846 protein-coding genes, 9 tRNA genes and 2 pseudogenes (2 of these 857 cut by a window edge) are annotated in these 904,686 nt (G+C 70.4%); 453 read left to right on the top strand and 404 right to left on the bottom strand.

The window, feature by feature from the left end:
• From BJY17_RS14605 to BJY17_RS14590, 4 genes are all read right to left on the bottom strand, one after another.
• A protein-coding gene (locus BJY17_RS14605; protein WP_179552001.1) for a glycoside hydrolase family 13 protein crosses the window boundary here: on the bottom strand, positions 1 to 164 show its beginning. Its footprint begins 1,771 nt before the window's first position; 164 of the gene's 1,935 nt are visible here — the first part of the coding sequence; it begins with the start codon at positions 162 to 164; its stop codon lies off the left edge, out of view.
• 65 nt (positions 165 to 229) lie between these two features.
• Entirely contained in the window at positions 230 to 1,234 is a 1,005-nt protein-coding gene (locus tag BJY17_RS14600; protein ID WP_179552000.1) for a sugar ABC transporter permease, read from the bottom strand.
• Positions 1,234 to 2,853, bottom strand: a complete 1,620-nt coding sequence (locus BJY17_RS14595; protein WP_179551999.1) for an ABC transporter permease subunit — start codon at positions 2,851 to 2,853, stop codon at positions 1,234 to 1,236. The genes BJY17_RS14600 and BJY17_RS14595 overlap by 1 nt, the downstream gene beginning before the upstream one ends.
• Positions 2,854 to 2,929: 76 nt before the next feature.
• Positions 2,930 to 4,162 (bottom strand): sugar ABC transporter substrate-binding protein, encoded by a 1,233-nt coding sequence (locus BJY17_RS14590; RefSeq protein WP_179551998.1) that lies wholly within the window; start codon positions 4,160 to 4,162, stop codon positions 2,930 to 2,932.
• Positions 4,163 to 4,425: 263 nt separating this feature from the next.
• Between BJY17_RS14590 and BJY17_RS14585 the strand changes: the two genes are divergently transcribed.
• Positions 4,426 to 6,102, top strand: coding sequence for a glycoside hydrolase family 13 protein (locus tag BJY17_RS14585; RefSeq protein ID WP_179551997.1), 1,677 nt, complete (start codon positions 4,426 to 4,428; stop codon positions 6,100 to 6,102).
• 52 nt (positions 6,103 to 6,154) lie between these two features.
• Here the strand turns inward: BJY17_RS14585 and BJY17_RS14580 are convergent, their stop codons facing one another.
• From BJY17_RS14580 to BJY17_RS14565, 4 genes are all read right to left on the bottom strand, one after another.
• Complete coding sequence (locus BJY17_RS14580) at positions 6,155 to 6,424, bottom strand: CHY zinc finger protein (RefSeq protein ID WP_322789853.1); 270 nt, start codon at positions 6,422 to 6,424, stop codon at positions 6,155 to 6,157.
• A 49-nt stretch (positions 6,425 to 6,473) separates the two neighbouring features.
• Positions 6,474 to 8,249, bottom strand: a complete 1,776-nt coding sequence (locus BJY17_RS18980) for a peptidoglycan DD-metalloendopeptidase family protein (RefSeq protein ID WP_179551995.1) — start codon at positions 8,247 to 8,249, stop codon at positions 6,474 to 6,476.
• A 298-nt stretch (positions 8,250 to 8,547) separates the two neighbouring features.
• Complete coding sequence (locus BJY17_RS14570; protein WP_179551994.1) at positions 8,548 to 9,363, bottom strand: inositol monophosphatase family protein; 816 nt, start codon at positions 9,361 to 9,363, stop codon at positions 8,548 to 8,550.
• A gap of 72 nt (positions 9,364 to 9,435) precedes the next feature.
• Complete coding sequence (locus BJY17_RS14565; protein WP_179551993.1) at positions 9,436 to 9,945, bottom strand: MarR family winged helix-turn-helix transcriptional regulator; 510 nt, start codon at positions 9,943 to 9,945, stop codon at positions 9,436 to 9,438.
• Between the two features lie 105 nt (positions 9,946 to 10,050).
• Between BJY17_RS14565 and BJY17_RS14560 the strand changes: the two genes are divergently transcribed.
• Both BJY17_RS14560 and BJY17_RS14555 read left to right on the top strand, forming a co-directional pair.
• On the top strand, positions 10,051 to 11,133 hold the full coding sequence (locus tag BJY17_RS14560) for an alkene reductase (protein WP_179551992.1): 1,083 nt from the start codon (positions 10,051 to 10,053) through the stop codon (positions 11,131 to 11,133).
• Positions 11,134 to 11,174: 41 nt separating this feature from the next.
• Complete coding sequence (locus tag BJY17_RS14555) at positions 11,175 to 12,119, top strand: NADP-dependent oxidoreductase (protein ID WP_179551991.1); 945 nt, start codon at positions 11,175 to 11,177, stop codon at positions 12,117 to 12,119.
• 57 nt (positions 12,120 to 12,176) lie between these two features.
• Here the strand turns inward: BJY17_RS14555 and BJY17_RS14550 are convergent.
• The 3 genes from BJY17_RS14550 to BJY17_RS14540 all read right to left on the bottom strand — a co-directional run bounded on the left by BJY17_RS14550 (position 12,177) and on the right by BJY17_RS14540 (position 13,170).
• A tRNA-Tyr gene (locus BJY17_RS14550) sits at positions 12,177 to 12,261 on the bottom strand.
• Positions 12,262 to 12,341: 80 nt separating this feature from the next.
• Complete coding sequence (locus BJY17_RS14545) at positions 12,342 to 13,001, bottom strand: PH domain-containing protein (RefSeq protein WP_179551990.1); 660 nt, start codon at positions 12,999 to 13,001, stop codon at positions 12,342 to 12,344.
• A 4-nt stretch (positions 13,002 to 13,005) separates the two neighbouring features.
• The gene (locus BJY17_RS14540) at positions 13,006 to 13,170 is read right to left on the bottom strand and encodes a hypothetical protein (protein WP_179551989.1); all 165 of its coding nucleotides are present in this window, start codon (positions 13,168 to 13,170) and stop codon (positions 13,006 to 13,008) included.
• 191 nt (positions 13,171 to 13,361) lie between these two features.
• Here BJY17_RS14540 and BJY17_RS14535 point away from each other — a divergent pair, with 191 nt between their 5' ends.
• The gene (locus BJY17_RS14535; RefSeq protein WP_179551988.1) at positions 13,362 to 14,381 is read left to right on the top strand and encodes a LacI family DNA-binding transcriptional regulator; all 1,020 of its coding nucleotides are present in this window, start codon (positions 13,362 to 13,364) and stop codon (positions 14,379 to 14,381) included.
• Positions 14,382 to 14,479: 98 nt separating this feature from the next.
• Positions 14,480 to 14,968, top strand: coding sequence for a YajQ family cyclic di-GMP-binding protein (locus BJY17_RS14530; protein ID WP_056655668.1), 489 nt, complete (start codon positions 14,480 to 14,482; stop codon positions 14,966 to 14,968).
• A gap of 187 nt (positions 14,969 to 15,155) precedes the next feature.
• Here BJY17_RS14530 and BJY17_RS14525 read toward each other — a convergent pair whose 3' ends face one another.
• From BJY17_RS14525 to BJY17_RS14460, 15 genes are all read right to left on the bottom strand, one after another.
• Positions 15,156 to 16,130: a hypothetical protein gene (locus BJY17_RS14525; RefSeq protein WP_179551987.1), complete on the bottom strand. Its 975-nt coding sequence runs from the start codon at positions 16,128 to 16,130 to the stop codon at positions 15,156 to 15,158.
• A 295-nt stretch (positions 16,131 to 16,425) separates the two neighbouring features.
• Complete coding sequence (locus tag BJY17_RS14520) at positions 16,426 to 17,481, bottom strand: alpha/beta hydrolase (protein WP_179551986.1); 1,056 nt, start codon at positions 17,479 to 17,481, stop codon at positions 16,426 to 16,428.
• Positions 17,482 to 17,539: 58 nt separating this feature from the next.
• Positions 17,540 to 18,430 (bottom strand): type II secretion system F family protein, encoded by an 891-nt coding sequence (locus BJY17_RS14515; protein ID WP_179551985.1) that lies wholly within the window; start codon positions 18,428 to 18,430, stop codon positions 17,540 to 17,542.
• Between the two features lies 1 nt (position 18,431).
• A complete protein-coding gene (locus BJY17_RS14510; RefSeq protein ID WP_179551984.1) occupies positions 18,432 to 19,388 on the bottom strand; it encodes a type II secretion system F family protein in 957 nt (318 codons plus the stop codon).
• A complete protein-coding gene (locus tag BJY17_RS14505) occupies positions 19,385 to 20,923 on the bottom strand; it encodes a CpaF family protein (protein ID WP_322789852.1) in 1,539 nt (512 codons plus the stop codon). Before BJY17_RS14505 ends, BJY17_RS14510 begins: the two co-directional genes overlap by 4 nt.
• Positions 20,910 to 22,238, bottom strand: coding sequence for an AAA family ATPase (locus BJY17_RS18590; RefSeq protein ID WP_322789851.1), 1,329 nt, complete (start codon positions 22,236 to 22,238; stop codon positions 20,910 to 20,912). Before BJY17_RS18590 ends, BJY17_RS14505 begins: the two co-directional genes overlap by 14 nt.
• Positions 22,238 to 22,993, bottom strand: a complete 756-nt coding sequence (cpaB, locus tag BJY17_RS14500) for a Flp pilus assembly protein CpaB (RefSeq protein ID WP_179551982.1) — start codon at positions 22,991 to 22,993, stop codon at positions 22,238 to 22,240. The genes BJY17_RS18590 and cpaB overlap by 1 nt, the downstream gene beginning before the upstream one ends.
• 46 nt (positions 22,994 to 23,039) lie before the next feature.
• The gene (locus BJY17_RS14495) at positions 23,040 to 24,026 is read right to left on the bottom strand and encodes a TadE/TadG family type IV pilus assembly protein (protein ID WP_179551981.1); all 987 of its coding nucleotides are present in this window, start codon (positions 24,024 to 24,026) and stop codon (positions 23,040 to 23,042) included.
• A 17-nt stretch (positions 24,027 to 24,043) separates the two neighbouring features.
• Positions 24,044 to 24,454 carry a TadE/TadG family type IV pilus assembly protein gene (locus BJY17_RS14490; RefSeq protein WP_179551980.1) on the bottom strand — a complete coding sequence of 137 codons (411 nt, stop codon included), beginning with the start codon at positions 24,452 to 24,454 and terminating at the stop codon, positions 24,044 to 24,046.
• A gap of 74 nt (positions 24,455 to 24,528) precedes the next feature.
• Positions 24,529 to 24,732, bottom strand: a complete 204-nt coding sequence (locus tag BJY17_RS14485; protein ID WP_179551979.1) for a Flp family type IVb pilin — start codon at positions 24,730 to 24,732, stop codon at positions 24,529 to 24,531.
• Positions 24,733 to 25,026: 294 nt separating this feature from the next.
• Positions 25,027 to 26,577 carry a hypothetical protein gene (locus BJY17_RS14480; RefSeq protein ID WP_179551978.1) on the bottom strand — a complete coding sequence of 517 codons (1,551 nt, stop codon included), beginning with the start codon at positions 26,575 to 26,577 and terminating at the stop codon, positions 25,027 to 25,029.
• Between the two features lie 146 nt (positions 26,578 to 26,723).
• Positions 26,724 to 27,386 carry a prepilin peptidase gene (locus BJY17_RS14475; protein WP_179551977.1) on the bottom strand — a complete coding sequence of 221 codons (663 nt, stop codon included), beginning with the start codon at positions 27,384 to 27,386 and terminating at the stop codon, positions 26,724 to 26,726.
• Between the two features lie 157 nt (positions 27,387 to 27,543).
• A complete protein-coding gene (locus BJY17_RS14470; protein ID WP_179551976.1) occupies positions 27,544 to 28,923 on the bottom strand; it encodes an FAD-dependent oxidoreductase in 1,380 nt (459 codons plus the stop codon).
• A gap of 16 nt (positions 28,924 to 28,939) precedes the next feature.
• Positions 28,940 to 30,064 carry a polyprenyl synthetase family protein gene (locus tag BJY17_RS14465; protein WP_322789850.1) on the bottom strand — a complete coding sequence of 375 codons (1,125 nt, stop codon included), beginning with the start codon at positions 30,062 to 30,064 and terminating at the stop codon, positions 28,940 to 28,942.
• Positions 30,065 to 30,181: 117 nt separating this feature from the next.
• Complete coding sequence (locus BJY17_RS14460) at positions 30,182 to 30,892, bottom strand: class I SAM-dependent methyltransferase (protein WP_179551975.1); 711 nt, start codon at positions 30,890 to 30,892, stop codon at positions 30,182 to 30,184.
• 41 nt (positions 30,893 to 30,933) lie between these two features.
• Here BJY17_RS14460 and BJY17_RS14455 point away from each other — a divergent pair, with 41 nt between their 5' ends.
• Together BJY17_RS14455 and BJY17_RS14450 are read left to right on the top strand one after the other, a co-directional pair.
• Positions 30,934 to 32,232 carry an isochorismate synthase gene (locus BJY17_RS14455; protein ID WP_322789849.1) on the top strand — a complete coding sequence of 433 codons (1,299 nt, stop codon included), beginning with the start codon at positions 30,934 to 30,936 and terminating at the stop codon, positions 32,230 to 32,232.
• Between the two features lie 248 nt (positions 32,233 to 32,480).
• The gene (locus BJY17_RS14450; protein WP_179551974.1) at positions 32,481 to 32,762 is read left to right on the top strand and encodes a GIY-YIG nuclease family protein; all 282 of its coding nucleotides are present in this window, start codon (positions 32,481 to 32,483) and stop codon (positions 32,760 to 32,762) included.
• A gap of 132 nt (positions 32,763 to 32,894) precedes the next feature.
• On the opposite strand, the gene BJY17_RS14445 is transcribed toward BJY17_RS14450, so the two are convergent.
• The 3 genes from BJY17_RS14445 to BJY17_RS14435 are packed head-to-tail and all read right to left on the bottom strand — an operon-like array spanning position 32,895 to position 36,090.
• The gene (locus BJY17_RS14445; RefSeq protein WP_179551973.1) at positions 32,895 to 33,752 is read right to left on the bottom strand and encodes a PPK2 family polyphosphate kinase; all 858 of its coding nucleotides are present in this window, start codon (positions 33,750 to 33,752) and stop codon (positions 32,895 to 32,897) included.
• A gap of 39 nt (positions 33,753 to 33,791) precedes the next feature.
• Positions 33,792 to 35,657, bottom strand: coding sequence for a 2-succinyl-5-enolpyruvyl-6-hydroxy-3-cyclohexene-1-carboxylic-acid synthase (gene menD, locus BJY17_RS14440; protein WP_179551972.1), 1,866 nt, complete (start codon positions 35,655 to 35,657; stop codon positions 33,792 to 33,794).
• Positions 35,650 to 36,090 (bottom strand): PLDc N-terminal domain-containing protein, encoded by a 441-nt coding sequence (locus tag BJY17_RS14435; protein ID WP_179551971.1) that lies wholly within the window; start codon positions 36,088 to 36,090, stop codon positions 35,650 to 35,652. Before BJY17_RS14435 ends, menD begins: the two co-directional genes overlap by 8 nt.
• 73 nt (positions 36,091 to 36,163) lie before the next feature.
• Between BJY17_RS14435 and BJY17_RS14430 the strand changes: the two genes are divergently transcribed.
• Positions 36,164 to 36,439 carry a DUF4229 domain-containing protein gene (locus tag BJY17_RS14430; protein ID WP_179551970.1) on the top strand — a complete coding sequence of 92 codons (276 nt, stop codon included), beginning with the start codon at positions 36,164 to 36,166 and terminating at the stop codon, positions 36,437 to 36,439.
• A 16-nt stretch (positions 36,440 to 36,455) separates the two neighbouring features.
• On the opposite strand, the gene BJY17_RS14425 is transcribed toward BJY17_RS14430, so the two are convergent.
• Genes BJY17_RS14425 through BJY17_RS14410 form a run of 4 tightly spaced genes read right to left on the bottom strand, consistent with a single transcriptional unit; the run spans position 36,456 to position 39,915 of the window.
• The gene (locus BJY17_RS14425) at positions 36,456 to 37,466 is read right to left on the bottom strand and encodes a 1,4-dihydroxy-2-naphthoate polyprenyltransferase (protein WP_322789848.1); all 1,011 of its coding nucleotides are present in this window, start codon (positions 37,464 to 37,466) and stop codon (positions 36,456 to 36,458) included.
• Between the two features lie 9 nt (positions 37,467 to 37,475).
• Positions 37,476 to 38,732: an AMP-binding protein gene (locus BJY17_RS14420; RefSeq protein WP_179551969.1), complete on the bottom strand. Its 1,257-nt coding sequence runs from the start codon at positions 38,730 to 38,732 to the stop codon at positions 37,476 to 37,478.
• 16 nt (positions 38,733 to 38,748) lie between these two features.
• The gene (locus BJY17_RS14415) at positions 38,749 to 39,669 is read right to left on the bottom strand and encodes a 1,4-dihydroxy-2-naphthoyl-CoA synthase (RefSeq protein ID WP_179551968.1); all 921 of its coding nucleotides are present in this window, start codon (positions 39,667 to 39,669) and stop codon (positions 38,749 to 38,751) included.
• Positions 39,670 to 39,702: 33 nt separating this feature from the next.
• Positions 39,703 to 39,915, bottom strand: a complete 213-nt coding sequence (locus BJY17_RS14410) for a hypothetical protein (protein WP_179551967.1) — start codon at positions 39,913 to 39,915, stop codon at positions 39,703 to 39,705.
• 123 nt (positions 39,916 to 40,038) lie between these two features.
• On the opposite strand from BJY17_RS14410, the gene BJY17_RS14405 reads away from it, so the two are divergent.
• Both BJY17_RS14405 and BJY17_RS14400 read left to right on the top strand, forming a co-directional pair.
• Entirely contained in the window at positions 40,039 to 41,052 is a 1,014-nt protein-coding gene (locus BJY17_RS14405; protein ID WP_179551966.1) for an o-succinylbenzoate synthase, read from the top strand.
• A gap of 143 nt (positions 41,053 to 41,195) precedes the next feature.
• Entirely contained in the window at positions 41,196 to 41,618 is a 423-nt protein-coding gene (locus BJY17_RS14400) for a hypothetical protein (protein WP_179551965.1), read from the top strand.
• Positions 41,619 to 41,703: 85 nt separating this feature from the next.
• On the opposite strand, the gene BJY17_RS14395 is transcribed toward BJY17_RS14400, so the two are convergent.
• On the bottom strand, positions 41,704 to 42,066 hold the full coding sequence (locus BJY17_RS14395) for a MerR family transcriptional regulator (protein ID WP_179551964.1): 363 nt from the start codon (positions 42,064 to 42,066) through the stop codon (positions 41,704 to 41,706).
• Between the two features lie 71 nt (positions 42,067 to 42,137).
• On the opposite strand from BJY17_RS14395, the gene BJY17_RS14390 reads away from it, so the two are divergent.
• Positions 42,138 to 43,367, top strand: coding sequence for an MFS transporter (locus BJY17_RS14390; RefSeq protein WP_179551963.1), 1,230 nt, complete (start codon positions 42,138 to 42,140; stop codon positions 43,365 to 43,367).
• 16 nt (positions 43,368 to 43,383) lie between these two features.
• On the opposite strand, the gene pulA is transcribed toward BJY17_RS14390, so the two are convergent.
• From pulA to BJY17_RS14355, 7 genes are all read right to left on the bottom strand, one after another.
• Positions 43,384 to 49,521 (bottom strand): pullulanase-type alpha-1,6-glucosidase, encoded by a 6,138-nt coding sequence (gene pulA, locus BJY17_RS14385; protein WP_179551962.1) that lies wholly within the window; start codon positions 49,519 to 49,521, stop codon positions 43,384 to 43,386.
• Between the two features lie 267 nt (positions 49,522 to 49,788).
• Positions 49,789 to 50,736 (bottom strand): c-type cytochrome biogenesis protein CcsB, encoded by a 948-nt coding sequence (gene ccsB / locus BJY17_RS14380; protein WP_179552895.1) that lies wholly within the window; start codon positions 50,734 to 50,736, stop codon positions 49,789 to 49,791.
• A gap of 135 nt (positions 50,737 to 50,871) precedes the next feature.
• The gene (gene resB, locus BJY17_RS14375) at positions 50,872 to 52,608 is read right to left on the bottom strand and encodes a cytochrome c biogenesis protein ResB (RefSeq protein WP_179551961.1); all 1,737 of its coding nucleotides are present in this window, start codon (positions 52,606 to 52,608) and stop codon (positions 50,872 to 50,874) included.
• A complete protein-coding gene (locus BJY17_RS14370) occupies positions 52,592 to 53,338 on the bottom strand; it encodes a cytochrome c biogenesis CcdA family protein (protein ID WP_179551960.1) in 747 nt (248 codons plus the stop codon). The genes resB and BJY17_RS14370 overlap by 17 nt, the downstream gene beginning before the upstream one ends.
• A gap of 3 nt (positions 53,339 to 53,341) precedes the next feature.
• Complete coding sequence (locus BJY17_RS14365) at positions 53,342 to 53,935, bottom strand: TlpA family protein disulfide reductase (RefSeq protein ID WP_179551959.1); 594 nt, start codon at positions 53,933 to 53,935, stop codon at positions 53,342 to 53,344.
• The gene (locus BJY17_RS14360; protein ID WP_179551958.1) at positions 53,935 to 54,594 is read right to left on the bottom strand and encodes a histidine phosphatase family protein; all 660 of its coding nucleotides are present in this window, start codon (positions 54,592 to 54,594) and stop codon (positions 53,935 to 53,937) included. Before BJY17_RS14360 ends, BJY17_RS14365 begins: the two co-directional genes overlap by 1 nt.
• A 78-nt stretch (positions 54,595 to 54,672) precedes the next feature.
• Complete coding sequence (locus tag BJY17_RS14355; protein WP_179551957.1) at positions 54,673 to 55,629, bottom strand: Dyp-type peroxidase; 957 nt, start codon at positions 55,627 to 55,629, stop codon at positions 54,673 to 54,675.
• A 127-nt stretch (positions 55,630 to 55,756) separates the two neighbouring features.
• On the opposite strand from BJY17_RS14355, the gene aspS reads away from it, so the two are divergent.
• Positions 55,757 to 57,115, top strand: coding sequence for an aspartate--tRNA(Asn) ligase (aspS, locus tag BJY17_RS14350; protein ID WP_322789847.1), 1,359 nt, complete (start codon positions 55,757 to 55,759; stop codon positions 57,113 to 57,115).
• Positions 57,116 to 57,156: 41 nt separating this feature from the next.
• Positions 57,157 to 58,089, top strand: coding sequence for a formylglycine-generating enzyme family protein (locus tag BJY17_RS14345; protein WP_179552894.1), 933 nt, complete (start codon positions 57,157 to 57,159; stop codon positions 58,087 to 58,089).
• A 7-nt stretch (positions 58,090 to 58,096) separates the two neighbouring features.
• On the opposite strand, the gene BJY17_RS14340 is transcribed toward BJY17_RS14345, so the two are convergent.
• The 5 genes from BJY17_RS14340 to BJY17_RS14320 all read right to left on the bottom strand — a co-directional run bounded on the left by BJY17_RS14340 (position 58,097) and on the right by BJY17_RS14320 (position 63,707).
• Complete coding sequence (locus tag BJY17_RS14340) at positions 58,097 to 59,758, bottom strand: SulP family inorganic anion transporter (protein WP_179551955.1); 1,662 nt, start codon at positions 59,756 to 59,758, stop codon at positions 58,097 to 58,099.
• A gap of 8 nt (positions 59,759 to 59,766) precedes the next feature.
• Entirely contained in the window at positions 59,767 to 60,714 is a 948-nt protein-coding gene (locus BJY17_RS14335; protein WP_322789846.1) for an HAD family hydrolase, read from the bottom strand.
• Positions 60,711 to 63,071 carry a sulfatase-like hydrolase/transferase gene (locus BJY17_RS14330; protein ID WP_179551954.1) on the bottom strand — a complete coding sequence of 787 codons (2,361 nt, stop codon included), beginning with the start codon at positions 63,069 to 63,071 and terminating at the stop codon, positions 60,711 to 60,713. Before BJY17_RS14330 ends, BJY17_RS14335 begins: the two co-directional genes overlap by 4 nt.
• Before the next feature lie 153 nt (positions 63,072 to 63,224).
• Positions 63,225 to 63,497 carry a glutaredoxin family protein gene (locus BJY17_RS14325; RefSeq protein ID WP_179551953.1) on the bottom strand — a complete coding sequence of 91 codons (273 nt, stop codon included), beginning with the start codon at positions 63,495 to 63,497 and terminating at the stop codon, positions 63,225 to 63,227.
• A 111-nt stretch (positions 63,498 to 63,608) separates the two neighbouring features.
• Entirely contained in the window at positions 63,609 to 63,707 is a 99-nt protein-coding gene (locus BJY17_RS14320; RefSeq protein WP_003792170.1) for a 30S ribosomal protein bS22, read from the bottom strand.
• A 118-nt stretch (positions 63,708 to 63,825) separates the two neighbouring features.
• Here BJY17_RS14320 and BJY17_RS14315 point away from each other — a divergent pair, with 118 nt between their 5' ends.
• The gene (locus BJY17_RS14315; protein ID WP_179551952.1) at positions 63,826 to 64,335 is read left to right on the top strand and encodes a GNAT family N-acetyltransferase; all 510 of its coding nucleotides are present in this window, start codon (positions 63,826 to 63,828) and stop codon (positions 64,333 to 64,335) included.
• Between the two features lie 95 nt (positions 64,336 to 64,430).
• Entirely contained in the window at positions 64,431 to 64,913 is a 483-nt protein-coding gene (locus BJY17_RS14310; RefSeq protein ID WP_179551951.1) for an anthrone oxygenase family protein, read from the top strand.
• A gap of 13 nt (positions 64,914 to 64,926) precedes the next feature.
• Here the strand turns inward: BJY17_RS14310 and BJY17_RS14305 are convergent, their stop codons facing one another.
• Complete coding sequence (locus tag BJY17_RS14305) at positions 64,927 to 65,367, bottom strand: ArsR/SmtB family transcription factor (RefSeq protein ID WP_179551950.1); 441 nt, start codon at positions 65,365 to 65,367, stop codon at positions 64,927 to 64,929.
• A gap of 70 nt (positions 65,368 to 65,437) precedes the next feature.
• On the opposite strand from BJY17_RS14305, the gene BJY17_RS14300 reads away from it, so the two are divergent.
• Positions 65,438 to 66,880: a TrkH family potassium uptake protein gene (locus BJY17_RS14300; RefSeq protein ID WP_376865090.1), complete on the top strand. Its 1,443-nt coding sequence runs from the start codon at positions 65,438 to 65,440 to the stop codon at positions 66,878 to 66,880.
• On the top strand, positions 66,873 to 67,541 hold the full coding sequence (locus BJY17_RS14295; RefSeq protein ID WP_074260799.1) for a potassium channel family protein: 669 nt from the start codon (positions 66,873 to 66,875) through the stop codon (positions 67,539 to 67,541). The genes BJY17_RS14300 and BJY17_RS14295 overlap by 8 nt, the downstream gene beginning before the upstream one ends.
• 3 nt (positions 67,542 to 67,544) lie before the next feature.
• Here BJY17_RS14295 and BJY17_RS14290 read toward each other — a convergent pair whose 3' ends face one another.
• Positions 67,545 to 67,943, bottom strand: a complete 399-nt coding sequence (locus BJY17_RS14290) for a hypothetical protein (protein ID WP_179551949.1) — start codon at positions 67,941 to 67,943, stop codon at positions 67,545 to 67,547.
• A 40-nt stretch (positions 67,944 to 67,983) separates the two neighbouring features.
• Between BJY17_RS14290 and BJY17_RS14285 the strand changes: the two genes are divergently transcribed.
• The 7 genes from BJY17_RS14285 to BJY17_RS14255 all read left to right on the top strand — a co-directional run bounded on the left by BJY17_RS14285 (position 67,984) and on the right by BJY17_RS14255 (position 76,051).
• Positions 67,984 to 68,229: a hypothetical protein gene (locus BJY17_RS14285; RefSeq protein WP_179551948.1), complete on the top strand. Its 246-nt coding sequence runs from the start codon at positions 67,984 to 67,986 to the stop codon at positions 68,227 to 68,229.
• Positions 68,226 to 68,315: a potassium-transporting ATPase subunit F gene (locus BJY17_RS19045; RefSeq protein WP_022891167.1), complete on the top strand. Its 90-nt coding sequence runs from the start codon at positions 68,226 to 68,228 to the stop codon at positions 68,313 to 68,315. The genes BJY17_RS14285 and BJY17_RS19045 overlap by 4 nt, the downstream gene beginning before the upstream one ends.
• Complete coding sequence (kdpA, locus tag BJY17_RS14275; RefSeq protein ID WP_179551947.1) at positions 68,315 to 69,988, top strand: potassium-transporting ATPase subunit KdpA; 1,674 nt, start codon at positions 68,315 to 68,317, stop codon at positions 69,986 to 69,988. Before BJY17_RS19045 ends, kdpA begins: the two co-directional genes overlap by 1 nt.
• 75 nt (positions 69,989 to 70,063) lie before the next feature.
• On the top strand, positions 70,064 to 72,199 hold the full coding sequence (gene kdpB, locus BJY17_RS14270; RefSeq protein ID WP_246304042.1) for a potassium-transporting ATPase subunit KdpB: 2,136 nt from the start codon (positions 70,064 to 70,066) through the stop codon (positions 72,197 to 72,199).
• 26 nt (positions 72,200 to 72,225) lie between these two features.
• Positions 72,226 to 72,831: a potassium-transporting ATPase subunit KdpC gene (kdpC, locus tag BJY17_RS14265; RefSeq protein WP_179551945.1), complete on the top strand. Its 606-nt coding sequence runs from the start codon at positions 72,226 to 72,228 to the stop codon at positions 72,829 to 72,831.
• 11 nt (positions 72,832 to 72,842) lie between these two features.
• Positions 72,843 to 75,344 (top strand): ATP-binding protein, encoded by a 2,502-nt coding sequence (locus BJY17_RS14260; RefSeq protein ID WP_179551944.1) that lies wholly within the window; start codon positions 72,843 to 72,845, stop codon positions 75,342 to 75,344.
• A complete protein-coding gene (locus tag BJY17_RS14255; protein ID WP_179551943.1) occupies positions 75,341 to 76,051 on the top strand; it encodes a response regulator in 711 nt (236 codons plus the stop codon). The genes BJY17_RS14260 and BJY17_RS14255 overlap by 4 nt, the downstream gene beginning before the upstream one ends.
• Positions 76,052 to 76,071: 20 nt before the next feature.
• On the opposite strand, the gene BJY17_RS14250 is transcribed toward BJY17_RS14255, so the two are convergent.
• The gene (locus BJY17_RS14250; protein ID WP_179551942.1) at positions 76,072 to 77,568 is read right to left on the bottom strand and encodes an HNH endonuclease signature motif containing protein; all 1,497 of its coding nucleotides are present in this window, start codon (positions 77,566 to 77,568) and stop codon (positions 76,072 to 76,074) included.
• A 60-nt stretch (positions 77,569 to 77,628) separates the two neighbouring features.
• Here BJY17_RS14250 and BJY17_RS14245 point away from each other — a divergent pair, with 60 nt between their 5' ends.
• A complete protein-coding gene (locus tag BJY17_RS14245; protein WP_246303738.1) occupies positions 77,629 to 78,015 on the top strand; it encodes a pyrophosphohydrolase domain-containing protein in 387 nt (128 codons plus the stop codon).
• 27 nt (positions 78,016 to 78,042) lie between these two features.
• On the opposite strand, the gene BJY17_RS14240 is transcribed toward BJY17_RS14245, so the two are convergent.
• Positions 78,043 to 78,609 carry a DUF402 domain-containing protein gene (locus BJY17_RS14240; RefSeq protein WP_179551941.1) on the bottom strand — a complete coding sequence of 189 codons (567 nt, stop codon included), beginning with the start codon at positions 78,607 to 78,609 and terminating at the stop codon, positions 78,043 to 78,045.
• A 121-nt stretch (positions 78,610 to 78,730) separates the two neighbouring features.
• Here BJY17_RS14240 and rlmC point away from each other — a divergent pair, with 121 nt between their 5' ends.
• The gene (rlmC, locus tag BJY17_RS14235) at positions 78,731 to 79,855 is read left to right on the top strand and encodes a 23S rRNA (uracil(747)-C(5))-methyltransferase RlmC (RefSeq protein ID WP_179551940.1); all 1,125 of its coding nucleotides are present in this window, start codon (positions 78,731 to 78,733) and stop codon (positions 79,853 to 79,855) included.
• 58 nt (positions 79,856 to 79,913) lie between these two features.
• Here rlmC and BJY17_RS18795 read toward each other — a convergent pair whose 3' ends face one another.
• On the bottom strand, positions 79,914 to 80,036 hold the full coding sequence (locus tag BJY17_RS18795; RefSeq protein ID WP_281371162.1) for a hypothetical protein: 123 nt from the start codon (positions 80,034 to 80,036) through the stop codon (positions 79,914 to 79,916).
• A 170-nt stretch (positions 80,037 to 80,206) separates the two neighbouring features.
• Here BJY17_RS18795 and BJY17_RS14230 point away from each other — a divergent pair, with 170 nt between their 5' ends.
• Positions 80,207 to 80,458, top strand: a complete 252-nt coding sequence (locus BJY17_RS14230; protein ID WP_179551939.1) for a hypothetical protein — start codon at positions 80,207 to 80,209, stop codon at positions 80,456 to 80,458.
• A 119-nt stretch (positions 80,459 to 80,577) separates the two neighbouring features.
• On the opposite strand, the gene proC is transcribed toward BJY17_RS14230, so the two are convergent.
• The gene (proC, locus tag BJY17_RS14225; RefSeq protein ID WP_179551938.1) at positions 80,578 to 81,426 is read right to left on the bottom strand and encodes a pyrroline-5-carboxylate reductase; all 849 of its coding nucleotides are present in this window, start codon (positions 81,424 to 81,426) and stop codon (positions 80,578 to 80,580) included.
• A gap of 139 nt (positions 81,427 to 81,565) precedes the next feature.
• On the opposite strand from proC, the gene BJY17_RS14220 reads away from it, so the two are divergent.
• Complete coding sequence (locus tag BJY17_RS14220) at positions 81,566 to 82,528, top strand: cation diffusion facilitator family transporter (RefSeq protein WP_179551937.1); 963 nt, start codon at positions 81,566 to 81,568, stop codon at positions 82,526 to 82,528.
• On the top strand, positions 82,525 to 83,292 hold the full coding sequence (locus BJY17_RS14215; RefSeq protein WP_179551936.1) for a glutamine amidotransferase-related protein: 768 nt from the start codon (positions 82,525 to 82,527) through the stop codon (positions 83,290 to 83,292). The genes BJY17_RS14220 and BJY17_RS14215 overlap by 4 nt, the downstream gene beginning before the upstream one ends.
• Before the next feature lie 49 nt (positions 83,293 to 83,341).
• Here BJY17_RS14215 and BJY17_RS14210 read toward each other — a convergent pair whose 3' ends face one another.
• Positions 83,342 to 84,127: an SDR family NAD(P)-dependent oxidoreductase gene (locus tag BJY17_RS14210; RefSeq protein WP_179551935.1), complete on the bottom strand. Its 786-nt coding sequence runs from the start codon at positions 84,125 to 84,127 to the stop codon at positions 83,342 to 83,344.
• Positions 84,128 to 84,242: 115 nt separating this feature from the next.
• Between BJY17_RS14210 and BJY17_RS14205 the strand changes: the two genes are divergently transcribed.
• The gene (locus BJY17_RS14205) at positions 84,243 to 84,860 is read left to right on the top strand and encodes a TetR family transcriptional regulator (RefSeq protein WP_322789844.1); all 618 of its coding nucleotides are present in this window, start codon (positions 84,243 to 84,245) and stop codon (positions 84,858 to 84,860) included.
• A 51-nt stretch (positions 84,861 to 84,911) separates the two neighbouring features.
• Here the strand turns inward: BJY17_RS14205 and tadA are convergent, their stop codons facing one another.
• Complete coding sequence (gene tadA / locus BJY17_RS14200) at positions 84,912 to 85,379, bottom strand: tRNA adenosine(34) deaminase TadA (protein WP_322789843.1); 468 nt, start codon at positions 85,377 to 85,379, stop codon at positions 84,912 to 84,914.
• Between the two features lie 47 nt (positions 85,380 to 85,426).
• Between tadA and upp the strand changes: the two genes are divergently transcribed.
• From upp to BJY17_RS14170, 6 genes are all read left to right on the top strand, one after another.
• Entirely contained in the window at positions 85,427 to 86,062 is a 636-nt protein-coding gene (upp, locus tag BJY17_RS14195) for a uracil phosphoribosyltransferase (RefSeq protein ID WP_179551933.1), read from the top strand.
• A 499-nt stretch (positions 86,063 to 86,561) separates the two neighbouring features.
• On the top strand, positions 86,562 to 87,356 hold the full coding sequence (locus BJY17_RS14190; RefSeq protein ID WP_179551932.1) for a winged helix-turn-helix domain-containing protein: 795 nt from the start codon (positions 86,562 to 86,564) through the stop codon (positions 87,354 to 87,356).
• Between the two features lie 61 nt (positions 87,357 to 87,417).
• Positions 87,418 to 88,404, top strand: a complete 987-nt coding sequence (locus BJY17_RS14185; RefSeq protein WP_179551931.1) for a YncE family protein — start codon at positions 87,418 to 87,420, stop codon at positions 88,402 to 88,404.
• 225 nt (positions 88,405 to 88,629) lie between these two features.
• A complete protein-coding gene (locus BJY17_RS14180; protein ID WP_179551930.1) occupies positions 88,630 to 89,073 on the top strand; it encodes a MarR family winged helix-turn-helix transcriptional regulator in 444 nt (147 codons plus the stop codon).
• Positions 89,074 to 89,185: 112 nt separating this feature from the next.
• Positions 89,186 to 90,631 (top strand): anaerobic C4-dicarboxylate transporter family protein, encoded by a 1,446-nt coding sequence (locus BJY17_RS14175; RefSeq protein WP_179551929.1) that lies wholly within the window; start codon positions 89,186 to 89,188, stop codon positions 90,629 to 90,631.
• A 64-nt stretch (positions 90,632 to 90,695) separates the two neighbouring features.
• Positions 90,696 to 92,051: a M20/M25/M40 family metallo-hydrolase gene (locus BJY17_RS14170; protein ID WP_179551928.1), complete on the top strand. Its 1,356-nt coding sequence runs from the start codon at positions 90,696 to 90,698 to the stop codon at positions 92,049 to 92,051.
• A 315-nt stretch (positions 92,052 to 92,366) separates the two neighbouring features.
• On the opposite strand, the gene BJY17_RS14165 is transcribed toward BJY17_RS14170, so the two are convergent.
• From BJY17_RS14165 to BJY17_RS14155, 3 genes are all read right to left on the bottom strand, one after another.
• Positions 92,367 to 92,660 (bottom strand): GNAT family N-acetyltransferase, encoded by a 294-nt coding sequence (locus BJY17_RS14165; protein ID WP_179551927.1) that lies wholly within the window; start codon positions 92,658 to 92,660, stop codon positions 92,367 to 92,369.
• On the bottom strand, positions 92,623 to 93,948 hold the full coding sequence (locus BJY17_RS14160) for a hypothetical protein (protein WP_179551926.1): 1,326 nt from the start codon (positions 93,946 to 93,948) through the stop codon (positions 92,623 to 92,625). The genes BJY17_RS14165 and BJY17_RS14160 overlap by 38 nt, the downstream gene beginning before the upstream one ends.
• A 359-nt stretch (positions 93,949 to 94,307) precedes the next feature.
• Positions 94,308 to 94,395 (bottom strand) — tRNA-OTHER (locus BJY17_RS14155).
• Positions 94,396 to 94,477: 82 nt separating this feature from the next.
• Here BJY17_RS14155 and BJY17_RS14150 point away from each other — a divergent pair.
• Positions 94,478 to 94,936 carry a DUF2797 domain-containing protein gene (locus BJY17_RS14150; protein ID WP_179551925.1) on the top strand — a complete coding sequence of 153 codons (459 nt, stop codon included), beginning with the start codon at positions 94,478 to 94,480 and terminating at the stop codon, positions 94,934 to 94,936.
• Between the two features lie 224 nt (positions 94,937 to 95,160).
• Here the strand turns inward: BJY17_RS14150 and BJY17_RS14145 are convergent, their stop codons facing one another.
• The 3 genes from BJY17_RS14145 to BJY17_RS14135 all read right to left on the bottom strand — a co-directional run bounded on the left by BJY17_RS14145 (position 95,161) and on the right by BJY17_RS14135 (position 99,279).
• On the bottom strand, positions 95,161 to 97,287 hold the full coding sequence (locus tag BJY17_RS14145; protein ID WP_179551924.1) for a BbrUII/HgiDII family restriction enzyme: 2,127 nt from the start codon (positions 97,285 to 97,287) through the stop codon (positions 95,161 to 95,163).
• A gap of 17 nt (positions 97,288 to 97,304) precedes the next feature.
• Positions 97,305 to 98,360, bottom strand: coding sequence for a DNA cytosine methyltransferase (locus BJY17_RS14140; RefSeq protein ID WP_179551923.1), 1,056 nt, complete (start codon positions 98,358 to 98,360; stop codon positions 97,305 to 97,307).
• A gap of 220 nt (positions 98,361 to 98,580) precedes the next feature.
• Positions 98,581 to 99,279 carry a hypothetical protein gene (locus BJY17_RS14135; protein WP_179551922.1) on the bottom strand — a complete coding sequence of 233 codons (699 nt, stop codon included), beginning with the start codon at positions 99,277 to 99,279 and terminating at the stop codon, positions 98,581 to 98,583.
• Positions 99,280 to 99,433: 154 nt separating this feature from the next.
• On the opposite strand from BJY17_RS14135, the gene BJY17_RS14130 reads away from it, so the two are divergent.
• The 7 genes from BJY17_RS14130 to BJY17_RS14100 are packed head-to-tail and all read left to right on the top strand — an operon-like array spanning position 99,434 to position 104,725.
• Positions 99,434 to 99,832 carry a plasmid replication, integration and excision activator gene (locus BJY17_RS14130; protein ID WP_179551921.1) on the top strand — a complete coding sequence of 133 codons (399 nt, stop codon included), beginning with the start codon at positions 99,434 to 99,436 and terminating at the stop codon, positions 99,830 to 99,832.
• Positions 99,832 to 101,235 (top strand): FtsK/SpoIIIE domain-containing protein, encoded by a 1,404-nt coding sequence (locus tag BJY17_RS14125; RefSeq protein ID WP_179551920.1) that lies wholly within the window; start codon positions 99,832 to 99,834, stop codon positions 101,233 to 101,235. The genes BJY17_RS14130 and BJY17_RS14125 overlap by 1 nt, the downstream gene beginning before the upstream one ends.
• Positions 101,232 to 101,627, top strand: coding sequence for a hypothetical protein (locus tag BJY17_RS14120; protein ID WP_179551919.1), 396 nt, complete (start codon positions 101,232 to 101,234; stop codon positions 101,625 to 101,627). Before BJY17_RS14125 ends, BJY17_RS14120 begins: the two co-directional genes overlap by 4 nt.
• A gap of 1 nt (position 101,628) precedes the next feature.
• Positions 101,629 to 103,038: a replication initiator gene (locus BJY17_RS14115; protein WP_179551918.1), complete on the top strand. Its 1,410-nt coding sequence runs from the start codon at positions 101,629 to 101,631 to the stop codon at positions 103,036 to 103,038.
• A gap of 4 nt (positions 103,039 to 103,042) precedes the next feature.
• Positions 103,043 to 103,228 carry a helix-turn-helix domain-containing protein gene (locus tag BJY17_RS14110; protein ID WP_179551917.1) on the top strand — a complete coding sequence of 62 codons (186 nt, stop codon included), beginning with the start codon at positions 103,043 to 103,045 and terminating at the stop codon, positions 103,226 to 103,228.
• Positions 103,225 to 104,391 (top strand): tyrosine-type recombinase/integrase, encoded by a 1,167-nt coding sequence (locus BJY17_RS14105; RefSeq protein WP_179551916.1) that lies wholly within the window; start codon positions 103,225 to 103,227, stop codon positions 104,389 to 104,391. The genes BJY17_RS14110 and BJY17_RS14105 overlap by 4 nt, the downstream gene beginning before the upstream one ends.
• Complete coding sequence (locus BJY17_RS14100) at positions 104,384 to 104,725, top strand: hypothetical protein (protein ID WP_179551915.1); 342 nt, start codon at positions 104,384 to 104,386, stop codon at positions 104,723 to 104,725. Before BJY17_RS14105 ends, BJY17_RS14100 begins: the two co-directional genes overlap by 8 nt.
• A gap of 179 nt (positions 104,726 to 104,904) precedes the next feature.
• Here the strand turns inward: BJY17_RS14100 and BJY17_RS14095 are convergent.
• The 7 genes from BJY17_RS14095 to BJY17_RS14065 all read right to left on the bottom strand — a co-directional run bounded on the left by BJY17_RS14095 (position 104,905) and on the right by BJY17_RS14065 (position 111,927).
• A tRNA-Arg gene (locus BJY17_RS14095) sits at positions 104,905 to 104,977 on the bottom strand.
• A gap of 150 nt (positions 104,978 to 105,127) precedes the next feature.
• Positions 105,128 to 105,526, bottom strand: a complete 399-nt coding sequence (locus BJY17_RS14090) for an MmcQ/YjbR family DNA-binding protein (protein WP_179551914.1) — start codon at positions 105,524 to 105,526, stop codon at positions 105,128 to 105,130.
• Between the two features lie 55 nt (positions 105,527 to 105,581).
• Positions 105,582 to 106,547 carry a carbohydrate ABC transporter permease gene (locus tag BJY17_RS14085; protein WP_179551913.1) on the bottom strand — a complete coding sequence of 322 codons (966 nt, stop codon included), beginning with the start codon at positions 106,545 to 106,547 and terminating at the stop codon, positions 105,582 to 105,584.
• A complete protein-coding gene (locus BJY17_RS14080; RefSeq protein WP_179551912.1) occupies positions 106,544 to 107,524 on the bottom strand; it encodes a carbohydrate ABC transporter permease in 981 nt (326 codons plus the stop codon). Before BJY17_RS14080 ends, BJY17_RS14085 begins: the two co-directional genes overlap by 4 nt.
• An 85-nt stretch (positions 107,525 to 107,609) precedes the next feature.
• A complete protein-coding gene (locus BJY17_RS14075) occupies positions 107,610 to 108,968 on the bottom strand; it encodes an ABC transporter substrate-binding protein (RefSeq protein WP_179551911.1) in 1,359 nt (452 codons plus the stop codon).
• 80 nt (positions 108,969 to 109,048) lie between these two features.
• Entirely contained in the window at positions 109,049 to 110,722 is a 1,674-nt protein-coding gene (locus BJY17_RS14070; RefSeq protein ID WP_179552889.1) for a glycoside hydrolase family 13 protein, read from the bottom strand.
• Between the two features lie 197 nt (positions 110,723 to 110,919).
• Positions 110,920 to 111,927 carry a LacI family DNA-binding transcriptional regulator gene (locus BJY17_RS14065; protein ID WP_179551910.1) on the bottom strand — a complete coding sequence of 336 codons (1,008 nt, stop codon included), beginning with the start codon at positions 111,925 to 111,927 and terminating at the stop codon, positions 110,920 to 110,922.
• Positions 111,928 to 112,049: 122 nt separating this feature from the next.
• On the opposite strand from BJY17_RS14065, the gene BJY17_RS14060 reads away from it, so the two are divergent.
• Positions 112,050 to 112,757, top strand: coding sequence for a DUF6766 family protein (locus BJY17_RS14060; protein ID WP_179551909.1), 708 nt, complete (start codon positions 112,050 to 112,052; stop codon positions 112,755 to 112,757).
• A 51-nt stretch (positions 112,758 to 112,808) separates the two neighbouring features.
• On the top strand, positions 112,809 to 113,132 hold the full coding sequence (locus tag BJY17_RS14055; protein WP_179551908.1) for a DUF7882 family protein: 324 nt from the start codon (positions 112,809 to 112,811) through the stop codon (positions 113,130 to 113,132).
• A 20-nt stretch (positions 113,133 to 113,152) separates the two neighbouring features.
• On the opposite strand, the gene BJY17_RS14050 is transcribed toward BJY17_RS14055, so the two are convergent.
• The 3 genes from BJY17_RS14050 to BJY17_RS14040 all read right to left on the bottom strand — a co-directional run bounded on the left by BJY17_RS14050 (position 113,153) and on the right by BJY17_RS14040 (position 114,016).
• Entirely contained in the window at positions 113,153 to 113,359 is a 207-nt protein-coding gene (locus tag BJY17_RS14050) for a hypothetical protein (protein WP_179551907.1), read from the bottom strand.
• A gap of 24 nt (positions 113,360 to 113,383) precedes the next feature.
• Positions 113,384 to 113,776: a DUF7882 family protein gene (locus BJY17_RS14045; protein WP_322789842.1), complete on the bottom strand. Its 393-nt coding sequence runs from the start codon at positions 113,774 to 113,776 to the stop codon at positions 113,384 to 113,386.
• A 75-nt stretch (positions 113,777 to 113,851) separates the two neighbouring features.
• Entirely contained in the window at positions 113,852 to 114,016 is a 165-nt protein-coding gene (locus BJY17_RS14040) for a hypothetical protein (RefSeq protein ID WP_179551906.1), read from the bottom strand.
• A 266-nt stretch (positions 114,017 to 114,282) separates the two neighbouring features.
• Here BJY17_RS14040 and BJY17_RS14035 point away from each other — a divergent pair, with 266 nt between their 5' ends.
• Entirely contained in the window at positions 114,283 to 115,197 is a 915-nt protein-coding gene (locus BJY17_RS14035) for an SDR family oxidoreductase (protein WP_179551905.1), read from the top strand.
• A gap of 28 nt (positions 115,198 to 115,225) precedes the next feature.
• Positions 115,226 to 116,203 (top strand): DNA topoisomerase IB, encoded by a 978-nt coding sequence (locus tag BJY17_RS14030; RefSeq protein ID WP_179551904.1) that lies wholly within the window; start codon positions 115,226 to 115,228, stop codon positions 116,201 to 116,203.
• 24 nt (positions 116,204 to 116,227) lie between these two features.
• Here BJY17_RS14030 and BJY17_RS14025 read toward each other — a convergent pair whose 3' ends face one another.
• Positions 116,228 to 118,681: an ATP-dependent DNA ligase gene (locus tag BJY17_RS14025; protein WP_179551903.1), complete on the bottom strand. Its 2,454-nt coding sequence runs from the start codon at positions 118,679 to 118,681 to the stop codon at positions 116,228 to 116,230.
• A 122-nt stretch (positions 118,682 to 118,803) separates the two neighbouring features.
• Between BJY17_RS14025 and ku the strand changes: the two genes are divergently transcribed.
• On the top strand, positions 118,804 to 119,685 hold the full coding sequence (gene ku, locus BJY17_RS14020) for a non-homologous end joining protein Ku (RefSeq protein WP_179551902.1): 882 nt from the start codon (positions 118,804 to 118,806) through the stop codon (positions 119,683 to 119,685).
• A gap of 40 nt (positions 119,686 to 119,725) precedes the next feature.
• Here ku and BJY17_RS14015 read toward each other — a convergent pair whose 3' ends face one another.
• From BJY17_RS14015 to serS, 7 genes are all read right to left on the bottom strand, one after another.
• Complete coding sequence (locus BJY17_RS14015; RefSeq protein WP_179551901.1) at positions 119,726 to 120,166, bottom strand: hypothetical protein; 441 nt, start codon at positions 120,164 to 120,166, stop codon at positions 119,726 to 119,728.
• Positions 120,167 to 120,302: 136 nt separating this feature from the next.
• Positions 120,303 to 120,391: transfer RNA gene (locus tag BJY17_RS14010), tRNA-Ser, on the bottom strand.
• A gap of 75 nt (positions 120,392 to 120,466) precedes the next feature.
• Positions 120,467 to 121,762, bottom strand: coding sequence for an LCP family protein (locus tag BJY17_RS14005; RefSeq protein WP_322789841.1), 1,296 nt, complete (start codon positions 121,760 to 121,762; stop codon positions 120,467 to 120,469).
• A gap of 28 nt (positions 121,763 to 121,790) precedes the next feature.
• Positions 121,791 to 121,875, bottom strand: a tRNA-Ser gene (locus tag BJY17_RS14000).
• A gap of 115 nt (positions 121,876 to 121,990) precedes the next feature.
• Positions 121,991 to 123,265, bottom strand: a complete 1,275-nt coding sequence (locus BJY17_RS13995) for an LCP family protein (protein ID WP_179551899.1) — start codon at positions 123,263 to 123,265, stop codon at positions 121,991 to 121,993.
• 74 nt (positions 123,266 to 123,339) lie between these two features.
• Complete coding sequence (locus tag BJY17_RS13990) at positions 123,340 to 124,161, bottom strand: HAD family hydrolase (protein WP_179551898.1); 822 nt, start codon at positions 124,159 to 124,161, stop codon at positions 123,340 to 123,342.
• A gap of 11 nt (positions 124,162 to 124,172) precedes the next feature.
• Positions 124,173 to 125,438, bottom strand: coding sequence for a serine--tRNA ligase (serS, locus tag BJY17_RS13985; RefSeq protein WP_179551897.1), 1,266 nt, complete (start codon positions 125,436 to 125,438; stop codon positions 124,173 to 124,175).
• Positions 125,439 to 125,544: 106 nt separating this feature from the next.
• Here serS and BJY17_RS13980 point away from each other — a divergent pair, with 106 nt between their 5' ends.
• Positions 125,545 to 126,552, top strand: a complete 1,008-nt coding sequence (locus BJY17_RS13980) for a diacylglycerol/lipid kinase family protein (protein ID WP_322789840.1) — start codon at positions 125,545 to 125,547, stop codon at positions 126,550 to 126,552.
• Here the strand turns inward: BJY17_RS13980 and BJY17_RS13975 are convergent.
• Together BJY17_RS13975 and pheA are read right to left on the bottom strand one after the other, a co-directional pair.
• Complete coding sequence (locus BJY17_RS13975) at positions 126,509 to 127,432, bottom strand: hypothetical protein (RefSeq protein WP_179551895.1); 924 nt, start codon at positions 127,430 to 127,432, stop codon at positions 126,509 to 126,511. The two genes, BJY17_RS13980 and BJY17_RS13975, sit on opposite strands and share 44 nt — an antisense overlap.
• A gap of 28 nt (positions 127,433 to 127,460) precedes the next feature.
• Positions 127,461 to 128,414, bottom strand: coding sequence for a prephenate dehydratase (gene pheA, locus BJY17_RS13970; protein WP_179551894.1), 954 nt, complete (start codon positions 128,412 to 128,414; stop codon positions 127,461 to 127,463).
• 99 nt (positions 128,415 to 128,513) lie between these two features.
• Between pheA and BJY17_RS13965 the strand changes: the two genes are divergently transcribed.
• Positions 128,514 to 129,794 carry a DUF445 domain-containing protein gene (locus tag BJY17_RS13965; RefSeq protein ID WP_179551893.1) on the top strand — a complete coding sequence of 427 codons (1,281 nt, stop codon included), beginning with the start codon at positions 128,514 to 128,516 and terminating at the stop codon, positions 129,792 to 129,794.
• A gap of 125 nt (positions 129,795 to 129,919) precedes the next feature.
• Complete coding sequence (pgm, locus tag BJY17_RS13960) at positions 129,920 to 131,545, top strand: phosphoglucomutase (alpha-D-glucose-1,6-bisphosphate-dependent) (protein ID WP_179551892.1); 1,626 nt, start codon at positions 129,920 to 129,922, stop codon at positions 131,543 to 131,545.
• Positions 131,546 to 131,629: 84 nt separating this feature from the next.
• Here the strand turns inward: pgm and BJY17_RS13955 are convergent, their stop codons facing one another.
• The gene (locus BJY17_RS13955) at positions 131,630 to 132,877 is read right to left on the bottom strand and encodes an amidase domain-containing protein (protein WP_179551891.1); all 1,248 of its coding nucleotides are present in this window, start codon (positions 132,875 to 132,877) and stop codon (positions 131,630 to 131,632) included.
• Between the two features lie 325 nt (positions 132,878 to 133,202).
• Between BJY17_RS13955 and BJY17_RS13950 the strand changes: the two genes are divergently transcribed.
• Both BJY17_RS13950 and BJY17_RS13945 read left to right on the top strand, forming a co-directional pair.
• Positions 133,203 to 133,553 (top strand): GntR family transcriptional regulator, encoded by a 351-nt coding sequence (locus BJY17_RS13950; RefSeq protein WP_179551890.1) that lies wholly within the window; start codon positions 133,203 to 133,205, stop codon positions 133,551 to 133,553.
• Positions 133,550 to 134,560: a DUF1648 domain-containing protein gene (locus tag BJY17_RS13945; protein WP_179551889.1), complete on the top strand. Its 1,011-nt coding sequence runs from the start codon at positions 133,550 to 133,552 to the stop codon at positions 134,558 to 134,560. The genes BJY17_RS13950 and BJY17_RS13945 overlap by 4 nt, the downstream gene beginning before the upstream one ends.
• On the opposite strand, the gene BJY17_RS13940 is transcribed toward BJY17_RS13945, so the two are convergent.
• Positions 134,529 to 135,854, bottom strand: coding sequence for an MFS transporter (locus BJY17_RS13940; protein WP_179551888.1), 1,326 nt, complete (start codon positions 135,852 to 135,854; stop codon positions 134,529 to 134,531). The genes BJY17_RS13945 and BJY17_RS13940 overlap by 32 nt on opposite strands.
• Positions 135,847 to 136,659 (bottom strand): M15 family metallopeptidase, encoded by an 813-nt coding sequence (locus tag BJY17_RS13935; protein WP_322789839.1) that lies wholly within the window; start codon positions 136,657 to 136,659, stop codon positions 135,847 to 135,849. Before BJY17_RS13935 ends, BJY17_RS13940 begins: the two co-directional genes overlap by 8 nt.
• Positions 136,660 to 136,890: 231 nt before the next feature.
• On the opposite strand from BJY17_RS13935, the gene BJY17_RS13930 reads away from it, so the two are divergent.
• The 5 genes from BJY17_RS13930 (at position 136,891) to BJY17_RS13910 (ending at position 142,767) form a co-directional block, all read left to right on the top strand.
• The gene (locus tag BJY17_RS13930) at positions 136,891 to 138,192 is read left to right on the top strand and encodes an ABC transporter substrate-binding protein (protein WP_179551887.1); all 1,302 of its coding nucleotides are present in this window, start codon (positions 136,891 to 136,893) and stop codon (positions 138,190 to 138,192) included.
• Positions 138,193 to 138,274: 82 nt separating this feature from the next.
• Positions 138,275 to 139,318, top strand: a complete 1,044-nt coding sequence (locus tag BJY17_RS13925) for a carbohydrate ABC transporter permease (RefSeq protein WP_179551886.1) — start codon at positions 138,275 to 138,277, stop codon at positions 139,316 to 139,318.
• Positions 139,319 to 139,437: 119 nt separating this feature from the next.
• The gene (locus BJY17_RS13920) at positions 139,438 to 140,268 is read left to right on the top strand and encodes a carbohydrate ABC transporter permease (RefSeq protein ID WP_246304024.1); all 831 of its coding nucleotides are present in this window, start codon (positions 139,438 to 139,440) and stop codon (positions 140,266 to 140,268) included.
• 2 nt (positions 140,269 to 140,270) lie between these two features.
• Positions 140,271 to 141,722, top strand: a complete 1,452-nt coding sequence (locus tag BJY17_RS13915; protein ID WP_179551884.1) for a glycoside hydrolase family 1 protein — start codon at positions 140,271 to 140,273, stop codon at positions 141,720 to 141,722.
• Positions 141,723 to 141,747: 25 nt separating this feature from the next.
• Positions 141,748 to 142,767, top strand: coding sequence for a LacI family DNA-binding transcriptional regulator (locus BJY17_RS13910; RefSeq protein ID WP_179551883.1), 1,020 nt, complete (start codon positions 141,748 to 141,750; stop codon positions 142,765 to 142,767).
• Positions 142,768 to 142,794: 27 nt separating this feature from the next.
• Here the strand turns inward: BJY17_RS13910 and BJY17_RS13905 are convergent, their stop codons facing one another.
• From BJY17_RS13905 to BJY17_RS13895, 3 genes are all read right to left on the bottom strand, one after another.
• Positions 142,795 to 143,697: a DNA-methyltransferase gene (locus BJY17_RS13905; protein WP_322789838.1), complete on the bottom strand. Its 903-nt coding sequence runs from the start codon at positions 143,695 to 143,697 to the stop codon at positions 142,795 to 142,797.
• Positions 143,698 to 143,795: 98 nt separating this feature from the next.
• Positions 143,796 to 145,499 carry an amidohydrolase gene (locus BJY17_RS13900; RefSeq protein ID WP_179551882.1) on the bottom strand — a complete coding sequence of 568 codons (1,704 nt, stop codon included), beginning with the start codon at positions 145,497 to 145,499 and terminating at the stop codon, positions 143,796 to 143,798.
• Complete coding sequence (locus BJY17_RS13895) at positions 145,496 to 146,986, bottom strand: APC family permease (protein WP_179551881.1); 1,491 nt, start codon at positions 146,984 to 146,986, stop codon at positions 145,496 to 145,498. Before BJY17_RS13895 ends, BJY17_RS13900 begins: the two co-directional genes overlap by 4 nt.
• Positions 146,987 to 147,089: 103 nt before the next feature.
• Here BJY17_RS13895 and BJY17_RS13890 point away from each other — a divergent pair, with 103 nt between their 5' ends.
• Positions 147,090 to 147,692 (top strand): TetR/AcrR family transcriptional regulator, encoded by a 603-nt coding sequence (locus tag BJY17_RS13890; RefSeq protein WP_179551880.1) that lies wholly within the window; start codon positions 147,090 to 147,092, stop codon positions 147,690 to 147,692.
• Between the two features lie 18 nt (positions 147,693 to 147,710).
• On the opposite strand, the gene BJY17_RS13885 is transcribed toward BJY17_RS13890, so the two are convergent.
• The 4 genes from BJY17_RS13885 to BJY17_RS13870 form a co-directional block, all read right to left on the bottom strand.
• Positions 147,711 to 148,046 (bottom strand): hypothetical protein, encoded by a 336-nt coding sequence (locus BJY17_RS13885; protein WP_179551879.1) that lies wholly within the window; start codon positions 148,044 to 148,046, stop codon positions 147,711 to 147,713.
• Between the two features lie 63 nt (positions 148,047 to 148,109).
• Positions 148,110 to 149,159 (bottom strand): lipoate--protein ligase family protein, encoded by a 1,050-nt coding sequence (locus BJY17_RS13880; RefSeq protein WP_179551878.1) that lies wholly within the window; start codon positions 149,157 to 149,159, stop codon positions 148,110 to 148,112.
• 10 nt (positions 149,160 to 149,169) lie between these two features.
• Positions 149,170 to 149,823 carry a hypothetical protein gene (locus BJY17_RS13875; RefSeq protein ID WP_179551877.1) on the bottom strand — a complete coding sequence of 218 codons (654 nt, stop codon included), beginning with the start codon at positions 149,821 to 149,823 and terminating at the stop codon, positions 149,170 to 149,172.
• A complete protein-coding gene (locus BJY17_RS13870) occupies positions 149,820 to 150,500 on the bottom strand; it encodes a TetR/AcrR family transcriptional regulator (protein ID WP_179551876.1) in 681 nt (226 codons plus the stop codon). Before BJY17_RS13870 ends, BJY17_RS13875 begins: the two co-directional genes overlap by 4 nt.
• Before the next feature lie 55 nt (positions 150,501 to 150,555).
• Between BJY17_RS13870 and BJY17_RS13865 the strand changes: the two genes are divergently transcribed.
• On the top strand, positions 150,556 to 151,200 hold the full coding sequence (locus tag BJY17_RS13865; RefSeq protein WP_179551875.1) for a histidine phosphatase family protein: 645 nt from the start codon (positions 150,556 to 150,558) through the stop codon (positions 151,198 to 151,200).
• A 41-nt stretch (positions 151,201 to 151,241) separates the two neighbouring features.
• Positions 151,242 to 151,604: a hypothetical protein gene (locus BJY17_RS13860; protein ID WP_179551874.1), complete on the top strand. Its 363-nt coding sequence runs from the start codon at positions 151,242 to 151,244 to the stop codon at positions 151,602 to 151,604.
• Between the two features lie 9 nt (positions 151,605 to 151,613).
• On the opposite strand, the gene BJY17_RS13855 is transcribed toward BJY17_RS13860, so the two are convergent.
• Positions 151,614 to 152,462 (bottom strand): alpha/beta hydrolase, encoded by an 849-nt coding sequence (locus tag BJY17_RS13855; RefSeq protein ID WP_179551873.1) that lies wholly within the window; start codon positions 152,460 to 152,462, stop codon positions 151,614 to 151,616.
• A gap of 64 nt (positions 152,463 to 152,526) precedes the next feature.
• On the opposite strand from BJY17_RS13855, the gene BJY17_RS18975 reads away from it, so the two are divergent.
• Positions 152,527 to 153,723 carry a cytochrome P450 gene (locus BJY17_RS18975; protein WP_179551872.1) on the top strand — a complete coding sequence of 399 codons (1,197 nt, stop codon included), beginning with the start codon at positions 152,527 to 152,529 and terminating at the stop codon, positions 153,721 to 153,723.
• Positions 153,724 to 153,817: 94 nt separating this feature from the next.
• Here BJY17_RS18975 and BJY17_RS13845 read toward each other — a convergent pair whose 3' ends face one another.
• From BJY17_RS13845 to BJY17_RS13835, 3 genes are read right to left on the bottom strand one after another with little or no spacing between them, the layout of a single operon-like run.
• Positions 153,818 to 155,452, bottom strand: coding sequence for a fucose isomerase (locus BJY17_RS13845; protein ID WP_179551871.1), 1,635 nt, complete (start codon positions 155,450 to 155,452; stop codon positions 153,818 to 153,820).
• On the bottom strand, positions 155,449 to 157,989 hold the full coding sequence (locus BJY17_RS13840; protein WP_179551870.1) for a GH116 family glycosyl-hydrolase: 2,541 nt from the start codon (positions 157,987 to 157,989) through the stop codon (positions 155,449 to 155,451). The genes BJY17_RS13845 and BJY17_RS13840 overlap by 4 nt, the downstream gene beginning before the upstream one ends.
• Positions 157,986 to 159,536, bottom strand: a complete 1,551-nt coding sequence (locus BJY17_RS13835) for an FGGY-family carbohydrate kinase (protein WP_179551869.1) — start codon at positions 159,534 to 159,536, stop codon at positions 157,986 to 157,988. The genes BJY17_RS13840 and BJY17_RS13835 overlap by 4 nt, the downstream gene beginning before the upstream one ends.
• 160 nt (positions 159,537 to 159,696) lie before the next feature.
• Between BJY17_RS13835 and argS the strand changes: the two genes are divergently transcribed.
• On the top strand, positions 159,697 to 161,418 hold the full coding sequence (gene argS, locus BJY17_RS13830) for an arginine--tRNA ligase (protein ID WP_179551868.1): 1,722 nt from the start codon (positions 159,697 to 159,699) through the stop codon (positions 161,416 to 161,418).
• Positions 161,419 to 161,442: 24 nt separating this feature from the next.
• Here the strand turns inward: argS and BJY17_RS13825 are convergent, their stop codons facing one another.
• The gene (locus tag BJY17_RS13825; RefSeq protein ID WP_179551867.1) at positions 161,443 to 162,453 is read right to left on the bottom strand and encodes a LacI family DNA-binding transcriptional regulator; all 1,011 of its coding nucleotides are present in this window, start codon (positions 162,451 to 162,453) and stop codon (positions 161,443 to 161,445) included.
• A 114-nt stretch (positions 162,454 to 162,567) separates the two neighbouring features.
• On the opposite strand from BJY17_RS13825, the gene BJY17_RS13820 reads away from it, so the two are divergent.
• A complete protein-coding gene (locus BJY17_RS13820; protein ID WP_179551866.1) occupies positions 162,568 to 163,710 on the top strand; it encodes a glycoside hydrolase family 172 protein in 1,143 nt (380 codons plus the stop codon).
• A gap of 61 nt (positions 163,711 to 163,771) precedes the next feature.
• Here BJY17_RS13820 and BJY17_RS13815 read toward each other — a convergent pair whose 3' ends face one another.
• A complete protein-coding gene (locus BJY17_RS13815; RefSeq protein WP_179551865.1) occupies positions 163,772 to 164,161 on the bottom strand; it encodes a VOC family protein in 390 nt (129 codons plus the stop codon).
• 86 nt (positions 164,162 to 164,247) lie between these two features.
• On the opposite strand from BJY17_RS13815, the gene BJY17_RS13810 reads away from it, so the two are divergent.
• On the top strand, positions 164,248 to 164,970 hold the full coding sequence (locus tag BJY17_RS13810) for a TetR/AcrR family transcriptional regulator (RefSeq protein ID WP_179551864.1): 723 nt from the start codon (positions 164,248 to 164,250) through the stop codon (positions 164,968 to 164,970).
• A 99-nt stretch (positions 164,971 to 165,069) separates the two neighbouring features.
• On the opposite strand, the gene BJY17_RS13805 is transcribed toward BJY17_RS13810, so the two are convergent.
• The 5 genes from BJY17_RS13805 to BJY17_RS13785 all read right to left on the bottom strand — a co-directional run bounded on the left by BJY17_RS13805 (position 165,070) and on the right by BJY17_RS13785 (position 171,744).
• On the bottom strand, positions 165,070 to 167,112 hold the full coding sequence (locus BJY17_RS13805) for a DUF4185 domain-containing protein (RefSeq protein ID WP_179551863.1): 2,043 nt from the start codon (positions 167,110 to 167,112) through the stop codon (positions 165,070 to 165,072).
• 41 nt (positions 167,113 to 167,153) lie between these two features.
• Complete coding sequence (locus BJY17_RS13800; RefSeq protein ID WP_179551862.1) at positions 167,154 to 167,975, bottom strand: carbohydrate ABC transporter permease; 822 nt, start codon at positions 167,973 to 167,975, stop codon at positions 167,154 to 167,156.
• A gap of 10 nt (positions 167,976 to 167,985) precedes the next feature.
• Entirely contained in the window at positions 167,986 to 168,981 is a 996-nt protein-coding gene (locus BJY17_RS13795; RefSeq protein WP_246303737.1) for a carbohydrate ABC transporter permease, read from the bottom strand.
• A gap of 77 nt (positions 168,982 to 169,058) precedes the next feature.
• A complete protein-coding gene (locus tag BJY17_RS13790; RefSeq protein ID WP_179551861.1) occupies positions 169,059 to 170,390 on the bottom strand; it encodes an ABC transporter substrate-binding protein in 1,332 nt (443 codons plus the stop codon).
• Positions 170,391 to 170,577: 187 nt separating this feature from the next.
• On the bottom strand, positions 170,578 to 171,744 hold the full coding sequence (locus BJY17_RS13785; RefSeq protein ID WP_179551860.1) for a DUF4185 domain-containing protein: 1,167 nt from the start codon (positions 171,742 to 171,744) through the stop codon (positions 170,578 to 170,580).
• A gap of 118 nt (positions 171,745 to 171,862) precedes the next feature.
• Between BJY17_RS13785 and BJY17_RS13780 the strand changes: the two genes are divergently transcribed.
• Positions 171,863 to 172,360, top strand: a complete 498-nt coding sequence (locus BJY17_RS13780) for a MarR family winged helix-turn-helix transcriptional regulator (RefSeq protein ID WP_179551859.1) — start codon at positions 171,863 to 171,865, stop codon at positions 172,358 to 172,360.
• Between the two features lie 5 nt (positions 172,361 to 172,365).
• Positions 172,366 to 173,874 (top strand): MFS transporter, encoded by a 1,509-nt coding sequence (locus BJY17_RS13775; RefSeq protein ID WP_179551858.1) that lies wholly within the window; start codon positions 172,366 to 172,368, stop codon positions 173,872 to 173,874.
• 409 nt (positions 173,875 to 174,283) lie between these two features.
• Here BJY17_RS13775 and gdhA read toward each other — a convergent pair whose 3' ends face one another.
• Together gdhA and BJY17_RS13765 are read right to left on the bottom strand one after the other, a co-directional pair.
• A complete protein-coding gene (gene gdhA, locus BJY17_RS13770) occupies positions 174,284 to 175,642 on the bottom strand; it encodes an NADP-specific glutamate dehydrogenase (protein ID WP_179551857.1) in 1,359 nt (452 codons plus the stop codon).
• A 119-nt stretch (positions 175,643 to 175,761) separates the two neighbouring features.
• Complete coding sequence (locus BJY17_RS13765; RefSeq protein ID WP_179551856.1) at positions 175,762 to 176,769, bottom strand: LacI family DNA-binding transcriptional regulator; 1,008 nt, start codon at positions 176,767 to 176,769, stop codon at positions 175,762 to 175,764.
• A gap of 166 nt (positions 176,770 to 176,935) precedes the next feature.
• Between BJY17_RS13765 and BJY17_RS13760 the strand changes: the two genes are divergently transcribed.
• From BJY17_RS13760 to BJY17_RS13725, 8 genes are all read left to right on the top strand, one after another.
• Positions 176,936 to 178,462, top strand: coding sequence for a sugar ABC transporter ATP-binding protein (locus BJY17_RS13760; protein WP_179551855.1), 1,527 nt, complete (start codon positions 176,936 to 176,938; stop codon positions 178,460 to 178,462).
• Positions 178,459 to 179,484, top strand: coding sequence for an ABC transporter permease (locus BJY17_RS13755; protein ID WP_179551854.1), 1,026 nt, complete (start codon positions 178,459 to 178,461; stop codon positions 179,482 to 179,484). Before BJY17_RS13760 ends, BJY17_RS13755 begins: the two co-directional genes overlap by 4 nt.
• Entirely contained in the window at positions 179,484 to 180,548 is a 1,065-nt protein-coding gene (locus tag BJY17_RS13750; protein WP_179551853.1) for an ABC transporter permease, read from the top strand. Before BJY17_RS13755 ends, BJY17_RS13750 begins: the two co-directional genes overlap by 1 nt.
• 65 nt (positions 180,549 to 180,613) lie before the next feature.
• Positions 180,614 to 181,648 (top strand): rhamnose ABC transporter substrate-binding protein, encoded by a 1,035-nt coding sequence (gene rhaS / locus BJY17_RS13745; RefSeq protein ID WP_179551852.1) that lies wholly within the window; start codon positions 180,614 to 180,616, stop codon positions 181,646 to 181,648.
• A 187-nt stretch (positions 181,649 to 181,835) separates the two neighbouring features.
• Entirely contained in the window at positions 181,836 to 182,216 is a 381-nt protein-coding gene (locus BJY17_RS13740; protein WP_179551851.1) for an L-rhamnose mutarotase, read from the top strand.
• Between the two features lie 29 nt (positions 182,217 to 182,245).
• A complete protein-coding gene (rhaI, locus tag BJY17_RS13735; RefSeq protein WP_179551850.1) occupies positions 182,246 to 183,412 on the top strand; it encodes an L-rhamnose isomerase in 1,167 nt (388 codons plus the stop codon).
• Between the two features lie 41 nt (positions 183,413 to 183,453).
• Positions 183,454 to 185,490, top strand: a complete 2,037-nt coding sequence (locus BJY17_RS13730) for a bifunctional aldolase/short-chain dehydrogenase (protein ID WP_179551849.1) — start codon at positions 183,454 to 183,456, stop codon at positions 185,488 to 185,490.
• The gene (locus BJY17_RS13725; protein WP_179551848.1) at positions 185,487 to 186,926 is read left to right on the top strand and encodes a rhamnulokinase; all 1,440 of its coding nucleotides are present in this window, start codon (positions 185,487 to 185,489) and stop codon (positions 186,924 to 186,926) included. Before BJY17_RS13730 ends, BJY17_RS13725 begins: the two co-directional genes overlap by 4 nt.
• Before the next feature lie 12 nt (positions 186,927 to 186,938).
• Here the strand turns inward: BJY17_RS13725 and BJY17_RS13720 are convergent, their stop codons facing one another.
• A complete protein-coding gene (locus BJY17_RS13720; RefSeq protein WP_179551847.1) occupies positions 186,939 to 187,508 on the bottom strand; it encodes a hypothetical protein in 570 nt (189 codons plus the stop codon).
• Positions 187,509 to 187,555: 47 nt separating this feature from the next.
• On the opposite strand from BJY17_RS13720, the gene BJY17_RS13715 reads away from it, so the two are divergent.
• Both BJY17_RS13715 and BJY17_RS13710 read left to right on the top strand, forming a co-directional pair.
• Complete coding sequence (locus BJY17_RS13715; RefSeq protein WP_179551846.1) at positions 187,556 to 188,497, top strand: 2-hydroxyacid dehydrogenase; 942 nt, start codon at positions 187,556 to 187,558, stop codon at positions 188,495 to 188,497.
• Between the two features lie 63 nt (positions 188,498 to 188,560).
• On the top strand, positions 188,561 to 189,544 hold the full coding sequence (locus BJY17_RS13710; RefSeq protein ID WP_179551845.1) for a serine hydrolase domain-containing protein: 984 nt from the start codon (positions 188,561 to 188,563) through the stop codon (positions 189,542 to 189,544).
• A 13-nt stretch (positions 189,545 to 189,557) separates the two neighbouring features.
• Here the strand turns inward: BJY17_RS13710 and BJY17_RS13705 are convergent, their stop codons facing one another.
• Positions 189,558 to 191,195 (bottom strand): alpha/beta hydrolase, encoded by a 1,638-nt coding sequence (locus BJY17_RS13705; RefSeq protein ID WP_179551844.1) that lies wholly within the window; start codon positions 191,193 to 191,195, stop codon positions 189,558 to 189,560.
• 196 nt (positions 191,196 to 191,391) lie between these two features.
• Between BJY17_RS13705 and BJY17_RS13700 the strand changes: the two genes are divergently transcribed.
• From BJY17_RS13700 to BJY17_RS13685, 4 genes are all read left to right on the top strand, one after another.
• Positions 191,392 to 192,561, top strand: a complete 1,170-nt coding sequence (locus BJY17_RS13700; RefSeq protein ID WP_179551843.1) for an NYN domain-containing protein — start codon at positions 191,392 to 191,394, stop codon at positions 192,559 to 192,561.
• A 105-nt stretch (positions 192,562 to 192,666) separates the two neighbouring features.
• Positions 192,667 to 193,701, top strand: coding sequence for an NAD(P)-dependent alcohol dehydrogenase (locus BJY17_RS13695; RefSeq protein WP_179552885.1), 1,035 nt, complete (start codon positions 192,667 to 192,669; stop codon positions 193,699 to 193,701).
• 87 nt (positions 193,702 to 193,788) lie between these two features.
• Positions 193,789 to 194,517 carry a FadR/GntR family transcriptional regulator gene (locus BJY17_RS13690; protein WP_179551842.1) on the top strand — a complete coding sequence of 243 codons (729 nt, stop codon included), beginning with the start codon at positions 193,789 to 193,791 and terminating at the stop codon, positions 194,515 to 194,517.
• Between the two features lie 74 nt (positions 194,518 to 194,591).
• Positions 194,592 to 195,974: an alpha-hydroxy acid oxidase gene (locus BJY17_RS13685; protein ID WP_179551841.1), complete on the top strand. Its 1,383-nt coding sequence runs from the start codon at positions 194,592 to 194,594 to the stop codon at positions 195,972 to 195,974.
• On the opposite strand, the gene BJY17_RS13680 is transcribed toward BJY17_RS13685, so the two are convergent.
• The 6 genes from BJY17_RS13680 to BJY17_RS13655 all read right to left on the bottom strand — a co-directional run bounded on the left by BJY17_RS13680 (position 195,964) and on the right by BJY17_RS13655 (position 200,658).
• Positions 195,964 to 196,476 carry a hypothetical protein gene (locus BJY17_RS13680; protein WP_179551840.1) on the bottom strand — a complete coding sequence of 171 codons (513 nt, stop codon included), beginning with the start codon at positions 196,474 to 196,476 and terminating at the stop codon, positions 195,964 to 195,966. The genes BJY17_RS13685 and BJY17_RS13680 overlap by 11 nt on opposite strands.
• Before the next feature lie 3 nt (positions 196,477 to 196,479).
• On the bottom strand, positions 196,480 to 196,827 hold the full coding sequence (locus tag BJY17_RS13675) for a hypothetical protein (RefSeq protein ID WP_179551839.1): 348 nt from the start codon (positions 196,825 to 196,827) through the stop codon (positions 196,480 to 196,482).
• Positions 196,766 to 197,188, bottom strand: a complete 423-nt coding sequence (locus BJY17_RS18970; RefSeq protein ID WP_218889920.1) for a hypothetical protein — start codon at positions 197,186 to 197,188, stop codon at positions 196,766 to 196,768. Before BJY17_RS18970 ends, BJY17_RS13675 begins: the two co-directional genes overlap by 62 nt.
• A 108-nt stretch (positions 197,189 to 197,296) precedes the next feature.
• Positions 197,297 to 198,931, bottom strand: a complete 1,635-nt coding sequence (locus tag BJY17_RS13665; protein ID WP_179551838.1) for a helix-turn-helix domain-containing protein — start codon at positions 198,929 to 198,931, stop codon at positions 197,297 to 197,299.
• A 118-nt stretch (positions 198,932 to 199,049) separates the two neighbouring features.
• Complete coding sequence (locus BJY17_RS13660; protein WP_179551837.1) at positions 199,050 to 199,973, bottom strand: transglutaminase-like domain-containing protein; 924 nt, start codon at positions 199,971 to 199,973, stop codon at positions 199,050 to 199,052.
• A gap of 94 nt (positions 199,974 to 200,067) precedes the next feature.
• Positions 200,068 to 200,658 carry a dihydrofolate reductase family protein gene (locus BJY17_RS13655; RefSeq protein WP_179552884.1) on the bottom strand — a complete coding sequence of 197 codons (591 nt, stop codon included), beginning with the start codon at positions 200,656 to 200,658 and terminating at the stop codon, positions 200,068 to 200,070.
• 73 nt (positions 200,659 to 200,731) lie between these two features.
• On the opposite strand from BJY17_RS13655, the gene BJY17_RS13650 reads away from it, so the two are divergent.
• Entirely contained in the window at positions 200,732 to 201,304 is a 573-nt protein-coding gene (locus BJY17_RS13650) for a TetR/AcrR family transcriptional regulator (RefSeq protein ID WP_179551836.1), read from the top strand.
• An 84-nt stretch (positions 201,305 to 201,388) separates the two neighbouring features.
• Here BJY17_RS13650 and BJY17_RS13645 read toward each other — a convergent pair whose 3' ends face one another.
• Genes BJY17_RS13645 through BJY17_RS13635 form a run of 3 tightly spaced genes read right to left on the bottom strand, consistent with a single transcriptional unit; the run spans position 201,389 to position 205,784 of the window.
• Entirely contained in the window at positions 201,389 to 203,683 is a 2,295-nt protein-coding gene (locus BJY17_RS13645; protein WP_179551835.1) for a glycoside hydrolase family 3 C-terminal domain-containing protein, read from the bottom strand.
• Positions 203,680 to 204,474: a phosphatase PAP2 family protein gene (locus BJY17_RS13640; RefSeq protein WP_179551834.1), complete on the bottom strand. Its 795-nt coding sequence runs from the start codon at positions 204,472 to 204,474 to the stop codon at positions 203,680 to 203,682. Before BJY17_RS13640 ends, BJY17_RS13645 begins: the two co-directional genes overlap by 4 nt.
• Positions 204,474 to 205,784, bottom strand: a complete 1,311-nt coding sequence (locus BJY17_RS13635; RefSeq protein WP_246303736.1) for an MFS transporter — start codon at positions 205,782 to 205,784, stop codon at positions 204,474 to 204,476. The genes BJY17_RS13640 and BJY17_RS13635 overlap by 1 nt, the downstream gene beginning before the upstream one ends.
• Positions 205,785 to 205,882: 98 nt before the next feature.
• Between BJY17_RS13635 and BJY17_RS13630 the strand changes: the two genes are divergently transcribed.
• The 5 genes from BJY17_RS13630 (at position 205,883) to BJY17_RS13610 (ending at position 211,989) form a co-directional block, all read left to right on the top strand.
• Positions 205,883 to 206,461 carry a TetR/AcrR family transcriptional regulator gene (locus tag BJY17_RS13630; protein WP_179551832.1) on the top strand — a complete coding sequence of 193 codons (579 nt, stop codon included), beginning with the start codon at positions 205,883 to 205,885 and terminating at the stop codon, positions 206,459 to 206,461.
• Positions 206,462 to 206,465: 4 nt separating this feature from the next.
• A complete protein-coding gene (locus BJY17_RS13625; RefSeq protein ID WP_179551831.1) occupies positions 206,466 to 207,677 on the top strand; it encodes an ROK family transcriptional regulator in 1,212 nt (403 codons plus the stop codon).
• A gap of 159 nt (positions 207,678 to 207,836) precedes the next feature.
• The gene (locus BJY17_RS13620) at positions 207,837 to 209,153 is read left to right on the top strand and encodes an MFS transporter (protein ID WP_179551830.1); all 1,317 of its coding nucleotides are present in this window, start codon (positions 207,837 to 207,839) and stop codon (positions 209,151 to 209,153) included.
• Positions 209,154 to 209,165: 12 nt separating this feature from the next.
• Positions 209,166 to 210,647, top strand: coding sequence for a carboxylesterase/lipase family protein (locus tag BJY17_RS13615; protein ID WP_179551829.1), 1,482 nt, complete (start codon positions 209,166 to 209,168; stop codon positions 210,645 to 210,647).
• Between the two features lie 85 nt (positions 210,648 to 210,732).
• Complete coding sequence (locus tag BJY17_RS13610; RefSeq protein ID WP_179551828.1) at positions 210,733 to 211,989, top strand: ROK family protein; 1,257 nt, start codon at positions 210,733 to 210,735, stop codon at positions 211,987 to 211,989.
• On the opposite strand, the gene BJY17_RS13605 is transcribed toward BJY17_RS13610, so the two are convergent.
• The 3 genes from BJY17_RS13605 to BJY17_RS13595 all read right to left on the bottom strand — a co-directional run bounded on the left by BJY17_RS13605 (position 211,941) and on the right by BJY17_RS13595 (position 215,326).
• The gene (locus tag BJY17_RS13605) at positions 211,941 to 212,747 is read right to left on the bottom strand and encodes a polyprenol monophosphomannose synthase (protein ID WP_179551827.1); all 807 of its coding nucleotides are present in this window, start codon (positions 212,745 to 212,747) and stop codon (positions 211,941 to 211,943) included. The two genes, BJY17_RS13610 and BJY17_RS13605, sit on opposite strands and share 49 nt — an antisense overlap.
• A gap of 62 nt (positions 212,748 to 212,809) precedes the next feature.
• Complete coding sequence (locus BJY17_RS13600) at positions 212,810 to 214,288, bottom strand: peptide MFS transporter (RefSeq protein ID WP_179551826.1); 1,479 nt, start codon at positions 214,286 to 214,288, stop codon at positions 212,810 to 212,812.
• A 48-nt stretch (positions 214,289 to 214,336) separates the two neighbouring features.
• Entirely contained in the window at positions 214,337 to 215,326 is a 990-nt protein-coding gene (locus BJY17_RS13595) for a helix-turn-helix domain-containing protein (protein WP_179551825.1), read from the bottom strand.
• 173 nt (positions 215,327 to 215,499) lie between these two features.
• Between BJY17_RS13595 and BJY17_RS13590 the strand changes: the two genes are divergently transcribed.
• Positions 215,500 to 219,246, top strand: a complete 3,747-nt coding sequence (locus BJY17_RS13590; protein WP_179551824.1) for a S8 family peptidase — start codon at positions 215,500 to 215,502, stop codon at positions 219,244 to 219,246.
• A gap of 138 nt (positions 219,247 to 219,384) precedes the next feature.
• Here the strand turns inward: BJY17_RS13590 and BJY17_RS13585 are convergent, their stop codons facing one another.
• Positions 219,385 to 219,888, bottom strand: a complete 504-nt coding sequence (locus BJY17_RS13585) for a CGNR zinc finger domain-containing protein (RefSeq protein WP_179551823.1) — start codon at positions 219,886 to 219,888, stop codon at positions 219,385 to 219,387.
• A 132-nt stretch (positions 219,889 to 220,020) separates the two neighbouring features.
• On the opposite strand from BJY17_RS13585, the gene BJY17_RS13580 reads away from it, so the two are divergent.
• Both BJY17_RS13580 and BJY17_RS13575 read left to right on the top strand, forming a co-directional pair.
• Positions 220,021 to 220,854, top strand: a complete 834-nt coding sequence (locus BJY17_RS13580; protein WP_179551822.1) for an alpha/beta fold hydrolase — start codon at positions 220,021 to 220,023, stop codon at positions 220,852 to 220,854.
• A 106-nt stretch (positions 220,855 to 220,960) separates the two neighbouring features.
• Entirely contained in the window at positions 220,961 to 221,701 is a 741-nt protein-coding gene (locus BJY17_RS13575) for a DUF4097 family beta strand repeat-containing protein (RefSeq protein WP_179551821.1), read from the top strand.
• On the opposite strand, the gene rocD is transcribed toward BJY17_RS13575, so the two are convergent.
• Positions 221,688 to 223,001, bottom strand: a complete 1,314-nt coding sequence (gene rocD, locus BJY17_RS13570) for an ornithine--oxo-acid transaminase (protein ID WP_179551820.1) — start codon at positions 222,999 to 223,001, stop codon at positions 221,688 to 221,690. The genes BJY17_RS13575 and rocD overlap by 14 nt on opposite strands.
• Entirely contained in the window at positions 222,998 to 223,873 is an 876-nt protein-coding gene (gene ddaH / locus BJY17_RS13565; RefSeq protein WP_179552883.1) for a dimethylargininase, read from the bottom strand. The genes rocD and ddaH overlap by 4 nt, the downstream gene beginning before the upstream one ends.
• A gap of 360 nt (positions 223,874 to 224,233) precedes the next feature.
• Here ddaH and BJY17_RS13560 point away from each other — a divergent pair, with 360 nt between their 5' ends.
• Complete coding sequence (locus tag BJY17_RS13560) at positions 224,234 to 225,061, top strand: hypothetical protein (RefSeq protein WP_179551819.1); 828 nt, start codon at positions 224,234 to 224,236, stop codon at positions 225,059 to 225,061.
• Positions 225,058 to 225,843, top strand: coding sequence for a hypothetical protein (locus BJY17_RS13555; protein ID WP_179551818.1), 786 nt, complete (start codon positions 225,058 to 225,060; stop codon positions 225,841 to 225,843). Before BJY17_RS13560 ends, BJY17_RS13555 begins: the two co-directional genes overlap by 4 nt.
• A 15-nt stretch (positions 225,844 to 225,858) precedes the next feature.
• Here the strand turns inward: BJY17_RS13555 and BJY17_RS13550 are convergent, their stop codons facing one another.
• Positions 225,859 to 226,659 (bottom strand): LLM class F420-dependent oxidoreductase, encoded by an 801-nt coding sequence (locus tag BJY17_RS13550; protein WP_179551817.1) that lies wholly within the window; start codon positions 226,657 to 226,659, stop codon positions 225,859 to 225,861.
• A gap of 90 nt (positions 226,660 to 226,749) precedes the next feature.
• Here BJY17_RS13550 and BJY17_RS13545 point away from each other — a divergent pair, with 90 nt between their 5' ends.
• Together BJY17_RS13545 and BJY17_RS13540 are read left to right on the top strand one after the other, a co-directional pair.
• A complete protein-coding gene (locus tag BJY17_RS13545; RefSeq protein WP_056655238.1) occupies positions 226,750 to 227,187 on the top strand; it encodes an Lrp/AsnC family transcriptional regulator in 438 nt (145 codons plus the stop codon).
• A 34-nt stretch (positions 227,188 to 227,221) separates the two neighbouring features.
• Positions 227,222 to 227,584 carry a GntR family transcriptional regulator gene (locus BJY17_RS13540; RefSeq protein WP_179551816.1) on the top strand — a complete coding sequence of 121 codons (363 nt, stop codon included), beginning with the start codon at positions 227,222 to 227,224 and terminating at the stop codon, positions 227,582 to 227,584.
• Between the two features lie 132 nt (positions 227,585 to 227,716).
• On the opposite strand, the gene rimK is transcribed toward BJY17_RS13540, so the two are convergent.
• Positions 227,717 to 228,907, bottom strand: a complete 1,191-nt coding sequence (gene rimK, locus BJY17_RS13535) for a 30S ribosomal protein S6--L-glutamate ligase (protein ID WP_179551815.1) — start codon at positions 228,905 to 228,907, stop codon at positions 227,717 to 227,719.
• Positions 228,908 to 228,932: 25 nt separating this feature from the next.
• On the opposite strand from rimK, the gene BJY17_RS13530 reads away from it, so the two are divergent.
• Together BJY17_RS13530 and BJY17_RS13525 are read left to right on the top strand one after the other, a co-directional pair.
• A complete protein-coding gene (locus tag BJY17_RS13530; protein WP_179551814.1) occupies positions 228,933 to 229,424 on the top strand; it encodes an ATP-dependent zinc protease family protein in 492 nt (163 codons plus the stop codon).
• Positions 229,421 to 230,461, top strand: a complete 1,041-nt coding sequence (locus BJY17_RS13525) for a hypothetical protein (RefSeq protein WP_179551813.1) — start codon at positions 229,421 to 229,423, stop codon at positions 230,459 to 230,461. The genes BJY17_RS13530 and BJY17_RS13525 overlap by 4 nt, the downstream gene beginning before the upstream one ends.
• Positions 230,462 to 230,483: 22 nt before the next feature.
• Here the strand turns inward: BJY17_RS13525 and BJY17_RS13520 are convergent, their stop codons facing one another.
• Complete coding sequence (locus BJY17_RS13520) at positions 230,484 to 234,158, bottom strand: proline dehydrogenase family protein (protein WP_179551812.1); 3,675 nt, start codon at positions 234,156 to 234,158, stop codon at positions 230,484 to 230,486.
• Between the two features lie 153 nt (positions 234,159 to 234,311).
• Here BJY17_RS13520 and BJY17_RS13515 point away from each other — a divergent pair, with 153 nt between their 5' ends.
• Both BJY17_RS13515 and BJY17_RS13510 read left to right on the top strand, forming a co-directional pair.
• The gene (locus tag BJY17_RS13515) at positions 234,312 to 235,352 is read left to right on the top strand and encodes a LysR family transcriptional regulator (RefSeq protein ID WP_179551811.1); all 1,041 of its coding nucleotides are present in this window, start codon (positions 234,312 to 234,314) and stop codon (positions 235,350 to 235,352) included.
• 25 nt (positions 235,353 to 235,377) lie between these two features.
• Positions 235,378 to 235,770 (top strand): META domain-containing protein, encoded by a 393-nt coding sequence (locus BJY17_RS13510; RefSeq protein WP_179551810.1) that lies wholly within the window; start codon positions 235,378 to 235,380, stop codon positions 235,768 to 235,770.
• Positions 235,771 to 235,773: 3 nt separating this feature from the next.
• Here BJY17_RS13510 and BJY17_RS13505 read toward each other — a convergent pair whose 3' ends face one another.
• Entirely contained in the window at positions 235,774 to 236,766 is a 993-nt protein-coding gene (locus BJY17_RS13505; protein ID WP_179551809.1) for a helix-turn-helix transcriptional regulator, read from the bottom strand.
• A 60-nt stretch (positions 236,767 to 236,826) separates the two neighbouring features.
• Between BJY17_RS13505 and BJY17_RS13500 the strand changes: the two genes are divergently transcribed.
• From BJY17_RS13500 to BJY17_RS13490, 3 genes are all read left to right on the top strand, one after another.
• Positions 236,827 to 237,795: an ATP-binding cassette domain-containing protein gene (locus BJY17_RS13500; protein WP_218889918.1), complete on the top strand. Its 969-nt coding sequence runs from the start codon at positions 236,827 to 236,829 to the stop codon at positions 237,793 to 237,795.
• Positions 237,796 to 237,944: 149 nt separating this feature from the next.
• A complete protein-coding gene (locus BJY17_RS13495) occupies positions 237,945 to 238,727 on the top strand; it encodes an ABC transporter permease (RefSeq protein WP_179551808.1) in 783 nt (260 codons plus the stop codon).
• 64 nt (positions 238,728 to 238,791) lie between these two features.
• On the top strand, positions 238,792 to 240,435 hold the full coding sequence (locus tag BJY17_RS13490; protein WP_179551807.1) for a phytoene desaturase family protein: 1,644 nt from the start codon (positions 238,792 to 238,794) through the stop codon (positions 240,433 to 240,435).
• A 22-nt stretch (positions 240,436 to 240,457) separates the two neighbouring features.
• Here BJY17_RS13490 and BJY17_RS13485 read toward each other — a convergent pair whose 3' ends face one another.
• Together BJY17_RS13485 and BJY17_RS13480 are read right to left on the bottom strand one after the other, a co-directional pair.
• The gene (locus tag BJY17_RS13485; RefSeq protein WP_179551806.1) at positions 240,458 to 240,817 is read right to left on the bottom strand and encodes a DoxX family protein; all 360 of its coding nucleotides are present in this window, start codon (positions 240,815 to 240,817) and stop codon (positions 240,458 to 240,460) included.
• A gap of 184 nt (positions 240,818 to 241,001) precedes the next feature.
• Positions 241,002 to 241,433: a hypothetical protein gene (locus BJY17_RS13480; protein WP_218889917.1), complete on the bottom strand. Its 432-nt coding sequence runs from the start codon at positions 241,431 to 241,433 to the stop codon at positions 241,002 to 241,004.
• A gap of 86 nt (positions 241,434 to 241,519) precedes the next feature.
• Between BJY17_RS13480 and BJY17_RS13475 the strand changes: the two genes are divergently transcribed.
• Both BJY17_RS13475 and BJY17_RS13470 read left to right on the top strand, forming a co-directional pair.
• Positions 241,520 to 242,029: an SRPBCC domain-containing protein gene (locus BJY17_RS13475; protein WP_179551805.1), complete on the top strand. Its 510-nt coding sequence runs from the start codon at positions 241,520 to 241,522 to the stop codon at positions 242,027 to 242,029.
• Positions 242,030 to 242,094: 65 nt separating this feature from the next.
• Positions 242,095 to 243,204: an AI-2E family transporter gene (locus tag BJY17_RS13470; protein ID WP_179551804.1), complete on the top strand. Its 1,110-nt coding sequence runs from the start codon at positions 242,095 to 242,097 to the stop codon at positions 243,202 to 243,204.
• Between the two features lie 13 nt (positions 243,205 to 243,217).
• Here BJY17_RS13470 and BJY17_RS13465 read toward each other — a convergent pair whose 3' ends face one another.
• From BJY17_RS13465 to BJY17_RS13435, 7 genes are all read right to left on the bottom strand, one after another.
• Positions 243,218 to 243,781 (bottom strand): acyl-CoA thioesterase, encoded by a 564-nt coding sequence (locus BJY17_RS13465; RefSeq protein WP_179551803.1) that lies wholly within the window; start codon positions 243,779 to 243,781, stop codon positions 243,218 to 243,220.
• A 103-nt stretch (positions 243,782 to 243,884) separates the two neighbouring features.
• Positions 243,885 to 244,532 (bottom strand): dihydrofolate reductase family protein, encoded by a 648-nt coding sequence (locus BJY17_RS13460; protein WP_179551802.1) that lies wholly within the window; start codon positions 244,530 to 244,532, stop codon positions 243,885 to 243,887.
• Between the two features lie 4 nt (positions 244,533 to 244,536).
• Positions 244,537 to 245,688 carry a bifunctional 2-methylcitrate synthase/citrate synthase gene (locus tag BJY17_RS13455; protein ID WP_218889916.1) on the bottom strand — a complete coding sequence of 384 codons (1,152 nt, stop codon included), beginning with the start codon at positions 245,686 to 245,688 and terminating at the stop codon, positions 244,537 to 244,539.
• Between the two features lie 47 nt (positions 245,689 to 245,735).
• Complete coding sequence (gene prpB, locus BJY17_RS13450; RefSeq protein ID WP_179551801.1) at positions 245,736 to 246,647, bottom strand: methylisocitrate lyase; 912 nt, start codon at positions 246,645 to 246,647, stop codon at positions 245,736 to 245,738.
• Positions 246,647 to 248,185, bottom strand: a complete 1,539-nt coding sequence (locus tag BJY17_RS13445) for an MmgE/PrpD family protein (RefSeq protein ID WP_179551800.1) — start codon at positions 248,183 to 248,185, stop codon at positions 246,647 to 246,649. The genes prpB and BJY17_RS13445 overlap by 1 nt, the downstream gene beginning before the upstream one ends.
• A gap of 31 nt (positions 248,186 to 248,216) precedes the next feature.
• Positions 248,217 to 248,882 carry a GntR family transcriptional regulator gene (locus BJY17_RS13440; RefSeq protein WP_179551799.1) on the bottom strand — a complete coding sequence of 222 codons (666 nt, stop codon included), beginning with the start codon at positions 248,880 to 248,882 and terminating at the stop codon, positions 248,217 to 248,219.
• 81 nt (positions 248,883 to 248,963) lie between these two features.
• Positions 248,964 to 250,088 (bottom strand): enoyl-CoA hydratase/isomerase family protein, encoded by a 1,125-nt coding sequence (locus BJY17_RS13435; protein WP_322789836.1) that lies wholly within the window; start codon positions 250,086 to 250,088, stop codon positions 248,964 to 248,966.
• A 60-nt stretch (positions 250,089 to 250,148) separates the two neighbouring features.
• On the opposite strand from BJY17_RS13435, the gene BJY17_RS13430 reads away from it, so the two are divergent.
• Together BJY17_RS13430 and BJY17_RS13425 are read left to right on the top strand one after the other, a co-directional pair.
• On the top strand, positions 250,149 to 250,787 hold the full coding sequence (locus tag BJY17_RS13430) for a LysE family translocator (protein ID WP_179551797.1): 639 nt from the start codon (positions 250,149 to 250,151) through the stop codon (positions 250,785 to 250,787).
• 82 nt (positions 250,788 to 250,869) lie between these two features.
• Positions 250,870 to 251,310 carry an ArsR/SmtB family transcription factor gene (locus tag BJY17_RS13425; protein WP_179551796.1) on the top strand — a complete coding sequence of 147 codons (441 nt, stop codon included), beginning with the start codon at positions 250,870 to 250,872 and terminating at the stop codon, positions 251,308 to 251,310.
• A gap of 374 nt (positions 251,311 to 251,684) precedes the next feature.
• Here BJY17_RS13425 and BJY17_RS13420 read toward each other — a convergent pair whose 3' ends face one another.
• The 6 genes from BJY17_RS13420 to BJY17_RS13395 form a co-directional block, all read right to left on the bottom strand.
• Positions 251,685 to 253,241 carry a sodium:solute symporter gene (locus BJY17_RS13420; RefSeq protein ID WP_179551795.1) on the bottom strand — a complete coding sequence of 519 codons (1,557 nt, stop codon included), beginning with the start codon at positions 253,239 to 253,241 and terminating at the stop codon, positions 251,685 to 251,687.
• 105 nt (positions 253,242 to 253,346) lie between these two features.
• Positions 253,347 to 255,023 (bottom strand): thiamine pyrophosphate-binding protein, encoded by a 1,677-nt coding sequence (locus BJY17_RS13415; protein WP_179551794.1) that lies wholly within the window; start codon positions 255,021 to 255,023, stop codon positions 253,347 to 253,349.
• On the bottom strand, positions 255,016 to 255,975 hold the full coding sequence (speB, locus tag BJY17_RS13410; protein ID WP_179551793.1) for an agmatinase: 960 nt from the start codon (positions 255,973 to 255,975) through the stop codon (positions 255,016 to 255,018). The genes BJY17_RS13415 and speB overlap by 8 nt, the downstream gene beginning before the upstream one ends.
• Positions 255,976 to 256,163: 188 nt before the next feature.
• Entirely contained in the window at positions 256,164 to 256,742 is a 579-nt protein-coding gene (locus BJY17_RS13405) for a helix-turn-helix domain-containing protein (protein ID WP_179551792.1), read from the bottom strand.
• 49 nt (positions 256,743 to 256,791) lie between these two features.
• Positions 256,792 to 257,538, bottom strand: a complete 747-nt coding sequence (locus tag BJY17_RS13400; protein ID WP_179551791.1) for a TetR/AcrR family transcriptional regulator — start codon at positions 257,536 to 257,538, stop codon at positions 256,792 to 256,794.
• 91 nt (positions 257,539 to 257,629) lie between these two features.
• On the bottom strand, positions 257,630 to 258,388 hold the full coding sequence (locus BJY17_RS13395; RefSeq protein ID WP_179551790.1) for an SDR family NAD(P)-dependent oxidoreductase: 759 nt from the start codon (positions 258,386 to 258,388) through the stop codon (positions 257,630 to 257,632).
• Between the two features lie 149 nt (positions 258,389 to 258,537).
• On the opposite strand from BJY17_RS13395, the gene trhO reads away from it, so the two are divergent.
• On the top strand, positions 258,538 to 259,443 hold the full coding sequence (gene trhO, locus BJY17_RS13390) for an oxygen-dependent tRNA uridine(34) hydroxylase TrhO (protein WP_179551789.1): 906 nt from the start codon (positions 258,538 to 258,540) through the stop codon (positions 259,441 to 259,443).
• Here trhO and BJY17_RS13385 read toward each other — a convergent pair whose 3' ends face one another.
• Positions 259,444 to 260,043: a TetR/AcrR family transcriptional regulator gene (locus BJY17_RS13385; RefSeq protein WP_179551788.1), complete on the bottom strand. Its 600-nt coding sequence runs from the start codon at positions 260,041 to 260,043 to the stop codon at positions 259,444 to 259,446.
• 105 nt (positions 260,044 to 260,148) lie between these two features.
• Between BJY17_RS13385 and BJY17_RS13380 the strand changes: the two genes are divergently transcribed.
• Complete coding sequence (locus BJY17_RS13380; RefSeq protein ID WP_179551787.1) at positions 260,149 to 261,405, top strand: FAD-dependent monooxygenase; 1,257 nt, start codon at positions 260,149 to 260,151, stop codon at positions 261,403 to 261,405.
• A 108-nt stretch (positions 261,406 to 261,513) separates the two neighbouring features.
• Here the strand turns inward: BJY17_RS13380 and BJY17_RS13375 are convergent, their stop codons facing one another.
• The 3 genes from BJY17_RS13375 to BJY17_RS13365 are packed head-to-tail and all read right to left on the bottom strand — an operon-like array spanning position 261,514 to position 265,743.
• A complete protein-coding gene (locus tag BJY17_RS13375; protein WP_179551786.1) occupies positions 261,514 to 262,968 on the bottom strand; it encodes an aminobutyraldehyde dehydrogenase in 1,455 nt (484 codons plus the stop codon).
• 58 nt (positions 262,969 to 263,026) lie between these two features.
• Positions 263,027 to 264,445, bottom strand: a complete 1,419-nt coding sequence (locus BJY17_RS13370) for an NAD(P)/FAD-dependent oxidoreductase (protein WP_322789835.1) — start codon at positions 264,443 to 264,445, stop codon at positions 263,027 to 263,029.
• Positions 264,442 to 265,743, bottom strand: a complete 1,302-nt coding sequence (locus tag BJY17_RS13365; protein WP_179551785.1) for a glycosyltransferase — start codon at positions 265,741 to 265,743, stop codon at positions 264,442 to 264,444. Before BJY17_RS13365 ends, BJY17_RS13370 begins: the two co-directional genes overlap by 4 nt.
• A gap of 134 nt (positions 265,744 to 265,877) precedes the next feature.
• Between BJY17_RS13365 and BJY17_RS13360 the strand changes: the two genes are divergently transcribed.
• Positions 265,878 to 266,486 (top strand): TetR/AcrR family transcriptional regulator, encoded by a 609-nt coding sequence (locus BJY17_RS13360; protein WP_179551784.1) that lies wholly within the window; start codon positions 265,878 to 265,880, stop codon positions 266,484 to 266,486.
• On the opposite strand, the gene BJY17_RS13355 is transcribed toward BJY17_RS13360, so the two are convergent.
• Genes BJY17_RS13355 through BJY17_RS13340 form a run of 4 tightly spaced genes read right to left on the bottom strand, consistent with a single transcriptional unit; the run spans position 266,468 to position 270,431 of the window.
• Complete coding sequence (locus BJY17_RS13355) at positions 266,468 to 267,595, bottom strand: ABC transporter ATP-binding protein (RefSeq protein ID WP_179551783.1); 1,128 nt, start codon at positions 267,593 to 267,595, stop codon at positions 266,468 to 266,470. The genes BJY17_RS13360 and BJY17_RS13355 overlap by 19 nt on opposite strands.
• Complete coding sequence (locus BJY17_RS13350; protein ID WP_218889915.1) at positions 267,592 to 268,434, bottom strand: ABC transporter permease; 843 nt, start codon at positions 268,432 to 268,434, stop codon at positions 267,592 to 267,594. The genes BJY17_RS13355 and BJY17_RS13350 overlap by 4 nt, the downstream gene beginning before the upstream one ends.
• Positions 268,427 to 269,323, bottom strand: a complete 897-nt coding sequence (locus BJY17_RS13345) for an ABC transporter permease (RefSeq protein WP_218889914.1) — start codon at positions 269,321 to 269,323, stop codon at positions 268,427 to 268,429. The genes BJY17_RS13350 and BJY17_RS13345 overlap by 8 nt, the downstream gene beginning before the upstream one ends.
• A 4-nt stretch (positions 269,324 to 269,327) precedes the next feature.
• Complete coding sequence (locus BJY17_RS13340; RefSeq protein ID WP_179551782.1) at positions 269,328 to 270,431, bottom strand: polyamine ABC transporter substrate-binding protein; 1,104 nt, start codon at positions 270,429 to 270,431, stop codon at positions 269,328 to 269,330.
• 121 nt (positions 270,432 to 270,552) lie between these two features.
• On the opposite strand from BJY17_RS13340, the gene BJY17_RS13335 reads away from it, so the two are divergent.
• Both BJY17_RS13335 and BJY17_RS13330 read left to right on the top strand, forming a co-directional pair.
• Positions 270,553 to 271,722 (top strand): hypothetical protein, encoded by a 1,170-nt coding sequence (locus BJY17_RS13335; RefSeq protein ID WP_179551781.1) that lies wholly within the window; start codon positions 270,553 to 270,555, stop codon positions 271,720 to 271,722.
• The gene (locus BJY17_RS13330) at positions 271,686 to 272,654 is read left to right on the top strand and encodes an SIS domain-containing protein (RefSeq protein WP_179551780.1); all 969 of its coding nucleotides are present in this window, start codon (positions 271,686 to 271,688) and stop codon (positions 272,652 to 272,654) included. The genes BJY17_RS13335 and BJY17_RS13330 overlap by 37 nt, the downstream gene beginning before the upstream one ends.
• 9 nt (positions 272,655 to 272,663) lie before the next feature.
• On the opposite strand, the gene BJY17_RS13325 is transcribed toward BJY17_RS13330, so the two are convergent.
• From BJY17_RS13325 to BJY17_RS13315, 3 genes are all read right to left on the bottom strand, one after another.
• Positions 272,664 to 273,335 (bottom strand): DUF2306 domain-containing protein, encoded by a 672-nt coding sequence (locus BJY17_RS13325; RefSeq protein WP_179551779.1) that lies wholly within the window; start codon positions 273,333 to 273,335, stop codon positions 272,664 to 272,666.
• Positions 273,336 to 273,427: 92 nt separating this feature from the next.
• A complete protein-coding gene (locus tag BJY17_RS13320; protein ID WP_179551778.1) occupies positions 273,428 to 273,937 on the bottom strand; it encodes a hypothetical protein in 510 nt (169 codons plus the stop codon).
• Positions 273,934 to 274,833 (bottom strand): LssY C-terminal domain-containing protein, encoded by a 900-nt coding sequence (locus BJY17_RS13315; protein WP_179551777.1) that lies wholly within the window; start codon positions 274,831 to 274,833, stop codon positions 273,934 to 273,936. The genes BJY17_RS13320 and BJY17_RS13315 overlap by 4 nt, the downstream gene beginning before the upstream one ends.
• A 48-nt stretch (positions 274,834 to 274,881) precedes the next feature.
• On the opposite strand from BJY17_RS13315, the gene BJY17_RS13310 reads away from it, so the two are divergent.
• The 5 genes from BJY17_RS13310 to BJY17_RS13290 all read left to right on the top strand — a co-directional run bounded on the left by BJY17_RS13310 (position 274,882) and on the right by BJY17_RS13290 (position 279,992).
• Positions 274,882 to 276,096 (top strand): cysteine desulfurase-like protein, encoded by a 1,215-nt coding sequence (locus BJY17_RS13310; protein WP_179551776.1) that lies wholly within the window; start codon positions 274,882 to 274,884, stop codon positions 276,094 to 276,096.
• A gap of 69 nt (positions 276,097 to 276,165) precedes the next feature.
• Positions 276,166 to 276,939: an isocitrate lyase/PEP mutase family protein gene (locus BJY17_RS13305; protein ID WP_179551775.1), complete on the top strand. Its 774-nt coding sequence runs from the start codon at positions 276,166 to 276,168 to the stop codon at positions 276,937 to 276,939.
• 178 nt (positions 276,940 to 277,117) lie between these two features.
• Entirely contained in the window at positions 277,118 to 278,017 is a 900-nt protein-coding gene (locus BJY17_RS13300; protein WP_179551774.1) for an ATP-binding cassette domain-containing protein, read from the top strand.
• Positions 278,014 to 278,844 carry an ABC transporter permease gene (locus BJY17_RS13295; protein ID WP_179551773.1) on the top strand — a complete coding sequence of 277 codons (831 nt, stop codon included), beginning with the start codon at positions 278,014 to 278,016 and terminating at the stop codon, positions 278,842 to 278,844. The genes BJY17_RS13300 and BJY17_RS13295 overlap by 4 nt, the downstream gene beginning before the upstream one ends.
• Positions 278,845 to 278,846: 2 nt before the next feature.
• Positions 278,847 to 279,992 carry a winged helix DNA-binding domain-containing protein gene (locus tag BJY17_RS13290; protein WP_179551772.1) on the top strand — a complete coding sequence of 382 codons (1,146 nt, stop codon included), beginning with the start codon at positions 278,847 to 278,849 and terminating at the stop codon, positions 279,990 to 279,992.
• Between the two features lie 18 nt (positions 279,993 to 280,010).
• On the opposite strand, the gene BJY17_RS13285 is transcribed toward BJY17_RS13290, so the two are convergent.
• Positions 280,011 to 280,400 (bottom strand): winged helix-turn-helix transcriptional regulator, encoded by a 390-nt coding sequence (locus BJY17_RS13285; protein ID WP_322789834.1) that lies wholly within the window; start codon positions 280,398 to 280,400, stop codon positions 280,011 to 280,013.
• A gap of 168 nt (positions 280,401 to 280,568) precedes the next feature.
• Between BJY17_RS13285 and BJY17_RS13280 the strand changes: the two genes are divergently transcribed.
• Entirely contained in the window at positions 280,569 to 281,219 is a 651-nt protein-coding gene (locus tag BJY17_RS13280) for an FMN-dependent NADH-azoreductase (RefSeq protein ID WP_179551770.1), read from the top strand.
• A gap of 40 nt (positions 281,220 to 281,259) precedes the next feature.
• Positions 281,260 to 281,640: a DUF1304 domain-containing protein gene (locus BJY17_RS13275; protein ID WP_179551769.1), complete on the top strand. Its 381-nt coding sequence runs from the start codon at positions 281,260 to 281,262 to the stop codon at positions 281,638 to 281,640.
• Positions 281,641 to 281,673: 33 nt separating this feature from the next.
• On the opposite strand, the gene BJY17_RS13270 is transcribed toward BJY17_RS13275, so the two are convergent.
• The 7 genes from BJY17_RS13270 to hemQ all read right to left on the bottom strand — a co-directional run bounded on the left by BJY17_RS13270 (position 281,674) and on the right by hemQ (position 288,343).
• Positions 281,674 to 282,045 carry a hypothetical protein gene (locus tag BJY17_RS13270; protein ID WP_179551768.1) on the bottom strand — a complete coding sequence of 124 codons (372 nt, stop codon included), beginning with the start codon at positions 282,043 to 282,045 and terminating at the stop codon, positions 281,674 to 281,676.
• Between the two features lie 140 nt (positions 282,046 to 282,185).
• Positions 282,186 to 283,511 (bottom strand): glutamate-1-semialdehyde 2,1-aminomutase, encoded by a 1,326-nt coding sequence (hemL, locus tag BJY17_RS13265; RefSeq protein WP_179551767.1) that lies wholly within the window; start codon positions 283,509 to 283,511, stop codon positions 282,186 to 282,188.
• Complete coding sequence (gene hemB / locus BJY17_RS13260) at positions 283,508 to 284,506, bottom strand: porphobilinogen synthase (RefSeq protein WP_179551766.1); 999 nt, start codon at positions 284,504 to 284,506, stop codon at positions 283,508 to 283,510. Before hemB ends, hemL begins: the two co-directional genes overlap by 4 nt.
• A 90-nt stretch (positions 284,507 to 284,596) precedes the next feature.
• Complete coding sequence (locus BJY17_RS13255; RefSeq protein WP_179552876.1) at positions 284,597 to 285,391, bottom strand: uroporphyrinogen-III synthase; 795 nt, start codon at positions 285,389 to 285,391, stop codon at positions 284,597 to 284,599.
• Positions 285,392 to 285,405: 14 nt separating this feature from the next.
• Positions 285,406 to 286,359 (bottom strand): hydroxymethylbilane synthase, encoded by a 954-nt coding sequence (gene hemC / locus BJY17_RS13250; RefSeq protein WP_179551765.1) that lies wholly within the window; start codon positions 286,357 to 286,359, stop codon positions 285,406 to 285,408.
• Complete coding sequence (locus BJY17_RS13245; RefSeq protein WP_179551764.1) at positions 286,356 to 287,606, bottom strand: ferrochelatase; 1,251 nt, start codon at positions 287,604 to 287,606, stop codon at positions 286,356 to 286,358. Before BJY17_RS13245 ends, hemC begins: the two co-directional genes overlap by 4 nt.
• Positions 287,606 to 288,343: a hydrogen peroxide-dependent heme synthase gene (gene hemQ, locus BJY17_RS13240; protein ID WP_179551763.1), complete on the bottom strand. Its 738-nt coding sequence runs from the start codon at positions 288,341 to 288,343 to the stop codon at positions 287,606 to 287,608. The genes BJY17_RS13245 and hemQ overlap by 1 nt, the downstream gene beginning before the upstream one ends.
• 102 nt (positions 288,344 to 288,445) lie before the next feature.
• Here hemQ and BJY17_RS13235 point away from each other — a divergent pair, with 102 nt between their 5' ends.
• Positions 288,446 to 288,913 carry a pyrimidine dimer DNA glycosylase/endonuclease V gene (locus BJY17_RS13235; protein ID WP_179551762.1) on the top strand — a complete coding sequence of 156 codons (468 nt, stop codon included), beginning with the start codon at positions 288,446 to 288,448 and terminating at the stop codon, positions 288,911 to 288,913.
• A gap of 6 nt (positions 288,914 to 288,919) precedes the next feature.
• On the opposite strand, the gene BJY17_RS13230 is transcribed toward BJY17_RS13235, so the two are convergent.
• Positions 288,920 to 289,471, bottom strand: a complete 552-nt coding sequence (locus tag BJY17_RS13230) for a MarR family winged helix-turn-helix transcriptional regulator (RefSeq protein WP_246303734.1) — start codon at positions 289,469 to 289,471, stop codon at positions 288,920 to 288,922.
• A gap of 79 nt (positions 289,472 to 289,550) precedes the next feature.
• On the opposite strand from BJY17_RS13230, the gene idi reads away from it, so the two are divergent.
• Genes idi through BJY17_RS13195 form a run of 7 tightly spaced genes read left to right on the top strand, consistent with a single transcriptional unit; the run spans position 289,551 to position 295,174 of the window.
• Positions 289,551 to 290,114, top strand: coding sequence for an isopentenyl-diphosphate Delta-isomerase (idi, locus tag BJY17_RS13225; protein WP_179551761.1), 564 nt, complete (start codon positions 289,551 to 289,553; stop codon positions 290,112 to 290,114).
• Positions 290,111 to 291,175, top strand: coding sequence for a polyprenyl synthetase family protein (locus tag BJY17_RS13220; protein ID WP_179551760.1), 1,065 nt, complete (start codon positions 290,111 to 290,113; stop codon positions 291,173 to 291,175). Before idi ends, BJY17_RS13220 begins: the two co-directional genes overlap by 4 nt.
• Positions 291,172 to 292,104 (top strand): phytoene/squalene synthase family protein, encoded by a 933-nt coding sequence (locus tag BJY17_RS13215; protein WP_179551759.1) that lies wholly within the window; start codon positions 291,172 to 291,174, stop codon positions 292,102 to 292,104. The genes BJY17_RS13220 and BJY17_RS13215 overlap by 4 nt, the downstream gene beginning before the upstream one ends.
• The gene (crtI, locus tag BJY17_RS13210) at positions 292,101 to 293,666 is read left to right on the top strand and encodes a phytoene desaturase family protein (protein ID WP_179551758.1); all 1,566 of its coding nucleotides are present in this window, start codon (positions 292,101 to 292,103) and stop codon (positions 293,664 to 293,666) included. The genes BJY17_RS13215 and crtI overlap by 4 nt, the downstream gene beginning before the upstream one ends.
• Positions 293,663 to 293,995: a lycopene cyclase domain-containing protein gene (locus BJY17_RS13205; protein ID WP_179551757.1), complete on the top strand. Its 333-nt coding sequence runs from the start codon at positions 293,663 to 293,665 to the stop codon at positions 293,993 to 293,995. The genes crtI and BJY17_RS13205 overlap by 4 nt, the downstream gene beginning before the upstream one ends.
• Positions 293,992 to 294,297 (top strand): lycopene cyclase domain-containing protein, encoded by a 306-nt coding sequence (locus BJY17_RS13200; RefSeq protein ID WP_179551756.1) that lies wholly within the window; start codon positions 293,992 to 293,994, stop codon positions 294,295 to 294,297. Before BJY17_RS13205 ends, BJY17_RS13200 begins: the two co-directional genes overlap by 4 nt.
• Positions 294,287 to 295,174, top strand: coding sequence for a prenyltransferase (locus BJY17_RS13195; protein WP_179551755.1), 888 nt, complete (start codon positions 294,287 to 294,289; stop codon positions 295,172 to 295,174). Before BJY17_RS13200 ends, BJY17_RS13195 begins: the two co-directional genes overlap by 11 nt.
• 23 nt (positions 295,175 to 295,197) lie before the next feature.
• Here the strand turns inward: BJY17_RS13195 and BJY17_RS13190 are convergent, their stop codons facing one another.
• The 7 genes from BJY17_RS13190 to BJY17_RS13160 form a co-directional block, all read right to left on the bottom strand.
• Positions 295,198 to 296,307 (bottom strand): class I SAM-dependent methyltransferase, encoded by a 1,110-nt coding sequence (locus tag BJY17_RS13190; RefSeq protein ID WP_179551754.1) that lies wholly within the window; start codon positions 296,305 to 296,307, stop codon positions 295,198 to 295,200.
• Between the two features lie 37 nt (positions 296,308 to 296,344).
• The gene (locus tag BJY17_RS13185) at positions 296,345 to 297,019 is read right to left on the bottom strand and encodes a GntR family transcriptional regulator (RefSeq protein WP_179551753.1); all 675 of its coding nucleotides are present in this window, start codon (positions 297,017 to 297,019) and stop codon (positions 296,345 to 296,347) included.
• Between the two features lie 7 nt (positions 297,020 to 297,026).
• Positions 297,027 to 297,338 carry a DUF3618 domain-containing protein gene (locus BJY17_RS13180; protein WP_179551752.1) on the bottom strand — a complete coding sequence of 104 codons (312 nt, stop codon included), beginning with the start codon at positions 297,336 to 297,338 and terminating at the stop codon, positions 297,027 to 297,029.
• Positions 297,322 to 297,729, bottom strand: a complete 408-nt coding sequence (locus BJY17_RS13175; RefSeq protein WP_179551751.1) for a phage holin family protein — start codon at positions 297,727 to 297,729, stop codon at positions 297,322 to 297,324. The genes BJY17_RS13180 and BJY17_RS13175 overlap by 17 nt, the downstream gene beginning before the upstream one ends.
• A 19-nt stretch (positions 297,730 to 297,748) precedes the next feature.
• Positions 297,749 to 298,234, bottom strand: a complete 486-nt coding sequence (locus tag BJY17_RS13170) for a YtxH domain-containing protein (protein ID WP_179551750.1) — start codon at positions 298,232 to 298,234, stop codon at positions 297,749 to 297,751.
• A 100-nt stretch (positions 298,235 to 298,334) separates the two neighbouring features.
• A complete protein-coding gene (gene hemG / locus BJY17_RS13165) occupies positions 298,335 to 299,885 on the bottom strand; it encodes a protoporphyrinogen oxidase (protein ID WP_246303732.1) in 1,551 nt (516 codons plus the stop codon).
• A complete protein-coding gene (locus BJY17_RS13160; RefSeq protein ID WP_179551749.1) occupies positions 299,882 to 301,084 on the bottom strand; it encodes a uroporphyrinogen decarboxylase in 1,203 nt (400 codons plus the stop codon). The genes hemG and BJY17_RS13160 overlap by 4 nt, the downstream gene beginning before the upstream one ends.
• Before the next feature lie 374 nt (positions 301,085 to 301,458).
• Between BJY17_RS13160 and BJY17_RS13155 the strand changes: the two genes are divergently transcribed.
• From BJY17_RS13155 to BJY17_RS13130, 6 genes are all read left to right on the top strand, one after another.
• Positions 301,459 to 301,950, top strand: a complete 492-nt coding sequence (locus BJY17_RS13155) for an SRPBCC family protein (protein WP_179551748.1) — start codon at positions 301,459 to 301,461, stop codon at positions 301,948 to 301,950.
• Positions 301,947 to 302,282: an ArsR/SmtB family transcription factor gene (locus BJY17_RS13150; protein ID WP_179551747.1), complete on the top strand. Its 336-nt coding sequence runs from the start codon at positions 301,947 to 301,949 to the stop codon at positions 302,280 to 302,282. The genes BJY17_RS13155 and BJY17_RS13150 overlap by 4 nt, the downstream gene beginning before the upstream one ends.
• 211 nt (positions 302,283 to 302,493) lie before the next feature.
• The gene (locus BJY17_RS13145; RefSeq protein ID WP_179551746.1) at positions 302,494 to 303,216 is read left to right on the top strand and encodes a hypothetical protein; all 723 of its coding nucleotides are present in this window, start codon (positions 302,494 to 302,496) and stop codon (positions 303,214 to 303,216) included.
• 57 nt (positions 303,217 to 303,273) lie between these two features.
• Positions 303,274 to 304,707 (top strand): glutamyl-tRNA reductase, encoded by a 1,434-nt coding sequence (locus BJY17_RS13140; RefSeq protein WP_179551745.1) that lies wholly within the window; start codon positions 303,274 to 303,276, stop codon positions 304,705 to 304,707.
• A complete protein-coding gene (locus BJY17_RS13135; RefSeq protein WP_179551744.1) occupies positions 304,685 to 305,419 on the top strand; it encodes a GNAT family N-acetyltransferase in 735 nt (244 codons plus the stop codon). The genes BJY17_RS13140 and BJY17_RS13135 overlap by 23 nt, the downstream gene beginning before the upstream one ends.
• A 118-nt stretch (positions 305,420 to 305,537) precedes the next feature.
• Positions 305,538 to 307,070, top strand: coding sequence for an HNH endonuclease signature motif containing protein (locus BJY17_RS13130; protein ID WP_179551743.1), 1,533 nt, complete (start codon positions 305,538 to 305,540; stop codon positions 307,068 to 307,070).
• An 88-nt stretch (positions 307,071 to 307,158) separates the two neighbouring features.
• On the opposite strand, the gene BJY17_RS13125 is transcribed toward BJY17_RS13130, so the two are convergent.
• Entirely contained in the window at positions 307,159 to 308,544 is a 1,386-nt protein-coding gene (locus BJY17_RS13125; protein WP_179551742.1) for a glycine--tRNA ligase, read from the bottom strand.
• A gap of 124 nt (positions 308,545 to 308,668) precedes the next feature.
• Between BJY17_RS13125 and BJY17_RS18965 the strand changes: the two genes are divergently transcribed.
• Together BJY17_RS18965 and BJY17_RS13115 are read left to right on the top strand one after the other, a co-directional pair.
• Positions 308,669 to 310,003 carry an alpha/beta hydrolase gene (locus BJY17_RS18965; RefSeq protein WP_179551741.1) on the top strand — a complete coding sequence of 445 codons (1,335 nt, stop codon included), beginning with the start codon at positions 308,669 to 308,671 and terminating at the stop codon, positions 310,001 to 310,003.
• Positions 310,000 to 312,585, top strand: coding sequence for a phosphatidylglycerol lysyltransferase domain-containing protein (locus BJY17_RS13115; protein ID WP_179551740.1), 2,586 nt, complete (start codon positions 310,000 to 310,002; stop codon positions 312,583 to 312,585). Before BJY17_RS18965 ends, BJY17_RS13115 begins: the two co-directional genes overlap by 4 nt.
• A 78-nt stretch (positions 312,586 to 312,663) precedes the next feature.
• Here the strand turns inward: BJY17_RS13115 and BJY17_RS13110 are convergent, their stop codons facing one another.
• Positions 312,664 to 313,977, bottom strand: coding sequence for an alpha-hydroxy-acid oxidizing protein (locus BJY17_RS13110; RefSeq protein WP_179551739.1), 1,314 nt, complete (start codon positions 313,975 to 313,977; stop codon positions 312,664 to 312,666).
• A gap of 84 nt (positions 313,978 to 314,061) precedes the next feature.
• Here BJY17_RS13110 and BJY17_RS13105 point away from each other — a divergent pair, with 84 nt between their 5' ends.
• Together BJY17_RS13105 and BJY17_RS13100 are read left to right on the top strand one after the other, a co-directional pair.
• Positions 314,062 to 314,469 carry an NUDIX domain-containing protein gene (locus tag BJY17_RS13105; protein WP_179551738.1) on the top strand — a complete coding sequence of 136 codons (408 nt, stop codon included), beginning with the start codon at positions 314,062 to 314,064 and terminating at the stop codon, positions 314,467 to 314,469.
• Positions 314,470 to 314,508: 39 nt separating this feature from the next.
• Complete coding sequence (locus tag BJY17_RS13100; RefSeq protein ID WP_179551737.1) at positions 314,509 to 315,351, top strand: esterase/lipase family protein; 843 nt, start codon at positions 314,509 to 314,511, stop codon at positions 315,349 to 315,351.
• On the opposite strand, the gene BJY17_RS13095 is transcribed toward BJY17_RS13100, so the two are convergent.
• The 4 genes from BJY17_RS13095 to BJY17_RS13080 form a co-directional block, all read right to left on the bottom strand.
• Positions 315,324 to 315,620: a hypothetical protein gene (locus BJY17_RS13095; protein WP_179551736.1), complete on the bottom strand. Its 297-nt coding sequence runs from the start codon at positions 315,618 to 315,620 to the stop codon at positions 315,324 to 315,326. The two genes, BJY17_RS13100 and BJY17_RS13095, sit on opposite strands and share 28 nt — an antisense overlap.
• Positions 315,620 to 316,528 carry a serine hydrolase gene (locus BJY17_RS13090; RefSeq protein ID WP_179551735.1) on the bottom strand — a complete coding sequence of 303 codons (909 nt, stop codon included), beginning with the start codon at positions 316,526 to 316,528 and terminating at the stop codon, positions 315,620 to 315,622. Before BJY17_RS13090 ends, BJY17_RS13095 begins: the two co-directional genes overlap by 1 nt.
• 80 nt (positions 316,529 to 316,608) lie before the next feature.
• Entirely contained in the window at positions 316,609 to 318,660 is a 2,052-nt protein-coding gene (locus tag BJY17_RS13085) for a M13 family metallopeptidase (RefSeq protein ID WP_179551734.1), read from the bottom strand.
• A gap of 99 nt (positions 318,661 to 318,759) precedes the next feature.
• Positions 318,760 to 319,944 (bottom strand): D-alanyl-D-alanine carboxypeptidase/D-alanyl-D-alanine-endopeptidase, encoded by a 1,185-nt coding sequence (locus BJY17_RS13080; protein ID WP_179551733.1) that lies wholly within the window; start codon positions 319,942 to 319,944, stop codon positions 318,760 to 318,762.
• Positions 319,945 to 320,056: 112 nt separating this feature from the next.
• Here BJY17_RS13080 and BJY17_RS18375 point away from each other — a divergent pair, with 112 nt between their 5' ends.
• Entirely contained in the window at positions 320,057 to 320,251 is a 195-nt protein-coding gene (locus BJY17_RS18375) for a hypothetical protein (RefSeq protein WP_218889912.1), read from the top strand.
• An 11-nt stretch (positions 320,252 to 320,262) separates the two neighbouring features.
• Here BJY17_RS18375 and BJY17_RS13075 read toward each other — a convergent pair whose 3' ends face one another.
• Positions 320,263 to 320,961, bottom strand: coding sequence for a potassium channel family protein (locus BJY17_RS13075; RefSeq protein WP_218889911.1), 699 nt, complete (start codon positions 320,959 to 320,961; stop codon positions 320,263 to 320,265).
• Entirely contained in the window at positions 320,954 to 322,330 is a 1,377-nt protein-coding gene (locus BJY17_RS13070; protein WP_179551732.1) for a TrkH family potassium uptake protein, read from the bottom strand. Before BJY17_RS13070 ends, BJY17_RS13075 begins: the two co-directional genes overlap by 8 nt.
• A 60-nt stretch (positions 322,331 to 322,390) precedes the next feature.
• On the opposite strand from BJY17_RS13070, the gene BJY17_RS13065 reads away from it, so the two are divergent.
• Entirely contained in the window at positions 322,391 to 323,758 is a 1,368-nt protein-coding gene (locus tag BJY17_RS13065) for an MATE family efflux transporter (RefSeq protein WP_179551731.1), read from the top strand.
• 21 nt (positions 323,759 to 323,779) lie between these two features.
• On the opposite strand, the gene BJY17_RS13060 is transcribed toward BJY17_RS13065, so the two are convergent.
• The 4 genes from BJY17_RS13060 to BJY17_RS13045 all read right to left on the bottom strand — a co-directional run bounded on the left by BJY17_RS13060 (position 323,780) and on the right by BJY17_RS13045 (position 328,211).
• Positions 323,780 to 324,247 (bottom strand): GbsR/MarR family transcriptional regulator, encoded by a 468-nt coding sequence (locus tag BJY17_RS13060; protein ID WP_179551730.1) that lies wholly within the window; start codon positions 324,245 to 324,247, stop codon positions 323,780 to 323,782.
• A 55-nt stretch (positions 324,248 to 324,302) separates the two neighbouring features.
• Positions 324,303 to 325,949 carry an ABC transporter permease gene (locus BJY17_RS13055; RefSeq protein ID WP_179551729.1) on the bottom strand — a complete coding sequence of 549 codons (1,647 nt, stop codon included), beginning with the start codon at positions 325,947 to 325,949 and terminating at the stop codon, positions 324,303 to 324,305.
• Complete coding sequence (locus BJY17_RS13050) at positions 325,946 to 326,887, bottom strand: ABC transporter ATP-binding protein (protein WP_179551728.1); 942 nt, start codon at positions 326,885 to 326,887, stop codon at positions 325,946 to 325,948. Before BJY17_RS13050 ends, BJY17_RS13055 begins: the two co-directional genes overlap by 4 nt.
• A gap of 253 nt (positions 326,888 to 327,140) precedes the next feature.
• Entirely contained in the window at positions 327,141 to 328,211 is a 1,071-nt protein-coding gene (locus BJY17_RS13045) for a LacI family DNA-binding transcriptional regulator (protein ID WP_179551727.1), read from the bottom strand.
• Positions 328,212 to 328,297: 86 nt separating this feature from the next.
• Between BJY17_RS13045 and BJY17_RS13040 the strand changes: the two genes are divergently transcribed.
• Entirely contained in the window at positions 328,298 to 329,062 is a 765-nt protein-coding gene (locus BJY17_RS13040) for an SDR family NAD(P)-dependent oxidoreductase (protein ID WP_179551726.1), read from the top strand.
• A gap of 111 nt (positions 329,063 to 329,173) precedes the next feature.
• Here the strand turns inward: BJY17_RS13040 and BJY17_RS13035 are convergent, their stop codons facing one another.
• Both BJY17_RS13035 and tdh read right to left on the bottom strand, forming a co-directional pair.
• Positions 329,174 to 330,361 carry a glycine C-acetyltransferase gene (locus tag BJY17_RS13035; protein WP_179551725.1) on the bottom strand — a complete coding sequence of 396 codons (1,188 nt, stop codon included), beginning with the start codon at positions 330,359 to 330,361 and terminating at the stop codon, positions 329,174 to 329,176.
• A 2-nt stretch (positions 330,362 to 330,363) separates the two neighbouring features.
• Positions 330,364 to 331,407, bottom strand: a complete 1,044-nt coding sequence (tdh, locus tag BJY17_RS13030; protein WP_179551724.1) for an L-threonine 3-dehydrogenase — start codon at positions 331,405 to 331,407, stop codon at positions 330,364 to 330,366.
• A gap of 323 nt (positions 331,408 to 331,730) precedes the next feature.
• Between tdh and BJY17_RS13025 the strand changes: the two genes are divergently transcribed.
• The 4 genes from BJY17_RS13025 to BJY17_RS13010 all read left to right on the top strand — a co-directional run bounded on the left by BJY17_RS13025 (position 331,731) and on the right by BJY17_RS13010 (position 337,349).
• Positions 331,731 to 334,322, top strand: a complete 2,592-nt coding sequence (locus BJY17_RS13025) for a collagenase (protein WP_179551723.1) — start codon at positions 331,731 to 331,733, stop codon at positions 334,320 to 334,322.
• A 212-nt stretch (positions 334,323 to 334,534) separates the two neighbouring features.
• Positions 334,535 to 335,836 (top strand): MFS transporter, encoded by a 1,302-nt coding sequence (locus BJY17_RS13020; protein ID WP_179551722.1) that lies wholly within the window; start codon positions 334,535 to 334,537, stop codon positions 335,834 to 335,836.
• 48 nt (positions 335,837 to 335,884) lie between these two features.
• Complete coding sequence (nucS, locus tag BJY17_RS13015; RefSeq protein WP_179551721.1) at positions 335,885 to 336,580, top strand: endonuclease NucS; 696 nt, start codon at positions 335,885 to 335,887, stop codon at positions 336,578 to 336,580.
• A 79-nt stretch (positions 336,581 to 336,659) separates the two neighbouring features.
• Complete coding sequence (locus BJY17_RS13010) at positions 336,660 to 337,349, top strand: HAD hydrolase-like protein (protein WP_322789833.1); 690 nt, start codon at positions 336,660 to 336,662, stop codon at positions 337,347 to 337,349.
• A 37-nt stretch (positions 337,350 to 337,386) separates the two neighbouring features.
• Here BJY17_RS13010 and BJY17_RS13005 read toward each other — a convergent pair whose 3' ends face one another.
• Positions 337,387 to 337,782, bottom strand: coding sequence for a hypothetical protein (locus BJY17_RS13005; protein WP_179551720.1), 396 nt, complete (start codon positions 337,780 to 337,782; stop codon positions 337,387 to 337,389).
• A gap of 508 nt (positions 337,783 to 338,290) precedes the next feature.
• Here BJY17_RS13005 and BJY17_RS13000 point away from each other — a divergent pair.
• On the top strand, positions 338,291 to 340,999 hold the full coding sequence (locus BJY17_RS13000; protein ID WP_322789832.1) for an immune inhibitor A domain-containing protein: 2,709 nt from the start codon (positions 338,291 to 338,293) through the stop codon (positions 340,997 to 340,999).
• A gap of 407 nt (positions 341,000 to 341,406) precedes the next feature.
• On the opposite strand, the gene BJY17_RS18360 is transcribed toward BJY17_RS13000, so the two are convergent.
• Complete coding sequence (locus BJY17_RS18360; RefSeq protein ID WP_218889910.1) at positions 341,407 to 341,745, bottom strand: DUF389 domain-containing protein; 339 nt, start codon at positions 341,743 to 341,745, stop codon at positions 341,407 to 341,409.
• Positions 341,703 to 342,347 carry a TetR/AcrR family transcriptional regulator gene (locus BJY17_RS18355; RefSeq protein WP_218889909.1) on the bottom strand — a complete coding sequence of 215 codons (645 nt, stop codon included), beginning with the start codon at positions 342,345 to 342,347 and terminating at the stop codon, positions 341,703 to 341,705. The genes BJY17_RS18360 and BJY17_RS18355 overlap by 43 nt, the downstream gene beginning before the upstream one ends.
• 158 nt (positions 342,348 to 342,505) lie before the next feature.
• Here BJY17_RS18355 and BJY17_RS12990 point away from each other — a divergent pair, with 158 nt between their 5' ends.
• Complete coding sequence (locus BJY17_RS12990; protein WP_179551718.1) at positions 342,506 to 343,480, top strand: carbohydrate kinase family protein; 975 nt, start codon at positions 342,506 to 342,508, stop codon at positions 343,478 to 343,480.
• A 16-nt stretch (positions 343,481 to 343,496) separates the two neighbouring features.
• Here BJY17_RS12990 and BJY17_RS12985 read toward each other — a convergent pair whose 3' ends face one another.
• The 3 genes from BJY17_RS12985 to BJY17_RS12975 are packed head-to-tail and all read right to left on the bottom strand — an operon-like array spanning position 343,497 to position 347,373.
• On the bottom strand, positions 343,497 to 344,030 hold the full coding sequence (locus BJY17_RS12985; protein ID WP_179551717.1) for a GNAT family N-acetyltransferase: 534 nt from the start codon (positions 344,028 to 344,030) through the stop codon (positions 343,497 to 343,499).
• A gap of 16 nt (positions 344,031 to 344,046) precedes the next feature.
• On the bottom strand, positions 344,047 to 345,606 hold the full coding sequence (locus BJY17_RS12980) for an SLC13 family permease (protein ID WP_179551716.1): 1,560 nt from the start codon (positions 345,604 to 345,606) through the stop codon (positions 344,047 to 344,049).
• Positions 345,607 to 345,633: 27 nt separating this feature from the next.
• Positions 345,634 to 347,373, bottom strand: coding sequence for a threonine/serine exporter family protein (locus BJY17_RS12975; RefSeq protein WP_179551715.1), 1,740 nt, complete (start codon positions 347,371 to 347,373; stop codon positions 345,634 to 345,636).
• Between the two features lie 111 nt (positions 347,374 to 347,484).
• Here BJY17_RS12975 and BJY17_RS12970 point away from each other — a divergent pair, with 111 nt between their 5' ends.
• Both BJY17_RS12970 and BJY17_RS12965 read left to right on the top strand, forming a co-directional pair.
• Positions 347,485 to 349,227 (top strand): MFS transporter, encoded by a 1,743-nt coding sequence (locus tag BJY17_RS12970; protein WP_179551714.1) that lies wholly within the window; start codon positions 347,485 to 347,487, stop codon positions 349,225 to 349,227.
• Positions 349,224 to 350,747 (top strand): leucyl aminopeptidase, encoded by a 1,524-nt coding sequence (locus BJY17_RS12965; RefSeq protein ID WP_179551713.1) that lies wholly within the window; start codon positions 349,224 to 349,226, stop codon positions 350,745 to 350,747. Before BJY17_RS12970 ends, BJY17_RS12965 begins: the two co-directional genes overlap by 4 nt.
• 48 nt (positions 350,748 to 350,795) lie before the next feature.
• On the opposite strand, the gene BJY17_RS12960 is transcribed toward BJY17_RS12965, so the two are convergent.
• The 3 genes from BJY17_RS12960 to BJY17_RS12950 form a co-directional block, all read right to left on the bottom strand.
• Complete coding sequence (locus BJY17_RS12960) at positions 350,796 to 353,792, bottom strand: helix-turn-helix transcriptional regulator (protein WP_322789831.1); 2,997 nt, start codon at positions 353,790 to 353,792, stop codon at positions 350,796 to 350,798.
• A gap of 128 nt (positions 353,793 to 353,920) precedes the next feature.
• Positions 353,921 to 354,103, bottom strand: coding sequence for a hypothetical protein (locus tag BJY17_RS12955; protein WP_179551712.1), 183 nt, complete (start codon positions 354,101 to 354,103; stop codon positions 353,921 to 353,923).
• Between the two features lie 287 nt (positions 354,104 to 354,390).
• Positions 354,391 to 355,101: a pyridoxamine 5'-phosphate oxidase family protein gene (locus BJY17_RS12950; protein WP_218889908.1), complete on the bottom strand. Its 711-nt coding sequence runs from the start codon at positions 355,099 to 355,101 to the stop codon at positions 354,391 to 354,393.
• Between the two features lie 77 nt (positions 355,102 to 355,178).
• Between BJY17_RS12950 and pdxR (BJY17_RS12945) the strand changes: the two genes are divergently transcribed.
• The 3 genes from pdxR (BJY17_RS12945) to BJY17_RS12935 all read left to right on the top strand — a co-directional run bounded on the left by pdxR (BJY17_RS12945) (position 355,179) and on the right by BJY17_RS12935 (position 357,766).
• On the top strand, positions 355,179 to 356,726 hold the full coding sequence (gene pdxR / locus BJY17_RS12945) for a MocR-like pyridoxine biosynthesis transcription factor PdxR (RefSeq protein ID WP_179551711.1): 1,548 nt from the start codon (positions 355,179 to 355,181) through the stop codon (positions 356,724 to 356,726).
• 198 nt (positions 356,727 to 356,924) lie between these two features.
• Positions 356,925 to 357,365, top strand: a complete 441-nt coding sequence (locus BJY17_RS12940) for a LysM peptidoglycan-binding domain-containing protein (RefSeq protein ID WP_179551710.1) — start codon at positions 356,925 to 356,927, stop codon at positions 357,363 to 357,365.
• Positions 357,362 to 357,766, top strand: a complete 405-nt coding sequence (locus BJY17_RS12935; RefSeq protein WP_179551709.1) for a hypothetical protein — start codon at positions 357,362 to 357,364, stop codon at positions 357,764 to 357,766. Before BJY17_RS12940 ends, BJY17_RS12935 begins: the two co-directional genes overlap by 4 nt.
• Positions 357,767 to 357,806: 40 nt before the next feature.
• Here BJY17_RS12935 and efeB read toward each other — a convergent pair whose 3' ends face one another.
• The 3 genes from efeB to efeU form a co-directional block, all read right to left on the bottom strand.
• A complete protein-coding gene (efeB, locus tag BJY17_RS12930) occupies positions 357,807 to 359,177 on the bottom strand; it encodes an iron uptake transporter deferrochelatase/peroxidase subunit (protein WP_179551708.1) in 1,371 nt (456 codons plus the stop codon).
• Entirely contained in the window at positions 359,177 to 360,382 is a 1,206-nt protein-coding gene (efeO, locus tag BJY17_RS12925; RefSeq protein ID WP_179551707.1) for an iron uptake system protein EfeO, read from the bottom strand. The genes efeB and efeO overlap by 1 nt, the downstream gene beginning before the upstream one ends.
• Positions 360,383 to 360,460: 78 nt before the next feature.
• Positions 360,461 to 361,333, bottom strand: coding sequence for an iron uptake transporter permease EfeU (gene efeU, locus BJY17_RS12920; RefSeq protein WP_179551706.1), 873 nt, complete (start codon positions 361,331 to 361,333; stop codon positions 360,461 to 360,463).
• Between the two features lie 153 nt (positions 361,334 to 361,486).
• On the opposite strand from efeU, the gene BJY17_RS12915 reads away from it, so the two are divergent.
• Complete coding sequence (locus BJY17_RS12915) at positions 361,487 to 363,622, top strand: S9 family peptidase (protein ID WP_179551705.1); 2,136 nt, start codon at positions 361,487 to 361,489, stop codon at positions 363,620 to 363,622.
• A gap of 88 nt (positions 363,623 to 363,710) precedes the next feature.
• Here BJY17_RS12915 and BJY17_RS12910 read toward each other — a convergent pair whose 3' ends face one another.
• Complete coding sequence (locus tag BJY17_RS12910; protein WP_179551704.1) at positions 363,711 to 364,322, bottom strand: dihydrofolate reductase family protein; 612 nt, start codon at positions 364,320 to 364,322, stop codon at positions 363,711 to 363,713.
• Positions 364,323 to 364,435: 113 nt separating this feature from the next.
• Here BJY17_RS12910 and BJY17_RS12905 point away from each other — a divergent pair, with 113 nt between their 5' ends.
• The 5 genes from BJY17_RS12905 (at position 364,436) to iolD (ending at position 370,734) form a co-directional block, all read left to right on the top strand.
• Positions 364,436 to 365,755, top strand: a complete 1,320-nt coding sequence (locus tag BJY17_RS12905; protein WP_179551703.1) for an FAD-binding oxidoreductase — start codon at positions 364,436 to 364,438, stop codon at positions 365,753 to 365,755.
• A 156-nt stretch (positions 365,756 to 365,911) separates the two neighbouring features.
• A complete protein-coding gene (gene iolC, locus BJY17_RS12900) occupies positions 365,912 to 366,940 on the top strand; it encodes a 5-dehydro-2-deoxygluconokinase (protein ID WP_179551702.1) in 1,029 nt (342 codons plus the stop codon).
• A complete protein-coding gene (locus BJY17_RS12895; protein ID WP_179551701.1) occupies positions 366,930 to 367,838 on the top strand; it encodes a class I fructose-bisphosphate aldolase in 909 nt (302 codons plus the stop codon). The genes iolC and BJY17_RS12895 overlap by 11 nt, the downstream gene beginning before the upstream one ends.
• Positions 367,839 to 367,861: 23 nt before the next feature.
• On the top strand, positions 367,862 to 368,824 hold the full coding sequence (iolB, locus tag BJY17_RS12890) for a 5-deoxy-glucuronate isomerase (RefSeq protein ID WP_179551700.1): 963 nt from the start codon (positions 367,862 to 367,864) through the stop codon (positions 368,822 to 368,824).
• Between the two features lie 26 nt (positions 368,825 to 368,850).
• Complete coding sequence (iolD, locus tag BJY17_RS12885) at positions 368,851 to 370,734, top strand: 3D-(3,5/4)-trihydroxycyclohexane-1,2-dione acylhydrolase (decyclizing) (RefSeq protein WP_179551699.1); 1,884 nt, start codon at positions 368,851 to 368,853, stop codon at positions 370,732 to 370,734.
• 69 nt (positions 370,735 to 370,803) lie between these two features.
• Here iolD and BJY17_RS12880 read toward each other — a convergent pair whose 3' ends face one another.
• The 10 genes from BJY17_RS12880 to BJY17_RS12835 form a co-directional block, all read right to left on the bottom strand.
• A complete protein-coding gene (locus BJY17_RS12880) occupies positions 370,804 to 371,565 on the bottom strand; it encodes a GntR family transcriptional regulator (RefSeq protein ID WP_179551698.1) in 762 nt (253 codons plus the stop codon).
• A gap of 55 nt (positions 371,566 to 371,620) precedes the next feature.
• Positions 371,621 to 374,425 (bottom strand): glycoside hydrolase family 38 N-terminal domain-containing protein, encoded by a 2,805-nt coding sequence (locus BJY17_RS12875; RefSeq protein WP_179551697.1) that lies wholly within the window; start codon positions 374,423 to 374,425, stop codon positions 371,621 to 371,623.
• 52 nt (positions 374,426 to 374,477) lie between these two features.
• Complete coding sequence (locus tag BJY17_RS12870) at positions 374,478 to 375,734, bottom strand: CehA/McbA family metallohydrolase (protein WP_179551696.1); 1,257 nt, start codon at positions 375,732 to 375,734, stop codon at positions 374,478 to 374,480.
• A 4-nt stretch (positions 375,735 to 375,738) separates the two neighbouring features.
• Positions 375,739 to 376,812: an ABC transporter ATP-binding protein gene (locus BJY17_RS12865; protein WP_179551695.1), complete on the bottom strand. Its 1,074-nt coding sequence runs from the start codon at positions 376,810 to 376,812 to the stop codon at positions 375,739 to 375,741.
• Positions 376,812 to 377,669: a carbohydrate ABC transporter permease gene (locus BJY17_RS12860; RefSeq protein WP_179551694.1), complete on the bottom strand. Its 858-nt coding sequence runs from the start codon at positions 377,667 to 377,669 to the stop codon at positions 376,812 to 376,814. Before BJY17_RS12860 ends, BJY17_RS12865 begins: the two co-directional genes overlap by 1 nt.
• Positions 377,666 to 378,598, bottom strand: a complete 933-nt coding sequence (locus BJY17_RS12855; RefSeq protein WP_179551693.1) for a carbohydrate ABC transporter permease — start codon at positions 378,596 to 378,598, stop codon at positions 377,666 to 377,668. Before BJY17_RS12855 ends, BJY17_RS12860 begins: the two co-directional genes overlap by 4 nt.
• 3 nt (positions 378,599 to 378,601) lie before the next feature.
• Positions 378,602 to 380,011: an extracellular solute-binding protein gene (locus BJY17_RS12850; RefSeq protein ID WP_179551692.1), complete on the bottom strand. Its 1,410-nt coding sequence runs from the start codon at positions 380,009 to 380,011 to the stop codon at positions 378,602 to 378,604.
• Between the two features lie 87 nt (positions 380,012 to 380,098).
• Positions 380,099 to 381,325, bottom strand: coding sequence for a Gfo/Idh/MocA family protein (locus tag BJY17_RS12845; protein ID WP_179551691.1), 1,227 nt, complete (start codon positions 381,323 to 381,325; stop codon positions 380,099 to 380,101).
• Positions 381,322 to 382,230, bottom strand: a complete 909-nt coding sequence (locus BJY17_RS12840) for a TIM barrel protein (RefSeq protein WP_179551690.1) — start codon at positions 382,228 to 382,230, stop codon at positions 381,322 to 381,324. Before BJY17_RS12840 ends, BJY17_RS12845 begins: the two co-directional genes overlap by 4 nt.
• Before the next feature lie 283 nt (positions 382,231 to 382,513).
• Positions 382,514 to 383,179: an asparagine synthase gene (locus BJY17_RS12835; RefSeq protein ID WP_179551689.1), complete on the bottom strand. Its 666-nt coding sequence runs from the start codon at positions 383,177 to 383,179 to the stop codon at positions 382,514 to 382,516.
• Between the two features lie 104 nt (positions 383,180 to 383,283).
• On the opposite strand from BJY17_RS12835, the gene BJY17_RS12830 reads away from it, so the two are divergent.
• Positions 383,284 to 383,862, top strand: a complete 579-nt coding sequence (locus BJY17_RS12830; RefSeq protein WP_179551688.1) for a GIY-YIG nuclease family protein — start codon at positions 383,284 to 383,286, stop codon at positions 383,860 to 383,862.
• On the opposite strand, the gene BJY17_RS12825 is transcribed toward BJY17_RS12830, so the two are convergent.
• From BJY17_RS12825 to BJY17_RS12815, 3 genes are read right to left on the bottom strand one after another with little or no spacing between them, the layout of a single operon-like run.
• Positions 383,859 to 384,506 carry a class I SAM-dependent DNA methyltransferase gene (locus tag BJY17_RS12825; protein ID WP_322789830.1) on the bottom strand — a complete coding sequence of 216 codons (648 nt, stop codon included), beginning with the start codon at positions 384,504 to 384,506 and terminating at the stop codon, positions 383,859 to 383,861. The genes BJY17_RS12830 and BJY17_RS12825 overlap by 4 nt on opposite strands.
• An 11-nt stretch (positions 384,507 to 384,517) precedes the next feature.
• A complete protein-coding gene (locus BJY17_RS12820; protein ID WP_179551687.1) occupies positions 384,518 to 384,946 on the bottom strand; it encodes a cupin domain-containing protein in 429 nt (142 codons plus the stop codon).
• Between the two features lie 36 nt (positions 384,947 to 384,982).
• A complete protein-coding gene (locus BJY17_RS12815; RefSeq protein WP_246303730.1) occupies positions 384,983 to 385,210 on the bottom strand; it encodes a hypothetical protein in 228 nt (75 codons plus the stop codon).
• A gap of 47 nt (positions 385,211 to 385,257) precedes the next feature.
• Here BJY17_RS12815 and BJY17_RS12810 point away from each other — a divergent pair, with 47 nt between their 5' ends.
• Positions 385,258 to 385,764: a MarR family winged helix-turn-helix transcriptional regulator gene (locus tag BJY17_RS12810; RefSeq protein WP_179551685.1), complete on the top strand. Its 507-nt coding sequence runs from the start codon at positions 385,258 to 385,260 to the stop codon at positions 385,762 to 385,764.
• 25 nt (positions 385,765 to 385,789) lie between these two features.
• Here BJY17_RS12810 and BJY17_RS12805 read toward each other — a convergent pair whose 3' ends face one another.
• The 3 genes from BJY17_RS12805 to BJY17_RS12795 all read right to left on the bottom strand — a co-directional run bounded on the left by BJY17_RS12805 (position 385,790) and on the right by BJY17_RS12795 (position 389,585).
• Complete coding sequence (locus BJY17_RS12805; protein WP_179551684.1) at positions 385,790 to 386,707, bottom strand: NAD(P)-dependent oxidoreductase; 918 nt, start codon at positions 386,705 to 386,707, stop codon at positions 385,790 to 385,792.
• Positions 386,708 to 387,056: 349 nt separating this feature from the next.
• The gene (locus BJY17_RS12800; protein ID WP_322789829.1) at positions 387,057 to 388,004 is read right to left on the bottom strand and encodes an EamA family transporter; all 948 of its coding nucleotides are present in this window, start codon (positions 388,002 to 388,004) and stop codon (positions 387,057 to 387,059) included.
• Positions 388,005 to 388,034: 30 nt separating this feature from the next.
• Complete coding sequence (locus tag BJY17_RS12795) at positions 388,035 to 389,585, bottom strand: FAD-dependent monooxygenase (protein WP_179551682.1); 1,551 nt, start codon at positions 389,583 to 389,585, stop codon at positions 388,035 to 388,037.
• Positions 389,586 to 389,640: 55 nt separating this feature from the next.
• Between BJY17_RS12795 and BJY17_RS12790 the strand changes: the two genes are divergently transcribed.
• Both BJY17_RS12790 and BJY17_RS12785 read left to right on the top strand, forming a co-directional pair.
• Positions 389,641 to 390,627: a cation diffusion facilitator family transporter gene (locus tag BJY17_RS12790; RefSeq protein ID WP_322789828.1), complete on the top strand. Its 987-nt coding sequence runs from the start codon at positions 389,641 to 389,643 to the stop codon at positions 390,625 to 390,627.
• A gap of 106 nt (positions 390,628 to 390,733) precedes the next feature.
• Complete coding sequence (locus BJY17_RS12785) at positions 390,734 to 391,924, top strand: AI-2E family transporter (RefSeq protein ID WP_179551680.1); 1,191 nt, start codon at positions 390,734 to 390,736, stop codon at positions 391,922 to 391,924.
• A 21-nt stretch (positions 391,925 to 391,945) separates the two neighbouring features.
• Here BJY17_RS12785 and BJY17_RS12780 read toward each other — a convergent pair whose 3' ends face one another.
• Positions 391,946 to 392,746 (bottom strand): DNA/RNA non-specific endonuclease, encoded by an 801-nt coding sequence (locus BJY17_RS12780; RefSeq protein WP_179551679.1) that lies wholly within the window; start codon positions 392,744 to 392,746, stop codon positions 391,946 to 391,948.
• 119 nt (positions 392,747 to 392,865) lie between these two features.
• On the opposite strand from BJY17_RS12780, the gene BJY17_RS12775 reads away from it, so the two are divergent.
• Positions 392,866 to 394,191: a hypothetical protein gene (locus BJY17_RS12775; RefSeq protein ID WP_179551678.1), complete on the top strand. Its 1,326-nt coding sequence runs from the start codon at positions 392,866 to 392,868 to the stop codon at positions 394,189 to 394,191.
• Between the two features lie 78 nt (positions 394,192 to 394,269).
• On the opposite strand, the gene BJY17_RS12770 is transcribed toward BJY17_RS12775, so the two are convergent.
• Both BJY17_RS12770 and BJY17_RS12765 read right to left on the bottom strand, forming a co-directional pair.
• Positions 394,270 to 395,022: a GAP family protein gene (locus BJY17_RS12770; RefSeq protein ID WP_179551677.1), complete on the bottom strand. Its 753-nt coding sequence runs from the start codon at positions 395,020 to 395,022 to the stop codon at positions 394,270 to 394,272.
• A 75-nt stretch (positions 395,023 to 395,097) separates the two neighbouring features.
• On the bottom strand, positions 395,098 to 395,430 hold the full coding sequence (locus tag BJY17_RS12765; RefSeq protein WP_179551676.1) for a DMT family transporter: 333 nt from the start codon (positions 395,428 to 395,430) through the stop codon (positions 395,098 to 395,100).
• Positions 395,431 to 395,573: 143 nt separating this feature from the next.
• Between BJY17_RS12765 and BJY17_RS12760 the strand changes: the two genes are divergently transcribed.
• From BJY17_RS12760 to BJY17_RS12745, 4 genes are all read left to right on the top strand, one after another.
• Entirely contained in the window at positions 395,574 to 398,117 is a 2,544-nt protein-coding gene (locus BJY17_RS12760; protein ID WP_179551675.1) for an AAA family ATPase, read from the top strand.
• 176 nt (positions 398,118 to 398,293) lie between these two features.
• Positions 398,294 to 398,824 carry a hypothetical protein gene (locus BJY17_RS12755; protein WP_179551674.1) on the top strand — a complete coding sequence of 177 codons (531 nt, stop codon included), beginning with the start codon at positions 398,294 to 398,296 and terminating at the stop codon, positions 398,822 to 398,824.
• Positions 398,812 to 399,120, top strand: coding sequence for a hypothetical protein (locus tag BJY17_RS12750; RefSeq protein WP_179551673.1), 309 nt, complete (start codon positions 398,812 to 398,814; stop codon positions 399,118 to 399,120). The genes BJY17_RS12755 and BJY17_RS12750 overlap by 13 nt, the downstream gene beginning before the upstream one ends.
• Positions 399,121 to 399,196: 76 nt before the next feature.
• Complete coding sequence (locus tag BJY17_RS12745) at positions 399,197 to 401,062, top strand: cation:proton antiporter (RefSeq protein WP_179551672.1); 1,866 nt, start codon at positions 399,197 to 399,199, stop codon at positions 401,060 to 401,062.
• A 158-nt stretch (positions 401,063 to 401,220) separates the two neighbouring features.
• Here the strand turns inward: BJY17_RS12745 and BJY17_RS12740 are convergent, their stop codons facing one another.
• From BJY17_RS12740 to BJY17_RS12725, 4 genes are all read right to left on the bottom strand, one after another.
• Complete coding sequence (locus BJY17_RS12740; RefSeq protein ID WP_179551671.1) at positions 401,221 to 401,775, bottom strand: TetR/AcrR family transcriptional regulator; 555 nt, start codon at positions 401,773 to 401,775, stop codon at positions 401,221 to 401,223.
• Between the two features lie 67 nt (positions 401,776 to 401,842).
• Positions 401,843 to 403,927, bottom strand: coding sequence for a YhgE/Pip family protein (locus BJY17_RS12735; RefSeq protein ID WP_179551670.1), 2,085 nt, complete (start codon positions 403,925 to 403,927; stop codon positions 401,843 to 401,845).
• The gene (locus BJY17_RS12730) at positions 403,927 to 404,658 is read right to left on the bottom strand and encodes an ATP-binding cassette domain-containing protein (RefSeq protein WP_179551669.1); all 732 of its coding nucleotides are present in this window, start codon (positions 404,656 to 404,658) and stop codon (positions 403,927 to 403,929) included. The genes BJY17_RS12735 and BJY17_RS12730 overlap by 1 nt, the downstream gene beginning before the upstream one ends.
• A 139-nt stretch (positions 404,659 to 404,797) precedes the next feature.
• Positions 404,798 to 405,697 carry an SMP-30/gluconolactonase/LRE family protein gene (locus tag BJY17_RS12725; RefSeq protein ID WP_179551668.1) on the bottom strand — a complete coding sequence of 300 codons (900 nt, stop codon included), beginning with the start codon at positions 405,695 to 405,697 and terminating at the stop codon, positions 404,798 to 404,800.
• A gap of 136 nt (positions 405,698 to 405,833) precedes the next feature.
• On the opposite strand from BJY17_RS12725, the gene BJY17_RS12720 reads away from it, so the two are divergent.
• Together BJY17_RS12720 and BJY17_RS12715 are read left to right on the top strand one after the other, a co-directional pair.
• The gene (locus BJY17_RS12720) at positions 405,834 to 406,727 is read left to right on the top strand and encodes a dihydrodipicolinate synthase family protein (RefSeq protein ID WP_246303729.1); all 894 of its coding nucleotides are present in this window, start codon (positions 405,834 to 405,836) and stop codon (positions 406,725 to 406,727) included.
• The gene (locus BJY17_RS12715) at positions 406,724 to 407,443 is read left to right on the top strand and encodes an SDR family NAD(P)-dependent oxidoreductase (RefSeq protein WP_179551666.1); all 720 of its coding nucleotides are present in this window, start codon (positions 406,724 to 406,726) and stop codon (positions 407,441 to 407,443) included. Before BJY17_RS12720 ends, BJY17_RS12715 begins: the two co-directional genes overlap by 4 nt.
• Before the next feature lie 108 nt (positions 407,444 to 407,551).
• Here the strand turns inward: BJY17_RS12715 and BJY17_RS12710 are convergent, their stop codons facing one another.
• Positions 407,552 to 411,577, bottom strand: a complete 4,026-nt coding sequence (locus tag BJY17_RS12710; RefSeq protein WP_179551665.1) for a golvesin C-terminal-like domain-containing protein — start codon at positions 411,575 to 411,577, stop codon at positions 407,552 to 407,554.
• A 98-nt stretch (positions 411,578 to 411,675) separates the two neighbouring features.
• Here BJY17_RS12710 and BJY17_RS12705 point away from each other — a divergent pair, with 98 nt between their 5' ends.
• Positions 411,676 to 412,641 carry an acetylxylan esterase gene (locus tag BJY17_RS12705; protein ID WP_179551664.1) on the top strand — a complete coding sequence of 322 codons (966 nt, stop codon included), beginning with the start codon at positions 411,676 to 411,678 and terminating at the stop codon, positions 412,639 to 412,641.
• A 100-nt stretch (positions 412,642 to 412,741) separates the two neighbouring features.
• Here BJY17_RS12705 and BJY17_RS12700 read toward each other — a convergent pair whose 3' ends face one another.
• Genes BJY17_RS12700 through BJY17_RS12690 form a run of 3 tightly spaced genes read right to left on the bottom strand, consistent with a single transcriptional unit; the run spans position 412,742 to position 415,791 of the window.
• Positions 412,742 to 414,049, bottom strand: a complete 1,308-nt coding sequence (locus tag BJY17_RS12700) for an extracellular solute-binding protein (protein ID WP_179551663.1) — start codon at positions 414,047 to 414,049, stop codon at positions 412,742 to 412,744.
• 54 nt (positions 414,050 to 414,103) lie between these two features.
• Entirely contained in the window at positions 414,104 to 414,961 is an 858-nt protein-coding gene (locus BJY17_RS12695; protein WP_179551662.1) for a carbohydrate ABC transporter permease, read from the bottom strand.
• Positions 414,958 to 415,791, bottom strand: a complete 834-nt coding sequence (locus BJY17_RS12690; protein WP_246303728.1) for a carbohydrate ABC transporter permease — start codon at positions 415,789 to 415,791, stop codon at positions 414,958 to 414,960. The genes BJY17_RS12695 and BJY17_RS12690 overlap by 4 nt, the downstream gene beginning before the upstream one ends.
• Before the next feature lie 339 nt (positions 415,792 to 416,130).
• Between BJY17_RS12690 and BJY17_RS12685 the strand changes: the two genes are divergently transcribed.
• The 4 genes from BJY17_RS12685 (at position 416,131) to BJY17_RS12670 (ending at position 422,216) form a co-directional block, all read left to right on the top strand.
• Positions 416,131 to 416,934, top strand: a complete 804-nt coding sequence (locus BJY17_RS12685; protein WP_179551660.1) for an IclR family transcriptional regulator — start codon at positions 416,131 to 416,133, stop codon at positions 416,932 to 416,934.
• A 104-nt stretch (positions 416,935 to 417,038) separates the two neighbouring features.
• Positions 417,039 to 418,199 (top strand): mandelate racemase/muconate lactonizing enzyme family protein, encoded by a 1,161-nt coding sequence (locus BJY17_RS12680; RefSeq protein WP_179551659.1) that lies wholly within the window; start codon positions 417,039 to 417,041, stop codon positions 418,197 to 418,199.
• A 79-nt stretch (positions 418,200 to 418,278) separates the two neighbouring features.
• Entirely contained in the window at positions 418,279 to 420,633 is a 2,355-nt protein-coding gene (locus BJY17_RS12675; RefSeq protein ID WP_179551658.1) for an arylsulfatase, read from the top strand.
• A gap of 149 nt (positions 420,634 to 420,782) precedes the next feature.
• Positions 420,783 to 422,216, top strand: coding sequence for a pyridoxal phosphate-dependent decarboxylase family protein (locus BJY17_RS12670; RefSeq protein WP_179551657.1), 1,434 nt, complete (start codon positions 420,783 to 420,785; stop codon positions 422,214 to 422,216).
• Between the two features lie 53 nt (positions 422,217 to 422,269).
• Here BJY17_RS12670 and BJY17_RS12665 read toward each other — a convergent pair whose 3' ends face one another.
• From BJY17_RS12665 to BJY17_RS12655, 3 genes are all read right to left on the bottom strand, one after another.
• Positions 422,270 to 423,193: a BadF/BadG/BcrA/BcrD ATPase family protein gene (locus tag BJY17_RS12665; RefSeq protein WP_179551656.1), complete on the bottom strand. Its 924-nt coding sequence runs from the start codon at positions 423,191 to 423,193 to the stop codon at positions 422,270 to 422,272.
• Between the two features lie 51 nt (positions 423,194 to 423,244).
• Entirely contained in the window at positions 423,245 to 423,484 is a 240-nt protein-coding gene (locus BJY17_RS12660) for a hypothetical protein (protein ID WP_179551655.1), read from the bottom strand.
• 64 nt (positions 423,485 to 423,548) lie between these two features.
• A complete protein-coding gene (locus tag BJY17_RS12655) occupies positions 423,549 to 424,661 on the bottom strand; it encodes a phospholipase D-like domain-containing protein (protein WP_179551654.1) in 1,113 nt (370 codons plus the stop codon).
• 249 nt (positions 424,662 to 424,910) lie between these two features.
• Between BJY17_RS12655 and BJY17_RS12650 the strand changes: the two genes are divergently transcribed.
• Both BJY17_RS12650 and BJY17_RS12645 read left to right on the top strand, forming a co-directional pair.
• Positions 424,911 to 425,795, top strand: coding sequence for a carbohydrate kinase family protein (locus tag BJY17_RS12650; protein WP_179551653.1), 885 nt, complete (start codon positions 424,911 to 424,913; stop codon positions 425,793 to 425,795).
• A 78-nt stretch (positions 425,796 to 425,873) separates the two neighbouring features.
• A complete protein-coding gene (locus tag BJY17_RS12645) occupies positions 425,874 to 426,218 on the top strand; it encodes a cupin domain-containing protein (RefSeq protein WP_179551652.1) in 345 nt (114 codons plus the stop codon).
• An 88-nt stretch (positions 426,219 to 426,306) separates the two neighbouring features.
• Here BJY17_RS12645 and BJY17_RS12640 read toward each other — a convergent pair whose 3' ends face one another.
• Both BJY17_RS12640 and BJY17_RS12635 read right to left on the bottom strand, forming a co-directional pair.
• Positions 426,307 to 426,969 (bottom strand): NADPH-dependent F420 reductase, encoded by a 663-nt coding sequence (locus BJY17_RS12640; protein WP_179551651.1) that lies wholly within the window; start codon positions 426,967 to 426,969, stop codon positions 426,307 to 426,309.
• A gap of 53 nt (positions 426,970 to 427,022) precedes the next feature.
• Complete coding sequence (locus BJY17_RS12635) at positions 427,023 to 429,383, bottom strand: LLM class flavin-dependent oxidoreductase (RefSeq protein WP_322789827.1); 2,361 nt, start codon at positions 429,381 to 429,383, stop codon at positions 427,023 to 427,025.
• Positions 429,384 to 429,440: 57 nt separating this feature from the next.
• Here BJY17_RS12635 and BJY17_RS12630 point away from each other — a divergent pair, with 57 nt between their 5' ends.
• A complete protein-coding gene (locus tag BJY17_RS12630; RefSeq protein WP_246303727.1) occupies positions 429,441 to 429,848 on the top strand; it encodes a winged helix-turn-helix transcriptional regulator in 408 nt (135 codons plus the stop codon).
• Positions 429,849 to 429,855: 7 nt separating this feature from the next.
• Here BJY17_RS12630 and BJY17_RS12625 read toward each other — a convergent pair whose 3' ends face one another.
• From BJY17_RS12625 to BJY17_RS12610, 4 genes are all read right to left on the bottom strand, one after another.
• The gene (locus tag BJY17_RS12625; RefSeq protein WP_179551650.1) at positions 429,856 to 430,338 is read right to left on the bottom strand and encodes a hypothetical protein; all 483 of its coding nucleotides are present in this window, start codon (positions 430,336 to 430,338) and stop codon (positions 429,856 to 429,858) included.
• A gap of 126 nt (positions 430,339 to 430,464) precedes the next feature.
• Positions 430,465 to 431,382, bottom strand: coding sequence for a DNA-3-methyladenine glycosylase family protein (locus BJY17_RS12620; protein ID WP_179551649.1), 918 nt, complete (start codon positions 431,380 to 431,382; stop codon positions 430,465 to 430,467).
• 85 nt (positions 431,383 to 431,467) lie between these two features.
• Positions 431,468 to 431,914 carry a DUF2871 domain-containing protein gene (locus tag BJY17_RS12615; protein WP_179552866.1) on the bottom strand — a complete coding sequence of 149 codons (447 nt, stop codon included), beginning with the start codon at positions 431,912 to 431,914 and terminating at the stop codon, positions 431,468 to 431,470.
• Between the two features lie 103 nt (positions 431,915 to 432,017).
• Positions 432,018 to 433,445: a cellulase family glycosylhydrolase gene (locus BJY17_RS12610; RefSeq protein ID WP_179551648.1), complete on the bottom strand. Its 1,428-nt coding sequence runs from the start codon at positions 433,443 to 433,445 to the stop codon at positions 432,018 to 432,020.
• A gap of 45 nt (positions 433,446 to 433,490) precedes the next feature.
• Between BJY17_RS12610 and BJY17_RS12605 the strand changes: the two genes are divergently transcribed.
• Positions 433,491 to 434,117, top strand: a complete 627-nt coding sequence (locus tag BJY17_RS12605) for a hypothetical protein (protein WP_179551647.1) — start codon at positions 433,491 to 433,493, stop codon at positions 434,115 to 434,117.
• Positions 434,118 to 434,132: 15 nt separating this feature from the next.
• Here BJY17_RS12605 and BJY17_RS12600 read toward each other — a convergent pair whose 3' ends face one another.
• The gene (locus tag BJY17_RS12600; protein WP_307837094.1) at positions 434,133 to 434,714 is read right to left on the bottom strand and encodes a TetR/AcrR family transcriptional regulator; all 582 of its coding nucleotides are present in this window, start codon (positions 434,712 to 434,714) and stop codon (positions 434,133 to 434,135) included.
• 73 nt (positions 434,715 to 434,787) lie between these two features.
• On the opposite strand from BJY17_RS12600, the gene BJY17_RS12595 reads away from it, so the two are divergent.
• The 4 genes from BJY17_RS12595 (at position 434,788) to BJY17_RS12580 (ending at position 438,334) form a co-directional block, all read left to right on the top strand.
• Positions 434,788 to 435,867 (top strand): SDR family NAD(P)-dependent oxidoreductase, encoded by a 1,080-nt coding sequence (locus BJY17_RS12595; protein ID WP_179551645.1) that lies wholly within the window; start codon positions 434,788 to 434,790, stop codon positions 435,865 to 435,867.
• Positions 435,864 to 436,718 (top strand): SDR family oxidoreductase, encoded by an 855-nt coding sequence (locus tag BJY17_RS12590; RefSeq protein ID WP_179551644.1) that lies wholly within the window; start codon positions 435,864 to 435,866, stop codon positions 436,716 to 436,718. Before BJY17_RS12595 ends, BJY17_RS12590 begins: the two co-directional genes overlap by 4 nt.
• Positions 436,719 to 436,814: 96 nt before the next feature.
• Complete coding sequence (locus tag BJY17_RS12585; protein WP_179551643.1) at positions 436,815 to 437,741, top strand: S41 family peptidase; 927 nt, start codon at positions 436,815 to 436,817, stop codon at positions 437,739 to 437,741.
• A gap of 47 nt (positions 437,742 to 437,788) precedes the next feature.
• Positions 437,789 to 438,334: a YbaK/EbsC family protein gene (locus tag BJY17_RS12580; protein ID WP_179551642.1), complete on the top strand. Its 546-nt coding sequence runs from the start codon at positions 437,789 to 437,791 to the stop codon at positions 438,332 to 438,334.
• Between the two features lie 26 nt (positions 438,335 to 438,360).
• On the opposite strand, the gene BJY17_RS12575 is transcribed toward BJY17_RS12580, so the two are convergent.
• Positions 438,361 to 438,591 carry a hypothetical protein gene (locus BJY17_RS12575; RefSeq protein ID WP_179551641.1) on the bottom strand — a complete coding sequence of 77 codons (231 nt, stop codon included), beginning with the start codon at positions 438,589 to 438,591 and terminating at the stop codon, positions 438,361 to 438,363.
• An 83-nt stretch (positions 438,592 to 438,674) separates the two neighbouring features.
• Between BJY17_RS12575 and BJY17_RS12570 the strand changes: the two genes are divergently transcribed.
• From BJY17_RS12570 to BJY17_RS12560, 3 genes are all read left to right on the top strand, one after another.
• Positions 438,675 to 439,337, top strand: a complete 663-nt coding sequence (locus BJY17_RS12570) for a pentapeptide repeat-containing protein (protein WP_179551640.1) — start codon at positions 438,675 to 438,677, stop codon at positions 439,335 to 439,337.
• Positions 439,338 to 439,464: 127 nt separating this feature from the next.
• Positions 439,465 to 441,900 (top strand): glycoside hydrolase family 5 protein, encoded by a 2,436-nt coding sequence (locus BJY17_RS12565; protein WP_179551639.1) that lies wholly within the window; start codon positions 439,465 to 439,467, stop codon positions 441,898 to 441,900.
• A 10-nt stretch (positions 441,901 to 441,910) separates the two neighbouring features.
• Positions 441,911 to 442,477 carry an RNA polymerase sigma factor gene (locus BJY17_RS12560; RefSeq protein ID WP_179551638.1) on the top strand — a complete coding sequence of 189 codons (567 nt, stop codon included), beginning with the start codon at positions 441,911 to 441,913 and terminating at the stop codon, positions 442,475 to 442,477.
• 68 nt (positions 442,478 to 442,545) lie between these two features.
• On the opposite strand, the gene BJY17_RS12555 is transcribed toward BJY17_RS12560, so the two are convergent.
• Complete coding sequence (locus BJY17_RS12555; protein ID WP_179551637.1) at positions 442,546 to 442,926, bottom strand: YybH family protein; 381 nt, start codon at positions 442,924 to 442,926, stop codon at positions 442,546 to 442,548.
• A gap of 134 nt (positions 442,927 to 443,060) precedes the next feature.
• Positions 443,061 to 443,147, bottom strand: a tRNA-Leu gene (locus BJY17_RS12550).
• Between the two features lie 314 nt (positions 443,148 to 443,461).
• Here BJY17_RS12550 and BJY17_RS12545 point away from each other — a divergent pair.
• The 9 genes from BJY17_RS12545 to pknB all read left to right on the top strand — a co-directional run bounded on the left by BJY17_RS12545 (position 443,462) and on the right by pknB (position 455,663).
• Entirely contained in the window at positions 443,462 to 444,253 is a 792-nt protein-coding gene (locus tag BJY17_RS12545) for an HAD family hydrolase (RefSeq protein WP_179551636.1), read from the top strand.
• Positions 444,250 to 446,760: a glycoside hydrolase family 65 protein gene (locus BJY17_RS12540; RefSeq protein WP_179551635.1), complete on the top strand. Its 2,511-nt coding sequence runs from the start codon at positions 444,250 to 444,252 to the stop codon at positions 446,758 to 446,760. Before BJY17_RS12545 ends, BJY17_RS12540 begins: the two co-directional genes overlap by 4 nt.
• A 97-nt stretch (positions 446,761 to 446,857) precedes the next feature.
• Positions 446,858 to 447,607 carry an FhaA domain-containing protein gene (locus BJY17_RS12535; RefSeq protein ID WP_179551634.1) on the top strand — a complete coding sequence of 250 codons (750 nt, stop codon included), beginning with the start codon at positions 446,858 to 446,860 and terminating at the stop codon, positions 447,605 to 447,607.
• On the top strand, positions 447,604 to 448,170 hold the full coding sequence (locus BJY17_RS12530; protein ID WP_179551633.1) for an FHA domain-containing protein FhaB/FipA: 567 nt from the start codon (positions 447,604 to 447,606) through the stop codon (positions 448,168 to 448,170). The genes BJY17_RS12535 and BJY17_RS12530 overlap by 4 nt, the downstream gene beginning before the upstream one ends.
• Positions 448,171 to 448,172: 2 nt before the next feature.
• A complete protein-coding gene (locus tag BJY17_RS12525; RefSeq protein WP_179551632.1) occupies positions 448,173 to 449,405 on the top strand; it encodes a PP2C family protein-serine/threonine phosphatase in 1,233 nt (410 codons plus the stop codon).
• A 55-nt stretch (positions 449,406 to 449,460) separates the two neighbouring features.
• Positions 449,461 to 450,795, top strand: coding sequence for an FtsW/RodA/SpoVE family cell cycle protein (locus BJY17_RS12520; protein WP_179552865.1), 1,335 nt, complete (start codon positions 449,461 to 449,463; stop codon positions 450,793 to 450,795).
• Positions 450,792 to 452,246 carry a peptidoglycan D,D-transpeptidase FtsI family protein gene (locus BJY17_RS12515; RefSeq protein ID WP_179551631.1) on the top strand — a complete coding sequence of 485 codons (1,455 nt, stop codon included), beginning with the start codon at positions 450,792 to 450,794 and terminating at the stop codon, positions 452,244 to 452,246. Before BJY17_RS12520 ends, BJY17_RS12515 begins: the two co-directional genes overlap by 4 nt.
• Positions 452,243 to 453,928: a protein kinase domain-containing protein gene (locus BJY17_RS12510; RefSeq protein WP_179551630.1), complete on the top strand. Its 1,686-nt coding sequence runs from the start codon at positions 452,243 to 452,245 to the stop codon at positions 453,926 to 453,928. Before BJY17_RS12515 ends, BJY17_RS12510 begins: the two co-directional genes overlap by 4 nt.
• 40 nt (positions 453,929 to 453,968) lie before the next feature.
• Positions 453,969 to 455,663 carry a Stk1 family PASTA domain-containing Ser/Thr kinase gene (gene pknB, locus BJY17_RS12505; RefSeq protein WP_179551629.1) on the top strand — a complete coding sequence of 565 codons (1,695 nt, stop codon included), beginning with the start codon at positions 453,969 to 453,971 and terminating at the stop codon, positions 455,661 to 455,663.
• A gap of 65 nt (positions 455,664 to 455,728) precedes the next feature.
• Here the strand turns inward: pknB and BJY17_RS12500 are convergent, their stop codons facing one another.
• The 3 genes from BJY17_RS12500 to BJY17_RS12490 are packed head-to-tail and all read right to left on the bottom strand — an operon-like array spanning position 455,729 to position 457,342.
• Complete coding sequence (locus tag BJY17_RS12500; protein WP_179551628.1) at positions 455,729 to 456,385, bottom strand: anthranilate synthase component II; 657 nt, start codon at positions 456,383 to 456,385, stop codon at positions 455,729 to 455,731.
• 6 nt (positions 456,386 to 456,391) lie between these two features.
• Positions 456,392 to 456,547: a hypothetical protein gene (locus tag BJY17_RS12495; protein WP_179551627.1), complete on the bottom strand. Its 156-nt coding sequence runs from the start codon at positions 456,545 to 456,547 to the stop codon at positions 456,392 to 456,394.
• A 3-nt stretch (positions 456,548 to 456,550) separates the two neighbouring features.
• Positions 456,551 to 457,342, bottom strand: a complete 792-nt coding sequence (locus BJY17_RS12490) for a class E sortase (RefSeq protein ID WP_179551626.1) — start codon at positions 457,340 to 457,342, stop codon at positions 456,551 to 456,553.
• A 72-nt stretch (positions 457,343 to 457,414) separates the two neighbouring features.
• Here BJY17_RS12490 and BJY17_RS12485 point away from each other — a divergent pair, with 72 nt between their 5' ends.
• The gene (locus BJY17_RS12485; protein WP_074260473.1) at positions 457,415 to 457,654 is read left to right on the top strand and encodes a cell division protein CrgA; all 240 of its coding nucleotides are present in this window, start codon (positions 457,415 to 457,417) and stop codon (positions 457,652 to 457,654) included.
• Positions 457,655 to 457,863: 209 nt separating this feature from the next.
• On the opposite strand, the gene BJY17_RS12480 is transcribed toward BJY17_RS12485, so the two are convergent.
• Both BJY17_RS12480 and BJY17_RS12475 read right to left on the bottom strand, forming a co-directional pair.
• The gene (locus BJY17_RS12480; RefSeq protein ID WP_246303726.1) at positions 457,864 to 458,571 is read right to left on the bottom strand and encodes a rhomboid family intramembrane serine protease; all 708 of its coding nucleotides are present in this window, start codon (positions 458,569 to 458,571) and stop codon (positions 457,864 to 457,866) included.
• A gap of 151 nt (positions 458,572 to 458,722) precedes the next feature.
• Positions 458,723 to 459,262: a peptidylprolyl isomerase gene (locus BJY17_RS12475; protein ID WP_179551624.1), complete on the bottom strand. Its 540-nt coding sequence runs from the start codon at positions 459,260 to 459,262 to the stop codon at positions 458,723 to 458,725.
• A gap of 119 nt (positions 459,263 to 459,381) precedes the next feature.
• Between BJY17_RS12475 and BJY17_RS12470 the strand changes: the two genes are divergently transcribed.
• Both BJY17_RS12470 and BJY17_RS12465 read left to right on the top strand, forming a co-directional pair.
• Positions 459,382 to 459,900 carry a hypothetical protein gene (locus BJY17_RS12470; RefSeq protein ID WP_179551623.1) on the top strand — a complete coding sequence of 173 codons (519 nt, stop codon included), beginning with the start codon at positions 459,382 to 459,384 and terminating at the stop codon, positions 459,898 to 459,900.
• A gap of 615 nt (positions 459,901 to 460,515) precedes the next feature.
• Positions 460,516 to 460,767 (top strand): hypothetical protein, encoded by a 252-nt coding sequence (locus BJY17_RS12465; RefSeq protein WP_179551622.1) that lies wholly within the window; start codon positions 460,516 to 460,518, stop codon positions 460,765 to 460,767.
• Between the two features lie 200 nt (positions 460,768 to 460,967).
• On the opposite strand, the gene BJY17_RS12460 is transcribed toward BJY17_RS12465, so the two are convergent.
• Entirely contained in the window at positions 460,968 to 461,417 is a 450-nt protein-coding gene (locus BJY17_RS12460) for an NUDIX hydrolase (RefSeq protein ID WP_179551621.1), read from the bottom strand.
• Positions 461,418 to 461,495: 78 nt separating this feature from the next.
• Between BJY17_RS12460 and BJY17_RS12455 the strand changes: the two genes are divergently transcribed.
• Entirely contained in the window at positions 461,496 to 461,897 is a 402-nt protein-coding gene (locus tag BJY17_RS12455) for a DUF1801 domain-containing protein (protein ID WP_179551620.1), read from the top strand.
• Positions 461,898 to 462,115: 218 nt separating this feature from the next.
• Here BJY17_RS12455 and BJY17_RS12450 read toward each other — a convergent pair whose 3' ends face one another.
• The 10 genes from BJY17_RS12450 to dnaA form a co-directional block, all read right to left on the bottom strand.
• The gene (locus BJY17_RS12450) at positions 462,116 to 462,289 is read right to left on the bottom strand and encodes a hypothetical protein (RefSeq protein ID WP_179551619.1); all 174 of its coding nucleotides are present in this window, start codon (positions 462,287 to 462,289) and stop codon (positions 462,116 to 462,118) included.
• Positions 462,290 to 462,604: 315 nt separating this feature from the next.
• Positions 462,605 to 462,677: transfer RNA gene (locus BJY17_RS12445), tRNA-Ala, on the bottom strand.
• A 47-nt stretch (positions 462,678 to 462,724) separates the two neighbouring features.
• Positions 462,725 to 462,798: transfer RNA gene (locus BJY17_RS12440), tRNA-Ile, on the bottom strand.
• A 65-nt stretch (positions 462,799 to 462,863) separates the two neighbouring features.
• Positions 462,864 to 463,268, bottom strand: a complete 405-nt coding sequence (locus BJY17_RS12435) for a DUF3566 domain-containing protein (RefSeq protein WP_074260467.1) — start codon at positions 463,266 to 463,268, stop codon at positions 462,864 to 462,866.
• Positions 463,269 to 463,274: 6 nt separating this feature from the next.
• Entirely contained in the window at positions 463,275 to 465,779 is a 2,505-nt protein-coding gene (gyrA, locus tag BJY17_RS12430; RefSeq protein WP_179552864.1) for a DNA gyrase subunit A, read from the bottom strand.
• A gap of 82 nt (positions 465,780 to 465,861) precedes the next feature.
• A complete protein-coding gene (gene gyrB, locus BJY17_RS12425; RefSeq protein ID WP_179551618.1) occupies positions 465,862 to 467,880 on the bottom strand; it encodes a DNA topoisomerase (ATP-hydrolyzing) subunit B in 2,019 nt (672 codons plus the stop codon).
• Positions 467,881 to 468,003: 123 nt separating this feature from the next.
• Positions 468,004 to 468,486, bottom strand: coding sequence for a DUF721 domain-containing protein (locus BJY17_RS12420; protein ID WP_179551617.1), 483 nt, complete (start codon positions 468,484 to 468,486; stop codon positions 468,004 to 468,006).
• Positions 468,479 to 469,750, bottom strand: coding sequence for a DNA replication/repair protein RecF (gene recF, locus BJY17_RS12415; protein WP_179551616.1), 1,272 nt, complete (start codon positions 469,748 to 469,750; stop codon positions 468,479 to 468,481). The genes BJY17_RS12420 and recF overlap by 8 nt, the downstream gene beginning before the upstream one ends.
• Positions 469,751 to 469,859: 109 nt before the next feature.
• Positions 469,860 to 471,008, bottom strand: coding sequence for a DNA polymerase III subunit beta (gene dnaN, locus BJY17_RS12410; RefSeq protein WP_179551615.1), 1,149 nt, complete (start codon positions 471,006 to 471,008; stop codon positions 469,860 to 469,862).
• Positions 471,009 to 471,531: 523 nt separating this feature from the next.
• Positions 471,532 to 472,878 (bottom strand): chromosomal replication initiator protein DnaA, encoded by a 1,347-nt coding sequence (gene dnaA, locus BJY17_RS12405; protein ID WP_407647833.1) that lies wholly within the window; start codon positions 472,876 to 472,878, stop codon positions 471,532 to 471,534.
• Between the two features lie 504 nt (positions 472,879 to 473,382).
• On the opposite strand from dnaA, the gene rpmH reads away from it, so the two are divergent.
• The 8 genes from rpmH to BJY17_RS12365 all read left to right on the top strand — a co-directional run bounded on the left by rpmH (position 473,383) and on the right by BJY17_RS12365 (position 482,835).
• On the top strand, positions 473,383 to 473,520 hold the full coding sequence (gene rpmH / locus BJY17_RS12400; RefSeq protein ID WP_055854070.1) for a 50S ribosomal protein L34: 138 nt from the start codon (positions 473,383 to 473,385) through the stop codon (positions 473,518 to 473,520).
• Between the two features lie 7 nt (positions 473,521 to 473,527).
• On the top strand, positions 473,528 to 473,899 hold the full coding sequence (gene rnpA / locus BJY17_RS12395) for a ribonuclease P protein component (protein WP_074260462.1): 372 nt from the start codon (positions 473,528 to 473,530) through the stop codon (positions 473,897 to 473,899).
• Between the two features lies 1 nt (position 473,900).
• Positions 473,901 to 474,392 carry a membrane protein insertion efficiency factor YidD gene (yidD, locus tag BJY17_RS18960; RefSeq protein WP_179549561.1) on the top strand — a complete coding sequence of 164 codons (492 nt, stop codon included), beginning with the start codon at positions 473,901 to 473,903 and terminating at the stop codon, positions 474,390 to 474,392.
• Positions 474,393 to 474,400: 8 nt separating this feature from the next.
• The gene (yidC, locus tag BJY17_RS12385) at positions 474,401 to 475,354 is read left to right on the top strand and encodes a membrane protein insertase YidC (protein WP_179551613.1); all 954 of its coding nucleotides are present in this window, start codon (positions 474,401 to 474,403) and stop codon (positions 475,352 to 475,354) included.
• Between the two features lie 3 nt (positions 475,355 to 475,357).
• Positions 475,358 to 475,855 (top strand): Jag family protein, encoded by a 498-nt coding sequence (locus BJY17_RS12380; protein WP_074260459.1) that lies wholly within the window; start codon positions 475,358 to 475,360, stop codon positions 475,853 to 475,855.
• A 16-nt stretch (positions 475,856 to 475,871) separates the two neighbouring features.
• Positions 475,872 to 476,501: a 16S rRNA (guanine(527)-N(7))-methyltransferase RsmG gene (gene rsmG, locus BJY17_RS12375; RefSeq protein WP_179551612.1), complete on the top strand. Its 630-nt coding sequence runs from the start codon at positions 475,872 to 475,874 to the stop codon at positions 476,499 to 476,501.
• 4,481 nt (positions 476,502 to 480,982) lie between these two features.
• Entirely contained in the window at positions 480,983 to 481,855 is an 873-nt protein-coding gene (locus BJY17_RS12370) for a ParA family protein (RefSeq protein ID WP_281371239.1), read from the top strand.
• Positions 481,855 to 482,835: a ParB/RepB/Spo0J family partition protein gene (locus BJY17_RS12365; RefSeq protein ID WP_179551611.1), complete on the top strand. Its 981-nt coding sequence runs from the start codon at positions 481,855 to 481,857 to the stop codon at positions 482,833 to 482,835. Before BJY17_RS12370 ends, BJY17_RS12365 begins: the two co-directional genes overlap by 1 nt.
• A 137-nt stretch (positions 482,836 to 482,972) precedes the next feature.
• Here the strand turns inward: BJY17_RS12365 and BJY17_RS12360 are convergent, their stop codons facing one another.
• The 6 genes from BJY17_RS12360 to BJY17_RS12335 form a co-directional block, all read right to left on the bottom strand.
• The gene (locus BJY17_RS12360) at positions 482,973 to 483,932 is read right to left on the bottom strand and encodes a D-alanine--D-alanine ligase family protein (protein WP_179551610.1); all 960 of its coding nucleotides are present in this window, start codon (positions 483,930 to 483,932) and stop codon (positions 482,973 to 482,975) included.
• Positions 483,933 to 483,949: 17 nt separating this feature from the next.
• A complete protein-coding gene (locus BJY17_RS12355; protein WP_179551609.1) occupies positions 483,950 to 485,272 on the bottom strand; it encodes an aminotransferase-like domain-containing protein in 1,323 nt (440 codons plus the stop codon).
• A gap of 166 nt (positions 485,273 to 485,438) precedes the next feature.
• A complete protein-coding gene (trxA, locus tag BJY17_RS12350; RefSeq protein ID WP_056007113.1) occupies positions 485,439 to 485,762 on the bottom strand; it encodes a thioredoxin in 324 nt (107 codons plus the stop codon).
• 92 nt (positions 485,763 to 485,854) lie between these two features.
• The gene (gene trxB / locus BJY17_RS12345; protein ID WP_179551608.1) at positions 485,855 to 486,829 is read right to left on the bottom strand and encodes a thioredoxin-disulfide reductase; all 975 of its coding nucleotides are present in this window, start codon (positions 486,827 to 486,829) and stop codon (positions 485,855 to 485,857) included.
• Positions 486,830 to 486,977: 148 nt separating this feature from the next.
• On the bottom strand, positions 486,978 to 488,597 hold the full coding sequence (gene murJ / locus BJY17_RS12340; RefSeq protein ID WP_179551607.1) for a murein biosynthesis integral membrane protein MurJ: 1,620 nt from the start codon (positions 488,595 to 488,597) through the stop codon (positions 486,978 to 486,980).
• Positions 488,590 to 490,974: a DUF6049 family protein gene (locus BJY17_RS12335; protein ID WP_179551606.1), complete on the bottom strand. Its 2,385-nt coding sequence runs from the start codon at positions 490,972 to 490,974 to the stop codon at positions 488,590 to 488,592. The genes murJ and BJY17_RS12335 overlap by 8 nt, the downstream gene beginning before the upstream one ends.
• Positions 490,975 to 491,080: 106 nt before the next feature.
• Here BJY17_RS12335 and BJY17_RS12330 point away from each other — a divergent pair, with 106 nt between their 5' ends.
• The 13 genes and pseudogenes from BJY17_RS12330 to BJY17_RS12270 all read left to right on the top strand — a co-directional run bounded on the left by BJY17_RS12330 (position 491,081) and on the right by BJY17_RS12270 (position 501,567).
• Positions 491,081 to 492,511: a CCA tRNA nucleotidyltransferase gene (locus BJY17_RS12330; RefSeq protein ID WP_179551605.1), complete on the top strand. Its 1,431-nt coding sequence runs from the start codon at positions 491,081 to 491,083 to the stop codon at positions 492,509 to 492,511.
• Positions 492,512 to 492,604: 93 nt separating this feature from the next.
• Entirely contained in the window at positions 492,605 to 493,417 is an 813-nt protein-coding gene (locus BJY17_RS12325; RefSeq protein WP_179551604.1) for a hypothetical protein, read from the top strand.
• A gap of 186 nt (positions 493,418 to 493,603) precedes the next feature.
• Positions 493,604 to 493,963: pseudogene (gene rpsF, locus BJY17_RS12320) on the top strand (30S ribosomal protein S6); the annotation flags it as partial.
• A gap of 101 nt (positions 493,964 to 494,064) precedes the next feature.
• Complete coding sequence (locus BJY17_RS12315) at positions 494,065 to 494,586, top strand: single-stranded DNA-binding protein (RefSeq protein WP_179551603.1); 522 nt, start codon at positions 494,065 to 494,067, stop codon at positions 494,584 to 494,586.
• Positions 494,587 to 494,674: 88 nt separating this feature from the next.
• Complete coding sequence (rpsR, locus tag BJY17_RS12310; protein ID WP_022892391.1) at positions 494,675 to 494,935, top strand: 30S ribosomal protein S18; 261 nt, start codon at positions 494,675 to 494,677, stop codon at positions 494,933 to 494,935.
• Positions 494,936 to 494,946: 11 nt separating this feature from the next.
• Positions 494,947 to 495,399, top strand: coding sequence for a 50S ribosomal protein L9 (gene rplI, locus BJY17_RS12305; protein ID WP_056007140.1), 453 nt, complete (start codon positions 494,947 to 494,949; stop codon positions 495,397 to 495,399).
• A 464-nt stretch (positions 495,400 to 495,863) separates the two neighbouring features.
• Positions 495,864 to 497,237 (top strand): replicative DNA helicase, encoded by a 1,374-nt coding sequence (gene dnaB / locus BJY17_RS12300; RefSeq protein WP_074260984.1) that lies wholly within the window; start codon positions 495,864 to 495,866, stop codon positions 497,235 to 497,237.
• A 732-nt stretch (positions 497,238 to 497,969) separates the two neighbouring features.
• Positions 497,970 to 498,506 (top strand): DUF7010 family protein, encoded by a 537-nt coding sequence (locus BJY17_RS12295; protein WP_179551602.1) that lies wholly within the window; start codon positions 497,970 to 497,972, stop codon positions 498,504 to 498,506.
• Between the two features lie 201 nt (positions 498,507 to 498,707).
• On the top strand, positions 498,708 to 499,487 hold the full coding sequence (locus BJY17_RS12290) for a hypothetical protein (RefSeq protein WP_179551601.1): 780 nt from the start codon (positions 498,708 to 498,710) through the stop codon (positions 499,485 to 499,487).
• A 54-nt stretch (positions 499,488 to 499,541) separates the two neighbouring features.
• Positions 499,542 to 500,210 (top strand): hypothetical protein, encoded by a 669-nt coding sequence (locus BJY17_RS12285; RefSeq protein ID WP_179551600.1) that lies wholly within the window; start codon positions 499,542 to 499,544, stop codon positions 500,208 to 500,210.
• 50 nt (positions 500,211 to 500,260) lie between these two features.
• Positions 500,261 to 500,680: a hypothetical protein gene (locus tag BJY17_RS12280; RefSeq protein ID WP_179551599.1), complete on the top strand. Its 420-nt coding sequence runs from the start codon at positions 500,261 to 500,263 to the stop codon at positions 500,678 to 500,680.
• A 189-nt stretch (positions 500,681 to 500,869) separates the two neighbouring features.
• On the top strand, positions 500,870 to 501,139 hold the full coding sequence (locus BJY17_RS12275; protein ID WP_179551598.1) for a hypothetical protein: 270 nt from the start codon (positions 500,870 to 500,872) through the stop codon (positions 501,137 to 501,139).
• 56 nt (positions 501,140 to 501,195) lie between these two features.
• Complete coding sequence (locus BJY17_RS12270; RefSeq protein ID WP_179551597.1) at positions 501,196 to 501,567, top strand: hypothetical protein; 372 nt, start codon at positions 501,196 to 501,198, stop codon at positions 501,565 to 501,567.
• 75 nt (positions 501,568 to 501,642) lie between these two features.
• Here the strand turns inward: BJY17_RS12270 and BJY17_RS12265 are convergent, their stop codons facing one another.
• A complete protein-coding gene (locus BJY17_RS12265; protein WP_179551596.1) occupies positions 501,643 to 502,134 on the bottom strand; it encodes a hypothetical protein in 492 nt (163 codons plus the stop codon).
• Positions 502,135 to 502,288: 154 nt separating this feature from the next.
• On the opposite strand from BJY17_RS12265, the gene BJY17_RS12260 reads away from it, so the two are divergent.
• From BJY17_RS12260 to BJY17_RS12235, 6 genes are all read left to right on the top strand, one after another.
• Positions 502,289 to 503,371: a sensor histidine kinase gene (locus BJY17_RS12260; RefSeq protein ID WP_218889906.1), complete on the top strand. Its 1,083-nt coding sequence runs from the start codon at positions 502,289 to 502,291 to the stop codon at positions 503,369 to 503,371.
• Positions 503,368 to 504,006: a response regulator gene (locus tag BJY17_RS12255; protein ID WP_179551594.1), complete on the top strand. Its 639-nt coding sequence runs from the start codon at positions 503,368 to 503,370 to the stop codon at positions 504,004 to 504,006. The genes BJY17_RS12260 and BJY17_RS12255 overlap by 4 nt, the downstream gene beginning before the upstream one ends.
• Before the next feature lie 150 nt (positions 504,007 to 504,156).
• Positions 504,157 to 504,552 (top strand): hypothetical protein, encoded by a 396-nt coding sequence (locus tag BJY17_RS12250; RefSeq protein ID WP_179551593.1) that lies wholly within the window; start codon positions 504,157 to 504,159, stop codon positions 504,550 to 504,552.
• A 5-nt stretch (positions 504,553 to 504,557) separates the two neighbouring features.
• The gene (locus BJY17_RS12245) at positions 504,558 to 505,862 is read left to right on the top strand and encodes a DJ-1/PfpI family protein (RefSeq protein WP_179551592.1); all 1,305 of its coding nucleotides are present in this window, start codon (positions 504,558 to 504,560) and stop codon (positions 505,860 to 505,862) included.
• Complete coding sequence (locus tag BJY17_RS12240; protein ID WP_179551591.1) at positions 505,859 to 506,290, top strand: SAM-dependent methyltransferase; 432 nt, start codon at positions 505,859 to 505,861, stop codon at positions 506,288 to 506,290. The genes BJY17_RS12245 and BJY17_RS12240 overlap by 4 nt, the downstream gene beginning before the upstream one ends.
• A gap of 137 nt (positions 506,291 to 506,427) precedes the next feature.
• A complete protein-coding gene (locus BJY17_RS12235; RefSeq protein WP_179551590.1) occupies positions 506,428 to 507,126 on the top strand; it encodes a DedA family protein in 699 nt (232 codons plus the stop codon).
• Here the strand turns inward: BJY17_RS12235 and BJY17_RS12230 are convergent.
• Positions 507,063 to 507,524: a hypothetical protein gene (locus BJY17_RS12230; protein ID WP_179551589.1), complete on the bottom strand. Its 462-nt coding sequence runs from the start codon at positions 507,522 to 507,524 to the stop codon at positions 507,063 to 507,065. The genes BJY17_RS12235 and BJY17_RS12230 overlap by 64 nt on opposite strands.
• 185 nt (positions 507,525 to 507,709) lie before the next feature.
• On the opposite strand from BJY17_RS12230, the gene BJY17_RS12225 reads away from it, so the two are divergent.
• A complete protein-coding gene (locus tag BJY17_RS12225) occupies positions 507,710 to 509,617 on the top strand; it encodes an FAD-dependent monooxygenase (protein ID WP_179551588.1) in 1,908 nt (635 codons plus the stop codon).
• Between the two features lie 18 nt (positions 509,618 to 509,635).
• Here the strand turns inward: BJY17_RS12225 and BJY17_RS12220 are convergent, their stop codons facing one another.
• Complete coding sequence (locus tag BJY17_RS12220) at positions 509,636 to 510,349, bottom strand: IclR family transcriptional regulator (protein WP_179551587.1); 714 nt, start codon at positions 510,347 to 510,349, stop codon at positions 509,636 to 509,638.
• 307 nt (positions 510,350 to 510,656) lie between these two features.
• On the opposite strand from BJY17_RS12220, the gene BJY17_RS12215 reads away from it, so the two are divergent.
• Together BJY17_RS12215 and pntB are read left to right on the top strand one after the other, a co-directional pair.
• Positions 510,657 to 512,231 (top strand): Re/Si-specific NAD(P)(+) transhydrogenase subunit alpha, encoded by a 1,575-nt coding sequence (locus BJY17_RS12215; RefSeq protein WP_179552862.1) that lies wholly within the window; start codon positions 510,657 to 510,659, stop codon positions 512,229 to 512,231.
• Positions 512,232 to 512,319: 88 nt separating this feature from the next.
• Positions 512,320 to 513,669, top strand: a complete 1,350-nt coding sequence (pntB, locus tag BJY17_RS12210; RefSeq protein ID WP_179552861.1) for a Re/Si-specific NAD(P)(+) transhydrogenase subunit beta — start codon at positions 512,320 to 512,322, stop codon at positions 513,667 to 513,669.
• A gap of 45 nt (positions 513,670 to 513,714) precedes the next feature.
• Here the strand turns inward: pntB and BJY17_RS12205 are convergent, their stop codons facing one another.
• On the bottom strand, positions 513,715 to 514,104 hold the full coding sequence (locus BJY17_RS12205) for a VOC family protein (protein ID WP_179551586.1): 390 nt from the start codon (positions 514,102 to 514,104) through the stop codon (positions 513,715 to 513,717).
• 103 nt (positions 514,105 to 514,207) lie between these two features.
• On the opposite strand from BJY17_RS12205, the gene BJY17_RS12200 reads away from it, so the two are divergent.
• The 3 genes from BJY17_RS12200 to BJY17_RS12190 are packed head-to-tail and all read left to right on the top strand — an operon-like array spanning position 514,208 to position 516,167.
• Positions 514,208 to 515,218 carry a helix-turn-helix transcriptional regulator gene (locus BJY17_RS12200; protein ID WP_179551585.1) on the top strand — a complete coding sequence of 337 codons (1,011 nt, stop codon included), beginning with the start codon at positions 514,208 to 514,210 and terminating at the stop codon, positions 515,216 to 515,218.
• A 38-nt stretch (positions 515,219 to 515,256) separates the two neighbouring features.
• Positions 515,257 to 515,844: an HdeD family acid-resistance protein gene (locus tag BJY17_RS12195; protein WP_179551584.1), complete on the top strand. Its 588-nt coding sequence runs from the start codon at positions 515,257 to 515,259 to the stop codon at positions 515,842 to 515,844.
• Complete coding sequence (locus BJY17_RS12190) at positions 515,841 to 516,167, top strand: hypothetical protein (protein ID WP_179551583.1); 327 nt, start codon at positions 515,841 to 515,843, stop codon at positions 516,165 to 516,167. The genes BJY17_RS12195 and BJY17_RS12190 overlap by 4 nt, the downstream gene beginning before the upstream one ends.
• Positions 516,168 to 516,222: 55 nt before the next feature.
• Here the strand turns inward: BJY17_RS12190 and purB are convergent, their stop codons facing one another.
• Complete coding sequence (gene purB / locus BJY17_RS12185) at positions 516,223 to 517,605, bottom strand: adenylosuccinate lyase (protein WP_179551582.1); 1,383 nt, start codon at positions 517,603 to 517,605, stop codon at positions 516,223 to 516,225.
• Entirely contained in the window at positions 517,602 to 518,129 is a 528-nt protein-coding gene (locus BJY17_RS12180) for a low molecular weight protein-tyrosine-phosphatase (protein WP_179552860.1), read from the bottom strand. Before BJY17_RS12180 ends, purB begins: the two co-directional genes overlap by 4 nt.
• Positions 518,130 to 518,225: 96 nt before the next feature.
• Here BJY17_RS12180 and BJY17_RS12175 point away from each other — a divergent pair, with 96 nt between their 5' ends.
• The 3 genes from BJY17_RS12175 to BJY17_RS12165 all read left to right on the top strand — a co-directional run bounded on the left by BJY17_RS12175 (position 518,226) and on the right by BJY17_RS12165 (position 521,103).
• The gene (locus BJY17_RS12175) at positions 518,226 to 519,125 is read left to right on the top strand and encodes an aminoglycoside phosphotransferase family protein (protein ID WP_179551581.1); all 900 of its coding nucleotides are present in this window, start codon (positions 518,226 to 518,228) and stop codon (positions 519,123 to 519,125) included.
• Positions 519,126 to 519,223: 98 nt separating this feature from the next.
• A complete protein-coding gene (locus BJY17_RS12170) occupies positions 519,224 to 519,589 on the top strand; it encodes a hypothetical protein (RefSeq protein WP_179551580.1) in 366 nt (121 codons plus the stop codon).
• Positions 519,574 to 521,103 carry a hypothetical protein gene (locus tag BJY17_RS12165; protein ID WP_179551579.1) on the top strand — a complete coding sequence of 510 codons (1,530 nt, stop codon included), beginning with the start codon at positions 519,574 to 519,576 and terminating at the stop codon, positions 521,101 to 521,103. Before BJY17_RS12170 ends, BJY17_RS12165 begins: the two co-directional genes overlap by 16 nt.
• Here the strand turns inward: BJY17_RS12165 and BJY17_RS12160 are convergent.
• The gene (locus BJY17_RS12160) at positions 521,066 to 521,452 is read right to left on the bottom strand and encodes a phage holin family protein (RefSeq protein WP_074260418.1); all 387 of its coding nucleotides are present in this window, start codon (positions 521,450 to 521,452) and stop codon (positions 521,066 to 521,068) included. The genes BJY17_RS12165 and BJY17_RS12160 overlap by 38 nt on opposite strands.
• A gap of 50 nt (positions 521,453 to 521,502) precedes the next feature.
• Between BJY17_RS12160 and BJY17_RS12155 the strand changes: the two genes are divergently transcribed.
• From BJY17_RS12155 to BJY17_RS12140, 4 genes are all read left to right on the top strand, one after another.
• The gene (locus tag BJY17_RS12155; RefSeq protein ID WP_376866710.1) at positions 521,503 to 522,627 is read left to right on the top strand and encodes a histidinol-phosphate transaminase; all 1,125 of its coding nucleotides are present in this window, start codon (positions 521,503 to 521,505) and stop codon (positions 522,625 to 522,627) included.
• A 16-nt stretch (positions 522,628 to 522,643) separates the two neighbouring features.
• Positions 522,644 to 523,786 carry a thiamine pyrophosphate-dependent dehydrogenase E1 component subunit alpha gene (locus BJY17_RS12150; RefSeq protein ID WP_179551577.1) on the top strand — a complete coding sequence of 381 codons (1,143 nt, stop codon included), beginning with the start codon at positions 522,644 to 522,646 and terminating at the stop codon, positions 523,784 to 523,786.
• Positions 523,787 to 523,884: 98 nt separating this feature from the next.
• The gene (locus BJY17_RS12145) at positions 523,885 to 524,844 is read left to right on the top strand and encodes an alpha-ketoacid dehydrogenase subunit beta (protein WP_246303991.1); all 960 of its coding nucleotides are present in this window, start codon (positions 523,885 to 523,887) and stop codon (positions 524,842 to 524,844) included.
• A gap of 65 nt (positions 524,845 to 524,909) precedes the next feature.
• Positions 524,910 to 526,346: a dihydrolipoamide acetyltransferase family protein gene (locus BJY17_RS12140; protein WP_179551575.1), complete on the top strand. Its 1,437-nt coding sequence runs from the start codon at positions 524,910 to 524,912 to the stop codon at positions 526,344 to 526,346.
• 73 nt (positions 526,347 to 526,419) lie between these two features.
• On the opposite strand, the gene BJY17_RS12135 is transcribed toward BJY17_RS12140, so the two are convergent.
• A complete protein-coding gene (locus tag BJY17_RS12135) occupies positions 526,420 to 526,905 on the bottom strand; it encodes a GNAT family N-acetyltransferase (protein ID WP_179551574.1) in 486 nt (161 codons plus the stop codon).
• A 155-nt stretch (positions 526,906 to 527,060) separates the two neighbouring features.
• Between BJY17_RS12135 and BJY17_RS12130 the strand changes: the two genes are divergently transcribed.
• From BJY17_RS12130 to BJY17_RS12095, 8 genes are all read left to right on the top strand, one after another.
• Complete coding sequence (locus tag BJY17_RS12130; protein ID WP_179551573.1) at positions 527,061 to 528,161, top strand: metal ABC transporter substrate-binding protein; 1,101 nt, start codon at positions 527,061 to 527,063, stop codon at positions 528,159 to 528,161.
• 5 nt (positions 528,162 to 528,166) lie between these two features.
• Complete coding sequence (locus tag BJY17_RS12125) at positions 528,167 to 528,955, top strand: metal ABC transporter ATP-binding protein (protein WP_179551572.1); 789 nt, start codon at positions 528,167 to 528,169, stop codon at positions 528,953 to 528,955.
• A gap of 47 nt (positions 528,956 to 529,002) precedes the next feature.
• Positions 529,003 to 529,956 carry a metal ABC transporter permease gene (locus BJY17_RS12120; protein WP_179551571.1) on the top strand — a complete coding sequence of 318 codons (954 nt, stop codon included), beginning with the start codon at positions 529,003 to 529,005 and terminating at the stop codon, positions 529,954 to 529,956.
• Entirely contained in the window at positions 529,956 to 530,798 is an 843-nt protein-coding gene (locus BJY17_RS12115; protein WP_179551570.1) for a metal ABC transporter permease, read from the top strand. The genes BJY17_RS12120 and BJY17_RS12115 overlap by 1 nt, the downstream gene beginning before the upstream one ends.
• Complete coding sequence (locus BJY17_RS12110) at positions 530,795 to 531,196, top strand: Fur family transcriptional regulator (RefSeq protein WP_179551569.1); 402 nt, start codon at positions 530,795 to 530,797, stop codon at positions 531,194 to 531,196. The genes BJY17_RS12115 and BJY17_RS12110 overlap by 4 nt, the downstream gene beginning before the upstream one ends.
• Positions 531,197 to 531,546: 350 nt before the next feature.
• Positions 531,547 to 532,959, top strand: a complete 1,413-nt coding sequence (locus BJY17_RS12105; protein ID WP_179551568.1) for a quaternary amine ABC transporter ATP-binding protein — start codon at positions 531,547 to 531,549, stop codon at positions 532,957 to 532,959.
• The gene (locus tag BJY17_RS12100; protein WP_179551567.1) at positions 532,956 to 533,879 is read left to right on the top strand and encodes an ABC transporter permease; all 924 of its coding nucleotides are present in this window, start codon (positions 532,956 to 532,958) and stop codon (positions 533,877 to 533,879) included. Before BJY17_RS12105 ends, BJY17_RS12100 begins: the two co-directional genes overlap by 4 nt.
• Before the next feature lie 119 nt (positions 533,880 to 533,998).
• Complete coding sequence (locus tag BJY17_RS12095; RefSeq protein WP_179551566.1) at positions 533,999 to 534,892, top strand: glycine betaine ABC transporter substrate-binding protein; 894 nt, start codon at positions 533,999 to 534,001, stop codon at positions 534,890 to 534,892.
• A gap of 102 nt (positions 534,893 to 534,994) precedes the next feature.
• On the opposite strand, the gene BJY17_RS12090 is transcribed toward BJY17_RS12095, so the two are convergent.
• The gene (locus BJY17_RS12090) at positions 534,995 to 536,641 is read right to left on the bottom strand and encodes an amino acid permease (protein ID WP_179551565.1); all 1,647 of its coding nucleotides are present in this window, start codon (positions 536,639 to 536,641) and stop codon (positions 534,995 to 534,997) included.
• Between the two features lie 9 nt (positions 536,642 to 536,650).
• Positions 536,651 to 538,105 (bottom strand): glutamate decarboxylase, encoded by a 1,455-nt coding sequence (locus BJY17_RS12085; protein ID WP_179551564.1) that lies wholly within the window; start codon positions 538,103 to 538,105, stop codon positions 536,651 to 536,653.
• Positions 538,106 to 538,329: 224 nt separating this feature from the next.
• Between BJY17_RS12085 and BJY17_RS12080 the strand changes: the two genes are divergently transcribed.
• The 6 genes from BJY17_RS12080 to BJY17_RS12055 all read left to right on the top strand — a co-directional run bounded on the left by BJY17_RS12080 (position 538,330) and on the right by BJY17_RS12055 (position 542,565).
• On the top strand, positions 538,330 to 539,001 hold the full coding sequence (locus BJY17_RS12080; RefSeq protein ID WP_179551563.1) for a YrhK family protein: 672 nt from the start codon (positions 538,330 to 538,332) through the stop codon (positions 538,999 to 539,001).
• A 212-nt stretch (positions 539,002 to 539,213) separates the two neighbouring features.
• A complete protein-coding gene (gene rpmB, locus BJY17_RS12075; protein WP_056654700.1) occupies positions 539,214 to 539,450 on the top strand; it encodes a 50S ribosomal protein L28 in 237 nt (78 codons plus the stop codon).
• Positions 539,450 to 539,617 (top strand): 50S ribosomal protein L33, encoded by a 168-nt coding sequence (rpmG, locus tag BJY17_RS12070; protein WP_022892462.1) that lies wholly within the window; start codon positions 539,450 to 539,452, stop codon positions 539,615 to 539,617. Before rpmB ends, rpmG begins: the two co-directional genes overlap by 1 nt.
• A 2-nt stretch (positions 539,618 to 539,619) precedes the next feature.
• Entirely contained in the window at positions 539,620 to 539,925 is a 306-nt protein-coding gene (rpsN, locus tag BJY17_RS12065) for a 30S ribosomal protein S14 (protein ID WP_056654699.1), read from the top strand.
• Between the two features lie 270 nt (positions 539,926 to 540,195).
• Positions 540,196 to 540,483, top strand: a complete 288-nt coding sequence (locus BJY17_RS12060; RefSeq protein WP_056007305.1) for an HU family DNA-binding protein — start codon at positions 540,196 to 540,198, stop codon at positions 540,481 to 540,483.
• A 108-nt stretch (positions 540,484 to 540,591) separates the two neighbouring features.
• Positions 540,592 to 542,565 carry a cytochrome c oxidase assembly protein gene (locus tag BJY17_RS12055; protein ID WP_322789824.1) on the top strand — a complete coding sequence of 658 codons (1,974 nt, stop codon included), beginning with the start codon at positions 540,592 to 540,594 and terminating at the stop codon, positions 542,563 to 542,565.
• Between the two features lie 31 nt (positions 542,566 to 542,596).
• On the opposite strand, the gene BJY17_RS12050 is transcribed toward BJY17_RS12055, so the two are convergent.
• Positions 542,597 to 543,643, bottom strand: a complete 1,047-nt coding sequence (locus BJY17_RS12050) for a hypothetical protein (RefSeq protein WP_179551562.1) — start codon at positions 543,641 to 543,643, stop codon at positions 542,597 to 542,599.
• A 154-nt stretch (positions 543,644 to 543,797) separates the two neighbouring features.
• On the opposite strand from BJY17_RS12050, the gene BJY17_RS12045 reads away from it, so the two are divergent.
• The 7 genes from BJY17_RS12045 to BJY17_RS12015 all read left to right on the top strand — a co-directional run bounded on the left by BJY17_RS12045 (position 543,798) and on the right by BJY17_RS12015 (position 552,161).
• A complete protein-coding gene (locus BJY17_RS12045) occupies positions 543,798 to 545,105 on the top strand; it encodes an ATP-dependent DNA helicase (protein ID WP_179551561.1) in 1,308 nt (435 codons plus the stop codon).
• An 81-nt stretch (positions 545,106 to 545,186) separates the two neighbouring features.
• Positions 545,187 to 546,494 carry a serine hydrolase domain-containing protein gene (locus BJY17_RS12040; protein ID WP_179551560.1) on the top strand — a complete coding sequence of 436 codons (1,308 nt, stop codon included), beginning with the start codon at positions 545,187 to 545,189 and terminating at the stop codon, positions 546,492 to 546,494.
• Between the two features lie 168 nt (positions 546,495 to 546,662).
• Complete coding sequence (locus BJY17_RS12035) at positions 546,663 to 547,463, top strand: class II glutamine amidotransferase (RefSeq protein WP_407647819.1); 801 nt, start codon at positions 546,663 to 546,665, stop codon at positions 547,461 to 547,463.
• 157 nt (positions 547,464 to 547,620) lie between these two features.
• Positions 547,621 to 549,243 (top strand): MFS transporter, encoded by a 1,623-nt coding sequence (locus BJY17_RS12030; RefSeq protein WP_179551558.1) that lies wholly within the window; start codon positions 547,621 to 547,623, stop codon positions 549,241 to 549,243.
• Positions 549,244 to 549,276: 33 nt separating this feature from the next.
• The gene (locus tag BJY17_RS12025) at positions 549,277 to 550,749 is read left to right on the top strand and encodes a DUF2252 domain-containing protein (protein ID WP_179551557.1); all 1,473 of its coding nucleotides are present in this window, start codon (positions 549,277 to 549,279) and stop codon (positions 550,747 to 550,749) included.
• Positions 550,750 to 550,835: 86 nt separating this feature from the next.
• Positions 550,836 to 551,633: a DUF2306 domain-containing protein gene (locus BJY17_RS12020; RefSeq protein ID WP_179551556.1), complete on the top strand. Its 798-nt coding sequence runs from the start codon at positions 550,836 to 550,838 to the stop codon at positions 551,631 to 551,633.
• 132 nt (positions 551,634 to 551,765) lie between these two features.
• A complete protein-coding gene (locus BJY17_RS12015) occupies positions 551,766 to 552,161 on the top strand; it encodes an SHOCT domain-containing protein (protein WP_179551555.1) in 396 nt (131 codons plus the stop codon).
• 4 nt (positions 552,162 to 552,165) lie between these two features.
• Here the strand turns inward: BJY17_RS12015 and BJY17_RS12010 are convergent, their stop codons facing one another.
• Positions 552,166 to 552,870, bottom strand: a complete 705-nt coding sequence (locus BJY17_RS12010; RefSeq protein WP_179551554.1) for an SOS response-associated peptidase — start codon at positions 552,868 to 552,870, stop codon at positions 552,166 to 552,168.
• Between the two features lie 461 nt (positions 552,871 to 553,331).
• Here BJY17_RS12010 and BJY17_RS12005 point away from each other — a divergent pair, with 461 nt between their 5' ends.
• The 3 genes from BJY17_RS12005 (at position 553,332) to BJY17_RS11995 (ending at position 557,178) form a co-directional block, all read left to right on the top strand.
• The gene (locus BJY17_RS12005) at positions 553,332 to 554,360 is read left to right on the top strand and encodes a LacI family DNA-binding transcriptional regulator (protein ID WP_179551553.1); all 1,029 of its coding nucleotides are present in this window, start codon (positions 553,332 to 553,334) and stop codon (positions 554,358 to 554,360) included.
• Between the two features lie 83 nt (positions 554,361 to 554,443).
• Entirely contained in the window at positions 554,444 to 555,376 is a 933-nt protein-coding gene (locus BJY17_RS12000) for an ROK family protein (RefSeq protein WP_179551552.1), read from the top strand.
• Positions 555,373 to 557,178: a class I mannose-6-phosphate isomerase gene (locus tag BJY17_RS11995; RefSeq protein ID WP_179551551.1), complete on the top strand. Its 1,806-nt coding sequence runs from the start codon at positions 555,373 to 555,375 to the stop codon at positions 557,176 to 557,178. Before BJY17_RS12000 ends, BJY17_RS11995 begins: the two co-directional genes overlap by 4 nt.
• Before the next feature lie 53 nt (positions 557,179 to 557,231).
• Here BJY17_RS11995 and BJY17_RS11990 read toward each other — a convergent pair.
• Positions 557,232 to 557,305 (bottom strand) — tRNA-Gly (locus BJY17_RS11990).
• Between the two features lie 79 nt (positions 557,306 to 557,384).
• Here BJY17_RS11990 and dcd point away from each other — a divergent pair.
• Positions 557,385 to 557,990 carry a dCTP deaminase gene (dcd, locus tag BJY17_RS11985; protein WP_179551550.1) on the top strand — a complete coding sequence of 202 codons (606 nt, stop codon included), beginning with the start codon at positions 557,385 to 557,387 and terminating at the stop codon, positions 557,988 to 557,990.
• Between the two features lie 13 nt (positions 557,991 to 558,003).
• On the opposite strand, the gene BJY17_RS11980 is transcribed toward dcd, so the two are convergent.
• On the bottom strand, positions 558,004 to 558,396 hold the full coding sequence (locus BJY17_RS11980; protein WP_179551549.1) for a DUF4267 domain-containing protein: 393 nt from the start codon (positions 558,394 to 558,396) through the stop codon (positions 558,004 to 558,006).
• A gap of 69 nt (positions 558,397 to 558,465) precedes the next feature.
• On the opposite strand from BJY17_RS11980, the gene BJY17_RS11975 reads away from it, so the two are divergent.
• On the top strand, positions 558,466 to 559,029 hold the full coding sequence (locus BJY17_RS11975; protein WP_179551548.1) for a TetR/AcrR family transcriptional regulator: 564 nt from the start codon (positions 558,466 to 558,468) through the stop codon (positions 559,027 to 559,029).
• Positions 559,030 to 559,079: 50 nt separating this feature from the next.
• On the opposite strand, the gene BJY17_RS11970 is transcribed toward BJY17_RS11975, so the two are convergent.
• Positions 559,080 to 559,994 (bottom strand): alpha/beta hydrolase family protein, encoded by a 915-nt coding sequence (locus tag BJY17_RS11970; protein ID WP_179551547.1) that lies wholly within the window; start codon positions 559,992 to 559,994, stop codon positions 559,080 to 559,082.
• 66 nt (positions 559,995 to 560,060) lie between these two features.
• Between BJY17_RS11970 and BJY17_RS11965 the strand changes: the two genes are divergently transcribed.
• On the top strand, positions 560,061 to 560,720 hold the full coding sequence (locus tag BJY17_RS11965; protein WP_179551546.1) for a TetR/AcrR family transcriptional regulator: 660 nt from the start codon (positions 560,061 to 560,063) through the stop codon (positions 560,718 to 560,720).
• A gap of 61 nt (positions 560,721 to 560,781) precedes the next feature.
• Here the strand turns inward: BJY17_RS11965 and BJY17_RS11960 are convergent, their stop codons facing one another.
• Complete coding sequence (locus BJY17_RS11960) at positions 560,782 to 561,570, bottom strand: PDC sensor domain-containing protein (protein WP_179551545.1); 789 nt, start codon at positions 561,568 to 561,570, stop codon at positions 560,782 to 560,784.
• A gap of 4 nt (positions 561,571 to 561,574) precedes the next feature.
• Complete coding sequence (locus BJY17_RS11955; RefSeq protein ID WP_179551544.1) at positions 561,575 to 562,369, bottom strand: FadR/GntR family transcriptional regulator; 795 nt, start codon at positions 562,367 to 562,369, stop codon at positions 561,575 to 561,577.
• 140 nt (positions 562,370 to 562,509) lie between these two features.
• On the opposite strand from BJY17_RS11955, the gene BJY17_RS11950 reads away from it, so the two are divergent.
• The 4 genes from BJY17_RS11950 (at position 562,510) to BJY17_RS11935 (ending at position 566,597) form a co-directional block, all read left to right on the top strand.
• Complete coding sequence (locus tag BJY17_RS11950; protein WP_179551543.1) at positions 562,510 to 563,559, top strand: ABC transporter ATP-binding protein; 1,050 nt, start codon at positions 562,510 to 562,512, stop codon at positions 563,557 to 563,559.
• A 61-nt stretch (positions 563,560 to 563,620) separates the two neighbouring features.
• Positions 563,621 to 564,802: an ABC transporter substrate-binding protein gene (locus tag BJY17_RS11945; RefSeq protein WP_179551542.1), complete on the top strand. Its 1,182-nt coding sequence runs from the start codon at positions 563,621 to 563,623 to the stop codon at positions 564,800 to 564,802.
• 85 nt (positions 564,803 to 564,887) lie between these two features.
• Positions 564,888 to 565,787: an ABC transporter permease gene (locus tag BJY17_RS11940; protein ID WP_218889904.1), complete on the top strand. Its 900-nt coding sequence runs from the start codon at positions 564,888 to 564,890 to the stop codon at positions 565,785 to 565,787.
• 9 nt (positions 565,788 to 565,796) lie between these two features.
• The gene (locus BJY17_RS11935) at positions 565,797 to 566,597 is read left to right on the top strand and encodes an ABC transporter permease (protein ID WP_179551541.1); all 801 of its coding nucleotides are present in this window, start codon (positions 565,797 to 565,799) and stop codon (positions 566,595 to 566,597) included.
• 105 nt (positions 566,598 to 566,702) lie between these two features.
• Here the strand turns inward: BJY17_RS11935 and BJY17_RS11930 are convergent, their stop codons facing one another.
• The gene (locus tag BJY17_RS11930; protein ID WP_179551540.1) at positions 566,703 to 567,407 is read right to left on the bottom strand and encodes a MarR family winged helix-turn-helix transcriptional regulator; all 705 of its coding nucleotides are present in this window, start codon (positions 567,405 to 567,407) and stop codon (positions 566,703 to 566,705) included.
• Between the two features lie 171 nt (positions 567,408 to 567,578).
• Between BJY17_RS11930 and BJY17_RS11925 the strand changes: the two genes are divergently transcribed.
• Both BJY17_RS11925 and BJY17_RS11920 read left to right on the top strand, forming a co-directional pair.
• Positions 567,579 to 568,310: a MarR family winged helix-turn-helix transcriptional regulator gene (locus BJY17_RS11925; protein ID WP_246303723.1), complete on the top strand. Its 732-nt coding sequence runs from the start codon at positions 567,579 to 567,581 to the stop codon at positions 568,308 to 568,310.
• Positions 568,311 to 568,340: 30 nt separating this feature from the next.
• A complete protein-coding gene (locus tag BJY17_RS11920; RefSeq protein ID WP_179551539.1) occupies positions 568,341 to 568,985 on the top strand; it encodes a TetR/AcrR family transcriptional regulator in 645 nt (214 codons plus the stop codon).
• Between the two features lie 3 nt (positions 568,986 to 568,988).
• Here BJY17_RS11920 and BJY17_RS11915 read toward each other — a convergent pair whose 3' ends face one another.
• The 3 genes from BJY17_RS11915 to BJY17_RS11905 form a co-directional block, all read right to left on the bottom strand.
• On the bottom strand, positions 568,989 to 570,395 hold the full coding sequence (locus BJY17_RS11915) for an MFS transporter (protein WP_179551538.1): 1,407 nt from the start codon (positions 570,393 to 570,395) through the stop codon (positions 568,989 to 568,991).
• A 176-nt stretch (positions 570,396 to 570,571) separates the two neighbouring features.
• Complete coding sequence (locus tag BJY17_RS11910; protein ID WP_179551537.1) at positions 570,572 to 571,129, bottom strand: hypothetical protein; 558 nt, start codon at positions 571,127 to 571,129, stop codon at positions 570,572 to 570,574.
• Between the two features lie 106 nt (positions 571,130 to 571,235).
• Positions 571,236 to 572,141, bottom strand: coding sequence for a serine protein kinase RIO (locus tag BJY17_RS11905; RefSeq protein WP_218889903.1), 906 nt, complete (start codon positions 572,139 to 572,141; stop codon positions 571,236 to 571,238).
• A gap of 251 nt (positions 572,142 to 572,392) precedes the next feature.
• On the opposite strand from BJY17_RS11905, the gene BJY17_RS11900 reads away from it, so the two are divergent.
• The gene (locus BJY17_RS11900; RefSeq protein WP_179551536.1) at positions 572,393 to 572,998 is read left to right on the top strand and encodes a TOPRIM nucleotidyl transferase/hydrolase domain-containing protein; all 606 of its coding nucleotides are present in this window, start codon (positions 572,393 to 572,395) and stop codon (positions 572,996 to 572,998) included.
• Positions 572,999 to 573,071: 73 nt separating this feature from the next.
• Here the strand turns inward: BJY17_RS11900 and BJY17_RS11895 are convergent, their stop codons facing one another.
• Entirely contained in the window at positions 573,072 to 573,698 is a 627-nt protein-coding gene (locus BJY17_RS11895) for a hypothetical protein (RefSeq protein WP_179551535.1), read from the bottom strand.
• Between the two features lie 79 nt (positions 573,699 to 573,777).
• On the opposite strand from BJY17_RS11895, the gene BJY17_RS11890 reads away from it, so the two are divergent.
• Positions 573,778 to 575,361, top strand: a complete 1,584-nt coding sequence (locus BJY17_RS11890) for an MFS transporter (RefSeq protein ID WP_179551534.1) — start codon at positions 573,778 to 573,780, stop codon at positions 575,359 to 575,361.
• A 24-nt stretch (positions 575,362 to 575,385) separates the two neighbouring features.
• Here BJY17_RS11890 and BJY17_RS11885 read toward each other — a convergent pair whose 3' ends face one another.
• The 3 genes from BJY17_RS11885 to BJY17_RS11875 all read right to left on the bottom strand — a co-directional run bounded on the left by BJY17_RS11885 (position 575,386) and on the right by BJY17_RS11875 (position 579,374).
• Positions 575,386 to 575,826 (bottom strand): DUF3995 domain-containing protein, encoded by a 441-nt coding sequence (locus BJY17_RS11885; protein WP_179551533.1) that lies wholly within the window; start codon positions 575,824 to 575,826, stop codon positions 575,386 to 575,388.
• 57 nt (positions 575,827 to 575,883) lie between these two features.
• Entirely contained in the window at positions 575,884 to 577,413 is a 1,530-nt protein-coding gene (locus BJY17_RS11880; protein WP_322789823.1) for a M1 family metallopeptidase, read from the bottom strand.
• Between the two features lie 116 nt (positions 577,414 to 577,529).
• Positions 577,530 to 579,374 (bottom strand): hypothetical protein, encoded by a 1,845-nt coding sequence (locus tag BJY17_RS11875; protein WP_179551532.1) that lies wholly within the window; start codon positions 579,372 to 579,374, stop codon positions 577,530 to 577,532.
• Between the two features lie 329 nt (positions 579,375 to 579,703).
• On the opposite strand from BJY17_RS11875, the gene dnaK reads away from it, so the two are divergent.
• The 4 genes from dnaK (at position 579,704) to BJY17_RS11855 (ending at position 583,701) form a co-directional block, all read left to right on the top strand.
• Positions 579,704 to 581,578 (top strand): molecular chaperone DnaK, encoded by a 1,875-nt coding sequence (gene dnaK / locus BJY17_RS11870; protein WP_179551531.1) that lies wholly within the window; start codon positions 579,704 to 579,706, stop codon positions 581,576 to 581,578.
• Between the two features lie 2 nt (positions 581,579 to 581,580).
• Positions 581,581 to 582,168 (top strand): nucleotide exchange factor GrpE, encoded by a 588-nt coding sequence (locus BJY17_RS11865; protein WP_179551530.1) that lies wholly within the window; start codon positions 581,581 to 581,583, stop codon positions 582,166 to 582,168.
• 111 nt (positions 582,169 to 582,279) lie between these two features.
• Positions 582,280 to 583,275: a DnaJ C-terminal domain-containing protein gene (locus BJY17_RS11860; RefSeq protein WP_179551529.1), complete on the top strand. Its 996-nt coding sequence runs from the start codon at positions 582,280 to 582,282 to the stop codon at positions 583,273 to 583,275.
• 9 nt (positions 583,276 to 583,284) lie between these two features.
• The gene (locus BJY17_RS11855) at positions 583,285 to 583,701 is read left to right on the top strand and encodes a heat shock protein transcriptional repressor HspR (RefSeq protein ID WP_056007968.1); all 417 of its coding nucleotides are present in this window, start codon (positions 583,285 to 583,287) and stop codon (positions 583,699 to 583,701) included.
• A 6-nt stretch (positions 583,702 to 583,707) separates the two neighbouring features.
• Here BJY17_RS11855 and BJY17_RS11850 read toward each other — a convergent pair whose 3' ends face one another.
• Positions 583,708 to 584,436, bottom strand: a complete 729-nt coding sequence (locus BJY17_RS11850; RefSeq protein WP_246303722.1) for a hypothetical protein — start codon at positions 584,434 to 584,436, stop codon at positions 583,708 to 583,710.
• Between the two features lie 84 nt (positions 584,437 to 584,520).
• Entirely contained in the window at positions 584,521 to 587,268 is a 2,748-nt protein-coding gene (locus tag BJY17_RS11845) for a cation-translocating P-type ATPase (protein ID WP_218889902.1), read from the bottom strand.
• A 104-nt stretch (positions 587,269 to 587,372) separates the two neighbouring features.
• Here BJY17_RS11845 and BJY17_RS11840 point away from each other — a divergent pair, with 104 nt between their 5' ends.
• The 5 genes from BJY17_RS11840 to BJY17_RS11820 all read left to right on the top strand — a co-directional run bounded on the left by BJY17_RS11840 (position 587,373) and on the right by BJY17_RS11820 (position 591,530).
• The gene (locus BJY17_RS11840; protein ID WP_179551528.1) at positions 587,373 to 588,509 is read left to right on the top strand and encodes a class I SAM-dependent methyltransferase; all 1,137 of its coding nucleotides are present in this window, start codon (positions 587,373 to 587,375) and stop codon (positions 588,507 to 588,509) included.
• A complete protein-coding gene (locus BJY17_RS11835; RefSeq protein ID WP_179551527.1) occupies positions 588,506 to 589,447 on the top strand; it encodes a DUF817 domain-containing protein in 942 nt (313 codons plus the stop codon). The genes BJY17_RS11840 and BJY17_RS11835 overlap by 4 nt, the downstream gene beginning before the upstream one ends.
• The gene (gene clpS, locus BJY17_RS11830; protein ID WP_179551526.1) at positions 589,444 to 589,734 is read left to right on the top strand and encodes an ATP-dependent Clp protease adapter ClpS; all 291 of its coding nucleotides are present in this window, start codon (positions 589,444 to 589,446) and stop codon (positions 589,732 to 589,734) included. The genes BJY17_RS11835 and clpS overlap by 4 nt, the downstream gene beginning before the upstream one ends.
• Complete coding sequence (locus BJY17_RS11825) at positions 589,731 to 590,222, top strand: DUF2017 family protein (protein WP_056007400.1); 492 nt, start codon at positions 589,731 to 589,733, stop codon at positions 590,220 to 590,222. Before clpS ends, BJY17_RS11825 begins: the two co-directional genes overlap by 4 nt.
• A gap of 120 nt (positions 590,223 to 590,342) precedes the next feature.
• The gene (locus BJY17_RS11820; RefSeq protein WP_322789822.1) at positions 590,343 to 591,530 is read left to right on the top strand and encodes a DUF998 domain-containing protein; all 1,188 of its coding nucleotides are present in this window, start codon (positions 590,343 to 590,345) and stop codon (positions 591,528 to 591,530) included.
• Positions 591,531 to 591,556: 26 nt separating this feature from the next.
• Here the strand turns inward: BJY17_RS11820 and BJY17_RS11815 are convergent, their stop codons facing one another.
• Both BJY17_RS11815 and BJY17_RS11810 read right to left on the bottom strand, forming a co-directional pair.
• The gene (locus BJY17_RS11815) at positions 591,557 to 592,711 is read right to left on the bottom strand and encodes an epoxide hydrolase family protein (RefSeq protein ID WP_179551525.1); all 1,155 of its coding nucleotides are present in this window, start codon (positions 592,709 to 592,711) and stop codon (positions 591,557 to 591,559) included.
• Positions 592,712 to 592,837: 126 nt separating this feature from the next.
• Complete coding sequence (locus tag BJY17_RS11810) at positions 592,838 to 593,245, bottom strand: SHOCT domain-containing protein (protein WP_179551524.1); 408 nt, start codon at positions 593,243 to 593,245, stop codon at positions 592,838 to 592,840.
• 178 nt (positions 593,246 to 593,423) lie between these two features.
• On the opposite strand from BJY17_RS11810, the gene BJY17_RS11805 reads away from it, so the two are divergent.
• The 10 genes from BJY17_RS11805 (at position 593,424) to BJY17_RS11760 (ending at position 603,209) form a co-directional block, all read left to right on the top strand.
• Entirely contained in the window at positions 593,424 to 594,239 is an 816-nt protein-coding gene (locus BJY17_RS11805; protein WP_179551523.1) for a mechanosensitive ion channel family protein, read from the top strand.
• A gap of 2 nt (positions 594,240 to 594,241) precedes the next feature.
• A complete protein-coding gene (locus BJY17_RS11800; RefSeq protein WP_322789821.1) occupies positions 594,242 to 595,549 on the top strand; it encodes an ion channel protein in 1,308 nt (435 codons plus the stop codon).
• A gap of 99 nt (positions 595,550 to 595,648) precedes the next feature.
• Positions 595,649 to 597,304, top strand: coding sequence for a SulP family inorganic anion transporter (locus tag BJY17_RS11795; protein ID WP_179551522.1), 1,656 nt, complete (start codon positions 595,649 to 595,651; stop codon positions 597,302 to 597,304).
• Between the two features lie 38 nt (positions 597,305 to 597,342).
• The gene (locus BJY17_RS11790; RefSeq protein ID WP_179551521.1) at positions 597,343 to 598,014 is read left to right on the top strand and encodes a GAP family protein; all 672 of its coding nucleotides are present in this window, start codon (positions 597,343 to 597,345) and stop codon (positions 598,012 to 598,014) included.
• A complete protein-coding gene (locus BJY17_RS11785; protein WP_218889901.1) occupies positions 598,014 to 599,210 on the top strand; it encodes an AI-2E family transporter in 1,197 nt (398 codons plus the stop codon). The genes BJY17_RS11790 and BJY17_RS11785 overlap by 1 nt, the downstream gene beginning before the upstream one ends.
• An 83-nt stretch (positions 599,211 to 599,293) precedes the next feature.
• On the top strand, positions 599,294 to 599,722 hold the full coding sequence (locus tag BJY17_RS11780; RefSeq protein ID WP_179551520.1) for a DUF6325 family protein: 429 nt from the start codon (positions 599,294 to 599,296) through the stop codon (positions 599,720 to 599,722).
• Between the two features lie 4 nt (positions 599,723 to 599,726).
• Complete coding sequence (locus BJY17_RS11775; RefSeq protein ID WP_246303721.1) at positions 599,727 to 600,095, top strand: SHOCT domain-containing protein; 369 nt, start codon at positions 599,727 to 599,729, stop codon at positions 600,093 to 600,095.
• A gap of 67 nt (positions 600,096 to 600,162) precedes the next feature.
• The gene (locus BJY17_RS11770; protein WP_179551519.1) at positions 600,163 to 601,305 is read left to right on the top strand and encodes a type III polyketide synthase; all 1,143 of its coding nucleotides are present in this window, start codon (positions 600,163 to 600,165) and stop codon (positions 601,303 to 601,305) included.
• Between the two features lie 25 nt (positions 601,306 to 601,330).
• On the top strand, positions 601,331 to 602,044 hold the full coding sequence (locus BJY17_RS11765; RefSeq protein ID WP_179551518.1) for a methyltransferase domain-containing protein: 714 nt from the start codon (positions 601,331 to 601,333) through the stop codon (positions 602,042 to 602,044).
• On the top strand, positions 602,037 to 603,209 hold the full coding sequence (locus BJY17_RS11760) for an FAD-dependent oxidoreductase (protein WP_179551517.1): 1,173 nt from the start codon (positions 602,037 to 602,039) through the stop codon (positions 603,207 to 603,209). The genes BJY17_RS11765 and BJY17_RS11760 overlap by 8 nt, the downstream gene beginning before the upstream one ends.
• A 169-nt stretch (positions 603,210 to 603,378) precedes the next feature.
• Here the strand turns inward: BJY17_RS11760 and BJY17_RS11755 are convergent, their stop codons facing one another.
• Together BJY17_RS11755 and BJY17_RS11750 are read right to left on the bottom strand one after the other, a co-directional pair.
• Positions 603,379 to 603,819, bottom strand: coding sequence for a nitroreductase family deazaflavin-dependent oxidoreductase (locus BJY17_RS11755; protein WP_179551516.1), 441 nt, complete (start codon positions 603,817 to 603,819; stop codon positions 603,379 to 603,381).
• A 90-nt stretch (positions 603,820 to 603,909) separates the two neighbouring features.
• Entirely contained in the window at positions 603,910 to 605,346 is a 1,437-nt protein-coding gene (locus tag BJY17_RS11750; protein WP_179551515.1) for a PucR family transcriptional regulator, read from the bottom strand.
• A gap of 119 nt (positions 605,347 to 605,465) precedes the next feature.
• Here BJY17_RS11750 and BJY17_RS11745 point away from each other — a divergent pair, with 119 nt between their 5' ends.
• The 3 genes from BJY17_RS11745 to BJY17_RS11735 all read left to right on the top strand — a co-directional run bounded on the left by BJY17_RS11745 (position 605,466) and on the right by BJY17_RS11735 (position 608,808).
• A complete protein-coding gene (locus tag BJY17_RS11745; RefSeq protein WP_179551514.1) occupies positions 605,466 to 606,563 on the top strand; it encodes an alcohol dehydrogenase catalytic domain-containing protein in 1,098 nt (365 codons plus the stop codon).
• 106 nt (positions 606,564 to 606,669) lie between these two features.
• Complete coding sequence (locus tag BJY17_RS11740) at positions 606,670 to 608,043, top strand: APC family permease (protein ID WP_376866712.1); 1,374 nt, start codon at positions 606,670 to 606,672, stop codon at positions 608,041 to 608,043.
• Positions 608,044 to 608,262: 219 nt separating this feature from the next.
• Complete coding sequence (locus BJY17_RS11735) at positions 608,263 to 608,808, top strand: hypothetical protein (protein ID WP_179551512.1); 546 nt, start codon at positions 608,263 to 608,265, stop codon at positions 608,806 to 608,808.
• Between the two features lie 145 nt (positions 608,809 to 608,953).
• Here BJY17_RS11735 and BJY17_RS11730 read toward each other — a convergent pair whose 3' ends face one another.
• Positions 608,954 to 609,823, bottom strand: coding sequence for an NmrA family NAD(P)-binding protein (locus BJY17_RS11730; protein WP_179551511.1), 870 nt, complete (start codon positions 609,821 to 609,823; stop codon positions 608,954 to 608,956).
• Between the two features lie 88 nt (positions 609,824 to 609,911).
• Between BJY17_RS11730 and BJY17_RS11725 the strand changes: the two genes are divergently transcribed.
• The gene (locus tag BJY17_RS11725; protein ID WP_179551510.1) at positions 609,912 to 610,613 is read left to right on the top strand and encodes a helix-turn-helix transcriptional regulator; all 702 of its coding nucleotides are present in this window, start codon (positions 609,912 to 609,914) and stop codon (positions 610,611 to 610,613) included.
• Positions 610,614 to 610,633: 20 nt separating this feature from the next.
• Here the strand turns inward: BJY17_RS11725 and BJY17_RS11720 are convergent, their stop codons facing one another.
• From BJY17_RS11720 to BJY17_RS11710, 3 genes are all read right to left on the bottom strand, one after another.
• Positions 610,634 to 611,665, bottom strand: coding sequence for an LLM class flavin-dependent oxidoreductase (locus BJY17_RS11720; RefSeq protein ID WP_179551509.1), 1,032 nt, complete (start codon positions 611,663 to 611,665; stop codon positions 610,634 to 610,636).
• Between the two features lie 64 nt (positions 611,666 to 611,729).
• Positions 611,730 to 612,596 carry an alpha/beta fold hydrolase gene (locus BJY17_RS11715; protein WP_179551508.1) on the bottom strand — a complete coding sequence of 289 codons (867 nt, stop codon included), beginning with the start codon at positions 612,594 to 612,596 and terminating at the stop codon, positions 611,730 to 611,732.
• 20 nt (positions 612,597 to 612,616) lie between these two features.
• A complete protein-coding gene (locus tag BJY17_RS11710; RefSeq protein WP_179551507.1) occupies positions 612,617 to 613,090 on the bottom strand; it encodes a MarR family winged helix-turn-helix transcriptional regulator in 474 nt (157 codons plus the stop codon).
• A 203-nt stretch (positions 613,091 to 613,293) separates the two neighbouring features.
• On the opposite strand from BJY17_RS11710, the gene BJY17_RS11705 reads away from it, so the two are divergent.
• Positions 613,294 to 613,554 (top strand): cupin domain-containing protein, encoded by a 261-nt coding sequence (locus BJY17_RS11705; protein ID WP_179551506.1) that lies wholly within the window; start codon positions 613,294 to 613,296, stop codon positions 613,552 to 613,554.
• A gap of 57 nt (positions 613,555 to 613,611) precedes the next feature.
• Here BJY17_RS11705 and BJY17_RS11700 read toward each other — a convergent pair whose 3' ends face one another.
• Positions 613,612 to 614,313: a YceI family protein gene (locus BJY17_RS11700; RefSeq protein WP_179551505.1), complete on the bottom strand. Its 702-nt coding sequence runs from the start codon at positions 614,311 to 614,313 to the stop codon at positions 613,612 to 613,614.
• Positions 614,314 to 614,422: 109 nt separating this feature from the next.
• Here BJY17_RS11700 and BJY17_RS11695 point away from each other — a divergent pair, with 109 nt between their 5' ends.
• Together BJY17_RS11695 and BJY17_RS11690 are read left to right on the top strand one after the other, a co-directional pair.
• Positions 614,423 to 614,926 carry a hypothetical protein gene (locus BJY17_RS11695; protein ID WP_179551504.1) on the top strand — a complete coding sequence of 168 codons (504 nt, stop codon included), beginning with the start codon at positions 614,423 to 614,425 and terminating at the stop codon, positions 614,924 to 614,926.
• A gap of 173 nt (positions 614,927 to 615,099) precedes the next feature.
• On the top strand, positions 615,100 to 617,268 hold the full coding sequence (locus BJY17_RS11690; protein ID WP_179551503.1) for an ATP-dependent Clp protease ATP-binding subunit: 2,169 nt from the start codon (positions 615,100 to 615,102) through the stop codon (positions 617,266 to 617,268).
• Between the two features lie 110 nt (positions 617,269 to 617,378).
• Here BJY17_RS11690 and BJY17_RS11685 read toward each other — a convergent pair whose 3' ends face one another.
• A complete protein-coding gene (locus BJY17_RS11685; RefSeq protein WP_179551502.1) occupies positions 617,379 to 618,665 on the bottom strand; it encodes an MFS transporter in 1,287 nt (428 codons plus the stop codon).
• Positions 618,666 to 618,797: 132 nt separating this feature from the next.
• Between BJY17_RS11685 and BJY17_RS11680 the strand changes: the two genes are divergently transcribed.
• From BJY17_RS11680 to BJY17_RS11665, 4 genes are read left to right on the top strand one after another with little or no spacing between them, the layout of a single operon-like run.
• A complete protein-coding gene (locus tag BJY17_RS11680) occupies positions 618,798 to 619,301 on the top strand; it encodes an aromatic ring-opening dioxygenase LigA (protein ID WP_179551501.1) in 504 nt (167 codons plus the stop codon).
• A gap of 42 nt (positions 619,302 to 619,343) precedes the next feature.
• Positions 619,344 to 620,906 carry a carboxylesterase/lipase family protein gene (locus tag BJY17_RS11675; RefSeq protein WP_179551500.1) on the top strand — a complete coding sequence of 521 codons (1,563 nt, stop codon included), beginning with the start codon at positions 619,344 to 619,346 and terminating at the stop codon, positions 620,904 to 620,906.
• A gap of 53 nt (positions 620,907 to 620,959) precedes the next feature.
• Positions 620,960 to 622,009 carry a zinc-dependent alcohol dehydrogenase family protein gene (locus BJY17_RS11670; RefSeq protein ID WP_179551499.1) on the top strand — a complete coding sequence of 350 codons (1,050 nt, stop codon included), beginning with the start codon at positions 620,960 to 620,962 and terminating at the stop codon, positions 622,007 to 622,009.
• Complete coding sequence (locus tag BJY17_RS11665; protein ID WP_179551498.1) at positions 622,006 to 622,479, top strand: heme-degrading domain-containing protein; 474 nt, start codon at positions 622,006 to 622,008, stop codon at positions 622,477 to 622,479. Before BJY17_RS11670 ends, BJY17_RS11665 begins: the two co-directional genes overlap by 4 nt.
• Before the next feature lie 169 nt (positions 622,480 to 622,648).
• On the opposite strand, the gene BJY17_RS11660 is transcribed toward BJY17_RS11665, so the two are convergent.
• Positions 622,649 to 623,155 (bottom strand): MarR family winged helix-turn-helix transcriptional regulator, encoded by a 507-nt coding sequence (locus tag BJY17_RS11660; protein ID WP_056654619.1) that lies wholly within the window; start codon positions 623,153 to 623,155, stop codon positions 622,649 to 622,651.
• Between the two features lie 144 nt (positions 623,156 to 623,299).
• Here BJY17_RS11660 and BJY17_RS11655 point away from each other — a divergent pair, with 144 nt between their 5' ends.
• Positions 623,300 to 624,562 (top strand): MFS transporter, encoded by a 1,263-nt coding sequence (locus BJY17_RS11655; protein WP_179551497.1) that lies wholly within the window; start codon positions 623,300 to 623,302, stop codon positions 624,560 to 624,562.
• A gap of 83 nt (positions 624,563 to 624,645) precedes the next feature.
• Here BJY17_RS11655 and BJY17_RS11650 read toward each other — a convergent pair whose 3' ends face one another.
• Both BJY17_RS11650 and BJY17_RS11645 read right to left on the bottom strand, forming a co-directional pair.
• Positions 624,646 to 628,335, bottom strand: coding sequence for a discoidin domain-containing protein (locus BJY17_RS11650; protein WP_179551496.1), 3,690 nt, complete (start codon positions 628,333 to 628,335; stop codon positions 624,646 to 624,648).
• 262 nt (positions 628,336 to 628,597) lie between these two features.
• The gene (locus BJY17_RS11645) at positions 628,598 to 629,191 is read right to left on the bottom strand and encodes a nitroreductase family protein (protein WP_179551495.1); all 594 of its coding nucleotides are present in this window, start codon (positions 629,189 to 629,191) and stop codon (positions 628,598 to 628,600) included.
• Between the two features lie 173 nt (positions 629,192 to 629,364).
• On the opposite strand from BJY17_RS11645, the gene BJY17_RS11640 reads away from it, so the two are divergent.
• Positions 629,365 to 629,919, top strand: a complete 555-nt coding sequence (locus BJY17_RS11640; RefSeq protein ID WP_179551494.1) for a TetR family transcriptional regulator — start codon at positions 629,365 to 629,367, stop codon at positions 629,917 to 629,919.
• Positions 629,920 to 630,055: 136 nt separating this feature from the next.
• A complete protein-coding gene (locus BJY17_RS11635; protein WP_179551493.1) occupies positions 630,056 to 631,567 on the top strand; it encodes an APC family permease in 1,512 nt (503 codons plus the stop codon).
• Between the two features lie 51 nt (positions 631,568 to 631,618).
• On the opposite strand, the gene BJY17_RS11630 is transcribed toward BJY17_RS11635, so the two are convergent.
• The 4 genes from BJY17_RS11630 to BJY17_RS11615 all read right to left on the bottom strand — a co-directional run bounded on the left by BJY17_RS11630 (position 631,619) and on the right by BJY17_RS11615 (position 635,370).
• Positions 631,619 to 632,692: a threonine aldolase family protein gene (locus tag BJY17_RS11630; RefSeq protein ID WP_179551492.1), complete on the bottom strand. Its 1,074-nt coding sequence runs from the start codon at positions 632,690 to 632,692 to the stop codon at positions 631,619 to 631,621.
• Positions 632,693 to 632,767: 75 nt separating this feature from the next.
• Entirely contained in the window at positions 632,768 to 633,898 is a 1,131-nt protein-coding gene (locus tag BJY17_RS11625; protein ID WP_322789820.1) for an ABC transporter permease, read from the bottom strand.
• Entirely contained in the window at positions 633,895 to 634,779 is an 885-nt protein-coding gene (locus BJY17_RS11620) for an ABC transporter ATP-binding protein (protein WP_179551491.1), read from the bottom strand. The genes BJY17_RS11625 and BJY17_RS11620 overlap by 4 nt, the downstream gene beginning before the upstream one ends.
• A 114-nt stretch (positions 634,780 to 634,893) precedes the next feature.
• Positions 634,894 to 635,370 carry an Lrp/AsnC family transcriptional regulator gene (locus BJY17_RS11615; protein WP_179551490.1) on the bottom strand — a complete coding sequence of 159 codons (477 nt, stop codon included), beginning with the start codon at positions 635,368 to 635,370 and terminating at the stop codon, positions 634,894 to 634,896.
• Between the two features lie 430 nt (positions 635,371 to 635,800).
• Between BJY17_RS11615 and BJY17_RS11610 the strand changes: the two genes are divergently transcribed.
• The 7 genes from BJY17_RS11610 (at position 635,801) to BJY17_RS11580 (ending at position 644,611) form a co-directional block, all read left to right on the top strand.
• Entirely contained in the window at positions 635,801 to 637,621 is a 1,821-nt protein-coding gene (locus tag BJY17_RS11610) for an ABC transporter substrate-binding protein (RefSeq protein ID WP_246303720.1), read from the top strand.
• A gap of 88 nt (positions 637,622 to 637,709) precedes the next feature.
• A complete protein-coding gene (locus BJY17_RS11605) occupies positions 637,710 to 638,753 on the top strand; it encodes an ABC transporter permease (protein WP_179551488.1) in 1,044 nt (347 codons plus the stop codon).
• On the top strand, positions 638,750 to 639,676 hold the full coding sequence (locus BJY17_RS11600; RefSeq protein ID WP_246303719.1) for an ABC transporter permease: 927 nt from the start codon (positions 638,750 to 638,752) through the stop codon (positions 639,674 to 639,676). The genes BJY17_RS11605 and BJY17_RS11600 overlap by 4 nt, the downstream gene beginning before the upstream one ends.
• Positions 639,677 to 639,678: 2 nt before the next feature.
• Positions 639,679 to 641,403 (top strand): ATP-binding cassette domain-containing protein, encoded by a 1,725-nt coding sequence (locus BJY17_RS11595; protein WP_179551487.1) that lies wholly within the window; start codon positions 639,679 to 639,681, stop codon positions 641,401 to 641,403.
• A gap of 7 nt (positions 641,404 to 641,410) precedes the next feature.
• Entirely contained in the window at positions 641,411 to 642,520 is a 1,110-nt protein-coding gene (locus tag BJY17_RS11590) for a C45 family autoproteolytic acyltransferase/hydolase (RefSeq protein ID WP_179551486.1), read from the top strand.
• Positions 642,517 to 643,344: a serine hydrolase gene (locus BJY17_RS11585; RefSeq protein WP_246303717.1), complete on the top strand. Its 828-nt coding sequence runs from the start codon at positions 642,517 to 642,519 to the stop codon at positions 643,342 to 643,344. Before BJY17_RS11590 ends, BJY17_RS11585 begins: the two co-directional genes overlap by 4 nt.
• 13 nt (positions 643,345 to 643,357) lie before the next feature.
• Positions 643,358 to 644,611, top strand: a complete 1,254-nt coding sequence (locus tag BJY17_RS11580; protein ID WP_179551485.1) for a peptidase C39 family protein — start codon at positions 643,358 to 643,360, stop codon at positions 644,609 to 644,611.
• 7 nt (positions 644,612 to 644,618) lie between these two features.
• On the opposite strand, the gene BJY17_RS11575 is transcribed toward BJY17_RS11580, so the two are convergent.
• On the bottom strand, positions 644,619 to 645,755 hold the full coding sequence (locus BJY17_RS11575; protein ID WP_179551484.1) for a M20/M25/M40 family metallo-hydrolase: 1,137 nt from the start codon (positions 645,753 to 645,755) through the stop codon (positions 644,619 to 644,621).
• 127 nt (positions 645,756 to 645,882) lie between these two features.
• On the opposite strand from BJY17_RS11575, the gene BJY17_RS11570 reads away from it, so the two are divergent.
• From BJY17_RS11570 to BJY17_RS11545, 6 genes are all read left to right on the top strand, one after another.
• Positions 645,883 to 646,653, top strand: coding sequence for a GNAT family N-acetyltransferase (locus BJY17_RS11570; RefSeq protein WP_179551483.1), 771 nt, complete (start codon positions 645,883 to 645,885; stop codon positions 646,651 to 646,653).
• Entirely contained in the window at positions 646,650 to 647,363 is a 714-nt protein-coding gene (locus BJY17_RS11565; RefSeq protein ID WP_246303716.1) for a MurR/RpiR family transcriptional regulator, read from the top strand. The genes BJY17_RS11570 and BJY17_RS11565 overlap by 4 nt, the downstream gene beginning before the upstream one ends.
• Complete coding sequence (menC, locus tag BJY17_RS18565) at positions 647,360 to 649,384, top strand: o-succinylbenzoate synthase (RefSeq protein ID WP_179551482.1); 2,025 nt, start codon at positions 647,360 to 647,362, stop codon at positions 649,382 to 649,384. The genes BJY17_RS11565 and menC overlap by 4 nt, the downstream gene beginning before the upstream one ends.
• A gap of 10 nt (positions 649,385 to 649,394) precedes the next feature.
• Positions 649,395 to 650,459 carry a dipeptidase gene (locus tag BJY17_RS11555; RefSeq protein WP_179551481.1) on the top strand — a complete coding sequence of 355 codons (1,065 nt, stop codon included), beginning with the start codon at positions 649,395 to 649,397 and terminating at the stop codon, positions 650,457 to 650,459.
• A 14-nt stretch (positions 650,460 to 650,473) separates the two neighbouring features.
• On the top strand, positions 650,474 to 651,208 hold the full coding sequence (locus BJY17_RS11550; protein WP_179551480.1) for a type 1 glutamine amidotransferase: 735 nt from the start codon (positions 650,474 to 650,476) through the stop codon (positions 651,206 to 651,208).
• A 165-nt stretch (positions 651,209 to 651,373) separates the two neighbouring features.
• On the top strand, positions 651,374 to 652,786 hold the full coding sequence (locus BJY17_RS11545) for an MFS transporter (protein WP_179552844.1): 1,413 nt from the start codon (positions 651,374 to 651,376) through the stop codon (positions 652,784 to 652,786).
• Positions 652,787 to 652,797: 11 nt separating this feature from the next.
• Here BJY17_RS11545 and BJY17_RS11540 read toward each other — a convergent pair whose 3' ends face one another.
• Genes BJY17_RS11540 through BJY17_RS11530 form a run of 3 tightly spaced genes read right to left on the bottom strand, consistent with a single transcriptional unit; the run spans position 652,798 to position 654,177 of the window.
• On the bottom strand, positions 652,798 to 653,358 hold the full coding sequence (locus BJY17_RS11540) for a dihydrofolate reductase family protein (RefSeq protein WP_179551479.1): 561 nt from the start codon (positions 653,356 to 653,358) through the stop codon (positions 652,798 to 652,800).
• Positions 653,358 to 653,843, bottom strand: a complete 486-nt coding sequence (locus BJY17_RS11535) for an SRPBCC family protein (protein WP_179551478.1) — start codon at positions 653,841 to 653,843, stop codon at positions 653,358 to 653,360. The genes BJY17_RS11540 and BJY17_RS11535 overlap by 1 nt, the downstream gene beginning before the upstream one ends.
• Complete coding sequence (locus tag BJY17_RS11530; RefSeq protein WP_074259558.1) at positions 653,836 to 654,177, bottom strand: ArsR/SmtB family transcription factor; 342 nt, start codon at positions 654,175 to 654,177, stop codon at positions 653,836 to 653,838. The genes BJY17_RS11535 and BJY17_RS11530 overlap by 8 nt, the downstream gene beginning before the upstream one ends.
• A 74-nt stretch (positions 654,178 to 654,251) precedes the next feature.
• Here BJY17_RS11530 and BJY17_RS11525 point away from each other — a divergent pair, with 74 nt between their 5' ends.
• On the top strand, positions 654,252 to 654,644 hold the full coding sequence (locus tag BJY17_RS11525) for a cupin domain-containing protein (protein WP_179551477.1): 393 nt from the start codon (positions 654,252 to 654,254) through the stop codon (positions 654,642 to 654,644).
• Positions 654,645 to 654,671: 27 nt separating this feature from the next.
• Here the strand turns inward: BJY17_RS11525 and BJY17_RS11520 are convergent, their stop codons facing one another.
• The 4 genes from BJY17_RS11520 to BJY17_RS11505 are packed head-to-tail and all read right to left on the bottom strand — an operon-like array spanning position 654,672 to position 658,868.
• Positions 654,672 to 655,367, bottom strand: a complete 696-nt coding sequence (locus BJY17_RS11520; protein WP_179551476.1) for a response regulator — start codon at positions 655,365 to 655,367, stop codon at positions 654,672 to 654,674.
• Complete coding sequence (locus BJY17_RS11515) at positions 655,364 to 656,749, bottom strand: sensor histidine kinase (RefSeq protein ID WP_179551475.1); 1,386 nt, start codon at positions 656,747 to 656,749, stop codon at positions 655,364 to 655,366. Before BJY17_RS11515 ends, BJY17_RS11520 begins: the two co-directional genes overlap by 4 nt.
• Positions 656,750 to 656,802: 53 nt before the next feature.
• Positions 656,803 to 658,491, bottom strand: a complete 1,689-nt coding sequence (locus tag BJY17_RS11510; RefSeq protein ID WP_376866716.1) for a SulP family inorganic anion transporter — start codon at positions 658,489 to 658,491, stop codon at positions 656,803 to 656,805.
• 5 nt (positions 658,492 to 658,496) lie between these two features.
• Positions 658,497 to 658,868, bottom strand: a complete 372-nt coding sequence (locus tag BJY17_RS11505; protein WP_074260238.1) for an ArsR/SmtB family transcription factor — start codon at positions 658,866 to 658,868, stop codon at positions 658,497 to 658,499.
• A gap of 92 nt (positions 658,869 to 658,960) precedes the next feature.
• Here BJY17_RS11505 and BJY17_RS11500 point away from each other — a divergent pair, with 92 nt between their 5' ends.
• Positions 658,961 to 659,476, top strand: coding sequence for an EXPERA domain-containing protein (locus BJY17_RS11500; protein ID WP_179551472.1), 516 nt, complete (start codon positions 658,961 to 658,963; stop codon positions 659,474 to 659,476).
• Positions 659,477 to 659,590: 114 nt separating this feature from the next.
• On the opposite strand, the gene BJY17_RS11495 is transcribed toward BJY17_RS11500, so the two are convergent.
• Together BJY17_RS11495 and BJY17_RS11490 are read right to left on the bottom strand one after the other, a co-directional pair.
• Complete coding sequence (locus tag BJY17_RS11495) at positions 659,591 to 661,006, bottom strand: HNH endonuclease signature motif containing protein (RefSeq protein WP_179551471.1); 1,416 nt, start codon at positions 661,004 to 661,006, stop codon at positions 659,591 to 659,593.
• A gap of 139 nt (positions 661,007 to 661,145) precedes the next feature.
• Positions 661,146 to 661,988, bottom strand: a complete 843-nt coding sequence (locus BJY17_RS11490; RefSeq protein ID WP_179551470.1) for a PIG-L deacetylase family protein — start codon at positions 661,986 to 661,988, stop codon at positions 661,146 to 661,148.
• Between the two features lie 141 nt (positions 661,989 to 662,129).
• On the opposite strand from BJY17_RS11490, the gene BJY17_RS11485 reads away from it, so the two are divergent.
• Genes BJY17_RS11485 through BJY17_RS11475 form a run of 3 tightly spaced genes read left to right on the top strand, consistent with a single transcriptional unit; the run spans position 662,130 to position 664,119 of the window.
• A complete protein-coding gene (locus BJY17_RS11485) occupies positions 662,130 to 662,486 on the top strand; it encodes a PadR family transcriptional regulator (RefSeq protein WP_218889897.1) in 357 nt (118 codons plus the stop codon).
• Entirely contained in the window at positions 662,483 to 663,295 is an 813-nt protein-coding gene (locus tag BJY17_RS11480; RefSeq protein WP_179551469.1) for a hypothetical protein, read from the top strand. The genes BJY17_RS11485 and BJY17_RS11480 overlap by 4 nt, the downstream gene beginning before the upstream one ends.
• A complete protein-coding gene (locus tag BJY17_RS11475; RefSeq protein WP_179551468.1) occupies positions 663,292 to 664,119 on the top strand; it encodes a hypothetical protein in 828 nt (275 codons plus the stop codon). Before BJY17_RS11480 ends, BJY17_RS11475 begins: the two co-directional genes overlap by 4 nt.
• A gap of 51 nt (positions 664,120 to 664,170) precedes the next feature.
• Here BJY17_RS11475 and BJY17_RS11470 read toward each other — a convergent pair whose 3' ends face one another.
• Positions 664,171 to 664,557 (bottom strand): phage holin family protein, encoded by a 387-nt coding sequence (locus BJY17_RS11470; protein ID WP_179551467.1) that lies wholly within the window; start codon positions 664,555 to 664,557, stop codon positions 664,171 to 664,173.
• Between the two features lie 131 nt (positions 664,558 to 664,688).
• On the opposite strand from BJY17_RS11470, the gene BJY17_RS11465 reads away from it, so the two are divergent.
• A complete protein-coding gene (locus tag BJY17_RS11465) occupies positions 664,689 to 666,011 on the top strand; it encodes an MFS transporter (RefSeq protein ID WP_179551466.1) in 1,323 nt (440 codons plus the stop codon).
• 118 nt (positions 666,012 to 666,129) lie between these two features.
• Positions 666,130 to 666,765: a hypothetical protein gene (locus BJY17_RS18790; protein ID WP_179551465.1), complete on the top strand. Its 636-nt coding sequence runs from the start codon at positions 666,130 to 666,132 to the stop codon at positions 666,763 to 666,765.
• A gap of 43 nt (positions 666,766 to 666,808) precedes the next feature.
• Here the strand turns inward: BJY17_RS18790 and BJY17_RS11455 are convergent, their stop codons facing one another.
• The gene (locus BJY17_RS11455; protein ID WP_179551464.1) at positions 666,809 to 667,474 is read right to left on the bottom strand and encodes an SDR family NAD(P)-dependent oxidoreductase; all 666 of its coding nucleotides are present in this window, start codon (positions 667,472 to 667,474) and stop codon (positions 666,809 to 666,811) included.
• Between the two features lie 108 nt (positions 667,475 to 667,582).
• The gene (locus BJY17_RS11450; protein ID WP_179551463.1) at positions 667,583 to 669,058 is read right to left on the bottom strand and encodes a DUF6421 family protein; all 1,476 of its coding nucleotides are present in this window, start codon (positions 669,056 to 669,058) and stop codon (positions 667,583 to 667,585) included.
• Positions 669,059 to 669,442: 384 nt separating this feature from the next.
• Between BJY17_RS11450 and BJY17_RS11445 the strand changes: the two genes are divergently transcribed.
• A complete protein-coding gene (locus BJY17_RS11445) occupies positions 669,443 to 669,886 on the top strand; it encodes a hypothetical protein (protein WP_179551462.1) in 444 nt (147 codons plus the stop codon).
• Positions 669,887 to 670,155: 269 nt separating this feature from the next.
• Positions 670,156 to 670,440 carry a DUF4190 domain-containing protein gene (locus BJY17_RS11440; RefSeq protein ID WP_179551461.1) on the top strand — a complete coding sequence of 95 codons (285 nt, stop codon included), beginning with the start codon at positions 670,156 to 670,158 and terminating at the stop codon, positions 670,438 to 670,440.
• Between the two features lie 72 nt (positions 670,441 to 670,512).
• On the opposite strand, the gene BJY17_RS11435 is transcribed toward BJY17_RS11440, so the two are convergent.
• A complete protein-coding gene (locus tag BJY17_RS11435; RefSeq protein ID WP_179551460.1) occupies positions 670,513 to 671,979 on the bottom strand; it encodes a DHA2 family efflux MFS transporter permease subunit in 1,467 nt (488 codons plus the stop codon).
• A 68-nt stretch (positions 671,980 to 672,047) separates the two neighbouring features.
• Between BJY17_RS11435 and BJY17_RS11430 the strand changes: the two genes are divergently transcribed.
• The 3 genes from BJY17_RS11430 to BJY17_RS11420 are packed head-to-tail and all read left to right on the top strand — an operon-like array spanning position 672,048 to position 674,847.
• Positions 672,048 to 672,659: a TetR/AcrR family transcriptional regulator gene (locus BJY17_RS11430; RefSeq protein ID WP_179551459.1), complete on the top strand. Its 612-nt coding sequence runs from the start codon at positions 672,048 to 672,050 to the stop codon at positions 672,657 to 672,659.
• A gap of 53 nt (positions 672,660 to 672,712) precedes the next feature.
• Positions 672,713 to 673,186, top strand: a complete 474-nt coding sequence (locus BJY17_RS11425) for a hypothetical protein (protein ID WP_179551458.1) — start codon at positions 672,713 to 672,715, stop codon at positions 673,184 to 673,186.
• A complete protein-coding gene (locus BJY17_RS11420) occupies positions 673,186 to 674,847 on the top strand; it encodes a DUF5671 domain-containing protein (RefSeq protein WP_179551457.1) in 1,662 nt (553 codons plus the stop codon). The genes BJY17_RS11425 and BJY17_RS11420 overlap by 1 nt, the downstream gene beginning before the upstream one ends.
• Before the next feature lie 57 nt (positions 674,848 to 674,904).
• Here the strand turns inward: BJY17_RS11420 and BJY17_RS11415 are convergent, their stop codons facing one another.
• Positions 674,905 to 675,369, bottom strand: coding sequence for a GNAT family N-acetyltransferase (locus BJY17_RS11415; protein ID WP_179551456.1), 465 nt, complete (start codon positions 675,367 to 675,369; stop codon positions 674,905 to 674,907).
• Between the two features lie 92 nt (positions 675,370 to 675,461).
• Between BJY17_RS11415 and BJY17_RS11410 the strand changes: the two genes are divergently transcribed.
• Together BJY17_RS11410 and BJY17_RS11405 are read left to right on the top strand one after the other, a co-directional pair.
• Complete coding sequence (locus tag BJY17_RS11410) at positions 675,462 to 675,932, top strand: GNAT family N-acetyltransferase (protein WP_179551455.1); 471 nt, start codon at positions 675,462 to 675,464, stop codon at positions 675,930 to 675,932.
• Positions 675,933 to 675,973: 41 nt separating this feature from the next.
• A complete protein-coding gene (locus BJY17_RS11405; RefSeq protein ID WP_179551454.1) occupies positions 675,974 to 676,813 on the top strand; it encodes an SDR family oxidoreductase in 840 nt (279 codons plus the stop codon).
• A 48-nt stretch (positions 676,814 to 676,861) separates the two neighbouring features.
• Here BJY17_RS11405 and BJY17_RS11400 read toward each other — a convergent pair whose 3' ends face one another.
• From BJY17_RS11400 to BJY17_RS11390, 3 genes are read right to left on the bottom strand one after another with little or no spacing between them, the layout of a single operon-like run.
• A complete protein-coding gene (locus tag BJY17_RS11400; RefSeq protein WP_179551453.1) occupies positions 676,862 to 677,680 on the bottom strand; it encodes an alpha/beta fold hydrolase in 819 nt (272 codons plus the stop codon).
• A gap of 46 nt (positions 677,681 to 677,726) precedes the next feature.
• Entirely contained in the window at positions 677,727 to 678,158 is a 432-nt protein-coding gene (locus tag BJY17_RS11395; protein ID WP_179551452.1) for a hypothetical protein, read from the bottom strand.
• Positions 678,155 to 679,411, bottom strand: coding sequence for a serine/threonine-protein kinase (locus tag BJY17_RS11390; protein WP_179551451.1), 1,257 nt, complete (start codon positions 679,409 to 679,411; stop codon positions 678,155 to 678,157). The genes BJY17_RS11395 and BJY17_RS11390 overlap by 4 nt, the downstream gene beginning before the upstream one ends.
• Before the next feature lie 97 nt (positions 679,412 to 679,508).
• Between BJY17_RS11390 and BJY17_RS11385 the strand changes: the two genes are divergently transcribed.
• Complete coding sequence (locus BJY17_RS11385; RefSeq protein WP_179551450.1) at positions 679,509 to 680,237, top strand: hypothetical protein; 729 nt, start codon at positions 679,509 to 679,511, stop codon at positions 680,235 to 680,237.
• Positions 680,238 to 680,281: 44 nt separating this feature from the next.
• Positions 680,282 to 680,740, top strand: coding sequence for an RNA polymerase sigma factor (locus BJY17_RS11380; RefSeq protein WP_179551449.1), 459 nt, complete (start codon positions 680,282 to 680,284; stop codon positions 680,738 to 680,740).
• Between the two features lie 60 nt (positions 680,741 to 680,800).
• On the opposite strand, the gene BJY17_RS11375 is transcribed toward BJY17_RS11380, so the two are convergent.
• From BJY17_RS11375 to BJY17_RS11360, 4 genes are all read right to left on the bottom strand, one after another.
• Positions 680,801 to 681,532 (bottom strand): cation transporter, encoded by a 732-nt coding sequence (locus BJY17_RS11375; RefSeq protein ID WP_179551448.1) that lies wholly within the window; start codon positions 681,530 to 681,532, stop codon positions 680,801 to 680,803.
• Complete coding sequence (locus tag BJY17_RS11370; protein WP_322789819.1) at positions 681,529 to 681,879, bottom strand: ArsR/SmtB family transcription factor; 351 nt, start codon at positions 681,877 to 681,879, stop codon at positions 681,529 to 681,531. The genes BJY17_RS11375 and BJY17_RS11370 overlap by 4 nt, the downstream gene beginning before the upstream one ends.
• A 101-nt stretch (positions 681,880 to 681,980) precedes the next feature.
• The gene (locus BJY17_RS11365; RefSeq protein ID WP_179551447.1) at positions 681,981 to 682,817 is read right to left on the bottom strand and encodes an exodeoxyribonuclease III; all 837 of its coding nucleotides are present in this window, start codon (positions 682,815 to 682,817) and stop codon (positions 681,981 to 681,983) included.
• A gap of 47 nt (positions 682,818 to 682,864) precedes the next feature.
• A complete protein-coding gene (locus BJY17_RS11360) occupies positions 682,865 to 683,419 on the bottom strand; it encodes a DUF6328 family protein (protein WP_218889895.1) in 555 nt (184 codons plus the stop codon).
• A 53-nt stretch (positions 683,420 to 683,472) separates the two neighbouring features.
• Between BJY17_RS11360 and cofE the strand changes: the two genes are divergently transcribed.
• The 4 genes from cofE (at position 683,473) to fgd (ending at position 687,097) form a co-directional block, all read left to right on the top strand.
• Positions 683,473 to 684,270 (top strand): coenzyme F420-0:L-glutamate ligase, encoded by a 798-nt coding sequence (cofE, locus tag BJY17_RS11355; RefSeq protein WP_179551446.1) that lies wholly within the window; start codon positions 683,473 to 683,475, stop codon positions 684,268 to 684,270.
• Positions 684,271 to 684,313: 43 nt separating this feature from the next.
• Positions 684,314 to 685,312 (top strand): TIGR03557 family F420-dependent LLM class oxidoreductase, encoded by a 999-nt coding sequence (locus BJY17_RS11350; RefSeq protein WP_322789818.1) that lies wholly within the window; start codon positions 684,314 to 684,316, stop codon positions 685,310 to 685,312.
• The gene (cofC, locus tag BJY17_RS11345; protein ID WP_179551445.1) at positions 685,309 to 685,995 is read left to right on the top strand and encodes a 2-phospho-L-lactate guanylyltransferase; all 687 of its coding nucleotides are present in this window, start codon (positions 685,309 to 685,311) and stop codon (positions 685,993 to 685,995) included. Before BJY17_RS11350 ends, cofC begins: the two co-directional genes overlap by 4 nt.
• Before the next feature lie 82 nt (positions 685,996 to 686,077).
• Positions 686,078 to 687,097, top strand: a complete 1,020-nt coding sequence (gene fgd / locus BJY17_RS11340) for a glucose-6-phosphate dehydrogenase (coenzyme-F420) (RefSeq protein ID WP_179551444.1) — start codon at positions 686,078 to 686,080, stop codon at positions 687,095 to 687,097.
• A 24-nt stretch (positions 687,098 to 687,121) separates the two neighbouring features.
• On the opposite strand, the gene ggt is transcribed toward fgd, so the two are convergent.
• A complete protein-coding gene (ggt, locus tag BJY17_RS11335) occupies positions 687,122 to 688,954 on the bottom strand; it encodes a gamma-glutamyltransferase (protein WP_179551443.1) in 1,833 nt (610 codons plus the stop codon).
• Positions 688,955 to 689,059: 105 nt separating this feature from the next.
• On the bottom strand, positions 689,060 to 689,545 hold the full coding sequence (locus BJY17_RS11330) for a nucleoside/nucleotide kinase family protein (protein WP_179551442.1): 486 nt from the start codon (positions 689,543 to 689,545) through the stop codon (positions 689,060 to 689,062).
• Positions 689,546 to 689,720: 175 nt separating this feature from the next.
• On the opposite strand from BJY17_RS11330, the gene BJY17_RS11325 reads away from it, so the two are divergent.
• Positions 689,721 to 690,818, top strand: a complete 1,098-nt coding sequence (locus tag BJY17_RS11325; protein ID WP_179551441.1) for a DNA glycosylase AlkZ-like family protein — start codon at positions 689,721 to 689,723, stop codon at positions 690,816 to 690,818.
• Between the two features lie 120 nt (positions 690,819 to 690,938).
• Here the strand turns inward: BJY17_RS11325 and BJY17_RS11320 are convergent, their stop codons facing one another.
• From BJY17_RS11320 to BJY17_RS11300, 5 genes are all read right to left on the bottom strand, one after another.
• Complete coding sequence (locus tag BJY17_RS11320; RefSeq protein WP_179551440.1) at positions 690,939 to 692,174, bottom strand: RNA polymerase sigma factor; 1,236 nt, start codon at positions 692,172 to 692,174, stop codon at positions 690,939 to 690,941.
• The gene (locus BJY17_RS11315; protein WP_179551439.1) at positions 692,171 to 692,494 is read right to left on the bottom strand and encodes a YciI family protein; all 324 of its coding nucleotides are present in this window, start codon (positions 692,492 to 692,494) and stop codon (positions 692,171 to 692,173) included. Before BJY17_RS11315 ends, BJY17_RS11320 begins: the two co-directional genes overlap by 4 nt.
• A 57-nt stretch (positions 692,495 to 692,551) precedes the next feature.
• On the bottom strand, positions 692,552 to 692,911 hold the full coding sequence (locus BJY17_RS11310) for an MmcQ/YjbR family DNA-binding protein (protein WP_179551438.1): 360 nt from the start codon (positions 692,909 to 692,911) through the stop codon (positions 692,552 to 692,554).
• Positions 692,912 to 693,087: 176 nt separating this feature from the next.
• The gene (locus BJY17_RS11305; protein ID WP_179551437.1) at positions 693,088 to 693,699 is read right to left on the bottom strand and encodes a dihydrofolate reductase family protein; all 612 of its coding nucleotides are present in this window, start codon (positions 693,697 to 693,699) and stop codon (positions 693,088 to 693,090) included.
• Positions 693,700 to 694,122: 423 nt separating this feature from the next.
• Complete coding sequence (locus tag BJY17_RS11300; RefSeq protein ID WP_179551436.1) at positions 694,123 to 694,578, bottom strand: MarR family winged helix-turn-helix transcriptional regulator; 456 nt, start codon at positions 694,576 to 694,578, stop codon at positions 694,123 to 694,125.
• 86 nt (positions 694,579 to 694,664) lie between these two features.
• On the opposite strand from BJY17_RS11300, the gene BJY17_RS11295 reads away from it, so the two are divergent.
• The gene (locus BJY17_RS11295) at positions 694,665 to 695,081 is read left to right on the top strand and encodes an organic hydroperoxide resistance protein (RefSeq protein ID WP_179551435.1); all 417 of its coding nucleotides are present in this window, start codon (positions 694,665 to 694,667) and stop codon (positions 695,079 to 695,081) included.
• Between the two features lie 44 nt (positions 695,082 to 695,125).
• On the opposite strand, the gene BJY17_RS11290 is transcribed toward BJY17_RS11295, so the two are convergent.
• Both BJY17_RS11290 and BJY17_RS11285 read right to left on the bottom strand, forming a co-directional pair.
• Positions 695,126 to 695,662: a DUF7010 family protein gene (locus BJY17_RS11290; RefSeq protein ID WP_179551434.1), complete on the bottom strand. Its 537-nt coding sequence runs from the start codon at positions 695,660 to 695,662 to the stop codon at positions 695,126 to 695,128.
• Between the two features lie 142 nt (positions 695,663 to 695,804).
• Positions 695,805 to 696,200 carry a DUF4279 domain-containing protein gene (locus BJY17_RS11285; RefSeq protein WP_179551433.1) on the bottom strand — a complete coding sequence of 132 codons (396 nt, stop codon included), beginning with the start codon at positions 696,198 to 696,200 and terminating at the stop codon, positions 695,805 to 695,807.
• Positions 696,201 to 696,396: 196 nt separating this feature from the next.
• Between BJY17_RS11285 and BJY17_RS11280 the strand changes: the two genes are divergently transcribed.
• Both BJY17_RS11280 and BJY17_RS11275 read left to right on the top strand, forming a co-directional pair.
• Positions 696,397 to 696,900: a hypothetical protein gene (locus BJY17_RS11280; RefSeq protein WP_179551432.1), complete on the top strand. Its 504-nt coding sequence runs from the start codon at positions 696,397 to 696,399 to the stop codon at positions 696,898 to 696,900.
• A gap of 332 nt (positions 696,901 to 697,232) precedes the next feature.
• The gene (locus BJY17_RS11275) at positions 697,233 to 697,376 is read left to right on the top strand and encodes a hypothetical protein (RefSeq protein WP_179551431.1); all 144 of its coding nucleotides are present in this window, start codon (positions 697,233 to 697,235) and stop codon (positions 697,374 to 697,376) included.
• 24 nt (positions 697,377 to 697,400) lie between these two features.
• On the opposite strand, the gene BJY17_RS11270 is transcribed toward BJY17_RS11275, so the two are convergent.
• From BJY17_RS11270 to BJY17_RS11250, 5 genes are all read right to left on the bottom strand, one after another.
• Positions 697,401 to 698,222: an ATP-binding cassette domain-containing protein gene (locus BJY17_RS11270; protein WP_179551430.1), complete on the bottom strand. Its 822-nt coding sequence runs from the start codon at positions 698,220 to 698,222 to the stop codon at positions 697,401 to 697,403.
• The gene (locus BJY17_RS11265) at positions 698,219 to 699,235 is read right to left on the bottom strand and encodes a putative F420-0 ABC transporter permease subunit (protein ID WP_322789817.1); all 1,017 of its coding nucleotides are present in this window, start codon (positions 699,233 to 699,235) and stop codon (positions 698,219 to 698,221) included. Before BJY17_RS11265 ends, BJY17_RS11270 begins: the two co-directional genes overlap by 4 nt.
• A gap of 122 nt (positions 699,236 to 699,357) precedes the next feature.
• The gene (locus BJY17_RS11260; protein ID WP_179551428.1) at positions 699,358 to 700,362 is read right to left on the bottom strand and encodes a putative F420-0 ABC transporter substrate-binding protein; all 1,005 of its coding nucleotides are present in this window, start codon (positions 700,360 to 700,362) and stop codon (positions 699,358 to 699,360) included.
• Positions 700,363 to 700,469: 107 nt separating this feature from the next.
• The gene (gene cofD, locus BJY17_RS11255) at positions 700,470 to 701,465 is read right to left on the bottom strand and encodes a 2-phospho-L-lactate transferase (RefSeq protein ID WP_179551427.1); all 996 of its coding nucleotides are present in this window, start codon (positions 701,463 to 701,465) and stop codon (positions 700,470 to 700,472) included.
• A gap of 68 nt (positions 701,466 to 701,533) precedes the next feature.
• Positions 701,534 to 701,938, bottom strand: a complete 405-nt coding sequence (locus tag BJY17_RS11250) for a DUF4406 domain-containing protein (protein ID WP_204462636.1) — start codon at positions 701,936 to 701,938, stop codon at positions 701,534 to 701,536.
• Positions 701,939 to 701,987: 49 nt separating this feature from the next.
• Between BJY17_RS11250 and BJY17_RS11245 the strand changes: the two genes are divergently transcribed.
• Both BJY17_RS11245 and BJY17_RS11240 read left to right on the top strand, forming a co-directional pair.
• Complete coding sequence (locus BJY17_RS11245) at positions 701,988 to 702,746, top strand: DeoR/GlpR family DNA-binding transcription regulator (RefSeq protein ID WP_179551425.1); 759 nt, start codon at positions 701,988 to 701,990, stop codon at positions 702,744 to 702,746.
• Between the two features lie 152 nt (positions 702,747 to 702,898).
• Positions 702,899 to 704,947, top strand: coding sequence for an elongation factor G (locus BJY17_RS11240; protein ID WP_179551424.1), 2,049 nt, complete (start codon positions 702,899 to 702,901; stop codon positions 704,945 to 704,947).
• 56 nt (positions 704,948 to 705,003) lie between these two features.
• On the opposite strand, the gene BJY17_RS11235 is transcribed toward BJY17_RS11240, so the two are convergent.
• Complete coding sequence (locus tag BJY17_RS11235; RefSeq protein ID WP_179551423.1) at positions 705,004 to 706,416, bottom strand: aminotransferase class I/II-fold pyridoxal phosphate-dependent enzyme; 1,413 nt, start codon at positions 706,414 to 706,416, stop codon at positions 705,004 to 705,006.
• Between the two features lie 264 nt (positions 706,417 to 706,680).
• Here BJY17_RS11235 and BJY17_RS11230 point away from each other — a divergent pair, with 264 nt between their 5' ends.
• From BJY17_RS11230 to BJY17_RS11190, 9 genes are all read left to right on the top strand, one after another.
• Positions 706,681 to 707,529, top strand: a complete 849-nt coding sequence (locus BJY17_RS11230; RefSeq protein ID WP_179551422.1) for a nitrilase-related carbon-nitrogen hydrolase — start codon at positions 706,681 to 706,683, stop codon at positions 707,527 to 707,529.
• A 61-nt stretch (positions 707,530 to 707,590) separates the two neighbouring features.
• Complete coding sequence (gene hydA, locus BJY17_RS11225) at positions 707,591 to 709,027, top strand: dihydropyrimidinase (RefSeq protein ID WP_179551421.1); 1,437 nt, start codon at positions 707,591 to 707,593, stop codon at positions 709,025 to 709,027.
• A gap of 61 nt (positions 709,028 to 709,088) precedes the next feature.
• Complete coding sequence (locus BJY17_RS11220; RefSeq protein WP_179551420.1) at positions 709,089 to 710,105, top strand: TIGR03842 family LLM class F420-dependent oxidoreductase; 1,017 nt, start codon at positions 709,089 to 709,091, stop codon at positions 710,103 to 710,105.
• Positions 710,102 to 711,061 carry an ABC transporter permease gene (locus BJY17_RS11215; protein WP_179551419.1) on the top strand — a complete coding sequence of 320 codons (960 nt, stop codon included), beginning with the start codon at positions 710,102 to 710,104 and terminating at the stop codon, positions 711,059 to 711,061. The genes BJY17_RS11220 and BJY17_RS11215 overlap by 4 nt, the downstream gene beginning before the upstream one ends.
• Before the next feature lie 38 nt (positions 711,062 to 711,099).
• Positions 711,100 to 711,936, top strand: a complete 837-nt coding sequence (locus BJY17_RS11210) for an ABC transporter ATP-binding protein (protein ID WP_179552839.1) — start codon at positions 711,100 to 711,102, stop codon at positions 711,934 to 711,936.
• Complete coding sequence (locus BJY17_RS11205) at positions 711,936 to 712,772, top strand: ABC transporter permease (protein ID WP_179551418.1); 837 nt, start codon at positions 711,936 to 711,938, stop codon at positions 712,770 to 712,772. The genes BJY17_RS11210 and BJY17_RS11205 overlap by 1 nt, the downstream gene beginning before the upstream one ends.
• Before the next feature lie 72 nt (positions 712,773 to 712,844).
• Entirely contained in the window at positions 712,845 to 713,999 is a 1,155-nt protein-coding gene (locus tag BJY17_RS11200; protein ID WP_179551417.1) for an ABC transporter substrate-binding protein, read from the top strand.
• 106 nt (positions 714,000 to 714,105) lie between these two features.
• The gene (locus BJY17_RS11195; RefSeq protein WP_179551416.1) at positions 714,106 to 715,434 is read left to right on the top strand and encodes an aspartate aminotransferase family protein; all 1,329 of its coding nucleotides are present in this window, start codon (positions 714,106 to 714,108) and stop codon (positions 715,432 to 715,434) included.
• Positions 715,435 to 715,437: 3 nt separating this feature from the next.
• On the top strand, positions 715,438 to 717,024 hold the full coding sequence (locus tag BJY17_RS11190) for a CoA-acylating methylmalonate-semialdehyde dehydrogenase (RefSeq protein WP_179551415.1): 1,587 nt from the start codon (positions 715,438 to 715,440) through the stop codon (positions 717,022 to 717,024).
• Between the two features lie 13 nt (positions 717,025 to 717,037).
• Here the strand turns inward: BJY17_RS11190 and BJY17_RS11185 are convergent, their stop codons facing one another.
• From BJY17_RS11185 to BJY17_RS11175, 3 genes are all read right to left on the bottom strand, one after another.
• Positions 717,038 to 718,003, bottom strand: a complete 966-nt coding sequence (locus tag BJY17_RS11185; RefSeq protein WP_179551414.1) for an IS481 family transposase — start codon at positions 718,001 to 718,003, stop codon at positions 717,038 to 717,040.
• 252 nt (positions 718,004 to 718,255) lie between these two features.
• Positions 718,256 to 719,056 carry an enoyl-CoA hydratase/isomerase family protein gene (locus BJY17_RS11180; RefSeq protein WP_179551413.1) on the bottom strand — a complete coding sequence of 267 codons (801 nt, stop codon included), beginning with the start codon at positions 719,054 to 719,056 and terminating at the stop codon, positions 718,256 to 718,258.
• A gap of 115 nt (positions 719,057 to 719,171) precedes the next feature.
• Positions 719,172 to 720,089 (bottom strand): LysR family transcriptional regulator, encoded by a 918-nt coding sequence (locus BJY17_RS11175; protein ID WP_179551412.1) that lies wholly within the window; start codon positions 720,087 to 720,089, stop codon positions 719,172 to 719,174.
• Between the two features lie 545 nt (positions 720,090 to 720,634).
• On the opposite strand from BJY17_RS11175, the gene BJY17_RS11170 reads away from it, so the two are divergent.
• The 9 genes and pseudogenes from BJY17_RS11170 (at position 720,635) to BJY17_RS11130 (ending at position 730,385) form a co-directional block, all read left to right on the top strand.
• Positions 720,635 to 721,375 carry a Type 1 glutamine amidotransferase-like domain-containing protein gene (locus BJY17_RS11170; RefSeq protein WP_179551411.1) on the top strand — a complete coding sequence of 247 codons (741 nt, stop codon included), beginning with the start codon at positions 720,635 to 720,637 and terminating at the stop codon, positions 721,373 to 721,375.
• Complete coding sequence (locus BJY17_RS11165) at positions 721,372 to 722,727, top strand: anaerobic C4-dicarboxylate transporter family protein (protein ID WP_179551410.1); 1,356 nt, start codon at positions 721,372 to 721,374, stop codon at positions 722,725 to 722,727. The genes BJY17_RS11170 and BJY17_RS11165 overlap by 4 nt, the downstream gene beginning before the upstream one ends.
• A complete protein-coding gene (locus BJY17_RS11160) occupies positions 722,727 to 724,151 on the top strand; it encodes a threonine/serine exporter family protein (RefSeq protein ID WP_179551409.1) in 1,425 nt (474 codons plus the stop codon). The genes BJY17_RS11165 and BJY17_RS11160 overlap by 1 nt, the downstream gene beginning before the upstream one ends.
• A 9-nt stretch (positions 724,152 to 724,160) precedes the next feature.
• Positions 724,161 to 724,733: an orotate phosphoribosyltransferase gene (gene pyrE, locus BJY17_RS11155; protein WP_234980771.1), complete on the top strand. Its 573-nt coding sequence runs from the start codon at positions 724,161 to 724,163 to the stop codon at positions 724,731 to 724,733.
• Positions 724,733 to 727,876, top strand: a complete 3,144-nt coding sequence (locus BJY17_RS18785) for a hypothetical protein (protein ID WP_179551408.1) — start codon at positions 724,733 to 724,735, stop codon at positions 727,874 to 727,876. The genes pyrE and BJY17_RS18785 overlap by 1 nt, the downstream gene beginning before the upstream one ends.
• 4 nt (positions 727,877 to 727,880) lie before the next feature.
• A complete protein-coding gene (locus BJY17_RS11145) occupies positions 727,881 to 728,843 on the top strand; it encodes a ribokinase (RefSeq protein WP_179551407.1) in 963 nt (320 codons plus the stop codon).
• 80 nt (positions 728,844 to 728,923) lie between these two features.
• Positions 728,924 to 729,855, top strand: a pseudogene (locus BJY17_RS19040) (nucleoside hydrolase).
• Positions 729,856 to 729,979: 124 nt separating this feature from the next.
• Positions 729,980 to 730,165, top strand: coding sequence for a hypothetical protein (locus BJY17_RS11135; protein WP_179551406.1), 186 nt, complete (start codon positions 729,980 to 729,982; stop codon positions 730,163 to 730,165).
• 34 nt (positions 730,166 to 730,199) lie between these two features.
• Positions 730,200 to 730,385, top strand: a complete 186-nt coding sequence (locus BJY17_RS11130; RefSeq protein ID WP_179551405.1) for a hypothetical protein — start codon at positions 730,200 to 730,202, stop codon at positions 730,383 to 730,385.
• Positions 730,386 to 730,392: 7 nt separating this feature from the next.
• On the opposite strand, the gene BJY17_RS11125 is transcribed toward BJY17_RS11130, so the two are convergent.
• On the bottom strand, positions 730,393 to 731,286 hold the full coding sequence (locus BJY17_RS11125; RefSeq protein WP_179551404.1) for an EamA family transporter: 894 nt from the start codon (positions 731,284 to 731,286) through the stop codon (positions 730,393 to 730,395).
• 260 nt (positions 731,287 to 731,546) lie between these two features.
• Positions 731,547 to 732,998, bottom strand: coding sequence for a MocR-like pyridoxine biosynthesis transcription factor PdxR (pdxR, locus tag BJY17_RS11120; RefSeq protein WP_179551403.1), 1,452 nt, complete (start codon positions 732,996 to 732,998; stop codon positions 731,547 to 731,549).
• Between the two features lie 135 nt (positions 732,999 to 733,133).
• Between pdxR (BJY17_RS11120) and BJY17_RS11115 the strand changes: the two genes are divergently transcribed.
• The gene (locus BJY17_RS11115) at positions 733,134 to 734,165 is read left to right on the top strand and encodes an aldo/keto reductase (RefSeq protein ID WP_179551402.1); all 1,032 of its coding nucleotides are present in this window, start codon (positions 733,134 to 733,136) and stop codon (positions 734,163 to 734,165) included.
• On the opposite strand, the gene BJY17_RS11110 is transcribed toward BJY17_RS11115, so the two are convergent.
• The 6 genes from BJY17_RS11110 to BJY17_RS11085 form a co-directional block, all read right to left on the bottom strand.
• Positions 734,162 to 734,602, bottom strand: coding sequence for a hypothetical protein (locus BJY17_RS11110; RefSeq protein ID WP_179551401.1), 441 nt, complete (start codon positions 734,600 to 734,602; stop codon positions 734,162 to 734,164). The two genes, BJY17_RS11115 and BJY17_RS11110, sit on opposite strands and share 4 nt — an antisense overlap.
• A gap of 27 nt (positions 734,603 to 734,629) precedes the next feature.
• A complete protein-coding gene (locus BJY17_RS11105; RefSeq protein WP_179551400.1) occupies positions 734,630 to 735,427 on the bottom strand; it encodes an HAD-IIA family hydrolase in 798 nt (265 codons plus the stop codon).
• 137 nt (positions 735,428 to 735,564) lie between these two features.
• Positions 735,565 to 738,402, bottom strand: coding sequence for a hypothetical protein (locus BJY17_RS11100; protein WP_179551399.1), 2,838 nt, complete (start codon positions 738,400 to 738,402; stop codon positions 735,565 to 735,567).
• A gap of 58 nt (positions 738,403 to 738,460) precedes the next feature.
• Complete coding sequence (locus tag BJY17_RS11095; RefSeq protein WP_179551398.1) at positions 738,461 to 740,308, bottom strand: HSP90 family protein; 1,848 nt, start codon at positions 740,306 to 740,308, stop codon at positions 738,461 to 738,463.
• On the bottom strand, positions 740,305 to 740,964 hold the full coding sequence (locus BJY17_RS11090; protein ID WP_179551397.1) for a metal-dependent transcriptional regulator: 660 nt from the start codon (positions 740,962 to 740,964) through the stop codon (positions 740,305 to 740,307). The genes BJY17_RS11095 and BJY17_RS11090 overlap by 4 nt, the downstream gene beginning before the upstream one ends.
• Before the next feature lie 52 nt (positions 740,965 to 741,016).
• The gene (locus BJY17_RS11085) at positions 741,017 to 742,420 is read right to left on the bottom strand and encodes an Nramp family divalent metal transporter (protein ID WP_179551396.1); all 1,404 of its coding nucleotides are present in this window, start codon (positions 742,418 to 742,420) and stop codon (positions 741,017 to 741,019) included.
• 162 nt (positions 742,421 to 742,582) lie between these two features.
• Here BJY17_RS11085 and BJY17_RS11080 point away from each other — a divergent pair, with 162 nt between their 5' ends.
• The 8 genes from BJY17_RS11080 to BJY17_RS11045 all read left to right on the top strand — a co-directional run bounded on the left by BJY17_RS11080 (position 742,583) and on the right by BJY17_RS11045 (position 748,954).
• A complete protein-coding gene (locus BJY17_RS11080) occupies positions 742,583 to 743,026 on the top strand; it encodes a hypothetical protein (RefSeq protein WP_179551395.1) in 444 nt (147 codons plus the stop codon).
• Between the two features lie 73 nt (positions 743,027 to 743,099).
• Entirely contained in the window at positions 743,100 to 744,143 is a 1,044-nt protein-coding gene (locus BJY17_RS11075) for a hypothetical protein (RefSeq protein WP_179551394.1), read from the top strand.
• A complete protein-coding gene (locus BJY17_RS11070; RefSeq protein ID WP_179551393.1) occupies positions 744,140 to 745,414 on the top strand; it encodes a sensor histidine kinase in 1,275 nt (424 codons plus the stop codon). The genes BJY17_RS11075 and BJY17_RS11070 overlap by 4 nt, the downstream gene beginning before the upstream one ends.
• The gene (locus BJY17_RS11065; protein WP_322789816.1) at positions 745,411 to 746,103 is read left to right on the top strand and encodes a response regulator transcription factor; all 693 of its coding nucleotides are present in this window, start codon (positions 745,411 to 745,413) and stop codon (positions 746,101 to 746,103) included. Before BJY17_RS11070 ends, BJY17_RS11065 begins: the two co-directional genes overlap by 4 nt.
• Before the next feature lie 96 nt (positions 746,104 to 746,199).
• Positions 746,200 to 746,853 (top strand): TrmH family RNA methyltransferase, encoded by a 654-nt coding sequence (locus tag BJY17_RS11060; RefSeq protein WP_179551392.1) that lies wholly within the window; start codon positions 746,200 to 746,202, stop codon positions 746,851 to 746,853.
• 124 nt (positions 746,854 to 746,977) lie between these two features.
• Positions 746,978 to 747,994 (top strand): magnesium/cobalt transporter CorA, encoded by a 1,017-nt coding sequence (corA, locus tag BJY17_RS11055; protein WP_179551391.1) that lies wholly within the window; start codon positions 746,978 to 746,980, stop codon positions 747,992 to 747,994.
• A 70-nt stretch (positions 747,995 to 748,064) separates the two neighbouring features.
• Complete coding sequence (locus tag BJY17_RS11050) at positions 748,065 to 748,433, top strand: nuclear transport factor 2 family protein (RefSeq protein WP_074259632.1); 369 nt, start codon at positions 748,065 to 748,067, stop codon at positions 748,431 to 748,433.
• A gap of 182 nt (positions 748,434 to 748,615) precedes the next feature.
• Complete coding sequence (locus BJY17_RS11045; protein WP_179551390.1) at positions 748,616 to 748,954, top strand: hypothetical protein; 339 nt, start codon at positions 748,616 to 748,618, stop codon at positions 748,952 to 748,954.
• A 108-nt stretch (positions 748,955 to 749,062) separates the two neighbouring features.
• Here the strand turns inward: BJY17_RS11045 and argG are convergent, their stop codons facing one another.
• Positions 749,063 to 750,490 carry an argininosuccinate synthase gene (gene argG, locus BJY17_RS11040; protein WP_179551389.1) on the bottom strand — a complete coding sequence of 476 codons (1,428 nt, stop codon included), beginning with the start codon at positions 750,488 to 750,490 and terminating at the stop codon, positions 749,063 to 749,065.
• Positions 750,491 to 750,692: 202 nt separating this feature from the next.
• On the opposite strand from argG, the gene BJY17_RS11035 reads away from it, so the two are divergent.
• The 4 genes from BJY17_RS11035 to BJY17_RS11020 all read left to right on the top strand — a co-directional run bounded on the left by BJY17_RS11035 (position 750,693) and on the right by BJY17_RS11020 (position 762,000).
• Positions 750,693 to 752,153 (top strand): S8 family peptidase, encoded by a 1,461-nt coding sequence (locus BJY17_RS11035; protein ID WP_179551388.1) that lies wholly within the window; start codon positions 750,693 to 750,695, stop codon positions 752,151 to 752,153.
• A 115-nt stretch (positions 752,154 to 752,268) separates the two neighbouring features.
• Positions 752,269 to 752,820 (top strand): DUF3151 family protein, encoded by a 552-nt coding sequence (locus tag BJY17_RS11030; protein WP_322789815.1) that lies wholly within the window; start codon positions 752,269 to 752,271, stop codon positions 752,818 to 752,820.
• A 1-nt stretch (position 752,821) separates the two neighbouring features.
• Positions 752,822 to 754,108, top strand: coding sequence for an adenylosuccinate synthase (locus tag BJY17_RS11025; protein WP_179551386.1), 1,287 nt, complete (start codon positions 752,822 to 752,824; stop codon positions 754,106 to 754,108).
• A gap of 149 nt (positions 754,109 to 754,257) precedes the next feature.
• A complete protein-coding gene (locus BJY17_RS11020) occupies positions 754,258 to 762,000 on the top strand; it encodes a DUF5979 domain-containing protein (RefSeq protein ID WP_179551385.1) in 7,743 nt (2,580 codons plus the stop codon).
• A gap of 85 nt (positions 762,001 to 762,085) precedes the next feature.
• Here BJY17_RS11020 and BJY17_RS11015 read toward each other — a convergent pair whose 3' ends face one another.
• A complete protein-coding gene (locus BJY17_RS11015) occupies positions 762,086 to 763,954 on the bottom strand; it encodes an alkyl/aryl-sulfatase (protein ID WP_179551384.1) in 1,869 nt (622 codons plus the stop codon).
• Positions 763,955 to 764,114: 160 nt separating this feature from the next.
• Entirely contained in the window at positions 764,115 to 764,336 is a 222-nt protein-coding gene (locus BJY17_RS11010; RefSeq protein ID WP_179551383.1) for an Rv0909 family putative TA system antitoxin, read from the bottom strand.
• Positions 764,337 to 764,480: 144 nt separating this feature from the next.
• Here BJY17_RS11010 and BJY17_RS11005 point away from each other — a divergent pair, with 144 nt between their 5' ends.
• A complete protein-coding gene (locus BJY17_RS11005) occupies positions 764,481 to 765,125 on the top strand; it encodes a GNAT family N-acetyltransferase (protein WP_179551382.1) in 645 nt (214 codons plus the stop codon).
• Here BJY17_RS11005 and BJY17_RS11000 read toward each other — a convergent pair.
• From BJY17_RS11000 to BJY17_RS10975, 6 genes are all read right to left on the bottom strand, one after another.
• Positions 765,122 to 765,862, bottom strand: a complete 741-nt coding sequence (locus BJY17_RS11000; protein ID WP_179551381.1) for a TSUP family transporter — start codon at positions 765,860 to 765,862, stop codon at positions 765,122 to 765,124. The two genes, BJY17_RS11005 and BJY17_RS11000, sit on opposite strands and share 4 nt — an antisense overlap.
• A gap of 62 nt (positions 765,863 to 765,924) precedes the next feature.
• Positions 765,925 to 767,877, bottom strand: a complete 1,953-nt coding sequence (locus BJY17_RS10995; protein WP_179551380.1) for a carboxypeptidase regulatory-like domain-containing protein — start codon at positions 767,875 to 767,877, stop codon at positions 765,925 to 765,927.
• A 47-nt stretch (positions 767,878 to 767,924) separates the two neighbouring features.
• Positions 767,925 to 769,397, bottom strand: a complete 1,473-nt coding sequence (locus BJY17_RS10990; protein WP_179551379.1) for a sodium/solute symporter — start codon at positions 769,395 to 769,397, stop codon at positions 767,925 to 767,927.
• A complete protein-coding gene (locus BJY17_RS18955; RefSeq protein WP_179551378.1) occupies positions 769,394 to 769,798 on the bottom strand; it encodes a DUF485 domain-containing protein in 405 nt (134 codons plus the stop codon). Before BJY17_RS18955 ends, BJY17_RS10990 begins: the two co-directional genes overlap by 4 nt.
• Before the next feature lies 1 nt (position 769,799).
• On the bottom strand, positions 769,800 to 770,546 hold the full coding sequence (locus tag BJY17_RS10980) for a LytR/AlgR family response regulator transcription factor (protein ID WP_179551377.1): 747 nt from the start codon (positions 770,544 to 770,546) through the stop codon (positions 769,800 to 769,802).
• Positions 770,543 to 771,754 carry a sensor histidine kinase gene (locus tag BJY17_RS10975; RefSeq protein WP_179551376.1) on the bottom strand — a complete coding sequence of 404 codons (1,212 nt, stop codon included), beginning with the start codon at positions 771,752 to 771,754 and terminating at the stop codon, positions 770,543 to 770,545. Before BJY17_RS10975 ends, BJY17_RS10980 begins: the two co-directional genes overlap by 4 nt.
• Before the next feature lie 195 nt (positions 771,755 to 771,949).
• On the opposite strand from BJY17_RS10975, the gene BJY17_RS10970 reads away from it, so the two are divergent.
• A complete protein-coding gene (locus BJY17_RS10970; protein WP_179551375.1) occupies positions 771,950 to 772,324 on the top strand; it encodes a DUF485 domain-containing protein in 375 nt (124 codons plus the stop codon).
• Positions 772,324 to 773,937, top strand: coding sequence for a solute symporter family protein (locus BJY17_RS10965; protein ID WP_179551374.1), 1,614 nt, complete (start codon positions 772,324 to 772,326; stop codon positions 773,935 to 773,937). The genes BJY17_RS10970 and BJY17_RS10965 overlap by 1 nt, the downstream gene beginning before the upstream one ends.
• A gap of 157 nt (positions 773,938 to 774,094) precedes the next feature.
• Here BJY17_RS10965 and BJY17_RS10960 read toward each other — a convergent pair whose 3' ends face one another.
• Together BJY17_RS10960 and lpdA are read right to left on the bottom strand one after the other, a co-directional pair.
• Positions 774,095 to 775,093, bottom strand: coding sequence for a TIGR00341 family protein (locus BJY17_RS10960; protein ID WP_179551373.1), 999 nt, complete (start codon positions 775,091 to 775,093; stop codon positions 774,095 to 774,097).
• 71 nt (positions 775,094 to 775,164) lie between these two features.
• A complete protein-coding gene (gene lpdA / locus BJY17_RS10955; protein ID WP_179551372.1) occupies positions 775,165 to 776,565 on the bottom strand; it encodes a dihydrolipoyl dehydrogenase in 1,401 nt (466 codons plus the stop codon).
• 245 nt (positions 776,566 to 776,810) lie between these two features.
• Here lpdA and BJY17_RS10950 point away from each other — a divergent pair, with 245 nt between their 5' ends.
• From BJY17_RS10950 to BJY17_RS10925, 6 genes are all read left to right on the top strand, one after another.
• Positions 776,811 to 777,707 carry a DMT family transporter gene (locus tag BJY17_RS10950; protein WP_246303974.1) on the top strand — a complete coding sequence of 299 codons (897 nt, stop codon included), beginning with the start codon at positions 776,811 to 776,813 and terminating at the stop codon, positions 777,705 to 777,707.
• Positions 777,708 to 777,953: 246 nt separating this feature from the next.
• A complete protein-coding gene (locus BJY17_RS10945; RefSeq protein WP_179551371.1) occupies positions 777,954 to 778,313 on the top strand; it encodes a GntR family transcriptional regulator in 360 nt (119 codons plus the stop codon).
• Positions 778,310 to 779,215, top strand: coding sequence for an ABC transporter ATP-binding protein (locus BJY17_RS10940; protein ID WP_179551370.1), 906 nt, complete (start codon positions 778,310 to 778,312; stop codon positions 779,213 to 779,215). The genes BJY17_RS10945 and BJY17_RS10940 overlap by 4 nt, the downstream gene beginning before the upstream one ends.
• Entirely contained in the window at positions 779,212 to 779,982 is a 771-nt protein-coding gene (locus BJY17_RS10935; RefSeq protein WP_179551369.1) for a hypothetical protein, read from the top strand. The genes BJY17_RS10940 and BJY17_RS10935 overlap by 4 nt, the downstream gene beginning before the upstream one ends.
• Positions 779,983 to 780,145: 163 nt before the next feature.
• Positions 780,146 to 780,847 (top strand): ABC transporter ATP-binding protein, encoded by a 702-nt coding sequence (locus BJY17_RS10930; protein ID WP_179551368.1) that lies wholly within the window; start codon positions 780,146 to 780,148, stop codon positions 780,845 to 780,847.
• Entirely contained in the window at positions 780,844 to 782,163 is a 1,320-nt protein-coding gene (locus BJY17_RS10925) for an FtsX-like permease family protein (protein ID WP_179551367.1), read from the top strand. The genes BJY17_RS10930 and BJY17_RS10925 overlap by 4 nt, the downstream gene beginning before the upstream one ends.
• A 110-nt stretch (positions 782,164 to 782,273) precedes the next feature.
• Here BJY17_RS10925 and BJY17_RS10920 read toward each other — a convergent pair whose 3' ends face one another.
• Entirely contained in the window at positions 782,274 to 782,750 is a 477-nt protein-coding gene (locus BJY17_RS10920) for a hypothetical protein (RefSeq protein WP_179551366.1), read from the bottom strand.
• A 184-nt stretch (positions 782,751 to 782,934) separates the two neighbouring features.
• Between BJY17_RS10920 and BJY17_RS10915 the strand changes: the two genes are divergently transcribed.
• From BJY17_RS10915 to BJY17_RS10890, 6 genes are all read left to right on the top strand, one after another.
• Entirely contained in the window at positions 782,935 to 783,594 is a 660-nt protein-coding gene (locus BJY17_RS10915) for a DUF998 domain-containing protein (RefSeq protein WP_179551365.1), read from the top strand.
• A 65-nt stretch (positions 783,595 to 783,659) separates the two neighbouring features.
• Positions 783,660 to 784,028: a YciI family protein gene (locus BJY17_RS10910; protein ID WP_179551364.1), complete on the top strand. Its 369-nt coding sequence runs from the start codon at positions 783,660 to 783,662 to the stop codon at positions 784,026 to 784,028.
• On the top strand, positions 784,028 to 785,293 hold the full coding sequence (locus BJY17_RS10905) for an RNA polymerase sigma factor (protein ID WP_179551363.1): 1,266 nt from the start codon (positions 784,028 to 784,030) through the stop codon (positions 785,291 to 785,293). The genes BJY17_RS10910 and BJY17_RS10905 overlap by 1 nt, the downstream gene beginning before the upstream one ends.
• On the top strand, positions 785,286 to 785,627 hold the full coding sequence (locus BJY17_RS10900) for a chorismate mutase (RefSeq protein ID WP_179551362.1): 342 nt from the start codon (positions 785,286 to 785,288) through the stop codon (positions 785,625 to 785,627). The genes BJY17_RS10905 and BJY17_RS10900 overlap by 8 nt, the downstream gene beginning before the upstream one ends.
• Before the next feature lie 10 nt (positions 785,628 to 785,637).
• Positions 785,638 to 786,561: an SDR family NAD(P)-dependent oxidoreductase gene (locus tag BJY17_RS10895; protein WP_322789814.1), complete on the top strand. Its 924-nt coding sequence runs from the start codon at positions 785,638 to 785,640 to the stop codon at positions 786,559 to 786,561.
• Positions 786,558 to 786,752, top strand: a complete 195-nt coding sequence (locus BJY17_RS10890; RefSeq protein ID WP_179551361.1) for a hypothetical protein — start codon at positions 786,558 to 786,560, stop codon at positions 786,750 to 786,752. Before BJY17_RS10895 ends, BJY17_RS10890 begins: the two co-directional genes overlap by 4 nt.
• 22 nt (positions 786,753 to 786,774) lie before the next feature.
• Here the strand turns inward: BJY17_RS10890 and BJY17_RS10885 are convergent, their stop codons facing one another.
• Positions 786,775 to 787,302: an OsmC family protein gene (locus BJY17_RS10885; protein ID WP_179551360.1), complete on the bottom strand. Its 528-nt coding sequence runs from the start codon at positions 787,300 to 787,302 to the stop codon at positions 786,775 to 786,777.
• Positions 787,303 to 787,536: 234 nt separating this feature from the next.
• Here BJY17_RS10885 and BJY17_RS10880 point away from each other — a divergent pair, with 234 nt between their 5' ends.
• The 10 genes from BJY17_RS10880 (at position 787,537) to erm (ending at position 797,211) form a co-directional block, all read left to right on the top strand.
• Positions 787,537 to 788,463, top strand: a complete 927-nt coding sequence (locus tag BJY17_RS10880; protein ID WP_179551359.1) for a phosphate/phosphite/phosphonate ABC transporter substrate-binding protein — start codon at positions 787,537 to 787,539, stop codon at positions 788,461 to 788,463.
• A 56-nt stretch (positions 788,464 to 788,519) separates the two neighbouring features.
• Complete coding sequence (gene phnC, locus BJY17_RS10875) at positions 788,520 to 789,389, top strand: phosphonate ABC transporter ATP-binding protein (RefSeq protein WP_179551358.1); 870 nt, start codon at positions 788,520 to 788,522, stop codon at positions 789,387 to 789,389.
• A complete protein-coding gene (phnE, locus tag BJY17_RS10870) occupies positions 789,386 to 791,143 on the top strand; it encodes a phosphonate ABC transporter, permease protein PhnE (protein ID WP_179551357.1) in 1,758 nt (585 codons plus the stop codon). The genes phnC and phnE overlap by 4 nt, the downstream gene beginning before the upstream one ends.
• Positions 791,140 to 792,372 (top strand): TIGR03364 family FAD-dependent oxidoreductase, encoded by a 1,233-nt coding sequence (locus BJY17_RS10865; protein ID WP_179551356.1) that lies wholly within the window; start codon positions 791,140 to 791,142, stop codon positions 792,370 to 792,372. The genes phnE and BJY17_RS10865 overlap by 4 nt, the downstream gene beginning before the upstream one ends.
• Positions 792,369 to 793,232, top strand: a complete 864-nt coding sequence (locus tag BJY17_RS10860; protein ID WP_179551355.1) for a phosphonatase-like hydrolase — start codon at positions 792,369 to 792,371, stop codon at positions 793,230 to 793,232. The genes BJY17_RS10865 and BJY17_RS10860 overlap by 4 nt, the downstream gene beginning before the upstream one ends.
• A 4-nt stretch (positions 793,233 to 793,236) precedes the next feature.
• Entirely contained in the window at positions 793,237 to 794,400 is a 1,164-nt protein-coding gene (locus BJY17_RS10855; RefSeq protein ID WP_179551354.1) for an alcohol dehydrogenase catalytic domain-containing protein, read from the top strand.
• 50 nt (positions 794,401 to 794,450) lie between these two features.
• Positions 794,451 to 795,143, top strand: a complete 693-nt coding sequence (locus BJY17_RS10850; RefSeq protein ID WP_056012083.1) for an endonuclease/exonuclease/phosphatase family protein — start codon at positions 794,451 to 794,453, stop codon at positions 795,141 to 795,143.
• On the top strand, positions 795,140 to 795,559 hold the full coding sequence (locus BJY17_RS10845) for a hypothetical protein (RefSeq protein WP_056012080.1): 420 nt from the start codon (positions 795,140 to 795,142) through the stop codon (positions 795,557 to 795,559). The genes BJY17_RS10850 and BJY17_RS10845 overlap by 4 nt, the downstream gene beginning before the upstream one ends.
• A complete protein-coding gene (locus BJY17_RS10840) occupies positions 795,556 to 796,113 on the top strand; it encodes a hypothetical protein (protein ID WP_179551353.1) in 558 nt (185 codons plus the stop codon). Before BJY17_RS10845 ends, BJY17_RS10840 begins: the two co-directional genes overlap by 4 nt.
• A gap of 288 nt (positions 796,114 to 796,401) precedes the next feature.
• Positions 796,402 to 797,211 carry a 23S ribosomal RNA methyltransferase Erm gene (erm, locus tag BJY17_RS10835; RefSeq protein WP_179551352.1) on the top strand — a complete coding sequence of 270 codons (810 nt, stop codon included), beginning with the start codon at positions 796,402 to 796,404 and terminating at the stop codon, positions 797,209 to 797,211.
• Here the strand turns inward: erm and BJY17_RS10830 are convergent.
• From BJY17_RS10830 to BJY17_RS10810, 5 genes are all read right to left on the bottom strand, one after another.
• Entirely contained in the window at positions 797,192 to 797,419 is a 228-nt protein-coding gene (locus tag BJY17_RS10830) for a PLDc N-terminal domain-containing protein (protein ID WP_129231821.1), read from the bottom strand. The genes erm and BJY17_RS10830 overlap by 20 nt on opposite strands.
• Positions 797,420 to 797,514: 95 nt before the next feature.
• Complete coding sequence (locus tag BJY17_RS10825; RefSeq protein ID WP_179551351.1) at positions 797,515 to 797,808, bottom strand: hypothetical protein; 294 nt, start codon at positions 797,806 to 797,808, stop codon at positions 797,515 to 797,517.
• A 2-nt stretch (positions 797,809 to 797,810) separates the two neighbouring features.
• Positions 797,811 to 798,305: an NUDIX hydrolase gene (locus tag BJY17_RS10820; protein ID WP_179551350.1), complete on the bottom strand. Its 495-nt coding sequence runs from the start codon at positions 798,303 to 798,305 to the stop codon at positions 797,811 to 797,813.
• 48 nt (positions 798,306 to 798,353) lie between these two features.
• On the bottom strand, positions 798,354 to 800,642 hold the full coding sequence (purL, locus tag BJY17_RS10815) for a phosphoribosylformylglycinamidine synthase subunit PurL (protein ID WP_322789813.1): 2,289 nt from the start codon (positions 800,640 to 800,642) through the stop codon (positions 798,354 to 798,356).
• 179 nt (positions 800,643 to 800,821) lie between these two features.
• Complete coding sequence (locus BJY17_RS10810) at positions 800,822 to 809,998, bottom strand: SpvB/TcaC N-terminal domain-containing protein (RefSeq protein WP_179551348.1); 9,177 nt, start codon at positions 809,996 to 809,998, stop codon at positions 800,822 to 800,824.
• 156 nt (positions 809,999 to 810,154) lie between these two features.
• Here BJY17_RS10810 and BJY17_RS10805 point away from each other — a divergent pair, with 156 nt between their 5' ends.
• Both BJY17_RS10805 and BJY17_RS10800 read left to right on the top strand, forming a co-directional pair.
• Positions 810,155 to 813,190 (top strand): ATP-binding protein, encoded by a 3,036-nt coding sequence (locus BJY17_RS10805; protein ID WP_179551347.1) that lies wholly within the window; start codon positions 810,155 to 810,157, stop codon positions 813,188 to 813,190.
• A 219-nt stretch (positions 813,191 to 813,409) separates the two neighbouring features.
• The gene (locus BJY17_RS10800; protein WP_179552835.1) at positions 813,410 to 814,579 is read left to right on the top strand and encodes an MFS transporter; all 1,170 of its coding nucleotides are present in this window, start codon (positions 813,410 to 813,412) and stop codon (positions 814,577 to 814,579) included.
• Positions 814,580 to 814,588: 9 nt separating this feature from the next.
• Here BJY17_RS10800 and BJY17_RS10795 read toward each other — a convergent pair whose 3' ends face one another.
• Both BJY17_RS10795 and BJY17_RS10790 read right to left on the bottom strand, forming a co-directional pair.
• Positions 814,589 to 815,404, bottom strand: coding sequence for a shikimate 5-dehydrogenase (locus tag BJY17_RS10795; protein WP_179551346.1), 816 nt, complete (start codon positions 815,402 to 815,404; stop codon positions 814,589 to 814,591).
• 28 nt (positions 815,405 to 815,432) lie between these two features.
• Complete coding sequence (locus BJY17_RS10790; protein WP_322789812.1) at positions 815,433 to 815,894, bottom strand: DUF3817 domain-containing protein; 462 nt, start codon at positions 815,892 to 815,894, stop codon at positions 815,433 to 815,435.
• A gap of 239 nt (positions 815,895 to 816,133) precedes the next feature.
• On the opposite strand from BJY17_RS10790, the gene BJY17_RS10785 reads away from it, so the two are divergent.
• Positions 816,134 to 816,667 carry an adenine phosphoribosyltransferase gene (locus BJY17_RS10785; RefSeq protein ID WP_179551344.1) on the top strand — a complete coding sequence of 178 codons (534 nt, stop codon included), beginning with the start codon at positions 816,134 to 816,136 and terminating at the stop codon, positions 816,665 to 816,667.
• A gap of 101 nt (positions 816,668 to 816,768) precedes the next feature.
• Positions 816,769 to 817,083 (top strand): hypothetical protein, encoded by a 315-nt coding sequence (locus BJY17_RS10780; protein WP_179551343.1) that lies wholly within the window; start codon positions 816,769 to 816,771, stop codon positions 817,081 to 817,083.
• Between the two features lie 31 nt (positions 817,084 to 817,114).
• Here BJY17_RS10780 and BJY17_RS10775 read toward each other — a convergent pair whose 3' ends face one another.
• The gene (locus BJY17_RS10775; RefSeq protein WP_179551342.1) at positions 817,115 to 817,783 is read right to left on the bottom strand and encodes an SDR family oxidoreductase; all 669 of its coding nucleotides are present in this window, start codon (positions 817,781 to 817,783) and stop codon (positions 817,115 to 817,117) included.
• Between the two features lie 79 nt (positions 817,784 to 817,862).
• Between BJY17_RS10775 and BJY17_RS10770 the strand changes: the two genes are divergently transcribed.
• The gene (locus BJY17_RS10770) at positions 817,863 to 818,225 is read left to right on the top strand and encodes a winged helix-turn-helix transcriptional regulator (RefSeq protein ID WP_179551341.1); all 363 of its coding nucleotides are present in this window, start codon (positions 817,863 to 817,865) and stop codon (positions 818,223 to 818,225) included.
• Positions 818,226 to 818,251: 26 nt separating this feature from the next.
• Here the strand turns inward: BJY17_RS10770 and BJY17_RS10765 are convergent, their stop codons facing one another.
• From BJY17_RS10765 to BJY17_RS10755, 3 genes are all read right to left on the bottom strand, one after another.
• Positions 818,252 to 818,893, bottom strand: a complete 642-nt coding sequence (locus BJY17_RS10765) for a DNA alkylation repair protein (protein WP_179552834.1) — start codon at positions 818,891 to 818,893, stop codon at positions 818,252 to 818,254.
• A gap of 112 nt (positions 818,894 to 819,005) precedes the next feature.
• The gene (locus BJY17_RS10760) at positions 819,006 to 819,614 is read right to left on the bottom strand and encodes a tetratricopeptide repeat protein (protein ID WP_322789811.1); all 609 of its coding nucleotides are present in this window, start codon (positions 819,612 to 819,614) and stop codon (positions 819,006 to 819,008) included.
• A gap of 22 nt (positions 819,615 to 819,636) precedes the next feature.
• Positions 819,637 to 821,232 (bottom strand): AMP-binding protein, encoded by a 1,596-nt coding sequence (locus tag BJY17_RS10755; protein WP_179551340.1) that lies wholly within the window; start codon positions 821,230 to 821,232, stop codon positions 819,637 to 819,639.
• Between the two features lie 119 nt (positions 821,233 to 821,351).
• Between BJY17_RS10755 and BJY17_RS10750 the strand changes: the two genes are divergently transcribed.
• Both BJY17_RS10750 and BJY17_RS10745 read left to right on the top strand, forming a co-directional pair.
• Positions 821,352 to 821,801 (top strand): Fur family transcriptional regulator, encoded by a 450-nt coding sequence (locus BJY17_RS10750; protein WP_179551339.1) that lies wholly within the window; start codon positions 821,352 to 821,354, stop codon positions 821,799 to 821,801.
• A gap of 156 nt (positions 821,802 to 821,957) precedes the next feature.
• Positions 821,958 to 823,445 (top strand): catalase, encoded by a 1,488-nt coding sequence (locus BJY17_RS10745; RefSeq protein WP_218889889.1) that lies wholly within the window; start codon positions 821,958 to 821,960, stop codon positions 823,443 to 823,445.
• A gap of 137 nt (positions 823,446 to 823,582) precedes the next feature.
• Here BJY17_RS10745 and BJY17_RS10740 read toward each other — a convergent pair whose 3' ends face one another.
• Together BJY17_RS10740 and BJY17_RS10735 are read right to left on the bottom strand one after the other, a co-directional pair.
• On the bottom strand, positions 823,583 to 825,214 hold the full coding sequence (locus BJY17_RS10740; protein WP_246303711.1) for a glycerol-3-phosphate dehydrogenase/oxidase: 1,632 nt from the start codon (positions 825,212 to 825,214) through the stop codon (positions 823,583 to 823,585).
• The gene (locus tag BJY17_RS10735; protein ID WP_179551338.1) at positions 825,181 to 825,777 is read right to left on the bottom strand and encodes a TetR/AcrR family transcriptional regulator; all 597 of its coding nucleotides are present in this window, start codon (positions 825,775 to 825,777) and stop codon (positions 825,181 to 825,183) included. The genes BJY17_RS10740 and BJY17_RS10735 overlap by 34 nt, the downstream gene beginning before the upstream one ends.
• Positions 825,778 to 825,797: 20 nt before the next feature.
• Between BJY17_RS10735 and BJY17_RS10730 the strand changes: the two genes are divergently transcribed.
• From BJY17_RS10730 to BJY17_RS10715, 4 genes are read left to right on the top strand one after another with little or no spacing between them, the layout of a single operon-like run.
• The gene (locus BJY17_RS10730) at positions 825,798 to 827,444 is read left to right on the top strand and encodes an FAD-binding oxidoreductase (protein WP_246303710.1); all 1,647 of its coding nucleotides are present in this window, start codon (positions 825,798 to 825,800) and stop codon (positions 827,442 to 827,444) included.
• Position 827,445: 1 nt separating this feature from the next.
• Positions 827,446 to 828,432, top strand: a complete 987-nt coding sequence (locus BJY17_RS10725; RefSeq protein ID WP_179551337.1) for a diacylglycerol kinase — start codon at positions 827,446 to 827,448, stop codon at positions 828,430 to 828,432.
• Positions 828,429 to 830,075: a GMC family oxidoreductase gene (locus tag BJY17_RS10720; protein ID WP_179551336.1), complete on the top strand. Its 1,647-nt coding sequence runs from the start codon at positions 828,429 to 828,431 to the stop codon at positions 830,073 to 830,075. Before BJY17_RS10725 ends, BJY17_RS10720 begins: the two co-directional genes overlap by 4 nt.
• A gap of 50 nt (positions 830,076 to 830,125) precedes the next feature.
• Positions 830,126 to 830,845 (top strand): flavodoxin family protein, encoded by a 720-nt coding sequence (locus BJY17_RS10715; protein WP_179551335.1) that lies wholly within the window; start codon positions 830,126 to 830,128, stop codon positions 830,843 to 830,845.
• Between the two features lie 80 nt (positions 830,846 to 830,925).
• Here BJY17_RS10715 and purQ read toward each other — a convergent pair whose 3' ends face one another.
• The 3 genes from purQ to BJY17_RS10700 form a co-directional block, all read right to left on the bottom strand.
• A complete protein-coding gene (gene purQ / locus BJY17_RS10710) occupies positions 830,926 to 831,624 on the bottom strand; it encodes a phosphoribosylformylglycinamidine synthase subunit PurQ (protein WP_179551334.1) in 699 nt (232 codons plus the stop codon).
• A gap of 11 nt (positions 831,625 to 831,635) precedes the next feature.
• On the bottom strand, positions 831,636 to 831,968 hold the full coding sequence (purS, locus tag BJY17_RS10705) for a phosphoribosylformylglycinamidine synthase subunit PurS (protein ID WP_179551333.1): 333 nt from the start codon (positions 831,966 to 831,968) through the stop codon (positions 831,636 to 831,638).
• Positions 831,969 to 832,056: 88 nt separating this feature from the next.
• Complete coding sequence (locus BJY17_RS10700; protein ID WP_179551332.1) at positions 832,057 to 832,485, bottom strand: hypothetical protein; 429 nt, start codon at positions 832,483 to 832,485, stop codon at positions 832,057 to 832,059.
• A 212-nt stretch (positions 832,486 to 832,697) separates the two neighbouring features.
• On the opposite strand from BJY17_RS10700, the gene BJY17_RS10695 reads away from it, so the two are divergent.
• From BJY17_RS10695 to BJY17_RS10685, 3 genes are all read left to right on the top strand, one after another.
• Positions 832,698 to 833,285, top strand: coding sequence for a PadR family transcriptional regulator (locus tag BJY17_RS10695; RefSeq protein ID WP_179551331.1), 588 nt, complete (start codon positions 832,698 to 832,700; stop codon positions 833,283 to 833,285).
• 19 nt (positions 833,286 to 833,304) lie between these two features.
• Positions 833,305 to 834,834, top strand: coding sequence for a DHA2 family efflux MFS transporter permease subunit (locus BJY17_RS10690; RefSeq protein ID WP_179551330.1), 1,530 nt, complete (start codon positions 833,305 to 833,307; stop codon positions 834,832 to 834,834).
• 102 nt (positions 834,835 to 834,936) lie between these two features.
• A complete protein-coding gene (locus tag BJY17_RS10685; protein WP_179551329.1) occupies positions 834,937 to 835,353 on the top strand; it encodes a DUF1304 family protein in 417 nt (138 codons plus the stop codon).
• A 27-nt stretch (positions 835,354 to 835,380) separates the two neighbouring features.
• Here BJY17_RS10685 and BJY17_RS10680 read toward each other — a convergent pair whose 3' ends face one another.
• From BJY17_RS10680 to tatA, 4 genes are all read right to left on the bottom strand, one after another.
• Complete coding sequence (locus tag BJY17_RS10680) at positions 835,381 to 836,604, bottom strand: kynureninase (RefSeq protein ID WP_179552829.1); 1,224 nt, start codon at positions 836,602 to 836,604, stop codon at positions 835,381 to 835,383.
• A gap of 51 nt (positions 836,605 to 836,655) precedes the next feature.
• Positions 836,656 to 837,666, bottom strand: coding sequence for an amidohydrolase family protein (locus BJY17_RS10675; protein ID WP_179551328.1), 1,011 nt, complete (start codon positions 837,664 to 837,666; stop codon positions 836,656 to 836,658).
• 2 nt (positions 837,667 to 837,668) lie between these two features.
• Positions 837,669 to 838,517 (bottom strand): tryptophan 2,3-dioxygenase, encoded by an 849-nt coding sequence (kynA, locus tag BJY17_RS10670; RefSeq protein ID WP_179552828.1) that lies wholly within the window; start codon positions 838,515 to 838,517, stop codon positions 837,669 to 837,671.
• Between the two features lie 90 nt (positions 838,518 to 838,607).
• Positions 838,608 to 838,832, bottom strand: coding sequence for a twin-arginine translocase TatA/TatE family subunit (gene tatA / locus BJY17_RS10665; protein WP_179551327.1), 225 nt, complete (start codon positions 838,830 to 838,832; stop codon positions 838,608 to 838,610).
• Positions 838,833 to 838,964: 132 nt separating this feature from the next.
• Here tatA and BJY17_RS10660 point away from each other — a divergent pair, with 132 nt between their 5' ends.
• Positions 838,965 to 839,927, top strand: coding sequence for an acetylxylan esterase (locus BJY17_RS10660; protein WP_179551326.1), 963 nt, complete (start codon positions 838,965 to 838,967; stop codon positions 839,925 to 839,927).
• 36 nt (positions 839,928 to 839,963) lie between these two features.
• Here the strand turns inward: BJY17_RS10660 and BJY17_RS10655 are convergent, their stop codons facing one another.
• Positions 839,964 to 840,671 carry a FadR/GntR family transcriptional regulator gene (locus BJY17_RS10655; protein WP_179551325.1) on the bottom strand — a complete coding sequence of 236 codons (708 nt, stop codon included), beginning with the start codon at positions 840,669 to 840,671 and terminating at the stop codon, positions 839,964 to 839,966.
• A 118-nt stretch (positions 840,672 to 840,789) separates the two neighbouring features.
• Between BJY17_RS10655 and BJY17_RS10650 the strand changes: the two genes are divergently transcribed.
• From BJY17_RS10650 to BJY17_RS10615, 8 genes are all read left to right on the top strand, one after another.
• The gene (locus tag BJY17_RS10650; RefSeq protein WP_179551324.1) at positions 840,790 to 842,394 is read left to right on the top strand and encodes an ABC transporter substrate-binding protein; all 1,605 of its coding nucleotides are present in this window, start codon (positions 840,790 to 840,792) and stop codon (positions 842,392 to 842,394) included.
• Positions 842,395 to 842,455: 61 nt separating this feature from the next.
• Entirely contained in the window at positions 842,456 to 843,409 is a 954-nt protein-coding gene (locus BJY17_RS10645; RefSeq protein WP_179551323.1) for an ABC transporter permease, read from the top strand.
• 2 nt (positions 843,410 to 843,411) lie between these two features.
• Complete coding sequence (locus BJY17_RS10640; protein WP_179551322.1) at positions 843,412 to 845,475, top strand: dipeptide/oligopeptide/nickel ABC transporter permease/ATP-binding protein; 2,064 nt, start codon at positions 843,412 to 843,414, stop codon at positions 845,473 to 845,475.
• Positions 845,472 to 846,272 (top strand): ABC transporter ATP-binding protein, encoded by an 801-nt coding sequence (locus BJY17_RS10635; RefSeq protein ID WP_179551321.1) that lies wholly within the window; start codon positions 845,472 to 845,474, stop codon positions 846,270 to 846,272. Before BJY17_RS10640 ends, BJY17_RS10635 begins: the two co-directional genes overlap by 4 nt.
• 84 nt (positions 846,273 to 846,356) lie before the next feature.
• A complete protein-coding gene (locus tag BJY17_RS10630) occupies positions 846,357 to 847,280 on the top strand; it encodes a dihydrodipicolinate synthase family protein (RefSeq protein WP_179551320.1) in 924 nt (307 codons plus the stop codon).
• Positions 847,280 to 848,215 (top strand): ROK family protein, encoded by a 936-nt coding sequence (locus tag BJY17_RS10625; protein ID WP_179551319.1) that lies wholly within the window; start codon positions 847,280 to 847,282, stop codon positions 848,213 to 848,215. The genes BJY17_RS10630 and BJY17_RS10625 overlap by 1 nt, the downstream gene beginning before the upstream one ends.
• A complete protein-coding gene (locus BJY17_RS10620) occupies positions 848,212 to 848,889 on the top strand; it encodes an N-acetylmannosamine-6-phosphate 2-epimerase (protein WP_179551318.1) in 678 nt (225 codons plus the stop codon). Before BJY17_RS10625 ends, BJY17_RS10620 begins: the two co-directional genes overlap by 4 nt.
• A gap of 184 nt (positions 848,890 to 849,073) precedes the next feature.
• On the top strand, positions 849,074 to 849,724 hold the full coding sequence (locus BJY17_RS10615; protein WP_179551317.1) for a TetR/AcrR family transcriptional regulator: 651 nt from the start codon (positions 849,074 to 849,076) through the stop codon (positions 849,722 to 849,724).
• Between the two features lie 77 nt (positions 849,725 to 849,801).
• Here BJY17_RS10615 and BJY17_RS10610 read toward each other — a convergent pair whose 3' ends face one another.
• Complete coding sequence (locus BJY17_RS10610) at positions 849,802 to 850,644, bottom strand: VOC family protein (RefSeq protein ID WP_179552827.1); 843 nt, start codon at positions 850,642 to 850,644, stop codon at positions 849,802 to 849,804.
• A gap of 187 nt (positions 850,645 to 850,831) precedes the next feature.
• Between BJY17_RS10610 and BJY17_RS10605 the strand changes: the two genes are divergently transcribed.
• A complete protein-coding gene (locus BJY17_RS10605) occupies positions 850,832 to 851,359 on the top strand; it encodes a DUF1269 domain-containing protein (RefSeq protein ID WP_179551316.1) in 528 nt (175 codons plus the stop codon).
• A gap of 90 nt (positions 851,360 to 851,449) precedes the next feature.
• Here BJY17_RS10605 and BJY17_RS10600 read toward each other — a convergent pair whose 3' ends face one another.
• Both BJY17_RS10600 and purD read right to left on the bottom strand, forming a co-directional pair.
• Positions 851,450 to 852,403, bottom strand: coding sequence for a phosphoribosylaminoimidazolesuccinocarboxamide synthase (locus BJY17_RS10600; protein ID WP_179551315.1), 954 nt, complete (start codon positions 852,401 to 852,403; stop codon positions 851,450 to 851,452).
• Positions 852,404 to 852,411: 8 nt separating this feature from the next.
• Positions 852,412 to 853,749 (bottom strand): phosphoribosylamine--glycine ligase, encoded by a 1,338-nt coding sequence (gene purD, locus BJY17_RS10595; protein ID WP_179551314.1) that lies wholly within the window; start codon positions 853,747 to 853,749, stop codon positions 852,412 to 852,414.
• Positions 853,750 to 853,852: 103 nt separating this feature from the next.
• Here purD and BJY17_RS10590 point away from each other — a divergent pair, with 103 nt between their 5' ends.
• The 4 genes from BJY17_RS10590 (at position 853,853) to BJY17_RS10575 (ending at position 855,555) form a co-directional block, all read left to right on the top strand.
• The gene (locus BJY17_RS10590) at positions 853,853 to 854,425 is read left to right on the top strand and encodes a signal peptidase II (RefSeq protein ID WP_322789810.1); all 573 of its coding nucleotides are present in this window, start codon (positions 853,853 to 853,855) and stop codon (positions 854,423 to 854,425) included.
• A 58-nt stretch (positions 854,426 to 854,483) separates the two neighbouring features.
• Entirely contained in the window at positions 854,484 to 854,867 is a 384-nt protein-coding gene (locus tag BJY17_RS10585) for a sterol carrier family protein (protein ID WP_179551312.1), read from the top strand.
• Between the two features lie 79 nt (positions 854,868 to 854,946).
• Positions 854,947 to 855,312, top strand: coding sequence for a hypothetical protein (locus BJY17_RS10580; protein WP_322789809.1), 366 nt, complete (start codon positions 854,947 to 854,949; stop codon positions 855,310 to 855,312).
• A 57-nt stretch (positions 855,313 to 855,369) separates the two neighbouring features.
• Positions 855,370 to 855,555, top strand: coding sequence for a hypothetical protein (locus tag BJY17_RS10575; protein WP_179551311.1), 186 nt, complete (start codon positions 855,370 to 855,372; stop codon positions 855,553 to 855,555).
• On the opposite strand, the gene purF is transcribed toward BJY17_RS10575, so the two are convergent.
• From purF to BJY17_RS10560, 3 genes are all read right to left on the bottom strand, one after another.
• Positions 855,548 to 857,005, bottom strand: coding sequence for an amidophosphoribosyltransferase (purF, locus tag BJY17_RS10570; protein ID WP_179551310.1), 1,458 nt, complete (start codon positions 857,003 to 857,005; stop codon positions 855,548 to 855,550). The genes BJY17_RS10575 and purF overlap by 8 nt on opposite strands.
• 124 nt (positions 857,006 to 857,129) lie before the next feature.
• Entirely contained in the window at positions 857,130 to 857,561 is a 432-nt protein-coding gene (locus tag BJY17_RS10565; RefSeq protein ID WP_179551309.1) for a hotdog fold thioesterase, read from the bottom strand.
• A gap of 145 nt (positions 857,562 to 857,706) precedes the next feature.
• Complete coding sequence (locus BJY17_RS10560) at positions 857,707 to 858,318, bottom strand: zinc-binding alcohol dehydrogenase (RefSeq protein WP_179551308.1); 612 nt, start codon at positions 858,316 to 858,318, stop codon at positions 857,707 to 857,709.
• A gap of 80 nt (positions 858,319 to 858,398) precedes the next feature.
• On the opposite strand from BJY17_RS10560, the gene purM reads away from it, so the two are divergent.
• Entirely contained in the window at positions 858,399 to 859,502 is a 1,104-nt protein-coding gene (purM, locus tag BJY17_RS10555; RefSeq protein ID WP_322789808.1) for a phosphoribosylformylglycinamidine cyclo-ligase, read from the top strand.
• Positions 859,503 to 859,514: 12 nt separating this feature from the next.
• Entirely contained in the window at positions 859,515 to 860,276 is a 762-nt protein-coding gene (locus tag BJY17_RS18950) for an LLM class flavin-dependent oxidoreductase (protein WP_179551306.1), read from the top strand.
• Between the two features lie 130 nt (positions 860,277 to 860,406).
• On the opposite strand, the gene BJY17_RS10545 is transcribed toward BJY17_RS18950, so the two are convergent.
• Positions 860,407 to 860,610 carry a DUF3073 domain-containing protein gene (locus BJY17_RS10545; RefSeq protein WP_056654186.1) on the bottom strand — a complete coding sequence of 68 codons (204 nt, stop codon included), beginning with the start codon at positions 860,608 to 860,610 and terminating at the stop codon, positions 860,407 to 860,409.
• A 202-nt stretch (positions 860,611 to 860,812) separates the two neighbouring features.
• Here BJY17_RS10545 and BJY17_RS10540 point away from each other — a divergent pair, with 202 nt between their 5' ends.
• Positions 860,813 to 861,988 carry an NAD(P)-binding domain-containing protein gene (locus tag BJY17_RS10540; protein WP_179551305.1) on the top strand — a complete coding sequence of 392 codons (1,176 nt, stop codon included), beginning with the start codon at positions 860,813 to 860,815 and terminating at the stop codon, positions 861,986 to 861,988.
• Between the two features lie 63 nt (positions 861,989 to 862,051).
• Here BJY17_RS10540 and BJY17_RS10535 read toward each other — a convergent pair whose 3' ends face one another.
• Entirely contained in the window at positions 862,052 to 862,462 is a 411-nt protein-coding gene (locus tag BJY17_RS10535; protein ID WP_179551304.1) for a DUF1801 domain-containing protein, read from the bottom strand.
• Between the two features lie 38 nt (positions 862,463 to 862,500).
• On the bottom strand, positions 862,501 to 864,609 hold the full coding sequence (locus BJY17_RS10530; protein ID WP_322789807.1) for an APC family permease: 2,109 nt from the start codon (positions 864,607 to 864,609) through the stop codon (positions 862,501 to 862,503).
• Between the two features lie 104 nt (positions 864,610 to 864,713).
• Between BJY17_RS10530 and BJY17_RS10525 the strand changes: the two genes are divergently transcribed.
• The 4 genes from BJY17_RS10525 (at position 864,714) to BJY17_RS10510 (ending at position 867,949) form a co-directional block, all read left to right on the top strand.
• The gene (locus tag BJY17_RS10525; protein ID WP_246303708.1) at positions 864,714 to 865,334 is read left to right on the top strand and encodes a hypothetical protein; all 621 of its coding nucleotides are present in this window, start codon (positions 864,714 to 864,716) and stop codon (positions 865,332 to 865,334) included.
• A gap of 104 nt (positions 865,335 to 865,438) precedes the next feature.
• The gene (locus BJY17_RS10520; protein WP_179551301.1) at positions 865,439 to 866,161 is read left to right on the top strand and encodes a copper resistance CopC family protein; all 723 of its coding nucleotides are present in this window, start codon (positions 865,439 to 865,441) and stop codon (positions 866,159 to 866,161) included.
• 19 nt (positions 866,162 to 866,180) lie between these two features.
• Positions 866,181 to 866,705, top strand: coding sequence for a copper chaperone PCu(A)C (locus tag BJY17_RS10515; RefSeq protein ID WP_179551300.1), 525 nt, complete (start codon positions 866,181 to 866,183; stop codon positions 866,703 to 866,705).
• On the top strand, positions 866,705 to 867,949 hold the full coding sequence (locus tag BJY17_RS10510; protein WP_179551299.1) for a Dyp-type peroxidase: 1,245 nt from the start codon (positions 866,705 to 866,707) through the stop codon (positions 867,947 to 867,949). The genes BJY17_RS10515 and BJY17_RS10510 overlap by 1 nt, the downstream gene beginning before the upstream one ends.
• Before the next feature lie 3 nt (positions 867,950 to 867,952).
• On the opposite strand, the gene BJY17_RS10505 is transcribed toward BJY17_RS10510, so the two are convergent.
• The 3 genes from BJY17_RS10505 to BJY17_RS10495 form a co-directional block, all read right to left on the bottom strand.
• Positions 867,953 to 868,483 carry a GNAT family N-acetyltransferase gene (locus tag BJY17_RS10505; protein ID WP_179551298.1) on the bottom strand — a complete coding sequence of 177 codons (531 nt, stop codon included), beginning with the start codon at positions 868,481 to 868,483 and terminating at the stop codon, positions 867,953 to 867,955.
• 98 nt (positions 868,484 to 868,581) lie between these two features.
• Positions 868,582 to 869,238 (bottom strand): PadR family transcriptional regulator, encoded by a 657-nt coding sequence (locus BJY17_RS10500; RefSeq protein ID WP_179551297.1) that lies wholly within the window; start codon positions 869,236 to 869,238, stop codon positions 868,582 to 868,584.
• Positions 869,235 to 870,125: a DUF4097 family beta strand repeat-containing protein gene (locus BJY17_RS10495; RefSeq protein ID WP_246303706.1), complete on the bottom strand. Its 891-nt coding sequence runs from the start codon at positions 870,123 to 870,125 to the stop codon at positions 869,235 to 869,237. Before BJY17_RS10495 ends, BJY17_RS10500 begins: the two co-directional genes overlap by 4 nt.
• A 324-nt stretch (positions 870,126 to 870,449) precedes the next feature.
• Here BJY17_RS10495 and BJY17_RS10490 point away from each other — a divergent pair, with 324 nt between their 5' ends.
• On the top strand, positions 870,450 to 871,208 hold the full coding sequence (locus tag BJY17_RS10490; RefSeq protein WP_179551296.1) for a MerR family transcriptional regulator: 759 nt from the start codon (positions 870,450 to 870,452) through the stop codon (positions 871,206 to 871,208).
• A 79-nt stretch (positions 871,209 to 871,287) separates the two neighbouring features.
• On the opposite strand, the gene yczE is transcribed toward BJY17_RS10490, so the two are convergent.
• Positions 871,288 to 872,007, bottom strand: coding sequence for a membrane protein YczE (gene yczE, locus BJY17_RS10485; protein WP_218889887.1), 720 nt, complete (start codon positions 872,005 to 872,007; stop codon positions 871,288 to 871,290).
• A gap of 62 nt (positions 872,008 to 872,069) precedes the next feature.
• Here yczE and yczR point away from each other — a divergent pair, with 62 nt between their 5' ends.
• The gene (yczR, locus tag BJY17_RS10480) at positions 872,070 to 873,512 is read left to right on the top strand and encodes a MocR-like transcription factor YczR (RefSeq protein WP_179551295.1); all 1,443 of its coding nucleotides are present in this window, start codon (positions 872,070 to 872,072) and stop codon (positions 873,510 to 873,512) included.
• Positions 873,513 to 873,683: 171 nt separating this feature from the next.
• Positions 873,684 to 876,476: an esterase-like activity of phytase family protein gene (locus BJY17_RS10475; protein WP_179551294.1), complete on the top strand. Its 2,793-nt coding sequence runs from the start codon at positions 873,684 to 873,686 to the stop codon at positions 876,474 to 876,476.
• Positions 876,477 to 876,651: 175 nt separating this feature from the next.
• Here the strand turns inward: BJY17_RS10475 and BJY17_RS10470 are convergent, their stop codons facing one another.
• Complete coding sequence (locus BJY17_RS10470) at positions 876,652 to 878,010, bottom strand: hypothetical protein (protein ID WP_179551293.1); 1,359 nt, start codon at positions 878,008 to 878,010, stop codon at positions 876,652 to 876,654.
• Positions 878,011 to 878,101: 91 nt separating this feature from the next.
• Complete coding sequence (locus BJY17_RS10465; protein WP_179551292.1) at positions 878,102 to 879,196, bottom strand: hypothetical protein; 1,095 nt, start codon at positions 879,194 to 879,196, stop codon at positions 878,102 to 878,104.
• A 162-nt stretch (positions 879,197 to 879,358) separates the two neighbouring features.
• Here BJY17_RS10465 and BJY17_RS10460 point away from each other — a divergent pair, with 162 nt between their 5' ends.
• A complete protein-coding gene (locus tag BJY17_RS10460) occupies positions 879,359 to 882,787 on the top strand; it encodes an efflux RND transporter permease subunit (protein WP_179551291.1) in 3,429 nt (1,142 codons plus the stop codon).
• A gap of 37 nt (positions 882,788 to 882,824) precedes the next feature.
• Here BJY17_RS10460 and BJY17_RS10455 read toward each other — a convergent pair whose 3' ends face one another.
• Both BJY17_RS10455 and BJY17_RS10450 read right to left on the bottom strand, forming a co-directional pair.
• A complete protein-coding gene (locus BJY17_RS10455) occupies positions 882,825 to 884,153 on the bottom strand; it encodes an RNA polymerase sigma factor (protein WP_179551290.1) in 1,329 nt (442 codons plus the stop codon).
• A 1-nt stretch (position 884,154) separates the two neighbouring features.
• Positions 884,155 to 884,595, bottom strand: coding sequence for a YciI family protein (locus BJY17_RS10450; RefSeq protein ID WP_179551289.1), 441 nt, complete (start codon positions 884,593 to 884,595; stop codon positions 884,155 to 884,157).
• Between the two features lie 180 nt (positions 884,596 to 884,775).
• Between BJY17_RS10450 and BJY17_RS10445 the strand changes: the two genes are divergently transcribed.
• The 4 genes from BJY17_RS10445 to BJY17_RS10430 all read left to right on the top strand — a co-directional run bounded on the left by BJY17_RS10445 (position 884,776) and on the right by BJY17_RS10430 (position 887,230).
• On the top strand, positions 884,776 to 885,114 hold the full coding sequence (locus BJY17_RS10445; RefSeq protein WP_179551288.1) for a heavy-metal-associated domain-containing protein: 339 nt from the start codon (positions 884,776 to 884,778) through the stop codon (positions 885,112 to 885,114).
• A complete protein-coding gene (locus tag BJY17_RS10440) occupies positions 885,111 to 885,758 on the top strand; it encodes a DUF305 domain-containing protein (protein WP_179551287.1) in 648 nt (215 codons plus the stop codon). Before BJY17_RS10445 ends, BJY17_RS10440 begins: the two co-directional genes overlap by 4 nt.
• Positions 885,759 to 885,878: 120 nt before the next feature.
• A complete protein-coding gene (locus BJY17_RS10435) occupies positions 885,879 to 886,628 on the top strand; it encodes a hypothetical protein (RefSeq protein ID WP_179551286.1) in 750 nt (249 codons plus the stop codon).
• On the top strand, positions 886,625 to 887,230 hold the full coding sequence (locus BJY17_RS10430; protein ID WP_179551285.1) for a DUF6226 family protein: 606 nt from the start codon (positions 886,625 to 886,627) through the stop codon (positions 887,228 to 887,230). The genes BJY17_RS10435 and BJY17_RS10430 overlap by 4 nt, the downstream gene beginning before the upstream one ends.
• Positions 887,231 to 887,315: 85 nt before the next feature.
• On the opposite strand, the gene BJY17_RS10425 is transcribed toward BJY17_RS10430, so the two are convergent.
• The gene (locus BJY17_RS10425) at positions 887,316 to 889,640 is read right to left on the bottom strand and encodes a heavy metal translocating P-type ATPase (protein ID WP_179551284.1); all 2,325 of its coding nucleotides are present in this window, start codon (positions 889,638 to 889,640) and stop codon (positions 887,316 to 887,318) included.
• A 195-nt stretch (positions 889,641 to 889,835) separates the two neighbouring features.
• Here BJY17_RS10425 and BJY17_RS10420 point away from each other — a divergent pair, with 195 nt between their 5' ends.
• The 8 genes from BJY17_RS10420 (at position 889,836) to BJY17_RS10385 (ending at position 895,492) form a co-directional block, all read left to right on the top strand.
• On the top strand, positions 889,836 to 890,822 hold the full coding sequence (locus BJY17_RS10420) for an NAD-dependent epimerase/dehydratase family protein (protein WP_179551283.1): 987 nt from the start codon (positions 889,836 to 889,838) through the stop codon (positions 890,820 to 890,822).
• Between the two features lie 106 nt (positions 890,823 to 890,928).
• Positions 890,929 to 891,489, top strand: coding sequence for a GNAT family N-acetyltransferase (locus BJY17_RS10415; protein WP_179551282.1), 561 nt, complete (start codon positions 890,929 to 890,931; stop codon positions 891,487 to 891,489).
• Between the two features lie 74 nt (positions 891,490 to 891,563).
• Positions 891,564 to 892,496, top strand: a complete 933-nt coding sequence (locus tag BJY17_RS10410) for an arginase family protein (protein ID WP_179551281.1) — start codon at positions 891,564 to 891,566, stop codon at positions 892,494 to 892,496.
• A gap of 47 nt (positions 892,497 to 892,543) precedes the next feature.
• Positions 892,544 to 893,035 carry a SixA phosphatase family protein gene (locus BJY17_RS10405; RefSeq protein WP_179551280.1) on the top strand — a complete coding sequence of 164 codons (492 nt, stop codon included), beginning with the start codon at positions 892,544 to 892,546 and terminating at the stop codon, positions 893,033 to 893,035.
• A gap of 146 nt (positions 893,036 to 893,181) precedes the next feature.
• Positions 893,182 to 893,784, top strand: coding sequence for a SixA phosphatase family protein (locus BJY17_RS10400; protein WP_218889885.1), 603 nt, complete (start codon positions 893,182 to 893,184; stop codon positions 893,782 to 893,784).
• Between the two features lie 48 nt (positions 893,785 to 893,832).
• On the top strand, positions 893,833 to 894,423 hold the full coding sequence (locus BJY17_RS10395) for a sulfite oxidase-like oxidoreductase (protein ID WP_179551279.1): 591 nt from the start codon (positions 893,833 to 893,835) through the stop codon (positions 894,421 to 894,423).
• Complete coding sequence (locus BJY17_RS10390) at positions 894,420 to 895,235, top strand: ferredoxin reductase (RefSeq protein ID WP_322789806.1); 816 nt, start codon at positions 894,420 to 894,422, stop codon at positions 895,233 to 895,235. Before BJY17_RS10395 ends, BJY17_RS10390 begins: the two co-directional genes overlap by 4 nt.
• The gene (locus BJY17_RS10385) at positions 895,235 to 895,492 is read left to right on the top strand and encodes a DUF6510 family protein (protein WP_246303704.1); all 258 of its coding nucleotides are present in this window, start codon (positions 895,235 to 895,237) and stop codon (positions 895,490 to 895,492) included. Before BJY17_RS10390 ends, BJY17_RS10385 begins: the two co-directional genes overlap by 1 nt.
• Positions 895,493 to 895,502: 10 nt before the next feature.
• Here BJY17_RS10385 and hutI read toward each other — a convergent pair whose 3' ends face one another.
• The 4 genes from hutI to hutH form a co-directional block, all read right to left on the bottom strand.
• Positions 895,503 to 896,798: an imidazolonepropionase gene (hutI, locus tag BJY17_RS10380; RefSeq protein WP_179551278.1), complete on the bottom strand. Its 1,296-nt coding sequence runs from the start codon at positions 896,796 to 896,798 to the stop codon at positions 895,503 to 895,505.
• The gene (gene hutU / locus BJY17_RS10375) at positions 896,795 to 898,474 is read right to left on the bottom strand and encodes a urocanate hydratase (protein WP_179551277.1); all 1,680 of its coding nucleotides are present in this window, start codon (positions 898,472 to 898,474) and stop codon (positions 896,795 to 896,797) included. The genes hutI and hutU overlap by 4 nt, the downstream gene beginning before the upstream one ends.
• A 130-nt stretch (positions 898,475 to 898,604) precedes the next feature.
• Entirely contained in the window at positions 898,605 to 900,119 is a 1,515-nt protein-coding gene (locus BJY17_RS18535) for a M23 family metallopeptidase (RefSeq protein WP_246303703.1), read from the bottom strand.
• A 133-nt stretch (positions 900,120 to 900,252) separates the two neighbouring features.
• Positions 900,253 to 901,842, bottom strand: coding sequence for a histidine ammonia-lyase (hutH, locus tag BJY17_RS10365; RefSeq protein ID WP_179551276.1), 1,590 nt, complete (start codon positions 901,840 to 901,842; stop codon positions 900,253 to 900,255).
• 218 nt (positions 901,843 to 902,060) lie between these two features.
• Here hutH and BJY17_RS10360 point away from each other — a divergent pair, with 218 nt between their 5' ends.
• On the top strand, positions 902,061 to 902,822 hold the full coding sequence (locus BJY17_RS10360; protein WP_376866722.1) for an IclR family transcriptional regulator: 762 nt from the start codon (positions 902,061 to 902,063) through the stop codon (positions 902,820 to 902,822).
• A 95-nt stretch (positions 902,823 to 902,917) separates the two neighbouring features.
• Positions 902,918 to 903,571 carry a DedA family protein gene (locus tag BJY17_RS10355; RefSeq protein ID WP_179551274.1) on the top strand — a complete coding sequence of 218 codons (654 nt, stop codon included), beginning with the start codon at positions 902,918 to 902,920 and terminating at the stop codon, positions 903,569 to 903,571.
• Between the two features lie 18 nt (positions 903,572 to 903,589).
• Here BJY17_RS10355 and BJY17_RS10350 read toward each other — a convergent pair whose 3' ends face one another.
• Complete coding sequence (locus BJY17_RS10350; RefSeq protein WP_179551273.1) at positions 903,590 to 904,189, bottom strand: antibiotic biosynthesis monooxygenase; 600 nt, start codon at positions 904,187 to 904,189, stop codon at positions 903,590 to 903,592.
• A gap of 210 nt (positions 904,190 to 904,399) precedes the next feature.
• On the opposite strand from BJY17_RS10350, the gene BJY17_RS10345 reads away from it, so the two are divergent.
• Positions 904,400 to 904,686, top strand: partial view of a DUF1349 domain-containing protein gene (locus tag BJY17_RS10345; RefSeq protein WP_179551272.1) — the 5' end (the start) only. Its footprint extends 310 nt past the window's final position; 287 of the gene's 597 nt are visible here — the first part of the coding sequence; its start codon is at positions 904,400 to 904,402; the stop codon falls past the right edge of the window.

Raw genomic sequence — 904,686 nt, 5'->3', positions numbered from 1 at the left:
GACCGGGTGCCGACCCACGCGAGCGGCCCGAACGACTCGGGCACGCGCAGGCGCACCCGCACCGTCTCGCCGAGCGCGGGCGCCTGCGTCGAGACGTGCAGCGGGGACCCGTCGTGGTGCGGAGCCGGCGGGGCGTGCGAGGCCAGAGGGGTCGACGGGGTCATGCCATCACCTTTCCACCTGCGTGTGACGCGCAGGTGCGTCGCCGCGCCGCCCGGGTGGCCGGCGGCTACTTCACGGCGCCGGCGGTCAGACCGCCGACGATGTACTTCTGCAGGAAGAGGAAGAGCGCCACGACCGGCAGCGCGGCGATGACGGCACCGGCCGAGAAGGCGCTCCAGTCGGCGTAGCGCGGGTTCGAGACGAGCTTCGTGAGGCCCACTGCGAGCGTCTGCTTGTCGGTGTCGATGAGCAGCACGGATGCCACGACGAACTCGTTGACCGAGGCGATGAACGACAGCAGCGCCACCACCGCGAGGATCGGCGCCACGAGCCGCAGGATGATCGTGAAGAAGATGCGGGCGTGGCCCGCGCCGTCGATCTTCGCGGCCTCGTCGATCGACGCCGGCACCGTGTTGAAGAAGCCGTACATGAGGTACGTGTTCACGCCGAGCGCACCGCCCAGGTAGACCATGATCAGGCCGATGTGGGTGTTCAGGCCGATCGCGGGGAACCAGTCGCCGATCGCGCTCATGAGCAGGAAGATCGCGACGACGGCGAGCAACTGCGGGAACATCTGCACGACGACGATCGAGATGAGGCCGAAGCGACGGCCGGTGAAGCGCATGCGCGAGAAGGAATACGCCGCGAGCGCGCCGAGGAACACGGTCAGCACGGCCGTGATGCCGGCGATCATGAGCGTGTTGCCGAACCAGGTGAGGAACGGCACCTGCGGGTCGGTGAGGATGCGCACGTAGCTGTCGAGGCCGATCGCCGAGAACAGCGCGTTCGAGCCGGTGAGCGTGCCGTGCGGGTTCAGCGACGACGAGATCACGAACACGATCGGGAACAGCGAGAAGACGACCATGACGACGCCGACGACGTGCCGCCACCCGGTCGCGAAGAACCAGCGACGGAAGTTGAACGGCTTGCGCGGAAGCTCGCGGCCGGCACCGCCGCCACGGCCATCGCGAGCGATCGAGACGCTCGCGCGCGTCGAGGCATCCGCGAACTCCTCCGCCTCGCCGATGACGAGGCCGGTCTGGGTTCCGGGAACGGGCTGCTGGGCGGCCATCAGTTCAGCTCCTCGAGCGACTTGGTGCGGCGGAAGGCGATGACCGAGATCACGGCCACGATGACGAAGATGATGATCGAATAGGCGCTGGCGAGACCGTAGTCGCGCGTCTGCCCGGTGAAGGCCACCTTGTAGACCATCGAGATCAGGATGTCGGTGAACCCGACCGGGATGGGCGCGTTCGAGTCCCTCGGCCCGCCGTCGGTGAGCATGTAGATCACGTTGAAGTTGTTGAAGTTGAACGCGAACGACGCGATGAGCAGCGGGGCCACCGACACGAGCAGCAGCGGCAGCTTGATGAGCCGGAACACCGCCCACGGCCTCGCGCCGTCGACCGTCGCGGCCTCCTGCAGCTCCTCGGGGATCGACTGCAGGGCGCCGGTGCACACGAGGAACATGTACGGGAAGCCGAGCCACAGGTTCACGAGCAGCACCGAGAACTTGGCGAGCACCGGATCGGTCAGCCAGGGAATGGACGCCCCGCCGAACAGCACCTGGTTGATGAAGCCGAAGCTCTCGTTCATCATGCCGGCCCAGATCAGCGCCGAGAGGAACGACGGGATCGCGTACGGGAGGATCATCAGCACGCGGTAGTACTTGCGACCCTTCATGCGCATGTCGTTGAAGACGATCGCGAGGAAGAGGCCGAGGAAGAACGTCGACGCGACCGAGATGAGCGCGAACGCGAACGTCCAGAGCGTGACGTAGACGAGCGGGCCGGCGAGGCGCTCGTCGGTGACGGCGCGCACGAAGTTGTCGAAGCCGACGACGATCTGCCAGCCCGGCAGCAGCTCCTCGCCGCTGTCGGAGGTGAACGCGCCGGTGCCGATGTCGGAGTAGACGGTGCCGGTGTCGAGGTTCGTCATCGTGCCGGCGGCCTCGTCGTACTCGAGGTTCGAGAGGTAGAGGTAGGCGCTCGAGCCGTCGGGGGTGCGCAGCGCCCCGTCGTTCGGGTCGTCGGAGAACGGCACGGCGAGGGCGGTGATCTCGTCGGTGCGGGTGACCACCTCGCCGAACTGCAGGGTCGTCCAGCCGTCGACGGCGACCGCCTTGTCGCCGTCCATCTCGGCGTCGACGGGGGCGAGCGGCGCGTCGTTGGTGCCGAGCAGCGCCTCGCCGTCGGGGTCCGTCACGAGCAGGCCGAGCGTGCCGCCCTGGTCGACGACGGTGACGGGGTAGGTGGGCGAGTCCTCGACGCGCTGCAACGACGAGGCCATGAGCGACGAGACCGCCTGCTCCTTCGAGCCGTTGTGGCCCGTGCCGTAGTTCGTGAAGGCGATGTAGCCCGTGTAGACGAGCACGAACACCTGGAACACGACGAGGAAGATCACGCCGGGCGCGAGGTACTTCGCGGGGAGCTTGCGCCGCGAGAAGTAGATCCAGTTGACGATCACCGCGACGACCGCGACGATCGCCGCGACGAGCCACTGCTCGGCGCTCGCCAGGATGATGACCCCGTAGATCGCGATCGCGTCGACGAGGCCGAGCATCAGCAGCTTCACGAGCAGCATCTTCAGCCCGCCGGATGCCGCGTCGGCGATGTTCGCGGCACGCCGCTGCTTCTTCGTCGGCTGCTGCGGCGTCTCCGCCGAGACCTCGTCGTCGATCGTGGTGCTCATCCTGCTCGCTCTTCTCGTCGAACGTGACTGCTCCGGGCCGGACGCCAAGCGGCATCCGGCCCGGAGCATTCAGTCGTTACTTGCTGATCGCGGCCTGCACGTCGGCGGCAAGCTTCTGCCACGTCGTGACCGGGTCGGCACCGTTGATGATGTCGGCCTCGGCGATGCCCCAGTACTGCCAGACGGCACCCATCGCGGGGATCGCGGGCATGGGCACTGCCTCGGCACCGACGGCGGCGAAGCCGGCGACGATCGGGTCGCTCGACGCGGCCTCAGCGGCAGCCGAGAGCGCGGGGAGCACGTTGCCGGCCTTGAAGAGCTCGAGCTGAACGTCTTCGGTGCCGATGTAGTTCACGAGGAAGTCGTTCGCGGCGACCTTGTTCTTCGACTCGGAGGAGACGAAGAAGCCCTTGACGCCGGCGAACGGCGACGCGACCTCGGCGGTCGGGCTCGGCACGGTGTCGATCGCGACGTTGATGCCGGCGTCGGTCGCAGCGCCGACGTTCCACGGACCGGTCAGCCAGAAGGCCGCGGTGCCGTCGATGAAGGCCTGCTTGGCGATGTCGCCGTCGATGTCGGTGTTGAAGACGCCGGTGCCGTTCTTGCCCTGGCTGCCGAGCCACGTGGCGAACTGCTCGCCGCCCGCGTTGCCGATCTGCAGGTCGGTCGGGTCGTAGCCCTCGTCGTTGCTGCCGAAGACGGGAGCGCCGAACGCGGTCTGGAACGGGTACAGGTGGTAGGGGTTGCCCTCTGCACCCTGCTCGACGACGAACGGCTGGGTGAGGCCGGCGGCCTGGCCCTTGGCGATCATGTCGTCGAAGCTCGTGGCGGCCTCGGGAACGAGGTCGGCGTTGCGGAGCACCGCGATGTTCTCCACCGCGTAGGGGAGCATGTAGGTCGTGCCCTCGTAGGTCGACGCGTCGATCGCGACCGGGAGGTAGTCGGCAGCCGAGTCGCCGAGCTCGATGGGGGCGACGACGCCGTTGGTCGAGAGCTCGCCGAGCCAGTCGTGGGCGCCCATGGTGATGTCGGGGCCCTTGCCGGTCGGAACCTGCTGGATGAAGTCGTCCTTGATGTCGGCGTTGTCCTTGCCGACGAGCTCGACCTTGACGCCCTTCTCCTCGGAGTAGGCGTCGGCTGCTGCCTGCAGCGCGTCGACGCGCTCGGCGTCGACCCAGACGGTCAGCGTGCCACTCGACGAGGCCTCGCCTTCGGAGCCGCTGTCGCCGGCGGAGCAGCTCGCGAGGCCGAGGGTCGCGATGACTGCGACGGCTCCGGCGGCGAGCAGGCTCTTCTTGTTCACCCTCATTGGTGTGCCCTTCTCAGTGTGCGTGAGATCGGCGCCTTCGCCTGGATGAGTCTCCCCGTTCCGCTGTTGAAACGGGGCACCGCGCCCGAAAGGCCGTTCTTCCGTATGGAGTGCTCGCTTGGTGCAAGCGATTACAGGTATACCTTGCCTCGTGCCCATTACCAAACCGGGGGGCGCGCATTGATACCGGTTTGTAACCATCACATGACGCACGCAAACTGCAAGCGTTTCCATCATGTATCGGGATGACGTACAGTTTCCGCATGACTTCCGAATGGTGGCGCACCGCCGCGATCTACCAGATCTACCCCCGGTCGTTCGCCGACGCGAACGGCGACGGCATGGGCGACCTCGCCGGCATCACCTCGCGCCTCGGTGCGCTGCAGGAGCTCGGCATCGACGCGATCTGGCTCTCCCCCTTCTACACCTCGCCGCAACGGGACGCCGGCTACGACGTCGCCGACTACTGCGACGTCGACCCGCTCTTCGGCACCCTGGCCGACTTCGACGCGATGGTCGCCGAAGCGCACGCCCGTGGCATCCGCGTCATCGTCGACCTCGTGCCGAACCACTCCTCCGACGCGCACGAGTGGTTCCAGGCGGCGCTCGCCGCTGCACCGGGCAGCGCCGAGCGCGCCCGTTACTTGTTCCGCGACGGCCGCGGTGCCGACGGCTCCGAGGCGCCCAACAACTGGGAGTCCGTCTTCGGCGGACCGGCATGGAGCCGCGTCGTCGAGGCCGACGGCACGCCCGGCCAGTGGTACCTGCACCTCTTCGACAGCTCGCAGCCCGACTTCGACTGGACCAACGACGAGGTGCGCGAGGAGTTCCGCCGCATCCTTCGCTTCTGGCTCGACCGCGGTGTCGACGGCTTCCGCGTCGACGTGGCCCACGGCATGATCAAGGCCGAGGGCCTCCCCGACTTCACTCCCCCGGCAGAGGGCGGCAGCATGGGCGGAGCGGCGACCTCCGGCGTGCCGCTCGAGCCCGAGATCTCTGCGGAGCCCGGCGACAGTGCCCCCTACTGGGGCCAGGACGGCGTGCACGAGATCTACCGCGATTGGCGGAAGCTGCTCGACGAGTACCCCGACGACCGCGTGCTCGCGGCCGAGGCGTGGGTCGACCCGCTGCCCCGACTCGCGAAGTGGGTGCGCCCCGACGAGATGCACCAGGCGTTCAACTTCGCCTACCTCGAGACGCCGTGGAACGCCGACGCGCTGCGCCACGTCATCGACGACTCGCTCGCGGCCTTCGCCGCGGTCGGCGCACCCTCGACCTGGGTGCTCTCGAACCACGACGTCGTGCGCCACGCGACCCGGCTCTCGGTCACCGAGGCGAACCCGCAGGGCCACGGCCTCGGGCCTCGCTCGAAGGGCCTGCCCGAGTACGCGCCCGGCCTGCGCCGCGCCCGCGCCGCGACCGCGCTCATGCTCGCGCTGCCGGGCTCGGTCTACCTCTACCAGGGCGAGGAGCTCGGCCTGCCCGAGGTCATCGACGTGCCCGACGACGCCCGTCAGGACCCGACCTGGTTCCGCACGAACGGCGAGCGCTACGGGCGCGACGGATGCCGCGTGCCCCTGCCCTGGGAATCCACGGCTCCCTCGTACGGCTTCGGCCCGACGGATGCCTCGTGGCTCCCCCAGCCCGAGCAGTGGGCCGAGCTCGCACGCGACGCGCAGCAGGGCGACCCCGCCTCGACGCTCTCGCTCTACCGCGACGCCCTCGCGGTGCGGCGCACGCACGACCTCGGCGCCGGCACCCTGGAGTGGCTGCCGGGCTACCCCGAGTCGATCGTGGCGTTCCGCAACGGCGACGTCGTCGTGATCGCCAACACCGGCGACTCACCCGTCGAGCTCCCGGCAGGCGAGGTGCTGCTCTCGAGCGAGCCGTTCGAGGCTCGCGCGCTGCCCGCCGACACGACGGTCTGGCTCGCGGCCTAGCGGTTCGAGCCGCCTTGCGGCACCGCGGCCGGAGACTGCTCCGGCCGCGGTCCTACTGCTCGAAGTAGAGCTCCCAGTGCAGGCGGCAGCCCGGGTTGAACTCCGCGGCGCAGGCCGGGCACGACTCGGCGGCGCGGTACTCGGTCACCGAGAGCTCGGTGCCGCAGGCGCCGCACAGGATGCCGGGCGCATCCCATTCGGTGCGCGGCCGGACGACGACCGGGTGCGACTCCGCCTCCTCGTGGCAGGCGTGGCACGGGTAGTAGCGATCGCAGCAGGCGAAGCGTATGGCGATGATGTCGACCGCCGTCGCGTAGTGCACGCAACGAGTCTCGTCGTCGATCGTGCTCCCGTGCACGTGCGGCCGCACGTCAGTTGGTGTTGTCGTAGAGCCACTGGAGCGGGTCGACCTTGGTGCCGTCCATGCCGCCGAGACGGATCTCGAAGTGCAGGTGCGGGCCCGTCGACATGCCGGTGTCGCCGGTGTTGCCGATGACGTCGCCGACGCTGACCGTGTCGCCGACCTCGAAGCGGCGCGACTCGTACTCCATGTGCGCGTAGACGCTCGTGACGAGTTCGCCGTCGATGATGTGATCGATCATCATGACCACGCCGAGCGATCCGCCGGAGTCGGTCGAGTTCGCGACGACGCCGTCGGCGATCGCCTGGATCTCGGCGCCGAGGCCGGGGTTGAAGTCCTGGCCGCCGTGGTCGCTCGAGCAACCGGCGCAGTCGCGGTAGCCGAACTGGTCGCCGATGTGCACGCCGACCGCGAACGGCCACTGGATCGTGCCCGACGGGTTGTTCGTGAAGGTCGCCTCGGGCCGGATGCCGGCCGCGCGGGCGTACTCGTCGATGGTCTGCGTCTCGTAGCCGTCGCGCTGCACGGTCTGCGCGAGGGTGCCGCTGTTGATCTCGACCTGCTGACCGGGCTCGGTGCCGAAGGTGGCCTGCTCGAGCGCCATGGCCTGCACGTCGGCGGGCGACAGCAGCGAGAGCGACGGCACCGAAGTCGTGACCGCGAGCAGCGCCGCGAAGCTCATCGCCGCGAAGCCGCTCGACATGCGTGCGATTCGCCCGACGCGCTTCACCCGTCGCTTGGCCGGCGGCCGGGGAGTGCCGGCGGCAGGGCCGGAGGCCGCGGTGCCGCTTCCGGTCGAACGCCTGGCAGCGACGGAGTCGGAGCCGGAGGAACGGCGGGGGCGCTGCTCGGCGGAGACGCCGGTCGACGGCTGCCAGGCCGCCGTGGGCGCGAACTGCTCCGCCGACTGCGGGTCGGGGGCGGGGATCGGGGCCGGCGCAGCGACACGAGCCATCGCGGAGGCGGCGATCACGGCGGCGAAGTCGTCGGATGCCGTAGCCCCTGCGTCGGGTGCGGCGATCGGCACGACCGGGGGTCGCGCCGGGGCGCCGGAGCGCACCGGGGCCGCTGAGCGCGCGGCCTTCGCAGCCTTCTCGGCCTTGCGCTCGGCCCGCGACAGGCGAGCGGAACGAGCGGATGTCGCCGCACGGCGCCCAGCCGGCTCGACCTCCGCCTCGGGCTCGTCGCCGAGGTCGGCGAAGAGCGCGTCGAATCCGCCGCTCGGCTCGGAACCGGAGTCGGCCCGTGAGACACGGCCTGCCCGCGAACCGGCGTCTGCCGGCGAAACGGCGAAGGCCGAGTTCCTGTCGACCGAGTGGTCGACCGGCTCGGCCTGTGGCATCGGAGCGGGTGCTGCGGGAGCTGCGGAGAGTGCGAATGCTGAGACTGCGGGAGCGGAGCGTTCCGAGGGAACGGCGCGTTCCGAGGGGGCCGACGGGGCGGGCGAGTGCGGGGCCGTCTCGGGGGCCGAGCGCCTGGGCCGCAACCCGCCGGTCACGACTGCCGCCCCAGCCTGATCGGGATACCACGCGGCCTCGGGCGTCGGCGCGACGGGAGCCTGGGTGTACTCAGGAGCGGACGCGGCCGTCGGAGCCGGCGTGAACGCCGGAGCCGGCGTGAATGGAACCGGAGCAGCCGCCGGGGCCTGCGCGTACGCCGGAGCCGGAGCCGCCGGTGTCAGCAACGCCTGCCACGAGGCATCCGCCTGCTGTGCAACCGGTGCGACCGGTGCCGCGGGCCCGGCCGGTGCGGTCGCCTGCTGCCCCATCGCCGCGGCATGCTGCACTGCGGCCGTCTCGCGCTCACGAAGCTCACGACGAGTCAGGGGTCTCTCGGGCCGCGAAAGGGCCTGGGTGCCTGGCGTGGAATCGTCGGGCACGAGGGGGGACTCGAGCACGTGGGGGAACTCTCGGCTTCGTGGATGACCGGATAGGGACGGGGAGGTGAACATCTCGACAGCACGCCGAAATAACAGGTTGGTAAAGACTAACCGGTCTCGGCCGTGCACGCCATGTCGAACAACGATTTCCGCCTGTCAGAACGCTGCAAGTCCACGGCATCCGCGGCGTGCGGCCTCTTGCGGCTCAGGCGTCGACTCCGGCGCGTCGCAGCGCGGCGGCCAGCTCCTCGTACAGCGCCGGCGGCGCGGCGAGCACGAGTTCGGCGGTGGCCGCTCCCCCGCCGGGGCCGCCGACCCTCGCGCCGGCCTCCCGGGCGATCAACGCCCCCGCGGCGTGGTCCCACGGGTTCAGCCCGCGCTCGTAGAAGGCGTCGAGGCGACCCGCGGCCACCGAGCACAGATCGAGGGCACACGACCCGATGCGGCGGATGTCCCGCGCGAGCGGCAGCACCTCGAGCAGCACTTCGGCCTGCGCGCGACGAGTCTCTGCCGAGTACGAGAAGCCGGTGCCGACGAGGGCGTGGCTGAGCGGGACCTCCGTGTTCACCTGCAGCGGCCGCCCGTCGAGCCGGGCGCCTCCGCCGGCTCGCGCCTCGAACACCTCGCCGGTGGTCGGATTGACGACGACGCCCGCGAGCGCCGTCCACCCCGTCGGGTCGGTCGACCCCTCGACCACCGCGACGCTGATCGACCAGGCGGGAATGCCGTAGAGGAAGTTCACGGTGCCGTCGATCGGATCGACGACCCAGTTGACGCCGCTCGTGCCGATGCGGGCGTCGTCCTCTTCGCCCACGATGCCGTCGTCGGGTCGTGCCTCGAGCACGAGCCGGCGGATGAGCGCCTCGGTGTCGCGATCGACCGCGGTGACGATGTCGATGGGCGACGACTTCGTCGCAGCGACGCTCACCCCGCCGCGGCGCGCGTCGCGCGCGAACTCCGCCGCCTGCAGGGCGATGCTCCGGGCGAGGTCGAGCAGGGCAGCGGATGCGTCTTCACTCATGCCGACACGCTAGCCCGACACGATGAACACCGCACCGCGGCATCCGTCGCCGGCTGGGATCCGATCCGTCCGCTACGCCTGGTCGTCGCGCGAGTCCGACACGCGGCCCGGGCGCGGAGACCGGCGCCGCACATGATCGGCGACCAGCCCGAGGAGGCGTGCGAGTTCGTCGCGGTCGGCGTCGCCGAGCGCGTCGACGAGCACATCGCGCACCACCTCGACATGGCCGGGCAGGACGCGTTCGAGGAGGGAGGCGCCCTCGGGCGAGAGCGTCACATTCACGCCGCGCTCGTCCCGCGTCGACGGCACGCGCACCACGAGACCCGCCCGCTCGAGCTGACCGACCTGGTAGGTCAGGCCGCTCTTGCTGTGCACGAGCCGGTCGGCGAGCTCGGTCATGCTCCGCGGCGAAGACGGGTCCTCGCCGCAGATGGCGAGGATCTGGAACTGCACGAAGCTGAGGTCTCCGTGATCGCGCAGCTGGCCCTGCACGCCGCGTTGCACCAGGGCGCTCACTTCGAGGAGCGCGAAGTACACGCCGAACTCGGCGGGCATGGCCGGCGGAACGGTTGGCTCAGACATGTGCGAATCCTATTTCACTCATTTAGTTCGAATTGGAAATAGATCCAGCTCGGACCGCGTTGTCCAGCACCGGAAGGTAGTTCGAATTCGAAGGAGTTAGCTGGAATGAACGCATCAGACGCATCGACCATGGAAGCCCTCTGGTCGCCGACGACACTTGGGAGCATCCACCTGGCGCACCGGGTGGCCATGGCCCCGATGACCCGCAGCCGTGCAACCGGAGACGGCATCGTGACGCAGCTCACGCGCACGTACTACGCGCAGCGCGCCTCGCTCTCGATGCTCATCACCGAGGGCACCCAGCCATCGGCGGATGGGCAGGGATACCTCGCGACGCCCGGTATCCACACCGGAGAGCAGGCGGACGCATGGCGCACGGTCGCCGATGCCGTACATGATGCCGGCTCGACCCTCGTCGTGCAGCTCATGCACGTCGGCCGTGTCTCGCACCCCTCGAACACCCCACACGGGCGTCAGGCGCTCGCGCCGTCGGCCATCGCGGCCGCCGGCGACATGTTCACGGCATCCGGCCCGCAGGCGATGCCCGTGCCGCGCAAGATGACGAGGGCCGACGTCGCACAGACGATCTCCGATTTCCGGCGGGCAGCTCGGCTCGCCGTCGACGCGGGCGCCGATGGCGTCGAACTGCACGGCGCGAACGGCTACCTGCTCCAGCAGTTCCTGAGCACCAACGCCAACCTCCGCACCGACGAGTACGGCGGCGACATCGCCGGCCGCATCCGCTTCCCCATCGAAGTGGCCGCTGCGGTCGCCGACGAGATCGGCGCCGACCGGGTCGGATTCCGCATCAGCCCCGGAAGTCCGCTCGGCGACATCGAGGAGACGGATGCCGCCGAGCTCTATCCCGCTCTGGTCGCGGGCCTCGCGCCGCTGAGACTCGCCTACCTGCACGTCGTTCACCTCGGCGACGATGGGCTGCTCCGCAGCCTCCGCGACGGATGGCCCACGGGGCTCGTACTCAACCGCGCAGGCGCCGATATGGAACGCCGCGCACAGGACGTGCGCGATGGCCTCGCAGACGTCGTGAGCGTCGGCCAACTCGCCCTCGCGAATCCCGACCTCATCGACCGCATCGTCGCCGGCGCGCCGATGAACTCACCCGACCGCGGCACGCTCTACGGCGGCGATGAGCGCGGCTACACCGACTACCCGCGTCTCGCGGCGTGACTCGCATCGACCCCGACTTCCTCTCAATGAAAGGCGACACCATGCATGCCCACCTCCTCACCCGGTACGGCCCAGACGGTCTCGAGCCGGGAAGCGTCCCCGAGCGCGCCCCGGCTCCCGGCGAGGTCGCCATCCGCCTCGACGCCATCGCCGTGAACCCGCTCGACTGGAAGATCAGTCACGGCTGGCTCGCTCAGATGATCCCGTTGGCGCTGCCGGCCGTGATCGGCTCGGAAGGGGCGGGCACCGTACTGAGCGTCGGCGCCGATGTCACGGACTTCGCGGTCGGAGACAGGGTGGCGGGCTTCTTCGACAGCGGGGCCTTCGCCGAGATCGCCGTCACCCGGGCCACCCGTCTCGTGCGGATCCCAGCGGGACTGTCCATCTCGCAGGCCGCGGCCCTGCCGACCGCCGCCGAGACCGCGACGCGAATCCTCGGACTGCTCCAGCCCGAAGCCGCATCGACCGTCGTCGTCAACGGTGCCGCCGGTGCCGTCGGCAGCATGGTCACGCAGCTGCTGGCCCGTGACGGACACACCGTGATCGGTACCGCCGGCGCCGAGAACCACGACTACGTCCGCTCGCTCGGCGCAAGCCCGATCGGCTATGGTCCGAACCTGGTCTCCGACCTCCGACGCCTCGCGGTCGCAGGCATCGACGCCGGCTATGACACGACCGGACACGGATTCATCGACCGGGTCGCGGACCTCGTCGACGCTCGCCGAATCGTCACCATCGCCGACTTCGCCGCCGGAGCCGGAGGCGCCATCGTCGCGGGCGGGGACCCGACCCGGTTGAGCATCACTCGTGCGGTCCGCGACGTCTTCGATCTCGCCGCAAGCGGCGAGATCCACGTCGAGATCGCAGCGACGTACCCGTTCGAAGCTCTCAACGAAGCGCTCGGGTTCAGCGAGCAGGGCCACCTGCGAGGCAAGGTCATCGTCGCCGGACACGACCGCAAGCCTGCAGACATCGGCCTCGCCTGACACTGACGGGAGAAGCCCGGTCTCCGCGACTCCTGCGGCGTTCCGGGCTTCTTCTGATGGTGGCGAGTGAGGGATTCGAACCCCCGAATGCTGAGCAGTCTGATTTACAGTCAGATCCCTTTGGCCGCTTGGGTAACTCGCCATCGCACCCGACCACGTTCTGCACACAACCGGGGGCCTGTCAATGGTACCCGCCGAGGGCCGGTGCGAGAAATCGACGGCCTACGACCGCCACCAGGGCATCTCGGCGGTGTCGTTCGGGTCGCGCGGCGGGGTCGTGTCGTAGCGATCGGGCCGCGGCGCGGGGTCGTAGCGCTGCGGTGCCGGCGTCGGCGTCGGCGCCGTGTCGAACTGCTCGCTGCGGCCCATCTGCCGGGCGGGTCCGCGCAGGCCCGAGCGCTGGATGACGCGCTGGATGGTCGCGCCGCGCTGGTCGGGCGAGCCCACGAAGCGGATCTCTCGGAGCCCCTGGTCCTGCGCGGCCGACTCGAAGACGAAGTGGCCGTAGCCGAACACCCGGCCGATGAGCGGGGTGTGCACCGAGATGTCGAGGATGCGGGAGATCGGCATGGTCGCGATGCGCTGCGACAGGATGCCGTGCACGCGGAACACGCGCATGTTCGTGATCACGAAGCGGTCCATTCGGGCCTGCAGCACCCGCCACAACCCGTGCACGAAGAGGAAGAGCGCGAGGAAGAGGGGGAACCAGTACAACTGCTGCGGCACCCAGGCGAGCAGGAGCAGTGCGGGAACGGCCGCGCACATCTCGAGCACGGCGCCGACGACCGCAGCCCAGTGCTTGCGCACCTCGTCGACGATCACCTCGCCCTCATCGGCGATGAGGTGGCGCTCGACGCGCGGATCGAACCCGAACACGCTCATGGCGTCATGAGGCGAGCGAGGTGAAGAACCTGCCGACGGCCTCGGTGGCCGAGACGACTGCGCCGAACGCGCCCTGCACCACGTTCGCAGCGTCTTCGGGACGACTGATCATGTAGAACAAGGCGAAGATCACGACCAACGCCACGGCGATGCCCTTGAGCCACTTCACGGGTGCTTTCCCTTCGAGACGGCGACAAGGGGCGAGCCGCCACCCCCGTGAGCCAGCCCCGACTCGTATTTCTATCCCACCCGTCGCGCGGAGACAACGCGCCACGCGGGGCACTGCGGGCACGGCCGAGTAGGATTCCTCTGACTCGGCATGGCCGGGGAACGACTCGGCATGGCCGGGAATGAGGAGCCATGGCCGGCATCGAAGAGGTCGCGAGACTCGCGGGAGTCTCCACCGCGACGGTCTCGCGCGCCCTCAGCGGCCGCGGCCACGTCTCCCCCGGATCGAAGGCGAAGGTCGAAGAGGCCGCTGCCCGGCTCGGCTACGTCGTCTCCTCCAACGCCTCGAGCCTCGCATCGGGCCGCACCCGCAACATCGGCGTCGTCGTGCCGTTCCTGAACCGATGGTTCTTCTCCTCGGTGCTCGAGGGCGCCCAGCAGGCGCTGCTGCGCCGCGGGTACGACCTCACCCTCTACAACCTCTCGGGCGACGGCCGCGAGCGCTCGAGCGTGTTCGAGCACTTCCTGCTGCGCCAGCGCGTCGACGCGGTCATCGCCGTCTCGCTCGAGCTCACGGAGCCCGAGGTCGCACGCCTGCACGAACTCGGCAAGCCGCTCGTCGGCGTCGGCGGTCCCATCCCCGGCGTGCGCACCCTCACGATCGACGACGTCGCCGTCGCGCGCCTCGCGACCGAGCACCTCATCGGCCTCGGCCACACCCGCATCGCGCACATCGGCGGCGACCTCGAGTTCGACATGGACTTCCACCTGCCGACCAACCGCCGCATCGGCTACGAGGGGGCGCTCCGCGACGCCGGCCTCGACGTCGACCCCCGGCTCTTCGCGCCTGCCGACTTCACGATCCGGGGCGGGTACCACGCGGCGAAGCAGCTGCTCGGCGCCCCGCACGGCCGGCCCACCGCGATCTTCGCGGCCTCCGACGAGATGGCCATCGGCTCGATCCTCGCCGCCCGCGACCTCGGGCTCGTCGTGCCGCGCGACGTCTCGATCGCCGGCATCGACGACCACGACCTCTCCGACTTCTTCGGCCTCACGACGGTCGCGCAGTTCCCGCGCGTGCAGGGCGAGATGGCGGTCGAGATCCTGATGGACGAGCTCGAGCCGGGCACAACGGATGCCGCGACGCCCGCCGCCACTCCCCTGCCGTACGAGTTGCAGGTGCGCTCGTCGACGGCCCGCCCGCCGGTGTGACCCCCTCTGCGGGGTGAGGAGGCGCTTCAGCGCCGTCTCGAACCCCCTGCCACGCGGCATCCCCTCGTCGTTTCGCTCTCGTCGGTACACTGGGCGGCATGGCTGATGCAACGTTCGACATCGTTTCCAAGGTCGACCAGATGGAGGCCGACAACGCCCTCCACCAGGCGCAGAAAGAGGTCGCGCAGCGCTACGACTTCAAGAACGTCGGCGCGTCGATCGAGCAGTCCGGCGAGAAGGTGCTGATCAAGGCCAACAGCGAGGAGCGCGCGAAGGCGATCCTCGAGGTCTACGAGGCCAAGCTCATCAAGCGCGGCATCTCGCTGCGTTCGCTCGACGCCGGGGAGCCGTTCGCGTCGGGCAAGGAGTTCCGCATCGAGACCACGATGAAGGCCGGCATCGACTCCGAGAACGCGAAGAAGATCAACAAGATCATCCGCGACGAGGCGCCGAAGAGCGTGAAGAGCCAGACGCAGGGCGACGAGGTGCGGGTCTCCTCGAAGAGCCGCGACGACCTGCAGGCGACGATGGCGCTCCTCAAGGGCAAGGACCTCGAGGTCGCCCTGCAGTTCGTCAACTTCCGCTAGCGCGCACCGCGCGCACCGCGCACCGTGCTCGCCGCGCACCGCGCTACCGCTTGCGCTCGCCGCGCACCGCGCTACCGCTTGCGCTCGCTTTGCCCGCCCGAGTACCCCATGCGCGGTGGAGTGCCGCGGCATCCGCTCACTCGCGGGACTCGGACGCCGATCGGGTACTCGTGCGCCACGGCGGCAGTCAGAGCAGTACTCGCGGGCGGCGCACGACCGGCAACCCGGCGCCGCGCAGCTTGGTGAAGAGCACGGTTCTGCCCCAGGCCTCTGCCCAGTCCCATCGCGCGAACCCGCGCAGTTGCCGGCGAACGGCGTCTTCCCGATCCTTCTCGCGGAGCACCGTTTCGATGGTCGTCTCGACGCCGCCGGGGCCGAGGTACTTGCCACGCCCATCAGCCTCCGCGCCGATGCCGTGGTCGGGCCAGTGGAAGTCGAGGAACGCGCTCCGGCCGAGCTCGGGAAGCCAGAGCTCGTGCTGCAGTTCGGGTGCCGGAAATCCGAGCTCTTCGATCACGAGCCGGCTCACGGTCTCGAGCGGCGTCTCGGCGAACGGCGTGGCTCGCTCGAGCACCGCGGCGACGCGGAGGCTCCGCGGATACGGCAGGAGGCGCTCATGCTCCGCATGGATGCGCTCGAGCGTGGTTCGGGCGGGAGCCCGAGTGCGCGACACGTGGATCGCCGCATCGACCGCGGTGAGTGCGGCAGCGAGCGGCGCCCGCCGGCACATCTGGATCAGGCTGAACTCCAGAGCGGTCACGGCGAATCCGCCCGACGATTCGACCGGCACCTCGCGGGTTCGAGCGACGGATGTCACGCCCGCACGCCGGTGCCCGAACTCGTTCTTCGACAGCACGAACACCTCGTTCGGCCACCTCCCGACGATGGGCAGCTGCGCGAGCGCAACGGCGGAGTGGCCGGTGAAGATCGGCGTCGTCAGCGTCTGCGCCACTGCACGTACCACGCTGCGATAGGCCTCCGCCCACTGCTCCGGCGCACTGAGCGACGGATCGGGCCGGACCGTCGGGCGATAGACGCCCGTGCGCACGCGTTCGACCCTTCCGTCGAGCACCGCGGCCCGGAGGCCCGCGAGTCGGCCGACTGATCGCACGTCGCGAGCGAGGATGAACCCGTCGACGTTGATGGGGAGCGATTCGGTCATGCCGACATCGTGTCGCTCGCGGTTGGCCGGTGGACACGCTCTGGCCGCACGCCCCACGGTCTGCGCCGACGTGCACCTGTTGAGGGCGAGTACCCGATGTGCGCGCGAGTGCCCCTTCGGCGGCGGCATACGGGTACTCCGCCGCCGATCGGGTCCTCAGGCGAGGACGCGATGGCGCGGGAGGCGCGCGGGCGCGGGAGGCGCGCGCGGGAGGCGCGACGCGGACGAGCGGATGCCGCGGCGCACGGGCGGCGTCAGCGGCGCACGGGCGGCGTCAGCGGCGGTGCGGGCGGCGTCAGCGGCGGTGCGGGGCGTAGCCGCGCAGCCACTGCGTGATCGCAGCGTACGCCGCCTCGCGCACGGGCGCGCGCGAGAGGAACACGTCGTGCAACGCCTCGTCGATGCGCACCACAGCGCCGACCTGGCTGAGCCGCAGCGTGCGCTCGGCGACCTCGTCGACGACGAGCACGATGTCGCTCGACGCCATCGCCGGATCCCATCGCGCCTGCAGCGTCGAGCGCTTCGACAGCAGGGTGAGCACCGGCGCACCGACGTCGATGCGCGAGGCGACGGTGGCGTGCCCGGCGAGCACGGCGTTCAGCCAGGCCGGATGCACCGTGAACCCGCGATCGGGCCGCCAGGCGTGGTTGTACTCCCACTCGCCGTCGAACTCCTTCGCGACGGTGCGCGTGTAGAAGCCGAGGTCGACGTTCGGCAGCGGCGCGAGCGGGTTCACCTTGGCACCCCAGCCGATGACCGGCGCGAGCGCCTCGCGCCCCACCCTGCTCGCCTGGAACTCGAGCCACGGGCTGTTGAGCACGAGCGCCGCGGCACGCCCCCGATGCCGCGCGGCCCAGAGACTGAGCGTGAGCCCGCCCGTCGAGTGCCCGAGCAGGATGAGCGGTCGCCCGTTGCTGCCCCTCGACGCGGCATCCCCGCCATCGGATCCGTCGGGCGCACCGTGGCCCATCGCGGCGAGCGCGGCGGCGATGTCGGCGTCGTAGTCGGCGAGGTCGGTGATGAACCCGGGCGTCTGGCCGGGGCGGAGGCTCCGGCCGTACTTGCGCAGGTCGAGTGCGAAGAAGCGCGCGCCGGCGTTCGACCAGTACTCGGCGAGACCGGGGTTGAAGAAGTAGTCGCTCCAGCCGTGCACGTAGAGCACGTCGGCTCCGGATGCCGCGCCTCGCGTCAATCGCATGCGCCACGGCGGCCGGTGCCGCACGAGGGTGGCCACGACCTCGCCCTCGTTGTCGCTGCCGAGCGGCAAGGTGAGCTGTTCGAAGCCGGGGCCGAGTACGTCGGGCCGCCAGGTCTCGGGGTTCTCGGTTTCGGGGTGCTCGGGCTCCGCCATGCCACCTCCCCTCGGTCTGCGCCCAGCCTAGCGACGACGACCGAGAACGCCGGGAGCCCTACGGGCCGCCGATACTGCCGCTGAACGAGTTCATCATGTTGAGCGCCGCCGGCGTGAGCAGCACGATGAAGAGCACCGGCAGCAGGCAGAACACGAGCGGGAAGAGGATCTTGACGCTCACCTTCATCGCCTGCTCCTCTGCGCGCTGCTTGCGCTTCAGCCGCATCTCGGCCGACTGCACGCGCAGCACGTCGCCGATCGACACACCGTACTGGTCGGCCTGGATGACGGCGCGGATGAATCGGCGCAGGTCTTCGACGTTCGTGCGCCGTTCGAGCTCCATGAACGAGTCGCGGCGAGTGCGCCCGATCGACATGTCCTGCAGCACTCGGATCATCTCTTCTGCGAGCGGCCCCTTGCCGTTGCGCGCGGCCTTGGCCATCGCGGCGTCGAAGCCGAGCCCGGCTTCGACGGCGATCGTCATCTGGTCGAGCACGTCGGGCAGCGAGAGCTTGATCGCCTCCTGGCGGTCATGGGCTCGACTGTTGATCATCACGTCGGGGAGGAAGAACAGCATCGGCGGCGCGGCGATGGCGATGAGCACACCCCAACCGGAGATGCCACCGCTGAACGCGAACATCAGCACGAACAGCACACCGGCGATCGCGAGGAGGATCTTCCAGACGACGATGCCGTTGACCGACCAGCCGGAAGGGCGCCCGGCATACACGAGCTGCCGTTCGATCCATGCGATGTACCCGCTCGGGGCAGCCGCGACCAGCGACGCGCTGATGGACCCCTGCTGTACCGGGCCGAGGGTGGGATGCTCCTCCACCACGGCGGTCGTCGTGGCTTCACGTCGGGCCGGGAAGAGCAGGAACACGAAGACGCCGAAGGCGAGCGCGGTGACGCCGATCAGCACGTAGACGAGCACTGCAGACAGCTCCATGTCAGAACTTCACTCTCACCGTGAGGGCGGTCCAGATCGACCCGATCACGAGGAGCACGCCTGCGACGATGAGGGCGACGATCCCGAGGGGGTTCTGGAAGAAGGAGCTGAAGTACGTCGGCTGCACGATGACGAGGAACAGGAAGACCAGGATCGGCAGAGCCACGAGCACGATGGCCGACAATCGCCCCTCGGCGCTCAGCGCCCGCACCTGACGTCGGATCTCGTTGCGGTCGCGGATCGTCTTGCCGACCTGGTCGAGCACCTCTGCGAGGTTGCCGCCGGTCTCCTGGTTGATCGCGATCGCCTGGGCGACCCACTCGAAGTCCTCGCTCCGCATGCGCTGCGCGGTGATGGCGAGCGAATCGGAGAGGTTCCGGCCGAGCCGCACCTCGTTCACCACACGCGCGAGCTCTTCGCTCGTCGGGTCCTCGGCATCGCTCGCAACTCCCGCGAGGCTGCGATTGAGGCCGTGGCCGGCGCGCAGGCTGCCGGCAACGAGTTGCACGGTGTCGTCGACCTGGTCGGCGAATCGGGCGCGCCGCTTGCTCGTGCGCGACGAGATGATGAGCTTCGCACCCACCGGGGCGAGCAGCGCGAGCAGGACGGCCCAGATGAACCAGGTTCCATTCGCGAAGCCGACCAGCACGCCGATGAGGGCGAACACGCTGGCGGCGGAAGCGACGATCACCACGAAGCTCGACGGATCCGTCTTGATGCCGGCGAGTTCGAGCTCCTGTGGACCGAACATCCGGCTCGAACGCTTCGACGCCACCGACTCGATCGCCGCCGTCGTCCGCTGCGTGACCCTCGTCAGCGCCGAGACGTGCTCGACCCCGGGAGCCAGGCGGCGGTCGCGGGCGACCCGGGGGGCAGGAGGCGCGATCACGTAGAAGATCAGCACCAGGAGCGCAAGCAGCGCGACTCCGACGCCGAGTCCGAGCACCACCGGATTCATCGGATCGCCCCGAGCATGTCGCCGATGTCGGGCTGGAAGAGCGAGATCGGCAGGGCGATGCCGTAGTCGGCGATGCGTTCGGCGAACCTGGGCCGAACACCGGTCGGCTCGATGCGCCCGCGCAGCCGTCCCTCTTCGTCGTACCCCTTGGAGTAGTCGAAGCTGAACGCGTCCTGCAGGGTGATGATGTCGCCCTCCATGCCGTGCACCTCGGTGATGTGGGTGATCCGGCGCACGCCGTCCTTATGACGGGTGATCTGCACGATGATGTCGATGGCCGAGGAGATCTGCTCGCGGATGGCGCGGAGCGGCAGGTCCATCCCGGCCATGAGCACCAGCGTCTCCATGCGCGAGACGGCGTCTCGCGGCGAGTTGGCGTGCAGCGTCGAGATCGATCCCTCGTGTCCGGTATTCATCGCCTGCAGCATGTCGAGCGACTCCGCCCCGCGCACCTCGCCGACGACGATGCGGTCGGGTCGCATGCGCAGCGAGTTGCGCACGAGGTCGCGGATCGTGATCTCGCCGCGCCCCTCGATGTTCGGCGGGCGCGACTCGAGTCGCACGACGTGCTCCTGCTGCAGCTGCAACTCGACGGCGTCTTCGATCGTGATGATGCGCTCGTCACCGGGGATGAACGCCGAGAGCACATTGAGCAGGGTGGTCTTACCCGTGCCGGTTCCGCCCGAGACGAGGATGTTCATCTTCGCCCGCACCGCGGCATCGAGCACTGTCGCGACCTCGCGCGTCATGCTGCCGAAGTCGATGAGGTCGTTCACCGTGTACGGGGTTCCCGCGAACTTGCGGATGGTCAATGAGGCGCCGTCGACGGCGAGCGGCGGGATGATCGCGTTGACGCGGGAACCGTCGTCGAGGCGGGCGTCGACGAGCGGCGAGGACTCGTCGATGCGGCGACCGACCCGGGCGACGATGCGCTCGATGACGCGACGCAGCTGCGGTTCCCCGGTGAAACGGTGCGCGGTCTCCTGCAGGCGGCCGTTGCGCTCGACGTAGAGCCGGTCGAAGCGGTTGACCATGATCTCGCTCACGGTCGGATCGGCGAGCAACGGCTCGAGCGGTCCGTAGCCGAGCACGTCAGCGCCGATGTCGTCGATGAGCCGGTTGCGCTCAGCGGTCGAGAGCGCGAGCTGTTCGCCGGCGACGATGTCGGCGAGCTCGGCCCGAGCGAGCAGGTGCAGCTGCTCCTCGGTGAGCGAGGCGTCGTTGAGGCGCGATCCGATGCGCCCGAAGAGTTCTTCTGCGGCCTTCTCCTTCACCGCCGCGAGCGGGTCGAGCGCCCCTGAGGGTCGTGGTGCGGCTGCGCGCGGCTGGGCAGGAGGCTGGAACATCGCGGGCTCGGTGGCGGCGGTGGGGAGTTGCGTCTCGGTCGCCGATTCGGTGTCGGCCGCGGGCGGCTGTGCGGAAGCCTCGGCCGGACTCGACTCGTCGTTGGTCACCGGTTCTGCGGCAGCGAACGGGTTTGCCGGCGCTGTCGCCTGCGTCTTGCCGAGCGCACTCAGCCGATCATTCAGGTTCACTGGTTCGCCGCCTTCTCTGGATCTTGCTTCGCTTGGGGAACGCCTCCGGTGCGATGCGCAGCACGATCGACCGGATCGCCTTCGCGGCCGGGTCGCGCACGTCGTCGTGAATGAGCGGCACGCCACGGTTGCTCGCGAGCAGCACCGCCGACGACTTCGGCACTTCGACATCGACCGGCGCGCCGATGATGTGCTCGACGTCCTTGATGGTGAGTCCGCTGTTCTTGTCGGTCTGGTTGACCACGAGATGCCGGTTGCCCGGCATGAGGCCGAGCCGCGTCAGCAGTTCGAACTCGGTGCGCATCGCTCGAAGGCTCGGTACACCCATATTCGTCACGAACACCGCGTCGGTCACGTGCTCGAGTGTGACGAGCGTGTGCTCGCCAAGCCCCGGTGTCGTGTCGACGATCACGTAGCGGAACGTGGCGCGAAGCCGTTCGATGAGGCGGGCGAGCGCGAGCGGGGCGACCTGATCTCCGAGTTCGGGCGATGGAGCACTCGCGATGACGAAGAACCCGTCGTCGTGGTGGGTGAGCGTGGTCTTCAAGACGATCTCGTCGGCCGCGACATCCGCCACCGCATCGACGATCGTGCGCGTCGGCTCGAGCGCGAGCGCCGCGGTGATGTCGCCGAACTGCAGGTCGGCGTCGACGAGCACGACCGAGTTCGGGGCGACTTCAGCGAGGCCGGTGGCCAGGTTGATCGCGATGGTCGTCTTGCCCTGCCCGCCCTTCGGCGCGACGACGGCGATCGCCTCCGACGGGGTGCCGGCTTCGAGCGGCGGGAACTCCCATTCCGGCACGGCAGGCTCGGGCTCAGGCTCCGCTTCGGGTACGGCGGCGATGTCATCGGCTCCCACCGACTCGTCGACGAGCTCGACGAACGGCATGTCGTCGACTTCCAGGGCCAGCGGCGCATCGAAATCGTGCACTTCGGCGCGGCCGTTGGCGACGAGCCAGGCCGACAGCCGATCGAGCAGGGCGAGGGTCGTGTCGTCGCTGGCGTCGGGGCTCAGCACGGCGTGGAGTGAGAGCTCGTCGACCCAGTCCTCGAGGTCCGATCGCTGTTCGCGCACGACGATGAGGCCGAGGTCGGGATGCTTCACGGCGAGCGCCTCGACGAGCCCCTTCGTCTCCTCGTAGTTCAGCACCGGCCCGAGCAGTGCCACGCGCGGCTGCCCATTGGTGCGACTCACGACGGCATCGGGGCCGAACGTGAGGAACTCGCCCGGAATCACGGCAAGCCGTTCGCCGAGCAGGGCCCGGAGCCGGGTCTCATACTCGGCGGAACGACTGACCAGGAGGTACGGGAGCACTAGAACGCGTTGCTTCCGGTCACCGGCGACGTGCCGCTGTTGTCGGTCAGTTCGTTCTCGAGCGTGAGCCACATCTGCGCATAACCAGCCGACTCCCCCTCGGTGAACCAGACCCATCGCTCGATGTCATGAGCCGACAGGGCGATCGTCAGCATGATGCTGTCGCCCGCGCCCTGTTCGACCTGCGTGTCGGCCTCTGCGTCGGGGGTCACGACACCCTGCACCTTGGTCACCAGCACACCGTGGAACGCGAAGCTCGTGACCGGGTCGACGACGTCCGATTCTTCGCCGAGCTCGTCGGGGTCGACGGTCCCCACCAGTCCGATCGTGTTGCCGGCGCGCACCTGGCCTCCGACCACGCGGTCGGCGGGCAGGGTGAACGACACGAGCTGCATGCCGTCGGGAACGGGTACGTCCCCGCTCGAGGCGAGTTCGGCCGGGTCGACGAACCGTGCCGAGAGCAACTGCTCGCCCGGCAGGATGTCGGCGACGGCGACCAGCCCGGCGAGGTCCTCGAGGTTCGTCACGACACCGTCTGCGACATTGCGGGTGGGCATCGAATCCAGTTCGACGAAGTCGGCGACCTCTTCACCCAGGGCTCCCCTTGGGATCGACTCCTGGACGACGTACACATCCGTGAGCTCAGCGCCCTGCGCTGCTCGCGCATCGGCGCCGCGCACGTATCCGACGAGCAGGATGACGCCGAGTACGGCCAGGAGGAGGGCGACGATCGCCCCGATGATTCGGGTCTTCATAGATCAGTACCTTCGATAACCGTTGCAGTAGGGTGCCGGTCGGCACTCAGTCCTTGAGCCTGACGATCGTCACTCCGCCGTCCGGGGCGTCGCCCAGCTCGTAGCCGTCGCCGAGTTCGACGTACTCGATGAACTCGCCCTGGATGCCGGTGCAGGAGCGGGTGCACGGCGGAGCGGCGGGGTCGGGGCGGTTGATGCCGGGGAACACCATTCCGGTGATGCGGAACGCGGCGAACGTGATGAGGTGGAACTCGTTGTTGGCACCGGGGCAGTCGCCCGCCCCGGATGACACCGTTCCGATACGCCGGCAGTCGTCGTAGATCGGCACGAGCTGCACCGTCCCGATCATGCTCTCGAGGTAGGCGTTCCGTTCCGGGTCGGTGTGGAGCACATCGGAGCAGATTCCAGAGCCTGCGGCACCGGTCGTCCCGTCGACCCACGGGTCCGCGATGTTGATCTCGACCGTGCAGTCCGGGCTGACGAGCCAGCCGAAGCCGCCCCGCGCGAAGGTGCCTTCGCAGTCGCGCCGCTCGGTCGTGTTGTTCTGGACGAGGATGAGCGCGCCGGGTGTCGCGTCGAGGAACTCGCAGTACCCGAAGGCGAGCACGAACGTGCCACCCGAGATCGGGTTGCCCCATTCGGCGGTGGCGTCGGCTCGAACGGTCGTCGAGTTCGGGTCGCTGTCGCCATCGATGAGCGACGCGAAGAAGTGCGGGAAGTCCGCGCTCGCGACGACCTGCACCTCGTTGTCATCCGTGTTCGGCACCGCGCTCTCGACTTCGCCGGCGACCGGCGTTCCGTTGTTCGCCTCGAGGAATTCGGTGCTGAGCGCTGTCGAGCCGGCGGCGCAGGTGCCCTCGTCTCGGGCACACGATGACGCGACGGCGATCGCCGCCGCATCGACGCCCCGCTGAATCTGCTGGCGCTCGGCATGCTGTGCCGAGACGTCGAGGGCGAGTGCACCGAACCCCATCATGGGTACCAGCAGGAACACGATCAGGACGGCGTTGGCCCCGCGTTCGCTTCGGATCAACCGCCGAAGGTGGTGCTTCATCCGCCGCACGGGGAGACTCCTCTCGCCTTCAGCTCGATGGGGTCTCCGAGCGTGTCGCTGAACCAGCCGCTGAGCGACCCGGGCAGCACCGAGAGGTCCGACGTCACGACGCCCGAACCGCCGTCGCCGCAATCCGGCGTGATGATCATGTCGACCTCCGACCAGTCGCCGAGCCACGGAATGGCTTCGACCTCGTCGGTGGCGTTGCCGACGGGGTCGGCCACCGCGGGATCGTCGAGGTGGATCGCGACGTATCGGGCCGACATGCCGGCCGCGTCCGACAGCGTCGCCTGCATGTTCCAGAGTCGCGAGAATTCGATCACCGTGAGCAACAGCATGATGACGAGCGGGAACACCAGGGCGAACTCCACCGCCGCGGCCCCTCGTTCGTTCTTGCGAATGCGCATCTCCACCTCAACTGACGCTGGGGTCCGGGACGCATGACGCTGCCCCGAACCCCGTTCCCCATGAAGACGAGCGGCTATTCGCCGACTTTCTGGCCGTCCATCCAGCTGCCGATGTCAGCGACGAAGCTGCCGAGGATGGGCGTCAGCGCGACCGCGGCGACGACGAGGGCGATCGCGACGAGTCCGAGCACGAGCGCGTACTCGGTCGCGGTCGCGCCTTCTTCTTCGGAACGGACGGAGTTGAGTCGCGCCTGGAGCGCGGCGTATGCCTTGAGCATGGGGGACCCCTTCGGGTAGCAGGTACACACCTGCACCACCCGGGACGGGTGGTGCATCGCGCATGCGGGTACATGCGGTGGAATGAAGCTATCCATCGTTCTGCGGGTGACCTATGCCCCACTTTGGGGGAGAGTGCCCGGCAACAACGCAACGGATGTCACGGATCCGCCTGATTCCTCGCAACATCCGACCGCCTGTCCCCCAGTTTGGGGGTACATTCCGTCCGTCAAATGGGGTACACGCGAGGTGCAAAGTGGGGGACAAGCATCAGGCGAAGCGGGGACAGCGCCTGATCATTCACGCACCCAGAGCGTGTATCCCGCCTCTGAATCCACCCGCGACCACCCCGGTCGCTCATCGAGTGAGTTGGCGAGCCACTGATCGATCGGTTCCGATGAGAGCACCACGCAGTCGGTGCCCTCAGGCAGCTGTCCCTCCGGCGTCAAGGTCGTGAGGTACGCGATGAGATGATCGCGTCCGTAGAAATCCGCCCGGCCGTCGAACCAGACCTTGACGTCGGGGCGAAGGAGGATCGTGGAGCTGCCGACCGTATGGGTGGCCCACAGGCGACACTCGCGCGGGAGGGCGCTGATCACGCTCGCCTCAGGTGTGGTCGCCCCTTGGGCGACATTGATCGCGACCAGTGGCGTCACCAGGATCATCAGCCCTGTCAGGATCACCGTCCAGAACCGACCCGACGTGTACTCCATCGCCTTCGGGCGGGAAAGGAGACCGACTCCGCGCGCCTGACGGCGATGCAGGGCGTTGATGAGACTCGTCGCGGCCCCCGCGAAGACGGGCAGCAGCAGCAGCATCCCCACGAGCGTGAAGCGCAGCGTATCGAGCCCCGCCACGAGTGCCGGCACGCCGATGGCGGCCAGAGGAACGATGATCCGCACTCTCGGGTCGAACCGACCGCTCGTGCGCAGGACGTGGATGACCCAGAGCGGCGCGACGATCGCCAGCACGACGACGACGACGGTGAACGGAACGAAGCGGAAACCTTGAACGCCCAGGAGATCGACGATCGATTGCCATTCGCTGATCAGGCCACGACAGGCCTCAGCGACGACGCGCGCACGTTCGAGGGTCAGCGGGATCCCGAACGGGGAGGCAACACACCCGAGCAGGAGCCCGGTCGTTCCCGCAGCAGTCAGCGAGAGCCATCGTGTACCGCGGACGCCCGGGCTCGCCCACCAGCCGATCGCCCACATCACCGCGATCGCCGCGGACATGAGCATGAACGAGAGGTGAAGCCAGTTCCCGAGCAGTGACAACGCGAAGCCGGCCCCGCCGACGACCGCGATCGATGTGAACATGCCGGTTCGACCGGCCCTGCCGCCCCACCACCACACGAAGAGCACCGCGAGGAACAGGAGGGACTGCACGATCATCGTGGCACGGGGCGTGAACGCCGAGAAACCGAACATCAGCACCGGCGCGAAGCCGACGAGCGTGGGAAAGGCACGCGCTCCAGCGAGCCGCGCGAGCAGCAGCGCGAGTGCGAAGAACGCCGCGATCGACACGAAGCCGACCCAGAACAGCCCCCAGAATCCCCCCGCCTGCCAACCGATGCCGAGCACGATGTTCCACAACGGGGAGTTCGGAACCCACTCGCCTTCCTTCGACCACGACCAGGTGTCCGGCCGGATCAGCGGCATTCCCTGCAGGTTCTCGATTCCCGCTCGTGCCGACCAGAAGTGGTCGCGCTCGTGCGGGGTCGCTGCACGCACTGCCGCGATCATCACGAGAACGATGAACACCAACCACCAGCGGAAGCGCTCGGTCGCCATCATCGACCGGAAGCGGTCCAGCCGGGTCGGCAGTTCGGAGGTGTCGGGCATCCGTAGGGGGTCCTTCGTCCGGTCGGCGGTGGGTGATCTGATCGATGCTGACCGTTCGGGATCATTCGCGGATCAATTCAGGGAACCCTGCCGGAACCCGTCGTCGCCAGTCCCATTTCGGGTGGCGTCGACTGAGACACCCGAACTCAGCCCACTGGCCCGACCAGCAGCACCGCGATGAGGGCCCCCACGAGCATCGACGGCCCGAACGGGATCGACCCGCGCAGCGTCACCCGTTTCAGCACGAGCGCGACGATCGCGATCACTCCCCCGACCACGAACGCCGCGAGCAACCCCACGAGCCAAGCCGACATCCCGAACCAGCCGAGCAGCAGCCCGATCACGAGCGCGAGCTTCACGTCGCCCATGCCCATCGACGACGGCGAGATGAGGGCCAGCACGAAGTACACGGCGAACATGGCCGCAGAACCCACGAGGGCCCAGACGAGTGACATCCATATGCCCGTCGCCCACGTCGCCGGCACGAGCAGCACCGCCACGGCACCCAACGCCGGGAAGACGACCGCGTTCGGCAGGCGCTTCTCGGCGAGGTCGACGATCGACAGCACGGTGGCGCACGCGGCGAAGGCGAGCAGTGCGGGCAGCGTCCACGAGAGGCCGAAGCGCCAGGCGAGCACGCCGAACACGACGGCCGTGGTGATCGCGGCGGTGAGGCGCAACGTGCGCCGCGGCATCCGTTCGCCCGTCATCGACCGCTCGGTCCAGGCGGCGAGCGGCCACCAGCCGAGCGCGAAGCCGAGCAGCACCGCGACGACCGTCACGATGAGGCTCGACCACGCGAAGGGCATGGTGAGCAGCGTAGTGGCACGACGCACGGATGGGTTTCGGCAGACTCAACCCACAGGGGCAGGCTCAACCCCCAGAGGCAGGCTCAACCCCCAGGGGCAGGCTCAACCCCCAGGGGCAGGCTCAACCCACAGGGGCAGGCTCGGCCCGCAGAAGCCCCTACGCCTCGGCGCGCGAGATGTCGACCATCTCGTCGCGGGGCACGACCTTCACGCGCACGCGGCCCTCGGCCGAACCGAGCGCCTGCTCGTGCTCGTCGAGTCGGTGCCAGCCGTCGAGGTCGGTCCAGCGGATGCCGCGCGACTCGAGCAGCTCGATGACCGACTCCTCCGACGGGGACTCGGGGTCCCACCAGTTGCCGAGGTCGTTGATGAGGTGCTTGATGGTCTCCATCGCGTCGGACTTGGTGTGCCCGATGAGGCCCACGGGCCCGCGCTTGATCCAGCCGGTCGCGTAGACGCCGTACATCTGGCGCGGCTCACCGGTCTCCTTGTCGCGCATGAGCACCTGGCCCTCGTGGTTCGGGATCACGCCGAACTTCTTGTCGAAGGGGATGCCGGGCAGCTGCGAGCCGAAGTAGCCGACGGCGCGGTACACGGCCTGCACGGGCAGCTCGCGGATCTCGCCGGTGCCGACCACGCCGCCCTCGCCGTCGGGCGCGGTGCGCTCCCAGCGGATGGCGCCGACGTGGCCCTCGCCGTCGTCGACGAGCTCGAGCGGCTTCGCGAAGAAGTGCAGGTGCAGGCGGCGCGACGCCTCGCCGACCTCGCGCTGGCGCCACTGGTTCAGCACCTTATCGATGACGAAGACCTGCTTGTTGCCGGCGACGGCCGCGCGGGCTGCGTCGTCGTAGTCGAAGTCCTCGTCGTACAGGATCATGTCGACGTCGCGCAGCTCGCCGAGCTCGCGCAGTTCGAGCGGCGTGAACTTCACCGAGGTCGGGCCGCGACGGCCGAACACGTGCACGTCGGTGACGGGCGATGCCGCGAGGCCGGCCGCGACGTTCGCGGGGATCTCGGTCGACATGAGGTCTTCGACGTGCTTGGCGAGGATGCGCGCCACGTCGAGGGCGACATTGCCGTTGCCGATGACCGCGACCTCCTTCGCGTCGAGCGGCCACGTGCGCGGGAAGTCGGGGTGCCCGTCGAACCAGCTGACGAACTCGGCCGCGCCGTAGGAGCCCTCGAGCTCGGAGCCCGGGATGTTCAGCGAGGCGTCCTTCACGGCGCCGGTCGCGAAGATCACGGCGTTGTAGTGCTTCTTCAGGTCTTCGAGCGTGATGTCCTCGCCGAACTTCACGTTGCCGAAGATGCGGATGTCGCCGCGGTCGAGCACCTCGCGAAGGGCGGTGATGATGCCCTTGATGCGCGGGTGGTCGGGGGCGACGCCGTAGCGCACGAGCCCGTAGGGCGCGGGCAGGTGATCGAAGAGGTCGATCGAGACGTCGAAGTTGCGTTCGGCCTTCAGCAGGATGTCTGCGGCGTAGATGCCGGCGGGGCCTGCCCCGACGATCGCCAGTCTCAGCTTGTTCCTCGTCACGTGCGTGGTCTCTCCATCAGCTCTCGCGCTCGACGACCGTCTCTGCGAATCGTGTGAGCGCCTTCTTCACACTGCCCTCTGGCAGCGGCGCGAGGGCGGCGACCGCCTCGCGCGCCCAACGGTGGGCCTCAGCGAGCGTAGCGCGCGTAGCTTCGTGTTCCCGGAGTTCGGCGACGATCGCATCGATCGTCTCCTTCGAGGGCACGATGCGCGAGGCCATCGTGTTCGTGTCGATCGGGTCGGCAGCAGCGGCCGGGCCGGTGGCGATGACCACGTCGCGTTCGATGCGCTCGAGCAGGGCAGCGGATGCCGCGTCGCTGCGGGCGTGCTCGGCGAGCCGCAGCATCGGCAGCGTCACGACGCCCGCGCGCAGGTCGGTGCCGGGCACCTTGCCGGTCTCGGCCGGCTGCGGCGAGAGGTCGATGACGTCGTCGACGAGCTGGAAGGCCACGCCGATCTTCTCGCCGAACTCGATGATGGGGGCTTCGAAGCCCGGGTCGGCGCCCGAGAAGATGATGCCCGACTGCGCGGCCGCCGCGATGAGCGACCCGGTCTTGTCGGCGAGCACCTGGATGTAGTGCTCGATGGGGTCGTCGCCCGGCTGCGGGCCGACGGTCTCGTGCAGCTGGCCGAGCACGAGCCGCTCGAAGGTGCGCGCCTGCATGCGGATCGCGCCCTCGCCGAGGCCGGCCATGAGCTGGCTGGCGCGGGCGAAGAGCAGGTCGCCGGTGAGGATGGCGACGGAGTTGCCCCACACCGCCTGCGCGCTGGGCACGCCGCGGCGGCGGTCGGCGTCGTCCATGACGTCGTCGTGGTAGAGGCTCGCGAGGTGCGTGATCTCGATGGCCTCGGCCGCGGTGACGACGTCGTCGGTCACCCCGGCGCCGAGCTGCGCGGTGAGCAGCGTCAGCATCGGGCGCACGCGCTTGCCGCCCGCCTGGAGCAGGTAGCGCGTGGAGACGTCCGCGATGGTGTCGGCGAACCGCACCTCTTCGAGGAGGCCGGCTTCGACGCGATCGAGCCCTGCGTCGATCGCCTTCACCATGGCCTTGTCGGCCGAGGTCGCGAAGACGCGCTCGCTGAGGCCGAGATTGGCGGCGAGCGATGAGCCTCGACGGGCGACCGGGTGACTCGGTTTCACGCTCACTAGCCTATCGGGGTGCGAACGGGAGCTCGTTCTGCGGGTTGAGCTCGCCGAAACCCCACGAGTGGGTGGGCGGACTCAGGTTTCGACGGGCTCAACCAGCAGCGGCACGGCTCAGGCGGCAGCTGGCTTGGTCGCGCGGTGCAGGGCGACGACGCCGAGGGTGAGGTTGCGCCACGCGACCTCCGTGTAGCCGACCTCTCGGATCCACGCCGCGAGCGTGCGCTGGTCGGGCCACGCGTTGATCGACTCGTTGAGGTAGTCGTAGGCCGTGTCGTTCGAGCTCGAGAGCTTCACGAGCGGCGGCATGACGTAGCGCTGGTAGACGCCGTAGCCGGTGCGCACGAGCGGTGCGGGCGGGGTCGAGAACTCGCAGATGACGAGGCGACCGCCCGGCTTGGTGACGCGGAAGAACTCGGCGAGGGCCTTCTTCGGCTCGTTGACGTTGCGCAGGCCGAACGAGATCGTGACCGCGTCGAACTCGTCGTCGGCGAACGGCAGCTGCGTGGCGTCGGCCTCGACGAACACGAGGTTCTGCACGCCGGCCTGCCGCTTGCGGCCGACCTCGATCATGCCGGGCGAGAAGTCGGCGGCGACGACGGATGCCCCGGACTTCGCGAGGCTCGCACTCGAGGTGCCCGTGCCGGCCGCGACGTCGAGGATGCGCTGACCCGGCTTCGGGTCGACGGCACGGGTCGTGGCGACGCGCCAGAGCGGGGCGTTGCCCACCGAGAGCACGTTGTTGGTGCGGTCGTAGCTCGCGGCGACGCGATCGAACATCGCCGACACCTGGTCGGGCTGCTTGCCGAGATCTGCGCGGGTCATGCCTCGATCCTACGGCGCGCGGCCGGGCGTAGGCTGGGGCGGTGAGTCAGACGGATGACGCGGTGCAGGCCGCGAGTGCTCGGCTCGTCGTTCGCACCGTGGCCGTCGATGAGACGGAGCCGCTGATCCCGCGCGCCGATCCGCGGCATCCGCTCGTGTGGATGCGCCGCGGCGAGGGCATCGTGGGGCTCGGCGAGGTCGTGCGCATCGAGGCCACCGGCCCGACCCGGGTCGAAGACGCCGCCGCCGCGTGGACCTCGCTCGCCGCGCGCGCCGAGGTCGACGACCGGGTGGGCCTGCCGGGCACGGGGCTCGTGGCGTTCGGCGCCTTCGCGTTCGCCGACGAGTCCGAGGCGACGAGCGTGCTCATCGTGCCCGAGCTCGTCATGGGCCGGCGCGACGGCCGCGCGTGGGTCACGCGCATCTCGCTCGACCCGGTCGACGAGACGGATGCCTCCGGCTCCGCCGACCCCGCCGAGCTCGACGTCGAGCTTCCCGAGCCCGCGCCGAAGCGACAGGTGCCGCGTGTGGCGTTCACGCCGGGCTCGCTGCCGCCCGAGGCCTACGAGACGGCCGTCGCCGAGGCCGTGCGCCGCATCGACGCCGGCGAACTCGAGAAGGTCGTGCTCGCGCGCCAGCTCGTGGGCGAACTGCACGAGGACGCCGGGCTGCGGGCGACCATCAACCGGCTCGCCGAGGACTACCCCGACACCTGGGTCTTCGCCGTAGACGGGCTCATCGGCGCGAGCCCCGAGACGCTCGTGCGCGTCGACCACGGCACCGTCTCGGCACGCGTGCTCGCCGGCACCGCCTCGCGCGGCGCGGGCGACGCCTCCGACCGCGAGCGCGCGCTCGCCCTCGCGGCCTCGGAGAAGGACCGCGCCGAGCACGCCCTCGCCGTCGAGAGCGCGGTGAAGCGCCTCGCCCCGCACACCGCCCGACTCGACACGAGCCCCGAGCCGTTCACCCTGCAACTGCCGAACCTGTGGCACCTCGCGACCGACCTCAAGGGCACGCTCGGCGACGGATCGAGTTCACTCGACCTCGTGCGCGCCGTGCATCCGACGGCCGCCGTGGCCGGCACCCCGCGCCGCATCGCGCTGCCCGCGATCGCGGAGCTCGAGGGCTTCGACCGCGGCCGCTACGCCGGCCCGGTGGGCTGGATCGACGGCGGCGGCGACGGCGAGTGGGCCATCGCACTGCGCTGCGCGCAGGTCGACCCCGACGGCACCGTCACGGCATATGCCGGTTGCGGCATCGTGCACGACTCGGTGCCCGCCGACGAGCTCGCCGAGACCGTGATGAAGTTCCGCCCGATCGTCGAGGCCTTCGGCGGCTGAGCTGCTCCTGCTGCGGGTTGAGCCCGTCGAAACCCCTGCGGGTTGAGCCCGTCGAAACCCCTGCGGGTTGAGCCCGTCGAAACCCTCACCCGGCAAACTCGGTTTCGACAAGCTCAACCCACACACAGGCCTGTCGAAACCCCACCCCCGCAACACCCACTCGGCCTCGACAGCCGTCGGGCCTCCACCAGCGCCCCCGAAAACGACGGCCATCGAGCCGCGCAGCCCACACCTGCCAGCATCGGCACATGCCGCACATGTACATCCTGGAATGCGCCGACGGGAGCTTCTACGTCGGAAGCACTCGCAACCTCGACCACCGACTCGCACAGCACGAACTCGGTGCGGTTCACTCCTACACGAGCACGCGTCTTCCCATCAGGCTCGTGTACGTCGAGGAGTGGAAGCACATGCACGAAGCGTATGCGCGTGAGAAGCAGGTGCAGGGGTGGAGCCGAGCGAAGCGGCGAGCGCTCATCGAGGGGCGCCACGGCGATCTCCCCGGTTTGAGCCGTTCGACGGAGGGGTGATGTCGTCCGGTGGGGGTTTCGACGAGCTCAACCCGCAGAGGGTTTCGACAGGCCGGTCTCGACAGGCTCGACCCGCAGAGGGTCTCGATACGCTCCTTCGTCGCTACCCGACCGGCGCCAGCTCGACCGTTGTCAGCTGGCGGCGAGTCGCGCCTGCTGCTCGGCGACGTCGTAGTCGGCCTTCGGCCACTCGAGCTGCATGGCCTCGAGCGCGTCGATCAGCAGGTGCTGCACGGCCAGCCGCGCGTACCACTTGCGGTCGGCGGGCACGACGAACCACGGGGCATCCGTCGTCGCCGTGCGCTCGAAGACGAGCTGGTACGCCGCCGCGTAGTCGTCCCACCGCAGTCGCTCGTCGACGTCGCCGGGGTTGAACTTCCAGTGCTTGTCGGCGCGGGCGAGCCGCTCGGTGAGCCGCGCCTTCTGCTCGTCGCGCGAGATGTGCAGCATGACCTTGATGATCGTGGTGCCGGTGGCGGCGAGCTCGGCCTCGAACTCGTTGATCGCCTCGTAGCGGCGCTCGATCTCCTCGGGCGAGGCGAGCGAGCGCACCCGGCCGATGAGCACGTCTTCGTAGTGCGAGCGGTCGAACACGCCGATCATGCCGGCGCCGGGGGCGCGCTTGTGGATGCGCCAGAGGAAGTCGTGCTCGAGCTCTTCGTCCGTGGGCTTCTTGAACGCCGAGAGCTGCACGCCCTGCGGGTCGACGGCGCCCATGACGTGCTTGACGATGCCGCCCTTGCCCGCCGTGTCCATGGCCTGCAGCACGAGCAGGATGCGCCGCTCGTCGCCGCCCATGCGGCTCATCGCGAAGAGCTGCTCCTGCAGGTCGGCGAGGATCTCGGCGCCCTCGGCGAGCGCCTCCTGCCCCGCGGCCTTGTCGCCGTCGAACCCGGGGTTCGCACGGGTGCCGGTCTTCGACAGTTCGAACCCCTCACCGACGCGCAGCAGGTCGGCGGGGTCGGCGGTCCAGTACGTCTCGCGGCTCATACGTCCATCCTGCCGAGCGAGCGGATGCCGCGGCAAGCGTCAGCGCGGAAGCGGGACCTCGAGGATCGACGGCCCGTCGACCCGGGTGCCGAGCGCGTCATGCAGCTCGGCTCGCGTGGCGGCCCGCGTGTACGACCAGCCGTAGGCGGCGGCGAGGGCCGCGAGGTCGACGTGCTGCGGCGTGAACTGCACCCGGTCGAAGGCCTCGGCAGGGGCGGATGCCGCGACCTCGAGCGAATCGAAGATGGTGCCGCCGCCGTCGTTGCCGACGATGAGCTGCACCCGCGGGCGCTGCTCGCCCTCGCCGAGCAGCATCGACCCGACGTCGTGCAGCAGGGTGAGGTCGCCGATGAGGGCGCGGGTCACGCCGCCCCTGGCCGTGTTCGCCGTCGACGCGGCGACGGCCGCGGCATCCGCGTCGCCCGACGGCTCGCCCGACGTCGCCACCGACGCCTCGCCCGGAAGCGCGCATTGGGTCGCGATCGCGATGCCGACGGCCGTCGCGACGGTGCCGTCGATGCCCGCGAGCCCGCGGTTGGCGTGCACGGGGATGCGGCGACCGGGCACCGCGCGGTCGGCATCCCTGATGAGGCGCGAGGCGCCGAAGAGGAGCCGGTCGTGCGGCCAGGTCGCCGACCAGACGGCGTCGACGAGCATGCGCCGGGTGACGGGCGCCCGCATCGCGGCGAGCTGGGCCTTCATGTACTCGCGCTGCGCCTCGAAGTCGGAGACGTGGCCGGTCTCGTCGATGCCGTCGCGCTGCAGCGGCGCCGTCGGGAGCCCGGCGTCGACGAGTATGCGGCTCGCCCGCACCCAGCGGCCGACCCACGCACGCTCCTCATCGCTCTGCGGGCGCGGTTCGGTGCGCACGGCGCGTTCGAACCGGGCGACGCGCCGCCCCGGGTTGAACCACTCGATGCCCCACGGCGCCACGGCGATCGTCTCGACGCCGTCGCGCTGCACGAGCGCGGGCACCTCCCTCGAGAGCGTCGGGTGGCCGAAGACCACGACCCGCTCGATCTCGTCGCCGAAGCCCGGCTCGCCCAGCAGTTCGCGGTAGGCGACGACGAGGTTCGGTCCGAAGTGGGCGCCGCTCGAGACCTCGGCGATGAGCGGCCAGCCGCCGTCGCGGGCGAACTCCTCGGCGCCGGGGCCGGCGCCGGCGCCGGCCACGACGATCGTGCGCGGGCCGGGCGCGATCAGCGCGGGCGCCGCTGCCCCGTCGCCGATGGTCGGTGCGGGCACGTCTGGCAGGTCGGCGGCAGCGACGGCTGCCGCCGACAGCAGCGGCGAATCGGCCGGGATCGCCGCGGACAGCGGCTCGCGCAGCTGCAGGTTGAGATGCACCGGGCCGGGGCCGGGATGCGGCACGGGCCGCCCGTCGGCATCACGGCCGAGGGCGGCGGCGACGGCCTCGCGGGCGAGGCGCGCCGCGGCATCCGCTTCACCGGGCGCCCCCTCTGGAGCGACGACGTCGCGTTCGAGCCGCGCCGCCCCCGCGAAGATGCCCGGCTGCATGGTCGTCTGGTTCGAGCGGATGCCGCGCAGCTCCGCCGGCCGGTCGGCCGAGAGCACGATCAGCGGCACGCCGGAGTGGTGCGCCTCGAGCACCGCGGGATGCAGGTTCGCGACCGCCGTGCCCGAGGTCGTGATGATCGGCACCGGCCGACCCGACTCGACGGCGAGACCGAGGGCGAGGAACGCGGCGCCGCGCTCGTCGATGCGCACGTGCAGGCGCACGGCGCCGGCCCGTTCGAGCTCGGCCGCGGCGAGCGCGAGTGCCTGCGACCGCGAGCCGGGTGCCACGACGAGGTCGACGACGCCCTCGCCCACAAACGCTGCGAGCAGCGCCAGCGCGCTGTCGCTCGCGGGGCTCGCTGAGGTTCGGCGGTCGGATTCAGCCATTCGGGCGGCCGGACGGACCGGACTCACCCGGCGTCTCGGGGGTGTCGGGTCGCTTGCGCTCGGTGCCCGCGGCACCGTCGGGCTGCCCGCCGTCGCCGGACGCGCCGTCGCGGTCGAGGTCGGCGAGCTCCTGCTCCATGCGGCGGATGCGCTCGGCCTGTTCGGCCTCGGTGCCGAGTCGGCGCAGGAAGTCGGCGTCGTCGTCGGGAGCGACGGTGCGAGTGCGCCCGCCGCCCGATGAGCGCCCGGCCCGGCCCCGCCCGATGATGAACCAGAGCAGCCCGCCGATGATCGGCACGAAGATGATGACGACGATCCACCAGCCGCGGCTCAGCCCGCGGACCCGTGAACGGTCGAAGAAGGCGCAGTCAGCGACGGCGTAGATCGAAAAGACCACCGCGGCAACGATGAGCACCACGTACAACCGCACCATGGCCCCAGTCTAGGCGCGCTCGGCGCCTCCCCGGCTGTGAGTGCGTTCAGCCGCGCCGACCTAGACTGATCGGGTGAAATCCGTGCCCGTCTGGATCTGGTACACCGCGCTGCGGGTGCTGCTGTTCGCCGTTCCGCTCGCGGTGCTCCTCATGGCGGGCGTCAACGTCTGGGTCTCGACCGCGATCGCCGCACTGTTCGGGCTGAGCGCGTCGCTCATCTTCCTGCGCCGGGCGCGCGAATCGATGTCGAGCGACCTCTACGCCGCCCGCCACCGCGAGACGCCGGTCGTGCACGAAGACGCCGAGGCCGAAGACGCCGCGATCGAACGCGGCGCCGACGAGCGCTGATCAGAGCGCTCGCTGATCAGAGCGCGAACGCCAGACCGAGTCCGATGCCGTAGACGAGCGCCGTGAGGCTCGCGAGCTGCAGCGCGATGATCAGCTCTCGAGGGGTCTTCGCCGTGAGCACGATGAGGCACGCGGGCAGCGCCGCGAGCAGCGCGAACATGACGAGCCACGCCGTCGGGTAGAACAGCGCGAAGAACACGGCGATCGCGAACGGCACGAGCATGAAGACCGCGAACAGGATGCGTCCCGCGAGCGGGCCGACGAGCACGGCGAGGGTGCGCTTGCCCGCGACCTTGTCTTGCGCCACGTCGCGCAGGTTGTTGGCCATGAGCACCGCGCAGGCGATGAGGCCCACTCCGACGCCGCCGAGCCAGGCCTCGAGGTTGACGCTGAGCGCCTGCACGAACGCCGAACCCGCGGTCGCGACGAGACCGAAGAAGACGAAGACGAAGAGCTCGCCGAGGCCGTAGTAGCCGTAGGGACGCTTGCCGCCGGTGTAGAACCAGGCGGCGACGATCGCGACCGCGCCGACGGCGAGCAGCCACCACTGGCCCGTCACGATCGTGAGCGCGAGGCCGGCGAGGGCCGCGAGGGCGAAGAAGCTCAGCGCGACGGCGAGCACCTGCTTGGGCTTGGCGACGCCTGAGCCCGTGAGGCGGGCCGGGCCCACCCGGTGCTCGTCGGTGCCGCGCACGCCGTCGGAGTAGTCGTTGGCGTAGTTGACGCCGATCTGCAGCGCGAGCGCGACCACGAGGGCCAGCAGTGCCCGCGCGGGGTGCCACGGACCGTCGGCGATCGCGATGACGCCCGCCCCCGTGCCGAGGGCGACCGGTGCGATGGCGAGCGGCAGGGTGCGCAGTCTCGCGCCCGAGACCCAGTCGGCGGCCGTGGCGCGATCGCGCGATGGCGCCTTCGGCGATGACGCGCCTCGGGCGGCCTTGGCCGGGTTGCCGCTGCGCGCCGGCGTGCCGGACTTCCCGGTGAGGTCGGCGGCGGGATTCAGGCGTTGGGGTTTCGGGCGGGCCACACGAACATGCTAGTTCGCGCGCCCGCCTGGAACCTCGGTGTTCCCCGACCCCGCCGATTCGGCGAGCATTCGTGCGAGCTGCCGCCGGTCGGGCTTGCCCGAGGCGAGCTGCGGCAGTGCGTCGAGTCGCAGCAGCCGCACGGGCCGGGCGGCGGGCGCGAGCCCCGCGGCATCCGTCGCGGTCGCGAGGGCCGCGACGTCCGCCCCCTCGACGTGACGCGAAGCGTCGTTCCGCCCACGAGGAAGGTCGATTCGCGTCATCTCACGCGACGCGACCGCGACCGCGGGCCGCTGACCCCAGTCGGCGTCGTCGACCGCGACCACGACGGCCTCGGCGAACCCCGGAACGCCGCGGATGGCGCGTTCGACCTCGCCGAGTGCGACCTTCACGCCGCCCGAGATGATGACGTCGTCGGCGCGGCCGCGAATGCTGAGGAGCCCGTCGGGCGCCAGGTCGCCGAGGTCGCCCGTGCGATACCAGCGGGTGCCGCGGGCGTCGGTCGTGAAGGTCGCGGCGGTGCGCTCCGGGGCCCCGAGATAGCCCGCGGCGAGCATCGGTCCCGAGAGCTCCACGAGCCCGTCGACGAGGCGCACGCCGACGCCGTCGAGCGGGCGACCGTCGTAGACGCAGCCGCCCGCGGTCTCGCTCGAGCCGTAGGTGCGCACGACCCGCGCACCGAGCCGGTCGGCCCTGATGACGAGTTCCGGAGCGAGCGCCTGCCCTCCGACGAGCACCGCGTCGTAGCCGCTGAGCGCCGCGGCCACGAATGCGTCGCGCTCGGCCCGGTCGAGGATCCGGGCCAGTTGCACCGGCACCAGGGAGGTGTAGCGCGGGGTCTCGGCACTGAGTCGAGCGGATGCCGCGGCGAACCCCTCTGGCGTGAACGGCCCGTCATCGACCGGCACGGGCGCGGTGCCGGCGAGGATCGACCGCACGAGCACCTGAGCACCCGCCACGTAGTGCCCGGGCAGGGCGAGCAGCCACCGGCCCGGGCCGTCGAGGCGATCGGCGGTGGCATCGGCGCTCGCGATCAGCGCGTCGGCCGAGAGCATCACGCGCTTCGGGGCATCCGTCGACCCGCTCGTCTCGACGACGAGCGCCATGTCGTCGTCGACTTCCGTGGGTCGAGGAGGGCGACCCGCGCCCGTCTCGAGACCTGCCGCGTCGGAGACCGGCCACACGGCGTCACCGCCCGCGAGTGCCTCGCGGAGCGCCTCGGTCAGCCCCGCGACGTCGGCCGCCGAAACCTGACGGAGGGGTTTCATCGACGGCGCCGCCGCATCAGTAGTGCCACGGGTACGGGCCCCAGTCGGGGTCGCGCTTCTCGAGGAAGGCGTCGCGGCCCTCGACGGCCTCGTCGGTGCCGTAGGCGAGACGCGTGGCCTCGCCCGCGAAGACCTGCTGGCCGACCATGCCGTCGTCGACCGCGTTGAACGCGAACTTCAGCATGCGCACCGCGGTCGGCGACTTCGTGAGGATCGTGCGGGCCATCGCGATGGCCTCGCGCTCGAGCTCCGCGTGCGGCACGACCCGGTTCACCGCGCCCATCTCGTAGGCCCGCTCGGCCGAGTACTCCTCGGCGAGGAAGAACACCTCGCGCGCGAACTTCTGGCCGATCTGGCGTGCGAAGTACGCCGAGCCGTAGCCGGCGTCGAAGCTGCCCACATCGGCGTCGGTCTGCTTGAACCGGCCCTGCTCGCGGCTCGCGATGGTCAGGTCGCAGACGACGTGCAGCGAGTGGCCGCCACCGGCCGCCCAGCCGGGCACGACCGCGATGACGACCTTCGGCATGAAGCGGATGAGCCGCTGCACCTCGAGGATGTGCAGGCGCCCCGTGCTGGCCGCCGCTGCGGGGTCGCGCACGACCTCGGTCTCGTCGGCCGAGTACTGGTAGCCGTCGCGCCCGCGGATGCGCTGGTCGCCGCCCGAGCAGAACGCCCAGCCGCCGTCCTTCGCGCTCGGCCCGTTGCCGGTCAGCAGCACGACGCCGATGCGCGGGTTCGTGCGCGCGTCTTCGAGGGCGCGGTAGAGCTCGTCGACCGTGTGCGGGCGGAACGCGTTGCGCACCTCGGGCCGGTCGAACGCGATGCGCGCGATGCGGCCGTCGTTCGAGTGGTGGTACGTGATGTCGGTGAATCCGACCGCGGATGCCGCCTCGATCCACTCGCTCGCATCGAACAGTTCAGACACCTCGGCGCTCATGCCCCAAGCCTATTCCGCGGGCGTCGCGTCGATTCAGTCCCCGCCGAGGAAGCCGATCATGCCGGATTCGAAGAACCACGTGACGTACGTCGTGACGACGAACACGACCGTGATGACCGCTGCGGTGATCGGGATCAGCGCCGCGATCACCAGCAGCACTCCCCCGACGCCGATGAGCACGTTCTTCGAGACCGGCTCCTCGGGCATCTCGACGCCGTCGATGCCGAGCTGCTGCAGTCCGTCCATGTGCACCTCCCGTGGGCGTTCACCCTGAGCAGACGTGCTGCTGTCCGCCAATGCGACACCTCCTCGTGGGCGTTCACCCTAACAGGCCGCCCTCTTCGCGACCCGGGGTGCGAGACTGGGCACATGCTGCCCGAGCCGAACGAACTGCTCGCCACCGCAAGAGTCGTGGCCCTCCCTCTCGTGACGCGGTTCCGCGGCATCGACGTGCGCGAGGCGCTGCTCTTCGAAGGGCCCGAGGGCTGGACCGAGTTCTCCCCGTTCGCCGAGTACGGCGACGACGAGGCATCCGCCTGGCTGGCGGCCGCGATCGACTTCGGCTGGACGGCCCCGCCGCCCGCGTTCCGCGACCGCATCCCGGTGAACGCGACCGTACCGGCGGTCGACCCCGACAGCGTCGCCGCCGTGCTCGCGCGTTTCCCCGGATGCCGTACGGCGAAAGTCAAGGTCGGAAGCCCCGACCAGACGCTCGCACAGGATGTCGCCCGTGTGCGCGCCGTGCGCGAGGCGCTCGGCCCCGAGGGCCGCATCCGGGTCGACGCCAACGCCGGATGGAACGTCGACGAGGCCGAGCACGCGATCCACGCGCTCGCGCCGTTCGACCTCGAGTACGTCGAGCAGCCGTGCGCGAGCGTCGAGGAGCTCGCCGAGATCCGCCGCCGCACGAAGTACATGGGGGTGCCGATCGCCGCCGACGAGAGCGTGCGCCGCGCCGACGACCCGCTCGCGGTCGCCGAGGCCGGTGCCGCCGACCTGCTCGTGATCAAGGCGCCGCCGCTCGGCGGCATCCACCGCGCGCTCGAGCTCATCGGCCGCACGGGCCTGCCCGTCGTGGTGTCGAGCGCCCTCGACACGAGCATCGGCCTGTCGATGGGCGCGCACCTCGCGGCATCCGTGCCCGCGCTCGAATTCGACTGCGGGCTCGGCACCGCGTCGCTCCTGGCAGCGGATGTCACGCGGTCGCCGTTGCTGCCCGAAGACGGGTCGATCCCCGTGCGTCGAGTGCTGCCCCACCTCGACCTGCTCGAGCGGTACGCCGCGTCGCCCGAGCGCACCGAGTGGTGGTTCGAGCGCATCGTGCGCTGCCATGCGGTGCTCGCCGAGGCCGCGGCCGGGCGGCACGCGGAGCGGACCCCGTAGGCAGACCCCCACATCTGGGGAGGGAAACATGAGCCCCACTCCGCTATTCAGGGAGAGCACGGATGCCTCGCGCCGAACCGGGCGCGACCGTGGGGTCTGTGCGCGCATGCGAATTGCGCACCTCACTTACCCGGAGGAATCACATGTTCAAGCGAACTCTGACCAACATCGGCGCAGGCGTCGCGCTTGCCGCGGCCGTCGCGCTCGGCACCGGCACGGCGGCCTACGCGCACGAGTGCTTCAACCCGAACCGCTCCGAGCAGGGCAATGCCGGGGCGTCGAACTCGCAGGCCTGGTTCACGGTCCACGTCGAGGAACTCACGACCGGCCTGCCCGAGGCCGACGCGGAGTGCGTGCTCGACGCCTACGCGGCGACCGGCGCGCCCATGTCGTTCACCATCCATGTGAAGGGTGCGAATGGCCAGGATGGCGTCGTCGCCGGCAACAACCCGCACGAGGACAAGGCCGGCGACGGCCAGGGCATCGACGAGATCTTCGCCGCGCACGGGGCTGACATCGTCAGCAGCTTCGAGACGTGCGGCGTCGACCTTCCGTTCCCCGTCTGATCCACGGCGAGCCTCGAACGACCGAGCGCCGCGGGCCGGATGGGAGATCTCCCACCCGACCCGTGGCGTCGTCACGACGCCGGCGTCACCCCGTGACGGTCGCTCGCTCGAGGTAGGTCGTGATCGCGTCGCGGTTCTTCGCGAGGCATCCGATGCGCTGATCGAGTTGGGCGCGGCGCTCGGCGAGGGTCTCGGCGAGTTCTCGCTGGATGACGGGCGCCTCGACGAGCGAGGTGTTCGCGAGGCACGGCAGCATGTCGCGGATCACCGCGGTCGGGATGCCCGCCTCGATGAGGCCGCGCACCTGGTTCACCCGTTCGATCGCCGCGTCGGCGTAGTCGCGGTAGCCGTTGTGCTCGCGCGTCGAGCTCACGAGCCCCTGCTCCTCGTAGTAGCGGAGCAGGCGCGTCGCCACGCCGGTTCGCGTCGAGAGTTCGCCGATGCGCATGCCGCCTCCTGTGTCGTCGCGTGGCTCGCGACTTGACCTTCACACTAGTGTCAAGGTTCGACACTGTCGACATGGCATCACCGATCACCGACCGTTCCACCCCGCCATCACTCGCCGCGCCGGACCGCGCACGCCGACCGCGCACGCGCCTGCCGCTCAACGGGCTGCTCGCCCTCGCCGCCGTCGTGTTCACCGGGGTCGTCACCGAGATCCTCCCGGCCGGGCTCCTGCCGCAGATGAGCGCCGACCTCGGGGCGTCCGAATCGCAGATCGGCCAGCTCGTGGCGATCTACGCGGTCACCACCGCGATCACCGCGATCCCGCTCACCGCCGTCACCCGCAGCCTGCCGCGGAAGCCCCTGCTCGTCGGGCTCGTCATCGGGTTCGCCCTCGTCAACGGCGTCACGGCGATCGCCGACTCCTACACGGTGATCCTCATCGCCCGCATGTTCGGCGGCATGCTCGCCGGACTGCTCTGGGCGATGGCGGCGGGCTACGCCATGCGGACCGTCGAGCCCGAGCACTCCGGCCGCGCCCTGTCGATCGCCATGGTCGGCACCCCGCTCGCCTTCGCGTTCGGCCTGCCGATCGCGACGACCCTCGGCGCCGCGATCGGCTGGCGGGCCGCCTTCGGCGTCATCGCCGTCGTGGGAGTCGGGCTCGCGATCTGGGCCGCAGCCGCACTGCCCTCGTTCCCGGGCGAGCGCTCCGGGCAGCGGCCCGGCCTGGCATCCGTGCTGCGGATGCCGGGACTCGTCGCCGTGCTCGCGACGACCGGCCTGTTCGTGCTCGCCCACAACATCGCGTACACCTACATCGCCCCGATCACCGTGGCCTCGGGCATCGACCGGCACCTCGACCTGGCGCTGCTCGTCTTCGGCGTGCTGGCCGTGATCGGCGTGATCGGCGCCGGCGCCCTCGTCGACCGCTGGATGCGCTCGATGGTGCTCGTCGCGACGGCCCTGCTCGGCCTCGCCATGATCGCCATCGGCCTCTTCGCGGGCCAGCCCGTCGTCGTCTTCGTGGCGCTCGCGGTGTGGGGCATCGCCTACGGCAGCGCCCCGACCCTGCTGCAGGCGGCACCGGCGCGCATCGCGGGCGATGCGGCGGATGTCGCGCAGTCCATGGTCGTCGCGACGTGGAACGGCGCGATCGCGGCCGGTGCCTTCCTCGGCGGCCTCGCCCTCGACGAGGTAGGGGTCGAGGTGCTGCCGTGGCTCGCACTGGCGCTGCTCGCCGTCGCCGCGCTCATCGCCGCGACGGCGCGTGCGGCCTTCCGGCCGGTTCGGGCCGGGGAATGATCCCGGCCCGAACCGATCACCAGAGGATGAGCGGCACCGTGAACGACTGCGAGTCCGCGTAGCCCTCGCCGCCGTCGAACACCGCCCGCACGAGGTGCAGGCCTCGCGGCAGCTTCGGCAGCTTGACGTCGATGCGCCCCTCGTCGCTCGCGGCGAGGTCGGCCTCGGCGATGAGCGTGCCGCCGTCGTACACGCGCACGGTGCCGACCGCCGCACTGCCGTCGAGGGCGAACACCGTGCCCCGCAGCTTCACCGCCGACCCGGCCTTCGCGAACAGCTTGGTCGGCGCGGCGACCGTGACGGTCGTCACCGCCGGCGGCGGCTGCTCGTCGACGAGCACGGCGACGCTGCGCGCCGGAACGGTGACCGAGCCCGTCGCGGCATCCCACGTGGTGGTCTTCACGACGGCGTCGGCACCGTTGGCCTGCGCCTCGGCGAGCGCGAACTCGCGACCGGCCAGCCCGGCGACCGTCTCGGTGACCGGCTCGGGCGAGGCGTTGAAGACGACGAGCGCACCGTCGAGCTCGGGGTCGACGTCGTCGCCCACGAGGTCGTCGATCTGCATCGCGATCACGCCGGGGGTCGCGTCGGGCCCGCTGTTCGGGAACGACACCTTCTCATCGATGAGCTCGGCCGAACCGAGCTGCAGCAGGTCGACCGTCGAACGCACGCGCAGCAGGTCGAGGGCGGATGCCTCGGCCGCAGCGATGTCCGCAGCGCCCGGCTTGAGCGCCGGGTCGGCGAGGAGCGGCGCCATGGCCTCCCACTTGCCGCCGTTGTCGGCCTCACCCGGGAGGCCCGACCCGAAGGTCGACTCCTGGCCGGTCCAGTCGATGCGGTTGAACCAGTCGCCCGAGTTGTAGCTGTTGCGGTCGAGCGACTTCGAGCGCAGCAGCTCGGTGCCGGCGTGCCAGAACGAGGGCGACTGCGACAGCGTCACGGTCGCGAGTTCGAGCGTGTTCATGCGCACCCGGTCGGCCATCGTCGTGTCGGTCGGCAGCTTGAACACCGAGAGGTCGTAGAGCGTCTCGTTGTCATGGGCGTCGACGTAGTTGATGACCTCGTCGGGCTGATCGGCGTATCCGGCCGGCGCACCCCGGTAGTCGAGCGCGTCGCCGCGCACGAGCTGCCCCGAGGCATCCGTCAGCTCGTAGCCGCGGAGGTTGCCCGCGAGGCCGAGCTTCACCAGGTCGGTCTGGTGGCCGAGGTCGGTGAGCTGGTCGGCCTGCGACGGCGTGCCCGGCCGGCCGTTGGGGTCGGTGCCGAGCCCGGTGCCGAAGCCCTGCTGGAACGTCGATGCGCCGTCGACCGGGCTGCCGCCGTGCACGGCGTCGCGCAGCCGGTCGTTGAAGGTGCCGATGCCCGTGCCGCCGAGCTGGCCCTGCGTGGCCTGCTCGAACAGGGCGTTGTTCGCGACCTCGCCGAAGTTCCAGCCCTCGCCGTAGAGGTAGACCGCCTTGCCGTCGACGCCGTCCTCCTCGAGCGTGAGCTCGTCGAGGGCTGCACGCACCGCCAGCATGTTGGCCTTCGAGTGGTGACCCATGAGGTCGAAGCGGAAGCCGTCGACCTTGTACTCCCTCGCCCACAGCACGACGGAGTCGACCATGAGCTTCTGCGCCACGTCGTGCTCGGTCGCCACGTTCTGGCAGCACGTCGAGGTCTCGACGTTTCCGGCCGCGTTCAGGCGCTGGTAGTAGCCGGGCACGATCTTGTCGAGCACCGACTTGCCGCCCTGGCCCGCCTCGGCGGTGTGGTTGTAGACCTCGTCGAGCACGACCGCGAGGCCCGTGGCGTGCAGCGCGCCGACCATCTCGCGGAACTCGGAGACCCGGGCACCGCCGTCGGGGTCGACGGCGTACGAGCCCTCGGGCGCCTGGAAGTGGAACGGGTCGTACCCCCAGTTGAAGCCGTCGAGATCGCGCACCGCATCGATGCACGCCTGCTGCTCGGGCGATGCCGGACCGAACGACGCGAGGTCGCAGTCGGGCGTCGCCTGAGCGGCCCGGTTCTCCTCGATCGTGGCGATGTCGAACGTCGGCAGCAGGTGCACCGTGTTGATGCCGGCGTCGGCGAGCTGCTCCAGCTGGGCGGTGCCGGCCGAGTCCCGCGTGAAGGCGCGGTAGGTGCCGCGCTCCTCAGCCGGCACGGTCTCGTCGCCGATCGAGAAGTCGCGCACGTGCAGTTCGTAGATCGCACGGTCGACCGCGCGATCGACGACGGGCGCCGCCGTCTCCTCCCACTGCTCGGGGCGGAGCGACTCGTCGTCGAGGTCGACGACGACCGAGCGCACCGAGTTCGCCGTGAGCGCGACCGAGTACGGGTCGGTCACCGAGTTCGTCTCGATCCCGCCGGTGCTCGGCGCGTAGACCTCGACCGACCAGCGGTACTCGTCGCCGGCCGCGAGCGGCCCGCCGTCGGCACCGTCGGCACCCTCGACCGACCAGACGCCGGTCTCGTCGTCGAAGACGGCGGGGGTCGCGACGGGCTCGCCGCTCTCGCCGGTCGGGAAGACCTCGAGCGCGACCGACTGCGCCGTCGGCGCCCAGAGGGCCAGCGTCGGTTCGCCGCCCTGCCAGTCGACGCCGAGCGAGACGGATGCCACGGCCTCGCCGTAGAGCGCGTCGAGCACGCCGGGCAGCTGCACGCCGGTGAAGGCGGTCAGCTCGTCGTTCGTCGAGCCCGTCGACCCTTGGAGAGGCTCAGGGAGCGAACGCTGCGCGACCGCGAGCTGCTCGGTGAGGAGCCCCTGCACCTCGCCGCGGTCGAGCCCGACCGGGCGCAGGGCGAGGTAGCCCTCGAGTGCCGGGAACGTCGCGAGCTGCTCGTCGGAGAGCCCGTCGGGGTCGAGTTCGAGCTCGATCGGGTCGCCGCCGCCGGTGACGACGCCGCCCTCGACGGCCAGCGCGGCGTCGCCCGAGTGCTCGAGGGTCCACGAGGCATCCGCTGCCTCGGCGCCGCCGAGGAGTTCCGCGGGCCACGCGAGCGTGTCCTCGCCGACCCAGTGCGCGCGCGTCTCACCGGTGCCGGCGAGCGGCGGGTCGGTGACGACGATCTCGAGCACGTGCGTGGCGAGCGTGTATCGGAACTCGACGAGCTTGCCCGTGGTGGCGGTGAACTGGTAATTCGCCCCGCCCGGCGCGCCGCCGACGCCGTAGTTCTCGTCCCAGCTGCGGCCGTGGGCGACCTTCGTCTCGTAGGCGCCGTCGGGGATCTCGTCGGTCGCGAAGGTCAGGACGCCGTCCTTGTCGCCGTCCTGCATGAGCGAGGCGAGGCAGTCGGGCTGCCAGTCGTCGGAGCATCCGACCTCGGACTGGAAGCTGCCGGGCAGCGTCACGACGGGGCCCTCGGCGGTCGACGAGACCACCTTCGTGCCGGGGTTCCAGAAGAACGTGATCGGCCCGCCCGGGTGCGAGTAGGTGACGTTGCCGCCGTTGGGCTCGCCGTTCGCACCGTAGTTCAGGTCCCAGCTGCCGTTGATCGCGACCTTGTACTCGTAGTCGCCGGCCGCCACGTCGAAGGTGCCGGCGTAGATGCCGTCGGCGCGGAGCGTGAGCTTCGCCGCCTCGCAGCCGGGAGCCCAGTCGCCCGCGCAGCCCATCTCGGAGTTGTGCGAACCGGGCACCGTCACGAGGTCGATCGGCTGCTCGGGCTCCTCCTCCTCGACGAGGTTCACGGCGTTGCCGACGCTCGCATACGTCGAGGCGGCGGCGCGGTTGCCGGCGGCATCCGTCGAGATCGCGCGGTACTCGAGCAGGGTGCCCTGCGCGAGGCCCGCCGTGTCGTGGAAGACGCGGGGGCTCGTGTCTTCAGCGGTGCCGAGCGCGTGCCACGCATCGTCGCCGGTGGCACCGGCGACCCGCCACGCGAAGCTCGTCTCCTGCCAGGTGGCGTCGTCGACGTCGGCGACGACGGGGGTGATGCCGGAGACACCGGCGCCGGCGACCGGCGTCGACACCGAGATGGCGGATGCCGCGTCAGGCGCGCTCACCGGACGGTCGGCCTTCCAGACGACCGCACCGAGCGGCGGCACGGTGATCGAGGCGATGCCGTCGGCGTTCGCGGTGACGGCCTCTGCTGCCTGAGCCTGTCGAAGGCCGCCCGAGAGCACCGAGAACTCGCCGCCCTTCGTGAGCGTCGAGACGTCGACCGTCTTCGCGGCCGCCCCGTTGTTCGCGGCCACGAGGTACTCGACCTGCTCGGTGCGGTCGACCCGGCTGAAGGCGTAGATGCCTGCTCCGTTGTCGACGTAGCGCTCGATCTGCGCGCCGGTCGCGAGGGCCGGGTGGGCCGAGCGGAGCGCGGCGAGCTCGGAGATGTGCTCGTAGAGCGGGGCATCCGTCGCGTAGCGGTCGACGCTGCCGGCCGTCTCGCCCGTGACGAGCGGCTGGTTCTGATACTCGGCCACCTGGCTCGCGAAGAGCGTCTGCCGGGCGTCCTTGTCGCCGCCGGTGCCTGCGAAGCCCTGCTCGTCGCCGTAGTAGACGACGGGCTGACCGCGCGTGAGGAAGAGCAGCTCGTGCGCGAGTTCGTCACGCTGCAACGGGGCATCCGTCGAGTTCAGGAAGTAGCCCACACGGCCCATGTCGTGGTTGCCGAGGAAGGTCGGCAGCGCCGTCGCCGACGAGTCGGGGGTCGTGTAGTAGTCGTCGCCGGCGAAGAGCGACTGCAGGTTCTTGGCCGAGTTGCCCGCCGCGAAGCTCACGGCCTGCGACTGGAAGGTGAAGTCGAGCACGGAGTTCATGTCGGTCTTCCGCACGTACGGCGAGAGCTTCTGCGGGTCGGCGTCGTAGACCTCGCCGAACATGAAGAAGTCCTGCTTGCCAAGGCCGTGCGCGTAGTCGAGCACCTCGGTCGACCACTGCTCCCAGAACTCGAAGTTCACGTGCTTGGCGGTGTCGATGCGGAAGCCGTCGATGCCGAGGTCGATCCACTGCTGGTAGACGTCGACGAACCCGTTCACGACGGTCGGGTGCTCGGTCATGAGGTCGTCGAGGCCCGAGAAGTCGCCGTAGGTGACCGACTCCCCCTCCCACGTCGAGTCGCCGCGGTTGTGGTAGAGCGTGGGGTCGTTGAGCCAGGCCGGCACCTTGAGTTCGGTGTCGTCGGCCGTGAGGCTCGGCGTGTACGGGAAGCTCGTCGCGGCATCGAGCGCCGGGAAGTCGGCACCGGTGTCGGCGTCCGCGAAGTCGGCGGGTTCGAACGCGGCGCCGTCGGCGTCGAGGTAGGGGCTCGTGGCCTGGTCGACGTAGGAGTACTGCTGCTCCTCGTAGTCGATGACGTCGGCCGTGTGGTTCGTGATGATGTCGAAGTAGACCTTGATGCCCTTGTCGTGGGCCTCGGCGATGAGTGCCTCGAGCTCGGCGTTCGTGCCGAGGTGCGGGTCGATCTGGGTGAAGTCGGTGATCCAGTAGCCGTGGTATCCGGCGCTCGCATTCGAGCCCTCGCCCTGCACGGGGCGGTTCTTGAAGCTCGGAGTGAGCCAGATCGCGGTCGTGCCGAGCCCGTCGATGTAGTCGAGCTGCGCCCGCAGGCCCGCGAGGTCGCCGCCGTTGTAGAAGCCCTTGTCGGTGGGGTCGTAGCCCGTCGCCATGCGGTCGCCCTCGAGGCCGCCCTGGTCGTTCGCGGGGTCGCCGTTGGCGAAGCGGTCGGTCATGACGAAGTAGAACACCTCGTCGCTGCCGGGCTGGCGCACGGGGTCGGCCACGAGCCCGGCGTCGGATGCCTCCTCGTAGGCACCGCGCAGCGTCGCCTCGGTCGCCTCGAGCCCGACCTTCTTGAGGTTGTCGTCGAAGACGACGCGCACCGCGGTGTCGCCGGCGACGGTCAGCGGGATGTTGTCTCCCCCGCCGTTCAGCCCGTACGCCTCGTCCCAGCTGTCGTTCACGGCGACCTTGTACTCCCAGCTGCCCGCGGGGATCGTGAAGTCGGCCGCGAAGACGCCGGGAGTGCCGGTGGCGGTCAGCTCGGTCTCGGCGCAGTCGGGCGCCCAGTCGGCCGCGCATCCGAGCTCGCTCTGCAGCGAGCCGACGAGGGCGAAGGTGCGCGCCTCGTCCGCCGTGGCGGCGAGGCCCGGGATCACGGTGAGCACGGATGCCGCGAGCCCCCCTGCGACCACGAGGGCGAACCAGCTGCGAGCACGTGCGCGTTGCGTCATCCTTGACTCCCGATTCCCGGCACGACCGCGTGCCACCGACCACTGGCGGCGACGCTAGCAGCGGATCAGGAGTTAATGCAAGCGCTTACAGCTTGATTGGCCGGAACACATGCGCATCGCGCTCGCCCGGGCGCGCGAGAGTGCAAACGCTCTCACCCTGTCTCGTGCTCACGCGGGAGTACCCGATGGGCGCGTGAGTGAGATCCGAGCGCGACGAACGGGGACTCCCGCGCCGAACGGGTACTCACGCGCGAAGGCTCGGGTGGATCAGAGACCCGAGTACGCGTGCAGGCCCTTGAAGAAGAGGTTGACCACGGTGAAGTTGAAGAGCACCGTCGAGAAGCCGATGATCGCGAGCCACGCCGAGCGGGAGCCCCGCCAGCCGCGCGTCGCACGGGCGTGGATGTAGCCGGCGTAGACCACCCAGATGATGAAGGTCCACACCTCCTTGGTGTCCCAGCCCCAGTAGCGACCCCAGGCCTTCTCGGCCCAGACGGAGCCCGCCATGAGGGTGAAGGTCCACATGATGAAGCCGATGATGTTGATGCGGTACGCGAGGTTCTCGAGCGTGACCGAGTCGGGCAGCGTCGCGAGGAAGGTGAGCTTCGCCGCCTTCGCCGTCGCCGCGATCGACTCGCGGCGCGCCTGCATGAGCTGCACGACCGAGAGCGCGAAGCCGAGGGCGAAGAGGCCGACCGACGCGCTCGCCACGAACACGTGGATGACGAGCCACACCGACTGCAGCGCCGGCGGCAGCGGCACCGGGCTGACGTAGAAGTTCAGCGCCGCGACGCCGAGCAGCACGAGCACCAGGCCCGTGATGAAGGTGCCGAGGAACCGCAGGTCCTGCTTCACGATCACGATGACGATGAGGAAGACCGTGGTGATGATGAGCGTGCCCGTGAGCGCGAACTCGTACATGTTCGCCCACGGCACCCGGCCGGCGGCGAGGCCGCGCAGCACCGTGGCCGAGAGGTGCAGGATCCACGCGAGCACCGTCATCGCGACGCCGACGCGCAGCGCGGGCGAACGGCCGTAGGCGACGGATGCCGCCGGCTTCGCCGCGACCGCCGAGCGCTGGCCGCCGGAGGCACCGACGGCGACGGCCTCGTTCACTTCGACGCGCGCCGCGGCATCCGCTGCCGCCGTGGCCGCCGCCGAGCGCCTCGCGAGGTCGATCGAGAACGCGATGAACGCGATCGCGTACACGACCATGGCCGAATACACGCAGAGGATGGAGATCTCGTCGAGGGTCAACTGCACTGTTCTACCTTACGTCGAAGTGTCTGCGCTGCGGGTTGAGCCCGTCGAAACCGGCAAGGGCGGTTTCGAGCTCGGGTTTCGACAGGCTCAACCCGCAGCCTCTCGTGGCCCGGCGTGCTTGTCGGCGAACCCGGTCACGGCGTCTTCGAGACCCGGGTCCTCGCCGCGGGCGAGCGCGGCGTACTCGAGCACGACACGGCCGTCGGCCTTCGTCACGGCCTTGACCCACATGCGGCGACGCGGCACGAAGAGCGAGACGAGCAGACCGCCGAGGATGAGCACCGCGAAGGTGAGCACCCACATCTGCGTCGGGTCGTGATGGATGTCGAAGCTCGCGAAGCGCGGGACGCTCTGCGCGTAGTTTCGCTCGTCGGCGGCAGCGGCGTCGGGGTCGGCGTCCACGTCGACCGCGGGGGCGGCGCCCGGCGTGACGTCGTCGAACGTCACCGTGCCGAGACCGTTCGGCAGCTCGGCGGTCTGGCCGGGCTTCAGCTCGATCGACTCGACGCCGGTCTTGCCGCCGCTCAGCTGCTCGAGCGTCGAGGTGTCGAGCTCGTACACCGAGGTTGGCGTGCCCTCGTCGATGCCGAGATCGCCCTGGTAGACGTTGAGCGTCAGCACCGGCAGGATCAGGTCGGGGTAGCTCGAGGTGTACGCCCCCGAGGTGAGCTCCGTCTGCGTCGGGTAGAAGAAGCCCACCATGCCGAGCTGCTCGGGCATGCCGTCGGGCACCTTCACGACGCCGATCGAGGTGAGGTTCGCGTCCTGCGGCAGGAACGGCACGGCGTCGGTGAAGACGACCTCGCCCTCGGCGTTCTTCACGGTGATCGTCGGGGCGTAGCCGTTGCCGAGCAGGTAGACGTCGGTGCCGTGCGTGTAGAGCGGCTCGTTGACCTTCACCGTGCGGTCCTCGGGCTCGCCGTCCTGATCCTGCACGGTCACGTGCGCCGTGAAGTCGATGGGCTGGCCGATCGCGTCTTGATTCCGCGTCTCGTAGACCGCGTCGAGGCTCTCGAGCGAGAGCTTGTAGGGCGTGAGCCGGGTGTCGGTGAAGAAGCGCCCGGGGTTGAACGAGTCGTAGGCCGCGAGCGTATTCACGAAGGTCTGGCCCTCGACGATCACGCGCTGGCCCGAGAAGCCGAAGCCGCCGCCGAAGCCCACGGCCACGAGCACGCCGACGAGGGCGGTGTGGAAGACGAGGTTGCCGGTCTCGCGGAGGTAGCCGCGCTCGGCCGAGACGGATGGCTCGCCGCGCACCTCGTACTGTTCGACGCGGTAGCCCGCCTGGCGCAGCTGCTTCGCAGCGGAGTCGATCGCGGCGGCCGCAGCTTCGCTGGTTGAGCCTGTCGAAACCGGCAGCGGCCGTTCGGTGTAGCCCGCGAGACGCGAGAGCCGCACCGGCGTGCGCGGCGGCCGGGCCCGCAGCGCCTCGAAGTGGTGCTTCGTGCGCGGGATGATGCAGCCGATGAGCGAGACGAAGAGCAGCAGGTAGATCGCCGAGAACCACGCGGAGGTGTACACGTCGAACATCTGGACGCCGTCGAGGATCGGCGCGAGCCTCGGGTTGTCGTCGAAGTACTGCGTGACGCCGTTGGGGTCGCTCGACCGCTGCGGCACGAGCGAGCCGGGCACCGCGGCGATCGCGAGGAGCAGCAACAGCAGCAGCGCCGTGCGCATGCTCGTGAGCTGACGCCAGGCGAAGCGCAGCCAGCCGACGAAGCCGAGCTTCGGCTGGTTGACGGGCGTCTCGCCGGGGTCGGCCTCGGTCGAGTCGATGTGGTCGGCGGGCCGCGAGGGCGCGCCGGGATCAGATTGCGGGGTCAAAGCCCGTGATCACCGCCTGCAGTTCGTACATCCAGATGGACCAGATGCCCGTCACCATGAGCACGCCGATCACGATGAGCAGCGCACCCCCCGCGATGTTGATCGCGCGGATGTGACGACGGAGGAATGCGAGGGAGCCCGTGACCCAGCTGAAGCCGGCCGCCACGAGCAGGAACGGGATGCCGAGGCCGACGCAGTAGGCGAGGCCGAGCAGCACGCCGCGGCCGGCCGAGGCGGAGTCGGCGCTGAGCGCGAGCACGACGGCGAGGGTCGGGCCGATGCACGGAGTCCAGCCGAGGCCGAACACCATGCCGAGCAGCGGCGCCCCGGCGAGGCCCGTCGCCGGGCGCCACGAGGGTTTGATCGTGCGCTGCAGGAACGTGAACTGGCCGATGAAGACGAGCCCCATGACGATGAGCAGCACTCCGGCGATGCGCACGATCAGGTCGGCGTACTGCACGAGCCACGACCCGGCGAAGCCCGCGACGAGGTTGAAGCTGACGAAGACGACGGTGAACCCGGCGATGAAGAGCAGCACGCCGAGCAGCAGCCGTCGGCGGTTCTTCCGCTCCGTGGCGGCGTCGGCAGAGGCATCGGTGAAGCCGCCCAGGTAACCGAGGTAGCCGGGCACGAGGGGCAGCACGCACGGAGAGAGGAACGAGACGAGCCCGGCGGCGATCGCGATCGGCATCGCCGCGAGCAGCTGCCCGTTCAACACGATCTCGCCCATGCGCTAGGCCTGCTCGGCGAGGAGGTCGTCGATGATCGTCTGCAGGATCGAGGCGTCCTCGAGCTGGCCGAGCACGCGGGCCGCGACCCGGCCGCTCTGGTCGAGCACGATCGTCGTCGGCACGGCGGCGGGCGGCACCTTGCCCGCGAAGGCGAGCTGCGCCACGCCGGTCTCGACGTCGAGCACCGACGGGTACGTGACGCCGTAGTCCTTCTCGAACGGCGCGGCGGTTCCCGCCTGGTCGCGCACGTTCACCCCGACGAAGCTCACCTCGTCGGCGTCGACCGACTCGTGCACCTCCTGCAGGATGGGCGCCTCGGCGCGGCACGGCGCGCAGCCCGCGTACCAGAAGTTGACGACCTGCACCTTGCCCGCGTCATCCGCCGAGTCGTACTGCTCGCCCTCGACGGTCTCACCGTCGAACTCGATGGGATCGCCGCGATCGGCGGCGTCGTACACCGTGATCGTGCCGTCACCGGCGATGTAGTTCTTGCCGCTGCCCTCGCGGAACTGGTCGGCGAGCGGGTCGCTCGTGCACCCGGTCAGCAGCAGGGCGGATGCCACGACGACCGCCGTCAACGACCAACGACTGCGCATCACACGGCTCCGACATCTGTGGCTTGGGCGGCGAGTCCCGCCGCGGGATCGGTGTAGCCGACCTCGACGAACCCATGCTTGCTGCCTGAGCCGGTCGAAGGTTCGAGCGTCGTGATGCTCGACAGTGCGCAGCGCCGACGACGGGGGTCGTGCGCGAGGGAGAGGCCGGCGAGGCGGCGGTGCACCATCCAGATCGGCAACTGGTGGCTGACGATCACGACGTCGCCGCCATCGACCGACTGCCACGCGTCGCCGATGGCGGCGAGCATGCGATCGGCGATCGAGCGGAACGGCTCGCCCCAGCTCGGCTCCCACGGGTTCACGAGCAGGGGCCAGTTGCGGACGTCGCGGAGCGCACCGTCGTGGCCGCGCATGCGCTTGCCCTCGAAGCGGTTCTCGGGCTCGATCACGCGCTCGTCGAGCGTCGGTTCGAGGCCGAATGCCGCGGCGATCGGCTCGGCCGACTGCTGCGTGCGCTGCAGCGGCGAGGAGACGAGTGCGCCGACCGCGCGATCACGGGCGACGAGGTCGTCGGCGGCGGCCTGCGCCATCGCGCGACCGAGGTCGGAGAGTCCGAATCCCGAGAGTCGTCCGTAGAGCACACCCTGGGGGTTGAACACCTCGCCATGGCGCACGAGATGGATCTGTTCGGCCGGCACGGCTTCCAGTCTAGAGAGCGGCTTCCTTTGAATCCGCCGTGCGTCCCGCTCGTCGTCGCCACCGGCGCACGGCGATCGTCAGTCGCCGTCGGCGAGCGCCTCGAGCAGATGGAGCGGCGGCACGAAGAACGTGCCGCCCGTCGTGGCGGTCGACACGTCGAGGATGCGGTCGTGGTACCCGGGCGGATCACCGAGGAACATGCGCTGCAGCATCCGCTCGATGACCCACAAGCGGCGGGAGTACCCGATGAAGTACGTGCCCATCTCGCCGCTCGCGGGGCTGCCGAACGGCATGTTGTCACGCAGGATCTCGAGCTCCTCGCCGTCGTCGCCGGTGATCGTCGCGAGCGTCTTGTGCGCCCGCTGCGGTTCGGTGTCGTCGAGTTCGAGGTTGTCGGCCTTCCTCCTTCCGATCACCGCCTCCTGCTGCTCGGTCGTCATCGCGTTCCAGACGGCGAGGTCGTGCAGGTACTTCTGCACGACGACGTAGCTCCCACCGGCGAATGCCGGGTCCTCGTCGCCGATGAGGGTCGCCTCCGCCATGCCTGCGCCCGACGGGTTCGCGGTGCCGTCGACGAACCCGAGCAGGTCGCGCGCATCGAAGTAGCGGAACCCGTTGACCTCGTCGACCACCTCGACCGCGTCGCCGAGCTGCTCGAGCAGCAGCCGTTCGAACTCGAAGCAGAAGTCGGCCCGGTCCGCGCGGATGTGGAACAGCAGGTCGCCCGGGGTCGCCGGTGCGCGGTGCTCCCCGTTCACGATCTGCGTGAACGGACGCAGCTCGGCCGGCCGGTCGGTTCGACCCAGCCGGTCCCAGAGGTCCGAGCCGATGCCGACGACGCACGAGAGGTTGGCCCCGAGGTCGCGGAATCCGACGGACTTGACGAGATCGTCGATGCCGGCGACGACCTCGAGCGCGGTGCGCAGCACGTCGTCGCCCGACGGGATCGTCACCACGAGGAAGACTGCCGAGCGCGAGAGCGGCGCCGCCACCTGCTGCGCGTCGATCGGCACTCGACGATCGCTTCCGTCCATGACCGTGCTCCCCCCGAAGCTCCGGCGCTCGCGGCCCCTGCGACCGCGCGTCTCCCGCCACCCTATGCCCGACGTGCGATCGCCCGACAGGACGCGTCGCGAACACCCACGGGTAGGATGGTCGATCGTGAGCACCCGCACCCTCGTCAAGAACCTCGCCGCCCTCCCCGACGGCCCCGTCACCGTGTCCGGATGGGTCGAGACCGTGCGCGATCAGAAGAAGGTGCAGTTCGTCATCCTTCGCGACGAGTCGGGTGCCGTGCAGCTCGTGAACCCCGCGACGCGCGAGGTCGACCCCTCGCTCACTGAGCCTGCCGAAGTGGCCGAGGCATCCGCTCGCCTGGCGACGACCGAGACGATCTCGGCGCTCGCGCACGGCTCCTTCATCACCGTCACCGGCGAGCTGAAGCACGACGAGCGCGTCAAGCTCGGCGGCCTCGAGGTGAAGATCGCCTCGCTCGAGGTCGTCACCGCAGCCAACCCCGAGACGCCGATCGCGGCCGACTCGAGCCTCGACAAGCGCATGGACTGGCGCTTCCTCGACCTGCGTCACCCCAAGCAGGCCCTCATCTTCCGCATCCAGACCACCTTCCTCCACGCGCTCCGCGGCGTGTGGGTCGAGAAGGGCCTCATCGAGATCCAGACCCCGAAGCTGATGGCCTCGGCGTCGGAGTCGCGCGCAGAACTCTTCGAGGTCGAGTACTTCGAGGGCAAGGCGTACCTCGCGCAGAGCCCCCAATTCTTCAAGCAGATGGCGCAGGCGGCCGGCTTCGGCGGCGTCTTCGAGGTCGGGCCCGCGTTCCGCGCCGACCCCTCGTTCACCTCGCGCCACGCGACCGAGTTCACCTCGGTCGACACCGAGATCAGCTGGATCGACTCGCACGAAGACGTCATGGCCCTGCACGAGGAACTCATCGTCGCGGGCTTCCAGGCCGTCGTCGACAAGCACGGCGCCGAGATCGCCGAGCTCTTCGGCATCGAGCTCACGGTGCCGACGCGCCCGTTCCCGCGCATCCCGCTCGCCGAGGCGAAGCAGATCGTCGCCGACCGCGGCTACGTCATCCCGCGCACCGACGACGACATGGACCCCGAGGGCGAGCGCCAGATCTCGGCGTACGTGAAGGAGGCGTTCGGCCACGACTTCGTCTTCCTCACCGACTACGCGGCGAGCATCCGGCCGTTCTACCACATGCGGCACGAGGGCGACCCGAGTCTCACGAACTCCTACGACCTCATCTACAACGGCGTCGAGATCTCGACGGGCGCGCAGCGCGAGCACCGCATCGACGTGCTCGTCGAGCAGGCTCGCGACAAGGGCATGGACCCTGAGGAGCTCGAGTTCTACCTCGACTTCTTCCGCTACGGCGTGCCGCCGCACGGCGGCTTCGGCATGGGCCTCGCGCGCGTGCTGATGCTCATGCTGAACGAGCACTCGATCCGCGAGACCACGTACCTGTTCCGCGGCCCGACGCGCCTGCAGCCGTAGTCACCCGTCGTAGGCTCGAAGACATGACCGAGCCCACGCCCATGATCCGCATCGAGGGCGGCACGTTCCGCATGGGCTCCGACGAGTTCTACGCCGACGAGACGCCCGTGCACGAGCGCACGGTGGGCTCGTTCGAACTCGACGTGCACCCGGTCACGAACGAGCAGTTCGCCGCGTTCGTCGAGGCGACCGGCTATGTCACCGTGGCCGAACGCCCGCTCGACCCGGCCGACTTCCCCGGCGTCGACCCGGCCGACCTCGTGCCCGGCGGGCTCGTGTTCACGCCCACCCCGGGCCCCGTCGATCTGCGCGAGTGGCGGCAGTGGTGGCGTTGGGGCGCCGGCGCGAGCTGGCGGCACCCGTTCGGCCCCGAGGCATCCGTTCGGCAGGCTCAGTTCGGCGCCGTCGACGCGCTCGTCGACCGCCCGACCCATCCGGTCGTGCAGGTGAGCTTCGAGGATGCCTCGGCCTACGCCGCCTGGGCGGGCAAGCGTCTGCCGACCGAGGCCGAGCTCGAGTTCGCCGCGCGCGGCGGGCTCGACGGCGCGCGCTTCGCCTGGGGCGATGAGGAGTTCCCCGACGGCCGGCTGATGGTCAACCGCTGGCAGGGCTCGTTCCCCTACCGCAACACCGGCGCCGAGGGCTGGGCGGGCACCTCGCCCGTGAAGACCTTCCCGGCGAACGGCTACGGGCTCTTCGACGTCACCGGCAACGTGTGGGAGTGGACGACCGACTTCTACACCGCGCGCCACAACCCGCCGGGCGTCGATGCGGTCGACGCCGAGCGGCGCCCGAACCTGCTCGCCGCAGCGTCGGCCGAGCCCGGCTCGCGCATCCCGCGCCGGGTGCTCAAGGGCGGCTCGCACCTGTGCTCCCCCGACTACTGCCTGCGCTACCGGCCGGCGGCCCGCTCACCGCAGGCCGACGACTCGGCGACGACGCACATCGGGTTCCGCTGCGCCCGCGATTCCTGACCCGGCGCTACCCGGCCGGCCGAGCCCCGACCGCGACCGCGGCCTCGAGCGTCGGGTAGACCCGCCCGGCGGCCTCGAGCCCGGCGAACCAGCTCGTGCGACGCGCGATCACCGCCCCCGGCTCGGGCACGGCGGCAAGTCGCAGCTCGACGCCGGTCGCGGCGAGTTCGCGATCGAGGTCGGCGAGCGTGTCGAGCACCGTGATCGACGTCGCCGAGAGCCGGGTGAGTTCGAGGGCGACCGCCCGGATGCCCGCGCCATCGGCAGCTGCCTCCTCGGCGGCGGCCGCGGCGGCGAGCACCGCGTTCTCGTTGGCGACCACGTTCGCGGTGTAGAGCGGGCCCATGAGGCGCACGGGCAGCACGCCGTCGACCGGCTCGGCCACGTCGATGCGCAGCCGGTCGAGCTCGCGCAGCACCACGACGAACGTCGCGAGGACGCCGACGACGACCGCGAGCAGCAGGCCCGCGGTGAGCCCCACGAACGCCGTGGCCGCGGCGATCCAGAAGTCGTTCCGGCTGATGCGCCAGAACCGCACGAGCGAGCCGACGTCGATGAGGCTGATCACGGCGACGAAGACGAGTGCGGCGAGCGTCGCCTGCGGCAGCAGGCTCAGCACCGGCCCGAGGAACAGCGCCACGAGCACCGCGAGCACGACCGTCACGATCGTCGCGAGCTGCGTGCGCGCACCGGCGCCCTGGTTCACCGCGCTCTGCGAGAAGCCGCCGGCGGCGGGCAGCACCTGGAAGAACGAGCCGACGGTGTTGGCTGCGCCGGTCGCGAAGAGCTCCTGGTCGCTGTCGATCTGCGGTTCGCCGGGCTTGCGGATGCCCCGCGCCACCGCGGCGGACTCGAGGAACGCCATCACCGCGATCGCGAGCGCACCCGGTATGAGCTCGGGCACGTGCGCGAACGAGGGCAGTGACGGCGGCGGGAAGCCCTGCGGCACCGGCGGGATGAGCTCGACGCCCGCACCCTCGAGGCCGGCGAACGCGACGAGCAGGATGCCCGCGGCGACGACGATCAGCGGCCCGGGCACCCGCGGGGCGAAGCGCTTCAGCAGGAAGAGCACGACGATCGATCCGGCCGAGAGGGCGATCGTCACCGGGTTCGCACCGGGCACGGCCTCGACGACGGCGACGAGCGAGCGGATGAATCCATGGCCCGAGAAGTTCGACGTCTCGCCGAGCAGCTTCGGCAGCTGGCCGACCGCGACGGTCGCGCCGACGCCGACCTGGATGCCGACGATCGTCGCCTTCGAGATGTTCTCGACGAGGGAGCCGAGCCGCAGCAGCCGGCAGACGAGCAGGAGCAGCCCGACCATGAGCGTGAGCGCCATGAGGTCGGGCACGGGGTCGTCGGAGCCCGCGGCGACACCCGCCGACACGAGCGTCGTCGCGGTCAGCGTCGCGATCGTCGACGTCGTCGACACGCTCATCGCCCGTGAGCCGCCGAGCATCGCGTAGACGAGCATCGGCACCATGCACGTGTAGAGCCCGACCTGCACCGGCAGGTTCGCGATCGTCGCGTACGCCATCGCCTGAGGGATGACGACGGCCCCGGCCGACAGCCCCGCGAGCAGGTCGGCCCCGAGCCAGCCGCGCTGATAGCCGCGAAGGGTCGGGAACAGCAACGGTCGCCGCCGCGATGCAACGGTGGTGCGCGACATCCGCTCGCCTATGCTGCCGGGTCGGGGAAGACGCTCGCCCAGTCGTGCGCGACGCTCACGACCGTGAAGCCGTGCTCGGATGCCGCGGCGAGCGCCTGCTCGGCCCCCTTGTCGTAGGGGGTGTCGCCACGACCGGTGTCGTCGTCGTGGTGCACGAGCAGGGTGAGGTGCTGCGCGCTGCCCTGCGTGTAGCGGAGCATCTGGATGTCGCCGTTGGAGTTGCCGGCGGCGAAGATCGGGCGGCGCCCGATGCGCGTCCAGATGCGCACCGGTTTCACGGGGCCGTCGTCCATGAAGTCGAACGTCGAGTGATAGTGCACCTGGTTCGACGCCTCGTCGTAGCCGAGCCCGAGGGCCGACCCGATGACGCGCTCGGGCGGGATTCCGTAGTACTCCGCCGTCATCGGCCGCATGAAGTCGCGGTCGCCGCCCGACACGATGTAGTTCGAGAAGCCGTTGGCCTCGAGGTACCGCAGCAGCTCCACCATGGGCTGGTAGACCACCTCGGCGTACGGCCGGTGCAGGGTCAGGTGCCGGGCGTCGCGGTAGAAGTCGGCGACCATCGCGGCGTACTGTTCCACGCCCAGATCGGCGGTCGACCCGAGGATCGCGCCGATCATGACCTTCACATCCGAGTCGTCGCCGGCGTAGTGCTTGTCGACCGCTCCCCCGAGCCACGCGAGGTCGCCGGTGACGGCCGCCTTGTAGGGCTGCTGCTCGGCGAGCGACGGGTCGGCCGCGGCTGCCGCGGCCCACTGCTGCACGATGAAGTGCAACTGCGTGGGCATGGGCTTCTCGGTCCAGAGCGTGCCGTCGTTGTCGAAGACCGCGACGCGTTCCTCGACCGGCACGGCGCCGGGGCCGTCGGTGACCGATGCCACGAAGTCGATGATCGCGTCACGGGTCGCACCGTCCGTCCACGACGGCAGCGCCCGCACGGAGTCGTTCGCGCTCACTGCCGGGTCATCGCGATCTGCATCTGGTGGGCGGGGTCGATGAGGTGGTCGTGGTTGTCGTCGCCGACATCGATGCGCACCCACGAGATCTTGCCCGAGAATGCGTTGCCGGTCGCCTCGTAGTCTGCCGACACCGGTGACGCGACATCCACGCCGACGTCGACCGTCTCGTCCATCGAGAAGAAGAACGGCAGTGTGCGGCTCACCCGGCCCTCGCCGAGCTTCGTCTCGCCGTCGAAGAGCGTTACTGCGCCACCCTTGCCGAGGCCCCCGCCGTCGTACGCGAAGTGCACGCGGAGCTCGTGAGCACCCGGCTCGAGCACCGCCTCGGAGGTCGTGTAGTCGGTCTCGATGCCCATGATGTTGTACGCGAAGCGCAGCGTTCCCTCGTGCAGGTACAGGCTCCACCCGCCGTAGGAGCCGCCCTGCGCGATGATCACGCCGGCCGCGCCCGACTCGGGGATGGTCACCTTCGCGGTCACCGTGAACGACTTGTTCTTGATGTTGACGACCGAGTTCTCGCTGAGGCGCTTCATGCCCGAGTACAGGGTCTGCGAGGTGCCCTTCACGAGGGCGGGCCGCCCGGCGATCTCCTCGTTGAACCGCTCGGCCGAGCGGATGTCCATGGGCAGCACGTTGAATCGCGCGGCCTGGATCAGGAAGAGCCGCTGCAGCTCGGCGAGCTTGGCGGGTTCCTTCGCCGCGAGGTCGTTGGACTGGGTCCAGTCCTCCTCGACGTTGTAGAGCTCCCACACGTCGTCGTCGAGGCCGTGGCTCGACGCGAGCCACGGGTCCTTGTGCTTGGCGACCGCCGTCCACCCCTTGTGGAAGATCGCCCGGTTGCCGAGCATCTCGAAGTACTGGGTGGTGTGCGTCTCCTCCGCGTCGGCAGAGGCGAACGATGAGTTCATCGGCGTGCCCTCGTAGGGCCGTTGCGTGACGCCGTGCACGGTCGCCGGCTCGGGGATGCCGGCAGCCTCGAGCACCGTCGGCGCCACGTCGATGACGTGCGCGAACTGGTTGCGGATCTCGCCGCGAGCGGCGATGCCGTTCGGCCACGAGACGATCGTGCCGTTGCGGGTGCCTCCCCAGTGGCTCGCCACCTGCTTGGTCCACTGGTAGGGCGTGTCCATCGCGTGCGCCCAGCCGATCGCGTAGTGGTTGTACGAACGGGGGGTGCCCAGGTCGTCCTGGTGCTCGATGAGGTAGGCGTCGTCTTCGAGCTCGTTCATGTGGTTGATCGTGAACGCCTCGTTCGTCGTGCCCTTCATGGTGCCCTCGGCGGATGCCCCGTTGTCGCCGATGATCACGTAGACGAGCGTGTCGTCGAGCACGTCGAGCTCCTCGAGGGCGTCGAGCAACTCGCCGACGTAGTGGTCGGCGTACTCGAGGTACCCGGCGTAGACCTCCATCTCGCGGGCGAGCACGGGGTGCAGCTCGGGGTTCATCTCGTCCCACGCGGGGATGCCGGGGCTGCGCTCGGTGAGCACCGCGTTCTCGGGGACGACGCCGAGCGCCTTCTGCCGCGCGAAGGTCTCCTCACGCAGGGCGTCCCAGCCCTGGTCGAACTTGCCCGCGTACTTGTCGGCCCACTCGGCGGGCACGTGGTGCGGGGCGTGGGTCGCGCCCGGCGCGAAGTAGGTGAAGAAGGGCTTGTCGGGGGCGAGCGCCTTCTGCTGCTTCGTCCAGTCGATGGCCTTCTGGGTCATGTCGGCCATGAAGTGGTAGCCCTCTTCAGGGGTGCCCCACGGCTCGACCGGCGTCGTGCCCTCGTAGATCGCGGGGTACCACTGGTTGGTCTCGCCGCCGATGAAGCCGTAGAAGTACTCGAAGCCGCCGCCGGGGCTCGGCCACTGGTCGAACGGGCCGACGGGGCTCGACTGCCAGACGGGCACCTCGTGGCACTTGCCGAACTGGGCGGTGCTGTATCCGTTGAGCTTCAACGTCTCGGCGAGCGGCGCGCAGTTGTTCGGGCGCAGCGAGTTGTAGCCGGGCGCGCTCGTGGCGATCTCGGTGATGCCGCCCATGCCGACCGTGTGGTGATTGCGGCCCGAGAGCAGCGCAGCACGAGTCGGCGAGCAGAGCGCGGTCGTGTGGAAGCGCGTGTACTTCAGCCCCTGCGCGGCGACCCGCTCGAAGTTCGGCGTGTGCACGGGCCCGCCGAAGGCGCTCGATGCGCCGAAGCCGGTGTCGTCGATGAGCACCACGAGCACGTTGGGTGCACCCTCGGGGGGAAGCAGCCGCTCGATCGGCGGGTAGTGCGTGTCGGGGTCGGTCGCGTCGTACGTCACCGTGCCCGTGTAGGCCAGGTCCGGAATCGGCAGTGTCGAACGCTGGACGTCGGGCTTGGTGCTCACAGTCGGTCTCCCAGGTCTGGGAGGGCGATGACGAGGGCGGGATGCCCCGGCACACGCCCTTCCCGCTCAGAAGCCGTCGACCCCCGACGGCTACCCGTCAACCGTGCCACAGCGCGCGTCGAGTGACAACGCGACACGATCGCGGATCGGGAGTCAGCCGGCGAGCAGTGCCGTCTTCAGCCGCACCGGGTCGATGCGCCAGTAGTTGTGCACGACGTCGTCGATGAGCACGACGGGGATCTCCTCGGCGTAGCGGGCGCGCAGTTCGTCGTCGTCGAGGATCGAGCGCTCGTCGAGCACGATGCGCGGCGGGGCATCCGTCGCCTCGATCTCGGCCACCACGGCCTGCACGACCTCCCGTGCGTCGTCGCAGAGGTGGCAGCCGGGCTTGCCGATGAGCGTGAGTCGGATGTCGCGTCGGGTCACCGTCTCAGGGTACGCCGCCGATGCCGGGCGCCGGCCGAGGGCGACCGGTTTCCGGGTACAGCGAAAAGCGCCAGGCCGCAGGGCCTGACGCTCAGCCGTCGTCTCGAAGGACTACTTCTTGTTGCGACGCTGGTGGCGCGTCTTGCGAAGCAGCTTGCGGTGCTTCTTCTTCGCCATACGCTTGCGGCGCTTCTTGATGACGGAACCCATCAGAACCTCACAGAAAAGATCGAGTCGGACGCGCGTGCCGCGGCCGGAGGCCAGAAAGCCTCGGGGTAGTCTACCGGATCCGAACGGCAGCCTTCGCCCGATGGGTTAGCGTCGAGGGATGCCCCGCCCCGATCTCGTGATCCGAACCACCGAGGAAGCCGACTGGCAAGCCGTGCGAGCCCTCCGCCTCGAGATGCTGCGGGACACCCCGCTGGCCTACGGCGAGACCCTCGCCACGGCCCTCGACGCCGACGAGGCGACCTGGCGGGCGCGGGCCGCACGAGGCACCACGCCCCGGCAGACCTCGATCGTCGCGATCGACGGCGAGCGCTGGATCGGGCACATGGGCGGCTACATTCCGGATGCCACGTCGGGCCCGATGCTCGTCGGCGTCTACGTCGCACCCGAGCACCGCGGCGACGAGGCCGGCGTCTCGCGCCGGTTGCTCGAAGCGGTCGAGCATTGGGCGCGCGAGTTCGGCGGCACGCTGCGCCTCGAGGTGCACGAGCACAACCCGCGGGCGATCCGCTTCTACGAGAAGCTCGGCTTCACGCTCACCGGCCGCAGCCGCGAGTACGAGCTCGCGCCGGGCGGGCTCGAACTCGAGATGATCAAGCCGCTGCACTGAGTTCCTCCGATGGTTGAGCCCGCCTGCCGGTTGAGCTCGTCGAAACCTTCCTCTGCCGGTTGAGCTCGTCGGAACCCGCACGGCAGACTGGGCGCATGCCCGCATCGCTGGAAGTGCTGCTCGTCGTCGCGATCCTCGGCACCGGCCTCGTCGCCGGCGTCTTCTTCGCCTTCTCGGGCTTCGTCACCCAGGGCATCGGGCGTCTGCCCGCCGCTGACGCCGCGCGGGCGATGCGCGAGATCAACGTCACCGCCGTGCGCGCCCCGCTCATGCTCGCGATCTTCGGCACGGCGCTCGTGGTGGCGGTGCTCGCCGTGTTCGCGTTCCTGGGCGAACCCGAAGGGGCGACGTGGTGGTCGCTCGGCGGCGCGGCGCTCTACCTGGTCGGCGTGGTCGGCGTGACGGGCGGCGCGAACGTGCCGCGCAACAACCGCTTGGCGGCCGCTGCCGAAACGGATGCCTCGGCGCTCGCCGCCGCATGGACGGCGTTCCGCCCGGGCTGGCTCGCGTGGAACCACGTGCGCACGATCGCGTCGACCGCGGCGTGCCTCGCGTTCGTGCTCGCCCTCGTGGGCTGAGGAGGGAGCCGGCTCAGCGGCGCTTCTTGGGTGCGACGACCGCGGTGACCTGGTGCGCGGTCTCGGCGAACGCCTTGCCGATGGCGGCGGCGAAGGCGAACTGCTCGTTGTTCAGGGCGACCTCGTCGCGGGCACCGGCGCTCGCGAGCGTCGCGGCGTCGGCCGCGGCATCCGTCGAGACGAATGGGATCAGCCAGTCCTCGAGCGTCTCGAGCGGCGTGCGGTCCAGCTTGTAGTAGCGGTGCTGGCCCTCTTCACGCACGGCGACGAGGCCCGATTCGCGCAGCACCTTCAGGTGCTTCGAGACCGTCGGCTGACTCGCGCCGAGCGCGCTCACGATCTCGGAGACGCTGATCTCACCGCCCGACGACGGCACCTCCGCTTCGCGCTCGAGGAGCACTGCGAGGATGTCGCGTCGCGTCGAGTCCGCCACCACGTCGAAGATGTCCGCCATGCCCCAAGGTTAGTCACTCCGCGTGGGGAGTACCATGACTCACGCGTTCGGTGACGGCGGAGGGGGCTCGATGCGCGCACAGCCGATGGGTCGACTCGGCCGAGTCGACCGCCGGTCGTGGCTCGGCAAGGTTCGCGACGCGGTCGACACGCTCATGAAGCACTCGCCGTCGCGATTCGCGATCCTCATCTTCGCGGCGCTCATCGTGCTCTTCACCGTGCTGTTCTCGCTGCCGATCGCGAGCGCCGACCGGCAGGTCACGCCGCTCCATGACGCGGTGTTCACCGCGGTCTCGGTCATCTGCGTCACCGGCCTCGCGACGGTCGACATGGCGACGCACTGGTCGCCGTTCGGCAACGTGCTCGTCTTCATCGGCGTGAACATCGGCGGCGTCGGCGTGCTGACGCTCGCGTCCATCCTCGGCCTCGTGATCTCCCGGCGTCTCGGCCTGCGGGCCAAGCTCATCGCCGCGAGCGACTCGAACCCCTCGCGCATCCACGTCGGCCCGGTCTCCGAACGCCAGGCGGTGCGCCTCGGCGAGGTCGGCGGGCTGCTCGCGACCGTCGCGATCAGCGCACTCGTCATCGAGGTGACGATCGCGATCGGCATGATCCCGAGCATGCTCGCGGCGGGCTACGACGCGTGGCACTCGTTCTGGTACAGCTTCTACTACTCGGCCATGGCGTTCACGAACACCGGGTTCAGCCCGAACCCGGGCGGCCTCGAGCCGCTCGTCGGCGACTACTGGTTCCAGTCGCTGCTCATGCTCGGCGTGTTCCTCGGCAGCCTCGGCTTCCCCGTGATCTTCGCGTTGGCGCGGGCCTGGCGTCAGCCGCGCCGCTGGAGCGTGCACGTGAAGCTCACGCTCGCGACGACCTCGATCCTCTTCGTCGCCGGTGCCGCGATGTTCCTGCTGCTCGAGTACGGCAACCCGAAGACCTACGGCCAGCTCGACGCCGGCCCGACGGTCTTCCAGTCCTTCTTCATGTCGATGATGACGAGGTCGGGCGGGTTCTCGACGATCAACATGCACGACCTCAACGGCTCGAGCCTGCTCGTCTCCGACATGCTCATGTTCATCGGCGGTGGCTCGGCGTCGACCGCCGGCGGCATCAAGGTCACGACCCTCGCAGTGCTGTTCCTCGCGGCCTTCGCCGAGGCCCGCGGCGCCCCCTCGATGGAGGCGTTCGGCCGGCGCATCCCGCGCGACATGCTGCGCCTCTCGGTCAGCGTGGTGCTCTGGGGTGCGACGATCGTCGCCGTCTCGTCGATCGCCATCCTGCAGATCACGAAGCAGCCCTTCGATTACGTGCTCTTCGACGTGATCTCGGCGTTCGCCACGTGCGGGCTCTCGACGGGCCTCACGGCCGAGCTGCCGCCCGAGGGCGTCTACGTCATGGCGGCCACGATGTTCATGGGGCGGGTTGGTACAGTGACACTCGCCGCGGCCCTGGCGGCGAGCCAGCGCCGGCAGTTGTTCAAACGTCCGGAAGAGAGGCCCATCGTTGGTTGATCGAATCAGGCACGACGCCCCGGTGCTCGTGATCGGCCTCGGCCGCTTCGGAGCCGCCACCGCGGGTCAGCTCGACCGTCTCGGCCGCGAGGTGCTCGCCGTCGACGAGAACGAGGGCCTCGTTCAGAAGTGGTCGGAGCGGGTCACCCACGCCGTCGTCGCCGACGCCAAGTCGATCGATGCGCTGAAGCAGATCGGCGCGCAGGACTTCTCCATCGCGGTGTGCGCGGTGGGCTCGTCGATCGAGGCATCCGTGCTCATCACGGCCAACCTCGTCGACCTGAAGATCCCGCAGATCTGGGCGAAGGCGATCTCGGCCTCGCACGGCAAGATCCTGCAGCGCATCGGCGCCAACCATGTCATCTACCCCGAGCGCGAGGCCGGCGAGCGCACCGCGCATCTCGTGAGCGGCCGCATGCTCGACTTCATCGAGTTCGACGACGACTTCGCCCTGGTGAAGATGTATCCGCCGAAGCCGATCCGCGGCAAGAACCTCACCGAGTCGGGCGTGCGCTCGAAGTACCGCGTGACCGTCGTCGGCGTGAAGAGCCCGGGCAAGCCGTTCACCTACGCGACCGAGCAGACGGTGGTCTCCAACCACGACCTCATCATCGTCTCGGGCACCGAGGGCGACATCGAGCGCTTCGCGGCGCTCGAGTAGGGCTCAGCCGACGAACATCAGCACGATGCCGATGACGGCGGATGCCGCGGCGATGCCGAGGAACACGATGCCGAGAATGCGGATGACCCGTCGACCCGTCGGCGGTTCGTGGAGTCGCAGTCGGTACGGCTCCCGCTCCTTGTAGAACGCGGGCTCCTCGTCGGGGTTGGTGACGTGCGCACGCTCGTCGGCGCTCAGCCGACGCGACTGGAAGCCGTCGTCGGTGAACCACCGCACGATGCTGCCGCCGCCGTCGTCATCGACGACGACCGCCTCGGTGCGCAACCAGCGGCCGTCGGCCACGCGGATGAGCAGCGCGAGCAGCAGGCACCCGAGCCCCGCGGCGAGCGCGAACCATCCGATCACCTCGGTGATGACCGAGATGGTGTCCGCCGCGTTCATGTAGCCAAAGGTATCGCCCCGCGGGCACTGCCGACGTCACGTGAGCGGCGCATTCGGATCGCCCGACGAGGCGTTAGGGGTCCGTGAGGATCGGCGCCGGGGCATCCGCTCGGGTGTTGCATCGGATCTGCCGGTTGAGCCTGTCGAAACCTGCCCGCATGCCGCGACCGCGGCCCGCGGAACTCCCGAACCTGGAGTCTTCGTGCTCGACGTCGTCTACATTCTCGGCATCATCGCCGTGTTCGTACTCGTCGGCCTCATCGCCAGGGGGGTCGAGAAGCTGTGATCTTCTTCGAACTCCTCGCTGCCGCGTTGGGTGTCGCCGCTGTGGTGTACCTCGTGTACGCCCTCGTCAAACCTGAGCGGTTCTGATGGAGGGCCTCTTCGCCGTCATGCAGGCGGCCACCCTCGCCCTGATCCTCGCCCTCCTCTACCGCCCGCTCGGCGACTACATGGCGCGCCTCTACACGAGCGATCGCGACTGGAGGTTCGAGCGCGGCCTCTACCGCCTCATCGGCGTCGACCCGCGCTCGGAGCAGTCCTGGCCCGCCTACCTCCGCGGCGTGCTCGCGTTCTCGGTCGTCGGGCTGCTGTTCGTCTACGTGCTGCAGCGCGCCCAGGCGGTGCTGCCCTACTCGCTGGGCCTGCCTGCCGTGCCCGAGGGGCTGTCGTTCAACACCGCGGCGTCCTTCGTCGCGAACACGAACTGGCAGTCGTACTCGCCTGAGCTCACGATGGGCTACACCGTGCAGCTCGCGGGCCTCGCGGTGCAGAACTTCGTCTCGGCCGCCGTCGGCATCGCCGTCGCCGTGGCGCTCGTTCGCGGCTTCGCTCGGCGTGGCTCCGGCACGATCGGCAACTTCTGGGTCGACCTGTTCCGCGGCGCGTTCCGCCTGCTGCTGCCGCTCTCGGTCGTCGGCGCGATCGTGCTGCTCATCGGCGGCGTCGTGCAGAACTTCAACGGCTTCACCGAGATCACGACCCTCGCGGGCAACACCCAGAACCTGCCCGGCGGCCCGGTCGCCTCGCAGGAGGTCATCAAGCTGCTCGGCACGAACGGCGGCGGGTTCTTCAATGCGAACTCCGCCCACCCGTTCGAGAACCCAACCGCCTGGACGAGCCTCTTCCAGAACGTGCTCATGCTCGCGATCCCCTTCGCCCTGCCCCGAACCTTCGGCAGGATGGTCGGCTCCAACAAGCAGGGCTACGCGATCCTCGCCGTCATGGCGACGCTCTACCTGATCTCGCTCTTCGCGCTCAGCGCGCTCGAGTCGGGCGGCAACGGCACCGCTCCCGAGCTCGCCGGTGGCGCGCTCGAAGGCAAGGAGGCGCGCTTCGGCATCTTCGGTTCGGCGCTCTTCGGCACCACGTCGACGCTCACCTCGACCGGCGCCGTGAACTCCATGCACGACTCGTTCACCGCCCTCGGCGGCATGATGCCGATGCTGAACATGATGCTCGGCGAGGTCGCCCCCGGCGGCGTCGGCTCGGGCCTCTACGGCATGCTCGTGCTCGCGATCATCGCGGTGTTCATCGCCGGCCTCCTCGTCGGCCGCACGCCCGAGTACCTCGGCAAGAAGATCGGCCCGCGCGAGATCAAGCTCGCGAGCCTCTACATCCTCGTCACGCCGACGCTCGTGCTCGTGGGCACCGCCCTCAGCTTCGCGATCCCCGGCATCCGCGAGGACGTCGAGTCGGTCTCGATCTGGAACCCCGGCATCCACGGCATGAGCGAGGTGCTCTACGCGTTCACCAGCGCGTCGAACAACAACGGCTCGGCGTTCGCGGGCCTCACCGCGAACACCCCGTGGTTCAACACGGCGCTCGGCGTCGCGATGCTGCTCGGCCGGTTCATCCCGATCGTGCTGGTGCTCGCCCTCGCCGGCAGCCTCGCCGCGCAGGACAGGGTGCCCGCCACCGCAGGCACCCTGCCCACCCACCGGCCGCAGTTCGTCGGCCTCCTCGTGGGCGTCACGGTCATCGTGACCGCGCTCACCTACTTCCCCGTTCTCACGCTGGGTCCCCTGGCTGAAGGGCTGAACTGATCCATGTCCACCACCATCACTACGCTCCCCGAGCCTGTCGAAGGGCCCGAGCAGGCGGAGCACACCCCCCGTCAGATGGGCTCCCCCTCGAAGCGCCCCGCAGGCGCGTTCGGACCCGCGCAGATCGTCGCGGCCCTGCCCGGCGCGTTCCGCAAGCTCGACCCGAGGCAGATGTGGCACAACCCCGTCATGTTCCTCGTCGAGGTCGGCGCCGCGCTCACGACCGTGCTCGCGATCGCCGAGCCGTTCCTCGGCGGCCCCGAGTCATCGGGCGGCACCGCCGTGCCGCTCTCATTCACCTGGGCGATCGCCGTCTGGCTCTGGCTCACCGTGCTCTTCGCGAACCTCGCGGAGTCGGTGGCCGAGGGGCGCGGCAAGGCGCAGGCCGACACGCTGCGGCAGACCCGTACGTCGACGGTCGCGCGCCGCGTCACGGCGTACGACGAGGTATCGGATGCCGCGGCCGAGCGCTCCGCGATCGCCGAGGTCCCCTCGGGCGACCTCCGGCTCGGCGACATCGTCGTCGTGACGGCGGGCGAGTCGATCCCGGGCGACGGCGACATCATCCACGGCATCGCCTCGGTCGACGAGTCGGCGATCACGGGCGAGTCGGCCCCGGTCGTGCGCGAGTCGGGCGGTGACCGCTCGGCGGTCACCGGCGGCACCCGCGTGCTCTCCGACCGCATCGTGGTGCGCATCACCTCGAAGCCCGGCGAGACCTTCGTCGATCGCATGATCGCGCTCGTCGAGGGTGCGTCGCGCCAGAAGACGCCGAACGAGATCGCGCTGAACATCCTGCTCGCGAGCCTCTCGATCATCTTCGTGATCGTCACGCTCACGTTGAACCCGATCGCCTCGTACGCGGCGTCGCCGGTCTCGATCCCGGTGCTCATCGCACTGCTCGTCTGCCTCATCCCGACGACGATCGGCGCCCTGCTCTCGGCCATCGGCATCGCGGGCATGGACCGCCTCGTGCAGCGCAACGTGCTCGCGATGTCGGGCCGGGCCGTCGAGGCGGCGGGCGACGTCACGACGCTGCTGCTCGACAAGACCGGCACCATCACCTACGGCAACCGCCGTGCCAGCGAGTTCGTGCCGATGCCGGGCGTCGACGTCTCAGAGCTCGAGCGGGCCGCGGCCCTCTCGTCGCTCGCCGACCCCACCCCCGAGGGATCGTCGATCGTCGACCTGGCGGCGGAACGCGGCATCCGCTTCGAACCTTCGACCGGCTCAGGGAACGGGGTGGCCGGCGAGGTCGTGCCGTTCACGGCGCAGACCCGCATGTCGGGGCTCGACCTGCCCGACGGCTCGAGCATCCGCAAGGGCGCCGGCTCAGCGGTCATCGCGTGGGTCGAGGCATCCGGTCGCATCGCCTCGTCGACGTACGACGAGCTCGAGCAACGGGTCGAGGCGATCTCGAACAGCGGCGGCACGCCGCTCGTCGTGGCCGCGAAGGACGCGGACGGCGAGGCGCGCCTGCTCGGCGTCGTGCACCTGAAGGACGTCGTGAAGGACGGCCTCACCGAGCGCTTCGCCGAGCTCCGCGCCATGGGCATCCGCACGGTCATGATCACGGGCGACAACCCGCTCACGGCAAAGGCGATCGCGGCCGAGGCCGGCGTCGACGACTACCTCGCCGAGGCCACGCCCGAAGACAAGATGGCGCTCATCAAGCGCGAACAGGCGGGCGGCAACCTCGTCGCCATGACCGGCGACGGCACGAACGACGCCCCGGCGCTCGCGCAGGCCGACGTCGGCGTCGCGATGAACACGGGCACGTCGGCCGCGAAGGAGGCCGGCAACATGGTCGACCTCGACAGCGACCCGACGAAGCTCATCGAGATCGTGCGCATCGGCAAGCAGCTGCTCATCACGCGCGGCGCGCTCACGACGTTCTCGATCGCCAACGACGTCGCGAAGTACTTCGCGATCATCCCGGCGATGTTCGCGGGCGTCTTCCCAGGGCTCGCCGTGCTGAACCTCATGCAGCTGCACTCCCCCGCCTCGGCGATCCTGTCGGCGATCATCTTCAACGCGATCATCATCGTGATCCTGATCCCGCTCGCACTTCGAGGGGCGAAGTACAAGGCCGGCGGCGCGTCCGCGATCCTCAGCCGCAACCTGCTGATCTACGGCCTCGGCGGCATCATCGCCCCCTTCATCGGCATCAAGCTGATCGACCTCGTCGTCAGCCTCATCCCCGGGTTCTAGGCCCGGGAGCGAAAGGAAAACACACCATGAGCTCCACTCGCACTGCGGTCCGCACCCACTGGGTGGCGGTTCGCGCGATGCTCATCTTCACCGCCGTGCTCGGCGTCGCCTACACGCTCCTCATCACGGGCATCGGGCAGGTCGTCCTGCCCGCCCAGGCGAACGGCTCGCTCATCCGGTCTGGCGACGAGGTCGTGGGCTCCACCCTCATCGGCCAGTCGTTCACGGATGCTTCCGGCGAGCCGCTTCCCGAGTGGTTCCAGCCCCGCCCGTCGGCGGCCGGCGACGGGTACGACGGCGGCGCGTCGAGCGGCAGCAACCACGGCCCCGAGAACGCCGACCTCATCGCCGCGATCGAAGAGCGGAAGGCGCAGGTCGCCGAGTTCAACGGCGTCTCCGAAGCGGATGTCCCGGCCGACGCGGTCACCGCATCGGCGTCGGGTCTCGACCCGCACATCAGCCCGGAGTACGCCCTGCTGCAGGTGGCGCGGGTCGCCGACGAGCGCGGCCTCCCCGAATCCGAGGTGCGCGAACTCGTGGAGTCTAGGATTCAGGCACGGGATCTCGGGTACCTGGGCGAGCCGACCGTCAACGTGCTGCAGCTGAACCTCGCCCTCTCCGAGCTGGGCTGAGGGGCAGATTCATGAAACGGGGGCGGCTTCGCGTGCTGCTCGGCGCCGCCCCCGGCGTCGGCAAGACCTACTCCATGCTCGAAGAGGGCCGGCGCCTGCGGGGCGATGGTCACGACGTCGTGGTGGCCTTCGTCGAGACGCACGGTCGCAAGGCGACGGCCTCGATGGTCGCCGGCCTCGAGGTACTGCCGCGCACCACGGTCGAGCACCGCGGCATGGGCCTCGACGAGATGGACCTCGACGCGGTGCTCATGCGCCGGCCAGAGATCGCCCTCGTCGACGAGCTCGCCCACACCAATGCGCCGGGGTCGCGGCACACCAAGCGCTGGCAGGACGTCGACGAGCTGCTCGACGCCGGCATCGACGTGATCTCGACGGTCAACACCCAGCACATCGAGTCGCTCGGCGACGTCGTGCAGCAGATCACGGGGGTCGCCCAGCGCGAGACGATCCCCGATGCCGTGCTGCGGGCGGCCGACCAGATCGAGGTCGTCGACCTCGCCCCGCAGGCTTTACGCGACCGGCTCGCGGGCGGCCTCGTCTACCCGGCCGAGCGCATCGACGCGGCGCTCTCGAACTACTTCCGTCTCGGCAACCTGACCGCGCTCCGCGAGCTCGCCCTGCTCTGGCTCGCCGACGAGGTCGACTCGGCGCTCAAGGCCTACCGCGTCGAGCACGGCATCGACCGCAAGTGGGAGGCGCGCGAACGCGTCGTCGTCGCCCTCACCGGCGGCCCCGAGGGCGAGACGCTCCTGCGCCGCGGTGCCCGCATCGCCTCGCGATCGTCGGGCGGCGAGCTCATCGCGGTGCACGTCACGAATCCCGACGGCATGCGGGCGCGGCATCCTGGCGCCCTCGATGGCCAGCGCACGCTCGTCGAACAGCTCGGCGGCACCTTCCACCAGGTCGTCGGTGAGGACGTACCGCGTGCGCTCGTCGACTTCGCGAGAGCGGCGAACGCCACGCAGCTCGTCATCGGCGTGAGCCGCCGATCGCGACTCGCGGCGGCATTCACGGGACCGGGCATCGGGGCGACGGTCATCCGCGAGTCGGGTGACATCGACGTGCACATCGTCACGCACGCGGCGGCCGGCTCGGGGTTCTCGCTCCCGAAGCTCGGCGGGGCGCTCAGCCGCGGGCGCATGCTCGTCGGCTTCGCCGTGGCCCTCATCGCCGGGCCGCTGCTCAGCTGGCTGCTCGTGACGTTCCACACCGAGACGTCGATCACGAGCGACGTGCTCGCGTACCAGTTGCTCGTCATCGTCGTCGCCCTCATCGGAGGCATCTGGCCCGGTCTCTTCGCCGCCGTGCTCTCGGGCCTCACCCTCAACTTCCTGTTCGTGCAGCCGACGCACACGCTGACGATCAGCGACCCGAGGCAGTTCCTCGCCCTCGTGTTCTACGTCGCCAACGCCCTGCTCGTGAGCTACGTCGTCGACCAGGCCGCACGCCGCACGCGCATCGCCCGGCGGGCGGCCGCCGAGTCGCAACTGCTCGCGACGCTCGCGGGCAGCGTGCTCCGCGGTGAGGACGCCCTGCAGGCGATGGTCACCCGCACCCGCGAGGCGTTCGGCCTCACTGGCGTGCGCCTCCTCGTCGACGGCGAGCCCCGGGTGGCCGACGGCGAGCCGACGCGCGACGACCGGGTCACCGAGATCCCCATCGGCAGTCGCGGCGTGCTCGAACTGCACGGGCAGGACCTCGAGGCATCCGAGCGCCGCCTGTTGCAGGTCATCGCGACCCAGATGGATGCCGCGATCGAGCACGGCGCGCTCGCGACCGCCGCATCGGCGGCCGACGCCCTCGTCGAAACCGATCGTGTGCGCTCGGCCCTGCTCGCCGCCGTCGGCCACGACCTGCGGCGCCCGCTCACCTCGGCGTCGGCGGCGATCAGCGCCCTGCGCTCACGCGAGGTCGAGCTGCCGGTCGCCCAACGGGAGGAACTTCTCGCGACCGCCTCCGAGAGCCTCGACGCCCTCGCCGAGCTCGTCACCAACCTGCTCGACGTGAGCCGGGTGCAGGCCGGGGCGCTCGCGGTCACCCTCGCCCCGACCGAAGTCGCCGATGTCGTCCTGCCCGCCCTCGACGAGCTCGCACTCGGGCCGGGCGACATCGAGCTCGACCTCGCCGACGACCTCGTGCCGGTGCTCGCCGACGGCGTGCTGCTGCAGCGCGTCGTGGTCAACCTGCTCGCGAACGCCGTGCGGCACAGCCCCGACGACGAGCGCGTGCGTCTCGCCGCGAGCTCGTTCCAGGGCCGCACCGAGCTGCGCGTCGTCGACCGCGGCCCCGGCATCCCCGTCGAACGCCGCGACGAGGTGTTCACCCCGTTCCAGCGCCTCGGCGACACCGACAACGACACCGGCCTCGGGCTCGGACTCGCCCTGTCGAAGGGCTTCGTCGAGGGAATGGACGGCACACTGGAGGTCGAGGACACCCCCGGCGGCGGCCTGACCATGGTCGTCACCCTGCCCTCCGCCCCGAGCACGCCGACCACCGAGGAGCTGCGATGAGGATCCTCCTCGCCGACGACGACGACCAGCTGCAGCGCGCGCTGCGCATCACGCTCGTCGCGCGCGGCTACGAGGTCGTCGCCGCTCGCGACGGCGCCGAGGCGATCGACCTGGCCGCGAACGCGCACCCCGACCTGATCCTCCTCGACCTCGGCATGCCTCGCGTCGACGGCCTCGACGTCATCCGGGCCGTGCGCGCGTGGTCGAAGGTGCCGATTCTCGTGCTCTCGGGTCGCACCGACTCCGCCGAGAAGGTCGACGCGCTCGACGCCGGCGCCGACGACTACGTGACGAAGCCCTTTGCGATGGATGAGCTCCTCGCACGCATCCGCGCGCGTGCCCGGTCGACGAGCGGCGAAGCGGATGCCGCGGCCTACGCGATCGGCGCCCTCACCGTCGACCTCGCCGCCAAGACCATCAGGTCGACGGATGCCTCGGGGCACGCGACATCCGTGCGCCTGACGCCGACCGAGTGGCGGCTGCTCGAGCTGTTCCTCAAGAACCCGGGCAAGCTCCTCACCCGGCAGATGCTGCTGAGCGAGGTATGGGGGCCATTCCATGCGAACGACGCCGGGTACCTGCGCCTCTACGTCGCGCAGCTGCGGCGAAAGCTCGAGCCGACGCCGTCGGAGCCGCGGTTCTTCCTCACGGAGCCCGGCATGGGGTATCGCTTCGAGCCGGGGGCGGTCGACGCCACCGGCGCCTGAGGTCAGCCCGCCGCGGCGGGTCAGGCCGCAGCGACCCTGGCCACTCGAGCCACGGGCGCCACGGGTGCACCGCTCGCTCCATACCTCGGCACTCGTCGCCGATTGCCGGGGCGTGGTCGCTGCTGCGGATCGAGATGCACCGGAGGGGTGAACCACGTCTGCGCATCGCGCACCGTGATGACCCAGCCGTCGTCATGCACGCGGTGATGATGGTGCGAGCACAACATGATGCCGTTGCCGATGTCGGTGCGGCCGCGATGACGCTTCCACCACCTGATGTGATGCGCCTGCGTGTGCGATGGCGGCCTGTTGCACGCCGGCCAGGCGCAACCGCCGTCACGCTCGACCAGAGCCAGCTTCTGCGCGGGCGTGAAGAGTCGGGCCGCGCGGCCGAGCTCGAGCGGCTCGGAGCGGTGATCGAGCAACAGCGGGCTGATGCCGGCCGACATCGCCAGCTCACGCACGGTCGCGACCGAGATCGGCTGATCGATGCCGTCGATCGTGGCATGACCCTGACCGGTGACGAGCGAGTCAGCGTCGATGCGCGCGACCACCGTGGCCTGCCTGAGCACCGCTGGCGCCTGCTTCGCCCCGAGCGAGAGTCGGGCGATGTCGGCGAGGGCATCGGCATTCATCTGCGCGATCGTGCGCTGCTCGTCGAAGATCTCATCGGGCTCGCCGAGCACATCGGGCTCGCCATCGGCGCGGGCGTGCTCACCATCGACCGACACGCCGAAGCCGCGCTTCGCATCGCGCGCCCGGTGCAGCTCCGCGCTGACGAGCGCCTCGACCGCGAGCTTGATCGGCGCACCGTTCGCCGGGTCGAACGCACCCTGCAGTTGGATCATGCCGGCGCGATCCTCCCAGATGCGCAGGCCCCGCTGCGAACGCAGCTCGTCTTCGCGCGGCTTCACCCCGTCGGGGTCGAGTCGCGCCTGCAGCTGCTTGACCAGCCTGGTGAGCCCGTCGACGCCGACCAGCGGCGCCCGCTCGACGAGGAACCGCTCGGCGTCACCGAGTTCGATTCGGTCGGCACGCACGGCGACGCCGTCGAGGAACCGACGGATCGTGTCGGCAGCATCGACGCACAGCGTGCCGTTCTCCAGACCGAAGGCCAGATGCGGATGCCGTGCCGGCAGCGTCTCGCCGGTGAACGAGGCACGCGACGCGGTCGCCTCCCCTACTGCCACGAGCTTGGCCGCGTCGCTGAACCTGCCGCCGGTGACCGACGCGATCAGACGCGCGGGCGAGGCGTAGCCGTGGCGGCGCGCGACATCGTCATCGCCGCCCATGCGAGAGCGACGCGCGAGCTCAGCGGCGCACTTGGTCTGCAACGCCTGCACGCGACGCTCCAGCTCGGCCAGCGACTCCGTCACCCGCACCAGACCATCACCGCTCATGGCGCGAACGTCGCGCTCCGCTTCGATCGATCCACCCGGCAATGCCTGCGCCCAGATGTCGTCGACTTCGGAGCACGCCGACCGCAACTCGGTGAGTGCGGCGGTCGCATCGGGCATGCCTCATTCTACCGCGGAACGGGCCGAGAATGGAAGAAATATTCGAGAGTATCACACCAAATGTTCGCCAAAAATGGAAGAGAGATTCGAGTAGTTCGAGGCAGAACGGTTACCCTCTCCCTCATGGAACTTCATGCCGTCGAAGATGCCGTCGAGTCGGTATCGCGCACCTATGCCGCGAAGTTCGACCTGAACCGCACGGACGAATGGTTCATGCTCAAGCTGCAGGAGGAGGTCGGCGAACTCACTCAGGCGTTCGTGGATCTGAAGGGCATGGGGCGCGACCGCGGCTTGAGCGAGGAGGAGAAGCGCGAGGCATTCGGGAACGAATGCGCCGACGTGCTCGCTCACCTCCTCCTCCTGGCTCGCAGCCAGGGCGTCGACCTTCCCGCCGCGATCGAGGCGAAGTGGCTTCGTTGGGCGGAGGCGGCCGCCCCACCGTCGTGACTCCGCGCGTGACCGCTGCTCCGGCGATCAACCGAGACGCACCAACTGCGCAAGCCACCCCGCAGCCGTCGCCCCGTCGAACGGCGCCTCGCGCCGCTGCACCGCCGCCAGCACGGCATCGGCATCGGCACGCGCGCGCGCCACGACCTCGGGCGGATATCCGAACTCCACCGCGTGCTCGGCGAACTCGTCTTCGTCCTCGATGAACGCCGGCGCCCCGGCGCGCTCGACGACGTCGAGATCGAGGTCCACGTAGGAGAGCGTCGACCCCGACGCATCCGCTCGCCACACGGGAACCGTCGCGATGTCGACGTAGATGCCGAGCCCCCGCGGATGCCCCGTGTTGAACGCGGCCGCCCAGCCCGCGCGCGGGAAGAGCGTGACCGAGTCCCACGTCGCGGTGAAACCATGCCCCGGTCGCTCGAACCGGGTGCCCGCGGGGAACCCGACCCAGTCGCCGTGCTCGTCGGAGCCGAGCCAGCGCCCGTCGAACTCCCAGTGCGGCTGCTCGGGCCACTTCATCGCGCGCACGCGCACGAGATCGCCGGGCACGCGTGAAATCGGGGCACGGGGTCGGTCGTCGTCGGCAGGCACGTGAACAACGTAGCCCCAGGCCGGTTTCGGCAGGCTCGACCCACAGCCCCAGGCCGGTTTCGGCAGGCTCGGCCCACAGCCCAGGGCAGCTCGACCCGTATCCGCGCCTACGCTGGAACCCGTGGACTGCTCCTACTTCGACGCCGGGCGCTGCCGGTCGTGCTCGCTCATGGGGCAGCCCTACGAGCGGCAGCTCGCCGACAAGCAGCGGCACGCCGAAGACCTCCTGCGGGCCCACGACGGCCTCGACTGGCTGGCGCCGATCGGCAGCCGCGAAGACGGCTACCGCAACAAGGCGAAGATGGTGATCGGCGGCACGACGGCGGCCCCCACCATCGGCATCCTCGATGCCGACGGCCACGGCATCAACCTCGAGGCCTGCGGCATCTGCTCCCCCGGCCACCGGGCGGCCTTCCCGGTGATCGCCGCGTTCATCACGCGCGCCGGGCTCACGCCCTACGACGTGCCGAGCCGCACCGGCGAGCTCAAGCACCTGATCCTCACCGAATCGCCCGACGGCGAGCTCATGATCCGCTTCGTCGTGCGCTCGACCGAGCCGGTGGGCCGCATCCGCAAGCACCTGCCGTGGCTCCTCGAACAGCTGCCGAACGCCCGCGTGGTCACCGCGAACGTGCTGCCCGAGCACAAGGCCGTGCTCGAGGGCGAGCACGAGATCGTCTTCACCGAGAACGAGACGCTGCCGATGCGACTCGGCGACGTGACCATGCACCTGCGGCCGCAGAGCTTCTTCCAGACGAACACCGAGATCGCCGAGGCGCTCTACATCGAGGCGCGCGACTGGGTGCGCGGGCTCGCGCCCGACTCGGCGTGGGACCTCTACTCGGGCGTCGGCGGCTTCGCCCTGCACATCGCGGATGCCGCGGCATCCGTCACCGGCATCGAGACGAGCGTCGAGGCCGTGGCCAGCGCAGAACTCAGCCGAACGGATGCCGCGCTCTCACGTGTGCGGTTCGAGTCCGGCGACGCCACGGCCTTCGCCCTCGGCGCCGAGACTGCCCCCGACCTCGTGATCGTGAACCCGCCCCGGCGGGGCATCGGCCGCGAGCTCAGCGGATGGCTCGAGGCATCCGACGTGCGTCACGTGCTCTACTCGAGCTGCAACGCGTCCTCGCTCGCACGCGACCTCGAGGCGATGCCGTCACTGCGGCCGGTGCGCGGCCGGGTGTTCGACATGTTCCCGCAGACGACGCACTTCGAGGTCATGGTGCTGCTCGAACGGGTCTGACCTCGAGGCCCGAGTCGGCGGCCGAGCGCCCGGTTGCTCGCGCCCGGCCGCCTCGGCGTCAGCGCTTGCGCGGCTTGACGATGCCGTCTTCGGCCTTCTCGCGCTTCAGTGCTCGCTTCTCTTTCAACGAGAGCTGGGCTTGCTTCTTGGCGGTGTTTCCGCGGGCGTTCTTCTCGGACATGCTGGGCTCGCTTCCCTTCATCAGCTGGCGGGCTTCCGATGACCATAGCCCACCCCCCAGGGGAAGTCACTTCGGCAGCCACCGCCCCGTGCCCGCGTTTCGAAACCGGCCCGGTTCAGGCATTTCCTTGCGCGTGGGCTATACTGGCAGGTCACGCCAAAGGAGGCGACATGAAGAGGATCCCAACATTCCTCGCGACGATGGTCGTCGCGACCTGGCTGTTCATGATCGGCTTCGCAGCCGGTTTCGAGAGTGAACTCGCCGCCCACCCGACGCTCACCCGCGAACACCCCGACGCACTGGTCGCCGGACTCACCATGGGCATCAGCGCCGTCGGCGCCATGCTGGTGATCGTCGCCAGTGTGCGAGTCGCGAAGTCGCTGGTCAGGGCACGAACCCGCGAAGTGCCCACGGCACTGTAGGGCCCACCGCGGGGCGAGGAGACAACGAAGCGAGCCACCGGAATCCGGCCCTCGAGCCTCAGTGCTCGGGGCCGGTTCCGGAGACGGCGCCGGCGCGTCTCCTCACCCCGCGGACGTGCTCAACCCGCGGCCAGCTCTCGCGCGCGGGCCAGCGCGGCGTCGGTGGCGCGGTCGAAGGTCTGCTTCAACCCGGCCTCCTCGAGCACGGCGACGGCACGCTCGGTGGTGCCCTTGGGGCTCGTGACGCGGCGGCGCAGCTCGGCGGGCCCGTCGTCGGACGCGGCGAGCAGTTCGCTCGCCCCGCGGAACGTGCCCTCGACCATGACGGCCGCCTGCTCGGGGGTGAAGCCCTTGTCGATCGCCGCGGCCGTCAGCTGCTCGATCAGGTAGAAGACGTAGGCCGGGCCAGAGCCCGAGATCGTCGAGAGCGCGTCGATCTGCCCCTCGGGCACGAGGAGCACCTCGCCGACGGTCTCGAAGAGCGCCACGGCGAGCGCGAGGTCGTCGTCGCTCGATCGGGTACCGGCCGAGATGCCGGTGACGGCGCGGCCGACCACGGCCGGCGTGTTCGGCATCGAACGGATCACCGCGACCGACTCGGGCAGCAGCGACTCGAAGGTCGCGACCGTGACGCCGGCCGCGACGCTCACGACGATCGCACCGGGCTCGAGCGCGTCGGCGATCTCCTCGAGGAGCGCGGGCACCATCGCGGGCTTCACGGCGACGACCACGAGCTTCGCGCCGGCGACGGCCGTGCGGTTGGCCGCGGCATCCGTCTCGGTGGCGTACGCGACGACCCCCGGAAGCGCCGCGAGCTCGGCCGCCTTCTCGGCGCTGCGGTTCGTGGCGCGGATGCCGCCGTCGACCTCGATGCCCGGCTGCAACAGGCCGGTGAGGATGGCGCGGGCCATCGAACCGGCCCCCAGGAACGCGATCGCGGGCAGTCTGACGGGGGCCTCGGCACTCATGCGACCCATCCTAGATTCGGGACCTGATGCTGTGGCCTCGCGCAGACGATTCGTCCCGGCACGTCCCCTTCGGGGTTGCTTCATGAGCGCTTCGGGCTCGACGCGAATGCAGCCGATCATCCGCCTTTAGGATTGCTGCATGAGCGCATCGGGCGGCACCAAGGCAATCATCGCGGCGTTCCTCGCCAATACGGGCATCGCCCTGACGAAGTTCATCGCGTGGTTCTTCTCGGGTTCCGCCTCGATGCTCGCCGAGGGTGTGCACTCGGTCGCCGACGCCGGCAACCAGCTGCTGCTGATCCTCGGCGGCCGCAAGGCGAAGAAGGCCGCCGACAAGGAGCACCCCTTCGGCTACGGCCGCGAGCGGTACGTGTACGCCTTCGTCGTCTCGATCATCCTGTTCTCGGTCGGCGGCATCTTCTCGATCTACGAGGGCGTCGACAAGCTGACGCACCCCCACGAGCTCGAGAACGCCTGGCTGCCGCTCCTCGTGCTCTCGATCGCGATCGTGCTCGAGTCGTTCTCGCTGCGCACCGCGGTCAAGGAGTCGAACCACATCCGCGGTCGCCAGAGCTGGGTGCAGTTCGTGCGCCGGGCGAAGGCGCCCGAGCTGCCCGTCGTGCTGCTCGAAGACGTCGCGGCACTCATCGGCCTCGTCTTCGCGTTCATCGCCGTCGGTCTCACGGTGCTCACCGGCAACCCGGTCTTCGACGCCATCGGCACCCTCATGATCGGTACCCTCCTCGTGCTCGTGGCGATCGTGCTCGGCATCGAGACGAAGTCGCTCCTCGTCGGCGAGGGCGCCAACGACGACGACCTGGCCCGCATCGAGCAGGCGATCCTCGCCGGCCCCGAGGCCGAGCGCATCATCCACATGAAGACCCTCTACCTCGGCCCCGACGAGCTGCTCATCGCCGCGAAGCTCGGGTTCGCAGCCGACCAGCGCCTGCTCGAGGTGGCGGTGGCGACCAACGTGATCGAGCAGCGCATCCGCGACGCGGTGCCGTCGGCGCGCGCCATCTACATCGAACCCGACGTCTACGTCGAGCCGAACCAGCCTGCACCGCCCACCGACGCCATCGTCATCAAGGGCCTCGAGTGACGGCTGCCCGTGGCACCGCCCTGGTGCTGCGCCACGACTCCGCGATCGGCCTCGGCAACCTCGGCCCAACGCTCGAGGCGCACGGCTACGAGATCGTCACGGTCGACGCTCCGTCGACGGATGTCTCTGCACTCGACGCCCTCGCGCCCGACCTCGTCGTGGTGCTCGGCGGCGACGAGGGAGCCTACGAGATCGACTTGTATCCGTACCTCGCCGACGAGATCGCACTGCTCCGCACCCGCATCGACGCCGAGGCGCCGATCTTCGGCGTGTGCCTCGGCGCGCAGTTGCTCGCCAGCTCGCTCGGCGCCGAGGTCTTCAAGGGCCCGCGGAAGGAAGTCGGCTGGCTGACCGTCGAGCCGACCGAGGCCGGGGCGAACTCGCCCGTGCGGCACTTCGCCGGGGTGCCGACGGTGCAGTGGCACGGCGACACCTTCGAGCTGCCCGAGGGCGTCGAACGGCTCGCCTCGTCGGGCGCCTACGAGAACCAGGCGTTCGCGAAGGGCGAGTGGCTGCTCGCGGTACAGTTCCACCCCGAGGTCACCGACGAGATCCACGAGGAGTGGCTGCAGGAGTGGGGCGACGAGCTGCCCGAGTACGGCCTCAGCCGCGAGCAGCTGCGCGAGGAGCGCGCGTCGTTCGGGCCGCTCGCGCAGGAGGCATCCGCTCGGCTGCTCGGCGAGTACCTCGAAGGGCTCGCAGCGCGGTCCACCGGCCGCCCTGTGAACGACGACGAGGTGGCGCGAACCGACGTCTCCGCCTGAGCGGGGCCGGCTCGCACCACCTCGTGAGGTGCCCGGTGCTGAGTGGCGACTAGAAGTGCGTGCCGCCGTCGATGCGCACCTCGGTGCCGGTGATGAACGCACCGTCTTCGCTCGCGAGCATCGCGACGACGCCGGCGACGGTCTCGGGGCTGGCCATGCCCTGCGCGATCGCCGGGGTGAGCTTCATGAAGAGGCTGAAGTCGGCGTCGGCGGGCAGGCCCGGGCCCTGGCTCTGCTTGCTCTCGCCGCTGCCGTCGGTCATGCCCGACGAGATCGAGCCCGGCTGCACCGAGTTGAAGCGGATGCCCTGCTTGCCGTACTCGGCGGCGAGCGCGTGGGTCATCGACTGCACGCCGCCCTTGCTGGCCGCGTAGGCCGACATGTACGGGTGCGCGAAGGCGGCCGACGTCGAGCTGAAGTTCACGACTGCGGAGCCGTTGCCCACGAGGAGGGCGGGGATCGACTCGCGGATCATGAGGAACGTGCCGACGAGGTTCACGTTGATGACCTGCTGGAACTGCTCGAGCGTGGTCTCGTGGGTGTGCGAGGAGCGGAGGATGCCGGCGGCGTTGACGAGCACGTCGAGCCCGCCGAGCGCCTGCACGGCGGCCGCGACGCCCTCGCGCACGGATGCCTCGTCGGAGATGTTCACGACGACCGTCGTGAGGCGGTCGGCGGCGGCGCCGGCCTTCGCCACGGTGTCGGCGAGGCCGGCCTCGCTCACATCGGCGGCGACGACGTTGCCGCCCTCGGCGAGCATGCGCAGCACGGTGGCCTGGCCGATGCCGGAGCCTCCGCCGGTGACGATCGCGCGGCGTCCTTCGTAACGGTTCATGACTGGTGACCTTTCGATGATCGGGAAGATGTACTACACGCTACGCCACAGTGGCACGTTGTGCCAGTGTGGCGATGAGCGCCACGTTGTCGTCATCATCGCGTACGCTTCGAACGTGGAAGAGAAACCCCCGACGCTGACCGAACGCCGCAAGGCCGCGACCCAGCTCGAGCTCGCCCGCGCCGCCGCCCGCCTCTTCACCGATCGCGGCCCCGACGCGACGACCGCCGAGGAGATCGCTGCCGCCGGTGGCGTGGCACTGCGCACCTTCTACCGGTACTTCCGCACCAAGGAGGATGCGGTCGCCCCCCTCCTCTCGGTCGGCGCCGAGCACTGGCGCGCACTGCTCGCAGCATCCGATCGCTCGGTCGACCTGCTCACCGCGGTCGAGCGGACCATCGCCGAAGCCCTCACGCCCCCCGACGCCGAGGTCGAGGGCGTGCACTGGACCCGTGGCCTCCTGCGCGCCGGCGCCGACGACCCCGCGCTCATGAACGTCTGGTACCGGGTCAACCGCGAGTCCGAGACGAAGCTGCGCGGCGTCATCCTCGAGCTCGGCGGGCCGTCGGTCGACGAGACGACCGCGCGACTCGTCGCTGCCGCGGCCACCGATGCGATCCGCATCGCGCTCGAGGCCTGGGCTGAGACGGATGACCCCGAGCTCGGGCCGGGCTCACCGGCCGAGCGGGCCGTGCAGAACTTCCGGCGTCTCTCGGCGGGCCTCAGCGCCTGAGCGGGTCCTCGAAGACGTCGAGCAGCCGTCGCGCCGCGATATCCACTCGCCTCACGAGCGCCTGAGCGGGTCCTCGAAGAAGTCGAGCAGCAATCGCGCCGCGGCCTCCGCCTCGACGCCGGCGAACACCTCGACCCGGTGGTTGAGCCTGCGGTCGCGCAGCACGTCGTAGAGCGAGCCGGCGGCGCCCGCCTTCTCGTCCCAGGCACCGAACACGACCGTCGGGATGCGGGCAGCGAGGATCGCCCCGGCGCACATGACGCAGGGTTCCAGCGTGACGACGAGCGTGCAGTCGGTCAGCCTCCAGTCGCCCGTGACCTCCGCGGCCGACCGGAGCACCAGGAGCTCGGCGTGGGCCGTCGGATCACCGTGCAGCTCGCGCTCGTTGCGACGCGCGGCGATGACCTCCCCGGCGGCGTCGACCACGATCGCCCCAACCGGCACATCGCGCGTCGCGGGCGCCTGGGCCGCCTCGGCGAGCGCGAGGCGCATCCAATCCCGGTGCTGCGGCAGCTCCACGATCTCCCCCCTCCGCGCGACGATCCTCCCGAACTAGAATCGAGCCTATGCGAGTCCACGTTGCCGACCACCCGCTCATCACCCACAAGCTGACGGTGCTCCGCGACAAGAACACCCCGTCGCCGGTGTTCCGCTCGCTCGTCGAAGAGCTCATGACCCTGCTCGCCTACGAGGGCACCCGCGGCGTGCGGGTCGAGCCGGTCGACATCGAGACGCCGGTCTCCCCCACCACGGGCGTGCGCATCGCCGACCCGAAGCCGCTCATCGTGCCGATCCTCCGCGCGGGGCTCGGCATGCTCGAGGGCATGGTGAAGCTCGTGCCCACGGCCGAAGTCGGCTTCCTGGGCATGGCGCGCAACGAAGAGACGCTCGAGCCCACGACCTACGCCGAGCGCCTGCCCGACGACCTCAGCGACCGCCAGTGCTTCGTGCTCGACCCGATGCTCGCCACGGGCGGCTCGCTCATCGCGGCGATCGAGTTCCTGCTGAAGCGCGGGGCGACGGATGTCACGGCGATCTGCATCCTCGCGGCACCCGAGGGCCTCGCGGCGGTCGAGCAGGCGATGGAGGGTCGCGGCGAGGTGTCCGTCGTGCTCGGCGCCGTCGACGAGCGCCTGAACGAACTCGGGTACATCGTGCCCGGTCTCGGCGACGCGGGCGATCGCCTGTACGGCACGGTATAAGCGCCGCCGCGAATCCCGTTCACCGAAGGATCTTCGAGCCTCGACACGCCGGGGCGAGAATCCGACGCGGATCATTTCTGAAACTGCGTATTCATCGCAGAATCTTGCAGGCATTGCGATGGGCTGACTGATCCTGCCGGATGCCTCTCGGCATCGCGCACCGCGTGCGATGTCACACCCCGTCACGCGACGGTCACGAATTGACACATGCTCGGTGATCGGTTTGACTGACGCTCATGACAGACACCGCACGCAACCTGACCGCCCACGGCGCTCTCAGGACGACCGGCATGATGATGCCGGCACGTGCAGCCATGTGTTGTCGAATGTGCCGCTGACCGCGACCCCACCGCCGAGTTCCGCAGCCGATCCGCACCCAGATCGACGCCGACTCCTCTGAACCCGCCGCATCCGGGGGTTCGCCCGGCCGAACGGCCATTCGCTCCGACCCCGACTCCAGGGGTCCGTCGCTGCACCCTTCACGCAAGGATTCTCCGTCATGTCTCTCGCACTCGCACCCGCTCCCATCCGCACCGTCCAGGCCCGCACCGCACCGTCGCTCGCCGCAGCGCCGGCGCAGGTGTCGGTGCCGCTCCGCTCCGTGCCCACCGAGGTCGCCCAGTCCGGCGCCGCAGCGTCGGCCGAGTCCGCGTCGACTGCCCGCGGCCCGCGGGTCCGCGCCGTGCCCGAGGGCACCGAAGCGCGCGGCTTCGTGCTCTACGTCGGCATCGATGAGGCCAAGGCCCTCTCCGACGGCACGACCCTCCACCGCATCGTCGAGGCGCTGCGCGCACTCACCGCCGAGGTGTCCCCCTCCGCCGAGACGTACGCCGCGGTGGCCTTGGCGCCCGAAGGAGCCGGCGGCCGCGACGTCGACGTCGTTCGGCTCGCCCTGCAGGACCCGGCGGCGCTCGCCAAGCAGCGCGAGGGTCAGGGCGTCCGCGACGATGCCGACCGGCACCCCAACGGCGTGATCATCGACATCTCGCGCAAGCGCGTGCTGCTCGACGGCGAGGCCGCCGGCCTCACCTACAAGGAGTTCGAGCTGCTGCAGTACCTCGTGTTGCGCGAGGGCCGCACGATCGACCGCCACGAGCTCATCGACAACCTGTGGGACGCCGACGACGAGGCCCCGAGCGAGCGCACCATCGACGTGCACGTGCGTCGCCTGCGCTCGAAGCTCGCGCACTACCAGGACATCGTGCGCACCGTTCGCGGCGTCGGCTACCGCTTCGACCGCCACGCGGATGTCTCGATCCGCCAGGCGTCGACGCCCTCCCCCGACCTGTACTGAGGCTGCTTGCAGTCCTTGATCGGATCCACGGCGCTACGCTGACCTCGACGAGGGAGGTCGGATGCCGCTGGGCTTCTCCGTACAGCGCGTGGATCTGCCGCGCCGGGCAGATCCGCACCCTGCCTACCCCTCGCACCTTCGCCGCCTTCCCGACGCCACCCTCGTCACCACTTGGATCGAGGGAACCGCTGCGGTGCGCCTTGCCGTCATCGATCCTCGAAGCGGGGCGGTGACGGTCCGCAAGGGTATCCGGGGGCAACTTCGAGACGTCGTCGTCTCCGAGGCCGGCGATCGTGCGTGGCTCATCTGCACGCACGGGGTTCACGAGTTCGACGTCGCGACATCGACCGTGCGACGCACGCTGACGAAAGGACTCGGCGTCGAGGCGTCCCGCCCGCTGCGCCTCGACGAGGACACGGTCCTGCTCGTGCAGCGTTTCGCGGCGACGTCTGCGATCGTGTCGCTCGAACGCATGGAGGTGATCGGCAGATTGCGTTTCGACCGCCCCGACTTCGTGCACCGACGCGGTGAGCACCGCATGCTCCTGAGCTTCGCGGACGGACACGGCCGAACACTCGGCGCGGACAACCGCCTCGTGCGGGGCGGCGGAATCGGCGTCCCGATCGGGATCGACGCGATCGACCTCGGTGATCGCATCGCCGTCGTCTCCGGCACGCGACATGCTTGGCACAACCCGCACGGGCTCGACCCTGAACGCCATGCCAGAGTGGAGCCGGAAGGCGTGATCGCGATGCTCGATCCCACCACGTTGGCCGTCACTCGACGCGGCGCGAACATCGGGATGCGCCGGCTCATCGGCCCCGACGACGCGGGACGACTCGTCGGAACGGATTTCGAGTTCCAGGGGCGCGGGCGGCGACTGATCATCTCAGACCGCGATGGCAGCCGGATGATCAGTGAACTCGTATTCGACGAGCCGGTGCTGGAAGGCATCGCCCTGGATGGGACATCCGTCGCCATCAATCACGATGCCGGAGACGGCTCCGCATCGCCCTACATCTCCATCACGAACTGGTTCGAAAAATAACGGAACGATAACTAGCGCCTGTTACCGATCCGTTATATATTCGGAACTGCGCCGCTTGTTTGCTGTGGCAGGCGGCGCGGAATGTGATTGCAGGACACTCTTGGTGCAAGGGAGAGGGTCGGTCGCCAGCCTCTGCGACCGACCCTCAACCGTCCTCCCACCCCGCACCCGATTCCTGCTGCGGTTCCCTATTGTGGGATCAGCCCACAATCGGAAGGACCCCGCATGGCAGATCGCGCGATCACGGTGGCCGCTTGGGAATCGCTGTTCCGTGCGCAGGTCTCGATCATGCGCGCTCTCGCGGCCGAGTTCCCCAGCGACGTCATCTCGCTCAACGAGTACGACGTGCTCTTCAACATCACCCGCGCGCCGGGTCGGCGCCTGCGCCTCAAGGATCTGAACCACAACGTGCTCATCACCCAGCCGAGCGTGAGCCGGCTCGTCGATCGCCTCACCGCCCGAGGGCTCGTCGCGAAGCTGCCCGATCCGCGCGACGGTCGCGGCACGATCGTCGCGATCACCGACGAGGGCTTCGACCTCTTCCGCCGGGTCGCGATCACGCACATGGACGCGATCAATCGCCAGTTCGGCGACAGCCTGTCCGAAGACGAACTCCGAACACTCGCCGACCTCTGCAATCGGCTGCGCCCCGAACTCGACCGGGCCTGACAGCCGGCCGATCCGCGGATTCGTGCGCGAAAACTCGGTATAGACGAGCGGCTCTCCACGGCGTTACTCTCAGCTCAGACAGTGGGTCTGGCTGGGTTCCTGGGGGGAAGTCATGGACATCGTGCTCGTCATCCTGCAAGCCTGCATCGTCATCGGCGCGATCGTGCTCGGTGTCCGAACCGGCGGCATCGGCCTGGGCCTGTGGGGCGTCGTCGGCACCGTGATCCTCGTGTTCGTCTTCCAACTGCCACCGGGCGCCATCCCGATCGACGCGTTCTTCATCATCATCGCGGTGATCACGGCGTCGTCGGCGATGCAGGCGGCCGGCGGCATCGACTATCTCGTGGCGATCGCGTCGAAGATCATCCAGCGCAATCCGAAGCGGCTCACCTACGTCGCGCCGCTCGTGGCGTTCGTCTTCACCGTGCTCTCGGGCACCTCGAACATCTTCTTCGCACTGATCCCCGTGATCTACGAGACGGCGTACCGCAATGGGCAGCGACCGGAGCGGGCCCTCGCCGCTTCGACGGTCACCTCGGGCCTCGGCATCACCGCCAGCCCGGTGTCAGCGGCAATGGCGGCCTACCTCGTGCTCATGGACGGCACCGGTTACGGACTGCCGCAGATCCTCCTCATCACGGTGCCCGCGGCGATCGTCGCCTGCATCGTCACCTCCCTCGTGCAGCAGCGCGTGGGCAAGGACCTGCTCGACGACCCGGTGTTCCTGAAGCGGGTCGCCGACGGCACCGTCGAGGTGCCCGCCGCGCTGCAGGCCCGCTACGCGGCCAAGGTCGGCGGCGGCGCACCGGTCGCGGCAGGCGGCACCGGCACGGCGACGGCGACCGGCGGTTCGGATGCCGCGGCAGACGTGCCGCCCGCACGCATCGAGCACCCCGTGCCCCCGGGCGGCGCGACCGCGGCGTGGATCTTCGTCACCGGCACCCTGCTGATCGTGCTGCTCGGCCTCTTCCCGGGCCTGCGCCCCGCCTTCCCCGATGAGACCGGCGAGCTCGTGCCGCTCGGCATGTCGACCATCATCGAGATGATCATGTTCACGGTGGCCCTCGTCATCATCCTCGTGCGCAAGGTGAAGCCGTCGCTGGTGGTCGAACAGCCCCTGCTGCGGGCCGGCTTCGTCGCCGCGGTCGCACTGTTCGGCATCGCCTGGATGGCCGACACCTTCATCTCCGCCAACGAGGAGACGATCATCGAGCCGCTCGGCGCGATGATCGAGGCCAACCCGCTGCTCCTGGCCGTGGCGCTCTTCATCGTCTGCGGCCTCACCACGAGCCAGTCGGCGACGACGAACACGATGATCCCGATCGCCCTCGCCGCCGGGCTCGCCCCGGGCGTCATCACCGCGATGTGGCCGTCGCTCATCGGCGTCTGGCTGTTCCCGGCCAACGGCTCGCAGATCGCCGCCGTCGAGACCGACCTGACGGGGTCGACGAAGCTGACCCAGGTGCCGGTCTGGCACTCGTTCACGATCCCGATGCTCGTGTCGTGGGTCGCCGTCGTCGGGGCGGGCCTGCTGATCCAGCTCGTCGTCCCCGCCTGACTCGGCGCCGAGTCACGACGACCGGCGCCCGAAGCTTCCCTACCATCCAGCCGAGGAGGAACCCATGACCGACGCCGACGACGTGAAGTCCGCCGCAGCGCAGTTGATGCCCGAGGTGCTCGAGCGCCTCGAGACGCTCGTGCGCATCCCATCCGTCGCGTTCCCTGGGTTCGACCCCGAGCCCGTGCACCGCATGGGGGCGGCCGTCGTCGAGCTCTTCGAAGCGGCAGGTGCCGCGGGCGTGAAGCTGCTCGACGTGCCCGACGGCTACCCGTGCGTCTACGCGGATCTGCCGGGCCCCGAGGGCTCGCCGACCGTGCTGCTCTACGCCCACTACGACGTGCAGCCGGCCGCCGGGAGCCAGGGCTGGTCGACCGAGCCGTTCGAGCCGGTGACCAAGGACGACGGGCGCATCTACGGCCGCGGGGCCGCCGACGACAAGTCGGGCCTCGTCATCCACTACGGCACCCTGAAGCTGCTCGGAGCCGACCGGCCGTGCCGGGTGAAGATCCTCGTCGAGGGCGAGGAGGAGACGATCTCCCACCTCGAGGCGTTCGTCGAGGCGAACCCCGATCTCTTCGCCGCCGACGCCTACGTCATCGCCGACATCGGCCCGCAGCGCGTTGGCCGGCCGGGCCTCACGACCGCCCTTCGAGGGGATGTCGCGTGCACGGTCACCGTGCGCACCCTCGGCAACCCCGTGCACTCGGGCATGTTCGGCGGCGCGGCGCCCGACGCCATGACGGCGATGATCCGCATCCTCGACACGCTGCACGACGAGCACGGCGACACCGTCATCCCCGGCGTCGACAGTGGCCACTGGAGCGGTGCCGACATGGAGGAGGACGTCTACCGCGAGGGCTCGGCCGTGCTGCCCGGGGTGGAGTTCCTCGGCACGGGCTCGCTCTCCGACCGCATCTGGGCGAAGCCGTCGGTGACCGTGCTCGGCATGGACCTGCCGAACACCGCCGAGGCCTCGAACGTGCTGCTGCCCTCCGTGACCGCGAAGCTCTCGATGCGCATCGTGCCCGGCGCCGACGCCGACGCGCAGCTCGACGCGCTCATGGCGCACCTCCGCGCCCAGCGACCGTGGAACTGCGAGGTCGAGGTCGAGAAGGTGAAGACGGGGCATCCGTTCGCCGTCGACGCCTCGCATCCGGCGATCGTCGCCGCCTCGGCGGCACTCGAAGCGGCCTACGGCGCGCCCGTGGAATCGATCGGCAGCGGCGCATCCATCCCGCTCGTGGCTTCACTGCAGAAGGTCGCCCCGGGTTCGGCGATCGTGCTCTGGGGCGCCGAGGACACCGCTCAGTCGCGCATCCACGCGTCCGACGAGTCCGTCGACCCCGGTGAGATCGAGCGGATGATCGCCGCGCAGACCCTCTTCATCCAGGGACTCGCGGCAGCAGACCGCTCCTGACCGGACCTGACGGCTCGGCGCTCGCACACGGGACGGCGGGGCGGGAACCCTACCTCCCGCCCCACCGCGGTCTCCTTGGAGACCACTCCCGCCGAGCGACCCGAACTGAGCCCGGCGAGCTTGTCCCGGCGATCGGAGGAATGCTCCATCGCGCTGCTCGCGGGGGTCAGCGCGGGCAGGTCGGCACGGGGGTCGACTCGGGTCTGCTCGAATCGTAGCCGCAGGGATGCCCGCTGGATACTGCCCCGATTGGGGGGTGAGAACGCTTCCACGCCGGCCGCTGCGGCAACGGCTCGGGCACGCGGGTGCCGACGGTCAGGGCCAGTCGACGGATGCCTCGTACTCCTCGTGTCGACGAAGGTAGGCGGCGATGAACGGGCATTCGGGCACGATGCGCTCACCGCGGGCGACGGCGTCGTCGAGCGCGGTCCTGGCGAGCTTGCTGCCGAGGCCGCGGCCCTCGAACTCGGGCAGCACCACGGTGTGCGTGAAGACGATCGCGCCGTCTTCGAGTCGGTACTGCGCGAAACCCGCACGCTCGCCCCCGAACGTCAGGTCGTAGCGGTGACGGTCATCGTTGCGGACGATCTCGACGATGTCGGTGGCCATGGCGCGACTCTACTCGACCGTCGCGGCGGACGCGCCGCGACCGGCGCAGGCCCCGCCGTCGCGGCGCGGTCGCCGCAGGCGTCGCCGCCGCGCTCAATCGCACGGTTCGGGCGGGTACGACGTGGCGCCGTCGCCCGGCGCAGGGCGTGCGGACGGCCACGGTGAGCGTGCGCGCACGCACCGCAGCGTCGGGCCGGGCGGCTCGAACGACGGCGAGCGGTTCGGGTGCGCCGCGCGCCGCACCGACGGGCCGTGACATGCAGCGGCGGATGCGCCGCACGGGCACCGCGGCATCCGACTTGCCCTCTCCGTGCTCGTGCACGGTTGCCACCACGAGCGCGATCAACCAGGCGAACACGAGCGTGAACGCCACGAGTTCGAACACGGTCAGGTTGAAGAGGCCGAGCCCGTCGTAGGCGACCATCGCGGCCGCCTCCACCGTGAGCGCGAGATACGAGAACCGGGCGAACCAGCGGGGAACCCGCGGTGCGAAGAGCTGGATACCGAGGCAGAGCAGCGCGAATGCCGCTGCGGCGCCGACGGCGAACGTGTTGTGCAGGTCGGTGTCGGTGTCGATCGGCACGAGTCCGACGCCCATGAGGCTGAACCCGACGAGCGCGATGAGCAGGCGCATCACGGTGCGCCCGACCGGCCGGAGCGCGAACGGCCCGTGCGCGAGCGCGCGGGTGAGCATCGCCGAGAGGCCCGCCATGCCGAAGCCCGACATGATGATCGCGACGTTGAAGCACGCGGCCGCCAGGTCGTTCGAGGTGCCCAGGGTGCTGAAGTTGCGCGTCCACCACTCGCCGGTGGGGGTGATGCTCATGCTCGCGAGACTGCCGGCGGCGAGCAGCATCGCCACGAGGTTGAAGGTGCGGTACGCCTCGTGCTCGATCGCGCGATGGTGCAGGCGGAACGTTCCGACACCGAACACGACGCCGAGGAGCACGCCGTACAACTCGTGCCCACCGGGGAGGCCGTCGAACGCCGAGGCGGTGAAGTGCACGGCGAGCAGCGCGATCGCCGCCCAGGTCAGTCCGTTGGCGATCGCCCGCCACTCGGCGCGCAGCGCCGGCAGCCCGAGGCGCGCGAGCCGCGCGAGCGCGTGGTTCGACGCCGATGCCACCACGAGGCCCGCGCCGACCGCCGCCCCGCCGGCGAGCGCCGGCACCACCCAGACGACGTCGATCACGTGGGAGCCGCTCGTCGCCGAGAACCGGGGGTCGAGGGCGCGATACAACACGATCGACACCGCCACGGCGATCAGCAGGGCGTAGACACGTCGCATGTGAGCGGCCAACCGACGCGAGCGTACGACTCCGAGCCGAACGTGCCCCACACGTCCGGCGGTGCCGGCGCCCGTCGCACGCGTCGGCACGACGAGGATCCGATTCGACGACTCCGGAGCGACCCCGGCGAACGCACCCCTCATATCCGAACTCTCGATCCCCAGAATCAGATGTGTTCGCGAGCCTAACCGGCGCCCTGCGACCGAGTCATCCCGGAGTTGCGTCCCCCACGCCTATACCCAGCAGACTCTCAGCAAACTGCGGGCGGCCATGAAGCACGTGCACAGTGGAGCGAGGTGTCCGGGAAAACAAGAACGGCCCGCTTTCGCGAGCCGTTCTCTCTCTGTCTCAACCAGAGTGCGCCCGGAGGGATTCGAACCCCCAACCTTCTGATCCGTAGTCAGAGTCACGGCGTCCACGGTCGTCCATCACTTACGATTCTGCGCGGGACAGAATCCGCGCGATGTGGTTCGGACATCAGCAGACGCCCTCGCGTTGCTGTGGCGGTAGCTGTCAGGATGCAGATCGATGAGTGAGCGCGCGGGCCCAATCCTGATCAACGGCATGCACGGATACGGGGACATGATCGGCGTCTCGATCGATAGCCTGCAACGTAAGCCTGACGTCTCCAAGGTTGAGAAGTGGAGCCCCCACCTGGTGTACATCATCAACATCATGGACGAGGGGCTGCACAAAGTTGGAGTCACCCGATCGACGACAGGCCGGCTCTCGAGACTCGCTACGGGTACGCGCCGCGTTGTCGAGGTGATCGAGGTAGCCAACCGCCCAGTCGCGCAGCTCCTCGAGGCAACGGTTCTCGTGCTTCGGGGATCGAAACGTGAGCGGGCCACCACGATCCGACACTTGCGCGGGGTGACTGAATGCTGGCGTGAAGACGGCGACGTGCCATCGCTCGCAAAGCTCGAGCGATCGCTCTACGAGCTTTGGGAGGCTCCCCCGAACTGGCACTTATCGGTGCGCTCGTAGTCCGGAAGTCCAGGCTCCCGAAGCGGTCAGCTCAGATGCTGGCCGCTTCGCTGCGTATACCGATCTATCAAGCCGTATAACGAAATTTGCAGTTCGTTATACGGCGCTCCTCGTACCAGTGGGTGAGGAGCGCCCGGACCGCAGCGAAGCGAGGACCGGACGCACCGCAACCCGCTGGGCCGCCGGCCGCTTGCGGCCGGCGCTTGAACGAGTAAAGAAAGTTCTCACGAATGAGCGCGGTCTTCTTCTTCATCGGCTGACACCGCGTCTTCCGCGGCGTCATCGTCGGCATCCAACACATGCAGTGATTCGATTAACCCGTCCAGCTTCTTCGCTACCGCGCTGGCGTCGAGGTAGTCCTGATACTGGTTGCGAGCATTTTCAATGAGCTCGTCGTAGAGCTGGTAGCTGCCATTGATTGGATCCAGCACGAGACGGCGATACTCTTCGGCTGACTTCAGGGCCTTTCCCTTCACCCCCGGATGGTCGCCGAGGACGAAAATGACCTCGATCTTTGCGATCTCGTTCTCGCGGTTCTGCTTGCTGAGGACGCTGGACAGAGCGTTCACGTACTTCGTACCTTGCTCGGCGAGCACAGTGACGTCTGTACGCACCGAATAGCGCTTGAGTTCCACAATCACATGGCGGCCGGAGAGAGTTGCGTAGCGGATGTCGATCCGGCCAAAGATCTCCTTCCCCTCGTCATCGGTGGCGAACACTCCCTCCTCGATCTTTCGGAGATTCTCTTCCATCGTCTCGCTGCCCGTCGCCCGTTCCCACGAAGGGTCAACCAGCCAAAGGTGGTTAAAGAGGTGCTTTTGAAGGACTACTTCCTTCTCGTCGGCATTGGTGAGGCCGCGAAGCTGCTCGATTGCTCCCACTCGGGATCGCAGGATGTCCACCCAAAGCCCTGCCTCGTATGCATCTTGTTGTCCGAGAAGCGGAAGTAGATCAGCAGCTGTGAGGTCACCCAACTTTGTGAGGTCCTCTGCTGACTGCCGAAGCCCTACGCGTTCGAACGCGAGAACGCCCGACCGTAAGAGGGCAGCACGGTCCTCTGCCTCATGCTTCTCGAAGTCGAGGCTAGCGATCGTACCGATCATCTTTTGCGCGGCATCCTTCTGCCAGTCCGGCCGTTCATCGAGCCATTCTTGGAGGCGAGGGTAGCTCTTTAGCGTGTCCTTCGCCTCCTTCTTTGGCCTCGCATCACTCCACTGATCGGCTGCAATTACGAATGCTCGACGCAGAAACTCTTGGAGCGCGACGACTCGCTCATCATCCTCGATCAGACGCTGTCGGTCGCTCGTCGCAATATCGTCATAGTCTGGATCGTCCAGGTCGAGAAAGTCCGCTTCAATCTGACCAGTGACGTAGTTGCCAAAAAGTCGGCTGAAGTCAAGTTTCTCGATGATGCCCTCTTGAATGGGGCGCTTGCGTGCGAGAACGATGATGTTCTTTAGCGAACCAGCGTCCTTGTCGTCCACGAGATCTGTCGGTTTCTTTGTCGTTCCGATCCAACCCGTAACTTTCCATCCCTTTTCGTCATCAACGTAACTGGAGGGGAGAACGAACCGCACGCAGTCTGGTGGCAGGTACTCATCCGGAATCGTCTTCGTTCCGAACTCCCATATGAACTCAAGCCTCTTAAGTTCTTGACGGTCAGCCCAGGTGATCGGCTTTTGATTGACGACGATTCGGAAGCCACCTTCGGCTGCTGGACGCGTGTCGAGCACGTCAAAGCGACGAGCCAAGCGCTTACGAAGAGCCATCGCAGTCAGCGAGGATCGTTTTTTCTTGAGATCGCTGAGCACGAGTGTGGTGCCGCGCTTTCGATACGCGGCTGGCACATCCACTGATTCGGGGTGGTAATCCTTCTGGTCACGAATCGCCTGCTCAAGGTCAGATACGACGATTCGCAACCCGTTCGATTCTTCATTCGCCGTCGTGCTGAAGACTTCCACCGTCTGCGCCAGAGAGAAGACCGAAAGCTTGCCGATGCCTTTGCGACCCATGAACGGGCGATTCCAGATCGGCGACAGCGTGCCTTCATGATCTCGCTTCTTATACCCGGCCGTAAGGAACCTTTCGTTCAGCTCCGCCACAGTCATGCCGCACCCGTCGTCGGAAACGAGGACCTCCTGGAGCGCTGATTCTGGCTTCTCCGGATCGCTCTCGGAGTCCCCATCGCTTGGAGTCTCCAGAACTGCGCGCGGCTGCCAGGTGATATTCACCTCCCCGGCATCCGCGTCGTACGCGTTAGCTACTAGTTCTGAAAGCACCGCCGCCGCGTTGCTGTAGAGGTTGATGCCAAGTGACTCAAGGACGGACAATTCGACCGTCATCGTGTACATCGGTTCTGTTGCCTCGCTCAAACAGGTACCCCGTTCACATTGCTAAGAATGGTCTCGCCGACGGCCTTTGCAATTGGCGGCGGAACTGCGTTTCCGATGAGGCGACCGATTTCAGCCGCACTTACTCGGCGGGCATCGCTCACAAGCTTGTAGTCCCGAGGAAATCCCTGAAGTAGCGCGGCTTCGCGAAGACTGATGGGCCGGTCCTGCTCAGGATGCCCGAATCGCCCGGCGCCGAAGTTATGCGCGAGCGTCGTGATCGTGGGTGACGGCTGATCCCACTCCATGCGCGCATAAACATTCTTGAACGATGCCCCTGTGGCTCGACGGTGGCAATCTGCGCGGAGTTCCTCGGGCCAGTCTTCCCAAGTTCCTCCAGGTACAGACGCTGCGATTCTCTGCATGTTGATTGGCGAAAGCCGGCGTGCGACATGTAGACGGTCGTTTGCGTCTTTGCCGCCAGACTCAAGCGCAGGCAGGCTTCCAATCGCATCACGGACGGTGCGGTAGGAACCTTGTTCCAGGTCACCGTTGGGCACCTCAATTCTTCCGACTAGAGAGGCAATCAAGACCAGTCGACGTCTGTGTTGCGGGAGCCCAAATCGTGGTCCATAACAGCTCTGCCAGCTCACTTCGTAGCCGAGCCCCTTGAGGTCGTCAACGAACTCAGCAAAGATCGCGGAGGTACCGATCCGGGCCACGTTTTCCATCGTTACCAGTTCGGGCCGCACCTCTTCGACTAGCCGCGCGAACTCTCGAAGAAGGGGCCATTGCGCCTCCTTCGATGTGTCTATCCCCCGCCGATACGGGGAGAAGGGCTGACACGGGGCGCATCCCGCCAACAGTCGGATAGAGCCTTCGGACCAGAGCGGTTCAAGATGCGCAGCCGTCAAGTTACGAACATCCATCTCAATGAAAGGCGCTTCGATATTCGACTCGAAGGGAAAGGCGCAAGCAGGGTCAATGTCGATACCAGCGACCACCTGGATGCCAGCCTCTAGGAGTCCTTGCGACAACCCCCCTGCGCCACAAAAGAGATCGACTGCCGAGATGCGGACCTTTTCGCTTACCACACCGATGACATTACGGGAGAGGAGCCGATCCGTCGACGACCCGAGCTGAACCGCTTGAAGACGTGGTTAACCCTGTGGTGGAGGACAGGTCGGGGTGTTGCGCCGTTGCAGTGAAAGCACAAAGCAAGAGCGTTCGGATCTCAGTGATACTTGATCGCACGCGAAAGCGAGCAGTCTCTTTGAGCGCAACTTGCGCACTGACTCTCCGCGATTCGCCGAACTAGCTCTGCGAAGTGCCGTTCAGCAGTCCTTCGCGGATAGACGCAATGTTCTCGTCAGTGGGCTCGATGTCAACTTCGACGAGCAGGTCGTGAACCTGCTGCATGTCGGGCTTGAGCCCGTTGACGGCTGCAACAGCCTCAAGCACTTCGAGCACGTGTGCCAAGCGATCCTCATAGGGCGAAGACGCTGAGGCTGACGTAATCCTGGCGTGTGCATCTCGGAGGGCACGGTCAATTGGAGTACTCAGACCTCGGAGGTCTACGAGCCGGAGGCTTGGGAACGCATCTAGAATCACCGCGATCTGTGGTTCGTCAGAGAGCAATTCATCGATCGCATCCCGCGTTGATTGCTTGTAGCGCTTGTAGAGGCCCTGCGGAGTAGCGCCTTGGGCTCGTGCTAGATCGCTGAAGTTTGGCTTCGGCTGGTGGTACTTGTGCGCCCAAGCCGAGACCAGCGACCGCAAATCTGTCGTTGTCTCATGCAGCGCCTGGGTGGCTGCCAACGTCTTGCGAAAGTACGGATCGAAGTCTGAGGGCGTATCAGCCGGCGGCCATTCGCTGACATCTTGGCCGTCTGCGATTGCGCGGGCCTTTTCAGTCAGCCGCACCAGGAGCCGATGGACCGGCCCAGGAATGACGCCCCAGCCCTGCTTTTCAGGCCGGCCGGCACCGCCCGCCGACTGCGCTGAGTCTGCCATCGAATGCTCCATCTGCTCGCCGTCAATCTACCAGCGAATAGCTAGCTAAATGGGAGAACTGCTTTTCCAGTTCTTGACATGTTTTAACTTTGGTGAAAAGCTGTCGCCAAGGCGTACATCAGTACCCGGTGGACGAATACAGAGGAGTACGAACATGGCAATCAAGTCAGCAATCCCGGTGGACTTCGGGGCGTTCTTTCCGGCCGGCGCATTCATGGTCGGCGAAGTCGAGCGCGTCATCGACTGGACCGAGGATGGTCAGCAGGCGGGCCAGCAGCACGACAAGGTCAGCGGCAAGCCGATGTGGACCGTGCGTGTCATCGACGCCGATCCGGAAGCCCGCAAGGGTCAGGGCGAGGTCAGCGTCAAGATCGCCTCGGCCGTGGAACCGACCCCGCCGCCGGAGATGAACGGCCTGCCGTTCCGGCCCGTCGTCTTCGACGGTCTCTCGGTGACGCCCTACGTGAAGGAAGGTGGCGGCCGCCCACGCGTCGCGTTCTCCCTTCGTGCCACCGACATGAAGCCAGCGATCGCAGCCAAGCGGGGCGAGTGATGTCCGTCGACCTCGGGGGCGAGCTTCGGTGGTGGGGTCAAGCGCTGGCAGATACCTGGTCGCGTCATCGCGCCCTCTCCGTGATCTACACGGTCGCGGTTGTCCTCGTCGGTTGGATCACCGAAGTCACGCTCGCCCTCGGGGTCATGGCGGCCGGGTGGGTCGTGGTTCACCTGTTCCGCCGCTATCGCCACGGCCTGACACTGGACGACCACCAGCGCCATCGCAGGAACGCCAACTACATCCAATGGCTCAGTGGCGCGTGGCCGGAGCTCATGATTCGGCTGGGCTGTTCGGTCCAGGTCACGAACGGACCTCGCGTGGCTCCGGAATTCACCCGCTACTCGTGGGGACCCGACGTTCTCTGGATGACCGTGAGCATCCCGCTGGGAATGACTCGTGAGCAGCTCGCACTCAACGCTGACGCGATCGCACAGAATCTCGGCGCACGTCGCGTCTCGGTCTCATCGTCATCAGCCGGGACATCCGTGATGGTCGCCTTCCACGACCCGCTCGAAGAGCCGTTCATCGTCGAGATTTCGGAAGGCGCAGAGCTTCGAGCGATCCCGCTCGGCCTTCGCGAGGACGGGGCGCTCTGGACGATGCGGCTTGGTCCCCAAACTCTCGTGGCCGGCTCGTCTGGGTCTGGCAAGGCTTCGCTCGTGTGGGGCCTCATCCTCGGTCTCGCACCTTCCATCAGGTCTGGTCTCGTGCAGGTGCACGGTATCGACCTCAAGTCGGCAATGGAGCTCGGGATGGGGACGGAACTGCTCACCCGTTTCGCTCGCACCCCTGAATCGGCCGTCCAGCTCCTCGAGGAAGCAGTCGCTGCGATGCAGGCTCGGGCACTCGAGCTTTCGGGTAACACGAGACAGCACGCGGCATCTCTCGAGAGTCCGCACGTCGTGGTGCTGATCGACGAGATGGCAGCGCTCACCGCCTACCAAGCCGACCGCGACCTTATGCGTCGAGCGAACAATGCGATTGCGCTGCTGTGTTCGCAAGGCCGCGCGGTCGGCTACACCGTGTTCGCATGCCTGCAGGATCCCCGGAAGGAGACGCTGCCCGCTCGCGGACTCTTCACGCAGACGATCGGACTGCGTCTCCGGGATGCGATGGAGACCGCAATGGTCCTCGGTGAGGGCATGCGCGAGAAGGGCGCCCTCTGCCATCACATTCCTCCGACCATGCCGGGAGTCGGGTTCGTGGTTCCAGAAGACGGCAGCGATCCCGTCCGTGTACGCGCCGGCATCGTGACGGACGAGATGATCCGCGACGCTGCACGTGACTTCGCAGCGCCCGAGCAGATCCCCATCGTCGTCCCAGAACCCGCCGCGGCAGAACCCGCCTCGGCTTCACGGTCGCGTCGTTCACGGCGCACCACGAAAGGAGAAGAAGAATGAATACGAAACGTCGGCTCGCGATGCTTGCGGCTCCCGCAGCGCTCGCGCTCGCAGCAGGGGTCTTCATGGCCGGCCATGCGGTCGGGAGCAACACCTACGACGCCGGGTCCACCTCCTATTCGGCGGGTTACGACAAAGCTCGCTACGACTTCTGCAACCTCAAGCTGGGCGCGGACCAAGCCAGCCTTCTGGACAGCCGGCGGGTTCCGGGGCTCGACGACACTCTCGTCGTTGCCGATGCGAGCTGCGAGGACTGGCAGATCGAGGCGTGGAACTCCGCACAGGAACGAGAGGGAGACGAGCAGCGCGCCTGCCGATTCCACGAACACGAAGCACACTTCGCGGCTCGACTCGATGTCGTGCCCTGCACGGCCCTGGTTGACCTGAACTGACATGGCCTACATCGACGAGGTGACGAACCGGCTGCGCCGGCCCGACTTCGAGCGCTGGATGAACCAGGCCTCGAGCACGGGATTCTGCGCGCAGCCGGTTCGGCTCGTCGGCACGACATCAACATTCGATGCACGCACCGGCGACCAGATCGCCCACTACTCGTCGACCGCTGAGCCCGATGGCATCACCTATGTTCGCTGCGGCAACCGGCGCGCAGCTCGCTGCCCATCGTGCAGCTACGAATACAAAGCGGACATGTGGCACCTCGTCGTCGCGGGTGCAGCCGGTGGATCAAAGGGTGTTCCCGACTCGGTCGGCGAGCATCCCCTTGCCTTCGTCACGCTCACCGCGCCTTCCTTCGGTGCCGTTCATGCCGCGAAGAAGCCGGGTCAAGGTTCCGCGCGCTGTCGCCCCCGTGCACGCAAGCTGTGTTCCCACGGCCGGCCCACATGGTGCATGTCCATTCACGACCACGACTCCCCCGCCGTTGGCGAGCCCCTGTGCGTCGAGTGCTACGACTACGAATCGCACATCACGTGGCAATGGCACGCGCCCGAACTCTGGCGGCGCTTCATCATTCGGCTGCGCCGCGAACTTGCGGCCTCTCTCGGTGTGAGCGAGTCATCGGCCAGGAAGCTCGTGCGAGTGCAGTTCGCGAAGGTCGCAGAATTTCAACGGCGCGGCGTCGTTCACTTCCACGCGCTCATCCGCCTCGACGGTGATGGTACTGAGCTCGATCCCTTCCCTTCGCCTCTCGTGCCCACCTCCGCCGACCAGCTCGCAGATCTTGCGCGCCGTGCTGCCCGAGGTGTTGAGGTCGTCGCTGCTCCGCTTCCCGGCGAGCTGACAGCGCGGTCGCTCCGGTGGGGTTCCCAATGCGATGCCAGGCCGGTCTACCGACAGGTCGAGACGGAGGATGGACGACTGACTGACCGCGCTGTCGCCGCCTACATCGCCAAGTACGCCACCAAGGCGACCGAAGACCTGTCGGCCGGAGCCTCAGGCACGGCAAGGCCCCACATCTCGACGATTCGACGGATCGTTGCCGACGCTGGTCGAATCGCCGCTCTCGATGATGAGAGTGACTACCGCCTACTCGGTCGCTGGGAGTCGATGCTCGGCTTCCGAGGCCACTTCTCCACCAAATCGCGCCGCTACTCGACGACGCTCGGCCGCCTGCGCTCGGCGCGTCGGGACTGGCAGCGCAAGCGCTCCCAGACGCCCACCGTCATCGATCCGGCTTCTGCCGACGCTGAGGAAACGACGCTCGTCGTCAGCCAGTGGAGCTTCGCCGGCATGGGCTGGCTGTCAGCTGGAGACGCCGCCCTCGCCGCAGAATCCGCCGCTGCCGCTCGCGAGTGGCGAGATAGCCGCCGCAGTAACAAGCCAACCAACAACGAAGAGAGGTGATGAGATGGAAAAGCTGATGCTGACCCCCGAGGAGGTCGCCGACGCGCTGGGCATCGGCCGTTCGACCGTGTACGACCTGATGCGACTCAACGCGATCGCGAGCGTGAAGATCGGTCGATCGCGGCGGATCCCGGTGATTGCTGTTCGGGAGTATGCCGAACGACTCACTCAGGCGAGTACCGTCCGATGAGCAAGCGCGCGAACGGCGAAGGAAGCGTCTATCAACGCAAAGACGGCCGCTGGGTGGGATCGAGCTATGTCCTGCGGCCCGACGGTGCACGCGTCCGCAAGGAGGTGTACGGACGAACCCGCGCTGAGGTCAACGCCAAGCTCCGCGAGCTGATTGCCAACACCGAACGCGGCGTGCCGATGGCCGGTTCGAGCTGGACCGTCGACACTTACTCAACTCACTGGCTCACCAATGGAGCTGCGACGCTGAGGCCTGCCACGCTTTCGAACTACGGGTGGGTGCTGCGGAAGTACATCATTCCGAGCCTCGGGGACGTTCGCCTCGAGCGCCTCACCCCGGCTCATGTACGCAAGCTCCATCTGGCTGTACAGGCAACTGGGGTGTCGGCAAGAACCACTCAGCTGACGCACGCAGTGCTCCGCTCGATGCTGTCGGAGGCGATGCGGGAAGAGATCGTCTCCCGGAACGTCGGAACGCTCGTGCGTCCACCACGCCTGGAGAAATCTGAACGCCGGCCATGGTCTGGGGAGGAGGTCGCACAGTTCCGCACGATCTCAGTCGGGCATCGGCTTCATTCGCTGTTCGAACTCGCCTACTCAGTCGGGCTGCGACGCGGTGAGCTGCTCGGCCTCCGCTGGTCAGATGTCGATCTCGACGCGCGTCTGCTTCATATTCGGCAGACGATGCAGCGACTCGGTTCGGATCATGGCCGCGTCTTCGGACCGCCGAAGTCGGCACGATCTCGTCGCAGTGTTCCGATCCCGGAATCCGCCGCGCGGTCACTCGAGCTGCATCGCGCCTCGCAGACTGCCGAACTGCAGGGCACTGATCGGACGAACGCGCTCGATCTCGTCTTCACCACGTCACTCGGAACCCCGATCGAACCGAGCAACCTGCGCCGAGACTTCGAGGCCCTCATCCTGGCGGCCGGTGTCCCGCGGATCCGATTCCACGATCTGCGGCACACGTGCGCCTCGCTGCTCTTCGAACGAGGCGTGCCGCCGCGCGTGGTCATGGACCTTCTCGGGCATTCAACGCTCAGCATCACGACCGATCTCTACGCGCACGTGATGCCGACGACACTTGCCAACGCTGCCTCGGCGATGGATGAGCTGCTGACAGAGGTCGCCGCTACGGTGCGATCGGAGGAACACGATGGATGACGAGGACGCCGTTTTCAACGAGCTCGAGCACGCTGACCTCATCATGCGGAATCTCGAGACAGGGCGTGGTGGTCCGATCGTCGAGATCTCGATTCACGCAGCCGGCATCGTGGGCATCGCGATGTACTGGTCGGCGATGACCTTCGTTCTCTTCGCGCTGCAGTCGCTGGGCATCGCCGGACGCCTCAAGGACCCGACCCTCGATGCAGACGGCAACCTCGTGCTGCTCCTCAGCGATCCCGATGGAGCTGCAGTCGATCCGTCTGTGGTGTGGCGCAGGCTCGATGAGATGGGCTTCCGGGCGACGCTCGTCGGCACCGCCAGAACCGGCTGACCGCCGCCGTTGCTGTCGCGGTTGCTGTCACTAGCCCAGGCGAATGCCCAACGGCTCAACGGACCAAATGGCCAACAAACCGCCGGCCTAATTGAACGAGAGGAAGAAACCCCGATGAACCGCCAGAAAACGAAAACGGCCCGCTTTCGCGAGCCGTTCTCTTACTGTCTCAACCAGTGTGCGCCCGGAGGGATTCGAACCCCCAACCTTCTGATCCGTAGTCAGATGCTCTATCCGTTGAGCTACGGGCGCAGTCATGTCGCCTGCGCTTCCTTCGCGATCAGGCAACCACGTAACTCTAACGCACCCGCTCGGATCTCGCCAATCGAGCGCCGCCGCGACTCCGAGCGCCCCGCCTCGACCGACCCGGCGCCGCCTTCGCGACGGAACGACCGGCGCAGCTCAGCCGTCGGCGTGCTCGGGACGCAGCGCGTCGAGCGCCGTGAGCTGGCGGCGGTTCGCGACCTGGCGGTACGAGGTCTCGATGAGCTCGGCCAGAAGCCGCCAGTCGGTGTCGGGCCGATCGAGGTCGACGCCGACCCAGCGGTCGCGGTCGTAGTAGGGCGGGCCGAAGAACCGCCCGTCTTGCACGAGCGCGTGATGCTCGTCGGGGTCGGTCTTCAGCACGATCGAGAGCGGGCGCTCCATCGAGGCGCTCACGTGCACGAAGATCGGTTTCGCCGCGCGGAACGTCGGCCGGCCCCACGCCTCGACCTCGACCGCTTCGGGCAGCGCGAGGCACACGGCGCGCACGCGCTCGACGAGCGGATGCCGCGGGTCGACGACTCGGGGGTGCTCCACGAGCCCACGGTACGCCGCACCGGCGACACCGCGCGAGCCGCGGCATCCGCTGCCGTCAGCCCTTGACCGCTCCCCCGAGCCCCGCCGACCGCAGGAAGACCCCCTGGAAGAGGAGGAACAGCACGACCGGGATGAGCGTCGAGATCGCGAGCGCCGCGAGGAACACGTCGAGCTCGATCGATCCCTGCACGGCGGGCAGACGCACCGAGAGCGGCTGCACGGCGGGGTCCGGCAGCACGAGCATCGGCCAGAGGAAGTCCTTCCACGCGGCGATGATCGCGAACACCGACACGACGCCGAGGATGGGCTTCGACATCGGCAGCACGATCGACCAGAAGAGGCGGAACGGGCCCGCCCCATCGGTCTTCGCCGCCTCGAACACCTCACGCGGCAGCGCGTCGAAGAAGCGCTTCACGAGCAGGATGTTGAAGGCGTTCGCCGCCGCCGGCAGCCACACCGCGAGGTAGTTGTTGAGCAGCGACACCTCGCCGAGCAGCGGCGGGTTCACGATCGTGAGGTACAGCGGCACGAGCAGCACGACGGCCGGGATGAAGAGCGTGACGAGGATCGCGCCGTTCAGGATCGGCGCGTACCGCGGCCGCAGCACCGACAGCGCGAAGCCCGCGGTCGTCGCCACGAGCAGCTGGAAGAACCAGGAGCCGGCGGCGATCACGATCGTGTTCCAGAAGAACTGGTCGATGTGCACCTCGACCCACGCCGACTGCAGGTTCTGCCAGTCGATGCCGTTCGGCCAGAGCGCGAGCGGCTGGCGCAGCGTGTCCTGCGTCGGCGTCACCGCGGACTTCGCGAGCCAGAGCAGCGGGCCGAGGCCGGCGACGACGAGGCCGACGAAGAGCGCGAAGTGCACACCGCCCATGCCGAGCCTGACCCCGCGCTTCTTGCCGTCGAAGTCCGAGACGATGCCGCGGTCGCGCGATTCGTCGTCGAAGCGCTTCGCCTTTCGAGACGTCAGCGAGAGCCGGGGCAGCCGGATGTCCCGTGCGGTCGGGGTGGTCGTCATGAGGTGCTCCAGCGGTTCGTGAGCTTGAAGTAGAGCCAGCTGAGCAGTGCGAGCACGACCGCGAGCATCACGCTGAGGGCCGTCGCCTCGCCGTAGTCGCCGCCGAGGCTGTTCTGGAAGGCGTAGCGGTAGATGAGGAGCAGGATCGTCACGGTCGCGTTGTTCGGCCCCCCGCCGGTGAAGAGGTAGGGCTCGAGGAACACCTGCGCGGTCGCGATGACCTGCAGGATCAGCATGATGAACAGGATGCCGCGGAGCTGCGGCAGTGTGACGTGCCAGATCTTGTTCCAGATCGAGGCGCCGTCGACCTCCGCCGCGTCGTAGAGCTCCGGCGGCACGGCGAGCAGGGCGGCGAGGTAGATGATGATCGAGCCGCCGGCTGCGGCCCAGGTCGCCTCGAGCACGAGCGAGGGCATCGCCGTCGCGGATGACTGCAGCCACGGCTGTGCCGGGATGCCGAACCAGCCGAGGATCGTGTTGAAGAGCCCGGTCGGGCTCGCGTCGTAGAAGACCTTCCAGAGCAGCACCGCGACGACCGGCGGCACGACGACCGGCAGGTACGCGAGTGCGCTGTAGAAGCCCTTGCCGCGCCGCACCTCGCTCATCAGCACGGCGACGAGGATCGGCAGCGGGAACCCGAAGAGCAGCGCCAGCACGGCGAAGTACAGCGTGTTGAGGATCGCGGTGCCGAGCAGCGGGTCGCTCAGCACGGCGGCGAAGTTGTCGAGGCCGACCCAGGTGGGCGGGTCGAGGAGGTTCGTCTGCTGGAAGCTCATGACGATCGACTGCACGATCGGCGACCAGCTGAAGATCGCGAAGACGATGAGCATCGGCGCGAGGAAGGCGAGGGTCGAGAGGCCGCCGCCCTGCACCCAGGTGCGGAGGTTCCGCGTGCGCCTGCGCGGTGCGGGGGTCGAGGGCGGGGCGGGCTCGCCTGCGGACGGGGCCGCGGCGGGCGGTTTCGCGGTGAGGGTCATCTGGGTCCTTCGTGCTCGGGGAGAGCGGATGCCGCGGCGCGGGCGGTTCGGGGGAAGGCCCGCGCCGCGGCATCCGCTCAGTGCGCTACTCGTCGAGCAGCGCCTGCGCCTCGGCGTCGGCCTGCTCGAGCAGGGCGTCGATGTCGGCGTTCTGATCGGTGAGCACGGCCTGCACCACCGGGTCGAGCAGGGCGTAGATCTCCTGCGTCTTGCCCTTCGGCTCGCCCACCGGCGTCTGCTCCCAGATGCCGTCGATGAACGGGGTCATCTGGTCGCGCGGCACGTTGATGTAGGGCTCGATCCAGACGAGCGACTGCTCGTAGGCCTCGCGGTTCAGCACCGGGAGGAGGGGCGTGCCGACGGCCTGGTCGCTCTCGGCGAGCGTCTTCGCGTCGAGCACGGCCGCATCCTCGTCGAGGAGCTTCTGCATGTAGAACCAGTCGATCCAGGTGATCGCCGCGGCCTTCGTCTCGTCGTCGACCGTGGGGCTCACGACGGCGATGTCGCCGCCGCCGAGGGTGCCGCCGTCGTTCTCGATGGGGATGACCGTCAGTCCGTAGTCATCGGGGTTCAGCGAGAAGTCGCGCACGAGCGCCGTGTAGATGTCGGAGCCGGTCGTGTACATGCCGATGTTGCCGGCCGCGAACTCCTGGTTGATGCTGCCCCAGTCGAGCAGGAAGTTCGACCCGAGCGAGTCGTCCTCCCACCGCAGTTCCTTCAGGAACTCGAGCGACGCCTTCGTGCCGTCGTTCGCGATCGTCGACGTGTAGGTGCCGTCGCCGTTGTCGGTCTGCGTGCTGCCGCCGCGAGCGACGGTGGCCGCGGTCAACTGCCAGCCGCCCGTGTTGTTCTGGGTCATCTGCATGTAGCCGGCCTTGCCGGTCTCGTCGGCGATGACCTTCGCGTCCTCGCGCACCTCGTCCCACGTGGTGGGCGGGCTGTCTGGGTCGAGCCCGGCCTGCTCGAACAGGGTGCGGTTGTAGTGCAGGCCCATGGCGTACGCCTGGCGCGGGAACCCGAAGATGCGGCCGTCGGCGTCGGTGACGCCGTCGAGGATCACGGGGTTGAAGCTGTCGGTGTAGCCGAGCTCCTCGATCTCGTCGGTCACGTCCATGAGCTGGCCGTTCTCGAGCAGGGTCTTCGAGTCGGTGAAGGGCACGGTGAAGACGTCGGGCAGGCTGCCGCCGGCGAGCTGCACGGCGAACGTCGGGCCCTCCCACTCGTACTCGACGCCGATGATGTCGATGTCGGGGTTCGCCTTCTCGAACTGCTTCTCCTGTGCGTCGAACGCCTCGTACGCCGCGGCGTCGGCCCCTGGCGGGAACGTCGCGACCCGCAGCTCGGTCTTGCCGCTCTCGCTGCCTCCCGAGCTGCAGGCGGCGAGGGCGCCGACCATCGCGAACGCGGCGATGCCGGCGATCACGACCTTGCGTGGTGACTTCATTGTCCAGTCCTTTCGGTGCTGTGTTCAGGTGTGATTGCTGGATGCGTGCCGCGGCATGGCGCTCGCCGCGGCCTCGACGGTCAGGCGCTCCGATGGAGCCAGGCCGTGGAGTCGGGTGGCAGCAGCCCGCCGACGAGCGGGGTGCTGGCGAGCAGGATGCTCTCGTGGTCGGGCAGCGCGACGGGCTCGCCGCCGAGGTTCGTGACGCTGGCGAACGTCTCGCCCCGGGTGAAGGCGAGCACCTGCGGGTCGCCGTCGAGCCAGGTCATCGGCCCGTCGCCGAGGGCCGCCTCGCGGTGCCGCAGGCGCAGCGCCTGCCGGTAGAGCCAGAGCATCGAGCCCGGGTCCGCCTCCTGCGCCTGCACCGTGAGCGCGGCCCAGTCGGCCGGCTGCGGCAACCAGGGGGCGACGGATGCTTCGGCGGGGCTGAACCCGAACGGCGCCTCGGTGCCGCGCCAGGGCAGGGGCACGCGGCATCCGTCGCGACCGGGGTCGACGCCGCCCGAGCGGAAGTGCATCGGGTCCTCGAGCACCTCGCGCGGGAGCTCTGCCTCGGGGAGGCCGAGCTCGTCGCCCTGGTAGAGGTAGAGCGATCCGGGCAGCGCCGCGGTGAGCAGGGCCGCCGCACGCGCGCGCCGCACGCCGAGCTCGAGGTCGGTCGGGGTGTCGAAGCGCTTCCTCGCGAAGGCGAAGCCCGAGTCCTCGCGGCCGTAGCGGGTGACGGGCCGGGTGACGTCGTGGTTCGAGAGCACCCACGTGCTCGGGGCGCCGACCGGGGCGTGCGCGGCGAGCATCAGGTCGATCGATCCGCGGAGTTCCGCGGCATCCCACGGGCGCGACATGAAGTCGAAGTTGAACGCGGTGTGCATCTCGTCGGGGCGGAGGTAGGCCGCGAAGCGGGAGGCATCCGGCACCCAGACCTCCCCGACGAGCACCCGGGTGCCCTCGTACGAGTCGGCGATGCGCCGCCATGCTCGATAGACCTCGTGCACCTCGTCGCGGTCCTCGGTGGGGTGCTGTCCGGGGGCGGGCTCGGCAGGCACCTCGGGCAGCTCCGGGTCCTTGATGAGCAGGCCCGCCGAGTCGATGCGCACGCCGGCGACGCCGCGGTCGAACCAGAACCGCAGGATCTCCTCGTGCTCGCGGCGCACGTCGGGGTGGTTCCAGTTCAGGTCGGGCTGCTCGGGGGTGAAGAGATGCAGGTACCAGTCCCCCGGGCTGCCGTCGGGGTTCGTCGTCCGGGTCCACGTGTCGCCCTGGAAGTTCGACACCCAGTTGGTGGGCATCTCGTCGCCATTCGGCCCCTTGCCCGGGTGGAACCAGAACCGCTCGCGCTCGGGCGAGCCCGGTCCTGCGGCGAGCGCCGCCCGGAACCAGGGGTGCTCGCTCGAGACGTGGTTCGGAACGACGTCGATGATCGTGCGGATGCCGAGGGCGAGCGCGTCGGCGATGAGGAGCTCGGCGTCTTCGAGGCTGCCGAAGGCCGGGTGGATGTCGCGGTAGTCGCTGACGTCGTAGCCGCCGTCGGCGAGCGGTGACGGGTACCACGGGTTGAACCAGAGCGCGTCGACGCCGAGCTCCTTCAGGTAGCCGAGTCGGCTGCGCACCCCGCGGAGGTCGCCCGTGCCGTCGCCGTCGGAGTCGGCGAAGCTGCGCACGTAGACCTGGTAGATCACCGCGCTCCGCCACCAGAGCGGGTCGGGCGCATCGTCAGCGGCGGCCGTGGTCGCCGATGCGGCATCCGTGAGGTGCATGGTCACGCGGTGCGTCTCCTCGTGTCGACGGGCTGGGCACGCCGTGTCGACAGAGGACGACGGCGTCAATGACCGTCAACGTAATGTGAGCAACAGAATGATGCAACTATTCAACAAATCGACATCAGTTTGCGTTGATTTGCGTGGAATTGCGGCATCCGCTTGCCGGATCCGCGCAAGCGGCGGAGAAGCCCGTGTCAGCGCTTGGCCGGCGCGGTCGAGCCGCGCACGACGAGCTCGGGCGCGAAGAAGACCTCGTCGCCGATCGCGCGCTCGCTCGACATCTGGCGCATGAGCAGCTCGATGATCATCTTGCCCATCGCTTCGATCGGCTGCCGAACGGTGGTCAGCGGCGGCTCGGTGCAGTTCATCAGCGCCGAGTCGTCGTAGCCGATCACCGAGACGTCCTCCGGCACGCGGAGCCCGGCTCGGCGCACCGCGCGCACGGCGCCGAGCGCCATCGGGTCGCTCGCGCAGACGATGCCCGTGACGCCCGCGGCGAGCAGCTTCGTCGCCGCCGTCTGGCCCGACTCGAGCGAGTAGAGCGAGTGCACGATGCGATCTTCGCCGAGTTCGAGGCCGTGCCGCTCCGCCATGCGGAGCGCCGCCGCGTGCTTGCGCTGCGATGGCACGTGGTCGCTCGGGCCGAGCAGGATGCCGATGCGCCCGTGCCCGAGCTGCACGAGATGCCCGAACGCCTGCTCCATCGAGGTCGCGTCGTCGCACGAGACCGTGGCGAAGTCGAGGCCGTCGATCGGGGCGTTCACGAGCACCGTCGGGAGCTTCAGTTCGCGGAGCCGCGCGTAGTGGTCGTGGTTCACCTCGGCCTGGGCGTACGCCCCGCCCGCGAAGATCACGCCCGAGACCTGCTGGTGCAGGAGCAGCTCGACGTAGTCGGATTCGGAGATGCCGCCGGCCGTCTGGATGCAGAGCACCGGCGTGTAGCCGTTCTGCGCGAGACCCCCGCCGATCGCCTCGGCGAGCGCGGGGAAGATGGGGTTCTGCAGCTCGGGCATGACGAGGCCCACGAGCCGGGCACGTTCGCCGCGGAGCTTCGTCGGGCGCTCGTAGCCGAGCACGTCGAGGGCGGTGAGCACCGCGTCGCGGGTCGACGCCGAGACGCCCGGCTTGCCGTTCAGCACCCGGCTGACGGTGGCTTCGCTGACTCCGACCTTGCGCGCGACATCCGCGAGTCTCCTCGACATGCCGTCATGCTACGTGAGGCAGCGCAAGAACTCGACAATCGAGCGGATGCCTCGGCGATCGGTGTCAAGCACTTGCCCGTCGTGCGCCGCAGCGTGAACATCGAGTCAGGGAAGGGGACGCGATGCCCGGAGTGGAAACCGACTCGATCTCCCGGGAGCGGAGTCGCACCGGACGGTGGCTGCACGAGCACGCACTGCTCCTCGTCTGCCTCGCGATCTTCCTGCTCTGCCTCGTCGGCATGGCCGTGAGCGGGTACCAGGTGTACACCGACGACCGGTTGGAGCACGGCGGAACCGCCATCGCCTTCGGCGACTACTTTCGCTCGGGGCACTTCATCGAGGCGACCTTCGAGAACTGGGAGTCCGAGTTCCTGCAGATGGGCGCCTACGTGGTGCTCACGATCTTCCTCTTCCAGAAGGGTTCCTCGGAGTCCAAGCCGATGGGCGAACGTACCCCACAGGACGAGGACCCGCGGCACGCGGCGGTCGGCCCCGGCACCCCGTGGCCGGTGCGCCGCGGGGGCATCTGGCTCGTGCTCTACGAGAACTCGCTCGCGATCTTCTTCTTCGTGCTGTTCGCCCTCTCGTTCTGGTTCCACGCCGTCGGCGGTGCGGAGGTGTACTCGGCAGAGCAGGCGCAGCACGGGCTGCCGACCGTCGGCGTCATCGAGTACCTCGGCACCTCGCAGTTCTGGTTCGAGTCGATGCAGAACTGGCAGAGCGAGTTCCTCGCCGTCGCGGCGATCGTCGGGGCATCGGTCTATCTCAGACAGCGCGGTTCACCTGAATCGAAGCCGGTCGCGACGCCCCATCACGAGACGGGTGCGTGAGGGTGCGCAGCGGTCGTCACGCGCGCCCTCAGGGCGGGCTAGAGTTCCTGCATGGGCAAGTTCATCTACAACGCGTCACCACGTGAGATCGAGATCGACGATCGCACCCTCGCCCACCTGCGCGTGGCGATCCTCAACAAGCTCCGCCGCTCCGAGAGCTTCGCGATGACGTGGGAGCACGGCGTCGAGAACGGCAGCGGCCGCACCACGATGTGGCTCCACGAGTCGGTGCCGCTGCAGTTCGTCTTCAGCGGCAACCGCCAGCCCACGCTGAACCGGCTCTGGATCGAGCAACTGCTGCTCTCGGCCAACAGCAGCGGAGGGCTGGTCAACGTACCCGAGCCCACGGAGAACGAACCGATCGACGGGGAGTAACGCCGCCACTGCGCCATCGCTCAGTCGACGGCCTCGATCTGCGTGATGATGAACGCCCGGGCGGCCGCGTCGAGACGATCGCCCGGCGGAACGCCGCAGAGTCCTTCGATCTCCGCAGCCGTCTCCGCATCGATGAGCGCGTCGAGATCGGCGAGCAACCGGTGCTTCGCACCGATCGACAACTTCGGCCACCAGTGCTCCGGATCGCCCTGCGATTCGTTCGCCATAGCGGCTCCTTCCTCGAGCGAGGCTCAGGCCGGCTGCGTCTCGCTGCCGGACTCGACCTCCTGCACGTCGACGCCGACCTGCACCGGCTGATCGGCGATGGTGGGGATCGGATCGGTGTCGAGGTGCTCGGGCACGAGGCGGATGCCGCCCGTGCTGTTCGCCGACCGCATCAGGTCTTCGATCCACTGCCGGCTGAGTTCGGGTGCCTCGGGTTCGTCGAAGACGAATCGCAACGGAATGCTGGGGTGCAGCCAGAGGGTGCTCCGGCCGCGCGGCTGGTCTTCGGCGTGCTGCCAGGAGAGCGTGAAGGACTCACCCCGACGGAGCTTCGTCGTGATGGCGACTTTCACATGTGCGAGCGCGCGGTCCTCGATGCCGATCGGGGTGCCGGAGTCGCCGTAGTACAGGGTTCCCACGAGTCCAGCTTAGGCCTTCGACACGCAGAACGGGCGGCCCGAAGGCCGCCCGTTCCGGTGAAGTGCTGCGCGGGGTCACACCGTGCGGTTCCCGCCGATGAAGCGAACGAGGAACACGATGAGCGCGATGACCGCCAGCACGACGCCGACCCAGATCAGGAAGTTCAGTGCCGGAACGGCACCACCGGTGATGAGCAGCACGACGGCGGCGACGGCGATGATGGCGACGAGGATGTTCATGATCTCTCCTTCATGTGTTCCGCTCTCGTGATCGACGAGTGCGGCGAGTGGTTCAGGCCCGACGGGCAGAACCTCGAGACGGGGGTACGCCTCGTCCCTCGACGCTATTGCGCCGGGACGACCTGCTGCTAGGGGTTGACCATCCTTCCGGCCCCGTGCTACCCGGACTCCGCGAGGCAGGCGGTCGGACACCATCCCGCGCCTGTCAATCCCCTCCCGTGAACTCCCGCCCACGCGTACCGTGTCCGTTGATGCGAGGAGGTCCCATGACCGACGACCGCCCGACCTATGACCGTCTGACCAATGAGCTGCTCATCGATCCGACGACGAAGCACACGACCGATCCGTTCCCGAGACAGGAGCAGGAGCCGCCGGGCCTCACCGAGCGGATGTCCCCGCTGCCCGATCACGGCGAACAGAGCTATCGGGGCAGCCGGCGTCTCGAGGGTCGGCGCGCCCTCATCACCGGTGGTGACTCCGGCATCGGCCGAGCTGTCGCGATCGCCTTCGCCCGCGAGGGCGCGCGGGTCGCCATCGCCTCGCTGCCGAGCGAGCAGGAGGACGCGGACGAGACCGCGAGGTGGATCTCGGACGCCGGGTCCGAACCGCTGCTGCTCTCGGGGGACCTTCGCAACGAGGCCCATTGCAAGGAACTCGTCGCCCGCACCCATCAGGCGTTCGGAGGACTCGACCTGTTGGTGCTGAACGCCGCCCACCAGCGTGAACGCGGCGGCATCGACACGATTCCGACGGACGACTTCGAGACCGTGATGCGGGTGAACCTCTTCGCGCCGGTCTTCCTCGCCCGCGCCGCCGTGCCGCTCATGGACGCCGGATCGAGCATCATCACGACGACCTCGATCCAGGGCTTCGACCCCTCCTCGGCGCTCGTCGACTACGCGATGACGAAGGCGGCGTTGGTGGCGTTCACGAAGGCCCTCGCGGAGGAACTCGGGCCACGCGGCATCCGTGTGAACGCCGTCGCTCCCGGTCCGATCTGGACGCCCCTGATCCCCACGACCGGCTGGCCCGACAAGCTCCCGGAGTTCGGGCACAATACGCCGCTCGGTCGGGCCGGGCAACCTGCCGAACTCGCCGGGGCCTACGTCTACCTCGCATCCGACGAGGCGTCGTACGTCTCGGGTGCGGTACTGCCGGTCACCGGCGGCCGCGGGCTGTGACGGCGCAACCACTGACCGGTCATCGCCGATGCCGCGCCTGAAGCGGGTCGAGCCCTACGTCTCCCCCGGCTACACCCGGGTGAGACGCGGGCGCGGATTCGGGTACGTGCACACCACCGGCGGCGACGCGAGCCGAGCCGAGCGAGCTCGCATCACCGATCTCGCGATCCCGCCGGCCTGGCAGGAGGTGTGGATCTCGGATGCCGCGAACGCCCACATCCTCGCCGTCGGGGTGGACGCCGCCGGTCGACGTCAGTACCTCTACCACCCGGCCTGGCGGGAACGGCAGGACGCCGAGAAGTTCCAGCGCATGACCGCACTCGCCGAGGCCCTGCCCGCGGCCCGGCGGAGCGCCGTCCGCGACCTCGCGCTCGACGGGTCGCCTCGCGAACGGGTGCTCGCTGCCGCGTTCCGCACGCTCGACCTCGGCGGCATCCGCATCGGCTCGGAGGAATCGCTCGCGGGCTTCCGCAGTCGCGGCCTGACCACGCTCCTGGTGCGCAACGCCAGGCTGGAGGACGACGAGACGGTGCGGTTCCGGTTCCGCGCGAAGGGCGGCATCGCGCAAGACCTGCGTGTGGCGGATGCCTCGCTCGCCGCGTTCATCGCGAGCACCGGCGAACGCTCGTCGGCCAGTCGTCTCTACGCGTGGTCGAGCGGACGGTCGATGCGCGCCGTGGCTCCCGTCGACGTGAACGACGACATCCGCGAGCGCACCGGCGGCGACTTCACCGCGAAGGACTTCCGCACCCTGCGCGGCACGATCGCCGCGGCCGATCGGCTCGCGGAGCTCGGCCCGGCCGGCACCGCCCGCGCCCGAACGGCAGCGGTCCGAACGGCGATCGAGGAGGCGTCGCAGGTGCTCGGCAACACACCGGCGATCGCCCGCGGCAGCTACGTCGACCCGCGAGTGCTCGTCGCCTACGAGCGCGGCGACGTCGTGGCATCCGGTGCCGATCGCGAACGGCGGTTGATCGAACTGCTCGGGCGCGTCGACGGGGCCTGAGTCGGCGCACCGGTTCGCGAGCCGTCAACTCTCGCGCACGACCTCGTCGGGCGACTTGTCGGGTCGAAGGCCCCGCCAGCGCGGATGCCGCGCGACCCCCGTGCTCGTCCAATCGCCGAGCTCGATCTCGCCCACGAGCTCGGGTCGCACCCAGACCGCATCGCTCATGTCGGCCGCCGGCACCTGCACGAAGGGCGATTCGGCCTGCTCGAGCGGCTCCAGCAGGGTCATCAGCCGCTCGAGTTGGCGTTCGCCGATTCCCGAGCCGACACGGCCGGCGTACTCGAGGCCGCCATCGCCCGGGATGCCGACGAGCAGCGAGCGGATGCGCCCCGTGCGGGTGCCCACGCCGCGTCGGTATCCGCCGATCACGACCTCCTGCGTGAGGGTGAGCTTCAGCTTCAGCCAGTCGCCGCTGCGGGCTCCGGGCAGGTACCGGGAGTCGGGTCGCTTCGCGACGAGCCCCTCGAGCCCGAGCCGGCGACTCTCCTCGAGCGCCTCGGCCGGGCTGCCGGTGGCGGGTGCTGGCACCTCGATCGGCACGCCGCGCTTCATCCTGACGAGTCCGGCCAGCCGTGCGCGGCGCTCGCGGTACGGCTCGTCGACCACGGCCCGGCCGTCGACCTCGAGCACGTCGAAGAGCAGCAGGCGCACGGGCACGGATGCTGCGACCCGTTCGATCTCGCGCGGCCTCGTGAGGTTCATCCGATGCTGCAGGCGACCGAAGTCGGGCCGCCCGTCGGCGTCGAGCGCGACGATCTCGCCGTCGAGGAGGGCATCACCGCGCACCACGGCCGGCAGCTGCGCGAGCTCGGGGTAGCGGTCGGTGATGTCGATCCCGTTGCGGCTGAGCAGTCGCACGCCGCCCGCCTCGACGCGCGCGAGCACGCGGATGCCGTCCCACTTCCACTCGAGCGCCCAGTCCTCCCCGGCGAGCATGCCGACGGTCGCCGCCGTCGCGAGCATCGGGCGCGCCTCCGTGGAATGAGCCGGTCGTGCGCTGCGGGTCGAGCCTGCAGGCTCGGAATCGACCGGCTCGGCTTCGACAGGCTCGGCTTCGACAGGCTCAACCGGCAGCACCTGCTCCGCGTGCATCGACTGGTCCTTCATGCGGTGCAGCAGCCACGAGCTCTTCTCGCCCTGCCCGTCGGTGCGGATCAGCGCGAGCCGCACCGACCCGCCGAGCGGCCCGCCCGGCCGCCCGTCGACATCGATGATGATCTCGTCGTCGCGCCACTTCTCGGTCGCGTACGTGCCCGCATCCCAGATCGTCATGGAGCCTGCACCGTACTCGCCCTTCGGGATCGTGCCCTCGAACACGGCGTACTCCATCGGGTGGTCCTCGGTCTGCACGGCGAGGTGGTTCGTGCCCGACGTCTCGGGCACGCCCTTCGGCACCGCCCAGCTCTTCAGCACGCCGTCGCGCTCGAGCCGCAGGTCGAAGTGCAGGCGGCGGGCGCGGTGCTCCTGGATCACGAAGCGCGGCTCCCCCGCACTCGCCTCACCCCATGCCGACGCCGGCATGGGCTCGGGCGTGGCCGCGGCGCTCCGCATCGACAAGTACTGCGCGAGCGGCCCGCCGTGCGAGCGCTCGGTGATCGCGCGCATCGGGTCGCCCATCACGGCGACCCGTTCGAGCACCTCGGATGCCTCGAGCTGACGCAGCCCGGAATCCTCGAGCTCCTCCCACGTGCGCGGTGCCGCGACCGTCGGTCGCGGGCGCCCGCGCAGCGAGTACGGCGCGATCGTCGTCTTCTTGCCGTTGTTCTGGCTCCAGTCGATGAGCACCCGACCCGTGCGCAGTGTCTTCCGCATGCTCGAGACGACGAGCTCGGGGCGGTCGGCCTCGAGCGCCCGCGCGAGCTCGTGCGCGACCGCCGAGACCTGATCCGAACTCTGCGAGCCGTCGAGCGCCGCGTAGAGGTGGATGCCCTTGCTGCCGCTCGTCACCGGCACCGCCTCGAGGCCCATGCCCGCGATGAGGTCGCGCACGAGCCTCGCGACCTCGGCGCATTCCGCGAGCCCCATGCCCTCACCGGGGTCGAGGTCGAAGACCATGCGGTCGGGCTTCGCGGGCTCCCCGCGGGCGTCGAAACGCCATTGCGGCACGTGCAGTTCGAGGGCCGCCTGCTGCGCGAGCCACACGAGCGTCGCCCGATCACCGGCGATCGGGTACGCCTTGTCGCCGTCGGAGTGGTGCTGGACGCCGCGGCGCACCCACTCGGGAGCGTGCTCGGCGAGGTTCTTCTCGAAGAACGGCTGCTCAGGGGCATCCGCTGTGCCGACGCCGTGCACCCACCGTTTGCGCGTGACCGGGCGCCCCGCGACGAGGGGCACCATGACGTCGGCGATCTCCGCGTAGTAGGAGATCACCTCGCCCTTCGTCATGCCCGTCTCGGGATACATGACCTTGTCGAGGTTCGTCAGCCGCAGGCGGCGGCCGTCGACCTCGACGAGTCGGCTTGCGCCATCGGCCATGCCAACCATCTTGCCGCCTGCGGGTTGAGCCTGTCGAAACCGCGACCGAATCGGTTTCGGCAAGCTCAACCCGCAGATGCGAGGGGTATCGCGCACGCATGCCCCTGGTGTGTACTGGAGGCATGCGAGCCGTCTGGAAGGGGGCGGTCACATTCGGCCTCGTCAATGTGCCCGTCAAGCTGTACAGCGCCACCGAAGACCACGACGTGTCACTGCACCAGGTGCACGACGAAGACGGTGGGCGCATCAGGTACCAACGCAAGTGCGAGGTCTGCGGCAAGGTCGTCGACTACAAGAACATCGACAAGGCCTACGACGACGGCGAGCAGACCGTCGTCATCACCGACGACGACCTGAAGTCGTTGCCGGCAGAACGCAGCCGCGAGATCGAGGTCGTCGAGTTCGTGCCGAGCGACCAGATCGACCCGATCATGTTCGACCGCAGCTACTACCTCGAGCCCGACTCGGCCTCGTCGAAGGCCTATGTGCTGCTGCGCGAGACGCTCGAGTCCACCGACCGCACCGCGATCGTGCAGATGGCGCTGCGGCAGAAGACCCGGCTCGCCGCACTCCGCGTGCACGGCGACGTGCTCATGGTGCAGACCCTGCTCTGGAGCGACGAGGTGCGCGCCGCCGACTTCGCTTCGCTCTCGGAGCCCGTGAAGATCTCGGCGAAGGAGCTCGACCTGTCGAAGCAGCTCGTCGAGAGCCTCGTCTCCGACTTCGACCCCGAGCAGTACGTCGACGAGTACCAGCAGGAGCTGCGCACCCTCATCGCCGCGAAGCTCGAGCAGGGCGAGGGCATCGACACCGCGGCGACCTTCGGCGAAGAGCCCGAAGAGGAGACCGGCGGCGAGGTCATCGACCTCATGGAGGCGCTGCGCCAGTCGATCGCCGCGAAGCGCGAGGGCTCCGAGGCGAAGCAGACGGGGTCCGACGCGAAGGCGAAGAAGACCGCCCCGAAGAAGACGGCGAGCACGCGAAAGCGCGCGGCCTCCGAGTGAACGGATGCCGCGCGCTCATCACGTGCGGAAGGAGTGACCGCTATTCGGCGGTGCACACCTCGGTGACCTTGACCGCTGCGGCCTGGATGTCCGCGGTCTGCGCAGCCTGAGCCTCGGCGTCGATCTCGGCGCCGGCCTCGATCTCGGCAGCGCTGGGCAGCGTCTCGGCCCAGTCGCTCGCGGCGTCGATCTTCTCGTCGAACGCGTCGAGCGCGTCGGCGAGAGCCGAGTCGTCGGCTGCCTGCTCGTCGAGCGCGTCGACGCGCTCGGAGAGGTCGTCGAGGTAGGCCTGGAGCTCGGCAGGGTCGGACACGGTCAGGATCGCGTTCTGCGCGCCGTTCGAGACGTCGCGAACCTCGACGCGCACGACCTCGCACGAGTCGGCGGATGCGCTCGCCTCGGTGCCGCCGCTTGTGGCGCAGCCCGAGAGAAGCAGGGCGCCCGCGAAAACGAGCGCAGTGGAAGTGATGATTCGTTGCATGTGCAATGCCCCTAAGGTCGAGTGACCAGAAGAGTCTACTCACAGGTGCGGATTCCGCGCGTGGACCGGCACCCCGCCTGTGGATGGATCGCCGGAACGGCGAAGGCCCCCGCAGATGTGCGGGGGCCTTCGAGAGCGGAGACGAGGGGATTTGAACCCCTGGTCCCCTTACGGGGACTCCACCTTAGCAGGGTGGTGCACTCGGCCGGACTATGCGACGTCTCCTCGCGCGCACTTGCGTGCATGCGCGACTGTCATCATAACCCGACGACCCCGCGGATGACGATTCGAGCGACCGGGCTACTGGTCGTCGAGCGTGCGGCCCGCGGAACAGCGGGTCTCCGCCGCGGTCTGACCGGTGACGTCGCTCGGCAGCGCCTCGACCGTCGGCGGGGGCGTGGCACCGTCGGCCGTGGCCGGCGCCTCCTCTTCGGCCGGTGCTTCGGCCTCGGGCGCGGGCGCGGCATCGACGGCTGTGGGATCGCCGGCCGAGGCGAACGCCGCTTCGTCGGCCTCGGGATCGAAGGCGACCGGCATGTCGTTCTGGAGGGCCGTGTTGACGATCTCCGCCGACCCCGACGGGATGAGGTCCCCGTCGGAATAGCCCGTCGGGTACTGCACGAACGCGATCTTGCTGAGGTCGGTGTCTTTCAGGGCGCTCGCGATCGAGATCATGGTCGTCGGGTCCATGAGGCTGTCGGAGAGCTGCATGTTCGCGAGCGCGGCCTTCGCAATGCCGTAGAGCTTCACCGGGTCGCTCAGCGTGCCGTTCGACTGCAGCGTCCGCGCGAGCGCCGACATGAACACCTGCTGGTTCGAGATGCGGCCGAGGTCGCTGCCGTCGCCCACCCCGTGGCGGGTGCGGAGGAACTGCAGGGCCTCCATGCCCGAGAGCTCCTGCGTGCCGGCGGGGAGGTAGAGATCGGTGTGCTCGTCTTCGATCGGTTCGGCGATGCACACGGGGACACCGCCCACCGCCTCGGAGAGTCCGGCGACGCCCAGGAACTGCACGGTGCCGGCGAACGGAATGGACACGCCGACGAGCTGCTCGACGGTCTTGACGACGCACGGCATGCCGCCGAGCGAGAGCACCGAGTTCATCTTCACGCCGTACTGCTCGTAGAGCGGATCACCGGCGGGGTCTGCGGGGTCGACGCACGCGGGCACATCGACCAGCATGTCGCGGGGGAAGCTGATGACCGAGGCGTTCGTGTGGTCTTCGGAGATGTGCAGGAGCATGGTGACGTCGTTGAGCACGGCCGTCTCTTCGTCGGGATCGCCGAACCCGTCGCCCTGACCCTCGCGGCTGTCGCTGCCGATGAGCAGCAGGTTCACGCCGCCGTCGATGGCCCCGACGTCGGGAACACCCTCGAGCACGTCTTCGTTGCCGAGGGTGATGCTGGGTTGGGCGGTGTTGGCGAGGTCCCACGCCGCATATGCCGCGACGGAGACGCCCGAGACCAGCGTGACCGCGACGAGGGTCGCCGTCACCTTCGCGAGCGTGCGCCAGATGCTCCGTCGCTTCAGGCGACCGTGACGCACCACCGGCGTCGACGATGCTGCGCGTCGTGCGCTGGATCGAAGCTCTTCTGCCACCGGTATCCTCTCGTCTCGTGGGATCGCGCGGAGGGCGTGGGATTCGAACCCACGAGGCATTGCTGCCCACTGGTTTTCAAGACCAGCTCCATCGGCCGCTCGGACAGCCCTCCAGGCCCGCGCGATCATGTGGATCGTACAGGCAGGCGCCCATTCTAGCCGCTGCGCGTTCCGATCAGCCTCTCAGCCGCTCCTGAGAGCACCCTGAAGCGGCCCGAGGGGCACGGATCAGCCCGCGTTCGCGGTCGTGCACCGAACTTCGTCGCCCGTGAGGCCGGTCACGTCGTCGGGCAGCGTCTCGGCGGGCGGCGATGTCGCCGGGGCGTCGGTCGCACCGGCGGGATCCGGTTCGGGCGCAGGCGCGGTCGGGTTGGCCACGGTGCCGAACTCGACGTTGTCGTTCGCGGTCGGATCGAGCGCGACGGGCCGATCCTCCTGCAGCGCGAGGTTGATCGCCTCGGCGGAATCGGTCGGCACGACGTGCTGGCCGTCGCCCGCCTCGGCGGTCGGGTACTGGATGAACGCGATCTTCGAGAGATCGGTGTCCTGCAGCGCCTTCGCGATCGAGATGAGGGTCGCCGGGTTCTGCAGCTCCTTCGAGAGCTCCATGTTCGAGAGCACGGCCTTCGCGATCGAGTACAGCTTCACCGGGTCGTTGAGCGTGCCGTCGCTCTGCACGGTGCGAGCCAGCGAGGCGAGGAACGCCTGCTGGCTCGCGATGCGGCCGAGGTCGCTGCCGTCGCCGACGGCCTTGCGGGTGCGGAGGAACGCGAGAGCGTCGTAGCCCGAGATGCTCTGGGTTCCCGCGGCGAGGTGGAGTCCGGATTCGGGGTCGTCGATCGGGTCGACCAGGCACACCTCGACGCCGCCGACCGCCTCCGAGAGGGCAGCGACCCCCTTGAACTCGACGACGCCGCCGACCGGGATCTTCGTACCGGTGAGCTGCTCGATCGTGAGCGAGACGCAGCCGAGTCCGCCGTGGCCGAGCACGCTGTTGAGCGGCACGCCCGACATCGCCGAGAGCGGCCCGGACTCGGGATCGATGGGGTCGGGGCACTCGGGCACCGGCACGATCATGTCGCGGGGGAAGCTCACGACCTCGACGTGCGAGTGATCCTGCGAGATGTGCAACAGCATGTTGACGTCGTTGAGCACGCCGGAATCCTCTTCGGGATCACCGAACGAACCGTCGAGCGGCCGCTTGTCGCTGCCGACGAGCAGGAAGTTCAGTCCGCCGTCCATCGCACCGATATCGGGCACGCCGTCGAGCATGTCGGCGTTCGCGAGCGAGACCCCGGGCTTGACCGAGCCGACCAGGTCGATGGCGGCATACGCGGCGACGGATGCCGCGCTCACGGCGAGCACCGCGACGATGGATGCCGCGAGCGTCAGGTACGTCGACGCGGCACTGCGTCTCGGCAGTCGCCCGTGGCGGGGCACCGCCGTCTGCTCAGCAGCAACCGCCTGCTCGGCAGCGGCCTGCTGGTCGCCCGTCTCGCTCATCGCACCCCTCCGACTCGGCCGATTCTATGCTGGCCCGCTCGGAGCCTCCCGACACCGGCGCGAAGCGCGGCGCGTCACGGCAGCGAGTCGAGCACCGCCGCGAGCCCCGCGTCGTCGACCGAACCGCCCACCTCGTTGGCGGCCGCCCGCACCTCGTCGGGTGCCTGGCCCATCGCGACGGCACGGCCCGCAGCACCGGCCCATGCGAACATCTCGAGGTCGTTGCGCCCGTCGCCGGCGGCGAGCACGCGGTCGATCGGCAGGTCGAGCCAACCGCGCACGCGCTCGAGCGCGGTCGCCTTGTTGACCCCGTCGGGGGCGATGTCGAGCCACGCCGTCCACCCGATGGCGTAGCTCACGTGATGCAGGCCCATCTGGTCGACGATGCCGAAGAACTCGTCGAGCCCGTGCTCGAGGCTCGTGACGACGACGCGCGTGGCGCGCTGGTCGAGCAGCTCGTCGAAGCGCACCTCGCGGGCGTTCTCGAGGTTCCACTCAGTCATGCCCTCGGTGTAGAGGCGGTACCCGTCGGGCAGCTCGACCATGAACTTGCCGGACGGCAGGAACGCGCGGATGCGCTCGAGCACCTGCGTCGGGTCGAACGTCTCGACGTGGCGTCGGATGTAGCCGTCGGGGGCCGAGTCGTCGCGCTGCATCGTGATGGCGCCGTTGGCGCACACCACGTACTCGGGCGAGAGCCCGAGCTGCTCGAGCACCGGGGCGGTGGTCGACCACGAGCGCCCGGTCGCGAGCGTGACGACGTGACCGCGGTCGCGGGTGGCGGCCACCGCGTCGACGACCGCGGGGTCGATCGACCCGTCTTCGTGCATGATCGTGCCGTCGACGTCGAGCGCGACGAACCACTGCTCGTCGACGGCGACGTCGGAGCGCGGCATCCGCTCGATGCTCATGCGACCGGCTCGAGCACCTCGAGGCCGCCGAGGTAGCCGCGAAGCGCCTCGGGCACCACCACCGAACCATCGACCTGCTGGTGGGTCTCGAGGATCGCGACGAGCCAGCGCGTCGTCGCGAGCGTGCCGTTGAGCGTCGCGACGGGCGCCGTCTTGCCGGTCTCGGTGCGGTGGCGGATCTCGAGGCGGCGCGCCTGGAACGTCGTGCAGTTCGAGGTGGAGGTGAGCTCGCGGTACGCGTTCTGCGTGGGCACCCAGGCCTCGACGTCGTACTTGCGAGCCGCGCTCGAGCCGAGGTCGCCGGCCGCCGTGTCGATCACGCGGTACGTGAGGCCGAGGTCTTGCAGCATGCCCTCCTGCCAGGCGAGCAGGCGCTCGTGCTCGGCCTCGGCGTCGGCCGGGTCGATGTAGGTGAACATCTCGAGCTTGTTGAACTGGTGCACGCGGATGATGCCGCGAGTGTCTTTGCCGTGGCTGCCGGCCTCGCTGCGATAGCAGGTCGACCAACCCGCGTAGCGGATGGGGCCGTTCGAGACGTCGAGGATCTCGTCGGCGTGGTAGCCGGCGAGTGCGACCTCGCTCGTGCCCGTGAGGTAGAGCTCCTGCTCGGGCAGGTAGTAGACCTCGTCGGCGTGGGCGCCGAGGAACCCGGTGCCCTGCATGATCTCTGGACGCACGAGCGTGGGCGTGATGAGCGGGGTGAAGCCCGCCGCGATCGCCCGGTCGAGGCCCATGTTCATGACCGCGAGCTCGAGGCGGGCGCCGATGCCCTTGAGGTAGTGGAAGCGCGCGCCCGAGACCTTCGCGCCGCGCTGCATGTCGATCGCGTCGAGCAGCTCGCCGATCTCGAGGTGGTCGCGGGGCTCGAAGTCGAACGCGGGGATCTCGCCGACCTCGCGCAGCACGATGAAGTCGTCTTCGCCACCGGCCGGCACGCCGTCGATGACGATGTTGCCGAGCCGCTGCACGGCGAGCGTGAATTCGGCCTCGGCGTCGCTCGCGGCCTGGTTCGCGGCCTTCACGCGGGCGGCGAGCTCCTGCGCCTCGGCGACGAGGGCCGCCTTGGCCTCTTTCGGCGCCTGCGCGACCTGCTTGCCGAAGGCGTTCTGCTCGGCGCGGAGCGCCTCGAAGACCGTGATCGCGGTGCGCCGCGCTGCATCGGCTTCGACGGCCGCGTCGACGAGCGCCACGGACTCGCCTCGGAGCTCTTGCGAGCGCTTGATGAGGTCGGGGTTCTCGCGGAGCAGCACGGGATCGATCACCCGAGCAAGTCTAGCCGCGGCATCCGACCACCTGATCTGCGGTTCCGCGACCCAGTGGCCTCGCGCCCCGGGTGCATTCACGGCGCGATGCAATACCGTTGGCTGCGTGACGGCAGACCAGCAGGGGGCGGCGGATGTCGCGGGCACGCGCCCGCGGGCCGCCGTGATCTTCAACCCCACCAAGCAGGGCGTCGAGACACTGCGTGCCGCAGTCGCCGCTGCAGAAGAGCGACAGCACTTCGCCCCGTCGCTCTGGATCGAGACCGCGGCCGACGATCCGGGCAAGGGAATGGCGCGCGAGGCCCTCGAGGCGGGCGTCGACCTCGTGATCGCCGCGGGCGGCGACGGCACCGTGCGCTCGGTCGCAGCCGCCCTGCGCGGCACCGGCATGCCGCTCGGCCTCGTGCCGATCGGCACGGGCAACCTCTTCGCCCGCAACCTCGAGATCCCCGTCAACGACCAGGCCGACGCCGTCGTGCTCGCCTTCGCCGGCCTCGACCGCGCCGTCGACGTCATCGTGGCCGACGTGACGCGCTCCGACGGCACCGAGGAGACCCACGTCTCACTCGTGATGAGCGGCATCGGCATCGACGCCGCGATGATCTCGAACACGAACCCCGACCTGAAGAAGCGCGTCGGCTGGCTCGCCTACGTCGACGCCGGCCTGCGGGCGCTGCCCGCGTCGAAGCCGTTCCGCGTCGTGCACCGGCTCGACGTCGGCCGGCACCACCGTTCGAAGGTCTCGAGCATCCTCGTCGCGAACCTCGGCTACCTGCCCGGCAACATCGAGCTGATCCCCGACGCGGAGATCGACGACGGCAAGCTCGACGTCGTGGTCCTGGCACCCCGCAACCTGTTCGGGTGGCTCCTCATCTGGCGCAAGATCACGTGGGAGAACCGGGTGCTGCGCAAGTCCGCGCTCGGCCGGCAGTTCCTCGACCTCACGGGCGGCAACCGGCGCAGCGAGATCGTCTACCTGCGCGGACGGGCGGTCGACCTCGAGATCGACGGTGCAGCCGAGGAGTTCGAGATCGACGGCGACGAGTTCGGCCTCGTCACCGCGGCGCGGTTCACGGTCGATCCGGCTGCGCTGATCGTACGAGTTCCGCGCTGATCGTCGCGCGACGCACCTCGACCGCCACGAGCCCCACGAACGCGGCGATCGCAGCGAGCGCGAGCGGGCCCACCAGGGTCTGCGCGAACTGGCCGAGCGCGATCTGGGCGAACACGTCCGCCTGCTCGCCGGTGGGCTCGCCGTTTCCGTTGAAGACGAGACCCGAGTTCGCACGCGACGCCTCGGACGCCCGGCCGACGGCCCACACGACGCCGACGACACCGAGCGCCGCGATCGAGACGAGCGCCCACCATGCCGTACCGCGACCGAACCGGCCCTGCGCAGCGTCGTCCGCGTCGAACGGGCCACGGAGGTGCAGGAACGCCGCCAGCGCCGTGACCACGACCACGCCGGTCGCACCTGCCATGATCAGCGACGGCGACAACGTCCAGCCGAGCTCTCGGAGCCACTGGTCCTCCGACGAGATCGCCCCGGTGTAGTACCCGATCTCGGAGTTCACCATCCACGACAGGTACGCCCCGGCCGCGAACGCCGCGATGGTGACCGCCCACCCGGCGATGAGCCAGCCGATCGCCGACCGGCCCGGTGAGACGACCTCGACGACGAACGCGTCGTCCTGCCCCTCGTGGTCGACCTCGTTGCGAGCCCGCTCGACGACGCGCTCGGCACGAGGATCCGAGACGACCGCGGCGACGGGGGCTCCGGGTGCCGACCCGCCCCCACCCGATGGCGGACGACCCACGTCGCTCGCCCCGATCGGCGCCGGCGCGGGCGCGGGCGCGGGCGGATCGGGAGCCCGCAGCCGCGCCGCAGGCATGGTCGGCGCGGCATCCGTCGTGATCTCTTCGCCGCCCGCGTAGCCTCGCTGGTATCGCGGATCGAACCGCGGATCGATACCGCTCGTGGCGCCTTCGCTCACGTCAGCTCCTCGGGTCAGGGCCGCCCGATCAGTCGGGTTCGCCGCTCAGCAGGCCGCGCAACCAGTCGCGCGCCTCGATGAAGATGCCGTCATCGTACTTCGAGTGGTAGGCGACCGTCTGCTCGTCGGCGCGGGGATACGAGCCGAGGAAGATGACGTTGGGGCTCGTGCGGCGCAGGCCGAGCAGCGCGTCGGCGACCCGCTCGTCGGCGATGTGCCCGTCGACGTCGACGACGAAGCGGTAGCGGCCGAGGGCGTCGCCGATGGGCCGCGACTGGATGAGCGAGAGGTTCACCCCCCGCGTCGAGAACTGCTCGAGCATCGCGAGCAGCGCGCCCGGCTCGTCGTCGGGCAGTTCGACGATGAGGCTCGTCTTGTCAGCTCCCGTGGGCTCGGGCAGGTCGCGCGAGCGGCTGACGAGCACGAAGCGCGTGACGGCGTTGGGGTTGTCTCCGATGTCGCGGGCCAGCACGTCGACGTCGAGGTGGTCGGTGATACCGGGCGGCGCGACGGCCGCGTCGGCCTGGCTGCCTTCGAAGAGGGATGCCGCGGCCGACACGTTGCTCGTCGCGGGGATGTGCCCGTGGTCGGGGAGTTCGCGCTCGAGCCAACCGCGCGACTGCGCGTACGCGACGGGGTGGGCGTTGACGACCCGCACGTCGGCGAGCGCGGTGCCGGGCCGGGCCACGAGTACGAAGTTCACCGGCACGAGGTACTCGCCGAGGATGCGGAGGCCCGGCACGGTCGCGAGCGCGTCCTGCGTGGCCGTCACGCCGCCGTCGATCGAGTTCTCGATCGCGATCATCGCGGCGGTCGAGCGACCGCTCGTGACGTCGGCGAGCGCCTCGCCGACGTTGTTGACGCCGCGCCAGTGCTTTCCGGATGCCGCGGCGACCTGCTTGAGCGCCGCCTCGGTGAACGTGCCCGCCGGCCCCAGGTAGGAGTAGGTCTCCTCGGGCGGTGTGGGCGCGGCATCCGTCATGCAGGCCAGCCTATCCACCGGGCCGCGAGCGAGCGGCTAGCGTCGACACCGTGCGACGCCGTGCGACCGCGGAGCGCCGTGCATCGTGAGGAGGGACCGATGACCACGATCGACGCGCACCGGATCGTGCCGACCGATGCCGAACGGCTCGCGGCGCTGCGCCGCATGAAGCGGGTCGCGACGGGACTGCTGATCGGCGCAGCCGTCGTCTTCGCGGTGTCGTTCGCCCTGCAGGACGAGGTGCCGTGGCTCGCCTACGTGCGCGCGGCCGCCGAGGGCGCCATGGTCGGCGCGATCGCCGACTGGTTCGCGGTGACGGCGCTGTTCCGCCATCCGCTCGGCATCCCGATCCCGCACACCGCGATCATCCCGAACCGCAAGGACGAGATCGGCGCGACGCTCGGCGCCTTCGTCGAGCACGAGTTCCTCTCCGACGAGGTCGTGCTCGGCAAGCTCCGCTCGATCGGCATCGCCCGCCGGCTCGGAGGCTGGCTCGCGACGCCCGCCAATGCCGAGCGGCTGACCGCCGAGGCATCCGTCGCCGCACGCGGCGTGCTCACCCTGCTCGGCGACGACGACGTCGAGGACGTGATCGAGCGGCTCGCCAGGCGCCACCTCTTCGAGCCCGAGTGGGGTCCGGCGATCGGCCGGGTCGGCGCCCGGCTCGTGGCCGCCGACCAGCAGCGCGCCGCCGTCGACGTCGTGCTCGAGAAGGCCGAGGCCTGGCTCGAGGCGCACCCCGAGGCGTTCGGCAGCATGGTCTCCGACCGGCTCCCCCGCTGGATGCCCGGCTTCGTCGACCGCCTCGTCGACGACCGCGCCGCGCGCGAGGTGCTCGCGTTCATCCGCGTGGTGCGCGCCGACCCTGCGCATCCGCTGCGCCTCGCGATCGACCGCTACCTCGCCGAGCTCGCCGACGCCCTGCAGCACGACCCGACGATGATCGCGCGCGTCGAGACGCTGAAGGACGAGCTGCTCGCGAGCCCGCGCGTGCGCGAGTTCGCCGGCGAGGCGTGGGCCTCGGTGAAGGCGACGCTCGACGCCTCGCTCGCCGACCCGTCGAGCGAGCTGCGAGCCGGGCTGACCTCGGCGGTCGTCGAGGTGGGCGCCCGGCTCGTCGCCGACGAGGGCCTGGCCGCGAAGGTCGACACCTGGGTGACGGATGCCGCGGCCTACGTCGTGCGCAACTACCGTCACGAGATCGCGGGGGTCATCACCGAGACCGTCGAGCGGTGGGACCCGCGCGAGACGACCGAGAAGCTCGAACTGCAGGTGGGCCGCGACCTGCAGTTCATCCGCATCAACGGCACGGTCGTGGGCGCGCTCGCGGGGCTCGCGATCTACTCCATCGCCACGGCGGTGCATGCGCTCGCCGGGTGAGGGCTTCACGTTCTGCGGGTTGAGCCTGCCGAAACCTGCTGATCGCGTACTGGTTTCGGCAGGCTCAACCCACAGATCGCGAGACGGCGCTGGCGCGCCTCATGAACGCACGGGAGACTATGAGCATGCACGAGCGCGCAGGCACCCCGGCCATCGAATCCGACCTCATCGACGTGGAGGCCCTCGTCAGGGCGTACTACGAGCTGCATCCCGATGCCTCCGTGCCCGAGCAGCGCGTCGCCTTCGGCACCTCGGGCCACCGCGGCTCCGCCTTCAACACCGCGTTCAACGAAGACCACATCCTCGCCATCACCCAGGCGATCGTCGAGTACCGCGCCTCGCAGGGCATCACGGGCCCGCTCTTCATCGGCGCCGACACCCATGCGCTCAGCGCCCCCGCGCAGACGACCGCGCTCGACGTGCTCGTGGGCAACCGGGTGCGCGTGCTCGCCGACGAGTTCGACGACTACGTGCCGACGCCCGCGCTCTCGCACGCCATCCTGAAGTGGAACAACGACCCGGCCAGGCGCGCAGAGGGCGAGGCCGACGGCATCGTCATCACGCCGTCGCACAACCCGCCGCAGGACGGCGGGTTCAAGTACAACCCGCCGCACGGCGGCCCCGCCGACTCCGACGCCACCTCGTGGATCGCGGCGCGCGCCAACGAGCTCATCGCCGACGGCCTGAAAGGGGTCCAGCAGGCCGAGCCGAGCGCCGTCGAGACCTACGACTTCCGCGGCAACTACGTCGACGACCTCGCGAACATCATCGACTTCGACGCGATCCGGGAGTCCGGCATCCGCATCGGCGCCGACCCGCTCGGCGGGGCGTCGGTCTCGTACTGGGGCGCGATCCGCGACCGCTACGAACTCGACCTGACGGTCGTCAACGAACGCGTCGACCCGGCCTGGTCGTTCATGACCCTCGACTGGGACGGCAAGATCCGCATGGACCCGTCATCGCCGAGCGCCATGGCCTCGGTGCTCGCGCACGAGGGCTACGACATCCTCACGGGCAACGACGCCGACGCCGACCGGCACGGCATCGTCACGCCCGACGGCGGCCTCATGAACCCCAACCACTACCTCGCGGTCGCGATCGAGTACCTCTTCGGCCACCGTCCGAACTGGCGAGCGGATGCCGCGATCGGCAAGACCCTCGTGTCGAGCTCGATGATCGACCGGGTCGCCGCGGCGCTCGGCCGTCGCCTCTGGGAAGTGCCGGTCGGCTTCAAGTGGTTCGTGCCCGGCCTCGTCGACGGCTCGGTCGGTTTCGGCGGCGAAGAGAGCGCGGGCGCCTCGTTCCTGCGGTTCGACGGCACCGTCTGGACGACCGACAAGGACGGCATCCTGCTGTGCCTGCTGGCCTCCGAGATCCGCGCGGTCACGGGCAAGTCGCCCTCCGCGCTCTACGCGGAACTCGTCGAGCGCTTCGGCGACCCCGCCTACGAGCGCACGGATGCCGCGGCATCCGCTGCCCAGAAGGCGGCACTCGGCAAGCTCGACGGCGACGCCATCGCGGCGACCGAGCTCGCCGGCGACCCGATCACGGCGAAGCTCTCGCACGCGCCGGGCAACGGCGCGGCGATCGGCGGGGTGAAGGTCGAGACGGCCGACGCGTGGTTCGCGGCGCGGCCGAGTGGCACCGAAGACGTCTACAAGATCTACGCCGAGTCGTTCAGGGGCGCAGAGCACCTGCGGCTCGTGCAGGCCGAGGCGAAGGCGATCGTCGACGCGGCCCTCGGAGGCTGAGCCTGCCGGCCCCTGCGGGGTCAGCCTGTCGAAACCGAGCTCTCGCCGACGTGGGTTTCGACAAGCTCAACCCGCAGAGCGAGGTCAGCGCAGCGAGAAGTAGGTGACGCTGCCGCCGCCCGAGGCGAGGGCCTCGTCGACGTTCCAGTAGTCGGCGTCCTTGGTGTGGCCGCCGACCCAGACGGCAGTGCCGTTCGCGGTGTGCTCGACGCGCGTGACGACGGCGGTGTGATCGCGGTCGCCCGAGCCGTCCCAGTCGAACTGGGCGATGTCGCCGACCTTCACGAGGCCGCGCTGCGAGTCGTCGAGGGGCGTCGCGAGGTCGGGGCGGCCGTACAGCCAGTCGCGCATCGCGGTCGAGCTCGACCAGCTCGGCGACATCGCGCCGGTCGCCCGGTCGTAGTACCAGCCGGCGTCCATCGCCCAGCCTCGGGCCACGAGCGACTGGCTCGTGAAGTTCGCGCAGTCGACACCGCTCAAGACGGTGTACTGGGCGGTGTTGTAACTGCTCCAGTAGGTGAGCACGTAGTCGCGCTGCGCGTCGATCGCGGGATTCGAGGTGTAGGTCAGGGTGAGCGACTGCGTCGGCGCGTGCAGCGCGGCCTCGTCGATCTCGATGAGCTGGGCGGCGAGCGAGGCCGGGGCGGCCGAGCCGGCCACGGTCGCGGTGCCGGGGGCGGCGACGGCGATCGGCGCGCCCGCGGCATCCGTGAACGCCACCGCGACGTCGCCGAGCGAGGTGTCGGCGACGGCGGGAACCTGGAACGTCAGCTGGTCGGGGGTCGCCGCGACGATCGGTGCGGCGACGCCGCCGACGGCGACCTGGGCGACCTGGTCGAGCTGTTCGCCCGCCACCGTGACCTGGGTGCCCCCGGTGAACGGCGCAGCCGCCGTGGAGAGTCCGCTCGTGACCGCCGGCCGAGCCGCGATCGAGACCGGTGCCGCGATGACGTCGCCGTCGGCGGCGGAGGGAGCGGAGTCCGCGGAGTCCGCGGACGCCACGGTGTCCGACGCGCCTTCACCCGACGCGAGCTTCGTGTCATCCACCGCGGATGCGGCGACGGCGCCGAACGCACTCACGCTCAGGATCGCGCTCGCACAGCCGAGCGCCATGAACCTCCGCGTCGCACCGCTCGACGGGCGACGGTTGCGCACGCGCTCGGCGCGGTGCCGCGCACGGCGCTCGGCACGGCGCTCGAGGTCGGCCGGCTCGGCCCGCAACGCGCCGGCGACGGGCGTGCCACCGGTCACGAGGGCGGCACCGTTCTCGGGGACGGCACCGGCATCGGGGGTCGCACCGGCATCCGCAGCCGCGGTGTCATCGGGGGTCACCTCCATCGTCGGGTCGGCCGAAGGCGTCGCGGCGCCCGCCGTGGGAGCGCGATAGGTCGAGCGGCGACGTGCGGGGGGTTCAGCGGGCGTGGAGGCAGACGAGAAGAAGGGGAAGGGCACAGGCGGGATTCCGGGTACGCGATCGGGGGGGGGAAGTCCACAACCCCATCATGCGAATTTGTGAGGAAGCCTCTCAAACTCTGGGAAGCCGATGAGAGCGCGCTCTCGCGCGGAAATCCGGGGCTCCGACGTCGCCGCCCGCCCGCGATCGCATCGACGCTCAAACTGTTCTAATATTTATAGAACAGTTGGAGAGGTTGTCCCGATGCTGATCCGAGTCGATCCGACGAGCGGAACGCCGATCTTCGCGCAGATCGCCGCTTCCGTCCACGCCGACGCCGCGGCCGGCCGGCTCAGGGTCGGCGACCGCCTGCCCTCGGCACGCGACGTCTCAGAAGCACTCGGCGTCAACCTGCACACGGTGCTCCGCGCCTACCAGCAGCTTCGCGACGAAGGGCTCGTCGACATGCGCCGCGGCCGAGGCGCCGTCGTCACCGATGCGGTCGAGCCCCTCGCGCACCTGCACCACGACATCGCCGCGCTCGTCGCGCGCGCCCGAACCCTCGGCCTCGGCGCCGACGCCCTCGCCGCCCTCGTGAAGGAGACCTACCGATGACCGCGCCAGCCGACGTCCGCACCGCCCGTCGCCGCTTCCTGCTGATCGGCTGCGCGCTGCCTGCGGCGATCACCCTCGTCGGTGTCGGACTGATGGTCGCGTGGCTCCCCCAGGTTCCGCCGACGGTCGCCACGCACTGGAGCGGCAGCGGCCCCGACGGGTTCGGCCCTGCATGGTCGGTCCCGCTCGGCACGGCCGTGCTCGGTTTCGGCCTCGTCGCGCTCTTCGCGGGCATCATGCTCGTCGGCACGCGCGACGGCCGGTGGGGTCCGATGCTGCGGCTGCTCGCCGCCCTCTCGCTCGGCACCGACGTGCTGCTCGTCGTGGGCATCACCTGGTCGTTCGGAATGCAGCGGGGCCTCGCCGACCCGCTCGACGCACCCGACATCGGGCTGCCGGTCCTCGTGAGCATCCTGCTCGCCCTCGGAGCGGGGGTCGGCGGATGGTTCGCCCAGCCGAACGTCACGACCGACGGACGCACCCCCGTGCGCACCGTCGAACCGCTCGACCTCGCCGCCCATGAGCGGGCGGTCTGGGTGCGCACCACGACGATGACCCGGGCGGGCATGGTTGCGATCGTCGTGAGCATCGTCGCGCTCGCGATCGGCACGGTCGTCGTCGCCGTCACCGGCTCGACCGCGTGGTGGGTGATGCTCGGGGTGACCGTGCTGCTCATCCTCCTCGCCGTCACGACCTTCGTCTTCAGGGTGCGCGTGGACGACCGCGGCCTCGTCGTCCGTTCACCCCTCGGCCTCCCGCGCTTCGGCGTGCCGCTCGAGGATGTCGCGGCGGTCGCCGTGCGGAACGTGCATCCGACCGCCGAGTTCGGAGGTTGGGGCATCCGCCTCGGTCCCGACGGCGCGTTCGGCATAGTGCTCCGAGCCGGCGAAGCCCTGCAGGTCACCCGCCGCAACGGCCGTCGATTCGTCGTGACCGTCGACGACGCCGCCACCGCGGCCGCCCTGCTCGAAGCGCTCAGCGCACGGGAGCGCGTCGACCCTCGCTGAGCCCCGAGCGGCGTGCACGCACCCCGGCGACGACGAGCGGCACGAGCACGAGCAGCGCCACGACGTTCACTCCGGCGAATCCCGCGGCCCCCAGCACGACCCCCGACAGGGCAGCGGATGCCGCGGCAGCGAGATTCATCGCGGCATCCGTCGCCCCCTGCAACGGCACCCGGATCGACGGTTCGACCGACGTCGTGAGCAGCGTCGAACCACCGATGAGTCCGCACGACCAACCGAGGCCGAGGAGGCCGAGCGCAAGCGGCACGAGCAGCATGTCGTCGGCGGGAGCCAGGATGCCGATGAGCGCCGCGGTCGTGAGGATGCCGATGCCGATGCCGATCACACGCGGCGAGCCGATGCGGTCGACGAGCCAGCCGACGAGGGGGCTGGCCCCGTACATGCCGATGATGTGGATGCTGATCACGACGCCGACGAGCGAGAGCGAGAGGCCGTGGGCGGTCATGTGCACCGGGGTCATCACCATGACGCCGACCATGACGGTGTGCGAGCACACGATCGCGAGGATCGCGAAGAGCGACCGCGGTTCGCGAACGGCGATGCGGAAGGCCGCCCACGCCCCGATGGGTTCGGCAGCGGGCGCCGCTCCCCCGGCGTCGACGACGTGGTCGGGGGCGAGCTCATCGGCCTGCGTCGCGGCGACCTCGGGAGCGCTGCTCGCGGCATCCGTCGCCATCGTGCCCGGCTTCGGCAGCCGCAGGAGCGTCGCCACGAGCAGGGTCGACAGCGCGAACGCGATGCCCGAGAACAGGAATGGGCCGACGAGCGGCGGCAGCCCGAGCGCGATGCCCACGGCGTCACCGGTCGCGGAGAGGAGCGGACCGGCGACCGATCCGATCGTCGTCGCCCAGAGCACGATCGACATGGAGCGCGCCTCGAAGCCCGCTGCGGCGACCTCGGTCGCGGCGAAGCGCGCCTGCAGCCCGGCGGCGCTGCCCGCGCCGAACGCGGCCAGGCCGAGGAAGACGAGGGGCACCCAGCCGCTCGCCGCGGCGGCGATCACGAGCACGGCGCCCGTCACGGCCAGCGCGTAGCCCGTCGCGAGGGCGACGTGCCGGCCCGAGCGCACCGCGAGCCGCGCGAGCGGGATGGCCACGATCGCGGCACCGAGCACGCTCGCCGACTGGGCGAGGCCGGCGAGGGCGACGACGCCCGTCAGCTCCTCGACGAGCAGCGCCGCGACGGCGATGCCGGAGGCCACGCCGACGCCGGCGAGCAGCTGGTTGACCACCAGCACCGTGAGGGCGAGGCCGCGATGCGGCACGCGCTCACTCATACTCGGGCGCTGCGGGCAGGCCGAAGAACTCCTCGAGCGTCGTGATGCCGGTCTCGTGCATCTCCGTCGAGAGCGGCACGCCGACGTAGCGGTAGTGCCACGGCTCGAACTCGTAGCCGGTCACGTCGGTCTTGCCGTCGGGGTAGCGCAGGATGAACCCGAACCGCCAGGCGTTGTCGCGCAGCCAGATGCCCTCGTCGGTGTCGGCGAAGCAGGTGTCGAGCGAGCAGTCGCCGCTGTCGGCGCCGATGTCCATGACGAGTCCGGTCTGGTGCTCGCTGAACCCCGGACGCGCGGTGAGCAGGTCGTCGCCGTCGTAGATCTCCTCCTGCGAGCTGTACGAGCGGTATGCGCTGTTCGAGGCGAGCCAGAGGTCGGCCTCGTCGGATGCCGCCTGGAACATCGCGACGATCGCATCGGAGGCCTCCTGCCGCAGCATGGGCTCCCAGGTGTGCGGCACGTCGACGTCGACGAGGTCGTCGGGCTCGAAGTCCTGCGGGTCCATGGGCCGCAGCTTGTTGACGACCACCCAGATGCTGTTCGGGTCGTCGAGCGAGTGCGCGGTGCGGTCGAACGTGTCGACGCTCGCGGGCGGCGGCGCCTCACCCGGCGCCGGGCGAGGCGTCGGCGTCTCGGTCGAACCGGATGCCCCTGCGCCCCCCGGCTCCGCGGCCGACCCGGCCGAAACGGCGCCGATCACGACGACGGCGACGGCGACCAGAACCAGACTCAGGGCGCCCGCGATCGTGAGTCGTCGTCGCTGCACCGCCTCGTCGGAGGCCTCGGAACGTTCACTCGATGACACCGTGCGAGTCTACGCCGGGCCTGCTGAGCGCTGCCCGGCAGGCATGCAGCCACCCGGCTGACGAGGTCTCGCCTCTCGTCGGAAATACTACGTGAGAGCGCTCTCTTGACAATTGCCCCAAGCCTGCATAGAGTCACCTCTCGAACCGTGAGAGCGCTCTCATCGTTCCCGACGAGAGCGCTCTCACGCACTGTGACACATTCCCGTCCACGCACACACAAAGGAGTGACCGTGAAGCTCTCACGCCACACGAAGGTTGCCGCAGCCGTAGCCGGCGCAGCGACCATCGCCCTCCTCGCCTCCGCCTGTTCCACAGGTGGCGGCGACGAGGCCGAAGGCGACATCACCCTGACCGTCACCACGTTCGGCACGTTCGGATACGACGACCTCTACACCGAGTACGAGGAAGCCAACCCGGGCGTCACGATCGAGGCCACCAACATCGACACGGGCGGCAACGCCCGCACCGACGCGTTCACCAAGCTCGCCGCGGGCTCGGGCCTCTCCGACGTCGTGGCGATCGAGGAGGGCTGGCTCGGCGCGATCATGGAGGTCTCCGACCAGTTCGTCGACCTCGCCGACTACGGCATCGCCGACCGCAAGGGCGACTGGGTCGACTGGAAGTACGAGCAGGCGACCGATCCCGAGGGCCGGGTCATCGGCTACGGCACCGACATCGGACCGACCGGCATCTGCTACAACGGCCCCGCACTCGAGGCCGCCGGCCTGGCGAGCGACCGCGAGAGCGTCGCCGAGCTGCTGAACGGCGACTGGGCGCACTACTTCGACGTCGGTCGCCAGTACCAGGAGGCCACCGGCAAGGCGTGGTTCGACCACTCCGGCTTCGTCTGGAACTCGATGGTCAACCAGATGTCCGAGGGCTACTACACCGCCGACGGCGAGCTGAACGTCGAGGACAACGCCGACCTCAAGGCGAACTACGACCTGCTCGCCGGCGCGGTCGGCGACGGCCTCTCGGCCGCGCAGACCGCCTGGGACTGGAACGGCGGCAAGTCGTTCGTCGACGGCACCTTCGCGACCTTCGTCTGCCCGGGCTGGATGCTCGGCGTCGTCCAGGGCCAGGTCGAGACCGGTGGCGGCGACGCCTCCACCGGCTGGGACTTCGCCGATGTCTTCCCCGGTGGCGCAGCCAACTGGGGCGGCGCGTTCCTCTCGGTCCCCGAGACCTCGGAGCACAAGGAAGCCGCCGCCAAGCTCGCCGACTGGCTCACGCAGCCCGAGCAGCAGGTGAAGCAGTCCGCCGCCGCGGGCAACTTCCCGAGCACCGTCGAGGCGCAGGAGACCCTCGCCTCCGAGGCGACGCCGAACGAGTTCTTCAACGGCGCCCCCACCGGAGCGATCCTCGCCGCCCGCGCAGAGGGTGTCGTCGCCCAGTTCAAGGGACCCGACGACTCGGTCATCCAGGAGAACGTCTTCGGCCCGCCGCTGTCGGCACTCGACCGCGGCGAGATCGACGCGGCCGCCGCTTGGGACCAGACCATCGAGCTGCTCCACGAGCTCGTCGGCGAGTAGTCCCACCTGAGGAATCGGAGGGCCCTCGGGCGCTGCCCCGGGGGCCCTCCCCTTCTCCGCCACCTCCCACGACTGGACACGCATGACCACGACCATCCGGCCCCCCGAGAGCGGGACCACCGGCCCCCAGCGCCGAGCCGCGGCATCCGACGCCCTGACCTTCCGTCAGCGCCTGTCTCGCTTCGACGTCAAGGCGAGCCCGTACTTCTACGTCTCGCCCTTCTTCATCCTCTTCGCCCTCGTCGGCCTCTTCCCGCTCGGCTACACGCTCGTCGTCTCGATGCACGAGTGGGACCTCCTGAAGGGCCAGGGCGCCTACGTCGGCCTCGACAACTTCGTCGAGATCCTCGGCGACGCCATGTTCTGGAACTCGATCGGCAACACCATCAGCATCTTCCTGCTGTCGTCGATCCCGCAGCTCGTCGTGGCGCTCGTCATCGCCTACCTGCTCGACCAGGGCCTGCGCGCACCGACCTTCTGGCGCATGAGCGTGCTGCTGCCCTACATCGTCACCCCGGTCGCCGTGGCGATCATCTTCTCGAGCGCGTTCAACGAGGCCGACGGCCTCGTGAACAACATCCTCAACGTCTTCGGCATCCCCGACCAGCAGTGGAAGCACGACACCTTCCTCAGCCACATCGCGATCGCCACGATGGTGAACTTCCGCTGGACCGGCTACAACGCCCTCATCCTGCTCGCGGCGATGCAGTCGGTGCCGCGCGACCTCTACGAGTCCGCCGCGATCGACGGCGCCGGAGCCGTGCGCCGCTTCTTCGCCATCACCATCCCCTCGATCCGCCCGACGCTCATCTTCGTCATCATCACCGCCACGATCGGCGGCCTGCAGATCTTCGCCGAGCCCCGACTCTTCGACGTGTCGACCGCGGGCGGCATCGGCGGCAGCGACCGTCAGTTCCAGACCACCGTGCTCTTCATGTGGGAGCTCGCCTTCTTCCGACGCGACTTCGGCGAAGCGGCCGCCGTCGCCTGGCTGCTGTTCCTGCTCATCGTCGGCGTCGGCCTCATCAACTTCCTGATCTCCCGGCGCATCGCGACCGGCGGCGACAAACCGACCCGCCGAACCCGCCGCGCACGCGAACGCGCCACCCGAGGAGGAGCGGCATGAGCACCCTGACCCCCGAACCCATCCCCGCCGTGATCGTCGAGGACGTCGAGCCCGATCGACCGGCTCGGCCCCGCTACGACGACGGCAGCGGTGCTCCGAGCCGCCGCCCCCGACGCGCGATGGGCACCGCCGGCATCGGCAGCCGACCGGGTTTCCTCACCTACGGCCTGCTCGCGGCGTTCATCATCGGCGGCGCCTACCCGCTGTGGTGGTCGGTCGTCGTCGGCAGCGGCACGAACGCCACCCGCGGCGAGACGCTCCCCCTCATTCCGGGCGGCAACTTCCTCACGAACGCGGCCAAGGTGCTCGACGCGATCCCGTTCTGGCTCGCGCTCGGCAACTCGATCGTCATCTCGGCGGTCATCACGATCTCGGTCGTGACGTTCTCGACGCTCGCCGGCTACGCGTTCGCCAAGCTCCGCTTCCGCGGCCGCGACGGGCTGATGGTCTTCGTCATCGCGACGATGGCGATCCCCACGCAGCTCGGCATCATCCCGCTCTTCATGGTGATGCGCGAGCTCGGCTGGACGGGCACGATCGGCGCCGTCATCGTGCCGACCCTCGTGACGGCGTTCGGCGTGTTCTTCATGCGCCAGTACCTCGTCGACGTCATCCCCGACGAGCTCATCGAGGCCGCACGCGTCGACGGCGCGAACCAGATCCGCACCTTCCTGAACGTGGCACTGCCCGCCGCCCGCCCCGCGATGGCGATCCTCGGCCTCTTCACCTTCATGATGGCGTGGACCGACTACCTGTGGCCGCTCATCGTGCTGAGCCCCGCCAACCCCACCCTGCAGACGGCGCTCAGCCAGTTGCAGTCGGGCTACTACGTCGACTACTCGGTCGTGCTCACCGGAGCGGTGCTGGCCACCATCCCCCTGCTCGTGCTGTTCGTCATCGCGGGCAAGCAACTCATCTCGGGAATCATGCAAGGAGCTGTGAAGGGTTGAACGTGAATCACGCGTCGTTCCGACGGAACTGGCCGACCGACTTCATCTGGGGCTCGGCGACCGCCGCGGCGCAGATCGAGGGCGCCGCACACGAGGGCGGCAAGGAGGATTCCATCTGGGACGCGTTCGCCCGCGTGCCCGGGGCGATCGCCGGCGGCGACACTCCCGACCGGGCGGTCGACCACTACCACCGCATGCCGGAGGACGTCGCGCTCATGAGCTCGCTCGGCCTCGACTCCTACCGGTTCTCGACGAGCTGGGCACGGGTCGTGCCCGGTGGCCGCAGCGTCAACCAGGAGGGCCTCGACTTCTACTCGCGACTCGTCGACGAACTGCTCGGCGCGGGCATCCTGCCCTGGCTCACGCTGTACCACTGGGATCTCCCCCAGGCGCTGCAGGAGCAGGGCGGCTGGGCGAACCGCGACACCGCCTTCCGCTTCGCGGAGTACGCCGAGGCCGTCTACGAGTCGCTCGGCGACCGCGTCACGCACTGGACGACGTTCAACGAACCGCTCTGCTCATCGCTCATCGGCTACGTCGGCGGCGAGCACGCGCCCGGCCTGAACGACCCCGAGGCGGGTCTGGCCGCCGTGCATCACCAGCACCTCGCGCACGGTCTCGCCGTCGAGCGGCTCAGGGGCCTCGCGGATGCCGCGGGGCGCGACATCCGGCTCGGCATCACGCTGAACCTCACGAACGCGGTGCCGAACGATCCGGCCGACCCCGTCGACCTCGAGGCCGCCCGACGCATCGACGCCCTCTGGAACCGCATGTACCTGGAGCCCCTGCTGCTCGGCGCGTACCCGAGCGACCTGCTCGCCGACGTGCGCGAGTTCGGGCTCGACGCGCGCGTGCTCCCCGGCGACCTGCAGCAGATCTCGCAACCGATCGACTTCCTCGGCGTGAACCACTACCACGACGACAACGTGTCGGGGCATCCGCTGCCCGCCGACGCCGCGCCGTCGCTGCGACCGACCGACCGGCCCGGCCGCTCGCCGTTCCCGGGCAGCGAGCACGTCTCGATGCCGTCTCGCAGCCTGCCGCGCACGGCGATGGACTGGGAGGTCAACCCCGCCGGCCTCACGAGCCTGCTCGTGCGACTGGGGGCGGAGTACCCCAATCTGCCGCCCCTGTACGTGACGGAGAACGGCGCTGCCTACGACGACGTCGTCTCCGACGACGGTGCCGTGCACGACGCGGAGCGGACCCGGTACGTGCTCGACCACGTCGACGCCATCGCGGAGGCGATCGAGCAGGGCGCCGACGTGCGCGGCTACTTCGTCTGGTCGCTGCTCGACAACTTCGAGTGGGCCTGGGGCTACGAGAAGCGGTTCGGCATCGTGCGCGTCGACTACGACACCTTCGAGCGCACACCGAAGGACAGTGCGCACGCATTCGCGGCACTGATCGCACAGGCGAAGAGGCAGCTCGCCGCGACCACTATCGTGGGGTGAACCGGAGCAGGGGAAGGGGCCCACGATGACGGGGAGCATTCCGGCCGGCCACGCGCCGACTCTCGAGATGGTCGCGGCCCGCGCCGGCGTCTCCCGCGCCACGGTCTCCCGGGTCGTCAACGGATCGCCGAAGGTGAGTCCCGAGGTCACGGAGGCCGTGCAGGCGGCGATCACCGCCCTGAACTACGTGCCGAACCGGGCCGCCCGCTCGCTCGCGAGCCGGCGCACGCAGGCCATCGCGCTCATCGTGCCCGAGTCGGCGGCACGCGTCTTCGACGACCCGTTCTTCGCCTCGATCGTGCAGGGCGCCGCGCTCGCCCTCGCGGGCACCGAGTACACGTTGAACATGCTCATCGAGTCGGAGCTCGACCCCGACAAGACCCGGCGCTACCTGCTCGGCGGCAACGTCGACGGCGCGCTCGTCGTCTCGCATCACACCGGTGACCACTCGTTCGCGCACCTCTCGCGCTCGCTGCCGCTCGTCTTCGGCGGACGCCCCCTCGGACCCGAGGAGTCGAGCGGGTACACCGTCGACGTCGACAACGAGCACGGTGCGGCGGCCGCAGCGCAGCACCTCGTCGATGCCGGACGCACCCGCATCGCGACGATCGCGGGCCCCCAGGACATGCCGCCCGGGGTCGATCGCCTGAACGGGTTCGCCGCCGTGGTCGCCCGGGCGGGGCTCGCCGACGACCTCGTCGACTTCGGCGACTTCACGGCCGCCTCGGGTGCTGCGGCCATGCACCGGCTGCTCGAGCGGGCACCCGATCTCGACGGCGTCTTCGCCGCGAACGACCAGATGGCGATGGGCGCCCTCTCGGCACTCGCCGAGACCGGGCGTTCGGTGCCCGACGACGTCGCCGTGGTCGGCTTCGACGACGACCGCTACGCCGCCACCGCGATGCCGCCGCTCACCACCGTGCGGCAGCCGTCCTCCGAGATGGGCGCCGAGATGGCTCGCAAGCTCGTGCGTCTCATCGCCGGCGAAGACGTCGAGCCCGCGACGATCCTGCCGACCGAGCTCGTGGTGCGCCAGTCGGGCTGACGCCGGCGGCATGCGCGCCGCGGCGCGTCAGCGCCCGGTCGGCCCCTGCTCGAACACGACCCCCGCGACATCCGTGAACCGGCCCTTCATGACCGCGATCGCCTCGGGGTTCTCGTCGACGAGCACGAAGCGGCGGCCGAGCGTGGCGGCGACGGCACCGGTCGTGCCCGACCCCGCGAAGAAGTCCAGCACCCAGTCGCCCTCGCGCGTCGACGCCTGCACGATGCGGCGGAGGATCCCCTCGGGCTTCTGCGTCGGGTAGCCCGTCTTCTCGCGCCCGGTCGGCGAGACGATCGTGTGCCACCACACGTCGGTCGGCAGCTTGCCGAGTTCGGCCTTCTCGGGCGTCACGAGTCCCGGCGCCATGTACGGCTCACGGTCGACCGCGGTCGAGTCGAACCAGTACGCCGACGGGTTCTTCACGTAGACGAGGATCGTGTCGTGCTTCGTCGGCCACTTTCGCTTCGCCTTGGCGCCGTAGTCGTAGGCCCAGATCAGCTCGTTGAGGAAGCTCTCGCGCCCGAACAGCGCGTCGAGCAGCACCTTCGCGTAGTGCGCCTCGCGGTAGTCGAGGTGCAGGTAGAGGGTGCCGTCGTCGGCGAGCAGCCGCCACGCCTCGACGAGCCGCGGCTCGAGGAAGCCCCAGTAGTCGTCGAAGCGGTCGTCGTAGCGCAGCAGGTCGCCGCGGATGCGCTCGTAGCGCTTGCCCGCGAACCCGGTGATGGTTCCGACAGCGCCCGCAGAACCCGGCTCCTGCGCCGCGTCATCCGTCGCCGCGACGCGCACGTGGCGGGTCGACTGCCGCGTCTGCGCCCGGCCGGTGTTGAACGGCGGGTCGAGGTAGACGAGCGTGAACCGGCCGTCGGGCAGGGTCGGCAGCACGGCGAGGTTGTCCGCATGGATGATGCGGTCGGGTTCGTCGCTGCTCACCCGACCAGTCTGTCAGTCCGATCACGGGCACGACGCGGACCGGGTCGTCGCGTCGTCCGTCGCCGACGCGGACCCGGCCCGTGCCGGTGCCGGCCCGCTCAGTGCTCGTGCACCTGCGCGTTCGCAGTTCCGCCGACGAGCGCGACCGGGTCGTGATCGGCGGGCCCGACCTCCTCGACGAGTCCGCCCGCGGAGTACACCGGCTCCCCGCCGACGATCGTGAGCTCGGCGTGCTCGTCGAGCAGGGCGGCCGGGTCGTCGTCGTGCGCCGTCAGGTCGCCCGACCACACGGCGAGGTCGGCGAGCATGCCGGGCCCGATGCGGCCGAGCGCGTGCTCGAGGTGCCATGCCCGCGCCCCGTGCACGGTGTACGCCTCGAGCGAGCGATCGATGCCGACGCGTTCGGCGCTCGTCCAGGCGTCGGAGCCGTCGAGGCCGGCCCGCGTGGCCGCTGAGTAGAGCCCGACGAGGGGGTCCATCTCGCCCACCTGCCAGTCGCTCGAGAAGGCGACGGTCGCGCCCGAGTCGAGCAGGCTCCGGAACCGCCAGGCACGACCCCATCGCTCTTCGCCGACGTTCTCCATCCACGTGCCCGCCACCAGGTCGGGCGAGCAGTGCCGCGGCTGCATCGCCGCCGTCACGCCGAGTCCACGGAAGCGCGGCAGATCGTCGGGATGCAGGCACTCGACGTGCACGATGCCGTGGCGCCGGTCGCGGGTGCCGTTGTTGCGCGCCGCGTGTTCGATCGCGTCGAGGGCGAGCCGGATGCCGCCGTCGCCCGTGGCATGCGTGTGGGTCTGGAACCCGAGCCGGTCGAGTTCGCCGATGACGCCCACCAGCTCACGGTCGGGGTAGCTCGGGCGACCGCGCACCCCGGGCCGGTTCGCGTAGTCCTCGAGCATCAGGGCGGTGTGCGGCTCGATCACGTCGTCGGCGTAGAGCTTGACCGGCCCGAACCGCAGCCGGTCGTCTGCTGGTGCCGAGTCGACGGCCTCGCGGAGCTGCGCGCGGAAGGCGGCATCCGCTCCGACCGGGTGGAAGAGCGCCGCGATGACCCGCGAACTCAATCGCCCCTCGCCGCTCGCGCGAGTGAAGAGGCCGAGTTCGGCGAGCGGCACCTGCGGTTCGACGACGGTCGTGATGCCGAGCGAGGTGGCCATGCGCATGCTCGCACAGAGCTTGCGATAGCGGCGCTCCGGCGAGTACATCGGGATGTCCCGTTGCAGCGCCGTGAGTCCGGCCTCGGTCATGGCGCTCGTGTAGAAGTCGGTCACCCAGCCGGTCGGCTCACCGGTGCGGGCATCTCGTTCGGGTCGGCCCCAGGTGATGTCGACGCCGTCGGCGATGCCGAGCACGCGGAGCGCGGTGCGATTCAACCAGACGGAGTGCTGGTCGTACGTCGTGACGAAGACCGGCCGGTCGGTCAATCCGTCGAGGTCGGCCGCGTTCGGCCGCCGGCCCTCGAGGATCGAATACACCGCGTTCTCGGCGCAGACCCAGTCGAGCTCGGGGCGGCGTGCCGCGAACTCGGAGATGCGCCGGCGCACCTCGGTGAGCTCGTGAGCACCCTCGAGCGAGACCGCGTCGGCGTCGAAGCCGAGCAGGAGATGATTGTGGCTGTCGATGATGCCGGGGGTCACGAGACGCCCGGTGGCGTCGATCGTCCGGCGCGCTGCCGGGGCATCCGCCGCGGTGCCGACGTAGGCGATGCGGTCGCCCTCGACCCCCACGGCGTCGGCCCAGGGCTGCGCGGGGTCGAAGGTGCGCACGCGCGCGCCGGTGATGAGCAGGTCGATGGTCATGCGCCGCGCCCTTCGCCGGTCACGACCGGAGTGCCATCGAGGTCGTCGGGGTCGTCGGATGCATCGATCAGGTGCAGCACGCCCGGGCGATGCCGGAGGTAGAGCACGTAGTACAGGTAGCCCGCGGCGACGATGCCGAACGCGATCGCGAGACTCAGCCACTGCGCCGGGTCGAGGATGCCGATCACGAAGATCGTGATGATCGCGACGAGCGCGAGCACGGGCGGCGCCGGCCAGAGCGGCATGCGGTACGTGCCTGGCGTGGCGGGCGAGCGGCGCACGACGAACGCCGCGAGTGCGATGAAGCCGTAGCTGAAGGCGAGGGTCGACCCGGTGGCGTTCAGCAGCACGTCGAAGGGGATGAAGCACGCCGCCAGCGCGATGACGCCCATCACGATGGTCGCGGCGACCGGCATGCTGGTGCGCGCCGACACTCGGCCGAGCGGCCGCGCGAGTGCGGCCGGCATCGCCTGGTCGCGGGCGGCGGCGAAGAGCAGCCGGCCCGACTGCAGGGCGATCGCGATGATGGCGTTGATGATGGCGAGTGCGATCGCGACGAGCACGACGACGGTCACCGTGTCACCAGCGCGGGAGGCGAGGAAGCTCTCGACCGGCAGCCCGGCACCGAACAGTTCCTCGAGCGAGTCGGCGCCGAGCAGCACGGCGGTCAGCGGCACGAGTTCGGCGATCACGGTGATGACGGCGCTCCAGAGCACGGCTCGCGCGATGGCGCGCTTCGCGTTCTTCGTCTCTTCGGCGAAGTAGACCGCGCCGCCGTAGCCGTTGTACGAGAAGATGCCCTGGGTCACGGCGAGCACGAGGCCGGCGATGCCGAGCGGCGCGAGCCCTCCCGTGGCCGCATCGAGCGCCTGCGGGTCGAACAGGTCGGTGATCGGCCGTTCGATGTGCACGAGACCGAGCACGGCGAGCAGGGCGAGTGCCGCGAGCTCGATGAAGAGGAAGACGCCGGTGACCCACGCGTTGGTGCGGATGTTGAAGCACGCCGTCACGGTGGCGAGGGCGATCACGATGAGCGCGGTCGCGAGCGGGTCGAGGCCGGCGAGCGCGAAGCCCAGGTAGTCGGCCACGCCGAGCGCGAAGATCGCGATGATGAGCGGCAGGCTCACCATGCCGATGAAGAACACCGCTGCGCCGGAGGCCGGGCCGAGCACCCGGCTGACGAGGGAGTAGTCGCCGCCGGCGATCGGGTGTCGCGAGGCGAGTTCGGCGTAGCAGAACGCGATGAGGATGCTGATCACGCCGGCGAGGGCGAAGCCCCAGAAGACGCCGGTGCCGTAGCCGGCGAGGGCCGCGCCGCCGAGGATGAAGACGCTCGAGGCCGGCGAGATGCCCGAGAGGGTGATGAGCACGTTGCCGCCGACGCCGAGCGAACGCGAGAGCTGACCGCCGTGCGTCGTCGTCGCGGCCGTGTCGAGGGTGGGTGATGCCGGGGCGGCAGTGCCGCTCGGGAGGTTCGGGCTGGACATGCTTCGATCTCTCTTCGTCGGGGGATCCGGGCGTTCAGGTTTTTTGACACTGGAGTCAAATAACTCATGCAGTGTTGCATGCCGATCGGATAGTGTCAACGACATGGCACGCCCCCGCACCCAGGAAGCACGACGGGCGGCCCTGATCGAAGCGACGTACGCGGCCGGACGCACCCACGGGTTGCGCTCGCTGTCGCTGACGGATGTCGCGGCGCAGGCCGGCCTCACCCGCGGCGCGATCCTCTACTACTACGAAGACCTCGACGCACTGCTCGTCGAGGCGCACGCGGCCGGCGTCGAGCGCTTCTGCGACGCGCGCGACGCCACGATCGCCGAGCTCGCCGATCCGCGCGCGCAGCTCGCGGCGGCCATCGACGCGGGGCTGCCGAGCGGCCCCGACGACGCACTGATGAGCCTGCTCTACGAATTCGACGTGCTCGCCGGCAACTCGGCACTGCACGACGAACTCGTGCAGAAGCTCTACCTGCGCCAGCTCGAGACCTACCGGGGCATCATCGCGGCGGGGCGCACCTCTGGCGCCTTCTCCCCCGGCCTCTCGGACGACGACTTGGCGATGACCTTCGTCGCGCTCGAAGACGCGTACGGGTTGCACATCGTCGGCGGGAACGCCCTCATGACCGTCGAGAAGGCGGCCGCCGCGATGCGCGCCGTCGCTGCGGAGCTCGGCTGCCCACCCGTCGGGTAGCGCAGCGAACCGATAGGTTCATTCGCGGTCGACGTCGAGGCGGATCGTGCCGCGGAAGCGATCGGCGCCGACGGGCGCGGGCCGCGAGGCATCCGTGCCGTCGTCGTCGAACGCGATGCCCTTGTCGCCGTCGCCCGGAATCGGCGCGGGAACCGGCAGGCGGCTCTGCCGGTCGAGCTCGACCTGCGCCTCGTGCTTGCGGGGCGCGAACACCTCGTCGCCGATCATCATGACGCCGCCGCCACCGCCGCCACGCTTGGTCTTGTCGGAGAGGTCGATCCAGCCGCGCCGCACGGCGAGCGCCACGAAGGCGACGACGAGCGCGGCGATGCCGACCCAGATCCACCACTCCACCCGGCGAGTCTAACGGGGATCGCTTGAGCCTTCCTCGCACGGTGTGGACAGGGCCCGGCGGGCTCAGGGAACCCGGTACAGCCACTCCCGCGTCGAGAACTTGGACTCGACGAGCGCCTCGGCCTCGGCCAGCTCGTCGGCGCTCACCGTGCCGGGGGTGGCTCCGTAGAGCGTCGTGAAGGTCTGCTTCAGGCTCTCGATGACGGCCGCGCGCGACAGCCCGGTCTGCGAGCGCAGCGGATCGACGCGCTTGGCGGCCGATGCGATGCCCTTGTCGCTGATCTTCTCGCGGCCGATGCGCAGCACTTCGAGCATCTTCTCGTTGTCGAGGTCGTACGACATCGTGACGTGGTGCAGCACGCCGCCCGAGCCGAGTCGCTTCTGCGCGGCGCCGCCGATCTTGCCGAGCGGGCTCGCGATGTCGTTGAGCGGCTGGTAGGTCGCCTCGATGCCGATCGCACGCAGGCCCTGGAGCACCCAGTCGTCGAGGAAGGCGTAGGAGTCGGCGAAGCTCATGCCCTGCACGAGTTCGCCCGGCACGTAGAGCGAGTACGTCACGACGTTGCCGCGCTCCATCATCATCGCGCCGCCGCCCGAGATGCGGCGCACGACGTCGAAGCCGTACTTCTCGGCGCCCTCGGGGTCGACCTCGTTCTTCACCGACTGGAAGCTGCCGATGACGACGGCCGACTCGTCCCACTCCCAGAAGCGCAGCGTCGGCTTGCGGCGCCCCTCGCCCACACGGGTCGCCAGCACCTCGTCGAGGGCGAGGTGCGTGCGCGGCGGCACGGCCGCGTCGTGCACGATCTCCCACTCGTAGTCGGCCCAGCTCGTGGCGTCCGTCATCGCCCGACGCACCGCGACCGCGATCGCCTCGGCAGAGAAGCCGAGCATGACGGCGTCGTGCCGCAGGCCGGCGGTGATCGCCGCGGCGATCTGCTTCGCATCGGATGCCGCGGAGAGCCCCGTGAGCGCGGCATCGAGGTCGCCCAGGGCCTCGTCAGGTTCGAGGAAGAAGTCGCCCGCGACGCGCGGGTTCACGATCACCCCGTCGCGCACCTCGAAATCGACGACCACGAGCTTGCCACCGGGCACCTTGTATTCACCGTGCATGCCGTACAGCCTACGGATGCCGCACCGCGAACGCCGCCCGGAAGCCGACATCGTCGCGAAGCGCCCACGACGCGGTGCGCCACCAGCCGAACGCGACGGCGACTGTCGTGGCGGGCGTCGCGATGAGCACGAAGATTGAGCCCTGCGAGCCGGGGAATTGCATGGTCGCGGTGGCGATCACGCTCGTTGCGAGCCCCACGACGAGCCCGAGCACGGCGAAGCCGACGAGATGCCATCGCATCGCGCGCACTCGGCGCAGCGAACGGCCGAGCAGCCATGCAGCGGGACCGCCGACGAGCATGAGCGCCCCGATCGACCACGGCATCGCATAGCCGAAGGAGAAGAGAAGCATGGCAGGCACGTAGCCGACCGCCGACTCGAACGACGAGAACCGATCGGGCTGAGCGAGAGAGGCGAAGGCCATTGCCACGCCCGTCGACGCATAACCCAACGAGAAGAGAGCTTGGAAGCCGAGCCACGCAAGACCCGCGCCGCGGGCGAACTCGGTGAAGCTGAACGCCATCGGCAGTTCGGGCGTGCGCAGCAGCATGCCGTAGCGCGAGGCGAGGCGCAGATCGCGCGGATCCGGACCGTCGGCACGGTCGGGTGCGCCGGATACGCCGGATGCGCCGGCTGCCTTGGCCGGCTCTGCCGGCACGGTCATGCCCGCACCTCGCCGATCAGTTCGACGAGCTCGCGCAGCGGCTTGCGCAGCAGTGGCAGCTTCACGAGCGGCAGCGCGAGCGCCAGGAGCTTGAGCCCGCGGTCGAGGAGGCGCAGCGTGCGCTCCTGTCCGGGCGACGTGTCGTACACCCAGAAGAGCGCGAGCAGCAGGTAGCCGAGCCAGAACACCTCGGGCAGGGAGCGCGCGAGGTCGTCGGGCAGCGAGTGACGGGCGCCGGCGACCGCCTCGTCGAACAACCCGACCGCGAGGTCACGTGCCTCGGTCGATTCGGCGGCGAGAGGGTTGATCGGCGACTTCGGCGAGACGGCCGCGCTCAGGAACCCCGGTGCAAAACGATGGAACGGTTCGAGGGTCGTGAGACCCGTGCGGTAGACGACGCCGAGTCGATCGATGAGATCAGTGGACTCGCCGAGCAGCGGTTCGGCGGCGGCCCGGTGCTCGCGCTGCACCTCGACGTACAGCTCCTGCACGAGGTGGTTCTTGGTCGGGAAGTAGTAGTACGCGTTGCCGAGCGAGACGCCGGCCTCCTGCGCGATCAGTCGCACCGTCGTCTCGTCGTACCCGCGTTCGCGGAAGGACGCCAGCGCGGTGTCGCGGATGCGGGCCCGCGTGCGTTCAGCCTTCGTGCGCGGGGCACCCGTCGTGTTTTCGAACATGTTCAAAACTTTAGCCGACCCTGCCGAGATGTCGACCCCTGCGTACGCTGGGCGCATGACGACGTTCTACCTGGCACGCCACGGCGAGACGACCTGGCACGCCGACCACCGGTACGCGGGCAATTCGGATGTCCCGCTGACGCGCCACGGTCTCGGACAGGCCGCCGCGCTCGGCGCCTGGGCCGTCGACGCGCAACTCGACGCGATCGTCGCCTCGCCGCTCAGCCGAGCCCGGCGCTCGGCCGCGCCATCCGTGGAGACGACCGGGCTCGCGCTGCGCATCGACGATCGGCTCGTCGAGATCGACTTCGGCGACGGCGAGGGGCTCACGCCGACCGAGCTCGCCGAGCGGTTCCCCGAGGAATGGGCGGCGTTCTGCCGTGCGCCGGCATCGAATCCGTTCCCCGGCGGCGAGCGCGGCCGCGACGGCATCGCCCGGGCGCTCCCGGTCTTCGACGAGCTCGTCGAGGAGTTCCCCGACGGGCGCGTGCTCGTCGTGGCGCACGCGACGCTCATCAGGCTGCTGTTCTGCGATCTCGCCGGCATGGACCCCGACGGCTACCGCGACCTGCTGCCGGTGCTCGGCAACTGCAACATCACCACGATCGTCTACCCGTGGGCGACGGAGTCGCAGGTCACGAGCCATCCGCGCATCAGGCTGCTCGGCTTCGACGTGCCTCCGGGACGCGCGGCGATCTGAACCACGGGTCCCGGCCGACCGCTCCTCGATAGCCTGACCGCATGCTCGTCATCGCCTCGGTGCTCATGCTCGTGCTCGCCATCGGCCATTCCCTGCTCGGTGAGCGCTTCATCCTCGTGCCGCTCTCGCGGCAGCACGAACTGCCGCGAGTGGCCGGAGCGGCGTTCCCGGTGGCAACGCTGCGGTTCGCCTGGCATGTGACGTCCGTGCTCGCCCTCGCCATCGCCGTCGCGCTGGCCCTGTTCGCATTCGGTGCAGGCGTCGATGCCGCGATCGCCGCGATCGGGTGGTGTCTCATCGCAGCGAGCCTGCTGCCGCTGGTGTTCAGCCGCGCACGGCACCCGTCGTGGATCGTGCTCGCCGCGGCCGGCGTGCTGTGCGTGGCGTGGGCGATGCTCGGGTGACGACGCCCGTCAGTCGGTCGCGAACCGCTCGTCGAGCCACTCGATGAGGTCGGAGCGCACCTCGGCGCGATTCGTCTCGTTGAAGATCTCGTGCCGGGCGCCCTCGTAGACGATGAGCTCGACGTCGACGAGGCCCGAGCGATGAACGTAGGCGTTCGCGAGCTTCGCAGCGCTCTCCTCGCCGCCGAGCGTGTCGTCGGAGCCGACCATGATGAGCAGCGGCAGCTCAGCGGGCAGGTGGCGTGCCGGCCGGCCGAGCAGGCGCAGCGCGTCGACCGTGCCGAAGAGCTTTCGCAGCGGCACGTCGGTCGTGTACGGGTCCGCCATGAAGGCGGCTGCGACGTCGGAGTCGCGGCTGAGCCACTCGACCGGGGTCGGCCCGAGGTGCTTGTGGCGGGCGTTCAGGTCGCCGCCGTTCATGTCGAAGAGCGTGCGATAGGCCGTGCCGGTGAGCACGACGCCGTCGTACTTCTCGGCGCTGCGGTTCACGATGATCTGCGACATGAGCGAGCCCCACGAGTGCCCGAGCAGCACGAGCGGAAGCTCAGACCCTTCGGTTTCGCGGATGACGCCGGTGAACTGCTCGACCGCGTCGATCGTCGCCCGGAGCCCGCCTGGGCCGAGGCGGCCCATGCGCGTCAGGTCGCCGCCGTGCTGTTCGAACCCGGTCTGCCCGTGACCGCGATGGTCGTCGGCCCAGACCGAGTAGCCGGCCACGTTCAGCGCCTCGATGAGCTCGGTGTACCGGCCGATGTGCTCGCCGACGCCGTGCGCGAGCTGGATCACCGCGGTCGCGTCGGGCACCCGCCAGGACTCGTAGTGGATCCGGACCCCGTGCTCATCGGTGAAGGTCGCCATGCCGACATCATGGCAGGCCACCCCTCCCGACGCTCGTCGAATCCCCGGTGGGTAGGCTCGGCGTGTGACCGACGTAGTTCCACACCTCGACCTCGCCGACCCCGCCTTCGACGTCACGTCGGAGCCCGTGATCGAGGCCCGCGATGCGGGCTGGTACGCCGAGACGCCATACGGCTGGGCGATCCTCCGCTACGACGAGGGCACGGCCGTCCTGAAGGATCGTCGGTTCCAGCAGGGCAATGCCCGCTGGCCGGCGCAGAACGGCATCCACGACGGGCCGTGGCAGGAGTGGTGGGGCGAGACGCTGCTGAGCATCGAGGGCGACGACCACCTGCGCCTGCGGCGACTGCTCGGCCCGGCGTTCCGGAGCAGGACGATCGAGGCCATGCGGCCGCAGTTCCAGGCACTCGCGAACGACCTCATCGACGGGTTCGCATCGCGCGGCCGCGTCGAGTTCGTCTCGGAGTTCGCCGAGCCCTACGCTTCCCGCATCCTCTGCCTGCTGCTCGGCCTGCCCGACGAGCAGTGGCCGCAGGTCGCGCACTGGGCCGACGACCTCGGCAAGTCGTTCGGCGTCAACGTGAAGAGCGACCTGCCGCGCATCGAGGCGGCACTCGAAGGTCTCACCGCCTACATCGAGGAGGTCATCGCCGACCGCGCGGCGAACCCGCGCGACGACCTCGTCACCACCCTGCTCACCGCCCACGAGAGCGACGACGCACTGAGCCGGCGCGAGCTCAGCGTCGCCCTGGTCTTCCTCGCGTTCGCCGGCATGGAGACGACGCGCAACCAGCTCGGTCTCGCCATGCAGACCTTCCTCGCGCACCCCGATCAGTGGGCCCTGCTCGCCGCCCGCCCCGACCTCGGCGGCCGTGCAGTCGAAGAGGTGATGCGGGTGAACCCCACCGTCACATGGGTCACCCGCGAAGCGCTCGAAGAGGTCGAGCTGCACGGCCTGCTCGTGCCGAAGGGCGGCATCGTGCAGGTGCTCTCGCACGCGATCGGCACCGATCCGCGCGCGATGGGCGAGGCATCCGACTTCGACCTGCTGGTCGAGGACCGCCCGCTGCACGCCGGCTTCGGCGGCGGCGTGCACCACTGCATCGGCCACTTCGTCGCGCGCACCGACATGAGCGCCGCGCTGCCACTGCTCGCGCAGCGCATGCCGGATGCCGCGCCCGACGGTGCCGGCGAGTGGTTGCCCGTCTCGGGGAACACCGGTCCGATCCGCTACCCGATCCGGTTCCGCGCGGGGTCGTAGCCGAGGCGGCCGGCCTCGACGCGGGAGCGAGCGGGACACGGCTGCGCCCGCTCACTCCGCCGCGCGCTCCCGGGAATCGGAGCGCCCCGGCGCCTCAGAGGGCCACGGTGCCGATGAGGTTGACCTTCACGCCGATGCGGTCGAGCATCGCGACCTTCGCCGCGAGCGCCTTGTCGGCGGTCTCGGCGTCGGGCGCGTACACGAGCTGGGCGTGGTTGGCCTTGTGGCGGGCCATGAACTGGTCGCGCGAGACGTCGTGCAGCACGACGTGCGCGATCGGCCACTCGGGGTTGGTCGCCTGCTTCCGACGCTCGGTCTCCTCGGCGGGCAGCTCGACGACGGTGCCGCGGAACACGTCGGCCTGCAGGATCCCGTCGGCGATGAACACCCGCGAGAGCACGATCTCGCCGGGCTTGGACACCCCGTTGATCGTCGCTCCGCCCGCGGGGAAGAACACCGGGTGCTGGCGCCAGCCCTCCGCGTTCGCCCAGCCGTCGAGGTGGGAGGCCGGCACCGAGCCCGAGATCTCGTACACCCAGACGAACTCGCCGTCGTACTCCTCGCCCCAGCGCACGTCGTGCAGGGTGTTGTCGGGCACGAGCCCCATCGCGGTCCAGACGCGATCGGTGATGAGCGCGTCGACGGCGACGCCCTCGTCGGCCTCGTTGAAGTGCGGGAAGGCACGACCGGCGTGGAGCTCCCGCGAACCGTCGCGCGAGAACACGGGCGGCCGCTCGGTCGAGTTGAGCACCCCCTCGGCGAGGTCTGACGCGGGCACGAGGTCCTTCAGACCCTGCTGGTACTGGATGCCGACGGCGTCGAGGCCGAAGTCGTCGGAGATGCGGAGTGCGGCGATGTACATCTTCATCTGCCAACGCACCTGCTCGACCGTGAGCTCGGTCGCGTCATCCGTGCCGAAGCGGAAGGTCATGCCCCGTTCGACGAGCCAGTCGCGGGCGGCATCGGCCTCGGCGTCGGGCACGGTCAGCATCTCGGCGTAGAGCGCCGACTGCGAGAGCCGCTCCTTGTAGATGCCGAGCGGGTTCAGCAGCTCGTCGTCGAAGACCGCGTTGTACATGCCCATGCAGCCCTCGTCGAAGACGCCGATGATCGCCTTGTCGGCGAGCAGCTGGTCGCCGAGGGCGCGTCCGAGTCGCACCTCGGGGGTGTCGGGCAGTTCAGGCAGCGGCCGCACGTGCGCGGCGTCGTGGGTGATGCGCCCGGTCTCGACCCATTCGCGGAGCCCGGCGCGGAACCACGCGTCGGTGAAGTCGACCGACCAGATCGTCGAGTAGGGCTTGCCCATCTTCGTCAGGCCGGCATTCAGGCCGAGCAGGCCCACGAGCCCCGGCCAGTCGCCCGCGAAGTTCGCCACGGTGAGGATGGGGCCGCGGTGAGTGCGGAGCCCGGCGAGCACGTGGTGCGAATACTGCCAGACCGCCTCGGCGACGATGAGCGGGGCATCGACGGGGATCGCCTTGAAGACCTCGAGCCCCATACGCTGGCTCGAGATGAAGCCATGGCCCGTAGCCGGGTCGACCCCGTTGGCGCGCACGATCCGCCAGCCGAGTTCGTCGAGGGCCGTCGCGACCTCCGCCTCCATCGCCGACTGGATCGCCCAGCCGGCGGTATTGGCCGATTCGCGCAGGTCGCCGCTCGCGATGAGGTAGGCGGTGTTCGGCGTCGCGACCGGCCGTTCGACGGTCTCGGGCAGGGTGTAACTCGTCATCGTGTCTCCTGGTGTTCGTGGTCGTGGGCCGCCGTGCGGACGGTGCTGCGGTCGCCGGCGGTCAGGTGCAGTGCTCCGGATGCCTCGCGCCCCCGCAGCACGACGCGCTCGACATCGAGCACGCCGCCGTCGAGGTGCAGGGTGAGTTCGTCGCCATCGATCTCGACGCGACCCCATGCCCCACCGGTCGTGAAGAGGTAGCGGCCGTCGGAGCCCGGGTCGAACGAGAGCGTGCGGGTCGGGGCATCCCATTGCACGCCGCTGAAGGCGAGCAGCAGCGCCCAGGACGCGAGCGAGCGGGCGTAGTGGTTGCCGCACTCGATCTCGTTCCACGGATTCCGCACGGTGCCGTCGTAGCGGGCGCGCAGCGTGCGCTCGACGAGCAGCGCGTCGTCGACGAGCCCGGCGTAGACGAGGCTCGCGGCGACCTGGTGCTCGATGCCCGTCCAGACCTCGTCGGAGTAGACGAACGGGATCGCCGGTCGTCCGCCGCGCGGCCACGACGCCAGGAGCAGCCCGCCCTCGTCGTTCAGGGCGTAGACCCGCTGCGTGCTCTCGTGCTCGGTGAGGTCGGCGCGGTGGTTGTGCCCGACGATCGCGCGGAGGGCACTCCGCACGTGATCGCCGGGCAGGATCTCGCCGAGGCCGTTGACCGAGGCGTGGAACTGGCCGAGCAGCTGATCGGAGAGCACGCCGTCGCCGTACTGGTAGCGGTGCGCGTCGACGTCGTCGACGACCTGGCGGTAGTACTCGCCGTTCCAGAGCACCGCCTCCATGCCTTCGGCGCAGCGCTCGGCACGCTCGAGCCAGTCGCTCGCGCGGTCCGTCTCGCCGAGATGGGCCGCCATGCGGGCGCCGGCGCGGAGCGCGGCCAGGAACATGCCGTTCGCGAGCGGCTCGATGCCGTGGAACTCGATGTCGTAGGTGTTGTGCAGCTCGCCGTCGAGCAAGCCGTCGCCGTCGCCGTCCCACTCGCGGATCGCGTAGTCGAGGGTGCGCACCGCGGCCGGCCAGAGCTCGCGGAGGAACTCGTCGTCGCCCGAGAACCGCCATTCGCGGTGCAGGCGCAGGAACGTGCCGAGCTGCCCGTCGACCGCCGGGCCCATGAACCAAGACGGACCGCCGAAGACCCGGTTCGAACGGAACTTCTGGGCGCCCGCGGCATCCGTCTCGAGCAGGAACTCGACCCGGCGCGCACTCCGCTCGAGCGACGGGAAGAGCCATGCCGCCGTCTGCGCGTACGACCAGACGTGGGTGCAGGTGCCCTCGCAAGATCCGCCGTGGTCGAACGAGCCCTCCCACGCGGCGAACACCGGTCCAGTGCCGAGCTCGGGGTTCGGCTGCTCGACGACGAAGCACGTCGTCGAGCGCAGCGCAGCGATGTTCGCGCCGACGGCGTCGGCGATCACGGGATCGAGGCTGCCGCCGTAGAGCGCCTCGACGAACGCACGCGTCGCCGCCTCGAGGGCGGGCAGCTCGCGATGCAGGTGGGATGCCGCCGCCCAGGCGTCGGGCCAGAGGGTGGCGTAGCGGTTGCGCACGACCCCTGCGGGGTCGGCGTCGCCGAAGACGATGTGGCCGTACCAGCCGCGTCGGCGGTTCGGGAAGCTCCAGGAGAGCACGAACTCGAAGTCGCGCTGCTCCCCCGGCGCGAGTTCGTGCACGATGCCGAGCGTGCCGGTGCGAAGGCGCGGGAGCTTCTCGAAGATGGCCTCCTCGGTCATCGGCGCGCCGTCGTCGGAGTCGGCGAACAGGCCGCGGGGGCGATCCTCGAGCGTCAGCCGCGGCTCGGGCTCGAGCAGACCGTCATCGCCGAGGTCGCTCCAGAAGAGGCGCGGGCCGTCGGGCCAGAACCCGGTCACCCACTGGGGCTTCGCGGTCGTCGAGGCATCCGTCGTGGTGAGGCTCATCGTGCCGTACCCGAAGTCGTCGGCGGGCAGCCCGATGCCGAAGTCGAGCCCGCGCACCGCGCCGTCGTCGCGCCAGCGCACGGTCTGGGCAGCGCGCATGCCGTACGGGCCCTCGCCTCGGCCGGCGGTGTGGGTGAGGGAGCCGGCGATCGTGACCGCGACGGGCACCTCCGCGGGATTCGTCACGCGGTAGCGCAGCACCGCGGCCGGGATGCCCGACGCGTCGGCGTCGAGCGGCACGAGCGGTGTGAAGGCGGTGAGCGACACCTCGACCGGCAGCACCTCGTCGTCGAAGTCGATGTCGACGACCGGGTACTCGCCGCGCATCGTGGCACCGGCGAGGCGCGGCAGCCCCGCGAGCCGGTCGAAGCCGTAGCCGGCGTCCCAGTCGTGGCGGCCGGTCAGCTTCGCCTCGAGCACACGGGTCACCGCGGCGGCACCCTCGGGCGCCGCGTGGATCGCGAAGAAGGTGTTGGGGTTCAGCCGCCCCTTGTCGGGCAGGTTCTCGAGCTCCCAGTCGCGCAGTTCGCCTCGGGCGCCGATCGAGACGTTCCCGGTGCCGATGCCACCGAGGGGGAACGCAGCGCGTTCCGCGGTGTGCGGGATGCCTCGTGCTCTGCCGGTCATCGCGCGCCCTCCTGATCGGCGTGGTCGTGAGTGTCTCCGGATGCACCGCGCTGCTCGGCTGCGAGCTCGTGCACGAGCTCCTTCGTCGAGGCGTAGAGGCGCAGGTAGCGCTCGAAGAGCACGTCGTAGTCGGCGGCGACCTCGGGCCGCGGACGGATCGTCGTCGCGACGGGGTTCCAGTCGGCGATGCGGGGCGGCGCCTCTGCCGCGGTCGCGGTCGCGGTCGCCGCGAGGAACGCGGCGCCGTAGCTCGCCCCGATCGTCGTCTGCGGCACCTCCTGCACGAGCCCCGTGACATCCGACACGATCTGCAGCCAGAGCGAGCCCTGCGTGCCGCCGCCGACGGCGACGATGCGGCGGATGTCGGCGCCTGCGGCGCGCATGGTCTCGACGTTGTGGCGCACGCCGAGGGCGGTCGCCTCGAGGGCGGCGCGGTAGAGGTCGCCGCGGGTGTGACCGAGGGTGAGCCCGGCGACGACACCGCGGGCGTCGGGATCGAGGATCGGGGTACGCTCCCCCGCGAAGTAGGGCAGCATCACGAGGCCGCGCGCGCCGACGTCGGACTCGGCCGCCTCGGCGAGCAGGGTCGGGTAGTCGCCCTCGGTGAGGTCCTTGAGCCAGCTCGTCAGCGCGCCCGAGGTCGCGAGCCCGCCCGCGAGGTTGCGGGTGCCCGCGAACGCGCCGACCGTCGTCCACATCGACGGCGTGCGCAGGGTCTGCTCCCCTGTCGCGATGAGGAACATCGTCGTGCCGTACATGAGCATGAGGTCGCCGGTGCCGTGGGCGCCGACGCTGACCGCCTCGGTCCACGCGTCGATCGTGCCGGCGATGACGGGCGTGCCGACCGGGATGCCGGTGGCGGCGGCCGCGGCCTCGGAGACCGTGCCGACGACGTCGCCCGCCCAGGCGAGCGGCGGCGGCTCGATGCCGTCGGCGAAGCGGTTCCACCAAGGCTCGTGCCACGTCTCGGCGTCGATGTCGTAGAGCGGCGAGACCTGGCTGGCCGACTGGTGGTCGAGCACGTACGCGCCGGTGAGCCTGCGGGCGAGCCACGAGGCGGGCATGAACAGGCGACGCGCCCGGGCGAAGGCCGCGGGCTCCTCGTCGGAGATCCACCCGATCTTCGGGCCGCCGGCCTGCGAGGTGAGGCTCGAGCCGCCGACCCGCGTGATCTCGTCGAGGCCGAGCTGCTGCGACATCCGCTCGATCTGCGCTGTCGCCCTCGTGTCGACGCCGTACAGGATCGCGGGGCGCACCGGCTCGTCGTGGTCGTCGACGAGAAGGATGCAGGGGCCCATGCCGCTGACCCCGACGCCGGCCACCTCGACCTCGATGCCGAGAGCGGATGCCTCGGCCAGCAGTCGCTGCGCGAGCTCGACGAACTCGTGCCACCAGATGCGGCCGTCCATCTCGACCCAGCCGGCTCGGGGGCGCGCCACCTCGTGCGCCACCGTGGCGGTCGCGATGATCTCGCCGTCGGCCGCGACGAGCACGCCCTTGCTGCTCGAGGTGCCGATGTCGACACCGAGCGTGCATCGCTTCGGCATGGCGTTCCTCCTCGATCGCGACCGGTACGACGTCATCGCAACTCCGCGACGTCGTCGTCGGCCACTCTATGCGAAATCGATTTCATGATCAATCAACGCGACGCGATCGACGTGGGGATCCGTCGAGACCCCCGCCGTCGGGGTTCGGTACACTCCACGCGTGGAGAGCCCGACAGCTGCCGTGGCGTCCGTCGCAGCGCACGCGATCGCCGAAGTGCTCGGCGTCGAGCCCGCAACCGTCGACCCGGTGATCCGGGAGTCGCGCTTCGCGGACCTGCAGAGCAATGCCGCCCTGTCGCTCGGCCCCGCGCACGGCCTGCGCCCGCGCGACCTCGCACAGCAGGTCGTCGAGCGGATCCCGGTCGACGGCCCGATCGCGCGCGCCGAGGTGACGGGGCCCGGGTACGTGAACCTCGAGCTCTCCACCGAGTGGATCGCGGAACGGCTCTCGTCGCTCGCGGTTCCGGAGCGGCACGACGCCACGGGTCGACGCATCGTGATCGACTACTCGTCGCCGAACGTGGCCAAGGAGATGCACGTCGGCCACCTGCGCACCACCGTCGTCGGCGACGCCCTGGCGCGCATGCTGGAGTGGAGCGGGCACACGGTCATCCGCCAGAACCACATCGGCGACTGGGGCACCCCGTTCGGCATGCTCATCGAGCACTCGATCGACCTCGGCCTCGGGTCGGCCGAGCTCGACCGGATGGCCCACGACCCCAACGCCTTCTACCGGGCGGCGCGCGCCAAGTTCGACGCCTCGCCCGCCTTCGCCGAGCGCGCCCGCCGGCGCGTGGTGCTCCTCCAGGCGGGCGACGCCGCCACGCTCGAGCGCTGGGCCGAGCTCGTCGACGCGTCGAAGGCCTACTTCCGAAGGGTCTACGCCAGCCTCGACGTGTCGCTGACCGACGAGCACCTGGCCGGCGAGAGCTCCTACAACGACGAACTCGCGGGCATCTGCGCCGAACTCGAAGCGCTCGGGCTCGCCCGAGTGAGCGACGGCGCCCTCTGCGCCTTCCCCGAGGGATTCACCGGGCGCGACGGCGCTCCGGCGCCGCTCATCATCCGGAAGCGTGATGGCGGATACGGCTACGCCACGACCGACCTGGCGACCATCCGATACCGCGTGACGGCGCTGCGGGCCGATCAGGCGGTCTACGTGATCGGCGAACCTCAGGCGACGCATCTGGAGATGGTCTGGGCCGTCGCCCGGGAAGCCGGATGGCTCCCGCCGACGACCGCGACCGTGCACGTGAAGATCGGCAACGTCGTGGGCGCCGACAACAAGCTGCTCCGCACCCGGAGTGGAGACGGCGCCACCCTGGCCGGCCTGATCGACGAGGCGTACCGTCGGGCGGCGGCGGCCACAGACCGCGAGCATGCGATCGAGGACGACGACGAACGCGGACGTGCGGCCCGCGCGGTCGCGATCGGCGCGATCAAGTACGCCGACCTCTCGGTGCCGCACGACACCGGCTACATGTTCGACCTCGACCGCATGCTCGCGCCGGTCGGCAACACCGGCCCCTACCTGCAGTACGCGGTGACCCGCGTCCGCTCGGTCTTCTCGCACGCCGGGTCGAAGGGGCACGATCCGAACGCCGCGATCGCCCTCGACCCCCCCGAGGCACGGGAGCTGGCGCTCCTGCTCCTCCACTTCGACGCCACCGCCCGAGCAGCGGCCGAGTCCTTCGAACCCCACCGCCTGTGCGCGCTGCTCCACCAGGTCGCCAAGCGATTCGCGGCCTTCTACGACGCCGTGCCGATCCTCCGTGCCGATCCGACCGACCGCGACGCGCGGCTTCGCCTCTGCCGCCAGACCGAAGCCGTGCTGGTGCGAGGTCTCGACCTACTGGGCATCAGCGCGCCGCTCCGGATGTGACCGGGCCCCTCGAGCCCGGCATCGTCACTTCGAGGTGGTGGAACCCGGCGCTTCGCCGGCCGGCCTGGCCGGTTGCACCTCGCCGCGGAGCACGACCGTGCGCGCCTGCTGGTCGTCGCCCGAGATGCGCTCGAGCAGCATCTTCGCCGCGGTCACACCCATGTGCCGCGCCGGGAGCTTCACGACGGTGACCGCGCTCGGCGACAGGGTCGTGAACGGCAGCGAGCCGACGACGGCGACCCCGAGCTTCGGCGGGGTGAGCCCGTGCTCGGTCAGCACCTGGATCGCGCCGACGCCGAGCAGGTTGTTGGCCGCGACAACCGCGTCGGGCGGCTCGGGAAGCGCGAGCAGCGCCTCCATCGACTCCCGGCCGCCGTCGACCCGGAAGGTCGAGTAGCGCAGCAGCTCGTCGACGTCGACCTCGGGGAGCTGCCGCGTCATGACCGAGCGCCAGCCCTGTGCGCGCTCGGCTGCCGTCTCGATGTGCTCCGGGCCGGTGATGCACGCGATGCGCCGATACCCGGCCTGCACGAGGTGCTCGGTCGCGGCCTGGCCCGCCGTGCGGTTGGCCATGACCACGCCGTCGATGTCGTAGCCGGTGCCGCGGTCGACCGCGACGACCGGCCGGCCTGCCGCGCGGATGTCGTCGAGATCGGTCTGGTCGGATGCCGCGGCGAGGATCACGCCCGCCATGTGCTCGGAGATCGCGATCTGGAGGTAGGTCGCCTCCTTGTCGAGCTGGGAGTCGGTGTTGCAGAGCACGACCGAGTAGCCGGCCTTCTGCGCGACGTCTTCGACTCCACGGGCGAGTTCGGTGAAGTACGGGTTCTCGATGTCGGGGATGACGAGCGCGATGACCTCGGACTCCTGCTTGCGCAGGGTACGGGCGGTGCGGTTGGGGGTGAACCTCAGCTGCTTCGCTGCGTCTCGCACCGCGGCCGACTTCTCGTCGGAGACCGCCACCCCGTTGAAGACGCGCGAGACCGTCGCCGGGGACACCCCGGCGAGCTTCGCCACCTCGTAGATCGTCGCCATGCGCCCTGCCCTGCGCCGGCTCGCGTTGACATGCCGGTGAGGCAACCATACAGTGTTGAAATCGATTCCAGCAGCGTTGGCACGTGCCGCGCCGACACGAGGAAGTGGCCGATCGTGAACGCCCCACACCCGCACAGTCCCGATCTCTCGTCGATCTCGGCGCTGCGCCGACTGCAGACGCGCTCGATCTCGCCGGAGAACTTCGACGGGGCGGTCGGCGGCGGCGCTCGCGCGACCGAGGGCACCGGGGCATCCGCTGCCCGCGATCTCGGCCCCGGCTGGAAGATCTCGCCGAGCGTCGACATCAACGCCGGTGAGACCTTCGACCTCGCGACGATCGACGGCCCGGGCAGGATCACGCACATCTGGATCACGACCCACACCGACAACTGGCGCACGCTCGTGCTGCGCGCGTACTGGGACGGCGCGGAGGAGCCCGCGGTCGAGGTGCCGTACGGCGACTTCTTCTGCAACGGCTGGGGCGTGTTCGCACAGGTGAACTCGCAGACGATCGCCGCGAACCCGCACGGCGGCTTCAACTCGTACTGGCCGATGCCGTTCAAGCAGGGCGCACGCCTCACGATCGAGAACACCTCGGTCGTCGACGTGCGCGTCTACTACCAGGTGACCTACGAGATCGGCGGCGACTACTCGGCCGACGGCTACTTCCACGCGCAGTGGCGCCGATCGAACCCGCTCGAGGAGCTCGTGCCGCACACGATCCTCGAGGGCATCGAGGGGCAGGGTCAGTACGTCGGCACCTACCTCGCGTGGGGCGCGAACTCCAACGGCTGGTGGGGCGAGGGCGAGATCAAGTTCTACCTCGACGACGACACCGACCACCCCACGATCTGCGGCACCGGCACCGAGGACTACTTCGGCGGCGCCTGGAACTTCGACATCCCCGGCCAGGGCTACTCCGAGTTCTCGACCCCCTACCTCGGCATGCCGCAGGTGATCCGCCCCGACGGCCTCTACGTCAGCCAGCAGCGCTTCGGCATGTACCGCTGGCACCTGCTCGACCCGATCTTCTTCGCGACCGGCATCCCCAAGGTCGACATCCAGGCGCTCGGATGGCGCAGCGGATGGCGCTACCTCCCGCTCCGCGACGACATCGCCTCGACGGCGCTCTTCTACCTCGACCGCCCCACCGCCCGGCGCCCGAAGTCGCCGACCGCCGACGACATGGAGGTGCACTTGGGCACCGCGCCGGTGCCCGACATCGGCGCCATGCCGCCGCGCGCGCCGAAGGACTGAGCGGGGCGGGGTGGGCCCGCAGGCGAGGGAGCCGGCGCGAAGCACGCCACCCCCTCGCTGCTCAGGCGGGCTGGTCGACCCACTGCACGAGCTGCCAGATGAGCCCGTTCGGATCGGCGAACTGGCAGAAGCGCTCACCCCACGGCTCGGTCTCCGGAGGTGTCACGACTCGGGCGCCGGCCGCCTCGATGCGCGCGAACTCGCCGTCGAGGTCGTCGACGACGAAGACGAGCAACAGCCCCTGCCCCGCTGAGCCCGCGATCTCGCTCGGCTTGAAGGTGGACAGACCCGTGGCCAGGAAGATCAGGTTCGTGTTCGAGTCGGGATGCCGAAGCGAGACGAACCCGTCGGCCGCCATGGCCGCCTCGTAACCGAAGAAGGACTCGGCGAAGCCCGCCGAGGCGTCGACGTCGGCGACGTTCAGCGAGAGAGCGGTCTGGGTGATGTTCATCGAGTCTCCTGTCAGTAACCCTGTACGGCGTACAGCACACTATACAACGTACAATGTTGTGGAAGTATTCCGAGGAAGGCCCCGCGATGCCCAGACCCTTGGTCGACCTGTTGTGGCGCGACCGCCCGAGTTCGCCGGCGGGCGGCAGCCGTGGACCCAGGGCGCGCTACTCGACCGGCGACGTCGTCGCACGCGCGATCGCCCTCGCCGACGAGGGCGGCCTCACCGCCGTCACCGTGCGCGCGCTCGCGCAGTCGCTCGAGATGACGGCGATGTCGGTGTACACCCACGTCAACAGCCGCGACGACCTGCTCGTGCTGATGGCCGACCACGCGTACGCGCGCATGACACCGACACTGTTCGGGCGGGCGGCGTGGCGCACTCGGGTGCGCCGGGTCGCCGACGACAACCTCGCGCTCCTGCGCGCCCACCCGTGGTTGCTCGACGTCGACGACCCGCGCACTGCCCTCGGCCCCGGGACGATCGCGAAGTACGACCACGAGCTGCGCGCCTTCGACGGCACGTCGATCGACGACATCCATCGCGATGCGGCGCTGACGTTCGTGCTCGACTTCGTGCGGTCGTCGGCCTCGAGAATCGTGGCGCGGCCTGGAACCCGCGAGTTCGGCGAGCTCTGGGAGGAGTCGGTCGCAAGCCTGGCCGGCTACGTGGGCGACGACTTCGCACTCGCGCAACGGGTCGGTCGCGCGGCCGGGGAGGCGATGGGCGGCCCGCACGATGCCGAGAGGGCATGGGAGTACGGGCTGGACCGGGTCATCACCGGACTTGGCGACGCGATCGGCGGCTAGTAACCCGCCCGAACCCGCCTCCGAGACTTCGTTCTCATTCGACCGGCCGGCCGGGGCGCCCGCGGCCTCCGTCAGCCCTCCCCCTGCGAGCTCCCACCGTCAGGGGCGGCCGGGCTTGCCCGGCTTGTCGGGCTTGCCCGGCTTGTCGGGGAACTCGGGACGCGGCGGCCGAGGGTCGTAGTGCACCGCGGAGAGGCTGAGCTCGCAGCCCGCGCACGACGTCAGGATCGCCCGCTCCGCCTCGGCCGCCGTCGTGACGACGAGCTCCGAATCGCCGCGCGACGCATCGCGCCGCACGGTCGCGGCGAAGCCGAGGTCAAGCCGCTCGTCGGGTGCGATCTCGCCCGACCAGCGCAGCACCGAGCCGTCGAGCACCGCCTCGCCGATCGAGGAGCGCACCGACGCGGCGTCCAGCGACGCGTCGTCGATGAGGCCGGCGAGTTCGACCGCGAGGGTGACCGGCTCCGGCTTCGTGCTGTCGGTCGACGCCTGCACCGTGTACGTCACGACGTCGTCGCGCACCACCTCGGAGCCGGCGACCGGATCGGAGGAGGCCGTGACCGTCAGCCCCGGCAACTGCTCCTTCGCCTTCACGAGCGAGAGGTCGTCGGTCTGCACCCAGCGGTCGCCGTTCAGGTACGTGCCGACGAAGGCCTGCACCGACGTGCGATCGCCGCTGTGGAAGGTCACCGAGTACCGCGTGTACGCACCGACCGATTCGAAGGATGCCTCGGCGAGCGTCGATCCGCCGGCGCCGAGCTCGCGCACCCCGATCGAACCGGGAGCGGGAGCGCCACCGGTCACGACGAAGCCGGTGAAGGTGTACGTGGTGTTCGGTTCGACCGCGACATCCTGGTGGATGTCGATCCACCCGGCGTTGTGACGCATCCAGCCCTGCTTGCTGCCGCCGTGCGCCCACGCGTGGTTGACGTCGATGCCGCAGTTGCCGGTGCACGCCCACGGCGCCGGCATGGCGCCGTCGACGGCCCGCTCGAACCCGGGGTCCTCGATGAGGTTCGGGTTCACGACGGCACCGCTCTCGTCGATCTCGGCGCGCATCAGGTAGACGTTGTAGGGGTCCCACTGCGACAGCGCGAAGTACAGCTCGCCGTCCTCCGACCACGGATGCAGGTAGCCGCCGTACAGGCCCGGGTAGTCGGCGAAGCTCGCCAGCCGCTGCGTATCGCTCCACGGCCCCTCGGCCGAGGGCGCAGTGCGCAGCACCAGGTCGAGGTCCTCGTTCAGGTAGGTCATCAGCCAGCCGCCGGTGTGCTCGCTGTATCGCACCGAGAGCTCGGCGGCGTTCGGCGGCACGATCGGCGCCGCGGCGGTGTCGTCGCCCAGCACCCAGCTCGACCCGGTCCAGTACGAGTAGGCCGACTTGTCGAGCACGGATGCCTCGGGAACGCGTGCGACGTGCACCGCACCGAATCGCCCGTTGGGAGTGCCGAACATGTAGACGAAGCCGTCATGACGCTCGAACGCGACCATCTGGAACGGGTGCTGACCGTCGGCGGTGTTCGCCCACTCCGGTCCGTCGGTCGAGTTCCAGGTCTCGCCGTCGTCGTCGGAGTAGGCGATGCGGCTGAAGTTCGTGTCCCACGCGCCCGGCGCACCCCACTGGCGCACCGACATGAAGGCGAGGTACTGCCGATCGCCCACGGAGATGCCGGCCGTCGGGATCGTCGTCATCTCCTGGCCGTTGATCTTCAGCGACGGGATGATCTCGCCGGCGTGACCGGGGGCGTCCTCGACCGCCGAGTCGAACGTCATGCCGTCGGAGAGATCGGTGTCGCTGCTGCGCAGCAGCACGTTCGAGCGCCAGTCGCCGCCACCGCCGCCCGGCCCGTTCCAGTCGCCGAACGTGTCGCCGAACGCGGTGAGCACCTCGCCCGAGCCGTTGTCCCACATGATGCCGAGGTCGGTGCCCGTCACTGCCCACCGGGTGTCGGTGGCGCTCAGCGACTTCGGCCCCGTCGTCTTGCTGACGAGCACAGCTGGTGAATGGTCGGGGGACGGCTCGGCGACCGCGCGCTCCGCAGGAGCGAGCGGTGCCGCGGCTGCGCCGATCGGCGCGATCACGCCGATCACGAGCGCGCCGACGGCGGCGAGGATGGCGGAGGTCCTTCGTACGGGTTGCATCGGTGCATCTCCCTGTCGGTGGAGGTTCGCGAGGTTGCGGGCTACTTCATTCCGGCGAGCCGCACGCCATTGACGATGTATCGCTGGAAGATCAGCACGAGGAGGATCGTGGGCAGGGCTGCGAGCGTCGACCCGGCCATCAGGAGCCCCCACTCGTTCCCGCGTTCCGAGCGGAAGCCCGCGATGTACTGCATGATCTGCTGCAGGCCGGGATCCTGAATCGTCAGGATCGGCCAGACATAGGCATTCCAGTAGGCCAGGAACGAGCCGACCCCGACGACGACGAACACACCCTGCGACTGCGGAAGGAAGATCGACCAGAAGATGCGCCAGCGGCCGGCGCCGTCGATCAGGGCCGCTTCCTCGATGGCGAGCGGGGTGTTCAGGTAGAACTGCCGGATGAAGAACATCTGCACTGCCGAGGCGGCACCGGGGATGATCAGGACGGCGAGGGTGTTGAGCATGCCGAGGTTCGACACCACGACGTAGGAGGTCAGCAGGATCGCCATGCCGGGGATGAACATGGGCGTGATGCAGTAGACCCACCAGAATCGCTTTCCCCGGAAGTCGAGCCGGGCGAACGCGTACGCGGCGATCGAGTTCACGACGAGGCTGAGCAGTGTGAAGAGGAGTGCGCCGGCGAAGGTCAGCGCCATCGACTGGAGGAACGCGGGATCCTGCAGGATCGCGGCGTAGTTCTGCCACATCCAGACGTCGGGGAAGAACTGGAACGGAGTCCGCAACACCTCGTTCCGACCCTTGAATCCCGAGATGAGCATCCACGCGAGCGGGAGCGTGGTGCTGATGACGATGAGCGCAGCGAGTGAGTAGGTGGCGACGCGTCGCCCGAGAGAGGCCTTCATTTCGAGATTCCTATGCGTCGATCGCTTTGTCGGAGCGGATGAGGCGGAAGATCAGCATGCTGATGCCACCCAGGACGAAGAAGAGGATGAGCGCCGCCGTCAGCGAGAAGCTCGTGGCGTACGGGGTGGGGTCCTTGAACTGGTTGAAGATGAACAGGTTGGGGGTCATGGTCGAGTTCGTCGGACCGCCCTGCGTCATGATGAGCGGAAGCTCGAACTGCTGCATGCCCGCGATCGTCGCCGTGACCAGCAGGTAGAGCAATACGTTCTTCATGAGCGGGATCGTGATGAACCACGTGCGCTGGAAGAAGTTCGCGCCCTCCAGCTGGGCGGCCTCGTAGTAGCTCTGCGGAATGTCGTACATGCCCGCGAGCATGATGAGCGTCGTGATTCCGAAGGCGAGCCAGATGCCCGGCACTGAGATCGCGGGGAGGGCGAGCTCGGGGTCGGAGAGGAAGGCGAACGGGCCGAGCCCGACGAACCCGATCAGCCAGTTGATGAGGCCGCCGTCGGCGCGATACATGAAGACGAACACCACCGACGTGATCACCGCGGAGACCACGGTGGGCACGTAGACCGTCGTCTTCAGCAGTCCGGCGACCTTTCGACCGACCGTTCGGATGAAGCTCGCGACGAGGAACGCGATGATCATGATCGCGGGGACGGTGTACAGCACGTAGGTGGCGCCGATGCCGATGGAATGCCAGAAGTCGGGATCTTCGAGCACGTACCCGTAGAACTGCAGTCCGACGAACACCGGCTCCTCGTAGAAGCTGATCTCGAACGTCGACAGGTAGAACGAGTACAGCAGCGGCCACCAGACGAAGATGCCGAGCAGCACCACCATCGGCGCGATCATCACGTATGCGGTGCGGTTGTCCATCACGTGCGTACTCAGACGCCCGACTCCGCGTCGACGCTTCCGTGCCGGGGCCGTGGTCTCCGGCTCGAGGGCGACGCTCGCGGCGGTCGCGAGGCGGTTGGTGGACTGCGGCGACATGGTCATCGCTGTTCTCCTTCGGGTTCGGTCGGGACTGAACGTCGGGCGGGTGCCGCGTGGCAGCACCCGCCCCACGTGATGAATCAGTCGCTGCCGGTGCCGGCCAACTTCTGCTTCTTGATCACATCCTCGATCGCCGCCTGGGCTTCGCTCATCGCGGCGGGGATGTCACCGCCCCGCATGGCCTTCTCGAGGCTCGTCGCGAAGGCGAGGCTGACATCCCAGGGGTAGGACGGCTCGGCCTTGGCGTAGGGCACGATGTCCTCGGTGATCGTCGCGAGGAACGGGTTGTCGGCCGCCTCGGGAGTCGCCGCAAGCGCTTCGGTGACCGAAACGCGCGCCGGATACTTCGAGAAGCCGGTCGCCGTGAAGAAGTCGACGAGCCGATCCGTGTCGTCGGCGAGGAGCCACTGGACGAACTCCGCGGACTCGTCCTGCACCTTCGACTTGGCATCGACGGTGAGCGTCCATCCGCCGAGGGTCGACGTCGGCGCCGTGGGGTCGCCATCGGACGACGGGAAGGCGGCGACGGCCGTGTTCTCCCACACGCCGGCCCAGTCGGGGTTCGCCGAGAGCTGGCCGAGCGCCCATGATCCGCATGCGCTCATGGCCACTTTGCCTTCACCGAAGAACGAGCAGTCGGCGTACGGATACGTCGCCTCCTGCGGCATCAGCTTCTCGGCGTAGAGCGTCTGGTAGAACTTCGCGAGGTCCTCATAGGCGGGATCGTCGGCAGAGGCCTCCGACCAGTCGCCGCGCAGCGGGAAGTCGCCGGCCACGTTGTACTGGAGCCCCCAGCTCGACCAGCCGAGATCTGGAGCGGTCTGCCCGATGTTCATGCCGTAGACATCGCCCGTCGTGAGCGTTCGCGCGTCGTCCACGAGCTCGTCCCACGTCGTCGGCGGCGCGTCGATGCCGGCCGCCGCGAGCAGGTCGGTGCGATAGAACAGCACCGTCGACGGCTCGACGAGCAGCGGGTACGCGTAGACCTCATCGTCGACCGTGACGAACGGAGCGATGTTCTCGGCGATGTCGTCGAATGCGTCTGCGTCCATCAGTTCGCTGAGATCGGCGATCTGACCGCTGGCCTGCATGGGCTTGACGTTCCCGTAGCTCGTGGTCTTCACATCGGGCGCCTTGCCCGCGGCCTGGGCGGCCTTGAGCTTCTGGTCCCAGGTGTCGGCCGGGACCACCAGGAGTTCGACCTCGACCTCATCCTGGCTCTTGTTGAACTCGGCGACCTGCGCCTTGAACCAGTCCTGCTGGTAGTCCTCGAACTTCTGCTGCCAGAAGACGACCTTGGACTTACCGTCTTCGGTCGTGTTGCTGCTCGCAGGCGTGCAACCGGCGAGCATGACCCCGACCGCTGCGGCCGCGATGCCGGCGGTGGCGAGCCTGCTGATTCTCTTGTGCATTCGTCCCTCCTCAGGAACTCGACTCATCGGTGAGTCGTTGCTGTGGCCGGTCAGGGAGCCCGGTCCGGTTCGATCAGACCGGCGCGCCGCCGCTGCGGATCGCCTCTGATCTCGTCTCGGCGTCAGCGTACGCGAAATCGATTTCATGCGCAAGAGCTCACGATGTCGCGCACGAGGACGCCGCCGCTCACTCCGCGCGCTCGAGATCCACCGAGAACCAGAAGACGTTGTACGGGCCCCAGAGCGACAGCGTGAAGTAGACGCGCCTGCCGCCGTCGCCGACGTACCGCGGATTCATGTACGGCGAATAGAGGCCCGGATAGTCGCTCGCGGAGACCATCTCGATCGGCTCGCCCCACGGCCCCCACGGCGTGATGCCCTCGCGCATGTACGCGTTGCCGTCGTCGGAGTAGGTCATGAGCCACCGGCCGAGGTAGTCCGACCACATGACCGAGAGCTCGCCGATCGTGCCGTCGACGATCGTCGTCGCGGCCGCCATGTCGCTGCCCCACTCGGGGGCGCCGTCGGCGGTCGTGCCGGTGAAGTACGAGTACGCCGCGGCATCCTCGACCGCCTCGACCGCCGCCGGCACGCGCATGAGCTGCACTCCCCCGAATCGCCCGGACGGGATCGACCAGAAGTAGACGTAGTCGATGCCGTCCTCCTCGACGTTCGCGGTGGCCACCTGGATGAAGTTCGAGTCGCCCGGCCATCGCGGCCCATCGAGCGCCGTCCAGTTCGCGCCCTCATCGGTCGACTTCGCGAGCCCCGCGTAATTCGCGTCCCACGCCCCCGGCTCACCCCAGAACGCGACCGACATGTACGAGAGGTAGAGCGTGTCGCCGACGGCGAAGCCATACGTCGGGATCTTCGTCACCTCTCCGGCGCCGTCGTTCGCGTCGTGATCGCCCTCGACGAGCGCACTCGCCCAGCCGAGGTCGTCGGCGGGCGCCCAGCCGTCGAACGTCAGCCCGTCGCTCGGGTCGTCATCCGTCGTCCATGCGGAGACGTTCGAGCGCCAGTTGCCGCCCTGCCCGCCGTAGGCGTCGGGGGCGCGGTCGCCGAACGTGTCGCCGAAGAGCAGGAACGTCTTCTCGCCCAGGTTCACCATGGAGCCGAGGTCGGTGCCGGCGACGGCGGCAGCTTCCGTGTCGTTGATCGCGTCGGGCCCGGTGAGCCTCGCGATCTCGGTCAGGTTGCCCACCCCTTCGAGCACGAAGGGCTTGTCGGAGTTCGGGTCGACGCTCACCGGGCCGCCTCCCGCCCCGCCGCCGACGCAGGCGCTGCAGGCGAGAAGGACCGATGCCCCGAGCGCGAAACTCCACGGGAATCGACTGGTGGTGGCATGGCGCATGATCCTCCTCGATCGTCACCGACACGATACGGCGACGGGCAGGATTTTGAAACCGATTTCAGGATTTGATGCGATCGACCCAGGTAATTAGCAAGGCTAATTTGTTACACTAAGCAATATGACGGATGTCTCGCGCCCTGCCCCGGTCGAACGAGCCACCCCGAACGCACCCGGCCGCGCGCCATCCGCTCGTCGCCGAACCCTCGCCGAGCAGAGCACCGAACTGCGCATCGCGATCATGCGCCTCTCCCGCCGCCTCAGGCAGGAGCGCACCGAGACCGAGCTCAGCGGCTCGCAGTTCTCGACCCTCGGCTGGATCTCGACCGAGGGCCCGCTCACCATCGGCCGGCTCGCCGAGCTCGAGCGCGTCACCGCGCCGTCGATGAACCGCACGGTCAACTGCCTCGTCGACGCGGGCTACGCCGCCCGTACCGCGTCGCCCGACGACGGCCGCAAGGTCATCGTCTCCGCCACCGAGGCAGGCGAGACGATCGTGCTCGAGACCCGCCGCCGCCGTGACGCCTGGCTCGCCAAGCGCTTCGCCGCACTCACCCCCGCCGAACGCGAGACGCTCGCCGAGGCCACGACCATCCTCAGGAGGCTCACCGACCAGTGAGTGCAATGTTCAGATCCCTCGCCCACCGCAACTATCGAATCTGGTTCATCGGCGCCCTCGTCTCGAACGTCGGCGCCTGGATGCAGGCCACCGCCCAGAACTGGGTGGTGCTCACCGAACTCACCGACAACGACGCCTTCGCCGTCGGCATCACCATGGCGCTGCAGTTCGCACCGCAGCTGCTGCTCGTGCCGATCACCGGCCTCATCGCCGATCGCTTCGACCGCCGCAAGATCCTCATGGTCACGCAGACCCTGCTCATGCTGCTCGGACTCGCGCTCGGTCTCCTGCTCGTCTTCGGCCACGCCGAGCTCTGGCACCTCTACCTCTTCGCGCTCGCCCTGGGCCTCGTGAACGCCATCGACAACCCCGCGCGGCAGACCTTCGTCTCCGACCTCGTCTCGAACTCCGACATGTCGAACGCGGTCGCCCTGAACTCGGCGTCGTTCAACACCGCTCGCATGATCGGCCCCGCCGTCGCGGGCTTCCTCATCGTGCTGGTCGGATCGGGCTGGGTCTTCATCATCAACGCCTTCACCTTCCTCGCGGTGCTCGGCGCGCTCGCGATGCTGAAGGGTCGGCAGCTGAAGCGCTCCCCCCGCGCGCCCCGCGCCAAGGGCCAGTTCGTCGCCGGCTTCCGCTACGTGGCGGGCCGGCCAGACCTCGTCGTCGTCTTCGTCATGGTGTTCCTGATCGGCGCGTTCGGCATGAACTTCCCGATCTTCTCCTCGACGATGGCCGTCGAGTTCGGCCGCGGCGCCGGCGAGTACGGGCTGCTCTCGTCGATCCTCGCGATCGGCTCGTTGACCGGCGCGCTCCTCGCCGCGCGACGCGAGCGGGCGCGCATCCGGGTGGTCATCCTCGCCTGCGCGTTCCTCGGCTTCGCGACGCTCACCGCCGCGCTCATGCCGACGTACTGGACCTTCGCCGCCTCGACGATCCTCATCGGCCTCGGCGCGGTGACGATCCTCACGACGGCGAACGGCTACGTGCAGACCACGACCGAGCCCGAGCTGCGCGGCCGGGTGATGGCGCTGTACATGGCGATCCTCGCGGGCGGCACGCCCATCGGCGCCCCGATCGTCGGCGCCGTCGCCGACGGCATGGGTCCGCGCTGGGCGCTCGGGCTCGCGGCAGTCGCCGCGATGGTCGCGGCGCTCATCGGCCTCGGCTGGCTCGTCATGTCTCGGGGAATGCGGCTGGCGCGGCATCCGCGGTACGCATGGCGCCCGACGGTGCAGTTCTCGGATGCCCCGACCGCGGCGATCGCAGCCGTGACCACGCAGGCAGTGCCGACCCTGCAGGTCGACACCCTCGAACGCGAGCTCGAGCGGGAGCTCGGCCGGGATCGCGACGCCGAGCGCGAACGCGCGGCCAGGCGCGAACGCGGGTCGGAGCCTGAGCGCGAGCGCGAGCTCGTGCCACGCGTGCCGAACGACCGGCTCGTGCCCGCCGACTTCTCCGAAGAGGTGGCGCTCACCTCGCCGATCCGCCTGCCGAAGCCGCGCAGCTAGCCCCGATCCTGCCCCTCCCCGGGCGCCCAGGCCGGCCCCGTTCCCCGCTCGACCCAGCTCTCCGCTCGTCCCCGCTCCCCGCTCGACCCGCTCCCCGCTCGGCCCGCTCCCCGCTCGTCCCCCTCCCCGCTCGGCCCGCTCCCCGCTCGGCCCGCTCCCCGCTCGTCATCGAGATGACACAAGTCGTCGGCGCGAGTGATGCAGACCCGACAGCAGATGTCATCTCGATGGCAGAGGCGCGCCGGTAAGCGCAGGACACGTGACTGCGCACGGGCAGCATGGGAGGGGACGCGGGCGCGTGGAGGCGACGCGGGCGCGTGGAGGCGACGCGGACGCGACGCGACGCAACGCGACGCGACGGCGCAGCGCAGCGCGACTGCGCGACGCAAACGCGGCGCGGCGCGACGGGTCAGATGACGCCGAGGGCGAGCATCGCGTCGGCGACGCGCGTGAATCCGGCGATGTTCGCACCGACCACGTAGTCGCCCGGCACGCCGTACTCGTCGGCGGTCGCGGCGGTGCGCTCGTGGATGCCCGCCATGATCTCCGACAGGCGCTCCTCGGTGTGCTCGAAGCCCCACGAGTCGCGCGACGCGTTCTGCTGCATCTCGAGCGCCGAGGTCGCGACGCCGCCGGCGTTCGCCGCCTTGCCCGGACCGAAGAGCACGCCGGCCTCGCGCAGCACTCGCAGTGCGCCCGGCGTCGTGGGCATGTTCGCACCCTCGGCGACGGCGACGACGCCCGAGGCGACGAGCTTCACGGCCTGCGCCTCGGAGATCTCGTTCTGCGTCGCGCACGGGAGCGCGACGTCGATGCGATCGTCGCTCTCGATGTCCCAGACGGATGCCCCGGGCAGGAACCTGACCCGCCCGCCGCGCTCGTCGGCGTAGACCGAGATGCGCTCACGGCGCCGTTCCTTGATGTCGCGCAGCAGCGCGAGGTCGATGCCGTCGGGGTCGTGGATCGCGCCCGACGAGTCGGAGGCGCCGACGACGATGCCGCCGAGGGCGTGCACCTTCTCGATCGCGTAGACGGCGACGTTGCCCGAGCCCGAGACCAGTACGCGGGCTCCGTCGAACGAACGGCCCTTCGTCGCGAGCATGTGCTCGGTGAAGAACACGGCGCCGTAGCCGGTGGCCTCGGTGCGCACGAGCGAGCCGCCCCAGGTCACGCCCTTACCGGTGAGCACGCCCGACTCGTAGCGGTTGGTGATGCGCTTGTACTGGCCGAAGAGGTAGCCGATCTCGCGCGCACCGACGCCGATGTCGCCGGCAGGGACATCCGTGTACTCGCCGATGTGGCGGTAGGCCTCCGTCATGAACGACTGGCAGAAGCGCATGATCTCGCCGTCGGAGCGCCCCTTGGGGTCGAAGTCGCTGCCGCCCTTGCCGCCGCCGATGGGCATGCCGGTGAGCGCGTTCTTGAAGACCTGCTCGAATCCGAGGAACTTCACCGTGCCGAGCAGCACCGTCGGGTGGAAGCGCAGCCCGCCCTTGTACGGGCCGAGCGCCGAGTTGAACTGCACGCGGAAGCCGCGGTTGATGCGCACCTGGCCGGCGTCGTCGACCCACGGCACGCGGAAGATGATCTGCCGCTCGGGCTCGCAGATGCGCTCGAGGATCGACGCCTGCACGTACTGCGGGTTCTTGTCGAGCACCCGCCCGAGCGAATCGAACACCTCGCGCACGGCCTGGTGGAACTCCACCTCGCCGGGGTTGCGCCGCAGCGTGTCGGCGTAGATGTCTTCGATGGTGCTGCGGTTCGGCAACGCGCGCCCTTCTGTCGAACGGATGCCACGTGGTGCAGGTCGCGCGCGGCCATTCCACACTACCCAGTGTCGAGGAAGACTCCGGACGTGTGACGTTGCGGCGGTCGGACCCCCGAGACCTAGCTTCGACCGCCGGTCGATTCGCGCACCACGAGCTCGGGCTGGAACACGACGCGCTCCTGCGCGGACTCCCCGCCGGCCTCCTTGAGCATGAGGTCGACGGCGGTGTAGCCGATGAGTGCCGCAGGCTGGCGGATCGACGAGAGCGGCACGACGGCCGCCGACGCGAAGTCGATGTCGTCGTAGCCGATGAGGGCGATCTCGCCCGGCACGTCGATGCCGCCCTGCATCATGAGCGCCTGCAGCACGCCCATGGCGAGCAGGTCGTTGGCAGCGAAGATCGCGTCGGGGCGATCGGATGTCTCGCGCTCCCTGATGCCCGCGGCGGCGGCGCGACCGGCGAGCACGGTGAGCGACTCGGTCGCGACGATCTCGAGCGTCGCCCCCGCCGATTCCGCGACGGCGCGGCGCGCGCCTGCCAGGCGATCGGCGACCTGGCGGATGCCCGCGGGTCCGCCGACGAAGGCGATGCGGGTGCGGCCGGTCTCGATGAGGTGGCGCACGGCGAGGTAGCCGCCGACCACGTCGTCGACCGAGACGGAGGAGAAGCTCTGGTCGGGGACCTCGCGGTCGACGAGCACGACGGTCGTGCCGCGATCGCGCAGTCGCTGCAGGCGGGGCAGGTCGTCGGCGAGCGGCGAGATGAGCACGCCGGCGACCCGCTGCTCCTCGAAGAGGTCGAGGTAGGCGCGTTCGCGATCGGTGTTCTCGTCGCTGTTGCCGAGCAGGATCGTCATGCCGTCTTCTGCTGCACGGTCTTCGGCGCCGCGGGCGACGTCGGTGAAGAACGGGTTGCGCACGTCGAGCACGACGAGGCCGATCGAGCGGCTGTGCCCGGCGCGGAGCTGCCGGGCGGCGTCATTGCGGATGAAGCCGAGCTCTTCGATGGCCGCGGTGACGCGGGCGACCGTGGCCGGCGCCACCTTGTCGGGGCGATTCAGCACGTTCGAGACGGTGCCCACCGAAACGGATGCCGCTGCCGCGACATCTCGGACACTCACCGCCATCTCCCCAGCCTCTCCCACGCTCGTCGGCGAACTCTGCAGTGAAACGTACCATCGGCCCGTTCGACGACTTGACATCGTTCCGCGGTCGCCGTAAATTGCTCACGTTCACCTGAATTAAAACGATTCAACCACGTGGGGTCCGCCCCCGCAGTTTAGGTCCAGATCAATGACGATTCCCCCCGGCGCTTCCGAGCCCGCTCCGGCGCTCGAACTTCGCGACATCCAGAAGTCGTTCGGCTCCGTCGTAGCCCTGCGCTCCGGCACCATCGAGGTGGACGCGGGTTCGATCCACGCCCTCGTCGGCGAGAACGGCGCAGGCAAGTCCACCCTCGTGAAGATCGTCGCCGGGCTCTATCGCCGCGACGCCGGCGTGTTCCGCCTCGAGGGCACCGACGTCGACTTCACCTCCACGGCCGAGTCGAAGGCCGCCGGCATCGCGGTCATCTACCAGGAGCCGACCCTCTTCCCCGACCTGTCGGTCACCGAGAACGTCTTCATGGGCCGCCAGCCGGTCGGCCGATTCGGCCGCATCGATCGCAAGGCCATGCGCGCCGAGGTCGATGGCCTCTTCCAGCGGCTCGGCGTGCGGATCGACCCCGAGCGTCCCGCCGACGGCCTCTCGATCGCCGACCAGCAGGTCATCGAGATCGCCAAGGCCATCTCGCTCGACGCCAAGGTGCTCATCATGGACGAGCCGACCGCTGCGCTCTCGGGCGTCGAGGTCGACCGCCTCTTCCAGATCGCGCGGAGCCTCCGCGACGAGGGCCGGGCGCTCATCTTCATCTCCCACCGCTTCGACGAGGTCTTCGACCTCTGCGACACCGTCACCGTGATGCGCGACGGCGCCTACATCTCGACGAACCGCATCGCCGACACGAACGTCGACGAGATCGTGCGCCAGATGGTCGGCCGCGACGTCACCGAGCTCTTCCCGAAGCAGGAGACCACGATCGGCGGCCCGCTGCTCGAGGTCGAGGGACTCACGAGCGCCGGGGTCTTCCACGACATCTCGCTCACCGTGCGCGCGGGCGAGATCGTCGGCCTCGCGGGCCTCGTCGGCGCAGGGCGCAGCGAGGTCGCCCGTGCGATCTTCGGGGTCGACCACTACCAGGCCGGCTCTGTGCGGCTGAACGGCACGCCGGTGCCGGCGAAGAGCCCGACCGCGGCGATGCGCCTCGGCCTCGCCCTCGTCCCCGAGGACCGCCGCAAGCAGGGCCTCGTGCTCGATTCGAGCGTCTCGCGCAACACGACCCTCGCCATCCGCTCGCAGCTCGCGAAGTTCGGCATCATCACCTCGGGCTTCGAGAACCGCGCCGCCCGGGTCTGGGCGAGCCGGCTCGAGGTCAAGACGAACGCGCTCAGCACGGTCGCGGGAACCCTCTCGGGCGGCAACCAGCAGAAGGTGGTGCTCGGCAAGTGGCTCGCGACCGAGCCCACCGTGCTCATCATCGACGAGCCGACCCGCGGCATCGACGTCGGCACGAAGGCCGAGGTGCACCGCCTGCTCTCCGAACTCGCCGGGCAGGGCATGGGCATCCTCATGATCTCGTCCGAACTGCCCGAGGTGCTCGGCATGGCCGACCGAGTGCTCGTGATGCGCGAGGGGCGCATCACCGCCGAGATCGACCGCGCCGACGCGACATCCGAGAACGTCATGTTCGCCGCGACCCACGCCGAGGAGCAGCACTCGTGAGCACCGCGACCACCACCCCCACCTCGAACGTGACGAAGCGCGTCAGCGCGATCGGCAAGGCCCGAGAACTCGGGATCCTCCTCGCCCTCGTCATCGTCGTGATCGCGGCGACCGCCGCGAACCCGAACTTCCTCTTCAGCGCAGACGGATGGCGCGACCTCCTGCTGACCCCGTCGATCCTCGTGCTCGTGGCGGTCGGCCAGGCGATCGTGCTCATCACCCGCAACGTCGACCTCTCGGTCGGCTCGGTGCTCGGCCTGACCGCGTACCTCACGGGCCGGCTGTTCATCGACCTCCCCGGCATCCCGATCGTCGCGGTCTTCGTCATTGCGGTCGCGTTCGGCGGCGTGCTCGGCCTCATCAACGGCGCACTCGTGGCGTTCGCGAAGGTGCCGGCCATGGTCATCACGCTCGGCACGCTCTACGCGTACCGCGGCATCAACGTGCTCTGGACCGGCAGCGACCGCATCAACGCCTCCGACCTGCCGAAGAGCTTCCTCGCGCTCGGCACCGAGCAGTTCCTGACGATCCCGATCCTCACGATCATCGCGCTCGTGGTGCTCATCATCGCCGGGTGGTACATGAAGAACACCCGCGGCGGCCGCGAGTTCTACGCGATCGGCTCCGACCCCGCCGCGGCCGAGCTCTACGGCCTGCGCGTCACGCGGCGCCTGCTCACCGCATTCGTGCTCTCGGGCGCCCTCGCCGGACTCGCCGGCGTGCTCTACGCGGCGCGCTACGGCACGATCAACTCGCAGGCCGGCTCCGGCTGGGAGCTCGACGCGGTCGGCGCGGCCGTCATCGGCGGCGTCGCGATCGTCGGCGGCGTCGGCTCCGTCTGGGGCGCGGCGATCGGCGCGGTGCTCCTGCTCACGATCAACCGGGCGCTGCCGATCCTCGGCATCCCCGACTTCTGGCAGCGCGCCGTCGTCGGCGTGCTCATCATCGGCGCGATCGTGCTCGACCGCGTGCTCGCGGTGCGACAGAAACGCAAGCTCATCGAGGCAAGGGACGACAGCTGATGTCGAGCATCACCCAGACCACGCCCGCTCCGGCATCGGTGCGGCGATACCGCGACTACGACCAACCGCTGTGGAAGCGCGTGCTGCTGACCCGCGAGATGGCCATCATCGCCCTGCTCATCGTCGTCGTGATCGTCGCGTCGATGACGGTGCGCGGCTTCGGCCAGCCGATCACGCTGACCTACCTGATCCTCGACGTCACGCCGATCCTGCTCATCGCCCTGCCGATGACCCTCATCATGATCACCGGCGAGATCGACCTGTCGGTGGCGAGCATCGTCGGGCTCTCGAGCGTGATCACCGGAGTGCTCACCCACGGCGGCATGCCCTTCGAGATCGCGGCGCTCATCGCCCTCCTCGTCGGCGGCATCGGCGGTGCGATCAACGGGTTCCTCGTCACGGTCGTCGGCCTGCCGTCACTCGCCGTCACGATCGGCACGCTCGCACTGTTCCGCGGCCTCGCGGTCGGCCTCCTCGGCACGACCGCGGTCACCGACTTCCCCGAGTTCTGGACCGACCTCGCCAAGGCGAAGCTCGGGGCCACCGGCATCCCGCTCGTGATCATCCCGTTCCTCGTGCTGCTCGCGATCTTCGCGGTGCTGCTGCACTTCACCCCGTTCGGTCGCGGAATCTACGCGATCGGCCTCTCGAAGGAGACGGCGGCGTTCTCGGGCGTCGACGTCGGGCGCACGAAGTTCATCCTCTTCGTGCTCGCGGGCTTCGTGTCGGCGCTCGCCGGCATCTACTACACGCTGCGCTTCGGCAGCGCCCGCGGCGACAACGCGACCGGCATGGAGCTGCAGGTCATCGCCGCCGTCGTGCTCGGCGGGGTCAGCGTGTTCGGCGGCCGCGGCGCGCTGCACGGCGTCATCGCCGGCGTGCTGCTGATCGGCGTGCTCGCGAGCGCCCTGCGCCTCGCCAACGTGACCTCCGACGTCATCAACATCATCACCGGGGCGCTGCTCGTGATCTCGGTGGTGTCGTCGAGCTTCCTGGCCTGGCTGCGAACGCGGCGCCAGGCCCCAGGAGGGAAACCGCGCGTCGAGGTCTCCACAGCAGGGTAACCAGACCGCACCACCGTCGATGCGACCAGGTCATCGACGCCATCCATATGAAGGGACGAACAACGATGTTGTTTCAGAAGAAGACCCGGGCAGCCGCCCTCGCCGCACTCGCGGTGAGCGTCGCGCTCGTCGCGACCGGCTGCGCCGCCGGCGACTCCGGCTCCGATGGTGCGGAGGGCGACGGCGGCAACCTGTCGATCACCTTCCTGCCGAAGAACCTCGGCAACCCCTACTTCGACACGTCGAACGCGGGCGGCAAGGAGGCCATCGAGGAGTTCGGCGGCACCTTCGCCGAGGTCGGCCCCGCCGAGGCCACGCCCGACGGCCAGGTCAGCTACATCAACACCCTCACCCAGCAGGGCGTCGGCGCGATCGCGGTCTCCGCGAACGACCCGAAGGCGATCTGCGACGCCCTCAACGAGGCGCGCGACGCCGGCGTCAAGGTCGTCACGTTCGACTCCGACACCAACGCCGACTGCCGCGACCTGTTCGTGAACCAGGCCGACTCCGAGGGCATCGCCAAGGTGCAGGTCGACCTCATCGCCGAGCAGATCGGCGACGCGGGCGAGATCGCCGTGCTGTCGGCCTCGGCCAACGCCACGAACCAGAACGCCTGGATCGACCTCATGAAGGAGGAGCTCGCCGCGAACCACCCCGACATCGAGCTCGTCGAGGTCGTCTACGGCGACGACGACGACCAGACGTCGTTCGACAAGACCGCGGCACTGCTGCAGACCCACCCGAACCTCAAGGGCATCGTCTCGCCGACCACCGTCGGCATCGCGGCGGCAGCTCGCTACCTGCAGACCTCGGAGTACCAGGGCAAGGTCGCACTGACCGGCCTCGGCACCCCGAACCAGATGCGCGAGTACGTCGAGGACGGCACCGTCACGGCGTTCGCCCTGTGGAACCCGGCCGACCTCGGCTACCTGGCCGCCTTCGCCTCGAAGGCGCTCATCGAGGGCGACATCACGGGCGCCGAGGGCGACACCTTCGACGCGGGCAAGCTCGGCGAGTACACGGTCGGCGCCGACGGCGTCGTGCTGCTCGGCGACCCCTTCGTGTTCGACGCGGAGAACATCGGCGAGTTCGACTTCTAGTCGATCGCGGGGCTCTGCGCGGCTGCCCGCTGCGCAGGGCCCCACCCCGTCTCCCGGCATCGCGCCGGGCGGCCAGGAGCCGGATTCCCACGCTTCGAGCGGTTGCGGAATCCGCGCACCGAACCTACCATTGAAACGATTCATTCAATGGGATGAATCGAAGAACCACCACAGGACGGAGCAGGCCATGAGCGAGGCGAACACCACGCAGCGCGTCTGCTTCCAGCTGCAGGTCGACGCCGCCCGCCTCGACGAGTACCGCGCCCGCCACGAGGCCGTCTGGCCCGACATGCTGCGCGCGATCGAGGCATCCGGTCGACGCAACTACTCGCTCTTCCTCAGGCCCGACGGCCTGCTCATCGGCTACTACGAGACCGATGACGACGCCGCATCGCAGGCGGCGCTCGAACTCGACCCGCGCACCGCAGCGTGGGAGGCCGACATGGCCGGATTCTTCATCTCCCTCGGCGGACGCCCCGACCAGTCCGCCCCACGACTTCCCGAGGTGTTCCACCTCGAAGACCAACTCGCCGCGCTCGACTCCGAGCACACCGCGACGCACGACTGAACACGCACCAGAAACCGGAAAGAGCCATCGTGAGCATCCTCCCCACCGACGTCCTCGGCCAGCTCGAGCAGCAGTCCATCGAACTCCCGAGCTGGGCGTTCGGCAACTCGGGCACCCGCTTCAAGGTCTTCGCGACGCCGGGCACCCCCCGCGACCCGTTCGAGAAGATCGCGGATGCCGCGCAGGTGCACCGGTTCACCGCACTCGCTCCGAAGGTCGCCCTGCACATCCCGTGGGACAAGGTCGACGACTACTCGGCGCTCCGAGCGCACGCCGAGGAGCACGGCGTCGAGCTCGGCACCGTCAACTCGAACACCTTCCAGGACGACGACTACAAGTTCGGCGCCCTCACCCACGAAGACGGCGCCGTGCGCCGCAAGGCGATCGACCACCACCTCGAGTGCATCGACATCATGCACGCGACCGGTTCGCGCGACCTCAAGATCTGGCTCGCCGAGGGCTCGAACTACCCAGGCCAGGCCGACCTGCGCGGCCGTCAGGACCGCCTGCAGGAGTCGCTCGAGGAGATCTACGCCCGTCTCGGCGACGAGCACCGCCTCGTGCTCGAGTACAAGTTCTTCGAGCCGGCGTTCTACCACACCGACGTTCCCGACTGGGGCACGAGCTACGCCCAGGTCGCGGCCCTCGGCCACAAGGCGATGGTCTGCCTCGACACCGGCCACCACGCACCGGGCACGAACATCGAGTTCATCGTCATGCAGCTGCTGCGGCTCGGCAAGCTCGGCAGCTTCGACTTCAACTCGCGCTTCTACGCCGACGACGACCTCATCGTGGGCGCGGCCGACCCGTACCAGCTGTTCCGCATCCTCTTCGAGGTCATCCGCGGCGGCGGCCTGAACAACCCCGATGTCGCCTTCATGCTCGACCAGTGCCACAACGTCGAAGACAAGGTGCCCGGCCAGATCCGCTCCGTGCTGAACGTGCAGGAGATGACGGCGCGCGCGCTCATCGTCGACACCGAGGCGCTGCGCGCCGCGCAGGTCTCGGGCGACGTGCTCGAGGCCAACCGCATCTTCATGGACGCCTTCTACACCGACGTGCGCCCGGCCCTCGCCGAATGGCGCGAGTCGCGGGGCCTGCCCGCCGACCCCATGGCCGCCTTCGCGGCATCCGGCTACCTGCAGCAGATCGCCGCCGACCGCGTCGGCGGCGTGCAGGCCAGCTGGGGCGCCTGAGCCTCCCCCGCCCACCCTCCGCACCACCGAAGGAACCTCTCATGACGAACCAGGCAGCAGCAGACCTCATCGCGCGGTCGAACCGCCTCGGCGCCGACCCGAAGAACACGAACTACGCGGGCGGCAACACCTCGGCCAAGGGCACCGAGACCGACCCGGTCACCGGCGAACCCGTCGAGCTCATGTGGGTCAAGGGGTCGGGCGGCGACCTCGGCACGCTCACCGAGCAGGGCCTCGCGGTGCTGCGCCTCGACCGCCTGCGTGCGCTCGAGGGCGTCTACCCGGGTCTCGACCGCGAAGACGAGATGGTCGCCGCGTTCGACTACACCCTGCACGGCAAGGGCGGTGCGGCGCCGTCGATCGACACCGCCATGCACGGTCTGGTCGACGCGGCGCACGTCGACCACCTGCACCCCGACTCGGGCATCGCCATCGCGACCGCGGCCGACGGCGAGGAGCTCACGGCGAAGATCTTCGGCGAGAGGGTCGTGTGGGTGCCGTGGCGCCGGCCCGGCTTCCAGCTCGGGCTCGACATCGCCTCGATCAAGGCGGCGAACCCCGCCGCGATCGGCTGCATCCTCGGCGGGCACGGCATCACGGCGTGGGGCGACACGTCCGAGGAGACCGAGGCGAACTCGCTCTGGATCATCGACACCGCCGCGACGTACATCGCCGAGCACGGCGCGGCCGAGCCGTTCGGCGCCGTGGTCGAGGGCTTCGAGCCCCTCGAGCCCGGTGAGCGCCGCGCGAAGGCCGCCGCCCTCGCGGCCACGGTCCGCGGACTCGCGAGCCACGACAAGCCCATGGTCGGCCACTTCACCGACGCCCCCGAGGTGCTCGACTTCCTCTCGCGCGAGAAGCTCGCCCCGCTCGCCGCGCTCGGCACGAGCTGCCCCGACCACTTCCTGCGCACGAAGGTCAAGCCGATGGTGCTCGACCTGCCGGCGTCGGCGAGCATCGAGGACTCGGTCGCCCGCCTGACGGAGCTGCACGGGGCCTACCGCGCCGACTACCAGGCGTACTACGACGCGCACGCGGATGCCTCGAGCCCCGCGATCCGCGGCGCCGACCCCCTCATCGTGCTCGTGCCCGGCGTCGGCATGTTCAGCTACGGCGCGAACAAGCAGACCGCACGCGTGGCCGGCGAGTTCTACGTCAACGCGATCAACGTCATGCGCGGCGCCGAGGCGCTCTCGACCTACTCCCCCATCAGCGACGCCGAGAAGTTCGCGATCGAGTACTGGGCGCTCGAGGAGGCGAAGCTCCAGCGGATGCCGAAGCCGAAGCCGCACGCGGGCCGCATCGCGCTCGTGACGGGCGCGGCCTCCGGCATCGGCAAGGCCATCGCGACCCGACTCGCGGCCGAGGGCGCGTGCGTCGTCATCGCCGACCTCGACCTCGAGAAGGCGCAGGCGGCGGCAGCAGAGCTCGGCACCGCGGATGTCGCGATCGGCGTGCAGGCGAACGTGACGGATGCCGCGGCGATCCAGCAGGCCATCGACGACGCCGTGCTCGCCTTCGGCGGCCTCGACCTCGTCGTGAACAATGCGGGTCTCTCGCTCTCCAAGCCCCTGCTCGAGACGACCGAGGCCGACTGGGACCTGCAGCACGACGTCATGGCGAAGGGCTCGTTCCTCGTATCGAAGGCCGCGGCACGCGTGCTCATCGACCAGGGCCTCGGCGGCGACATCATCTACATCTCCTCGAAGAACTCGGTGTTCGCGGGCCCGAACAACATCGCCTACTCGGCGACGAAGGCAGACCAGGCCCACCAGGTGCGTCTCCTCGCCGTCGAACTCGGCGAGTACGGCATCAAGGTCAACGGCATCAACCCCGACGGCGTCGTGCGCGGCTCCGGCATCTTCGCGAGCGGCTGGGGCGCGAACCGCGCGAAGACCTACGGCATCGAGGAGCAGGACCTCGGCAAGTTCTACGCCCAGCGCACGATCCTCAAGCGCGAAGTGCTCCCCGAGCACGTCGCGAACGCGGTCATCGTGCTCACCGGTCCCGAGCTCAGCCACACGACCGGCCTGCACATCCCCGTCGACGCGGGCGTCGCGGCCGCCTTCCTGCGATGAGCGGTTCGAGCGCGGGCACGGTCGCGGCCGTCGACCTCGGGGCGACGAGCGGACGCGTCATCCTCGGCCACGTCGACGGCCGCGCGGGCACGCTCGCGCTCGACCACGTCGCCCGATTCCCGAACGGCCCGGTGCGCCTGGCCTCGGGGCTGCATTGGGACTTCACGGGCCTCACGCGCGACCTGAACGCGGGCCTCGCCGAGGCGTTCCGGCGCGCCCCGTCGGCCGCCTCGATCGGCGTCGACTCCTGGGCGGTCGACTACGGCCTGCTGCGGGGCGGTCGCCTGCTCGGCGAACCGTTCCACTACCGCGACGAGCGGAACGACCGAGGTGTCGAGGCCGTGCACGCCGCCGTGCCGTTCGACGAGCTCTACCGCCGCAACGGCCTGCAGTTCCTGCCGTTCAACACCCTGTACCAGCTCGCTGCCGAGCGGGAGAGCGGATGGCTCGGCGTCGCCGACTCGCTCCTCCTCGTGCCCGACCTCGTCGGGTTCCAGCTCACGGGCGCCCGCCTGGCCGAGCGCACGAACGCCTCGACCACCGGCCTCGTCGGCATCGCGTCGGGCGAGTGGGACGACGAGCTCATCGAGCGGCTCGGGCTCCCGGCATCCGTGTTCGCACCGCTCGTGAGCCCCGGGGAGCCGTTCGGTCCGCTCCGCACCGCCGTCGCGGCCGAGCTCGGCGCCCCCTCGGGCATCGAGGTCGTCGCCGTCGGCTCGCACGACACCGCCTCGGCGGTCGTCGCGGTGCCGATGCGCGCCGAGTCGGCCGCCTACATCTCGTGCGGCACGTGGGGGCTCGTCGGCGTCGAGCTCGAGCAGCCGGTGACGACGGATGCCGCACGCGACGCGAACTTCACGAACGAGCGCGGTGTCGACGGCCGCGTGCGGTTCCTGCACAACGTCATGGGCCTCTGGCTGCTGTCTGAGTCGGTGCGCTGGTGGGAGCGCGACGGGGATCGCATCGACCTCTCCGAGCTGCTCGCGGCCGCGGCATCCGTCACCGCGCCCGTCGCCGTATTCGATGCCGACGATCCGCGCTTCCTCGCGCCGGGCGATCTTCCCGGCCGCATCGCCGAGTGGTGCGCGGAGCGGGGTGTCGCCGCGCCCGCGAACCGAGCCGAGTTCGCGCGGTCGATCATCGAGAGCCTCGCCGAGGCGTTCGCCGGCGCTGTGCGCACCGCATCGGTGCTCTCGGGCGTCGACGTCGAGACGATCCACGTCGTCGGCGGCGGGGCGCTCAACGAGCTGCTGTGCCGGCGCACCGCCGACCGTGCCGGCATCCCGGTGCTCGCCGGCCCCGTCGAGGCGACCGCGATCGGCAACGTGCTCGTGCAGGCGCGCGCGCAGGGATTCGTCGACGGCGACCTCGAGGCGCTGCGGGCACTCGTGGCGCAGGCGTTCGCACCGCGACGGTACGAGCCCGTCGGCCGCTGAGCTGCGGCGCGATCAGTGCGCGTGCGCGAGCTGCTGGAGCGCGATCACCGCGAAGCCGAGCCCGACGAGGATCACGAGCGCGATGCCCTGCTGCCACCACCGCAGGCGAGTGCGGCGCACCGCGAGGTAGCCGATCGCGGCGAGCGTCGCGACGTAGACGATGCTCGCCGCTCTGAGCGCGGTCGCGAGCTCGATGACGTCGACCCATGCCAGCACGAGCAGGATGAGCGGCACGGAGGCGGAGGCGACCGCTTCGCCCGAGACCCGGAGCATCCTGCGGAACTCGGCGCCCTCGGGGAACGCGGCATGCACGGCGAGAAACGAGACCACGTCGGCGACGAACCCGGCCGCGGTGATGCCGACGATGCCGACGAGCAGGGCGAGGGTGGCCTGCTGCGCGGAGAGGTGCTCGGCATTCGCGTGCTGCACGAGCACGATCGCGAGGCCCGTGAAGGTCGCGTAGACCCGCTCCTTCAGCGCCTCGGCGCGCTCTTCGACCGGGCGCCCCACGAAGCGCTCGCGCTTGCTTCGATGCCTCGACTTCGCTGCTGCCGCGGCCGGCTCCGCCCCGTCGTGCTCCATGGCCCGGACGTTACCAGTCCTCCGACCCGCTCTGGGAGGATCGAGGCATGACCGACTCCCCCGCCCTGCTCGTGACCGTGCCCGGTGCGACGCTCCGTCGCGCACTCGAGCAGACGCCCGGCGGCGTGCCCGCGGGCGTCGAGGTGGTCGAGTGGGACCTCACGGGCGCACCCCCCGCCGACCGCATCGACCTCGTCGTGCCGCCGTACATGGGTGCCGCCGCGCGACTCGCCGCGCTCGACGGCGTGACGACGCGGCTCGTGCAGTCGCAGTCGATCGGCTACGACGACGTGCCGGCGGCCCTGCCGGCGGGGCATATATTCGCCAACGCTGCGAGCGTGCACGAGACCTCGACCGCCGAGCTGACGCTCGCGCTGATCCTCGCAGCGCAGCGCGGCATCCCCGACTTCGTGCGGGCCGCCGACGAGGGCCGATGGGCGCCCGCGCGCTACGAGAGCCTCGCCGACCGCCGCGTGCTGCTGCTCGGCTACGGCGGCGTCGGGCGGGCGATCGAGGCGCGGCTCGCGCCGTTCGAGGTCGAGCTCACCCGGGTCGCGAGCCGTGCCCGCTCCGACGAGCAGGGCTTCATCCGCGGCATCGACGAGCTGCCGACCCTGCTGCCGAAGGCCGACATCGTGATCGTCGGCGTGCCCCTGACCGGCACCACGACCGGCCTCGTCGACGCCGCCTTCCTCGCGGCGCTGCCCGACGGCGCCCTTCTCGTCAACATCGCCCGCGGCAAGGTCGCCGACACCGACGCGATCATCGCCGAGGCGGTGTCGGGCCGGCTGCGGTTCGCGCTCGACGTCACCGACCCCGAGCCCCTGCCCGATGGGCATCCGCTCTTCGCGTTGCCGAACGTCCTCGTGAGCCCGCACGTCGGTGGCGCCTCGACGGCGATGATGCCCCGCATGGCGCGGCTGCTGCGCGAGCAGATCGAGCGGATGCTGCGCGGCGATGCCCCCCTCAACATCGTGTACCGCAGCTGATCCGGAAACCGAGCACCCGCCGCCGACCGCTCGGCCCCGGCGACCATCCCACGAGAGGACTCCATGCCCCGCTTCGATGACGCTTTCGACTGGGTGCGACGCCACGTCGCCCGCGAATCGCTCCCGACCGCCGTGCTCGGCATCGCCACGAGCGACGGCGTGGTCGCACTCGAGGCGTTCGGCAGCGAGCGCGGGCGCGCGGCATCCGTCGACGACCACTACCCGCTCTTCTCGGTGACGAAGCCGCTCGTCGGCCTCGCCGCCCTGCGCCTCATCGAGCGGGGGCTGCTCACTCCCGATTCGGCGCTCGCGAGCGCCGTGCCCGGGTTCGGCGCCGGCCGCGACGATGTCGTGAGGCTGCGGCACCTCGTGAGCCACAGCTCGGGCATCGCCGAGCCGCCGATGGACGAGGGCGGCCTGCGCGAGTCTCTGGTCGCGCCCGGCCGCGACTTCGCCGCCGGCACGGCGACGCGCTACTCGACGCTCGGGTTCGACGGCATCGCCGCGATGATCGAGCACGCGGGGGGCGAGCCGTGGTTCGACGCCGTGACCGCGGTCGCAGCGCGAGTCGGCGCCGCGGGCTTCACGCTCGACGCCGACGCGTCGCCGCACGAGGTCGTCGACGCCGCCGCGCAGGGCCTCGACTACCCTCGCTTCGCGGCACTCGGCCACCCGGGAGCCGGCGCGCTCGGACGGGCGGAGGACCTGCTCGCGATCGGCACGGCGCTGCTCCGCAACGACGGCTCGCTCGTCGCTCCGGTCACCATCGAGGCGATGCTGCGCCCGCTGACCGTCGGCATGACGAAGCTCGAGCCGTACCCGGCTTCGCGCGGGCAGGACTGGGGCTTCACCTGGAACCTGCGGAACAACGCCCCCGGCCTGCTCGCCCGCGACGGTTACGGCCACGGCGGATGGGGCGGATGCGAGTTCTGGATCACGCCGTCGCGCGATGCCTGCTTCGTGCTGCTCACCCACGTCGGCGGCGGGGTCAGGCGCCTCGGCGTCGAGACCGACGAACTGCACAACGCGGTGGTCGCCGCCGCCTGAGGCGACCGCGCGACTATTCGCTGACGCTGCCGACGGGCTGCACCTCCGCGTACCCCTCGAGCACCGACTGGATGCGCGCGAGCGCGGCCTCGTCGAGCTCGCCGTCGCCCGTGACCGCCTGCCAGCCGTCGAGCACGACGTCGCCGTAGTTGTGGCCGTGGCTGGCGGGCACGCTCTCGCCCATGAACATGTCGATGACGAGCTGCAGCGCGGTCACCCCCGGGATCCAGCGCATCGAGTCGCTGACCTCGTCGGCCCGCTCCTCGGGCGTGAGCCAGTCCGGCTCGGCCCAGAGCAGCTCGAGGCCGAGCCAGGTGACGGGGTCGTTCGCGTGCTGCAGGTACGCGACGCGGGGCGACTCCCACTCCGGGCCGAGCGCGTGGAAGTCGCCGGGCACCGACAGCCACCGCACCTCGCGTCCGCCGTCGACGACGGGTTGCCACTGCGGGCTGCCCTCATCGCGCTCCGCCGTGAGGGTGCGCCACATCGTCGAGCCGTTCGGGCTGCCGATGAGGAGCGCGCCCTCGGTGTTCGCACGCAGGTCGTCGAGCCCGTCGAAGGCCTCCTGCGTTCCGTGCGCGCCGAGGCTCAGGCCGTAGACCACGAGCTGCGGGCGGGTCGCCTCGGGCAGCGTCTCCCACTTCGCCTGCACCGCGTCGAACAGGGCGACCGATGACGCGACCGGCGCGTCGGGGTCGAAGAGGAACGACACCCAGCTCGGCGTGTACGCGTACTGCATCGACACGATCGCCGTGTCGCCGCCGTGCAGGTACTCGACGGCGTCGACGGCCTGGGGTTCCAGCCACCCCGACCCGGTGGTCGTGGCGACCACGAGCACGTCGCGGTCGAACGCCCCGGTGCGCTCCAGCTCGCGCACGGCGATGGCGGCGCGTTCCTCGACGGTCGGCGCGTTCGCCTGGCCGACGTAGACACGCACGGGTTCGAGCGCCGGGCGACCGGTGAGCTCCTCGATGTCGGCGGTCTTCGGACCGCCGCCGAGGAAGGCCGTACCGTGCCGGCCGACGAGATCCCACTCGACCTCCGAGTCGGGGCCGGCCGAGCGGAAGGCGCTCATCGGCTCCGTGACCCACGGCGCGGCCGGGCCGTTGTTCGCGAGGTAGAGCCGGTCGATGCCGAACATCACGACGGCCACGACCGCCACGGTCGAACCCACGACGATCGCCGTGGCGGCCGTCGTTCCCCAGCCCCGACCGAACCTGGCCCTCATCCGGACGCCGAGCCGCCGCTCGGCGCGGGCGAGTGCGAGGCCGACGAGCACGACGGGCACGAACCCCACGACGAAGATCAGCGCGTCGAACCCGTCGATCTCCGGCATCTCGACCGTTCGGCGAACCTCGTTCTGCCACCCGACCGAGGCGAACCCCAGCACGACCGCGAGCACCACGGCGAGGCCGAGATAGACCCACCACGCGATGCGGCGGTGCTCGGGCTTCGGGCGCCAGTGGACGAAGCGGCGCACCAGCCACCACACGAAGACCCCGATGCCGTACCCGATGAGGAATGCGAACGCGGTGATGATGCCCTGGAACAGCGCGGGGCGCGGCAGCAACGACGGCGTCATCGACAGCGCGGCGAAGAGCAGCCCGATGAGGGCGCCTCCGGGATCGAGTCTCCACCAGCGAGCGTGCATGCGTACCCCCTCCGGCGTCGCGCTCCGGCGACGTCACCGCATCATGGCACGGCGCGCGCGGCGAATCACGGCGACGCGGCCCTTCGCGAGTCGTGTCTCCGCGGCATCGGCCTGACGCCGTCGCGGGGTGTGCCTCCGGGTCGCGCACAGCCCACGGGGCGTAGCATCGGAGGCACACCCCCGATGGAAGGTCTTCATGCCCATCTCGGCAGAACCCCGCGTGGCCCTGTACTTCGATTTCGACAACATCGTCATCTCGCGGTACGACCAACTGCACGGCGACCCAGGTTCGCGCAGGGTCAGCGCTTACCGCAAGGACACCTCGACCAGCAAGGCACCCGCCGCCGGATCGGAGACGGCGAAGAAGCTCGCCGAGGCGACGGTCGACGTCGACGCCGTGCTCGACTTCGCGGCGACCTTCGGCACGATCGCGATCGCCCGCGCCTACGCCGACTGGTCGACCCCGGTGAACGCGAGCTACCGCGGCCAGCTCATCGACCGCGCCGTCGACCTCGTGCAGCTGTTCCCGCTGTCGGCGACGAAGAACGGCGCCGACATCCGCCTCGCGGTCGACGCCGTCGAGGACATGTTCCGCATCGACGACCTCACGCACATCGTGATCGTCGCCGGCGACTCCGACTACGTGGCGCTCGCGCAGAAGGCCAAGCGCCTCGGCCGTTACGTCGTCGGCATCGGCGTCGCAGGCGGCACGAGCCGGGCGCTCACCGCGGCGTGCGACGAGTACGCCGACTACGACACCCTGCTGGCGACGGATGCCGCGGTCGCCGAAGACGAGGCAGCGGATGCCGCGGCGCACGCAGCCCCCGAAGCAGCCGCGGCCCCGCCGGCGACGGGCCGCAGGTCGCGGGCGAAGTCGGCCGCATCCGAGACGACCGATGCGGCCGCGACCGACGCCCCGACGGAGCCGGTCGCCGAGTCGGCGCCCGCGCCGACCCGGCGTCGTCGAGCGACGTCGAAGTCCGTCGCTGAGGCGTCGGGCAAGACGGCGCCCGAGAAGCCCGAGACGACGGACGCACCCGAGACGCCGGTGAAGCGGGCCTCGGCGCGTGCCCTGCAGTTCGTCTCACCGACCGACCACGCGCCGGCCGACGAGACCGCCGGCGGCAGCCCCCGCAACCCCAGCCGCCTGCTGCTCAAGGCGCTCGAGCTCCTCCATGCGAAGAACGACGAGGAGTGGCAGTCGTCGAGCACGGTGAAGAACCAGATGATGCGCATGGACCCGAGCTTCCAGGAGCGCCGCCTCGGCTTCGCCTCGTTCACCGAATTCCTGAAGTCGCGCGGCGGTGTGGTCGAGCTCGACGAGACCGGCCGCGGGCGCGTACGCATCCGCCCGACGAAGGACTAGTCGCCGCGGCATCCGCTCGCCGTCGTTCACCGACACCGTTCAGGCCCGGGGAGAAGACTGGGGATGTCCGGCGTACTGGACGCCGGACGCGAACGGGAGGGTGCCATGAAGGCGGTGCAGTATCGGACCATCGGCGGATCACCGGAGGTCGTCGAGATCGAGGTTCCGGAGCCCGGACCGGGTGAGGTGCGGCTGAAGGTGACCGCCGCGGGCGCCTGCCACTCCGACAGCTTCGTCATGAGCCTGACCGAGGAGCAGTACACCTACGGCCTGCCGCTCACGCTCGGCCATGAGGGCGCCGGCATCGTCGACAAGCTCGGCGACGGCGTCACGGGCGTCGCGATCGGCGACTCCGTCGCCGTGTACGGCCCGCAGGGCTGCGGCCGCTGCTACCAGTGCGCCCAGGGCAAGGAGAACTACTGCGAGCGCGCGGCCGAACTCGGCATCGCGCCTCCCGGACTCGGCGCCCCCGGGGCGATGGCCGAATACATGATCGTGCGCAGCGATCGGCACCTGCTGCCGCTCGGCGACCTCGACCCGGTGCAGAACGTCGCGCTCACCGACGCCGGACTCACGCCGTACCACGCGATCAAGATGTCGCTGCCGAAGCTCGTGCCGGGCACGACCGCCGTCGTCATCGGCGCGGGCGGCCTCGGCCACGTCGCGATCCAGATCCTGCGGGCGATCACGCCGTCGACGGTCATCGCCCTCGACCTGAGCGAGGAGAAGCTCGCGCTCGCCCGCGAGGTCGGTGCGCACCACGCGTTCGCCTCCGACGCCGATGCCGCGGAGCGGATCCGCGAGGCCACGGGCGGTCGCCCGGTGACCGCGGTGTTCGACTTCGTCGCGATCCAGCCGACCATCGACCTCGGCCGCAGCGTCGCCGGCGTCGAGAGCGACCACGTGATCGTCGGCGTCGGTGTCGGGATGCTGCCGGTCGGCATGCTCGGGGCCCCGTACGACTCGACCGTGCGTGCGCCCTACTGGGGATCTCGCGCCGAGCTCTTCGAGGTGTTCGACCTCGCCCGCGCCGGGCTCGTGAAGGTGGAGACCGAGGTGTTCCCGATCGATGAGGCCCCCGAGGCGTACCGACGCCTGCACGACGGCACGCTGCGCGGTCGGGCGATCATCGTGCCGTAGCCATCGCCGTCGCTGCGTCACCGCACCAATGTGGTCTGACCACACATGCTAGTGTGGTCAGACCACAGACGCGGGAGGACGATCGGCATGGGCGCTGAGACATCCGACACCCCGCGCGCCTGGCGCACCGTGCTCGAGCACATCGAGACGCAACTGCTCGAGGGCGCCCTGCGCCCCGGCGATCGCCTGCCCGGCGAGCGCGCCCTCTCCGCCGAACTCGGCGTCGGCCGCTCGAGTGTGCGCGAGGCCCTTCGCGTGCTCGAGGTGCTCGGGCTCATCCGCACCGCCGCGGGATCGGGCCCGACCTCTGGCGCCATCATCATCGCGACGCCCGGCGGCGGCATGTCGGCGCTCATGCGCCTGCAGGTCGCGGCGAGCGGCTTCCCCGTCGCCGACATCGTGCGCACGCGCCTCATCCTCGAGACCTCGGTCGCGGGCGACCTGGCCGAGGCGGCGGCGTCCGCGCCCGACCTCGCCCCGGCCGAGTTCCTGCTCGACGCCATGGACTCCCCCGACCTCGCGCCGACCGAGTTCCTCGCGCTCGACGCCGCCTTCCATCTCGCGCTCGCCGAGGCCTCAGGCAACCAGGTGATCACCGCGACGATGGCCGGCCTCCGCAGCGGCATCGAGGGGTACGCCCTCGAGGGCGTCGCCGCGATCACCGACTGGCACGCGACATCCGACCGCCTCCGCGCCGAGCACCGCGGCATCGTCGAGGCCATCAGGCGAGCGGATGCCGCATCCGCCCGCACCCGAACCCACGACCACATCTCGGGCTACTACGCCGAGACGTTCGTCGACACCCCACCGAGATGACGCGAATCGACCTCCCCGGGTTGACGGAAGGTCGATTCGCGACATCTCGCCGGCCCTGAAAGAGAGCAGCACCGATGGTCCAGCGCCAGTTCCCGAACCCCAAGGAGCTCGCCGAGCTCATGCGCTTCAAGGCGCCGACCCTGAACGCGAAGCAGCGCCGCCTCGACAAGGCGCTCACGATCGGCGACCTCCGCGACATCGCGAAGCGCCGCACGCCGAAGGCGCCGTTCGACTACACCGAGGGCGCCGCCGAGGGCGAGATCTCGCTGCAGCGCGCCCGCCAGGCGTTCGAGGACATCGAGTTCCACCCGGCGATCCTCCGGAACGTCCCCGAGGTCGACATGAGCCGCGAGGTGCTCGGCGGCCCGACCGCCCTGCCGTTCGGCATCGCGCCCACGGGCTTCACGCGCATGATGCAGACCGAGGGCGAGACCGCCGGCGCCGGCGCCGCGGGTGCGGCCGGCATCCCCTTCACGCTGTCGACCATGGGCACGACCTCGATCGAAGACGTGAAGGCGGCGAACCCCACCGGCCGCAACTGGTTCCAGCTCTACGTCATGCGCGACCGCGAGAAGTCGTACGAGCTCGTGCGCCGTGCTGCCGCGGCCGGCTTCGACACGCTCTTCTTCACCGTCGACACGCCCGTCGCCGGCGCTCGCCTCCGCGACACCCGCAACGGCTTCTCGATCCCGCCGCAGCTGACGCCCGGTACCGTCGTCAACGCGATCCCCCGCCCCGAGTGGTGGATCAACTTCCTCACGACCCCGAAGCTCGAGTTCGCCTCGCTCTCCTCGACGGGCGGCACCGTCGGCGAGCTCATCGACGGCATGTTCGACCCGACCATCTCGTTCGACGACCTCGAGACGATCCGCGCCATGTGGCCGGGCAAGATCGTCGTCAAGGGCGTGCAGACCGTGCAGGACGCTCAGATCCTCGCCGGCAAGGGCGTCGACGGCATCGTGCTCTCCAACCACGGCGGTCGACAGCTCGACCGCGCGCCGATCCCCTTCCACCTGTTGCCGCACGTCGTGCGGGAGGTCGGCTCCGAGATGGAGGTGCACCTCGACACCGGCATCATGTCGGGCGCCGACATCGTGGCATCCGTCGCCCTCGGCGCGCGGTTCACGCTCATCGGCCGCGCCTACCTCTACGGCCTCATGGCCGGCGGCCGTGAGGGCGTCGACAAGACCATCTCGATCCTCTCGACCCAGATCGCCCGCACGATGAAGCTGCTCGAGGTGTCGACGCTCGACGAGCTCGGCCCGCAGCACGTCACGCAGCTGTCGCGCTTCACGGCACTGCCGAAGCCGATGACGGATGCCGCGGAGCAGGCCGTCGAGGCCAAGCCCAAGACCGTGCGCGCACCGCGTGCAGCCGGGTCGGCCGCGAAGTCCGCGACGAAGTCGGCGGCCGGCAAGTCGACGACTGCCGCGAAGCCCGCGACCGTCAAGAAGTAGTGCCGGTGCCCGTCGACGAGCCGCGCGCTCGTCGGCGGGCCACGGTCTCTCGCCGTTCGTTCCGTCGTTCGGCGTCGCTCGGCGTCGTGACCGCCGCGACGATGGTTCCCCGTGCGATGGCCTTGGCCATCTTCTGCGCCTGCTTCGCCTGTGCGCGATGCCGCTTGATCAGTTTCACCCTGGCCCGTGCCCGCTCGTCGGCGTCCAGCAGCGTCGACAACGGCGCTTCGTTCCCGCGGCGGAGACCGCTGATGCGGGTGGCGCGCTCGAGGCCGGCCACGGCACCGGCCGCACGATGCGCTGCGCGACGCGGGGCGATCCGGCGTTCGGCCTCCGCCGCCTTCCGATCGGCCCTCGCATCGGCGACGGCCCGTTCGAGCCATGCGCGAGAGGTCCCCCTCGGGAGCTCCTTCGCGAGACTCCGAACCTCGGACTCGGCCCGCTTCGACTGCGCGATCGCCCGCGTCGCCGCGGCACGCTCGGTCCTCGTCGTGGCTGCCATCGGTCAGCCCTCGTCGATCAGGCTCAGGAGCCGCTTCGCGGCGTCACGGATCTCGTCGTGATCGTGCTGACCGGCACGGCTCTCGAGCGAGATCACGGCGCACCGGTGCACTCTTCGGAAGTCGCCGTACGGGAACGAATAGGCCGCCTTCGTCTCCTCGTCGGCATCGTCGTCGATGCCGAGGTGCCAGTGGCGGAACTCGGTCCACCCCTCGCGTTCGATGAACGCGTTCTCCTCGTCGGCCGTCGGGGCGTCCTCGCTCCACGCATCGCGCTCGTCCTGCACCAGATCACCCTCGCGCACGAGGGTGCGCGCGTGGCGCAGCGCCGTCTCGTTCAGTCGGATCGACATCGTCGAGTTCCTCCTCCCTGCCCGCAACGCTGACGCGGACACGTTCCGGTCTACGCGAAATGCGGACGCTGCGACAGGGGGTTGCGGATCTCGGTCCTTCGAGTGCCGCGCGGGAACGCAGGAACCACACGAGCATGAGCAACGAGGCGACGACGTAGAAGGAGTGCAGGAACCAGATCGGCCCGAACGGCAGGCTGAACACGTAGGCGGAGTACACCGCATTGCCCGCGTTCGTGATCGCGAGGTTGCCGAGGCTGTACGACGTGAGGTCCTTCGTGCGCGCGGCCTTCGCCAGCATGGGCACGTAGCTCATGGCGAAGAGGCCGGTCGAGACGACGCCGGCGAACACGGCGAGATCCATGGCACCGACGGTACGGATGGCGCACGCCCACGACATCGGGAGAATCACCCATTCGAGATCTCCGAATGGAGCGAAACCGCCTGGCCGCGCGGGTTCCTGGTCAGGAATTCAGATCAGGGCGTGCTCGTAGGCGTACGCCGTGGCCGCAGCGCGCGACGAGATGCCGAGCTTCGCGAACACGTTGCTGAGGTGCCGGTCGACGGTCTTCTCGCTGAGGTAGAGCTGGCCCGCGATGGCTCGGTTCGTCTTGCCCTCGGCGACGAGGCGGACGACCTCCACCTCCCGTGCCGTCAGGGCGATCGGCCCGCTGCCGGGCGAACGGCGCGCCAGCTCGTCCACGCGCAGCACGTCGGGCACCGCGCCGAGCGCGGCGAACACCTCCCGTGCCGCCGCCAGGTCCATCGCGGCCGACGCGTCGTCACCGAGCGACCGCGCCGCCTGCGCGGCGAGCACCCGGCACCGGGCGGCCTCGTACGGCGCGTCGAGTTCCTGCCACAGCGCCCACGCGGCGCGAAGCACCGGCAGTGCGCCGAGGGCGTCGCCTTCCCCGAGGCGCACGGCCGCCTCCGACCTCGCAGCGATCGCGCGCGTCATCGGGATCTCGGCGACGGCGGCGGCCGCGACCAGCTCGTCGGCGACCTGCCTGGCCGCCACGAGGTCGCCCGCCGCGAGGTCGATCTCGACGAGGGCGGCAAGCAGCCCCCGCCGGGTCGCGGGGTCGGCCTGCTCCGCTGCTTCGTCGATGCTCGACCGCGCAAGGCGGATCCTCCCCTGTGCGAGCCGCAGCAGCGCGAGCCCCGGTTGCGCCGGGTACCCGGTCTCGGCCGCACGATGGAACGCATGTTCGGCCGCGTCGAAATCGCCGCGCAGGCGATGCACCTCGCCCTCCTGGTACCAGGCCCCGAACGAGCCGGTCCAGTCGCCCAGCCGCACGCGGTCCTGGGCAACCCGCGCCGCCGTGACGGCGTCGCCCCACGCCCCGTGCAATTGGTACAGCTCGGCACGGTGCGCCTGGCACTGCCCGGTGAACATCACCATCTCGGGCCGGTCGCCGCACCAGCGGTCGAGCGCGATCGTCCACTGCTGGGCCCGCCGCACGTCGAAGGCCAGGTGGCAGGTGTTGATGACCGAGCAGTAGACGACGCCGGATGCCACGGGTGAGATCTCGCCCGCGGTGACGGCGACCATCGCCTCGTCGAGGAGCGCGAGCCCGCCGACCGGGTCGCCGAGCATCAGCCGCGCCTGGCCCTGTCCGAGCTGCGCGAGCGCGGTCGCATCCCGGTCGCGCACGCGTTCGGCGATCACGAACGCCTCGGCGAAGGTGCGGGCTGCCCGGTCGGGTTCTCCGGCGTAGAGGTCGTCGAGCGCGGCGGCGACGAGCAGGAGCGCGGTCGAGGATTCGGCGCCGGCCTCCGACGTGTCGGCGATCCGCCGCGCGCGGGCGAGCCAGCCGTTGCCCCGGGCGTCGTCGCCCTTGCCCATGAGGTAGATGCCGATCCAGGTCGCAATGCGGGCTGCGCCCGCGGCATCCTCGGCCTCGAGGTAGGCCTCGTGCGCGCGCGTCGCGAGGTCGATGCCCTCGGCGTCGCGCCCCAGAAGCAGGGTCGTTGTGGAGAGCCGCTCGAGGTCGGCCGGAGCGAGCCCCCGCTCGTGATCGGCCCGCGACAGGTCTTCGAACGCCGCACCCCAGCGGTGTTCGGCGAACGCTGCTCGACCGTGATCGAGCGAAGCGGAGGTCGTCATGGCCCTTCCAGCCCGGGGCGGCGCAGCTCGCGCCCGACGGCGCGCCGGCACCCGTCGTTGGAGTCACGGTAACCCCGCGCCTCCGCCCCCGCAAGGGCGCGGGCGCGAGCGCTCCCGGTCAGCTGGTGCGAAGGGTCACCCGCCTGCTCGAGCCGTCGAGGGGCGAGTGGTTCGTGACGACCTCCGGCACGGCGAAACGCGGGTCCGCGGCGAGCGCGCGCACCTCGTCGAGCGTGACCGCCGGGTCGGCGAGCCGGACGGCGATACGGTCGAGATCGGCGGCGAGCGCGGCATCCGGAGCCTCGGCACTGAACGCGTCGAGCACGCCCCAGGTCTCCCAGAGCAGCGCCTCGTGGCCCGCTCGGGCGACGAGGTCGAGCACGAGATTGTGCGCGAGGTACGGCCACGACCGGAGCGCCGGGATCTCGAGGCCGACCGCGACGACGCTGCGCTCGGGGTCGATGCGCCCGGCACGCGCCGCGAGCCAGGCCTCGTCGCCAGTGAGGAATCGAGCGCGGGGCACGTCGACCAGGTCGAGCGGCGCCCCCGTCGCCCAGTCGACGAAGCCCGCCTGGAGTTGCGGCTCGACGAGGCGCCAGCGCGCGGCGTCCGCGTCCCAGATCTCGGCGACGACGTGATCGATCCACCAGCCGTCGTCGAAGTAGCCGGCGAAGCCCACCCGCGATCGAGCCGGGATGCCGGCGCGGCGCGCGAGCGAGACGACGAGCAGGGTGAAGTCACGGCAGCATCCGAGGATGCGCTCCGTCGCCGCACGCGGGGTCTCGAGCGGACCGGCCCGCAGCTCGGCGAGTCGGGCGAACTGCTCCTCGGCGTATCGCAGGTCGATCTCTGGGAGGCGGTCGTCGTCGAAGCCGTGCTGCTTCAGCTCGCCGTTCGCCCGGTAGTGGAAGATCAGGCCCGAGGCGAGACGGCGCAGCTCGGCGAGGTCGCTGGGCGGCTCGCCGACCCACTCGGCCATGCGGCCGGGGTCGCTGCAGACGGTCTGGGTGCGGTATGCGGCGAGTTCGTCATCGAGGAGCACCCGACAGGTCTATCACCCGCCACCCCCGCGAGATGACGCCGGTCGTCGGATGCCCTGTGCACCACCCGACGACCGGCGTCATCTCGGCGCGGGACTAGATCGACGGCCGGCGCACGTACTCGGAGACGACGACCCCGGACTCGTACGCCGTCGTGGCCACCTCCTCGAAGGCACGCGGGCGGTACGCCCCCGGCGCGAACAACGGGATGCCGTCGCCGAAGAGCAGCGGGTTGCGCTTCAGCACGAGGCGGTCGATCTCCTCGGCGAGCACGGTGGCGAGCGCTCCCCCGCCGCAGAGCCAGATCGACGCGCCCGGTTCGGCCTTCAGCCGGCGCACGACCGCGACGGGATCCTCGTCGGTGAGCGTGAGATTCGGGTGCTCGCCCGGGATGTCCGCCTCGCTGCGCGTTCGCGAGAACACGAACTGCCGGAGGTGCCGGTACGGGCTCGGCGCGACGGGCAGGCCCACCGCATAGGTGTTCCAGCCCATGACGACGGTGTCGAAGGTCGTGCCGTCACGTTCGATGCCGAGGGCATCCGCGATGTGCGTCGGCACGGCGTCGGCGAACCGCGCGTTGAGGTGCTGCATGTGATCGCCCTCGACGGGGAAGGCGTCGAACTCGCCGGCGGGGCCGGCGATGTAGCCGTCGATGCTGACGGCGGCGTAGTAGACGAGTTCTCGCATCATTTCCTATCCACAATGTTTGTAGTGGTTGCGAGACTACAACATCGGTAGTGGTTTGCGCTACGGTCGAACCATGGCGCGGAACACGGAACGACGAGCGGCGATCGCCGATGCCGGGCTGAGCGTGCTCGCACGCGACGGCGCCAGGGGCCTCACCCACCGTGCTGTCGACACCGCGGCCGGGGTGCCGGCGGGCACGACCTCCAACTACTTCCGCAGCCGCGACGCACTCGTCTCGGGTCTCGTCACCCGCATCGGCGAGCGTCTCGCACCGACCCCGGCCGATCTCGAGCTGCGCGCAGGCCGGCCGCCGAGTCGCGAGCTCTTCGCCGAATACCTCCACGACATCGTTCGACGACTGACCCAACAACGCGAGGTGACCCTCGCCCTCTTCGAGCTCCGACTCGAGGGGGTGCGCCGTCCCGAGATCGCCGAACTGCTCTCCGCATGGCAGCACGCCGCATTCGACGGCGACGTCGCGTTCAACACGGCGGCGGGCCTGCCCGGCGGCCGGGCCGAGATCGCGCTGTTCCACTACGCGATCGACGGCCTGCTGCTCGATCGACTCACGACGCCGCTCGACCCGGAGACCTCGACCGACGACATCGTCGATGCCCTCGTGGCCGGGCTCCTGCCTGCCGAGTGAGGTCCCGCGACCCGGTCGCATGAGGCGCCGCGACGACGAACGGCCGCCCCCGAAGGGACGGCCGTTCACGTTCGCTGCGGGCGACTACGCCTGCTGCGAGTTCGACAGGTCGATCAGCTGCTGGATCTGCTCGGGCGTCACGGGAACACCCGGGAAGCCGGCGAGCTTGCCGATCGGGAACGACGCCATCATCTTGTCGAGGCCACCCTCGTCGAAGATGTCGGTGTCGGCCATGCCCGACGCGAACGAACCCATCGCCTGCATGACGATCGGGCCCGCGATCGGGTCGGCCGCGAGCTCGGCGATCGACGACTCGAGCGAGAGCGGGATGCGCACCTGCTCGCCCTCGACCTCGACGACGGCGCTGAGACGGATGTCGCGGCTCGACGCGCCCACCTCGACGCTGTAGGCACCGGGCTCGACGATCCAACGGTCGACGCGGATGTCCCAGTACGCGAGGTCCTCGTTGCGAACGGCGATCTCGACCTGACGCGACTCGCCGGCCTCGAGGGCGACGTTCGCGAAGGCCTTGATCTCGCGCGGAGCGCGCTGCACGCCCGAGGCGGCGAGGCCCGTGTAGACCTGCACGACCTCGCGGCCGGCGCGGTCGCCGGTGTTCGTCACGGTGACGCGCACCGTGAGGCCCGCGGCATCCGCTGCCACCGACAGGTCGGAGTAGCCGAACGTCGTGTACGACAGACCGTGGCCGAACGGGTAGCGCACCTCGGCGTCGCGCGCGTCGTACCAGCGGTAGCCCACGAAGAGGCCCTCGCCGTAGCGCACGTGGCCGAAGTCGCCCGGGAAGTTCAGGTAGGCGGGGGTGTCGGCCAGCTTCACCGGGATGGTCTCGGCAAGACGGCCCGAGGGGTTCACTGCGCCGTAGAGCACGTCGGCGATGGCGGATCCGCCGGCCTGGCCGCCGAGCCAGCCCTCGAGGATCGCGGGCACGTCATCGGCGAACGGCAGTTCGACGACGCCGCCGTTGGCGAGCACGACGACCGTGCGCGGGTTCGCCGCGACGACCGACTCGAGCAGCGCGAGTTGCTCGGCCGGCAGGTGCAGGTCCTCGCGGTCGAAGCCCTCGGACTCGTACGAGCCCGGCAGGCCGAGGAACAGCACGACGACGTCCTTCGACGCGGCGAGCTCGACGGCGGGGGCCGCGAGGGCGGCGCCGTCGGAACCGTCGGTCGTGAAGCCGGCGGCGAAGGCCACGTTGTCCTGACCGGCGTACTCGGTGATCGCGTCGAGCGCGTTGTCGAGCTTGGTCGGGTTGATGAGCGACGAGCCGGCGCCCTGGTAGCGCGGCTTCTCGGCGAACGCACCGATCACGGCGACCGAGGTCGACGCGTCGAGCGGCAGGATGGCGTCGTCGTTCTTCAGCAGCACGGCGCCGCGGCCTGCGGCCTCGCGGGCGAGAGCGTGGTGCGCGTCGACGTCGTAGGCGGCGTCGACTGAGCCTGTCGATGAGCGGGCACCGGCGACGGCCTTCTGCACGAGCTCGACGACGCGGCGGGCGCCGACGTCGAGCGCCGACTCGTCGAGCGAGCCGTCGGCGACGGCGGCGATGAGCTTCGCCGCCGAGCGGCCGTCGGACGACGGCATCTCGAGGTCGAGACCGGCGGGGAGGCCCACGACGCGGTCGTTGACGGCTCCCCAGTCGCTGACGACGAGGCCCTCGAAGCCCCAGTCGTCGCGCAGCACCGTGTTCAGCAGCCACGGGTCCTCGCTGGTGTAGACGCCGTTCAGGCGGTTGTACGAGCACATGACGGTCCACGGCTGCGCGTCCTCGACGACGCGCTGGAAGCCGCGCAGGTAGATCTCGCGTAGCGGCCGCGGGTCGACGTCGCTCGACGACGACATGCGGTCGTGCTCCTGGTTGTTCGCCGCGAAGTGCTTCAACGAACCGCCGACGCCCTGCGACTGCAGGCCGTTCACGAGGGCCGCGCCGAGCACGCCCGAGATGATCGGGTCCTCGGAGAGGTACTCGAAGTTGCGGCCGCAGAGCGGCGAGCGCTTGATGTTCACGCCCGGGCCGAGCAGCACGCCGACGCCTTCGGCGCGTGCCTCCTCACCGAGGGCCGTGCCGACGCGCTCGAGCAGCTCGGGGTCGAAGGTCGAGCCGAGTGCCACGGCGGGCGGGAAGCAGGTGGCCGGCACGCTGTCGCCGATGCCGAGGTGGTCGGCGCTGCCCTTCTGCAGTCGCACGCCGTGGGGGCCGTCGGTCAGCACGATCGCGGGGATGCCCGCACGCTCGATGCCCTGCGTCGTCCAGAAGCTCGCTCCGCTCGTGAGCGACGCCTTCTCCTCGACGGTGAGGCCCGCCACGATGTCGGCGGCGGGGGCTTCGAGACCCGTGCCGGTGTTCAGGGTGTCCGTCATGATGCTCCTTCGATTGCCGGTGCTTCGATACTCCGCCGGAAGAGTGGTTTTCCATAGTCCTTCTGCAGCAGGGTCGCGAACGCCCACCAGAGGATGAGGGTTGCGGATGCCCCGCCGATGATGCCGAACAGGGCGTCCGAGAGCCAGTGCGCGTTGATGAGGGTGCGCTGCCAGATCATGCCGACCACGAGCAGTGCGCCGATGATCCACCACACGAGTCGCTTCGCGGGCGGGAACAGCGCGGCGACCGCGACGAGCAGGATGCCCGCGCTCACGGCGTGGCCTGAGGGGAACGACCCGTGGTCGACCTCGAACAGCGGGCCGTACAGGCCGCCGGCGAGATCGTCGGCCGGACGCGGCCGGTCGACGAGGTTCTTCGTGAGCTGCGAGACGCCGAAGTTGCCGACGAGCTCCGCGGTGAGGAAGAACAGCGCTGAACGCCAGCGGCGGATCACGAACAGCCAGATCGGGATGAGCAGCAGCGTCAGCACCGCACCGGGGATCTGGCCGAGGTGCTGGAAGAGCATCGGCAGCGCCCATGCCTCACCGCCCGTGCCGGGCTCGAGCCCGACGAGGGCGCGCCAGGCGTCGTCGACGGCCTGCGTGAACGGACTCGACGGATTCGCGGCGACCGCGAAGCCGAAGATCACGAACAGCGCCAGGCCGATGAGGCCGGTGACGAGCAGCCAGCGTGGGCGACGGGCAGCGGATGCCGCCGGCTCGCCCGCCCCGGGAGCGGTCACGTCGGTCGAGGTCGAAGCGGAAGCGGAAGCGGAAGCGGCATCCGACATCACTTCACCGCCTTGATCGGCCAGACGGCGAACGCGCCGAGGATCGAGAGCACGATGGCGACGGGGAACAGCCCTGCATACCCGAACGCGAGCACGATCGCACCGGCGACGCCGGGCGCGAGGGTCTGCGGCAGGGTCGCCGCGATATTGACGACGCCGAGGTCCTTCGCGAAGGACTTCGCCGACGGCAGCACCTCGCTCATGAGTGCCGTGTCGACGGCCTGGAACATGCCGAAGCCGAGACCGGAGATGAACGTCATGATCATCCAGGCGGTGAGGTCGGGCCAGACCCACGGCAGCAGGAACGCGATGCCGGTGACGATCGAGGAGACGAAGACGAAGACCTTGCGACGGCCGAGCTTGTCGGAGAGCGGGCCCGAGACCGCGGTCGCGATCAGGATGCCGGCGAGGCTGATGAGGCCGAGCATGGGGATGACCTCGCCCGGCTTCTCGACGCCGAAGTAGTCGGTGAGCAGGTAGAACTGGAAGCCGACCACAGCGAAGTAACCGGTGTAGAGCAGCAGTCGCCCGGTGAAGGCCCAGAAGAAGTCGGGGTGCTTGATCGGGTTGACCCAGAACGTGCGCAGGAAGTCGCCGAGCTTGAACGGCTCTCGCTCGAGCTCCTTCGACGAGTAGTCGGGGTTGAAGATCATGAACAGCGTGAGGATGACGAGCGAGAACACCGCGAAGGTGACGTAACCGGCTGCGATGCTGCCGAGGAACATCGATCCGACGATCTGGCCGCCGATGGCACCGACCATGAGGCCGATGCCCGAGAGTGCTGCGAAGGTGCCTCGGCGATTGAGAGGAACACGGTCGGGCATGACCGCGCTGAGCGGGCCCTGCGCGATGTTGTAGGTGATCTGCACGAGGCTCCACGCGATGATGACGCCGACGAGGCTGTTCGCGAACGCGAGACCGACGAGGGCCAGGCCGCCGGCGAGCGAGCCGATGAAGATCCACGGCGCGCGACGGCCGAACCGAGAGCGGGTGCGGTCGGAGATCTGGCCGGCGATCGGCTGCGCGAGCATGGAGCAGAACGCCCCGATCGTTGCCACGATCGTGAGATTCGCGACCTTGTCGGCCTCACCGAACTGGGCGGCGATCTGGGCGGGCAGGAGGATGCCGGGAACGGCACCCCAGATGAGGAAGATGCCGAAGTTCGCGGGGATGATCCACGCGAGGAGGCGGCGGACGCCCTTGATCGGGGTGGGCGGGTCGTCGTTGCCTGCAGCGTCCTCGATGAAGGCGAGGGCCTCTTCAGGTTCGTCGAGGCTCGGGTCGGCAGCAGGCTGGGGGGCAGACGCCATTGTCATGTCTACAGGGTCCTTTCAGAGCCTCGGCACCGAGGCGGGTGGCAAAACCATACATCGCTCGGTTTTCAATCGCAAGCGACTAGCATTCACATATGGCACGCAGAGGTTCATACGCGAAGGGCGTCGCGAAGCGCGAGGAGATCCTCACCACGGCGCTCGACGTCATCGCGCGCAACGGCTACCGGCGCACGAGCGTGCGCGAACTCGCCGAAGCCGTGGGCCTCAGCCAGGCCGGGCTGCTCCACTACTTCTCGTCGAAGGAGGAGCTCTTCCAGGAGATCCTCCGCAAACGCGACCAGGTCGACGCCGCCGCGTTCGACATCGAGGTCGCGCAGCCGATCGAGGTGTTCTTCGAGGTGATCCGGCACAACAGCGAGGTTCCAGGCCTCGTGCAGCTCTACGCCCAGCTTTCGACCGAGGCCGGCGATGCCGACCACCCGGCCCACGAGTTCTTCGTCGAGCGCTACGTGCAGTTCCGCGCCCTGTTCGGCGGCATGCTCCGCGACGAGCAGGCAGCCGGCCGACTCGACCCCGACCTCGACATCGAGCGCATCGGCAACCTCTTCCTCGCGGCCGCCGACGGCCTGCAGACCCAGTGGATGCTCGACCCCTCGATCGACATGGCCGAGCACGTCGCCTACCTCTGGCACCTCATCACGCGCAAGGCCTGAGCGGATGCCCCGGCTGCCTCGCTCGCTCGTCTCCGGCGATGTGCGTCGACACAACCTCGCATTGGTGCTCGAGCACCTCGTGCGCTCCGGCCCGAGCGCGCGCAGCGAGATCGCCGAGGCGACCGGGCTCACCCGGGGTTCCATCACCGCGCTCGCGACTGCGCTGACCAAGGCCGGCGTGCTGCGCGAGACGGACCCGATCGCGAGCGGCAACGGCCGACCGATCACCAGACTCGAGCTCGCAGCATCCGATCTCGCCATCCTCGTCGCCCAGGTCGACGCCGACAGCGCGACGGCGTTGCTCGCGACCATCGCCGGCGACGAGCTCTACCGGGCCTCCGAACGGCACGGCCGCCCGATGGGCAACCCAGACGCGGTGCTCGACGTGCTCGCAATTGTGGTCGCCGATGCACTGGCCGCCGCCATCGAGCTCCGTCGCCGAGTAGTCGAGCTGCCGATCGTCGTCTTCGCGCCGGTCGGCGGCGAACCGCCCGTCGTGCTCACCGACACCGATCTCGGATGGGGCGAAGTCGATGTCATCGGCGGATTGCGTTCGCGCCTTGCGTCGCTTCCCGGGCCGGTGAGCCTCGAGTCCGACGCCTGGCTCGCCGCACTCGCAGAACGCTCGGTGCTCTCGAGCACCGAGAGCATGCTCTACATCAAGAGCAACTCGGGCATCGGCGGCGCCATCCTCTTGGAGGGACGACTCGTCGAAGGTGCGCACGGAGTGGGCGGGGCGCTCGGCCACATCGTCATCGTGCCCGACGGCGAGCTCTGCGACTGCGGCCAGCACGGATGCCTCGTGACCGTCGCCGGCCCCGACGTGCTGCTCGAACGGGCCGGCCTCGCCGACCTCGTGGCCGAGCGCGGCCTCGCCGCGGCGATCGACGAGCTCTCGTCGCAGATCGCTGCCGGAGCGACACCCGCCGCCGCCGCGTGGGACGACGCCCTGCCGTGGATCGCGCGTTCACTCCAGGTGCTCTCGATGGCGACCGACCCCGAAGCCATCGTCATCGGCGGGTTCTGGGCAGCGCACACCGCATCGATCGAGCAGGCGTTCCGAGCGAATCGTCCGACGCTCGCCGGACCACGTGAGGGCGCTCCTGCAATCCCCGCCGTGGTGGCCGGACGGCTCGGCGCGGATGCCGCCCTGCTCGGGGCGACGTGGGCGGCTCGAGACCGACTCCTCGCCGACCCCGGCCGTCTCGGCGTCTGACCCCGCGCACGGCCCGCCTCCTCGACGTTCATCCGACCTTTTAGTTCAACGGTTGAATTTTGAAGGGAATCGGCGCATACTCATTGCCGAGCGCCATTCGGTTTTCGCGCGAATGTGCGCGCCCGCACCAGGCCGTTCTCAACGAAGAGGAGCCCCCAATTGTCCATTCAGCCCGCAGCGCCAGGCGACCCCACCGCCCTCATCGCCCCCACCGGCGCCATCTCGTCGACCGAGCCGCTCCCCGGTGAAGCCCCCGCGAGCCCGCCTCCTACGAAGCGAACGCTCCCCGGCATCCTGCTCGTCGCGCTCACCCTGTTCGGCACATACGGCGGCCTGATCGCCATCCTGCTGCCGCTCCAGGTCGCGATCATCGACGAGGAGAACAAGGTCGCGAACCTCGCGTTCGTCTCGACGATCTCGTTCGTGTTCACGCTCTTCGCCCAGCCGATCGTCGGCGCGATCAGCGACCGCACACGCTCGCGCTTCGGGCGCCGTGCACCGTGGATGGTCGGCGGCGCGCTCATCGGCGGCGTGCTCCTGCTCGGCATGGGCTTCCTCGACTCGATCGTCTGGATCGCGATCTTCTGGGTGCTCATCCAGGTCTCGCTCAACGCGATCCAAGGTCCGCTCTCGGCGATCACCCCCGACCGCTTCCCGCGCGACAAGCGCGGTGCCGCGAGCGCCATGTTCGGCATCGGCATGCAGGTCGGCATGACGCTCGGAATCATGGTCGCCGGGCAGTTCGCCGCGAACTTCGGCTTGGGCTACGCCGTCTTCGGCATCGCCATCATCGTCGTCACCGTGGCGTACGTGGTCATCGACCGCGATTGGTCGTCGAAGCAGGCCGCGGTCGAACCGTGGAGCTGGAAGACGTTCTTCGGCGGCTTCTGGATCAACCCGCGCACGAACCCCGACTTCTTCTGGGCCTTCACGGCGCGCTTCCTGCTCATGCTCGGCTACTTCGTGGTCGCGGCATTCCAGTTCTACATCCTCACCGACTACATCGGCATGAAGCTCGTGGAGGCGACCGGAGCGGTCGTCACCCTGACCCTCGTCGCGCTCGTGCCGACGCTCGTCGCCATCGCCGTCTCGGGTTGGTGGAGCGACAAGGCCGGTCGGCGCAAGGTCTTCATCTACGTGGCGTCGGCCATCATGGTCGTGGGCTTCATCATGCCGCTCCTCATGCCGAACATGACCGGCATGATCCTCATGAGCATCATCAACGGCATCGGCTTCGGTCTCTACATGTCCGTCGACACCGCGCTCATGACCGAGGTGCTGCCCGGCGGAGGCTCGGCGGCCGCCAAGGACCTCGGCATCCTGAACATCGCCACCAACATCCCCCAGGCCATGAGCGCCGCGATCGCCGGCATCATCATCGGTACGCTCGGCGGGTACCCGATGCTGTTCGTCTTCGGCGGCGTCTTCGTCGTCATCGCGGCCCTGGCCGTCATCCCCATCAAGAGCGTTCGTTAGGAGCACCACCCCATGACCCAGACCAGCATCGGCACCTTCGTCGAGGTCGACACCACCGCGGGACGCGTTCGCGGCGCCTGGCGCGGCGAGCCCGGCGAGGCATCCGCTTCGGCCGCGTTCCTCGGCATCCCCTTCGCCGAGGCTCCCGTGGGCGAGCTGCGCTTCGCCGCTCCGGTGCCGAAGGCGCCGTGGGAGGGCGTGCGCGACGCGCTCGAGTTCGGCGCGACCGCGCAGCGCGGCGACCCCGGAGTGACGCTCATCCCCGAGCCGAGCGTGCCCGGCGAGTCGACGTTGAACGTCAACGTCTTCACTCCGGCGCCCGCGACCGACGCGGCGCTGCCGGTGCTGGTCTGGATCCACGGCGGAGGCTTCTTCGCCGGTTCGCCCGCGAGCCTCTGGTACGACGGCGGCCGCTTCAACCGCGACGGCGTCGTGACCGTGACGATCTCGTACCGCCTCGGCTTCGACGGCTTCGGCTGGATCTCGGACGCCCCGTCGAACCGCGGCGTGCGCGACTGGCTCCTCGCCCTCCAGTGGGTGCAGGAGAACATCGCGTCGTTCGGCGGCGACCCGTCGCGCGTGACCATCGCCGGCCAGTCGGCCGGCGGCGGCGCCGTGCTCACCCTGCTCGGCATGGAGTCGGCGCAGCACCTCTTCCACGGGGTCTACGCGATCTCCGGCGCACTCGCCGACGTCACGCCCGAGCGGGGCGAGAAGTTCGGCCGTGAACTCGCAGCGGCCGGCGGCGTCGAGCCCACCGTCGCCGGGTTCTCGAGCCTGAGCGAGGAGCGCATCCTCGAGCTGCAGAAGAAGGCGACCGAGCTCGGCCCCGACTCCCTCCAGAGCATGATCGACGAGGGGCTGGGCCTCGGCCCGGCGATCGACGGCGAGCTGCTCACCCGCTCGACGAAGGATTCCCTCGCGGCGGGCGTCGGCGCCGACAAGCCGCTCGTCATCGGCGCGACCGACGACGAGTTCACGATGGCCTTCGCCGAAGCCGAGAAGAAGCTCCGCTGGATCCCGAAGTCGTTGATGCTGAAGAAGCTCGGCATGCCGAAGCCGAAGCTGAAGCCCTACCTCGCGGCGAACGCCGAGGTCGCCCGCAAGGGCACTGCGCGCATCGCCGGCCGCTTCCTGACCGACCAGATGTTCCGCACCGCCCTGGTCAAGATCGTCGCCCTGCGCGGCGACGCCCCCACCTGGGTGTATCGGTTCTCGTGGCCGTCGGGCACGTTCGGCTTCGCCGAGCACTGCCTCGACGTGCCGTTCTTCTTCGACTGCCTCGACTCGATCGCGATGGAGCCGCTCGCCGGGCCGAACCCGCCGCAGCAGCTCGCCGACCAGGTGCACGGCGGCGCCGTGGCATTCGTCTCGACGGGCGACCCGGGCTGGCCGCGCTACACCGAGCCCGGGCGCGAGACCCGTGTCTTCGACACCCCGTCGACCATGGTGTCCGACGGCTATGCGAGCGTGCGCCCGCTGCTCGCGGACTGATTCCGGCACCGCCTCGGGGCCTTCGGGTCGTGTCCCCCGATTGGGGTACGTGACCCGGAGGCCCCGTTGCACGCATGCTTCTCACATGACTACGGCCGGCGAGACCTCAGTTCCCACCACCACCGGCCCGCTCGACGAGGTGCACCGCGAGCAGTCCGCGCGCCTCGTCGACCACCTCGTCGACCACGGCCCGGCGACCCGGAGCGAGCTCGCCGCAGCGACCGGCCTCGGGCGCGGTGCGATCGCCGGGCTCACCGCCCGACTGCTCGACGCGGGCGTGCTGCGACCCGAGGCTGCGGATGCCTCGGGCGACCACCGCACCGCACCGTTGACGCTCGCCGCGGCCGACCATGTGCTCGTCACCGCCCACCTCGGCCCCGACGACGCGGTCGCCACCATCGCCTCGCTCGGCGGCGATGAACTGGCCCGGTTCACCGCGCCGCTCCGCCCCGCCGACTCCCCCGCCGGCGAGTCGGCGCCCGCGCCGACTCCGCTCGAACTCCTCGCGGTCGTGCTGGGCCGGGCGATCGCCCGAGCCGAGCGGGCAGAGCGGCCGATCGCCGACGTCACCGTGCTCGTCGACGGGGCGGTCGCCGGAACGCCCGCGGTCGTGCTCACCGACGATCGGATCGGCGTCGAGCCGGTCGACGTGCTCGGCGAGCTCCGTGCGCGCACGCCCGGGCTCGCCGACGTCGAAGCCGAGCTCCCCGTGCCGATCGCGCTCGTGCCCACTGCGGTGGCCGCGGCATCCGTCGAACTGACCGGGAGCGCCGCCCGCGATCTGCTCTACCTCGCCGGTGACACCGGGATCGTCGCCGCGGCGATCGTCGACGGCCGGCCCCTGCGCGGCGCCCACGGCCTCGGCGCGACCTTCGCGCACCTGCCGATCGTGCCCGGCGGCGTGCGCTGCAGCTGCGGGCAGCGCGGATGCCTCGCGACGGTCGCCTCCCCCGAGATCGTGCTCGAGCGGGCCGGCCTCGCCGCATTCGCGGCCGCGCACGGCCGTCTCGCCGCCCTCGACGAACTCGTCGTGCGGGTCGACGCGGCCGACGATCGCGCCCGTTGGTCGTGGCTCGACGCGGCACTGTGGATCGGTCGCTCACTGCAGGTGGTGGCGCCCACCCTCGACCCGGCGACCATCGTCGTCGGCGGCTACTGGGCGGCGCTCATCGGCGACATCGAGACGTCCTTCCGCGACAACCGCCCGACCATCGGCGGCGGAGCCCTCGAGTCGATCCCGACGATCATGGCGTCGCAGCACGGCGGTGAGGCGGCCGTCGCCGGCGCCCGCCGTCAGGCGCGCGAGCGCCTGGTCTCCGAGCCGTTGCTGCTCGCGGGCTGAGGCAGCCCCCGGCCGAACCTGCTGCGGAGGCCCCAGCCGGTCACCCGCATCATCGCCTCGATCACGATGCCCGCACTCATCTTCGAGCGCCCGCGCTGGCGCTCGACGAAGGTGACGGGCACCTCCACCACGACGAGACCGGCCTCGCGTGCATGCCAGAGCATGTCGACCTGGAACCCGTAGCCGCGGGTGTGCACGTCGTCGAGCCGGATGCGTCGCAACGCGTCGGCCCGGAAGGCGCGGTAGCCGGCGGTCGCGTCCCTCGTGGGCAGGCGCAGCACCCAGCGCGCGTAGGCGCTGCCGCCGCGCGAGAGCCACTGGCGACGACGCGGCCAGTTCTCGATCGAGCCGCCGTCGATCCAGCGCGAGCCGATGACGAGGTCGACCGGCCGGTCGGCGCCCGCACCGGCTCCGGCGTCCACGCCGCCCGAGAGCGGGTCGAGCAGCCGCCCGAGCTGCTCGGGCTGGTGCGAGCCGTCGGCGTCCATCTGCACGATCGGGTCGAACCCCTCGGCGAGCGCCCAGGCGAACGCGTCGAGGTAGGCGGCCCCGAGGCCGTTCTTCTCGGTGCGGTGCAGCACCTGCACCGCAGCATCCGTCGCCGCCATCTCGTCGGCGATGACGCCGGTGCCGTCGGGCGAGGAGTCGTCGACGACGAGCACGGACGCCGCCGGTACGGCCGTGCGCACGCGGGCCACGATCGCGGCGATGTTCTCGCGCTCGTTGTAGGTGGGAATCACCACCAGGGCTCGGGTCATCACTCGAATCGTAGTCGCCCGCGGCCCCTGCTCGTGTCAGGGGCCGATGACGGCGCCGGCGCTCAGCGCACGCCGGCCATGAGCTTCAGCACGCCGCGGCTGCCCACCGCGAGCGCGATGCCGAGCACGATCGCGATGCCGCCGAGCACGCCGAAGTAGACCACCTCGGTGTCGGCCGAGTAGAACGTCGCGAGCTGGCCCGAGATCGCCGTGCCGAGCGAGACCGACAGGAAGAACAGGGCCACCATCTGCGTGTGGAACACCTTCGGCGCGAGCTTCGTCGTCACCGAGAGCCCGACCGGCGAGAGCAGCAGTTCGGCCACCGTGAAGATGAAGAGGATGCCGATGATCGCGAGCAGCGGCGTCGAGTTCGCCGCGCCGCCGGCGAACGGGATGAAGAGCAGGAACGCGACACCCATGATCGCCGTGCCGAGCGCGAACTTGATGGGCGTCGACGGCTGGCGGTCGCCGAGCTTCGTCCAGATCGCGGCGAAGACGCCCGACAGGATGATGATGAAGATCGGGTTGATCGACTGCACCCACGAGACGGGCATCTCCCAGCCGAAGAGGTCGCGGTTCAACTGCTTGTCGGAGTAGATCGTGAGCACCGTGAACTGCTGCTGGTAGAGCGACCAGAAGGCGACGCTCGCGACGAACAGCGGGATGAAGCCGAACACGCGGCTGCGCTCGACCGTCGTGATGCGCTTGCTCGAGAGGATCACCGCGAAGTAGGCGACCGCGGCGACGATCACCGAGGCGATCACCCAGGTGACGAGGTTCGTCGGGGTGACGAGACCGGTCATGACGAGCACGACGACGGCCGCCACGCCCGCGACGGCGATGCCGATCGCCATGCCGATGCGGTCGCGAGGCAGCGGGTTCGGCACGACGGATGCCTCGGCCGGCAGGCGCTTGCGCCCGAACGAGTACTGGGTGAGGCCGATCGCCATGCCGACCGCGGCGAGCGCGAAGCCCCAGTGGAAGCCGAGCGTCGACGCGAGCAGGCCGGTGAGGATCGGGCCGAAGAAGGCGCCGAGGTTGATGCCGAGGTAGAAGATCGAGAACCCGGCGTCGCGACGCGGGTCGTGCTCGGAGTACAGCGTGCCGACGACGCTCGTCGCATTCGCCTTGAGCCCGCCGGAACCGAACGCCACGAGGATCAGGCCGACCCCGACGCCGAAGAACCCGGGAAGGAGGGCGAGCGCGATATGGCCGGCCATGATGACGATGGCACTGTAGAACAGCACCTTCTCGCTGCCGAGCACGCGGTCGGCGAGCCAGGCGCCGAGGATCGTCGAGAGGTAGACGCCGCCGCCGTAGGCGCCGACGATGCCGGCCGCCGCGGTCTCCTCCATGCCGAGGCCGCCCTCGGCCACGGAGTAGTACAGGTAGATCAGCAGGATCCCCTGCATGCCGTAGAAGCTGAACCGCTCCCACATCTCGACGCCGAAGATGTTGGCGAGCGACCGCGGTTGCCCGAAGAACCCGTGGTCGCGCTTGATATCGCTCGGCTCCGAGACCGGCTCGGTGACACTGCCCATGGAGGTTAAGCCTACCGGAACCGCTTGCAGCGCCTCCGTCGTCGATCGTCAGCCGCGAACGATCCAGCCACGTTCGGAGGCGTGCCAGCCGAGCTGCAGCCGACTCGAGACGCCGGCGAGCTGCATGAGTCCCCGAACGCGCCGCTGCACGGTGCGCTGCCCCATGTCGAGATGCTTCGCGATGCTCGCATCGGTGAACCCGCCGAGGAGCAGCGACAGCACCTGCAGGTCGAGCACGTCGAGACCGCTCTCGCCCTCGACGGCCTCGTCGGAGCCCGGACCGCCCAGCACGAGCGGCGTGGCGTCGCGCCACACCGATTCGAACAGGCCGGCCAGCGAGTCGACCAGACCGCTGGCATGGATCACGAGGGCTGCCGGCTCGGAGTGATTGCCGTTGAGCGGCACCATCGCGAGCGACCGGTCGGCGATCATCAGCTTGGTCGGCACCCGATCGACCACCCGGACGTTGACGTCGGAGCCGAGCGCAGCCGACACCTCGGCGAACTCGGCCGGTGAGGTGAGCACGGCGCGTTCGACCACGATCCGGTAGGAGACGCCGCGGGCGACCGCCACTCCTTCGGCCTGATTGTCGGGCCCGGACACGGCCACCGAGTGTTCGGTCACGAACGACATGACCTCCTGCGTCGCACCCAGATGCAACTGCAGGAAGCGTTGCGACACCGCGGCAGCGCCGACGACCACCTCGACGAGATCACGGGCATCCGACTCGGACGCCTCGGCGAGGTACTCCTCGGCGAGCGCCACCGCCGTCAGCTCGGCCTCCTCGAGCTCGAGCCGCTGCTGGATCAGGAGCGGACGCAGTGCCACGCCCGGGGGCGCCGCGACCCATCGTCCCCCGGACTCGACCGAGGACTGCGTGGCCAGCCCGCGCAGCTCGAGTGCACGGAGCCGCCGCCCGGTCTCGTCTTCGCCCATTCCGAGCCGCCGGTTCAGGTGACCGAGATCGGCGGCGCCGAGCGCGAGGAGGAGCCGGTAGACGGACTCCTCCCCTTCGTCGAGCCCGATGGCTGACAGCATGCGAACACTCCTCGGTCGCGGATGTCTCAGGGTGGCGGGAAGCGGCCACGGCGTAGTCCCGCCCGCCCCCATTCTTCCGTTCCGGTCGCCGGTACTGCGAGCCTGACGGCCAAGCCCGGCAGACGCAGACCGATCCGGCCATCGTCACGGACTCACCAGAAGGAAGGAAACCGATGCGCCCCATCTGGCGTAGCACCATCACGGCGGCCACCGTCGCCGTCATGGTAGCCACCACTGCAAGTCCGTCCAACGCCGTCGAATCGAACGAGGCCGGCGAGCAGCCGCCGATCGTCGGAAGCACCGCCTGGCTCGGCCAACAGGCCGCCCCTCCGGTCACGGTCACGCTGGTCAACGGCGACCGGGTGCTCGTGACCAATGGCACCACCGTCACGGTGCTGCCCCGCGAAGACGGCTCGCAGCCGATCGTGGAGACCCGCCGCGTCGGCGACGACGTCTACGTCTACCCGGCCGACGTGATCGACGCGCTGGCCGCCGGCAAGGTCGACGAGGAGCTCTTCAACGTCACCGGCCTCGTGCGTCAGGGCTACGACGACGCGCACAGCGCCTCGATGCCGCTCATCGCCCAGTACGCCGATCCCGCCGCCCCGGTGGTGACCCCCCGCGGCGCCGAAGCGGGAATCGTGCTCGAATCGATCGGCAGCGCCGCGCTCAGCGCGGACAAGGCCGACGCCGCGGCCTTCTGGGCCGATCTGACCAACCCGCGGAGTCGATCCGCCGGTTCGATCGAGAAGCTCTGGCTCGATCGCAAGGTCGAGGCCGCCCTCGATCAGTCGACCGCGCAGGTCAACGCCCCCGACGCCTGGGCTGCCGGACTCGACGGCGCCGGCGCGACCGTCGCCATCCTCGACACCGGAGCCGACGCCGAGCATCCCGATCTCCAGGGCCGCATCATCGCCGGGGAGGACTTCACCGACTCGGGGTCGTGGAACGACGGCAATGGACACGGCACGCACGTCGCGTCGACGGTCGGCGGTTCCGGCGCGGCCAGCGACGGCGCGAAGCGCGGCGTGGCACCGCAGGCTGATCTGCTCGTCGGCAAGGTCCTCTCCGACTTCGGCTCCGGCTCGACGTCGGGCATCATCGCGGGCATGGAGTGGGCGGTCGCGCAAGGCGCGGACGTCGTGTCGATGAGCCTCGGCAGCACCGGCCCGGTCGACGGCTGCGCCGACCCGATGGCGATGGCCGCCGGGTCGCTCTCCGAGAGCAGCGACAGCCTCTTCGTGATCGCGGCCGGCAACGTGGGGCCGGGCAACAACACGGTCTCCTCCCCCGGTTGCGCGCCGGCGGTGCTCACGGTCGGCGCGGTCGACCGCGACGACAGCACGGCGGTCTTCTCCAGCCGCGGGCCGGTCGCCGGCACCCACGTCCTGAAGCCCGAGATCACCGCGCCCGGCGTGGGCATCTCCGCTGCAGCGACCGGCGGGCGGGGCGAATACGCGTACCGGTCCATGTCGGGCACCTCCATGGCGACGCCGCACGTCGCGGGAGCGGCCGCGATCGTCAAGCAGCGCCACCCGGAGTGGGACGGCGAGCAGATCAAGGCCGCCCTCGTGTCGTCGGCCGAGACCGACATCCCCGGCGACGTGCGCGAGACCGGCGGTGGCCGTCTCGACGTGAGTGCGGCGATCGACGAGACCGTGACGGGCGCGCCGGCACTGCAGGCGGGCTCCTTCGACTGGCCGCACACGACCGACGAGGCCGTCGCGATCGACGTGCCCTACACGAACGTGTCCGACGCCCCGGTGACCCTGCGGCTCGAGATCGAGGGTCTGACCGGCAACGACGGCTCTGCCGTCAAGGGCAAGCTCGCGAAGCTCGAGCAGGACTCCGTGACGATCGCGGCAGGCGAGACGGCGACCGTGCCGCTGCGGGTCGACCCGTCGGCGAAGCTGTCGGCCGCGCAGTACGGCGACGTCACCGGCCGGATCGTCGCGACCGGCGACGCCACGGTCTCGACGCCCTTCTCGCTGTACGTGCAGCCCGAAACCGTGCAGGTCACGGTCAAGGTGGTCGACCGCAACGGCGACCCCGCCGCCGGCGCCTCCTCGCTCGACATCGTCAACACCGACACGAGCAGCGGCAGCCGCTGGTACAACGGCGGCGCAGAGGAGCAGGTCGTCGACGTGCGACCGGGGCGCTTCTTCGTCTCGAGCTTCATCGCCACACCTGACGCCGACGGCACCACGAAGCTCGTGGATTCGGTCAGCTACGTGGCACGTCCCGAGCTGTCGATCACCGACGACACGACCGTGGTGCTCGACGCACGCGACGCCGACCGCATCACCGTCAAGACCGATCGTCGCAGCGAGACACGGGCCATGAGCCTCTCCTTCGCCCGCAGCTGGGACGACATGTGGGGGCACTCGGGCACGCTCACCGCGGGCGCCACCGTGACGTCGGTCTACGCGGACGTGCAGGGCACGGCTCACGACGGCGACTTCGAGTTCGGGCACTACTGGCGCAAGGCCGCGCCGCTGGTCGAAGACCTGTCGGTGGTCGGCGGCGACGCGCTCCACCCCATCCCCGCGGGCTACTCCTCGATGAACCTCACGGGAACGGGCCGACTGCCGGTCGTCGACGCGGGCAGCGGCACCGACGCCGAACTCGCGGCGGCCGACGTCGCCGGCAAGATCGCCCTCGTCCGCATCGCGGACGGCACTGGCTCGGTCTACGCCGAAGTCGTCGCGGCCGGCAAGGCGGGCGCCAAGGCCGTGGTGGCCTTCCACGAGGCGACCGGGCGCTGGCAGCCCCTGACCGGCTCATCCGGCGGTCAGGTGCCGGCGTACTCGATTCCGTCCGACGAGGCCGCCGCCCTGCGGGAACGGCTCGCCGCCGGACCCGTCGAGCTGCAGTGGAGCTTCACCTCGTCGAGCCCGTTCGTCTACAACCTCGGGTTCAGCCAGGACACGCCGTTCACCGATGCCAAGGAGTTCGTGGTGCGCGACAAGAAGCTCGGGCGCACCGAAGCGACGTTCCGGTCGATGGGCACGGCCGTCGACCGCCTCGACCTGGTCACGGCGGTCGACGCGTCGGGCAACGGCGTCGGCGTGGGTCAGTTCCAGCCGGTGCAGGCGCCCTCGAAGCGCACCGAGTTGTACACGGCGGGCGAGCTCCGGTGGCAGTCCGCCGTACTGGGGTACTTCCCGTTCGGTGAGGTGATGCTCGACCAGGTACGCCAGTACGAGCCCGGCAGCGTGCGCTCCGACACGTGGTACGACGGGGTCATCGCACCCAGCGCCGCTGAGTCGTACACCGGCGAGGTGCAACTGGCCGCCGAGCGGCAGGGCAACCTGATGGGCTTCGCGAGCGGAATGTGGGCCGACAGTTCCGGCCACTGGGCGGGCCCCGGCTCGTTCGGCGACATCGGCAACCTCGTCCTGCGCCGAAACGGTGAGGAGATCGGGCGATCGGCCTACATCTCCGACGTCTTCGAGGTGCCCGCCGACGATGCCGAGTACGAGCTGCAGCTGTTCACGGAGAAGATCGGCCGCCAGACGAACACCTGGCAGCGCTCCTCGGCGGTGACGACGGTCTGGAAGTTCCGTTCGCACCTCGACGAGAGCACCTACTCGCAGGGTCTGCCGGTCATGTTCCCCCGCGTCGACCTCCCCGAGGACGGCATGAAGACGCTGGCGGCGAATGCCGACCAGAGGCTGCAGCTGAACGTCGCCGGCCACGCGGGCTACACGCCCGGCACGATCACGAGCGCCGGCCTCGCGTACTCCTACGACGGGGAGACGTGGGTGGATGCCACGACCCTCCAGGAAGACGGCGAGTGGGTCGCGATCGTCGACCACTCCGGCGCATCCGGTCAACCGGTGAGCCTTCGGGTGACCCTGACCGACAGCAACGACAACTCGGTGACGCAGACCGTCGTTCGGGCGTACGACGTGCGCTGATCACCGCGGAACACGGCCTCGCGGCCACTCGGACTCACGCGAGTCGGAGTGGCCGCGAGGTCGTTTCGCGGCCATGCCCCGAAGCCACCTTGCGGGGGCGTACGCCGCAGTGGTGGGCCGGGCGAGCGGCGCGCCGAACTACTCCTCGGCCACTGCGAGCTTCGACTTCGCGTAGTGCCTGCGGGCCTTCACCCGGTTGCCGCAGGTCTCCATCGAGTGCCATTTGCGGGCGTTGGCACGGCTCTCGTCGATGAGGAAGTGCTGGCAGTCGTGTGCCGCGCACGGCCGGATGCGCGAGCCCTGATCACCCTGCAGCGCCGACCACTCGCCCACGGCCCTCGCCCCGATCGCGCGTTCGGGGTCGACCTCGTCGATCCACTCGAGCCCGCTCGCGCCGACGCGGGCACGCTTGCGCATCGCGTCGGCCCACGGCTCGAGCGCCGCGGCATCCGCTTCACCGCGAAGGAAGGGCACGAGCGCGGCGCGCACCGCCCGGGCGTCGGCGACCTCGGCCGGCGAGCCGAGCGCGCCGTGCACGCGCAGCCATGCGGATGCCGCTGCGTCGTCGCCGAGCTCGTCGTGAACCTCGTCGCCGATCACGAGCCGCGAGTTCACGAGGTCGAGCAAGAGGGAGGCGGACATGGGCTCTCGATTCTGAACGGAAGGTTATAACCATCATAACGCGCTAGACAGGTTGGAATGATCGCGCTATGGTGACGTTATAACCAACACACCGAACCACACCGGTTAGGTAGAAGTCACAAGGAGCACGATATGTCGACCATCACCGTCGGAACCGAGAACAGCACCCCCATCGAGCTGTACTACGAAGACCACGGCTCGGGACAGCCCGTCGTGCTGATCCACGGCTACCCGCTCAACGGCCGCTCATGGGAGAAGCAGTCCGCCGCTCTCCTCGACGCCGGCTACCGGGTCATCACGTACGATCGCCGCGGGTTCGGGCTCTCGAGCCAGCCGACCACGGGGTACGACTACGACACCTTCGCCGCCGACCTGAACACGGTGCTCGAAACCCTCGACGTGCGGGGCGCCGTGCTCGTCGGCTTCTCGATGGGAACCGGTGAGGTCGCGCGCTACCTGAGCACCTACGGCAGCGAGCGCGTGGCGAAGGCCGCGTTCCTCGCTTCGCTCGAACCGTTCCTGCTGCAGACCGACGACAACGCCACGGGTGTGCCCGCCTCGGTGTTCGAGGGCATCGAGCAGACGGCCAAGTCCGACCGCTACGCCTGGTTCGACGCGTTCTTCCAGGACTTCTACAACCTCGACGAGACGCTCGGATCGCGCATCAGCGAGGGGGCGTTGCGCGGCAGCTGGAACGTCGCGGCCGGCTCATCGTGGTTCGCCTCCTCAGCGGTCGTGCAGTCGTGGCTCACCGACTTCCGCGGCGACATCGAGAAGGTCGACGTGCCGTCGCTCATCCTGCACGGCACCGCCGACCGCATCCTGCCGATCGACGCGACCGCCCGCGAATTCACGAAGCGCCTGCCTGCCGCCGACTACGTCGAGATCGAGGGCGCACCGCACGGCCTGCTCTGGACCCACGGCGCCGAGGTCAACGACGCACTGCTCGCCTTCCTCGCGAAGTAGTGAGGCCGCACCCGACACGGGGGTTTCGGGGGCATGCCCCCGTGCGGGCGCGGCACCGACCTCGTTAGGGTCGAAGGCGGGCGAGAGGACCGCCCGAGGGGGAACCATGACTCGCACAGCGCGCACGATCGCGATCGGCGCCGTCATCGCAACGGCGGCACTCGCCCTGAGCGGATGCGGCCTGCTGACCCCGCCCGAACGGTTCAGCGACGACGCCACCCTCGACGACCAGGTGCACACGATCGAGATCGACCAGCCCGCCGGCAGCGTGACGGTGCGCGGCGACGAGGACGCCACGGACGTCGAGGTCGCTCGCACGGTCTCGTACCACGGCGACCGCGAGGTCGGATCGACGTTCGAGGTCGACGACGGCGTGCTCGTGCTCAGCGGGTGCGGCCGGAACTGCACGGTCGACTACTCGATCGCGCTGCCGACCGGAGTCGATGTGCGCGGGGCCACCTCGAACGGCTCGATCGAGCTCACGAAGGTGGGCGAGGTCGACGTCTCGACGAACAACGGCGGCATCGAACTCGACGACGTGGCCGGTGCGGTCGAGGTCGAGACGAGCAACGGGCGCATCGAGGGGCGAGGGCTGGCCGGCACCGGCGTGCGGGCGTCGACCTCGAACGGCGCGATCGAGCTGCGCCTCGACGCTCCGCAAGACGTGGACGCGCGCACCTCCAACGGAGCGATCGACCTCGCGGTGCCGGAGGGCGAGGCGGGCTACCGCGTCACGCCCGACACCTCGAACGGCTCGATCGACGTCGACATCGACGAGGACTCCGACGGCGAGTTCACGCTCGACCTCGCCACCTCGAACGGAGCGATCCGGGTCACCGGTCGCTGACCGCGAACTCCTCGAGCACCTCGGCGAGCTGATCGACGGCCCAGTCGAGGTCGGCCTGCTCGACCACGATCGGCGGTGCCAGACGGATGGTCGAGCCGTGCGTGTCCTTCGCGAGCACCCCGCGGCGCATGAGCGCCTCGCAGGCCTCGCGACCGGTCGCGAGCTCGGGGTCGATGTCGATGCCGGCCCAGAGGCCGGCACCCCGCACCTCCACGACGCCGCGTCCGACGAGCGAGCGCAGGCGCGACTGCAGGTGGTCGCCGAGCTCGCGCGCACGCTCCTGCGGCTGACCGCTCGCGAGCATGCGCACGACTTCGAGGCCGACGGATGCCGCGAGCGGATTGCCCCCGAAGGTCGATCCGTGCTCGCCCGGGCGGAGCACCCCGAGGACCTCGCGGTCGCCGACGACCGCTGAGACCGGCACGATGCCGCCGCCGAGCGCCTTGCCGAGCAGGTACAGGTCGGGAACGACCCCGACGAGGTCGCAGGCGAACGTCGCCCCCACCCGGCCGAGACCCGACTGGATCTCGTCGGCGACGAGCAGCACCCGCTGTTCGGTGCAGAGCGCCCGCAGGGTCGGCAGGAAGTCGGCCGGTGGCACGACGATGCCGGCCTCGCCCTGGATCGGCTCGACGAGCACCGCGACGGTGTTCTCGTCGATCGCGGCGGCGACCGCGGCGGCGTCGCCGTAGGGCACCGTGCGGAAGCCGGGCGTGTACGGCCCGAAGTCGTCGCGGGCATCGGGGTCGTCGCTGAACGAGATGATCGTCGTCGTGCGGCCGTGGAAGTTGCCGGCCATCACGACGATGTTCGCGGAATCGGCTGCGACGCCCTTCACCCGGTAGCCCCAGGCGCGCGCCACCTTGATGGCCGACTCCACGGCCTCGGCGCCCGTGTTCATGGGCAGCACCATGTCCTTGCTGCAGAGGGCCGCGAGTTCGGTGACGAACGGGCCGAGCCGGTCGTTGTGGAACGCGCGGCTCGTGAGCGTGATGCGGCCGAGCTGCTCGCGGGCGGCCTCGACGAGGCGCGGGTTGCCGTGGCCGAAGTTCACCGCCGAGTAGGCGGCGAGGCAGTCGAGGTAGCGACGCCCCTCGACATCCGTCACCCAGGCGCCCTCGCCCGAGGCGACGACGACCGGCAGCGGATGGTAGTTGTGGGCGGCGTGCTCTTCCTCCTCGTGAATGGCCGCGGCAGTCCGACCCGAAGGCTCCGCCCGTAGACGCCCGACCACACCCGAGCCTTCGGCTCGGACTGCCGCGTCCAGGTCGTTGATCACGTCGTTGCTGGTGGGGTTCATCGGCGCAGCTCCAGGGTGCAGCACTTGACGCCGCCCCCGCCGAGCAGCAGCTCGGAGAGGTCGACGCCGATCGGGTGGTATCCGTGTTCACGGAGTTGTCGTTCGAAGTCGGTCGCCCGCGAGGCGATGACGACGTGGTAGCCGTCGCTGAACGAGTTGAGTCCGAGCACCGCGGCATCCGCCTCGTTCACGATGATCGCGTCGGGGAAGCGCGCCTGGAGGAGGGCGACGGATGCCTCGTCGAACGCACTCGGCAGGTAGGCGATGTGCTCCTGGCCGGGGGTCGGGTCGAGCACGGCGACCGCGGTGTCGAGGTGGTAGAAGCTCGGGTTCACGAGGCGCAGCGTCACGACCTCGCGGCCGAAGATCGCGGCGAGCTCCTCGTGCGAGCGCGAGTCGCTGCGGAACCCGGTGCCCGCGAGGATCGCGTCGCCGACGAGCAGGAAGTCGCCCTCGCCCTCGTTGACCTCCACCGGCTCGCGCACGTCGAAGCCCGCCTCGCGGAACCACTCCATGTACGCCGGGCCCTCGGGCTGCCGCTCGGGATAGGTGAACTTCGCGCCGTACGCGATGCCGCCGACGACGAAGCCGCCGTTCGCCGCGTAGACCATGTCGGGAAGTCCCTCGATCGGGTCGATGAGCTGCACGTCGTAGCCGAGCCCGACGAACGTGTCGTGCAACACCTGCCACTGCGCGACCGCGAGGCCCGTATCGGTCGGCTCGGCCGGATTCATCCACGGGTTGATGCGGTAGACGACCGTGAAGTGCTCGGGGCGGCACATGAGCACGGTGCGGGCGGTGGGTCGGCGCTCCGGGCGCGCGACGGCCTGCTCGGCGGCCTGCTCGGCGGGCTGGCCGCCGGTTGCGATCATCGTCGACATCTCGCTCCTTCGAAAGGGGAGCGGATGCCGCTGGGGGCCCGCGGCATCCGCTCCGTGCATCGTCGGCATACCGACTCGCGTTCGCGAGTCCGACGGCGGCGTTCGGGTTCGCCGCCGCCGGGTCGCCTGGTTCAAGTGTGCGGGCAATCGCGGCGCGGTTGGCGGCGTGCTGCGCAATTATCGTGCTCGTTCAGCGTCGAAGCGCGGCATCCGTGCGTGGCGGAGCGGAGGGACGGCACGTCTGACGCGTTCCCCCTTCGGTTGCCGTCGGCCCGGCGCTGAGGCATGCTGAACTGCACCCGGACCGCGCGACCCGAAGCGCCCCTGCCGGGCGGAACGACGGAGACCGGCATGGGCGACGAAGACGACGACCGTTCCGCCGCCGCCGGCCACCTCATCCGCCTGCAGCGCATCGCCTTCGGCGCCGACGCCTCGGAGTCGGAGCGGCACGCGGCCGTCACCGAACTCGACGAACTGCAGCGCGCAGCAGCGGATGCCGCTGCGGCGCGCGCCGCCCTTTCGGCGCCTGCATCCCACGTCGATGCCCGCACACGCCACGATCTCCCCCATGCGGGTGAGTCGGATGCGCCCCTGTTCGAGCCGCCCGCACCCTCGACGCCGACGGATGCCCGCGGCATCCGCTGGGCGATCGTGGGCGGCGCCGTTGCGCTCGCGCTGGGCCTCGGCATCGGGTGGCAGCTCGGCGGCCGTTCGGTGCCACCCTCGGAGATCACGTCGACTGCTGGCCCGATTGCCTCGGTCGCCGTGCCGACCGCACCAGCCACCGTTCCACTCAGCGAGACGTCGATGGCCGGCTCGCTCGACCGAGCTCAGGTTGAATCCGACCTCCTCGACCCGGAGCTCGTGCGGATGCACCTGCTCGACGGCCAGAGCACCCGACGGTTGCTCAGCCTGCCCGACGGGCTCGTGGTCTACTCGGCGGTCCGCGATGGCGACCTCTGCCTCATCGCGAGCTGGACGGCCGGCGCGGACGATGGCGCACCAGCCTGCACCACCGCTCAGATCGTGAACGGCGCGGGTCTGCGCACAACGGTCATGAACGGGGCGACGGCGACGACCGTGCACTGGCGACGCGACGGCACGGTGGAACTGACTCCGGCCGGCGAGTCGGCCGCCGAGCGCGCGATCGCCGATGACGAGGCGGTGGGCGCGGAATGACCGACGACCGAATCGCTGATCTCGAACGGCTCGCCTACGGCTCGGGCACGAGCGACATCGAGCGAGAGGATGCCGTGCGCGAACTCCTCGAGCTGCGGGCGTTGGCGACAGACGAGAACGCCGCTGCCGACGCCGGTGCGACCACTGCGACGACCGAACCATCCGGCATCGATGCCGCGGGTGCCGCCGGAGCCGCCGGTCTGGCCGTCGTGCCGGTCGCGTCCACCGCCGCCGACCCCCGCCGCCGCACGCGACGCGTGATCATCGCGGCGAGCGCGGCACTCGTCGTCGGCGTGTTCGCCGGCTGGCAGTTCGGGGCGCGCGAGGCGACGCAGCGGGCCGAGCTCGCGGCAGCGGCCGACTCGGCGTTCCCGGGGGCGCAGACGCAGGCCGAGTACCTCGCTTCCTTCCCGGTCGCGGCGGACACCCTCGCGGCGAGGGTGTTCGACCGGCCCGCCACGACGGCCGATACGCCCCCGAACCCGTGGACGGACGCCGTCGGCGAGGAACAGGCCGAGTACCGCCTGCTCGCGACGCGAGCCGATGGGTCGCCCGTCTACGCGGCCCGTGACGGCTCCGACTACTGCCTCCTCGTCGTGATGCCGGGCGGGGCGGGCGCAAGCTCGACGTGCACCGACGACGGCCGCTTCCCACCCGATGGGCTGCACATGGGCATGGGAGTGGAGGGCGAACCCGACGCGAGCGTCGAAGTGGGATGGCGGCCCGACGGGTCGCTCACGATGCTGGTGCCGCCCTTCGAGGGATGGATCCCGGCCGAGTAGCACTCGCCCGCGCGCTCAGCCGTTCTTCGCGTCGCGCCAGGCCAGCCAGCGCCGCACCGGGTCGAGGTCGTAGGCCGGGCCGCCGATGCCGATCGTGAAGAGCCGCACGCCGCCGGCGAAGAGCGCGTCAGCGTGCTCGACGTCGTGGCCGGCGCGGTCGAGCTCGTTCGAGACGGTGATCTCCGTGACATCCCGACCGACCTCGTCGCCCCAGCGGGCGAGCACGTCGAGCTTGTGCCGCAGTTCGTCGGGCGCGACGAAGGAGTGCCAGATGTCGGCGTGCCGGGCGACGATGCGCAGCGTCTTCTGCTCGCCCTTGCCGCCGATCATGATGGGGATGCGACGGGTCGGCGCGGGGTTCAGCTTCGCCCAGCGGGCCTCGATGCGCGGCATGGCGCCGGGAAGCGCGTTCAGCCGCGATCCGCGGGTGCCGAACTCGTAGCCGTACTCGTCGTAGTCGCGCTCGAACCAGCCCGACCCGGTGCCGAAGATGAACCGGCCGGTGCCGCCCTTCGCGCTGATGTGGTCGAGGGTGCGGGCCATGTCGGCCTGCAGGTCGGCGCCGCGGTACGAGTTGCAGTTCACGAGCGTGCCGAACTCGATGCGCTCGGTCTGCTCCGCCCACGCGCCGAGCATGGTCCACGCCTCGAAGTGCAGGCCGTCGGGGTCGCCCGTGAGTGGGAAGAAGTGGTCCCAGTTGAAGACCACGTCGACGCCGAGCTCCTCGAGGCGCAGGACGGTGTCGCGGATGGCGGGATACTCGGCGTGCTGCGGCTGCACCTGCACGGCCAGGCGAACGGGGGAATCAAGAGGCATCCAGCCAGCCTAGGGCGGGAATCCGCGTGAGGCGCAGGAAATCTGCGCGAGGTTCTACGCGAACGCAACGGATCGACATACAATCCGAGAATGGACAACCTCGATCGCGCCATCCTCGATCTGCTCCGGCAGAACTCCCGGGCAGGGTACGGCGACATCGGATCGTCCGTCGGCCTCTCTGCCTCGGCCGTCAAGCGACGCGTCGACCGGCTCGTCGCCGACGGGGTCATCCGCTCGTTCACCATCCAGGTCGACCCGACCGTCGACGGCATGTCGACGGAGGCCTACGTCGAGCTCTTCTGCCGCGGCACCGTCGCGCCCGACGAACTCCAGCGCATCCTGCAGGGCGTGCCCGAGGTCGTCTACGCGGGCACCGTCACCGGCAGCGCCGACGCGATCGTGCACATGCGCGCCCGCGACATCGCCTCACTCGAAGACGCGCTCGAACGCGTGCGCATCGCGCCGAACGTCGACCACACCCGCAGCGCGATCGTGCTCTCGCGGCTCGTGAACCGCAACCGGGACTGATCATGACGGATGCCGCGGGCGCGGAGCTTCGCGCATGAAGCTGTCGATCGACCCCGCCGCCTCAGCTCCGCCGTTCGAGCAGCTGCGCCGTCAGGTGATCGACGCCGTGGGCGACGGGACGCTCGCGCCCGGCACGCGGATGCCGACCGTGCGGGCACTCGCGGCCGAGCTCGGAATCGCCGTGAACACCGTCGCCAAGGCGTACCGCGCGCTCGAGGACGACCACGTGATCGAGGGTCGCGGGCGCGCAGGCACCTTCGTCTCCGAGACGGGCGACGCCGTCACGCGCGAGGCGCAGGCGGCGGCCATCGCGTTCGCCGACCGGGTGCACCGCCTCGGCATCGACCGCGACACGGCGCTCGCGCTGGTCGGGTCGGCGCTCGACGCCGAGCGCTGATCGGTCGCGGGCCTCATGTGAAACGCGCCTCACATGAGGCGGTCTTCACACGAGCGAACTGCGGCACATCGTGGAACTCAGCGCGCCGCGGCATCCGCTCGCCTCACCGATCGCCGAAGCGAACGAGCCGGCTCATTCCTCGGGGATCGGCTGCTTCGGGAGCTTGCGCACCTTCGACCGACGGCGCCGGCGCTCGGGGATCATCGAGCGCATCTCCTCCAGCTTGCCGAAGCAGAGCAGGCGGTCTTCGCCCTCGAGCACGACGCCCTTTCGCGGGTTCGGAATGACCGTGGTGCCGCGGTGCAGCGTGAGCACCGTGATGTCGCGCTCCCAGAGGCCCGATTCGCCGAGGGTCGTGCCCACGAGGTCGGCGCCGCCGTGCACCATCAGCTCCGCCACCCCGTAGCCGGTCGAGACGGTGAGCCGCTGGCGCACGTCGATCTCGGGGAAGGCGACCTGGTTGGCGATGTGGTCGATGATCGCGCCGGCGACGTCGAGCTTCGTGGCCGTCTCGATGCCCTCGAGGCCGGGCGAGGAGTTGACCTCCATGACGAGCGGCCCGTCGTCGCCCTCGAGCATGTCGACGCCCGCGACGCGCAGACCCATGATCTGCGCCGAACGCACGGCCGCCTGCTCGTACTCGGGCGTCAGCTCGACCGCCTCGACGGTGCCGCCGCGGTGCACGTTCGAGCGGAACTCGTCGCCGCTCGCGCTGCGCCGCATCGCCGCGACCACGCGGTCGCCGACGACGAGGGCACGGATGTCGCGGCCCCTGCTCTCCTTGATGAAGCGCTGGATCAGCACGTTCTGCTTCGTCGAGTGCAGCGTCTCGATGATCGCCTCTGCGACCTTGACCTCGGGCGCGAGGATCACGCCGATGCCCTGCGTGCCCTCGAGCAGCTTGATGACGACGGGCGCTCCACCGACGCGTTCGATCGCGGGCCGCACGTCGGCGCGGTTGCGCACGAACGCCGTCGCGGGCATGCCGATGTTGTGGCGCGAGAGGATCTGGTTCGCGCGCAGCTTGTCGCGCGAGTTCGTGATGCCGTTCGCGGTGTTCGGCGTGTAGACGTCCATCTGCTCGAACTGGCGCACCACGGCGGTGCCGAAGTACGTCACCGAGTTGCCGATGCGAGGCAGCACGGCGTCGTAGTCGGAGAGCCGGCGACCCCGGTACTGCAGGTCGGGCTCGGCCCCCGAGAGGTCGATCGCGAAGCGCAGGGTGTCGAGCACCTTGACCTCGTGACCGCGCTGTTGAGCGGCCGTGCGGAGCCGTTGGGTGGAATACGCCTGAGGGGCGCGCGAGAGGATCGCCAGTTTCATCGTGTGCCCCTGCGAAGATGGTGGAGTGACAGAGCCCGTCTATTCAAACACCATCGCGGGATGGCGCGAATGGGTGAGCCTGCCCGGAGCCGGAGTGCCGTGGATCAAGGCCAAGCTCGACACGGGCGCGCGCACCTCGTCGCTGCACGCCTTCGACCTCGAAGAGGTGCAGCGCGGCGACGAGTCGATCGTGCGGTTCGGGGTGCACCCGTGGCAGAACTCCGATGAAGACGCCGTCATCGTCGAGTGCCCCGTCCACGATCGCCGCTCGGTCCGCAGCTCCTCGGGCCACACCGAGGAGCGCATCGTCGTGCTCATGGACGTCGTGCTCATGGGCCGCACGATGACGGCCGAGGTGACGCTCACGAACCGCGACGAGATGGGCTTCCGCATGCTCATCGGTCGCGAGGCGCTGCGGCAGGGCTTCATCGTCGACTCGGCACGCTCCTTCGTCGGCGGACGCGCGCCGCGAGGCATCCGTCGCCGCAATCGCGGCCGCACCGCAGCGCGGGCTTGAGCCGAACCCGCCGGGGCGCCGGCACGACGACCGCTCCCGCCGTGGTCGAGACCGCCGCCGCCCGCGCCCCGCGCCGGCGGCGGCTCGTGGGCAGTCCGCTCGCGTGGGCGGCCCTCTGCCTCGCACTGGCGGTGCCGTGGGCGCTCGCCGGCCAGGCGATGGAGTTGATCCCGTACCTGCTCATGCTCGTCGGGGGCTGGCTGTGCGGCTTCTCGTTCGTCAACGCGACGCTCCGCATGACGCCGAAACGGCGCGGGGTGGTCGTGCACGTGATCGGTGCGGTCGCGTCGGCGGCGCTGGTCGTGAGCGCCGTCGAATACGGCGGCCCGCTCGTCGCCACCGCGCCGGAGTGGGCGCGCATCTCGCTCGTGATCGTGCAGTTCGCCGCGATCCCCGCGGCGGGCTGGATCTGGCTCGGCCTGATCGGGCGGGTCTCGGCCGCCGTGGGCACGTCGAAGGCGCAGCCCGCGCCGACCGCGCCCGAGTGGGTGCGTGCCGAGCACGGGCACGGCTCCGAGGTGCGGTTCTCGGCCGTGCCGATCGCGATGCGCACGCTCACCACGGCCATCGTCGTGATCGTCGTGGTGATGGGCGGCCTCGCCGGGCTGGCGCTCGTCGCCGCCGGCGACCTCGTATACGCCCTCGGGGCCCGACTCACGATCATCGTCATCGGGGTCGTCTTCGCACTGCCCGCGTACTTCGCGTTCCTGACCGTCGTGCGGCGACGCACCGTCTCGTGCACGATCGGGTTCGGGAACGATCGGCTGTGGCTCCGCACCGGGCCGACGACGACGATCGTGGCGTTCCGCGACCTCGAGCAGCTCGTCTGGCGGCGCAGCAGCGACGCCGCGCGGGTCGAAGTGCGCGGCGCCGGCATCGACGTGTCACTCGTCACCGGCATGGCCAAGCCCGCGACGGGGACCACCGCCGAGCTCCCGGCCCTCCCCCGGCGCGTGCTCGGCCGGTTGCAGGACGAGGGCTTCACGCTCGAGCGTGCGCGACGCGGCGAGGTGCTGACGTTCCGGCGCGCCGGCTGAGCCGACGCGCCGGGTCACGCCGTCAGATCACTCCGTCGGAGAGCGTGGTCGGGTTGCCGAAGCGGTGGTTCGTGATCGAGATCGCCTGCTCGTGCAGGAACGGGAGCAGCTCGACGCGGCCCGAGGGCGTGACGGGGTGCGACCACACCGCGACATCCGGAGTGCCGCCGAGCGCCTCGGCCAGGGCGGATGCCCCGCCGCCGACCAGACGCACGCGCGACGTCGCGATGCCCTGCTTCGCTGCGCGACCGAGCCACGCCGCGTCGCCCTCGCGCACGACCCGGAAGTCGCGCGCCGAGAGCAGCGTGCGCACGCCCTTCGGCAGCTCGACCGCGGTCGAGACCGTGAGGGGCGACTTCGCGAGGAGACCGGCCGCGATGACGCGGAGCCCCTCGGCGAGGCTCGCCTGCTCACCGATGCGCACCGTCACCGGCAGCGGCCGGTAGCGGAAGAGGTTGCGCTCGGCGCCGACGCCCGAGACGTCCTTCACGACGCCGTACTCCTCGGCCCAGGCGAGCTCGTCGGAGAGGGCCGAACGACGCAGCACGTCGAACGACTCGTAGTCGAGCGCGGACTGCGACGCCTCGATGAGCTCGGCGACGCGCTTCTCGAGCCCGCGCAGGTGCAGGGTGCTCGAGGAGGTGCCGTGCTGGGGCAGCCACTCGCCGAGGCCGAACAGGTAGTTCGGGCCGCCGGCCTTGGCGCCGGCGCCGACGGCCGAGCGCTTCCAGCCGCCGAACGGCTGACGCTCGACGATCGCGCCGGTGATGCCGCGGTTGACGTAGAGGTTGCCCGCCTCGACACGGTCGAGCCACGTGGCGAGCTCGTTGGCGTCGAGCGAGTGGAGCCCTGCGGTCAGGCCGTAGTCGACGGCGTTCTGCAGGCGGATCGCCTCGTCGAGGTCCTTCGCGTGCATGATGCCGAGCACGGGGCCGAAGAACTCGGTGAGATGGAAGTACGAACCGCCGGCGACGCCCGAGCGGATGCCGGGCGACCAGAGCCGGCCGGTGTCATCGAGCTGCTGGGGCTCGACGAGCCACTCCTCGCCGATGCCGAGCTGGGTGAGGGCGTGCAGCAGCTTGCCGTTCGCGGGCTCGACGATCGGGCCCATCTGGCTCGTCGCCTGCTCGGGCCAGCCGACCCGCAGCGAACGCGTCGCGTCGACGAGCTGGCGGCGGAAGCGCTCGGACTTCGCGACCGATCCGACGAGGATCACGAGCGAGGCCGCCGAGCACTTCTGGCCGGCGTGCCCGAAGGCGCTCTTGACGACATCGGATGCCGCGAGGTCGAGGTCGGCCGACGGCGTCACGATGATCGCGTTCTTGCCGCTCGTCTCGGCGAGCAGCGGCAGGTCCTTGCGGAACGAGCGGAAGAGCTGCGCCGTCTCGTACGCACCGGTGAGGATGACCCGGTCGACCGCGGGGTGGGAGACGAGCTCCTTGCCGAGCTCGCGTTCGCCGATGTCGACGAGGGTGAGGAGCTCGCGCGGGATGCCGGCCTCCCACAGCGCCTCGACCATGACCGCACCCGAGCGCTGCGCGAGCTTCGCGGGCTTGATGATGACGCCCGAGCCCGCGGCGAGCGCGGAGAGCACGCCGCCGGCGGGGATCGCGACGGGGAAGTTCCACGGCGGCGTGATGACGGTGAGCTTCGACGGCACGAAGACGGCACCCTGCACGTGGTCGAGCTCGCGGGCGCGCTCGGCGTAGTAGTGCGCGAAGTCGATCGCCTCGCTGATCTCGGGGTCGGCCTCGGCGATGGTCTTGCCGGTCTCGGCGGCCATGACCTCGATCAGGCGGTCGCGGTTCGCTGCGAGCGCGTAGCCGGCGCGGTGCAGCACGGCGGCGCGCTCGGCGCCGGGCAGTTCGCCCCAGGCGCGGCCGCGGGCGGCGACGGTCTGGATGATGCGCTCGAGGGTCGCCGCGTCGTCGACGCGGGCCGCGGCGATCGTGTTCATGCCGAGCGTCGAGCCGGGCACCCGCTCGAGGATGCGGCGACCCCATTCGCGGTTCGGGGCGAGGGCCGGGTCGGTGTCGGGCTCATTGCGGAAGCCCGGCGTCACGCCGGAGCCCATCCTGCTGGTTGAGCCTGTCGAAACCGAGCCTGTCGAAACCGAGCCCGTCGAAACCGATGCCGCCTGCCCTTCGACACGCTCAGGGAGCAGTTCTGACCCGCGGGTGATGCCGAGCACGACGCTCGTGAGCGAGGGGTCGTCTTCGTGCTCGGTGCCGGGCGCCGGGGCATCCGGAACCGTCATCGCGGCGGCGAGGGTCTCGTCGGTCCACTCGGTGTGACGGTTCTGGGTGCGGTTCGGCGCGGGCGCCGCCACGACCGTCGGCTCGAGGGCCGCGAGCGAGGCGAGGTAGCGGGCCTGCTCGCGCTGGAACAGCGGCTCGCTCGTGGTGAGCTCGAACACGGCCGACATGAAGTTGTCCTGGCTCGCGTTCTCTTCGAGGCGGCGGATCAGGTAGGCGATGGCGACGTCGAACTCGCTCGGGTTCACGACGGGCGTGTAGAGCAGCAGGTTGCCGACGTCGCGGCGCACCGCCTCGGCCTGGCCGGTCGCCATGCCGAGCAGCATCTCGAACTCGACGCGCGAGTCGACGCCGCGTTCGCGGGCGGTGAGCCACGCGTGGGCGACGTCGAAGAGGTTGTGGCCGGCGACGCCGAGCTTGACGGCGTCGGTGCGCTCGGGAGTCATCGACCAGTCGAGCACGCGCTTGTAGTTCGTGTCGGAGTCCTGCTTGGAGTCGTAGGTCGCGAGCGGCCAGCCGTGCACCGCGGCGTCGACGTGCTCCATCGCGAGGTTCGCGCCCTTGACGACGCGCACCTTGATGGGGGCGCCGCCCTGCGCGCGACGGTCCTTCGCCCACGCGGTGAGCTCCTGCATCGCGCCGAGCGCGTCGGGCAGGTAGGTCTGCAGCACGATGCCCGCCTCGAGGCCGCGCAGCTGCGGCTGGTCGAGCAGGGTCGTGAAGACCGCGATCGTCAGGTCGAGGTCGCGGTACTCCTCCATGTCGAGGTTGATGAACTTGCCCCTGCCGGCTGAGCCTGTCGAAGCCTTCGCGGCGAGCTCGTAGAGCGGCGTGAGCTTCGCGACGACCTTGGCGACGGCCTCGTCGAACGACCACATCGAGAGCTGGCTGACGACGCTCGAGACCTTGATCGACACGTAGTCGACGTCGTCGCGGGCGAGGAACTCGTAGGTGCCCGAGAGGCGGCGGTCGGCCTCCTCCTCACCGAGCACCGCCTCGCCGAGGAGGTTCAGGTTCAGGCGGTTGCCCGACTCGCGCAGGGTCGCGATGGCCGGGCCGAGCTTCTCGGGGGTCGCGTCGAGCACGAGGTGGCCGACCATGGCGCGCAGCACCCGGCGGGCGATCGGAATGACGATCCACGGCAGAACCGGCGCGACGACGCCGCCGACGCGGATCGCGGCCTTCAGGTACCAGGGCAGGAACTTCGGCGTGAGCTTCGCGACCTGCTCGAGGTTGCGGCCGGCGACGCCGAGGTCTTCGGGGCGCATGACGCCGTCGACGAAGCCGACGGTGAAGTCGAGGCCGCGCGGGTCCTTCAGCACGCCGGCGAGGCGCTCGGCGGCGGGGTCGGCCGGGTGCTCCGAGCTCTCGGCGAGCCACCGGCGCACGAGGGCGACGACGTGATCGGTGTTCGGCCGGGCGTCTGTGGCGGCGTTCGACATGGTCACGAGGGTACTGTCCTTTGCTTCGAGCGCGCCGGGGGTCGCGCGCCTGTCGGGTTCAGTATGCGCTGCGACATACGTTCGGTAAAGCGAATGAATCTGAACGATACTGTTCGGAAGAACCGAATGATCAGCGGATGCCCGGAGGTGCCCATGCTCGACGTGCGACGCCTGCGCCTGCTCGTCGAGCTCAGCGACCGCGGCACGCTCTCGGCGGTCGCCGAAGCCCTGTCGTACAGCCCCTCCTCGGTGTCGCAGCAACTCAGCCAGCTCGAGCGCGAGGCCGGCGTGCCGCTGCTCGTGCAGGTCGGGCGCCGCGTGCAGTTGACCCCGCAGGCCGAGGTGCTCGTGGGGCACGCCCGCGCCGTGCTCGACCGGCTCGAGGAGGCCGAGTCCGAGGTCGCCCGCTCGCTCACCGCGGTCGGCGGCACCGTGCGCATCGCCGTGTTCCAGTCGGCGGCGCACGCCGTGGTGCCGCAGGCGCTCACCCTGCTGCGAGCCGAGCACCCCGCCCTGCGGGTCGAGGTCACCGAGCGCGAGCCCGACGTCGGGCTCTTCGAGGTCTCGGCGCGCGACTTCGACCTCGTGATCGCCGAGCAGTACCCGGGGCACACGCGCGCGCACCGCGAGGAGCTCGACCGCGTGCACCTCGTCGCCGACGCCATCCGGCTCGCACTGCCGCCGCACCCCGCTCATTCCAGCGGATATACGATCCGGCGCGCCGACGAATCGGGCACCCCGGGCGGCGTGGCGGATCGTATATCCGCAGGTGCGCACAGCATGCGGGGTGGCACGGATGCCTCGCGCGAGCAGTCGCGCGTCGCGGCATCCGATCGCTCGCTGCTGGCCGCCGCGACGATGCCCTGGGTGCTCGAGCCCGAGGGCACCGCCTCGCGCGACTGGGCCGAGCAGCTCTGCCGCGAGGCGGGCTTCGAGCCCGACGTGCGGTTCGAGACCGCCGACCTGATGGCGCACATCCGCCTGATCCGGTCGGGCAACGCCGTCGGGCTCCTCCCCGACCTCGTGTGGGCGGGCGAGGCGCCGAGCGTCACGCTCGTCGACCTGCCGGGGCATCCCGAGCGCGAGGTGTTCACCTCGACGAGGCACGCCGCCGCGGCACGGCCGGCGGTCGTCGCCTGCCGCGACGCCCTCGCCCGGGCGGCACGCGCGACGGCGACGCCTTCGGTTCGCTGACGGGTCGGATCGATACGCTGTGCCCATGTCACGAACGCTGCAGCGCCTCGCCCTGTCCGGCACGATCCTGCTCGCGGCGACGCTGCTGAGCGCCTGCGCCGGCAACTCCGGCACCGCGCCGGTCGAGACCGTCGATCCCGTCGGCACCTGGGGCGACGTCTCGGCGACGGGTGAGCCCTCGCTCGCGTTCGGCAACGGCGGCTCGCTGAGCGGCACCGACGGCTGCAACCGCCTGGTCGGCAGCTGGACCGCCGAGGGCGACACGGTCACGTTCGTCGAGGTCGCGTCGACGCGCATGCTGTGCGAGGGCGTCGACCCGTGGCTCTCAGCGCTCGCGACCGCCACGGTCTCCGGCGACACGCTCACCGTCTTCGACGAGTCGGGTGCCGAGATCGGCACCCTGCCGCGCACGGCGTAGTCGTCACCCCCGAGCGGATGCCTCCGCGAAGCGCTCGGCCTGCATCGCGAGGAAGTCGAGCAGTTCGACCGGCCCCTCGATGCGATAGCGCACGCCGCGCGGCAGCCACATGAGCGCCATCGACAAGTTCTCGACCGAGTCCGCCTCGAGCGGCCACGCGCAGTGCCCGGCGTCGATCGCCACGACGTCGCGGCCGTACCAGCCGAGGTGCTCGACGAGGTCCGCCTGCGGCATCTCGGCGACGACCCGCGCCTTCACGCCCCGGTCGCGCCAGCGCACCGCCGCCTCGACCCGCGCCCGGGCGTCGTCGTCGGTCATGGGCCGGGGCTCGAACCGCACCCGCGTCGGGAACACCTCGCTCATGCGGTCGAGCCGGAACGTGCGCCAGTCCTCGCGCTGGCGATCCCAGGCGAGCAGGTACCAGCGCCGGGCGACAGGCACGAGCCGGTACGGCTCGACCACTCGAGCCGAGGCCTCGCCCGCGGCATCCGTGTAGGTGAAGCGCAGCCGCTCGGAGTCGCGGCACCCGAGGGCGAGGAGGCCGAGGAGTTCGGCGTCGATCTCGGGCGTCGGCCGACCGGAACGAGCCGAACCCGGTCCGACCGTGCCCACCGCCGCATGCGACTGCAGCGCCTCGATGCGACGGCGCAGGGCCGGCGGCAGCACCTGCTCGATCTTCGCGAGGGCGCTGAGCGTCGTGTGCTCGGCGCCGCGCAGCCCTGCCGTCGCCTGGGAGCGCAGGCCGACGGCGATCGCGACCCCCTCGTCGTCGCTGAGCAGCAGCGGCGGCAGCCCGGTGCCGGCCTCGAGGCGGTAGCCGCCGGTCGAGCCGCGCGCCGACTCGATGCCGTAGCCGAGCTCGCGCAACCGGTCGACGTCGCGCCGCAGCGTGCGGTCGGAGACGCCGAGCCGGTCGACGAGTTCGCGCGCCGACCAGTGCCGGTGGCTCTGCAGCAGGGAGAGCAGTTCGAGGGTTCGCGAGGTCGTTGCGGCCATGCTCCAAGTTTCCCATCCATGCGGACGAAAACTGACCGGATGCCTCGGAAGACTGCAGATATGACGAACCAGATGATCTCCGCTCAGGGCCTCACGAAGACGTTCCCCGCCAAGGGGAAGGTCGTCGAGGCCGTCCGTTCCGTCGACCTCGAGGTCGGCGCCGGCGAGCTCGTCGCCTTCCTCGGCCCGAACGGCGCCGGCAAGTCGACGACGCTCCGCATGCTCACCACCCTGCTGCCGCCGACGAGCGGCGAGGCGATCGTCGCCGGCTCCGACATCCGCCGGGATCCAGCCGGCGTGCGCCGCCGCATCGGCTACGTCGGGCAGGGCAACTCGGGCGGGCACACCCAGCGCGTGCGCGACGAGCTGCACGCCCAGGGAGCCTTCTACGGCATGGGCCGCCGCGAGACCCGGGCTCGCGCGGCCGAGCTGATCGAGTCGCTCGAGCTCGGCCAGGTCGCCGGCCGGCAGGTGCAGTCGCTCTCGGGCGGCCAGAAGCGCCGGCTCGACATCGCGCTCGGACTCATCCACCGGCCCGAGCTGCTCTTCCTCGACGAGCCGTCGACGGGCCTCGACCCGCACAGCCGCGCGAACCTGTGGGAGCACATCGTCGACCTCCGCCGCGAGACGGGCACGACGATCTTCCTCACGACCCACTACCTCGACGAGGCCGACCAGCTCGCCGAGCGCGTCATGGTGATGGACCACGGCCAGGTCATCGCCGACGACACCGCCTGGGCGCTCAAGGAGTCGCTCGCGGGCGACCGCGTGAGTCTCACCTTCGAGACGGCGGCGGATGCCGCGGCAGCCGCCGCCCGCATCGGCGGCGAGGCCTCGGGGCAGGTCGTCACGGTGACGGCTCCCGGCGGCGATCGGGCGCTGCCCCGGTACATCCGCTCGCTCGGCGACGCCGGCCTCGAGGTGGTCGCGGCGACGCATCGGCAGCCGACCCTCGACGACGTGTTCCTCGCCCTCACCGGGCGCACCCTCCGCGAGGAGGCGGCGCACGCCGAGCCGGCACTCGCCTGACCACCCTCTCCTCCCTCTCCACCCTCTCCTCCCCCCTCACCCTGACCAACGCGAAAACAGGAAGACACGCCGCATCGGCACCGAGAGCAGGCCCGACCATCCGGTCCTGAGCACGAGTTCCTGTTTTCACACCATGAAGGAGCACCGAAATGACCACCATCGACACCACCGCCCGCCCCACCGGATTCGTGCGCGACACCGCCTCGGTCTTCGTCCGCGAGTCGCGCCCGCTCGTGCGCGACCCGTTCAGCGTGATGTTCTCGCTCGTGCAGCCGCTCGTCTTCCTCGGCCTGTTCGGCCCGCTGCTCATCGGCGCCTCGGGCGGCGACGCCGCAGGCACGCTGCAGTGGTTCGTGCCGGGCATCCTCGTGATGGTCGCGCTGTTCGGCACGGCCTCGACGGGCGCGAACCTGCTCTTCGAGATGCAGACCGGCTCGCACGAGCGCACCCTCGTGGCGCCGCTCTCGCGCAGCGCCCTGCTCGTCGGCCGCGCCCTCAAGGAGGTCGTGCCGCTCGTCATCCAGGGCACGATCGTCGTGCTCGTCGCCGTGCCGTTCGGCTTCTCGCTCGACGTGCCGGGGCTCATCGCCGGCCTCGCGGTGCTCGCCGTCTTCGGCATCGGCTTCGGCGCCCTGAGCTACTCGCTCGCGCTCGCCTGCCGCAACCGGGACTGGATGTTCTGGATGGTGCACCAGACGCTGCTGTTCCCGCTCATGATCCTCTCGGGCATGCTGCTGCCGCTCGAAGACGGCCCCGCGTGGATGCAGGTCGCCGCGGCGATCAACCCGCTGAGCTACCTCGTCGGCGCCGAGCGGGCGCTGCTCTCGGGAGACTTCGGCGCACCGGCGGTCGTCGGCGGCATCATCGCCGCAGCCGTGACGTGCGCGATCGGCGTCGTGGTCGGCGTGCGTTCGATGAAGCGCGCGGCCTGAGGCCTGCCTGACGAGGGCGAGCGGATGCCCCATCCGCTCGCCCTCGCTCGTCTACGCTCGTGGGATGCCCCACGACGTCGTGATCATCGGCGGTGGCCACAACGGCCTCACCGCAGCCGCCTACCTCGCCCGCGCCGGCAAGCGGGTGCTGCTGCTCGAGCGCAGCGACCACCTCGGCGGCGCCGCCGTCTCGGCCGACGCATTCGAGGGCGTCGACGCGCGCCTCTCGCGCTACTCCTACCTCGTGAGCCTCCTGCCGCAGCGCATCATCGACGACCTCGGCCTCGACGTGCGGCTCGTGCGGCGGCGCTTCTCGTCGTACACGCCCGACCCGAGCGACCCCGCTCGCGGCCTGCTCGTCGACAACGAGGCCCCTTCGACAGGCTCGGGGAGCACGGCGGCCGCCTTCGCCCGGGTCGACGCCGAACCCGACGCCGCAGCCTGGCAGGCCTTCTACGCCGACACGGCGCACGTGGCCGAGCGCCTCTTCCCGACGCTCACCGAGCCGCTGCCGACCCGCGACGAGGCGCGGGATCTGATCGGCGACGAGCGGCTGTGGCGCGAGTTCGTCGAACGGCCCCTCGGCGAGGTGATCGACGCCCGCTTCGCGAGCGACCTCGTGCGCGGGGTCGTCGCGACCGACGGGCTCATCGGCACCTTCACCGAACTCGACGACCCCGCACTCGATGCGAACCGCTGCTTCCTCTACCACGTGATCGGCGGCGGCACCGGAGACTGGGACGTGCCTGTCGGCGGCATGGGCGCCGTCACCGGCGAGCTCGCGAGGGCAGCCCGCGAGGCGGGCGCCGAGCTCGTGACGGGCGCCGAGGTCGTCTCGGTCGACCCGGCGGGCGAGGTGCGCTGGCGGCAGGGCGACGAGTCGGGTGAGCGCATGGCGCACGCCGACGTCATCCTCGCGAATGTCGCGCCCGCCGTGCTCGACCGACTGCTCGAGGCCGGCGCGCAGGCGTCACCGGCGTCACCGGCGGCCACCGTCGGCGTGCCCTCGGTCGTGCGCGAGCGACTGCGCCACCTGCACGCACCCGAGGGCGCGCAGGTGAAGGTGAACCTGCTGCTCACCCGACTGCCGAGGCTCCGCGACACCTCGGTCGCGCCCGAGGCCGCGTTCGCCGGCACCTTCCACATCAACGAGCTCGAGACGCAACTCGACTCGGCGTATCGCACGGCCGCTCGCGGCGGCATCCCGTCGCCGCTGCCCTGTGAGATCTACTGCCACACCCTGAGCGACCCGTCGATCCTCTCGCCCGAGCTCGCGGCATCCGGCGCCCACACCCTGACCGTCTTCGGCCTGCACGTGCCGCACCGGCTGCTCGAGCGTTTCGGCAACGACGAACTGCGCGAGCGGCTGCAGTCGGCGGTGCTCGCCTCGCTGGACTCGGTGCTCGCCGAGCCGATCGAGGGCGTCATCGCGACGGATGCCGCGGGCCTCCCCTGCATCGAGACGAAGACGACCCTCGACCTCGAGGAGGCGCTCGCGATGCCGGGCGGCAACATCTTCCACGGCCCGTTGTCATGGCCGTGGGCCGAGCCGGGCGCCGCCCTCTCGACACCGGCCGAGCGCTGGGGCGTCGCGACCGCGCACCCGGGCGTGCTGCTGTGCGGTTCGGGTGCGGTGCGCGGCGGTGCGGTGAGCGGCATCGGCGGCCACAACGCGGCGATGGCAGTGCTCGAGGCATCCGTCGCCTGACCGCGAGCCCCCGGCGTGCGGATCAGCCGAGCAGCACCCAGCCGACGCCCACGAGCAGGGCGACGATGCCGAGCACGAGGCTCGGAGCGAACGACTCCTTGCGCTTCACGTGCAGCGCCACGGCGAAGACCATGGTGATCGCGAGCGCGAACGCCGCAACGGGCGTGAGCCACGGCAGGATGCCGGTCGCGGCGGGCAGCACGAGGCCGATCGCGCCGAGCACCTCGAGCAGGCCGATGGTCTTGAGCTGGCCGGCGCTCACGTCTTCGACCCACGGCATGTTCGCGAGCACCGCCTCGCGCGACCTGGTGGCCTTCATGGCGCCGGCCATGCCGAACAGCAGGGCGAGCAGCCCGGTGACGATCCACAGTGCGATGAGCAAGTTGTTCTCCCAAGTCCGAGTTACTGTCAGTGCGTAACGCACGAACGGTGACTCTAACTCACGGAGGCCGCGCACTTCACCGTGCGTGACGCACCACGAGGTGCGTAACACGGACCCGGGTGAATGAGTCGAGCCTGTCGAAACAGGGTTTCGACAGGCTCGCCCGGCAGAGTTCGCCGGTGTCCTAGAAGACGAAGACCTGGCCGAGCACCATGATCGCGATCACGAAGAGCACGATGACCGCGCCGACGATCGTCAGCGACTTCACCGAGAGCTTCGCGACGCCGTAGCCGACGAGGAACGGCAGCGCGAAGAGGAAGATCGTCACGGTCCACCAGAAGAACTGGTAGCCGCCCTGGGTCGCGTCGGAGAGCCGACCGGCGAAGAGCTGCTGCGAGTGCGGGGTCGTCGCGAACGTGAACGCGGCCGACAGCGGGATGGCGATGAGCGCGAACACGATCAGGCCGGCCAGGGCACCCCAGAGCCCGGACTTGTTGTTCTCGGGGTCGATGTCGAGCGCGTGCTCCTCGTGCGCCGACTGCCCACCCGTTGACGTCTTCACGCCCGATGACGCCTGTCCACTCGACGCGCGCTTGCGTCCACCACTCGATCCCATGGCCACACTCTAGTGGGCGGTGGCCCACTCTGGCGGTTGACGCGCAGCGGGATTAGCCTGAGGGAACCAGCGAACGGGGGCTGAAGATGACCGCGAGACCGACCGGACACTACGTGCTGAAGGACGACGGCCTGTACCTGCAGTTCGACCGCCTGTTCTACGCCCCCATCGAAGACGTCTGGTTCAGCCTCACGAATCCGAATGCCATGCGCGCCTGGATCGGCACCTACACCGGCAGCCCGGCGACGGGCGGTGTGCGGTTCCGCATGGAGGCCGAGGGCGAGGGCGAGTGGCAGAACGTCACGATCCTCGAGTGCGCGGCACCGCACCGGTTCACCGCCGACTCCGGCTCGGGCCCGACCGGCATCCGCCTCTTCTGCCATCTGGTGGAGGGCGGCGGCATGACGACGCTCACGCTCGGCCAGCGACTCCACGACCCGTCGGAGTCTGCCGATATGGGGCCCGGCTGGGACTACTACCTCGACCGCCTCGCGGCCGCGCGCGCCGGCACGCCGCAACCCGCGTGGGAGACCTACTTCCCGGCGTTCTCCCGCCACTACCGGGAGCTCGACGTCCCGACCACCGCGAGCCGCTGACGGCCTGGAAGGCCGGCCCGGCGCGCTCCTCCTGCACCGGGAGCGCCCAGCCCTAGACTGACGCCGTGAAGAGCATCGAGCGCCGAGCGCGCGAGACCGAGGCCACCCCGGGCTGGCGCGAGCGCCAGACGAACCTGATGGCGAACAAGCCGTTCCAGTGGGCGTTCGTCGCGACCCTCGGCGTCGTGGTCGCGCTCGGCATCGCGGCGGCGTTCGCGAGCATCTCGAGCGTCGTCTTCTCGGTGCTCGCCGCGGCGTTCATCACGCTCGGGCTCGACCCGCTCGTGCGCTGGTTCGAGCGCCGGGGACTGAAGCGCGGCGCCGCCATCGTCACGGTCATCATCCTGTTCATCCTCGTGATCGCCGGGATGCTCTGGCTCGTGCTCCCCATCGTCATCAGCCAGGCGAGCGCGTTCATCAACAGCCTTCCCACCATGTACAAGAACCTGCAGACGCAGGACTGGTTCCAAGACGTGCAGGCCGGCTCGGGCGGGGTGCTGGGCTCGGTCTACAAGTGGGTCGTCGACACCATCAGCGACCCGAACTTCTGGGCGACCATCGGCGGCGGGGCCCTGAACGTCGGCTTCGCGATCCTCGGCGGCCTCTCGAGCGCGTTCTTCATCTTCATCCTGACCATCTACTTCACCGCGACCCTCGACTCCTCGAAGCGGGCGATCTACACGCTCATCTCGGCGTCGCACCGAGAGCGCGTCGTCGGCTACGCCGAGCGCATCATGCAGAACGTCGGCCGCTACCTCAGCGGCATGGTGGTGCTCGCGTTCTTCAACGCGGTCTACAGCTTCATCCTGCTGCTGCTCGTCGGAGTGCCGTTCGCACTCGTGATCGCGGTCGCGGCGTTCTTCATCACGCTCATCCCGCTCATCGGAACCGTGCTCACCACGGCGGTCATGACGGTGATCGCCCTGTTCGTCTCGCCGGTCGCGGCCCTCATCGTGCTCATCGCGATGCTCATCTACATGCAGGTGGAGGCGTACATCCTCACCCCGAAGGTCATGAGCAAGGCCGTGCAGGTGCCCGGCTCGATCGTGCTCATCGCAGCCCTCGCCGGCGGCACGCTGGGCGGCCTGCCCGGAGCACTCGTCGCGATCCCCGTCGCCGCCGGCATCCTGCTCATCATCAAGGAGGTCGTCGTGCCGAGGAAGGCGCTGAGCTGACCGCAGCGCCTCGTCAGCGCCAGACCGACGGGGCCGCCGCACGGGTGGCGGGCAGTGCGACATCCGCGCCCCACCGCTCCATCCAGTCGGGGATCTCGTCGGCGCCCGAGACGCCGAGCACCTCGGCGATCTCGGACATCGGCACCGTGCCGCCCGCCTTCTTGAGGAAGCGCGCGCGAATGAAACCCTGCGCGTAGATCTCGGGTTCGCCGTCGGCACCCGGACGCACGTAGCGCTGCTCCATGTAGACGGCCTTGTCGTCATGGCCGACGAGGCGGGACTCGATCGTGAAGCGGTCCCAGAGCTGCAGGGACTTGCGGAACGTGATCGTCTCGCTCGCGACGACGGGGTACCAGTTCTTCTCGCGCATCATCGCCCAGACGCCGTTGCGCACGAGCATGTCGAAGCGCGCGACATCCATGATCGAGAAGTAGACGCCGTTGTTCATGTGGCGGTTGATGTCGAGATCGGTCGGCAGGGTGATGAAGTTCGTGCGCGCGACATCCCAGTGCCCGAGGTCGGGCTTGCGCCGCGAGAGGAACAGGACGTGCAGCAGCGTGCGGAAGAACATGTGCATGATCCACGACTGTATGACGGAATCGTGGTGGATCATCCAACATTGGCGGAAGCCACAGTCACAGAACGGATGCCGCGGCTCCCGTTGTGCGAGCCCGCGATGACTACCCGAGCACCGTCGGCAACCGGTAGCGCAGGTGCGTCGCCCGTGCCCCCTGAACCGCGGAGACGGGCTCGAGCTCGACCCGGTTCGGAGCCGAGTCGGGGAAGAGCCGGTCGCCGCCGCCGAGGAGCACCGGCACGATGTGGAGCAGCGCCTCGTCCACGAGTCCGAGGGCGAGCGCCTGCCTCGCGACATCCGCACCGCCGATGACGCAGACGGATGCCGCACTCGCGGCCGCGCTGGCACGGGCGATCGCTTCGGCGACCCCGCCCGTGACGAACTCGTAGCGCGAGCCTCCGCGCACGTACGACTCGTGAGGGCGACTCGTCACGACGAAGCACGGGCGCCCCTGGAACACCGGCTCGTCGCCCCAGACGGCCTCCCGGACATCGAGCGTGCGGCGGCCGAGCACGAATGCGCCCGTCGACTCGTAGAGTTGCGCGACGGCGTCGCGATCGACGTCTTCGCCGGTGTCGTCGATGACGCCGTCGCGGTCGTCGTCACCGGGCGGCGCACCGGTGAACACCGAGTCGCGCATCCACGAGTGCACGCGCTCCCCGTCGAGCCCGAAGGGATGCTCGAGGCTCACGCCCACCGCCGCGGTGAACCCGTCGACGGTCATCGTCATCTCGAGGAAGACGTGGGACACCGGGTCAGCCCTTCACGGGCACGTGCCGCTCGTCGACGCCGTTGTAGACCGACAGCGGACGGATGAGCGCGTTCGACGCCGCCTGCTCCATGATGTGCGCCGTCCAGCCGGTGATGCGGCTCGCGACGAACAGCGGCGTGAACGTCAGGGTGTCGAATCCCATCAGGTGGTAGGCGGGGCCGGCCGGATAGTCGAGGTTCGGCCTGATGCCCTTGCGCTCGGCCATGGCCTGCTCGAGGCCGACGTACAGCTCGAGCAGGTCGGGCCGATCGTAGTACTCGACCATGCGCTCCATCGCGTCGCGCATCGTGGGCACCCGGGAGTCGCCGTTCTTGTAGACACGGTGCCCGAAACCCATGATCTTGCGCTTCTCGGCGAGCGCCGCGTCGAGCCAGGCGGCAGCTCGCTCGGCGCCCCCGGGGCCCGCACCGATCTCGTCGAAGGCGTGCATGACGGCCTCGTTCGCGCCGCCGTGCAGCGGGCCCTTGAGTGCGCCGATCGCTCCGGTGACCGCCGAGTAGAGGTCGGCGAGCGTCGAGGTGATGACCCTCGCGGTGAACGTCGAGGCGTTGAACGAGTGCTCGGCGTAGAGGATCATCGACACGTCGAACGCGCTCACGACCGGCAGCTCCGGCAGCTCGCCGAACGTCTGCCAGAGGAAGTTCGCCGAGAAGCCGAGGTCGCCCCGCGGCTCGACGAACTCGAGCTCGTGCCGACGCCGCTGGTCGTACGAGACGATCGACGGCAGCTTCGCGAGCAGGCGGATCGACTTGTCGAGGTTGGCGTCGACGCTGTCGTCGGGGGTCGCCGGGTCGCTCGCGCCGATGACCGAGACGGCGGTGCGCACGACGTCCATCGGGTGGGCGGTGAGCGGCAGCTCGTCGATGATGCGCTTGACCTCGTGGTCGAGGCCGCGCAGCGATCGCTCGCGTTCCTCGAATTCGGCCAGCTGGGTGTCATCGGGCAGCTCGCCGTACCAGAGCAGGTACGCGACCTCCTCGAACGTCGTGGAGGCCGCGAGCTCCTGCACCGGGTAGCCGCGGTAGAGCAGCGAGTTCGACTCGGGGTTCACCTTCGAGATCGCGGTGTAGTCGACCGGCACACCGGCCAGACCCTTGTAGATCTCGGGCGGTACTGCGATCTCCTGCTCAGCCAATGTCTGCTCCCTTGCGTTGGCGTGGTCTCGATACGACGCTGGTGCGCCTATGCGATCGGCGTCTTGGTGACCGTGAAGTTGAAGATACCCGTATCGAAGCGGTTGTAGCCCTCGTAGTCGATGAGTTCGTAGAGATCGGCCCGGTGCTGCATCTCGTCGAGCTTGCCGACGAGCGAGCCCGTCGCCTCGATCTCGTCGAGGCCGCGCACGGCGGACCCCATCGCGAGGCGCAGCAGCGACACCGGCCAGATGACGATGTTCATGCCGACGTCGGCGAGCTGCTGCACCGTGAAGAGCTCGCTCTTGCCGAACTCGGTCATGTTCGCGAGCAGCGGCACGTCGACCGCGGCGCGCACCGCCTCGAACTCGGCGAGCGACCGCATCGCCTCGGGGAAGATCGCGTCGGCACCGGCGTCGACGAGCGCCTTCGCGCGATCGACCGCCGCGGAGAGACCGTCGACCGCGGCGATGTCGGTGCGCGCCATGACGAGGAAGTTCGGGTCGCGGCGGGCATCGACGGCCGCGCGGATGCGCTGCAGCGCGGTCGCCTCGTCGACGACCTGCTTGCCGTCGAGGTGTCCGCACCGCTTCGGGTTCACCTGGTCCTCGATGTGGAGGCCGGCGAGCCCGGCATCCTCCATCTCCTGCACCGTGCGGGCGACGTTCATGGGCTCGCCGAACCCGGTGTCGGCGTCGATGATCGCCGGCAGCTCCGTCATGCGGGCGATCTGCCTGCCGCGGCCCGCCACTTCGGTGAGCGTCGTGAGCCCGATGTCGGGCAGGCCGAGGTCGGCGCTCAGCACCGCACCGGAGATGTAGACGCCCTCGAAGCCCTTCTGCTCGATGAGCCGCGCCGAGAGCGGGTTGAAGGCGCCGGGGAACCGCATGATCTCGCCGGTCGCGAGCCGCTCGCGGAAGAGCCGGCGCTTCTCGGAGGACGGGGTCGTGGAGTACAGCATCAGAACAGCCCCTCGGGGACCTCGACGCCGACGAGTGCGCCAGGGGCCACGTTGAACGTGAGGCCGCCGAGCTCGTCGGGGCCGAGCTCGGGCAGTCGCTGTGCGACGTCGAGGAAGCGCTCGATCTCTTCGGGCGTCAGCGCCCACTCGGCGAGCGTGCGGAACTTCTGCACGTACTGCTCGCGGGCGAACGGGCGAGCACCGAGCGGATGCGCGTCGGCCACGGCGATCTCGTCGACGATCTCGCCGCCGTCGGCGAGCTTGATGACGACACGTCCGCCGAACGCCTTCTCGGCGATGTCGTTCGAGTGGTAGCGGCGCGTCCACTCCTCGTCTTCGACGGTCGTGACCTTCTTCCACAGCTCGACGGTGTCGGGGCGGTGCGCGCGCTCGGGCGAGTACGACTCGGCGTGATCCCACGAGCCGTCCTGCAGGGCGACGGTGAAGATGTACGGGATCGAGTGGTCGAGCGTCTCGCGCGAGGCATCCGGGTCGTACTTCTGCGGGTCGTTCGCACCCGAACCGATCACGTAGTGCGTGTGGTGCGAGGTGTGCAGGGTGATCGACTCGATGCGCGACGGGTCGTCGAGGATCAGCGGGTACTCGTCGTGGAGCTTGCGGGCGAGGTCGATCCAGGCCTGCGCCTGGTACTCCGCCGAGTGCTCCTTCGTGTAGGAGTCGAGGATGGCGCGCTTGGCCTCCCCCACCTCGGGCAGCGGCACCTCGTAGGAGCCATCCGGCCCGTCGAGGAGCCACGCGATGACGCCGTCCTCACCCTCGTAGATCGGCACGGGGCTCGTCTGGCCGCGCATGGCCCGGTCGACCGCCTCGACGGCCATCTTGCCGGCGAACGCCGGGGCGTGCGCCTTCCACGTCGAGATCTCGCCCTTGCGGGACTGGCGCGTGGCCGTGGTCGTGTGCAGCGCCTGGCCGATGGCCTGGAAGATCGTCTCCTGGTCGAGGCCGAGCAGGGTGCCGATGCCGGCGGCAGCCGACGGGCCGAGGTGGGCGACGTGGTCGATCTTGTGCTTGTGGAGCGAGATCGCCTTCACGAGGTCGATCTGGATCTCGTAGCCCGTCGCGATGCCGCGCACGACGTCGCGACCCGTGAGGCCGCGGTTCGCGGCGAGGTGCTGGGCGACCGCGACGATCGGCGGGATGTTGTCGCCGGGGTGCGAGTAGTCCGCCGCGAGGAAGGTGTCGTGGAAGTCGAGTTCACGCACGGCCACCCCGTTGGCCCACGCGGCCCACTCGGGCGAGGTGCGGCGCGCGGCATCCGCACCGAAGACCGTTGCGCCGTCGCCGCCGATCGAGACGGGGTGGGCGAGCGCCTGGCTGCGCGCCGAGACGACGGGACCGCGGGCGATCGAGGCGGCCGCGACGGCCGCGTTGTCGATCACGCGGTTCACCACCATGTCGACGACGTCGTCGTCGAGCTCGACCGGGTCGGTCGCGACGCTCGCGAGTTTCCAGGCGAGCTGTCCCTCGCGGGCGAGGTTCTCGTCACTGCGGTGGGTGCGGAGGTGGTGGAGGTGCATGTTGACGGCCCTTTCAGAACTGTTCCATCGGTCAGGCTACGCGGTGCCCGTCGGGCTGACGAGACTCGATGGATGCGAGTGCGTGACGAAGACTCATGTGCAGGTGCACGTGGCTGGCGTGGGCGGCGAGCGAGGCGTCGCCGGCGATGATCGCCTCGACGATCAGGAGGTGCTCGGATGCCGCGGCGCGGAGGCGCTCGGGATTGTGACGGGCCAGTCGCCGCACCCGCGCGGAGTGCAGGCGCGCGCTGCGGAGCGCTGCGACGAGCATCGGGTTCGCAGTCGCGGCGTCGATCTCCTCGTCGAGCGCGTCGACGGTGTCGTAATAGGTGCGCAGGCCCTCGTCGCCGCCGTCGAGCAGCTCGGGCGCTGCGGCGAGCCGGTCGTGGAGCTCGGTGAACCGCGCCGGGTCGCGCCGGGTGGCCGCGAGCCTGGCCGCCTGCTCCTCGAGCGCCTCGCGCAGTTCGTAGAGCGCGATGATGCTCGCGGGCGAGAGTTCGCTCACCTGCAGCAGCCGGGCGGAGGCCGCGGTCGCGAGTCCGTCGGCCTCGAGTCGGGCGAGGGCTTCGCGCACCGGGGTGCGGGAGACGCCGAGCCGGTTCGCCTGTTCGACCTCGGCGAGCGCGGTGCCCGGCGCGAGCACGCCGTCGAGGATCTCCTCGCGGAGTTCCCGATACGCGCGTTCGCTGGCTCTCATGCCCACCTCCTCACTTATGTATACGCTGTGATGGAGGAACGTGCAAACTCTCGCCTAGTCAACGCTTGGTGTATACAAACGCTACGCAGGCCAGACCGGTTCGAAGCGTGCGTCGTCGAGCACGAGCGCCGCGAGCCCTGGTTCGACGGCGTCGAGCGTCGACGGGTTCCAACGGGGGTTGCGGTCCTTGTCGATGACCTGGGCGCGGATGCCCTCGCGCAGGTCGTGCTGCTCGATGAACCACGAGACGAGGCGGAACTCCTGCTCGAGGGCGTCCTCGAGGCTCCGCAGCGTGCGGGCTCGGCGCACGGCCTCGAGCGTCACGGTGAGCGCCGTCGGCGAGAGGGTCTCGAGCTCGTCGGCGGCGGCGGCCGCGTAGGCGGTCGCGCCGGGGTCGAGCGGATGCTGCGGGAACGAACTCGACGAGACGTTCTCCGTGGGCTCGGTCGCTCGACCCTCGGCGAAGGCGCGCAGACGCTCGATGACCTCGGCGACGGTGGGCGCGGAGTAGCAGGCGTCGACCCAGTCGCGCGCGAGGGCGAGCGCCGACGGGCCGGGCGTCTCGTCGAAGAGCATGACGATCTCGGCCGGGGTGCCGGGATCGGCCCGCTCGGCGAGCGCCTGGATGACGTGCGGCAGCCGCTCCGACGGCACGAAGAAGTCGGCGAATCCGGCGTGGATCGCATCGGCCGCGTCCATCGTGCGGGAGTTCAGCGCGAGGTGCACGCCGAGCTCGCCCGGGGCCTTCGCGAGCAGCCAGCTGCCGCCGACATCCGGGGTGAAGCCGATGCGGGTCTCGGGCATCGCGATGCGCGATCGCTCGGTGACGATGCGGATCGAGGCGTGGCCGGCGAGGCCGATGCCGCCGCCCATCGTGATGCCGTCCATGAGCGCCACGACGGGCTTGGGGTAGCGCGCGATCATCGCGTCGAGCCGGTACTCCGCGCGGAAGAACTCCCGGGCTTCGGCGTGGTCGTCGTTCGAGGCGTACGTGTAGAGCTCGCGGATGTCGCCGCCGGCGCAGAAGCCGCGCTCCCCCGCGCCGTCGAGCACGACGACGCCGACCTCGGAGTCGGTCCGCCAGAGCTCGAAGATCGCGGCGAGTTCGCGGATCATCTCGTAGCTCAGGGCGTTCAGCGCCTGCGGACGGTCGAGCGTGACGTGGCCGACACCGTCGGCGACGCTCGCGGAGATGTGGTCGCTCACGAGTGCCACCGTAGCCGCATCCCGCCGCGCGTGCGGGGAGCGTGCGGGTAGCATGCGGGGATGGTCCCCCTGGAGAACCTCTGGGCATTCGTCGTCGCGTCGGTCGTGCTCATCGTCATCCCCGGTCCGAGCGTGCTGTTCGTGATCGGGCGCTCGCTCGCGCTCGGCCGGCTCGGCGGGCTGCTCAGCGTGGTCGGCAACGCGCTCGGCATGGTGCCGCTCGTCGCGGCCGTCGCGCTCGGCGTCGGCGCGATCGTCGCCCAGTCGGTCGTGCTCTTCACGATCATCAAGTTCGCGGGCGCCGCCTACCTCGTCTACCTCGGGGTGCAGGCCATCAGGCACCGAGCGGATGCCGCGGCATCCGTCGACGGCAAGGCCGCGCCGCGCTCGCACTGGCGACAGCTCGGCGAGGGGTTCATCGTCGGCGTCACGAACCCCAAGACCATCGCGTTCTTCGTGGCCGTGCTGCCGCAGTTCGTGTCGTTCTCGGCGGGGTCGATCCCGCTGCAGCTCTTCGAGCTCGGCCTCGTGTTCATCGTGCTCGCCCTGCTGTGCGACTCGGTGTGGGCACTCGCCGCGAGCGCCGCGCGCGGATGGTTCGCCCGCTCCCCCAAGCGCCTCGAGCACCTCTCGGCGACGGGCGGCGTCATGATGATCGGCCTCGGCGGGGTGCTCGCGCTCAGCGGCAACAAGCACTGAGCGCGCCCTCGTCGCGTCTGCCGCCTGACGCGCCTGTGGACAAGGCGAGGACGGCCTGCCGCTCGCTCGGTACGCTGCCGCGATGATGCACGCGTTCGAGATCGTCGCCGAGCCGGTTCGCCGGAGGATCATCGAGGTGCTCGCGGTCGGCGAGCACCCGGTGGGCGTCCTGAACGACGTCATCGCACAGGAGTTCTCGATCTCCCGATCGGCCGTCTCGCATCATCTTCGGATCCTGCGAGACGAAGGTGTCGTCAGCGTCGCACCCGACCGGGGCCTGCCGCAGTCGCGGCTGTACGTCGTGAACGGCGAGTACCTCGCGCGACTCGATGACGCCGTCGGCGAGCTTTTCGCCCTATGGGAACAGCGCTACGGCACCGGCGTCGGGCGTGCACCGCAGTTCCCGGCGCGACTGGCGCCACCAGTGCGGAAGCCGCGCGCGCACCGCGCCGGCCACCGCGGGCAGCGCGGCCGCCGCCATGGCTGGTTCGACGAGCCGTCTGCGTCAGAGGATCGCGACTGACGGGCTGGCTGGCCTGCCTCCACACGCCGGCGCAGGCGCCGACCGATGTCGTCTGATTCGGTATGCCAGTTCCCCCTCATCGCTGAAGGGGAACTGGCATACGCGAGAGCGTGAGCGATCCGAAGGCGCAAGCGTTCCAGGTCAGATCGGGGGTCGTCCATTCACGGCCGCGCTCGTCGATCATGGCGGCATCCGTGCGGGCGCTGAAGGGAACTGGCATACGCGAGAGTGAGCGATCCGAAGGCGCGAGCGTTCCAGGTCGGATCAGCGAGTGGGCCGCGAGGGCGCCGTACCGAGCTCGCCCCCACGAGATCTCGATACGGCCGCCTCGCGGCCCACTCCGTGCGGCGGGGCCGCGGCCCACTCCGTGCGGCCTACTCGGCCGCGGGCCGGGTCGCGCCCGGCGCAACGACCGGCGACGCGACCGGTGCCGCGGCATCCGTCGCCGTCGCTGCGACGACGTCGGCGTCGGTGTCGGCCACCTCGTCCTCGTAGCGGCCGGCGAGGCGGTCGTTCCAGATCTTCAGCACCGAGGCCGGGGTCCTCGGCGTGAGCAGGCTGACGACGATGTAGACGAGCAGGCTTGCGGCGAGGCCGAAGTAGATCGGCTCGTTCGCGAGCACGTTGCCCATGATCGCCATCGTGCCGAGGGTGACGACCGTTCCCACGCCCATCGACCAGAGTGCTCCGGCACCGGTCGCGCGCTTCCAGACGAATCCGCCGAGGATGGCCACGAGCAGGCCGCCGACGAGGATGTCGTAGGCGACGGTGAGCGCCGCGACCACGTCGTTCAGCAGGGCCGCCACGATGATCACGGCGATGCCGAGCACCATCACGTACAGGCGGTTCGAGCGCACATCGTGCTCGGGGTTGGCGTTGGCCGCGGCATCCGCTGCGCTGCGACCGAAGAGCCGCTTGACGAGCGGCATGACGTCGGCGCGGGCCACCGTCGCGGTCGCGATGAGCGCCCCCGAGGCGGTCGACATCATCGCGGCGACGGCCGCCGCGAGCACGATGCCGCTGAGGCCGACCGGCAGGATCTGCTGCGTGATCGCGGCGTAGACGTCGTCGCTCGCCTCGATGCCGGGCAGGAACGCCGCGGCCGACATCCCGATGACGGCACCGGCGACGCCGTAGAGCAGGCAGTACACCGCCGCAGCCGTGCCGCCCCACTTGGCGACCTTCGGCGAGCGCGCGGTGAACACGCGCTGCCAGATGTCCTGGCCGATCAGCATGCCGAAGGTGTAGATCACGAAGAAGGTGATGATCGTGTCGACGCCGATCGCGCCGAGGTCGAACGCGGCTGCACCGAGGCGGTCGACGATGCCCTCGTAGCCGCCGGCGTTGAACCACGCGAACGGCAGCAGCAGGAAGAACACGCCGATCGTCTTCAGCACGAACTGCACCATGTCGGTGAGCGTGATCGACCACATGCCGCCGATCGACGAGTACAGCATGACGATGCCGCCGCCGATGATCACCGAGATCGTGCGATCGGTGCCGAAGAGCACGTTGAAGATCGTCGCGTACGCGATGGTCGACGTCACCGAGAGCATGAGCGTGTAGGCCATCATCACGATGCCCGAGGAACTCGTGGCGTTCATGCCGTAGCGGAGCTTCAGCATCTGGGCGACGGTGTACACCTTCAGCTTCTGGATGCGCGAGGCGAACAGGATGCTGAGCAGGAAGAGGCCGACGGCGATCGAGACGACGAGCCACATGCCCGAGATGCCGTACTTGTAGCCGAGGCCCACGCCGCCGACGGTGGAGGCGCCGCCGAGCACGACCGCGGCCATCGTGCCGGTGTAGAGGCCGGGGCCGAGGCGGCGGCCGGCGACGAGGAAGTCGGCCGAGTTCTTGGTGCGGCTCTTGCCCCACCAGCCGAAGAGCAGCATCGCTCCGAGGTAGATGATGATGATCGCGATATCCATCGTTGGATCCTTTGCGTCAGGGTTCGGTCGGGTATTGGGTCGGGTGTTTCAGGGGGCGTTCCAGTCGGGCGCCGCGGGTGGGCGCCGCGCCGGGCGGGGTTCGCGTCAGCGAACGTGCGTCGCCGCGAACATGCGCAACAGCGCCGGCACGACCACGACGGCGGGGCCGGGCTCGGTGAAGGTGCGGGCGATGGTCGCGCCCACGTCTTCGAGGGTCGACTCGTGGGCCGTCACGCCGAATGAGCGTGCGAGGGCTGCGAAGTCGGGACGGGCGAGCTCGGTGGCGGTGGCCTGCCCGAACTCCTCCGTCATGTACTCGCGGAGGATGCCGTAGCCCCCGTCGTCGATGATGAGCCAGGTCACGTCGGCGTCGTGCTGGCGGGCCGTGGCGAGTTCTGCGATGGAGTACATCGCCCCGCCGTCGCCCGAGACCGCGAGCGTGCGACGGCCCGAGCCGATCGACGCTGCGAGGGCCGCGGGGAACGCGAAGCCGAGGCCGCCCGACCCCTGCGCGGAGTGGAACTCACCCTGCTTCGGGTCCCATGCCGACCACGCCCAGTAGCCCGCGATCGTCATATCCCAGAAGGTGTGGGCGTCGGCGGGCACCGCTGCCCGAAGGTCGGCCATGAGCGAGAGCTCCGGGCCGAGGTCCTGCGCGGCGAGGCGCGCCTCGACGTCGCTCCGGAGACGGGCGGCGATGTCGGCGCCGCGCGCCGGGGCATCCGCCGGTCGCGCCGGCAGCCGATCGGCGATGGCCGAGAGGGCGAGCGCGGCGTCGGCGTGAATGCCGAGGCCCGGGTAGTTGGACTCGAGCACGCGCGGCTCGGCATCGACCTGGATGAGCCGGCCGCGCGGCGCGAACGTGAAGTAGTTGCTCGTGACCTCGCCGATCGAGGTGCCGACGGCGAGCAGCACGTCGGCCTCCTCGAGGAGCGCGGTCGTGTGCTGATCTTCGATCCAGGATGCCGCGGAGAGCGGGTGGTCGAAGGCGATGGCGCCCTTGCCGCCGACGGTCGAGACGACCGGGGCGTCGAGCGCCTCGGCGAGACGGCGCAACGCCGCGCGGCCGCCCTCGGAGCGGCGCACGCCGCCCCCCGCGAGGATCACGGGCAGGCGCGCCCCGGCGAGGAGCGCGGCCGCCTCGTCGATGAGTTCGGCCCGAGGCATCCGCTCGGCGATCGAGGTGACCGCCGAGCGGACGGGCGGCACGTGCGTCGCCTCGAGCAGCACGTCCTCGGGGATCTCGACCCAGGTGGGACCGGCCGGAGCCGCCTGGGCGAGCGCCCATGCATCGGCGAGCGCCGACGGGATGTGCGCGGCCTCGCGGACGACGGCGGTGCTCTTCGTCACGTTCTGCGCGCTGCGCTGCTGGTCGTCGAGTTGGTGCAGCAGGCCCTTGCGGGTGCCGCCGAGGCCGCGGCGCGGCACCTGGCTCGTGATCACGAGCAGCGGCACGCCAGTGGCGTACGCCTCCTGCAGGGCGCCGAGCGCGGTGAGCGCGCCCGGGCCCGTGGAGAGGAACAGCACGCCGACCTCGCCGGTGGCGCGCGCGTACCCGTCGGCGCCGAACGCCGAGTTGTTCTCGACGCGCGAGCTCACGAACTCGAGGTCGCTGCGGCGGATCGCGTCGAAGAGGCCGAGCGCGTGCTGACCCGGGATGCCGAAGACGTGGGAGACGCCGAGCGCCTCGAGCGTCTCGACGACGACGTCGCCGCCGTTGCGGAGGTGCGCTCCGGTTGCGCCGTGCGCGCCGGTCTCGGATTCGGTGCTCGACTCAGGCATGAGCGGATGCCTCGTGGCGGAGGGCGAGCAGTGAGACGAGGTCGTAGCCGAGGTGCGATGCGGCGACGCCCGTGATCTCGGCATGGTCGTAGGGCGGCGAGACCTCGACGACATCGGCGCCGATGAGGTTCAGCCCGACGAAGCCGCGCAGGATCTCGAGGAGCTCGCGGCTCGTGATGCCGCCTGCCTCGGGGGTGCCGGTGCCGGGAGCGTGCGCCGGGTCCATCACGTCGACGTCGATGGAGATGTAGAGGGGGCGGTCGCCGATGCGGTCGCGGAGCTTCGCGACGACCTCGTCGACGCCCTGGCGGTAGACGTCGGCGCTCGTGACGATGCCGAAGCCGAAGCGCCGGTCGTCGTCGAGGTCCTTCTTGCCGTAGAGCGGGCCGCGGGTGCCGACGTGGCTGAGCGCCTCGGTGTCGATGATGCCCTCTTCGAAGGCCCGGCGGAACGGCGTGCCGTGCGTGTACTCGGCGCCGAAGTACGTGTCCCACGTGTCGAGATGCGCGTCGAAGTGGAGGAGCGCGACCGGGCCGTGACGCTCGGCCGCGGCGCGGAGCAGCGGGAGCGCGATCGTGTGGTCGCCGCCGAGGGTCACGAGGCGGGTGCCGCCCTCGGTGAGCTCGAGCGCGGCGGCCTGGATCGAGTCGATCGCCTCGCCGATGTTGAAGGGGTTCACCGCGATGTCGCCGGCGTCGGCGACCTGGGCGACCTCGAAGGGCGAGACGTCGAGCGCCGGGTTGTAGGGACGCAGCAGGCGCGAGGCCTCGCGGATGTGCGTCGGCCCGAACCGCGCCCCGGAGCGATAGGAGACGCCGCTGTCGAACGGCACACCCGCCACGACGATGTCCGCGTGCTCGACCTGATCGAGCCGGGGCAGGCGCGCGAACCCCGCGGGGCCGGCGTAGCGCGGCGTCTTGGAGCTGTCGACGGGACCGATCGGCTGCGTCATCTCGCAACCTCCTTGTTGCTTGGCGGGAATCTTTTGTTTCTTCCTAGGCATCTAGGACTGGATGACAAGATAGCGCCGTCGCGAGGGCGCGTCAAGCGGATCGTGAGCGGATGTCGCGGGCGCGCGGCATCCGCTCACCTCATGGGCGAGCCGGGCCTCGCGTCACGGACGAGCCCTGCGAATCGGCGTCAGGCGCTCCAGAGCGCGGGTGCGAGCACCCAGATGACCTCGGCGCCTGCGTCGCCGACGGCCCGCCAGCTGTGCGGTTCGTGGCCGTTGAAGGTCAGGCTGTCGCCGGGGCCGAGCTCCCAGTCCTGATCGGAGAACCGCACCTGCATCGTGCCGGACAGCACGTGCAGCACGTCGACCTCGGCCGCGACCGCGTAGAGCTCGTCGCCGCCGTGACCGCCCGGCTGGATCACCGAACGGATCACCTGCACCTTGGACTCGCCGCGCGCCGAGAGCAGCCGCTCCTCGGTGTCGACGCCGCCGAGGTTGATGCGCGGGCCGGTGCCGGCCGGCACGAACTGCACGTCGGGCGCCTCGAACAGCGAGCCGACCGAGATCGAGAGCACGTCGCAGAGGGTGATGAGCGACGAGACGCTCGGCGAGGTCATGTCGCGCTCGACGCGCGAGAGGAACCCCTTCGTGAGACCCGTGACGCGGGCGACCTCGTCGATCGTGAGCTGCTGCGCCTGCCTGGCCGCGCGCAGGCGGGAGCCGATCGCGACGCGGCGACTGTTGGGCTCGAGCGGCATCGGGCGCATGATGCTCACACGCTACCCGATCGGAATCGAGCCTCCGGATCGATCGGCCTCAGGCGGCCGGGTCGAGGTGGTGGGCGACGCCGTCGAGCAGGCGCGCGAGGCCGAAGTCGAAGTTGTCGAACGCCGGGTCGACGAGCGCGCCGCTGCCGAGCGTGGCGTGGAGCTCGGGGAAGCGGTCCTCGGCGACGAGCCGGCCGAGCAGGCGCGCTTCGGAGACCACGATGTCCGACAGGTGCTCCCCCGCGTCGTCGGCGCGGTCCGCGTAGCCGCGCTCGACGAGCGCGCGGAACCTGGCGTGGCCGCTGACCTGGAGCACGACGGCGACCCGCTCCTGCCGCGACAATGCGGTGTCCGCAAGCGCAGTGAGCCCGGCTTCGAGCCACGCGAGGTTGTTGGGCGTACTCGCGACGCCCGTGATCGGGATGTCGAGCATCCACGGATGGCGCCGGTAGACCGCACCGGATGCCTCGGCGTACGCCTCGAGCCCGGCCCGCCACCCCTCGGCCCCGGCGATCGACTCCGGCGGCAGACCCATGCCCCGCTCCTGCAGGAGCAGCAGGAGCGTCTCCTTCGACGACACGTACCGATAGAGCGACATCGCCGTGAGCCCGAGAGCCTTGGCCACCGCGGGCATCGTCACGGCGTCGATGCCGTCGGCATCGGCGAGCATGACGGCGGCATCGAGCACCTGTTCGAGGCTGAACTCCCGCTTCGGTCCGCGCTGCGGCGAGGGCACCGCGCCCCAGGCCAGCGCGATCGCCCTCGGCAATTCCGGACCCACCGTGTCGTCGGCCACTGCCGCCCCTTCCGCTCCGCTCCAGCCAGCCTAGGCGCGAGGCCGTGAGCGACCTGCGCCGGCCGAGCGGCGGCCCGACCTCGCGGGACGATCAGACCGCCGACCAGCCGCCGTCCGAGGCGAGGATCACGCCGTTGATGTTGGCCGCTTCGTCGCTCGCGAGCCAGGCCACCGTGCCCGCGATCTGCTCGGCGGAGGTGGGAGCCGACATCGTCGCCTGCAGCACCGGGCCGGTGCGGGCCGCGCCGTACTCGGATCGCCACGACACGTCGAGTCCGGTCACGACCGCCCCCGGCGCCACCGCGTTCGTGCGGATGCCCTGCGGCCCGTACATGAACGCCGTGCTCTTCGTCAGGCCGGCGACGGCGTGCTTCGACGCCGTGTAGGCGGCGCCGCCGACGGACCCGCGGAAGGACGCCTCGGAGGCGATGTTGACGATCGCCCCTGCTCCCCGCTCGCGCATGAGCGGAACCACGGCGCGCGTCGTGCGGAGCACGGCGGTGACGTTGATGTCGAACACCCGCTGCCAGGTGGCGTCGTCGACCTCGTCGGCGGGGAGGACGCCGTCCATGATGCCGGCGATGTTGGCGAGGATGTCGACCCTGCCCGCTGCGGCGTCGATGAGCTCGCGCACCGTCTGTTCACGGGTCACGTCACCGGCCACGGTGCGCACGTCGAAGGCACCCAGCTCCACCGCGAGCTCCTGCAGCCGATCGGCGGCGATGTCCGAGGCGACCACGGTGGCCCCCTCGGCGGCGAGGATGCGTGCGGCGGCTCGGCCGATGCCCGAGCCGGCGCCCGTGATGATGGCGGTGCGGCCGTCGAAGCGGCGGGCAGCGAGTTCGGTCATCGAGTGCTCCTTCGTGTGGGTTGCGTTACTAGTACTGACATAAACAGTATATGAATGTACGAGTTAAGCAAGCCTGACCTTCACCCGCCTGCGGCACGGCGCCAGCACTCTCACACGCGACCCCGAGCAACCGCCCGTATGATCTCGGGGTGGCCCTCGCCAAGATCCTCCTCTACTACGTCTTCACCCCGCTCGCCGACCCCGACGCCGTGCGGCTGTGGCAGCGCGACCTCGCCGAGTCGCTCGGGCTCCGCGGGCGCATCCTGATCTCTGAGCACGGGCTGAACGGCACGCTCGGCGGCGAGATGAAGGCCCTGAAGCGCTATGTGCGCAAGACCCGCGAGTACCCCGCCTTCAAGCACATCGACTTCAAGTGGAGCGACGGCACCGGCCTCGACGAGCACGGCGCGAGCGCCGACTTCCCGAAGCTCAGCGTGAAGGTGCGCGATGAGATCGTCTCGTTCGGCGCGCCCGGCGAGCTCTCCGTCGACGAGCAGGGCGTCGTCGGTGGCGGCACGAAGCTGAGCCCCGACGCGCTGCACGAGCTCGTGGCCGAGCGCGGTGACGACGTCGTCTTCTTCGACGGCCGCAACGCGCTCGAGGCGGCGATCGGCCGCTTCGCGGGCGCCGTCGTGCCCGACGTCGAGACGACCCGCGACTTCGTCGAGGAGCTCGACTCCGGAAAGTACGACGAGCTGAAGGGCCGCCCCGTCGTCACCTACTGCACCGGCGGCATCCGCTGCGAGGTGCTCTCGAGCCTCATGACGAGCCGCGGCTTCGGCGAGGTCTACCAACTCGACGGCGGCATCGTGCGCTACGGCGAGCGGTTCGGCGACGACGGCCTCTGGCAGGGCTCGCTCTACGTCTTCGACCAGCGCGGCTCGATCGACTTCAGCGACCACGCCGCCGTCATCGGCACGTGCGCGCGCTGCGGCACCGCGACGAACCGCACCGCCAACTGCACGGATGCCTCGTGCGATGCGGAGTTCGTGCTGTGCGAGTCGTGCGGCGCCGCGGCGTGCGAGCTGCACACGCAAGCGGCCGCGGTCGAGTAACTACCGCCCGGCCTCCGCGCCGCCGGCGGGCGCCTCGGCGCCGGCGATGACGGCGACCGCGCGGGCGAGGTCGTCGCCGCTCGGCAGACGATCAGGGGCGAGCAGCCACAGGATGCCGAGGCTCTGCACGAGCGCGAAGTCGAGCTTCGCGACCGCGTCGACCTGCTCGTCGGAGAGCTCGGGGCGCGCGGCGCGGAGCTGCTCGGCGATGCCCAGGTAGCCCTCCCCCGCCGCCTCGGCGAGGTGGCGAGCGGCCTCGGGGTCGCGCAGCACCCGCACGGTGTTGTCGAGGCTCGCGAGCAGCGGCTCGCGGTTCGCTGCGAACACCTCGGGCATGCGGTTCCAGAGTTCGGCGAAGCCGTCGAGCATCGGCATCGCCGCAGTCTCGCCGACGACGGCCTCCATGCCGTCGCCGATGCCGTCGCCGAGCGAGGCCATGAGCGCCTCGGTGATGAGCTGCTCCTTCGAGCCGAAGTGATAGCCGATCGCGGCGAGGCTCACGCCCGCCTCGGTCGCGATGTCGCGTGCGGTCGCCTTCGCGACCCCGCGCTCCACGATCACCCGGCGCGCCCCGGCCAGCAGGTCTTCACGATTGCCCATGCACCGATCGTATCGAACGATTCAGACATTTGTACTAGACATTCGTCTCAATCGTTGTTAGACATACGTATGAGACAAATGTCTGAATCGACGAAAGGCGCGGCGATGACCACCACCGACACCACCCGGCACGTCCTGATCTCCGGCGGCGGCATCGCCGGGCACGCACTCGCGCTGCAGCTCGTGCGCAGCGGCATCCGCACCACCGTCGTCGAGCGCGCCGGCGCTCCCCGCCCCGGCGGCCAGGCCGTCGACGTCCGCGGTGCCAGCCACGAGGTCGCCGAGCGCATGGGCCTCATGCCCGGAATCCGGGCGCGACTGCTGCACGAGCTCGGCCTCTCCTACGTCGACGGTGCGGGCCGCGTGTTCGGCCGCATGTCGATGGAGGACTTCGACGGCAAGGGCGCGGTCGCCGAGATCGAGATCGCCCGCGGCGACCTCGACGAGGTGCTGCGCGACCGACTCGCAGCGGCGGACGAGGCTGCGCCGGGCCTGCTCGACCTCCGCTACGGCGACCGCATCACCGCCATCGCGCAGGACGTGGACGGGGTCGACGTCGTCTTCGAGCACGCCCCCGCCGAACGGTTCGACCTCGTCGTCGGCGCCGACGGCGTGCACTCGGCGACCCGCCGCCTCGCCTTCGGGCCCGAGGAGGAGTACTCGACGTACCTCGGCGGGTACATGGCGTTCTTCACGCTGCCGACGCCGTCCGATGTCGAGTCGGGCTGGTTCTCGATGCGGTTCGTGCCGGGCGCGACCTTCGGCATCCGCCCCGACTTCGACCCGTCGACGTCCAAGGCGATCATCACGCTCCGCGTCGACCGCGACCCCGCGCTCCGCGGCGACCGGGCCGCGCAGGAGGCGCTCATCCGGCGGTCGCTCGAGAGCGCCGGATGGCACGCCCCCACTGTGCTCGACGCCATGCCCGCGGCATCCGACTTCTACTTCGACGAGCTCGCGCGCATCGACGTTCCCGAGCCTGCGAACGGCCGGGTCGTGCTCATCGGCGACGCCGCGGCATGCGGCTCGCCGATGTCGGGCATGGGCACCGCGACCGCGCTCATCGGCGCCTACCTGCTCGCCGCCCGCATCGCGGAGACGCCGGGCGACGCCGCCGCCGCGGCACGGCAGTACGCGAGCGACATCGCGCCCTTCGCCGAAGCCGGCAAGAAGCTCATGGGCGGCGGCATCGAGCGCATGGTGCCCGCCCACCGCTTCGAGGCGCTGATGTCCCGCGCGATGACGAAAGTGATGCTCTCCAAGCTCGCCCGCCCCATCGTGAAGAAGATGTTCGCCGCGAACCAGGACGAGCTGCCCCTGCCGGTCGCGGAAGCGACCCACGCGGCCGACGGCGCCCGCTGACGCGGATTCCGCCCGCCGAGGTGACGCGGATCGACCTCGGCAGGGCGCGGGAAGAGCGATTCGCGTCATTTCGGGCGCGGGGGGCGGCGCGGCTACGAGACGGCGGGGTCAGGCCGGGCGGAAGCCAGTGGTCTCGGGCGGCGGCGCGTGCCGGATCATGAGGTGGCGCGTGACCGAGTAGTCGAGCATCGGCTCGATCGACATGTCCTTGCCGAAGCCCGATCCCTTCACGCCGCCGTGCGGCGCCTCCGACGCGATCGGCAGGTGGTCGTTGACCCACGTGACGCCGACGTCGAGCGACTGGCTGACGCGCAGGGCGCGCGAGACATCCGAGGTCCACACCGACGACGCGAGCCCGTAGGCGCTGTCGTTCGCGAGTGCGATGCCCTCGGCCTCGCCGTCGAAGGGGAGCACGACGAGCACGGGCCCGAACACCTCGCCCTGCACGATCTCCGACGACTGCGCGGCGCCGACGAGCAGGGTCGGTGCGAAGTACGAGCCGATGCGGTCGATCGCGTGGCCGCCGGCGAGTGCCTCGGCGCCCTCGGCGACGGCACGGGAGACGAAGCCCGAGACGCGCTCGAGGTGGCCCTTCGAGATGAGCGGGCCGATGTGGGTGTCGGCGTCCATCGGGTCGCCGGCGACGATGCCCGAGATGGCGGCGCGCAGGGCGGCGACGCCGTCGTCGTACACCGAGCGCTCGAGGTAGACGCGGGTCGCCGCGGTGCAGTCCTGGCCGGTGTTGTACGTCGCGCCGAGGGCGACGGCGTGCGCCATGGCGCCGAGGTCGGCGTCCTTGAAGACGATCACGGGCGCCTTGCCGCCGAGCTCGAGGTGCACGCGCTTGACGCCCTCGACGGCGCCGCGCATGACGGCCTTGCCGGTCTGGGTCGAGCCGGTGACGCTCACCATGTCGACCTCGCGGTGGGTGACGAGGGCCTGGCCGACCTCGGCGTCGCCGGTGACGACGTTGAAGAGACCGGCGGGAAGGCCGGCCTGCAGGGCGAGTTCAGCGAAGCGCAGCGTGGTGCGCGGCGTCGCCGGCGCGGGCTTCACGATCACGGCGTTGCCTGCGGCGAGCGCGGGGCCCGCCTTCCAGATCGCCATGATGAGCGGGAAGTTCCAGGGGGTGATGCCCGCGACCACGCCCACCGGGCGGCGCGTCATGATCGAGGTGTACCCGTTCGAGAGCGTTCCGGCGCCCGTACCGTCGAGCGAGCGGGCGGCGCCCGCGAAGAAGCGCAGGTTGTCGATGCCGAACGGCAGCTCGCCGTCGAAGGCGGTCGTCCACGGCTTGCCGGAGTCCTCGACCTCGAGCTTCGCGAGGTGCTCGGCGTCGGCCTCGAGCGCATCGGCGAGGCGGAGCAGGGCGAGCGAGCGCTCCCCCGGGGTCTTCGCGGCCCACTCGGGCTGGGCGGCGCGGGCGGCGGCCGCGGCCTCGTCGACGTCGGCGACGCCCGAGGCGGTGAACGCCGCGACCTCCTGCTCGGTCGCGGGGTTCGTGATGACGGTGTCGCCGCCCGATCCGGGGCGGTACTCGCCGATGAAGGTTCCGGTGGTCATGGTGTTCCTTTCGGGCCGCGACGGATGACGCGTGCCGGTGCTGCTCGGGAGGTGGAGCTCAGGAGTTGAAGCCGAGGCCGAAGCGGTCGAGGGTGCGGAGCCAGAGGTTGCGCCGCCCCTCGTGCGCGTCGGCGGCGAGGATCGAGTGCCGGGTGAACTGGATGATGGGATTGCGGAACGGCTCGGGCGGGATCGGGAACGGCCGGCGCCGCACGATGTCGTAGCGCAGCCGCGACGTCGCCTCGCCCGAGAGCAGGTCGAGCGCGACATCCGCCGAGAACCGCGACGCGCCGACGCCGAGGCCGGTGTGCCCGACCGCGTAGGCGACCCGGCCGGCGCGCGCGGTGCCGTAGGCTGCGGTGAACCGGGTGGTCGAGTCGATCGGACCCGCCCATCGGTGCGTGAACCTCAGCCCGCCGAGCTGCGGGAACGTCTCGAAGAAGTGCCGGGCGAGCAGCTCGTGCGAGCTGTCGCGCTGCTCGAGGCTCGCGTCGACCTTGCCGCCGCGGTAGTACACGGCGTCCCACCCGCCGAAGAGGATGCGCCCGTCGGCGGTCGGCCGGTAGTAGTGGAACTGGTTGCCCGCGTCGGTGAGCCCCTGCCCCTCGCCCCAGCCGATCGAGGCCTGCTGGGCGGCCGTGAGCGGCTCGGTCATGAGCACGTGATCGTAGAGCGGCATGATGTACGAGCCGAGTCGCTTGAGCGGCGCCGGGTAGGCGGCCGTCGCGATCACCGCGTGGCGGGCGTCGACGTGGCCGAGCGCGGTGCGCACGCGCACTCCGGCACCGTTCGTCTCGATTCCGGTGGCAGCGGATGCCTCGAAGATGCGCACCCCGCGACGCCGGAGCTCGGCCGCCATCCCCCACGCGAGCCGTGCCGGGTCGATGAGCACGGTGCCCGTGCGGTCGCGGAGACCGCCGAGGTAGCTCGCCGAGTGCACGTCGGCCTGCACTTCGTCGCGCGACTGCAATTCGAGCTCGACCCCGTGCCGCGCGCCGAGCTCCTGCGCCTCGCGGAGTCCGGCGAGCTGCCACTCCTCGACGGCGAGCGTGGTCTTGCCCGAGCGGCGCAGGTCGCAGTCGATGCCCGCGGCCTCGATCGTGGCGACGAGCTCGGCGAGGTTGCGATCGCCCTCCTCGGCGAGCGCGCCCACCTGGTCGGGCCAGATCGCGGTGCCGTGCGTGAGGCCGTGGGTCAGCGAGCTCGCGACGAAGCCCCCGTTGCGCCCGGTTGCACCGTGCGCGACGCGGTCGGCCTCGAGCACGACGACGGATGCCCCGGGGTCGCGCTCGAGCGCCCGCCAGGCCGTCCACAGTCCGGTGAAGCCGGCGCCGATGACGACGAGGTCGGCCTCCACCCGTTCGCTGAGCGGCGCGCCGAGGGCGGGCGCGTCGGCCCGATCCATCCAGTACGGCTTCGGTGCGGCGCCCGCGAGGGCGGCTGCCGCGGCATCCGTCACCTGATGCGACGCGTTCACACGTGCTCGGAGACTGCGACGCGCTCGATCACGTCGGCGGCGCTCGCGAGTCCGCTGCGCGAGCGGATGCCCGCGCCGACGGCGGCCGTGCGTTCGCGGAGCTCCGCATCGCCGAGCAGGTTCTGCACGGCGCTCGCGAGCTCTTCGGGCGTGAAGCGGTACGGGTCGATGCGCAGGCCGAAGCCCTTCTCGTGCACGCGCTGCGCGTTGTCGTACTGGTCCCAGAAGAGGGGCAGCACGATCATGGGCTTGCCGAAGTGCAGCGCCTCGGTGGTCGTGTTGTTGCCGCCGTGCGTGATCACGAGGTCGGCGAGCGGCAGGAGCTTCGTCTGCGGCAGGAACTCGGCGCCCCACATGTTGTCGGCGAGCTCGAACTCGTCGTGCAGCGGGCCCTTCGAGACGATGACGTTGACGGGCTGGTCGGCGAGCGCGGCGATGACGCGGCGCATGAGGTCGACGTCGGCCGAGCCGAGCGAGCCGAGGCTGAAGTACACGAGCGGCCGGGAGCCGTCGGTGAACGAGGCGGGGAGCTCTGGCACCTCGGTCTCGGTCTCGCGCACCGAGGAGTCGACACGGTGCCAGCCCGCGGGCAGCGGACGCTCGGCGTCGTAGTCGAGCGCTTCGGGGTAGACGTACACGTTGGCGTCGCCATGGCCGATGAACTCGAGATCGGGCAGCGGCGCGGCACCCTGCTCCTGCACCCAGGCGTCGTAGGACTGCCAGAGCGCGCGGTGCGTGCGGTCGTACTCGGCGCGGAACTCGGCCCAGCCGGCGCGGTCGTCGTCGGCCAGACCCGAGAAGGCGGGCGCGATGCCGTCGCCCGGCACCTCGAGCGGGTTGCACGAGACGATGCGCACGAACGGGCGGCCGGCGGTCTCGAGGGCCGGGAAGCTCAGCACGTTGTCTTCGATGATGACATCGGGCTGCACCCGCTCGATGATCGCCTTCAGTTGCGGTTCGCAGTACTTCGCCCCGTCGACGAGCGCCTCCCAGATCGGCAGCACCACGGTCTCGAGCTGCTCGGAGGTGGTCTTCTGGAACTCGGGCGAGATCTCCTTGATGTAGTCCTTCCAGAACTGCCCGGCGTCCTGCTCCACGACCTCTTCGGGTGCGGGGGCGAGGTCGACGAGGTCCTCCTCGAAGCCGAGGGCGGTGAGCTTGCCCTCCCACGAGCGCTCGGCGGCGAACACGACCCGGTGGCCGCGGCGGAGCAGTTCGTCGCCGATGCCGATGCAGTTGTTCGTGGGCCCGTAGGCGCTCTCGGGCATGAACAGGAACGTGCGGCGCTCTTCAGTCATCGGTGACTCCATTCGACAATTCCTTGCAGGTGGATAGAGAGAATTCTTCCGGGCTGAACCCATGTGTTTTCAAGTCAGTTCGGCCTAATATTGACCAACGATGCAGACAATCTGTCTGACCGGGAGGGAGCACGATGGCCAGGCCGAAGCGCCAGGAGGAACGGCGCAGCCAATTGGTGGCCGCGGCGCAGCGCGCCATCGCAGCGCACGGCCCCGACGGGGCGCGGCTCAACCGCGTCGCCGAGGAGGCCGGCCTCACCTCGGGCGCCGTGCTCTACTACTACCCCGACATCGACGAGCTCATGTTCGAGGCGAACCGCGCCGGCATGGAGCGGTTCTACGAGGAGCGCGTGCGCATGCTCGAGGCCCTCGACGACGATCCCGTGCTGCGCCTCACGGCGCTCGTCGACTCGGGCCTGCCGAGCGGCTCCGACGACACCGAAGTGCGACTGCTCTGCGAGCTCGGCGGCTCGGCCGGCCGCAACCCGCTCATGGCGTCGCTGCTCACCACGCTCTACGACCGCCAGGTCGGCATGTACCAGGTCGTGCTCGAGCAGGGTGCGGCGCGAGGCCACTTCGCGCTCGCGCAGCCCTCGCTCGTGGTCGCCCGCAACCTGGTCGCACTCGAAGACGCCTACGGCTACCGCATCATCGCCAAGCACCCGATGCTCGACCACGCGGCAGCGCGCGAGCTGCTGCTCGCGTACGCGCGACTCGCGACGGGTCACGCGCTCACGTCCTGAGGCGCCGGCGCCTCGGGCGCGGCGGGCGGCGCCTGCGCGGCATCGGATGCCTCGGCGCCTGCGCCGACCTCGAGCGCGACCGCCGTCGCGCGCCCGAAACGGACCCCGACCCGTGCGCCGCGCTCGAGCCGGGTCGCCCCGTGCACCGTCGCGAGGAGCGGGTCGGCGTGACCGGGCACGTCGACCGAGATGGTCGTGGCCCCGCCGAGGAAGTAGGTGTCGACGACCGTTCCCGACAGGCCGGTCGCGGCATCCGCCGTCAACTCGACGTCTTCGGGGCGCACGACCGCGGTCGCCGGCGCACCGACGGCCAGCGCGTGCGAGGCGACGACGGGGCCGAAGCCCGCGACCTCGACGCCGTCGGCGGTGGCCGTGCCGTCGAGCAGGTTCGCCGTGCCGATGAACGAGGCGACGAAGCGCGAGGCGGGGTGCGCGTAGAGCTCCTGCGGCGAGGCGAGCTGCTCGAGGCGTCCGTCGCGGAGCACCGCGATGCGGTCGGCCATCGACATGGCCTCCTCCTGGTCGTGCGTGACGACGACGAAGGTGAGGCCGACCTCGTGCTGCAGGCGCTTCAGCTCGAGCTGCATCGAGGCGCGCACCTGGCGGTCGAGCGCCGAGAGCGGCTCGTCGAGCAGCAGCAGCTTCGGCCGCTTCACGATCGCGCGGGCGAGCGCGACGCGCTGGCGCTGACCGCCCGAGAGCTGCGTGGGCCGGCGCTTGGCGAGCGGGCCGAGCCCGACGACGTCCATGACGTCGGCGACGCGCGAGCGCACCTCGGCCGCGCCGACGCCGTCGGCCTCGAGACCGTAGGCGACGTTCTTCTCCACGCTCATGTGCGGGAAGAGCGCGTAGCTCTGGAACATCATGTTGACCGGCCGCTTGTGGGCGGGCAGCCGCAACAGGTCTTCGCCGTCGACCTCGATGCGGCCCTCCGCCGGCGTCTCGAAGCCGGCGATCGAGCGCAGCAGGGTGGTCTTGCCGCAGCCCGACGGGCCGAGCAGCGCGAAGAACTCGTTGTGGGCGATGTCGAGCGAGATGCCGTGCAGTGCGACGGTGTCGCCGTACACGGCGCGAACGCCGTCGACGCGGAGCAGTGGGGCGGAGCTCATCGTGTGGTTCCTGTCAGTCGGGTCAGTCGTTGCGCCGCGATCACCGTCACGACGCTCACGAGGAGGAGGATGGTGGCGAGGGCGTTGACCTCGGGGGTCACGCCGAATCGCACCATCGAGTAGATGACGATCGGCAGGGTGGGCTGCGTGGGCGCGGTCGTGAAGAACGCGATCACGAACTCGTCGATCGAGAGAGTGAAGGCGAGCAGCGCGCCCGCGACGATGCCCGGCGCGAGCTGCGGCAGGGTCACCCGCATGAAGGTGCGCACCGCCCCGGCGCCGAGGTCGCGTGAGGCCTCTTCGAGGCTCGGATCGAGGTTCGCCATGCGGGCGAGCACGATGGCCGTCACGAACGCCGTCGCGAAGACGCCGTGCGCGAGGATCACCGAGTGCAGCCCGAGCGTGACGCTCGCGAGCGAGAACAGCGTGAGCAGGCCGATGCCGAGCAGCAGGTCGGGCAGGATCGCGGGGGCGATCGCGAACGCCCTGATGAGCCCGCCGCGCGTGTAGTGCTGGATGCCGTAGGCGAGCAACGTGCCGAGCACGGTCGCGATCGCGGTCGCGCCCGTCGCGACGATGAGCGTGTTGCCGAGACCCTGCATGATCTTCTCGTCGGCGAAGAGCTCGGGGTACCAGCGCAGCGAGAATCCCTTCCAGACGAAGAGGTTCTCGGACGCGTTGAAGCTCATGATCACGACGATGAGGATCGGCAGGTACAGGAACACGTATCCGAGCCAGAGCGGCACCAGGATGCCTCGCGGCTTGCGCACGGCCCGGGGCCGGGCGGACGGCTCGATCTCCCGCATCGCCGTGGTCGTGGGCGCAGTCGTGTCAACCACGGCGCGGTCCTTCCGTGAGGCGGCGGGACACCGCGGTCTGCACCACGATGACGATGACGAGCAGGATCGTGAGGAGGAGGGCCAGCGTCGCGCCGAACGGCCAGTCCCTGGCCTCGAAGAACTGGTCGCGCACGAGGTTGCCGACCATGATCGTCTTGCCGCCGCCGATGAGTTCGGGGATGACGAAGTTCGACATCGCGGGCACGAACACGAAGATGCATCCGGTGAGCGCACCCGGGATCGAGAGCGGCAGGGTGACCGTGCGGAACGCCCGCCAGGGCGTGGCTCCGAGGTTCGTGGCCGCCTCGCGGAGCGAGGGGTCGAGCTGCTGCAGCGAGGCGTAGAGGGGCAGCACCATGAGCGGCAGGTACATGTACAGGAGCCCGACGACGATCGCCTGCGGGGTGTACAGCATGCTGATCGGGGCATCCGTGATGCCGAGGCCCTGCAGCCACTGGTTGACCCAGCCGGCGTTGTTCAGCAGCAGGATCCACGCGTAGGTGCGGATCAGGAAGTTCGTCCAGAACGGGAGCACCACGGCGACGAGCGCGACGGTGCGCCACTTCGGAGAGAGCCCCGCGATCGCGTACGCCATCGGGTAGCCGATGAGGAGTGCGAGCAGCGTCACGATGCCGGCGAGCACGATCGACTGCAGGATCACGCCGACGTAGAGCGGTTCGAAGAGCTTCACCCAGTTGTCGAGCGTGAACTCGAAGACGATGCCGCCGAAGCGACCGCGCTTGAAGAACGTGTAGAAGGCGAGGAGGCCCACGGGCAGCGCCATGAACAGGATCAGGTAGATCATGCCCGGCGCGAGGAACGGGACGGGCGCGAGCCCCCGCCGCACGGTGCGCGCGGCGGGGGCTGCCGGGTGGTTCGTCGAGGTCACGGTGCTAGTTCGTGGCGAGCACTTCGGCGTTCAGGTCGACGTACTTCAGCGAGTCCTCGCCGAGGTCGACGATCGCCTCCTGCTCCATGAGCTCGTCGACGGTGATGCCGAGGGTCGGGTACGACTCGATGAGCGCGGGGTCGAGGGCGTCCATGGCGGCCTTGTTGGGCACCTTGTAGAGGATGTTCTCGGCGACCCAGGTCTGCACCTCGGGGTCGAGGATGTAGTTCAGGAAGGCCATCGCGGCCTCCTTGTTCTTCGACGACTCGAGCACCGTCATGGTGTCGACCCAGAGGTCGGAACCCTCTTCGGGCACGACGAACTCGATCGACGGGTCTTCGGCGATGCCGTAGTTGCACCAGCCGTCCCATGCCTGCACCATCGCGGCCTCGCCCGAGACGAGCTTCGAGTAGAAGGTCGTGTCGTCGTAGGCGAGGAGGGTCGACTTGGTCTTCAGCAGCTGCTCCTTGGCGGCGGCGAGCTCGTCGTCGTCGGTCGTGTTGATGGAGTTGCCTGCGGCCTTGAGCGCGGGCTCCGCGAGCCAGCGGTCGGTCGAGAGCATCGTGGTCTTGCCGACGAGCTCGGGCTTCGGGTTCAGCAGGTCGTTCCACGACGTGGGGTCGTAGCCGGTGAGGTCGGGGCGGTAGCAGAGGCCCGTCGTGCCCCAGGCGTAGGGCTCGGAGTAGACGTTGCCCGGGTCGTAGGCCAGGTCGAGGGCCTCGGGGTAGAGGTTCTCCTCGTTCGGGATGAGCCCCTTGTCGAGCTTCGCCAGCAGGCCCTGCTCGCCGAGCGCCTGGGCGTACTGCCCGGAGACGAAGGCGACGTCGATGCCGGAGTCGGCGCTCGCGGTGAGCTTGGCCACGATGTCCTCGTTCGTGGTGTGGTTGACGATCGTGGTCTTCACACCCGTCTCGGCCTCGAACTTCTCGGCGAGGTCCTCGGGCGAGTAGTCGGCCCAGATCGAGACGGTGAGCGTCTGCTCGCTGAGGTCGGCGTTGGGATCGAGCGTCTCGACGGCGTCACCGCCGCCGGAGGAGCAGGATGAGACGGCGAAGGCGAGGGCGATCGTGCCGGCCGCGGCCGCCACGATACGTCGCGTCGTGGTCATGTGGTACCTCCAGGAGCAGTCGGGAAAGGTTGAGCGATTGTTGCACCACGGATCAAGAAACCGCAATGGTTCTCTGAAAGGACTGGAGTGACGGTTGCCGAATAGTTACAATCCGAATTCAATGAACTCGATACTGCAGGGTGATCGCATCGTCGTCGGCGACCATGCGCTCGTCGTCGACGCCGACGGCCGGGTGCTCGCCGGATCCGTTCGGCCCGCGGCGGGCGACGGCATCGCGCGGGCGATCGCGCGACTCGTCGACGAGAGTGTCGCGGCGGATGCCCCCGAGCGCGCCATCACCGTCGACCAGACCAACACCTCGGTGATCGTCGACGAACGACTCATCGTCAAGCTCGTCGGCCGCTGGAGCGCCGCGGACCGCGCCGCTGCGCTGCTCGAGCAGCTCGCCGCCGCGGGGTCCGATGACGTCGACCGCTTCGTCGGGCGCGTCGAGTGGCGTCATCCCTCGCTCGGCACCTCGACGCTCGCGGTCGTGACCGAGTACCTCCCCGGCGCGGTCGACGGATGGACCTGGGCCGTCGACGACGTCGTCGCCGCGCTCGACGACGGGCCCGAGCCCGAGTGGCCCGCCCTCCTCGGCGAGCGCGTCGCCCGTATCCACGGCGTGCTCGGCGCGGACGCCGTGCACGCCGAGGGCGAGACCCCGACGGCCAGGGCCGACCGTGCGTCCACCGCGCTGCGATCGGCGCTACGCCTCGCCGGGGGCGACGCCGGGGCGCGCCTGCGCAATCGTCACGAGTCGCTCGCCCGCGACATCCGCTCGCTCGGCGCGACCGCCCCCGGCGTCGAGTTCCCGATCCACGGAGACCTGCACGTCGGGCAGGTGCTGCGCTCCCCCGGTGCCGACGCACCCCGCTACACGGTGATCGACTTCGACGGCGACCCGCAGCTGGCCGCCGAAGAGCGCGAGGCGCCGGATGCCGCGGCGCGCGACATCGCGCACATGCTCGTCTCGTTCGACCTCGTCGCGGCCGTCGCCCAGAAGCGGCTGCAGCGCGCCGACGTCCGCACCTTCGCATGGGCCGACCGTGCGCGCCGCGACTTCCTCGACGCCTATCGCGCCCACGTGCCGAACGGCGAGCTGCTCGACGAGGCGCTGCTGCCGGGCTTCGAGGCCGAGCAGCTCGTCGCCGAGCTGCGCTACGCCGACCGCTTCCTGCCCGCCTGGATCTACGCGCCCGACGCCGCGATCACGCACCGCCACCCGTCGACGAACGAACACCCGGAGGAACCGTGGACACCGCCGCTTTCCGAGCAGACCTCGAGCTGATCCCCGAGACGCTCGACGCACTGGCCGACGCCCTCGACGCGGGCCTTGCCGGCCTCGAACGACTTCCCGTGCTCGGCGTCTCGCGCGTGCTGGTGCTCGGCATGGGCTCGAGCCGCTACGCCGCCGACGTCGTGGCGCGCCGCTACCGCGCGATCGGCGCGACCGTCGTCGTCGAACTCGCGAGCGCCGAACTGCTGCCGCCGGCGGCGCCCGACCTCGCCGTCGTCGCGGTCTCGGCGACCGGTGGCAGCGCCGAGGTGCTGCGGGCCGTGGAACGGTACCGCGGCACCGGCCGCCTCGTGGCGGTCACGAACCGGCCGGAGTCCGAGCTCGGCCGGCTCGCCGACGTCGTCGTGCCGCTCCTCGCGGGCGTCGAGGCGTCGGGCGTGGCCTGCCGCACGTTCCGCGCGACGTTCCCGGTGCTCGACGCGGTGCTCGGGGCCCTGCTCGGCACCGCGCCGGCCGCTCGATTCGACGCGGCATCCGTGCGCGACGCCGCCGCCGCGACCCGCGAGCTGTTCGCGACCTCGGCCGACTGGCTGCCCCCGCTCGCCTCGCTGCTCGCCGCGCCGATGGGCACCTGGGCGCTCGCCCCCGCCGAACGGGCCTCGAGCGCGCAGCAGTCGGCGCTCATGCTGCGCGAGGTGCCCCGCCGTGCCGCCTACGCCTCGGAGACGGGCGACTGGTCGCACGTCGACGTGTACCTCACGAAGACCCAGGACTACCGGGCGCTCGTGTTCGCCGGCTCCGTGTGGGACGCCCAGGCGCTCGACTGGATGGAGCAGCGCGGCTCGCGCTTCGCCTCCATCGGGCGCGACCTGCCGGGGGCCGAGCTCACGATCCGATTCCCCGGCGACGGGCGCGACGAGGTCGCCGCACTCACCGAGGTGCTCGTGGGCGAACTCGTCGCCGACCGGTGGCTGCGGGCCTGAGACGTCGCGTCACGCCGCGACGGGTGCCCGCGCGGTGCGCGGCAGTCCGTCCTCGTTCGGCCGCCACCAGAGCCAGAGCTCGCCGGCGACGACATGCATCGTGAGCCCGATCCAGAACGCCGGCGCGAAGCTCTCCTCGAGGGAGAGGATCTGGAAGCCGGCGAAGATGCCGACCCACACGCGGATCATGCCGACGCCGAGCCCGACGGCGAACGCACGGATCATCCAGCGCCGGTGCATCCGCACGTCTCGCCCGAGGATCGCCCGGAACGCGAGCAGGAGCGCGACGAGGAACCAGCTGCCGAAGACGGCCGCCGCGAGCGACTGCCAGGCGCCGCCGTAGGAGAAGGGCACGCCGAACGCGAGGGCGAATACGCCGCTCACGAGTCCGAGCGTGAGGAGCACCCGCCCGAACCGGCGGTGGAACGTGAAATGCCGTTCCCTGAATCGCCGCCAGAGCTGCAGGGGCGCACCCACGAGGTAGAGCACACCGGGCACGATGTGCAGGTAGGCGAGCCACGGGTTCTCGACGTAGCGCAGTTCGAAGCTGTCGCCTTCAGCCGGGGTGCCGGTCACGATCAGCGGCCCATCGGTACCGAACCGGATGCCCGCGAAGACGAGCACGATCGCGATGAGCAGAACGACGACCGACCACATCGGGATCGCCACCGCACGCGGCATCCGCTCGCCCCCTCGCCGGCTCGCGCTCGCGGTCCGTCGGCGCTCAGGCTACTCCGCGACGGGACGCGCGCACAGTCGATGACGAGGATTTCTCATTGCTTGCGACGGCGCGAATACGCGCGTGCGTTGCGGCTCGAGAGTGCGAGCAGCACCAGGATGTCGAGAGCGAGCGTGATGAGCGTGGTGCGCAGCGTGATCTCGGTGTCGGTGCCGAAGTAGTCGAACGCCGACCCCGTGATGCTGAGCGTCGCGAAGACCATCACGGTGATACGGGCCCAATTGCTGCCGCGGAAGATGAGCAGGGCCAACACCAGCTCGACCGCGAGCACGATGCCGCCGGCGACGAGCACGACGGTGAGCACGACGTTCGACCCGGCGTCGGCCTCGAGATCGGAGTCGAGCGGAACGCCGAGGTCCTCGACGAGGGTCTTCCGCCACAGGACGGCGAGCGAGATGAGCCAGACGACGCCGGCGAGCACGCGCAGCACGACGAGCACGGCGCCGAACGTCGTCGCGACCGGTCGCCGCATCATGGGCGCGGCCGGCGCCGGACTCACGAGCACCGCGGGCGACTCGAACGCGGGGCGCTTCTCGACGCTCATCCGACGACCTCCCGCACGACCGGCACCGCACCGACGTCGACGACGGGGAGATCGCCGTCGGTCGTGATGGTGTCGCCCCCGCCGTTCCTCGAGTGATAGCCCGTCGAGAAGTCGGCGAGCAGGTCGACCCGCGCTTCGGGATTCGCCGCGAGCACGGTTGCGACGATGTGGTCGCGCTCGATGTCGATGTCGGCGTCGATCTTGTGCGTGATCTGCAAGGTGAACAGCGAAAGCCCGACCGCCCGGTCGAACGTGCCGGCGGCGAGCCAGTCGACGCGGCGACCGCCGGGCAGGAGCCACCCGTCGGGGGTGCGCCAGAACCGCACGTGGTGCCGCTTGGCTGGGTTGCCCGCCACCTCCTGCTGGTAGGCGAAGTCCTGCTGCCTGCCGAAGAGGAAGAGTGGGCTGACCGGGGCTTCGTCGTAACTGCGGCGGGTGATCGTCGAGGAGATGATGCGCCAGCTCGACGGCCCGGTGACGTCGTCGGCGCGGGTCCAGCCGGCACGGCGCATCGCGACGTCGAGCGCCGCCTCGTCGCCGTCGAAGGCGAGGTTCACGGGGTCGCCGAGCAGGCCGTCGCTCGTGCGCGCCCGCCCGATGAAGTAGTCGGGCACGTAGATGGCCGTAAGGATGCGGTGCAGTCGCGGCAGCACGAGGTAGGCGAGCACGAGCCAGAAGGCGACGAAGAACAGGATGCCGAACCATCCGAACGCGAAGGACTCCGTCAGCACGAGCCACGCGAGCCAGACCGCCGCGATGCCGGCGTAGACGAAGAAGAAGCCGTCGAGCAGCGCGGTGAACGAGACCCTGCGCCGGCGCGCGACCGGGGTCGACGCCCCGTCGACCTGCCCTCCGTCGATCGGGTCACCGGATGCCTCGGCCCCCACCTCGCCCATGCCTGCATGCTATCCGCGCGAGGCGTCCCGACTGGCTATCCTCGCTCCATGGCCTACGACGTCGCGCGAATCCGTACCGAATTCCCCTCACTCGAGAGCGGCTGGGCCCAGTTCGACGGCCCCGGGGGCACGCAGACGCCGCGGTCGGTGGGCGAGGCCGTGGCATCCGTGCTCACCGGACCGCTCTCGAACCGCGGCACGACCGGCGTCTCCGAGGAGCGCGCCGAAGCCGCGGTGCACGGATTCCGGCTCGCGATGGCCGATCTCGTCAACGGGCACCCGCGCGGCATCGTGCAGGGACGCAGCGCCACGCAGCTCGCCTACGACTTCTCGCGGCATCTCTCGAAGCAGTGGGCCGCCGGCGACGAGGTCGTCGTCACCCGGCTCGACCACGACTCGAACGTGCGCCCGTGGGTGCAGGCCGCCGAGCGCGTCGGCGCCGTCGTGCGCTGGGCCGACTTCGACCCGGCCACCGGCGAGCTGCCGGTCGAGGCCGTCGCAACGGTGCTCTCCGAACGCACTCGGCTCGTCGCCGTCACCGCGGCGTCGAACCTCATCGGCACGATGCCCGATGTCGCCGCGATCGCCGCGGCCGCGCATGCGGTCGGCGCACTCGTCTACGTCGACGGCGTGCACTCCACGGCGCACGAGCTGCCCGACATCGCCGCGCTCGGAGCGGACTTCTTCACGTGCTCGCCCTACAAGTTCCTCGGCCCGCACTTCGGCGTGCTCGCTGCGACCCCCGAGCTGCTCGAGTCCATCGCGCCCGACAAGCTGGCGCCGTCGACGAACGTCGTGCCCGAGCGGTTCGAGTTCGGCACGCTGCCCTACGAGCTGCTCGCGGGCGGCACGGCGGCGGTCGACGCGCTGGCCGGTCTCGCCGACCTCCCCGAAGCGGATGCCGCGAGCTCGCGCCGTGCGCGGCTCGTCGCCTCGTACGCGGCGCTGCACGAGCACGAGGAGGCGCTGCGCACCCGGATCGAGGCCGGGCTCGCCGAGCTGCCCGGGGTCACCGTGTGGTCGCGCGCGCCGCGCCGCACGCCCACGCTGCTCCTGACATTCGACGGCCACGAGGCATCCGAGGTCACGAAGCGCCTGGCCGAGGGCCGAGTGCTCGCACCGAGCAGCAGCTTCTACGCGCTCGAGGCCTCGAGGCGCCTCGGCCTCGGCGATGCCGGCGGACTGCGGGTGGGACTCGCGCCGTACAACGACGCGAACGACGTCGAGCGGCTGCTCGACGGCCTCGCCGCGGCGCTCGACTGAATCGGCGGGATTCGGACGCCACCCGATCGATCGGCGCCCGCCGCCGAGCCGTCGCCATACGCTGGCATCATGACCCTCGCCGACACCGCCGCCGAACTCCGCCGCCTGCACACCGACTCCGAACTGCTCCAGGTGGTGAATGTCTGGGACGTCGTGAGCGCCACCGCGGTCGCCGCCCTGCCGCAGACCCGCGCGATCGCCACCGCGAGCCACTCGATCGCCGCCTCCTTCGGCTACCCCGACGGCGAGCAGATCCCCGTCGAGCTCATGCTCGACATGTGCGGGCGCATCGCGCGCGCCGTCGACGTGCCGGTGAGCGCCGACCTCGAGGCCGGGTACGGCGACGCCGGCGAGACGATCCGCCGCGCCATCGGCGAGGGCATCGTCGGCGCGAACCTCGAAGACCAGCTGAAGCCGCTCGCCGACGCGGTCGCCGCGGTCGCCGCAGCGGTGGCCGCCGGCGACGCCGAGGGCGTGCCGTTCGCCCTGAACGCCCGCACCGACGCCTTCCTCCGCGGGCGCGAGCGTCCGCTCGACGTCAACATCGCCGACGCGATCGAGCGCGGCCGGGCCTACCTCGACGCCGGTGCGACGAGCGTGTTCGTGCCGGGCGACTTCGGCGACGACGTCGTCGAGCAACTCGTCGCCGGCATCGGCCACCGTCGGGTGAGCGTCATCGGCCTGCCCTCCGTGCCGCCTCCCGCACGGCTCGAAGAGCTCGGCGTCGCACGCGTCTCCTACGGTCCGTACACGCAGCGCATCGCGCTCGGCGCCCTGCAGGACGCCGCCGTCGTGCTGTACGCCGGCGGCGTGCCCCCGCACGGCATCCGCCAGCTGAACTGAGTGCTCGCGTGCCGGGTCGTCTGCGGTCGGCCCGACACGCGATTCCGCGAATCCCCCGCGTGACGGATGCATCCGGCCCCGCTTGCTCGCTAGGGTGAGCGTGAGGCGGCCTGGCTGCCCGGGTCGTGCGGGGGTGCGGCCTGCGCGACCGAGCTCGCCCCCACTGTGAGGAGAGCGCATGGCGAGCGGCATCCCCATCGAGATCTCGGGGCTCAGCAAGCACTTCGGCCCCGTGACCGCGGTCGACGACCTGAGTTTCACGGTGCAACCGGGCAAGGTCACCGGATTCCTCGGCCCGAACGGGGCGGGCAAGACGACGACGCTGCGGGTGCTGCTCGGGCTGCAGCGCGCGAGCGCCGGCACCGCGACCTTCGGCGGCACGCCCTATTCGGCGCTGCCGCGACCGCTCGAGACCGTGGGTGCTGCACTCGACGCGAACTTCCACCCGGGGCGCACGGCCCGCAACCACCTCAAGGTCTACGCGACCGCCGCCGGCCTGTCGTCGGCCCGGGTGCCGGCCGTGCTCGAGCAGGTGGGCATGTCGGAGCACGCCGACCGCCGTGTCGGCGGCTACTCGCTCGGCATGCGCCAGCGGCTCGCCCTGGCCTACACGCTGCTCGGCGACCCCGGCGTCTTCGTGCTCGACGAGCCGATCAACGGACTCGACCCCGAGGGCATCAAGTGGATCCGCGGGTTCCTGCAGAGCCTCGCCCGCGAGGGTCGCACCGTGCTCGTCTCCTCGCACCTGCTCAGCGAGGTGCAGCAGAGCGTCGACGAGGTGGTCATCATCGCGAAGGGCCGGCTCATGAAGACCGGCACCCTCGCGAGCCTCGAACTCGACTCGGCGCCGCGCACGATCGCCGACTCCCCCGATCGCCCCGCCCTCGCCGCTGCGCTCGACGCCGCAGGCCTCGAGTACACCGAGGGCCGCAGCGGGTTCATCGTCGACGAACCCGACCCCGCCAGGGTCGGCCACGCCGCCTTCGTCAGCGGCGTCGAGCTCGCCGCGCTCCATCGCCTGAGATCGGGGCTCGAGGAGTCGTTCCTCTCGCTCGTCGGCGGAGGTGACGAGTCGTGAACCTCGTGCGCGCCATCGGCTCCGAGTTCCAGAAGGTCTTCACGACGCGCATGTGGTGGCTCCTCGCGATCCTCCTCGCCGCCTACGTGGCGTTCATGGCGGGCGGCCTGGGCACCTTCCTCGGCTGGGCGACCGAGAATCCGGAGGCCGCGGCATCCGCCGGCGGCAACACCACCGTGCCCCCCGGCACCGAGCTCGCACCGCTCATCTACAGCTTCGCGTCGTCGGTGGGCTACGTGTTCCCGGTGCTGCTCGGCGCCCTCGCGGTGACCGGCGAGTTCCGGCACAAGACCCTCACACCGACCTTCCTCGCCGAACCGCACCGCACGGTCGTGCTGAGCGCCAAGTTCATCTCGCAGCTCGTGGTCGGCGCGGGCCTCGGCGTCATCGCCTTCGCCGTCTCGGTCGGCGCCGGCGCGGCGGCTCTCGCCGGCTTCGGGCTCGATACCGGGCTCGACTCGAGCGACACCTGGGCGCTCATCGGTCGCGGGGTTCTCGCCATGGCCCTCTGGGGCGCGATCGGCGTCGGCCTCGGCGTGCTCGTCGTCAACCAGGTGGCCGCGATCGTCATCGTGATCGCCTTCACCCAGTTCGTCGAACCGATCCTTCGGGTCGTGGCCTCGCTCAGCGACGTCACGGCCTCGATCGGCCGGTTCCTGCCGGGCGCCGCGAGCGACGCGCTCGTCGGGGCATCCTTCTACAACATCGCCTCGCTCGGGTCGACCGACACCCTCGAATGGTGGCAGGGCGGGCTCGTGCTGCTCGGCATCGCGGTCGTGGCGACGGTGATCGGCGGGGCGACGACCTGGCGACGGGACGTGTCGTAGGGGTGGAGGTCGCCGAACTCCGACGCATCCGCCTGCAGGTGCAGGGGCTGCGCGAGGTGCGCGCGACCTCGGCCGCCGACGTCGTGCGCGACTTCGTCGCGGTGCAGTCGCAGGAGTTCGTTCCCGCGCAATGGGGTCTCGCGATGCGGGTGCCGGCCGAGCGCCGCCCAGGTCTCGCGGAAGTCACCGCGGCGCTCGACCGCGGCGAGATCCTGCGCACGCACGTGCTGCGCCCGACGTGGCACTTCGTCGACCCGGCGGATGCCAGATGGCTGATGGAACTCTCGGCCGAGCGGGTGCACCGGGCGAACGCGACGTACTACCGGCGCACGGGCGTCGACGGGGCGGGCGGGGCACGCGCGCTCGACGTCGTCGCCGCGTCGCTCGCGGGCGGCCACCGCACGCGGGCCGAGCTCGCCGCGGCGCTCGACGCCGCGGGGCAGCCATCGACCGGGCTGGGCTTCACGTACGTGCTCATGCTCGCCGAGCTCGAACGGGTCGCGATCAGCGGCGCGAACGTCGGCAGGCAGCGCACCTACGCGGCCTTCGACGAACGAGTGCCCGCGTCGGCTCCGAAGTCGCGAGCGGCGGCGCTCGTCGAGCTGGCCGCGCGATTCATCCGCTCGCGCGGGCCCGTGACCGACCGCGACTTCGCGGCATGGTCGGGGTTCACGCTCGGCGACACGCGGCAGGCGTTCGCGGTGGTCGTCGACGGCGGCGGTGACGGCGCAGACAGCCGCACGGCCGGACCCGTCGAGACCTTCGAGATCGACGGCGCGACGTACTGGCACGACACGGAGATCACGGCCGCGGCACTGGCCTCGGCTGCTCCACCGCCCGGCACGGTCGACCTGCTGCAGGCCTTCGACGAGTACATCATGGGCTACGCCGCGCCCCGCTCGTTCCTGCAGCCCCCCGGGCGCAGCGACCCCGTGCACCCCGAGTTCCCGATGCACGCGCTCATGGCCGACGGCGTGATGGCCGGCCGCTGGGCGCCCGTCACCTCGGGGCGCAGGGCGGTCGTCAGGCTCGCCCCGTGGCGCGCGTTCACGGCGCGTGAGGAACGCGGGCTCGCGGCATCCGTCGCCGAGGTCGAGCGGTTCCTCGACGCGCCCGTGACCGTCGAGCGCGAGCCGGCGGCCGACTGACCCGGGGTGCCGCCGGCGTCACGACCCGGCGGCGCGACGGTGCCATTCGACCTCCGCCATGTGCGCGTCGGCCCAGTCCTTCATGTGGTGCACGATCGCCATCAGGCTCGCGCCGAGGTCCGTGAGCGAGTACTCGACGTGGGCCGGGTAGACCTGCTTCACCTCTCGGGCGACGAGTCCGTCGCGTTCGAGCAGGCGCAGCGTCTCGGTCAGCATCTTCTGGCTGGCGCCGGCGACCCGGGCGCGAAGCTGCGAGTGCCGCTGGGGTCCCTCCTCGAGCGGCAGGAGCACGAGCGTCGTCCATTTCGAGCCGAGGATGTCGAGCACCTGGCGCGACGGGCATTCGGCGAGGTACGACGCGTAGGCGTCCTTCGCGGCGGCACGTTGCTGATCGGCGGTCAGGGTCACTGGGTCTCCAAGCTCGCGGTCGACGACGGGGGGATGGGCACCTCCGGCATCCCACGGCACTCCGAAGTGCCTGCTGGTGCCGGTGCTCAGGGCGATGTGACGATCGAAACCGCCACGGGGCGCCATCCATTCCCGGATCCCCCGCCGAACACCAGTGAAGGAACCCCGATGACTCACCTCCTGCACGTCAACGCCTCCGCCAGGGGCGACGCCAGCCGCTCGCTCGAGCTGGCGACCCGCTTCATCGACGAGCTCGAGACGATCGACGACGGGCTGACCGTCGACCGCCTCGACGTCTTCGACGGCTCGCTGCCCGAGTTCGGCACGGCCGCGGCCGGCGCGAAGATGGCCGCGTTCGCGGGCCAGGGCCGCACCACGGCCGAGGAGCGGGCCTGGTCGGAGGCGCGTGCCGTGTTCGACCGCTTCGACGCCGCCGAGGCCTACGTGTTCAACGTGCCCTTCTGGAATGCCGGAGTGCCGTATCCCCTGAAGCAGCTCGTCGACGTCATCACCCAGCCGGGCTGGGCCTTCGCGTTCACGCCCGAGTCCGGGTACCGCGGGCTGCTCGAGGGCAAGCGGGCCTTCGTCGTGTACACGAGCGGCGTCTACGCCGAGGGGCTGCCGCCGTCGTTCGGCGCCGACTTCACGACCACGTTCTTCCGCGACTGGTTGGGCTTCATCGGCATCACCGACATCGACGAGGTGCACTTCGCGCCGACGGTCGTCAATGCCGATGTCGAGGGCACTCGCCGTGCGGCGCTCGACGCGACCCTCGCCTCGGCGCAGCGGTTCGCGAGGGCGGAGCGGTTCGCGGCGTGAGCTGACCATGCGAGAGGGCGGCGCCCGCTACGATCGCGGCATGGCCGTCATCGGATCCGTGTTCGTCGCCCTCGCCGCGCTGCTGCACGGCTACATCTTCCTCATGGAGAGCGTCTGGTGGACCCGGCCCTCGACCTGGAAGCGCTTCGGTGTCGCCGACCAGGCCGCGGCCGACATCACGAAGCCCATGGCCTACAACCAGGGCTTCTACAACCTCTTCCTCGGACTCGGCGCCGCGATCGGCCTCGTGCTCTACTGGGCGGGCGCGATGCCCGTCGGCGAAACGCTCGTGCTCTTCGCGACGGCCTGCATGTTCCTCGCGGCCGCGGTGCTCACGACGACCGGGCGAGGCTACCTGAAGCCCGCGCTCGTGCAGGGCACGCTGCCGCTCATCGGCTTCGTGCTCTTCGCGTTCGCCTGAGCTGGCGGAGGCGGATGCCGCCCGCCTCGCCGACTAGTCGGACGCGTCGTCGGGGGTCGCCGTGAGCTTCAGCCGGTCGATGAGCTCTGCGGCGTGGTTCGTGCTCAGGATGATGCGGGTGAACTCGCCCGCGGCGAGCTCGAGCACGACGGCCTGACGCTTGCCCTTGACGATGACGAAGTCGCTGCCGCCGTGATACTTCCACACGCCGACGGCGACGACGAGGGGCACCTCGGTGCCACGACGACGGATGCCGCGGATCCAGATCCACGGGTCGTCGGTGATGGTCGCCGAACGGATGTCGTCGCGCTGCACGACGAGATCGGCGCTGCGGAGCGCGAGCGACTTCTCGGCCGGGGTGAGGTGAACCTCGATCCGGTCGGTGTGCACACGCAGTTTCGCCATGCCTCCATCCTGCCCGAGTCGCGCGCCGGGCGCCCAGTCGACGCCCCACAAAGCCATAACGGTTTGCTCGGACACTCGGCGGGTCGAGCCGGTCGAAACCAATCCGCGGCGGTATCGGCAGGCTCAACCCGCAAGCGTGGTTACACCGGTCGGGCGGATGCCGCGGCGCGCGCCGCTGCCGGAAGGGCCTCGAACACCCGGGCGATCGCGGCATCGTCGTGGGCGGCGGTGACGAACCACGCCTCGAACACGCTCGGCGGCAGCGAGACGCCGGCGTCGAGCATCGCGTGGAAGAACGGGGCGTATCGCCACGACTCCTGGCGCTGCACGGTCGCGTAGTCGCGCACGGGCTCGGCCGCGGCCTCATCGCCGAACACGAAGCTGAAGAGGTTGCCGGCGTGCTGCACGCGGTGCGCGACCCCCTCGGCGTCGAGTGCGGCCGAGACCGCGTCGCTGATGGCCTCGGCGGTGGCGTCGAGGGAGCGGTAGACCGAGGCATCCGCTGCACTGAGGGTGGCGACGCCGGCGGCGACCGCGACGGGATTGCCCGAGAGCGTGCCCGCCTGGTAGACGGGGCCGAGCGGCGCGAGCTGCTCCATGATCTCGGCGCGACCGCCGAGGGCGGCGACCGGCATGCCGCCGCCGATGACCTTGCCGAAGGTCATGAGGTCGGGCGTGTACGCCGTGTCGGTGCCGTCTTCGAGCCCCCACCAACCGGCAGCGGAGACGCGGAAGCCCGTGAGCACCTCGTCGGAGATGACGAGGGCGCCGTGCGCGTGGGCGAGCTCGACGACGGCGCGGTTGAACCCGGCGACCGGGGGCACCACGCCCATGTTCGCCGCAGCCGCCTCGGTGATGACCGCCGCGATGCGGTCGCCGTGCTCGGCGAACACGGCGACGAGCGCGTCGAGATCGTTGTAGGGCACCACGAGCGTGAGGGCCGCGATGTCGGCCGGCACGCCCGCAGAACCCGGCAGCGCGAAGGTCGCGAGACCCGAACCGGCCTCCGCGAGCAGGCCGTCGGAGTGGCCGTGGTAGTGCCCGGCGAACTTCACGAGCAGGTCGCGGCCCGTGAACCCGCGGGCGAGACGGATCGCGCTCATCGTCGCCTCGGTGCCCGTGGAGACGAGGCGCAGCTTCTCGACCGGGCCGACGCGCGCCTCGACGAGCTCGGCGAGCTCGGTCTCGGCGGGGGTCGACGCGCCGAACGAGAGGCCGCGCGCCGCGGCATCCGTCACGGCCTCGATGACCCGCGGGTCGGCGTGACCCAGGATCGCGGGGCCCCAGCCGGCGACGAGGTCGACGTACTCGCGGCCCTCGGCGTCGGTGACGTACGGGCCGCGGGCGCTCACGAGGAAGCGCGGCGTGCCGCCGACCGAGCGGAACGCGCGCACGGGCGAGTTCACGCCGCCCGGGATCGCGGCCTGCGCACGGGCGAAGAGCTCGTCGTTCGTGGGGGCGTTCATGCGGCGTCTCCGTTCCGGATCCACTCGGCCAGTTCGACGGCCCAGTAGGTGAGCACGGCGTCGGCGCCCGCCCGGCGGATGCCGCGCACCGATTCGATGACGGCGCGCTTGCGGTCGATCCAGCCGTGGGCGGCGGCGGCCTCGATCATCGAGTACTCCCCCGACACCTGGTAGGCCCAGACCGGCACCTCGGATGCCGCGGCGACGTCGGCGAGCACGTCGAGGTAGCTGCCGGCGGGCTTCACCATGACGACGTCGGCACCCTCGTCGATGTCGATCATCGCCTCGCGCAAGCCCTCGCGGCGGTTGCCGGGGTCGAGCTGGTACGAGCGGCGGTCGCCCTCGAGGGTCGATTCGACGGCCTCGCGGAACGGGCCGTAGTAGGCGCTCGCGTACTTGGCCGAGTAGGCGAGGATCGCCGTGTCCTGGCGGCCGGCGTCGTCGAGGGCGTCGCGCACCGCGGCGACCTGGCCGTCCATCATTCCCGAGAGGCCGAGCAGCTCGGAGCCCGCCCGCGCCTGCGCGAGCGCCATCGAGGTGTACCGCTCGAGCGTGGCGTCGTTGTCGACGCGGCCGCGCTCGTCGAGCACGCCGCAGTGCCCGTGATCGGTGAACTCGTCGAGGCACAGGTCGGTCTGCACGACGAGCCGGCCGGCGGATGCCTCGGCGGCGACCGTGGTCGCGACGTTGAGGATGCCGTCGGGGTCGGTGGCACCCGAGCCGCGCGCGTCGCGCACCTCGGGCACGCCGAACAGCATCACGCCGCCGACGCCCGCGGCCGCGGCCTGGTCGATCGCCTCGGGCAGGCTGGCCAGCGAGTGCTGCACGACGCCCGGCATCGAGCCGATCGGCACCGGGGCGGACACACCCTCGCGCACGAAGATCGGGAGCACGAGCTCGGCGGGGTGCAACCGGGTCTCGGAGACGAGGCGGCGAAGCGCCGGGGTCTCACGGAGTCGGCGCGGTCGGACACGGGGAACGGGCGTGGAGCTCACCCGTCAAGCCTACGTCGCGGCGGCTGAGCGGTCGTCGGGAGGGGACCGGTCGGTCGCGGCATCCGACGCCCGGGCTTCAGGCGAACGCGGTCAGGCCTTGGCGGTGGCGGCGTCGACGACGGCGTCGATGAGCGACTCGGCGGTGCGCTCGCGCGCGACGACGTCGACCCGCAGCCCGACCTGCGCCGCGTCCTTCTTGGTCTGCGGGCCGATCGCGGCCACGAGGATCGACTCGGGAATCGGGCCCAGCTGCTGCTGCACCTGCTCGGCGACGCTGCCCGAGGTCACGAGCACCGCGTTGACCCGGCCGGAGCGCACGTCTTCGGCGACCTTCGCGGAGACCGGGACGCCGATCGTGCGATAGGCCACGACGGCCTCGACGTGATGGCCCATGCGCTCGAGGCCGATCGAGAGCACCTGCTTCGCGATCGCCGACCGCAGGGCGAGCACGTTCAGTCCGCGTGCACCGGCGGTCGCCGCCTCCCACTCCTCGAGCATGCCGCGGGCGGAGTTGTCTTCGGAGGGCACGATGTCGGCCTGGTACCCCGCCGCGATGAGCGCAGCTGCGGTGGTCTCTCCGACCGCAGCGACCTTCGTCGTCTCGGGGATGACGGCGCTGTACGTCGACAGCACGTCGACCGTCGTCGCGCTCGTGACGGTGAGCCAGTCGAAGCCGCCGGCGGCGAGCTTCGCGAGCGCCGCCTCGAGGGCCGGCTGGTCGTCGCTCGGTGCGAAGTTGATCAGCGGGGCGACCACGGGCGAGGCGCCGCGGGCGCGCAGGGCGGCGGCCACGCCGTCACCCCAGGGCCCGCCGCGCGGCACGAGCACCCGCCAACCGGCGAGCGGCTTGCCGGCGGAGGCAGGCAGGTTGATGGCACCCGTCATCGATTCGAATTCGCTCACAGCGACTCCTCTGGTGGTGCAAGATCAGCGGCGCCGTTGCCGAGGAGTTCCGCGACGACGCGTTCGGCGAGGTCGCGTGCCGCATCCGCCAGGTCGGCGGCCGAGCGGCTGTCGGGGGTGGCCGCGTGCGAACTCACGAGTCGCCGGGCCCCGTCGGCACTGTACACGCTCGCCGACAGGAACAGAAGTTCGTCCTCCATGAACGCCGTGGCGCCGATGGGGGCCGAGCAACCGGCCTCGAGACCGGCGAGCACCAGCCGTTCGGCGAGCACCGTCGCACGCGTCATCGTGTGGTCGACGGCGTCGAGTGCGCGTTCGAGCGCGCGGTCGCCCACCTCGCGGCGCACCTCGATCGCCAGTGCACCCTGGCCTGGGGCCGTCGGCCAGTCGCCGAGCGGCAGCAGGTCGGTCACCGCGTCGGATCGACCGAGCCGGCCGAGGCCCGCCGCGGCGAGCAGCACGGCGTCGAGCTCGCCCGACTCGACCTTGCCGAGGCGGGTGTCGATGTTGCCGCGCAGGTCGACGGCGATCACGTCGGGGCGCACGGCGCCGAGCTGGGCGATGCGGCGCGGCGACCCCGTGCCGACGCGGGCGCCCTCGGGCAGCGTCGCGATCGTGAACCCGTCGCGGGCGCAGAGCGCGTCGCGCGCATCGGCGCGCTTCGGCACCGCGCCGAGGCGCAGTCCCTCGTGCTCGGCGGTCGGCAGGTCTTTCAGGGAGTGCACGACGACGTCGCACTCCCCGGCGAGGAGCGCCTCGCGGAGCGCGGCGGCGAACACGCCCGTGCCGCCGATCGAGGCGAGCGATGCCCGCGAGGTGTCGCCCTGCGTGGTGATCGGCACGAGCTCGATCTCGGCCTTCGCGGCCTTGGCGAGCCGCTCGGAGATCTGGCGGGTCTGGGCCATCGCGAGTGCGCTGCCCCGGGTGCCGACACGGATGACCGGGGTCATGGTGCGATCCCTGCGAGCGCGGGCCGGAACCCGAGGCGGACGTTCTCGCAGCACCCGGGACGACACACGTCGTACCAGGGACCGAGCTCGGTCTCGGCGGGTCGCTCGGCGACCGGCGTGCCGTTGACACGCTCGAGCACGAGGTCGACGAGTCCGGCGACGTAGGCCGGGTGCGTGCCGGGCGTCGGCACCCGCACGGCCGCGAGGCCCTGCTGCTCCGCGGTCTCGAGCGCCTCGTTGTCGAGGTCCCAGAGCACCTCCATGTGGTCGCTCACGAAGCCGAGCGGCACGATCACGACGGCCTTGCGGCCCGCTGCGGGCAGCTCCTCGATCGCGTCGTTGATGTCGGGCTCGAGCCACGGCATCGATGGAGGGCCGCTGCGCGACTGGTAGACGAGCTGCCACGGGACATCCGCCGCCCCGGCCTTGGCCATGACGACCTCGGCGACCGCACGGTGCTGCGCGGCGTACGCGCCGCCCTCGCCGAAGCCGCGCTCGGCGGGCCCGGACTTGGCGGCATCGGTCGACGGGATCGAGTGCGTCGCGAAGAGCACCTCGATCTCGGTGGTGCGATTCAGCTCGCCGGACGCCTCGAGACCCGCGAGCCCGTCGCGCACGCCCTCGACGAACGGGGCGACGAAACCGGGATGATCGAAGAACTGCCGCACCTTGTCGATCTGCACCTCGTCGCCGAGGCCGGTGTCGGCGAGCGCATCCGCGAAGTCCTCGCGGTACTGCCGGCAGCTCGAGTACGAGCTGTAGGCGCTCGTCGCGATGGCGATGAGCTTCGTGTGACCTGCGGCCTTCGCCTCGGCGAGCGCGTCGTTGAGGTAGGGGTCCCAGTTGCGGTTGCCCCAGTAGACGGGAAGGTCGATGCCGCGGTTCGCGAGTTCGGCCTCGAGCGCGGCCTTCAGCTCGCGGTTCTGCTGGTTGATGGGGCTCGTGCCGCCGAAGTGGCGGTAGTGGTGGGCGACCTCTTCGAGGCGCTCGTCGGGGATGCCGCGGCCGCTCGTGACGTTCCGCAGGAACGGGATGACGTCGTCCTGCCCCTCGGGTCCGCCGAAGCCGGCGAGCAGGATGGCGTCGTAGGCGACGGGCTCGGTCACGTGCGCCGGCCCGCCCTGCGCTGCCGGGGTCGCGCCCGGCACGATCGCCCCGAGGGCGCATGGTGCGGATGCCGCGGGGGCCGGCTTGCGGCCGCGAGCGGGTGCGGACGCGGCATCCGAGCCCAGGTTGACCGCGGCCATTACTGCAGCACCTCCACGAGCTCGGCGGTCGTGATGCGGCGGCCAGTGTAGAAGGGCACCTCTTCACGCACGTGGCGACGGGCGTCGGTGGCGCGGAGTTCGCGCATGAGGTCGACGAGCTCGGTGAGCTCGTCGGATTCGATGGGCAGCAGCCACTCGTAGTCGCCGAGCGCGAAGGCGCTGACGGTGTTGGCGATGGCACCGCGGAACGCGGCGCCCTTGCGGCCGTGGTCGGCGAGCATGCGGCTGCGCTCCTCGGCGGGCAGGAGGTACCACTCGTAGCTGCGCACGAAGGGGTAGACGGTGAGCCACGACTTGGGCTCGATGCCGCGGAGGAAGCCGGGCACGTGCGACTTGTTGAACTCGGCGTCGCGATGCACGCCCATGGCGTTCCACGTCGGCAGCAGGTGCTTCAGGATACGCGCGCGGCGGAGCTCGCGGAGCGCCCACTGCAGTCCCTCGGCCGTCGGGCCGTGCAGCCACAGCATGACGTCGGCATCGGCGCGGAGGCCCGAGACGTCGTAGATGCCGCGAAGGGTGACCCCTTCGTTCTCGACGAGCGAGATGACCCCGTCGAGCTCTTGGACGACACGACGCACGTCGTGGCCGTCGTAGTCGTCTGGCCTCGCCGGATCGCGGCGGAACACGGCGAATACCGTGAAGCCCTCGGGAGAATCGGCGGTTTCGGATTCGGGACGGAGCGCGTCGGCTGCCGCTTCGGCAGCGGGGGAAGACATGCCACCAGTCTCCCCCTTTCCGCGTGATCGGCCAAAAGAGACGACGGATGCCCCGGGTTGCGGAGCATCGGAACGGATGGATCGGGCACGTACGCTTCTCGGATGAGGATCTGGTCGCTGCATCCGCGTTACCTCGATCGCCAGGGGCTCACGGCGTGCTGGCGCGAGACGCTGCTCGCGCAGGCCGTGCTCGAGGGCGCGACCCGGGGTTACACCCGGCACCCGCAGCTCGAGCGGTTCCGTGCGGTGCCCGATCCGCTCGGCGCGATCGGCGATCACCTCGCCGGCATCGCCGACGAGGCGGCCGCCCGCGGCTACCGCTTCGATGGGAGCAAGGTGCACCGGCGGAGCGACCCCGCACTGCGCCTCGAAGTGACGAGCGGGCAGCTCGCGTTCGAGTGGGAGCACCTGCTGCGGAAGCTGTCGGCGAGGAGCCCCGAACTGGCCGCGCAGTGGGGCGGCGTCGAACTGCCCGACGCCCACCCGCTCTTCGTGGTCGTCGACGGGCCGGTCGCGTCCTGGGAGCGTGCGGCTCCGCCGACGGCGGACGGCGAACCGCCCCAGCGCTGATCGCGCTCAGTCGTGATCGCGCTCGGTCGCGGTGAGCGCGTCGAGGAAGCGGATCACGACTTCGCGCTCGTCGGAGGTCAGCGCCGCCGCCGCGTCGAAGCGTCGAGCGTGCAAGCGACCCACCGACTCCCGCGCCACGATGCGGGTGGGGTCGGTCACCGAGATGGCGAGCGCGCGCCGATCGCTCGGGTGCGGCGCGCGCACGATGTGGCCGCCGCGCTCGAGACGGTCGAGGAGCTTGGTCGTGGACGCGCTCGAGATGCCGAGGTACTCGCTGATCGCGCCAGGGGTGGCGATCTCGCCCTGGTTGCGGGCGGCGATGAGGAAACGCAGGGCGCGCATGTCGGTGGGGTTCAGCTTCATGTAGCGGCTCGACGCTTCGCTCATGCGGCGCTCGGCCTCGTGCCAGCCGCGCAGGCTCTGCATGACGCGCACGATCTGGTCGACCTGCTCATCGTCGAGGCCCGCACGGTCGACGAGCTCTTCGTCGTGGTCGGAGATGCGGGGGTCGTGCATCGCGGCCGCGATGTCGTGCCGCCCATCCCGCTCAGTTGCCATGGCTTGATTCTAGCCAGTGATGTATATTTCTCGCTAAGCTAACTACTAGCCAAAGCAGCAGACACCGAGTGGAGTCATCATGACCCTCAGCGACATCGAAGAGGTCGTCCTGCTCGACGCCGACGGCCGGGCCATCGGCCGGGCGCCGAAGTCGAGCGTGCACGGCGCAGACACCGCGCGTCACCTCGCCTTCTCGTGCCACGTGTTCAATGAGCGCGAGGAACTCCTCGTGACCCGCCGCGCGCTCTCGAAGCAGACCTGGCCGGGGGTCTGGACCAACTCGTTCTGCGGCCATCCGGCGCCCGCGGAGACCCTGGTCCACGCGATCCGCCGCCGCGGCGAGTTCGAACTCGGACTCCTGCTCGATGGCATCGAGCCGGTGCTCCCGTTCTTCCACTACCGGGCGACGGATGCCTCGGGGCTCGTCGAGAACGAGCTCTGCCCCGTGTACACGGCGTATGCGGCCTCGGATCTCGAGCCGCACCCGGGCGAGGTCATGGATTTCGCATGGGTGTCTCCGCGACGACTCGCCTCCGCCATCGAACACGCTCCGTGGGCGTTCAGCCCGTGGTTCGTGCTGCAGGCGCAACTGCTTCCGTTCCTCGGAGGCTCCCTCGACCGGCGCGAGGCCATCGCATCATGATCGGCGCGACCCTCGATCGACGAATCGACCGCGACGGCGTCGCCGTCTCGGAGTTCCTCGACGACTACTTCGCCCGACAGCTCGAACGCGCGGCGCGCCACGGCGACGAATACGTGCGGCTCTGGGTTGCCGCCCGCGACGGCGCCGCCGGCGGCAAGCGCATCCGTCCCGAGCTCGTGCTCGCCGCCCACGCCGCGTTCGCCGGCTCGGGCACGGCGGAGTCGGTGAGACTGGCCTCGGCGTTCGAGCTCCTGCACACCGCGTTCCTCATGCACGACGACGTGATCGACCACGATCTCGTGCGACGGGGCGCACCCAACGTCGCCGGCCACTTCGCGCTCGACGGGGTCGGCCGGGGGCTGCCGGTCGATCGGGCGAACGACTACGGCGAGGCATCCGCCATTCTCGCCGGCGACCTGCTGATCGCCGGCGCGCTGCGAGTCGTCGCCGAGCTCGAGGCACCGCGGTCCGTCCGCGCCTCGGTGCTCGAGATCGTCGACGAATGCGTCTTCCTCGCGGCCGCGGGCGAGCACGCCGACGTGCGGCAAGCCGGCGCCGCCCCCGACGAGCGCGACATCCTCGCCATGATCGAGAACAAGACCGCGTCGTACTCGTTCAGCGCACCGCTCCAGGCGGGGGCGGTGCTCGGCGGGGCATCCGCCGCCGCGGTCGAACGGCTCGGCGAGATCGGCCGCCACCTCGGCGTCGCGTTCCAGCTGCGCGACGACGTGCTCGGCGTCTTCGGCTCGGCGGAGCTCACCGGCAAGTCGGTGCTCTCCGACCTCCGCGAGGGCAAGGAGACCCTGCTCATCGCGTATGCCCGCGTGCACCCGGACTGGAGTCGCGCCGCCCACGGGTTCGGGAGCCCCGAACTCGACGACGCCGGGGCGGCGCGACTCCGCCGGGCGATCGAGTCGAGCGGGGCCCGCGACCGCGTCGAACGACTCATCGATGCGCGTTGCACCGCCGCGGTCGATGCGATCGCGGCGGCGCAGCTGCCGCACGACCTGCACGAGGCGCTGACCGTCACCGCCGGCATCTGCGCGGAGCGTGCACGATGACCGCGGCACCGACCGGGCTCGCGCTCTACGACCGCACCGCGCACCTCGGCTCAGCCCAGGTGATCTCGCACTACTCCACCTCCTTCGGACTCGCGAGCCGCCTGTGCTCGCGCACCGTGCGCGATCACCTGGCCGATGTATACGCGCTCGTGCGCATCGCCGACGAGATCGTCGACGGCCCCGCCGAGGAGGCGGGGCTGGCACCCGATGAGCGGCGTGCGATGCTCGACGCCCTCGAGGTCGAGACCGAGCAGGCGATCGCGCGCGGGTACAGCTCGAACCTCGTCGTGCACGCCTTCGCACGAACCGCACGCACCACGGGGTTCGGGCGCGAGCTGACCCGACCGTTCTTCGCGTCGATGCGGCGCGACCTCGACCCGGTGGACTTCGACGAAGCCGAGCTTCGCGAGTACATCCACGGCTCGGCCGAGGTCGTCGGGCTCATGTGCCTGCGTGCCTTCAGCGAGGGACTTCCCGACGACGCCGAGCGCGACGCGCGCTGGCAGCGCGGCGCCCGCCACCTCGGCGCCGCGTTCCAGAAGGTGAACTTCCTGCGCGATCTCGCCGACGACTACGGTTCCCTCGGCCGCCGCTACTTCCCCGGCATCGACCCCGCACGTCTGAGCGAGGCCGACAAGCTGAGGCTGCTCGACGACCTCGATCGCGACCTCGCGATCGCCGGCGAGGTGATCGCCGAGCTGCCGAGCGGATGCCGCAGGGCCGTCGCCGCCGCACACGCCCTGTTCTCCGCCCTGTCGGCGCGGCTCCGCCGCACACCGGCGCGCGAGCTGCTCACGACCAGGATCAGGGTGCCGACGCCGCAGAAGCTCGTGCTGCTCGCCAGAGCCGCCGGCACGCGGCCGCGACGCCCGGCCGCCACGCCCACGCCCGCGGCCGATCGGGCACCGCTGCCCGGGGCACCGGCATGAGCCGGGTGGCGGTCGTCGGGGGCGGTATCGCCGGCCTCGCCACCGCGGCGCTGCTGGCCCGCGACGGGCACGAGGTCACGGTCTACGAGGCGCACGACGGCGTCGGCGGTCGCGCCGGACGGTGGGACGCCCGCGGCTTCCGCTTCGACACCGGGCCGTCGTGGTACCTCATGCCCGAGGTGTTCGAGCACTTCTACCGGCTGATGGGCACGAGCGCCGCTGCCGAGCTCGACCTCGTACGGCTCGAGCCGGGTTACCGGGTCTTCTTCGAGGGCCGGACGGAGCCGCTCGACCTCGTGGCCGACCGGGAGGCATCCGCTGCGGCGTTCGAGGCGATCGAGCCCGGCGCCGGGCGACGCCTCGAGCACTACCTCGACTCCGCCGAGGAGACGACGCGTCTCGCGCTCGACCACTTCCTCTACAACGACTTCTCCTCGCCGGGCACCCTGCTCGTGCCGCCGGTGCTGCGGCGTCTCGGCCGCCTGGGCCGCCTGCTGCTGCAGCCGCTCGACCGGTTCATCGCCGGCAGCTTCAGCGACGATCGCCTGCGCAAGGTGCTCGGCTACCCCGCCGTGTTCCTCGGCACCTCGCCGTCGGCCGCTCCGAGCCTCTACCACCTGATGAGCCACTTCGACCTCGACGACGGGGTCTTCTACCCGCAGGGCGGCTTCCGCGAGGTCATCGACAGCGTCGCCCGACTGGCGCGGCGGGCCGGGGCCCGCATCGTGACGGACGCCCGCGTCACGAGCATCACCGTGGAGTCGGGCGCGGCGCGCGGCATCGTCCACGTCGATCGGGATGGCGCGGCGCACGAGGTCGAGGTCGACCTCGTCGTCTCGGCCGCCGACCTGCACCACACCGAGACGGCCCTGCTGCCTCCCGAGTCGCGAAGCCGATCGGATGCCTCGTGGCGCCGAGCCGACCCCGGCCCGGGCGCGGTGCTCGTGATGCTCGGTGTGCACGGCGACCTGCCGCAACTGCTGCATCACACGCTGCTGTTCACCGAGGACTGGGCGGCGAACTTCGATCGCATCTTCGGCGACTCGCCCTCGGTGCCCGACCCGGCGTCGCTCTACGTGTGCCGGGCGAGCGCGACCGACCCGTCGGCGGCACCGCCGGGTCACGAGAACCTCTTCGTGCTCGTGCCGGTGCCCGCCGACCCGGCGATCGGCCGCGGGGGCATCGACGGCGGCGGTGATGCATCGGTCGAGCGCATCGCCGACGCCGCGATCGCCCAGATCGCGGCGTGGGCGGGCGTGCCCGACCTCGCGGACCGAGTCGTGGTGCGCCGCACCATCGGCCCGGGCGACTTCGAGTCCGACCTCAACTCGTGGCGCGGCTCGGCGCTCGGACCGGCGCACGTGCTGCGCCAGAGCGCCTTCCTGCGGGGGCGCACCGCATCGAGCACGGTGCGGGACCTGTACTTCGCCGGAGCGACCACCGTGCCCGGCATCGGCCTGCCGATGTGCCTCATCAGCGCCGAGCTCGTGGCGAAGGCGCTGCGCGGCGAGCGCGGCGCCGGCCCGATGGCCGAGCCCGAGGTGCGGCGGGTGCCGGCATGAGTCTCGTCTACCTCGGCGTGCTGCTCGCCGGCATCGCGTGCATGGCACTGCTCGACGCCCGATTCCACCTGGTGTTCGGGGCGTCGGGTCGGCGCGTGCGGGCCATCGTCGTGCTCGCCGCCGGACTCGCGTTCTTCCTCGCTTGGGATGTCGCCGGCATCGGCCTCGGCATTTTCCACCGTGCCGAGAACGCGGTGAGCACCGGCATCCTGCTCGCCCCCGAGCTGCCGCTCGAGGAGCTCGTGTTCCTCGGGTTCCTCTGTTACCTGACACTCGTGCTCTACACGGGCGCGCTGCGCCTGATCGCGGCGAGGCAGGTGCGCGGGTGACCTACGCAGCGCTCTCGGCCGTGTTCCTCGCGGTGGCGGCCGCCGTCGCCGCCCTCGGGTGGCGTCGGGCTCCGCACGGTCACGGGCTCGCGCTGGTCGTCTCCGCGCTCGTGCTCGTCGTGCTCACGATCGCGTTCGACTCGATCATGATCGCGACGGGTCTGTTCGACTACGCCGATGCGCACATCTGGGGCGTTCGCCTCTGGCTCGCCCCGGTCGAGGACCTCGCCTACCCGATCGCCGGGGTCCTCCTCCTCAGCGGACTCTGGAATCTGATGGGGGAACGAACCGATGTCGACTGAGACCAGCCGCCGCAGCGCGATCGCCGACCTGGTCACCGCGTCCCGTCCGCTGAGCTGGGTGAACACCGCGTTCCCCTTCGCAGCCGCGTACCTCCTCACGACCCGCGAGATCGACGTCGCGTTCATCGTCGGCTCGCTCTTCTTCCTCGTGCCGTACAACCTCGCGATGTACGGCGTGAACGATGTCTTCGACTACGCCTCCGACGCCGCGAACCCGCGCAAGGGCGGCGTCGAGGGAGCACTCCTCGTGCCGGATCGGCATCGCTTGACCATCGTCGCCGCCATCGCGACCTGCGCGCCGTTCGTCGTCGTGCTGCTCGCCCTCGGCGACCCGGCGTCGTGGGCCGTGCTCGCGGTGAGCCTCTTCGCGGTCGCGGCCTACTCGGTGCCCGGGCTGCGCTTCAAGGAGGTGCCGTTCCTCGACTCGCTGACCTCGAGCGTGCACTTCGTGAGCCCGGCGATCTACGGGCTCGTGCTCGCGGGCGCGGCGTTCACCCCTCCCCTGCTCGCCCTGCTCCTCGCATTCCTGGCCTGGGGCATCGCGAGTCACGCCTTCGGCGCCGTGCAGGACGTCGTGCCCGACCGCGCAGCAGGCATCGCCTCGATCGCGACCGCGCTCGGGGCGCGCCGGACCGTTCGGTTCGCGATCGCCATGTGGGTGATGGCCGGCGTGCTCATGCTCGCCACGACATGGCCCGGCCCGCTCGCCGCAGTGCTGGTGGTGCCGTACATCGCCGCGGCCGCGCCGTTCGCCGGCGTCACCGATGCCTCGTCGGGTCGGGCGAACGCCGGGTGGCGATGGTTCCTCGCCATCAACTACGTCGTCGGATTCCTGGTGACCATGCTGCTCATCTGGTACGCCGCCATCACGGCATGACCCCGCGATGCCGCGGCATCCGCTCAGTGGAGCAGCCGTGTGAAGCGGAAGAACGCGAACTCCTCGATCGTCAGCAGTTCGATGCCGGAGAACCCTGCCTCGCGGGCGTATCGCTCGAGGGTCGACTGGCGCATCACGGTTCCCGTGCCGACTGACCCGGGCATGGACAGCCCATCGGGCAGGCACATGAAGATGCTGTAGCCGTACATGATGCGCTCGACGTCGTCGCCGTCGGGTGCGAACGCCTCGGCCACCGCCTCGTCCATGATCACGACCTCGCCGTCGCGCTTCACGGCGCGCCTGATCGAGGTCAGCACCTCGACCGGGAACGGCATGTCGTGCAGCGCCTCGAACACGAACGCCGCGTCGAAGACGGCCTCCTGCGGAATGCCCTCGCCCGCGACGTGGTGGAACCGCACCCGGTCGCCGACATGCGCCTCATCGGCGTGCCTGCGTGCGGCGACGACCGATTCGGCGTCGACGTCGAAGCCCTCGACCCGCGCAGACGGGTACGCCCGTGCCAGGGCGATCGACGACCAGCCGTGCCCCATTCCGATGTCGGCGATGCGCGCGCCGGGCCGCGAGAGCACGTCATGCAGCGACGGGACGCTCGCGAGCGCGTCGCCGAGCCGGTGCAGGAACCACGGCCGGTTGATGTCGCCCTGCGCCGATCGCGCCTCATCGCCGAGCTGCGCCCACGAGACGCCCCCGCCCGACCGGTACGCCTCGAGCAGCGGCCCGAGTTGCGCGCCGACCGCGGCGATGAAGCGTCCGAGGGGAGCGACGTAGTCGAGCGAGTCGGGATTCACGAGGGCATCGGCATGCGCCGGCGGCAGGGCGAATCGGCGGTCGGATGCCCCGGGCTCGGCGTCGTCGACGGTGAGGATGCCGTAGACGGCCTGCTGCTCGAGCCACTCGCGGGCGTAGCGCTCGTAGGTTCCCGTGCGCTCGGCGAGCGTGGGCGGGTCGAGCGGCCCTCCGTCGGCGAGCGCACGGTACCAGCCGAGCCGATCGCCGAGGTGGATGCTGAGCAGTTCGAACGCGCCGAGCATGTCGCCGAAGACGCGTTCCGCGAAGGCCGTCGTCGCATCGCCGTCTCCGGGCGCGGGCGTCGTGTCGGGCTGTTCCGTCATTTCGACGGCTCCTTCCTTCCGGCCCGGCGCGGTCGCGTCAGGCGCCGATGAGGAGTCTGGTGGAGTGCTCGAGATGCTCCCGTACGGCGTCGCCGCCGCGGGTCGGGAGCTCGTCGAGCAGGGCGCGGTGCTCCTCGATGAGCGTGTCGAGCGTGTAGTGCGGACGCACGTGCAGCAGGAAGAGCAGCAGCTCGCTGCCGAGCGCGGCGTGCGCCTCGATGATGCGAGGGCTCGCCGATGCCGCGACGATCGCATGATGGAACTCGGCGTGCAGGCGCTCGACCTCGAGCCAGTCGATGCCCTCGCCTGCGTCGTCGGGGTAGCCGTCGCCGCCGCCGTCGGCGAGCCGATCGAGCGCGTCGAGCGTCGCTCGCGCCGGCGCCAGCACCTCGTCGGGCCAGGCCTCGCCGTGACGCTCGCCGACGATGCGAACGGCCTCGACCTCGAGCGCGGCGCGCAACTGCTGCAGCGCGATCACGTGGGCGCGATCGAAGCTCGCGACCCGCACACCGCGATAGGCCTCCGCGACGGCGAGCCGCTCGGCGACGAGCCGCTGGAACGCGGCGCGCACGGTGTGGCGGGAGACCCCGAACTGCTCGGCCGCGGCCTCCTCGCGGAGGGGCGTGTCGGGGGCGAGCACCCCGCTCAGGATCTCGGCCCGGATGAGATCCGCGACCCGGTCCACGGTGGTGCCGGTGGTGGCTGAGGCCACGGCGCGATCAGTCGAGCTTCGACCGCACGACGAGCCACACGCCGATGCCGACGGCGGCCACGACGCCGACGGCCACGACGACCGCCGCAATGGGCTGCTCGTCGGCGAAGCGGCGCAGCTTGCGCTTGGCGCGCTCGGTGCGGATGCCGACCTGCTTCGGCACGTTGAGCTTGTCTTCGAGCGCGTTCAGCGTCTCGGCGAACTCGGCACGGGCCTGCTGGGAGGCGATCTTCGCCTGCACGCGCGTGAGGTTGCGCTCGCGTGCGGCGCTGTCGCGCTTCGAGAGGCTGGAGCCGGTGGCATCAGAAGCGGCGGTCATAGTCACCCGTTCCCTTCAGGGCATCGAGGTCGGCCTTCAGGCTCTCGACCGACTCGAGGGGCTCCGAACCCCGCTTGAAGTTGATGTAGGCGATCCACAGCAGGATCGCGATGATCAGCAGCAGCACGCCCGAGACGGTGAGCGCGGCGGCCCACGCCGGCATCACGAGCGCCAGCGCGAAGATCGCCGTGGTGATGAGCGTGAAGAGCAGGAAGACGCCGACGACGGCGGCGCCTGCGACGAGCCCCGAGCCGATGCCGAAGTGCTTGACCTTGTACGAGACCTCGGCCTTGATCTGGTCGATCTCGGCGCGCACGAGCGACGAGATCGTGTCGGGCAGGTCGCCGATCAGCGTGAAGAGTGAGCGGTCGTCGTTCGAGGGCGCGGTCATCGCAGAATCACCACCGTGTTCAGGAGTCGGATGCGGCGGGCTTGGCCTTGCCCGTCGTGCTGCGCTTGGTCGGGGCGCGCTTCGCCGTGCTCGTCGCGGTGGTCTTCGCACCGGATGCTGCGGATGACGCGAGCTCTGCGGCGTCGTCGATCGCGTCGTCGAGCGCGGAGGCCGCGCTGTCGACGGCGGACTTCGCTGCGGCGGCGGTCTTCGAGACGTTCTGCTTCGCGGTCTTCGCCGCGCTGCTCACGTCGTTCCTGGTGGCGCCGGTGCCGCGGGTCGCGTTGCCGATGAGCGACTTCACGCCGTCGAGCACGGTGTCCGAGAGGTCGCCGACCTTCTCGGCCGCGAACCCCTTCACGGTGTCGACGCCCTGCTGCACGACCGGCGTGTTCCACACGCCCTCGGCCGCCTTGCGGATCTGCTCGTAGCGCTCTCGACCGGCGCGCGTACCGAGCACGTAGCCGACTCCGAGCCCCACGACGAAGAGGATCTTGCCTTTCATGTGCACCCCATCTCCCCCTGTGATTCACCACAGCGACGTTTCCAGCGTAGACCCCGCACGAGGCGGCGCAAGGGGGTTGCGTCGAAATATTCCGTTCCGGCTATGCGTTGCCGTCGGGCTGCACCCGGCGATGCCGGATGCGACGAGCGGCCTCCAGCGCGTGCGGCACGACGGAGGCGAGACCGGTGCCCGCGACCCACGAACCGGTCGCCTCGATGCCGGGCTCGGCCGCGAGGGCGTCCTCGAGGGCGTGCACCCGCTCGCGCTGGCCGATGGCCGCCTGCGAGATGGCGTCGCGCCACACGGTGCGGCCCGAGGCGCGGAGCATCCGCTCGTCGAGGGGCACGCCGAGGAGCAGCGCGGCATCGGCGAGTGCGAGCTCGGCGACCTCGGCGTCGGTGCGCCCGTCGAGCGGGTTCGCCGCACCGGCGCGCCCGTAGGAGAGGCGCACGACGTGGCGGCCGCCCGCCTGCTCGGCGAGCCACGACCACTTCGCGGTCGAGTGCGTGAGGGCCTTCGCCGTCACCCCGGGCGCGTCGGCGGCGACGAGCACGCCGGTTCCACGCGGGGCGGCGTCGAGCTCGGGCGCGTCGAGCACGAGGGTGACGAGTTCGACGGATGCCGCGGGGGGCCACGCCCCGCCGTCGGAGCCGCTCGTGTGCGTCCAGCCGTCGAGCGCGTCGTCGACGAGGGCGAGGGCCGCGTGGCCGGAGGCCGCGAGCACGACATCGGGAGCGGTCACGAGCAGCTCGCCCGCCTCGGTCGTCGCGGTGACGACCCATCCGGGTGCCTCGGAGCCTGCTCCCGCGGACCCGTCGCGCTCGAGCCCGGTGACCTCGGCGCCGCGCACGATCGTGACGCCGAACCGGGCGAGTTCGTGCTCGAGGGCGTCGACGAGGCGGTGCATGCCGCCCCGGATGCCGCGCACGGCGGTGCCGGCCTTGCGCTCCTCGAGGAGTTGCCCGACGCCGCCCGAGAGCGAGCCGGTGCGGGTCATCGCCTCGTTGAGCCCGGGGGCGACGATGTCGAGGTCGAGGTCGTCGGGATTCGAGGAGTAGACGCCGGCGGAGATCGGGGTGACGAGCCGGTCGAGCACGGCCTGGCCCATGCGCGAGCGCACGAGCTCGCCGAGGCTGCGGGCGCGCCCGATGGTGAGGATCGGCTTCACCCGATCGACGTAGGCGCGGATCGCGCCGTTCCAGCCGATGATGCGGCGCACGTCGTCGCCGAGCGGGTTCGACGGGATGCCGAGCATGCCCGTCTTCGGCAGCGGTGCCGCGTCGAGGCCCTGCTTGCCGGGCATCACGAGCCAGGCGCCCGCGGGGTTCGGGTTCTCGATGTCGGCGTCGAGGCCGAGGGAGCCGAGCAGTTCGGCGACGGCGCCGCCGCGGGTCGCGAACGACTCGGCCCCGCTGTCGAGGCTCAGGCCGTCGAGTTCGATGCGGCCGACGCATCCGCCCAGTTCGTCGCGGCGCTCGAGCACGGTGACCTGCAGGCCGACCTTCGCGCACTCGAGTGCGGCGACGAGGCCCGCGACGCCGCCGCCGATCACGACGACGTCGGCGGTCGCGCGTTCGACGACGGGCGCTGCGGCCGGGTCGGCTGCGGGCACGGCGCCGGGTGCCGTCCCCGGCGTCATCGCGTCGCTCATGCCGATGCCTCGTGCACGAGCTCGACGACGCGCGTCAGCACGGTCGGGTCGGTCTCGGGCGGCACGCCGTGGCCGAGGTTGAAGACGTGGGCGGGGGCGGCCTCGCCGCGGCGCAGCACGTCGCGCACGGCGGCCTCGAGCACGGGCCAGGGGGCGGCGAGCAGCGCCGGATCGAGGTTGCCCTGCAGCGGCACGCCCTCGCCCACGCGCTGCACGGCGACGTCGAGCGGGATGCGGTAGTCGACGCCGACCGTGTCGACGCCGATGCCGTGCATCGCGCCGAGCAGCTCGCCGGTGCCGACGCCGAAGTGCACGACGGGAACGCTGCGGGTGGACGAGGCGCCCGAGGCATCCGTCGTCTCGTAGGCGAGGTCGTGCACGTGGGCGAGGGCCGCCGCCGAGGCGGGGGCGACGTGCGTCTCGTAGTCGGCGAGCGAGATCGCGCCGGCCCACGAGTCGAAGAGCTGGGCAGCGGATGCCCCGGCGAGCACCTGCGTGCGCAGGAAGCGGCCGGTGAGCTCGGCGGTCCAGTCCATGAGCGCGCGCCAGGCGCCCGGGTCGGCGTGCATGAGCGTGCGGGCGGCGAGGTGGTCCTTCGAGGGGCCGCCCTCGGTGAGATATGCGGCGAGGGTGAAGGGGGCACCGGCGAAGCCGATGAGCGGGGTGCTCCCCCTGCTGGTCGAGCCTGTCGAGACCGAGCCGGTCGAGACCGAGCCGGTCGAGATCGACCCGGCGGGCACGGTCGTGTTCAGCTCGGCGACCGTGCGCGCGACGGCCTCGGTGATGGGGGCGGATGTCTCGTCGAGCCGCGCAGGGTCGATCGCCGTGAGTTCGGCGACGCCCGCGGCATCCGCGTAGGCCCTGCCGAAGACCGGTCCGCGACCGGGCTGGATCTCGACGTCGACGCCCACGAGCTTCAGCGGCACGACGATGTCGCTGAAGAAGATGCCCGCGTCGACCTTGTGGCGGCGCACGGGCTGCAGCGTGATCTCGCTCGCCATCGCGGGATCGAGGCAGGCGTCGAGCATGCGGGTGCCGACGCGGAGGTCGCGGTACTCGGGCAGCGAGCGACCGGCCTGGCGCATGAACCACACGGGCGTGGCGTCGGAGCGCTCTCCTCTGTATGCGCGCACGAGTCGCGAGTCGGAGGTCAGGCCGGCGGAGAGCGGATGCTGCGGGGAGAGGATCACGCCTGACATTGTCTCGTATCCGGCTGAGTGAAGATCGGCGATCGGATGCAGCACCAACGAGCACTGACATTGTCTCGTATCCGGCTGAGTGAAGATCGGCGATCGGATGCAGCACCAACGAGCACTGACATTGTCTCGTATCCGGCTGAGTGAAGATCGGCGATCGGATGCAGCACCAACGAGCACTGACATTGTCTCGTATCCGGCTGAGTGAAGATCGTCGATCGGATGCCACCCCGACGAGCACTGAGATCTGCGCCCATCGGCATGGGGAACTCGCTCGAAGTGCAACAAAACAGTTGCACGCCTGAGTGATCGGTGCAACACTCGCGTTGCGCATGAGTTGCACGGCACGACACCGGTACGGCAATCGAGGAGGACGCATGAACGGCACGACCATCGGGTCACTCGACCGGATCGAACAGCAGATCGACATCGACGCCTCGGCGGAGCGCGTGTGGGAGCTCGTCTCCACCGCGGGATGGTGGATCAACGACGACCGCATCGTCGAGCACCGCATCGAGGAGCAGGGCTCGCGCGTCGTCGTGCACGACGAGAAGCACGGCGCGTTCACGCTCGCGGTCGAGTCGCTGGACGCCCCGCGCTACGCCGCCTTCCGCTGGTTCAACGCGACGCCGGCAGCCGCCGAACCCGACCCCGAGCGCGACCCGCTCGTCTCGACGCTCGTCGAGTTCTGGATCGAGGAACGCACCGACGGCGGCGTCGTGCTGCGTGTCGCCGAGAGCGGCTTCGAGGGCCTCGACCGCAGCGCCGAGGAGCGGCGCCGCATGTTCGACGGCAACACCGAGGGCTGGGCGATCGAGCTGGGATTCGCGCGCGACCACCTCGCGAACGAGACCGCGGTCGACCGATGACGCCGAGCACCGAGCGCCTCGGCGCCGAGAGCCTCCCCGCTGCGTTCGCCGCCCTGGGCGACGACACGCGGTGGGAGCTCCTGCAACGGCTCGGCACCGCGCCCGCCTCGGCGACGACGCTCGCCGCCGACCGGCCGATCAGCCGACAGGCCGTCGCACGGCATCTCGAGGTGCTCCGCGATGCCGGACTCGTCGAGACCGAGATCCACGGCCGCGAGGTGCGCTACCGCGCGATCGGATCGCGACTGAGCACCCTCGCCCGCGACCTCGACACCCTCGCCCAGGGCTGGGAGCGCCGCCTGCGCACGATCAAGGCCGCGGCGGAGGGGTAGGGCCAGCGCGCACGTCGACCGATTGGTTCGGAAGCCTTACATTCGCGCTCCCATCAGCGCTATGGTCGAGACGTTGTGCGCCCCCGAGCACGACGACGCGCGAGTCCCCCAACCCGTGCGCCTCCGCACCCACGGAGAAGCCCATGCCCCAACTGCATTCGTCCTACCCGCCATGCTGCATCACGTCGTCCCGAGCCCTGCGGGCCGGCCGATGAACCCCGCCGCACCGCATCGAACCGGCGTCACCTTCATGGTCGCCGCCGCCGCCGCGATCGTCATCGGCGCGCTCATCGCAGGCTCGGGATTCCTCGACCGCTTCATGTTCCGACTGCCCGAGATCCCCGGCGACGAGCGCATCACCCTCGGCGTCGCGGTGCTCGCCGCCCTCGCCGCGATGATCTGGCTCCTCGTGCGCCTCGGCGAGCTGGGCCGTGCCCGGTCGCGTCGCCGCGCACTCGAGGCCAGCGTTCGCGGCGAGGTGAGCTGCGGCATCCGTCGCCGTGATCTCGTCGCGCGACTGGGTGAACTGACCGCGGATGACGCGCAGCACATCAAGCTCGCGGCCCGCTACTCGATCGTGGCCGACGAACTCGGCGTCGCGTTCTGGAACGGCGGGCGTCGTCCCCGACGAGCCGTGCACTTCGCCTGGCGCGAGGTCCGCGGCATCCGGAGCGACTCGATCATCGCCGGCGAGACCGTGCTCTCGGTGCTCGTGCTGCGCGTGCGTCGCGGCGGCGTGAGCGTCGAACTGCCGATCGTGCTCGCGGCGGAGCGACCGGGTCGCTACGCGCTCTCCGACGCTCCCTTCTTCGCTGTCGTGCGCAGCTGGAAGGCGAAGCACCGCGAGGCGCTCGCGGCCGAAGGACTCGAGGTGCCGCCGCTCACCGCGCCGATCCAGATCATCCCGCAGAACGCGGCACTCGCCGCCCGCTGAGTTTCCCTCGAAGTCGCTCTGGGCGAACCCTGATTCGACGGCGAGTAGAATCCCTTCGTGCTCATCTGCCTCACCGCGAGTCACAAGAACGCCGGGTTCGACATGCTCGAGCGTCTCTCAGTGACCGCGGACGCCGCCGGCCCCCGCATCCGAGAGGGCCACCCCTCCGTGCAGGGTGCCGTCGTCGTCGCCACCTGCAACCGCTTCGAGGCGTACCTCGACCTCGACGCGGCAGAGGGCGACTCGCCTGTGCCGGCCGTGCACGAGGCGATCCGATCGGTGGGCGCCGTGGCCGGCCTCGAACCCGAGGAACTGCGCTCGACGTTCGGCTTCGTGCACGGCAACGCCGTCGCCGGCCATCTCTTCGCGGTCGCGTCGGGCCTCGAGTCGGTCGTCGTCGGCGAGGGCGAGATCGCAGGCCAGGTGCGCCGCTCGCTCGAGCGCGCTCGCACCGAGGGCACCACGACACCCGACCTCGAACGGCTCTTCCAGCGCGCCTCGCAGATCTCGCGCCGCGTGAAGAACGAGACCGGCATCGGCAACGAGGGCCGCTCGGTCGTGCGCCTCGCGCTCGAACTCGCCGAGAGCCGCATCACCGACTGGGCGGCCACACGCGTGCTGCTCGTCGGCACCGGCCGCTTCGCCGGCGCCTCGCTCGCCGCGCTCCGCGACCGCGGCGTCACCGACGTGCGCGTCCACTCCCCCTCGGGCCGCGCGGCGAAGTTCGCGGCGAACCACGGCATCGACGCCGTCGGACGTCACGAGGTCGCCGCGGCCGCAGCGACCTCCGACGTCATCGTCACGTGCACCACGGCCGAGCACCACGTCGTCGACCGGGCCCTGCTCGAAGCGGGCCGGGCGGCTTTCGCGGCATCCGCTGCCGGTGCCGTGTCGATCGCCGGTGTCGGCGGCGCTGAAGCCGCCGAGCCGGCCGGCGCGGGCTGCCCGGTCTCACTCAGCCTCGTCACCGGCCCCGCCGAGGCCCCGGTCGAACGTCAGCTCGTGATCGACCTCGGGCTCCCCCGCAACATCGCTCCCGACGTCGTCGAGGTGCAGGGCGTCGAACTGCTCGACCTCGAGACGATCCGCATCCACGCCCCGCTCGAGGAGTTCGGTGCGACGGATGCCGCGCGCGCGATCGTCGGCGGAGCGGCCCGGGCCTTCGGCGAGGCCCGCGAAGAGCAGGACCTCGCCCCGGCCGTCGTCGCCCTTCGGCGCCATGTCTTCGACCTGCTCGACGGAGAGATCGAACGCGCCCGCGCACGCGGCGACGCCGACGGCCGCACCGAAGAGGCCCTGCGCCACATGGCGGGCGTGCTGCTGCACACCCCCATGGTGCGCTCGCGCGAACTCGCGCGGGCCGGCGAGCAGCAGGCCTGGATCGACGGCATCGCCGCGATCTTCGGCGTCGCCCCCGAAGCGGATGCCGCGGCACGCACGTCGGAGGCGCGCGGTACGCTTCGTGACGATGCACGAGAACGCCACGCCTGACCTCGCGACCACCCCTCCGCACGAGCGCGCAGCCGCGGCTGCGGCCGACGGCCCGCCCGCACTGCGATTCCCCTTCGACGCGACCGCGCTGACCGAGACGCCGATCAGCACGGAGCGTCTCGTGCTGCGGCCGCTCGAGGCATCCGATGCCCCCGACGTGTTCGAATACCAGCGCATCCCCGACGTGCTCAAGTACCTGCCCTGGCCGTTGCGCGATCGCGCCGAGGCGTACGAGCACACGGCGAAGCGCGCCGCCGCGCGTGTGCTCGCGGACGACGGCGATTTCTTCGTGCTCGCGATGACGCTGCCGGGCACGCCGTCGGTCGACGACTCGGCGGCCGACGCGTCGGCTGTCGCTGCGTCGGCCGCCGCTGCCGTGCGCGACCGGGTGATCGGCGACATGATGGTGCGGGTCTCGAGCGCCAAGCACGCGCAGCTCGAGCTCGGATGGGTCGTGCACCCCGACTTCCAGGGCAAGGGCTACGCCCGCGAGGCGGCCGTCGCGATCAGGGACTTCGCGTTCGAGACGCTCCATCCGCACCGCATCCAGGCGTTCCTCGACGCGCGCAACGCGGCGTCCGCGGCGCTATGCGAACGGCTCGGCATGCGACGCGAGGCGACGATCCTCGAAGAGCAGTACAACGACGGCGAATGGCAGGACACGGCACTCTACGGCCTGTTGCGTCGGGAGTGGGCGGCGGCTCGGGGGTAGGCGGCGCGGGGTGGGCGGTCATTCGTTCGCGCGTTCCCTCCTACCATGTTCTCCACAGGGTTATCCACAATCTGTGGAACGTATGTTCGAATGTCGGCCTCCCGCGAGACAATGGAACATGGCCGAAGCGCTCCCCGACTTCAGCGGTCTGACCGCCCTGATGTCGTCGTGCGCACCGTCGTCGAGCGCCTTCAGCGCGCTCGACGACCGCGCCCTCGTCGATGCCGTCGAGGCGATCACGGCACTCAGGCACGAGGTCGAGCGGGCGCAGGCGCTCGCTGCCGCCGAGATCGTGCGCCGATCGAAGGTCGCGTTCGGGCTTCATGGGCTCGCGCAGCGCAACGGCCATGCGAACGCGGGCGAGCTGCTGCAGTCCATCACGCACTCGTCGAAGCGCGAGACCATCGCTCTGGTCGGGGTGGGGCGCATGGTCGCCGAGACCGAAGCGGCCGCTGAGCTCGAGCTCGCGCGGCGCGATGATCCCGAGCTCGCCGCGCTCGTACCCGAACCGGTCGCGCCGTGGTTCTCGGAGTTGAGTCGTCCAATGGCAAGTGGGGTGCTGACCGTGGCGGTCGCCGATGCGATCCGTTCCGGGCTCGGTGAACCCGGCGGCGAAGCCGACGAGCCGGCGTTGGCCTCGGCATTGGCTTCGGTGCTCACGAGCGTCATGGCCGAGAGCCGGGGCCTGCATGCCGATGCAGCTCGTCGTCTCGCGCGTCAGGCACGCGATCGCATCGATGCCGCGGGCGTGGCCGCACGTTCCGAGCACCAGCGCGAGCAGCAGTTCTGGCGAGTGTGGGTGAAGCCCGACGGCATGGTGCGCGGCGAGTTCGAGCTCGACGCCGAGAGCGGCATGCTCGTCAAGGCGGTGTTCGATCAACTCACCCACCCTCGGCGCACGGCCGCACCGGTGCGGCGCGGCTTCGGCGATCCGGTGCGCGGCGATGCGGCCTTCGCCGACGCGCGTGTGACGCGGGAGCGCGATGCGGCCGAAGGCCTCGTGCAACTGCTCCGCGCTGGAGCGAGCGTCGACCCCACCCGCGTGCTCAACGACAAGAAGCCGTCGGTCCGTCTCGTGGTGAACGCCGACTCGCTCAGCACGGGCGACGGCTCGGGAATCATCGAGGGGCATCCCGATCGCATCCCGATCGTCGATATCCACACGGGGCTCTGCGAGGGCTACCTGCCGGTCCTGTTCGATGACGACGGCGCGTGCCTCGACCTCGGTCGCGACGAGCGGCTCTTCACCGACAGGCAGAAGGCGGCGATCGCGGTTCGTGACGGCGGCTGCCTCGACCCCGAGTGCACGCGTCCGCCCTCGTGGACCGAGGCGCACCACATCGACCATTGGCAGCGCGACGGCGGGCGCACCGATCTCGCCGACGGCATCCTGCTCTGCCGGAGAGACCATCTGCGGTATCACAACCAGGGATGGGAGGTTCGGCGCACCGGCACGAACTACTGGCTCATCCCGCCGGCCGGCGTCGATCCAGAGCAGACGCCGAGGCTGATGCGACCGAAGACGCCCGCAGACATCATCAACCCGGTCGATCCGACGCGAGTCGCGCTTGCGCAGGCACACGCGCCTGTACCTGCGCCTGCGCCTGTAGCGGCGACGGCGCCGGAATGCGAGTTCTCAGCCGCAGGGTAGGGCTCTGCGCAGGTCGAGCTGGTGTGTGAGGGGTGGGAGCCCAACCTACGACGCGAATGCGCCGTGGGTCGAGCCCACCCGTCCCGCGCTACGCGCCGACGAGGCGCGAGGCCAGGAAGCCCTCGAGCTCGGCGAGCGGCACGCGCACCTGCTCCATGCTGTCGCGCTCGCGCACCGTCACGGCGTTGTCGTCGAGCGAGTCGAAGTCGACCGTGATGCAGAACGGCGTGCCGATCTCGTCCTGACGACGGTAGCGGCGACCGATGGCACCGGCGTCGTCGAAGTCGACGTTCCAGTGCTTGCGCAGCGACGCGGCGACCTCGCGAGCGAGCGGCGACAGCTTCTCGTTGCGGCTCAGCGGAAGCACGGCCGCCTTCACCGGGGCGAGACGCGGGTCGAGGCGCAGCACGGTGCGGGTGTCGACGCCGCCCTTCGCGTTCGGCACCTCTTCGACGTGGTACGCGTCGACGAGGAACGCCATGAGCGAGCGGGTGAGACCGGCTGCGGGCTCGATCACGTAGGGGATCCAACGCTCGTTCTTCGACTGGTCGAAGTACGAGAGCTCCTTGCCCGAGTGCTCCGAGTGGGTCGTGAGGTCGAAGTCGGTGCGGTTCGCGACGCCCTCGAGCTCGCCCCACTCGCCACCCGTGAAGCCGAAGCGGTACTCGATGTCGACGGTGCGCTTCGAGTAGTGCGACAGCTTCTCTGCGGGGTGTTCGAAGCGACGCAGGTTCGCGGGGTCGACACCGAGGTCGACGTACCAGTCCCAGCGGTAGTCGAGCCAGTACTCGAACCACTGGTCGTCGGTGCCGGGCTCGACGAAGAACTCGAGTTCCATCTGCTCGAACTCGCGCGTGCGGAAGATGAAGTTTCCGGGCGTGATCTCGTTGCGGAACGACTTGCCGATCTGGCCGATGCCGAACGGCGGCTTCATGCGAGCGGCCTGCAGCACGTTCGCGAAGTTCGTGAAGATGCCCTGCGCCGTCTCTGGGCGGAGGTAGTGCAGCCCCGATTCATCCTGAACCGGACCCAGGTAGGTCTGCAGCATCATGTTGAAGTCGCGCGGCGGGGTCCACTGACCGCGGGTGCCGCAGTTCGGGCAGGCGATGTCGCCCATGCCGTTCTCGGGGGCGCGGCCCTTCTTCTCCTCGAAGGCCTCGAGCAGGTGGTCTTCGCGGAAGCGCTTGTGGCAGTGCAGGCACTCGACGAGCGGGTCGGTGAAGACGCCGACGTGCCCGGAGGCGATCCAGACCTGCTTCGGCAGGATGACGCTCGAGTCGAGACCGACGACGTCGTCGCGACCGGTGACCATGTAGCGCCACCACTGCCGCTTGATGTTCTCCTTGAGCTCGACGCCGAGGGGGCCGTAGTCCCACGCGGAACGGGATCCGCCGTAGATCTCGCCGGCCTGGAAGACGAACCCCCGGTGCTGGGCGAGGGCGATGACGGATTCGAGACGGCTGGGTGCGGCCACGGTGGCTCCAATGGTCCTGGGGATCGGGCGAGACAGTCGGAATCGGGCGTGAGGCCGGAAAACGACACGGTGTCACCATCCTACGGGCGGGCGCGACCACGAACGAGCGCGCGGTCGGTACGCTGTGCCCATCACGACCATGGCCGAGGGGGCGACGGTGTGGGATCTCATCTGGGAACTGAACGTGATCGACGGGCCGTTCATGGTCGCGATGTACGCGCTCGCGGCACTGGTCTTCCTCTACCTGCTCTTCCGCGGTTCGGGCTGGGCGTGGGTGCTGACGGTCATCGTGCTGCTCATCGTGGGCTCGCTCGTCGGCATCGCCGCGCTCTGGATCGGCGTCAACGTGCTCGACGCGTTCGGCGGCCCGGTCGATGATTCGGCGTGGCTCTGGGTACCCGCGGCGTTCGCCGGCATCTCCGTCGCGATCTGGAATCTCTGGCACTCGCGATGGTGGCGCAAGATCATCGCCCTGCTCGCGATCCCGCTGTTCTCGGCGACCGCCGCGTTCGGCGTGAACGCCGCATACGGACTGAACCCCACGCTCGGCTCGATGTTCCACATCTCGACCGCCGACACGATCGACCCGCCCGTTCCCGACCCGGCGACGATCGCCGACCCGGCGGAACCGCTGTACGCGACGTGGACCCCGCCACCCGACATGCCCGAGACCGGCGAGGTCGGCATCGTGCAGGGCGGCGTGCCGAACACGGTGTCGGGCTTCGAGGCACGTCCCGCGCAGATCTACCTGCCGCCGGCCGCGCTCGTTGCGGATGCCCCGCGCCTCCCCCTCGTCATCATGATGATGGGCCAGCCCGGCGACCCCGAGGCGAGTTTCATCGGCGACGTGCTCGACGACTTCGCCGCCGAACACGATGGGCTCGCCCCGATCGCCCTCGTGATCGACCAGTTGGGCGACCCGGCCGCAGACCCCCTCTGTCTCGACAGCGAGCTCGGCAAGGTCGAGACCTACGTCATGCAGGACGTCGTGCCGTGGGCGAAGCAGCGACTCGGCGTGCTGCAGGGCCCGCAGTTCACGACCGTCGCCGGGTACTCGAACGGCGGCGGGTGCGCAGCGTACTTCGGGGCGAAGTACCCCGAGGTGTTCGGCAACCTGCTCGCCGTCTCGCCGGTGGAGTACGCGGGCGCCGAGAACGCCGACGACGTGCGCGCCGAGATCTTCAACGGCGACCAGTTCGCCTACGACCTCGTGAAGCCGGCCAACATCATGGCGGCGAAGGCGCCCTACCCCGACTCGGTCGCGATCTTCACGGTCGGCGAGAACGACCTCGCGTTCCTGCGCGGCACCGAACGACTGGCGGATGCCGCGACCGCCGCCGGCATGCAGACGACGCTCTTCCTCGTGCCCGGCGCCGACCACGACGTCGTGGCGCTGAACGGAGGACTCGAGAAGGGCTTCGAGGTGCTCTCCCCCCGGCTCGGGCTCTCGGCGCCATGAGCGCGGCGGCGGAAGCCCCCGAGGGCAGGGGCGACTCGGTCGACACCGAGCCGACGGGCCGACTCCACTCCACGGCGGAGGCGCTCGGCGGATTCATCCGTCGCGTGCCCTTCAGCATCACCCTCGCGGCGCTGCTCGTCGTGACCGCGATCGCGACGGGCACCCTCTTCGGCGTCGCGTCCGATGCGACGGCGACGACGTGGGCGGCCGGGGTGATCACGACGGTCGACGGCCGGCAGTGGTGGACCGTCGCGACCGCGCTCGTCATTCCGTACGACCCCTTCCAGCTCGTCTTCGGGGTGCTCGCGGCACTGGTGCTGCTCGGCGTCGCCGAGCGGCGCATGGGCACGTGGCGCACGATCGTCGCGTTCCTCGTGACCGGCGCACTCGGCGTCGCGATCGGCACCTGGCTGCAGTGGATCGGCTCGCTCGCCGGCGAATGGTGGGCGACGGGCACCGCCGCCGACCTGACGCTCGACCCGCTCGCCGGCATCGTGGGCGCGCTCATCACGGCGACGGCGTTCATGGGCAGGCTCTGGCGGCGACGCATCCGTGTCGGCGCGTCAGCCTTCATCCTCGTGTTCGTGCTCTACGACGGCGACTCGTCGAATGCGTACCGCCTGGTCGCCGCGATCGCCGGCTACCTGCTCGGCGCCCTGTTCACCCGTGACGCCTCGACCCTCTCGGCCAAGCGCAGCTCGCACGGCGAGACCCGCACGCTCGTCGCCGCCGTCGTCGCGGTGACCGGTATCGGCCCGGTCGTCGCCCTCGTGAACCGCTCCGAGCTGACGCCCTTCGCCTTCGGCTCGTACCTCTACGCCGACGAGCCCCTCGAGCTCTCGGCCGTGATGGCGAAGTGCGGCGGCGAGGCCGCCACCGCGGCGGCGATCGCCTCCGAGTCGTGCACCGCCCAGCTCGCCCTGCTCAGCGCGCAGGGGTTCGGCATGTTCCTGCTCTCGTTCGTGCCGGTGCTGCTCCTGCTGCTCGCCGCATGGGGGCTCCGGCACGGCCGCCGCTTCGCCCGCTGGCTCGCGATCGGGGTGAACGCCGCCATCCTGCTGTTCGCCCGCACGGCGTTCGACGTCACCGTGACGACCGCCGACGTCGACGACGGCACGTGGACGGTGTTCGACCTCGGCGAGCTGCTCGTCTGGATCGTCGCCGTGCTCGCGCTGCCGATCGGCATCATCGTCATGCTCATCGTCACGAGACGGCATTTCCAGATCCGGGCGCCGCGCGGCGCGTTCGCTCGGTTCGCCGGGGTCGTGGGCGGCGCCTTCGTCGTGCTCGCGGGGCTCTACCTCGTGACCGGACTCGCGACCGTCGACGAGTACTGGCCGGCAGCGACCGGGTGGGACGTGCTGCTCGACACCGCCAAGCGGTTCGTGCCGCCCCACTTCCTCGCCGCCGTCGACCCGATCGTGCTGCCCGGCCACGACCTCACGAGCTTCCTCGCCCAAGCCGTCGGCCCGGTGTTCTGGACGGTGTTCATCGTCGCGGCGATCCGGCTGATGTCGCGCACCGGCACCGCCGCGAGGACCGCCGACGACGCACGGCTCCGCGAGCTGCTGCACCGCAACGGCGGCGGCACGCTCGGGTTCATGGCGACCTGGCCGGGCAACGTGGCGTGGTTCGGCGACGACGGCGACTCCGCCGTCGCCTACCGCGTGATCAACGGCGTCGCCATCACGATGTCCGACCCGATCTGCGCGCCGGGCGACGGCGGCCGCGTCATCCGCGAATTCGCCGCGTTCTGCGACGCGAACAGCTGGGTGCCCGTCTTCTACAGCGTGCACCCGCAGTACCTGCCCGTGTTCGACGAACTCGAGTGGGAGCACATGTCGGTCGGTGAGGAGACGCTCGTGCGCACGAAGGGGCTCGAACTCGCGGGCAAGCCCTGGCAGAAGGTGCGGCAGGCGCTGAACCGCGGCATCAAGGAGGGCATGACCACGGTCTGGACCAGCTGGGACGAGCTGCCCCTCACGACGGTCGCCCAGATCAACGCGATCTCCGAGGAGTGGATCGCCGAGAAGGAGCTGCCCGAGATGGGCTTCACGCTCGGCGGCATGGAGGAGCTGAAGGATCCCGAGGTGCGCCTCATGCTCGCGGTCGGGCCCGACGGGCGGCTGCAGGCCGTGACGAGTTGGCTGCCCGTCTACCGCGACGGCGCCGTGATCGGCTGGACCATCGACTTCATGCGCCGGGCCGACGGCAGCATGAACGGCATCATGGAGTTCCTCATCGCCTCCGCGGCGCTGCACATGAAGGAGGAGGGTGCCGAGGTGCTGAGCCTCTCGGGCGCCCCGCTCGCGACCAAGCCGCTCGCCCCGGGCGAGACGCCGCCCGAGCCGACGGTCATGACGCGGCTCCTCGACTTCCTCGCCGCGACCCTCGAGCCGGCCTACGGCTTCTCGTCGTTGTTCCGGTTCAAGGCGAAGTTCAACCCCGAGTACGAGACCATCTCGATGGCCTACCCCGACCCGCTCGCGCTGCCGGCGATCGGCATCGCGATCGGCAAGGCGTACCTGCCCGACGTGTCGCCATCGGAGGCCGTCGCCCTCGTGAAGACGCTCACCAGGTAGGCGCCTGCACGACGGCGGCTGCAGCAGCGCTTCGGGCATCGGTCCCTCGGATGCCGCGGCTCACGCGGCGCGCACGGCTCACGCGGCGCGCAGCGAATCCGGCCCGATCTCGGCGACCGAGCGGTGCCCGGCGAGCCCGAGCGTGAGGTCGAACTCGGCGATGTGGTTGCGCACGACCTCGCGCACGCCCGTGGCCCCGGCGACCGCGAGCCCGTAGACGTAGGGGCGTCCGATGCCGACGGCGGTGGCGCCGCGCGCGAGGGCGATGAACGCGTCGGCACCGCCGCGCACGCCGCTGTCGAGGATGACGGGCACGCGCCCGCCCACCCGTTCGACGACTCCCGGCAGGGCGTCGAGGCTCGCGACCGAGTCGTCGACCTGCCGGCCGCCGTGGTTCGAGACCACGATGCCGTCGACGCCGTGATCGAGCGCCTGCGCCGCGTCATCCGGATGCAGCACGCCCTTCAGCAGCACCGGCAGCTTCGTCCACTCGCGCAGCTTCGCGAGGTCGCCCCAGGTGAGCGCCGGGTTCGAGAACACGTCGAGGAAGGTCTCGATCGCCGCCCGTGGCAGCGGCGAGCGCAGGGCCGCACGAACGCCCCCGTCGACGAGCGGGGTGCGGGCGCCGGCGCGCGCGATCGAGAACGCCGAGGCGAGCAGCGTCGGGGTGACCTTGGGGCGCGCTCCCCCGCCGGCGCCCGCAGCGACCCGCTGCCGCACGAGCTCGGCGAAGACGGGGTCGCTCGTGTACTGCGCGATGCCCTGCCCCCGCGTGAACGGCAGGTAGGCGGCGTCGAGATCTCGGGTGCGCCAGCCGAGCAGGTGCGTATCGAGCGTGACGACGATCGCCTCGCAGCCGGATGCCTCGGCGCGACGCACGAACGAGGCGTTGAGCTGGTCGGAGGCGCTCCAGTAGAGCTGGAACCATCGCGATCGCGAGCCCATCGCGGCGGCGACCTCCTCCATCGGGCGGGACGCCTGGTTCGATAGCAGGTAGGGCACGTCGAGCGCGGCGGCGGCCCGGCCCACCGCGACATCGGCCTCGGGGTGCGCCATCTCGGCGACACCGATCGGCGAGAGCATGAACGGCGTCGCCCGCTTCTTGCCGAGCAACTCGATCGAGAGGTCGCGCTCCGAGACGTCTCTGAGCACGCGCGGCCAGATCTGCCACCGCGCGAAGGCCGCACGGTTCGCGGCCATCGTCGCCTCGGCGCCGGCGCCACCGGCGAGGTAGGCGAACGCCTCCGTCGATACGGCCTTGCGCGCGGCCCGCTCGAGCGCGCCGAAGTCGACCGGCACGGCGGGGCGGATGCCCGAGAGCCCGGCCCGGTACACCTCGGACTGCACGTCCCGCGCGAATCCTCGTGGGCTGGTCGTCTGCTCGTCGGCCATCGGTTCGCTCCTTCGCGCTGGTGCGAGCCAGCGTAGCGGTGCGGCCTCGCGGGGCGACAGACCCGACGACGTAGGGTGGAACGGATGCCTCAGCTCACCGACATCCGTGTCGCCGCCATCGCCCTCGTGCGCGATCGTCGCGTGCTCATGGTCACCGCACGCGACCGCGACGTGTACTACATGCCCGGCGGCAAGATCGACGATGGCGAGACGGCTGCCGAGGCCGCGGCCCGCGAAGCCCTCGAGGAGGTCGCGCTCGTGCTCGACCCCGCCGAACTCCTGGAGCTCTTCGAGGTCGTCGTACAGGCGCACGGCGAGCCCGAAGGCCGCCTCGTGCGCATGCGGGTGTTCCACGCCGAGACGGATGCCGCGCCCTTCGCCTCGGCCGAGGTCGGCAGCCTGCACTGGGTGACGACCGCCGACCTCGATCGATGCCCACCTGCCGGAGCCGAGGTGCTCGAGCGACTCGCCGCCGCCGGGCTCATCGACTGAGACGCGCCGCTTCGACCCCGCCCTCGTAGACTGCGGAGCATGGTGACACCCGCACGGCTCTCACCCTTCGCTGCCGCCGCCTGGTGGGCGCTCGACTACCTCGATGCCGCGAAGCAGCAGCTGCGCGTGCTCACCGTGCCGAAGCTGCCGAGACGATGGGCGCGAGGAGACGCCGGCAAGCCGACGATCCTGCTGCTGCCCGGCGTCTACGAGCACTGGTCGTTCATGGAGCCGCTCGGCGATGCGCTGAACGCCCATGGCTACCGGGTACAGGTCGCCCACGGCCTCGGCGCGAACCTGCTCGCGATCCCCGAGACCGCCGAGCGCGTGCGGCGCGCGCTCGCGCGCATCCCGACCCCGCCATCGGGCCGGGTCGTCGTCGCCCACTCCAAGGGCGGGCTCGTCGGCAAGCGGCTGCTGCTCGGCGATCTCGATCATCGCCTCGACCTGCGCGGGCTCGTCGCGATCGCCACGCCGTTCGGCGGAGCGCGGCTGGCGCGCTACCTGCTCGACCCGAGCATGCGGGAGTTCGACCCCGACAGCGCGACGATCGTCGAGCTCGCGAGCGCAGCATCCGTCAACTCGCGCATCGTGTCGATCTTCGGGGTCTTCGACCCGCACCTGCCCGAGGGCAGCTCGCTCGCCGGCGCCACCAACCGGCTGCTGCCGGTCGCTGGCCACTTCCGCATCCTCTCGGCAGCCGAGACGGCCGCGGCCGTCGTCGCCGCGGTCGAGTCGCTCTCAGCCCCACCGGGGGCGGTCATCGAGGCGGCGAGAGCGACCTTCGCGGCAGCGGCCGACGCCGACGCGGAGACGACGGAGACCGAGACGACGGAGACCGAGGCGACGATCGCTCAGAGCTCCTCGAAGGGGCGGGCGTAGCGGAACCCGCCGCGGTGCGCGTCGCCGGCGGCCGCGAGGCGGAGCGCTGGGAAGTACTCTCCCCATGCCGGCTCGGGCGCGAGGATGCCGAGCTCGGCCCCGGGAACGAATCCGAACCGCCCGGAGTAGGCGGGGTCGCCGAGCAGCGCCGTGTTCAACCCCACCTCGATCGGCGGCGCGTCGGCCGACGTCGTCGGCGTGGCCAATGCGATCGTCAGCAGCCGTTCGACCGCGTCGCGATCGGTCGACCTGAACGACCGGATCGACATCAGTGCACGTACTCGAGCAGGTCGAGACCGACCTGGCGCATGCCGTCGAGTACCGCGAGGCGCGAGGAGATCATCGTGTCGGCGTAGTACATCGACACCGCGTACGAGACGCTCGCACGTGGACCGCGGAGCACGCCGACCTCGCTGCGCACCCCGCCGTCGGTGCCCGTCTTGTTCATGAGCAGCACGTTGTGATCGGGGGTGCGGTGCGCGAGCGGATCGAGGCCGAACGCGCTCGCGACCATCGAGAGGTCGGCGTTCAGCGAGAGCCATCCGACGACCCGCTGCGACACCTCGGGCGAGACGATCTCGCCGCGGGCGAGCGAGGCGAACAGCCACGTCAGCTCCTTCGCCGAACCGATCGAGAGCTGCGGGGCGTCGTCGGGGCCGCGGTGATCGCGCACGAGGTCGAGGAGGGCCGTGCGGGTGAGTCCGAGGGCCTCGGTGCGGGCACGCACCGCTTCGAGCCCGACGTAGCGGATGAGCACGTTCGTCGCGAGGTTGTCGCTCGTCGCCCCGATGAGCGCCGCGAGGTCGGCGAGGGGCAACGACGGCGACTGCATGTGCTGCCAGATGCCCGAATCGCCGACCGCGTCGCGCGGGGCACGATCGAGCACCGTGAACGATTCGCTGCTGTCGCCCGCGAGCCGCGACGCGACCTCGACGAGCAGCAGCACCTTGCCGATCGACGCCGTCGGCATGACGACGTGGTCGTCGACCGAGAAGAGCACCTTTCCGGTCGCGAGGTCGGTCGCACGAGCCGAGACCTGCACCCCGGCGAGTGCGAGCTCGCCGAGGGCGTCGAACCCGCGGGCGAAGTTCTCGCCCGGCTCCTCGGTGCGGTGCTTGCCGCGACGGAGGTCGCTATGCCGTGCGCGCCGCTCGGAACCCTGCGACGACGTCACCACGGTGATTCCACTCCCTGACGGTCGGCGCTCCCCCACCGCGTCAGCGGCGCGCTCGAAATTTCTCGATTGTATGTGCAGCACTACCAGATCGTCACACGCTCGGCTGGTTCGAGCCAGAGGGCGTCGTCGGGAGTCACTTCGAAGCTAGCGTAGAACTCGTCGATGTTCCTGACGATCTGGTTGCAGCGGAACTCGTTCGGCGAGTGCGGGTCGATCGCCAGCAGGCGCACGACCTCTTCGTCACGGCCCTTCATCTGCCAGGCCTGCGCCCACGACAGGAAGAAGCGCTGCGCGGCGGTGAGCCCGTCGATCACGGGCGCCGAGTCGACGTCGCCGCCGAGCGAGAGCACGTACGCCTTCCACGCGATCGCGAGCCCGCCGAGGTCGCCGATGTTCTCGCCGATCGTGAGGGCGCCGTTGACGTGCGGCGCCTCGGCATCGGCTTCGTCGCCGTTCTCGCCGTCGACCGCGGTCTCCGCCTGCCCAGTCTCGGCCTGCGCCGTCTCCGCCTGCGCGGTCTCGAGCTGCGCCGGCACGAGCGCGTCGTACTGGGCGATGAGCGCCGTCGTGCGCTCCTCGAAGGCGGCGCGGTCGGCCTCGGTCCACCAGTCGGTGAGGCGCCCGTCGCCGTCGTACTTCGAGCCCTGGTCGTCGAAGCCGTGCCCGATCTCGTGGCCGATGACGGCGCCGATCGCGCCGTAGTTGGCGGCGGCGTCGCGCTCCGCGTCGAAGAACGGGTACTGCAGGATCGCCGCCGGGAACACGATCTCGTTGAACCCGGGGTTGTAGTACGCGTTGATCGTCTGCGGCGTCATGAACCACTCGTCGCGATCGAGCGGCTTGCCGATCTTGCCGAGTTCGCGGTTGAACTCGTACTCGGCGGTCGCCCGCACGTTGCCGACCAGGTCGTCGGTGATCTCGAGCGCCGAGTAGTCGCGCCACTTCACCGGGAAGCCGATCTTCGGCGTGAACTTCGCGAGCTTGTCGAGCGCCTTGGCGCGAGTCTCCTCACCCATCCACTCGAGCGCGTCGATCGACCGGCGGTACGCCTCGACGAGGTTCGCGACGAGGTCGTCCATCGCCTCCTTGGCGGCGGGCGGGAAGTGCCGCTCGACGTAGATGCGGCCGACGGCCTCGCCCATGGCGCCCTCGACGAGCGAGACGCCGCGCTTCCAGCGCTCGCGCATCTGCGGGGTGCCGGTGAGCGTGCGGCCGTAGAAGTCGAAGTTCGCCTCGACGAAGTCGTTCGAGAGGTACGCGGCGCTGCCGCGCACGACCTGCCACGCGAGCCAGTCCTTCCAGGCCTGCAGGCGGTCTGCGGTGAGCAGCGCGCCGAGCCCCTGCACGAACGAGGGCTCGCGCAGCACGATCTCGTCGAACGCCCCGGCGGGCACGCCCATGGCGTCGCGCCAGATGTTCAGGTCGACGGATGCCTCGGCAACCGCGTCGTCCCACGAGAACAGGTTGTACGTCTTCTCGCTGTCGCGGGTCTCGACGTTGCTCCAGTGCGCCGCGGCGATCGCGGTCTCGAGCTCGAAGACCCGGGCCGCGCGCTCGTCGGGGGCCTCGAGCTGCGCGAGCCGCAGCATCCGCTCGAGGTGTGCACGGTACGCCTCGCGAACCGATTCGAACCGCTCTTCGCGGAAGTAGCTCTCGTCGGGCAGGCCGATGCCGCCCTGCTCGACGAAGACGAGGTAGCGCTCGGGGTCGCCCGGGTCGTTGTCGACGTAGAGCTGCACGAAACCGGGCACGCCCTGGCGCTCGAGCCGACCGAGGGTCTCGAGGAACGCGTCGACCGAGTCGATCAGGTCGACCTCGACGAGCTGGCCCGCGATGGGGGTGGCGCCCAGGAGGTTCGCACGCTCCTCGTTCATGAAGCTCGCGTACAGGTCGCCGACCTTGCGGGCCTCGGTGCCGGGCTCGGCCGCCTGCGACTCCTCGATGATCTCGCGCACGGCCTGCTCGGCCTCTTCGTGCAGCACGAGGAACGAGCCGTACCTGGCCTTGTCGGCCGGGATGTCGGTGCGTTCGATCCACTTGCCGTTGACGTGTCGGAACAGGTCGTCTTGCGGGCGGATGCCCGCGTCGAGTTCGTCCTGCTTGATTCCGGAGGGCAGCGCGACATCGGTCATGCCCTCCACCCTAAGCGCGGGTGCCGACGATCGGGCACTCCGGATGCGGGCGACGCGCGGGCGTCCGGCGACCTCGCAGGTTTCCCGATCTCCCGGGCTTCAGGCCGCCTCGGCGCCGTCGAGGTACAGGCTCGCGACGAACGCGTCGATCGCGGCGCGCGCCGGGTCGCCCATCATCTCGCCGACCGCGTAGACCGCGAATGCGAGCTCGGTTCCATCGGCGGCCCGCACGATCCCGCCCAGGGAGCACACGATGTTGATGTAGCCGGTCTTCGCGCGAACGGCATCGCCGACGATCGCGTCGTCGCCCGTGAAGCGCTTCCGGTTGAAGGTGCCGTTCGGCCCGGTCGCCGGCAGCATGTCGTCGATCACGCCGAGCCCGTGCTCACGCCGATGCGCCTGCACCAGCAGTTCGGCCACGAAGCGCGCGGGCACCGAGTTGCGATCGCTGAGGCCCGAACCGTCGCGAACGGTCAGCACCTCGACCGGCAGTCCGTAGCGCGCGAGCAGCGCGGGGATCGCGCGCGAGACCCCGGCGAAGTCGGCCGACTCGCCGATGGCGATCGCCGACAGCCGCGCGAGCGATTCCATGAGCGCATTGTCGGATGTCTCGAGGCCGAAGCGGATGAGCTCCGACAGCGGCGGGGAGAAGACCTCCGCGAGCACCTCGGCGGAGGGGGCGGCGCGACCGCGTGAGATCCGGATGTCGCGGCCACGACCGATGAGGTCCGCGAACGCCGTGCCGGCGCGCCCCACCGGGTCCTCGCTCCTCGGTGTGTCGTCGATCGTCGGGTCGTCACGGTCGCCGTCGACCTGGAGCGCCGTGATGAAGGGGATGTACCCCTCGGGGCTCCGGCCCTCGTCGTCCCATTCCGGCAACCAGGCGTCCCCCGCGAACAGGGAGTCGTCGAGCACGAGTCGGTCGAGCACGCCCTCGCCGATCGCCGCGAGCACGGCGTCTGCGAGGGTCTCGAGATGCGCAGAGGCGCGGTAGAACGAGGCGGTTCCCACGGGGAGCCGGGTCAGGGTGACGTCGCCGCCGCCCACGAGCACGATCTCACCGGGCTCGGCGCCGGCGACCACCCTCGTCGCGATGCGGTGGTCGGGGCCGAGGGCGGCGAGGGCCGCTGCCGAGGTGAGGAGCTTCAGGACGCTCGCGGTCGGACCCGGGAGGTCGCCGTCGCGATCGAAGACGACCCGGCCGTCGGCGACGTCGATCACGTGGATGCGCGCTGCGCCGAGCCTCGGATCGGCACCGCTCGCGGTCGTCCGCGTCGCTTCCACTCTCGTCTCCGCCGTCATCGGTCATCCCCTCACTGCACCACTCGTGCGCAACATACGAAACGTATCTTCACTGATTGGCCAGAAGCTTACGGCACGGATGGCGTTCGGACACATGGCATTCGGAGCGGATCTCGGCGCGAACGGCCGGAGCGGACCTGAATCCATTCCACGATGCACCGGAATCGGCCATGGTGTGCGCGGAACGACCAGGTCGGCGCTCGGAGGAATCGTCGTGCTCTCGCAGCATGTGCAGCGGAAGTGCGCGATCGAGCTGCTCGACGCCGCTCCGCTCGCGTCCCTCGCCTGAGCCCGCGCGATTCAGCGCAGCTGGGCGAAGCTCTCGGCGCTCGCGGTCGGCCCGACGACGAGGATGGTGTCTCCGGCGTGCAGCACCGTGTCGGCGTCGGCATTGCGCCACTGCTCGCCGGCTCGCTTGAACGCGGCGACCGTGACGTCGTGCTCGGTGCGGAGCCCGGTGTCGCCCAGTCGCTTTCCGATGAGTATCGCCGGGGCGGCGGACTTCACCAGGGCGTAGCCCGGCTCGACCTCGATGTAGTCCAGCGCCGCGCCGCGCACGAGGTGCGCGACGCGGCGCCCCATGTCCTTCTCGGGGTAGATCACGTGGTGCACGCCGAGCTGCTCGAGGATGAGGCCGTGACGGTCGTCGACGACCTTGGCCCAGATCACGGGGATCTTCATGCTGAGCAACACGGAGCAGGTCAGGATCGACGCCGAGATGTCGTCGCCGATCGCGACCACGACCCGGTCGAACTCGTCGACGGCGAGCTGTCGCAGCGCCTCCTCCTTCGTGGAGTCGGCACGCACCACCTGCGTGAGCCGGCCGTTCATCAACTGCACCAGCGTCTCGTCGACATCGATGCCGAGCACCTCGGTGCCTCCGGCCATCAGCTCGAGCGCGAGGGCGCTGCCGAACCGGCCGAGCCCGATGACGGCGACCGAATCGGCCTCGGCGATGCGGCGCGAGGGGTCACCTCCGAAGAACGGGAATCTAGCCAATGGCCGGCCTCTCCTTGGGATATTCGTAGAGCAGTGGGCGCTCGCGCAGGGCGATCGCGCTGCCGAGAGTGAGCGGCCCGAGTCGGCCGATGAACATCAGCAGCACGAGCACGAGCTTGGCCGGGTCGGGCAGGCCCGGTGTGACGCCGGTCGAGAGCCCGACCGTGCCGAACGCAGAGATCGCCTCGAAGAGCATACGGTCGAGGTCTTCGCCGGAGATGAGCATGAGGGCGACGGTCGCCACCATGACCGCGGCGACGGCGAGCAGCACGACGGTGATCGCCTGCCGGTGCACCGCGCGCGAGAGGCGCTTGCCGAAGATGTTCACCGCGCCCTCGCCGCGGAGCTCGGTGAGCATGATGAAGTACAGCACCGCGAAGGTGGTGACCTTGATGCCGCCCGCCGTGCCGGCCGGGCCGCCGCCGATGAACATCAGCACGTCCATGCCGAGCCACGTCTCGTCGCGCATCACACCGATGTCGAGCGCGTTGAACCCCGCGGTGCGGGTCTGCACGGAGTGGAAGAAGCCCGTGAGCACGCGCGCGGCGGGGTCGAGGGCGCCGAGCGTCGCGGGGTTGTTCCATTCGATGACGGTGATGTAGACGGTGCCCGCGACGAGCAGCACGACGGTGCCCCACAGCACGAGCTTCGTGTTCATCGACCAGTGCAGCGGCTTCGTGAACTCCTTGCGCAACTGCATGATCACCGGGAACCCGAGACCGCCGAGGATGATCGCGGCGGCGATCGGCAGGCAGATCCAGGGGTCGCTCACGAACCCCATCAGGTTGTCGCTGTAGAGCGCGAATCCGGCGTTGTTGAACGCGGAGACGGCGTGGAAGGCGCCGTACCAGGCCGCCTGGCCGACGTCGTAGCCGTAGCCGAACACGAATCGCAGGAACAGCAGCACGAAGGTGCCCGCTTCGATCGCGAGCGAGATCAGCACGATGCCCCGCACGAGTCCCCGCACGTCGTCGAGTCCGACTGCCTTCGCCTCGGCCGCGGCGTTCAGTCGCGAGCGCACCGAGAGCTTGCGCGCGAGCACCAGGCCGATGAGCGAGGCGAAGATCATGATGCCGAGGCCGCCCAACTGGATCAGCAGCATGATGACGACCTGCCCGAACGGCGTCCAGTACACCAGGGTGTCGACCACCGTGAGGCCCGTCACGCAGACAGCGGATGTCGCGGTGAACAGCGCCTCGATGAACCCTGCACCACCAGGACCGGCCTTGGCGATCGGCAGCATGAGCAAGAAGGTGCCGACCAGGATCGCGGCGGCGAATCCGACGACCACGGCCTGTGCGGGGTGCAACCGGAGCGCGCGGAGCCGGAGCGTCCGCCGTCGGGCCCTCGCCGCCCCAAGTTTGGTCACCTCCGTACTCTAGACCGAGGTCGAGTTCCGCCAGCGGTGCGACGTAGGCTCGTCGGGCACATGAAGAACTCCGACGCATCCAGCCCGCAGGCGGTCGCGCGACCCCCCGGTCCAGGCGTCGACCGCGAGATCCTGCGCCTCGCGGTGCCCGCACTCGGCGCGCTCATCGCCGAACCGCTCTTCCTCCTCGCCGACACCGCGATGATCGGCCACCTCGGCGCCACGCCCCTCGCCGGGCTCGGTCTCGCGAGCGCGGTGCTGCAGACGATCATCGGCCTCATGGTCTTCCTCGCCTACGCAACGACACCGGCGGTCGCGCGCAGGGTCGGACTCGGCGATGTGCGGGGCGCGGTCGCTTCGGGCATCGACGGGCTGTGGCTCGCACTCGGCATCGGCGTCGTGCTCGCCATCGCCGGATGGTTCGCCGCACCCGCGCTCGTCGGGCTCTTCGGCGCCTCCGAGGCGGTGACGAACGAGGCATCCGTCTACCTGTCGATCTCGATGGCGGGGCTGCCCGCGATGCTCATCGTGTTCGCCGCCACGGGCCTGCTGCGCGGCCTCCAGGACACGCGCACGCCGCTCTGGGTCGCGGGCATCGGCTTCGCCGTGAACATCGCGCTGAACTACGTGTTCATCTACGTCGCCGGCTGGGGCATCGCGGGCTCGGCCCTCGGCACCGTCGTAGCGCAGTGGGGCATGGTCGCCGTCTACCTCGTCGTCGTCGCGCGGCATGCCGCCCGGGCCGGTGCGAGCCCCTGGCCGCATCATGCGGGAGTGCTGCGCGGCGCGGCATCCGGTGGCTGGCTGTTCCTCCGCACGCTGAGCCTGCGGCTCGCACTGCTGCTCGCGACCTGGGCGGCGACCTCGCTCGGTTCGAACGAGCTCGCCGCGTTCCAGGTCGCGATGACCCTCTACTTCACGATGGGCTTCGCGCTCGACGCCCTCGCGATCGCGGCGCAGGCGCTCGTCGGCCGCGATCTCGGCGCGGGCGACCTCGCCGGGGTGCGCGCGGTGCTGAAGCGCTGCCTGCAGTGGGGCGTCGGAAGCGGCGGCGTCATCGGGGTGCTGCTGCTCTCGACCGCGTGGGTGCTGCCGGGGCTGTTCACGAGCTCGGCGGATGTCGCGGCGCTCCTTCCCCCGACGCTCGTGGTGCTCGCGCTCTCGGCCCCGCTCGGCGGCGTCGTGTTCGTGCTCGACGGCGTGCTCATCGGCGCCGGCGACGCCCGGTACCTCGCATGGACTGGCATCGTGAACCTCGTCGTGTTCGTGCCGCTGGCCCTCTGGGTGGTCGCCGTCGCCCCGCCCGGCGCCGCCGGACCGGCGTGGCTCATGGCGGCGTTCGCGATCGGCTACCTCGGGGCGCGGGCGGTCACGCTCGGGCTCCGAGCGCGCAGCGCGGCGTGGATGGTCGTCGGCGCGGGGCGCTGAGCACCACGTCGACGCGCCCGCTCACGCCCCGCGCTCGGCGCGCCACTCGACGAGCAGCTCGGGCATCCGGCGCTGGATGAAGAGGAAGAAGTCGCTCATCTCGGCGATGCGCTGGGAGGCGAGCGAGTCGGGATCGTCGATCGCGGCGACCGCCTTCGACGCGAGCGCCTCGAGGTGGTCGTAGAGCGGGTTCTTGCCCATCGTCACCGTGTACCAGGCGTGCTCGGGCAGCTCGTAGAGCACCCGGCGCGAGCCGGGCTGCGAGACCCGGCGCACCATGCGCAGCGTCTGCAGGTACCGCACCGCCCCCGAGATCGCGGCGGCGCTCGCGACCAGTTGGTCGCTCAGCTCCCGCGCAGTGAGCCCGGTCGACTCGGCGGCGATGAGCGCCATCAGCACGCGCGCCGGCATGCGCGGGAAGCCCGCCTCGGCCATCGCCGCGGCGGACTGCTCGACGAACTCGTGCATCGCCTGTTCGTCTCGCGCCATGCTCCCCATCCTCACAGAACGAGCGGGGCGTCCAGCGGATGCCCCGCGCCCGCGTTCACCCGCCGAGTGCCAGATCCCGTCGCCGCACGAGGGCCGCCGCCCCCGCCGCCACGACGACGGCGAGTCCCGTCATCACCCATGCCGCGGTCCAGTCGATCGTGTCGGCCGTGACGATCGGGGTGTGGCTGAACGGCGAGATGTCGCGCATCCACTCGGGGAACCCGAAGAGCCCGCCGAACTGCCCGAGCAGGATCGCGACGAGCAGCACCGCCCACCCGAGCGCGATCGACGCACGCGGCACGATCGCGAACACGAGTGCGTCGACCGCGACGATCACGAGGCAGGCCGGCAGCTGGGCGAGCCCGGCCTCGGCGACGGTCGACATGCGCTCACCGGCATCCGGCGACCCGATGAGTCCGGCGAAGGCGCCGAGCACCGCGAAGGCGAGCACCGCGGCGACCGAGACCGCGCCGATCAGCAGGTAGGCGGAGAACCAGCGGAAGCGCGACACGGGCGCCGCGAGCACGAGCTCGGCAGTGCCGCCGACTTCGTCCTGCCGGGCGCGCATGATCGCCTGCACCCCGCCGACGGCGGCGAGCACGCCGACGAAGGCGAAGAGTCCCGTCGTGAAGAGGTCGATCAACCCGCCCTCGGCGTTCGGTCCCGCGAGCGATGCGAGGGTGTCGTTGATCGCCTGCCCGGCCTCTTCGCCGTCGGGCGTGTCCACGAGGTCCACGACCGTCTGCCCCACGGCACCGAGCACGAGGCCGAAGAGCGCACCGCCGGCGGTCCAGCCGATGACGGGGTTGCGGAGCGTGCGCCAGACGAGACCGATCGGGCCCGAGAGACTCAGGGGCGCGTGCAGGCGACCGGCCCGTTCGGGCACGATGCTCGAGTCGAGGTCGCGGTGCGACTGCAACCAGGCCGAAGCGGCGAAGAGCACCGCCCCGAGGCCGACGCAGAGCGCCAGCGGCCACACGAGCTGGTGCGTAAAGGGCGCTACGGCTTGGCCCCAGCCGATGGGGCTCAGCCAGCTCCACCAACCGGCCTCCATGCTGAGGCCGTCGGGCTGCACGGTGCCCGTGGCATCCCCCATCGCGCGGAAGGCGTAGCCGAGGGTCACGATCGCGGCCGCCAGCCCGTTGGCGCCGCGCGAGGTGCGCATGAGCTGCGCGCACGCGAACCCGACGCCGAGGTAGGCGATGCCCACGGCCGACATGGCCGCTCCGTAGAGCACGGCACCAGAGACATCCGCACCGTACGCGAAGGCCACGCCGCCCATGATCGCGCCGACCAGGACGCTCAGGATGACGCCCTCGAGCGCCGTCGCGATCAGCGGCGCGATGCGACCGGCGGGCGTCGAGCCGACGAGCTCGGCGCGACCCGCCTCCTCGTCGCCGCGCGTGTGCCGCACGGCGAGGAACGTCATCATCAGGCCGATCATGAGGCCGAGGAAGCCGAACAGCAGGAAGAACTGGAACGCGTCGGGGTCGGTGCCCTGGGGAGTGCCGCGGAGCATCAGGATGGCCGGGCTCATGATCACGAGCCTGATGACGCTCGCCCGCTCGGCCTCATCGCCATAGGTCTGGGTGACGGCGCCCCGGCCGGCGACCTCGAGCAGCACGAAGAGCGCGAGCCACACGATGATCTGCACCCGGTCGCGGCGGAACCGCGCGAGCAGCAGGGTCGGCAGGGTGTTCATCGCACGCCCTCGAGGCTCGATCGGGCGGGCTCGTCGAGCTCGTCGTGGTAGTGCCGCATGAACAGCTCCTCGAGCGAAGGCGGGTTCACGGTGACGCCGCCGGCGCGCAGGCGGCCGAGGGCGGCGAGCACGTCGGGCATGGCGTCGGAGTCGGCCGTGAAGCGCACGCGTGCGCCGTCGACCACGAGGTCGTGCGCGCCGGGGATCGCTGCGAAGCCGGCCGGGTCGAGCCCCTCGCCGGCGAACGAGACCTCGGTGCGGGTGAGGTGGCGGAGCTCGGCGAGCGTGCCCGTCTCGACCGTGCGCCCGGCGCGGATGATGCTCACCCGGTCGCACAGGTGCTCGACCTCGGAGAGGATGTGGCTCGACAGCAGCACGGTCGCGCCGTCGCCGAGGAGCGCCGCGATCTCCTGCCGGAAGACGGCCTCCATGAGCGGGTCGAGGCCCGACGTGGGCTCGTCGAGGATGTAGAGGTCGGCAGGCGTGGCGAGTGCGGCGATGAGCGCGACCTTCTGCCGGTTGCCCTTCGAGTAGGTGCGGCCCCTCTTCGACGGGTCGAACTGGAAGACCTCGGCGAGGTGCTCGCGCCGCGCCGCGTAGGCGCGCTTGTCGGTCGTGCCGCCGCGCAGGCGCGTGAGCAGGTCGATCGACTCGCCGCCCGAGAGGTTCGACCAGAGGTTGACGTCGCCCGGCACGTAGGCGATGCGACGATGCAGCTCGACGGCGTCGCGCCAGGGGTCGCGGCCGAAGAGCGTCGCGCGGCCGCCGCTGGCCCGGATCAGGCCGAGCAGCACGCGAATGGTGGTGGACTTCCCCGCGCCGTTCGGGCCGAGGAACCCGTGCACCTCTCCGGCCTCGACACTGAGGTCGAGCCCGTCGAGTGCACGCACGCGGCCGAAGCGCTTCTCGAGGCCGCGTGTTTCGATGACGGTGTTCATGAGCCCGACGATACGCTCGTTTCACAAATTTGTGAATCTTCCTAACGGATCCCGAACGGCGGGCCGGATGCTTCGGGGCGTCGAGTTGCGTCGCGGGGCCGTCGAGTTGCCAGAAGTCGTCGCATCGACGCGGCCGGTACCGGCAAGACGTGGCATCTCGATGACTGGGCGAGGCGCGCGATCGCGGATGGCATGAACGGCGCTCCCCAGCAGGCGAGTGGGAGGCGGGCCGGCGACGGCGACAGCGACGGCGTCAGCCGGCGGGCGTGCGCGGCGGCGCCGTCGTGTCGCCGACGTGCAGCGTGCTCGTGAAGCACCGCGACTCGGGCGGCTCACCCGAGAGCATCTGCACGACGGCCTCGCCGGCCGCGCGCCCCTTCGCGACCGAGGGTTGCGCGAGCGTCGTGAGGTCGTGCTGCAGCCCGTCGACCCGGATGCCGTCGAAGCCGAGCACGCTGAGATCGCCCGGCACGTGCATGCCGAGCTCCTCGGCCGCCTGGATCACGCCGGCCGCGAGCAGGTCGCTCTGCGCGATGATCGCGGTCGGGCGGTTCGCCGGGTCGGCGAGCAGCGCCCGCGCCGCCTCGAGCCCCTCCTCGATCGAGCTCGCACCGGCGGATCGCCCGGTCGCCTCGGGGAAGATCTCGCGGGCCCCGGCGAGACGCTGGCTCGCCGTCGCGGCAGTGCTCGACCGGAGCAGTTCGTCGGTGAGCGGGCCCCGGGTGCGGGCGGCATCGACGGGCAGCGTCACGATCGCGACATCCGTGTGGCCCAACTGCCGCAGGTACTCGGCGCCCCGCCTGGTGGCCTGGAGGTTGTCGATCGAGATCTCGGGGAGGTCCTCGCCCGTGTCCCCTTCGATGGCGACGGCCGGGATGCCGCGGCGACGCAGCGCCTCGATCGAGACGGCGAGGCGCGGGCTGCAGCCGATGAGCACGACCGCATCGACCGGTGCGCTCTCGATGCTCACGGCGCTCTCGCCCGCCACGCCGGTGTCGGTGAGGAGCAGGAGGCCCGCGCCGAGCGGCGCGATGCCCTCGGAGATGCCGTCGAGCATCTGGATCTTCACGGGGTCGAGGAACGCCGCGCGCACCCGCTCCTCGAGCACGACGCCGACGATGCCCGAGCGTCCGCGGCGGAGCGATCGGGCGCGAGGGTCGGGGCCGGCGTAGCCGAGTTCGGATGCCGCGGCGAGCACGCGCTCCTTCGTGGCATCCGATACCGGGCCCGAGCCGCTGAAGGCGAGCGAGGCGGTCGACTGCGAGACCCCTGCACGCGCCGCGACGTCGGCGAGCGTCGGGCGGGGAGCGGCATCGGGCTGCATGCGCCCGAGTCTAGGCCGAATCGATTCGATCGGCGATCTGCGGTTCGCGGGGCGCCCCACGTGCGGCATCCCCTAGGCTCGGCCGCATGTCGAGAACCGCCCTCATCACCGGCGCGAGCTCCGGACTCGGCGCCGAGTTCGCCCGCCAGCTCGCCGCCACCGGCGCCGCCCTCGTGCTCGTCGCGCGCGACCGCACCGCCCTCGACGAGCTCGCAGACGGGATCCGACGCAAGCACGGCGTGGAGGTCGAGGTGCTGCGCGCCGACCTGCTGAAGCCGCGTCACCTGAAGCAGGTCGTCGAGCGCCTCTCCGACCCCGAGCGCCCGGTCGACCTGCTCGTCAACAACGCGGGCTTCGGCCTCCCGCTCGACTTCGCGCGCAACGACATCGACGACGAGGTGCGCCATCTCGAGCTCCATGTCGAGGTGCCCATGCGGCTGAGCCACGCGGCGCTCCGGGCGATGCTCCCCCGCAGACGCGGCCGCATCATCAACATCGCCTCGGTCGGCGCGTTCATTCCGCGATCGACATATGGCGCCTGCAAGCGCTGGCTGGTCGTGTTCAGCGAGTGGGCGAACGGCCAGTACGGGCCGCAGGGGGTCACGATGACGGCCGTGTGCCCGGGCTACACGCACACGAACTTCCACGAGCGGCTCGGGCTGCCGCCCGGGCAGGAGGGTGTTCCCGGCTGGATGTGGCTCGACGCCCGAACGGTCGTCGCCGAAGCGCTGCGCGACGCCGCGCGCGGCAAGGCCGTCTCGGTGCCGTCGCTGCGGTATCGGCTGCTCGTCGGCCTCGTGCGGTTCGCGCCCCGCTCGCTGGGTGCCCGGGTGGGTGCGCGCGGGCGCTGACCCGCCAGCGTCTGCTGGTCGAGCCCGTCGAGACCTGTTTCCCGCGCAACGGGCTTCGACAAGCTCGACCCGCAGAACGAGGTCGCCTGCTGGTCGAGCCCGTCGAGACGACTACCCGGCCGCGGCCACCTCGTCGCGCGCCGCCACGAAGGCGGCCACGCAGCGCCGGATCTCGTCTTCGGAGTGCGCCGCCGACAGCTGCACGCGGATGCGCGCGGCCCCTCGGGGCACGACCGGGAAGCTGAACGCCGTCACGTACACCCCGTGCCGCTGCAGCGCGTCGGCCATGCGTGCGGTGAGCGCGGCGTCGCCGAACATCACGGGCACGATCGGGTGCTCGCCGGGCAGCAGGTCGAACGAGGCATCCGTCATCAATGAACGGAACAGCGCCGAGTTCGCACGCAGCCGCGACCGCAGCTCGCCCGACGAGGCGAGCAGCTCGAGCGCCTGGATCGTGCCCGCCACGATCGCCGGGGCGAGCGTGTTCGAGAAGAGGTAGGGCCGAGCGCGCTGGCGCAGCAGGTCGACGATCTCCTGCCGGGCGGCGACGTAGCCGCCGGATGCCCCGCCGAGCGCCTTGCCGAAGGTGCCGGTCGTGATGTCGACCCGGCCCTCGACGCCGCAGTGCTCAGGCGTGCCCCGGCCGTGCTCGCCGACGAACCCGACGGCGTGCGAGTCGTCGACGAAGACGAGCGCGTCGTACTTGTCGGCGAGGTCGCAGATCTCGGCCAGCGGCGCGATGTAGCCGTCCATCGAGAACACGCCGTCGGTCACGATCACGCGGCGGCGGGCATCGGATGCCGCGACGAGCTGCGCCTCGAGGTCGGCGAGGTCGCGGTTCTTGTAGCGGTAGCGCCGGGCCTTCGACAGGCGGATGCCGTCGATGATCGAGGCGTGGTTCAGCTCGTCGGAGATGATCGCGTCATCGGGCCCGAAGAGCACCTCGAAGACGCCGCCGTTGGCATCGAAGCACGAGGAGAAGAGGATCGTGTCGTCGTAGCCGAGGAAGTCGGAGACGCGCCGCTCGAGTTCGAGGTGCAGTTCCTGCGTGCCGCAGATGAACCGCACGCTCGCGAGCCCGTAGCCCCAGTCGTCGAGCCCGGCGTGCGCCGCCGCGACGATGCGCGGGTCGTTCGCGAGCCCGAGGTAGTTGTTGGCGCAGAAGTTCAGCACCTCGCGGCCGGCGACCTCGATCTCGGACGACTGCGGGCCGTGGATGCCGCGCTCGCGCTTGGTGAGCCCTGCGGCCTCGATCTCGTCGAGCTCCGCGCGCAGCTGCTCCTTCACCGTTCCGTACATGACTACAGCTCCGTCCAGTCGAGGATGACCTTGCCGACGCCGCCCGAGGCGGCCGCATCGAACGCCGCACGCCAGTCGCGTGCCGGGTAGCGGTCGCTGATGATCGAGGCGACGCGCGAGCGCAGCTGCGGGCTCGTCTGCAGCATCGCGCTCATCGAATTCCACGTCTCGAACATCTCGCGCCCGTAGATGCCCTTCATGGTGAGCATGTGGGTGACGACCTTGCCCCAATCGATCGCGAACGGCTCGGCGGGCAGGCCGAGCAGCGCCATGCGGCCGCCGTGGTTCATGTTCTCGATCATCTCGGGCAGCGCCCTCGCCGAGCCCGACATCTCGAAGCCGACGTCGAAGCCCTCGCGCATGCCGAGCCGGTCCTGCGCCGACCGCACCCGCTCCTTCGAGACGTCGACGACGGCGTCGGCGCCCATGGCGAGGGCGAGGTCGAGGCGTGCGGGCGAGACATCCGTCGCGACGATGAAGCGGGCGCCGACGTGCCGAGCGACCGCGATCGACATGAGTCCGATCGGGCCGCATCCGGTGACGAGCACGTCTTCGCCGACGACCGAGAACGCGAGCGCGGTGTGCACGGCGTTGCCGAACGGGTCGAAGATCGCACCGACCTCGGGCTCGATGTCGGCGTGGTGCACCCAGACGTTCTCACCGGGCAGCACGACGTACTCGGCGAACGCGCCGTCGCGGTGCAGGCCCACGCCCTTCGTGCGGATGCACATCTGGCGGCGCCCGGCCCGGCAGTTGCGGCACATGCCGCAGACGATGTGCCCCTCGCCCGAGACGCGGTCGCCGACGGCGACGTCGTGCACGAGCGGCCCGACCTCGACGACCTCGCCGTAGAACTCGTGGCCGGGGATGAGCGGCGCGGCGATCGTCGACGCGGCCCAGTCGTCCCACTTCTCGATGTGCAGGTCGGTGCCGCAGATTCCGGTGCGCAGCACCCGGATCTTCACGTCGGCCGGGCCCGTCTCGGGCTCGGGCCGCTCGACGTATTCCAGGCCGGCGCCGGGGGCGGGTTTGTAGAGGGCCTTCATCGCAAGAAACTCCGTTGTTCAGAACATGAACCGCTGGGTGCGGCGGCTCATGCGAGTGGTCCGGTGGATGCGCCGGATGACTCAGCCATCGTACCGGCGAGCGGATGCCTCGGGCTGGTGCACGGAGGCCGCCAGCCGGGAGCGCGCGTCGTCGGCCGCGGTCCACCGAACGAATTGTAGCGCGTGACGTGTGATATATGACACACTGTCCGCGGTGCAGCGAAGAAGCCGCGCCACTCCGGCCGGGGGCCGGAGATCGCACCGGGTCGGGAACCTGCAGTGCCGGGGTCTTCGATCCGCAGCAGATGATTCAGGAGTCGACGATGACCCAACCCATCCGACGACGCGGAACCGGCACAGCCATCGCGCTGTCGCTCGTACTCGCATTCAGCCTCGGCGCCCCGCTCGGGGCCAACGCGGCAGCACCGCCCGATCCGGTGCCGTCGGGCTCCGGCCCGGCGGCCGACACCGGGGGCGTTGCCGCCACCGGCTCGAGCGACGCGCTCGTGCCCGAGGCCGACCCCGAGCCGGCGGCACCGCTGACGGCGAACGCCGAGGTGCACCGCACCGAGGCCGGCGACGTCGTCGCCGTTCCCGACCGACCGTCGGCCGGAACAACCGGGGATTCGGGCGCCCCGTCCGCCCGGCAGGCTGCGGCGGCCGCGGAGTGCAGCACCGCGGACTTCGCGGCAGCGAGCGGCCAGTCGCTCGTCGACCTGATCGTCGCGAGCCCCATGGACTGCATCAACTCGCTGTTCCTCGTGAAGGGCGCCGACGCCAGGTCGATCTTCGCCGAAGCGCAGATGATCACCGTCGCGAACGCGCTCCGCACCGTCGCCGGCTCCTACCCCGGCGACAACTCCACGTCGGCCGGCCAGCTCGTGCTCTTCCTGCGGGCCGGCTACTACGTGCAGTTCTACGATGCCGGGAACGTGGGCGACTACGGCTTGTCGCTGTCGAACGCGGCAGCAGGGGCGCTCGACGCCTTCTTCGGCAACCCGCGCTCGCGCGACGTCACCGATGCCAACGGCGAGGTGCTCGGCGAGGCCGTCACGCTCATCGACAGCGCCGTGCTCAACGACCGCTACCTCGACGTCGTCGAGCGGCTGCTCACCGAATACGACGCCGAGTACGAGGCGCTGTGGTGGATGCGCAATGCCGTGAACAACGTGTTCACGGTGCTGTTCCGCGGCCACCAGGTGCCCGAGTTCGTCGCCGCCGTGGCCGCGGATCCGTCACTCCTGACGACGCTGCACGACTTCGCGGTCGCCCACCTCGACCGGCTCGGCGGCGATTCGGCCTTCCTGCCGACGAACGCGGGTCGCGAGCTCGCCCGCTTCCTCGGCGACGACTCGGTGCGCGCGGCCGCCAAGCCGCTCGTCGCCGACCTGCTCACGCGCACCTCGCTCGACGGGCCGACCGCGCAGCTGTGGGTCGCCCTCGGCCAGATGGCCAACTACTACGACCCCGAGGCGTGCGCCGACTACGGCACCTGCGACCTCGGCGAGCGCGTCGCCGATGCCGTGCTCGTCACCGAGCACGACTGCTCCTCGAGCATCACGATCCGCGCCCAGGAGATCAGCGCCGAACAGCTCGCCGCGAGCTGCTCGAGCCTGCTCGCGCAGGACCAGTACTTCCACGCGGTCGCGAACGACCCGGGGCCCGTGCCGAACGACGTGAACTCCACCATCGAGGTGGTCGTGTTCGACTCGAGCAGCGACTACCAGAGCTACGCGGGTGCGATCTTCGGCATCGACACCAACAACGGCGGCATGTACCTCGAGGGCGACCCCTCGGCCGCCGACAACGTCGCCCGGTTCATCGCCTACGAGGCCGAGTGGCTTCGCCCCGCGTTCGCGGTGTGGAACCTCAACCACGAGTACACGCACTACCTCGACGGCCGGTTCAACATGCACGGCGACTTCGAGGAGGGCATGCAGACGCCCACGATCTGGTGGGTCGAGGGCTTCGCCGAGTTCATCTCGTATCACTACCGGGGTGAGGACTACACGGCCGCGCAGGCGGCGGCCGCGCAGGGCACCTACGCGCTCAGCCAGCTCTTCGACACGAACTACGACCACGGCCAGGAGCGGGTCTACCGCTGGGGGTACCTCGCCGCGGCGTTCATGCTGAACGAGCGCCCGAGCGAGCTGCAGGCCATCCTCGGCTCGTACCGCGCCGGCGACTGGGACGCGGCCCGCACCTACATCACCGACACGATCGGCACGCGGTACGACGCCGAATTCGCGGCGTACCTCGAGCGATGCGCGGCAGGCGACTGCAGCGACGATCTCGGCGGTGGCGGGACCGACCCGGTCAACCGCGTGCCGGTGGCGTCGTTCGGCATCTCGGTCGACGGCCTGGAGGTCGGCTTCACCGACACGTCGACCGACGACGACGGCACGATCGCCTCGCGCCGCTGGCAGTTCGGCGACGGTCAGGAGTCGACCGAGGCGAACCCGACGATCGCCTTCGCCGCGGCCGGCACCTACTCGGTCACGCTGACGGTGACCGACGACGATGGAGCGATCGGCACGGCCACGCTCCCCGTCACGGTCGCTGACGACGGCGCCCCGGCACTCCCGGAGTGCACGGGATCCGACCTCCGCCAGCTCGACGACGAGTGCCGTCGATCAGGGCGCTCCGCCGCGCGCGGGGACACCGACGGCCTGTTCATCTGGATTCCGGCGGGCACCGCACAGGTGACCGTCACGACGACCGGCGGCACCGGAGACGCCGACCTCTACTACAACTGCTACGGCTGGGCCGGCGCGAACGCGCACGTCGCGCGCTCGACGACCCCCGGCAGCAACGAGGAGAGCGTCGTGGTGGCCTGGCCGGCGGCCGGGTGGAACTACGTCGGCCTGACCGGGGTCGAGGACTTCGCGGGGGTGACGGTCACCGCCAGCTACTGATCCGCGACAGGGGCGGCCGTGCGACCCGGGATTCCCGGGCTGCACGGCCGTCGTCGTGCCGGTTGCGGTTCGCCCGCGCGACGGATATCGTTCACTGATCGGCGAATCGAATCGATTCGATAGCAGCTTGGACGGCCCTCGAAGGCCGACTCGACGCACCGGCGACGCAGACACGAAGACTCACGCAGACACACGAAGACAGAAGCCGAACGATGACCGACCACCTCCGCGCGACCGCCACCACCAACCGCGCACGCCGCGAACTCCTCGCCTGGCGCAATGCGATCTTCGCCATCTTCTTCCTCTCGGGGCTCAGCCTCGCGAGCTGGGTCGCGCGACTTCCCGAGGTGCGAGACCAGACCGGGCTCAGCACCCAGGGCGTCGGACTCGTGATCCTCGCCGGCTCCATCGCCGCGGTGCTCGGCCTCATCGCCGCTCCCCCGCTCATGGCCCGCTTCGGTGCCCGCACGGGCATGGCGGGCGCGCTCATCGCGGTCTCCCTCGGCCTCGCGTTGATCGGCATCGGCGGTTCGGCGCTGCCGTCCATCCCGCTCATCGTGATCGGGCTCGCGTTCGCCGGCTTCGGCAACGGCGCGGTCGACGTCATGATGAACGTCGAGGGCGCAGAGGCCGAGCGCGAGATCAGCCGCACCCTCATGCCGCTCATGCACGCGTTCTTCTCGTTCGGCACGGTCGCGGGCGCCGGCATGGCGGCCGCGGCGGCGGCACTCGCCGTCCCGGTCGTCGTGCACCTCTCCGTGATCGGCGCGGTCATCGCGGTCGGAGCGATCGTCGCGGTGCGGTTCGTGCCCAAGCGCAGCGAACTCGGCGACCCGGCGGCCGCCGATGAGCGAGCGGATGCCGCATCCGCACGCCCGTGGACCGAGCGGTTCCGCGACGGCCTCAGGGTCTGGGGCGATGTGCGGCTCCTCCTCATCGGCGTCATCATGCTCGGCATGTCGTTCGCCGAGGGATCGGCGAACGACTGGCTCACCCTCGCGGCGGTCGACGGCCACGGCTTCGACCCGGCCGTGGGGGCCGCGATCTTCACGGTCTTCGCGGTGTCGATGACGACGGCTCGCGTGCTCGGCGGCCCGCTCGTCGACCGCTTCGGCCGGGTCGCGACACTGCGCGTGCTCGCCGCGACCGGCGTGGTCGGGCTCAGCCTCTTCATCTTCGGCGCCGAGATGTGGGTGATCGTCGTCGGCACCGTGCTGTGGGGCATCGGCGCGTCGATGGGCTTCCCGGTCGGCATGTCGGCTGCCGCCGACGTGCCCGATCGCACCCAGGCCGCCGCCCGGGTGAGCGCCGTGGCGATCATCGGCTACTGCGCCTTCCTCGTCGGCCCGCCGTTCATCGGCTTCCTGGGCGAACACTTCGGGCTGCTGAACGCGCTGCTCGTGATCCTGGCGCTCATGGTCATGGCCGGGCTCGCGGCCCCCGCGGCGCGCGAACGCTCGGGCAAGCCGGGCGCCACGGGCGGCGAGTCCGACGCCTCGGCCGCACAGGCCTGACGCCCACGTCAGGCCGTCGAACACAACCGCTCGCCGTACACTCGACTGGTGCGTCTCGTCATCGCCCGCTGCTCCGTCGACTACGCCGGACGCCTCGCGGCACATCTCCCGCTCGCCACCCGCCTGCTCATGGTGAAGGGCGACGGAAGCCTGCTCGTGCACTCCGACGGCGGCAGCTACAAGCCGCTCAACTGGATGAGCCCGCCGTGCACCCTCACGACGCTCGAGCCCGACGACGACCAGCGCTCGGCCGGCATCGTCGAGCTGTGGAAGGTCGTGCACCAGAAGACCGCCGACCAGCTCATCGTCTCGATCCACGAGGTGCTGCACGACTCGAACCACGAGCTCGGCGTCGACCCCGGCCTGCAGAAGGACGGCGTCGAGGCTCACCTGCAGAAACTGCTCGCCGAGCAGATCGAACTCCTCGGCGACGGTCACCGGCTCGTGCGCCGCGAGTACATGACGGCCATCGGCCCGGTCGACATCCTGGCGACGGATGCCTCGGGCGCCTCGGTCGCCGTCGAACTCAAGCGCCGCGGCGACATCGACGGCGTCGAGCAGCTGACCCGCTACCTCGAGCTCATGAACCGCGACCCGCACCTCGCGCCCGTGACCGGCGTCTTCGCGGCGCAGGAGATCAAGCCCCAGGCCCGCACCCTCGCGGAGGACCGCGGCATCCGCTGCGTCGTGCTCGACTACGACGCGATGCGCGGCGTCGACGACGGGCATTCGCGCCTGTTCTGACGCGAAGCGCGGGCCACCACCGCCTCGCGTGCGACCGAACCTGAGTGTCTCTCGTATTTTCGCGCCCTAGGATGTCACGGTGACCACCGAGCCCCTGACGATTCCGACGACCACACCGACCCGCACCTGGTCGGCGGTGCTGTTCGACCTCGACGGCACGATCGTGGACTCGGCCTCCGACATCACCGGTTCGCTCGCGCACATGTTCACCGAGCTCGGCCTGCCCGTGCCGAGCGACGAGGTGCTGCGCGGCTACGTCGGCCCACCCCTGCTCGACAGCCTGCGCATGACCGCCGGCTTCAACGACGCCGAGGCGTGGGAGGCGCTGAACATCTACCGCGACCACTACGGCGAGCACGTGCTGCGCTCCCCCGTGTTCCCGGGTGTCGCCGGCGTGCTCGAGCGGCTGCACGCCGCCGGCATCCCCGTCGCGCTCGCGACCTCCAAGCCCGAGTCGATGGCCCGCAAGGTGCTCGACCACACCGGCCTCAGCCAGTACTTCACCGTCATCGCGGGCGCGAGCGACGACGAGGAGCGCAGCACGAAGGCCGACGTCGTCGCCGAGGCGCTGCGCCGCCTGCAGGCGCTCGACATCAGCACCGAGCATGCGGTGATGGTCGGCGACCGCGGCTACGACACGCTCGGCGCGCTCGCGAACGGCGTGCCGACGATCCTCGTCGAGTGGGGCTACGGCTCACCCGCCGAGGCCGCCGACGCCATGGCCGTCGTGCACTCCGCCGACCAGTTGCGCAGCCTGCTTCTCGGCTGACGGCCGCTGCGCCGACACTCGGCATCCGCCCGAGACGTCAGGAGCCCGAAGCCACCGGTACGACCTCGACCGTGAACGAGATCGTGTCACCGGTCGCGCCGTTCTCGAGCGTCACCGCGGTCGTTCCGACGGCGGTCGCCGTGAGACCGGGGTTGGACTGCGCACTCCCGTCGTCGGCGCCCGGCGTGAACTCGACGATGGCCGGGTCCTCGATCTCGGCGCCCCACTCGGTGGAGGTCTCGTCATCACCGGCCAGATCGATCACGTTGCCGTCGACGACCTCGATCGTCTCGCCGTCGATGTCGTCGAGCTGCACGACGACCGGCGCGGGCAGCGTATCGGTGCCCGTGGTGCACCCGGCGAGCGCGAACGCGCCCGCCACGGCGGCGACGGCGAGCAGAGGCAGCACCGCTCGGCGCGCTGCGCGGGGCATCCGCTCGTTCGCATTCGATCGGTCGACCACCGCGGCACCCCCTCCGCCGGCGCTGAGCGCCGTCGCGTTCAGCGTAGACCGAGCGGATGCCGCGCGACCCCCATCTCCCGAAAGTGGGCGCCTCAGGGCGAATTCATATCATGATGAATGCTCAGCATCGCGGTGTCGCAAGAATCCCCCCTGATCGAGTGACAGGCGCTCGTGATCGACGTCGATCACGAGCTCGACGCAACAGATGCGCGTCGTCCTCGGCGAAAGCCAATACAGCTCTTCCATAGGTGCGTCAGTGCACGGCAGTATTCCGAGTACGTTCGCCCACCGACGAACGTCGTACGCGCCCCGCGGTCACCTCCACGGGGCGCTCGAAGGGAGAAGCATGTCTGGATTCACGGGCCGCGCGCGGAGGCGCGCGGTTGCGGTCATCCCGGTATTCGCGCTCGCTGCCACCGGTCTGGTGTCATTCGGCGCTACGGGAGCGGTCGCTGCTGAATCGCCGGTGTCGCCACCGGTGATCAGCGATTCCGAGTACTACATGAACTACGTCGCACCTCGCCTCGAGGGCCAGTTCGACACCGACGGCGAAGTCCTCGTCGATGGCGCGACGGCGAAGTCGGCACCGCAGGTTCAGGCCGAGGCCGAGGCGTTCGACCAGAAGTACTCGCAGGGCAACCCGATCGCGGCGAAGGGGCTCGCCACGCTGGAGGCGAAGTCGATCGCCACGGGCAAGAACCCCAAGGAGCTGAAGAAGCCCAAGCACGACAAGAAGCCCAAGAAGACCAACTTCAAGCAGGCGGAGTCGACGCAGGAGGCGAAGCTCCTCACGATCCTCGTCGAGTTCGACGAGAACGCGAACGACGACTTCACGGGCACCTACGTGCCCACCGAGTTCGGCTCGAAGCAGTGCAAGCTCGGCAACGTGCAGAACGGCCCGACGCACAACGGCATCCCGAACCCGGCCGACTACGAGCTCGAGGACAACAACTCGATGTGGGTGCCCGACTTCTCGTCGGAGCACTTCAACAAGATGCTCTTCACCGACGAAGGCATCACCGATCGAGTGCGCACCGACCTCACCGGTCCCGACGGCAAGCCCGGCTTCGACATCTCGGGCTACACGATGAAGTCGATGTACGAGGAGATGTCACGCGGCGCCTACACCGTCACCGGTGAGGCCACCCCGTGGATCACCGTGCCCCACTCCGAGGCCTGGTACGGCGCGAGCACCTGCTTCAAGAACGCCGACGGCGTCTACGAGGCCGGCGAGATCCAGGACCAGCAGGGCCACCCCGACAACCCCAAGGGACCGGGCCAGCTGCCGATCGACGCAGTCGCAGCACTCGCACAGGCGCAGCCCGACTTCCCGTGGGCCGACTACGACATCGAAGACCAGGGCGACCGCGACGGCGACGGCGACTTCAACGAGCCCGACGGCGTGATCGACCACGTCGTGCTCGTGCACGCCGGTGAAGACAAGTCCGGTGGTGGCGGCGCGCAGGGCACGTACGCCGTCTGGGCGCACTCCTCGGCTGTCGCCGGCGGCGCGGACATCCCCGGCACCGACCTCCAGCTGTCGAACTACATCGTGCAGCCCGAGGACTCGGGCGTCGGCGTGTTCGCACACGAGTACGGCCACGACCTCGGCCTGCCCGACCTGTACGACACGTCGAACCAGGGCAACTCCGACATCGACTTCTGGGACCTCATGAGCTCCGGCTCGCACGCGGGCCCCATCTTCCAGTCGATGCCGACCCACATGGGCATCTGGGACAAGTGGGTGCTCGGCTGGGTCGACCCCCTCGTGATGAACCCCGGTGACGACGCCGAGACCATCAAGGTCGGCCAGACGTCTCGCTCGCCGAAGGGCACCGAAGACGGCGTGAAGGTCAATCTTCCCGACAAGGTCATCACGCTCGCCGAACCGGCCAGCGGCGAGAACATGTGGTACACCGGAGCCGACCAGGACTGGGGCGACATCCGCATCTCCCGCACGGTCGACGTCCCGACCGACGCGAAGTTCTGGATGAGCAACAACTTCGTCATCGAAGAGGACTGGGACTTCGGCTTCGTCGAGGTCTCGACCGACGGCGGGTCCACCTGGACCGACGTGAAGGTCTACAACGAGGACGGCACCGAGGCCACCACGGCCGACGGCTACCCCGACCCCAACGGCAACCTCCACACCTTCGGTGACAAGAAGTACGGCCTCACGGGCAGCTCCGACGGCTGGGCTCGCCAGTACGTCGACCTCTCGGCCTACGCCGGCACCACGGTCGGGGTGCGCCTGCGCCTCGCCACCGATGCCGCGTTCCAGGAGCGCGGATGGTTCGCCGACGACTTCGCCGTCACGAGCGGAGCGACCGAGGTCTGGACCGACGACGTCGAGAGCGGCGACAACGGCTGGACCGCCGAGGTCACGACCTTCGCCGACACGACCGGCCCCGGCTGGCGTATCGACACGGGCACGTCGAGCAAGGCGCAGTACTACATGGTGGAGTGGCGCAACTTCGACGGGTTCGACGAGGGCCTGAAGTACGGCTACAACTCGGTGTACAGCGCCGGCGCGTGGAAGGTCGAGAAGGTCGCGTACAACGCTCCCGGAGCGCTGGTCTGGTACCGCGACACGACCTACGGCAACACCAACCACGTGCGCACCAACGAGACGGCACTGCCGAGCTACGGAGCGAAGGGCGGGCTGCTGCTCGTCGACAGCCACTTCGACCCGCTGCGTCGCACCGGTGACGCAGCCGCGGCCGACGGCACGCTGCAGCACAACCTGCCGTCGCGTGCGCAGTCCTCCGACGTCGCCTTCGGCCTCACCCCGACGCACGCCTTCACGGAGTGCATCGCGGGTGCGGAGCTGACGACCGAGTACTGCACCGACATCCCGTCGCGCGAGCCGGTGAGCACCTTCACCGACGACCTCGGCTGGACCTCGGGCCTCGAGGTGCTGCCCGATGGCCGACTGGCCCGCCGCTTCCGCGACGGTTCGGCAGTCGTTCCGTCGGTCGGAAACGCTCCGTACAGCACGCGGATCGTCGACTTCGACGGCAACCCGCTGACCGACCTGTACGGTGCGGCCAACCCTCTCGGTGGCGTCTTCGGCACCGGAAACCCCGCCGATGACGGCGTGGGCTACGGCACCGAGATCACGGTGAAGAAGGCGTTCAAGGGCAACCAGTCGGCGCTCATCACGATCACCCCGCCCACCGCAGGCTGATCCAGCGACACGCACCACGACGAGGCGTCGGCTCCCTTCGGGGGGTCGGCGCCTCGCCGCGTCTCCAGCGGGCTGCGGTGCAGTGAGCAGACCCGCCGGCCGTGCACTGGCCCACGACGCACGAGGAGGTGCCGTGAACGACGCCCGAACCGTTCTCACGATGAGCGCGAGATCACCGAGCGCGTCTCGCCGACGCTGCCGAACAGCAGGCTGAACCCCGCCGCAGTCGGGTGGTCGCGGCATCCGCTGCACGACGCCTCCCGCTGGGAGCGGCATCCGCTCGGCTCGCTCGACGGCGTTGCGTTCGCCGGCCGGGCGCTCGGCTCAGCGGCCGGGTGCCGGCGTCGTCAGCCGTCGCTGCCTCCGGCGGTAGGCCCTGCGCTGCACCTCGAGCTGCACCGAGAGCGTCAGCACCCCGCCCGTGATGATGGCGACGAGGTTGATGAACAGCTGCAGGGCGGCGCTGCCGGCCGGCCCCACTCGCCGGCGGCGATGCCGATCGCGATCGCGGCGTCCGCGGGGATCGTGGTGACCGAGATGAGCACGCCGATGAGCGCGCCCGACTTCGCCGAGGTCAGCGAGAGCACCCCGGCGATGCCGGCGAGGAAGCCGACCACGTAGCTGAGCGGGCCGGGCTCCCAGATGAACTCGGTGAGCGGATGACTCGTCGCGAGCGGATGCCCCGGAGGACGCGCCGCGCGGATCAGCGGGCGAGGAGTCCGTCGAGCAGCCGATCGACACCCCACGTGAACGCCGAGGGATCGGCGCCGGCTGCGACGAGGTGCGCCGTCGCCTCGGTCAGCGGGTGGCTCGCGGCATCCGACCACAACGCGCCGGCCGTCGACGTGTCGGCGGCGGTCTCGACCTCGTCGACCCGCTCGGCCGCGTCGAGGGCGGCCACCCCGAGCACGTGGGCGCGCACGGCGTAGGCGGCACGAGCCGCGTCGTCCTGCGACATCCCCTCGGCCGCGAAGCCGACGATGAGCGTCTCGTTGAGGCCCAGCGCGTGCCGCCCGTCGAGGGGGCCGCTCGTGACGAGCACCATCGCGCCGGTGTGCTCGGCGAGCCGTGCCCGCAGGGCCGCGGCGAGCGCGTGCACCCGGTCGCGCCAGGCGACGGCGGGGTCGGCCGCTGCGTCGAGATCGAGGTCGGAGAGGAGCTCCTCGACCATCGCGCGCAGCAGCGCGTTCTTCGATGGGAAGTAGGTGTAGATCGCCGTGGGCGTGAGGCCGAGCGCCGCGGCGACGCCGCGTACGGAGACGGCGGCGAAGCCCTTCTGCTCGAGGATCTCGAACGCCGCATCGACGATGTCGACCTGGCTGACGCTGCGCCTCGGTCCGGGTTTCATGGTGCTCCTCGTGGGTCCTCACCACCGTACCCGCTGGGCGGGCCGCAGCCGGCCGCGGCCGCGGTCGCTCGCACGGCCCCGGACACGTGCCGCGCACACGGCCGTGTGGCACGCTGGAGTCCCGCGCCCACCCGAGCGCACCGGAGAGGAACCCGCCGATGTCGACCGAGGCACCCGTCACCGCCCCCGCTCGCGTGACCGTCATCGGCGACGCGCTCATCGACGAGCTGCGCGACCCGCGCGGCGCCCGCGAGTTCGTCGGCGGCGCCGCCCTCAACGTCGCGGTCGGACTCGCCCTCCTCGGCGAAGACGTGACGCTCGTCGCGATGCTCGGCGACGACGAGCCGGCCACGCGCATCCGCTCGTTCCTGCGCGACTACGGCGTGCGCCTGGTCGAGAGCCCCTCGGAGCACGGCACGTCGCGGGCCGTCTCCGATCGCACCGACGGCGAGCCGCGATACGAGTTCAACGAGGCCGCGCAGCGGCGCAGCATCCGCTTCGACGACGCGACCCGTGCCGCGATCGACGAGGCCGACCTCGTGGTCGTCAGCTGCTTCCCGTTCGACGACGCCGAGCAGGCGGCCGAACTGCGCGCCGCGATCGCGCGCCCGGGCGAACGGCTCGCGATCGACGGCAACCCGCGTGCGGGCATGCTGCACGACCGCGAGGCGTTCCTCGCGAACTTCACCGCCGCGGCCCGTGACGCGATGCTCGTGAAGGTCGGCGACGAGGATGCCGAGCTGCTGCTCGGCGCTCCCCTGGCGGAGTTCGTCGAGCAGCTCCGGGCGCCGTCGACTCGCGAAGCCGAGAGCGGGGCCGCATCGGATGCCGCGCCGGCGCGCACCCCGGCCGTGCTCGCGACCGCGGGCCGCGAGGGCGCGGAGCTGCATGCGGGCGACGCGGCGGTGCATGCCGGCATCGTCGACCTGCCTGGCGCGGTCGTCGACACCATGGGGGCCGGGGACGCCACGCTCTCCGCGGTCGTGCACCACCTCGCGGTGCACGGCGTGCCCAGCGACGCGAGCGACTGGGCCGCCGCACTCGAGTCGGCGATGGCGATCGCCGCAGCCACCGTGCGCCACGAGGGCGCGCTGCTGCGGGTTCCCGCGCATCCGTCGGAGGGCGGGAGCTGACGAACCGGTCGAGCGCTCAGCGCACGAACCGCACCTCGTGCACCTGCCAGAAGTCGTCGACCTTCGAGGTGCCGTCGAGCTCGAACCCGTTGCGTCGGTAGAACGCGTGCGCCCTCGGGTTGTCGGCGAGCGCCCACAGGTAGGCCGGTCGATCGCCGACGGCCGTGTCGAGCAGCGCCTGCCCGACACCTCCGCCATGGAACTCGTCGAGCACGTAGAGGCCCTCGAGCTCGAGCGCGCGCGGCCCGTCGGAGTCGCGACCGGTGCTGGTGTTCGCCCATCCGACGACCTCGCCGCCGTGCTCGCCCCCGACCTCGGCGACCCAGATGCCCATGCGATGGAACCCCTCGGGCGGCGGGTACACGTCGTTCGCGATCGCGAGGTTCGTCGTCCAGGCCCTGATGCGGTCGGCGTACGTCCACCCCTCGACCTTGTCGCGCGCCACGCGGCCGGGCTCGACGTACGTCGTCTGGTGGCTGCGCCAGTGCACGCGGGCGATGCCGGGGGCGTCGGCGATGGCGGCGGGACGGATGACGAACGGATCGGGCATGGACTCCATCCTGCACTCAGAACGGCCAGACGAACGGCACGAAGAACACCGCGACGACGAGGAACAGCAGGAGCAGCGGCAACCCGAGCCGCCAGTAGTCGCCGAAGCGGTAGCCGCCGGGCTCGAGCACCATGGTGTTCGCCGGCGTCGCGACGGGCGTGAGGAACGACGCCGCCCCCGCGACCGTGAGCGCCATCATGAACGGCAGCACCGAGACCCCGAGGTCGGCGGCGACGACGACCGCGACGGGCGCCACGATGAGCACCGTCGCCGTGTTCGAGATGAGCTGACCGAGCACCATCGTCAGCGCGCAGATCGCGAACAGCGCGAAGTACGGCGAGGCGTCGCCCACGAGACCGAGGAGGCCCCCGGCGATGAGGTCGGCCGTACCGGTCGAGATGAACGCCGTCGACAGCGGGATCATGCCGGCCACGAGCACGACCGTCGTCCACGAGATGCTGCGGTAGGCCTGCGTCGGGCTGACGACCCTGGTGAGCACGAGAGCGGATGCCGCGGCGAGCCCTGCGATCGCCGGCGGCACGAGCCCCGTGGCGAGCAGCACCACCATCGCCGCGAGGATCACGATCGCGCGCTTCGCGCCGGTGCCGAGCGGAACCGAGCGGCGCATCGTCGCCGGCTCGTCGACGACGAGCACGTCGGGGCCGGCGGTGTTGCGCTCGAGCTCGCCCCACGGGCCGGTGACGAGCAGCGTGTCCCCGGCCTGCAGCAACGCGTCGGGGCCGATCAGGTCTTCACCGCCGCGCTGCACGGCGAGCACGACGAGATCGCCACTCGGCGTGCACATGCCCGGGAACAGATGCAGTCCGATGAGCGACGAGCGCGGTGCCACGACGACCTCGGTCGCCCCCTCGCGCACGCCGATGAGCTCGGTGCCCTCGGGCAGGTGGTACTGCTCGCGCAGCGTGCGGGCGTGCGCGCTGACGTCCTGCGGCAGGCTCGTCGCGGCCCGCTCGGGCAGCAGGCGACGCCCGAGCAGGGAGATGATGAGCAGCGTACCGACCACGAGCGGCACCCCCACGAGGCCGAACTCGAAGAAGCCGAACGGGCGCGCGCCGGCATCGGCTGCCGCCTCGCTGACGATGATGTTCACCGGCGTGCCGGTGAGGGCGAGCAGCGACCCGGCGTGCGCCGAGAAGGCGAGCGGCATGAGCATCTGCGAGGGCGCGATGCCGGCGCGGGTGGCGACGACGACCACCACGGGGATGAGTGCGGCCACCGCCCCGTTGACGCTGATGAGCGCGGTGACGGCCGCGACCAGCAGGCACACGACGAGCAGCAGCGGCCCTCGCTTCGTGCCGGCCCGGCCGATCACCTGCTGGCCCGCCCACGCCGTGACGCCCGTCGAATCGAGCGACTCGCTCACGACGAAGAGGGCGGCGATGAAGATCACCGTGGGGTCGCCGAATCCGGCGAGCGCCTGTCCGAGATCGAGGATGCCGGTGAGCCACAGGGCCACCGAGACGCCGATCGCGACGATGCCGAGCGGCACGCGGTTCGACATGAACGCGATGATCGCGAGCGCCAGGATGACGAGCGTGGTCGCGACGGGGTCCATGGGCACAGACTAGCCGCGAGGCATCCGCTACAGGAGGGGGCCGCGCGACGACCGCAACCGACCCGTGATGGCCGACCCGGCGAGGATGCCGAGGGCGATCGCGACCATCGTCGACGCCGTCGTCACGAGGGTGTCCGCCCCGGCCTGGTCGCCGCCGAGGATGGTGGCGACCCCGACGAGCCCGATCGCCCCGGGCACGAGCAGCCAGAACGCGGGCAGGAAGCTCACGACGGCGGGCGGTCCCGTGCGCTGCCGCGCCACGAGCACGGCGACCGGCGTCATCACGAGCGCCCCCACGAAGGCCGAGAGCACGCCGCCGAGGAAGACGTCGCCGATGACCTGCGCGCCGTAGGCCGAGTAGAGCACGAGCAGGATCCAGATGATCGAGTCGCGGCGACCGCAGTTGTAGACGACGATGCCGACACCGAACACGGCGACGGCGATCCAGGGCGCGATCGGACCGATCGGCTGCGACGCCGTCGTGAAGTCGATGCGCGGCACGCCCACGAGCGCGGCCGCCCCGACGATGCCGACGGCGAGCAGCACGAGCTGCATCGTGCCCGCCGCGAGGCGGCCGCCGCCCGACATCATCTGGCCCGTCGCGAGCTCGATGACGCCGGTCGTGAGCAGCGAGCCGGGCAGCAGTGTCACGAGCGGCGCGATGAGGGCCGGCAGCACGCCCGGGTCGAGCCCCGCCCTGATGAGCAGGAACACCGCGATCGAGACGCCGAACGCGATCGCCACGGTCACGAGCGCCTGGTAGTCGCGCGACGCGCGGGCGGAGAGGAGCTGGGCGGCACCCGCGAACACCCCGAGCACGGCGGCGACGCCCGCCCCCGCCCACGAGGCCCCGAGCAGCACCGAGAGCCCTGCCGAGAGCAACGCGTACGCCACGACCCGCTGCACCGCCGAGTACGGCAGCGGCTGCGCGCGGAGCTTCCGGATGCGGCGCCGCGTCGTCGCCGGGTCGATGGCACCGATGCGGGCGGCCTCGACCGTGCGGTTCAGCTCGTCGAGCTGCGCGAGCGTGAGCTTGGCGTTGCCGCTCGCGACGGCACCGGTGCTGAGCTCGCCGACGCCGCGGGCCGACACGATCAGTGCCGTCGGGAAGACGATGATCTCCGTCGCCGGGGCGGCATTGACCGTGGCGATGTCGAGGAGTGCGGTGTGCACGGTCGTCACCGAGTACCCGGCGTCGATCATCGCCTCACCCACCGATTCCATCGCCGCGAGCGTGACCGCCGGCGGCGGGGTGGTGCCCGGCGCCGGCCCACCCGGCGTGAGCACCCCTGTGCCGACGGGGCCGGTCTCCGACTCCAGCTCTGCAGCCCCCGGCCTGCGGATCGCGAAGAGCACGGCGGCGCTCGCGAGCAGCACGAGCGCCGCGATGATCCACGACCACGGCGACACGTCGTCGTCGGCGAGCACCGCGGGCGGCACGGGTTCGAGCACCGGCGCCTGCGACGGCGTCTCGGTCGGCGTCGGCGGCGTCTCGGTCGCGGGCGCCTCGGTGGTGGGAGGCGGCGTGGTCGGGACCGGCTCCTCGGTCGGCTCCGGCTCGGTGGTCGGAACGGGCTCCGGCTCGGGCTCGGGCTCGGTGGGCGGGGGCGTCGTCTCGAGAGGCTGATCCGTCGGCAACGGCTCGACGACCGGCGCGGTCGCCCAGGCCGCGGCCGGCGGGGCCCCGAGACATCCGACCCCGAACCAGCCGGCGACGGCGACCGCGCCGATCGCGCCGACGACCCGCACCCGCCCCCCGGCTGACATGTCGCTCACTGTAGTCGCGCCCGCCCGCGAGGCTCAATGCCCGTGCCGTATCGCCGACGACCCATGTGCGGCTACGGTGAACAGCAGTAGCTGGAACCCGGGGGGACGTTCATGAGCATGCAGGCCGAAGCATCCGTCGCCGCTCCGATCGCGAAGACCTCGTGGCTCGCGCTCGTCGTCGTGGTCATGACGCAGATCCAGGCCTCGTTCGCCGTGAATGCGCTCACCGTCTCGATGGCGGGCATCACGACCGACCTCGACACCCCGGCGAGTTCGGTCGGCACGGCGATCACCGCCGGCACCTTCGCGATGGCCGCGTTCATCCTGCTCGGGGCGAAGGTCGGCTCGCGGTTCGGCTCGCGCGGCGTGTTCCAGATCGCGGTCGCGATCCACGGCGTGGCCATGCTGGGCGTCGCCCTCAGCGTCTCGCCCGCGATGCTCTTCATCGCGCAGGCCTCGTCGGGTGCGGTCATCGCCCTCATCGCGCCCGCGCTCACCGTCTTCATCGCCACCAACTACCACGGGTCGCAGCAGGGCAAGGCGATCGGCCTGCTCGCGGCGGCGATCCCCGCGGCCGGCGTGCTGGCCCTCCTCCTCGCCGGCTGGTTCGCGAACACGATCGGCTGGCGCTGGTCGTTCGCGCTCATGGTCGGCCTCGCCGTCGTCAACCTGCTGCTGAGCTTCAAGCTCAAGCGCGTGCCGGCCCAGCCGGGCCTCTCGATCGACTGGACGGGCGCGATCCTCGCGGCCGTCGCCGTCATCCTCCTGAGCTTCGGCTTCTCCGGGCTCTCGACGTGGGGCGTGTGGCTCGCGACGGACCAGGCGCCGCTCGACGTGCTCGGCATCTCGCCGGCTCCGCTGCTCGTGATCGCCGGCCTCATCGTCGGCCAGGTGTTCTTCTCCTGGCTGCGACGCCGCGGGCGCGAGGGCAAGCCCCGCATCTTCGACCTGCGCGTGCTCGCGACCGGATCGGAGCGCGCGATCACGGCGTGCATGGCCATCATGCTCTTCGTCGGCACGGCGGCGAACTTCCTGATCCCGCTGTACATCCAGGTCGTGCAGGGCCGGTCGAGCATCGAGACCTCGTTCTCGATCATCCCCTACACGCTCTCGATCTTCCTCGCCTCGACGTTCGTCGCCTCGCTCTACGGCCGGTTCACGCCGAAGGCGATCGCGAGCGCCGGCTTCGTCGTCGTCGCGTCGGCCCTGACCCTCCTCGCCTTCACGGTGCGCGGAGAGTGGAGCCAGGGCTTCGTCGTCGCCGGGCTCATCCTGCTCGGCCTCGGCCAGGGCGCGATCGTCGCCCTCGTCTTCAACACCCTGCTCTCCTCCGCACCGAAGCAGCTCGCCGGCGACGTGGGCGCCTGGCGCGGACTCGTGCACAACCTCTCGGGCAGCGTCGGCATCGCCGTCGCCACGGCCTTCGCCGTCGGCATGCTCTCCACGCTGCTGCTGAGCGGCGCACAGGAGCACCCCGAGATCTCCGACGAGCTCATCGCGCAGGTGAACATCAACGAGGCCGACTTCCTCACGAACGAGCAGCTCGCGGCAGTGCTGGAGTCCCGGGCGACCGGCCCCGCGCTCGACGCCGCGATCGCGGTCAACGCCGAAGCGCGCCTGCAGGCGCTGAAGGTGTCACTGCTCGGCCTCGCGGCGCTCTCGCTCCTCGCGATCGTGCCCGCCACCCGCATGCCCGGCCGCCGCCGCGATGAACTGCCCGAGAAGCTCGAGCCCGACGACGACGACCCGATCGACCCCGTCGAACCCGACGACGTGGACGACCTGCACGAACACGACGAACGCGACGGCCGCGACGGCCGCGACGGCACCGACCGGAAGGAGGCGCTGGCATGACCCGCAGCGCGAACAAGCTCATCCCCGACGACTTCGACGCGGTGTCGTCGCTCGCCCACTCCCCTTCCGTCGTGCTCGACGAGGCGCTGACCGACGTCGAGGTGACGGGAGTGCTCGTCACCACCCCGACGGCCGACGGCGAATCGATCGCCGGACTCGACCGGCCCGCCTGGGAGCGCGCCGGCTTCGAGGCGAAGCCCGGGCAGACGCTGTACGTTCCCGGTGACGACCCGGTCGTGCTCGTGGGCGGCGGGTCGGCGGCCGAGCTCACGACCAACGGGTTGCGCGACGCGACCGCGAACCTCGTTCGCGCGGCCGGCAGGTTCTCGCGCATCGGATTCGAGGTTCCGGCGCTCGGCGCACTCGACCGGGCCGCGGCAGGCCAGGCGATCGCCGAGGGCGCCGCCCTCGGCCGCTACCGCTACACCGGGCGCTCGACGAAGCCGCCGGGGGCGGCCTTCGAGCGGCTCGCGCTGCGCATCGGCGACATGCTCCCGGCGACGACCGGCGCCGTCGAGCTGACCGCGGGCATCGACGGCGGTCTCGTCACCGCGCGCGCGGCGAACGTGGCGCGCGACCTCGCGAACACTCCTCCCGGCCACCTCACCGCCACCGACCTCGCCGACGTCGCCGTGTCGCTCGGCGCACGCTTCGGCTTCGAGGTCGAGGTGTTCGACAAGCAGCAGCTCATCGAGCTCGGCTGCGGGGGCCTCCTCGGCGTCAACCGCGGCTCGACCGAGGAACCGCGCATGGTGAAGCTGCGCTACACGCCCGCCGGCACCTCGACCGGGCACCTCGGGCTCGTCGGCAAGGGCATCATGTACGACTCGGGCGGCATCAGCTTGAAGCCCTCCGACCCGATGCACCTGCTCATGAAGATGGACATGGGCGGCGCGGCATCCGTGCTCGGCGCCTTCACCGCGCTGCGGGCTCTGCGTGCCACCGCGACGGTGACCGGCTGGCTGATGTGCACCGACAACATGCCGTCGGGGTCGGCGTACCAGCTCGGCGACGTGCTCACCGCCCGGAACGGCACGACCGTCGAGGTGAAGAACACCGACGCCGAGGGCCGGCTCGTGATGATGGACGCCATCGCCCTCGCCAATGAAGAGGGCGTCGACACGATCATCGACATCGCGACGCTCACGGGCGCCGCGCTCATGGCGCTCGGCACCTCGACCGCCGCGCTCTTCGGCAACGACGGAGCGACGCTGGCCTCGGTCGAGCGGGCCTCGGCGTCGACCGATGAACAGGTCTGGCGCATGCCGCTCGAGCGCCGCTATCGCACGCAGCTCGATTCGGATGTCGCGGACCTCTCGAACCTCGGCGGCACCTTCGCCGGCGCGACGACGGCGGCGCTGTTCCTCGACCACTTCGTGGGCACGACGCCGTGGGCGCACCTCGACATCGCGGGCACGATGCAGTCCGACTCCGACGACTCGTGGCGCTCGAAGGGCGCGACCGGCTTCGGCACGCGCATCCTCATCGACGTGGCGCGGGGCTTCCAGCCGGCGCGCTGACACGGCGCGGTACGCCGGGTCGGCCGCAACGACGACGACGACGACGCGTCAGTGGAGCACGCCGGCGCGGTACGCCGCCTCGGTGCGGGTCGACGCCCCGAGCTTGCGGAGGATCGCCGACACGTGCACGCTCGCGGTCTTGCCGCTGATGAAGAGCCGCTCGCCGATCTGGCGGTTGCTGAGCCCCTCGGCGATGAGTTCGAGCACCTGACGCTCGCGGGCGGTGAGCTCGGCGATGACGTCGTCGTCGGGTGCCAGGGTGCCCGCGATGCCCGGCCCGGCACCCGCCCCGGCCTTGGCCCGACCCGAGCCCATGCCGCCGTCGAGCGAGAGCCCTGCGGCCGCGGCGACCTGTTCGACGCGATCGCGCACCGCGCCGACCCCGCCGCTGAGGGCGAGGTCGAAGGCGCTCTGCAGGGTGACCTTCGCCGCAGCACGGTCGCCCGCCGCGAGTTCAGCCTCGCCCTGGCGGGTGAGGGCGTAGGGCGCGAGGTAGCCGGGGGCGGCCGGGGCGGCCGCGGCCTTCGCGGCGGCCCGCCAGGCCACGGTGTCGGAGCCGGGCACTCCTTCGGGGGCCTCGGCGAGTTCGGCCTCGAAGAACGCGGCCCAGATCGACTGCGTGGGCCAGCTGCGCATGCCGGCGAGCACCTCGCGGAGCGCCGGTTCGGCCGCACCGATCTCGGCGGCGAGGGCATCGGGGATGCCGCCCGCCCGCTCGACGGCACCGGCACGGGCGGCTCCGACGACGCGAGCCGCGACCCAGACGAGCGGAAGGCCGTAGCCGGGCAGCGGCGCCTCGGGCTCATCGAGCACCCGCTTGGCGTCGCGCCAGGCACCGGCGATGTCACCGGCGGCGAGGGCGACCTCGGCGGCGACGCGGCTGACGCTGAGCCTGGTCTGCTCCTCGACCTCCATGATCTCGGTCATCGTCGGGCGGACCCTGCGCAACTGCTCGGCGGCCCGCACCGGCTCGCCGAGCCAGAGGATCGACCAGATGCGCGCCCGCTGCAGGTACACCCCGAACGGCCCGGGCGGGTCGAGGGCGAGCGCGCGTTCGATCAGCGCCGCCGCACGATCCCACTCGCCGAGCGCGAAGAGCGGGTCGACGGCGTTCGAGGCCAGGATCAGACCGGAGCTGCGCTCGACGCCCTGCGCCCGCGCCTGCTCGAGCCCCTCTTCGGCGAGGCGCACGGCCTCGGCGTAGTTGCCGACGAGGAAGTGCAGGTCGGAGGCGTTCACCCAGTAGCGCAGCATCGCAGCACCGTCGCCGTGCGAGAGCTCCTTCGCGCGCTCGAGGCCGGCGAACCCCGCCTCGACCTCGCCGCGGCTCGCCCGGCTGACGGCGGCGACGTTGGCGGCGAGCGACGCGTAGCGCGGCGATTCGACCTCGAGCGCGACCTCGAGCGCGCGCTCGGCGGTGTCGACGGCCTCGTCGAGACGCCCCTCGATCATGAACCGACCGGCGAGCACGATGAGCACCGTCATGCGGAGTTCGCTCGGACGCTCGCCGAGCACCTCGAGCGCCTCTTCGAGCACCGGGATCGACCCGGGCCGCCCCACGCTGGCGAGGTCCATGGCCTTGTCGCGCAGGAATCGGGGGTACTGCGGCTCGTCGCGCGGACACTCGGCGAGTGCGGCCTTCACGAGTGCGAGGCTCCGCTCACCCTCGCCCGCATTGCGGAGGTGCGATGCGGTGCGCCCCATGAGCTCGAGCTTCGTCATGCCCGACGCCTGCTCGGGCTCGGGCACCACGTCCCACAGGCCGATCGCCCGTTCGCCGAGCTGCGCGGCGGTGCTGTAGGCGGCGGCGGCACGCGCCTCGCGCATCGCATGGATCGTCGCCGGGAAGGCACGTGCGGCATCGTGCGCGCCGAGCCAGTGGAACGAGATCTCGGCCGCGAGGCGCCGGGTGCCGGCGGCAGCCGCCGTCTCGTATGCCTCGGCGTAGCGCGAGTGGAATCTCGCCCGCTCGCCGGGCAACAGGTCGGCGAGGATCGCCTCGCGCACGAGGGCGTGCCGGAACGCGTAGTCGTCGCCATCGATGGTCAGCACCCCGGCGAGCACGCTCTCGCGGGCGGCGAGGTCGAGTTCGTCGGCCGTGCCGTCGAAGACCGTCTCGAGCAGGGTGTGCGAGATGCGCACGCCGCCGACGCTGATGACTCGCAGCAGCGCCTGCGCCGGATCGCTGAGCCGCTCGTATCGCGCGAGCAGCAGCTCGCGCAGGGTGTCGGGCAGCTCGCCCTCGTCTCGGCAGCCGTCGAGGCCGACGAGCTCTTCGACGAAGAACGGCACGCCGTCGCTGCGCCGGAAGACGGTGTCGATGACCGAGTCGGTGGGCGACTCGCCGACGAGCGACTTCGTGAGCTTGCGCACCTGGGCGCGGGAGAGCCGAGAGAGGTCGCGTCGCTCGACCCAGCGATCGCGCTCCGCTTCGGAGAGGAAGGCGCGCAGCGGATGCCCCCTCGTGACGTCTTCGCTGCGATAGGTCAGCACCGTGAGCACCCGGCTCGAGCCGAGCGCGCGCATGAGGAACCGCAGCAGCGCGAGCGTCGCCGTGTCGACCCAGTGCAGGTCTTCGATGAGGAGCACCACCGGTCGCTCGCGCGAGACCGTCTCGAGCAGCACCGCGATGCCCTCGTGCAGCTGGCCGGTCGCCGCGCCGACGCCGGCCGGAGCTGCGACGGCAGCGGCCTCGGGGTCGGATGCCGCGAGCTCGGGCAGCAGCGCCGCGAGCGCGGGCCGACCGGGGCCGGCCGCCTCGAGCACCCGTTCGGGCCCGAGGTCGGCGATGAGCGTGCGCAGCGCCGCCTTCACGGGCGCGTAGGGCGCCGCGACGCTGCCGAGATCGACGCACTGGCCCGCGAGGAGGCGCACGTCTGTTGGCAGCCCGAGCTCGAACTCGCGTATGAGCCGGGTCTTGCCGATGCCGGCCTCGCCGCCGATGACGACGGTGAACGGCGCGCCGGCGCGCACCTCGTCGAGGCGCTCGTTGAGCCTCGCGAGGTCGGCGTCACGGCCGACCATGGCCGCCGCTGACGTGGTCACGATCTCATCGTGCCACGTCCCTCCGACAGCGGCAGCAGCCGCGGCATCCGTGATCGCGCTCGGCGGAATCTCCGAAGCGGTCGCCCGCCCGTTCGTCGACGCCGTCGCCTGCGCGATCGCCGTCGTGCTCACCTCAGGGCGAGGCGCGGCGCACGGTGCAGGTGACCGCGACGACGAGCCGGTTCCGGCGACGCCCCCGCGCCGCCGGAACCCGCCTCGTCGACCGCCCGCTGCATGCCGAGCTCGCGCTCGGCGCGGTGCACGTCGGTCTGGTGCGCGTGCAGTGCCATGAAATCCGCAGAGAACTGCATGATCCCCTCCTGGGTCGTTCCGATCGTTCGACCGGATGCCTCCAGCGTGCGCTCTGAGGCACCTGAGGCTCATCGGGCGATCGCCCTATTTCCCTGCGGCGGCACCTCAGATCCGTCTGAGGCGGCCACTCAGTCGATCTCGGCGCTCAGCCGAGGACCGTCGGCGTGCGGCGGTAGCCGTCGCGACCGAACTGCACGAGTGCAGCGGAGATCGCCACGACGGCGACCATCGCGAGCACGACGAGGAACAGCATCGAGAACATGGCGCACCTCCCTCCTGCACATCTTCATGAATCCGACGAAACCTCAGCAAGCCTGTCGTCGCGAGCACCCGCCGTCGTCAGGGCGACCACCGAATCGGGTGTCGGGGTACCTGCCGGGGTCAGCACCGAGGGCTCGGGCGCGCCCCAGGCGCGAACGAGCGGCACGACGCCCGCCCAGACGGCATGGTCCTCGCCGTCGTCGGCCGCCTCCGACGCGCCGGCTGCCCTCGTCTTCATGACGACGTCGTCGAGGCGGAGTCGCAGCACCCGGGTCGCGGCGACCTCCTTGCGGGCCATCGCCCGCACCTCGTCGGCACGGCCCGGCATGAGCCGCGCCGAGAGCGCGAGGAGCGCGGCATCCGCCGCCTCGCCCTCGACCGGTTCGAGCACGCCGTACGCGACGGCACTGCGGTAGTTCATCGAGCTGTCGAAGAGGGAGCGGGCGAAGACGAGTCCGTCGAGCGCCGTCACCGCGAACGCGACGGTCTGGCGTTCGGATGCCGCGCGCAACGCGAATCCGCCGCCGGTCGAGCCGTGCACGAGCACGTACTCCCCGTCGCGGGCGTAGCCCATCGGCACGACGATCGGCACGCCGTCGGCCGCGACGGCGAGGTGGCCGACGAGCTCGGTGTCGAGCAGCTCGAAGAGTGCGTCGCGGTCGGTCGTCTGGCGCTCCGACATGCGGCGGACGCGTCGAGGCGCGGGGGTTCGGGAGGCGGTGTCGTTCGTGGTCACCCTTCGAGTCTCGGCGTTACACTGGTCGCATTCGCAGTCCAGTTCTCGCAATTGAGACCAGACCAGTGAGGAGCGCCATGGACGGCCCGATCGTCGACGTCGACCGCGGCTCCGCCACGCCGATCGGCGCGCAGCTCGTCGACGGGCTGCGGCAGGGGGTGCTCGGCGGCAGCCTCCGCCCCGGCGACCCGGTGCCGTCGACCAGGGCGCTCGCGAGCACCCTCGGCATCTCGCGGAGCGTGGTCGTCACGGCGTACGACCAGCTCGTCGGCGAGGGCTACCTCGAGACGAGGCAGGGGGCGGCGACCCGCGTCGCCGAGCTCGGCCCCCGACCCGATCGATCCGCGGATGCCGCGGCGTCCATGCCGTCGGCCGGGCCGGCGGGGTCGTCGTCAGCGAGGTCGTCGCCAGCGGGGTCGACCGAGACGCCGCCCCTCGGGCACGCCGCGATCGCGGCTCCCGCGGAACCGCGCATCAACCTGCTGCCCGGCCGGCCCTCGACCTCGCGCCTCGACACCCGTGCCTGGCGAGCAGCCTGGCGACGGGCCGCGACGGCCGAGATCCCGGCGGACTCGCCACCGCCGTTCGGCGTGCCGCGACTGCGCGTCGAGATCGCCGACCATCTGCGGCACGCGCGCGGGCTCGCCTGCTCACCCGACGACGTCGTCGTCACCGCGGGCACGAGCGAGGCGCTCGGGCTCGTGGCATCCGTGCTGGCGGACCTCGCCGGGCGCCCTCCCGTGATCGCGATCGAGCACCCCGGTTACCCGTCGGCGCGCCGCCTGTTCGCGCGGCGGGGCGCCCGCACCGCACCCCTCGCCCTCGACCGCGACGGCTTCGACGTCGGCGCCCTGCGGCGTCTGCCGAGCCCGCCCGACGCCGTTCTCGTGACCCCGAGCCACCAGTACCCGATCGGCGGACGCCTGCCGGTCTCGACCCGCCTCGACCTCATCGGCTGGGCTCGCACGACGGGCGGCCTCGTGATCGAGGACGACTACGACAGCGAGTTCCGCCACCTCGGGCCGCCGCTGCCGGCACTCGCCTCGCTCGACGACGGCGGCCGAGTCGTGCTCGTCGGCAGCTTCTCGAAGGTGCTGACGCCGTGGATCCGGCTCGGCTACCTCGTGCTGCCGCCGGCGAACCGCGAGCTGCGCGAGGCGATCGCCGCCTCCCGCGACGACGAGGCCTGCCCCGTGCCCGGCGTCGCGCAGCATGCGATCGCCGAGCTGCTCGCGAGCGGCGCCGTGCGCCGGCACATCGCAGTCGTGCGACGCGAGTACGCCCACCGCCGCGGGCTCGTGCTCGCCGCGCTCGACGGGCTGCCCGCAGCGACCCTCTCCGCGCTCGACGGCGGGCTGCACGCGGTCGTCGAGCTGCCGGATGCCGCGGCATCCGCTGCCCTCGTGACCCGGCTCGCGAGCGAGGGAGTGGCCGTCGCGCCGCTCTCGGACTACTCGGCGGTGCCGGGCGACGGCCGACCGGGCATCGTCTTCGGCTACGCGGCGCCGAGCGACACCCGGCTCGTCGAGGGGCTGGCGCGCATCCGCAGCGCCATCCTCGACCTCACCGCCGCACCCGCGCCCGCGCCCGCCACCCCCAACTCGTCATTCACCCCATCGAGATGACAGGAATCGTCGGGTCGCTCGCCCGGCACCCGACCGGTTCTGTCATCTCGACCACCACGAGTGGCCGCGGAGCGCGCGATCCTGTTGCGATCGGGCGGCAACGGATATGGTGAACCGACCGGCGCGCCGAGGGTGGCGCGCCACCCTACGGTTGGAGGCCCGGTGCGGCGAGCATTCGGTGGAAGCGCGGCGCCGGTCGTGTTGGGCGTGCTCGCGACATCGGGCGTGCTGTTGCTGAGCGGGTGCGTCGCCGCCCCGGCTCCTCCGCCGGTCACGATCGTCGCGACCGTCACCGCGACACCGACCCCCACGCCGACCCCGACTCCGACGCCGGCGCCAGTCGAACCCGCCCCGGCGCCCGCTCCCGAGCCGGTGCCGAACGAGCCGGCACCCGTCTACGAACCCGGTCCGGCGGTCGACCTCGGCGCGCGCGACGGCGCCAACGGCACCCCGTCGCTCGACGGCACGGGCATGCCGATCAGTTACGTCGTGGTCTCGGGCGACAGCTTCTTCGACATCGCGCAGCGCTTCGACCTGCCGCAGCAGCAACTGCTGCGCATGAACCCGCAGGTGCACGACTTCGGCGAGAACGTCTACATCGGCGACGTCATCAACCTCGACTGGACGAAGACCGGATGATCCTGGCGGCCGAGGACGTGGTCGTCACGATCGCACCGTGGAGCCCCTGGCCGATCGCGATCCCGCTCGTCGCGCTCCTCGCGGGCGTCGTGCTCTCGTTCATCGGCACCCGTCGCCGCTCGAAGCCGATGCGCGAGCTCGGGTTCGTGATCTTCCTCGTCTCGGCGCTCACCGCGGGCGCCATGGCGTGGGTGCTCTCGGGCATCTGGGACACGCAGGCCCGTGAGCGGGCGCTCGAGGAGCTCGGTTACCTCTCGCCCACCTTCGAAGCGGGGATGAGCGTGACGGGGGGCGGTCTGCCACCGATCGCCTTCACGGCCGAGCGCGATGACGGAGTCCGGGTCAGCGGGGTGCTCATCGACCAGGGCGGCGGGCGCTGGCTCGTGAAGGTCGGCGACTGAGGTCGCCTCGACTCGATCCGGCTCGTCTCGCGCCGGCGCGTCAGTCGAAGAGCGCCTGCCCCACGAACTCCCCTTCGGCGACCCCGCCGGGCACCGCGAAGATCGCCGACCCCACGTGCTTCAGGTACTCGTTCAGCCCGTCGCTCGCGAGGCTCGTCTGCACGTCGATGAACTGCTGCGGCGAACGCTGGAACGACAGGAAGAAGAGCCCGGCATCGAGCCGGCCGAGCGAGTCGTTGCCGTCGACGAAGTTGTATCCCCGCCGGAGCATACGAGCGCCGCCGTTCGTCGTCGGGTGCGCGAGGCGCACATGCGCATTGGTGTCGATGAGCGGCGCATCGGTCGCGCCGGTCTTCTCGAAGTCGGGCTCGGTGAACTCGGTGCCGCCCGAGAGCGGAGCGCCCTCACCCTTCGACCGCCCGACGAGCATCTCCTGCTCGCCGAGCTGCACGCGGTCCCAGTTCTCGATGATCATGCGGATGCGACGCGCGACGAGGTACGACCCCCCGGCGAGCCAGGCCGGCTCGTCGGATGCCTGCACCCAGACCTGGTCGTCGACGGTCGCCGTCTCCTCGGCCTTGACGTTCGCGGTGCCGTCCTTGAAGCCGAAGAGGTTGCGAGGGGTCGTCTGGGTCGTCGACGTCGACGAGGTGCGGCCGAATCCGAGCTGCGACCAGCGCAGGCTCGCCCGCCCGAAGGCGATGCGGCTGAGGTTGCGGATCGCGTGCACGGCGACCTGCGGGTCGTCGGCGCACGCCTGGATGCAGAGGTCGCCGCCCGAGATCTCGGGCACGAGCGCGTCGCCCTGGAACCGCGGCAGCGGCGCGAGCGTCGCCGGACGCCGGGCGGCGAGGCCGAAGCGGTCGACTCCCGACGCGTCGGCGAAGAGCCCCGGACCGAATCCGAAGGTGATCGTGAGTCCGCTCGCGGGCAGGCCGAGCGCCTCGCCGGTGTCGACCGGCGGCGCGTAGTCGGAGCCGCCCACTGCACCGCCCTCGACGACCTCGAGGCCCTGGCTGAGGCGAGCCGCGGCATCCGTCCACTCCGTGAGCAGTGCGATCAGCCCGTCGCGGTCGAGGGTGTCGTCGACGTCGAACGCGGCGAAGTGCAGCCGGTCCTGCGCGGGGGTGACGATGCCGGCCTGGTGCGCTCCGAAGAACGGGTAGACGGATGCCGCGGGGCTCGCCGCTCCCGCCCCGCCGGTCGTTGCCGCGACCGCGACGCCGGCCCCCGCCGCAGCGCCGACGACCGCGCCGGCCGCGCCGGCGCCGAGGAAGCCGAACAGTTGGCGACGGCTGACGCCGGACGCGGCAGCCGAGTCGGCGTCGACCCCGGTCGCGTCGGCGTCGGGGCGCACCTCGGCCGGTGGCACGCCCTGCGCGTCACCGGTCGCGGAACGGGAGTCGCTCATCAGACCCCGAGCACCGTGGCGGTCAGCTGCGAGAGCGGCTCGGCGAGCGCGTTGACCTGGTCGCTGAGCGCCTTCTTGTCGGCATCGGTCAGCGTCGCGTAGTCGACGAAGCCCGACTCGAGGGAGCCGTACTCGGCGAGGGCGGCCTCGAGGGCGGTGAACTGCTCGTCGATCTCGGCGGCGAGCGCCGTGCCCTCGTCGCCCTTCGACTCGGCGAGCGCCCGCACCGCGCCGAAGGCGACGCCGGCACCCTGCACGTTCGCGGCGAAGTCCGAGAGGTCGGTGCCCGACCACCAGTCCTCTTCACCCGTGATCTTGCCGGCCGCGACCTCGTCGAGCAGTGCGATCGCGCCGTTCGAGATGGCGTCGAGCGAGACGGTGAAGTCGTCGGCGGTCACGAGGTCGTGCAGCTCGGTGACATCCGCGACGAGGCCGTCGGCGTAGGCCTGGCGCTCGGCGGGCGTCGACGGCGCCCAGTCCTTCAGCGCGTCTTGACCATCGGAGTTGAGGTCGCCCGCGGCCGGCGGCCAGAGGTCCTTCTCGATGCGGTGGAAGCCGGTCCACTCGAGGCCGTCGGCGACGGCGTCGACCTCGCGGAAGTCGATCTTCGGATCGAGGTCGCCGAACGCCTCGGCGGTGGGCTCGATGCGCTCGTACGGCACGCGGGTCGCGGCGAAGAGCGAGCGGGCGGTCTCGTCGTCGCCGGCCGCGTAGGCAGCGGCGAACGCCCCGACGAGCGGCAGCAGCTCTGCAGCCTGCGAGCGCACGTACGCGAGGTACTCGGTGACGGCCTGGTCGGAGAGCGCCTGCTCGTCGGCTGACACGGCCGAGGCCTCGCCCGTGACGGTGAACTCGGCGAGGCCGATCGGGGCGCCGACCTGCTGGAACTTGCAGGCCGTGTAGTAGGTGCCCGGCTCGAGCTGCGCGGTGAAGTCGACCTCCTGCCCGGGGGTGACGTTCTCCTTCTCGCCCACGATGCGCAGCTGGTCGTCGGCGAGGATCTCGAACTCGTTCACGTCGGTGCCGTTGTTGGCGAGCGCGAACGTCACAGCGCCGGCGGGCGCGGTGGCGGCGGCCACGGAGCATCCGTCATCGGTGATGTCGACGGCGATCGCCGAGGCGAGATCGGCTTTCGCGACGCAGCCGGTGAGGGCGAGCGCAAGTGCGGTCACGGCAGCGGATGCCGCGAGGGCGCGTCGGGTCATGGATGCTCCTGGATTCGAGGTGGGGGTGAGGCGTGCGGCGGGTGAGGCGTGCGGCGGGTGAGGCGTGGTGATCGGAGGTCAGTTCGCCGCGGCGGGCGCGGTCGTCGGTGCAGCGGTGGCGGCGGCCGCGGGCGCGGGCGCCGGGCGGCGACGCCGGTGCAGCATGCCGAGGTAGAGCGTCGTCGTGACGGCGACGTAGAGGACCCACCCGATGACCTGCGCCCAGGTCGGCTCGGGGGTGAAGTTGAAGATGCCGGCGAGGAGCGTGCCGTACCAGCTGCCCGGCGGCACGAGCTCGACGAGGCTGAACGCGTGCGTGCCCCAGCCCGGGATGACCGAGGCCTCCTGCAGGTCGCCGATGCCGTACACGAGCACGCCGGCGGCGACGAGGATGAGGAAGAGTCCGGTCCAGGTGAAGAACTTCGAGAGGTTGATGCGCACGAGTCCGCGCGAGATGCCCCACGAGATGACGATCGCGGTGACGATGCCGAGCAGGGCGCCGACGGTGCCGAGCACCGGATCGTTGCCGCCCGACACGTTCGCCCAGACGAAGAGGGCCGTCTCGATGCCCTCTCGGCCGACCGCGAGTGCGCCGAGCAGCACGATGGCGAACCAGGAACGGTCGACGGCGGCGTCGACCTGGCCGCGCAGCTCCTTCGAGAGACCCGCGCCGTGCGTGCCCATCCAGAAGATCATCCAGGTCACGAGCGCGACGGCGACGAGCGAGAGCGCGCCGCCGAGCACTTCCTGCGCCTGGAAGGTCATCGCGTACGGACCCCAGGTGAGCAGCGCGCCGACGCCGAGCGACACCGCGACCGCGATGCCGATGCCGAACCAGAGCCGGCCGAACAGGTCGCGACGGCCGATCTTGCCGAGGTACGCGACGAGGATGCCGACGATGAGCCCTGCCTCGAGGCCTTCGCGGAGGCCGATCAGGTAGTTGGCGAGCACGCGCGTCTCCTGGATAGAACGGAGTGGATTGAGCCAAGGCTAACCTAACTCGGGCGGACTCGCGAACTCGGATCGTCACACTCGATTCCCATGCTGAACACGGTTTTCGCGGACGGACGACACCGGTCAGCCACGGGGGCGTAGCGTGGGAGCGTGCTGACTCCGCCGAAGACCGACAAGCGACCCATCGAACGCGTACACCACGGCGACGTCGTCGTCGACGACTACGAGTGGCTGCGCGACAAGGACGACCCCGAGGTGCTCGCGCACCTGCACGAGGAGAATGCCTACACGAAGGCGAGAACCGAGCACCTCGCGATCCTGCAGGAGCAGATCTTCGAGGAGATCACGACCCGCACCAAGGAGACCGACCTCAGCGTGCCCACCCGAGAGGGCGACTGGTGGTACTACACCCGCACCGTCGAGGGCCGCGAGTACGGCATCCACTGCCGGGTTCCGGCCACCGGCCCCGACGACTGGGAACCGCCGGTGACGGATGACTCGGGCTCCCCGCTGCCCGGCGAACAGGTGCTGCTCGACGACAACGTCGAGGCCGAGGGCCACGACTTCTACTCGCTCGGCAGCTTCGACGTCACCGCCGACGGCGCGACCCTGCTCTTTGCCACCGACCTCGAGGGCGACGAGCGCTACACGATCCGGCTGCGCTCGCTCGACGGCTCGGGCCGCGAGTACGACGACGTCATCGAGGGCACCTCGAGCGGCGCGACGTTCGACCCGAGCGGCCGCTACGTGTTCTATGCGACGGTCGACGAGTCGTGGCGGCCCGACACCATCTGGCGGCACGAGATCGGCACCGCGGCATCCGACGACGTCTCGGTCTTCACCGAGCCCGACGAGCGCTTCTGGCTCGGCGTCGGCGTGACGCGCAGCCGCAGGTTCCTCGTGATCGAGGCCGGCTCCAACGTCACGAGCGAGACCTGGCTGCTCGACGCCGCCGAGCCGACCGGCGAGTTCTCCGTCGTCTGGCCCCGAAAGGACGGTGTCGAGTACGACGTCGAGCACGTCGTCGCCGGGGGCAAGGACCGCCTGCTCATCGTGCACAACGACGATGCCGTGAACTTCGAGCTCGTGAGCGTCGCGGCATCCGACCCGCAGGGCGACCGTCGCGTGCTGCTGCCGCACGACCCGGCCGTGCGCCTCGAGGGCGTCGACGCGTTCCGCGACTTCGTCGCCGTCGAGTACCGCCGCGAGGGCCTGCCGCGCGTCGCCGTCGCGAAGGTGCCGGCAGCGGGCCTGCCCGCGGATGCCACGCCTGACGACACCCTGCACGAGCTCGCCTTCGACGAGACGCTCTTCTCGGTCGGCCTCTCGGGCAACCCCGACTGGGCGCAGCCGACGCTGCGCATCGGGTACACGAGCTTCGTGACGCCGTCGACCGTGTACGACGTCGTCGTCGCGACCGGCGAGCGGCGGCTCCGCAAGCGCCAGGCCGTGCTCGGCGACTACGACGCGACCCGCTACGCGCAGCGGCGCGAGTGGGCGACGGCCGACGACGGCACGCGCATCCCGGTCTCGCTCGTCTACCGGCACGACCTCGTCGACCTCGGCACGCCCGCCCCGACCCTGCTCTACGGCTACGGCTCCTACGAGCACTCGATCGACCCCGGCTTCGGCATCCCCCGCCTGTCGCTGCTCGACCGCGGCATGATCTTCGCCGTGGCGCACGTGCGCGGCGGCGGCGAGATGGGGCGACTCTGGTACGAGCACGGCAAGAAGCTCGAGAAGCGCAACACCTTCACCGACTTCGCGGCGGTCGCCCGGCACCTCATCGACGAGGACATCACGGCGCCCGACCGGCTCGTCGCGCAGGGCGGCAGCGCCGGCGGGCTCCTGATCGGCGCCGTCGCGAACCTCGCGCCGAAGTACTTCTCGGGCTTCCTCGCCGAGGTGCCGTTCGTCGACCCGCTGACCTCGATCCTCGATCCGTCGCTGCCGCTCACGGTCATCGAGTGGGACGAGTGGGGCAACCCGCTCGACGACGACGAGGTCTACTCCTACATGAAGTCGTACTCCCCCATCGAGAACGTGCACGTCAACCACTACCCGCCGATCCTCGCCGTGACGTCGCTGAACGACACCCGCGTGCTCTACGTCGAACCGGCGAAGTGGGTCGCGAAGCTGCGCGACGTCGGCGCCGACCCGCTGCTGAAGATCGAGATGGCGGCCGGGCACGGCGGCGTCTCGGGCCGGTACTCGGCCTGGCGCGAGCGCGCCTTCGCCTACGCGTGGGTCGTCGATGCGGCGGGAGCGCACCCGAGCGGCGAGTGACCGAAGGGTGAGCGGATGCCGCGGCATCCGCTCACTCGATCGTCGACGCCGGCTCGTCGTCGGCGGCGCGCTTCGTCATCCGGCCTGGTCAGCGCCGCCGCTCGTAGGTGATGTGCGTCGCGAGCGGGGTGTGCAGCACCTCGACGGGCGTGAGCGCCGGGTCGTCGATGCCCTCGAAGAGCCGCTCGCCGCCGCCGAGCATCATCGGCGAGATCGTCACGATGATGCGGTCGATGAGGCCTGCCGCGAGGTACTGGCGCACGGTGCTCGCGCCACCCGCGATCGAGATGCGCGCGTCGTCGCCGACCGCGGCCCGCGCCTGCGCGAGGGCGTCGTCGATGCCGGTCGTGACGAAGTGGAAGGTGGTGCCGCCCTCCATCGGGATGGGGTCGCGCGGGTGGTGCGTGAGCACGTAGACCGGGCCGTGGTACGGCGGGTTCTCGCCCCACCAGCCCTTCCACTCCTCGTCGGTCCACTCGCCGCGGATCGGCCCGAACATGTTGCGGCCCATGATGTAGGCATCCGGTGCGAGGATCTGCTCGACGATGCCGGCGTTCTCGTCGGGCTGCTCGAACATCCACCGGTGCAGATCTTCACCGCCCTCGCCGAGCGGCTCGTCGACCGTTTGGTTCGGCCCGGCGACGTAGCCGTCGAGCGAGATCGAGAGGTTGGCCGTGACGAGGCCGTCGTTGAACGTCATGCGCGACACCGTACGCCGCCCTGCCGACACCCGCATCGGTGCATGCGAACGCACCGATTCAGCGCTGAGCGAGCACCGTTCCGGATGTCGCAGGCCGCTGCCAAACTGACGAAATGTCTCTTCTCTCCGAACTGAGTGAGCGAATCCCAGGCCGGGCCCATGGTCCCGGCGCATCCGAATACGACGCCGGTCGCACCGTCTTCGCCGGCGTCGGCGAACCCGACGCGGTCGTGCGGCCGCACACCGTCGACGAGGTCGCTGCCGCAGTCGGCCTCGCCGCGGCTGCGGGCCTGCCGATCGCCGTGCGCAGCGGCGGCCACGGCCTCCTCCCCGTCGACGGCGGACTCGTCGTCGACCTCGCCGAGTTCACCGCGATCGAGGTCGACGCCGCCGGCGGCGTCTCCGTCGGCGGCGGCGCCCGCTGGGGCGACGTCGCGGCGGCCCTGGCGCCGCATGGCCTGGGCATCAGCTCGGGCGACACCCGCGACGTCGGCGTGGGCGGCCTCGCCCTCGGCGGCGGCATCGGCTGGCTCGTGCGCATGCAGGGGCTCGCCATCGACGCCCTGCGCGAGGTCGAACTCGTCACCGCGGCGGGCGAGGTGCTGACCGTGAACGAGACGTCGCACCCCGAGGTCTTCTGGGCCCTGCGCGGGGGCGGCGGCAACTTCGGCGTGGTCACCCGCTTCGTCTTCCAGGCGGTGCCGGCCGACGGCCTCGTCGCCGCGCACGTGACGTTCGACCGGTCCGACGTGCCCGCCCTGCTGCGTGCCTGGCGCGACGTGATGCGCACCGGCCCCGACGAGCTGAACTCGTCGCTCATGCTCGTGCCGCCGTTCGGGCCCGAGATGCCCGGCGGCCCGCAGCTCGGCGTCGCCCTGCAGGGCAGCGAGGCGCAGCTCCGCGAACTGCTCGCGCCACTGCTCGAGCTGCCGTCGGTCACCGAGGCGAAGATCGGGCCGAGCACCTACGGCGAGCTGCTCGAAGACGCGCCGCCCGGTCGGCCCCCGTTCCGGTTCGTCGGCGGCAACGGCTTCGTGCCCGAGCTCTCCGACACGGCCCTCGATGCCGTCGCCGCCGCGTACGACCGCGAGGTGCCGACGATGGTGCTGCTGCGCGCCCTCGGCGGGGCGTTCTCGCGCGTCGCGCCCGACGCGACGGCGATCGCCTTCCGTGACGCGGAGGCGCTGCTGATCGTCAACGGCGTGGTGGCGCCCGACGCCGCGCCCGAGCTGGTCGAGGCGGTCGAGGCCGTCAACGCCGTGGCCCTCGCCTTCACGAGCGGGGTCTACGGCAACTTCGCGCCGGAGTACGACGACGCGGTCACGGCCGCGATGTACCCGCCGGCCACGCTCGAGCGGCTGCGCCGCGTGAAGGCGCAGCTCGACCCGGGCAACGTGTTCCGTCGCAACCACAACATCGCGCCGGCGGGCTGAGCACCGGCGAGCCGAACCAGACGAGCGGATGCCGCGGGCGCAGGCCCCGCGGCATCCGCTCGTTCGCGTCTCACGTGTCGCACTACTTTGTCAGGACATTCTGTGTAAACTGAGGGCAATCGCCCGCCGCACCGGCAGAAAGTTGTACGACGCAGTATGACCATCACGACAGCATCGCCATTCGACGTCATCACCATCGGACGAGTGGGCATCGACCTCTACCCGACGCGCGACGGCGTGCACCTCGAAGACGTCGAGACGTTCACCAAGTCCGTCGGCGGCAGCGCGACGAACGTCGCGATCGCCGCCGCCCGCCACGGCCGCCGCAGCGCGGTCATCACCCGCACGGGCGACGACGCGTTCGGCCGGTACATCCGCCGGGAACTCGAGGGCTTCGGCGTCGATCCGCGATTCGTGGGCACCGAGCCCGATCTCCTGACTCCGCTCACCTTCTGCGAGATCTTCCCTCCCGACGACTTTCCGATCACCTTCTACCGCAAGCCGAAGGCACCCGACCTCGAGATCACGGTCGACAGCCTGCCGCTCGACGCCATCCGCACCGCCGCCATCTACTGGTCGACGGTCACGGGCCTGAGCGAGGAGCCGAGCCGCGGTGCGCATCGCGCCGCCTGGGCCGCTCGGGGCCGCCGCCCCGGCACGGTGCTCGACCTCGACTACCGGCCCATGTTCTGGGGCTCCGTCGACGAGGCCCGGCGCGAGGTCTCGGCCGCCCTCGACTCGGTCACGGTCGCCATCGGCAACCTCGAGGAGTGCGAGGTCGCCGTCGGTGAACGCGATCCGTATCGTGCCGCCGACGCGCTGCTCGACCGCGGGATCGAGCTCGCCGTCGTCAAGCGCGGCCCGATCGGCGTGCTCGCGAAGACCCGCGACGAGACGGTCGAGCTCTCCGCCCTTCCCGTGCAGGTCGTCAACGGCCTCGGCGCGGGCGACGGGTTCGGCGGCGCGTTCTGCCACGGGCTCCTCTCCGGCTGGCCGCTCGAGCGCATCATCGCGTTCGCGAACATCGCGGGGGCGATCGTGGCGACGCGCCGGGAGTGCTCGACCGCCATGCCGACGAGCGCCGAGGTGGCACGACTTGCCCGCGAGCGCGGACTCGGCGAGTTCGACGGGATCGACCCGGTCGACCGCCCGCTGCACGACGAAGGAGACGCCGATGCATCCTGAGGCACCTCGGCGATTCCTCGACGACGAGCGGTTCGCCCGGCTTCGCGACCGACGCGCCGTCGACCCGGCGGCCATCGCCGAGTTGCACGCAACGCGAACGCGCCGCCCCGTGCTCGGCGACAACGGCCGCCTCTTCATCGTCGCCGCCGACCACCCGGCCCGTGGGGCGCTCGGCGTCGGCGACGAGCCGATGGCGATGGCCGACCGGTACGAGCTGCTCGACCGTCTCGCGCTCGCGCTCAGCCGACCCGGCGTGGACGGCGTGCTCGCGACCCCCGACATCATCGACGACCTGGCCCTGCTCGGCGCGCTCGACGGCAAGGTCGTGGTCGGCTCGATGAATCGCGGTGGGCTGCGCGGCTCGAGCTTCGAGATGGACGACCGGTTCACCGGCTACGACATCGACGGCATCGTGCGCGACCGACTCGACTTCGCCAAGGCCCTGCTGCGCATCAACCTGCAGGACGCGGGCTCGATCGCGACGATCGAGGCCTGCGCCGCAGCCGTCACCGCGGCCGCCGCGGCCGGCGTGCCGATCATGCTCGAGCCGTTCATGAGCACGCACGGCCCTGCCGGTGTCGTCAACGACCTCACCGCCGATGCCGTGATCACCTCCGTCGCCATCGCGTCGGGGCTCGGCACGAGCTCGGCCTACACGTGGCTGAAGCTGCCCGTGGTCGACGAGATGGAACGGGTGATGGCGGCGACGACCCTGCCGACGCTCCTTCTCGGCGGCGAGCGCGGCGGCGATCCCGAGGCCACCTACGCGAGCTGGCAGCGGGCACTCGCCCTGCCCGGCGTGCGCGGACTCGTGGTCGGGCGCACGCTCGTCTATCCTCCCGACGGCGACGTTGCACGGGCCGTCGACACCGCAGCGGCCCTCGTGCACGCGGGCTGAACGACGAGACCGAAGGAGCATCCGTGACGGAGCGGACGACGGCGACCACGCACGAGACGTGGTTCCATCCTCGAGCGAGCCTCGCCCGAGACGGCTGGGACGTCGTGGTCGACGCATCCCTCGACGGCTGGCAGCACACCGGGCTCCGGGTCGCTGCCCTCGACGTCGGCGGCGCGGGCCTCGAGCTCCCGGCCGGTGCGGTCGAGCGACTCGTCGTGCCCCTCGAGGGCGGATGCCTCGTGCGCGCGATCGCCGAAGACGGCACGGTGCACGAGGTCGAGCTCGAGGGACGCGCCTCGGTGTTCGACGGCCCGACCGACTGCCTCTACCTGCCCGTGGGCGCGAGCGCGACGCTCACCGGCACCGCATCAGGCGCCGGCCCGGGCCGTGTCGCAGTGGCCGAGGCTCCGGCGACCACGCGGCATCCGCTGCGGCGCATCGGTCGCGACGAGGTGCCCGTCGAGCTCCGCGGCCGGGGTCGCGCGAGCCGGCAGGTGCACGACCTCGGCACGCCCGCGGTGCTCGACGCCGAGCGGCTCATCGTGTGCGAGGTCATCACGCCCGCGGGCAACTGGTCGAGCTACCCGCCGCACAAGCACGACGAGGAGCTGCCGGGCCACGAGTCGCAGCTCGAGGAGATCTACTATTTCGAACTCGCACCCGCACCGGGCTCCCTCGAGGCCGCCGGCGCGGCGACCGCGCCGTACGGCCTCTTCAGCGCCGCGTCGTCGGCGGTGACCGCGATCGAACTCGACGAGCGGGTGCGCGACGGCGACGTCGCCCTCGTGCCCGGGGGGTTCCACGGCCCGGCCGTCGCGCCGCCGACCCACGACCTCTACTACCTCAACGTCATGGCGGGGCCCGGCGACCGGGTCTGGCGCATCACCGACGAGCCCGAACACGGGTGGGTGCGCGAGTCGTGGCAGCACGAGCCGGCAGACGACCGCCTGCCCTACAACCGCACGACGAAGGGAGCTCGCCCGTGAGCCGGAACACCCCGATGACGAGGCGCATGACCGTCGGACAGGCGCTGGTCGAGTTCCTCGCACACCAGTGGACCGTCGACGGCGACATCCGCGAGCGCACGATTCCCGGCATGCTCGGCATCTTCGGCCACGGCAATGTCGCCGGCCTCGGGCAGGCGCTCATGGAGTCGAACGCCGACGACCCCGACCTCATGCCGTACTACCAGGCGCGCAACGAGCAGGCCATGGTGCATCAGTCGGTGGGCTTCGCCCGCATGCGCCGCCGCCGCGCGACCTTCGCGAGCACGGCCTCGGTCGGCCCAGGCGCCGCGAACATGCTGACGGGCGCCGCACTCGCGACGAGCAACCGACTGCCCGCGCTGCTGCTGCCGAGCGACACGTTCGCGACCCGGGTCGCCGACCCCGTGCTGCAGCAGCTCGAACTGCCGCACGATCCGAGCCTCCAGGTCACCGACGCGTTCCGCCCGCTGTCGCGCTTCTTCGACCGCGTCGAGCGGCCCGAGCAGCTCTTCTCCATCGCCCTCGGCGCCATGCGCGTGCTGACCGACCCCGTCGAGACGGGCGCGGTCACGATCGCCCTGCCCGAGGACGTGCAGGCCGAGGCGCTCGACGTGCCGCTCGCCTTCCTCGCCGACCGGGAGTGGCACGTGCGGCGCCCGCTGCCCGAGCCCGGCCCGCTCGCACGTGCGGTCGCCGCCATCCGCGGCGCGCGCTCGCCCATGATCGTCGCGGGCGGCGGGGTGATCTACTCGGGTGCCGAGGAGGTGCTGCGCCGACTCGTCGAGGCCACCGGCATCCCGGTCGGCACGACGCAGGCCGGCGGCGGGGCCATCGCGTGGGACCATCCCGCCTCGCTCGGCGCCGTGGGCGCCACCGGCACGACCGCAGCCAACCGGTTCGCGGCGGAGGCCGACGTCGTCATCGGCATCGGCACCCGGTACAGCGACTTCACGACGGCGAGCCGCAGCGCGTTCCAGCACCCGGATGTCACGTTCGTCAACCTCAACGTCGCACCGTTCGACGCCTACAAGCACGGCACGCAGCTGCCCCTGATCGCCGACGCCCGCACCGCGCTCGAGGCACTCGAGGTCGAGCTCGCGGGCTACGGGGTGCCGGCGTCGATGTCGGAGCAGATCGCCGCCGAGCAGCGGACGTGGAACGCCGTCGTCGACGCGTCGTTCGTGCCGTCGGGTCGCGACCGGCCCGCGCAGGCGGAGATCATCGGCGCCGTGCACGCGGCGAGCGAGCCGCGCGATGTCATCGTGCAGGCCGCGGGGTCGCTGCCCGGCGACCTGCACCGGCTCTGGCGGGTGCGCGATCCCCTCGGCTACCACGTCGAATACGCGTTCTCGTGCATGGGCTACGAGATCGCGGGCGGTCTCGGCGTGCGCCGCGCCGCGCCCGATCGCGACGTGATCGTCATGGTCGGCGACGGCTCCTACCTGATGCTGCACACCGAACTCGTGACCGCGGTCGCCGAGGGCCACAAGCTCATCGTCGTGCTCGTGCAGAACCAGGGCTACGCGTCGATCGGCAACCTCTCGGAGTCCGTCGGCAGCCAGCGCTTCGGCACCAGATACCGCCGATACGACCCGGCGAACCGCAACTTCCAGGGCACCGACCCGCTGCCGGTCGACCTCGCCGCCAACGCGCGCAGCTACGGCGTCGACGTGATCGAGATCGCCCCGGGCCCCGACGCCATCGCCGACCTCGGCCGTGCCATGGCGACCGCGAAGGCGTCGCCCACCTCGACGCTCATCCACGTCGAGAGCGACCCGCTGCTCGCCGGCCCCGACGGCGGCGGCTGGTGGGACGTGCCCGTGGCCGAGACCTCGGCGACACCGAGCGTGCAGCAGGCGCGCGCGGAGTACGAGTCGGCGCTCGAGCGTCAGCGGCCGCTGCTCGGGTGAGCGCGGGCGACGTTGCGCTGCGTCCGGCGGTCGCAGCGTGACGCGATCGGCGAGCAGCCTCGCCGCCGCTCAGCGATCGACGAGCGTGACCTCGAACGAGTAGCGGTCGGGCCGGTAGCAGTGCTGCCCGAACTCGACGGCGACCCCCGAGTTGTCGAACGCGGTGCGCACCATCGTGAGCACGGGGGCCCCGCGCGACAGGTCGAGCAGATCCGCCTCGCGAGCCGATGCCGCCCGCGCCCCGATGCGCTGCTTCGCGACCCGCATGGTCACGCCCCGCGCCCGGAGCAGTTGGTAGAGCCCATGCTTCTCGAGCGCCTCGCGGTCGAGATCGGTGAACTGCTCGGGCAGCACGTTGTCGAGGATGGCGAGCGGCACGCCGTCGGCGCTGCGCAGGCGCTGCACATGCAGCACCCGGCTGCCGGGGTCGACCCCGAGCGCCTCGACCGCCGCCTCGTCGGCGGGCACGACCTCGACCGAGAGCACCTGCGTCTCAGGCTTCTGACCCGAGCGCTCGAGGTCTTCGTAGAGGCTCGTGAGCTCGACGTTGCGCGTCACCTTGCCGTGCACGACCTGCGTACCGATGCCGCGGCGCCGCACGAGCAGCCCCTTGTCGACGAGGTCCTGGATGGCGCGCCGGATCGTGGGCCGCGAGAGCCCGAGCCTGGCCGCGAGGGCGACCTCGTTCTCGAGGCGCGCGCCGGCGGGCAGCGTCTGATCGAGGATCGCCTGCTCGAGTCGACTCGCGATCTGGTAGTACAGGGGCACGGGGCCCGAGCGGTCGAGGTCGAGGAACAGCTCGACGGGGAGGCGATGCTCCGACTGCGCCATGGAATCTCCAGTTGTCCGGTTGTTCTGACAGTAGAGGGTCGAACGCCCCTCGGCGTCACCCGTGATCGGGGGGCGTGTCGGCGACGCGCTGCCGGAAGGTCTCGATGCGGCTCGCTCCGATGACGGTCGTGGCGAGATCGACGTCGCGCTCGACGACGTCGCCGGCCAGGTCGGTGCGATCCCAGCGACCGGATGCCGCGGCGCCGAGCACCTGCGCATCGGCCCGGTAGTTCACGAACCGGGCTTCGACGACTGCCCGCCCTGCGGCATCCGTCGTCGTGCGCAGCGACTCGAGCACGACATCGCCCGCGACCTCGACGACCGGCGCCGTGGGCAGCTCGGCCGCCTCGGCGGCCCCGCCGGCTCCGGCGACGCCGCCGACGACGGTCGGGCCGCCGCGCGTTCCGCGGGCCACCTCGGGCTCGACCCGCACGAGTTCGGCCCAGCGGGCCGCGCCCGACACGGCCCATCCCGACGCCGACGGCAGGACCGCGAACTCGGTCGTGACCGCGGTGCCGAGGTACTGCGCGCCCGGCACGGCGAACTCGGCGCCGGCCGGTTCGTCGCGCAGCGGGTGCACGTTGACGCTCATCATGCCGACGGCGCGCACGAGCGTGAGCGCGATCGCATCGACGCCCGACCGCGGGTCGTCGACGATCTCGTACTCGGAGTGCTTCGTGACGATGAGGCTCGCCCGCCCCGCGTGCACGAACCGCGCGACGGGGTAGGTGGGCAGCGGGAACTCGCCGACCGGGCCGCCCTCGCCGATGCGACCGCGCTCGGTGACGGCGTACTGGCCGGCGGCCGACGAGCCCGGCAGCTCGGAGACGCCCGTGGGCACGAGCACCCGCAGCCGGTGATCGGCGGCAGGGTTCACGAAGTCCATGCGCACCCGCAGCATCGGTTCGCCCTCGCGGAGCTCCAGCACGGTGTCGACGGTCAGGTCGACGGATGCCGCGGCGCGCCGGTCGCGATCGACCGGGTCGAGTGCGGCCGGCACCGCATAGCGGCGGCGCACGAGGATGCGGCCGCGGATCGGGCCGGACTCGAGCACGGTCACCTCGACCGAGGTCGGGTCGGTCACCGCCGACGACGGGTCGACCGGCCCGTAGTTGTAGGAGTCGCCCCGGTCGCCCTCGTCGACGAGCCGCAGCGCATCGGCGAGCACCGTGCCGTCGGCGGCCTCGATGCGCACGGCGCCGCGCTCGTCGACCGTCGCCGTCAGCGCTCGGTTCGAGAGCGAGCGGCCCGACACCGTCACCGGGTCGTCCGTCGCCCGTGCCGTCGCTGGGTCGAGGCTCGCGATGCCGATGCCGCCGACGTCGATGCCGACCACGGCCGTGCGACGCGGGTCGGCGATGATCTCGACGCGCCAGAGGCGCTCGCCCGAGGCATCCGAGGCGATGCGCTGCTCGAGCTCCTCGGTGAACGCGGCCAGGTCGAAGTCGCCGACCGGCGCCTCGGCGACCTCGAACCGCAGTCCGTCATCGGTGAAGCGCCACGCGTTGATGAGCTGGCCGAAGAGCTCGCGTCCGTGGATGCGGTTCAGCAGCTTGGGCAGTTCGGCCGTGGCGAGCTGCTCGTCGCCGAGCACTTCGGGCAGCGCCTCCAGCAGCTGCACCCCGTCGCCGAGCTCGAGCCGCTCGGGGTCGTGCAGGCGGATCTCGACGTGCGCCCGCCGCGCGAAGCCCGTCGGGTTGGCGACGACGTGACGGTCTGGGGCGACGGATGCCGCGAGCCGCTCCATCGTGCGCAGGATCACGCCGCGCGCGACGTGGCCGGCCGTCGCCAGACGCCCCTCGACCTCGATGGCGGTCGCGTCGACGCCGCACCCGGTGACCGAGTCGTGGGCGGTGCTCTCGACGAGGCGGTACCAGGCGGTGTCGAAGAACGCCCGGTGGTCGTCGACGCCGAACGCGGCGTCGAGCCGCTCGGCGGTGGAGAGCCGGCGCTCGGCGTCGGTCATCGCCTGCTTGAGGTTCGTGCGGATCGAGAAGACGCCCGGCAGGAGGTTGCCGCGCGTGTGCGACCGGAGCTCCCCGGCGACGACGGGCAGGTCGGCGAGTGCCTCGTCGTCGCCCGCCGCCCACTCGGGCGCGGCCGTTCGCACGTACCCCTCGATGGTGTCGACGGTCAGCCCGATGCCGCCGCCGGCGTTCGCCGCCTCCACGAGCGGCATGAGATCGGCGGGCGGCGCACTGTGGTCGGTGCCGAGCATGCCGAGGATCGGGTCGGATCCGTACCAACTCGCGACCGAACGTGCGTAGTCGTCGACGAGCGGACCCAGCTGGCCGGGGAGGGCGAAGAGGTCGAGGGCGTTGCCGTACCCGTCGAGCAGGTACTCGGTGCGCACCGTCGACCCGTCGGGCGCGGTCCATGCGAAGGCATGGCGGTCGATGCGCCCGGGAACACCGCGCCAGAGCGCGGCGTCGCGCAGGCCGAACCCGCGCAGCAGCTGCGGCATCTGCGCGGCGTGGCCGAACATGTCGGGCAGGTAGCCGACGCGCATCTCGGGTCCGAGCCGCCGACTCGACCGCAGGCCGAGCTCGAGGTTGCGCACGATCGTCTCACCGTCGCAGAGGAACTCGTCGAGCAGGATGAGGAACGGCCCGATCGCGAGCTGCCCGCGCTCGATCGCCGCGACCACCCGCTCGCGCTGCTCGGGCCGGATCTCGAGGTAGTCGTCGATCGCCGCGGCCTGCCCGTCGAGGGTGAACCGGTAGCCGGGGTTCTGCTCGAGGGTGCCGAGCAGCCGGTCGACCATGTGCACGAGGCGCAGCCGGAACACGTCGTGCGGCTCGTACCATTCGCGATCCCAGTGCGTGTGCGGCACGATCACGAGTTCGTCGGGGGCGTCCATGGTCACTCCAAAGGGTCGTTCGTTCGTGCGGTCGTTCACGTCGTGGGGGCGGCTACGCGCAGAGCGCCATGATGCGGCGGTCGGCGAGCACGAGGTGGAAGGGCCCGTCGGCGGGGTCGGCCGCGAACGCCTCGCGGGCCGAACGCACCGAGCGGCGCCGCCCGAAGCCGTCGACGAGCACGAGGCCCTCGGCGTCGACCGCCACGACCTCGCCGCCGAGTCGCACGAGCGCCGGCGCCCGCATGAGCTCGGGCATGAGCACCGTGCCGTCGAAGCTGCCGCTGCCCGTGATCGCCGTGCGCCCGGCGCGGACGCCCTCGAGGATCGCCTCGGCAGAGGCATCCGTCGCCGCGACCCAGGTGGTCGGCGTGCCCGGGCGCTGCGGTTCCTCGAGCATGTGGGTGTCGCTGCCGCCGAGCAGGGTCGCACCCTCGGGCCAGGTGCGGAACCACGCGAAGGGCGCGGTCGAGATGAGCTCGAGGTACCAGGTCGAATGCCAGAGCTCGACGGCGGCGGGCCGCCGCTCGAGTCGGTGCAGCCACGAGCAGTCGCCCGAGATCGGATGGTTGATACTCAGGATGCCGCCGCGCCGGTCGACCTCGTCGACCCATCGCTGCGCGGGCTCGCGGAAGTCGATCCAGCCGATGTCGCCGAACGCGTTCGCGTGGCCGCGGTGAGTCGTCACCTCCTGGCCGGGCAACAGGGTGATGCCGTGCTTCGCGCCCTCGGCGGGCAGGTGCGTGTGGTGGCTCACCGTGTTGTGGTCGGTGACCGCCATGAAGTCGAGGCCGCTCGCCACGCCCAGCGCGGCGAGTCCGCCGATCGGCAGGCGCCCGTCGGAGTGGATCGTGTGGCCGTGGAAGTCGCCGGCGAACCAGGTGAGGCCGGGTTCCGCCGGGAGTCCGCGATCGCTGCCGCGCATGGCGCGCGTCGCAGGCGCGGCATCCGGAATCGGCGGCACCGCACGCGATGCCGGGATGCTGATCTCGACCTCGACCTGCACCCCCTCGGAGGGGACGCGGTGCAGGCCGAGCACGACCTTCCACTCCCCCGCCTCGGGCGCGCCCGGCAGGTACCCGGGCGTCGCGTCGGCCGGGTGGATGAGGAACTCGGTGCGGGCGCCGCCCGACCAGCCGCGCCATCCGCTCGCCCCCTCGCAGCCGAGGTCGATGCCCGCGTTCGAACCGTCGAAGCGGATGACGACCTCGAGCGAATCGGTGCCGGGTGGCACCTCGAACGGCACGTCGAGGAAGCGGTGCTCGTTCTGCGTGTCGACGGTGATGGGAATGGTGCGGCGGGTCGTCGTCATCGCGTCATCCGATGCGCTGGGTCGACTCGGCGTCGAAGAGCAGGGTCTTGGCGCCCTGCGGCACGAGCCAGCCGCGATCGCCGGGAGCCGGCTCGTGGTCCTCGGGCACGACGACCTGGAACTTGTGACCACTCGCGTTCACGGCGATGAGCACGCTCGCACCGAGGTTCTCGACGACGCTCACCTCCGCCGGGATCGCACCGGGCTCCTCGCTCGAGACCCAGCGCAGGTACTCGGGCCGGATGCCCCAGATCACCGCCTGCCCGTCGCGGACGAGTCCCTCGGTGCCGGCCGGCACCGGCACCGACGTGTCGCCGATCGCGATCGCGCCGCCCGTGATCGTCGTCTCGACGAGGTTCATCGGGTTCGAGCCGATGAATCCGGCGACGAAGGTGTTGTTCGGTCGCTGGAACACCTCGCGGGGCGTGCCGATCTGCTGGAGCTTGCCCGCCTTCATGACCGCGATACGGTCGGCGAGCGCGAGCGCCTCGGCCTGGTCGTGCGTGACGAACACCGTCGTGACGCCGAGGTCGCGCTGCAGCTCCTTGAGGAAGGTGCGCGCCTCGAGGCGGAGGCGGGCGTCGAGGTTCGACAGCGGCTCGTCGAGGAGCAGCACGTCGGGCCGGGTCGCGACGGCGCGGGCGAGCGCCACGCGCTGCTGCTGCCCGCCCGAGAGCTGGCCCGGGCGGCGCTCGATGAGGCCCTGGAGCGAGAGGCCGTCGCCGACCTTCTCGGCCGTGGCGCGACGCTCGTCGCGCTTGACGTGCTTGATGCGCAGCGGGTACGCGATGTTGTCGCCCACGTCCATGTGCGGGAAGAGCGCGTAGTCCTGGAAGACCATCGCGACCCCGCGGGCGCCGGGCTCGGCGTTGGTGACGTCGCGGTCGCCGATGACGAGCGTGCCGGCGGTGATCGCCTCGAGGCCCGCGATCGAGCGCAGCAGGGTGGTCTTGCCGCAGCCCGAGGGGCCGAGCAGGGCGAAGAACTCGCCGTCGTGGATCTGCACGTCGACCTCGTCGACGCCGCGGACGCCTCCGGGGTACTCCTTGACGAGTTGTGTGGCGTTGATGCCGGCCATCAGGACTTGATACCTCCATGGAAGCGGAAACCGTAACGACGGTTGACGACGAAATAGATGATGAGCACGGGCGCCGAGAACAACAGCGCGAAGGTCGAGATGAGCCGCAGGTCGGCCTGCCCGCTCTCGGTGTAGAAGGTGTACATGAGCACCGCTGCGGGTTGCAGGTCGGGGCTGCGCAGCAGGATGAAGGGCACGAGGAAGTTGCCCCAGACCTGCACGATCGTCCAGATCGAGATGAAGGCCAGGCCCGGCCGGGCGATCGGAGCGACGACGTCGCGGAGGATCCGGAACGGGCCGGCGCCGTAGAGCCTGGCCGACTCCTCGTACGACTTCGGGATCGAGTCCATGAAGTCCTTCAGGATGAAGATCACGGTCGGCAGGATGCCGCCGGCCAGCACGAGGATCACTCCGGCGTAGGAGTTGATGAGCCCGAGTTGGGTGATGATCTGGAACGTCGGCACCATGGCCGCCGTGCCCGTCACGATCGAGGAGAGCAGCAGCAGTCCGTACAGGATGCCGTCGCGCCCCGGGATGCGGATGCGGCTCATGGCGTAGGCCGCGAGCGCGCCGAGCACGACGACGATGATCATCGTGCCGATGCCGAGCAGCAGCGAGTTGCCGATCGAGCGCAGCGCGTAGGGGTTCTCGGCGAGTCGCGCGAAGTTGTCGAGCGTCCAGTCGGGCCACGACAGCGACAACGACGGGGTCGCATCGAACGGCGCGAGCACGAGCCAGACCAGCGGAAGTGCGAACAGCAGGCCGACGATCGTCATGATGAGCGCGAAGGCGACACGGGCGAGGAAGTGCCGAACGGTCGCGTTCGCGGCGACCTTCCGGACGGGGGTGGCGGTCATCGCTTGTTCCTTCCCTTCGACACGCGCACGTAGGCGAGCGCGATGACGAGGTTGATGAGCAGCATGATGAGCGAGATCGCGGCGCCGAGGCCGAGCTGGCCACCGGGGATCGCCGTCTCGTAGATGTACACCGAGAGGATCTCGGTCTTGCCGTTCGGCCCGCCCGCCGTCACGAGGTACGGCGTGAAGGTGTTGAACGTCCACAGCGTGATGAGCAGGGTGTTCGTGAGGATGTGCCCCTTGATGTTCGGCACGATCACGTCGCGGAGCTGCTGCCATCCCGAAGCGCCGACCATCTTGGCGCTCTCGATCTGCGAGGGCGGCACGGCGCTGAGCGCCGAGGAGAAGAGCTGCATCGAGAAGGCGGTGCCGACCCAGATGTTGAAGATGATGATCGACTGCATGGGGTGGTCGATCAGCCAGGCGGTGCCCTCGGTGCCGAGCAGCCCGTTGATCGTGCCCGACCGCCGGTCGAGCAGCACGAGCCAGAGGAACGAGGCGACGGATGCCGGGATGACCCAGGCCGCCAGCACGAGACCCTCGATGAGCCCCTTGGTCCAGCCGTGGATGTTGCGCACCGACCAGGCGAGCCCGAAGCCGATGAAGGTCTGGCCGATGATGCCCGAGAAGAGCACGAAGATGAGCGTCAGCCAGAGGGAGTTCCAGAACGACGGGTCGGTGAGCGCCTCGACGTAGTTGTCGAGGCCGACGAACTCCGGCGACGCGGCCTGCAGGCCGGTGAGCCGGTAGTCGGTCATGCCGAGCCAGATCGTCCAGACGGCGGGGAACAGCAGGAAGATGCCGATGAGGATCAGGGCGGGTGCGACGAAGATGCCGGCCCGCACCGTTCCGAGGCCGGCGACGTCGTCGGCCCGCCGCCGGCGGGGAGCGATCGCGCTCCCCGCCGGCGTCGTGGTGCTGGTGGTCATCGCCTAGCCACCCGAGACCGCGTCGTCTCCGACGATGTCCTTGGCTGCGTCGGCGTACGCGCTCGCGGCGTCGGCCACGCTCGTGCCCGAGACCACGTCGAGGCTCGCCTGCTGCAGCGCGGTCGACACCTGCGGGTAGGCGGCGAGCGGCGGACGGTACGCCGTGATCGGCAGCACCTCTTCGCTGACGTAGGTCAGCATCGGGTCCTCAGCGAGCATCTCGTCGTTCACATCGGTGCGCGGCGTGATCGCGAGGGTGCCGGCGTTCCTGGCCTCGTAGGCGTCGGCCGAGTTCATGAACGCGAGCAGCTCCCATGCGAGCTCGGGGTGATCGCTGTTCGGGTTCAGCACGCGGCCGGTGCCACCCGACATCGACACGAAGTCCTGGTCGTTGATGCCGGAGCCCGACTTCATCGCGGGGATCTTCGTGTAGCCGACGACCTCGTCGCGGTTGGCCATCGGCGCGGTGCCGACGCCCTCTTCGGGGTTGATGACGCTGCGCCAGAAGTAGTCGCCCTCGAGGAGGATGCCGATCTGGTTCGCGGCGAACAGCTGGAACGAGGTGTCGCGGCCCGCGGCCTCCTGCTGGAGCACGGCGTCGCCGAGGCCCTCGTCGACGTAGATCGTCTTGTAGAGGTCGAGCACGTCGTTCAGCCCGTCGGTGTCGCCGACCCACTTGCCGTCTTCGTAGACCTGCTCGCCCGTGCCGACGAGCAGCGGCAGCAGGCCCTGCATCGTGGTCGCCTCGCCCATGGCGGTGCCCGCGTTGAGCTGGATCGGCGTGACGCCGTCGAGCTTCTTCAGGTCTCGCGCGGCGTCGAGCACGTCGTCCCAGCTCTCGGGCTGCCAATCGGCCGGAAGCCCGGCCTGCTCGAAGAGGTCCTTGTTGAAGTAGAGCACGCGGCCGTCGGCGCCCTGCGGCACGCCGTAGCGCTCGTCGTCGAACGAGAGCGCGCTCTGCACGGCGTCGGGGATCTGGTCCCAGCCCTCCCACGAGTCGACGGAGTCGCCGCCGACCTCGGCGAGCGGCTTGATGTAGCCGGCTTCGGCGAACTCGCCGACCCAGATGCCGTCCATGCCGATGATGTCGGCGCCCTCGCCCGACTGCAGGTCGAGCGCGATCTTGGTCTTGTAGTTCTCGTCGTCGACGCCCTGGGGCTCGAACTCGACGGTGACGTCCTTGCCGTCCGCCTCCATCGCGGCCTCGAACTCGGGGATGACCCAGTCCTGGAACCAGTCGGCCTCAGCGGCGTTCTTGCCGCCGGCGATGGCGTTCGCCGTGATGGTGAGCGTCACCGGACCGGTGTCCTCCGACGCCTCGGGTGCTTCGCCGGAGCAACCGGCGAAGACGAGCGCGCCGGCGGTCGCGACGGCGAATGCCGTCAGAGCCCTGCGCTTGCTGTGATGGATCATCTTCGACCTCTCTCATCGTTTCGCCCGCCGGGCAACGCGTCGGCGGGGTACTGCTGTGGTGCTCGTGCTGCGGTCGTGCGGTGGTGCTCAGTGCCGCTCGTCGCCGGCGGCGCCTGCCTCCGACGACTCGCCGAGCGGTGCGCCGATCGCGTCGGCGAGGGTGCGGAGCATCCGCTGGCCGACGACGATGTCGGCGACCCCCTCTGCGACGGACGGGCCGGGCTCCGGATGACCCGCGGCGAGAGCCGCGAACGACCGGAGCTCATGCTCGAAGGCCTCCTCCTGCATCCATCGCGTCTCGGAGCGCCGCGACCCGAGGGGTTCGGCGTTCTCGACGACGGTGAGCACGGTGGGGACGTTGAGCACGTAGGGCACCGCGAAGGTGAGGGCGATCGTGCCCGTCTCGTGGTGGAAGGTGACGGTCTCGCGGTACTCGGGGTAGCGCGGGATGAAGTGCCAGTCGATCGACCACGGCACGTCGGTGCGCTCGGCGAGGAATCCGCCGAGGCTGAGCGAACCCGGGAACGCCGGGCCGGTGTGCCGGGCGCGGTCGACCTCGCCGATGCCGCCCACGAGGTACCGGAGGAGCCCGATGTCGTGCACGATCGAGCCGAGCACGACGTTCGTGTAGAGCTTCGGCAGCGGGTCGGCGGCAGCGCCGATCGCCGTCGCGACCGTCTCGTCGGTCGCGGCGATGAGCGAGGCGAGCGTGTCGGCGGGCACGTCGGACGGCGGGGCCGCGAGGTTCGCGAACGCGAGCTGCGCCCCGTCTGCCGGGTGCAGCACCTCGACGCTCACGGCGCGGAGGTCGACCTCGGCGAGCAGCGCCTTCGCGGCGGTCGAGGCCGGGTCGTGCTCCTTCATGTACCCGACCCGCACCCACTCGGCCAGGTCGATGCCGCGGTCGCCCGCGACCTCGCGGAGCGCCTCGGCCTCGGCGAGCGAGAACGCGAGCGGCTTCTCGGCGAGCACGCGGATTCCGGCGCCCACCAGCCGCGCGACATCCGCCGCGTGCGAGCCCGAGGTCGCGAGGATCGCGCCGTCGACGCGGAGGTCGCCTGCTGCGACGGCGTCGAGGAGGGCCTCGATCGAGGCGAAGGCCGCGACTCCGGTGCCGGATGCCTCGGCGATCTCGCCCGCCCGAGAGGCGGAGAGGTCGACGACCGCGACGAGGTCGATGAGGTCGGAGTTGCGGCGGATGAGCGGCAGGTGCACGCTCTGGCTGATCGCGCCGAGGCCGATCACGGCGAAGCGCACACGCTCGCCGCGGGGGGCGGCCACGCCGGAGACGGGCTGCTCGTCGAAGCCCGTCATGCGAACCACCGCCGCAGGCGCTCGCGGTTCGCGACTTGGTCGGTGCGCGCCCGGGCGACGTCGGCGGCGTCCTGCAGGATGACGTCCTGCTCGACCACGATCCAGCCGTCGTACCCCGAGTCGACGATGGTGTCGACGATGCGGTCGACCTCGAGGTCGCCGTCGCCGAGCGCCACGAAGACGCGTCGCTCCCAGATGTCGCGCATCGGGTCGGCCGAGCCGGACGCAGCGGCGAGCACCGAGCGGTCGGCGTCCTTCAGGTGCACGTGGTTGATGCGCTCGGCCCAGCGCGGGAAGTCGGTGACGGGGTCGCCGCCGCCCACGAGCAGGTGGCCGGTGTCGAACGTCAGGTCGACGTCGGTGTCGGCGAGGAACCGATCGATCTCGCGCGGCGTCTCGATGTAGGTGCTCGCGTGGTGGTGGAAGGTCGGCTCGAGGCCGGCCGCACGTGTGAGGTCGGCCGCCCGCTGCACGCGGGCGGTGAAGACCGCCCAGCGCTCGTCATCGAGCTCGAGTTCGGGGGCGCCGCCGGGACGCGCCTTGCGCTCGGGCGATCCCGAGTCGGCGAGGGTCGGCTTCGGAGCACGATCCGGGGCGACGGCGGCCGCCGCGGCGAACAGCTCGAGCGTCGGGGCGAGCGCGGCGAACGCGTGCTCGAACTCCTCGTCGGTGCCGGCGAAGGGCAGATCGACCCAGCCGCCGGCGAGCGCGAGACCGTGACGCTCGAGGAGCCGGGGCAGCTCGACCCGATCACCGAACAGGCCGACCGGACCGAGGTCGATGCCGTCGTAGCCGGCCTCGGCCACCCAGGTCGCCAGCTGCTCGCCATCGGGCAGCGGCACGACATCTGGACGGGAAAGTTCGAAGACGCCATAACTGACCGGCGCGTTCGCAGTTCGGATCACCGAGAGTCCTCTCAACCGTTGGGACGCTGCAGTGCGTCTCCGCGGTCAAGGGTAACTAAGTTCGGACATACTTACAACATCACGTGGAGAGCGGCTTCGGGTCGGTGCCGCGGACGGTGACGAGCGGTGCGGGGATCGCCTCGAGCGCGTTCTGAACGCCGCGACCGTACGCCGCGTACCGGACCCGAAATTCCCCGGCCCACCCGAGGTCAAGGGCTTCGGGACCCTCGGGCTTCGGGGGGCCGCTCCGGGGGGCCGCTTCGGGGGGCCGACCGACCGAGCCTCAGCCGACGTACCCGCGGAACGGGTCGTTCGCCTCGGCTCGTCTCGCTCGCTCGGCCTCGGCGGCGGCGACGCCGCGATCGAGGTCGGCCAGCAGGTCGTGGATGCGATCATCGCGCTCGGCCTCGTAGGTCTCGTCGACCTCGATCTCGGGCCACTCGCCCCACTCCCGGTCGAGTCGGGTCTCGATCGCACCCGAGACCTCCTCCCAGGCCTCTTCACGCGCGCGCTCGGCGAAGGCCCTCAGGTACTCGGGGTCGTTGCGGCGCGTCCACAGTTCCTTCGCCACGGCGGCGTAGACCTGCTCGCGGCGGCGGAGGTTCGCGGCATCCGCTCGCCGGTAGTCGTGCTCGTGCGACGAACGGCCCTCGCGCTTCGCGGCGGCGGAGCGGGCCTCGCCGGTGAGCTCGGCGACCTCGTCGGCCTCCTGCACGAGCTCGTAGAGCACCTCGCGTGCGGCCGCGGCCGCGCGCTCGGGCGCGAACGGCTCTTCGCCGCGCAGCGCCTCGACGATCATGCGGTTCTTCAGCGCCATGCGGCCGGCCGACTCCGCGACGAGCACGCCTTCCGCGAGCATCTCGTCGAAGGTGGGCACCGGGGCCTCGGGCAGCGCGGTGCGGTCGAACGGCTTGAACCGTCGACGCTCGCGCTTGCGCCACAGGGGCATGCCGATCGACCTCCGAACTCCGGTGTCCGCCCGCCGTTCGGCGGTCGGAGATCGAGCCTATCGCGGCCCCCTGCCGCGTCGGTGGGCGCAGTTAGTCTTCCGATATGAACCGAGCGGATGCCGCGGGGCGCGTGTGCAGCATCCGCCTCGACGACGGCCCGTGCAGGGCGCCGGTCGAGGCGGGCGCCCCTCTCGACCTCTGCACCGGGCACCTGCTCGAGGCCTACGACTGGGTGGCCCGAGACGTCGGGGTGACCGATCTCCTGGCCGAGCCCTGTCTCGTCTGCGGCTCGCGGGTCGGGGTGGTCCACCCGTCGGGTCGCATCTGCGCGATCTGCGAGTGGCGCGTCGGCGACGTGCCCGACGGCGCGGTGGCCGACCCCAGGGTCGACGTCGTCTACTACCTCGGCTATCGCGAGCAGATCAAGATCGGCACCTCGGGCAATCCGCGCGTGCGGTTCGCGAGCCTGCCGCACGACGAGGTGCTCGCCTTCGAGCTCGGCGACCGCACCGTCGAGCAGCGCCGCCACGCGCAGTTCGCGGCGCACCGCTTCACCGGCACCGAGTGGTTCGGCGTGCACGACGAGCTGCTCGCGCACATCGCCGAGCTGCGCCTCGGGGTCGCCGACCCCTGGGCGCAGTACGACCGGTGGGTGAGCCGGCGACTGGCGGCGCAGAGCTAGGCGGCGGAGGCCCCGACGTCGCTGCGGCGCGCCACGATCGCCGCATGGGGTCGACTGCCCGCTTCGGCCCGGGTGTGCACCTCTTCCACGGTGAAACCGGCCGCCTCGAGGCGCTCGGTCATCTCGGCCGGGGGCCAGAAGTAGGCGGTCACGACCTTGTGCGCGAACGGCTCGAGCCTCGCTCCGTCGAAGAAGCCGACCAGCAGGCTGCCGCCCGGGCGGATGCACCGTGCGAACTCCTCGAGCGCCGACGGCACCCGGGCCGGCTCGAGGTGGATGAGCGAGTACCACGCGAGGATGCCGTCGAGCTCGGCTTCGGCGACGCCGAGGTCGTCGAACGTCGCCACCCTGAACGGCACCTCGGGGAATCGCTCTCGCGCTCGGGCCACGAATGCGGGAACGAGATCGAGGCCCTCGACGTCGTTGCCGAGCCGCAGGAGGTGGTCGGCCCAGTGGCCCGGCCCGCACCCGGCGTCGAGCACCGGCCCGGAGAGGCGCTCGGCCCATCGAGAGATGAGTGCGCGGTCGAGTTCGTGCGTGTCAGCGACCGAGCCGAGCAGCGAGATGTACTCCTCGGCCCGCTCGGTGTACGCCTCGCGCACCTCGGCCATCGATGAGCCGTGGCCCGCCGACTCGGTCGTCACGCTGCCGCCGTCTACCAGGGCGACGGGCGGTCGTTGTCGCGCTGCCCGTCATCGGGCAGGTGCGGCAGCTCGGAGCCGCCGGCGCGGATGCACAGCCAACGCAGTTGCTCGGAGCCGTCGGGCGCGCAGCGCCAGGTGCGCCAGACGCCCTGGCCCACGCGCACGACGCTGCCGGCGCCGACGTCGACGACCTCGTCGTCGAGGCCCATCTGCCCCCGACCGCCGAGGAACACGTAGAGCTCCTCCACACGCGAGTGCGTGTGCCAGTACCCGGCCTCTTCACCCGGCTCGAGGGCGTTCGCCGTCATGCCGATGTACTGCATCGCGAGGTCGTGGTCGACGACCCGCCTCCCGTCGCGGGAGCTCTCGGGGCGGAAGCCGCCGAAGTGCTCCCGCCACTCGTCGAGGCCGCCCATCTCCAGCACTTCGAAGTCGCTCACGTCGTCACTGTAGCGGGCGGCACCGACACGACCGGCTCAGGGGCAGTGCAGCTGGGTGCGCTCGAACGAGCGGTCGATCGTATGGCTCGACATCGCGGCGCCGCAGAGCGGGCACGCCGGAGGGGCGGCCGGCACCGGCTCGTCGTCGTAGGGACCGAGCGGCGGCGGCCCGATGTAGGGCAGCAGCTTGGCGTTCAGCCGGTCGATGAAGCCGGCGTAGCCGCGTTGGGCTCCGGGTGGCGTCTCCCGCTTTCTTCGTGTCACAATCATTAGTGTACTAATGATTTGCCGCCACGTCATACTGGAAGCCCATGAACGCCAGCAGCGCACGCCCCGACACCGTCGATGAGACGGATGCAACGACATCCGCGCCCGCTCTCAGCGAGACCGACGACCTGCTCGCCCTCGAGAACCAGGTGTGCTTCGCACTCGCCGTCGCCGCACGCGGCGTGATCGGCGTGTACCGGCCGATCCTCGAGCCGCTCGGCCTCACGCACCCGCAGTACCTCGTCATGCTCGCGCTCTGGCAGCGCAGCCCGCGCACCGTGCGCGACCTCGGCGAGGCACTGCAGCTGGAGCCCGCGACGCTGTCACCGCTGCTCAAGCGCCTCGAAGCGCAGGGCTACCTCACCCGCGAGCGCAGCACCCGCGACGAGCGCGCCCTCGACGTGGCGCTCACCCCCGCCGGCCGGGCGCTCCGCGAGCAGGCGCTCGCCATTCCGCCGCAGGTCGTCGACCGGCTCGGCATGAGCCTCGACGAGCTCGGGCGCCTCCGCGACCGCCTCACCGAGGTCATCACGGCCGTGCAGCACGGCTGACCCGGCGCCGCTCACGCGGACCGGCTCACGCCTCGGGGTCGAACCCGGCGACGCTCCCGTCGGCCGAGGCGTACTTGACGATCAGGCTCGCGTCCTTGCCGCCGAAGCCCTCGTCGATCAACCGCTCGAACTGCTCGAGCGCGATGCGCGACGCCGGCATCGGCAGCCCCGCGGCATCGCCCGCGTCGAGCGCGAACGCGAGGTCCTTCTGCGCGAGCACCGCCGAGAAGGTCGCGTCGAAGCCGCGGTTGGCGGGGCTCGTCGGCACCACGCCCGGCGCCGGATACCAGGTGCGGAGCGGCCACGACTCCCCCGATGACACGGAGGCCACCTCGAAGAACTTCGACGGATCGAGTCCGAGCTCCGCGGCGAGCTGCGACCCCTCGGCGACGCCGAGCAGCGAGACGAAGAGCATGAGGTTGTTCGCGAGCTTCGCGGCGATGCCCATCGTGGGGCCGCCGAGGTCGAACACGTGCGCGGCGAGCGGCCTGACGAGCTGCGTGGCCTCGGCGACATCCACCGGGTCGCCACCGAGCATGAAGGTGAGGGTCGCCGCCTCGGCCCCCGCGATGCCGCCCGAGACGGGCGAGTCGACGAAGCGGAACCCGCGCTCGACGGATGTCTCGTGGCAGAACCTCGACGTCGCGACGTCGACGGTCGAGGTGTCGAGCAGGAGTGCCGAGGCGGGCGCTGCGGCCCACACTCCGTCTTCGCCGCCGTAGACCTCGCGCACGTGCTCGCTGCGGGGCAGCGAGGTGAACACGGCGTCGGCATCCCGTACCGCCTCCTCGACGGTCGCGACGATGCGCACGCCGCGCTCGGCGGCCGCGGTGCGCGCCGCGGGCACGGGGTCGACGCCCCGCACGATGTGTCCGGCGGCGACGAGGTTGCCCGCCATCGGTCCGCCCATGTGTCCCAGACCGATCCACGCGATGGTGGCCACGGTTCCTCCCGACGTCGTCGACGTGAAGCACGCTCTCGCGTCAACGATACGTTCGGGGCCGCCGGTGGGCAACGCGCGGCGACGCGGCGGCTGCAGCCCAGGCGCGGCCCGGGCCGGGCCCCGGGCGCAACCCCTGGCGCGACAAAGCAACGTCGTCGAGCGACAGGCGGGCAGTGACACGCGGGCGTGTGCTCGACGCAGGTGCGAGGGATCGATCGGCGCGCGAGATGCTCGTGTGAGATCCGCCTCACGTGAGGCGGATCTCACACGAGCAGTGCGAAGACCGCCATCGACCGCACATGAGGAAACAGAAGATGCCCGTCCGGCGATGCCAGTCGGGCGATATCGGTCAGGCCATGCCCTCCGCGGTCTGCTCGAGCTGCGACTTCGGCCGCGACCGCTGGGTGGCGAGCGCGGTGCCGGCCGCACCGCAGACGATGACGATCGCGATCACCTCGGTGGGCGAGAAGGTCTCCGAGAGCACGAGCCAGCCGAACACCGCGGCGATCACGGGTCCGAAACTCGTCACGATCGCGTAGATGCGCGGCGAGATGCGCCGCAGGATCCAGGTGTCGAGGCTGTACGGCAGCGCCGACGACAGCACGCCGACGCCGAGCAGCAGCCCGACGACCGCCCAGTCGATGACCGCGGGGTCGAAGGTCGCCGCCGCGAACGGCACCAGCAGCGCGAGGCTGACGATGCTCGCGACGGTGAGCCCCTCGAGTCCGGGCAGCCCCACGGCGACCCGGCGGGTGAGCAGGATGTAGCCGGCCCAGGCCGCCGCCGCGGTGAGGGCGAACGCCACACCCCACGGGTCGATGCCCTCGGCATCCGACGCCCCCGGTCCGATCAGCAGCACGACGCCGGCGCCCGCGGCGAGCGCGCAGATCACGTCGAGCACGCGCCGCGAGCTCGCGAGCGCGATGGCGAGCGGTCCGAGGAACTCGATCGTCGCGGCGACACCGAGGCCGAGCAGGTGCACCGACTCGTAGAACGTCACGTTCATGATGGCGAGCACGACGCCGAGGGCCACGGCCGGCCAGAGCCGGCGCCACGTCAGCTCGGCTCGCTTCGGCCGGTAGAACGGGAGCACGGCGACGACCATCACGAGCTGGCGCACGGCGACGACGACGAACGAGCCGACGACCGGGATCACGAGGCCGGCGAGCGATGAGCCGAAGTTGATGGAGACCTCTGTGCCGAGCTGCACCGCGGCTCCGGCGAGGCTCCGACGGTTCGCCGCGCCATCCGCGGGTGCCGGAGCGGGCGCCGGAGCGGAGGTCGTCTGGTCGGTCACCATACGACGATACGCGTCGATGAGCGCGCCTCAGAATCCGGCGAGGCGGGCTCGCGCGGCATCGAGGTCGGAGCCCGTGCCGGGGGCGAGCACCTCGGCGACCACGAAGCCGTCGCGGCGCACGAGGTAGACCCGGTCGGCCCGCAACCGGGCCCGTCGCGGCCGTCCCCGGTCGCGGGCGAAGACGTGGGCCTCGACCCCGAGTTCGGCGGCGATGCGCCGCACGGCTCGCTCGGGCACGCCGTAGCCGTGCACCTGCCACTGCAGCGAGCGCAGCGCGCCGAAGTTGTCGCCGGTCCAGCGCAGTCGAACGCCGACCGCCCGGTCGCGACGGGTGCCCGCGGCATCCGGCACCGCATAGCGGATGCGGGTCTGCGAGAGGTAGCCGAACACCCGGCGCCCGCCGATGAGCAGCGGCGCCAGCCGAACGGCGATCGGGCCGACGAGCGGCACGACGCGTCCACGCACGAACCGCGCGGTCGCCGAGTCGGAGGTCACGGCGGCGAAGGCACGATCCGTCGTCGCGACGAGGGTCCTGCCGACCGGTCGCCGCTCGGCCTCGTACCGGTCGAGCCGCGCATCGGGCATGCCGCCGACCACCACGTCGGCGAGCGCACAGGCGAGGTCGTGCGCCTCCTGCAGGCCGGTGTTCATGCCCTGCGCGCCGACCGGCGAGTGGATGTGGGCGGCGTCCCCGACGAGGAAGCACGGCCCCTCGCGGAAGCGTGCGGCGAGGCGGTGGTGCAGCCGGTACGTCGTCAACCAGGCGGATGCCGCGTACCGCACGCCGAACTCCTGGTCGAGCATGCCGCGCACGAGCGCCTCGGGCAGTTCGCCCTGCTCGTCGCGGTCGCGGTCGCGCACCACCCCGAGGAGGCGTGCCCGCCCGGGCCCCATCGGAAAGGCGAGCAGGAAGCGCTCTGCCGTGACGCGCACGTTGATCGCGTCGCCGACGAGCCCCGTGACGCCCGAGGCATCCGCGACGTAGAAGGTGTGCTCGTTCGTCACGCCCTCGAACGGGATGCCGAGCGACTCACGCACGAGCGAGTGAGCGCCGTCGGCGCCGATGCAGTAGCGGGCGCGCAGGGCCACCGGTCCATCGGGACCGGCCAGGGTCGCGGTGACGGATGCCGCGGCATCCGCATCGCCCGGCTCGACCTCGAGCCGTTCGAGGCGATGACCCCACCGCACGTCCCGCCCGAGCTCGCCGAGCGCGTCGACGAGCAACTGCTCGTTGCGGCTCTGCTCGAACACCGTGATCTCTCGATACGGCGTCACCCCGGCGCCGAGCGCGCGCAGGTGGATGCGCCCGAACGGTCGCCCGCGCCCGGCTCCGGGCACGACGGCCGTCGCCGACGAACGCTCGGCGAGCACCCGGTCGACGAGGCCGAGCTGGTCGTAGAGCTCCATCGAGCGCGCCTGCACGGCGAGCGCGCGGGACTCGCGCGTCGGGCCCTGCTTGCCGTCGACGACCACCGCGTCGACCCCGAGCTTCGCGAGGCACACCGCGGCCATGAGCCCGCTCGGGCCCGCGCCGACGACGAGCACATCGGTGTCGAGCTGCTCGGCGGCCTCACCCATGTCTCAACTGTCGCACCGGGTCGCCCCGGATGCCAGACTCGACGAGGGGGGCGACGTGACTGAGCACGACATCGACGACCGCGAGGACCGGGGCACGACGGGCGAGAGCCTCCTCACGGTGATCATCGCCCTCGTCGCGAACGCACTCATCGCGATCGCGAAGACCGCGGCGGCGGCGCTCACGGGTTCGGCGTCGATGGTCGCGGAGGCCGCGCACTCCTGGGCCGACACCGGCAACGAGATCCTGCTCGTCATCGCCGAGCGCCGCTCGCGGAAGCCCGCCGATGCGCGGCATCCGCTCGGCTTCGGCAAGGACGCCTACATCTGGTCGATGTTCGCGGCATTCGGGCTCTTCACCGCTGGCTCGGTCGTCTCGATCCAGCACGGCATCAGCGAGCTGATCGACCCCGAGCCGGCGAGCGACTTCGGCATCGCCTACATCGTGCTCGCCGTCTCGTTCGTGCTCGAGTCGATCTCGTTCGTGCGGGCCTACCGGCAGGCGCGCGCGGCGGCGCGCCAACGCAGCCTGCACACGATCGAGCACGTCGCGAAGAGCTCGAACCCGACCCTGCGGGCCGTGTTCGCCGAGGATGCGGCGGCACTCATCGGCCTCGTACTCGCATTCCTCGGCGTGCTGCTGCACCAGGTCACGGGCTCCCCCGTCTACGACGCGCTCGGCTCGATCCTCGTCGGCGTGCTGCTCGGCGTCGTCGCCGTCGTGCTCATCGGTCGCAACCGCGCGTTCCTCCTCGGCGAGGCGATCGACGAGGAGTCGCGCGACGGCGTGCTCGCCGAGCTGCTCGAACGGCCCGAGATCGATCGCGTCACCTTCCTGCACATCGAGTACACGGGCCCCGACACGGTCTTCGTGATCGCGGCGGTCGACCTCGTGGGCGATCACGGCGAAGCGGATGTCGCAGCCGAACTGCGTGCGCTCGAAGACGCACTCGAGCAGCACCGTCAGGTCGGCCGCGCAGTGCTCACCCTCTCGGATCCCGCGAGCCCGCCCCTCGTGCCCGGCCGATCGGCGCCGGCACCCTGAGTCGAGTCGGGCGCCGAGTGACGCCGGGCCGCGGCGCTCCGGCTGCGCGGCACCCCTGCTCGCTATCGTGAGGCAAGACGCGCGCGACTGGCCAAGGGGAGTCCTCATGTGGTGGAACAGGAAGCGAACCGAATCGAAGGCCGCGACGAGCGAGGCGGAGGCTGCGGCGCTCGGCGCCGACGTGCCGGGCGGCGAGCACCGCAACGCGTTCATCCTGATCGGCCTCGGCGGCGCGGCCGTCGCCGCGTTCGGCATCGCCGCCCTCGCCGGCATCATCGCCCCGGTGTTCTTCGCACTCGTGCTCACGATCTGCGTGCATCCGCTGCGGGTCTGGCTCGAAGACCGCGGCGTGCCCCGCGGCATCGCGACGGGTTCCGTGATCACCGCCGTGACCCTGCTGCTCCTCACCTTCGGTTACGCCGTCATGGTCGCGTTCGGGCAGTTCGCGAACCTGCTGCCCGAGTTCGCCGACGAGATCAAGGCGTGGGGCGCCGACGTCGCGCAGTGGCTCGTCTCGATCGGCATCAACGCCGACGAGGTGCACGCGCTCTTCACCGACTTCGACCCCGGCACCGTGATCGGGTTCGTCGGCGGATTCGTCGGGGGCATCGCCGGATGGACGACGACCCTCGTCGTGCTCTTCACGATGCTGCTGCTCATGGCGATGGACGCCGGCTACCTGCCGACCCTGCTGCGCCAGCTGCGGCCGCACCGCCCCCTCGTCGTGACCTCGCTCGTCAACTACGGCAGCAACGTTCGCCGGTACATGATCGTGACGACGGTGCTCGGCGTGGCGCAGGGCGTCGTGAACTGGATCGCGCTGACCATCATCGGCGTGCCCGGCGCGTTCATCTGGGGTCTGCTCGCGTTCCTCTGCAGCTTCATCCCGAACATCGGCTACTTCATCGCGATCATCCCGCCGATCATCTTCGCTGCGCTCGTCGGCGGCTGGCCGATGGTGATCGCCGTGATCGTCGTCTACGGGCTCATCAACGCCGTGATCCAGTCGGTCATCCAGCCGCGCGTCGTCGGCAACGCGGTCGCGCTGAGCCAGACGATCACCTTCTTCTCGGTGCTGTTCTGGGCCGTCATCATCGGCCCGATCGGCGCGATCCTCGCGATCCCGCTCACCCTGCTCGTGCGCATGGTGCTCGTCGACTCGAACCCGAACTCCTTCTGGATCCGCCCGATGCTCGGCGAGCTCGACGAGACGAAGGCGATCATGGCCGAGGCGGACGCCGAGGCGAAGGCTGCCCGCAAGGCGAAACACGCTCCGCTCGCGCCGTCGGTCGAGTAGCACCCGCCCGGAGGCGCGACCTCAGAGCCGGATGGCGTCGAACGACTCGAGCGGCCGCCACCCGGTGACCGCGACGGTCGACGGCAGTACGTCGGCCGCCACGAGTTCGGGCATGACGAGGCCGGTGAGGCCCGCGACATCCGACACCGGCACCTGGAAGGTGCGGAACGGGCCGAGCGGCGGCGCCTCGCCCGGAGTCGGAGCGACGACCTCGCTGGTGTCGACGAGCGGCGCCTGATCGACGACGAAGGCCGTCGTCGCGAGCCGGCCGCCCGTGTTCCACGCGACGACCTTCCAGAACCGAAGGGGTACTCGGATGCCTCGATACGGAGGGTCGCCCGCGGCGAGCACGGGTGCCGTGAACACGCTGAGCCGCAGCCCGTACGCCTCGGCGTGCTCGAGCACGTGGTCTTCGAGGCCGAGCCACAGCTCTTTGGACTGGTTGAAGCCCGAGGCCTGCGGCGCCGCGTTGGGGTAGCGGAAGGTCTCGGCATTCGCGCGCGCCGCGATCTCGGGGGCACCCCACACGGGGTCGCGACGGCGCACGAGATGGCCGCGGTCGAAGTCGTTGCGCGCGTAGATCTCGGGACCGGCCTGCCAGTCGGCGGGGATGCGCTCGTCGAGCCGCCAGTCGTCGCCGCGCGGCAGGTCGATGAGCGACGGCCCGTCGACGTTGACGCCCGTGACCCGAGCGAGACGACGCACCGTGTCGAGCACGACCGAGAAGTGCAGGTACTCGAGTTCGACGGCCGCCGCGGCATCGGCCTCGCCCACACGCGGCATCGCCGCCGGCACCCCCAGGAACTGCGCGTCGAACCCCATGCGCCGAGTCGACCACGACCTGCCGACACTGGCGCACTGCGCAACGGGGAGTCCTCCACCCCGCCGTGGCCGGGACCCCCTTCTCCGCGCCCCTAGGCTTGGCCACCGAAGGGGGAACATTGACCGACGATTCCCGGGGCGAAGAGCCCCAGCAGACCATTCCCGAGACGCCTGGGGCGGCACCCGCACCGGCGGCGGCACCCGAGGCGGCGGCACCCGAGGCCGCGCCCGTGGCAGCGCCCGCACCCGAGGCCGCGCCCGCGGCAGCGGAGCCCGCACCCGAGGCGGCGCCCGCGGCAGCGGAGCCCGCCGCCCCCGCATACGCACCCGTCGTGACGGAGCCCGCCGCCCCGACGTACGCACCCGCGTACGCACCCGCGTACGCACCCGCGGCAGCGGCACCCGTTCACCCCGCAGCCGACGGCGCGGTGCCCCCGCCCAAGAAGGGCCTCGGCACGGGCGCGATCCTCGGCATCATCGGCGGCGGGCTCGTCGTGCTCATCGCCCTGATCGCGGCGATCGCGATCGCGATCGGCGCCGTGCGCGGAGTCGCGGGCGGCGGCACCCCCTTCGCCGGCGGCGGCAGCGCAGAGGAGACGGTCGAGGGGTATCTCACCGCCATCGCCGACGGCGATGCCGAGACCGCGCTCTCGTTCCTCTACGCGTCGGAATCGTCGAGCCCGCTGCTGACCGACCAGGTGCTCGCCGCGTCGCAGGAGCTCGCGCCCCTCACCGACATCGTGATCGGCGAGCCCGACGTCACGGGCGGCTACGCCCTGGTGCCCGTCACCTACTCGATCGGTGACACGCCCGTGACCACCGAGATCTCCGTCTCCGAGGACGCCGAGGGGTGGACGATCCCGGGCGGCACCGGCCAGCTGGCCGTCTACCAGCTCGACGGCCTCGAGCCCACCATCAACGGAGTCCCGGTGAGCGGCGAGTACGTCGATGCGTTCCCCGGCGCGTACGAGTACGGCGTGACCGTCGACGGGTTCGCCCTCGAGGGAGAGAACGTGGTCGTCGTGACCGCGCCCAGCGAGTACCCCGACACGAGCGGCATGGACGCAGTGCTCACGCCCGAGGCTGCGGACGCGTTCCGGCAGGCCGTCTCGGCCTCGATCGACGTCTGCGTCGCATCGAAGACCCTCGAGGCCGGGTGCGGGCTCACGATCCCGGCGACCCTGAGCGACGGAACCGAGCTCACCGAAGGCACCATCACCCGCACGCTCCCCGCCGAGACGCGCGCCGAGATCGGCGCGTTCGAGCCCGAGCTCAGCTACGACGCGCCGACCTTGGTGACGGGCGGCTACCTCGGCGTGGTCGAGGTCACCGCGGAGTGCACGAAGGACGGCTCCACCGGCACCTGCTCCGTGCTGTTCGGCCCGTCGTTCGGCACCCCGTCGATGAACCTCGCGACCGAGGGCGCCGTCGTCGAATGGGACTGACCCGCTGACGGGCTGACGCACCACCGAACGCGCGCATCGACCGACCGGTCGGTGCGCGCGTTCCGTCGTCTCGGGCGCTTACAGGAGCCCGTCGAACAGGTTCAGTTCGACGGCCGCCGCCCGCGCGAGCAGGAACCCGATGATGCCGACGATCCAGCCCGTCGTCTCCGCGGCGTTCTTCTCCATCCAGGCGCCGAGCCGCGCGAGCGGCCGCTCCATCGGCCGGGCCGCGACGAGCCTGAGGCCGAGCAGCGCGAGCGCGGGCAGCACCATGACGACGCAGTAGCCCGCGAGCACCAGGAACCGGGTGCCGGCGTCGAACTCCGACGTCGAGAGCAGCCCGATGCCGACCAGATAGGGCAGCATCGACGCGACCTCGACTGCAGCGGCCGCCACGGCGAGGCCCATGAGCGGCAGCAGCGTGCCACGCTCGTCGGCGACGTCGGTCACGGCGCGCTCGCGCCAGCGCGCGAAGCGGCCGGGACCCGTCTGCTTGCGCTTGCCTCCGATGAAGAAGGAGCCGATGAGCAGTGCCGCACCGACGACGAGCTGCGCCCAGAGGAACCCGGGCGTCGCGGCCAAGGTCATGAGCTGGGGCATGGCGGTGGCCGCGACCGTCAGCAGCAGGACGCCGACCAGGAGGTAGAAGCCGGCCACCGTCGCGAGGTAGATGAGGATGCGGCCGGGACGCAGCCGTCCGGGCGCGAGCAGCAGCCAGGTCGGAATGAGCAGGGTGCCGAAGCTCGTCGAGTCGACGAGCGCCAGCAGCGCGAGCGCGCCGAGGAGTGCGGGGCCGGTGAGGGCGGCCCCGCTCAGTATGTCCAGGTCCATCCGTCCAGCCTGTCGGATGCCGCGGGGCAGCGGATCCACCGCATGGTGGAGGTCGGTCGGCGGCGGGCGGCCCGATCAGGCGTGCGCGGCCGGCGCGGCGAAGACGTTGAGCACGATCACGCCGGCGATGATCAGCCCGATGCCGAAGAGCTTCGGCATCGTGAGGCTCTCGCCGAGGAACAGCACCCCGATCGTCGCGATCACCGCGGTGCCGACACCCGACCAGATCGCGTAGACCATGCCGATCTCGAGCTCGCGCACCGCCTGTGCGAGCATCGCGAACGACACCCCGTAGGCGGCGAGCACGCCCACCGTCCACCACGGCTTCGTGAAGCCCTCGGTCTTGCCGATGAAGCTCGTGGCCGCGACCTCGAAGACGATCGCGAGGGTGAGGAACAGCCAGGCCATGGTGGATTCCGTTCTCGAGTGGCGGGAGCAGCGGCATCCGACACTAGTCCAGCTCGGTGGCGACCCGCTCGATAGGGTGGTGGAACCGCACGGGCGATGACCTGCACGACGCCCGGATCGCTCGAACATGCAGAGGAACGGCTGTGAACGGACCGTCACGAAGCCCTGCAGCCCATGCCGCTCTCGGTCCGCCGCCGGACCTCGACGGCTACGCCGCGTTCGCCCGCGCGCTCGGGCGGCTCCGCCTCGATCAGGGGGCACCGAGCTTCGCCGAGCTCACCCGGCGGGTCACTGTGCTGCGCGAGCGACGAGGGTCGGGCGCCGCGCCCGGCCGGGTGACCGTCTACGACTGCTTCCGACCCGACCGGAGACGGATCGACGCCGATCTCGTCGGCGACATCGTGCTCGCGCTCGGGGTGCCCGCCGGTCCGGCCGAGGCCTGGCGGCGGCTCGCACTCCGCTTGGCCGGTGCCACCCTCGGCGATCACGTCGTCGTGAGCGAGCTGGGCGCCGGCCGTGCAGTGCCTCCGGCGTCGTCGGACGCTCCTCCGTCGACCCCCGCCGTCGCTCCCGGCACGGTGCTCGTCATCACCGGCCTGCCGGGCGTGGGCAAGAGTGTGCTCGCCCGGCGGTTGGCCGAGGGCGAGCGCGCCGCGGGCCGGGTCGACCTCGCCCTGAGGGTCGAGCTCCGCGGCTACGACAGCGTGCAAGCACCCGTGGCCGCCGAAGAGGCGCTCCGCGGCATCGCCCGCGCGCTCGGCGCCCGTACCGAGCACCGGGCCGGCGGCGCCATCCTCCGGCGGCGCATCGCCGAGGCGTGCGCCCGCCGCCCCACTCTGCTGCTCCTCGAGGACGCGGCAGCGGCGTCAGCCGTGGCGCCGCTCCTGATCGGCACCCCGGGCGCGCAGATCCTCGTCACGTCGCGCGCGATGCTCGACGACCTCGAGGCCGAGATCGAACGCGGGCGCGCTGGGTCCGCAGACCGCTCGGCGCCGCCGCGGGTACGGCGCCTGGTCGTCGAGCCGCTCACGAGCGAGCAGGCGATCGCCTCGCTCGAGCGGGAACTCGGCGATCGCATCACCCCCGGAGGTCACGACGCGATCGCTCGCCTGGCGCGAGCCTCGGGAGGGATCCGACTCGACCTCTCCGTCATCGCCCGCTTCGTGCGCGACAATCCGCGGTGGAGCCTCGACGACGTGGCCGAACGGTTCGAGAGCGGCGATGCCGACGAGCGAGTGCGCCCGTTCCTCCGGTCGACGGTGGCCACCCTCGACGACGACGCGATGGCGCTGTTCCGCTCGCTCGGGCTGCTCTCGGCACCGATCCACCGCGACATCATCGGGCACCTCGCGCCCGGCGCGGGCATCGCCCGCCTCACCTCGCTGCACCTCGTGGAGTCCGAATCGGGGCTGATCAGCATGCACGACACCGTGCGAGCCTTCGCCCGGCGCCTCGCACTCGACACCGATCCGCTCTCGGTTCGCCGCGAGTTCGGCCGGACCTTCGTGGCGGTCGTCGCCGAGCGCTCGCAGCTCGACCGGGTCGGGGTGGGTCAACTCCATGCCGCGGCGCTGCTCGCCGACGAGCTCGGCCTCCGCTCCGAGCTCGTCCGCCTCGCGCAGCGCTTCGCCGAACAGCTCGGCGACGCCGGCTACTGGGCCGAGGCGCACGACCTCCTGGTGCGAGCGGATGCCTCGGCCGAACCCGATGAGCGCGGCGACATCGCCGAGTTGCTCGCCCGGGCATCCGAGCGCCTCGGCGACGTCGACGCAGCCCTCGCGGCCCTGCACCGGGCCGAACGCATCGGCACCGAGGCGATGCCCGGGCGTCGCTGGAACATCATCGGCAACGTGCATCGCATGCTCGGCCGCTACGACCTCGCCGAGGAGGCGTACCGCACAGCGGGCGAACGAGCCTCGGCGGCGGGCAACGGCATCACCGAGGGGCGGGCGATCGGCAACCTCGCCGACCTCTCGCGGTTGCGCGGCAGGTCGACCGAGGCCGCATCCGGGTACGAGCACGCTCGGCAGATCAGCGAGTCGGCCGGCGACGAGGTCAACCTCGCGATCATCCGCTCGAATCGGGCGATGTTCCGGGGGGCGATCGGACGCACCGCTGAGGCCCTCGCCGACATCGACGGACTCATCCGGCACGGCACCACGGGCTTCTCCGCGTCGTACCTCCGGGTCGTGCGCACCGGCATCCTGGTCGCGGCCGGCGAGATCGACGAAGCCGCGGCGACGATCGCCCAGTGTCGCGCGATGCTCGACGGCTCGGAGGGCATCGAGGTCGAGCCCGAGCTCGACGTGCTCGACGCCCACGTGCAGCTGGCGCGCGGGCGCTTCGACGACGCCTCGGTGGCCGGCGAGCGAGCGCTCCGCGAGGCGCGGGAGGTCGGTTGGCCGCTCGTCGAGGCCGACGCGCTGAACACGCTCGGGGAGATCGCCGTCGCCACCGGCGAGTTCGGCCTCGCGGGCAGGCGGGCGACCGCAGCGCAGTCGGTCGCCGAAGCCATCGGCGATCCACTGGAACTGGCGAGGTCGCTCGCAGTGCACTCGGCGGTGCTCGAGTCGGCCGGCGATCCTGCTGCCGCCGGGGTCGCGGCCCGACGCGCGCTCGATCTCCTCGAATCGATCGGCCATGTGCGCACCCCGCGACTCCGCGAACGCGTCGCGCTGGTCGGCTGAGCGGACCAGCGCCGGTCGGCTGAGCGGATCGCGCTGGTCGGCTGAGCGGATCGCGCCGGTCGGCTGAGCGGATCGCGCCGGTCGTTCGGGCTCGTTCGGGAAACTCCCGACGCACCCTCCGCGCACCACAGGATGGGTCCGCCGCGTTCGCGGCTGTGTGCAGAGGAGAGACACGAATGGCGACCAAGCCGACCCTGATGGCATTCGCGGCAGCCGGTGCTGCGGTGACGATGATGCTCAGCGGATGCTCGAGCTCCGGACCCGAGACGAAGCAGATCGGCGAGTCCGCGAGCTTCGACCTCACCGCCGGCGAGGCGAAGCTGCCGGTCGAGGTCTCGGTGACCTCGCTCGAAGCTGCGCCCGCGGAGATCTCCGAGGCGTACGCCGGCGGCGACGAGATCTGGTTCGCCGACATCGACTTCCGCTACACGGGCGACGCGGTCGACGACCCTGCGAGCCTCAACATCCTGTTCTCGGGCATCTACTCCGAACTCGCGAACGGCGACTACCTCGACACGACGTTCACCGGCATGGAGGAGTGCAACGGCCCGAGCGGCGGCAGCCCGACCGAGATCGTCGAGGCGCTCGCGGCCGGCGAGACGGTCTCCGGATGCTTCCCGCTCTCCTCCGACGGCGACAACGGCGTCACCGGGGTGTACGTCGGTTCCTCGAACCTCGACGAAGGCGGTGCGCTGTGGCGTCCGTGACCCCGAACGAGCCGCAGGCGCCGCCCGCGGCTCCCGAGTCCGACTCATCGGCCGCGCCCGACGAGGAGCGCGAGACACCGTGGGGATGGTTCGGCGGCGGCGCGATCGCCCTCGCGATCGCCGTGGCGTACTTCACCCCGCTCTGGGATGAGGTCGCCGACGGATCTTCGGGCCGCCGCGCCGGCTTCTCGGCCCTGCTCGGATCGATCGGGCCGTTCGGCGTCGCCGGTATCGCCCTCGTGGTCGCCGTCGTCTTCGTGGTCCTCGGGGTACGCGAGATGCGCAGGCAGCACTAGGCCGCCACGGGCCTCCGGGTCACGCCGCTCCGCTCCGCCCGAGCGGCGGCGACCGCTGTCGCGGCAGAATGCTCTCATGGACCTGCTCCTCGCGGGCGTGCTCGCGCTGCTCGCCATCGCGGCCGCCACAGCGGTGGCGCCGAAGCTCGGCGTCGCCGCGCCGCTGCTGCTCGTGCTCGTCGGCCTCGGCGTTGGGCTGCTGCCGGCGGTGCCGTCGTTCGAGATCGACCCCGAGTGGATCCTCGCTGGGGTGCTGCCGCCGCTCCTCTACTCGGCCGCGGTCTCGATGCCGGCGATGGAGTTCCGCCGCGACTTCGGCGCGATCAGCGGGCTCTCGATCGTGCTCGTGGTCATCACCGCGGTGCTGCTCGGGCTGCTGTTCGCATGGCTGATCCCCGGCCTCGGCATCGCGTGGGGCATCGCCCTCGGCGCGATCGTGAGCCCGACCGACGCGGTCGCGACGTCGATCGTGAAACGCCTCGGCGTCTCGCCGCGAGTGGTCGCGATGCTCGAGGGCGAGAGCCTGCTCAACGACGCCAGCGCGCTGGTGCTGCTGCGGGCGGCGATCGCGGGCGCCGCGGCATCCGTCTCGATCTGGGGCGTCGCCGGCTCGTTCGTGTACTCGATCGTCATCGCCGCCGTCATCGGCGTCGCCGTCGGCTGGGTCAACCTGCGGGTGCGTGCGCGCATCGTCAACCCGACGGTCAACACGGTGATCTCGTTCACGATGCCGTTCCTCGCCGCGATCCCGGCCGAGCACCTCGGCGCTTCGGGCCTCGTCGCCGCCGTGGTCGCGGGGCTCGTCACCGGTCGCGGGGCGGCGCGTTTCCTCAGCCCGCAGCATCGCCTGTCGGACGCCCAGAACTGGCGCACGGTCGAGCTCGTGCTCGAGGGCGCGGTGTTCCTCGTGATGGGGCTCGAGCTCACGGCGATCGTCGCCGATGTGGAGGCGGCCCACGAAGGCGCCTGGTTCGCCGTCGGGCTCGCGGCGATCGCATTGACGGCGACGGTGCTGATCCGCGCCGCATTCGTCGCCCCGCTGCTCGCCGCACTCTCTCGCCGGGCGAGCCGCGCCGCCACCATCAAGGGCGTCATCGCCGACCGGGCGGCCGCAGGCGCGGCGAGCCTCGAGCGCGGGCCGGGTCTCGGTCGAGAGCGCGGGCGCGCCGCCATCGAGACGAAGCACCTCGAGCATCGGGCCTCGCTCGGGGCCGACCGGCGTGCTCCCCAACCCTCTGCGGCGAGGACCGAACGATTCCGCACGATGTGGCGGCGGCGGGTCGCCGACATCGACTACCTGCTCGCCCAGCCGCTCGGCTGGCGCGAGGGAACGATCGTGGTGTGGGCGGGAATGCGCGGCGTCGTGACGCTCGCCGCCGCGCAGACCCTGCCGTCGGAAACCCCCAGTCGCTCACTGCTCGTCCTGATCGCGTTCGTCGTCGCGGTCGGCTCCCTGCTCGTGCAGGGCGGCACGCTGCCGTGGCTCGTGCATCGGCTGCTGCCCGCTCGCGACCCCGGCGAGAGTCGCGCGGAGCGACGCGAACTCGAGCACGTGCTGCGCTCCGCCGCGATGGCCGAGATGGCGAACGACGACGACCCCGCGGTGCGTGCGATGGCCGAGCGCATGCGCGCCGCCTGGCAACTCTCGAACGCCGAGGGCTCGAGCGAGTCGGATGAATCGAACGAGACGGATGCCCCGGGCGACGCTGATGCCCCGGGCGACGCGAGCGCCGCCGCCAAGGTCTCCCCCGCGGCATCCGACCGCCGGATCGACCCCGAGCAGGTGCGCCTGCTCCGCCTCCGCATGATCGAGGCCGAGCGCAACGCCCTGCTCGATGCGCGCGACGACGGCACGTTCAGCGCCGCGGCGCTCAGCGCCGCCCTCGAAGACCTCGACGCCGAGCAGATCAGCGTCGAGCTGAAGGGCACCGAGAGCGCCTGACGCCGACGCCTTTCATGCACCCGAGTACCCGATGTGCACGGGAGTACCGATCGCGAACGGATGCCGCGGCACTCCGCTGCTCATCGGGTACTCGGGCGCGCGAGGCGCGAGGCGCGAGGCGCGAGAGGCGCGAGAGGCGCGCGGCGCGCGGCGCGAGCTCAGCGCACGCGGAGCGTCGCGAGGATCGCGGCGGCGACCTCGTCGCGGCTTCGCTCGGGCTCGAACACGAGCCACTCGAGCCCCGACATGAGCACCGCCCCGAACACGCCCGACGCCATGATGCTGCTGCGTCCGGCCGCGGCATCGGTCTCGTCGATCGCCTCGGCGAACACGGCGAGCGCTTCGTGCCGCAGCGCGAACAGCGTCTGCTGCCAGGCACGGTCGGTGCGGAAGATCTCCGACGCCATGAGCCTCGCGAGCGCGGCGTTGCCGGCGACGATGTCCAGCAGCCGGATGACGAGCGCATCGACCGCGTCCCACCCGCGCAGCTCGCCCTTCGCGCTGCGGAGGGACTCGGCGAGCGCGCCGACGCCCTCCTGCAGCATCGCCTCGAAGAGCTGGTCCTTCGAGCTGAAGTTGTAGTAGAGGCTGCCCTTGGCGACCCCGGCGAGTTCGGCGACCTCGTCCATGGTCGTGCCGGTGATGCCCTTCGTGGCCGCCAGCTCGAGCGCGGCGTCGAGGATGGCGCGCTTCGTGGTGTTCGCGCGTGCCATGGTGTCTCCTCGTCGTTCGTCGCTCGAGCTGTGCGGCCGCGGCGCAGGGCCGGCCGACCCGGGCCGGCTAGATCGCCAGTTCGGGGTGGAGCCGGCTGACGCTCCACATGCGCTGCTTGCCGGCGCTCCAGGCGCTGATCGCGAGCGAGCCCACGAGGATGCCGGCCATCACGAGCACCGAGAGCCACAGTCTAGAGTCCACGCCGCCGGTGATGAGCTCGCGCAGGCCGCTCACCACGTAGGAGGCGGGCATGAACGGATGCAGCCACTGGAAGAACTCGGGCGTCGTCTCGACGGGGTACGTGCCGCCCGAGGAGCTGAGCTGCAGCATGAGCAGCACGAGGCTCACCACTCGGCCCGCCGCGGTGCCGAGCACGATGATGAACATCTGCTGCAGGGCGAGGAAGGCGAGCGTCACGAGGTAGATGAACGCCGAGGTGCCGAGCCAGTACGCCGGCTCGAGGCCGATGCCGTAGACCAGCACGAGCACCATGATCACGACCTGGCCGAGACCGATCGCCATGGCGGGGAGGAACCCGGTCATCACGGCGCGGAGGCCGCTCGCCGAGGCCGCGAGCGCCCGGGTCGGCAGGGCGCGCAGGATGAGCCACGTGATGAGCCCGCCGACGAAGGTCGCGAGCGCGATGAAGAACGGGGCGAATCCCTCGCCGAAGCTCTTCGACTCGTTCTGCCAGCTCTGCTCGAGCTGCACGGGAGCGGCGGAGACCGCGGCCTTCGCGTCGATGTCGGCGGAGCTGAGCTGCGGCGCAGCGCTTGCACCCTCGTCGAGCTTGTCGGCGAGCGTGCGGCTGCCGTCGGCGAGCTTCGTGGCGCCCGAGGCGAGCGCGGTGCCGCCGTCGGCGAGTTGGCCGGTGCCGCTCACGAGGTCGTCGGTGCCGGAGCTGAGGGCGGCGGCGCCGCTCGCGATGGTCTGGGCACCGGATGCCGCTTCGCCCGACTTGGCCGAGAGGGTCGACGCTCCGTCGCTCACCTGGGCGGCGCCGGCCGCGAGTTCGGCGGCCTTCGGCGACCCGGCGTTGAGCCCGGCCGAGAGCTGGTCGACGGCCCCGGCGTACTGGCCGCTGAGCCCCGCGTATCCCTGCACGGTCGGCAGCGCGGTCTGCGCGGCGCCGTCGATGCCGACGGCGATCGCCTGGATCTCGGCGAGGCGGGCGGTCACGTCGACGGAGTCCGCCTGCTCCCCCGCGAGGTCGGCCTCGAGGCTCGCGATCTTCGACGAGAGCAGGGCGGTGCCCTGTGCGAGCTCGCCCGTCTTCGTCGCGATTCCGGTCGCACCGTCGGCGAGGCCGTGCGCCTTCTCGGCGAGCACGGCGGCGCCGCTCGCGGCGTCGTCGACCTTGCCGGAGAGTTCTGCCGCGCCATCCGACACCCGGGTCGCCCCGGCCGAGAGCGTGCCTGCGCCCGAGGCGAGCTGCTCGAGGCCCTCGGCGAGGGTGCCGGTGCCATCGGCGAGCTGCACGGCGCCCGCGTCGAGGGCGTCGGCACCGGTCGCGAGGTCGCCGAGACCGACGACGAGTCGCCCGGCTCCGTCGTTCGCCGTCTTGACGCCGTCGGCGAGGGTGGTCGCGCCGTCGGCGGCCGAGCGGATGCCCGCACCGGCGTCGTTCAGGCCGATGAGCATCGCGTCGGCGGTCTGCCGTCCGACCTGCTCGGCAACGGTGTCGCGCAACTGGACCATCGCCTGCTGGCCGAGCGTGGAGGCGAGGAAGCTGTTCGAGTCGTTGTAGTCGACCTCGACGGTCGCGGGCTTCGGGTCGTCGGTGCCGACCGAGACGGCACTGGCCGAGAAGTCGGCCGGGATCGTGACGGCGAAGTAGTAGTCGCCGTCGGCAACGCCGCTCGTGGCGTCCGCGGCATCGGTCACCTGCCAATCGAGGTCGTTCCGGCTCGTGAGCTCGTCGACGAGGTCGTCACCCGCGGTGATCGCCTCGCCCCCGCTGCTCGCGCCGGTGTCCTCGTTCACGAGGGCGACGGGGAGGTTCTTCATCTCGTCGGTCGGCGCCCAGAACGCCCAGAGGTAGAGGGCGCCGTAGATGAGCGGGATGAACAGGAGCACGACGAGCGCGATCTTGGGCAGCGTGCCCTTGCGGAAGCGGCGCAGCTCGGTGCCGGAGGAGAGGAAGGCGAACATCAGGCGTGCTCCAGGATGAGGTCGAGGGCGTCGGGGTCGGCGACTGCCGGGGCCTCGGGCGCGAGCGGGGTGAGGTCGAAGGCGAGCGGGGCCATGCCGAGCTCGTTCCAGATGGCGGTGTCGGGCGCGGCGGCGGACGCCACGACGGCGGTGCCCGCTCGGGTGATCGCGTCGAGGCGCTTCCAGAGCGTGCGCCGGGCCGCCGGCGACTGCAGCTGCTCGATCTGGTCGAAGAAGAGCACCTCGGGCTCGCTCATCATCGCGAGCGCGATGCGCAGCAGCACGGTCTGCACCTCGTCGAGATCCCAGATCAGGGTGTCGGTCGCCGGCAGCGGCACCTCGCCGAACACCGGGGCGAGCACGCGGCGGAGCTCGGCGTCGTCGGTGCGGCGCACGATCGCCCACCAGGGCGAGATCCAGGCGGCGCGCTCGCGGATCGCGGCGCCGACGGTGACCGATTCCTCGAGCGTGTCGATGCCCTGGAACCCGGCGATCGCGGTCGCGCGCTGCACCGGTCGGGCACGGCGGGGCAGCTCGTACCCGAGCACCTCCACGGTGCCGCTCGAGGGCTTCATGCGCCCGGCGAGGGTGAGCAGCAGGCAGGTGCGACCGCTGCCGGCCGGGCCGTGGAGCACGGTGAGGCCGCGGTCGGCGACGAGGTTCACGGGGCCGTAGACGGGGCCGCGCTTGGAGTGGAGGGCGAGTTCGTGCGCCCGCACGATGATCGACACGATGCATCCTTCGGAATTTGTACTGACTAGTCAGTTTAGATCCGAGACGCGGAATTGGCAACCCGGGTCGCCGGAGCGGGCCCGGGTACCCCGCAATGCCCGCCGGGGCGAACTGCCGCGACGAGCCGCCGCGGCCGGCCTAGCGAGCGGCGGGCGTCGCCTGCGGCGGCGCCCCGCGCCACGGCAGCGACGGCGCCCCGCCGACCTCGACCTCGACGCCGAGGAGCGCGCCGTCGGCGTCGCTCGGATCCGTCAGCCCGATGCTCGCCGTCGTGATCACGAGCAGCCGGTCGACGAGCGCGACGGCCGTGGGCCGCTTCGACGGCAGCTCGATCGTCTCGAGCAGCACGCCGTGCGGCGAGTAGCGGCGAACCTCGCCGGCATCCCAGACCGCGACCCAGAGCATGCCCTCGAGGTCGATCGCCATGCCGTCGGGATTGCCGCCCTCGACCCGGCACACGGTGCGACGGTTGCCGAGCGTGCCGTCGGGTGCGACGTCGAATGCCTCGATGCTCCGGTGCGGCAGCGTGTCGATGTAGTACAGCGTCTCGCCGGTGCGATCGAACGCGAGTCCGTTCGAGACGGTCACGCCACCGAGGCGCTCGGTCGCCACCCCGTCGGCGTCGAAGCTCCAGAGCGAGCAGTGCGGGTCCCTCGGCATCGACTGGCTGCCCACCCAGAAGCGCCCGGCCGGGTCGCAGCCGCCGTCGTTCATGTAGTCGTCACCCGAGGCGATGTCGACGGCGATCGGTGACACGGCGCCGTCATCGTCCACGTGCACGACCCCCTGATCGACGGCCACGGCCCACCCCGCGCCGGGCTCGGCGAGCGGCACGGGCGCGCCGATCTGCCGTCCGACGATCACGGCGGTCGTCGGCACCACCCTTCCGCCTTCGAGTCGCCCGCGATGGAACGCGCCGGTCGCCATGTCGATCCATCCGAGACCGCCGTCGCGGCTGTCCCATCGGGGCGATTCGGCCTGGACGTACCGCTCGGCGGAGATGATCTCGACGGTTCGTGAGGAGGTGGAGCGCGACATCCGTGTCATCCTTCGGTGGTGGAGGTACCCGATATGTGGCAGGCTATCTCACAATATGAATGTCAGTTGCGAGACTGGCAGAAGCAACGACGCTGAAGTGAGGAACTGGCCAATGGCCCCGAAGCTCCATGGCTTGATGCCGATTCTTGCCACCCCGTTCGACGAATCGGGCGCACTCGACCGCCCAAGCCTGCGACGACTGGTCGAGTTCCAGCTCGCCTCCGGCGTCGACGGCGTGGCCGTCTTCGGAATGGCGAGCGAGGGCTTCGCGCTCACCGCCGCCGAACGCCGCACCATCCTCTCCGACGTCGTCGAGGTCGTCGACGGTCGCGTGCCCGTCATCGCCGGTGTCAACGGCACCTCGACGGCGACCTCGATCGAGCAGTCGCTCATCGCCCAGGAGGGCGGAGCCGACGCGCTCATGGTGCTGCCGCCGTTCATGGTGAAGCCGCCGGCTGCGAGCCTCGTCGACTTCTACGGCGAGGTCGCTGCGGCCACCTCGCTCTCGGTGATGGTGCAGGACGCCCCCGGCGTGACCGGCGTCGCCATGCCCCCGTCGCTCATCGCCGAACTCGCCCGCCTCGACGGCGTCGACTCGGTGAAGATCGAGGCGCCCCCGACCGCTCCGAAGGTCGGCGCGGTCGTCGAGGCGATCGGCGACGCCGACTTCGCGGTGCTCGGCGGGCAGAACGCGCAGTTCTGCCTCGAGGAGTACGCGCGCGGCGCCGTCGGCACGATGCCGGCCTGCGAGTTCGCCGACCTGCTCGCCCCGGTGCTCGAACTGTTCGTCGCGGGGCGCGTCGAGGAGGCGCGCGCCGGGTTCCGCCGTATGCTCCCCCTCGTGCTGGTGGGCCTGCAGGGCGGCATCGCGTGGGCGGTGCACAAGGAGGTGCTCGTCGCGCGCGGCATCATCGACCACGCCACCGTGCGCTACCCGGCCGCTCGCCTCGACGCCGGCAGCCGTGCCGCCGTCGACCTCGTCATCGAAGAGCTCGACCTCCCGCCCCTGCCGACCGCGGTGCGCGTGTGACCCGTCGCGGCGTGCTGCTGATCGGCGGCGGATCCGACATCGGGCTCGCGATCGCCGCTGCCTTCTCCGAGCAGGGCGACGCGGTCGTCGGAGTGGGGCTCGAGGCATCCGTCGACCCCGTCTTCGAGCGGTACCTCACCGCCGACTGCAGCCGAGCGGATGCCGCGGCGCAGGCCGTCGCCGACGCCGAGCAGGCGCTCGGCCGCCTCGACGTCGTCGTGCTCGCCGCCGCCCGCATGCCGATCGGCCGGGCCGACGCCACGAGCGACGACGATTGGCGGGGCGCCCTCGGTGCGACGCTCGACTCGGCGTTCTTCGTGGCGCGCGCGGCACTGCCGCGGCTCGCACCCGGCTCGTCGATCGTCGCGGTCACGTCGGTCAACGCGTCCCTCGCCGCGCCCGGCCTGCCCGCCTATGCCGCTGCCAAGGCGGGCGTCGAGGGCCTCGTCCGGCAGTTGGCGCTCGACTACGGCCCGCACGGCGTCCGGGTCAACGCGGTCGCGCCCGGGAGCATCTCGGCGACCGAGACCGGCGAGAGCGAGGGCTACCCGCTCGGCCGCATCGGCCGGCCCGAGGAGGTCGCCGCCGTGGTGGCCTTCCTCGCTTCGGAGGCCGCGTCGTTCGTCACCGGCACGACGATCCCGGTCGACGGCGGCCTGTCGATCTCCTCCCCCGCCGCCTGGCTGAAGCCCGCGCTGCGCGACCGCTGGCTCTGAGCCCCGGTCGGTCGTGCGGCGCTGCATGCCGCCTGTCGACCGCCGCGCCACCCAATGCCGAACGCCTGCCGGCCGGTGCTCTCGCACTCGGCCGGCAGGCGTTCGCCGTCAGTTCCCGACGCGAACGAACTGCGCGGCGCTGACCCGGTGGAACGAGGCGTTGCGCACCTCCAGTCGCACCACGCCGACCGCGCCGGCGGCGTAGCGGAACGTGCCGAGCGGCCGCCAGGCGGCCGCCCCCTCGGTCTGGTTCACGACGACCTCGGTGCTGCCAGCCTGATGCTCGACGATGTAGGCCGCCGAGGTGGTGGTCGTCGGGTTCGTCGGGTACCAGACCGAGACCCGGTACTCGCCGGCCTCGGGCAGGTTCACCTGCCAGGTCACGGTGCTGCCGATCGAGTCGACGTCGCTGTAGCGGGTCCGGGTGCCGTTCCACCCGGCCAATCCGCTCGGATACCACAGGCCGGTCTCCAGGTAGCCGGGCCAGGGCGACTGCGTGTGGGCGATCACGCCCTCGTCGGCGACCCGCACGAGCACGCCACGGCGGAGGGTGCCGTCGAGCCGCGCCTCGAACCGGTTCGTCGACCCCGGCGCCACGGCCGATCCGGCCGTCACCGTCCAGGTGTGCGTCAGGTCGGAGCGCGGGGGCACCTCGATCACCGCCTCCTTCTGGCCGACGCTCCACCCGGTCGCGCCGAAGAGGGCGAGCGTGGCGCGGAGGGGGGTGACGCCGGTGTTGATGACCAGGGCGGTCAACCGCGCGGTCTCGCCGGGGCCACTGACGATGGCGGTGTCAGTGGTGAGCGAGACCAACCGGCGCCGGTCGATGACCTCGATCGCCGCGGGCCGCAGCTCCACCGGGTCGCCGTCGGCAGTCGACACGGATGCCTCGATCCGGACCTCGCCGGGCGCGGAGCCCGCCGAGATGATCGCCGCGGCGTCGACCCTGGCCGAACCCTGCGCGGGGACCGAGACGGTCGGCGCGCCGCCGTCGAGCTGCCAGCCGTCGGGCAGGGTGAGGGCCACGTCCCCGGCGAACGACTCGTCGGTCGGGTTGCGCACCTCGATGACGAGCGGCACCCGGTCGCCGGCCGTGCTCGTGGCCTGGGCGACCACGTCTCCGGCGACGCCGGAGTCGGCTCCGCTGATGCGGTTCGGCAGACGCAGCGTGGCCTCCTCGGTGGTCGCCGAGCCGACGCTGATCGTGTAGCTGAACGCGTCGGCCGACGAATCGACGGGGATCGTCCACTCGTACGGGTAGCCCTTCGCCGGCGCGTCCTGTGCTGGCCCGTCGCCGATCCGGTAGCTGAGCCTGGCCGGCTCCTCCGTGTCGATCTGCACGTAGGCGTCGTAGCCGGGGCGGTCGGGGCGCACCAGCAGCACGCCACGAGCGAGGCCGTAGTCGGTGCCCGGATCGGTGTCGACCTCGTGGAAGCTGTCGGGGCCGCGATCGACGATGTCGTCGAACGGCAGTGCCGGTCGCTCGACCGTCACGCCCCTCACGACCAGTGCGACCAGCCCGTGTCCGGGCACGCGCACCTTGATGCGACCGCCGGCGGCGGTCTGCGGCGTGCGAGTGCCGTCGGCGGCCACGACCTCGACGACCGGCGCATCGCTCCCCGTCAGCCCGGTCAGCTCACCGGTGAGGTCGACGACCACGAACTGCGCGCCGGCCGCCGAATTGGTGAGGCTGACGTACAGGGAGTCGTTGCCCGCCCCTGCCATCCAGTTGACCAACGGGTTGTCGAGGGAGACCAGGCCGGCCGGGAAGTAGGGCCACACGCCGTCCTCGCCGAAGAAGGTGCCGGGGGCGTGGCCGTAGGCGAAGTACTTGAAGTAGGCGAAGTCGGCCTCGAACACGTGCGGGAAGTCGATCCTGCCGGCACTGCGGTAGAAGCTCTCGTTGATCAGGTAGTCCATCGCGAGCCCGAGCTGGGCGGGTGCGTGGTGGAAGTAGTACCCGGTGATGGCGACCGGGCCGCTCGTGGCGAAGTCGGGCTTCATCTGCGCGACCTGGAATTGGCGGCTGTAGTAGCCGGGGTAGGTGGTGAACCGGCCGATGACCATGTTGTGCGCGACGTCGGCCAGCAACGGGTCGCCGGCATGATGGGCCAGCCGGAGCAGGGCGCCGGCCCAGCACGGGTTGAACACGTAGCCGCCGCCCGGATCGGTCAGCGAACTGGTCCCGAGCTTGAACGACGACAGCGCCTCGAAGGTGAGGCCGGTCGCGGAGACGTACCAGGCGGGCACGGTCTCGGGCGCGACCTCGGTGTTCGGGTACGACGGGAGGGAGGTCCGCGACTCCCAGTCGTACTGCTGCATGACCACATGGCCCTCGGGCACCGTGACCGTCGTGTCGGGCACCGGCCGCACCGCGGTCTGGGTGATGAATCGCTGCGCCTCCCGGTGCGCCCCCTCGAGGAACTCGGCCTCGCCCGTGAGCTCGAACAGCACCAGCAGATCGACCCAGTACTTCGAGAAGCTGTAGGCGAATCCACCGGGCGGCTGCCCGTTGCCGCGGTACGGCGTGAGGATCTCCTCCTGCACGTAGCGCTTGCCGATCAGCGTCGCCTCGGCCAGGTAGGCCGGGTCCCCGGTGACCTGGTAGGTCGCCAGTGCGGTCGCGAACGGTGCTCGGCTCTGCCCGACGACCCCGGCCTTGGTGGCCTGCACGGCGAGCCGCTGGATTCCCGCGTTGCGGCCATGGGTGAGTTGCGAGAGCGCCGCCAGGTTCACCGCGTCGGTGGGGATCCGACCGATCCGGTACTGCGTCTTGTCGTTGTAGACCGAGCCGCCGATGACGGGCGAGTGCCCGATCCCCTTGCGCGACAGCTGGTACTCGATCGCCGGCCGCGCGCGTCGGTCGTAGAGGGTGCCGTCGGCGGTGCCGGTCAGGTAGTGGGCCGAGAGCAGCACGCCGCTGGCCGCGGTGCGCACCGCGTCCTCGTTCTCCACATCGACGAAGCCCTTGCCGCGGTTCCACCAGCCGGAGTACGAGGGGATGTAGTCGACCGAGTCGTCGCCGTCGGGCTCGATCGCGATGAGCTCGGTCATGGCGTGCACGGCATCGGTCAGCGAGCGGTCGTAGACGTTGCGTCGGTAGGCCTTCAGCCCGTACTCGCCCCGGCACAGTTCGGTGTACGTCTCGTAGAGCGTGCCGGCGCGGGCCGCCAGGCCGAAGGCGAAGCCGCGCCGATCACCGGCCGCCATGGCGGTACGCAGCCCCGGCTGCGGCGCGTAGATGCTCGGCACGAGGTCGAGGCTGTCGTTGCGCAGGCTCATCCCGTAGGGCTGCCGATCGGACATCAGCTGGCGCTCGTGCACGAACTCGGCCACCTCGGCGGGCAGGTAGACCCCCGAGGTGACGGCGACGTCGGCGACGGAGTACTGGGTGAGCGCCATCGGCGCGAACAGCTCCCATGCGCCGAGGGGGGCCGAGCCGTCGACCACCGAGAGTGCGTGCTGGTACGACCCGCACAGCACCTCGTCGAGGTCGTCGAGCTGCTTGGCGTCCTGGCTCTGGTAGCCGACGAGGTAGTCGCCGGCCTTCTTGGCCCGCAGCACGTAGTGCGCCTCGGGGTGATCGCCGTCGAGCCGCCAGTTGACGATGAGCTCCACGTCGTCGGTGCTGGTGCGCAGTTCGATCGCCTTCGAGCTGAGTCGCCGGAACGAGGTGAAGCCCAGCCAGGCCGGCTGCAGCGGCCCGTACAGCTCGGGCGCACTGCCCGAGGGCAGCGTGCCGGCCAGCACGACCCACTGCTCGTCGAAGCGGTGCTCGGGGTCGGTCAGCGACAGCCACCGGCCGTCGTGCTTGATCTCGAGATCGCGCACGATCGTCTCGCCGCCGTCCCAACTGGCCTGGAAGAAGGTCATCCGGTGCTTGCGCCCGACGAGCTGGGCCACGCGGGTGAACGACAGCTCGGGCTTCTCCAACCGGCGCAGGGCGTCGGCATACGAGCCGTTCACGCCGCTGAAGCCGGGGTCCGCCGCGGCAGGAGCGGCATCGGCGCCGAGGACCGCCGGAAGCACGCCCGCGGCCAGCAGCAGCTGCAGCGCCGAACGCCGGCTCCACAGCCCCTGGCCGTGGGCGACCCCTGCTTCGTCGTTGATTTCCGGCTTCTTCGTTGAATCCATGATGCACATGATGCATGCGATATGCGACAGTGTCAATGGCTATGCGGCCAGCGGCGCCGGTAGCGTCGACCATGCACTCGTCCTGAGAGGAACACGCGGTGACCCCGAACCGACCAGAGGAACTGACCGAGTACTCGCTGACCGCGCTGCTGACGCCGGCAGGGCGGCCGGAGGAACCCGCCGACTTCGACGAGTTCTGGCGAGGCACGTTCGAGGAGTTCGGCACCGGACCCGTCGCCTGGGAGCGCGTGCGCGACCTCGACGCCACCGAGGCGCACCACGTGACGGAGATCCGGTTCGCGTCTTCGGCCGCTGAGCCGACCGTGGCGTTCCTGATGGTGCCGCGCGTCGCCGCCGTCGTGCGCCGCGGACTCGTGATCGGACACGGCTACGGCGGCCGCGCAGCGCCCGACCCCGACCAGGTGCCCGCGGACACGGCCGCGATCTTCCCCGCCGCACCGGGCACGGCGCCGAACACCTCGAGTCGCTTCCCGGCGCTCCCCGACGAGCATGTGCTCGCGGGCATCGCGCACCGCGACACGTACTCGCACCGCTTCGCCGCCGCCGACGTCTGGCGCGCCGCGACCGTGCTGCTCGACGCCGCCCCCGCCGTCGCCGGGGCGCTCGACTTCAGCGGCGGCAGCTTCGGCGGCGGCATCGGCGCGATGGCGCTCCCGTGGGACGACCGCTTCCGGCGCGCCTCGCTCGACGTGCCGAGCTTCGGGCACCATGCGATCCGCCTCACCCGGCAGTGCACCGGCAGCGGCGAGGCCGTGCGCCGGCATCTCGTCAACCACCCAGAGGTGGGCCACGTGCTCGGCTACTTCGACGCCGCCGTGGCGGCCCAGCGCGTCCGCATCCCCGTGCATGTGGCAGCGGCGGTGCTCGACCCCGCCGTCGACCCGCGGGGGCAGTTCGCCGTCTTCCACGCGCTCACCGGCCCGAAGCGCCTCACCGTGCGACCGAACGGGCACCTCGACGGGCCCATTGCGGCGGTCGGCGAACGGATGTCGCGGCAGGGCGCCACCGACTTCTTCGCGCTCCCCGACGACCACTTCGCCTGAGCACTGCAGCCGACCGGGGCATCCGGGTCGAGCGGATGCCCCGGGGCGCGCCGAACGCCGGCCGCCTGCGGGTCCCTCCGCAGGCGGCCGGCGATGGTGCTCACGCGTTCGCGTCGAGCAGGTCCTGCACTTCCTTCTTCAGGGAGTTGAGGCCGGACTGCACGTCGACCTGGCCCGCGAGGATGTTCGCGACACCCGCGCCGATCGCGGTGTCGATCTGCGCGGTCACGGGCACGCGGTCCCACGCGGCGCCGCGTGCATGCTCGGAGACCTCGGTGCGGAACGCGTTCTGGAACTTGTCGGCGGCCAGCTCGGGGATCTGGTCGGCGACCGACTTCGCGGCCGGCGCCACGGCCGACTGCTTGTAGAAGGCCGTCGCGGCCTCGACGTTCGTCGCCGCGTAGGTGATGAAGTCGCGGCTCGTGAGCTCGCCTTCGCCTGCACTCGCGAAGAGGCCGCTGCCCCATGCGCGGTTGTACGACTCCTTGCCGCCGGCGGTGGGCCGGGAGATCGCGCCGATGTTGTCGATGATGTTCTGGGCGGCTCCGTTGGTCTTCACGAAGGTCGAGGCGAGTGGTGCATCGTCGTAAAGGGCCGCGCGGCCGCTCGCGAACAGGATGCGCGCGTCGGCGCGGGCCACGTTCGCCTGGGTCAGGCCCTCATCCTGCAGCGACTTGTACCAGGTGATCGCCTTCACGCTCTCCTTGTCGCCGATCGTGCACTCGAAGTCGTCGGTGACGACCGGGCTGCCGAAGCCCCACATCCAGTGCGTGGCGTCCTTCAGGTCGGGGTTCTTCGTGACCGCCGCGTACGGGATCAGGGAGGAGTCCTGCGACTTGATCTTCTCGAGCGCGGTCGCGAACTGCTCGATCGTCATGCCCGACTTGATGCCGACGCTCTTGGCGATCTCGCCGTTCGTGATGATGCCGATGCCGGCGGCGGTGAGCGGCATCACGAGGAGCTTGCCGTCCATCGTGTAGGAGTCGAGCACGCCCTGCGGGATGCCGAGCCCCTTGGCGAGGTCGGTGAGGTCGGCGAGCACGTTCATCGGCGTGAGCACCTGCCATCCGCCCGACTGCCCGACGCCCAGGAGCTTGCCGGCGCGACCGGTGAGGGCGAGCTGGGTCGCCGCCTGGTCGTAGGGGTAGATGACGGGCGAGACCGTGACGCCCTCCTCGGCGGAGAAGTCGTCGAGCACGGCCTGCCAGGCGGGCTTCAGGGCCTCCTCGCCGAGCGAGTTGCCGTAGAAGTTGATCGTCTTGGCCTTGGTCGCGGCGTTGGCGCCGGCAGTGGCTCCCGGCGCCGCCGGGGTGGCGCAGCCCGCGAGGGCGAGTGCGCCGAACGCGGCGAATGCAGTGCCTCCGCCGATGAAGGCGCGGCGGCTGAGCTGCGAGGTCGAGATGTTCATGGGGACTGCTCCTTCGTCGGGGTGTGGGTTCGATGCGGTTCGGTGGATCACGGGCTACCCCTTCACCGCCCCCGACGCGAGGCCGGAGACGAAGTAGCGCTGGAGGAGGATGAAGATGATGCAGAGCGGCAGCGACGTGATGAGGGATGCCGCCATGAGTGCCGGCCAATCGGCCGTGCCGTCGCGGATGAACGCCTGGGTGAGGCCGGCAGGCAGCGTCTGATTGTCGGGCCCCGCGAGCGTGAGCGCGAAGAGCAGGTCGCTCCAGCCGCGCATGAAGGCGAACATCGCCGCCGTGATGAGGCCGGGCACGATGAGCGGGAAGACGATCTGGAACATCGTCGAGACGCGCGAGAGCCCATCGACCTTCGCGGCTTCGAGGATGTCGTCGGGCAGGCCGTCGATGATGCCCTTCAGCAGGAAGACCACGAGTGGCAACGTGAACGTGGTGAACGAGATGATGAGCGCCGTGTAGGTGTAGAGCAGGTTCACCGAGCTCAGCATCAGGTACAGCGAGATGAGCAGCAGAGCGCCCGGGATGAGCTGCCCGATGAGGAACATGAACATGATCGCGTTGCGCCCCGAATAGCGGAACTTCGAGAGCGAGTAGGCCATGAAGGCGCCCACGAGCACGGCGAGCACGGCCGTGCCGGTCGAGACGATGAAACTGTTCTTGAGGTTCTGCAGCAGCAGATCGTTCTGGAAGAACCCGATGAAGTTCTCGAGCGTCGGGTCGACCGGGAAGAGCGGCCGGTCGAGCGCGAAGACGGCCTCCTTCTTCATGAACGCCGTCGCCGTCAGCCAGTAGACCGGCAGCAGCCCGAAGAGGGCGAGGAGGATGAGTCCGATACGCCCCGGGATCGACAGTCTCGGGCGAACGATCGCCTCTCCGATGTCGCGGCCGTGACTCATCGCTTCTCCAGACGTCGGTTGAGCAGCAGGTATGCGCTCGAGATGATCGCGAGGAGGATGAGCCAGAGCACACCCATTGCGGATGCCTTGCCGAGCTCGTAGCTGCCGAACGCGAGTTGATAGAGGCTGACGGCGAGCGTCGTGGTCGAGTCCCCGGGCCCGCCGCCCGTCATCACGAAGATCGTGTCGAAGTTGCCGAAGTTGTAGATGAACTCGAGGGTCGCCACGAGCGCGACGGGGCCCACGATGTGCGGCAGCGAGATGTAGCGGAAGCGCTGCGAGCGCGTCGCCCCGTCGATCGTCGCGGCCTCGAGCTGCTCGGCCGGCAGCGTTTGCAGCACCGAGAGCGCGACGACCATGATCCAGGGGAACGAGTGCCACGTCTTCGCGATGACGACCGCCGCCATCGCCCCGGTGGGGTTGCCGAGCATGCTCACCTCGGGCAGGCCCACCATGGTCAGCAGGTGGTTCAGCACGCCGTAGCTGTCGTTGAAGATCCACGCCCAGAGGAACGAGACGACGACGCCGGGCAGGAGCCACGGCAGCATGAGGGTGCCGCGCAGGATGTTGCGTCCGCGGATGCGTGCGTTCAGGAGCACGGCGAGGGCCACGCCGAGGAGCACGGGGAAGATCGTCGCGAGCGTCGCGAAGGTGAGCGTCGTGCCGAGGCGCGCCATGAACTCGCCGAAGATCGCCGTGTAGTTGTCGAAGCCGACGAAGGTGCGATCGGGGCGCAGCAGCGACTGGTCGTAGAGACTCGTGCCGATGCTCGAGATGAGCGGATAGATGGCGATCACGAGGAAGAGCAGGACCGCGGGGAGTGCGATCATGAATCCGAAGGTGCGATCCTTCGCGCCCAGTGTCGTTCGCCGCCCGGATCGCGGCTCGGTCGTCTCGCGTGTCGCGGGCCGGTCGAGTATGGCTTGCTGCATTGCGTTCACTTCCCGAGAGGTGGCGACCCTTCATCAGGGCCCCTGTGCGTCGTCGTCACAAGTCGTCAACGCTGACGTGCGGCCAGTAAACCACAATGCGGATTCGAAATCCACAAAATGCATAACTCACCCATATTTGGATTGCCTCGGCCGATTCCGCTCACTACACTGACGGCAATGGCGCAGCCCGAGCGGGTATGCAACGACGCGCGGCAACTGCATTGAGAAGGAGTCCCGATGGCATCGGAATCGGTCGGCGGCACACAGACGGTCGAACGGGCCATGTCCCTGCTCGCCTGTTTCACCGAGGAGTCGGGCGAGCTCCGAGTGTCGGAGCTCTGCGCGCTCACCGGACTCGGCCAGTCCACCGTGTCGCGCATGATGTCGGCGCTCGACCGCATGCGGTTCGTCGTGCAGGACGACCGTACGGGCCTCTACCGGCTCGGCCCGGCCGCCGTCTCCCTCGGCACGATCGCACTCAACGGCTCCCCGATCTTCCGCGCCTCGCGACAGATCGCCCAGAACCTCGCGCACCGGCTCGGCATCGGCGTCAACGTCGCCGAGCTCAGCGGCTTCACGTTCACCTACCTCTGCAACTTCGAGGGCGCGCTCGCACCGAAGTCGTTCGCGATGGCTGGCCGCACCGCACCGCTGCACGCAACCGGACTCGGCAAGGCGCTGCTGTCGGGCATGCCCGCCAAGCGCGTCGACGAGTACTTCGAGAACACGCCGCAGCGGTACACGCCGCACACCATCGTCGATCGCGACGCCATGCAGGTCGCCCTCGACGAGACCCGCAGCCGCGGCTACGCGACCGAGATCGAGGAACTCGCCTTCGGACGGGCGTGCATCGCCGCACCCATCCGCGACCGCGCGGGCGAGATCGTCGCCGGCCTGTCCGCGAGCGGACCGCTCTCGGTGCTCGACCTGCAGGCCCCCCACCAGGAGATCGCGCTGCAGGTGATCGAGGCAGCCGACGAGATCTCCGTCGCCCTCGGCTACAGCGCCTCCCACTCCGCGACGGCGTTCGCGTCCCTCTGAGCCCCCGCCGCGACGGCGTTCGCGGCACACCGCCCCCAGCCTGAACCCCCACGCCGCGGCATCCGTCGGCGGCGTTCTCGATCCCTCTCGTCACTGGAGACCCTGTGAGAATCGCGCGCGTCCAAACGTTCCCCCTCTTCATCTCGAAGGAGGATGCCGAAGACTCCTACGCGGGCGAGGCGGCGGTCGAGCACCGCGGCTACATGATCCGGCCGCCGTGGCGGAGCCTCTACTCCCCCGGCTACGAGACGCTCATCGTGAAGATCGAGACCGACGACGGCCTGGTGGGCTGGGGCGAGGGCCTCGCGCCCGTCGCCCCCGAGGTCGCGGCGGCGATCGTCGACCACCTGCTCACTCCGCTCATCATCGGTGAGGACCCGCGCTCGGTGCGCACCCTCTGGCACCGGATGTCGGAGTCGATGCGCGAGCGCGGGCACCTCACGGGGCACCAGGCCGACGCCATGGCCGCCGTCGACATCGCGCTGTGGGACCTCTGGGGCAAGGCGACCGGGCTCTCGGTTTCCGAGCTCGCGGGCGGGCGGTTCGCCGACGTGCTGCCGACCTACGTGTCGGGCGTGCGCGGCGCCGACGACGCCGAGATCGCCGAGAAGACCGCCGTGCTCGTCGAAGCCGGCGTGCGCCGGTTCAAGATGCACCTCGGCACCGACCTCCGCACCGACCTCGCGACCTTCGATGCCGTCAACGGCGCGCACCCCGACCTGCAGGTCGCACTCGACGCGCACTGGAGCTACCGCCTCGGCGAGGCGAAGGCCCTCGGCCGCGAACTCGACGAACGCCACGCCTGGTTCTTCGAGGCGCCGCTCGCTCCCGAAGACGTCGAGGGCCACCGCGACCTCGCGGCATCCATCGAGACCCCCGTCGCAGTCGGCGAGGCGATGCGCAGCCGATTCGAGTTCACCGACTGGCTGGCACGCCGGGCAGTCGGCCTGACCCAGCCCGACATCGGCCGCACGGGCATCACCGAGGGCATCGCGATCGCGGCCATCGCCGACGCCTTCCACGCGCAGGTGGCACCGCATCACTCCGCCGCGTTCGGCATCGCGATGGCCGCCGGCCTCCACGTCGCCGCGAGCTCGCCGTCGCTCCTCGCCTTCGAGTACCAGCCGCTCACCCTGCCGGTCGCGAACCGGATCCTCACGACCCCGCTCGAGGTCGCGCCCAACGGTGACTTCACGGTGCCGACGGGGCCCGGCCTCGGCGTGAGCGTCGACGAGGACTTCGTGCGGGAGTTCGTGCGCCGCTGAGCGGCACTCCCCCTCATGCGCGGCATGGCTGCGATGATCGAGGAGCGCGACGACACCCGCCGCGCATGAGGGGGAACAGATGAACGACGTCCGACCGGGATCCGTGCTTCCCGTGCCCGACCGCGCCTACCAGGGGCCGGTCGCGTACGACGCGAAGAAGCTCGACGAGAAGTTCCCGCCCATCGAGCCGGCGAGGCCGCCTGCCCAGGCGCCGAACGTGCTCGTGATCCTGCTCGACGACGTCGGCTTCGGGGCATCCAGTGCCTTCGGCGGCCCCATCCACACGCCGACCGCCGAACGCCTCGCCGGCGAGGGCCTGCGCTACTCGCGGTTCCACACCACCGCGCTCTGCTCGCCGACCCGCGCAGCGCTGCTCTCCGGCCGCAACCACCACGCCGTCGGCATGGGCCACATCACCGAGACCGCGACGCCCGCCCCGGGCTACCGCTCGACGCGCCCGAACACCGCGGTGCCGCTGCCCGAGATCCTCCGCCAGAACGGGTACAACACGGCCCAGTTCGGCAAGTGCCACGAGGTGCCGGTGTGGGAGTCGGGCCCGACCGGCCCGTTCGACCACTGGCCCGCGCAGAGCGGCTTCGAGCGCTTCTACGGGTTCATCGGCGGCGAGACGAACCAGTACACGCCGGCGCTCATCGACGGGCTCACCGCGATCGCGCCGCCGACCGACCCCGACTACCACCTCATGCCCGACCTCGCCGACAAGGCGATCGACTACGTGCGCCAGCAGCAGAGCCTGACGCCCGACAAGCCCTTCTTCGTGTACTTCGCGCCGGGCGCGACGCACGCACCGCACCACGTGCCGAAGGACTGGATCGCCAAGTACGAGGGGAAGTTCGACCTCGGCTGGGACGCGCAGCGCGAGCAGACCTTCGCCCGGCAGAAGGAGCTCGGCGTCATCGCCGCCGACTCCGAGCTGACGGCCCGCCCCGAGGGCCTGCCCGCCTGGGACGACGTGCCCGACGAGCAGAAGCCCGTGCTCGCCCGCCAGATGGAGGTCTACGCAGCCTTCCTCGAGTACGCCGACCACCACACCGGTCGCGTGATCGACGCGCTCGAGGAGCTCGACATCCTCGAGGACACGCTGATCTACTACATCATCGGCGACAACGGCGCCTCGGCCGAGGGCGGCATCAACGGCGCCTACATGCTGACCACGGCCTCCAACGGCGGCGGCCAGTTCGAGACCGTCGACTTCTGGAAGGAGCACCTCGACAAGGTCGGCGGCCCCGAGGCGTACAACCACTACTCGGTCGCCTGGGCGCACGCGATGTGCACGCCCTACCAGTGGACCAAGCAGGTCGCCTCGCACTACGGCGGCACCCGCAACGGCACGATCGTGCACTGGCCGAGCCGCATCCAGGCCAAGGGCGAGGTGCGCGAGCAGTGGCACCACGTCATCGACCTCGCGCCGACAGTGCTCGACGTGGCCGGCCTCGCCGAGCCGCACACGTTCAACGGCGTCACGCAGGAGCCGATGCACGGCGTCTCGATGGCGTACAGCTTCGACGATGCATCCGCCGACGAACGCCACACGACGCAGTACTTCGAGCTCATGGGAAACCGCGGCATCTACCACCGCGGCTGGACCGCGGTCACGAAGCACCGCACCCCGTGGGACGTGGTGTCGAAGGCCCCCGACTTCTCGCTCGACGTGTGGGAGCTCTACGACACGACGACCGACTGGACGCAGGCGAAGAACCTCGCCGATGAGCAGCCCGAGAAGCTCGCCGAGCTGCAGCGGCTCTTCCTCATCGAGGCGGCCCGCCACAACGTGTTCCCGATGGACGACCGCGCCGCCGAGCGCATGAACCCCGAGATCGCCGGCCGGCCGACGCTCGTGAAGGGCGACCGGCTGCGGCTCTACCCCGGCATGGTGCGCCTCGGTGAGAACGTCGCGATCAACGTGAAGAACCGCTCGTTCTCGGTCACGTCCGAGGTGGTCGTGCCCGACGACGGCACGCTCGAGGGCGCGATCGTGGCGCAGGGCGGCCGCACGGGCGGCTGGTCGTTCTTCGCCGAAGACGGCAAGCTCGGCTTCCACTACAACTACTGCGGCCTGCAGCGCTCGACCACCCTGTCGGACGCCCCGATCGGCGCGGGTGAGCACCAGGTGCGGGTCGAGTTCGCCTACGACGGCGGCGGCATCGGCAAGGGCGGCGACGTCACGCTCTTCATCGACGGCAAGGCGGTCGGCACCGGGCGCGTCGAGCACACGCACGCGCTCTACTTCTCGTTCGACGAAGGTCTCGACACCGGCTGCGACACCGGCATGCCGGCGTACGAGGGCTACAAGGTGTGGGGCGGCGCGTTCAGCGGCACGCTGCAGTGGGCCGAGGTCGCACTCGGGGTCGACGACCACAACCACCTCGTCGACCCCGAAGAGCACCTGCAGGCGGCGTTGCGTCACCAGTAGCAACCGTTGCGTTCGCGCGCCGCTTTCTGCATGGAAGCGGCGCGCTACGCAGGAATCGTGACGCTTCTTTGCGGTTTCGCCGAGATATGTGAAACTTTCCCGTGGCCCTCCGGCGACCCGGTTCGGCCGAGCCGAAAGGGAACCTCCGGATGCACCGCACAGAACTCGACCTCGACGCGAACGAGCCGCGCGACCCCGCGACCCGCATGCACTCGACCAGCGACGAGACGAGCCACCTCGTCGACCTCGTGCTCGCGTACTCGCGCCGCCGCATCCTGAGCGACGACACCCCGCTCGACAAGCCCGTGACCGAGCCCGAGCTGCGCCGCCTCGCCGGCCGCACGATCGACGAGCAGGGCATCGGCGCCGCCCGCGCCCTCGCGCTCTTCGAGCACGTGCTCGCCCCGGCCTGCATCACGACCGACCACCCGCAGTACCTCTCCTTCATCCCGACGGCGCCGACGAAGGCCGCCACGGCGTTCGACCTCGTGGTCTCGGCGAGCGCCCTCTACGGCGGCTCCTGGCTCGAGGGCGCCGGCGCGGTCTACGCCGAGAACGAGGTGCTGTCGTGGCTCGGCCGCGAGTTCGGCCTCCCCGCGGGCTCGGGCGGCGTCTTCGTGCAGGGCGGCACGCTCGGCAACCTCTCGGCCCTCGTCGCGGCCCGCGAGGCCGCGCGTCACCGGCTGAGCGACGGTGCAGCGGATGCCGCGGTGCCCGCGCCGCCCGGCGGCCGCTGGAAGATCGCGTGCAGCGCAGAGGCGCACTCCTCGATCGCCTCGGCGGCCCGGGTGATGGACGTCGACGTGGTGCCCGTGACCCCAGCCGGCGACGGCATGCTGCGGGGCGACGACGTGCGCGCGGCACTCGAGGAGCACGGGGCATCCGTCTTCGCGGTCGTCGCGACCGCGGGCTCGACGAACTTCGGCATCGTCGACGACCTCGACTCGATCGCCGAGCTGAAGCGCGAGTTCGACTTCTGGTTCCACGTCGACGGCGCCTACGGCCTGGCCGGCATGCTCTCGCCGCTCGCGCGGCACCGCTTCGCGGGCGTCGAGCACGCCGACTCGGTGATCGTCGACCCGCACAAGTGGCTCTTCGCCCCGTTCGACGCGTGCGCGCTCATCTACCGCGACCCCGAGCAGGGGCGCCGCGCGCACACGCAGCACGCCGAGTACCTCGACACCCTCACCGAGGGCGGCGACTGGAGCCCGTCGGACTACGCCGCGCACCTCACGCGGCGTGCTCGCGGACTGCCGCTGTGGTTCTCGCTCGCGACGTACGGCGGCACCGCGTACCGCGAGGCGATCTCGAGCTCGATCGCCCTGGCGCAGCGGATCGCCGACGAGATCGAGGGCCGCGAAGGACTCAGCCTCGTGCGGTCGCCGCAGCTCTCGGTCGTGGTGTTCGAGCGCGACGGCTGGACCAAGGCCGACTACGACGCGTGGTCGGCGCGCCTCCTCGACGAGCAGCGGGCATTCGTGACGCCGAGCTCGCACGCGGGCCGGCCGAACACGCGCTTCGCGATCGTGAACCCGAACACGACGTTCGAGCACCTCGTCGCGATCCTCGACACGATGTACTGATTCGGGCGCCGGCTCAGGTCGGACTCGCGCCCCCGCGCTCTGCGCGCGACGCGTCAGGCGCGGGCGACGGCGATGTGCGCCGCGAGCGCGCTCGTCGGCGCGACATCCGCGAGCGCCGCGGCGCCGTCGAGCGGGTGCGCCTCGCCGAGCCGGATCTCGGCGCCCGGGATCTCGGCGGTGATCGCGGCGACGAACTCGCGTCCGAGCGCCTCGCCCAGGAAGAGTCCGCCGACCCCCCGCACGTGCGAATCGGGAACGTCCGACTCGCCGACGCGGCGGAGGCCTGCGAACGCCGACGCAGCGAGCTCGCGAGCTCCGTTCGTGATGATCGACTCGGCGACCGCGTCACCGGCGGCGGCGGCGTCGGCGACCGCGCGCGCGTAGGAGGCGATGCGCTGCACGCGACCGAGATCGGCCTGCAGCTCGATGTAGGCGGCCTCGAGGTCGGGGAAGTCCGCCCGCACGACGTCGGTCAGCGCGGTCGCGGCGCCGCGACCGTCGTGGGCTCGCATGACCGCTTCGAGTCCGGCTCGGCCGAGCCAGTACCCGCTGCCGGAGTCGCCCATGATGTAGCCCCACCCGTCGACGCGGGCGATCTCGGTCGCGCCCACGGCGAGCGTCACGACGCCCGTGCCCGCGGCGACCACGACGCCGCGTTCATCGCCGAGCGCGCCGAGGTACGCGGTGATCGAGTCGTGGGCGAGGTGCACGCTGCGGGCGCCGATCGGCGCTGCGGCCGCGAGCAGGTAGCCGGCATCGGACTCGTCGTCGGTCAGGCCCGAGACGCCGAGCCCGACACGTTCAGCGGCGCGGCCGCCCTCGTGCGCCTGCTCGATGATGCGTGCCAGCTGCGGCAGCAGCGGCAGGTCGGTGCGGATGCCGGGGGCCGACCATTCACCGGAGCCCGAGGCATCCGTGTGCCTGACCTTGATGCCCGACTGGCCGGCGTCGATCGCGAGAGTGCTCGTCGAATTCACGGCTGCGACGCTACCAGTTGGGCAGCGTCGCAGATGCTGCGGACTCCGCTCCTACGACGGCTGGACGGCTGCCGGAGGTTCGGTGGCCATCGGGCCGTCGGGTCCCGCCGACGCCTCGGCGAGCAACAGCTCGGTCTGCACCGTGCGCCAGCGAGCGTTGGCGCTCAGTGCCCTCGCGGCGGCGAGCAGCAGCACGATGAGGCAGACGAGCGCCGTGAGCAACGCGAGCGCGAAGAGCACCCAGGCGATCGGGTACATCCAGGACATGCTGTAGCTCACGACGTCGTACATCCCTCGACCGTAGCGGGCCGCCCCGGCCCATCTGGGTCCGATTCGGGTCTGTGGAGAACTCGCCCTACGGGGAGACCGGCACCGGCGCCGAGAGGTCGTCGATGATGCGGTCGATCTCGGTGAGCGCGTAGCGGGCGAGCGCGCGCTGCGCGACATCCGCTGCGCTGCCCGGCTCCTCCTCGAGGTCGCCGATCACGATGATGTTCTCGTCGTTCAGGGTGTTGGCGGGCGCCGTGTAGTTGAAGCTGCCGACGATGATGAGCCGCTCGTCGATGACCATGAGCTTGTGGTGGAGCTTGCGCACGCCCGTGTTGCGCCGGTTCGCGAAGAGCTCGACGTCACCGCGGCCCAGGCCGCTCGTCGCCGCCCACTTCGCGGCGCCCTGGTCGCGGTCGAGCACGCCGCGGATGCGGGGGACGAGCGGGCGCAGCCGGATCATGGTGTCGTCGATGCCGGATGACTGGGCGAAGGTGAACATCGCGAAGTCGATCGAGTCCTTCGCCTTCAGCATCTGCTTCATGATCTCCATCTCGGGGCCGTGCCGCGGGGCGAAGAGGGGCTTCACCCGCACCTCGGGCAGGCCGAACTCCTTGGGCTTCGGCTCGACGCGCTCGTGCAGGTCGCCGAACGTGCCCGAGCGCATCCGCTCGAATTCGCGCAGGTACTCGGTGGCCGCGAGCTGGCCGGTCAGCACGACGACGTGGTTGAGGTTCTGGCCCGCCCCGATGCCGACCTCCTCGTTCTTCCCCGTGTCGGTGAGCGTGAAATTGGTCGAGCCCGTGAGCACCGCGGCGGTCGGCTTGCCCGAGTCGCGCACGATGAACTTCTGGTGGAAGATCTTCGGGTTCAGGTCGCTGATCACGTCGACGCGGGCCTTCAGGAGGGCACCCTGGATGACGCGGTTCTCCTCGTGGGCGCCGGTGACGCCCCACGGGTCGTCGAGCGCCTTCTCCTCGGTCAGGTAGTCGCCCTCGAGGATGACCCGCACGCGCACCCCGCGCTGCTTCGCCGCGAGGATCGCCCGGGCGATCGGTCGCGAGTCGATCTCCTGCACGGCGATCGCGAGGCTGTGCTGCGCACCGTCGATGAAGTCGCGGATCGCCAGGTCGAGATCGTCGGGACCGCCGACCGCGGTCGGCCCCATGTAGAGCTCCACTCCCCCGATGCCGACCGACATGGCGCGCTCCTCTCGTGAGTGTTCCTCATGATGAGCGTCGACCTCGCGACACGACGCGGCATCAGTGCCCGCCCGGAACCCGTCGTCAGGCCGCGGCTGAGGACCCGATGGGCGCCCGAGTGCTGCTGGCGATGGGAGACGGAGGGACTCGGGCGCCCATCGGGTCCTCACGTGGTGGTACCGGCGCGCTGGCGCGGCGGCTGGCGGCTGGCGGCTGGCGGCCGGTGGCCGCCGCTACGCTGGCCAACCATGAGCGCACCCATCGTCATCTCGGGCCCGGCCGCCTGGAACCGCATCGTCTACCTCGAGCAGCTGCCCGAGCCGGTGCCCCACATGCAGTTCGCGCTCGACGACTACGAGACGATCGGCGGCACCTCGGCCGGCAAGGCGCTCGGACTCGCGGGCCTCGGCAGGCCCGTGCTGCTGCACGCCCTCATCGGCGACGATGACGAGGGCCGCCGCGTGCAGGGCGCGCTCGAGGCATCCGGTGTCGCGCTCGCGAGCCTCGCCGTCGCGCGCACCGAGAGCCACCTGAACCTCATGACCCGGCAGGGCGAGCGCGTCTCCCTCTACCTGAGCGCGCCCGCCGACCCGGGCACGCCGCCGTCGGCCGAACTGGCGCAGGCGATGGCGGATGCCCCGGCGATCGTGCTCGATCTCTCCGAACGTTCGCGCGGGCTCATCGGCGCGGCGCGGGCGACCGGCCGGCCGATCTGGACCGACATCCACGACTACGACGGCAGCGCCGACTTCCACCGCCCGTTCATCGAGGCCGCCGACTGGATCTTCATGAACGCCGACCGCATCGGCGACGACCCGCGACCGTTCATGGCGGAGTGCGTGCGCGGCGGGGCATCCGTCGTCGTCTGCACGCTGGGGGCGCAGGGCGCGATCGCGGTCTCTCGCGACGAAGGTGACGACAACGACGACGAGCGGATGTCCCTGACCGAGGTCGCTGCGGTGCCCGTCGAGGTGCTCGACACCAACGGGGCCGGCGACGCGTTCATGGCCGGAGTGCTCGACGCCCACCTCGGCGGAGCTGCGCTCGAGGATGCGCTCGAGGCGGGCGCCCGGCATGCTGCGACGGTGCTCACGACGCGCCACCTGCACCCGGCGCTCGACCGAGTGCTCTGAACGCCGCCTCGCATCGCGAGGCATGCGGCCGGGCGGCGCCGGGTGTACCGTGTGCCTCGCGAAGGCGAGGAGCACACCATGGTTCTGATGCACCAGCGCAGCGGCACCGCCGAAGACGACGTCTACTGGCATGAATCGATCGAGGGCGCGTCGATCGGCTCCGACGTGTCGCTGATCCTCACGTACAGCTCGAAGGACGGCTCGGGACCGCGGTTGCACCGGCATCCGTATTCCGAGACGTTCGTCATCCGCCACGGGCGCGCGCTGTTCACCGTCGGCGACGAACAGCTCGAGGCGGTCGGCGGTCAGGTGCTCGTCGTGCCGGCGCAGACGCCGCACAAGTTCGTGGTCATCGGGCCCGAGGCCATGATCTCGACGCACATCCACGCGAGCCCGACGTTCATCACCGAATGGCTCGAGTGACCAGTGGCTCGAGTAGCGGTCTCGACAGGCTCGACCCGTAGAGCGAGGTGTGCGGGTCGAGCCTGCCGAAACCCCCGTGGCCGCGTGATCACGCGGCGATGGATCGCTCCGCGCGTGCCAGGTTCGCCACGAGCTCTTCGCGGTTCTGCGGCGTGACGTACGCCGGCTGGTCGCGCTCGGCACGCCAGCTCTCGGCGAGCGTTCCGATGACGACCGAGTCGAAGCCGAGGTCGTCGAACAGTGCGGTGACGAGCTCTGCGGCGTCATCGAAGTCGCTCGCGGTCGACAGCGCTCGGCGACCGGGCGTTCCGGCGGGAGTCCCGTCGGTGAGGATCGCCGCTGCGGCGATGTTGTTGAAGCCCTTCGCGACCTTCGAGTCGGGCAGGTGCGCCTGCAGCAGCCCAGAGACCGTCGCCGCACCGGAGTCGAGCTCGGCGATGCGACCGTCGCGCTCCCAGTAGTAGTTGTTCGTGTCGATCACGACCTTGCCGGCGAGCGGCTCGACCGGGATGTCGCGGTACGCCTTCAACGGCACGGTCACGATGACGAACTCCCCCGCCTCGGCCGCCTCGGCCGGGGTGCCGGCCGTCGCGTTCGGGCCGAGTTCGGCGACGAGCTCGGTGAGCGTCTCGGGGCCGCGCGAGTTCGCGATGGTCACGCGGTGGCCGAGCTCGACGAGCTGTCGAGCGAGGGTGCCGCCGATGTTGCCGGCGCCGATGATTCCGATGTCAGTGGGAGCGAGATTCGTCATGCTCGGATGCAACGCGTCCGCCGCGGTTTGATTCCGGCCGATGACGAATCATGTCACGCGGGCTCGATGTTCGCGTTGTCGCGGAACACGTTGCCGGGGTCGACCTCGCCCTTGATCGCACGCAGCCGCTCGAGGGTCGCCGGCGGGTACGCCGCGGTGACGGACGACGGCCCCACCTCGGTCTCGAAGCTCACGTAGGAGCCCGAGAAGTGCGGCGCCATGAGCTCATCCCATCGCTCGCTCGTCCGGTGCCGGCTCGAGCCGAACGCGACGACCGAGAACTCGGCCGATCGATGGGCGAAGGCCGTGGCATCCGCCGGCACGTCGTGCACGGCGCCGCCGACGGCGCGCAACTGGAAGAAGTAGGTCGCCCCGCTCGCGATGAATCGCGCGGCGTCGGCCGCGAACTCCGGAGTGATGCGGCCGATCAGGCCGGTGCGTGCGGTCGGCTCCCCCTCGGCACCGTGACTGCCGTCGGCGGCGTTCGACATGATCGACTCGTAGGTCGTGAGCCGCACGTCCTGACCGATGAGCGGTGCGACCTCGGCGAGGGGCTGCAGCCTCGCGATGACGGTGTCGGGGTCGTCGGAGTCGATCACCGCCATCACCTGCGCGACGGGCGGCTCGCCGGGGCGGGAACCCCCCATGAGCAGGAAGCTCGTGACGTCGCGCGGCGAGTCGACGACCCAGTCGCCCCAGGCCTGCAGGAACCCGGCGGTGTCGCTCGCGTCGAACGCGAGCTGCGCGAAGCCGAGCGGGCCGACCTCGTCGACCTCGAACTCGAAGGCGGTGACGATGCCCATGTTCGCGCCGGCGCCGCGAACGGCCCAGAAGAGATCGGGATGCTGCGTGGCATCCGCTCGCACGATGGAGCCGTCGGCCAGCACCATCTCCACGGCGCGCACATGGTCGATCGTGAGCCCGTGCTCGCGCACGAGCCAGCCGATGCCGCCCGCCGTCGCGAGTCCGCCGACGCCGACACCGCCGTAGTCGCCCGAGGAGAGCGCCCAGCCGTGCGGCGCGAGGAAGGCTGCGACGTCCTGCCAGCGCGCACCCGCCTCGACGCGCACGAGCCGGTTCGCCTCGTCGAGCACCTCCATGGCGTTCAGCCGCGAGATGTCGATGACGATGCCGCCGTCGTTCGTCGAGCGGCCGCTGATGCCGTGGCCGCCGCTGCGCACGCCGAGCGGCACGTCGGGGTTCGCACGCGCGAAGTCGACCGCCTCGGCGACCTGGGCGGCATCGGCCGGGCGCAGCACGAGGCCGGGCGCACCGCCGCGCATGTACGTCGACTTCACCCGCACGTAGCCGGAGTCGCCGGGTTCGATCGCGTCCGCCGCGAGCGAGGCGGGCACCGCGTCGTAGTCGATGCCGTCGCGCCGCTTCGCGCGCACCGTCGAGTTGCGCACAACGCTGGTCCCCGAGCCCGTCGAAGGGCCCCCGTCGGACAGCGCGATCGAGTCCGCGGATGCCGCGGCATCCGCTGTTCGCAGCTCTCGTGCGACCGCTTCGCGAAGGGCCGGCGCGACCTCCTCGGCGAAGTGCACGATCGTGCCGGGGTCGTCGCTCGCGAGGATGAAGGTGCCCACCCCGTCGTCGATCACGTAGGGCAGCAGCTGCTCGACCCACTGCGCGGCCGGGCCGCTGAGGAATCCGCCGCCCGCCCCGCCGAACCGGCCGCCGATGTTGACCATCCGCCGGATCTCGCGGGGGTCGCGCCCTGCCGCGATCGCGGCCTCGTCGATGCGGGCATTGCCCGCCGCGTAGTCGCCGGGCTGCATGTACCCGAGCGAGGGCAGCCAGCCGTCGCCCTTGCGCCCGATGAGGCGCAGCATGCGCGGCTTCAGGGCGCCGATGATGATCGGGATGTTGTGGGCCGGCGCCGGCCCGCGCTTCGCGCCGTCGACCCGGTAATACGTGCCGTCGATCTGGAACCTCGCGCGCTCGCCCTGGTCCCAGATGCCGCGGATCACGTCGATACCCTCGGAGAGCGCGTCGACCGCCTGCCCGGGGGTGAGCCTGCGGCCGCCCATCGCCTCGATCGCATCCCAGAATCCGCCGGCGCCGAGGCCGAGCTCGAAGCGTCCGCCCGAGAGCAGGTCGAGGCTCGCGGCCGCGCGGGCGAGCACGGCCGGAGGTCGCAGCGGCAGGTTCGCGACGTTGGCCGCGAGGTGGATGCGCTCGGTGCGGGCGGCGACCCAGGTGAGCAGCGTCTGCGTATCGTGGAACGCCGGCTGGTACGGGTGATCCTGGAACGTGACGAGGTCGTAGCCCGATGCCTCGCTGAGCTCCGCGAGTCGCACGGCGAACTGCGGCGGGTCGTTCTTCGGCGTGATGAAGGTGCCGAACTGCAGTTCGTGGCCGTAGTGCATCGTGCTCCGATCGATCGCGGGCGCACGGGCGTGCTGCGCCACTCCCCCATCCTGAACCACGGACGACACTGGTGCATTCCGGGAGTAAGCTGCTTACCTATGGTTAGCAATGACGCGGATGACGCGGCCGTCGCGATGCTCGACGAGCGGCGCGCACGCCTGCACGATCTCGGCCACATCGACGAGGCCGAGTGCCGGCGCTTCCAGACGACGGTCGAGTTCGCGGGGCGCAAGTGGAACGCGGCGATCCTGCTCGCGGGCGTGCGCGGGGCCCGCCGGTTCTCGGAGTACCGTGACGCCGTCACGGGCATCTCCGACCGACTGCTCGCCGCGCGCCTCAAGGAGCTCGAAGGCGAGGGCATCCTCGAACGACACGTGCGGGCGACGACGCCGGTGACGATCACCTACACGCCGAGCACGGCGGGGCTCCAGCTCATCGAGCTGCTGCAGCCGCTCGTCGAGTGGGGTCGCGCTCGGCCGGCCGAGGCGGAGCGCTCGGCCGGCTGAGGGCGGGTTACTTCTGGTCGGAGGCCTTGTCAGCCGCGGCGGATGCCTCTTCGGCGACGATCTCTTCTTCGACGACGGCGGGCGCCTCGGCGACCGGCGCGACGGCGGCATCCGCCGTGGCGTCGGCACGGGCGAGCTCAGCGTCGGCCTCGGCGTCGGCACGGGCGACCTCTGCCTCGAATGCGGCGTCCTCGGCGGCGAACGCCGCTGCGACCTCGGCAGAGGCGGAGCGGGCGCTCACGTGGGCGAGCGCGTGCACCGCGAGTGCGATGACCACGGCGAGTGCGCCGACCGCGAGCAGCAGGCCCGCGATCGTCGTGTTCGACTGCGCGCCGAGCAGGCCGGCGACGTCCTGCGAGCCCGAGGTGTAGAACTCGATCTGGGCTGCGGTCGACGAGCTCAGGAGCCAGTAGCCCCCGCCGATCAGCGCCAATGCCGCGACCCAGAGCAGGATCAGCGGCACGTTGACCTTGGAGGCTGTTGTATTCACGGTGTTTGTCCTTCGTAATCGGGAGAAGCCGGTTCGGCCTCAGGGCACGGTAATTGCTGAGCCTATGCGTGTCCTATGCGTCAAGGGAACATCCCCCGGGAGACCGGCGGCCCGCTCGGGGCCCGATCAGATCGCCCGATGGTCGACGAAGGCCATGCGCGGCCCTCGACGCGGGCGCCCCGGCACCCCTGCCGCGCCGAGCAGGCGCACCACCCGGTAGCGGTGACCGCGCCACGGTTCGAGGGTCTCGAGCATCTCGTCGTCGGTCATGTCGCGCCCGGCGAGCGCATGGCCGACGTAGTTCGCGAGGTGGTAGTCGCCGACCGAGACCGCATCGGCGTCGCCGAGCGCGCGCTGGGCGACCTCGGCGACGGTCCACGGGCCGACGCCGGGCATGAGGGTGAGGCGAGCAGCGGCATCCGCGGGGCTCATCGCGACGACGGCCTCGAGCCTGTCGGCGTAGCCCGCCGCGTTCTGCAGGGTGCGCGCCCGCTTGGGGTCGACGCCGGCACGGTGCCACTCCCAGCTCGGGATCGTGCGCCACGCCTCGGGCGACGGCACGACCCGCATCGGCCGCGGGGTGGGGCCGGGCGCGGGCTGCCCGAACCGGGTCACGAGTCGGCGCCACGAGTCGTGCGCCTGCAGCGTGATGACCTTCTGCTCGAGGATCGTCGCGGCCAGCGCCTCGAAGACCTGCGCCGTGCGCGGGATGCGCAGGCCGGGGTTGCGCCGGTGCGCGTCGTCGAGCAGCGGCAGCCTCGGCTCGAACCCGGTGGGATCGTCGGCGTCGCCGAGCAGCTCGGGCGCCTGCGCGACCGCCGCCCCCGCGCCCGGGCCCCAGGCCTCGCAGCGCAGCGTCTCGGCATCGGGCTGGGTCAACCGCAGGGTCGCGTCGCCCTCGGCGGTGCGCGTCGTGCGCCACACGGCGCCGGTCGCGTCGAGCGCGAACGCCGGGTCGCCGCCGCCGCGCCGCAGCGCGCCGAGCGTCTGCCGCAGGTCGGTCGGATGCCGCGGCCGCCAGCTGAGGGCATGGTCGGCGATCACGGCTCCAGTGTGACGCACGCAGCTGACAGCCACGACCGCATCCGGTCGTGGCTGTCGTGGCTGTCGTGGCGCGCGGCCGGTCGGGTTATTCGGCGGGAACCGCCGTGACCGACGGTGCGTCCTTCGGCGCCACGATGCGGCTCCGCAGCGCGAGGAACAGCAGCACCATTCCGGCGGTGAGTGCGATGTGGCCGAGGCCCGCGATGCCGGCGATCGCCGACGTCGACTCCTCGCCCATGACGGTGAGCGAGCCGTGCCAGGCGAGCATCGCGGAGGTCGCGAGCACGCCGGCGTTGTAGACCCAGAAGAACCACTCGAAGAGGTGGCTCTTGGAGATCACGAAGACCTTCTCGATGACGAGCACGATGAGCAGCACGATGAAGCCGAGCGTCAGCAGGTGCGTGTGCACGAGGCCGAGCTGGGTGAACTGTCCTTCGGGGAAGTCGTTGGCCTTCGTGAACTCGCGGTAGAAGAGGCCGGAGCCGACACCGAGGATCATGTACGCGAACGCTGCGTAGAACAGTTTCTGCATGGCGAGTCCCTTCGAGAAGTTGGCGAGGTGATCGAGCCTCACCTCGATGTTCCTCCGAACCGGTCCCGTGCCGCATCCAACGAAGGTTTGAACCTGCCCTCGGTCAGCTCGGTCGCACGACGACGGTCTGCTCGCCGTCGTCGCCGCCGTCGATCGTGAACCGCAGGATGCGGAGCTCTGGGTCCCACGAGACGAGCTCGCCGCCCTCGACGACGCCGCCGTCGGGGAAGCCCGCCGCCGGCAGGTAGACCTCGCTCGGCTCCGCACCGTCACCGGAGTCCGGCGTGACGGAGATCTCGAGCGAGTCGGGCCCGGAGTTCCACGTGTGCAGCTCTCCGGCGATCGCCCGCGGGTAGGGCCGGTCGAGCACGGTGATGAGGTTGCGCGGGGTGCCGTCGACCTCGTAGGGGCCCCATGACCCCGGGTCGCGCGACCAGTACGCGATGCCGATGCCCGAGGCATCCGACGTCGAATAGACGAGGTCGACGTAGTCGAGCGCTCCGGGCAGCGTCGTATCGAGACCGAACTCGCCGAGGATGATCGGCACGCCGCCGAGGGCCTCGGCCGTGCGCAGCGTGTTCGAACGCCACGCGGCGACCGTCGTCTCGACCATGTCGCGCGAGGGGCCGCTGAAGCCGTCGCCGAGATCCATCGGCAGGGGGTAGAGGTGCGGGCAGAAGGCGATGCGCGGGTCGCCCTCGCGCGGGTCGTCGACGGCGCCGAGCGCGCTCGGCAGCCCCCAGTTGAAGCCGAGCGCCTGGGGCTCGAGGCACGCCCACGAGTCCTGGTCGACCTCGCGGATCGCGTCGACGGTCTTCTGGTACAGCGCGGTCAGCGGCCCGGCCTCGAACGCGGGCCCCTGCACGGTGCCGCCGTACGGCTCGTTCATGAGGTCGTAGGCGACCACCGCGTCGTCGTCGGCGAAGCGCTCGGCGACGGCGCGCCAGGCGCCGGCGTAGTGGTCGGTGAGCTCGGGGTGCTCGCCGGTGGTGTTCCAGAAGTTGTCGAAGGCGTGGATCACGCCGGGCTCGAGGTAGTAGAGCTCCCACTGGTCGTGGTGGGCGACCGGGAAGCCGTCGAGGTAGGTCGCCCATTCGGGTGCGCCGTTGCCGTTGTCGCCCTCGGGCGTGATGCCGGAACCCCAGAGGTCCTGATGCATGTCGAGCATCACGTGGTAGCCGCGCTCCTCGTACCAGCCCACCCGCTCCTCGACATCGTCGAGGTAGCCCTGGTCGTAGTCGCCGGGGCTCGGTTCGACCTTGCGCCACGAGATGAGGAAGCGCACGAAGTTCGTGCCCATGTCGGCCTGCTCCTGCACGAGCTGGTCTTCCGTGAAGTCGGGCATGCCGTCGGGCACGCTCTTCGAGCTGCTCGCTGTGGAGAAGCCGTGCTGCACGAGCGCCCGACCGTCGCCGTCGGTGATGAAGGAGTCGGCCGGCGCCGGCCCCGGAGTGCGCATCGCCGCGGCTGCGCCGCCAACGACGAGCAGCACTCCCAACCCTGCAGCGATGGCGCTTCGAGCGGCGAACATCCGGTCCTCCTTGACGCATGTGAGGGGGAGGCTATCATCGATCGCATGCCGACTAGGACAGTTGACCCACATCGCCTTCGTCGAGTCGACTGGTCGGTGCTGGCGACGCTCGTCGCGCTCGCGATCCTGGTCGGCATCTGGCCGATCACCGGCGTGCTCACGACGTATGTCCCCCTGCTCGCCGTGCCCGCCGCAGCGGGGCTGCCCTACCTGATCCCCGCGCTGCGCCTGATGCCGCTCGGCGACACGACGTGGGCCTTCTGGTTCGCGGATGTCGCGGGGGTGCTCGTCATGCTCCTGACCGCGTTGGTCGTGCTCAGGGCGCCGAAGCGCCGGGCGGCTCTCGCCCCCCGCTCCGGCCGCGCGTTCGGCCGCGGCGTCTGGGTGACGACCGTCGCGGTCGTCGCGGGCAACCTCGTGCGCGGGGTGTTCACGAGCTTCATGGTGCACGCCGACCTCGGCACCTACCTCGGCACGCTCGCGGCGAACGTCGTGGTCTCCGCGATCACGGGCGCGCTGCTCGGCCTCGTCGTCGGTGCGGTCGCAGCGATCGTCGCGGCCACCGGGCGCCGCGCCGCCGCCGGCGACGGCGAAGAAGCGGATGCCGCGGCCTCGGCCGAGACGCACCCCGTCGAGCACGACGCCGACGCCGAGGCATCCGTCACCGCCTGAGGCGCGGCGCTCGCATCAGCGCGGCGCGAACGCCGCGTGGAAGATCGCCCAGGCGCGCTGCGCGACGGGTCGCCGATTCTCGGCCTCGGTGCGGGCGAGCAGGTCGGCGAGCATCGAGACGGCGAGCAGCACGTCGGCGTCTTCGACCGTGTCGCCGACGCGCCCGGCGGTGCGCTCGCGCGCGACGATCCCGCCGACGATGGCCGCGAGCCGCGAGCCGAGGTGCTCCACGCGTGCGTCGTGCTGGTGCTGCCAGATGAGGTCGATCAGCGCGGTCGAGACGACCGCCTGCCCGATGATCGCCTCGAGCAGGTCGTCGAGGGTCGCGTTCTCGGGCTCGACGGCGGCCTCGAGTTCGTCGATGTTCTCGTCGAAGACCGCGACCGCGAGCGCCAGGCGGTCGGGGAAGTGGCGGTAGAGACTGCCCTGGCCGACACCGGCCCGCTTGGCGATCGCGTTGAAGGGCGCCTGGAGCCCGTCGGCGGCGAAGACCTCTCGCGCGGCGGCGATGATCGCACGACGATTCCCGGGGCCGGCGCTCGGACCGCGATTGGCCTTGCGGGCGGCCTCGTGGATTCCCTTCCCACGTTCAGGCACGGATGTTACCTTACTACCGGACAAGGATGTCCGGTATGGGCTTCGCACCACATCGAAGAGAAGGAAACACGCCATGAACACCCCCAAGACCCTCTCGGGCGACGACTCGATCAAGACCTGGCTCGAGCACCCGGTCGGCGGCCCCATCATCCGCGACCTGCTCGCGCAGTCCGGCCAGAACCCCGACGTGCTGAAGCCCGTGCAGCGACTCGCGATCAAGCGACTCGTCAAGCTCAGCAAGGGCCAGTTCAGCCAGGAGATGGTCGACCAGCTCGTCGCGCGCGCGGCTGCCGGCGAGGTGCCGGCCGGCGCAGCGGACGCCGCCGTCGAAGCGCCCGAGCCCACCACCGAGTCGGCCGACGCCGACGCCGCACCCGAGGTCGAGCGCCCCGAGTGGGTCGAGCGCCTCGACCAGGGCCGCTTCGCCGGCAAGACCGTCATCGTCACCGGCGCCGGCTCGGGCATCGGCCGGGCCACTGCGTCGCGCGTCGCCCGGGAGGGCGGCCGTGTGATCGCCGTCGACGTCTCGCAGGAGCGCCTCGACGACTTCGCCTCGGAGCACGAAGGTGCCGAGATCGTGACCCTCGTGGCCGACATCACCGACGACGCGAAGGTCGCCGAGATCGTGGCCGCCGCCGGCGACCGCATCGACGGCCTCGCGAACATCGCCGGCATCATGGACGACATGACGCCGATCGGCGAGCTCACCGACGCCGTCTGGAAGCGCGTCTTCTCGGTCAACGTCGACGGCACCATGAAGCTCATGCGCGCCGTCGTGCCCGTCATGCTCGCCCGCGGCACCGGCTCGATCGTCAACACCGCCTCAGAGGCCGCACTCCGCGGCTCGGCAGCCGGCGTCGCCTACACCGCATCGAAGCACGCGGTCGTCGGCCTCACGAAGTCGACGGCGTTCATGTACGGCCCGAGCGGCCTGCGCGTCAACGCGGTCGCCCCTGGTGCGACCATCACGAACATCGAGGCGACCTTCGCCTCCCCGCTCGGCGCGGAGCGCGTGCGGCAGGCGATGGCGATCCTTCCGGATGCCGCGGAGGCCGAGGCCCTCGCCGCCTCGATCACCTTCCTGCTCAGCGACGACGGCGTGAACATCAACGGCGTCGTGCTCGCGAGCGACGGCGGCTGGTCGGCGGCATGACGTCGGCCACCGATCCCCGCACGCGCGACGTCCTCGTCGTCATCGGCGTCGGGGGCATGGGCGAAGCGATCGCCCGTCGCGAGGGCACGGGCCGCACGGTCGTGCTCGCCGACTTCAGCGAGGCTGCGCTCGACCGCGTCGGCGGCGCGCTGCGCGGCGACGGCTTCGAGGTCGTCACCCGCGTCGTCGACGTGTCATCGCGGGGTTCCGTCGCCGAGCTCGCGGATGCAGCGTCCGTGCTCGGCCGGGTGACCCAGGTCGTGCACACGGCCGGGCTCTCACCGGTGCAGGCAACGCGCGATGCGATCCTCGCGGTCGACCTGCTCGGCACCGCGCACGTGCTCGACGAGTTCGAACGGGTCATCGCCCCGGGCGGTGCGGGCCTCGTCATCGCGAGCATGGCCGGTCACTTCCTGCCACCGCTGCCGCCCGAGGTCTCGCACGCCCTCGCCACGACGCCGAGCGACGAGCTGCTCGCGCTCCCGGTGCTCGCCTCGATCGCCGAGCCCGCCTCGGCGTACTCGTTCGCCAAGCACGCCAACCACCTGCGGGTGCGCGCGGCGAGCGCCGGATGGGGTGCGAAGGGTGCACGCGTCAACAGCATCAGCCCCGGCGTCATCTCGACGCCGATGGGCCAACAGGAGCTCGCCGGCGAGTCGGGCGCCCAGATGCGCGCCATGATCGACGCCTCCGGCACGGGCCGAGTCGGCACCCCGTACGACATCGCGGATGCCGCGGCGTTCCTGCTGGGCCCCGATGCGAGCTTCGTCACGGGCACCGACCTGCTGGTCGACGGCGGCGTGGTCGCTGCGGTCAGCACCGGTCGCCTCGACCTGCGCCGCGGGCGGTAGGAAGCGCGCGTACGGAAGGCGGGGAGCGGGCGACCGCTCCCCGCCGTGATCATCCGCAGGGGTGACCTCTCCGACCCACCCCCGTACGATGCCGGGATGGGAACCACGCACCCTTCGAACTCCGACCTCGTCGACGCCGCGCTCGGCCACCTCGAACGCCTCTACGTCTTCCCCGAGGTCGCCGACACCACCAGTGCCGCGATCCGCGAGCTGGAGCAGGCCGGATCCTTCGCCGGCCTCGACGAGGCGGAGTTCTGCGCCCGGCTGACCGCCGAACTGCAGTCGCGCACGAACGACAAGCACCTGCGGGTGCGAGCGCGGATCCAGCCGCCCGCCGAGAATGCGGGGAGGAGCCAGGAGGAGGTCGTCGCCGCCCTCGTCGCGAAGTTCCGCGACGACAACTGGGGCATCGCGAAGGTCGAACGGCTCGACGGCAACATCGGCCTCATCGACCTCCGCATGATCGTGGACGCCTCCCTCGCCGGACCGGCGATCGCCGCCGCCATGGAACTCGTCTCCCGCACGGACGCGCTCGTCTTCGACCTGCGGGCCTGCCTCGGCGGTTCGCCGAACGCCGTGCAGTCGTGGATCAGCCACCTGACCGCCGACGACGAGACGCAGTTGAGCTCCGTGCAGGAACGCGAAGGCGCATCGCTGCGCCAGTACTGGACGCTCGCCGACGTCGCCGGGCCCCGCTACCTCGACCGCGACGTCTTCGTGCTGACGAGCGGAGCCACCTTCTCGGGTGCCGAGCAGTTCGGCTACGACCTGCAGGCGATCGGCCGCGCCACGATCGTCGGCGCCGCGACGGGCGGCGGGGCGCACCCCACCCGCTTCATCCCGATCTCCGACACGATCGAGATCACCGTGCCGTTCGCCCGCGCCGTCAACCCGGTCACCGGCACGAACTGGGAGGGCGTCGGCGTCGTCCCCGACATCGCGGTCGATCCCGCCGATGCGCTGCAGGCCGCGATCGACGAGGCCGGGCGACGAATCGGCGAGCGAGCCGCCGCGGCCGGCTGAACCCGGGCGGGCGGCATCCGCTCGGCGGCCGTCGTACGCTGCTCTCCATGCGCTTCGGAACGCTCGACTTCACACCCGCCGCCGACTCCCCCGCCCTGCTCGCCGCATCCACCGCTGCCGCGATCGGCGCGATGCAGGCAGCGGATGCCTCGGGCGTGCTGGTCGCCGCGATCGATCCGGGCCTCGCCGACACGGCCGCCTTCTGCGAGCACTACGAGATCGCGATGGGCGACGGGGCGAACTGCGTGATCGTGCAGGCCCGGCGCGGCGAGCGCACCTGGTTCGCGGCGTGCCTCGTGCGCGGCGCCGACCGGCACGACGTCAACGGCGCCGTGCGCCGGCACCTCGGCGCGCGCAAGCTCTCATTCGCCCCGATGGAGGCCGCGGTCGAACGCTCCGCCATGGAGTATGGCGGCATCACGCCGATCGGCCTGCCCGCCGACTGGCCGATCCTCGTCGACGAGTCGGTCGCCGCGCACGAGCGGCTGATCGTCGGCAGCGGCATCCGCGGTTCGAAGCTGCTGGTCACCGGCGCGCTGCTCGCGGGCCTGCCGAACGCCGAGGTGCTGCCGATCGCGCAGCCCGCCGCGTAGCCCCGGTCGGCTGCCGATCGGGCCGCTCAGCCGTGCGTCGCGGTGTCGCGCCGGCGTCGCCGCCGCGCGAGGAGCACCGTCGCCACCGAACCGCCGAACGCGACGAGGAGCGCCGCGATCGCGACGCCGAGGTATCGCCACTCGGATGCCTCGCTGTAGGGGAACGTGTCGGCCCAGTCGAGGCCGAGGCGCACGACGACCGCGCCGAGCACCCAGCTGAGCAGGATGCCGCCGATGACGATCAGACCGCGACGCATGCCTCAATCGTAGAAGCGGTGCTGTCGGCGCCGGGCGCTAGCCTCGATGCGGCCCGCGATCGGGGCCGCTGACGGAGGACACCATGCCGAACGACGCCCGACCCAAGCCGCCCCGCATCGACGAGATCGTGCTGATCGATCTCGTCGACGGCGAGATCGACGAACTGAACGCGGGCGACCGGGTCGAGGGGCGGCGCTACCGCGGCGGCGACCTCTCCGAACGCGACCTGACCGGGGCGGCGATCGGCGAGTGCGAGCTCGTCGGCGTGTTCGCCCACGACGCGCTCCTTCGCGGGGCGGTGCTCACCGAGAGCGCGATCGAACGACTCGAGGCCCCCGTGCTGCGCGCACCCCGTGCGACCCTTCGCGACGTGCTCGTCTCGGGCTCCCGCATCGGGTCGGTCGAGTTCTCCGACAACCGTTGGCAGTCGGTGCGCTTCGTCGGCTGCAAGCTCGGCTTCGTGAACCTGCGGGGATCGGAGGTCCGCGACATCCGCTTCACCGACTGCACCATCGAAGAGCTCGACCTCGGCAATGCCAAGGCCGAACGCGTCGCGTTCGAGCAGTGCGACGTGCGATCGCTCGACGTGACCGGCGCGAAGCTCACCGACGTCGATCTGCGGGGTCTCGACCTCGCTGCGATCGCCGGCATCGAGGGCTTGAAGGGCGCCACGATCGACGGCATGCAGGTCGCGCTGCTCGCGGCCACGCTCGCGAATCACCTGGGCATCCGCGTCGTGGACTGACCTGCCATCGGGCGGCGGTTCGCTTCGATGCGGTGTCGTGATCGAACGGCTCTTCCCCGGGCCGCCGTTGGGAGCTAGTGTTGGCCGAACTGGGTCAAGCGACCCAGTTGGAGACAGCGAGGTTCCCATGCACGACGCCCCCACGACGCAGCCGAACGATCAGGCGGATCGCTCGACCCCCGAGGCAGCGCCCGAGCGTCGCCCGGGCGTTCGTCGCCCGCTCGTCGCCGTCGCATCCATGCTCGTCCTGATCGTCATCCAGGCCGTCGCCGACCCCACCGGGTTGCTCGCACTGGTCGGCTGGTCGGGTGCGATTCCGCAGGCGAGCGCCGGCGTCTGGCCGTTCGCCCCGTACCTGGTCTTCGTGCCCGTGGTGCTCGGCGTCGTCTGGTGGGCCGCGGTTCGCGCGGGCGACCGGTTCTGGACGCTCACGGCCGGCGTCGTGCTCGCGGTGCTGCTCGCGCAGGCGGCGGCGTGCTTCGTCATGACGTGGGACCTCGCGGTCGCCGGCTGGGCGGCCGGCTTCGTGACGGCGAAAGCCGTGCCCGCGGCCCTCATCGTCGCCGCGATCGCGCGCTGGTTCGGCGGCCCGACGACGCGGCAGACGCTCGAACGCGGGTCGATCTGGCCGGCGGCCGTGCTGTTCGCCGCGGTCACGCCGCTCCTCGCGGGCCTGTGGTGGACGGGCGCCGTCTACGCCGACGGCATCCCGGTGGCACGGCCCGACCGCGGCATCCTCTCGATGCTCATCGCCGTGGTGCTGCTCGCCGGTGCGACCGCGCTCGCCCTGCGCTGGATGCGGGCGCGCGTGCCCGGCGTGCTCGGCGGCTGGCTCGCCGCCCTCGTCGCGGGCGGCCTCATCGGCATCGTGCAGGCGGTCGTCGCCCTGCTCGTCGACGGCGGCTTCGCCGGCGACATCTGGCCCCTGATGACGGCGTACGTGACGGTCGCCGACGGACTCGCCTTCGGCGCCTGCGCGGGCTGGATCGTCGGCGTGAGCGCCGTGGTCGTCGACCGGGTGCGCGCCCGGCGCGCCGCGTCGCGAGCCCCGCAGCTCGTCGTCGCGTCGATCGCCGTGGTCGCGATGGGCGCGGCGCTCCTGCTGCCCGGCGCCGACGCGGCCGGTGCGGCCGGTGCGGCCGGCGAGACGGCTCCTCCAGAGGGATTCCTCCGCGCCGAGGGCTCGATCATCACCGACGGCGCCGGCAACCAGGTGCTGCTTCGCGGTGCCAACGTCAACCAGCTCGTCGACTTCTACCAGCACCAGGCCGATGTGCCCGCGACCCGGCCGCTCACCGAAGACGACTACGCCGACATGGCGGAGTACGGCTTCAACGTCGTGCGCCTGAACCTCTCGTGGTCGGCCCTCGAACCCGAGCGCGGCACCCTCGACCCCGAGTACCTCTCGAAGATCGAGGATGCGGTCGGCTGGGGCGAGGAGCACGGCATCTACACCGTGCTCGACATGCACCAGGACGGCTGGTGGAACGGCCCGACCGAGGAGGGCACCGTCTGCCGCCCCGGCACCGAGGAGATGTGGGGCTACGACGGCGCCCCCGGGTGGGCGACGATCACCGATGACGCGCCGCGCTGCCAGTTCACCGGCCGCGACATCTCCCCCGCCGGCGACCGTGCGTTCCAGAACTTCTACTTCGACACCGACGGCGTGCAGACCGCGTTCGCCGAGACCTGGGGCAGGCTCGCAGCCGAATTCGCCGACGAGCCGATGGTCGCGGGCTTCGACCTCATCAACGAGCCCGGCTTCGGCGAGACCGCACCCGTCACGACCTCGCACCAGCTCGGCAGGCTCTACGACCGGGCGATCGACGAGATCCGTGAGGCCGGCGCCCCGCAGATCGTCTTCTTCGAACCGAGCATCCTGTGGTCGGGCCTCGGCTTCGACACCGGCCCCACCCCTGGCTTCACGAGCGACGACAACATCGTGTTCTCGCCGCACCTCTACGCCGAGTCGATCACGATGGACCGCGACCTCGGCATTCCGCCGATCGTGAGCATCGAGCGCCAGTTCGAGCTCGCACAGCGCGTCGCCGACATCTACGGCGTCCCGCTGTGGTCGGGCGAGTACGGCTACTGGGGCAGTGAAGCGAGCAACTGGGGCGAGGACACCGACTCGCTGTCACGCCTGAACCGCTACGCCGACACTGAAGACGAGCGCATGCTCGGCAGTGCATATTGGGTCTGGAAGCAGGCCTGCGGCGACCCGCAGAACGGCATCGGCCCGTACGGCAACGCGCTCATGATGCAGGAGTGCGAGACGGGCGGCGAAGCCCCGCCGAAGGCCGGCCTCCTCGAGATCCTGAGCCGCGCCTACCCGCAGTCGGCACCGGGCGTGCTCAGCTCGCTCGAGGCCGAGGGCGCCGTCGTCGACCTCACGGGAACGGCTGCCGAGCGCAGCTGCGACCTCGAGGTGTGGGTCCCCGGCACGGCCGAGCCCGACGTCGAGGTCACCGGCATCACGAAGGTCGAGACGACCGAGGTGCCGGGCGGATGGCTCGTGACGGGCTGCGCCGACGGCGAGTACACGCTGTCGACCGACGGCTAACCTCGGAGGCATGACCGAGCACGTTCCGAACGCGCGCGACGACGTGGGCGGCGCGAGGCGCGACGACGGACGTCGCGCCTCGCTCACCGCGATGATCGCCGCCGAGCCCGACCGGCTCCGACGGCGGAGCATCTCGCTCGGCGTCGCGCCCGACGATGCAGAGGATGTCGCGCAGACCGCGCTGCTCCGGGCCTGGCGATCGATCGAGCAGTTGCACGAGCCGGGCCCCGGGCAGATGTGCTCGTGGCTCGATGTCATCGCGCGGAACGCCGCGGCCGACCTCGCCCGCCAGCGGGCCCGCCGCCCGGTCGCGGCGCTCGACGCGGACCTGCCCGGTGATGCCTGCGTCGCCGACGACGTCGAGCTGCGCGTGATCCTCGACGGCGCGCTCGGCGCGATCCGAGCCCTTCCCGATTCGCTGCGCGAGCCGCTGCTCCTGAGCGTCGTCGACGAGCTCTCGGCTCCCGAGATCGCCGAACGGCTCGAGATCACGCCGGCCGCGGCGCGACAGCGCATCTCCCGTGCACGCAAGACGCTCGCCGAGTGCCGGGAATCCGGGATGTCGGAAGCGCGCTGACGGCGTTCCCCACGGCAGCAGGGCCGGCCCTGTTCCCCCAGCGGCCGGCCCTCCTGCAGTCATGGGGCTCAGGCGGTGCCGAACGGGTTGTCGACGGCGTAGCGCCATCCGTGCTGCTCGTCGTGCACGGCGACGTCGGCGGTGGTGCCCGCCAATGCGATCTCGGTGCCGTCGGGGCCGGTGCCCGTGATCGTCCAGTCGGCGATCGCCAGACCCGCGTCTCCGCTCTCGAACACGTGACGGACCGTCATCGTGATCGGGAGGTTCAGTCCGAGGAACTGCTCGAGCGCACCGCGCACGGCCTCCGCGCCCTGCACGGGATGCCCGGGCGCCGGCACGAACACGACATCGTCGACGTTGAGCGCCATCAGCCCGTCGAGGTCGCGCGCGTTGAACCGGTCGGCGAACGCGAGGTTGAGCTGGTCGAGTGCGGTGACGGGAGTCGCCATGCGGGCGTGCCTTTCTTCGTGAGGCCGCCCTGTTGCCGGCCTCTACAGAGAAAGACGCCGCCGAGCGCGAAGTGTGACACGCGCCCGCAAACGAAGACGGCCCGGGTCTCACTGAGACCCGGGCCGTTCGATCGTGGTGCGCGAGGGGGGACTTGAACCCCCACACCCTTGCGAGTACTGGCACCTGAAGCCAGCGCGTCTGCCAATTCCGCCACTCGCGCACGTGTGGTCGCACCTCAGTGCGTCCAACCACGAGAGACTAACATCTCGCGCCCTGCAAAGCCATTCGAGTGCAACGGATGCCTCCCGCCCGACACAACTGCGGATATACGATCGGGCGCGCCGGGCGAAATACCCGTGCCGCGGGGTGGCGGATCGTATATCCGCAGCTGTGTTCGTTCGGACCTCGACGCCGCCGCCCGCGCCTCCATGATTCCTCCGAGTCCGGTTCACACCTCGCGCTCGCCCGCCACCCGGGAATAGCATCGATCAGCGGGTTCCGTTGCCCCGACCGTCGCGACGAAAGGACCGCAGTTTGACGTTCCCCAGCGAGTCCACCCGGGCTCTCAGTGGCATCCGTGCCTATCTCTTCGATCTCGACGGCGTGCTGACGCCGACCGCGACCGTGCACATGCACGCGTGGGCGCGCCTCTTCACTCCGTTCCTCGAGCAGCACGGCGCCGCGCCGTACACCGAGGCCGACTACTTCTCGTACATCGACGGCAAGCCCCGCTACGACGGGGTTCGCAGCCTGCTCGAGAGCCGCGGCATCCGCGTGCCCGAGGGCGACGTGACCGACTCGCCGAGCGCCGACACCGTGCACGGCCTCGGCAACCGCAAGAACGAGGCCTTCAACGCGACCCTCGCTGAAGAAGGCGTCGCGGCGTACCCGGCGAGCGTCGCGTTCCTCGACGCGGTGCAGGCGAACGGATGCCACGTGGCCGTCGTCTCGAGCTCGAAGAACGCCCCCTCGGTGCTGGCGGCGGCCGGGATCGCCGATCGCTTCGAGGTCGTCGTCGACGGCGCGGTCGCCGCGCGCGACGGCATCCCCGGCAAGCCGGCCCCCGACACGTTCGAGCGCGCGGCCGAGCTGCTCGGCGTGCCGACCACCGAATGCGCCGTCGTCGAAGACGCCGAATCGGGCGTCATGGCCGGCGCGGCGGGCGACTTCGGCGTCGTCATCGGCGTCGACCGGGGCGTCGGGCGGTCGACGCTCGAAGCGCTCGGCGCCGACATCGTGGTCGACGAGCTCGACGAACTCATCCCCCTGCTTCCCGCGAACGCCGACACGATCGCGAACGACTCCCCCCGAGAGGACCGCGAATGAGGTTCGCCGACCACGATCCGCTGAACCGCACGCGCTTCCCCATCGACGAATGGGCGCTCGTCGAGACCGAGTTCGGTGAGGCCGACATGGGTCGCACCGAGACGATCTTCGCGGTCGGCAACGGCTACCTCGGCCTCCGCGGCAACGTCGAGGAGGGCCGCGACGGCCACATGCACGGCACCTTCGTGAACGGGTTCCACGAGACGTGGCCGATCCGCCACGCCGAAGAGGCGTTCGGCTTCGCCCGCGTCGGCCAGACGATCGTGAACGCCCCCGACGCGAAGGTCATCCGGCTCTACGTCGACGACGAGCCGCTCGTGCTCACCGTCGCCGAACTCCTCTCCTACGAGCGCCGACTCGACTTCCGGCTCGGCGCGCTCAGCCGGTCGATCGTCTGGCGCACGCCGTCGGGCAAGCGGGTGCTCATCACGAGCCGGCGCATGGTGAGCTTCACCGACCGTCACCTCGCGGTGCTCGACTACGAGGTCGAGCTGCTCGACGCCGACGCAGCCGTGACGATCTCGAGCCAGATCCTGAACCGTCAAGACGGCCGCGACGAGTACCGCTCGGGTGTGCCCGAGGCGACCGGCAGCTTCGACCCGCGCAAGGCCGAGATGTTCAACGAGCGCGTGCTGCAGCCGCGGGTGAAGCGGGCCGAGGGCGGGCGCTACATGCTCGGCTACCAGGCCACGAACTCGGGCATGACGATCGCGGTGGGCGCAGAGCACCAGATCGCGACCGAGAACCAGTTCAGCGAGTCGAGCTCGATCGGCGACGACCTCGCGAAGCACATCTACCGAGTGCACGCCAAGCAGGGCCAGCCGATCCGGGTGACGAAGACCATCAGCTACCACACGGCCCGCACCGTGCCCACGCGCGAGCTCGTCGACCGGTGCGACCGCACACTCGACCGCGCCGCCGAACTCGGCGTCGCCGAGCTGTTCGAGCAGCAGCGTTCGTGGCTCGACGACTTCTGGGCGCGGTCCGACGTCGAGATCGAGGGGCAGGCCGCGATCCAGCAGGCCACGCGGTGGAACCTCTTCCAGCTCGCCCAGGCGACGGCGCGCACCGACGGCGACGGCGTCGCCGCCAAGGGCGTCTCGGGGTCGGGCTACGGCGGCCACTACTTCTGGGACACCGAGGTGTACGTGATGCCGTTCCTCAGCTACACGGCACCGGTCGTGGCGCGCAACGTGCTGCGATTCCGGCAGCGGATGCTTCCTGCCGCCCGCGCCCGGGCGCTCGAGCTGAACCAGCACGGGGCCCTGTTCCCGTGGCGTACGATCAACGGTCAGGAGTCGAGCGCGTACTACGCGGCCGGCACCGCGCAGTACCACATCGACGCCGACATCTCCTATGCGCTGAACCAGTACGTCAGGGCCACGGGCGACCAGGACTTCCTCGGCCGCGGGGCGATCGACATCCTCGTCGAGACGGCGCGCATGTGGGAGGACCTCGGGTTCTGGCGCTCGAACGCCGACGACGTGTTCCACATCCACGGCGTCACCGGGCCCGACGAGTACACGACGGTCGTCAACGACAACCTCTACACGAACGTGATGGCGCGGGCGAACCTCGCCGCGGCGGCATCCTCCGTCGACGACCTGCAGGTGCAGGACCCGGCGGCCTACGACCGCCTCGTCGAGCGCCTCATGGTGACGCCGGCCGAGGTCGCGAGCTGGCGGCGTGCGGCAGCGCACATGCACATCCCGTTCGACGAGCAGCTCGGCATCCACCCGCAGGACAGCGCGTTCCTCCAGAAGGAGCTGTGGGACCTCGAGAACACGCCCGACGACCGGCGCCCCCTCCTGCTGCACTACCACCCGCTCGTCATCTACCGCTTCCAGGTGCTGAAGCAGGCCGACGTGGTGCTCGCCCTCTACCTGCAGGGCGATCGCTTCTCGACTGAGGCCAAACGCGCCAACTTCGAGTACTACGACCCGCTGACGACGGGCGACTCGACGCTGTCGGCGGTCGTGCAGTCGATCATCGCGGCCGAGGTCGGCTACCACGAACTCGCGATGCGGTACTTCCGCTCGGCGCTCTTCGTCGACCTCGCCGACCTGCACAACAACACGGCCGACGGCGTGCACGTCGCCTCGACCGGCGGCGTCTGGAGCGCGCTCGTCTCGGGATTCGGCGGCTTCCGCGACCACAACGGGGTCTTCGCGTTCGATCCGCGCCTGCCCGACGGCTGGCAGCGGCTGACGTTCCGCGTCACGCTCCGCGGCACGCGCCTGCGCGTGACCCTCGATCCCGAGTCGATCTCCTTCGCCGTCGAGGCCGGCGGCGAGGCACGGGTCAGGGTGCGCGGCGCCGAGGTGGTCGTGACCGCGGAGTCGGATGTCTCGGTGCCGCTCGACGGCCAGGGTCCGCGCCTCTACGGAGCGCCGACGATGCGCGACGTGACCGGCTCGCGCCGTGCCGACGGAACCCTGCTCACGGCGTCGATCCCGACCCTGTCGCTCGACGTCGACGAAGCCGACTCGGCGATCCAGATCGACTGATCACGAGTGTTCCCAGCCCTTCGGGCTACCATGTCACAAGTCACGACGGCGTCGGTGAGAAACGACGACGTCGGTGCGAATCTGGAGCGGGAGACCTGTGGGCCTACTGGACAACTTCGAGAAAGGTCTCGAGCGCGCCGTCAACGGCGCGTTCGCGAAGACCTTTCGCTCGGGGCTGCAACCCGTCGAGATCACCTCTGCCCTGAAGCGGGAGATCGACACGAAGGCTGCAGTCGTCTCGCGCGACCGCGTGCTCGTGCCGAACAGCTTCGTCGTGCGCATGGCGCCCGACGACTACGCCCGCATGTCCGGCCTCGGGCCCGCGCTCGTCGACGAGCTCGTCGACCTCGTGCAGAAGCACGCCGCGAGTCAGCGCTTCCAGTTCGCGGGCGGCATCACCCTGTCGCTCGAACGTGACGAGAGCCTCGCCGTGGGCATGGTGCAGGTCGATTCGCAGAACGTGAAGGGCCAGGTCGCCTGGACCCCGGTGCTCGACGTGAACGGCAAGCGCTACCCGATCATGAAGGGGCGCACGGTCATCGGCCGCGGCAGCGAGGCGGATGTCACCCTCGACGACTCCGGCGCATCGCGCCGGCACGCCGAGGTGCAGTGGGACGGCAGCCGCGCGCGCGTGCGCGACCTCGGCTCGACGAACGGCACCCAGCTGAACGGCGCCCCGGTGAAGCACGCCATCCTCGAACCAGACTCGGTCATCGGCATCGGCCGTTCGCGCATCACGTTCCGGGTGCTCGCGCAGGCGTCGAACACGAACACGGGCTCCCGCGGCCGCCCCGACCCTGCCACCGAACGCCACGACATGGGCGGGTTCTGGGGGCCCGGCGAATGAGCGAACTCACCCTCCTCGTGCTCCAGCTCGGCTTCCTCGTGCTGCTCTGGGTGTTCATCTTCGCGATCGTCTACGCGCTGCGCAGCGACCTGTTCGGCCAGCGCGTGCGCAAGCTCCAGCCCGAGACCGCGGTGGCAGCTCCTGCGGCCGCCCCGGCTGCGGCATCCGCATTCCCGAGCGCCGCCCCGGTGGCGGCGGCCGCAGCGCCGACCGCCCCCGTCTCGCGCGCCGCGACGACCGGCGGCTCGAACGGCGAGCTCGCCTCGAGTGAGAACGCCACGCGACTCGTCATCACGAGCGGCGCGAAGAACGGCGCCGAGTTCCCGCTCGGCCACGACGAGATCACGATCGGGCGCTCGAGCGACTCGGCCATCATCATCCGCGACGACTACACGTCGACGCACCATGCGCGCCTCATGCAGTGGAACGGCCGCTGGATGCTGCAGGACCTCGATTCGACCAACGGCACCTTCCTCAACGGCTCCCGAGTGACCGTGCCCACCCCGATCCCGCTCGGAGCCACCGTGAAGGTCGGAGCGACGACGTTCGAGCTGCGGCGGTAGCCATGGCGAACATCAAGGCGAGCGCTGCGGTCTCGCACGTCGGACGGATCCGCTCGAACAACCAGGACTCCGGGTACGCCGGGCGCCGGCTGTTCGTGGTGGCCGACGGCATGGGCGGGCACGCGGGCGGCGACGTCGCGAGCGCGATCGCCACGCGGCGCATCGCCGAGGCCGACCTCGACTACGACAACACGACCGAGGCCTCCGCCTCCCTCGAGGGCGCCCTGATCGCGGCCAACCGGCAACTCGCCGCCACCGTCGCCGATCACTCCGAACTGACCGGCATGGGCACGACGGTGAGCGCCGTGCTGCTCGTCGGCGACCGCATCGTCATCTCGCACATCGGCGACTCGCGCATCTACCTGCTGCGTTCGGGTGAGCTCAGCCAGATCTCGACCGACCACACCTTCGTGCAGCGTCTCGTCGATGCCGGCCGCATCACCGCCGAAGAGGCCATGGTGCACCCCCGGCGTTCGGTGCTCATGCGAGTGCTCGGCGACGTCGAGGCCTCACCCGAGATCGACGCCCTGGTGCTCGACACCCGCGACGGCGACCGCTGGATGCTCTGCTCCGACGGCCTCTCGGGTGTCGCCTCCTTCGACGACATCCACGACATCATGTCGGCCGACGCCGGCGCCAAGCAGGTCGCCGATCGACTCGTCAAGGCCTCCCTCGACGGCGGCGCCCCCGACAACGTCACCGTCGTGATCCTCGACATCGGCGAACCGCCGGCACCCGACACCCCGCCGCTGATCGTCGGGTCTGCGGCGGCCCCGCCGGCGTTCGGCCAGTCGGCCGAGCCGGTGCGGCCCCGCGGCATCCGTCTCACTCCGTTCCGTCCCCACCCGGTGCAGGAGACGCACTTCGAGCCCGACTCCGAGGACTTCTTCGACGAGATCATCGAGGAGGACGCCCGCCGCCGCCGACGACGACGCTGGGTGTGGAGCTTCTGGATCGTGCTGCTGATCGGCGCCATCGTGGCGGCCTTCACGCTGGGCTACCAGTGGACGCAGACCCGCTTCTACGTCGGCGAATCGAACGGCAGGGTCGCGATCTACCAGGGCATCCAGCAGAACCTCGGGCCGATCTCGCTGCACGAGCTGGACACCGAGACCGACCTCGACGTCGCCGAACTGCGCACCTACGACCAGCAGCGGGTCCAGCAGACGATCAGCGCGGGCTCGTACGCCGAGGCGTACCGCATCGTGCAGAGGCTGGAGGAATCCGTTGAGTGACCTCCAATCGGCGGTGCCCACCGCCACTCCGCCAGAGGGCGTCCGTCGCATCCGGATGCCGCAGAAGCTGCGCAACCTCGAGTTCTGGCTGCTGCTCGTGGCGTGCTTCATCAACGCCTCGGCGATCGTGCTCGTACAGCTCGGGGCGCTCGGTCACGTCGACACGCAGCTCGTGCTGCTCGGCGCCGGCCTGTCGCTCCTCGTCTTCGGGCTGCACATCGCGATGCGCTTCGTGGCGCGCGACGCCGACCCGTTCCTGCTGCCGATCGCAACGGTACTGAACGGCCTCGGCATCGCCATGATCTACCGCATCGACATCGCATACGGCGATGTCGGCTGGGAGAGCGCCGCGGTGCGCCAGATCGCGTGGAGCGCGATCGCGATCATCTGCGCGATCGCGACGATCCTCGTGATCCGCAACCACCGCGTGCTCTTCCGCTACACCTACCTCGCCGGGCTCGTCGCCATCGTGCTGCTCATCCTGCCGCTCGTGCCGGGCATCGGCCAGGAGCGCGGCGGCGCCCAGGTGTGGATCGGCATCGGCGACATCGCGACCTTCCAGCCCGGTGAGATCGCGAAGATCGCGCTGGCCGTCTTCTTCGCCGGCTACCTCGTGCGCAACCGCGACTCGCTGTCGATGGTGGGCACGAAGTTCCTCGGCATGCAGTTCCCGCGGGCGCGCGACCTCGGCCCGCTCCTCATCGTGTGGGCCCTGTCGATGGCCGTCATCGTGTTCCAGCGCGACCTCGGCACCGCGCTGCTCTACTTCGGGCTCTTCCTCGTCATGCTCTACGTCGCGACGAGCCGGCTCTCGTGGGTCGTGCTCGGGCTGAGCCTCTTCATCGGCGGCGCCATCATCGCGAGCCAGACCCTCGACTACGTCGGCAACCGATTCGCCAACTGGCTCGACCCGTTCAGCCCCGATCGATTCGATGCCGAGATCGGCGGCAGCTACCAGCTCGTGCAGGGACTCTTCGGGCTCGCGAACGGCGGCCTCATCGGCACCGGCTGGGGGCAGGGCCGACCCGACCTCACCCCGGTTCCGCAGAGCGACTACATCATCGCGAGCCTCGGCGAAGAGCTCGGCCTCGCGGGCATCTTCGCGATCCTCGCCCTCTACCTGCTCTTCGTGGCGCGCGGCTTCCGCATCGGCTTCGCCGGTCAGGACGACTTCGGCAAGCTGCTCGGGGTCGGGCTCGCGTTCGTCGTGGCGCTCCAGGTCTTCATCGTCGTCGGGGGCGTCACGCGGGTCATCCCGCTGACCGGACTCACGACGCCGTTCCTCGCCGCCGGCGGTTCCTCGCTCGTGGCCAACTGGATCATCGTCGCGCTGCTGCTGCGGCTCTCCGACACGGTCCGCAACCATCCGAGGCTGGTGATCGACGGATGAACCGCGAACTCAAGCGCGTCTCCATCGTCGCGTTCCTCATGTTCCTGACCCTGCTCGTCTCGTCGACGATCATCCAGTACGTGCGAGCCGACGCCCTCAACGCCGACGCCCGCAACTCCCGCACGCTCTACGAGAGCTACTCGATCGAGCGCGGCCCGATCCTCGTCGGCGGGGAGCCGATCGCGTACTCGGAACCCTCCGCCGACGACTACAAGTTCCAGCGCATCTACTCGAACGGGCCCCTGTACGCGCCCGTCACCGGCTACCTCCCCGTCAACGGTGAGGCGACCGGCCTCGAGCGCTCGGTCAACGAGTACCTCAGCGGCCAGTCGTCGAGCCAGTTCTTCGACTCGATCAACCGCCTGATCTCCGGGCAGGACCCGATGGGCGCCTCCGTCGAGGTCGCGATCGACGAGGTCGCGCAGCAGGCCGCTTGGGACGCGCTCGGCGACTACACCGGGGCGGTGATCGTCACCGAGCCGTCGACCGGTCGCATCCTCGCGATGGTCACGAAGCCCACGTACGACCCGAACGCGCTGGCGGTGCACGACTCGGCGGCGGTCACCGCCACCTACGAGGGGCTGCTCGCCGACCCGGCCGACCCGCTGTTCAACCGTGCGACGGGCGGCGACATGAACCCGCCCGGTTCGGTGTTCAAGCTCGTCACCGTCGCTGCGGCCCTCGAGTCGGGCAAGTACACGCCCGAGAGCCAGCTGCCGAACCCGAGCTCGTTCACGCTGCCGGGCACCGACTCCGTCGTGCGCAACACCGAGGGCGGCGACTGCGGCGGCGGCGAGACCGTCAGCATCGCGACCGCCCTCCGGCTCTCGTGCAACATCCCGTTCGCCGAACTCGGCATCGAGCTCGGCGACGCCGCGATCCGCGAGCAGGCCGAGAAGTTCGGGTTCAACACCGAGTTCCTGATCCCGACGGCCACCGAGGCGAGCGTGTACCCGCGTGCACTCGACGACGCGCAGACGGCTCTGACCGCGTTCGGTCAGTACGAGGTGCGTGCGACGCCCATGCAGATGGCGATGGTGTCGGCCGCGATCGCCAACGGCGGCATCGTGATGAACCCGAACCTGGTCGACCAGATCACGGCGCCCGACTTCACTCCGCTGCAGGAGTTCGAAGCCGAGGAGTTCGGCCGCGCGATCAGCGAGGAGACGGCGAACACGATGGTCGGCATGATGGTCAACGGCGTCGAGAACGGGGCCGCGAGTAATGCAAGAATAGACGGCGTCAGCGTGGCCGGTAAAACGGGTACAGCGGAGAACGGAGAGAGTGACCCCTACACTCTCTGGTTCACCGGTTTTGCCCCCGCCGACAATCCTCAGTATGCAATCACGGTACTCGTTGAGGATGGCGGGGGACTTGGTCAGGAAGGGTACGGCAATCTCATCGCCGCTCCCATCGCAAAGCAGGTACTAGAGGCGGTGCTGAACAAATGAGACCGAGCGCAGGGCTCACCTTCGGAGGGCGCTACGAACTGCAGTCCCGCATCGCGATCGGCGGGATGGGCGAGGTGTGGCAGGCCACAGACCTCGTCATCGGTCGCCAGGTCGCGATCAAGATCCTGAAAGACGAGTACCTGGGCGACCCGGGCTTCCTCGAGCGCTTCCGCGCCGAGGCCCGTCACGCCGCGCTCGTCAACCACGAGGGCATCGCCAACGTGTTCGACTACGGCGAGGAGGACGGCAGCGCCTACCTCGTCATGGAGCTCGTGCCCGGCGAGGCCCTGTCGACGATCCTCGAGCGGGAGCACGTGCTCTCGACCGACAAGGTGCTCGACATCGTCGCGCAGACGGCCGCAGCGCTGCAGGCCGCGCACGCTGCGGGTCTCGTGCACCGCGACATCAAGCCCGGCAACCTGCTCATCACGCCCGACGGCCGCGTCAAGATCACCGACTTCGGCATCGCGCGCATCGCCGACCAGGTGCCGCTGACGGCCACCGGCCAGGTCATGGGCACCGTGCAGTACCTCTCGCCCGAGCAGGCGTCGGGTCACCCGGCGTCGCCGACCACCGACATCTACTCGCTCGGCATCGTCGCCTACGAGGCACTCGCCGGCCGCCGCCCGTTCACGGGCGAGTCGCAGGTCGCGATCGCAATGGCGCAGATCAACGAGACGCCGCCCGACCTGCCGGTCACGGTCTCCGAGCCGGTGCGCAACCTGGTCTACGGATGCATCGCGAAGAACCCGGCCGACCGGCCGCAGTCCGCCGCGCATCTCGCGCGTGCCGCGACGGCGCTTCGCCGGGGCGACGTGCAGGCCGCAGCCGCCGCGGTGCCCGCGGTGCTCGGCGCCGCCGGTGCCACCGCCGCGACGATGCTCATGCCCACGGCCGGTGCCACCGCTGCCACGACGGTGCTGCCGTCGGCAGGCGCCGCGGGCGAAGACGAAGAACCCGTCGAAGAGAAGAAGCGCAGCCCCTGGACGTGGCCGCTCATCGTGCTGATCGCGCTCCTCGCGATCGTGCTGATCGGCACGATCATCGCGCTCGCACTGAACGGCGGCGGCAAGGAGCCGCCTGCGTCGTCCTCCACGAAGCCGCCGTCGACGACCGCGAGCACGCCGCCGTCGAGCCCACCGCCGTCGAGCGAGGCACCGACGACCGCCGAGGTCAACCGCGAAGACTATCTGGGCCTCACGGTCGACGAGGCGCGTGCGAAGCTCCAAGAGCTGGGCATGGTCGTCAACGCGGCCGAGGGCAACCCCGCCGTGAACGCCAACGAGGCCGGGCGTGTCTACGACGTGAACCCGACCGGCAACATGCAGGTGGGCTCAGAGGTCACGATCACCTACTACGGAGATCCCGAGACCCCGAGCGCTCCCTCATCGGCACCCCGCGTCGACCCGACTGAGATCCCTGCCGGCGGCAACCAGCCGTTCACGGTCTCGTGGGACACGCAGAGCTGCCCGAGTGGTCAGACGTTGTCGGGATACCAGGTGACGGTTCAGGGCACCGGGGCTCCGAAGGCGCAGCCGTCGGGCGCCGGGGCGACCGAGACCGTGCTCACCACGACCGCCGAGACGAGTGGTGAGCTCACGGTCACCTTCGTCTACTACTGCGGGTCCGTAGGCTCGCCGGCGTCACCGTCGACGACGGTGACCGTGCTCCCGGCCCCGTAGGCCGAGGCCGAGGATTTCGACGAGAGGAACAGGACCGCACGTGAACGATGAAGGACGGGTGCTCGCGGGGCGATACCGCATCGGCGCTCTCATCGGGCGCGGCGGCATGTCCGATGTCCACGTCGGCACCGACACCAGGTTGGGGCGTCAGGTCGCGATCAAGCTGCTGAAGCCGCAGCTCGCAACCGACCCCGCGTTCCGCATGCGGTTCCGTCAAGAGGCACAGTCGGCTGCCCGGATGGCGCACCCGACGATCGTTCGCGTCTTCGACGCCGGTGAGGAGACGATCGTCGACTCCGCCGGGCAGGAGGTGCAGCTTCCGTTCATCATCATGGAGTTCGTCGAAGGCCGCCTGCTGAAGGACATCATCCACGATGGTCCGCTCGAGGCGTCCGCGGCGGTTCGGGTCATCGACGGCGTGCTCACCGCGCTCGAGTACTCGCACCGTGCAGGCGTGGTGCACCGCGACATCAAGCCCGGCAACATCATGATCACGACCGCCGGTCAGGTGAAGGTCATGGACTTCGGCATCGCACGTGCCGTCTCCGACTCGTCGACGACCGTGGCGCAGACCACGGCGATCCTCGGCACCGCCTCGTACTTCTCGCCCGAGCAGGCGAAGGGCGAGACCGTCGACGCCCGCACCGACCTGTACTCCACGGGCGTGGTGCTGTTCGAGATGCTGACCGGTCGACCGCCGTTCCGCGGCGACACCCCGGTCGCAGTGGCCTACCAGCATGTCAGCGAGCGCCCGGTCAAGCCGAGCGTCGTCAACCCGAAGGTCTCGCCGGCGCTCGACTCGGTGGTGCTCCACGCCCTCGCGAAGAACCGCGATCAGCGCTATCAGACGGCCGCCGAGTTCCGCGCAGACGTCGACACCGCGGCCGCCGGTCAGGTGCCCGTGCACCGCGAGCCCGACCAGGCCACGATGCTCTTCGGCGCCCCGACCGGCTCGCTCTCGAGCTCCGAGCTCGCCCTGCGACAGCTGGCAGAAGACGAGACGATGACCAGAACCCAGCGCCGGCCGCCGGCGATCTGGATCTGGTCGGGCATCATCGGCGTCATCGTCATCGTGATCGCCGTCATGTACTGGGCCTTCAACCTGCAGCCGACCGCCGAGCTGCCGTCGAACGTCAAAGAGATCCCCGTGCTCACCGGGAGCACCTACGAAGAGGCCGTCGACATCCTGCAGGAGCTCGGGCTGCCCGCGACCCCCGTCGAGAAGACCGACGACACGGTGCCCGCGGGCCAGGTGATCGGCACCGACCCCCCTGCTCGCGAGATCGTCGACAACGGCACGGCCGTGACCGTGTTCGTCTCGACCGGCAAGCAGGCCGTGAACGTGCCCGACCTTCGGAACAAGACCCTCGAACAGGCGAAGGCCGACCTCGATGCCATCGGCCTCGTCGCGGGTGTCGAGACGAGGGAATCGTCGCCGACCGTTCCGGCCGACACCGTGCTCGGCACCTCGCCCGAGGCGGGCACTGCGGTCGAGGTCGGCTCGACCGTCGACTTCCGCATCTCGAGCGGCAACGTCACGCTCACCGACGTGACGGGTCAGACGCTCGAGGCGGCGACCTCCTATCTCGCGGCTGAGAACCTGCAGCTCACGGCCGTTCCCAAACCCGACAGCTCGTGCGCGGCGCAGCCCGGCTCACCGGTCACGCAGCAGTCGCTCCCGCCCGGTGACGTGCCGCAGCACTCCACGGTCGAGCTCACCTACTGCGCAGGCTGAGCCCGCGCAGTTGATCAGCGGGCGCAGCGAGCGTCTCGGACCCCGTATCGGTCCTGGTCGAGCCCTCAGCCGGCGGTAGCCCGCACGAGCGGGCTCAGGCCCACCGCCCGCTCACGAGCCTCGGGCATGCCCGCGACCGCCAGCCAGTTGCCGAGCATGCGATAGCCGCCCTCGGTCAGCACCGACTCGGGGTGGAACTGCACGCCGAAGATCGGGGCGCTCTCATGCCGCAGCCCCATGATGACGCCGCCCTGTGTGCGACTCGTCACGATGAGTTCGGCGGGCACCGTGTCGTCGACCACGGCGAGCGAGTGGTAGCGGGTCGCCGTGAACGGCTGCGGCACCCCGTCGTAGAAGTCGCTGCCGTCGTGCGTGATGAGCGAGGTCTTGCCGTGCATGAGCTCTTCGGCGTTCGTGACGACCGCCCCGAACGCCTCGGCGATCGCCTGGTGGCCGAGGCAGACGCCGAGGATCGGCTGCCCCGAGGCGAGGGCGGTCTCGACGATCGGGATCGACACACCGGCATCCGATGGCTTGCCCGGCCCCGGAGAGATCAGCACGGCGTCGTACGCGGCGATGCGTTCGGCGACCTCGGCGACCTCGAACGAGTCGTTGCGCACGACCTCGGTCTCGGCGCCGAGCTCTTGCAGGTACCCGTTCAGCGTGTAGACGAAGCTGTCGTAGTTGTCGACCACGAGCACCCGGGTCGGGGCGTTTTCCATGTCAGCTCACTCCACCGTGACGTTGATCGGATTCAGGATGCCGTCGACCCACGGGAACACCCACGTGAAGAGGGCGAACACGACGGCGGCGACGAGCAGCAGCATCAGGATGATGCGCAACCACACGGGGCCGGGCAGCACCCTCCAGAGTGCACCGTACATGTCTCAGCTCTCCCACTTCGCGACGATCGGCGCGATTTCGGCCGGGGCCCCGGCCGTACTCGGCTGCCACGACTCGAGCACGCCGTAGGCGATGATGCGCTCGGCGGTCGAGTACAACGGATTGCAGCTCGTGAGCGTGACGATGCGGTCGGTCGGTGCGAGATCGGGGTGATGCGGCACCGGGGCCAGCACGTCGACCGTCTCGGGCGTCACGTACTCGAAGTCGCGGAACCGGTAGGTGTACCAGCCGTCCTTCGTCTGGATGTAGATCGCATCGCCCAGCTGGAGCTGCTCGATCTCGTGCATGCCGCCGCCGTATGCGCTGCGGTGCGAGGCGATCGCGAAGTTGCCGACTTCGCCCGGCCTCTGCGTCTGCGGGTAGTGCCCGACGCCGAGGTCGAAGCTGTTGAGCACGTCGAGTCCGTAGCCCTCGGCGATGGTGCGCTGCGAATCCTCGCCGAAGCGGGGCACGTACATGACCGCGAACGCGTCGCCGTTGGCGTACTCGGTCGTGTCGACGACCGGATCGCCGTAGTCGGCCGGCGCGGGCGGCGGCGTGGCACCCTGGCTCGCGCGGGCCTGCTCGAGCCACTTGCTGCTCTGCTCAGAGGCCGCTGACGACTGCTGGCCGGCCATGATCGCGTCGTTCCACCAGAGCTGCCACCCGAGGAACAGGAGGATCAACGCCCCGGCGGTGAGCAGCAGCTCGCCCAGCACGCCGACGACGCTCACACGGGGGCGCCGGCCCTCCGCCGAGCGGCGTGCATGCCGCGTATCGGCCTGGGACTCGGACATGAGGGCGATTCTAGCCCGCGGAGCAGGGAACCGAATGTGTTCGCAGGCCTTCACTCGGCTAGAATCACCCGCATGGCACGTACGAAATCATCGAAGCCCGCGCGCGCAGAACAGGCGAGCGGCGAAGAGGCTCCGAACCCGGTGTGGTTCAAGCCCGTCATGTTCGGCTTCATGCTCGTCGGGCTGGCCTGGATCATCGTGTTCTACGTGAGCCAGGGTGCGTACCCGATCGCCAGCCTCGAATCGTGGAACATCCTGATCGGCTTCGGCATCGCCTTCATCGGCTTCCTCATGACCACCCGCTGGCGCTAGCCGGCGCGACGACCACGCAAGAGGGGCGGATGCTGCGGCATCCGCCCCTCTGCTGTTCGTGCCACCGGTGGCTGCACGTGCTGCATCGATGCACAGTTCTCCACAGGGTGTGGAGAACCGGAATGCCCCGTGTCCCCCGGAATGACGACAATTACACCGGTGTAACTCTCGCCAACTGTGGAGAGAGCTGTGGATAACCTCGAACGGCGTCAGGCGATCGGGAAGAGGAAGTAGCGCAGGCTCAGCAGCACGAGCACCGCGCCCACGGCGACCAGGAGCCAGACCTGCAGGCGCTGCTGCGACCGCTTGCGCGTCTCGACCAGGATGAAGCCGATGAGGGCGCCGGCGGCGAGTCCGCCGAGGTGCGCCTGCCAGGCCACGTTCATGCCGGGGATGAACCCGATGACGAGGTTGATGCCGAGCAGCACGAACAGCTGCGTCGACTGCCCGCCGAGGCGGCGTTGGATGACGAGGAACGCACCCATGAGTCCGAAGATGGCACCGGATGCCCCGACGACGGGCATGTTCGGCGGTGCGAGCCAGAGCACGCCCACCGAGCCGGCGAGGCCGGCCAGCAGGTAGAGCGTGAGGTAGCGCCACCTGCCGAGCAGGCCTTCGAGCAGCTGCCCGAAGATCCACAGGGTGTACATGTTGAGCAGCAGGTGCAGGATGCTGCCGTGCGCGAACACCGACGTCATCATGCGCCAGGGCTCGAGATAGCCCGGGTGCGAATAGAGACCCGCGTAGCGGATCGCCCCCGTGACGCCGAGGCCGGGGATCATCTGCAGCAGGTACACCGCCACGGAGATTCCGATGAGGGTATACGTGACCACGGGTGCACCACGGCCGGCGGCCGATCGCATGCGCGTCAGCACGGCCGGCTTGGTGCGCGGGGCGCTGGCGCGCTGCTCGCGCATGCACTCCGGGCAGATGACCCCGACGGGGGCCTGGGTCTGGCACTCGGGGCAGATCGTGCGTCCGCACCGCTGGCAGAGGATGTAGCTCTGCCGATCAGGATGGCGGTAGCAGAAGTTCGCCCGATCTGGCCCCGAGTCGCTCACCTGTCGGTCAGACCTGCTCGACGGTGACGCTCTCGATGACGATGTCCTCGAGCGGCTTGTCGCGACCATCGGTCGCCACGGCGGCGAGCTTGTCGACGACGGCCTGGCTCGCGGGGTCGGTCACCTTGCCGAAGATGGAGTGCTTGCCCTGCAGCCACGTGGTGGGGCCGACGGTGATGAAGAACTGCGAGCCGTTGGTTCCACGGCCCATCTGGATGCCGGCGTTGGCCATCGCGAGCACGTAGGGCTCGGTGAAGTCGAGCTCGGAGTTGATCTCGTCGTCGAACTGGTAGCCGGGGCCGCCGACGCCCTGTCCGAGCGGGTCGCCGCCCTGGATCATGAAGCCGGGGATGATGCGGTGGAAGATGACGCCGTCGTAGAGGGGCGCGGTGGACTTCTCACCGGTTGCGGGGTGGGTCCACTCGATCTCGCCCGTGGCGAGGCCGACGAAGTTCTTGACCGTCTTCGGGGCGTGGTCGCCGTAGAGGTCGACCTTGATCGGTCCGTGGTTGGTGTTGAGCGTCGCGACTGCGGTAGGAATCGGCATCCTCATATTCTGTCACGGGTGGATTCGTCAAGCGGCATGCCGTATTCGGACTCCCACCTCGCTTCCAGCCGTTTCGGTGGCAAGATGGAGTGGTTCGCTGCACATCGATGGAGGTCGAGATGAGCCTGTCACGCAAGCGCCGCAAGGAACTCAAGCGACTGCAGAGCAACGCTGGGGAACTCTGGGAGAACCAGCAGCACGTGCTCGAGCACGCCAATGCCGTCGCGCGCGAGGCCAGCCGGCAACTCGGTCACCTCACGCGCGAAGAGGTCGTGCCGCGGGTCCGCACCGGGTACGACAGTTATGTCCGCCCCAACGTGCAGCGGGCCGGTACCGTCGCGCGCGCCGCCGGCGACACGATGGAGCGAACGGTCGGCAACGCGCTCGGCTCCGTGCTCTCGATCGGCGACATCGCCAACGACGCCCGTGTGCGCCGCGCCCTCGAGCGCGTCTCGCCACGTGCCGCCGTCGTCGTCAAGGAGAAGAGCGGCCCCGGCTTCGGCACCTACCTCGCGATCGGCGCCGGCATCGTCGCCGCAGCAGGTGTGGCGTACGCCGTCTGGCAGACCTTCCGGGCCGACGACGAGCTCTGGGTCGCCGACGACGAGCCCACCACGGGCCCGAGCACCGCAGTCTGACCCGCACGAATTCCGATGGCCCCGCCTGATCCAGGCGGGGCCATCGTCGTCTCCGCGAGTGCTCTCGGTCAGTGCAGACCCTGATTCTCGACGAATCTGTGAAAACACCTTGCGGTTGGCGTGAGTATCCCGCTAGTCTCGAAAATCGTTGTTGAACTTGCAGAACAGAGAGGAGTTGATACCCATGATGAAGCACATCTTCACGCCAGCATTTACTGCGGCCCACACGGGAGTCCTCCTCGCGCCTCGGGCCTGCTAGTAGTTCACGCCGACGTCTCGCGCATTCGCGCCTGATCGTCCACTCCGCCCCTCGGGCGTGACCCAGCGGCTCCCGCCGCGCATCCCGTCCACGACCTCGTCGCGGGCCGCTCTCCACCGAGCGAGCGGATGCCTCGGCTCACGCCCCCCGGCCCGGAGACGCGCCCCGGCCTTCGCCATCGAGCGCCACGGCGCGCCCGAACGCCCGGAGAGCTCCGTGGAACCCGCCGTCGCGGCATCCGTCCACCGACCTCCGCAACCACGTCGGCCCGATCCCGTGATTGAACGATCTCGACCGGATCCGCCGCTGCTCCACCCGCACCACCACAACACACAACACACACCGAAGGAATCACCGTGAATACCAGCACCATCTCCGCCGGCCGCACCGCACAGGTGCAGACCGTCACGCTCCGCGCCGACGCGCGACAGCTCAGCGATCGCGTCGCACGTCGCGCCGCCCACGCGCTCCTCTCCTGGAGCCGTCGTCGCGACGAGCAGCGCACGCACTCGGCTACCGCCGAGCGCCGCAGGAACGAACACGCCGCAGCCCGCCTGCAGGCCGACGAGTTCCGGCGCATCACCCTGATCGCACAGCCGCTGATCTGAGCGACCATGCGCAACATCGACACCACGACACCAGCCAGGCCCCCGCAGGTCGGCATCGCGACAGACGCGACGATGCCGACCCGCGGGGAGCTCGGCCACCCGCGGCCGTGTCGCGAACGGTTCGGCCTCGACGGTCGGAACGTCGGCGACACGGCCGCGGGCGCGTCTCCTGTGCGCTCAGCTCGGTTCGGCGCCCGCTCCTACTCTCGACCCGCCGGCGGCACGCCATCGGCAGGCTCGGCCGCATTCAGCCGCAGTGCGATGTCGAGCAGGCTCACGCGCTTCAGGCGCGGCACCTCGTCGAGCGCGAACCAGCGCGCCTCGTCGCTGGAGCCGTCGACCTCGTTGCGGAGCTCACCGCCGACCACGCTCGCCCGATAGACGACGCGCATCGCATAGAGCGGTGCGGCCCCCGAGTGACGCTTCGACGTCGGCACCACCATGGTGTCGATGCCGAGCAGACGGTCGACGGATGCCTCGTAGCCCGTCTCCTCGAAGATCTCCCGCCGAGCCGCCACCACCGGGTGCTCGGCGCCCTCGATGCCGCCGCCGGGCAATGTCCAGCCGGAGCGGCCGTGCTCGTTCCAGTGCGAGAGCAGAATCCGACCCTCGCGGATGATGACCCCGTACGCAGCGATGCGGATGTCCATCAGCACACTGTAGCGGGGGCATCGACGAACTCGCCCGGCGCCGCTATGGTCGAGGCACCGAGCGAACGGAGCGTCACGATGACCGAGGCGTCGAAGCTGATCGCTGCGTCACCCGAAGTCGATCGGTATCTCGACGGTCTGCCGCCAGAGCTCGCGGGCACGCTCGCGCGACTCCGAGACGGCATCCGCGGCGTCGCGCCCGCCGGCACCGTCGAGAACATCAAGTGGAACGGCCCGAACTACGCGCTCGACGGCGTCGACCGAGTCACGGTCGGCACCGATCCACGCGGAAAGGTGCGCATCGTGATGCACCGGGGCGTGAAGATCGTCGATTCCGAGGGCTTCAGCTTCGACGACGACACCGGCCTCGTGCGCTGGGCGGCGGCCGACCGTGGAGTGATCGCTCTCGACCCGGCCGAGATCGACGCGCATCGCGACGAGATCGTCGCGCTCATCGAACGCTGGTTGCGGCTGGTGTGAGACGCGGCGATGAGCGCAGCGGGCACGTCACCTCAGTAGGCTCCTGGTGAATCCGCAGCGTGAGGAGTACTTCGTGATCCGACCGTTCGCGTTCACCGTGCTCGGCGATTGGTCGACGGCAACCTACATCGACGATGTTCGTGTGGGTCGCCTTCGCGGAACGACTGGTTGCGACCGGTGAGCGCCACGGTCCCGACAATTTCCAGCGCGCCACTGCGCTACTGGCCGGGCGCACGGATGAGTTCTGCACGCGCGCTCTCAAGGTCAACGAGGCTGCGCTCCTGCTCGGCTCGGACATGCGGGTGAATCTTGTCCGAGGAGATGATCCGTTCGGTCGCACCGATAGCAGCGCTGACCTGGGTCAGCACGAACGCGAGATCCGCGTCGTCCAATCGGAGAGCGAACGTCGCAGTCCGTGGCGGCCAGCCGGCTGGACCCTCCCCACGGAGCGGGTGCGTCGCATTCAGTGCCCACCCCCGGTTCGCGGAGGGACTCCGCGTGCGCGATGGCCTCGCCATCGCCGCCCGGCTGAAGCGCACTCGAGATGGCATTGTCGAGGACAGCGTCGATGACGAGCCACGCTCCAACAGACAGCATCGGATCGAGATTAGCAATACGCCCGAGCCCCGGGGTTGTCCGTTGGGCTCGAGAGATGAAGAACGCTGGAACTCCGCGGTCGTGCGCGAGATTCCGGCGTTCGGGAACTGTGGAGCCTAGGAGATTCGAACTCCTGACATCCTGCTTGCAAAGCAGGCGCTCTACCAACTGAGCTAAGGCCCCGAGCGAATGCCGAGGCATCCGTTTCGTTCATATTGAATTGTTCACAGTGGGGATACGAGGACTTGAACCTCGGACCTCTTCGTTATCAGCGAAGCGCTCTAACCGCCTGAGCTATATCCCCGAATTTCGGCCAGAGGAAAGACTACCGGACGCGGTGGAAATCTCCGAATCGGGCCGAGGGCGGCATCAGTTGTTGGTGAATCCGACGAGGATGCCGCCCGTGATCTTGACGCTCAGGTTGTAGAGCACGGCGATGATGGCGCCGAGCGCCGTCGTGACCACGAGGTTCAGGAGCGCCGCGACGACCGCGAATCCCATGACGTTGCCGAGGGACAGGATCGACGTGAGGTCGCCCCCGGTGCCCGCGACATCCTGCACGAGCTCGTTGATCTTGCCGAAGATGCCGGTCGAGTTCAGCACTGTGTAGATGAGGAAGGTGGCGACGATGCTGACGACCGCGAGGCAGACCGCGACGAGGAACGACAGCTTCACCGCCGACCAGAAGTCGATGTAGACCAGGCGAAGGCGCACCTGCTTGGCAGGGGTCTTCCGGTTGGACTTGCGGGCCAACTTCTCGGCGACGCTACTCATGTAGGGTTACTCCTCTCGCGCGGGCTCGGCCGCTTCGGACTCTGCGGCCTCCTCCACGAGATTCCGTTCGGAATTCTTCGCGATGGCGATGATCCGGTCGTCGTTCGCGAACTTCGCGAACACGACGCCCATCGTGTCCCTGCCCTTGGCGGGAACCTCGGCGACGTCAGAGCGTACCACCTTGCCGCTGGCAAGAACCACAAGCACCTCGTCGTCACGACCGACGATCAGGGCGCCCGCGAGGTCGCCTCGATCTTCGTTCAGCTTGGCGACCTTGATGCCGAGTCCGCCTCGGTTCTGCAGGCGATACTGGTCGACCGCGGTGCGCTTGGCGTAGCCGCCCTCGGTCACCACGAAGACGTACCTGGCGTCGTCTCCTGCGCTCGCCTCCGCCTCATCGGCCTCGTCACCGTCGGTGAGCGAAGCAGCGACGACGGATGCCTCGAGCAACTGGTCGCCCGGTCGGAACGACATGCCCTTCACGCCCGAGGTCGAGCGACCCATCGGCCGCAGCGCTTCATCGGTCGCCGCGAAGCGCAGGGACATGCCCTTCTTCGAGACGAGGAGGATCTCGTCGTGCTCGTCCGCGAGCATCGCCGAGACGAGCTCATCGCCCTCGCGCAGGTTGATCGCGATGACGCCGCGCGAGCGGTTGGTGTCGTACGCGGTCAGCTCCGTCTTCTTGACGAGGCCCTCGCGCGTGGCCAGCACGAGGTACTGGGCGACGTTGTAGTCGCGGATGTCGAGGATCTCGGCGATCTGCTCGTCGGGCTGCATCTCGAGCAGGTTCGCGACGTGCTGGCCCTTCGCGTCGCGGCCGGCCTCCTGGATCTCGTACGCCTTCGCCCGGTAGACGCGGCCCATGTTCGTGAAGAACAGCAGCCAGTGGTGCGTCGTGGTGACGAAGAAGTGCTCGACGACGTCGTCGGCGCGCAACTGCGCGCCCTTGACGCCCTTGCCGCCGCGGTGCTGCGAGCGGTAGTTGTCGCTGCGCGTGCGCTTGACGTAGCCGCCGCGCGTGACCGTGACCACCATCTCCTCTTCGGGGATGAGGTCTTCGACCGACATGTCGCCGTCGAAGCCCGGCATGATGTGCGTGCGACGCTCGTCGCCGTACTTCGCCACGATCTCGGCGAGCTCGGTGGAGACGATCGTGCGCTGGCGTTCGGGCCGGGCCAGGATGTCCTGGTAGTCGAGGATCTCGGCCTGGATGGACTCGGCCTCGTCGATGATCTTCTGACGCTCGAGCGCCGCCAGTCGACGCAACTGCATCGCGAGGATGGCGTCGGCCTGGATGTCGTCGATCTCGAGCAGCTGCTTCAGCCCATCGCGGGCATCGTCGACGGTCGCCGAGGCACGGATCAACGCGATGACCTCGTCGAGCGCGTCGAGCGCCTTGAGGTAACCGCGCAGGATGTGCATGCGGGCCTCGGCCTCGCGCAGCAGGTACTGCGTGCGACGCACGATCACTTCGATCTGGTGGTCGACCCAGTGCGCGATGAATCCATCGATCGAGAGCGTGCGGGGAATGCCGTCGACGATCGCGAGCATGTTCGCGCCGAAGTTGTCCTGCAGTTGGGTGTGCTTGTACAGGTTGTTCAGCACGACCTTCGCGACCGCATCGCGCTTCAGCACGATGACGAGCCGCTGGCCGGTACGGCCCGAGGTCTCGTCGCGGATGTCGGCGATGCCGCCGACCTTGCCGTCCTTCACGAGGTCGGCGATCTTGATCGCGAGGTTGTCGGGGTTGACCTGGTAGGGCAGCTCGGTGATGACGAGGCAGGTGCGTCCCTGCAGCTCCTCGACCGAGACGACCGCGCGCATCGTGATGGAGCCGCGGCCAGTGCGGTACGCGTCGTTGATGCCCTTGACGCCGAGGATCTGCGCGCCGGTCGGGAAGTCGGGGCCCTTGATGCGCTGGATCAGCGCCTCCTGCAGCTCCTCGCGCGAGGCCTCGGGGTGCTCGAGGTACCACTGGGCACCGGATGCCACTTCGCGCAGGTTGTGCGGCGGGATGTTCGTCGCCATGCCGACCGCGATGCCGACCGAGCCGTTGACGAGCAGGTTCGGGAAGCGCGCCGGCAGGATCGCCGGTTCCTGCGTGCGACCGTCGTAGTTGTCCTGGAAGTCGACGGTCTCCTTCTCGATGTCCCGCACCATCTCGAGTGCGAGCGGAGCCATCTTCGTCTCGGTGTATCGCGGAGCGGCCGCGCCGTCGTTGCCCGGCGAGCCGAAGTTGCCCTGGCCGAGCGCCAACGGGTAGCGCAGGCTCCACGGCTGCACGAGGCGAACAAGGGCGTCGTAGATCGCCGTGTCGCCGTGCGGGTGGAACTGGCCCATGACGTCGCCGACGACGCGGGCGCACTTCGAGAACGCCCGGTCGGGGCGGTAGCCGCCGTCGTACATCGCGTAGATGACGCGGCGATGCACCGGCTTCAGGCCGTCGCGGACGTCGGGCAGCGCGCGCCCGACGATGACGCTCATCGCGTAGTCGAGGTACGAGCGCTGCATCTCGAGCTGCAGATCGACCTGATCGATCCTGCCGTGGATGCCGGGGCCCTCGACCGTGTCGTCGCCGCCGGGGTTGATCACATCAGATGTCAAGGAAACGCACGTCCTTCGCGTTCTTCTGGATGAAGTTGCGGCGGCTCTCGACGTCTTCGCCCATCAGGGTGGAGAAGATCTCGTCGGCGGCGGCCGCGTCGTCCATGGTGACCTGCAGCAGGGTGCGGGTCTCGGGGTTCATCGTGGTCTCCCACAGCTCCTGGTGGTTCATCTCACCGAGACCCTTGTAGCGCTGCACGCCATTGTCCTTCGGGATGCGCTTGCCGGCGGCGACGCCGGCGGCGAGCAGCGCATCGCGCTCCTTGTCGGAGTAGACGTACTCGTGGTCGGAGTTGGTCCACTTCAGGCGGTAGAGCGGCGGCTGCGCGAGATACACGTAGCCGAGCTCGATGAGCGGGCGCATGTAGCGGAACAGCAGCGTGAGCAGCAGGGTCGTGATGTGCTGGCCGTCGACATCGGCATCGGCCATCAGCACGATCTTGTGATAGCGCGCCTTCTCGGTGTTGAAGTCCTCACCGATGCCGGCGCCGAACGCCGTGATCATCGCCTGCACCTCGTTGTTGGCGAGGGCGCGATCGAGGCGGGCCTTCTCGACGTTCAGGATCTTGCCGCGCAGCGGCAGGATCGCCTGCGTCTCGGGGTTGCGGCCCTGCACGGCGGAGCCGCCGGCCGAGTCGCCCTCGACGATGAAGATCTCGGAGACGGACGGGTCCTTCGACGAGCAGTCCTTGAGTTTGCCCGGCATGCCGCCCGATTCGAGCAGGCCCTTGCGTCGGGTCGCCTCACGCGCCTTGCGCGCCGCGATGCGGGCGGTGGCGGCCTGGATCGCCTTGCGGATGATGTCGCGCGCGACCGTGGGGTTGCGCTCGAACCAGTCGCCGAGCTGGTCGGAGGTGACCTTCTGCACGAACGACTTCGCCTCGGTGTTGCCGAGCTTGGTCTTCGTCTGGCCCTCGAACTGCGGCTCGGAGAGCTTCACCGAGATGACCGCGGTGAGCCCCTCGCGCACATCGTCGCCGGAGAGGTTGTCGTCCTTCTCCTTGATGATGCCCTTCTCGCGGGCGTACTTGTTGACGAGGGTCGTGAGCGCCGCACGGAAGCCCTCTTCGTGCGTGCCGCCCTCGTGGGTGTTGATCGTGTTGGCGTACGTGTGCACCGACTCGGTGTACGACGTCGTCCACTGCATCGCGACCTCGAGCGCGATCTTGCGATCGGTGTCTTCCGACTCGAAGGAGATGATCTCCTCGTTCACGAGGTCGGACTTCTTCGAGCGGTTGAGGTACTCGACGTAGTCGACGAGGCCGCGCTCGTAGAGGAAGGTGTCGGTGCGAGGACCGGGAGTCGCGTCATCCGCTTCGCTCGCCGCCGTGTCTTCGGGGTCGATCTCGACGTGGCCGCTGCGCTCGTCGGTGAGCGTGATGCGCAGGCCCTTGTTGAGGAAGGCCATCTGCTGGAAGCGGCTGCGGAGCGTCTCGTAGTCGAACTCGACGGTCTCGAAGATGTCGGGGCTCGGCCAGAACGTGATCGTCGTGCCGGTCTCGTCGCTCGCCTCGTCTTGCGAGAGCGGGGCGTCGGGAACGCCGACGGTGAACGACTGGCGCCAGACGTGGCCCTGGCGGCGCACCTCGACGTCGAGCTTGGTCGAGAGCGCGTTGACGACGGATGACCCGACGCCGTGCAGCCCGCCCGAGACGGCGTAGCCGCCGCCGCCGAACTTGCCGCCGGCGTGCAGCACGGTGAGCACGACCTCGACCGTCGAACGGCCTTCGGTCTTGTGGATGTCGACCGGGATGCCGCGGCCGTCGTCGATGACGCGCACACCGCCGTCGGGCAGGATCGTCACGTCGATGGTGGTGGCATGGCCCGCAAGCGCTTCATCGACCGAGTTGTCGACGATCTCGGAGACGAGATGGTGCAGGCCTCGTGGGCCCGTCGAGCCGATGTACATACCCGGCCGCTTGCGAACCGCTTCGAGCCCCTCGAGTACCTGGATCTCATCAGCACCGTAAGCCGGTGTCTGCTGGGGCTTCGTCGGTTCCGCTGTCATGTGTGAATCGGGCTCCTGACCGTCATTCTGGCGACTCTCGATCCTATCAAATCGAGGGTCGACGCAAGCCTCGAAGCGCCGTTCTGGGGCGATTTCAGGTTCCCAGTGACCGAATTTGCCTGCCTAGCCGTAGGTATCGCGCGGACCACGCCCTGGAACCGATCTGGGACCCTTTTTCCAGGTGGGGGCATCCGGCCCCTGAAAGCGGATCGTGTCGACGCCGGCTCCGGGGAATCTCGTCGTGATCTCGGTGACGAGTTGGGTGCGCATCATGCGGAGCTGCGTGGCCCATGCGGTCGACTCGCAGCGCACCTGGAGCACGCCGCCCTCGATCGCGATGGGTTCGGTGTGCCGCGCGGTCTCCTCACCGGCGATCTCGGCCCACGACGCGAGCACGTCGTGCTGAGACAGCGGACCGCTCCAGCCGAGCTGCGCGCTGAGGGAGTCGATGGTGTCGCCGAGCGGCTTCGGGTCGCGACCGGGACTGAACGGCTCGCTGCCGGACGCCTCGCGAGTGCGGACCCTGCCCGGACGCCCGGTGCGCGTGCGTGGCTCGCCGCCGAAGATCTCACGGAAGTGCTGGTAGACGCGGGAGGCCTCAGACATCGGCGGCCTCGGTCTTCGTCTCGGGTTCGGGCTGGGCCTCGGCTGCAGCTTCGACCTCGCCTGCAGCTTCTGTCTCGACCTCGATCGGCGACGCTGATGCTGCGAGCTCGCCCTCGCCGTCGACGATGCGGCCGGCGGCGATGTGCACGATGCGGGCGGTGAGCGGGGCCGGCACGTCTTCGAGCACCGCGGCCGTCACGAGCACCTGCTCGAAGCCCGCGATCGCGTGGGCCAGTCGCTCGCGCCGCAGCCGATCGAGCTCGGCGAACACGTCGTCGAGCACGAGCACGGGGTCGCCGGTCATCGAGTCGCGCCGCAGGAGTTCTGCCGAGGCGAGGCGAAGCGCGAGCGCGAACGACCAGGATTCGCCGTGGCTCGCGTAGCCCTTGGCCGGCAGCCCGTTGAGAAGGAGCACCACGTCGTCGCGGTGCGGGCCGACGAGGGTGACGCCCCGCTCGAGCTCCTTCGGGCGGAGCACGCGCAGTGCTTCGGCGAAGCGATCGCGGGTGCCGACCGTCGACGCGGTCGAGCCGACCGCCTGCTCGACGTCGGCATCGGGGTCGGCACCGTCGATCGAGAGCAGCGGAGTCATGCCCGGCCCGTGATCGGCGTCGACGATGGCGCGGTACGCCGCGGCCAGGGGCTCGCGGAGCTCGTCGACGAGCGCGAGACGCTGATCGATGAGCTCGGATCCGAGCACGACGAGGCGTTCGTCCCAGATATCGAGCGTGGTCAGCTTGTCGACCGCGAGGCCGCGCGCTCGCGCGCTCTTCAGCAGCGAGTTGCGCTGCTTGAGCACTCGCTCATAGTCGGCCATGACGCCGGAGAGTCTCGGGGTGCGCTGGATGAGCAGTTCGTCGAGCATGCGTCGGCGCACCGAGGGCTCGCCACGCACGATCGCGAGATCTTCGGGCGCGAAGAGCACGCTGTGCGCATACCGCGGCAGCTCACGGGTCTTCACGGGCGAGCGGTTGAGCTGAGCGCGATTGGCGCCCTGGCGATTGAGTTGCAGCTCGACGAGCAGCTCGCGATCGCCGTGCGAGAGCAGTGCCCGCACGATCGCGGCATCGGCGCCCGCCCTGATGAGCGCCTGATCGCCCGAGACCCGGTGCGACCCGAGCGTGGCGAGGTAGCCGATCGCCTCGACGAGGTTGGTCTTGCCCTGGCCGTTGCGCCCGACCAGCACGGTCGCACCGGGGCCGAGTTCGAGCTCGGCACGCGCGTAGTTGCGGTAGTCGGTCAGCGAGAGCCGGGCGACATGCACGCTGGGCTCCCTTCAGCAGCGGGGCATCCGGATGCCCCGGAACCGACGGATTCGCAATTGACCACGCTACCCCGCACCGCCGACGACGGGCCCGGCCCGTGACGACGGACTAGCGCAGCAGCAGGTTCGGCTGCAGCAGGTAGCGGTAGCTGTCGGCGCCGGCCTGCTCGCGCGAGGACTGGCTCGTGATGAGCACAGGGCCCGGCTTGTTGGGGTTCTCGGTCTTCGTGAACGAGACGCGCACGAATTCCGAATGCACGGCACCGAGACCGTCGAGCAGGAACTGCGGCTTCAGCGAGACGACCGTGTCGTCGCCCGTGAGGATCGCGTCGATCGACTCGGATGCCTGGGCCTGCTCGCTGCCGATCGCCTCGAGGGTCAGGCCGTCGGCGGTGAAGCTGTAGCGGAGCGCCGCCTCGCGCTCGAGCACCAGGGCGACACGACGGGTCGCCTCGATGAGCTCTGCCGTGTTGACCACCGCGTAGTTGTCGACCGTCTCGGGAAAGAGTCGGCGCACGGGCGGGAAGTTGCCCTTGATGAGGAGCGACGTCACCGTCTTCTTCTCGGCGCTGAACGCGATGAGCTCGCGGTCGTCGCGGCTCGTGATCGAGACCGAGATCGTGCCCGAGTGGCCGAAGGTCTTGCCCACTTCCTGCAGGGTGCGCGCCGGCACGAGTGCCGTGACGGACTCCTCGCTCGCGACTCCCCCGCCGTCCCAGTCGAGTTCGCGCACGGCGACACGGTAGCGGTCGGTGGCGACCAGGCTGAGGTTGTTCTCGCGCACCTCGAGCTGCACGCCGGTGATGACCGGAGTCACGTCGTCGCGCGAAGCGGCGACGGCGACCTGTGCGACGGCCGCGGCGAACTCCTCAGCGGGCACGACGCCCGACTGCTCGCCGATCTCGGGAATGGAGGGGTACTCCTCGACCGGCATGGACAGCAGGGTGAAGCTCGCCGAGCCGCAGCTCACCGAGATGCGGCTCTCTTCGGTCGACACGCGCACGGGAGCGTTCGGCAGGCGGCCGGCGATCTCGGCGAGGAGTCGGCCCGAGACGAGCACGGTGCCGGGCTCCTCGACGTCGGCCTGGATCTCGGTCTGCGAGGAGACCTCGTAGTCGAACGAGGAGAGCACGAGGCCGTCGTCGTTCGCCTGGATCAACACGCCCGAGAGGATCGGCAGCGTGGTGCGCTGAGGCAGCAGTTTGACGGCGAAGGAAACGGCCTCACTGAAGACGTCGCGGTTGACCTGGAACTTCACGGTACTCCCGTCGTGGATGTCGCTGGGTGGCTCCCATGCTATCCGCACAGTTCCCTCAGACGAGGGCGAATCGATCACGAACCGTTCGCGGAGACCGCCGCTCGAGGCGCGCCGATTCACAAGGTTGTGGGAATCCCCACTTAAACCCTTAACTCTTAACAGTGTTAACCGCTGTGGAAACTGTGGATGGTGTTCGGAGACCCGCGGAACCGTGCCGATCCGGAGGCATCCGATCTGTGCACAGTGTGTGGGTTCGTGAGCGGATGCCTCGCTCCGATGCCGAACGCATGACACCGTTCTGCACAGGCGAGCACCCTGTCTCAACAGGCGCTGGGCGGTTGCTCGTTAACAATCCACAGGTTCTCCACAACTGTGGGAATCGGGCGTCAGAGGCCTGCAGAGGGCCTGCAGACCTCGTTCCGGGTCGTTTTCGAGCGCGCCGAACACCCCTGTTCCGGTTGAGCCTGTCGAAACCTGAGCCTGTCGAAACCCGAGCCGGTCGGAACCGAGCATGCGGCCGGCCTCAGCGGTAGCGGCTGACCTGCTTGATGCGCGCGGTGAGCTCGGTGACCTGGTTGTAGATGGAGCGCCGCTCCTTCATGAGCTCCGAGATCTTCTTGTTCGCGTACATCACCGTCGTGTGATCGCGGTTGCCGAACAGCTGACCGATCTTCGGCAGCGACAGGCTCGTGAGCTCGCGGCAGAGGTACATCGCGATCTGACGCGCGGTGGCGACGGCCTGGGATCGGCTCGAACCGTAGAGGTCGTCGACCGTCAGCTTGAAGTAGTCGGCGGTCGCCGTGATGATGTCGACCGGCGAGACGACGTTGTCCGAGTCATCCGTGATGAGGTCTTTCAACACCGTCTGCACGAGCGGCATGTCGACCGGAGTGCGGTTGAGGCTCGCGAACGCGGTGACGCGGATGAGCGTGCCCTCGAGCTCGCGAATGTTGCTCGACACCTTCGACGCCATGTACTCGAGGATGTCGTCGGGCACCTGCAGCCGCTCCGACTGCGCCTTCTTGCGGAGAATCGCGATGCGCGTCTCGAGGTCGGGCGCCTGCACGTCGGTGATGAGGCCCCACTCGAAGCGGCTGCGCATGCGGTCCTCGAAGCCCGTCAGGTGCTTCGGCGGCACATCGCTCGTGATCACGACCTGCTTGTTGTGGTCGTGCAGCGTGTTGAAGGTGTGGAAGAACGCCTCCTGCGTCTCCGCCTTGCCCTGCAGGAACTGGATGTCGTCGATCAGCAGGATGTCGATGTTGCGGTAACGCTGCTGGAAGAGGGAACCGCGGTTGTTGGCGATCGAGTTGATGAAGTCGTTCGTGAACTCCTCGGAACTCACGTACCGCACGCGGATGCCGGGGTACAGGCTCATCGCGTAGTGACCGATGGCGTGCAGGAGGTGGGTCTTGCCGAGCCCCGAGTCGCCGTAGATGAAGAGCGGGTTGTAGGCCTTCGCCGGCGCCTCCGCGACCGCGACCGCTGCAGCGTGGGCGAACCGGTTCGACTGGCCGATGACGAAGCTCTCGAACGCGTACTTCGGGTTCAGTCTCGTGTCGCGCGACGCGACGGGGTTCGTGTTCTCGAAGACCGACTGCGGCGACGCGGGCAACTCGACCGGATCGATCGCCTCGTCGACGAACGGCGAGAGCGGCTCGGGGGCCCTCGTCTCCTCGAGCTCGGGATTGACGACGACATAGAAGGAGGTCACCGGCGAGGGCGCCTCGACCACGCTCATCGCCGAGAGCAGCGAGACCCGCATGCGCTGGTTGAGCATGCTCGCGGTGAAGTCGTTCGGCACCTCCAGATAGAAGGTGCCCGCCGCGATGCCCTTGGGCTCGACCAGGTTCAGGAATCCCTGGAGCATCGGGGTGATCGCGTCGTCGTCTGACAGCCGATCGAGGATCGTCGCCCACGTATCCGTGATGGGCTGTTCTGTCATCGTTCCCCGCATTCATTCGGTAGCCATCGTCTGGCCGCTCATCGATCCCCCGATCGACGGAGCAAGCGGCGCGAGGCGCATGTTCTCTGCGTTGTCCACGGCCTGTGAAGAGATTTCGGAAGAAGCCCGAGAATCCGCGCACCAAGCTGGGGATAACTGGTGTCAAACGCTATCCGAGGAAGCCGCTCCCGACAAATGCCGATTGAGGGATTCGACAGCGCGGGCGTGTCGTTCCACAGGCGATCCTGAGGTTCGAGCGATACTGTCTCTTTTGAACTGCGGCCGTATCGATCTCGGTTCGGTTTGACCCCGAGCCCTCGAGGCCGTAGTTTTAATCAGTTGACCCCAGCCCGTCAAGGGCACCCAGTTTTCCCGCCACCACGCAACCAGCGAATTTCGGCGAGGAGATCCGAACGCCGGAGAAGAAGAATGAGCAAGCGTACTTTCCAGCCGAACAACCGTCGTCGCGCCAAGAAGCACGGCTTCCGCCTTCGCATGCGTACCCGCGCCGGCCGTGCCATCCTGTCGGCACGCCGCAGCAAGGGTCGCACCGAGCTCTCCGCGTAGTTCTTCGGTGCTCGCCAAAGCCAATCGCATCACGAGCGCCGACGACTATCGAGTCATCGTGCGCCGAGGTGCGAAGGTCGCCGGTGCCCACACCGTGAGCTATGTGCGCTCACGGGAGTCGGGCACCGACGCACGCTTCGGCTTCATCGTCTCGAAGAAGGTCGGCGGCGCAGTCCGCCGCAATCTCGTGCGTCGCCGGCTGAAGGCCGTCTGCCACGAGGCACTCGGCGACGGCATCTCCGATGTCGACGTCGTCGTGCGAGCACTGCCTTCGGCGTCCCTCGCCGACTGGAACGAGATCCGCGCCGAGGTGCTCGGCGCCCTCCAACGTCGCCGCGCACGTGTGCCGGCCGCCGCCGCGCAGGAGAAGGGCGAATAGCGTGAAGAACGCCGTCCTGTTCGCTGCGCTCATCCCCCGCAACGCCGGGGTCCTCCTCATTCGCGGCTATCGGGCCGCGATTTCCCCGTTGTACGGCGACGTCTGCCGGTACTACCCGTCATGCTCGGCCTACGGCCTGGGCTCGGTGCAGCAACGAGGCCTCATCGTCGGCTCGGCACTCACCGCATGGCGCATCCTCCGGTGCAACCCCTGGTCGGCCGGCGGCATCGACGACGTCCGCGCCGCGAAGCACTCCCGGTATCGCATCACCCGGTTCGGGTGGGTCATCCCCGCCGGTTGGTCGGATGCCGCGGCATCCGCTGAACTCGGTGCGACCGGCCACGCCCATGATCACGCCCCCGGTTCCGCCGGCCACGGTGCACCCGTCGACGCTGACGTCGACTCGCGTGCAGCGGCCGCCTCGGCTCCCGAGCCCCGCCGCGCTGACGCGGCCCTCGCGCTTTCCTCCTCCACCGTGTTCCGAAAGGACTGACCCACTCAATGCCTGATATTTTCAGCCTGATCCTCTGGCCCATCAAATGGGTCATCGAGCTGATCCTCGTCGCGTTCCACTCGATGTGGACGTTCTTCGGGCTCAACCCCGATGCGGGTGTGACGTGGGTGCTGTCGATCGTCGGTCTCGTCATCGTCGTGCGGGCCGCGCTCATCCCGATCTTCGTCAAGCAGATCAAGAGCCAGCGCCGCATGCTCGAGGTCGCGCCGCAGCTCAAGAAGATCCAGGACAAGTACAAGGGCAAGAAGGACCAGTTCTCTCGCGAGGCGATGTCTCGCGAGACGATGGACCTCTACAAGAAGACGGGCACCAACCCGCTCTCCTCGTGCCTGCCGCTGCTGCTGCAGATGCCGATCTTCTTCGGCCTCTTCTCGGTGCTCAACGACGCCCAGCACGACAAGGCCGGCGTCGGCGTGTTCACCCAGGACCTCGCCAACTCGTTCGCGAACTCGGAGATCCTCGGCGCACCCCTGAAGGGCACCTTCATCGGTGCGATGAACGGCGAGTACCCCTGGCAGGTCATGGTCATCGCCGCGACGATGATCGTGCTGATGACCGCGTCGCAGTTCATCACCCAGCTGCAGATCGTCTCGAAGAACATGTCGCCCGAGACCAAGGCGAGCCCGATGTTCCGCCAGCAGCGCATCATGCTCTACCTGCTCCCCCTCGTGTTCGCGTTCTCCGGTGTCGCCTTCCCGATCGGCGTCATGTTCTACTGGCTCGTCTCGAACTTCTGGACCATGGGTCAGCAGTTCGTGGTCATCCGCAACATGCCGACGCCCGGCAGTGAAGCTGCGAAGGCACGCGAGGAGCGCCTCGCCCGCAAGGGCAAGCTCGTCGTCGAAGAGAAGACCCAGACCGAGATCGAAACGCCCGAGGCGAAGAAGACTCAGCGCCAGCAGCCCGTGAGCAAGGCTCGCGCGAAGAAGCAGGGGAAGTAACCCATGACCGACGTACAGCACGACGCCGCTGACCGCTCGACCTCGCAACTCGAGGAAGAGGGCGACATCGCCGCCGACTACATCGAAGAGCTGCTCGACATCATGGATCTCGATGGCGACATCGACATCGACGCGCGCAACGGCCGCGCATACGTCTCGGTCAACGCAGGCGAAGGTGCGAACCTGAACCTGCTCGCGAAGCCCGAGACGGTGAGCGCCTTCCAGGAGCTCACCCGGCTCGCGGTGCAGACCAAGACCGGTGCGTTCTCGCGCCTGATCCTCGACATCGGCGGTTCGCGCGACGCACGCCGCGACGAACTCGCCGGCCTGGTCGAGCGCGCGGCCGAGCGCATCGAGGGCGGTGCCGCCGAGGCATCCCTGCCCCCCATGTCGTCGTACGAGCGCAAGCTCGTGCACGACCTCGTCGCCGAGCGCGGTCTCCACTCGGAGTCGCGCGGCGAGGGTTCGGATCGTCACACGGTCATCACCCGCGTTGGCTGACGTTTCACGTGAAACGATGATCGACGGACTCGAACCCGAACCGGCCGCGGCCGTCGAACTCTTCGGCGAGCACATCGAGGGTGGTCGGGCATTCGCCGACGCCCTCGCGCGCCACGGCGAAGAGCTCGGCCTGATCGGCCCGCTCGAACTGCCGCGTCTGTGGACCCGGCACATCCTGAACAGTGCACTGGTCGCACCGCTGCTGCGTCCCGGCCGGGTCGGCGACGTCGGGTCCGGCGCCGGCCTGCCCGGCATCGTGCTCGCGATCATGCGACCGGATGTCTCGTTCACCCTCATCGAGCCGATGGAACGACGCGTCGCGTGGCTCGAGCGTCAGGCTGATGAACTCGGCCTCTCGAACGTGACGGTGGTGCGCGCCCGCGCTGAGGAGTCGAAGCTCTTCGACTCGCTCGACCAGGTGACTGCCCGGGCGGTGAGCGCGCTCCGCACACTCATCCCCGTCACCGCTCCCCTGCTGCGACCCGGCGGCGAACTCGTGCTCATGAAGGGCGCCGGAGTCGACGGCGAGATCGGCGCGGCCGAGAAGGTCATCCGCAAGTACCAGCTGCACGACGTGGAGGTGCTCGTGCTCGGAGAGGGCGTCGTCTCCGAGGTCACGAGGGTGTTCCGCGCCACTGCGGGCTGAACGGACCCCGCTCCACTCTCCCGGGTGCGCCCTGCGCCCTGCGCACGGCGATCCAGCTCGGTGACCGGTGGTGCGCATCGGTGCGAGTGCGCGACGCCGCCGCGTGAGTGGTTGCGGGATCGTCGGGGCGCTCGCATCGAGTACCCCGGAGACTGACGTCTGTCTGCCCGCGGGCGAGGCTGCGCGCCCCCGGCGCGACGATGGCCGCCCGTTGTGATGCCATCGCGGGTGGAGCGCGGTGACCGACATGCCTTCGAAGGCGAAGGTGTCGGCGCTTCGCCAGCTCGGGGCTGTCTGCCAGGTACACGGCATCGTTCGGCGCCGCCCAATTCGAGGCACCCACTCGTATGGCTCGATGGACCGTAGCGTCTGGGTGAACCAGTCGAGGGGCGACGAGCGCACGACGACCACGATGCGCAATCAGAGCACACGGGCGGGGTGTGCGGTCGTCGTCGTTTCTGTGATCGGCTGCAGTCTCCGCGTCTCAGGGGCCGTCTGGCGTCCGCTCTCAGGCTGCAACCCGTGTCGGCGCGCGCCAGGTGATCCGCATTGCGAAGGGTCAATGGATGGAGCCCCGGAGGCCGCGAAGAGCTGGTGCATCGGTCAGCCCATCGAGCGTCGCCTCGCTGCGATGCGCGACGGTCGGTCGTCGTGGGCTTCGGGCTTCGGGTCGGGATCGGGTCGGGATCGTGCTGGGATTCCCCCTCCTCGCCGAGTGCCCCGGTGCGACGGAGTACTCAGGGCCTGATGGCCACCACTCGGATGAACGACGAGGAACGCGAGGACGTCGCACGCACGACCAAGCGTTGTTCGAGACGGAGTTGTCGACTCCCCCATCCCTGCTTCCTCGCACACGGTGTTTCACGTGAAACACCGGTTCCGATCCTCATTGCCTGAACAACGTTGAATAGTGCCGATGTGGTACTCGCCTGCAGGTGGGGGGCGGCTCGACTCGCTGCTTCATTCTCCGAGCACCCTGCCGGCGCAGCCCCGAGAATCGCCGTTCGCGATGCGTTCGAGCGCCGGATCCGGAAAGCCTCGTACCTCGTCATGGCCCCACCTTGGGTGTCGACCACAAGCGCGCCGCTGAGCCCCGTGTGATCGGACCCGACGGCAGGCGATACCGACGTCCATCAGCTCAGCGGGTCGGACCTGCCGAATCACGGTGGCTCGTTTCACGTGAAACACGGGTGGGAGTCTTGGTGGTTGCTGCGTTTCACGTGAAACGCGTGCGTCAGGTGGTGAGGTGATTCGGTACGGATGTGGTCGTCGATCGCGTCGATCGTGCTCGCTGGTCGATCTCGCTGGTCCGGCGGCGTCCTGCACATGTGTCGGTGACGCCAACCTCTTTCGCGCTCGAGGCACGCGCGGCGGGCGAATGCCGTCGCGCCGGGCCGCCATTCGCCGTTGTCGATCCGCGACTTCACTCCTCCTGGGCGCACTCTCCTTACCCACGAACGACCAACCGGAGTTGCGGCGTCGTGTGCCCCATGTCGTCCCCTCCCCCTCCCTGTGCGGGCCATCGCAGTCAGCGGCCCGCATCTGGTCGCCCAATCTGCTGTCGCGCCTCCCCTTCCCGACCCCGGCAACCCTCCAACCATGGGCCTGCCTCTCGATGCCCAGTCCTCGGCGGCGCCCAACCGGGTGTGGGCTTCGATCCGCGAATGCAACCCAGCGCCGAGCCGGACCCGCAATGTTCGAACCGGTGCCCGAGTCCAGTACGAGGGCACCGGTCTCGATCCTCGAGTTCTGGCGCCGCGCCCCTGAGAGGGCTGCCCGCACCCCGATCTTCTGTGCGGGGTGCGGCACGCTGTGCGGGGTGCGGCACGCTGTGCGGGGTGCGGCGACGCTCTGCGTGGTGCCGCGACTCTGTGCTGGGTGCGGCGAAGCTGTGCGGGGTGCGGCGATCCGGTGCCGACAACCCGAAGCGCGATGCCCGAGCCTGCAATACCGAACCTGAACCTCGCACCGCGAGCCCTTGCCACGTCGATCCTCAGATCCGAATCAGTTGCGACGGGACGCTGTGGGACGGGACCCGTATCCCGATCCAGCGGCCCGAAGCTCCGCAGTTCGATCTACTGACCGCTCTCCGCAGCCCAAGTCCCGAACGCCGTCGCCCAGGCATCAATCCCCGGATCGAGTTCCTGCGAGCTGGGCCTGTGGATCGCGACCAGAACCGTGGCTCGGCGGCGCGCGACCGCAGTCCGATTCCGGTGGCGGATATCGACCGCGACGCCATACCAGGATCCTTGAGCCTGCTCCTGGTCCCGATGGTCTGCAGCCTGATCGGGGACCTGGGTCGGCCCAAGCGTCTCGGCCGTGGACCGAACCCTGAATCGCAGAACAAATCTCCACACCTGGATTCACCGGACCCGTCGAGCTCCCGAACGCCGCGACGACTCGCACGCGACTCGTAGCGGTGCGCGCGTGGATCTCCGGCCAGTCCACTGTCGTTCAAGAACATTCGCCCGCTTCCCCTCGGTCGGCCCGCTTCCCCTCGGTCGGCCCGCTTCCTCCTCATCCGAGCTCGTCGCAGACTTGCTCGCAGGTCGCGCTGTGCAGCCACTTTCGGCCAATGCCCGAGCGAAGGGCCCCAGACGGGAACGCGGGATCGTGAGGGCGCGATGATCGTGAGGGCGCGATGCGTGAGCGCTGCACCGCGATGCGTGGCCGGGGAGTATTCATGGCGGGCGCGAAGCATGGATCGGATCAGTCGCGGTCCGATGGAGATCGTTCGGTCCCTGTGACTGGCGCGATCGGATGACGTTCACCTGAGTGTCCCTTCGCCGAGTTCGGGTTCGCGTGCGAGGGCTGCGAACAGGACACGACGTCGCGATGTTTCACGTGAAACACCATGGTTCACAGGGCCTCCGGCTCGCGGGCGATCGAGTCGAGGTTTGGTAGTGATGGTACTTGCGATGTTTCACGTGAAACGCCACGGTCGACTCGGGTCTGTGACGGGCGCGCGAGCGATCGAGTTGAGCTCGGTTGCGATGGCGATGTTTCACGTGAAACACCATGGTGGACTCGGGCTCTCGTGGGCGAGGCAGCGAGTTGATGGGTGGTTGCGATGGCGACGGCAACATAGTGGCGACGGCGATGGCCGCATCGGAGCCTCGTCGCCATCAGTCCGCGAACTGACGGCCACCGACTGGGCCGGCCATTGCGTCCACTCCCCCGGGCGACCGCGCCCCCGGCCCGCGACCCTCGTGCCCTGTCCCCGTGGGCCAGCGATGATCTGTTCGGGTTCGGGTTCGGGTTCGGGTTCGGGTTCGGGTTCGGGTCGCATTCGCATGCGCCTCTGGATCGCCTCCTGTGTCCGCTCATGCATTGCTGCGAACGACCAGCGCTTGGGCGCCAGCGTGCATCGAACCGGATGTTTCACGTGAAACGCGGCGAATCGAACAGCTGGTCGGTCGCTACAGTGCGCAACGGCCGGGCGATCCGGCCCTACCAAGGACGATCGGCTCGGATCTCGCGGAGTTCGCACGTGTTTCAACTTGAGAGTCGGTCGCGCCGGTTAGGCTTGACTCTCGGATCGAGGACACCGCAGAATGCGGCGAATCTCTCGAGTACCAAGGATTTGGAGCGTCGGCATGGCACAGGGCGGGGGACGTGGATGGTTTCACCGCAAGCGCCCTCAGCCCTCCCCAGATGAGCTCACCGGTGGCACCACTCACGTGAGATCCACCCAACCGCCCGCTCCCGGTCCGACGGAAGCAGCGCTACCACAGGTCGAATCATCACCCTCGTCCGATCCCCAGCAGTGGAGCCCTGAGGCTCGAATCAACGCCCCATCGGCCGGCATCGGCACTGACCCCGTCACTGCGGATCGACCCGAAGGTGAGTCGTCGCTCGCAGTCGAGTCACCCGCGATTCGTATCGCGGATCGGGTGGCAGGGGAATCGTCTGCGCCACGGGCTGTCGACGAAGACCACTCGCCCAGCGGATCGCCCGTGAACGCCGAGGTGCCCGCCACCCATGAGACCGTGTCGCGCAGCATCGATTGGGATGCCGCGACGGCGGCAGCGCTCACTGCCGACGTCGATCCTGCAGAGACTGCCACGGAGCATCACCCCACAGGCCCCGATCGGCTGCTCGAAGATCTGATCCGCGAGATCGTCGGCGATGCCACTGCCGACACTGCCTCCGCACTGCACCCCATGCGCACCGCCGCTGTAAGCACGCCCCACGACGCTGCGGAGACGGCCACGACCGGCATCGCCCCTGAGGCTGCTGCGCCGCAGACCGCTGCACCGGGAAGCCTGGAAGGCGCCGTGCCGGGCGAGACCGCCGACCCGCAGGCGCCACCGCCCGAGCTTGTCACGGTTCCTCCGGTATCGCCGCCTGTCGCGCTGACCGCTCCGACGGCGGATGCCACCAGACCCGTCGCCTCGCTCACCGCGCCAGCAGCACCCCACGAACCAACCGAAGCCCCCGATGTTTCACGTGAAACATCGTCAGATCACGGAGGAACTCCCCTGGCTTACGAACTCGCCGACGAGACCCGTCGGCGCAACGCACTCGATGAAGCGGTACTGCCGCTGCCCCCGTCGACTCGCGTGCTGACGATCTCAAATCAGAAGGGTGGCGTCGGCAAGACGACCACCGCCGTGAACCTCGCTGCTGGCCTCGCACGTGCGGGCGCTCGGGTGCTCGTGATCGACCTCGACCCGCAGGGCAATGCGTCGACGGCGCTCGGCGTCGATCACCGATCCGAACGCAAGAGCGTCTACGAGGTACTCGTCTCCGACGTCTCACTCGCCGAGGTCGTGCAGCCGTCGACCGAGCACGAGTTGCTCGACTGCGTACCGGCGACCATCCATCTCGCCGGCGCCGAGATCGAACTGGTCTCGCTCGTCGCGCGCGAGCAGCGGCTGCGTAGGGCGCTCGATGCACATCTCGCCACTATGGAACGCCCTTACGACTACGTCTTCATCGACTGCCCGCCGTCGCTGGGGCTGCTGACGATCAACGCATTCGTCGCTGCTCGTGAGGTGCTCATCCCGATCCAGTGCGAGTACTACGCGCTCGAAGGTCTCTCCCAGTTGCTCAGCAACATCGAACTGATCGAGAAGCACCTCAATCCCGAGCTTCGCCTCTCGACGATCCTGCTGACGATGTACGACTCGCGCACCAACCTCGCCCAGCAGGTGGCGCAGGAGGTGCGCGACCACTTCCCCGTGCAGACACTGGAGACGATCATTCCCCGATCCGTCCGCGTGTCGGAGGCGCCGAGCTATGGTCAGAGCGTGATCAGCTACGACTTCGGATCGACCGGATCCCTGTCGTATCGAGAGGCAGCCGCCGAGATCGCTCGTCGCGGAGCAGCAACACCCGAGGAGTCGAACTGATGGCAACGAAACGAACCGGCCTCGGACGTGGAATCGGTGCACTGATTCCGAGCGGCGAAGACAGCGCACGAGCGCGCCCGGTCGACGTCTTCTTCCCGGAGTCCGATGCCCAGCAGCCCACTGCGGTCGCAGTGGTCGAGCAGGCTGCATCGGCAGAGGGACTCGTCACTGTTCCGGGCGCTCACCTGGCCAGGCTCGACCCGAACGACATCCTTCCCAACGCCCACCAGCCGCGCAGCGTGTTCGACCCCGATGATCTCGCCGAACTCGTGCACAGCGTGCGCGAGTTCGGGGTGCTGCAACCGATCGTCGTTCGACGCCACCCCGAACTCGCGGGCAAGTACGAACTGGTCATGGGCGAACGGCGCCTCCGCGCCACCAAGGCCGCCGGCCTCGACTCGATCCCAGCGGTCGTGAAGGACACGGCGAACGAGGACATGCTGCGCGACGCGCTGCTCGAGAACCTGCACCGCTCCCAGCTGAACCCGCTCGAAGAGGCGTCTGCCTACCAGCAGTTGCTGGCCGACTTCGGCATCACGCAGGAACAGCTCGCCACACGCATCGGTCGTTCGCGCCCGCAGATCTCGAACACGCTTCGACTGCTCCGACTCCCCGAGCCGGTGCAACTCCGCGTCGCGGCGGGTGTGCTGAGCGCCGGTCACGCCCGTGCGATCCTGTCGATCGGTGACGACGCCGCCGAGATGCAGCGATTCGCCGACAAGATCGTGAACGAGGAACTCTCCGTTCGCGCCGCCGAAGCCGTCGCGACGAAGGAGCCGAAGACCTCGCGCCCCAAGCCAGCTGCCGGCAAGCGGCAGGATTTCCTCGAGGACTTGGCCGCTCGACTGGGCGACCGGCTGAACACCCGAGTGAAGATCGCCCTCGGCGCACGAAAAGGCCAGATCACGATTGATTTCGCCACCGTTCAGGACCTGCGTCGGATTCTCACCGATCTCGGTGAAGATCTCGACGGCGTGTGATCTCGAATCGCCCGGAGAATCCGTTCTGACGAACCGAAATCAGTCGATTCGAGCCGGAAGAATGGTGTGGAACGCACGCGGATCTGAACGCGAAAGAGGGTCGGTCCATTCGGACCGACCCTCTTTCAGATTCAACGTCAGTTGGCGCGAGCGTGTGCTGCCTCCACGAGTGCACCGTAGATGGCGGCGGCACTCGTGCCCGAAGCCTCGATGGCGAGCGGCACGAGTGACGTCTCGGTGAGACCGGGGATGACGTTCGCCTCGAGGAACCAGGGGCGGCCGCTGTCATCGACGATGAAGTCGACGCGGGAGAGGTCGCGGAGCCCGAGCGTGCGGTGAGCGAGCACGGCAGCTTCCGACACCGCCGTCACCGCGGCGTCGCCGAGCCGAGATGGTGCGTAGAACGTGGTCTCCCCCGCGTTGTACCGCGCCTGGAAACTGTAGACACCGGCGGTCGGCTCGATTTCTACCGCCGGGAGGGTCCGCGGGCCGTCGCCGGTGTCCACGACCGCGACCGCGATCTCGGTGCCATGGATGCGGCGCTCGACGACGGCGACGTCGTCGTAGGTGAATGCCTCGACCATCGCGCGCGGCAAGTCGTTCGTGTCGTCGACGATCGTGACGCCCTGGGCCGATCCTCCGGATGCCGGCTTCACGACGAGGTCGCCCTCGAGTGCTGAGCGGACGACCTTCAGCACGCTCGATGCTCCGAGCTCTCTGAAGGCCTCGTGGGACAGCACGATGGATTCGGGAACGTCGACGCCCGCGGCGGCGAGCAGCGAGCTCGCGACGGGCTTCGACCAGGCACGGCGCGACGCCGCACCCGACGATCCGACGGTCGGCACACCGATCGCGGCGAGCAGCTCGAGGAGCGAGCCGTCTTCACCGCTCGATCCATGCAGTGCGGGGAATACGACGTCGGGCCGCTCGTTCACGAGGAACGGGAGCAATCCGGCGTCGGGGTCGCGGAGCACCACTCGGTGGCCCGCCGCGATGAGCGCGTCGGCCACCCGGCGTCCCGAACGGAGTGAGACGTCGCGTTCGTGCGAGATACCGCCAGCGAGAACGACAACGGAGAGACCGGAAGAATCGCTCATGATCAGGTGTTTCTCCACTACTTCAGGTCGGATGGCGGTGCGGATTCGTAGCCCGCACTCGGTGGCAGCTGGAGCGGGCCGGTGCCCGCGAAGGTGTCGAGCAGGTCGAGCTCACCGTTGATCACGGTCGCGAGACGACGGATGCCGAGCCGGATCGCATCTGGCGTGGGGTAGCAGAACGACAGGCGCATCGCATGGCGGCCGCGACCGTCGGCGAAGAATGCCGTACCAGGCGTATACGCCACGAGCTCTTTCACCGCGCGCGGCAGCATCTGCTTCGAATCGAGCACGTCAGGCATCGTGACCCAGACGTAGAACCCGCCGTTCGGGTTGGTCCAGTTGAGCTGCGGCAGGTACTCCCCCAGCGCCTCGATCATCGCGTCTTTCCGCTCGCGATACACGCCGCGGAACGTGTCGATCTGCGCGCGCCAGTCGGCGGTTGCCAGGTACTCCGACACCACCATCTGGCTGAACGAGCTCGGCGACAGGATCGCGGACTCCGCCGCGAGGATGAGCTTCTCGCGAATGGCGTGCGGTGCGAGCGCCCATCCGACCCGGAAGCCGGGCGCGAGCGTCTTCGAGAACGAGCCGAGGTAGATGACGCCCTCGGGGTCGAGCGAACGCAGGGCATTCGGCGCGGGCTCGTCGAAGTGCAGCAGACCGTAGGGATTGTCTTCGAGTACGAGGATCTCGTTCGAGCGGCAGATCTCGAGGATCTCGGGTCGCCGCTCCGCCGAGAGCGTGACGCCGGCCGGGTTGTGGAAGTTCGGGATCGTGTAGAGGAACTTGATGCGACGGCCCTGGCCGCGGAGTGCCGCGATCGTCTGCCGCAACGCTTCGGGGATCAGGCCGTGCTCGTCGGTCGCGACGTGGGCGACGTTCGCCTGGTACGAACGGAAGATGCCGAGCGCACCGACGTAGCTCGGCGACTCGGCGAGGATCACGTCTCCGGGATCGATGAAGAGCTTCGCCACGAGGTCGAGCGCCTGCTGCGAGCCGGTCGCCGTCACGACGTTGTCGACGCTGCCGTGGATGCCCTCGATGGCCATCACCTCGAGGATCTGCTCGCGCAGCTCTGGAATACCCTGACCAGAGCCGTATTGCAGTGCGACTGCGCCGCGTTCGCGCATGACCTTCTCCATCGAGGAGGTGATGAGGTCGTGTGGCAGTGCCGACACGTACGGCATGCCGCCGGCCAGCGAGACCACTTCGGGTCGTGAGGCGACGGCGAACAGGGCTCGGACTTCGGAGGCGGCCAGCCCGGCGGCTCGCTCGGCGTAATTCGCGTACCAGGGGTCGAGATTGTTGCCGGTCCGCTGGGGGACGCCGTCAGATGTCACTGCGCTGCTTCCGTTCTGTTCAGGGTTTCCATGGTAGTTGCTGGGTTCCGGGTGCTCGTTCGGGGTCGGATGGCCTGCGACATCCGCTCGCTTGCGGGTGCTGCGCCCGGAGACGCGAAAGACCCGCCCGGCTTTCGCCGGACGGGTCTGGAAGTTCGACCGCCGACTACGAGATGTAGGCGGCGAGGTCGGCCTCGAGCGCGGGCTTCGGCTTGGCGCCGATGACGGTCTTGACGACCTCGCCCTTCTCGAAGACCTTGAACGCGGGGATCGCGGTGATCTGGTACTTCATCGCGAGGCCGGGGTTCTCGTCGACGTTGAGCTTGACGATGTCGAGCTTGTCGGCGTGCTCCGTCGCGATCTGGTCGAGGATCGGGCTGACGGCGCGACACGGGCCGCACCACTCTGCCCAGAAGTCCACGAGGACGGCCTTCTCGTTGTTGAGGACCTCCTGCTCGAAGGTGGCCTCGGTCACTGCACGTGCAGTCATTGCGTTCTCCTTTTGGTGAAGTCTCGGTGATCGGATGCCGCGGAGCAGCGCTCCCGGCGATCATGTTGTCGCTCCAGTGAGCGACAACCCGGTCAGTTGATGACGGCGAACTCCGTCTCGAGCACGGCCTCGGCGGCGTTCTCGTTGCCGAGTGCTGCGAGGTAGTGCTCGGCGTCGAGCGCTGCGGCTGCGCCGGAACCGGCGGCGGTGATCGCCTGGCGGTAGTGCGGGTCGATGACGTCGCCGGCCGCGAAGACGCCCGGCAGGGAGGTCTTCGACGTGCGTCCCTCGAGCGCGATGGTGCCCTCGGGGGTGAGATCGAGCTTGCCGTGCACGAGGTGCGTGCGGGGGTCGTTGCCGATCGCGACGAAGAGGCCGTCGAGGTCGAGTCCGCGCTCGTCGCCGGTCACGGTGTCGCGGAGGGTGACTCCGGTGACCGCATCGGTGCCGTGGATCGCCGCGATCTCGGCGTTCCAGATGAACTCGATCTTCTCGTTGTCGAAGGCGCGCTGCTGCATGATCTTCGACGCCTTGAGCGAGTCGCGACGGTGGATCACGTAGACCTTGCTGGCGAAGCGGGTGAGGAACGTGGCCTCCTCCATCGCGGAGTCGCCACCGCCGATGACGGCGATCGTCTTCTCGCGGAAGAAGAAGCCGTCGCACGTTGCGCACCACGACAGGCCGTGGCCCGAGAGCACCTCTTCTTCGGGCAGCCCGAGCTTGCGGTACGCAGAACCGGTCGCGTAGATGACCGCGGCGGCTTCGTGCTCGTCGCCGTTGCCCAGCTTGACGCGCTTGACCGGGCCGTCGAGTTCGAGCTCCACGACGTCGTCGTAGACGACCTCGGTGCCGAATCGCTCGGCCTGCTCCTGGAGCTTCGTCATGAGGTCGGGGCCCATGATGCCCTCGGGGAAGCCGGGGAAGTTCTCGACCTCGGTCGTGTTCATCAGCTCGCCGCCGATCTCGACCGAGCTCGCGATGAGCAGGGGTTTCAGCTGCGCGCGAGCGGCGTAGATCGCGGCCGTGAAACCGGCCGGTCCTGAACCGATGATGATGATGTCGCGCAAGCCCGCTCCCGTCGTTGCTGGTGATTCGCAGCATTCAACGAATCGGATGCCACGAGATGCTCAACACAGTCTAAGCGGCGACTATTCCGCGGGAGCTGTGCGGTGCAGCGTGTGACGGATGCCGCGGCGACACGTGCGCCGCGGCCGCTCAACGGCGAAGGCGGGCGACGAGCGGCTCGGCGAACCCGCGCAGCTCGGGCGAGCGCAGCATCCAGAGCACTGCGAAGTAGACCACGCTCATCGAGGCGCCGATGATCGCCATCGAGAGGATCGCGCTGAAGACGCTCGAGAACGCGTAACCGTCGAACGACGTTCCACCGAGCGCCCAGAGCAGGCCGACGCCCACGATCACGGGCAGCACGAGCGCCAGCGCCGACCTGCCGTAGGCGACGAAGACCCGGCGACCGTCGAGCGGCCCGATGCGGCGGCGCAACAGCACGACCGCGAGGATCGCCTGAACGGTGCCGGCGACGGTGATGACGACGGCGATGCCGAACGCCACCCAAGCACTGGGCAGGGGGATGCAGGCCAGCGTGCCGGCGATGATCAGCACGACCTGCACGAGCGTGATGAAGAACGGCGTCTTCGTGTCACCGAGCGAGTAGAAGGTGCGCTGCACGACGAAGAGCACGCTGAACGGGATCAGGCCGACGAGGTAGGCGAGCACCAGCGAACCGCCCGCGAACACGAGCGGTTCGACCGATGAGAACACGCGGGCGAAGAGGAACGCGCACACCATGAGCACTGCCGTGGCGAGCATCAGGATCACGCCGACCCCGCGCACGGCACTCGACAGATCGTCGCGCACCTTTCCCAGGTCGCCGGTCGTGGCGTGCTCGCTCATGCGCGTGAAGTACGCCGTGGCGATCGAGACGGTGATCACCGAGTGCGGCAGCATGAAGATCAGCCAGGCGGTCTGCTGCATGCTGACGGACGCTTCGTCGGGAGACGCCGCGGAGACGCCGACGACGGAGGTCTCGACGAAACCGGCGATCGTCGTGAGCAGCAGCATGCCGAAGGTCCAGCTCGCGACACCGGCCGTCGACCGGAGGCCGACGCCACGCCACGCGAAGTCGGGGCGGTACCGGAGCCCCGCTCGCCGCCAGAACCAGAAGAGCACGATCGCCTGGATGGCGACGCCGAGCGTCGCGCTGCCGGCGAGGAGGGCGATCATGCCGGGCGACCACTCGCCGGCGGTGCGCAGACCGTCTGGGTCGGTGCCGAAGACCAGCGCGAACACGGCGAGTCCGGCGATGGCGACGACGTTGTTCAGCACCGGCACCCAGGTGAAGGGACCGAACACGCGCTTGGCGTTCAACACTTCGCCGAGCAGCGAGTACATGCCGTAGAAGAAGATCTGCGGCAGGCACCAGTAGCCGAAAGCGACGGCGAGGGCGAACACGCCGTCGGTCATGCGACTGCCGACGAGCGCCGTCAGCAGTGGCGTGAGCAGCGTTGCGACGAGGGCCGCCGCCCCGAGGATCACGAGGCCCAGGGTCATGACCTTGTTGATGTAGGCGACTCCGCCGTCGCGATGCGCTGCGGAGCGCACGATCAACGGCACGAGCACCGCGCTCAGCACTCCGCCGGCGACGACCGCGTAGATCGTGTTCGGCAGCTGATTCGCGGCGGCGAACGCGTTCGCACCGGCGCCACCGGCGCCGATGACGGCCGCGAGCAGCGCCGCCTTCACGAACCCGAGGATGCGGGAGACGATCGTGCCCGAGGCGAGGAATGCGCTCGCGCGTCCGATACGGTCTTCAGCCATCGCGGCGCTCGTCTCCCGGTTCGTCGGTCGTGGGGTCGCCTGCAGGCGTCTCGTCGGCTGCGTCGATCGCTGCGGCCTCGGCCCGCTTCTTGCGGTGGCGCCGGATGTTGCGCCAGATGCCGACGCCGAAGAAGACGACGACGAGGACGCCGAGGATCGCGGCGCCGAGGCCCTCCCAGTCGGCCTGCACGTTGACGGGGATCGAGACGGGGCTGCCGACCGGTACGCCCTCGGGCGAGGTCAGCGACACGGTGAGGGTGACCTCCCCGTTGCCGATGCCGGCGGCCACCGGCACCGTCACCGTGCTCCGCGACTCGGGATCGACCGTGACGGTGACCTGGTCTTCGACGACGAGGCGGCCGTTCGACGGCGTGACGTCGACGATGACCGTGACGGGATAGGGCAGGGCATTCAGGATCGTCGTCGGCACGCCCGTCTCGGACGACACCACGTTGATGGGGCTGCTGGGGATGATCGAGACCGCATCGAGCGTTCGGCGCTGGGCGACGAGCCACTCGCCGACCGCGGCGTCCCAGGCGGGGCGATCGGCCAGCCAGTCGACGTCGAGCAGGGCGAGGACATCGCGGCGGGTCGGGCCGGTGAGCTCACGGGGATCGTCGAGCACCGTCGCGAAGGCGGTCAGGTTCGCGTCGGTGCGGACGATGCGACTGACGTTGTCGATGCGCTGCCGGTCTTCGGGTTCGTCGACGAGTTCGCGGGCCACCGGAGGGGCTCCGATGGCGTCGGTGAGCGACGCGGCAGCCACGCGCGGGTTCGCAGCGAGTGCGTCGAGGGTGGCGGCGACGCGTGCCGACTGCGACCCGGCGCCGCGATCGAGCGTCGCCAGCAACGCGACGGGGTGGTCGCCGCTGCCGTCGAGCAGCGCGAGCTCGGCGCCGAGCTGGCCAGCCGCGGCGCGCCACTCGGTGTCGCTGAGGGCCTCGGACGCCGCGCGGAGCGGCGCCGTGAGCCGCGCATCGGCCACGACGGCGGTCGATCCATCGACGCTCGAGGCGGCGTTGGCCCACTGCTCACCGGGAACCACGTTGCCCGGGGCGAGGATCGAGGTCGTCAGCCCCGCACTGGCGAGGAACGCGAGGTTCCCGACGGCGACCGTGTCGTCGGCGGGCCAGCCGATGTCGGTTCGGGTATACGGCCAGTCGAGCAGTTCCTCGGTCGTCGGAACCTCGCCCGCCGGAGGTTCGGTCGGCACGGGGGTGGCGCTGGGGTCGGTTCCCTCGGGCGCCGTCGTTCCGCCTTCATCGGTGCCGTCGACCTCGTGGGTGACGTCGCCCCCGGCCTCGGCGCCTCCCGCGAAGTCCGCCGGATCGAGCACGTCGGAGAACGACGTCGGACCGAGGAGCGCGGGCAGGCCGAGCTGCGCCTGCGCCGCGACATCCGCATCTGCATACGCGAGGGGGAATATCTCGTTGGGGAGCGCGGCGAGGCGCTCGAGCCACGCCGCGGCGGTGCTCGGCGCGGCGGTGCCGAGCGTGCGGATGGAGGCGATGATGCGGGGGTCGATGCCGATCGCGACGGGGCGCCCTTCGACGGCGTCGAGCTGGCGGGTCAGCAGTCCGGACGGCGAGGTCCATGCGGCCAGGTCATCAGCTTGGAGCAGGCCGGTCGCGGATGCCGGCACCGTCACGGGAACCGCGACCGCGATCGCGGTCGGGCCCGTGGTCGGCGCCGCCGTACTGGCGAAGGCGTCGGTGGCCGATGCGACGACCGTGCCGTCGACATGCAGTTCCACGCCGAGGCCGAGCACCGGTGATCCGGCGATCTCGTCGACGGCCGTCGGTGGCAGCGTGACCGATACGACCTCGACAGCGCCGGCGGCGATCATCGTGGACTCCACCTCGGCGACCTCGACGCCGTCGATGGTGGTCGCCTCGGTCGCAGCCGCGTCGGCTGCCGAGGTGTCGGGGTCGGGCGCCTGGGCGAGCCACGCATCGAGCTCGGCCGTGTCGTCGATCGCGGCCGCCGAGCGGAAGAGCTGCAGGGCGCCCGCCGGGATGGCTTCCGCCGTGGCGTTCTCGACCTCGATCTCGAGCGCGATGGGCGCGTCGGGCGCGATGCTCGTCGTCACCGTCGGTGCCACGCGCAGCACGACGCCGGAGCCGGAGTCGGCGCGAGACTCGGTCGTCGCGGCGCGCGCCGCCGTCGCGGTCGATGCGCCGGTGACCGCTGCATTCGCCGCGAGCGGCGCGGAGGCCAGCAACGCGACCGTCGCGGCCGTGGCGATCGCCGCACCGAAGGTCGGGAGACCGGGTCGGTGGAACCGGTCAACGTGCGCCGCCGACGACGGCCGCCGGGCGCTCTCCGTCGATTCGACCCGTGAGCACCGGCGGCGCGCAGGGTTCGACTCGGGCACCATGCTGGCGATTCTACGGCGTGGCGCCCGGGCGTTCGCTCGGCATCCACAGGCGCTTCGGGTTGCGTGCGGGCCGAAGCATCCGTCGCCCGGCGCTTAACATAGGGGCATGCAGAGTGTCGCGACAGCCCTCGACCGGCTGGGCGAGCTGGCGGCTTCGCCGACCGTCTCGCGACTCGCGGCGGCGTTCGAGGCGGCCGGGCACGAGATCGCCCTCGTCGGCGGCCCCGTGCGCGACGCCTTCCTCGGGCGGCCCGTCAACGACCTCGACTTCACGACGGACGCCACGCCCGATGAGATCCTCGCGATCGTCAAGCCCATCGCCGAGGCGCACTGGGACATCGGCCGCGCCTTCGGCACGATCGGCGCGAAGATCGCCGGCGAGACCGTCGAGATCACGACGTACCGCGCCGACGCCTACGACGGGGCCTCGCGCAAGCCCGAGGTCGTGTTCGGCTCGAGCCTCGAAGACGACCTCACCCGACGCGACTTCACGGTCAACGCCCTCGCGCTGCGCCTGCCGAAGCTCGAGCTCGTCGACCCGTCGGGCGGCGTGGAAGACCTCGTGGCGCAGGTGCTGCGCACCCCTGCCGCGCCCGAGCAGTCGTTCGGCGACGACCCGCTGCGGATGCTGCGCGCCGCGCGCTTCGCCGCCCAGCTCGGTTTCGCGGTCGAGCCGGCGACGGAGCAGGCGATGACCGACCTCGCCGCGGAGATCGACCGCATCTCGGCCGAGCGCGTGCGCGACGAGCTGACGAAGCTGCTGCTGTCGAGGACCCCCCGCAGCGGCATCCGGCTGCTCGTCGAATCGGGCCTCGCCGAACGCGTGCTGCCCGAGCTGCCCGCGCTCTCGCTCGAGCGCGACGAACACCATCGCCACAAGGACGTCTACGAGCACAGCCTGACCGTGCTCGACCAGGCGATCGACTACGAGATCGAGCGCGGCGTGCTCGACTCCCCCGACCTCATCGTGCGGCTCGCCGCGCTGCTGCACGACATCGGCAAGCCCGCGACCCGGCGCTTCGAGGCGGGCGGCGCGGTCAGCTTCCACCACCACGACGTCGTCGGCGCCAAGCTCGCGCGCAAGCGCCTGCGGGCACTGCGCTTCGACAACGACACGATCGCCGCGGTCTCGCGGCTCATCGAGTTGCACCTGCGGTTCTTCGGGTACACGGATGGCGCGTGGAGCGACTCGGCCGTGCGCCGATACGTGCGCGACGCGGGCGATCAGCTCGAGCGCCTCCACATCCTCGCGCGTGCCGACGTGACGACCCGCAATCGTCGCAAGGCCGATCAGCTCGCCTTCGCCTACGACGACCTCGAGGAGCGCATCGCCGTGCTCGCCGAGGAGGAGGAGCTCGCCGCGGTGCGGCCCGAGCTCGACGGCGCCGACATCATGCGGCTGCTGGGCGTCGCGCCCGGCCCCGTCGTCGGCGAGGCCTACCGGTACCTGCTCGAGGTGCGCCTCGACGAGGGCCCCATCGGCCCGGATGCCGCGACTGAGCGTCTGCTCGACTGGTGGGCGTCGCGCGACGCCTGACGCCGGGTTTATGCACAGGCGCGCGGAGCGGGATTCCGGAGTCGTTATGATCGGCGCGGACGACACCGCACCGACCTCCGGGGGAACACACGCATGACCGCGACGACCATCGACCGCTCACATCTCTCGACCTACACGAAGGCGCGGGCGCGCCTCAACGTGCTCTGGGCCGTGGTGCTGGTGATCGGCGTCGGGTTCTGGTCTCTGGTCTTCGTCGGCCCGGTCATCGCGCAGGCGACCGAGCGCACCGAACAGGTCTCGGCCGTCGCCGTCGAGGAGACGACGGTCATGCAGACGCAGGGCTCGCGTCGGAACCGTCACATCGAAGAGGTCCGCGCCCTCGTGGTGGAGTTCGAGTTCGCCGGCACGCAGTACCGCGAGACGCTCGCGACCGACGACGAGCAGCTCGGCGACGTGACGGTCTACCTCAACACGAGCACCGATCGGGTGGCGTTCGCGGCGCCCGAGGCCATCGACTTCTGGGGCTGGTTCTGGGGCATCGCCGGCGGGCTCGTGCTCGCGGGCGGCGCCATCGCGCTCGTCAGCTCGATCGCGGGCACCGTTCGACTGTCTCGATTCGACCCGTCGTCGCGAGCACCCGAATTCGCGCTCGACGTCACGGGTGCGACCGTGCGGGTCGTCAACCAGAAGAAGGCCGCGACGCCGAAGAACACCGCGATCGACATCACCACGGTGGTCGCCTCGGCGACCGACGGGATCCCGACCGGCACCGAACTGGTGCTGACGGCGAAGGCCGCCGCCGCGCCGGGCGTGCCGCAGACCGGCACCCGCCTCGAGGGCATGTTCGTGAAGCCGGGCGCGAAGAGCGGCCTCGCGGTCGTCCGCTTCGGTGCGGATGCTCCGTGGTGGCCGGTCAGCGCCGGCGAGAAGGCTCCCGAGGTCTGAGGTTCCGACGCCCGCGCGAATGCTCGGGCGGTCGCGCGGGCCGAATGGCGCGGGTGCGTGGCATCCGCTATGCTGTCTAGGTTGCCCGTGTGCCGCGAATGTGCGGCCTCCACGGCGTGACGTATGCACAACCCTCCTGCTGCAGAGATCCTGTAGCCGTTTGAGTCCGAAGGAGGTGGGTTAGTCATGCACCAATACGAGCTGATGGTTATCCTCGATCCCGAGATCGATGAGCGCACCGTTGCTCCCAGCCTTGACAAGTTCCTCAACGTCATCCGAAACGATGGCGGCACTGTCGACAAGGTCGACATCTGGGGACGTCGTCGTCTGGCGTACGAGATCAACAAGAAGAACGAGGGCATCTACGCCGTCGTCGACTTCACCGCCGAGTCCAAGACCACCGATGAGCTCGACCGCCAGCTGAACCTCAGCGAGGCCGTCATGCGCACCAAGGTCCTCCGCGCCGAAGAGGCGATCGCACAGGTCGCCGCTCACGCGAAGGCCCAGGAGGCGAAGGCCGCGAAGAAGGCCGCCGCTCAGGCGAAGGCCGGCGCGAAGGCTGCAGCTCCTGCTGCCGCTGTCGCCGCCGCTCCCGCTGCTGCGGTCGCCGCCGCTCCCGCCACGGCCAAGAAGGACGACTAGTCCTCATGGCCGGCGAGACCATCATCACCGTGGTGGGCAACCTCACTGCAGATCCCGAGCTGCGTTACACGCAGAACGGCCTCGCGGTTGCCAACTTCACCATCGCTTCCACTCCTCGTACGTTCGACCGTCAGGCGAACGAGTGGAAGGACGGCGAAGCGCTGTTCCTGCGCGCGAGCGTCTGGCGTGAATTCGCCGAGCACGTGGCCGGTTCACTCACCAAGGGATCCCGGGTCATCGCTTCCGGGCGTCTCAAGCAGCGTTCCTACGAGACGAAGGAAGGCGAGAAGCGCACCACCATCGAGCTCGAGGTCGATGAAATCGGCCCGAGCCTGCGCTACGCCACCGCGTCCGTGACGCGCGCCCAGTCCAACCGTGGTGTCGGCGGCGGCAACAGCTCCTTCGGGGGCGGCGCCGGTGCCGACGAGCCGTGGGCACCCAGCGCCCCCGCAGCAGCCCCTCAGGGCGGCGGCGGAGACGTCTGGAACACCCCCGGTACGAGCTACGGCGACGAGACCCCCTTCTAGGCCCAGGCGCTCCAGTAGCGCAGCGGCCGGTGAGCGGATGCCACAGGCATCCGCTTGCTCGAATCGTTTTCAATAGACAGGAAAGACAATGGCTGGAAAGTCGAGCGGCGATCGCCGCAAGCCGACCCGCGGGAAGGGCGCGAAGAACGCCGCCCCGGCGAAGTCCATCAAGGTCGGTGTCATCGACTACAAGGACGTCGCGACCCTCCGCAAGTTCATCTCCGAGCGTGGAAAGATCCGCGCCCGCCGTATCACCGGTGTCTCCGTGCAGGAGCAGCGCCTGATCGCCCGTGCCGTCAAGAACGCACGCGAGATGGCCCTTCTGCCCTACTCGGGCTCTGGCCGCTAAGGAGCACGACAATGGCTAAGGTAATTCTCACCCACGAGGTCACCGGCCTCGGCACGGCCGGCGACGTCGTCGAGGTCAAGAGCGGTTACGCTCGCAACTACCTCGTCCCCCAGGGCTTCGCTGTGGCGTGGTCGCGCGGCGGCGAGAAGCAGGTCGAGCAGATCAAGGCGGCTCGCGCCGCTCGCGCCCTGCACTCGCTCGAAGACGCACAGGCTGTCAAGGCCAAGCTCGAGTCGACCAAGGTCAAGCTGGCCGTCAAGGCCGGCCAGGGCGGTCGCCTCTTCGGCTCCGTCAAGACCTCGGATGTCGCGGCTGCCGTCGCGACCGCCGGTCTCGGCGAGCTCGACAAGCGCAAGATCGAGATCACGACCCCCATCAAGGCGGTCGGCGACCACGAGGCTACGGTTCGTCTGCACGACGAGCTCTCGGCGACGATCACCCTTCAGGTGGTTGCCGCGAAGTAACTCGCGACGCACCACGGGAACGGCGGTTCGGGCTTCGGCCCGGCCGCCGTTTTCGCGTTGTCGCGTACACCCGCGACGTGGGTGCGCGCAAGTCGAGATGCATGTTTCCTGAGATGGTTGTACACAGGTCGGCACACAGGTGGAAACGACTTTCAAAGAAGTTTTCCCCCACAGGTGTGAGTAGATGAAAATGCTGGTCAAATTGAAATTCAACCCATGTAATTCACCGAGTTTCCACAGTTATCCACAGGCGTAGTGCACATATTCCACGGCGTTTCGCCCAGATTGTCCCCAGAGTTATCCACAGGCTGGGTTGTGTGTGTGCACAGGCTTCCCTATCGTGAAGCAGCGTCCATTCCACCCCTTCTGAAATCCTGCTCGGCCCGCCATGTCGGCGGCCTCCGGGACACTGGGTCGTGGGCGCGGGTCGCTCGCCCGTCTGAGCCGAACCGGAGGTCATGAACTTGTCGATCGCGCACATCGGGCTCGCTGAACCGGCCGACGACGGTGACGCCCGACGGGGCGAACGCGTTCCTCCCCACGACCTCCTCGCCGAGCAGAGCGCGCTCGGCGGCATGATGCTCTCGAAAGACGCCGTCGCCGACGTCATCGAGACCGTTCGCGGCGTCGACTTCTACGTGCCGAAGCACGAGGTCGTCTTCAACGCGATCCTCACCCTCTACTCGCACGGCGAGCCCACCGACGTCATCGCCGTCACCGACGAGCTGACGAAGACCGGCGACCTGCAGCGCGCCGGCGGCGTCGAGTACCTCCACACGCTCACGAGCATCGTGCCGACCGCGGCGAACGCCGGCTTCTACTCGTCGATCGTCGCCGAGCGCGCGATGCTGCGCCGCCTCGTCGAGGCCGGCACTCGAATCGTGCAGATGGGCTACCAAGGCGAGGGCGAGGTCACCGACCTCGTCAACAACGCCCAGGCCGAGATCTACGCCGTGACCGGCTCGGTCGAGACCGAAGACTACGTGCCGCTGTCCGAAGCCGTGACGGTCGCCATCGACGAGATCGAGGCTGCGAAGCACACCGATGGCAAGTTCACCGGCGTGCCCACCGGCTTCGCCGACCTCGACGACCTGACCAACGGGTTCCACCCCGGCCAGATGATCATCGTCGCGGCGCGACCCGCCATGGGAAAGTCGACCCTCGCGCTCGACTTCGCACGGGCCGCGTCGATCACGAACGGCCAGCCGTCGGTCTTCTTCTCACTCGAGATGGGCAAGAGCGAGATCGCGATGCGTCTGCTCAGCGCCGAGGCATCCGTGCCGCTGCAGATGATGCGAAAGGGCACGGTCGACTCGCGCGACTGGACCACGATCGCGGCGACCCGCGGCCGCATCAACGACGCACCCCTCTACATCGACGACTCCCCCAACATGACGCTCGTCGAGATCCGTGCGAAGTGCCGCCGCCTCAAGCAGAAGGTCGGGCTGAAGATGGTGGTCATCGACTACCTCCAGCTCATGACGAGCGGCAAGCGCGTCGAGAGCCGCCAGCAGGAGGTCTCGGAGTTCTCGCGTGCGCTGAAGCTGCTCGCGAAAGAGTTGCAGGTGCCCGTGATCGCGCTGTCGCAGCTGAACCGTGGCCCCGAGCAGCGCGCCGACAAGATGCCCGCCATCAGCGACCTGCGCGAGTCGGGCTCGATCGAGCAGGACGCCGACATGGTGATCCTGCTGCACCGTGAGAGCGCCTACGAGCGCGACAGCCCCCGCGCCGGCGAGGCCGACCTCATCGTGGCCAAGCACCGTAACGGCCCCACCCGCACCATCACGGTGGCGTTCCACGGCCACTTCTCGCGCTTCGCGGACATGGTGCAGGGGTAGCTGCCTGCATGTAGGTTCTCGCGCAAGCTGTCATTTTCTCGATGACTTGTCACGCACTCGGCGAAATGCCAATTATCTGAGACTCGGCTCGGCGCCCTCGACAGTTGCCGCTCGTTTCCGCTGATCCCATCGATGGATGAGCAATCAGTGCCGACGTCGTTGCAGTCGACGCCACCGGGCTCATGGCGTGGCGCCGCCGGTTGGCTGACGCAACTGAACGCTGAGCACCGTGGGCGGAGCGTCCGGGTACTGCTGCACGTCGATCCGTCTGACTCCGCACTCGGCGCATCGCACGTAAAGAACCCGACCCTCTGATGTGGCGTGCGCCGACTCCACGATCCACCCGTGCTCATGACCCGTGAGCAGTTGGTGCGATGCCTGGACCGCGGCATCCGTGCTCGCTCCGCTCGTTCTGCCCGTTGCAGGCGCTCTCATGTCCATGCTCCGAGCCTGCCGCGTTCGCGCGCTCGCCGGCAGCCTCCAGCCGACCGATGCGTGCATCCACCGGTCGGCGGATGCACGCCATCGGGCGCCTCAGTCGCGTCATGGCGGATTCCACGGCACGTGTCGAACTCCCGCGACGATCGACTCGCACCCGCCGTCGGGCCGGCTTTCGGACAAGAGGTGGGGTGGAGCCGCGGCGCGGCACTACGCCATGATTGGTCCGGCGCGTTCTGATGAGCGTTGACGCATCTGCCGTAGGTGACTCGGCCCGACTGGATGAGGACCGACGTGGACGTTCTGCAAGCCCAAGCCGACGTGAGGCGTATCTACCGTGGCGGCTTCTCCGGGCCGCTCGTCTCCGCGATCATCTGGGCCGTCGCGGCTGCGGTCTTCTTCTGGGTTTCACCTGCCGCCGGCATGGCTGTGCTGTTCTTCGGTGGCATGTTGATCTTCCCGTTGGCAGCGCTCGTCCTGAAGTTCATGGGTGGCCCCGTTGCGCTCCCGAAGGGTCATCCCTCTGCCGCTTTGGCGATGCATTCCGCGTTCACCGTGCCGCTCGGACTCCTCGTTGCGATCGTGCTCGGCACGTACGAGCCTCTTCTCTTCTTCCCGGCGTCGCTCATCATCGTCGGCGCGCATTACCTCGTTTTCATCTCGCTCTACGGAATGAGGCTGTTCGCAGTTCTTGCAGGTGTGCTCGTTGCGCTCGGCGTGATCACCCTGTTCTTGCTGCCCAACCTCGGCGCAGTCAGCGGGTGGATCGGCGCCGGCATCTTCCTCGTCTTCGCCGTGTTGCTGTTTCGGGCTAGGGACATCGCTCACTAGCCCCCGCCCGCAGGCGGATCGACATGCGGACGCCGCTGATCAAGCGAGTGAGGCGGCTACAAACAGTGAGACCGCCCCAATTCCGAGCCCCATTCGGCTCGCGCGACTGTGGCAGGCTGGTTCGGTGATTTCACTGCGTGAGCTCACCGAGATGTTCGACCCCTCCGGTACCGCCACCGCGGCGGAAGGAAAGGATGCCGTATGGCGGATCTGAGCGACGGTCCTGCCACGACGTTCGCGCGCGCTGCGACGCAGTGGACGCAATTGGACTGGTGGAAGCTCGAGGCGCGTGCGCTGCACCGCGTTCCCGAGCTTCGTCGGTCGCTGGCGGCCTTCGCGCCGACGGCTGCCTGGAGGGACCTCGCGAAGAACGTCGCGCCGGGATGGGGGTGCCTGCTCACGCTGTCGAACATCGCGAGCTTCACGTTGCCCGTCGTCGCGCTGCTCTTCCTGTTGTCGTGGGTCTTCGGGCGCAATGATGTCGCGCCGGTGGGTGTCGCCGGGCTGCTCGCAGGCGTCGCCGCGCTCATCGCGGGCATCGGCATCGCGACGGAATTGCGCGAGTCGCTGGGTACCGACCCGAAGATCCATCGGATGCTCGGCTCGCTGCATCTCGTGCCGTCGGCGATCGGGTTGCTCATCGCCGCCGGTGCGATCGCACTGGGGGCGGCGGATGGCGTGTGGGGCGTCGGAGGGCTGCTGGCAGACGTGATCGTCGGCATCCTGCACTTCCTGATGTTCCGTGGGCCCGCCCACACCGGAAGCGATCGCTGGCAGCGCAGTTTCTCCCGTCTCGAAGCTGCGCTGGATGGCATGCCACCCGACGAGCGGATGCGCATCTACAGCGACATCCAGACCGCGCTCGCGGGTCTGAGAGACCGCGGGCTGATCTCGCGGGAGGACTTCGCCCGGGCCCGCGAGCTGCGCATCGGCATCCTGGGGATGACGATGGCGCCGCGCGAGGATCTGACGCCGCGATGAGCTCCACGGTCCTCGACCCGGGCTCCGCGAGGCGGATCGCGTAACCTGACGTGCATGGCGTTCGTCCTCATCCGGCCGGAATCGCGCCCCTGGATCGGCATCGCGGCGGCGGATGACGCCAGCGTCGCAGAGGCCGACCGCGCCGCGCTGGCGCTCCGCGGCGACTACGAACGATGGTCGCGATGGGCCTTCGGCCTCGCCTGCTTCGTCGTGACGGCACTGGGCGTGTTCGTCACCGCCGGGATGCTCGATGCCATCGCGCAGCTGGGAGGCCCGCTGTCGCTCGTGGACCTCGTGGTGACGGGCGTCGCCGTGATCCTCGCCGGCGCCGCAGCATTCGGGCTCGCGCAGCTGTGGCTCACCGGGCGAGCGCTCACGACGAGTGCCGCCTCGTGGCTGCGCGCGCCATTCCGGGCGGGTTCTCGTCAGCGCCGCCCAGGCGGGTGGGTGCAGGCGCGAACCGTCTATCTCGAGCCGCGCAACCTCGTCAGGCTTCTGACGTCCTCGCTGGCGTTTCTCACCGCGATCCTCGGCAGCGCGGCCGCGGTTCGTGACCTTGTGGCAGGTGACTTCAGCGGACTGTCGGTCGCGGCGGGCATGATCGGCCTGATCGCGCTCGCCTGCGGGCTCGGCCAAGCGGGCGGCGTGCTCCGCATCGGCTCGAGTGTCGCCGAGGGCGATCCGATCTGGTACCGCATCCGCTCCGCCTTCGCGCCGCGCTGAGCCCCGACCGCGACTGAGAGGCAGCACCCGCCGTGATCCATCCCGTCAGCATGCGCCGAATCCGTGCCGCCGTGGCCGCCGCCCTCTTCGCGCTCATCCTGGCAGGATGCGCCATGGCGTCCGATGACGGGCTCGACGAGTACAGGACCGAGGCGGACCGGCTCCTCGGTGAGACGGTCGCCCTGATCCCGGCGAACCTCGAGCCCCAGTCCGGCTTCTCGGAGTCCGAGCCGAGATACGCTTCGAAGTCGGGAGGCGCGTCGGCATCCGACCCCGCCTGGTGGCAGGCTCGCGATGTCCTGAACCTCGCGGCGGAGACGGATGCCTCGGCAAACGCGGCTGCGGCGATCGCCGTCGGGCTCACCGCCGACGGCTGGCGTGAATCGACGGTGCGCGAGACCGAGGGCGGCGCCCGCATCACGGATGGGTTCCGCAAGGACCTCGACGGCGGGGATGGTACATCGAGGTGACGTGGGCGCAGACGCGGCCGGAGATGGACGAAGCCGTCGAGGTGCTCGTGGTCAGCCCGCAGACGTGATGGCGGCCGTGTTCGCCCGATGCTCAACGGCGTGGCGTGGCGTGGCGTGGTCCGACGGGCGCGCAGCTGGACGAGCAGTGCGGGCGTCACGGGGTGCGGGCCCGGCGCGAGACAATGAAGCATGTCCTCCTCAAGCGAACGCCGCTCCAATCCCGCTGCATGGGCAGCGTTCTGGTTGGCGCTGGCCGGCCTCCTGCTCATGCCCATCCCCCTGTTCATCGGGCTGATCGTCGGCGGCGGCCTCTCGATCATCGCCGCGATCCTCGCCGTGATCGCCCTGTTCAAGGGACTCGCGCGCAACGGCACGGGCATCGCACCCGTCGTGTTCGCCGCGATCTTCATCGCGCTCACGTGGGGCGGCATCTCGGTCGGGGGCGGCACCGTCTGGTAGGTGGACGAACGACTTCGCGTCTAGCCGCGCGCGAACATCGCGCGTACCGTCGAGCCATGGCGAAGATCATCGAGAACCTGGCGGAATCGGTGCCCGCGTGGGGCGCGAAGGTGGCATACGGCGAGAAGACCACGATCGACGGGCAGGAACTCGTGCCCGTGGCCCTCGTGGCGTTCGGCTTCGGCGGGGGTGAGGGCTCCGGCGACATGCCGGCATCCGACAAGACCCCGGCCGGCCGGGGTGAGGGAAGCGGTGGCGGTGGCGGTGGCTACTCCGTGCCGATCGGGGCGTACATCGGCGGCCCCGACGGGCTGAGGTTCCGCCCCAACACGATCGCCCTCGCCGTGGTCGCGGTGCCGTTGGTGACCGCGCTCGGTGCAGCGCTGGCCGTCATCGTCGGCGCGGCCCGGTTCGCCGGCAGGCACTGACCGACCCCGCGACATCCGAGGTGGGTGACCGACCGCCTCGGAGACGACGGCGCGCCCGAGAGGGCGGTGGACGACCTAGCTGGATGGCGTGCCGGATGGCGTGCCGTCGTCATCTGTGTATGCGTCGACCACGCGGTTCGTGAACTCCTCGCTCATCCGAAGCGTCTCGTCCGCGGCAGCGGCTGTGGTCTCGGTCTCCCAGATCGCGGCGACCCGGTCTTCGAAGTCGCGGATCTGCGCGCGGACTTCTGCGTTCGTCCTGGCGCGCGCATCCTTGGTGGCATTCGCGACGAACCTCACCGCCGTGTCGATGATGCGGCGTTCGAGCAACACGACGACGCCCACGAGCAGGAGCGTCGTGCCGATGCCCGCGAGCACTCCTCCGACGTAGCCGAGGCGACTCGCCGGCGAGACGAGGAACCAACCGGTGACGATGGCGGCGAGGCCGAGCGCGATGCACGCGAAGAACCAGCCCCACCGGATGCGGATGCGGGGCTGGACCGCGGCGTCCGCCCCGATCTGCGCCCCCGCGGAGGCAGTTGCTTCGCGTGTCGGTTCGATGGTCACCGTTCCACCGTTCCACCTTTCGCCCTGGACGTGAAGCACCTCGCGCCGGGGAGGGCTGCTCCACGCGGGCGAGCCTCAGCGAGTCCCGGGATGGCGCCCATCACCGGTTGACCTGGCGGGCGGGGACCCGCACAGTGGAACAGTGCAGTGGGCCATGGCCATCCTCACCGTCGTCGCGTACGTGACGTTGCCGCTCGGTTCTGCGAGTTTCGAGCAGCAGCCGCTGCCGACCCTGCTCGTCGGACTCGCGTTCACCCTCCTCGCGATCTTCGGGTTCCGCTTCGTGCAGGGTCGCTCGATCTGGTGGGCTGCGGCCTACGTGGCCGTGCAGCTGCCGCTCGGCTTCGTGCTGTTCTCGCTCTCGGGCGCAGCGGTCGGCTCGATCCTGCTGCTCGTGGTCCTCGTCTCGCAGAGCGTCCTGCTCCTTCCGCTGCCCGCCGCGGCAGTGGTCGCGGCCATCATCCCGTTCGTACACCTCGGAATGGACTGGCAGGGCGGGCTGCGCGAGGGGCTCGGCACCCTCGCGGTCACGATGTTCACGCTCGTCGTGACCTGGCTGCTCGTGCGGGAGCAGAAGGCGAGGGCCGAGCTCGCCGAGGCGAACGAGCGCCTGCGCGGTTACGCCGCCCAGGCCGAGCAGATGGCCGTCATCCAGGAGCGCAACCGGCTCGCGCGCGACATCCATGACGGCGTCGGTCACCACCTGACCGTCGTGCAGATGCAACTCGAGGCGGCTCGCGCGGTCATCCGCACCGCCGAACCCGAGCGGCTCGACGCGATGCTGGCGGCGGCCCAGGACCAGTCGGGTCAGGCCCTCGCCGAGGTTCGGCGGTCGGTGGCGGCCTTGCGGGAGCATCGCCCCGCACTGCCCGAGGCGCTGCAGTCGCTCGCCGTGGAGGCCACCGAGGCAGGTGTGCCGACCGAGGTCGAGGTGCTGGGCCGGCCACGGATGATCCGTGCGGATGTGGACGAGTCGCTGTTCCGGGCCGCTCAGGAAGGCCTCACCAACGTCCGCAAGCATGCGGCGGCGAGCAGCACGAGGGTCGTCCTCGACTTCTCGGATGAGGATCACGTCAGGCTCGAGGTTCGCGACGATGGCAAGGGCCTTCCCGAGTCGCCCGGCGACGGCTTCGGGCTCACCGGGTTGCGCGAGCGGATGGCGAGCCTCGGCGGACGGATCTCACTCGACCCGGCCGGCGCCACCGGAATGACCCTCACTGTGGAGGTGCCGGGATGACGATCCGAGTGCTCGTCGCCGACGACCAGGCGTTGTTCCGCGAGGCGCTCACGACCTTGCTCGAGGTGCAGCAGGGAATCGAGGTCGTCGGCGAGGCCGGCAACGGCGAGGAGGCGGTGCTGCGCAGCAGCCTGCTGCATCCCGACGTCGTGCTCATGGACCTCCGGATGCCGGTGCTCGACGGCATCGCCGCCACCGCACGCCTCCGCACCGAGCAACCCGAGGTACGGGTGCTCGCGCTGACGACCTTCGACGACGACGACGACGTCTTCGCCGCGCTGCGGGCCGGTGCCGTCGGATACCTCCTCAAGGACGTCACCTCGGAGAAGCTCGTCGAAGCTCTCGGCGCAGCCGATCGGGGCGAATCCGTGCTCCAGCCATCGGTGGCCGCGAAGGTCGTCGCGCGGGTGGCGCAGCTGCCGCAGGAGGCACCGGCACCGGAGCATCCGCTGACCGGGCGAGAGGTCGAGGTGGTGCGGTTGCTCGCCGAGGGTCGCAGCAACCGCGAGATCGCCCGTGCCCTGTTCCTGGCCGAGGGCACGGTGAAGAACCTCGTCACCAGCGTGCTGGCGAAACTCGAGGTGCGCGATCGCACGCAGGCGGCCCTCCGTGCGCGCGACGTCGGCATCCTCTGACGCCTCCACCGGTGCGGTCGGCCGGGGTCGCACACCGAACGGGGTCACACACCGAACGTGACCCGAGGCGTGACCTTCTGCACCTGACGCACGGCTCCGACTCTCGGAGGATTCCGGTATCCGAACGCTGGAATTCCGAGAGGAGTCGAGATGAACCACGAAACGACGACCCGACGACGACCGTCGGTGTGGCGGTTCGCGCTGCACGGGCTCGAGATGGTGATCGCCATGGTGCTGGGCATGGTCGTGCTGGGCCCGGTCTGGGCATGGGCGTGGCCGGGGCTCAGCGAGAACCCGACCGCGCAGGTTCTGGTGATGGCCACCGACATGTCGATCGGCATGGCCGTGTGGATGCGGATCCGCGGGCACGGGCTGCCGGCCATCGGTGAGATGGTCGCCGCCATGTACCTGCCGTTCCTGGTGCTGCTCCCGTTCCACTGGGTGGGAGCGCTGTCGGCCATGGCGCTCATGACGGCCGGCCACGTGCTGATGCTGCCGGCCATGCTGATCGCGATGCTGCGCCGCCGGCACGAGTACGGGTGGTGAACGTCATGCGTGCATTCCTCCGAGTCATCGTGCTCGTGCTCGCCGCAGTGGCGCTCCCCGCGGCGCTCGGCACCCCGGCCGTCTTCGGCGCGCTCGCCCTGAACGAACCGCGAGCCGACGGCGCCGTCCCGCCGCCCGCGCCGGTCGAACACGACCCGGCCAAGCCCACTGCGGTCGTCGTCGTCGGCGACAACGGCGCGGTCGTGTCCGACACGCTCGCCCCATACGAGATCCTCGCCACGACCGGGGCGTTCAACGTGTACACCGTGGCATCCGATACGCACCCGGTGCCGCTGACCGGTGGGCTCGACCTCGTGCCCGACCTCACCTTCGACGACCTCGACGAGATGGGCGGGGCTGCAGACCTCGTGGTGGTGCCCGCCATGCCGGATGTCGGGCGGCCGACGACGAGGCCCGTCACCGACTGGCTCGAGACCCAGGCGAACGGCGGTGCGCTGCTCCTCAGCATCTGCAACGGTGCCGCCGTGGTCGCCTCGGCAGGGCTGCTCGACGGCCACCGGGCGACCGCGCACTGGCTGCGCCTCGACGACTGGGAAGGCACGTATCCCGCCGTCGACTGGGAACGCGGCACGCGGTACGTCGACGACGGCGACGTCGTCAGCACCGCCGGCATCCTGTCGGGCATCGATGGCACCCTGCACGTGGTCGATCGACTCATCGGTGCGGATGCCGCGGCTGACGCGGCCCGCGCGATCGAGTGGCCGCATTTCGACCCCGACGGCGCGGCGCCGATGGAGCAGGCGGAGCTCGCGACATCCGACGCCGTGGTCGCGTTCAACACCGCGTTCGGCTGGGATCGCCCGCGGATCGGGGTCCAACTCACCGACGGGGTCGGCGAGATCGAGCTCGCCTCGGTGTTCGACACCTACGGGCAGTCGCTGGCAGTCGACACTGTCGCCGTGGGCGCCGGCCCGGTACGTTCTCGCCATGGACTCACGTTCGTGCCGCGCGCCGACACAGGGACCGGACTCGATCGTCTGGTCGTTCCGGGCACGACCGACCACGACGCCCTCCCGGGGATGGACCCGGTGCAGTACCCGCACCATCAGGAAGGCTTCGCCTTCGACGCGGTGCTGCTGGACCTCGCGCGAACGACCGACGTGGCAACCGCGCAGTGGACGGCGAAAGTGCTTGAGTACCCCGTGGACGACCTGACGCTCGAAGGCCCGGCTTGGCCGTGGGCGGAGACGTTCCGGCCGCTCGCGCTCGCCCTCGTCGGCGTGCTCATCGTGCTCGGCGTGTTCGCGCTCCTGCGCGGCCGCAGGCGTGCGACGAGGAGGACACGATGACGAGCGAGCTCTCGCCCCGGTTGCGCCGCGTGGTCGATGCGTTGCCCCTCGAACCCGGCATGCGCGTGCTGGAGATCGGCGGTGCGCCCGGCGCCGCCGCGCGCGAGGTCGCAGCGCGCGTCGGGCCGCAGGGGCATGTGCTCGTGCTGGACCGCTCCGACACGGGCATCCGGCGCGCCCGCGCGAACTGCCGGGAGGAGATCGACGCCGGCCGGCTCTCGACGATGTGCGCATCGGTCGAGGATTTCGAGTTGGAGCCCGGCACTCCGCTCTTCGATCTCGCGTTCGCCTGCCGCGTCGGTGCGCTCGACGGCCGCCACCCGCAGTTGTACGCCCCCGCCCTGGCCAACATCCGCTCAGCACTCGTCCCGGACGGGAGGCTGTACGTGGACACGGGTTCGCCGCTGACCGCGATCCAGCTCGACTGAGCATCGAGGCACCGTACGACGCATCGAGGCACCGTACGACGCGGCTACCCGCGACCCGTCGAGATCACTCCGAAGTACTACGCGGGCGATACCGCCGAGGGACGCGCCGACGACGATGGCCTTCGTAGCGTCGAGAGGTGGACGTTCTCAACGACTTCATCCTGCACGCCGCGGCCTCGCCCTGGCTGCTCCTCATCATGTTCGCGACGGCCGTCATCGACGGCTTCTTCCCACCCATCCCGAGCGAGATGGTGCTCGTGGCCGCCGCCGCTGTCGCGGCATCCGCTGCCGACCCCGCCACCGTCCTGCTGCTGTGCCTCGTCGCCGCGATCGGTGCGACGATCGGCGACAACATCGCCTACGCGATCGGCAGTGCCGTCGGCACCACGCGGTTCCGCTGGATGCGAGGTCCGCGAGTCTCCGCGGCCTTCGTTCGAGCGCAGCGCGCGCTCGTGCACCGCGGCACCCCGGTCATCCTCGGCGCCAGGTACATCCCGGTCGGCCGCGTCGTCGTCAACATGTCGGCCGGTGCGCTGCACTACCCCTGGCGCCGCTTCCTTCCCATCAGCGCCGTCGCCGGCGTGACCTGGGCCGTCTACAGCGCGTGCATCGGAATCCTGGCCGGTCAGTGGCTCGAGGGCAAGCCGTTGCTCAGCGCCGTGATCGGCGTCGTCTTCGCCCTCGTGATCGGACTGGTGATCGACCGCGTCGCCGCGGCGCGCCGGCGACGCGCAGATGCTGCGGCAGCGAGCCCCTCGTCGGTGTCTCGGCGCTATGCGGGTGAGACGGGTGAGCCGGATGCATCCATGCTGACGAAGCCGATCGCGGCGAAGTAGCTCTTGGAGAAGTCCACCGAAGTGTCGCCCAGTTGCGTGTTGTCGATGATGTAGGCGATGTTCACCGGGAAGTCCTCCATAGCGAGGTGGATCGTCTCGCCCGCCGTACGGGCGCACAGCACCAGCCCGAAGACGACGAGGTCTGCCGAGCCGTCGTCGTGCACGCGGATCATCTGCGGGTCGGCCGCGCCCGGGTCGACGCCGGCCTGCTCGAGTGCCGCCACGGTGGTGTGGAAGTGGATCGGCTTCTTCGCGATGGCGAGGGTGTAGTCGGGTCGATCGGAGCCGGGCAGGATCCGCACCAGCTCGGCATGAACGGGCAGCTGCGCCATGAGATCGCCCGGCGCCGAGTCGACGCTGGTGATGACGATCTTCGGGCGCACGTTGGGCTGGGTCACGCTCGAAGCCTAGCTTCGGCCGAGTTCGGCCTGCTGCGGCGGCGCTTCGTCGAGGACTTGGCGGACGCGCGTCCGCAGGCTTACACTGACTGCGCGATATGAGAATGATGCATTCTATTATCGAACACGAGAGGTGCCGGCCCACGGCCCACCGAGACGTGCCCACAGAGCAGTGAGGAGAAGCTGTGCAGTTCCACCACTCCGGTTACGTGTCCGGTGACCCGCGAGTGCAGCCCGCGGCAGGCGTCGGTATCGACCGTCCCGCGGAGCTGCCCGACGAGATCGACGTGCTGATCGTCGGATCGGGCCCGGCCGGCATGCTGCTCGCGGCGCAGCTCTCGCAGTACCCCGACGTCGTCACGCGCATCGTCGAGCGTCGTGACGGCCGCCTCGTGCTCGGCCAGGCCGACGGCATCCAGCCGCGCAGCGTCGAGACCTTCCAGCTGTTCGGCTTCGCCGAGCGCATCACCGCCGAGGCCTACAACATCGGCTACATGAACTTCTGGGGGCCCGACCCCGAGGCGCCGCAGAACATCATCCGCACGTCGCGCACCGAAGACTACGGCTACAAGATCAGCGAGTTCCCGCACCTGATCGTGAACCAGGCGCGCGTGCTCGACTACTTCGCCGAAGCCGCCGCCCACGGCCCAGGGCGCATCGCACCCGACTACGGCGTCGAGTTCACGGGACTCACCGTGCACGAGGCCGGCACCCCTGAGGCGGGCGACTACCCCGTCGAGGTGCGCCTGCGCCACGTCGCGGGCGAGCGCGCCGGCGAAGAGCGCACCGTGCGCGCCAAGTACGTCGCCGGGTGCGACGGCGCTCGCAGCGCCGTGCGCGAGGCCATCGGGCGCAAGCACCTCGGCGACATCTCGGCGCACGCCTGGGGCGTGATGGACGTGGTGGTCAACACCGACTTCCCGGATTGGCGCACCAAGTGCGCGATCAACTCGGTCGCGGGCAACATCCTGCACATCCCCCGCGAAGGCGGCTACCTCAGCCGCATGTACATCGACCTCGGCGAGGTCGCTCGAGACGACAACCACGAGGTGCGGAAGACGCCCATCGAGGCGATCATCGCGAAGGCCAACGACATCCTGCACCCGTACACGCTCGACGTGCGCGACGTCGCCTGGTTCAGCGTGTACGAGGTCGGGCACCGGGTCACCGACCACTTCGACGACCGTTCGAGTGATGATTCGGATGCCTCGCCCCGCGTGTTCCTCACCGGTGACGCGTGCCACACGCACAGCGCGAAAGCCGGCCAGGGCATGAACGTGTCGATGCAGGACGGCTTCAACCTCGGCTGGAAGCTCGGCTCGGTGGTGTCGGGGCTCGCGCCCGAGTCGCTGCTCTCGACCTACTCGGCCGAGCGGCAGCCCGTCGCCCAGCAGCTCATCGACTTCGACCGCGAGTGGTCGTCGCTCATGGCGCGCAAGCCCGAGGAGATCTCCGACCCGCAGGAGCTCGCGACCTTCTATCTCGGCACCGCCGAGTTCCCGTCGGGCTTCATGACGCAGTACGGGCCGTCGATGATCACGGGCGACGCCGAGCACCAGGAGCTCGCGACCGGATTCCCGATCGGCAAGCGCTTCAAGTCGTCGCAGGTGTCGTTCGTCTGCGACGGCAACGTCGTGCACCTCGGGCACCACGCCAAGGCGGACGGCCGTTGGCGCGTCTACGCCTTCGCCGACGCGCCCGGTGCGGGCGAGGCATCCGCTCTGACCGAGTGGGCTGAATGGATGTCGTCGCCCGACGCGCCGATCGCGCGGTTCACGCCGGACGGCGCCGACGTCGACGCCGTGTTCGACGTCAAGGTGATCTACCAGCAGCCGCATGAGGCGATCGACATCACCCGCGCCCCCGAGGTGTTCCGTCCGAAGACCGGGCCGCTCGGCCTGATGGACTGGGAGAAGGTCTTCGCCGCGGCACCGAGTTTCTGGTGCCCGACCGACATCTTCGAGGAGCGCGGCATCTCGCGCGACGGCGCGGTCGTCGTGGTGCGACCCGACGGGTACGTCGCGCAGGTGCTGCCGCTGTCGGCGACCGCCGAACTCGGCGAGTTCTTCGCGGGGCAGATGCTCGCGCGGTGAGCGTTCGCGAACGGGCGGTCAGGCGCCGTAGGCGCGCGTGACCGCCTCGGCCGCGAGCCGCAGACGCTCGGCGATCTCCGACTCGGGCTGCGAGAACGACACGTGGATCACCGCGATCGACGCCGGCGGCTGCCCCGGCAGCATGAGGGGCACCGCGACCGACGCGAGCGACGGCACGACCTCGTCGTGGCTGAGGGCGTAGCCGCGGCGACGGCTCTCGGCGATCTCGTCGCGCAGGCCGCTGGGCACTTCGGCCGGCCAGGCGCTCTCGGGCAGGCTCAGCAGGATCGCCTTGCCGGGCCCGCCGCGCGTGATCGGATGCCGGTGGCCCGGCCGGTACGACACGACCGCGACCGACTGCCGCGGCGAGGCGCTCACGAGCGTGACCGCCTCTTCGGCGTCGACGAGCACCGCCAGCAGGCAGGTCATGCCGAGCTCGTTGGCGACCGCATTGAGTTCGGGCAGCGCGAGGTGCTGCAGGTCGCGGGCGACACCCGAGGCGAGGGCGGCGAGCCCGGTGCCGAGAGTGAGGCGCCCGGCCGCGTCGCGCGTGACGAGGCCGTGGTGCTCGAGCGTGCGCACGAGCCGATAGGCGACGGAGCGGTGCACGCCGAGCGCTGCCGCGACCTCGTCGATCGAGAGCGCGCGGTCGGCGTCGGCCAGGACCTCGAGAATCCGGATGCCGCGGCTCAGCGTCTGCGACCCGGCCCGGGTGGCGTCGTCGGTGACCATCGCCCTGCCTTCCTGCCGCCGCTCGACGGCGCGGTCCTCGTCCGATACTAGAACGCCTCGATCGATCATCGGACATGCGGATTTCCGCCGCGCGAAAGAACCGCAGTTCCTTCGCCTCCGATTCGGGCGAATTCCTCCCGATCATCGCCACTCGCGTTCTACGCTGAGCGAGCGCGTCGCCACCGAGCGGCCGCTTCGATGGTGAAGCCGAACGCTTCGATGGAGAAACGAACGAGGTGCGCGACTTCGATGGTGAAGACGAACGACGAGCATCGCTTCGATGGAGAAGACGAATGAGGAGTACCGCATGACGCGCATCGGGGTCGTCACCGAACAGGGACCCGAGACCCGCGTCGCCGCCACGCCGGCGACCGTGAAGCAGTTGATCGCCCTCGGCTACGACGTCGTGGTCGAGGCCGGAGCCGGAGCGCGGTCGGCATTCCCCGATGACGCGTACGTCGCGGCGGGAGCCGAGCTCGTCGACGGCACCGCCGCGTTCGCAAGCGACCTCGTGCTGAAGGTGAACGCCCCGACCGAGGCCGAGATCGCACAGCTGTCGCCGGGTGCCACGCTCATCGCGCTGCTGGCGCCGGCGTTCAAGCCCGAGCTGCTCGCGGCGCTCGCCGCTCGCGGCGTCACCGCACTCGCGATGGACGCCGTGCCGCGCATCTCGCGTGCGCAGTCGATGGACGTGCTGAGCTCGATGGCGAACATCGCGGGATACCGCGCCGTCGTCGAGGCGGCGCACGAGTTCGGCCGGTTCTTCACGGGCCAGGTGACCGCGGCCGGCAAGGTGCCGCCCGCCAAGGTGCTCGTCGCGGGCGCCGGTGTCGCCGGTCTCGCCGCGATCGGCGCTGCGTCGAGCCTCGGCGCGATCGTGCGCGCCACCGACCCGCGGCCCGAGGTCGCCGACCAGGTGAAGTCGATCGGCGGCGAGTACCTGAAGGTCGAGGTCGAGGTCGAGCAGTCGACCGACGGCTACGCCAAGGCGACGAGCGAGGACTACGACCGGCGCGCTGCCGAGATCTACTCGGAGCAGGCGGCCGACGTCGACATCATCATCACGACGGCGCTCATCCCGGGCCGCGCTGCGCCACGACTCATCACCGCGGCCGACGTCGCGAGCATGAAGTCGGGCAGCGTCATCGTCGACATGGCGGCGGGCATGGGCGGCAACGTCGAGGGCTCCGTCGCGGGCGAGCGCATCGTCACGCCGAACGGCGTCGTGATCCTCGGCTACACCGACCTCGCCTCGCGCCTGCCCACGCAGGCGTCGCAGCTCTACGGCACGAACGTCGTGAACCTCGTGAAGCTCCTGACCCCGGCGAAGGACGGCGAGCTCGTGCTCGACTTCGACGACGTCGTGCAGCGATCGGTCACCGTCGCGAGAGACGGCACCGTCACGTGGCCGCCACCCCCTGTGCAGGTTTCAGCGGCGCCGGCGGCCGCGGCATCCGCTTCGGCAGCGACCGGCACGACGGATGCCGCAGCCGCACCGGAACCGAAGCGGCCGATGTCGCCCGTGAAGCGGGTCCTGCTCGTGGCGATCGGCATCGCGGCGCTCTTCCTGGTGAACGCGATCGCGCCGCCCCCGTTGCCGCAGCACTTCACGGTGCTCGTGCTCGCGGTCGTCGTCGGCTTCTACGTGATCGGCAAGGTGGCGCACGCGCTGCACACGCCGCTCATGAGCGTGACGAACGCGATCTCGGGCATCATCATCGTCGGTGCCATGGTGCAGATCACGAGCGACGTGCTCGCCGTGCAGATCATCGCCACCGTCGCCGTGCTGCTGGCCAGCATCAACATCTTCGGCGGTTTCGCCGTGACCCGACGCATGCTCGCGATGTTCGCGGCAGGCAAGACTGGAGCCGACCGTGGCTGATCTCGTGAACGCCGCAGAGGCCACGACCCTGCTCACCCCCGCCTCGATCGCCGGAGCCGCCTACATCGTCGCGGCGCTGCTGTTCATCATGAGTCTCGCGGGGCTCAGCCGGCACGACACCGCCAGAGCCGGTGTCGGCTACGGCATCGCCGGAATGACCATCGCGCTCGTCGCCACGGTGTACGCGACGTTCGCCGAAGCCTGGGGATCGCCGCAGACGACGACCGGGCTCATCCTGCTCGTCGTCGCCGTGCTCGTCGGCGGCGCGATCGGCCTCTGGCGGGCCCGTGTCGTCGCGATGACGGGCATGCCCGAGCTCATCGCCCTGCTGCACAGCTTCGTCGGCCTCGCCGCCGTGCTCGTCGGCTGGAACGGCGCCCTCGAGGTCAGCGGCATGAGCGGGGCGCTGCTCGACATCCACCACGCAGAGGTGTTCATCGGCGTCTTCATCGGCGGCGTCACCTTCACGGGTTCGATCGTGGCGTTCCTGAAGCTCTCGGCCCGCATGTCGTCGGCACCGCTCATGCTGCCCGGCAAGAACGTGCTCAACCTCGGGGCGCTCGTCGCCTTCGTCGCGCTGACCGTCTGGTACGTCATCACCCCCGAGCTGTGGCTGCTCGTCGTGGTGACGGCCCTCGCCCTCGCCCTCGGGTGGCACCTCGTGGCCTCCATCGGCGGCGGCGACATGCCGGTCGTCATCTCGATGCTCAACAGCTACTCCGGCTGGGCGGCGGCCGCGGCGGGCTTCCTGCTGAACAACGACCTGCTCATCGTCACCGGCGCGCTCGTCGGCTCCTCGGGTGCCTACCTCTCCTACATCATGTGCAAGGCCATGAATCGCTCGTTCATCTCGGTGATCGCGGGCGGGTTCGGCATCGCGGCGCCGACGTCGTCGGGCGACGGCGAGGAGGCGGGCGAGATCCGCGAGGTCACGGCAGCGGATGCCGCGGAGCTGCTGCGCGACGCGGGGTCGGTGATCATCACGCCGGGCTACGGCATGGCCGTCGCACAGGCGCAGTACCCGGTGGCCGAGCTCACGAGCCGACTGCGCGAGCGCGGCATCGACGTGCGATTCGGCATCCACCCCGTCGCCGGCCGCCTGCCGGGGCACATGAACGTGCTGCTCGCCGAGGCGAAGGTGCCCTACGACATCGTCGAGGAGATGGACGAGATCAACGACGACTTCGCGAAGACGTCGGTCGTGCTCGTGATCGGGGCGAACGACACGGTCAACCCGTCGGCCGCCGAGGACCCGGGCAGCCCGATCGCAGGAATGCCGGTGCTTCGGGTGTGGGAGGCGTCGGACGTCATCGTCTTCAAGCGCTCGATGTCGGCCGGCTACGCCGGGGTGGCGAACCCGCTCTTCCACCGCGACAACGCCCAGATGCTCTTCGGCGACGCGAAGGCGCGGGTGGAGGACATCCTGCGGGCGCTGTAACCGGGTCGGGCGGTGAGCCTGCGCTCACCGCCCGACGGCACCGGTTCACCGCCCGGCGAGCACGTCGAGGTAGTGCTGGTTGAACATCACGCCGAGGATGTTGCCGAACGGGTCGACGACCGACGCGGTGGTGAAGCCCGGGCCGCGCTCGATCAGCGGCTGGTAGCTCGTCGCGCCGAGTTCGAGCAGGCGCTCGTAGGCGGCCGCGACGTCGTCGACGGCCCAGTAGACGATTTCTCCCGCCGGCACGTCGGCAGCGGTCGGGCGGTACTGCGCATCAATGATGCCGAGCTCGTGCTGGAAGTCGCCGACGCGGAACTCGACGTAGCCGGGCCGGCGGAAGTACGGCTCGATGCCGAGCACCTCGGCGTACCAGGCGGTCGCCGCCTCGAGGTCGGCGGCGTAGTAGCTGAGTGTGGCGAATCCCCTGAGCATGAGTTGCTTCCCTTCGGTTCTGCGTGTGGTTTCGAAGTGCTGAGACCAGTCTCGAACGCAGAAGTGCTCACCTGTTGACTACTTTGTTCGCAAGAATGGAGACATGCGCGCAGACCGCCTCGTGGCAGTGCTCCTCACCCTGCAGTCGCGGGGTCGGGTGACCGCCGCGCAGCTCGCCGAGGAGCTCGAGGTCTCGGTCGCGACCGCCCGCCGCGACCTCGAGGCGCTGTCGGCGGCCGGCATCCCCGTGTACCCGCAGGCCGGCCGAGGCGGCGGGTGGCAGCTCCTCGGCGGCGCCCGCACCGACCTGAGCGGCCTGTCGTCGAACGAGGCGCGCGCCCTGTTCCTGCTCGTCGGGCCAGCGGCATCCGTCGCGCCCGAGGCGAAGGCGGCGCTGCGCAAGCTGGTGCGCGCCCTTCCCGAGACCTTCCGCACCGACGCCGAGGCGGCGGCCGAGGCAGTGGTCATCGACCCGGGCGAGTGGGGCCGGCCCGCGCGCGAGCGTCCGGCGCTGCTGCCCCTGCTCGAAGCGGCGATCGTCGACCGCGTGCGACTCCGCATCCGCTATGCCGCGTGGAACCGCGAGCCGGCCGAACGCACGGTCGACCCATGGGGGCTCGTGCAGAAGCAGGAGCACTGGTACCTGCTCGGCGGGGTCGACGGAGCCGAGCGCACCTACCGCATCGACCGGATGCTCGACGCGGAGCGCACCGGCGAACCGGCCGAACGCCCCGACGACCTCGATCTCGCAGAGGTCTGGGAGCGCGTTACCGCCGCGGTCGACCGGCAGCGAACCGCCGCGACCGCGACGATCATCGTCGACTCGGGCATCGTGCCGCTGCTGCACACGCAGTTCGGCCAGCGAGCCGTCGCCGAGACGCCGCTCGACCCCGGGCGGTCGCGCGTCACCGTCACCGCCCCGACCGACGTCATCATCGCGCGCGGCCTCGCCGGCTGGGCCGAGTACCTCGAGGTCGTCGAGCCCGAGTCGCTCCGGCAGGAGCTGCACCGGCTCGGCGCCGCCCTCGTCGCTCGGAACGCGATCGTCGACGATGCGGCATCGGCCCGGGACCAGGCATCGACCCCGGACTCGGCGCCCGCGCCGCCAACGTAGGATGGATCGGTACCCCAACCGATGTGAAAGAGGTCGTCGTGGCCATCGCAGCCGCTCCCGAGCGTGCCCGGTACTGGGTCGTCCCGGTCGCCCGCGGCATCCTGGCACTCGTGCCCGCCGCCGTCATCACCTTCTCGCAGAACCACTCGCCCGAGTTCGGCCTGCTCGTCTTCGGTCTCTGGGCCGTCGTGTCGGGGCTCATCACGGGCGCCCTGTCGATGCGATTCACCGAGGAGCGCGGCATCCGCTCGTTCTTCGTGATCGCCGCCGTGGTGACCGTCGCGGCCGGCCTGCTGGCCCTCACCGTGCCCGGGGGGCTGCCGTTCCTGCTCTACCTCGTGAGCGTCTGGGCCGCCATCACCGGCGTCCTCGAACTCTTCGCCGGCCTCCGCGCGCGCGGCCGCACCCCGGCCGCGCGCGACTGGATCGCCGCCGGCGCGTTCACCGCGATCCTCGCGCTCGTGTTCCTCGTCATCCCGCTCGACGCCGTCACCGCGGTCGGCCTGCTCGGCGGCTACCTCGTCATCCTCGGCGTGTACCTCGTGATCGGCGGGTTCTCGCTGAAATGGGCCACCAGCCCAGCGGATGCCGCGCCCGACGCCCCAGGAACGGAGCAGACCTCGTGACCAACACCCCCGGTGAGTACAAGCCGAGCCGGCGCGACACGCTCCGCCCCATCGAGTACGTCGGCGGCGCCGCGATCGCCGCCGTCTTCACTGGCCTCGTCGTGCTGATCACCGCGCGCGATCTGACGCTCGCCCTGATCGTCGCCGGCATCGCGTTCATCGCCGTGCTCATGACGCTCGCGCTGCTCTCGATGGCGATCAAGCCGAACGCCGAGGAGACGGCCGAGATCGACGGCAGTGCGCCGGATGCCTCGACCGCGCCGGATGCCGCGAAGCCCGACGAGGCCGACGGCCCTGCCGCACCCGGCGCAGCCGGCCACTGAACGACCCCCTCGGCGACCGCGGCACCCGAGCGAAGCGGATGCCGCGGCGCGGGCGTCAGCCGAGCCGGTCGACGAGCTCCGAGGCGATGCCGGTGTACGACTGCGGCGTGAGCGCGAGCAGGCGCTGCTTCGCCTCGTCGCCGATCTCGAGCCCGTTCACGAACTCCGCGAGCTCGTCGGCACCGACCCGCTTGCCGCGGGTGAGCTCCTTGAGCATCGCGTAGGGGTCGGCGATCGTCGAGCGACCGGCGACGACCTCGGCGCGGATGACCGTCTGGATCGCCTCGCCGAGCACCTCCCAGTTGCCGTCGAGGTCGGCCGCGAGCACCACGAGGTCGAGGTCGATCTCGCCGAGGCCGCGCTGGATGTTGTCGAGCGCGAGCATCGAGTGCCCGAAGCCGACGCCGATGTTGCGCTGGGCGCTGGAGTCGGTGAGGTCGCGCTGCATGCGCGAGGTCACGAGGGTCGCGGCGAGCGAGTCGAGCAGGGCGCTCGAGAGCTCGAGGTTCGCCTCGGCGTTCTCGAAGCGGATCGGGTTGACCTTGTGCGGCATCGTCGACGAGCCGGTCGCGCCGGGCGCGGGGATCTGACGGAAGATGCCGAGCGAGATGTAGGTCCAGATGTCGGTTGCGAGGTTGTGCAGCACGCGGTTGGCGTGCGAGACCTTGCCGTAGAGCTCGGCCTGCCAGTCGTGCGACTCGATCTGGGTGGTGAGCGGGTTCCAGGTGAGGCCGAGCGACTCGACGAACTCGCGCGAGACCTCGGGCCACGAGACATCCGGTGCGGCGACGACGTGCGCCGAGAAGGTGCCCGTTGCACCCGAGAACTTGCCGAGGTACTCGGTCGCCTCGATCTGGCGCTCGATGCGGCGCAGGCGGTACGCGAAGACCGCGAGCTCCTTGCCCATGGTCGACGGCGTCGCCGGCTGGCCGTGGGTGCGCGAGAGCATCGAGGCGTCGCGGTGCTCGCGCGCGAGCGTCTCGAGCGTCTCGATGACGCCGCGGTACTTCGGCAGCCACACGTCGCGCACCGCGTCGCGCACGGTGATCGCGTAGGAGAGGTTGTTGATGTCTTCGCTCGTGCACGCGAAGTGCGTGAGCTCCGAGATTGCGTCGAGCCCCAGGTCGCTGAGGCGGCGGCGCACGTAGTACTCGACGGCCTTGACGTCGTGCCGGGTGGTGGCTTCGAGGCCGGCGAGCTCGTCGATGTCGGCCTGGCCGAAGTCGGCGACGACCTGGCGCAGGCTCGCCTTCTGGTGGTCGGAGAGCGGCGAGGAGCCGAAGAAGCCGCGGTCGGTCTGGGCGATCAGCCACTCGACCTCGACGTGTACGCGCGCCCGGTTGAGGCCGGCCTCTGAGAGGTGCTCGCCGAGCTCTCCGACCGCCGAGCGGTAGCGACCGTCGAGGGGGCTGAGCGGCTGGGGAGGCAGCGAAGTCATCGGTTTCCTTGTCTGAGTGCTGGTGCGAGTTGCCGGAAGAGTGCCGACGTCGACCGTTCAATCATCTCAAGGACTCGATCGAACATCGGCTCGTCGGAGTAATAGGGGTCGGGCACGTCCTGCAGCTCGGCCGAATCGGGCCCGAACTCGAGCAGCATCCGCACCTTCTCCTGCTCGGCTGCGCCGGGCGCCCAGTTGCGCAGGATCCGCGCCTGCCCGCGATCGAAGGCAACCACGAGGTCGAGCCGCGGGAAGTCGGTCGCCTCGAACTGGCGCGCCCGATGGTGACGGCCGTCGTATCCGGCGCGGTCGAGCGCGTCGATCGTGCGGCGGTCGGCGGGCTCGCCGACGTGCCAGTCGCCGGTCGCCGCCGACTCGATGGCCAGCCGGTCGCCGAGTCCGGCGCGTTCGGCGTGCGCGCGCAACACGACCTCCGCCATCGGAGAGCGACAGATGTTGCCCGTGCACACGAACGACACTCTGAACGGCGGCGCGTCGTCCCCCGCGGAATCCGCTCGCGTCATGGGTTCCATTGTGGACGACATCCGGCCATCGCACAGCACCAATTCGGGGGCGCTACGCTGGGCGGTCGAGCGAGGCGAGCAGACGGGAGCGGCGTGATGACGGATGCCCCCGAGCCCGACATCCTCGTCGACGAGGCGCTCGCCCGACAGCTCGTGGCGGCGCAGCACCCCGACCTCGCTGCGCCGATCGAGCTGCTCGCGAACGGGTGGGACAACGTGATGTTCCGCCTCGGCGAGCACCACCTGGTGCGGTTGCCGCGGCGCACGATCGCCGCCGACCTGGTGCTGCACGAGCAGCGCTGGCTGCCCGGGATCTCCCGCCGCGTCGCGATTCCGGTGCCCGCTCCCGTGCGGGTCGGTCGCCCGGCCCCCGAGCTCGGGTTCGACTTCCCGTGGAGCATCCTGCCGTGGTTCGACGGCGTGAGTGCTGCCGAGGTCGCGCCCTCGGCGCGTGCCGCCGCTGCGACGTCACTGGCGGCGTTCGTCGCGGAACTCGGCGTCCTTGCGCCTGCAGACGCCCCGGTCAACCCCTATCGCGGGGTGCCGCTCGCCGGGCGCGACGAGGTCGTGCAGGGAAGGTTCGAGCGCGGACTCGCAGCGGAACCCGAAGAAATCGAGGCGCTCCGCGCCATCTGGAACCGTGGACTGGCCGCGGCGGAATGGTCGGGCCCGCCGTCGTGGCTGCACGGCGACCTGCACCCGGCGAACCTCGTGCTCGCGGCATCCGGTGACCTAGCCGCGGTCGTCGACTTCGGCGACGTGTGCGCCGGCGACCCGGCCTGCGATCTCGCCACGGCGTGGCTCACGTTCGATGCCCCGGCACGGGCGGTCTTCCGCGCCGAGGTCGACCGGCTTCGGGCGACGGATGCCGCGATGTGGGACCGTGCCCGTGGATGGGCGCTCGTGCTCGGCAGCGCGATCGTCGACACGATCGGCACCGGAGGTCGCCTCGGTCGGGTCGGCGTGCACGCGCTCGACGCGGTGCTCGTCGACTGAGTCGGGCACTCGTCCTGCACAGGCACGGCTCCGGCGCCGGGCCCACCGCCTGGCCGCCGCCGACCGGATCGGGTGCGGGGTTCGATGACACTCGTCGCATGCTCGATTCCGATCCGTACGCGCTCCCCCTGAAGGGCACCGCTGTCAGTCGGGAGCGCATCGACGACGCCGGCGCATACCTCCTCATGCTCCGGTCGCTGCTCGCCGAGGTGAACGAGTCCGTGCACCGGCTGGTGCCGCCGTCCACCGGCGCCTGGCGATCGTCCGCGGCCGAAGGGTACGTCCGAGGTCTCGACGATCTCCGCGCCCGGGTGCTCGCGGCCCGTGACGGGCTCGTCGACGCCGAGAGCGCGCTCGTCGACCGCATCCGGCGCATGGAGCACCAACTCGACCTGCAACGCGCCGCGTTGGGCGCCCAGCACGTGCAGATCACGCGAAGCGATGCATCGTGGACGACTCGCTGACGCTCAGCGGCGGCGGATCGACCTCCGTCGCGACCGACGAGCTGTTCGCCGACGCCTCCCGTCTCGGCGCCACCGAATCGGTGGTGGCGGAGTGGCGCGAACGCGCCCGGGTCATCAGCAGCGGCCTCCTCCAACTCGACCTCGCGGAACCGTCGGCCGGTTCCTACGACCTCTCCTCACCGACGTGGGGCATCGCGAACGCCCGGGCGCGACTGCACGAGGCCACGGAGTCCGCCGGGCGGCTGCGCCATGCGTTGATCGAGAGCGCCGAGCGCTACGGCGTGACCGAAGGAGTCGTCGAGGCGCTCTGGCGAGTCGCCGGCAGCTCGCTGGCATGGTTCCTGGGCGGCGTGGCGACGCTCCCCTCGACCGTGATCGCCGGTGGTGTGCTGGCCGGCTCGATCGCCGGCGCGAGGGCACTCGGCGTCCACGCACCGCTCGAGACGTGGCTCGCCGCACAGAAGGGCATGCTCTCCGACCCGGCGTTCGTACGTGCAGTCCGCACCGCAGCGGACTCGGCCGACGAACTCGTCGCCGGCGGGCTCCACGTGCCGCATGGACTCGCTCTCGGCGCGGGCGCCGAGATCCGGGCGCCCGAAGCCGCATCGCTGCTCCTCGGTGGGGCAGGGCTGTTCGGTGCCGCGTTCGGCAGCCGGGTGCTCGTCGACGGGCCGGTGGGGGTGAAGCGAGAACGCCGAGACGGGCGGGCAGATCAGCGTACCGGCGGCCCGACGGCCCGCGCCGACGGTCAGCCGCTCGACGCCCCGGTCTCCGCCCCCTCCGGCATCGCCGACCTCGTCGACCGCATCCCGACCTCCGCCGCCGACGCGCAGATCCGGGTGGAGCGCTACGGCGAGGAGGCCGACCCGCGGTGGGTCGTCTACATCGGCGGCACGGTCGACTTCACCACGACGGCCGGCGCCGAGACGAACGACATGACGAGCAACGTGCACGGCATCGCCGACGACTCGGCCATCGATGCGCTGCGCCTCACCGGTGCGGACTCGGCGGCGGTCGACCGTGCGACCCGTCTGGCGCTCACCGAGGCCGGGGCGAAGCCGGGCGACCCGATCGTGCCGATCGGGTACTCGGGCGGCGGTGCCGCTGCCGCGGGCCTCGCAGCAGACCGCGAACTGAACGTCGTCGCGGTCGTGAGCGTCGGAGGCCCGGTCGCCTCCGCCGAGCTCCCCGAGGGCACTCCCCTGCTCTCGATCGAGCACGAGGAGGACCTCGTTCCCGCGACCGGTGGATGGGGGCGGCCGTCGCCCGACCGCCTCACCGTCTCACGGAGCGTGCTCGAGGCGGGCGCCGACTACGACGCCGCGGTGCCGGCCCACGCGCTGTTCCGCTATCGGGAGACGGCGGCGCTCATCGACGCCTCGGACGAGGAGCGCCTCGTGGCGTTCCGCCAGCAGATCGGCGAGTTCACCGGCGGCGGGCCGGGCGAGATGAGCCGATGGATCGCGACCCGGGAGCTCAGCCCTTCGACACCGGACGCAGCACCAGGCCGATGAGCCAGCTGATGAGTCCGAGCACCAGTGCGCCGAGCACGCCCCACCAGAAGCTCTCGACCACGAGGCCGAAGCCCATGAGGTCGCTGATCCAGTCGACGAGCAGCAGCAGCAGGCCGTTGACGATGAACGAGATGAGGCCGAGGGTCAGCACGTAGAGCGGGAACGCGACGATCCTGATGAAGTTGCCGATGATGGCGTTCACGAGGCCGAAGATGAGCGCGACGAGCAGGTAGGTGAGCACCGTCGCGAGCTGGGTGTCCTCATATGGCACGACGCTCACGCCGGACACGATGAGGGTCGTGAGCCAGAGAGCGAGCGCGATGACGATGACCTTGACGATGAACCGCATGCGTCCACTCTGTCAGACGGGCCAGCCGGGAGCGAAGGAGTACGGTGGAAATCGTGACCGCACCGGAGCCCACGGGGGCGCGCGTACGCCTGCGCCCCGAGATCGCCGCCCTTCCGCCGTACCGACAGGGGCGCCCCGCGCCCGCCGACGGCTTCAAGCTGTCGAGCAACGAGAACCCGTTCGGGCCGCTGCCCTCGGTCGTCGAGGTCGTCGCAGCCGCCGCCCACGACATCAACCGGTATCCGGATGCCACGGCGCTCGCCCTTCGCGAGCGGCTCGCCGTGCGGTTCGGCGTGACGGCCGACGAGGTGCTGGTCGGCGCAGGGTCGGTCGCGCTCCTCGCCCAGTTCATCCTCGCGGCCGCCGCCCCCGGAGACGAGGTCGTCTACTCCTGGCGCTCGTTCGAGGCCTACCCTGGTCTCGTCACGGTGGCGGGTGCCACGAGCGTGATGGTGCCGAACCGCGCCGACCACGGCCACGACCTCGACGCGATGGCCGCCGCGATCACCGATCGCACGCGCGTCGTCATCGTGTGCTCGCCGAACAACCCCACGGGCGTCGTCGTGACCGCCGCCGAGTTCGAGGCCTTCATGGCGAAGGTGCCCGCCGACCGGCTCGTGCTGCTCGACGAGGCGTACGCCGAGTTCGTGCGCGGCGGCGGTAGCGACGACGACGCCGTCGACGGCGCGACCCTCATCGGCCGCTACCCGAACCTCGTGCTGCTCCGCACCTTCTCGAAGGCATACGGCCTCGCCGGCCTCCGTGTGGGCTACGCCATCGGCCCCGTCGAACTGCTCGACGCCGCTCGCGCCACGGCGATCCCCCTCGGGGTCACGGCTGCCGCGGCATCCGCTGCCATCGCCTCGCTCGAGCCGGCCGCCGAGGCCGAACTGCTCGAGCGGGTCGGCGCGATCGCCGATCGGCGCGATCGCGTGCATGCAGCGCTCGTCGCGCAGGGATGGCCGGTGCCGCCCGCGCGCAGCAACTTCGTCTGGCTGCCCGCGGGCGAGGCGACGACCGCGGTGGCCGAGCGTCTCTTCGACGCCGGAATCGTGACGCGCGCCTTCGCCCCCGACGGCATCCGCATCTCGATCGGCGAAGCGGAATCTGTGGACATCCTCCTCACGATTCTGGGTGAGCTTGTACCGGGCTCACAAGAAGGGGACCCGCAGTAGCGGGTAGCGTGGAACGGTGGCAGCCCGCGAAAGAGAGTTCACCGCGCCGACGGTCCAGCTCCTGACCCATGAGGGCGAACTCCGTCCCTCCCCCGAGGCCGAGGCCTATCTCCCGCTCGTCGAGGCGTTGACCGACGCCGAGCTGCAGCGCTTCTACCGCGACATGGCGGTCTCGCGCCGCATCGACGTGGCCGGTGCGAACCTGCAGCGGCAGGGCCAGCTCGCCCTGTGGGTGCCGAGTCACGGGCAGGAGGCGGCTCAGGTGGGTTCGGCGCACGCCGCCCGCCCGCAGGACCACCTGTTCCCGTCGTACCGCGAGCACATCGTCGGCATGATCCGCGGACTCGACCTCGCGCGCATCTTCGCGCTGCTGCGCGGCGCCACCCTCGGCGGGTGGAACCCCGAGGAGAACGGCAACTTCCACCTCTACACGCTCGTGCTCGCGTCGCAGACGCTGCACGCGACCGGGTACGCGATGGGCCTCCAGTTCGACGGTGCGACCGCGACGGGCGACCCCGAGACGGATGCCGCGGTGCTCGTGTACTACGGCGACGGCTCGACCTCGCAGGGCGACGCCAACGAGGCCCTCGTCTTCGCCTCGAGCTACCAGACGCCGCAGGTCTTCTTCATCCAGAACAACCAGTGGGCGATCTCGGTGCCCGTCGCCCGGCAGTCGCGGAGCCCGCTGTCGCTCCGCGGCGGCGGTTTCGGCATGCCCGGCGTGCGGGTCGACGGCAACGACGTGCTCGCGAGCTACGCGGTCACCCGCCAGTCGCTCGAGGAGGCGCGCGCCGGTGACGGCCCCAGCCTCATCGAGGCCGTGACGTACCGCATGGGCGCACACACCACCGCCGACGACCCCACGAAGTACCGCACCGACGACGAGGTGGCCTACTGGGAGGCGCGCGACCCGATCACGCGCTACCGCACGTGGCTCGAGGGCCGCGGGGCATCCGCCTCGTTCTTCGCCGACGTCGAGGCCGAGGCCAACGACATCGCGGCCGACCTGCGTCGCCGCGCCCTCGACCTGCAGGCGCCGACGCGCGAGAAGATCTTCGAGCACGTGTACAGCGAACCGCACCCCCTCATGGTCGAGCAGGCCGCATGGCTCGAGAACTTCGAGACCTCGTTCGAGGGTCCGGCAGGGGGCGTGGCATGAGCGCCGCCCGCACCGAAGAGGAGAACCACGTGACGGATGTCGCGAGCGACACGCCCTCGACCGGCGAGGCCCCCGTGCGCGGCGTGCAGACGCTCTCGATGGCGAAGGCCATCAACGCGGGCCTCCGCGAGGCGCTCCGCGCCGACGAGAAGGTGCTGCTCATGGGCGAGGACATCGGCCCGCTCGGCGGCGTCTTCCGCGTGACCGAGGGGCTCTCGGCGGAGTTCGGCGACAAGCGCATCCTCGACACGCCGCTCGCCGAGTCGGCCATCGTCGGCACCGCGATCGGACTCGCGATGCGCGGCTACCGCCCGGTCATCGAGATCCAGTTCGACGGCTTCATCTTCCCCGCGTTCGACCAGATCACGACCCAGCTCGCGCGCCAGACGGTGCGCCACGACGGCAGCCTCTCGATGCCCGTCGTGATCCGGGTGCCCTACGGCGGCCACATCGGCTCGATCGAGCACCACCAAGAGAGCCCGGAGGCGTACTTCGCGCACACCCCGGGCCTGCGCGTGGTGAGCCCGTCGAACCCGCACGACGCCTACTGGATGATCCAGGAGGCGATCCGCTCCGACGACCCCGTGCTGTTCTTCGAGCCGAAGAGCCGCTACTGGCCGAAGGGCCCGGTCGACCTCGACCACGCCGGCCTGCCGCTGCACGCGAGCCGCGTCATGCGCCAGGGCACCGACGTCACGGTGGTCGGCCACGGCGCGATGATCGCGACGCTGCTGCAGGCGGCCGACATCGCCGCCGGCGAGGGGCGCAGCATCGAGGTCGTCGACCTCCGTTCGCTCTCCCCCATCGACTACGGGCCCCTGCTCGAGTCGGTGCACCGCACCGGTCGCCTCGTCGTCGCCCAAGAGGCCTACGGCAACGTCTCGGTCGGCTCCGAGATCGCGGCGACGGTGGCCGAGCGGGCGTTCTACTCGCTCGAGGCGCCGGTGCTGCGCGTGTCGGGCTTCGACACGCCCTTCCCGCCTGCCGCACTCGAGACCGAGTACCTGCCGAGTCCCGACCGAGTGCTCGAGGCCGTCGACCGCGCACTGGCGTACTGACACGGCGCGCGACGCGCGCGCTGACATGACGATGACGGCATAGACCGACTGCGAGGGTAAAGAGTATGAGCGAGATCCGATTCCCCCTCCCCGATGTCGGCGAGGGCCTCACCGAGGCCGAGATCGTGCAGTGGCGGGTCGCACCCGGCGATCGCATCAGCCTCGACCAGGTCTTCGTCGAGATCGAGACCGCGAAGTCGCTCGTCGAACTGCCGAGCGCGTTCGAGGGCGTCGTCTCCGAACTCCTCGTCGAAGAGGGCAGCACCGTCGACGTGGGCACCCCGATCCTGGTCATCCAGACGGATGCCGCGGGGCTCGTCTCCGATGCCCCCGCCGCGCCGGCCACGGCTCCGGTGGTCGACTCCGGTGCGCCAGCCGGCAGTGCCGAACCGGCCGCCGAGTCGCTGCCGATCTACGGCACCGTTCCGGCAGCCGATGCCGCCGAGGCCAGCGGCGCCGTGCTCGTCGGGCACGGCAGCTCCGGTCCGGCGGCCACGCGTCGCCGGCGACACGTCACGCCCGACGGGGCGCACGGGCATCTCGCCGCCCCCACTCCCCCGCCTGCACCGGTGAGCACGGCTCCTGCGGCCGCCGCAAGCACGGCGGCATCCGTCGCCGCACCGTCGCGACCCGCTCCGCAGCTCCCGGTGATCGCGAAGCCGCCGATCCGCAAGCTCGCCAAAGACCTGGGCGTCGACCTGTCGCGGGTCGCGCCGACGGGCCCGATCGGCGACATCACGCGCGACGACGTGATCCGCGAGGCGAGCCAGGCGAGCGTGTTCCGCAACATCCAGACGCCCGAGCGCCCCGAGGCCCGTGAGGAACGCATCCCCGTCAAGGGCGTGCGCAAGGCGATCGCGAGCGCGATGGTGCAGAGCGCCTTCCAGGCCCCGCACGTGAGCGTCTTCGTCGATGTCGACGCGAGCCGCACGATGGAGTACCTGAAGCGGCTGAAGGCCTCCCCCGACTACGCCGGGGTGCGCATCTCGCCGCTCCTCATCATGGCGAAGGCGATGATCTGGGCCGTGCGCCGCAACCCCACCGTCAACGCGCAATGGACCGACTCCGAGATCGTGGTCAAGAACTACGTGAACCTCGGCATCGCCGCGGCGACGCCCCGGGGCCTCATCGTCCCGAACGTCAAGGAGGCCCAGGCGATGACGATGGTCGAGCTCGCCACGGCGCTCGAGCAGCTCACGCTGACGGCGCGCGAGGGCAAGACGCAGCCCGCCGAGATGCAGAACGGCACGATCACGATCACGAACATCGGCGTCTTCGGCATGGACACCGGCACGCCGATCCTGAACCCGGGCGAGGTCGCTATCGTCGCGCTCGGCACGATCAAGCAGAAGCCGTGGGTGGTCGACGGCGAGGTGCGACCGCGCTTCGTCACGACGATCGGCGCCTCGTTCGATCACCGAGTGGTCGACGGCGACGTGGCCTCGCGATTCCTCGCCGACGTCGCGTCGATCATCGAGGAGCCGGCGCTGCTGCTCGAGTAGTCGTGGTCGGGTCTCGACGAGCTCGACCAACAGAGACCCTGCGGGTTGAGCCTGTCGAAACCTCCGTACGAGGTTACAGGTGCAGGTCGTACGTGATCGCCTCTGTCGTGCGCGACGACTGCGAGAACCCGGCGCCCTCGAGCGCGCGCCGAGCAGGCAGGTTCGGCACCTCGGCCTCGGCGCGGAGGATCACGACACCGGCGCTTCGAGCGAGCTCGACGACGGCCGCGACGGTGTGCGTCGACAGGCCCTGGCCGCGCACCGCTGGCACGAGGCCGAATGCGAACTCGACCGCCCCGTCGTCGCCGGGCGGACCGAACAGGTTCACTCCCCCGATGGCCGGGCCGTCTTCGCCTCGACGAACGAGGTAGGGGCCGAAGGGCGTCGGATCACCGTTCTGCTGCACCGTGCGGAGGTACTCGGCGAGCAGCTCCGGCTCGTCGGTGAAGGCGTAGGCGCCTTCCCATCCGTCGTGGGGGTCCACCTCGCCCGAGAGCACGCGCTCGGCATCGGCGACGGTGAACGGATGCAACGTGAGAGGAGCTGTCGTCGTATCCACGTGCTTCACTCTCGCACGTCGGTGCGACACTCGCCAGAGCTCTCCACAGGATGACGTGGGAATGCGGGGATCGCCCGCCGATGTTCATCCAGTGTGTCCGAATCGGTCGCTTCATGGTTTTGACAATCATTATCAATAAGACGTACGGTGGAATCATGACCACTCGAACCAGCGCATTCCGTCGACTGCCCGCGACCCTCGCCGGCGGAGCGATGCTGGCCGTGTCTGCCCTGGCGCTCGCGGGGTGCACGGCACCCGCGGCATCCGGAGCCTCTGGTGGCGGCCCTGAGATCGTGGCGACGACGACCCAGGTCGGCGACTTCACGCGCGAGCTCGTCGGTGACAGCGCCGAGGTCACCCAACTCCTCTCCCCCGGCCAGAGCGCCCACAGCTTCGACCCCTCTGCGGCGCAGCTGCTCGCGCTGTCGCAGGCCGACGCCCTCGTCGTCAACGGCGGCGGGCTCGAGAGCTGGCTCGACGACGCAGTGCAGGCATCGGGGTTCGACGGCGTGCTCATCGACGCGAGCACCGGCATCGAGCTCCACGGCACCGATGACCACGGCGACGCCGATGCGCACGACCACGACGACGACCATGACGATGCCCACGACGAGTCCGCGGCGACGGATGCCGCGGACGACGACCATGCCGAGCATGACGACGCCGACCACGACCACGGTGCCGGCAATCCGCACATCTGGACCGACCCCGAACTCGCCGAGCACATGGTCGAGAACATCGCCGACGGCCTCGCCGATGTTCCCGGCGTCGACGCCGCCGCCATCGCGCAGAACGAGACCGACTACCTGGCGAAGCTCGACGCGCTCGACGACTGGATCACCGAGAACGTCGAGACCGTGCCGGCCGCCGACCGGCTGCTTGTGACGAACCACGACGCCTTCACCTACTTCATCGACGCCTACGACGTGACCTTCGTCGGCAGCGTCATCCCGAGCTTCGACGACAACGCCGAGCCGAGCGCGGCCGAGATCGACGCGCTCGTCGACCGCATCCGCGCGACCGGTGCCACGGCCGTGTTCTCCGAGGCCTCCATCTCGCCGAAGGCCGCCGAGACCATCGCCGCCGAGGCCGGCGTCACCGTCTTCTCGGGCCCCGACGCCCTCTACGGCGACTCCCTGGGCGTCGAAGGCAGCGAAGGCGCAACGTACCTCGGCAGCCAGCTGCACAATGCGCGGCTGATCCTCGAATCATGGGGCGTCACGCCTACCGCGCTGCCCGAGGCACTGCAAGGATGACAGCCATGAACGACTCCCCCGTGCTGCGCCTCCGCGGCGCCGCGTTCACCCACCCCGGAGGCACGGGAGTCAGCGGCCTCGACCTCGACATCGCGCCCGGTGAGGCCGTCGCGCTCATCGGTCCGAACGGCGCGGGCAAGTCGACCCTGCTGAAGGGCGTGCTCGGCCTCGTGCCGCGCACGGCGGGCACGATCGAGTTCGGCGCTCGCACGTCCGATGCCGGCGCGGGCCCGTCGCATGCCGCGAACGGCATGGTCGGATTCCTGCCGCAATCGGCCGACCTCGATCCCGACTTCCCCATCAGCGTGGAGCAGGTCGTGATGCAGGGTCGCTATCGCGGACTCGGGCTGCTGCGCTGGCCCGGGCGTGCCGACCGCGCCGCGGTGCGCGACGCGCTCGAGACGGTCGGCCTCGCCGAACTCGCGAAGCGTCCGTTCGGCGAGCTCTCGGGCGGGCAGCGCCAGCGTGGCCTCCTCGCGAGGGCGCTCGCCTCCGATCCCGGTCTGCTGCTGCTCGACGAGCCCTTCAACGGCCTCGATCAACCCAATCGAGACGCGCTCGTCGAGACGCTCCGCGCGCTGAAGGCCCGCGGCGTCGCGGTGCTCGTCTCGACGCACGACCTCGATCTCGCACGTCGCGTCTGCGACTCGGTGGTGTTCGTCAACCGCACCCAGCTCGCGAGCGGTCCGGTCGACGACGTGCTCACGCTCGGCAACGTGCAGGAGTGCTTCGAGGGTGTCGAGGTCGAGATCGACGAGCACACGCTGGTGGTCCCCGGGCACGAGGGCCACTGAATGCCGACCGCGACATATATCGGTTCGAGCCGGCACGGCGGTGACGGATGTCGCTGACCGACGCATTGTTCGGAGCCTTCGCCATCCCATTCATGGGGCGGGCGCTCCTCGTCATGCTCGTGCTCGCGGTCGTCGCCGGGTTCGTCGGCGTGCTCGTGAACCTCCGGGGGCTCGAGTTCATCAGCGACGGGCTGACCCACGCCGTCTTCCCGGGGCTGGCCATCGGCCTCGCCGTCGGCGGCAGCGCCGGCCTCCTGCCCGGAGCGGCGATCGCCGCTCTCGCCGGCGCGCTCGCCCTGACCTGGCTCGACCGCGCCGGCATCACCTCCGACGCGGCGATCGCGATCGTGCTGACCGCGACGTTCAGTGTCGGCGTCATCGTGGTCTCCCGCAGCGACGACTACGCCGGCGAGCTCGAGGCGCTGCTCTTCGGCCGCGTGCTGACGATCCCGCCCGACGAGGTGCTGCCGCTCGTGGCCGTGAGCCTCATCGCGCTCGTCATGGTGCTGGTCACCCTGAAGCAGCAGCTGTACCGGGCGTTCGATGCGAAGGGGAGCCGCGCCGCCGGCGACTCGGCGCTCGTGCTCGATCTCGTGCTGAACTCGGCGATCGCGCTGGTCGTGGTGGCGGCCGCGAGCACGATCGGCACGCTGCTCGTGCTCGCACTGCTCATCGTGCCCGGCGCGGTGGCGCGGCTCACGACGGCGCGGCTGTGGTGGCTGTTCCCCGCGGCCGCGGTCTTCGCGGCCGTCGCGGCATGGCTCGGCCTGGCCCTCGGGTTCGCGATCTCGGTCGGCGCCGGCGTCGACGTGCCGGCGGGCAGCACGGTCGTGGCCGTCTTCGTCGTCGGCTACGCCCTCGTGCTGCTCATCGCCTCGATGTTCGGCCGGAGCCACGAGGCGAGACCGGCGGCGGGCCGCACTGCACGGTCCTCCTCGCCCGCCGCTCCTCGACCAGCGGTCGGGGCGGCCGAGGCTCGACCGGCGGGGGAGGGGCGCTGATGGGGTACTTCGAACGGGCGCTCATCGCCGCGATCATCATCGGCGCCGGCGCCGGGCTCGTCGGCAGCCTCGTGGTCGTGCGCCGGCGCACCTTCTTCGCCCAGGCGCTGACGCACGGCACCTACCCCGGCGCCGTGGTGGCGGCCGCCCTCGGGGTGAGCGTGCCGGCCGGTGCAGCCGTGGCATCCGTCGTGCTCGTCGCCGTCATGGCGGGCATCGCCCGCGTGCGTCGCCAGGGTGCGCAGGTCGCGGCCGGCATCGTGCTGACCGGCGGGTTCGCCGCCGGAGCGCTGCTCCAGGCGCTGATCCCGGGGCTGCCCGTGCGCGCCGAATCCCTGCTCATGGGCTCGATCCTCACGGTGAGCAACGCAGACATTCTGCTCGCGGCATGTGTCGGCGCCGTCGCGGCGCTCTGCATCTCGCTGTTCGGCAAGGAGATCGCCTTCTCGACGTTCGATCCGCACGGTTTCCGCGCCGCCGGCTACCGGGAGTGGCCGATCGAACTGCTCGTGCTCGGCCTCACGGCGGCGTCGGTCGTCAGCTCGCTGCCCGCGGTCGGCGCCATCCTCGCGATCGCCCTGATCGCGGCGCCGGCGGCAGCCGCGCGACTCATGGTGCGCTCGTTCCGGGGCCTGCTCTTCACCGCCCCGGTCATCGGCGCTGCGTCGGGCGTGCTGGGCGTCATCTCCTCGCGGATGTTCGAGATCGCGGCGGGCCCTGCGATCGCGCTGGCCGCCACGGCCTTCTTCCTGCTCGCACTGGGGATCTCCAAGCTTCGCGCGCTACCGTTGAACCGAGTCTCCATACCGGTGGAGACCGCGGAGGACGCACGGATCGCATGAAGCGCAACACCTGGCAGCGAGAGGCCGTTCGCGAAGCACTCGACGGCACCGAGGGGTTCATCAGCGCGCAGGCGCTGCACTCGACCCTGCATTCGAGCGGCTCCCCGATCGGACTCGCGACCGTCTACCGTGCGCTCGGCGATCTCGCCTCGAGCGGCGAGGCCGACTCGCTGCAGTCGCCCGACGGCGAAGCGCTCTATCGGGCCTGCAGCACGACCGGGCACCACCATCACCTCATCTGCCGCAACTGCGGGCTGACCGTCGAGATCGCCGCCGACGAGGTCGAGGCGTGGGCGAAGACGGTCGCAGCCGAGCACGGATTCACCGGCGCTGCGCACGTCGTCGACGTCTTCGGGCTCTGCGCCAACTGCACGAGGCTGCAGGCCGCGGGGGAGTAGTGCCGCGGTCGCGGAAGTGAAAACCCAGATCCGGGGGCAATTCACGCCGCACGATTTGGGTTGCCTCGACGACCTCGATACGGTGGACACGGTCCTGCAAGACCGAATCGCCCAGTCCGCGGTTCTGCATTCCGAAAACGGCATGCAGAAGCGTATGGTTCGGCGGCGTGGCATCCGGCCCCGATGGCCGGATGCAAGGAAGTCGTTTCGCCCGGTATCAGCACGGGGCTTGAGTCCAGACCTCCCGATCGCCGTCAACCCGGCCGTGACCCACGAGTCAGCCCTGCCCGATTCCTGACCGCGCACGTCGTCCGTGCGCGGCGTTCGGCGTGCGCTCCGGGAGCCTGTCCATGTCCGAAACACCAGCAATCGAGGCCGAATCGCCGGCACTCTCGGTCCGTCGCCTCACCAAGTTCTTCGGCCGCAAGCCGGCGGAGGCGCTCGCCCGACTCCGCTCCGGCGCAAGCCGCGCCGAACTCGCACCGCTCGGCACCGCAGCGGTGATCGACGCCGAGTTCGACGTGCGCCGCGGCGAGATCTTCGTCGTCATGGGGCTGTCGGGCTCGGGCAAGTCGACGCTCATCCGCACCTTGAACGGCCTGCTCGAACCGACCGACGGCACCGTCACGGTGATGGGGGAGACCATCACGGGCATGTCGCCGAAGCGGCTTCGCGAGGTGCGTCGTCGCCACGTCTCGATGGTGTTCCAGCACTTCGCGCTGCTGCCGCACCGCAACGTGCTCGAGAACGCGGCGTACGGGCTCGAACTCCAGGGCGTGCCCGCCGCCGAGCGGCGTGAACGCGCCGAGCACATCCTCGAGCGGGTCGGCCTCGGCGGCTGGGGCGACAAGATGCCCTCCGAACTCTCCGGCGGCATGCAGCAGCGCGTCGGGCTCGCTCGTGCGCTCGCGTCGGACACCGACATCCTGCTCATGGACGAGGCGTTCTCGGCGCTCGATCCGCTCATCCGCAAGGAGATGCAGGAGCAGCTCGTCGAGCTGCAGCAGGAGCTCGGCAAGACGATCGTCTTCATCACCCACGACCTCAACGAGGCGATGTTCCTCGGCGACCGCATCGCGGTCATGCGCGACGGGCGCATCGTGCAGCTCGGCACCGCCGAGGAGATCCTCACCGACCCCGCCGACGACTACGTGGCCCAGTTCGTGCAGGACGTCGATCGCTCGCGCGTGCTGACGGCCGGCAACGTGATGGAGGCCCCGCGGGCCGTCGTCACCGCCTCGGCCGGTCCGCGTGCGGCGCTGCGCTCGATGCGCGACCTGCAGACCTCGATGGTCTTCGTGGTCGGCGGCGGCCGTCGCCTGCTGGGCGTCGTGCACGACCGCGACGTGCTGCGGCTCGTGCAGCGGGGCGAGCGATCGCTCGAGCCGGCGATCAGCGACGACCACCCCGTCGTCGGCGCCGACGAGCACCTCTCCGAGCTCTTCGAGAGCGCCGTCGAGAGCCAGCTGCCGCTCGCCGTCGTCGACGACCAGGGGCGCCTGCTCGGCGCCGTGCCCCGCGTCACCCTGCTCGCGGCCCTCGGCAACGTCTCGTCGAACACGGGGGAGCACACCGTCATCGAGACGCCCGCGACGATCCCGGTCGACGTCATCACCGCGACGCTGCACCGCACGGCTCGGCCCGACACGGCGATGGCCGATGCGGCCGATGCCAGTGCAGTGGCGGCAGCGGCGGCGGAGGCCGCCGTGATCCGCGCAGAAGCCACGCGAGCGGATGCCGCGGGGGAGAGGAGCCCGGCATGAACGACTTCCGACTCCCGCTCGGCGACTGGGCCGACGCCGTCATCCACTTCATCACCGACGTGTTCGGCGGGTTCTTCACCGTCGTGCGGAACATCTTCGCCGGCTTCTACGACCTCGTCGACTTCGTGCTGCAGACACCGCCGTTCTGGATCGTCATCCTCGTGATCGCCGCGATCGCCTGGTTCGCGAAGGGCTGGAAGCTCGCCGTCGGCTCCGCACTCGGCCTGCTCGTGATCGTCGGCGTCGACCAGTGGGACAACGCCATGTCGACGCTCGCACTCGTGCTCGTCGCCTCGCTCATCGCCGTGGTGATCTCGGTGCCGCTCGGCGTGCTCGCCGCCCGCTCCGACGTGGCGTCGAAGGTCATCCGTCCGATCCTCGACTTCATGCAGACGATGCCGGCGATGGTCTACCTGATCCCGGCGCTCATCCTCTTCCGCGTCGGCGTCGTGCCCGGCATCGTCGCGACGATCATCTTCGCGATGGCCCCCGGCGTCAGGCTCACCGAGCTCGGCATCCGCGGCGTCGACAAGGAGGTCGTCGAGGCCGGACAGGCGTTCGGCGCATCGCCGTGGCGCATCCTCCGCCAGATCCAGCTGCCGCTCGCGATGCCGAGCATCATGGCCGGCGTCAACCAGGTCATCATGCTCTCGCTCTCGATGGTCGTCATCGCCGGCATGGTCGGCGCGGGCGGGCTCGGCGGCGAGGTCGTGCAGTCGCTCACCCGCATCGACGTCGGCCTCGGCTTCGAGGCCGGACTCTCGGTGGTGATCCTCGCGATCATCCTCGACCGCGTGACCGGCGCGCTCGGCACCCCGCGGAAGCAGAGCAGGCGACGCGATCAGGCGCCGTCGACGGATGCCGCGGAGCCGCTCGGCCCCGAGGCGGAGCGCCTGCCCGCGGCATCCGCCACCGCCTGACCCCGAGGCCGCACCGCGGCCCGACCCCGCGGTCCGGCCGCGGTGAACGACTCGTCGCGCGGAATCGCGCGACGCTCCCCAACACCCGTGACACAGCACACGGGAGGAAAGGAACACACATGAAGAAGCGCACGCTCACCGGAGCACTCGCACTCGGAGCGGTCTCCGCACTCGCACTCGCCGGCTGCGCCGCAGGCGCGGAGGCCGAGACCCTCGAGAACGGCGACGAGAAGTCCGTCACGATCGCCGTCTTCAACGGCTGGGACGAGGGCATCGCCGCGAGCGAGCTCTGGAAGGCCGTGCTCACCGAGCAGGGCTACGACGTCACGCTCGAGTACGCCGACCCGGCGCCGGTCTACTCCGGCCTCACGACCGACGACTACGACGTCACCCTCGACACGTGGCTGCCGATCACGCACGCCGACTACATCGAGCAGTACGGCGACGACCTCGTCGACCTCGGCGCCTGGAACGAAGACGCCAAGCTCACGATCGCCGTGAACGAGGACGCCCCGGTCGACTCGCTCGCCGACCTCGCCGCGAACGCCGAGCTCTTCGACAACCGTCTCGTGGGCATCGAGCCGGGCTCGGGCCTGAACCGGGTCACGACCGAAGAGGTCATCCCGACCTACGGCCTCGAGAAGATGGACTACCTGACGAGCTCGACGCCGGCGATGCTCGCCGAGCTGACCGCCGCCACGGAGGCCGGCGAGAACGTCGCGGTCACGCTCTGGCGCCCGCACTGGGCCTACGACGCGTTCCCCCTCAAGGACCTCGAGGACCCCGAGGGCGCGCTCGGCGAGGCCGAGGGCATCCACTCCTTCGGCGGCAAGAGCTTCGAGACGACCCACCCGACCCTCGCGGGCTGGCTGCAGGACTTCGAGATGGACTCCGAGCTGCTCTTCTCGCTCGAGAACGCGATGTTCAACGCGGACGGCTCCGACGACTACGCGCCGATCGTCGAGCAGTGGATCGCCGACAACCAGGAGTACGTCGACTCGCTGACGAAGTAGCTTCAGCGCGCCACGCGAACAGGCGGGCGAACAGAGGGGGCGGATGCTGCGGCATCCGCCCCCTCTTCGTTCACTCGCCGTTCGTCGTCGAGCGCCGGCCGGTCAGCCAGCAGGCGGCGGTGCCCCGCCGGCTGCGACCCCAGGCGTCGCCGGGGCACCCGCCGGGTTCGCGGCGGCGGGGGGATTCACGAGCACGTCGTCGAACGTCGTCTTCTCCTCGGCGGTGCGCTGGTCCCATGACGGTTTCCGCGCAGCATAGAAGATGAGCGGCGGCACGCCGAGCGCGAGCACGACCACTCCGACGAGCACCGGATAGGTCCAGCCCGGCGCCCCGCCCCCGAAGCCCTCGGGCGGGATGAACCCGAGGATGAAGGCGGCCAGGCACGCGAGGAACCCGATGGTCGCGACCACGTACATCGCGGGCACGCGATAGGTGCGCACGACGTGCGGCTGCTTCGCCCGCAGCCGCATGGCCGCGGCGAACATCATCATGTACATGATGAGGTAGAGCGCCGCCGCCATGTCGACGAGCAGGATGAACGCCGTGTTGATGTTCGGCACGAAGAGGAACAGCGACGCGAGCAGCGTCACGACGATGCCCTGCACGGTCAGGATGCCGACCTGCACGCCCGCCTTGTTGCGCTTCTGCAGGAACACCGGGAGGTATCCGCTGCGCGCGGCCGCGAGGAGGCCGCGAGACGGACCCGCGATCCACGTGACGACCGAGGCGAAGGCGCCGAGCGCGATGAGCAGTGACAGCACCGGTGTCAGCCACGGCACGCCGAAGGCCTCGAAGTACCCCTGGAACGCCAGGTTGATACCGGTCGTCAGCCCCAGCTTGTCGGACGGCACGACCAGGCCGATCGCGATCGTCGGCACGATGAAGATGCCGAGGATCAGGATCGACGCGATGAGCACGGTCTTCGGATACTCCTTGCCCGGGTTCTTCAGGTCGTTCGCGTGCACCGCGTTGACCTCCATGCCCGCGTACGCCAGCACGTTCGACACGATGAGCACGATCGAGGCGAGCCCTGTGAACGGCGGGATGATCGACTCGGCGGTCAGCGGGATCTGGCTCGTCTGGCCGGTCGAGACCCAGATGATGCCGAAGATGATCAGCAGCAGGCCCGGGAAGATCGTTCCGGCGAGTCCGCTCCAGGAGCCGACCTTCGCGAAGAGGTTGCCGCCCTTCAGGGTGATGAAGGTGGAGAACCAGTAGAGCACCAGGATGACGATCGCGGTGTAGAGCCCGGAGTTCGCGAGGTTCGGGTCGAGGAACACGAACGCGAGCGACGCCGCGATGAACGCGATCTGGGTCGGATACCAGACGACGTTCTGCACCCACTGCAGCCAGATCGCCTGGAATCCCCACTTGCCGCCGAACGCCTCACGCACCCACGTGAACACGCCGCCCTTCCACCCCGTCGCGAGTTCCGCCGCGACGAGCGCCGTCGGTACGAGGAAGAAGATCGCGGGGATGATGAACAGGGTGATCGACCCGAGCCCGTATCCGGCCATCGCCGGCAGGCTCCGCAGCGAGGCGACCGCGACGACGGTCAGGATCGCGAGCTGCATGAGCGACATGAACTTCTGCGAGGTCACACCCGGTGCGCCGATCGCCGGCTTGTGCGGGACCTTGTCGAACGGGTGCGCCTTCACGTGCTCGGGCGACGGCGCGACGGTGCCGTCGGCGCGCTTCGGTGCTGCCGACCCTGCCGGGGTGCCTCCCGGCTCCTTGATGGCGGTCATGGGTCAGCCTCAGTGCGTGAAGGAGGACACTTGGCCCTCGATCGGCATGGGCGACTCGAGGGCATCGAGGAACTCGGTGGCCTCCTGGATGTCGAGGAGGAGCGACTCTGCGAGGTTCCGGCTCAGGCCGTTCCGCACGACGATGCGCTGCACCACGAGGTCCGAGAGGTTGTCGGGCATGGGGTAGGCGGGGATGAGCCAGCCCTTCAGGCGCAGTCGCTCCGAGAGGTGGTAGAGGTTCCAGTTCTCGGTGTGGCCCTGCTTCAGCTGCCATGCGAAGACCGGGATGTCGGTGCCGTCGTTCCAGAGTTCGAACGCGTCCATCTTCGCGATCTCGCCCGACAGGTACACCGCGACATCCTGCGACGCCTGCTGCACCTTGCGGTAGCCGTCCCACCCGAGGCGGAGGAAGAGGTAGTACTGCAGCAGCACCTGCGCTCCGGGGCGCGAGAAGTTCAGCGCGAACGTCGGCATGTGACCGCCGAGGTACGTGACGTCGAACACGAGGTCCTTCGGCAGGTCGTCGACCGTGCGCCAGACCACCCATCCGAGTCCGGGGTAGACGAGCCCGTACTTGTGTGCGGAGGTGCTGATCGACACGACGCGGTCGACGCGGAAGTCCCACACGAGATCAGGCTGGAGGAACGGCGCGACCATGCCACCGGATGCCCCGTCGACGTGGATCTTCACGTCGAGGCCGGTCTTCTCCTGGATCGCGTCGAGCGCCTTGGAGATCTCGGCGACGGGCTCGTACATCCCGGTGTAGGTCACGCCCATGATCGCGACCACGCCGATCGTGTTCTCATCGACGTACTTGTCGAGGTCGTGGCCGTCGAGCACCTTGTGCTCGTCGCTGATCGGCACGTAGCGCGCCTCGACGTCCCAGTAGTTGCAGAACTTCTCCCAACACACCTGCACCGCGCTCGAGAGCACGAGGTTGGGCTTCTCGGTCGACTTGCCCTCGGCGCGGCGCCGCAGCTGCCAGCGGCGCTTCAGTGCGAGCCCGCCGAGCATGCATGCCTCGGATGACCCGATGGTCGACGTGCCGATCGCGCCCTCCGCGCTCGGCGCGTTCCAGAGACTGGCGATCATCTTCCAGCATCGCGTCTCGATCGCCGCGGTCTGCGGGTACTCGTCCTTGTCGATCATGTTCTTGTCGGCGGTCTCCGCGTACAACTGCGATGCGTGCGTGTCCATCCACGTGCCGACGAAGGTCGCCAGGTTCAGGCGGGCGTTGCCGTCGAGCATGGCTTCGTCATGGACGATCTGGTACGCGGTCTCGGGCAGCGACTCGCCGTCGGGAATCCGGTCCAGGGGGAAGTCCGTCGCCTCGCCCTCTCGCGCGAAGATCGGGTTCAGCTGGTTGCGATCCCCGATTCCGGCGAACGCGTGGCTCGAACGATCCGGCGTGATCGGTTCGCTGCTGCCGCTGCCGGAATGCGATCGTGGCTTGAGATCGGTCATGGTGTTGTCCCCCGTGTTCTGCTTCGTCGTGCATGAACATGGGCGCGTCCGAGACGGCAGAGTGGGTGTCGACCCCCGGAAGACGGCCCAAACTCCGAGTGTGGCCCCCTTCGGCGAAGGGCGTCAATAGTGCAGATCGAGTGAGACCGATACGACGGCGAACCGTCGGGCTGCGTTCACCGAGCGTTCCCGGCCGCCCATCGACCGATGGCTAGAGTTGCAGCATGGCGGCTCCAGAGCAGCGCATCGGCGCCCGCGTGCCCCGGCCTCGGCGGCTGCGCCGGGAGGCCTGGGGCTTCGCCGTGGGCTCCTTCTGCTTCCTCGTCGGCGCCATCCCGTTCTACGCGGAGTGGGTGGGCGGCGTCGGGGTCGGCATCACCTTCTTCGTCGGCTCGGTCTTCTTCACGCTCGCCGCATTCATCCAGCTGAGCCTCAGCGGCCGCCGCGTTCCGAGAGGCGGCACCAGCCACGCCGACTTCTGGGACTGGTGGGCAGCGGCGGTGCAGTTCGCCGGCACGCTCTGCTTCAACGTGAGCACCGCGGTCGCGCTCGCCGCGGCCGTCGCAGACCCGACGAAGCTCGGTGCGGGTTGGCGCCCCGACGCGTTCGGCTCGGTCGCATTCCTCGCCGCGAGCGCCTTCGCCATCGTGGCGACGAAGGATCGCGGCGAGCTCTGGGACCGCGACGCCCGCACCTGGCACGGCACGTGGCTCAACATGCTCGGCTCGATCGCGTTCGCCGTCTCGGCGGTCGGCGCCTACGTCGATCCCGACACCGGCACGCTCACGAGCATGTTCTGGGCGAACCTCGGTACCCTCCTCGGCGCGCTGTGCTTCCTCTTGGCTGCACTCCTCTCGCGTCGCACGATCGGCGAGGAGCCTGCGCCCTCCGAGTGACGACGGGGCCGCGGCATCCGCTCGGTTCGGGCTCGTGTGCGGTCGCCCGCGCTCGATCTGGTAAGCTGGCTCGTTGGCTGGGCACTTCCACTGCCCATGCCGCGACACTCCCCATCGAGATCACGCGAGAGATCGCGGGCTTCCGCATGGGGAAGGTCAGCAGACAAGAGACCTTGGGAGGGGCATCCGCCCCTCGGTATTGGAGGAAACCAATGGCAGCAGTGTGCCAGGTGACTGGAGCCGTTCCCGGCTTCGGGCACAACATCTCGCACTCGCACCGCCGGACGAAGCGCCGCTTCGACCCGAACGTGCAGAAGAAGACCTATTTCGTGCCGTCGCTGCGTCGCAGCATCACCATCAACGTGTCCGCCAAGGGCATCAAGGTGATCGACGCTCGTGGCATTGAGGCAGTGGTCAAGGACATGCAGGCACGTGGGGTGAAGCTCTAATGGCGAAGGCACAGGACATCCGGCCGATCATCAAGCTTCGGTCGACCGCCGGCACCGGGTACACCTACGTGACCCGCAAGAACCGCCGCAACAACCCCGACCGCCTCGTGCTCAAGAAGTACGACCCTGTAGTGCGCAAGCACGTCGACTTCCGAGAGGAGCGCTAAGAATGGCGAAGAAGAGCAAGATCGCGCGCAACGAACAGCGCAAGGTGATCGTCGAGCGGTACGCCGCGAAGCGCCTCGAGCTGAAGAAGGCGCTCGTCGACCCCAACGGCACCGACGAGAGCCGTGAGGCCGCTCGCAAGGGCCTGCAGAAGCTTCCCCGCAACGCGTCGCCGGTTCGCCTGCGCTCGCGTGACGCCATCGACGGCCGCCCCCGTGGTGTGCTCACGAAGTTCGGTGTCTCGCGTGTCCGCTTCCGCGACATGGCGCACCGTGGCGAGCTGCCCGGCATCACCAAGTCGAGCTGGTAGTCACGTAGCTTCACGCTTCACCGAGAGGGGCGTCCCGGGTTTCCCGGGGCGCCCCTTTCGTCGTCCGCACCGCGCCATGCGGCGCGAATTCGCTCCCAGCGGACGCGACACGCCGGAGCGAAGGTGCCAGAAAGTGCCGGAAATCCGCGGGATTCCGCGGAACTCTGTTACATTCGAGGCGGCCTGAACGGCCATGGGGGCGGTTGAACGATCGTTCCCGAGAACTCACACATGCTGTACCGAACAGCGAACGTCCGAGGAGGACATTCAATGGCTGACAAGTCGCTCAACAAGACCGAGCTCGTCGCGAAGGTCGCAGCGTCGACCGGACAGAGCCAGGCCACCGTCGACGCCGTTCTCGGCGGCCTCTTCGAGGCGCTCGCCGAGTCCGTGGGCTCGGGCACCAAGGTCTCCATCCCGGGCTGGCTCGCCGTCGAGCGCACGCACCGCGCTGCGCGCACCGGCCGCAACCCGCAGACCGGCGCCGAGATCCAGATCCCGGCCGGCTACTCGGTCAAGGTCTCGGCCGGCTCGAAGCTCAAGGCTGCTGCGAAGTAACTGCGACTTCCCGAAGGGGCGTACGGCGTGAGCCGTGCGCCCCTTCGCCGTCTGCGCCGGGCACCCGCTCTGGGCGGACGCACGGGCACGGCCGTCTAGGCTGGTTCGGTGCCCCGCTCCGTTCGAGTGCTCGGCCCTGCCGCACTCATCGCCGTCGCCCTCGCCGCGACATTCGCCGGCCTCGCCTACGGCGGGGGCGCGGCAGAACAGCTGATCCAGGATCCCGGGCCCCTCGCCCGCTACGGCGTGCCCGTCGCGAAGCTCTTCGTGAACCTCGGCGCTGCGGGCATGATCGGCGCCCTCGTGCTCGCGGTCTGGGCACTCAGCCCGAAGCGACGCGAGTTCGACCTGGCGCTCGACGTCGCCGCGGCATCCGCTGCCGTCATGACGGTCGCGAGCGCGGCGACCGGCCTCTTCACCTTCCTGCTCGTCACGAGCGTGCCGTTCGACCTGAGCGATGCGTTCGGGCAGAAGCTCGGCCAGTTCGTCACGACCATCGAGCTCGGCCAGGCCTGGCTCACCACGACGCTCGTCGCGGCCGCCGTCACCGTGCTGTGCTTCGCCGTGCGCAACCACACCGCGCTCGTCTTCGTGACGGTGCTCGCGGTCGCCTCGCTCGTGCCGCTCGCCCAGCAGGGCCACGCGGCGGGCGCCGCCGGCCACGCCGCCGCCGTCACGGGGCTCGGACTGCACCTCGTCTTCGCCTCGGTCTGGCTCGGCGGCCTCGTCACGATCGTGCTGCTGAAGGGCGAGCTCGGCGCGAAGCGGCTGCCCGTCGTGCTCGCGCGCTACTCGACCGTGGCGCTCATCAGCTTCATCGTCGTCGCGCTCTCGGGTTACGCGAGTGCGGCGCTCCGCATCGGCGACTGGGACCAGCTGTTCACGCCCTACGGCGGGCTCGTCGTCGTCAAGGTGGTCGCCCTCATCGCGCTCGGACTCTTCGGCGCCGCGCAGCGCCGGTTCCTGATCGGGCGGATGTCGCGGGCCGACGGTTCCCGCACCGGCTCGTTCTGGTGGCTGGTCGTCGCCGAGCTCGCGTTCATGGGCCTCGCCTCGGGCGCGGCGGCCGCGCTCGCCCGCACCGCGACCCCGGTCTCGGAGGAGGAGGCGGGTTCGCTCGCCCGTACGCCGGCCGAGATCCTCACCGGGGAGCCGCTGCCGCCGTGGCCCGAGTGGACCCGGTTCTTCACCGAGTGGAACCCCGATCTCATCTGGCTGCTCGTCTGCGGCTTCGGCATCTTCTTCTACATCGCGGGCGTGCGGCGGCTGCGCAAGCGCGGCGACCGCTGGCCGGTCTACCGCACGGTGCTCTGGGTCTCGGGCCTCCTGCTGCTCGTCTACATCACCAACGGCGGTGTGAACGTCTACGAGCAGTACCTCTTCTCGGCGCACATGCTCGCGCACATGGTGCTCACGATGGCCGTGCCGGTGCTGCTCGTTCCCGGTGCACCGGTGACGCTCGCCGCCCGCGCCATCCGTGCCCGGAAGGACGGAAGCCGCGGCGGCCGCGAGTGGATCCTGCTCGGCGTGCACTCGAGGTTCGCCGGGTTCATCGCGAACCCGATCGTGGCAGCCCTGCTCTTCGTCGGGTCGCTCTGGGTCTTCTACTACTCGCCGCTCTTCCGCTGGACGATGCTCGACCACATCGGGCACGAGTGGATGATCGTGCACTTCCTCATCACGGGGTACCTGTTCGTGCAGTCGCTGATCGGCATCGACCCGGTGCCGTACCGCCTGCCGTACCCGTTCCGACTGCTGCTGCTGCTCGGCACCATGGCCTTCCACGCGTTCTTCGGCCTCGCGATCATGTCGAGCACCGGGCTCCTCCTCGCCGACTGGTACGGCGCGATGGGCTGGGGCACCGACGCGCTCGTCGACCAGCAGCTCGGCGGCGGCATCGCCTGGTCGATCGGCGAGATCCCGACGGTGGCGCTCGCGATCACGGTCGCCGTGCAGTGGGCGCGCAGCGACGAGAAGGAGTCGAAGCGTCGCGACCGGCATGCCGACCGCACGGGCGACGCCGAGCTCGAGGCGTACAACGCGCAGCTCGCCGCGATCGCCGAGCACGACCGCCCGCGGTAGCCGCCGGGTACGACGCCCGCGGCAGCAAGCGCTACTTCAGCTGGATGTCGATGGTGTCGTCGGGCGTGATCGTCGCCGAGAGGGCGAGCGTGAAGGTGCGGTCCTCGTCGAGCGTGTAGTAGTGCCCGTCGAAGAGCGACTGCACCTCGACCGTGATGTGCGCGACGCCCTCGGTGGGCGGCATGTCGAACGACGACTCGCCGGGTGTCAGCGTGACCTGCGGCGAGGTGACGATGCTCCATTCGGGATCACCCGTGACCCGGTCGTCGATCTCGATGCCGAAGGGGCACTCGGCCGGCTGCAGCACGGCCTGCGTCGCGCACGCGGCGAGGAATCCGTCGACCTTCGCCTGCACGCGCTCCACGAACGCCGGGGTCGGCTGCGCGTCGACGGTCACCGCCGTGCGCGCCGAGGCATCGGCCTGCACGGTGACGGGCACGGCCTCGAGCAGCTCCGAGCTGAAGGAGAACTCGTAGACGGCCGGTGCGATCGCGATGTAGGGCGTCACCTGGGTGAAGGCGGCGAGCTCCTCGCCCGACTTCAGGGCGCGCGTGTCGAGGGTGAGCGAGCCGACCGTGAACGTCGGGTTGTGCGCGGCGGTGACGTCGATCACGGCGAGCGGGCTGACCGCGAACTCCCAGCGGTTCAGCACGCCGTAGAGCGGCTCGATCGGGCGCACGTCGAACGAGGACTGCACGATCGCGTCGGCCAGACGGTAGCTCGCGGTCACCGTGTGCGTGCCGTCGCCCCGGGCGACATCACTCATGATTCGCACGTCTTCGGGGCCCGACTCGATGACACCGGAACGCAGCATCGCGGTCGAGACGTTCGCGGGCAGGCCGAGCTCCGCGAGCTCGGCCTCGTCGAGGGCGACTCCCGGGGTCGTGGATGCCTCGGCGATGTCATCGTTCGCAATGGCCGAGAGGTAGCGCTCGATGAAGCTCGAGGAGCCGTAGACGGTCTGGTTCAGGGCGCCGAGGGCGGCGATGAAGGCGCCCACGAGCAGCACCGCGAGCCCGAGCCATCCGGCGACGGACAACGGCGAGACTCGACTGCCGCGCACCCCGGAGCTCCCCACCCGCACAAGTGTACGGGGCGTCGACCGGGGGAACTGAGGCCGAGCCTTGAACGGCAGCGCCCCAGCTCCGCTCGGCGCCTGCGGCGGCCGGTTACAGTGGGATCGCCGCGCGTCGTCGTCCGCGGCATCCGCTCGCCGAATCGAAAGCGCCCCAGTGCAGAACGTCACCCTCAGCCGAGAACAGGCCGCGGTGTTCCAGGCCATCGAGGGCACGCGCGAGCACGTCTTCGTCACCGGTCGCGCCGGCACCGGCAAGTCGACCCTGCTGAACCACCTGAACTGGAACACGCAGAAGCAGATCGTGATCTGCGCGCCGACCGGCGTCGCCGCGCTGAACGTCGGCGGCCAGACGATCCATTCGCTCTTCCGGCTGCCGATCGGGGTCATCGCCGACCACGACATCGAGCAGAACGACACGGTGCGCAAGATCCTGAACGCGATGGACACGCTCGTGATCGACGAGGTCTCGATGGTCAACGCCGACCTGCTCGACGCGATGGACCGATCGCTCCGCCAGGCCAGGCAGCGCCCGCTCGAGCCGTTCGGGGGAGCGCAGGTCGTGCTCTTCGGCGACCCGTACCAACTCGCACCCGTGCCGGGCGACGCCGACGAGCGCGCCTACTTCGCGGACACCTACGACTCGATGTGGTTCTTCGACGCGAAGGTCTGGCGCGAGACCGACCTGCGCATCTTCGAGCTCGGCGAGATCCACCGCCAGCACGACGACGAGTTCAAGCACATGCTGAACGCGGTGCGGCACGGCATGGTGACCGCCGAGATCGCGGGCGTGCTCAACAGCGTCGGCGCGCGGCGGCCGTTGCCCGAGCAGGGCGCCATCACCCTCGCGACCCGCAACGACACCGTCAACCGCATCAACCGCACGCAGCTGCACCGGTTGCCCGGCCAGTCGCAGGGCAACGAGGCCGAGGTGAACGGCGACTTCGGCGGGCGGGCGTTCCCCGCCGACGAGAACCTCGAGCTGAAGCTCGGTGCGCAGGTCATGTTCCTCCGCAACGACACCGCGATCGGGCCCGAGGGCCAACGGTGGGTGAACGGCACCATCGGCACCGTCACCTCGCTCGATCGCGTCGTGCGCGTCGATGTCGGCGGCGAGGAGCACGAGGTCGAGCAGGTCACGTGGGAGAAGTACAAGTACACCTGGGACCCGATCCGCAAGAAGCTCGAGAAGCAGATCGTCGCCGAGTTCACGCAGTTCCCGCTGAAACTGGCCTGGGCGGTGACCATCCACAAGTCGCAGGGCGCGAGCTACGACACGGCGATCGTCGACCTCGGTCAGCGAGTCTTCAGCCCCGGGCAGACGTATGTGGCGCTGAGTCGTCTCACGTCGCTCGATGGGCTCTACCTCGAGCGACCGCTGCGACCGAGCGACATCATCGTCGACCGCAACGTCGAGCGGTTCATGTCGGGGGCCGATCGCGAGATCACCGCGCAGCAGCGCTGATCCGCGCCGCGGCACGCCCCGTCCGGGCATCGCCCCCGGCCGGGTTACAATTTCACCGGACACACGGCTGAGGGGAGCTAGGTGGCTGGCCAGACCAAGGTCGCACGTAGGCGGGGGATTCTCGCCGTACTGCTCGTCGGAGTGCTCGGACTGTCCGGGTGCACCGGCGGTTCCGTCGACCCGTTGGCGGCGCTCGACCCGGTCGACACCGCCTTCGGCAGTGAGCTCTCCGACCAGCTGCAGGCGGTGCTCGACGAAGCCGTGCGGCTCAGCGGTTCGAGCGGCGGCGTGGCAGGGGCATGGTCGCCGTGGTCGGGCGAGTGGACGGGCACCTCGGGCACCGTCGACTTCGGCGAGAAGTCCCGACCCGTCAGCACCGACACCGAGTTCCACCTCGGAACGCTCACGAGCGAGGTGACGTGCACCGTGCTGTTGCGCCTCGTCGAAGACGGACGTGTGGCGCTCGACGACCAGGTCTCGAAGTACGTCGACTGGGTGCCCGGACTCGACGGCATCACGCTCGGCCATCTCTGCGCGCACACCTCGGGCATCGCCGACTACTACCCGGGACTGAAGAGCAATTTCGTGTCGAATCCCGAGCGCATCTGGCCGGCCAACGAGCTGCTCTCGAGCGGGCTCGCGCTGCCGCGCGTCGCTGCTCCGGGCGAGCAGTGGGCGGAGTCGCGCACCGGGGTGCTGCTGCTGTCGATGGCGCTCGAGCGCAGCACGGGCCGCACCTGGAACGATCTCGCCGCGCAGTACGTGCTGGATCCGCTCGGACTCGAGGACACGTCGTTGCCGGCGCCGACCGACACCGACCTCGACGGCGCACTCGGCGCCTACTCGGCCGCACTCGCCACGAACGGCAAGGCCGACTGCGCCGTCATCCGCGATGACTCCGATCAGTCGAGTTCGATGGGCGGCGGCGCGGCGGGCGCGGTGTCGAGTCTCGACGACACGCGTCGTCTCAGCGCCGCGTTCGCGACCGGTGCGCTGCTCGACGAGGCGACGGCACGCAAGCAGTGGACCCCCATCCCGTTGGGCGGCGAGACTCCCGCGTGGCAGAGCTGGGGGCTCGGTGGCGCGGAGTACGGTCCGATGCGCGGCCTCGCCGGTGAGTCGCCCGGTGCCTTGACCGCCGCATTCACCGACCCCGAGACCGGCCTCACGGTCGTCGTCGCCCTGAACAACTCGACCTCCGGTGGAGCCTTCGTCCGGGAGGTCGCCTTCGCCCTCGCATCCCTCGCGTCGAAGGCGCCGCCTGCCGCCGAGCACGAGCAGCCGCTCGTCGAACTGCCCTGGTCGTTCGAGCAGGCGACGACCAAGATGAACGAACTGGCCACGTGTCCGGCACCGGATCCCGCGGCCGAACCGGCGCCCGAGGGCTGAGCGCCGCGCCCGCCTCCGCTCGAACCGACGGCAACTCCGACGCGACAGGTGAGGAATCGTCGGGGCGGCACTAGGCTGGCGGCGTCCGGACCCAGACGCCGGACGAGGGGGTTGAGTCCCATGTGTCGTTGGCTCGCGTACGCGGGAGAACCGCTCCAACCATCGCTCGTGATCCTCGACGCGCAGCATTCGCTCGTCGCCCAGTCGCTGGACTCGCCGCTCGGTGCCGAGACGGTCAACGGCGACGGATTCGGGTTCGGCTGGTATCCCGTCGGCTCCGAGCAGGGCAGCCTGCCGTCGATCTTCCACAGCGTCGAACCCGCGTGGAACGACGAGAACCTGCGCGAGATCACGGATGCGGTCGAGAGTCCCTTGTTCTTCAGCCACGTCCGCGCGGCGGCCGGGCCGCCGATCCAGCGCACCAACTGCCACCCCTTCCGGTATCTCAACTGGCTCTTCATGCACAACGGGGTGATCCACGGGTTCCACGAGTTGAAGCGCGATCTCACCTTCGCCGTCGACCGCTCGCTCTACCCGCACATCCAGGGCACGACGGACTCCGAGGTGCTGTTCCATCTCGCCCTCACCTTCGGCCTCCTCGACGACCCGATCGCCGGTATGAGGAAGGCCGTGCAGTTCGTCGAGGAGATCGGCCGGGCGCGCGGTGTCGACCACCCGATGCAGGGCACGATCGCGCTCGCCGACGGCGCGACGATCTGGGCCTTCCGGTACTCCTCCGAGGGCAGGTCGCGCACGCTCTTCCACTCCGTCGACATCCCGACGTTGCAGGAGATGTACCCGGATGTCCCGCGCCTGAAGCTCTTCGGCCAGCGGGCGCGCGTGGTGGTCTCCGAACCGCTCAACGACCTGCCCGGCGCCTTCCTCGAGGTGCCCGAGTCGACGGTCGCGATCCTCGGCACCGAGGGTTACCACTACGAGCCGTTCATGGCGCGCGCCGTGCCGGCCTGACGGGCGACCGCGACGCACCGTCCCGTACGGGCGCAAACACGCCTGCGCCGGGGCATCCGGTGCCATACTGACCTCGGCTGCACCTTGCCGGAGGTCGCCGGGTCGACCGACCCGTCCGACCGCACGTTCCACGTCGCATCGTCGGAAACGGGTTCAGATGAAGAAGTGGTCGGTGGTCGCCATCCTGGGCGCCGCGCAGTTCGTGATGGTGCTCGACGGCACGGTCATGAACGTCTCGATCTCGACCGTCGTCGACGATCTCGACACCACGGTCACCGCGATGCAGGCCGCGATCACGTTCTACACGCTCACGATGGCCTCGCTCATGCTGCTCGGCGCGAAACTCGGCGACGTGTGGGGGCGGCGCCGCGCGTTCGTCATCGGCTCGTGCATCTACGCGCTCGGTTCGCTCATGACCGCCCTCAGCCCGAACGTGCAGGTGCTGTTCCTCGGCTGGTCGGTCATCGAGGGCGTCGGGGCGGTGCTCGTGATCCCCGCCGTCGCCGCGCTCATCGCCGACAACTACGAGGGCACCGACCGCATCACCGCGTTCGCGGTCATCGGCGCGGTGTCGGGCGCCGCGGTCGCCGCCGGCCCGCTCATCGGCGGCTTCCTCACGACCTACGCGAGCTGGCGGTACGTGTTCGTCGGCGAGGTCGTCATCATGTTGTTCGTCGTGCTGTTCACGCGGGTCATCCGCGACCGCACCGCGCGGCAGACCGCGCACATCGACGTCTGGAGCGTGCTGCTCTCGGCGATCGGACTCGTCTTCGTGGTGTTCGGCATGCTGCAGAGCAAGACCTGGGGCTGGATCACGCCGCTGCACTCGCCCGAGATCGGCGGCGTCGAGATCGCGCCGCTCGGAATCTCGCTCTGCGCGTGGCTGATCGTCGCCGGCGCTGGGCTCCTGGCGCTGTTCGTGCGGCGTCAACGCCATCTCTCCGCCGCAGGCCGGCAGCCGCTCGTCGACGTCGAGCTGTTCCGGATCGCGCGGCTCCGCAGCGGACTCGCAGTGCTCGGAGCGCAGTACGCGATCACGGCCGGCCTCTTCTTCATGGTGCCGGTGTACCTCCAGATGACGCTCGGCCTCGATGCGCTCGAGACGGGCCTCAAGATCTTCCCGCTCTCGATCTCGCTCATCCTCTTCTCCATCGTCGGCACGCGCCTCTCGCGGCTCTGGTCGCCGCGGCGCATCGTGCGCATCGGCCAGATCGCGCTCGTGCTGAGCTCGATCCTGCTGCTCGCCTCGGTCGACCTCGAGCTGCAGAACTTCGCGTTCGGCTTCGGCATGTTCGTGGCGGGCGCGGCGCTCGGCCTCCTCGCCTCGCAGCTCGGCAACGTCAACATGTCGAGCGTTTCCGAGTCGCAGACGAGCGAGGTCGGCGGCCTGCAGGGCGTCTTCCAGAACCTCGGCTCCTCGCTCGGCACCGCGCTCATCGGCTCGGTGCTGATCGGGGCGCTCGCCTCGACCTTCGCCCTCGGCGTCTCGTCGAGCGAGCTCTCGGCGGAGACGAAGGCGCTCGTCAGCGAGCAGACCGAATCCGGTGTCGCGATCCTCCCGGCCGCCGATGTCGCCGACATCGCGAAGGAGGCCGGCCTCGACGAGACCGAGAGCGCCGAGTTGACCCGCATCTACACCGACTCGCAGATCTCCTCGCTGCACACCGCGTTCTTCGCGCTCATCGTGATCGCGTTCTTCGCCCTCTTCTTCTCGCGGGGCATCCCCACCGAGGTCATGGGTCGGAAGTCCGAGAAAGCGGATGCCCCACCGGTGACGTGAACCGAGGGGCACGACGAGGAACGGGGGAGCACCATGAAGGCACGCCACGAGGCATCCGATGCCACCGGCACGGCAGGCGGACCCGCCACGCCGCCGCCGCCCGACCCGACCGACTTCGCGGCCCGAGCCGAGTGGGGACGCGTCGCGCGACGCCGCTCGCCGCGCGCCGACCACGCCGACTGGGCGCCCGCCGCCGACCGTCCCGACCCGGTGGCGCTGCTCGAGGAGCAGGCGACGAACCGGGTCGCCGAGCTCATCCCGATCCGGCACGCGCGCATGATGGTCTCGCCGTTCACGTTCTACCGCGGCGCGGCGCTGATCATGGCGGCCGATCTCGCGAAGACGGCCGACTCCGGCATCACGGCGCAGATCTGCGGCGACGCGCACCTCTCGAACTTCGGCGTCTTCGGCTCGCCTGAGCGCAAGCTCGTCTTCGACATCAACGACTTCGACGAGACCCTGCCGGGGCCGTGGGAATGGGACCTCAAGCGGCTCGCGGCGAGCTTCGAGATCGGCTGCCGATCGCGCGGCTTCTCTCGCGATGAACGCCGTGAGGTGACGGTCGCGGCCGTGCGCGGCTATCGCGAGCGGATACACCGTGCCGCCGAGTCCCGCGTGCTCGACGCCTGGTACGACCGCCTCGACGCCGACACGCTCGCCGAATGGGTGCGCACCGAGCGGCTCTCCGGCCACGCCGAGAAGGAGCAGGTCAAGCGCACCGACTCGATCCTCGCGAAAGCGAGGACGCGCGACAGCATGAAGGCCTTCTCGAAGCTCGTGCGCGTCATCGACGGCGAGCTGCGCATCGCCGGGGACCCGCCGCTCATCGTGCCGGTCGAGGACCTCGCGCCGTTCGGCCGCACGCGCGCCGATGACGAGCTGGCCATGCGCGAGCTGCTGCGCGACTACCGCACGACGCTGCCGCTGGCGAGGCATCCGCTCGAGGAGTTCACCTACCTGCACATGGCACGCAAGGTCGTGGGTGTCGGCAGCGTCGGCACCAGGGCGTGGATCGTGCTGCTGCGCGGTCGTGACGATGCAGACCCGCTGCTGCTCCAGGCCAAGGAGGCGCAGGCATCGGTGCTCGAGCGCTTCCTCGCACCGAGTGCGTACGCCCATCACGGCGAACGCGTCGTACGCGGGCAGCGGATGATGCAGGCGGCCAGCGACATCTTCCTCGGCTGGCAGCGCGCCACCGGCCACGACGGCGTCGATCGCGACTTCTACCTGCGCCAGTTGCACGACTGGAAGGGGTCGTTCGACATCGAGGCCAGCGTGCCGTCGGGCGCGAAGCTGTATGCGCGAGTCTGCGGCGAGACGCTCGCGCGAGCCCACGCCCGATCGGGCGACCGGGTCGCGATCGCCGGTTACCTCGGCGGCAGCGACCGCTTCGACGAGGCGATCGCGGACTTCGCGGTGGCGTACGCCGACCAGAACGAACGTGACTACCGAGCGTTCGTCGCGGCCGTGGAATCGGGTCGGCTGGAGGCGGCGTCCGAGGTGTAGCTTCTCGCACTCGGGGGTTTCCACCCGTCAGGATCCGGGGGAGCGCCCGATGACGGCGCGTCGCGCCGGTCGCCATGCTGAGCCGCATGAGCACCGGAACCAGGACCCCAGCATCCGCATCCGCATCCGCATCCGACTCGCCGCGAGCGCCGGGAGGAGGGACGCCGCCGCCCCGCGTCGGCGGCTCGATCGCGACGCGGGCCGCATGGACGTGGGTGCTGCTGTCGTCGCTCGCGATCGCCGTCTACGCCGTCGTGCCCTATCTCACCGCCTCGCTGGCGGCGCTCTCCGAGGACGGCGCAGGCCTCGCCGCCAACTACGACCGTCAGCCCGGGTTCGTGCAGCTCGCGTTCTCCGCGCACATCGTCGCGGGCGGGGTCGCCCTCGTCGTCGGCCCGCTGCAGTTCTGGCGCGGTCTGCGCACGCGGCACCCGCGTGTGCATCGATGGACCGGGCGCGGCTACCTCGTCGCCGTGCTGGTCGCCGGCGTCGCCGGGCTCGTCATGGCGCCCTTCAACTCGGCCGGCCTCGTGGGGTTCTTCGGGTTCGGCGCGCTCGCGGTGCTCTGGCTCGCGACCGGCTGGCGCGCCTACCGCTCGATCAGGGCGGGGGATGTCGCGAGCCACCGCGCTTGGATGATGCGCAACTTCGCCCTGACCTACGCGGCGGTCACGCTGCGACTCTGGATCGGCTTGCTGCTCGGCGTGCAGGCGCTGCCCGGGGGCGAGTTCGACTTCGAGGCCGCGTTCGAGAACGCGTATGCGGCCGTGCCCTTCCTCTGCTGGATCCCGAACCTGATCGTGGCCGAGTGGCTCATCCGCCGGCGCGGGCTGCCGTCGTATGCACTGCCGGCGGCGCCGCGGCAGCCAGCCACGACGGTGTGATCCGCGGGCCGCGCGTGGCTTCGGTGGTGTGCGGCCGCGCCTGCGCTAGGTTGGCGACAGATTCATCGTCGGCGCCGGCACGGCGCCGACTCCGCGCGCCGGCGATGCCGGCTCGGTCGAAGGGCGATCACCATGTACTTCCTCAACAGCATCTGGGACTGGTTCTGGTTCTGCTTCTGGGTGTTCGCCTACGTCGCCTACCTGTTCGTGCTCGTCTACGTGCTGATCGACATCTTCCGCGACCACAAGCTCAACGGCTGGTTGAAGGCCGTGTGGGTGATCTTCCTCGTCTTCGTGCCGTTCGTGACGGCATTGGTCTACCTGATCGCGCGGGGCAAGGGCATGGCCGAGCGCTCGGCTCGCAAGCAGGTGGAGTACGAGGAGTACTCGGAGGACGAGATCCGGAAGATGTCGTTCGCTAACCCCGCAGAGGAGATCGCGAAGGCGCAGTCGCTGCGCGAGCAGGGGCTCATCACCGACGGCGAGTTCGAGGCGCTGAAGAACAAGGCCCTCGGCGGCAAGTACTGACGCCTCAGCCGAGCGGCTCGATCAGCGTCGGGTCGGCCGGGTCGACGGCGCGTGAGTTGTTGACCCGGCGGTCGACCTCGTAGTTCGAGATCGACGCGGCGACGCGTTCGGACTCGGCGGTCATGAGCGCGAGCATCTCGGCCTTGCCGTCGTCGTCGAGCTTCACCGGCGCGAGGTAGTCGTTCCATGCGTCGCGGGCGAGGAAGACGGGCATGCGATCGTGCACCTCGCCCGAGGCATCCCGAGCCTCGCGCGTGATGATCGACGTCGAGACCTCCCACTCCTCGCCGACCTTGCGCGCCGTGTAGATGCCGGCCGCGGCGAGCAGCGGCTCGTCGCCGTGCAGGAACCAGGCCTGCTTGCTGCCGGGCTCGCCGGTCCACTCGTAGTAGCCCCGCATCGGCACGAGGCAGCGCGATGAGGCGAACGCGCCCTTCCACAACCCGTTGGTGGCGACGGTCTCGATGCGCGTGTTGAACTGCGGGCGCTTCGACTCCTTCATGAACGAGGGCCGGAAGTTCCAGACCGCCGGGTCGACCGAACGCCGCACCTCGCCGGTCTCGCTGTTCTTGCGCTCGCGCACGATGGGCACGACCTCGGTCGGCGCGATGGAGAACTGGGGTCGCCAGTCGCGGTAGTCGCCGCCCTCGGCGACGAACTCCTGGATCAGCTCGTCGATCTTGGCGTCGTTCGCGAATCGTCCGCACATGCTGCCAGTCTGCACCCGGCCGCCGACACGGGGCCAGGGCGAGCGCCGGCTTGAGGGCGTGGCTGGGCCGAGCGGGGGCGGGGATGGGGCCGCCGGGCCGGTGAAGGGGTCTCACCAGCCCGGCCATCGATGACCTACGCGGGTAGGGTCGCGGTCGCATCGATGGCGCACGCACGAGCGCGCGCGTCACTCAGGGGCGAAGAGCGGTTGGCCCCCTCCTGCTCTCCGTCCGTCCATCACGACCGGTAGTGAGGAGGCTGCGAACCCGAATCGCAGTCGCCGCCGGTCGTGGTGGTGGCTCGAGGCTATCACCACGGGCACCCCCTTTCGGGGGTCGACGCGCGGAATCGGGAGTCGGGCGAGTCCAGCTGGTAACGTTCCCTTGGTCGGATGTCACGTGCTCCCTGTCGTTCAGGAGGGCGCGGGGCGTGAACCGTGCGATTGAGGTGGGTCGGGCGCGAATGCCGGAGGGGCAGCGGAAGAGCAAGCAACCGACCATCCGCGAGGTTGCCGCGCACGCCGGTGTGAGCCCGATGACCGTGTCGCGGACGCTGTCCGGTGGGGTGTACGTGCGGCCGGATGTCCAGGAGAGAGTGCTTCGCGCGGTTCGCGAGCTCGGCTATCACCGCAACGAGATCGCCCGAAGTCTTCGCCCGGGTCAGAGCAGCGGCTTGATCGGTGTGGCGATCACGAACCTCGGCAACCCGTACTACGGGAACTTCGCGCTCGGAGTCGAAGAGGTCGCAGCCCGACACGGGCGCCGCATCATCCTGGGCAACACGGGGGAGGATCCAGCACGTGAACGCCAACTCGTGTCGGACTTCATCGGCCGGCAGGTGGAGGGCCTCGTCCTCGTGCCGTCGGGGAGGAGCGGCGAGCACCTGAGTTCCGACGAGCTCGGCGGCGTACCGCTGGTTCTGGCCTCCCGCAGTCTTGACGGGCTGGATGCGGACACCGTGCTCCTCGACGATGTCGGTGGCGCAGCAGGAGGCACGAGAGCGCTGTTGGACGCCGGCCACACGCGCATCGCGTTCCTCGGCAACGCCCGATCGGTGTTCACCGGCGAGCGGCGATTCGAAGGATTCGTTCGGGCGCTCGCCGAGCGCGGTCTCGTACCCGACGATGCGCTCGTCGAACGCGATCAGCAGGACGTCGCCGCGGCTGAGACGGCGACTCGTCGACTGCTCGATCTCGATCATCCGCCGACCGCGATCTTCAGTGCCAACAACCGGAACTCCATCGGAGTCCTCCATGAAGTCGCTCGACGGTTGAGATCCGGTGCGGCTTTGGAAGCGATGCCGGCTCTCGCGAGCTTCGATGCGTTCGAGCTCGCCGGACTGATGCCCGTGCCCGTGACCATCGTCGACCACGATCCTCGCGAGCTGGGGCGGGAAGCAGCGCGACTCCTGCTCGCACGGCTCGGCCCTGAGCCCAGCGTGGAGCCGTCGCGGCGGGTGGAAATGCCCGTCCGGGTCGTCACGGCGACGTAGTCGGGCTCATCGGGAATGCTCTGATGGTCCGCATCCCGGGATCTGGTAACGTTACCAATCCATGACCACCGGAAGGCACGACCATGCGAACCGTCGCGATCGATCTGGGCGGGACCAGCGTCAAGCTGGGCGTGGTCGAGCATGGAGCGCTCGTCTCTCGAACCGAGCTCCCCCTGACTCCGGCGTTCCACCTCGGTCACGTCGCTGCAGCCGTTCATGCCCAGCTCGACGGCGCCGCGGTCGATGCCGTCGGCATCGCGGTGCCCGGCATCGTCGACCCAGCTGGAACCAGGCTGGTGGCGGCGCACGGCAAGTACGCCACCCTGCTGCAGCTGGACCTCTCCGAGTGGTCGCTCGCTGCGTTCGGCCGTCCTGCGCATGTCGAGAACGATGCTCGCGCAGCCCTGGTCGGTGAAGTCACCGATGGCATCGTGGCGGGTGCGCGCGATGGCGTGCTGATGACGTTGGGCACCGGCATCGGGACGGCCGCGATGATCGACGGTCGCCTCGTCAGGGGGCGACACGGTCACGCCGGGATCCTCAACGGCCACGTCACCGTGGACTTCGCCGGGCAACGGTGCCCCTGCGGCAACACCGGTTGCGCAGAGGCGTTCGCCAGCACCTGGGCCCTCCGTGAGGCGATAGCCGGCGGCGAGCTCGAGCCGGGCCCGGAGCTCGCCGCACGACTTCGCGCTCGCGGCGCGATCGGAGTCAGGGACGTCGTCGAAACTCGACAGGAACCGGAGTCGGCCGCGGTGCTCGAGCGCTTCTCCGAGGTGTGGGCGGCAGCGCTCGTCACCCAATGCCACGCTTACGACCCCGAGGTCGTGGTGGTGACCGGTGGGGTCATGCGGTCGGCGCACCTGATCCTCCCAGAACTCAGCCGGAGGGTGCATGAGCGGCTCTGGTCGTCATCGTTCCGGCCCCCGGTCGTCACTCCCGTGGACCCGGCGACGTCGGTGCTCCGGGGCGCCGCCGCGCTCGCATCCGCTCCCGACAACGAAGGACCCTCATGACCCCCGACCACCAGCCCGCCGTCGTGAACGAGCAATCGACCGGTTACGTGAAACTGCCCACCATCCCGCTTCCGGAAGGCGCCGAGGTGCTCACGGGAGGCGAGGCGTGGCATGCGGCCCTTCGCATCGCTCACGACCGCACCGCCGGAATACCCCTCGTCGTCGTCGACGTGTACCCCGGGGCCGACGTCGCTGCGCTCACTGCGAGCATCTCCGCCGCGCTGCCCGCCGCGGAGATCGTCGATGTCGAGGATGCTGCGGCTGCCGACCCGGCGGTGATCGATGCGCTGATCGGGCGACACCTCACCGACGATCGCGTGTTCGGAGTCATGAGCCACTTCACCGTGGACGAGTTCTACGACGGCGGCAGGGTCGAGCACGTCCGTGAGCGTGTCGCCGCGCGTCGTTCTCCGCTCGTCCTGGTCGGTTGGGGCGCCGAACTGATCGCCGGCGCGGAGGCGGACGCCCTCGTGCTGGTCGACATGGCTCGGTGGGAGATCCAGCAGCGGTACCGACGTGGCGCCGCGAACTGGCGTGCAGGCAATCACGACGAAGACGCGCTGCGGAAGTACAAGCGGGGATTCTTCGTCGAGTGGCGAACCGCTGATCGGCACAAGCGCACCCTGCTCGATCGCATCGACCTGGTCGTCGATGGCAACGCCGAGACCGAGGCGGCCGGCGCTGTCGCCGGCGAATCGTTCCGTGCGGCGATGCGGGGCGCCACCACGCAGCCGTTCCGTGTGGTGCCGTTCTTCGACCCCGGAGTCTGGGGCGGCCAGTGGATGAAGGAGAGACTCGACCTCGACCCGGCCGCGGAGAACTTCGCCTGGTGCTTCGACTGCGTGCCGGAGGAGAACTCGCTTCTCCTGGAGGCCGGGGGCAAGGTCGTCGAGGTCCCCGCCATCGACCTGGTGCTGAGTCGACCTCGCGAACTCCTCGGGGAGCGGACCCACTCCCGCTTCGGCGCGGAGTTCCCGATCCGATTCGACTTCCTCGACACCATGGGCGGGGGGAACCTGTCGCTTCAGGTCCATCCGCTCACCGACTACATCCGCGACGCGTTCGGGATGTCGTACACGCAGGACGAGAGCTACTACCTGCTCGATGCCGCCGACGACGCCGTGGTCTACCTCGGCGTCAAGCCCGACGTGGACCCGAAGGAGATGTTCGCGGCCCTTCGAGCGGCGACCGAGGGGACGCATCCGTTCGACGCGGAGCGCTACGTGAACACGTACCCGGCGAAGAAGCATGATCACTTCGCGATCCCCGCCGGTACGATCCACTGCTCGGGTGCGAACTCGATGGTGCTCGAGATCTCGGCGACGCCCTTCATCTTCACCTTCAAGCTGTGGGACTGGGACCGAGTCGGACTCGATGGTGTGCCGCGGCCCGTTCACCTCGATCACGGTGAGCGCAACGTCAGATGGGAGCGCGACGACCGGTGGGTCGAGCAGAACCTCGTCGGTCAGGTGCACGAGATCCGCCGTGAGCCCGGCCTCGTGGAGGAACGCACCGGGCTGCACGAGCTCGAGTTCATCGAGGTGCGCCGGCACTGGTTCGAGCACGAGGCCGCACACGACACCGAGGGCACGGTCAACGTGCTCAACCTGGTCGAGGGTGATGTGGTGGAGATCGTGAGCCCGACCGGCGCGTTCGCGCCGTACCGTGTGCACTACGCCGAGACGTTCATCGTCCCCGCCGCGGTGGGGGAGTACGTCATTCGACGCGCTCCCGGCTCGCGAAGCGAACGTTTCGCCACGGTGAAGGCCTACGTCAGAGGCACGCTCGCCAGCGACGCCTGATGCAGAGGCGGTCGAGATCGATGAAGGGCGGGGCCGAGAGGCGTGGCTTCCACTGGAGCGGATGACGGGAATCGAACCCGCGCTATCAGCTTGGGAAGCTGAAGTTCTACCATTGAACTACATCCGCATGCGGCATCCGCTGGCCGCCGAAGCGGCTGCAGAGGCAACGTCAGTCATCCTAGCAAGTGCGTTGCTACGCTGGCAGCGTGCTGCTCTCAGATCGTGACATCCGGGCCGAACTCGACGCGAACCGCATCGGGCTCGACCCGTACGAACCGGGCATGATCCAGCCCTCGTCGATCGATGTGCGCCTCGACCGGTACTTCCGGCTGTTCGACAACCACAAGTACCCCTTCATCGATCCGGCCGAAGACCAGCCCGAGCTGACCCACCTCATCGAGGTGCGGCCCGACGAGGCGTTCATCCTGCACCCGGGCGAGTTCGTGCTCGCCTCGACCTACGAGGCCGTGACCCTGCCCGACGACGTCGCCGCCCGCCTCGAGGGCAAGAGCTCGCTCGGCAGGCTGGGCCTGCTCACGCACTCGACGGCCGGGTTCATCGACCCGGGCTTCACCGGGCACGTCACGCTCGAGCTCTCGAACGTCGCGACCCTGCCGATCAAGCTCTGGCCGGGCATGAAGATCGGCCAGATGTGCTTCTTCCGCCTGTCGTCGCCGAGCGAGCGGCCCTACGGCTCGGCCGAGTACGCGAACCGCTACCAGGGGCAGCGCGGGCCGACGGCGTCGCGCTCGTTCCACAGCTTCCACCGCACGGATGTCGGTGTCACCGACGCCGGCTCGCGGGGCGAGTAGCCGGCAGCGCCGCTCAGAAGAACAGCAGTACGGCGGCGATGATCATCACCGTCGCCGTCGAGGCGTGGACGCCGAGCGCGACCGCCGTTCGGCCGTGGTTGCGGATGATCATGAGCGCGTCGCCGATCGGGATGAGCGCTTCGACGAGCAGGATGACGGCCGCCGCCGCCGGTCCGAAGAACACGAGCATCGCCACGACGACGAGCCCCGAGACGATGTCGCGAGGGCCCTTGATGTGTTGCCACGGCGTCACCTCGGGGGTGATCGCGCTCGTGAATCCGAAGCCCTGCCCGGTCGCGGTCGGCGCGACGAGGTACGAGATGCCGACCCAGATGATGCCCGCGGCGACGACGAGCGCGAGGGAGGCGCCGATCCAGGTCGCCGGGGTGAACTGTGCGAGGTCCATGTGATTCCTTTCGATGAAAGATTTATTGCGACGCTAGCATTCCTTTCGATCGAGCGATAGTCTCGATTCATGGCGACGAGTGAACGCATGGCACGGCGGCGTGAACAGCGACGGAGCGCGATCCTCACTGCCGCCCGCGAGTTCGCCGAGGCCGAAGGCTGGCAGGCAGTCACGTCGCGCAGGCTCGCCGATGCGATCGACTACACGCAGCCGGTCATCTACTCGCACTTCGAGTCGATGGATGCGGTGATCGACGCGGTCGCGGTCGAGGGCTTCGGTGAGATCGCCGCTGCGCTCGCGCAGGCTCGCACGAGCGCATCCCGCCCAGAGCAGGCGCTCGAGGCGCTCAGCCGCGCCTATCTCGGGTATGCCACGGCGCATCCCGCCATGTACGACGCGATGTTCGTGCGCGGCACCGGTCTCGCGTTCGCCGAAGCGAGCACGCTGCCGCAGCTGGTCGCGGGCTTCTCCGAGATCCGCGCCGTCGTGCAGCCCTTCACCGACCAGCCCGACACGCTCGCCGAGGTGCTGTGGGCGAGCCTGCACGGCCTGACGATGCTGCAGCGCACCCGCCGCGTTCCGGGCGACGGCGAGGATCGCCTGGCGGTGCTGCTCGCCCTCATCACGAGCTGACCGCGTCAGTGGGCGGTGTCAGCGGTCGGGCGTCTCGAGCCCCTCGGTCGTCACACGGCCGCCCGCGTCGGCTCCGACTCGGACTCGGACTCGGCGAGCGACGCGTCGCTCGCGAGCAGGAACTCCATCACGGCGTCGAGTGTGCTGTCGGCCCTGAGTACCCGGTTGTGACTGAGTCCCTCCGTCGCGAGCAACCGGGCTCGCCCGCCGTTCGCCGCGACCAGTCGCTCCGATTCGACGAATGGGATGCGCAGGTCGCCTCGGTCGTGCACGAGCAGCAGTGGCGTGCCGGCGGGCAGCGGATGCCGCACGGCTGAGTAGCGCTCGAATGGGTCGGGCTGCCCGCTGAAGTCGCGGGCGGCGTATCGTGCGGCGAGGGCGTCGCGAGTGGGGGTGTCGAGGCCGAGCATCGTGCCGAAGCCGTCGACGAAGACGCGAGGGTCGGCTGCGCTGGCGATGCCGACGACCCTGGTCGCGGTGACTCCGCCGTGCACGGCCATGAGCGCGGCGAGCGAACCGAACGAGTGCCCGACGATCGCGTGCCACGCCCCTTCGCGCCGGGTGAGCTCGCCGATGACATCGAGGTGGTCGACGACGTACGTGTGGCGACCGGGCGAGTCGCCGTTCGCCGGACCGTCGAACGCGATCACCCGGAACCCCTCGCTGCGGAGTTCGCGAACGAGCGGGGCGAACATGCTGGCGCGCGACTGCCAACCATGCGCGAGCAGCACGGTGCGCTCACCCGCCCCCCACTCGTAGGTGACGACATCGACGCCCGTGCCGCGGATGCCCGGGATGCGCACGGTGCCGCGACGGGCGGCGCGATGGGTCGCGAGGTCGGTGGCGACGACGGGTGCGCGCTTGCCGACGCGCCGGAAGAGCGGGAGCGCGAGGGCCGCGCCGAGGTCGGGGGAGACGCGCGCTGCGGCGCGCACTCCGGTGGCGATGGCGGACGCTGCAGACATCGGTGCTCCTCACAATACGAACGGTCGTACGCACACTATACGAACGATCGTGCGTACAATCAAGGAATGATCGAGACCGACGGCCGACGGGTCAGAGGCGACGCATCACGGCGCCTCGTGCTCGATCACGCCGTCGACCTCGCATCGGTCGAGGGCCTCGACGGCCTGTCGATCGGCCACCTCGCCGATGCCGCCCGGGTGAGCAAGAGCGGTGTCGCCACCCTCTTCGGCACGAAGGAGCGCCTGCAGCTCGCCGCCGTCGAAGCTGCCCGCCTGCGTTTCGTCGCGAGCGTCATCGAGCCGGCGCGCGACGAGCCACGAGGCATCCGCCGGATCGTCGCGCTGCTCGACGGCTGGATCGCGTACTCTCGCGACCGCGTGTTCACGGGCGGATGCTTCTTCGCCGCGACGGCCGCCGAGTTCGACGCGAAGCCGGGGCCCGTGCGCGACGCGCTCGCCACTGCGCTCACCGACTGGAGCGACTACCTCGCCGCATCGTTTCGATTCGCCGTCGCTCAGGGAGAGGTCGGCGCCGACGAGGACCCGGAGCAGTTCGCCTTCGAGGCGACCGCGCTGCTCGACGCCGCCAACACCCGTTCGGTGATGGGCGACTCGAACCAGCCCTACGTCTTCGCGCGGCGCGCGCTCGTCGCTCGCCTGCGCGCCGCCGGGGCGGATGCCGCGTCGCTCGCCCGGCTGGCCGACGTCGACGACCTCGCCGTCTGACGACTCGGCGCCCGACGATCTCGGTGTCTGACGGCCGCGTCGCAGGGGGCCACGGGGTCGATCAGGCCGTGCCGAACACGAGCGCGAGGGTGGTGTCGCCGCACGGCACGACGAACCGGCCGCCGGGCAGCACGCCGGCCGCTGCCTGGCCCTGATGCTCGTGCAGGGGCGCCAGTACTGCGGGGAGCCCGTCGAGCCGGAGCAGGGCGCCCGTCGCGTGCCGTGAATCGGTCGACGCGACGATGCGCGCCGAGGCGTTCACGAGCGTGCACGGATGCCCCGACTCGCGCAGCACCGGCAGCAGCTCCTGCTCGATGCGGGCGACATAGGCATCGGTGCCCACGACCCCGGCCATCTCGCCGTCGACCGTCACGGGCGTGGTGATCGTGACCGTGTAGTCGTCGGTGCAGAGATAGTCGACGTACGGGCCGGTGAGGTGGCGGGTGCCGGTGCGGGCGGGGGTGCGCCACCACTCGAGCGTCGTGTAGTCGCGGAACTGCTCGGCGTCGGGGTCGCTCTCGGCCTCGAGCCGGCGCACCCCGCCGTCGGCGGCGGCGCGGAAGGTGTTCGTGCCGCTCAGCCACCAGGCGAGGTGCCACGGCGCATCAGGCAGGAAGCCGGGCGCGGCCACGAATCCGGCACCCGTGATGAGGCCGCTCGAGTCGTCGAGCGCGGGACGCACGAGCGCCGAGATCACGGGGTCGAGGTCGGCGGCGTTCGGCTCGGCGACCTCCGCGAGGTGTGCTTCGAGCGTGTCGCGCCAGGTGTCGATCAGTGCGAAGAGCGGATCGATCGTGGCGGCGATGCGGTGGGCGATGGTGTCGGCAGCGTTGACGACGATGGCGGTCATGGCCTCAGCCTCTCCGGTCTTCGGCACGCGGTGCCGGTTGCTGACCCTGCTCGGGGGACTCGAGCCGGGCCTTCTCATCGATGAGCCATTCGGTGGCGGATGCGATGTGTTCGGTGGTCGCACGTCGGGCGCGTGCCGGGTCGACGCCGCGGATCGACTCGATCACCTCGACCCGTGCCTGCCTACTGCGGTCACGATACGCCTGTTCGCGCAGGCACAGCCAGAGCAGCGGGCCGGATTCAGCCTGCAGTCGGAGCTCTTCGTGCACCAGCCGCGGCGACTGGCTCACCGCGGCGATCTCGAGCTGGAAGCGGCCCACTGCACGCCGGGCGCCGCCGGCGGAGGCGAGGTCGGCGCGCGCGTCGAGCTCGACGAGGCTCGCGAGGTCGTCGTCGCTCGCACGATCGGCGGCGACCTCCGCCGCCATGCCGGCGATCGCGGCGTAGTGCAGCGAGAGGTCGCGCAGTTCGATGCGGCTGAGGGCGCGCACGCGTGCGTCGATCATGCGCATCGAGGCGTCGCGGTCGTGGGTCACGAAGCTTCCGCCGTCGCGGCCGCGGCGAGTGAGCACGAGCCCCTTGTCGCGAAGGGCGACGAGTGCTTCGCGGGCGGTGACGACGGCGACGCCGAGGCGCTTCGCGAGTTCGGACTCGCTCGGCAGGCGCTCGCCGTCGCGCAGCACGCCCGCGACGATCGCATCGGTCAGTCGCTGCTCGACGAGCTCGGCGCGGCCGGCGCCCTCGAGGGGCGAGAACACGACGGCGCGCGTCGCATCGGAGCGGCTGGTGGCCTGCGGCATCCGACCTCCCGCGTCTGTCTCGGCGAATCCGTGACATGACCGTAACACGGGGGTATGGACATTTACATCTGGAGTCATATGATTCTGGACAGACGAACATCTGGTTTCAGATGTTTGAGGTCGCATCGAAGGAGATGTCCATGACCGACACGCAGCCGGCCATCCGCCTCACCGCACTCACCAAGGAGTTCGGCGCGGTCACCGCGGTCGATCACGTCGACCTCGAGATCGCCGCCGGCGAGTTCTTCTCGATGCTCGGGCCGTCGGGGTCGGGCAAGACCACGGTGCTGCGGCTCATCGCCGGCTTCGAGCAGCCGACGGGTGGCACGGTCGAGCTCTTCGGGCAGGATGTCACGAAGCGGGCGCCGTTCGACCGCGACGTGAACACGGTGTTCCAGGACTACGCGCTGTTCCCGCACATGAGCGTGCTCGACAACGTCGCCTACGGGCTCCGAGTGCGCGGCCTCGGGCGCAAGGAGCGGAACGAACGGGCGCTCCGGGCCCTCGCCTCCGTGCGGCTCGAGCAGATGGCCGGCCGGAAGCCCTCGCAGCTCTCGGGCGGGCAGCGCCAGCGCGTCGCCCTCGCGCGGGCCACCGTCGTGCAGCCGAAGGTGCTGCTGCTCGACGAGCCGCTCGGCGCCCTCGACCTCAAGCTCCGCGAGCAGATGCAGGTCGAGCTGAAGCAGATCCAGCGCGAGCTCGGCATCACCTTCATCTTCGTCACGCACGACCAGGAGGAGGCGCTCACCCTCTCCGACCGCATCGCCGTGTTCAACGACGGCCGCATCGAGCAGCTCGGCACGCCCGCCGAGCTGTACGAGCGCCCCGCATCGCGCTTCGTCGCCGACTTCGTCGGCACCTCGAACCTCTTCGACGCCGAGCGCTCGCGCACGATCCTCGGCCGCGACGGCCATCACTCCGTTCGCCCCGAGAAGATGACGGTCTCCCGCGCCGGCCTCCGGCAACCCGGGGTCGTCGACGTGCCCGGCACCGTCGTCGAGGCCATCTACCTCGGCAGCGGTGTGCGTCTCGTGGTCGATCTCGACGACGGCACCCGGGTCACCGTGCTCGAGCAGAACGACCGGGGCCGCCTGCACGACGACGAGCGCGGCGACCGCGTGGTCGTCTCGTGGCATGACGACGATGTCGTGCCCCTCGGCATCGAGGTGCTGCCGGGGATCTCCGGCTGAGGCACCGCCAGCGACCAGCACCACACAGCACCACACGGCACACCAGGAAGAGGAGAGAACCATGAAGCGCACCACGCACACGGCACGCCGCGGCGCGACCGTGGGCCTCGCGATCGCCTCGATCGCGATGCTCACCGCCTGCGGCACGACGTCGGGAGGCGGCGACGGCGGCGGCGAGGCCGCCACCGAACTCGGCGAGATGGAGGGCCAGGTCTCGCTGCTCGCCTGGCCCGGCTACGTCGAGGACGGCACGAACGACCCCGCCGTCGACTGGGTCACCCCGTTCGAGGAGGACACCGGCTGCGAGGTCACCACGAAGACCTTCGGTACGTCCGACGAAGCGCTGAACCTCATGAAGACCGGCGACTACGACGTCGTCTCGGCCTCCGGCGACGCCTCGCTCCGACTCGTCGCGGCCGGCGACGTCGCTCCCGTCAACACCGACCTCATTCCGAACTACGAGAACATCTACCCGTTCCTCAAGGACCAGGCGTGGAACTCGGTCGACGGTGTGGCCTACGGCGTGCCCCACGGCTACGGCGCGAACCTGCTCATGTACAACACTGAGGTCTTCCCGACCGCGCCCACCTCGTGGGACGTCGTGTTCGACGGCTCGAGCGAGTACGCCGGCCAGGTGACGGCCTACGACTCGCCGATCTACATCGCGGATGCCGCGGTCTACCTCATGGCGCACAACCCCGAGCTCGGCATCGAGAACCCCTACTCCCTCGATGAGGAGCAACTCGCCGCAGCGGTCGATCTGCTGAAGCAGCAGCGCGAGAACATCGGCGAGTACTGGTCCGACTACCTCAAGGAGATCCAGGCCTTCACGACCGGCGACACCGTCGTCGGCACGAGCTGGCAGGTCATCGAGAACGTGCTCGAGAGCGAGGGCGTCCCGACCGACGTCGTGCTGCCCGAGGAGGGTACGACCGGTTGGTCGGACACCTGGATGATCGCGTCGGAGTCGAAGAACCCGAACTGCGCCTACGCGTGGCTCGACTACATCGCGAGCCCCGAGGCGAACGCCGCGGCCACGTCGTACTTCGGCGAGGCCCCGTCGAGCGACGAGGCCTGCGAGTACCGCGAGGACTGCGAGGCGTACCACGCCGGCGACGCCGACTACGCCTCGCAGATCTGGTACTGGTCGACTCCGATCGAGGAGTGCCTCGACGGGCGCACCGATGTGAAGTGCACCGACTACGCCGCGTGGACGCAGGCGTGGCAGGAGATCAAGGGCTGATCCCGCCCACCGCGGGCCGAGGGAGACCTCGCGAGGGATCCCCCGGCCCGCGGCATCCGCTCATTCGACCTGACAGGACACGCATTTGACGCACGCGACCGTGCCCCGCCCGAGGGAGACCCCGGCCCGCCGGGTCTCCGTCTTCCTCAGCACGCACCCCCGCGCCCGGCTCGGGCTGCTGCTCAGCGCCCCGCTGTTCTGGCTCGGCATCGTCTACATCGTGGCCCTCGTGCTGCTGCTCGTGACGGCGTTCTGGTCGGTCGACAGCTTCACGGGCGAGATCACCCAGGAGTGGACCCTCGACAACATCATCGAGGTCGTCACCGGCTCGCTCTACCAGACGGTGACATTGCGCACCCTGGGCGTCGCGCTCGCGGTGACCCTCATCGACGTGGCACTCGCGCTGCCGATCGCGTTCTTCATGGCGAAGGTGGCGACCCCGCGCATGCAGCGGATCCTGCTCATCGCGGTGCTGACGCCGCTGTGGGCGAGCTACCTCGTGAAGGCCTACGCCTGGCGCTCGGTGCTCTCGCAGGACGGCATCCTCGAGTGGCTGCTCGCTCCGTTCGGCGGCAGCACACCCGGCTACGGCCTGCCCGCGACCATCATCACGCTGTCCTACCTGTGGCTGCCCTACGTGATCCTCCCGATCTACGCGGGGCTCGAGCGGGTGCCCGACTCGTTGCTCGAGGCCTCCTCCGACCTCGGCGGGCGCACCTGGCCGACGCTGCGGCTCGTGGTGTTCCCGCTCGTGCTGCCGGCGATCATCGCGGGCACGATCTTCAGCTTCGCGCTCTCGCTCGGCGACTACATCACGGTGAACATCGTCGGCGGCGCGAACCAGATGCTCGGAAACCTCGTCTACACGAACGTCGGCGCGGCGAACAACCTGCCCCTCGCCTCGGCGATCGCGCTCATCCCGATCGTGATCATCTTCGGCTACCTCTTCCTCGTGCGTCGCACCGGCGCGCTCGACAACCTCTAGGGGCGACGGATGCGACTCTCCCGACTCTCACGCACGACGCTCGGCATCGTGACCGGCGTGATCCTGCTGGTCGTCTACGTGCCGCTCTTCGTCGTGCTCGTGAACTCGTTCTCGACGTCGACGTCGCTGACCTGGCCGCCGCCCGGCTTCACGCTCGAGTGGTGGGGACGCGCGTTCCAGAGTGCCGGCGCCATGGAGGCGGTGGCGACGAGCGTGCAGATCGCGATCATCGCCACGATCATCTCGCTCGTGCTGGGCACGCTCATCTCGCTCGCCCTGCAGCGCTTCGAGTTCTTCGGGCGCGAGGCGATCAGCCTGCTCGTCATCCTGCCGATCGCCCTTCCCGGCATCATCACGGGTATCGCGCTCAACAACTTCTTCCGCACGATCATGGGGGTGCCGCTCTCGATCTGGACCGTCGTGATCGCGCACGCGACGTTCTGCATCGTCACGGTGTTCAACAACGTGATCGCGCGGCTGCGCCGACAGGGCACGAACCTCGAGGAGGCCTCCGCCGACCTCGGGGCCGGTGTCTGGACGACGTTCCGGCTCGTGACCTTCCCGCAGCTGCGCTCGGCCCTGCTCGCGGGCGGCCTGCTCGCCTTCGCCCTCTCGTTCGACGAGATCATCGTCACGACGTTCACGGCGGGGTCGGGGGTGACGACGCTGCCCATCTTCATCCTGAACAACATGTTCCGGCCGAACCAGGCGCCGATCGTCTCGGTCATCGCCGTCGTGCTCGTGCTCGTCTCGATCATCCCGATCTACATCGCGCAGCGGCTCTCGGGCTCGGAGGCGGAGAAGCGCTGAGGGCGAACGAACGGATGTCGCAGCAGACGAGGGACCCGCCGGTGGCGGGTCCCTCGTGGTGTTGAGCGGTGCGGCGGTGGCGCCGCGCCGCAGCGTCAGCCGGGCTCAGGCTCGGGTGCGACCGCGCCCGTGGCCCTCGTGGCTGGCATGGCCGTGGTCACCGCGCTCGTGCGGGTGACCGGGTCGGCCGGCATCGCCGTGCATGTGGACATGCACGTGGACGTCGTTGCGAGTCCGGCCGTGGCCGTGGCCGTCGCCGCACCGACCGTGGCCGGCACCGTGCCCTTCGCCGTGACGGTGGCCTTCGCCGTGGTGGCGACGGCCGAAGCCGCCGCCGTGGCGACGGCCGAAGCCGCGGTGGTGTCGCCGCGGCATCCGCTCGCCTTCGGCCCAGCCGAGCTCGCCGGCGATCGCCTCGAGCGAGGCCATGGTCGTGGCGAAGTCCTCGGGGCTGACGGCCCCGGCGACCTTCGCGCGGAGCGTTGCGACGCGCTCCTGCAGTGACGCACGAGCGGCCTCGCCGGCCTCGGTCAGGGCCCAGGTGCCGGGCTCGCCCTCGACCCAGCCGCGCTCGACGAGGGGCTCGACGCGCTCGGGGCGCGCTGCGAGCTTCTCGCTCATGCGGGGGTCGGTGACGGTGCCCGCCACGAGGTTGAGGCGCCGCCAGTCGCGGCGGGTGATGCCCTCTTCGGCGAAGAGGTCGCCCATCGCCTCGTCGAGGCGGCGGTCGATGACCTTGAGCCAGAAGCCCAAGGGGCGGGGGCTCGCGGAGTCGTCGTTCGTGTTCTGAGAGTTGTCGGGGGTGGTCATGGGTGTTCCTTTCGTTTGCGGAGCGCGTCGGTGTCGCGGGCGGCACTGGAGGCTCGCCCGCAGAGGGCGGGTGCGCTCGGGCGGCGTCGCCTCAGTCGGCGTTCGCTTCGACCCGGGTGGAGCACCCGATCAATTGCATGCACTGTAGCATGTATATGTACAATGACATACATGAACGCATCGAGTCAAGTCCCTCCCGGAGAACGCTCAGGGTCGGATGCCGCGGGGCCCGCCTCGAACGATCCGATCGCGTTGATCGAGCAGGCCCTCGTCACGATGCGCCGCGACCAGGAACGCCGGCGGCTCCAGCGCCGGGCCGAGCACTTCGGGCGGGAGGGCCACGACGGACACGGGGGCGGGCACTCGCACGACCACCCGCACGGGCACAGGCACGACGGGCGCCATCCTGACGAGCACCCGGGGCACGCCGACCACGAGCACGGCGAGGGTGCCGAACTCGACGATCATCGAGGCCGCCGTGGTGGCGGGCGCGGAGGTCCCGACGGTTGGGGCGGGCGAGGTCGCGGACGAGGCCCGGGTGGCGGTCCCGGCCGGCACGCGCTCGCGCACGCGGCGCGCTTCCGCCTGCTCGATGCGCTCGAGGGCGCCGAGCGCCCGCCCTCGGTGAGCCAGCTCGCCGAGGCGATCGGCGTCGATCAGCCGCGGGCGAGCCGGCTCGTGCAGGCCGCCGTCGAAGCAGGGCATGTGCGCCGCGAGGCGGACCCATCCGACGCCCGGCGGAGTGCCCTCGTACTCACGGCCTCCGGCCGGAAGCTGCTGGAGAGCGCCCGCGACACGCGCCGCGGAGCCGTCGAGACCGCGCTCGCCGCATTCACCCCCGAGGAGACGGCCGAATTCGCGCGCCTGCTCTCCCGCTTCATCGCCGACTGGCCGCGCGACTAGGCGCGCCGGCGTTTCACAGGAGGGAACCCCGTGGCCACAGCCCATGACGACGCGCGCGGCAAGCCGGCCGCCGAGCGCGCCCTGCGCCCGCAAGCTCGAACGACCGAGCGCCGCGAGGCGGTGCTGAAGGCGGCGATGAACGTGTTCGGCGCCCGCGGGTACAACAAGGGCGCCCTCGTCGAGGTGGCCGAGCAGGCCGGCATGACCCATGCGGGCGTGCTGCACCACTTCGGCAGCAAGGAGGGACTGCTCGTCGCGATGCTGAAGTACCGCGACGGCGAGGAGGTCGCCGGCGTGCCCGCGCGTGCGCAGACCGAGGGCCCGGCGTTCCTGCAGCACCTCGTCGACACGGTCGAAGAGAACACGCATCGCCGCGGCGTCGTGCAGGCCTACTCCGTGCTCTCGGGGGAGTCGGTCACCGATGGGCATCCGGCGCACGAGTACTTCCAGGTGCGCCTCGACGTGCTGCGCGAGAAGATCGCGGGCGTGCTCGGCGAAGTGACCGGCAACACCGATCCCGACGACCTCTCCGACTCGGCCTCCGCCCTGATCGCCGTCATGGACGGGCTGCAGGTGCAGTGGCTCCTGAACCCCGACGCCGTCGACATGACCCGCATCGTGGGCCGCACGCTCGACGAGATCGTCGCCCGCCTGCGTGCGCGGGCGGGCGACTGATCGCTACCTCGTCGGAGCGTTCGCCTTCACGGGGATGAGCAGGCAGAGGCCGAGCGCGATCACGAGCACGATGCCGAGGATGCCGTAGTACGGCTCGCCGCCGATCGTGACGAAGAGGGCGAAGGCGGTCGGCGCGAGGAAGCTCACCGCGCGGCCGGTTGTCGCGTACAGGCCGAAGACCTCGCCCTCGCGGCCGGCGGGGATCAGCCGGGCGAGGAACGTGCGGCTCGCCGACTGCGCCGGGCCGACGAAGAGGCAGAGCGCGAGCCCCGCGGTCCAGAACACGATCTGGCCGCCGTCGTGCAGGAAGAAGACGAGCAGGCCGCTCACCACGAGCCCGATGAGGGCCGCCATGATCACGGGCTTCGCGCCGAGCTTGTCGTCGAGTGCGCCGACCGCGATCGTCGAGATTCCCGCGACGACGTTGGCCGCGATCGCGAAGATGATGACCTCACCGGCCGAGAACCCGAAGACGGATGCCGCGAGCACGCCGCCGAACGTGAAGACGCCCGCGAGCCCGTCGCGGAAGACCGCGCTCGCCAGCAGGAACCAGACGGTGTTGCGCTGCTCCTTCCAGAGTCGCTTGATGTCGCGGCCGAGGCGCGCGTAGGAGGCGAAGAAGCCGATCTTCTCGCGCTCGACGGCGGCGGGGTTGCGGTACTCGGGCACCGCGAAGAGCACGGGCAGGGCGAACAGGCCGAACCACAGGGCGGAGACGAGCATCGTCACGCGCACGTCCATGCCGTCGTCGCCGGTGACGCCGAAGAGGCCGACCTCGGGCTGGATGAAGCCGAAGTACACGACGAGCAGCAGCACGATGCCGCCGACGTAGCCCATGCCCCAACCGAAGCCCGAGACCTTGCCGATCGAGCGCGGCGTCGAGACCTGCACGAGCATCGCGTTGTAGTTGACGCCCGCGAACTCGAAGAAGACGTTGCCGGCGGCCACCAGGAACAGGCCGAGCAGCAGGTACTCGGGGCCGGGCTGCACGAAGAACATCGCGACGGTGATGGCCACGACGATGTAGGTGTTGACCGCGAGCCAGAACTTGCGGCGACCGCTCGTGTCGGAGCGCTGACCCGTGATCGGCGCGAGCAGCGCGATGAGCAGGCCGGCGATCGCGAGCGCCCAGCCGAGCTGCGCCTCGACCGTGCCCTTCGGCCCGAACGACTCGCTCGTGAGGTAGACCGTGAACACGAACGTCGTGACGACCGCGTTGAACGCCGCGGATCCCCAGTCCCAGAGGCCCCACGCGAAGATGGGTCCCTTGCGCGCGCCGGCCTCGGCGACCGCCTCGACCTGCCCGGTCGCGACCCCGATGGTCGCAGCGGCCCCGTCGGCCGGGGTGAGGTGCGACGGCGGAAAGTTGCGGGGCGCTTCGGGCGAGCGCGGCGCGTCGGGGTCGGTCATGGGCTGCAGTCTCGTTCTCTCAGGTGAACAGCGGGTGGCGGATGCCGCGGCCGGGCAAGCCCGGGCGGCACGCTCGCACGGGCCGGGGTCCTCATCGACCCGTGGGCACTGTATCGCTGCATCGCACCCAGCCGCTCACGGCTCGCGGCCGGAGGGGCCGCGAGCCGTGTCGCCGACTACTGCAGTTCGAGCACCTCTCGGAGGATCGCGTTGTAGCTGGCGAAGTGCAGCACGCCGGACTCGAGCATCACGGAGGGCTGGTAGTTCGCGTCGTAGTCGGCCGGCGCCTGGTAGCTGCCGTCACCCTGGTGGGTGTCCTCGAGCCAGCCTTCGGCCTGCAGCTGATCGAGCCACGCCTGGCCCTGGTCGCCCACCTCCAGTCGCGCGTACCAGACCGAGACATCGCTGTTGGGCTTCGTCCAGACGCAGATGAGTGCGCCCTCGGCCTCCATCCGCTCCATGACGGGGCCGAGGAGGTACGGGTCCTCCTTGAGCCCGAGGCCGTCTTCGGCGAGGCGCGCGTACTCGGCTTCGGTGAACACGGTGTCGCAGCTCGGTGCGGCCGGGGGATCGGCCGGCGCCTCGGTCGCGGGTGCCGAGGGGGCGACGCTCGCCACGGTCTCCGCGGCGGCGCCGGAGGCGGAGGTTTCGGGTGCGCTCGCGCCGCACCCGGTCAGGACGAGGGCGAGTGCGCCGGCGGCGATCGCCGCGAGGATTTCGGTTCGAGATGCCATGCCACAGAGAATAGGAACATATCTTCCCATTCACAACGGATGTGCTCGAATCGTGACCCGCGTTCAGGGGTAGCCCTGAGAGGACGAGCCCCCGAACGCCCGCGGCTCAGCTGTAGACCTCCGCGATCAGCTCGCCGAACAACTGCTCGGCGTCGCACTCGAGGCGCTGCCGCGTGAACCAGTCGCAGACGTTGCGGCAGTCGCGATGCAGCAGGTCGAACCCCTGCGGATTCGACACCACGTCGACGACCTGCGGCAGGTCGATCGCGACCATGCGGCCGTCGTGCACGAGCAGGTTGTACGGCGAGAGGTCGCCATGCGCGAGCCCAGAGCGAGCGAGCGTGCGCATGAACTCGACGACCTGGTGGAACAGCTCGCGCAGCTCGTCGGGGGTGGCTCGAACCTGCGCGAGGCGCGGGGCCGCGACGCGGCCGTCGCCGATGAACTCCATGAGCACCTCGGTGCCGCTCACCTGCACCGGGTACGGCACGGCCGCCCCGAGCTCGGTGAGTCGCGACAGCGCCTCGAACTCGGCGGCCGCCCACTGCACGCGCGCGACCTCGCGGCCGAACGTCGTGCCCTTCGCGAGGGCGCGGGCGTCGCGACTGCGGCGAGTCGTGCGCCCCTCGGTGTAGACGGTCGAGCGGTGGAAGTCGCTGTGCTCGCTGCCGCGGTACCGCTTGGCGGCGAGCAGCACGTGCCTGCCGAGCGTGCCGGGCTCGGCATCGGGCACCGCGCGTTCGATGAGGTAGAGGTCGGCCTCCTTGCCGGTCTTGACGACACCGAGTTCGGTGTCGATCGCCGCGGCATCCGTGACGAGCCAATCGGGTCGCGGTTGCGGGCCGCGTTCGAGCGGCGTGGTGGCCGGCCAGGTCGACCAGCGTTGGCCCTCGCCCGGTTCCGTGGTCTGGAAGGCGAGGTCGCCCGCGTCGAATCGCGGGGTCGTGAAGGCAGTGGATGCCGCGTGCGCACGCACGACGGCGGATTCGTCGAGAGACGAGGTGATGTGCAAGGTGGATCTCCGAAGGTCGCGGAGGCCACCGGCCGCTCAGCGGGTGGAGGCCTCGCAAGTGAAGGGAACGTGGAGGTTCACGACAACGACAGCCATGATCGACTCCTTTCTTCACCGGATGCACCGGAGCGGGTGCTGCGCGAAACGGCAGCTTCGGCAGCTTAGGGCGTTTCACCCGTCGCGTCCAGTGTTCAGTCCCGCCCGGGTCGTCGAACGCCCGTCCTCCCGTGGGCCGCGGTAGGGTCGGCGCCATGCAGGGCGACGTGGGGCACGAGGCATCCGTCACCGTCGTGCTCGTCGAAGGCGACAGCGATCGGCTCGCGGTCGAGGCGCTCGCGGCGCGGCTCGGGCACGATCTCGCCGAAGCGGGCGTGCGCGTCGTCTCGATGCACGGCGTCACCAATCTGCACCGCCACCTCGGGGAGATCGCCGGTCTACGATCACGGCCGCGCGTGGTCGGGTTGTTCGACGCGGCCGAGATCGGGTACGTGCGGCGCGCCGTCGATGACGCCGGCCTCGGCTCGGCGACCACGCTCGACGAGCTCGCCGGGCTCGGGTTCTTCGCGTGCGACCCCGACCTCGAGGGCGAGCTGATCCGTGCACTCGGCATCGACCGCATGCAGCAACTGCTCGCCGAGCACGGAGAGATCGCGCGCTTCCGCGGGTTCCAGCATCAGCCCGCGCAGCGCGGCCGGGCGACCGATGCGCAACTCCGGCGGTTCCTCGGCACCCACGCCGGGCGCAAGGCGCAGTTCGCGCCGCTCATGATCGACGCGCTCGACCCGGCGCGCATTCCGGCGGCGATGCGGGCGCTGGTCGAGACCGCGGTCGAGCGGGAGTCGGCGCCGCGCCGCTGACCGGGTGAGCGGCGCGACGGAACCCGTCACGTGCGTCGAGGGGGCACGCGAGCCGCCCGGTCCGCCGAACCCGTCATACCCGCTGCGGCACGACGACCGTCGGGTCGGCCACCTCGATGACGACCGGACTCGCACCCGGATCGACCACGGCATCCGCGATCAGCCAGACCCGCACTGCGGCGCCGATCCCCGGCACCTGGGTCTGCAGCAGCGGTCGGCCCGACGAGGTGTGCGGCCGCCAGCTCCCCGCCAGCGCCTCCCCGGTGCCGAGCGTCACCACGAGGTCGAATGAGCAGACCGAACCGTCGTCGGAGAGGGCGATCCGCCGATCCGCCACGCTGCCGTGCTCGGCTCGAGCGTGGTCCCGGTGCTCCTGCCAGGCCTCTTGCATCGTTCGCTCGACGCCCGCCTCCTGGATCGAGCCGACCAGCATCGCCCACACTGCGACCGGAATGCCGCAGATCATGACGGTGAAGATCAGGTTGAACCACCACTCCGACGTCCCGTCGGTCCACAGCAGCACGAGGGCTGCGGCGGCGCCGACCGTCGCGACCAGGCCGGCGAGTGCGGACAGCACCCGGCCGCGGGTGCGCATTCGCTTCGGGAGCAGCAGCGACTCCGGCGCGCGGTCTGCGGCATCGAATCGCTCGATCAGGTGCACGACACGGCGGGTGGTGTCGTCGGCGGTCGGCTTCAACATGGCCGCATCGTAGATGCTGCAGGGGAACGAGTCGTGAACAGCCTCTTCCGCCCGGCTCCGGGATGTGGTTCAGTGAGCCATGGAACCGAACGCGGCCGCCGGGGGGCGGTTCAACGGACGCCTCGCCATCCTGCTCGCAATGGCCATGTTCGTGCTCGTCGTCGACACCTCGCTCATGAACGTGTCGATCTCGGCGGTGGTGCGCGATCTCGACACCACGGTGAGCGGCGTGCAGGGTGCGATCGCGCTCGAGGCGCTCGTCTCGGCAGCCTTCATCCTGATCGGCGGCAAGACCGGCGACCTGATCGGGCGAAAGCTCGCCTACATCCTCGGTCTGCTCGGCTACGCGATCGGCGCGATCGCGATGGTCTTCGCGCAGGACCTCACGGCGATCATCATCTTCTGGGCGTTCATCGGCGGCATCGGCGCGTCACTGCTGCTGCCCGCGATGCAGTCGCTCATCCACGGCAACTTCGAGGGCGCGCACCAGACCCGGGTGTACGCGCTGGTCGGGGCATCCGCCGCCATCGCCGCCGCCGTCGGGCCGCTCCTCGGAGGGTTCATCACGACGTTCCTCTCCTGGCGGGTCGGCTTCGCGCTCGAAGCGGTCATCATCGCGGTCGTGCTCGCCGGCATCGGCCTCGTGAAGGACGTGCCGTACCACGGCGACCGTTCGATCGACCTCGTCGGCGCGATGCTGTCGATCGTGGGCATGGGCGGCGTCGTCACCGGCATCCTCGTGTGGCAGGAGGGCGGCGGGTACGTCGGCCTGATCATCGGCATCGGGGTGCTCGGACTCGGCCTGCTCGTGTTCTGGCTGCGCAGTCGCAAACGCCGCGGCAAGCCGACCCTGCTCGACCCGACGCTCTTCGAGTCGAAGATGTTCCGATCGGGTGCGAGCGGGCAGTTGCTGCAGCAGATCGCCTTGGGCGGCACGATGATCGTGCTGCCCATCTACCTGCAGATGGTCTTCGAGTACAACGCACTGCAGGCGGGGCTGTCGATCGCGCCGCTCTCACTCAGCATGTTCGTCGTGGCGCTGCTCGCCGGTCGCGGACTCAAACGGCGCCCGGCGAGCATCATCCTCTGGGGGTTCGCCCTCGTCGTCGTGGGCATCGTCATCCTCGTGCCGATCGTGCCGATCGCCGACTCGGGCTGGTATCTCACGATCCCGCTCATCATCGCCGGCTCTGGACTGGGCCTGCTCGTCTCCCAGTTGAACAACTACACGCTTTCGCCGATCTCCGACGAACGTGTCAGCGAGGCTGCCGGCGTGAACTCCGCGGCCGGTTCCTTCGGCCTCTCGTTCGGTCTCGCCTTCGCCGGCGCGATCATGCTCGCGACCCTCGCCTTCACGTTCACCGCGAGCGCCGAAGCGAGCTCGGTGCTGAGCCCCGACGAACAGCAGCAGGTCTCGTCGGTGCTCGAGGAGGATGCCGAGATCATGACGAACACCGGGCTCGAGGAGCTCCTCGTCGGTCAGACGCCCGAAGTGCAGGCGGAGATCCTGCGCATCAACACCGACTCCCGCTTCATCGCCCTGCAGATCGCCCTGCTCGTGCCGATCCTCGCCGGCCTCCTCGGCATCGCGAACGCGTTGCGGATGCGGCGGCTGCCCGACCCGAAGCCCTCGGCGTCGGCCGAGGGTGCGGCGCTCGGCTGAGACCCGAGCGGTCGCAGCCATCGGCTACGACGCCGGGGCTCGGCCCGAGGAACGCCGACGAGCTCCCACGAGCGCCGCGGCCCCGAGCATGAGGCAGACTGGCCGGTAGAAGCGTGCGTCGAGCGTGCGGAACCGCTCGCTCGGGTCGGGCAGGCCGAGTGCCCGGCAGACGACGACGCCGCCGATCGCGGCTCGTGTCAGGAGAGCCAGGCCCGCGGCGCGCCGGGCGAGCACGGCGATCGGACGATCGCCGAGCGCTCCGCCGGCGACGATGCCGGCCGCGGTCGCCGTCGCCGCGACCAATGCGGTCGCGACAGGCGCCGGTGGGGCGGATGCTGATCCGACCGTCGCGTCCGCCAGCTCGGTTCGGCTCTTCGCGGGCCAGCTCGCGCCACTCGCCCAGACGGCATGCAGCACGCCCACGCTCACGAGTCCGACGGCCGCGACCGCTCTCGACGTCAGCACCGTCCCGGAGGCTGCTCGCACGAGTCCCACCCCATTCGTGCTCGTGCGAGGCATCCCCTACGGCGTGGTCCAGGTCACCGGCGGCTTCGCCTGGTCGTACAGCCAGGTCTGGAAGAAGTCGTCGAGGTCTGCGCCCGAGACCTCCTCGAAGACCGCCTGGAAGTCCTCGGCCGTGCCGGCCGAGTCGTCGTAGCGCTCGAGCCAGAGCCGCGTGCCGGCGAAGAAGGTGTCGTCGCCGAGTTCGACGCGGAGCGCGTGCAGGGTGCCGGCGCCGCGGTCGTAGACCGGGCCCTGGAACAGGCCGAGCGGGCCCGGGTCGCCGATCCGGAGGTCCCAGTACTCGTCGCCGGGATCCTCGGAGGCGTACCAGTCGTCGTACGACTCCTGCACCGTCGCGCCGCCGTCGCTCTCGTCCCACATCCAGGACGCGTACGTCGCCCAGCCCTCATTGAGCCAGATGTCCTGCCAGCGTTCCGGGCTGACCGTGTTGCCGAACCACTGGTGGGCGAGCTCGTGCGCCACGGTGCCCTCGTTCGCCGAACGCGAGTAGACCGGCCGGGTCTGCGTCTCGAGTGCGTAGAAGACGGTGTCGTCGTCGACGATCGAACCGTAGGCAATGAACGGGTAGCCCCCGAAGTACTGCTCGTAGAAGTCGATCATCTCGACTTGGCGCGACAGGCTAGCGTTCGTCGTGGCGAGCCGAGCGGCGGTCAGCTTCGTGTCGACCGCGTCGATGATCGGCACGCCGCTCGCCGAGAAGTAAGTGTCCCGCACGTCGAAGTCGCCCACCGACGCGGTCGTGAGGTAGCTGGCCTGCTGGTCGGGCGCGTCCCAGAACCAGGTGGTCCAGCCGTCGGCCGTGACTTCGGGCTTCGGCTGCACGCCGTTCGCCACGGCGGCCTTGCCCTCGGGCACGGTGATCTCGAAGCTGTAGCTGGCCTTGTCGGTCTGGTGGTCGCTGACGGGATACCACGTCATCGAGCCCTCGGGCTCGCTGACGACCATGGCGCCGTCGCGCGTGGTCACCCAGCCGTAGAGCGCCTCCTCGATGTCGACGGGTCGCGACGTCGGGCCTCCGTACTCGACGACCACCCGGGCGGTCTGGCCCGCCTTGAGCTTCGGACGGGGCTGCACGGTGAGCTCCCAGACGCGCGCCTCGTCGTTCTGCACGTGCCAGTACGCGGCACCGTCGACGACGGCCCCGGGCGCCGGAGGCGAGACGGATGCCGCGGGCTTGCCGTTCACCGTCAGCGAGGTGACCGTCATTCCGCGGAGGTCGAGGTTGAACCGGTCGAGGTCCTGCGTGGCGACGAGGTCGATCGTGGCGGTGCCGTCGAACTGCCCCTCGAGCGGTGCGGGCGCGGCCGCGGGCGGAGCGTAGGTGACGTCGAGGTCGTAGTGCTGCACGTCGTAGCCGCCGTTGCCGGCGTTCGGGAAGTACGCATCGCCGGCTCCCGGCGCGCCCGCCGTGTAGCGCGGCCCGCCCGGTGATCCGGGCGCCGCGACGGCCCCGGTCGCCCCGAGCCCTCCGATCACCGCGAGTGCGACCGTCAGGCCGCCCACCAGCTTCATCCGTCTGCCGTTCACGATCGTTCCCCTTCGTCGTCTTCCGCGTGGCGCACCTCTGCGAACTCTAGGCACCGGCGGGCGTCGCCGGTAGCCCCTGACCCGTCAGGAGCCGGTGCCGAGTCGCGTCAGCCGCGTCATCCGGTGCCGAACGCCTCTTCGGGCGTGACGAACCCGGCGCACACCCACTCGCCGGCGTAGCCGGAGTCCAGGGCGAAACTGCCGCTCAACCCGTCAGGCGACACGAGGATCGTCGACCCGCCGGAATGCCTCACTCCGCCCACCGACAGGTCGACACTGCCGGCGTGCGGCGCGGAGGCGGGGTTCTTGTAGATGGAGATCGCCACGTCGTCGCGGTGTTCGGTCGGAGCGTCGTACCCCTGGGGCATACGGCCGTCGCCCGCCTGGATGAGGAGGTCGCCGGAGTCCTGGACGATGCAGTGGCCGCCGTGCACCTCGAACGGCTCGGGCGAGTCGAACCGTACGACGAGCACCTCCCCGGGGGTCCGGTTGCCGCAGGCCTCGGCCTGCGATGTCGTCGAGGCCTGGATGGTGACCGTCGAAGGAGCGGAGGGGTGAGGACTCGTGAGTGCGAGTCCGAGGCGAGCGCCGGGCGGGAGCTCGGTTCCGAGGACCCCGCCGCCTGGGCATTCGCAGAATCCCGTGACGCAGTAGCGTCGGAGGAATTCCGTCCCGACCTCATCGGTGGCGCCGCGGGGCACTCCGATCACACCTCGGCCGCCGAAGACGGCGACGTCGATCACCTCGCTGCCGGCCTCGAAGCCGATCGTGTACGGAGCCGTCGCGAAGGGGAGGATGGTCGCCACCTCGTCGATCGAGGCACCGGTGAAGAGGATGATCCCGATCGCACCCTGCGCTGTGGTGATGTGGGGGCCGTCCGAGTCCCACTCCGGACCCACCCTGGGCTCGCGCACCAGGCGGCGGGCGATCGCGGTGAGCGCTTCCTCCCGCGGGCGGTCGAACAGCAGCTCCAGTCCGGCGGCCGTGTCGCCGGCCTGCAGCAGCGGAACGAGGTGCTGCCAGACGTCGGCTCCCTCCTGCTCGGCCACCGCGAACACGCCGAGCGCGTCGTACTCGCGCTTGGAGAGCGGGATGCGGGGCTCCCGCAGCCACTCATCCCACCTCGCATCGAAGTAGTCGGTCGGGGCGACGGCGACCGCGGCGAATGTCGCGCCGCCCTCGACCACCCAGGATGCGCCGTCCGCAACATCCGCGACGCCGCCAGCTCCGTCGAACTGGAAGCAGTGCATCACCTCGTGGGCGATCAGCGTGCGGAACTGCGGGGTGTCGATGACGTCCCAGCCCGGTTGCAGCACGTCGATCTCGCAGGCATCCATCCGGCCCGCTCCCACGTGGCTGCCCCCGATGTTCGCCCAGGCGAAGGCATGGTACTTCGGGTCCGCCACCGCATCGCTCGCGCCCGCCTCGATCGGCACGCTCAGCCTGCGCCCGAGCAGGTCCTCGAGCTCGGCCTGCACCTCGGCGACCAGCGCGGTGATGCCCCGGATGCTCTCGGTCGGCTCCATGCGGAGCGCCGGGACCACCCGGCCGCCGAGGTCGGTCCCTTCCAGGTCCGCTGCGTCACCTGTTTCTGCTTCGTCGCGCGCGCCGGATTCGAAGATCGCGTCGACCGTCGACTGCTGATCCGGGGTCAGTTCCTCCCAGTGCCGCATGAGTCCGCGGATCGCCATGGTGCCCGAGTGCACGGGAAGCTCGACGGCATCGGGATCGCCGCCGTCGATCGGGCCGAAGCCGGCGGCGAAGAGGTCGAGTGCGAGGTCGAGCGGGATGGTTCCGTCGTCGTCGAGGCGGTCACCGAGCCTCGGCCCCGGTATGACCTCGGGCGACGGGCTCTCCACCGGATCGGGAGGCGACGGTACGCAGCCGGCGACGCCGAGCAGGAGGACGAGTGCGACCCCGACGGCGCGCAGGACACCGGAACCTTCGGCTCGGTGCGACATGCGACCCCCCGATTGCACCGACCGCCACTGCCCGTGGCGCTCACGACGAAGGTATCGGCCATGAGCGGAGATGACCAGCGGCAGGTGGGTCGAGCGCCGGGAATACTGAAGACCGGCTGTGAGTTGAGTCAAGTACACTCAAGTTTCACCACCTCGACTTGACACGTTCACGGGGTGTTGAGAGGCTTGAGTCGGCAAGGCTCAAGTCTTGCCTCAGGTACTTCGGTTGCGGGCCAGCAAGGGTCGGACCGGTATCCGGCTCGTTGCTCGACGTGTCGTGCGGTGCTCCCGTGCGGCCCGGGCATGCGGGCGGGGAGAAGGAGAAACACATGTCACGTGCAGTAGGAATCGACCTCGGCACCACCAACTCGGTCGTCGCGGTCCTCGAGGGCGGCGAGCCCACGGTCATCGCGAACGCGGAGGGTCTGCGCACCACTCCGTCGGTCGTCGCGTTCACGAAAGACGGCGAGGTGCTCGTCGGCGAGACCGCGAAGCGCCAGGCCGTCACCAACGTCGACCGCACCATCGCGTCGGTCAAGCGCCACATGGGCACCGACTGGAAGACCGACGAGATCGACGGCAAGCAGTACACGCCGCAGGAGATCTCGGCGCGCATCCTGCAGAAGCTGAAGCGAGACGCCGAGCAGTACCTCGGCGACACCGTCACCGACGCCGTCATCACCGTGCCGGCGTACTTCAACGACGCCGAGCGCCAGGCCACGAAGGAGGCCGGCGAGATCGCGGGCCTCAACGTGCTGCGCATCATCAACGAGCCCACCGCCGCCGCACTCGCGTACGGCCTCGACAAGGGCAAGGAGGACGAGCTCATCCTCGTCTTCGACCTCGGTGGCGGCACGTTCGACGTGTCCCTCCTCGAGGTGGGCAAGGACGACGACTTCTCGACCATCCAGGTGCGCGCGACCGCGGGCGACAACCGCCTCGGCGGCGACGACTGGGACCAGCGCATCGTCGACTGGCTCATCAAGAAGTTCAAGGAGTCGACCGGCGTCGACGTCTCGAACGACAAGATCGCCAAGCAGCGCCTGAAGGAGGCTGCTGAGCAGGCCAAGAAGGAACTGTCCTCGAACCTGAAGGCGTCCATCCAGCTGCCCTACCTCTCGCTCACCGAGAACGGCCCCGCGAACCTCGACGAGACGCTCACCCGCGCCGAGTTCGAGAACATGACGAGCGACCTGCTCGACCGCACCAAGAAGCCGTTCGAAGACGTCATCCGCGAAGCGGGCGTCAAGCTCTCCGACATCGCGCACGTCGTGCTCGTCGGTGGATCGACGCGCATGCCCGCGGTCAGCGAGCTCGTGAAGAAGGAGACCGGCCAGGAGCCCAACAAGGGCGTCAACCCCGATGAGGTCGTCGCCGTCGGCGCCGCCCTCCAGGCGGGCGTCCTGAAGGGCGAGCGCAAGGATGTGCTCCTCATCGACGTCACCCCCCTCAGCCTCGGCATCGAGACCAAGGGCGGCATCATGACGAAGCTCATCGAGCGCAACACGGCCATCCCGACCAAGCGCAGCGAGACCTTCACGACCGCCGACGACAACCAGCCGTCGGTCGCGATCCAGGTCTTCCAGGGCGAGCGCGAGTTCACCCGCGACAACAAGCCGCTCGGCACCTTCGAGCTCACCGGCATCGCGCCGGCGCCGCGAGGCATCCCGCAGATCGAGGTCACGTTCGACATCGACGCCAACGGCATCGTGCACGTGTCCGCGAAGGACAAGGGCACCGGCAAGGAGCAGCGCATGACGATCTCGGGCGGCTCGAGCCTCCCGAAGGACGACATCGAGCGCATGGTGCGCGAGGCCGAGGAGCACGCCGCCGAAGACAAGGCGCGTCGCGAGTCGGCTGAGACCCGCAACCAGGCCGAGCAGCTCGTCTACTCGATCGAGAAGCTCATCAAGGACAACGACGACAAGCTCCCCGCTGACGTCAAGTCCGAGGTGCAGGGCGACGTCGACGCGCTGAAGACCGCGCTCGCGGGCGACGACGACGAGGCCGTGAAGTCGGCCTTCGAGAAGCTCAACGCATCGCAGGGCAAGCTCGGCGAGGCGATCTACGCGCAGAGCCAGCAGGCCGATGCCGCGGCCGCGCCCGGCGAAGACGCGAACCCGTCTGGCGCAGAGGGCGACCAGTCCTCCGACGAAGACGTGGTCGACGCCGAGGTCATCGACGACGAGGAAGAGAAGAAGTAGCCATGGCAGACGAGAAGGAGACTCCCGAAGTCCCCGACCCCGACGCCGGTGCCTCCGACGAGGTGACGGATGCCGCGGCATCCGTCACCCCCGAGGGGCAGGCCCCCGAGGTCGACGACGACGAGGTGCTCACGGTCGACGACATCCTGAACGCGGCGAACGCCGAGGTGCAGGATCCGAGCGACGAGCACCTGGCCGACCTCAAGCGCATCACTGCGGAGTACGCCAATTACCGCAAGCGCACCGAGGCGAACCGCGAGCTCGAGCGCGAGCGCGCAGTCGGCGCGGCCGTGGCCGTGCTGCTGCCCGTGCTCGACGACCTCGACCGTGCCGAGAAGCACGGAGACCTCGAGGGCGACGCTCCGTTCGCGACCATCGCGGCGAAGCTGCGCGGCTCGGTCGAGAAGCTCGGCCTCTCGTCGTTCGGCGAGGTCGGCGAGCCGTTCGACCCGCAGCGGCACGAGGCGATCTTCCAGCAGCCGTCGGCCGACGTCGAGATCGACACGATCGCCGATGTCGTCGAGACCGGGTACACCCTCGGCGGCACGCTGCTCCGCGCAGCGAAGGTCGTCGTGAAGACCCCCCAGTAGACCCGACTCGGCCGGCCCGCGGCATCCGTTCGCGGATGTCGCGGACCGGCCGACACGGTTTTCAGACAGACTCAAGACAGACTTCAGACAGATACGAGAGAGGAGGTGCCGGTGGCCAGTCAGGATTGGTTCGACAAGGACTTCTACAAGGTGCTCGGCGTCTCCAAAGACGTGAGCGACGCGGAGCTCAAGAAGACGTACCGCAAGCTCGCACGCAAGTACCACCCCGACTCCAACCCCGGTGATGCTGCCGCCGAGGCGAAGTTCAAGGAGATCAGCGAGGCGCACTCCGTGCTCGCCGACCCCGAGCAGCGCAAGGAGTACGACGCCGTACGGGCCATGGGCTCCGGCGCTCGATTCACCGCGCCCGGCGGCGCCGGCGGCAACGGCGGCTTCGAAGACGTCTTCGGCGGCATGTTCGGCCAGGGCGGCGGAGGCCGCGGCCAGTCGTACACGTTCCAGCAGGGCGGCGACTACGACGACCTGCTCGGCGGGCTCTTCGGCGGAGGCCGCTTCGGCCAGCCGACGGGCGGCTACCGCGGCGCCGGCGGCCCCACCAAGGGGCGGGATGTCACGGCGACGACGACGCTCGACTTCGTCACCGCCACCAAGGGCGACCAGATCACCCTGCAGACCGCCGAGGGCAAGCCGATCACGGTGCGCATCCCGGCGGGCGTCGCCGACGGGCAGAAGATCCGCCTGCGGGGCAAGGGCCAGCCCTCGCCCGACGGCGGTGAGCCCGGCGACATCGTGCTGACAGTGACGGTGCGCAAGCATCCGGTCTTCGAGCGCGATGGCCTGAATCTCAGGGTCACCGTGCCCGTCACGTTCACCGAGGCGGCGCTCGGCGCGACCGTCGAGGTGCCGACGCTCGGTGGCGACCCCGTGAAGGTGCGGGTCGCTCCCGGTACGCCGAGCGGCCGGGTGCTGCGGGTCAAGGGCCGCGGCGTGAAGACGTCGAAGGGCACCGGAGACCTGCTCGCGGTCGTGCAGGTCGCCGTTCCCTCGCACCTCTCGAAGGAGGCGGAGGCGAAGCTCGAGGAGTTCGCCGCGCTGCTGCCCGACGAGAACCCCCGCGACGACCTGCTCGCGAAGGCGAAGGGCTAGGCCGTGGAGATGAACGAGAGGAGCCCGCTCTTCGTCATCTCCGTCGCCGCCGAGCTCGCGGGCATGCACCCGCAGACGCTGCGGCAGTACGACCGGCTCGGGCTCGTCTCGCCGACCCGCACCGCGGGCAAGTCGCGGCGCTACTCGATGCACGACGTCGTGCAGCTCCGCGAGATCGCCCAGCTCTCGAGCGAGGGCGTGAGCCTCGAGGGCATCCGCCGGGTGCTCGGCCTCGAAGACGAGGTCGCGACCCTGCGCGCCCGCGTGCGCGAACTCGAGGGCGCGCTCGCCGACGAGATGCTGAACCGCCCCGGTCGCCGCGTCTTCGCGGCAGGTTCGGCGGGCGAGGTCATCTCGCTCCGTGCCGGCACCCGCGTGCGCCGCGAGAACGCCGTCGTCGTGTGGCGCCCGCTGGAACGCGAGTAGCGGAGGTCAGCGACCCCAGGCGGAGGCCGGCGCCTCGATGACCTCGTAGGGGCGCGAGCTCCAATGGGTGCCGTAGCCGTAGTGGCTCGACGCCCACGCCGACGCCCAGATCGCCTGAGCGGTGGCATCGGCCGAGTCGCCACTGGCGAGCGCCGCATCGACCTCGGGGTAGCGCCCCGACTGCAGGTTCTCGGCGGCGTAGTACGCGGCCTCGATGAGGGTCGGATAGCTGCCGAGGCCTGATCCGCCACCGGAACCCTGACCGTTGTTCAGGGGGTTGTTGCGGTTCCACCAGTTGTCGGCGCCGTTCTCCTGACGCATCCACCGCATCATGAAGGTGACGTTCTCCTCGGTCAGCGGCCACTCGCCCTCGACGAGCACGAGCTTGGCCCAGTCGACGTTCGTGCCGCCCGCGACGAGCGTCTGCGCGCCGGTGGTCGCGACGTAGGACTCGTGCGAGACCGTCGGAGCTGAGACATCCGACGCGACCTCGAGGTCTTGCACGTCGCCGAGGTGCGGGGCATCCGCCGCGGCGAACGGCAACAGGCCGCCTGGCTGCGGCAGCGGTGCGAGGGCGAGCCCGGCGAGCAGGCCGAGCACCGAGAGCGTGGCGGCCGCGGTGAGCGATCGTCGGCGCGGACGCGCGCGTTCCGCCGTCGAACGCCGGGGACGCGTCACGGGCGTCGCGACCTCATGTCGCGCCGCCCGTCGTCCCCCGACCTGTGCGTCCTGCATGCGGCACCGAGGGTAGCAAACCCAGCAGGGAGCCGCACCCAGCAAGATGCGGCCCCGAGCTCGCGCCGCGGCGCGGCCGGGAACTCAGCGGATGCCGGTGGTCGCGACGACGGGCGCGCCCGCCTGGCGGCGGGCGAGCCGGCGCCGACGGAACCACTTGTCGCCCTCGACGACGACCAGCAGCACCAGCGTCAGCCCGATGCATCCGAGCCACTGCCAGCCCGTGAGCGAGACGGTGCCGAGCGCGCGCTGCAGGAAGCCGATCTCGGTCGACGCGACGATGAGCAGCACCGGCCAGACCAGGATCTTGGCGACCGCCGCGATGGGCGCCAGCAGGCCCGATTCCGGCGTCCGACGCATGAGCAGTGCGCTCAGCACGGTGGCCAGGCCGAGCACGACGTACGCCATCGTCATCGACGCGGTCGGCTCGGTCGGGCTCGGCGCGTCGGGCCCCCAGAGCAGCGGCACGAGTGCGATCAGGAAGATGACGGCGCCGTAGACGAGCCACTCGACGAGCGACACCCGATTGACGACGCCGATCCTCGGGTCGCGCGGCGGGTGGTTCATGATGCCGGGCGGGTTGGCGTCGGCGGCGATCGCGAAGACCGCGAACAGCGCCACGAAGAAGTTGATGAACAGCACCTGGGCCGGGAACAGCGCGACGCCCTCGGCGATCGAGAACGCGCTCGCGGCGAGGAACAGCATGATGAGGCTCAGCAGCTGCGTCATCTGGAACCGCAGGTACGCGGTGATCTTCGAGTAGACGATGCGGCCGATCTCGACCGCGTGCACCAGGGTCGCGAAGTTGTCGTCGGTGAGCACGAGCTTCGCGGCCTGCTTCGTCACCTCGGAGCCGGAACCCATCGCGACGCCGATGTTCGCCTGCTTGATCGCCGCCGCGTCGTTCACGGCGTCGCCCGTCATCGCGACGATCGCGCCGTCGGCCTGCAGGAGCCCGACCAGGCGGAGCTTGTCGTCGGGGGTGACCCGGCCGAACACGTGCAGGTCGGGGAGGCGACGCGAGAGCTCCTCGTCGGTCATCTGCTTGAGGTCGGCACCGCTCACGGCCCCGGTGCCGAGGCCCAGCTCGGCGCCGATCGCCCCGGCAGTCACCGCGTGGTCGCCTGTGATCATGCGCACGTCGATGCCGGCGTTGTGGGCGATGGCGACGGCATCCTTCGCCTCGGACCGCAGCGGGTCGACGATGCCGACGATGCCGATGAGCGTCAGCTCGGACACCCAGGTCATCGGCTCGGCCGCGATGCGGGCCTCGTCGCCGTCGTCGAGGAAGCGGGCGGCGATCGCGAGCGTGCGAAGCCCGGTGGCCGACATGCCCTCGAGGGTGTTCGTCGCCTCGTCGGAGGCCACGGGCACGATCTCGCGGGTCTCGCCGAGCATCGTGGTGCAGCGCCCGAGCACCACGTCGGGTGCGCCCTTCACGATGAGCACGAGCCGCTGCTCGCCGCGGTAGGGGATGCGCTGCAGGGTCGCCATGAACTTGTAGTCGGAGTCGAACGGCACCTCGGCCAGCCGGGGGTAGTCCTTGCGCGCCTGGTCGGCGTCGATGCCGAGCCTCGCGGCGAGCACCACGAGCGCGGCCTCGGTGGGGTCGCCCACCACCTCGCCGTCGGCCGACACCGTCGCGTCGTTCGGCAGGCCGACCGCGAGCCCGAGCGTCGGCGCGTCGAGCGGTTCGTCGGAGGTGCCGAGCACGCTGCCCTCGAACGAGTAGCCCTCGCCGGTGACCCGGTAGGTGCTGCCGCCGAGCCATGCCGTGCGCACCGTCATCTTGTTGAGGGTGAGGGTGCCCGTCTTGTCGGAGCAGATCGCGCTCGTCGCGCCGAGCGTCTCGACGTCGTTCAGCGACGTGACGATCGCGCGCTCCTTCGCGAGCTTGGAGGCGCCCCACGCGAGCAGGCTCTGCACGAACACCGGCAGGCCGGTCGGGATCGCGGAGATCGCGACGGCCGTGGCGAGGAAGAGCAGCTCGTCGAGGCTCTGCCCGCGGGCGAAGCCGATGAGCACGATGACGAGCACGGCGCTCCAGGCGATGATGCCGAGCACTTTCGTGAGTCCGTCGAGCTCGAGCTGCAGCGGCGACTTCTTGTCGCCGACCTGCGTGAGCAGCGACGCGATGCGACCCATCTGGGTGCGCATGCCGGTCTCGACGACGACGATGCGCGCCGTGCCGCGGGTGACCGACGTGTTCTGGAACACCATCGACGTGCGGTCGGCGAGCGCGGTGCCTGCGGCGTTCTCGGCCGGGCCCTTCGGAATGGGCAGGGACTCGCCGGTGAGCGAGGACTCCTGCGTCTCGAGGTTCGCCGACCGGAGGATCCGTCCGTCGGCGGGCACGAGATCACCGGATTCCAGCTCGACGATGTCGCCGGGCACGAGCCCCGTCGCGTCCATCTGCACCAGGACGCCGTCTCGGATGACCCGTGCCTTCGGCGTCTGCAGCTTCGCGAGCGCGTCGACGCTGCGGCGGGCCTTCACCTCCTGCTGGGTGCCGGTGATCACGTTGAACAGCACCAGGACCGCCACGATGATCGCCGTCGTGACCTGCCCGATGAGCAGCGACACGATCGTCACCGCGATGAGCATGAGCGTCATGAGCTCGAGCACCTGGCTGAGCGCGATGCGCCAGACGTTCGGCGGCGGTGCGCTGTGCAGCGCGTTGGGCCCGGCATCCGCCAGGCGCTTCGCCGCCTCGGCCGCGGTGAGCCCGCGTGACGGTTCGGTCTTCGCCTGCGCGATCACGTCGTCGGGGGCGAGCGCCCACCATTCGACGGCGTGCTCCTGCGGCGCGCTGTGCTGAGTTTCGATGGTCAATGCGGACCCCCAGAAGTCATGTCGACACTCGACAGGCTAGTCCGGCGGATGCCGCGAACGGGAGAGGAAGATGACATCGATTCGACGCGTCGTACCCTTGGGGAATGCCGATCGACCTCGACGCCCTGCGGCGTCACCCCGATGTCGAAGGTCCGGGGCTCGAGGCATCGGATGCCGCGGACCGACTGATCCTCGACGAGGCGGCGGCGCTCATCGGCGAGGCGGGGCCGGGGGAGATCGTCGTCGTCGACGACTCCTACGGGGCGCTCGCGCTCGCCGCGGCCGACGCCGGCGCGCGAGGCATCCGAGTGCACCAGGACCTCGTGACCGGGGAGCGGGCGCTCGCAGGGAACGCGGGCCGGCTCGGCCTCGAGGGCGAGGTGCGATCGCTCCCACTCGACTCCGAGCTCGTCGCGGGCGCACGGCTCGTGCTCATGCGCCTGCCGCGATCGCTCGACCGGCTCGACGAGGTGTCGCAGCTCATCACGGCGCACGCGCATCCGGCGGTCGTGGTCGTCGCCGGCGGCCGGATCAAGCACATGTCGCTCGCGATGAACGACGTGCTCGGTCGCAGCTTCGGCCGGGTCGACGTGAGTCGCGCCCGCCAGAAGTCCCGCGTGCTCTTCGCGCGCGACCCCGCAGGCGCGCCCCGAGCCTCGGCTGACGCGGCATGGCCGCGCAGCACCCGTCATGACGATCTCGCCCTCACGGTCGTCGCTCACGGCGGCGTCTTTGCCGGCACCGGGGTCGACATCGGCACTCGGTTCCTGCTCGCGCAGCTGGGCGGCGCGGTCCCGGATGCCGCGTCCGCCGTCGATCTCGCGTGCGGCACGGGCGTCGTCGCGTCGTGGCTCGCGCGAGCGCGACCAGCGCTGCGGGTCACGGCGACCGATCGTTCGGCGTCCGCCGCGGCATCCGCTCGACTGACCGCCGAGGCCAACGGGGTCGCCGACCGCGTGCACGTCACCCGAGCCGACGGCCTCGAAGGGCTCGCCGACGCGAGTGAGCGGCTCATCGTGCTGAACCCGCCGTTCCACAGCGACGCGGCGATCTCGACCGGCATCGCCGCGCACCTCTTCGCCGACGCGGCGCGCGTGCTCGCTCCCGGCGGCGAGCTCTGGTGCGTCTGGAACTCCCACCTCGCCTACCGGCCGCTCCTCGAGCGGGTCGTCGGGCGCACCCGGCAGGTCGCCCGGAATCCGAAGTTCACGGTCACGGCATCACAGAGGGCAGCGGCGTGACGAGCGGGGCCCGGGTCGCCACGAGCCAGGAGCACGAGCGGCAGCTCACGCCGGTCGAGCGCGCCCTCGACCGCGGCGCGCATCGCCTGCTCGCGGGAGCCTCGGAGCGGGGCATCCGTGCCGGGCTCATCGAGTTCCTCGTGTTCGGGGCGAAGCAGGCCTGGGCCTGCGTCTTCGGGGCCGCACTGCTCGCCGTGATCGTCGCCGCCCGGCTCTGGTACCCCGACGACGCGGCGCTCGCGCGCAACGACGCCCTCACGATCGCCGCGGTCGTGATCCAGGTCGTGATGCTCGCGACGCGCCTCGAGTCGGGGCGCGAGCTCTGGGTCATCGTGCTGTTCCACCTCACGGGCACGGTCATGGAGATCTTCAAGACCGACGCCGGTTCATGGTCGTACGAGGGCGATGGCGTGCTGCGCATCGCCGGAGTGCCGCTCTTCACTGGCTTCATGTACGCCGCCGTCGGGTCGTACATGGTGCGGGTGTACCGGCTCTTCGACCTCGGGTTCACGCGGTACCCGCGGCGCTGGCTCACGGTCGTCGTCGCCGTGGCGATCTACGCGAACTTCTTCACGCACCACTTCATCGTCGACCTGCGCTGGGTGCTCGTCGCGGTCGTCGTCGTGGTGTGGTGGCCGACGGTGATGCACTTCCGGGTCTGGCGGCGCACCCCGCGCATGCCGGTGCTCGTCAGCTTCGTGCTCGTCGCCCTCTTCATCTGGTTCGCCGAGAACATCGGCACGTGGGCGGGTGCCTGGCTCTACCCCGACCAGCTCGACGGCTGGCATCTCGTTTCGCCGTCGAAGCTCGTGTCGTGGTTCCTGCTGATGATCATCTCGGTCGTGCTCGTCACGCTCGTGTACCCGCCGCGCCCGCCGGCGCCCGTCGACACCGACGGGGTGCGGGCGCGCGCACATCGTGTCAGGCTTGGAGCATGACCTCGACGCTCGAGCAACTCGACACCGAAGACGCCGTGCGCGTCTCGGCCGAGCTGCCCTGGCGCACGGTCGTGTGGGACGACCCCGTCAACCTCATGACCTATGTGAGCTACGTCTTCCGCAGCTACTTCGGGTTCCCGCGTGCCGAGGCCGAGCGGCTCATGCTGCTCGTGCACACCGAGGGCCGCGCCGACGTGGCGACCGGCAATCGCGAGGCCATGGAGCGGCACGCCCAGGCGATGCACGGCTACGGCCTGCAGGCCACCGTCGAACGGACCGGGCCGTGATCGTCGCGGGGCTGGGCGGGGGCGAGGGCGTGCGCATCGTGCTCGAGACCGAAGAGGCGATGCTGCTGTCGGAGCTCGCCGACCAGGTCGACTCGGTGCTGCTGCTCGGCGAGGCCGACGACCCGGCCCTCGGCCGGCTGCTGCCGAACGCGTACCCCGACGACCACGATGCCGCGCACGACTACACCCGCTACACGCGCGACAGCCTCGTCGACGGCAAACGGCAGGCCGCCCAGCGCGTGCGCGACGCCACCGCCGTCGAAGAGCACGGCGGCGTCGTGCAGATCGAGCTCGACCAGTCCGAGGCGTGGGGCTGGCTGACCTTCCTCACCGACCTGCGGCTCATCCTCGCCGAGCGGGTCGGCATCGTCGACGAAGACGAGGCCGATGCCGACGAGACGCGCGACGACTACCTGCGCGCGGCCTACGAATGGGCCGGGTTCGTGCAGGGCTCGATGCTCGAGGTGCTCGACCCCATCAAGGGCTGAGCGGCGCGGTCGGCGGGTCGCGGTTGGGCGGCGGCCCCGATCGCTGGCATGCTGATGCCGAATCACCGTCGTCGTCGGCACAGCCGGAACCGCACGCGGTGCGCAACTCGAGGAGTGCCAGTGAGCCGAAACACCGCGACCATAGCGCCGCCGCAGCCGGCGTCGATCACGATCGCCCCGACGTCGATCGGGCGGGTGCTGCGGCATCCGGCGGCGAACGCCGAGTCGCTCGAGTCGATCGCACTGCTCATCGGCGCAGCGGTCTTCGTCATCGGCGGATCGGTCGCCTGGTTCGTGTTCATGGGCAAGGACCTGCCGATCGCCGGCCAGGGTTCGCTCGGCGAGTTCGTCGCGTTCGGCTCGGCGATCGCCACGCTCATCGCCTTCCTCCTCGGCCGTCTCGCCTTGCGCACGCGCAGCGCCGCGGGCTTCGCCGATGCCGCGCTGCCGGGCCTCGACGCGCCCGGCGCGCGCATCCACTGGTTCGACCTCACCGCCATCGCACTGGCCCACGCCTTCATCGCGCTGCTCGGCTGGATCGGCCTCGCCGACCTGCTCGAGCAGAGCTTCCAGGGTGCGGTCGTCTTCACGATCCCCGGCGCCGTGCTCGCGGGCGTCGGCATGGCCGTCACCGCCTACGCGGTGTTCCTCTCCGCGGCGCACCTCACGCCGATGCTGCTCTCGTTCGTGCTCGCCCTCTTCCTCGTCGTCGGTGCGCTGGCGAGCATGCTGAGCTCGAGCGATCCGCTCTGGTGGCAGATGAACCTGAGCGCGCTCGGCATGACCAACGACATCTCGGCGCTGGCGTTCAACCTGACCCTCATCATCGCCGGCGTGATCGTCACGACGATCGCGCGCTATGCGACGGCCGCGGTGCCGACGACGACGCGCGCCGAGCTTCGCGGTCGCACCATCGTGCGCGTCGGCATGATCCTCATCGGCATCTTCCTCGCCTGCGTCGGCATCTTCCCGGTCGACCAGTTCTTCGGCCTGCACAACACGGTCGCGACGGGCATGGCCGTCGCCTACGCCGTGCTCGTGATCGGGCTGCGCTGGTTCATCCCGTCGATGCCGAAGGTGTTCATCCTGCTCGGGTACGTCTACGTGGGCGTGATCGTGCTGCTCGCCGTGTTCTTCGCGACCGGGTACTACAACCTCACCGCGGTCGAGCTCGTCGCGGCCGTGCTGATCTTCAGCTGGATCATCGTCTTCCTCCGCAACACCGGCGCCATGCACGGGCAGTCGACGACGGATGCCGCGGCGACGCCGGTCCCGGTGGAGGCGCGGGTGGCGTCGCCGCAGCCGTAGGCGGCGCCGCGCTCAGCGGAGCCCGCTCAGCGGAGCCCGCGGAAGAAGGTGCGGACGTCGCCGACGAGGAGTTCGGGGACCTCCATGGCGGGGAAGTGGCCGCCGCGATCGAACTCGGACCAGTGCACGACGTTGTTCTCGCGCTCGGCGACCGCGCGGATCCCGAAGTCTCCCGGGAACACCGCGACCCCTGACGGGACGCGGCTCGGCGGGGTCTCCTGTCCCCAGCTGGCGCGACCCTCGCGGTAGAGCCGGGCGGCCGACGTCGCGGTGCCCGTGAGCCAGTAGACGCTCACGTTCGTGAGCAGCTGGTCGAGGTCGACGGCGTCCTCGGGCAGCTCGGCTGCGGGGTCGGTCCACTCCGCGAACCGCTCGACGATCCACGCGAGCTGAGCGGCGGGCGAGTCGGAGAGGCCGACTCCGATCGTCTGCGGCCGCGTCGACTGGATGACCGCGTAGCCGGCGCCCTCCTCCAGCTGGCGCTGCATGGCGGCGAGCCGTGCCTGCTCGGGCTCGCTCATCGCCGCGAACTCCGCAGGGTCGCCCGATGGGAACCCGAGGCTGCCGTTCACGTGCACGCCGATGACATGCTGCGGTGCGAGCCGTCCGAGCATCGGCGAGATGACCGCGCCGGTGTCGCCGCCCTGGGCGCCGTAGCGCTCGTAGCCGAGCCGGTCCATGAGCCCGACCCAGGCGCGAGCGATCCGCGACATGCCCCAGCCGGTCTCGTGCGTCGGGCCGGAGAAGGCGAAGCCGGGCATCGACGGGGCGACGACGTGGAAGGCGTCGGCGGGGTCGCCGCCGTGGGCACGAGGGTCGGTGAGCGGTCCGATGATCTTCATGAACTCGACGATCGAGCCCGGCCACCCGTGCGTGATGAGGAGCGGCACGGCACCGGGCTCGGGGGAGCGCACGTGCAGGAAGTGCACGTTCTGACCGTCGATCGTCGTCGTGAACTGCGGGAATCCGTTGAGCGCAGCTTCGTGCTCGCGCCAGTCGAATGTGGTCCGCCAGTGGTCGGCGAGCCCGTGGAGGTAGCCGGTCGGCGTGCCGTACGACCAGCCGACGCCCGGCAGTTCGTCGGGCCAGCGCGTGTCGGCGAGACGGCGGTTCAGGTCGTCGAGCTGTGCCTGCGGGATATTGATGCGGAAGGGCCGGATCTCGGTGCTGTCGTGAGTCATGCGAGCGACGTTACGGAGCCATCCGGACAGTTCTCGTCCGGTAGCCGATGCCCGCCGCATGCGCACCGCAGACGCGAAGAGGGTCGGATGCCGAAGCATCCGACCCTCTCAGCTGCAGGTCTGGAATCAGACGGTCTGCGTGGGGTGCGCGAGCGCCTTGGCCTTCAGGAGGTCGAACTCCTGCTGGGTGATGCTGCCGGAGTCGAGCAGGGCCTTGGCCTTCGCGATCTCATCGGACGGGCTGGCGGAGCCGGCGGTCTGACGGATGTACGCGTCGGTCGCGGCCTGCGCCTGCTTGTACTCCTTCTGCGAGCGCTCGGCCATGCTGTTGCCGCGGGCGATCAGGTACACCAGCGCGGTGATGAACGGCACGAAGATCAAGAAGATGATCCACACCGCCTTCCACCAGCCGTTGAGCTTCTGGTCGCGGAACAGGTCGCCGATGATCGCGAAGAGCGCGAAGAGGTAGGCGATGAACGCGAACGCCCAGATGAACCACCAGATCAGCTCCCAGAAATTTTCCCAAAAACTCATGTGCGTGTGCAGCCTTTCACTGTGAATGAACGCCCCCCATAGAGCGCCGCTGAGGCGAACCTATCGCGTGGCGTGGTCGCGCGTCCACATGCCGCGCGGGCGCCGGTCGTGCGAGCGTGGCGGCGCGAATCCCCGTGGCGGGGCGCCCGCGCCGGTACTCTCGCATCGGGAGGGGAACGTGGCGGACTGGGTGGCATCGCTCGACATCGACGGATGGAGCCTCGGCCTCGCCCTGCTCACGGCGCTCGCCACGTGGCTGCTCGCAGTGTTCGCCCGCAAGGGCACCCGCAAGCTGCTCGCGAAGGTTCCCGCGCTCACCCCGGCCCTGCAGACGCTCATCGTGCGCGTCGTGAACTACGCGATCATCCTGCTCGGGGTCGGCATCGCGCTCAGTTTCTTCGGCGCCTCGATCCAGCCGCTCATCGCCGTCGCGATCATCGTCGGCGTGGTGCTCGTGCTGGTGCTGCGCGGCATCGCCGACAACTTCGCCGCAGGTGTGGTGCTGCAGACCCGCCGTCCGATCTCGATCGGCGACGAGATCGAGAGCGACGGCACCGTCGGCATCGTGCAGGAACTGAACGGCCGCTCCGTCGTCGTGCGCACCGTCGACGGGCAGACCGTGCATCTGCCGAACTCCAGCGTGCTGCAGAACCCGCTCGTGAACAACAGCGCGCACGGCGCACGTCGGAGCACCGTCGAGGTGCGGGTCGCGACCGGGGGGCCCTCCGTCGACGAGGTCGGCACCGTCGTCGTCGACGCGGCCACCGCCGCGACGGGGGTGCACCGCCATGAGCCGCTCATCCTGCGCACCATCGCGCGCACCCCGGAGCGCACCGTGCTCCACGTCCAGTTCTGGCACCACCCCCTGCACGGCGTCGCCGTGCGCTCCGCGGTCGTCGATGCCGTCGCCGACGCGCTGGCATCCCACTCGTTCGACGCCGTGGTGACGAGCGACGTGCCGACCGCGCCACTCACCCCCGCAGACAGGATCTGATCGTGAGCCTCGCCATTCCGCCGCGCGACCCCGAGGTCACGCCCAAGCGCCTGCTCCTCCTCGCGATCCCCGCGCTCGCGATCGGCGTGGTCTCCGCGCTCATCCTCTTCGGGCTCGACCGGCTCGCGGCGGTGCTGCAGTCGGCCCTCTGGGACGCCCTGCCCGATGCGCTCGGCGTCGACCCGTCGGGATGGTGGATCGTGCTCGTGCTCACGATCACCGGTCTCGCGGTCGGTCTCGTGCTGCGCTACGTGCCCGGCCACGGCGGCCCCGACTCCGCGACGACCGAGCTCGTCGAGGAGCCCCAGCCGCTCAAGAACCTGCCCGGTCTGCTCCTCGTGACCGTGCTCGCCCTCGCCGGCGGCGTGAGTCTCGGCCCCGAGAACCCGATCATCGCCGTCAACACGGCGCTCATGGTGGCGGTCATCGCACGACTCATCCCCTCGGTGCCGAAGCAGCTCACGGTGCTGCTCGCGGCCTCCGCCACGATCGGTGCGCTCTTCGGCACCCCCGTTGCCGCCGCGCTCGTCTTCACCGGAATCGTCGCGGCGCTGAAGTCGGGCGGCGCACTCTGGGACCGCCTGTTCCTCCCGCTCGTCGCGGCCGGTGCCGGCGCCTTCACCATGCGGCTCGTCGGCGCCCCGCTGTTCACGTTCAGCCTGCCGCCGTACGGCGCACCGCAGGCGCTCGACCTCCTCACCGGCGCGATCGTCGCGTCGGCCGCCGCGGTCATCGGCCTGGCGATGCTCGCCGCGTTCCCGATCATCTACCGGGCGATGCACTCGCTGCGGCATCCGGTGCTCATCGCCACGGCCGGCGGGCTCCTGCTCGGACTCCTCGGCCTGCTCGGCGGTCCGATCACGATGTTCAAGGGCCTCGAGGAGATCGGCGAACTCCTCAACGACCCCGACGCCTACGACGCACCGCAGCTCGCGGCGATCGCGGGCATCAAGATCCTCGCGCTGCTCATCGCGGCGAGCTCGCTGTTCCGCGGCGGTCGCGTCTTCCCCGCCACCTTCATCGGGGTCGCGCTCGGCATGCTGGGGCACGCCCTGATCCCGTCGCTGCCGCTCGGACTCGCGGTCGGCTGCGCGATCGTCGGCGTGCTGCTCGTCGTCACCCGCGACGGGTGGATCGCGATCTTCGTCGCCGTCGCCGTCGCCGGCGACATCACGATCCTGCCGATGCTCTGCGTGATCGTGCTGCCGGCCTGGCTCCTCGTCACCGGGGCGCCGGAGTTCCGGATCCTGCCGCCGAAGAAGGACCCTGAGGCCGCACCGACCCCCTCGGCACCCGTCGGCGCCGACTGACGGCGCCGACTGACGGCGCCGACACGACGCGGTGCGAGGCGAGCGGCGCCACGAGGCATCCGCTCGCTAGTGTCGTTGTGAGCAGACGGAGGGGGACCGGTGCAGAAACCGCTGGCAGGACTCAGCAGGAGGAACGTCGTACGCGAGCTGACCGCGGGCGTCACTCTGCTCGCGATCGCGATCCCGCTGAACATCGGCTACGCGCAGATCGCCGGCCTGCCGCCGACCGCCGGCCTCTACGCGCTCATCGTGCCGACCGTCATCTACGCGCTCGTCGTCTCGTCGCGACAGCTGGTCGTGTCACCGGATGCCGCGGCCGCCGCCCTCGTCGCCTCGTCCCTCGGCGGGCTCGCGACCGCCGGCAGCGCCGACTACTCGACGCTCGCGCTCGCGCAGGCGATCATCTGCGGCATCCTCTTCGTGCTCATGTCGGTGTTCAAGCTCGGCTTCATCGCGAACTTCCTCTCGAAGCCGATCCTCGTGGGCTTCGTCGGCGGTCTCGCGCTCGACATCCTCGTGAGCCAGATCGCGAAGATGCTGGGCGTGAAGATCGACTCGGGCGGCGAGTTCGTCGACAAGGTCGGCGGGCTCGTGACCGGACTCGGCACGACCAACCCGTGGTCGTTCGTCATCGCGGCGCTCTCGGTCGCGGTGCTCATCGTCGGCCAGCGATACCTGCGGCTCGTGCCATGGGCGCTCATCGTGCTCGTCGTCGCGACGATCGCGGTCGTGCTCGCCGATCTCGACGACGCCGGCGTCGACGTGCTGGGCGAGGTGCCGGCAGGTCCGCCCGCGTTCACCTGGCCCGTCATCGACTGGTCGATGTGGCTCATGCTCGTGCCGTCGGCGATCGCGCTCACGATGGTCACGACGGCCGAGGGCCTGCTCGTCTCCCGCTCGTACGGCGAGAAGCGCAACTACTCGACGCGGCCGAACCGCGACCTCTTCGCCTTCGGCCTCGGCAACGTCGCCGCCGGCGCGAGCGGCAGCTTCGCCATGGGATCGTCGACCTCGCGCACGGCGGCGATGGACCAGGCGGGTTCGCGCACGCAGCTGCCGTCGCTCGTGCTCGCCGTCGGCACGCTGCTGCTGCTGCTCTTCGGCACCGCGCTGCTCGCCGACATCCCGTCGCCCGCGATCGGCGCCATCGTCGGCGTCGCGATCCTGCCGCTGCTCGGCATCCGGGACTTCCGCATGCTGTGGCGGGTCGACCGGTTCGAGTTCGCGATCGCCGCCGTCTGCTTCCTCGTGACGCTCTTCGTCGGATCGATCCCCGGCATCCTCGTCGCGTTCGTGCTGGCGCTCATCAACCTCGCGAAGCGCGCGGCGAACCCGCCGATCGACGTGCTCGCGGCCGGCGACTCGCCGACCCAGTCGCTCCTCGGCGAGGCGCCCCCCGGCACCATGACGGCGCCGGGCGTGATCGTCATCCGGCTCGCGGCCCCGTTGTTCTTCGCGAACGGCTCGGTCTTCGACGACGCCGTGAAGAAGGCCGTCAAGGCCGTGCCCGAGGGCACGGTGCAGCACGTCGTCATCGACATGGAGGCCGTCACCGACGTCGACGTGACCGGCGCCGAGAGCTTCACGGCGCTCGTCGCCTGGCTCGACGCCCGCAGCATCGAACTCGGCTTCAGCCGCGTGCGGCCCGATGCCAGGGAGCGGCTGACCGATCTCGGCCTCCTCGGCGACCGCCGCATCTTCGACACCAACCGCGCCGCGATCGCGGTGCTCTCGAGCACGCCGCAGCAGCGGTAGACGATGGCGGCGCTGCCGCCGGACAGGAGTACACATCCATGGGCGAGGTCATCGGCGGCATCCTGCCGCTCGCACTCGGCATCGCGATCAGCCCGATCCCGATCATCGCGGCGATCCTCATGCTGCTCTCGCCGAAGGCGAAGGGCACGAGCGTCGGGTTCATGATCGGCTGGGTGCTCGGCATCGTGGTCGCGGTCGTCGTCTTCACGCTGCTCGCCTCGATCATCCCCGAACAGGACCCGGATGCCGCGAAGCCGATCTCCGGCGTGATCAAGCTCCTGCTCGGTGCTGGCCTGCTGTTCCTCGCCCTGAAGCAGTGGCGCGGTCGCCCGAAGGACGGCGAGGCGGCGGCGCTGCCGAAGTGGATGTCGGCGATCGACTCGATGACCACGATGCGCGGAGCGGTGCTCGGCTTCCTGCTCTCCGCGGTCAACCCGAAGAACCTGCTCATGGCCGCCGGCGCCGGTGTGCTCATCGGCACGGCGGGCCTGAACGGCGGCGAGATCACGCTCGTGATCGTGATCTTCACGCTCATCGCCGCGTGCTCGGTCGCGGTGCCCGTGATCGCCTACCTCCTCGCCTCGGCGAAGATGGCCGCCCCGCTCGAGTCGCTCCGCGGCTGGCTCGTGCAGAACAACGCGACGGTCATGGCGGTGCTCCTCCTCGTCATCGGCGTGGTCATGATCGGCAAGGGCATCGGGAGCTTCTGATGACGGATGCCGCGGGGCCGAACCCCTCCGCAGACGAGACGCCGACCGGGGCGCACGTCGCGGCGCCGACCGGGGCGCACGTCGCGGCGCAGGCGGACGTGCCGACCGAGTCGTCGGCCGCACCGCCGGCTGCCGCGGTCGAGCCGCCGACACCCCGTGCTGCCGCCGGCGGTCTCGCCCACGGCACCCGGGTGCTCATCACGATCGCCGCCGCGTGCATCGTCTTCGCCGGAGTGTGGTTCGCCCGCGACATCCTCGCCCCCGCCGCGGTCGCCGCGGTCGTGGTGATCATCGCCCACCCGGTGCGCCGCCCGCTCGAGCGTCGGGGCTGGCCGAGCTGGCTCGCGACGACCGCGGTCATCGTCGTCGCGTACCTGATCCTCGCGATCCTCGGCACGCTGCTCGTCGTGGCATCCGCTCAATTCATCGGCATGCTGCCCGACTACGCCGACGAGCTCGCGACGACCGTGCAGGCCGTGTACGACTGGCTCACGTCGCTCGGAATGACGAGCGAGGCGGCCACGTCGGCTGCCGCCGCGATCGACCCGAAGACCCTGCTGGCCTTCGCCGCGGGCGTCGCCGATGCCGTGCTCGGCGCCGCGACCGCGTTCTTCTTCGTGCTGGCCTACGTCATCTTCATGGCGGCGGATGCCTCGGGCCTCAGCCGCGGCGACCGGGTCTTCGGCACCCCGGCGGGCGACAGGATCGGCGCCCGCTACTTCTCGGGTGTGCGCCGCTACTACGTCGTGAACGCGAGCTTCGGGCTCGTCGTCGCCGTGCTCGACGGCCTGTTCCTCTGGTGGATCGGCGTGCCGATCCCGATCGTGTGGGCGATCCTCGCGTTCGTCACGAACTTCATCCCGAACATCGGCTTCGTGATCGGCCTCATTCCGCCGGCGGTGCTCGCGCTCGTGGTCGGCGGGTGGCCGCTCGCCCTCGCCGTGGTGGCCGCCTACTGCGTCATCAACGTCGTGCTGCAGGTGCTCGTGCAGCCGAAGTTCGTGAGCGACGCCGTGGGGCTCAGCCTCACGCTGACGTTCTTCTCCGTCGTGTTCTGGACCCTCGTGATCGGGCCGATCGGGGCGATCCTCTGCATCCCGTTGACGCTGCTCGTGCGGGCGCTGCTGCTCGAACCCGACGAACGCTCGGGGCCGCTGCGGAGGCTGTCGGGCGACCCGCATCCGGAGCGAACCTGACGTTCCGCGGGGATTCACCGCGCCGCTCTGGCTTTTGAGGCCTGCGCGCGCGTAGTCTGCAACCACGTGAGATTGGGGAGATCATGGCGGAGTTCGAATACGGCCCAGTAGAGCTGTATGTGGTGGGGTTCGAGGGCGACCGCCCAGACCCGGGCACCCTCGAGGCGATCGGCGAACTGGTCGAGGGCGGTGAGATCCGGTTGCTCGACTTCCTCGTGATCTCTCGCGAACTCGACGGCTCGGTGCTGATCACCGAATTCGATCAGGTGAGCGACGAGTACGGGTTCGGCACGGTCGAGCTCGAGGCGATCGGCCTCGTGGCCGAAGAAGACGCCCACGAGCTCGCCCAGGGCATCCCCCCGGGCACCTCGGGCGCACTGCTCGCGATCGAACTCGTGTGGGCGAAGCGCCTCGCGTCGAAGTTCGCCCAGTCGGGCGGCATCGTGCTGCAGACCGAACGAATCCCGGCACCCGTCGTGAACGCCGCGCTCGCCGAAGCAGAAGAGGAGTAGGAAGATGCCGCTCAGAAGAATGGGACGCCCGGGACTGATCGGCATGGCCGCTCGCACCGCCGTCGTCGCCGGCACCGCCACCGCAGTCAGCGGCAGCGTGCAGCGACACCAGCAGCAGAAGGCCCAAGACCAGTACGAGCAGCAGCAGTACGAGGCGCAGCAGCAGCAGGCGCAGATGGATGCCGCGGCCCAGCAGGCCGTTTCGCAGCAGCAGGCCGCCATGGGCGTCGCGGCGCAGCAGGCGGTTGCGGCTCCCGCAGCGCCGGCCGGCGTCGACGTCGTCGCCGAGCTGCAGAAGCTCGCCGCGCTGCAGCAGCAGGGCATCCTCACGCCCGAGGAGTTCGCTGCCGCCAAGGCGAAGCTGCTCTCCTGACCGGCGAGGGACTGCGAGCCTCATGCGAGTCCTGTCCCGGCATCCGCTCGGTTGCCGGCGCTGAGTCATGACCGTCACCCTGAGGGGACTGTCCACCGCGGTGCCGGCGACGGTGCTCGTGCAGGACGAGGTGCGCGACGTGTTCGCGGCCCAGCCCGGCCTCGGTCGGCTGGGTCAGCGCATCGTCGCCACCTCGTTCAACGTCTCGGGCATCGAACGCCGGCACTCGGTGCTCGACGAGCTGCGCTGGGACGCGCACCCCGACGACCCGGTGTTCTTCGACGCCGAGTCGGGTGAGCTGCTGCTGCCGGGCACCAAGGTGCGCAACGAGCTCTACGCCGAGCACGCGACGCGGCTCTACGTCGAGGCGGGCCGCGCCGCCATCGAGGCGACGCCGGGCATCGAGGCATCCGATGTCACGCATGTCATCACCGTCTCGTGCACCGGCTTCTACGCCCCCGGCCCCGATTTCATGATCGCCCGCGACCTGGGCCTGAACCCCGGCGTCGAGCGGTACCACCTCGGGTTCATGGGCTGCTACGCATCGATCCCGGCGCTGCGCATCGCGTCGCAACTGGCGAAGGCGGATGCCTCGGCCGTCGTGCTCGTCGTCTCCGTCGAGCTCTGCACGCTGCACCTGCGCGCGTCGAACGACCCCGACACGATCGTGGCGTCGTCGCTCTTCGCCGACGGTGCAGGCTCGGCCATCGTCACCGCGCGGCCGACCGAACCGGGTGAGCGGGCCTTCGACCTCGACCGATTCGCCACCCGCATCACGCCGGTCGGCGAGGGCGACATGGCGTGGAAGATCGGCGACCACGGCTTCGAGATGGTGCTCTCGAACGCGATCCCCGCGATCATCGACGACCACATCACGGGCGCGCTCGAGCCGCTCTTCGCGCACGACGACGCGCTCGCAGCGGCGCTCGCGAGCGACGCTGCCTCCGACGCCGTGGAGCACTGGGCGATCCACCCGGGCGGGCGCAGCATCCTCGACAAGGTCGAGTCGCGGCTCGTGCTCACCGAGGCGCAGCTCGTGCCGGCCAGAGAGACCCTGCGCGACTACGGGAACATGTCGAGCGCGACGGTGCTGTTCGTGCTGCGCAACATCCTGCACTCGGATGCCGCCGCCGACGGCGACCGGGTCGCCGCGATGGCGTTCGGGCCGGGGCTGACCGTCGAGTCGGCGCTCCTGACCGTTCGGGTGTGACGGTCGTGTTCCTCGGCGGGCCGGCATGAGGTCGCTCCGGGCGCGCGACGCCGAGGCGCAGGAGCTGATGGACGGGCCCGACGCCGACCCCGTGATGCTCGCGAAGACGTACGAGCGGTTCCGGCTCGTGAACGCCGTCGTCTCGGGGGAGCGGGCCGTGTACCTGCGCTGGATCCGGCCTCGGCTGTCGCCGGTCTGGCGCACGCGGCTGCTCGACATCGGCTCGGGCAGCGCCGACCTGCCACGGCGCCTGCTGCGCTGGGCGGACGAAGACGGCCTGCGCCTCGAGATCACCGCGATCGACCCCGACGCGCGGGCGACGGCCTGGGCGTCGGCCCGGCCGCCGACCCCCGGCCTGACGCTCCGCCGCGCCATGAGCGGCGACCTCGTCGACGAGGGCGAGCACTTCGACCTCGTCGTCTCGAACCACGTGCTGCACCACCTCGACGGCCGCGAGTTCGGGGCGCTGCTGCGCGACAGCGAACTGCTGCTCGGCCCAGGCGGCCTCGCGGTGCACGGCGACATCGAGCGCACGAGGCTCGGCTACGCGGGATTCTGGCTCGGCACGCTGCCGTTCGCGGGCAACCTGCTCGCGGGATCGTACATCCGCCCAGACGGGCTCACCTCGATCCGCCGCAGCCACACGGTGGGCGAACTCGCCCCCGTGCTGCCCGACGGCTGGGCGGTGCGACGGGCATTCCCCTCGCGGCTCGAGGTGGTCTGGGGAGCGGATGCCTGAGGCATCCGCAGGCCCGGAGCCCGACGTCGAGCGGCACGCCATGCACGACGTCGTCATCGTCGGCGGCGGCCCCGTCGGCCTGTTGCTCGCGTGCCTGCTCGCGCAGCGCGGTCGCGACGTCGCGGTGCTCGAGCGGCGCACCGAGCGGTCGGGCCGCTCGCGCGCGATCGGCATCCACCCACCCGGGCTGCGCGCGCTCGGCCGGGTCGGGCTCGAGGCCGAGGTGCGTGGCTCGGGCGTCGAGATCCGAGGCGGACGCGTCACGTGCCAGGGCCGGGTGCTCGGGTCGATGTCGTTCGCGCGGGCGGGCTCGGTGTGGTCGCTGCCGCAGCTCGAGACCGAGGCCATGCTCGAGCGCCGGCTCGCCGAACTCGCGCCCGCCGCGCTCGCGCACGGCGTCGAGGTGCGACGGCTCCGCGACCTCGGCACGCACGTCGAAGTGACGGGCGACCGCGCAGGCGGGTCGGTCACCGTGCTCGCCCGCTACGTGGTCGGCGCCGACGGCGTGCGCAGCGGCATCCGCGACCTCGTGGGCATCGGCTGGGCGTCGAGGCCGGGCCGAGCGCACTACGTGATGGGCGACACCCGCGACGACACCGGGGAGCCGACGACCGCGCTGCTGCACTTCGAGCCGGCGGGCGTCGTCGAGTCGTTCCCGCTGCCGGGCGGGCGCCGCCGCTGGGTCGCGTGGGTGCGTCGACCTCCGCGTGAGGCCGGGGCGGCGCAGCTCGCCACGATCGTCGCCTCGCGGGTCGACGGCCGCTTCGACGCCGAGGCCGCGGCGGAGCCGAGCGTCTTCGAGGCGCGGCAGCACCTGGCCGAGCGGATGCACCGGGGCCGCGTGGCCCTCGCCGGTGACGCGGCGCACGAGATCAGCCCGATCGGCGGGCAGGGCATGAACCTCGGATGGCTCGACGCGGTGCTGCTCGACCGCGAGCTCGAGCACGCGCTCGAGTCGGGCGCGCCCTACGAAGCGTTCGAGCGCTACGAGCGCGAGCGGCGGTCATCGGCGTCGCGGGCGATCCGTCAAGCGGCATTCAACATGCGCATGGGCGCACCGGCCGCGGGCGCGCGACTGCGGGTGCGCAACGCCGCCGTGCGCACGCTCGCCGTGCCGCCGCTCAGGGCGGTGCTCGCGAGGGCGTTCACGATGCGCTGGCTGTAGCCGCGGCATCCGCTCATTCGCAGTTCTGCTCGCCTGAGTACCCGATGGGCGCACGAGTGCCCGCCGCGAGTGCCCCAGACCGGACTCCGCCGCGCATCGGGTACTCCGGCGCGGGGATTCGCACGCGCGGGCGCCGCGCGGGGACTCGCGCGCGGGCGCGCCGCGCGGGTCAGAGCACGACGCGCGTGAGCTTGAACACCGGGATCAGGCGCTCGGTCTTCACCTGGTAGTCGGCGTAGGGCGGGTAGGCCTCGACGGCACGCGCCCACCAGATCTCGCGCTCTTCGCCCTCGAGCTCGCGCGCCTCGTAGTCGTGCTTGTCGCCGCCGTCCTGCAGTTCGACGTGCGGGTGCTTCTTCACGTTCCAGTACCAGACCGGATGCCTCGGAGCCCCGCCGAGCGAGGCGACCGCCGCGTACTCGCCGTCGTGCTCGACCCTCATGAGCGCGGTCTTGCGGAGCTTGCCCGACTTCGCGCCGACCGTGGTGAGCACGATGATCGGCATGCCCCTCAGGGTGTTCGACGACTCGCCGTTCGACGCCTCGAACGCCTCGGCCTGCTTGCGCGCCCAGGCCGACGTGCTCGGCTCGTACTCGCCTACCAATGGCATGGATCCTCCTCGATGTCCTGTCGACGATAACCCGGTGCCGGGTCGAGGCATTCCGGCGGGGCGGCCTCAGCACCTCTGGCGCGGGCCGGCTCAGCGGTCGAGCGCACGGATCGCGAGCCACGCGGCGGTGCGGTCGTCGGCGCTGCCCATCGAGAGGCCGGTGAGCTCCTCGACACGGTGGATGCGGTTCGTGAGGGTCTGCCGGTGCACGCGGAGCTGCTCGGCGGTCACGCCCCACGAGCCGTGCTCGGCGAGGTAGACGCGCAGGGTGCGGGTGAGCTCGCCGTGCAGGCCGTCGTCGCCGCGCAGCGGATCGAGCACCTCGGAGAGGCGGGCGGCGTCGCCGGCGTCGAGTCGATCGAGCACGAGGGCCACCGTGGGCAGCGCGCGATAGCGCGACACGGTGCGGCCGTCGGTGACCGCCACGTCGAGCGCCTGCCTCGCCTCGGCGGCGGTGCGGGCGAGGGCATCGGATGCCGCAGGCGAGCCGAGCCCGAGACGGAGTGGCGTGCGGGCGTCGGCTGTGACGTCTTCGACGCGGCGTACGAGGTCGTCGATGCGGTCGTCACGGAGGAAGCCGAGCAGATGCCCCGGCTCCTCGGTGATGAGGTGCACGCTGCCGAGCTCGTCGAGCCAGCGGGTCACGAGGCGCTCGAGGTCGACCGACTTCGACCGGGCGGTCAGCGCGAACCCGGTGAGGGAGCTCTCGTGCACGCCCCAACGGCGCAGCAGCGCGGCGGCGGCCGGGCCGCCCTCGAGCAGGGTGTCGATCATCACCTCGCGCCCGAGCCGCTCGGTCGTGGTGCGGTCGTGCGTGCGCAGGATGAGGTCGAGCAGGGCCGCCGCCTGCGAGGCGAGGTCGCGGCCGCGGCTCATCGACGCCTCGCGCGAGGAGATGACGAGGTAGGCACTGAGGTCCTCGCCCGTGCCGACGGGGTGCACCTGCAGACCCGGATGCCGCACGCGCACCGGCCGGCTGAACGCGACGGCGACCGCATCCTGCACGTGCAGCCCGCCCGCGCCGGCGGTCGAGATGACCTGCCCGTGCGGGTCGAGCAGCACCGCCCAGCCGTCGATGCGCCGGGCGAGCTCGGCGACCACCGCGCCGACCCCGCCGCGTCGCGCGACCTGGGTGAGCACCTTCGTGCCGGTGGTCACGAGCCGGTCCTCCGCGGCCTGGTCGGTCGCGAGCAGGGCGACGAGCAGCGGATGCAGCACGGCGTCGGATGCCTCGGCGCCGACGACCGCCGTGGCACCCGCCGACTCGACGGCACGCCGGAGCGCTCGGGTCGCCCCGTGGCTGACGAGCACGGCGCCGCGCAGCGCATCCGATCGCGGGCCGCCGGCAGTGAGCGCCGATGCGAGGGGTTCGGCGCCGGCGACGACGAGGGTCGCGAAGCCGGGATGGCCGACGACGCTGAACTCCTCGAGCCTGAGGGCGGCGTCGACCGGCGTCGCGGGCGCGATGCCGTCGCCGATGAGCTCGCCGCCGAGCACGCGGGCGATCGAGAGCACGTCACGAGCCATGTCATCGAGTGTACGAAATGCCGCGACATCCGCTCGCCGTTCGACAATCTTCGCAGTGACTCGAGGCGACGAGCCTGCCTAGCATCGGGCGTACCCCAGCACTGATCCAAGGGAGCATCATGAAAGCCATCGTCTTCCGCGCACCGGAGACGCCGATCGAGGTCGCCGACGTCGAGCTCGCCGCTCCCAAGGCCGGCGAGGTCCGCGTCAAGATCGCGGCGGCGGGCGTCTGCCACTCCGACCTGCACGTGAAGCGAGGGGAATGGGACGCCCCGGCTCCGCTCGTCATGGGTCATGAGGGGTCGGGCGTGGTCGTCGAACTCGGCGAGGGCGTCACGTCGCTCGCCGTCGGCGACCACGTGGTGCTCTCGTGGGTGCCGCCGTGCGGCGAGTGCCGCTACTGCCGCTCGGGCCACGAGGCCCGCTGCCAGAAGGTCGCCACCGTCGTCGCGCCGAAGGGCGTGCTCTTCGACGGCACCTCTCGCCTCTCGCAGGGCGAGGAGTCGCTGCACCACTACCTCGGCGTCTCGTCGTTCGCCGAGGAGGTCGTCGTGCCGGCATCCGGCGCCGTGAAGGTGCGCGACGACGCGCCGCTCGACGTCGTCGCCGTCGTCGGCTGCGCCGTCGCGACCGGCGTCGGCGCGGTGCTCAACACGGCCGCCGTCGAGCCCGGCTCGACCGTCGTCGTCATCGGATGCGGCGGGGTCGGCCTGAACGTCGTGCAGGGTGCCCGGCTCGCCGGGGCCGAGCGCATCGTCGCCGTCGACGTGCGCGCCGACAAGACCGCGCTCGCCGTGCAGTTCGGGGCGACCGACCAGATCGACGCCTCGCAGGTCGACGCGGTCGAGGCGCTCTTCGAGCTCATCCCCGACGGCGTCGACTACGCGTTCGACGCGATCGGGCGCACCTCGACGACCGAGCAGGCGATCCGCATGCTGGGCCTCGGCGGCGCCGCCGTGATCGTCGGGCTGCCGCCGACCGGCGCGAAGGCCTCGTTCGAACCGCTCGTGCTCGCCGAGGCCGACCAGCGCATCCTCGGCTCGAACTACGGCTCGGTGCGCCCCTCGATCGACATCCCCGCGCTCGTCGACCGCTACATGGACGGCCAGTTGAAGCTCGACCCGCTGATCTCGGCGCGGCGCCCGCTCGCAGAGGCCGCCGAGGCGTTCGAGGACCTCGAATCCGGCGAAGCGCTCCGCACGCTCCTCATCCCCTGACCCCTGCAGCACCCGACTCACTGGAGAGTTCCCCATGACCACCACTTCCGAAGCGCCGGCCGCCCGAGCCGACGCCCCGACCGACGCCGGCCTCCGCCGCGGCGTCATGAGCGGACCCGAGCTCGCGGCGCAGGCGATCGCCAACATCGCTCCGAGCGCGGTCATCGCCTTCACCGCCGCCGGCATCTTCATCGGCGCGGGCAACGGCACGATGCTCTCGTTCGTGCTCGCCACGATCGTGATCCTCTCGGTCGGCTACTGCGTCGCCGTGTTCGCCAAGAAGCACGCGTCGGCGGGCTCGCTCTACACCTACGTCGCGAAGGGCCTCGGCCCGTTCGGTGCGTACCTCGCGGGTGTCGCCCTGCTGATCGGCTGCTGGGGCATCGCCGCCGGTTCGCTCGGCGGCTCGGTCTCGTACTTCAACCAGTTCCTGCTGCTCATCGGCGTGCCGTTCGAGGGCGTGTTCGCGCAGATCACGCTCGCGATCGTGCTCGGCGGACTTGCGACGCTCTTCACGATCCGGGGCATCCGCCTCTCCGCGCGCGTCTCGCTCGTGCTGGAGCTCGTCTCGGTCGCGATCATCCTCGTGCTGCTCGTGCTCGCACTCGTGTGGGCGGGCCCGAACGCCTGGGACCCCGCGCAGTTCTCGCTCGAGGGCGTGCCGTTCCAGGGCGTCGCCGCGGGCATGGTGCTCGGCATCCTCGGCTTCGTCGGATTCTCGTCGGCCGACGCCCTCGGCCGCGAGGCGAAGAACCCGTACAAGGCGATCCCGCGGGCGATCATGTGGAGCGCCCTCGGCGTCGGCGTGCTCTACGTCTTCTCGGCGTACACGCAGATCGCGATCCTCGGCGACGACCTCGCTACGGTCGCGAGCCCGCTGGAGGCGATCTCGGCGAAGATCGGCATGCCCGCGTGGTTCGGCCCGGTGCTCACCTTCGGTGTCGGCGCCTCGTTCTTCGCCGTCGTGGTGGCCCCGCTCAACGTCGTCGGCCGCATCATCTACGTGATGGGCAAGGAGGGCGTCGTCGCCGAGCGCTTCGGCCGCACCCACGAGCGTCACCTCACCCCGCACCGCGTGCTGCTCGTCGCCGGCCCGGCCGCGATCGCGCTCGACGTCGTACTGCTCGCGATCGGCGTGCACCCGATGGACATCGTCGTGTGGGTCGACACCTACGGCACCTACGGCTACATGGTCGCCTACGCGCTCGTCGCGATCGCGTGCGTCGTCTACACCCGTCGCGAGAAGATGCGCAACGGCCTGGTCTGGGTGTGCGCCACGGTCGCCGTCGTCGCCATGGCCTACGTGTTCTTCGCGAACGTGTGGCCGGTGCCGGCATGGCCGCTCAACGTCATCCCGTACCTGTTCCTGATCACCATGATCGCCGCGCTCGCCTGGTACCTGCACCTCGCCAAGCGTCGCCCCGAGGTGCTCGCGAACATCGGCAACACCGAGACCGACGCGCTCGAGGGCGTCGGCTAGGTCGCCGATCCGAATCCGGACCTCGTCGTCGCCTCAAGCCCGGCGGCGAGGTCCCGGTCCAGACCCCGCGCCTCCCTGGGTTCCCCCTACGCCATCAGGGAGGCGCGGTCTGTCGTCGTCACGGGGTCGCTCGGTCGCCGGGGACTCGACCGAGGCGCGGCCCCACGCACCCGGTGACGATCGTGATGAGCGCAGGGCGGCGGCGCCTAGGCTTCGGGCATGTCACTCGACGCATCGGTACGTCCCGAGGCCGCCATCATCGCTGCCGTGTCGCGGCTGCACGAGCTCGGATTCCAGGGGGTGCGTGTGGCGGCGAACCACTACGCCACCGGGCACTGGCGGTGTCGCGTTCTGGTGCCGGAGTCGGGCGACATGATCGGCCCGGCCCACGAGCGGAACATCCTCTTGTCGTACACGAACGGTTCGGGTGGGGATGTCTTCGGGGATGGCCGCACCGACTGGGACGTCGTCGCTCTGGCCGACCGGCTCGCCCGAGCGGCTGAGGAGGTTCCCTCGGCCGTGCGGCCCGACCCGCGGTACGCCACGTGGCTCGCCGAGTTGCGGCGCCGCACGGCGGGCGGCTGGTTCGTGATGTGGGAAGACGCATACGTGCCGGAGCAGATGTGGGAAAGCCGAGGACTGGTGAGGCTTGTCTATGCGGATCGCGCCGCCGCAGAGGCGGACGCCGCCGATCCGGCGCATTGCGGCGTGGACGAGAACGGCTGGTCGTTCACCGGCACGATGCCGGCGCCGCCCAGGCCGTGATCGATCCGAGTCGGAGTGACCGCCGATCGATCCCGAGGTGATCGCGGACATCGGCAACACCGAGACCGACGCGCTCGGGGGCGTCGGCTAGTCCCGCCGACCGGACTCCGGGCCGTCGTCGCCTCAAGCCCGGTTTCCGGCTGCATCAGAGCTGTCGCCGCAGCACGTCGTAGGCCCAGGAGGCCAGCGTCGTCGGCGTGGTGCTCTGCGCGGATCGCGGCTGCTCGGCGACGAAGCCGTCGCGGAGCCCGGTGGACATGCCGATGAGTGCGTCGACGAGGGTGGCGGGCATCCCGGCGCCGAGCATCCCGTCGCGCATCGCCTCATCCGGGATCCGTTCGACGTGGAGCGGCCGACCGGTCGCAGCCGACACGATCTCGGCGACCCGTCGCCAGGAGAGGTCTTCCGGTCCGTGCACGGCCTGGACGTGCCGGCCGTGCCACTCCGTCGAGAGCAGTCGGCTGACGGCGACCTCGGCGATGTCGCGCGGCGCGACCCAGGCCATCGGATGATCGACGGGAAGGACGATCTGCAGGCTGCCCGACCGCACCTGGTCGAGCTGGAGTTCCAGGTTGCTGAAGAAGTACCCGCAGCGCAGATGGGTGACATCGGCTCCGGTGGCATCCAGCGCGACCTCGGTGGCGGCGAGCCCGTCGATCTCGCCGGCTCCGCGGCGCTGCTCGGCTCCGACGCTGCTCTGGAAGACCACCCGCCCGATGCCGTTGTCCCCGACCGCGCGCACCGCGCTCGCCGTGGCGCGGCGGTAGTCGTCGAGCGGATCGGCGCTCACGGCGGGCGGGTCCACCCAGTAGAGCGCGTCGACACCGGATGTCGCTGCGCTCACCGCTTCGGCATCGAACTGGTCGACCGCCACCGCGTCCACCAGTGGCCGGATCTCGGGGTCGAGCCGCTCGGGATCGCGCGCCAGTACGAGGGGTCGCACTCCCGCCCGAACGAGCATGGCGACGACGTGGCGGCCGACATTGCCGGTCGGGGTGGTGACGGCGATTCGCATGATTCGAGTCCCTTCGTCGTACGTGATCGACCCAAGGTAGCGACGGTGGCGGACGGATCATGTCCGCCATTGCCCTCAGAATGGAGGAATGGAGAGCGACCCGACCGCGCGCGCCCTGACCCTGCTGTCGGTGCTCCAGACCGGCGCCGACTGGAGTGCTGCCACGCTCGCCGAGCGACTCGGCATCAGCGCGCGAACCGTGCGGCGAGACGTCGATCGGCTCCGCGGGCTGGGCTACGCGATCACGGCGAAGCCCGGGCCCGGGAGCGTGTATCGGCTCGGCGCGGGTGCGACGATTCCACCGCTGCTCTTCACCGCCGACGAGATCGCGGCGATCGTCGCGGGCCTGCGTCTGATCGCGCCGCGACTGCAGGGGGACGAGAGCGCCCAGGTCGCCCTCGCGAAGCTCGAGCAGGTGCTGCCGCCCGGGCTCCGCCGTCGCGCCGACGCGATCGACCTCGCCACCGAGGTGCTCGAAGAGGAACACGCCGTCGCGGCGCAGGACGTCGGCATCGTCGCCGACGCGGTGGCCGAAGCAGGCCGCATCCGTTTCACCTACCTCGACCGGAACGCCGTCTCGTCTGCACGACTCGTCGACCCGTATCGGCACGTGCTCGGAGCGGGACGCTGGTATCTCGTCGGCTTCGATCTCGACCGCGACGAGTGGCGCACATTCCGCTTCGACCGCATCTCCGGCGTCGAGCGCGTGCCGGGCACGTATCGGCGGCGGGAGTTCCCGGATGCCTCGATCGGCCGCTGGTTCGCCACGGACTTCGGCACGCTCGGCTGAGCGCCGCCGTCACGGGGCGTTCAGCGGTTCGCGGGCTCCCAGCCGAGGCTCGGCGCGACGTGCTCGGCGAAGGCAGCGATCATCCGCAGGTTGAACTCGACGCCGAGCTGGCTCGGGATCGTGAGCATGAGGGTGTCGGCCTCGCGGATCGCCGCGTCGCGCAGCAACTGCTCGACGAGCTTGTCGGGTGTGCCCGCGTAGGTCTTGCCGAACGTCGAACGCATGCCGTCGATGTAGCCGACGCCGTCTCCGTCTTGACGGCCGCCGAAGTAGAGCTCGTCTTCGGCGGTCGTGATCGGGAAGATCGAACGGCTCACCGAAGTGCGCGGTTCGCCCGGGTGGCCGGCCTCGCGCCAGGCCGCGCGGAACGTCTGGATCTGCTGCGCCTGCAGCTCGTCGAACGGCAGGCCGCGATCTTCGGTGAGCAGCGTCGACGACATGAGGTTCACGCCCCGGCGCCCGGCCCATTCGGCCGAGTCGCTGTTGCCGGCGCCCCACCAGATGCGCGAGCGCAGGCCGGGGGAGTACGGCTCGATGCGCTGCAGGCCGCTCGCGCCGCCGCCGAACGGCGACGAGGCATCCGCTTCGGCGATGCCCTTGCCCTCGACGGCCTCGAGGAACCGGTCGAAGTGCGCGCGGGCGATGTCGGCGCCGCGCGGGTCCTCCGAGCCGGTGTACCCGAATGCCTCGTAGCCGCGCACGACGGTCTCGGGTGATCCCCGGCTGACGCCGAGGGCGAGCCGGCCGCCCGAGATGAGGTCGACCGCTGCCGCCTCCTCGGCGAGGTGCAGCGGGTTCTCGTAGCGCATGTCGACGACGCCGGTGCCGACCTCGATGTGCCGGGTGCGCGCCGCGATCGCCGCGAGCAGCGGCATCGGCGACGCCTGCTGGCGGGCGAAGTGGTGCACGCGGAAGTAGGCGCCGTTCACGCCGAGCTCGTCCATGCCCTGGGCGAGGTCGATCGCCTGCAGCATGGAATCCGCGGCCGAGAGCTCGCGGCCGCCGCCGAGGGGGCCGTAGTGTCCGAATGAGAGCGTTCCGAAGCGTTGCACGACTGGTGGAACGACCGTGCAGCGGAGTCTATTCCTCTGCATGGATGCCGCCAGCGCGGTCTCGTCATCGCGATGATGCGCGCAGAACCTGCTGGATCTCGGCCACGACGACCTCGGGTTCGCTGAGCATGACGACGTGGCCGGACCGCGCGGCGATCACATGCCGGCCGTGTTCGGCGCGTTCCGCACGAGCACGATGCGCGGCGATGAGCTGGCGACGCCCCTCCGCTCCCACGCCGGCGCTCTTCCCTCCCGAGATGATCGTCAGCGGTATCGCGGGAACGTCGATGGATGCCGACCGCAGCTGCCGGAGGTCATCCGACATCGATGTCGATTCGGCGATCTGGGTTGCGACCGCCCCGGGCGTGTACATCTCCCGTCGCACATCCGCCCGGATCTGCGACGGGAGGGAGCCGGCCGTCAGCCCGTACACCCATCTCAGGAGACCGATGCGGGCGAGCCCGGGAAACAGGGCGTTCTGAATGCGAGTGGCCCGTTCGGTGGCCGGCGAGTAATACAGCTCGCAGTCCTCATCTGCCGGATCGACCAGCACGAGAGCGCGGATCCGCTCCGGGCGGACGGATGCGGCGAGGCGCGCGATCGGGCCGCCCCAGCTGTGCCCGACGAGCACGAAGCCGGCATCGCTCTCGCGCTCTCCGCTGAGATGATCGAGCAGATCGTTGAGGTCATCAGCGAGCTCGGGAAGCCGGCGCGACCCCGCGGCCTGCGGGCTCAGGCCGAGTCCGGCGCGGTCGTAGACGACGGACCGCGCCGTGCGTCCGACGGCCGGCTGAACGAGTCCCCAGATCGAACGAGTCGATGCGATACCGGCCTCGAAGACGACGGTCGGCCCAGGGCCGTCGATGGCCTGGAAGAAGAGCCGTCTTCCGTCCCTCGTCGAAGCCCAGCCGGGTCTTCCCTGCGGATGCATTCGGGTTCCCACTCGTGCGCTCAGATCCGCGTCGTCCGACCGAGCCATCCCGGAATGGTCGTGAACGGCTCTGCGGCGCGCAACTGCTGGAGGCAGCTGATCATGGTGTCGTAACGGTCGGCGCCGAGCTGCCGCCGCCACTCCGTCTCCCGTTCGCCGAGGAGGCGTCCGCTCGCCGCGAGGAAGTCGTTCGCACGCGGGGTGCGAGTGATGACGGATGCCCGTGCGTCATCGGGATCGACGTGGCGGTCGACCAGGCCGAGCGACTCCATCGAGGCGGCCGTCCTGGCCGCGGCCTGCTTCGTCACGCCGAGTCGCCGCGCGAACTCGCTGATCGACACACCGCCTTCGGCGATCGACTGCAACGCGAATCCATGGAGTGGCCGGAGGTCTTCGAAGCCGAGCTCTCGGAGCTGCTCGTGCAGCTCGTCGATGACCTCGCGAAACGACCCGATGAGGAGGATCGGCAATTCGCCTGGGGGGTGTTGCGCCATGAGCCGATTCTCTCGCACTTGCGGATGTTGGACAACGACGTTTACCATCTAGACAACGATGTTGTCTCAGGAGGCGACTCATGTCGATCACTCGAGTGGCTTCGACCGAAACCCGTTCATCGGGAACCGCGACCTCGGCGATGGAGACCCTGGCATCCCCGACCGTGGGTGGAAGCAACCGCACGAGCCTGTGGCGAGTCCGGATGTCCGCGGGTCAACCGGGTCCACGGCACATCATCGACTCCGAGCAGATCTGGACCGTGCTGACCGGCGAAGCATCGTTCCACTCCGAGTCCGACCAGTTCGCCGTCACTGCCGGTGACACCGTCATCGTGCCGGCCGATGTCGTGCGCACCGTCATCGCGTCGAGCGACTGCGAGTTCCTGGTGTGCGGAAGCCCGAGCGCCGTGGCCTCGATTCCGGGGAGCGACGCAGCCCCGGTCGCCCCGCCGTGGGTGCGATGAGCCCGACGCCGACGCCGACGTGGCGCCGATGCGGCGTCGCGTTCGCGTCCTGAACGCTCAGCCCCGCGCGAGCGCGAGCGAGAACTCGACGAACCCGTCGGGCTCGACCGAGACGAAGCCGAGGTTCGGCGCCTCGACGCCGAAGTCGGCGAAGGTGATCGGGATGCTGCCGGCGACCTGGCCGTCGCTGCCGTTCCAGACCGCGTCGAGGTCGACGGTCACGGTGCGCGTGACGCCCGCGAGGGTGAGCTCGCCCGTCGCCTGCACCGTCTGCACGCCGCCGACGACGGGGGCTGCGTCGACCGCGATCGGTTCGGTGAGCACGAAGGTCGCCGTCGGGAACTCGTCGACCCGCAACGCGGTCGAGCGGAAGTACTCGTCGCGGTTGCCCGAGTCGGTCTCGATCGACGCGACGTCGACTTCGAGCGACGCGGCTGTGAGCCTCAACCCGTCGACTGTGAAGCTGCCGGTCACGTCGGAGGTGCGCCCGGTCACCGTCACATCGGTGCCGTTCAGCACCTCGTCGACGCGGTAGCCCGCGAACGAGCCGCCTGTCACGGTCCACTCGCCGGTGAGATCGGATGCCTCCGTGCCCGCCTCGGCCGTCGCCGACGGCGCCGCAGTCACCGAGGGTGCTGTCTCGGGCTCGCCGACGATGAGATCGCGATAGACGATCGGGCCCGCGATGGCGGCGGTCGCACCGAGCACGAGCACTCCGGCGACGATCGAGGCGGTGATGATCTTCGTGCGCTTCTGCAATGCAGCTCCAAAGGGGTGGGGCTTCGAGCTTCGCCGATCACGGTATGAGAACGCAGTGAATGCGTCGCGACACTGTCGAGATGACGGCTGATGACGCAGACTGTCGTGCATGAGTGACCCCGACGACGCCGTCGACCCCCACGTGCTCGGCCCCGGCCTCCTGCCGACGCCCTTCACGGCCGACGAGATCCGCGCGGCGAGCGGTGCGGGCAAGCTGATCCGCATCCTCGTCGAGCAGCCCGACGGCGAGCGGTTCGAGCGCATCAATCGCTTCAGCGACTGCGATGACGAGGGAGCGACGCTCGAGCGCTGGCTCGTCGCCGCCGACGGCGGAGTCGAGGGCGAGGTCTCGAGTGGGCGGGTGACGTGGCGCGAGCTGCAGGGGCACGCCGCGTTCCCGGACGACCGCACGACGGTGACCGAGGAGACGATCGAGCTGCAGATCGGTCGCGTCGAGTGCGTGCGCTACGACACGCGCGACGAGGTGCCGGATGCCGCGGTCGAGTCGTTCTGGTTCGCCCGGTCGTTCCCGGGCATGCCGGTGCGGTTCGAGTCGCCGACGCCCGGCGGCGTCGTGCGCACCACGGTGCTCGCCGTCGAGGTGATGCGCTGACCGATGGCGCCTCGACCGGCTGACGACGGGCGGCAACGCCCGCCGATCGCTGGCGCGCCACGCGGCATCCGTCTACCGTGAAGTCGGGGGAGATTCGGCGCGGAAGTCGGAATACCAACCCTCTCGGCAAAGTTGAGTTAAGTACACTCAAGTTTTGAACGAAGGGAGAGCCTGTGGCCAACATGCAGGGTGCGCCGAGCTCGCAGGAAGAGCAGAAGTCGGCGCTCGAACAGTACGGCGTCAACCTCACCGAGATCGCGAAGGCGGGCAAGCTCGACCCCGTGATCGGTCGGGATTCCGAGATCCGCCGCGTCAGCCAGGTGCTCACGCGGCGCACGAAGAACAACCCCGTGCTCATCGGCGAACCCGGCGTCGGCAAGACCGCCGTCGTCGAAGGCCTCGCCCAGCGCATCGTCGCGGGCGACGTCGCCGAGTCGCTGAAGGGCAAGCAGCTCATCTCACTCGACATCTCCGCGCTCGTCGCCGGTGCGATGTACCGCGGCCAGTTCGAGGAGCGGCTGAAGGCCGTGCTCAAGGAGATCAACGACGCCGAGGGCGAGATCATCACCTTCGTCGACGAACTGCACCTGCTCATGGGCGCGGGCGGCGGCGAGGGGTCCGTCGCGGCGTCCAACATGCTGAAGCCCATGCTCGCCCGCGGTGAGCTGCGGCTCATCGGCGCGACCACGCTCAACGAGTACCGCGAATACATCGAGAAGGATGCCGCGCTCGAACGCCGCTTCCAGCAGGTGTACGTCGGCGAGCCGAGCGTCGAAGACACGATCGCGATCCTCCGCGGGCTCAAGGGCCGCTACGAGGCCCACCACGGGGTCACGATCTCCGATGCCGCCCTCGTCGCCGCGGCATCCCTGTCGAACCGGTACATCTCGGCGCGGCAGCTGCCCGACAAGGCGATCGACCTCGTCGACGAGGCCATGTCGCGCCTCAAGATGGAGATCGACTCGAGCCCCGTCGAGATCGACCAGCTGAAGCGGCAGGTCGACCGCATGAAGCTCGAGGAGCTCGCCCTCAAGAAGGAGAAGGACGACGCGTCGAAGGAACGGCTCGCGAAGCTGCGCGAGACGCTCCTCGAGCAGGAGCGCGAACTCGCGGGCCTCGAGGCCCGCTGGGCGCGCGAGCGGATGTCGCTGAACCGCGTCGGCGATCTGAAGAAGCAGCTCGACGACGCCGTCACGCAGCGCGACCGCGCCATGCGCGAGGCCGACTACGCCAAGGCGTCGAAGCTCGAGTACGAGACGATCGCCCGGCTGCAGCGCGACCTCGAGGCCGCCGAGCAGGCCGAGCAGGCTCCCGACGAGCCCCGCATGGTCAACGAGCAGGTCACCGAAGAGGACATCGCCCAGGTCATCGCCGCGTGGACGGGCATCCCCGTCGGCCGGCTGCTGCAGGGCGAGACCGAGAAGCTGCTGCACCTCGAGCAGGAGCTCGGCAAGCGCCTCATCGGGCAGAAGCGCGCCGTCGCGGCGGTCGCCGACTCGGTGCGCCGCTCGCGCGCCGGCATCAGCGACCCCAACCGGCCGACCGGGTCCTTCCTGTTCCTCGGTCCGACGGGTGTCGGCAAGACCGAGCTCGCGAAGGCACTCGCCGAGTTCCTCTTCGACGATGAGCACGCCATGGTGCGCATCGACATGTCGGAGTACGGCGAGAAGTTCTCGGTCTCCCGGCTCGTCGGCGCGCCCCCCGGATACGTCGGCTACGACCAGGGCGGCCAGCTCACCGAGGCCGTGCGTCGTCGCCCCTACTCGGTGATCCTCTTCGACGAGGTCGAGAAGGCGCACCCCGAGGTCTTCGACGTGCTGCTGCAGGTGCTCGACGACGGCCGTCTCACCGACGGCCAGGGTCGCACGGTGGACTTCAGGAACACCATCCTGATCCTCACGTCGAACCTCGGCTCGCAGTACCTCGTCGACCCCGGCCTCAGCTGGGACGAGAAGGAGCAGGCCGTGCTGCAGACCGTGCGGCAGGCCTTCAAGCCCGAGTTCGTGAACCGGCTCGACGACATCGTCGTGTTCTCGGCGCTCAGCGAAGACGAGCTCGCCGAGATCGTCAACCTCTACATCGACCGGCTGTCGGCGCGACTGCACGAGCGGCGACTGCAGCTCGGCGTCACTCCCGACGCGAGGGCGTGGCTCGCCGAGCGCGGGTACGACCCGCTGTACGGCGCGAGGCCGCTGCGCCGGCTCATGCAGCACGAGATCGATGACCGACTCGCCCGGGCGCTGCTCACGGGCGAGGTGCGCGACGGCGACACCGTCGTGGTCGGGCTCGCCGACGACGGCGACTCGCTCACGGTGGCACGGGCCGACGCCTCGGCCGACTAGGCGAACACCACGCGGCATCCGTTCGACGCAAGAGCGGATGCCGCGTCGTGCTGTCCACGGCAGGCGACGTGACCCGGTCTGCCCGCCGTGGTGATCTGCCGGGTCGCGCGTCAGTCGACGGCGACGTCGCTCTCGGAGCTGCTCTCGGGCTCGGGCGCACGCACGCCGTTTGCGCTCGCCGGGATGCGTCGCTCGAGGGCGAGTGCCAGCGCGCCGATGCCGAGACAGCCGATGACCATCACGGCGATGTAGACGGCGTCGAGGTCGTGGTCGAGCAGCAGGCCGGCGGCGACCGGCCCGGCGATCGCGCCGCCCTGGAACGCGGCCGAGTTGATCGCGTTGTAGCGGCCGCGATTGTGGTCGGAGGCGAGGTCGTTGTAGATGGCCGGTACCGTCGGCTGCAACAGGGTCTCGCCGAAGGCGAAGACGCCCATGAACGCGAGCACGCCGATGGCCGCGGCGAGGGTGTCGGGCAGCAGGCCCGCCGCGCCGAGGATCAGCCACGAGGTCGCCCAGACGCCCGCCATCACCCACATCACCCGGGTGCGCCGCTTGCCGCTGATCTTCGCGAGCACGGTGAACTGCAGCAGCACGATGACCGCGGTGTTCACCGCGAACGAGAGTCCGATCACCCGGGTCGAGACCTCGGCCACCTGACGCGCGTACGCCGGGAAGCCGGCCTCCATCTGGCCGTAGCCGATGAACATGGCGATGAACGTGAGGAGCGTGAGCCACAGCACCGCCGGCTGGCGCAGGATCTCGCGATACCCGCCCGCCGCGGCCGACTCCTCGGTCGGCTCGGCCTGCGTGCGCACGTGGCGCAGGGGGCCGAGCAGGAGCGCCATGGGGATCAGGGCGCTGGCGGCGTCGATGAGGAAGATCACGGTGAAGGTCTCGGGCGAGTCGACGTCGACGTAGAACCCGCCGATGATGCCGCCGACGCCGATGCCGAGGTTCACGAGCGCGAAGTTCACGCCGAAGTACTGCTGCCTGAGGTCGCCCGAGACGACTGCCGCGATGAGCGCGTTGAACCCCGGCCAGGAGACGCCGAAGTTCACGCCGATCAGCACGAGGGCGACGGCGGCGACGGCCGGATGCGTCGCGAACGCGAGCAGCGTGCAGCCGGCGATCATCGAGACGAGGCCGGCGAGCAGCACGGCCTTCGCGCCGAAGCGGTCGATGAGGGTGCCGCCCGGGCCGGTGACGATGAGTCCGACCACGGCGATGAGGCTCATGAGCGCGCCCGAGAGCCCGAGGTCGAATCCGCGCACCTCATGCAGGTAGATGATCGTGAACGGCAGGGTGAGCCCCCGGCCGAGCGTCTGGATGGCGACGGTCGACAGCAGCCACCGGCCCTCGGTGGGCAGGGCACTCCAGAACGTCCTCGCGCTGATCACTTCAGCATTCTGTTGGAGCCTGCCGACATTCCGCCACTCGCCGCGGAGGGATGATGCCCCGGCCGGGGTCTTCCGCCGCTGCCGCTCGCAGCGCTACTGTGGCGACAGCAGTTCGATCCCGGGGGAGGCGACATGTCTGCAGTGAACGGAGACGAGATCGGCGAGGTCGTGCTGACGCACGGCCAGCGACGCGGCATCCGATTGATCGGATTGGCCGGCGTGGTCGGCGGCATCCTGTTGATCATCGTCGCGATCATCGCCTGGATCGGGGTCTCGAACCAGCTCCGCGCCGAGAACATCACGATCCCCGACGACTCTCCGTACTTCGCGGGCAAGACCGTCGACGGGCCGGTCGACGCCTTCATCCAGGCCGGTGTCATCAACGCGCACGCGCTCGAGGCGAGCGGCGGCAAGACGTACGCCGAGCTCGACCAGGACGACCCCGTGCGCGACACCGTGATGAACGCGTCGTTCCTGCGGGCTTCGCTCTTCACCTCGGTCGTCTCGTTCGGCGTCGCGCTGTTCGCAGCCGGGGTCGGCGTGATCTTCGTGCTCTTCGGCTGGGCGCTGCGCATGCTCGTGCCCTCTCCGGCGCGGGTGTCGGCGAGAGCCACGGCTCCGCCCGCGGCGGCCTGAGACCGCCCCGTCCGTTCATGAGACGGGCGTAGGCTCCGGCACATGCTGGTGGGAGCTGGACCGGGAACCGACGGCGCCCTCGTCGTCGAGACCGAGACGGGCGCGGTGCGCGGGGTGCGCCGGCACGGCGTGCGCTGCTGGCGGGGCGTCCCGTATGCGGCGTCGACGGGCGGCGACGCTCGTTTCCGTGCGCCCCGGGCGGCGTCGGGCTGGGACGGCGTGCGCGATGCCGCCGAGTTCGGTCCGGTGGCACCGCAGAAGCGGAAGGGCCAGTTCATCGGCGCGGCGCCGAGCCTCGTGCGCAGCGAGGACTGCCTGAGCGTCAACGTGATCGCTCCCGACGATGCGGCGGGGCCGACGGGCCGGCCGGTCATGGTGTTCATCCACGGCGGCGCCTACAGCGTGGGCTCCTCGGGGGAGTACCCCCGTCAGGGCGAACGACTCGTGCGCGAGCACGGGATCGTCTACGCCAGCATGAACTACCGCCTCGGGGCGCTCGGCTGGCTCGACTTCCGCCGCTACTCGACGCCCGAGCGCCCGATCGAGGCGAACCTCGGCCTGCGAGATCAGGTCGCCGCGCTCGAATGGGTGCGCCGCAACATCCGCTCGTTCGGCGGGGACCCCGACCGCGTGACGCTCTTCGGCGAGTCGGCCGGTGCGAACTCGGTGACGACGCTGCTCACGGTGCCCGCCGCCGAGGGCCTGTTCAGCCGGGCGATCGCGCAGAGCTCGCCGGCGAACGCCGTGTACCTGCCCGAGACGACGGCGAGATGGGCTCACGAGTACGTGCAGCTGCTGAGCCGCGTGGTCGACGACGACGACCTCGAGAGCGAGTCGGTCGAGGATGCCGCGGCGATGCTGTGCACCGCCGACGCCATGAAACTCGCCGAGGCGACGACCGCACTCACGATCCGCACCCCCGACGAGGACCCCGGCACGATCAGCCTCGCGCCGGTGATCGACGGCGGGTTCCTGCCGCATCGCCCGCTCGACGCGTTCCGCGACGGGCTCGCGCACCGGGTGCCGCTCATCATCGGCACCAACGACCGCGAGGGGTCGCTCTTCGAGGGGCGCATCAGCATCCTGCCGACGACGAAGCCGCGCATCCGTGCGATCTTCGCGAACACGCGGAAGAAGTCGCGCAAGGCCATCAAACGCCAATACCCCGGGCTTCCCGATCGGCGGCCTGCGGCCGACTTCGCCGGGGACTTCACGTTCTGGTTCCCGTCGGTGAAGGTCGCGGAGCGGCATGCGCGGTTCGCGCCGACGCACATGTACCGATTCGATGCGGCCCCGCGGATGCCGCGGCTCCTCGGCCTCGATGCGACCCACGGTCTCGAACTCTTCGCGCTCTTCGAGAAGTTCGACACCCTGACCGGCGCCGGGCTCACGATGCTCGGCGGGCGCCGCATGTTCCGTGCGGTCGGGCGGCGCATGCAGGCGCACTGGGTCGCGCTCGCGGCATCCGGAGCACCGCTCGACGACTGGCCGCGATACGACGAGGTGACCAGGCGCACGCTCGTGTTCGATCGGGTCGACCGCATCGAGCTCGACCCGCGGCGCGAGAAGCGACTCGCCTGGCAGGAGTTCGTGCCGCACGTGTGAGCACGGGCGGTTTTCGACAACCGCAGTCGGGGCGGCGCGCGTAGGCTCGGAGCATGCTCGCCACCGTCATCCACGCGCCCCGTGACATCCGTGTCGAAACCGTGCCCGACCCGGTGCTCTCCACCGGCGCCGACGCCATCGTGAAGGTCGTCGCCGCGTGCGTCTGCGGCTCCGACCTCTGGCCGTACCGCGGCGTGACGCCGACCGACGAGCCGCACCGCATCGGGCACGAGTTCATCGGCGTCGTCGAGGCGATCGGCGAGGACGTCGCGGTGGTCGCCGTCGGCGACTTCGTGATCGCCCCCTTCTACGTGTGCGACAACACGTGCGCGAACTGCCGCAACGGCGTCTCGACCTCGTGCCTGAACGGCGGATGGTGGGGCTCCGACGACCGCGTCGGCGGCTTCGCCGACGGCGGCCAGGGCGAGCGCGTTCGCGTGCCGCTCGCCGACGGCACGCTGGTCGTCGTGCCCGGACCGGTGGGCGACGACGAGGTGCCCGGGCTCCTGACGCTCGCCGACGTCATGGGCACCGGCCACCACGCCGCGGTCTCCGCCGGCGTCTCGGCCGGCGACTCGGTCGCCGTCGTGGGTGACGGCGCGGTCGGCCTCTGCGCGATCATCGCGTCGAAGCGACTCGGCGCCACGACGATCATCGCGATGTCGCGGCATCCCGAACGCCAGGCGCTCGCCCGCCGGTTCGGCGCGACCCACATCGTCGAGGAGCGCGGCGCCGAGGGCGTCGCGCGGGTGCAGGAGCTCACCGGGGGCATCGGCGCCGACCGGGTGCTCGAGTGCGTCGGCACGAAGGAGTCGATGGACCAGGCGATCCGCTCGACCCGCCCCGGCGGAATGGTCGGCTACGTCGGCGCGCCGAACGGCGGGCCCGAGCTGCCCGTGCGCCCGCTCTTCAATCGCAACGTGGGCGTGAACGGCGGGGTCGCGCCGGTGCGCGGCTACATCGAGGAGCTGCTGCCCGATGTGCGCTCGGGCGCGATCGAGCCCGGGCTCGTGTTCGACCTCGAGCTGCCGCTCGCCGATGCCGCCGAGGCGTACGCCGCGATGGACGAGCGACGCGCCACGAAGGTGCTGCTGCGGCCATGAGCGAGCTGCTCGAACGGCTCGTCGCCGAAGCATCCGAACTGCAGTTCGACCGGTTCACCCTCGACGACGCATGGGTGGTCGGAGGGCGGCTGCGAGCGGCAGCCGCCGAGGCGGGGCATCCGGTCGCGATCGCGATCTGGTTCGGGTCGCAGCGGGTGTTCCACGCCGCCCTGCCCGGCGCCACCGCCGACAACGACGCGTGGCTCGATCGCAAGCACCGCGTCGTCGAGCGGTACGGGAAGGCCTCGATGCTCGTCGGCGAGGAGTTCCGCGCGAAGGGCGAGGACTTCGACGTGCACGCCCGCCTCGACCCGCGCGAGTTCGCGGCGCACGGCGGGGTCGTGCCGATCCGCATCCGCGAGGTCGGGGTCATCGGCGCCGTCGGCGTGTCGGGGCTGCCGGAGCTCGCTGATCACGAGCTCGTCGTCGCGCAGCTGCGTGCACATCTGCGTGACCGGGTCGGCGACTGACGAGCCGGTGATGCCGGCGACGGCATCCCGGTGCGGGTTGGTCAGGCGTCGATGTCGTCGAGGCGCGCGATGACGACGCCTCGCGTGCAGAGTCGTGCGTGCGCGGTCAGGCGTCGATGTCGGAGACGCGCGATGACGACGCCTCGCGTGCAGAGTCGTGCGTGCGCGGTCAAGCGTCGATGTCGTCGAGGCGCGCGATGACGACCTCGAGCAGGCGGGCGAGCTCGGCGCGTTCGGTGTCGCCGAGGTCTTGCAGCACGTCGGACTCGACGACGTCGGAGTCGCGGATCGCCTGACTGAACAGGCCCCAGCCCTCCTCGGTGAGGCTGACGAGGATGCGGGTGCGGTTGTCGGGATCGGCTGCGCGCTCGACGAGGCCGCGCTCGGCGAGCTTGTCGAGGCGATGCGTCATCGACGACGGCGCGACGTTCGTGAGCTCCGCGAGCTGGCTCGGGGTGAGGGCCTCTCCGGCTTTGGCCAGCGAGGTGACGACGGCCCACTCGCCCGAGCTCACGTCGAGGTCGGTGAGCTGCCTGACGTACCACTGGTCGAGCTTCTTCGTGAGCCCCTGCACAGCGGTGATGACCCGCTGCACCGACTCCTCGCCGCCCGCGGCGACGTAGGTGGCGACGGCGCGGCGATGCAGTTCCTGCGCTGACGGGGTGCGTTTGGCCATAGGGGCATTCTCGCACGTCAATTTCGGATGCTAATATTTCGATATCGAATAGTTCGTGTTCGAATCATCGCTTCCCCTCCCGTGACGCGCAGGCGAGGCATCCGTCTCACTCGAGACTCTCGACTCCGGAAAGGTGGCGTGCCCGTGCGCGCGAAACTGCTCATTCTCGCATCGAGCATCGGCATGCTCGGCTGGGGTGCCGTGCTCCCCTACCAGTACGCCTACGCGGCCGACACGCGAGGCTGGGGCGCCCTCGTCGCGGCGGCCGCGTCGTCGCTCTTCTCGGTGGGCGCGCTCGTCGCCGCGCCGATCGCGGGCAGGCTGGCAGACCGGTACAACCCCGTGCACGTCGCCGTCGTCGCGCAGCTGCTCGGTGCCGTCGGCGCCGCCTCGCTGGTCTTCGCCGACAGCCCTGCCGTCTTCCTCGGCGGCATGCTCGTCTTCGGTCTGGGCCTGGCCGCCGCGGTTCCCGCCAAGCAGGTGCTCGCGCTCGAGTGGTCGTCGACCGACGATCGACGCAAGGTCTTCGCGTACAAGTTCACCGGAGAGGCGCTCGGCATGGCCGCCGGCGCGTTCTTGGCCGGGCAGATCATCGACCTCGGCCGGCACGACGGACTCGACATCGGATTCCTCATGGCCGCCGCCGGCTTCGCGGTGTCGTCAGCGATCATCGCGCTCGCCGGGCGCGGTGCCCGACGCTCTGCGGAGTTCACCGCCGAGGCCGTCACCGGGCTGTCCGACGAGCGACGCCCCGGGGCGTTCCGCCTGGTGTTCGCGAACCCCGCGCTGCGCTGGACCTCGGTCATCATGATCGCGCTCGCGCTCGGGTTCTACGCGCAGTTCGAGTCGGGCATTCCCGCATACGGCATCACCGTGCTCGAGGTCGACCCCGTCGCGGTCGGCACCGCAGCGGCCGTGAACTGCATCGTGATCGTCGCCCTGCAGGTCGTGGTCGTGCGCCTCACGGCGAAGGTCAGCGCGCCCGTTCTGCTCATGGTGGTCGGCGGCATCTGGGTCGTCGCGTGGCTCGTGCTCGCGAGTGCGCAGCTCGCGCCGGGCGTCGCGTCGGCGATGTTCGTCATGACCTATGGCATCTTCGCGGTGGGTGAGACGATCTACAGCCCCGTGCTGAACCCGCTCATCGCCTCGCTCGCGCGGAAGGGCATGGTCGGCAGCACGCTCGGCGCGATGTCGGCGCTGCAGACGTCGTTCACCGCCGCCGGCCCGCTCGTCGCCGGAGTGCTGCTCGGCGCGGGGCTCGGCGACGTGTTCCTCGGCATGCACCTCGCCCTCAGCGTGCTCGCGGTCTTCGCCGCGTGGCGACTGAAGCGTGTGATCGCGGCGATGCCGGTGCGGCACGAGCCGCCGACGCGGCCGATCTCGATCGTCGACCCGGTCGACGCCTGAGCGATGCTCCGAGCGGCGGGCGGGCGGTGACGGCTCGAGCGGCGCGCGTCGACGCCGCTCGAGCCGTCGCCGAGCTCGCCGGCTCAGTCGGTGCCCGGCACGAGCACGCGCAGCGCGATCAGACTCGGGTCGCCCTCGGCCCACTCGGTGGTCAGCGCCACGTACCGCGCGGTCGCCTCGACGACCACGGAACCGCGCGGTGCGCCGGCCTTGATCGACCCGACATCGCGGAACGTGATGCCGTCGTCGCTCACCGACACGGTCGCCGCCGGGGCGTCATCGCCGTTCCACTGCGTGGTGACCGTGCCGATCGGCTGCGCCGTACCCAGGTCGGTGACCATGCGTCCGTTCGCCCCCGGGGTCCACGTGGTGCGGGTGTCGTCGTCGACCGCGCCCTGCGGTGAGGTCATGCCCTCGGGCAGCACGGATGCCGGGAACGTCAGCGTGCTCAGCGCCAGGTCGGGCATCGGGAACGGTGTCGCGCCCCGGAACGATGTGGCGGCCGCGACCTTCGGCTTGCCCACGGGCAGCGTCCGCGTCTCGCCGGTCTCGACGTTCGTCACGTCGAGCGTCCGCGTGGCGGCCGCGTCGGCACGGGCATCCCCGCCGTCCGGCCTCGCGACGCGCACCGTACGGCCGTCGACCACCGACACCGTGACGCCGGCCGCCTGCGCGGCCGAGGTCGGCACCGTGGCGCGCGGAGCGAGCACGACGGCGTCGCCCGCGGGCACCGTGACGGTGAGGTTCGAGGCATCGGCTCCGAGCACCTGGTCGCCGGCGAACAGCGACACGGTGTCGCCGACGTAGGGGACCGCGACGTCGGTCGTGACGTCGGCGCCCGTGAGGTTGAAGGCGGTGAGGTAGCCGTCGAGCGAGCTCACGAGCAGTCCATCGGCGTGCGGCTGCAGTGCCGCATCCTGCGCGGCCGTCGCGGCGGCGTCGCCCGGCACCATCTCGACGAGCATCGGACGGTCTCCGCCGCCGAGGCGGACGGTGTTGATCCCCTCCTTCTCGCTCGACACGGTGATCGGGGCCTGCCCGCCGCGCACGACGAAGCCGGCCGTGCCCTCGACGTTGATCCACGAGCCCTCGGTCGTGATGACCTGGTCGCCCGTGTAGCGGAAGCTCGCGGCATCCTGCCAGGTCTCGGCGTCGGCCGACACCTGGATGCGGTACTCGCGACCGGCCGATGCCTCCCAGCCCAGCTGCACCTGCGTGATCGCGGTGGGCGCGCCGAGGTCGACCTGGATCCAGGAGTCGGCCCGGGTTCGGTCGGCACGCGACACGGCCCAGCGCGAGGCGGGGTCGCTGTCGGTCACGCTCGACGGGGCGCGACCCGCGTCCGAGCTCGATGCCGTCGCAGGCCTGCCCGCCGCTGCGTCGACGCCGGTCGCCGTCAGCGCGCGCATCGAGTAGAGCGAGTAGCCGTAGGCGGGGTCGCCCTGCACACCCTGCATCCGCACGAACCTCGCTTCGACCGGAGCCGGGGCGGTCGCTCCTGCCGGCGTCAGGTCGACCGTGTCGAGGCGTGCGACGTTGGCGTCGGCACTGCCGGTGTAGGCGGTCTGCGTGGTCCAGGTCTGGCCGTCCGACGAGGTCTGCACGAGATAGCGCTCACCGGCGCTCGCCTCCCAGGCCAGACGCACCGAACCGATGGTCTTCTCTGCGCCCAGATCGACCTGGATCCACGAGTCCGCACGCGTGCGCTCGGCGACGGCGACGGCCCAGCGTGTCGCGGGGTTGGCGTCGGTGACGGTCGAGGCCCGGCGGGCCGGGTCCTCGCTCGATGCGGTCGCGGGGCGCCCGGCGGCGAGGTCCATCGTGGCCTCGTCAGCCGTGCCGTAGGCGTGCACCGAGTACAGCGAGTAGCCGTAGCGGGCGTTGCCCTGCTGGCCCTGGATGCGCACGAAACGCGTCGACACCGGGTCGAACGACAGGTCGTCGATGCGGGCGGCGTTCGCGTCGGCCGGGTTCGGCGGCGTCACGACGGGAAGGGTGTCGGTGGCCGATCCCTCGGCCGTGGAGTACGTGCGCGAGCCGTCGAGGCCGTTGTAGCCGCTGAGGTCGAGGTTGCGCACCGAGACGGTGCCGTCCTGCCAGCCGGCGCCGGTCGAGGCGTACAGTGCCGCGCCGCTCGGCAGCGTCACCTGGCCCGCGTAGCCGTCGCCGACGCGGAAGACGGATGCCGTGCCCTCGAAGCCGTCGCGCGGCCCGGTGTAGGTGCTCGTGTGCCGGCCGGCGACCGTCGCTGCGGAGTTCGGGTACAGGTACGGCGTCGCGCCTGACAGCGCGAACAGCCACGAGTCATGGCCCGGAACCCAAGGGAACTTCAGGAAGCCCTTCTTGCTGGATGCCGCGGCCCACGCGTTCGAGGACTGCTGCACCGAGAGACCGGGGCCGGCGCCGAAGTCGCGCACGCCGGCGAGACGGGCGAAGAACTCGTCCGGCGGTGTGGCCTGAACGACCCCCTCAACCGATTCGGCGGCCTCGACGTGCAGGAGGTACGAGATCGCGATCTCGGCGCGCGCCTCGGGTTCGTACTTCGGCTCTCCCGAGAACTTGGCGAGCCGGTCGACCGGCGCGTACGCCTGGTAGGCCTCGAGCGATGCGGCCATGTTCGCCTCGGCGCGCACGGCGTCGGGGTCGCGCAGCACCTGACCGAGGAAGGCCATCGGGATCACGTCGCGGCCATAGAGGTACTCGCGGTCGTTGACCATCGGCATGAACGGTTCGCCCTGATTCGACATCACCATCTTGATCGACTGCCAGAGCTCGGCCGAGTTCGGCTGGTGCTTCAGGTACTCGGGGATCGGCTGATCGTTCAGGATGAACTGGATCGCGTTGCGCCCGCCCGAACGCCAGATGTCGGACTGGTAGTGCGGGCCGAACGACCCGTGGTTCTCGACGAGGTACGTGTCGTAGATCGTCTGCATCGTGTTCGTCGACACCGGCTTCCCGGCGACGACGGCGGGGTTGTTGAGGTCGGCGGTGGGCTGGCCGGCGGCGTTGCGAGCCCAGTCGCCGAGCTGCTCGTTCCAGCGAGGAGCATCGGCATGGTCGGGTGCCCAGGCGAGACCGGGCGCGAGCGCCTGCGTGTACACGCCCGCCTCCTCCTGCGCGGTGTCGCCCTCGTGCTTGCCGGTGGGCCAGTCGGCCGTCCACGAGCCCGACAGCGGGTCGTTGCCGTAGTCGAGGTCTGACGTGTAGGCCGACTGCCCGACGGCGATCGTCTCGAGGTGCTTCTGCGTCGCGGCGTCGAGCTGATCCCACAGCACGCGTCCCGCGTCGAGGAAGTAGGACTGGAACGTGGAGTCCCAGAACATCTTCTTGCCCCAGGTGCCGTTCGGGTCGACGAAGCGGTTCTTGGCGGCGTAGTAGCGGATCGTGTCGATCGTGCGCTGTGTGAGCTGGTCCTTCGAGATGCCGGTGATCTCGGCGTCGTAGTCGCCGTGCGTGACGATCACGGCGTTGCCGAGCACCACCGCGAAGTTGAAGTCCTTGAACTGGTACGCGTTGATCGCCGGATCCCAGACCGTGTTCACCCAGCGCGTGTGGCGCAGCAGGGCGGCGTAGTAGTCGGCGGCGATCTCGTCAGGGGCGCCGAAGGCGGTCTTCACGGCGGGAGCGGCGGATGCCTGGGCCGCGGGTGCCAGCGCAGCGGGGGCGAGGGCGGCGAGCGGTGCGGCGAGGGCCGCCGCCAGGGCGAGCCCGATGGCGCGGTGCCGTCGGGACGTCTTCGCGTCGCGAGCGGGGGTGGGGCCGGAGCGGGCCATGGTGTCTCCTGGATTCAGCGGCCTTCGAGGTGCCGCGTGTGGATCGACAGGAGTCATGTCGGTACAACTCTGGATGACAACGCTGTCAGAACGGTTGCGGGAAGGCTAACCCGGGGGTCGTCGGGGTGTCAAGAGCGTTTCGGCGAGAGGACCGGGCCCACCCGCATACTCGACGACCGCGAGCGCCGCGAGTCGTGATCTCGACTCGCGGGGCTCGTGTCGCAGTCGTGCCCGCCTGCCCGCCCGGGCAGCGCGTTGCTCGCTACTCGCCGACGAGCACGAGTTCCGAGAGGGGCTTGCGCAGGCGCGGGGCGCTCTCGCGCTCGCGGAGCGCATCGGGCAGCGCGTCGACGTCGCCGAGCACGCCGATCGTGGTGATCGAGACGACCTCGAGGTTGTCGGCGAGGTCGAATGCTGCGTGCAGCGCGGCGGCGTCGAAGCCGCCCATCTGGTGGGTGTGCAGACCCTCGTGCTGCGCCTGGACGGTGAGGTGCGCGACGGCCTGCCCGAGGTCGTAGCGCGCCCAAGGGCGGGGCTTGCCCTCGGCATCGGCGATCTCGGCGATGTTGAGCACGAGTGCGGCGGCGGAGTCGGCCCAGACCTGGTTGAAGCCCTGCATCGCGTCGTGCGCGGTCGTGAACGCGGGGGTTCCGCGGCGGGCGACGATGAAGCGCCAGGGCTGCGAATTGTTCGCCGACGGCGCCCAGCGCGCGGCCTCGAGGACGGTGCGCAGCGTCTCGGCGTCGACGACCGCGTTCGGGTCGAAGGCGCGGGGGCTCCAGCGGTGGACCAGCGGGTCGATGAGCGGGGCCGTCGTGTCGGCCTTGCGGGAGGTGAGTTCGGTGAAGAGCGTCATGGTGCGCCAGCTTTCGAGAGGGGGAACAGAAGCAGGGGCGCCGTCGTCCCAGTCCATTGCAACGCATGGACCTGTGAGGCATTCCCAGAATGTCCCACGATGACGTGGTCACCGGTCAGGGCTGGGCGTCCGGGCTGGATGGGCAGGGGTCGCCGCCCTCGTACGATGGGCGGATGATCACCCTCGAGGGCCCGGCCGCCCGCGTGCTCTCGGCCTACACGCATCTCATGGTCGAGCGCGGCATCCGCGGTGCGACCCTCGAGAGCGTGGCGAGTCGCGCCGGCCTCTCGAAGTCGGGGGCGCTGCACCACTTCGCGTCGGTGAGCGCACTGCAGGCGGCGCTGCTCATCGAGCTGCGGGCGCAGGCGCGCCGCGACGCCGACGAGATGCGCACCGCGCCCGAGGGCGTGGTGCGGTACTACCTCGTGTCGTCGCTCGACCGCGACAGCGAGCTCGAGCTCCTCATCGAGGCCGCGTACCGCATCGGCCAGACCGGTGACGACGCCGCCCTCGAGGTGCTCCGCGAATGCCGCAGCGGGTGGCTCGACGTGCTCGCCGCCGCGACGGGCGACGAACGCCTCGCGCGCATGGTGCTGTTCGCGGGCGACGGCATGAACCACAACGCGCTCCTGGACCTGCCGGTGGGTGAAGACGTGCTCACCGACGAGCACGTCGAGGAGTTGATCGCCGCGTTCGAGGCGATGCAGTCGGGCGGCGACGCGGCCTGAGAGAGGTCCTCCCGCGCGGACACGATCCGTCGATGCGCCCGTGACCGACCGTCTGGTCGGTCTGTGTACACTTGGACCTCGCGCCTGTCGGCCCCGCCCGCACGCGTCTCCATCCTCGAGGGCGAGAAGGTACCTGATGAGCACTCCAACGGTCGGCACAGCACCCGCCACCGATCCCACGCCCACGAAGGGCCTCGCGATCGGCAAGCTCGGACTCTGGGGTTCGACCGTCATCGGCATCGCCTCGACCGCGCCCCTGTTCTCGCTCGCCGCAACCCTCGGCTACGTCATCATCGCCGTCGGTGCGCAGGCGCCCGTCGCGTTCATCCTGGCGTTCGTGCCGATGCTCTTCACGGCCTTCGCCTACCGCGAGCTCAACAACGCCGTGCCCGACTGCGGCACCGTGTTCACCTGGGCGGCGAAGGCGTTCGGCCCGCGCACCGGGTGGATGGCGGGGTGGAGCATCGCCGTCGCGGGCGTGCTCGTCATGGCGAACCTCGCCGAGATCGCCTCGGTGTACCTGCTCACCCTGATCGGCGACGGCTCCCTCGCCGAGAACCGCCTCATCGTCACCGGCTTCGGCTGCGTCATCATCGCGGTCATGACCTGGGTGTCGCTGCGCGGCGTCGAGATCGGCGAGCGCATGCAGCAGGTGCTCCTCGTGATCCAGTACCTCGCGATGGCCGCGTTCGTGGTCGGCTGCCTCATCGGCTTCTTCGGCGGCAGCGCCCCCGACCCGACCCCGGTCTCGCTCGACTGGTTCAACCCGTTCCTCGCCGACGGCACCGGCATGGTGCAGGCGATCCTGCTCGCGCTCTTCATCTACTGGGGCTGGGACACGTGCCTCGCCCTGACCGAGGAGACGAAGGACCCGCGTCGCACGCCCGGCCGCGCCGCCACCCTCACGACGGTCATCCTGCTCGTCACCTACGTGGGCATCACCGTCGTCGCCATGATGTACGCCGGCCTCGGCGACACCGGCACGGGCCTCGCGAACGAGGCGCACGCCGACGACGTGTTCACGGTGCTGGCCGGCATGGCGATGGGGCCGTTCGGCTGGTTCCTCGTGATCGCCGTCGCGATCTCGGCGCTGTCGTCGTCGCAGACGACCATCCTGCCGACCGCCCGCGGCACCTTCGCGATGGGCGTCTACCAGGCTCTGCCCGCGCGGTTCGCGAAGGTGAGCGAGGCGTCGAAGACGCCGACCTTCTCGACGACCCTCGTCGGCGTCATCGCGATCGTCTACTACGCGGGCATGAACCTCGTCTCGACCGACGTGCTCGCCGACTCACTGCTCTCGATGGGCCTCGCCATCGCGTTCTTCTACGCCATCGCGAGCTTCGCGTGCGTGTGGTACTTCCGCAGCACGCTCTTCGCCAGCCGTCGGAACTTCTTCTACCGCCTCGTGTTCCCGCTGCTCGGCGGACTGTTCATGACGTGGGCGTTCGTGCAGTCGGCGATCGACATGCTCGACCCCGACTACGGCTACTCGCAGCTCGCCGGCGTCGGCGGCGCCTTCATCGTCGGCATCGGCTCGCTCCTGCTCGGTGTGGTGCTGATGTTCGTGTGGGCGCTCTTCCCGGGGTCGCGCGACTACTTCCAGAAGCGCTCGCTCAACCGCGACACCGAGGTGCTCGCGCCCGAGTAGGGTCGGGCGAGCGCCGGTCGGAGCGATCCGACCGGCGCTGCCGGCCAGGCGCTACGCCGCGGCGAGCTCCTCGCGGATGCCGGCGACGAACGCGTCGATGTCGGCCTCGCTCGTGTCGAACGAGCACATCCAGCGCACCTCGCCGCGCGCGGCATCCCAGTCGTAGAAGCGGAACCGCTCGCGGAGCCGGTCGGCGACGCCCGCCGGCAGCGTCGCGAAGACGCCGTTCGACTGCGTCTGCTGCGAGAAGCCGAGGCCGGGCAGCTCGCCGGCCGCGATGCCAGCGTCGAGCGCGTCGCGCAGGCGCCGGGCCATGGCGTTCGCGTGGCGGGCGCTGTCGATCCAGAGGTCGCCCTCGTAGAGCGCGATGAGCTGCGCCGAGGTGAAGCGCATCTTCGACGCGAGCTGCATGTTGAGCTTGCGCAGGTACTTGAGACCAACGGATGCCTCGGGGTTCAGCACCACGATGGCCTCGGCGCCGAGCGCGCCGTTCTTGGTGCCGCCGACGCTCAGCACATCGACCCCGGCGTCGCGCGTGAACGCGCGGAGGGGGAGGTCGAGCGACGCCGCGGCGTTCGAGAGGCGCGCGCCGTCCATGTGCAGGGTCATGCCGCGCTCGTGCACGTGGTCGGCGATCGCGCGCACCTCGTCGGCGGTGTACGCCGTGCCGAGCTCGGTGGTCTGCGTGATCGACACCACGAGCGGCTGCGCGCGGTGCTCGTCGCCCCAGCCCCACGCCTCGCGGTCGATGAGGTCGATCGTGAGCTTGCCGTCGGGTGCGGGAACCGTGAGCAGCTTCATGCCGCCGACGCGCTCGGGGGCGCCGCCCTCGTCGGAGTTGATGTGCGCGGTGCTCGCCGAGATCACGGCGCCCCAGCGCGGGAGCATCGACTGCAGTGCGGTGACGTTCGCGCCGGTGCCGTTGAAGACGGGGAACGCCTCGATGCCCTCGCCGAAGTGCCGCGCGAAGACCTGCTGCAGGCGCTCGGTGTAGACGTCTTCGCCGTAGGCGACCTGGTGGCCGTCGTTGGCGGCGGCGATCGCCGCGAGCACCTCGGGGTGCACGCCCGAGTAGTTGTCGGAGGCGAAGCCGCGGACGGTGGTGTCGTGGAGCTGTTCAGTCACTGAACCATCCTCGCACTGCTGCGGAACGAGCGGATGCCGCGGGCGGCACTCGCCCGCGGCATCCGCTCGCCGTGCTCAGCCCTTCAGCGCCTCGCCCCACGGCACGCGGGCGCCGGTCTTCAGCAGCGAGCTGCGATAGATGCGCTCCCCGATCACGACCGCGAGCGCCGCGGTGGCGAGCAGGATCGCGAGCGAGACGAACGGCTCCCACCACTCGGCGCTGCCGAGGAAGACGCGCATCGGCATGCCGACGGGCGCCGAGAACGGCACGTAGCTCATGATCGCGAGCACGGTCGGGTTGTCGTTGAAGAAGATCACGAGGAAGTACGGGATCATCACGAGCATCGTCACGGGCGTCGTGACCGTGCCGATGTCCTCGGCCCGGGAGACGAGCGCCGCCGTCGCCGCGAACAGGGCGGCGAGCATCACGAAGCCGATCGCGAAGAACACGATGAACCAGATGACCGAGGGGCCGAGCCCGCCGAGCAGCACCCGCTGGCCGGTGAGCATGAGCCCGAGCAGTGCGAGCACCGCGATCGCGAGGATCTGCCCGAATGCGAGCAGGCTGTTGCCGATCACCTTGCCCGTCAGCAGTGCACGAGCCGACACCGTCGAGAGCAGGATCTCGACGACCCGGGTCTGCTTCTCCTCGACGACCGACTGCGCGATCGTCGTGCCGAAGGTGAGCGCCGACATGAAGAACACGATGCCGAAGCCGAACGCCACGAAGTACGCGAGCATCGGGTCGACCGCAGCCGGGTCGAGCAGCTCGACCGTGGGGCTCACCGAGAGTGCCGCGACGACCTCGTTCGGGGCCGACTCGAGCCCGAGCACCACGATGCCGAGCGGTTCGGATGCCGCGGGGGCCACGATCGCCTCGACGTCGCCGTCGCGCAGCATCTGCTCCGCGGCATCCTGATCTGCGGCGGGCACCGCCTCGAGCGCCGGGTTGCCCTCGACGACGTCGGTCGCGCCGGCGACCACCGCCACCTTCGGCAGCTCGGACTGGGAGCCGAACATGCTGCCGAGCACGACCGAGGCGAGCACGGCGAGCATGAGCACGCCCGTCGAGATGAGGAACGCCTTGCTGCGCATGCGCATCGTGATCTCGCGCCCCGAGATGAGCCTGACCGTCTCGACGAAGCCGGGGGCGCTGCGGTCGTCGTCGGTGCTGCGGGTGCGCGATGCGCTGGTGTCGAGAGTCACTGCACGACCTCCGTGAAGATCTGGGCGAGCGTCGTGTGCTCGCGGGTGAAGCTGATGACGTCGCCGCGGGCGACGGCCTCGGCGAGAGCGGCCCGCCGAGCGGCATCCGACTCGGCCTCGAAGACGGCCCAGCCGCCGTCGAAGTCGGCGACGCGGATGCCGGGCTGCTGGCGCAGCCACCCGAGATCGCCCGAGGTGAGGAGCTCCCAGCGGTCGGAGCCGTGCTCGGCACGGAGGGAGTCGCGACTGCCGGCCGCGGCGATGCGGCCGCCCGCGATGATGACGAGGTCGTCGCAGAGCCGCTCGACGATGTCGAGCTGGTGGGAGGAGAAGAGCACCGGGGCGCCGGATGCCGCGGCATCCGCCAGCACGCCCTGCACCGTCTCGACGGCCATGGGGTCGAGACCCGAGAACGGCTCGTCGAGCACGAGCACCTCGGGGCGGTGCACGAGCGCCGCCGCGATCTGGGCCCGCTGCTGGTTGCCGAGCGAGAGCGACTCGATCGTGTCGTTCGTGCGCTCGCCGAGGCCGAGTCGCTCGAGCAGTTCGAGGGCGTTGCGTTGGGCGGCGGCGGCGCTCCAGCCGTGCAGGCGGGCGAGGTAGACCGTCTGCTCGAGCACGCGCATCTTCGGGTAGAGCCCCCGCTCCTCGGGCATGTAGCCGAAGCGGCGCCGGTCGGCGCTCGTCAGCGCCTGGCCGCCGAGCGTGACGGTGCCGCCGTCGGACGCGAGCACGCCGAGGATGATGCGCATCGTCGTGGTCTTGCCGGCTCCGTTGCCGCCGACGAAGCCGGTGAGCCGGCCGTCGCCGACGGTGAAGCTCACATGGTCGAGGGCGAGGCGCTCGCCGTAGCGCTTGGTGACGTCGTGGAGTTCGAGCATGCCCACACGCTACGGATGTCGCGCGCCCGCGGCATCCGTCTCGCGGCGGGTTCTCGGACGCCGCTCCGCTCCCCACTCAACCGTGCGGGGGAGGCGCTCACCGGGAATCGGGTGTCAGGCCGAACGGGTGAGCGGGCGGGCCTCGAAGAGGGTGCGCAGCACGATCGTCGCGCGCACCTGCGCCGGGAGCGAGGTGCGCAGGCGCACGAGCAGTTCGGCGAGGTCGGCGGTCGTCGCCACCCGGGCGACCGCGAGGTGGCCGGCGTCGCCCGAGATCGCGTAGCAGGACTCGATCTCGGGGTAGGCGTCGAGTCGGGCGCCGAGGTCTCCGACCGACGCGGGGTCGAGCGCGGAGATCTCGAGGAAGGCGGAGACCGGCAGCCCGACCGCCTGCGGGTCGATGACCGCGCGGTAGCCGGTGATGACGCCGCGCTGCTCGAGGCGCTGCACGCGCGACTGCACGGCCGAGGTCGAGAGGCCGGTGAGCGTCGCGAGCGTAGCGAGCGTCGTGCGTCCGTCGGCGGCGAGCGCCGAGACGATGCGCTGGTCGATGTCGTTGTCGAGACGTGGTGTCGCGGCCGGGTCGCTCATGCGCTCCACGATAGTGCGCGGAACCGGCGATGGCTTCGACGGGGTTCGTGTCGCTCGACGCATGAGATAGGGTTCAGATGTTCAGCCTGGAGCAATGGAGCCCGGCTCGACCGGCCTGAGGATCGAGCAACCCCCTCCGCGACGCGCGGCAGATGTGCTCCGGGTTGATTGTGATGCCCTTCGAGTGGCAATTTTCCGACGAGATCCCTTGTATCTCGGATTTCCGCCGCACCCGGAACGGATCCTACGGATTGTTGCCGTTCGGTAAATTCCGATACGAATCGTATCTTCGTTGTTGACTATTCATCTCCTCATCATGTTCCCTTGCTAGAGATCCGAGTTCTGCATCACATGTCCGACTCATCAGCGAAGGAATATGAAACGTATGCGTGCTACACCAGCCCTCAGAAACGGGAAGGCGCGACGCCGGTTGTCCACCGTCGCCGCGGTCTCCCTCGCGGCGTGTCTCGCGATCGGCCCGGCCGCGACCTCGTTCGCGGCACCGGTCGTCGCTGAAGCGAGCCCCTCGGCGTCCGCGAGCGCCGACGCCAAGACGTTGCGCATCGCGACGGCCGGCTTCGTCGACACCTTCAACCCGTTCATCTCGATCTACCTGACGCCGACGAACATCATCCGGTACGTCTACGAGAGCCTCGTGCAGAACGACGCCGAAGACGGCTCCCCGACCGAGGGCCTCGCGGAGAAGTGGGAGGCGAGCCCCGACGGCATGACCTGGACCTTCACCCTGCACGAGGGCATGAAGTGGTCCGACGACGAGCCGATCACCTCCGCCGACGTCAAGTACACCTACGAGTCGATGATGAACGACCCGATGCTCGGCACCGCCAACGGCAACCTCGTGGCGAACTTCGAGAGCGTCGAGACGCCCGACGACCTCACCGTCGTGATCAACCTCAAGACGCCGCAGGCGCCGAACCCCGGCACCGAGATCCCCGTGCTCCCCGAGCACATCTGGTCAGAGGTCGACGACCCCACGACCTTCGCCAACGACGCCGACGTCGTGGGCTCGGGGCCGTACACGCTCGAGAGCTACTCGGCGAACCAGTCGATCACCCTCAAGGCGAACCCCAACTTCTGGCGGGGCGCTCCCAAGATCGACGGCATCCAGTACATCTACTACACGAACTCCGACGCCCAGATCCAGGCGCTGCGCGCCGGCGAGGTCGACCTCGTCACCGGGCTCACCGACACGCAGATGACGGCGCTCGAAGGCGAAGAGGGCATCACGACCCACGCGGGCACGGGCCGTCGCTTCACCTCGCTCAGCGTGAACGCCGGAGCCGAGACGCCCGAGGGCGTCGCCTACGGCACCGGCAGCCCCGCCCTCAAGGAGCCCGCCGTGCGCGAGGCGATCCGCCTCGGCATCGACCAGGAGTCGCTGCTGAAGAACGTGCTGGGCGGCTACGGCGCTCCCGCCACGAGCTTCATCCCGATCGCGTTCGAGAAGTGGCACCTGCCCGACGACGACGAGGCGATCGTGTCATTCGATCCCGACGCCGCGATGGCCAAGCTCGATGACGCGGGCTGGGTCGCCGGCGCCGACGGCATCCGCGAGAAGGACGGCAACCGGCTCTCGATCCGCCTGCTCGCCGACGCCGAGGACATCGTCGAGATGTCGGCGTCCGAGTACCTCGTGCCCTGGATGGCGGACATCGGCGTCGAGCTGAAGCTCGAGACCACCGACAGCGACACCATCTCGGACCGCACGGCGGTCAGCGACTACGACATGTACTTCTCCGGGTGGAGCGTCAACCCCGACCCCGACTACCAGCTCGGCATCAACCTGTGCTCCTCGCGTCCCGACGCTGAGGGCAACGGCGCCACGAGCCAGGACGGCTACTGCAACCCCGAGTTCGACGCCCTCTACGCCGAGCAGCACTCGGAGCTCGACGAGGCCAAGCGCGCCGAGATCGTGCACGACATGCTGCGCATGCACTACGAGGACGTCGCGCAGATCACCCTCTGGTACGGCCAGTCGCTCGAGGCCTACCGCTCCGACCGCTTCACGGGCTTCACCACGCAGCCCGCCGACAACGGCATCATCGCGAACCAGGCCGGCTACTGGGGCTACTACACGGTGGAGCCCGTCGTCGACGAGTCTTCGTCGGCCGCTGAGCAGTCCGGTCCGGGTGCCGCGCTCTGGATCGGCCTCGGCGTGCTCGTCGTCGCCGCCGGTGTCGTCACGATCGTGATCGTGCGACGGCGCAAGACCGCGGGCGACCGCGAGTAGCGTTCTCGCACTGCCCGGTCGGGTGCCGCTCACCGCGGCATCCGACCGGGCGACCGGCACGGGCGCAGGAAGAAGGAGACGGAGCGCAATGACAGACACGATCACCCCCGTGAACGCGGAGGTGCACGACGAGAAGCTCGCGGAGGCATCGCCGACGCGTTCGTCGTTCCTGAGCTACTTCGGCACCAAGCTCGGCGGGGCGCTCATCAGCCTCGTCATGGTCGTGCTGCTCGGCTTCTTCGCGTTCCGAGTGCTGCCGGGCGACCCGGTGCGGCGCATCGCGCAGGAACGCCCGATGAGCCCCGAGCAGATCGCGGAGCTCCGCAGGCAGTACGGCCTCGACAAGCCCGTCACGCAGCAGTTCCTCGACTACCTCGTCAACATCTTCACCGGCAACCTCGGCGAGAGCTACGTGTACCGCACCCCGGTGAGCGAGCTCATCGGGCAGTACCTCGGCCCGACCCTCCTGCTCACCGGCACCTCCGCGATCATCGCGATCGCGCTCGGGCTGTGGCTCGGTCAGCGCGCGGCCTGGCGCAACGGCTCGCTCTTCGACAAGATCGCCACCGGCACCTCGCTCACCCTGTGGTCGGTGCCCACGTTCTGGCTCGCGCTGATCCTCCTCATGATCTTCGGCGGCACCCTGCGCTGGTTCCCGACGGGCGGCATGGTCAGCCCCGGCGTCGAGCCGGGCACCTTCGACTACGTCGTCGACGTCGCCCGCCACATGGTGCTCCCCGTGGTCACGATGGTCGCGGTGGTCTTCGCCCAGTACCTCATGGTCATGCGCGCGTCGCTCCTCGAGGAGAAATCGTCCGACTACCTGACGACCGCGCGCGCGAAGGGTCTGCGCGACGACCTCGTGCGACGCCGGCACGCGGTGCCGAACGCACTGCTGCCCACGGTCACCCTCGTCTTCATGCACATCGGCGGTCTCGTGGCCGGCGCCGTCACGGTCGAGACGGTCTTCTCCTGGCCCGGCCTCGGCAAGCTCACCTACGAGGCCATCAGCGGCCCCGACATGCCCCTGCTGCAGGGCACCTTCGTCGTCTTCTCGACGATCATCATCGTCATGAATCTCATCGCCGACCTCATCTATCGGCAGCTCGACCCGAGAGTGAGGCGCGCATGAGCACCACCGAACAGACACGCCCCGTCGTCCAGATGACGACCCGGCAGGTCGCGAGCCGCCGGCGCCGGGCGTCCGCCGCGAAGCTGTGGCGAGAGTTCCGCTCGAGCGCCTCGGGCATGTCGGGTCTGATCTTCCTCGGCGTCGTGATCCTCCTCGCGATCCTGGCCCCGGTCATCGCCGACCGCTCGATGCTCGACGTCACCCAGCTCACCGATCAGCCGCGCTTCGCGCCGCCGTCGTGGGAGCACCCGATGGGCACCGACCACCAGGGTCGCGAGCTGTGGGTGCGCATGATCTGGGGTGCTCGCACCTCGCTGCTCGTCGGCGTCGCCGCCACGGCGATGTCGATGATCATCGGCACCCTCGTGGGCATGGCCGCCGGCCACTTCACCGGGGTCACCGGCGGCATCATCATGCGATTCGTCGACTTCTTCCTCGTGCTGCCCTCGCTCGTGCTCGCCATCGTGCTCTCGTCGGTGCTGAGCCGGGGCGTGCTCACGATCGTGATCGCGATCGGCGTGACCTCATGGGCGGCCACCGCCCGACTCGTGAGAGCCCAGACGCTCGCGGTCGAGGCCCGCCCGTACGTCGAGCGCTCCCAGGTGCTCGGCGCCGGGCACTGGCACATCATCGGCAAGCACCTCTTCCCCGCCGTGCTGCCGCTCGTGCTCGCCAACACCACGCTCACCGTCGGCTCGGCGATCATCGCCGAATCGACCCTCGCCTTCCTCGGCCTCGGCGACCCCACCCAGCAGTCGTGGGGCACGATCCTGAAGGACTCGATGGACGTCTCGGCCGCGACGAGTGGCTACTGGTGGTACGTCGTCATCCCCGGTCTCGCGATCGTGCTCGTGGTGCTCGCGTTCACCTTGGTCGGGCGGACCTTCGAAGCCATCGTGAACCCCACCCTCAGGAGCCGTTGAGCATGCCCGATCTCGTCTTCGACGACGTTTCCATCACCTATCGCACGGCCGCGTCGCGAGGTCGCGGCGACATCGCCGCCGTGCGCAACGTGAGCCTCTCGCTTCCCGCCGGCGGCACGCTCGGCATCGCCGGCGAGTCGGGCTCGGGCAAGTCGACGCTCGCGATGAGTGCGCTGCGCCTGCTGCCCGACAACGCCGTGATCGACGGCCACGTGCGTGTCGGCGACCGCAGCGTCGCCGAACTGAGCTTCGGCGAGCTGCGTGCCCTGCGCTGGTCGGAGGTCGCGATCGTCTTCCAGGGGGCGATGCACTCGCTGAACCCCGTGCGCACCGTCGGCCAGCAGATCATCGAGGCCCTCGAGCTGCACGTGAAGGACGGGTGGCGCACCGCCGAGGCCCGCAAGGCGCGCCTCGCGGAGCTGATGGACCAGGTCGACCTGCCGATCGCGAAGGCGGCCGCCTACCCGCACGAGCTCTCGGGCGGCCAGAAGCAGCGCATCATGATCGCGATGGCGCTCGCGTGCGAGCCCGACATCATCGTCGCCGACGAGCCGACCACTGCGCTCGACGTGATCGTGCAGGGCCAGATCCTCGAGGTGGTGAAGGACCTCGTGACCCGTCGGGGCATCTCGCTCCTCATGATCAGCCACGACCTCTCGGTGCTCGCCACCGCGTGCGAGCGCATCGCCGTCATGCGCAACGGCGAGCTCGTCGAGGTCGGTGAATCGCAGCAGATCTGCACCGAACCGCGCGAGGCGTACACGAAGCAGCTCGCCGACGCCTTTCCGACGATCGGCGACCCGGCCTCGCGGCTGAAGCCGGTCACGCGCCGCACCGACTCGGTCGCGACGGGCTCGATCGACGCGATCGGCGCACCGGGTGCCTCGGCGCCCGCGCGCACGGCGGCGAACGGCGATGCCGGGGCCACGGGCGAGGTGCTGCTGGAGGCCCGCAACCTCAGCGTGACGTTCCGCTCGCGAGGCAAGAGCGTTCGGGCGGTGCGCGGGGTCGACCTCGAGTGCCGTCAGGGCGAGATCGTCGCCCTCGTCGGGCAGTCGGGCTCGGGCAAGACCACGCTCGCCCGCACGCTCCTCGGCCTCGAGGCGCCCGACCAGGGCGGGCAGGTGCTCTTCCGCGGCAAGCCGCTCGGGCGCTCGACGAAGCGGCTCCGCGAGTTCCGCCGCCAGGTGCAGCTCATCCTGCAGGACCCGTCGGCCGCCCTGAACCCGAAGCTCAGCGTCTACGAGTCGGTCGCCGAGGGGCTCCGCATCCAGCGCTACCCGGGCGACGAGCGCGCGCAGGTCGCCGCGAGCCTCGAGAACGCCGAGCTGATGCCGCCCGAGCACTTCTTCGAGGCCATCCCGCACGAGCTCTCGGGCGGGCAGCGCCAGCGCGTCGTGATCGCGGGCGCCCTCGCGATGAACCCGCAGATGCTCATCGCCGACGAGCCGGTCGCCTCGCTCGACGCCTCGGCGCGAGGCGAGATCCTCGCGCTCCTGCTCCGCCTGCGCGACGAGCTCGGCCTCTCCGCGCTCGTCATCACGCACGACCTCGGACTCGCGTGGAACATCGCCGACACGGTCGCCGTGATGTACCACGGCGAGATCGTCGAGCGGGGTGCCACCGAGACGGTGCTCCTCGACCCGCAGCACGAGTACACGAGGAAGCTGCTCGCCGCGGCACCGAAGATCGTGGGGCGCGAGGGCGTGCTCGAGACGGCCCGGTGATCCGCGAGTGACCGTCCACGAGAACGCCCCGCTCTCGGGCCTGCGCTGGGTCGTCGTCACGGGCGACCGCGAGACGGTCTTCCGCGAGCTCGGCGCGCACTTCGCCGAGCGCATCCGCGACATCCGCTCGCGCGCCGACGCCCAGTGGTCGGCGCTCATGAGCCGTGTCGAGCAGGAGGCCGTCGGCGAGCGCATGCGGCGCATCGAGGCGTCCACGCGCCGGCTCTGCCCGGTCGAGTCGCGTGAGCTCGACCTCCTCGCCGAGGGCGCGGGCGTGCCCGCGTTCGACCTGTGGGTCTACAACCTCCGCGGCGATCTCGGCAGGGACGGCACCGGGTGCAGCGACGTGTCGCTCGCGACATCCGATGCCCTCGTCGTCGGCCACAACGAGGACGGCGCGGCCGACTCGGCCGACGACGTCTGCCTCGTCACCCTCGTCGTCGAGGGCGACCCGAGCATGACGGTCGTCTGGTATCCGGGCTTCCTGCCCGCCAACTCCTTCGTCGCGACCGAGGCGGGCACGGTATGGGGCCTCGACCACCTGCCCGTCGTCGATCCCGATGCGAACGGCGCCGGCCGGCACTTCGTCGCCCGGCACGCGCAACGGAGCCGCTCGGGTCGCGAGGCGATCGACCGCGTCCGGTCGGTGCCGTGCGCCGGCGGCTTCTCGTTCAACATCGGCGACCGCGAGACCGGTCGGGCGCTCATGATCGAGAACGCCGCGGGCGTCGTCGTGACGACGGATGCCTCGGCCGACGCCCCCTGCCTCTGGCACACGAACCACCTGCGGTTCGTCGGCGAACCGGGGCCGGGCATGCAGCCGGCGGCGGGAGACGAGTCGCTCGTCGAGAGCCGCACCCGCGGTGAACGCCTGAGCGGGCAGCTCGACGAACGGCGGGCCGGCCGGCCGGGCGCCGTGCTCGACGCGGAGTCGGTGTTCGCGGCGCTCCGGTCCGACGGCGTGCTGAACCGTTCGACCGGCCTCTGGACCTTCACGACGACGGTGGCCGATCTGGCGAACGACCGCATCGTCGTGCAGGGGCGCGGCGAGCCGACGACCATGGCGCTCGGTGCCTTCGCGGCCGGACGCGTGCTCGAGGCCGAGGCGCGGGCATGACGCAGGGCGGAACGGGGGAGCGCATGGAGTTCGCGACGGGATCGGGCATCACCTGGTCGGCCAAGGCGGTCGACCTCGACTCGGGCCACGTGCTCTTCGAGCAGGGCGAGCACCTCGCCCTCGACACCGCGAGCATCGGCAAGGTGTTCCTGCTGCACACGGTGCTCGAACTCGAGCAGCGCGGCGAGCTGCGACTCGACGAGCCGGTGACCCGCCGCCCGAGCGAGTGGATGGACAACTCGGGGCTCTGGTACCTGCTGCAGGCCGACACGCTCAGCATCTACGACCTCTGCGCCCTCATCGGCGCGGTGAGCGACAACGCGGCCACGAACACCATGTGCCGCCGGGTCGGCCTCGACGCGGTGCACGCGTCGACCGCGGCCCTCGGCTACACCGACTCCTCGCTCGACGACATCGTGCGCTGGCCGATCCCCACGGGCTTCCCGCCGAACCTCTCGACGGGCACCGCCCGAGAGCTCACCGACTTCGTCGCTCGGGTCGCGAAGAACGAGGTGCTGACCGAGGCCGGGTGCGACACCCTGCGCCGATGGCTCGGCGCGGGCATGGACTGCTCGATGGTGGCGTCGGCCTGGGGGCTCGACCCGCTCGCGCACTACTTCTACGACCGCGACATCTGGATGTGGAACAAGACCGGCACGACGAGCCGCGTGCGCGGCGACGTCGGCGTGGCGATGTCGCCGCAGCGCCGAGTGGCGTACTCGGTGCTCGCGAACTGGGAGCGGGGATCCGATCACCGCGACGAGGCGCTCGCGACGATGCGCGAGGCCGGCGACGTCATCCGCGACCACCTGCTGCACGGCTGAGGCGGGGGATCTCATGGCACGGCACGTGCAGTTCAGCGCGGTGCGCGGGGCGACCGGGTTCTCCCGGGGCGCCCACGCGGGCACCGTCGTCGACGACTCGGCACGCCTGAGGCCGGCGCGTGCGGATGAAGCCGACTCGTCGTCGTCACCGTCGTCGTCACCGTCGTCGTCACCGTCGTCGTCACCGTCGACGAGCCGGTGGGCCTCCGATGCCGTCGAGGTGCCGTTCCCGGCGACCGAGGCGATCCTGTCGTGGCACGCGATCACCCCTCCGGGCACGTGGATCGAACTCGAGCTCAGCGCCAGGATCGCCGACGGGTCGTGGAGCGCCTGGTTCGTGCTGGCTCGGTGGGCGGAGCGCGACGATGCACCGGGGGGCGTCCGTCGCACGTCGGTGCCGGGGCAGCGGGACACCGATGCATCCGTGCACGCCGACACCTTCGTCGCCGCCGAGGGCCGGGCGTTCACGGCGTACCGGCTTCGCGCGACCTTCGCCCGCGGTGACGACGCCCGCGCCGACGCATCGCTCGTGATGGTGGGGGCGATGGTCTCTACGATCGACGACCCGACGCCCGGGTCCCAGCCGGCGCGCGACCGGCACGGGAACGGGCACGGGCACGACGGCGTCGACCGGGGCGGCGCCCGCGGCCTCGCGCTCGACGTGCCGCGGTTCTCGCAGCAACTGCACCGCGGGGCGCGCCTCGAACTCGGCGGGGGCGGCGAGGCCTGGTGCTCGCCGACCTCGACCGCCATGGTGCTCGGCTTCTGGGGCCGGCTGCCCTCCGAGCAGGCTCTCGCCGGCATCGAGGCGCCGAACGGCGACCCCCAGGTCGTCTGGGCAGCCGACGGCTGCTACGACCACGGGTACGCCGGCACGGGCAACTGGTCGTTCAACGCCGCGTTCGCCGCACGGAACGGGCTCGAGTCGTTCGTCACCCGGTTGCGCTCGCTCGACGAGGCCGAACGGTTCATCGCCGCAGGCATCCCGCTCGTCGCCTCGGTCGCGTTCACGCGCGACGAGCTCCCCGAGGCGGGTTACGTGACCGAGGGGCACCTGCTCGTCATCGCGGGGTTCACCGTCGACGGCGACGTCGTCGTGAACGACCCCGCGGCGCCTGAGAACGCGGCCGTTCGGCGGAGCTATCCGCGCGCGGCCTTCGAACGCGCCTGGCTGCGGAGCGCCGGCGGCAGCGGCGGCGTGGTCTACGTGATGCGCCCCGCCGACGTGCCGCTGCCGGCTGCGCCCGGTGAGGAACGCAACTGGTGAGCGGGGATCAGCGGGCGAGCAGGGCCGTGAGCAGCTCGATGCGCTCTCGCAGCGATGAGAGCAGCAGGTGCTCGGTCACCGCGTGGGCGCCGCCGCCGCGGGGGCCGAATCCGTCGATCGTCGCGACACCGAGCGAGCCGACGAGGTTCGTGTCGCCGGCACCTGCTGCGGGCCGGCCGCTCGCCGACTGCCCCAGAGCGGATGCCGCGCGCCCCACTTCCTCGAGCAGCTCCTCGTCGCCCGCGCCCGCCTGCCACGCCGGGCGGCTCGTCAGCACGACCGTGCGCACGACCGCACCGGAACGGATCGGGTCGAGCCGGGCGAGCGCGTCGAGCACGTGTCGCTCCGATCCGGCGTCGACGAAGCGGAGTCCGATCTCGGCGGAGGCCGCATCGGGCACGACGTTCGCCCTCGCGCCGCCCGAGACGGTGCCGACGTTGCAGAGCACCGGGGTGGTCGCGGAGGCCTCGGCGACGATCCCGCGCACGACGAGCAACTGGTCGACGAGCTCGTCGATGGCCGAGACGCCGTTCTCCGGGTCGAGCGCGGCGTGCGCCGCCCTGCCCTCGACCTCGAGCCGCAGCCGCGTGCTGCCCGCGCGCCCGACCTTGAACGCGCCGTCGGGGTGCGGCGACTCGAAGCCGATGACGCCGGCGACGCCGTCGAGCGCCGTCCGCACGAGCTCCTGCGAGGTGGGCGAGCCGACCTCCTCGTCGCAGTTGACGAGGATCCGCACCGCGCGCCTCGGTCGATCCCGCAGGATCTCGAGCGCCGCGAGCATGATCACGAGCCCGCTCTTCATGTCGAAGACGCCCGGGCCGCGCACGACGTCGCCGTCGACCGACCACGGCACGTCTCCGGCCAGTGCGCCGTGGTCCCACACCGTGTCGGAGTGGCCGAGCAGCAGGAGCGGAGCCGCATCAGTCGAGCCGGGAACCTCGATGACGAGGTGCGTGCCCGCCTCGGTGACGACGGCCCGCACCTCGCTCGCGAGCGGCTCGAACCACTCCGTGAGCACCCGGGCGATGCTCGCGCTCGCCGCCGCGTCGAGCGAAGGGGTCTCGATGCGGACGAGCTGCTCCAGGCGCTCGAGCACCGTGTGCCACGCGGCATCCACCGCTGCCCCGACCTCTGCTGGCGTCATGTCGCTCCTTGTCGAAGATATGAAGCATATGGTAGCAACACCGTCGAGCCGTGGTCGAAGAATTCCGGGCGAAACGCACGATGATTTCGCTGGACGTGTCAATTATATGATTCGTATAATGAACAGCGTGACCGAAGCGCAGGCGCGAGACCGTGGGGCGGGCGAGATGCTCACCACCCATGAGCTCTCGAAGTACGAAGACTTCCAGCAGGCGAGTGCGCTGTACCGACGCGTCTTCGGATACTCCTCGGAGGAGCTCGCGCTGAACAGCAACCTGCTGAGCGCGCTCGTGCGGAACGGCGGGTCGGCGATCGGCGTGCGGTCGGCCGACGGCGAGCTCATCGGCTTCGCATACGGATTCCTCGGGTCCGACGAGTCGGGCGTCTTCCACTATTCGCAGGCCGCGGTGGTCGAGCAGCACGCGCAGGGCCGCGGCGTCGGACGGCTGCTCAAGCTGCGCCAGCGAGAGGTCGTGCTCGCCTCGGGGGTCTCGACGATGCGCTGGGCGTTCGACCCCGCCCTGGGGCGCAACGCCCACTTCAACTTCGACATCCTCGGGGCGCACAGCGCCGCATTCGTGCGCGACTACTACGGGCGCCCCGGCACCGACCGGCTGCTCGTCGACTGGCCGCTGGCGACAGGCGCCGACCCCTACGCCGAGGCCCGCGCCGAGCGAGCCCCTGCCTCGCTCGCGGGTGCCGAGCCGGGTGCGGCGATCGCGCACGGGGACGGCCGGTGGGTGGTCGTCCCGAACGGCGAAGCGGGCACGGCCCGGCTGCACGACACGATGCAGCACCTGCACGAGCAGGGCTTCGTGCTCGTGAGCTGCCGGCGCATCGATTCGGGTGCATCGGCCTACCTCGCCGTGCCGGCCACGGCAGGCGGGCGGCACCGATGACGATGCAGGCGCGCAGCGACGAACAGCTCGAGCACGAACAGCTCGAGCACGAACTCAACCGCACGCTGAGCTCGCCCGAGGCGCGGTTCGGCATGCGCATGCGCAAGAACCTCTCTGCCGAGGGGCTCCAGGACCGCGTGATGGAGACCGAGGCGGCCTCGCTCGAGAGCACCTTCGCGCACCTCCGGGCGAGCGCGGCCGTGCCGCAGGCAGCCGCGATCATCCTCGGTTCGCGGCGCAAGTTCATCGCCGGTGCGGGCAAGTCGGCGGCGTACGCCGCGCTCTTGAACGCCGACCTCGCCGCGACGGTGCCGAACGTCTACCTGATCGACGGGCATGCGCTGAACCCGCTCGACGTGCTCAGCGACGTGCGCTCGACCGACGTGCTCATCCTCTTCTCGCTGCGCCGCTACCGCCGCGAGACGGTCACGCTCGGCCGGCTCTTCAGCGAGGCGGGCGGTCAGCTCGTCGTCTTCACCGACAGCGACGAGGCCCCGCTCGCGCCGTTCGCGACCTCGCTCATCGTGCTGCAGACCGGATCCGCGTCGTATGCCGACTCGCCGACCTCGGTCGCCGCCGTCTGCCACCTGCTCAGCACGCTCACGACCGCGAGCGCCAAGGGCGCCCGCCGCCGGCTGGCGACGCGCGACGAGCTGAACCACGAGATGAACCTGTACTTCGACCACCGGAACGACGAGGACGCACCATGAGGGTCACCCGCATCGAACTCTTCCAGGTGAGCCTGCCCCTCGTGCACGGCTTCCAGACGAGCTCGCACCGCAAGACCGGCCTCGAGCACATCCTCGTGCGGTTCACCGACGACGCCGGTGCCATCGGATGGGGCGAGATCGCCTCGCCGAGCGACCCGTACTTCACGGCTGAGAACACCGAGACGGCCTGGTCGATCGCGACCCGCTACCTCGTGCCGCTCGTGATCGATGCCGAGTGGCAGCACCCGAGCGAGGTCGACGCACTCTGGCAGAAGATCCGCGGCCACGAGTTCACGAAGGCGGGCTTCGCCGGGGCGGCGTGGGATCTCTGGTCGAGGTCGCGCGGCATCCCGCTGGCCGAGGCGCTCGGCGGCACCCGCACCGAGGTCGCCGCCGGCGTCTCGCTCGGCATCGAACCGACCATCGACGAACTGCTCGCGCAGGTGGCGGTGCAGCTCGACGCCGGCTACGGCCGGGTCAAGCTGAAGATCGCACCGGGCTGGGACCTCGACCCCGTGCGCGAGGTGCGCCGTGCATTCCCCGACCTCCTGATGCACGTCGATGCGAACGGCGCCTACGCGAGCGACGACGACACGATCGCCCGCCTGGCCGGGTTCGACGCCGAGTCGCTCAGCATGATCGAGCAGCCCTTCGCGCCCGGCGACTTCGTAGGTCATGCGCGCCTGCAGGAGCGCATCGAGACGCCGGTCTGCCTCGACGAGTCCGTCGTGCGGCTCGACGACCTGCGCACCATGATCGCGCTCGGTTCCGGCCGGGTGCTGAACATCAAGGTCTCCCGCATGGGCGGTCTGACGGTCGCCAAGGCCGCGCACGACCTCGCCGGCGACGCGGGCATCCCGGTGTGGTGCGGCGGCATGCACGAGTTCGGCATCGGGCGGGCCGCGAACCTCGCCCTCTCCTCCCTCGAGCACTTCAGCTACCCCTCGGATGTCTCGGGGTCCGACAAGTACTACGCACGCGACGTGATCGTGCCGGCCGTGACCGCACGCGACGGCATCGTGAAGGTGCCGACGGGCCCCGGCATCGGCTTCGAGGTCGATCCGGCCTGGATCGAGCAGAACCTCGAGCGCCGCTTCGACTCCGATGAGCGCGCCGCGCCGAACGACACGCGAGCCGGGGCGTCCGCTGCCGTGCTCGTCATGGTCGACGACGCGGCCGAGGGCGGCCCGGTCACGCCGACCCCCTTCCGTTTCGCCGACCTCGACGCGCCGCAGCTCGACGTGCGCGACCTGAGCGCGACGCGCGGCGACGGCATCTTCGAGACGCTCGGCGTGCACCGCGGCCGTCCGCAGGCGATCGAGGAGCACTTGCAGCGCTTCGCCCGCTCCGCGGCGATGCTCGACCTGCCCGCGCCGAAGCTCGACGTGTGGCGCGACGCCATCCACGCTGCGATCGCAGCGCACGACAGCCCCGCCGACGGCTTCGTCAAGTTCGTGATGACGCGCGGAGTCGAGGGCGCCGGCGTGCCGGTGGGCTGGGTCCACCTCGCCGACGCCGCCGACTTCACCGTGCCGCGCGAGCAGGGCGTCGCCGTCGTCACGCTCGACCGCGGGTACCGCCGCGACGTCGCGCGCACCTCGCCGTGGCTGCTGCAGGGGGCGAAGTCGCTGTCGTACGCGGTCAACAAGTCGGTGCTGCGCGAAGCGGCGCGGCGCGGGGCCGCCGACGTCATCTTCACGAGCAGCGACGGCTTCGTGCTCGAAGGGCCCTCGTCGACGGTGCTGCTGCGGTTCGGCGATCGCTTCGTCTCCCCGCCGAGCGACGACGGCATCCTCGCCGGCACCACCCTCGCGAGTGCGATCGAACTGCTCGCCGAGCTCGGCCACGAGACGCATCGCGAGCCCGTGCGCGTCGAGCAGTTGCCTTCGGCCGACGACATCTGGCTGCTCTCGAGCACGCGCTCGGCCGTCGCCGTCGCCGAACTCGACGGCGTGCAGCGCGCCTTCGACGCCGAACTGACGGCCCGGCTCCAGACCCACCTGATCTCCCGAGACCACTGAGGACGGCGACATGCAGTACGAGCGATTCGAGATCCCCGTCTTCGACGGGCACAACGACCTGCCGTGGACGGCGCGCGCGGAGCGCGGGTACTCGGTCGAGGGGCTCGACGGCACCGAGCTGACGCACCACACCGACATCCCGAAGCTGCGCGAGGGCGGGGTCGCCGGCCAGTTCTGGTCGGTCTGGGTCGACTCGGCGATCGAGGGGGCTGCCGCCGTGCGCGCGACGCTCGAGCAGATCGACTTCGTGCACCGCATGGCCGCCCGGTACCCCGAGACGTTCGAGCTCGCGACGACCGCCGCGACGGCGCGTCGCGCGATGGCCGCGGGCCGGATCGCCTCGATGATCGGCGTCGAGGGCGGCGGCCAGATCGACGGCTCGCTCGCGGTGCTGCGCGAGTACGCCAGGCTCGGCGCGCGCTACCTGACGCTCACCTGGACCTCGACGAGCGACTGGGCGGACTCCGCGACCGATGAGGCACGGCACGGCGGGCTCACCGAGTTCGGTCGGGAGGTCGTGACGGAGATGAACCGCATCGGCATGCTCGTCGACCTCGCGCACGTCTCGGTCGCCACGGCCGATGCGGCGCTCGACACCTCGACCCGGCCGACGCTCGTCAGCCATTCGAGCGCCGCTGCCCTGAACCCGCATCCGCGGAACATGCCCGACCGCGTCATCCGCCGGGTCGCCGACGGCGGCGGCGTCTACATGGTCACCTTCGTGCCCTCGTTCCTCACGGCCGACCGCCGCGCCTGGGTCGACGCGGGGGAGACGGGACCGAAGCCTCCGGTCACCGTCGCCGACGCGGCCGACCACGTCGAGCACGTGCGCAACGTCGCGGGCATCGAGGGCGTCGGCCTCGGCGGCGACTACGACGGCACCGACGACATGCCCGACGGGCTCGACGACGTCTCGGGCTACCCGGTGCTGTTCGCCGAGCTGGCCCGCCGCGGCTGGACCGAGGACGAGCTGCGCAAGCTCGGCACCGAGAACGTGCTGCGCGTGGTCGCGGCATCCGATGACGACTACCTGGGATTCACGGGTGCCGGCGCGAGCCGACCCGTCGAGAAGTGAGAGCGAGAACCGAGATGGAGACAGTGCACGCCGGCCCGAAGGTGCTCGTGGTCGTGAACTCCCGCCCGAGCAGCCTGCGGCGCATGCGGCCGTGGCTCGAGGAGTCGGGGCTGGATCTCGTCGTGGTCGTCGGCGAGGAGGGGCTGCCCGACGACCTCGGCTCGTTCGACGGCCTGATCATGCTCGGCGGCGGGCTCATGCCCGACGACGACGATCGCGCACCCTGGCTCGCCCGGGAGCGCGAGCTCGCCGCCGAGGCGATCGCCGGCGACATCCCGACCCTCGGGGTCTGCCTCGGCGCGCAGATCCTCGCCCACGTCGCGGGCGGCGAGGTGCGGGCCGAATACGGCACCCCCGAGCGCGGCGCGACCCCCGTCTTCGTCACGGAGCAGGGCGCCGACGACGCCGTGCTGTCGCCGCTCTCGCCGGTCGCGCACGTGATCGAGAACCACCAGGACATGATCACCCGCCTCCCCGACGACGCCGTGCTGCTCGCCTCGAGCGAGGCGTGCGTCAACCAGGCCTTCCGGCTCGGCCGTCATGTGCGCGGGGTGCAGTTCCACCCCGAGGCGGGCGCGCTCGACCTCGAGAAGTGGGACGATGCCGCGCTCGCCGCAGCCGGCCTCGACAAGCAGCAGCTGGTCGAGGCGGCCCTCGTGCACGAGCAGGAATCCGCGGCGCGCTGCGCCCGGCTCGCGACGGCGTTCGCCGCCGAGGTCGTGGCCTCGCGCGTCGCGCGCGTCGGCTGAGGCCCTTCCGGCCGCGGGGTTCCGGATGTCGCGGGGGCTGGTTATCCTCGCAGGGTGACCGACGAGCCCGGCGGATCCGGACCGGGCGAGGCGCTGCAGGCGGCGCCCGCCCCGGGGTCGCCTGCGCCAGGGGCGCCTGCACCCGTCGTGCCGCCGCCCGGTGGCATGCGCACCTTCGTGCAGGTGCTCGTGAACACGATGATCGCGAACGTCACGACGAGCTTCCTCTGGTTCGCGCTCACCTTCTGGGTCTACCTCGAGACGCGGTCGGTGCTCGCGACGGGCGTCATCGGCGGTGCGTACATGCTGCTCATCGCGCTCTTCTCGATCTTCTTCGGCACGATCGTCGACCGGCACCGCAAGCACGGCGTCATGGTGTTCTCGAGCCTCGTGTCACTCGGCTCGTTCACGGTGGCCGGCGTGCTCTACCTGGTGCAGCCCGAGTCCGCCCTGCTCGATCTCGGCGGTCCGTGGTTCTGGCTGTTCTCCGGCATCATCCTGTTCGGCGCCGTCGTCGAGAACATGCGCAACATCGCGCTGTCGACGACGGTGACCCTGCTCGTGCCCGAGGAGCGGCACGCGAACGCCAACGGCATGGTGGGCACCGTGCAGGGGCTCGCATTCCTCGTCACGAGCGTCTTCAGCGGACTCGCGATCGGCATGCTCGGCATGGGGTGGACGCTCGCGATCTCCATCGCGGCCACCCTGGTCGCACTCGTGCACCTCTGCTTCGTGCGCATTCCCGAGGCGCACCCGGTCGTCGACCGGGACCACTCGCCCGCGATCGACCTGCGCGGCAGCATCGCCGCCATACGCGGAGCGCCGGGCCTCTTCGCGCTCATCGTGTTCTCGACGTTCAACAACCTCATCGGCGGCGTCTACCTTGCGCTCATGGATCCGTACGGCCTGACCCTGTTCCCGGTCGAGGCGTGGGGCATCGTGCTCGGCATCTCCTCCTCGGGATTCATCATCGGCGGCATCGTGATCGCGAAGTGGGGCCTCGGGCGCAATCCCATCCGCACCATGCTGCTCGTCGTCATCGGCATGGGGTTGCTCGGGGCCCTGTTCACGATCCGCGAGTGGTGGGTGCTCTACGGTGTCGGCATCTGGCTGTACATGACGCTCATTCCCGCGGTGGAGGCCGCGGAGCAGACCGTCATCCAGAAGGTCGTGCCGTTCCGGCGGCAGGGCCGCGTGTTCGGGTTCGCGCAGGCCTTCGAGGCGGCGGCCGCTCCGATCACCGCCTTCCTCATCGCCCCGATCGCCGAGTTCTGGATCATCCCCTACATGGAGTCCGCCCAGGGGCAGGCGACCTGGGGCTGGCTGCTCGGCGAGGGCGAGGCCCGGGGCATCGCCCTGGTGTTCCTGTTCAGCGGGCTCGCGATGGTCGTGCTCGCGCTCTTCGCCTTCGGCTCGCGCTCCTACCGGCTGCTGACGGCGGAGTACCTGGAGGGTGCGCCATCAGGGCCAGGGGTCGGTGCGACCGACGCCGATGAGTCGGATGTGTCGGATGCCGCAGGCGACGCGGCGGACGCACCGTCCCGCACCGCCGACGGGGCGTCGGCCGAGCGCCGGTAGGCCGGCTCAGCTCAGCTCAGCCGGTACGTCAGGCCGAGATGGCCGCTCGGGTGCGAGGCCACGTGGTCGAGTTCCAGCGGGCGATCGCCGAGGTCCGCCGGGGTGAACGGACGCCCGGCGCCGATCAGTACCGGCACGACGCGCAGGCGCAGCACGTCGACGAGCCCGGCCCGGAAGAGCGCGTCGGCCAGCGTGAGGCTGCCCCAGACGACGATGTGCTCGTGCTCGGTCTTGAGGTCGGCGACGGCCTCGGTCGCGGTGCCGCGGAGGATCTCGATCGATCCCTCGCCCCACGGCGCGGACTCGAGGGCGTTCGACATCACGAACTTCGGCAGGCGGTTGATCGGCTCGGCGACGACTTCGACCTCGGGGTCGGCGACCGGCCAGTACTCGGCGAACATCCGGTAGGTGTTCGCGCCGAGCAGGATCGCATCGACGTCGGCGAGGAACGCGAGCTGGTCGTGGTCGTTCGGGTTGCCGCCCCGGGCGGCGCCGATGAAGTCGAGGCCGCCGTCGAGGTCGGCCGCGTACCCGTCGACGCTGACGATCTGCTCGACCGTGAGCCGGCCCATCAGCGCTGCCCTCCGTCATCGAGCGGGCCGCCGCGCGGAGCCTCGAGTCGCGCGTCGAGCACGTCGAAGGCGCTCGCCCAGCCGTCGTAGACGTTCTCGTCGCCGGGCACCCCGTCGATGCCGACGAGGTGGAACGTCATCTCGGTGCGCTCGCCGAGGTCGGCCAGGGTCACGGTGATGATCGGGGCGTCGTCGTCGCCAGGCATGCCCCAGGTGAAGACGAGCCGCTCGGGCTCGACGACCTCGTGGTAGACGCCGGCCGTCGGGTACTCTGAGCCGTCGGGGGCGATCATCGTGTAGCGGTAGCGCCCGCCGGGGCGCACGTCGAGCTCCACGGTCTCGCGCGGGGTCACGACGCTCTCGGGGTGCCACCAGGCGGACGCCTCGTCGGGGTCGGTCCACGCGCGCCAGATGGCGTCGCGCGGCGCGTCGAAGACGCGCGTGATGGTGAACTCCTTCGTCGCGGTGCCGGTCTGTTCAGGCATCGGTCGTTCCCTTCCTCGTGCGGAGGTGCTCGTCGAGCTGGTCGAAACGCGCGTTCCACTCGCCGCGATGGCGCTCGACCCAGGCGGATGCCTCGTCGAGCGGCTCGGTGCGGAGGGTGCAGGTGCGCCACTGGGCCGATGCGGTTCGCTCGATGAGCCCGGCGCGCTCGAGCACCTTGAGGTGCTGGGAGATCGCGGGTCGGCTCATCGCGAAGGGCTCGGCCAGTTCACCGACGGTCGTCGGTCCGCCGCGGAGGCGCGAGAGGATCTCGCGTCGCGTCGGATCGGCGAGTGCCTGGAACACGAGGCTGAGCTCGTCGGGCCCCTGCTGCATGTAAGCAACTCCTTAATTAATGATTTGCTTACGATACGTCGACCGCACGCCGGCGTCAAGAGGAGAATGACGCGATGACCGACGATGTGCGCCAAGTGCCCGACGAGCGCGAGGTGCGAAACCTGCAGGGCGCCCTCGACTCCTTCACCGAGCACTGGCAGCCCCACCGCCTCGCGAGCGTGAACGACTACGACGTCAAGGTCTTCAAGGCGCAGGGCGAGTTCACCTGGCACACGCATCCCGACACCGACGAGTTCTTCATGGTCGTCTCGGGCAGGCTCGTGATCCAGTTGCGCGACGGGGACGTGGAGCTCGGTGCCGGGGACGTCTACGTGGTGCCGCGGGGCATCGAGCACTGCCCGCGCGCCGACGGCGAGGTCTCGGCGATGCTCATCGAACCGCGCGGCACCGTGAACACGGGCGACACCCCGAGCGAGCGCACGGCGCAGCTGCGCGAACTCGGCTGAGCACGCTGCACACACCGCGTGCGGGCATCAGCGCTTGGCCCGCACGACCCCGTGCTCGTAGGCGTAGACGACGGCGTGCACACGGTCGCGCAGCCCGAGCTTCATGAGCACCTTCGACACGTGCGTCTTCACCGTCGCCTCGCCGACCCAGAGGCGCTCGGCGATCTCGGCATTCGAGAGGCCGACGGCGAGCTGCTCGAGCACCTCGCGCTCGCGGTCGGTGAGCGTCTCGAGCTCGGGCGCCGGCTTCGGCTCGTGACCGGCTGCCGGCGCGAGCGCGGCGGGCTCAGCAGTCGCCCGTGTCGCCACGGCCTCGATCACGCGCCGCGTGACATCCGGCGACAGCAGTGCGTCGCCGCGTGCGACCACCTGCACCGCCTCGATGAGCTGCTCGGGGCTCGAGTTCTTCAGCAGGAACCCGCTCGCCCCCGCCTCGAGGGCGGCGAACAGGTAGTCCTCGCGGTTGAAGGTCGTGAGCACGAGCACGGCGGCGGCGGATGCCTCGTCGGCGGTGATGCGCCGAGTGGCCTCGAGTCCGTCCATGCCCGGCATCTGCACGTCCATGCAGACGACGTCGGGCGAGAGCGCCGCGACCGCGGCGATCGCCTCCTCGCCGTTCGCGGCCTCGCCGACGACCTCGATGCCGTCTTCGGAGTCGAGGATCGTGCGGAACCCGCCGCGCACGAGCGACTGGTCGTCGACCACGAGCACCCTGATGCTCACGCAGGCACCTCCTCGGCCCGGCGCAGCGGGAACTCGGCGCGCACGAGGTAGCCGCCGCGCGCCCGCGGTCCGAGTTCGAGGCGACCGCCGGCCGCGGCGACCCGCTCGCGCATGCCCACCTGGCCGAGGCGGCGGCTCGAGGCATCCGTTGCCGTGTCGTTCGTCGGTCGCAGCACGGGGCCGGTGTTGGTCACCTCGATCTCGACGGACGCGCCGGCCCAACGCACGCGCACCTCGGCCGTCGCGGCGGCACCCGCGTGCTTGCGCACGTTCGTGAGCGCCTCCTGCACGATGCGGTAGGCGCTGAGGTCGACGACCGCGGAGACCGGAACCGGGTCGCCGACGATCGCGAGCGTCGTCGGCAGGCCGCCGGCCGCGCTCTCGGCGACGAGCTCGTCGAGGCGCGCGATGCCCCGCGTCGAGGTGCTCGTGGTCGCCGGCTCGCGCTCGCCGTCGGCCAGGCCGAGGGCGTCGTCGAGCACCGGGACCGCACCCGTCTCCGCATCGCCGCGGAGGGTGCCGAGCAGCCCGTGCAGTTCGTCGACGGCATCGCGGGCGCTCGACTCGATCGAGGAGAGCGCGGCGGTCGCCGCGGCCGGGTCCTTCGCGAGCACGCGTCGCGCGGCGCCCGCCTGCACGCCGATCACCGAGACGTGGTGGGCGACGACGTCATGCAGCTCGCGGGCGATGCGCAGCCGTTCGATGGCGACGGCTTGAGCGCGGGTGCGCTCGCGCTCCGACGCGAGTTCGGCGGTGCGCTGCTCGAGCTCGGCACGCGACCGCGCCGAGCGGTAGGCGGTGTCGCCGAAGTACCACGCGCCGCCGAAGTAGAGCAGGTTGGTGAGCACGTTGATCAGGCCGTACGCGAGGTAGGGCGAGAGCGTTCCGTCGCGGGAGAAGTCGGGCAGGTAGTCCTGCACGGCGGAGTAGTAGACGAGGCCCCAGAAGAGCCACCCGAACATGCCGGCGACGATGACGCCGCGCACGATCGTCGCCCGGCGGCGGCTGCGACTCCAGGCGCCGACCGTGTAGATCGCGACGAACAGGCAGATGTTGCTGAAGAGCGCGTCGCCGACGGGCACGACACCGCCGACGATGAAGGTGACGGATGCCACGAGCGCCACGATCTCGGGGTGCAGGCGTCGTGCCGCGAGCGGCAGGGTCATGGCTGCGACCCAGAGCACCGAACCCCACCACGGGGCGGCGTCGCCCTCCGCGTCGCCCTCGCCCCAACCCGCGAATCGGTAGAGCACCACCGTGGCGGCCGTACCGACGGCGAGCACCAGAGCGAGGATCACGTCGTTGCGGATGGCGCGACGGCCCGGTCGCGGGCGGACCCACTCGACGCCCTCGACGACGGGCGGAGCGGTGTTCTCGGTCATCCGTCCACGTTATCGACGCGGAGGAGCGTCGGGATCCGCCATGCGACGGAGAATCAGCGCGGCGCTCGACGCACGTGACTCCGTGCGTGCTCGACCGCGGGGGCGAGCTCGTCGAAGAGGTGATTCTGGTGCCGGAGCGAGGCGATCACGCCCACTCGTTCAGCCAGACGCAGGTGCCGCGTCTGGATGCCCTTGACCAGGACGGTCACGCCGCGCCGTTCGAGTGCGGTGATGAGCTCGGTGATGACCTGGGCTCCGGTGGCGTCGAGGATCTGCAGCTGCGACATCCGGATGATGACGACCTCGATGCCCCGGATGTCGCCCACGCGCTCGAGCATGCGCTCGGCGGCGCCGAAGAAGAGCGCCCCTTCGAGTCGGAACAGGGCGATGCGTTCGTCGCCGGGCTCGGCCGGGCCCGGCAGCTCCTCGCGGTGCACGCCGCTCGAGCGGGCGAGTGCGCGCAGGGCGAAGAACGCCGCGGCGGCGATGCCGATGAGCACGGCGTAGATGAGGTCGAAGCTCACCGTGATGATCGCGGTGACGCCGAAGACGATCGCGTCGGCCCGGGTCGACCCGACGATGGTGCGCACCGTCGCGATCGAGATCATGCGGAACGCCGTGACCATCAGCACGCCGGCGAGTGCGGCCAACGGGATCTCGGCGACGACCGTCGCGCCGAACGAGACGACGAGGAGCAGCAGCACCGCGTGGGTGATCGCAGCCAGCCGGGTGCGACCGCCCGAGCGCACGTTCACCGCGGTGCGGGCGATCGCCCCGGTCGCCGGCATGCCGCCGAAGAAGCCCGCAGCGACGGACGCGAGGCCCTGGCCGACGAGTTCGCGGTCGGCGTCGTACGGGCCGGTTTCGGAGATCGAGGCGGCGACGCGCGCCGACAGCAGCGACTCGATCGCAGCGAGGGCGGCGACGGCGAACGCCGGGCCGGCGAGGCCTGCGAGCGTCGTCCAGTCGGCGCTCGGCAGTGCGGGCGCGGGAAGGCCGGCCGGCAGCTCTCCGATCGTGTCCACCGGCAGTCCGAAGCCGGCCGCGATCGCACTGACCGCCACGATCGCGACGATCGAACCGGGGAAACGGGGATGGATGCGCGGCGCCACGAGCATGATCGCCGCCACCACGGCGACGATGCCGAGGCTCCATGCGAACTCCGGCCACGCGGCAGTGGGAACCGCCTCGGCGGCGGCCAGTGCGGCGTTCGGGCTGGGTCCGGGGGCGACGCCGAGCGCCGCGGGCGCCTGCTGCAGGAAGATGATCACCGCGATGCCGAGTGTGAACCCCTCGATCACCGGCCATGGGATGTAGGTCACCGCGCGGCCGAGGCGCAGGGCGCCGGCGGCGAGCACGATGAGCCCGGCGAACAGGCAGACCACCGCGAGCACTCCCGCGCCATGCGCGGCGATGATGGGGCCGAGCACGACGACCATGGCGCCGGTCGGACCGGACACCTGCACGTTCGAGCCGCCGAACACCGCGGCGACGAACCCGGCGACGATCGCCGTCACGAGGCCGCTCTCGGCGCCGGCGCCGGAGCTCACGCCGAACGCGAGCGCGAGCGGCAACGCGACGATGCCCACGGTGACGCCGGCGGCCAGATCGCCTCGCCAGGTGCGGCGGAGGTCGCGGTAGTCGGATGCCGCGGGCGCGAGGCTGCGCAGGTGGCGCGCCGCCCGTCGCCACGGGCTCGCGGAGGCCGTCGTCGACCCGGTGGCGGGCAGGCCGGACGGCATCGGACTCATGCCGGCACGCTCACCGGCGGGATCTCGGGCAGCCCGCCCTGGTCGACGAGCTGGCGCTGGGTGGTCTCGAGGATCTCACCGAGCAGCGCGCGAGCCACGCGCAGCAGGTCGGCGACCTGGGGATAGGCCAGCCGGTAGTAGACGAGGCTGCCGCGTCGGTCGGCCACGACGAGCCGATTGCGACGGAGCACCGCAAGGTGCTGCGACAGGTGCGATGCCTCGAGCGAGGTCGCCGCGATGAGCTCCGAGACGGATGCCTCGGGCGCGGTCGAGAGCACCTCGAGGATGCGGATGCGGATCGGATGGGCGAGGCCCTTGAAGAGGCCGGCCTTCACCTCGTACAGCGGGCGGTTGGGGTCCGAGAGCATCGGCATCTCCATGGGTTTATGGATTGATGAAATCATCATGCCACACCATCCCCGCTGCGCGGATGCCGCGCTCGCCGCTACGCTCTCGATCCATGACCGCCGAACCGGGGCCCGTGCCGAACCTGCCGCTGCGTGAACGTCCGTTCGACTGGTTCTTCATCGTGGTCTTCTCGCTCTTCACGATCACGAGCCTGATCAGCGACATGCTGCCGACGCTCGGCGTCGACATCTCGCAGCCGTCGGCGAACTTCTTCGTGAACTCGAACTACTGGTACGCGAGCGACACCGACCCGTTGTTCATGGAGCCGCCGGTGTGGATGCGCATCGTCACCGGGCTCTCGGCCTTCGTCTACATGCCGTTCTACATCCTGCTCGTCATCTCGCTCGTCCGCGGCTGGAACTGGATCCAACTGCCCAGCGTCATCTACGCGACGATGATCTCGACCATCACGGGCATCATCGTGTTCGGCGTCGAGTTCTTCGGCGAGCCCGAGTGGCAGACGACCAACCCCGTGAAGTTCCTCGCATTCAACCTGCCGTACGTGCTGATTCCCATCGTGCTGCTCGTGCGTATGCGGAAGCCCGAGCCGTTCACCCGGCGGTTCTGAGCGCAGCGGATGCATCGGCTCGTCGAGCCGTCGAAGCCGTCGAAGTCGTCGAGCGTCAGGGCTCCAGCGAACCGTGACGGAGCCCGATGTGATCTCGAAGCCGCCCTCGACCTGTCACGCCGTCTTGCGTTCGGGTGGTGCGTGGTCGTGGTCGAGTCGATCGGCGAGTCGGGTGGGTGAGGTGGTCGACTTGCGCCAGCTGCCGCCCGGGTCGAGCCAGGCGGGTGGCCGGATCTCGGGCACCCCGCGTCGCATGCGGATGCCCCACCCCGATGAGTCGATCGTGCGGTGATGGAACCAGCACAGGAGTACGCCGTTCTCGGTGTGAGTGGGGCCGCCGCGTGCGTCTGGGATGACGTGGTGGATCTCGCACCAGGCAGCGGGCACGGTGCAGCCGGGGATGAGGCAGCCGCCGTCGCGGAGGGTGATCGCCCGTCGTTGGTGCGGGGTGAAGCAGCGTTCAGGTGAACCGAGGCGGATGATGCGGCCCGCGGCGTCGGAGACCACGGTCTGGATGCCTCCGGTGCAGACCATGTGCCGCACCGCGCGGAGTGAGATCGGCAGTTCGACGCCGTCGGCGTGCCCGGCACCGGAGCCGGTCTCGAGGTCGACTGCCCGAACGCTGACGAGCACCGTCGGTGCTGCGCCGCCGATGCTCGGGTGTTCGCCGGACCGTGCCGCGGTGTCGATGATCGCGGCGAGCACGTCGTGCCGTTGCTGTTCGGTGGTGCGGGTCTCGGCCTGCACCGCGAGGTCGGAGCGTTCGGCGCCGGTGAGGAATCCGCCGCCGCTGCGGGGCGAGAGGTGCGCATCGAGGAGGCGCTTCAGCTTCGCCGCGACCTCGGGCAGCAACTCGCCCGAGATCTGGATGAGTCCGTCGCGTGCGCGCCCGACCCGGAACCCGCGCCGGCGCATCGCGCGTTCGTCGTCGGGTTCTGTTCCGTCTTGATCCAGGAACACCGCCCACGCGCGGGCCTGCACGGCGAGCTCGTCGGCGCTGGCACGCACCGGTGCCGCGTCACCCGTGCCGGTCGCCTGGTCGACGAGTTCACGCTCGGCGACATCGAGTCGCGTGGGGTCGGCCACGGTGCGGGTGCGACCGAGTTCCCGAACGATCGTCGCTGCCGCGTCGAGGCCGAGCGAGCCTGCGACGAGTGCAGCGGCCACGTGCGGGTGCGCCGCCGGCACGGGCTGCCCGGTCAGGCCGGTATCGGCCAGGGTCGCCCTACCGACCGAGACTCTGCGGCGCGCCTCGGTGCCCGAGACCTGCGTGACTCGTTCGATCAGTTCGGCCGCAGACCGGCACCCCTTGCGCGTCGACAGGCGCCCGGCGCCGAGTTCGACCCGGCTGCGGTCGGCGACCTCACCGGCGAAGGTGGCACGGTGCGCGTCGAGCAACCGCCCGACGCCTTCGAGCGCCCCCAGTGCGACGAGCAGTTCGTCATCACCGAGCCCCCGCGGTGGGTCGAGATCGAGCGCGGCATGAAGCGCCGAGCGTACCTGCTCGAGCGCCTCGGGAATGCCTGCCATGTCGACCACACTGCCACCACCCACCGACATTCGAACGACCGATAAAACGCCCGCTCACCTGCTATTTCGACCGACTCCTCCTCCACAGGAGGTGAAATGTGGAAGTTCTCCACAGCCGAGCTCGGTTCAGCCCCCGACCTCACCCCAGCGGCTCGGCCTCGAGATCGCGCACGTGGTAGAACTCCTGATCCCAGAGCGCGTAGATGAGCCACGTCGGCAGGATGTACGACTCCTGCATGTAGTTCGACTGCGAGGCGTGGATCGTCCAGCCCTCGTGCTTCTTCGCCACCTCGGCGCTCATGGCGTACTCGGGCTTCGGCTGGTTGGCGACGACGAACGCGCCGGCCTCGCCGCCGAAGATCGAGAGCGCACCCGACGGGCTGATCGTGGAGACGAGGTGCTTCGGTCCGGTGTAGGCGCCGCCCGATGCCTCGAGTTCGGCGATCGCGAGCTCGGTCACCCGGCCCATCTGCATGTGATCCTCGTGCCCCGTCGCCCCGCTTTCGGGCCAGAAGCCGACGACGATGTCGGGCTGCACCCGCTTCATCTCGGCGACGACGCGCGCGACGAGCTCGTCTTCATCGGCCTCGGGCACGCCGCCGTCGGGATAGTCCCAGACGACGTGGCGGTCGACGCCGAGGTTGAAGCTGTTCTTCAGCGCCTCGGCCCTGCGGATGTCGCCGAGGTCCGCCTGCCGCGCGACCACGGGGGTCTGGTGCCCGGCCTCGCCCTGGGTCGCCGTGATCATCGCCGTGTACGCGCCGCCCTGGTGGGCGCGGAAGAACAGTCCGTTGACGGTCTGCTCGTCATCGGGGTGCGCGAACACGCCGAGCACGCGCTCGCCGTCGAGTTCGGCGACGATCGAGTCGACGCCCCTCGCGGTGGGTTCGTGGAAGAGGTGGCGACCCGCCCAGTAGACCCCGCCGAGCAGGGCGAGGATGACGGCGGCGACGACGATGAGCGCGACGGTGCGCTTGCGCATGGGCGGGGGCTCCCGGTACGGATCCGCGTCGGGTTCGCGGATGGTGACGAGCAGGCTAACCCGAGGGGCGCCGAATTCCGAATCCTGCTCAGTATCGGGTGAGGTCTTGTCACGGGGAAGATATCTTCCTATTCTCTTCCCATGGCACGCAGACGCGAAGGACGGCTCGTCGACCTCGAGGTCGACATCCTCGCCGCAGGCATGGAGCTCCAAGGAGACGACGGCGAGTTCTACGGCTTCGCGCTCGCGAAGCGCATCGCCGAGCGATCGGATGCCGCCGCGCTCACCGCGCACGGCACGCTCTACAAGGCGCTCGCCCGCCTGAGTGAACGGGGTCTCCTCGAATCCGTCTGGGAGGATGCCGCGATCGGTGAGGCCGAGGGGCGCCCGCGACGCCGCCTGTATCGCGTCACGGGTGCCGGCGAACTCGCGTACCGCACCGAGCTCGAGGCGCGGCGGGTCGTCGCTGCCGCCCCGGCGAAGGCGGCCTTCGCATGACCGCCGAGCGCATCGACGGTGCGCTCGAGGGGCGTGAGCTCGCGACATCCGCTCATTCACGCGACCGCGCCATGCACGGCGGCGACCGTGCCGTGCATCGCAGCGACCGTGCCGTGCTGGCCTGGGGCCGCTGGTACACGCGCGACCTGCCCGATGACCTCGCCGCCGACCGCCTCGCCGAACTCGAGTCCGACGTCTTCGAGGAGCGCACGGCAGCGGGCGATGCGGCCGGTGTCGGCCGTTCGATCGTCGGCCGCGCGATCCGCGGGGTTCCCGCCGACCTCGCCTGGCGGGTCGCCCGGCTGCGCGGCGTCTCGCTGACGGCACCGAAGGGCACCTTCCCGCTCGCGCTGCCCGCACTCGCGCACGTCGCGACCGCGATGCTGCTCGCCTGGGGCGTGCTCATCGTCGTGCGGGTCGGGGCAGGCATGCTCGACGGCTCGTGGGCCGGCGCGTGGGACCTCGTCGCCGCCGGGGTCGTCGGTCTCGGTCTCGCCCTCATCGGCTCGGCGCTGACGATCGTGCCCGAGGCGCGCTGGCTCGGCGCGCTCTGGCTCGCCGTCGCGAGTTACGTGCTGCTCCGCTTCGGCATGTACACGCTCATCGCCACGAGCACCACGCTCAGCGCCTTCTACTCCTCGGCGCTCGTCGAGGCGATCCTCATCAATCGCGTGCTGTCCGCCGCCGGGGTGCTCTTCTTCGTCTCGATGGCCGCCTGGTGGCTGCCGTCGGCCAAGGCCCTGTGGGCCGCGCGACCCGAGCGGCCGCACCGTTCGCCCATCATCGACCCCGAAGGAACCATCGCATGAACGTGCAACGCATCGCCGCCATCGCCGCGATCACGGGCGCAGTGCTCGGCGGGGCGTCCATCGTCGCGCTCGGCGCGGCCGCGTACACCGCCGGCCAGCCGCAGGTCGAGCTCGTCTCCTCCGAGATCGACGACAGCGCCGAACCTCGCCCCGAGCAGACGGCGGTTGCCGCACCGGCCGGAACCGGCCAGACCTCGCAGGTCGCCGCGGCATCCGGCATCGATACGAACGCCGCCGACTACAACCCCTACCTCGACCCGCTGAGCGACCAGTTCGTGACGCCCGAAGCCCGCTCGGAGTGGCTCGGCAAGCAGGTCGTCATCCGCGAGTGCATGGCCGACGCCGGCTTCGACTTCCTCGAGTGGCAGTGGTGGCTCGGCGGCAGCCCGCAGCCGACCGGACTCGACTACGAGACCACGATCCTCTGGTCTCAGGCGCTCTACGGACCCGACATCTACAACCCCGGCGGAGGCTGCGCCGAGGCGGGCGACAAGGCCGAGGTCGAGGCACGCGAGGCCGGGCAGCCGCTCGGCGCCCCCGAGACGCCCGTCGACCCTGAAGCGCCGACCGAGCGCGAGATCTGGCTCGAGTTCCAGCAGCGCGTGCGCGACTGCATGGCCGAGGCCGGGCATGAGTACCTCTACTTCGAGTGGTGGAACCCCGACGGGTCGGAGGCCCAACCACTCGACCTCACGGAAGCCGAGCGGGCCGAGTGGACGCTCGCGCTCGACGGCAACGCCGCCGGCGGCGCGGCCTACCGCTGGGAGGACGCGGGCTGCTGGGGCCGCGCCGTGCACGAGTCGGGCAACGACAACATGCACTGAGCCGGTGCGTTCACTGCGTGCACGAGGCCTGGGCCCGGCGGATGCCGCGGCTCAGGCCTTGACGCCCTTCACCTTCTCCTTGAGGAAGATGAGGGGCAGGAGCCAGGTGCCGAGTGCGGTGATGATCCAGATGGTGAGGGTCGCGAGCACCCAGGTCACCCAGCCGTCGATCGTGATGCCGCCCGGGAAGAGCGACGCGATCAGCAGCGCCACGAACGTCGAGACGAGGCCGATGCCGCCGAGGATCGCAGACGCGTGCTGCCGCGCGACGTTGAAGATGAACGGGCCGAGCACCGCCTGCGCGATCGTGAAGACGACGATGGCGATGAGGAACCCGCCCCACTCGATATGGAAGTCGGGGAGGATCCACGACGCGACGAGCAGGCCGATGGCGACCGTCACGAGGGAGATCAGCGTGCGGATGAGGAACCGGATCATGCCGCGAGCGTAGCGGGGCGGCGGATGCCGCGTCGAGCAGCGCGCCGCGGCGGCATCCGCTCGGGCAGTGCACGACAGTACCCGATGATCGACCGTGGCGGTGCGCGCGCGAAGCGAGCAAGATATGTCGCATGGCCGAACGCGCGACGCGCGAGGAGACGGCACCGAACCCGGCGGCGCGCCGGGTGCAGGCGGCGTACTTCACGTTGCTCATCGGCAACACGCTCGCCGCCTCGTTCATCTGGGGCGTCAACACGCTCTTCCTGCTCGACGCCGGCCTCACGAACTTCGAGGCGTTCGCCGCCAACGCCTTCTTCTCGGTGGGAATGGTGATCTTCGAGGTGCCGACGGGCGTCGTCGCCGACACCCTCGGGCGACGGGTCTCGTACCTGCTCGGCACCGTCACGCTCGCCGTGACGACGGTGCTGTACTACCTGCTGTGGGTGGCCCATTCGCCGTTCTGGATGTGGGCCATCGTCTCGGTGCTGCTCGGGCTCGGCTTCACCTTCTTCTCGGGTGCCGTCGAGGCGTGGCTCGTCGACGCGCTCGCCGCGACCGGCTACACGGGCGGCCTCGAACGGGTCTTCGGGCGCGGGCTCGCGCTCGCGGGCGCGGCGATGTTCATCGGCTCGATCCTGGGCGGCGTGGTCGCCCAGGCGACGAATCTCGGGGTGCCGTTCCTCATCCGTGCGGGCATCCTCATCGTCATGTTCGTGGTCGCGGCGGTCGTGATGCACGACCTCGGGTTCACGCCGGCCGGGCGCGCGCACCCGATCCGCGCGACGAAGGAGGTCTTCAACGCCTCGGTGAAGTACGGGCTGGGGCGGCGCCCGGTGCGGTACGTCATGTTCGCGTCGTTCTTCACGACGGGCGTCGGCTTCTACGTCTTCTACGCGCTGCAGCCCTACCTCGTCGAACTCTGGGGCGACACGGGCGCCTACTCGATCGCGGGTCTCGCCGCGGCGATCCTGTCGGGGTCGCAGGTCATCGGCGGGCTCGTGGCGCCGTGGGTGCGCCGGCGCTTCCGCAAGCGCACGACGACCATCATCCTGAGCCTCGTCGTATCGAGCCTCGTGCTGCTCGCCCTCGGCGTGAACCGGAACTTCTGGATCGCGCTCGTGCTCCTCACTGTCTGGGGGCTCGTCGACGCGGCCGCCGGCCCGGTGCAGCAGGCGTACCTGAACGACATGATCCCGTCGCAGCAGCGCGCGACCGTGCTCTCGTTCGACTCGCTGCTCGGCAGCACGGGCGGCGCCGTGATCCAGCCGGTGCTCGGCCGTTCGGCCGACCTCTGGGGCTACCCCGGATCGCTCGTCGTGAGCGGCGGCATCCAGGCCCTCGCCGTGCCGTTCCTGTGGCTGAGTCGCAGGCAGGGTTCGCCGGCGGATGTCGCGACCGACGAGTCGCCCGAGAGCCCCGAGGAGATCACGGAGCAGGGGCCGCCAGTGGGGTAGTTCACCCGCTCATCGGCCGATTTCACGGGTTCGCCCCCCGTTCGGGGGACGTGTACCATGGCTCGGACACGCCCGAGCGGCCGGCTGGTCGTTCCCGAATCGCGGCGGGAGGTGCCCGATGCGGAAGACCGTCCTCTTCAGTGCTGCTGTCGCGGCACTCTTCATCGGCTCGATCTTCATCGGCGTCGCCGCTGCCACCACCGGTGCGCCCGTGCTCTACGACGCGCGTTCGCCGCAGCCGGTCGCGACGGGTTCAGACGGCTTCGACGTCGATGCGGGCGAGGCGCAGGGCGGCGACCAGCACGCCCCGGTCGACGGCGCCGACACCGATGGCGCTCCGTTGCCGAAGCCGACCCCGCCGCCGAACGCGACTCCGCGCCCGACGCCCGCTCCGACGCCCACGCCGAATTCGACGCAGCCGCCCGCGGCGGACCCGGTGCCGACGCCCGACGAGCAGCAGGCCTGGCTCGGGTTCCAGCAGCTCGTGCGCGAGTGCATGACCACGGCCGGCCACGAGTACCGCGAGTGGGAGTGGTGGACCACCGAGCCACGCGACCCGACCTCGACGGCCCCGGCGATGCCCGAGGGACTCACCGCCGACGGCGAGGCCGCATGGCGGCTCGCGCTCGAGGGCGACGGCGGCGAGAACGACGGATGCCTCGGCGAGGCCGTGCGTGCCGACCAGTCGCGTCCGGTCGTGCCGCCCGCCGCAGCGCCGACCCCTCCGACCGAGGCGCCGACGCCCGCTCCCTGAGACATCCGCGATCGGGCCGGACGGTCGAAGTCGGCCGGTGGGTTCAGGCCGACAGCGTCTCGACGCGCCCGTTCAGCTCAGCGGCATCCGCTGCCCAGAGTTCGACGACCTCGGCGGCGAGCCGATCTTCGAGGCCGGCGAGGGCCTGCACGCGGAAGGTGACGGCCGCGGCGGTGTCGCCCGCCTTGGCGAAGCCCTGCGCGAGCGAGCGCATCCACGACTCGCTCGCCGCCTTGATCGCGGTGTAGTTCGCGCCGCCCGCGGTGGGCCGGTCGACCGTCGTCGACGAGACGATCGCGATGCGGCCCGCGGGGGAGGCCACGAGGTCGTCCCAGAACGCACGGCTGACGTAGCGCAGCGCCGTGAACGACCGCTCGAGCACGCGGTAGTCCTCTTCGGTCTGCCCGGCGATGCCGCCGCCGCCGCGCCAGCCGCCGACGAGGTGCACGACGCCGTCGAGGTCGCCGACCCGAGCATGCACGCGCATCGCGAGTTCGAGCACGTCGTCGCCGTCGGTGAGGTCGGCGCGCTCGCCGATGACGCCGGGCAACTCGGCCTCGAGCGCCTCGAGGCGCCCGTCGTCACTGCCGACGGCGACCACGCGGGCCCCTGCGTCGAGCAGGGCACGGGCGACCGCCCGGCCGGAGGCGCTCGTCGCGCCGGCGATCAGCACGGTGCGGCCGGCGAGGCCGGTGGGCTGGTCGGTCATGTTCGGCTCCACTTCGAGCTGTTCGGAATCAGGCGAACGGACGCTGCTCAGGACGGAATCCATGATCCTGTCCTGAGCAGCGTACGTCGTCCTGAATCGGTGCGGCGGTCAGGCGTCGGCGGCCGTGATGCCGACGGTCGACTCGATGACGGGCTTCATCTTCTTGTCGAGGGCCTCGTAGAACATCGACAGCGGGAACTCGTCGTCCATCACGAGGTCGGTGTAGCCCTTGGGCGGGCCGGCGAGCACCTCGCGCGGCAGGCCCTCGGCCCACACCGACGCCGGGTTCGGCGTCACGACGCTCGTGACGAGGTCGTAGGCGGCGAGCCAGTGCACCGTCTTCGGGCGGTCGATCGACTTCCAGTAGAGCTCGTCGATCGCGTCGCCGAGTTCGACGACCGCGTCGGGCACGGCGTCCCAGTCGAAGCTGAGCGAGACGTCGGTCCAGTCGAGCACGTGCTTCTGGTGCAGCCACGCGAACAGCAGCTGGCCGCCGAGTCCGTCGTAGTTGCGCACGCGCGATCCCGTGATGGCGAAGCGGAAGATGCGGTCGAAGATCACCGCGTACTGCACGAGCTTGCCGGTGGAGCGCATCTGCTCCTCGGCCTCGGTGAGCTCCTCGCCGGCGGCGAGGCGCGCGTTCAGGCTGCGCTCGATCTTCACCGACTCGCGGAACGCGGTCAGGTCGCACCGCAGCTCCTCGAGCGAGTAGAGGAAGAACGGCATGCGCTGCTTGATCATGAACGGGTCGAACGGCAGGTCGCCGCGCATGTGCGTGCGGTCGTGGATGATGTCCCACATCACGAACGTGCGCTCGGCGAGCTCCTGGTCGTCGAGCAGCGCCGCCGCGTCGGCGGGCAGCTCGAGCTTCGTGATGTCGGATGCCGCGCGCACGACGCGGCGGTAACGCGCCGCCTCGCGGTCCTGGAAGATCGCGCCCCACGTGAACGTCGGGATCTCGCGCATCGCGACCGTCTCGGGGAACAGCACTGCCGAGTTCGTGTCGTAGCCCGGCGTGAAGTCGACGAGGCGCAGGCTCACGAAGAGCTTGTTGCCGTAGTCGCCGGCCTCGAGCTCTGCGATGAACTCGGGCCAGATCGTCTCGACGACGAGCGCCTCGACGTGCCGGTCGGACGAGCCGTTCTGCGTGTACATGGGGAAGACCACGAGGTGGCGGATGCCGTCGATGCGGTGCCGCTGCGGCTGGAACACGACGAGCGAGTCGAGGAAGTCGGGCACGCCGAAGCCCTCGGCCTGCCAGCGGCGGAAGTCGACGACGGATGCCGCGAGGTACTCGGCCTCGTGCGGGAACCGCGGCGCGAGCGCTTCGATCGACTCGACGATCGCGTCGACGAGACGGGATGCCTGTTCCCTGCTCCCTGAGCCCGTCGAAGGGTCGGATGCCTCGGGCACCGAGCCGTCCTTCACCTGCAGGCCCTGGAGCGCGGTCGCCGACTCCTTGAGGCGGAGCCACGCGGCATCCGTCTCGACGCCCTCGGCGAGCGCGAGGTCGGCGGCGGTCACCGCGTCCTCGAGAACCTCGGGTTCGCCGATGATGGCGTCGATCGTGGTGTTGCTCGACATGTGAACCTCCGATCCTCGATGAGGGGTGAGTGCTGCGAATGGATGCGCGCGACGCGAATCGCCGTGCTCTTCAAGGCTACGAGCCGAGGCTCTGCGATTGGTTGTGCTCCGGCGCGGGATTCTTGCGTGGGCGCAAGATATCGCGACTGAGATCGCTACGGCGCGCAGCACTTCCCGGACCAGCCCGGGAGCCGGTGTTCGGGCGCGGGCGGCATCGAGGCGGCATCGGAGCGGGTGCAGCCACTGACCCGTGCCGGTGCGGGCACGTGTGCCGACCGCGCCGATGTCGACGGGCAGTCCAGTGGGCGTCCGGATGTCGCCCCGTCTGGGCGTTCCTATCGTGAGGGATATTCAGTTATTGAACCCGAGTGGAAGGACAGGATCATGAACACCACGAAGACGGGGTCGGCGGCCATCGGTGCAGTGGCGCTCCTCGTCGTGCTCAGTGCATGCGCAGGGGTGCGCGACGATGTCGAATCGGGGAGCGTGCCGCAGTCGCAGCACGAGCTCCAGCAGTCGGCCCGGCAGGAGTCCGACGCGATGCGTGCCGAGCTCCACGCCGGCGCGACCTCGGTGCAGTCGTTCGCGACCGCCGAGGGGATCCGCAGTGCCAAGCAGACCGAGGCCCGCTCGGTCGTCGGACCGTCGCCGTCGAGCGTCGAGGGGATCCGCAGTGCGAAGCAGTCGGAGGCTCGGGCCGACGTCGGCCCGTCGGCGGCCGAAGCGCAGGGGGTGCGTCTGACGAAGTACGGGGAGGCTCTGGCCGCCGCCGAGTCCCTTCGTCAGCACGAGCTCGAGCACGGCGCGTCATCGGACCGACTCCGGTGACCCGCGACGACCCGACGGGGCCCCGGCAGACGCCGAGGCCCCGTCGCATGCGCGCGGATGCCTCGAACGAGGCTGTCGTACGCCACACGACATCTCGCCCCCAGGATCGTGCGGTGTTCCGCGCGCAGCGGTGAATCGAAACGTCATGCTGTGACGCCCCGAGTCGCGTGCTGGGACATGGGCACCCCTCTCCATTGACGCCGGCTCTCGGGCGCTGTCAGGATGCGATTCGGCAGATCGTCGATCCCTAGAGCAAGGAAACCTCCCACATGACCACTCCCGCTCCCGCCCCCGTGTCCGCACCGTCGGCGCCCGCCGAGAAGTGGAACGTCCTCGCGATCGTCGGCTTCGTGCTCTCGCTCCTCGGCACCAACATCGTCGCCATCGTGCTCGGGTTCATCGCCCTGAGCCAGGTGAAGAAGTCGGGTGAGCGCGGCCGCGGCCTCGCGCTCGCTGCCGTCATCATCGGCTTCGCGTCGATCGTGCTCTACATCATCATCTTCATCGCGACCTTCGCGTTCGTTGCGGCGACCCCCGCGGTCACGTCCTACTGAGTCGTCGACGAGACCACTCGCACGAAGTCCCCACACGGCGCTGCCGGTGGGGACTTCGTCATCTGACGGCCGTCAGTGCACGAGGGCGGCCGTCGTGGTCGGCGCGCCGGTCGCTGCAGGCGTCGCCCGCCCGGCCGGCAGCAGCAGGGCGATGAGCGCCGAGGCGAGCAGCACCGATGCGCCGACCACGACGGCCGGCTCGGCGCCGACGGTGTAGTCGGCGGGGGTGAGTGCGCCGCCGGCTCCGGTGAAGACCGCCGTCGAGACGGCGATGCCGAGCGCGACGCCCACCTCGCGGAGCATCGAGTTCGTGCCGCTGGCCTTCGCGTGGTCGTCGGGCTGCATGGTCGCGAGCACGGCTGTCGCCGACGGGGCGAACACGAGGCCCATGCCGACGCCCGCGAGGATGAACGGGGCCACGAAGGCCGAGTACTCGGTGTCGGCGTCGAGCAGACCCGTCAACCAGAAGAGCGCCGCCGACAGGGCTGCGAGGCCCGCGACGATGAAGGCGCGCGTGCCGACGCGCCCGGCGAACGCCCCGGCGAGCGGCGCGACGACCATCGGGGCGAGCGTCCACGGCGAGGTCTGCACCGCGGCTTCGAGCGGGGTCGCGCCCTGCACGACCTGCAGGAACTGGATGAGGATGAAGATCGACCCGAACGCGCCGAAGCTGAAGCCGAACCCCGCGAGATTCGCGACCGTGAAGCTGCGATCGCCGAAGAGTCGGAGCGGCAGCAACGGCGCCGAGGCGCGTGACTCCCAGACGACGAAGCCGACGAGGAGCACGCCGCCGGCGATGAGGCTGCCGAGCACCTCGGCGCTCGACCAGCCTGCCTCGTTGCCCCGCACGATGCCGTAGACGAGGCCGAGGAGGCCGAGTCCCGAGAGGGCGAGGCCGAAGACGTCGGCGCGGAGCCGGGCGCCGAAGCTGTTCTGCAGTGCGAGCAGCACGAGCGCGATCGAGATCACGCCGACGGGCACGTTGATCCAGAAGATCGCCTGCCAGGCCCAGCCCTCGATGACCGCGCCGCCGACGAGCGGTCCGGTGGCGACGCCGAGGCCCGCCACCCCGCCCCAGATGCCGATGGCGAGGGGGCGGCGTGCCGGCGGCACGGCGCCCGCGAGCAGGGTGAGCGAGAGCGGCATGATGGCGGCGGCGCCGAAGCCCTGCACGGCTCGCGCGGCGATGAGCTGGCCCGGATCGGTGGCGAGGGCGGCGAGCGCCGAACTCAGCGTGAACACCGCGATGCCGATGATGAAGAGGGTGCGTCGCCCGAATCGGTCGCCGAGGGCGACCGCCATCAGGATCGTGCTCGCGAACGCGAGTGTGTACGCGTTCATGAACCACTGCAGCTCTTCGACGGATGCCCCGAACTCCGCGTGCAGCACGGGCAGCGCGTTGGTCATGACGAGGTTGTCGAGCGTCGCCATGAACATCGGCAGTGCCGTGGCGAGGAGGACGAGCCAGAGCGGACCCGGTCGTCGGGCGCCGGAACGACGCGTGGAGGGGCGTACTGCGGCATCGAGGGTGGTGGACACGACGGCGCTCCTTGTTGTTATCGGATGATTACAACGAACTGTAGTAATCGACTGATAACATGTCAACCATGACGGTCGAATCGGTTCCCACGGCTCCGCGCATGAAGGCGGCCGACCGCCGCGAGCTCATCCTCGAGGCCGCCACCGCGGTCTTCGGCGCGAAGACCTACGTCGGCACCACGACCGACGAGGTCGCCCGGGCCGCCGGAGTCAGCCAGCCCTACGTCGTGCGGCTCTTCGGCACGAAGGAGAAGCTCTTCATCGAGGTCATCGATCGCGCGTACGACCGCATGATCGACGTGTTCCGGGCAGCGCTGCCGGGGGCGCCGGAGGGAGTCGGCGAGCGCATGGGCACGGCGTACACCGAGCTCCTGGTCGAGCGCGGCATGCTCCCCGTCGTCGCGAACTCCACGGCGCTCGGAGGCGAACCCCAGATCGGCCGCGTCGCCCGCGCCGGGTTCAGCCGCATCTGGCGATTCCTCCGTGACGAGGCGGGGTTCACACCCGAGCAGGCCCGCGAGTTCATCGCCACCGGCATGCTGATCAACACGATCGTGGGCCTCCGGCTCACGGGTGATTACGGCGACGAGGTCTCGGCGACCGAGGTGCTCGACGCCTGCTTCCCCGACGCCGTCGAGAAGGTGCGAACCCTGCTGCCCGCCGCCGGCGAGCCCTGGTGACGCCTCCGAGATCGCCAGCGTCGACCGAGGCGGGCGTGCGCCATGATGTGTGCATGGTCGAATCCCCGGCGGAGCCCGCAACGAGGCCGAATCGCACGCTCATCGTGATCCTCTCCGTGATCGGCGTGCTCGTCGTCGTCGCCCTCGTCGTGGTCTTCACCCGCGGCACGCCACAGCTCCTCGACGAGTCCACGCCCGAAGGCGTGGTGCAGCGGTACTCGACCGCCGTCATCGACGGCGACGAAGCGGCTGCGGTCGACTACCTCGTCCCCGAGCTCGGCGACCCCTGCCGCGAGTTCGACGGCGGATACTCCCAGGACCTGCGCGTGACCCATGTCTCGACGACGCAGCACGATGACACCGCCGAGGTGCAGGTGCTCATCACCACCACCTACGATGCCGGACCCTTCGACTCCTCGAGCTACGAGGAGAAGGCCGAGTTCGAGCTCGTCGGGAACGGGGACGGCTGGCTCATCGAATCGACGCCCTGGCCGCTCACGATCTGCGAGCCCGCGGTGGTGGACTGATGAGCAGCGCGCAGGGCACCGTTCGCCGCCTGATCGTCTACTCGCTCCTCTTCGCACTCGTCACGATCGCCGCGATCGGCGTCGCCGGCCTCCTCGAGCGACTGCTCGGCGTCGGCACCGAGTTGGTGTTCGGCAGCACCGTCGACCTCGCCCGTTCACTCGCGTTCGCGCTCATCGGCGGCCCGCTCGCGGCCGTGCTGTGGTGGTCGGTCTGGCGTCGGCTGCACGACGGCGCCGAGCGCGCATCGCTCGGCTGGGGCCTCTACTTGACCGCCATGTACACCGTGGCGCTCATCGTGGCGACCTCGATGCTCGTCGGCACGGCAGCGTCGCTCGTCGACGACGCCTGGCGACCCGGCACCTTCGCCGCCTTCGTCGTCTGGGCTCTCGTCTGGGTGTGGCACCGATGGATGTGGCGGCATCCGGTGAAGCATCCGGTCCGGCTGCAGACCGTGCCCGCGGTCGCGGGATCCGTCTTCGGACTCGTCGTCGGTGCCGGTGGGGCCGTCAACGCCCTCGGAGCACTGTTCGGCGCCGCGATCCGCGGCATCTCCCAGACCACGATCGCGGGCAGCCCGTGGTGGCAGCTGCCGGTCGACGGGCTGATCTGGGCGGTGGCCGGCGCGGCGATCTGGTGGTGGCACTGGCACCGGGAGGGCGCCAAGCGACTCGACACGGGCCTCGCCTCCGTGACCCTCGTGGTCGTCGGCGTGATGGCTGCGGGCCTGCTGATGCTCGGCGGACTCGGCACGTCGCTCTGGGTCGGGCTTCGGATCGCCTTCGACGCCGGCGCGTCCTCCGATGAGATCCTGCGTCCGCTGGGGGCCGCGATCGCCTCGGCGCTCGTCGGCGCGACGGTGTGGACCTACCACCGTCGGATCGCCGCCGGCCGGTCCGACGGCACCCGCCGGGCGAGCATGCTCGTCATGTCGGGGGCCGGGCTCGTCGGGGCGGCCACGGGCATCGGCATCATCGTGAACAGCGTGCTCGCCGCGCTCGTCGACCCGTTCGCGTCATCCGACACCCGCTCCCTCCTGCTCGGCGGCATCAGTGCGCTCGTCGTCGGGGGGCCCGTCTGGTGGTTCAGCTGGCGGCCGACCGAGCGCGCCGAACCGGCGGAGATCGCCTACCCCGGCCGCCGGATCTACCTCGTGGCCGTGTTCGGACTGAGCGCGATCGTCGCGCTCATCACCCTGCTCGTGGTCGGCTTCCAGCTCTTCGCATTCGGGCTCGCCTCGACGAGCGGCGCGAGCCTGATCGACCAGATACGCGCTCCGCTCGGCCTGCTCGTCGCCACCGTGCTCGTGTTCGGGTACCACTTCGCCGTGTGGCGTCGCGACCGGTCGGTGATCGCGGCAGCGGGGCCGGCTCCCGAGCAGCGGGTCGGCCGGGTCATCCTCGTGGCCGGCGGCGAGACGACCGAGGTCGAACAGGCGATCCGCGCCACGGGTGCCTCCGTCACCCTCTGGCGGAGGGCCGATGTCGCGGCCGGCACCGAGACCGAGCACGCAGCCGAGCCCGAGCCGCCCATCGAGGTCGAGACCGCTGCGCGCCCCGATCCCCGTGCGATCGTGGCCGCGCTCGACGGCGTCGCCGCGAAGCGCGTGCTCGTCATCGCGGGGCCGGGTGACCGCGTCGAGGTGATCCGCCTGGCCGACTGACGGGCAGGCCGGGCGCGATTCCGTCGATCGAGCGGATGCCGCGGCATCCGCTCGTCGTCAGAGCACCTTCTGCATGTGGATCGCGGCCGTCTCGTAGCCGAGCGATTCGTAGAGTCGGATCGCCGGCGTGTTGTAGCCGAAGACGTTCAGGCGCAGGTTCACCGCGCCCTGGTCGCGCGCGACCTCCTCGGCGAGCAGCATCACGCGGCTGCCGAGCCCTCGGCGGCGGTGCGTCTCGTGGATCGCGACGTCCCAGATGTACCAGTTGGCCGGCTCGCTCATCGGGCCGATCCACAGCCAGCCGGCGTCTTCGCCGTCGGCCTCGACGGTGAAGAGCAGGTGCCCGTCGATGAGCCGCCCGTCGGGGAAGTACTGGTCCTCCGAGGCGCGTCGGCCGACGACCGCCTGCTCGGCGGTGTCGCCGGCGCGCTGCCGCGCCTGCTCGTACGCCGCCATCGCGACGGGCAGCCAGGCGGCCGTCTCGGCTTCGGTCTTCGGTCGGAGTCGAACGTCGTCGGTCATCCGCCCATGGTGCCACGACGTCGATCGCAGGGGGAGGGGTGCCCGGCGGTCCGGATCCGTCGAATCGCGGCGCAGTGTGGCAGGCTTCGCCCATGACCGCCTCGCTCCGACCGCTCGACCGCGCCCGGCTTCCCGAGTGGATCGACCGCAGCGCCGGCGAGTACGCCCGCGATCTGATCGCGACGGGCAGGTCCGAGGAATGGGCCCTGCAGCACGCGGCGGAGGGGATGGCCGAATCGTTCCCGGGCGGCGCGCCGACCCCCGGCCACGAGGTCTTCGACGTCGTCGACGACTCGGGCATCGCGGTCGGCTACCTCTGGATCGGCCCCGACACGAGCGGCGACGACCGGTCGTGGTGGATCTGGGACGTGCTGATCGAGCCCGAGCACCGGGGCCGGGGTCTCGGGCGCGAGGCGATGCGCCTCGCCGAGGCGCACGCCAGGGCGCAGGGCGCCCACTCGATCGGCCTCAACGTCTTCGCGTTCAACGCCGCCGCCCGCGGTCTCTACGAGTCGCTCGGCTACGAGACGACTTCGATGCGCATGGCCAAGCGCCTCGACTGACCGCGGCGAGCGGATGCCCCGTGGTGGGCGAAAATGGTGGGATGACGAGAACGGTGCGCGGCGCGAGGGTCCTGATCACCGGCGCGGCCGGGGGCATGGGTCGCATGTACGCCGAACGGGCGGTGGCCGAGCACGCGGCATCCGTCACTCTGTGGGACCGCGATGCGGCCGCCCTCGCGCGCACCGTCGACGAGCTCGGCGCGGTCTCGCGGGGGCGCACGCGCATCCAGTCCTTCGTCGTCGATGTCGGCGATCTCGGTGCGATCGCGAAGACCGCCCAGCGCGTGCGGCGCGAGGTCGGCAACCCCGACGTGCTCATCAACAACGCCGGCATCGTGCGCGGCAACCGCAACTTCTGGAACACCGACAACGGCGACGACACCCGCACGACCATGCAGGTCAACGCGCTCGCGCCGATGTACATCGCCCGCGAGTTCCTGCCCGGCATGATCTCGAACGCGTATCGTGCGGCGCGCATCGTGAACATCGCGAGTGCCGCCGGCACGCTCGCGAACCCCCGCATGGCGGTCTACGCCGCGTCGAAGGCGGCGCTCATCGGCTGGAGCGACTCGCTGCGACTCGAGCTCGAGCAGTCCGACCACGGCAACGTGAAGGTGACCACGGTCACGCCGAGCTACATCGCGACCGGCATGTTCGCCGGTGCCCGCGGTCCGGTGCTCGCGCCGGTGCTCGACCCCGGATACGTCGTCGACCGCGTGTGGCGGGCGATGCTCGAGGGCCGGCCCCTGCTGGAGCTGCCGAGGAGCGTTCGCTTCTCGCGGGCGCTGCGCGGACTGCTGCCGACGCGCGTCTTCGACCGCGTCGTCGGCGACGGCTTCGGCGTGTACCGCTCGATGGACCGGTTCACGGGGCGCCGCTGACACCGGGCGCCGCAGCGCTCGCGCCGCTGACACCGGGCGCCGTATCGCTCAGAGCCCGTGCTCGCCCAGCCAGTCGCGCAGCACGCTCGTGAACTCCTCGGAGCGCTCGACGCTCGGCAGGTGCGCGGTGCCTGCGAACCGAACACCCGTCGCATTCGGCAGGCGCTCGAGCAGGTGGTCGTACGCCGCGAGCACCGGGCTGAGGTCGTACTCGCCCACGGTCACGAGCGCGGGCAGCCGGATGTCGCCGAGCCGCTCGTTCGCCGGCGGTTCGAGCGGGAGCATGGTGCCGTCGTCGGTCGCGTGCGCGGCGTTCGGGGCGTTCAGCTCGTACGCCCGTCGCACGAACCCGGGATCGACCTCGGCCTCGGAGCGGAGCGGACCCACGGCCCACACAGCCGCCTCGAGGCGCATGAGCAGCGCCGCATCGACCGCCGGGTCGATCGCCTCGATCTCGTCGAACCGTCGCTGCTCCTCATCGGTGAGCGGCAGGTCGGGGAATCCGCCCGGTTCCGAGCCGACGGTCACGACGCCGCGCACACGGTCGGGGAAGGCGAGTGCGGTGTCGAGCGTGATGCGCCCGCCGCGGCTCGCGCCGATCACGGTCGCCTCGGCGATGCCGAGGTGGTCGAGCAGCGCGATCGCGTCGGCGTGGTTCGCGAACGGCACCGACTCGTCGTGGCGCGTGCCGCCGAACCCGCGGGGGTCGTACCGCACGACGACGTGGTCTTCGGCGAGGGCATCGATCTGCTCGTCCCACATGCGCAGCGTCGCGATGCCGGCGGGGATCAGGAGCAGGGCGGGCGCGGAGGCGCGTCCCGCCGACTCGTAGTGGAGTTCGGCACCGGGAACCGTGAGCGTTGGCATCCCCCGATGCTACGCACTGCGGTCGACCCGCCGTCACGGCGTGCGCTCAGTCGTCGTCGCCCTGGTCCTGCTTCTTGTCCTTCTTGTCCTTGTTGCCGTTGTTGTTGCCCGGGCCGCGGTTGTCGTTGTCGTCGTCGTCGTCCTCCGACGGCGTCGGCGTGGGCGTGACGGAGTCGGTGACCTCGGCGGCTTCGAGATCGGCCTGCACGAGCGCGATCGCCTCGCGGATGTCGGCGGCCTGCTGCTCGCCGATGGTGCCCGAGTCGACGGCCGCGGTCACGTCGTTCTCGAGCAGGGCGAGGGCGGCGATCGCGCCGAGATAGTCGCCGTCGGCAGCGCGATTCGCGACCTGCACGACCGAGGAGTGGAGATCGGCGCTGACCGCTTCAGGTGATTGACCGCAGGCGGCCAGCCCGAACACGAGCGACCCGGCGAGGAGTCCGGCGCCGACGATGGTGCGAGGTCGTGCGTGCATCATCGCGTCACCGCCTCCTCGAGCTGCTCGAGATGCACGCCGAGCTCGCCCGGCAGGGTCGGCAGCGTCTCGGTGGGCACGGGCTGCGGCCCGGTGAGGCTCGCGACCACGGGCGGCACGAGCAGAGCGATGCCGATCGCGATGACGAGGAGCAGCCCGACGGCGATCGCCGGACGCACCCAGCGGCGCGAGGGGGTCGGCGCCGGCTCGAACGCGGACGCCACAGCCCGAGCGGCGACGGCCCCATCGGCACCCTCGGGGGTGCCGAGCACGGCCGTCGTCGCGGTCGACGAGGCTGCGACGGTGCGCGAAGCGGGCAGCACCAGGGTGGGGGCATCGGATGCCTCGAGCAGCACGGTCGCCGCGGCATCCGCTCGGGTCGCCTCGGTCGCCGAGGGCTCCGCCACGCTCGGCAGCCGGCCGGCCGCGATCGCGACGTCGAGGGCGGAAGGCCGATCGGATGCCTCGCGCGCGGTCATGCCGCGCAGCAGATCGACCCACTCGGGGCCGAGCTCGACGGGGATCTCGGGGTCGCCCACGAGGCGGGCGGCTGCCGCCTCGACGGCCGGGCCGGGGAACGCCTGCCGCCCGGTGCGCGCCTCGAGCAGCACGAGCCCGAGCGAGTAGATGTCGGACGCGGTGCCCGGCGCACGGCCGCTCACCTGCTCGGGGCTGAGGTAGCCGGGCGTGCCGACGTAGGCGCCGGTGCGCGTGAGGCGAGCATCGTCGATCAGGCGGGCGATGCCGAAGTCGGCGAGCTTCGCATTCCAGGCGCGAGTGGGCAGGTGAGCGGGTGCCAGCAGCACGTTCGCCGGCTTCACGTCGCGGTGCACGATGCCTCGCTCGTGGATCACGTGCAGCGCTTCGGCGAGGTCGGCGGCGAGCCCCGCGGCATCCGCTGCGCCGACCGGGCCGTGCTGGAGCGTCTTGCGGAGGTCCTGGCCGTCGACGAGCTCCATCACGAGGTACTCGCGATCGGTGGCGGGGTCGTGGGCGGCGTCGTAGAGGCGCACCAGTGCGCGGTGCTCGACGCTCGCGAGCAGCGCCGTCTCGGAGCGGCGCCGCGCCGCGTCGTCGATGCCCTCGGCAGCTTCGGCGAACACCTTCACGGCCACCGGGCGGCCGAGGCTCAGGTCTTCGCCGCGATAGACGCTCGCCATGCCGCCGCGGCCGATGAGCCCGTCGAGGCGGTAGCGGCCATCGAACGTCACGCCCGTGAACGGGCCGTCGCCGGGTCGGTCGGGGGAGCTGGTCACGTGTTCGAGCGTATCGCCGCCGGCTGGGAGACGGACGAATCGCGCGATGCCGGACATGACCTGGGTAGGGCATGATTCGACGAATGGAGACGTGGCGATGAACACCACGAACACCGATGGACTTCGCGGGCTCGACGAGGATCCCGATCTCGACCGGATGCTCGGTGCGGCGGCGCGCCCCAGCACCGGGCTGACACCCGAGGTGCGTTCCCGGCTGGCGGCGATGGCGGAGTCGGCGATGGCGCCGGACCGGCCGTCGCATCGGCGGCGGGCGGCTCTCGCGGCTGCCGTGCTGGCACCGGTGCTGCTGGTCGGGGGAGCGGGTGCGGCGTTCGCCGCGACCATGGTCGATTGGTCGCAGTTCTGGGGCACGAGCACGAGCGCGACCACCGAGTGGCAGGCGTGGGCCGAGGATCCCGATGCGATCGTCACCTACTCGTTGCCGGGCGGCGGCGCCTGCGAGCTGCGCCTCGGAGACGTCACCTACAGTCCGGACCCGGCTCGCCCTGACGGCGTGGAGGCGGATCCGCGGTCGGCCGATGCGGTGCGCGACTACCTGCGGGCCGGGGACCTCTTCACCGAAGCCGATGTCGAGAATGCGATCGTCTCGGGCCGAGTCGTCGACGAGAACTTCATCGAGGAGGACGACGGCTCGAGGACCCGGTTCGGGTACGGCACTGAGAACTACGACGCCGACGTCGAGTACAACATGGCCGTCACGAGCGCGATCCAGAACCGGATGACGGAGTACGTCGAGGGTCGAGGCCTGCCGATGGTCGGCGTCGGCTGGTCGGGCCAGGAGAAGTGCACCGGGGTCGACGAGTGATCGGCCGCAGTCGGTCGCGCGACGAACGCGACTACGCGGCGCTCATGGCCGAAGCTTCCCCCGACCTGCTCGCGTACTTCGAACGCCGGGTCGGTGCCGACGGCGCCGACCTGCTCGCGGAGACGATGCTGATCGCCTGGCGCCGCAGGTCGGAGCTCCCGCGGGAGGTCGAGCCCGCACGCATGTGGCTGTTCGGCGTCGCGCGGAACGTGCTCCGCAACGCGGCCCGCAGCGAGGCGCGGCGCGAGCGTCTCGGCGGCGCCCTCCGTGAGGTGCTGACGGCCCGCCCGGTCGAGGATCCCGCGGACGTCGTCGCGATGCGGGATCTGCTCGAGCGGCTCGATCCCGACCTCGCCGAGATCGTCACCCTCGTGCACTGGGACGGCTGGTCGCTCGTTGAGATCAGCCGGCTGCTCGGCATGCCGGCGTCGACCGTGCGGGGCCGGTACCAGCGAGCGAAGGAGGAGCTCCGCGCGCAGCTCGCGGTGCGGACGCCGCGCTGACGTGAGCACCGGGGAGCGGGCGCGTCAGGGCGCGGGCGCCACCGGCGCCGCCCCGCCCGGTCAGCAGCAGTCGTCGTGCTCGTCGCCCTCGGCTTCGCGCTCGCCCGTGAGCACCGACACCGGCACCGTGCACGCGTCGCCGCGCCAGGCCTCGATGCCCTCGCGCACCGCGAATGCGGCGATGACGAGTGCGGCCACCGAGTCGGCCCACGCCCAGCCCAGCAGGCTGTTCAGCAGCAGGCCCACGAGCAGCGCCGCCGAGAGGTAGGCGCAGATCAGCGTCTGCTTCGAGTCGGCGACGGCTGAGGCGGAGCCGAGTTCGCGGCCGGTGCGGCGTTCGAACCACGACAGCAGCGGCATGACGGCGAGGCTCACGGCGGCGAGCACGATGCCGATCGGGGAGTGCTCGGGCTCCGATGCCCCGAGCAGCGCGCGGGCGGCGTCGATGGACACGAACAGCGCCAGGCCGAAGAAGGAGACGGCGATGAGGCGCAGGGCGACGCGCTCGCGCTTGTGGGGGTCGGGGGCGGCGAACTGCCAGGCCACTGCGGCGGCCGAGAGCACCTCGACGATCGAGTCGAGGCCGAAGCCGATGAGGGCGGCCGACGAGGCGACCGAGCCGGCGGCGAGGGCGACGATCGCCTCGATCACGTTGTACGCGATGGTCGCCGCGACGATGAGCCGGATGCGTCGCACGAGCACGACGCGGCGCTCGGGGGAGAGGGCGGCGTCGGCGCGCCGGCCCGGGGTGCCCGGCGTGCCCGGGCCGGGCGTCAGCGGTACGGACGTCATGCGCAGGTGCATCCCTCGCTCGAGCAGCACGCCGGGTCGACGACGAGCACGAGCCGCAGCAGGTCGCCGAGCGCCGGTGCGAGGTATTCGCCGGCGAGCCGGTACGAGGTGCGCCGACCGTCGGGCACCGCCTCGACGAGCCCGCAGCCGCGCAGGCAGGCCAGCTGGTTCGACATCACCTGCCGTGAGACGCCGAGCGACTCGGCGAGGTCCGACGGGTAGGCGGGCGCCTCGCGGAGCGAGAGCAGGATGCGGGCGCGGGTCTCGTCGGAGAGCGCGTGCCCGAGGCGCGCGAGCGCCGCGGTGTGGGTCAGGGTCGCCGTTTCAGTCACGAGGTGCTCGGTCACGTCGGTGACGATACAGCAGATCGTGTATTCACAAAAGCCTGTATCGAACGGATGGCACGGCTCTCGCGGCGCGGCGGCGCGCAGACGCCCGAGTCGACCGCCTAGAAGATCATCGGGCGATCGTCGTCGTCATCGCCGATCGCGAGGTCGACGAGCACCGGCACGTGGTCGCTCGGGGCGTCGCCCTTGCGCTCGTTGCGGTGGATCGAGGCATCGGTCACGGCCTCGGCGAATGCCGCCGACCCGAGGATGAAGTCGATGCGCAGCCCCTCGTTGCGCGGGAACTTCAGCTGCTTGTAGTCCCAGTAGGTGTAGCCCTCGGGGATGCGCGGGCGCACGACATCCGTCACGCCGGCGTTCTCGAGCGTGAAGAACGCCTGACGCTCGGCCGGCGACACATGCGTCGTGACGCCTTCGATGACCGCCGGGTCGCCGTTGTCCTCATCGAGCGGTGCGATGTTGAAGTCGCCCATGAGCGCGAAGGGCGCTTCGGGCCGAGCGGATGTCTCGGCGCGCGTGTACTCCGTGAGCGCCGCGAGCCAGTCGAGCTTGTACGTGTAGTGCGGGTCGTCGAGCGAGCGGCCGTTGGGCACGTAGAGGCTCCACACCCGCACGCCGTTGACCGTCGCGCCGATCGCGCGCGCCTCCTGCGGCTGGTCGGGGCCTTCGAGCCCCTTGAGGAAGCCGGGCATGCCGGGGAACGAGGTCTCGACCTCGCCGATCGGCGAACGGCTCGCGATCGCGACGCCGTTCCACTGGTTCAGGCCGTGGATCGCGACCTCGTAGCCCGCCTCTTCGAACGCCTCGATCGGGAACTGCTCGGGCTTGCACTTGATCTCCTGCATCGCCAGCACGTCGACGTCTTCGCGCACCATCCAATCGACGGTGCGCGCCACGCGGGCGCGGATCGAGTTGACGTTCCAGGTGGCGATGCGCATGGTCCCAGCCTATTCGGCGGCACCGACGCGAGGCCGCGCCGGGTGAGTCAGGGGCGCAGCCGCTCCCGCAGCGAGGGACGACCGACCCGCGGCACCACGATCCAGAACACCGCGAGCAGGATGAGGCTGACCCCGAGCGCGATGAACCCCGCGACCTGGTTCACGGCCACGTCGAAGATGAGGCTCGCGACGCCCGCGGTGAGGAACGAGACGACGACGAGCAGGGTCAGCAGGATGCGGTTGGCGATCCGCACGACCCGCTCCTTCTGGTGTTGTCCGGTGAGCTCGCGGTGCAGGATCACGGGCGCGAGACCCAGCATCGTCGCCGTCGCGGCGAGCACGACGAGCACGAGGTAGAGGGCGAGCTCGTAGCGCTCGAGCTCGGCGAACGTCGGCTGGAACGCCACCGCGAGCAGGAAGCCTGTGATGATCTGCGTGCCGGCCTGCACGGCGCGAAGCTCCTGCAGGACATCGTTCCACTTGCGGTCGAGACGCTCGCCGTACGTCTCCCGGCGGGTCTCGGTGTGCTCGCCGTGGACGTCGGCGGGATCGGCGCGGGCGGGTTCCACGTCGTCGGCGGCGGCTTCGGATTCGTGCGCCATGGCCGAATTCTGGCAGCGGCACCACGGAAGCTGCAAGGATCGAGTCAGTATCCATGGAGCGGGGGGTGGCCGTGAAGTTCAGCATCGAAGGCATCGGGGGTCTGCCCGAGATCACGAAGGGCGCCGACCTGGCCGCGCTCATCGTCGACGCGACCGACCTCGCAGACGGCGACATCCTCGTCATCACCTCGAAGATCGTCTCCAAGGCCGAGGGGCGCGTCGTGCAGGCCGCCGACCGCGAGCAGGCCATCACCGACGAGACCGTCCGCGTCGTCGCGACCCGCCAGTACGAGGGCGGCGTGACCCGCATCGTCGAGAACCGGCAGGGCGTCATCGGCGCGGCTGCCGGCGTCGACGCATCGAACGCAGCCGACGGCACGGTGCTGCTGCTGCCGGTCGATCCCGATGCCTCCGCACGGGCGCTCGCCACCGGCATCCGTGCCCTCACCGGTGCGCGGGTCGGCGTCATCCTCTCCGACACGCTCGGCCGGCCGTGGCGCGAGGGCCAGACCGACCTAGCGATCGGCGCGGCCGGCGTGCACGTCTTCGACGACCTGCGCGGGTCCACGGATGCCTCGGGCAAGCCGCTCTCGGTCACCATGCCGTGCGTGGCCGACGAGATCGCCGGCGCCGCCGAGCTCGTCAAGGGCAAGTCGTCGGCCGTGCCCGTCGCGGTCGTGCGCGGCCTCGGGCGATTCGTGGGCGACCTCGACCTGCCGGGGGCGCGGTCGATCCAGCGCCCCGCCGAGCGCGACCTCTTCCGCGTCGGCGCCGACGAGGCGTACAACGAGGGGTACCGCGACGGCTTCGACGAAGCGCAGTCCGAGGGGCCGCTGGCCGCCGCGGAGTGACCCTCCGGCGGCAGACACCCCGCCGACCCGCGAAGATGGAGACGTGTCAGCACACATCGGCTACGCCGCCATGCTCGAGCGGTTCCCTCCTGCGGAGGCCGTCGCGCTCAGCGCGCTCGCCGAGTCGCACGGGTTCCGCGGCGTCATGGCGAGCGACCACTTCCAGCCGTGGGTTCCCGCGCAGGGCGAGTCCTCGTTCGTGTGGAGCGTGCTCGGCGCGATCGGTGAACGCACTCGCGGCGACTTCGGCCCGGGCGTGACGACACCGGGGTATCGGATGCATCCGGCCGTCGTCGCCCAGGCGAGCGCGACGCTCGCGGCGATGCATCCGGGTCGCCACTGGCTCGGCCTCGGCTCCGGCGAGGCGCTCAACGAGCACGTCGTGGGCCCGTACTGGCCCGAGGCGCCCGACCGCATCAACCGCATGTTCGAGGCGGTCGACGTGATCAGGAAGCTCTTCACCGGCTCGCTCGCCGGCCGGGACGTGCGCCACTCCGGCCAGCACTTCAAGCTCGAGGCGACCCGACTCTGGACGATGCCGGCCGTCGCGCCCGAGATCCTCGTCGCGGCATCGGGTCCGGTGACCGCAAAGCGCGCGGGTCGCACCGTCGACGGCATGATTACGACGGGCGCCCCCGCCGAGAAGCTCGCGGCCCTGCTCACCCGGTTCCGCGAGGGCGCGCGCGAGGTCGGGCGCGATGCCGCGCGCATGCCGAAGGTGCTGCAGCTGCACCTCTCGTGGGCGCCCACCGATGAGGAGGCGATGCGCGGCGCGCTCACCGAGTGGCCGAACGGCGGGCTGCGCATCCCGCGCGGCGACATCCGCTCGCCCTTCGAGTTCGAGCAGCTCGCCCGCACCGTGCGCCCCGAGGACTTCGCCGGCCGCATGGTCGTCTCGGCCGACCCCGACGTGCACCGCGCCGACATCCAGCGCCACCTCGACCTCGGCTTCGACCGCATCTACCTGCACAACGCGGGCCGCGACCAGGCCGCGTTCCTCGAGGTCTTCGGGCGCGACGTGCTGCCCGGGCTCCGGGCATGACCACGGCGGATGCCGCGGGGCCGGCCTCGGCCGCGACCCCCGCCTGGACCGTCGTGATCCCCGTGAAGGCGCCCGCCGGTGCGAAGACGCGGCTCGCCGCGGCCGTGTCGCCGGCCGAGCGCGAGGCGCTCGCCCGGGCGTTCGCCCTCGACACGATCGCCGCGGCACTCGCCGCTCGCACGGTCGCCCGCGTCATCGTGGTCGGCGATGACCCCTCGCTCGCCGGCGCGGCCGAGTTCCTGCCCGAGCCGGCCGACGCGCCGCGGGGGCTGACCCGCGCGATCGCGCACGCCATCGCCCATGCCCGGGTGGGCGACGACGAGGCGGACCTCCGCCCCGTGGCCGTGCTGCTCGGCGACCTGCCGGCCCTCGCGCCCGAGCAACTCGACGCGGCGCTCGAGTCTGCGTCGCGGCATCCGCTCGCCTTCGTGCGCGACGCCGACGGCACCGGCACGACGCTCGCGACCGCTTCGGCTGGGATCGTACTCGCGCCGCACTTCGGCGCCGACTCGGCCGCGCGGCATGCCGCCGCCGGGTTCGTCGAGCTCGCGGCATCCACGGGTCTCAGGCGCGACGTCGACACGATCGACGCGCTCGCCGACGCGCTCGCGCTCGGCGTCGGACCGCTGACGCGGGTTGCAGCTGCAGGCATTTCGTTGCGGGGCGGCGCCGGCGCTCGTTAGCAGTGCTGCTGTTCACGCTGCTTCTCCGACCGAGCCCCGACCGGGCGGCGCCGAGCCGCGCTGATCGTGCGAGGATCGAAGCATGACGCTCACCCTCGGATACAAGGCCTCAGCCGAGCAGTTCGCCCCGCGCGAGCTCGTGGAGATCGCGGTCGCGGCCGAAGCCAACGGCTTCGAGTCGGTGTTCACGAGCGACCACTTCCAGCCGTGGCGGCACGACGGCGGGCACGCGCCGTTCTCGCTCACCTGGATGGCGGCTGTCGGCGAGCGCACCTCGACCATCAGGATCGGCACGAGCGTCATGACTCCGACGTTCCGCTACAACCCCGCAGTGCTCGCGCAGGCGTTCGCGAGCCTCGGCTGCCTGCACCCGGGGCGCATCATCGCGGGCTTCGGCACCGGCGAGGCGCTGAACGAGATCGCCACCGGCTTCCGCGGCGCGGGCGAGCAGCAGTGGCCCGAGTTCCGCGAGCGCTTCGCGCGGCTCCGCGAGTCGGTGCGCCTCATGCGCGCGCTCTGGACCGACGACGAGCAGGTGAGCTTCGAGGGCGAGTACTACTCGACCCACGACGCGTCGATCTACGACCGACCGGATGTCCCGGTGCCCGTCTACATCGCCGCAGGCGGCCCGACCGTGGCGAAGTACGCGGGTCGCGCGGGCGACGGCTTCATTTGCACCTCGGGCAAGGGCATGGAGCTCTACACCGAGCAGCTCATCCCTGCGGTGAAGGAGGGCGTCGCGGCCGGCGGTCGTTCCTACGACGCGCTCGACCGCATGATCGAGATCAAGGTCTCGTACGACACCGATGCCACGGCCGCGCTCGAGAACACGCGGTTCTGGTCGCCGCTGTCGCTCTCGGCCGAGCAGAAGCACGACATCACCGACCCGGTCGAGATGGAGCGTGCCGCCGATGCCCTGCCGATCGAGCAGATCGCCAAGCGCTGGATCGTCGGCAGCGACCCCGACGAGGTCGTCGCCGGCATCAAGCAGTACGTCGACTGGGGCTTCAACCACCTCGTCTTCCACGCGCCGGGTCACGATCAGGCGCGATTCCAGGAGCTCTTCGCGCGCGACCTGGCACCGCGCCTGCGCGCGCTCTGATTCTCACGGGCGACGAGGTCGGGCTCAGGGAGCCGGTTCGACCACCAGCCCCGTGCCGCCGCCGCGCCGAACGGGTTCGGCGACCGCCGTCATGAGTCCGTCGGCGCCGACCTCGATCGCCGCGACCGCACCGATCTCGACCGGCGGTCCGAACGTGTGGCCGTATGGTGCGAGCTCGGCAGCGTAGGCGTCGAGGAACGCCTGCTCGGCCGAGATGTTCACGGTGTTGCGCTGCGATGCCCGCGGTACCGCGACCGCCTCGGGCAGGGTCATGCCGAGGTCGATGCGGTTCACGAGCACCTGCGCCACGGTCGTGATGATCGTGGACCCGCCCGGCGAGCCGACCACGTAGCGCACGTCGCCGCCATCGAGCACGATCGTGGGCGACATCGACGAGCGCGGGCGCTTGCCGGGCTCGACGGTGTTCGGATCGGCGGGGTTCGGCACGAAGTTGAAGTCGGTGAGCTCGTTGTTCAGCAGGAATCCGCGCCCCGGCACGGTCATGCCCGAGCCGCCCGTCTGCTCGATCGTGAGCGTGTACGAGACCGCGTTGCCCCACTGGTCGACGACCGAGAGGTGCGTGGTCGAGATGTTCTCGGTGTCGACGGGGTCGGCACCGGCGGCGATCGCGCAGCCCGCCGCGTCCAGCGGCGCCGGCGCCACGGGCTTGACCGATGCGGCATCCGGATCGATCAGGCAGGCGCGCGCGTCGGCGAAGTCCTGGCTCAGCAGGGTCTCGGTCGGCACGTCGACGAACGCCGGGTCGCCGACGTAGGCGTTGCGGTCGGCGAAGGCGTGGGCGGTGGCCTCGAGGTAGAGGTGCAGGGCCTGCGGCGTCTGCTCGCCCGCGAGGTCGTAGTTCTCGAGGATGTTCAGCGATTCGCCGACCGTCGTGCCGCCCGACGACGACGGCGCCATGCCGTAGACGTCGAGTCCGCGGTACTCGAGGTGCGTCGGGTCCTGCTCGAGCACCTCGTAGTCGGCGAGGTCATCGGCCGTCAGGAAGCCCGGGTACGCGGGCAGCGTCGCCGCCGGATCGACCTGCGGATCCTGCGCGATCGCGGCGATCTCGTCGGCGAGGGCTCCCTCGTAGAAGACGTCGGTGCCGTGCACCGCGATCTGTCGAAGCGTCTTCGCCAGGTCGGGGTTCGTGAAGGTCGACCCGACCACCGGTGGTGCGTCGTTCGGCAGGAACAGCTCGGCCGTGGCGGGGAACGCCGCGAATCGGGCCTGGTTGGCCGCCGTCTGCTGGGCGAACGTCTCGTCGACCCGGAACCCGCGCGTGGCGAGCAGGATCGACGGCTTCAGCATGTCGTGCAGCGACTCGGTGCCGTAGCGGGCGAGCGCGGCCTCCCAGGTGGCGAGCGTGCCCGGCACGCCGACCGAGAGTCCCGACGACACGGCGGCGGCGAAGGGGTACGGCTGACCCGTCACGGGATCGATGAACGCATCGGTCGGCATCGTCGCGGGCGCGGTCTCCCGCCCGTCGATTGTGGTCACCTCGCCGCTCGCCGCGTCGAAGTACACGAAGTAGCCGCCGCCGCCGATGCCCGCGCTGTAGGGCTCGGTGACGCCGAGCGCGGAAGCCGTGGCCACGGCGGCGTCGACGGCGTTGCCGCCCTTGCGCAGCACCTCGAGACCCACGGCGCTCGCCTCCGAGTCGACGGATGACACGGCGCCGCCGAAGCCCGTCGAGGTCGACGGCGCCGGCGGCGCCGGGCGCCCGGCGGCGACCAGGCCCGCGGTGGCCGGCTGCGCGGAAGCCGGAGCGGCGGCGGCGAGCGCACCGACCGCGAGCGTTGCGGCGAGTGCTGCGCTTAGGCGACGAAGCGCGGTGCGGCGGACGACGTTGACCATGATGGAACCCCCCGAATTGGGTACAACCTGGCAGATGACCTCACCGTAGACCTCGGCAGGGTCGGTGGCAACGGGTTGACGCAGACCGGCGACGCCTCGGCGGGGTCAGTGCAACCCGGGCCGGTTCACGCTCGGCGGCAGCGCGCAGTAGTCGTAGTAGACGCGGGTCGGTGCTGACTCGTCGGTGACGTCGACGATGACGGATGCGCCGGAGTTCGGCAGTTCGTCGCCCGCGAGCAGCCAGACCGAGAAGTGCCAGATGCCGCGCACGGCGTCGTCGAGCAGACCCCGGCCGTCGGCGACGAGCACGGTGTCGTCGGATGCCCCGGGCAGGGCGCCCGCGCGGAAGGGCTCCACCACGTCGGCGCGCAACGCTGCTTCATCGGCGTCGCCGACCGAGACGCGGATGACGGTCTGCCCGTGCGAGGTGAGTGCTGCCGCAAGGTCATCGGCGAAGCGTGCGGCATCGGCCGTCGAAGCCGCCTCGACCGCGATGAGCCGGCGGCCCCGCGAAGCGTGGTGCAGGAACTCCTCGACGATGCCAGCGAGCAGTTCGTCGCGGGGTTGCGCCTCGTAGGCCGTTCGCGTCATCCCCTCAGGCTACGCGGGGGAGGGGCCGTTGGAGGATCCGCCTACGCGACATCGGCTGCCGCGGGAGCGAACCGGCAATCGGTTGTCCAGTCACCGATACAACGCGACGTCGGTTGTCGTCTGTGGCGCGATGCGAACACGCTACCTGCTCGTGAGCGGTGGTTAGCTTGTCGTCATGGTCGGGGCGATCGGATGGCGGGAGATCCTCTCGTGGCGGCTGCGGCGTCAGTTTCTGAACGGTCCAGGCGCCACCTCCGTAGGGGAAGTGGTTCGACGGCTGGTTGCGGTGCCGTCATGGTCGGGAGACGCCGAGCTCGCGATCGGGTCGCGAATGCGACGTCCGCATCCGGGAGCTGTAGCGGCTGCGTTCGCGGAGGGACATCTCGTCAAGACATTCGCGTTCCGCGGATCGATGAACTACCTCGTTCCCGAAGACGCTGGAATCTATCTCGCGCTCCGAGCGGTTGGGCGACAGTGGGAACTGAAGAGCTGGCGCGAGTTCTACCGCCTCGAACCCGCGGACTGGCCGGTGCTCCGCGCGGTCGTGCGCGACGCACTGTCATCCGGTCCTCTCAGCCAGCGCGATTTGGCCGACGTGGTCGTTCGTGACGCGCGATTCTCGCACCTCACCGTGGCACTCACTGATAAGTCATGCACGTTCCTCAAGCCCTTCGCATGGCAGGGCGACCTCAGTATTGCCCCACCGCGGGATGGCGTGCTGATGCTGCAGTCGCCGACGGTCGCATTCGGTTGGTCGGGCATTCCGGAACCCGAGGATGCCGGGCCGCAGGCTCTCCGCGCGTACCTCTCCGCCTACGGGCCCGCGTCTGCCGACCACCTGCAATACTGGCTCGGCGATGGCCTCAGCGCCGGCCGCAAGCGCATCGCGGGCTGGATCGCACGCATGCTCGAGGACGAGATCGTGACGATCGACGTCGAAGGCGATGAGCTGCTCTGTCATGCAGACCATGTCGACGATCTGGCGTCGGAGCCGGCATCGGGCGTCATTCATCTGCTGCCAGGACTCGATCCGTGGCTCCTCGGCGCGGGCACTGCTGACGTGCACATCGTCCCGCCTGACCGGCGTACAGAGATCACCCGCGGCGCCAATCCGGTACTGATCGACGGTCGGGTCGAAGGCACTTGGAAGATCACCGAGGATCTGCTTACCGTGACGACCCACGACGGAGCATTCTCGCGCGACACGCTCGAGATCGCGCGCGGAAGACTCGCCGAGGTGCTTGGTCGCGAGATCCATTCCGACGTTCTCTGACGCCGCGTCCCCCAAGCGGATCCCTTTACGGACGTGCACTCAACGACGGTGCCGCCTTGCCCCGCGCACGAATCCTGAGCGGACGGACGAATCGACGAGTGCAGTCCGTAGCCGTTTGCACTACTGCAGCTGGTCCCGGCGGCGTGTCAGGTTCGCGGTCTCGGCGGTATTGCCCGCCAGATCGATGGCTTTGTCATACGCGGCGCGCGCGTCTTGGCTGCGGCCCAACCGGCGCAGCAGGTCGGCACGCGTGGCATAGAACGCGTGATAGCCGTTCAACTCCTCTTCGAGCCGATCGACGGTGACAAGTGCCGATTCCGGGCCGTCGAGTTCGGCGACCGCGATGGCCCTGTTGAGGGCGATGATCGGTGAAGAGTCGACGTTCACGAGCTGATCGTAAAGGGCGAGGACCTGTGACCAGTCGGTGTCGCGGATGTCACGGGCGGACGTGTGCACCGCGCCGATCGCCGCGAGGATCTGGTAGCGACCGGGAACCTGACCGGCCGCGGCGGCGACCAGGCGCTCGCGCACCAGCCGATGACCCTCAGCAATGAGCGTCGGGTCCCAGGTCCCACGGTCCTGCTCGTCGAGCGGAATCAGTTCCCCGTCGACCGAGATCCGGGCGGTACGGCGGGCTTCCGTGAGGAGCATCAGCGCCAGCAGCCCAGCCACTTCGCCATCCTCAGGCATGAGGGCACGGACCAGGCGAGTGAGCCGGATCGCCTCGGCCGTCAGGTCGGCACGTACCGGGCCGGCGCCTGGCCCGGTCGCCAGGTAGCCCTCATTGAAGACCAGGAAGAGCACCGCGAGCACTCCGGAGACGCGTCCCGGGAGATCCGCCGCAGACGGCATCCGGTAAGGGATGCGAGCTGCCTTGATCTTGGCTTTGGCGCGGGTTATCCGTTGCCCCATCGTGTTCTCGGGGACAAGGAACGCGCGGGCGATCTCGGCCACGGTCAGACCGCCGATCATGCGCAGGGTCAGCGCGACCCGGTTCTCCATCGCCAACGCCGGATGGCAGCAGGTGAAGATCAACCGGAGCCGGTCGTCGTCAATTGCACCGATCGACTCGGGCGGTGCGTTGTCGAACACCATCTGAGCCTCCTTGTGCTTGCTGTCGCGTTGGTTCTCGCGCCGCAGTCGATCGATGCCCTTGCGGTTCGCGGTGGTGGTGAGCCAGGCGCCTGGATTGGGTGGCACGCCGTCGGCCGGCCACCGGGCGACGGCGGTCGCGAAGGCCTCGGCCGCGGCCTCCTCGGCGAGGTCGAGGTTTCCGAAGCGTCTGGTCAAGCCGGCGACCACCCGGGCCCACTCGTCACGGTATGCCCGGGTGATCGCGTCCTCGGCGTCGTTCACGCGAACGGTCGCACCTCGATCTTCCGGTCGCAGACCTTCGAAGCCTCTGCGGCGAGGGTGAGTGCAGCATCCAGATCGGGCGCCTCCCACACCCAGAGGCCGGCGAGGTATTCCTTCGACTCCACGAAGGGTCCGTCGCAGATCACCTGCTGCTCGCCCCGGTTGTCGATGACCGTGGCCGCGTCAGGGTTCGCGAGTCCGCCCGCGAACACCCAGTAGCCGTCGGCGATGAGACGCTCGTTGAACGCGCTGATCCCCGGCCGCTTGTCCGAACTGCCGGGAGTGCTCATGTCGTCGATCACGGAAACGAGGTACTGCATCTGAAGATCCTCTCCTTCGGTTTGTGTCAGCGCTCCCACTCAGGTCGCGCGTCAATGTCATTGCGGGCCAGCGGGATGCGCGAGGTCGTAGGCGCGCGAGATCTTCGCCGGGACGACCATGCGCCAAGCATCGACGACGAGCTCGCGGGCCTCGGCCGGCTCGAGGACTGCGAGATCGGCGTGGACCCAGTTGAAGCGCAGATCCGAGTCCGAGGGCATCTGGAACTTGCGCGCGTTCCCCCCGACGAGTGCTGCCCGCTCCTCCTTCGGGAAAGCGAACCCCATCACTTTCTCGTCGAGTGAGAACGCGACGTAGACCATCCGACCGACGCGGAACTTCAATCGCCCGCGCACGTAGGCATGGTAGGAGCGCTCCAACTCTGCGCCCAGCGCGTGAACGTCGTCGATGACCGCCATGTCTACAGCCTCTCAGGCATATCCGACACGGAGCGATCCCCGGATGTGCAGGTGGGGCGGAGTGGGGTCACGCTTCACGGCGGGCTTCCTCAGGCCTTCACGTGGCCGCGCGCCTCGACGATCCTGCCGTCCCGGACGCGGATCAGCTTCACGCCGTGTACGTCGATCGGACGGCATCAGAAGGTTGCGTAGTCAGGGCGGCCAGTGGGCCGATACGTCTGGATCATCACTCCCTTCGAATCGGAACGCGAGTCGACCAGCTTCATCGCGATGTCTCGACCTGGGTCTGCGAAGAGTCGGGCTCCCTGCCCCAGGACCACGGGGATGATGATGAGTTCCATTTCGTCGACGAGGTCCTTCTCGAGGAGCCACTGGATGAGACGGCTGCTTCCGTGTACTTGCAGTTCGCCGTCGCCGCTGGCTTTCAGGTCCGTGATGGCGGCGAAGAGGTCGTCTCCGAGGACTGCTGTGTTCGGCCATTCCGGTTCCGTCAGTGTTCTGGATGCCACGTACTTCGGCTTCGAGTTCAACGCCACTCCAATCGGGTGTCGTTTCAGGTCCTCGATGGTGCCCCAGAATTCGTGGAGGATGTCGTATGTTCGGCGGCCGAAGAGGAACGCGTCGGCCCGCTGGAACGTCGCGGCAATGTGGTCGCGGGTCGTGTCGTCACCCGCTCCCCTCGCCCATCCTCCGCGTTCGAATCCTCCCTCGAGGTCTTCAACAGTTGGGCCGCCGTTGCCCTGAGTTACTCCGTCCAGAGTGAGCTGCGTGATCGTCGTAAGTTTCATCGGCCTGGTTCTCCATGACTTCGGCACCCACGTTGGGGGCCGTTCATGAAGTCAACGAACGACTCCGCGCGAATCCGACACCAATCGAGAAACCTGTTCAGACAAGAAGTCTCACGGCGAGCACTCCGGATCGAACGGATCCCGGCACCGGGAACGTCGACTACTCGCCGTACCTGCCCGCCAGGAGTCGGCGGCCCTACCGACGACCTCACCAGTGCACGGGCGTGGAATGGCACGCGGACCCAGCCGTTGTCGAACGAGAACGAGCTGCATTCGCTGCCCGATACGCTCTGCGCGGCACACGCCCGCGCTGTGTGACGGCGGGTGTCTACCCCGCGTCTACGTGGGCGAACGTTCGTCCGGCACTCGAATGGACTGGGAACAGCTCGGCCCGCCTGCGCTCCTCGAGCGACGAAGGCCTCATCATCCTCGCGCTCCGGGCCCAAGCTCCGCGGCGCGTTCATCAAGGGCGGCGACGAGCTTGCGCATCTCCTCGTGCAGATGGTCGGCATCGCGGTCGCTGTAGTGGAACGTGCTGAAGACCTTTGCCACGAGATCCTCCCCCCGTTCCTCGAGCTTGCGGCCTCGTGTGGTCAGGCGTACCAGCACGGATCGCTCGTCGGTGGTACTGCGCTCGCGCGTCACGAAACCGGCCGCCTCGAGCCGCTTCAGCAGCGGTGACAGCGTGCCAGAGTCGAATCGCAGCGCGGCGCCGAGTTCTTTGACCGTCTGTGGATCGCGATCCCACAACACGAGCATGGCCATGTACTGCGGGTACGTGAGCCCCAACTCGCGTAGCGCGGGCCGGTAGGCGTTGTCGAGCTCTCGTGCAGCGACATGCACCGCAAAGCAGGCTAGATCATCGGGCAGGACTCCCATGGGGAGTATCTTACGTCCATTTGACAGCACACATTTGAGTTGTGTACAACTAAATTGCTGCCAATACAACTTGAGGAGCTACCCCCATGAACGCGATATATACCGCCGTAGCCACGTCTTCGGGACGGGACAGCCGTGCCGTCACATCAGACGGCCGGCTCGACGTCATGCTCGCCATGCCGAATGAGATGGGCGGAACTGGTGAGGGAACGAATCCAGAACAGCTGTTCGCTGCGGGGTACGCAGCCTGCTTCTCGACGTCGCTCGGGATAGTGGCGAAGCGCATGGCGATCGACGCCCGCGACGTGGCAGTCACCGCGGAAGTGAGCCTGGTTCCAAGGGTGGGCGGCTCGGGCTTCGCACTTGCAACTGTCCTTCGGGTCGAGTTGCCCGAGCACATTGCGGAAGGTTCCGCCCGAGCGCTGATCGACGCAACGCATCAGGTCTGCCCCTATTCGAACGCGACCCAGGGCAACATGCCCGTCGAGATCGTGATCGAATGACTCAGCCCCCTAAGGACCGGATGGCGATCCGCCTGCGGGCGGGGCTAGTGAGCGATGTCCCTAGCCCGAAACAGCAACACGGCGAAGACGAGGAAGATGCCGGCGCCGATCCACCCGCTGACTGCGCCGAGGTTGGGCAGCAAGAACAGGGTGATCGCGCCGAGCGCAACGAGCACACCTGCAAGAACTGCGAACAGCCTCATGCCGTAGAGCGAGATGAACACGAGGTAATGCGCGCCGACGATGATGAGCGATGCCGGGAAGAAGAGAAGAGGCTCGTACTTGCCGAGCACGATCGCAACGAGGAGTCCGAGCGGCACGGTGAAGGCGGATTGCATCGCCAAAGCGGCAGAGGGATGACCCTTCGGGAGCGCAACGGGGCCACCCATGAACTTCAGGACGAGCGCTGCCAACGGGAAGATCAACATGCCACCGAAGAACAGCACAGCCATGCCGGCGGCAGGTGAAACCCAGAAGAAGACCGCAGCCGCGACGGCCCAGATGATCGCGGAGACGAGCGGCCCGGAGAAGCCGCCACGGTAGATACGCCTCACGTCGGCCTGGGCTTGCAGAACGTCCACGTCGGTCCTCATCCAGTCGGGCCGAGTCACCTACGGCAGATGCGTCAACGCTCATCAGAACGCGCCGGACCAATCATGGCGTAGTGCCGCGCCGCGGCTCCACCCCACCTCTTTTCCGAAAGCCGGTCGCTCCCCGCCTCACCTACTCGCGTTGTTCGGCGGGCTCGTCGTCCTCGAGATAAACCGTGCCATACAAGTCGACGCCGAGCTCGGCGATCTGGCCGACTAGATCTGCGGGCAGCACGAACCCGCCCTGACCCGAGTCCGAGTCGGCGGACCACCAGATCCGTACTTCGCAATCAGCCGGAAGAATCTGGATGCGTCCGGTCGCAGGGCGGCTTCGGTCCACCAGCTGCCTGAGCGCACGCGTGCCGGTCTGATCGTCATCGGTGTTCGCGAGCGTTCCGACATCGATGGACCACACGTGGTGGTCGTGAATGCGACCGGAGCGAAGCGCTGTCCCTTTCCGCCTCACCTCGCTGGGCTCCATCGCGAGCAGTTGAGAAACAGCCTCCGGTTCTGTTTCGGTCGAAGTCACAACGAGTGATGCTCTGCCAGACCGAATCATGCCCCGAGCCTAGGGCGACATCACGTCTGAGGATCAACGGCGTTCGTAACCCGGTCGGCAGTCGCTTCAGTGAGGTCGAGAGTTCAAGCCCCGCTACTCAGATCGTGTCTGACGATGATCGCAAAGGGCGAAATCGGATGTAACTACTGGCAGTAGGCTCCTCGCCATGCCTCTTGCTGCACTCGTGATGGTGATCTTTGTGTTCTCCATCATGCTCCTCGTCGCGGTGGTCGCGATTCTCTGGCCAGCCGCGCTCGCCCGGTTGAATGCAGCGGGCCTCCGTACGCTTCCGGTCGCTGCCCCGAAATCAATGCGCGAGCAAGCTGCGTCGAACTCCACGCCCGGCATGATGCGTTTTTGGGGCATCGGCGCGATTATCATCCTCGCCGTAGCAGTGCCCAGGATCGTCAGCTCGGTGCTGGAGGACGGCATTCAGGAGATCGGATCCGAGACAGACTCGTGGCTAGCGTGGCCGATCTACGCAATCGGCCTCGCTCAGATCGTGTTCGGATCGAGCCTTCTCATCTGGTCCCGCCGGATCTTCAAGCGGCTTCGAGTCAAGTTCGATGAGAGTGGCGCGGACCTTCGCAGGTGGATGGTTGTCGTGGTGGGTTCCGTGGGGCTCGGAATGGGGGCGGTCTCACTGTTTGTAGCCGCCTCACTCGCTTGACAAGCGGCGTCCGCATGCCGGTCGGTCACCGATTCTCGCGTACGAGACGTAGCGCCGAGGGACACCCGGCAAGCCGAGATTCCCGTCTACCCCGCCCGGGCAGCTGTCCCGGTGGCGGTGCCCCCAACGCTTCACGCGTGAGAGCAGGATCACGGTGACGGCGCTGACTCCTTCGTGATGCCCTCAGGCGTTCGGTACTTCGGTACCGACTTCTTCGAGGACATCCTTGCGGGGATCTCCTCACGTCGAGGATGCTCCGTCGCTGTTGAGCGATGCTCCGTCGCGTGCGCCGAAGCCGAAGTGGAACGCCGATCGCCCCCTATGCTCGCCGCATGGAGTTCCTAGTGACCGGCATCGCGCTGTGCGTCTTCTTCGGCGGCATCAGCCTCATCGGCGCGCTGCGCCGGATCGCGGACGCGACCGAGGAGATCGCACGCAACACCCGCGACCGCGCAGAGGTCGATGCGCCGCAGTAGGCGCTGAGTCCATCGGCCCGCGGGTCACGAGCGCGCGTCGAGCGCGACCTCCGATGCACGCGCCGACGAGACACCCGAGTAGGCGATGATCGGCCGCCCCGTCGAGGGATGCGCGAGCACCTCGACCTCGACCCCCCAGACCTCGCGGATGAGCCCGGGTTCGAGCACCTCGGCCGGGGCGCCGGATGCCACCACCCGCCCGCCGTCGAGCACGATGACGTGATCCGCGTACGCAGCCGCGAGGCCGAGATCGTGCAGCGCGGCGAGCACGGTGCGCCCCGAGGCGGCGAGCGTGCGGAGCAGCTCGAGGCTCGTGAGCTGCGCGCGCACGTCGAGGTGGTTGGTCGGTTCGTCGAGCAGCAGCAGCTCGGGTTCCTGCGCGAGCGCCCTCGCGAGGTTCACCCGCTGTCGTTCGCCGCCCGAGAGCGTCGCGTACTCGCGCATCGCGAGCGACTCGAGGCCGAGCACCGCGAGTGATTCGGCGACGACGGCGTGATCGCGCTCGCCGAGGCCCGACCACGGGCCGACGTGCGGGGTGCGCCCGAGCGCGACGACTTCGTGCACGCGCAGCTCGGGGGCATCGTGCGTCTCCTGCTCGGCGAGGGCGATGCGGCGCGCCCGGTCGCGTCGGCGCAGTGCGGCGAGGTCGCTGCCGGCGAACGCGAGCGCACCGGCATCCGCTCGCTCGATGCCTGCGATGAGGTGCAGCAGGGTCGACTTGCCGGCGCCGTTCGGGCCGAGGAGCGCGCCGAGGGAACCGGCGGGAACCGTGACGTCGACGTCATCGACGATGAGCCGGCCGGTGCGCGAGAAGCGCACGCGGGAGAGGTCGAGTCCGTCGGTCACGAGACCCTCCGTCGCATGAGGAGCACAGCGAACACCGGGCCGCCGATGAGGGCGGTGATGATGCCGACGGGCAGCTCCCTGGGGTCGAAGAGCGTGCGCGCGGCGGTGTCGGCCCAGACCAGGAACAGCGCGCCCGCGAGTGCCGAGAGCGGCAGCAGCGCGCGGTGGCGCGAGCCGACGAGCAGGCGCACGCCGTGCGGAAGGATCAGCCCGACGAACCCGATCGATCCGCTCACGGCGACGAGCGCCCCGGTGAGCAGCGCGGTGCCGCCGAGCAGCAGCACCCGGCTGCGGCCGACGTGCACCCCGAGCGCGGATGCCGCGGCGTCGCCGAACGCGAAGGCGTCGAGGGTGCGGGCGCTGGCGATGAGCGGGATGCCGATGGCGACGAGCGCCCCGCCCGCGATCGCGACCGAGACCCAGTCGGTGCCGGCGAGCGAGCCGAGCAGCCAGTTGAGGATCTCGCGGTAGCTGTCGCCGGTGGCGCTCCAGAAGATGACGAGGCTCGTGACGGCGCCGAACATCGACGAGACGGCGAGCCCGGCGAGCACGGTGCGGGTGGGGGAGAGCCCGCCCCCGGGGCCGCGACTCGAGCCGCGACCCGCAGCACCCGCGAGGGCGAGCGTCGCGATGAGGGCGGCGAGGGCACCGGCGAACGCGGCGAGCGGCAGCAGCAGGCCGACGCCGAGCACGATCACGACGACCGCGCCGACCGAGGCGCCGGAGGAGAGGCCGAGCAGGTACGGATCGGCGAGCGGGTTGCGCGTGAGCGCCTGCATGACCGCGCCGCAGAGTGCGAGACCGGCGCCGACCGCGGCGGCGGTGAGCACCCGTGGCATCCGCAGCTCCCAGACGATGCCGTCGCGGAGCGGGCTGAGCGTCGGCTCGCCGATGCCGAGGTGCGCCAGCACGCTCGCGACCACGTCGCTCGGAGCGAGTCCGGCCGGTCCGATGGTGACGGCCGCGATGACGGATGCCGCGAGCGCCGCGCCGAGCGCGACGGCCCAGAGCACCGTGCGGCCGCGCCGCCGCTTCGCGGGTTGAGGAGCGAGCGCAGCGAGCGTCTCGAAACCTTCCCCGGGGGCGGTTTCGACAGGCTCAACCCGCAGAGACTGCTCAACCAGCGGGGTCTTCATCAGCCGAGCGCCCCGAGCTGCTCGACGAGCGACGAGACCGCGCCGACGTTGCGCACGCCGGCCTCGGTCGCCGGGAAGTCGACGACGAGGTACCGCTTCGCCTGCACGGCGGGCAGTGCCGCCGTCGCCGCGTTCGACTCGAGGTGCGCGATCTTCTGCTCGGCGGTGTTCCACGCGGCGTCGACGAGCACGATGACGTCGGGGTTCGCGGCGACGATCGCCTCCCAGCCCATCGAGGTCCACGTGTCCTCGACGTCGGCCGCGATGTTCTCGAGGCCGGCGGCCTCCATGATCATCTGCGGAGCACCGATGCCCGCGCCGACGAACGGCGTCTCGTCACCCGAGCTGTACCAGAGCGCCGTGAGGCCGTCGGTGTTCGGCTCGATCGCGTCGAGCTCGGCGCGCTGGGTCGCGACGAGGTCGGCCGCGGCATCCGGAACGCCGAAGATGTCGCCGGCCTCCTCGAACTCGCGGAAGACCTCGTCGAAGGTGAGCGGGTTCGGCATGTAGCCCTCGCCCTTGCACGCCGCGGGGGCCACGTAGCTCGCGACGCCGAGCTTCGCGAGCGTCTCGCGATCGCCGGCACCCTCGGCCGAGAGGTTCGACTCCCAGCCGGCGAAGACGAGGTCGGGCTCTGCGGCGAGTGTCGCCTCCTGCGACGGCACCTTGTCGGAGAGCACGTCGATGCCCGCCGCGGCGTCGGCGTACGCCTCGGGCGCCGGCCCATCGCTGAAGGCCGAGCCGATGACACGGTCTTCGAGGCCGAGGCCGAGGGCGAGCAGCAGCTCGAGGGTCGACGACTTGATCGTCACGACCCGCTCGGGCGCCGCGTCGAAGGTGACCTCGGTGCCGCAGTTGTCGATCGTGAGCGGGAACCCCGATGCCGCGGCGTCGGGCGCGGCATCCGCGTCGGCGGGGCCGGCGGCACTTCCGGTCGCGCACCCGGCGAGCAGGAGCACGGCGGCGACGGGCGCGGCGATGAAGAGGGAGCGGAACGTGGGCATCAGGCCTCCGGATGGCGTGCGAGTAGGGCACCGACAAGTCGGGGACTCGCAGCCCAATGCCGGGCCGCACACGCCGATCAGATCCGGACCGGCGGGTCGGCTCAATCCTAGACCGCGAGGTCGAGCGCCGCACCGGCGAGGTCGGCCGACGTGTCGAGGTCGCGCATCCACAGGGGCACGGATGCCGCGGTGAGCCCGATCGCCTGGAGCGGCGCGAGCGCAGCGGCATCCGTCTCATCGACGAGCCATCCGTCGAGCAGGCCGCCCTCACGCCGCGAGCCGTAGTGCCGGCCGACCCCCTCGGCGCTCGTCTCGACGCCGATCACGGGCAGGCACGCGTCGGCCATGCCGCGCACGACCTTGCCGCCGATGATCGGCGAGACGCCGACCACGGGCGCCGAGGTCTCGGCGAGCGCCTCGCGGATGCCGGGTACGGAGAGGATGGTGCCGATCGAGACGACCGGGTTCGACGGGGCGATGAGCACGATGTCGGCCCCGACGATCGCCTCGACGACCCCGGGTGCCGGGCGGGCCGTCTCGATGTTCCGCTGCCGGAACGCGATCGCGGGCAGGGTGGCGCGGTAGCGGGTCCACCATTCCTGGAAGTGCATCTCGCGTTCGCCGTCGAGCTTGTCGGGGTCGGCGACGAGCACGTCGGTGTCGACTTCGGTGTCGGTCGCGGGGACCAGCTGCACGCCGAGCGGCCAGCGCTGCTGCAGGCGATGCGCCACCTCGGAGGGCGTCGCTCCGTCGCGGAGCCACGCCGTGCGCGCGAGGTGCGTGCCGAGGTCGAGGTCGCCGAGGGTGAACCATGGCCAGCCGACGCCCCACTCGCGCAGCTCTGCGGCGACGCGTTCGGTCTCGCCTGCCCGGCCCCAGCCGCGCTCGGTGTCGTTGACGCCGGCGAGCGAGTAGAGGAGCGAGTCGAAGTCGGGCATGAGGCGCACGCCGGCGAGCCAGATGTCGTCGCCCGTGTTGACGATCACGGTGACGGATGCCTCGGTGCCCCCGTCGCCGTCGGGCCAGCGCCTGGCGCACTCCTCGCGCACGCCGCGCACGAAGCGCGAGCCTCCGACTCCGCCCGCGAGCACCGTGATCTGCACCGTTCAACCCTACGGCCGTGTGCGAGCCCGATCCCGACTCGCACACGACTCGTGGGTTCTGCGAGAGGTCAGGCCGCGGCGTCGGCCGCGAACACCGGGATCTCGTCGATCGAGCGGTAGACCGGGATGCCCCTGGCCTCCGCGATGCGCACGTCCTGATCGGCGCCGTGCGAGGCGCCCTCGAGGCGCAGCACGGCGTCGCAGTGCTGCAGCAGACGGTGGGCGGTCGTGTACATGACGTCGCCCTCGACGGGCGATGAGCCGGCGGATGCGTCGTGGCCCGAGGCATCCGTCGACGCCACGCGCAGGATGGGCAGCGCGACCCATTCGCCGATCATCGGCACGTGGCCGCGTTCGTAGATCGGCCAGGAGGCCTGCTCGAGGCGTTCGAGGTTGCGGGCGATGCGGGCGGGGTCGCCGTCGGTGCCCGAGCGGTAGGGGCCGGCGATGAGAATGAGCAGTGGTTTCGACATGCTCGCCACCATAACGTGCAAGAATGTGTAGAAACAAGGAGGAACGTGCATGTTGACCGCGCAACGCCGTGAACTGCTGCTCGAACTGCTGCAGCGCGACGGCCGCATCGTGGCCGCCGATGCCGCGGCCGATCTGGGTATCTCCGAGGACACGATCCGCCGCGACCTCCGCGAACTCGCGGCGGCGGGCCTCTGCCAGCGCGTGTACGGCGGAGCGCTGCCGGCCTCGCCGGCCACCTCGCCCTACGAGGCGCGCACCCGCATCGAGCCCGAGAGCAAGCACCGCATCGCCGCGGAAGCCGCCGCACTCATCGAACCGGGCGCGACCGTGCTGCTCGACGGCGGCACGAGCACGCTCGCCCTCGTCGGTGCGCTCCCGCGCTCACTGCACGCGACCGTCATCACGCACAGCCCGACCATCGCCGTGGCGCTCGCCGAGCACGAGCACATCGAACTGCAGCTCATCGGCGGCCGCGTCTACCGGCACTCGATGGTCACGTGCGGCGCGATCGCCGTCGAGGCTCTGCGCGAGGTGAGCGCCGACCTGTTCTTCCTCGGCGTCACCGGGGTGCACGCCGAGGCCGGCCTCACCACGGGCGATGCGGAGGAGGCGGCCATGAAGCGCGCGCTCGCGCGCTCGGCCGCCGAGACCTACGTGCTCGCGAGCACCGAGAAGATCGGTGCGGCCTCGACGTATCGGGTGCTGCCCCTCGACGAGGTGGCGGGAGTCGTCACCGATGCGGATGCGGCTTCGCCGGCGATGCTCGAGCTCGACCGCGCCGGGGTCAGGCTCCTCACGGCGAGCTGAGCCGCACCGACTCGCGGAGGGCTGGCGCTCGCGGCCCGCCGGGTACACGAGGCGACCGCCGTTTCGTCGGGTCGAGCCCGCAGAAGGCTGGCGCTCGCGGCCCGCCGGGTACACGATGGGACGGACAGCACCGCACCGGCGCGGGAGGCCACATGAACTCGGCATCGACCCCCACCCACCGGACCGTCGCCCTCGTGGGCGCCGCAGGTTCCGGCAAGACGAGCCTGCTCGAAGCGCTGCTGCTGCGCGCCGGCGCGATCCCGAGGGCGGGCAGCGTCGAGCAGGGCACCACGACCGGCGACCACGAGCCCGAGGAGATCGCGAGAGGCATGACCCTCGGGCTCTCGCTCGCCCACCTGGGCTGGGCCGCACCCGACGGCGTCGAGCACACGATGACCCTGGCCGACGCGCCGGGCCATCCCGATTTCGTCGGCGGTCTCGACACGGCACTGGCGGTGGCGGATGCCGCGTTGCTGACCGTGAGCGCGGTCGACGGCGTGACCGCGGGCACGCGCTTCGCGGCGGCCGCCGCACAGTCGGCCGCCGTGCCGCTCATCGTCGTCATCACCCAGGAGGACAAGGCGCGGGCCGACTTCCGTCGGGTGCTCGGGGAGCTCCGCGAGGTGTTCGGCGACCGACTCGTGGCGCTCGAGCTGCCGCTCGGCGAGGAGCACGACTTCACCGCGCTCGCCGATGTGCTGAGTGAGCAGGCACTCGTCTACGACGACACTGGCCATCATCGCGATGAAGCGCTGCCCGCCGCGGTCGAGCCCGAGGAGCACCGGCTGCACGTCGAGGTGACCGAGGAGATCGTGTCGCACGACGACGAGCAGCTCGAGGCGTACCTCGACGGGCGCGAGCCCGCGGCATCCGATCTCGAACGCACGCTCGCACGCGAGGTCGCGGCGGGCCGGGCGATCCCGGTGGTCGTGTGCTCGGCGCTGACCGGCGCCGGTGTCGACCGGGTCGCCGACCTCGTGTGCGCCCTCGCGCCGTCGGCGCTCGAGCACGACGGTCGCATCGTGATGGGCGGCACCGAGGTCGCGGTGGCCCCGAACCTCGATGGCGACACGGTGCTGCACGTCTTCCGCACCGTGGCGGACCCGTTCGTCGGGCAGGTGTCGATGTTCAAGGTGCTCTCGGGCGTCGTGCACCCGAGCGATCGGCTGGTCAACGCCACGACCGGCGCCGACGAACGCCTGCACGGGCTCTTCCGCCTGCGCGGGGCCGAGCACCTGCCGGCCGACGTGCTGCGAGCCGGGGAGGTCGGTGCGGTGGCCAAGCTCACCGGCTCGCCGACGGGCACCCTGCTCTGGACTCGCGCGAGCGGCAGCGCCGAACCCGCGCCGCTGCCGCATCGCGAACCGGTGTTCGCGCTGAGCCTCACCCCGGCCACGCAGTCCGACGACGAGAAGCTCATGACCTCCCTCGGCCGCATCGTCGCCGAGGATCCGACGCTCGTGATCGACCGCACGGGCGGTCACGCGATCCTCCGCGGCCTCGGCGACACGCACCTCGACGTCGCCGTCGAGCGACTCGCTCGCGTCTTCGGCGTGCACGTCACCACCTCGCCGGCGCCGATCGCGTACCGCGAGACGATCGCGGGCAGGGCGGAGGTCGAGGGGCGGCTCAAGAAGCAGTCGGGCGGGCACGGCCAGTTCGCCGTCGTGCAGCTGCGGGTCTCGCCGCTGCCGCTCGGCGGCGGCTTCGAGTTCGTCGACTCCGTCGTCGGCGGGGCGGTGCCGCGGTCGTACATCCCGGCCGTCGAGAAGGGGGCACGCGATGCCCTCGCTGCGGGCGGTCCGCAGGGGCATCCGGTCGTCGACGTGCGGGTCGAGCTCGTCGACGGCAAGTCGCACTCGGTCGACTCCTCCGACATGGCGTTCCGCACCGCGGCCTCGATCGGGGCGAAGGCGGCGCTGGCCGAGGCGGGCACGGTGCTGCTCGAGCCCGTGTCGCTCGTGACCGTCACGGTGCCGAGCGACCTGCAGGGCACGGTGCTGACCGATCTGTCGGGTCGCCGCGGGCGGGTCAGCGCCACCGAGGTCGTCGGCGACGGCCGCGCCCGCATCGTGGCGAACGTGCCGGAGGCCGAGCTCGGGCGCTACGTGCTCGACCTGCGTTCGATCACGGGCGGTCGGGCGGAGCTGACGATGAGCGCCGACCACTACGCGAAGGTGCCGAGCAGCGCGAAGGCGTGACGGGCGGCTCCCGCACGCCGGCGCGCCGTGGATGCCGTGTCGGGGGAGGCGCCCGGTCAGTACCCGCCCGCGACCACGTGCTGCGCCGCCGTCGCGAGTGCATCCGCGACCTCGTCGGCGTCGTCGCGCACCATGCCGACGGTGACCCGCACGTAGTCGCCGCCGGATCGGGCGCGGCCGTTGCCCGAGCCGTTCCCAACGTTCCCCGCCGCCGCGAGGAACGGCGTGCCCGCCGCGACGCGCACCCCGGCTGCCGCCAGCTGCACGAGCGCCGAACGCTCGCTCAGCACCGGCATCCAGAGGTTCACTCCGTCGGCAGGCGCGACCGGCACCCCGCGCGCCCGGAGCGCATCGCCGAGTGCGCGCTGCCTCGTGAAGTACTGGCGCCGCGCCTCGGCGACGGCGTCGAGCGAGGTGCCGTCGGTGAGCAGGTCGAGCAGGATCGTCTGCAGCATCCTCGACGTCCAGCCGGGGCCGAGCATGCGACGCGCGGCGATGCGGTCGACGAGGTCGCGCGGCCCGCCGACCGCGGCGATGCGCAGATCGGGCCCGTGCGACTTCGAGAAGCTGCGCACGTGCACGACCTGCTCGGGCAGCCAGGTGCCGAGCGTCACGTCGCCGGCGGTCGAGATCATGCCCGAGTGGTCGTCTTCGATGACGACGACGTCGCCCGCGCGTTCGGCCGATCGGATGACGCGCGCCAGCGCCTCGGCGCGGCCGACCGTCATCGACGCCCCGGTGGGATTCTGCGCCCGTGGCTGCAGCAGCACCGCGACGGGCTGCTGGTGCAGCGCCCGGGCGAGCCCCTCGGGCGTCATGCCGGCCTCGTCGACCGCGACCGGCACGGCCTCGGCGCCGAGCAGGTCGAGCAGGTCGAGGAACGGAGGGAAGCCCGGGCTCTCGACGACGACCCGGTCGCCGTAGCGCACGACCTCGTCGAGGGTGCGCGAGATCGCGTCGAGGGCGCCGTCGACGACCATGATCGTCTCGGTCTCCGACGGCCAGGAGTCGGCGAGCACCGCCGCGAGCCCCGGGATCACGGGTTCGGCCTGGTAGCTGCCGGTCTCGGCGCGCGCCGAGACCCGCGAGAGCGCCGGACCGAGCGCCGGCAGGAGGAGCGGGTCGGGCGTGCCGCGCGAGAGGTCGAGGCGCACGGGATCGTTCGGGGCGGCCATGCCGCGCATGCGCGGCGCGAGCCAGCCCTGCGAGAGCGGACGCACGAAGCTGCCGGCCCGCCCGCGGGACTCGATGAGCCCCGTGCGCGAGAGCGCCTGCCAGGCCTGGCTCACCGTGGCGGGGCTGACGCCGAGCTCGCTCGCGAGTTCGCGCACGGTGGGCAGCCGGGTGCCGGCGGCGAGCTCGCCCGAGTTCACGAGCCGCGCGATCACCCCGGCGATGCCGCGCGGGGTCGGCTCGCCGAACTCCGCGAGCGCGATGAGCTCCGCGCCCTCGAGTCGAATCGCAGTCATCCGAGATCCATTCACATGAATACCTGACACGACCATTGCCTCCTCACGACGTGAGGGACAAGATAAGTAACCACAACGTCACAGTGTGAAACACAAGAGAAATGTTCACGCCGAACAATAACAGAACGGGTCGCGCACCCGTTCGGAAGCTCCGGACGACGGCGTCCGCAGCACAGCCTCGGCGTCACAGCACCACCCGGTGAGCACCTCTGTTCCACGCCCATCGAGTGCACGGCAACGACGCCGACCGACTCAGGAGGCAACATGACGATCGTCCGAGCGGCCATCACGCAGACGACCTGGACCGGCGACAAGGAGTCCATGCTCGACAAGCACGAGCAGTTCGCCCGTGACGCGAAGGCGCAGGGCGCCCAGGTCATCTGCTTCCAGGAGCTCTTCTACGGCCCGTACTTCGGCATCACCGAAGACGTGAAGTACTACGACTACGCCGAACCCGCCGACGGCCCGATCGTGCAGCGCTTCGCCGCGCTCGCGAAGGAACTCGGCATGGTCATGGTGCTGCCGATCTACGAGGAGGAGCAGCCGGGCGTCTACTACAACACCGCGGTCGTCGTCGATGCAGACGGCACGATCCTCGGCTCGTATCGCAAGCACCACATCCCGAACCTCGACAAGTTCTGGGAGAAGTTCTACTTCCGCCCCGGCAACCTCGGTTACCCGGTGTTCAACACCGCCGTCGGCCCGATCGGCGTCTACATCTGCTACGACCGGCACTTCCCCGAGGGCTGGCGCGAGCTGGGCCTGAACGGCGCGCAGATCGTCTTCAACCCGAACGCGACGAAGCCCGGCCTCTCGAACCGGCTCTGGGAGATCGAGCAGCCGGCCGCCGCCGCAGCGAACGGCTACTTCGTGGCCGCGGCCAACCGCGTCGGCCTCGAAGACAACGAGTACGGCGACCTGGCGGTGAACTTCTACGGCAAGAGCCAGTTCTGCGACCCCCAGGGCAACATCGTGGGCGGGTACGGCTCCGAGACCGACGAGGAGGTCGTCGTGCGCGACCTCGACATGGACATGATCCGGAACGTGCGCAACGCCTGGCAGTTCTACCGCGATCGCCGCCCCGACTCCTACACCTCCATCCCCAAGCCGTAGGTCACCGGTTTCGAGACGGCGCCGGAGCGCCTCCTCGACCCGCAGAGACGAAGGAGCACCAATGGCCACCACCCTCATCAGCGGCGGCACCGTCGTGAGCGCCACGGGCCGCGCCGCCGCCGATGTGCTCGTCGATGGCGAGACCATCCGTGCCGTGCTCGAGCCGGGCGCCGCATTGCTGGGCACGGATGTCGCGGCATCCGTCGACCGCGTGATCGACGCCACCGGCCGGTACGTCATCCCCGGCGGCATCGACGCCCACACCCACATGCAGCTGCCGTTCGGGGGCACCGAGGCATCCGACACCTTCGAGACCGGAACCCGCGCGGCCGCGTGGGGCGGCACGACCTCGATCATCGACTTCGCGGTGCAGACCTACGGGCATCGCATCGAAGACGGGCTCGCCGCATGGCACGAGAAGGCCGCGGGCAACTGCGCGATCGACTACGGCTTCCACCAGATCGTCGGCGACGTCAACGAGGCGTCGCTCGCGACGCTCCGCCGACTGCCCGACGAGGGCATCACGAGCTTCAAGATGTTCATGGCCTACCCGGGCGTCTTCTACTCCGACGACGCGCAGATCCTGAAGGCCATGCAGGTCTCGCGCGACACGGGCATGCTCACGATGATGCACGCCGAGAACGGCCCGGCGATCGACGTGCTCGCCGCCCAGCTCGTGGAGCAGGGCAAGACCGACCCGTTCTACCACGGTGTCGCCCGGGCCTGGGAGATGGAGGAGGAGGCGACGCACCGCGCGATCATGCTCGCGAAGCTCACCGGCGCCCCGCTCTACATCGTGCACGTGTCGGCGAAGCAGGCCGTCGAGCAGCTCGCCTGGGCGCGCGACAAGGGGCAGAACGTCTACGGCGAGACCTGCCCGCAGTACCTCTACCTCTCGCTCGAGGAGCAGCTCGGCGCATCCAGCGAGCAGTGGGGGCACTTCGAGGGTGCGAAGTGGGTGTGCTCGACCCCGCTGCGCTCCCGCGAGGAGGGCCACCAGCAGTCGATGTGGCAGGCGCTGCGCACGAACGACCTGCAGATGGTCTCGACCGACCACTGCCCGTTCTGCATGAAGGACCAGAAGGAACTGGGCTTGTCCGACTTCCGTAGGATCCCGAACGGCATCGGCTCGATCGAGCACCGCATGGACCTCATGTACCAGGGCGTCGTCACCGGCGAGATCACCCTCGAGCGCTGGGTGGAGCTCACGAGCACCACGCCCGCGCGCATGTTCGGCCTGTACGGCACGAAGGGCGTGATCCAGCCGGGCGCCGACGCCGACATCGTCGTCTACGACCCGAACGGCCACACCTCGATCGGGCTCGACAAGACCCACCACATGAACATGGACTACTCCGCGTGGGAGGGCTACGAGATCGACGGCCACGTCGACACCGTGCTCTCGCGGGGCAAGGTCATCGTCGATGGCGACCAGTACCTCGGCGCCAAGGGCGACGGCCGGTTCCTCAAGCGCGGCCTCAGCCAGTACCTCATCTAGACACCCGGTTTCGAGACGGCCGCGAGCGGCCTCCTCGACCCGCAGACGAAAGGGAGCACGGATGGACTTCGGAGCGGTCCTGCAGACCAACCCCCCGGCATCGCGCACCATCCAGCTCGCGAAGCTCGCCGAGAACCACGGGTTCACGCACGTGTGGACCTTCGACTCGCACCTGCTGTGGCAGGAGCCGTACGTCATCTACAGCCAGATCCTCGCCGAGACCCGCAAGGTCAAGGTCGGGCCGTTCGTCACCAACCCGGCGACGCGCGACTGGACGGTGACGGCATCGATCTTCGCGACCCTCAACGAGATGTACGGCAACCGCACGATCTGCGGCATCGGCCGCGGCGACTCCGCGGTGCGCGTCACGAACGGCAGGCCGACGACGATCGCCGAGCTCCGCGAGGCGATCCACGTCATCCGCGAGCTCGCGAACTCCCGGCCGGTCGAGTACCACGGCTCGCAGCTCCAGTTCCCGTGGAGCCACGGCTCGGAGCTCGAGGTGTGGGTGGCCGCGTACGGCCCGATGGCGCTGAAGCTCACGGGCGAGGTGGGCGACGGATTCATCCTGCAGCTCGCCGACGTCGACATCGCAGCCTGGATGATCAAGCACGTGCGCGACGCGGCGGAAGCCGCCGGGCGAGACCCGATGTCGATCAAGTTCTGCGTCGCCGCGCCCATGTACATCGGCGACGACTGGGAGCACATGCGCGAACAGTGCCGCTGGTTCGGCGGCATGGTCGGCAACCACGTCGCCGACATCGTCGCGAAGTACGGCGCGCACGGCGCGGTGCCCGACGCGCTCACCGACTACATCACGGCCCGCGAGGGCTACGACTACAACGAGCACGGCCGCGCGGGCAACGTGCACACGAGCTTCGTGCCCGATGAGATCGTCGACCGGTTCTGCGTGCTCGGCACCGCCGAGCAGCACATCGAGAAGCTCGAGCAGCTGAAGGCGCTCGGGGTCGACCAGTTCGCCGGCTACCTCCAGCACGACAATAAAGAGGAGACGCTGCGGGTCTACGGCGAGACCGTGATCCCGGCGCTCTCCGAGCACCTCACGGCCAAGGCATGATCGAGACCGGCGTGCGCGAGACGAGGGCGACGGATGCCGCGGCGCCGGCGCCGGGCCCGCGTGCGCCGCGTCGCCCCGGGCGGGCGGGCCGCGAGCTCGGCCGCTGGGCCTGGGGGCTCGCCGGCATCCTCGTCATCGCGCTCATCTGGGAGGGCTACAAGCTGCTGGGGCCCGCCGACGGCGTCGTGCTCGGCGAGCTCCGGGTGCTGCCGCGCACGACCGACCTCGCCATGCCCCACATCTGGGACATGGGCGCCCGCCTCGCCGAACCCGTCACCCGGGCCGACGGCGCGCTGCCGCTCTGGAGCGTGGTCGCACTCGCCGCGCTCACGACGCTCGGCATCGCCGCGGCCGGATGGCTCGTGGGCGTCGTCGTGGGCATCGGCCTCGCCCTCGTGATGCAGCGCTGGCGCCTCGCCGAGTGGGGCCTGCTGCCGTGGATCGTGATCAGCCAGACCGTGCCGCTCATCGCGTTCGCGCCGGTCGTGAAGAGCTGGGGTTCGCGCGTCGAGATCGGCTCGTTCGAGTGGCAGGACTGGATGTCGGTCGCCCTCATCGCGAGCTACCTCGCGTTCTTCCCGATCGCGATCGGCGCGCTGAAGGGGCTGCAGTCGCCCGACCGCATCCACGAGGAGCTCATGCAGACCTATGCGGCGGGCTACTGGACGACGCTCGTGAAGCTGCGGTTCCCGGCATCCGTGCCCTACCTGCTGCCGGCACTCCGCCTCGGCGCGGCCAACGCCGTGATCGGCGCGGTCGTCGCCGAGGTCTCGACGGGCCTGCAGGGCGGCATCGGTCGCATCCTCATCCAGTTCGCCGGGCAGGCGTCCGGCGATCCGGCCAAGGCGTGGGCGCCGATCTTCGGCGCGATCGTGCTGGGCCTCGTGGCCGCCGGCTCGATCGCCCTGCTCGGCGTGATCCTCAAGAACTACCGACGAACGGAGGAGGCCGCATGAGCGAGCCCCAGGGGTTTCGACCGGCTCAACCGGCAGCAATGCCGACGCAGCCCGCGGCCGTAGCGGCCGTCGAGGTGCGCGCCGTCGACAAGGTCTTCGAGACCCGCACCGGCCAGGTGCAGGCGCTCGATTCGATCGACCTCACGGTCGCCGCCGGCGAGTTCGTCTCGCTCATCGGCCCGAGCGGCTGCGGCAAGTCGACGCTCATGCGCCTCATCGCCGACCTCGACGACCCCTCGAGCGGCACGCTCGCGGTGTTCGGCAAGAGCGCGCGACAGGCGCGCCTCGACCAGGAGTACGGCATCGCGTTCCAGTCGGCCGGGCTCCTGCCGTGGCGCACGGTCGCGGGCAACGTCGCCCTGCCGCTCGAGTTGCACGGCGCGGCATCCGCTGCTCGCAATGCCCGCGTGGCCGAACTGCTCGACATGGTCGGGCTCGCCGACTTCGCCGACCGCTACCCCGACCAGCTCTCGGGCGGCATGCAGCAGCGCGTCGCGATCGCCCGATCGCTCGCCGAGCAGCCGCGACTGCTGCTCATGGACGAGCCGTTCGGCGCCCTCGACGAGATGACGCGCGAGAAGATGCAGTCCGACCTCGTGCGCATCTCGGCCGAGACGGGCGCGGCCGTCGTGTTCGTGACCCACTCGATCCCCGAGGCGGTGTTCCTCTCCGACCGCGTCGTCGTGATGTCGCCCCGCCCCGGCCGCATCCGCGAGATCGTGCCGATGCGCCTCGGCGCCGACGCGAAGCGCGCCGCTCGAACCGATGAGCTCCGCGAGGAGCGCGCGTTCTTCGACATGGTCACCGCGGTGCGCGAGGCGCTGCACGGCGGCGCACCGGTGGGCACCGGCCCGCGCGGAGTGGAGACGCGCTGATGAGCGCGACCGCCGCACCGACGGGTACGAGGCGACGGGCCCGCCCCGCGCGCATGAGTCCGCGCACCGAGACGACGCTGCGCATCGTCGCACCCGTCGCGGTGGGGCTCATCGTGCTCGGCGCGTGGCAGTTCCTCGTCAGCGTGGTGGGCGTCTCCGACTACCTGCTGCCGAGTCCGGCCTCGATCATCGAGGAGTTCATCGCGTACTGGCCCTCGATCGCGCAGGCGATGCTCATCACCGGCACCAACGCGCTCGTCGGCCTCGTTGTCGGCTCGATCCTCGGCATCCTGCTGGCCGCCGTCGCGGCGCGGTGGCGGCCGATCGACCAGATGAGCGCTCCGGTCGTGGCCTCGCTCGCGGTCATCCCGATCGTCGCCCTCGCCCCCGTACTCAACTCGATGTTCGGCGCCGACAGCCAGTTCGGCCGCCAGGCCATCGCCGCGATCGCGTCGTTCGTGCCGGTCTTCATCAACACGCTGCGCGGGTTCCGTCAGACGACGCCGGTGCACCGCGACCTGATGAAGGCCTACGCCGCGAGTTCCGGCCAGGTGCTGCGCACGCTCACCCTGCCGACCGCACGGCCCTTCATCCTCACCGGCATCCGCATCGCCTCGTCGCTCGCCGTGATCTCCGCCCTCGTCGCCGAGTACTTCGGCGGCCCGCGCGGCGGCCTCGGCGGACTCATCTCCACGTCGGCCGCATCCAGCGCCTACGCGCGCGCCTGGGCGTACGTGCTGGCGTCCATCGCCCTCGGGCTCCTCTTCTATCTCGCGACGCTCGCGCTCGAACGGCTGCTGCAGCGCCACACGCCCCAGGCGCGACGACGCCCCTGACCCCGACCACCGCGGCCCGTGCCCGGCGGAACCAGCACCACCGCACGCACCGAGAACCATGAAAGGACTGACATGAACCACAGCAGACGTCGCCTCGCGACGATCGGCGGGGTCGCCCTCGCGGCGGCGCTCGCACTCACCGCATGTTCTGGATCCGGCGGCGGGACCGGGGAGACCGACGGGGGCGGCGACGGCGACCTCACCCCCGTGAAGCTCCAGCTCCAGTGGCTGCCGCAGGGCCAGTTCGCCGGCTACTTCGCCGCCGTCGACCAGGGCTTCTTCGAAGAGGAGGGGCTGGACGTCGAGATCATCCCCTCGGGCGGCGACATCGTGCCGCAGGACGCCCTCGCGAACGGCGACGTCGACTACGCGATCGCCTGGGTGCCGAAGGTGCTCGGCTCGATCGAGCAGGGCGCCGAGCTCACCGACATCGCCCAGATCTTCCAGAGGTCGGGAACGCTGCAGGTCTCGATGGCCGACTCGGGCATCGACTCCGTCGCCGACTTCGAGGGCAAGAAGATCGGTTCGTGGGGCTTCGGCAACGAGTGGGAGATCTTCGCGGCCATGGCCGCCGAGGGACTCGACGCCACGACCGTGCAGATCATCACGCAGGACTTCAACATGAACGCCTTCCTGCAGGGCGACATCGACGCGGCCCAGGCGATGACCTACAACGAGTACGCGCAGCTGCTCGAGACGGTGAACCCCGACACGGGCGAGCTCTACCAGTCCGAGGACTTCAACGTCATCAGCTACGAAGAGACCGAGGGCGCCATGCTCCAGGACGCCATCTGGGCCGACACCGCACGGCTCGCCGACGACACCGACTACCAGGACACGACGGTCAAGTTTCTGAAGGCCGTCATCAAGGGCTGGGTCTACGCCGCCGAGAACCCGCAGGAGGCGTCGGACATCACGATCGCCGCAGGCTCCGGTTGGGGCCCGAGCCACGAGCTCTGGATGGTGAACGAGACGAACAAGCTCATCTGGCCGTCGCCCGACGGCATCGGCATCATCGACGAGGACGCGTGGAACAAGACCGTCGCCGGCGCCCTCGCGGCCGTGAACGAGTCGGGGGCGCACCTCATCACCGAGGAGCCGCCGTCGACCGCGTACACGAACGACTGGATCCAGCAGGCGCTCGACGAGCTCGAGGGCGAAGGACTCGACCTCACCGGCGAGGGCTTCGAACCCATCGACGTCACCCTCGAGGAGGGCGGCAACTAGCGAGCGGATGCCGCGCGGCCGGTGCAACCGGCCGGCCGCGCGGGATCACTCCACCACCAACCATCACTCCCACCGCGACGGAACGGACAGGAAAGGGCACCGTGCCATGACCGACAACCTCACCGAGGGCCTCGACGAGCTGGCCCGTGAACTCGACCGAGACCACGTCTTCCACTCCTGGTCCGCGCAGGCGAATCCGTCCAACCTCGTGATCGCGAGCGGTCGCGGCAGCCGCGTGTGGGATCACTCGGGCCGCGAGTACCTCGACTTCTCGAGCCAACTCGTGAACGTCAACATCGGCCATCAGCATCCGTCGGTCGTGCAGGCGATCCGGGAGCAGGCCGAACTCCTCACCACGGTCGCGCCGTCGACCGTGAACCTCGCGCGCGGCGAGGCCGCCAAGCGCGTCGTCGAGCGCGCGCCATCCGGGTTCCGCAAGGTCTTCTTCACCAACGGCGGCGCCGACGCCAACGAGAACGCCATCCGCATGGCGCGGCTGCACACGGGGCGCGACAAGGTGCTCTCGACCTACCGCTCGTACCACGGCAACACCGGCGCGGCGATCGTCTCGACGGGCGACTGGCGCCGCATCCCCAATGAGTTCGCGCGGGGGCACGTGCACTTCTTCGGCCCCTACCTCTACCGTTCCGAGTTCTGGGCGACGACGCCCGAGCAGGAGTCGGAGCGGGCGCTGCAGCACCTCCGGCGCGTGATCGAGGCCGAGGGTCCCTCGTCGATCGCCGCGGTCCTGCTCGAGACGATCCCCGGCACCGCCGGCATCCTCGTGCCGCCGCCCGGCTATCTCGCCGGCGTGCGCGAGCTCTGCGATCGGCACGGCATCCTGCTCATCCTCGACGAGGTCATGGCGGGGTTCGGCCGCACCGGCCGATGGTTCGCCTTCGACGGCTACGACGTGCGGCCCGACCTCATCACCTTCGCGAAGGGCGTGAACTCGGGCTACGTGCCGGTCGGCGGCGTGATCATCTCCGATCCGATCGCCGCGACCTTCGATGATCGGGTGTTCCCCGGCGGTCTCACCTATTCGGGACATCCGCTCGCGATGGCCTCGATCGTCGCCGCGCTCGACGCGATGGCGTCGGAGGGCATCGTCGACAACGCCCGCGAGATCGGGGCCACGGTCATTGGCCCGGCGCTCGCCGAGCTCGCCGAGCGTCACGCCGCGATCGGCGAGGTGCGCGGCGAGGGCGTGTTCTGGGCGATCGAACTGGTCGCCGATCCGGCGACCCGCGAGCCGCTGCCGGCGGCGGCGACGGGCCGCCTCAAGTCCGCGCTCGTCGAGCGCGGGCTCCTGCCGTTCGTGCAGGACAACCGCATCCACGTCGTGCCGCCGTGCGTCGTCACGGCCGACGAGGTCGCCGACGCGATGGTGATCTACGACGACGTACTCCGCACCGCACTCGAAGGAGAGGGCTGAACCATGAGCCAGACAGACCAGGCAGACCGGAACGACCGGACGGACCGGGGCGACGCGCAGGACGCGTCGCTCGCCGAGACCCAGCCGCTCGACGGCGGACTCGCGTCGATCGAGCACTGGATCGACGGGGCATCCGTCGCCGGTGACGGGGCCCGCAGCGGGCCCGTCTACAACCCGGCCCGCGGCGTCGAGCAGAAGCGCGTTCGCTTCGCCTCGACCGACGACGTCGACGCCGCGGTGCAGGCCGCAGCCCGCGCGTTCCCCAAGTGGCGCGACACCTCGATCGCCAAGCGCCAGCAGGTGATGTTCGCCTTCCGCGAGCTGCTCAACGCCCGCAGCGGCGAACTCGCCGCGATCCTCACGAGCGAGCACGGCAAGGTGCTCTCCGACGCCGCCGGCGAGATCGCCCGCGGACTCGAGGTCGTCGAGCTCGCCTGCGCGATGCCCGGCTATACGAAGGGCGAGTACTCCGAGAACGTCTCGACGGGCATCGACGTGTACTCCATGCGGCAGCCCGTGGGGGTCGTGGGCATCATCAGCCCGTTCAACTTCCCGGCGATGGTGCCGCTGTGGTTCTTCCCGCTCGCGATCGCGACGGGCAACACGGTCGTGCTGAAGCCCTCCGAGAAGGACCCGTCGGCCGCGATCTGGCTCGCCCGGCTCATGCAGGAGGCGGGCCTGCCCGACGGCGTGCTGAACGTCGTGCACGGCGACAAGGTGGCGGTCGACGCGCTGCTCGAGCACCCCGTCGTGCGCTCGATCTCGTTCGTCGGCTCGACGCCGATCGCGAAGTACATCTACGCGACCGCGACGGCGAACGGCAAGCGGGTGCAGGCGCTCGGCGGTGCCAAGAACCACATGCTCGTGCTGCCCGACGCCGACCTCGACCTCGCCGCCGACGCCGCCGTCAACGCCGGCTTCGGCTCGGCGGGGGAGCGCTGCATGGCCGTCTCGGTCGTGCTCGCGGTCGACTCCGTCGCCGACGAGCTGGTCGAGAAGATCAGCGAGCGGATGTCGCGGCTCACCACCGGCGACGGCACCCGCGGCTGCGACATGGGGCCGCTCATCACCCGCGAGCACCGCGACAAGGTCGTCGGCTACCTCGACGTGGCGAAGACCGACGGGGCGACGGTCGTGGTCGACGGGCGCGAGACGCCGATCGACGGGGACGACGACGGGTTCTGGCTCGGCCCGACCCTCGTCGACAAGGTGTCGCTCGAGTCGTCCGTCTACCGAGACGAGATCTTCGGCCCGGTGCTCGGCATCGTGCGCGTCGACGGTTACCAGGAGGGGCTCGACGTGATCAACGCCTCGCCCTACGGCAACGGCACGGCGATCTTCACGAACGACGGCGGGGCCGCCCGGCGGTTCCAACGAGAGGTGACGGTCGGCATGATCGGCATCAACGTGCCGATCCCGGTGCCCGTCGCCTATCACTCGTTCGGCGGCTGGAAGGACTCCCTGTTCGGCGACGCAAAGGCCTACGGCGCGCGCGGCTTCGACTTCTACACGCAGGAGAAGGCGGTCACGTCGCGCTGGCTCGACCCGAGCCACGGCGGGCTGAACCTGGGGTTCCCGCAGCACGACTAGCTGTACCCGGCCATCAGGTTGGTAGCAGGCGGCTGATTGGCGGGTGGCCTCCGAGCGCGCTGTGGCGTCGTTCAGTGTTGTAGTGCTCGATCCACGGCGCAAGTGCCGCGGCGCGTTCTGCGTTGCTTGTGAAGGCCTGCCGGTAGGCCCACTCGGTCGCCAGGGTCCGGTTCAGTCGCTCAACTTTGCCGTTCTGCCAGGGGCAGTGGGGCTTGATGAACTTCTGCCGGATTCCGTGGGTCGCACAGACCTCGCGGAGCGAGTACCTGTAGGCCCACGCGTTGTCGGTGATCAACCGCTCGATGCGGGTGATGCCGCTGGCCGCGAAGTAGACGATCGCACGCTCGAGGAACGCAGCGCATGTCGACCCCTTCTCGTCGGTGAGGACCTCGCTGTAGGCCAGCCGGGAATGGTCATCGACGAGGGAGTGGACGTAGTCGAAGCCGACCTTGGTGTTGCGGTCGCGTTGGATCGACCCACTGGCTCGGCCGTGGGCCCGCCAGCCGCCACCGTCAGGGATCCGGCCGAGCTTCTTCACATCCATGTGCACCAGCTCGCCCGGCCGGTCGCGTTCGTAACGTACGGCGGTCTGCTTTGATGAACGGATCACCTCGCCGGTGATCGGGTCGCACTCACGCAGGTAGGGCACGTTGTGGCGGCGCAGGATCCGAGACACCGTCCGTGCGGGCACCCCGACCATCGGGCCGAGGACGTCGGGGCCGCATCGCTCGCTGGCCCGTGCAGCGAGGACCTGCTGTTCGATCTCGTCGCTGGTCCTCGTGGGCATCGTGTGAGGCCGTGAGGACCGCGTCGCGAGTCCGGCATCGCCTTCGGCGGTATGGCGGTCGATCCAGGTCTTCACGCACTTGCGGGAGACCCCCATCGCGGCGGCGATATGGGCTTGGGGCCAACCGGCTTGGTGGCGTTGGATGATCAGTCGGCGACCGTGAACGGTCAACCGCGCACTACCGTGGGACACGAGAACCTCCGGTGGGTCGTGGGCCTTAGACAAGCCACATCCCACTCGGAGGTTCTCGTTCGTTCAACCAGGCTCGCCGCTACCAACGTCCTGGCCGGGTACAACTAGCGCCGAAGTTCGCGCTCGGCGCGATGATCTGCTCGACCAGGCCGGTGTCGAGGTCGGCGGCGGGGTCGCGGCGCACGACGATGGCCCGAACGCGGCGAAGGCGGCTGATGCCGCCCGGGCGGAGTTCCGAGCGTCGAGCCCGAGCTAACTCGAGCGGCTCGACCGCCCGAAGGCCGCGATGCGCGCGCTCGCCTCCGGCGTCGCGAAGGCGGCGCCGATCGTGCGCGCCTCGTCGTCGAGCGCCGTCTGGAAGTCGCGGGTCACCCCCGATCGCACGAGGCGCTTCGCCTGGCCGAATGCGGCGGTCGCCCCGTCGATCCAGCTCTGCGCGATCGCGCGCGCCCGGGCCTCGAGCGCGTCGGGTGCGACGACCTCGGTGACGAGGCCCCAGTCGAGTGCCTCGGCAGCGGTGAGGGTGCGCGAGGTCAGCGTGAGCTCGAGCGCGCGGCGGGTGCCGACGGCCTCGGGCAGCAGCGTGCTGACGCCGCAGTCGGGCGTGAGCGCGACATCCGCGTACCGGCTCGCGAACGTCGCTTGCTCGGAGGCGATGATGAGGTCGGCGACGAGCATGAAGCCGAGGCCTCCGCCGGCGACCGGCCCCTGCACGGCGGCCACGATCGGCTTCGAACTCTCGCGGAGCGTGCGGTGGCCGTCGTGGATCGCGTCGGCGAGCGCCGTGATCGTGGCCGACGCGGACTCCGCGCCGCTCGACTCGGCCGCGGCCGCGAGCTCCGACATCGCCCGCACATCGCCGCCTGCGCAGAACGCGCGGCCGTTGGCATCGAAGAGCACCGCGCCGATGTCGTCGCGCTCGGCGATCTCATGGGCGAGTGACTGCCAGCGGGCGATCGCGTCGGGGTCGACGGCGTTCAGCCGGCTCGGGCGGTTGAGGGTGAGGCGGGCGAGCCCGCCCTCGACTTCGAACAGGATCGCGTCATCGCTCATGAACGTGGAGTCTACTTCTCCGCTCGGGACACCCCGTGTCGCACCGGACCCTCGATGTACGTGGTCCCGTGCGATTCGAGTGGTCCCGAGCGACCTGTGCGCCGCGCGGCTCGGTTCAGGCGACGGCGTGCTCCTGCTCGAGCCGCGAGGCCCGCGCCACGAGCACGTCGAGCACGGTGCGCACGGCGAGGCGCTCCGCGACATCCGGCCGCACCAGAGCCACGATCTGCCGAGCGGATGCCACGCCGCGCAGCGGCTTCAACACGATCGAATCGGGCACGGTGCCGCTCGTGAACCGCGGCACGAACGCGATGCCGAGGCCCGCCTCGATGAACGCCTCGATGATGCGCATGTCGCTGAAGCGCTGGCTGACCGTGGCACGCTGTCCGGCCTGCTGCTCGATCGCGTGCAGGATGCGCTCGAAGGGGAACCCGGGCGGCACCCCCAGCCAGGTCTCGTCGACGAGGTCTGCGGGGGTCAAGTGCGATCGGCCGGCGAGACGGTGGTCGGCGGGCAGGCCGATATCGAGCGGCTCGGTGAGCAACGGCACGGCCTTGAGGCCGCGGCCGCCCCAGGGCAGCACGCCCGGCATGGTGTGCGCGAGCACGATGTCGAAGTCGGAGGTGAGGTCGGCGAACTCGGCCGCCTCGGGGTCGAGGTCGGTCGCGCGCACGACGAGCCCGGCGACCTCGGCGAGGTCGGTGAGCACGGCGGGCAGGAGGGTGGCGCCGACCGTCGGGAACGTGACGAGCGAGACCTCGCCGCTGGGGTGGTTGCGGAACTCGTCCCACAGGGCGGTGGCGCGTTCGAGGGCGACGGCGACATCGGCGGCGCTGCGGGCGAGGGCGTGCCCGGCGCTCGTCAGCACGACGCCGCGGCCGCTGCGCTCGGTCAGCGGCATTCCGGCCTCGCGCTCGAGCACCTTCAGCTGCTGCGAGACCGCCGAGGGCGTGCGGCCGGTGGCCTCGGCGACGGCGGTCACGCTGCCGCGCTCCGCGAGCTCTCGAAGCAGGTCCAACCGGCGTACGTCCATGTAGCCAGACTACATTGTCGTTGTAGAATCGTGAGCTTGTGCTGCACTATCATTCGCGATTCAATTGACGTATCGAACTCGTGCAATGGGGCATCGACTGCTCGATCCCCCGCTCGTACTTCGAAAGGAATCACCATGGTCTTCGTGCTCCTCGGCGCCGTTTCCATCGCCGCCGTCATCGGCTCGATCGTCGTCACCGCTCGTGACGGCTACCGTCGCCAGCCGCGAGAGACGTTCGCGCGCACCGTCTAGGTCCGCGAATCCCGGGGGTCCGTTCCCCGGAACACCGGGCCGTCGCGCGGGAAGAGGGGCAATCCTCCTCCTGAGTCGCGGGGCCCGACTGCAGGGCCGCCGCGCGGGGGAGGGACACCCCGCGGGGCGGCCCTTCGTCATGCGTATCGGGATGTACTGGGGGGATCCCGATGCGTGCCCGCCTGCCCCGCGATCGACGATTCGCACCCGCGTCGACTCGGCCGCCGCGCCTCTCGACGAGGCCGATGATCTCCCGCTAGCGTGTGGCCGAAGGTTCGACGTTTGGGGGAACGATGGCGCATGTGGTTGCGACCGGCGCAGGCAAGGCGATGATGGAGCGGCGGGCCGACCCGACGCACGACTACATCCTGAAGCTCACCGGCAAGGAGCGCCCGCGCGTGCTCTTCGTCGGCACGGCGACCGGCGACGACGCCGCGTACATCGTGAGCTTCTACACGACGTACGACTCCGACCGCTGCGCACCGCATCACCTGCCCCTCTTCCACCGGGCGGTCGACGACCTCGCGGGCTTCGTGAAGGGCTTCGACGTGATCCACGTCGGCGGCGGCAACACGGCCAACATGCTCGACGTCTGGAAGCGCCAGGGTCTCGGCGAGATCATGCGCGAGATGTGGGAGGACCCGAACTCGAACACGGTCTTCACGGGCGGCTCGGCCGGCGGCATCTGCTGGTTCGAGGGCGGCACGACCGACAGCTACGGGCCCACCCTGCAGGTGCTGCCCGAGGGGCTCGGCTTCCTGCACGGCAGCTTCTGCCCGCACTACGACGCCGAAGACCAGCGCCAGCCGCTGTTCCACGCCTCCCTGCTGAGCGGTGAGCTCGCCACGGGCTACGCCGTCGGCAACCTCCAGTCGCTGCACTTCGAGGGCTCCGAATTCGTCACGGCGATCAGCCCGGTCGAGAACCCGCTCGCGCTGAAGGTCGAGGCGATCGACGGGAGGATCGTCGAGACGCCCCTGCCGACGCACGTGCTCGCGAGCACCGGCCCCATCGTGAAGGGCCCCTCGTCGTGAACGACAACGTCTGGATCCTCGTCGCCGAGCTGATCGTCGTCATCCTCGCGATCTACATGGGCACCCGCACGAGCGGGATCGGCCTCGGCGTCTGGGGTCTCGTCGGTGTCGCGGTGCTCGTCTTCGTCTTCGGCGAGGCGCCGGGCAGCGCCCCGGTCGACGCCGTGTTCATCGTCATCACCGTCATCACCGCGGCATCCGTCATGCAAGCCGCCGGTGGCATCGACTGGATGGTCTCGGTCGCGTCGAAGGTCATCAAGAAGCGACCGAAGTCGGTGGTCTTCCTGGCCCCGGCGATGTCGTTCCTCTTCACCGTGGGCGCCGGCACGGGCAACATCTTCTATCCGCTGCTGCCCGTCATCTACGACGTGTCGTACCAGCAGAAGATCCGGCCCGAGCGGGCGCTGTCGGTCTCGGCGGTCGCCTCGCAGGTCGGCATCCTCTGCTCGCCGGTCTCCGCGGCGACCGCGTCGATGGTCGTGCTGCTCGCACCGCAGGGCGTCGACCTCGGCAAGCTGCTGCTCATCATGTGGCCGGCCTCGATCGTGGGCCTCGGCATCGCGGCACTCGTCATGGTCAAGCACGGCAAGGAGCTCGAGGACGACCCCGAGTTCCAGCGCCGCCTCGCCGAGCACCTCGTGAAGCCGGCCGTCGTGGTCGACGCCGACAAGAAGCTGCCGCGCAGTGCCGTGCTCTCGGCCTCGATCTTCCTCACCGGCGTCGGCGTCATCGTGCTCTTCGGCCTCTTCGAGGGGCTTCGCCCGGTGATCGGCACGGATGACGCGGGCGACCCCGTGCGGGTCAGCATCACCGTCATCATCGAGGTGATCATGGGCGTCATCGCAGCGCTCATCTTCCTCACCTGCAAGGTGAAGGCGGCGGATGTCCCGAAGCAGTCGACCTTCCCGGCCGGCATGGTCGGCGCGATCGCCCTCTTCGGCATCGCGTGGCTCGCGAACACCTTCGTCGCCGCGAACAACACGCTCATCGTCGACGGTCTCGGTTCGCTCGTCTCCGGGTCGACGGCGTTCCTCGGTGCGCTGCTCTTCGCCCTCGCGCTCTTCCTCGTCGCGATGCTCACGACGAGCCAGTCGAGCGCCACGAACGCGATCGTGCCGATCGGCATCACGATCGGACTGCCCGCCCCGCTCCTCGTCGGGCTCTGGCCGGCGGCGATGGGCATCTACACGCTGCCCGCGAACGGCAGCCAGGTCGCGACGGTCGCGTTCGACCAGACCGGCACGACCAAGATGGGCAAGTTCGTCTTCGACCACTCGTTCCAGCTGCCGAACCTCGTCTACGTCGTCGTCGCGATCCTCGTGGGCGTGGCGCTCTCGTTCGTCATCGTCTGATGGCGGAGGCGGCCGAGCAGGCGCTGCTCCGCAGGTTCCTCCTCGGACTCGCGGAGGGCATGAACGCAGCCGCCGACTCGACCGACAAGATCCGCGACACGCTCGTGACGGTGTCGAGCGCCTACGGGCGCGACGACACCGACATCGTGGTGCTGCCGACCGTGATCCTCATCGAGACGGGCGCGGGAAACGAGGGCAGGGTCGCGATCCGGTCGTCGGTGAACGCCTCGTTCCGGTTCGACCAGATCGCGGCGCTCTACCGCCTGATCGAGGTCGCCCGTCGCGCCGAGATCACCCCGCTCGACGGCATCACGCGGCTGAACGAGATCGGTGCGATGAAGCCGTCGCACGGATGGCTCGTGCGCACCTTCGGTCACGCCGTACTGACCACCGGGCTCGCGCTGCTGCTCGCGCCGACGTGGCAGGGCGCGGTCGTCGCCTTCGTGCTCGGGGCCCTCATCGGCGTCGCGAAGCTCGTGCGTTCGCCGACGCTGCAGATCGTCTTCCCCGTGTTCGCGGCGTTCGCCTGCGCCACCGCGGTGTTCCTCATCGCCCCGTACTTCGCGGTGGGCGACCCGATCAGGCTGCTCATCGCGCCGCTCGCGACGTTCCTGCCCGGCGGAGTGCTGACGACCGCGGTCGTCGAGCTCGCGGCAGGCCAGATGCTCGCCGGCGCCTCCCGCCTCGTGTTCGGACTCGTGCAGCTCTCGTTGCTCGCGTTCGGCATCCTCGCGGCGGGCACGCTCGTCGGGGTCGCCAGCTCCTCGTACGTGCCGCTCGACTCCGGCGAGGCCTTCCCCTGGTGGGTGGCGGTGTTCGGAGTGCTGCTCTTCGCGATCGGCAACTACCTGCACTTCTCCGCCCCGCCGCACACGTTCGGATGGGTGCTGCTCGTGCTGCTCGTCGCCTATACCGGCCAGGTCGTCGGCGGGGCGCTGATCGGCGCATCCGTGAGCGGGTTCGTCGGCGCTCTCGCCATGACCCCGGTCGTGCTGTGGATCGCGACGCTGCGCAAGGGCGCCCCGTCGCAGCTCACCTTCCTGCCGGCGTTCTGGCTGCTGGTGCCCGGGGCCGCCGGTCTCGTCGGACTCACCGAGGCGATCGGCACCACGAGCGGCTACGAGGACTTCGGCGAAGCACTCGTCTCGATCATGTCGATCGCGCTGGGCGTGCTCATCGGCACGGCGCTCTACCGGGTCGTGCATCAGGGCGCGGAAGAGATCGCCGACTTCCACATCGACGTGCCGGCAGCGCTCGTCGAGGAGGAGACGCCGCCGTTCTGGGCCCGACTCGTTCCGGGTACTCCTCGCTCGTTCTGGGGCGGACGCGGGCGGTCGTCGAAGGGCCGACAGCGAGCGGATGCCCCGTCGCCGCCGTCGCCCGACGTCGAATCCGCCCCTTCCTCTCAGGCAAGCGGGTCGTAGAGTATTCGGGTGACCCTCCGAGAGCCTCAGCCCATCGACGCCGTGCGCGCCCAGTTGATCGACTTCATCGCGGCAGACGCCGTGTTCCACGGGGACTTCACCCTCACGAGCGGGAAGAAGGCGACCTATTACGTCGACCTCCGCAAGGTGAGCCTCGACCACCGCGTCGCTCCGCTCATCGGACAGGTCATGATCGACCTCATCAAAGACGTGCCCGACGTGGTCGCCGTCGGCGGCATGACCATGGGCGCCGACCCGATCGCCTCGGCGATCCTGCACCAGGGCGCTGCCCAGGGCCTCGCCTACGACGCCTTCGTCGTGCGCAAGGAGCCGAAGGACCACGGTCGCGGCAAGCAGGTCGAGGGTCCCGACCTCGCCGGCAAGCGCGTGATCGTGCTCGAAGACACCTCGACCACCGGCGGGTCGCCGATCAAGGCGATCGAAGCGCTCCGCAAGGTCGGCGCCGAGGTCGTGGCGGTCGCCGTCGTGGTCGACCGGGCGACCGGTGCCCGCGAGGTCATCGAGGCCGAGGGCGTGCCCTACCTGTACGCGATCGGCCTGGAAGACCTGGGGTTGGCCTGATGAGCGGCGACGGGCAGGGTCTGGGGGGCGACGGAGCCGATTGGCTGCTCGCCCAGTTGGCGGGCGGCGATGCGCCGCGCCGCGACGTCCCGTCACCGCCCGTCGCACCGCCCGTCCAGCCGGCGCCACCGGCGCAGCAGGCCGCTCCTCCCGCGGCGCCGCGCACCCCTGCTCCGCGCCGCGAGGAGGTGCTCGACTGGTTCTCCGAAGCTCCGGCGCCGAGAGCGGATGCCGCCACGAGCGTGCTTCCCGTGGTCGGTTCGCCGGCTCCGCGCACCCCTGAGGTGCCGCAGCAGCAGGTGCCCGTGACCGATGCGGCCGGCTCGCCCACGCCGTCGTGGACCCCGCCGTTCGCGGTCGGCCTGCCGCATCAGCCGCCGGCCGGCGCCCCGGTGCACCTGACCGCGGTCGAGCCGCCCGTCGGCGCACCCGCCCTTTCCCCGACCCCTCCCGTCGCGCCGGTGCAGCCTCCCGCGGCCGTGCCTCCCGCCGCGGCGTGGCCGCCGGCTGCGCCTGCGGCGCCTGCTGCGCCTGCCGCTCCGGCTGCCGCCTGGCCGCCCGTCGCGCCTGCGGCCCCGGCTGCCGCCTGGCCGCCCGTCGCGCCTGCCGCACCGGTCGCGCCCGCAGCTCCGGCTGCTGCTTGGCCGGCGCCTGCCGTGCCCGTCGCTCCGGCCGCCGCCCCGGCGACGCCGACGACTCCGCCCGGGCCGGTGACGCCGACCGCTCCGTTCGCGCTCACCTGGGGTGCCGAGAAGGAGCTCTCCTCCGAAGACGCGATCCGCGCGGCGTTCCGGAGTCTCTCCGAGCCGCCGTCGACGACGACCGACGGCCCAGGCGCCGTGGCTCCCGCGGCGCCGCCCGTCGAGCCGCAGTCGCCGGTCGCCCCGCAGGCCCCGGCCGAGTCGACTGCTCCGGCCGAGTCGCCGTTCGCCGGCTTCGCGCCCCCGCCGGTGGCACGGCAGTCGTTCACCCCGGTGCAGCAGACCGCACCCGCAGCGCCCGTGCAGCCGGCCGAGCCCGTCGCGCCGGTGCATCCGACCGCATCGTCGACCGCGCCGGCAGCGTGGGGCGCCACTGGAGCGGCCGCTCAGCCGTCGGCTGCGTCGTCGGCGTCGCCCGCCGCGCCGATCGACGACGAACTGTGGGCAGCGCTCCAGGAACCCGAGCGGCCGTCGGTGGCCCCGGTTCCGCCCGTGGCCCAGGCCCGGGCGGCGGCTCCGGTCGCCCCGGTGCCGCCGGAAGGTCCGTTCGCCAAGCTGCAGCCGACGGCCCCGTCGGCTCCGTCGGCTCCGACGCCCCCGGCGGCCGAAGCCGCCCCCGAGGTTCCGCTCCAGCAGGTGGAGCAGCCGCGTCCCGAGCGCGACCGCTTCGCGGCATTCGCCGCCGACACCACCGATCCGTTCGCCGCACTGACCGCGACCCGGGCCATCCCGATCCAGCCGGCAGCGGCAGCCGCAGCAGCGGCCACCGCCGCGACGTCGGTGCCGGTGCCGGCGGCAGCGGAGTCCCCGGTGCCGCAGTTCGGTCGAGGTGCGGTCGCGCCCGAGTCCGCGACCCGGGCCGAGCCCGAGGTCCGCAGCGGGTTCCCCTTCCTCGAGGTGCGCGGCACGGCCGCAGCGCAGGAGGACGCCGTGGTCGGTGCACCCGCCCGCGAGGCGAGCGCGTTCAACACCACGCCGTTCCCTGCCTTCGCCTCGGTGGGCGGAGGCGACGACGACCCGACGCGAGAGCCGCCCGCCCCGGTCGACGATCTGCTCGCGTCACTCGGCGGCGGTGCACCGCGTTCCCGCTCCGCTGAGCCGACACCTCCTCCGGGCGGCACCACTCCCGCGACGCCGGCCGTGCCGACGGGTCTCGACGCGCTCGGGCTGGGCTTCGGCGATGACGACGACGATGATGATGACGAAGACGCCTCCGTGCCGCCGGCGCCGACCGCCGACGACCGGGCCGCCTCCGGCATCCGGGGCCGATTCTTCGGTGCCTCCCGCGACGATGACGAGGCCGAAGGCGTCGACGACGATTCGCCGATCGCTCGGGAGATGGCCGACACCGGCTACTTCTGGAATCTGACGCCGGATCCGAACGCACAGGACCCGAAGGACAGCCCCGTCTCGGTGGCGACCGCGTTCCTGGGCGACGCCGTGGCCGATGGCCCGGCCCCGACCGACCTGTTCGCGGCCGCCGACGCCGAGCCCGCATGGGACGACGAAGTCGGCCTCGAGACCGCGGATCCGGAGTGGTCGTTCACCGACGGCGCGGCACCGGGCGACACTGCGCCGTATGGCGACGACCTCCGTCTCGCCGCAGCGGCGGCCGACCAGCGGCAGCCGTCCGAGGCATCCGACGATGACGAGTTGAACGCGCTCTTCGGCGGTGCCGCGGGCTCGGCGGCCGCGAACGATCCGTTCCGTGCTCAGAGCGGCCGGCAGGCCGCGGCATCCGGCTTCGCGGCGCAGGGCACCGGCGGCATCGGTCCGCAGCGCACCGGCGGTGCCGGCGGCGTCGGCGGGTCGGGCGGCAACGACGGCCCCGGCCGCGGCGGTGGCGCCGGCGGCGGAGCCTCGACGCCCCCCACGGGCCGCAGCCGCACCACGCGCACCCTGATCTGGGTCGCCGGCGGACTCGTCGTGCTGCTCGTGCTCGCCGGGCTCTACTTCTTCGGCACCCAGCTCGCCGGCGGGGGAGCCGGGCAGGCGAGCGAGAGCCCGTCTGCGAGCACCTCCGAGACGCCCGTCGCCGCGCCGACCGCTCCGCAGCCCGCCGGCGTGCACGCGTGGAACACCCTCTTCGGCGGCGAGTGCATCGAGCCGTTCGAGTCGGTCTGGGCCGAGGAGTTCACGGTCATCGACTGCGCGACGCCGCACACGGCTCAGCTCGTGTACCGCGGCACGCTGCCGGGTGACGAGGCCGCACCCTTCCCGGGTGAGGCTGCGCTCGCCGAGCAGATGCCGACGCTGTGCCGTGCCGTCGGCGTCTTCGACCCCGCGCTCGTCGCCGGTATCCCCGACCTGCAGGTGCAGGGCAGCTTCCCCGTGACCGAAGAGCAGTGGGCCGAGGGTCAGCGCACCTACTACTGCTTCGCCAATCGAGCGGGCGGCGAACCGCTGACCGCGTCGATCATGGGCCCCGGCCCGGCGGCCTGACGACATGACGTCCGGTGGCGGCGACGGCGACTCCGGTGGCCGGGTGGTCGTCGTCGGCTCGCTGAACGTCGACTCGACGAGCTACGTCGCCTCGTTCCCCGAGCCCGGTGAGACGATCCGGGCCCACGGCTTCCAGGTGGCGCTCGGCGGCAAGGGTGCGAACCAGGCGGTCGCGGCGCACGTCGCCGGCGTGCCGGTCGAGTTCATCGCCTGCGTCGGCGACGATGCGAGCGGCGCGTTCGCGCGCGGAACGCTCGAGCGGCTCGGGCTTCCGACCGGTGCGCTCCGAACCGTTCCGGATGCCCCGACGGGCGTCGCCCAGATCACGGTCGCCGACTCGGGCGAGAACACCGTGATCATCACCGGCGGTGCGAACCTCGCCCTCACCCCGGCGGTCGTCGACGCCGTCCGCGATCGGGTCGTCGCGGCGACGATCGTGCTCACGCAGGGCGAGCTCCCGGCGGCGACCATCGATCGCCTGGCGGTGGTCGCGACGGAGCTCGGCACCCGCTTCGTGCTGAATCTCGCGCCACCGGCGCCGGTCTCCGCGGCCACGCTCGGCGCCGCCGACCCGCTCGTGCTGAACGAGCACGAGGCCCGGGCGGTCGGCATCGGCGCGGATGCCCCGGCCGGCGCGACCCTCGACGAGTGGCGGGTGCTCGCGGCATCCGCTGCCGGCGGCATCGCCCGCTCGGTGGTCGTGACGCTCGGTGCGGCCGGTGCCGTCGCCGCCGACGCGACCGATTCGTGGACCGCGGCCGCGCCGCAGGTGCCGGCGGTCGACACGACCGGGGCCGGCGACGGGTTCACCGGCACCCTCGCTGCCGGCATCGCCGAGGGGCGCTCGCTGCCCGAGGCGCTCGGCATCGCCGTCGCGGCCGGTGCCCTCGCCGTGCAGACGCGCGGCACCGTCGACTCCTACGCCCCGCGCGCGATCGTGCTCGCCGCGGCCGGCGTCGCCTCCTGAGCCGCCGCGCACTCCGAGCAACCCACCTGAGCCGGTTACCCCTCACCACCCGCCGACCCCGACGAGAGAACGAGACCCGCATGCCCATTCCCGTGATCATCGACTGCGACCCCGGACACGACGACGTCTTCGCGCTGTGGCTCGCCGCGGGGCATCCGTCGCTCGATCTCGTCGCGGTCACGACGGTCGGCGGCAACGTGCCGCTCGAGCACACGACCCGGAACGCCCGCATCGCGCTCTCGGTGGCCGGGGTTACCGACGTGCCGGTCGCGGCGGGTGCGGCCGGCCCGCTCGTGCGACCGCTGCAGACCGCCGAGTGGATCCACGGCGAGAACGGGCTCGGCGGGCCCGTACTGCCCGAACCGACCGTGCCGCTCGACCCGCGCACGGCGACCGAGCTCATCGCCGACGTGCTCGAAGCATCGGCCGAGCCGGTCGCGATCGTCGCGACGGGGCCGATCACCAACATCGCGATCCTGCTGCGCGACCGGCCCGAGCTCGCCGGCCGCATCCGCGAGATCGTCTGGATGGGCGGCTCGACCGAGCGCGGCAACGCGACGCCGTACGCCGAGTTCAACGCCCTCGTCGACCCGAGGCCCTCGACCTCGTCGTGACGAGCGGCGTGCGGTTCACGATGGTCGGCCTGAACGTCACGCACCTCGCGCTCGTCACGCCCGCCGTGCGCGAGCAGATCTCGTCGCTCGGCACTGGGACCGCGGCCTTCGGTGCCGAGCTCTTCGACTTCTTCTGCCGCACGAACGACGAGGTGTTCGGCATGCCCGACGGGCCGCTGCACGACCCCGTCGCCGTCGCGGTGCTCGCCGACCCCGGCTGCGTCGAGGTGCTGCGCGTTCGACTCGACGTCGAGCTCGCCGGCACCGAGACGGCCGGCGCGACGAGCGTCGACCTCGACGGCATGCTCGGGCGCGAGCCCAACGCGTGGGTCGCGGTCGGACTCGACGTCGAGCGGTTCTGGGCGGGCGTCGCGGCATCCGTCGCCCGGCTCGCCTAGCGGGCGGCTCGCCGAGCGGGCGGCGCGCCGCGGATCGGTTCGAATCGCCCGACCGCCTGCGTCGAGATCGCCCGACCGGAACGCCCCGACCGCGCGTAGAGTGACGGATATCGGAGGGGGCGGCATGGACGGAGCAGTCTGGATCGGGATCGTCGTCATCATCGTGGTCGCCGTGGTGTCGGTGATCGCGATCGTGTTCCTCCGGGTCACCGGCAAGCGGCTCGGTGCCGAGCCCGACGGCGAGGAGGCGAAGGCCGAGGCCGAGCGTCTCAAGGATCAGGGCCGTCGCGACGGCGGATGGATGGTCTGAGGTCTCGTCTGAGGCCCCGGGAAGGGAGACGACCATGGACTGGACCTTCTGGCTGGGCATCGTCGTCATCGCCGTGCTGTGGGGCGTGACGCAATGGGTGTTCTCGCTGCGGCGGCACTCCGAGAAGACCCGCGGCGCGAACCGCGAAGCCGCCGATGCGATGAACGACGTCGAGCGCGGCAAGGAGCAGGGCCGCTTCTGGTCGGGCTTCGGCGACTGATCAGCCGTCAGCCGTCGGCTGCCGGCCGTGGCGCAGCACTCGCGAGATGGATCGTCGCTGCTCCGGCCACGCAGACCAGCACGATGCCCGCGATGGTGAGCGGATCGAGGAGCTGACCGAGCAGCAGCATGCCGATGATCGCGGCGAGTGCCGGGTCGAACGAGAACAGCACGGCGACCGTGCGGGCGGAGGTGAGCCGCACTGCGAGCATGTCGCAGCCGAACGCGATGAGCACGCCGAGCACCGCGGCCGCAGTGAGCGGTGCGAGATCACCAGTCTCGACCGAGGGCAGCGCGGCGATGCCGAACGGCGCCGTGAGCACCGCAGCCACGATGACGGCGATCGCGAGGTCGTGCAGCGGGTTGGAACGCGGACGATCGGGGGGCGTGGTGCGCCCGATGCGTTCGGCGAGCAACGTGTACGCGGCGAGCGAGACGCCGGCCACGCCGGCGGCGATCAGGCCGATCGGGTTCACCTCGGGCGTCGGGCGTGCGATGAGGCCGACGCCGCCGAGGCCGAGCAGCGGGAAGACCACGAGGCGCAGTCGTCGCACGCCGAGGGCGGCCAGGAGGAAGGGGCCGAGGAACTCGACGGTGATCGCGACCCCGAGCGGCACGAACTCGAGCGCGACGTGGAAGCACACGTTCATCGCCGCGATCGAGGTGCCGTAGGCGAGGAGGGCGAGCCATTCGGCTCGAGTCCTGCCGGTCGGTCGGGGGCGGATCACGGCGGCCGCGAGCGCCGCCGCGATCGCGAAGCGCAGCCCGCTGACGCCGAGCGGGCCGAGTCGATCGAACATGCCGTGCGAGATGACGGCCGACACCTGGACCGACGTCGAGGCGATGAGGAGCACGCCGAACCCGAGCAGGGCGCGGCGGAGGGTCGTTCGGGAGGTTCGCATGGGTCGAGCCGAATTCGTCGAGTAGGGTCAACGGGCCCGGGGTGGCCGGGCGGTGCTCGCTGTGCGGGGGAAACCAGTCGCTCTCGGTGGAGAGCCGGACGCAACGCGTGCGACGCTACGGATCGGGTCGGGCCTCTGCCTCGGGGCCGCCCCGGGCGTCTGGTCAGGGCAGGCACTGAGGCATCCGGTTCCACGCAGCTCGCCGGCCGCGGCGGGTTCGGCCGACCTGCTCCGATGGGCCCCGGTCTGCTCCGATCGGCTCAGGCGAGTGAGCGGATGACGCCGGCGAGCCGGGCGACGGCCTCGTCGATGAGGGCGTCGGAGAGGTTGCCGTAGCCGATCACGAGTGCCTCGACGTTCGGCGTCGCGCCCGAGGCGCGGTACCCGGTCAGCTCCGATACGGCGATCTCGGCGTCGGCCGCCGCGCGCCGGACGGCGCCGGCGTCGATGCCCGGTGGCAGGTCCAGCACGGCGTGCATGCCCGCGGCGATCCCGGTGACCGCGAGTCCGGGGAGTTCGCGTTCGAGCGCGGCCAGGAGGGTCGCGCGACGTCGACGGAACCGGCCGCGAGCGGCACGCAGGTGCCGCTCGAGGTCGCCGGCCGTGATGAACTCCGCGAGCGCGACCTGGTCGAGCGTCGACGGTCTCGCTCGATCGGCGAGCGGCACGCGTTCACGGAGCGCTCGCGGCATGACCGCCCACCCGAGCCCGAAGGCCTGTGCCATCGACTTCGACAGGGAACCGACGAGCACGACGTGCTCGGGCGCGAGCCCCTGCAGCGCTGCGATCGGCCGGCGGTCGTAGCGGAACTCGGCGTCGTAGTCGTCTTCGATCAGCACGCCGTCGACCTCGCGGGCCCACCGCACGATGGCCTCCCGCCGGGCGGGTGACAGCGCTGCTCCGAGCGGGAACTGGTGGGCCGGCGTGATGAGCGCCGCGCGTGCGCCGGTGCGCCGGGCGGCGTCGATCATCGCGTCGACGTCGACTCCCGAGGCGTCCACCCGGACCGGCACCGGGGTGAGTCCCGCCGTGGCGGCGATCTCACGCAACCGCGACCAGCTCGGGTCCTCGACGAGGAGCGCCGTGTGGCCGGCCGCACGGAGACCCGCGGCGACCCCGACCATGGCATCGGTCGCGCCGTGCGTGATCACGACGTCGTCGGGAGCGGCGTTGACGCGACGCGATCGCGAGAGGTAGTCGGCGACGGCCGTGCGGGCGAGCGGATGCCCCAGCCGGTCGACCACGGTGAACTCGGCATCGGGAAGGCGATCGAGCGCGCGCCGCACCGCGCCGGCCCACCGCGCCCGGGGCACGTGGCGCAGGTCGGGCACCCCTGGTCCGAGATCGAAGCGCGGCCGACGGTACTCCGCCCGAAGCGGCACGACGGCCGGCTCGCGGTCAACGGTTCGCACGTCGTGCGCGCCGGGCGCGAGCGGATGCCTCCGGCCCGCCGGCACTCGCGTGCCGGACCCGACCTTCGCCTCGAGGAACCCCTCGGCGACGAGCTGCCCGTAGGTCTCGGTCGCCACCCAGCGGGAGATCCCGAGCGTCTCGGCGAGGGTGCGGCTCGGCGGGAGGTCGGCGCCGGGCGGGAGTCGTCCCGAGCGCACCGCTTCGCGGATCGCCCGTTCGAGACGATCGCGGAGCGGTGCCGGGCCGGGCCCGAGGTCGAGCAGGGTCTCCCAGGCGAGCACCGGGCCCGATCGAGACATCCAGCCCCCTCGTCGTGGTCACCGCAGATCGCCGTCGCCGATTGGTCTGGTGAAGCATCCGCTGATTGGAGTGTAATGCCGAGCCGAATGATTCGTACGCTCGATCCCGTCACCCCACCACGTCACGGAGGAACCATGCGATACCGCACGATCGGCAACGGCACGACGAGCTTCGACGTCTCGACGATCTGCCTCGGCACCATGCAGATGGGCACCAGGATCGACGAGGCCACCTCGTTCGCGATCCTCGACCGCTTCGTCGAGGCCGGCGGCACGTTCATCGACACCGCCAACAATTACAGCTTCTGGGATGGCGGCTACGGCCGCGACAGCGAAGACGTCATCGGTCGCTGGCTCGCGAGCCGCGGCGGCCGGGATCGGCTGCGCATCGCCACGAAGCTCGGCGCCGCGAAGCAGGATCCGGCACTGCCGCTCTCGAACACGGAACCGACGAACTTCCAGGGCCTCGGAGCCGAGGTCGTCGACTGGGAGGCGCGCGAGAGCGCGAAGCACCTCGGGGTCGATCACCTCGACGTCGTCTACGGGCACGTCGACGACCTCGAGACTCCGCTCGCCGAGACCGTCGGCGCCTTCGGCGCGCTGCAGGAGGAGGGGCTGATCGGCATCTCGGGCATCTCGAACGTCGCCCTCTGGCGAGTCGTCGAAGCGCGCGAGGAGGCGCTGCGCCATGGCATCGCGCCCTACGGTGTCGTGCAGCAGCAGTACAGCTACGTGTACCCCCAGCCGAGACTCGGCCGTCAGAACTTCGTGACGCCCGAACTGCTCAGCTACGCGGCATCGACCGGGGGCGACGACCGCCCACCGCTCGCCGTCACCGCCTACTCGCCGCTGCACCAGGGCGCGCTCACGCGAACCGACAAGCCGCTCTGGGGCGGGGTGAACCACCCGACGACGGTCGCACGCATCCGGTTGCTGCACGAGGTCGCGCGCGACATCGGGGCGACCCCCAACCAGGTCGCACTCGCCTGGCTGCTCGGCCGCGAGGTGCCCGTGATCCCCGTCACAGGCCCCTCGAGCGTCGCGCAACTCGACGAGGTGCTCGGCGCAGCCGAACTCGACCTCGATCCCGAGGTGCGCGACCGGCTCGACGCCGAACCCGAGGAGCTGCCCGCGGTGAAGCGGCGGGCGGAGCGCGACGCGGCCTAGTCGTCGTCGTCCTCGTCGTCGGCCTCCGCCACGCTCAGGTCGTCGATCGCGAGGTGCTCGTCGAGCTGGCAGTACACGACCATGTCGGAGTACTGGGTCGGTGCCTCGTAGACGAGCACGAGCGTCGCGTCGGCGGAGACGATGACGCCCTGCAGCTCGAGTTCACCGGCGAGCCGGTCGTAGTCCTCGGACGTGACCGCGTGACCGGTGCCCTCGTACGCCGAGTCGGTGAGTTCGCGCACGACGTCTCCGTCGATGCGGGAGAGATCGTCTGCGGTCGGGCGGCTGAGCGCACGTTCGGCGATGGCGCGCTGTTCGGCCGGTTCGACGGGCTCCTCGTCGACCGCGAACAGCACGGCGACCTGGCGATCGCCCGGCAGCACGGTCGCGGCGACCAGCTCGCCGTCGTCGTCGTCGACGTCGGTCAGCTCGATCATCGTGGTCTCCTCGTCTGGTTGGGCGGTCTACAGCTCGGTCTCGACCGGCGCCTGCACGACGAGGTCGGCGACGCCCTTGAGGATCTCGTCGGGCCGGAACGGGTACTTCTCGATCTCGGCCTGGTCGCTGATGCCGGTCAGCACGAGGATCGTGTGCAGGCCGGCCTCGATGCCCGCGACGATGTCGGTGTCCATGCGGTCGCCGATCATCGCGGTGTTCTCGGAGTGCGCGCCGATCTTGTTGAGCGCCGACCGGAACATCATCGGGTTGGGCTTGCCGACCACGTAGGGCTCCTTGCCCGTGGCCTTCGTGATGAGGGCGGCGATCGCGCCGGTCGCCGGCAGCGGGCCGTCGGCCGAGGGGCCGGTGGCGTCGGGGTTCGTCACGATGAAGCGCGCGCCGTTGCCGATCAGGCGGATCGCCTTCGTGATCGCCTCGAACGAGTAGTTGCGGGTCTCGCCGACGACGACGAAGTCGGGCGCGGTCTCGGTCATCACGAACCCTGCGTCGTGGAGCGCCGTGAGGATGCCGGCCTCGCCGATCACGAAGGCGGTGCCGCCGGGCACCTGCTGCTTCAGGAAGTCGGCCGTCGCGAGCGCGCTCGTCCAGATGCGGTCTTCGGGCACGTTGAGGCCTGATGAGCGCAGCCGCGCCGAGAGGTCGCGCGCGGTGAATATCGAGTTGTTCGTGAGCACGAGGTAGGGCGTGCCGGCGTCCTCCCACTGCTGCAGCAACTCGGCGGCGCCCGGCAGTGCGTGGTTCTCGTGCACGAGCACGCCGTCCATGTCGGTCAGCCAGCACTCGACTTCTTCACGTCGTGACATGCTCCCAGCCTAGAGCGCGCAGGTCACGGCACGATGTCGAGCGGATGTCGGGCAGGCTCGCCTCCCGATCGTGCAGCATTCCGCGAGCCGGCCGCGGTGCACCGGTCTCGGTGCACCGCGGCGATCGACCGGATCGATCAGACCTCTTCGGCGAGGCGTCGGGCCTCGGCCGCCTCGGCGAGACGACCCAGCGCCTCGAGCGAGTCGGCGAGGGCGATCCGGCCGAGCGCGACGGCGTCGGCCTGCCCGTCGAACCGCTCGATCGCCTGGCCGATGAGCACGAGCGCCTCGTCGTGACGAACCTCCGACTGCAGCACCCGTCCGGCGAACAGCATCGATCCGCCGGCCGGCCGTGTCGCGCCGACCGCCTCGAACAGCTCGGCCGCGGTCAGCGCGGTCGCGACGGCCTCTTCGGGGCGCGAGAGCGCGGCCAGGCCGCGTGCCCGCGAGTCGACGACGTCGGCCAGCAACCAGTCGGCGCCGTGCTCGCGGGCGAGCGCCGCGACCTCGTCGAGCTGGTCGAGACCGTTCGGTTCGCCGTGTTCGAGGCTGACCTGGCCGAGCAGGTGCAGCGCATCGGCGAGCGAGGCGACCGTCTCGGGGTCGCGGCGAGCGTCGGCGACGGCTCGTTCGAGCACTTCGATCGCCTCCTCGGCGTACCCGAGGCCGGCGAAGAGTCGGCCGAGGTCGGCCAGCACGGCGACCGCGCTCGGCCACGCCTCGGCCTCCTCGAACAGCTCTGCGGCGGTGTGCCACGCGCCGGATGCCGCGGCGAACTCCTCTTCGCCGCGAAGCGCGGTGCCGAGCAGGTGGAGGGTCTCGGCGCGTGCGGCCGGCGGTGCGCCCGCGGCGACCTCGGCCTCGAAGACGTCCTGCAGCAGCTCGACGGCCTCGCCGGTGCGTCCGGCGCGCAGGAGCTGTCGGCCGAGGCCGTAGCGCACGCCGACGAGCCCGGGCGACTCCGCCAGCTCGGCGTGCTGCACCGCGAGGCGGAGCCTCGCGACGGCATCGTCGGGTCGCGCGAGGTCGTCGAGGATCGCGGCGGAGAGCTGGCAGTCCTCCACGACCCGCATCCGCGCGTCGATCGCGAGGTCGTGTTCGAGTGCCGCCTCCGAGGCCGCCAGCGCGGCCTCGAGGTCGCCGCTGCCGGCGAGCAGCCGCGCGCGGAGCCGGTGCGACTCGGCACGGCGGACCCGCGTCGGTTCGGCGGCGATCGCACGGTCGAGGAGGGGGAGGGCGGTCGCGGGCTCCTCGCCCTGGGCCGCGAGGTAGGCAGCGAGCTGGAACGCCGCGCCGACGAGCATCGGTTCGGGCTCCGGAGCCCGGTCGAGCACGGCGATCGCGGTGTCGGCCGCGGTGCCGGCGCCCTCGAGGTCGCCCGCCTCGGCTCGTACTGCGGTGATCCGCAGGGCGACACGGGCCGAGAGGTCGTCGGCGCCCGACTGCAGCGCGGCGCCGAGCTCCTGTTCGAGCACGGGCAGGTCGGAGGCCGTGGCCGAGCCGGCGAGCAGGAGGCCGTGGCGTGCGAGCGCATCGGCGAGCAGCTCGTCGCCGGCGGCGCGCAACGCGGCGATGCGGGCGGGCAGCTCCTGCTCGGCCTCCTCGAGCCGCGACGCTGCAACCAGCACCGCGAGGCGGATGCCGATGAGTTCGGCCCGGCGGTCGTCAGCGACGGATGCCGCGGCATCCGCCTCGAGCACGGCGAGCCCGCGGTCGGCCGCTGCGAGTGCCCGGTCGATGTCGCCGAGCGCGGCGAGTTCACGGGCGCGGTCGACCCAGCCGCCGGCATCGACGGGTTCGGCGGCGACGACGGGCACGGGAATCGCGAACGCCTCGCCGGTGATCGCCACGTCGTAGCGCTCGGCGCGGAGCGCGCGCGTGGCCTGCAGCCGGTCGGCGAGGTGGCTGTTGCCGTTGCGGCGGTCGAATTCGTCGCCGATGGCGGCGGCCGCGGCCCACGCGGCAGGGCTGAGCTCGGCGGCGGTCCAGGGGCCCGTGTGCGCGCCGAAGAACGGCTCGAGCTCGGCGGAGTCGGCCCCGCGCACGACGGTGTCGCCGTGTCCGGCATCGACGACGGTGTCGAGCAGCAGCCCGGTCGCGGCGAGCGCGCTGAACTGCGCGCGCTGGTTGAGCCGGTCGTGTGCGATCCAGGCGATGTGGCGTTCGAGCATGGCGAGGCCGCGCGCCTCGTTGCCGGTGATCGCACAGAACACCAGGTGGTTCGCGATGATGCCGATGTTGTCGGCGTTGCCGCGGGCGTCGCGGTAGCTGCGCAGGTGGAAGGACTTCGCACGGTCGAGACGGCCGGCGCGGAGGTACGGCAGCAACGCGTCGGAGAGGGCGTGCTCCGGCTCCTCGCCGCAGCTGAAGCCGCCTTCGACGATCTCCTCGTAGAGCGAGATGGCCTCGTCTTCGCGTCCGGTCGCGGCGAGGTAGGCCGCGCTCTCGCTGCGCACGCAGGCGTCGCAGTGGCTGTAGTCGTCGCGCTCGGTGGTGGTCAGCACGCGGTAGGCCTCGGCGGCCTCGTCGAGCCATCCGTTGGCGAACGCCGCACCGAAGCGCGCCATGGCGACCCCGCTCTGGCCGACGCCGGCGCGTTCGTACCGCGACTGCATGTCGTCGAGCACCCCGCGGATGTCGGCGGCGGGGAATGCGGGGCTCGCCGAGAGCGTGCCCGCCATCCACTTGTACTGCCAGAGCAGGTCGCTCGCGCTGTCGTCGGGCTTCGCCGGGAAGCGGGCCGCGTCGGCGTCGTGCTTGCCGAGGCACCAGGCGAAGGAGCTGAGCAGTGCGTCGGTGTCGCCGGTCATGTTGGCCGACGATGCGAGACGCATGCGCGCGCGGTATTCGGAGAACTCGTCGCCCGAATCGATCGCGATCGCGATCGCCTGGTCGATCAGCGCACGCTCCTCGGGTCCGAACGGCGTCTGGTCGACCTGCTCGAGCAGTTCGTCGATGCGGATGGTTTCGGACACGGTTCTCCCTTGGCGGTCGATGATCGGAGGTCTGGGTCGGAGGCTGGGCGGGCCGGGGTCAGCGGGCGAGGCTCAGCGCGACGAGGTCGGTGAGTGCACCGGTCAGCATGGCCCGTTCGCTCGCACGGAGTGGTCGGTGGCCGGCGAGCAGCGCCTGCACGTACAGCAGCCGGATGGTGCGGTCGAACACGGCGTCGTCGACCTCGCCGGCGAGTGTGCGCACGAGGGTGTTGTCCCAGTTGAGGCAGAGCTTCGCGCGGGCGGCTTCAGCGCCGCCGCTCGTGAGGCTCGACCGGTTGCCGTCGATCCTGCCGAGCACCCCGCTCCAGAGCGGGCCCGTGAGGTCGCGTGCGGCGCCTCGGGTGATCGACCGCAGCACCTCGGCGTCGGCGAGGTAGAGGCTCGCGAGGTCGCCGGGCGAGAAGCGGCGCACGCTCGGCTCGCAGCCGACCTCGGCGAGCACCGCGCCGGCACGGGTCTCGAGCGCGAGTGCCGCCGCACGATCGGCCAGCGGCGGCGGGTCGAGCGAGTCGAGCTCGCCCGAGACCGTCACCCGTTCGAGCGTGACGCCGTCGAAGAGCAGCGGCAGGCGGCGCAGGATGTCGGCCTCGTGCACGTATCCGCCGTTGACCACGGCGCGCGACGCCGGCACGATGCCCGCGATCTGGCGGAACTCGTCGACGGTCTCGGTGAACCGCACATGCGGATGGCTCCGCACGAGCTCGTCGATGGTCATCACCCCGATCGAGGTCTCCACCGTCAGCCAGCGCGTGATGAAGCCCGCGAGCTCGTCGTCGTGAAGCAGGAGGGACTTCAGTCCCAGATGGTGGATGCCGACGAACTCGGCGAGGCGCGCGGGGCGCTCGACGGCGAGCCGCATCACCCAGGCGCGGATCGCGGCACCGAGCTCGGCCCGGGTCGCCTCGAGCGATTCGTCCTCGATGAGATGCTCGCGTGATGCAGTCGGCCGCAGCCCGTTCGAGTCCACGACCGCTCGCGCGAAGAAGGCCCAGTCGGGCAGCAGCTCGTCGGCCCGCGGGTCGACGAGCATGCCGCCGAGGTAGACGCGGTTCGCCTGCCGGGCACCGGGCGTCGGCGGAAACGGCAGCACGTAGGCCGTGCCGTGCGTGTCGGTTGCGGTGGAGTGCACCTCGATGACCTCGAACGGCGCGCCGCCCACGACGTCGCGCCCGAGCTCGGCGATGCGATCGCGAGCCTCGGCGCGCGCCTCGCCCGTGAGGGCGAACACGGCCGGCCGGCCGATGCCGTCGAAGCTCCCGTCGCCTGTGCCGACGAGGATCGGGATCGGCAGGTACTCGGCATACCGGCGTGCGAGCTCGCACAGGCTCGTCGGCGAGCAGAGCTCCGCCTCGTCGGCGCGCGGCACGAGCGAGACGGTGGTGCCGACGGCGATACCGGATGCCTCGGCGCCCTCGAGCACCCGCACCGTGAAGGTGCCGTCGGTGCTGCCGACCCACTCGACGGGGTCGCCGCCGCGTGCCGAGCGGGAGCGCACGACGATGCGGTCGGCGATCATGAAGCAGCTGAGCAGGCCGATGCCGAACTGTCCGAGGAATCCGGCGCGAGGCAGGTCGAACAGGTCGCGCTTCGAGCTGCGGCCGACCGTGGCGAGCAGTTCGCCGACCTCGTCGGCGGTGAGGCCGACGCCGTCGTCCTCGAAGCGGAGTGCCGGCTCGTCGGCCGTCGGCGGGTGGATGCGCACGCCCCACGCGGCATCCCGGCGGCCCTCGTGCTCTGCGCGAGCCGTGATGGCGTCGCGCCCGTTCTGGATCAGCTCGCGGAGGAAGACGTGCGGGCCCGAGTAGATGTGCCGGCTCAGGAGGTCGACCACGCCGCGCAGGTCGACCAGGAACGGACGCGTTGCGGGCGTCTGCTCGCCGGTCACGCGGTCAGCCAGATCGCGCTGGCCGCGCCGTTCGGCAGCTCGTGGCTCTCGCCGGAGATGCGCACGCGTGCGTTCGCGTCGCCGTCGAGGGCTTCGATCTCGAGCTCGACCCCGGGGTGCACGCCGGCGACCTCGAGGCCGCGCAGCAGGCCCGGATCGCGATCGCTGATGCGGATCACGCGTCCGCGATGCCCGGCCGCGGCCTCGTCGGCGCGCACGAACGGTTCGGCGGCGATCGAGCCGTCGGCGGTGGGGATCGGGTCTCCGTGCGGGTCGCGCAGGGGCCTGCCGAGTCGTGCGTCGATCGCCTCGAGCAGGCGGTCGGAGATGGCGTGCTCGAGGATCTCGGCCTCGTCGTGCACCTCGTCCCAGCCGTAGCCCATCTCCTGCACGAGCCACGTCTCGATGAGCCGGTGGCGGCGCACGACGGCGAGTGCCTGCACGGCGCCCGCCTCGGTGAGTCGCACCGCGCCGTAGGGCACGTGCGAGACGAGGCCCTGCGCCGCCATCTTCTTCACCATCTCGGTGACCGATGACGGGGCGACCCCGAGCTTGCCGGCGAGCACCGAGGGCGTGATGGGGTCGGGCTGCCACTCGGTGTGCGAGTACACCGTCTTCAGGTAGTCCTCGATCGCGGGGTTCTTGCTGCTGGGCATCGGCCCCAGACTATCGGGAGCCCCGCGGCCGCGCCGGGTGCCGGGCTCCGCGTCAGGCCCCGGTGAACACGAGCCAGAGCAGCACGCCGTTGAGGGTGATGAGGAAGACGGACGCCGCGATGCCCGCGGCCGTCGTCGCCCAGTGGTTCCTCCAACGCCCGAGCACGCCGGCCTTCGCCGTGAGCGCCACGAGCGGGATGAGGGCGAAGGGGATGCCGAACGAGAGCACCACCTGGCTGAGCACGAGGGAGATGGTCGGGTCGAACCCGAGCCAGAGGATCGTGAGCGCCGGGATCAGGGTGACGAGCCGGCGGAAGATGAGCGGCACCCGGATGTGCAGCAGCCCGTGCATGATCTCGGCGCCGGCGTAGGCGCCGACCGAGGTCGAGGCGAGTCCCGAGGCGAGCAGGCCCACGGCGAAGAGGGTCGCGATGACGGGCCCGAGCGCCACGCCGAGCGCCGCGTAGGCGCCCTCGAGGCTGTCGGTGCCCTCGACGCCCGAGAGGTTGACGGCGGCGAGCAGCAGGATGCAGAGGTTCACGGTGCCGGCGATCGCCATGGCGATCGAGACATCCCATCGGGTCGCGCGCAGCAGCAGCCCGGTGGGCACGTCGGTCGCCGTGCCGGGCAGCAGCTCGGGGGCCTCCGACCTGCGGCTGATGCCGAAGCCGTGCCACGCGGGCTTCGGCGTCGCTGCCGATGGGGAGGTCGACAGCGACGCGGCACGGCGCGTGACGAAGCGGTCGCGGCTGAGCGCGGAGTGCGCGTAGATCGCGTGGGGCATGATCGTCGCGCCGAGGATGGACGCGGCGAGCAGCACCGAGTTCGCGTCGGCGAAGCGCGGCACGAGCCCGCCGAGGAGGCCGGCCGGGTCGGGCGGCGCCACGAACACGCCGACGGTGAAGCCGATCGCGATGATGATGAGCAGCCCCATGATGACGAACTCGAAGGTGCGCGGCCCGCGTCGCGACTGCAGCACGAGCAGCCCGATCGAGACGGCGCCGGTGATGAGCCCGCCCCACACGAGCGGCACGCCGAACAGCAGGTTGAGCGCGACGGCGCCGCCGATGACCTCGGCGAGGTCGGTCGCCATCGCGACGAGCTCGGCCTGCAGCCAGTAGGCGCGACGGCCCCAGCGGTTGCGGATGGTGCCGCCCAGCACCTCGGGCAGGCTCCGGCCGGTGACGATGCCGAGCTTGGCCGAGAGGTACTGGATGAGCCACGCCATGACATTGCCGAGCACGACGACCCACACGAGCAGGTAGCCGTACTGCGCCCCCGCGGTCATGTTGCTGGCGACGTTGCCCGGGTCGAGGTAGGCGACACCGGCGACGAGGGCCGGGCCGATCAGCCACGCGACGCGGGGCACGGATGTCGCGTGCCCACGATCCCCGTCGGCGGCGCCGTCGGGCGCGGGTCCGTTCGTGGTCGTCTCATCGTCGAGCGTTTTCGGCATACCGAAAACCTAGCAAGATTTCGGCGCACCGAAAAGTCTCGAACCGCACATTTCGAGTGGGTCGCATCCGCGCCCCGAGGGTCCGGATGTCGTTCGCGAGGAGGAAGGCGCCGATACCCGCGGAGGATGGTCGAGGCGCGCCGACCGGGTCAGCCTGAATGCATGGACACACCGACGAGCACTCGCACGAACATCCCGAAGAGAACGCACACCCCGACCATCCGGTTCTTCCGTTCCCGCCGTCTCCTGGGCGCCATCGGCGCCCTCGCCCTCGTCGGCTTGGGCGCGGCTCACACGGTGACCAACGCCGGCGGCTTCGCGACCGACCCGGATGCCTCATGGCCGCTGTTCCTGGTCTTCGGGGTGGGCATCAGCCTCGTGCTCTGGGCGATCGCCGTCATCGCGTGGCGATACTCGCGCCGCGGAGTCGGACGCGTCACGCGCGTGATCATCGTGGTCGTGGGCGTGCTCCTGTGCCTGATGGCCGTCAACGTGCTGCGCGTGCACCCCGAGATCATCCTCTCGCCGGCGGGACCCGGGCTGTGGTCGCTCATCGGAGGCCCGGCGCTGCTCGCCGCGGCGCTGCTGCCGGGGCGGGTGAGGTAGGCCCGTGGAGCATCTCTCATCCGAGGATCGAAGCGGTGGAGCCGCGTCGAGGAGGCTCCGGGCTCTCCGATCGGTGCCGTGGTGGATCTCGGCCGCATGGGCCGCCGCCTATCTCGTGGCGGGTGCGGCATGGGGTCTCGGTGCATCGGGATACCCCTTCTCCGGCGGCGGGGCCGGGCCGCGTGCCTCGGTGATGGATCCATTGCCGAGCCAGGTCGGCGGCTGGATCCTCGCCGGGGCGGCGGCGCTCGCCGGGGTGCTGGTCGTGCTGATCGCGCGTCGTCCGGCTGCTCGCGTTCCCGCGGCCGCCGCCGTGCTCGTCGGCGTGGCGTTGGCCGTCGTCCTCACGGATTTCAGGGTGCTGGTGTTCGCCGCCTACTTGCCGGTGATGGCCGTTGCGGCCCTCCTCGGTCACGTCGACCCGCATATCATGGCGACAATGCTCATCTGGCCGAACATCAACCAAATGGTTCTGATGATCGCCGGTGCCGGCCTCACCTCCCTCGGCATTCGCGGCCTGATGGCACGGAATCGCGCAGGCGAGATGACGGCCGATCACCCGGCACCGGGGCTGCAGGCCGCGACCGCGCTTCGCGTGGGCCGTTGGGCGACCGGCGTGGCCGTCGTCATTCCCGTCGGGTACGCGGTCACGCGAATCGGATGGTTCGCCGGCGTGCCGATCGGCATCAGCCCGAGCTTCATGCAGCGGCTCGACGATGCCCACGCCGCACCCATCGGGGCCGGTCTGGGCGGCGTCGCCCTCCTCGGGGCCGTGCTGACCCTCGGCCTCGTCTGCCCCTGGGGCGAAGTCTGGCCGCGGTGGGTGCCGTTCCTGCGCGGGCGGGCGATTCCGCCGCGGCTCCCCGCCTCCCTCGCGATCGCCATCTCGTTGCCGATCATGTCGGCGGGCCTGATGTACGTGAGGAAGCGACTCGCAGGCGAGGAGTTCGGAGCGACCGGGGCGGAGCACGAGCCCGGAGCGTGGTTGCCCGAGATGTTCTTCCCGTTGTGGGGCGCGGCGCTTGCGATCGCAGCGCTCGCCTACCTCCACAGGCGAACCGCCGGTCAGGAGCTGCTGCGCCGATCCACAAGCCCACGAGGTCTGGTGAGCGGATGAACTCCATCGTCGACGCAGGGCCCACGACCGACGGGCGGCGGGACGGCCTGTTCAGGAGGAATCCTGCGCTCACCGATCTGATCGTGGCCGCGGCCTACGCGATTCCGCTGGGCCTCGTGTCGCTGCGCCTGCTGCAGCTCTCCGACAGCCCACTCGTGTGGCGGGTTCTCGCGGGGGTCGCGGTCGTCATGCTGCATGTCGCGACGGCGCTGCGGCGCCGTTGGCCTCGACTCGCGTTCGGCATCGGCGCGGGAATGGCACTGGTGCTCGCGCTGCTTCCTCCGTTGCAGGATGCCGCGGGGAACGCGTTTCCGGCGTTCGCGTTGCCGAGCATCCTCGTCTTCGGGGTGCTCGTGTTCACCGCGGCGCGCGTGCTCGGCGCACGCGCCAGCTGGGCCTGCTTGACCGTCGCGCTCGCCGTGGCCGCCGTCGTCGTGGTTCGGCTCTGGAATCCGCAGGTCTGGGGCAGGCCATCCGACGACGGCGAGCTCATCATCTGGCGTGCGGCGCTGACGCTCGGCATCACGGCGACGATCCTCTGCCTGTGGGCGCTGGGCAGGCTCGCCAGGGTGCGAGACGCCCATTTCGCGGAACTGCGGGAGAAGGCAGAGCGGGCCGATGCCGACCGGGCGCGGGAACGTGCGGAGGCGGCTCGCGCCGAACGGGATCGCATCAGCCGAGAACTGCACGACATCGTCTCCCACTCCTTGGCGGTGATGGTGAGCCAAGCCGAAGGCGGCCGGCTTTCCGATCCGACCGCGCCCACTGCCGCGACGTTCGCCACGATCTCGAGGATCGGCCGCGAGTCCCTGCAGGACATGCGCGGGCTGCTGGGCGTGCTGCGGTCGGAGGTCGGAACCGAGCGCGTGCCCCAACCGGGCCTGGCAGATCTGCCGGCGCTGGTGAGCCGGGTGCGCGAAGCGGGCGTGAAGCTCGTCGACGAGGCATCCGGTGACCAGCGTCGGCTGCGCCCCGCAGCCGACCTCGCCGCGTACCGTGTCGTGCAGGAAGCACTGACCAACGTGCTCAAGCATGCAGGGCCCTCACCGAGGGCCGGTCTCAGCCTCGACTGGAAGCCCGACCGGCTCGTCATCCGCATCCAGGACTCCGGCGCCGGCCCCCGTGTCGACGATGACGCGGGCGGTGCCGGGCTGGACGGCATGAGGGAGCGGCTGCAGATCATCGGAGGCTCGCTCGAGATCCGTGCTCGGGCGGGCGAGGGGTTCACCCTCACCGCGACCATCCCCTACGACGACCGGAGACTGCCGTGATCCGCCTGCTGATCGTCGACGATCAAGAACTCCTCCGACAGGGGCTGGCGATGGTGGCTCGGTCCCAACCCGACATGGACGTCGTCGCAGAGGCCGGTCAGGGCCGCGAGGCGCTCCGAGTGCTCGAGACCGAGCAGATCGATGTCGTCGTGATGGACGTCCGCATGCCGGTCATGGACGGCATCGAGGCCACACGGGAGATCCAGAAGCTCGACGATCCTCCCAAGGTGCTCGTGCTCACGACCTTCGACCTCGACGAGTACGCGTTCGACGCGCTCGGTGCCGGAGCGAGCGGGTTCATCCTGAAGGACGCGCCCGGCGAGGAGATCATCGCCGCCATCCGGCACGTCCACGACGGCGACGCCGTCATCGCTCCGGCGACCACCCGTCGCCTCCTCGACCATCTCATCGCGCCGACCGCTGACCCCGACGCCGTCCTGCGCAAGCTCACCGACCGGGAGCGAGACGTCTTCCTCGGCCTCGCGCGCGGCGATTCGAACGCGGAGATCGGGGCGCAGCTCTTCCTCTCCGAGACCACGGTGAAGACCCATGTCGGGCGCATCCTGAGCAAGCTCGGCCTGCGAGATCGGATTCGGGCCGTGGTGCTGGCATACGAGACGGGGGTCGTCTCCCGCCGGACGTCAGGCGTCGACGGCGTGGACCGGAAGGACGACGGACCGCGCCCGTAGCGCGGAGGCCGGGTCGCCGCCGCGGCGATATCTCGTTCGACGACCGAGACCGGCCTCGCCCCGGCCCGTCGCGCACGCACCGGGCCGTACCCTTGCATGGTGGAAGCCGAATCGACCCCCGAACCCGCCCTGACCCACGGCGTCGGGCCGTGGCCGGGCGGTGAGGCCGAGTGGCCGGATGAGCCGCACTTCGACCCCGAGCTGCTCGAGCACGGCGACACGCGCAACGTCATCGACCGGTACCGGTACTGGCGCATGGACGCGATCGTCGCCGACCTCGACGAGCACCGGCACCCGTTCCACGTGGCCATCGAGAATTGGCAGCACGACATGAACATCGGCTCGATCGTGCGGAGTGCGAACGCCTTCGCGGCCGACACCGTGCACATCATCGGCCGTCGCCGCTGGAACAAGCGGGGCGCGATGGTCACCGACCGCTACCAGCACGTCGTCTACCACCCGGATGTCGCGGCCTTCGCCGAGTGGGCGCACGAGGCATCCGTGCCCGTGATCGCCGTCGACAACGTCGAGGGCTCCGTGCCGATCGAGGCGTTCGCATGGCCCGAGCGCTGCGTGCTGCTCTTCGGACAGGAGGGCCCGGGGCTCTCGCCCGAAGCGACCGCAGCCGCCGACGCGATCGTCGAGATCACGCAGTACGGCTCCACCCGTTCGCTCAACGCGAGCGCCGCGGCCGCGATCGCCATGCACTCGTGGGTGCTGACGCACGCCGTGCCGCCCGCTGCAGGTTGAGCCCGTCGAAACCTGAGCCCGTCGAAACCTGAGCCCGTCGAAACCTGAGCCTGTCGGAACCTGAGCCCGCTCACGACCGGGTTTCAGCGAGCTCAACCGGCAGATGCCTGACAGACTGGGCCCGATGACGGTCATCGACAACGCGATCTACCGCGACGGCACGCGCGTCGCGACCCCGACGTCCCTCGACGAGACGTTCGAGCGGCGCGCCGAGCACGGGGGCTTCGCATGGATCGGGCTCTACCGGCCGACCGACGCCGAGCTCGATGCGCTCGCGCAGGAGTTCGGCCTGCACCCCCTCGCGGTGGAGGACACGCGCAAGGGCCACCAGCGGGCCAAGCTCGAGCGCTACGGCGACACCCTCTTCGTGGTGCTGCGCCCTGCGCGCTACCTCGACGAGGTGGAGCAGGTGGAATTCGGCGAGCTGCACGTGTTCATCGGCCTCGACTTCGCGATCACGATCCGCCATGCCGAGTCGCCGAACCTCGCGCGGGTTCGCCGTCGCCTCGAGTCCTCGCCCGAGTTGCTCGCGAAGGGCCCCGAGGCGGTGCTCTACGCCGTGCTCGACGAGGTCGTCGACGAATACTCGCCGGTCGACCTCGGGCTCGAGAACGACATCGACGAGATCGAGGAGCAGCTCTTCTCGGGCGATCCCGAGGTCACTCGGCGCATCTACGACCTCGCGAGCGAGGTCATGGAGTTCCAGCGCGCCACCCGGCCGCTCGTGGGCATGTTCGACGCCCTCGAGCGCGGCTTCGAGAAGTACGCCATCGACCTCGAGCTGCAGCGGTACCTGCGCGACGTGAAGGACCACGTCATCCGCATCGTCGAGCGCGGCGACACGTTCCGCCAGCTGCTGCAGAACGCCCTGCAGGTGCACTCGACGCTCGTGGCGCAGCGGCAGAACGAGGAGACGAAGGTGCTCTCCGAGGCCGCCGTCGCCCAGAGCGAGCAGGCCAAGAAGGTCTCGAGCTGGGCGGCGATCATCTTCGCGCCGACGCTCGTGGCCGGCATCTACGGCATGAACTTCACGCACATGCCCGAACTCGACGAGCGATGGGGCTACCCGTTCGCGATCGCGCTGATGCTCGCCTTCGCGGGCGTGCTGTACGGGCTCTTCAAGCGCAAGGGCTGGCTCTGACCGTCGTCTTCTCCCGGCCCGTTCGCGCGGCCTCTTCCCGCGGCATCCGTTCGCGGTTACCGTTGGGGGCATGACCGAGATCACCGATGATCTGCCCGCTCGACTCATGCATGAAGAGCACGCCGGATGGCGGGCGATCGTCGAGGGTCGGGGCGGTGAGCACTACCAACGTGCCATGACCCGCGACGCCCTGATGATCGTCGACGGCGCCGCGTTCGGGCGCGACGAGATCCTCACGGCGATGCGGAGCGCGCCGCCGTGGGACGAGTACCACCTGCACGAGCCGGCGGTGATCCGGCTCGGCGATCGTGCCGGCATCCTCGTCTACCGGGCGGTGGCGCGTCGGGGCGACGACACGGTGAACCTCCGCATGTCGACGACGTACCTCATCGAGGGCGGCTCGTGGCGGGTGGCGGCGCACCAGCAGACCGCCGCCTGACCCGGGCCCACTGTTCGAGAGCCCGCTCCACTGTTCGTGTCCCCCGGTTTGGGGTACGCCTGCCGGTGTGCATCGGCCTACCCTTCAGGTGTGCGCGGTACCGGCGACGTCGGCACTCGCACCGGGTGCGTCACTCCATCTGGCAGCGGCACCCGAGACCCGAGTCGAGGGGAGACTCACCGATGTCAACCATCACACGCCGTCTGACGGCAGGGCTCGCCGCAGTGCCGTTCATCGCGATCAGCGTGCTCGGAGCCGGCGCCGTCGCCAACGCGACGTCACCGGTCGACGGCGACCACAAGGTGCCGTACTGCCACGCGACGCACAGTGCCAAGAACCCGTTCGTCTACATCGAGACCGACAAGATCGCCGTCGTCAAGGCGCACGCGAAGCACCAGGACGAAGAAGACGTCTACCCGGGCTTCTGGTACGACGACCACGGCACGCCGACCTGGTTCGAGGGTCGTGGCGACCCCGACTTCGCCGAGAACGGCTGCACCGGGGAACGTCCTCCGAGCTGAGCAACTGCCCGGCTCGGCGGTCGATCAGCAGGGGGAAGCGATCGACAGCTCGGGTGGGCCGCCCGGGGGGACGGCTCGCCCGAGTGATCTCGCCGCGGTGCTCGTGCGTCAGTCGGTGCCGAGGTCGAACGCGGAGGCCTCGTTCGCGGCATCCGTCGCGACGTCGAGGTCGGACTCGGCCGGACCCGCGAGGATCTGCGCCGCATCGCCGACGGCGAGGTCGCCGACGAGCGCGGCGGTCGCGCCGCCCACGAGGTTGAGGTGCGCGTACTGCTCGAGGCGGGCGCGCGAGTCGGCGATGTCGAGGTTGCGCATCGTGAGCTGACCGATGCGGTCTTCGGGGCCGAACGCCTGGTCGCCGACGCGCTCCATCGAGAGCTTCTCGGGCTGGTAGCTGAGCGACGGGCCCGTCGTGTTCATGATCGTGTAGTCGTCGCCGCGGCGCAGGCGCAGGGTGACCTCGCCGGTGACGGCCGAGGCGACCCAGCGCACGATCGACTCGCGGAGCATGAGTGACTGCGGGTCGAGCCAGCGGCCCTCGTACATGAGGCGCCCGAGGCGGCGACCCTCGTTGTGGTAGTTCGCGATCGTGTCTTCGTTGTGGATCGCGTTCACGAGGCGCTCGTAGGCGATGTGCAGCAGGGCCATGCCCGGTGCCTCGTAGATGCCGCGCGACTTCGCCTCGATGATGCGGTTCTCGATCTGGTCGCTCATGCCGAGGCCGTGGCGGCCCCCGATGGCGTTCGCCTCGAGCACGAGTGCGACGGCGTCATCGAAGACGACGCCGTCGAGCGCGACCGGCCGGCCCTGCTCGAAGCGCACCGTGATGTCTTCGGTCGCGATCTCGACGTCTTCGTCCCAGAACTTCACGCCCATGATCGGCTCGACCGTGGTGATGCCGGCGTCGAGCTCCTCGAGCACCTTGGCCTCGTGCGTCGCGCCCCAGATGTTCGCGTCGGTCGAGTACGCCTTCTCGGCGGAGGCGCGGTACGGCAGATCGCGCTGCTGCAGCCACTCGCTCATCTCGGCGCGGCCGCCGAGCTCGGTGACGAAGTCGGCGTCGAGCCACGGCTTGTAGATGCGCAGGCGCGGGTTGGCCATGAGGCCGTAGCGGTAGAACCGCTCGATGTCATTGCCCTTGTAGGTCGAGCCGTCGCCCCAGATGTCGACGCCGTCTTCGAGCATCGCGCGCACGAGCAGCGTGCCGGTGACGGCGCGGCCGAGCGGGGTCGTGTTGAAGTACGCCTTGCCGCCCGAGCGGATGTGGAAGGCGCCGCACTGCAGCGCGACGAGGCCCTCTTCGACGAGCGCGGCCCGGCAGTCGACGAGGCGCGAGATCTCGGCGCCGTACTCGATGGCGCGGCCGGGAACGGCCTCGACGTCGGGCTCGTCGGGCTGGCCGAGGTCGGCCGTGTAGGTGCAGGGCACTGCACCCTTCTCGCGCATCCACGCGACCGCGACCGAGGTGTCGAGGCCGCCGGAGAAGGCGATGCCGACGCGTTCGCCGACGGGCAGGCTGGAGAGGACTTTCGACATGCCCACCAGCCTACTTGCCGGTCGCGCCCTCCTGCTGCGGTGCGTCGTCGGCTCGCCCTAGCCCTGCCGCACCTTCGGCAATAGACTCGCGCCACCGGCCGCGCGGCATCAACGTTGCCTCCGCTCGTCGCACCCTCTGGACGGGCCGGTCCGCCTGCCGACCCGGCCGGCGGTACTCCACTCGTGTCGAACGGAGACAGGGATGAACAAATCCAGACTGGTCGGGGTGGCCTCAGCAGCCGCCCTGGCGATCGGCCTCATCGGGGCGGCTGCGGCACCCGCAGTGGCGGCGCCTGCCGCGGCCACCGGGCCGGAGACCGGCTACCTCGTGCTCGCGCCGCAGGGCAAGAGCGTCGCGAAGGCGGCGGCACGCGTCGCCGCTGCCGGAGGCACGGTCGTGGCCTCGTACGACCAGATCGGCGTGCTCGTCGTGCGCTCGACGAACACGGCCTTCGCGAGTTCCGTCGCGGGAGCGGGCGTCCAATCCGTCGCCTCGACCGAGGGGCTCGGCACGACGCTCGTCGACGACGAGGAGTCCGTCGCCCTCGACGCATCCGCGGTCGACGCCGCCGGCGACCCGACGGGCGAGCAGTACTGGGGTCTGCAATGGGACATGACCCAGATCGATGTCGACCAGGCGCACGAGATCACGACGGGTGACCCGTCGGTCGTCGTCGGCGTGCTCGACTCGGGCATCGACGCGACCCACCCCGACCTCGCGACGCAGGTCGCGAAGGACCAGAGCGCCTCGTGCATCGGCGGCGTGGCCGACACGAGTGAAGCGGCATGGAGCCCCACCACCTCCGACCACGGCACGCACGTCGCCGGCACGATCGCCGCTGCCATCAACGGCGTGGGCATCGCGGGCGTCGCTCCGGGCGTGAAGGTCGCCTCGGTCAAGGTCGTCGACGACGACGGCTTCATCTACCCCGAGGCCGCGATCTGCGGCTACCTGTGGGCGGCCGACCACGACATGCCCGTCACCAACAACAGCTACTTCATCGACCCGTGGGAGTTCAACTGCGTGAACGACCCGCGTCAGCGACCGGTGTGGCAGGCCGTGCAGCGCGCACTCGCGTACTCCACGGCGCAGGGCACCCTCACGGTGGCCTCGGCGGGCAACAGCAACGTCGACCTGCAGCACAAGTTCATCGACTCGTCGAGCCCGAACGACGGCAGCTACCCGGTCGAGGATCGCACCATCACGGGCGCGTGCCGCGACCTGCCTGCTGAGGCGCCGGGCGTCGTGACGGTCTCGGCCGTCGGCCCGAACGAGCAGAAGAGCTACTACTCGTCGTACGGCCTCGGCGTCGTCGATGTGACGGCTCCCGGCGGTGACACCCGCTTCCGCACCGGCGGCGTCTCGTCGACCCCCTCCGACGGCGTGCTCTCGACCGTCTACCCGGGCGGCGGCTGGGGCTACAAGCAGGGCACCTCGATGGCGGGCCCGCACGTGGCCGGCGTCGCGGCGCTCGCCGTGTCGGCGCACCCGGGCATGAAGCCGGGCGCACTCGCCTCGCTGCTCGAGCGCACCTCCGAGTCGCTGCCGTGCCCCGACGGCGTCTTCGAACCGCGCCCGGGATGGCCGGCCGTCTGCACCGGTGGTGAGCGCAACGGCTTCTACGGAGCCGGTAACATCAACGCGCTCAACGTCGTGCAGTAGCAGTCCGAGCGGATTCGCAGCGAGGGGTCGGACCGAATGGTCCGGCCCCTCGTGGGTTTCGAGAAGCCGGTTCGCTCCTCCTCAACCCGTGAGTGCCCCCGCGATAAGGTTGAGTGTGACTCCAGACCAATCAGCACCGGAGCCCGAGCCCTCGCTCGCCGATGAACCAGAGGTGCGCCAGGCGATCGCCGACGGCGATCGGGCGTCGGTCGCGGCGGTCGTCACGGGACATCCGTCGTCGCCGCTCGCCTGGACCGAACTCGCCGACCTCGCCGATTCCGAGGGGCGAACGCTCGAGTCCTTCGCCTTCGCCTCCGTCGCCGCCGACCTCGCCCGTGAGCAGCTCACCGCCGGCGGCTGGCAGCCGGGCGACCCGGTCTCGTGGTCCGACGAGCCCAACCGCGCCTATCTGCGCGCCCTCGACACTCAGCGGCGTGCAGCCGAGGGCCTCGGCCTCGACGAGCGCGCCGCCCGACTCGCCGATGAGCTCGCCACCGCCGACCCCGAGGCCCCGGCGCGCATCGCTTCCGAGTTCACGCCGACCCAGCTGATCACGATCGTGGGCGGTGCTGCGGTGCTGTTCGAGCCCGCGGCATCCGCTGAGGCGATCGTCGGCGACCCGATTGCAGAACCCGCCGCGACCGACGCGGCGGCAGGAGAGGACTGACATGCCCGCGGCCGTACTCATCGGTGCACAGTGGGGCGACGAGGGCAAGGGCAAGGCGACCGACCTGCTCGGCTCGCGCCTCGACTACGTCGTCAAGTTCAACGGCGGCAACAACGCCGGCCACACCGTCGTCATCGGCGACGAGAAGTACGCCCTGCACCTGCTGCCGTCGGGCATCCTGACGCCCGGCGTCACGCCCGTCATCGGCAACGGCGTCGTGGTCGACGTCGAGGTGCTCTTCGAAGAGCTCGAGGGCCTCGAAGCGCGAGGCGTCGACGTCTCGAAGCTGCGCATCTCGGCCAACGCCCACCTCATCACGCAGTACCACCGCACGCTCGACAAGGTGACCGAGCGGTTCCTCGGCAAGCGCCAGATCGGCACGACCGGTCGCGGCATCGGCCCCGCCTACGCCGACAAGATCAACCGCGTCGGCATCCGCATGCAGGACCTGTTCGACGAGAACATCCTGCGGCAGAAGGTCGAGGGCGCGCTCGACCAGAAGAACCACCTGCTCGTGAAGATCTACAACCGTCGGGCGATCTCCGTCGACGAGATCGTCGACGAGCTGCTGTCGTACGTCGACCGTCTGCGTCCGATGGTCACCGACACCGCGCTGCTGCTGCACCAGGCGCTCGAGCGCGACGAGACCGTGCTCTTCGAGGGCGGCCAGGCGACGATGCTCGACGTCGACCACGGCACCTACCCCTTCGTCACCTCGTCGAACGCGACGAGCGGCGGCGCGATCACCGGTTCGGGCATCGCGCCCAACAAGATCGACCGGGTCATCGCGGTGATCAAGGCCTACACGACCCGTGTCGGCGCCGGCCCGTTCCCGACCGAGCTCTTCGACGAGTGGGGCGACTTCCTCACCGAACAGGGTCACGAGTTCGGCACGACGACGGGGCGCAAGCGCCGCACCGGTTGGTACGACGCCCCCATCGCGCGGTACGCGTCGCGCATCAACGGCGTCACCGACTTCGTGCTCACCAAGCTCGACGTGCTCACCGGCATCGAGCGCATCCCCGTCGCCGTCGCGTACGACGTCGACGGCCAGCGCTTCGACGAGGTGCCCGTCTCGCAGTCCGACTTCCACCACGCGAAGCCGATCTACGAGGAGTTCCCCGGCTGGACCGAGGACATCTCGGGTGCCCGCGAGTTCTCCGACCTGCCCGCCAACGCCCAGTCGTACGTGCGCGAGCTCGAAGCGATGAGCGGTTCGCGCATCTCGGCGATCGGCGTCGGCCCCGGCCGCGACGAGATCGTCACCCTGCACGACCTGCTCGGCTGACGCGACACGCGACACGCGACACGCGACACGCGCTGACGCGCCGAACGCCGACGGCTGTCGGCGAGCCCTTTCCTCCCCCCGTACGTCCTCGATAGGGTCGAATCGGGTGTCCCTTCGACGGGCACCCGATACAGCCCAGGGGCGGTCGCATGGCCGAGGGCGAAGGGGAGAAGATGTCGATCATCCGTCGTACGCTCGCGGGCGTCGTGGCAGTCGTGTTCGCGATCGGGCTCACGACTCCGGCCGTGCTGCCGGCCGTCGCCGCACCGGATGACGCCGTCTTCCTCCTCACGAAGAGCGTCAACCCCGACACCTCGCCGTACGAGCCGGGCGAGCAGTTCAGCTACACGATCGAGCTGACCTGCAACAGCAACCTCGTCGACACGTGCGTCGGCGCGGAGCTCAACGACACGCTGCCGGCGCCCCTGATCTTCGATCCATCGGTGAGCCCCGCCGTCTCCGTGAGCGGTGGCGGCACGAGCACGGCGGCGGTCGGTCCATCGGACTTCACGGTCGACTTCACCACGCAGGGCGGTGCCGGCATCGGCCAGCCGGCCGGAACCAAGGCCTCGATCACGGTCTTCGTGCAGGTGCCCGATGACATCAGCGCCGACTACAACGGTGCGAGCATCACGAACACGGCTTCGGCGACCGGCACCAACGCGCTGTCGAAGGATGCCTCGGCGACGATCACGCTCGAGGTGCCCGAGGTGCTCGATTCGACCGTGCAGAAATCGGTCGACGACCACCAGCCCGACGGCGCGCCCGGCATCCCCGCGCTGCCCGGCCAGCCCGTCGACTACACGATCGGCGGCGGCAACGCCTCGAACCGCTCGGTCGACGAGATCGTCGTGCAGGACCCGGCAGATGGCGTCGCGAGCCCGTTCGACACCTACTTCGACTTCACCGGCATCACCTCGATCACTCCGCCGGCGGGCGCCGACCAGGTCTCGGTCGAGTGGCTCGATGCCGACGGCGTGTGGCATCAGGACTACTCGGGCGCGATTCCCGCCGACACCTCGGGTATCCCCGAGGTCGACCCGCTCTCCGACGTGAAGGGACTGCGCTTCACCTTCAGCTCGACGACCGGCCAGCTGCCGCCGACGCCCGCAGGCGAGGAGGCATCCATCGGCATCGGCGCCGAGACGAACGAGACTGTCGAGACCATTCCAAGGGACCAGGCGGTGGAGGTGCCCAACACCGCGTCGTCGAACATCGTCGTGCACGGCGACTCGAGCGTGCCGAAGACCGCCCCGGGTGATGCGGTGGTCTCGAACACCGGACCGTTCGTCGAGACGACGAAGTCGTTCGCGAATCCGAACCTGCTCGCCGGCCAGCAGACCACCGCGACGATCACGTCGACCAACGGGTTCCGCCCCGTCACCTCCATGGTCATCCAGGAGCCGACGCCGGGCTCGCCCGACCTCGGTGAGCAGGGCCTCGACTTCGACGGGTTCACCGACGGCGTCGTGTGGCCGCCGAACGCCACCGGGGCCTCGGTGACGTACGTCTACGACGACGGCACCGAGGAGACCCTCACGGCAGACGCCCCGAACACCCTGCCTGATCCGACGACGGAGGGCGTCGTCGGCTTCACGGTGACCTTCACCGGCCCGATCATCCAGAACGCCGCCGCGACGCTGCCGTTCACGGTGACGGCGCAGCCCGTCGACACCGAAGACGTCGTGAGCACCAACGACACGACGACGACCGTCACCGACGAGGTCGGGCTGTCGGGCACTGACGAGGACTCTGCCGACATCACGCGGCAGCCCGGCCGGGTCTCGACGACGATCGAGAAGAACATCGCGCGCGACGAGGTCTGGGCGGTGCCCGGCACGACGACCGACGTGAGCTTCCTCGCGAACGTGAACGACCAGCAGCCGAATCCCTCGACGATCGGTTCCGAGGTGCTGATCGTGAGCGACCCGGCCGACCCGCAACCCGGCGACCCGGTGACGCCGTTCTGGAACACGTTCGACGCCAGTCAGATCGTCGCGGGCGTGCCGGCGAACGCCGATCTGCAGGTGCAGTACTGGAACGGCGAGGAGTGGGTCGACCTGCCGGGCGGCCAGCTCGACGGCGAGGGCGACCTGGTCGTGACGATCCCAGCCGACCTGCAGGACGACATCGAGGGCATCCGCTTCGTGTACACCCCGAAGTCCGGCGAGCTGCTCCCGCCGGGATTCCAGGTCGCCCCGACGATCACGGTCGAGACGCGGGAGGACTTCCGCGACGGGTCGGGATCGGTGGCGGATGCCGCCGAGGCCGCCAACCCCCTGACCGTCGCCAACACCGCGGGCTCCGAGGTCGAGAACCCCAACGACACGAGCCCTGAAGACAACACCGCGACCGACGGAGATGAGATCGACCTGAAGCCGATCGACGGCGGCGGACCGGGGCCCGACCTCTTCGAGAAGCACTGGATCGTCGACCCCGCCGAACCGCTCTTCGCGTTCAGCGGCGACCGCCGCACGGCTCGCATCTCGTGGTCGACCGAAGGCCTCCCGTTCGACTCGGTGGTCATCACCGACGATCCGACCGCAGGCCCCGACTACAGCGACGCGACGATCGCGCAGTCGACCTTCGATGCGTGGAACCTCGTCGAAATCGCCGCGATCGACAGCGCCCTCGACCCGACCATGCAGTACGACCGAATCGCCGCCGTCGAGCTGTTCAACGGCGACACCGGCACATGGGACGACGTCACGGATGCCGCGTGCGGCGACGGTACCGCGTGCGACGGAGCGTTCCCCGGCTACACGCTGTCGGCCGACGAGGTCGCCTCCACGCGCGCCGTGCGCCTCACCTACGAAGAGGGATCCCACCGCGGCGACGGCACCGGCCCTGTCGAAGGGTCGGGCGTCGCACCGTCGTACGGGCACGACCGGGACCTCGACCTCGTCTTCGAGTTGCGCGACTTCACACGCAGCGACGGCGGGCCGGTGACCGGCGACCTGCACCCGGATGAGACCTACAACTCGGGCCAGGCGGGCGTCGTCAGGAACACCGCCCAGATCGTGGGTACCGGGGTGCAGCCGATCACCGAGACCGATGCCGACGAGATCACGATCCTCGACGCCGCAGTGAACGTCGAGGTGACGAAGGCGTTCGACCCGGCCGAGCTCCCCGTGCCGGCACCGGACACGCCGCAGGCGGACTATCCGCTGACGACCGCGACGATCACCGCGACGAATCAGACCGAGGCCGCCGTCGAGACCCTCGAGGTCAGCGACCCGGCTCCGGGCTCGGCCACCACGGCGTACGACTACCTCAACCTGTACTCCATCGACTCGATCACGGTGCCGGCGGATGCGACCTCGTCGACCGTGATCTTGACCCGCGAGGGCGGCGCCGATGACGCGCCGATCTCGATCGACGCGGCGCTCGCGCTCACGTCGGGCGACCTCGCCGACGTGATCGGCGTGACGGTTCGCCACACCGACCCCGGGGGCATCTCGATCCTCTCGACGTCGTCGAGCACAGTCCTACTCACCTTCCAGATGCGCCAGATGCATCGCAGCGCCGCGGTCCCGATCGTGGTCGGCGACCTGGCGACGAACGTCGCCGGCGCCGAGGTGACGCGACCGGGCGGGCTGCCGCTCGACGAAGCGGCCGGCACCTCGACGGCGACGCTCCCGTTCGTCACAGCGACCTACGGTGTGGCGGCGACGAAGGAGATCACGCCGGAGTCGCGGTATGAGAACGAACCGCGTGACGGTTACACGGTCGCGCTCACCGGCCAGCCGACCGGCAACGTGCGCACGACCGTGCTCACGATCACCGACGACGAGCCCACGTTCTGGAACGCCTTCGAGTTCGCCTCGTTCCCGACTGCGACGCTCCCGCCGAACCTGCACCAGCTGCAGGTCTCGGCACTCGTCGGAGTCGAGTGGACGATCCAGCCGGTGACGAATCGGCTCGTCTACACCTGCGGCGGTTCGGCGGATCTGACCGCCTGCTGGGTGCCCGGCGACTGGCAGGACGCAGCGGCCGATGGCACCGTGCTGCCGGTGCTGCCCGACGGCGTGGACGCGGCAGACGTTCGCGGCTTGCGGTTCGCGGTGCGCGTCGACGACGACCTGTCGAACTGGGAGAACCCGGTGAACCCCATCGTGCCGATCTCGTTCACGGCCGATCGCCTCGAATTCCTGCATTACGGGCCGGCTGGCGAAGTCGACTCCGTGCCGGTTCCCTCGACCCAGCCGGGTCAGCCGCTGGCGCCGGGTGAAGAAGTCCACGGTCGGACGACCGACATCGTCGACGTGCACGGCGTCGGCGCCTGGGACGAGGAGGGCGGCACGACCTGGGAGGCGGACGACGTCGCCTCCGACTTCACGCAACTGCTGCACCTGCAGAACGCCATCAAGGTCGAGAAGACCCCGGGCAACGGCTCGGATGGCGCAGCCTCGCAGCAGTTCCCGCCCACCGGCGCGATCCCGTACCGCATGACCGTCACCAACACCGGTGACTGGCCGATGACCGGGCTCGAGCTCACCGACCAGGTCGCGACGGACGCCAGCGGGTCATTGCTCGTGCCGCAGCCCGGCGCCGACCCGGTGTTCGGGTTCACGCTGACGGCCGGCGACGGCACCGTGCTCGACGCGAGCGGTTTCTCGGGCGAGCTCGACACCGCCACCGGGGTCGTGACGATCGCGGTTCCCGACGGGTTCGTCTTCGAACCGGGCGACGTGCTGGTGATCTCGGCCGCCCTGCAGTTCCGGCCCGGCCTCGCACCGGGGACCCCCGTCGGCAACACGATCTCCGCGACGAGCGACCGCACCTTCGACACGTGCGAATCGACGGCATTCGCCCAGCCGGTACCCGCGACGCAGGTCGTCGACGACTGCGCGTCGAATACGACGGTCAACCCGTCAGCGGCGGCCCCGATCGCGCTGCAGAAGGGCGTGCGAGGCGTCGGCGCCGGAATCCCCGGTGCAGCGCCGGGCGACGCGAACTACGACGATCTCGGGGTGCTCAACACGACCGACCCGGACTCGGCCGACGCATGCGCCCAGCCGAACGCCCTGATCCCCGGCTTCTACCTCAGCAACTGCGTTCCGATCACCCGCCCCGGCGGCATCGAGCGGTGGGCCATCGCCTTCACGAACCTCGGCAACGTCCCCGTGGAGTCGATCGGCGGCATCGACGTGCTGCCGGCGATCGGCGACACCGGCGTGACCATCGGCACGAACCGCGGCTCCGAATGGTCGCCGGTCTTCCTCGGCAACGTCACCATCCTCGACCCCACCATCTCGTTCAGGAGCTACTACCTGACGACGGTTCCCGCGACCGCCTGCAACGCGTCGGACATCGAGTTCAGCACCCGCACGACGTCGATGCCGACCGATGACCCGTGTTACGGCGATGTGAGCACGCGCGACTGGATCGAGTTCACCGACGCCACGCCGGCGGCCGAGCTCGCCCAGGCCAGGGCGATCAAGGTCGTCGTCACTTGGCCCGACGGGCGGGGTCTCTCGCCGCGGGCGTCCGGTGGGCTCACCTTCGACACGCAGACCCCGTACTCGAACCCCGCCGCGGTGGACGGCGGACTGCCCATCGCGTGGAACGCGGTCGCGGCCGGTTCACGTGCCGAGTTCGATGCCGAGGAGATCTACCAGGGTCCGGTCGAGCCGGTGCGTTCGGGCGTGGCCGTGCCGACCGGTGACATCGCACTCGAGAAGGAGGTCGTCGTCCCCGATGACTGGCCTGCCGAGTGGCCGCTGCCCGCCTCCTACGACTTCGACGTGCAGTGCGTTTCGGGGGGTGAACCGGTCTCGCTCGTCGACGGCGACGGAAGCCCTTCGTCTCCGGTGACCGTGCCGGCCGATGGTACCGAGGTCGTCTTCGGCGAGGGCACGAACCTGCCGATGTACTCCGAGTGCACCGTGCAGGAGATCGCGGCACAGGGCTCGACGGTCACGTACGACCCAGCCGGTGCCGACGGCCGCTCGGGCGAGGTGACGGCGCGCCGAGACCTGACGTCCCGGCCCGACATCCATCACCCGGCGCCTGACGGCTCGGAGCTGGAGCGGGTGACCGTCACGAACACCTACGAGCTCGGCGGGTTCACCGTCAGCAAGGCCGTCGACAACGGCGGCGCCGAGAACCAGAGCGGCGACGACATCGTCTACGACACCGTCTACCGGTTCAACGCGAGCTGCGTGTTCGATGGCGAGACGGTGTTCGACGTCGACTTCGAGCTGACGGCCGGCGAGTCGCTGCCGTTCGAGCCGCTGCCGGTGGGTTCGGTCTGCACGGTCGAGGAGACCGATCAGGCCGGTGCCGACACGTCGATCGTCGTCACGCAGGACGGCGTGGAGGACGACCGCGGCGACGTCACGAGTGCGGAGTTCACCGTGCTGCCCGACGACGAGACCGGCCAGTCGGTCACCCTCGTCGCCGTGACGAACAGCTACTCCGTCGGTTCGGTCGAGATCGTGAAGTCGGTGACCGGCACCGGTGCCGACGCATGGGGCGGCAGCTTCGGCGACTTCGAGGTGCGGCTCGTCTGCACGCTCCCGGCCGCGGACCCCGATACGGTCTACGACGGCACGCACACCCTGACGAAGGATGCCCCGGGCGACGTGTGGCTCGTCGAGAACCTGCCCACCGGGGCGGAGTGCGACGTCACCGAGATCGACGACGGCGGTGCCACCGCGTCGTCGGTGACGCCCGAGACGCCGATCATCGTGGGCGATGCCTCGGCCGAGGACCCTGTGCGGGTCGACATCGACAACGAGTTCCGCACCGGGGCGGTCGACGTGCTGAAGTCGATGTCCGGCCCCGGAGCAGGTGACTTCTCCGAGGGCGAGTACGTCTTCGAGGTCGTCTGCACCTACGAGGACACGACCGTGGTCGACGAGGAGCTCGTCGTGGTGAGCGACGGCGGCGACGGGCCGTTCCGGAGTCGGACGATCACCGGCATCCCAGTGGGAGCGGAGTGCGTCGTCACCGAGACGGATGCGGGCCACGCGGATGACCCGGCGGCGCCGGTGACCGTCACGATCGCCGACCAGGCCGAGGCGGGCGTCGAGACCGTGGTCACCGCCGGGTTCGTCAACGAGTTCTCGCTCGGCACCGTCGAGCTCACCAAGGAGGCCGACGGTGAGGCAGCCGACGCAGAGTACGTCGCCGACGCGGTGTTCACGGTGCAGCTGACGTGTCAGGTGGAGGTCGACGGAGAGCTCGTCACGCTCTACGACGGAGCGATCGAGATCGCTGCGGGGGAGACGATCGAGGTCGTCGACGCGAACGGCGACCCGGTGCACCTGCCGGGTGGCACGCACTGCTTCGCCACCGAGACGGATGCGGGCGGCGCATCGAGCGCGACGGTCGACTTCGACTCGTACGAGAACGCGGCGATCGTCGAGGCATCCGACACGGCGCAGTTGTTGACGATCACGGCGACGAACACCTTCGACAACGGCGGCATCGAGCTCGAGAAGACGGTGAGCGGTGCGGTCGACCAGGCCGCGGGCAAGTCCTTCACGATCGCACTCACCTGCGTGCTCGATCGCGGTGCGAACGACCCGTACTTCGCGCTCGACGCCGAGTCGGTGACGATCACGGCTGGCGAGACGAAGCGATTCGACGAGCTGCCGGTCGGCGCCGAGTGCTGGGCCGAAGAGGTCGACGCAGGCGGCGCGGTGGAGGTCGCCGTGAGCGCGACCGAGGCGAACCCGGTGGTCGTCGGCGACGACGAGATCGTGACCATCACGGTCGACAACCGCTTCGCCCCGCCGCTGCCCGCGACGGGCTTCGACGGCGACGCGCTCGCCGCACGCCTGACCTGGGCGCTGCTCCTGACGGGCGGCGGGCTGGCGCTCGTCGCGTTCGTGGTCGTGCGCCGTCGGCGGAGCCGGGCCGAGCTGAGGCTGGGCACCCGCTGAGGCACGGCACTCTCTGAAGCGGAGGAACGAAGAACGCCCGGCCGGGATGTCCCGGCCGGGCGTTGCTCGTGGAGCGTCGCGCGTACTACGGCGTGACGATGGCGAATGCCTCGTCGCCCGGGTCGATGACCCCGAGCAGCCGCTCGAGCACCGAGGCGTCGCCCTCGGTCGCGACGCCGGCTGACGTCGAGTCGCCGCCGAGGAGCGCCAGGAGTCGGCCCTTCGTGAGGCTGAGCGTGAGCTCGACGTCTCCGGCGCCGTTCTCGAGGTAGATCAGCACGCCGTTGCGAAGCGTGATCCGGAAGCGGCGGTCGAGGTCGGTGAGCACGATCGCGAACGCGAGGTCGAGGTCCCACGCCTTCGGGCCGTCGACCTTGATCGCGATCGCGTCGAGCATCTGCTCGGGCGTCAGCTGGGCGAGCATCGACGGGGCCGCGGTCTTCGTCGGCGTGCCGAAGTTGCCGACGCGCAGCTCGGTCGCACCCGAGAGGAAGAAGTTGCGCCACGTGCCGTTCTCGGAGCCGTACGCCAGCTGTTCGAGCGTGTCGGCGTACAGGGCCCGAGCCGCCTCGTGGCGCTCGTCGACGAACACGGCGTGGTCGAGCAGCGTCGCCGCCCAGCGGAAGTCGCCGGAGTCGTAGGCGGCCTGTGCGAGCTCGACGACGCGGTCGATGCCGCCCATCGCGTCGACGTAGCGGGTGGCGATCGCGCCCGGCGGGTGCGGCCAGAGGCGTGCCGGGTTGCCGTCGAACCAGCCGAGGTAGCGCTGCACGATGGCCTTGACGTTGTGGCTCACCGAACCGTAGTAGCCGCGCGTGCTCCACGCCTGATCGAGTGCCGGCGGCATCTCGAACATCTCCGCGGCCTCGGCTGCGGTGTACCCGCGGTTGACGAGGCGGAGCGTCTGGTCGTGCAGGTAGGCGTAGAGGTCGCGCTGCACCGAGAGGAACTCGACGATGTTCTCGCGGCCCCAGGTCGGCCAGTGGTGCGAGGCGAAGACGGCGTCGGTGCGATCGGCGTATCGCGTGATGGCCTCGGTGAGGTACTGCGACCAGACGTGCGGGTCGCGCACGACGGCACCGCGGAGCGTGAGCAGGTTGTGCAGGTTGTGCGTCGCGTTCTCGGCCATGCAGAGTGCGCGGTAGCGCGGGAAGTAGAAGTGCATCTCCGACGGCGCTTCGGTGCCGGGAGCCATCTGGAACTCGATCTCGACGCCGTCGACGGTGTGCGTCTCGCCCGTGGTCGTGATCTCGAGCGTCGGCACGATCATGCCGACGGCTCCGGTCGACGTCGTCTGGCCGAGGCCGGCGCCCACAGCACCCTGCGGCCCGCGCTCGAGCGCGGCGCCGTACATGTAGCCCGCGCGCCGCGCCATCGCCGTGCCGGCGTAGACGTTCTCGGCGACCGCGTGCTCGACGAAGCCCTCGGGGGCGATGACCTGCACCGCGCCGGCATCGACCTCGGCCTGCGAGGTCACGCCGAAGACACCGCCGAAGTGGTCGACGTGCGAGTGCGTGTGGATGATGGCCACGACCTTGCGGTCGCCTCGGTTCGCGCGGTACAGCGCGATGGCGGCGGCCGCGGTCTCAGTCGAGATGAGCGGGTCGATCACGATGATGCCCGTGTCGCCTTCGACGATCGTCATGTTCGAGAGGTCGATGCCGCGCAGCTGGTAGATGCCCTCGACGACCTCGTAGAGGCCCTGGCGCGCGACGAGCTGCGACTGCCGCCACAGGCTCGGGTGCACCGTCGCGGGCGCCTCGCCCTCGAGGAACGCGTAGCTGTCGTTGTCCCACACGACATCGCCGGCGTCGTTTCGCACCACACCGGGCTCGAGGGCCGCGATGAAGCCGCGATCGGCATCGTCGAAGTCGCGTGTGTCGTCGAACGGCAGCTGCGCGAGTGCCGCCGCCTGTTGTGCCCGGATGGTGTCCGTGGCCGGCTTGTGATCCATTGAGTGAAGTTCCCCCTTCGTGGGCGTGATCGCCACTTCCATCGTGGCAACCCGGCTGCCGGGTCGCAAGCGAGCGCGCCCCTGGCGCGTCGCCGAGCCGGGCGGGGACGACGAAGGGGGCGGATGTCCGTGACATCCGCCCCCTATCGAATCCGGTCGACTACTTCTCGGTGCCGACGGCCCCGTCGATGTTCTCGCGAACACCATCGATCTTGTCGTGGTGCTCTTCGGGGACGACCTTCTTCGCGGCCTCCGTGACCCCGTCGAGCAGCTTGTCGCTGATGTCCTCCGCCTGCTCGCTGTCGAGCGCCTCGGCGATCTTGTCCTTGTTCTCCTCGATGAAGTCTTGCGCCTTCTTCGTGATGTCGTCCAGAGAACCCATGGCCCCCCACCCTTCGTTCGTCGTGGTCGTGCTCCCGTCATCGTAGGGGTGCTGCCGGTCGAGGGGAAGGCCTGCGAAACGAGACGATCCGTCTCGTCGCTGATCGGCCACGTGCGCGCTACCGGCGCGTGGCACACTCGAACCGTGACTGCGCAGCGCCCCGCCGCCGACGAGCTCGTCGGCCGATTCATCCGCCTCAACCCGTTCGAGGTCGCCGACATCCCCGAGCTGTACCGAGCGCTCTGCCGGCCCCAGGTCTTCGCGGGAGGCTACGGCGGCGGTCCCGCCGGGCTGCCCGCGGATGCCGACGCCTACGACGCGTTCGCGCGCGATTACTACTCGGCCGGCGAGACGGCGATGCCGTGGACCGTTCGCCTGTGCGGCGGCTCCGGCGATGGGCGCGTGGTCGGCGCCACGAAGCTCGCCGACTTCGACCTGCCGAACGAGTCGGCGCACATCGGCTGGACGGCCTACGACCCCGGCGTCTGGGGCAGCGCGGTGAACCCCGAGGCGAAGCTGCTGCTGCTCGACCTCGCGTTCCGCAGCGGGTTCGGCCGCGTGAAGATCCAGGCCGACGCGAACAACGCGCGTTCGCGCGCTGCGATCGAGCGGATCGGGGCGCAGCTCGACGGCGTGCTGCGCCGCCACAAGCGCCGGGCCGACGGCAGCTGGCGCGACAGCGCCGTGTACTCGGTCATCATCGACGAGTGGCCCGAGGTGCGCGCCGGTCTCGAAGCGCGACTCGCCGAGTACGGCGAGCAGCCGGTCGAGGTGCGCGAGCGCAGCTAGCCCCAGAGCTGCAACGCGCCGTCGATCATCGCGGCCACGCCGCCGGCGTACGCGATCACGATCACGGCGAGACGCGCCACATGATGGGGGATGCGGCGGTGCAGGAGCTCGCCGAGGCCGAGGCCGACGAGCAGCGCGCCGATGACGAGCGGCCAGGCGCCCGGCTCGAGCTCGGGCAGCGCCCACCCGGTCGCCCCGAGCTTGCCGACGAGCGAGGCAGCCCCGATCACGACGAAGTAGGGCTGGGCCGTGGCGGCGAAACCCGCCTGCGGCCAGCGCGTCGCGACCGCGTAGACGCTGAGGGCCGGTCCGCCGACGCCGGCCGACGCGTTCATGAACCCGGATGCCGCGCCGGCCACGATCGCCGGAAACGGACCCGTCGCGACGTGGTCGGTGCGGGTGACGGCGAGCGACACGGTGAGCGCCACGACCACGAGCACGCCGACACCGAGCTGGAGCACCGGCCCCGGCAGGCGTGCCGCGACGAGCGCGCCGACGGCGGTGCCGACGAGCGCCGGCACGACGAGCCATCCGAATCGCTGCCAATCGATGTGTCGCCAGACCCTCGGCAGGATGAGGAGCGAGGAGAGCACCGCGCAGAGGTTCACGAGCACGACGCCGTCGAACGGGCCGAGCAGGATCACGAGCGCGGGTGCGGCGATGAGCGCGAAGCCCATGCCCGTGATGCGCTGGGCCAGTGCGCCGACGAGCACGGAGACGGCGACGGGCAGGAGCACCGGGCGAGTCTACCCGGGCGGCTCCGTCGGCTCTCGGCGGGGCTCGCGGCGGGGCTCGCGGCTCAGCGCATCGAGCGGCGGCGCACTCGGGTCGTCGCGATCGCCGAGGCTCCGACGACGAGCGTGCCGAGTGCGATCCACGCGGCGGCACCGAAGGCGGGGTCCACGCCGGTGGCCGGCAGTGTGCCGGTGGGCGTCGAGCCGCCCGCCGGCGGCGTGCTGGGCGGTGTGGTCGGGGTCGGTGCATCCGCGAGCAGCACGAAGTCCTGGTCGCTGAACGCCTCGCCGGCCTCGGTGATGGTGACGGTGAGCGTCGTGGGCCCGACCACGGTGTACCCGGCCGGAACCGTCAGCGTCATCGTGTACTCGCCGGGCGGCAGGGCGTCTGCCGCGTAGGTGCCGTCGGGGCCGCTCGAGATCGGCGTCGACCCGTCAGGGCCGGTGATCGTGATGGTCGCGCCGGGGAACGGCGTGCCGTCGTCGGCGGCGACGGCACCCTCGATGCTGCCGGTCTTCGCGATGGCGAAGTCGACACCGGTCACGTCGTCTACCGCCACCGACTCGCTTCGCGTCGCGGGCCCCACCGCGATGGAGCCGTCGGGCGTCGTCATCTCGATCGTGTAGTCGCCCGTCGGCAGGAGCGGGAAGCGGTAGCCTCCGTCGGCGCCGGTCACGGTGGAGCGGGTGCCGCCCGGGCCGGTCGCGGTGATCGTGACGCCGGGCACACCGGCACCCGCAGCGGTGACCGTGCCCGAGAGCATCGGGTTCGCCGCGACGACGAAGTCCACATCGGTGATCGGCGTCTCGACGCCGTCGGGGATGGTGAACGGCGGCGGGCTCGTCGTGACGGTGTAGCCGTCGGGCGTCGTGATCGTCGCCGTGTGCGTGCCCACCGGCACGGTGTCGAAGAGGTAGTCGCCGTTCGTGTCGGTCGTCGTGGTGATGCCGTCGATCGTCACCACGACCCCGGGCATCGGATTGCCGTCGGAGTCGGAGACGTTGCCCGAGACCGCGACCGGCACGATGTCGCGGATCGTGAAGTCGACCACGGCGTCGGCGGTCGACAGGTCGGCGGGCTTGCGAGAGGCGTCGACGGCGATCTTTCCCGTCGACAGCACCGCCTCGACGGTGTACCCGTCGGTCGCGAAGAAGCCGGGGAAGCCGTAGAGGCCGCCGCCGGCAGTGGTCGTGGTGCCGACGATCGTGCCGCTGGCGTCGACGAGGTTGAGGGCGACTCCGTCGACCGGGTCGGTGCCGGCGTCGGTGACGGTGCCCGTGATGTCACGCGCCAGTGAGGCGAACCAGGTCTGGTAGACCGGCAGCCCCGATCGCCGGGCGAACACGAACGTGAGCGAGGAGATCGGCACCGAGGGCTCGAACCAGGCCGATGCCCCGCTCGTGTCGGCGGCGGCCGCGTTGCCCGTGAGCGTGAGCGTCGTGGGATTCCAGCTCGGCACGTCGGCCGCGTCGCCCGCGCACGAGGGCTTGCCGACGACGCCCGGAGCGCAGTAGTTGAACCCGCCCCGGAACCCGAGTTCGTCGGCTGTGAGCGCCGCACCGTCCGCCCCGACCGCCGAGATGCGCACCTGGTCGGCGTCGATGTCGCCGAGCACGAACGTCCAGTTCGTCGACGGGGTCGGGGTCGGGAACGAGTACGTCGTCGTCGAGGCGCCCGCAGGCGTGTCGGCCTTCGGGCGGAGGTTCAGGTAGGGCTGGTTCTGGCTCGAGCCGTACTTCGCGCCGACCGGAGTGCCCTGTGCGAGCCAAGCGGATGCTCCGGAGATGACGCCGACCTGCCCGGCCCGGGAGTCGCTCGCGACCGAGGCGGCGAGCGCGGGCTGCCCTGCGAGCGTCATCGTGGTCTGGAAGGCACCGCCGGCGCCGGTGAGCGGCGCCCAGGCCGCCCAGCTCGCGGTCGTCGCGGCCGACGCCGGTGCGATCGCGACCGTCGTCACGACGGCTGCGGCGATGAGGCCGGCGAGACCGGCGATGAGCATGCGATTCCCCCGAAGCATGGCGCACAGCCTATTCGACCGACCCGGGCCGCGCACCCCCCGGTCGGTCAGCGCACGCGCCGCTCTGGAACGTGCAGTCGGGTGAGGAACGCGTCGGTGCCGCGCGGGATGCCGCGGTGATCGCCGCGCGAGACGAGCACGGTCACGAGCACGGCGAGCGGCACGGTCCATGCGGCGGGCTGCTCGAGGAACGGGCGCAGCGCGGGCACCGCAGCCGTGAACAGCGGGCCGCCGAGGATGGCCGCCCCCGAGAGCAGCGCGCCAGTGAGCATGCCCGCGATCGCCCCTCGCGCGGTGAGCCCGCGCCACCAGATGCCGAGGATCAGCATGGGGCAGAGCGTCGACGCCGTGAACGCGAAGACGAGTCCGACGCTGCCGGCGAGACCGGCCGACTCCGTCGAGAGCGCCACGATGAGCGGGACGAGCGACGAGACCACGGCCGCGATGCGGAAGCCGCGCACGCTGCCGCCGAGCAGGTCCTGGCTGATCACGCCCGCGAGTGAGACGACGAGCCCCGACGAGGTCGAGAGGAAGGCGCCGAACGCACCCGCGATGACGAGGGCCGTGAGCAGTTCGCCCCAGAGTCCCGGCACGAGTCGGCCGGGCAGCAGCAGGATGAGCGCGTCGGCCTCGCCCGGCGCCGCGAGGTCGGGAGCGAAGGCCCGCCCGAGCAGCCCGAACGCGGTCGGGAAGAGGTAGAACACCGAGAGCAGGGCGAGCACGATGACGGTCGTGCGGCGGGCGGCGACGCCGTCGGGGTTCGTGTAGAAGCGCACGAGCACGTGCGGCAGCCCGAGGGTGCCGAGGAGCAGCGCCACCATGAGCGAGACCGTGCGGTAGACGTCGAGGTCGCCCGGGCCGGCGGCCGGAGGGAACGCCTCAGCGGGCGTGAGCCGGGCGGGCGGCTCGCCGCCGCCGACGATGAGGAGCAGCGCCACCACGGGAACCGCCAGCGCGGTGAGCTTCAGCCAGAACTGGAACGCCTGCACGAAGGTGATCGAGCGCATGCCGCCCGCCGCGACGATGACCGCGACGAGCACGGCGACCGCGACGGAGCCGACCCACGAGGGCAGTCCCGTCGTGATGCGCACGGTGAGGGCGGCGCCCTGCAATTGCGGCACGATGTAGAACCAGCCGATGACGATGACGAGCGTCGAGGTCACGCGCCGGGCCGTCGTCGACTCGAGGCGTGCCTCGGTGAAGTCGGGGATCGTGTACGCCCCGGAGCGGCGGAGCGGCGCCGCCACGAAGAGCAGGAGCATGAGGTACCCGGCCGTGTAGCCGATCGGGAACCACAGCCCGCCGGCGCCCTGCAGCAGGATGAGTCCGGCGATGCCGAGGAACGAGGCCGCCGAGAGGTATTCGCCGCCGATGGCGGAGGCGTTCCACCACGGCCGCACGGTGCGCGAGGCGACGTAGAAGTCGCTCGTCGTGCGCGAGACCCGCAGCCCGTAGAAGCCGATCAGGGCCGAGGTGAGGGCGACGGCGGCGATCGCGGCGTAGCCGATGACGGGGTTCACTCCGCCTCCGTGAGCGAGCGGTAGCGCGACTCGTTCCGCGAGGCGGCGCGCACGTAGAGCCCGGCGACCGTCAGGGTCAACGGGTAGATGCCCACGCCGAGCAGCAGCCACGACGCCGGCACGCCGAACACGAAGCTCGAGTCGAGGTCGGGCACGAGCGCGATGGCGAGCACGAAGAGCGCGGTGGCCACCGCGAAGCCGATGGCGAAGACGACCGCGAGTCGCAACTGCGAGCGGATGAGCGACCGCACGTAGACGCCGGCGATGTCGCTCGTCGGCCCGGCGCCGTGCGGCGGCGACGGGCGAGCGGATGCCCCGCCCCCGCCCGGTCGCGGGGCGGTGACGCGAACCCGGGGCGGCGGCCCCGCGGCATCCGCTCGCCCGCTCGACGACTCGGTCACGCTACGTCCTCGGGCGGATGATCGTCTGGTCGAGCCGGTCCCGGAGCGCCGGCAGCAGCCGCCGGCTCACGGGCAGCTCGGCCTGGCCGACCGTGACGCTCGGGTGGTCGGAGCCCAGCCGGATGCGGCTGAGGTGCGCGAGCGACACGAGGTACGAGCGGTGCACCCGCACGAAGCCCGATTCGGCCCACTGCCGCTCGAGGTCGCTGAGCGGCACCCGCACGAGGTAGCTCGCCTCTTCGGTGTGCAGCCGGGCGTAATCGCCCTGCGCCTGCACGTACCGCACGTCGTCGCGGCGGATCATGCGGGTGGTGCCGCCGAGCGTGACGGCGATCATCTCGGGCTCGGTCGTCGCCCCGGCCGCGGTCTGGCTGGCCGCCCCGGCCTTCAGCGCCTCGACGATGCGGCCGACCGAGCGATGCAGCCGCTCGGTGCGCACGGGCTTCAGCAGGTAGTCGACCGCGGCGAGGTCGAACGCCTCGAGCGCTCCCTCTTCATCGGCGGTGACGAAGACGAGCACGGGGCGGTGCTCGAACCTGGCGAGCGCCCGGGCCAGGTCGAACCCCGTGAGCCCGGGCATGTGGATGTCGAGGAACGCGGCGTCGACCGGTTCGCGCGTCAGCAGGCGGATCGCCTCCGACCCCGACGATGCCTGGTGGATCACGCCGATGCGCGGATCCTGCCCGAGCAGGTAGGCGAGCTCGTCGATGGCGGGCTGCTCGTCGTCGGCGATGAGCACGGAGATCATGGCTCAAGTCTCCCATCGGGGGTTCCGGCCGACGAGGGGCGTCGCGGCCCCGACTTCGGCACCCGCATGCGCACGAGCGTGCCGGCGCCGACGTTGGTCTCCACCACGAGTCCGAGCTCGTCGCCGTAGACCTGCCGGAGGCGCGCGTCGACGTTGCGGAGCCCCACGTGCTCGGCGTCGGCCGGGCCGCCCGCGAGCACCGCGGCGAGCACCTCGGGGTCGATGCCGACGCCGTCGTCCTCCACGCTGATCTCGGCGAACGCGCCGGAGTCGGCGGCCGTGATCGTGATGCGCCCGCCGCCCTCCTTCGACTCGAGGCCGTGCCGCACGGCGTTCTCGACGAGCGGCTGGATCGAGAGGAACGGCACCACCGTCGAGAGCACCTCGGGGGCGATCTGCAACGTGACCTTCAGGCGCTCGCCGAAGCGCGCCCGCTCGAGGCGCAGGTAGCTGTCGATGGAGCGCAGCTCCTCGGCGACGGTCGTGAAGTCGCCGTGCCTGCGGAACGAGTACCGGGTGAAGTCGGCGAACTCGAGCACGAGCTCGCGCGCCTGCGCCGGGTCGGTGTTGATGAACGAGGCGATCGCGTTCAGCGAGTTGTAGATGAAATGCGGGCTGATCTGCGCGCGCAGTGCCCGCACCTCGGCCTCCGCCAATGCGGCGCGCGACGCGTCGAGCTCGCCGAGCTCGACCTGCGCGGCCACCCAGTCGGCGACCTCGCCGGTCGCACGCACGAGGCCGGCTCGAACGGGGGAGGCGAAGGCGACGATCGCGCCGAGCGCGCCGGTGCCGCCGAGGATCGGGGCCACGACCGCATCCGTCTCCCACGCGCCGATCGGGATGCGGCGCTGCACCTGCTGCCGTCCACCGGCGATCGCCGTGGCGGCGAGCCGCTCGGCGACGGCGCGCACGGCCTCGTCGCCGTCGATCGCGATGGTGCCCGAGCGATCGACGATTGCGAGGCTGTCGCAGCCGAGCAGCGCCCTGAGGTGCTTGCCCGCCCGCGCCGCGTCGAGTTCGTCGATGCCGCCGCGCAGGTGCTTCGCCGCCTGCGAGGCGAGGTGCAGCGTCTGGTAGGTCGCCTGCTCGGCGTCGGTGCCGAGTTCCTTCGACGTCAGCACGATGCGCCGCAGGAACACGACGAGTCCGACCGCGAGTGCTCCGCCGGCCACGCCGAGGGCGGCGGCGAGCAGCATCGACTCGGACATGCACGACAGCGTAACCGCTCTCGCCCGGCCGCTCGCTCGTCGTCGCGCATCCGCCGTTCGTCGCACCGTGAACGCCGTTCGGCGACGACGAACGGTACCGACCCCACGCCGATGCGCGAGCGCGCGAGAGTTGCCCCACTGCATCCTGCAGGCGGCCGGGCCCCCCGCCCGCCACGACCCCGAAGGAGACTCGCCATGGGCAACGATGCCCTGAGCGCGGAGACCGAGACGGCCCCACCCGTCGACTATCCCGCGGTGCAACAATCCGAAGAGTTCCAGCGACTGCGTTCGAAGCACCGGAGGTTCGTCTTCCCCGTGCTGGCCGCATGCCTCGTCTGGTACCTCGCCTACGTGCTGCTCGCCGGCTACGCGCACGACTTCATGTCGACGCCCGTGTTCGGCAGCGTCAACGTCGCGATCCTGCTCGGTCTCGCGCAGGTCGTGACGACCTTCGCCGTGACCACCTGGTACGTGCACTACGCCAACAAGGAGCTCGACCCCATCGCCGAGGAGATCCGCGATGAGATCGAGACGGGCGCGACGTTCACCGCAGAGGAGGCGACCCGCTGATGCTGCACTTCGAAGCCGCGAGCACCTCGCCCGGCGAGCCCTGGCTGAACATCGCCATCTTCGGCGCCTTCGTCGCGATCACGATGATCATCGTGTTCCGTGCGAGCCGCAACAACAAGACCGCCGCCGACTACTACGCCGCCGGCCGCTCGTTCACGGGCGGTCAGAACGGCTCGGCGATCGCCGGTGACTACCTCTCGGCGGCGTCGTTCCTCGGCATCGTCGGCGCGATCGCGATCACGGGCTACGACGGGTTCCTCTACTCGATCGGGTTCCTCGTGGCGTGGCTCGTCGCACTGCTGCTCGTGGCCGAGCTGCTCCGCAACACGGGCAAGTTCACGATGGCCGACGTGCTCTCGTTCCGACTGAAGCAGAAGCCGGTGCGCATCGCCGCGGCGACCACGACGCTCGTCGTCTGCTTCTTCTACCTGCTCGCCCAGATGGCCGGAGCCGGCGGTCTCGTCTCGCTGCTCCTCGGCGTCGGCGATCAGCTCGGCCAGGCGCTCGTCATCACCGTGGTCGGCGCGCTCATGATCCTCTACGTGCTCATCGGCGGCATGAAGGGCACGACCTGGGTGCAGATCATCAAGGCGATCCTGCTCATCGCGGGCGCCGGCGTGATGACCGTCTGGGTGCTCGCGATCAACGGCTTCAACTTCTCGACCCTGCTCGACAACGCGGTCGCCGCGACGGGCAACCCCGAGATCCTGAACCCGGGCCTCAAGTACGGCGTCTCCGAGATCGCGAAGGTCGACTTCCTCTCGCTCGGCCTCGCGCTCGTGCTCGGCACCGCGGCCCTGCCGCACGTGCTCATGCGCTTCTACACGGTGCCCACCGCGAAGGAGGCCCGCAAGTCGGTCGTCTGGGCGATCTGGCTGATCGGCATCTTCTACGTGTTCACCCTCGTGCTCGGCTACGGCGCAGCGGCCCTCGTCGGCGCCGACGTCATCGCGGCGGCACCCGGCGGCCCGAACTCCGCAGCACCGCTGCTCGCGTTCGAGCTCGGCGGGCCGCTGCTCCTCGGCCTCATCTCGGCGATCGCGTTCGCGACGATCCTCGCGGTGGTCGCGGGTCTCACGATCACGGCGGCGGCCTCCTTCGCCCACGACATCTACGCGAGCGTCGTGAAGAAGGGCAAGCCGGCGCCGGGCGCCGAGGTCAAGGTCGCCCGTCGCACCGTCGTCATCATCGGCATCGTGGCGATCATCGGCGGCATCGGGGCCAACGGCCAGAACGTGGCGTTCCTCGTGGCGCTCGCGTTCGCGGTCGCGGCATCCGCGAACCTGCCGACGATCGTCTACTCGCTGTTCTGGAAGCGCTTCACCACGCAGGGCGCCCTCTGGAGCATGTACGGCGGCCTCGCGTCGGCGATCATCCTCATCATCTTCTCGCCGGTCGTCTCGGGTTCCGAGACGTCGATGCTGAAGACCGAGTCGATCGATTTCGCGATCTTCCCGCTCTCGAACCCCGGCATCGTCTCGATCCCGCTGGCCTTCTTCCTGGGCTGGCTCGGCACGGTGCTCGACAAGAAGAAGGAGGACCCCGCGAAGCAGTCCGAGATGGAGGTGCGCTCGCTCACCGGCGTCGGAGCCGAGAAGGCGACGCAGCACTGAGAACCTCCCGGCGGCGAGAAGTCCCACTCGTCGCCGGGAACCAACTTCGACGCGGCGGGAATGCCTGCCCGTGCCGCGTCGTCGAGTGAAGAGGCGGATGCCGCAGCAGCACGCTGCGGCATCCGCCCTCGTCGTTCGTGCCGGGGGTGAAGCCTGCTCAGCGCACCTCGACCTGGCTGCCCGACTTCACGTCGAGGCTCACCGAGACGTACGACGGCAGCTTGCCGGCGAGATCGTCGCGGTACTCCTCGAGCGGCGGCAGGTCACCGCCGGGGCTCTCGACGCCGACCGTGGCCTGCAGCCCGTTCCAGCTGACGCCCGTGATCGAGGCGCCCTTCGTGCCGTCGAGCCAGTCGTTCGTGACGGAGTGCAGGGTCACGGTCCACGAGGCGACGAACGCGATGATGAGCGAGTTCACGACGAGCGGGATCGCGACCACCGCGGTGAGCACGCCGACGATCGTGTAGGCGCGTCGCCGGTTCGCGCCCTCGACGGCCTCGGGGTCGCGCGGATAGCCGGCGAGGGTGAAGACGAGCGATCCCGCGATGATGAGGGCCACGACGTTCGAGAGGAACAGCATCGAGGCGCCGAAGGCCGCGTCGAACTGGCCCTGACCGAGGCTCACGCCGACCACGCCGAGCGGCGGCACGAGCGAGATCGAGATCGCGACGCCGGGCAGGATGTTGCTGAGGTCGCGCCGGCACATCGCGAACGCCCCGGCGAGTCCCGTCGCGAACGCGGCGAGCAGGTCCATGAGGGTCGGCGCGGTGCGGCTCGTCACCTGCGGGTTCGTCGTGAGCTGCTGGGGGTCGGGCAGCGTGTACGAGAGCAGCATGCCGAGCACGACGACGGCCACCATGCCGCCGACGAGCCAGAGCACCGAGCGGCCGACGAGCGAAGCCCGACCGGTCACGATGCCCGCGGCGATGCCGAGGATCGGCGTCGAGAGCGGGGCGATGATCATGGCCCCGATGACGGTGGCGGTGGAGTCCCCGATGATGCCCGCGATCGCGATGATCGCCGAGAGCAGGAGCATGATCACGAAGCCCGTGCGCTTGGCGCGCACGTCGCCGTGGTCGAGGTCGAGCTGGTCGAGCAGCTCCACCGCCGGGTTGCGCCGGTTCGCCGGAATGAGCAGGCCTGCCACTGACGACATGCGCTGATGATCTCAGTCGAACCGAGCGGATGCCGCGGCGCAACGCCGGAACGCGGCGCCGCGGCATCCGATCACATGTTGATCATGTGCCCCGCGAGGCCGTGGAACGTCTCCTGCAGCGCCTCCGACAGCGTGGGGTGGGTGTGCACGTTGCGGGCGAGCTCGAGTGCGCCGAGGTCCCACTTCTGGGCGAGCGTCAGCTCGGGCAGCAGCTCCGAGACGTCGGGGCCGACCATGTGGCCGCCGAGCAGTTCGAGATGCTTCGCGTCGGCGACGAGCTTCACGAAGCCGATGGGTTCGCCGAGCCCGTTCGCCTTGCCGTTGGCGCTGAACGGGAACTTCGAGACGACCACGTCGTAGCCCTCGTCGCGGGCCTGCTGCTCGGTCAGCCCGAAGCTCGCGACCTGCGGCGAGCAGAAGGTCGCGCGCGGCATCATGCGGTAGTCGCCGAGTTCCATGGTCTCGGCGTCGCCGATCGTCTCGGCCGCCACGACGCCCTGCGCCTCGGCGACGTGGGCGAGCATGAGCTTCGCGGTGACGTCGCCGATGGCGTAGATGTGCGGCACGTTCGTGCGCATGCGCTCGTCGATGCCGATCGCGCCGCGCTCGGTGAGGGCGACACCGGCGGTCTCGAGGCCGAAGCCCTCGACGTTCGGCGCGAAGCCCACGGCCATGAGCACCTTGTCGACCTCGAGCGTGCCCGGCTGCCCGTCGGCCGCGGTGTACGAGACGGTGACGGAGGACCCGTTGTCGACGACCGACCCGACCTTCGTCGAGGTGAGGATCGGCACGCCGAGGTTGCGGTACTGGCGGGTGATCTCCTTGGAGACCTCGACGTCTTCATTCGGCAGCGCTCGGTCGAGGAACTCGATGACCGTGACCTCGACGCCGTAGTTCTTCAGCACGTAGGCGAACTCCATGCCGATCGCACCGGCGCCGACGATCGCGATCGAGCTCGGCAGCTCGCGAGCGAGGATCTGCGACTCGTAGGTCACGACGTTCTGCGAGAGCTGCACGCCCGGCAGCAGGCGCACGCGCGAACCGGTCGCGATGATCGCGTTCGCGAACGTGAGCTGCTCGGTCGTGCCGTCGGTCTTCGCGACGTCGATCGCGTTCGGGCCGGTGAACGAGCCACGGCCGTCGAACTCGGTGATGCCGTTCTTCTTCATGAGGAAGTGCACGCCCTTGACGTGCTTCTCCGACACCTGGCGGCTGCGGTCGAACGCGACGCCGAAGTCGAAGTGCACGTCGCCCGAGATGCCGAACGTCGCGGCCTGGTCGTGGAAGATGTGGGCGAGCTCGGCGTTGCGCAGCAACGCCTTCGACGGGATGCACCCGACGTTGAGGCACACTCCGCCCCAGTACCTCTCCTCGATCACGGCGACGCTGAGGCCGAGTTGGGCAGCGCGTACCGCGGCGACGTAGCCGCCGGGACCTGCGCCGAGGACGACGACATCGAAATGGCTGGTCATGGCTTCCAGACTATGGTCGCGGCGGTGCCGCCGCACCGGGGAATCGGAGGCGGCCGGGCCGCAGCGGATGCCGCGACTGCCGAGCATCGGCGGATTCCGGACATGCACCCCGGCACCCGTGTCGGGCGGTCGGCGGCCGGGCGTACGCTCGACCGGTGAGCACCAGCACCGCACCGAACGCCGTCGCCGCGGCATCCGCGCCCTCGCAGCCGAACCGGCTGTCGACGTGGCTGCAGTTCCTCGGCATGGGCGTCGTCTGGGGCGCCAGCTTCCTCTTCATGAAGGTCGCCCTCGAGGGCGTCGGGTTCACGCAGGTCGCGTGGTCGCGGCTCGTGCTCGGCGGCCTCACGCTCGGGGTCATCGTGCTCGTCATGCGGCCGCGCGTCACGTCGCCGGCCGGGGAGCGCGGGCCGGTGCTGCCGCGGCAGCCCATCGTCTGGCTGCACTTCACGGTCATCGCGATCAGCGGATGCGTCGTGCCCCACATGCTCTTCGCGTGGGCCGAACTGCACGTCTCGTCGAGCCTCGCGTCGATCTACAACGCCGTGACCCCCATCACGACGGCGCTCATGGCCACCCTCGCGTTCCGCGTCGAGAAGCTCGCCGCCGCGCAGTGGGCGGGGGTGCTCGTCGGCATCGCGGGCGTCGTCGTGATCATCGGGCCATGGCAGTACGCCGCGCTCACCGGCAGCCTGCTCGGTCAGCTCGCCTGCCTCGGCGCGGCCGTCTGCTACGGCTTCACGTTCGGCTACACCCGCAAGTTCCTGAGCACGCGGCCGATCGCGCCGGCGACGTTCGCGTTCCTCAACATCGGCATCGCGGGCGCGATCATGCTCGTGCTGACCCCCGTGATCGCCTGGCAGCCGGTCGAGCTCGACCTCGCGATCGTGGGCTCGCTCCTCGCGCTCGGCGTGCTCGGCACGGGCCTCGCCTACATCTGGAACATCAACGTGCTGCGTGCCTGGGGTCCGACGAACGCGTCGACGGTCACCTACGTCACGCCCGTGGTCGGCGTCGCGCTCGGGGTGCTGCTGCTCGGCGAGCGCTTCTCGTGGCACGAGCCGATCGGCGCCGTGCTCGTGCTCCTCGGCATCCTGCTCGCGCAGGGCCGCCTGCGCCTGCCGCGCCGCGCCGCCGCCTGACCCGCGCACGCCGCCCGCCCGCGCACGCTGCCCGCCCGGCGCGCGCCTCCACTGTTGCGGCGGCGCCTCGGACCACTCCTATCGCACGGGACACCCGACATCACGGGTCCGGTACGACACGAGTGGTCCCGACCGCAACGGAACTCGGGGGTTGACAGTCGCGCGCGCACATGGTTGGTTAGTTACACAAGTAATGAACCAACCAAGGTTCAGCGCAGCAGAAACACGGCAGACAGTTGGGCGGGTATGGACGAATCGCGTCCGATCTTCATCCAGATCGCAGAACAGATCGAGAACGACATCATCGAGGGCACGCTGCCGGAAGGCGGCCAGATCCCCTCGACGAACGAGTTCGCGGCGTTCCTGCGCGTCAACCCGGCCACCGCACTGAAGGGGGTGACCCGCCTTGTCGACGACGGCATCGTGGAGAAGCGAAGGGGCATCGGCATGTTCGTGACCATCGGTGCCCGCGAACGGCTCATCGAGCGCCGGCGGGCGGGCTTCGCCGCTGAATTCCTCAGACCACTCATCATCGAGGCCGAGAAGCTCGGCATCGGCATCGACGAACTCGCGGGCATGCTCCGCGCGGAAAGGATCCAATCATGACCCGCACAGTGGTGCACGCCACCGGGCTCACCAAGCGCTACGGCTCGTTCACGGCCGTCGACGCAGTCGACTTCACGCTGGAGGAGAACCGCATCTACGGCCTGCTCGGGCGCAACGGCGCGGGCAAGACCACGATCATGCAGCTGCTGACCGGCCAGCTCTTCGCGAATGCCGGGCGCCTCGAGGTCTTCGGCCGCGAGCCCGCCGAGCACGCCGACGTGCTGCGTCGCATGTGCTTCATCGCGGAGTCGCAGCGCTACCCCGAGGACTTCACGCCGGCGCACGTCTTCACGGCCGCCCCCTGGTTCTTCGAGAACTGGGATGCCGCGTTCGCCGAGCAGCTCGTCGCCGACTTCCGACTGCCGGTGAAGCGTCGCATCAAGAAGCTCTCGCGCGGGCAGCTCTCGGCCGTCGGCGTCATCGTGGGCCTCGCGAGCCGCGCACCGCTGACGTTCTTCGACGAGCCCTACCTCGGGCTCGACGCGGTCGCCCGGCACATCTTCTACGACCGCCTGCTCGAGGACTACGTCGCACACCCTCGCACCGTCGTGCTCTCGACCCATCTGATCGACGAGGTCGCGAACCTGCTCGAACACGTGATCCTCATCGACCAGGGGCGGATCCTCCTCGACAGCGACGCCGACGAGGTTCGCGGCTCGGCGACCACCGTCGCCGGCCCGCGCAACGTCGTCGAGTCCTTCGTCGCCGACCGGCCCGTCATCGGGCGGGAAGGCCTCGGCGGACTGGCATCCGTCACGATCGACGGCCGTCTCGACCAGCGCGACCGCATCCAGGCGGCCGAGCTCGGCCTCGAGCTCGCACCCGTCTCGCTCCAGCAGCTCATCGTCCACTTGACCGGCACCGACCTCGCCGGTTCGACCGAACAGGAGAACGCAGCATGACCGCCGTAGCGACCGCACCCGTCGTGCGCACCGAAGCCCGCTCGCGGGCCCACGAGATCTGGCGCATCGTGCGCCTGCACGCCGTCAACCCGTGGATCTTCTTCGGCATCCCGTGGATCATCATCGGCGCCGCGTGGGCGATCTCCGTCATCATCACCCTCATCATCAGGGCGGGTTCCGGCGGCGCCGTGACCACCGAAGACCTCGACAACATGCGCTACAGCTGGGCGGTGCTCTCGCCGCAGTGGTACCTCGTCGTGGTCGGCGTGCAGGCGATCGGACTCACCTTCTCGTTCGCCCTCGGCTTCGGCACGACGCGCCGGGACTTCTGGGTCGGCACGAGCGTCATGTTCGTGCTCGTCTCGGTCATGTACGCCGTCGCGATCGCGACGCTCGTGCAGCTCGAGATCGCCACCGGCGGCTGGTGGCTCGGCACGCACATGTTCGACGCGCTCTGGTACGGCCAGAGCTGGATCGTCGACTTCTACACGAGCTTCGCGCTGCAGCTCCTCGTGCTCTTCATCGGTGCGAGCGTGACGACCGTGTACATGCGGTGGCGCATCCCCGGCATGCTGATCCTGCTGTTCAGCGTGATCGCACTGCTGCTCGTCGCGATTGCGGTGCTCACCCTCAACGGCTCGTGGCCCGCGGTGTTCGCGTGGTTCGGCAGCATCGGCATCGTCGGGGTCTTCAGCGTGGTGCTGGCGCTCGCAGCCGTCTCCGCCATCATCGGATTCTTCGTGATCCGGTGGGCCACGCCCCGCTGATCGAACGGGCTTCAGGCCGCGGCGCGGCATCCGGTGGGGGTCGGATGCCGCGCCGCATCCGTCTGCCCGGCGGGCGCCGTCATCCGGGAGGATGACGCGGAGACGCGCGAATACGGCGCGCGACCGACGCGCTGCCCCGGCCCGCCCCGGCAGGCTCGAGGGTATGAGTTCCTTCGTGATCGAGGCATCCGGCCTCAGCAAGTCGTTCGGCCAGACGCACGCCCTCGCGGGTGTCGACCTCCAGGTGCGCACCGGGGAGGCGATCGCCATCATGGGCGCCTCCGGCTCGGGCAAGACGACCCTGCTGCACTGCCTCGCGGGCATCACCCGCCCCGACGCGGGCGCGGTCGGCTTCCAGTCGGGCGCGGGGCGCGTCGAGGTCACGGCGCTCAGCGAGCGCGAGCGCTCGCGGCTGCGCAGGGAGGCGTACGGCTTCGTCTTCCAGCAGGGGCTGCTGATCCCCGAGCTCACCGCGGTCGAGAACGTCGCGCTCGCGCTCATGCTGAACGGCATGCCGCGTGCCCGCGCCGAGGAGTACGGGCGCGGATGGCTCGCCGCCCTCGGTCTCGCCGGCATGGAGGACCGCCGCATCGGCCAGCTCTCGGGGGGCCAGGCGCAGCGCGTCGCGATCGCGCGGGCGCAGGTCACCGGGGCATCCGTCGTCTTCGCCGACGAGCCGACCGGCGCCCTCGACTCGGCCACCTCGGCCGAGGTGATGCAGGCGCTGCTCGACTCGACGACCGGTCAGGGCCGCACCCTCGTCGTCGTCACGCACGACGCGGAGGTCGCCGGCAGGTGCTCGCGCATCGTGGACATGCGTGACGGCCGCATCGTCGGCGAGCGGGTGCCCGGGGTGACCGCGTGATCGCCCGCGTCGCGTGGCTGCTCGCCCGCCCGGGCAGCGCCGGTGCCGCGGCGAGCGTCCTGCCCGTGACCGCCTTCGCGATCGTCACCGCGCTGCTCCTCGTCGTGCTCGGCGGCGCCCAGTCGTTCTGGACCTGGAGCGACGACATCGGCGTGACCTATCAGGCGCTCGCCGTCATCGCCCTCGTGCTGCTCGTGGTGCCGCTGGCCTCGCTCGGCGGCGCAGCCGCCCGTCTCTCCGCACGGCGGCGCGACGACCGGCTCGCGACGCTGCGGCTCCTCGGCGCGACGCCTGCGACGGTGTCGGCGCTGGCCGTGATCGAGTCGGTCGTGCTCGCTGCGGTCGGCGCGCTCATCGGCGTGGTGCTGTACTTCCTGCTCGTGCCGCTCGTCGCGCTCATCCCGTTCCGGGGCGAGCCGCTCGGCATCGACGGCGTGCTGCTCGGACTGCCCGCGCTCGCCGCGGTGTTCGCGGGCGTCGTGCTCCTCGCTGCGGCGAGCGCCGTGCTCGGCCTCCGCCAGGTCGTCATCTCGCCGCTCGGCGTGCGCACGAAGCAGGACGCCCCGAAGCTGCACTGGCTGCGCATCGTCATCGGCGTCGCGGTCATCGCGCTCGCGTTCCTCATGATGGCCGTGCTGCAGGTGGCGGGTTCGGTGCTCGTCATCCTCGCGATGCTCGGGCTCGCGTTCGGCGGCACCATCGCCGTGCTGAACCTCATCGGCCCGTGGGTGATCCGCCTCGTCGCGCAGTCGCAGGCGCGACGCGCGAAGACACCGGCGCGACTCCTCGCGGCACGCTCGGTGCTCGAGTCGCCGAAGGCGGCCTGGCGGCAGGTCTCGGGTGTTGCCATGACGAGCTTCATGGCCGTGTTCGCGGGCACCGGCATCGCCCTGCTCGGCTCGTTCGGCGAGGCCGGTGACACCCAGTCGATGCAGCTCTTCGCCGACATCCGCACCGGCATCCTCATCACGGTGATCGGTTCGTTCCTCATGGTCGCGAGCTCGGTCGGCGTGAACCAGGCAGCAGGCATCCTCGACCGCGGCGAGCTGTACCGCTCGCTCGACATGCTCGGCATGCCGACGCCGACGATGGACTCGGCTCGTCGCCGAGCGGTCATGTCGCCGCTGCGCATCACCGCGATCGGCTCCGCGGTCACCGCGGCCGTCGTGATGCTGCCCCTCACGGGTGCGGCGATCATCGTCGCGCCGCTCTCGCTCGCGGTCATCGCCGGCGTGCTCGCGGCCGGCATCGGGGTCGTGTGGCTCGGGCTGCTCGCGACGAAGCCGATGCTCGAGCGGGCGGCGGCGGGCGCCTGAGCCCCGCCGGCCGAGCCCTGTGCGGTTGAGTCTGTGCGGGTTGAGCCTGTGCGGGTTGAGCCTGTCGAAACCCCGGGATGAGTTTCGACAGGCTCCACCCGCAGGGGCGATCAGGCTCGCGTCATCGTCGACGGGTAGCCGCCGTCGCCCGGGTACACCCAGGCGCCGTCGACGACCCGGTCGTCGGCGCCGAAGGTGCCCTGGAAGTAGGCGGGTCCTCCCTTCGCGCCGCCCCAGATCGTGAGCACGTCGCCGACGAGTTCGTAGACGTAGTCGAGCGTGTTGCCCGCCGAATCGTAGAAACGCGAGACGATATCGGCGCCCGCGGGCTCGCCGAACGGGTGCAGGTGACCGATCACCTCGAGGCCCGTGATCGGCTGCCCGAACTGGGTGAGTTCGACGTGCTGCAGCAGGAAATGGCCGCCCGCCATCCACTCGTAGCGCACGGTGCCCTCTGCGCCACCGGTCAGGACCCAGGTGCCGACCAGTCGGTCGAGCGCTCGCACCTCGGGCGAGGGCTCCTGCTGCTCGCCGAGGCCGAAGGCGTCGATGTCGCTCGTGTCGGGGATCGCGGTGTCGTCGTTCATGGTGGTTCCTCTCGTTTCGCGGCGCATCGGTCTGCGCCGTCACGGATACCTCGGAGCCGGCGGTCCGGCCTTGACATCCGAGCGGGAGATCCTCCCCGAATGAATCTCCTCGGCGATGTCAATGCGGTGTCGTCGGCTCCGAGGTAGCGGTACAGGAACGATTCCGAACCCATGGGAGGACACCATGACCGCACACCTCGATCACCAGGCACGCATCGAGCCGCCGACCGGCGCTCGCCGCGAGTCGACTCGCCGCCTCGCCGTGGCCGCTGCGCTCGCCGGGCCGCTCTTCTACGCCTCGGCGATCATCCAGATGCTCACGCGCTCCGGCTTCGACCTGCGCGTGCATCCCATCAGCCAGCTCTCCACCGGGTCCCTCGGGTGGATCCAGATCGCGACATTCGTGCTCACGGGCCTCGGCGTGATCGCGCTCGCGATCGTGCACCGCAGGGTCGTCGTCGAGGGGCTGGGGCGGCGTGCCGCGCCGCTCCTCATCGGCGTCTTCGGCGCCGGGCTCGTCGCGGCCGGGTGCTTCACGATGGATCCGCAGCTCGGCTTCCCGCTCGGAGCGCCGCAGGGCGTCGTGCCGATGTCGTGGCACTCGGTCGTGCACTCGGCGGCCGCCGCGATCGCGTTCACCGCGCTCGCGGTCGCCTGCATCGTGCTGCTCGTGCGCGACATCCGTCGCCGCGCCGTCTGGCCCGCCATCGGCAACGGCGTGACCGCCCTGGTGCTGCTATTGCCCGTCACTCCCGAGAGTGCGAGCGTGCAGGTCGCGCTCACCGGCGTCGTCGCCTTCACCTGGACGACGGTGGTCGCGCTGAGACTCCGACGGGCCGCGTGACCCCTCGATCCCCATCATCGATTCGAATAGCGTGGCGTCGACCGCGCCGTCTGGAAGGACACATCATGAAGTTCCTCGTGCTGAGCTACACCCCGGCCGCGAGCTGGGATGCGGCGACCGCCGATGCCCCGACCGAGGAGGCGCTCGCCGCGTTCGCGATCTACCAGCAGTTCGAGACCGAACTGCGGGCGACCGGTGAGTTCGTCACGAGCGAGGGCCTCGGGCATCCCGCCGTCACCACCACGGTGCGGAAGACCGAGTCCGGCGTCGTCGCCACGGACGGGCCGTTCGCCGAGCTGAAGGAGGTGCTCGCGAGCTTCGCCGTCATCGACGTCGCGAGCCTCGAACGGGCCCGCGACATCGTCAGCCGAATGGTCGAGATGCTCGGCGAGCCGATGGAGATCCGCCCGATCATGGGCGACGACTTCGCCTGATGGCACGCGACCGGGAGGTCGAGCACCTGCTGCGCTCCGAGGCGCCGCAGGTGCTCGGCGCGATCGTGCGACGATTCGGCCGCTTCGACGTGGCCGAGGACGCCGTGCAGGAGGCGCTCATCGCCGCGAGCCGGCAGTGGCCGGTCGACGGCGTTCCCGACGAACCACGCAGCTGGCTCATCCGCGTCGCCTATCGCAGGATGATCGACCTGCTCCGCTCCGAGCAGGCGGCGCATCGCCGTGAAGCGGAGGCTGCGGCATCCGACCCCTCGCTCGTCGACCCGACCGCGCCGGGGCCCACGGTCGTCGATCACGACGACAGCCTGCACCTGCTCGTGCTGTGCTGTCACCCGGCGCTCAGCGCGGCCTCGCAGATCGCGCTGACGCTGCGTGCCGTCGGCGGCCTCACGACGGCGGAGATCGCACACGCCTACGGCGTCTCCGAAGCGACCATGGCGGTGCGCATCAGTCGCGCCAAGCAGCAGCTGAAGCGGGCCGGCGCCCGGTTCGAGCTGCCGCCCGACGGGGACCGCCGCGCCCGCATCGAGGCGGTCATGCGCGTGCTCTACCTCATCTTCAACGAGGGGTACACGGTCAGCGCGGGTGACGAGCTCGGTCGTCGCGACCTCGCCGAGGAGGCGATCCGCCTGACCCGGATGCTGCAGCGCATGCTGCCGGGGGAGGCCGAGCCCGAGGGGCTCACGGCACTGATGCTGCTCACCGAGGCCAGACGGGCGGCTCGTACGGGGGCGTCGGGCGAGCTCGTGCCCTTGGCCGACCAGGATCGCGGGCGATGGGACGCGGAGATGCTCGCCGAGGGGAAGGCACTCATCGAGCGCGCGTGGCGCCGCCGCCGCGTCGGCACCTATCAGTTGCAGGCCGCGATCGCCGCCGTGCACGTCGAGGCCGCTTCGGACGACGCGACCGACTGGCCGCAGATCGCCGCGCTCTACCTCGGGCTCGAACAACTCGAACCCACGGCCCCGGTGCGCCTCTCCCGGGTCGTCGCCGTCGCGCACGCCTACGGTGCGCAACGAGGCCTCGCCCTCCTCGACGATCTCGATCGAACGCACGGACTCTCGGAGGATCCGCTCGTGAGCGTCAGGGTGCGCGCGGTTCGCGCCCACCTCCTGGGGCGCTCCGGTGCGCACGCGCTCGCCGGGGAGGAATTCAGGGCGGCCGCGGCGATGACCGGCAACCTCATCGAGCAGCAGTACCTGGAAGACCGCGCCGTGCGGATGGAAGTACGCTCGAAGCATGAGTGACGGGTCCTTCGACGAACGTGATGCTGCCATGAGCGAGCTGCTCGGCATCCGATCCAGCATCGACAACATCGACGCGGCACTCATCCACCTGCTCGCCGAACGCTTCAAGTTCACCCAGCAGGTCGGCCGGCTGAAGGCGACGCACGGGCTGCCGCCGAGCGACCCCGACCGCGAGCGGCGCCAGATCGCCCGGCTCCGCAATCTCGCGATCGACGCGCACCTCGACCCGGCGTTCGCCGAGAAGTGGTTCAACTTCGTCGTCGCCGAAGTGATCCAGCACCACGAAGAGCTCGCCAATGGCGCGGCCGCTTCGGGCGCCGCCGACGAGCTGTGAGCCCCGGGCAGTGAGCTGGTACCCGGCGGCCATGCCGTCGCAGGCGGGCAAGCGCTACCTCGTGACCGGCGCAAATGCCGGCATCGGGTTCTTCACGGCGGCTCGGCTCGCCGGGGCGGGTGCGCACGTCGTGCTCGCCGGGCGCAGCCCGGAGCGGCTCGAGGCGGCGATGGCCGCGATCCGCGGCGCGCGCCCCGAGGCATCCGTCGAACCGCTCGTCATCGACGTCGCCTCGCTCGCCTCGGTGCGCGCCGGCGCCGCTCGCCTGCTGCACCGCCCGTCGTTCGACGGCGTGGTGGCCAACGCGGGCATGGTGCACACGCCGGCCACCCGGCTCGAGTCACCCGACGGCAACGAGCTCGTGCTCGCGACGAACGTGCTCGGTCACTTCGCACTGCTCGAGCAGTTGCTGGGGCACCTCGCACCGGGCGCGCGCATCGTCACGCTCGGCTCGTTGTCGAGCCGGCTCTCGACGTTCCGCATCGACGACCTGCAGCAGCTCGAGCACGGCTACGACTCCTGGCGGGCCTACGCGCAGTCGAAGATCGCCACGCAGGTGTTCGCATTCGAGCTCGACCGACGGCTTCGAGCAGCGGATGCCCCGGTCGCGAGCATCGTCGCCCACCCCGGTTATTCGACCGGCGGCAGAACGCCGCGCGTACCGGGCGTCAACGAGCCGTCGACCGCGAAGCGATTCCGCGACGCGCTGCAGGCGGCGTGGGCGCAGGGCAAGCATCGCGGCGCCGAGGTGCCGTTGCACGCACTCACCGCGCCCGGCGTCGAGGGTGGCCAGTTCTGGGGACCGCGCTGGACGACGAAGGGCCCGCCCGCCCTGCAGACCCCCACGCGCACGTCGACGGATGCCGCGATCGGCGCCCGCTTCTGGGCCTTCGCCGAAGACGCCACCCGCACGACGTTCACCGTCGGCGCATGAGCGAGCCCGCCGAGCAGCCTCGGTTCTTCGCCCGGCCGAAGGTCCGCCGCATCCTGTCGCGCATCGTGGTCGCCGTCGGCATCGTGCTGGCCGTGATCGGCGTCGTCTCGGGCCGCTACGGGTGGCTCTTCGCAGGCATCATCGTCGTCGGCCTCGGTGCCGCGATGGGGCCGGGGCGCATCCGCCGCTGAAACGAACGCGCTTCGCGAGCGATCAGCCGAGCACCACGGTCGTCGGCACCGGGTTCGCGAAGAGGTCGAGCACCGGGCAGTGCGCGTCGACGGTCTCGCGGAGGGCCTCATAGCGTTCGGAGCTCTCGGGGCCGTGGAGCTTCACGGTGAGCCGCACCTGGTTGAAGCCGGCCCGCACCGACTCGTCGATGCCGAACAGCTTGCGCGCGTCGAGGTCGCCCTCGGCCGTGATCTCGATGTCGTCGAGCTGGATGCCGAGTGCGCCGGCGTACAGCCGGTAGACCACGATCTGACACGAGATGAGCGCGCCGAGGGCGTACTCCACCGGACTCGCGGCGACATCGTCGCCGGCGAGCTCGAAGCGGTGGCGTCCGGCGGTGATCGCGCTCGCGACGGCACCGGTGCCCCGGCCCGTGACGGTGTAGGTGAGGTGGGCGGCATCGGGGCTGCGCTCGATGCGGTCGGCCCAGGCTGCGCCGGCTGCGGCGAGTCGCTCCGCGCGCTCGGCGGGTGGGAAGGCGGTCGTGGTGGTGTCGTCGAGGAGGGTCATGCCCGCACGATATGGGGCGGCGGAGGTCGGCTGCTCGCAGCCGCGTCACCGGGCGCAACGCATCGTCACACGGCGAAGAGTCGCAAGCGGTTGCGACCCGCCCGAGAACGCCGTTCGCGGTTCACCTTCCGGTAACCACGCCGCCGCCCGGCGTTGGACAGGGCTGCCTACGTTGGGGCAACGGAACACACAGCATGCGCCTGCACCGGGCGCAGCGGTCACGAAAGGTTTCCGATGAAGCTCAACACCAAGGCCTGGCCCGCGATCGCCGCAGCGGCCCTGCTCACCGTCGGCCTCGCCGCCTGTTCGTCGCCCTCCGCGGCCGACGACGCCGAAGCGGATGCCTCGGGCGCGAAGTTCGCCGTCGACGAGAACACGCTCGTCTTCGGCGTGGTGCCCGACTCGGTCGACACCGAGACGAACTACCAGCCGCTCATGGACTACATCGCGCAGGAGACCGGCAAGACGGTCGAGTACCACGAGTCCACCGACTACGCCGCGCTCATCGAGGCCGCCGTCGCAGGCAAGATCGACGTCGCCTCCTTCTCGGGCTTCACCTATGTGACCGCGACGAACAACGGTGCCGCCCTCACCCCGATCTCGTCGATCATCACCGAAGAGGGCCAGGAGCCCGGCTACTTCTCGCAGGCGATCGTGCCCAAGGGCAGCGCCGTCACCGACCTCGCCGGCTTCGAGGGCAAGAAGGTCTGCTTCGTCGACCCGTCGTCGACCTCGGGCTACCTGTTCCCGAGCTACAACCTGCTGAACGAGGGCATCGACCCCGAGACCGACGTCACCCCGGTGTTCGCGGGCAAGCACGACGTCTCGGTCACCAAGACCGGTGAGGGCGTCGAGTGCGAGGCCGGCTTCGCCGAGGACAGCGAGGTCGCCAAGAGCGACAAGGTCGAGGTCGTCGCGGAGACCATGGTCCCCGGTGCTCCGATCGTGCTCTCGAACACGCTTCCCGAAGAGCTGCAGACCCAGCTGACCGACATCCTCGGCGAGGTCACGATCGACGAGATCATCGCCGCCGGCATCGACAGCGCCGACAGCGATGCGTTCCGCAGCGTCTTCTTCGCCACCTCGCCGGTGGACGACGCGTACTACGACACCATCCGCGACATCTGCGAGCAGACCAACGCGGAGCAGTGCCAGGGCTGACGCCTTCGCACTGTACACGCTCGAGAACGCACGGAACACGGAACACGGAGCACCGAATGAGCACGCCAGTCGACAACGGGGATGCAGCCGTCATCGAGGTCACCGGACTCACCAAGGAGTTCGGCCGCACCGTGGCGCTGCAAGGGGCGTCGCTCACGGTCGCGCGGGGGGAGATCGTGGTGCTCCTCGGGCTCTCGGGGTCGGGCAAGTCGACGCTGCTCCGGCACCTCGACGGCCTCGAGACCCCGACCGCGGGTTCCGTGCGAGTGCTCGGCCAGGAGGTGCCGCGCCTCACGGGGCGGCGCCTCCGGGCCCTGCGCAGCCGCTTGGGCTTCGTCTTCCAGCAGTTCGACCTCGTGCCCTCGCTCACCGTGCTCGAGAACGTGCTGACCGGCGCGCTCTCGGAGCTGCGCGGGCCGCGCATCGGGCTGTGGAGCTACCCGCGGCGCCTGAAGCTCACGGCGCTCGCCCACCTCGACCGGGTGGGCCTGCTCGACCGGGCCTACCAGCGCGCCGACACCCTCTCGGGCGGCCAGCAGCAGCGCGTCGCCATCGCACGCGCCCTCATGCAAGGCCCCGAGATCCTCCTCGCCGACGAGCCCGTCGCCTCCCTCGACCCCGAGTCGAGCGAACAGGTCATGTCGCTCATCCGCGAGATCGCGATGGACGCGGGCCTCACCGTCGTCTGCAGCCTCCACCAGGTCGACCTCGCGCTCTCGTGGGGCGACCGCATCGTCGGCCTCCGCCACGGCGAGGTCGTGCTCGACACCCCAGCCGAGGGACTCTCCAAGGCCGAGGTCATGGAGATCTACGGCCGGGTCGCCACCTCGACCACCGAACTCGAGGCGATCGAGGTCGAACTCGCGGATGCCGCGGCCGATGCCGCGTCCGAGACCCGCCTCGCCGACGGCGCGCTGCGCTCATGAGTCTCGCCACCGCCACGCCGCCGGCCCCGTCGGCGCCGCCGCCCGCACCGTCGCCCTCGGTCGCCGAACGCGCGCCCCGCCGCCGCGTCTCGCCGGAGCGCATCGCCGCGACCCTGACGCTCGGCGCGATCATCGTGGCATCCGTCATCGCCCTCGCCGACTCGGGCATCTCGATCCCGAGCATGATCGAGAGCTGGGGCAACGCCGAGCGGTTCTTCGCCCGCGTCGGCACCATCACCTTCCCCGAGACTGGGGAGCTCCTCTACCTGACCGCCCTCACGATCGGCCTCGTGCTCTGCGGCACGCTGCTCGCCGCGGTCATCTCGGTGCCGGTCGCCTACCTCGCGGCGTCGAACACGACGCCGGGCCGGGGCTGGCAGGCCTTCGGGCGTTTCGTCACGGTGCTCACTCGTGCGATCCCCGACGTCGTGCTCGCGATGGTCTTCGTGCTCATGTTCTCGCTCGGGTCGCTCCCGGGCATCCTCGCGATCGGCATCCACTCGGTCGGCATGATCTCCAAGCTCTTCGCCGACGCGATCGAGCAGATCGACGAGGGGCCTCGCCTCGCGATCCGCGCCGCGGGCGGCTCGAAGCTGCAGGAGTTCACGAGCGGCATCCTGCCACAGGTGCTCCCGTCGTGGGTCGCGACCGTGCTGCACCGCAACGACATCAACCTGCGCGGCTCGGTCGTGCTCGGCTACGTCGGCGTCGTCGGCCTCGGCATGGAGATGTCGTTCGCGTTCAAGTCGCTGAACTACTCCGAGGGCCTCGGCATCGCGCTCGTGATGTTCGCGCTCTGCGTCGTCATGGAGATCGTCTCGAGCGTCGTGCGCCAGGCGATGCTCGGCGGCGCGCCGACGGGGCGCGGCCTGGGTGACCGGGTCGTGCGCCTCGCCGGTCGAGCCGGCGGGAAGCGCGGTGTCGAGACCACGCCGGTCGCTCGACCGGCGGTGTCGCACGACCTCGACGCGGCGCTCCGCCGCCCGTGGGACGCCGTACGGATCCGCAACGCCGTCTGGGGCTGGGTCGCACTCGCGGTCGTCGTCGGCAGCGTGCTCGTCTGCGACATCCAGTGGGGCGACCTCGTCACGTTCTGGGCGAAGGTCCCCGCGATCGCCGTGCAGTTCTGGCCGCCGAGCTTCGGCAACTACGACGCCGCCACGATGTTCGGCGCGATGGCGCAGACGATCGGCATCGCCCTCGCCGCGACCCTGCTCGCCTTCGTCGTCTCGGTGTTCGTCGGCTCGCTCGCCGCCCGCAACGTCGCCCCGAACGGCACGGTGCGCACCTCGATGCGGCTGCTGCTCGTCGTGATCCGCGGCATCCCCGAGGTGATCCTCGCGATCGTGCTCATCGTCATCACCGGCCTCGGCAGCCAGGCGGGTACGCTCGCCCTCGCGTTCGGCGGCGTCGGCCTGCTCGGCAAGCTCATCGCCGACTCGTTCGAAGAGGTGAAGCAGGGGCCCGAGCGCGCGCTCCGCGCCACCGGCGCGAGCCGCGGCCAGGTCTACGCCTCGGCGACGTTGCCGCAGGGCACTCGGGCGCTCATCGGCCACAGCTTCTACCTGCTCGACACGAACATCCGTGCGGCGACGATCCTCGGCATCGTGGGCGGCGGCGGCATCGGCTACTACCTGCTGAACGCCGGCCAGGGCTCGAATTACGCGGTCGTGACCGCGATCGTGCTGATGATCCTCGTCACGGTGCTGATCGTCGAGGGCATCGCGATGTGGATGCGGCGGGTGTTCCGATGAGCGCGGTGATCGGCGCGGCCGGCTTCGACGTCGCCGTGGTCGGCTCGGGCATCGTCGGCCTCGGCGCCGCACTCGCCGCGCACCGGCGGGGGCAGCGGGTCGTCGTGATCGAGCGGGGCAGCGAGCCCTCCGGGGCATCCGTGCGCAACTTCGGACACCTGTGCTTCACGCCGCAGGCCGGGCTCGCCCGCGAGTTCGCGCTCACCTCTCGTGAGCTGTGGCTCGGACTCGCCCTCGACGCCGGCGTGTGGCTGCGCGAGTCGGGCACCCTCGTGGCCGCCCGTCGCGACGATGAGTTCGCGGTGCTCCGCGACCTCGCTGCGACGCGCGGCGACGAGGTCGAGCTGCTCACGGCGGCCGAGGCCGAAGAGCGGATGCCGCTCGCCTCGGGCACGGCCGTCGGCGGCGCGTTCCTGCCGCTCGACCTGCAGGCGAACCCTCGCCAGGCCGTCATCGCACTCGCCGCGCACCTCGAACGGGAGGGCGTGGAATTCCGTCGCCGCACCACGGTCGGCGCCGTGCGGCCCGGCCGCGTCGAGACGAGCCGCGGCCCGATCGACGCCGGCCGCGTGATTGTCGCGGTGAACCACGACCTCGACCTGCTCTACCCCGAGCTCGCCGAGCGCCACGGCATCGTGCGGTGCTCGCTCGACATGATGCGGGTCTCCGCCGAACTGCGGATGCCGCTCGCCGCGCCGCTCCTCACCGGGTGGTCGCTCGTGCGCTACGGCGCCTTCTCGGCGACGCCGGCCGCAGCGGCGCTCCGCGAGCGACTGCACGCCGAGCGGCCCGACCTCGCAGCGCTCGACCTGAACCAGATGTACGCGCGGCTGCCCGACGGCACCCTCATCGTGGGCGACACCCACTCGCGCGGGGCCACCGTCGCGCCCTTCCAATCCGAGTTCGCCTTCGAGTCGATGCTCGGTGAGACCCGCGCGCTCTTCGGCGTCGAGGAGCTGCGCGTCGTCGAGCGCTGGCAGGGCGTCTACGCGAGCGGGCCCGACGACTTCCTCATCGAGGAGATCGAACCCGGCGTGCACCTCGCAAGCGCGACCACGGGCATCGGCATGACGACGGGCCTCGGGCTCGCCGAGCACGTCGTCGCCGGCTTCACCGGCGAACCACGATGCTCCGGCGGCTCGCAGATCTCCGGCGACTCGCGGATCTCCGGCGACGCGTCGGCCTTCGGCCCGGCACTCACGACCACCCTGCAGAAAGGCGCATCATGACCTCGAACACCACCACCGGCCTCTCCGCCGACGAACTCGCCGAGCGCGACGAACTGGTCGAGCAGACGGAGACCGGCGAGGTCGACCTCCGCGCGCTCTCGGCCGACCAGCTCGACGACCGACTCGACCGACTCGCGGAACTCGACGACGACGACTTCGACGACGACGACGAGGAATCCGGTGACATCGAGCTCATCGTGCTCGACATGGCCGGCACCACCGTCGCCGACGACGGGGTCGTCGAGCGGGCGTTCGCCCTGGCTGCCGAGCGCAGCGGCATCGCCACCGGCGAGGCCTTCGACGCCGCGCTGCAGTACGTGCGCGACACGATGGGGCAGTCGAAGATCGAGGTGTTCCGCGTGCTCGCCGATGGCGACGAAGCCGCCGCGCAGCGGGGCAACGCGGCCTTCGAGGGAGCGTACTCCGAGCTCGTCGCGAGCGAGGGCGTCGCCGAGATCGCCGGCGCGGCCGACGTCATCAGGGAACTGCGGGGCGCCGGGGCATCCGTCGTGCTCACGACCGGGTTCTCGCCCGAGACGCGCACCGCGATCATCGACGCGCTCGGCTGGCACGACCTCGCCGACCTGCTGCTGTCGCCGGCCGACGCCGGACGCGGTCGCCCGTACCCCGACCTGCCGCTCACGGCGTTGCTGCGCACGGGCGCGAGCGCGGTCGACGCGATGGTCGTCGTCGGCGACACCGTGAGCGATGTCGCATCGGGCGTCAACGCGGGCGCCGGGTTCGTGGTCGGCGTGCTGAGCGGCGCCCACGACCGCGAGGCACTCGAGGCCGCCGGCGCCGACGCCGTCATCGAGAACATCACCGAGCTGCCCGCGCTGCTCGGCCTCCGCGGCGAGTAGGGCGATGTCGATGCACACCGTCGTGCGGGTGGGCGACCTCGACGTGATCGTCAAGCCCTCACCGGTCGCCATGGTCTGGTACGAACCCGGCCGCCCGCACGAGGCGCTCGCGGCGCCCGGCGTGCGGCTCGCGCCCGGCGAGGCGCTCGTCGAGGTCGAGCTCGCGACCGTCTGCGGTTCCGACGTGCACACCGTCAGCGGCCACCGCTCGGCCCCCGCGCCGCTCGTGCTCGGGCACGAGCAGGTCGGCCGCGTCGTCGCCGTCGGCGACGGCGCCGTGCGGGCCGACGGGTCGCCGCTCGCGCTCGGCGACCGCGTCGTCTGGTCGGTCACCGTCAGCTGCGGCGACTGCGACCGGTGCCGCAGGGGGCTCGCCCAGAAGTGCCGCACGCTCGCCAAGTACGGACATGAGCGCGTGCACCGCGGCTGGGAGCTGTCGGGCGGATTCGCCACTCACGTGCAGTTGCGCGCCGGTACCGCGACGGTGCGTGTGAGCGAGACGCTGCCTGCAGCCATCGCCGCGCCCGCCTCCTGCGCGACGGCCACCGCGGTCGCCGCCCTCGACGCCGCTGCGGCGCGGGTCGAACTCGACGGAGCCCTCCTGCTCGTGACGGGGGCGGGCATGATCGGGCTGTCGGTCGCGGCAATGGCCGTCGAGGCGGGCGCCGAGGTCATCGTCGCGGACCCGGATGCCTCGCGGCGCGCGTTCGCCCGGCGGCTCGGCGCCGTCACGGTCGACCCGCTCGCCCGCGGCGCCGCGCCCGAACGCCTCGACGCCGTGCTCGCCCGCTTCGCGGAGCGCGGGCTCACCGAGGTGCTGGTGGCGATCGAAGCCTCGGGCACGGCGGCAGCGGTGCGCACCGTGCTCGACGTCATCGGGGTCGGCGGCGTCGCCGTGCTCGTCGGCAGCGTGTCGCCCGGGTCGGAGGTGAGCCTCGACCCCGAGACGATCGTGCGGCGCCTCGCCACCGTGACCGGTGTGCACAACTACACGGCGGTGCAGCTCGAGCGCGCGGTCGCGTTCCTCGAGCGGGCATGGCAGCAGCTGCCCTTCGAGGAGCTCGTGGGGGCGACGCATCCGCTCGCCGAACTCGACCTCGCGCTCGAGGAGGCCGCGACGGGACTGCACGTGCGCGTCGGCGTGGCGCCTGGTCGCCGTCTGATCTGATCCGAGATTCTGGGGCCGACGGGAGCCGGGGGACGTAGGCTGATCGAACCATGCGCGTGATCAGCTACAACCTCCGCAAGCACCGGGCGAGTGGCGAGCTCGTCGGCCTCGTCGAGCGCTACTCGCCCGACATCCTCTGCCTGCAGGAGTGCGACACGCAAGACCTGCCGCAGCAGATCCACGATCTGCAGCTCGCCGACGCGACCCAGCGCAACCGGCTCGGCCTCGCGCTCTACTACGACGCCGAGCGGTTCCGGGCGGTGCGCATCCAGGCCTTCGCACTGAAGAAGTCGTTGCACGACCGGCTGCTGCGGCCCGCGCACGAGCGCCTCATCGGTGTGCGGCTCTTCGACAACGAGGCGCAGCGCGAGCTGATCGTCGCCTCGTTCCACGCGGCGCCGTTGACCGCGCTGAACTCGCTGCGACGCCACCAGATCAAGTCGGCCCTCGGAGAGCTCCAGTTCCTCGGCCCCGGCCTGCCCACCCTCATGGTCGGCGACTACAACTACCCGATCTTCAAGGAGAACCTCGGCGAGAAGGTGCGCGACTCGGGCTACGACCTGACGCTCAGCGACAAGCGCACGTATACGCGGTACAAGTTCTTCCGCGGTCACTTCGATCTCGCGACCTCGGTCGGTCTCGACATCGCCGGCGTCGAGACGCTCGCGCGCGGGTCATCCGATCACATGCCGATCCTCGTCGACGCCGACTACAGCGTCGCGGTGCCCGCGAGCGCCCCGTGATCGGTCGCGAGCTCGCCCTCGCGCTGCGGGACGCCGGACTCGTGTGGACCCCCGAGTCGGGCGACCGCTTCGCACTCGACCTGCCCGACACCGTCGAATCCGAGGTCGAGGCCGAGGTGTTCACCGTCAGCGAGATGACGATCGAGCCGCAGGCGTTCTCGACCGACACGGTGCTCGGCTTCAACGGCACGACCGAGTGGGCGCTCGACTCGGTGTCGGTCGGAGACGCCGTCTGGCTGCCGCGCGAAGACCAGCTGCGGGAGTTGCTGCGGGCGACCTTCCGGGCGCTCCGACGCCTCGACGACGCGTTCGAGGTCGAGATCGAGCTCGGCGGCGAGACCCGCCGCTTCGAGCACCCCGATGTGGCCGAGGCGTACGGCCTCGCGCTGCTGGAGCTCATCGGGCGTTCGCGATGACGGATGCCACGGAGCCGCCGTCGGCTCGGTCGACCGGGTCTTCGGGCGTGCTTCGGGCGCTCGACGCCGCCGGTGCCACGGCCGCGGCCGAACTCGGGCGTCACGGCGCTCGCGACGAGGCGCTCGCCGAGTACGTGCCCGAGCGACGCACCCTCGGCGTTCCGCGTGCGGCCCGGATGACGCCGCTCGGCCGGGTCTGGCGCCTCGGCGTGCTGCTCGTCGACCCCGACGGACGGCTCTTCGCGACCGGCCGGGTCGTTCGTGCCGAACGCCCCGTGCGGCGGAGCGCTCCCGCCGCGTCGATCGCCGAGCAGCGTGCCTTCGCCGCGGCCGCCGTGAAGGGCGGCTTCGCCGAGGGCGAGACCGTGAACTTCGGTGCCGTACCCGTCGACCCCGACGAGCTCGTGCACGCCGCGGCATCCGGACCGCTCGTGGTGGTCGGCGACGCGCTGTTCGTGCGCTGGAACCCGGCGCAGCCCGATGCTCTGACGCCGCTCGATCGCTACCTCGCCGACCGTGTGGATCTGCTCGTGAATCCGCCGTCGGGCGCCTGAGCTGTTGACGTCGCGTTCCCGTTTGCTAGGGTCGACGATCGTGTCCTGCAATTTCTCCGCGCTGATCATTCGGCCCCGCACCGCCTGAGGCGGAGCGACCGAACCATCACACGCGTCCCTCCGCCTCGGCCATGACGACCCTGGCCGCGGTGCTCCTTCGGCGCGCCCGGCTGACGATCCTCGCCAGCGGAGTTCACATTGCGTACGCACAACCCTTCTTCAGTTCCCTTCTCGTCTTCAGCTTCCCGTTCGGGCCAGTCTGCCCGCGCTCGTCGAGCGCCCGCGCCGGTGTCTGCGTTCGACCGTTCGCCGGTCGTCGGCGGTCGTCACGAACTCGGCCAGAACTTCCTCGTCGACCGCCGCATCATCGACAGGGTCGTCGCACTGACGGCTGCCACTCGCGGCCCGATCGTCGAACTCGGCGCCGGCAGCGGCGCGATCACCCGCGAACTCGCGGCGCTCGGCCGGCCGCTCACCGCGCTCGAGATCGACGGGCGCCGGGCCGGTTCGCTCCGTCGTGAGTTCGAGCACGACGCCGACGTGACGATCCTCGAGGCCGATGCGCTCGCGTGGCGGTTTCCCGCGGCACCCCACGTCGTCGTCGGCAATGTGCCGTTCCATCTCACGACGGCCATCATGCGATCGCTCCTCGCCCGCGGGCACTGGACCGACGCGATCCTGCTCACCCAGTGGGAGGTCGCGCGGCGCCGTTGCGGGATCGGCGGTTCGAGCCTGCTCACGGCCCAGTGGGACCCGTGGTTCACGTTCCGCCTGCACGAGCGCGTGCCGGCTCGGGCGTTCAGGCCGGCGCCGTCAGTCGACGGCGGTGTCTTCACGATCGAGCGGCGCCATGAGCCACTCGTGCCGACGGCAGACCGTTCCGCGTACCAGGCGTTCGTCGCCGAGGTCTACCGGGGGAAGGGGCGCGGACTCGCCCAGATCCTCCGCCGCACCTCGCGGCCGGTGCCCGCTGAGCGGGTTCGCGGGCTGCTGAGCTCCGTGGGTGTCGCTGCCGACGTGTTGCCGAGCCGGCTCACCGGCGCGCAATGGGCCGCACTCTGGGCCGGGTTGCGCCCGACTACCGGAGGTCGCGGCTGATGCGGATGCCGAACGGGTGCGGGCCGGCGGCGAACCACACGATGGAGCCGACGAGCGGGAAGCAGATCACCGCGATCGCCCAGATCCAGCGCTCGAGTTCGTTCAGCTCATCGCTGCGGATGATCAGCGACACGACCCAGACGATGGCGGCGAGGTACGCGATGCCGACGATGATCGCGAGGAGGTTCCACACGAAGAATCCGTCCATCGTCTCGCTCTCATACGCCTGCCGGTCGGCCGTTGCGCCGACACCATGGCCGACAGGCTACCGCGAGAGCCGCGGCATCCGCTCGCGCCGAACGCTCATGGAACTCGCAGGCCGGGCTTCCCATCGTCGTCCCCGGTACCGCGTTCGGAGCCCAGCGTCTCCTGCTCCTGGATCGACTCGATGATCGAGTCCTGCAGTCCCCGCTGCCCGGTATGGAGCTCCTGGTACTTCTCGCCGGCGCTCATGAGCGGCCCGAGCGCATGCCGGAGGCGCGAGCGGGTGCCATGCGGCGCGCGGAACCAGCGCACGACGATGCCGACCACGATCGCGAGGGCGAACAGCGCGACCGGCACCCAGATCAGGGCGAGCGGCCACGAATCGGGGGCCATGCTCAGAATCCGTACGGCGTGATCGGGGAGAGGGCGCCGTCGCGCAGCGCCTCGAGAATCGCGAGTTCGTGCGGCACCACGGGATCGGGCAGGGCGTCGAGCGGGAACCAGCGGAGCTCGACGGCCTTGTCCTCCATGAGACTCGGCTCACCGCGCCACGCCGTCGCGCTGAAGAACACGTCGATGCGCTCCTCGATCGCGCGGTGCGGGGCGCCTCCCGTGCGGTGCATGACGGTCAGCACGGTGAGCGCCGACTCGTCGAGCTCGACGCCGAGTTCCTCGCGAGTCTCGCGCGCGGCTGCGGCGAGCAGCGACTCGCCCTGCTCGACGTGGCCGGCGGCGCCGCACGCCCAGTGCTCGTCGAAGTAGCCCGTGCCGCGCCGCAGCTGGAGCAGCACCTCGTCGCCGCGCCGGAGCACGACGTAGGCGGCCGGGATGACCGCGAAGCGACCATGGGACGCCGCGTAGGCCTCGGTGTACGACTCGGACTGGGTCACGGGGTCTCGATACGCTTCGCTACTCGACCAGCGGCTCGGCCGGTCGGGTCAGTAGCCGACGATGGGGCCGAACGCGTCGGCGAGCGGCGCGCGGTTGATGCCGCGCAGCTCGTCGATCGAGACGGTGAAGAGTCCCTGCACCTCGAGGGCTCCGGATGTCGCGTCGGTCACGCCGATGCGGCGCACCGGGTAGTCGCGCCCATCGCAGAGGCCGCGGAACTTCACGTCGTCTTCGCGCGGTACCGTCACGATGACGCGGCCCGTCGACTCGGAGAAGAGCGCGGTGGCGAGGTCGATGTCGGCGTCGCCGGCGACCTCGTCGAGCACGACGCGGGCACCGAGGCCGAAGCGGCCGACCGCCTCGGCGAGGGCGATCGCGAGGCCGCCGTCGGAGAGGTCGTGCGCCGAGTCGATGAGGCCCTCGATCGCCGCCGCGTTCAGCAGCTCGGCGAGGCGCTTCTCACCGGCGAGGTCGACGGCCGGCGGGCGACCGCCGAGGTGGCCGTGCACGACGCCGGCCCACGCGGAGCCGTCGAGCTCGAGCGCGGTGTCGCCGAGGAGGTAGATGTTGTGGCCGTCGTCCTGCCATCCCGACGGGATGCGGCGGGCGACGTCGTCGATCACGCCGAGCACGGCGATCACGGGCGTCGGGTGGATCGGCACGTCACCGGTCTGGTTGTAGAACGAGACGTTGCCGCCCGTGACGGGGATGCCGAGCTCGAGGCATCCGTCGCTGAGGCCTTCGACCGTCTCGGAGAACTGCCACATGACCTCGGGGTTCTCGGGGGAGCCGAAGTTCAGGCAGTCGGAGACGGCGGCGGGCACCGCGCCCGAGACGGCGACGTTGCGGTACGCCTCGGCGAGCGCGAGCTTCGCGCCCTGACGGGGGTCGAGCTGCGAGTAGCGGCCGTTGGCGTCGGTCGCGACCGAGACGCCGAGGCCGGACTCCTCGTCGACGCGCACCATGCCCGCGTCGTCGGGGTAGCTGAGGGCCGTGTTGCCGAGCACGTACTTGTCGTACTGGTTCGTGACCCACGCGGCATCCGCCTGGTTCGCCGAGCCGACCAGTTGCAGGAACTGTGCGCGGATCTCCTCGGGCGTCGCCGGGCGGTCGAGCTTCGCGGCCGTGTCGGCCTGCAGCGCGTCGATCCAGGTGGGGTAGGCGACGGGGCGCTCGTAGACCGGGCCGTCGACGGCGACGGTGCGCGGGTCGACGTTCACGATCTCCTGGCCGTGCCACATGATGCTCAGGCGACCCGTGTCGGTGACCTCGCCGAGCACGCTCGTCTCGACGTCCCACTTCTTGACGACCTCGAGGAAGCCGTCGAGCTTCTCGGGGCGCACGATCGCCATCATGCGCTCCTGGCTCTCGCTCATCAGGATCTCTTCGGGCGTGAGCGTCGGGTCGCGCAGCAGCACGTCGTCGAGCACGATCGCCATGCCGCCGTCGCCGTTCGACGCGAGCTCGGAGGTCGCGCACGAGATGCCGGCCGCGCCGAGGTCTTGGATGCCCTCGACGAGGTCGCCCGCGAAGAGCTCGAGGCAGCACTCGATGAGCACCTTCTCGGCGAAGGGGTCGCCGACCTGTACCGCGGGGCGCTTGGTCGGGCCGCCCTCGTCGAAGCTGTCGGACGCGAGGATCGACGCGCCGCCGATGCCGTCGCCGCCCGTGCGGGCGCCGAAGAGCACGACCTTGTTGCCGGCGCCCTTGGCGTTGGCGAGGTGCAGGTCTTCGTGGCGCATGACGCCGACCGCGAGGGCGTTCACGAGCGGGTTCGCCTGGTACACCGGGTCGAACCAGGTCTCGCCGCCGATGTTCGGCAGGCCGAGGCAATTGCCGTAGAAGCTGATGCCCGAGACCACGCCGTGCACGACGCGCGCGGTGTCGGGGTGGTCGATGGCGCCGAAGCGCAGCGCGTCCATGACGGCGACCGGGCGTGCACCCATCGAGATGATGTCGCGCACGATGCCGCCGACGCCGGTCGCGGCGCCCTGGAACGGCTCGATGTAGCTCGGGTGGTTGTGGCTCTCGATCTTGAACGTGACCGCCCAGCCCTCGCCGACGTCGATGACGCCCGCGTTCTCGCCCATGCCCACCATGAGGTTCTTCTTCATCTCGGGCGTGACCTTCTTGCCGAACTGGCGAAGGTAGATCTTCGACGACTTGTACGAGCAGTGCTCGCTCCACATGACCGAGTACATCGCGAGCTCGGCGCTCGTGGGGCGACGGCCCAGGATGTTGCGGATGCGCTCGTACTCGTCGGGCTTCAGGCCCAGGGCGGCGTACGGCTGCTCCTTCTCGGGAGAGGTCGCCGCGACCTCGACGGTGTCGAGCACCGGAGTGCTCCCTGAGCCTGTCGAAGGGGCAGCGGTGTTGGCGGTGGCTTCAGTGGTCACGAGTGGCGAGCTCCAGAGAACGGCGGCGGGCGGATGCCGCGGGGCGAATGCCTGACCCTGCAAGTGTACCGGCCGTGCTCAGTCGAGCACGGCCGGTGGGTCCTCCCCGCAGCGGCCGCTCAGCTGCCCGTCGAGTTCGGTGCGGATGGCTGCGTGCCGTTCTTCGTCGGCGGTGTCGGCAGCGCCTTCTTCGTCGGTGCCGTCTGCTTCGCCTTCGTGGGCGTCGCCGGCAGCGGCTTGGGCGTGCCCGACGCCTTCGCGATGCCACCGGCGCCGCTCGAGGTGCCCGCCGCGCTCGAACTCTGGCTGCTGTTGACCGACGGTGTGCCGCCCGACGTCGCGTTGCCGGTGGCGGTGCCGGCCGGTTTCGCGGCTGCCGCGGCATCCGTGCCGCCGAACTTCGCCCGCTTGCCGTAGGGCGCACCGAACTTCACGGTGCCCTCACCCAGATCGATGTCGATCAGCGGGTTCGGGTCGAACATCTCGGCGGTGTCCTGCCACTTCTTCGCGGCGGCCCGATCCATGCCGGCTCCGAGCGTGGCGAACGACGTCGGCAGGTGGTTCGCCGTGCCGGCGTCGATCCAGGAGCCGATCGGTCCGAGGGCGCCGAAGCCCGACATCGTGCCGGCGGCGTCGCTCTTGTCCCAGGCCGCCCGAACGATGTCGTTGGCCTTCGCGATGGTGAAGAGCGCACCACTCGGGTCGGTGTACCTGATCGCGTTCGAGCCCGCGTAGGCATAGGAGGCCTGCAGTTCGGGAGCCTCGATGATGCTGAAGGGCTCGCTCAACGCGGGATCCACCGTCAGGAACAACTCACGCCTGGCGTCGTACCAGCGCTCGCCGAAGTCGATCAGGCTCCGCCGCTCGTCGGTGTAGGCGCCGGCGTACTGGTACGCGGTGCGGTACACCGTGGAGTGCTCGTCGATCCACACCTCGCCGGTCGGGAAGTACTCCTGGTGCTGGAACGCCTGGCCGCCCGCATCGGTGACGACGTTGGTGCTGCCCTGCAGGTCCTTGTGGAGGAAGTACCGCTGCCCCTCGGGTGTGTACGGATCATCGCCGGGGTCGCGCTGCTGCGCGATCAGTTCGTCGTCGATCCAGATCTGCTTCGTGAGCTCGTTGCCGTTGCGCACGGTGACCCACGGGTTGATGAACGCGGTCTCGCCGTTCGGGCCGCGTTCGATGACCCGCCGGCCGGCATCGTCGTACGCGTACTCCGTCGTCTCGCCGTATTCGTCGACGAGTTCCATCTTGCCGGCCCAGTTCCAGGTGATCTCGCGGGTGATCTTCGCCTTCTTGCCGGTGCCGTTGACGATCTGGACGAGCTCGCCGTCGGCGTCGTAATGGAAGGTGTCCTGCCCCTGGGTGCTGACCTGGTGCGGACCGTCGGCGTCGAAGGTGCGGGTGAACGAGTACGAGGTGTCGGCCTGCACCTTGCTGCCGAGCTTGTCGACCTGCATCTTCCGCTCGACGTTGCCTGCGTCGTCGAAATCGAGATCGAACGTGAAGCTGCGCGTGTTCTTCCACACCGCAGCGGAGCCGGAGGTGAAGGTGAGCCGGTCGTATGCGTCGTAGGTGTACGTCATCGAGACCGGGCTGCCGAACAGGTTCGTCACCGTCGGCGGCACGTTGTTCGAGTACGTCTTCGGATTGCCGACCACGTCGTAACCGTATGACTGGTCCTGCACCTCTCGGTACGCGACGGGGTTGCCCTTCAACGGGCGATCCGCCGAGACGGTGCGCACGTTGCTGAGCCAGCGGGTGAGCGGCTCGTACGTCCACGACGTGGTCGCGCCGTTGCCGTAGTCGATCGCCGCGGGCGTGAGGAACTCGTCGTAGCGACGGTCGGTCACGTAGTCGTAGTGCCAGGTGGTCGGTTCGTCGGTGTAGAGCGGGTTGCCGTCGGCGTCGAACATCGGGTTGCCGTCGGCGTCGAGCTGGGGCACCTGCACGAGACCGGGCTCGTCGCCCACGACCGACTTCGTCAGACCGCCGGCGTCGTAGTCGTAGGTCAGCACCTCGCCGTCGGGATAGGTCATCGTCGAGATTCGGCTGAGCCCGTCGTAGACCCATTCGGTCGTCCACTGGAACTTCTCGTCGCCCGGCTGCCAGTTGTGCAGCTTGATCTCGCTGAGCTGGTTGGTCGTGTTGCCGAGCGCGTCGTACTCGAGCGTCACCACGCGGGCGGCGTCGTCGATCTGCACGATCCTGCCCGCGCCGTTGCCGGCGGCTCCGGCCTCGCCGTACGTGTACGTCACGTCGGGCGTGTCCTCGGGGTAGTCGACCTTCACGAGGTTCTGCAGCTCGTAGTGGTAGGTCGTCTCGACGTCCTCCTCCCGCAGGGTCGGCGAGACCTCCTTGATGACCTTGCCCTCGGTGTCGAACCAGGTCTCGACCAGGCCGCCGTCGGGGGTGTCGGTCGTCAGCTTGTTGCCGACTCCGTCGTAGGTGTGGGTGGTCGCGTTGCCGGCCACGTCGACGACCTGCAGCAGCTCCCCGAGCGGGTTGTACTCGTAGGTCGCCGTCTTGGGCGGCAGCAGGTCGAGCGGATTCGGCGTGGCCGGGTCGAGCGGCTGGTCGTCCATCCGCAGTTCGTTGCCGCGGATGTCGGTGAAGGTCGTCGTCACCCGGCCGCGGGGGTCGGTGCTCGCGGCCTGCTGCACGGCGACTCCATCGCCGCCGAGCTCGGCGTCGCCGAATCCGTACGTCGTCGCCGTCACGCGCGCGCCGGGCTCGGTCTGCTTCGTCTCCTGGTCGAGGAGATTGAACTCGTGCGTCGTCTTCGTCGGGGCGGGCGACGTCGCCGTCTCGTACACGGTCTGAGCGACCGTGTCGAACGTCGGCCGGTAGACCTCCGCCTCATGGCCGAACAGGTCGTACACGACGGCGCCGCTGACGACCCGGCCCTCGAGAGGGACCCCCTGGGCGTTCACGGCGCGCGCGTCGCGCTTCTGCTGGGTGATGCGGCCGATGCCGTCGGCGAACTGCACGGTCTCGATCGGGTCGTCGTTGAACGCATCGGCGTGCCGGGCGATCGCATAGCCGTAGCCCGGGGCGCTCGGGTGGTACTCGAACGTCACGGCGCCGGCCTGCAGCGGGTTGCTGATCGAGGCGAGACGCGACAGGTCGTCGTAGGTGTACGACGTCGTGTTGTCGTTCGCATCGGTGCGACTCGCCACCTTGCCCGAGCTCCAGTCGAAGGTCGCGAACGAGGTCATGCCGGTGCGGAGCGGATCAGGGTCGGTGTCCGCCTCGTAGTCGAGGAACACGTCGACCTCGTCCTGGCTGTCGAAGTCGTACTCGGTGACCTCGGCGATGTTCGCATGGCCCACGTTCGTGTCGTAGATGTACTCGACCGCGTAGCGCACGCCGCCCTCTCCCTCGGGGTAGACGATGCGGTTGTAGCTGCCCCACGCGTCGTACTGCAACTCGGTCACGGCGGACTCGTCGTCGCTGATGCGCTCCTCGAGGAGTGTCACCGACTGGTTGTCGCAGACCGAGTCGCGCCCGTCGCGCTGCCGGAGGATGCCGCCGTCGGAGTCGTACATCGTGATGACGGCCGGCACGCTCACCCACGTCGGGCAGACGTCGGGCGAGAAGATCGGCGACGCCTGCTCGTCGGTCGGCATCGGGTAGAACGGGGTCTCGCCGAAGCATCCGACCCCCGAGTCGTAGTCGCCGTTGCCGTCGAGCTCGACCTCGGAGGCCGAGATCTGGCAGTCGGAGTAGTCGGTGACGGTGAGCACGTCGTCGGCGTCGGTCTCGAGTTCGCCCTCGTCGAGCTGCTCGAGCACGTTGCCGAGGCCGTCGTAGACGAAGCTCACGCTCGTCTCATTGCCGACGGTCGTGCCGTCGGCCGCGAAGTACCGTTCCTCGCTGTCGGTGACGAGCGGGGCGAACGACCAGGTGAGGGACTCGGTGCCGCTCAACGCGGGGATCGCCGTCGCGACGTCGACGAGATCGGCCTCGGCGAGCGGGTCGAAGCCGCCGGGCACGCCCTGCACGTCGCGGATGCCCCAGTCGAGGGTCGCCGCGCGGAGCTTCGTGTCGTTCCTGCCGTCGCGCACGGTCATCGAGGTCTGCAGGCCCGCGACGAACACGTTGTCGTTGAGGTACTCGGTCTCGGTGATCCGCTGGGCGACGTCGCTCGGGTCGAGCTCCCGCTCGGTGACCTTCGAGAAGCCGAGGCTCTGGCGGAACAGCCGGTCGAACCGCGGGTTCTCGTAGTCGAAGGCCGACACCGAGACATCCACGCCGTCGCCCGTGCGCCCGTCGTCGACCTCGACGCGGCTGAGCGCCCAGGTGGAGTCGGGGTGGTCGACCGTGTTGCCGTAGCGCTCGTAGTCGAGGCTGACGGTGCCGCCGAGCGGGTTCACGACCGCGGAGAGCAGGTTGGTGCGGCCCGTCGTGTTGCGCTGCACGCTCACCTCGTGGTCGTCGGTCGAGGCGAGCGAGTCGACGAATCCGTCGCCGTCGATGTCCTCGAGCGTGACCTCCGAGAAGCTCACCGAGTTCTGGTACGACGCGCCCGGGTTGACGACCAGGTAGCACGCCACGACGCACAGGGGGCCCGCGTAGACCGTGAAGTCGACGCCGCCGCCGATGCCCTGCGAGCGGTCGTAGGTGACCTGCGGCGAGGCGCCCAGATCGGCGACGCCGACCCCCGACGCCCGCGCGAAGTCGCCGAAGTCGACGGCAGGGGCGAGGCCCGAGCCGGTGCCGAACTCGACCGTCGGCTGCCCGCCGGCCGAGGCCTTGTGCAGTCGGTCGGGAATGCCGTCGCCGTTCACGTCGATCCAGGCGAACCGAGCCATGTCGTAGTTCCAGTTGAACGAGAGCCCGCCCGAGAACTCGCCCCACGGCGTCGCGAAGCCGGCCGAGGCGTGGCCGCCGATCGACTCCTGCGTGTTGAACCCGCCGGTCGCGAGCGGGAGCGCCGCATCGGCGAAGTCGTAGCCGAGGTTGTAGCGCACGAACACGCCGCTCGGGTTCGTGTAGACCACGTCGGGCAACCCGTCGCCGTTGACGTCGGCGAGCTCCTGCGACATCGGCGCGGTTCCGTCGCCCTTCGGGATCTCGGATGCCTCGGCGGGCGGGCCGTAGTCCGCCGAGAGCGGCCCTCCCGAGGGGCCCGACTCGTTGGGGTTCGTGAACCCGAGGTCGAGGCCGCCGCCGATGCTCAGGCCGAAGCCCGCGCCGAGTCCCGGGTCGCTGTCGGCCGCCTTGCCGCCCTTCGAGGCGGCGTTGCCCTGCGTCGTGTTGGTCTTGCCCTTGTTGTTGGCCGCGATGTCGACGAGGCCGGCGTCGAGGCCGCCCGAGGCGTTGATGGTGAGGTCCTGGTTGACGAGGTCGCGTCGCTCGCTCGGCCCGTCGACGGACTTGTAGAGGATGCCGCGCTGGCTGGTGTACTGCACCTGCTCGGGCGTGATGACGTCGGGGTAGCCGTCGCCGTTCAGGTCCTCGTAGTCGACGAGGCTCCAGCTCGGGCCGACGCCGACCGACCCGCCGAGCGGACCGAAGCCGAAGGCGAGTGAGAGCGAGGGGCCGGTGACCGAGATGCGGGTGACGCCGTCGGCGGCCCCGCCTTCGTCGAGGCCGAGCGTGACGGTGTCGGAGGCGAGCCGTGACGAGCGCATCCGGTCGGCGGACGCGGCGAGGTTGTCGCGCGTTCCGCGCCACTGCGGGGCGTCGATCGGGTCGGCCTCGGTGCCGAGCGAGTCGGGGTTGAGCAGCGGCAGGTATGCGTACGAGGGGTCGATGTCGGGCTCGGCCTCGCACTCGGTGATCGAGCCGGTGCACAGGTCGTCGAAGCCGTCGGCCGGCTCGGTGGCCTGTTGCGCGTCCTCGTCGATGACGAAGGCGTCCTCGTCGACGGGCGTGGTCGCCAGGGCTCCACTCGCCGTGTAGCCGGCGATGCCCCAGCCCCGGTATGCGAGCGGGAAGATGCCCTGCCGGCCGGTCCAGGTGAGCGCGACCGGGGGCGTCACGACGTCGGGGGACGCCGTGTCCTCGCCGAGCGTGACCGTGATCGCCTCCTGCGAGAGTGCATCGGAGAGCGCGGGTTCGCGCGCGCTCAGCTCGAACCAGTACTCCTCGCCGTCGTCGAGCCCGATCGTCTCGTCGTCGCCGAACGGGTCGGTGAGGTCGACGACCGTCTCCTCGGCCGACGCCGCGAGCGCCACCGACCTCTTCCACTCGAGCCCGTCGCGGGTCTTGATCGTCAGCACGACGTCACGGCTCGGCAGTTCGTCGACGATCGGGGTGAGCACGGCGTGCTCGATGCGGAGCTCGTCGTAGCCTGCGGTCTCGTCGGCCGCCCAGGGCGCGCTGACCTGCGCGGTCGACCGGTTCGGATACTGCTCGATCTCGGGGGCGAGCTCGACGCGCTTCGTGTCGGTCAGCACACCCTCGATCGTCTTCTGCACCTCGATCGGGTCGCCGTTCTCGTCGGTCGCGGCGGTGTAGTGGATCGCCGGATTCCACGAGATGGCGGTCAGGTCGATGGTGGAGTCGACCGCGAGGTGCGTGTGCAGGCTGTCGGTCTCGGGCTCGTCGCCGGCGACATCGGGGTCGGCCGCGACCGGGCCGGACACCGAGACATCCGCCTGGAACTCGATGGTGCCGACGAAGTCCTCGGGAATGACGCCGTCGACGATGGGCACGGCCGCGCCGCCGCCCTCGGGGGTTCCGGCGGCGTCGGGGATGTCGACCTCGATCACGTCAAGCGGGTCGGCATCGGTGCGGTCGAGCACGAGGCGCAGGTCGTCGCTCGTCGCCTTCGACTTCACCACGGTCGTGGTGAACCGCACGGTGCCGTCGTAGGGCATGACGACGCGCGTGTTCGGCCGGCCCGCCAGGGTGAAGTCGGCGGCGGCGTCGTACGAGGTCTGCGAGAGTCCGTTCACATCGAGCGGGATCTCGGTCGTGTCATCGGGTACCGGGTCGACCGAGCCCTCGTCGACGACGGCGGCGCCATCGATCGCCGTGTAGACGACCTGCGGTGACCAGGCGACCTCGTCGTGGGCGCCGTTGTCGAGCGAACCGACGCGGAAGTAGATGCGGTCGCCGCGCTGCACGTCGAGCGAGGTCGGCGTGTCGAACGCCTGGTCACCAGCCGCGGCGAGGGTCTCGGCGAACTCCTGCTCCTCGTTGAGCTGGATGGCCACGCGCACACCGTCGTCGGTCTCCGCGCTCTCGGCGGGGTCGAGTACGGCGGCGCCCTCGACCGAGACCGTGCCGTCGAACGGTGCGATCCAGCGGCGTACGGTGTCGATGGGCGGGGATGCCTCCTGCAGGCGCTGCTGCAGCAGGTCGAGTTCGGTGCTGTTCACCTCGGGTGCCATGCCGCCGTCGGCCAACGGCACGGGAGTGCCGGTGCTGCCGGCGAGGAAGGTGGGGACACCGCTCGTCAGCCGGTTGAAGTACACCGCGCCCTCGTGCACGAGGTCGGGCAGCCCGTCGGCGTTCGCGTCGGTGAAGTACACGTCGCCCCACGCGACGGCTCCGCCGACGCCGAACGACGCGGTCACGATGATGTGGGCCTCGAGGGACACCTGGAGCTGGAACTCGTGGTCGCGCGAGAGTCCCTTGCCGCTGAGGGTGGTCAGCGCGATCGGCTCGCCGAACTTCTGCTCGCCATCGGGTCCGCCGAGGTTCAGCCGGTACCAGACCGAACTCGCGGTCGCCTGGCCGTCCTGCTTCCAGACCTTGTCGGGGAGGCCGTCGCCGTTGAGGTCGATGAGCTCCTCGATGCCGTCGGTCTGGCCGCCGCCGATCTGGATCGAGGCGCCGAACGAACCGACCTTCTGCGGCACTGCGGGGTTGAAGCCGATGTAGACGTGCCCCTCGGCGGAGTTCGACTCGGCGCCGCCGAGTGCGCCGCCCGAGATGTTCTCATCGAGGAAGGCGCGGTCGCCGATGTCGTCGGCATCGCCCGTGTCGCCCGTGTCCCACGTCGGGTCGGTCGCGAAGCCCGCGTACGAATCCGGGCCATCCTGCACCTCGTTGAAGTACTCGAAGGTGTGGGTGACCGCGGCGGCGGTGCCGGCGCCCTGGGTCACGGTCGACAGCAGGGTCTTGCCGAACGGTCCGGTCGCGTAGCCGAGGTCGTAGCGGGTGGCGAGCTTGTCGTAGACGCGCCCGCCGTCGACCTCGAGGTCGCCGTGCCAGACCTCGACGCTCGCGAGCTGTTCCGCGAGCAGGTCGAGGTAGCGCCCCGTCGCGTCCAGCGTGGTGTCCATGCGCAGCCCGTACGGCAGGTTCGTCGACGGGTTCGTGCGCTCGGTCATCCGGACGAAGCGGATCTCGTACGGCGGCTCCTCGTGGTAGCCCTCGACCGGGTGGTTCTCGTCGGACGCCTCGGCGGCCTCGGTGTAGAAGATGCTGCGCAGGTAGGTGTGGCGTGCGCAGAGGGTGTCGACGTCGTCGACGCACGCGGCATCCGCCACCCAGACGCCGTCGGTCTCGTCGAAGCGATAGGTCAGCAGGTCGTAGTCGTAGCGGAACATGTTGACGCCGACGTCGCGCTGCGCGGAGAGCAGCCACTTGACGATGTTGCCGTCGTCGTCGACGACGACGGAGTCGGGGTCGAGTGCGCCGGCGTTGGGGCCCGGGTCCACGGAGCCGTCGGTGACGCCGAGCGGGCCGCCCATGGGGCCACCTGCGTCGGGCACGGCGCCGTACCAGCGGATGCCGCCCATCTTGTCGCGGACCTCCCACCAGTAGTTCTTCGGTCCGTCGCCGTGTCGGATGATCTGCTCGTACTCGGTCTCGACCTGTCGGGTGAAGTCCTGGCGGTCGGCGATGCGGTTCTCCCACGTCTCGCCGAGCGCGTTCGGCACGAGCATCGTGCCGTCGAGCGAATACGACTCCGATTCCTTGGCCGGGTCGAAGTAGGGCACGCCGAAACTCGTGTCGACCTCGACGGTGCCGATGCCGAGGTCCCAGCCGACGCCTGCCCAGCTCGAGTCGGTGGCGGAGGTGTAGTCGAGCGAGAGCTCCGGGGTCATGCCGCGGCCCTGCGGCACGAGGATCGGGTACGACAGTCGGGCGCTGCCGTCGCTGGATGCCTCGGGCGCGTCGATGAGCGCGAGGCCGTCGGATGGATCGGCGTACTGCAGCCCGTCGAAGGTGCCGTCGCCGAGTTCGTCTGGTGTGAGCATCGACTCGCGTGCGAGCGGTTCACCGGGTTCTGCACCCCCGCCGAATCCACCGGTCGCGGCGATCGCTCCCGTCGCGACCAGAGCCAGTGCGGCGACGACCGCCACCGTCTTCACCGCGGTGCGTCCTGCAGACATGGCAGTCCTCCGTCATCAGTCGGGTAGGCGGCGGGTGCTGCGACGCACCGGGCCACCCCAAGTCGACCCCACAACTGGTGCCGTGTCCTGAAGGAAACCTTCAATTACCCTTCAAGCAGACGGTTTCGGAAATCCGCGCGGACGAACGGATGGCGCATGACCGGACAGCTCGGCGACCCCGCGTCATTCGTCACGCCCGCTGCGTACTACTTCGCCGAGCACCGCTTCGAACCGCCGAGCGGCCGCCTGATCCGCGGCGAGCTGCGCCTCCGGCTGCGGCCGAAGACCGCCGCGGTCCTCCTCGTGCTGCTCCGGCGAGCCGGCGAGGTCGTGACGAAGGCCGAGCTCATCGACGAGGTGTGGGACGGAACGACGAGCGACGAGTCGGTCGCGGTGTGCGTGGCCGAACTGCGGCGGGCACTCGGAGACCACCCGAGCGACCCGCGCTGCATCGCGACCGTGCACCGGCGGGGCTATCGGTTCGTGGCGCCGGTGACGACCGCCCCGCAGTCCGCGGAGGCCGAGCCCGCTGCGGCCGGCCGAGCGGTCGAGCTCGCCGAGCTCTCGCGATGGTGGGACTCCGCTCGCTCGGGCACGCGCACGGTCGGGTTCGTCGCGGGCGAGGCCGGCGCGGGCAGGACGACCCTCGTGCACGACTTCCTCGCCGGGATCCGCGCGATCGACGGATGCTCGGCGGACGACCCGGTCGCCATCGGCGAGGGCCGGTGCGTCGACGGGCCGGGCGGCGAGCCCTACCTGCCGTTCCTCGACGCGTTCTCCGCGATCTGCCGCGGCGCGAGCGGGGCACGGATCCGCGAACTCCTGTGGAAGCTCGCGCCGACCTGGCTGCTGCAGATGTCGGGCATCGTCGATTCGTCGGCGCTCGACGCGCTCCGGCGTCGCGTTTCCGACCGGCCGGCCGGCCGGCTCATGCGGGAGGCGGTCGAGGTGCTCGACGCGATGGCGGTCGTCGCCCCCGTCGTCCTCGTCATCGAGGACCTCCACTCGGGCGACCGCTCGACGATCGACCTGTTCGCGCACTTGGCGCAGCGGCCGACCCGGTCACGGCTGCTGCTCGTCGCCACCTATCGCCCGGCACCGGCGGGCGCCTCGGGGGATTCGCTCGGCGAGGTCATCGGTGGCCTGAGCGCCCTGCGGCGGTGCGAGCACCTCGAGCTTCCGCCGCTCGGCCTCGCTGCCGTGGCGAGCGTGCTCGCCGCGCGACTCTCGCCCGGCGTGCCGTCGGACGCACTCGCAGCGGAGGTGCTCGAGCGCACCGAGGGCAATGCGCTGTTCGTCACGATGCTCGCCGATCGGCTCGCCGTCGAGGGGGCGCTGCGCGAAGCCGACGGCGTGCTGCAGACGAGCGCGCCGATCGCCGCGCTCGGCATCCCCGACGGCGTGCGGCGTCTGATCGCCGATCGGCTCTCGCGGCTGCAGCCGGGCGACCGCGACCTGCTCCAGGCGGCCGGCGCGTGCGGCGTCGACTTCGCGGTCGTCGAGGTCGAGGCGGGCCTCGCGGCACTCGCGGCGGCCGCGCACCGAGGGGCGGGCGACGAGGTCGATGTCGCACTCGCGCTCGCCGACCTCGCCGATCGCACGGGCATCATCGTCGAGGCCGATCCGATGACCTGGGCCGACGGCAGCATCGGCGAGCGCTACCGATTCGTTCACGCGCTCGTGCGCGATGTCGTGCACGAGCAGCTCGGCGGGGCGGGCCGGGTGGCCGTGCACCGCGCGATCGGGGCGCGGCACGAGGCGGTGGCGATGCCCGTCGCGTGGGCCGGTGCCACGGCCGAGCACTTCGAGCTCGGGCGCGACCCCGCGCGCGCCGTCGTGCACTACGTGCGCGCCGCGGACGCCGCGCGCCGCCGTCTTGCACCGGGCACGGCGCTCGACCTCGCACGCCGCGGCATCGCCGTCGCCGACGGGGCGGGGGCCGTCGTGCCGGCCTCAGCGCGGCTCGGACTCCAGCTCTGCCTCGTGGCGGCGCTGCTCGAGGAGCACGGGCCCACGTCATCGGTGGTCGCCGATGCCGTCGACACCGCCGAGGTGCTCGCCGACGCCGTCGGTCGCGGCCCCGAGGTCGTTCTGGCGCGCCACCTGTTCTGGAGCGTCGCGTTCATGGCGGGCGACTTCTTCGCCGCCTCCGCGCGACTGGCCGCGATGGAGGCGGCGGCGGCCGGCGTCGAGGATCCGGCGCTCGAGCTCCAGATCGCGGATGCCCGTGCGCTGACGCTGCTCGCCGAGGGCTCGCCGGCGCTCGCGCTCGAGGCCGGCCGGGTGGTGGCGGCCACCGCCTCCTCCGCGGCATCCGACTCGGTCGACGGCGAGCGGCCGCACCGACGCTCGGAGGCTGCGGTGCTCGGTCGATCCAGCGCGGCGGTCGCGAGCTGGCTCGTCGGCTCGGCCGACGATGCCAAGCGCTTCGCGCACGACGGACTCCGTCTCGCGCACGAGACCGGCACGGCAGGCGTCGTCTGCCGCAGCCTCTGGCCCGTCATCGCGGTGCACCAGCTTCGCGGGGAACGGCGACGGGTGCAGCATCACGCGAGCGAGCTGGCCGGGGCGGCCGAGTTCGAGCACCCGCGCTGGGCGGCGATCGCCCGGGCGTTCGACGCATGGGCTCGGCTCGACGAACCCGATCCCGCGCCGGCGGCGGCCGAGGTGCAGCAGTCGGTCGAGCGTCTGCTCGCCGACGGCATGGGCTTCGGGCGGCCGTACCACCTTGGTCTGGCAGCGGAGGGCGCCGCCGCCTGCGGCGACACGGAGCGAGCGGTCGTGATCATCGATTCCGCACTCGCCGCGGTCGCCTCGACGGGCGACCGGTGGTATCTCGCCGAGCTCCTCCGCCGTCGAGCTGAGGCACTGCTCACGCTCGCCGCGGAGCATCCGTCGGGGCGGCTCGGGTTCACGCGGGCGGCCGATGCCCTGCTCGACGAGTCGCTCGCGATCGCGCGGTCGCAGGGCGCCCGCGCGCTCGAGGTCCGCGCGCTGACGACGGTGGTGCGCAGCGCACGATCGGTGGCGGACGGCCCCGTGGCGTCCGCGACGATGCTGCGCGACCTGCTGGGCGTGCTCGGCATCGGCGTCGGACCGGTCGACCGGCTCGCGGCCGAGCTGGCGCTGCGCGGCACGGGCTTCGGTCCGGGCGCGCCGGTCGAGTCGCCGACGGGCACCCTGCTGGGCTGAGCCGGCGCATGCCACGAGGCATCCTGTGCTGCTGAACGGCGAACCGGTAGAATGCTGAGTGGTCGTCGCATTCCCGGCGGCCCTGGGCGCGCACATCAGCGCGCAGTCGACCCGCCGTTGCGCTCGCGGAGCCCCGCCCCGCGCCCGCGGGAACGCCTCCGTTCAGGTTCCCATTTGCCGTCCACTCCGTTCTATTCCACCTCCTCCACTCCGGCCGTGATGCCGCCCTTCCCCTGGCTGGGGCTCATCGTGCTCGCCGCAGCGGTCTTCCTCTCGGTCACGATCGAGATGATCCCGACCGGCCTGCTGCCCGACATGAGTCGCGAGCTCCAGGTCGGCGAGCCGCTGATCGGCCTGCTCGTCACCGTCTTCGCGGCGACCGTCGTGGTGCTCACCGTGCCGCTCGCGAGCCTCACGAAGCGGGTGCCGCGCCGCACGCTCATCGTCATCAGCCTCGCGGTGCTCGCGGTCAGCTGCGTGCTCACCGCGCTCGCGCCGAACTACGGCACGGTGCTCGCCACCCGAATCCTCGGCGGCGCCGCCCACGGTCTCTTCTGGTCGGTCGTCGGCGCCTACGCCGGTCACCTCGTGCCCAAGGAACAGCTGGCCCGCGCCGTCTCGATCAGCGTCGCGGGCGGTTCGCTCGCGTTCGTGCTCGGCGTGCCGCTGGGCACCGCACTCGGCCAGGCGTTCGGCTGGCGCCTCGCCTTCGCCGGCATCGGCGCGCTGACCCTGCTCGGGGCGCTGCTCGTGTGGCGCTTCCTGCCTCCCGTGCGTCACCACGCCGGTGAAGCGGATGCCGCGCCCCTGCGTCTGCGCAGCGATCCCACGTTCGTGCCGGTGCTCGTCGTCTGCCTCATCACCGCCGTCACGATGGTCGGCGCCTACACGTTCTACACGTACGTCGCGCCGTTCATCACGGATGTCATGGGAATGGCGCCGAGCGCGATCAGCCCGATGCTGCTCGCCTACGGCATCGCAGGCGCAGTCGGCCTGCTGCTCGCCGGCACCGTGCTCGGTCGTCGCCCGACGGTCGGCCTCGTGGTGGCGCTCGTCGCGACGACGCTCGGCGTCGCGGGGCTCGCGCTCTTCCCGCAGGTGCCGGGTGTGGGCATCGCCTGCTTCCTGTTGTGGGGCACGGCGTTCGGCGCCCTCCCGCCGATGCTCAACACGCGCCTGCTGCACTCGGCGTCCTCGCGCATCCGCGACGCCGCAGCCTCGTTCTACACGACGGCGTTCAACTCCGGCATCGGCGGCGGGGCGCTCCTCGGCGCCATCCTCTTCGGCGTGATCGGGCTCGGCGGCCTGCCCTGGGTGTTCGTGGCGCTGCTCGTGTGCTCGACGACCGCCCTCGTCTGGACGGCGCTCGTCAACCGCGTGCACCACTGAGCGGGCGCGCTACTCCGCTCGCGAGAACGCGGCGGCGCGCTCGACCTGGTCGCGCGTGAGCGCGACCCCCGTGTAGCGCTCGAACTGCGCGGCGGCCTGCATCGCGTGCACCTCGGCACCGCTGATGACGAGCTTGCCGGCGGCGCGACCGGCTGCCACGAGCGGCGTCTCGGCGGGGAACGCGACCACGTCGAACACGACGGATGCCGCAGCGAGGTGCGCCTCGGAGAACGAGAGCACCGCGGCATCCGCGCCCTGCATGCCGAGCGGGGTGACGTTCACGATGACGTCGGCTCCGGGCTCGGGGTCGGCGGCCGTCCACGCGTAGCCGTACTGCTCGGCGAGCGCCGGCCCGAGCGAGGCGTTGCGCGCGAGCACGGTGACGTCGTCGAAGCCCGCGCCGCGGAACGCCGCGACCACGGCCTTCGCCATGCCGCCCGACCCGCGCACGAGCACGCGCTGCGCCGGGTCGAGCTCGTGCTCGGCGATGAGCTGCGCGATGGCCTCGTAGTCGGTGTTCGACGCGGTGAGCACGCCGCCGTCGTTCACGATCGTGTTGACCGATTCGATCGCCGCGGCCGAGGGCTCGACGACGTCGACGAGGGGGATGACCGCCTCCTTGAACGGCATCGACACGGAGCATCCGCGGATGCCGAGCGCACGAACGCCGCGCACGGCGCCCTCGATGTCGTCGGTCGTGAACGCCTTGTAGACGAAGTTCAGTCCGAGCTCGTCGTAGAGGAAGTTGTGGAATCGGGTGCCGAGGTTCGACGGCCGACCCGCGAGCGAGATGCAGACCGACATGTCCTTGTTGAGGATGGGCATGTCACCATTCTGCGCTCCCGCGGGAGGATCAGGCGTCGCGGCCCCCGGGCGGGCCGATCACGAGGAGGCCCGCGAAGACGACGACGATGCCGACGACCGCGAGCGAGATGAGCAGCACGGGGCGCGCGAGGAACCAGCGCAGCAGCCCGTTGACCCAGTTCGAGTCGGCCGGGTGATCGGTCTTCTCGCGGCGCCAGTCGCCCTCGAGGTGACCCTTGCGCACGAGCCACAGATCGAACGGGATGGTCGCGTAGGGCACGATCGCGGTGAGCACGGCGAAGGCGATGCGGCCGACGTTCCAGCGCTGGTTGACGCCGACGATGACCGCGGTGAGCGCGTACGAGAGGAACACGAATCCGTGGATCGACCCGCCGACCAGCACCGCCCACTCGACGCCCGCGGCGTACTTCAGGATCATCGCGACGATCAGGATCGTCCACGTGACGGCCTCGGCGAAGGCCAGGGCGCGATAGAGGCGTTTCGGTGACACGGAATGCTCCAGAGTTCGGGGGATGGTTCCATCCTCGCAGCCGCATCTGGACGGAGGCATCGAACGAACGATTGATTCCCCTGCGGGTCGAGCCTGTCCTCTGCGGGTCGAGCCTGTCCTCTGCGGGTCGAGCCTGTCCTCTGCGGGTCGAGCCTGTCCTCTGCGGGTCGAGCCTGTCGAGACCCGCCCCGGTTCCGACCGGCTCAACCCGCACCAGCACTCCGCGGTAGCCTTGGGCGGTGACCGAGCAGTCTGCACGCGAGCTCGTCTCGAGCCTCATCGCGTCGATCCCCGATTTCCCCGAACCCGGCGTGACGTTCCGCGACCTGACACCCGTGTTCGCGAGTGGGCCGGCACTGCACGCGCTCGGCACCTCGCTGTCCGAGCCGTTCGCCGGCCGGTTCGACGACATCGGCGGTGTCGAGGCGCGCGGCTTCCTCATCGCGGGCGCCGCCTCGGCCATCTGCGGTGCGGGCGTGCTGACCATCCGCAAGGCCGGCAAGCTGCCGCGCGCGGTGCTGCGCGAGGACTACGCGCTCGAGTACGGCACCGCCGCACTCGAGGTGCACGAGGGCGAACTGCCGCCGGGCTCCCGCGTGCTCATCGTCGACGACGTGCTGGCGACCGGCGGTACGGTCGCCGCCGCGGCGCGTCTCGTCGAACGGGCGGGCTGGCAGGTGGCAGGCATCTCCGTCGCGCTCGAGCTCGAGGGACTCGGCGGCCGCGAGGCGCTCGGCGACCGCTACGAGATCTTCTCGCTGCTGCAGTACTGAGCGCCGGTCGGGCGAGCGGATGCCGCGGCATCCGCCTGTGGAACCGTCGTGGTCGTCGTGGACATTCCTTGGTAGCGTGTGCCACCGAACGAGGAGGTCCGATGCAGGACAGCATGCCGAAGCGAACGTTGTGGTGGGGCATCGGCCTGTCGGTCGGCGGTGCCGTCCTGGCCACGTACGTGCATCCGGAGCTCTATGCGACCGTCTGGCTCAACACCGAGCCGGGGCAGACCGTGCTGGTCCTCTGGCTCCTGGCGATCGACCTGTTGAACTCACTCGTGCTCCCCCTCGGCACCGCGCTCATCGCGGCATCCCTCGTGATGTTCTACATCCGCGGTCGCACGCGGCTCGCCGACGCCGAGCGACCGAAGCGCTGGGTGCTGCCCGATCCGCTCGAGCGTCGCACCGACCGCTGAGCCGGCCTGCTCCGGCGTCTCACGGCGAGCGTCACCGGCGTCCGCCGTCGAGCCGCAGGGTCTCGCCGGTGAAGAACGGGGCCGACATGATCCACAGCACGGCATCGACGATGTCCTGGACGGTTCCGGTGCCACCGACGAGCGTCCGGGAGGCGGCTGCCGTGAGGAACGCCGCCTTCTCCGCACCGCGGGCATCCCAAAGACCTGAATCGATGATCCCCGGAGAGATCGCGTTCACGCGCACCGGGGCGAGTTCGGCGGCCAGGTGCTGGGCTGCGAACGCGATGGCGCCGTTGGTGATTCCGGTGGCGTAACTCCCGGAACCGGGACGCCACGCGACCTGGCCGGAGAAGAGGGTGAGCGACTGCCGGATCTGGAAATGCTTGGCCAGCAGGAGGGGCCCGGTGATCTTCGCCGCCATCGCCTCCTGCACCCGCGAGAGCTCCATCTCGCGGATCGGCGCACTGTAGGTCATGCTGGCGGTCGAGATCAGGTGATCGACGGGTCCGATGCGCTGCGCGGCCGCAGCCACGGACGCCTCGTCGCGCAGGTCGATGCGCAGTGTCCTCTCGTCACGCGGCGTGTGCGATGAAACGGTCACGCGTGCGTCCTCCGCGTCTGCGGCCGCCGCGATGGCAGCGCCCAGGCGGTGGGTTCCGCCGATGACGAGGACGGTGGTGTCGGCGAATCTTCCAGTCATGTTCTGCTCCGATCGGGTGTGATGCACTCGACGCTATGGAAAGGTAACTGGTGACTTCAACGTAACCGGAGGGTTCCCTATGGCGTACAACATCATGTCCGCGAGCTGCCCATCGCGTATCGTGCTGCGGCGCATCGGTGCACGATGGACGGTGTTCATCGTCAACGCGCTCGAACACGGGCCGATGCGATTCACCGCGCTGGCGACCCGAATCCAAGGGATCACTCCGAAGGTCCTCGTGGAAACGCTCAGGTCTCTGGAGGAAGACGGCCTGGTCTCCCGAACCGTCTTCGACGAGAACCCGCCTCACGTCGAGTACGAGCTCACGGAACTCGGCCGCTCGCTGCTGGTGCCGCTCCGCGCCGTGAGGGAATGGGCCGAGGAACACGTCCCCGCGGTCCTCGCCGCCCGCGCCGCTCTGGGGCCGACGGACGCCAGATAGTTCGCGCCGCCCGTCCGTGCCCCGATTCAGCGAGTCTGCCGACGGACGATCTCGGTGATCCAGATCGGCGCGAACGGCGAGGTGCAGTTCGGCGGGGTGGGGTAGTCCTTCAGCACCTCGAGGCGCTCGCCGATCTCGAGCGCGCGTGCGCGGTACTCGGGGTGGTGGATGCCGATGTTCGCGAGGGTCTCGTTCATGGCCCACTGCAGGCGGTCGGGAGCCGGCTTCATGTGCGCCTCGATGAGGTCGAGCAGCCCCGGGATGTCGAGCCCCTCGGGCGACTTCGCGACGCGGGTGGTGGTCAGCGCCCAGCCGGCGCTCGCCACGACGGGGTCGGCGTCGTCGAACCAGGCGACGCGCAGCTCTTCGACGTGCGGGTTCTTCTTGACGATGTAGTTGACGAGCCAGTCGTGCACCTTGGGCACGCGGGCCTCGCGGAGCATGGCGTCGAGCTCGGCCGCTGAGTACTGTTTCGGGCGGCTGATCAGCAGCGCCACGAGCCGGGCCGGGGTATCGCCCGTCGCCCAGAGTTCGCGGGCGAGCTCGGGCTGCGTGCCGACCCGTTTGGCGACCGCACGGAGCTTCGCGAGGTTCACGCCGTGGTCGTCGCCGTGGCGTTCGTTCACCGCCCGCACCTTGGGGTCTTCGAGGGCGGCGAGGTCGGCCATGATCTCGCCGACGGTGGCCCGCGGTGCTGCTGTCGTCGTCACGTGGCCTCCTCTGCGCTGCGTTGTGCTGCTCGTTCAGCCTACGTCGACCCGCTGCGGGCCGATGCGGCCGTCAGACCGTGGTGCTTGCCTCGTCGAGCCCGATCAGGTACGCGGCATTTCCGCGCAGCGCGGCCTCGTAGCGCAGCACGTCGGGCGTGCGCACCGTATCGGCGGCGAAGGCGAGCAGCTCGCCGACCGCGGCGTCGCTGCGGCCCGCGGCGTGCAGCCCGAGCGCGTGGAACAGGCGCACGGACTCGGAGTCGGGGTACTCGGCGCGCGCCCGGTCGAGCGCGGCGAGGGAGTCGTCCATGCGGCCGAGGATGCGGAGCGTGCTGCCGTACTGCAGCAGGCACCGACGCAGCGGGTCGCCGGCGAGTCCGGCGGCCAGCGCCTGCTCGTAGTACCCGAGCGCGGTCTCCTCCTCGCCCGCGGTGTCGTACGAGCCGCCGACCTCGTAGAGCACGTACGGGTCGCCGGGGTGGTCGGCGAGCACGGCGAGGAACTCGTCGATCGTCGGCTGCATGTTCGCGCGGTCGCGGCGCTCGAAGATCTCGCGCAGCGTCGTTTCGAGCTCGGGGGAGAGGGTGGCGGTCATCGTTCCATCATCGCGGTCGTCGGCGCGATCGGGGTCGTCGGGCGAGCGCGTGAGCGAGCGGATGCCGCGCGCCCACCGCAGCACGAGGCATCCGCTCGCTCACGGCTCAGGCGGAGGCCGCCTGCTCGCGCGCCCGCAGGTCTTTGCGCAGGATCTTGCCGGCGCTCGACTTCGGGATCAGCTCGATGAACTCGACGACGCGCACCTTCTCGTGCGGCGCGACGTGTGCCGTCACGTGCGCGATGACCGTGTCGGCGTCGAGGTCGGCCCCGGGCTGCACCACGACGAAGGCCTTCGGCACCTCTTGCCCGTCGGCGTCGAGCACGCCGATCACGGCCGCGTCGGCGATCGACGGGTGGCCGAGCAGCACTGCCTCGAGCACGGCCGGCGCGACCTGGTAGCCCTTGTACTTGATGAGCTCCTTCAGCCGGTCGACGATGCGGTACACGCCGTCGGCGGTCACCGTGGCGATGTCGCCCGTGTGCAGCCATCCCTCGTCGTCGAGCATCTCGGCGGTCGCCGCCGCGTTGCCGAGGTAGCCCTGCATCACCTGCGGGCCGCGGATCCAGAGCTCGCCGGGCTCGCTCGTGCCGCCGTCGGCCGGTGGCTCGACGTCGACGCCCGTCTCGACGTCGACGAGGCGCGCCTCGGTGTTCGGCACCAGGAAGCCGATGGACGAGCGGTCGAGGTCGTCGCGGTCGGTCGGGATCACGTGCGTGACGGGGCTCGTCTCGGTCATGCCGTATCCCTGGGCGACCGTGCAGCCGATGCGGGAGGCGACGAGTTCGGCGAGGGCGCCGTCGAGCGGAGCCGCACCCGAGAAGACGACCCGCACGCTCGAGAGGTCGTGCTGGTCGACGAGCGGATGCTTCGCGAGCGCCACCGCGATCGGCGGGGCGATGAACACCCAGGTCGCCCGGTGCTCGCTGATGATGCGGAGGAACTCGACGAGGTCGAACCTCGGCATCGTCACGAGTGCGGCCCTGAGCTTGAGGGCGTAGTTCAAGAGGGCCGTCATGCCGTAGATGTGGAAGAACGGCAGCACCGCGAGCACGCGGTCGTCGGGCACGAGGCCGATGGAGCCGCGCGCCTGCTCGATGTTCGCGACGAGGTTCGCGTGGGTGAGCATGACGCCCTTCGGGCGGCCCGTGGTGCCCGAGGAGTAGGGGAGCACGGCGAGGTGCGTCGCCGGGTCGAACGAGACCTCGGGCGCCGGATGACCCTCGCCGAGCAGGTCGCGCAGCGACGGGTGCCCCTCGGCGCCGTCGAGCACCACGAGGTGGTCGTCGGCGATGCCGAGGCGCGCCGCCGCGGCCTTCGCGCCCGGCAGGAGGGGGGACACCGTGAAGAACCAGGTCGCACCGGCATCCGTCAACTGGTTGGCGATCTCGTCGGGCGTGTAGAGCGAGTTGATCGTGGTCGCCGTCGCGCCCGATCGGAGGATGCCGTGGAAGACCGTCGCGAAGGCGGGCACGTTGGGGCAGAGCAGCGCGACCACATCGCCGACGCCGACGCCGCGGGCCGCGAGCGCCCCGGCGAGGAGCCCGATCTGGCCGACGAGCTGGCGGTAAGTCGTCTCGGCGCCGCTCGTGCCGTCGATGAGCGCCACCCGATCGAGTTCGGCGTCGGTGAGCCCGCCGAAGAGGTAGTCGTAGATCGACGTGTCGGGAACGGTGAGGTCGGGGTACGTGCTCCTGGCCATGCGGCGATCTCCTTCGATCTGCGGGTGGAAGCCATCATGCGGCATTCGCGCGGTCGGGGGAAGAGCTGACGACGGCTCGGTTGTTTTGATGAATTCAAAACAACTGATAGGTTCGAGACATGACCTCGAGCGGCACCGACGAACGCGAACTGGCCGCGGCGCGCCTTCGCGGAGCCGGGCTCAAGGTCACCGAATCGCGTCTCGCGGTCTTCGACGCGTTCCAGCCGGGCGAGCACCTCGATGCCGACGACGTGTTCACTCGGGTCGCCGGGGCGCTGCCGACGACATCTCGGCAGGCCGTCTACGGCGTGCTCGGCGCGCTCGCCGAGGCGGGGCTGCTCCGCAAGATCGAGCCGGCCGGCTCGCCGGCGCTCTACGAGACCCGCGTCGGCGACAACCACCATCACCTCGTCTGCACCGGCTGCGGCAAGGTCTTCGACGTCGGCTGCGTCGTCGGCGAGGCCGCATGCCTCACGCCGAGCGAGACGCACGGCTTCCGCATCGCCACCGCGGAGGTCACCTTCTGGGGCCTCTGCCCCGAGTGCAGCGCGAGCGGCGTGCTGAGCTGAGCCTCGCCGGTCGCACCGGCACCCTCGCACCCGCATTCGATCAACCATCCCGCGCCGGGCCGATCCGGCGCGCCCCGAAACTCGGGCGCTTCCCTACCCGCGCCCCGCCGGCCCCGGCCGGCGATCCCAGAGAAAGAACGAAGAGAGAAGGACGCCTTGTCGGAACCCACCACGACGCCCACCACGACGCAGACCGGAACCGCGGTCGCCAGCGACGCCCACTCCCTCACGATCGGCGCCGACGGTGCGACGGTGCTGCACGATCGCTACCTCGTCGAGAAGCTCGCCCAGTTCAACCGCGAGCGCATCCCCGAGCGCATCGTGCACGCCAAGGGCGGCGGCGCATTCGGTCGCTTCGAGGTGACCGCGGACGTCTCGGCCTACACCCGTGCCGCGGTGTTCCAGCCCGGCTCGAGCGTCGAGACGCTGCTGCGCTTCTCGAGCGTCGCCGGCGAGCAGGGCTCGCCCGACACCTGGCGCGACGTGCGCGGCTTCTCGGTGAAGTTCTACACGACCGAGGGCAACTACGACATCGTCGGCAACAACACGCCCGTGTTCTTCATCCGCGACGCGATCAAGTTCCCGGACTTCATCCACTCGCAGAAGCGCCTGCCCGGCTCGGGCCTGCGCGACGCCGACATGCAGTGGGACTTCTGGACCCTCTCGCCCGAGTCGGCGCACCAGGTCACGTATCTCATGGGCGACCGGGGCCTGCCGAAGTCGTGGCGCGAGATGCACGGCTTCGGTTCGCACACCTACCAGTGGATCAACGCCGAGGGCGAGAAGTTCTGGGTGAAGTACCACTTCCGCTCGCAGCAGGGCGACCTGCACCTCGACGCCGAGAGCGCCGAGGCGATCGCCGGAGCCGACGCCGACTACTACCGCCGCGACCTGCACGAAGCGATCGAGGCCGGCAACCACCCGAAGTGGGACCTGCACGTGCAGGTCATGCCCTACGACGACGCGAAGACCTACCGGTTCAACCCGTTCGACCTCACCAAGGTCTGGCCGCACGCGGACTACCCGCTGATCCCGGTCGGCACGCTCACCCTCGACCGCAATCCGCAGAACTTCTTCGCCGAGATCGAGCAGGCCGCCTTCTCGCCCGCGAACACGGTTCCCGGCATCGCGATCAGCCCCGACAAGATGCTGATGGCGCGCGTGTTCAGCTACCCCGACGCGCAGCGCTACCGCGTGGGCACGAACTACAACCAGATCCCGGTGAACGCGCCGCACGCGGCATCCGTCGCCAACTACTCGCAGGACGGCGCCCAGCGCCACGCCTTCAACGCGCCCACCACTCCGGTCTACGCGCCGAACTCGTTCGGCGGCCCCGTGGCGTCGGCCGAGGCCGCGGCCGAGGGCGGCTGGGAGAGCGACGGCGAGCTCGTGCGCGCCGCGTACACGCTGCGCTCGGACGACAGCGACTTCGGCCAGCCGGGCACGCTCTACCGCGAGGTCTACTCGCCCGAGGCGAAGCTCCGCCTGCAGGCGACGCTCGCCGGCCAGGCGGCCTCGATCACGATCGACGAGATCCGCGAGCGGTTCTTCCAGTACTGGACGAACGTCGACGCCGACCTCGGTGCCGTGCTGCGCGCTGCGCACGCGACGGCGGTCGCCGCGGCCGACGGCGCCGCCGCGTAGTCGAACAACCCTGAACGGGCCCGGATGCCGCGCGGCATCCGGGCCCGTTCACGTGTGCAGCGTGCTCGCCCCTCGGGCCCCCGGCCCCGAGTTGCCACTTCTTGTCGGATCGGGTGCACCCGAGGCGACAAGAAGTGTCATCTCGAGTGGCGTGCGAGGGCCTCCTCGACGATCTCTGCGACGGCCGTGTGCGCCAGCTCGCGGTCAGCGGCCACGAGCCCGATGCGGGTGCGCCGATCGAGCACGTCGTCGACGTCGAGCGCCCCCTCTGCGAGCACCGCGAACTCGATCTCGGCGCGCGTGACGTCGATGCCGGGCTCGATGCGCTCGGCGGGGTGGGCGCAGCGGGCGAGGTCGAGCACCGCGGATGCCTCGGCGCCGTAGCGGGCCACGAGCGACGCGGGCAACTCGGGTCGGGTGGCCGCGGGCGCGACATCGGCCGGGACCGGAACCGCCGAGCCGGGCGCTCCCACCAGGGCGAGCGTCGCGGTGCGGCAGCCGGGGTCGGCGAGGCCGGCGTGCCGGCACGCGAGGTCGACCGCGTCGCGGGCCATCGCCCGATACGTCGTGAGCTTGCCGCCGAGCACGTTGAGCAGGCCCGCCTCCGAGACGGCGACGTGATGGCGGCGGGAGATGTCGGCGGTCGATCCGTCGCCGCCCGTGTCGATGAGCGGACGGAGCCCGGCGAAGGCGCCGAGCACGTCGTCTCGGCCGAGCGGGCGTTCGAGGGCCGACGACACCGTGCGGAGCAGGAAGTCGATCTCCGCGTCCTGCGGCTGCGGCACGTCGGGCACCGGCCCGGGGGCATCCTCGTCGGTGAGGCCGACGACGACCCGTCCGAGCTGCTGCGGCAGCGCGAAGACGAAGCGGCTGATCGACCCCGGGTGCGGCACGGTGACGGCGGCGGACGGGTTGCCGAGCGCGGCGGCGTCGAGCACGAGGTGCGTGCCGCGGCTCGGCCGCATGCGGATGCCGGGATCGAGATCGCCCGCCCAGACTCCGGCGGCGTTCACGACGACCCGTGCCCGCACGCGAAGGGAGTCGCCGCCGACCGTGTCGACGAGCGTCGCGCCGTCGGCACCGGCCTCCGACACGCGCACCCGGGTCAGCACCGTGGCGCCGTACGCGGCAGCCGTGCGGGCGATGGCCACGACGAGCCTGGCGTCGTCGACGAGTTGACCGTCGTGCGAGAGCACTCCGCCTCGCAGACCCTCGCGGAGCAGGGCGGGGGCGAGCCGCAGCGCCTCGTCGCGACCGATGCGGCGCGGATGGGCGAGCACGTCGCCCGGCGTGCGAGCGAGCATGCGCAGCCCGTCGCCCATGCCCATGCCGACGCCGCCGAACACGCGCTGCTTCGCCGAGACGGATGGCACGAACGGCAGCAACTGGGGGAGGCTCCGCACGAGGTGCGGTGCCACGCGCGTCATCAGGATGTGCCGCTCCACGGCGCTCTCGCGCGCGACGGCGATGTCACCGGTCGCGAGGTAGCGCAGTCCGCCGTGCACGAGCTTGGAGCTCCAGCGGCTGGTGCCGAAGGCGAGGTCGTGCGCCTCTGCGAGCACGACCGACAGGCCGCGGCTCGCGGCGTCGAGCGCCACGCCGGCGCCCGTGACGCCCCCGCCGATCACGAGCAGGTCGACCGGCTCGCCGCGCGCGGCGAGCGCGTCGAGGTCGCGAGCCCGTCGGTTGCCGTGCAGCGCGGCGGAATGCGCAGCGCCGGGGGGGCCGGTGGGGTTCAGGGGCGGAGGTGTCCGTCGAGTGCGTGCCAAAGTTCGCTGCTCCAATGCGGCTCGTCGATGAGGGCGGAGACGGTGTTGTGCGAGAGGATCGCCGACTGGGCGATGAGCAGGAGCATGACCGCGAGGTCGCCCGGCGCGCCGGCGCGCACCGAGCCGCCCTGCTGGGCGAGTTCGATCGCGGCGGAGAGCCACTGCAGGATGACGCGCTGGCTCTGGCCGATGCGCTGCAACGTGTAGCGGGTGAAGACCTCGGGTTCTCGTTCGAGCAGGCGGCCGTAGAGCGGGTCGGTTCGGAACAGCTCGGAGAAGCGCATCACGTCGCGCACGAGGTCGCTCCGTGAACGGGCGGGTTCGGGGAACTGCTCGATGAGCGAGACCGTGGCGCGCAGCAGTGCCGCACGCACGATCTCGTCGGCGCTCGCCCAGCGGCGGTACACGGTGGGCCGGCTGACCCCCGCGTTGCGGGCGACCTCGGCGACCGTGACCCCGCCGACCCCCCGCGCGGCGATGAGCTCAACGGCGGCGTCGAGCATGCGCGTCTCGGCCTCGTCCCAGACGGGCCGGTCGAGCAGGGCGGCTTGACGATCTTCCATGATGTGTCACACTGTAACGCATGGTCGACGGAGACACCTCCCCCACCGCCGCAAGCGCCGGCGACGAGACATCCACCCCGATGCGGTGGAACGGCTGGGGTGACCCCGCGAAGGCGAAGGAGCTGCCGCTCGCGGTGCGGGCGCTGCTGCCGGTGATGCTCGGGCGCGTGCCGAAGCCCGAAGCCGCCGTCGCGCTCGACGAGGTCGAGCTCGCGCCGTCGGCACTCGATGACGCGGATCGGGCCGCGCTCGCCGCGGTCGTCGGCGACGCGCACGTCGCGAGCGACGACGACGCGCGCATCCGTCACTCCGGAGGGCGCTCGACGCCCGACCTGCTCCGCCGTCGCGCGCGTCGACAGGATGCCCCCGATGCCGTCGTCTCGCCGGCCGACCACGCCCAGGTCGTCGAGGTGCTGCGGCTCGCCGGCTCGCGCGGCATCGCCGTCGTGCCGTTCGGCGGCGGCACGAGCGTCGTGGGCGGACTCGACCCCGAGCGCGGCACGCACCGCGCGGTGATCGCCCTCGAACTGCGCCGCCTCACCGGGCTCGTCTCCCTCGACGAGACGAGCGGCGAGGCCGTGCTGCGCGCCGGCACCACCGGGCCCGAGGCCGAACGGCTGCTCGGCGAGCACGGGTTCGAGCTCGGGCACTTCCCCCAGAGCTTCCGCTACGCGACCATCGGCGGCTTCGCCGCTGCGCGTTCCTCCGGTCAGAACTCCGCCGGCAACGGCCGCTTCGACGCGATGGTCACGGGCCTGCGCGTCGCGACGCCGACCGGCGAACTCGACCTCGGCCGTGCGCCCGGATCGGCCGCGGGACCCGACCTCCTGCGCCTCTTCCTCGGCTCCGAGGGGGCGTTCGGCGTCATCACCGAGGTGCGGGTGCGCGTGCACCGAGCGCCCGCGGTGCGGCTCGCCGAGGCGTGGAACTTCCCCGACTTCGCGGCGGGCGCCGATGCCCTGCGCCGGGTCGCGCAGCTCGGCACCGGCCCGACCGTCATCCGCCTCTCCGACGAGGCGGAGACCGGTGTCTCCCTCGCCCAGGTCGGCCGCATCGGCAAGGCGCTCGCGAAGGGCGCGAGCGCGGTCACGATCTTCGAGGGAGATGCCGAGCTCGCGGGCGAGCGGCGGGCCCGCACGGCGCAGGTGCTGCGCGAGTCGGGCGGCGTCTCGGCCGGCACCGCGCCCGCCGAGGAGTGGGTGCACGGACGCTTCAACGCGCCGTACCTCCGTGACGCCCTGCTCGATCACGGCGTCTTCTGCGAGACCCTCGAGACCGCGACCACCTGGGCGAACCTCGAGCGGCTGAAGCGTGACGTCACCGCCGCGATCACCGACGGCTTCGCCGAGCAGCGGGCCAAGTCGCTCGTGCTCTGCCACGTGTCGCACATCTACCCGACCGGCGCCGCGCTCTACTTCACGATCCTCGCGGGCGTCAAGGGCGACCAGCTCGCCGCCTGGGAGCCCGTGAAGGCGTCGGTGAACGACGCGCTCATGTCGGGCGGCGGCACCATCAGCCACCACCACGGCGTCGGGCGCGACCACGCCCCGTGGCTCGAGCGCGAGATCGGAACGGTGGGCCTGCGGATCCTCCGCGCCGTCAAGGCGGAGCTCGACCCCGCCGGCGTGATGAACCCCGGTGCGCTCCTCGAGCCCGGGAGCAACTGACATGACCGGGCACATCGCCGTGCTCGTGAACCCCAGCTCGGGTCGCGGCCGCGGCGCCGCTGCTGCAGCCCGAGCCGTCGAACGCCTCGAGGCGCTCACCGACGAGGTGCGCGTGTTCGCGGGCGACTCGGTCGACGACACGCGGCGGCTCGCACGCGAGGCCGTCGCGGGTGCTCCGCGCGCGCTCGTGGTCGTCGGCGGTGACGGCACCCTCTCATCGGTGCTCGATGCCGTCGTGGGTTCCGGCGTGCCGATCGCACTCGTGCCCGCGGGCACGGGCAACGACCTCGCGCGTGCCCTCGGCCTGCCGTTCGAGGCATCCGACGCCGGTTCGGCGGCCGCGGAACTCGCCCTGCACGGCACGCCCCGCGCGATCGACGTCGGCGAGGTGGAGTCGGCGGCGGGCGTCGCGCGATTCCTGACCGTCGCAGCGCTCGGCTTCGACGCGCACGTCAGCGAGCGCACCAACCGGCTGAAGTGGCCGCGCGGGCGAGTTCGCTACTACCTCGCGATCCTCATCGAGGTCGCGCGGCTCCGCCCGATGCCGTTCGCCGTCGCGTTCGACGGCGGGCCGATGCGCCCCATGCCGGGCACCCTCATCGCCGTGGGCTCCACGCGCAGCTACGGTGGCGGTATGCCGGTGTGCCCCGACGCCGACCCCGCCGACGGCCTGCTCGACGTCACGCATGTCGCACCGCTCGGGCGTGCGAAGCTCGTGCGCCTCTTCCCGCTGCTGCTGCGCGGCAGGCATGGCGAACGGCACGAGGTGACGACGGTGCGGGCGACGCACGTCGAGGTCGACGCGCCGGGTCTCGTCGTCTACGCCGACGGCGAGCGGGTGGGCGCCGGGCGGGCGCGCATCCGGGTGGTGCCCGGTGCGCTCACGATGCTCGTGCCCGCTGCGGTCGGCGCGACCGATGAGCCCGACGAGCCGGACGGGTCCGGCCCCGACGCCGGGCCGGACCGCCACGGGGAGCTCGCGGCATGACCGGCTTCGACCACGACGTCGTCATCGTCGGCTCGGGCTTCGGCGGGTCGGTCGCGGCGCTGCGCCTCGCCTCGAAGGGCTACCGGGTGCACGTCTTCGAGGCGGGTCGCCGCTTCGCGGACGCCGACTTCGCGAAGACCTCGTGGGATGTGCGGCGCTACCTCTGGGCGCCCGCGATCGGATGCTTCGGGGTGCAGCGCATCCACAAGCTGCCGCACGTCATGGTGCTGGCGGGCGCCGGCGTCGGCGGGGGATCGCTGAACTACGCGAACACCCTCTACGAACCCGGCCCTGCCTTCTTCGAGGACCGGCAGTGGCGCGGCCTCGCCGACTGGCAGGCCGAGCTCTCCCCGCACTACGCGACGGCGAAGCGCATGCTCGGCGTCGTGCCCGAGTATCCGCACTCGGGTCCGGTCGAGCAGATCATGGCGGATGCCGCGAACGACCTCGGCGTCGGCGACACGTTCCGTCGGGCTCCCGTCGGGGTGTACTTCGGCCGCCCCGGCGAGACCGTGCCCGATCCGTTCTTCGGGGGAGAGGGCCCCGACCGCACCGGATGCACGCTCTGCGGCAACTGCATGGTCGGCTGCCGGGTGGGCGCGAAGAACACCCTCGCGAAGAACTACCTCGCGCTCGCCGAGCGGCTCGGCACGACGATCGAGCCGCTCCGCACCGTCGTCGAGGTGCGTGAGCGCCCGGGCGGCGGCTTCACGGTGACGACCGTGCGGAGCGGTGCGTGGGTCGGTCGCGCTCGCCGCACGGTGACCGCGGAGCAGGTGGTCTTCGGTGCCGGCACGTGGGGCACGCAGCAGTTCCTGCACCGCATGAAGGACTCGGGCGCGCTTCCCGGCCTGTCCGACGCGCTCGGGCGCCTCACGCGCACGAACTCCGAGGCGCTCGATGGGGCGGTCGCGGTCTCGGTGCCCGAGGGGCTCGGCCTCGCGAGCGGCGTCGCGATCACCACCTCGTTCCACGTCGACGAGCGCACGCACGTCGAGAACGTGCGGTACGGCCCGGGGTCGAACCTCATGGGTGCGCTCGCGACGGGCCTCGTGCCCGGCGGTCGCCCCCTGCTCGGGCGGCTCGGCGCGTTGATCGGCGGGGCGCTGCGGCATCCGATCACGACCCTGCGCCTGAGCTCGCTGCGGCGCTGGAGCGAACGCGGCATCATCGCGCTCGTCATGCAGACGGCCGACAACTCGCTCACCCTCTCGCTCCGACGCCGCTTCGGGCGCACGGTGCTCACGAGCGCCCAGGGCGAGGGCGAGCCGAACCCGAGCCACCTGCCCGGTGCGCACCTCGCCGCCCAGGCGATCGCCGCCCGCATGCAGGCGGCCGGCGGCGTGCCCGCGGCGGCGCGGGGCTCGTGGCCCGAGGTCTTCGGCATTCCCCTGACCGCGCACTTCCTCGGCGGTGCCGTGGTCGCGGGCGATCCCGAGCACGGCGTCGTCGACCCGTACCACCGCGTGTGGGGCCACCCGGGGCTGCACGTCGTCGACGGTGCCGCGATGCCGGCGAACCCGGGCGTGAATCCGTCGCTCACGATCACCGCCATGGCCGAGCGCGCCCTGTCGTACTGGCCGCGCCGGAGCGCCGCCGATGAGCGGCCGACGCAGGAGGAACTGCTCGACCGACGCGGCTGAGGCACTCGCAGCCCTGTCGGTCGATCCGACCCGCGAGTAGCATCTGCGCCATGGCCGAGTTGCCGGATTTCTCTGACCTGCGAGCGCTCTACGTCAACTGCACGCTGAAGCGAAGTCCTGAGCCGAGCAACACCCAGGGCCTGATGGACGCGAGCATCGCCCTCATGCGCGGGCGCGGCGTGCACGTCGACACCGTGCGGTTCGTCGACCTCGAGGTCGCGACCGGGGTCTACCCCGACATGCGCGAGCACGGCTGGCCGGTCGACGCCTGGCCCGACGAGGTGTGGCCGCTCGTCGAGGCCGCCGACATCCTCGTCATCGGCGGGCCGATCTGGCTCGGCGACAACTCGTCGGTCACGAAGCGGCTCGTCGAGCGGCTCTACTCGATGAGCGGCGAGTTCAACGACCGCGGCCAGTACGTCTACTACGGCAAGGTCGGCGGCGCGATCATCACCGGCAACGAAGACGGCGTCAAGCACTGCGCGATGAACCTGCTCTACAGCCTGCAGCACATCGGCTACGCGATCCCGCCGGGTGCCGACGCGGGCTGGATCGGCGAGGCCGGCCCCGGCCCGAGCTACCTCGATCCGGGCTCGGGAGGCCCCGAGAACGACTTCACCAATCGCAACACGACGTTCATGACGTACAACCTGCTGCACCTCGGGCGGCTGCTGAAGGACGCGGGCGGCTTTCCGGTCGGCGGCAACCTGCGCGCCGACTGGGACGGTGGCGACCGCTCCGGCTTCGAGGCGAATCCCGAGTACCGCTGACCGCGCAGGCCGTTCGCCGCAGCGGCGCCGGAAACGGCAACGGGCGGCCCGACCGGGCCGCCCGCTGCAGAGGTGTGGAACTACGCGTCGACGAGCGCGCGCTTCACGATGCTCGTGAAGAAGCCGAGGCCGTCGACGCCGGAGCGCATCGCGGCGGCGGTGTCGGGGCCGAAGCCGGGCTCGACCGCGTGCTCGGGGTGCGGCATGAGGCCGACCACGTTGCCGCGGGCGTTCGAGATGCCCGCGATGTCGCGGAGCGAGCCGTTGGGGTTCACGTCGACGTAGCGGAAGACCACGCGGCCCTCGCCCTCGAGCCGGTCGAGCGTCTCATCGGAGGCGATGAAGCCGCCCTCGCCGTTCTTCAGCGGGATCGTGATCTGCTGGCCGGCCTCGAAGTCGCCGGTCCAGTCGGTCGACGCGTTCTCGACCGTGAGCACCTGGTCGCGGCAGATGAACGAGCCGTGGTCGTTGCGGATGAGCCCGCCCTCGAGGAGGCCCGCCTCGGTCAGCATCTGGAAGCCGTTGCAGATGCCGAGCACGGGCATGCCGGAGTTCGCCGCGGAGACGACCTCGGTCATGATCGGGCTGAGCGAGGCGATCGCGCCGCAGCGCAGGTAGTCGCCGTAACTGAAGCCGCCGGGCAGGATCAGCGCGTCGACGCCCTCGAGGTCGTGCGAGCCGTGCCAGAGGGCGACGGGCTCGGCCCCCGCGAGGCGCACCGCACGCTGGGCGTCGCGGTCGTCGAGCGAGCCGGGGAAGGTGATGACACCGATGCGCATGGCGAGCCCGCTCAGTGCGTTTCGCCGGCGGGGGCGCCGAAGCCGTCGTCGGTCACGGATGCCGCGCCGGACGCCTCTTCGGCGAGCTCGGCGTTCGTCACCTCGTAGTGGATGCCGACGACGTCCTCGATCACGCCGTTGGAGAGGATCTCCTCGGCGATCTCCTGCACCTGTGCGCGCAGTGCGTCGTCGACGGGTCCGTCGACGGTCAGTTCGAATCGCTTGCCGATGCGCACGCCGCTGAACCCGGTGCGTCCGGTGCGGGCGAGGGCGCCGGCGACGGCCTTCCCCTGGGGGTCGAGCAGTTCGGCTTTGGGCATCACGTCGACGACGATGGTGGGCACCGCGGTTCTCCGTCCGGTGTCGAAAATGTGGATGCGTCGATTCTACCGGGGCGCCGAGGCATCGAAGCATCCGCCCCCTGCTCGTGCGTCAGCGCCGGCTGACGGCCCTGATCACGAGACCGATGCCGACGATCACGGCAGCGCCGGCGGCGATGACGAGGGCGGGGTTCTCCCGGTACCGTGCCTTCACGTAGCGGACGCCGTCGTCGGCGACCTCCCTCGCGCCGGCGACGGCGGCGCTGGCCTGCGCGGCGACGGCGTCGACGGTGTCGGCTGCGGCGTCGCGGGCATCGTTCAGCACGTCGCCGACGGTGTCGGATGCCTGCCCGGCCGCTCGGGCCGTGGCGTCCCCGAGCCGATCGGCGCCCGACTTCACGGCTCGCGCCGCGTCTGCCGCGGCGTCGCCCACTGCGTCGGCGGCGTGATCCGCGTGGTCGCGCGCGGTCTCGGCCACTCGGTCCGCCGAGTCCTTCGCAGCGGCCGTGACGTCATGCTGAGTGCGATCCGTGTCGGTCATCAGTGGCTCCCTTCGCCGGGGTGATCGGGTCATCCCATCGGATGATCGAGTCATCGTACGCTCGCGAACCGGGAAGGGCCCGGATCGGCCGTCGGGCTTGCCACGGCCCCGTCGGGATGCTAGCGGGGTCGTCGAGGGGAAGTTGCAGGGCACGCGTTCCATGCGTATTATTCCGAGCGGAATAATTGCACGGGAACGCGAAGGGAACGCGGATGCCGCACCTCAACCCGCTCGCCTTCTCGGCGCTCGGCATGCTGATCGACGCGCCCATGCATCCCTACGAGATGTTCCAGCTGATGCTGGCGCGCCGGGAGGACCGCGTCGTCAAGGTGAGCGCCGGGTCGCTCTACCGGGCGGTCGAACGGCTCGCGCGCGACGGGCTGATCGTCGAGAGCGCGACCGAGCGTATGGGCAATCGGCCCGAGCGCACCGTCTACACCGTGACGGATGCCGGGCGGGCCGCGTTCGACGAGAGCCTCGAGGAGATGCTGGGCCGCAGCGCCGACGAGTTCCCCGAGTTCCCGCTCGCCATCGGCGAGGCCCACAACCTGCCGGCGGAGCGGGTCGTCGAACTGCTCGGAGACCGGCTCGACTCCATCCGCGACGACATCGCCTGGTACGACGCTGCGGCCGTGCGCATCGCCGAGAAGGGCAAGCCGAAGCACGTCGTGCTGAACGTCTACTACAGCAGGGCGATGCTCGCCGCCGAGGCCGAATGGCTCGCGGCGACCATCGACGAGCTCCGTTCCGGCGAACTCGAGTGGCCGCGGGCCGCTTCGTCCGCCTCCCCTCAGACCTGACCCCGTTCCGGAGGAACACATGCAGACCGAACGCAAGCCATGGCCGGCCCTCTGGGCGCTCGTCATCGGCTTCTTCATGATCCTGGTCGACTCGACCATCGTCTCGATCGCCAACCCCGCCATCATGCGCGACCTCGGCACCGACCTCACCGCGGTGCTGTGGGTGACCTCCGCTTACCTGCTGGCGTACGCCGTGCCGCTGCTCATCACGGGTCGCCTCGGCGATCGCTTCGGCCCGAAGAACGTCTACCTCGTCGGCCTCGCCGTGTTCACGCTGTCCTCGCTCTGGTGCGGTCTCTCCGATGACATCACCATGCTGATCGTCGCGCGCGTCGTGCAGGGGCTCGGCGCCGCGCTGATGACTCCGCAGACGATGGCGGTCATCACCCGCATCTTCCCGCCGCAGCAGCGCGGTGCGGCGATGGGCCTCTGGGGGGCCGTCGCCGGTGTTGCGACGCTCGTCGGCCCGATCCTCGGCGGGCTCCTGGTCGACTCGCTCGGCTGGGAGTGGATCTTCATCGTCAACGTGCCCGTCGGCGTCGTCGCGTTCATCCTCGCGGTGCGGCTCGTGCCGAAGCTCGAGACGCACCAGCACTCCTTCGACTGGCTCGGCGTGGTGCTGAGCGCCGTCGGCATGTTCCTCGTGATCTTCGGCATCCAGGAGGGCGCGACCTACGACTGGGGCACCATCACCGGACCGATCACGGTCTGGGGCCTGATCATCTCGGGCCTCGTGGTGCTCGTCGCCTTCGTGGTCTGGCAGCGCTTCAACCGCAAGGAGCCGCTGCTGCCCCTCGACCTCTTCACGGATCGCAACTTCGCGCTGTCGAACGCCGCGATCACCTTCGTCGGGTTCGCCATCGTCGCCATGCCGCTGCCGCTCGCGTTCTACTACCAGGTCGCTCGCGGCCTCGAGCCCACGCAGGCCGCGCTCATGCTCGTGCCCATGGCGGTCGTGTCGGGCGTGATGGCGCCGTTCATCGGCCGTCTGACCGACCGCGTCGACCCGAAGTGGATCGCGTTCGCCGGCTTCACCATCACCGCCGCCGGCCTCGCTGCGATGTCGCTGCTCATCACGCCCGACGTGGAGCTCTGGGTGCTGCTCATTCCCGCCGCGTTCCTCGGCCTCGGCATGTCGGGCATCTGGGCGCCCCTCGCATCGACCGCGACGCGCAACCTGCCGCCGCACCAGGCCGGTGCCGGTTCGGGTGTCTACAACATGACCCGGCAGTTCGGCTCGGTCTTCGGTGCAGCGGCGATCACCGCGCTCATGAACGGCCGGCTCGAGGCCAACCTTCCCGGGTTCTCCGAGGCCGGCGGTGAGCAGTCGACCACGGCAGGCCAGGCGTTGCCGCCGCAGATCGCCGGTGGATTCACCGATGCGATGTCGCAGTCGCTGTGGCTGCCGGTCGTCGGGTTCGCGATCGGCGCCGTGCTGGTGCTGTTCTTCGCCAAGCCCAAGGTGACGGTCGACTGGGAACAACGGGGCGCCGCCGCGTCGACGGAGGTCGCCGGCCCCGCGACGGGCCCGCTCACCTCGGTCGACTAGGGCCGAGGCCGGGCCGGGCCGAAGCCGAAGGTCAGGCGAGCACGGCGCGTTCCTGCAGCACGGAACTCGACAAGTCCTCACCTTGAGAGGATCCTTTGAGCCATGAACATCGTGGCCAAGATCCTCGCGGTGCTCGAGGGCCTCACGTTGATCACGGTCGGCGTGCTCGAATCCTCCTTCTACCGCAACCCCGCCTTCCATTCGATCTTCCTGATCGAGCCCGACGAATACGACGCAGTGCAGCTCTGGGTGGTGAACGTCGGCTGGTACAACATCTTCATCGGCCTCGGCGTCATCTTCGGCGTCATCCTGGCCTCGACCGGTCGTGTCGCGGCGGGGCGCGCGATCGTGCTCTTCGGCAGTGCGATGCACGTGCTGCTCGGCATCACGCTCCTGATCACGGAGCCGGCGCTCTGGGCGAATGCCCTCGGCGAGGCGGGACTGGCGCTCGCGGTCATCCTCGCGATCGTGATCGGCGATCGGATGTCGCGGCGCGATGCCGCTCCCGCCACCGGGTGACGCGCGGCAGGTCGGCCGAGGCCCGTGCTAGGCGAGCCCCGCGCGTTCCTGCAGCACCGTCTTCAGGGTGTCGCGGGTGGCCGCGAGCCCGCGGTGCACCTCTTCGAAGCTCGTCGACAGCGGCGAGAGGCCGATGCGGAGCCCGCCCGGGTCGCGGTAGTCGGGGATCACGTCCTGCTGCCACAGCCTGGCGGTGACCTCCCGCATCGCGGGGTGCTGCAGGGTGACGTGCCCGCCGCGCTCCTCGGGGTCGGCGGGGGAGGCGAGGGTCACGCCGAGCGGCGCGAGCCAGTCGTCGGCGAGGGTGATCGCGTACTCGGTGAGCGCGATCGACTTCTCGCGCAGCGCCGGCATGCCGGCCTCCTCGATCATCGCGAGCGTCTCCTCCATGGCGAGCATGCCGACGATCGGCGCGGTGCCCGAGAGGAAGCGGCGGATGTCGGGCACCGGCTCGTACTCGGGCCCCATCGCGAACATGTCGGTCGTGCCCCACCAGCCCTGGATCGGCTGGGCGATCGCCGCCTGCAGGTCCTCGCGCACGTAGGCGAACGCGGGGGAGCCGGGCCCGCCGTTCAGGTACTTGTAGGTGCAGCCGACGGCGAGGTCGAAGCCCCAGAGGTCGGCCTTCACGGGCACCGAACCGGCCGAGTGGCAGAGGTCCCAGAGGATCAGGGCGCCGGCGTCGTGCGCGATGCGCGTGAGCTCGGGGGCATCCGCCAGATAGGCCGACCGGTACGCGACGTGCGAGATGACGACGAGCGCCGTCTCGGGGCCGGCCGCCTCGGCGAGCTGCTCCGGCGTCACGCCGGCGGAGGTGTCGACCTCGATCCAGCGCAGGCGCATGCCGCGCTCGCGTGCGATGCCCTCGAGCACGTAGCGGTCGGTCGGGAAGTTGTCGGTGTCGACGACGATCTCGCGCCGCGCGGGGTCGCGGGCGACCTGGGCGTCGACGGCCGCTCGGGCGAGCTTGTAGAGGAGCACCGTGGTCGAGTCGCCGATGATCGTCTGGCCGGCCTTCGCCTCGATGACGGAGCGGCCGATGCGGTCGCCGATCTCGGTGGGCAGCTGCAGCCACGCCTCGTCCCAACCGCGGATGAGGCGCCCGCCCCAGTCCTCCCGCAGGAACCGCTCGACGCGCTCGATCGCCGAGACGGGCGGGCGTCCGAGCGAGTTGCCGTCGAAGTAGACGACATCGGTCTCGGCGCCCGCGAAGCGCTTGCGGTAGTGCGCGAGACCGTCGGCGCGGTCCATGCGGCGGGCGAAGGCGAGGTGGGGGTCGTGGGTCACCGGTGCTCCAAATCGTCAGTACTGCTGCAGGTCTTCGGCGGGCGAGAGACCGGCGGCGGCCAACCAGTCGGGAAGCGCGTCGAGGCTGGCCGGCGGCTCGCCGGGCACGAAGGTCGCGACGGCGCCGTCGCCGACCTCGTCGACTCCGACGGGCCACGGGTCGGTGAGCGAGGCGATCACCGCGGATGCCCCGAGGCCGGCGCGCACGAGCAGCGCGAGTTCGGCGGGGTTCACGCCGAGCGGCTGCTCGCCGTTGCCGAGGTCGGTGCCGTAGAGCACCCGCCCGCCGGCGGCGTGGAAGCGGCCGAGGTTGTCGAGCGCGATCGCGGCCTCGGGGGTCGGCTCGCCGTAGCCGGCGACGAAGAGCGTCGAGATCCAGCACTGCCCGGCGGCGACCGCCCGGGCGATGAGGTCGTCGTCGAGGCGCTCGGTGAACGGGGTGTGCGCGAAGGCGTCGACGCCGGCGTCGATCGCGAGCTGCGACATCCCGTCGCCCTCGACGTGCGCGACCACCGGCACGCCGGCGGCGTGCGCGCTCGCGACGACCGCCGCGAGCGTCGCCGCGTCGAGCACGGGGCCCGCCGCGCGGTTCAGCGCGACCTTGATGACGGATGCCCCGAACGCCAGCTGCTCGGCGACCGCCGTCTCGGCCGCGGTCGGCAGGGCGGCGCGGTCGTCGCCCGCCTCGACGACGATCTCGCGGGCGCTGCCGGGCGACGCCCACGGCCGGTCGACCGGGTAGCCGCCGGGGGCGGTGAGGAAGCTGCCCGCGAAGGCGACCCGAGGCACGCCGTCGCGACGGGCGTACGCCGCGATCGTGTCGAGCGGCCCGCCGAGGTCGACGACGCCCGCGAGCGCGGTGTCGCGCAGGGCATCGGGCCCGACCAGCATGAGGTGCACGTGGTGGTCGATGAGCGGCGGCAGCATCGTGCCCGTCTCGCCGGGGCGCTCGGCGCTCATCGAGCGGCGCACCCGCAGCGCACCGGGCCCGAGGTCGAGCGGTGCATGACCGAGGGAGCCGGCCATGGTCAGCCCGGGATCTCGGTGCGCACGGCGTAGAGCTCGGGGAAGAACGTGAGGTCGAGCGCCCGCCGCAGGAAGCTCGCGCCGCTCGAACCGCCGGTGCCCGTCTTGCTGCCGATGATGCGCTCGACGGTCTTCAGGTGGCGGAATCGCCAGAGCTGGAAGTTGTCCTCGAGGTCGACGAGCTCCTCGCAGGTCTCGTAGGCGGCCCAGTGCTCGGAGGTGTCGGCGTAGATCGAGGCGAACACCGGCACGAGCTCGGGGGCGAAGGTCCACGCCTGGGTGACGTCGCGCTCGAGGATCTCGGCCGGGATCGGGTAGCCGGCGCGGGCGAGCAGGCGCAGGAACTCGTCGTAGAGGCTCGGGGAGTCGAGGGCATGGCGGAGGATCGCGGTGGCCGCGGCATCCGACTCGAAGACCTGCATCATCTTCGCGTTCTTGTTGCCGAGCACGAACTCGACCGCGCGGTACTGGTACGACTGGAACCCGCTGGCGTTGCCGAGCACGCCGCGGAACTGCGCGTACTCGGTGGGCGTGAGCGTCGCGAGCACCGACCACTGCTCGGTCAGCGTCTTCTGGATGTGCTTGACACGCGCGATGCACTTGAGCGCCGGCGCGAGCTCGTCGGCGCGCAGCAGGTCGCGCGCGGTCTCGAGCTCGTGCAGTACGAGCTTCAACCAGAGCTCGGTGGTCTGGTGCTGGATGATGAACAGCAGCTCGTCGTGGTGCTCGGGTCGCGAGATCGGCTGCTGCGCCGAGAGCAGCGTCGGCAGGTCGAGGTAGCCGCCGTAGCTCATGCGATCGCTGAAGTCCGTGACGACGGATGCCTCGATCGTGCGGGTGTTGGCTTCGATGCCGTCGATGGCGTCGTCGCCGGGCTCGGTTGGCTCAGTAGTCACGGCCCCAGCCTAACCACGGGGGATGGCCGACGAACCCGATCGGCGTCAGGCTGACGTCGCGCCCGTGCCTGCTCCCGTCTCCGCGACCGTCGGCCGCGCCGCCGCCTCGTCGCCGTCGACGGGGTCGTCGGTCGACCGCACCTCCTTCTTCAGGATGTGCATCGACTGGCCGAGGCTCTTCGCGAGCGCGGGCAGCTTCGGCGCGCCGAAGAGCAGCAGGATGATGAAGACGACGACGAGCATGTGCCAGCCGGTGAGATTCGCGAACATGTTCCCAGACTTCCCTGTCGTGTGGTCGTGCGGCGAGTGCCGATCGCATCAGCACAACACATCTGACATCAGATGTCCAGTGCGTCGCGTGCTACGGTGAGCGCCGGGAATCGAGCACCGAGAGGCCGCATCATGCACGTCGATCTTCCAGAGTCCGAACTCCGCACCTATCTCGGCAGCGGGCGCGAGCCGGCCGACTTCGACGAGTTCTGGGCGGGCACGCTCGCCGAGGCCCGCAGCGTTCCCGTCGATGCGACCATGACCGCGACCGCCACGCCGATCGTCACCCTCGACGTCTACGACGTGGCCTTCCGCGGGTTCGGCGGCCAGATCGTGCGCGCCTGGCTCCGCGTTCCCGCCGGCGCCGACAGGCCGCTGCCGACGATCGTGCAGCTGCACGGCTACGGCCGGGGTCGCGGCGATGCCGTCGAGAACCTGCTCTGGGCGTCGGCGGGCTACGCCCACCTCGAGCTCGACACGCGAGGCCAGGCCTGGAGCGGCTCGCGCGGCGCGACCGGCGACGAGGCCGGCTCGGGACCGCACGTGCCCGGGTTCCTCACGCGCGGCATCGAGAGCGCCGAGGAGTACTACTACCGACGCCTCATCACCGACGCGGTGCGGCTCACCGATGCGGCACGCGAGCTGCCGCTCGTCGACGGTGACCGCCTCCTGGTCACGGGCATCAGTCAGGGCGGGGGTCTCGCGCTCGCAGTCGCGGGGCTCGTGCCCGGACTCGCGGGCGTCGTCGCGCGCGTGCCGTTCCTCTGCGACTTCCCGCGCGCCACCGTGATCACCGACGCGCGGCCGTACCGGGAGATCGCCGAGTACCTCGCGCACTACCGCGACCGCACCGAGGCGGTGCTCGACACGCTGTCGTACTTCGACGGGGTCAATTTCGCCCGCCGCGGCACCGCGCCGCTGCGCGTGACGGTCGCGCTCATGGACGCCGTGTGCCCGCCGTCGACGGTCTTCGCGGCCTACAACAACTCGCCGGCACCGAAGTCCATCACGGTCTGGCCCTACAACGGCCACGAGGGCGGCGGCGTCGACGACGACATGCTCGCGCTCGACGCGTTCGCCGAGATGGTCGGCTGAGCGGCGGTCGACCGGGAGCCGGGCGGCCGTGCGGGCTCAGCGGCGGGTGGCCGCCTTGTCGAGTGCGCGCCGCAGCGGCAGGTAGTGCTCGATGACGGCCTCGCGGTAGCGCGCGGCGTCGCCGGATGCCGCGGCCTCGAGCATCGCGCCGTGAGCGTGCGCGGTGTCGACGATGTCTTCGGCGGGCGCCAGCCCGAGCATCGGGTAGACGATCGTGTTGACCTCCCAGAAGGCGGCGACGAGCTGGCCGACGAGCGCGTTGTCGAGGTAGCCGAGCAGTCTGGTGTGGAAGGCGAGGTCTTCGGCGGCGAACGCCTCGCCACGTGCGGCCTTCGCCGTCATCGCCGCGACCAGCTGCTCGAGTTCGGGGTCGTGGGTGCCGTCGAGGGCGGCCACGATCTGTTCCGCCATGGCGAGGTCGAGCGCCTCGCGCACCTCGACCACCTCGCGGAGCGCGGCGACGCTGTCGTCTTGATCGACGACTCCGCGGAACACCAGGCCCTCGACGAGCGGCGCCAGGGAGAGCTGGCCGACGTAGGTGCCGTGGCCGTGGCGCACCTCGACGATGTCGAGCGCCGCGAGGGTGCGCATCGCCTCGCGCACGCTCGAGCGGCTGACCTCCAGTCGGGCGCAGATCTCCGCCTCGGTCGGCATGAGGTCACCGGGGCGCAGGCCCTCGGTGAGGATGAGGTGCTTGATCTGGTCGGTGACCGATTCCCGGCGTCGCGATGGTCCGGAGAACATCTGCGTCACAGTCAGATCACGTGTCGTCATCTTCGGCTTGACCTCTCGCTCGGTTGGGGCTAGCTTCAGTGTACTCAGATACGACGTCTGATGTCCGATATCCAGGAGAATTCATCCAATGTTGAAGGAAACGCTCCGAGTGGAGACCAGCCGCAGGGTCTTCCTCCAGGCCGCCGGTGCCATGGGAATCGTCGCAACGCTGGCCGCGTGCAGCGGCCCGGCGTCGACGAACAAGCCGGCCGCGAACGAGACCGGTGCGCCGGCCGACCCGAACGGCACCATCGATGCGGGCATCTCGTATCCCCTCTCCACCGGCTTCGACCCCATGACCACCACGGGCGCGGTCACCGTCGCCGCGAACTGGCACACCCTCGAAGGCCTCGTCGAACTCGACCCCATCAGCCGCGAGCCCTATGCCGCGCTCGCCGCCGATCTGCCGTCGGCAGACGGCACCACGATCACGGTGGCGCTCCGCGAGGGCGCCGTCTTCCACGACGGCAGCCCGGTCACGGCCGACGACGTGGTCTTCTCCTTCCAGCGCGTGCTCGACCCCGCCAACAACTCGCTCTACCGCACCTTCATCCCCTTCATCTCGGGCGTCGAGAAGGTCGACGACAACACGGTCGAGATCACGCTCAACCAGAAGTTCTCCCTCGCCGTCGAGCGCCTCTCGGTCGTCAAGATCGTTCCGCAGGCCATCGTCACCGCCGACCCGGCGGCGTTCGACGCACTGCCGACCGGCACCGGCCCCTACAAGATCACGAGCGCCGTCAAGGACGACAAGCTCACCTTCGAGCGCAACGAGGCCTACACCGGCTCGCGACCCGCGCTCGCCGCAGCCATGACCTGGAACCTGCTGTCGGATGCCGCGGCTCGCGTCACCGCGGTGCAGTCGGGTCGCGTGCAGGCGATCGAGGACGTGCCCTACATCGACGTCGCGAACCTCTCGAAGGACTCGACGGTCGAATCCGTGCAGTCGTTCGGCCAGCTCTTCATGATGTTCAACTGCGAAGCGGCCCCCTTCGACGACGTGCGCGTGCGCCAGGCGTTCCGCTACGCGATCGACTACGACAAGCTCGTCGACGTCGGCATGCTCGGGCAGGCGACCCCCGCCACGAGCTACCTGCAGCAGGAGCACCCGTCGTACCAGAAGGCGAAGACCGTCTACACGTACGACGTGAAGAAGGCGAAGAAGCTGCTCTCCGCCGCAGGCGTCTCCGACCTGTCGATCACGCTGCTCGCGACCGACACCAGCTGGGTGAAGGACGTGCTGCCGCTCATCAAGGAGGACCTCGACGCCGTCGGCATCGCGACCACGATCGACGCGAACCAGTCGGGCGCCCAGTACAAGATCGTCGACTCCGGCGCCTACACCGTCATGGTCGCGCCCGGCGACCCGTCGGTGTTCGGCAACGACGCCGACCTGCTGCTGCGCTGGTGGTACGGAGCCGACACGGTGTGGCCGTCGAAGCGGTACCGCTGGGCGGACTCCTCCGGCTTCGCCGAGCTCACGGCGCTGCTCGACGACGCCGTCGCGACCGGCGACACCGAGAAACAGGCGAAGCTCTGGGGTCAGGCGTTCGACCTGATCGCCGAGGAGTGCCCGGTCTACCCGCTCGTGCATCGCAAGCTCCCGACCGCGTGGGACGCGGACGCGCTCGCCGACTTCGAGCCGCTCGCGTTCACCGGCCTGTCGTTCCTCGACGTGGCACGCCGAGGCTGATCCGACCACCGGGGGCCGACCGCCTGGTCGGCCCCCGGTTCTTCCTGAGGAGCAATACCCTGTGACCACGCTGTTGCGGCTCATGGTCCGCCGACTGGCGGTCCTGCCGATCATGGTGCTCGGCATCACCGCCCTGGTGTTCTTCGTGATGCAGTTCGCCCCCGGCGACCCCGCGATCAACGCGCTCGGCGAGAGTTCGTCGGAAGAGGCCCGCGAGGCCTACCGCGAACAGGCCGGCCTGAACGACCCGATCCTCGTGCAGTACCTGCGGTTCCTCGGGAACCTGCTGCGCGGCGACCTCGGCACCACGGTGCCGCCCGCCCAACCCGTCTCCGAGGCGATCGCCACGGCGTTCCCGCTCACCCTGCAGCTGACCTTCCTCGGTCTCCTCATCGCCGGCGTGCTCTCGCTCGTCATGGGCGTGACCGGGGCGCTCTATCGCGACCGCTGGCCCGACCAGCTCACCCGCGTGCTCTCGATCGCCGGCATCGCCATCCCGTCGTTCTGGCTCGCGATCCTGCTCATCCAGTCATTCGCCCTCGGCCTCGGCTGGTTCCCCACCGGCGGCTACGTGAACCCCGGCGACTCGGTCTCGGGCTGGCTGAACTCGATGACGCTGCCCGCCATCGCGCTCGGCATCCCCGTCGCGGCTTCGCTCACCCGGGTCGTGCGCACCTCGATGGTCGAGGAGCTCGACCGCGACTACGTGCGCACCGCGATCGGCAGCGGGCTGCCCCGCCACGTCGTCGTCGGACGCAACGTGCTGCGCAACGCCCTCATCACCCCGGTGACCGTGCTCGGCCTCCGCATCGGCTACCTGCTCGGCGGCGCCGTCGTCATCGAGGTCATCTTCGACCTGCCCGGCATGGGCAAGCTCATCCTCAACGGCGTCACGAACAACGACATCAACCTCGTGCAGGGCGTCACGCTCACGATCGCCCTGACCTTCGTGCTCGTCAACATCATCGTCGACATGCTCTACCTCGTCATCAACCCCAGAATCCGGACGGTGTAACGATGCGTCGCTCTCTCGCCGAACGGCTGAGCACCCCGGGCCAGCGCTTCGGCGCCATGCCGGTGGGGGCGAAGATCGCCGTGGCCTTCCTCGCCCTCGTGGTGCTCGTCGCGATCTTCGCGCCGCTCGTGGCCCCCTACGACCCGCTCAAGTCCGGCATTCCCGCCCAACCGCCGTCGTGGGAGCACTGGTTCGGCACCGACCGCAACGGCCGCGACATCCTCTCCCGCCTGATCTACGGCGCGCGGTACTCGCTCGCCATCGGCATCGGGGCCACGACGATCGCGCTCATCGTGGGATCGATCGTCGGCTCGATCGCCGCCACCGGCCCGAACTGGCTGCGCGAGGTCGTCATGCGCGTCCTCGACATCATCATGTCGTTCCCGGGCATCGCGCTCGCGATCGTCTTCGTCGCCGTCTTCGGCAAGGACCTGCCGGTGCTGATCTGCACGATCGCGTTCCTGTACGTGCCGCAGATCGCGAGGATCGTGCGCGCCAACGTGCTCGCGCAGTTCGGCGAGGACTACATCGCCGCCGAGCGGGTCATGGGCGCCCGCATCTCGTACATCCTGTTCTGGCACGTGGCCCGAAACTGCGCCGCGCCGATCCTCGTGTTCGTCACGGTGCTCGTCGCCGACGCGATCGTCTTCGAGGCGAGCCTCTCGTTCATCGGCGCCGGGGTGCAGGACCCAGCTCCCTCGTGGGGCAACATCATCGCCTCGGGCCGCAACCTCCTGCTCAGCGGCGGCTGGTGGGCGACGTTCTTCCCGGGCATGGTGATCCTCATCACGGTGCTCTCGCTGAACATCCTCGCCGAGGGCGTGACCGACGCGCTCGTCAAGCCCGGTGCGCGGCGACGCACGGTCGACGCCGCGGCGGAGACCGCGGCGGCGGATGCCGCCCTCGACATGACCGTCGAGTCCGAGTCGGGCTACGACCCGTTCCCCGACACGGCATCGGTGGCCCTGCAGACGATCGCGACCTCCGCCATCGGGCGGGAGGCGGCCGAGGCCGCGGCGCGCAGCGGCGCCCTGCAGGCGCACCTCGCCGAGCTGCGCGTGGCCGAGGCATCCCGAACCGACCGGCTCGTCTACACCGCCGACGCCGATGCGCTGCTCGAGGTGCGCGACCTCAGCATCCGCTTCCCCGACCGGCACGGCGACGTCGCCGTGGTCGACGGCGTGAGCTTCTCGGTGCGCCCCGGCGAGACCATGGCGCTCGTCGGCGAATCCGGGTGCGGCAAGTCGATCACGAGCCTCGCGATCATGGGCCTCCTGCCCGACACGGCCGTCATCACCGGGCAGGTGCGCTTCCAGGGGCGCGACCTGCTGACGATGCCGCCGAAGGAACGCCAGGCGCTGCTCGGCCACGAGATGGCGATGGTCTACCAGGACGCGCTGAGCTCGCTCAACCCGTCGATGCTCATCCGCACCCAGCTCGGCCAGCTCATCAAGCGCGGCGGCACCCGTACCGCCGAGGAGCTCATGCGCCTCGTCGGCCTCGACCCCGACCGCACGCTCAAGAGCTACCCGCACGAACTCTCGGGCGGGCAGCGGCAGCGCGTGCTCATCGCGATGGCGCTCACGCGCAGCCCCAAGCTGATCATCGCCGACGAGCCGACGACGGCACTCGACGTGACGGTGCAGGCGCAGGTCGTCGACCTCCTCAACGAGCTGCGCGAGAAGCTCGGCTTCGCGATGGTCTTCGTGAGCCATGACCTCGCCCTCGTCGCCGAGCTCGCGCACAAGGTCACCGTGATGTACGCGGGCCAGGTCGTCGAGTCGGCACCGACGACGAGCCTGCTCATGCAGCCGCAGCACGAGTACACGCGGGGCCTGCTCGGCTCGGTGCTCTCGATCGAGGACGCCGCCGATCGCCTGCACCAGATCCCCGGCACCGTGCCGTCGCCGCGCGACTTCGTGACGGGCGACCGGTTCGCGCCGCGATCGGTCGAGGGCCGCCCGGTCGGCGACGCCCGGCCGGAGCTCCGCCCGATCGACGGTTCCGACCACTACTACGCAGCACGCGCCGACGAGGCCGGGCTCCGACCGGAGGTGACCCGATGAGCGGCGACGAGATCCTGCGCCTCGACGACATCCACGTGGTGCACAAGGCGCGCACGGGCACGCTGTTCAAGCGCGACCGCGTGCACGCCGTCAACGGCGTGAACCTGGCGCTGCGCCGGGGCGAGACGATCGGCATCGTCGGCGAGTCGGGCTGCGGCAAGTCGACCCTCGCCCGCGTGATGGTGGGGCTGCAGGTGCCGACCTCGGGCACGGTGAGCTTCCGCGGTGCGCCGCTCGAGCGCCGCACTCCCGCGATGCGCGCGGAGTACGGCCGCGCGGTCTCGGTCGTCTTCCAGGACCCGTCGACGGCGTTGAACACGCGGATGTCGGTGCGCGACATCCTGCTCGACCCGCTCAACGTGCACGGCATCGGCACGAAGGCGCAGCGCGAGGCGCGCGTCGTCGAGCTGCTGCAGCTCGTCGGGCTCCCCGCCTCTGCGGCCGAGGTGCTGCCCGGCCAGGTCTCGGGCGGGCAGCGGCAGCGCGTCGCCATCGCGCGGGCGCTCGCGCTCGACCCCGACGTGATCGTCGCCGACGAACCCACGAGTGCGCTCGACGTGTCGGTGCGCGCCCAGATCCTCAACCTCCTGAGCGACCTGAAGGAGCGGCTGGACCTCGGCATGGTCTTCATCTCGCACGACATCCAGACGGTGCGCTACGTCTCGGACCGCATCGTCGTGATGTACGCCGGCCGCATCGTCGAGGAGGGGCCGGCCGACGACGTGCTCGCCGACCCGCGCGACGCCTACACGCGCACCCTGCTCGGCGCGGCGCCGAGCCTGCTGCACCACCGGTGACGACCCAGGCGCGCCGAATCCCGGCCGCGTCGTCGCACCACCCTTCCACGAACCACCTGATCCACGAACACCAGGAGCTCCAACGTGACCACCCCCGCCTTCCGCGGCGTCATCCCGCCCGTCCTCACCCCGCTCGATGCGTCGGGCGCCTTCGACGAGACCGCGTTCGAGCGCCTCGTCGAGCGGCTCATCGCCGGCGGCGTGCACGGACTCTTCGTGCTCGGCTCCTCGGGTGAGGTCGCGTTCCTCTCCGACGACGAGCGCACGCGCGTGCTCGAGGCGTCCGTTCGGGTCGCCGCCGGCCGCGTGCCCGTGATCGCGGGCGTCAACGAGATGACGCCCGCCCGCGTCATCGGCCAGGTGCGTCTCGCCGAGGCCGCGGGCGTCGACGCGATCGTCGCGACCGCGCCGTACTACGCGCGCCCGAGCGCCGCCGAGGTCGAGACGCACTTCCGCACCATCGCGGCGGCCACGTCGTTGCCGCTCTTCGCGTATGACGTGCCGGTGCGCGTGCACTCCAAGCTCGACCACGCGATGCTCGTACGCCTCGGAGTCGAGGGCGTGCTCGCCGGGGTCAAGGACTCGAGCGGCGACGACGTCGCGTTCCGCCGCCTCGTCATGGCCAACCGCGCCGCCGGCAGTCCGCTCGCACTCTTCACCGGCCACGAGGTCGTCGTCGACGGCGCGTTGCTGGCCGGCGCCGACGGGGTCGTCCCCGGCCTCGGCAACGTCGACCCGGGGCGCTACGTGCAGCTCTTCGACGCGGCGGGCGCCGCCGACTGGGTGCGCGTGCGCGAACTGCAGGACGAAGTGGCCGAGCTCTTCGAGATCGTCTTCCAGGCGAACGGCGTGAGCGGCGAGGCGGCAGGTCTCGGTGCGTTCAAGACGGCGCTCGCCCACCTCGGCGTCATCTCCTCGAACCGGATGTCGCAGCCCGTGCCGTCGCTCGAAGGGGACACCGTCGCCCGCATCACCGCGATCGTCGACCGCGCGGGGCTCTCGGCCTGATGCGCGCCGCCATCGGCGTCGACCTCGGCGGCACGAAGACCGCCGCCGGGCTCGTCGGCACCGGCGGCGCGGTGTTCGACCGGGCGTGGGCGCCGACGCCGGCGACGCTCGGTCCCGGCGCGGTGCTCGACACCGTCGTGCAGCTCGTGCGGGCGCTCCTCGACCGTGCGGGCACGGATGTCGTCGTGAGCGGATGCGGCGTGGGCTCCGCCGGGGTCATCGACGCGGCGAGCGGCGCGGTGGCCTCGGCGACCGACTCCCTGCCCGGCTGGACGGGCACGCCCGTGCGCGACGTGCTCGCGGCCGAGCTCGGCATGCCCGTCGCCGTCGTCAACGACGTGCACGCGCACGCCCTCGGCGAGGCGCTGCACGGCGCGGGCGCCGGCGCGCCCACCGTGCTCATGATCGCGGCGGGAACCGGCGTCGGCGGCGCGCTGGTCGTCGACGGGCGGGTGCATGCCGGGCGCCGCGGGGTCTCGGGGCACTTCGGCCACGTGCCCTCCATCGAGGCCGCCGGCAGGCCGTGCACCTGCGGTGGCGCCGGGCACCTGGAGGCGGTCGCCTCCGGTCCCGCGATGTGCGCCGTCTACCGTGAGCTGAGCGGCGACGACTCGGTGGCCGACGGCCGCGAGGTGGTGCGGCGTGCCGGGGCGGGCGACGTGCACGCCGCGGCATCCGTCGCCCTCGCGGGCCGTGCGCTCGGCGGCACGATCGGTGGTCTCGTGAACGCGTTCGACCCCGACGTCGTGATCGTCGGCGGCGGGCTCGCGGCGGCGGGGGAGTCGTGGTGGACCGCGCTCCACGACGCCGCGGGCGCCGAACGCATGTCGCTGCTCGCCGACACGCCGATCGTGGCCGCTGCGCTCGGCGCGGACGCCGCGATCGTGGGAGCCGCAGCCCTCGTCACCCCCAGCAGCACGGAGGACCCAGCATGACCGACCTCGACCTCAGCACCCTGCGCGGCGGGCTCATCGTCTCGTGCCAGGCGTATCCGGGCGAGCCCATGCGGCACCCCGAGACGATGACGCAGATCGCCGAGTCGGCCGTGCGCGGCGGCGCGGTCGCCGTCCGGGCGCAGGGGATCGCCGACGTGCGTCTCATCCACGACCGCGTCGCGCTGCCGCAGATCGGGCTCTGGAAGGACGGCGACGGCGGGGTCTTCATCACGCCGACGCTCGACCACGCGCTCGCCGTGGCGCGTGCGGGCGCCGAGATCGTCGCGATCGACGGCACGCGTCGCGAGCGACCCGACGGGTTGGGGCTCGCCGAGACGGTGCGCCGGCTCCGCGAGGGGACCGGGGTGCTCGTCATGGCCGACGTCGGATCGGTCGCCGACGGGCTGGCCGCGGCGGACGCGGGCGCCGATCTGGTCGGCACGACGCTCTGCGGGTACACCGACGAGCGACCGAGGACCGATGGCCCCGACCTCGAGGTGCTCGCCGAACTGGTCGCGCGGCTCGAGGTGCCGGTCGTCGCCGAAGGGCGCGTGCACACGCCCGCGCACGCTTCGTCGTGCATCGACGCCGGAGCGTTCGCCGTGGTGGTCGGCACCGCGATCACGCACCCGGCGACCATCACGGGCTGGTTCGCGCAGGCCGTCGCGCGCTGAGCGAGTCAGGCTCCCAGATCTTCCGCGGGGTGCCGACACGGCGGGCATCCCCCTTGCCGGAAACACCGGCAGGCGCCCGCCGCGTCGCAACCGCTCCCCCCAGAGCGGTCGTCACCCCAGTTTATTCGGGTAAACGGAGCTGACCCTCCGAATCATAACGGATCGACGCGCGTACAGTGAAAGCGTGAGCTCATCCCAGTCGCCCCGCCGCGATGCGCGGCGCAACCACGAGCGGCTGCTCGTCGAGGCGAAGCAGCTGTTCGCCGAGCGCGGCATCGACGCGCCCCTCGACGAGCTCGCGGTGCGCGCCGGCGTCGGAGCCGGCACCGTGTACCGCCACTTCCCCAACCGCGACGCGCTCGTGCGCGAGCTCTACGACGCCGCGGTCGCCGACCTGCACGACTTCGCACCGCAGTTCCTCGCCGCGGAGACGGGGTGGCAGGCGATCGAGCTCTGGCTCGAACAGGTCAGCGGATGGCTCGCCGCCTCGCCGCACCTGCCGGCGGTGATGCGCCGCGTCGCCGAGCTCGATCCGAACCACCGCCCGGCCACCGAGTTCGTGCCGATGATGGACGCCGTGGTCGCCCGCGCCCAGGCCGAGGGGTCGCTGCGCCCCGACGTCACCGCGGTCGATCTCAGCGTGATGGTCGACATGCTCGGCTCGCTCGGCCAGTACGGCGCCGCCTACCTGCCCTACTGGCGCCGCCAGCTCGGCGTCATGCTCGACGGGCTGCGCGCCCGGCCCGACGTCGCGCCGCTGCCCGGCGAGGGGCAGGCGTTCGAGGCGTTCCACGACATGTCGCACGCGAAGGGGCCGACGCAGCCGAGCGGCTGACCTCGTGCCGCTCGGCCGATCGAGCCTGTCGAGATCCGCGCCGCGCGCTGGTTTCGACAGGCTCGACCCTCGCAAGCTCAGCCGGCGGCGCGCACCACGACGAGGTTCGCCCACGGGTCGTCGAACGCGAGGGTGAGGCCGTCGTCGCGGGTGGCGACGCGGTAGTGGCCCATGCGCTCGCCGAGTTCGCCGAGGTCGTCGGCGCTCGGCACCACGATCTCGACCGTGCCGAGTCCGAGCGCGAGGGCGCGCCGGCCCGCGCCTCGGCTGTTCCACGTGTTCATGGCCATGTGGTGGTGGTAGCCGCCCGCCGAGACGAAGAGCGCCTGGTCGCCCATCTCGGCCGTGGTCTCGAAGCCGAGCCGTTCGACGTAGAACTCGCGGGCGCTCGCGACGTCGCCGACCGAGAGGTGCACGTGGCCCACGACGGCGTCGCCCAGCCCGGTTCCGGATGCCGCGGCGGACGCCCCGCCCTCGGTGAGGTGCTCCCGCAGGTACTCGTTGGGATCGAGGTGGAGCGTCGCCATCTCGATCGTGCCGTGCGCCCAGCTCCACGTCGAGCGGTCGCGGTCGAAGTAGAGCTCGATACCGTTGCCCTCGGGGTCGGTGAAGTAGAAGGCCTCGCTGACGAGGTGGTCGGCGCTGCCGGTGAAGGTGCCCGGATGCTTCGTGGCGATCGAGTAGATCGCGGTCGCGAGCGCCTCGCGCGTGTCGAAGAGGATCGCGGTGTGGAAGAGCCCGGCGTCGCGCGGCGAGGCGTGGCGCAGTTCGGGCGCGTGCTCGAGGATCACGATCGGCGTGGTGCCGCGGCCGAGCACGGCGACGGGGCCGTCGTGGCTCAGGAGTTCGAGGGTGACGGCGTCGCGGTAGTAGCGGATCATGGCGTCGAGGTCGCCGACGCGCAGCGTCACGGCGCCCATGCCGGTGTCGGCGGCGAGGAGTCCCGCGCCCTCCGGCGCTCCATTGGTTGTAATCACAACTAATGATAACCCGGTGATCCGGCCGGGCATTCCCGAGTCGGGTCTGGCGCTCGGGTGCCGGGTTGCCTACCGTTGGAGGCACCGGCTCCCGGGGATCGACGGGGAGCCCTCCTGAGGGGATGAAGACATGGGCATGGACAACCTGGTGCTGTACGTGGCGACCTACGACGACGACGCCGTCGCCACCGACCAGTACCGCTCGCTCAAGGACGCCGAGGCGTCATCCGATCTCGAGGTCGTGTCCTCGGTCGTGATGCGCCGCGGCGACGACGGCCGGGTCGCCGTCGACGAGCACGGCACCGGCCAGGTCGCCGCCGGTACCTGGATCGGCGGCGCCGCCGGACTCGTCGTCGGACTCTTCGCGCCCCCGCTGCTCGCCGCGACGGCCATCGGAGCGGGAGTCGGTGCCATCTCGGGCGCGATCGCGAAGAAGCACGACGAGAAGAAGGTGGGCCTCGAGCTCGAGGAGTACCTGCCGAGGGGGTCGTCGGCCATCGTGGCCGTGCTCGACGACAAGTACCTCGACCGCATCGACGCCGTGCTGACGAAGTACGCCAAGAAGGTCGACAAGGCGATCGACCGCGACGACTACGAGGCGCTCGAGAAGGCGATCAGCGAGGGCGGCGACAAGATCGCCAAGGCGATCGCCTCATAGGTTCACCCTCTGCAGGTCGAGCCTGTCGATACCGGTACCGGATCTCGACAGGCTCGATCAGCAGAAGCGGGCTCGATCGGCAGGGTCCGGTCAGGCCGCGCCGGCCGTCAACCGGACGAGCAGCTCGCGGTACTTCGCGGCGGTCTGCTCCACGATCTCGTGGGGGAGGGTCGGCGGCTCCTCCGAGACGTCCTGGTCCCAGTTCGCGGCGAGCCAGTCGCGCACGATCTGCTTGTCGAAGCTCGCCATGCGCAGCTCGGGCGTGGCTGCCGTGGCGTACGCCTCGGCGTCCCAGTAGCGGCTCGAGTCGCTCGTCAGCACCTCGTCGGCGAGCGTCACGATGCCGGTCGCGCGGTCGGCGCCGAACTCGAACTTCGTGTCGGCGAGGATCACACCGCGGGCTTCGGCGATCTCGGAGGCGAGCGTGAAGATCTCGAGCGAGAGCTCGCGCAGCTGGGCCGCGACGACCTCGCCGACGAGTTCGACGGTGCGCTCGTAGGAGACGTTGACGTCGTGCTCGCCGAGCGGGGCCTTCCACGCCGGCGTGTAGATCGGTTCGGGCAGGCGGTCGCCGTTCGAGAGCCCCGCGGGCAGCGGGAGGCCGCCGATGGTGCCCGTCGCCTGGTACTCCTTGAAGCCCGAACCGGTGAGGTAGCCGCGCACGACGCATTCCACGGGGAACATGTCGAGCGTGCGGCAGAGGGTGCCGCGCTCGGCGAGCTCGGCCGGCACCTCGGGCAGCCCGAGCGACTCGAGGCGGTCGTCGAGCGGGTGGGCCAGGTGGTTCGGCACCTGCGGCAGCTGGTCGAACCACCAGCGGGTGAGGCTCGTGAGCATCGCGCCCTTGCCGGGGATCGCGGGCGAGAGCACCTGGTCGTAGGCGCTCACCCGGTCGGTCGCGACCACGAGCACGATCGGCGAGAAGGTCAGCGGGTCGCCGGTCCAGGAGTCGTCGTCGATGAGCAGCTTGGTCGGCACGTACAGGTCGCGCACCTTGCCCGAATAGACGTGGGTCCAGCCGGCGTGCTCCTGCGTGTCACTCATGGTTCCCCCTATTCGGCAACGCGTGCGGCGATGTCGGTGCGGTACTGGCCGCCGTCGAGGCGCAGGTGCCCGAGGGCCTCGTATGCGCGGCGACGCGCCTCGGCGAAGCCGTCGCCGACGGCGACGACGTTGAGCACTCGGCCGCCGGTCGCGAGCAGCGGCAGCTCCTCGGCGCCGTCGCCGGTCGCCGCGCCGATCGCGGTCGCGGCGTGGGCGAGGTGCACTCCGGGCACGGATGCCGCGGCCTCGATGCCCTCGATCGCACGCCCGGTCTGGGGCGCCTCGGGGTAGCCCTCGCTCGCGAGCACGACCGTGACCGCGGCATCCGCTCGGAAGACCGGTCGCGGAAGGGAACCCAGCCCGCCGGTCGCCGCGGCGAACAGCAGGCCCGAGAGCGGCGTCTCGAGGCGCGGCAGCACGACCTGCGTCTCGGGGTCGCCGAAGCGGGCGTTGAACTCGATCACGCGGATGCCGCGCGAGGTGAGGATGAGGCCCGCGTAGAGGAGGCCGATGAACGGCGTCTGCTCTTCGGCGAGCTTGCGCACGGTGGGCAGTGCGATCGTCTCGATGACCTCGTCGACGAAGGCCGTTTCGCTGCCGAAGCGGCCGCCGCGGCCGTCGGAGGCGTCGTCGAGCCACGGCAGCGGCGAGTACGCGCCCATGCCGCCCGTATTGGGGCCGGCATCGCCGTCTCGGAGGCGCTTGTAGTCCTGCGCCGGTGAGAGCGGCAGCACGTTCGTGCCGTCGGAGAGGAGGAAGAGCGAGACCTCCTGGCCGTCGAGGAACTCCTCGATGAGCACGGGGCCCTGCTGCAGGTAGTGGGCGGCGTGGGCGATCGCCGCGTCGCGGTCGTCGGTGACGAGCACGCCCTTGCCGGCCGCCAGGCCGTCGGCCTTGACGACGTAGGGGGCGCCGAACTCGTCGAGCGTGGCCCCGACCTCGTCGAGGGTGTCGGCGAGGTTCGCGCGCCCGGTCGGCACGCCGGCGTCCTGCATGATGCGCTTGGCGAACGTCTTCGATCCCTCGAGCGCCGCGGCCGCCTTGCCCGGACCGAACACGGCGATGCCGCGGGTGCGCAGGGCGTCGGCGACGCCGGCGACGAGCGGCGCCTCGGGGCCGATGACGACGAACTCGATGTCGTTGTCGAGCGTGTAGTCGGTGACGAGCACCGGGTCGGTCGGGTCGAGCGCGATGGTCGTGACGCTGCCGCGAGCCGAGGACGTGGGGGATGCCGCGATGCCCGCGTTGCCCGGCGCCGCGATGATCTCGTGGCCGGCCTCCTCATCGAGAAGCGCGAGGATGATGGCGTGCTCGCGCGCGCCCGAGCCGAGGACGAGGATTCTCACCGGTTCAGGCTACCGCCTCGGGCCGCGCGGCCCCGCCTCGTGACCTCGTGTGCGGATGGGGCGACGGGCGCGCGCGAGGCGCGGTGCTGCGAGAATGGTGCGGGTGAGCTCAGCAGACACGACCGGCGCCGATGACGCGCAGACCCCGGCCGGCCTCGACGACGGGCCCGAGCCCGGCGCATCGGGCCACCGCCTCTTCTGGTGGGTGCTCGGCATCGCCGCGTTCATCGTGCTGATCGACCAGGCCAGCAAGTGGTGGGCCGAGGCCGAGCTCGGCGACGGCACCACGATCCCCGTGATCGGCGACCTCATCCGCTTCGTGCTCGTCTACAACCCGGGCGCCGCGTTCTCGATCGGCACCGAGTACACGTGGATCTTCGCGATCCTCGCCGGCGTCGGCGCGATCGCCGTCGTGTGGTTCGCCTGGCGCGTGGGGTCCGTCGGCTGGACCATCGCCCTCGGCCTCATCCTCGGCGGCGCCGTCACCCACCTCGGCGATCGCCTGTTCCGCGACCCCGGCTTCGGCCGCGGCCACGTCGTCGACTTCATCGGCTACGGCAACTGGTTCATCGGCAACGTCGCCGACATCGCGATCTTCGCGGGCGCCGTGATGATCCTCGTGCTGACGTTCATGGGCATCGCGCCCAAGGGCGGGCGCGTGCACGACGAGGACTGACGGCGGGCAACGAAGGCCGCACTGACGGCGGCGGACCGCCGGTGGCAGAATGGCCGACATGGCACGCGTGAGGATCGGCGACGACATCGGGCGGGCGGCCGTGACGCTCGTGCAGGCGGTGACGGCCGAGGGTGAGGATGCCGCGACCTCCGTCGACCGTTCGACCCTCGCGCTCGCGGTGCGCTACTCGCTGCAGCTGCTCGCCGAAGAGGCGCCCGGTGGCACCGTCGAGGTGCGGGTGCCGCCGTTCGGCGCCGTGCAGTGCATCGAGGGTCCGAAGCACACGCGCGGCACCCCGCCGAACGTCGTCGAGACGGATGTCACGACGTGGCTCGCCCTCGCGACCGGCAGTCTCTCGTGGGTCGACGCGCGCGCCGCCGGGCGGGTTCACGCCTCGGGTCAGCGCGCCGACCTCGGCGACGTGCTGCCGATCATCCGCTGACGCACGCCGGGTCCGAGGCGGGCGAGAGCCTTCGTCGAGCAGTCGGCGTGGTCGCAGCGAAATGCGGGACAATGGAGGGGTGACCGACCCCGTGAACACCCCCGAACCCGACGAGCGCAGCACCGAACCCGGCGCCGAGGCATCCGTGCCGCTCGAGACCGAGGTCGAGCGCGACATCGTGACCGTGCGTCGCGCCCCGCGCTACTCGCGGTTCATGACGCTGGGTGCCCTCGTCGGCGCCGTGGTCGCGCTCATCCTCACCGTGAGCTTCCCGGCCAACGACGAGTTCGACCTGGGCCAGGTGTTCGGGTTCCTGCTGCTCGCGTGCGCGGCGATCGGTCTCGCACTGGGCGCGCTCGTCGCGCTGGTCATCGATCGCGCCACCGCGCGTCGCGCGAAGTCGGTCACCGCCGAGCACGAGACGATCCACCCGGTCGACGAGTAGCGGTATCCGTCTCACGGGGGAGGCCGACCGCTGCCCCTCGCGTGCATACTCGGTCGTATGAGCGACACTCTCTTCACCCCGGGAGCCGACGTGATCACGACGCGCGGACGCGGCGCGATCGTCGATGTGCGGGCCACGCCATCGGGCAAGTTCGTCTTCGGGGTCGAGAATGCCGACGGCGAAGTGAGCTACTTCACCGAGAAGGCCGTCAGGCTCGCGGGGAGCGAGGACCGCGCTAGCTGAGCTGCGTGCGCTCCACCCAGCCGAGGTACTCGTCGGTGACGGTGCCGGTGACGTACTCGCCCGTGAAGCACGACAGGTCGAGCTGCTCGATCGGGGTGCCCTCGGTGATCGCGGCCTGGAGGTCGGCGACCTCCTGGTAGATCATGTGGTCGGCGCTGAGCTCCGAGGCGATCTCGGGGATCTTGCGGCCGTAGGCGATGAGCTCCTGGCGGCTCGGCATGTTGATGCCGTACACGTGGGGGAAGCGCACCGGCGGAGCCGCCGAGGTGAACGTCACCTTGTTGGCGCCGGCCGCACGGGCCATCTCGACGATCTCCTTCGAGGTCGTGCCGCGCACGATCGAGTCGTCGACGATGAGGATGTTCTTGCCCTTGAACTCCGTGCCCATGGCGTTGAGCTTCTGCCGCACCGAGCGCTTGCGCTCCGCCTGGCCGGGCATGATGAACGTGCGGCCGACGTAGCGGTTCTTGTAGAAGCCCTCGCGGTACTCGATGCCGAGCTTCTGCGCGACCTGCATCGCGGCGGGCCGCGACGAGTCGGGGATGGGCATGACGACGTCGATGTCGCCCTTGTCCATGTGGGTCTCGATGGTCGTCGCGAGCCGGTCGCCCATGCGCAGGCGCGCCTCGTAGACCGAGATGCCGTTCATGATCGAGTCGGGGCGGGCGAGGTAGACGTACTCGAACGAGCACGGCACGAGCACCGGGTTCTTCGCGCACTGGCGCGAGATCATCTGGCCGTCGAGGCCGATGAAGATCGCCTCGCCCGGGTGCACGTCGCGCACGATCTCGTAGCCGCCCGATTCGAGCACGAGCGACTCGGAGGCCACGATCCACTCGTCCCTGCCGTTGTCGGCGGTGCGGCGGCCGAGGATGAGCGGGCGGATGCCGAACGGGTCGCGGAACGCGAGGAGGCCGTAGCCGGCGATCAGCGCGATGACGGCGTAGGAGCCCTCGACGCGCTCGTGCACCTGCTCGACGGCCGTGAAGACCTGGTCGGGGTCGAGGTCGAGGCCGGTGATCTGGCCCTGCAGCTCGGTGGCGAGCACGTTCAGCAGCATCTCGGTGTCGCTCGTCGAGTTCACGTGACGGCGGTCGATGCGGAAGAGGTCCTCCGACAGCTCGCGCGTGTTCGTGAGGTTGCCGTTGTGCACGAGGGTGATGCCGTACGGCGCGTTCACGTAGAACGGCTGGGCCTCCTCTTCGCGCTCGGCGGCGCCCTTCGTCGCGTACCGCACGTGACCCAGGCCCATGTTGCCGATGAGCGAGCGCATGTCGCGGGTGCGGAAGGCCTCGCGCACCTGCCCGCGCGCCTTCGTCATGTGGAAGATGGGGCCGTCGGCCGTCGCGATGCCAGTCGAGTCTTGACCGCGGTGCTGCAGCAGCAGCAGGCTGTCGTAGATCTGCTGGTTGGCCGGTTCAGTGGAGACGATTCCGACGATGCCGCACATGCGAGCGATGGCTCCTCGAAGGTGGGGGAAGTGTCCGAGCAGGACTCCTCAATCCTCGCATACGCGCGCCGGTGAGCCGGCTGAACGCAGGCTGCTGCTCAACTGAGCAGATGCGAGCGCGGAATCAGTACTCCGAGGGCTTGGCGAGCACGGCCATGGTGCATCGCGAGACGCACACGAGCTTGCCCGCGGCATCCGTGATCCTGATGTCCCAGACCTGCGTCGTGCGGCCGCGGGTGAGCGGCGTCGCCTCGCCGTAGACCCACCCCTCGGCGACCGGTCGCACGTGGTTCGCGTTGATCTCCATGCCCACGCAGTAGAACTTCGACGCGTCGACCGTGAGCGTCGCGCCCCAGCTCGCGAGCGTCTCGGCGAGGGCGACGGATGCTCCGCCGTGCAGCACTCCGCCGGGCTGGCGCGTGCGGTGGTCGACCGGCATGCGCCCCTTGAGCGAGTGCTCGGTGGCCTCGGTGATCTCGATGCCGATGGCGCGGATCATGGTGTCGTCACGGGCGTTCGCCCACTCCAGTGAGGGCTCGCCGAACCAGATGCTCATGCGGTCGAGTCTGGCACCTTCTGCGAGTTGAGCCTGTCGCACTCTGCGAGTTGAGCCTGTCGAAACCCATGTGCGGGCAACTGGGTTTCGACGGGCTCAACCCGCAGTGGGGGTTTCGACGGGCTCAACCCGCAGAAGCGCCGGCTCACGCGAGCTCGGCGATGATCGGGTGCATGGCGTCGTCGAACGCCGAGGCATCCGACCGCAGCGAATCGGTGACGGCGACGGTCATGTCGCCGATCCACCAGACGCCGACCCCGGCGAGCGGCACGACCTCGACGTTGAGCTCGAACGAGTGGGCGCGGCGGCCGACCTCGCGTTCGTGTTCGGCGATCGTGCCGGCGTAGGCGCGATACGAGTCGCCGCGACGGGCGGCGGAGGCGCTGCGGTAGCCGTCGTGCGCCCATTCGGCCCATCCGCGGGCGGCCTCGGCATGCGGCACGATGGCGGCGGCGAGCACCTCGGCGCCCGAGGTGGGCAGGGCGACCTCGGTCTCGTACACGTCGACGAGCTCGAGCGGTACGGCGGACGGATGCGTCTCGGGCTCGACGGTCATGGCCCACCACGCCCGCCACTGCTGCTCGAGCCGGTCGTGCTGGTCGATCTCGAGGCGGTCGCCGACGGCACCGACGTCGCGCAGTCGCGGGAGCTCGACGGGGGAGGCGATGGCCAGCGCCTCGCGCAGATAGAGGGCGAGGAGCACCGGGCGACTCGCGTTCTCACGGATCACCCACGATGGCGTGCCCCCCGGCTGCATGGCTGTATTTTAGTCCGCGTTTCGCGCTGCGGCACGGATCGGCACGCGGGGCGCGCCTGCGTCGCGGGTACGCTGGACGGGTGACCTCGAACTCGTCCTATGCCGCTGCCGGAGTCGACACGCAGGCGGGTGACCTCGCCGTCGAACTCATGAAGGCGTCGGTCTCCGCCACGCACGGGCCGAACGTGCTCGGCGGCGTCGGCGGATTCGCCGGGCTCTTCGACCTCTCGTTCGCCAAGGACTACACGCGTCCGCTGCTCGCGACCTCGACCGACGGCGTCGGCACGAAGATCGCCATCGCGCAGGCGCTCGACAAGCACGACACGATCGGGCAGGACCTCGTGGGCATGGTCGTCGACGACATCGTCGTGGTGGGGGCGAAGCCGCTCTTCATGACCGACTACATCGCGTGCGGCAAGGTCGTGCCCGAGCGCATCGCCTCGATCGTCACGGGCATCGCCCGTGCCTGCGCCGAGACCGGCACCGCCCTCGTCGGCGGCGAGACGGCGGAGCACCCGGGCCTGATGGGCGCCGACGACTACGACGTCGCGGGCGCCGCGACCGGCATCGTCGAGGCCGACCGACTGCTCGGTGCCGACAAGGTCGAGTCGGGCGACGCCGTCATCGCGATCGCCTCGAGCGGCCTGCACTCCAACGGCTTCTCGCTCGTGCGGCACATCCTCACGAGCGCCGGCATCGGGTACACCGACGCCTCGGCAGAACTCGGCACCTCCTGGGGCGAGGCCCTCCTCGAGCCCACGCGCCTCTACACCGGCCAGCTCGTCGAGCTGCTCGCCGGCCCGCACGGCGACGCCGTGCACTCGCTCTCGCACGTCACCGGCGGCGGCATCGCCGCGAACCTCGCCCGCGTGCTTCCGCTCGGCTCCTGGGTCGAGCTCGACCGCTCGACCTGGTCGCCCGCCCCGGTGTTCCGCGTGCTGAACGACCTCGCGGGCACCACGCTCGAGTCCACCGAGGGCACCTGGAACCTCGGCATCGGCTTCTTCGCCGTCGTGCGAGCGGATGCCGCGGCATCCGTCATCTCGGCGCTCGGCGCCCTCGGCCTGCCGTCGTGGCAGGCGGGCACCGTGACGATCGGCGGCCGCGACCTCGCGGGCTTCGAACAGGGCGCCAAGGGCGTCGACGGCGGCGCCGTGCGACTCGTCGGTTCCTACGCGGGCTGATCGGGCGACATCGTGCGCACGCCGATCTCGATCGGACTCATCGGCACCACCGATGCGTCGATCGTGGCGGCGCTCGCGCCGCGCATCGAGCGGCTCGGGTTCCACACGCTGTGGCTCAACGACGTGCCCGGCGGCGACTCGCTCGCCGGCCTCCGCATCGCTGCAGGGTCGACCGAGCGCCTCGGGCTCGCGACCGGCGTGATCCCGCTCGACCGGCGCCCGGCCCCGACGCTCGACCTCACCGGGATCCCTTCCGATCGTCTGAGGCTCGGCATCGGCTCGGGTCGCGCCGAGCACCCGTTGGCGCTCGTCGCCGACGGCATCACCGTGCTGCGCGAGGCGACCGACGCCGAGATCATCGTCGGCGCCCTCGGGCCGCGCATGCGCCGGCTCGCTGCCGAGCGGGCCGATGGCGCACTGCTCAACTGGCTGACCCCGCACGCTGCGGCGGCCACGACCGCCGAGCTCCACGAGACGGGCGGCGCTCGCCGTGCGCGGTCGGTGCTCTACGTGCGCACCATCGCCGAGGCCGATGCCCGCGCGGAACTCGAGGCCGAGGCCGAGCGGTACGAGCACGCGCCGGCGTACGCCGCGAACTTCGCCCGCCTCGGCATCCGGGCGATCGACGCGACGATCGACGGCGCGCGAGATCTCGGCGGGTACGACTCCGCGGTCGACGAGATCGTGCTGCGCGCGATCACGCCGAGCGGGTCGCTCGGCGAACTCGAACGATTCGTCGAGACGACCGCCGCGTGGGTCGAGCGCAGCGCCTAGCGCTTCACCCCGTCGCATCGAACAGCGGATGCCGCAGCATCCGCCGTTCGGTCACCGCTCCGCCGGGCCTCGAGGGCCGGGTGTCTCGCGGTGGTGCGAGGTCGTTGCGAGCTGGGAGCGGAACGCGCGCCTATGCGCGCTGTTCGTCTCCCGCGACGTAGGTGTCGTCATCGTCGGCGGCATACTCCGCCCACTTCGACGCCTCTTCGCTGTACTCGTCATGCGGCGAGCTCGTGAGCTCGCGCTCAAGCGCGTTGTAGTCGGTGTTCGGGCTGAAGTACTTCAACTCCCGAGCGACTTTGGTGTGCTTGGCTTTCTGACGGCCGCGCCCCATGCGTGACCCCCTTACGGCATCTGGCCGGGTGGGATTTGGTCTTCACCCGGCGCTCATCTGATAAATGAATTCGTCCAACCGCCAGTTTAGCACCGCCGCAGACACGGTTCGGCGTACGGCACGGGCATGCCCGAGGTCGTATGGTGGGCATTCGGCTCGCGTGCTGCGAGCACACAGCAAGCCATGCTGAGATTGTCAGGTGATGACGAGCCCCGAACGCGTGAAGGTCGTGGTGATCGGCGCCGGACAGGCCGGCCTGTCGGTCGCCTTCTACCTGCGTCGGTTCGAGCTGGTCGCCGACCAGGACTTCGTCCTGCTCGACCGCGCACCCGGTCCCGGCGGGGCGTGGCAGCATCGCTGGTCGTCGCTCCGACTCGGCACCGCGCACAAGGTCAACGACCTGCCCGGCATGGCCGAGCTCGGCCTGAGCTTCGACACCGCCGACCGCAACCTGCCTGCGAAAGACGTCGTCGCCGACTACTACGACCGGTTCGAGCAGCACTTCGACCTGCGCGTACGGCGCCCGATGAACGTGCGCCAGGTCGTGAACGCCGGGGTCGACCTGCAGGTGCGCTACGAAGACCTGACCCCGCAGCCGCTCGAGGAGCAGAAGGCCGCTCGCGGCCTCTTCGGGCGCCGCCGCAAGACCTTCGAGGAGCCGGCGGAGCCGACCGCACCGCAGCACGAGATCAGCACCCAGTTCCTCGTGAACGCGACCGGCACCTGGGGTTCGCCGTTCGTGCCGTACTACCCGGGCATGACCGAGTTCGCCGGGCGCCACGTGCACACCTCCGACTTCACCGACGCCGAGGACTTCCGCGACAAGCACGTCGTCGTGGTCGGCGGGGGCACCTCGGCGATCGGCTTCATGCTCGAACTCGAAGAGGTCGCCGCCGGGCTCACCTGGGTCTCCCGTCGCCCGATCGACTGGCTCGATCGGCAGGAGCTCGACCTCGAGGGGGCATCCGCCGCCGTCGCCATGCAAGACGAAGCGGCCCGCTCCGGTCGCGCACTGCCCTCGATCGTCAGCGGCACCGGGGTGCCGAAGAGCCGCCGCATGGCCGCGGGCATCGAGCGCGGGCTGCTCGTGGCGCGTCCGATGTTCGATCGCATCGAGGCCGACCGCGTCGTCTGGGACGGCGAGAACTCGGGCATGGCCAGGGCCGACGTGATCATCTGGGCCACCGGGTTCCGCCCCGACCTGCGCCACCTCGCCCCGCTGAAGCTGCGCGAGAAGGCCGGCGGCATCACGGTGGGGCAGGGCGCGGCGTGGAGCGACCCGAGGATCTTCCTCGCGGGCTACGGACCGCAGGCCTCGACGATCGGTGCGAGCCGGGCCGGCCGCATGATCGCGCGCCAGATCATGGCGATGCTCTGAATCTGCGGGTTGAGCTCGTCGAAGCCCGAGTGCGGGGTTTCGAGACGGCGCTGGCGCGCCTCCTCAACTCGCAGGGGGCTCGGTGACCGAATCGTACGACTCCCGCACGAGCTCGGCGAGCACGTCGAGGTCGACCTTCGCGAGGTCCTTGAGGTAGAGGCAGGTCAGGCCGGTCGAATGCGGGCCGAGCCGATCGAGCAGCTCGGGGTCCTGCGTGAGCCCCGGAACGAGGTAGACCGTCGTGGCGCCCTTGCGGGGCGAGAACGCCGCCGCCGGAGCGTCGCCCTCGCGGCCGCTGTCATAGACGTAGTGGTACTCGCCGAACCCGATGATCGTCGGGCCCCACATGCGCGGCTGCTCACCCGTGATCCGCGAGAACAGCTCGAGCAGCGTCTCGGCGTCGCGGCGCCGAACCGGGTGGGCGACCTGGTCGATGAACTCGTTTACCGAGGCATCCGTGAACTCAGTGGCCATGTCGGCAGCCTAACGCCGGCGGCCCGGTTGCCGGCTGCCTAACGCGGGCGCTTCTGGTTCGACTCGGCGAGCGGGCGGCGCGGCACGGGGCGCACGGGCTCGCCGCGTCGGTCCTGGCCGGGGAGCGGCCGCGAGCGGCGACCGTAGAGCAGGTCGGAGGAGTCGAGCAGCCACGGAACGAGCGCGACCGTGACGCCGTGCACGAGCAGCAGCTTCTGGCGGATGCGCCGGGCCTTGTGGTTGTGCAGGACGTTCTCCCACCAGTGGCCCACGATGTACTGCGGCATGTACACGGTCACGACCTCGGAACCGTGTTCCTCGCGCCGGGACTTGATGTAGGTGATGAGCGGGTAGCTGAGGTCGCGGTAGGGCGAGTTCAGGATGCGCAGCCTCACGTGGATGTTCTGCTTGACCCAATCCTTCTTGAGCTGCTTCGTCTGCTCCTCGTCGAGCGAGACGTGGATCGCCTCGAGCGAGTCGTGGCGGGCGGCGATCGCGTAGTCGAGCGCCTTGAGGGTCGGCTTCTGCATGCGGCCGACGAGCACGATCGCGTGGTCGCCGGTGGCGCCGAAGGTCGTGGTCGGGTCGACCTCGATCTCCCGCTCGACGTCGCGGTAGTAGCGGTTCACGCCCATCATCAGGAAGAACAGGATCGGCATCAGCAGGAACACGATCCACGCGCCGTGCGTGAACTTCGTGACCGTGACCACGATGAGCACGACCGCGGTCATCGCAGCGCCGATGGCGTTGATCACGAGCGCGCGCAGGATCGCGCCGCGGGTCAGCGGTGCGGAGTCGTCGGCATCGGCGCCATGCGGGGTGCGCTTCGGTGCGCCCTTGGCCGGATGCCGCAGTCGCGAGAGCTCGCGCAGCCAGTGCCGCACCATGCCCGTCTGGCCGAGCGTGAACGAGACGAAGACGCCGATGATGTAGAGCTGGATCAGGACCGTCAGGTTCGCCTGGAAGATCAGCAGGATCAGGGATGCCGCGAGCGCGAGGATCACGACGCCGTTCGAGTAGATCAGGCGGTCGCCGCGGGTCGACAACGACTTCGGCGCGTAGCCGTCGCGGGCGAGCACCGAGCCGAGCAATGGGAAGCCGTTGAACGCGGTGTTCGCCGCGAGCAGCAGCACGAGCGCCGTCGTGGCCTGGATCACGTAGAAGGCGATGGTCGCGTCGCCGAAGGTGGCGGCGGCGACCTGCGCGATGAGGCTGCGCTGCGGCTCGGTCGCGCACTCGGCCCAGCCGATCAGGTGGCATGGATCCTCTGCGTAGTGCACCTGCGAGATGAGCGCGACCGCCGTGAGGCCGGCGAAGAGCACGATCGCGATGCCGCCCATGAGCACGAGCGTGCGCTGCGCGTTCTTCACCTTGGGGCGGCGGAAGGCCGGCACGCCGTTCGAGATCGCCTCGACGCCGGTGAGGGCGGAGCATCCGCTCGCGAAGGAGCGCAGCAGCAGCAGGATGATGCCCGCCTGCGTCAGCGACTCCGCCTCGACGCCGAAGGTCGCCGACTCGGCGACCGGCGGATCGCCCATGAACGTGCGGGTCAGGCCGACGACGATCATCACGAAGACGCTGCCGATGAAGAGGTACGTCGGCACGGCGAACGCCTTCGACGACTCGGAGACGCCGCGCAGGTTGATGGCCGCGAGGATGATGACGAACACGATGGCGAGTTCGACCCGGAACGGGTTCAGCTCGGGGATCGCGGAGATGATGTTGTCGACGCCCGACGCGACCGACACGACGACGGTCATGACGTAGTCGACGAGCAGGGCCGACGCGACGACGAGGCCCGCCTTCTCGCCCAGGTTGCGGTGCGCGACCTCGTAGTCGCCGCCGCCCGAGGGATAGGCGCGGATGAGCTGCCGGTAGCTCGCGACGACCGTGACGAGCAGGACGACGACCGCGAGCGCGACCCACGGGGCGAAGCTCAGGAAGGCGAGTCCGCCGACCATGAGGATCATCACGAGCTCCTGCGGTGCGTACGCCACCGACGAGAGCGGGTCGCTCGCGAAGATCGGGAGTGCGAAGCGCTTCGGAAGGAGCTGGCCCTCGAGTTTCTCTGTTGGCAGCGGGTCGCCGATGATCCAGTGCTTCGGCGACTTCAACTCAGCCGGCGGTGTGTCCGCCTCATTCGTCACGGCGGTCGAGACTACACCCGCCTCAGGCGGTGTCAAGTACGGCGCACAGCGGCGCCTTGTAGAGTTGTGGCGATTCTTCGAACACTCGACTTCCGGGGGCACTTGTGAACCGTGCGGCGCAGCTCGCGCGTGGCTCGGCCACCGCCGTCGTCGCCCTGTTCCTCGCGGCCTTCTCGCACGGCGTCGCCGCCGGCGAGGCTCCCGGCGCGGTCGGCCTCGTGCTCGCGGGCATCGTGGCGCTCGGGGCATCCGTCGCCTTCGTCGGCCGCCGCTCGACCCCGCTGCGCACCACCCTCGCGGTGATCGTCAGCCAGGGTGCGTTCCACCTGCTGTTCGGCGTGGGTGCCGGCGCTTCGAGCGGGTCGTTCGTCGTCAGCGGCGGCGGCCATCACCAGGCGGTGGCCTTCGTCGACGGTGCTGCGGGAGCCGCGGGCACCGCGCCGACCGGGCATGTGCACGCCGACACCGCCATGCTCGTCGGCCACGCGCTCGCCGCGGTCGCGACGATCGTCTACCTGCTCGCCGTCGAGCAGGCCGCATGGCGCACCCTCACCACGGCCGCGCGCCGCTTCGCGCTGCGACTCACCGAACCGGTGCCGTCGCTCGCGCAGCTCGTTCCCGGCGTTCGCCGCGTCGTCGCGACGCGGGTGCCGCAGCTCCGATCCCGTCTCCGCTTCACCGCGCTGGGCTCGCGCGGCCCGCCGCTCGCCCTCGCCTCCGCGTAATCCCGCCGATCGGCGGAACCAGAGCATTCCGGATGCCCCTGCGGCCCTGCTCACTCATCGAGCGCCGCCGGATCCCGGACCCGAGGAGAGAGACTCCCATCGCAATGAACACCCAGACGACCGCGGTCGCCGCCACGACCACCGACCGCACGACGCGCCTGCGCACCATGGTGCTCGCGGCCGCGGCACTCACCGTCGCCGCAGGCATCACCCTGGCCGGCGCGTCGCCCGCCTTCGCGCACGACGAGCTCGTGGGCTCGAGCCCCGAGCCCGGCCAGGTCTTCGACGCCGCCCCGACCGAGGTCGCCCTCGACTTCTCGAACGACATCATCGAGGTCGGCACGGCGATCGTCGTGGTCGACCACCACGGCGGCGACGTCGAAGTGGGCGACCCCGTGATCGCCGGCGCGCACGTGACGGCCGCACTGCCCGCAGACCTCGAGGGCGACTACCAGGTGCGCTGGCGCGCCGTCTCGAGCGACGGGCACCCGATCGAGGGCACGATCGACTTCGGAGTCGGCGCCGATGCCACCGGCGCCTGGACCGAGGAACCGGCCCATGACGACGCGGCGACCGAAACGGAGCACGCCGACGGCGACCACGCCGAGGGCGACCACGAAGCCGATGAGGCCGCGCAGAGCGGCCCCGACGGATGGGCCGTCGCCGGCTTCGTCGTCGGCGGGCTCGGCATCCTCGCGCTCATCGCCGCCGTCATCCTGAACGCGAAGCGCAAGAGCGCCGGCCCCGGCGCGGGTTCGGGCGACGGTTCGGGCAGCGGCACGTCCGGCACGTCCGGCACGTCCGGCACGTCCGGCGACGACGCCTGAGCCCGGGGGAGCAGAACACATGCGTTCCACCGCGATGACCCCTGCCCTCGGCGCCGCGCTCGCGGCCGTGCTCGCCCTCGGCGGGTGCGCCGGCGGCCAGCCTGCCGAGACCCCCGCCGCATCGGTTCAGGCCGAGGCTGCGGCATCCGTGACCGTCACCGACGCCTGGATCAAGGCCGGCGACGACGGCATGACCGCGCTCTTCGGCATGGTCGACAACGGGGGCGCGACCGCGATCACGCTCTCGGGCGCCGAGACCGACGCCGCCGAGATGGCCGAGCTGCACGAGACGGTCGAGTCCGACGGCGCCATGACCATGCGCGAGAAGCAGGGCGGCTTCGAGATCGCCGCCGGCGGACACCTCATGCTCGAGCCCGGCGCGAACCACGTCATGCTCATGGGCCTGACCGGCCCGCTGCAGGCCGGTGACGAGGTCACCGTCACCCTCTCGTTCTCCGACGGCTCGACCCTCGACGTGGTCGCGCCCGTCAAGGACTACCAGGGCGCGAACGAACAGTACGACGAAGGCCACGAGGCGCACTGATGACCGGAGAACCCGGCGGCTCCGGGTTCTCGCGGCGGCATCTCCTGTTCGGAGGTGCCGCCGCGGCCGGAGCCGGTGCTGCGGTCGCGCTCGGCGCGTCGGCCGCGATTCGGGCGGGCAACGGTGCCGCGGGTGCGGTGGCCGACGGCGCCGGTGGTGCCGTCTCGGCGACCGCCGTCGGCGAGGCGATCGTGCCCTTCCACGGCGTGCACCAGGCGGGCGTCGAGACGCCGCCGCAGTCGCACGCGGTCTTCATCGCGCTCGACCTGCTGCCCGAGGTCGATGCGGCGGCGCTCCGCCGTATGCTGCGGGTGCTGACCGACGATGCCGCGCGGGTGACGCAGGGGCGCGCGCCCCTCGCCGACACGGAACCCGAGCTCGCCGCGGTGCCCGCGCGGCTCACCGTCACGTTCGGCTTCGGCCCGGGGCTCGTCGCCCGTGCCGGCGCCGAGACTCCGAGCTGGTTGCGGCCCCTGCCGCCGTTCGGCATCGACCGGCTCGAACCGCGGTGGAACGACGGCGACCTGCTGCTGCAGATCGGCGCCGACGACGCGGTCACGGTCTCGCACGCGGCGCGCATGCTGCTGAAGGATGCGCGCAGCTTCGCGGCGGTGCGATGGACCCAACGCGGGTTCCGCCGTGCGGCGGGATCGGAGCCCGAGGGCCGCACGATGCGCAACCTCTTCGGCCAGCTCGACGGCACCGTCAACCCGAAGCCCGGCACGGCGGACTTCGACGAGCTCGTCTGGTCGATGGGGGAGCCCGCGTGGATGGCCGGCGGCACCTCGATGGTGCTGCGGCGCATCGCGATGGACCTCGACGGGTGGGACCGGGTCGATCGGCCCGGGCGCGAGGCATCCGTCGGGCGCACGCTCGCCTCGGGCGCCCCGCTCACGGGGGAGCGCGAGCACGACGAGCCCGACTTCGAGGCGCTCGGGCCGGTGGGCTTCCCGGTGATCCCCGACTTCTCGCACCTGCGGCGCTCGCGCAGCGACGTGCCGGGGGAGCGCATCTACCGGCGCGGGTACAACTACGACGAGGCGCCGGCCGGGCCGTCCGTGTCGGATGCCGGGCTGCTCTTCGCCTCGTTCCAGGCCGACGTCGACCGGCAGTACGTGCCGATCCAGCGGCGACTCGACGAGCTCGACCTGCTCAACGAGTGGACGACGCCTGTGGGATCGGCGGTGTTCGCGATTCCGCCGGGCTGCGCTGAGGGAGGCTACATCGGCGACACGCTCGTGTGAGCCTCACCGCTCGTCTGCCGCGGAGCGAGGAGGCGGTGCGAGGTCGACGACCCAGTCGTTCGTGTGCAGCACGAGACCGGGCTTCACTTCGAACGCCTCCTCGCCGAGCAGCCGGAAGCCCGCTTTGCGGCAGACGGCGTTCGACGGCGGGTTGTCGACCCGTGGGTAGGCGTGCACCTGCAGCACCTCTCGGGCGGCGCGCGCGACGTCGAGCATCGCGATGACCGCGGCGGGGGCGATGCCCTGGCCGCGATACTCGGCCTCGACCGACCAGCCGGCCTCGAGGGCGGGCTCGCCGTGCCGGTCGTGCTGCCAGTAGCCGACCATGCCGATGCCCTCGGGGTGCCCCGGGATCACGATGCGGAACTGGTGGGCCGTGCCCTCGCGCTGCATGCGGAGGTAGCGCTCGTGCCGGGCGAGCACCTGCTCGTCGTTCTCGGGGCCGCCGAGCTGGTCCATGAGCTCGTGCGTGTTCGCGCGGTGCAGCAGCGCGAGATCGTCGTCGGACCAGGGGTGCAGCTCGATGTCGGGCATGCCCTCATCACACCACTGCCCGCCGACACGAATGCAGGAGGGCGGCGCCCCGGGGGAGGCGCCGCTCGGTTCAGGGTCGGCGGGGCCGGGCGGGGTGGTTAGTGGTCGCCGAGGGTCGCGAGCACGTCGGCTCGCACCTGCGCGAGGCGCGCGCGCAGCAGGGTGACGGTCTCGGGGGTGACCCGCCCGCGGCTCGCCCGCGTGCGCAGGTCGGTGCGCAGCTGCTGACGGAACTCGCTCAGCACGAGGTCGGCCTCGTGCACCGCTCGGCTCGTCTCGGCGCGGGCGTCGCCGCCCCACGACGTCGAGGCACCGGCGCCACCGGCCGTGCCCGCGGCCGACGCGGAGGTCTTCGTCGACGCGCGCTTGGCCTCGCGGGCGGCGCTCGCGAGCTCGGCCCGGAGCGACCGCATCGCGTCGTTGACCTCGGCCCGCACGCCGTCGGCGAGACGGCGCACCGAGTCGGTGACCTCGTTCTCGATGCCGTCGAGTTCGTCACGCCGTGCCTCGAGCTCGGCGCGACCGGCATCCGTGATCTCGTAGACGGTCTTGCGGCCGTCGGCGGACTTCGAGACGAGGCCCTCCTCCTCGAGCTTCGAGAGCCGCGGGTAGATCGTGCCGGCGCTCGGGCTGTACGTGCCGCCGAACCGGTCGGAGAGCGCCTGGATCAGCTCGTAGCCGTGCCGCGGCTGCTCGTCCAGCAGGGCGAGCAGGTAGAGGCGCAGGCTACCGTGGGCGAAGACGGGCGGAGTCATGCGGATGCCTCGTCGTCGCTCGCGCCCGAACCGGTCGCCGCGTCGCCGCGGCTCGCGCCCGAGACATCCGCTGCCGTGTTCGCCTGCTCGCGGCGCATGACCGAGATCGAACCCGAGACGCTGTTCGCGCCGAGGTCGAGCCAGGTGCCCGAGAGTTCGCCGGTGACGCGCTCGAAGCCCTTGCCGAGCATGCCCTTGATGGTCGTGTCGTCGATGAGCACCGTGCCGCCGACGGTGTTGATGCGGTACCTCGCGCCGGATCCGGGGGCGAAGCGCACCGTGAGGTCGCCCGCGACGGTGTTGGTGTCGATGCGGTCGGGTGTTCCGTAGGCGTCGAGGATCATGTTGCCCGAGACGGTGTCGGCGTTGAACGAGCGGATGTCTCCGGTGGCGACGACGTCGCCCGACACCGAGTGCGCGGTGATGCGGCCCGTGTGGTTGCCGGCCGAGACCTCGCCCGACACGGTGGAGAGCTCGACGTCGCCCTCGTGATTGTCGAGCACGAGATCGCCCGAGACGGTCGAGAGCTTGGCGTCGGTCGTGAAGCCCGAGACGAGCGCGTCGCCCGAGACCATGCCGAGCTTCATGACGACATGACGCGGGGCGAGGATGGACACCTCGGCCTTCGCGTTGCCGGCCCAGCCCTTGAACACGTCGATGAAGTTGTCCCATCGCAGCTGCGGGTGGTCGATCTCGAGGGCGTCGCCGTCGATCTCGATCTTCAGGTCCTTGCCGGTGACGTTCGAGACCTCGATGCGGGCGCCGGGCTCGTCGTGGGCGATCACGTCGACCTTGCCGCCGATGAGGCTGACCTTGAGCTTGCGAACCAGTTCGAGGTCGATGACCCGGGTCTCTCCGGGGTTGACGACCCACTTCTCGATGGACATGCGGTGCTCCTTCTGTCGCAGTTGCGTTCCGTGCGAGGTGCGGATGTCGCGGCATCCGCTGCCCTCGAAGTCTGTGACGCGATATATCGCGTATCTGATGATGATCACGATATATCGCGTTTGCGCGAGATGCAAGTCGGTCATTCCAGCGGATATACGATCCGGCGCGCCGCGTGCGACTCGATCGGCACGGGGTGGCGGATCGTATATCCGCGGGAATGACCGGGTGCGGGGCGTTTGACATTGACGCGGCGTCAAGCTTTACCGTGGCAGATGTGAGTGGGAACGCCCTGATCACGAGAGACACGAGAGAGAGGAGCCACCGTGGACTGGTCGATCCAGGAGATCGCGAAGCTCGCCGGCACGACGAGCCGCACGCTGCGTCACTACGACGACATCGGGCTGCTCGCGCCGACGCGCATCGGTTCGAACGGCTATCGCCGCTACGACGACGCCGCGCTCGTGCGCCTGCAGCGCATCCTGCTGCTGCGGGAGCTCGGCCTCGGCCTCCCCGCGATCGGCGAGGTGCTCGACCGCGAGGTGAGCGCCCCCCACGCGCTGCGCAGTCACCTCGAGTGGCTGCGGGGCGAGCAGCAACGGCTGGCGCGGCAGATCGCGTCGGTCGAGCACACCATCGATGCACTGGAAGGAGGTGAACGATTGATGGCGGAGAACATGTTCGACGGCTTCGACCACACCCGGTACAAGGAGGAGGTCGAAGAGCGTTGGGGCACGGACGCGTACGCGAAGAGCGACGCATGGTGGCGCTCGATGAGCGCCGACGAGAAGGCGGCCTGGCAGCAGCGGATGTCGCAGCTGGGCCGTGACTGGATCGCGGCGTTCGAGCGGGGGATCGACCCCGCGGGCGACGAGGCGCAGGCGCTCGCGCAGCGCCAGTTCGACTGGCTGCGCGGCATTCCCGGTACGCCGGGCGGCGGCGGTGCGGGTCCGAGCAAGGAGTACTTCCTCGGCCTCGCCGAGATGTACGTGGCCGACGAGCGCTTCGGCGCGAACTACGGCGGCCGGGCGGGTGCCGAGTTCGTGCGTGACGCGATGACCGCGTACGCGGAGCGCGAGCTCTAGCGCTTCGTCGCCTCCGACGCGGAGGTGCAGTCGCCCCCGAGGTGTCCCGACCTCGGGGGCGACTGCCGTCTCGGCGCGGTCAGGCCGCGGGTTCGGCGGATGGCACGGGAGCGACGGATGCACCGGGCGCCGCGACACCCGCCGGCTCGACGTTCGGCTCGGTCGGTGTCGTGGCCGCAGGGCGCTTGATCGCGAACATCGGGATGGTGATCCCGCACAACGGGCCGACGAGCAACGCGAAGGCGACAGTGCCGATGCCGACGTTGCCGCCGAGCAGCCATCCGGCGGCGAGCACGACGAGTTCGATGCCGGTGCGCACGATCCAGATCTTCCAGCCGGTGACGCGGTGGAGGCCAGTCATGAGCCCATCGCGCGGGCCTGGGCCGAAGTGCGCGCCGATGTAGAGGCCGGTGGCGATGGCGAGCACGACGATGCCGGCGGGCAGCAGCAGCACGCGCACCCAGAGGTCGAGGCCCGGCGGGATGAGCCAGAGGCCGAGGTCGGCCGCGGGGCCGACGAGCAGCGCGTTCATGACGGTGCCGAAGCCGAGTCGTTGCCGCAGCGGGATCCAGAGCAGCAGCACGAATCCGCTGATGATGACCGTGATGAGCCCGAACTGCAGGCCCGTCTGCTTCGCGATGCCCTGGGTCAGCACGTCCCACGGGGCGACGCCGAGCTCGCCGCGCACGATGAGGGCGATGCCGATGCCGTAGAGGAGCAGGCCGACGAAGAGCTGGACGAAGCGGCGCACGAGCACCGGCGTCGGGTCGGGGGAGGCGAAGCGGATCGAGCGGGGCATGGTGCAATCCAATTGCATGATTGGCCTGTTCGCAAAGAGCCAATTCGTCTAAAGTGGCTCGCATGGCGGAGTCCACACTGACGGCACGGGCGCTCGAGAACCTGCTCGGGGACTGGCGCCCGGGCGCCGGCAGCGCCTATCACGCGCTCGCCGAGCGCATCCGGCTGCTCGTGCTCGACGGGCGCATCCCCGTCGACACCCGGCTGCCGGCCGAACGCGATCTCGCCGAGCGCCTCGGGCTCAGCCGCACGACCGTGACCGCCGCGTACGGGCATCTGCGTGGGCAGGGCCTCGTGTTGAGCGTGCGCGGCTCGGGCAGTGTCGCGCGACTTCCGGGTGCTCCGTCCATCCTGCCCCCGGCTCCGGCCGCCGACTACATCGACTTCTCGAAGGCGGCTCCGCCGGCCCTGCCGTGGCTGCCCGACCTCGCCCGACAGGCCGTCGAAGACCTGCCCGAGCATCTCGGCGATGCGGGATTCGACCCGATCGGCACGCCGGCGCTGCGTGCGGCGATCGCCGATCGGTACACGGCGCGCGGGCTCCCGACCACGCCGGAGCAGATCATGGTCACGATCGGCGCGCAGCACGCGATCGCCCTGCTCTCACGGGCGCTGATCGGCCGCGGTGATCGGGCGATCATCGAGGCGCCGACCTATCCGCACGCCTACGAGGCGCTCCGGGCGGCCGGTGCCCGCCTCGTGCCGGTCGGAGTCTCGCCGCGCGACCACGCCGACCCCGCCGGCCGGGCCGAATCCGAGGCGCTCGTGCGCGCGATCGGGCACTCCAACCCCGTCGCCGCCTACCTGATGCCCGACTTCCAGAACCCCACAGGGCGGTCCCTGACCGCCGAGGCGCGCGAGCGCGTGCTCGACGCGGCCGCCAGGCAGGGCACCGTCATCGTGGCCGACGAGACGACCGGCGAACTCGACATCGATCGCCCCGAGTCCCTGCTGCCGATGGCCGCCTACGGCCCGGCCGTCATGGTCGGCTCGGTCGGCAAGACCGTCTGGGGCGGCGTGCGCGTGGGCTGGATCCGCGCCGACCGGCCGCTGATCCGCCGCCTGCTCGCGGTGCGGTCGCCCGGAGACCTCGGTACGCCGATCATCGAGCAGCTCCTCGTGACGCGTGCACTGCCGCACATGGACGACATCCTCGACCTGCGCCGTGAACAGCTCCGCGCCGGACGCGACCGTCTCGAGGGGCTGCTCGCGCAGGCCTTCCCCGAATGGCAGGTGCCGCACGTCGACGGCGGCATCGTGACCTGGGTCGGCCTCGGCTCGGCGGTGAGCTCCCAGCTGGCACTTGCCGCTCGCTCGCAGGGACTCATCATCGCCGCCGGCCCGAGGTTCGGCATCGACGGCGCCTTCGAGCGTTTCCTGCGGCTGCCGATCTGCTATCCGGCCGAGACGATGGATGCCGCGGTGCAGGCGCTCGCCCGCGCCTGGCGCTCGCTCTCGGGGGCGGCGCCCGTGCCCGACCAGAGCCTGCTCGCCTCGGTGATCTGAGCCGCGGGCGGTTGGGCCGCGACCTCGCTGGGCCGCGACGCCGCTGGGCCGGCGCGTCCCGTCTGTTCACACGTTCGACGCGTGACGTCCACCTCGCTCCCACCGGCAGGTCGCCCCGTTCCGCCAGCCTGACGGCGTTCCCCCGCCTCGAGCCGCTGGAGTGTGCCCGACATGCCCGTTCGCCCCCTGTCCGTCGCCGCGCTCGCCGTGGCATCCGTCATCGCAGGCGGCGCACTCGCCGGGTCCGCGCTCGCGGTGCCCGCCGAGGCCGCGCCCGGCGCCGCCGCCTTCCACCGCACGGCGACGTATCCCGTGTTCCAGAACCTGCCGGAGGGCGTCGACCCCGCGTCGGAGACGGTCGCGGAGATCTCGGCGATCACGCCCGACGGTTCGACCGTCGTCTACACCGACGCGCTCGGCAAGCGCATCGGATTCCTCGACGTGACCGACCCGGCGAACCCCGTCGGCGACGGCACCATCGAACTCGCATCGATCGGTCACGCCGACGACCAGCCGACCTCGGTCGCGGCCTACGGCGACTTCCTCCTCGTCGTCATCGACGAGACGGGCGGTGCATTCACCGAGCCCTCCGGCCGCCTCGACGTGATCCGTGCCGCCGACCGCACCGTCGTGCGCAGCATCGACCTCGAGGGCCAGCCCGACTCGATCGCGATCTCGAAGGACGGCGCCTACGCGGCGATCGCGATCGAGAACCAGCGCGACGAGGAGGCGACGCCGCCCGGCGGTAAGAAGGGCGACCTGCCCCAGCTGCCCGGCGGTTTCGTGCAGGTGCTCGGCCTCGGCGCCGACCCCGCAGCCTGGTCGATCGACGCGGTGCCCTTCCTCGAAGAGGACGGCTCGCCGATCGACGTCATCGCCGCGGCCGGTCTCGACACCCCGACCGACCCCGAGCCCGAGTACGTCACCATCAACGCGAAGAACCAGCTCGCGGTGACGCTGCAGGAGAACAACGGCATCGTGATCGTCGACCTGCCGACGCGCGAGGTCGTGCGAGCCTTCTCGGCCGGGTCGGTCGCCGTCACCGGCATCGACACGAAGAAGGACAAGCGCATCGACCTGACGGGTTCGATCGGGCAGGCCCCGCGCGAGCCCGACTCGATCGCGTGGATCGGCGATGACCGCCTGGCGACCGCCAACGAGGGCGACTGGAAGGGCGGCACCCGCGGCTGGACCGTCTTCGACGCCGCAACCGGCGCCGTCGTGTGGGACGCGGGCAACTCCTTCGAGCGCCTCGCCGTGCAGCACGGCCTGTACAACGACGATCGCGCAGCCAAGAAGGGCAGCGAGCCCGAGGGCCTCGCCGTCGCCGAGTTCGACGGCGTGCCGTACGCGTTCGTCGCGAGCGAGCGCTCGAACTTCGTCGCCGTCTACGACGTCAGCGACGCGGCATCCCCGGTGTTCCGTCAGCTGCTGTTCGCAACGAACGGGCCAGAAGGCATCCTGCCCGTGCCCGGCAGCGACCTGCTCGTCGTCTCGAGCGAGACCGACGACGCATCGACCGGCGTGCGCGCCGCAGTGAACCTCTACTCCTTCGGCGCCGAGACGACGTCGCAGCCCTCGCAGCCGAGCATCGTCTCCGACGTGGTCGGCGGCGCACCCATCGGCTGGGCGGCGCTCGGCGCGTTGAGCGGCCACCCGAGCGATGCCGGCGCCGTCTACGCCGCGAGCGACGTCGCGGTCTCGCCGAGCACGGTCTACGCCCTGGACGTCTCGCAGACCCCGGCGCGCATCACCTCCGCGCTGCCGGTGACCGACGGCGGGGTGGCGGTCGCGCTCGACATCGAAGGCCTGCAGGCACGGGCCGACGGCGGGTTCTGGCTCGCGATCGAGGGCGCCACCGGCGCCGAGAACCGGGTGCTGGGCACGGATGCCTCCGGAGCCGTCGTCGAGACCGTGGCACTGCCCGCCGAGGTCACGGCGCACGTCGCCAAGTGGGGGCTCGAGGGCGTGACCTCCATCGGCAGCGGTGCCGACGAGCAGCTCTGGGTGGCGCTGCAGCGGCCGCTGTGGGTCGACCCTGCGGTCACGGGCGCCGATGCAGCGACCGTCGACGGCGCGAACCTCGCCCGCATCGGCCGCTACGACGTGGCATCCGGTGCGTGGTCGTGGTTCGGCTACCCGCTCGAGTCGACGGCCGTCGCCGGCGACTGGATGGGCCTCTCCGAGATCACCGCGATCGACGACGACACCCTGGCCGTGATCGAGCGGGACAAGCTCAACGGCCCCGCGGCTGCGGTCAAGCGCGTGACCCGCGTCGAGATCCCGGCGACGACGCCCGAGGCGGGCACGCTGCCGGTGCTCGAGAAGACCACGGCGATCGACGCGCTGCCGGCACTCCGTGCGACCGGCGGCTGGACGCAGGAGAAGCTCGAGGGCTTCGCGGTCGCAGCCGATGGCGCGCTGTACGGCGTCACCGACAACGACGGGCTGAAGGATGCCACGGGAGAGACCGTGTTCCTGCGCCTCGGCGCGGCCGACGAGGTCTTCCCCGGCGGCGACGGCGGCCCGGGCGGGCCGGGCGAGCCCGATGCGCCGAGCCTCGTGCTCGGTGCCGGGTCGGTGGTCGCGGGCGGCTCGCTCGAGGTGCGCGGGGCGGGCTTCGCGGCCGGCTCCGAGGTGCGGCTCGAACTGCACTCCGACCCCGTCGTGCTCGGCGAGGCGACGGCCTCGGCCGACGGTGCGCTCGACTTCACGGCGCGCATCCCCGCCGCGACGGCGCCCGGTGCGCACACGATCGTCGCCGTGCTGCCCGACGACACGACGGTGACGGCAGCGATCACCGTGACCGCCGCGTCGAGCGGCGCCGGCGGCGCGGGCGGTTCCGAGAGCGGTGCCGATCTCGCGAGCACCGGCATCGACCCGACGGCCGCGATCGTGGTGGCCGCGTTCGTGCTGCTCGTGGGTGCGGCATCCGTGCTGATCGCGCGGCGCCGCACGGCGTAGGGGAGTGCGGGGCGGCTCGACGACTGCGCTCGTCGGGCCGCCCCGACCGGCCGCGGTTCGGGCACACCGCGGCCTGCCGTGCCGCACGGGTCTGCGGCACGGAGTCTGTGGGCAGTGATCTGCCGGGGGTGCGAGCCCGGCGCCGGTAGGGCGGCGCCGGGCCCATCCCGTTTCGCTAGCGCTTCAGCGCGAACCGCCGGACTCCGACGAGCACGAGCCCCGCGAGCACTGCAAGTGCCGCGAGCCCGAGGCCCGAGGCGTCGGCGCCCGTGGATGCGAGCGTCGACGCGTCGGCGCCGTCGCCGGTTCCGCCCGAACCGCTGCCCGAGGCGACCGTCGTGCCGCCGCCGTCACCCGGTGAGGCGGGCGTCGTCGGGTCGGTCGGATCCGTCGGGTCGGTGGGGTCCACCGGGTCCACCGGATCCACCGGGTCCACCGGGTCGGTCGGGTCCGTCGGGTCCGTCGGGTCGACGACGGTCGTCGCCCCGTCGGTCTCGCTATCGCCGATCACCGAGATGGCGTTGCCGCCGATCGTCACGGGCAGGGACAGGTTCGGCAGCAGCTGTGTTCCCCCGAGCAGCCCGCCGTTCCCATCCGTCGTCGCCGAACCGCCCCCGGTTCCCGGCGTCACGACCGTCTCGGCGCCGGTCGACGTGCTGTCGCCCAAGCCCGAGATCGCATTGCCTCCGATCGTCACCGGCAGCGACAGGTTCGGCAGCAGCTGCGTGCCGCCGAGGATCCCGTCGTCACCGCTGGTCTCGGCCGATCCGCCGGCCGGCCCGGAGCCCGAACCGACGCTCGTCGCCGCGCCCTCGCTCGTCGAGTCGCCGATGAGCGAGATCGCGTTGCCGCCGACGGTGATCGGCACCGCTGCGTCGATGATCGCCTGGGTGCCGCCCAGGACCCCGTCGTCGCCGCTGGTTGCGGCGTCCGTGCCCGAGCCGGACCCCGTGCCGGTTCCCGACTCGACCGCCGTCCCGGCATCGGCGCTGCTGCTGTCGCCGATGACCGAGATGGCGTTGCCGCCGAGGGTGATGGGAATCGACACGTCGACGAGCGCCTGCGTGCCGCCGAGCAGGGAGTCGACCCCGCTCGTCTCCGCGGCTGCCGGCGCAGCTGCGCCTGCGTCCGCGGCGGGTGCAGGTGCCGGAGCGACCTCGGTGGTCGCGTCGTCCGTCGATGAGTCGCCGACGACGGAGATGGCGTTGCCGCCGATCGTCACCGGCACCGACACGTCGATGAGCGCCTGGCTGCCGGAGCCGATCCCGTCGTCACCCGACGTCACGGCGGCCGGTTCGGCCGTCTCCCCGCCGGTGACCTCGGTGCTCGCGTCCTGCGACGACGAGTCCCCGATGAGCGAGATCGCGTTGCCGCCGAGCGTGATCGGCAGGTCGATCGAGATGCCCGCCTGGGTTCCCGACAGGATGCCGTCGTCGCCCGTCGTCTCCGACGCGTGGGCGACTCCGGCTCCGAGGAGCGAGAGGCCCCCGGCGAACAGGGTCGCATAGAGCGCCCTCAAAAGCAGTTTCTTCATTTCCAGTCCTCCTGAACTGATGGGTGAGGTCGCTCCCAGGGCAGGGAGCGATGACCGTCTTCCGCCTCACGAGCAGGCGGAACGGCCCCCGTCAGTCAGGGGTGGAGTCGGTGTCGTAGACCGGTGACGACGGCAGCGCGTCATCGACCGAGTGGAGTGCGAGCGACGCGAGTGCGTCGAGTTCGAGGGCGGCGTAGGCCGCGTCTGAGGTGCCGGATGCCGCGCCGCCGCCGCTGCCCGCGGCGCCGGTGCCCGAACTGCCGCCGAGTGCCGGCCCACCGAGCGCGGGCGAGCCGTCGCCGCCCGGCGAGCCGCCCTCTGAGGGCGCGATCTCGCCGATCTCGGAGTCGATGGCAGGAGCCGGGTCGGCGCTGCCCGTGGGGACGGTGGCGTTCGAGGGCACGGCGTCATGCCCGCCTGCGGCAGTGCCGGGCGGTGCACCGGTGCGGCCGGGCGGCGACGGTTCGCCGGGTACCTGGCCTCCCGGGCCGCCTGGCTCGCCGGGGTCGGTGCCGTCGGTACCGCCCGGAAGCAGGGGGATCGACGGAATCGGGGGGAGCACGCCGCTGCCGTCGGTGGGCAGGGCGGGCGTGGTGCCGACGACGGTGCCGAGCGTGTCGTCGACGAGGCCGGCAACCGGTCCGAGCACGCCGTCGACCGTTCCGTCGGGGAGCAGCGCTCCGACGATCGGCAGCTCGTCGACGATGCCGTCGACGAGTCCGGCGACCGGGGCCGTGATGCCGCTGACGGTGTCGCCTCCGGCGATGCCCGAGACCGTGCCCGTGACGCCGTTGACGATGGTGCCGACGGCCGCGTTGCCGCCGCCGACCACGGTGTTCGCGGTCTCGGTGACGGTGTCGACCGCTTCGGGCACGACCGCCTCGACGGGTTCGGCCACTGGGTCGGGCAGCGCCTCGACGACGGGTTCGACGACCTCGTTGACCGGAGCGACGACCGTCTCGACGACGCCGTCGACGAGGCCGCCGACGGCTCCCGTGACCTCGGTCACGCCGCCGAGCAGCGAGCCGACGGTGCCGAGCAGGCCGCTGCCCGAGTCTCGTTCCTCGGCCGAGGCGCTCGGGGCGCTCGAGCAGAGCGAGATGACGAGCCACACAGCGGAGAGGGAGGCGGCGAGGAGGGCGTAACGGAGCCACGGCACCTGCCGTGCAGCATCCGCGGAGCTCATCGTCACCCCTCTTCGTTCCCCTGCTGGCCACCCTACGGGGGGTTCTTCCCGTGAGGATACCCCCCGGATGGGGGACACTTCGCCGACGTGCCGAGCGCGGATGTCGCGTGAATTTCACCGGCATGTGATATCCACGGCGACCGCGCCTGCGAGAATCGAGCAATGCACCTGCTCGCCGCGCTCAGCATGAAGAACCGTGCCCTCATCGCGCTCATCACCGTCGTCGTCGCGATCTTCGGCGGAATCTCGCTGACGAGCCTGAAGCAGGAGCTGGCGCCGTCGATCGAGTTCCCGCAGCTCTCGATCGTGACGAGCTACCCCGGCGCATCGCCCGACATCGTCAACACCGACGTCTCGACCCCGATCGAGACCGCGATCCAGGGCATCACGGGTCTCGAGTCGACCTCGACGACGAGCTCGACCGGCCTCTCGCGCGTCACCGCGAGCTTCACCTACGGCACCGACCTCGCCTTCGCCGAGCAGAAGATGCTCTCGGCCGTGAACCGCATCGCCGGCCAGCTGCCCGACGACGTCGACCCGCAGGTCATCGCGCTCAGCCTCGACGACTTCCCGGTGCTGCAGATCGCCGTGACCGGCGCCGACGACATCAGCGCGCTCTCCGACGAGATCGAGCGCACGACCCTGCCCGAGATCACCGACGTCGACGGCGTGCGCGAGGCGAGCCTCGTGGGCGAGATCGGCCAGCGCGTCACCATCACGCCCGACCCCGCCGAGCTCGCGACGTACGGCATCACCCAGCAGGCCATCCGCGACGCGCTGCAGCAGAACGGCCTGCTCGTGCCGGCGGGCACGATCACCGAGGGCGACTCGACGTTCGCCGTGCAGACGGGCACGCGCATCCAGAGCGTCGACGAGATCGCCGAGCTCCCGGTGCTCGGCGCCACCGAACAGGTTCCGGATGCCTCGGAGGAGACGCCGACCGACGGAACCGAACTGCCCGACGGAGCGACCCTGCCCGACGGAGCCGAGCTGCCCGAGGGCGCCGCCGCCACGACGAGCGTGCCCGCATCGATCACGATCGCCGACGTGGCATCCGTCGAACTGACCGACAACCCCGTGTCGAGCATCTCGCGCGTGAACGGCGAGCCGGCCCTGACCATCTCGGTCACGAAGCTGCCCGCCGCGAACACGGTCGAGGTGTCGAACGCCGTGACGGCGCTGCTGCCCGACCTCGAGTCCTCGCTCGACACGACGAACCCGGGCGCGACGTTCACGGTCGTCTTCGACCAGGCGCCCTACATCGAGCAGTCGATCGAGTCGCTCGCGACCGAGGGCATGCTCGGACTCCTGTTCGCGGTCATCGTGATCCTCGTCTTCCTGATGTCGGTGCGCGCGACGCTCGTCACCGCGATCTCGATCCCGACGTCGGTGCTCATCACCTTCATCGGGTTGCAGGCCGCCGACTACACCCTGAACATCCTGACCCTCGGTGCGCTCACGATCGCGATCGGCCGCGTGGTCGACGACTCCATCGTCGTCATCGAGAACATCAAGCGGCACCTCATCGAGGGCGTCGACAAGGCCTCGACGATCGTGCACGCCGTGCGCGAGGTCGCCGGGGCGATCACGGCCTCGACCATCACCACCGTCGCGGTGTTCCTGCCGCTCGCGCTCGTCGAGGGCGTGACGGGCGAGCTGTTCCGGCCGTTCGCCCTGACGGTGACGATCGCGCTCGTCGCCTCGCTCCTCGTCTCGCTCACGATCGTCCCGGTGCTCGCGTACTGGTTCTTGAAGCCGGCGAGGCTCGCCAAGCACGAGGACGAGGCCGAGATCGCGGCCGCCGCGTTCGTCGACGACGTCTGGCTCGCGCCCGAGCTCCGCGACGAGACCGGCTCCTCGGGGCTCCCGAGGTCGACGGGCGCACCCGCGACCGCGACGGCCGTGAAGCCGAAGCCGAAGCCCGTCGCTCCGGCCGACGAGCTCGAGCACCCCTCGCGCCTCCAGCGCGGCTACCTGCCGATCATCGAGTGGACCCTGAAGCACGGCGTGGTGACGCTCGTCGTCGCCGGTCTCGTGCTCGGCGGCACCATCGCCATGATCCCCCTCATGAAGACGAACTTCCTCGGCTCGTCGGGGCAGAACACCTTCCGCGTGACGCAGGAGCTGCCGATCGGCACGAGCCTCGACGCCATGGACGAGGCCTCGCAGCCCGTCGAACAGGCGATCCGCGACACCGAGGGCGTCGAGACCGTGCAGACGTCGATCGGCTCGGGCAGCGGCCTCACCGCGGCGTTCGGCGGCGGCGGCTCGACGATCACGTACTCGGTCACGACCGATGAGAACGCCGATCAAGACGCCCTGCAGGCGAGCGTGCGCGACGACCTCGACGCGCTCGACGACGTCGGCGAGGTCACCCTGGCCGCGTCGAGCGGCTTCGGCGCCTCGAGCGACATCGAGGTCGACATCACCGCCTCGAACGCCGAGGACCTGCAGGCGGCCACCGACGCCGTCGTCACCGAGCTCGACGGCATCGACTCGCTCGCGCAGGTGAGCTCGAACCTGTCGGAGTCCCAGCCGTACGTCGCCGTCGAGGTGAACCGAGCGGATGCCGCGGCAGCGGGCTACTCCGAGGTCGCCCTCGGCGGGTTCGTCTCGGCCGCGATGCAGCCGCAGCGCGCCGGAACCGTCGTGATCGACGAGAAGACCCTCACGATCTACCTCACGACCGACAACCCGCCCGCGACGATCGAGGAGCTCTCGGCCCTCGAGGTGCCGACGCCCGCCGGCCTCGTGCGGCTCGATTCGCTCGCGACCGTCGAGAACGTCGACGGACCGGCATCCGTCACGACCGTGCAGGGGCTCCGCAGCGCGACCGTCTCGGCGACGCCCGCGGGCGACGACCTCGGCACGGCGAGCGGGGCCGTCGCCGCGGCGATCGACTCGGTCGACCTGCCGGCCGGCACGACCGCGTCGATCGGCGGCGTCAGCGCCGACCAGCAGGAATCGTTCTCGCAGCTCGGGCTGGCGCTCCTCGCCGCGATCCTGATCGTCTACATCGTGATGGTCGCGACGTTCCGCTCGCTGCTGCAGCCGCTGCTGCTACTCGTCTCGGTGCCGTTCGCGGCGACCGGCGCGATCGCGCTGCAGGTCATCACGGGCGTGCCGCTCGGCGTCGCCTCGCTCGTCGGCGTGCTGATGCTCGTCGGCATCGTGGTGACGAACGCGATCGTGCTCGTCGACCTCGTGAACCAGTACCGCGATCGCGGCATGACCGTGCGCGACGCCCTCGTGCACGGCTCCTCGCGACGTCTCCGCCCGATCCTCATGACGGCGCTCGCGACGATCTTCGCGCTGCTGCCGATGGCGCTCGGCATCACCGGGCACGGCGGCTTCATCTCGCAGCCGCTCGCGCTCGTCGTGATCGGCGGACTCGTGTCGTCGACCGCGCTCACGCTCGTCGTGCTGCCCGTGCTCTACAACCTCGTCGAGGGCGGTCGCGAGCGGCGCCGCGCGAAGCGGGCCGCGAAGGCCGCGGGCGAGGCGGATGCACCGACGACCGCCCCCGCCCCCGCTGCGGCTGCGGCATCGGACGCTCCTGAGGGCGAGGTCTCTCCCGGCGACGGGATCTGACGCAGCGTTCCGGTGACGTCGCGGCCGGCCCCGAGGGCTAGTCGGCGGGTGGAGCCGGCGGCGCGAGGGCGGCGATCTTCGCGAGCAGCGACGCCCGCTCCTGCTCGTTGCCGGTGAGTCGCGCGGCGGTCTCGAGCTCGCTGCGCGCCTCGCTCGTGCGTCCGAGCCGGCGCAGCAGTTCGCCGCGCACCGCGGGCAGGGGCGCGTAGCCCGCGAGCCGTCCGTTCGCGACGAGCTCGTCGACGATGCGCAGCGCGCTCGCCGGACCGGTCGACATCGCGACCGCGACCGCGCGGTTCAGGTCGACCACGGGCGAGGGCGCGAGCCGACCGAGCGCCTCGTAGAGCAGCACGATGCGCGCCCAGTCGGTGTCGTCGACGGATGGCGCAACCGCATGGCACTCGGCGATCGCCGCCTGCAGGCCGTACGCCCCGCGTCCACGTCCGATGGCATCGGCTCGGGCGAGTGCCGCCTGGCCTCGTCCGATCTGCGCGCGGTCCCAGCGCGAGCGGTCCTGCTCGTCGAGGGGGATCGGGGTGCCGTCGCGCGCGGTGCGGGCCGCGAAGCGCGACGCGGTGAACTCCATGAGTGCGACGAGGGACTGCGCCTCGGGTTCACGGGGCATGAGGCCCGCCACCATGCGGCTGAGCCTGAGGGCCTCGGCCGAGACATCCGGTCGCACCCATTCGTCGCCCGCTGCGGGCAGGTAGCCCTCATTGAAGATCAGGTAGAGCACCTGCAGCACCGAGGCGAGCCGGGCGGCGTACTCGTTCGGCTCGGGCACCTCGAACGGCACCTTCGCCGCCGCGAGCGTCTTCTTCGCCCGCACGATGCGCTGCTGCACGGTCGCGGTGGGCACGAGGAACGCGCGCGCGATCTCCTCCGACCCGAGGCCGCCGACGATGCGCAGCGTGAGCGCGATCTGCGCCTCACGTGAGAGCACGGGGTGGCACGACACGAAGATGAGCCGCAGGATGTCGTCGTCGATGGTGTCGGGGTCCCAGAACGTGTCGGATGCCTCGGCGCCCTGTTGCTCGAGATCGCGGGCGAGCGCGGCGTACCGCTCGTCGAGCCGCTCGCGGCGGCGCCACCCGTCGATCGCGCGGCGCTTCGCGACCGCCGTGAGCCAGGCGCCGGGCTTGTTCGGCACGCCCTCGGCCGGCCACTGCCGCAGCGCCTCGACGAGCGCCTCCTGCGCGAGGTCCTCCGCCTGGCCGACGTCGCCGACGAAGCGGGTGAGCGTCGCGACGATGCGCGCGGACTCGATGCGCCAGACGGCGGCCACGGCGCGCCGGGCGTGGTCGGCGGCAGGGTCGGCATCGCCGCTCGCCGGTTCGACCGCGCCCGGGGCATCCGTGTCGGTCATGTCATTCGGCCGGGTTCGCGGCGCTGAGGCGACCCTCGGCCTCTGCACGCCAGCCGGCCTCCTTCTGGATCCACTCGTTGTCCTGCGGGAAGTCCTCGAGCTCGTTCACCCGGCGCACCTCGAGCTTCGAGCCCGGCCCCAGGGGGCAGCGCTTGGCCCACTCGGCCGCCTCTTCGGGGCTCGAGGCCTGGATGATCCAGAAGCCGTTGAAGAGCTCCTTCGTCTCGCCGTACGGGCCGTCGGTGATGACCGGGGGAGTCGAGTCGAAGTCGACGACGAAGCCCTCCTTCGCATCGGACAGGCCCTCCCCGCCGAGCAGCACGCCCGCCTTGATGAGCGACTCGTTGTAGGCGCCCATGGCGGCGATGACCTCGGTGAAGTCGAGGTTCTCGTAGTCCTCGACGGCCTGGTCGTTCGAGCGCATGATCAGCATGTACTTCACGGTGATTCTCCTTGTTCGGGAAGGGGCCGGATCGCCCGCCTCACTCTGGCGTCGAACGGGCGACCGCCGGATCGACATCGCTCCGAGAATTTCTCTCCCTCATGCTGTCACGCGGCAGGGACTTGCGTCATTGATACCCTAGGGGGGTATAGTGGTGGTGACCGACGAAAGGATCGAACCATGACGCTCGCACCAGAAGGCAGGACCGAGATCGACCTCGACGGCGGCGGGTGCTCCTGCTGCGCGATCGACGCGTCGACCGATGCCTCGGCTCCCGCCGAGAACGCGGTCGACGGCTCCCTCGTCGAAGCGAGCTTCGGCGTCGCCGGCATGACCTGCGGCAGCTGCGTCGCCCACGTGACCCAGGAGCTCACGGCGATCGACGGCGTCGACGCCGTCGACGTCGAGCTCGTCAACGGCGGCGTCTCGGGCGTGACGGTGCGGAGCAGCGCTCCCATCTCCGACGCCGCGATCGCCGCGGCCGTCGAGGAGGCCGGATACCGGGTGGCGGAGCGATGAGCGCCGCGGCCCGTGCCGGCGCCCGTGCGACCGTGCGCCGCCGCGGCATCGCGCGAACCCTGCCCGCCGTCGCCCTCGGCATCGCCGGGGTCTTCGCGCTCGCGGGCTGCGCCGCGAACGCCGGCGACCCCTCGGGCGGCGGCCACGACGGCCACTCGATGACCGGCACCGAGGGCGAGGCGCCCGCGGGCGCCGGCACCGCGGCCGACGTGATGTTCGCGCAGATGATGATCCCGCACCACGAGCAGGCGCTCGAGATGAGCGGCATCGTGCTGGCGAAGGACGGACTCGACCCCGAGGTCGTCGTGCTCGCCGAGGAGATCCAAGCGGCACAGGGTCCTGAGATCGCCCAGCTCGAGGCCTGGCTCGAGGAATGGGACGCCCCCCGCGAGATGCCCGACGGCGGGCACGGGATGAGCGGCATGCTGAGCGATGACGAGCTCGCCGCGCTCGAGACCGCCGACGCGGCCACCGCGTCGCAACTCTTCCTCGAGCAGATGATCGAGCACCACGAGGGCGCGGTCGACATGGCCGAGCAGGAGATCGGGAGCGGATCGCACGAGGGTGCCATCGAGATGGCCGAGGCCATCGTCGCGACCCAGACCGCCGAGATCGAACGGATGCAGGCTCTGCTCGGAGGGTGACCCGAAGGGCTACGGTCGAGGTGGGCGATGCCAGCCCGGCGTCGGAGGCTCCGTCCACGACCCGCGGTGGGCTCTGGTGCCGACGAGCGCTGCGCTGTTAGGTTCGCGGCGGAGGTGCGCATGCGTAGAGCACGGGGATCGATGGCGGTCGGTACGGCGCTGCTCGTTCTGGCGACGCTGGCCGGGTGCTCCGGTTCGAGCGCGGGTGCAGACGCGTCGACCGCCACGCCGGAGGCGACGGATGCCGCGGCGCAGGTCGTATCCATCCCCGTGCCCGAGTTCGCCCCGTGGCCGGCGGGCGACCCGTTCACCGATGCCGATGTGGAGGCCGCGCGCCTCACTGAGGCCGACCGCGGCTGGCAGACCGTGCTGGCGACCTATCCCGATGCGGTGCGGCCCGAGGTCGCGTTCGCGGCGTACGTGACCGACGAGAATCGCGTCGACGTGACGCGCGCCTGCTTCGAGGCCGCCGGGCTGCCGATCGACGAGGGCCGCACCGGCCCCGACCCCGACAGCCCCGTCGTCTCGATCGGCACGTCGACGACGACGGTCGAGGAGGCGATCGCGTTGTACTCGTGCCGGGTCGCGCATCCGGAGAAGCGCACGTCAGCGCCGCCGAACGCCGAGCAGCTCGGCTGGATCTACGACTACCTGACCGAGTACTACGGCCCGTGCCTGGCCGAGAACGCGATCGAGGTGGCACCGGCTCCGCCGCGTGACGAGTTCGTGGCGAAGTGGCCGGACCAGGGCTGGTTCCCCTCGAACACCCGGTCGATGTACGACCCCGAATGGGACGCCGCACTCGAGGAAGCCTGTGTGGACCCCGACACCGCGATCATGACGGGCCTCGTGGATCGGGAGGGCGGATGACCGCCGACCGGGGCGGCATCGGCTCCGGTCGTGCCGTCGAGCCGCCCCGCCGCGGCGCGTCGTCGGGCGTCGACGAGCTGCCGGTGGAGCCGCCTCGCTGGGGCGCCCACGGCCCGCCGCAGGAGGCGTACAGCCGGGTCGGCGACACCGAGCGCTACCGCCCGCTGCATGCGTTCGCCCTTGCGCTCGCCGACGACCTCGAAGCGGAGTTCGACGTCGAGCGCGACGTCGAGCCGCCGGTCGAACCCTGGCTCTCCGAGGGCGTCGAGGTCGTGCGCGCGGTCCGGCTGCGTCCGAGAGCGGATGACGCGGCGCCGATCGTGATCGGCCTCACCTCGTTCCCCGGCCTCGTGATCGGATGCGGCGAGTTCACGAGACTGCCGTCGCCGTTCTGCGGATGCGATGCGTGCGACGAGCATGTCGACGACTCGGTCGCGTCGGTGCGCGAGCACGTCGACGCCGTCGTGACGGGCGGCTTCGCCGAGGCATCCGGCGGCTGGGCGTCGTTCCGCACCGAGCGCGGGTCGAGCGAGGGCGGCGGCCCCGGCCCGTTCGGCCCGCACCGCGCATGGGCGGCGTGGCCGCGCCGATCTGCGGGTTGAGCCCGGTCGAGCGTTCTTGCGGGTTGAGCCTGTCGAAACCCCGCTCCGTGAGGCGGTTTCGACAGGCTCGACCCGCAGACGCGCCTCAGCTCGCGCGCTCGAGCACTGCCCGGGTCGAGGCCTCGGGCCGCAGGTCGAGGCGGCGCAGCAGTTGCGCGTTCGCCGCGACGATGACGGTCGAGAGGCTCATCAGGATCGCGCCGACCGACATCGGCAGCACGAACCCGATGGGCGCGAGGATGCCGGCCGCGAGGGGCACCGAGACGAGGTTGTACCCGGCCGCCCACCAGAGGTTCTGGCTCATCTTCCGGTAGCTCGCCCGCGACAGCTCGATGACCGAGATCACGGAACGCGGGTCGCTCGACGCGAGGATCACGCCGGCCGAGGCGATCGCGACATCCGTGCCCGCGCCGATCGCGATGCCGACGTTCGCCTGCGCGAGCGCCGGGGCGTCGTTGACGCCGTCGCCGACCATCGCGACCGAGAGGCCCTCGTGCTGCAGCTCCTGCACCTTCGCGGCCTTGTCTTCGGGGCGCACGCCCGCATAGACCCGGTCGATGCCGAGCTGCGCGGCGACCGTGCGGGCCACCGGCTCCGCGTCGCCCGTGATCATCACGACCTGCACGCCGAGCGCGTGGAGCGCGTCGACCGCCTCCTTCGACTCGGGCCGGATCTCGTCGGCCAGCGCGATGGCGCCGGCGACCTGGCCGTCGACGAGCACGTGCAGCACCGTCGAGCCGGCTTCGGCCCAGGCGACGGATGCCGTGAGCGGCGCGAGGCCCTCGCGCTCGAGCATGCCGGGGCCGCCGACCTGCACGGCCCGGTCGTCGACCGTGGCGCGCACGCCGATCGCGGCCGAGGCCTCGAAGCCCTGGGCGGCGCGTGTCGCGAGTCCGCGGTGAGCGGCCTCGGCGACGATCGCCTTCGCCAGCGGGTGCTCCGAGTCGCCCTCGGCGGATGCCGCGAGCACGAGCACATCGTCGAGGTCGTGACCCGGCGCGGCCGCGGCATCCGTCACCGCGGGCTCGCCCTTGGTCAGCGTGCCGGTCTTGTCGAAGAGCACCGCGCCGACCGTGCGCATCGTCTCGAGCGCGAGGCGGTCGGTGACGAGCACGCCGCCCTTCGCCGCACGCTCGGTCGCGATCGACACGACGAGCGGGATGGCGAGGCCGAGGGCGTGGGGGCAGGCGATCACGAGCACGGTGATCGTGCGGATCACGGCGTCGTCGGGGTCGCCGAGCAGGGTCCAGGCGATCGCGGTGATCACCGCGGCGCCGAGCGCGAACCAGAAGAGCCAGCCGGCGGCGCGGTCGGCGAGGCGCTGTGCACGCGAGGTCGAGGCCTGCGCCTGTGCGACGAGCCGCTGGATGCCCGCGAGTGCGGTGTCGTCGCCGACCGCGCCGACCCGCACACGGATCGCGGTGTCGGTCGCGACGGTGCCGGCGACGACGTGCGCGCCGGGGCCGCGGGCGACCGTCGACGACTCGCCGGTGATCATCGACTCGTCCATCGCGGCGGTGCCGTCGATCACCTCGCCGTCGGCGGGCACGCGGCCGCCGGGGCGCACGATGACGACGTCGCCGACCGAGAGCTCCGAGGGGGAGACGGTCTCGATTGCGAGGCTGCCGGTTGAGCCTGTCGAAGCCCCGCCGGTCGAGCCCGTCGCGACCACCCGCTCGGCCTCGTCGGGCAGCAGTGCCGCGAGCGCGTCGAGTGCGCTCGAGGCCTGCATGATCGAGCGCATCTCGATCCAGTGGCCGAGCAGCATGATCACGATGAGGAGGGCGAGCTCCCACCAGAAGTCGAGGTGGTGGCTGAGCAGGCCGAGGCTCGCGCCGAGCGACGCGAAGTACGCGACCGTGATCGCGAGGCCGATGAGCAGCATCATGCCGGGCTTGCGGGCCTTCAGCTCCGACCAGGCCCCGGTGAGGAACGGCTTGCCGCCCCAGAAGTACATGACCGTGCCGAGCACCGGGGAGATCCACGGGATCACGGGGTTGTCGGGCAGCGAGTAGCCGAGGATCGACGCGAACATGGGGCTGAACGCGATCGTCGGCACGGCGATCACGAGCATGATCCAGAACAGGCGGCGGAACTGGCCGACATGGTCGCCGTGCCCCCCGTGCCCGCCATGGCCGCTCATGTCGTGACCTGCGTGCTGGTCGTGGCCGCCGTGGCCGCTCATGTCGTGGCCCGCGTGCGCGCTCATGTCGTGCCCCGCGTGCGGGTCGGGCGCCGTCGTCGCCGGCGCGTGCTGGTGCCCGGCATGCGAGTCCTGCGCACTCGTGTCGTGCCCCGCGTGACCCTCGTGCCCCGCGTGACCCTCGTGCCCCGCGTGACCCTCGTGCCCCGCGTGACCCTCGTGCCCCGCGTGACCCTCGTGTTCGTGTCCGCCGTGCGTCGTGCTCATCGATCTTCCTCCGTCGTCAAGCTCGAATCGAGCTTATACCCCTAGGGGGTATCTGTCATCAGGTGGAAACGCCTGTTCGCCCGAACTATTCCCGAGTCGCCGCGAACATGTTCCGACGGTAGCAGCGGATGCCGCGGGGTTCGCGGATCGAGAACAGGGGCGCGCGCGGCATCCGCATCGTGCTGTGATGTCCGAATGGAGATCCTGATCCTCGGCGGTACCCAGTGGCTCGGTCGCGAACTCGCCAGGCAGGCGTTGCGCCGCGGGCATGCGGTCACCTCGTTCGCGCGAGGGGAAGCCGGCGCGACGGCCGCGGGCTCGGCCTTCGTCGCGGGCGATCGCTCGGAGCCCGGTGCCTACGACGCCGTCGCCGGTCGCGAGTGGGACGCCGTCATCGACGTCACCCGACAGCCGGGATTCGCGCGCGGCGCCGCCGCGGCGCTCGCCGAACAGGCGGCCCACTGGACCTTCATCTCCTCGGGCAACGTCTACGCCGCCCAGAACGAACCGGGCGCCGACGAGTCGGCCGAGCTCATGCCGCCGCTCGAGGGCGACGAATCGACCGCGGAGACGTACGGCGAGGCGAAGTCCGCCATCGAGGCGGCGTACCGGCAGGCCCTGGGCGACCGACTGCTCGTGGTCCGCCCCGGCCTCATCGTCGGACCCGGCGATCCGTCGGGCCGCGGCGGCTACTGGGTGGCGCGAGCCGCTCGCAGCGACGACCCGATGCTCGTGCCCGACATCCTCGACGACGCCGTGCAGGCGATCCACGTCGAGGACCTCGTGGCGTTCACGCTCGACGCGATCGAGCAGGGGCGTACCGGCGCGTTCAACGCCGTCGGCGAGCGCACCACGTTCGGCGACTGGCTCGAGCGCTCGCGCGCGATCGCCGGTCACGAGGGCGAGGTCGTCGCCGTCTCGCCGGAGTGGCTCGCCGAGCAGGGGGTGGCCGAGTGGTCGGGCCCCGAGTCGCTGCCGTTGTGGATCATCGACCCCGAGTGGACCGCCTTCCTCGACCGGTCGAACGCCGCCGCACTCGCCGCGGGCCTGCGCCTGCGGCCGTTCGACCAGCTGCTGCGCGAGATCCTCGAGTGGGAGCGCAGTCAGGGGCTCGATCGCGAGCGCGGCGCCGGGCTCACCGCCGACCGCGAGCGCGAGCTGCTCGCGGCCCTCCGCGGCTGAGGCGGTGCGTTCGCCCGCCAGGTGAGGTCGCCGACCAGGTGACGCCCGCCTCGGCGGCGAGTACCATGCCGCCCATGGTGCGAAGGTGCCTCCGCGGAGTCGCGGCATGCTGACCGGCGAACTGGTGACGCTCGCCCCGGTGCGGCATGCCGACCTGCCTGCGTTCTACGAGGCGCAGGTCGACCTCGGCAGTCGCGGCGCCTACTTCCCGCTCACGGTCGTGTCGGAGCCGGTGCTCGCCGCGCGGTTCGCCGCGACCGGATTCTGGGAGCGCGACGAGGGCACGCTCCTGATCCGCGTCCGAGCCGACGACGATCGCGACACCCGCGTCATCGGGCACATCGAGTTCTTCATCCCGGTGGACTACTGGGACGCGTACGAGCTCTCGTACCGGCTGTACGACCCGGCCGAGGCCGGCCGCGGCTACGTGACGGAGGCGGTGCAGCTGCTCGTCGACCACCTCTTCGGCACCAAGAAGAAGCACCGCATCCAGCTGGTGATCGTGCCCGAGAACGGTGCCAGCCGGCGCATCGCCGAGAAGTGCGGGTTCACGTACGAGGGCGTCGCGCGCGGCGCGTTCTTCAACGCGGGAACGAATCACGACGTGGCGGTCTACAGCCTCCTCCGCACCGATGCGCGACCCTGGCGTACGAGCGAACGACCGTGAGTCGTCCGGTATCGCAGACACGAGCGATGGCGGATGCCTCGGCTCGCGGCATCCGTCATTGCTAGCGTCTGACCATGGGCACCGCTGCGCTTCCGAACGATCCGCTCTGGCCACGGGCCGGTGACTGGCCGCCGCTCGACGCGCTCGGTGCAGGGGAGCGCGCCGATCTCGCGCTGCTCGGGGTGCCGGCGTTCAGCACGTCGCTCTCGCCGACCGGCGCGCACGCGACGCCCGCGGCGATCCGCGCGGCGCTGCGCCGCTACAACCCGACCCTCATGGCCGATCGCGAGCGTCGCGGCGACGCGCGTTCGCTCGACGACCTCGTGTTCGCCGACGCCGGCGATGTCGGCGAGCCCGACGGGCCCGAGGGCGAGGCGCGGGTTCGTGCGGCGGTCGCCGCGGCGTCGGCCCGGGCCGGCACCGTGGTCGCGCTCGGCGGCGACAACTCGTTGACCTCGCCCGTGGCGCTCGGCGCCTGGGGCGAGCGGCTCGCGACGGCGGGGCTCATCACGCTCGACGCCCACTACGACCTGCGCGACGGCGTGAGCAACGGCTCGCCGGTGCGGCGACTGCTCGAGGCGGGCCTCGACGGCCGACGCATCGTGCAGATCGGCATCGCCGACTTCGTGAACTCCCGCGAATACGCCGACCGGGCCCGCGACGCCGGCATCACCGTCGTGCACCGCGACGAGCTGCACCGCCGCCCCATGGGCGATGTGTTCGCCGAGGCGCTCGAGATCGCCGGCGCGGGCGGCGGCCCGATCCACGTCGATCTCGACGTCGACGTGTGCGACCGCGCGGTGGCACCCGGGTGCCCCGCATCGGTGCCGGGCGGCATCTCCGCGTACGAACTGCGACAGGCCGCACGCGCGGCCGGAGCCGACCAGCGAGTGGAATCGGTCGACCTCGCCGAGGTCGATGCCACCGCGGATGCGCCCGACGGGCGTACCGTACGACTGGCAGCACTCTGCGTGCTGGAGGTCGCCGCGGGCATCGCACTGCGCTGACAGGGCGCCCCGATCGAGGCGCACACGATGAACACGGGAACGGAACCATGAAGACTGTCCTGCTGGTGCGGCACGCCAAATCGAGCTGGGGCGACCCAACGCTTCCCGACCACGAGCGCCCATTGAACCATCGGGGCCGGCGCGATGCGCCGAGGGCGGGTGAGCGACTGCGAGAGCGCGGCGTCGTTCCCGACGTGATCGTGACGAGCACGGCGGTGCGCGCCCGCTCGACAGCGGCGATCCTCGCGCAGGCGCTCGACCTCGGATCCGATCGGATCCTGGAGGACGACCGTCTCTACGGTGCCTCCCCGGAGGGTCTGCTCGACATCATCCGGGCCCTCGACGATGAGTTGACCGGCGTCATGCTGGTCGGCCACAACCCCGAGGTCGGCGAGCTCGCCTCCCGGCTCTCGGATGAGATCGCCGAGATGCCGACCTGCGCCGTCGCCGAGTTCCGATTCGACGTCGCGGACTGGGCCGAGGTCGGCGCGGTCGCGCCGGTCGCGGTGCTGTTCGAGGCTCCTGCTCGCGACCGGTGACGGCGCGCCCGCCGGTGACGAGTGCGTGACGACTGACGATCACCGGGCGATCGGACGGCGGCATTTCGGCGTCCATCGGCCTCGCCGAGGTCGATGCCTCCGCGGATGCGCCGGACGGGCGTACCGTACGATGAGCGGCACTCCGCGTGCTGGAGGTCGCCGCGGGCAAGCACTGCGCTGAGCAGGGCGTGCGCGTGACCGACCCGACGGAAGGACGCACCGTGAAGACCCTCGTGCTCATGCGCCATGCGAAGTCGAGCTGGGACTCGCCAGGCCTCCCCGATCACGATCGCCCGCTGAACGATCTCGGCAGGCAGGATGCGCCGCGCATGGGCCGGCGACTCGTCGAACGCGGCATCGAGCCCGACGTGATCATCACGAGCACCGCGGAGCGCGCACGGTCGACGGCCGCACTGGTCGCGGGCGAGCTCGGCACCCCCGCCCGCCGCATCATCGCCGACGAGCGGCTCTACTCCGCGTCCGTCGAGACGATGCTGCGGGTCATCCGCTCGCTCGACGACCGGCTCGCGGTCGCGATGCTCGTCGGCCACAATCCCGAGATGACCGAGCTCGCGACCCGTTTCTCGAAGACCGCCGAGGCGATGTCGACGGCGGCGATCGCCGTCTTCACCTTCGACGCGGCATCGTGGGCCGACGTGCGTGCTGCGACGAGCGCGGGCAAGGTCGCCGCGCCGCCGATCGGGGTGACGTTCGACGCCCCCGACCGCACGCACGATCGGAACCGGTGACAGCAGCCCCCGGCAACACTAGGGTCGATGCCAACGGGAGGGAGCGAGATGTCGTTCATCACCAGGGGGTTCAGCGGGCGCAGTCGTGAGCGAGACGAACGACTGCCACCCGGCCAGACCCTCGTCCACGACTTCCCGGTGCTCTCGGCCGGGCCCACGCCCGAGGTCGACACGGCCGAGTGGGAGTTCACGATCCGCACCGAGTCTGGCGAGCACCGCTGGAACTGGGACGAGTTCACCGCCCTCGCGATCGACGACGTCGACACCGACATCCACTGCGTCACGCACTGGTCGAAGCTCGGCACGAGCTGGCGCGGCGTCTCGCTCGACACGCTGTTCGAGCACGTCGAGACCGAGCAGGAATACGTCATGGCGCACAGCTACGGCGGCTATACGACCAACGTGCCGCTCGACGAGCTGCTCGACGGCAAGGCCTGGGTCGCGTTCGAGTTCGACGGGGAGCCGCTCGAGCCCGAGCACGGCGGCCCTGCGCGGCTGCTCGTGCCGCACCTCTACTTCTGGAAGAGCGCGAAGTGGGTGCGCGGCCTCGTGATGATGGATCAGGACGAGCCCGGATTCTGGGAGCAGAACGGCTACCACCTGCACGGCGACCCGTGGACGGAGGAGCGCTACTGGTGAGCGAGGCCACCGCGCAGACGACGTCGCCGGCCGCTGCGTCGGCTGCCGCGGTGCCCGCGGTGCCCCGATCGGGCTGGCACGTCGCGACCGTGGCATCGACGCGTCGCGAGACGCCGAACGCCTCGCGCATCGAGCTCGAGGTCGACGGATGGCCCGGCAACGCCGCCGGCCAGCACCTCGATGTGCGGCTCACGGCCCCCGACGGCTACACCGCGACCCGCTCGTACTCGATCGCGTCGTCGGGCGCGGGCACGCGGGTGACCCTCGCCGTCGACAGGCTGCCCGATGGCGAGGTCTCGCCGTACCTCGTCGACGACGTGCGCGCCGGCGACATGCTCGAGGTGCACGGGCCGCTCGGCGCGTTCTTCGTGTGGGCGCCGGATGCCGCGCACGCCGCCGCGGCCGTCGATGCCCGGCCCGTGCAGCTCATCGCCGGCGGTTCGGGCGTCGTGCCGCTCTACGCCATGGCCGAGGCGCACGGTGTCGCCCAGGACCCGACGCGGTTCCGACTGCTCTACTCGGTGCGGAGCCCCGACGACGTCTACTTCGCCGACGAGCTGCGGCGCCTCGCCGAGGCATCCGCTCCGCTGCAGCTCGACCTCGTCTACACGCGCCGTGCGCCCGACGGGTGGCGGACGCCGCCCGCGCGCATCACGCGCGAGGTGCTCGAGTCGGCCGTGATCCCGGCGGCCGAGCGGCCGCGCGTCTTCGTCTGCGGCTCGACGGGCTTCGTCGAGCGCGTCGCCGACTGGCTCGTCGAGCTCGGCCACGACGCACGATCGATCCGCACCGAGCGATACGGAGGCACCTGATGCAGCATGTCGACGGCAACGCCCTGGCGGGCCCGCTCGCCGAGTTCTTCAGCTTCGACGCGACGACGGCGACGGCGCGCTGCAACGGGTGCGGCGCGCTCGGCGAACTCGCCCGCGCGATGGTCTACCGCAGCGGTGCCGGCACCGTCGTGCGCTGCAGCACCTGCGACCACGTGCTCGCCACCCTCGTCGAGACGACCGACCGCGCGTGGATCGGCCTCAGCGGCATCAGCGCGATCGAGGTGCGGCGGGGCTGACGCCGTCTCCTCACCCTGCGACGACCGCGCCGTCCTTCCAGACGCGCCCGATGAGCGGCACACCCGGCCGGTAGGCGAGGTGCACGTGGCTCGGCGCCGTGAGCTCGACGAGGTCGGCCCGCATGCCGGGGCGGATCGCACCGACATCCGTGCGCCGCAGCGCGAGGGCGCCGCCCGCGGTCGACGCCCAGACCGCTTCGGCCGGGGTCATGCCCATGTCGCGCACGGCGACGGCGATGCAGAACGGCAGCGAGCTCGTGAAGCTCGAGCCCGGGTTGCAGTCGCTCGCGAGGGCGACCGTGACCCCTGCCTCGATGAGGCGTCGGGCGTCGGGGTAGGGCTGGCGGGTCGAGAACTCGACGCCCGGCAAGAGGGTGGCGACCGTGTCGGATGACGCGAGCGCCGCGACATCCGCATCGCTCAGGTAGGTGCAGTGGTCGACCGAGGCGGCGCCGAGCGCGACGGCGAGCTGCACGCCGGGCCCCTCGCCGAGCTGGTTGCCGTGCACCCGCACGCCGAGGCCTGCTGCGGCGCCGGCCTCGAGCACGCGTCGCGACTGCTCGGCGGTGAACGCGCCCCGCTCGCAGAAGGCGTCGACCCACCGCGAGTGCGGCGCGCACGCGTCGAGCATGTCGCCGACGACGACGTCGACGTAGGCCTCGGCGGCGCCGTCGGCGTCGCCGCCGAACGCCGGGTCTTCGCGGAACTCGAACGGCACGACGTGCGCGCCGAGGAAGGTGACCTCTGACGTGACTTCGCGAGCGAGCCGCACGAGCCGCTCCTCGTCGGCGACGCTCAGGCCGTATCCGCTCTTGATCTCGAACGTCGTGGTGCCCTGCGCGTGCAGCTCGGCGACGAAGCCGGCGAGCCGTGCCCGCAGCTCGTCGTCGCTCGCGGCCCGCGTGGCCGCCACCGTCGAGCGGATGCCACCCGCCTCGTACCGCTGCCCGGCCATGCGGGCGGCGAACTCGGCGGCGCGGTCGCCGCCGAAGACGAGGTGCGAGTGGCTGTCGACGAAGCCCGGGATCACGGCCCTGCCGCCGGTGTCGACGACCTCGACCTCCGCATCCCAGATGGAACGATGCTCGGCGCCCTCACGGCGGTCCTCGCGTTCGATCCGGCGGTCGAGGTGCTCGTCGGCGTGGGTGGCGCTGCCGACCCACGCGATGCGGCCGTCTTCGACGAGCACGGCGGCATCGCGCACGATGCCGAGCGGTCCGCCCTCGCGGTCGGGCGAGGGGTCGTTCGTCACGAGCTCCCCGATGCCGGTCAGCAGCATGCGCCCCGCGGCGCCCCCGTCGCTCATGCCTCGAGCATAGGCACGCGCAGGCCGCGTTCGCGAGCGACCTCGACCGCGCGGTCGTACCCGGCGTCGACGTGACGCATGACGCCGGTGCCCGGGTCGTTCACGAGCACGCGGGCGATCTTCTCCGCCGCGAGCTCGGTGCCGTCGGCGACGATCACCTGGCCGGCGTGGATCGAGCGGCCGATGCCCACGCCGCCGCCGTGGTGGATCGACACCCAGGTCGCGCCCGAAGCGGTGTTGAGCAGCGCGTTCAGCAGCGGCCAGTCGGCGATCGCGTCGGAGCCGTCGGCCATGGCCTCGGTCTCGCGGTACGGGCTCGCGACGCTGCCCGAGTCGAGGTGGTCGCGGCCGATCACGACGGGCGCGCTGAGCTCGCCTGAGGCGACCATCTCGTTGAACTTCAGGCCCGCCAGGTGGCGCTCCTGGTAGCCGAGCCAGCAGATGCGAGCGGGGAGGCCCTCGAAGTGCACCTTCTCGCCGGCCTGCGTGATCCAGCGGTGCAGATGCTCGTCGTCGGGGAACAGCTCGAGGATCGCCTTGTCGGTCGCGGCGATGTCAGCAGGGTCGCCCGAGAGCGCCGCCCAGCGGAACGGGCCCTTGCCCTCGGCGAAGAGCGGGCGGATGTAGGCCGGCACGAAGCCCGGGAAGGCGAACGCGCGGTCGTAGCCGCCGAGCTCGGCCTCGCGGCGGATCGAGTTGCCGTAGTCGAAGACCTCGGCGCCGGCGTCCTGGAACTCGACCATCGCCTGCACCTGCTTCGCCATCGATGCACGGGCGCGGTCGGTGAAGGCCTCGGGGTCGGATGCCGCGAGCTCGTGCCACTCGGCCACGCTCACCCCCTCGGGCAGGTACGACAACGGGTCGTGCGCGCTCGTCTGGTCGGTCACGATGTCGATCGCGACACCGCGGGCGAGGAGCTCGGGGAAGACTGTCGCGGCGTTGCCGACGAGGCCGACGCTCAGCGGCGTGCGTGACTCCTTCGCCGCGAGCACCCGAGCGATCGCGTCGTCGAGGTCGTCGGTCATCTCGTCGAGGTAGCCGTGCTCGACCCGGCGGGCGAGTCTCGTCGCGTCGACGTCGACGATGAGCACGACGCCCTCGTTCATCGTGACGGCGAGGGGCTGGGCGCCGCCCATGCCGCCGCAGCCGCCGGTGAGCGTCAGGGTTCCGGCGAGCGTGCCGCCGAAACGTGCGCGTGCGATCGCGCCGAAGGTCTCGTAGGTGCCCTGCAGGATTCCCTGGGTGCCGATGTAGATCCACGAGCCGGCCGTCATCTGGCCGTACATGGTCAGGCCCTGCTGCTCGAGCTTGCGGAACTCGGGCCACGTCGCCCAGTCGCCCACGAGGTTCGAGTTCGCGATGAGCACGCGGGGCGCCCACTCGTGGGTGCGGAACACGCCGACGGGCTTGCCCGACTGCACGAGCAGGGTCTCGTCGGCCTCGAGGCCCTCGAGCGTGCGCACGATCGCGTCGAACGACTCCCAGTTGCGGGCGGCCTTGCCCGTACCGCCGTAGACGATGAGGTCGTCGGGGCGCTCGGCGACCTCGGGGTCGAGGTTGTTCATGAGCATGCGCAGCGGCGCCTCGGTCTGCCAGCTCTTCGCGGTGAGCTCGGTGCCTCGTGCGGCGCGAACGGTGCGGGCGCCGGCGGGTGCTGCGGTGGGTGCGTCGGTCATGCTCCGATGCTCGCGCACCGAGTGGTCGCCGACAACGGATGTCGTGCGCGTGCTGTCTGGAATACCAGACGCGGGCGCTTGCTGCGCGCCACGAACCGGTCGGGAGGACCGCTCCGCGCTGACAGCCGGGTCAGCCGAGCCGGATGCCGCGAGCCGCCATGAACGGAACGGCGTCGACGGCGGTGCCGTCGAGTCGCACCTCGAAGTGCAGGTGGCAGCCGGTCGATGCGCCCGTGCTGCCGACGGTGCCGATGAGCTGGCCGGCCGCGACCTCGTCGCCGGGGCTCACGAGGATGCCGCCGTCGGAGAGGTGCGCGTAGCCGGTCGAGACACCGGAGCCGTGCTCGAGCAGGATCCAGTTGCCGTAGCTGCCGCTCGCGCGCGCCTCGACGACGATGCCGCCGGTGGCGGCGAAGATCGGCGAGCCGCAGCTCGACGCGACATCCGTGCCGCGGTGGAACTCGTTCACGCCGGCGAGCGGCTTGTTCGGCCGGGGGCCGTACCCGTCGGTCTGAGAGCCGGAGACCGGCGGGGCCCAGCCCTGGTCGCTCAGCTGCCCGGCGTCGCGCGGGAGGGAGTCGATGAGGGAGACGCTCGAGGCGGCGACGCGGGCGCGCAGCCCGGAGAGATCCGAGCGGGCAGACTTCACGTCGCGCTCCGCCGCGGCAACCGCGGCCTCTGCCGCCTCGACCGGAACGGCGTCGACGGCGGCCCAGGCGTCTGCGGCACGCTGCTCGGCGGCGTCGGCCTCATCGGAGCGCTTCTGGGCGATCTGCTGGAGCTTCTCGGCGTCGCCGGTGATCTGGTCGACACGTGCCACGCCGCCGAGGCCGGCGAGCAGGTCTTTGCCCGAGCCGAACGCGGCGGCCATCGACGTGAGCGAGGTGTCACCGCCGCGCGAAGCGGCGAAGGCGGCAGCGCCGGCCGCGTCGGCGTCGGCGCGGGCCTCGTCGGCCTGCTCCTGCAGCTGCGTCGCCAGGGCTCGTGCCGCGGCCTGCGTCGATCGAGCCGTCTCGAGCTCGGCCTCGGCCGTGCGCAGGGCGGCGGTCGCCCGATCGAGCGCGGTGCGCGCCCCGAGCAGCGAGCTGAGCTGCGGGTCGCTGCCGCGTGCGATGCGAGCGTACGGGCCGCTGCCGATGAGCAGCGGTGCGCGAGGGGTGGCGACCGGTGCGGAGGGCTCGGTCGTCGGCTTCGTCGTCGGCGGTGCAGTCGGCGTCGGCGTCGGCGTGGGAGTCGGTGTGGGCGTGGGAGTCGGGGTCGGCGTTGGCGTGGGAGTCGGGGTGGGAGTCGGCGTCACCGGCGGTTCGGTGGGGGCCGGCGATTCGGTGGGCTCCTCGGTGGGGGCCGGCGGTTCCGTCTCCTCGGGCGCCGGTTCGGTGCTCCCGGTGTCGGTGCTCCCGGTGTCGGTCGACCCGGTGTCGGTCGACCCGGTGTCGGTCGACCCGGTGTCGGTCGACCCGGTGTCCTCGGTCGTGGTCTCGGAAGTCGTCGCCGCGTCCTCGGTCGCGACGACCTCTTCTGCCGACGCCGTGCTGATGCCGGAGATGCCGAGCACGATGACGGCTGCTGCGGCGGCGACGGCGAGCCCGTCTGGCCGGGTGCGTTGCACACGGAACGGGCGGCTCAGGCCGGGCGATCGATGCATCAGCGACATAGGGTTCCGTTCGCGAGCCGGCTTCGGGGGCCGGCATCTCCCTCAGTCTCTCAGCGCAGGCAGGTCGACACAACACCTGAGTGCGCAGATTCCGCACCCTGTTCGGGGCACACGTGGACTCGGCTCAGTCGAGCGCGCCGGTCGCTGACATCGCCGCGACGACGATGTCGCCGTGCGCGACCATGCCCGAGATCGCCTCGATCTCGGGGGAGAGGAAGCGGTCGGGCCCCGGCACCGCGCCGGTCTCGGCGACGAGCGAGACGACCGCTCCGGTCGCCTCGCCCGGCATGAGCGGCGCCCGCAGCGCGAGTCCGCGGGCGGCCGTCATGACCTCGATCGCCAGAACCCGGGAGAGCCCGTCGATCGAGCGACGGAGCTTGCGCGCGGCCGCCCAGCCCATCGAGACGTGGTCCTCCTGCATCGCCGACGACGGGATCGAGTCCACGGATGCCGGCACCGCGAGTCGCTTCAACTCGCTCACGATGCCCGCAGCGGTGTACTGCGCGATCATGAGGCCGGAGTCGACGCCGACCTCGTGCGCGAGGAACGGCGGCAGGCCCTGGTTGCGCGCCCGGTCGAGGAACCGGTCGGTGCGACGCTCGCTCATCGACGCGACGTCCGCCACCGCGATCGCGAGGAAGTCGAGCACGTACGCGACCGGTGCTCCGTGGAAGTTGCCGTTCGACTCGACGCGCCCGTCGAGGGTCAGTACGGGGTTGTCCACTGCGCTCGCGAGCTCGGCATCGGCGACGGATGCCGCGTGGGCGAGCGTGTCGCGGGCGGCGCCGTGCACCTGGGGGGAGCATCGCAGCGAGTAGGCGTCCTGCACGCGGGTGCACTCGGGGCCCTTGTGGCTCGCGACGATGGGGGAGCCCGCGAGCAGTCGCCGCAGGTTCGACGCGGAGATCGCCTGGCCGCGCTGCGGGCGAAGCGCGTGCAGGTCGGCGGCGAAGACGGCGTCGGTGCCCATGAGACCCTCGACGCTCATCGCCGCGGCGATGTCGGCGGTGGTGAGCAGCATCCGCAGGTCGTCGATCGCGAGGGCGAGCATGCCGAGCATGCCGTCGGTGCCGTTGATGAGGGCGAGGCCCTCCTTCTCGGCGAGGTGGAGCGGCGCGATGCCGGCGGCGGCGAGGGCGCTCGAGGCATCCGTCGTCTCGCCTTCGCTGTCGGTCGAGCCCGTCGAGACCCGCACCTCGCCCTCGCCCATCGCCACGAGCGCGCAATGCGCGAGGGGGGCGAGGTCGCCGGAGCATCCGAGGGAGCCGTACTCGCGCACGACGGGGGTGATGCCCGCGTTGAGGATCGCCGCGTAGGTCTCAGCCGTCTCGCGGCGCACGCCGGTGCGGCCGGTCATGAGGGTCGACAGGCGCAGCAGCATGAGGGCGCGCACGACCTCGCGCTCGACCTCGGCGCCCGAGCCCGCGGCGTGCGAGCGCACGAGGCTCGCCTGCAGCTGGGCGCGGCGGTCCTCCGCGATGAAGGTCGTGGCGAGCGCGCCGAAGCCCGTCGAGATGCCGTAGTGCGGCTCGGGGTCTGCGGCGAGGCCCTCGACGATCGCACGGCTCGCGGCGACGCCGTCGAGCGCTGCCGGGTCGAGCACGACGGATGCCCCGTGGCGGGCGACCGCGACGACGTCGTCGATGCCGAGGGGGCCGGTGCCGACGGTGACGGATGCCGCGGCGCGTGCGGGTGCGGAGACGTTGCTGCTCATACCTCCGATTCCACACCGCCCCCGCGCGCGCGGGAAGCGCGGAGGTGGGGTCGCTGTCCGGTATCCCAGACTTCGGCGGTACGCTCGCTCCACGCGCACATCGGCGCTCCACGCGCACATCGAGAGGACAATAGATGCCGGATCCCAGCCGTCAGAGCGACGACAACCGTCATCTCCATGCGATCGGACGCCAGGCGGGCGGGTCGCAGACGTCGAAGGTGCCGGCGGCCGACCAGACGCTCGCGATCCTCACGCATCTCGCAGCGCAGCGCGGCCCGGTGCCAGCGGCCACGATCGCCTCGGCGCTCGGCATCCCGCGCTCGACGGTCTACCACCTGCTCGCGGTGATGCAGGAGCGCGGCTTCGTCGTGCACCTGCCCGAGGAACGCCGATACGGGCTCGGCGTCGCCGCCTTCGAGCTCTCGAGCGGCTTCTCGCGCCAGCAGCCCCTCGCCCGTCTCGGCCGGCCGCTCGTCGCGGCGCTCGTCGACCGCCTCGGCGAGAGCGGCCATCTCGCGGTGCTGCACGGGCGCGACGTGCTCTACCTCGTCGAGGAGCGCGCGCCCCGCCGCCCGTCGCTCGTGACCGACGTCGGCGTGCGCCTGCCCGCGCACCTCACCGCGACCGGCCGGGCGATGCTCGCCGTGCTGCCGCCGGCGCAGCTGCGGGCGCTCTACCCCGATCGTGCGGCGTTCGCCGGTCGGCCCGCGCTCGACGGCGCCGACGAGGCGTGGAGCTACGGACGGCTGAAGCGCGTGCTCGCGGTGGTGCGCGAGCAGGGCTGGGCCGGAGAGGACGGCGAGGTCACGGGCGGCCTGGCGTCGGTCGGCGCGGTCGTGCGCGATCACGTCGGCTGGCCGGCGGCCGCCGTCGCAGTGACGTATCCGGATGCCGCGCCCGACGCGGATGTCGCCCGGTACGTGTCGGCGGTGCAGGAGGCCGCGACGACCCTCGCCCGTCGCATCGGCACGCCCCGCTGAACCGGGCGCCCAGCTTTCGCCCATCCGGCAACCGGTACCGTGGGCCTGCCGCCGAGCACCGATCATCGACCCCGACCGAGAGCCGAGACACGACCTTGCTGACGACGACCGACGACCACGGGTTCACCGGCCTCACCGGATTCGCCGCCGACGTGCTGAACTCCCTCGGCGACATCGGGGTCGGGGTGCTGGTGTTCCTCGAGGTGCTGATCCCGCCGATCCCGAGCGAGGTCATCCTCCCGTTCGCCGGCTATCTCAGCCAGTCGGGCGACCTCCACCTCGGCATGCTCATCCTCTGGTCGACCCTCGCGTCCGTGATCGGCGCGCTCGTGCTCTACGGCCTCGGCGCCGCGGTCGGCCTCGATCGGGCCATCCGCTGGATCGCGTGGACGCGACTCGTCAGCCTCACCGACCTCGAGCGGGGCGCCGCCTGGTTCCACAAGCACGGCCGCTGGTCGGTGCTCGTCGGGCGCATGATCCCGGGCGTCCGCAGCCTGATCTCGCTGCCCGCAGGCGCCGATCGCATGCCGCTCGCCTGGTTCCTCCTCTTCACGGCCATCGGGTCGGGCATCTGGAACAGCCTGCTCATCGGGGTCGGTGCCGCCCTCGGCACCCAGCACGCGCTGCTCGAGGAGTACCTGCAGTACCTCGACTGGGTCGTCTACGGCGCGATCGCGATCGCGTTGGTCGTGCTCGTCATCCGCCGCGTGCTCGAGCACCGGCGCGTGACCGGCGACGCGTCGGCGTAGCGGCGAGCACGCCCGGCCTCAGCGAGCGGCGGGCGCGAGCCAGCGACGCAGCATCCGCGTCACGAAGGGCAGCGCCCAGAACGTCATGACGGGCGTCAGCAGCAGCGTCGTGACGAGCACCTTCCAGACGACTTCGAGCTCGTTCCAGCCGGGAACGAACGCGGTCACGAGCAGGGTGAAGACGAGGTTCACCGGGAAGAAGCCGAGCCAGATCGTCACGGCCTGCTTCCACCGCGGCGGTGCGGGCGGCAGCTCTTCGAGCGCAGCGGATGCCGCGGCATCCGTCACCGGCACCGAACCCGTCGCCGGGTCGTCGAACCAGCCCTCGATGCCGGTGCGGCGCCTGCTGCGCTCCGAACGCACGAAGCCCTCGCCCATCGAGAGCCACCAGGTGCGCTCGGCCGAGCGCTCCCAAGCGTCGAGGGTCTCCTCGTTCGCGAAGCGGTAGAGCATGTGCCAGACCTGCGAGCCCTCGCCCGCGCGCACCCAGCCCGAGCCGAGGAAGCCCGGGTACTTGGCGGCGAGGTTCACGCCGGTCTGCACCCACGCGGTCGCTTCGGAGATGCGTTCGGGGTCGACCTCGCGCCGGATCGAGACGGTGATCGGTTCGCTGTTCATGGGCCACCCCGGGGCACTCGCGAATCCCGCGGATCGTGTGCGCGGAACTCTGGATGATCGGCCGTTTCGCTGGTGGCGGGCTGGTCCAGGCCGAATGCGAGTGTAACCGGGCTGTGTTTCGAGGTTGCTTCGAGCGCGTCGGTGGCAGAGCGGTCCGAGCCCAGCGCTCGTTCCGCCGGTAGTGTTCTCGTCGACGAGGTGGGGGAATCCGTGCGAGTAGCAGGTCTGCCGGTCCTGGCGTGGACGAACGGCGCGGCGAGTGCCGACGTCGACGACGACGCGGGCGAGCTCCGCCTGCGCGCCTCGGCAGGAGTCGATTGGAGCAACGACCCCCTCAGCGGCCCCGGACAGCATCGAGCGAGCCTGCTCGGCTTCCGACCCTCGGGCGATTTCGCGCTCAGCGCGCGGGTTCGCGTCGTGGGGGAGCGTTCCACATTCGATGCCGCGGCGCTCGGCCTGTGGTGCGACGAGGACCACTGGGCCAAGCTGTGCTTCGA

The sequence above is a fragment of the Agromyces hippuratus genome, assembly GCF_013410355.1.
In the GTDB taxonomy this organism is placed as follows: domain Bacteria; phylum Actinomycetota; class Actinomycetes; order Actinomycetales; family Microbacteriaceae; genus Agromyces; species Agromyces hippuratus.
Note: the sequence above shows the minus strand (reverse complement) of the source record. Positions and strands in the feature narration are given on the sequence as shown.

Bases quoted from the DNA above. Each gene is read 5' to 3' on its own strand.
- BJY17_RS14600 (WP_179552000.1), bottom strand. From the start codon at position 1,234: ATGGCCGCCCAGCAGCCCGTTCCCGGAACCCAGACCGGCCTCGTCATC.
- BJY17_RS14595 (WP_179551999.1), bottom strand. From the start codon at position 2,853: ATGAGCACCACGATCGACGACGAGGTCTCGGCGGAGACGCCGCAGCAG.
- BJY17_RS14590 (WP_179551998.1), bottom strand. From the start codon at position 4,162: ATGAGGGTGAACAAGAAGAGCCTGCTCGCCGCCGGAGCCGTCGCAGTC.
- BJY17_RS14585 (WP_179551997.1), top strand. From the start codon at position 4,426: ATGACTTCCGAATGGTGGCGCACCGCCGCGATCTACCAGATCTACCCC.
- BJY17_RS14570 (WP_179551994.1), bottom strand. From the start codon at position 9,363: ATGAGTGAAGACGCATCCGCTGCCCTGCTCGACCTCGCCCGGAGCATC.
- BJY17_RS14565 (WP_179551993.1), bottom strand. From the start codon at position 9,945: ATGTCTGAGCCAACCGTTCCGCCGGCCATGCCCGCCGAGTTCGGCGTG.
- BJY17_RS14560 (WP_179551992.1), top strand. From the start codon at position 10,051: ATGAACGCATCAGACGCATCGACCATGGAAGCCCTCTGGTCGCCGACG.
- BJY17_RS14555 (WP_179551991.1), top strand. From the start codon at position 11,175: ATGCATGCCCACCTCCTCACCCGGTACGGCCCAGACGGTCTCGAGCCG.
- BJY17_RS14545 (WP_179551990.1), bottom strand. From the start codon at position 13,001: ATGAGCGTGTTCGGGTTCGATCCGCGCGTCGAGCGCCACCTCATCGCC.
- BJY17_RS14535 (WP_179551988.1), top strand. From the start codon at position 13,362: ATGGCCGGCATCGAAGAGGTCGCGAGACTCGCGGGAGTCTCCACCGCG.
- BJY17_RS14530 (WP_056655668.1), top strand. From the start codon at position 14,480: ATGGCTGATGCAACGTTCGACATCGTTTCCAAGGTCGACCAGATGGAG.
- BJY17_RS14525 (WP_179551987.1), bottom strand. From the start codon at position 16,130: ATGACCGAATCGCTCCCCATCAACGTCGACGGGTTCATCCTCGCTCGC.
- BJY17_RS14520 (WP_179551986.1), bottom strand. From the start codon at position 17,481: ATGGCGGAGCCCGAGCACCCCGAAACCGAGAACCCCGAGACCTGGCGG.
- BJY17_RS14515 (WP_179551985.1), bottom strand. From the start codon at position 18,430: ATGGAGCTGTCTGCAGTGCTCGTCTACGTGCTGATCGGCGTCACCGCG.
- BJY17_RS14510 (WP_179551984.1), bottom strand. From the start codon at position 19,388: ATGAATCCGGTGGTGCTCGGACTCGGCGTCGGAGTCGCGCTGCTTGCG.
- cpaB (WP_179551982.1), bottom strand. From the start codon at position 22,993: ATGAAGACCCGAATCATCGGGGCGATCGTCGCCCTCCTCCTGGCCGTA.
- BJY17_RS14490 (WP_179551980.1), bottom strand. From the start codon at position 24,454: ATGCGCATTCGCAAGAACGAACGAGGGGCCGCGGCGGTGGAGTTCGCC.
- BJY17_RS14485 (WP_179551979.1), bottom strand. From the start codon at position 24,732: ATGCTCAAGGCATACGCCGCGCTCCAGGCGCGACTCAACTCCGTCCGT.
- BJY17_RS14480 (WP_179551978.1), bottom strand. From the start codon at position 26,577: ATGCCCGACACCTCCGAACTGCCGACCCGGCTGGACCGCTTCCGGTCG.
- BJY17_RS14475 (WP_179551977.1), bottom strand. From the start codon at position 27,386: ATGCCCTTCGCGTGGTCGAGCCTCATCGTGACGGTCGTCGCGGTGCTG.
- BJY17_RS14460 (WP_179551975.1), bottom strand. From the start codon at position 30,892: ATGACCCGCGCAGATCTCGGCAAGCAGCCCGACCAGGTGTCGGCGATG.
- BJY17_RS14450 (WP_179551974.1), top strand. From the start codon at position 32,481: ATGCCGCACATGTACATCCTGGAATGCGCCGACGGGAGCTTCTACGTC.
- BJY17_RS14445 (WP_179551973.1), bottom strand. From the start codon at position 33,752: ATGAGCCGCGAGACGTACTGGACCGCCGACCCCGCCGACCTGCTGCGC.
- menD (WP_179551972.1), bottom strand. From the start codon at position 35,657: ATGGCTGAATCCGACCGCCGAACCTCAGCGAGCCCCGCGAGCGACAGC.
- BJY17_RS14435 (WP_179551971.1), bottom strand. From the start codon at position 36,090: ATGGTGCGGTTGTACGTGGTGCTCATCGTTGCCGCGGTGGTCTTTTCG.
- BJY17_RS14420 (WP_179551969.1), bottom strand. From the start codon at position 38,732: ATGAAACCCCTCCGTCAGGTTTCGGCGGCCGACGTCGCGGGGCTGACC.
- BJY17_RS14415 (WP_179551968.1), bottom strand. From the start codon at position 39,669: ATGAGCGCCGAGGTGTCTGAACTGTTCGATGCGAGCGAGTGGATCGAG.
- BJY17_RS14410 (WP_179551967.1), bottom strand. From the start codon at position 39,915: ATGGACGGACTGCAGCAGCTCGGCATCGACGGCGTCGAGATGCCCGAG.
- BJY17_RS14405 (WP_179551966.1), top strand. From the start codon at position 40,039: ATGCTGCCCGAGCCGAACGAACTGCTCGCCACCGCAAGAGTCGTGGCC.
- BJY17_RS14400 (WP_179551965.1), top strand. From the start codon at position 41,196: ATGTTCAAGCGAACTCTGACCAACATCGGCGCAGGCGTCGCGCTTGCC.
- BJY17_RS14395 (WP_179551964.1), bottom strand. From the start codon at position 42,066: ATGCGCATCGGCGAACTCTCGACGCGAACCGGCGTGGCGACGCGCCTG.
- BJY17_RS14390 (WP_179551963.1), top strand. From the start codon at position 42,138: ATGGCATCACCGATCACCGACCGTTCCACCCCGCCATCACTCGCCGCG.
- pulA (WP_179551962.1), bottom strand. From the start codon at position 49,521: ATGACGCAACGCGCACGTGCTCGCAGCTGGTTCGCCCTCGTGGTCGCA.
- ccsB (WP_179552895.1), bottom strand. From the start codon at position 50,736: ATGGTCGTGTACGCGATCGCGTTCATCGCGTTCTCGATCGACCTCGCG.
- BJY17_RS14370 (WP_179551960.1), bottom strand. From the start codon at position 53,338: ATGGGCGAGATCGTGTTGAACGGGCAGCTGCTCGCGGCGATGCCGATC.
- BJY17_RS14365 (WP_179551959.1), bottom strand. From the start codon at position 53,935: ATGCGCAGTCGTTGGTCGTTGACGGCGGTCGTCGTGGCATCCGCCCTG.
- BJY17_RS14355 (WP_179551957.1), bottom strand. From the start codon at position 55,629: ATGGACGGAAGCGATCGTCGAGTGCCGATCGACGCGCAGCAGGTGGCG.
- BJY17_RS14345 (WP_179552894.1), top strand. From the start codon at position 57,157: ATGATCCGCATCGAGGGCGGCACGTTCCGCATGGGCTCCGACGAGTTC.
- BJY17_RS14340 (WP_179551955.1), bottom strand. From the start codon at position 59,758: ATGTCGCGCACCACCGTTGCATCGCGGCGGCGACCGTTGCTGTTCCCG.
- BJY17_RS14320 (WP_003792170.1), bottom strand. From the start codon at position 63,707: ATGGGTTCCGTCATCAAGAAGCGCCGCAAGCGTATGGCGAAGAAGAAG.
- BJY17_RS14315 (WP_179551952.1), top strand. From the start codon at position 63,826: ATGCCCCGCCCCGATCTCGTGATCCGAACCACCGAGGAAGCCGACTGG.
- BJY17_RS14310 (WP_179551951.1), top strand. From the start codon at position 64,431: ATGCCCGCATCGCTGGAAGTGCTGCTCGTCGTCGCGATCCTCGGCACC.
- BJY17_RS14305 (WP_179551950.1), bottom strand. From the start codon at position 65,367: ATGGCGGACATCTTCGACGTGGTGGCGGACTCGACGCGACGCGACATC.
- BJY17_RS14300 (WP_376865090.1), top strand. From the start codon at position 65,438: ATGCGCGCACAGCCGATGGGTCGACTCGGCCGAGTCGACCGCCGGTCG.
- BJY17_RS14290 (WP_179551949.1), bottom strand. From the start codon at position 67,943: ATGAACGCGGCGGACACCATCTCGGTCATCACCGAGGTGATCGGATGG.
- kdpA (WP_179551947.1), top strand. From the start codon at position 68,315: ATGGAGGGCCTCTTCGCCGTCATGCAGGCGGCCACCCTCGCCCTGATC.
- kdpB (WP_246304042.1), top strand. From the start codon at position 70,064: ATGGGCTCCCCCTCGAAGCGCCCCGCAGGCGCGTTCGGACCCGCGCAG.
- kdpC (WP_179551945.1), top strand. From the start codon at position 72,226: ATGAGCTCCACTCGCACTGCGGTCCGCACCCACTGGGTGGCGGTTCGC.
- BJY17_RS14260 (WP_179551944.1), top strand. From the start codon at position 72,843: ATGAAACGGGGGCGGCTTCGCGTGCTGCTCGGCGCCGCCCCCGGCGTC.
- BJY17_RS14255 (WP_179551943.1), top strand. From the start codon at position 75,341: ATGAGGATCCTCCTCGCCGACGACGACGACCAGCTGCAGCGCGCGCTG.
- BJY17_RS14250 (WP_179551942.1), bottom strand. From the start codon at position 77,568: ATGCCCGATGCGACCGCCGCACTCACCGAGTTGCGGTCGGCGTGCTCC.
- BJY17_RS14245 (WP_246303738.1), top strand. From the start codon at position 77,629: ATGTTCGCCAAAAATGGAAGAGAGATTCGAGTAGTTCGAGGCAGAACG.
- BJY17_RS18795 (WP_281371162.1), bottom strand. From the start codon at position 80,036: ATGTCCGAGAAGAACGCCCGCGGAAACACCGCCAAGAAGCAAGCCCAG.
- BJY17_RS14230 (WP_179551939.1), top strand. From the start codon at position 80,207: ATGAAGAGGATCCCAACATTCCTCGCGACGATGGTCGTCGCGACCTGG.
- proC (WP_179551938.1), bottom strand. From the start codon at position 81,426: ATGAGTGCCGAGGCCCCCGTCAGACTGCCCGCGATCGCGTTCCTGGGG.
- BJY17_RS14220 (WP_179551937.1), top strand. From the start codon at position 81,566: ATGAGCGCATCGGGCGGCACCAAGGCAATCATCGCGGCGTTCCTCGCC.
- BJY17_RS14210 (WP_179551935.1), bottom strand. From the start codon at position 84,127: ATGAACCGTTACGAAGGACGCCGCGCGATCGTCACCGGCGGAGGCTCC.
- upp (WP_179551933.1), top strand. From the start codon at position 85,427: ATGCGAGTCCACGTTGCCGACCACCCGCTCATCACCCACAAGCTGACG.
- BJY17_RS14190 (WP_179551932.1), top strand. From the start codon at position 86,562: ATGTCTCTCGCACTCGCACCCGCTCCCATCCGCACCGTCCAGGCCCGC.
- BJY17_RS14185 (WP_179551931.1), top strand. From the start codon at position 87,418: ATGCCGCTGGGCTTCTCCGTACAGCGCGTGGATCTGCCGCGCCGGGCA.
- BJY17_RS14180 (WP_179551930.1), top strand. From the start codon at position 88,630: ATGGCAGATCGCGCGATCACGGTGGCCGCTTGGGAATCGCTGTTCCGT.
- BJY17_RS14175 (WP_179551929.1), top strand. From the start codon at position 89,186: ATGGACATCGTGCTCGTCATCCTGCAAGCCTGCATCGTCATCGGCGCG.
- BJY17_RS14170 (WP_179551928.1), top strand. From the start codon at position 90,696: ATGACCGACGCCGACGACGTGAAGTCCGCCGCAGCGCAGTTGATGCCC.
- BJY17_RS14165 (WP_179551927.1), bottom strand. From the start codon at position 92,660: ATGGCCACCGACATCGTCGAGATCGTCCGCAACGATGACCGTCACCGC.
- BJY17_RS14160 (WP_179551926.1), bottom strand. From the start codon at position 93,948: ATGCGACGTGTCTACGCCCTGCTGATCGCCGTGGCGGTGTCGATCGTG.
- BJY17_RS14150 (WP_179551925.1), top strand. From the start codon at position 94,478: ATGAGTGAGCGCGCGGGCCCAATCCTGATCAACGGCATGCACGGATAC.
- BJY17_RS14145 (WP_179551924.1), bottom strand. From the start codon at position 97,287: ATGTACACGATGACGGTCGAATTGTCCGTCCTTGAGTCACTTGGCATC.
- BJY17_RS14135 (WP_179551922.1), bottom strand. From the start codon at position 99,279: ATGGCAGACTCAGCGCAGTCGGCGGGCGGTGCCGGCCGGCCTGAAAAG.
- BJY17_RS14130 (WP_179551921.1), top strand. From the start codon at position 99,434: ATGGCAATCAAGTCAGCAATCCCGGTGGACTTCGGGGCGTTCTTTCCG.
- BJY17_RS14125 (WP_179551920.1), top strand. From the start codon at position 99,832: ATGTCCGTCGACCTCGGGGGCGAGCTTCGGTGGTGGGGTCAAGCGCTG.
- BJY17_RS14120 (WP_179551919.1), top strand. From the start codon at position 101,232: ATGAATACGAAACGTCGGCTCGCGATGCTTGCGGCTCCCGCAGCGCTC.
- BJY17_RS14115 (WP_179551918.1), top strand. From the start codon at position 101,629: ATGGCCTACATCGACGAGGTGACGAACCGGCTGCGCCGGCCCGACTTC.
- BJY17_RS14110 (WP_179551917.1), top strand. From the start codon at position 103,043: ATGGAAAAGCTGATGCTGACCCCCGAGGAGGTCGCCGACGCGCTGGGC.
- BJY17_RS14105 (WP_179551916.1), top strand. From the start codon at position 103,225: ATGAGCAAGCGCGCGAACGGCGAAGGAAGCGTCTATCAACGCAAAGAC.
- BJY17_RS14100 (WP_179551915.1), top strand. From the start codon at position 104,384: ATGGATGACGAGGACGCCGTTTTCAACGAGCTCGAGCACGCTGACCTC.
- BJY17_RS14085 (WP_179551913.1), bottom strand. From the start codon at position 106,547: ATGACGACCACCCCGACCGCACGGGACATCCGGCTGCCCCGGCTCTCG.
- BJY17_RS14080 (WP_179551912.1), bottom strand. From the start codon at position 107,524: ATGACCCTCACCGCGAAACCGCCCGCCGCGGCCCCGTCCGCAGGCGAG.
- BJY17_RS14075 (WP_179551911.1), bottom strand. From the start codon at position 108,968: ATGAAGTCACCACGCAAGGTCGTGATCGCCGGCATCGCCGCGTTCGCG.
- BJY17_RS14070 (WP_179552889.1), bottom strand. From the start codon at position 110,722: ATGCACCTCACGGATGCCGCATCGGCGACCACGGCCGCCGCTGACGAT.
- BJY17_RS14065 (WP_179551910.1), bottom strand. From the start codon at position 111,927: ATGTCGAGGAGACTCGCGGATGTCGCGCGCAAGGTCGGAGTCAGCGAA.
- BJY17_RS14060 (WP_179551909.1), top strand. From the start codon at position 112,050: ATGCCCGGAGTGGAAACCGACTCGATCTCCCGGGAGCGGAGTCGCACC.
- BJY17_RS14055 (WP_179551908.1), top strand. From the start codon at position 112,809: ATGGGCAAGTTCATCTACAACGCGTCACCACGTGAGATCGAGATCGAC.
- BJY17_RS14050 (WP_179551907.1), bottom strand. From the start codon at position 113,359: ATGGCGAACGAATCGCAGGGCGATCCGGAGCACTGGTGGCCGAAGTTG.
- BJY17_RS14040 (WP_179551906.1), bottom strand. From the start codon at position 114,016: ATGAACATCCTCGTCGCCATCATCGCCGTCGCCGCCGTCGTGCTGCTC.
- BJY17_RS14035 (WP_179551905.1), top strand. From the start codon at position 114,283: ATGACCGACGACCGCCCGACCTATGACCGTCTGACCAATGAGCTGCTC.
- BJY17_RS14030 (WP_179551904.1), top strand. From the start codon at position 115,226: ATGCCGCGCCTGAAGCGGGTCGAGCCCTACGTCTCCCCCGGCTACACC.
- BJY17_RS14025 (WP_179551903.1), bottom strand. From the start codon at position 118,681: ATGGCCGATGGCGCAAGCCGACTCGTCGAGGTCGACGGCCGCCGCCTG.
- ku (WP_179551902.1), top strand. From the start codon at position 118,804: ATGCGAGCCGTCTGGAAGGGGGCGGTCACATTCGGCCTCGTCAATGTG.
- BJY17_RS14015 (WP_179551901.1), bottom strand. From the start codon at position 120,166: ATGCAACGAATCATCACTTCCACTGCGCTCGTTTTCGCGGGCGCCCTG.
- BJY17_RS13995 (WP_179551899.1), bottom strand. From the start codon at position 123,265: ATGAGCGAGACGGGCGACCAGCAGGCCGCTGCCGAGCAGGCGGTTGCT.
- BJY17_RS13990 (WP_179551898.1), bottom strand. From the start codon at position 124,161: ATGCCGCGCTCCGACGTCGCCGTCGACGAGCAGTGGTTCGTCGCGCTC.
- pheA (WP_179551894.1), bottom strand. From the start codon at position 128,414: ATGACGGATGCCGCGCCCACACCGCCCGAGGAGACCTACTCCTACCTG.
- BJY17_RS13965 (WP_179551893.1), top strand. From the start codon at position 128,514: ATGACCACGATCGACGCGCACCGGATCGTGCCGACCGATGCCGAACGG.
- pgm (WP_179551892.1), top strand. From the start codon at position 129,920: ATGCACGAGCGCGCAGGCACCCCGGCCATCGAATCCGACCTCATCGAC.
- BJY17_RS13950 (WP_179551890.1), top strand. From the start codon at position 133,203: ATGCTGATCCGAGTCGATCCGACGAGCGGAACGCCGATCTTCGCGCAG.
- BJY17_RS13945 (WP_179551889.1), top strand. From the start codon at position 133,550: ATGACCGCGCCAGCCGACGTCCGCACCGCCCGTCGCCGCTTCCTGCTG.
- BJY17_RS13940 (WP_179551888.1), bottom strand. From the start codon at position 135,854: ATGAGTGAGCGCGTGCCGCATCGCGGCCTCGCCCTCACGGTGCTGGTG.
- BJY17_RS13925 (WP_179551886.1), top strand. From the start codon at position 138,275: ATGACCACGACCATCCGGCCCCCCGAGAGCGGGACCACCGGCCCCCAG.
- BJY17_RS13920 (WP_246304024.1), top strand. From the start codon at position 139,438: ATGGGCACCGCCGGCATCGGCAGCCGACCGGGTTTCCTCACCTACGGC.
- BJY17_RS13910 (WP_179551883.1), top strand. From the start codon at position 141,748: ATGACGGGGAGCATTCCGGCCGGCCACGCGCCGACTCTCGAGATGGTC.
- BJY17_RS13900 (WP_179551882.1), bottom strand. From the start codon at position 145,499: ATGACCATCGACCTGCTCATCACCGGCGCGCGCGTGCGCACCTTCGAC.
- BJY17_RS13895 (WP_179551881.1), bottom strand. From the start codon at position 146,986: ATGTCCAGCCCGAACCTCCCGAGCGGCACTGCCGCCCCGGCATCACCC.
- BJY17_RS13890 (WP_179551880.1), top strand. From the start codon at position 147,090: ATGGCACGCCCCCGCACCCAGGAAGCACGACGGGCGGCCCTGATCGAA.
- BJY17_RS13880 (WP_179551878.1), bottom strand. From the start codon at position 149,159: ATGCACGGTGAATACAAGGTGCCCGGTGGCAAGCTCGTGGTCGTCGAT.
- BJY17_RS13875 (WP_179551877.1), bottom strand. From the start codon at position 149,823: ATGACCGTGCCGGCAGAGCCGGCCAAGGCAGCCGGCGCATCCGGCGTA.
- BJY17_RS13870 (WP_179551876.1), bottom strand. From the start codon at position 150,500: ATGTTCGAAAACACGACGGGTGCCCCGCGCACGAAGGCTGAACGCACG.
- BJY17_RS13865 (WP_179551875.1), top strand. From the start codon at position 150,556: ATGACGACGTTCTACCTGGCACGCCACGGCGAGACGACCTGGCACGCC.
- BJY17_RS13860 (WP_179551874.1), top strand. From the start codon at position 151,242: ATGCTCGTCATCGCCTCGGTGCTCATGCTCGTGCTCGCCATCGGCCAT.
- BJY17_RS13855 (WP_179551873.1), bottom strand. From the start codon at position 152,462: ATGGCGACCTTCACCGATGAGCACGGGGTCCGGATCCACTACGAGTCC.
- BJY17_RS13845 (WP_179551871.1), bottom strand. From the start codon at position 155,452: ATGACGAGTTACACCCTGCCCGAGACCGTCGAACGGCCGGTCGCGACG.
- BJY17_RS13840 (WP_179551870.1), bottom strand. From the start codon at position 157,989: ATGACCGGCAGAGCACGAGGCATCCCGCACACCGCGGAACGCGCTGCG.
- BJY17_RS13835 (WP_179551869.1), bottom strand. From the start codon at position 159,536: ATGCCGAAGCGATGCACGCTCGGTGTCGACATCGGCACCTCGAGCAGC.
- BJY17_RS13825 (WP_179551867.1), bottom strand. From the start codon at position 162,453: ATGGCGACGATCTACGAGGTGGCGAAGCTCGCCGGGGTGTCCCCGGCG.
- BJY17_RS13815 (WP_179551865.1), bottom strand. From the start codon at position 164,161: ATGAACATCACCCAGACCGCTCTCTCGCTGAACGTCGCCGACGTCGAC.
- BJY17_RS13810 (WP_179551864.1), top strand. From the start codon at position 164,248: ATGCCCAGACCCTTGGTCGACCTGTTGTGGCGCGACCGCCCGAGTTCG.
- BJY17_RS13805 (WP_179551863.1), bottom strand. From the start codon at position 167,112: ATGCAACCCGTACGAAGGACCTCCGCCATCCTCGCCGCCGTCGGCGCG.
- BJY17_RS13800 (WP_179551862.1), bottom strand. From the start codon at position 167,975: ATGAAGGCCTCTCTCGGGCGACGCGTCGCCACCTACTCACTCGCTGCG.
- BJY17_RS13795 (WP_246303737.1), bottom strand. From the start codon at position 168,981: ATGACCATGTCGCCGCAGTCCACCAACCGCCTCGCGACCGCCGCGAGC.
- BJY17_RS13790 (WP_179551861.1), bottom strand. From the start codon at position 170,390: ATGCACAAGAGAATCAGCAGGCTCGCCACCGCCGGCATCGCGGCCGCA.
- BJY17_RS13785 (WP_179551860.1), bottom strand. From the start codon at position 171,744: ATGCGCCATGCCACCACCAGTCGATTCCCGTGGAGTTTCGCGCTCGGG.
- BJY17_RS13780 (WP_179551859.1), top strand. From the start codon at position 171,863: ATGACGGATGTCTCGCGCCCTGCCCCGGTCGAACGAGCCACCCCGAAC.
- BJY17_RS13775 (WP_179551858.1), top strand. From the start codon at position 172,366: ATGTTCAGATCCCTCGCCCACCGCAACTATCGAATCTGGTTCATCGGC.
- BJY17_RS13765 (WP_179551856.1), bottom strand. From the start codon at position 176,769: ATGGCGGTGAGTGTCCGAGATGTCGCGGCAGCGGCATCCGTTTCGGTG.
- BJY17_RS13760 (WP_179551855.1), top strand. From the start codon at position 176,936: ATGACGATTCCCCCCGGCGCTTCCGAGCCCGCTCCGGCGCTCGAACTT.
- BJY17_RS13750 (WP_179551853.1), top strand. From the start codon at position 179,484: ATGTCGAGCATCACCCAGACCACGCCCGCTCCGGCATCGGTGCGGCGA.
- rhaS (WP_179551852.1), top strand. From the start codon at position 180,614: ATGTTGTTTCAGAAGAAGACCCGGGCAGCCGCCCTCGCCGCACTCGCG.
- BJY17_RS13740 (WP_179551851.1), top strand. From the start codon at position 181,836: ATGAGCGAGGCGAACACCACGCAGCGCGTCTGCTTCCAGCTGCAGGTC.
- BJY17_RS13730 (WP_179551849.1), top strand. From the start codon at position 183,454: ATGACGAACCAGGCAGCAGCAGACCTCATCGCGCGGTCGAACCGCCTC.
- BJY17_RS13725 (WP_179551848.1), top strand. From the start codon at position 185,487: ATGAGCGGTTCGAGCGCGGGCACGGTCGCGGCCGTCGACCTCGGGGCG.
- BJY17_RS13720 (WP_179551847.1), bottom strand. From the start codon at position 187,508: ATGGAGCACGACGGGGCGGAGCCGGCCGCGGCAGCAGCGAAGTCGAGG.
- BJY17_RS13715 (WP_179551846.1), top strand. From the start codon at position 187,556: ATGACCGACTCCCCCGCCCTGCTCGTGACCGTGCCCGGTGCGACGCTC.
- BJY17_RS13710 (WP_179551845.1), top strand. From the start codon at position 188,561: ATGCCCCGCTTCGATGACGCTTTCGACTGGGTGCGACGCCACGTCGCC.
- BJY17_RS13705 (WP_179551844.1), bottom strand. From the start codon at position 191,195: ATGCACGCTCGCTGGTGGAGACTCGATCCCGGAGGCGCCCTCATCGGG.
- BJY17_RS13700 (WP_179551843.1), top strand. From the start codon at position 191,392: ATGCCCATCTCGGCAGAACCCCGCGTGGCCCTGTACTTCGATTTCGAC.
- BJY17_RS13695 (WP_179552885.1), top strand. From the start codon at position 192,667: ATGAAGGCGGTGCAGTATCGGACCATCGGCGGATCACCGGAGGTCGTC.
- BJY17_RS13690 (WP_179551842.1), top strand. From the start codon at position 193,789: ATGGGCGCTGAGACATCCGACACCCCGCGCGCCTGGCGCACCGTGCTC.
- BJY17_RS13685 (WP_179551841.1), top strand. From the start codon at position 194,592: ATGGTCCAGCGCCAGTTCCCGAACCCCAAGGAGCTCGCCGAGCTCATG.
- BJY17_RS13680 (WP_179551840.1), bottom strand. From the start codon at position 196,476: ATGGCAGCCACGACGAGGACCGAGCGTGCCGCGGCGACGCGGGCGATC.
- BJY17_RS13675 (WP_179551839.1), bottom strand. From the start codon at position 196,827: ATGTCGATCCGACTGAACGAGACGGCGCTGCGCCACGCGCGCACCCTC.
- BJY17_RS18970 (WP_218889920.1), bottom strand. From the start codon at position 197,188: ATGGATCTCGCCGTGTTCGCCGGCGTCGTCTCGACCGGCCTCTTCGCC.
- BJY17_RS13665 (WP_179551838.1), bottom strand. From the start codon at position 198,931: ATGACGACCTCCGCTTCGCTCGATCACGGTCGAGCAGCGTTCGCCGAA.
- BJY17_RS13655 (WP_179552884.1), bottom strand. From the start codon at position 200,658: ATGCGAGAACTCGTCTACTACGCCGCCGTCAGCATCGACGGCTACATC.
- BJY17_RS13650 (WP_179551836.1), top strand. From the start codon at position 200,732: ATGGCGCGGAACACGGAACGACGAGCGGCGATCGCCGATGCCGGGCTG.
- BJY17_RS13645 (WP_179551835.1), bottom strand. From the start codon at position 203,683: ATGACGGACACCCTGAACACCGGCACGGGTCTCGAAGCCCCCGCCGCC.
- BJY17_RS13640 (WP_179551834.1), bottom strand. From the start codon at position 204,474: ATGTCGGATGCCGCTTCCGCTTCCGCTTCCGCTTCGACCTCGACCGAC.
- BJY17_RS13635 (WP_246303736.1), bottom strand. From the start codon at position 205,784: ATGGCGTCTGCCCCCCAGCCTGCTGCCGACCCGAGCCTCGACGAACCT.
- BJY17_RS13630 (WP_179551832.1), top strand. From the start codon at position 205,883: ATGGCACGCAGAGGTTCATACGCGAAGGGCGTCGCGAAGCGCGAGGAG.
- BJY17_RS13625 (WP_179551831.1), top strand. From the start codon at position 206,466: ATGCCCCGGCTGCCTCGCTCGCTCGTCTCCGGCGATGTGCGTCGACAC.
- BJY17_RS13615 (WP_179551829.1), top strand. From the start codon at position 209,166: ATGACCCAGACCAGCATCGGCACCTTCGTCGAGGTCGACACCACCGCG.
- BJY17_RS13610 (WP_179551828.1), top strand. From the start codon at position 210,733: ATGACTACGGCCGGCGAGACCTCAGTTCCCACCACCACCGGCCCGCTC.
- BJY17_RS13605 (WP_179551827.1), bottom strand. From the start codon at position 212,747: ATGACCCGAGCCCTGGTGGTGATTCCCACCTACAACGAGCGCGAGAAC.
- BJY17_RS13600 (WP_179551826.1), bottom strand. From the start codon at position 214,288: ATGGGCAGTGTCACCGAGCCGGTCTCGGAGCCGAGCGATATCAAGCGC.
- BJY17_RS13595 (WP_179551825.1), bottom strand. From the start codon at position 215,326: ATGCTGTCAGCCATCGGGCTCGACGAAGGGGAGGAGTCCGTCTACCGG.
- BJY17_RS13590 (WP_179551824.1), top strand. From the start codon at position 215,500: ATGCGCCCCATCTGGCGTAGCACCATCACGGCGGCCACCGTCGCCGTC.
- BJY17_RS13585 (WP_179551823.1), bottom strand. From the start codon at position 219,888: ATGTCCGCCTCCCTCTTGCTCGACCTCGTGAACTCGCGGCTCGTGATC.
- BJY17_RS13580 (WP_179551822.1), top strand. From the start codon at position 220,021: ATGTCGACCATCACCGTCGGAACCGAGAACAGCACCCCCATCGAGCTG.
- BJY17_RS13575 (WP_179551821.1), top strand. From the start codon at position 220,961: ATGACTCGCACAGCGCGCACGATCGCGATCGGCGCCGTCATCGCAACG.
- rocD (WP_179551820.1), bottom strand. From the start codon at position 223,001: ATGAACCCCACCAGCAACGACGTGATCAACGACCTGGACGCGGCAGTC.
- ddaH (WP_179552883.1), bottom strand. From the start codon at position 223,873: ATGATCGCAACCGGCGGCCAGCCCGCCGAGCAGGCCGCCGAGCAGGCC.
- BJY17_RS13560 (WP_179551819.1), top strand. From the start codon at position 224,234: ATGGGCGACGAAGACGACGACCGTTCCGCCGCCGCCGGCCACCTCATC.
- BJY17_RS13555 (WP_179551818.1), top strand. From the start codon at position 225,058: ATGACCGACGACCGAATCGCTGATCTCGAACGGCTCGCCTACGGCTCG.
- BJY17_RS13550 (WP_179551817.1), bottom strand. From the start codon at position 226,659: ATGCCTCTTGATTCCCCCGTTCGCCTGGCCGTGCAGGTGCAGCCGCAG.
- BJY17_RS13545 (WP_056655238.1), top strand. From the start codon at position 226,750: ATGGACAACCTCGATCGCGCCATCCTCGATCTGCTCCGGCAGAACTCC.
- BJY17_RS13540 (WP_179551816.1), top strand. From the start codon at position 227,222: ATGAAGCTGTCGATCGACCCCGCCGCCTCAGCTCCGCCGTTCGAGCAG.
- rimK (WP_179551815.1), bottom strand. From the start codon at position 228,907: ATGAAACTGGCGATCCTCTCGCGCGCCCCTCAGGCGTATTCCACCCAA.
- BJY17_RS13520 (WP_179551812.1), bottom strand. From the start codon at position 234,158: ATGTCGAACGCCGCCACAGACGCCCGGCCGAACACCGATCACGTCGTC.
- BJY17_RS13515 (WP_179551811.1), top strand. From the start codon at position 234,312: ATGCTCGACGTGCGACGCCTGCGCCTGCTCGTCGAGCTCAGCGACCGC.
- BJY17_RS13510 (WP_179551810.1), top strand. From the start codon at position 235,378: ATGTCACGAACGCTGCAGCGCCTCGCCCTGTCCGGCACGATCCTGCTC.
- BJY17_RS13505 (WP_179551809.1), bottom strand. From the start codon at position 236,766: ATGGCCGCAACGACCTCGCGAACCCTCGAACTGCTCTCCCTGCTGCAG.
- BJY17_RS13500 (WP_218889918.1), top strand. From the start codon at position 236,827: ATGACGAACCAGATGATCTCCGCTCAGGGCCTCACGAAGACGTTCCCC.
- BJY17_RS13495 (WP_179551808.1), top strand. From the start codon at position 237,945: ATGACCACCATCGACACCACCGCCCGCCCCACCGGATTCGTGCGCGAC.
- BJY17_RS13490 (WP_179551807.1), top strand. From the start codon at position 238,792: ATGCCCCACGACGTCGTGATCATCGGCGGTGGCCACAACGGCCTCACC.
- BJY17_RS13480 (WP_218889917.1), bottom strand. From the start codon at position 241,433: ATGGGATCGAGTGGTGGACGCAAGCGCGCGTCGAGTGGACAGGCGTCA.
- BJY17_RS13475 (WP_179551805.1), top strand. From the start codon at position 241,520: ATGACCGCGAGACCGACCGGACACTACGTGCTGAAGGACGACGGCCTG.
- BJY17_RS13465 (WP_179551803.1), bottom strand. From the start codon at position 243,781: ATGCACATGTTCTTCCGCACGCTGCTGCACGTCCTGTTCCTCTCGCGG.
- prpB (WP_179551801.1), bottom strand. From the start codon at position 246,647: ATGCTGTACTCCACGACCCCGTCCTCCGAGAAGCGCCGGCTCTTCCGC.
- BJY17_RS13445 (WP_179551800.1), bottom strand. From the start codon at position 248,185: ATGCACCTCCACCACCTCCGCACCCACCGCAGTGACGAGAACCTCGCC.
- BJY17_RS13440 (WP_179551799.1), bottom strand. From the start codon at position 248,882: ATGAGAGCCAGCGAACGCGCGTATCGGGAACTCCGCGAGGAGATCCTC.
- BJY17_RS13430 (WP_179551797.1), top strand. From the start codon at position 250,149: ATGGTCCCCCTGGAGAACCTCTGGGCATTCGTCGTCGCGTCGGTCGTG.
- BJY17_RS13425 (WP_179551796.1), top strand. From the start codon at position 250,870: ATGATGCACGCGTTCGAGATCGTCGCCGAGCCGGTTCGCCGGAGGATC.
- BJY17_RS13420 (WP_179551795.1), bottom strand. From the start codon at position 253,241: ATGGATATCGCGATCATCATCATCTACCTCGGAGCGATGCTGCTCTTC.
- BJY17_RS13415 (WP_179551794.1), bottom strand. From the start codon at position 255,023: ATGCCTGAGTCGAGCACCGAATCCGAGACCGGCGCGCACGGCGCAACC.
- speB (WP_179551793.1), bottom strand. From the start codon at position 255,975: ATGACGCAGCCGATCGGTCCCGTCGACAGCTCCAAGACGCCGCGCTAC.
- BJY17_RS13405 (WP_179551792.1), bottom strand. From the start codon at position 256,742: ATGCGCCCGATGCCGCTCGAGCCCAACAGTCGCCGCGTCGCGATCGGC.
- BJY17_RS13395 (WP_179551790.1), bottom strand. From the start codon at position 258,388: ATGACCGAACTCGCTGCCCGCCGCTTCGACGGCCGCACCGCCATCATC.
- BJY17_RS13385 (WP_179551788.1), bottom strand. From the start codon at position 260,043: ATGGGCAATCGTGAAGACCTGCTGGCCGGGGCGCGCCGGGTGATCGTG.
- BJY17_RS13380 (WP_179551787.1), top strand. From the start codon at position 260,149: ATGACCACCACCGACACCACCCGGCACGTCCTGATCTCCGGCGGCGGC.
- BJY17_RS13375 (WP_179551786.1), bottom strand. From the start codon at position 262,968: ATGACCACCGGAACCTTCATCGGCGAGTACCGCCCCGGATCGGGCGGC.
- BJY17_RS13365 (WP_179551785.1), bottom strand. From the start codon at position 265,743: ATGACTGAAGAGCGCCGCACGTTCCTGTTCATGCCCGAGAGCGCCTAC.
- BJY17_RS13360 (WP_179551784.1), top strand. From the start codon at position 265,878: ATGGCCAGGCCGAAGCGCCAGGAGGAACGGCGCAGCCAATTGGTGGCC.
- BJY17_RS13355 (WP_179551783.1), bottom strand. From the start codon at position 267,595: ATGAGCTCCGCCCCACTGCTCCGCGTCGACGGCGTTCGCGCCGTGTAC.
- BJY17_RS13340 (WP_179551782.1), bottom strand. From the start codon at position 270,431: ATGACCACGACGCGACGTATCGTGGCGGCCGCGGCCGGCACGATCGCC.
- BJY17_RS13335 (WP_179551781.1), top strand. From the start codon at position 270,553: ATGAACTCGATACTGCAGGGTGATCGCATCGTCGTCGGCGACCATGCG.
- BJY17_RS13325 (WP_179551779.1), bottom strand. From the start codon at position 273,335: ATGCCGCGTGCGGTGGCGATCCCGATGTGGTCGGTCGTCGTTCTGCTC.
- BJY17_RS13320 (WP_179551778.1), bottom strand. From the start codon at position 273,937: ATGAGCGTCGAGAAGCGCCCCGCGTTCGAGTCGCCCGCGGTGCTCGTG.
- BJY17_RS13315 (WP_179551777.1), bottom strand. From the start codon at position 274,833: ATGGGCGAGGTGGGGGCCGAGGCATCCGGTGACCCGATCGACGGAGGG.
- BJY17_RS13310 (WP_179551776.1), top strand. From the start codon at position 274,882: ATGGCCTACGACGTCGCGCGAATCCGTACCGAATTCCCCTCACTCGAG.
- BJY17_RS13305 (WP_179551775.1), top strand. From the start codon at position 276,166: ATGACCCTCGCCGACACCGCCGCCGAACTCCGCCGCCTGCACACCGAC.
- BJY17_RS13300 (WP_179551774.1), top strand. From the start codon at position 277,118: ATGGCGAGCGGCATCCCCATCGAGATCTCGGGGCTCAGCAAGCACTTC.
- BJY17_RS13280 (WP_179551770.1), top strand. From the start codon at position 280,569: ATGACTCACCTCCTGCACGTCAACGCCTCCGCCAGGGGCGACGCCAGC.
- BJY17_RS13275 (WP_179551769.1), top strand. From the start codon at position 281,260: ATGGCCGTCATCGGATCCGTGTTCGTCGCCCTCGCCGCGCTGCTGCAC.
- BJY17_RS13270 (WP_179551768.1), bottom strand. From the start codon at position 282,045: ATGGCGAAACTGCGTGTGCACACCGACCGGATCGAGGTTCACCTCACC.
- hemL (WP_179551767.1), bottom strand. From the start codon at position 283,511: ATGAACGCCCCCACGAACGACGAGCTCTTCGCCCGTGCGCAGGCCGCG.
- BJY17_RS13255 (WP_179552876.1), bottom strand. From the start codon at position 285,391: ATGACGGGTGCCATCAACCTGCCTGCCTCCGCCGGCAAGCCGCTCGCC.
- hemC (WP_179551765.1), bottom strand. From the start codon at position 286,359: ATGACCCCGGTCATCCGTGTCGGCACCCGGGGCAGCGCACTCGCGATG.
- BJY17_RS13245 (WP_179551764.1), bottom strand. From the start codon at position 287,606: ATGGCCGCGGTCAACCTGGGCTCGGATGCCGCGTCCGCACCCGCTCGC.
- hemQ (WP_179551763.1), bottom strand. From the start codon at position 288,343: ATGTCTTCCCCCGCTGCCGAAGCGGCAGCCGACGCGCTCCGTCCCGAA.
- BJY17_RS13235 (WP_179551762.1), top strand. From the start codon at position 288,446: ATGAGGATCTGGTCGCTGCATCCGCGTTACCTCGATCGCCAGGGGCTC.
- BJY17_RS13230 (WP_246303734.1), bottom strand. From the start codon at position 289,471: ATGGCAACTGAGCGGGATGGGCGGCACGACATCGCGGCCGCGATGCAC.
- idi (WP_179551761.1), top strand. From the start codon at position 289,551: ATGACCCTCAGCGACATCGAAGAGGTCGTCCTGCTCGACGCCGACGGC.
- BJY17_RS13220 (WP_179551760.1), top strand. From the start codon at position 290,111: ATGATCGGCGCGACCCTCGATCGACGAATCGACCGCGACGGCGTCGCC.
- BJY17_RS13215 (WP_179551759.1), top strand. From the start codon at position 291,172: ATGACCGCGGCACCGACCGGGCTCGCGCTCTACGACCGCACCGCGCAC.
- crtI (WP_179551758.1), top strand. From the start codon at position 292,101: ATGAGCCGGGTGGCGGTCGTCGGGGGCGGTATCGCCGGCCTCGCCACC.
- BJY17_RS13205 (WP_179551757.1), top strand. From the start codon at position 293,663: ATGAGTCTCGTCTACCTCGGCGTGCTGCTCGCCGGCATCGCGTGCATG.
- BJY17_RS13195 (WP_179551755.1), top strand. From the start codon at position 294,287: ATGTCGACTGAGACCAGCCGCCGCAGCGCGATCGCCGACCTGGTCACC.
- BJY17_RS13190 (WP_179551754.1), bottom strand. From the start codon at position 296,307: ATGACGGAACAGCCCGACACGACGCCCGCGCCCGGAGACGGCGATGCG.
- BJY17_RS13180 (WP_179551752.1), bottom strand. From the start codon at position 297,338: ATGACCGCCGCTTCTGATGCCACCGGCTCCAGCCTCTCGAAGCGCGAC.
- BJY17_RS13175 (WP_179551751.1), bottom strand. From the start codon at position 297,729: ATGACCGCGCCCTCGAACGACGACCGCTCACTCTTCACGCTGATCGGC.
- BJY17_RS13170 (WP_179551750.1), bottom strand. From the start codon at position 298,234: ATGAAAGGCAAGATCCTCTTCGTCGTGGGGCTCGGAGTCGGCTACGTG.
- hemG (WP_246303732.1), bottom strand. From the start codon at position 299,885: ATGAGCGACGCGATGACGCCGGGGACGGCACCCGGCGCCGTGCCCGCA.
- BJY17_RS13160 (WP_179551749.1), bottom strand. From the start codon at position 301,084: ATGTCAGGCGTGATCCTCTCCCCGCAGCATCCGCTCTCCGCCGGCCTG.
- BJY17_RS13155 (WP_179551748.1), top strand. From the start codon at position 301,459: ATGAACGGCACGACCATCGGGTCACTCGACCGGATCGAACAGCAGATC.
- BJY17_RS13150 (WP_179551747.1), top strand. From the start codon at position 301,947: ATGACGCCGAGCACCGAGCGCCTCGGCGCCGAGAGCCTCCCCGCTGCG.
- BJY17_RS13145 (WP_179551746.1), top strand. From the start codon at position 302,494: ATGAACCCCGCCGCACCGCATCGAACCGGCGTCACCTTCATGGTCGCC.
- BJY17_RS13135 (WP_179551744.1), top strand. From the start codon at position 304,685: ATGCACGAGAACGCCACGCCTGACCTCGCGACCACCCCTCCGCACGAG.
- BJY17_RS13130 (WP_179551743.1), top strand. From the start codon at position 305,538: ATGGCCGAAGCGCTCCCCGACTTCAGCGGTCTGACCGCCCTGATGTCG.
- BJY17_RS13115 (WP_179551740.1), top strand. From the start codon at position 310,000: ATGAGCGCGGCGGCGGAAGCCCCCGAGGGCAGGGGCGACTCGGTCGAC.
- BJY17_RS13110 (WP_179551739.1), bottom strand. From the start codon at position 313,977: ATGGCCGACGAGCAGACGACCAGCCCACGAGGATTCGCGCGGGACGTG.
- BJY17_RS13105 (WP_179551738.1), top strand. From the start codon at position 314,062: ATGCCTCAGCTCACCGACATCCGTGTCGCCGCCATCGCCCTCGTGCGC.
- BJY17_RS13100 (WP_179551737.1), top strand. From the start codon at position 314,509: ATGGTGACACCCGCACGGCTCTCACCCTTCGCTGCCGCCGCCTGGTGG.
- BJY17_RS13095 (WP_179551736.1), bottom strand. From the start codon at position 315,620: ATGTCGATCCGGTCGTTCAGGTCGACCGATCGCGACGCGGTCGAACGG.
- BJY17_RS13085 (WP_179551734.1), bottom strand. From the start codon at position 318,660: ATGACCGATGTCGCGCTGCCCTCCGGAATCAAGCAGGACGAACTCGAC.
- BJY17_RS18375 (WP_218889912.1), top strand. From the start codon at position 320,057: ATGGCATTCGGAGCGGATCTCGGCGCGAACGGCCGGAGCGGACCTGAA.
- BJY17_RS13065 (WP_179551731.1), top strand. From the start codon at position 322,391: ATGAAGAACTCCGACGCATCCAGCCCGCAGGCGGTCGCGCGACCCCCC.
- BJY17_RS13060 (WP_179551730.1), bottom strand. From the start codon at position 324,247: ATGGCGCGAGACGAACAGGCGATGCACGAGTTCGTCGAGCAGTCCGCC.
- BJY17_RS13055 (WP_179551729.1), bottom strand. From the start codon at position 325,949: ATGAACACCCTGCCGACCCTGCTGCTCGCGCGGTTCCGCCGCGACCGG.
- BJY17_RS13050 (WP_179551728.1), bottom strand. From the start codon at position 326,887: ATGAACACCGTCATCGAAACACGCGGCCTCGAGAAGCGCTTCGGCCGC.
- BJY17_RS13045 (WP_179551727.1), bottom strand. From the start codon at position 328,211: ATGCAGCCCGATGCCGCTCCCCGCCCGACGCTCGCCGACGTCGCGGCG.
- BJY17_RS13040 (WP_179551726.1), top strand. From the start codon at position 328,298: ATGTCGAGAACCGCCCTCATCACCGGCGCGAGCTCCGGACTCGGCGCC.
- BJY17_RS13035 (WP_179551725.1), bottom strand. From the start codon at position 330,361: ATGTACGGAACGGTGAAGGAGCAGCTGCGCGCGGAGCTCGACGAGATC.
- tdh (WP_179551724.1), bottom strand. From the start codon at position 331,407: ATGAAGGCCCTCTACAAACCCGCCCCCGGCGCCGGCCTGGAATACGTC.
- BJY17_RS13025 (WP_179551723.1), top strand. From the start codon at position 331,731: ATGACCCAACCCATCCGACGACGCGGAACCGGCACAGCCATCGCGCTG.
- BJY17_RS13020 (WP_179551722.1), top strand. From the start codon at position 334,535: ATGACCGACCACCTCCGCGCGACCGCCACCACCAACCGCGCACGCCGC.
- BJY17_RS13005 (WP_179551720.1), bottom strand. From the start codon at position 337,782: ATGCCCCGCGCAGCGCGCCGAGCGGTGCTGCCTCTGCTCGCCGTCGCC.
- BJY17_RS18355 (WP_218889909.1), bottom strand. From the start codon at position 342,347: ATGAAACCCGGACCGAGGCGCAGCGTCAGCCAGGTCGACATCGTCGAT.
- BJY17_RS12990 (WP_179551718.1), top strand. From the start codon at position 342,506: ATGTCGACCGAGGCACCCGTCACCGCCCCCGCTCGCGTGACCGTCATC.
- BJY17_RS12985 (WP_179551717.1), bottom strand. From the start codon at position 344,030: ATGCCCGATCCGTTCGTCATCCGTCCCGCCGCCATCGCCGACGCCCCC.
- BJY17_RS12980 (WP_179551716.1), bottom strand. From the start codon at position 345,606: ATGGACCCCGTCGCGACCACGCTCGTCATCCTGGCGCTCGCGATCATC.
- BJY17_RS12975 (WP_179551715.1), bottom strand. From the start codon at position 347,373: ATGTCAGCCGGGGGGCGGGTGCGGGTCGTCGGCGCGATCGGCGCGGTC.
- BJY17_RS12970 (WP_179551714.1), top strand. From the start codon at position 347,485: ATGAGCATGCAGGCCGAAGCATCCGTCGCCGCTCCGATCGCGAAGACC.
- BJY17_RS12965 (WP_179551713.1), top strand. From the start codon at position 349,224: ATGACCCGCAGCGCGAACAAGCTCATCCCCGACGACTTCGACGCGGTG.
- BJY17_RS12955 (WP_179551712.1), bottom strand. From the start codon at position 354,103: ATGCAGTTCTCTGCGGATTTCATGGCACTGCACGCGCACCAGACCGAC.
- pdxR (WP_179551711.1), top strand. From the start codon at position 355,179: ATGGACGGCCCGATCGTCGACGTCGACCGCGGCTCCGCCACGCCGATC.
- BJY17_RS12935 (WP_179551709.1), top strand. From the start codon at position 357,362: ATGATCCTGGCGGCCGAGGACGTGGTCGTCACGATCGCACCGTGGAGC.
- efeB (WP_179551708.1), bottom strand. From the start codon at position 359,177: ATGAGCGACTCCCGTTCCGCGACCGGTGACGCGCAGGGCGTGCCACCG.
- efeO (WP_179551707.1), bottom strand. From the start codon at position 360,382: ATGACCCGACGCGCCCTCGCGGCATCCGCTGCCGTGACCGCACTTGCG.
- BJY17_RS12910 (WP_179551704.1), bottom strand. From the start codon at position 364,322: ATGACGTTCAACGACGGCCTCGTCACGGCCAACCTCTCGATCTCGCTC.
- BJY17_RS12905 (WP_179551703.1), top strand. From the start codon at position 364,436: ATGTCTCTTCTCTCCGAACTGAGTGAGCGAATCCCAGGCCGGGCCCAT.
- iolC (WP_179551702.1), top strand. From the start codon at position 365,912: ATGACCATCACGACAGCATCGCCATTCGACGTCATCACCATCGGACGA.
- BJY17_RS12895 (WP_179551701.1), top strand. From the start codon at position 366,930: ATGCATCCTGAGGCACCTCGGCGATTCCTCGACGACGAGCGGTTCGCC.
- iolD (WP_179551699.1), top strand. From the start codon at position 368,851: ATGACCGTCGGACAGGCGCTGGTCGAGTTCCTCGCACACCAGTGGACC.
- BJY17_RS12880 (WP_179551698.1), bottom strand. From the start codon at position 371,565: ATGGCGCAGTCGGAGCATCGCCTCCCCGTCGAGCTGTTCCTCGACCTC.
- BJY17_RS12875 (WP_179551697.1), bottom strand. From the start codon at position 374,425: ATGGACGCCCCCGACGAACTCGTGATCGTGCCGCACACGCACTGGGAT.
- BJY17_RS12870 (WP_179551696.1), bottom strand. From the start codon at position 375,734: ATGACGACGACCCGCCGCACCATTCCCATCACCGTCGACACGCAGAAC.
- BJY17_RS12865 (WP_179551695.1), bottom strand. From the start codon at position 376,812: ATGGCCGGCATCAACGCCACACAACTCGTCAAGGAGTACCCCGGAGGC.
- BJY17_RS12860 (WP_179551694.1), bottom strand. From the start codon at position 377,669: ATGACCGCCACCCCCGTCCGGAAGGTCGCCGCGAACGCGACCGTTCGG.
- BJY17_RS12855 (WP_179551693.1), bottom strand. From the start codon at position 378,598: ATGACCACCAGCACCACGACGCCGGCGGGGAGCGCGATCGCTCCCCGC.
- BJY17_RS12850 (WP_179551692.1), bottom strand. From the start codon at position 380,011: ATGATCCATCACAGCAAGCGCAGGGCTCTGACGGCATTCGCCGTCGCG.
- BJY17_RS12845 (WP_179551691.1), bottom strand. From the start codon at position 381,325: ATGACGGGCTTCGACGAGCAGCCCGTCTCCGGCGTGGCCGCCCCCCGC.
- BJY17_RS12835 (WP_179551689.1), bottom strand. From the start codon at position 383,179: ATGCCCCTGTGGCGCAAGCGCGAGCGTCGACGGTTCAAGCCGTTCGAC.
- BJY17_RS12830 (WP_179551688.1), top strand. From the start codon at position 383,284: ATGAACCGAGCGGATGCCGCGGGGCGCGTGTGCAGCATCCGCCTCGAC.
- BJY17_RS12810 (WP_179551685.1), top strand. From the start codon at position 385,258: ATGAACGCCAGCAGCGCACGCCCCGACACCGTCGATGAGACGGATGCA.
- BJY17_RS12795 (WP_179551682.1), bottom strand. From the start codon at position 389,585: ATGGGTGAGGCCGCCGAGCAGCTCGACACCGATGTGCTCGTCGTCGGC.
- BJY17_RS12785 (WP_179551680.1), top strand. From the start codon at position 390,734: ATGTGGTGGAACAGGAAGCGAACCGAATCGAAGGCCGCGACGAGCGAG.
- BJY17_RS12780 (WP_179551679.1), bottom strand. From the start codon at position 392,746: ATGGGGTTCGACGCGCAGTTCCTGGGGGTGCCGGCGGCGATGCCGCGT.
- BJY17_RS12770 (WP_179551677.1), bottom strand. From the start codon at position 395,022: ATGGACCTGGACATACTGAGCGGGGCCGCCCTCACCGGCCCCGCACTC.
- BJY17_RS12765 (WP_179551676.1), bottom strand. From the start codon at position 395,430: ATGGCCTGGCTGTTCCTCACCCTCGCGATCGTCTTCGAGGTCGCGGCC.
- BJY17_RS12755 (WP_179551674.1), top strand. From the start codon at position 398,294: ATGGCGACCAAGCCGACCCTGATGGCATTCGCGGCAGCCGGTGCTGCG.
- BJY17_RS12745 (WP_179551672.1), top strand. From the start codon at position 399,197: ATGGACCTGCTCCTCGCGGGCGTGCTCGCGCTGCTCGCCATCGCGGCC.
- BJY17_RS12740 (WP_179551671.1), bottom strand. From the start codon at position 401,775: ATGGCACGCGCGAACACCACGAAGCGCGCCATCCTCGACGCCGCGCTC.
- BJY17_RS12735 (WP_179551670.1), bottom strand. From the start codon at position 403,927: ATGTTCGCCTTCCTCTCCTCCGGCACCGAGCTGCGCCGCTTCCGCAAG.
- BJY17_RS12725 (WP_179551668.1), bottom strand. From the start codon at position 405,697: ATGTCGCGCTCCACCTCCTCACGAACCGTCGAGATCATCTCCGCCGAG.
- BJY17_RS12720 (WP_246303729.1), top strand. From the start codon at position 405,834: ATGCCGATTCTTGCCACCCCGTTCGACGAATCGGGCGCACTCGACCGC.
- BJY17_RS12710 (WP_179551665.1), bottom strand. From the start codon at position 411,577: ATGGATTCAACGAAGAAGCCGGAAATCAACGACGAAGCAGGGGTCGCC.
- BJY17_RS12700 (WP_179551663.1), bottom strand. From the start codon at position 414,049: ATGAACATCTCGACCTCGCAGCTCAGCCGCCGCGCCTTCATCGGCGGA.
- BJY17_RS12695 (WP_179551662.1), bottom strand. From the start codon at position 414,961: ATGAGTCACGGCCGCGACATCGGAGAGGCGATCGTTCGCCCGAGACTG.
- BJY17_RS12690 (WP_246303728.1), bottom strand. From the start codon at position 415,791: ATGATCGCACTCCCCGCGGTCCTGCTCTTCCTCGTGATCGCCATCTAT.
- BJY17_RS12685 (WP_179551660.1), top strand. From the start codon at position 416,131: ATGGCATCGGAATCGGTCGGCGGCACACAGACGGTCGAACGGGCCATG.
- BJY17_RS12675 (WP_179551658.1), top strand. From the start codon at position 418,279: ATGAACGACGTCCGACCGGGATCCGTGCTTCCCGTGCCCGACCGCGCC.
- BJY17_RS12670 (WP_179551657.1), top strand. From the start codon at position 420,783: ATGCACCGCACAGAACTCGACCTCGACGCGAACGAGCCGCGCGACCCC.
- BJY17_RS12660 (WP_179551655.1), bottom strand. From the start codon at position 423,484: ATGTACGACGTCGTGAGCTACAGCATGTCCTGGATGTACCCGATCGCC.
- BJY17_RS12655 (WP_179551654.1), bottom strand. From the start codon at position 424,661: ATGTCGGTCGGCATCGGGGGAGTGGAGCTCTACATGGGGCCGACCGCG.
- BJY17_RS12650 (WP_179551653.1), top strand. From the start codon at position 424,911: ATGAGCGCACCCATCGTCATCTCGGGCCCGGCCGCCTGGAACCGCATC.
- BJY17_RS12645 (WP_179551652.1), top strand. From the start codon at position 425,874: ATGGTTCTGATGCACCAGCGCAGCGGCACCGCCGAAGACGACGTCTAC.
- BJY17_RS12640 (WP_179551651.1), bottom strand. From the start codon at position 426,969: ATGACGAATCTCGCTCCCACTGACATCGGAATCATCGGCGCCGGCAAC.
- BJY17_RS12630 (WP_246303727.1), top strand. From the start codon at position 429,441: ATGGTTAGCAATGACGCGGATGACGCGGCCGTCGCGATGCTCGACGAG.
- BJY17_RS12615 (WP_179552866.1), bottom strand. From the start codon at position 431,914: ATGCAGAAACTGTTCTACGCAGCGTTCGCGTACATGATCCTCGGTGTC.
- BJY17_RS12610 (WP_179551648.1), bottom strand. From the start codon at position 433,445: ATGTTCGCCGCTCGAAGCGCCATCGCTGCAGGGTTGGGAGTGCTGCTC.
- BJY17_RS12605 (WP_179551647.1), top strand. From the start codon at position 433,491: ATGCCGACTAGGACAGTTGACCCACATCGCCTTCGTCGAGTCGACTGG.
- BJY17_RS12595 (WP_179551645.1), top strand. From the start codon at position 434,788: ATGAACACCCCCAAGACCCTCTCGGGCGACGACTCGATCAAGACCTGG.
- BJY17_RS12590 (WP_179551644.1), top strand. From the start codon at position 435,864: ATGACGTCGGCCACCGATCCCCGCACGCGCGACGTCCTCGTCGTCATC.
- BJY17_RS12585 (WP_179551643.1), top strand. From the start codon at position 436,815: ATGGGAACCACGCACCCTTCGAACTCCGACCTCGTCGACGCCGCGCTC.
- BJY17_RS12580 (WP_179551642.1), top strand. From the start codon at position 437,789: ATGCGCTTCGGAACGCTCGACTTCACACCCGCCGCCGACTCCCCCGCC.
- BJY17_RS12575 (WP_179551641.1), bottom strand. From the start codon at position 438,591: ATGCGTCGCGGTCTGATCGTCATCGGCGGCATCCTGCTCAGCTGGGTG.
- BJY17_RS12570 (WP_179551640.1), top strand. From the start codon at position 438,675: ATGCCGAACGACGCCCGACCCAAGCCGCCCCGCATCGACGAGATCGTG.
- BJY17_RS12565 (WP_179551639.1), top strand. From the start codon at position 439,465: ATGCACGACGCCCCCACGACGCAGCCGAACGATCAGGCGGATCGCTCG.
- BJY17_RS12560 (WP_179551638.1), top strand. From the start codon at position 441,911: ATGACCGAGCACGTTCCGAACGCGCGCGACGACGTGGGCGGCGCGAGG.
- BJY17_RS12555 (WP_179551637.1), bottom strand. From the start codon at position 442,926: ATGGCGACTCCCGTCACCGCACTCGACCAGCTCAACCTCGCGTTCGCC.
- BJY17_RS12540 (WP_179551635.1), top strand. From the start codon at position 444,250: ATGAGGTTCGCCGACCACGATCCGCTGAACCGCACGCGCTTCCCCATC.
- BJY17_RS12530 (WP_179551633.1), top strand. From the start codon at position 447,604: ATGAGCGAACTCACCCTCCTCGTGCTCCAGCTCGGCTTCCTCGTGCTG.
- BJY17_RS12525 (WP_179551632.1), top strand. From the start codon at position 448,173: ATGGCGAACATCAAGGCGAGCGCTGCGGTCTCGCACGTCGGACGGATC.
- BJY17_RS12520 (WP_179552865.1), top strand. From the start codon at position 449,461: ATGCCGCAGAAGCTGCGCAACCTCGAGTTCTGGCTGCTGCTCGTGGCG.
- BJY17_RS12515 (WP_179551631.1), top strand. From the start codon at position 450,792: ATGAACCGCGAACTCAAGCGCGTCTCCATCGTCGCGTTCCTCATGTTC.
- BJY17_RS12510 (WP_179551630.1), top strand. From the start codon at position 452,243: ATGAGACCGAGCGCAGGGCTCACCTTCGGAGGGCGCTACGAACTGCAG.
- BJY17_RS12500 (WP_179551628.1), bottom strand. From the start codon at position 456,385: ATGGAAAACGCCCCGACCCGGGTGCTCGTGGTCGACAACTACGACAGC.
- BJY17_RS12495 (WP_179551627.1), bottom strand. From the start codon at position 456,547: ATGTACGGTGCACTCTGGAGGGTGCTGCCCGGCCCCGTGTGGTTGCGC.
- BJY17_RS12490 (WP_179551626.1), bottom strand. From the start codon at position 457,342: ATGTCCGAGTCCCAGGCCGATACGCGGCATGCACGCCGCTCGGCGGAG.
- BJY17_RS12485 (WP_074260473.1), top strand. From the start codon at position 457,415: ATGGCACGTACGAAATCATCGAAGCCCGCGCGCGCAGAACAGGCGAGC.
- BJY17_RS12480 (WP_246303726.1), bottom strand. From the start codon at position 458,571: ATGCGCGAGCAGCGCGCCAGCGCCCCGCGCACCAAGCCGGCCGTGCTG.
- BJY17_RS12475 (WP_179551624.1), bottom strand. From the start codon at position 459,262: ATGCCGATTCCTACCGCAGTCGCGACGCTCAACACCAACCACGGACCG.
- BJY17_RS12470 (WP_179551623.1), top strand. From the start codon at position 459,382: ATGAGCCTGTCACGCAAGCGCCGCAAGGAACTCAAGCGACTGCAGAGC.
- BJY17_RS12460 (WP_179551621.1), bottom strand. From the start codon at position 461,417: ATGGACATCCGCATCGCTGCGTACGGGGTCATCATCCGCGAGGGTCGG.
- BJY17_RS12455 (WP_179551620.1), top strand. From the start codon at position 461,496: ATGACCGAGGCGTCGAAGCTGATCGCTGCGTCACCCGAAGTCGATCGG.
- BJY17_RS12435 (WP_074260467.1), bottom strand. From the start codon at position 463,268: ATGAGTAGCGTCGCCGAGAAGTTGGCCCGCAAGTCCAACCGGAAGACC.
- gyrA (WP_179552864.1), bottom strand. From the start codon at position 465,779: ATGCAGCGCTCGTACCTCGACTACGCGATGAGCGTCATCGTCGGGCGC.
- gyrB (WP_179551618.1), bottom strand. From the start codon at position 467,880: ATGACAGCGGAACCGACGAAGCCCCAGCAGACACCGGCTTACGGTGCT.
- BJY17_RS12420 (WP_179551617.1), bottom strand. From the start codon at position 468,486: ATGTCTGAGGCCTCCCGCGTCTACCAGCACTTCCGTGAGATCTTCGGC.
- dnaA (WP_407647833.1), bottom strand. From the start codon at position 472,878: ATGCTCCAGGGATTCCTGAACCTGGTCGAGCCCAAGGGCATCGCGGCG.
- rpmH (WP_055854070.1), top strand. From the start codon at position 473,383: ATGAGCAAGCGTACTTTCCAGCCGAACAACCGTCGTCGCGCCAAGAAG.
- yidC (WP_179551613.1), top strand. From the start codon at position 474,401: ATGCCTGATATTTTCAGCCTGATCCTCTGGCCCATCAAATGGGTCATC.
- BJY17_RS12380 (WP_074260459.1), top strand. From the start codon at position 475,358: ATGACCGACGTACAGCACGACGCCGCTGACCGCTCGACCTCGCAACTC.
- rsmG (WP_179551612.1), top strand. From the start codon at position 475,872: ATGATCGACGGACTCGAACCCGAACCGGCCGCGGCCGTCGAACTCTTC.
- BJY17_RS12365 (WP_179551611.1), top strand. From the start codon at position 481,855: ATGGCAACGAAACGAACCGGCCTCGGACGTGGAATCGGTGCACTGATT.
- BJY17_RS12360 (WP_179551610.1), bottom strand. From the start codon at position 483,932: ATGAGCGATTCTTCCGGTCTCTCCGTTGTCGTTCTCGCTGGCGGTATC.
- trxA (WP_056007113.1), bottom strand. From the start codon at position 485,762: ATGACTGCACGTGCAGTGACCGAGGCCACCTTCGAGCAGGAGGTCCTC.
- murJ (WP_179551607.1), bottom strand. From the start codon at position 488,597: ATGGCTGAAGACCGTATCGGACGCGCGAGCGCATTCCTCGCCTCGGGC.
- BJY17_RS12335 (WP_179551606.1), bottom strand. From the start codon at position 490,974: ATGGTGCCCGAGTCGAACCCTGCGCGCCGCCGGTGCTCACGGGTCGAA.
- BJY17_RS12330 (WP_179551605.1), top strand. From the start codon at position 491,081: ATGCAGAGTGTCGCGACAGCCCTCGACCGGCTGGGCGAGCTGGCGGCT.
- BJY17_RS12325 (WP_179551604.1), top strand. From the start codon at position 492,605: ATGACCGCGACGACCATCGACCGCTCACATCTCTCGACCTACACGAAG.
- BJY17_RS12315 (WP_179551603.1), top strand. From the start codon at position 494,065: ATGGCCGGCGAGACCATCATCACCGTGGTGGGCAACCTCACTGCAGAT.
- rpsR (WP_022892391.1), top strand. From the start codon at position 494,675: ATGGCTGGAAAGTCGAGCGGCGATCGCCGCAAGCCGACCCGCGGGAAG.
- rplI (WP_056007140.1), top strand. From the start codon at position 494,947: ATGGCTAAGGTAATTCTCACCCACGAGGTCACCGGCCTCGGCACGGCC.
- BJY17_RS12290 (WP_179551601.1), top strand. From the start codon at position 498,708: ATGGCGGATCTGAGCGACGGTCCTGCCACGACGTTCGCGCGCGCTGCG.
- BJY17_RS12285 (WP_179551600.1), top strand. From the start codon at position 499,542: ATGGCGTTCGTCCTCATCCGGCCGGAATCGCGCCCCTGGATCGGCATC.
- BJY17_RS12280 (WP_179551599.1), top strand. From the start codon at position 500,261: ATGCGCCGAATCCGTGCCGCCGTGGCCGCCGCCCTCTTCGCGCTCATC.
- BJY17_RS12275 (WP_179551598.1), top strand. From the start codon at position 500,870: ATGTCCTCCTCAAGCGAACGCCGCTCCAATCCCGCTGCATGGGCAGCG.
- BJY17_RS12270 (WP_179551597.1), top strand. From the start codon at position 501,196: ATGGCGAAGATCATCGAGAACCTGGCGGAATCGGTGCCCGCGTGGGGC.
- BJY17_RS12260 (WP_218889906.1), top strand. From the start codon at position 502,289: ATGGCCATCCTCACCGTCGTCGCGTACGTGACGTTGCCGCTCGGTTCT.
- BJY17_RS12255 (WP_179551594.1), top strand. From the start codon at position 503,368: ATGACGATCCGAGTGCTCGTCGCCGACGACCAGGCGTTGTTCCGCGAG.
- BJY17_RS12250 (WP_179551593.1), top strand. From the start codon at position 504,157: ATGAACCACGAAACGACGACCCGACGACGACCGTCGGTGTGGCGGTTC.
- BJY17_RS12245 (WP_179551592.1), top strand. From the start codon at position 504,558: ATGCGTGCATTCCTCCGAGTCATCGTGCTCGTGCTCGCCGCAGTGGCG.
- BJY17_RS12240 (WP_179551591.1), top strand. From the start codon at position 505,859: ATGACGAGCGAGCTCTCGCCCCGGTTGCGCCGCGTGGTCGATGCGTTG.
- BJY17_RS12220 (WP_179551587.1), bottom strand. From the start codon at position 510,349: ATGGTCACCGACGACGCCACCCGGGCCGGGTCGCAGACGCTGAGCCGC.
- BJY17_RS12215 (WP_179552862.1), top strand. From the start codon at position 510,657: ATGACGCGCATCGGGGTCGTCACCGAACAGGGACCCGAGACCCGCGTC.
- pntB (WP_179552861.1), top strand. From the start codon at position 512,320: ATGAGTCTCGCGGGGCTCAGCCGGCACGACACCGCCAGAGCCGGTGTC.
- BJY17_RS12205 (WP_179551586.1), bottom strand. From the start codon at position 514,104: ATGCTCAGGGGATTCGCCACACTCAGCTACTACGCCGCCGACCTCGAG.
- BJY17_RS12200 (WP_179551585.1), top strand. From the start codon at position 514,208: ATGCGCGCAGACCGCCTCGTGGCAGTGCTCCTCACCCTGCAGTCGCGG.
- purB (WP_179551582.1), bottom strand. From the start codon at position 517,605: ATGACTTCGCTGCCTCCCCAGCCGCTCAGCCCCCTCGACGGTCGCTAC.
- BJY17_RS12180 (WP_179552860.1), bottom strand. From the start codon at position 518,129: ATGACGCGAGCGGATTCCGCGGGGGACGACGCGCCGCCGTTCAGAGTG.
- BJY17_RS12175 (WP_179551581.1), top strand. From the start codon at position 518,226: ATGACGGATGCCCCCGAGCCCGACATCCTCGTCGACGAGGCGCTCGCC.
- BJY17_RS12170 (WP_179551580.1), top strand. From the start codon at position 519,224: ATGCTCGATTCCGATCCGTACGCGCTCCCCCTGAAGGGCACCGCTGTC.
- BJY17_RS12160 (WP_074260418.1), bottom strand. From the start codon at position 521,452: ATGCGGTTCATCGTCAAGGTCATCGTCATCGCGCTCGCTCTCTGGCTC.
- BJY17_RS12145 (WP_246303991.1), top strand. From the start codon at position 523,885: ATGGCGAAGGCCATCAACGCGGGCCTCCGCGAGGCGCTCCGCGCCGAC.
- BJY17_RS12140 (WP_179551575.1), top strand. From the start codon at position 524,910: ATGAGCGAGATCCGATTCCCCCTCCCCGATGTCGGCGAGGGCCTCACC.
- BJY17_RS12130 (WP_179551573.1), top strand. From the start codon at position 527,061: ATGACCACTCGAACCAGCGCATTCCGTCGACTGCCCGCGACCCTCGCC.
- BJY17_RS12125 (WP_179551572.1), top strand. From the start codon at position 528,167: ATGAACGACTCCCCCGTGCTGCGCCTCCGCGGCGCCGCGTTCACCCAC.
- BJY17_RS12120 (WP_179551571.1), top strand. From the start codon at position 529,003: ATGTCGCTGACCGACGCATTGTTCGGAGCCTTCGCCATCCCATTCATG.
- BJY17_RS12115 (WP_179551570.1), top strand. From the start codon at position 529,956: ATGGGGTACTTCGAACGGGCGCTCATCGCCGCGATCATCATCGGCGCC.
- BJY17_RS12110 (WP_179551569.1), top strand. From the start codon at position 530,795: ATGAAGCGCAACACCTGGCAGCGAGAGGCCGTTCGCGAAGCACTCGAC.
- BJY17_RS12105 (WP_179551568.1), top strand. From the start codon at position 531,547: ATGTCCGAAACACCAGCAATCGAGGCCGAATCGCCGGCACTCTCGGTC.
- BJY17_RS12100 (WP_179551567.1), top strand. From the start codon at position 532,956: ATGAACGACTTCCGACTCCCGCTCGGCGACTGGGCCGACGCCGTCATC.
- BJY17_RS12095 (WP_179551566.1), top strand. From the start codon at position 533,999: ATGAAGAAGCGCACGCTCACCGGAGCACTCGCACTCGGAGCGGTCTCC.
- BJY17_RS12090 (WP_179551565.1), bottom strand. From the start codon at position 536,641: ATGACCGCCATCAAGGAGCCGGGAGGCACCCCGGCAGGGTCGGCAGCA.
- BJY17_RS12085 (WP_179551564.1), bottom strand. From the start codon at position 538,105: ATGACCGATCTCAAGCCACGATCGCATTCCGGCAGCGGCAGCAGCGAA.
- BJY17_RS12080 (WP_179551563.1), top strand. From the start codon at position 538,330: ATGGCGGCTCCAGAGCAGCGCATCGGCGCCCGCGTGCCCCGGCCTCGG.
- rpmB (WP_056654700.1), top strand. From the start codon at position 539,214: ATGGCAGCAGTGTGCCAGGTGACTGGAGCCGTTCCCGGCTTCGGGCAC.
- rpmG (WP_022892462.1), top strand. From the start codon at position 539,450: ATGGCGAAGGCACAGGACATCCGGCCGATCATCAAGCTTCGGTCGACC.
- rpsN (WP_056654699.1), top strand. From the start codon at position 539,620: ATGGCGAAGAAGAGCAAGATCGCGCGCAACGAACAGCGCAAGGTGATC.
- BJY17_RS12060 (WP_056007305.1), top strand. From the start codon at position 540,196: ATGGCTGACAAGTCGCTCAACAAGACCGAGCTCGTCGCGAAGGTCGCA.
- BJY17_RS12030 (WP_179551558.1), top strand. From the start codon at position 547,621: ATGAAGAAGTGGTCGGTGGTCGCCATCCTGGGCGCCGCGCAGTTCGTG.
- BJY17_RS12025 (WP_179551557.1), top strand. From the start codon at position 549,277: ATGAAGGCACGCCACGAGGCATCCGATGCCACCGGCACGGCAGGCGGA.
- BJY17_RS12020 (WP_179551556.1), top strand. From the start codon at position 550,836: ATGAGCACCGGAACCAGGACCCCAGCATCCGCATCCGCATCCGCATCC.
- BJY17_RS12015 (WP_179551555.1), top strand. From the start codon at position 551,766: ATGTACTTCCTCAACAGCATCTGGGACTGGTTCTGGTTCTGCTTCTGG.
- BJY17_RS12010 (WP_179551554.1), bottom strand. From the start codon at position 552,870: ATGTGCGGACGATTCGCGAACGACGCCAAGATCGACGAGCTGATCCAG.
- BJY17_RS12005 (WP_179551553.1), top strand. From the start codon at position 553,332: ATGCCGGAGGGGCAGCGGAAGAGCAAGCAACCGACCATCCGCGAGGTT.
- BJY17_RS12000 (WP_179551552.1), top strand. From the start codon at position 554,444: ATGCGAACCGTCGCGATCGATCTGGGCGGGACCAGCGTCAAGCTGGGC.
- BJY17_RS11995 (WP_179551551.1), top strand. From the start codon at position 555,373: ATGACCCCCGACCACCAGCCCGCCGTCGTGAACGAGCAATCGACCGGT.
- BJY17_RS11980 (WP_179551549.1), bottom strand. From the start codon at position 558,396: ATGGACCTCGCACAGTTCACCCCGGCGACCTGGATCGGCGCCTCCCTC.
- BJY17_RS11975 (WP_179551548.1), top strand. From the start codon at position 558,466: ATGGCGACGAGTGAACGCATGGCACGGCGGCGTGAACAGCGACGGAGC.
- BJY17_RS11970 (WP_179551547.1), bottom strand. From the start codon at position 559,994: ATGTCTGCAGCGTCCGCCATCGCCACCGGAGTGCGCGCCGCAGCGCGC.
- BJY17_RS11965 (WP_179551546.1), top strand. From the start codon at position 560,061: ATGATCGAGACCGACGGCCGACGGGTCAGAGGCGACGCATCACGGCGC.
- BJY17_RS11960 (WP_179551545.1), bottom strand. From the start codon at position 561,570: ATGACCGCCATCGTCGTCAACGCTGCCGACACCATCGCCCACCGCATC.
- BJY17_RS11955 (WP_179551544.1), bottom strand. From the start codon at position 562,369: ATGCCGCAGGCCACCAGCCGCTCCGATGCGACGCGCGCCGTCGTGTTC.
- BJY17_RS11950 (WP_179551543.1), top strand. From the start codon at position 562,510: ATGACCGACACGCAGCCGGCCATCCGCCTCACCGCACTCACCAAGGAG.
- BJY17_RS11945 (WP_179551542.1), top strand. From the start codon at position 563,621: ATGAAGCGCACCACGCACACGGCACGCCGCGGCGCGACCGTGGGCCTC.
- BJY17_RS11935 (WP_179551541.1), top strand. From the start codon at position 565,797: ATGCGACTCTCCCGACTCTCACGCACGACGCTCGGCATCGTGACCGGC.
- BJY17_RS11930 (WP_179551540.1), bottom strand. From the start codon at position 567,407: ATGACCACCCCCGACAACTCTCAGAACACGAACGACGACTCCGCGAGC.
- BJY17_RS11925 (WP_246303723.1), top strand. From the start codon at position 567,579: ATGAACGCATCGAGTCAAGTCCCTCCCGGAGAACGCTCAGGGTCGGAT.
- BJY17_RS11915 (WP_179551538.1), bottom strand. From the start codon at position 570,395: ATGACCGACCCCGACGCGCCGCGCTCGCCCGAAGCGCCCCGCAACTTT.
- BJY17_RS11910 (WP_179551537.1), bottom strand. From the start codon at position 571,129: ATGGCATCTCGAACCGAAATCCTCGCGGCGATCGCCGCCGGCGCACTC.
- BJY17_RS11900 (WP_179551536.1), top strand. From the start codon at position 572,393: ATGCAGGGCGACGTGGGGCACGAGGCATCCGTCACCGTCGTGCTCGTC.
- BJY17_RS11895 (WP_179551535.1), bottom strand. From the start codon at position 573,698: ATGTTGAAGCCGACCGCCGACGACACCACCCGCCGTGTCGTGCACCTG.
- BJY17_RS11890 (WP_179551534.1), top strand. From the start codon at position 573,778: ATGGAACCGAACGCGGCCGCCGGGGGGCGGTTCAACGGACGCCTCGCC.
- BJY17_RS11875 (WP_179551532.1), bottom strand. From the start codon at position 579,374: ATGTCGCACCGAGCCGAAGGTTCCGGTGTCCTGCGCGCCGTCGGGGTC.
- dnaK (WP_179551531.1), top strand. From the start codon at position 579,704: ATGTCACGTGCAGTAGGAATCGACCTCGGCACCACCAACTCGGTCGTC.
- BJY17_RS11865 (WP_179551530.1), top strand. From the start codon at position 581,581: ATGGCAGACGAGAAGGAGACTCCCGAAGTCCCCGACCCCGACGCCGGT.
- BJY17_RS11855 (WP_056007968.1), top strand. From the start codon at position 583,285: ATGAACGAGAGGAGCCCGCTCTTCGTCATCTCCGTCGCCGCCGAGCTC.
- BJY17_RS11850 (WP_246303722.1), bottom strand. From the start codon at position 584,436: ATGCAGGACGCACAGGTCGGGGGACGACGGGCGGCGCGACATGAGGTC.
- BJY17_RS11840 (WP_179551528.1), top strand. From the start codon at position 587,373: ATGCCGATCGACCTCGACGCCCTGCGGCGTCACCCCGATGTCGAAGGT.
- clpS (WP_179551526.1), top strand. From the start codon at position 589,444: ATGACCTCGACGCTCGAGCAACTCGACACCGAAGACGCCGTGCGCGTC.
- BJY17_RS11815 (WP_179551525.1), bottom strand. From the start codon at position 592,711: ATGACTCACGACAGCACCGAGATCCGGCCCTTCCGCATCAATATCCCG.
- BJY17_RS11810 (WP_179551524.1), bottom strand. From the start codon at position 593,245: ATGAGTTTTTGGGAAAATTTCTGGGAGCTGATCTGGTGGTTCATCTGG.
- BJY17_RS11790 (WP_179551521.1), top strand. From the start codon at position 597,343: ATGGGCGAGGTCATCGGCGGCATCCTGCCGCTCGCACTCGGCATCGCG.
- BJY17_RS11785 (WP_218889901.1), top strand. From the start codon at position 598,014: ATGACGGATGCCGCGGGGCCGAACCCCTCCGCAGACGAGACGCCGACC.
- BJY17_RS11780 (WP_179551520.1), top strand. From the start codon at position 599,294: ATGGCGGAGTTCGAATACGGCCCAGTAGAGCTGTATGTGGTGGGGTTC.
- BJY17_RS11775 (WP_246303721.1), top strand. From the start codon at position 599,727: ATGCCGCTCAGAAGAATGGGACGCCCGGGACTGATCGGCATGGCCGCT.
- BJY17_RS11770 (WP_179551519.1), top strand. From the start codon at position 600,163: ATGACCGTCACCCTGAGGGGACTGTCCACCGCGGTGCCGGCGACGGTG.
- BJY17_RS11765 (WP_179551518.1), top strand. From the start codon at position 601,331: ATGAGGTCGCTCCGGGCGCGCGACGCCGAGGCGCAGGAGCTGATGGAC.
- BJY17_RS11760 (WP_179551517.1), top strand. From the start codon at position 602,037: ATGCCTGAGGCATCCGCAGGCCCGGAGCCCGACGTCGAGCGGCACGCC.
- BJY17_RS11755 (WP_179551516.1), bottom strand. From the start codon at position 603,819: ATGCCATTGGTAGGCGAGTACGAGCCGAGCACGTCGGCCTGGGCGCGC.
- BJY17_RS11750 (WP_179551515.1), bottom strand. From the start codon at position 605,346: ATGGCTCGTGACGTGCTCTCGATCGCCCGCGTGCTCGGCGGCGAGCTC.
- BJY17_RS11745 (WP_179551514.1), top strand. From the start codon at position 605,466: ATGAAAGCCATCGTCTTCCGCGCACCGGAGACGCCGATCGAGGTCGCC.
- BJY17_RS11740 (WP_376866712.1), top strand. From the start codon at position 606,670: ATGAGCGGACCCGAGCTCGCGGCGCAGGCGATCGCCAACATCGCTCCG.
- BJY17_RS11735 (WP_179551512.1), top strand. From the start codon at position 608,263: ATGTCACTCGACGCATCGGTACGTCCCGAGGCCGCCATCATCGCTGCC.
- BJY17_RS11730 (WP_179551511.1), bottom strand. From the start codon at position 609,823: ATGCGAATCGCCGTCACCACCCCGACCGGCAATGTCGGCCGCCACGTC.
- BJY17_RS11725 (WP_179551510.1), top strand. From the start codon at position 609,912: ATGGAGAGCGACCCGACCGCGCGCGCCCTGACCCTGCTGTCGGTGCTC.
- BJY17_RS11715 (WP_179551508.1), bottom strand. From the start codon at position 612,596: ATGCATCCGCAGGGAAGACCCGGCTGGGCTTCGACGAGGGACGGAAGA.
- BJY17_RS11710 (WP_179551507.1), bottom strand. From the start codon at position 613,090: ATGGCGCAACACCCCCCAGGCGAATTGCCGATCCTCCTCATCGGGTCG.
- BJY17_RS11705 (WP_179551506.1), top strand. From the start codon at position 613,294: ATGTCCGCGGGTCAACCGGGTCCACGGCACATCATCGACTCCGAGCAG.
- BJY17_RS11695 (WP_179551504.1), top strand. From the start codon at position 614,423: ATGAGTGACCCCGACGACGCCGTCGACCCCCACGTGCTCGGCCCCGGC.
- BJY17_RS11680 (WP_179551501.1), top strand. From the start codon at position 618,798: ATGTCTGCAGTGAACGGAGACGAGATCGGCGAGGTCGTGCTGACGCAC.
- BJY17_RS11675 (WP_179551500.1), top strand. From the start codon at position 619,344: ATGCTGGTGGGAGCTGGACCGGGAACCGACGGCGCCCTCGTCGTCGAG.
- BJY17_RS11670 (WP_179551499.1), top strand. From the start codon at position 620,960: ATGCTCGCCACCGTCATCCACGCGCCCCGTGACATCCGTGTCGAAACC.
- BJY17_RS11665 (WP_179551498.1), top strand. From the start codon at position 622,006: ATGAGCGAGCTGCTCGAACGGCTCGTCGCCGAAGCATCCGAACTGCAG.
- BJY17_RS11660 (WP_056654619.1), bottom strand. From the start codon at position 623,155: ATGGCCAAACGCACCCCGTCAGCGCAGGAACTGCATCGCCGCGCCGTC.
- BJY17_RS11650 (WP_179551496.1), bottom strand. From the start codon at position 628,335: ATGGCCCGCTCCGGCCCCACCCCCGCTCGCGACGCGAAGACGTCCCGA.
- BJY17_RS11645 (WP_179551495.1), bottom strand. From the start codon at position 629,191: ATGACGCTCTTCACCGAACTCACCTCCCGCAAGGCCGACACGACGGCC.
- BJY17_RS11640 (WP_179551494.1), top strand. From the start codon at position 629,365: ATGATCACCCTCGAGGGCCCGGCCGCCCGCGTGCTCTCGGCCTACACG.
- BJY17_RS11635 (WP_179551493.1), top strand. From the start codon at position 630,056: ATGAGCACTCCAACGGTCGGCACAGCACCCGCCACCGATCCCACGCCC.
- BJY17_RS11620 (WP_179551491.1), bottom strand. From the start codon at position 634,779: ATGCTCGAACTCCACGACGTCACCAAGCGCTACGGCGAGCGCCTCGCC.
- BJY17_RS11615 (WP_179551490.1), bottom strand. From the start codon at position 635,370: ATGAGCGACCCGGCCGCGACACCACGTCTCGACAACGACATCGACCAG.
- BJY17_RS11605 (WP_179551488.1), top strand. From the start codon at position 637,710: ATGACAGACACGATCACCCCCGTGAACGCGGAGGTGCACGACGAGAAG.
- BJY17_RS11600 (WP_246303719.1), top strand. From the start codon at position 638,750: ATGAGCACCACCGAACAGACACGCCCCGTCGTCCAGATGACGACCCGG.
- BJY17_RS11595 (WP_179551487.1), top strand. From the start codon at position 639,679: ATGCCCGATCTCGTCTTCGACGACGTTTCCATCACCTATCGCACGGCC.
- BJY17_RS11585 (WP_246303717.1), top strand. From the start codon at position 642,517: ATGACGCAGGGCGGAACGGGGGAGCGCATGGAGTTCGCGACGGGATCG.
- BJY17_RS11580 (WP_179551485.1), top strand. From the start codon at position 643,358: ATGGCACGGCACGTGCAGTTCAGCGCGGTGCGCGGGGCGACCGGGTTC.
- BJY17_RS11575 (WP_179551484.1), bottom strand. From the start codon at position 645,755: ATGACGCCAGCAGAGGTCGGGGCAGCGGTGGATGCCGCGTGGCACACG.
- BJY17_RS11565 (WP_246303716.1), top strand. From the start codon at position 646,650: ATGACGATGCAGGCGCGCAGCGACGAACAGCTCGAGCACGAACAGCTC.
- menC (WP_179551482.1), top strand. From the start codon at position 647,360: ATGAGGGTCACCCGCATCGAACTCTTCCAGGTGAGCCTGCCCCTCGTG.
- BJY17_RS11555 (WP_179551481.1), top strand. From the start codon at position 649,395: ATGCAGTACGAGCGATTCGAGATCCCCGTCTTCGACGGGCACAACGAC.
- BJY17_RS11550 (WP_179551480.1), top strand. From the start codon at position 650,474: ATGGAGACAGTGCACGCCGGCCCGAAGGTGCTCGTGGTCGTGAACTCC.
- BJY17_RS11545 (WP_179552844.1), top strand. From the start codon at position 651,374: ATGCGCACCTTCGTGCAGGTGCTCGTGAACACGATGATCGCGAACGTC.
- BJY17_RS11540 (WP_179551479.1), bottom strand. From the start codon at position 653,358: ATGGGCCGGCTCACGGTCGAGCAGATCGTCAGCGTCGACGGGTACGCG.
- BJY17_RS11535 (WP_179551478.1), bottom strand. From the start codon at position 653,843: ATGCCTGAACAGACCGGCACCGCGACGAAGGAGTTCACCATCACGCGC.
- BJY17_RS11530 (WP_074259558.1), bottom strand. From the start codon at position 654,177: ATGCAGCAGGGGCCCGACGAGCTCAGCCTCGTGTTCCAGGCACTCGCC.
- BJY17_RS11525 (WP_179551477.1), top strand. From the start codon at position 654,252: ATGACCGACGATGTGCGCCAAGTGCCCGACGAGCGCGAGGTGCGAAAC.
- BJY17_RS11515 (WP_179551475.1), bottom strand. From the start codon at position 656,749: ATGACCGAGAACACCGCTCCGCCCGTCGTCGAGGGCGTCGAGTGGGTC.
- BJY17_RS11510 (WP_376866716.1), bottom strand. From the start codon at position 658,491: ATGCCGTCCGGCCTGCCCGCCACCGGGTCGACGACGGCCTCCGCGAGC.
- BJY17_RS11505 (WP_074260238.1), bottom strand. From the start codon at position 658,868: ATGCTCTCGGACCCCAACCGCCCGCTGTACGAGGTGAAGGCCGGCCTC.
- BJY17_RS11500 (WP_179551472.1), top strand. From the start codon at position 658,961: ATGACCGCCGAACCGGGGCCCGTGCCGAACCTGCCGCTGCGTGAACGT.
- BJY17_RS11495 (WP_179551471.1), bottom strand. From the start codon at position 661,006: ATGGCAGGCATTCCCGAGGCGCTCGAGCAGGTACGCTCGGCGCTTCAT.
- BJY17_RS11490 (WP_179551470.1), bottom strand. From the start codon at position 661,988: ATGCGCAAGCGCACCGTCGCGCTCATCGTCGTCGCCGCCGTCATCCTC.
- BJY17_RS11485 (WP_218889897.1), top strand. From the start codon at position 662,130: ATGGCACGCAGACGCGAAGGACGGCTCGTCGACCTCGAGGTCGACATC.
- BJY17_RS11480 (WP_179551469.1), top strand. From the start codon at position 662,483: ATGACCGCCGAGCGCATCGACGGTGCGCTCGAGGGGCGTGAGCTCGCG.
- BJY17_RS11475 (WP_179551468.1), top strand. From the start codon at position 663,292: ATGAACGTGCAACGCATCGCCGCCATCGCCGCGATCACGGGCGCAGTG.
- BJY17_RS11470 (WP_179551467.1), bottom strand. From the start codon at position 664,557: ATGATCCGGTTCCTCATCCGCACGCTGATCTCCCTCGTGACGGTCGCC.
- BJY17_RS11465 (WP_179551466.1), top strand. From the start codon at position 664,689: ATGGCCGAACGCGCGACGCGCGAGGAGACGGCACCGAACCCGGCGGCG.
- BJY17_RS18790 (WP_179551465.1), top strand. From the start codon at position 666,130: ATGCGGAAGACCGTCCTCTTCAGTGCTGCTGTCGCGGCACTCTTCATC.
- BJY17_RS11455 (WP_179551464.1), bottom strand. From the start codon at position 667,474: ATGACCGACCAGCCCACCGGCCTCGCCGGCCGCACCGTGCTGATCGCC.
- BJY17_RS11450 (WP_179551463.1), bottom strand. From the start codon at position 669,058: ATGTCGAGCAACACCACGATCGACGCCATCATCGGCGAACCCGAGGTT.
- BJY17_RS11445 (WP_179551462.1), top strand. From the start codon at position 669,443: ATGAACACCACGAAGACGGGGTCGGCGGCCATCGGTGCAGTGGCGCTC.
- BJY17_RS11440 (WP_179551461.1), top strand. From the start codon at position 670,156: ATGACCACTCCCGCTCCCGCCCCCGTGTCCGCACCGTCGGCGCCCGCC.
- BJY17_RS11430 (WP_179551459.1), top strand. From the start codon at position 672,048: ATGACGGTCGAATCGGTTCCCACGGCTCCGCGCATGAAGGCGGCCGAC.
- BJY17_RS11425 (WP_179551458.1), top strand. From the start codon at position 672,713: ATGGTCGAATCCCCGGCGGAGCCCGCAACGAGGCCGAATCGCACGCTC.
- BJY17_RS11420 (WP_179551457.1), top strand. From the start codon at position 673,186: ATGAGCAGCGCGCAGGGCACCGTTCGCCGCCTGATCGTCTACTCGCTC.
- BJY17_RS11415 (WP_179551456.1), bottom strand. From the start codon at position 675,369: ATGACCGACGACGTTCGACTCCGACCGAAGACCGAAGCCGAGACGGCC.
- BJY17_RS11410 (WP_179551455.1), top strand. From the start codon at position 675,462: ATGACCGCCTCGCTCCGACCGCTCGACCGCGCCCGGCTTCCCGAGTGG.
- BJY17_RS11405 (WP_179551454.1), top strand. From the start codon at position 675,974: ATGACGAGAACGGTGCGCGGCGCGAGGGTCCTGATCACCGGCGCGGCC.
- BJY17_RS11400 (WP_179551453.1), bottom strand. From the start codon at position 677,680: ATGCCAACGCTCACGGTTCCCGGTGCCGAACTCCACTACGAGTCGGCG.
- BJY17_RS11395 (WP_179551452.1), bottom strand. From the start codon at position 678,158: ATGATGCACGCACGACCTCGCACCATCGTCGGCGCCGGACTCCTCGCC.
- BJY17_RS11385 (WP_179551450.1), top strand. From the start codon at position 679,509: ATGAACACCACGAACACCGATGGACTTCGCGGGCTCGACGAGGATCCC.
- BJY17_RS11380 (WP_179551449.1), top strand. From the start codon at position 680,282: ATGGCCGAAGCTTCCCCCGACCTGCTCGCGTACTTCGAACGCCGGGTC.
- BJY17_RS11375 (WP_179551448.1), bottom strand. From the start codon at position 681,532: ATGACGTCCGTACCGCTGACGCCCGGCCCGGGCACGCCGGGCACCCCG.
- BJY17_RS11365 (WP_179551447.1), bottom strand. From the start codon at position 682,817: ATGCGCATCGCCACCTGGAACGTCAACTCGATCCGCGCCCGCGTGGCG.
- BJY17_RS11360 (WP_218889895.1), bottom strand. From the start codon at position 683,419: ATGGCGCACGAATCCGAAGCCGCCGCCGACGACGTGGAACCCGCCCGC.
- cofE (WP_179551446.1), top strand. From the start codon at position 683,473: ATGGAGCGGGGGGTGGCCGTGAAGTTCAGCATCGAAGGCATCGGGGGT.
- cofC (WP_179551445.1), top strand. From the start codon at position 685,309: ATGACCACGGCGGATGCCGCGGGGCCGGCCTCGGCCGCGACCCCCGCC.
- fgd (WP_179551444.1), top strand. From the start codon at position 686,078: ATGACGCTCACCCTCGGATACAAGGCCTCAGCCGAGCAGTTCGCCCCG.
- ggt (WP_179551443.1), bottom strand. From the start codon at position 688,954: ATGGTCAACGTCGTCCGCCGCACCGCGCTTCGTCGCCTAAGCGCAGCA.
- BJY17_RS11330 (WP_179551442.1), bottom strand. From the start codon at position 689,545: ATGACGCGAACGGCCTACGAGGCGCAACCCCGCGACGAACTGCTCGCT.
- BJY17_RS11325 (WP_179551441.1), top strand. From the start codon at position 689,721: ATGGTCGGGGCGATCGGATGGCGGGAGATCCTCTCGTGGCGGCTGCGG.
- BJY17_RS11315 (WP_179551439.1), bottom strand. From the start codon at position 692,494: ATGCAGTACCTCGTTTCCGTGATCGACGACATGAGCACTCCCGGCAGT.
- BJY17_RS11310 (WP_179551438.1), bottom strand. From the start codon at position 692,911: ATGGCGGTCATCGACGACGTTCACGCGCTGGGCGCAGAGTTGGAGCGC.
- BJY17_RS11305 (WP_179551437.1), bottom strand. From the start codon at position 693,699: ATGAAACTTACGACGATCACGCAGCTCACTCTGGACGGAGTAACTCAG.
- BJY17_RS11300 (WP_179551436.1), bottom strand. From the start codon at position 694,578: ATGGGAGTCCTGCCCGATGATCTAGCCTGCTTTGCGGTGCATGTCGCT.
- BJY17_RS11295 (WP_179551435.1), top strand. From the start codon at position 694,665: ATGAACGCGATATATACCGCCGTAGCCACGTCTTCGGGACGGGACAGC.
- BJY17_RS11280 (WP_179551432.1), top strand. From the start codon at position 696,397: ATGCCTCTTGCTGCACTCGTGATGGTGATCTTTGTGTTCTCCATCATG.
- BJY17_RS11275 (WP_179551431.1), top strand. From the start codon at position 697,233: ATGGAGTTCCTAGTGACCGGCATCGCGCTGTGCGTCTTCTTCGGCGGC.
- BJY17_RS11260 (WP_179551428.1), bottom strand. From the start codon at position 700,362: ATGCCCACGTTCCGCTCCCTCTTCATCGCCGCGCCCGTCGCCGCCGTG.
- BJY17_RS11250 (WP_204462636.1), bottom strand. From the start codon at position 701,938: ATGTCGAAACCACTGCTCATTCTCATCGCCGGCCCCTACCGCTCGGGC.
- BJY17_RS11245 (WP_179551425.1), top strand. From the start codon at position 701,988: ATGTTGACCGCGCAACGCCGTGAACTGCTGCTCGAACTGCTGCAGCGC.
- BJY17_RS11240 (WP_179551424.1), top strand. From the start codon at position 702,899: ATGAACTCGGCATCGACCCCCACCCACCGGACCGTCGCCCTCGTGGGC.
- BJY17_RS11235 (WP_179551423.1), bottom strand. From the start codon at position 706,416: ATGACTGCGATTCGACTCGAGGGCGCGGAGCTCATCGCGCTCGCGGAG.
- BJY17_RS11230 (WP_179551422.1), top strand. From the start codon at position 706,681: ATGACGATCGTCCGAGCGGCCATCACGCAGACGACCTGGACCGGCGAC.
- hydA (WP_179551421.1), top strand. From the start codon at position 707,591: ATGGCCACCACCCTCATCAGCGGCGGCACCGTCGTGAGCGCCACGGGC.
- BJY17_RS11220 (WP_179551420.1), top strand. From the start codon at position 709,089: ATGGACTTCGGAGCGGTCCTGCAGACCAACCCCCCGGCATCGCGCACC.
- BJY17_RS11215 (WP_179551419.1), top strand. From the start codon at position 710,102: ATGATCGAGACCGGCGTGCGCGAGACGAGGGCGACGGATGCCGCGGCG.
- BJY17_RS11210 (WP_179552839.1), top strand. From the start codon at position 711,100: ATGCCGACGCAGCCCGCGGCCGTAGCGGCCGTCGAGGTGCGCGCCGTC.
- BJY17_RS11205 (WP_179551418.1), top strand. From the start codon at position 711,936: ATGAGCGCGACCGCCGCACCGACGGGTACGAGGCGACGGGCCCGCCCC.
- BJY17_RS11200 (WP_179551417.1), top strand. From the start codon at position 712,845: ATGAACCACAGCAGACGTCGCCTCGCGACGATCGGCGGGGTCGCCCTC.
- BJY17_RS11195 (WP_179551416.1), top strand. From the start codon at position 714,106: ATGACCGACAACCTCACCGAGGGCCTCGACGAGCTGGCCCGTGAACTC.
- BJY17_RS11190 (WP_179551415.1), top strand. From the start codon at position 715,438: ATGAGCCAGACAGACCAGGCAGACCGGAACGACCGGACGGACCGGGGC.
- BJY17_RS11180 (WP_179551413.1), bottom strand. From the start codon at position 719,056: ATGAGCGATGACGCGATCCTGTTCGAAGTCGAGGGCGGGCTCGCCCGC.
- BJY17_RS11175 (WP_179551412.1), bottom strand. From the start codon at position 720,089: ATGGACGTACGCCGGTTGGACCTGCTTCGAGAGCTCGCGGAGCGCGGC.
- BJY17_RS11170 (WP_179551411.1), top strand. From the start codon at position 720,635: ATGGCGCATGTGGTTGCGACCGGCGCAGGCAAGGCGATGATGGAGCGG.
- BJY17_RS11160 (WP_179551409.1), top strand. From the start codon at position 722,727: ATGGCGGAGGCGGCCGAGCAGGCGCTGCTCCGCAGGTTCCTCCTCGGA.
- BJY17_RS18785 (WP_179551408.1), top strand. From the start codon at position 724,733: ATGAGCGGCGACGGGCAGGGTCTGGGGGGCGACGGAGCCGATTGGCTG.
- BJY17_RS11145 (WP_179551407.1), top strand. From the start codon at position 727,881: ATGACGTCCGGTGGCGGCGACGGCGACTCCGGTGGCCGGGTGGTCGTC.
- BJY17_RS11135 (WP_179551406.1), top strand. From the start codon at position 729,980: ATGGACGGAGCAGTCTGGATCGGGATCGTCGTCATCATCGTGGTCGCC.
- BJY17_RS11130 (WP_179551405.1), top strand. From the start codon at position 730,200: ATGGACTGGACCTTCTGGCTGGGCATCGTCGTCATCGCCGTGCTGTGG.
- BJY17_RS11125 (WP_179551404.1), bottom strand. From the start codon at position 731,286: ATGCGAACCTCCCGAACGACCCTCCGCCGCGCCCTGCTCGGGTTCGGC.
- pdxR (WP_179551403.1), bottom strand. From the start codon at position 732,998: ATGTCTCGATCGGGCCCGGTGCTCGCCTGGGAGACCCTGCTCGACCTC.
- BJY17_RS11115 (WP_179551402.1), top strand. From the start codon at position 733,134: ATGCGATACCGCACGATCGGCAACGGCACGACGAGCTTCGACGTCTCG.
- BJY17_RS11110 (WP_179551401.1), bottom strand. From the start codon at position 734,602: ATGATCGAGCTGACCGACGTCGACGACGACGACGGCGAGCTGGTCGCC.
- BJY17_RS11105 (WP_179551400.1), bottom strand. From the start codon at position 735,427: ATGTCACGACGTGAAGAAGTCGAGTGCTGGCTGACCGACATGGACGGC.
- BJY17_RS11090 (WP_179551397.1), bottom strand. From the start codon at position 740,964: ATGCCCAGCAGCAAGAACCCCGCGATCGAGGACTACCTGAAGACGGTG.
- BJY17_RS11085 (WP_179551396.1), bottom strand. From the start codon at position 742,420: ATGCCGAAAACGCTCGACGATGAGACGACCACGAACGGACCCGCGCCC.
- BJY17_RS11080 (WP_179551395.1), top strand. From the start codon at position 742,583: ATGGACACACCGACGAGCACTCGCACGAACATCCCGAAGAGAACGCAC.
- BJY17_RS11070 (WP_179551393.1), top strand. From the start codon at position 744,140: ATGAACTCCATCGTCGACGCAGGGCCCACGACCGACGGGCGGCGGGAC.
- BJY17_RS11060 (WP_179551392.1), top strand. From the start codon at position 746,200: ATGGTGGAAGCCGAATCGACCCCCGAACCCGCCCTGACCCACGGCGTC.
- corA (WP_179551391.1), top strand. From the start codon at position 746,978: ATGACGGTCATCGACAACGCGATCTACCGCGACGGCACGCGCGTCGCG.
- BJY17_RS11050 (WP_074259632.1), top strand. From the start codon at position 748,065: ATGACCGAGATCACCGATGATCTGCCCGCTCGACTCATGCATGAAGAG.
- BJY17_RS11045 (WP_179551390.1), top strand. From the start codon at position 748,616: ATGTCAACCATCACACGCCGTCTGACGGCAGGGCTCGCCGCAGTGCCG.
- argG (WP_179551389.1), bottom strand. From the start codon at position 750,490: ATGTCGAAAGTCCTCTCCAGCCTGCCCGTCGGCGAACGCGTCGGCATC.
- BJY17_RS11035 (WP_179551388.1), top strand. From the start codon at position 750,693: ATGAACAAATCCAGACTGGTCGGGGTGGCCTCAGCAGCCGCCCTGGCG.
- BJY17_RS11025 (WP_179551386.1), top strand. From the start codon at position 752,822: ATGCCCGCGGCCGTACTCATCGGTGCACAGTGGGGCGACGAGGGCAAG.
- BJY17_RS11020 (WP_179551385.1), top strand. From the start codon at position 754,258: ATGGCCGAGGGCGAAGGGGAGAAGATGTCGATCATCCGTCGTACGCTC.
- BJY17_RS11015 (WP_179551384.1), bottom strand. From the start codon at position 763,954: ATGGATCACAAGCCGGCCACGGACACCATCCGGGCACAACAGGCGGCG.
- BJY17_RS11010 (WP_179551383.1), bottom strand. From the start codon at position 764,336: ATGGGTTCTCTGGACGACATCACGAAGAAGGCGCAAGACTTCATCGAG.
- BJY17_RS10995 (WP_179551380.1), bottom strand. From the start codon at position 767,877: ATGCTTCGGGGGAATCGCATGCTCATCGCCGGTCTCGCCGGCCTCATC.
- BJY17_RS10980 (WP_179551377.1), bottom strand. From the start codon at position 770,546: ATGATCTCCGTGCTCATCGCCGACGACGAGCAGCCCGCCATCGACGAG.
- BJY17_RS10975 (WP_179551376.1), bottom strand. From the start codon at position 771,754: ATGTCCGAGTCGATGCTGCTCGCCGCCGCCCTCGGCGTGGCCGGCGGA.
- BJY17_RS10970 (WP_179551375.1), top strand. From the start codon at position 771,950: ATGGGCAACGATGCCCTGAGCGCGGAGACCGAGACGGCCCCACCCGTC.
- BJY17_RS10965 (WP_179551374.1), top strand. From the start codon at position 772,324: ATGCTGCACTTCGAAGCCGCGAGCACCTCGCCCGGCGAGCCCTGGCTG.
- BJY17_RS10960 (WP_179551373.1), bottom strand. From the start codon at position 775,093: ATGTCGTCAGTGGCAGGCCTGCTCATTCCGGCGAACCGGCGCAACCCG.
- lpdA (WP_179551372.1), bottom strand. From the start codon at position 776,565: ATGACCAGCCATTTCGATGTCGTCGTCCTCGGCGCAGGTCCCGGCGGC.
- BJY17_RS10950 (WP_246303974.1), top strand. From the start codon at position 776,811: ATGGGCGTCGTCTGGGGCGCCAGCTTCCTCTTCATGAAGGTCGCCCTC.
- BJY17_RS10945 (WP_179551371.1), top strand. From the start codon at position 777,954: ATGGACGAATCGCGTCCGATCTTCATCCAGATCGCAGAACAGATCGAG.
- BJY17_RS10940 (WP_179551370.1), top strand. From the start codon at position 778,310: ATGACCCGCACAGTGGTGCACGCCACCGGGCTCACCAAGCGCTACGGC.
- BJY17_RS10935 (WP_179551369.1), top strand. From the start codon at position 779,212: ATGACCGCCGTAGCGACCGCACCCGTCGTGCGCACCGAAGCCCGCTCG.
- BJY17_RS10930 (WP_179551368.1), top strand. From the start codon at position 780,146: ATGAGTTCCTTCGTGATCGAGGCATCCGGCCTCAGCAAGTCGTTCGGC.
- BJY17_RS10920 (WP_179551366.1), bottom strand. From the start codon at position 782,750: ATGAACGACGACACCGCGATCCCCGACACGAGCGACATCGACGCCTTC.
- BJY17_RS10915 (WP_179551365.1), top strand. From the start codon at position 782,935: ATGACCGCACACCTCGATCACCAGGCACGCATCGAGCCGCCGACCGGC.
- BJY17_RS10910 (WP_179551364.1), top strand. From the start codon at position 783,660: ATGAAGTTCCTCGTGCTGAGCTACACCCCGGCCGCGAGCTGGGATGCG.
- BJY17_RS10905 (WP_179551363.1), top strand. From the start codon at position 784,028: ATGGCACGCGACCGGGAGGTCGAGCACCTGCTGCGCTCCGAGGCGCCG.
- BJY17_RS10900 (WP_179551362.1), top strand. From the start codon at position 785,286: ATGAGTGACGGGTCCTTCGACGAACGTGATGCTGCCATGAGCGAGCTG.
- BJY17_RS10890 (WP_179551361.1), top strand. From the start codon at position 786,558: ATGAGCGAGCCCGCCGAGCAGCCTCGGTTCTTCGCCCGGCCGAAGGTC.
- BJY17_RS10885 (WP_179551360.1), bottom strand. From the start codon at position 787,302: ATGACCCTCCTCGACGACACCACCACGACCGCCTTCCCACCCGCCGAG.
- BJY17_RS10880 (WP_179551359.1), top strand. From the start codon at position 787,537: ATGAAGCTCAACACCAAGGCCTGGCCCGCGATCGCCGCAGCGGCCCTG.
- phnC (WP_179551358.1), top strand. From the start codon at position 788,520: ATGAGCACGCCAGTCGACAACGGGGATGCAGCCGTCATCGAGGTCACC.
- phnE (WP_179551357.1), top strand. From the start codon at position 789,386: ATGAGTCTCGCCACCGCCACGCCGCCGGCCCCGTCGGCGCCGCCGCCC.
- BJY17_RS10865 (WP_179551356.1), top strand. From the start codon at position 791,140: ATGAGCGCGGTGATCGGCGCGGCCGGCTTCGACGTCGCCGTGGTCGGC.
- BJY17_RS10860 (WP_179551355.1), top strand. From the start codon at position 792,369: ATGACCTCGAACACCACCACCGGCCTCTCCGCCGACGAACTCGCCGAG.
- BJY17_RS10855 (WP_179551354.1), top strand. From the start codon at position 793,237: ATGTCGATGCACACCGTCGTGCGGGTGGGCGACCTCGACGTGATCGTC.
- BJY17_RS10850 (WP_056012083.1), top strand. From the start codon at position 794,451: ATGCGCGTGATCAGCTACAACCTCCGCAAGCACCGGGCGAGTGGCGAG.
- BJY17_RS10840 (WP_179551353.1), top strand. From the start codon at position 795,556: ATGACGGATGCCACGGAGCCGCCGTCGGCTCGGTCGACCGGGTCTTCG.
- BJY17_RS10830 (WP_129231821.1), bottom strand. From the start codon at position 797,419: ATGGACGGATTCTTCGTGTGGAACCTCCTCGCGATCATCGTCGGCATC.
- BJY17_RS10825 (WP_179551351.1), bottom strand. From the start codon at position 797,808: ATGGCCCCCGATTCGTGGCCGCTCGCCCTGATCTGGGTGCCGGTCGCG.
- BJY17_RS10810 (WP_179551348.1), bottom strand. From the start codon at position 809,998: ATGTCTGCAGGACGCACCGCGGTGAAGACGGTGGCGGTCGTCGCCGCA.
- BJY17_RS10805 (WP_179551347.1), top strand. From the start codon at position 810,155: ATGACCGGACAGCTCGGCGACCCCGCGTCATTCGTCACGCCCGCTGCG.
- BJY17_RS10800 (WP_179552835.1), top strand. From the start codon at position 813,410: ATGCCGCCCTTCCCCTGGCTGGGGCTCATCGTGCTCGCCGCAGCGGTC.
- BJY17_RS10795 (WP_179551346.1), bottom strand. From the start codon at position 815,404: ATGCCCATCCTCAACAAGGACATGTCGGTCTGCATCTCGCTCGCGGGT.
- BJY17_RS10780 (WP_179551343.1), top strand. From the start codon at position 816,769: ATGCAGGACAGCATGCCGAAGCGAACGTTGTGGTGGGGCATCGGCCTG.
- BJY17_RS10775 (WP_179551342.1), bottom strand. From the start codon at position 817,783: ATGACTGGAAGATTCGCCGACACCACCGTCCTCGTCATCGGCGGAACC.
- BJY17_RS10770 (WP_179551341.1), top strand. From the start codon at position 817,863: ATGGCGTACAACATCATGTCCGCGAGCTGCCCATCGCGTATCGTGCTG.
- BJY17_RS10765 (WP_179552834.1), bottom strand. From the start codon at position 818,893: ATGGCCGACCTCGCCGCCCTCGAAGACCCCAAGGTGCGGGCGGTGAAC.
- BJY17_RS10755 (WP_179551340.1), bottom strand. From the start codon at position 821,232: ATGGCCAGGAGCACGTACCCCGACCTCACCGTTCCCGACACGTCGATC.
- BJY17_RS10750 (WP_179551339.1), top strand. From the start codon at position 821,352: ATGACCTCGAGCGGCACCGACGAACGCGAACTGGCCGCGGCGCGCCTT.
- BJY17_RS10735 (WP_179551338.1), bottom strand. From the start codon at position 825,777: ATGGAAGATCGTCAAGCCGCCCTGCTCGACCGGCCCGTCTGGGACGAG.
- BJY17_RS10730 (WP_246303710.1), top strand. From the start codon at position 825,798: ATGGTCGACGGAGACACCTCCCCCACCGCCGCAAGCGCCGGCGACGAG.
- BJY17_RS10725 (WP_179551337.1), top strand. From the start codon at position 827,446: ATGACCGGGCACATCGCCGTGCTCGTGAACCCCAGCTCGGGTCGCGGC.
- BJY17_RS10720 (WP_179551336.1), top strand. From the start codon at position 828,429: ATGACCGGCTTCGACCACGACGTCGTCATCGTCGGCTCGGGCTTCGGC.
- BJY17_RS10715 (WP_179551335.1), top strand. From the start codon at position 830,126: ATGGCCGAGTTGCCGGATTTCTCTGACCTGCGAGCGCTCTACGTCAAC.
- purQ (WP_179551334.1), bottom strand. From the start codon at position 831,624: ATGCGCATCGGTGTCATCACCTTCCCCGGCTCGCTCGACGACCGCGAC.
- BJY17_RS10700 (WP_179551332.1), bottom strand. From the start codon at position 832,485: ATGACCGACACGGATCGCACTCAGCATGACGTCACGGCCGCTGCGAAG.
- BJY17_RS10695 (WP_179551331.1), top strand. From the start codon at position 832,698: ATGCCGCACCTCAACCCGCTCGCCTTCTCGGCGCTCGGCATGCTGATC.
- BJY17_RS10690 (WP_179551330.1), top strand. From the start codon at position 833,305: ATGCAGACCGAACGCAAGCCATGGCCGGCCCTCTGGGCGCTCGTCATC.
- BJY17_RS10685 (WP_179551329.1), top strand. From the start codon at position 834,937: ATGAACATCGTGGCCAAGATCCTCGCGGTGCTCGAGGGCCTCACGTTG.
- BJY17_RS10680 (WP_179552829.1), bottom strand. From the start codon at position 836,604: ATGGACCGCGCCGACGGTCTCGCGCACTACCGCAAGCGCTTCGCGGGC.
- BJY17_RS10675 (WP_179551328.1), bottom strand. From the start codon at position 837,666: ATGGCCGGCTCCCTCGGTCATGCACCGCTCGACCTCGGGCCCGGTGCG.
- tatA (WP_179551327.1), bottom strand. From the start codon at position 838,832: ATGTTCGCGAATCTCACCGGCTGGCACATGCTCGTCGTCGTCTTCATC.
- BJY17_RS10660 (WP_179551326.1), top strand. From the start codon at position 838,965: ATGCACGTCGATCTTCCAGAGTCCGAACTCCGCACCTATCTCGGCAGC.
- BJY17_RS10655 (WP_179551325.1), bottom strand. From the start codon at position 840,671: ATGTTCTCCGGACCATCGCGACGCCGGGAATCGGTCACCGACCAGATC.
- BJY17_RS10650 (WP_179551324.1), top strand. From the start codon at position 840,790: ATGTTGAAGGAAACGCTCCGAGTGGAGACCAGCCGCAGGGTCTTCCTC.
- BJY17_RS10640 (WP_179551322.1), top strand. From the start codon at position 843,412: ATGCGTCGCTCTCTCGCCGAACGGCTGAGCACCCCGGGCCAGCGCTTC.
- BJY17_RS10635 (WP_179551321.1), top strand. From the start codon at position 845,472: ATGAGCGGCGACGAGATCCTGCGCCTCGACGACATCCACGTGGTGCAC.
- BJY17_RS10625 (WP_179551319.1), top strand. From the start codon at position 847,280: ATGCGCGCCGCCATCGGCGTCGACCTCGGCGGCACGAAGACCGCCGCC.
- BJY17_RS10620 (WP_179551318.1), top strand. From the start codon at position 848,212: ATGACCGACCTCGACCTCAGCACCCTGCGCGGCGGGCTCATCGTCTCG.
- BJY17_RS10610 (WP_179552827.1), bottom strand. From the start codon at position 850,644: ATGGGCGCCGTGACGCTGCGCGTCGGCGACCTCGACGCCATGATCCGC.
- BJY17_RS10605 (WP_179551316.1), top strand. From the start codon at position 850,832: ATGGGCATGGACAACCTGGTGCTGTACGTGGCGACCTACGACGACGAC.
- BJY17_RS10600 (WP_179551315.1), bottom strand. From the start codon at position 852,403: ATGAGTGACACGCAGGAGCACGCCGGCTGGACCCACGTCTATTCGGGC.
- BJY17_RS10585 (WP_179551312.1), top strand. From the start codon at position 854,484: ATGGCACGCGTGAGGATCGGCGACGACATCGGGCGGGCGGCCGTGACG.
- BJY17_RS10575 (WP_179551311.1), top strand. From the start codon at position 855,370: ATGAGCGACACTCTCTTCACCCCGGGAGCCGACGTGATCACGACGCGC.
- purF (WP_179551310.1), bottom strand. From the start codon at position 857,005: ATGTGCGGCATCGTCGGAATCGTCTCCACTGAACCGGCCAACCAGCAG.
- BJY17_RS10565 (WP_179551309.1), bottom strand. From the start codon at position 857,561: ATGAGCATCTGGTTCGGCGAGCCCTCACTGGAGTGGGCGAACGCCCGT.
- BJY17_RS10560 (WP_179551308.1), bottom strand. From the start codon at position 858,318: ATGCAGCCGGGGGGCACGCCATCGTGGGTGATCCGTGAGAACGCGAGT.
- BJY17_RS10545 (WP_056654186.1), bottom strand. From the start codon at position 860,610: ATGGGGCGCGGCCGTCAGAAAGCCAAGCACACCAAAGTCGCTCGGGAG.
- BJY17_RS10540 (WP_179551305.1), top strand. From the start codon at position 860,813: ATGACGAGCCCCGAACGCGTGAAGGTCGTGGTGATCGGCGCCGGACAG.
- BJY17_RS10535 (WP_179551304.1), bottom strand. From the start codon at position 862,462: ATGGCCACTGAGTTCACGGATGCCTCGGTAAACGAGTTCATCGACCAG.
- BJY17_RS10520 (WP_179551301.1), top strand. From the start codon at position 865,439: ATGAACACCCAGACGACCGCGGTCGCCGCCACGACCACCGACCGCACG.
- BJY17_RS10515 (WP_179551300.1), top strand. From the start codon at position 866,181: ATGCGTTCCACCGCGATGACCCCTGCCCTCGGCGCCGCGCTCGCGGCC.
- BJY17_RS10510 (WP_179551299.1), top strand. From the start codon at position 866,705: ATGACCGGAGAACCCGGCGGCTCCGGGTTCTCGCGGCGGCATCTCCTG.
- BJY17_RS10505 (WP_179551298.1), bottom strand. From the start codon at position 868,483: ATGCCCGACATCGAGCTGCACCCCTGGTCCGACGACGATCTCGCGCTG.
- BJY17_RS10500 (WP_179551297.1), bottom strand. From the start codon at position 869,238: ATGACTCCGCCCGTCTTCGCCCACGGTAGCCTGCGCCTCTACCTGCTC.
- BJY17_RS10495 (WP_246303706.1), bottom strand. From the start codon at position 870,125: ATGTCCATCGAGAAGTGGGTCGTCAACCCCGGAGAGACCCGGGTCATC.
- yczE (WP_218889887.1), bottom strand. From the start codon at position 872,007: ATGCCCCGCTCGATCCGCTTCGCCTCCCCCGACCCGACGCCGGTGCTC.
- yczR (WP_179551295.1), top strand. From the start codon at position 872,070: ATGGCGGAGTCCACACTGACGGCACGGGCGCTCGAGAACCTGCTCGGG.
- BJY17_RS10475 (WP_179551294.1), top strand. From the start codon at position 873,684: ATGCCCGTTCGCCCCCTGTCCGTCGCCGCGCTCGCCGTGGCATCCGTC.
- BJY17_RS10470 (WP_179551293.1), bottom strand. From the start codon at position 878,010: ATGAAGAAACTGCTTTTGAGGGCGCTCTATGCGACCCTGTTCGCCGGG.
- BJY17_RS10465 (WP_179551292.1), bottom strand. From the start codon at position 879,196: ATGAGCTCCGCGGATGCTGCACGGCAGGTGCCGTGGCTCCGTTACGCC.
- BJY17_RS10460 (WP_179551291.1), top strand. From the start codon at position 879,359: ATGCACCTGCTCGCCGCGCTCAGCATGAAGAACCGTGCCCTCATCGCG.
- BJY17_RS10455 (WP_179551290.1), bottom strand. From the start codon at position 884,153: ATGACCGACACGGATGCCCCGGGCGCGGTCGAACCGGCGAGCGGCGAT.
- BJY17_RS10445 (WP_179551288.1), top strand. From the start codon at position 884,776: ATGACGCTCGCACCAGAAGGCAGGACCGAGATCGACCTCGACGGCGGC.
- BJY17_RS10440 (WP_179551287.1), top strand. From the start codon at position 885,111: ATGAGCGCCGCGGCCCGTGCCGGCGCCCGTGCGACCGTGCGCCGCCGC.
- BJY17_RS10435 (WP_179551286.1), top strand. From the start codon at position 885,879: ATGCGTAGAGCACGGGGATCGATGGCGGTCGGTACGGCGCTGCTCGTT.
- BJY17_RS10430 (WP_179551285.1), top strand. From the start codon at position 886,625: ATGACCGCCGACCGGGGCGGCATCGGCTCCGGTCGTGCCGTCGAGCCG.
- BJY17_RS10425 (WP_179551284.1), bottom strand. From the start codon at position 889,640: ATGAGCACGACGCACGGCGGACACGAACACGAGGGTCACGCGGGGCAC.
- BJY17_RS10420 (WP_179551283.1), top strand. From the start codon at position 889,836: ATGGAGATCCTGATCCTCGGCGGTACCCAGTGGCTCGGTCGCGAACTC.
- BJY17_RS10415 (WP_179551282.1), top strand. From the start codon at position 890,929: ATGCTGACCGGCGAACTGGTGACGCTCGCCCCGGTGCGGCATGCCGAC.
- BJY17_RS10410 (WP_179551281.1), top strand. From the start codon at position 891,564: ATGGGCACCGCTGCGCTTCCGAACGATCCGCTCTGGCCACGGGCCGGT.
- BJY17_RS10405 (WP_179551280.1), top strand. From the start codon at position 892,544: ATGAAGACTGTCCTGCTGGTGCGGCACGCCAAATCGAGCTGGGGCGAC.
- BJY17_RS10395 (WP_179551279.1), top strand. From the start codon at position 893,833: ATGTCGTTCATCACCAGGGGGTTCAGCGGGCGCAGTCGTGAGCGAGAC.
- BJY17_RS10385 (WP_246303704.1), top strand. From the start codon at position 895,235: ATGCAGCATGTCGACGGCAACGCCCTGGCGGGCCCGCTCGCCGAGTTC.
- hutI (WP_179551278.1), bottom strand. From the start codon at position 896,798: ATGAGCGACGGGGGCGCCGCGGGGCGCATGCTGCTGACCGGCATCGGG.
- hutU (WP_179551277.1), bottom strand. From the start codon at position 898,474: ATGACCGACGCACCCACCGCAGCACCCGCCGGCGCCCGCACCGTTCGC.
- BJY17_RS18535 (WP_246303703.1), bottom strand. From the start codon at position 900,119: ATGCATCGATCGCCCGGCCTGAGCCGCCCGTTCCGTGTGCAACGCACC.
- hutH (WP_179551276.1), bottom strand. From the start codon at position 901,842: ATGAGCAGCAACGTCTCCGCACCCGCACGCGCCGCGGCATCCGTCACC.
- BJY17_RS10350 (WP_179551273.1), bottom strand. From the start codon at position 904,189: ATGAACAGCGAACCGATCACCGTCTCGATCCGGCGCGAGGTCGACCCC.